Source organism: Chitinophaga arvensicola (assembly GCF_900110835.1).
Taxonomy (GTDB): Bacteria; Bacteroidota; Bacteroidia; order Chitinophagales; family Chitinophagaceae; genus Chitinophaga; species Chitinophaga arvensicola.
Genome location: NZ_FOJG01000002.1, coordinates 1,358,350 through 2,281,095, shown reverse-complemented (window position 1 = coordinate 2,281,095; position 922,746 = coordinate 1,358,350). Strand labels below are relative to the sequence as shown.

The window sequence follows — 922,746 nt, the reverse complement described above, 5'->3', positions numbered from 1 at the left end:
GTTTTCCAATCAGCCTGTGCTGACCGATATCTCCTACGAAGAAAAACGGGAATACAACAAATACATTATTGAAATACCCTTTGAGTATGGTAAGCCCAAGCTGGCTTCCGGCGTGATTTCCGGAGAAGCGCTATGGCTGGAGCTGGCCCGTTTGTGCTGGCCTGTGAAGGACATCAAGAACTTTGAAGATTTTAATATTCCCTTTAAATGTATTGCCACTGATGTGGCGACCGGCGATATTGTAACGCTCGACAGCGGTGAAATTGTGACCAGTCTGCGTGCCAGCATGGCCATTCCCTCTGTTTTCACCGCCGTAAAAATCGGCGACCGCAAACTGGTGGATGGTGGCGTGGTCCGCAACTTCCCGGTGCTCACCGCCAAAGACATGGGCGCTGATATTGTGATAGGCGCCAATGTGAGCGGAGGCCTGCGCAAAGCAGATCAACTGGTAACTCCTTTCGATATCCTTTACCAGCTGGGCTTTTACAAGGATGCTTCCGATTTTACGAAAGCCATTAAGCATACGGATATTTATGTGCCGATGAACAGGGAGCTGGAAAACTACTCTGCCGCCAGTTTCGGCAGCGTGGATTCCATTATTGAGGTAGGCCGCCGCAAAGGCCGGGAAATGTATCCCATATTCAAGCACCTGGCAGATTCCTTAAATGCATTGTATCCACAGCCGCCGTTTGTAGCCGACCGTCTGCCTTTTGCCACCGACATAGAATTGAGCAGCGTACATGTGAGCGGCCTGGTACACTCTGATCAGAAATTCTTTTTACAACGGCTGCATCTCAAGCCAGGCGGCTGTTACACACCTGCCCAACTGAGAAATGCGATCCTGAATGTATATGGCACACGGTTTTATAAGCTGATCACGTACAACCTGGTGCCTGAAGGATATGGTAAGAGCCGGATGGATATCCAGGTAGAAGAGAACCCGCTTACCTATGTGAAGTTTGCGCTGAACTATAATACCTTTACCGGCGCCAATGCTATCATCAACCTGACTCAACGGAACTTTATTGTGCCTAACTCCCGGTCGTTCGTTACGGCTGTGATCAGTGAAAACCCGCGCCTGGAGGCCGAATACTTCAAGTACCTGGGACGTAGCCGTAATTTTGGTTTCGGATTAAGTACCTATTATGAAAACAATGGTCTTACTTTTTACGATAGTGATTTCAATAAGGAACAGCCGTATCGCAGTAAATACGCCAACGTGAATGTGGATGTGCAATATACGTTCACCCGCGATATGTCGATTGGTGCGGGTACCCGTTGGGAGTACATCAAATACAAGCCGCAATTATCCAATTTTATGGATGTGCGTGGCAGTACGAATCAGCTGAATACCTATGTTAATTTCGGCATCAATTCCCTGAACCAGAAAATATATCCTACGCGCGGACTGTTGCTGGACCTGGAAGTGGGACATATCTACAATCAGCATCCGGGGATTAAAGTAAGCTCCGGTGGGGTAGATCAGGATTTTGATACGCTGGGTGTAAATTTCAACGACTACCAGCGTTTTGCCCTGAATATGAAATATTACATTCCGGTCGGCCGGAAGTCGGCGATAGAACTGGATGGTAATATCGGTTACAATCTGAATTACAAAGAATCGGTGATCAATGCCTTTGTGGTAGGGGGGATGACAAACATCACCCGTAACCAGGTGCCTTTTGTAGGCATTTATGAAGGAGAAGTACTTACCCCGAAAATAAGTGCGGTGCAGGTAGCCTGGCAATATGAATTTCTCAGGAATCTCTTTGCTATTCCGCGTATAGGCGCTGCCGTGTATGATGGTACTATTTCCGGTGGGAACCGCTATGAATACCTGGCGGGATATGGTATCGGAGCGGGTTACAGCAGCCGCTTAGGCCCTGTGGAAGCAACGATGATGTATAATGATCAATCGGGCCGTCTCAAATTTTATGTGAACCTCGGTTTCAACTTCTGATATGGATGTTGTCTTTCCCAGTGTAATACTGAGAAAGACAAACTTCGCTTAGTGCATCCGGTCGCCCCGGACTTCAATATTCTGTAATATTTCGGCTTCCATTTTCAGCCATTCCTGCCAGCGGTCGCGTACTTTATCCTCCGGGAAATATTCATTGGCCAGATCGATGAAGAGGCGGTAGTGGCCTGCTTCGGAGATCATGAATTTGCGATAGAATTCGCGCATGTATTCATCTTCCAGTCCTTCGCTGAGTAGCCGGAAGCGCTCGCAGCTGCGGGCTTCGATGAGTGCGAAGATGAGGAGGGCATCGAGGAAACTGTCTTCTGCACTGCCGCCTTTTACGCGGTTATCCATCAGTGCGTTTACATAATCATCTTTCCGTTGTTTGCCGAGCGACAGGCCGCGTTTCTTCATTTCGGCGAGTACCTGCCGGAAATGTCCCCATTCTTCCGTAACGATAGGCGCCAGTTCTTCCACCATTCTTGTTCTTTCCGGATTACGCTGGATCAGGGAGATAGCGGAAGATGCCGCCTTTTGTTCGCAATAGGCGTGGTCCGTCAGAATGTCCTGCAATGAAATCGCTGCCAGATTCACCCATCGTGGATCTGTAGGTAGTTTTAGTCCGAGTATAGATACTTTGCTCATATGAAAAATAGCACGTCGCTTTTTTGCGAAGATAACGGCAAAGTTTAAATTGTGCATCATGAGTAAAGACCGTACCTCTTTTTTAACGCGATTGCTGGATGAGCGCAGGGAGCAGCAGTCGTTCCGCGAACTGCGTTTGCCGGGAGATAAAGTAGATTTTTGTTCCAACGATTACCTTGGTCTTACGCGCAATGCGGACGTACGCGCCTATATACACCGGTTGATGGAAGAGCGCCATCCGGCGCATGGCAGCACAGGATCGCGGCTGCTGGCGGGCAATTATGAGTGGATTGGTTCCGTAGAGCAGGACCTCGCAAACTTTCACCAGGCAGCAGCCGGGTTGCTGTATAACTCGGGTTATGATGCCAACCTGGGTGTATTTTCCTGTCTCGGACGGAAAGGGGATACCATCATCTATGATCAGCTGATACATGCTTCTATCCGTGATGGCGTGCGCTTGTCAGCCGCACAGGCCTTTTCTTTTTTTCATAATGATATTACTGATCTGGAGAAAAAATTAAAGCATGCCTCCGGCAATATCTTTGTGGCGGTGGAATCCGTTTACTCCATGGATGGCGACCTGGCGCCGCTGGCCGCCATTGCGGCGGTTTGCGGGCAGTATGGTGCACATCTTATCGTGGACGAAGCACATGCTACCGGCGTGATCGGCGAGGCAGGGGAAGGACTGGTACAACACCTGCAATTAACAGCCGCCTGTTTTGCGCGCATCCATACCTTCGGAAAAGCGGTAGGTTGTCATGGCGCCGTGGTGCTGGGTTCGGGGGAATTGCGGGATTATCTCATCAACTTCTCCCGGTCATTTATCTATACTACTTCTTTACCTCCGGCAGCATTGGCAGCTATAGAAGCCGGTTATGCCACTTTCCCCTATATGCAGGCGGAGCGAAAAAAATTAGCGGCGCTCATAGCGCAATTCCGCGCCGGTGTAGCTACTTCCGCGTTATTGCCCGGTACTACTCCCATACAGGCGGTATTGACAAGGGGGAATGAACATACGCGCAACGTGGCACAGCGGCTACAGCAGGAAGGCCTGGATGTAAGGCCCATCCTGCATCCTACGGTTCCCAAAGGGTCGGAGCGACTGCGGATTGTGCTGCATTCTTTTAATACGACAGCAGAAGTGGATCATCTTATAAAAGTATTGTCCGCATAGGCGGTTATGAATCAAATTTGATGTATTTTACATATTACATCCGGATATGTACTATGAGAATCATTCCCGCAGTTATCACCGCAGCAATTACCTTATCGCTTACATACGCTTTCAGTCATAAACTGGGACAGATACCCCCGATGGGCAAACTGTTAAGTCCGCAGACAGGCTTCTGGCAAAATGCAGAACCTATTGGTGAATTCCCCCGGGAACAACTGGTATTGCCAGGGCTTTCCGGCAAAACAGAAGTCTGGTATGACGACCGTATGGTGCCGCATATTTTTGCCGAGAATGAAGGAGATGCGTATTATGTGCAGGGATATGTGACCGCGAGAGACCGGCTCTGGCAAATGGAACTGCAGACCTATGCCGCTGCTGGCCGTCTTTCTGAAATACTGGGTCCCAAGCTGGTACAGTACGACAGGAAGCAGCGCCGTCTTGGCATGGTATACGCCGCAGAAGGCACCGTAAAGGAGATGCTGGCAGATCCGGCTACCAAAGTAGCGGTGACTTCCTACGCAGCCGGTATCAACGCTTATATTGCCACGCTTACGCCCGCCACTTACCCTGTAGAATATAAAATACTGGATTATAAACCGGAGAGATGGGATATTATTAAATCCGCCCTGCTGCTGAAATATATGGCACATGACCTCGCCGGATTCTGTAATGACCTTGAATTTACGAATGCCCGCAGGCTGTTTTCCCTGCAGGATTTCAATCTCCTGTATCCCGATTTTCATGATGCCACGGATCCCATCATTCCCAAAGGCACCAGCTATGCGGCAGCTACCGCAAAAGCCACTGCTCCGCCGGATAGTGTACTGTTAGCTGCTGCTGCATTTATGAAATTTAAAACAGATAAACCCGATCCTGATAACGGCAGTAATAACTGGGCCGTTGGGGGCAGCAAAACCCGCTCCGGTGCGCCTATTCTCTGCAGTGATCCGCATCTGGGTTTATCGTTACCATCCCTCTGGTACGAAATACAGATCCACACACCGGACATGAATGTTTATGGGGCTTCTCTTCCGGGCGCTCCCGGCGTGATCATCGGTTTCAATGACCACATCGCCTGGGGTGTTACCAACGGAGAAGAAGATGTGAAAGATTATTATAGCATGCAATTCCGCAACGGTCGCAGTGAATACCTGTACAACGGCAGCTATCGCAAAGCAGACCTGCGTATCGAAGAAATAAAAGTAAGAGGCGGCGCCACCGTCCGCGATACTGTGGCCTATACGGTATTCGGTCCTGTACTTTTCGACAATACTTTCCCGGATAAAACCGCAGGTCAGACATTCCTGGCTATGCGCTGGAAAGCGCTGGATCCTTCCAACGAGCTGGCCACCTTTAACAGGTTGAATAAAGCCCGTAATTACGACGATTATCTCAATGCCCTCAGTGTATATACCTGTCCTGCCCAGAACTTCGTATTTGCGGATAAAACCGGTGATATCGCCATCTGGCATAATGGCCAGTATCCCCTGCGCTGGAAAGACCAGGGTAAATGGATCATGCCCGGCAGTGACAGCACCTATGCCTGGCAAGGATTTATTCCGCGTGAGGAATTGCCGCATATCAAAAATCCGGCACGTGGTTTCGTGAGTTCCGCCAATCAGCGTCCTACAGACAGTACTTATCCATATGCACTCTATGGTGAATATGATTTGTTCCGGGGGGTGCGCATCAATGAGCGGTTAACTGCCATGAACGCCATCACTCCGCAGGATATGATGCAGCTGCAAAATGATGACAAGAATCTTTTCGCCGCCGCTGCTATACCCATGATCAGAAAACATATTGATACCACGGCACTCACAGCGGCTGAACAGCCTTACTGGCAATTGCTTTCCTCCTGGGATTGTATGGCGACTGCCGACAGTAAAGCAGCCAGCATTTTCAATACATTGTGGGCCCACCTGGAAGATACCATCTGGCAGGATGAACTACGTCCGAAAGACACTACCATCCTGGCTTATCCGCAATCTATCACTACGCTGCAGCTGTTATTGCGGGATACCGCTTTTCATTTCATTGACAATATCAATACGCCACAGAAAGAAACGTTGTCGCAATTAATGCAGGGTGTATTTGCACGGACGGTGGTGGAGCTTTCTGAGTTGAATAAAGCTGGTAAACTGGAGCTGGGCAAAGCACGTGGCACCGATATCAATCATCTTTCCCGTGGCATTCCTGCGTTTAGTGCGCAACACCTGAATACTGGCGGAGGCCAGCATATCGTAAATGCTACAAAGCAGACTCATGGCCCCTCCTGGAGGATGGTGGTGCAGCTTTCTGATAAAACAGAAGCCTATGGTATTTATCCCGGCGGACAAAGCGGAAATCCGGGAAGTCCGTTTTATGATAATGCGATAAATGATTGGGTATCGGGCAAGTATTACCTGTTGCATATTTTCAGTGCAGAAGAAAAAGATGACCCTGTAATCCGCTACAAGCTTGTCTTTACAGGGAAGTGGTAAAAATAATTTCAAGAAAATTTGGCTGGAAATAAATAATTCCTATCTTTGCACTCCGTTAAACAAAAAGACGGGGTAAAAGATTCCCTAGCTCAGTTGGTAGAGCAATACACTTTTAATGTATGGGTCTTGGGTTCGAGTCCCAAGGGGATCACTGGAAGATTTGAAGACCTGCACCTTGTGCGGGTCTTCTTTTTTTGCGCTATAGTGATGATGTTGGGAGTAGCCTTTACAAAGAGCTGAACTATCGTGATAAAACATGTTATTTTTGATCGGCGTTAATGAATACAGCAACAAATCAACAAACTGCTTATTATAATAATGTGGTAAATTTGCGCAGCAGAAATATTGTATGAGATGCAACTGATGAGTAACTGCAAAACACAATATCATCGTCTACAGCAGCCTTCGCTGATGGGGGAAATGAAAACCTGGAGAAATTGGCATCAGACCAGAAAAAATAAGTAAATAACGATCTATCGAATTCAACAATGCCATCTGCATGGATAAAAATGTAAATACGCCCTTAGTTACTGTTTTTATGGCCGCCTTTAACGGTGAAGCTTATATTGAAAAGGCCATACAAAGTGTCCTTAATCAGAGCTTTACTGATTTTGAGCTATTAATTGTTAATGATGGCTCTACAGATCGAACACTTGACATCATTCATCAATTTACCGATCCCCGGATTCGTTTAGTTCACAATGACGGTAATAAAGGTCTTACTTTCACCCGTAACCGGGGGATCGAAGAGGCTAAAGGAAAATACATTGCAGTGCTGGATTGTGACGATCTCGCTACGCCTGATCGTCTTAAATCGCAAATCAGTTTTTTAAATTCGAATCCTGAATTCGCCATATGTGGCGGACAAGCCATACTGATTGATGAATCAGGCAAACAAACCGGGAACTTAAATGTGATGGCCGGAGATAAGAGTATTTCCCCAGAATTGGTATTTCAGAATACCTTTATCAATTCTACCTTGATGATCAAAAGATCAGCGATGATCGAGGCTGGCGGATACAGGGACTATTCTCCTGCGGAGGATTATGATCTTTCTTACAGGATCTCTTTACATCATCCGGTAACAAACCTCAACGAGGTGCTCGTTGCCTACCGCCTTCACAACAACAATATTTCAAAGCTTCAGGAGGAGAAGGTAGTCCGCGCAGAACTCCGTATCATCGAAAACATCCACACCAACCTGGGCATTCCCAAAGATGAAAATCTCATCCGGATTCATCATGATTATTTCAGTTACCGGTTTTCAGCCAGAAGCTCAAAAGAATTCCTGCAGGTTTTTGAAGCCTTGAAAAAAGGTAATGCTACAGCCGGGAGTTATGCTGCTCAGGTATTCAATGAAATACTTTATAAAAAGTGGTATTCCCTTTTAAGACATAAAAAAGAAAAAGGTGTTCTTCCCTTATTCTTTGGAAGTAAATTATTTGAATGGCAATATGTAACTGCCAAGGAATTGCGTAAAGTAGTTAAGCAGGCATTTTTTCGTAATATTCTCAGACGGAATTAATAATTCAGATCACCCGAGATGCAAAAAATCGGACGAATTGCCGCTTTGTTCTAATGATTTCCCACCAGGACAATGTTTTCATTGCCATCATCATCTGCTTCTGATATTAATTCCCAGTTTATTTTTTGGGCAATTTCAGTTAGCAGATTGATATACAATATTTCATTTCCAGGATTGGATTTTGAGCCCGCTATGGCAATTAAATTAACCCATTCACTGTTAAGATCTTCGAGGCTGCCATAATTGCCATTATCTGAATTAACAACAACAATATCAATCCAGGGGAAATCGTCTATGTTACAGAATTGCTGATTACCCCGGCGTTGTAATTTTCCCGTATTTTCCAATACCTCCAGAACATCATTCGTTAATAGTCGTTGACTATAAGTTTCGTTACCTCGTATCTCGTAATACCAATAAAAGGGCGACCACATCATTTTTTGAAATTATATTTGGGTAAATAGCGCAATGCACCTTCAATGTTTAGTAAAGGTAGTTATTAGTGTATTTATTTTATTTGAAACGTCTTAAACTGGTATAAGAAAATGAAACCCTTTTTTCTGCTATTGGCCCTCCTACCTGGAATAGCTGCCATTGCCCAGCAGCAAACAGATAACGCCCTCTTGCATTTTCCCTATAACAGGTTGCTTCTCCTGGAAGGAACTCCCTATTCAGTAGCCTATAAAGAGGATACAACAAAAAAAGGTATAGGCACAAGGCATTTACTTTTTCTCAACGGACAGGATACAACCAGGGTCGAATATCCCGCAGGCTCGCTGCTTTGGCGTATTAATCAGGTTAAATTGGATCCATATCATCTCAACAAAGTAGCGGTATTGATTGCCCGGAAGAATAACCCTCGTATCCATAAACATATCGATATCTGGGAACGACCGCTGAAATTGTATCTTCTTTCGTCAGATGGAAAAACAAACCAACAGCTCACACCCAATGTTTTTTTGTGAGTAGCTATGTTGTTGATAGCAATAAGGCTACTATTAGCTGCCGGGGATTTTTCGATAGCAACGCCAATGAAAAACTCGATCGTAGAGATAGGAAAGACACGCTGGTATATAACCTGGTGACCCTGCAACAGGTTGGAGGTGCTGTACGGTAATAGCTGCGTAGGAAATATAGCACTCCAATAGAAACGGCACGGAGGTTTGTCACTGATATTTCAATGTGTTTTTCATCTCCTGGGATTTCCTGTTGTAATGACGTTTATTATTAAAACCAACATACGTTAATCTTTCTGCTGGTGAAATATCACCATCCAGGATATTTGTACCTACAAAACTGAAAAAAGATAACCTGGGTAAGTTGTGAACGAAATTTATGGACGTTAATGGACCACAATCACCCAATATCAATTTTTCAAGATGACTAAGTTGTCCCAGGACAGTATCATAGCCTTTTAACTTCCTACTATACTCCAGGATTAACGTGGAAAGCTGAGGGACCCCGGTTTCCAGGCCATCAAGATATTCCAGCCTGGAAAGATAATAGGCTTCAAATTGAATCAATGATGTGAGGGCATTAATACCTTTGAAAGATTCGATATTGGATTCCGTAATTTCCAGGATTTCGGTTTGCTGACAACCAGCAAGAACCGTGAAGTCCCCTGATGAAGGTCTGAACTTCCATAGTTTGAGATACTTTATAGGGTTTACAGTGTCCAGACCAATTATCTTGTTGTTCCAATCAATCGAACATTCTTCAAGGTGGCTGAATTGAGTGAGATCGATTACTTGTTTTTCGTTGCTGATATTCAGTTTTTTCAGATTTCTTAACGAGTGAATGGGGGAAACATCACAGGCCTCTACATGGATGGTAACATCCGTAAAAAAATCATATTGCCTGAAGAAGTCCAGATGAGTAAGACGGTACCCCTCGTAATTGCTCAGGTAAATGGCTTTAATATTCTTGCTGCTTGCGTGATCGAGATATTCCTGCAAGCGGTCGGATTCGATTGCCAGCATTTTTTGCCCCAGTATGGATACCCATTTAAACCCATTAATAATTTCTCTTTCCATTTATAGACCTTGTCGTGAATAATAACATTTTCTAATCGCCCTTCAATACCACTACCGGGTTACTCCTCGCTGCCTTCCACGTCTGCGATCCTATCATCATCACCGCGATCAGCAATACCGCGAGTAATCCGGCAAACAACTCTGTAACATGTACAGGTGTATGATACGGGAAATTCGGTAACACAATGTTTTGAAAAAAGAGGTAAGTCAATGGCAGGGCAATAACAGCCGATATGGAGAGAAGAAATAAAAATCCACGGCTCAGTAAGTAGATAAGGTGGCCGATGCTGGCGCCCATTACTTTCCGGATGCCAATTTCTTTCAGCCTTGTTTCGGTCGTGAATACCACCATGCCAAACAATCCCATAGACGCAATGGAAATGGCCAGCAATGAAAGGAAGCCAATGATTTTGATCATGGTGGAATACTCACTGTAGGCATCTGCTATGGCCTGGTCATAAAATCCCGCTGTAAATGGATGTACCGGATCTATCTTCTTCCAGGCGGCTGCTATCCTGGCTACTGTGGTGTGTATGTCCGTGCTTTTTATACTGGCGCTGATGATGGTTCTGTCTTCGGGTGTCCAGAACGTGAATGCAACCGGACCGATGAGATTGTCCACTTTCCCATAATGAAAGTCCTGCATTACGCCTACAATGGTCATTTGGTGTCCATTCAGCATGATCTGTTCGCCGATTGCTTTTTCAGGGTTGTTGGTGCTGATGTTGAATCGCTTTAGCACCTGTTGGTTCACTATCACTTCGGCAACCGCCTGGGCCGTAGCAGGGTGAGCGATGAAATTTCCACCGGCAATGAGTTGGTAGTGATGGAGTGCCAGATAGTTTTCGTCGATGTGATTAGTCATGACAAGCACGGAATCCTGCGAATCTTTGTATTTCATACTGCTGCCCCAGGCATTCCCGACGCCGGTGGTAATGAGGGATCGCGACAATGCAGTTACTCCCGGGATCTCACTGAGTTCTTTCATCATTACATCTGGTTTATTATCCAGCATATTAATGTTCAGAATGTTTTTAGTGCTGAATCCAAGGTCGAATGCCAGTATATTTTTATACTGCACATAGCCAACGGCGGTGGTTGTGATAAAGATGAGCGTTACCGTGTATTGCATCACCACCAGTACGCGCCTGATGGGCAGGTGTTTGAATATTTTTATTGATGAAACATTTCCAAACGCATTCAGTGGACTGATTTTCGAAAAGAATACAGCAGGCATAAAGCCGGCAATGATACCTACCACCACTGAAAAGCCAATAAAGGCAGCCACCATGGATAGTGTAAGATTAAGTTTCACCATACGTTGCATTTCCGGTGCCATATTCACCAGTATCGGCCGCAATAGGAGAAACATGAGGAAGGATAAAAGAAGCGCTATGAGTGAAATCATCACTGCTTCGGCGAGAAACTGTAACCTGACCTGGTTGTTTCCCGCGCCGATCGCTTTGCGGAGACCTATTTCCTTCACGCGGCGCATCGCACGCGCAATCGAAAGATTGGTATAGTTGAAACAGGCCGACAAGATCACAATAATTGCGAGCCCCGCCAGTATCCAAAGCAGGGTAGGGGAGATATGAGGCCCCGTGTTGCCTGGGCCGCCTTCAGATTGGTGAAGGCTTTCTCCCACCACGATATGATATAAAGGAAGCAGTTCAAGCTGGATGCTGGCAGTCGTTGTACCAGCGTTTTCTTCCCTGGCAATGGCGTTGAGCTGCCTCCGGATGGAGGCTATGTCTGCATGTTGTGAAGGCAGGATATAGACAGAACCGGACCACATGTTTGTCCATGCCCCGAAGAGTTGATCGCCTTTGTTAACCTGTTCTGCGGTAGATAATGATACCAGTGCTTCGAAGCGGAGGTGCGAAAAGAAGGGAACGTCTTTCATGATACCGGTTACCTGGTAGGCAAGTGTATCAATCCTGACTGTTTTGCCAAGCGCCGCCTGGTGGCCGAACAATTTACGTGCTGCCGTTTCCGTGAGTACAACCGAATAAGGATCTTTTAATGCTGTTTCGGGGTTACCTGCTATCATCGGAAAGGTAAAGATTTTAAAGAGAGAAGGCTCTGCCCAGAAACCCTTGATAGGAAGGATATTGTCACCCACCTTTGCATCGCCGGAGAAATTATTGCGCATGATAGCCACTTCTTCAATGCCGCTGACCTTCTCGCGGATAAGCTTTCCCGTTTTTACAGATGTGGACGCAAACCTGCCGTTTTCTTCCCCGTTGGAGCGTAATATATTGGTGATACGATAAATCCGTTCGCCGTTTTTGTTGAATCTGTCGTAGGAATGGAGATCGAGCAGGAACGCGATCAGTAGCAGCCCTACGGACATGCTGATAGCAAGACCGAGGATATTGATGAAAGAGAACAGCTTGTTGCGCAGGATGTTGCGCCCTGATGTTTTGACATAACTTCCAACCATGACCGGGTTCATAAAAAGGTTAGCAAATATGGATCTTCGTACCGTATAGCTTCTGAAAAACTTGAGCGCATCAATGATATAGATCAGCTTTGCACGGCGTGGTCCCACGGATTGTATATTACGCTCGAAGCATTCGTGGAGATCTCCCATAAGATCCTCTACGAGCGAAGGTTTGCAATACCATGCTACAAATCGCTGCGCCCAGGAGGGCGGATGCTGTTCTTTCATGCTAGCTATTTTTCCAGACAAGCGATGGAATCCTGGCCCAGAGCTGATCACGCATCGATTTGGCGTTGACCAGGGCCGCCTTTCCCTGCATCGTGAGTTCATAGAACCTCTTGCGCTTACCACCACGGGCCTTTGTGGCCTCTCCCAGCTCACTTGTCACCAGCCCTTTCTCTTCAAGGCGGTTAAGTACCGCATGCACCACACCAAGTTTCACTGAACGGCCGGTATGCTCCGATAGCTCGTCGCATATGGCTACACTATAGGCTTCGTTCATTAACGCAGCAATGGTGAGTAGCACCAGTTCTTCGAATTCCCCGAGGTTTGTACCTTTCATTTTTGATATTAATTACGTAAATGTATGTAAAAAGATGTTATTATACATACAAAAGGAGAATAATTATTTTTGTCAGTTAACCGGGCTAGCTGAGTTTATACACCAGTACTCCTGGTATTAAAATTTCTCTACGTAACATTATATTCAAAAAGGATAGTTTTTCTGCGTTAGCGCTGAGTGAGAAACGATTTAATTAAATTAGAGTTATGGCAGATACAGATTTGATTTTGAAATTTGAAAACACAACAGAGGAAACTTTGCTGATTATTATAGATCCACCTTGCACAGATTATAAATTAGTACCTGGACAAAGTTTGCAATTAAAAATAGTAGACTACAAGAGTCATAGGGCGGATGTTAGTAACATTATTGATGTGAGATATGCGTCTCCACATGCAATTAATATTGATGTTAACTATAGTTTTAAATTAATTGTTATGACCAATAATGAGGAGGAAGTAATATGGGGATTTTAATGTGCAAATAAAACGTTATTACGGCATCTTAATGTAAATAACAAAAGTTCCGGACCTTTAAAAAAAGCCCGGAACTTTTGTTATGATAAAAGAGCAGCACCCTATGCCAGCTCATACCGCTTAAACCTATGATCAAACATATTCTCCGCAAAATCATTCTGCAGATAACTGCCTGCCAGCTCCCATACTTTATCTGCCAGATCATCATCTTCCGAAACAATCCCTTCGCCTGTATCTTCCGCTATTTCCCCCTGCGAATAAATAAATTTCCTGATAAGCTGACCATTATTGTAATGCTCAAAATAGTAAGTATCGGATATCTCAGAAAGCATGAACTGGATAATATCATCTGAAGTATCACTGAGGTCAAACATGCTGCCCAGTGTAGTAAGGAGCAACGTGCCACTTTCATTTTGCAGTATGTCAATAGCACTATCCTCTTTTTCCATACTGGTGGCCTCTTCAAAGTCAACTTCTTCTGTGAAACTGATCTTGTTGTCCAGTAATGTTTCTATTCCTGACTGATCGATTTTTTTACGGATAATCAATCCGGCTACATTGAATCCCATGGTTTCGCGTTTTGTTTTAAGGTAAGATAAAAAGTAGAAAAAACTGCATTGTTTCCGCAGTAATTGCAGACAACTTTTCAAGTGGCGGAATCACAAATTAATGCGTAATATGTTATTAAATTTATAGTCCTTAAAAGGCAAGGCGATAAAATACGAAGCTATGAAACGAAGCATGCTCTTTTTCTTTCTCGTGGTTACACTGACCAATGCAGTTGCCCAGATAAGCGCGAAAAGAGTAGTCGTTACCGGTAAGGTCATCAATGCAGGCGCAGGTACACCAAAAGTTTTCGGTATTAACTTCCTGAATCCTTTTGATAACAGCCGCAAGAGCGCTACCCTCGATAGTGGGATGAAATTCTCCGTGGAGGAAAATATGCTGTTTACGCAAAACATGACAATCGCCTATAATAAGACCTTTATCAACCTGTATGTGGTACCCGGCGACTCGGTACATCTGCAGATAGATGCGGCGCTGCTGGATTAGCCCGACTTTAAATGGCTGCATATTTCCGGGGATCATGCCACCATCAGTACTCAATTGAATTTACTTCATGATGCCATCAGCAAATTGCCCTATCATCCATATAATTATAAAATGTCTGTTGCTGAAATGCTGGAGACGGTAAAGAAGGATTACAACCGTTACCTCGCTTTCATGAACGGGTATACCAGCCAACATGTAACAGATCCCATCGTCATCGATTTTTTCAAAAGGGATATCAAATATGGTATATCCAACTGGATAACTGACTATGTAGAGGAAGGCAGCGATTCCTCTTCCACCAGAGCCGGAAGAATTGCCCTGTTTAGTGATCCCTTTTTTGAATATGCGAATGACAGCAACTTTGTATCAATGATGTATCCTTATCATCTGGACTATTACAGGAGCTGGAAGATAGAAGCTGATAAAATAAAAAAAGAAGAAAGCCTGATACCAGGTGCACAAGTGCTGCTAAAAGAGCCTGCCGGTATCAGCCGCGATTACCTGTTGTTCAGTTATCTTTCTGCTGGCATCACGAAAATCCCCGTACTGCAAGCGGAAATTCCTTCTATGAAAAATTATTTTACGGATCCTGTCTTCTATCATTACCTGGAACTTGCAGCTGATAGAGCCCGCCATGTGAAAGTCAGGAAAACGGTGGTATCCGCGATGCAATATATGTCGGGTACAAAGGTTTTATCGCTGCCAGATACCGACCTTTTAAATTTCCTGTCAAACAAATACCCGGGCAAGGTCATTTATCTGGATGTATACGCAACCTGGTGCGCTCCCTGTCTCAAAGAAATGACATTCGCGCCGGCTTTACATGATAAATTTGCAGGTCGGCAGATCGTCTTTGTAAACCTGTGTTTGCAATCGCCGGAAAAGGACTGGATAAAACTACTGCAACAAAAGAAAGTACCAGGTGAAAATTATTTTCTCAACGATGATAACAGTAAATTACTGATGGGGAATTTTAATATCAGCGGTTTTCCTACCTATATATTAATCGATCGCAGAGGCAATGTAAAAACCGTCAATGCCTCCAGGCCCTCCCAACCTGAAAGGCTGGAAAAGGAAATAGACCTGCTGACGGTTAAACAATAAACATACAGCCACTATTCAAACGACACACTTCTTTCTACATTCCCCATTATACTGATCCAGCTGCCTTTTGCCAGCTCCTCACTTACTTTCCCATTCTTTTGCACTATAAATTTAAACGAGAGTATGTTGAGCAGGTGGGTTGAATCTTCATAGGTCGATTTAGATACCACATAACGCCCTGTAGGATGAATGCTGATCGTATCAGGCGCCCACTCTTCAACGGTAGTGATATTTGGCTCCTCCTGTTTTTTTACTTTCATGGATCGTTCCATAGACAGGTAATTTACGCCGGTCAGCTCTTTCCAGGTTATCTCATAATCCTTATTCAGATTCCCCTTCTCCGTATAACTGATGTTTTGACCATTCACCAGGTCCAGTGCCCCTACTTCAGCCAGGAATGATCTTTGACCATTCGGCAACACGATTTCAAAATTGAACTGATCGTTTCTGGGGTTTGCACTATCCTTTAAGTAATAAGTGCTGGTGGTGTAGTAAAGTTCCTGTCTGACCGTATACTTAACTTCGTCTCCGTTCACATATATTTTAATAGAATCGTTTTTAACCTTCCTGCCGTCTTCATCGTACAACATCACTACCACCTGGTTTTCGATCTTGCTATATAAACGTTGCGTGATACTGATTTCTGCACGGAGCAGTGAAAGGCTTCCTACAGGGCCTTTTGACAGCTTTGATTCATTGCACGACAGTAAAACGGTCAGGATACAGCATATAGTGAATAGTTTTTTCAATGATACTTGTTTTAACGTTAAATGAAGATATCCTTTATTTGCAGGTACGCAGAATTGCTTCCCTGTCAGGATTTGATTTGTTGCCTTCTGCGCTGATGCTTTCTATTTTTTGCTGCCTCAGGGCATCAGCAAAACCGCAATAGTTATTAAAATTCTTATTAGACATAAAGTACAACATTTTGATCTTTTTCAGCCTGGGCAAATAAATATTACCATTGATCGTGTTGTTTTCATTTAATGCGAAAAATCCATCTACCAGTTCCAGTTTATCCAGCGTGATCTTTGTTAATGCGGGTGAATATTCCACAGAGAAATTACCTTTTATTGTTTTCAGCTGCTTGAAATTGCTGATTTCTTCCAGATTGGTGTTCATTATCTGGATGGTGTTGGTTTGTTCTACGGCATTAAAGGCATCCAGCTTTTTTAAAGCGGTGTTGCCATGAATGTGAATATTGTTTACCACTTTTAATTGATGAAAGCCGGTAATATCTGCGAGTCCATTTTCTCCATATTTAGCGGTATTGTTACTGATCGTCAGATCTCCTTTTATCAGCGATAATTTATCAAAGCCGGCAACCTTCGTAAGCCAGCAGCCGGATATGGTAAAGTCACCATAAACCCGCTCAAGGTTTTGCAAGCCGTCCAGGGAGGTTAAGTTCATCAGCCGGGTGATCAGCAGTCCGCCATTAATAACCCGGATACCCGCCAGCGGTTTCGTATCCAGCACTTCCGCTGAATAGTCTGTGGCAGACTTACTTTCAATATTAAGATCGCCATTGATGAAGGTATACTGTTTGTTCCCAAAATCGGTGATGTCCTTTTGGGTATATAGTTTTACATCTCCGGTATATACCTTATCTTCTTTTGAAGGTTGTGCTGATATAGCCGGTTTATTTTGTGAGCAGGCCATAGTAGCAGATAGCATCAGGCTTAGTAATATGGTGTTGTTTTTCATCCTTCGGGAGATGTTTATCCGGGTGAATGTTTCGTTGATTCAATCTATAAGTCATGCTCAATGAGGGCAGATCCGTTCCCCATTTTTGGTTTTGATGCTGTCAACGCGCTCATAGGCAAAGCCCAGCACATTTTCCCGGCCGGTGATGTACACGACTGCACCCGGTTCAGGATCGGGGTTGGTACTGCATTTATAACCATCTTGCGTATTGGCCGCTGCATACACCCAGAATTTCTCTCTTCCGCCATTAGCGAAGGTCATATTCCAATACCGGTGATAATAGTATTTCCCTTTTACGGAACCATTGCTGGTCACCACTGCTGTGATATGAACTTTTTTACCGGGCAACTGATAAATGGCCGTACAAACAAATCTATCCAATGCCCTCCAACAGAGAAATACCCCAAATGCCAGTACCGGAAGCGCTACTATCTTATAAAAAAAAGGCTCCTGGTTGTTGGTAAAACCCTCGCGGACTGCTGCTATCGTTAAACCGGAAATACGGATAATGGCGATCGCGAAAACCAGCATCAACACAATTTCTATCGCCAGGATAAAGGCATAACGCTTGTGCCACATTATGACAGCCGGCCAGAGCACATCTTCCGTCATAAAAAACGACAGAAATATTAAAGCACCGGCCCAGATCAGGGAAAATTTAAATGCGGGTCTGTAAATAGAGACAATGCAGAGCATAACCGTCATCAGCAGGTAAATGGCCGATGCCGCCGGCAGCCGCATTCTTTTATCAACAGATGGCAGCGCGCTCACCAGCAGGTATAGCAATACCCAGGTCAGTACCGGTAATATTCCGGCTATCGCGTACTTTACTTTTTCACGGGATGCTTGCTTCATTGATTAATGATACTGCTTTTTAATTTTCACTTCCGGTTGCACACAAAACAGGTACAATGTCACCAGGAAAAACCATTCCAAAGGCCGCATCAGCAGGTAAGTAATATTGGATGCTCTTTCTGTGTTGATTTTTAAGGATAAATTGTATCCATATTTATCGTAATTGTGGCGGATGAACCGGTGACCGCGTGGAGAGATGTCCTGTATCAGTTCTTCGAAGGCATTGGCAATCTGTAGTTGCCTGTTTACAATAATAGGATGGCCATGCCGGTGCCCGATCTTCAAGGGCTTTACAATCCTGGGATGTCCCTTGGCGGCCACTGTACAGAGATAATGCCCCCGATGCTCCAGCACCGGCGGATGCATTTTCTGCGAAAAGGTCCAGGTAGTAGTGTCGGTAAATACTTTTACCAGTGAATTATAGTCCTGCCCGAATAAAACCAGGATAAGCGTGATAACGATAAAAACAGGCAACAACAGGATTAACGCCCAGGTGGTTTCATCAAATTTTTTTGCCAGGTAACTATTGCATCGTTGAAGAAACGCGTTTTTGAAAACCCTGTCCCTGGCAGCAGTATGTTCTGCTTTAATAATTTTCAGCAGCAGGGAAATACCGATCACAAGACTAAGTAATGGGGTAGCAATGAATAGAAAAGTACCATCATTGCCTTTGTACATGTCTATACTGGTGGTATCATGAAAGATTACCTGCGCCAGCACAAATAAATTAATGACCATACCCAGCATCAGGAATACCAGCATCAGTACCAGTGTGAGTGGCGGCAGCTTTCTTCCCTTTATCCAGATAAAAAGAACTGCGATGTGATATAAAAGGAAATATACGAACAAACTGATGATATGCCTGCCTCCAAAAGGAATATAGCAAACATCGATAGGATCTATGGCGTGCGTGTATTCCTGGTCGTGCAACATCATTCCAAGCACAAACAGGCCAAATGATAGTACATATACCGCCGCGAATATAATTTCCCGTGTAGGAACAATGCCTTTAATTTTGCTTAAAGACATGATGCCAAAGACTAATAAAATGACAAATAGTAAAACTAAAAATCCCATGCTTTCCCGCTCTTTTTAATATGGAAGTGTTTTTGGAGATATGGTGCTGTGCATGCTTTATTCACAACATAAAAGGTATACCCGGGTAATGCAAACGTCAGGGTTAACAGGTAAGCAACTGAGTGCTATGGCTACAGTTGTTCTTCCAGCTCGCTTATTCTTTCCTTGATGGCGTCTCCATGCTTAAGTCCCCATTCATCTATCTGGGCAAGAATGGGTAGCAGGCTTTCTCCCAATGCGCTTAACCGGTATTCTGTTCTCTTGGGGTAAGCATGCTCATCTTCCACACATTTTTCAATAGCACCTAAAAACAGCAATTCCGCCAATTGCATTTCAATAACCCGCTGCGATGCTTCCGGAATATAACGGGCAATTTCACTGGGCCGGGTAACGCCCTTGTTAACAGCATCCAGGATACAGCATTTCCATTTGCCACCCAGTATTTTCATGGTGAGGATGATGCCGCAGTCCAGATCTTCGGTTATCTTTTTCGTGTACATACTTTAAAATTAATCAATCTTCTGCATACCGAATCTTTTTTCGGTTATTGCCTGCGAGGGTTTTGCCCCGGATCTTTGTGGCCGTACCAATAGCAAATACAATGCAAAAAGAATTAAATGCCAGAGAGCAATTCCAACTCAGCTACAAAGATACCCTGCCTTTTTTAATATGGGGCGCCGTTTTTTTCATGACCTGGCTCTTCATGCATGGGGCCGACCATTACCTGCAGATGACGCCCGAAACCATGGGAAAGTATTTCAGACAACGCTGGTTCCTGATCACCCATATTACCGCCGGTGGCGGCGCGTTAATCAGTGGCATCGTGCAATTCTGGCCGAAGCTCCGGCTATACAGCTGGAAACTGCATCGCCTCATTGGTTATGTATACCTGCTGGCCATCATCGTCAGCAGTACTTCCGCACTGGTGTTGTCCTTTACTACGGCTTATAAAGTGAACTGGGCATACGCCTTCACTTTGCAGGTATGGGCAAGCGTCTGGATCAGCACCACTTTTATTGCCTGGTATACCGCTATGAAAAAGCAATTCAAACTCCATAAGGAATGGATGATCAGAAGTTATCTTGTTACGGTAGCTTTCCTGATCTCAGGATTTATCTATAAAATACCTTTCGTGCAACAGCTGGGTGGCTTTGAAGAAGTAACGGTGCCATTATTCTGGATGGGATGGTCTATTCCGCTTTACATTTACGAAGTAACCCGCAGCAACTGGTCAGGGAAGGTGAAACCCAAAAAATAGTGATTGAACATTACCTCAGGCAGATTGTTAACCATTATTTATTTACTTAAATATGCCGCTATGAAAAAACTGTTGCTTCCGCTTGCCGCCCTCCTGGCGTCCGTTATACAGCCCGCATACGCCTGTACCAGGGTCGTATACAAGGGGCCAAACAATACGATTCTGACTGCCAGGTCAATGGATTGGAAAGATGATATCCTGACCAATCTCTGGATTTTTCCCCGGGGGATGGAACGAAACGGCGAAGTAGGCCCGAATTCTATCAGGTGGAAATCAAAGTATGGCAGTGTGATTGCATCCGGCTATGATATTTCTACTACCGACGGGATGAACGAAAAAGGATTGGTGGCCAATGTACTCTGGCTGGTGGAGTCACAATACGAACAATGGGACGGTAAGAAACCGGGATTAACTATTGCGGCCTGGGCACAGTATGTGCTGGACAATTTTGCAACGGTAGACGAAGTGGTGAATGTATTGCAACAGGAACCTTTCCAGATTATAACAGACAATGTACCGGGGCAGTCCAGGCTAGCCACCCTGCATTTGTCTGTTTCTGATGCCAGTGGGGATAACGCCATTTTTGAATATATCAATGGCAAACTGGTGGTGCATCACGATAAATCCTATACGGTGATGACCAACTCTCCTATATTCGATAAACAACTGGCGTTAAATGAGTACTGGAAAGAGATCGGAGGCACTGTGATGTTGCCGGGCACCAACCGTGCAGCCGATCGTTTTGTACGCGCTTCCTTTTATATTGATGCTATTCCCAAAACGGATAATACCCGTATCGCAGTGGCCAGCGTATTTAGTGTTATCCGTAACTGCTCCACACCTTTTGGCATCTCTACACCGGATCAGCCAAATATTTCGTCTACCAGGTGGAGAGTAGTGGCGGATCACAAAAATCTTGTCTACTATTTTGAAACGGTACTTACTCCCAATACTTTCTGGGTCGATTTTAAAAATGTCGATTTCTCAGAGAAAGGGAGTGTGAAAAAATTGAGTATCTCGAAAGGGGAAACCTATGCAGGAAATGCCGCCGGCGCCTTTGTGAAAACACCACCTTTCCATTTCCTTGGATTGAATGGATAAACGAGGTCAACGACTTTCTGTAGAAGCCAGTAACGGTATTTCCTGTTGATTAAGCAGGTTTTTGAGGGTCACTTCACCGATCTTCCCGATGCCGGAAAAACGGACGGCCACACCATAAATATTCCCTGCCGGCTGCTGGTACGCGGTTTTTAATACTTCTTTTTCATTTATGAAGATGGTTACCTTTTTATCGATAATGCTTAAACGGATCGTGCCCCCTTTCGTCAGATCGGCAGAAAGGGCGCTCATATCGGTAGAGAGGCCGTCTCCCAGCCAATCAGCAAAACCGGCGTTGATAAACGCTTCGCATCCGGGCTTCATCACCACCAGCCAGTGCCTCGTTTTTTCACCATATACAGTCACATTCATCTGCGAACAACGAACCCCCGGCCGGTTCTCCGAAGTCTGACCGGTAACTGTCAGCTCAAAATTATCTGCACTTACAGCAAGCGGTCTGGCGTTGATAAAGTCTACATAAAACGTGTGACCCGTGTCAATCCCTGAATGATACACATTCGCCGTATTGACCGTTATGGCGCCGGCAGGAAGTATATCCAGGTGTTCGATGGGATATACCCGCGTAGTATCCGTAGGCATAAAAGCGGTAGCCGTCCAGCCAGCTGTTTTCAGGTACACCGGTAACGTATCTAACGGCTGTTGTTTGTATTTGAGTAATGTATAATATCTCCCGGGCACTTCATAATAATGTGTCATCAACTCACCGGGTCTGATCTTTTTCACCGGTTTGCCATCCCCGAAGTCGATGGAGAACTGTTCAGCCGAATAGTTGATGCCCGGAGGCACTTCCAAACGGAAAACAACAGAACGGGGCGTTGTTTCGCCTTCAGGGTTCTGACAAATCAAATGCACTTTTCCCTGCGGATTGTTTGCCGCCAGTCCGTTGAGGTTACTTTTGACCAGGAATATTATCATGATAATAATCAACAACCCGGTGAAGGCAAGTCCATAATATTGAATAGCCGGTCTGCCTGGTTTGGCAGGTGCCCATGTTTCGGCTTCACGGGCGGGCGGCTGTATTTCTTCCGCTATGGCGGGCGCTTTTTCCTTCTGCGCATGAACAGCCACAAAACTTTCCCAATCCGGATAGTCGATGTATGCAGCCAGCGCATCCCGGGTCGCTTTCTGCGGATAATACCGCGAAGAGGTTCTCAGTTTCCCGAAAATCCTTTTTAATGTATTCGGACTGATCGCCACATCAGTCTGTTGTAACAGCACATCTTTTAAACGGAGATAATCAGTATTTGTCCATTCCTGGATAGGCTTACTATTAAATTTCAGTTGTATCTGGTGACAACAAATGTCCAGGTAATAAAATGAAAACGGTGTTTCACCTTGTCCATTGTCCAGTGGCATACTTTCTTAGATAATGATTGTCAGTTAGTTACGGTTGTCCAAATATCTGGGCAAGTTTTGGTCAATTGAAAGTTTGGAAACGCCTTCCGACCAAAGTTAAATTTACCACATCGCTTAATCAAATTTCAAATCGGCTTCCACCCGAGAAAAACTAACTGCAACCAAAATGAAACTTACATTCCTATTCCTACTGCTATTAGTCAGTAGTTCCGCGTTGTTTGCACAAAACAAAACTGTTACCGGAAAAGTCCGCGACGCATCGGGAAACATGGCTATTCCCGGCGCCACAGTCATGATCCGGGGAACAAACATCGGTACCACCACCGATAATGCCGGGCAATTTAAACTGGTGGTGCCATTCAATACCACCCAGGTAGAAGTATCCTTCCTGAATTACAAAACCCAGCTCGTACCTGTCAGCGCCCTGCCGCTGGAGGTAAACCTGATCCGCGATGTAAAAGGACTGGATGAAGTAATTGTAGTGGGATATGGTACGCAGAAAAAACGGGATATCACGGGGGCCATCTCCACTATTGGCGCTAAAGATGTAGGCGGCCGGCAAACCGTACAGATCTCCGAAGCATTGCAGGGCAGTGTACCCGGCGTATCGGTTACCCGCAACAACGGTGCCCCCGGCGCCAGCTCCAATATCCTTATCCGTGGCGTAACCACCCTGAATAATAACAGCCCGCTGATCATTGTGGATGGAGTGCCCGTAAGTAACATCGATAACGTCAACCCTAATGACGTTGAAAATATCAGCGTACTGAAAGACGGCGCCTCTGCTGCGATCTACGGCTCCAGGGCAGCAGCCGGGGTGGTGCTGGTGACCACAAAGCGGGGTAAGAAAGGCCAGAGTAGCCTGGACTATACCTATGAATATGGTATCCAGAAAGCTACCGCACTGCCCAGCTATGTGGGTATCCAGGATTATATGCGCTACTTTAATGAACAACTGGCCAACGATGGTACCGCTCCACTTTACGCCACACCTTTTATCAATTCTTACCTCGACAGTAACCGCGTGAACCCGGATAAGTTTCCGAACACCGACTGGCAACAGGCCGTGATGAAGGCAAGCGCACCGCGCTCCCGCCACGATCTTGTTTTTACTGCCGGTACTGATAAACTGAAAACCAAAGCCTCTTTCGGCTACCAGAAAGCAGGCGCCCTGTACGATAACTACAATTTTACCCGCTACCAGTTCCGCGTAAACAACGACCTGGAAATCAGCAGCAAACTGACCGGTAGCCTGGATGTTGCCTACAGACGCACCGACCAGGATATTCCCACCTACAACCCGATCACGGATATACGTATTTACCCGGCGTACTATGATGACCGTTATGACGACGGACGCTATGCACCCGGAAAAGATGGCTTTAACCCACTGGCCCAGGTACGCGAAGGCGGTTTTAAGAAATCAAAACAGAACCAGTTTACAGGCAGGATGTCTCTCGCCTTAAAACCGTTAGCCGGACTGGAAATCATGGCGATGGTGGCCCCTACCTTTGACATGGACAAAACAAAGATCTTCTCCAAACAGATTAAATTCACCGATAAAGCCGATCCTTCCCGGGTGATTAACCAGAACCAGGCCAGCACCACACTGGAAGAACAACGTGCTGAAAACTTCCAGATCAACGGGCAACTGCTGGCTACCTATACCAAAACATTCCATCAGGCACATCAGCTGGATCTGCTGGCCGGTTACGAAGAAAACTATGGCTCCTACGAATACCTCACCGCTTCCCGGGATGGTTTTGCACTGACCGATTTTCCTTACTTATCTGCCGGCTCGCTGTTGCTCCGGAACAACGGCAGCGATGCTTACCAGTATGCCCTGCATTCCACGTTTGGCCGTTTACGTTATGGCTACCAGAATAAGTACAGTATACAAGGTACCCTGCGTTATGATCAATCATCCCGCTTTGCCAAAGCATACAGGGGAGCGGTGTTTCCCACCGTGTCTGGCGCATGGACCATCTCTGAAGAGAAATTTATGAAAGGAATCTCCTGGCTCAATTTCCTTAAAATACGTGGGTCATGGGCAAAGGCAGGTAATGAAAGATTACAGGATATCAACGGCAATCCATCCTATTACCCTTACCAGGCCAGCATTCCTTTTACTACAGCACTTTTTTATCAGAATGGAAATGTGCTGCCGCTCAATGGTGGTAACCAACAGGTATATGCCGTTAATGATATTACCTGGGAAACGACCCGTTCTGTAGATGTAGGATTCGACGGCACACTGCTGGATAACCGGTTATCTGTTTCGGCCGACTATTTCAATAAACAGACCTATAACATCCTGCTGCAATTGGATATTCCCAACTACCTGGGCTTCGATAATCCCTTTCAGAATGCCGGCGTGCTGAATGCAAAAGGATGGGAGCTGGAACTGGGCTGGAGAGATCATATCGGTAAACTGCAATACTCCGTTGCTGCCAATATTTCTGATACACGCACCCGGATCGTGGATTTAAAAGGTACACAGTTCCTCGGTGATCAGGCCAATATTGAAGGAGGAGAATTCAATGAATGGTTTGGCTATAAAAGTGGCGGCCTTTTTCAAACCGCCGATGAACTGGCCAATTATCCAAAGATCAGCACCAACACAAAAGTAGGCGATGTAAAATACCTGGACGTGAACAACGATAAACAGATTACCCCACTCGGCGACAAAGTGCTGCTCGGTGGCTCTATGCCGCGTTACCTCTATGGCGGTAATATCCGCCTCGATTACAGCAACTTCGATTTCGGCATCGTGATCCAGGGCGTTGGGAAAAAGTTAAGCCGTATGCCCGGTGATATTATTCAACCCTTTGCACAGGCCTTCGGTAATTTCCCGAAAGAACTGGCCGGAAATTTCTGGAGTGCGAACAACAGCACTGAACAGAACCTGGCAGTGAAATATCCACGTCTTTCCCGCAACTCGGTGGGCAACAATTACCTGTTGTCAGATCTCTACCTGGTAAACGGCGCCTACTTCCGGGTAAAAAATATCACCCTCGGCTATACGCTGAAAGTACCATCCATTCAAAAGATAGGTATGAAATCCTGCCGCTTTTATGTAGCTGCCAATGATCTCTTCTCACTTCACCATTTCCCTAAATACTGGGATCCGGAACTGGGAAGCAATACCTATCCTATCGTACAAACTTTTATGATCGGCGCTACTGCCAGGTTCTGATTACTTACCTGAAAAAACCACGTTAAATGAAGAAGATATTTTCCTGTTTACTTACTGCAGTTACTTTAACTGCATGCAGCAAATTAGATCTCAATCCACTTGCGCAGGCATCTACGCAAACCTATTATGATAATCAGACGGAACTGGAGCTGGCTGTCAATGATCTTTACCGGCTTGACTTCTGGGGCAACGATGATGAAAATTCATCGGACAATCTCTGGTACCGCACCACGGGCGGTAACTCGGTCACCTTTGGTACCATGACCTCCGACGATGCCGCTCCGTTGTTGTTATGGACAAATGCCTATAAAGCTATTGCACGTGTCAATGCTTTTATCGCCAATAAAGATAAAGCCGCCGGCAATACCGCTGCCGCTGTGATCACCAAACTGGAAGCGGAAGCGAGGTTGATCCGCGCTTACGAATACTCCCGCCTGATCACGCACTTCGGCGATGTACCTTTTCTCATTGCGCCAATGCCACTGGCAGAAGCAACCGGCATTGAACGTACCGATCAGAAAAAGATCCTTGATTTTATATTTTCAGAACTCGATTTTGCAGCTGCTAACCTGCCTGCTTCCTACAGCACCGCAGAAGTGCGCCGGCTCACCAAAGGTGCTGCGCTGGCCGTGAAAGCCAGGATCGCCTTGTATACCGGGCAATGGAGTGTCGCGAAGGATGCTGCCGCGCAACTGATGCAGTTGAATGTCTATAAACTGCATCCGGATTATGCACAATTGTTCCAGAAAGCCGGCGAAACCAGCCCGGAAATCATCATCAGCATACCGAGAGATCAGGCACAACAGGTGTTTAATGGTTCCGGATATGTACTGGATTATATCAGTCGTAATGCCGGCGGCTTTGGGGCCTATGTACCCACCCGCGAAGTGTTCGACGCCTACGAATGCAAAGACGGACTCCCGATAGATGAATCACCTTTGTATAATCCACTGGACCCGTTCAAAAACCGGGACCCACGCCTCACCGCTACGTTGGTAGAGTTCAATACACAGTGGCTGGGATATTCCTATCAGCCACATCCCGATACGCTCACCGTTTTCAGCAGCAAAACAAATCTCCGCGTATCCAACAGGGATACCCGCGCTGTTGCCAATTTCGCGAGCCCTACCGGTTTCCTCTGGAAAAAAGGACTGGACCAGAGCTGGGCCGACAGGCAGGCAGAAGATAACGACGCCATTTTATACCGTTATGCTGAAATACTACTCATCTATGCAGAAGCGAAAATACAACTGGGTGAAACAGATGCTTCCGTGCAGGATGCTATCAACCAGGTAAGAGCAAGAGCCTATGGCGTTGCCGTTACACAAACAACCGCTTACCCGGCAGTTACTACCACCGATGCAGCACAGCTGCGTAAAATAGTACGAAGGGAGAGAAGGGTGGAATTTGTGAGAGAAGGACTTCGCTATATGGATCTCATCAGATGGAAACTCGCCGAAAAAGCACTGACAAGACCCGTAATCGGCCTCCCGGATCCGGCTAAGCAGAACCGCGCCAAATGGCCGTTCCCTGGCGTAACACCACTGGACGATGACGGTATCGCAGATTATACCGCCTTTGCCAATGATACCAAGATCGTAGCGCAGCGCGCCTTTGATAAAAATAAACAATATCTCTGGCCCATTCCTTCGATTGAGATCAGGGTGAACCCGAAGCTGACACAGAATCCTAATTATTAGCAAGAGACTTCAAAAAAACAATGATATGAAAATTTTAACGCTGGGAATTTGCCTCGTTTTAGGAACAGGAATTACAGGAAGTGTATGGGCACAATCGCCCGTAGATAAAACAAAACGATTGCAGGTGAGTGGGGTATATCCGCACCTGGCATTGTTTAATGAAGGCGGTTCTACGGCCTGCTCAGGCGATGGCGCAGAAGGTGGTATCGGAGCGGTAACGCCCTGGGCCGGTCAGTTGTGGATGGTGACCTATTCTCCGCATTGCCCCACCGGTAGTTCTGATAAATTGTACAGTATCAGCAAAGACCTGGATATCACCATTCACCCGGAAAGTGTAGGCGGTACGCCGGCCAACCGGCTCATTCACCGGGAATCCGCGCAGCTGATCACCGGCTCTTATTTTATTGACTCCACCGGTAAAGTAAGGGTGGTGCCACTCTCTGTGATGCCGGGAAGAATGACGGCTACAGCGCGTCACCTCGCAGATCCTGCGAATATGGTGTACTTCTACGATATGGAAGGAAAAGTTTATGAAGTAAATGTGCATACCCTGGCGGCAAAAAAACTGTTCGAAAAACCGGTGCCCGGATGGCATGGCAAAGGCGCCTATACCGGCCAGCATCGCTTCATTGTAGCCAATAACGGAGAAGAGGCCGTGTTTAAAATAAATAAGGCAGATCTGGAAGCAGGCGACCTGCCGCAAAACAGCGAAGAGAAAGGTATTCTCGCCAGCTGGGATGGGAAAAAATGGTCGGTGATAGAAAGGAAGCAGTTTACCGATGTTACCGGTCCGGGTGGCATCTATGGCGCCCCCAACGATGCGGCTCCGGTATGGAGTATCGGGTGGGACAAGCGTTCCGTAATTCTGAAACTGCTGGATGGTGGCGAGTGGTATACCTACCGGCTTCCCAAAGCAGCTCATACCTACGATGGTATCGGTGGCTGGTACACTGAGTGGCCGCGTATCCGGGAAGTGGGGAATAACAACATGCTGATGGATATGCATGGTATGTTCTACAACTTTCCGAAAACCTTTTCACGGGCCAATAGTGCCGGCATTGCGCCTGTCAGCAACCACCTGAGATATGTGCCGGATTTCTGCTACTGGAATGGTCAGCTGGTACTGGCTACCGATGAAACCACCATCCTGCAGAACCCGATGGCGGGGCGCTCTCAATCCAATCTATGGTTTGGTAGCTGGGAGGAGCTTAAAAGCTGGGGACCGGCCAACGGCTGGGGCGGGCCATGGATCAATGATACCGTGAAAGCCGGCCAGGCATCGGATGCTTTTCTGCTGAATGGCTTTGATAAAAAAATACTGCACCTGAGTCATGATGTAAATGAGGCCGTTACTTTTACACTGGAAACAGATAAGGCCGGCAACAACCAATGGCAGCCCTATAAAACCATCACCGTTCCTGCCAAAGGATACCAGTATTTTATCTTTCCCGCAGGATTTTCATCTGCGTGGATAAGAATAAAAGCAGATAAATCCTGTATTGCTTCTGCATTTTTCCATTTCAGCGGAACCCCACATCCTGCACAGGATGCGATGTTTAATACACTCGCAGATATTGATGAAAAAGGAAATACACCCGGAAGCCTCATCCGCCCGGCGGGTCATAACAAAAACCTGCAGGTACTTGCTGGTGGAAAACAATACAGTGAAGTAAATGAAAAACTTGAATTTATTCCTGCCGCAACCGACAGTGTTGCGAAACTGGAAGCATTGCTGGCGCTGAAGAAAAACTATGAAATAGATGCCGCCTCCGTGATTGTAAAAGATCACACCGGTACTTTCCGTTTACCCACCACCTCGGCGCATTATGAAGAATTTATGTCAAGAGGAGCAAGGGAACTGGAGTCGGAAAGATATGTGCTGAACGCGCAGGGTACCTTGTATGAAATAGGCCGGGAGTCGGGGTTTGCAGCTATCCGTCCTATTACTACCCATAAAAAGAAGATCATCGACTTTTGTACCTGGAGAGGTTTGCTGGTGATCAGCGGTACCAAAACAACCGCAAAACCAGATGGTCATTATTTCAGCAACGCCACCAATTCCAACGGACTCTGGTTTGGCGCCATCGACGACCTGTGGAAACTTGGTAAGCCAAGAGGAGAAGGTGGGGTATGGAAAAACGCTGCGATAAAAGCCGGTGAATTCTCTCTGCCTTATCTCATGACCGGTTATGATAAGAAAAAAGTAACGCTGACGGCAGATAAAGCCGTTACCATTACGCTGGAAGTAAATACAGATCTGAATGGCTGGCATACCTATAAAAAAATAAAAGTGCCGGCAGGTAAAACCATCACGCATGTTTTCCCGGATGGCTACAGCGCCCATTGGATAAGGGCTGTGGCAGACAATGACTGTAAGGCGACGGTTTGGTTTATTTATCAGTAACAATTTGTTTTACAGCACCATCAGGCGCTGTACAACAACATATAAAATCACTTTTTATCCATGCAGTTAAACCATATCGCAGGCATAAAAGAAAAAACAACGATCCAGCACCTGCTCAGTCCTGTTATCCTCGTAGCCGCACTGGGGTATTTTGTTGACATTTACGACTTACTGTTATTCGGCATCGTCCGCATACCGAGCTTAACAGATCTCGGATTAAACAGCGCTGCTATATCACGCGAAGGCGCCGGCATTTTAAACTGGCAGATGAGTGGCCTGCTGCTGGGAGGAATACTATGGGGCATCCTGGGCGATAAGAAGGGGCGGTTGTCTGTGCTTTTCGGATCTATCCTTACTTACTCTATCGCCAATTTCGGTTGCGGCTTTGTGCAATCCATCACCGTTTACAAACTGCTGCGTTTCATTGCGGGTATTGGGTTAGCGGGAGAATTGGGCGCCGGCATTACGCTGGTGTCGGAAACATTGCCCCGGCAACTCCGGGCTATCGGGTCTTCGCTGGTAGCCGGTGTGGGTTTGCTCGGTGCCGTGGCCGCTTACTTTACAGTAGAATTATTCAGCTGGAGGAATGCGTATTTCACCGGAGGAATCCTTGGCGTATTGCTGCTGTTTATGCGGATCGGAGTATTTGAATCCGATACGTTCAAGAAAATGGATGGCAAGCAGATTGCCAAAGGAGAGTTCTTCTCTTTTTTTACCAATACCGACCGGTTAAAATTATACCTCAAATGTGTAGGGATCGGGTTGCCTACCTGGTATGTGATCGGTATTTTGTCCACTTTCAGCAATGAGTTTGGAAAATCGGTAAAGGTAGGAGAAGCCGTAAAGCCAGGGCTGAGTGTGATGTGGTGTTACGTAGGCCTGGCGGCCGGGGATCTGTTGAGTGGCTTCATCAGCAACCGGCTGCAATCGCGGCGCAAGGCGGTGCTGTTTTTAATGGGTCTCTCTTTTACCGGTTGTTTGGTATATCTCTATGCCGGTATCAACACGGTAGAGAATATCTATTTCTTAAACGCCTTTATGGGTTTTGGAATCGGTTACTGGGCCATGTTTGTAACCATTGGTGCGGAGCAGTTTGGTACTAATCTCCGGGCTACGGCTGCTACGACCATCCCCAATATTGTTCGCGGTACCGTGGTGATTATGACGCTTTCTTATGGTGCGCTCAAACCATTGATAGCAGTGAATAATGCTGCCGGTATTGTGGGGGCGGTTTGCTTTGCCATTGGTTTTTACTGTATTTACAATGTACCGGAAACACACGACCGGGACCTCGATTTTATAGAAGAACGGTGAATTTCTATCTTCCATTTCTATGAGAAAGAAAGGCCGGCATTTGCCGGCCTTTTACTTACCTAATTGTTAAATGATAAGTAGTTAAACGCTTTTTTCTGACGCAATGTGATCGGTGATTTTTCGCCATTAGCCGTTTCTACTACGAGGCTATCCTCGCCGTTGAACCCTGTTTTTTTGGTGATGTACAGGGTGTAGTTGGTAATGCTGGTACCACCGCGTGGGAAATCTACCCGGAGGGAAGCCCTGTTAAGGTTATTGGACCAGGTAACATAACAGGTGTTATAACCATAGCCTTCCAGACAGGTATTCACCGGTGCAGAAATGATCTGGCCATCCGGCGCATTGTTTGTCCAGCTTACACACCAGGATACATACACGTTGCTCGCGATATGGGGCGACAACTCATAGATACCGATGTTACCCGGATATACGGATGTAGGACCCGTAATGATCTGGGCTTTGGTGGTAAGACTGCTAAAACAGGAAATAGTTAGGACACAAAGGATCGTGAAAATCTGAGGGAATTTTCGCATAAATGGAGTTTTGAGTGATACGTGGAAATAAAAAAAAATTATCGTGTTGAAATAAGCAAATCCCTATTTGGTTTCCTAACTTTTACGTCACTTTCTTTTTATCAAGAATAGTTTCCGGAGCAAGTAGTTGTAATACAATGGGTTCGCTAGCGGTACTGCTTGCTGGCTGCACTTTGGGTGGCTGAAATACACTGTTGATGGGGTTCTGTGGGTGCGGTAAGATAGCAGTCAGCTGAATGACTGTCTGAATGCCAGCGGTGAAAGGTTCGTTTTGCTTTTGAATAATTTGCTGAAAGATTGGGAATGTTCAAACCCCAGTTCATATGCAATCTCACTTACAGATAAATCCGTGGTAGATAGTTTTTCTTTGGCTTTTTCAATCAGCTTATCGTGGATGTGTTGCTGGGCGGTTTGTCCGGTAAGTACTTTCAATAAACTGCTGAGATATTTGGGCGATACATTTAATGCACCGGCGATCTGTTGCACGGCAGGCAGCCCTTTTTGTAACAGGTTATCGCCCTTGAAATAGTTGGTCAGCCACTCTTCCAGGCGATGCAGGATGTTGTGGTTGGCTATTTTCCGTGTAATAAACTGGCGGTGATAAAATCTTTCTCCGTAGTTGAGCAGGGTTTCTATCTGAGAAATAATGATCTGCTGACTGAAATGATCAATATTGGAATGATATTCCTGCTGAATGTTTTTAATGAGATTGTTGAGTGTCTGTTCTTCTTTTTCAGAAAGAAACAGTGCCTCATGAATGGAATAATCGAAATATTCATACTGCCTGATCGTCTTTGCCAGCGGGGTGTTCCAGATAAAGTCGGGATGTATGAGCAGCATCCATCCTGAGCGTTCATTAGCAGGAGTGGGCGAAGATTCAATTCTGAAAACCTGGTTGGGGGAAATGAAAAACATCACGCCTTCGTCAAAGTCGTAGGTCTGCTGACCATAAGCGATTTTACCGTTTATTCCCCTTTTCAGGGAGATGAGATAAAAGTCAAACACCCAATTGATCGTATGCATATCAGGCGAGTGCTTTATAGCGGCGTAATCCACCACGCTGATCAGTGGATGTTCCGGCCTGGGTAAACCCCTGACCTGGTGGTACTCGCTGATGGTTTTGATCCTGTATGGTTTTGTAGTAGCCATTTTATATGCACCCCTTAAGGAAGTGATGCCTTAAGGGGTGGTATTTTTGATGATTAAAGATACTTCTTTTAAGACTGATGATAAACAGCTGCAAACTGCTTTACAAAATCGGTTAGTTTTACTTTGCCCAAAGCAGGTCTGTTTTTGTAATAGTCTTCAAACAACAGGCCGCCACGCATGCTCGCCTGCATTTCGATAAAGCCTTGTGCAATCTGTTCATTCATACCGGCTGCCTGCCAGTTGTCCAGTAATTGCTGATCCGGAATCACCTGCCATGTCAGGTCTTGTTTACCGATGGCTTCGCCGAGAAGACTTGCCGCTTCGTTTGGTGAAAATTCATCACTGGCAATGTAGCGGATCGTCCTGCCGTGAAAAGGGCTGTCCATTTCTTCGGCCACGACTTCCGCAATGTCTAAAGGTGAAACCCATGGCGCTTTTTCATCTCCCCCATAATTCTGTACAATGGCGCCCTGTGCTTTGATACCCCGGATAAAGGCAAACATATTGGTATAAAAGCTAACCGGACGCATGAATTTAACCGATACATCTGCCGGCAGTTGTTGCAAAATCTTTTCCACGTTGTAATGGAAAATGAGGATACCATTGCCTTGATTGGTATTGCCGCTCACGCTGCTGAGATGTACTACTTTTTTAACACCCGCTGTTTCCACCGCCTGTTTGTAGTTCTGGCCTATTTTGTTGATAGTAGCGATGAAGTCTACGTTTTTGTCGAAGAAGCTGCCGGCGGTTTCCAGTGTTTCCATCAGGTAAACGATATCCGCGTTTTTGAAAGTTTCGCTGAGAAATCCGACGTCTTCAATACTGCCAATAGCCGCTTTGGCGCCGAGTGCTTCAATCTCTTTTTGTCTTTCTGGTTTGCTGCTGATAACGGTCACGGTGTGACCTTTTTTCACCAATGCTACTGTCAGGGGCTTTCCGATATTCCCTAATGAGCCTGTAAGTACGATGTTCATGATTGCGATGTTTTGTAGACACAAATGTCCGCCGGCATCGCCACACCATTGTAGCCGTAAGGCGCATTGTTGTAGCCAAAAAGCGTTAGCGTCCCCATTGCTCCAGTACCCCCTGCCGGAGTAGCTGTACACTGTTTTCAGCTTCCTGCAGCGTAAAATGGCCGAAACCCAGCCGCATGGCGGTGAGTTCCTTATGCTGATACAGTAAGGTTTTTGGAATGAACAGGTTGTTTCGTACGCAGGCCTTGCTTAACTGCATCAGATTGATGGGTTGTTTCCAGCGGGTCCATACAGCCAAACCACCCGCTGGCTTTTTGAAATCGATGAACTCCTGTAACTGGTCTTCTAATACCTGGACTATATGATCGCGGCGCTCCTGGTATACTTTCAGCGATTTTTTCAGGTAGCGGTGTATTTCTCCGGCTTCAATCATTTCCCCCAGTACCTGTTCCATCAGTACATCGCCTTGCCGGTCGATGATACCGAGGTGCTTCCGCATTTCGGTCATCAGGTTTTCCGGTGCTACAATAAAGCCGGTCCGGAAGCCGGGAGCCAGCGATTTACCGAAGGCACCGATGTAAATCACCATACCGTTGCTGTCGGCGCTGGCCAGGGGTAGCACCGGACTATTGTCGTAATGGAAATCGTAATCGTAGTCGTCTTCCAGGATAATAAACCCGAATTCCGAAGCGAGGTGCAGCAGCGCTATGCGGCGGGAAGCACTTAATGTAACGGTGGTGGGGTAGTGGTGATGCGGGGTGATGTACAGCATCCGTATCTGGTGTGTTTTGCAGATGTTGCGAACCGCATCCACATCAATTCCTTCTTCATCGATCGGCACCGGCATGATCCGTGCGCCGGATTTCTGAAAAATCATGTTCACGGAAAAGTAGCTGAGAGATCCCACCAGTACAATGTCTCCTGGAGAAAGTAATATTTCAGAGGTAATGAACACGCTCATTTCTGTGCTGCGCGTGATCAGGATATTGTCTTTCGAGATATGGAGTCCGCGCGACTGGTTCAAATAATTCGACAGGTGTTGTTTAAAGAACTCACTGCCGTCATGGTTATAGTATCCCAGTTTCTTGTGGTTACTTTTTCTTTTCAGGTTAGCGCTGTATAAACTCGACAAATGACTGATCTGGGTAAGCCGGATATCAGGGGTGCCGTCGTTGAACACGTATTCGCAGGAAGAGTGTTCAAAGGGATTATCCAGGAGGTTAGATTTTTTAAAAGAGAAGCCGGTTACTTTTGGATAATGCGCCAGCTGGTTCTCCTGGGTGTTACGGATCTTCTGCGGAGTAGGGTCTATTTTACCGATAATGAACGTGCCTTTGTTGGGCCGGGTTTCTACCCATCCCTGGGCATCCAGTTCGTCGTATACGGCTACAATGGTGTTCCTGTTCACGTCCAGCAACTCGCAGAAGTGCCGGGTACCCGGTAACCTCGTACCGGTAACGAGGAAACCCCGCTGAATAGCGTTGATCAACTGGTGCGCAATCTGTAAATAAATGGCCGTACCGGATTGCCGGTCTATCTGCACAAAACTTTTATAAGGAACGGTTGCCGGACTGCTCATGTGGGTATAAATATGCTTATTTAATAGTCCGGAAAGGTATTTTATTTCCGGAAAAGATAATTATATGTTTTTATTTTTAATATCTTTTTTCCCGGCTACCCGAAGCTGCAAGTATGTATTGTATATTATATTGTAAATCAATGTATACTGATTGGTGAGGCCATCTCAAACCATAGGTAAGTCCTATCTTATAGGAGGCGTTTATAGGGGGCTGATATGGGACGGGGATAGGGCTTAACTGGGGCTGGGCTCACCCAGAAACATGCGTATCAGTACCGGACTAGCGGAAATATGAAAACTGGCCTATCTGAATCATCCGGCAAGCGCCTACTTTTGGACGGAAACAAGTTGATTATGGACGATTTACTACAACAGATTGTTGGTAACAATTCCCTGCATGCCAGGTGGTTAAATACCCTTTCTTTTATGGAGAATGCCGGCGCCAGGAAAATATCCGCCTGTGAGCATCCTACGCTGGTAGACTTTATCCAGCTGAAACATGCGGCCGAAGAACATCGCCACGCCTATTACCTGAAAAAGCAGATTACGAAAATAGATACCGACAATTGTAAAACGTACCAGTTGCATGAACTGCTGGCGCCGCATCAGACCCGGCATTACCTGCACCAGCTGGATATGCAGTCGTGCCGGTACCTGAAAACGGCTTTCGGCCTCGAAGGGCAGGCATTGAAATATGCGGCCTATCTCTTTGTTACCTATGCGATAGAAGTACGCGCCGACCTGCTGTACCCGGTATACCAGGCAGCGCTCGATAAAGCACAGAGCAAGGTGATGGTGCGCTCTATTATTGTAGAAGAAGAAGGTCATCTCGAAGAAATGATCAAACAGCTGCAACAATTTGATACCGATTGGGAAACACATGCCCGGTATGTACAGTCGCTGGAACAGCAGTTGTTCGACAACTGGCTCGCTGCCATTGACCAGGAATTACACCAATTCGCCTGACCACATTCCAACACTACTCATCATCCACTCAATAACGCAAGATGACATCAGCTATCAGAAATGACTGGACCCTGGAAGAAATCCAGGCCATTTACGACCAGCCTTTGCTGGAACTGGTTTTCCAGGCCGCTACCGTACACCGGGAAAGGCATTCTGCCAAAGAAATACAGGTATGTACCCTCTTATCTATCAAAACCGGCGGATGCCCGGAAGATTGTTCCTATTGCGGACAGGCAGCCAGGTATCATACCGATATTAAAGTACAGGCATTGCTGCCTACGGAAACCGTGATCGCTCACGCCCAGAAAGCAAAAGATACCGGGTCTACCCGTTTCTGTATGGCTGCCGCCTGGCGCGAAGTAAGGGATAACAAGGACTTCGACCGCGTTATCGACATGGTAAAAGGTGTAAATGACCTGGGGCTGGAAGTATGCTGCACACTGGGTATGCTCACAGAAGAACAGGCCGTTCGTTTACAGGAAGCAGGACTGTATGCCTATAACCACAATCTCGATACGTCAGAAACTTACTATAAAGAGATTATCTCTACCCGGAAATTTGATAACCGTATCAATACCATCAACAACGTACGCAAAGCAGGAATCACGGTATGTTCCGGGGGCATCATCGGCTTGGGGGAAACGCACCGCGACCGTATTTCCATGTTGCTCACCCTGGCCACGATGCCTAAACATCCGGAATCCGTGCCTATCAATGCACTCGCCCGTGTAAAAGGAACACCACTGGAAGATAATCCGAAAGTGGATGCCTGGGATATGGTGCGTATGATTGCTACTGCCCGCATTGTGATGCCCGCATCTACCGTACGACTTACCGCAGGCCGTATTGAAATGACGGAGTCAGAACAGGCCTGGTGCTTTATGGCAGGCGCCAACTCTATCTTCACCGGCGAACGCCAAACCCTGCTGGTAACACCCAATCCAGGTGTAACCGAGGATATGAAGATGTTGCAAAACCTGGGATTAGAACCTAAACTTAGCAAGAAAGAAGTATCTGCCTGCTGATAGCAGTGGCGCAATAACTCCGTATAGGTGAAGACGTTATAACTGCTTCTCCCGGAATGGCCTCCCGCCGACTGACAACAGTTGCCGGGAGGCTGCTTCATCATGGGATTCGTTAAGTCCGTCATCTGCACCGGGTAATTTATCACTTAGAATTTATCCCCTGTTGTAAGTTTTCTATCTTTTCAGCAACTAATCATCCAAATGCTGAAAAATGAAGCTAACCGCTATTTTAACGATCCTGTTTTCTCTGGCCACTGCCGTGGCTTTCTCCCAAACAGAAAACGCCGCAAGCAAATCTGCTTCCGCGAAATTTGAAAAGTATTACAATAACCACCAGTTCGATAGCATTTTTGCTGCCTTTTCCCCGCAAACGCAGATCGACCTGCCGGCAGATAAAACCAATGCCTTCCTGAATCATCTGAGCAACAACTTCGGTCCTATTACCCGGAGAACATTCCTGCAATACCAGAAAGGATTTGCCGTGTATAAAACGGAATTTGAAAAAGGGGTATTGGCTATCAGCATCGCGGCAGATGATGATGCCGCCATTACAGGCGTATATGCGGCGCCGTATGAGGAGGATACATCCACTGTAGCGGCGCGTAATATTACGCCCATGCGACTGCCATTTAAAGGTGAATGGACGGTGTTCTGGGGTGGAGATACAAAGGAGTTAAACTATCACGTTGTTTCCAGGTTCCAGAAAAATGCTTTTGATATAGTAGTGAATAATCCACAGGGGCGGAGCTTTAACGCCAACGGAAAAACAAATGAAGACTATTACGCATTTGGCCGGCCCATCATTGCACCCTGCGATGCAGAAGTAGTGCTGGCGGTAGATGGCGTGAAAGATAATGTGCCCGGAGAGTTAAATCCAATGTACGTTGGAGGGAATAGCGTGGTGCTCAGAACGGTAAATAATGAATATATCCTGTTGGCGCATCTGAAACAATATTCCACGAAAGTAAAACAGGGAGACCGCGTGAAAAGAGGGCAACAACTGGGACTATGTGGCAACTCCGGAAATTCTTCTGAACCTCATTTACATTTTCATATACAAAGCGTAGAGAATGTAAATAAGGCGACCGGTATAAAATGTTACTTTGATCAGCTGGTAGTAAATGACGTTGTTCAAAAAGACTATTCCCCGGTGAAAGGGGATAAAGTGAAAGCAGCAGAGTAATGTTGTTATAAAAAGTAGCGCCCGGGATAATCCCGGGCGCTACTTTTTACCAGGTAGACTTCAGTATTTTTTCTATCTCCGCTATGTTATTATGAGCAACGATCTTCCCGGTTTTATCTATCAATACATAGCTGGGATGTTCAGTAATGTCGTATTGGCTCAACAATTCTTTATTGCCTTTGAGATGTTTATAAGGTAGTTGTTGTGCCTGGATTAACTGAGCTATCTGTTTTTCGTTTTCTGTGCTTATGCCCACAATTTCCAATCCCCTGGACTTGTATAACAGATAGTGTGTTTTTAAATAGGGAATTGTCATAATGGAATAACCGGACCACGATTCCCAGAAATTTAATAATACATACTTTCCTTTAAGAGATTCCAGTGATACAGTTCCTCCGCCAAAGGCAGGCAGGTTGAATACGCTGGCCTGCTTACCAACTAAAGGTGAAATACGCAGAGGTTTTGGTTGATCCGGTTCCTTTTCCTCAAAAGTATAATCCGAAAAGGTTTCGCGTAGTTCAATACTATCAGGTGCTATCTTATTTCCGGTATCTGTTTTATCAAAATAGTGGGTATCCTTTCGGGTAGTACCCATGTATTGAATGGTTTTTGTTGTTTGGGTCAGCTGCATCGATTGTTTCCTGATATGAAGCACGCGGGAAATCAACGCGCCGCCTTTTGTAGGAGGATATTTGAGCGTCACCATCCATTCATCTGCTGTTTCCTGCAATTTTAAAGCAGATGGCGCCGCAAAGGGCGAATTTGTCACCAGCGAGCGAACCAGGTGTTTGTCGAATAGCAGCGGTTCGTAAATACTCATCAGGCCTTTATTTTTAGCCGGGTTATACTGGCCGTTCGAAAAAAGATAGGGGTCTATGGCCAGTACTGTTTTCTTTACGTGACGTATTTCAAAGCTGGTGTGCCCATCGTAGTAGCAATCGAAAGCACCTTTATTGTCTGTTCCTTTTAAATGAAACACGTTGCCGAAGATGGTATCATTCGGTTTGGGGGTGAGCCAGAGTGTTCCTTCTACCACCCTTATGGCGTCGTAGTTAACAGTATCTTCCATTTCATATCTGACATGCGTGGTAAGTTGTTGGAGGGAAGCATTTTTTGCTTCCAGCTGTTGCAGTATTTTTATGGCTTTCAGACTATCCGTTTGTTGTGCGTTGGCAGCGGATAAAAAGAGCAGGGATACTGGGACAAGGACAGATTTCATCATAGGTGCTAAGCTTTAATATAGGCAGGCCAGAATAAGGCGCTAAGGCCAAACTACGGAATTTCTGTAGTTTGGCCAAGTTTGGGAGTGTTTCCATCAGGAAGGTTGGATAACGGTAACAGGATTTATTACTGGTTCCGGGATTTTAATTGTTGCACTTCTGCTTAAAAAAATGGGCATCAGAAAAAAATGTCTCAAGGGTATAGGCTTTAAAGTTTAGGTGGGTATAACTTGCGGGACAATGATAACTAAAAAAAGGCGTGGTATAACAAATTAATTTGTTACACCACGCCTTTTATCATTACGAAGTATTTTATACAGCAATAATTCAGTACAGAAGAAAAGACTTACTATCTGTTACAATCTGCTGTCCATGCTTTGTTATCTCTCGTAAAACCTATTACCAGTTTATCTTTGTTAATTGTAATAAGACCTGTTCCGGAAGAACCAACACTGACCATGGTGTTATCATCTTTCTTCTCAAACTCAACACCGGTAAGGTCTGGAATGCCATCAGAGAAACGGAAGTCGTAACGGGTGCCTACCTTTGTTACAAACACACTACCAGCAGCCTGGCTAATGTTTTTATCCGCATCAATATAGCCTACTTTACCTTTAAAGGTGCCTGCAAATACATCTACATCTGCAGGATCTGTGCTCTTGCTGCAGGAAGAAAAAATAACTACAGATAACAGTAATACGCCGAGGACTCTCAACATCGATTTCATAAAAAAGTCTTTTAAGGTTATTCAATAAATATGTTGAAAGCAAAAATGCAATTAGCATACCAGATGGCATTATGCCGGATATACAGGGTATAGCGGCCTATATATATAGCAAGTGCTTTTTTTTGATGCGCTGATGCCGCAGCATTGCGGATCTTTGGGTGCGGTAATACACAGATTGGGTAAGCGTGTACAGTTCATTCTGCTAAAATATCGGCTAATTTGGCCGGCCCTTCGGGCAAAGTGAAGTTGGACTTTTTAACAAAGTGAGCAATATCCTTTTACCAGTACCTTTGTTACATCAAATCAAAGGCATATGAATGCAAATACTTTAGTGCTCGTTACTGGTGGAAATGGGTTTGTTGGGCTTGAATGCATCCTGCAATTATTGCAACAGGGATATATGGTGAGAACGACCCTGCGATCACTCTCAAAAAAAGAGAAGGTAGTGGAAGCTCTCCGTCAGGCGGGAGTTTCCCATATCGAAAGATTATCATTTATCGCGGCAGATCTTACAACAGATCCTAACTGGGCGGAAGCCATGCAGGGATGTACGTATGTGTTGCATGTGGCTTCTCCGATAGGGCTCACGCTGCCGGATGATGAAAACGATATGATACGTCCTGCGGTAGATGGTACGTTGCGTGTGCTGAAAGCCGCCAGGGATGCCGGAGTAAAACGTGTGGTGATGACATCCAACTTTGGCGCGGTAGGCTATAGCCATAAAGATACTTCCGTACAAATCACAGAAGAAAGCTGGACCAACCCGGATGAAAAAGGCTTGTCGGCCTACAATAAATCCAAAGTACTGGCAGAGCGGGCCGCCTGGGATTTTATGAAAAGAGAAGGGGGAGCGCTGGAACTATCAGTCATTAACCCAATGGGGATTTTTGGCCCGTCATTGAATGCGGATCTTTCCAGCGGCTTCGGACTGCTCAAACAACTGATGGATGGTACCATGAAAGCCATTCCCAATATTACACTCGGTATCGTGGATGTGCGGGATGTGGCAGATCTGCATATCAAAGCCATGACCAGCCCGCTGGCAAAAGGGCAACGCTACCTGGCGCTGGCCGGCGGCACCCTGTCTCTGCCGGAGATCGCGGCATTATTAAGGTCGAAAATGCCCGATGCTACCAGGAATGCGGCCACCAAGGCTATGCCCGACTGGCTCGTCCGGCTGGCCGCACTTTTCAGTAAGAAAGCAAAAGCTATTGTACCTTTACTGGGCATATACCGGAATGCCAGCAATGAAAAGGCACGCACACAGCTGGGATGGCAGCCACGCACCAATGAAGAAGCCATACTGGCCAGTGCGGAGAGTCTTGTGAAATATAATAACGTGTAAATAGAATCGCATGCATGTTAATGCCATCAAATCCTGTTACATAGGTCCGGAAATATCGCCGGAACAGTTTATCGCTGAACATTTTTTTCTGTATCTCGGCAAAGGAAAAATAGAAGGATACGACGGACATAGAAAATATATCCTGGAAGAAGGCCAGTATTGTATCGTACGCAAGAACCACCTGGCGCGCTACAACAAACAAAAGAACAACGGGGAGTTTGAAAAAGTAGTGATTATCCTGGACGAAGCGTTTCTGAAAAAATACCAGCAACAACATACTGTAGTTCATACAAAACCTTTGCACAAAGGCGCCTTTATACTTCCTGGTGAAAATAAACTTATCCGGCCGTTTATACAGTCGCTGATGCCTTATTATGAGGGAGGTCAGCAGCTCAACAGCACTTTTGCAGATATAAAGCGGGAAGAATTATTGATGATCTTATTGCAGCACCAGCCACAGATCGCCGATGTGTTGTTCGATTTCCGCCTGCCCGATAAACTGGACCTGGAAGCTTATATGAACCGCAACTACAAATTCAATGTAGGAGTGGAGCGGTTTGCTTACCTGACGGGCAGAAGTTTGTCGGCTTTCAAACGTGATTTTGCAGCGATATTCGGAACAACTCCTCACCGGTGGTTACAACAGAAACGTTTGCAGGAAGCTTATTTCCTGATAGAGAAAAAACGTTGTAAGCCATCAGATATTTACCTCGAACTGGGTTTTGAAGACCTGTCGCATTTCTCCTATGCTTTTAAAAAGCATTTCGGGGAAACGCCCTCCGGGCTACTGACCAGATAGATTACTGGTGCTGGTCTTCTTCGTTAGGCTCCTCCTGTGTTTCTTCCAATTTATCTTTATCACTGCCCCGGCGTAATTTTATTTTCGGGTTATCCTGTGTACCGGTAACGCTGAAGGGTATACCAAAAATACCAAACGGCGGCAGGCCTACGCGACCTTTCAGGTTCAGTTTTCCATCCAGGCTTACCTGTCCTTCAAAACGTGGACGGAAGCCCGCAATGCGCATCTTTGTGCGGTTAATGGTGATGATATTATTGTTGATGGTGGTTTTGATATCTACCTGGGAGAGATCAGGATCTTTGATGTCTCCTTTACCTGTACTGCTGCTTACAGCATTCATCAGCTTAAAGCCTTTTAGCTTTATTTTTTTTACCGATAGCACGCCACCTCCTTTGAGGGAGGGATATACCGGGTTCATATTCTGATCAAGTTTGCCGCCGATAGTATAGTCCAGCCCAACAATGCCGCTGGCATAAGACGCGGAAGAAGCCATGTCGTGGAAGATCTTTATCTCATTATAGGCGCGTTTGATATCGAATTCTTTTGCACTGATGTGGTAGTCGAACCGCGCACTTTTCGGCTGCAGACTGGCATACGTGGCATCCATTTCTACTGGTGCGCCGATAATGGTAAAGCCGGTCTGGTTCAGTTTTATTTTGCTGCTGTCGATCACCAGTTGCCCGTGAAAGCTGTTGATATCAATACCTTTGAAGTGGATCTTATCTGCGGTGGCATTAAGTGTAAGCGCCAGGTTGCCCGGTACCATCACTACTCCGGAAGGTGCAGTGGGCGCACTTTTTACGGCGGCATTGCTACCATTCACCATCATCTCATCTACCAGGATATACCCGCTCTTCAGGTCAAAATTACCACGGAGCGGCTGGTTGGTTTGCGTGGCATAGGCGATTACATTACTCAGGTAGCCGTTGAGGTTAATGAGCGATTTTCCATAGCTGCCGTTGAACTGGTCGAACCACATTTTATCCTGGTCGAAACGGAAAACACCATTGTTAATCAGGAAGGGCAGGGGGAACAAGTCAGATACCAGCGCAATGTTTTTCAGCGTTAAGGTGCCCTTGTTGTTCAGCTCATTGTACCGGCCGCTGGTGGCGGCATTCTGCGTGCCCTGGAGCTGGAGGTTGGTTTTGATAAAGCCTTTTAGGTCATAGCCCCTGATCGCAAATACCTGGTAGATGCGGCCCAGGTCGATCACACCGTTGGAGGCAATATTATACCGGAGGTTATCAAAATTGTTCAGATCTGCTTTCAGCACAAAGGGTTGCCCTTCAAATTCGAAAGATACCGGTTTCAGGTTCACCTGCAAAGAACGCATGTTGCCGGTAGTATTGGTAACGGTGGCGTCTATATTAATTTTCTCTACGGGATGGGGATAGTACTTGGTTTGTACGGTACCGTTATTCATGGTCAGCTTTGCGGTAGTAACGGGAAATAACCGCTTTGCGGGCAGGTAGGTACCTTTGGTCGCTACATTCAGGGCAAGGTCGCCGGTCATATCGAGACTGTCCATCGGGTACACTTTTTTCAGATCGCTCATATGCAGCACAGATTCCAGTTTCGCGTCTATCAGCGGCTGCTGTGCATTGCTGAGCCGCAGGTACCCCTTGAGGTAATTGCTGAGCATATTGGCATTGATATCGGTGATATCGAAGTGGGTATGTGTGTAGTTGCCATCAGGGCAGGCAGCGTTGGCGTTAAAGCTGATATTATTCACCGCTTCCGGCAGGGAGGCAAATTTGAAATAACCATCGCGGAGGGTGGCGTCAAAATGAAAAACGGGGATGCTGCTGATCACCGTGTCGGCCCGTTTTTGCAGCCCTTTATAGACCACACTTTTGGCATACCGTCCGTCTGCCTGCAAATGTGCCTGCAGGCGTCCTCTCAGGTCCAGGTCTTTCAGTCCCAGCGCCTGGTTCCATTTATGCAGATCTATATCGGTATTCATCTTCACATGAACATCCGGGGTTTTAAGGCCTTTGATACGGATCACGGAACTGAAATAGTCTTTATCGATATTGAAGAAGATAGAGTCTACATTCACGTAGAGGCTATCTGTATTGAGCTGTGCCAATGTTGACTGGAAGTTAAGGAACAGATTTTTCACCGGCGCCGGCGCTTTATCGTTGGTAACGGTGCCGTTTCTCACTTTCATGTTGAAGGTAATATCGGGCATGGTATTGCTTTCTGCAATATACTGCCCGATGAGCGTGGCGTTTACATCGGCGGTGCCGGTAATATTCATATGCTCTGCCCAGGTGGCATAGGCGGGTGGTAAGGCCCCGAAAATGGCATGGAGTTCCGATTCCATGGAACTCAGACGGAAGTCCATTTTGTACCCGTTTTTGAGGAATCCGAAGGCGCCGTTGAACCGTACCGGCAGTTCATTGATCTTAAGGTCATTTTTTTCAAAGATGAAGTCGAGGGAATTGGTATTGATCTTCGTAATCAGTTCCCCGTTCAGTTTCTTCGATAAAATATAAGAAGTGTTGGCATAACTCAGGTCAAACAACCCGATACTGATTTTTGAATACAGGTCGAACTGTGCTTTGCTGAGGTCTCCTTTACCGAGGTAGTTCACTTCCTTTGCCTGGATATACATGGGGAGCGACTGGTCGTTGTAAAGGATGTTGCAGTGGTCGAGCTGGATGCGGGCTATTTTTAAGTTGGCGCTGCCGCTGTCGGGCTGACTGGTAGCTGCAGCCGGACTGGATTTGTAGACGTTATAGTTCGGATGACCGGCGGTATCTACCAATACATGGATGTTTCCTTTTGTGAGATAGATTTCATCGATATTGATGGAGTTCGAGAAAACACTGGAGAGGTTAATGCCCAGCGCTACTTCATTGGCCGATATCAGGGTATCGGTTTGAAAAGGGGGCGCGCCTTTCAGGCTGAAATCATACAGCGTGAGTGTCAGGGAAGGGAAGTGATTAAAAAACGAGAGCCTCGCTTTGGAGAAATTGAGATCCCCGGTGATGCTGTTGTTGGTCCAGGTTTTTATTTTATTGGAAACCGTATTTGGAAAAAGTATCGGTAGCAGGAAAAGTAACGCGAGGAGCGCGATTACTGATATAGATATTATTTTTAATGCCTTAAGGGCAATTCTCTTGATGTTTGTATTATGCATGGAGTGCTGGGAGCATTTATAACTATAGCATAGGCCATACCGGCCTACTTATCAGGGGGAATTTAATACCCGGAATTGTAATGACTTCTGGGGTAAAGATAGGTTTTTTTATGATCAGCTCGCCAGCGGGTATCATGCACATCGGGTATAATTCCGGGAGCGGAACTATACCCGATGCAGGTAAAGTGAAGCAGCATCGCGCTTAGCTGTAGATGTGTGCGATAGCGTCTTTATATTTTTCGGTGACTACTTTTCTTTTCAGACTGAGCTTGGGCGTCATTTCCCCGCCGGCGATGCTCCATTCTTCTGTGAGCAGTTCAAACTTCTTGATTTGTTCCACATGATTAAAATACTGGTTATACCGGTTCACTACTTCCTGGTACATTTCCAGTACCCTTGGAGTGGTAATGGCGGCTTCATTGGTCGTGAAAGGGATATTCTGCTGGTTCATCCAGTATTTCAGGTAGGCGTAGGCAGGCACAATCAAAGCGCCTGTAAACTTTTGCCCGGCGCCCACTACCATGATCTGTTCTATAAAGGGACTTTCCTTGAATTTATTCTCGATAGGTTGAGGCGCCACATATTTTCCGCCGCTGGTTTTGAACAGTTCTTTTTTGCGGTCGGTAATTTTGAGGAAGGTATCGTCTACCCATACCCCTACATCGCCGGTATGCAGCCAGCCATCTATCACGGTTTCGGCGGTGAGGTCCGGACGTTTGTAATAGCCTTTCATTACGGTAGGGCCTTTCACACAGATCTCTCCGTCTTCCGCCAGTTTTACTTCTATGCCGTTAATGGGCGGGCCTACGGTACCAAATTTAACGCCACCGGGTGTTTTACGGTTTACACTGATCACCGGGCTGTTTTCAGTAGGACCGTATCCCTCATATACCGGGATTTTGGCCGCATTAAAAATGCGCAGGAGTTTTTCCTGGCAGGCGGCGCCCCCGGTTACAATAAAGCTGATGCGGTTGCCCAGGGCTTCCCGCCACTTACTGAATACGAGTTTGTTGGCGATCGCCAGTTGGAGGTTGTACCATGCGCCCCCGCTTATGTTATTGTCGTACTTTGAAGCCAGCGCCACGGCCCAGAAGAACAGGCGTCGTTTAATACCTGTAAGCCCGTTGCCGGTAGCCATGATTTTTTCAAATACTTTTTCCAGCAGTCGTGGTACCGTAGTGAAGCCATCAGGGCTGATTTCTTTGAGATTGGCACTGAGTGTATCCATGCTTTCTGCATAGTAAATACTGATGCCACTGAAAAGGTAGATATAGGTCACACATTTTTCAAAGATGTGATTCAGTGGTAAAAAGCTCAGTACTTTGCAGGGATGGGGGGCATCTTCAAAAGGGAAGCTTTCCTTCGACAGGAAAACATTGGAGACGATATTATTATGCGTGAGCATCACACCTTTAGGCGTGCCCGTAGTGCCGGAGGTATAAATAATAGTGGCGAGATGATGGGTATCAATACCTGCCTTGATGGTCTCAACTTTTGCCAGCAGTTCACTGGTAGCCAGTGCGGTGATGGCCGACCAGTGGGTGGCGCCGGGTATTTCATCAAAGGTATAGATATGTTGCAGGGAAGGCACTTGGGCCTGGATGCTGCTTACTTTATCGAGTAGTTCCCTGCTGCTCACAAACATATACTTCACGGCGGCATCCTGCAGGATAAACTGTAGTTCGGCAGGATTGGTGGTAGGATAGATGGGCACCAGTACGGCGCCGGTTTGCTGCACGGCAAGATCGGTAAACACCCACTCGGGGCGGTTATTGCTGATAATGGCAATTTTATCGGCTCCTTCAGGCGTAAAATCATTTCCTCCCACGCCCAGTTGCAGCAGGCCTGCACTGAAATGATTCACGGTTTCAGCGACGCTGGCCGTATCATAGGTTTTCCAGCTTCCATTCACCTTGGCAGCCAGCATATCCGGTTTAGGGAATTGTTTCAACTGCCATGCCACGGCATCAAAGAGTCTTTGCTTGGGAGTATGCGTCATATCAGCGGTTTAAGGATTGTTTGGTATCAGTTACAATAAATATACTCAATTATTGATATAAAAAAAGCCCGTGCATAGAGCTGCACGGGCTTTTTTTAGTGTTAGTATTTTGTTCTCCGGGAATTAGGGAAAGTGGCTTACTTCAGCACCAGTTGCGCTAAATAATACCCTCCGCCAATCACGATAGCAGGAAGGGCAAACATCATCAGGATAACTGTGACGCCAAACATGCTGAAATAAGCAACGGGTTTTGCGCGTTGCGGATTACCGGGATCATAGGCCATTGTTACCGCTTCACCCACTTCCCAGGTAGGCGGGCTGCTGGAAGACTGTTGCCGGTAAATGTATTCCTGGCCGTTGTCTGCATAAAACCGGATAACGGCGCTGTAGGTATCTCCATCAGAACCACTCAGGGTTGCCAGGTCAATCACCTTACCGGTGGTCCTGTTGGTAGTTTTCAGAAACGATAGCGACTGTTGCAGAAAAGTCAATGAAATAACCAGGAGGAGGAGGCCTATAGCTAGTGTGATAGAATATCCCATAGAGCTGATTTATATTAAAATCTGAGTTTAAGCCCCTCATGAGAGGCTACAAAGCCCAGTGATTCATAAAACCGGATAGCATCTTTTCTTTTTTTGTCAGAAGTGAGTTGTACAATATGACAACCTTTTTCGCGGGCGCGTTGAATGGCGTACCGGAATAATTTAGTACCGATGCCTTGTCCGCGATAGGCAGAGTGGGTACGTACCGCTTCAATCTGCGCCCGCATTCCTCCTTTAAACGCGAGGTATTGGATATAGGTCATCTGGTAGGTGGCCACCACTTCTCCGTTCAGTGTGGCTACTGTTAATTCCTGCTGCGGGTCCTGGCTTATTTTCTCAAATGCCTGTTCGTATACGGGCGATAAGGTTGGACCGGTAATTTCTCTGTCGGCGCCCAGCACATCATCTGCGAGCATGTCCACAATGGCAGGAAGATCTGCCCTGGTGGCGAGCCGGAAAATTAAATTAGTATCCATATATGGTGTATGTCCGGAAATAAAAGACGATTAAAGGTAGATAAAATCAGAAAAGAATAGGGCGGGAATAGAAATTTATCTACTTTTGTAATGAATAACACAAAAATAAATGAAAGGCAGGCCCACTATTTACGATAACCGGGAAGTAGTAGAGAAAGCACAAAAGGTATTCTGGACCAGGGGATTTACCGCTACTTCGCTGGAGGAAGTGTTGACGGCTATGGGGATCGGCAGCGGAAGTTTTTACAATGCTTTTAAAGGCGGAAAGAAAGAGTTGTTCAGTAAAGCGATCCAGCAACGCCGGGAGGCATTCAATGAATTTAAAGCGGCGCTGGATCAGAGTGATGCGCCCATGGAACTGATCAAAGATTTTTTCCGCAGTATTGCCCGGGCCGACCGGCAAACCCATCTGCAGGGCTGCCTGATCGTGAATACGGTAGTGGAAATGGCGTCCCTGGATGCGGAGCTGGAAGAGGAAGCGGTGACCATTCTCAAGGAAGTGGAACAGATGTATACGAAAGCCATCCGGAAAGCACAGAAAAACGGCACCCTGAAAAACCAGACCGATCCTGTTATCCTGGGCAGATACCTGATTACGCTCTGGAACGGCATGAATGTTACCCGGCGTATGTACCCGGATAATAAAATTCTCCTCAAACAGATAGAAATGCAGCTGGAAATACTCAGCTGATTTTTTTTGCTGATTTTTGTAGTGATCAACACAGAAATAAATATAACATGGATTTACAGTTAAGATCAAAGACCGCCTTTGTGAGCGGCTCTACACAGGGCATTGGGTTTGCTATTGCCAGGCAATTGTTGGAGGAAGGCGCTGATGTAATCATCAATGGCAGAACATCCGGAAGGGTAGCAGCAGCCGTGAAGCAGTTGGAGCAGGAAGTGCCCGGCGCTTCCGTTTCCGGCATAGCTGCCGATTTTAGCGACGCAGCCGCTGTGGATGCACTACTGGCGGAATTACCCCACATCGATATCTTAGTGAACAATGTAGGGATATTTGAACTCCGGGAATTTACGGAACTGAGTGACGACGACTGGCACCGTTGCTTCAACATCAATGTACTCAGTGGAGTGCGGTTGTCGAAATACCTGCTGCCCCGCATGCTGGAAAAACAGGCCGGCAGGATTATATTTATCAGCAGTGAGGCAGGGGTGAATGTACCGGGTAATATGATTCATTACGGGGTGTCTAAAACCGCTATGATGGCTCTGAGCCGTGGACTGGCCACGCTGACTAAAAACACGGGCGTAACGGTAAATACGGTTGTAGGCGGACCCGCTTACTCTGAGGGAGTAGCCACTGCCATTGAACAGATTGCTGCTGCACAGCAACAGCCGGTAGATAGTATCAGGCATCACATCTTTACTACCCTGAACCCATCTTCCCTGATACAACGTTTTATTGAGCCGGCGGAAATAGCCCACCTGGTAGCTTACCTGGCAAGTCCTTTGTCCGTTGCAACGAACGGTGCCGCCATCCGGGCAGATGGCGGCGTACTCAATACTATTTTTTAAGAAGCAGGTCCGTATAGCGTGATTTCTTTTACTGCCACTTTACTGGTTTCCGGTTGTACCCCGGTGATCAGGTAACGTATATATCTGGCCGTAGTGGTATTTACCGGTACCGGCTGGTAATACTGACCAGATACCTTTTCCGGATTCTTCACACTGATCCAGTCGGTGCCATTCACGGATACGGCTATACTGTAAGTATACCAGTCGCTGTCTTTGCCCCATACAATCCGGCTGCCGGTGAGCACGTAATTGCGCTGCAGGTCCAGCGTAATGCTGACAGGCGTACCGGCGGTATCCGCTATCCATCCGGTGGCGGTATTGCCGTCTGTCATTGCCATGGCGCTTTGCGTTGCCGGTGCTGTGGTGTTGTTATGGATTACCGGCTCCACCGTAACCTGCACTTTCCCGGTGAGCGGAATTTCTTTCCATTGCCGGGCAATACCGGCTGTATTCGTGTAGTCGATGCCGATAGCCTGTTTATTTTCGTTTATCCATGGGTGGTGGTGCCCGTCGGGTACCATTTTTTCGGGAGATGGGGACGTAATAAGGACACTTTTGCCGGCAATAAGCCCGGTGCTGGTAGCCAGGATCTGAACTTTCCCTGCACGGTTGCTGTGGCGGATAATACCATAGGCAATACCACCTTCGGTAGGTTGCATCGCAATGCCCGCTGAGCGGATATTGCCGCCCATCAATACGCCTTCTCCCGATACCTGGAGCTGAACGGGGTAAGACTGCCCCGCCCGTGTATTAGAAACAAGCGTACCCGCCTGGTCGCACACCTTTACATAGAATGGCGTCATCGTGTACCCGTCGGCGTAATAGGCCGGGGTATTTTCTGCGAGCACAATTTCGAGGTGATGAGGTGCGCCTGGTGTTTGTACAATATGTGTACACACTGCTTTACCATCCAGGATGCCTACTGCTTTCAGGCTGCCCGCTTCATAACGGCCGGTATGGAAGATGTAATAGGGACTGCCGCCTTTGGCTGCCACTGCCGGTGCCGTTGCTGCATTTTGGGCCCGGGTGATGGTACCGCATAGGCGGTTGTTCCGGTAAAGTTGTACCGCATCGCAATTGGAAAACACCATGATGTTGCTATCCAGTGCCGGCTGGTTATTATAGCTGCCGATGTATACCATAGGGCCATAGGTGGGATTACATGCATCCTGCATGGCCTGCAGCTGGTAATAGCCGAATTTTTCTGTTCTGTCCAGGTCCGTAACGCCGCTGAAGGCCGTGATAGGATCTGAGCCACGGGTATAGTCGTTGTAGCTCCACACAAAATAACCGCCTATCCTCGGGTGGGCGTCCAGGCCGCCATGATCCCAGTAGCCACCCAATGCTTCCGATGTTTCACCGTTCAACGCATTTTGCCGCAGCACACATTGATTGATCATTCCTTTTTCTGTATACATTCTGCTGGCCCGCAAGCTGTTTTCACCGGCGGCATCCGCCATCCAGCTGTCGCCCCATTCCCTTGTCAGGAAGGGCCGGGCAGGCATTGGATCAGTACCGTCTTCGTTCACCACTTTATAGGAAACATTGTAATAATCCCTGCTCCTTGCGTTATAATCATCGGCCACAAACAGCTGATCGCCGGGCATTTCCTCCCGGGCCGTTGCTACTGCCTTTTGCATCCAGGTGGCTGGTGTAGGCGATTCATTCAGCGAAGTTTCCCATAGGAACACGGAAGGGTGGTTGCGGTCGCGGCGGATCATTTCGCGGATGTCGCGGAAAGTATGCGCTGTAAAAAGCGAATCCTTTGAAAAGAACTGCCATCCGGGTTCGCATTCAATAACGAGGAGACCCAGTTTGTCGCACGCATCCAGGAAGGCGGGCGATTGCGGATAATGTGCAGCACGCACCGCGTTAAAGCCGCCTTTTTTCAGTTGCAGCGCATCCTGGTACTGCATATTATCAGAAGCGGCATCGCCTACGTATTCATACGCCTGGTGCCTGTTGGCGCCGCGCAGGTATAGTTTCGTTCCATTAAGATAGAATCCATCTGCTGCAAAATACAGATGGCGTATACCCGTGTACGTGATCATACTGTCCACCGCTATGCCATCCCTGTAAATAACGGATACCAGCTGGTAGCGATAAGGATGATCCGGATGCCATAGTTGTGGCCGCGTTACCGTGAGTGACTGTTGTATCGATTTATCTGCCTGGCCTGCAATGATCTGTTCACTGCCGGCGGTAGCTACGGTTTCGCCGGAAGTATTTACCAGTGAGGTTTTCAGGGTGGTATTCACCGGGTTGGCGGTGGCATTCACAATATGGGTTTGAATGCCCATGGTAGCGGATGCCTGGCTAACGGCCGGATAAGTAATAAACACGCCGCCACCGGCTATTTTATTAGCTTCCAGTGGATGGGAAATAAATACCTTGTTTGTCATTACGAGAGATACATTGCGGTAGATCCCCCCAAAGTAATTGAAGTCGAGTTTCGACTGTGGCTTCCCGGGTGGTACGAGCGGCTGGTCCGTATTGGATACTTTCACTGCCAGCACATTATCTTTATCCATATCTACATAGGGTGTAATATCTACTACAAAGCCCAGGTAGCCGCCGGTATGTGTAGCCACCTGCCGGCCGTTCAGGTAAATACCGGCCACGGTTTGCACGCCATCGAAGCAAAGGGTGATCCGCTTATCGCGCCCGGCTGCCGGTATTTTAAAGTAGCGCCGGTACCAGCCGGTACCCTGGTATACATTATTACCTCCGTTGTGTTTTTGTTCTATACGCATCACGTGAGGAATACTCACGCCGGACCAGTTTTTATCATTAAAGGCAATTTTTTCCGCACCTTTCACCTCTCCCCGGTGAAAAGCCCAGTTGGTGTTGAAGTTCAGCACTATTCTTCCGGGCTGGGTAAAGGCATGAACAGGCAGCATCCAGCAAACCAACCATAGTAAGAAATATTTTAAACACTGCATGTGAGCACATTTTTAAAGTAAAAAATCCCGCTCATTTTTCAACTCGCGGGATTTTTTAAAAAATAGGAAAAGGAGATTAGTAACCTGGATTCTGTGTCAGGTTTTTATTGATATCTCTTTCTGTTTGTGGTACCGGCCAGAGGTAGTCCCTGTTTGGCAGGAAAGTGCGTTGTTCTACTTTGATATGATCGCCGCTGAGGGTCAGTTTGCCGGTAGCCGGATCAACAGTACCTAACCTGGCGCCGTATACGGTGCCGGATCTTACATCCTGACCAATCTTCCAGCGTTGTACATCATACCAGCGAAGGCCTTCCAGCGCAAGTTCTACGCGGCGTTCGCGTCTTACCAGGGTGCGCATTTTATCAACGGAGTTGTAAACGGTTCTATCTACCACCGGCATCCCTGCACGCGTTCTTACTGCATCAATGGCATCATACACGCTGTTGTCGATGATACCGGATTCGATCTGCGCTTCTGCATAAGTGAGCAGTATTTCTGCATAACGGATCACAATCATATTCAAACCGGTATTCCACATATCCGTAAAGTCGGACAGGTTAGAAGTAAACTTCTTTGGAATGTAGGCGGTTTTGGAATTGTTATCACCGTTGTAATAATCGCCGGAAGATCTGTCGATAGAGTTATAGTATTTACCTTCATACAATTGGCCAGGACAAACGATGGTAGCGTTTAAACGGGGATCCCTGTTGGTATAAGGTTCGTCTTCGCTATATCCTGATCCTGTTTCATTGATGGTTTTACCATTTTTCATTTCATAGGCATCTACCAGCGCCTGCGTTGGGTCCAGTGAGCCCCAGCCACCAAAGGAGGAAGAAGGCATGATACCGATGTCGGAGTTGGCGTAATCGTTCTCTTTGTATTGTACATCCAGGATCACTTCCTTATTGTTTTCATGCTGGATACGGAACAGGTCCTGGTAGCTGGGATAGAGTTCATAACCCAGTGCCATGATCTTTTTACAATCAACGATACAGGCGGCGTAGTTTTTATCGTACAATTCTATCCTGGCTTTCAGGGAAAGCGCAGCGCCCTGTGTAATTCTTCCTACATCACTGCCGGTGTAGCTTACAGGCAGGGTAGGAGCGATGGCTTCCAGTTCATCCAGTACAAATTTGCGTACTTCTACAGCAGATGTTCTGCTGATGGTATTCGCTACATCGGTAGTTACGGTGTTCTTCGCCAGTGGCACATCTCCGTAAAGCTGTGTCAGCAGGAAATACTGGTACGCCCGGAGAAAACGGGCCTGGCTTTTATACTGTGTTTTCAATGTTTCATCCATTGGCGTAGGATCCACATTTTCCAGGAACCAGTTGCATTTCTGGATAGTGGTATAGCTCCAGCGGTTGGATGCGTTGGTGTTGGCGGGGGTAATGCTGCCATTACCGTAATCCGTATAGCCTTCCCAGTAATATTGACTGTACATGTTATCGCTCACAGCATCCATGTAAAGGAGGGCATAATCACCTTCCCAGTCTTTATAACAGCCATTTAATGCCGCAGCTGCATCGCCCTGGGAGTGCCAGATAGATGAGTTGCTATAGGCGTCCAGCGGCTTTCTGTCGAGGAAGTCTTTATTGCAGGCTGATTGCAGCACCGCAGAGACAAGTATGATAGAGAGAATCTTTCTTTTCATGATGTTGATTGCTTTGTGTTAAAAACTAACATTTACGCCAAATGTGTGCACTTTCACCTGCGGGTAGTAATAGATACTGCTGGTAATGGAAGCTTCCGGATCTATCCATTTGTACAGGTGATCAAAGGTCAGGATGTTTTGTCCGCTGTAATAGAAGCGTACTTTCTTAAGACCAATGCTTTTCACTACTCTTTCCGGTAAAGTATAGCCTACCTGTAAGTTTTTCAGGCGGAGATAAGAGCCGTCTTTTACCCAGAAGGAAGATGGTGTGCCACTCGGATCATTCTGCGTATTGGCGTACCAGATACGTGGGAGAGCAGCGGAAGTATTTTCCGGTGTCCAGGTATCGAGTAAGGCTGAAGTAGGCTTACCGGCTCCGGAGCTTACTGCACCAAGTTTACCCGCATCTATATATGTTTTTACACCGGCAGCGCCCTGCAGGAAAATATTCACATCGAAATTTTTCCAGGAGCCGCTGAGGTTCAGCCCAAAGGTTACTTTAGGGAAATAGTTGCCCAGGTATACTTTGTCGGCGCTGTTGATGGTATCATTGCCATCTTTATCCTTGTATTTCAGATCGCCTGCTGCGGTATTGGTAGTCTGGTAGGGTGATTTGCCCACCTGGTCGGCCGACTGGAAAATACCGTCTGCTTCGTAACCATAGAGGGAGTTCACCGGATAGCCTACCTGTCTGTAAGTATAACCGGTAACGGTTGGTCCGGTACCTGCCAGATCGGTTACTTTATTTTTGATAAAGGCAGCGTTGGCGGAAACATTGTATTTAAAGGCGCCTTTGGATTCGTTGTAGCCTACGGCAAATTCCCAGCCGCTGTTAAGCACGGAACCTGCATTCTGAACAGGTGCTTTTTGTCCGTAAACTGCGCCTACGGGTACTGCCAGAAGGATATCATTGGTTACTTTGTGGAAGTAATCGGCGGTGAAATTAATTTTTCCATCCAGGAAGCCTGCATCAATACCTACGCCTGTTTCGGTAGTAGACTCCCATTTTATTTTTTCGTTGGCGCCGTTTACCGGAGCTACACCGGCCGCAATAGCTGCCGCAGTTCCGCCGAAGCTATAGTTCTGGCTGCCATTGATATTGGTAATCCATGGATAATAAACAAAGGTGGGAAAATTGGTATCATCCGTTCCCGTGATGTACTGGTTACCCAGCTGGCCCCATGAACCCCTGATTTTAAGATTGGATACATATTTTTTCAACGGAGTAAAGAAGTCTTCCCTGTCTATATTCCAACCTGCGGAGAAAGATGGAAATGCACCCCATCTGTTGCCTGGCGCAAAGCGGGAGGAACCATCATAACGCATGTTCGCTTCAAACAGGTACTTGCCGTCGTAATCATAGTTGAAACGACCGAAGTAAGACTGCAACGCTAATTCATAAGAATAACCGGTGGCTTTCTGTCCGTCTGTAGAACCCAGGTTGATATCTGTTAATTCATTATTCAGGAAACCTTTACGATAGTTGTCGTCAAAGCTGAATTTGGTCAGTTCCTGTGAATAACCGCCGAGTATTTTGAAATTGTGTTTGCCAAAAGATTTGGTGTAATCCAGCAGTGCCTGTTGGGTAACAGTGTTGCTGAAGCTATTTTCATCCTTTACGGAATTGGGCCCCTGGTAAGCGGTTTTGTTACCGTCTGCATCATAGTATTGCTGATCTGCAATAAACTTCTTGTTATGATAGATCTTCATCACATAAGCAAGGGAGGGTTTGAAATGCAGGCCGTTTACAATTTCCCAGTCTACGCCGACATTACCGATCAGGTCATAGTTATTGTATTTATTAAAGCTGTTACCTTCCAGCCATGCCATCGGGTTACCATCCGAAATGCGTCCGTAGTAACCGTTTGCATATTTGTAAGGAACGGTAGGGGAAATGCGGTTGATCTGTCTTACCAGCTGGGTAAAATCACCCGTGTAAGGGTTGCTGGGTTCATTTCTGTCGGAGGCAGTAAAGGCGATGTTACCGATGGCTTTTACGCGGTCAGTGATCTGGGAAGTAACATTCAGTCTGCTGGTATAACGTTTGGCGTTGGTTTTTTTCACAAGACCATTTTCATCAAACATACCCATAGAGAAAGCATACTGTGTTTTATCAGCGCCGCCGGTTACACCTACGTAATGGTTTTGCTGTAAGCCGCTTCCTTTATAGAACATTCCGAGCCAGTCTGTGTTCGGGTAATTGAAAGGATCGGAGCCATCTTTGAATTTCTGTATTTCGGCGTCTGTCCAGCGGGCAGTTTTGCCTTCATTGCTCAGTGCCTTGTTGTACAGGGTGGCTGCCTGCCAGGAGGGCAGGAAATCCGGTAAACCGGTTGCCTGCTGTTTTCCGACATATCCGTTGTAAGTTACCTGTGGCGGGCCTTTTCTACCTTGTTTGGTAGTGATGAGGAGTACGCCGTTGGCGGCACGTGAACCGTAGATGGCAGCAGAAGCCGCATCTTTCAGTACAGACAGGGTGGCAATATCGTCCGGGTTGATATTATTCAGGTTGCTCACATTGGTTACCACACCGTCTACCACGATCACGGGATCAGCGTTGTTCATCGTACCGATACCACGGATACGGATCTTGGCAGCATCGTTGCCGGGCTGGCCGCTGGTAGCCGCTGTAACGGTGATACCGGGCATCGTTCCCTGGAGGGCATTGCCTAAGCTGGTAACCGGGCGGTTAGTCAGTTGTTCTGTGCTAATAGAAGTGACTGCGCCGGTGAGGTTGGCTTTTTTCTGTGTGCCGTAACCTACTACAACGTACTGTTGCAGCGTGCTCACATCGGGCGACAGGGTAATATTCAGTTGTGTTTTGCCGGTGGTGCTTACTTCTTTGGAGCCGTAGCCGATACTGCTTACTACCAGTATGGCGTTTTCCGGTACGTTCGACAGCTGGTAGCTACCATCCGGGCCGGAAATAACTCCTTTTTTTGTGCCTTTTATGACAACGGAAGCGCCGGGAATAGGCGCGCCGGTTTCATCCGTCACCTTTCCTGAAATGACTACAGGAGGGGGAGGAGCGGGTAATATGGGAGCTGCGGGTTTCTCATTCCGGGTAATGAAAATGGTATTCCCCTGGATATCAAAGCTGAGTGCCTGCTGGCGGAGTACCATTTCCATGGCTGCCTGGGCAGAAACGTTTTTCAGATCTACGGTAACAGGCTGGCTGTTTTTCAGATCTTCTTTATCATAGAAGAAAACGAAGCCGGTCTGCTCTTTAATAGCGTTCAGCACTTTCTGCAGACTAACTCCTTTTGCGGAGTAGGTCACTGTTTGTGCATTGCCTTCAGCACTTACCTGCAATGCCGCTATAAGCAGCAGAAAAGAAGTTAGCCTCATAACTAACAAGATTTTGGTGGATAGCCCCGCAAATTTCCAATATCTGCGGGTACCGGAATTACAAATAGCCTTAAGTTGCATACTTTTGCAATGTTTGGTTGAATTAATAAATGATGTTTACCGACTTGTTTGTTGATTAAATTGAACTATAACCGGGGTAGGACGCCAATCTTTATCCCCGGTTTTTTTATTCAATATGCATAGCGTGTTTGCGGCGGTCGCCTTAAATTTTTCATTGTCCTGAATACTTCATTGTTCATAACTATGGTTGGATAATAATCCGGTTACCATTTTCAATCCTATATTTGATTCTTGTTTTTGTCAGTCCTTTTAATACCTGAGATAAAGTCAGGTCACGGCCTATTTCCCCGGTAAATACCCGTTCAGGGATGCCGCCTTCATAAGTAACCTGTACATTGTACCAGCGCGACAGCTGCCTCATTACCGTGGGCAGGTCGGCGTCGTTAAAGGAGAAGAAGCCTTTTTTCCAGGCCATTACTTCATTGATATCTACGTGATTTATTACCTGCAGGGTGTTTCCGTTTACCCTGGCTTGCTGACCCGGTTTCAGTATTTGTACCTGTTGCTGTGCGCTCACTCTTACCGCACCCTGTAATAAGGTAGTGTTAATACTGGCTTCGTCTTTATACGCATTCACATTGAAATCTGTTCCCAATACTTCGATGGTAGTATTACCAGCCTTTACACGGAAGGGCATTTTGTCGTTCTTTGCTACTTCGAAGTAGGCTTCCCCGGTAACAGACACACTTCTTTCTGTGCCGGTAAATGCGGTGGGGTAGCTGATGGAGGAGCCGGCATTCAGCCATACGGTGGTGCCATCCGGTAAAATAAGTTTGTATTGTCCGCCAAGAGGGGTGCTCATGGTGTTATATAATACCTGGTCGTCTTTGGTGCCTGCGCCATTGTAGGCCAGTTGCCCGTTACTCAGTTTGGTGATCCGGGTGCCGCCCTGTTGGGCCAGTACGCCGTTTCCGGCGCTGTCCAGCGGGATCTGGGAGCCATCCGATAAAGTGAGGATAGCCCGGTTGCCTCCCGGGGCAATATCTTTTACAGGAGCCGCCGCAATAACGGGTGGCTGTTGTTTTTTGGGTGCTATGTAATATACGCCGGCGGCCAGTAATATCACCGCTGCGGCGGCTGCCCACCAGTAGCGTTGGCGCAAACGGAGCGGGTTGCTCACCGGAAGGGGAACGAACCTGTTTGTCAGCGATTTATCTGCCGTTAATACTTCCTGTACCACCTGCTGCCAGTAAGTATGGTCGTATTCAGCCGTGGAGGCGGGTTGGTGATTGCCGTGAAACGCATCCAGCTGACGCACAACCTCTCCCGACTCATCCTGTTGGATCAGTTGTAACAGCTCTTTATACTCTTCCGACGTGGCGCGGAGTTGCTGTACCTGTTCTATTAAGTATGTAAGTCTTTCTGATGTGGACAACGGCTTCGTTTTAAAGCGTATTAAATTCAGTTGATAACAGGGCGATTACAGGCGCCCCTGCATATACGTACCACAAGTATCAACATAGTACCTATGTCTCCCGAAAAAAAGTTAAGAAAAATATAAAGTGCCCCATGCCAGGAGGATCAGCGGAAGAATAATACCGTGTTGGGTGAGGTATTCCCGGATAGATTTCAGGGAGCGGACCAGGGAATTTTTAACGGTTTGGGGAGATAATTGCAGTTCACTGGCAATTTCTGCAATTTTCAGGTCTTTTTCCCGGCTAAGCAGGTAGATCTTCTGCGCCTGCGGCGGTAACAGCATAATGGCCTGTTTTACCAGCAGGGAGGTTTCTGTAAAGGATAAATTTTCTTCTGTGAGATTGGAATGGTCACTGTTTTCCCGGGTAATGATCTGGCTGGCCTTATTCCGGATGCCCTGTTTCTGGAGCCAGCTGTAACAGCGGTGATATACCATTTTAAAGATCCAGTTGTGCGGAACAACTACCTCCGTGAGCTTTTCCCGGCTAAGCCACAGCCCCAGGAATATTTCCTGGATAATGTCTTTTTCCGGTCCTTCTACCTGTATGATACGGGCAATAACCGGCTTGATCCTGGGGACGTACAGATGAAACAGGGTTTCAAATGCGGCTTCATCCCCCTGAGCTATTTGGTGGAAAAGTGCACTTTCATGTCCGGTATCATTGATCATCCGTTAAGTCCTGTTCACGTAAATTGAAATATCTCCATGATAGCGGCATAAATATGCACCTATCAGTAAAGAAGGAGTTTGCAAAGTACAAAAAAAACACATGACAATAATAGAAGTGGCAGAGGAGACAGCAAACTACCGGAACTCAGACCGGCTATTTTTTCTATGGATTTTTAGGCGGTTTGCATCTGAATAAACAGATTAAACCTGATAGCTATGCAAACGGCCAACAGACGAACAACAGGAACTAAGAACAACGCTATTCCCTACCTGCGGCTCACGGCAGCAGGCTTTGAAATAGCGTCCATGCAAAGCTTTATAGCCGCCAACAACGAGTTGCTCAACCATCCTATCCGCACCAATGCGTTTCATATTTTCTGGTTTAAAGCCGGTGGAAAATGTTTCCAGGTAAATTTCAGCCCGGTGGAATTCCAGGAAAATACCATCCTGTTTGTGCGGAAGGACAGTGTGCAGCTGCTGCACCATGAGAAGGACTATCACGGGCTCACTATCAGTTTTACAGAAGATTTTCTTTACCAGACCATCACAGATCAACATTTTTTGCAGGATACCGCCCTGTTCAGCGATCATGCCGCTTTAACGAGTATTCAGCCAGGGGAGCGGCTGCCGGCTTTTATGGCCATTCTTCATGCCATGGAAGAGGAAATAGAAGGGCCACCGGATGCCTTTAAAACAGATATTCTCCGTAACCTGCTCCGCAATTTCCTGATGCTGGCGGCACGCGAAAAAGGTATGACCCATATGCACCACGACCCGCTGAACCGGGATGCCTTGTTTGCCCAGCAATATATCTCCCTGGTAGAAAAAGAATTCTCCCGGCAGAAAAAAGTGGCTGCTTATGCTGCCATGCTGCATATTTCGGAAAAAAGATTACACCTGGCTACCACGCAGATCTCCGGGAAAACCCCGAAGCAGCTCATCGATGATAAAGTGCTGCTGGAAGCCCGGCGGCTGCTGGGTTACAGTCATCAGCTGATCAAGGAAATAGGCTATGAGCTTGGTTTCCCGGAGCCATCTAACTTTATAAAATACTTTATTAAACATACCGGTATCTCACCCGCTGCATTCCGGAAAAATATCCGCGAACGCGCGGGGAATCAGATATAACGAATTGTTAATATTTTGCCTGTTCTTGCTTATGTTTTCATCCTGTCTTAGATTGAGGGCGAAATGGGCATCTCTACACTCCTTCAAAGGACCGCAATCCTCACGTTATTGATCCTCCTCCGCCTGGCGGCTGATGGCCAGGTGCGGATCAACGGAACGATCTATGATCGCTCTGCACGTTTTGGTATGGCCGGTGTGAGTGTGATGAGTAATTCCGGTACCGGCGCCGTCACTGATTCTGCGGGACGTTATAACATTATACTTTATCCCAACGATTCTATCAGTTTTTCTTACCAGGGAAAAGCAACCATGAAATTTGCCGTGAAGGAGATCCCGGTAAACAGGCCTTTCAATATGAGCCTGCATGTGGATGTGCATTATCTGCCTACAGTAGAAGTATCTACCATGCGTGCCCGCAACTACAAACAGGATTCGCTGGAAAACCGCAATGAATACCGCAAAATATTTGAGTATTCACCTGAATACCTGACGGGTGGCAGTAACGGTGTAGGCGTGGGCGTTAGCCTCGACGCGCTTTTCAGCATGAAGAAAATAAAAAGAATGGAAAATTTCCGGCGCTTCCTGGAAAGGGATGAGCAGGAAAAATACATAGACCACCGTTTTAATAAAACGTTGGTGAAAAAGATTACCGGTATTGAATCGCCGGCGCTGGAAATTTTTATGAAAGAATACCGGCCCGATTATCTCATGCTGTTCCAGTTTGAGAATGAGTACCAGTATTACAAGTATATCCAGGACTGCGGGCGGTATTTTACCGAAGTATGGAAAAAGGGCCACCCGGACGAGGCCCGGTAAATATTATATATCTTTCAGTTCAATCCATACGGGGGCATGATCGCTGCTTTTCTCCCATCCCCGTACGTTCCGGTCTACGCCACCTGCCACCAGTTTATCTTTCAGCTGCGGACTCAACAAAAAATGATCAATACGTAAGCCGGCATCGCGGCCATAGGCATCCCGGAAATAATCCCAGAAAGTATAGATTTTCTGATCGGGGTACAGGGTTCTGATGGCATCTGTCCAGCCCTGACCGGCCAGCTTTTTAAACGCCGCCCTTGTTTCCGGACGGAACAGGGCATCATCTACCCAGCGTTCCGGTTTGTATACATCCAGTTCTGTGGGCATCACGTTGAAATCGCCAGTGAGTACCACCGGTTGCTTGCCTGCCAGCAGTTCTTTTGCATGCGTGGTGAGGCGTTCGAACCATTTCAGTTTGTAATCGAATTTAGGGCCGGGGGCGGGGTTGCCGTTGGGCAAATAAAGACAGGCAATGATGATCCCGTTTACTTCTGCCTCAATATAACGGCTGTGCAGATCCTCCGGGTCGCCGGGAAGCACCCTGCGGACCTCTTTCAGGGCCGCTTCGCGGGATAGGATAGCTACACCGTTCCAGCTTTTCTGTCCATGCCAGATGGCCTTGTAGCCGGCATCCAGGATGGCCTGTTCCGGAAATTTTTCCAGCGGCGCCTTCAGCTCCTGTAAACAGGCAATATCCGGGGCGGTTTCGTTCAGCCAGCGGAGTAATACCGGCAGGCGGCCGTTCACGCCATTCACATTATAAGTGGCTATTTTCATATCGTGTTTTTAGGATTGCATCCTTGTAAAAATAACTTTTTTAGCCCATCTGCCTGCATCGTTTATAGTATCTTTGCCACGAAAAATGAATAATATTTATGGCAAAGAAAGATATTCAATTACCCCGTATACAGCAGTCTGGCTTTGATTTTTTAAAAACCCTCAAGCAAAATAACAACCGCGACTGGTTCAACGCCCATAAGCCAAAGTACCAGCAGGAACTGGAGCAGGTGGAAACATTTGCAGAAGGCCTGTTGCAGGAGTTGTCGGCACACGACCTGATCGAAACGCCTTCCGGCAAAAAGAGCATATACCGTATTTACCGCGATACCCGTTTCTCCCAGGATAAAACCCCTTATAAAACGCATTGGAGCGGTAGCTTTAAACGTGCTACCAAACAGCGCCGGGGAGGTTACTATTTTCATATTGAGGCAGGCAACAGTTTTGTGGCCGGTGGTTTCTGGGGACCGTCGACCGATGATCTGAAAAGGATCCGGGAAGAGATTGCATTTGACGCTGCTCCGTTGCGGAAGATCATCAACAGTAAGTCTTTTAAAACGATGTTCCAGGCACTGGAAGGAGAGCAGCTGAAAACAGCGCCCAAAGGCTTTCCGGCGGATCATGAAGCGATTGACCTGCTGCGTTACAAACAGTTTTTGCTCATCCGCCGGTTCACTGACGAAGAGGTATTAAAGGGAGATTTTGTAAAAGAAGCCAGTCGTACGTTTCAGGCGATGCGCCCGTTTTTCGATTTCATGAGCGAGGCCCTCACGGCCGATCCCAACGGCCTTCCTGCCTAGCAAAAAATAATGGCCGGCAGTGCAGATAAAATTTGCTAATTTCCTGAGTATGGATCATATACTCTCAGCGGCGGAAGTCTTTAATAAGAATGCCGCCCTGTACCAGCAGAAGTACATGAACGTGGAGCCTTACCATGCTTCATTCGATTTGTTCTGTCAGCATATCCCGCAGGAAAATGCCGCTATCCTGGAAATTGGCTGCGGGCCCGGTAATGTGACACGGTACCTGCGCGACAGGCGGCCGGACTTTCGTATCCTGGCTACCGACATTGCTCCCAATATGCTGGAACTGGCCAGGGTGAATAGCCCCGGCGCAACGTTTGAACCCATGGATGCACGGGATATCAGCCACATCTCCCAACAGTTTAACGGCATTATGTGCGGATTCTGTTTGCCTTATCTCAATCAGGAAGAAGCTGCGAAACTCATTGCTGATGCGGCGGACAGGTTATTGCCGGGTGGTGTATTGTATCTCAGCACGATGGAAGATGACTATGAAAAATCGGGCGTGGTTACTTCCAGTGCCGGCGATAAAGTGTATATGTATTATCATCCTGCGGCAGCGCTCACCACTGATCTGGAGAACAGTGGTTTTGAGGTCATCTTCACCGACCGCAAGCAGTATCCGGGCTTTGATGGCAATATGACCACAGATCTGTTGCTGCTGGCGCGTAAGAAATAGTTTTTTATATTTTATCTAATCCCTATGACCAACGAAACGAACTCTATTTTTGACAAGGATTTTGTAGCCGGGACGGCTATACGCCGCAGGGATCTGATGCCGCTGGCCCTGAAGATATATGTATGGTTTTTTGTGATAGCAGCTGCGCTGACGATTGTTAGAAGTGCATACAGTTATAGTACAGTAGATACATTCCGGAGTTTTACTACCCTCTCTTCATTGGATATATTGAATTTTATTATGATGCTGGCGACGCCGTTTTTACGTTTCCTTCCCAATCTTTTTTTGTTACTGGAAAGAAGATGGGCGGTATTACTGACGCTGGTAACAGTAGGGATATCCATACTCTTACAGTGCTATAATACATTTAAGATGTATTACCTGGCACCAGGTGCTATGTTTCTTGTAATAAATCTCTTTATACTATTGATAGAGGTACCCTACGTGATCATGCTTTGGAAAATAAAAGACAAATGGGAGAACGTTGCTGTTGCAAAAGTACCCTAGGCCTTCATCAGCAACGCACTTCCTCCCAACGTCAGCAGTATCATCAGTTGCTGATCGCTGAACCGCAGGCGTAGCTGTGCCAGTGCCCTGGCTTTATGTTCCTTTACGGTAAAAACGGAGATCCCCATTTTTTCTGCGATCTCTTCATTTTTGAGTCCTTCAAAATATACCATGCGGAACACCTGCTGCCTTTTCTCCGGCAGTTTTTCAATTTCCTGGTAAATGGATTGCAGTAATTCGGTTCGGATCATTTGTTGCAGCACGAGTTCGTCGCCCTGCTGATCATCGAGGTAACGCATTTCTTCCTGGAAATGATCTTTTACTTTCAGGTGCCGTAAATAGTTCAGGCATGCATTCCGGGTAGTCGTGTAAAGAAAGCCCTTGATGCTTTTGGGATGGTCGAAATCACGATGCCGGTTCCACAGCTTTACGTAGCTGTCTTTTACAATATCTTCCGCCTCCGCCATATTTCCCATCAGCTGCGCCGCAAAGAAGCAGAGTGGCCGGTAATACAGCCGGAAGAAAGAATTAAATGCCTGCGGATCGCCTTGCTGGAACGCGGGAATGATATCTTCCGTAAGTTCGGGATGTTCTGTCATGACTCTGGTTTTAAGGCGGCCTCGCTGCCTCCGCTAGCGGGCTAAACTAAAACATATTCAGGATATTGTGCAAAAAAAATACACAGGGGGCCTGTGAAAAAAAATTTTCATCACCACTAGTTCAATTACCCGGGTAAGGTGTTCTGGTGAAAGTAAAACTATCAGATTTGTCAGCGAAACTATCACCACAGGATCAAGCGCGCGTTCAGGCTATGCAGCACATAGCGGGTTTGTTTTTGCAAAAACTGCAAGGCACATTGGATAGTGCTGCAGCAACAGAACTGGAACAATGGCTTTCAGCGCAGTCTGCGGAGAACAGGGCGTTTTATACCAGCATGACTTCCTGGACGGAGATAGAGGAGGCTTTGCATCAATTTTATCAGATTGACGAAACAGCCGCCTGGAACGATGTGTGGCAGCGGATCGGGCAGGAGAGTCCGAAAACATCGCCTGCCATACGCCCTATCTGGATCCGCCGGACAGCCGCCGCAGCAGCGGTATTGTTGTTGGTCGGGCTGGGCACCGGCTGGTGGCTGCATCGCAAAACAGTTATAAATTCCACTATCCCCCCTATGGCATCGCTTGGTGATACCAACGTGGTGCCAGGAGGGAATAAAGCCACCCTCCAGCTTGCCGATGGCAGTGTGATTGTGCTGGATAGCGCGGCTAATGGTGCGCTAAGCCAGCAAGGCAACACCCTGGTTCGGAAAGAAAAAGAGGGCGCACTATCCTATGAATCCCTTTCCCCACGCCCGGATACCGCCCTGGTTTACAATAAAGTGTCCACCCCGCGTGGAGGCCAGTACCAGGTGGTATTGCCGGACGGCACGAAAGTATGGCTCAATGCGGCTTCTTCGCTTCGTTACCCGACAGCCTTCAACGGAAATGAAAGAAGCGTGGAACTCACCGGCGAAGCCTATTTCGAAGTAGCCGCCAATGCAACAAAGCATTTTAAAGTAACGGTTGCCAGTTCGCAACACACACCGATGCAGCTGGAAGTACTGGGTACCAGCTTTAATATCCAGGCTTATGGCGATGAACCGGTACAAGCCGCTACGCTGGTAACCGGTAAAGTAAATGTAGTAGCAGGTGATCAGCAGGCGTTGCTGATTCCCGGTCATGAGGCGTTGCTTACCCGCCACAGTAACCGTATGCAGGTACAAGCAGCCGATCTGGATGCTACCCTGGCCTGGAAGAACGGGCTTTTTTACTTACAGGATGCAAATATCACCGATATTATGCGGCAGATTGCCCGCTGGTATGATGTAGATGTTGTGTACGAAGGCGCCATCCCGCAGCAGTTTGTAGGGAAGATCCCCCGTAGCATGAATTTACCGGATGTACTGAAAATTCTCGAATCCACCGGCTGGGTGCATTTCCGGGTAGAAGGGAAGAAGATAACAGTACAACCCTGACGCTGCATTTTAAAAAAGAAATCCCTCTTCTGTTAAACGGAAGAGGGATTTACTTTTATAATAATGTTTCATCAGGGAATATAAGGCCCGCCTGGTTCCCCCCAGCCCCATTTCGGCATGGGTTCATCCGGTTGCAGCGGCACCGCCGTTTCCTGGGAATTGATCACGGCTATCCGCGTACCCCATTCTATATACGCTACAAATGCGGAGCGGAATTCCGGATCATCCGGTAACTGCAGGGTATCTGCTGTTTCAATCAACAGCTGCACCCATCTTTTCCGGTGCTGTTCCGTGAGATGTTTCCCCAGGTGTTTCTGGATCATTTTGAAATGAGAACCCTCAGCGGTGCTGTACATTTTCGGACCGCCGAATACTTCTGCAATAAAATGCGCCACATGGCGCTGATGTTCGGGCGACATATGCTTAAATACAGGCTCCAGCAATTCGTCCTGTAATACTTTATCGTAAAAAGCGGTCATCAGTTTTTCAAATACCGGCATACCTCCGGCCCATTCATACAGGGTGGGAATGTTCTTCTCTGTTGTCATAGAGATGGTTTCTTTAAATATAATTATTAATCATCGTAAATGTAACGGAGAAGCAAACGGGGAACAAGAGCTTACCAAAAAGTAGGCGGGGGACTAACAAAAAAAAGCTGCCACCTGGAAGGGTGGCAGCCGGTATCATTTAGTTCAGCAGCGGTTCGATGGCGCTGTAGAGGGTTGTTTTATTAAAAGGCTTTTCCAGGAAAGTATCTGCGCCGTTTTCAATGGCCACATCTTTCGCGGCAGCATCCATACCGGAAATCATAATGATTTTTGTAGCAGGGTATTTTTCTTTGATATAACTGATAAAATCCAATCCATATCCATCAGGCAGCCTGTTATCCAGTAATACAATGGCGGGTGGCTGCTGTTGAAAATATTCCACAGCTTCGGAAAGAGATTGTACATGCTCTACTTCCATTTCCTTTCCATCCAGTAATAAATTGATCAATAAACACATCTCTCCTTCATCTTCCACAATCAGTATTTTTTGTTTGGCAGCAGTGCTGGTATTGGTATTAGTCATAAAGCTGGTTTAAAAGTTTAAGGTTATTTGCTCCTTACAGGATAAAAAATCATACCAGAGATAACCCGGCTGGCTGATATCGCCGGATCCGTTATCTTTACGGCTACCTTTACAATCATCGGTTAATAAGCATGTCAATGGAAATAAAAGATTTATCACCGCAATCGCTCTGGCAGCATTTTGCCCAATTGAATGCCGTACCCAGGGCTTCCAAAAAGGAAGAACGGGTTATTGCATTTATGATGGATTTCGGTAAAAGCCTCGGGCTGGACACAAAGAAAGATGCTATCGGGAATGTGGTGATCAAAAAGCCTGCAACGCCCGGAATGGAAAACCGGCAAACGGTTATCCTGCAATCGCACCTGGATATGGTGCATCAGAAAAACAATGATACTGTATTTGATTTTGATACCCAGGGTATTGAGATGTTTGTGGAAGACGACTGGGTAAAAGCCAGGGGTACTACACTGGGGGCCGACAATGGCATCGGGGTAGCAGCTATTATGTCGGTGCTGAGTGCCAAAGATATTGCGCATCCTGCCATTGAGGCCATGTTTACCATTGATGAAGAAACGGGTATGACAGGCGCCAAGCAACTGGATCCCGTGAACTTTTCCGGTACCATTCTGCTGAACCTGGATACAGAAGAGGAAGATGAATTAACGATTGGTTGCGCCGGCGGCATCGATACCAATACGAAAGGCACCTATAAAGAAGTGCCGGCGGGGAAAGATACCACTGCGTTCCTCATCTCCCTGAAAGGCTTACTGGGTGGACACTCCGGTATGGAAATCCATAAAGGCAGGGCCAATGCCAATAAGCTGATGAACCGGTTGCTGTATAAAGCCCTGGCATCATTCGATGTGCAGCTGGCCAGCCTGGATGGCGGCAGTCTCCGTAACGCCATTCCCCGTGAATCACAGGCGGTGGTGACTATCCCGGCAAAGGACCAGGATGCATTTCTTCGTTTTATCAGCGATTTTACCACAACGGTAAAAGAAGAATATCAAACCATAGAACCCGCCCTGGTGCTGGAATGTAAAGCTACTACGGCTCCGGCGCTGGTCATGGATCCGGCATATCTTCCGGGTTTATTGCGGGCCATTTATGCGGCGCCCAATGGCGTATTCCGTATGAGTCCGGACATCGCAGGCCTGGTGGAAGCTTCCACTAACCTGGCGAGGGTACAGGTAAAAGAGGGGGTAGTGATTACGCAGTCGCTGCAACGCAGCAGCGTGGAAAGTACCAAAGAAGATGTGGCTACCGCAGTGAGTGCGGCTTTTGAAAACATCGGCAACGAAGTACAGCAGGGCGGCGATTATCCTGGATGGAAACCCAACGCGGATTCGGCAGTGCTGCGTTTACTGCTGGCATTGTATAAAGATCATTTTACGCATACACCCAATGTGGGTGCATGTCACGCCGGACTGGAATGCGGGATCCTCGGGGCGCACCTGGGTAACCCGGATATGATTTCTTTTGGACCTACTATCCGGGGGGCACATTCTCCGGATGAAAGGGTACAGATTTCTTCCGTCGGCAGGTTTTATGATTACCTGTTACACATTCTCCGGGAAATTCCCGCTAAATAACATAATATAAAAGAGGCTGACCTTTAAAGTCAGCCTCTTTTATATTATTCGCTTTTTAAAGACTTGACGGGATTCATCAGTGCGGCTTTCAGCGATTGGTAACTGATAGTGACCAACGCAATGACGATTGCCATCAGGCCTGCCAGAACGAAGATACTCCAGCTGATGGGCGCATGGTATACATAGTTTTGTAACCAGCGATGAATAGCATACCATGCCACCGGCGACGCAATAAGAATAGCCACGAGTATCAGTTTGATAAAGTCGACCGACAACAACCGTGTGATACTCAGCACCGAGGCACCTAAAATTTTCCGTACTCCGATTTCTTTGGTCCTGTTTTCTGCCATGTAAGCGGAGAGGCCCAGCAAGCCAAGACAGGAAATGCTGATGGCCAGCGCGGAAAACAATCCTGCAAGGGCTTTGATCCGTTGCTCGTTTTCAAAGTTCCGTGCATATTCATCATCTATAAACCGGTAATCGAATGGATAGGCGGAATTATATTTTTTAAAGATGGCGGCGGCCAGTTGCAGGTTATCTGCAGTGCTGCGTGTTTTGCTGAACCGGATATGCATGGTATTAAACCAGCTGCCGGGTCCCTGTATTACCAGTGGTGGAATTGTTTCATAGGGAGAATTCAGTACATAATCTTTCACCACGCCGACTACATGCCAGCTGACACGATGATCGGCCTGTGAAATGACCTGTCCCAGCGGCGCATTAAAGCCCATGGTTTTTACGGCCGTTTCATTTAACAGCACTGCAAAAGAATCGGAAGGATATTGCTGGATATTGATATCCCTGCCTGCTACCAATTGCAGTTCCGCCGTTTTTACAAGATCAGCGTCGGTACTGAACAGCGCAATGGTGGGATTGTTTCCTTCCTTTTTGCCGGACCAGCGGAGGCCCCAGGTGTTAGTGCCGCGTTCGGTGATGGTCCACATATTTTTACTAACGCCAACGGCTACACCCGAGCTTAGCAGTTCCTGTTTGATGAGTGCATAATTTTTTTCTATCTCTCCCGTAAAATGCACCCGGATAAGATTATTCTGTGAGTAGCCGGTTTGCCGGTCCTGCGCGTACCGGATCTGGTTACGCACGGCAATGGTAGCAATGATGAGTACAATGGCGAAGCTGAACTGGATCACCACCAGCACTTTCCTGGGGGAGAGGAATGCATTTACCTTTTTGAATTTCCGCTGAAAAATGCCTGCGGGGCTGAAAGAGGCCAGGTAAAATGCCGGCCAGGCCCCAGCCAGGATACTGGTAAAAAGGATAAACCCGGCTGCCGCCAGCCAGCCATAAGGCTGCTTCCAGGGGATGCTGAGCTGTTCATTTATAAGCTGGTTGAAAGGTCTGATAGCAAAAATTACGATGAGTATAGCGCCCAATGCAGATATACACACTGTTACAAAAGACTCTGTCATAAACTGCCGGATCAGCAGGCCCTTACCCGCGCCGGCTACCTTACGGATGCCTACTTCTTTGGCGCGTTGTTCGCTTCTGGCGGTACTCAGATTCATAAAATTGATACAGGCAATCAGCAGGATAAAACCGGCGATAACGCCAAACAGGCGTACCATGGTAATTCTTCCGCCGGTGGCTTTGCCATTTTCGAAAGAGGAGTACAGGTGCCATTTATCCAGTGGGTGCAGAAAATGTGTCCATACATCTGTTTTGCCGGTATGCCGTTGTGAAAAGTTGCTGAACCTGGCGTTGAAGGCAGTAACATTGGTATGTGGCTGCAGCAACACAAAAGTGGAAATGCTGTTGCTCAGCCAGCTGTCGTTGACCCATCCTTTTTGCTTTATAAAGGCCCAGGGCAGCAGGTATTCGAAATGAAAGCGGCTATTGGAGGGCAGCGTTTTTAATACGCCGGTAACGGTTACTACATCAGCGGTTTCTATGCGGATTGTTTTATTCAGGGCATCTTCGGTGCCGAATAATTTTATGGCCAGCTCCTGTGTAATAATGATCGAGTTGGGTGTTGCCAGCTGTTCCTTTGCAGCACCTGTTTTCAGCGGGAACCGAAACATTTCCAGGAATGCCGGATCTACGACGCCGCCTTGCAAACCGCTCAATTGTGTATTGCCTGCCGTGAAAAGCACTCCGCCTAATGGAATAAAACGGGTGGTGTTTTCCACTTCGGGGAATTCCGCTTTCATGGCTGGCCCCAGCGGTTGCGAGGTTTCATTGATGGCCTGCAGGTGACCTTCTATCTTAGCAAGACCATAGGCTTCATAGAGCCGGTCTTTAGCAGGGTGAAAATTATCAAAGCTGACTTCATGCTGTATCCAGATCATGATCAGGATAACGCCTGCCATTCCAATACTCAGCCCGGATATATTGATAAAAGAAAAGCGCTTATTGCGGATCAGGTTTCTCCAGGCGATGATAAAATAATTTTTCAGCATGGCGATCATTTAGCAAACATCCTTCCATCGTAATGCCAGTCTTTTATGCACTGATCACCAGTGTATTATGTTTTTGTATTTTGAAAAACCTGTGCGCTTTCGGGGGAGGAGTGTCCGTTTATGAACAGGGGAAGAAATAAGGCAATTAATTTTAGGGGAAAAGACCTATGCCCGGTCCGGGCATAGGTCTCTTTTATGAAGACAGCTGTCTGCTATTAATCGTATAACCATACCCGTAAGAGGGAAATAAGCTGGTCTACATCCACTGGTTTGGTGATATAATCCGAAGCGCCGGCATTGATACATTTTTCGCGGTCGCCTGTCATGGCTTTGGCGGTTACCGCAATTACCGGCAGGTTTTTATAGGCCGGTATCTGGCGGATCCTGGCAGTGGATTCATAACCATCCATTTCCGGCATCATCATATCCATGAGTACCAGGTCTACCTTTGGCCCTTCCTGCAGCTGTGTCAGCGCTTCTTTTCCATCAATGGCGGATAATACTTTCAGTCCGTAGGATTCCAGTGATTTGGTTAGGGAGAAGATATTACGCACATCGTCATCCGCCACCAGTACGGTTTTTCCTTTCAGGATTTCACTCAGTTCGTTCAGCTTTTTGTATTGGTAAGTACCCGGATCTTTTTTATTTTCTTCTACGAGATGAAGGAAGAGGGATACCTCATCCAGGATGCGCTGGTAGGAATGGGCTGTTTTAATTACAATAGAATCCGCGTATTGCTTGATGCGGAATTCTTCTACATGCGACAGATTCTTACCGGTAAAGATAATGATCGGTAAATTTTCATATCCTGGTGTTTTCTTTACTTCTTCCAACACATCATAGGAGCCCTGGGTGGGAATACCCATATCGAGGATCACGCAGTCCACTTCCGTGCGGTTCAGTGCTTTCAGGCCTTCGCCGATATTGTTCCTGATTTCTGTGGAGATATTAAAGCTTTCCAGGAAATAGGCCAGTCCCTGTGCATGTTTCTGGTTCTCTTCCACAATCAGCACTTTCTTAGGGTGCTTGCTGAGGGCCATTTCTATTTTCTGGAATACTTCCCCGAGTTTTTCTACGGCAAGAGGTTTGTTGATGAAATCCACCGCACCCCTGGAAAGACTTCTATGCTTCACTTCATGGGAAGACATGATATGTACCGGGATGGCGCGCGTACTGGCGTTGGTTTTCAGCTCTTCCATCACTTCCCAGCCGCTTTTAACCGGCAGCTCTATATCCAGCAGGATGCCCAGCGGACGGTATTGTTTGGCCAGTTCTACGCCTTCGTCGCCCCTTACGGCAACGATACCCTTAAATCCGCTTCTGCGGGTATATTCGAGCAGGGAGCGGGCAAAAGGCGTATCGTCTTCCACGATAAGAATCACTTTATCTCCGGGGCCGATTTCGTTTCTGTCGTCCGGAATGGCCGCCGGAATATGTTCTGCTATATATCGTTGCTCCCGGGGAGGAGTGGGTTTATAGGCCGGGGTATCCGCTGAAGCCACAACGGTGGTTTCCGGTAAAGCAGTTTCTTTGTGCAGCGGAATTTTTAAGGTAAAGGTGCTGCCTTTGTTTTCTTCACTTTCCAGGTAAATATCGCCACCCAGCAAGCGGGCCAGTTCCCGGCTGATAGAGAGTCCGAGGCCGGTGCCGCCATATTTTCTGCGGGTGGAACCATCTGCCTGCTGGAAGGCTTCAAAAACAGTATGTTGTTTGTTTTGGGGGATGCCAATGCCGGTGTCTTTCACCGCAAAGGAAATTCCTGGCAGGTCTTTCTTTATTTGCAGGACTACACTGCCGGCTGCCGTGAATTTCAGGGCATTGGAAATAAGGTTGCGTAATACCTGTTGCAGGCGCAGATGATCTGTTTCTATCATCTTGGGCAGGTCTTCGCTGGCTTCCACTGTGAAAGTAATGCCCTTATCATGTGCTATCGGCTCAAACAGGGATGTCATTTCATCGCTGATTTCGTCCAGCGCAACATAGCCATATTCCAGTTCCATTTTACCGGACTCAATTTTTGAGAGATCCAGTATTTCATCGATGAGTGTGAGCAAGCCATTACCGGAACTTTGAATCACCTCTGCATATTCTATCTGTTCTTTTTCCAGGTTGGCAGGATGATTTTCTGCGAGCAAACGGGAGAGGAGCAGGATGGAATTCAGTGGTGTGCGCAGTTCGTGCGACATATTGGCCAGGAACTCAGATTTATATTTGGTACTCAGTGCGAGTTCTTCTGCTTTATGCTGTATTTCAAAATTGCGTTCCAGGATCAGTTCATTGCTTTCCTGCAACAGGCGGCTGCGGCCTTCCAGTTCCTGGTTGGCTTCCTGGAGTTCTTCCTGCTGTACGCGCAATTCTTCTTCGGATGCCTGGAGTCGTTGCGACTGTGCTTCTAGTTCTGCGTTAATGCTTTCCAGCTCATTGTGCTGGGACTGCAACTCTTCGGATTGTGCCTGGGTTTCTTCCAGTAACACCTGTAAGCGCTGATGGTCCTGTGCGCTGTTTACCGCAATACCGGTATTAAACATAGCTGCTTTCAGGAATTCTATCGCGATGTTGGAGAACGGTTTCAGTGATGCTATTTCAATGACCCCTTTCAGCATCCTTTCGTGGAATACAGGTAAGGCGATAATGCTGTGTGGTTTTATGCTGCCACCGGAGTAGTCGATGAGCATTTCCGCATCGGCAATATCGCGGAGCTGGATGGGGGCGCCGGATAAGCCACTTTGGCCGGCCAGTCCTTCACCCAGTAATATTTCAGATCTGGCATCCTTTGTATTCAGGCCGATGCTGGCGGAGAGTGATAATGTATTTTCTCCTTCCAGCAGGTAAAAGGCGCCTACCTGTGCATCGGTGTATGCGGCCAGGTATTCAATGACCTGGTAGGTGAGTTTGGTTAACGCTTTTTCGCCGATCATTTTTTCATTGAGGGCAGCAATGCCAGCCTGCAGCCATTCTTTTTCAGAAAGACTGGTAAAGGAATATTCCAGGGATTCGGCCATTTTATTCAGGGAGCCGGAGAGGGCGCCCAGTACGTCTTTCCCTTCATCGCCAACCCGTGTCTGATAGTTGCCGGAAGAAATTCTATCTGCAATCTGCTGAATGATATTCAGACGTTGGGTGGTTTCTTCATCCTTTTGCTGGAGTTCAAGTTGCAGTTGAACCCGCTTGTTGAAATCGCTGTTCACCCGTACAAAAGACACGATGGTAACGAGAATGGCCAATAGGGATGCCAGTAAAATGAGGATGGAGGTATAGGAGGCAAACTGGCTTACGGTGCCGGTGCGGCTTACCAGCAAGGCCTGTTCCCTGTTCTGCATTTGTTGTACGAGTCTGCGGCATTCGTCCATTTTGACTTTTCCCTGTCGCAGTATTTCAGAAGAGGCAGCCACACCCGCCTTTTTCTGATCGATCATGTGTTGGAAATCGGCCAGCCGTTTGTTGGAAGCTTCGCGGAGTTGTTCAACGGTTTGTGTCTGGGCGGGGTTGTCTATGGTCAGTTCCCGGATTTCCTCCAGCAGCCGGTTGATTTTTTCAGCGGTACCGCTGTAGGGCTCCAGGAATTCGGCTTCTCCTGTCAGCAGAAAACCGCGTTCGCCGGTTTCTCCATCCTTCATAACCGACATCACATTTTCCAGCTTGGTGATCACGGTATTCGTGTGGTTCACCCATTGCTGGCTGTCGAGGAGGTTGCGGATGCTGATAAAGGAGGCGATGGAGCTGACAATCAGTAAAAACAGGGAAGTACCGTAACTGACAAGTAAATTTCTTTTAAATGAATGATTCATTTTACTGGTGTGTCGCTATTAATGGTTAGTAATTTTACTGTTCAGGGATACAATGATGTCCTTTGCCATGTGTAAGTTGATTTTTAGTTCACTTATTTCAGGTTGAAACAGTTAAATGCTAAAAATAGTAAAATAAATCAATCGTTGCGCATCTGTGTTGGGTAAAAGAGTATGCAGAGCCCGCTATCGATAAGGATTTCAGCGCATTGTGGGAACGAAAAGGGCCGATGGCCCCTGGGGATTATTTCTTATTAGCGTTTTGGGGAAGATAATGGAAGCGGATCATCGCATTTTCTGTTTCAGAAGAGGTGACTTTCAGCTCATAGCGCTTGTCGCTGGTCATGATAATCATTTTAGCGGTATTGGGAGGAATATCGCCGAGGTTATTGGCGTGTAGCAGCAGTTCCTGGTATTCCCGGCCGGGGTCTGCAAGGAGGTGCATACGCAGCGGACTGGCAGTGAGTTCCTGGCGGTCGGCCACTTTCACCCCATTGAAAAATACCGTAATGGTATCATGATCAATGGTACCGTAATCATATAAAGTGATGTCGATGCCGGGTTCACGGATCTCGTAGCTACCCTGAATGCGGTTTTCGCGGGGAGGCAAAGCCGGCGTGCGGGCAGTATCGGGCATAATTGCGATGGGGGGTGGTGTAGTTGCCGGCTTTGGTAGAGGGGTTGCCACCGGGGGCCGTACCGGTTTCACCGCTTCCGGTGCTTTGGGCCCGATGGCTGCCACCACCGGAATATCCGCAGCCGTTGTATCTCTCCCGGAAAATAACTGGTTACTACCGGGGATCCGCAGGGCGGCAATTTCCAGCTCGCTGAGTTTTGATAAGCGCACGGTTCTTTTCGTGCGTATTTTGCCGGTATATTTTGAGTAGCTGATCATTGGGCCCTGCAATACCATTTCCCCATCTATATCAAAAAGTGATAATTGCATGGTGGCCAGGCGTGCGCTGTAATTTTTGGGAATCGTCAGCCGGTTGAATTTTAATTCCTGGAAGCGATATTTACCGGCGCTATCATTTCGTAGGCCGGTTACTGTTACTTCGCCATAGAGTTGCGGTGTTTCATAAAACCAGGCAGTGGCCTTATATTTTCCGTTTCCGGCGTTTTTTATTTCCATGATATAGCTGCCGGTGCCATAGAACCATCCCTGGGATTCGGCGGCAGTCCAGCCTTTCCAGACGCCTTGCAGGTTTTGTGCATACAAGGATACACAAAGCAGCATCATGCAGCAGGACAGTGTTCCTGTTTTAAATAATCCGGTTAACATCTCCTTAAAGATAACCGTTTAGGAATTGATGGCCAATTCACTGGCGGCTGCTAATTGTTGCCGGCGAAAAAGTAAGCCGCCGATAATAAGCGTAATGACGCCCTGCAACAATACGGTATTCGGTGTCCCTATCCATTGGGAAATAGCGCCTATGAGCAGTCCGCCTAGTGGCTGCATACCGAAAAAAGCCATGGCATAAAAGCTGATCACGCGTCCCCGCATGGAAGGATCTACGGTGGTCTGGATCAGGGTATTGCTGATGGTGATCTGCGACATCATGCCGAAACCTGCGATGGTGGCAAATACCAGCGCCAGCGGATAGATGGTGGAATGGGAAAACAGTACCAGTCCTGCGCCGAATACCAGGGTATTGAAAGCCAGGATGCGCCGCAGATTTTTTCCAGGTTTCAGCGAAGCCAGGAAAATAGCGCCACAGAAGGCGCCCATGCCGATGGCGCTGTCTATCACTCCAAAGGTGGACGCATTGCCTTTGAAAATATCCTTGGCGTATACGGGCATCAGCGTGGTATAAGGCAGTACCAGCAAACTCACCGATGCCAGTGTTAGCAGTATCAGTGAAATGGATGGGGTAGCGCGGATATAGGCAAAACCTTCTTTCAGTTCTCCCAATATATTTTTCGTACGTGCTTTGGCGGTATATGCCGGTAGTTTCATGCGCAGCAGGGAGCCTATTACGGCAATAAAGCTGACTGCATTCAGGGCAAAGCAGATATCTTCCCCGAATTTCTCCAGTGCCAGCCCTGCGATACCGGGACCGATCAGGCGCGATAAATTCACCATGGAGGAATTCAGTGCGAGGGCATTGGGCAGATCGGCCTTATCGTCTACCATTTCATACACGAGTGATTGCCGCGCCGGCACGTCGAATGCGTTGATCAGTCCGAGGAAAGCACTGAGTCCGATGATCTGCCATACCTGGTAATGTTTGAAATAGATCAGTACTGTGAGTAAAACCGCCTGTAGCATAGAGGCCAGCTGTGTGATCAGTAACAGCTTGTAGCGGTTGTACCGGTCGGATGCCACGCCGCCAAGGAAAGAGAACACAAAGGAAGGGAACATGCTGGCAAAAAGGGTGACGCCCAGCATAAATTTGGAATGTGTCTGAGAGTAAATGACCCAGCTCACCGCAGTTTTCTGCATCCAGGTGCCGATCAGGGAAATAGACTGGCCGCTGAAATATAATCGGTAATTACGACTTTTAAATGCATTGAAGGTGCTGATGTTCATGTTCTTGCCGCGCTTTTATTCATACTCAACCAGCCTGGATAATGGTCCTATGGCTGCCCGCAGGATGGCCTGCTCTTCTTTCGTACATACTTCACCGATAGCTCTGCTCAGCCACTCATCGCGCTCCCTGCGAACTTTCTGTATCCTTTCCTTTCCTGTTGCAGAAAGGGAAATCAGGATTTTCCGTTTGTCGGTGGGAGAGATGGTTTTGGTAATCAGGCCCAGGGCCGACAGGTGTTGCAGTAGTTGTCCCATCGATTGGGGCGTCATCTTTTCCATGACGGCCAGCTCGGCAGAAAGCAATGCATCCTGCTGATCCAGCAGCACCAGCACAGAGCGCTCGCTTTGCGATAGCTGCTCATTGGCCGGGGAGAGTTTCCGCAGCTTCCTGATCAGCCTGGCTAACAAAGGGCGTAATTCCGCCGCAAGAAGATCCGTATTCCTGGAAGGCATATAGTAAGGTAAAATTATAAGTTTACCTTACAAATATACAACAGTAACCCGAAGAGAAGTGGTTTTATTTTCCGGAGAAGCGGCTCCGTGTTTCGGGGGATACGCCTACCTGGATCGCTGTCAATGTTTTAGGAATGCGTTGAAACAGCGCAGGGATTGTGTAGGCAGTTGCTCAATAAAGAAGTAACCGCAGCACCGGGTGCGAAATAATATAACAATACATATATAAAGCCTCCAGGTAGGCCCGGTCTGAAGGCTTTATTTTTCTATGCGACCGCCGTTGCCGGGTGAAGCTTATGATAGTACACATAGGAAACCACAAGGCTGACAAAAAAGCTGGTATGACCAATTTCCAGTAGTACGCTGTCGCCGCTCGACAAATGTGCGATGGCTGCCGAAATCAGCGTGATCCCAAAACCAAAGTAGGCAAACTCCCGCAGCTTTGGTGGCGTGAAAGGCAGCAGCAACGCCAGTGATCCCAGCAGCTTGGCCGTGGTCAGTTCTATGCGGAACCAGTTGGGCAATCCCAGATGCGCAAAAGCATGCTTCATTTCGGGGTTGAACGCAAAATTAAAAGCACTCCACAGCATTACCCCCGTAAGAATAAGCGTGGCGGTCCAGTAAATGATTTTATCTTTTTTCATGAGATAATAATTTGATCAGTTGAACTTGAATACGCTCAACAGCAGGATGATAAAAACGATCAGTAATTGTACGATGTGAAACAGCCGGATGTTTTCCTTTATCTTTTGTATCCCCGTTTCCGGACCGGCAATAGATTTCTCCAGCAATATTTTCTGCCGGCGCCCGTAAAGGAATGTGTTCAGAATGATGAGGATTACGAGGCCAAATTTTACCCGGAACCATAACTGCTCCCCGAATACGCCATGCGTCATGTACATCAGGCCAATTCCTGAAAGGATGATAAGCCCGATCCCAATCCGCATTAAAATGTGAAAACCGCCTACGGTTTGCAGCATGACCGCCGCTTTGCTTTTATCCAGGCTATATTGCTTCCAGAACTGGCGGTAGCCCGCGAAATCCGCCACAGACGTACCGGCAAAAAGAAGTAGTCCGATGAGATGAAGCACAACAAAGCCCTGGAGTATTACTTGTGTTGACATTTGATTGTGGGTTTTATATGATATAATCGAAATAATAATAGTAAATGTATATCGGAAATATAGTAAAAACAAAAAATCCGGAGTATTTTTTCTATTATTGCTACGAAAGTAAAATATATAGCATGAATAAAGCGGTAGAACTGATCACAGAATGGGGTGCTTTTGACGATCAGCATCCGGAAGGGAGTATTGAAGATTTTTGCAGGCATTACCTGGCCCATCAAAAAGAGCGGAAGCCTGTTCCACCGGAAGGCAGGTTTTTACCGGTGCATAGCGATGGTGTACTCATGCGCATCATTGGCAGGATCTTTAAACTGCACACGATCTATACCGTAGCAGCGCTGGATGGCACCGGCATCAATACGATCGATGAATACTCCCTGCTTAACACCGTAGCGCAGGTGGGCGAACCACGGAAAACGGAAGCCATTTACGCGGCCTTGCAGGAGCTATCGACCGGAACAGATAAACTTAACCGGTTGAAAAAACTCGGCTACCTCACAGAATATGATGATAAAGATGATAAGCGGTCCAAACGGCTGAAAGTGACACCCAAAGGAGAGAAAGTGCTGATACAGTGCAGAAGGAGAATAAGCCAGCTGGCAGAAATGATGTTTCATGATATGGCAGACGATGACCGGAAGCTCTGTATCCAGTTATTGAAAGGAGTGGAAACAAAATTCAGCAGTATCTGGCAATCACATAAGGGGAAAGACTTTGAGGAAATCTACGGAGAGGTACTGCCACATCATAAAAAGGGCTGACCGTAGTCAGCCCCCTGATTCATTGTTTACTTTTCTACATCCATGCAGTAAGTGACGCAATGCCATACTTTCTTAAAATCTTTTCCTTCATGCTGACCGCTGGCTGTTTCGGTAAATGTGCCTTCCAGCATATAACGGCCTTTCCATGCGGGAGAGAAAGTTACATCTCCTGCAGGCGTTGCTTTGATAGCTTTGGTCCATCCTTCAGGCGACTGGATCGTTACTTCACCATCGGCAGGAACTGCCTTTTTATAGCTTAACTGCACGGTAGCAGGTTGATTCAGCTTGTTGGTCTTCTGGAAATTAGTCAACAGCGAGAAGTCCGTATATTCTTTCACGTTATCCACGCCATTCAGCGCATTGTTTACTTTTACCAGTCCCACGGCATAATAATGGATCTTGCTGCCATTATACACTTCCTGAACGGTATGATCAATGGTAAGTAAATGTGCACCGGCCACTGCTGGTGTAAAGGTGGCGGAGAAATAGTTGCCCTTGTTGGTACAGGTCAGTTTTTCTTTTTGTCCGTCGGGTTTTACCAGGTACAGCGTAAAATCTTTCATATTACTGAACCAGTTGGAGATAGAATCACGTTCGTTACCGGCATATTCACCGAGGAAAACTTTTACCTCTTGTGCCTGTCCGATTTTACCGGAAGTAATGGTTTCGATCCAGATGGCATGAGCAAAGAGCGGCTGCAGGCTACAGCATAATAGTACAGAAAACAGGAATTTTTTCATTATATCTTAATTTATATATGACGCATGATCCGCAAAGCTAGTGGAGTAAGGAAGGGAATGGAAGGCGAAATGGGAATACTTTTTACGCATTCGGGAAAATCATGGCCGTTATTCGATGCTGACGAGGTAATGAAGGAGTCGTTCCAGGTCCTGGTTCACAGAGCGGATGGTGGATTGCAGTTCATTTAACATGGCGGCACGCGTATGCAGGTCATCTGCTTTGTATACCCCACCGGTGCCGAAAAATAAGGTACTGTCAGAGGAGCTTATTTTTCCTTCGAAGTCAAATTTTTGCCAACGTTCCCGGATACTGGCGGCCAGCGGGATCTTTCCGCTGTTGCTGAAATGTTTTTCCGTGAGTACATACCAGGTGAAAGGCGGATATATCTGCGAGATCTCCGGCATCTCCCAGATATCCTGCAGGGTATTCCTGGGATGGAGGAACTGGATTTTTCTGCCGGCGGCATTGATGGTGAGCGCGCCAAGTCCGGCGGAGAGCAGGCCGCCGCCGATGGCCACCACATTCTGCGGCCCGTCTTTTTTGATGGCCACAGTGGCAATAGTAGTGAGTGCGCCGGTAATAATAGACGCCACTGTTAACCGTGTATTTCTTTTACTGTTGAAATTGTCGAGATATCTCGCCAGTTGATCTGCTTTTTCACCTTCACAGTCCAGCTCGGCGGCAATACCGGCTATTTCCATGGTGGCCAGTAACAGGCGGTGCTGGATCCTGGATCTGATTTCGGCTTTCTTCATGAACCCCAGGGCGGTGGTATCTCCCGTTACTGCTTTCATCTGTTTTACCAGCAACAGGGTACCGGTGGCATTGGCCATCAATACCACATGTGCCGGCAGATCCGCATTGGCAGCCAGCAAGGAATCTGTATTTTTTAATGGGGCGCTATCTGCATTACTGCTGTATCGCACGGCAGGTTCACAGTAGTTGCCGCTGATATTGACCGCAGCACTGTTGATAACCCGGCTGCTGCTGCAAGCGTGCAACAACAGGACGATAGCACAGGCCGGCAGCCATAAAAAAAAGCGTATTCTCATCATCCATACCATTACAAAGAACCCGCGAAATAGTTTGATACCGGGTGCCTTTATTGTTCCGCCCACATCCACTGCAGGCCTTTTATAAAAGTAGGCAGCTGCGTATCCATGTGGTCCAAATGACTGTAAATATCCGATTTATAGATAATGTTGCCGGATTGTTTTTGGGAGATGTATGCGGACAATTGCGTCATTACTTCGTTCAGAGGCCGGCTGGTGCTGTCTGTGCTGTCCTCATTGCCGCCAAAGGTGATATACACTTTTTGTTTGGCAGGACTGCTATCTTTTACCGGCAGGCTTTTCAGCTGATCCAGCAGATAATAATGATTGTAGTGCAGAGAAGGACTGGCGGCAATATATCCGCTAAAGCCGGTCGCCTCTCCCGACAAGCTACGGAGAAGGGTATACGCAGTAAAGAAACCACCCAGGGAATGCCCCATCAATGTCCGTTTCGTGGTATCCGTGCGATATTGCTGATCTATCAGTGGCATCAGTTCCTGATGGAGAAACGACAGCATTTTGTCTGCTCCCCCGCTGGTGCTCATTTCGTACTCAGGAATCGCCACCGGATAAGTATCATCCCTGTTTCTCAGGGAATCCATCGCAGGGAAATCAGTGTATCCGATGCCCACCAGGATCACATTGGGTGCCAGTCCTACTGATGCATAGCGGTTCAGCGTAACGGCCATGATATCGAAATACAAATTGGCATCCAACAGGTAAACCACGGGATACTTTTCCGCCTGTTTAGCCTCATAATCATCCGGTAAATTTATGAAGATGGAAAACGAGTCGGCTACCGCTTTGGAATACAGGCGGGTTACCGCTGGTTTCCCGTTGGGGGCAGGTTGCTCTGTCGGCGGCTGGCATCCGTAAACAAGGGTAATCAGCAGCACAAGTGTGAAGTAACGGGTCATAACAGTGGGTTTTAAGGTATACTAAAGTATTCCTATTTTCTGTTTACAAAATGTTATATTTAAATTCAATTTTTCAAATTTACCACAACGACGTTACCCATGAGCAATACCGCAAATGAAAGGGCCGTGATGCCCAAAGACAGCAGCATTTTAGACAGCAGGAGTTTGCAAAACAGCTATAGTACGCTGCTTCCATTGCTGCATAAAGGAATGCGGGTACTCGATGTAGGTTGTGGAACAGGCGCTATTTCTGCCGGTATTGCGGCCGTAGTAGGAGAACAGGGCACTGTTGTGGGAATAGACAGCAGCGCGCACTTAATCGCCAAAGGGAAAACAGATCATGCCGATCTGACCAATTTAATTTTACAGGAGGCAGATCTCTTTGCTTTTGCACCGGAAGAAAAATTTGATCTGATTGTGTCGGCCCGCGTGTTGCAATGGTTAAGTAATCCACGTGAGGCACTCGTGAAATTCCGTTCCCTGTTAAATCCGGGTGGTCATATTTCTATCCTGGATTACAATCATACCCAGCTGGAATGGACACCGGCACCACCTGACAGCATGCTGCGTTTTTATAAAGCATTCCTCGACTGGCGCGCCGATGCTGGTATGGACAATGAAATCGCAGATCACCTTGCTGCACACTTTGAAGAACTTGGTTTTCACAGCATTGCTACCCTGAATGCAGATGAAGTATACACCAGGGGAGCACCTCACTTTGCGGAAAAGGCCGGCATCTGGTCTAAGGTAGCTGAGCTGAGAGGACCGCAGGTAGTAGAAGGCGGGTTTATTACAGAAGCGGAGAGATTACAGGCGATAACTGAATACCAGGCCTGGCTGGATACTGATGCGGAGAAGATGGTGATGAAATTAAAAGATGTGAGAGCAGGGATTTAGCATATGCCTACAAAAATATATTGGTTGGAACAGTTTCCCAATGGCGGCCGTTTGGGCATCATGGCAAGGCCACGTGGAAACGACTGGCTGGAGAGTGAAATCCTTCATCTCAAACAACAGGGGGTGAAGGTATTGGTTTCTTTGCTGGAAACTCATGAGGTAAAAGAATTGGAGCTGCGGAAAGAAGAAAGCTATTGTACACAACACGGTGTCGCCTATATCAATTTCCCGATCAAAGACCGGGGCATTCCGGAAAACAGCCTGGGGACTACTGCTTTTCTACAATCACTGGCCGCAGAAATTGATGCTGGTCATGCGGTATGTATTCATTGCCGGATGGGCATTGGCAGGTCTTCCCTGATCGCCGGAGGGGTGTTGCTTCTGAAAGGACATCCGTTTAAAGGCCTGCTCGATAAAATCAGCCGTTTACGTGATTTGAAAGTGCCCGACACGACTGAACAGGAACAATGGTTGCAGGAAAAAAGCAGATAGTCACTGACCTATCTCTGCGGCCGCCTGTCTTTTCCATAACTCCCGCGCCATCTGGTCAATCAGTTCCGTATAGGGTTCCTGGTTAGACACGCTATCATTTACATAAAACACGGGCCGGCGGTCGCCGATCATGACAAGCCGGTATTTTACGCCTGCGGTATCTGTTGTGGTAACGGTGGTCAGGTAATGGTCTGATGAATCGTTGCTGAGATCCGGAAAGGCTACTTCTGTGGACACATTTTTTATAGTGGGTGGTGTGATGGTTGTTTGCCGGGTCATAAATGCGGCGGTGAGTACAATGATGGTGAGCGCAGCTACGGCTGCATATCCATAAATACGTTTTCGGGAGGGACTGCCATTTTTTTCTGTTGCGCTGGTAATATGCGCTTTCAGCAGGTATCCTTTTTTAGGAACGGTCCGGATCATTTCCTTCTGGTCATCTCCCAATATCTTTCTCAAAAAAGAGACGGCGTTTGTCAGCCCTTCATCTGCGCCGGGATAGTTATCCCATATCTCCTGGATAAGTGTTTCCCTGCTCAGCAGCTGATCGGGTTGTTGTGCCATCAGGCATAGTAACTGCATCAACCTGGGCTCCAGTCTTGTTTCCGACTGTAGTTGCAAATCGTACAGGATATGAAGAGAGGGCTGTACCCGGTAACGTTGGTTGATCAGGAAATTGTCCATAACTGAATGTATAACGGTGAAATTACAATTAATAATCTGCCGGTTTGTGTTTCCGGGGAAATCTATATAAAATCTTCACCTTTTCTATAGATGCCCTATGGTGGCGGGATACTACCTTCCTGTCAAAATCTGGAACTATGAAACACTACCTGGTGGTTATCTTATTTTCTATTCTTTCCTGTGCATCACAGGCACAGGTGCCGGACTCCTTTTTTGCCCGGAATGCACCCGGACATCTGAACGGGAACTTATTGCTGGCAGTGAATGGCGCTCCTGTTTTCAAAGAAAGTTTTGGTTGGGCAGACTGGCAGTCAGGGGCCAGGAACGAAGCAGAAAGCCAGTTTAACCTGGCGTCCATCTCCAAAATATTTACTTCCACGGCTATTTTACAACTGGAGGAACGAGGGAAATTAAAACTGAACGATCCACTGCAACGGTATTTGCCGGCATTCCCTTACCCTGGGATACAGCTCCGGCATTTGCTTTCGCACACTTCCGGTTTGCCCGACCTGGAATTGTTTGAAGACCTGATCCGCAAATACCCGGATACGATTATCAGCAACCGGAACATTATCCCGGAATTGATGCAATGGAGAAAGCCCCTGGCTTTCCAGCCGGGAAATAAGTGGGAATATTGTAATCTTGGATTCGAGCTATTGGCCATGGTCATAGAGAAAGTAAGCGGAATAGGCTTTTCAGCTTATCTTGATAAGTATATTTTCCGGCCGGCGGGGATGACACACACCTATGTAAAAGGCAAAAAGGTAACCTCCCGACCGGTAACCCTGCATGTATATCCAAACTGGTATACGGATCAGTATACAACGGTAGATTCGGTGAGGCGTTACCGTTATACTGCCTACAATTGCAGCGGAAGCGTGGGTGGGTCAGATGTTTTTACCACCACTGGCGACCTGTTGCAATTCGATAAAGCGTTTTTCAGCGGCCGCCTGCTGGCCAAAGCATTGGTGGAAAAGGCGCTGACGCCGGTAGTGCTTAATAATGGCAAACCATATATAAGCGATCATATGGACACCATGCAGGGAGAAGGCACTGGCTCCTACGGGTTGGGATGGGAAATTTTCCAGCAACGGGGCAGGGGGAAGTCCGTAGGACATGGCGGGTTTAAATACGGCATCGCTACGTTTTACTTTCATGACCTGGACCGCTGTCAAACTATTATTGCCTTTGACAACGGGCCTGGCGACCGCTTCGGGGAACTTATTACCAGTGCGGCTTTGCTGTTAAATCATCAGCCGCCGCTGACCATCAGCAGTAAAAAATCGCTGGCAAGAACTTATGGTACTCTATTGGTAAATGAGGGCGCTGAATCTGCGATCGCCACTTTTGCAAAACTAAAATCAGATACTGCACATTATTACCTGAGCGAACAGGAAATGAACTGGCTGGGATATGACCTGATGTATGCTCCTTTTCAGGATCATCTCTCCCTATGCCTGGAAACATTCCGGTTAAATACGCTGCTCTTCCCGGATAGCTTTAATGTGTACGATAGCTACGCTGAAATATTAAGGAAAAGTGGGAAACTAAAGGAGGCGGTGATGATGTACCGGGAGTCGCTCCGGCTAAAGCCCGACAACGAAGGTGGTAAGGCGGCCTTACAGGAAATGGGTAAATTATAAGCAGCTGCTCTTATTGTCCGTTTTTCTCCCGCAGTTCTTTCGGATTTACTCCTGCATGTCTTTTTACAAATTTATTAAAGTGACTGATATCCGAAAAGCCAAAGTCGTGGCTGATCTCTTTAATCAGGCTACGGCTGTATTTCAGCCGGGTTTTAATCAGCTTTAATTTGTAGTTCGATATATATTCCTTGAGCGACATGCCTATTTCCTTCCTGAACAAGGAAGAGAGATAGGAGCCGGACAAACTGAATTGCGCTCCGATACTATCGATGGTCAGGCTTTCGGGCGATTGTATATGCGCATGAATATGATGTACGATCTGCATGGGCAGGTTGTCGGTCATCAGTGCCGTAACGTTGGAGCTAACGAGAATATTACTTTTTAGAATGATGAGGATACTCCGCAGGAGGTGCACCATCAGCTCATTGGATTTTTCATTCATTTCTTTCCACTCGGCAACCATCATTTTGAACAGTGTTTCCAGTTTGTTCATGGCAAGGGTTTGCGGTAGTAGTTCGCTGATCAGCTGACTGTTGACAATCAGTTCGCCCATCAGCAGGTGCCATTCTTTTTCTTCGGCGTCCCGGAGATGGCCGCTGAGGCTGACCGGCAGAAATTTGATGACGCTGAATTCCGTTTGTGCTTTGACTATAAACTGGTGCTGGTCTTCAGGAGCCAGCAGGTAAATGGCTGGCGCCTGGTAAGCGGCCGTCACATTGTTCAATATATGGGTGCCGTTGCCGGCATGAAGAAATATCAGTTCGTAATGGTTATGGTTATGCGGCGGGAAAGGCCACTTAGTGGTGGAGAAATGCCGCATGGATATGGGATCGAACTGGATAAACCTTTCCATAGTTGTTTTTTACAAATTTACAGTTCAAAAGTACAATTTTTGGCCATCTTCTGCTGCTAGCTTTGCATAAAAATTAATCGATGAATCGTTCTCCGGTCAACAAAGAAGCTTATGCAATCCCAGTAATGGCAATAGCAGCGGGTGTTATTGTAGCGAATGTATATTATAACCAGCCGATACTCAGCCAGATCGGGCTTGCTTTCCATACCACAGAAAGTAAAATTGGAAAGATGTCGATGCTGGCACAACTGGGATATGGGCTGGGTATGTTTTTCCTGTTGCCCCTGGGCGATAAGGTAAACCGGAAAAAACTGATCATTTTTACCAGCATCCTGTTATCTGTTGCGTTGATAGGCACGGCTTATGTAAAGTCGCTGGGACTATTGCTGGTGCTGAGTTTCTTCACCGGGTTGTTTTCCACACCGGCCCAGATCATTTTACCGATGGCCGCCACGCTGGGAAAGGAAAACAGGGGAAAGAATGTGGGCAAGGTGTTCAGTGGTATCCTGACAGGCATCCTGGGCGCACGGGTACTCAGCGGTTTGATCACCACCTACTTCGGATGGCAGTATGTATTTATTGTTTCTGCGGTATTGGTGCTGATCGTTATTGTGTTGCTGCATTTCTTTTTACCGGAAGTGCCTATCCGTTTTACCGGTAACTATCTTAGCCTGATCCGTTCTACCTTGCAACTGGTGAAGGAATACAAAGTATTGCGGCAGGCATCGTTGCTGGGTGCTTTTACTTTTGGTGTTTTCTGCTCCTTCTGGACCACCCTGACCTTTCACCTGAGTATGGCGCCCCTGCATTATTCTACGGCACAGATAGGATTGTTTGGGCTGATTGCCATTGGCGGTGCGCTGGTAGCGCCGGTATTCGGAAAAGCAGCGGATAAAGGGAACGTATTTAAAAGTCTCTTTTTTACGGTATCATTGATCACCGCAAGTATTGCGTTGATAAAACTGTTTCCGCATTCTGTTTTTGTACTCATCACCGGCGTTTTCTTCCTGGACATTGGGGTGCAGGCCACACAGATCACCAATTTCACACGCATTTATGCGTTGAATGAAAACGCACATAGCCGTCTTAATACGGTTTATATGACCACCTATTTTATTGGCGCGGCTACCGGTACTTACTTCGGATTACTGAGCTGGAAGCTAGGACAGTGGAACCTGGCCACCTGGCAGATGATTGTGTGGAGTTTGATTGCGTTGCTGATTGTATATGTGTCTAAAAGGAACAGTGAGCCGGTGGAAAGCAGCATGCCTTCCATGCCGAAGGCAGCCGCCTAGGAGGCAGATGGCTTTTTGTTTCTTTAGGTTTTTTGCCTGGCTAACAAATATCTGTGTGTTTCTTATCGCATTTACATCAACGGTACGTGCGCAAGACTATTGCTGACCCGTTTCGCAATACCAGCGCCGTGTTTGGTGAGTCAGCATGGGGAGTATGTAGTACTACCCATGCTGACTTTTTAATTATTTCCCGATATAGGTACTAAACTTTAATACCCGGTTTTCTTCTACACGGAACACCTGCCCGCAATCGCTGCTATATGCAGCCCTGCCAACGGTTTTTGTACTTTCATCACTAAATGTAATACCGTAGCGGCCACTATTGGTGGCCGATCTTACCACGATTACATAATCACGTGTAGCCGTTACTGGTATATTCGGATGGAGGATCACCGGCGTCGCTGCCCAGCTGATGGTGTCGCGGGAAATGGCCTTCTGGTAAAGTACCTTGCCTGTTACCGGCAACCCGTTGGCATCTGCCGGATGTATACTGATATGCAGGTCATCGTCGGGGTATCCGCTTTTGAATACGGTCAGGCTCACGGTGTGCAGTGTGCCGGAACGTTTGGCTGTAAAGGATTGAGCGCGTTGTATACATTGATGGATATCGCACTGTAGCCGGAAGCCTTGTTGCCCGCTGCTGTTATCCAGCTCTTTTGCAGCAGCTGGTAATGGAGCTGCTTTCAGGGAGAGCGGGATGCTGTCGTGGCAACCTATCGGAAGGATATTCCCCTGTGCATCGAAGGAAAGCGGCGCCCAGAAATAGTTGGCCAATGCTTCATTTTTGGCGGCATTATTCCAGAGATCACTGCCATACAGGAATACACTGTCGCCGTTTAATTTCAGAAACGATACAAAAGAAGGCTGACCACCGCAGGAATTGTCACTGATCTTTGTGCCATCAGACCAGGGGCCTAATGGCGACGACGCACGTTTGTAAGAGGTACCGGTGCCGGAGCAATAGCCGCAGTTGGGATCGGAGTACAACAGGTAATAGCTGCTGCCACGCCTGAACAGGGCAGGGGCTTCGGTATTTCCACTGGTTACTGATTTGATGTGTTCACCGGTACCGGTCAGGTAATCAGCGCTGAGTTTTTCAATCACAATGGTGCCTTTGGTTTGCCAGTCGGTATACGCGAGATAAGCCGTACCATCTTCATCTACAAAGGTATCATGGTCACCGTTGTTCAGTCCGGCGATAGCGCCATCGCTGTTTACCGCCAGCTTCGGTTCTGCCACTTCCGTAAAAGGCCCGGTAGGTTTTTTACTGGTAAACACGCGGAAGCCGGTGCGGTTGTCATATACATTGATCCATAAAACATATTGTTTTGTTTTTTTATTGTAGATCACGTGTGGCCGGAAACAACCGTAGGTACTGCCATTGCAGCGGGTTTGCCATACAGGTGTATTGGCGTCAAACAGGAATCCTTTGTCGGTCCATTGTGCGAGGTCTGTGGAGGTATATACTTTGAAACCACAGAAGGGCGCCGTTTTTTTACCCCATTCAAATCCGCAGCCATAGCTGGTGCCATACAGGTAATAGGTACCGTTGAAAAAGGCAATTTCTCCGTCGTGTGCATCTACGGCGGCGCCGGCAGTGCTGAAACGAACGGTTTGTTCGTGTTGTGCATTAAAGTTCACCAGGGCCGAATTCGTTTGTGCGTGTACGTGATAGCTGCATAATAATGCCAGCAATACACTAAATTTCCCCTTGTGTTCTTTTGCGGTACTCTGTGGGCGTGAAGCCGGTTTTTTCTTTAAACAGCCGCGAAAAGTAAAACGATGAATCAAATCTGAGATCATAGGCAATTTCTTTGACAGATACGGAGGGATCATTCAACAGCTCCCTGGCCTTCTCTATTTTTAGTTGTATGTAATACTGAAAGGGTGATAGCCCTGTATATTTTTTAAATTCTTTTCTGAACCAGGAGTAGCCTACCTGTAAGTCTTCCGCAGCCTGCTCCGGCGAGTAATGCGCCGAAATATTGGAGCGGAACAGCAAGCGTGCCTGGTTCATCAGTGCTTCCTTATCCTTGTTGCCGCTGGTTTGTTGTTTTACGAGGTAATGGATGTTTCCCATCAGCTGTAATGTAGCGCCGGCAATCAATGGCTGGTAGCCCGGATTTTCCTGTTTTGTTTTTTCTATAATGAGATGAAATAACTGAACAATACTTTCCTGGAAACCGATCGTCAGACAGGGCTTTTCCGGTGTGAAAAAATTCTCCTGTAGCAGGTTGTCCAGGATAGGACCTTTCATGCCTACCCAGTATTCATCCCAGCCGGTTTCAGGCAATGGCCGGTAGCGGTGCCTTTCTCCGGGAAACAGCAGGATCACTGTGCCTGCTTTGATCTCCTGTTGACGGCAACGGTCCGATTCAAAAATGCCTTTCCCGCTGGTGATATAGATCACCTGGTATTCATTCAGTACCCTTCCTGCTTTCCAGTTGAAGTGATAATGCGCCGGATGATGTTTTACAGGATAGGTGCCTGTTGCTGCTACATGTGTACAACCGGCATTCAGCACCCATAATCCCCAGCTTTCATCTTCCCTGCTTACCGGCAGATATTTGTAATAGTTAATCATAACGCGTCGTCATTTCACATAAAAATATAAAAAGCCGGAAAGGATTGGGAAAGTAATAAGAATTTCAGCAGCCAGCCGGTATTGTGTCAGAATGTACAGGTGAAATATCAAATAATTCATCCGTGCAGAATTAGTTTTACGACAACCAGAATAATTCCGCTGATGATAGCTACAGGCCCACGTTATTACCCTTTTTCTGTTTTCGGGAGATATCTCCTTTGCCGTTACCTTTTGGCGTGCATATCAGGACTCCTGTGTTTTGTAAGGCCGGTTACGGCGCAAACAACGGCATTGCGAACCGGTTTTCTTCACCCGCCGGCCAGCGCCGGACCTGGGGTGTATTGGTATTTTATGGATGGGAATCTTTCCAAAGCCGGTATTACCGCCGATCTGGAAGCCATGAAAACAGCCGGTATTACCAACGTTACTTTCCTGGAAGTAAATGTTGGTATTCCCCGTGGGCAGGTGGATTTTCTGAGTGAAGCATGGCAGGATATTTTCACCCATACCGTGCGGGAAAGTGAAAGGCTTGGCATAGAAATTACGCTGGGCATAGGCCCGGGATGGTCCGGTAGTGGCGGTCCCTGGGTAACTGCTGCCCAATCCATGCAGCACCTCGTAGCCTCTCGTGTAAACGTGACGGGCAACGATAAAAAGCCGCTACTACTGCCATTGCCATCTCCCCGGAATCCCTTTTTCGGAGAAGGCGGTTTTACCCCTGATCTTAAAAAGCAATGGACAGATTTTTATGAAGATGTGGCTGTACTGGCTTTTCCTACTCCCGCTTCTGCCACACCAATTCCGGATATTGATGAGAAAGCATTGTACTATCGCGCGCCCTACACTTCTGTGGCCGGCGTAAAACCTTACCTGACGGCGCCTTCCACGTATGAATCCTTACCTCCATCTGCATTGATTGCAAAAAAGCAACTCATCGATCTTACAAAACAACTCCGGCCGGATGGAACGCTGAACTGGACCGTGCCACCGGGTAACTGGACCATTATGCGTTTTGGCGTGCGTAACAATGGCGCTGTCACCCGCCCTGCACCCTTTCCAGGCCTGGGTTTCGAAGCAGATAAACTGGATACGACTGCCATCAATGCACACCTCGATCATTACATTGGTACGTTGCTGCGCAAACTGGGCAAGCGGGATCCCGCACTGCCCGGAGGTTTGAAACGATTGCATATGGATAGCTGGGAAATGGGCGCACAAAACTGGACGAAACATTTCCGGGAAGCTTTCCGGAAAAGAAGAGGCTATGATCCGTTGCCCTTTTATCCTGTATACACCGGCAGCATAGTGGAAAGCCCGGAAATCAGTGAACGCTTCTTATGGGACCTGCGTCAGACCGCACAGGAACTGGTGCTGGAAAATCATGCCGGCCAGGTTAAAAAATATGCGCACCGGAACGGGCTCAGTTTATCGATAGAGCCATATGATATGAACCCCACAGCCGACCTGGAACTGGGCGCCATCGCCGATATACCTATGTGTGAATTCTGGAGCAAAGGCTTCGGTTACAACTCCTCATTCAGTTGTATAGAAGCAGTTTCTGTAGCGCATGTGAATGGTCAGGCGATGGTGCCTTCGGAAGCTTTTACCGCCGAGAATAATGAAGGCTGGAAGCAATATCCGGGGGCTATGAAGAACCAGGGCGACTGGGCCTTTGCGGCCGGGATTAACCGCTTTGTTTTTCACACCTTCCAGAGCCAGTTGCTGCCGGATTCGCTGCGGCCGGGCATGACCATGGGGCCCTATGGGGTTCACTGGGACCGTAACCAGACCTGGTGGCCGATGGTGGGCGATTATCATCGTTATTTGTCACGCTGCCAGTATATCCTGCAACAAGGTACTACGGTGTCGGATATACTCTATTTAACACCGGAAGGAGCGCCACATGTTTTCCTGCCACCTGCTTCGGCATTGTCCGGTGATGCGGTGCTACCCGATCGCAGGGGCTACAACTTTGATGGTTGCGCACCTGGACAATTGTATAAAGCTACCGTACAAAACGGTCGCATCGTATTTCCCGGAGGTGCCAGCTACCGCATTCTCGTGCTACCGGCGGTTACCACCATGACACCGGCTTTGCTGGAAAAAATCCGTTCCCTGGTATTCGCCGGCGCTATCGTAACGGGTATCCCGCCGCAGCAGTCGCCGGGATTATCTGGCTATCCGGCCTGTGATACAAAAGTGCAAGCCCTGGCTAAAACCCTGTGGGCAGGCGGGTCTACAGGCAAAGGAAAAGTGATTTACAGCTACGCTGCTGCGGGGCAGCTTTATCCGCATTACGACAGCACTGCCGCCATACTCGCTTCCATGGGTATTCCGCAGGATCTTACCGCCGATGAAAATATTCGCTATACCCACCGGCGTACCGGCAATATGGATATTTACTTTGTATCCAACCGCAGCGGAGCAAAGGTGAATAGTAACGCTGTGTTCCGCGGTCAGGCGGGCGCGCCGCAATTGTGGGATCCGATGACGGGCGCCATGCGGATGCTTCCGGAATATCATACCAGCGGAAGCCTGACCAGTGTTCCTTTACAGTTGGAGGCATATGAAAGTTATTTTATTGTGTTTGCAAAAGAGGGGATAATGGGCGTGAGTGAGTCAATGGCAAAGGTGTTTGAAGATGCAAAAGAAGTGGCCACAGCGTCTTCATCTACCGGAAATAAAAAAACGAGTACCCCTGCCGGCAGTGTAAAAATGCCGGTATCTTCCAAAAACTTCCCGGAAAAAACAACCTGGTTTTCTTTAAACGGTCCGTGGCAGGTAGCCTTCGATCCGAAGTGGGGCGGCCCGGCAAATTGCATTTTCGATTCTTTGCAGGACTGGACCCAACGGCCCGAAGCAGGCATCCGCTATTATTCAGGTGTGGCCACTTATCATAAAACATTTGACCTGCCGGCAGGCGCCCGAAAACAGTCATATCTGCTACAATTGGGAGCAGTGAACAATCTGGCCAGGGTGATCCTGAACGGGAAAGACCTGGGCGTGTTATGGGCAGCGCCCTGGCAGATAGATATCAGCAATGCTTTACGGGAGAAAGATAATCAACTCGAAATAACCGTGGCCAATCTGTGGCCCAATCGCCTGATCGGCGATGAACAGTTGCCCGACGACGGTATTAAAGACGGGCAATGGCCTGCATGGTTGCAGAAAGGGCAACCGCGTCAGAGTGCCCGCTATACTTTCGCCACCTGGAAATTTTACACGAAAGACTCACCCCTGTTACCATCCGGGTTACTGGGACCGGTCACTATTCAAACTATCGAACCATGAGTACATTGAAAATAGGTCTTTTTGGCATCGGCCTGGAAGCCTACTGGGAGCAATTTACAGGTCTGCAGGAGCGCCTGTCGGGATACATCGGTATCGTACATACGCAGTTACAGCAATATGGCGCTGATATTGTAAACCTCGGATTAATAGACACGCCGGAGAAGGCATTTGAAGCCGGCAGCCGTTTCCGCAGGGAAGAAGTAGACCTGATTTTTTTATACGTGACTACTTACGCATTGTCTTCTACGGTATTGCCGGTGGTGAAAAGAGCCAAAGTACCGGTGATTGTATTAAACCTTTCTCCCGAAGCGGCGATCGACTATGCCACATTTAACCGTTTACCGGACCGCACTACCATGACGGGCGAATGGCTGGCTTTTTGCGCGGCCTGTCCGGTGCCGGAAATCGCGAGTGTGTTCCGTCGCTCACAGATTCCTTTTTACCAGGTAACGGGTATGCTGCAAAACGATCCGCAGGTATGGACAGCGGTGGAAGAATGGATCGCCGCCGCGAAAGTGGCGCATACGCTGTATCACAACCGCCTGGGTTTAATGGGTAATTATTATGGTGGTATGCTGGATATCTATTCCAACCTCACCTTACATGCTGCGGTTCTTGGCGGACATATGGAAATTATAGAGGTAGATGAACTGTCGGGTATCCGCAGCACCGTGAGCGAAGCAGCCATTGCCGCCAAACTGGAGGAAGTGTACCAGGTGTTTGACGTGCAACCCGATTGTGCACCCGAAGAATTGCACCGTGCCGCAAAAACAGCGGTAGCGCTGGATCTGCTGGTGGAAAAACACAAACTGGGGTCACTGGCCTATTATCACAAAGGAAGTGGTAACGCCGTAAATGAAGATACCATGAGTTCCGTGATCATGGGCAACTCCCTGCTGACAGCACAAGGCATTCCGGTAGCGGGAGAGTATGAAGTAAAGAATGCACAGGCCATGAAGATCATGGACAGCTTTGGTGCAGGCGGTTCGTTTACGGAGTACTACGCCATGGATTACCGCGACGATATTGTGCTGATGGGCCACGACGGACCTTGTCACCCGGTGATTGCCGCCGGAAAAATAAAACTGAAACCGCTGCAGGTATATCATGGAAAAGTAGGAAAAGGATTATCGGTGGAGATGTCGGTTGCGCATGGCCCGGTTACCCTGTTATCACTGGTGGAAACCGCCGATGGCAAACTCCTGTTCCTGCTGGCGGAAGGCGTTTCAGAAGAAGGGCCTATTCTTGAAATCGGGAATACCAACAGCAGGTACCGCTTTCCCTGCGGCGCCCGGAAATTTGTGGAAAACTGGAACGCACAGGGGCCGGCGCATCATTGCGCGGTAGGGAAAGGGCATATCTCCGGTAAAATCCGGAAGCTGGCAGAATTGCTGGGGATCGAAGCTATCCAGGTCTGCTAGTGTTGTTATGGATGAACGTCAGTGCTGCTACCGGTTGTAAGCGGTCAATGTTTGTATCAAAAACGGACATATTAATTTAAATTCGCTTTTTAAATAATTGATCCGCATAGCCAGAAGGAAGTGGCATGTTTTTTCAACAGCCATAGTAGCTGATACCATCACCATGATAAGAAACTACTGTCGGATTGCCTGGCGCAATCTTGTTCACAATAAAGCATTTTCTGCCATTAATATCCTGGGCCTTGCATTAGGATTGGCCTGCAGCCTCCTGATGATCCTGTGGGTACAGGATGAGCGGAGCATGGATCGTTTTCATGAAAAGGGCGACCAGTTATACCAGGTTTACCTGCGGCAATCGTACGACGGCAAAGTAGATGGTGGGTATCTTACCCAGGGGCCACTGGCGGCAGAACTGAAGAAAGAAATCCCGGAAGTGCTTTATGCCAGCGGATTACAATATTATCCACCGGTAGCGTTCCAGGTAAATGATAAGGCCTTGAAAATGAGTGGTGGCTATGCCAGCCCCGATTTTTTCCGGATGTTCAGCTATCAGGTATTACAGGGAACTGCTGCATCGGCGATCGATAAACCCGGTACTATTGCTATTTCCAGGCATATGGCAGAATTGTTTTTTGGTAGTCCGGAAGCGGCGATGGGAAAAACCATCCGTTATGAAGATACCACCAATCTCGCCGTAAGCGCCGTGTATGAAGTGCCCGCCACTTCCTCGCAGCAATTCGATTTTATCCGTAACTGGGACGACTTCACCAGGGGGAATGCATGGGCTAAAAGTTGGGGCAGTTTTAGTCCTGCTACGTATATCCGGCTCCGTGATAATGCCGACCGCTATAAAGTAGCTGCTAAAATAAAAGACTTTGTATATCATTACCAGGAAAAAAGCGCAGGCTCCTATACGGAGCTGGACTTGCAGCCCTACGCGGAGAAATACCTCCACGCTACTTTTAGCAATGGCATTCCTGATAGCGGCCGTATTGAATATGTACGGTTGTTTACCATACTGGCCGTATTCATCCTGCTGATCGCCTGTATCAACTTTATGAACCTGGCCACTGCCCGCTCTGTAAAAAGAGCAAAGGAAGTGGGTGTAAGGAAAGTAGTGGGCGCCATGCGTGGTTCACTGATCATCCAGTTTATCGGCGAGGCGCTGTTGCTGGCTTTTTTAGCCCTGTTATTGTCTTTGTTGCTGGTGGTGGTGCTGCTGCCTGCCTTTAATCAGCTGAGTGGAAAACAACTGTTTCTGCCTGTTACACAGCCTGCATTCTGGGGTACCTTGCTGGCACTTACCACATTTACCGGCTTCGTTGCCGGTAGTTATCCGGCATTGTTCCTTTCTTCTTTAAACCCTGTGCGTGTACTCAAAGGTAGCTTGAAATTCAGCGCCGGCGCCACTTATTTCCGTAAGGGATTAGTCGTGTTCCAGTTTACGCTGTCTATTTTATTGATGATAGGGATGTTTGTAATTTACCGGCAGATGGATTATGTGCAGACAAAGAACCTGGGCTACGATCGTCAGAACCTGATCTATATTCCCATCGAAGGGGACCTTATTTCCCGGTACTCCGTTTTTAAAGAAGCGGCGGGTAATCTGCCCGGTGTGCTGGCGATATCAAAAATGAAAGAATCTCCTACTGTTATTGAACATCATAAGGGCGACCTGAGCTGGTCGGGAAAAGATCCCAATCAGCCGGCATCTTTTGCAGATGCGGCGGTGGGATATGATTTTGTGAAAACCACGCGTCTCACCTTGCTGGAGGGCCGCGATTTCTCCCGTGAGTTCGGGAATGATTCTGCGAGCTTTATCCTGAATGAAACCGCAGTGAAAAAGATAGGGTATGTACATGCAGTAGGACAACCATTCCAACTTGGAAAGGTATCCGGTACCATCATCGGTGTTCTCAAGGATTTTCATTTCAACTCTATGCACGATGCGATTGAACCGCTGGTGATCCGGTTGGATGAAAAACCTAAATGGGGTAACATCCTGGTGCGTACTGCTGCCGGGAAAACGAAGCCGGTATTGGCCGGACTGGCAGGCATCTGTAAAGACCTGAACCCCGACTTTCCTTTTACCTACCAGTTTTCCGATGAAGAATACACCCGGCTTTATAAAAGTGAACAAATGGTAGGTACGCTCTGCAACTATTTTGCGTGTCTGGCTGTGTTTATTTCCTGTCTTGGTTTATTTGGTCTTGCTATGTTCACTGCTGCGCAACGGACCCGGGAAATAGGCGTTAGAAAGGTGCTGGGGGCATCTGAAACCAACATCTTTATCCTGCTCTCCACCAGTTTTCTGAAACCGGTATTACTGGGGATGTTGCTTGCTTTCCCGTTGTCGTGGTACGCGATGGGGCAGTGGTTGCAACATTTTGCCTATAAAACATCGCTGGAGTGGTGGGTCTTTGGAATAGCCGGCGGCATCACCGTATTGATTGCTTTACTGACGGTGAGCTTCCAGAGCATCCAGGCTGCACTGATGAATCCCATTAAAAGCCTGAAAACAGAATAATCCTACTCATTGGGGTGCTAATTCCCCATAAGCCCGCTAAAAGTGCCGTCTGTGCGATGGCATGCAGATTGCCATACCATCATAAATTCAAACACTATGAAAGTACTTGGCACCATCCTCGTTATTGTGGGTATCGCAATGATCATCATTCGCGGATTCTCTGTTCCTACAGAAAAGAAAGTAGTGGATATTGGTCCGGTTGAAATTAACAAGAAAGAAAACAAATGGATAGGCTGGCCTACTTATGCCGGTGGTATTGTGGCGATTGTTGGGGTTGTATTATTGGTAGGTGCAAAGAAGAGAGACTGATGTAGGCTATAACGGGAATGACTATATTAGGGGTAAATAATACCCTTTTGAGTACCTGGAGAAGAAAAGCACTGGAATGTATGCCATTCCATAAAAGAGATATAGAAGCCCCGGATTTTTCAGTACATGAAATGATGGGGCTTTTGCTGGATGCTGTTGTTAAAGCCCATCAGCAAACCGATCATGCGCGTTTAACCCAATATTATGCGTTTGCCGCCTGGTGTTTGCGTCAGCGCGACAAAAAATTATGGAATGCTGCCGGTGTTAGTTTTTATGAACACCTGGGCAATTATGAAGAAACCCGTTCTGCCTTACATTTATGGGTGGATAAAGATGTTTATCTTCAAATCAGCAGCCTGCTGGAAAGAATGATGGAGCCCTCCGCATTTAAAATATTGGATAATACATTCCTCGCAAAGACGTAGCCGATTTTCTCCCTGTAACGGGGGGTGTGGAAAAAATATTACCTTTAGCCCATATTGAATTTATATGTCGGCTGTTGGTGTACAACATATTGACCTGGATATTTTTAACGGGTTGTTTGATAAATATAAGAACCGTTTATACGGATATATTTTATCACTCACGCATTCGGAGTACTATGCGGAAGAAATAACGCAGGAACTCTTTATCAAGATATGGATGTCGCGCGACCTGCTGGCGAAAGCGGAGAACCTGGAGTATTACCTCTTTACCATGGCCCGCAACCGCACTATCTCCTTTTTGCGGAATGCCGCAGCAGATGTGAAAATTTTGCAGCATTTGCAGGCACAGATGAAAACAGACCGGAATCCTGCGGAAGACCGGCTCGCTAAACAGGAATACGATAAATTATTGTTACAGGCAGTAGGACAATTGAGTCCCAAGCGGAAAGAAGTGTACCAGTTGAGCCGCGACAAAGGATTAACCCTCGATGAAATTGCGGCTGAAATGGGTATTTCCCGTAATACCGCCAAAAATCACCTCATTGCCGCCCTGCAATTTATCCGCACTTTTCTGACCGATCACCGGGTGGAAATGCTGCTGCTGTTTGTCCTGTATGCCTGATCTATGGCGCTCAAAAAAAAGTTTAAAAATATTTGTCTTTTCATTAGTCCTTTTTTTTAGCGGAGGCGTCTACTGTCTGCGGGACACTTACATACTATAAGAGCATGTCATCTACAGAAAGACTGGAAGTATTATTCGATCGTTATGTGCGCCGGGAATGTACCCCCGGTGAAGTGACAGAGCTGGTGCTGTTGATGCAGGACCCTGCTGCGGAGGAAATACTTACCCCAGCGATGATGGCATTGTGGGAACGTATCCGGAAGGAAGAAACCACTTACCCGGTGAACTGGGAGCAGATGTATGCCAGTGTAACAAGTGTAGAGGACGTACAGGAGCCACTTCCGCAAATAAGATGGTGGCGTCCCATGGCAGCGGCCGTGGTAATATTACTGGCAGCGGCAGGTAGCTACCTGCTTTTTATCTCCCGGAAAACGGCCAAAGAAAATACCACCATGCCGGTAGCCATGCAGGATGCATCTCCCGGTGGTAACAGGGCAGTGCTGACACTGGGCAACGGAGATACAATAGTGGTGAATGCCCATCAGAATGGATGGACCGCGCAGGAAGGGAGTAGTAGTGTAGTGAAGAAAGACAGTAATACGCTGGTATACGAAACAACAGGTAAGAATACTGCAACAACGGTTGCGTATCATATATTAACAACACCCCGTGGCGGACAGTTCCGGGTTGTACTGCCAGATGGCAGCCGGGTGTGGTTAAATGCGGGCTCTTCTGTCAGGTATCCGGTGGCCTTCAACGGTACCAGGAGGGAAGTAACACTCACCGGTGAAGCTTACTTTGAAGTAGCTGCGGACGCCAGGATGCCTTTCCGGGTTACTGCAGGTGCCGTGGTGATGGACGACCTGGGCACCGCGTTTAACGTGATGGCCTATCCGGACGAAGCGCAGTTGAAAACCACACTGGTGGAGGGAGCGGTAAAGGTGCAGCGCAAAGAAGAAGCCGTTATACTGAAACCCGGACAGCAGGTAGCAGCAGGGCAGGAGCTGAAAGTACAGACCGTAGATACCGACGAAGTCATCGCCTGGAAGAATGGCGAGTTTTCGTTTAACCATAACAGTATTTATGAAATTATGCGGCAGATAGCCCGCTGGTATGAAGTAGAGGTGAAGTTTGAAGGGCAGCATGATACTTACCTGAGTGGTAACATCAGCCGGTCAGCAAATCTGTCGGAAGTACTCCGGATGCTGGAGTTGGCGGGAGATGTGAAATTTGTGATGAAGGACGGACAGGTAACCGTGATAAAAAAGTAAAGGCATAGAAACAGTATAAAGTAATGAGCATAAGATTCCACGTTTTTTTTATAAGCTGCCTGATTGGTAGCTTATGGGCACAGGCGCAACATTCTCCGAGGTATCCCACCTATAAAGGGTTGGTGATGGCAGGTTACCAGGGCTGGTTTAACACGCCCGGCGACAGCGCCGGCAGGGGCTGGCATCACTACGAAAAAAGAGGGGTATTTCAACCGGGTTCCTGCGAGATAGATTTCTGGCCGGACGTACGTGAATACAAAAAAACCTATACCACTCCTTTCTCTTTTGCAGACGGATCACCCGCATCGGTGTTTAGTCCACATGATGCTTCTACGGTAGCCGTGCATTTTAAATGGATGAAAGATTATGGTATTGATGGTGTTTTTATGCAGCGCTTTGTGGCAGAGATCCGCAATCCCAGTGGAAAGCGGCATTTCAATACGGTACTGGATCATGCCATGAAAGCGGCAAAGAAATATGATCGGGCCATTGCAGTGATGTATGATCTCAGCGGTATGCGTGCAGGAGAAGAACAGCTGGTGCTGTCTGATCTGGATGAACTTAACCAGCAATACGATCTGCTGCATGGCAGTAAAAGCCCTACCTATCTGCATCACAACGCAAAGCCGCTTATCGTGATCTGGGGTGTTGGCTTTAATGATCGCCGGGCTTATGGTCTGAAGGAAGCAGAAACATTACTGGATGCGATGAAAGCAAAGGGTTTCAGCGTAATGTTGGGTGTGCCAACCTATTGGCGCGAACTCAGGCAGGATGCGGTGAGCGACGAAGGGTTGCACCGCCTTATTAAAAAATCGGATATCATTATGCCCTGGTTTGTGGGTCGTTATAACGGAAAGAGTTATGATGGTTTTAAAAAGCTGGTGGCAGAAGATATTACCTGGTGCAAAAGTAATGGTGTAGACTATGTGCCATTGGCATTCCCGGGTTTCTCCTGGAAAAATATGAATGGTCCTAAAGCCAATACCATTCCGAGAGAAGGAGGCAGCTTTTACTGGCGTCAGATTGCAGGCGCAAAAAATGCGGGTGCGGAAATGTTGTATGTGGCCATGTTTGATGAGATGAACGAAGGGACGTCTATTTTTAAATGCGCCACGACAGACCGCTTGCCTTTGAATGCAGATGGTTCGTTTACCGGTATAGAAAAGGAGTTGGGCAGCGATTACTACCTGTGGCTTACAGGTCAGGCTGCACGTTGGTTTCACGGTAAAGGAACTTATGGCGACCAGTTGCCCGCAAGAAAGTAAATACCACCGGTATGAATATACGAAACAGTAAATGCTATCATTAAGATGTGTAAGAAATACACAGTTTAGTTTAGCAATAATTATTAAAAAGGAACGTCTTTAATTTACACTATTTTATCACGTGCGTATGCTATTTTATCCTTTATCTGGCAAGGAATACAGCCGAAAGTTGCCGCTAAAATTATTTATGATTTTTTTGGCTAAAACTTTGGATTTTCAAATAACGCATCGTATTTTAGTATTGTTAAAACGTTTTAGCACCAAGGCTTTGAAAATCTTAAAGAACAATTCCAAAATTTATGATGTAGTATTACTTAGATCAATAGAAAGTTCCACGATTCCACGTTACAGGCATTTGTTGCTCTCATTTATTCAGGTCCGATTGTACAACCAGTTTTCTTTCCATTTCACCAGTCTCTTACCATTTTGGCCGTATGCTGAAATCAACCGGGAATATGTTTCCGCTTGCAGCATCCACAGAACAGGTAACCGGGATATCCTGGGAAATTAATACAGTAGGACACTTTACAAAATGTTGCTGGACAAATCACCTTATTTATTATCTGAAATTTTACCAGGTACGTCTTGGGTAGCTATTCCTTTGCCTTGACTGTCCTGCGTGTACGGGCATTTATCTGATGGATACAACCAATATCCAACATGTTATTAGTGTGGCATTGCTAGATATATCAACTAAAATTTAATCCAGGTAAAATGGAATAATATCCCTGTTCCATAGACCCTGCTGTATTACCAGGCAAACAACTGATGTCATGAAAAATTTTAGCAGTTAACAAGTAGCCGTTAGTCGCACATCGCCGCACAGCGTTGTGTTTTCCCATACTGGTATCCGTATCCGGACACCGGAACGGGGGTGCTTTTTCCATTATTTTTTCTACCTGTATACAGGTACAGGGAATGTCATGCCCTTTGTTTGCAAAATGAATTAGTAAGGAATACTAATTAAATAAGAATAAAAGATCCGGAGAACAGCGACCTGTGCTTAGCATTTTTCCGATTAAAATTCATTATTGAATATGAAACAATTAAACAACGTTCTTTTTATTCTCTGCTGCGTATTCGCCCTCCTGGTGCAGGCCACGGAAAAATCTGCGGCTGCAGCCGGCGGAAAGCCTTTGCCGGTCCATAGCATTTCTCCGCTGGCAGATACCACCCGTGGACTGATCGGGTACTATTTCCAGGATCCCACAGATGGTAAAGGCGGACCTTTTACTACGCTGGTATTCGACCGGCAGGATCCTAACTTCTGGTTCAACTGGGGAGATAATTCTCCTGATCCAAGGATCACCAATGATAACTTCTCCGTAAGATGGAAGGGGTTGTTTCGTGTACCCGTTTCCGGTACCTATACCTTTAATGCCAACGCAGATGATGGATTTAAATTTGTTATCAAAGACTTTGGCAAACGGGAAGCAGACGCAGGAACCGTGGTGATGAACAACAACGGTAACTGCTGCGCCGACTTCTCCGGAACGGTAGACCTGGTAGCGGGCAAACTGTACCCGATTGAAGTTGAATTTATTGAAAAGGGTGGTGGCGCCAATATCATGTATTTTAAATGGACTGCGCCGGGTATCGCCCAGCAGCAGGTGCCTGCGGAATACTTCTATTGCTTGTTGCCACAGGCTGCCGCAAGGCCTAAAATAACGCCCGACCGTGGTTTGTTTGAAGATCATGTGAACGTGTTCCTCAGCACCACCACCGTTGGCGGTACGATCCGCTATACCCTGGATGGTACTTTACCTACTATTAACTCTCCGGTCTTTGATCCGTTAAAAGATACCCTCAAAATTACCAGCACCACTACCGTTAAGGCCAGTACCTGGATGGATAATATGTACGTGTCGGAAGTGTCTACCGCTTTGTTGAGCATCATGCCTCCGGCATTACCCAATCCTGTATTTGTGCCTTCAGCAGGTATTTACAGTGAGCCGATTAAAATGGGCATCAGTGTGAAAGAGCCGGGCGCTACTATTTATTATACCATAGATGGCAGTACACCTAATACTTCTTCCCTGGTGTATACAGACTCCATACACATTGATTCTACCATGCGTATTAAAACCTTTGCCGTGAAAGAAGGCCACTCGCCTTCACAGGTAATGGCTGCCACTTATACCATTCTTCCGGATGGAACGAAGCAACCGGTATTCAGTGTGCCGGCAGGTAATTATAATGGCCCGCAGGATGTTACCATCACCAGTGCAACCCCTGGCGCCGTTATCCGCTACGCACTCAACGAAAATGCACTCAATATCAGTTCACCGATATATACCGGTCCGGTGAAGATCACCGCTACCACCACCCTGAAGGCATATGCTTCCGCTGATGACCTCACCGATTCCAAAGTAACGATTGCTTCCTACGTGATCGGTAAAGAAGATGTACTGGTAGATACACCACGGTTTACACTGCCATCAGGTACTTACAATGGCTCCAGGCAGGTGGGTTTATATACCAATACCAAAGACGCGGTTATTTACTACACCCTGGACGGCAGCGTACCGGATGAAAATTCCACCCTGTATTTTAATCTCATCCAGGTAAATGACAGTGCCATTATCAAGGCCATTGCCGTAAAACCAGGTATGAAGAATTCAGTGGTATCAGAAGCAAAATATGTGGTTACCGGTGCAGCAAAGGATACTTCCCTGCTAAATACCACTCTGCCTAAAGGAAAACTGGCGATTACACCTAATCCTGCCAGTGATCAGGCCAGGATCAGCTGGACGGATATGATCAATACCCGTGAAGGATACCGGGTTACCATCACCGACAGCAAGGGTGCTGTGGTGAATACCACCGTGATCACCAGCGGCTATACCTTCTATATCGTCAATACCCGGTCACTGGCCGATGGCGTATACTTCGTAAAGGTGCAATCAGGAGATTCTGTGGCGAAAGGGAAACTGTTGATTTCCCATTAAGCAACGATTGACAGGTAAAACAAATATGTATCATCAGATGATGACGGCAACGGCATCATGACTTATAAATCATTTGAAAATGATGTATCCCCGCTTTAATCAGGAAAAAAGGATGCCACGTGCAGGCAGATGGATGGCGGCAGGCCTGATAAGTATTTCCCTGCTGCTCGCAGGAAAACAAACCAACGCCCAGATGTCGTACAGCGGCGTAGATGGCCGCACCCACGCGATCAGCAGCGCCGTACCATTTCTGCGGATTACCCCCGATGCCCGCAGGGCGGCATTGGGTGAAGCCGGTATCGCTTTATCACCGGATGCCAATTCGGTCTTCTCCAATCTCTCGCAGCTTTCATTTGCTGAGGCAGAAAGGGGTGTTTCCGGCAGTTTTACTCCCTGGCTGAGGTCAATGGCCAGCGATGTATATCTGGCCGATCTGGCGGCTTATAAGAAGCTGGATGAACAACAGGCCATCGGCATCGGTTTCCGCTATTTTAATCTTGGTAGCATTCAGCTCACAGATTTTCAGGGCAACGATCAGGGTACGGTACGCCCGGGAGAGTTCTCCCTGGATGCAGGTTATACCCGTAAGTTATCTGAAAACTGGGCCGTGGGCGTAGCTTTCCGCTATATCCACTCCAAACTGGCCTCCGGTCCGAAAGCTGGTGGCGCCGGCACCTATAAAGCCGGTAACGCCTTCGCTGGTGATCTGAGCGCCTCCTATACTTCCGTAAAGGAATATGGCGGCGATCAGAAAGGTACCTGGCGCTTTGGTGCCGTGATGTCTAACATCGGTACCAAAATTTCCTACTCTACCGACAGCCAGGATAAATACTTCATACCTGCCAACCTGGGTATCGGCGCCGGCTATACATACCAGCTGGATGATAAAAACGCCCTTACCCTGACACTGGACATCAATAAACTCATGGTACCCACACCCGATAGCGTGGATGGAGACAAAGACGGTATCCCCGATTACCGCCAGAAAGGAATCCTCAGCGGCACCTTCGGCTCTTTCGGTGACGCCCCCGGCGGCCTGAAAGAAGAATTTCATGAACTGATGTATTCTACCGGTCTGGAATATACGTACAACGATCTGCTGGCGCTGCGGGCAGGTTATTACAATGAACATCAGACAAAAGGTAACCGGAAATACCTGACCGTAGGATTTGGCCTGAAGTACAAAATCGGAAACATCGACTTTTCGTACCTGGTTCCCGCAGGTGGAGATCCGCTGCACCCGCTGGCCAATACTTTACGGATTTCCCTTTCGGCAACATGGTAAGGCTCCCGGATAGCGACCGGCTCCGCAAGGGATTCCGGCCGCTATGGCATCGTAATATCATTTCTCATACACAAAATATTAGTTTATGCATTTCGTAATGCGACGCTGTGTTATAGGTTTACTGGCAGGTTGTTTTGCAGCAGAAACAGCAGCAGCTGAAGGCGTGAAAATTCCCGTACTCACCGGGTTCTCCGCACCGGCTGGTTACTTTATTCCAAAGGATACATCGGTAAAGAAGCTGAGTGAAAAAGCAAAGAAAGACAGTATCCGTAAAACAATGATCCCGGTGGATACCAATCACCTTAAACCTGCTACCTTCCGTAACAACGGACTGGACATGGGTAAGGCCGCTATTTATCCCTATTCTTCCCTCCAGCAGATGCTGAAAGGAGAAGTGGCCGGCGTATATATCCAGGAGCCCAGCGGTGAACCCGGTACCGAAATGAGCATGATGATCCGGGGTACCGCCATCCCCCTTACTTCCCACCGCGATGTGTATGATGCACAACCCCTGGTAGTACTGGATGGCATCCCGCTGATTATGGATCATCCCTTCGCATTTGACGTACAACAATATGATTACAACAGGCTCGGCCCCGCTACCAACCTGCTCTCGGCCATCGATCCCAATAACATCGCTTCGATTGAAGTGCTGAAGGATTACGCCGCCGCAGCCATATTCGGACCCCGCGCCGCCAACGGAGGTGTGATCTCCATCCGCACCAAGGCACCGGTGATCGGCGGCCGCAAAATTGCCTTTAATACCTGGTTTGGTATCGCTCAGAAACCTCACGTGAATACCACCAACGCCCGGTATGAAAATGAGTTCCGTCAGCCGTACTATAACAGGTACGCCAGCCTGGATAATATTCTTACCTATCCTTTGTATCTGCGAGACTCTACCAATGATGCGTATTATGGTCCGGCCAACTGGACGGACCGCTACTACGCGAATAAATTTATCCGTGGTGTAAATGCCAGCATCTCCAGCGGTTCCGACCGGGCCAACTTCCGTTTCGCTGCAGGTAATGAACAGATGAATAATCCCGGAGATGCTACCCGCCTGGACCGCTATAACGCCATGTTCGAAATCAACATGGTTCCCGTTTCCTGGCTTACCATGTCGGCTATGATCAACGCCACCCGCATGGAACGCATCCGCAACAGATCGCTGCGCGACCGCTTTGCAGATGTGCAATATCTCCCGGATCTCACCTCCCCGCTGCCACCCAATAAAGGCGCGTATGGTGCTTACCTGGACGAATACAACAAGTCGTTTGATAATAACAAAACAAACAGCATCAACGGCTTCTTCCGCCTGAAAGCACAGTTTTCACCAGACTGGAACTTCGTATCCAGCCTGGCTGCCGATTATAACGAAGGACTGCGGGATGTATTCTACCCCAGCACCCTCATGGAAACCATCAACTATGTTTCCAACTACTTCGGCTATAACCAGCGCGTAAGCTTCAACAATACCCTCAGCTTTCACCACAACTACAGTAAGGTACATGATGTAACGGTAGAAGCAGGACAGGTATTTGAAGCCGATTTTAACCGCTACAACTACGGTTATGCGTACAACGGACCGAATGACCTGATCAAGCTGAACCTGGTGAACTCCGATCCGAATAAAGCGGAATACTTATTACCTAAAACATATAACAGCGCACTGATCTACATGAACCTGGATAAACAACGGCATCGCCTGTTGTCGTTCTACGGCCGTGGTGCTTACCGCTACCGTGATGCGCTCGACTTCTCCGTGCTGGTACGCGCAGACGGATCTTCCAGCGCGCAGCCAGACAACTGGTGGACCGTTTCTCCGACTTTCTCTGCCGGATGGAACATGAAAAGTACACTGCTGAACGGCGAGAGCAAGATCAATGAAATGAGGTTACATGCCAGCTGGGGCCGCATTGCCCGCCTGCTGACAGATGACCGCTTCGGTGAAGGCTCCCAGTACCTGTCAGACGTTTCTTTCAGCAATAACCCGCTCAAGTTTTCCTACAACGCACTGGGCGCGCTGTCAAGACCCTATTCTACCGGGTATATCGGCAACAATATCAAATGGCCGTCTTCCGATCAGCTGGATCTGGGACTGGATATGGCTTTCCTGCAACGTCGCCTCAATGTATCCGTCGATGTATATGACAAAACAGATAAAGACATGCTGTTTAATATACCGGGTGGTAACGAATACGGCTATACGTCTATCTGGCAGAATGGTCTGAAAGTACGTAACCGTGGGGCAGATCTGACAGTTCAGGCCAATGTTTTACCCAAAACAAGCAAACTGCAATGGGTACCATCTGTCAATATTAACTATAACAAAAATACTTTACTGGCCTTACCCGGCGGTCTCAATGAAATGCAGATCGGTACCGGCGCTTCTGCCCGTATCCTGAAAGTAGGCAACGCCATCGATCAGTTCTGGGTACTGGAAAATAAAGGCATCTATAACAGGGAAAAGGATATCCCGGTAAATCCGAAAACCGGCGGCGCCCGCACTTATAAAGGTACGCCACTGTCGGCCGGCGATCCGATCTGGGTAGATCAGAACGGCGACAACACCATCGATGATAAGGATAAAGTACTGAAAGGCCACTACCTGCCACAGGTATCCGGTGGTTTCAGCAGTGATTTCTCCTACCGTAATATCACTTTTAGCTTTACCCTCTATGCCGCATTGGGAAAGAAGATCCTGAACCAGGATATGGCCAGTCACCTCGATTTCGCCAACCACGAAGGACAGATCTCTATGGATGCCGTGAAAGAAATTACTTTCTGGCAGAAAGCTGGTGATTATACCCGCTACCCACTTTACAATCCCTGGAGTAAAGTAGGCGCCTACCGTGCCGACCAGGACCTCTTCCTCGAAGATGGTTCCTTCCTGAAACTGCGGAATGTATCCCTGCAATACGATTTTACAAAGACCCGCTGGTGGAGTAAAAGATCAGCACTGCGCGGCCTCACCGTTTATGGTACTGCCAGCAACCTGTTCACCATTTCTCCCTATACCGGTGGCGATCCGGAGCTCATTTACTTTAACGGAGTGGATAACGGATATGGTCTTCCTATCTCCAGAACCTATACCCTGGGTGTAAAAATGGACCTGTAGGCGACCAATAATTAAATGAACCGCATAAAATGTTTTTTGATGAAGTATTCATTCTCTCGTAATAAAAAAAGGAAGGCAGCAAAGTGGTTGTTGATGGCATGCCTTTGCGGCGTTACCTTATCCGGCTGCAAGAAATTGCTGGACGTGGATTCCTCGCATACGGTGGCGGAAAAGAATATGTGGAACACACATGAAGATACCCGTAGTGCACTGATCGGCGTATATGGCCTCACACGTGCTGCGCTCGCTGACAATAATGCTTTCTGGATGTATGGGGAACTGCGCAAAGGCGATTTCGCCGCTGTACAACGCCAGGACCTCGATGCTGTGATCAATAATAACCTGCATGCGCCGCTCGACCTGCTTAATCAGCTATCCAACTGGCGTCGCTTTTATGCAGTAGTCAATGCCGCAAACCTGTTCCTCGAACATGTGGGCGAAGTAAAAGCAAAAGATCCGCGATACAGTGATCAGAACATGAACGTAGATATTGCCCAGATCCGCTTCCTCCGCGCCTTTGCTTATTTTACCATGGTAAGGGTATGGGGAGATGTACCACTGATTACTACCTCGCATGACGGCGAATTTATAAACCAGCCAAGAACGAGTCAGCAGAAAGTACTCGCCTTTGTAGAACAGGAGTTACAGGCTGCTGCCGATGCTTTGCCCTATGGCTACAGCAACGGTGATCCGCTGCAACAGGGGGATTACTACGCGGAAGGCGGCGATAAATGGAACGGTGTACTGGCGCGTAAACTGAGTGCCTATGCACTCATGGCACACGTAGCTGCCTGGCAGGCAAAGTACTCTTACGTGGCAGCCTATACGAAGTTTGTATTGGATAACGCACAAAAGAGTTCCCTGAACTTTCTGAGAACAGAAAGGCTCACCGCCTCCGATGGCTTCTTCTCCGGCAGAGGATCCAACAACTTTATCAATAACCACATGATTGCGTTTGACTTTCAGTTCTCAAACGGGGAAGCCTCCTATACCGGCCACCTGGAGGAACTGACCCTGGCCTTGCCGGTGGTATCTAAAAGTCAGCCGGAAATCTATGTTCCCAAAGATACCATCCTGGCCCTGTTCGACCAGAACCGTGATGAGCGTTTCAGCCTGGATAGTATCAAAGGCGAACCTACCAGTACCAACTATTTCACCAGCTTCGACAGCCATGTGCCTATTTTCTCGAAGATAAAAGTAATACTCGACGGTGGTACCATCGATCCTGACTTCCGCATGTATGGCAGTGCCATCATCTTTACCCGCATGGAAGACATGGCGCTGCTGAGAGCAGAAGCACTGGCGGTACTCGGTGATAAAGCCGGCGCCACAGATCTGCTGAACCAGATCCGCGACCTGCGCGTGATGGAAAGGTATGATGCCACAAAAGAACCGGACCTCGTAACCGCCATCTTCCGCGAACGCCATAAAGAACTGATGGGAGAGGGCTGGCGCTGGTTTGACCTGATCCGCTACCATAAACTGAAACGGGACGACGCCACCTTTAACCGGCTGATCGACCAGGGCGGTATCTACTGGCCAATTGCAGAAAGTGTGCTGTCGCAGAATAAGCAACTGACACAGAATGCTTACTGGATCAATAAATAAAACAGCATAGCTCTCTTTTTCTATTATTAACAAACAAATTATTTCTCATGCGAAAGAACATATTTCGTTGTGGTGCAGTAACAGGACTGGTGATATTGTTCTTATATGCCGGGTGTAAGAAGGATAGTGGGTACTATGATCATGAAAATGTGATTCATGAATTTAAAGGCAATACATACGAATTCCTGAAAAGTCAGACAGGTGTTTACGACTCCTTTCTGTTGGTAATTGACAGGGCCGGACTTACGGATAGCCTGAAAAAAGGTAATTATACCGTGTTCGCACCTACGAATGCCAGCTTCTCGGAAGCCATCTCCAATATGAATAACCTCCGTAAAGCTCAGGGCCGTCCTTTATTGTACCTGTCAACAGCGGCCGCGAATGAAATGGATTCGATGGTAACACGCTATATCATTCCCGGTATCATTCCGTCAGATAGCATGAGCAAGCAGGATGGTATCGATATGAGAGGAGTAAGGTACAATTACCGTATGCACGGGAGATATGTATCTACCCGTTCAGAAGGCTATACAGAAGGTGGCCCCGGTATCATAGAATTCAGCAATACCAAGAATGTAATATATACCCGTCAGTGGAGCACCAGCACCACGGTGACGGTAGACATTAAAACCACCAACGGGTTGGTAAACGTAATGGACCGCAACCATATTTTCGGTTTCGACGAATTTATCGGCCGTATCAATCCTACACTGCCGGTACCATTTAACGGGTATCCGTTACCTATTCCCGGCACCATTTCTTTCGACCAGTTTGATAAAGGTGGTGAATCAGTTGCCTACCACGATGAAGATGTACGGAACAACGGTGGTAAATACCGGCCGGGAGAAGGCGTGGATATTGAAGATGCAGGCGGTGGTGAAAATGGATATGACATCGGCTGGACTGCTTCCGGCGAATGGCTGGCTTTCACGGTATTCGTGAATGAGCCCGGTCCTTATCACCTCTATTTAAAAGCTGCATCCGGCAAAGGCGCCGGTGAAGATGCCGGTACCCTGCACCTGGAAATGGATGGCGATATGGTGACCAACGGTATCAAGATCAAAGGCACCGGCGGCAACCAGAACTGGTATTATAACGAGATCATTACCCGCCCGCTTCCTGCTGGTAAACACCTGCTGAAAGTGCAGTATGACCTGGCTAACTATAACCTCCGTTACATGCGTTTCGTTCCGATAAATAATGGTCCATGGCCCGTGCCAGGTACTATTCCGGTGGAAGCATTTGATCCCGGTGGAGAAGGTGTTGGCTATCACGATGCAGATGCAGACAATCAGCCTAAGAAATTCAGATTGAACGAAGGTGTAGATATCGGTATGGCGAAAGAAGGTGGTGGATATGAAGTGGGATGGACCAACGACGGCGAATGGCTGAACTATACCATCGATGTAAAGAAAGCCGGCGATTACTTCTTCTCCGCCAGGTTGGCCAGTCCGAATGAACCCAACGGAGGGCAGCGTTTCCATTTTGAAATAGACGGACAGGATGTGAGCGGATCTATGACCTGCCCTAATACGGGCGACTGGTCTAACTATAGGGATATTACCACACCACGCACGGTGCACCTGGAGAAAGGCATACATACCATGAGATTCTTCCTGGAAAACGGCGGTTATAATATCAGATCTTATAAAATCAGTGAAGTTAACTAAGGTTAACGAAACGAATAAAATGTTGAATGATATGTCTAAATTATGCAGATACGGACTCACCGGAACTTTCGCTGTCCTGTTAATGGGATTGGGAGCATGTAAAAAATGGCTGCCGGAAGATCTTGATTATTTAAGTCCGAAGGCCACGTATTCCCAGAAATCATTTACCCCCACTCTGGGCCGTACCACCGTTTTCAGCGGCATATATAATACCGATAACTCCACTACGCCACTCACGTTTAAAATCATGAATGTGCGTAACATGATAACGGGTCAGCCGTCTACTGATCTCAATAAAGTAATACCAGTATGGGTCTGGAAACAGGGATATACCGGTGACGAGAAATCGGTAGCGGAAATCAATGCGAAAAGAATACAGGAGAATCATCCGTTGTGGGAAATACGTGAACACTCCGGCGACTTCATACTCTGGGCAGGAGCAGACAGCAGCATGGTAGCACAAGTACCCAATGGCGGTTACCTGTTTGATGTAGTAGCTTCCAACTCCGGTGGTTCCAATACTTATAAGGATCTGACGCTTTTACCTTACAGGGAATTGCCTTATTCACCCTCCGCCGACATTGATCCGTTAACCGGAGCGCCGGCCATCCGATATACCTCGGATTCCTCCTCCTATGCACGGGTATACAATCACCCGGGAATGGTGAATATCATGGGTGATAGCACAGAGTTGCCGATGAAGAGTGATAGTGTGCGCGTACTCTTTCATAAAACAGGTAATGGCAGCTCACTCACTTTTAAATTCATGGACAAGGATTCGCTGCCCATCAATCCCGCTTTATTTAATGCTACCGGACCACTGGATAGTCTCATTCACGGATTTAGCCCGAAACTGACATCGGAGTATATCCGCTTCGATGTAGCCTATCCGATTCCGCTGATTAAATATCCTACCCGCTGGACAGTAGGCGACGGCTCACAGGCGAAAGTAAGATTCGCCTACGACCGGAAAGTCTTTGGAGGCTCAATAGCACGGGCTACGCTCGACTTCTACTTTGCGATCTATCAGAAAGGCGACTGGGAAATTATTTTCTATTTCTACAGCGATACACCAAGGTTCAGAAATGAATAGGGAAGAAAGCATCTGGTAATTCTAGTGAATCACATTTTGAAATAAATGATCTGGTGATATGAAACCAAATATATTTAAAACAACATTTCACGATAACAGTACGGCTGCCTGCTTTTATCGTTTTACTGCCAGAAGTATGGGTGCAGGGGCAATAGCGCTCCTCCTGCTGCTGGTGAATGCCCCCGCCGCCATGGCACAGCAACCCGCGCCGGCAGCTGCCCCCGCTGCGAAGGTTACCATTACCGGAACGGTGAGTGATAAGGTGTCTACCGAAGCCATGATCGGGGTAGGTATCCTGGAGATCATCGGTAAAACAAGAAAGGTAATCGGCGTTACCGACAACAAAGGAAATTTCAGTGTAAAAGTATCCCCGGACGCAAGTCTCGAATTCCGCTACGTAGGATACCGTGAATTTGTCGCTAAAGTGAAAGCTGGAAAGCCCCTGGATATCCGTCTTGTAATTAATGAGAACAAACTGACGGAGACCGTAATCGTGGGTTATCAGAATAAAACAAGGGAACTGGCCACAGGTAGTTCCGTGATCGTGAGTGGTAAAGATCTGCAACAGGTACCCGTATCCAACGTGGAACAGTTGCTGCAGGGCCGTGTACCCGGATTGAATATCCAGAACAATACCGGTGTTCCCGGAGGCCGTGGAACGGTTGCCATCAGGGGATTGTCCAATATCAACGTGACAGGTAGTGGCGCCAACTCTTTCCTGTCGCCCACCTCCCCGTTGTATGTGATCGACGGGGTGCCTATAGACGCTGATGCGAATTTCTCGTATGGCTTCCAGACACCAGGCCCCGGTGTGAGCCCCTTATCGCTCATCCCGCAGGAAGATATCCAGACGATGGAGATCTTAAAAGATGCACAGGCTACCGCATTGTATGGTTCCAGAGCTGCCTACGGTGTAATTGTGGTGACTACCCGCAGGGGAAGTTCCAGGATTCCTGTTGTACGTTATACCGGTAACTTCTTTATGAATACGCCGCCACAGCTGCGCTCCACTGTAGGAGGTAACATGGAACGCCAGATCCGTATCAAGGAAATTATGCAGTACGGCACCTATGCTGACCTGCTCAATATTTCCAAAACGGCTTTCCTGGCAGATAGCTTAAATCCATACTGGAACAGTTCTACCAACTGGCAGAGCATTTTCTACCAGACCACTTATAACCAGACGCATAATATCAACATCAGCGGTGGTGATCCTACTTTCAACTATAAAACGGATTTGTCTTACTACCACGAGAATGGGGTGATCCGCAATACCGGTTTCGATCGCTACTCTATCAACACCAACATGCTGTATCAGCCAACCCCGAGACTCAAAGTTTTCGGTTTGCTGAATACGCAGGTAGGTAAACGGAAGCTGGGTAGTGGTAACGGCCTGTTACAGACAGGTGTGGCAGACAACGGACAGAAATCATCGCTGTTGCCCGCTCCATCTTTCTACCAGAGTACCGCAGGATACCTGGGGGCACTGGAAATCCAGAATAACAACAAAACGTTGAACCTCAGCGCCAGCCTGGATGCTACGTACCAGATCATAGAAGGGCTTAGTCTTGGTTCAGCTATCAGTTATACCTACGCTTCCAACACCCAGGATGAATTTACACCGGCTGCTGCCAACAACGATTATTCAAAGATCAAGGCATACGACGACCGTAACTTCCAGTTATACAACCGTAACAGTATTACTTATTTTAAAAGTATCGACAAAGCGCACAACTTTACTGTCAACTTCCTGAATGAAACCTTTAACCGGGGACTACAGGCGAAAATGATCCAGCAGCAGCGTACTCCTAATGATCAGTACGAAGGTCCGCTGGGTTATGGTAACGATGCTTCCCGTGGTGGTGGCTTGCTGGACAACTTTGCCCAGAACCACACCGCTTCCTTTGCCGGTTTGTTTTCCTATAACTACAAACAGAAGTATGTACTGGATGCGAGTTACCGTATTGATGGAAGCTCTGCCTCCGGTTTCGAAGATCCGTACTCAAGAAACCCTGCACTGGGTCTGAGATGGAACTTTAATAAAGAGAAACTTTTCAAGGACAGCAAATGGCTGACCTATGGCTCCCTCCGTGGTAGCTGGGGTAAAAACATCGTTCCTTCCGGAGATGTGTTTTCTATCTATGGAACCTATCGCCCTAATGGTACCTATAATGGTAATCCCAGGATAGGCAGTGATTTTGATCAGATGGCCAACCCCTTCCTGAAGCCTACTACTACCACACAATATGATATCGGTGTTGAAGCCGGACTTTTCAAAGGAAAAGTAGATATGGTATTTGATGTGTACTATAAAACAGTGGAAAACCTGCTCCGTTCAAAAGATCTGTCGAACATGACCGGTTTCAACAAGGTAAATACCAACGAAACCTCGCTGGCGGATTATGGATATGAACTGATGCTGACTTTCCGTCCGCTGTCAACATCCAGCCCCTTCCAGTGGAGCATTTCTGTAAACGGCGCACTCAATAAAGATATCCTTACCCGCCTGCCGGCAGGCGCCCGTCAGCTCATCCAGAATGACAATGACAAAGGACAGAATGTATTGTACCGTGTAGGACGTAATTCACTGAGCAATTACCTCCTCACCACCAAAGGTGTATTCGGCAATGCGGCAGATGTGCCCATTGATCCTGCTACCGGTCTGAGATACCGCACTGCAGGCGGTCAGTATTTCCAGGCAGGTGATCCTTACTGGGAAGACAGGGATGGCAACTATATCCTCGATATCAATGATTACGCCATCGCGGGTAACTCACAACCACTTGTTACCGGTGGATTACAATCGTACCTGACCTATAAAAACTTCACTTTCAATATCACTGCTTCCTATGTAGCCATCCGCGATATCCTCAACGATGCACTGGCAGAAAGACTGCAGTACCTGGGCAAACCTTTTGACCAGAAATCGATCGTTGATTTCAATGAAATCGACTATTGGAAGAGAAGCGGCGGCAAGGCCACCTACAGTAACCCTTTCGACTATACGAGAGCAGGTGCTATCAATCCTTACAGAGCTGACCAGACGCTGTTCCAGGAAGATGGATCCTATTTCAAGATCAATACTATTGCGATAGGATATCTGCTGAATAAAAACCTGACGCACCGTTATGGTATCAATACAGTGAGAGTGTATGGTAGCTGTAATAACGTGAAAACTTTCTCCAGCTACAGCGGCCCCAACGCAGAAAACGTTTCCGCACTGGGCCGGGATCAGTCGAATGGCTACCCCATTCCACGCAGCTGGAACTTAGGTTTAAACGTAGAGTTTTAAGATAAATGTTTATTTAAAAGTTATTGATCATGAACCGCAAGATTATCTGTTTACTCGCATTACTGCTTGCACTGGGTCAGAATGGCTGTAAGAAATTCCTGGATGTGAAACCATTGGATAAGCTGTCAGGAAACGCCTTTTTGCAGGATAAGAAAGATATTGAAAGTAATCTCTGGGATACCTACGGCCTGCTGCGCGATAAGCTGGGTTCCTGTCCCTTTCTGCCAAACGCCGGTGATATCAGATCCGGTATGATGGCAGAATCACCGGAAGAAGCCGGCCGTAACTATGTACACTTTGTTTCACAGAACGACCTGGCCACTTTCATTGCATTGAGAGGAAACGACGGTTTGTATCACTGGGGCGAACTTACCCGCTGGCAGGGCTTCTATAAAGTGATCCAGGCATCCAATAATCTGTTCTACGAAGTAGGCAGAAGAGACTTTAAAGATGTTTCTGAAACGGAGAGAAAACGTTACCGTGCAGAAGCGGTGTTTCTTCGCTGTATTGCCTATTGGATCATGATCCGGGTATGGGGAGATGTGCCTTACTACACTGATCCTTATCACAGCGATCCTTTGCCCAGGGAAAAAATGACGATTGTAGCCAAAGGCTGCCTGGACGATCTCGCCAAAGTAAAAGACGATCTTCCCTGGCAGTACAGCGATCCGGCCTATGTGGGCGTACGTGCCACCAAAGGCGCGCTGCTCACGCTCATGATGGAACTGGATATGTGGAACGCCGGCTTCGATAAGGCCAATGCCAGGAGCTACTACCAACAGGCTGCCGATATGGGTACAGAGCTGGTAAGCAGCAAACAGTACGACCTGCTCCTGCTGAGCGATTACCGCAAACTGTTCCAGGGCCGTACCAAAGAAAGCCTGTTTGAAATAGCACAGAATGCGAACTACAATGAAATTATTATGTACAATACTTTCTCCGATCTGGTATTGCATTATCCCTATAAAAGACCGGTAGCTACGCATCAGCACAGCTACTCCTATTACCGGGCCGATTTCCTGCGCAGACTGTTTCCTACAGGACAGCCGGATGCCCGCGTGCAATACTGGTTTGATGAAAATATGTTTGCAGATAACGGCGACTTCCAATACCTGAAATTCGTGAACGTATATGCGATCAATGATAAAGAAGATTATAACCCCGATGGTAATGTGATCCTCTTCCGTTATGCTGATGGAATTCTATTGCTGGCAGAGGCGCTGGCAGAATTGAACCGTGATAAGGAAGCCATGGACAACCTGAATCTTATCCGTAACCGTGCGCTGGCAAATCCGTACAACGGACCAGGTGGTCAGCCACTGAAAGATGAGATTTTTGCAGAAAGAGCCAGGGAGCTGATGGGAGAAGGACACTATTACTTTGACCTGGTAAGAACAGGCCGCATCTTCAACTCACAGTGGTGTTATTATCCACTCACCCAGCTGCAGTTTAATATGGGCGGATGGACCTGGCCGCTGGACCCCGTTGTACAGAATCAGAATCCGTTGATCCAATTAAATACTTACTGGACTAATTAAAATTACCGGTTATGAACTTACTCAGAAAATATACGCTTCCCGGACTGTTACTGCTGATGATCGTAGTAACAGGACTCTCTTCCTGTAAGAAAGATTATTATCTCGACTCCGGTCTGGCTAATCCATATTTCGATGGAACAGTGGTGGACTACTTCAATGCGAAGCCATTTTATTTTGACTCCGTAGCAACCATCGTAAAGCTTGCCGGAATGGAGAATGAATTTACCAAAGATACCATCACCTTCTTTTCGCCTACTGACTACAGTATCCAGAACCTGGTGGTGGAAACCAATAAACTGCTTTACGGACAGGGATTTGATACCATCCGCACGTTACAGGATGTACCACCTGAAATATGGCGCAAATACCTGACCCTTTACCTGTTTCATGGTACTAACCAACTGAAGGATTATCCGCAGATCGATTATAACCTGCGCATCAATTTTCCCGGACAAACCTATTACTCCTGGGATAACCAACCGATGAACATCGGTGTAGTGTATAACAGCGATAATGGTGTGAAGTACGTAGGATACCGGCAGCTCAGCATTGCCTATATCCCGGATGTAGCAAGGCCCACTGAGAACTGGAACATCGCATTTGTGGCATCCTGCAACATCCTGACTAAAAATGGCGTGGTGCATGTGCTCAGTGCCGATCACAGCATATTCGGGTTCAACCAATACCGGTTTGCCGACGATGTGCGGGTGGCCTTTGCCAACTCCGGTAAATAAAACTATATATCAACCGCATAAATATTTGCAGATGAGATGCATTTCCAGATTTTACAACGCAATTCTTTTATCAGGTATCTGTATGGTGCTGCTGGGCAGTTGTAAAAACAATCAAGATAAAGTATATGACGATCCCTATGCCGGTGGTAAACCGCCATTGGGTGTGAGAATGAGTACCGATTTCCCCAGCCCCCGTCTTGGTGATCCCGGTACAGTGGTTACTTATAAAGCCACTGGCCTGGTACCCTATAAGTCGAAGTTGAAATTTTTTATCAACGGAGAAGTGGCAGAAGTCGTAGCGGTAGACAGCGTGAGCATCCAGGTGAAAGTGCCGGAAAATGCCAGCACCGGGATCGGCTATGTAACGGTAGACGACAAAATTGTATTCGGACCGGTATTCCGCGTTAACGGAAAACTGACCCAGGATAATACCTTTAAAGCACTGGTTGGTTCGAATGGTAACATCAGCCAGGTGATGCCCCTCCCGGATGGCAGAATGATCCTGATCGGTGGTTTCAATAACTACGAGAACAAAGGATCTGTAAAACCACTGAACAGAATTGTACTGGTATCGAAAGATGGAGAACTGGACCGTTCCCTCCAGGTAGGAGACGCATTGCCAACCGGTTACCTGAATAACATCAGCACTTTGCCCAATGGAAAAATGGTGATAAGCGGAAGCTTCTCTACCTATGATATCCACCGGGGAGAAGTTAGCAATATTACCGTACTGAATTCCAATGGTACCATTGATAGTATGGTGGTAAGAACTTTCCTCGACCAGGACACGGTACCCGCTTTTAATGGTGGGGTAGATGGCAGCATCCAGCGCGCATTTGTGCATGGCAGTACCATCACTGCTGCCGGCAACTTCAACTTCTACCTGCAACGGGTATACGGAAAATCAGACTACCGTCGCAAACGGGATTCCCTGGTAACCGACTCTGTCAGGATCAAAAGTGTGGTACGCTTTTTTGCTGATGGCTCGCTGGATTCGTCTTTCAACTATAACTTCCTCCTGCACCGCAGCAATGACGGCCCCAACGGCCCTGTCAACGATGCCTTTATGCAGGAAGATGGTAAACTGATCCTGGTTGGCCGTTTCACCCGCTATAACAACGAGTCCGTAAACTACATCGTACGCCTGAATACAGACGGCTCTATTGACCGTACTTTCAAAGTGGGAATAGGCGCAGATAATTATATTTCATCGCTTACCTATAATGAAGCAAAACGCAAATTTACACTGTCGGGAGGCTTTACCAGTTTTGATGGCAAAGTACAGAACGGCCTGGCCATTCTGAATGAGGACGGCTCTCTTGACCCGGTATTCAAAGGCGCTACCAAAAATAACGATGATACCTATTACTATGCCAAACAGTTATCCAACGGAATGGTGCTGGTAAGCGGGTACTTTAAAAACTATGGCGGCGTACACCGTGGTCAGCTGATGCTGCTCGATGGCACCGGTGCCCTGGCAAAAGGATACAACACCACCGGCGATATGGATGGTATCGTAACAGGCGTGTACGAAACCAAAAACTTTGCGGGTCAGCTGCAATTGCTGATCACCGGTAGTTTCGGCAAGTTCGATGAGCAACCTCTGGGTAATATCAGCCGGCTTTTAGTTAAATGATCGTTACATTCTAATTCATTGAAACATGCAGATAAATAATATAATGCGGGTAAAAGGAATGATGTGGGTATTGCTCGGAGGACTGGCCACCTGGACCGCCTGCAACAAAGGATTTGACCGCACCCTTACTCCCGGGGATTATACCGACACCACCCGTGCCATCGTGAAGAATCCCAAAGTATTGTTCGTGATCATGGACGGGGCCAGAGGAGTATCCGTCAGGGATGCAAATACCCCCAATATTTCGGCGCTCACCGATCATGCGGTATTCAGCTGGAATTCCATTACAGACACCGATATCGGAGATCTCACCGGCTGGGCAGACCTGCTCACCGGCGTGCATAAAGCCAAACACAGCATCGAAAATAATTCGATGGATAACAATAACCTGAACAACTTCCCCGTATTTTTTAAACGCATCAAGGAAAGAGCGCCCGGTATCCGTGTGGCCGCCTTCAGTTCTTCTGATGCTTTGGGGAATAACCTCACCGCCGGTGCAGACGTGAACAAAACGTTTGCCGACAACGATGAAGCGGCTACTACTGCTGCCGTAACCGAACTGGCGCAGGACAGCGCCGGCCTCGTGATGGTGCAGTACAACGGCGTGGATGCCAGCGGTGCACAGTATGGCTATGACCTCAGCGTACCGCAATACCGCGCTGCTATCTTCCAGACAGATGATTACATCGGTAAACTGCTTACCGCACTGAAAGCCCGTAAAAGCTACGCATCGGAAAACTGGATGATAGTGGTTACCTCCTCCCATGGCGGCGCCTGGACGATTCCTCCTACGGAAGACGACCACACCATTCTCAGCAATCCGAAAATAAACGGGTTCACCATATTCTCCACACCCGTGTACCTGCCTTCTTTTATAGATAAACCGTATACCGGTAACCGTTATATGGGCAAGGGGGTTCATCTCTATGGAAAAGATGCATCCGCTGTATTTGCTTCCATCAACGATGTAAACCGCAACTATGATATCCGCGATGGAGGCGGACTGACCATCGAAATGAAGATTAAAGTACAACCCGGCGCTAACGGCGACTATACTTATGCCAACACGGCGGTACTCTCCAAAAGAGCCACCCTCGACGACGGCGATCCAGGTTGGGCTGTAGTACTGAACCAGAAAGGCTGGCGACTGAATATTGGTCAGAATGCACCCGGCAGAACCGCTAACATGATCGTGGATGGTGCAGACATCAGCGATGGTAACTGGCATGATATCGCCGCCAGCTTTGTGTATGATACCTCCGCTAAAACTATGCACGTCAGAACTTTTACCGATGGCAAATTCAATAAAGACCTCGATATCACCGGCTCCGGTAACCTGAACAATACCGCACCATTGCTGCTTGGCTACCTGCCTTATGCAGGCAGTTACCCCGCACCGGATGTATATGTTACTGAGCTGAAGGTATGGACCAGCGCAGCCACCGATCAGAATATCGCTGATTATGCCTGCGAAACCAGCATGTCGGCCAGTCACCCTTTAAAGAAAGCCATCGCCGGTTACTGGACAGGTACAGATGGTCAGGGCGCTGTGCTGAAAGATAAAAGCGATAACCTCAGCGACTTCTCCCTCAAAGGTCCATACGGATGGTTCAACTTCAACGACCTGATCTGTCCTGCTTCTCCGGATAACATTGCCGGATTGATGCCACAACCGGTAGATGTAAGCCGGCAGATCCTCGACTGGCTCCAGGTATCTGCAGATCTTCGCTGGAACCTCGACGGAAGAGTATGGACCACCAGGTATGTAAGTATGAATAACAATTAACGCTTTACCCGATGATAAACAACATAAAGTACCCCCTCTGGATGCTGCTGAGCTACCTCGCAGTCACCACGGTGTCCTGCAAAAAACCGGACATCAAAGGAGAAGATATCACCGTGAAACAGGTTGGTGTTGCCTTTAAAAGCGACGGCGGACAGTTAAAGATCCCGTTAGGCGATAGCAGCTATACCAAAACCACTACCACGGTAGATATCCCGCTGAAGATCCTGTTATCGGATGCAGCACCGGCCAGGTTTGATATAGGCATTACCGTAAACCCGGATACCGTTGCCGGTATGATCGCCAGCAACGCAATTCCTGATGGCGTATTGCTGGCCCAGGAAGACTATTCACTGCCTAACCTGGTAAATGTGCCTTTTGGTCAGCAGGAAGCGGCTTTCACGCTGAAAGTAAACCTGGCCACCTTCGAAAAATACTATGGCCAGACACTGGCGGTAGCGGTAGAACTGACCAATCCTACCAAAAACAACCAGCTGGATCCGGCTAAGAAAATTGTAGTGGTACAGATCAATACCACCAGTATTGTACCGATTGATCAGATCCACTATGTATACTATCCGGATGCCGGCAAATCCATCCAGGTGCCTGCGCTGCGTACTAAAAATTATACGCTGGGCAATGGTACTATCCAGGTGCCGTTAGCGGTAAGCTACACCAGCTCCGCCGGTAAATCTTTTTACCTGCGCGTAAAACCAAACCAGGATACCATCGCCAAACTGCTGGCAGAAAATGCTTTGCCCGGAGTAGCCGCACTCACCGCTGCCGACCTGGTACTGCCGGATTCTATCGCTTTCAAGGATTTCAATAATTCACTGAACTTCCCTGTTACCGTGAAACTGGCAGCCTTTGCTGCACATGCCGGTAAAAAACTGGCGCTGGCACTGGACCTCTACGATCCGTCCGTTTATAAAATAGATACCACCAGGAACACACTGATTGTTATCCTGGATCCGGAAGGACTAAAATACAATCCATATTCAGGTACGCCATTGCAATTACCCGCAGCTATAGGCGCCACTGCCATGATCAAGGCGGCCGACTTTGACCTCGGCGGAGAAGGATGGGGCTATCATGATAATGACGAAGCCAACAGAGGCGGTACCTACCGTACTTCCGAAGGCGTAGACATTGAAGGAAATGGCGCCAACATCGGCTTCACCGCACCGGGAGAGTGGCTGAAATATACCGTGGAATCACAGGTGGAAGGCGACTTTGACATTGCCATCAATATCACCACACCTGGTACTACCGGTAATGTGCATATTGAAGTGGATGGTGTAAACCAGACAGGTAGCATTCCATATACACCAACCGGTGGCTGGGATAAATACATGTATATCCACGGTACAGTGCATTTCACACCTGGTAAACACCTGGTGAAGTTTGTATGGGAGGCAGGTGATACCAACCTGAGAGATTTCATTTTCACAAGAAAAAATTAATGATAGCAGGGGGTATGCAATAAGGTATATCCCCTGCATTTTTTTTCCATGAAAAACATCATCCGCGTATGAAAACTATCTTATCATTCCCTCAGAAAAAAACCATTTTTCTGTTACTGATTGCCCTGTTACCCCTGGTCAGCATCAGCGCCCAGTCCTGGCAGCTCATTAACCCGTTGTACCCCACCAAAGATGCTTTTGTAGCGGCCTACAATGTAGCCGACTACGGCGCCTCCGGCGATAGCGTTACCGATGTAACTGCCATCTTCCAGAGCCGCCTCGACACCCTTCGTATACTCGGCGGCGGTACCCTGTTTGTTCCACGGGGAAAATACCGCATCAATGGCACCCTCATCATTCCAAAAGGAGTGACCATTCGCGGCGAATGGCAGAAACCTGTAAAAGGACAAGCCATCAAAGGCACTATACTCATGGCTTTTTCCGGTCGCGGCGATGAAAACGCCACCCCGTTTATTACCATGGAACCTTCTTCTGCTGTAATGGATCTTGCCATCTGGTACCCCGAACAATTGCCCGCGAATATTACCCCTTATCCGCCGGCTATTATGTTCGGAAAACCCAACTACTTCGGCAACGATTTCTGTAACGCGAAGAATGTAACTTTTGTAAACGCCTACAGCGGCGCCATATTCTCCCGCTTAAACGGCGGTAGCTGCCCTATCATCAACGGATTGTACGGCACCCCGCTTTCCCGTGGTATTGAAATAGATAATATCGCAGACGTAGGACATATTGAAAGTCTCGATTTCTCACCCGCTTACTGGTCTGGCTCCGGACTCGCCAATGCTCCCGCTGCCGGCAGCTCCTTTGAAGGCTGGATCTACCAGAACGGTACCGGTATCGTGATGAGAAGAAACGATTGGTCCTACACCTGCTTTGTAAATATAGAAGGATATAACAAAGGCTTTCATGCCGCGCCCTCCCTCACTACGGTAGGTTCTATCCCCAATGGTCATAACTACGGTATGACCTTCACCAATTGTAAAACGGGTATCTACCTGGAGGTAGTCAGCTCCGACGGGATTATGTTTGCCCGTTGTAATACTGTTTCCTGCGAGACAGGAGTAGCCATTGCTTCCGGTACTTCAGGCACGGCCCAGTTTCACACCTGCAGCATCGGCGGTACCCTGAATGGTATTTCTGTAGATCCTGCATCCACTACCCGCACCATGCTGGAGCAATGCACCATCACCAAAGGAAAAGTAGATGTGGGCGGTGGCACCTTCATGGCATCCGACAACGACTTCAATAACAACCAGCCCCAGATTATGCTGGGCAACAATTCAAGGGGCATTGTAACCGGTAACCGCTTTTCAAAAGGCGTGAATATCCAGAACAATTCTCTTTATACCAGCACCATCGATCATACGCCGCTCACCCTGAAAGCACTGCCTGCTTTCCCGGATGTAAGCGCTGAAACGAAGAAGCCATCAAGAGCGGTATTATATATCGCTACAAAGGCCCCTTTTAATGCGGTGGCCAATGGTACCACCGATAACACCACTGCTATACAGTCGGCCCTAAATAAGGCCTCGCAGGACGGCGGCGGTATCGTATTCCTGCCACCCGGCAAGTATAAAGTAACCGGTCACCTCACGGTGCCCTCCGGCGTGGAACTGAAAGGCTCCGCCGATCTGAGTTCTGTGCCCATGGGACCCGGCAGTATTATCGAAGTATATGCAGATAAAAATAACGCAGCAGGTACACCCTTCCTCAAACTCTCGGCCAACAGCGGCGTGAGGGGCATGACCTTCAACTACCCCGAGCAGGTGTATTCCAACCTGCCCAATGTACCGGCCTATCCTTACCTCATCCAGGTGACGGGCAGCGACGCGTATATTGTAAATGTGGGTATGCGCGCTACCTATAGCGGTATCGACCTGTTTACCTACAAATGCGATAACCATTACCTCGACTTCGTTGCCGGACACGTATTTAAAAACGGCATCCGGGTAGGTGGAAATTCTGCCGGAGGCAAAATTTATAACCTCCAGTTCAATACCATCGTATATGCTGCCGGATCAGAATCGAAGTTTGGTAGCTGGGCCAATTCACCCACCGGTGATAACTCTGGCGCTTATGATTATAACTACGCCAACCTCGACTTCCTCACACTCGGCAATTGCCAGAATGAAGTATTGTATAATGATTTTGTGTTTGGTTCCCACAGCGGTATCGTGCTGAAATCAGAAAACAGCAGCGGTCCTACAGGACTGATCCTGGGACTCGGTATCGACGGCTCCCGCAATAGTATGCGCTTTGAAGGCGCCGGCGCCGGCAATATGGATTTTATCAATTCCCAGATAGTAGCGTATGGCGACACCACTACAACTTATCTGTCTTCACAGCCGAGCTATACCGGTTCCGCTACGCTCTTCAACTCCGACTGGTGGGGTAATCCCGGCAAAGGACTGATCATGAACGGCGGTACCATCAATATGCAGCAGGCTAATTTTCATCATCCGGGACAACTCAGATGGGGCAACCTGTCCAGCGGCGCGTTGAATGTACATAACTCTGCTATCTGGTCGGTGGGCAGCCTGCTCAACGGCGGCGCAGGTCCACGTTTATCGGCCCGTTCTTCTATTATCGACAGCACCCAGCTGGTAACCAGCACGGCTGCCTTATGGAAAAATAACCTGGGTAATATCTGGGGCGTTTCCATTGTAGGCGCCATGGACCGGCAGGGATGGACCGCTACCGCATCTGCCAACAACGGCAACGCTAAAAATGCACTCGACAGCAACGCTACTACCCGCTGGGATACACAAGGCTCGCAGGTAAACGGGCAATCATTTACGGTAGATATGAAAACCGTGAATACTTTCCACGCCATCGTACTCGATGTAACCGGTAGCCCGGACGATTCCCCCGCCGGCTACAGCGCTTATACCTCCAATGATGGTATTAACTGGGGCACCGCTATCGCTACCGGGGTGGGTAATACCGGTATGACGCTGATCAGCTTTACCGATAAAACCGGCAGATATATCAAAATTGTGCAAACCGGCGCCAAAGGGAACTACTGGTCTATTCACGAGTTCTATGTATTCGGTAAAGTGGATGTAGCCAGTGTGAGCGTAACACCGGTATCGGCCCGCTTCAAAGTGGATTCCACCTTGCAGCTCACTGCCAGTATTCTCCCGGTAAATGCCACCAATAAAGCAAAAGTATGGGCCTCCAGCAATACGGCGGTTGCTACGGTAGACAGCACCGGTAAAGTGAAAGGAAAAAGTGCAGGCGTGGCCGTTATCACTGTAACAACACTGGATGGTAACAAAACGGCTATCTCTACCGATACTGTTTATTCCACCGCCTTCATCAAGGCGCCGATAGATCCTGCGGCAGCTCAGTTCAGGATCAAGGCACAGCCACATCTGGATCAGATCTCCATCGCGTGGTCGTCGCCCGATAAATGGAAGTGGGTAAGATTTGAAGTACAGCGTTCGGCAGACGGGGCACAGTTTTCTCCGGTAGCTACCGTAACGGCAGATCCGGAAAAAGCGTTCTATACCGCGCTGGATGCCCGTCAGGCCAACGATGAGGCTTACTACCGCCTGCAGGCAATAAGCGCTAATAACCAGGTGGCCTACAGTAATGTGGTGAAAGTAAATCCTTCCGGAACAGAAGGCGGACTTTTCGTATACCCGAACCCGGTAACCGGTTCCCGTTTGTCGCTCCAGTTCAGGGAAGGCGCTACCGGTCGCTACCAGCTACGGTTGATGAACTACATGAACCAGGCAGTTTACCAGACTACCGTGAATGTAACGGATAAGCATACACCGGTTACCATTCAATGGAACAATAAAATATTGCCAGGATATTATTTACTGGAAGCGGTACACAGCAACGGACAACGGTTCGTAAAAGCAGTGGTGATACCATAAGAAGTTAATTGTTTATTATTCGATCTGATATGACGGCCGGCCTTTTAAGGCCGGCTTATTTTTTTGTAACCATTTCCCTAACTTTCCGGTAAATTAAGGGAGATGGCTACTTCATTATTAGATCAGAACACCGATCCCCTGCTCAAAGCTTTTATAGCAGGTAAATCCGCACAAACGCTGGAGTTGTTGCGGCATTTTATTGCAGCATATGTGAAGCTGGACAAGAAAGTATACCTGTATCCCACTAAATCAATGATAGGTATTGGCAGCGGAGAACGGCGTGTAGCCTGGGTAACACAGCTGGGGAAGAATTTTGTGCATATCGTGTTCCCCTTTCAAAAGCCCTATGAAGAAAACCTCTGTTTCCAGAAAATTGCGCAGGTACCGGGCGATCGTCAACAGTTTAATCATCATTTCCGGATGTTGTTACCGGAAGATATCAATGAAGAGGTGCAGCAATTCATGCGCCTGTCGCTGCACCCCTGATCAATTGCCTATTCGGATTTCAATGCTTTTACCGGGTTGGCCAGCGCGGCTTTCACCGACTGTACCCCAACGGTCAGCAATGCCACGCATAAGGTAACCATACCCGCAATGGCAAACATCCACCAGTGGATCTGAATGCGGTACGCATACTCCTGCAACCAGCTGTTCATCACATACCAGGTCAACGGGGTAGCGATTACAGCTGCGATCAGTACCAGTTTTATAAAATCTCCCGATAACAACGTTACAATATGTGATACAGAGGCGCCCAGCGCTTTCCGGATACTGATTTCTTTCCGGCGCTTATTGATGTTATAGGCGGTTAACCCGAGGATGCCCAGGCAGGTAATAAACAACGTAAAACCGGAGAAGATCTGGACAATCCTGCCAAACTGCTGATCTGCTTTGTACTGCTGATCAAAGAGCTGATCAAAGAAGCGATATTCAAACGGATAGCCCGGGTATTGCTGCTGCCAGTAGTTGCCAATGCTGGCCAGTGTTTTATCCATGTCCGAAGTATTCAGCCGGATGCTGAAATATTTGCCCCTGTCCGGGAAATAGAAATGGATCATCGGCAGCAGTGCGCCTTTCAGGGATTGCTGGTGATAGTCTTCCACTACGCCTTTAATGGTAGTATATCCAAGATTGCTTAAAGAAAGCGACAGCTTTTTCCCAATCGCGTCTTCCGGGCTCTTGAAACCCAGCATACGGCAGGCTTCCCGGTTCATAATAAGCTGATCGTTATTGGAGCCGTCTGCACGGAAGTTTTCACCTGCGGCCATTTTAATATCCATCAGCGGCAGGAAATTGGCATCGATGCCATAGAAGTAATAGGTATATTCCAAACCCTGATCAGAGCCATACTGACTGATTCCTGTGGATGTATTCACTTCGTGGATGCTCACACCGGGTAGCGCGCCACTGTTACTCACGCGTTCTACCTGCGGCAGCTGTTTTACCAGGTTCATGAAAACCTGGCTTTGCGCCCGGCGAATGGAATCAATACCGTCGCCATTACCGGCAGGAATAGGCAGTATCAATACCTGTTTGGTATTGATACCAAGGTCCTGGTGACGCATATACGATAACTGCCGGAATATGATCAGGGAGGCAGACAGCACCACCAGTGCCGCTACAAACTGCCCGGATACCAGTATGCTGCGTAATACGGTACCGCCTTGCGACGCCGTGAAAGACCGACGGGTAACACTCACCGGCTTCACGCCCGATAATACCAGCGCCGGATACAGACCGGATATTATGCAGTTGAACGCAAACAAGCCCAGTACGGTATACCAGAAATACGGCAACTGGAAAATATTGGTAGGAACAGGTCGGTCGATCAGCTTTACATAAGCCGGCATCAGCACTGCAATCAGCAGCAATGCCAGCGATAGCGCAATGATATTCAGCAGTAACGTTTCCGTCATGAATTGTTTGATCAGTGATAAACGGGAAGAGCCCAATGCTTTCCGCATCCCGGTTTCTTTGGTACGGTCAGATGCCCTAGCAGTGGTCAGGTTGATGTAATTCACTGCGCCTATCAGTAATACCAGTACGGCAATGACCATCATGAACTGCACCGTTTTGGAATCGCCGTTTTCTTCCGGTTCAAACGATTTATGCGAATGCAGATGAATATCTTTGATGGGCTCCGCAGTATAAAGGGCGTTCTTGATATGCGCTTTGGCAAAGTCTTTCAGCTTGCGGTTGAAAGCTGCCAGGTTCGCATTCGGCGCCAGTTGTACATACGTATAGTTATTGTTGCCGTGGAAGGAAGTCAGGTCTACATTCCTGCGTGTAACGGTGAGCAGGGACAGCAACAATTCCACTTTCAGGTGCGTGTTGGGTGGCACATCTTTGATCACCCCGCTGATGGTAAACAGCTCGTTTCCATCCAGGAAGGTTTTACCCAGCGCCGGTTCATTGCCAAACAGCCGTTTGGCCAGTGAGGCTGTTAACACCGCCTGGTTAGGCGCTGTAAAAATGCCTTCCGGCGAGCCTTCTATAAAGTCGTAGTTAAATACTTTGAACATGGAAGGATCTACCGCATATGCATGGTTGATCTTAAATATTTTGTTATCCGATTTAATATCACGGATTTCGTCCATGTTTTCTACCCGGACATAATCCACTACTTCCGGCATCTCTTTTTTTAGCAGGGGCGCCATCGGGGGATGTGTTTCACAATCGGTGAACACATATTCCGCACCCTTATACAGGTCCAGCGTAATACGGTAAATGTTGTCCGCCCTTTTATAAAAGTTTTCGTAGCTGTTTTCAAACCGCACGTAGTGAATGATAAACAGGAACGCGGCGGTGGCCATTGCCAACCCCACAATATTGATGGAGGCATAAAATTTGTCTTTCCGGAGATTTCTCGCCGCCAGTTTAAGATAATTGCTGAACATACTGCTGCATTTAAAGCCTTGTCCGGTATACAAGAACATTGCCATTTCCCGGAATCCCTTGCCAGACCTGATACGCACATGGCGGCCTTTGGAAAATTGTCCGGAAACGGACATGCGGATGTCCGGAATTGCTGACCCCCGGTTTACTCCCGGAGACAACGGTAGCAACGTAATTTAAGGTAAAGGCCGGATATCTATTTAACGGAATGGTGTTATATTTAGGGAGTAACCTGTTTAAAACTCCGCGTATGAATCACCTCCGGCCTGCTTCGAAGAATATGATAGAATCCATCCTGGTGCTCTTGCTGCTGCTGGCATTACTGCTGGCACTCTATAGTGTGCTGCGGCTGTTTTTTGGCGTGCTTACTTTTGCGCTTATCTTTTCAGTATCCTTTCACCCGCTGTTTGAAAGGGTGGTGCTTTGGGCAAAAGGGCGGCGCAAACTGGTGGCTACCGTTTATGCCATTCTGCTGGTGGCGATTATTGCTTTGCCGGTGACTTATATTATTGCAGCCCTCAGCGGGCATGTACGTGAAGCCATACAATGGATCGCCAATGTAAAGGAAAACGGCTTGCCGGCGCTGCCCGACTGGCTGGTAAAGATGCCTTATGTAGGGCCTGATATTACCGAGTTCTGGCAGCACATGCAGGAAAGTCCCCGCGAAACCTTATCCACCAATGTACACGAACAACAGGTAAGAATGATATTACATCATGTGATCAGCAGTGGCGCCGGTATCCTGGGGGCGGCCGGACAGCTGGTGATCGGCATTATCATTTCCGCTTTTTTCCTGGTAGGAGGAGAGAAGGCCGTGCGGCCTATCCGTGCTACCGCGCAGCACCTGCTGGGCAGGAAAGATGGGGCTGATCTGCTGATAGCCACCACCATGGCTGTAAAGGGCGTGTCGATCGGTGTAATGGGAACGGCTTTTATCACGGGAATTGTTTCCTTTATCGGGTTGAAGATCGCCGGAATTCCTTTTGCACTGGGCCTGGCTGCCATCATCTTTTTCCTGGTAGTGATCCAGATCGGACCGCTGGTCGTATGGGTACCGCTTACCATCTGGATGGCCACACAGGGACATCCCGGTATGACGGTCTTCCTCGCCATTTATGGCGCCGGCATCCAGGTGGGAGAAGCCATCCTGAAACCGCTGCTGATTGCCAGAAGCGGGAAGCTGCCTTTCCTGGTGCTGTTCATCGGTGTTATTGGCGGCATGGCTGCCTGGGGATTCACCGGCATGTTTAAGGGCGCCATCATCGTAGCCGTGTTCTATACCATTTTCAACTCCTGGCTGGATCGTAAAGATACGACCCCGGGTTCCCATGCTGCATAATAGATAGTATCTTCGCCCCGATCATCAGACAAAATATGAAAGCTGCGAGCATCAGTGAAATAAAAAAAGAATTGACTACCCTCGCGCCGGCAGAACTGTCGGCGTTATGTTTACGCCTGGCCAAATACAAGAACGATAACAAGGAATTGCTCACCTACCTGCTGTTTGAAGCCCATAATGAAGAAGGCTACGTGGCCGCCGTGAAAGAAGAAATAGACAACGGCTTCACAGAAATGGGCGGTGATAAATTATACCACGCCAAAAAGCGGCTCCGCAAAATTCTCCGCATAACCAACAAGCATATACGTTATACAGGCTCCAAAGCCGCAGAAGCAGAACTGCTGATTTATTTCTGTCAGAAGATGAAAGCGGCCGGGTTACTATCTTCCTATAGTGTTCAGCTGAATAACCTCTACGAACAACAGCTGAAGAAGATCGCCAAAGTAATTGCCACGCAACATGAGGATCTGCAATACGATTACCTGCGACAACTGAAACAGTTGTCCGGCGGGGACTGATCCGTTCCTAAAACGCTTCCGAGAAATTGATATAGAATCCCTGCCAGTGGTCTGGTCCGAAGCCCATATCAAAACGCAGGTTCGTGTTGTTCTTTGTATCTACCCGGATGCGCAGGCCTACGCCATAACTGAGGTGAAAGCCGTTGAGCGACAAATCCTTATAACTATCCGCCACCCGGCCGGTACCAACAAAGGCCGTGGCGCCAAAGATGTTCCATATGGGCGCCCGGTACTCCACCTGGGCATCTACCAAAACACGATCGCGGTAAGCGCCCATGTAATAGCCCCGCATCTTACTGTCGCCCCCCATCTGGGCCAGCTCATAAAAGGGCACATCCCCGCCGGTATAGGTAGTGGTAGCCTGTAATGCAATGACATGTTTCAACCAGGGATTGAAATATTTACGGAGGTCTACATCTACCCGCGTATACTCGTAGGCGCTGCCCAGGAAAGAAGGGTGAAACAGTACCGTGCCAATGGCATACGCGCCCTTGTGTGGATTGTAACGGTTATCGCGGCTGTCGTAGGCCGTACTAAGCCCTATGCCGGTAGAATAGCCTCCATCCAGACCCGGGTAGTTTTCCCGGATCAGGAAACTATTGCTGTCCGGCTGCACGCTAAAGTAGTCGGATACGGTAACGGCTACACCGGCGTAGAAATTCTTAAACCATTGCCGCAAAGCCGTTGCGGAGAACTGGAAACGGCTGTATTGCACTTCCTGTATACTGTCTTTCGAAATATCATTGCCGATGCCATATATAAACTCCGGTTGCTTTTTGTAATTGATATACCCCATGATCACGTACTGGTTTTCCTTTAAGATCATTTCGGTAGATACAGACGCATTGATGCGCCCATTGGTAGATACCGTGAACACTTCCGACAACTTGGAAGGTTTGCTGATGGTATCTTTCTTCGAAAAATTTAACAGGTTATACTTGGCGAGTCCGAAAATATGCCCAGCCTCCGTGGTATAGGAATACAGCGGCACGGGGATGATCTTAAACAGGGCTTCCGCCTTCTTGTTAAAGCGATCAAACTTTGAAGGGGCTTTATGGGTGGTATCTGCAATGGCGTGTGTGGTATCCGTTTGTGCCTGGCTCATGGAAAATATGCCCGATAGCAGGAGTACCAGGAGCCAGGGGCGATATGGTGAAACAGGCATGCTGTACACGTTTTACAGATTAAAAAAAGACCACCGTGATAAACCGGTGGTCTTTCTATATTCATTTAACGTGCCGTACGTTGCTTTTGTTCGGTGGTAACGGGTAACTATTCTGTGCGCAGACTTTTTACGGGGTTCACCGTGGCCGCGCGGACCGACTGAAAGCTCACCGTAACAAGGGCGATGAAGATGGCCAGCGATCCGGCTGCAGCAAACATCCACCATTGCAAAGGTACCCGGTAAGCGTAGGCCGATAGCCATTTGTTCATGGCATACCACGCAATCGGTGTGGCAATGAGTAAGGCAATCATCACCAGTTTGAGGAAATCGCCGGACAATAGCCGCACAATACCACTGGCGCTGGCGCCCAATGCTTTACGGATCCCTATTTCTTTTCTCCGTTGTTCTGCACTGAAAGAAGCCAGTCCGAATAAGCCCAGGCAGGAAATAAGGATGGCAATGAGGGTAAAGCAATTGATGATGCGGGACAAGGTCATTTCTGTTTCGTATTGCTTTTGTATCGCTTCATCCAGGAATACATATTCAAACGGAACGTTGGGCAACAGCGTTTTCCAGACGCCTTCTATTTTGCCCAGCAGTGCTTTGTAGTTTTTACTGTTACTGTTGAGAATGATGTGGGAGAAGTCGGCCACTTCCCCGTCATAGATCAGCATAAAAGGTTTTACAGCATCTTGCAGGGAGCTGTAATTAAAATCTTTCATGACGCCGGCTATTTCAAAGTTAACGGGCGTGGCTATATCTACCGAATGGGTGAATACGTGTTGTCCTTCGGCGGTTTTGGGATCCAGTCCGAGCTGCCTGGCCAGTGTTTCATTGATCAGGATGCGGTTGGAATCGTTGTCGCGGAAAGGGCGTCCGCTGGCCAGTTGTATGCCGGTAGCGCTGGTAAAGTTTTCGTCGGTCAGCATAAACTGCGCATCTACTGCATGGGCCACATCGGTCACGGGCGTACGAAGATGTACATCATTAAACACAAACCGGCTGGGGTAGTTATTCGACATACCGGCCGATTTAATTTCGGGCAGTTGCCGCAGGGAAGAGGCCAGTGCGGTCATTTTGCTTTTAGCTTCGGGGGTATCAAAACTGAGTACCAGTTGTTGATCCTTGTCGAAGCCCAGGTCGCGGTTGCGGATATAATTCAGTTGACTGTAAATAATGATAATGCCGGTGATCAGTACAATCGACAACACAAACTGGAAAACCACCAGCGAGCGGCGGATGCCTGCTGCGGAGATCTGGTTGCTGAAATTGCCCTTCATTACTTTCACACTGTTGAAGGCAGAAAGATAAAAGGCGGGGTAGCTGCCGGCGATCAGACCAGTGCCCCCGATCAGTGCTGCAATAAGTAACCATAGCCGGAAATCGGCAAAAACAGACAATTGCACTTGCGCCTGCGTCATCTGGTTCAGCCAGGGCAGTAATATCATCAGTAAGGGGATGGCAATAAATACACCTACTGCGGAAAGCAGCAGGGATTCACCGATGAACTGTTTCACGAGATCTTTCCTTTTGGCGCCCATTACTTTTCGGATGCCCACTTCTTTCGCTCTTTTGGAGGCCCTTGCCGTAGAAAGGTTCATGAAGTTGATACAGGCAATCAGCTGTATCAGGCCCCCAATCAGCAGTAAGAGGTAGAGAAAACGTTTACTGACCGTTTTACCCAGTCCAAGTGTAAAGGTATCGCTGGTATGTACGTCGGCGATGGGTTGCAGTGTCAGTACTTTTTGGGTTCCCATGGCTTTTAGCTGTGCGGCGCCATGTTGTTGCAGAAACGCCGGCAGCTTATCTTCCAGGGTGGTGGCACTGCTATGTGGTTTCAGTTTGATATAGGCGGCTACGAAGTTGTTGGTGGCCCAGGAATCGCTGTGCAGTACAAATTCACCTACGCCACCGCTGTTCATGGAAAAAAAGAGATTAGCATGCAGGTGTGATTTTCCCATGCTTTCATCCACTACGCCGGTTACTTTGAAATCATGTACGCCACCGGCATGTTCAATGCGCAGGATGTTGCCCACCGGATCAGTATGACCAAATAATTTCTCTGCGACGGGTTGCAGTAATACTACGGAATACGGCGCGGCCAGCGCATCGGCCGGCTGCCCGTTCACAAAATGATAGGTGAAGATGTCAAAAAAGGTGGAGTCCACATAGGCGGCATCTTCGGCATACAGTGATTTATCTTTAAAATGAAGCAGGTGCCGGTTTTCTGTTTGTGAAATAGCTACGCGGGTATATTGCTGCACTTCGGGGAAGTCATTTTTAATGGCTGGCGCAATAGGAGGAGAGGTAGTGGCAATATGCGCCGCATCACCGGTCGATTTTAAGGAGGTATTTACGCGGTAAATATCTCCGGCCTGCCGGTAATGCCGGTCGTAGCTGAATTGCTCCTGCACATACAACAGGATATACAGGCAACATACCGTACCGGTAGCCAGACCGAGGATATTTATAAAGCTGAAGGTTCTGTTTTTCTGCAAAAAACGGATGGCAGTCAGAAAGTAGCTTTTAATCATAAAAAATTTCAGTTGAAAAAGATCAGGTCATGTCCGTTACCAACGCAGTGCCAGAATCGTAGTTGCTAAAAATCAGCTGGTTACAAATGAGAATGTGCGGTAGTTGTCCGCTAATGTACAATGGCTGTTCATTTCTGCGCTGATTTGTTCCCTTCAACAGAAAATTTTATTTTAGATCGTGTGGAAGAATTTAAGGAGCTTAAAATGAAGGAATGAAAGTTTTATTTGAAACCGCGCGGCTGCAGGTGCGCACCTTAGCCGCCACCGATGATGCGTTTATCCTGGAGTTGCTGAATACGCCTTCCTGGCTGCAGTATATCGGCGATCGCCAGATCCGCACGCTCGCGGATGCACAGCGCTACATCATGAACAACCTGTTACGGCTATACGCAGAACAGGGATATGGCGCCTGGGTGGCAGTGCTGAAAGAAACCGGGAATGCCATCGGTATCTGTGGTCTTTTCAAAAGAAAATATCTTGATCAGCCAGACATAGGCTTTGCCTTTTTACCACAGGCAGAAGGTCTGGGTTATGGATATGAAGCAGCCACCGGCACCGTGGAATATAGCCGGCAAAACTTCCCGTTCCCCGCCTGTTTGCCATTACACAGCCAGATAATCACCGCTCTATACGTTTGCTGAAACGCGCCGGTTTTAACACGCTGGGTACTATCCTCCCTCCGGGAGATGTGGAGGAACTGATCTTGTTCGATATATCGTTAGGGGAGGGCAGAACGCCGCTTACGGTAAGCCAGGATCCTGCTCAGGACCAGGTAGATCAATGAACCCACACACAACACCACCAGTCCGGTTCTGAGCCACGCAGCAGCTGTTACAGATAAACCAATACCTGTACCCAGCGCCACATATGCTGCAAAACAAACCGGACACTTTGGAAGCAGTACCAGGGTGATGCCCGGGATCAGCCATCGCACTCCTTTTACAAAGCGTTGCCGTATAGTAAGCGGACCAGTGGTTTGCGCTGCGGTTGTTTTACGATCGCTGCTGCCCGTTGCAGCGCCGCAGGAACAATTTGTTTTCATGATACGCATATTGATGGTATCGGAATCTTTATTCTTCGGAACAACAGGAACCCGGCGCTTTCTCTTCATGATACCGCCCGGTATCGTCCACATGCCCTTTCGCATCGTATTTGTCGTGATGCCGTACCCATGAGGTTAAATCTCCTGCCGCATTTATTTCATTACGCCCCAGTGGCGCTATGTCCAGGTAATTATAAGTGATCAGCTGCAATTCTCCACCACGGCCATAAGTAGAGTAAGTATGGTAGATGTCGCCCGCCTCGTCTTTATAAAAAACACTCAGTCCCGGCAGATCTTCCACATGTTTGGGTAATCCTTCTGTAATACCATAATTGTAATTCACTTTCCCCTGTTCCAGTTCTTCTGGCCGGAACGATACATGGTAGTCGTAATTGAAATCACTTTCACCGGAGGATACCCATTTAAAATCCCATTCCATCCGTTTACGGAAGGCCTGCAGCACCTCCAGCGGTGCGCGTGATACAACCACCAGCGATACATCGTGATGCTCCAGGTGGGGCAATGCGCCGTTAATGGAATCTGCGGCGAAGGAGCAGCCTACACAACCGATTTTTTCATGAGGACCAAACATAAAATGCTGGATAATCAGCTGACTGCGGCCATCAAACAGGTCTGCCAGGGTCACTTTCCCATCCGGACCATCAAATACATAGTTTTTTTCCACTTTTTCCCAGGGCAAAGCCATCCGTTCCCGGCTCAGCTCATCCCGCATATGTGTATAGGCCTTTTCTTTTTCGAGGAACTTTTTCCTGGCTTCCAGCCATTCTTCAGAAGACACTACAGCGTGTGGGGGACCGGGTTTAACAGCATTATCTTTAAAACCAGTCGTTACAGGAGTACTCATGATTTCAGTTTTTTAATGTACTACAAATCTCCTGTGTTCGCACGACAATCCGCCTGTGCAAATGCGACTTGTTTAGGGGGCATTTGTGCCATCGTGCGGTCCGGGGTTCAGCCTGTTTCCAATGACAGTGGAATTGGTTAACTTCATACTAAATAGTTTACCATGGAAAAGGCCATCATTCATTTAGACGGGAAAGACTATCACATTTTACCCGGTGATAACAACCAGGAAAAGACATATATGGTGCAGATAGATACCCATGAAGTTACCTTCCGGCCAGACGACCAGGGTAAGCTCCAGGCCTCCCACGATCATATTCCCAACGAGTTTCTCTCCCGGCTCGCCCAAAAAATAGAATCGTATTTCTTCTGATTTCTTCCCTAATTTTAGCGTTTTGTAATCAGCAAGTGCTTATGAACAGAGTAATTTATAGCCTGTTGATGCTGTTGGGTATTACTACCATCGCATCTGCACAGGAATTGTACATGCCGCGTAATATCAAACAGGCATATGTAAAGGGAACAAGAGATAAGAGCGGCTTACCCGGTAAGCACTACTGGCAGAATAAAGGATTTTACAACATTCAGCTGGCCGTGAACCCACCCAACCGCAAAGTGACCGGCACCGAAACCATCCGCTATATTAATAACAGCCCGGATGTATTGAAAAGCTTCGTGCTGCGCCTGATCGTGAACCTGCATAAATACCAGGCCCCGCGTTCCGGCTATGTAAGCAAAGACTTTCTCACCGACGGTGTGACCATAGATACCCTGGTGATCAATGGCGTGCCCGTGAAATTCAATAATGATGTAGGCACCCTGGCACATGTGATATTACCAAAGCCGCTGGCGTCGAAAGACAGTCTGCAGCTGCTGATAAACTGGCATTACGACCTCTCCGTGCAAAGCGGCCGGGAAGGCATGCTGGACAGTACCAGCGTGTTCATGGCTTACGCCTATCCCCGCATTTCTGTTTACGACGATTATAACGGCTGGGATGCCCTTGATCATACCGACCGCGTAGAGTTTTACAGTGACTTCAACGATTATGAAGTAGCCGTTACCGTTCCCAAAAACTTTGTAGTTTGGGGCACCGGTGATCTGCAGAATGGGGCAGAAGTGCTGCAACCCGCCATCGCCAAACGTTTACAGCAGTCCTATACGTCGGATCAGGTGATGCATATCGCGAACCTCGATGAAATGAAAGGCAACAAGGTGACCCGTCAGCAGGACTGGAATACCTGGAAATTTAAAGCCACCCATATTGCAGATGTGACGTTCGCTGCCAGCAACCACTATGTATGGGATGCCGCCAGCGTAATTGTTGACAGCAGCACCATGCGCCGCGCCAGCGTACAGGCCGCGTTTAATGACACGGCTACCGATTTCCATCACTCGGTGAGGTTTTCACAGAATGCACTAGGTTGGTTCTCCCACCACTGGCCGGGCGTACCGTATCCTTTCTCTGTGATGACCGCCGTACAGGGTTTTGCAGATATGGAATACCCGATGATGGTGAACGATGGCTCTGCCGGCGATGACCTCAGCTTCGCACAGCTGGTGCAGGACCACGAAATTGCACATACCTATTTCCCGTTTTATATGGGGATCAACGAAAGCCGCTACGCCTTTATGGATGAAGGCTGGGCCACTACGTTTGAGTACCTGATCGGGATTGCGGAAAAAGGAAAGGAAGTAGCGGATAACTTCTACAAGAAATTCAGGGTAACAAAATACATTTTTGATCCTTCTACAGAAGAAGACCAGCCTATTATTTCCATGTCTAACCAGGTAAGTGGTTTGGGCTACAGCAACAACTCCTATGGCAAGGCGTCACTGTCGTATCTTGCTGTAAAAGACCTGCTGGGAGATGCACGCTTCAAAAAATGCCTGCATGCCTACATGGACAACTGGCATGGTAAACATCCGCTGCCCTGGGATTATTTCTATTCCTTCAATACGGCCGCAGGAGAGAACCTGGACTGGTTCTGGAATAACTGGTTCTTCAGCAATAATTATATAGATCTTACGCTGTCGTCTGTAAAAGTAAAAGGTAAAAAAGCCACTTTACAGATCGCCAATACCGGCGGTTTTGCGATTCCTTTTGATGTGATCGTGACTTATACAGATGGTACAACAGGTAGTTTCCACCAGACCCCGGGTATCTGGAAAGCCAATACCAAAGCGGTAACGCTGGATATTACGCTGGCCGGAGACGTGCAGGGAATACAACTGGATGGCAACCTGTTCATGGATGCCAATGCGAAAGATAACAGCTGGACGAAATAAGGACTATTCTTCTTTGAGCAAACCATTTACCCTGGAGTATTCTACCGCTTCTTCGATACTGTTCACCTGGAATTTGCGCAGAATATTCATCCGGTGTGCTTCAATAGTACGGATACTGATGTTCAGGGATTCAGCAATGTCTTTGTTGTTGAGTCCCTGACTGATCATCCGCATGATCTGTTCTTCGCGGCGGGAAAGGGAGATCTCCTGGGCGCCGCCATTGCCCGGTGTTTGTTTGGCATCGAGGTATTTCTTCACAAGAATATCACTCACTTCCCCGATAAAATAATACTTCCCCTGATGAATAGTGCGGATGGCACTGAGGAATATTTTATTGCTGGTATCTTTCAGGATGTAACCACTGGCGCCCATTTCCAGCGCAGCGGCCACGTAATCCGGTTCATCAAAAAGACTAAAAAACAAAATCCTGCCACGGGGATTTTTCTCCAGTAAGAGAATGCTGGTTTCCAATCCGTTCATACCCGGCATCCGGATATCCATGATGATCACGTCCGGTTGTGCGGTGGCCAGTTGTTGCAGGGCATCTTCCCCGCTGCTGGCTTCCCCGGTTACCTCCATATCTGCCTCACTGTTGATCAGCTGTTTAAGGCCGTTCCGGAATATTTCATGATCATCTACTAAAAAAACGCCTATTTTTTTCATTGCTAAAAGGTTATCGCCAACTGTATAATTGCTCCGGTGCCGGGCTTTGAGTTGATCTGAAGCGTTCCGCCCAGTAACTCTGCCCTTTCTTTCATATTGCGGATGCCATTCACTTTCCTGGCCTGTTCCTTTGAGTACAGTTGCTGGCTGTCGAAATGAAAGCCTTTCCCGTTATCGCGGACGGTCAGCTGCAGGAAATGAGGAGTGCCGTCAATATCTATTTCAATGGTATCCGCTTCCGCATGTTTGATAGCATTGTTCAACGCTTCCTGCAAGATACGGTAAACGCCTGTCTTTACTTCTTTGGGTAAGACGGCGGCCGACAAAGTTTCTTCCAGCTGGAAGTCAATCCCCGGCGCCGTTTGCCGGCACAGCTTTATCAGTTCATCGATGGCGGCCCTAAGCCCGAAATCTTCCAGTACACTGGGCAGCAGGTCGGCGCAGATCCGCTTGGTTTCATTGATAATGCTGTACATCATGGTATTTACCATGGCTATTTCGGGATCGTGCTGCATGCTGCGGTCTTCGATCTGTTCCAGTTTCATCCGCAGGCTGGTCAGCATCTGCCCGATGCCATCATGTATTTCAGCGGCCACCCGTTTGCGTTCTTTTTCCTGCCCGTTGATGATGGAATAGGAGCGGATACGCTGTTCCGTTTCCTGGCGCAATAGCTTCTCCTGGTTGGCCAGTTGTACCTGCTCGGTGAGTTTACGGGCCCTTTCTTCGGCATCTACCAGCCCCCGGATAATTTTGCGGATGCGGGTGGATAAAGGATAGAAGATAACGCCGGCTTCCAGCATCAGGGTAAACAGTACCAGGCCCAGTACGATGTATTCAATTTCTTTCAGGTTGCGGATTCTCTCTTTGGAAAACCGGTCGTAATCGAATACGATCAGCTCCATGCCCAGCAGGTACGACTTCTCATATGCAAGAATGGTTTGCACGTAAGGGCGTATATGGGCGGGGTTGAAGGTGCTGTCGCGGTACAATACATCAATCATCTTGCTGGCGGCGGCCCATATTTCCTGGTGTGGGTTCCGGATAATTTCAAACATCTGTTTCAGTTCATCCTGGTCATTGGCGGGGAGGTTGAGGAAGTTGCTGCCTGCCTGCAAACCTTCATGCGATTTCTGCCACTGCTTCAATGTATTGATAAATTCCTTGCGGTTGTCATCGATGTCCCTGCCGGATTCCAGTAACAGCGCCAGTTTGCTGAGGGTCTGGCTGTACGTACGTAATCGCGCGGCAAAGTTGATGACATGCGAATCATTCATCTGATGGTTCAGCGCCTGCTGGATTTTTATCTGGCTGAATACAGAGAGCAGGGCAATGGTGGTCAGCGCCACCGCATAGAGGATGGTGAATATTTTAAATACGCTTCTATCTTCGGATACAGGATGCATAATGATAAAGGTAATTAAAAGGAAAGAGGCTGTACCAGGTAAACTGGTGCCAGCCTTTTGTCCGGATGCTTCACAGCAGCCGTATGCAGCTATTTTTTCGCGTTACACGGAAATATGTTTTTCCAGTTCTGAATGCTTTAATTCTTCTGCAGTGCCATCCATGACCATCTTGCCCCGGTCCATGAAATAGTAGTGGTCCGTAACCTGGTTGGCAAAGTCGATTTTCTGTTCCACCAGCAATACCGATAATCCTTTTTCCTGTACCAGTTGTTGCAGGATGCTGCCGATTTCCTGTGCAATGGAAGGCTGTATGCCTTCTGTAGGTTCGTCCAGCAGCAGGAGGGAGGGCCGGCTTACGAGTGCCCTGGCAATAGATAATTGTTGCTGTTGTCCGCCACTGAGGTTACCGCCTGCACGTTTGCGAAAGTCTTTCAGGATAGGAAACAGCTGGTATATTTCGTCCTCCGGTATTTTTGCTTTGCGGTCGGGATGTGCTTCCAGGCCGAGTTGCAGGTTTTCGTACACCGAGAGTTTCGGGATAATTTCCCGGCCTTGCGGTACGTAAGCAATACCGGCCCGGGCTTTTTTATGCGGGGGCAGGGTGGTTACATTTTCGTTGTTGAAAAGGATGGTGCCATCCTGTGCAGGGAGTAGCCCCATGATGGTTTTTAGCAGGGTGGTTTTACCTACACCATTGCGTCCCATCACGGTGGTAACGGCTCCCTTTTTTACGCTGAGCGTGGTGCCGCGCAGAATGATGCTTTGTCCGTATGCGGCGGAGATATTGTTTACGGTTAATACCGGTGCCTGGAATGTGTGGATCATAATGTTTCAAGTTGAGCGTTAGTACGGCCTAAATAACAATCTATTACCCGCTGGTCGTTCTTTACTTCCGCGAAAGTGCCTTCCATCAATCGTTTGCCGCGAACCAGTACGGTTACCAGTTCGTTGGCTATCTGTTCTACAAATTTCATATCATGTTCAATCACAATGATGCTGTGCGCTTTGGAGAGTTCCAGCAACAGCGCGCCCGTTTTCTCGGTTTCCTCATCAGACATACCTGCGGCGGGTTCATCTATCAGCATCAGCGTAGGGTCCTGTAATACCACGATGGCGATTTCCAGCCATTGCTTTTGTCCGTGCGACAGATCCCCGGCCATTTTGTACATGGCGGTGGTGAGCGATAATTTAGTGGCTACCGCATGGATACGTTCTGCCAGTGCCGGTGTAGCTTTGAAGAAGAGGGAAGAGAAAATATCTTTCTTCATTTTCGCAGCCAGCAGCAGGTTGTCATACACCGTTAAACCGGGGAATACAGAAGGCTTCTGGAACTTCCTGCCGATGCCGGCTTCGGCGATCTTTACTTCTGTTTTCCCAAGGATAGGTTTTCCGTTGAAAGTGATTTCCCCCTTGTCTGCTTTTGTTTTTCCGCAGATGATATCCAGGAAGGTGGACTTGCCCGCCCCGTTGGGACCAATGATGACACGTAATTCTTTATCGCGCAAACTGAAATGGTCCAGGTTCAGGGCGTGTACACCTCCAAAGGATACCGACAGGTTATTGACGTTGAGTAGCATATCAGAGGGTCGTTTGAGGCGTTTTGAATCGGGTGTTGGCAAGCCGTTGCCGGATACTTTCTACCAGTCCCATAAATCCTTTATCGAAATACAATACCGTGATCACAAAGAGGAAGCCCAGGATAAACAGCCAGGAGTCGGGGAATAAACTGGTGCAGATGCTGTAAAGGAAATTTACGAGCAAAGCACCCAGCACAGCGCCTTTCAGGTTGCCGCGTCCACCGAGGGCTACCCACATCACCATTTCTACGGAGGCTTTCACATCCATGCGTCCGGGAGTGATGATACCGGTTTGAGGCAGGTACAGCATACCTCCCACGGCGGCTAACAGTGCCGCCACTACGAAAACCGCCAGCTTGTAATCTACCACCTTGTAGGCGGCATAACTGATGCGGGATTCGCTGTCGCGGATCGCCTGCAGTACTTTCCCGAATTTGGAATGCGTGATATAGTAACAGGCAAAGTAGGCCGCGCAGAGCACCGCAAAGGAGATCATGTAGAGTCCTAGTTTTACGGAAGATGACGACAGGTTATAACCCAGGATGGTGTTGAAATCTGTGAGCCCGTTGGTACCTCCCAGGTTGGTTTCATTTCTCAGGAAAATGAGCCACATGGCCAGCGTGAGCGCCTGGGTAATGATGGCCATGTATACGCCTTTGATCCGGCTCCGGAACAATACAAAACCCACTACAAAGGCAAACAGTGCGGGAATCAGCAAACAGAGTACCAGGGACCAGCCGAAAGAATGAAAGGGTTGCCAGAAGAAGGGCAGTGTTTCTATTTTATTCCAGGCCATAAAATCGGGCAGCACCGCACCTGCGGCTACCGTTTTTTTCAGCAGCAGGTGCATGGCAATACCATAACTGCCGAGGCAGAAAAAGAAGGCCTGGCACATCGACAGAATGCCGGTGTATCCCCAGATGAGATCAATGCCCAGCGCGGCGATGGCAAAGCAGAAATAGCGTCCCCATACAGAAATGGTGTTCACTGATAAGAAGCCGGAGAGATAACCTGCCGGCAGCAGGATCGCGAAGAACGCGATGAATAATATATAATACAGTGGATTTGTTTTCGTTCTCATATGCCTGGTTTTTAATCTTCCGCAATGCGGCCTTTGTCTGGAAATAAGCCTTTGGGTTTATACTGCATAAACAGCATGATAAACACCAGGATAAATACTTTGCCGTATACCGCCTGGAAAAAGGATTCTGATATTTTCGTGAAGAAGCCGATGCCCAGTCCCGAAAAGATGGTACCAGCCAGTTTTCCCACGCCTCCTGTTACTACCACCAGGAACGAATCCACGATATAGGTTTGTCCCATATCGGGTACCACGTTCCCGATCAGCGTAATGGCGCAACCGGCCAGTCCGGCCAGCCCGGAGCCGATAAAGAAGGTAATGGCTGCCACGCGCCTGGTTTCAATACCGAGGCAGGCGCTCATCTGCCGGTTCTGTGTAACGGCGCGGATCTGCAGGCCTAATCTGCTCCGGTATAACATCAGGTAAGTAAACAGCACCATCAGCAGTGTCAGCACAATGATAAAGATGCGGTTGTAAGGCAAGGTCAGGTGCGGCGATACCTGCCAGCCACCTGATAACAGCTGTGGTGTTTTTACGGCCGTGAGGTCGCCGAACAGCAGGCGGGCGGTCTGGATCAATATCAGGCTCACGCCCCAGGTAGCCAGCAGGCTTTCCAGTGGCTTCGCATAGAGGTGACGGATCACCAGTCTTTCCAGCACCAGGCCCATGGCGCCGGCTACTACAAAAGAGATGGGCAGGGCTGCCAGGAAAAAGAGATCTGTTTGGGGAATGCCCAGTACGTTGGTAAAAAGCAGTTGTGTGCAATAAGTGGTGTAGGCGCCTATCATCAGGAATTCACCGTGCGCCATGTTGATGATGCCGGCCAATCCGTATACGATAGAAAGCCCGAGTGCAATCAGGATCAGGATGCTGCCCAGGCTTAACCCGCTGAAGAAGTTCTGTACCCGCTGGAGCTGGTCGTAACGTTTCTCGAGGCTTACCGCTTTGGCGGCTGCATAGGAGGCTACCTCCTTATCAAAAGCGTTGTTTTTTGCGTAGTTCCGTAATAATACCGGAGCGTTGTCGCTCCAGTTATCACCGATGCTGTCGATATATGCTTTGGCGTTAGTAGCGTTGCCGGCGCTGTAAAGACGGGCGGCATACAGTACATCTTTGCCGGTGCGCAGGGCGTCGGCATTGGATTCTTTTGCCAGTGCTGCCTGGAGGATGCGCAGGGTGGCGGTGTCGCCGGTGTTTTTCAGCTGACTGTAAGCTAGGATGCGTTTTTGTGCGTCATTGCTGAAGAGGTTCAGCAAAGGCGCGATGTCGGCCAGTTGCAGGCGGTCGCCCCGGGGGATGTCTACCGTCTGCAAGGCAGACAAAGGTAACAGCAGCGGTTGCCCGCTGCTGTTGGTGAGTAATTTATTATCGGGATAAAGGGTATAGAGCCGGTAAGTTCCTTCTCCGGTGGGTTTGGCGTCGATGGTCACCGCTTTGTGGTCCAGCAGGTACAGCTTTTTGTCGTTGATCGCCATCAGCAGGGGGAAGGTGGCCGGTATCCGGAGAGCGGCCAGTCTGCCTATTGCCTGTGTCCTTACGGAATCGTGCGATGGTGACAGTACCTGTGTGGTATAGATCGTGGCGCTGTCCTGGGCGGCGGCTACCTGTTGGAGCAGCAGCAGGGTGCAGAGCAGTAACAGGCCGGCCATGGCTTTTGCAGCATGTGTGTACCTGTTTTGCAGCAGCTCCCTGGCGGGCGGTATGCCGGTTTGTTTCCCGTTTGTGCCGGACCCCACTTGTTGGAATGATAAGGAAATTTTCATTGCGTCATATTTGATAAGTTGGAAATAGCCTGTCTGTCTGATCTTCGGCGTACTTACTTTTTGGCGTAGGTGCCGTTATGATTCACCCAGTCGCAATCTTTATCGGGAGAAGTGAGTGGCGACCACGGTTGTGGGTCTACCAGTCCTTCTGATTTCCAGATGATATCAAACTGGCCGTCTGGTTTGATTTCGCCGATCACTACCGGTTTGGCCAAGTGATGATTTCTCGGATCCATTTTTACGAGACCGTCAGGGGAAGTGAAATCCAGGCTGTAGAGGGCGTTGCGTACTTTGGATACTTCGAAGGAGCCTGCTTTTTCTGCTGCTTTAGCCCAGAGGTATACACCGGTGTAGGCCCAGCAGATAGGATCGTCGGTTACTCTTTTATCGCCGCCGGGTAATCCTTTTTTGGCGCAGAAGGCTTTGAAGTCGGCCACGAATTTTTTGTTTTCGGGCAGGTCGTTCGACTGAAAGTAGTTCCATGCAGCGAGGTGTCCTACCAGGAATTCGGTATCCATGGAGCGGAGTTCATCTTCTGCCACAGAAAAGGCCATGATGGGGCAGGTAGCAGACGAGAGGCCCTGGTTGGCGAACTCTTTATAGAAAGGCACGTTGGAGTCGCCGTTGATGGTCGACAGGATGCAGGCTTTACCATCTGCTGCAAAGCGTTTTACCTTGGAGATGATGGTCTGGTAATCCTGGTGATGGAAAGGGGTGTATTCCTCTATGATATTTTCTTTAGGAATGCCTTTGGAGAGCAGGTATGCTTTCAGGATTTTATTGGCGGTACGGGGAAATACATAATCTGTTCCCAGCAGGTAGAATTTTTTATAGCCGCCGCCTTTTTCGCTCATCAGGTATTCGGCTGCCGGAATGAGTTGCTGGTTGGGGGTGGCGCCGGTATAGATCACACTGTTGGAGCATTCTTCTCCTTCATATTGTACCGGATAAAACAGGAGGCCGTTGTTTTGTTCAAATACGGGGAGTACTGATTTGCGGGATACGGAAGTCCAGCAGCCAAATACAGCAGATACTTTTTTATCGATGAGGAGTTCTTTTGCTTTTTCTGCAAACAGGTCCCAGTCGGACGCCGGATCTACAATCACCGGTTCTATCTGTTTGCCGAGTACGCCGCCTTTGGCATTGATTTCATCTACGGCCATTTGCACGGCATCTCTCAGGGATACTTCTGAGATGGCCATGGTGCCGCTGAGGGAGTGGAGTACGCCAATTTTAACGGTTTCTTTGGTAGTGGCAGAGTCGCTGGCGCCGGCTTTTTTAGCGCTGCTGTTGTTACAGGAAGAAAAGAGTGCCGATGCGCCCAGGAGTAGTATGGGTAAGTGTTTCAGGAAAGCGTTTCTCATGTGTCGTATTATTTTTATAAAGAGATGAATGAATGCTTGTGTGTTTTTAGAAAATGAAGAACTGCGCCTGGAGCCATAGCTGACCGAATGTCTTTTTCGTGTATTCGTCGGCGGTAGCAGTGGCTACGTTGTAGGTACGGGTGGTATAGGAGAGGCGCAGGTTAGTGCCGGTGCCATTGAAGAAGTAGTTTAATCCTCCGCCCATGACACTGCTGGAATTATTTTTATCGAAATTGACAGGTTTTACGGCGCCGGCTTGTTCAGCGGAGGCGCTTACATCCTGGTTTTCGTAGCGGATCCAGGGTTGCAGTTTCGTTTTTTTGAAGTAGTAGCCGAGTTCCAGGAACTGAACGGTTTGTTTAGGGATGAGGGTGGCAAAGGAGTATTTGGAATCGATGTTGGTGCCACCGGTCATGTACTGGAAGGCGGCATTAACGGTGATGGAGCCGGCGTTGCCCAGCGGGTGATCAAAGAACACATCGGTGCTGAGGTTGTAATAGTTGGCCTGTGCATCGAAGCCGGCAGCCCATGCCAGTGTTTTGCCGTTGCCCAGTTTGGTGCCGGCGTAGTAATAATCTTTTTCCGCATCCAGGAAGTTATAGGCCACGCGGCCTACGGTACGGAGCGGGGCGCCACCATCCACATTGCGGCCGGTAAATACGCCGAGCCGGTATTCCAGTTTATCGTTTGCAAGAAATCCGCGTGCGTTGATCCCAAGATCGCGGCCAAAATTTCCCTGCAGCGGACTGTTGGCAAACAGGTTATAAGGGTACTGGAAGTAGGTGAAGTCGTTGGCCATTAATCCGGCAGCGCCCTGTAATCCGTTGCGGTTGTTGGAAACCAGCTGCATGCCGGCTACCAGTTGGAAGGCGTTGGTGAAAGTATATTCCAGTTGTGCATCCAGGATGATGGGCGATACTTTTACATTCTTCTCCCCATTGGATTGTATACCTATAGGTGAAGGAATTTCCGTTTCCATAAAGAAGCTGGCTTTCTTTGTCAGTTGACCGCCTACGAGTACCCTGGCCCTGTAAACGGAAAAGCCCTTGTTCCAGTCTTTCGCCGTTTTATCGTTGCCGGGTGCACCAAACCCTGTTTGTTCACCGGAGGCGAACATATGTACAATGGCGCCTACCTGGATGGAGGGTTTGAAAGGTACCTCTATGGCCGCTGCAAGAGGGGCTATTGTTTTTGCGCTGTCGTTGCTGTTGTTAAGGGAGGCAGGGAGTTCAATGAGGTAGCTACCTCTCTTTTTCTTTTTAGGGGGATCATTTTCGGCTTTTGCAATAAATGAAAAAGTGGCAAGGAGGCAGATAAAGGTGACTGACAATTTCATAAAATAAGTAATTAAAAATGAGATAATGTACTTAAGTACTTTTTTGGTTGATCGATCAGTATACTTAAGTATAAAAGTAGAAGATTAATTTACTTAATTCATTTATTTTTTGATAAAATGATCAAAATTCATGTGAAGTGTTGATAATAAATGTACATATATTTTATTTTAATGTGTTTTGATGAAAGTGGCTTTATTTAATTTAAATAATTTATAATCAATGTATTTAGATAGTTAATTGATGTGTTTTAGAGGAAAAAATAAAATGATACTATCTTTTAATTATTCATATTATATATAATTAAATATAAATATTCTCCTCTAAGAAGAACAATAGCGTAACAGGGGATTTTTCAAGGTCCGGAATGCGCCACTATAGCGGCTATTAGGAGGTAAGCCCTATTATAGCCCTATCTCCCCCCTATGCAAGCGCCCTATAAACTCCTCCTATTAGGTAAGGCTTATCTATGGCTGGTTTCAGGGGATGAGCCGGCGAATGGAGCAGTGGAAATAACTGCATGAACAGGTATCACCTGCAATAGGAGCACATTAAGTAATAAATGACTGGGAACATGGCTTTCACATCTCCCGGGGGTGGGGAGTTGCTTTTATAAGAGATGGAATAGTGCTTTTTTATCTCCCGGAGGGAAAATACGCGCAAGCCTCCGGCAGGGCGGTCGCATTCCTACCGCCACATGACTGTGTCTGTTTGCCTTAGCGTTTCAGCCAACCCGTAATACTCATCCTGGGTTTGTTGGTCAGCTGTACTTCGTGTTCCAGCTCGCTGCTTTTAAAAAATACCGTTTTACCACTGATGGGATCTACCTGCTGGGCATCGCCATTGGCGTGGTAAATAGACAGTTGGCCGCCATCGGCAGGAAGCCAGTCCGTATTCAGATAGATGATCATGGAATACTGCCGGCTGTCGTTGTTACGGAACTGGTCCAGGTGTTTTTTGTAGAAGCTGCCGGTCTCGTACAGGGTATAATGGAACTCATACCCGGTGATGCCCGTGTAGCACGACCTGTTCAGGTACAATACGAAGGCATCCATCACATCAAAGAAAGCATTTTCATGCGCATTGTTGTGTTTCCTGTCGAGCCAGTAGATGACGTCGCCACGCACCGCCTTATCATGGCTGATAGCTTGTTGGTTGCCGGTGCCTGCCGCCAGCATGCTTTTTTCTGAATGGAGATGTAACAGATTTTCTTTTAAGTCGTTGGAAAGCTGACTGCTTAAAAAATTTGCTGAAATACCTACTTTGCTTTCAATGAAGCTGTTGATTAACGTATCAAAGGTCTGTTGCAAAAGGGGGGTGCTTATAAGGACAGCATTATCCTCATTCCGGTGAAGGTAGCTGGAATAAAAAGATTTTTCGTTTATATTTTCCGGGTGTCGGTGTCATCAAAGTGTTTTTATATCTTACTATCATATTATGCTCAAAACCGTGTGTGCATTCCCGTTAATGACATTTATTGTATGATCAGATTTATTAAATTTTTGCCGGCCCTGCTATTATCCGGTCATGCTTTCTGTACATCGGCACAGTCGCCCCGCTGGGCACTGGCTGCAGACGGTGGTATTCAATGGAACGTAAAGGGCAATGCTGCGCATACCGATCACATAGAAATGAGCGGTAAGCAGTTGTCTGGTATTATCACTTATGGAACAGATAGTGTGCAGCAGCTGCTGGTAAAAAAGCAACTGGTGTTTCCGATGTTGCGTACCATTCCCAATAACACACATGCCAGTCTGAAAGCGGATTTCGATGGTAGTGAGCTGCCAGCGGTTACCGTTGATGGGGCTTTGCTCCGTACCATTCCGGTGAGCTTTTATCTCAAAGGTATTTTACGGATTCAATCCCGCAGTAACACCGGGCTAACGGTAACGGATATATTATTTCCGTCGGTCGATAAAGCAGCGTTTATCCAGCAGCGTGAGTTGTTGAATAATGGTACCCGCGAGTGCACTGTGCAGATCGACAGTATAGTAAAGGAGCAGCATACTCCGGCCGATAAAGGCGTGTATGGGGAATACATTATTCGTTCGGCCGTAAGCGGTGTGGGCAGGGTAGTGTTAAAACCGGGAGAGAAACATACACTGACGGTTATTTATACCGCCCGGAAAATAAGTACGCCCGATTATCACTATTCGCCGGCGTATGAACTGGGAAGAAGAACAGCTTTTGTGCAGGAGCTGATGCAGCACCTGGTGCTGGAAACACCTAACGATACCATTAACCGGGGTTTTGCTTTTGCCAAGATCCGCGCTACGGAAAGCATTTATGATACGAAAGGAGGGTTGCTGCATGGTCCGGGTGGTGGCGCCTACTATGCGGCGGTGTGGGCCAACGACCAGGCAGAATATGCCAATCCTTTTTTCCCTTTCCTGGGCAATCTGAATGGCAATGAATCTGCAGTGAACAGTTTCCGGTTGTTTGCCGGATATATGAATGCGGCCTACAAGCCTATTCCCAGCTCTGTGATCGCTGAGGGAGATGGTTACTGGAACGGTGCCGGCGATCGCGGCGATCAGGCCATGATTGCTTATGGGGCGGCACGTTTTGCACTGGCTTCCGGCGATACTGCGCTGGCGCGGCAGTTGTATCCGTTAATCCGCTGGTGCCTGGAATACCTGGAATTGCACAAAAGGCCAGACGGCATTATCACCTCTGATGCAGATGAGCTGGAAAACCGCTTCCCTGCGGGTAAAGCGAACCTGAGTACCAATGCACTGGCATATGGGGCGTATCAGAGTGCTGCTCACCTGGCCACTGCACTGGGCGATCGTGAAGCTGCGATGCTGTATAAAAAGCAGTCGGCACGCCTGGCGAACGATATTGAAACATTTTTCGGGCATAACGTACAGGGATTTGATACCTATCGTTATTATGAAGAAAATACGATCCTGCGTTCGTGGATCTGTTTACCGTTGGTGATGGGTATTGATCAGCGGAAAGCCGCCACGATGAAAGCTTTGTTATCGCCTTATCTCTGGAGCAGTAATGGCATTCTTACAGCGGCAGGAGATCATACTTTCTGGGACCGGTCTACCCTGTATGCTTTCCGGGGCTTATTCTTTGCGGGGGCAACAGATACCACCTTGAAATACCTGGCCTATTATACGCGTCAGCGGCTGCTGGGTGAGCATGTGCCATACCCTGTGGAAGCGTGGCCGGAGGGCGATCAGCGGCATTTATCGGCTGAAAGTGCGCTTTATTGCCGGGTCATTACAGAAGGTCTTTTTGGAATAGTGCCTACCGGATTACGCAGTTTTGATATGTCGCCCCGTTTGCCGGCAGACTGGAATACCATGGCATTGCGGCATGTGATGGCCTTTGGGGCGGATATGGATATACAGGTAACGCGGGCCGGTAAGCAGTTTAAGGTAGTCGTAACCAATAAAGGGAGGGTGGTGCAATCGAAAAACTGGGATGGAACTGCTGTGGTCCGCGTTGTATTACCGGGTTAAAAAACGGCGAAGGCCTGCGCCTTCGCCGCTGAGAGCCGTTAGTGCTGTGCGATCCAATCTGCTATAAATGCTGCATCTTCCTGCCAGGAAGGTTGTCCGATGACAAAGTGATTTCTGCCGGGGAACACTTTCCAGGTAGTGACAGATCCGTTGTTTTGCGGATACTTTTTGTAATTGGCGTAATTGACTGCCTGCGGCATGATGTTGTCTTTATCGCCTGCGAGTATCAGCAGTGGCACGTGTGGTTTTTTGAAATCCACTTTGGCGGCGCTGCTTAGTCCATCCCGCGATACGTGTTTGGATTCCGGGATACAATTAGCATCATAAGCGGCTTTTTGCTCTTCCAGCGGCATGCCGTTGGTGAAGGCATATTGCCATTGCTCAAAAGACATCATAAATGTTTTCCTGACATCGGTGAAGAATCCCAGTGGTCCCCAGGTGGCTTTATAAAAGGAAAAGCTGAGTGGGATGATACCTTGGGGAGGAACGGAATGGATGGCGGCACCGGCTGCAGCGAGGCCCCGGTTTACAAACAATTGTGTAAGTAAGCCTCCATAGGAGTGTCCGATGAGGATGGGTTTTTCGGGCAGCTTTTTAATGAAATCGGAGAAATGATCAATAAGCTGAGTGAGTCTGATGGAAGCGATATCTGCATCGGGGTGGCGGCTTCTCAGTACTGCGGCCGGGGCGTCTTTAAATGGCCAGGCTGGTGCATGGGTGGTGTAACCTTTGCTTTCGAAGAAAGCTTTCCAGTTATCCCAGCCGCTGGTATCAACGAAGCAGCCTGTGAGAAATACGATCGTTTTCGATTGAATAGTACTCATTGTGTCTGAATTTATAGTAAGAGATTCTTTCCGTATTGATTACCTCACATAATTCCGACACTTCCGTCTTAAAAAAACAGATATTCCCGGTGGGTAGCCTTGGTGCTGACTATCACTGTTTCCGGATAGGAAACAAAACGCACTGTTCTGTTGATGGTTGCTGTAAATGTTTGCTCAGGTATAGTTTGGTGAGATGATTAATGGGGATGTATCACAAACCGGTATCCACCATAGGTCGACTGGTTTAGTCTATCCTAAGATACTACTAATTCAGCAGAATTTATCAGGGACGCGCTTAAATATCCGTCATCCTTTTTACATTTGGAGCATGAACTTACTCGGTAATATCATCTGGCTCATCTTTGGAGGTTTTCTCACTTTTGTACAGTATATGGTCAGCGGCTTCCTGCTTTGCCTGACGATCATCGGAATTCCTTTTGGCTTTCAGTGCTTTAAGATCGGTTTCTTCGCTTTGTTGCCGTTCGGTCGCCATGTGAGGGAGGTACCGGGGCAAACAGGTTGTTTGTCAACCATCTTCAACATTATCTGGATATTTATCGGCGGTATCTGGATTGCGCTCACCCATCTGGTATTTGGCTTATTGCTCACTATCACGATTATAGGTATTCCCTGGGGCAGGCAGCATTTCAAGTTGATGAGTCTCAGTTTTACGCCATTCGGCAAGGAGATTTACTAACGGCTGTGTGTGTCGCGGTTGGCATGACTATTGGATTTCTATTTCCGGACTAAAAACTGAAATATGAAAAAGATATTATTTGCCGCAGCAGCTGTGGGTACCGCAGCATCCCTGGTGATCTTATATCTCAGAAAGCGTCAACAGGGGGAGGATTTAATCGATGATGCGAAAGATGCCGTAAAGAAATCTACCGGCACCATGCGTAAATATATGCGCAAAGCACAGGCGGAAGCCAATGGAATATACAGTAATGCTATGGGATAAAAGCCCCCACACCTTTTTAAGAAGCGCGTCCGGTCTCCGGGCGCGCTTCTTTTTATCCAGTTGTAAAAGAATTTGCCTCATATCCCCGGAAAATACTAAGTTTAGGGCATATTTACGCTCACTACATATCTCCTCCCGATTGCCAAAAATCGGTCATCCCTGAAAGGGAACAGGGTTTCCTTTCTCTGATATTTCCACTTTATTTTTCTTTTTAATCCGCTTTTTACATGTCATCAATATCCAATAAGGCCATTGTATTGGCCGCATTCAAGCACCTCATCGGGGAGCGTAATACCGATGTAATAGATACTTATCTCCATGATCACTACCGGCAGCACAGTCCTATGGTAAAAGACGGCAAAGCCGGGCTGCTGGAGGCGCTGGCCTACCTGAAGCAGCAACCGCTGCCTGCGGAGCGTAAATCGCCTGTAGTGCGGACCCTTGCAGATGGCGATTTTGTAATGCTGCACATGGATGTAGCATTTATGGGCAAAAGTGTGGCCGTTGTGGATCTTTATCGCCTCGAAGAGGGGAAGTTAGCAGAGCACTGGGATGCTACAGAGGCGCAGCCGGAATATACCGGTACGGTAACCATGACCAATGGTGCTTCGGAAATTACAGACCTGGAGTATACGGCTACTAATAAGTTGCTGGTGGAGCATTTTTTCCGTTCGCCTGATAATGCCTTCCTGGCGCCGGATTATCTTTCACATACGCCCGGAGCTTCTGGTCTGGAGCATTTGCCGGTGCAGATCCACCGTGTTTTGGGCGAAGGAAACTTTGTGCTGGTGCAATCTACCAAAGAGGGGAGTGTGTACTACGATATCTGCCGGTTGCAGGATGGACTGCTCGCCGAACATTGGCGTGTAACACAGGTCATACCCGCCACGATGCCGCATCGTAACGGGATGATATAATTGTACGCTGGAACGGCCGTTAATGGAATTTTTCGTGCCGTTCCAGTTTTGCTATAAACTCTGCAATGCGTTTGGCTCTTGTTTCCGGCTTTTTGGCGCTATGCAGCCGGAAGTAAATGGCAAACAGGTTTTGTTTGTTCAGGGTATCATAAAAGGCCTGGGCTTTTTTATTCTTTTTCAGTGCAGCCAGGAAATCTTCCGGTATACTGGCGTTGCTCGAGGCAGCATAGGCCTGTTCCCACCGGCCGTCGGCCTTTGCTTTTTCCACTTCTGCAATACCGGAGGGTTTCATTTTGCCTGCGGCAGTGAGGCGTTCAATATGTTTGGTATTTCTTTCAGACCAGTTGCTTTTGGGGCGGCGTGGGGTGAATTTCTGAATAAAGGACTGCGCATCCACCGATTTCGCCATGCCATCAATCCAGCCGTAGCAGAGCGCTTCCTCAAGCGCCTGTGCATAATTGATAGAAGGGATGTTGGTTTCTTTTTTATACATGCGCAGCCAGACGCCGTCTGGTTGTGAATGGTTTTTCGCTAACCATTTCTCCCATTCCTGCTGGGTTTCAAAGAAATGTTCGGATAATTCTTTAGGAGTAGCCATAGTAATAAAGATACATTTTTGCCTGGCGTGTATGCATAGGAGTTATACTTTTTTTAAAATAAATTTGGAAGTTTTAAATTAATTCATACTTTTGCGCTCCCATTGAATGAATAACGATTCCCTAGCTCAGTTGGTAGAGCAATACACTTTTAATGTATGGGTCTTGGGTTCGAGTCCCAAGGGGATCACCATAAGGAGTAAAAGTAGATACTCTTACGTAATTAAAACCTTGTAGAAGCTGATTCTACAAGGTTTTTTGTTTTTAGTGGTAAAGTTGTGAAAAGATAAGTAAGGGTAGAAACGTGAGCGTTGCGGTTAGCAATAGAATTATTAAATTGTGTTAACCGTCACTGGCCTTAAATGCTATACTGGATTGTGTTTGACTAATGTTGATTGATCCCGGGGTAAGTGCAATTGAAACAATTTTGGTTAACTAAAAACAAATGGTGTATGACCAGTTTTTCTGTTCTTTTCTAACTTAATAAGAGCCGTTCTTAAAACTTGAAAATGATGTGTCGATTGAGACGGTGAACCAGATTCTGGTCATAAGGCATTGGTGTTTTGTGGATGCCTGTTTTTTCTTTTCACCGGCAATTTCTACTAGGATGTTCATATTTTTACTGCCTATGGAGTTTTTGAGCATCTGCCTAATACCATTGCAATAGGGGGGAATGGTGGTGGGGAATTTATAGCAATTGAGTATATAGATAAGGGGAGCTATAGAGTTGTGCTTTCGCCCTTCATTGATCTTGATAAAGAATGCCATATTGAGATTGGAGAATCTTTTACCAACTTCTTAGTTAGGCTGGATAGTGGTTCAGAGTGGTTTGGACATATTGTATAATGAGTAATTTATGAGCGAAAGATATTCAATAATCTGGAAGGAAAAGATAGTAGGCGAAATTTCCGACCTAATAAACGATATGTGGTATTTTGATGGGAAGTTTATACCTGCAGACTTAGAGTTGGCTGATGAGTTTATTTCCCTTGCGTCTAGCTTCGAATTGGCAAATACTTTCAAAGATCCGTCAAAAGGTATCAGGGTTGTTTTAACCTCCAAAAATCAATCTTCAAAGAAAATGGACTTCGTAGTCCTTGCAATAGAAGGAATGAATCTGTCTATGCGAATGTTCTAAGCACAGTAAAAGGAGATTGAACAGGTAACCCTGTCACCTGTTCGGGGAGATTATATAGGCAGCTCCGCTACCTGTATGCGGATAAACCAGCCGATCCGGTTGCGGAGGTTGAACGGATCTTGCTCCGTTAGCAAGCGGTGTTTTTACTATGCAAAAACAACCTGCCTTTTGTTCCCGGTGTTCACAAAAGGGAAATGCAGCGGAGATTAAAGGGGAGATCGCGTTGCCGGTGAAAAGAAAAAAGCCCCTGTTTTAAAATGACACAGATATCTCTTTTTATATTATTTAATGTGTTTATATGTTGGGTGTTTTTAAAACTTTGGTCTGAATGCGATCGCATGAGAAATATGTTTTTGGTATGTCCAGGTATATTGGCCATGGGAACTTTTTTTCGTAAATTCGCTAAATGAGAAGAAAACAGGTAATTCATTTGGATTTTGAGATTGATAAACTTACAAATTCGATTCAAAATATTGTTACGGAAGATAGTTTTCCTACAGATGTGTTGCCAGTTACCAAAGAAGATTTAAAGGCAGTAACGAAGAAGAACGGTTGGCAATTCGACTGGAAGGAAGAATTTAAACAGCCTGCTCGGGAAGTATATAAGTTAACAATTGTAAATAATATTACTATAATTCAAGGGTTGGTTAGTTTGGAGGTAAAAAGTGATCATATTTATATGCATTTGGTTGAAAGTGCTCCATTTAATAAAGGAAAGACAAAAGTTTATGCTGGTGTTCCCGGCAATCTTGTTGCATTCGTTTGTCGCGTATCGTTCCGAAGAGGTTTTGAAGGCACCGTTTCCTTTTTGTCAAAAACACAATTGATTGAACATTATATTGAAAGTTTGGGTGCTCTTCATATTGGTGGACGACGAATGATTATCGAAACGAAAGCTGCATTAAAATTGATTGATAAATATTTTAAAAACTAGGAAAATGAAACATCGTAAGGCAGAACTAGATGTTGACTTTATTGGCGGATTAGGGTCTTTAACAAAAGAAGATGAAAAAGCAATCAGCGATTTTATCAAAGCACGGAAGCAATCGAAAGAAAGAATCCGATCTACCACCTTACCTAAAAAGGACCGTAAAGCCATTGGGTCAAACGCTAGACCATAATTTAGATTTTTTTTACTGGTATAGCCGAACTCTTTACTATTTTTGTGTCACATTCCTGACTATTACGGTTACACGTAATCAGGTTAGCATTACGGTTAGCAATAAACGCTCACCACTTTTAAATACAGATTCTAAAAGGTATTACAAAGATACGTGCTACTCCCAAGGGGATCACGAAGAATACAAAAAGCCTTCTAGTCGCAAGACTTGAAGGCTTTTTTGTGTTCGATAATTTTGCGTAGAAAAGGTAGCCTTCATTTTAATTGTTTATTTTCAATTGATGATTAGTTCGAGTACCATAGGCCGATTTTTTAGTCGCCAGGTCTTACAGTTTCTCCGTTTAATATTCTTTTAATTGTTTACCTACCAATGATTTGTTAATACCGCGCAATTATCAAATGATAAAGTATACAGTTTATACTAACGACTACTTTTACTTCACGAAAATCAATTCCTTGTATAAGCTTTATTTATGTCTAAAAATATTAAGCAAGTCTCAATTCCAGATGAAATAATAATGAATAAAATTTATTTTATCATAGGACAGAAAATTATGTTAGACCTTGACTTCGCTGAGCTTTAGGGTGTTGAAACTAAAAGGTTGAAAGAGGCTGTGAGAAGAAATATAAATCGGTTTCCAGAAGATTTTATGTTTGAAATGGCCAAAGAAGAGTTTGAGAATTGGAGGACGCAATTTGCGTCCTCTAAAGATGAGTTTAAGGGACTCCGCTATGCCCCTTTTTGTTTTAGTGAGCAGGGGGTGACTATGCTTTCCTGTATTTTGAACAGTGAGAGGGCCATAGCTGTAAATATCCAGATCATCCGGATATTTCATCGGATGCGGGAGATGATTTCAGCTCATAAGGACATTTTATTGAAGCTGGAGCAAATTGAGAATAAAGTTAGTAACCATGACGAAGATATAAGACTGATCCTCTATTATCTTAAACAGTTACTTATCCCTGTATCTGCCCCCCGCGACATGATAGGATTTAAGGTGCATAAGGGGAGTGATTGATGAAGTATCAGCTGAAAATGCCATATAATTTTTTAAGCCAATGAGAGGAAAGTTCGATTTATGTACGATAGGGATCACGAAAATGAAAACGCCTTCAAATCAAAAGATTTGAAGGCGTTTTTGTGTTATTGAATCGTCATAATCAACCTCGATTAACAAGCAATATTAATTCGGAATTTAACCCACCCGATATCAAAAAAAGGATGGATTGCATAAAACGAACTTTCTAGCAATACAAAATTGAACCGTACAAGAATAAAACATAGTGTTGCGCTCATGTAATTTTATGCTCTAATTAAAATAGGAAGAAATGAGTAAAACAATTCTAATTACAGGAGCAGCAAGCGGTTTTGGGAAAATAGCCGCGTTTGACTTGGCAAAAAAAGGATACAAAGTGATTGCTACTGCGCAGGTTTATCCTCAAGTGAGCGACCTGATACGGGAAGCTGAAAAACAGGGAGTTAATCTTACAGTTGATAAACTGGATGTAACTAATCAGCGTGACATTGCCTATATCACCCAAAAGTATGATATAGACATTTTAATTAGCAATGCAGGCATTATGGAAGGTGGTCCTATTGCGGAACAGCCCCTGGATTTAATTCGATCTATGTTTGATGTGAATGTATTTGGAGGCTTAGAGCTGGCACAAGGCTTTATCAAAAAGTTAATAGCACAAAGAAAGCCTGCAAAAATTGTATTCACTACTTCTATGGGTGGCTTATGGACAGTGCCATATGTTGCGGCGTACTGTGCTTCAAAACATGCAATGGAAGCTATTGCCGAAGGATTAAAAACAGAATTGGCCGAATTTAATATCAAGATTGCTACCTGTAACCCTGGTGTATTTGGTACTGGCTTCAATGACCGTGGTGTAGATAGCATTTTCCGTTGGTACGATCCCAAAAACAATTTCACACCATCCTCCGCATTTGACGGTGCAGCAGAATCATTGGCCCATCAGTTAGATCCACAATCAATGGCAGATTGCATTGTAAATGTAGCACTGGATGATAATTCTAAATTCAGAAATGTTCATCCAAAGGAAACTGAGGATTTTGTAAAGAAATTACAGGCAGAAGCATGGACTGCGAAAAGCTAGCTGGATGCCAAAGGAAGTACGGATATAAAACAGTGCTTCCTGTTTATTAAAAATTTCAAAATGCATCGGGATGAGTATAAGTTATATGCAAGCAATAAAAGCGTTGAACGCATCAATTGAAAAGGCTAAAACCTTAAAGATACCTGTTAGCATTGCAGTAGTGGATATAGGCGGACACATGATCTCCTTTGCAAGATTAGATAGTGTTTATGGTGTTATAGATTTTGCCATAAAAAAAGCAAGGACTGCGGCTATGTTTGGTGTGGATAGTGATGTTATGGGATCAATCATCACCAGCACCAATATGAATGGTTACGGTATGATAAATTCGAACGACGGGCTATTGACCATTGCAGGTGGGGTTGTTTTGAAGAGCAAAGACGGTATTGTCATCGGAGCAATCGGTTCTTCAGGCGGTACTCCCGAACAGGACAAAGAAATTGCAAATGCCGGGGCTATTGAACTTCTATAGAATTTCGGATATTTGTAAGTATGGAAGGTAGACATGAAATCATTTTTGATAGGTTGGTATATTCCTGTGTTTTTGAAAAGCACAGGGGATACGAAGAGTTTTACCCTGAACATTTTTTAGGATTTCAACTTTCAGGGGAAACGCATGCTTTTTATGCGAACGGTAATATTGTAATTCCAGAGAACACTGTTGTCCTCGTTCGGAAAAACCAGCTGATCCGTACAATTAAATATCCTTCTAAATCCGGAAAGTACCAGTTTATTTCCATTACACTGGATAAAGAAACTTTGCAGAAATATGCACTCGAGAATAAAATTGTGGTAAAAAATAGCTACGAAGGAAAACAGAAATTATTCTTTGAGCCAGACGATTTTTTACATAATTATTTTATTTCTCTTGCGCCATACATTAATAAGAAAAAAGAGGCTACGCCACGATTAGCAAATTTAAAAATCAGGGAAGCGATAGAGCTGTTACTGCAAAGTAATCCTGATTTTAAAAATATATTATTTGATTTTTCAGCACCTTATAAAATAGACCTGGAGAAGTTTATGAATCGAAATTATATGTTTAATGTTCCTTTGGAATCGTTTGCTAAACTTACCGGGCGTAGCCTTTCAGGATTTAAGCGCGACTTTATTAAAACTTTCAATATATCTCCCAAACAATGGTTACGTGAGAAGCGTTTGGAGGAAGCCTATTACTTAGTTAGATATAAACAACAAAAACCGTCTGACTTTTATATGGACTTAGGCTTTGAAAACCTGTCCCATTTTTATTTTTCTTTCAAACAAAAGTTCGGAATGACTACTTCTGAAGTAAGATAAAAATTAGCGGTTAACTTTCCTGAAAAAATAGCGGCTGGATGATCTACCTCGTGCTGTCTGAAAATTTATCCCACTGTCGGATCTCCCCCGGGCTTTTACATATTATCGTTGAACAATGGCCGTTAAATACACCTTTGTATCTATCTAAAAAACAGTGGAATTAATACAAAACAGGTCTGTCTGATTCGTATTTGATAAATGTTGAATGTGTGGCATGGCTGCTGATATTATTGACAAATCACGATGTTGTTATGGCAATGGTAAAAATGCTAACTTTACGATGTTGGAAATTTTGATAGCATCCTCCCACCTTTTGATCAAACAATATGCAGGAACAACATAAAAAAGATGACGGCTTACAGCATGATGAACTGAAGATCATCATCCGTTCAAACGACAACCCCTATCCGTCTGCTGATATCCAGATCAAGCAGCTGCAACCCCGTAAATTGACCTCTTACTTTATTGTATTAATTGAAAGTGGTTCTATTACCTATAATATAGACTTGCAGGACTTCCATCTTACAGACGGACACCTGCTTTTTGCAATGCCTAATCAAATCCTTATACCACCCGAAAAAAAGGATGATCTTAAATATTTCAAGCTGCTGTTCGACGAAAATACACTGGCATTGTTGCCACAGCAATTTTCCTTTTTGGTCAATCCCTTAAACAACCAGGCCATAGTACTGGATAGTGCCGCGAAAGAAAGGGTAATAAAGGTTTTGGGGATTTTAAACCAGATAATTCATGCAGATAATTATGATATCGACACAGAAGTAATATTAGCTTATCTGAACACATTGCTATCAGAACTAAACAGTGCTTATTTCAGAAACAAAGAACCCCTCAACATCTTAAACGTTAACCTTTCCAAGTTCATTGAGTTCAAACTGGTGGTGGAAACACACCTTACGGAGCAACCTTCTATCAATGAAATTGCAGAAAAACTGGCTTTATCTACCAACAGTTTGTATAGAATTGTAAAAGAATATTCCGGCTCATCGCCCAAAGACTATTTCATTAATCGTTTGATGGCAGAAGCCCAGCGGAAATTGCGCTATTCTAATACTTCTATCAAAGAACTGGCCTACGAACTGGGCTTTAATGACCCGGATTATTTTTCAAGACTCTTCAAAAAAAGTACAGGGAAAAGTGCCAGCGATTTTTTGCCCAGGCAGGATTTGTCGGGTAAATAAAGTGAATTGTCCATTCCCGCTATTTCCCGGCCCGCTACTTTTGCTTTATAAAATTCATAAAGGAAATGAAATTCGCACTAGTAACAGGGGCCAACAAGAGTATTGGCTTTGAAGTAGCACAGCAACTTGCTCAAAAGGGAATCTATGTCTACCTCGGTAGCCGTAATCTGGAACATGGTATTGAAGCCGTGGACAAATTAAAAGCAATGGGCGTAAATAACGTTGAAGTTATTCAGCTCGACATCACAAATGAAGAATCAGTAGCAAATGCCCGCAAAGAAATCGGTGGAAAAACTAAAGTCCTCGACATACTGATTAATAATGCGGGTATGTATGGCGGCCACCCACAAACCGCCCTGAACGCAACTATCGATCAGTTTAAAGCCGCGTATGATACAAATGTTTACGGTGTGGTGAGAGTTACCCAGGCATTTATTGATCTAATGACAGAATCGCCGGAGCCTCGTATTGTGAATGTAAGTTCAAGTCAGGGTTCAATAACTCTGCACAGCGACCCGGCCTACAAGTACTACGACTATAAAGGTGCAGTATATCTTTCCTCAAAATCAGCCCTGAATATGTACACCGTTGTGCTGGCATATGAACTGAAAAATACCAGGTTTAAAGTAAATGCCATTTGCCCGGGATATACAAAAACAGACTTCAATGGAAATCGTGGGACGGGTACCGTCAAAAGTGCCGGAAACAGAATCGTAAAATACGCGCTGATCGACAATGATGGTCCAACGGGAAAATTCTTTAGTGAAGAAAATAACCCTGAAACAGGGGAAATACCCTGGTAAAGAAGAGGAAGTAGAAGGCTACTTTTCCCACTTCTTCTGTCCCCATAAATGCAGCTGCTTTAATATTACAATCAGTTGCGTTGCTTTTTCGGTGTGCTTGTAAATAGTTTGCGGTGGTACCGTTCCGGCGATATTTTCCTTCACCACTAACCCTTCTTTCACCATTTCCGATAAACGTTTACCCAATATCTGATCTGATAAGGAGGGTAATTTTTCTTTCAGGCGGCTGAACTGATTCACTCCCAGGGTTATATTGCAGAGGATCTCCATTTTCCATCGGGCGCTGATCGTCCTTAATATATCATTCACGTCATGAGCTTCGGCCAGTACCTGACGGTTATGTGCATTTGATGAACTCGTTTTAATGTTGCTTGACATATCTATGATTTAATAACTCACTTTTAGGTGATATATTGGTCACCCTGTAATGTGGATATAAATTTGCCAAAAATAATTCAAATGAACTACAAAAGAATAAGACTGGTAGTTATATCTACACTATTATCTCTCCTGTTATTTGGAGAAAGTTATGCTCAATCACCTAAAACACAACCACCTGTATACGTACTGGTACACGGCGCATGGCATGGCGGATGGTGCTGGCAACAGGTCAGCAGTATACTGCGTGGAAACGGCGCCACCGTGTATACGCCTACGCTCAGCGGACTTGGGGAGCACCGGAATATATTAAGCCCTGACGTAAATCTTGAAACACATATCACCGACATCGTAAACGTGATAGAGATGGAAGACCTGCACGATGTGATATTGGTGGGCCATAGCTATGCCGGCGCAGTAATAGCAGGTGTTGCAGACAGAATACCGCAAAGGTTGCGTAAACTGGTATTCCTGGACCCGGTATTGGTGGAAAGCGGGCAGAGCGTACTATCCGCTATCAATTCAGCATTGGTAACGGCAGATGTCACAAAAGCCGCCGCAAAAGATGGTGGGTTAACCATCCCTGCCTGGCCCGTATCCATATTCGGCATTAAAGATACCGCAGATGCCCGCTGGGTAGGACAGCGGCTTACAGCACAGCCATACCGGACCTTTACCCAAAAACTGACGTTAAGCCATCCTTTTGGTAATCAGCTGCCGTTGATCTTTATTGCCTGCACAGCAGAGATTAACCCTGAGTTTGCACACTTTGCCAGGAATGTTAGGAAAGATAAGAAATGGAAGTATTTTGAACTGGCAACAGCGCACGACGCCATGATGACAGCTCCAAAAGAAACCGCCGCACTGATTAAATCCCTCGCCGATTAAAGTAAAGGCGTTGTTGCATAAATACTGCAACAACGCCTTTTAATTGTTTGTTCCTGGCCAATTTATACTACACCCTCGACATGGTCTTAAATTCAGTAGGCCGCATATTCGTTAATTGATGGAAATTATTACTGAATGCAGATATATTGGAATATCCAATCTCATAGGCGATCTCGGTCATAGTCAGATCGCTGTCCTTTATCAATTCCATCGCCCGGATAATCCTCAGCATTTTTACATACTGAATAAAGGTGATGTGAAGTTTCGTCTGAAATAATCTTGTCAGACTTCTTACACTCATGCCCCATTGTTTGGCCACACCTTCCAAAGTAAGCTCTTCATTCAGCCGTGTTCGAAGCTGCCCTACAATATCCTGGAGCCGCTGATCATCGGTAGTGGGGAGTTGGATCGAAAACTTTTTAAGATTTTCTTTGGACAGCACGTTTCTCAGTGTTGTTAAAAAATCAAATTCCCAGGAGCCCTTGAAATAATCACCGTGCCACTTCTCGCTGAAAGACAGCATTTCAGATAAGAGCTTACTTACCGGATAAATGCCCAGCTCATTATAAAATTCACCTGAATTTTTTCCGGGAAAATAAATGTTTATGATATACAGATCCTGCGTATTAAACATCAGGTTGTGCGGGTAATTCTTAGGTATCCAGATATAATGATTGGACGGAATATAGAAATCCTTTTCGTCCGTCTGCAGATAGGCAATTCCTCCAAAAACCAGTAATAACTGGGCCTTATCGTGTTGATGTGAAGGCAAACGTTGCTCGGTTTGCTGCCGCACCACCAGGATAGAGGCTGGATGCTGATCAACACTATTTATAAGTTGCTTAAGAATACTCATTTGGCCAAATATAACAAATAATAGGCTAATTATATAAAAGGTTGCTCTGTTGGCCGGGATAATTTTGCTATGTAAATAATAGCATCATTATGAAACAGAAAATCACATACCCTGATAAAGACGTTGAGCCAGTGGCACCAGAAAAGCCTTCCGATAAGACCGCCTCCAGTTCAACAGAAGAAATGGACTCACTGAATATCTACTGGCCTACCTATTATAGTCCCTTCCTGCCCATGATCGGTTTAACCGTTGTTTTTGATGAGTTAGGAAAGATGATAAAAAAATGGTTCTCAAACAAAAAAGATCGTACAAATCAAAATCAATGAAACGATATATATCAATTCCAATGCTGGGAGTGATACTGCTACTATCCGTGACAGCTCTCCATGCCCAGGATGCGGAAACTACCCGGGCATTAAGCCTGGAAGAAATCTGGAAGATCGCCGAAACAAATAACCGCCAGCTGAAACTGTCGGATTTAAGTCTCCAGCAAAGCAATTTAGAAGTATTGGAAGCCAAAGACCGCCTGCTACCCGAACTTTCAGTAGGTGGAGATGTAAAGCTCAATTCTAAATTTCTCATTTACGATAATGGATTATTCTCCTCTCCGCAAGATGTACCTGTAAAGAGTTATGGCTACGGAGTTGGATATAACTTAAACTTTAACCTGTTCAATGGCGGTAAAGACAGACGAAATGTGAAGATGAAGCAGGAAGAGGAAACACGCAGGCAGTATGAGGTGGATCTGCAAAAGCACAACGTAAAATACAATGTTGCTATTGCTTATTTCGATCTGTATAAATACCTGCACTTCCGCGACTTCCTTGCTGCGGAAATTGCTGCTGAGAAAAAACAGCTGTCACTCATCGAAAGTTTACACAAAAACGGTATTGTGCTGAATAGTGATGTGCTGAGAACCTCGGTGAAATTGTCGCAATTGGAATTAAATCTTTCAGATATTAAAAAAAGAAGCGACATTACCGCACAACGCCTCAATATCCTGATGGGGCGCGACAATGAAGCGGCAATAGATATCACCTATCAGGGCGGTTTTGAAATGGAGGCGATTAAAGAGTCAGACTACGCCGATTACCTTGCGATCGCATTCCAGCAATCGCCGGCGTATAAGATGGTCAATAGTGATATTAAATTGAGCGAGATAAATATCAGGCAAGTTAAAGCTACGCTGTTACCAAAAGCTTCCCTGTACTCCAATTACAATTATACCTATCCGCAGATCTCATTCTATCCTTATTCAAATGATTTATGGGCATTCGGGCAAACTGGCATCAAGGTGCAATTCTCTATTGATAATTTATACAAAAGCAGGCACTCTATAGCACGTGCACAAGTGATAAATAATCAGGCGAAAGAGAATGCCAGTATTAAAAAGGATGAAATTTCAATTCAGGTAAAAGAGGCTTATTTACAACAACAACAGGCGTCGGAAAGTGTGGAGACGGCGGAGAAGAATATCACTAAAACTGCCGAAACCGTTCGGGTCATCAGAAACAGTTATCTCAACCAGGAATCGCTGCTGACGGATCTTTTGGATGCAGAAAATGCTTTGCTGGAAGCAAAATTTAACCTGACCACCGCACAAACAAATTTAAAACTCAGTCATATCCGGCTACTGGCAATCATAGGAATTCTTTAATACTATAATTATGAACAAAAATAGAACAGATAAAATAGTTGTAACCTTAACCAAATGGTTTGGAATCGCGTTATTTGCAGCAATCATCATTTGGGGAGCATCTTATTTCTTAAAAGGATACCGCTATGAACAAACCAATGATGCCCAGGTAGATGCGTATTTATCACCCATAAATGCAAAAGTAGGGGGCTATATCAGTAAGATTTATTACAAAGACAATCAGCGGGTTAAAAAAGGAGATACACTGGTGGTTATTGAGTTTGACGAGTACGGACTAAAAAGAAACGCCGCATCAGCGGAACTAATGAGTGCGCAAGCCAAATTGCCTGTTTTGGCCGCTAACGAAGCAACACAAATCAAAAGCATCGAAGTAATAAAAGCACAGCTGTCCGGTGTAAAGGCGAAACTGAATCAGCAGCAAAGAGAATCCGACCGTTATAAAAATCTATTGGCGGATGAATCTACCACACAACAGAAATATGAGAATGTCAGTATGTCTTTGGCTATCGTACAATCTGATTATGATCAGACAAAGGCTTCCCTGCAGGTCGCTGAATCCAAACTAAATGATCTCAGTGTACAGCGTAATGCAATAGCGGCAGAAATAAAGATGAAAGAAGCGCTATTGGAACGGCAGGAGTTGGACATTAAGTATACCGTCATCACCGCGCCTTTTGACGGACAGATTGGTAAGAAGACCATTCAGGAAGGGCAATTAATACAGCCCGGCCAAACCCTGGCATTTCTGGTGAATAAAACCGAACAAAAATGGGTGATAGCGAACTTTAAGGAAACACAGATTGGTAATTTCAGGATAGGGCAACCAGTATCCATAGAGGTAGATGCTTTTTCAAAGGAAAAATTCAGTGGAATCATCGAATCCCTTTCTCCAACCACAGGTTCTCGTTATTCGTTGCTTCCGCCAGATAATGCCACCGGTAATTTTGTTAAAATTATCCAGCGTATTCCTGTCCGGATTAAACTTACCGATACACCAGAAAAATTAAGCAAACTCTCTGCAGGGATGAATGCTAATGTTTACGTTTTAAAAGATTAATCATGCAGGCACACAAGATTCCAGTTTTCAAACCGTGGGTATCCGAATGGATGGCAAGATCCGTGATATTTGGCATTCTGATGACTTGCCTGTTTAGTTTTGCTTTTTTCAGTAGTCCGGTTGCGGTAATGGGCTTCTACGGTGTACAACCTACCGATGTTCAGTACGCCATGATAGTTATTTATGGATCGTGCGTGGCTTTTTTGGCCCTGGATTTTCGTATCGTAAAGTATTTTCCGCCAAAGAAATATCTGCTGACGGCACTCGCCATCAATGCAATATGTTCCCTGATCTGTTTTCAATCCAGAGATTGGACGCTATTTATCATTTGTCAGTTTGTACAAGGGATTACCTGTGCATTGATGTCAGGCATTGTATTGCAACTCACTTTTCCAAGATTGGAGTCTACACGTGCACGGGTGATTGCGTATAGCCTTCTTTATGGAAGTATACAGATCTCTGTTCCGTTTTATTCCATCTATTCCAGTGCCGTACTTTATTTTTACGACTTCAACTGGCTATTTTATGGTTTCAATGTCATGCTCATTACCCTGACATTGGTGGTGCTGCTGACGATGAACACTAAAGCAAGATTTACTAAGAAGATACCGCTTTATCAGGTGGATTGGGTAGGGTATCTGTTTTATGTATCTTTTATACTGATATTAGGATACATCCTGATATACGGCCGGCAATTGGGCTGGTTTAACAGTCGCTTAATCGTCCTCCTGGGCATTGGTAATTTAATCATCCTTACACTATTTGTTATCAGAGAATCAAAGCTAAAGCGCCCCTTGATTAACTTACAGATCTTCAAAGCAAAGAATTTTGTCATCGGGCTGCTACTGCTTTTTTCGTTTTATATTTTCAAAGGAAGCACCGGACTTGCCTATGGTTATCTGGAAGTGATTTTAGGCAATGATCCCCTCAGTACCATTCCAATATGGATCGCAGTAATTGTTGGAACCGTACTGAGTATGTTTGTTACCTCCCGGTTTGTCCTGATGGGCTTTAACCTCATAAGGACTATCATAGCAGGCTTTGGTTTTATGGCCTTGTATTATGCGTATATGATACTTTTTGTTTCTGTTCAGGGGGAAACAATTGATTTCATACTGCCTATGTTTATCTATGGTGTGGCAACAGGCGTACTGTTTGTTCCAATTGTTTCCTTTACCAGCTCCGCCGCCCCGCCCAACATTGCGTTGAATGCATCACTTGTGGGAATATTTGCCAGGTTCACTGGGTTTACCGCCAGTCTGGCTTTTAACAACGAAATCCAATTATTTTTTAAATCTGCAATCCGGGAGAAGGTACGGGAAACATTAACCGAAACTAACCCCCAGTTGCCGGTTACTTTACTGGATATTCAAAACAAATATATAAATGCAGGCAGCGATATTTACACCGCAAAAGGAGTTTCAGGGGAGTATTTTAATAAACTGGTAGGACAGCAAATACTGGCTCGTGCTACGCAGGATTATTACGATTTTATGCTGGTGGGTTTGGTTTTTATCATTGTTGTCCTGCTTTTTTTATCACAGATGCAGAAGGTGGTTTTGAGGTTGAGAAAAGAAACTATTCCTTATTAGATAGCCTCAAACAATTCATTATCTTATTAAAGCTGTTTATAATAAAAAGGGACAAATCTTTCTGGAAAAGGTTTGTCCCTTTTTATTTGATCGCGGCGGTCCTTTTAGAAAGCGCCAGATGGCCATAATCCGGAATAATTTTGTTTCCTGGTTAATCAGAAATAGATATATATTTATCCCGTCTCTCTATGAACCAAATTTTATGGCCACAGTAATAAAGAATTTTTTCAAATTTCCCTATAGCTTGTTATTATTAGTATCCTTGTTGTTAGCTATTACTCCTTTGGTCTTTAATGGACAAAGTGAAAGGATTGATTTTAATGGGCATTACGTAATTATCTCCTCCCATTATTTTACCTGGTTTTTTGCACTTGTCTTTTTATTATATTGGATAGTTTATGGTTTAACTAAAAATATATTACTAACGATGTATCTGACCTGGTTGCATATGCTGATAAGCATGATTAGTATAGTTTCCCTGGTCACGCTTCGTGCCTGGGCATTTAAATATCCTGCTAACCAGGTGGATGTCATTTTCACAAAGTTTGCACTGGAGAGTAATCCGAGAGAAATAAGGATTTCTTTGCTCTGGAAGATAATATTTATAGCCGGACAACTGGCGTATGTTGTAAATCTGACAGGAGGACTAATAAAGAGGCGTGTTAAACCTTATGGACAGTGATATTAATTTTTCTTTGTACCCGTTAAGATGTTGTTTTGCAGAAAACCATTATTGACATAGAAAATGTGGACCTGAAATTGTTTTATCATTATCTTCCATGTTAAAACAAAAAGATTTTTCTTGATTACAGGCGTTATAATTTTAACCCAAATGAGGCGATACAAAGCCATATTCTTGCTGCTTGCAGGGCTATGGGCAGTTTCCGGTTCCTGTCTGGCCCAAAATGAAGGCGGTTTTACCGGTTATGGAGAAGTGCCTGTAAAAACACCCGATTCCTTTTTCCGGAAAATAAATCTGGCCACCGATGTTAAAACGAAAATATTGGCTGTACAGCCGCTATTGGCTTTCCATGCTGCTCATGGCACTACAGATTCCGTGATACTTTATGCGCAACAGCTCATTGCCACGCTGAACCAAAATGGACTTTCGGCGGCTGACAAGCTTTCTTACCAGGTTTCCCTTTACCTTACACTGGCCAACGCCTACAGTGAGGAAGGCTTATATGACGAAGCCTTACGCTTTTACCTGCAGGGTATTGGAATCGCGGAATCTCTGGGGAATAAGGCCGCCGTCAATGAAAATAAACTGGGTATGGCTAACGTATATGCTGCCCGCAGTGAATACGATAAGGCTATAACCACCTACAACGACTTATTGAATACGGGACAGGATGAACGACTGAAATATCTGGTATATGAGCGGTTGGGCATGATTTTTCTTCAACGCAGGGACTTGTTCCAGGCGAAACAGTACACCGAAAAAGCACTGATTTATTTTCAACAGCAACACCAGGAGAAAAAAGTACTACAGGCCAAGCTGACACTGGGTATCATCGCGGAATTCAACCAGCAGGCAGAGGAGGCGTATTCCATTTACAATGAAGTAAAGGACAATGCACTGCAACACCAGTTTTTTGACCTGTATATCAGCGCCGGCCAAAGGATGGGTGACCTGTTGATTAGCCGGAAGGAGTATGACAATGCCAAAGTTTTGCTGTCGCTGGTATATGCCAATGCGCTTCAATGGAACGACGCAAAAGCACAACTGAAAGCACTGAACAGCCTGCGCAACCTGCACGCAGTAACGGGCGACTATAAAAATGCCTATGCGCTCATGACCCAGTACCTGGGTATTTCCCAGGACGTATTGAACAAACAGAATAAAAAAGAGATCAATGAACTCGAAATAAAATACCAGACAGCCCAGAAGGAAAAGGAAATATTGAATAAAGAAAACGAGTTAAACCACCAGAAAACGATAAAATACAGCCTGCTGATCGGTTTCCTCGTCATCCTGCTGCCTGTCATTGGTTTGCTGTATATGTATTATCAGAAACTGCAGGCGCAAAGTAAATTGAATGCGACTATGGAGGAAATGAACCGCCAGAAAATCGCTGCGCTGTTGAAAGATAAAGAACTGGAATTGCTTAAAGCCTCCGTTAGCGGCCAGGAAAAGGAGCGGAAGCGCATTGCAGGTGAATTGCACGACAGCATCGGCGGTAACCTGGCGGCCATCAAGCTCCAGCTTTCTAACCAAACAGACATGGTCAGGAGGGAAGCGCTTATCCGGCAGGTGGACGACACTTACCACCAGGTACGCGACCTTTCCCATGATCTTGTTCCACAGAAATTCAGTAACACCGGCTTCACTGAACTCATTGCCGCCTATATCAGGCAGTTCAATGTACCCGGTAATGCCATTATTACCTTTCAGGCGTTTCCCAGTGAAGAAATAGACCGCATCGGAACTTCCCTGAAAGTGGAGATCTATAAAATCATCCAGGAACTGATCACGAACGCTCAGAAACACAGCCAGGCTTCGAAAGTAGAAATACAACTGACCCAGCTGGATGGTATATTGAAATTGCTGTTTGAAGATGACGGACGTGGATTTTCACCCGAAACGGCGAAATACGGTATCGGTTTTCAGAATATTCGTGAGCGGTTGCAATTATTCGATGGCGTGCTTTCCATTGACGCTTTTCCTTCAAAGGGCACAGTAATTGACATTGAAATACCTTTAAAACCGGAATGTTATGAAGCATAATATTATCCTTGCAGACGATCATAAATTGTTCCTGGAAGGTCTTATCAGATTGATAGCGCAGGAAAAAGACCTCCACGTATTGTATTATGCCCATAATGGCCAGCTGATTATGAACTATCTTGACCAGCACCCGGAAGAACAGGTCGATCTTGTTATTACCGATATCAGTATGCCGGACATGGACGGCATTACCCTGAATAACTATATAAAGGAGAAAAGACCGGAGATCAGTACACTAGTGGTAAGTATGCACACAGATAGTAATATGATCGATACGCTGGTCCAGCATCATGTGGATGGTTTTTTATCGAAAAACGCAGATTCAGAAGAGTTGCTGGAAGCGGTTAAAACGATCCTGAAAGGCGGCAAATACTTTTCAGAGGCCGTGAAACAGGAATATCTCCGGAGCGTTTTCAACAAAGAGAAAGAAACCCTTGAAATGCTCACTTCGCGCGAGAGGGATGTACTGAAACTAATCGCCGAAGAATATACTACCCAGGAAATTGCCGACAAACTCTTTCTCAGCAAGCATACCATCGAAAGTTACCGTAAAACCCTCATCCTGAAACTGAAAGTACGCAACCTGGCCGGCCTTACCAGGTACGCGGTCAAATTAGGTCTTCTCAGTTAACCCCCTGAAAACAGGGTATTGATTTTCACTGGATACGATGTTGTTGCCCCCATCGTGCCTGGCTACCTTTGTTGCATAACAAAACGGAATCATCTCTTAACTAAAAAATGCAACATCATGATCTACGGGATAACATTAATCTTACTGAGCATCATTGCGGTTCCTTCCCTGCTTTTATCTAAAAAACCTAACGCAAAGGAGTTGCTGGAAAAAGTAGAACCCTACCAGGGATGGATCGGAATTATTTTCTGTTTTTGGGGTATCTGGGGGCTTGTAACGGCTGTTTTGAATGTGGGCTGGCTCACCTCGGCGCCCATCTGGTGGATCACTTTAGCCGCCGGCAGCCTGGTGGAAGCTTGCCTTGGTTTCTTACTCGGATTCCCGCTCATCAACAAATTCTTCCTCTCCAATAATGAAAAGGCCAGGGAAAAAGCAGTACGTATCCGCGCAAGTGTAGCTCCCAAACAAGGTAAACTCGGCATATTGGGCATCATCGTTGGCGCATGGATGATTGTTGCGTCTTTCCTCTTTACGATTGCCTAGCATTTCTTCTTTCACGAATCAACTTTAAACGGATGAAAAAATTAATACTGGCCGCCATCATAATGGTGTCGGCATTGGGAAGCCATGCCCAGGAACAACAAATCCACTCTATCCAGGTGGGCGGCGGCGCTAGAATAGAGCGCGAAGTGGAATCTTACCTGATTGATTTTGCCATAGCAGTAGAATATGGAGAATCAGAAAGCAAAAAATCTTATGAAGAGCTGAGAAAGAACTTTTTCACAAAGGCGAAAGAAGCTGGTCTGGATGAAAGCCGGTTCAAAGAAGATAAATTGGCTTACCAGGCATTACAGCTTTTCAGGGAAGGCAGCTTATATACGTTGAAAGCCAGTTCGCGTGATGAACTGCTGAAAGCGGCAAGACTGGCCAACGGCACCGTCATCAATATCACCGGTACACGGATAAAGTTCAAACCTGTTGTGAAAGATGAAAAAGGCTTCCAGGCAGCATTTCTTAATGGGAAAGATAAAGCCGCCATCATTGCAAAAGCGATTAATAAGAAGTTAGGACCAGTGCTGATGGTAACGGATCTTACCCCGCTGGAAACTACGGTGGAGGAAAACTTTTACTTTAAGCCGGTTGCGGATCAGTATATCTACCTGTCCATCAGCTTCGCGATCGAATAGCCGGCCTTTATCCATTTTTACCCCAGGAATACCTGTTATAGTGATCTTCAACAAAGAAAAAGAGGAAAGCCGCATAAATCGAAAATTTATGCGGCTTTTTGTCTACTATTTCTTTAGTAGTAAGTCTTTCTGAAAATGTTTCGGCGTTACACCTTCCACTTCCTTAAACGCCTTGATAAAATAGTTGGGGTCTGAGAATCCCGTTTGGTAGGCCGCTTCGGACACTGGCAATTGATGTCGCAGTAACGATTTTGCTTGCCCTATCCTTTCCTGCAGAATAAAATGGTTGGGAGAAATCCCAAATTCCTGTTTGAATGCACGAAAGAAATTGGACTTGCTCATATAGGCCAACTTGGCAAGGCCATCTACGGATATCTTCTCCCGTATATTATTTTTAATGTAATCTATAATTGACGCAAACCGGTTCACATTTTTATATTGTAAAAAATTCGTTTCAAAATATTTCCTTGCCTGCGTTTGCATAATCCTGATCAGTAACTCCTTTAACGCAAGGTCTGTCATAAAATCTTTTGCACTGTTATTTTCTATGGCAATGCGAAGAATATTATTGGTAGCTGCGGAAAGAGAGGGACTATTAAATAAATAGAAGCATTCGTCGGAGAATTTCCATTGCGATTCGGTATCTATTTTGGGAAAATAGCCATTGAGATAATCAACGGTACCTTTAATAAAATTACGGTCGATAGATAGCGCAATACATTGAGACGGGCTGGTATCTGCTTCCGGAAAATCGATGATCATTTCTTCACCCGGTAACATGATCAGGCTTTCGCCAGGTAAATATTCGAATTTATCTGTTTTGTTGGCAATTCTCAGTTCTTTCTTCCCACGGATCATACCTGTAAAAGCGAAGTTGTCAAACTTTAGTGAAACATTTTGTATAGAAGTATGTGTTTCGTAGATATCTAATTCGCAGTTATTATAGGTATAGCTCTTTTTATTTTCGACCAGGGAATTTAAATCCTTGATAGCTCTTAATTTCAAAGGATCTAAAAGCGATTTTCTTTTCATAACGTCCTTTTTAACAGTTAAGCATGTTTTGATGAGTACGCGGATCTGCTGGCGGTTTTTTATCCTGGTAACGCTGCTCCCGGCGGCATTGGGCAAAGGTCGTTGTTATGACCATTTCAATGCTATTATACTGCTATTTTTCAATACTATATTGCTATTCCAGCATCCTAATTTACGATAGCTTTATGTGAAATAAAACATAAAATTATGGCTGAGATATTAACAGATACCGAAAAAAAGGACAAGATAGTAGCACAGAATGATGATTTTGCACGTCCATCTTTTAAAGACAAGTACGACAACTTCATTGGAGGTAAATGGACCGGGCCGGTAAGTGGAAAGTATTTTGATGTGATTTCTCCCATCGATGGAAAAGTTTTTACCAAAGTAGCTCATTCCGGCAAAGAGGATATCAATCTGGCTGTTGATGCAGCGGAAGTGGCCTTCAGAACGTGGAAGAATACCTCGGCTACAGAACGCAGTATTATTTTAAATAAAGTGGCGGACCGGCTGGAGCAACATCTTACAAAGCTGGCGACGGTGGAAACCATCGATAATGGAAAGGCCATCCGTGAAACATTAAATGCGGACCTGCCTTTGGCCATAGACCATTTCCGGTACTTTGCAGGTGTAATTAGAGCAGAAGAAGGGGCGGCCACGGAATTGGATAAAGATACCGTTTCCTTAATCATCCAGGAGCCGCTGGGCGTGATCGGGCAAATTATTCCCTGGAATTTCCCGATCCTGATGGCCGTATGGAAATTGGCGCCTGCACTGGCTGCCGGTAATACCGTTGTACTTAAACCCGCTGAAAGCACACCGGTTTCCATTTTGGTGCTGATGGAACTGATCGAAGATCTCATCCCCGCAGGGGTTATTAATATCGTGAATGGTTTTGGAGCAGAAGTGGGCCGTGCCCTGGTCACCAATCCTAAAGTGGCAAAAGCCGCATTTACAGGTTCCACAGCCACAGGCCGCTTAGTAATGCAATATGCTACCGAAAACATCATCCCGGTTACATTGGAGCTGGGTGGTAAATCTCCTAATATTTTCTTCAATTCTGTGATGGATGCGGACGACGAGTACCTGGATAAAGCAATTGAAGGCGCAGTTTTATTTGCACTCAACCAGGGGGAAATCTGTACCTGCCCTTCGCGTTTGCTGATCCAGGAAGACATCTACGACAAATTTATTGCCCGGGTAATTGACCGCGTGAAGAAAATAAAGATAGGAAACCCACTCGATCCAACGGTAATGATGGGAGCCCAGGCTTCCCGCATCCAGAAAGATAAGATCATGTCTTACCTGAAACTCGGTAAAGAAGAAGGAGCAGAAGTGCTGGTTGGTGGAGACGAAAATCATCTTGGCGGTGAACTGGAAACCGGGTATTATATCCAGCCTACTTTATTCAAAGGCCATAACAAGATGCGCATTTTCCAGGAGGAAATATTTGGACCTGTATTGGCAGTAACCACTTTTAAAACCGTGGAAGAAGCCATTGAACTTGCCAACGATACCATCTATGGATTAGGCGCCGGTGTATGGACGAGAGATGCACACGAGCTGTATCGCGTACCAAGGGCAGTACAGGCAGGAAGGGTTTGGGTTAATAATTATCATGCTTACCCTGCCGGCGCACCTTTCGGCGGTTACAAACAATCCGGTATCGGCAGAGAAAATCACAAGATGATGTTGGGACATTATCGGCAGACGAAGAACATGCTGATCTCTTACAGCAAGCAAAAACTCGGATTTTTCTAGGATTTCAAACATATTAACCACAAAGGCCCGACATCATGTATAGCCGGGCCTTTGTTTTTTTATGCCCGTTATAACGGAATGTGATTATATAACTCATTTATATAGACAGCTTAATCAGACAAACAATGATAGCTATAAAAAGATTAGACGCAACCGAAGAGGCGCTGGCGGTGATTGATATGATCTCCAAAGAGCATGGTGATCTGATGTTTTATCAGGCAGGCGGTTGTTGTGAAGGCACACAACCCCAGTGTTTTGAGAAAGGAGGATTTTTTCCACGGACAAATGACGCCTGCATCGGCACCATCAATGGCTTTGAGTTCTGGGTAGACAGAGATTTATTTGAATATTGGAAATATGCACATTTCACACTGGATGTGTTAGATGGCTTCGGCCCTGGCGGTTTTTCGCTGGAAACACCCTATGGAAAAACCTTTAAAGTACATTACCGGCTTTTTACGGAGGAGGAATTGCAGCATCTGGAACCCGTGAGGAGGAATGATTAATCGTCGAAATCATTTACATCACTCCAACTCACCATATCCGGTTTCTCCCGGGGATCATTAAAAAAAGCCGTTATGAGTGCTAAAGAAAGATGTAAAGGTAAAAAGGAGTTTTCAGGAACATAATTTTCATCACCGGCATCTATCATTTTTAAATTCTGCTTGCCGTTAGAAGTGTACCAGGATTTACCCTCCCTTGTATTGGGTATATTTTCGTCATATCTGAATGATATACTTTCTTTATTAAGAATAGAGAAGTGTAGTATGATGCTGCTTTCGTCGGAAATTCCTGACTGAAAGTAGCCGGTATTGGAATAAATTAAATCATCTTTATCCAGATTTATAAACAGATCCAATGCTTCTTTTGACCCGGTCATTTCATTGTCTATCTTATCCAGGAAGGTGACACGAATATTATTCATTGCTAAGTAAGAGTTTTAATAAAAACAGGTTACAATTTTTAAATTTAAAGAGAAAAAAGGAATCAGGCGGTGTACCGCTAAATTTTTGAAATAGAAAACCCATAAAAACACCTCTTTTTGTTTATTCCACAAATGCGTATTTTACCGTTGCCTCCGGATAATAAATCTATTTAAATTTTAATTCATATGTATTTAGGAGCAATAAGATGGTTTGAAAGCATCGGTACCGCTATTGATACGAATTTCGGAATACCCTATCGGCTGGTGGATGAAAAGCAATGTTTAAAGAGTATCAATTCCATTAAATGGGAGAACTTTGTTTTGTATGCTATCAATAACCTGCATTGCTATATAGATACTTTTCACCGGGAAGAAGTTATTCATTGGAACGACCATGTAAAGAAATTTAACGTTGAATTTGATGTGTATAAAGATCTCATACAGGAAAAAGCGACCCTGAAAAACGTTCCAGGCGATATTTTTATTGACTTAAAAGGAGTGGTATGCATGGCAGCAATGGAGCGTTATTATACCGGTAAACTTGGCCCTGCTATACCGGTGCAGTTTGAAACGCTGATGAATGTGTATAGCTCAGGGCATATACCTTGCGGATGGGACGGGCCTCAGCCCAAAAATGAAGGCTATGAAGCCGTTGATTTCTCAAAAGGTAAAATTTTGATATGGTAGCGGATAAGCTGAAAATGCAATTATTGGAATATAATATTCCGCAACAGGATATTGATGCACTTGATCGCTTCCTGCCAAGAGACGGATTCCAATTCTTATCGGAAGAGGAATTTGATGGGATGATGGTTTTCATCTCGCAGTATGAGGATGATTTCGGCCATATAATACCGCTGCTGACGGATGATAACTCTAATTTTATTTGTATAAACGGCGGCCCGGAGAATCATGGATATATCTGCTATTTATCGCATGACGAGATAAATTTAAATCCCCTGTTCAAGTCTGCCAGACATTTAATTGATGCTGTAAACAGCCATCAGGAGGCATGGGACATTACAGAACTGCCCCCATCCGTGTTCGATTTTACTGATTTACCTTTTTAGCGGCGGTAACATTCGCCTGTCCGGGTACCTTAATCTGTTATACTTGAAGATGACTGGATTTTTATATCCGCATATTTCCAGGAATCGTTGAAAGCGGATTTGATTTTTTGAGCTTCACTCTTTTTGTTCATTAATGTCAGTGCATTGTGTAATCCGGCTAATGCCCAGCCATTTTTCCGCCAGGTCTGCAGATCCTGTTGGTATACCTTTTCTGCTTCGGGGTATTTTCCTGCCTTGAGTAAAACCGCTCCCAGGTGATGCCTGACAGAGAAAAACCAGTCGGGCGGCTCGTTGTAGTTAAGTTTATCTTCCATCACAACGGCGTCGCCGAGCAGGGAAGCTGCTTTGTCCAACTGGCCCTGCTTGCACGCGATTCCGGCAGACAATACCCTGGTTGCAATCTGCACCAGGTCAGCGGTTGTATTGATATTCCAAACGGTAAGTTGCTGAAGCACCGTGTCGGAGGCTAATGTGTGCAGGCTATCCATTTCTTTTTGTGCATTTGCCAGATCGTTCTTGCCTAAATAGGCCATACCCTTTGCGTAATGCCAGATAGCCCGGGGATATACCAGGTCTTTTGCCGGAGGTGTGAGCAAAGCAATGGTGTCCCACATCGAAAACTTTACGGCTATATAGTAGGGGATCGTGTAGTAATGTAAGGTTCCCCAGCCCGGCATGCGCATGATGTCGGCTGCTGTATTTTGTTGCAGGTGCTTTGCGGCGTTCCAGGCTAGTTTTGAATGACCTTCCAGTGTGGCCGTAGCAGCCAGGAAATGATAATTGTGTGGATAGTATGCTAAAGGATAGGCGCCCTGCGCATGACATGCTGTAGTGTAGGTACTGTCAGCGGCCAATGCCTGAACATTGGAGAGCGACCCCAGATGATAATCCCCCGTATTAATATAAATATGCGACGGCATGTGTAGCAGGTGTCCCGATCCGGGTACCAGTGTTTCCAGCAGTTGGGCGCTTTTTAACGCTTTTTCGGGAGTAGCTGAGGCCTCCAATGCATGAATGTAAAAATGATGCGCTCCCGGATGCCCGGGGTTGATTTTCATAAGATGTTCCAGGATAGTCAGCAGCTCCGGTGTCCATTGCCGGGGAGCCTTTGTTTTTTTCTCGTACAAATCCCAGGGATGAAGGTCCATCAGCGACTCCACATATAAAGCACCTATATCAGGATCAGCAGGGTATTGGATATATACCTTTTTCATAGCGGCGGCGTAAGCGCTATCCAATGCCTTGCGGTCCGCCGGCGGCTTTGCAGCATACCGGGTGGTTAGTGCTTCAATTAAGGCAGTTTCCTTCGGACTGCAATTTTTTGACAGCGACTTTGCTTTCAAAGCGGCTTCGTATGCACGTTCGTAATTATCTTCCTCCATTCCTGCATTGTAGTTGGGTCCCAGCACATACGCATATCCCCAGTAGGCCATCGCGCAGGAAGAATCCAGCCGGATAGCTTCAAAGAACGACCTTGCCGCCTCCGCATGATTAAATCCATAGGCGAGCATCATTCCTTGCGAAAAGTATGTCTGCGCCTCTTTACTCGCTGTTGAAATCTGGAAACGGATCCCTTCCAGTCCTTTCAGTTTGGGCGCCTTTTTTCCAGTGCTGTACCAGTCTTTATCTGTTGTTGGGGGAACATAGCAGCGGACCATCCGCGTGTCTTTTTCGCTTGATTTTTTTTCTTTGTCTTGATTGTTATGATGGCATGCAAACAGGAGCGTGATCGCCATTAATCTCAGATAAGGGAGGGGCATAGCTTTTTTGTTTTGTACATTTTTAAAAGTATTAAACAACAGGCTGCGGCTCGGGGTAGCTCATCTATATATTGCTGACAGGGGCTTACTATCCGAAGTTAATCAAAAAAGCTGGAAAACAGACGGAAGTAGCTGCCAGCTGAGTTGATAAACGGCAGCATCTGGCCTGCCAATAAGATTTTGACAGGATATAGTATGTTGGATGCAATGCTTTCCAGCCAGTTAATGATGCTGTATTTATAAATGAAGTCGGCTTTCAGGAATGAGAAGAGGAGTTAGAAAAATAATAGTTCCGGCTTTTACCGGCCGGAACTACTATCATTTCGCTAATATCCTTTATTCTGATCTAATACTGCACCTGTGTTTTGTGTTATTTCAGTAGCAGGGATAGGCCAGAGGTTATGATATGTTTCGATCGTAAGACCAGACTTTGGGTTGTATCTTTTATCACGGTCGTATAGCAATCCTAAGCGGGTAAGTGTTACCGCCCGGAATTCTTCCATGTATAATTCCCGCAGACGTTCATCCAGGATGTAATCCATATTCATTTCCGCAGCGGAGGCCGGTGTGGCTTGTGCCCTGTTCCGCAGTGCATTGATGTCATCTGCTGCTTTCTGTTTTTCGCTTTTCCCGAGATATGCTTCTGCTCTTAAGAGATAGGTTTCCGCCAGGCGGGCCATATATTTCTGCATAAATAACCGGGAGGCGCCGTTCAACAAAAATCCGCCAAAAGGATTAGTTGTATTGGTGAGCATTGCCGGTCCCGCAGCAGATACAAAATCACCGGCCGACGGGGATGTTTTCCTGATCACCGGATAAAAATTGCGGATGGTATCTCTGAAATCTGCCGGTTGAACTTTGTCTTTATACCCATCTTTTACATACCATTTACCATAATCAGGCGAAGTAGCAGGAACACCGGAAATCCGGATATCTCTGACAATATTATAGGTAGAATTGCGGATATCTCCAGGCGTCCATATTTCATAAAAGAAGTGGGAGGTAGGCCGTATCCAGCCAACACCATTGGAGGAAATGCTGTCTACGAACTTGGTGTTGAACATTATAGACATCTTTGTTTTGGAGGAAGACTCCACAATTCTGACGCCCGTGAGACTGGGGACTATTGCCCAGGCAGTTTGATCGCCTATGGATGCAGAATTGTTTAGTGTGGTTTGCAGGACCAGCAGTCCTTCATGGTTGCCGGTGCTATAGTTCTGATTGTTGTATTCAAACAGATCACGGTAGGCATCGCCCGGCAGGTTGGCTTTTCTGCCAAACCGGCTTTTCATCAGCGACAGTCCCGGGAAGTTGATCACCTCTGAGGCACTGGTAATAGCGCCATCGTAATCTTTTAAAGAGATCAGTACTTCTGTAAGGATATGCTTGGCGATTTGTTTGTTCACTGTTCCATCAGTTACCTGGTTAATATCAGACAGTAAGGTGATGGCTTGTTGCAGGTCTTTTTTACATTGCTGGTATACTTCGTCCCTGCTGGCCCGTACATAGTCGTACCGTGGTGCTGCCAGTTCATTCAGTTCAATGGGCACCCCACCAAACAGGTTGGCCAGCGTATTATACGAATAGGCTCTGAAAAACAATGCCTGTCCGAGGAAGCTGTTTTTATCCGCATCACTCAGTTGCGTGGATTTATTCAGCTGGCTGATAATGAGGTTGGCGTTTGTGATGATCTTGTAGTAAGCGGTCCAGATACCCTGCGGAATAAAATAACTGGGTACCATGGTGGCCTTATAGGCATTCAGCTTTGCGGCAGGATCGTAGTCGGTGGCGTTGTAGGCAAAGTCGGTAGCATAATACAACCCGAAATAGGTATCCAGGTTGATATTGCCCATATAGATATTCCTGATGCCATTGTAAAGATTGTTGGTTGCTTGCTGGTACTGGATAGACGTTTGCAGGGAATTATCCGGTGTATAGATGGAGAGCGGCTCTTCATCAAGAAAGCTTTTGCTGCAGGAAGATAATACTGCCACGAAGCCCAACAGATATATGACGATTCTTTTTTTCATGTCTTAAAGTTTACGGGTGAAAGCATTAAAAGGTGACGTTGACGCCCAATGAAAAGTTTTTCATCACGGGGTATCCGTTCATGTCCAGGCCCAGTCCGCCCGGCATTCTCCAACCGAGTGAAGACCTCTGAGTGGCAGGCGGATTTGATTCCGGGTCCCATCCATCCCATTTGGTGATGGTCAGGAGGTTTTGTGCATTCACATATACACTGGCGGCCTTCACTACTTTTAACCTGCTCAGTAATCCTTCCGGCAGCATATAGGTAAGGGTTACATCCTGCAGGCGGATAAAGCTCCGCGACATATAGGGACCGAAGTTTTCACCCAGAGTGGCTACATAGGCTGCGATGCTTCTGTAACGGGCATTGGGATTATTGGGTGTCCAGTAGTCGTATACAAAGCCGTTGTTGTTACGGATATTATCCGGATTTTGCAGCATGATACCCGGTGCGCCGAGGTAGCTGTTTTTGCCGCCCTGGATAGTATTGATAAAGAATTTCAGCTGGAATGCCTTGTATTGGAAACTGTTGGAAATACCCAGGCTATAGGAAGGATCCAGTTTGCCCAATATCTGTTTGTCTGCCGGTGTAATCTGCCCGTCGTTGTTGATGTCTTCAATTTTATACTGGCCGGCTTTAAAGCCCTGCGCAGCAAGGCTGGTAGGGATATGATCTCCCAGCTGGTACATACCGGTAATTTTGTAGTCATACACTACGCCGTAAGGCTGACCGATAAAGTAGCTTAAGATAGGATCGGCGCCATTGATCAGGTCATTTTTAGTACCATCGATATCCAGTACTTTGTTGCGGTTGCGGAAGAAATTCGCAGTTACTTCCCACTTGAAGTTTTTGTTGCTGACAGGTACGCCGGTGATGTTCAGTTCCTGTCCCCTGTTCTGGATTTTCCCGATGTTAATCAGGAAGCTGTTGAAGCCCGTGACAGTAGGAGTAGCCCTGGAGTTCAGCAGGTTAACTGAATTGGAGAAGTACAGATCCAGTGAACCGAAGAGACGGTTGTTGAAAAATGAGAAGTCCGCTCCTGTGTTGAACGAGTGCGTGGTTTCCCAGCGCAGGCCGGAGTTGGGCAACTGACTTAAGTAGGAGCCAAGTTGGGCGCCACCGGAACTGCCGTACAGGTAACCATTCGCTAGCCCCACATTCATCTGGGCAAGTGTCTGGTATCTGCCTACGGTTCTGTTACCGGTAGAGCCGTAAGACAATCTTAATTTCAGATCGTCGATAAAGCCGGCAGATGTAAGAAACTGTTCTTCTTTTAAACGCCATGCAAAGGCGACAGACGGGAACGTGGCCCATTTGTTCTGGGCGGAGAAACCGGAGAAGCCATCCCTTCTGATAGTACCCGTCAGGATATATTTTTTGTCGAAGGAATAGGAGAGCCTGGCCATCTGGTAAAGTGCCTGTTCCTGCCAGGGCAGGGTAGCCAGGTCATTTGATACCGTTAAGCGGGCGGGATCACCCACATCCAGCCTGTTGTAAGATAACACACCATTGGTGATACCACCGGCAGAAGTGCTGGTGCCGTCGTGTATGTTTTTCTCTGCGCCATACAATAAGGTCAGGTCCACGCCGTGTTTCCCGAAGTCTCTTTTGTAAGTGAGGATGTTATCGAGTGTGAGAAAATAATCCGTCATGTAGGTTTTATAGGCTGTGGCTTCCACGGAAGGGGCATTATAATTAAACCGGTTGGTATAGATATAATTGTTCCCGAAATTCACGCGATAGTTGAGTCCTTTCACATGTGGGATATCTACGCTGACGAAAAAGTTTCCTATCAGGTTCAGGTTCCGGTCAAAGTCTCTCGATCTTTTGAGTACTTCCAGCGGAGTAGGTGTAGTTGTTTGTGCATAGAACTCCAGCATCTTTCCTGTTTTAGGATCGAAGGGCAGGTTATATGGCTTTAGCAGCATGATATCGGAGAAAGTGGGTGATACACCGCTGTAGTCATTGATGGAAAGTCCTGTTTGCGCACCTACGGTGAGCCAGTCGGCCGGTTTGGCTTCTACATTGATGCGTAAACTATTTCTGCGGTAATTATCATTTTTAATGAGATTCAGCTGGTCGAAATAACCATAGCCGAGATAGAACCGTATTTTTTTAGATCTCCCGCTGAGACCAATATTATGGTTTTGAATTCTCGGGCGACTAATGGTCATCAGATCCCACCAGTTGGCTTCATAACCGTTTTTGTAATTATCTCCTTCGATGCCCGGCATTTTGGTCGTCGGATCCCAGTTGGGATTCATCTTCGTCATGTCGTTGGGATCGCGGCTTTCAGAGAGATACCAGTCGCCCAGTTTCTGTATATACTGCGCTCCCGAAGCCGGTTTCATATCTTTTTTAGTCATTTCCTGTATGGAATAGGAGCCACTGTAATCGACGGTGAGTTTATCGATACCGCTTGCGCCGCTTTTGGTTGTAATCAGCACTACTCCATTAGATGCCTGGGAGCCATATACAGCGGCTGCACTGGCGTCTTTCAGCAGATCGATGCTGGCAATATCAGAAGGGTTGATGGAAGTGAGTGATCCTCTGTAGATAAGTCCGTCTACCACAATCAGCGGAGAAGTGGTACCTGAAATGGAGTTTCTGCCGCGTACCATCAGGGTGGGATCACTGCCGGCTCTGTTGACCTGTCCTACTGTGAGCCCGGGTACTGTACCCCGCAGAGAAGACATCACGTTGGCATTGGGAGATTGTTTTTGTAATTGAAGGTCTGCTTTTGTTACAGCACCGGTAACATCCTGTCTTTTCCGGGTGCCATATCCGATTACTACTACGCTACTGAGTTCACTTACAGTAGAAGATAAGGCAAACGATAGTGTGGCATTATGCCCGGTTACAATTTTATATCCTGTGAACGATTTTGGATCATAGCCGATCATACTCACATGGAAGACATAACTGGCAGCAGGTAAATTTTTAAATACGAATTTTCCGATGCTATCAGAGATAGCGATGTTCACACGTTTGCCGTTGGCCGATGCTTCAACGGTGGCGCCGGGAAGCGGCGTGCCTCCCTGGTCGGTGACGGTACCATTTACAGCGCTGGTATTGCTTTGTCCATAAGCCCGGGCAAATACTGCGCAAAGGGTCAGCAGGATGGCAATGGTTGTTTTACCTATTCCTTTCATAACGTATTTTTTTTGGTGTTAGCGATCAGGGGATAAAATGAGGTAAGATGGTAACAGCAGTTACGGGAACGGTCTGTTTGGTGACGTTCTGTTTTTTTCATAATGTGGTTTTTTAACGTGAATAGATGTTGGTTGTCGTTTAACTGCAAACGATTGCATTGTTCATCAAAAAAAAGTAAGTAGCTTCAGTTTAAAAGTTCATTGTTTAGTTGTTCTGTAATATTAGGTGCTTGTAATCCTGCATTTCAATGCAGGTGTGGTTCTTTCAAATGTACATTCATGGCTGATGACGGCATTCCTGTTATACAGGTTAATTGTCTGAATTCCGGACTTGTAGTTGTATTATTCGACCCGTGTTTATAGGGTAGTAACAGAAAGTTATAGAATAAATTATATCGCTGCGAGCAAATTTTTGCTACAGGTAAAATAATATTAGTAATTGCTTAATTTATATTTAAATCGATGGGAAATAGAGGAGGAGTGTTATAGTAGTGATGGAGCTACGTTTACTCCTGATCCGGGGTTGGATCTGATTTATTTTCAGGGATGGCTAATGGCCACAAAGCGTGATACACTTAAAAGAAGGTATCGCGCTTTGTGGTCATTGGCTTAACAAAATACCGATAATTGGAGAATGCTTTAGTGATGAAGCGGATACCCATTCAACACTGTGGAATGAGTTAACTCATTTTAACAATGGAAAAATAGTTGAAAAATGAAGTAGAGAAATTTCCTGCAGCTCCATTTCCTAATGTTTCAGATAAAACTGAAATTGTTCCGCTCACACCATATTCTGCCATCTGGACCAGCCATGAAATCTCAACCGGGTTGCTGGATAAGTCCAGGTGCCGGTAAACGCCGTCCAATACTTTTGCACCTGCAGGAAGGTTTAATAAAAGATAGCCGGCATGACTGACAGTTATAGCCCCATTAAGTGTTATTTTATAGACACCTCCATTGAAAATTCCGGTAAGACTTGAAATACTTCCTGCAACAGGAAAGCTATAGCCCTGTGGGATAGTGTTTTGAAAACTTCTGGGCATACCTTCGGAATTGAAAATATTCACAGGATATTCAAAATAGTAGGGTGTAGTCAAACCGTTGCACACTATTCCTGACACCGTATTATACTGTCCTGCTCCCTTGAATTGCGCGATGCTTTCGTAATAAGCGAAATTACAGTCTGAAAGCGAGATATTGTTGTTGTTATTTGCACACACTAATCCTACCTGTGTACCGGTAGTAGAACCGTTAAATCTGCAATTACTCACCGCTATTTCATGGGCCATAGGTTGAATACTAACACTTATTCCCGATTGCGCCTGGAAATAGCAGTTATTCACAGATGATCTGAAGAGTTTTGGACTGGCAGGCGCCTGAGGTGTGTAATTGATACCCTGACTAAAGAACCAGCAGTTGTTAAATAATGTACCGTCATTTTTTATTTTGTATTCCATCCGTATATTCTGATCCTTACCAGTTGCATCAAAATAACAGGAAGAGAAAGTGCCAATGAAAAGATCAGTGATCCATAGGTTTACCGGAAATTGATAGAACATAGTATTGGAAACAGATAGTCCTTCCGGTGTTTGTGGTGCACTCGCTGTATTGGCCTCTACTTTTAGTCCGAAGTCGCTGGTGGAACTTGAATCGGATACGATGAAACAGTTGTCTATATTGACTTCTGCCGTACAGTCGTAGTAATAGATACCTGATTTCGAATAAAACTCACAGGAAAGCAGATTTACCTTCCGTGCGTTGGTCAGCTTTAGGCTTAACCCGCATTTGGTTACTCTCACAAAGGTAAGGTCACATGCCTTGGCGGTGGAAGCATACTGGCCGGAATGAATACCTGTAATCTCAATGGCAGTGTTATTTCCACTGCCGGTTATGGAAAGACCACTGAGTTCTATCCTTTCCGCATACGGCTGTATAGAAAGTATTGGATCAGCCGTAGAGGAAATAACGGCGCCTTTGCCGCATAATTGTTTGTAGGATGGGATGATTACCGTGTTGGTAGTTGTAAAGGTTTTATCTTCCAATATTACCACGTCGGAAAGAGATAAAGCGGTAGTCAGCTGAGAGGAACAATCAATTCCATCTTTAACACCAAACCACCTTAAATCAATAAAAGTGGTATAAATCCTTTTCCACCTACCAGTGGAAGATACCCCTGAAAGAATCGTACCTGCGTTGGGAGTTTCACTGGAGGCGCTATCCCAATAAAATGCACCTCCTCCGTTGTCTCCCGGAGCGTAATAACCTAAGACATCATAAGTTTCATTTGTAAGTGGAGTAGCAATGGCCTGTAACGCCGCTATGTTCTGGATAATCATCTGATAGTTAATTTAGGGTCAACAAATAATATTTACTCCCAATGTTATCTGCTGATGACGCAATGTATCTGCGTGTGCATTCAGTAAAACAGGAGAGCCTCCAAAACGACCTGCGTTTTGGGGGCTCTCCTGTGAAAATTGTTAATGGTTTTATTCAGTTTCAGCAATAGCGATCGCTAATTCCAGCCATTACCAACCTGTTTCGCAACATTGGGGTTATAATTCTTTTCTGCATCCGGAATGGGAAACAGTAAATGTTTATCCTGGAAAGGCTGTGTGCCGGTACCTGGTTCTGCTGCTTTTTCTGCATTGATCGTTTGTTTGATAATACCCCAGCGCAACAGGTCGAAATACCGGAATTGTTCCCCGCATAATTCAAGCTGCCGTTCACGCATCAGTATTTTCATGGCATTGGCTTTATCGCCTAATGTGGTATACAAAAAGGCGTTGGAGCGGGAGCGCACGCTATCAATCAGCGCCAGCGGTGCGTTGCCGGTATTGTCTTGCTGTATGTAAGCTTCCGCCAGCATGAGCATCACATCTGCCAGCCGGATCACCTGCCCGTTAATCGGGCTTTTGGGATCACCATATTTTTCCATGAGATGATAATACTCATATTTCTTCCACCGGTAATCGCCCTGTGGGTCGGTAGCATCAAAGGGGTAAGGCTTTGCGCCGGTAGCGCATTGCTGGCAGTAAACGGTTTCACCGCCGGAAGCAGCGGTGCCATAGAACGTGGATTTAGCGCGAGGATCCGTATAGGCCTGACCGTTTGCGGGATTGGTATAGGTGAATGCTTTTACTGCCGCATTGCTGATATACACATTCTTCCAGTCGTTCCAGCCATACTCCATAGCGCGACCGGTATGTGTTTGTTTACCTACCTGCTCGGCGCCGTTACCAAACATGTAGTAAGGAGAACCAATGCCCCAGTCGGTCCATTGCTGGTCCATGATCTGAAAGATATTTTCCGGTGTGTTCTGATTGGTGATGCTGAATACATTATCAAAGGAAGGATCGAGTTTGTAGGCATACGGAGCGCCCATCAGTTTTTCAAATTCCTTTTGCGCGGGTCCCCATTTTTTCTGGTACAGGTACACTTTGCCGAGCAAGGCTATCACGGCTCCTTTCGTTACCCTGCCTAATTCAGCGGAAGGATACACGGTAGGCAATTCCGCAGTAGCAGCGGCTTCTGTCAGGTCTTTTTCTACCTGCTTCCATACATCAGCAGCAGGACTGCGGGATAAATAGTTGTTATTGAGTGTGGTTTGATAGTCGATGTACAGTGGCACATCTCCCCATAAAGTTACCAGGTGAAAGTAGGCATAAGCCCGCAGGAATTTTACCTCCGCCAGGTATTGATTCAGTTTGGCACGATCTGCTGTGGCAGTAGGATTCCAGGCTGCCGCCCGGTCTATTACCAGGTTGGTTCTGAAAATCATCCGGTATAGTGAACTCCACAATGAACTGAGATCAGCATTGTTGGTACCAAAGCTATAGTCGCCCAGTTCCTGTTCTGCTCCCAGCAGGAAGCTGGCGCGTTTGGCTTCATGTCCCATCAGATCAAAAATGTAATAGTATTCACGGGCCCATAGTCCGGGGTGGAGCAACGTGGCGTAACTGGCAATGGTAGCCTGGTTCAGCGCAGCGATGTTGGTAAAATACGTGTCATACGCGTAGGCGCTCTGATCTACCAGGTCCAGCCGCGACTTCTTACATCCGGGTGTGATGGAGACCAGCACGACTGTCAGCAGCAATTGATATATATACTTCTTCATAAAATCAATGTTAAAAGTTAAAACCCTAATTGAATACCTGCCAGGAAGGTTCTTGGCTGTGGCACCTGTCCCTGATCAATACCCCGCGCAAAAATGTAATCGCCGGCTACTTCGGGATCATACCCGGTGTATTTGGTAAAGGTGAGCAGGTTTTGGGCCGCCACATACACGCGGAGTGATTTAAGCGTGCCTTTGGTCACAGTGCTCAGCATGGCTGCCGGCGCATTGTAGCCTACTGTAATATTACGCAAACGAAGGTAGCTGCCATCTTCCAGCCACCAGTCTGACGGACGCAGGTTGCCATTGCCGGTGGCATTCTGGCCTATCCTTGGCAAAGCCGCCGCATCGCCGGGTTTGCGCCATCTGTCGAGGATATCGGTAGTGGCATTATGACCGGTAGCCATAATGTTGGTATTCAGTTTTAAACCATTCAGCAGTTTCAATCCACTGATACCAGACAGCACCAGGTTGAGATCGAAATTTTTGTAGGTAATGCCGGCGTTGATACCATAAATATATTTTGGAATAGCATTGCCTAATATTTCCTGGTCTTTCGCAGTTACCACCCCATCGCCATCTATATCTTTATAAATAAAATCTCCGGGTAACAGTCCGTCCTGGTACTTCGCGTTGGGCTTACCCGTTTTCTTTGCTGCTTCCTGGTCTAGCGCGGCTACTTCGGCAGCATCTCTGGCAACGTGGTCTAAGCGGTAGCCATAAAACGATCCGATGGCATATCCGGCAGCAGTATAGGTGGTAGCCGGTACGGGCGTAAAGGCGCCTGCCTGGATGGGTGCGGAAAACTGATCCCCCAGTGATAATACTTCGTTGTGGTTAATAGAACCGTTTACGCTTACATTGAAGCTGAAGTTACTATTGATTTTATCTCTATAGCCGAGTGTGAGTTCAAAGCCTTTATTCCTGGCGTCTGCCGCATTCACAGTTTTCCGGGGCTGATTGCCGGTAGTGCTTACGCCAATACTGGCCGGCAGCAGCGTGGTCACCAGCAGACCGGTACTTTTACGGTCGTACCAGTCAGCTTCCACGGTAAGGCGGTTGTTTAGGAATGCAAGATCGATACCTATATCCGTCTGATTGGTTTGTTCCCATTTCAGATCAGGATTGCTCAGGGTGGTGAGGGTAGTGCCGGAGACAAATGTTTCGGTACTGCCGAATGAGTATACGAGCGCACCACCGGGTGTACCCTGGTAAGTTTTTGCCGTGTTCAGGAAGTTGGGAATGTTGTTGTTTCCTGTTTGCCCCCAGCTGGCACTCAGCTTTCCATCGGATAATACCGGCAGGATATTTTTGATAAAGGCTTCTTCTGAAAAGCGCCATGACAGACCGGCTGCGGCGAAATTACCATAACGGTTATTGGGGCCGAAGTTGGAGGCGCCATCCCTGCGATAGCTGGTGGTAAGTATATATTTATCATCAAAGGTATAGTTCAATCTGCCATAATAAGAAATGACAGAAGGACGGGCATAATTGGAATAGGCACTGGTAACAGATTGAGAAGAAGCTACGGTGACGTTGGTAATGTTATCGTTCGGCTGACCGGTACCCCTGATCGCGGAAGAGTTAGTGATTCCCGGATCAATGTAGCTTTGTCCGGCTACAAGCGAAAGCTGGTGTTTGCCCAACAGTTTTTCGTACGACAGGTAGTTTTCCAGCATGTAATACGAGTTCTCTGTAAAGGAGAGCATCGACTGGCGCGCCTGGTTCAGAAAATTGGAGGCCTGGTATTGTTGCTGGTAGCTGTTACTCCGGCTGGAATTCACTTCTGCGGCAAACTGTGAGCGGAATTTCAGGCCGTCTATGATGCGCACTTCGCCCGACAGCTGTGGGAAAAAGGCCAGTGATTTACTGGTCTGACTTTTCATCGCAATTTCCTGCAGGGGATTAACGGCGTTGCTGTAGTCGTCGATGTTGGAGAGGATCGAATAGCCTCCTTGTATAGATGGATCCAGTACAGGTTTATAAGGAGCGTATTGGAGTGCGTTGATGATGTTGGCATAATAACCGTTGCCCACATATTGTCTGAAGATGAGGTTTTGTGTAAACCGGAAGCGCCCCAGGTTTTCTTCGAGTCCTACGCGTGCCTGGAATCTTTTGTTGGTAGCATCGGTTAAGATAGCCTGTTGATTGATATAGGTGGCGGATATGGAATAGTTTACTTTTTCACCGCCACCACTGATGTTCAGATCATTTTCAGATACCAGGGCATTCCGGAAAATAGCATCCTGCCAATCGGTGCTGTCCTGTAAAACTGCCGGGGTATTAAATTTTGCCGGTAACACCGCATTTTTGGTAGCGGCCAGATCTTTCAGGGCATCTACATACTGCGCTGCATTGAGCAGGTGTAGTTGTTTCCATGCTTTGGCCATACCCCATTGGGTAGTGAAGCTCACGCGTGGAGGTCCTGTTTTTCCTTTTTTAGTGGTAATGATCACCACACCGTTAGCGGCTGCCGAACCGTAGATCGCGGTGGAAGACGCATCTTTCAGAATAGTGATGTTTTCTATATCCTGGGGATTGAGGGTATTAAAGAGGTTCTTGGTGCCCTGTATACCGTCTACCACATACAGGGGATTGATATCTGTAAAACTGCCGGTACCACGGATAATGATCTGTGCATCCGCACCTGCGCTGCCGCTGCTCTGGAGCACCTGTACGCCGGCCGCTTTACCGATGAGCAGCTGTGAGGGGTTGGTGGCGTTTACGGCGCCGGCTTCTTTCACCGTCACTACGTTAAAGGCGCCCACCACATCTTTTTTACGGGCAGTACCATAGCCGATTACCACGATATCGTTCAGGGCAGCCACCGTTCTGACGAGGCGCACGGAGAAGGTCAGGGTAGCACCTGATTTCAGCTGAACGTTGTTGAGCTGTTGTGTTTCAAAACCCATGTATGACACACTTAGCGAGTACCTCCCTTCGGGTGGTAGCCCGGAGAAACGGAACACGCCGTTGCTGTCGGTGACTACGCCGGCAGAATACTTTGTTTTTTCATTCAGCGCCACTACGGAGGCATTGGGAAGGAGTTCGCCATGATCGGTACGCACAGTACCGGTTACCTGCATGCGACCCTGTGCCTGGATGGACATGGATACGCCTGATAGCAACATGAATAGCAGCAGACAGAAACGCCACTTTGGTTGATAGAACATTTTCATAACTGGAACGTGTTTTTAAAAGTCAGGGACATAGCAAGCCCCCGGCGCCTTTGCGCCTTGTGTGGAATAGACTGTAATTAGTGAATTATTTCTTCTTAATAATAAATCCGCTATCGTTTCTGATAAGCTTCAGATTATTGGGAAGTGTTAAGTCGGTCAGGATTTTCGACAGAGAGTCGGTCTTCTCAAATTTGCCATCAAAATAAATCTCCATCACGTCTGATGGGTAATAATAGATAGCTACGCCGTAGTAATTACTCAGCTGGTCGAGTACCTGCGCCATTGGTTGATTGTCAAATTTATACCAGTCGGGCTTAGCATTGCCTGTACCATTGCTTCCTGCTTTTACAAGTATATCCGTGCCCGTAGCATTGAAGCTGGCTACGATAGCTTTGCCGGTTTTGCGGTAATAACGAAGCTCTTTGCCTGGTGTCAGCACTACATCATTCATGACTTTCTTTTTGTCGCTGGCTCCCTTTACCAGCACCTTACCGGTGTTTAATCTTACGGTGATCATATCTTCCCCGGGGATGGCTTTCACATGAAAAAAGGTGCCCAGGGCGGTGGTATTCAGTTCGCTGCTATACACAACGAAGGGATGTAGTTTATCGGGTGCTACCGTGAAATCAGCTTCCCCTGTCAGGTAGATGTTCCTGTTTTCCTTGAAATGTTTATCATATACCATGCTGGCTCCGGGCAATAGTTGTGTGACAGAGCCGTCCGGTAATACAATGACCATGGTTTTGTTACCGGTATTTTCTTTCCGCTCCTGCTGTTCAGCAGGGATAGCCGCCACCGTTATATCGGAAACGGTGTTTACTTTTGGTTGATCGCGATGAACCAGCAACAGTGTTCCTCCTATGAGTACGCCTGTGGTTACCGCAGCAATGGCCAGTCGTTTGGCCCATCTGATCCGGTTGTTGGCGAAGGCCGTTTGTTGATGAATATTTTTCAGCCACTGCCGGGAAACGGTTTCCGGGAAGTGATCGTCTTCCTGTAATTGCAAAAATTCTTTTTCCGGCAGGTATTTCTCCAGCATATCCGGGTGCTGCTCCAGGTAGGTAGCTACCTCGCGGGCTTCTTCCGGTGTGCATTGATCGTTAAAGAACCGCGTCAGTAATTCATCATTTATCATGTTATGTACGGCTGATAGATAAGTAATACGTTTATGAGAGACAGACTACTTAGTCGGAACGAAAAAATATTTTCAGAAAGGGAAAAGGCAGGCCAGTAGCGGTAACAGGAGGCCGAGGTAATGTCTTATCTGCCTGATGGCCTGGAAAATATGCGATTCTACCGTCCGGGACGACAAGGAAAGTTCCTGTGCGATCTGTTGATGGCTCATCCCTTTAAAGCGGCTCATTTCAAATACCTTCCGGCGCATGGGTGGCATTTCTTCCAGTGCGTGGGCAATTTTATGTTGTAATTCCTTTTCGGCCAGTTTCCCCCACAGGTCATCGGCCGGCAGCGTATACCGCTCTATCACGTGGATCACCTTTTCTTTATAAACGCTTTCCTTGCGGAGGAAGTCGATCAGCGTGGTACGGGCTATGCGGAACAACTGTAGCTGTACATCGAGGTCATCGGCCAGGCTTTCCCGGTAGTTCCAGAATTTGATGAATGTAAGTTGCACCACCTCCTCTGCGATGAAAGGAGACTTCGTTTTCCGGAGAATAAAATAGTAGATCCTTTTATGCCAGGAATAGTATACTTCATTAAATACCAAAAGGTTACCTTGTTTCAAAGCAGCTATAGTATTCACAACGTGGCGTTTTACTCCGGCAATTTAAATAAATAAATGTGGGAATTTCCGGAAATTCGAAGGAAGCGTTAAATATATGGCGCTACGTGCCAGACAAAAAGTGACCTGTCTCTCCGACATTTTTTTATTCTGGCTGATCCATTTATATTTGGCGTTATTGAAGTTGCCCCTTCGTAAGAACACCGGGTGTTCCTGTTTTCCCTGATCATGCATAACAACAAAGACAATGTATAAATACCTGACCATATTGGTTCCCATGATATTTTCCTGCTGTAGTGGAAAGGGCCAGCAACGGACGCCGGAGAAAATGATCGGCACAGGCCTGCTGACAGTAAACACACTGTATCCTGTTCCGTTGTATAAAAACTATACAGACAACATGCCTTTTGATACCTTGAAATTCCAGGTGGCAAAATCCGGGGTAACTTCCTTTATTTCGAAAATCCGTCTGAAGCCTTATGTGATGAGCGGGGGAGATAGCTACGAAGCAGGTAAAAAGAACGTTCAGATGGGGCTGATCCGGTTTTCTCCGGAACTGAAATTCCGCGTGACAGACACTACCGCATCTTTTTTTAAAATTGTTACCAACGAAGAAACGGGCGAAACCTTTATCGTCAAAAGAAATGCGGCCAGCGCGTATTACACCTCAGAAAAAGAACTGTATGACCATAGCTGCAGTAATTGCCCGGGCATTCAATACAATCCGAAATGGTATTTTTTTGAAACCTGGGAACGGTACTTAAAACGGGTGGAGTTTATCACCAAAGAAAACCTTGTCATTTATGATCAGCCCAATGGCAAGATAATATTTGAGAACAGGGAAAAGACCTTTTTGCCATTTACAGTGACCGCTGTAAAGGGCGAATGGATCAAACTGAAAAAGGGTTTTGGCCGGGAGTTTAATTTCGATAGTTCGAAAAATTATGATGGCTGGACGAAATGGCTGGAAGGCCAGCAAAAAGTAATCGATATCGTTGAACATACTTATGAGTAACATTCAAAGCATCATTTCCACAGCGCCATGATAACTTCATGGACAGGTACCTGGAAATTGCAAATTATTATGCAAAACAGTATCTTCATGCCCTATACCTTACCTATGACAGCGCAACTTACCTTCAAAAGATTTCATACTGCAGAGCAAGCCGCCGAAATCATCGTTCTTTTGCAGGAAAACGATATCCCTGCACACTATGAAGAAGAAGTGGTGCTGATTGATAAAGTATATATGGGCCAGAACTTTGATCAGCGGCACCTGGTGAAAATTCCTCCTGATTATTTCTCTTCCGCCGATGCACTCCTGAAAAGCCGCATCCGCGTGTCGCTGGAGGATGTAGAACCTGACTATTACCTGTTATCCTTTTCTACAGAAGAATTGAAAGAAGTAATTATCAAGAAAGATGAATGGGGTGATTTTGATTTTGCACTGGCGCTGAAACTGCTGGAGAAGCGGGGTATTTCATATTCCCCGGAAGAAATACAGGCGCTCGGGAACAGCCGCTTAACAACCCTTGCTAAACCACAGGAGCTACCAGGCATCTGGCTATTAACCGGTAGTCTTTCTCCTTTTCTCTGGCTTTCCCCCATGGCTTTTTTTACCTATTTCTCTTTTATCGGCATCTTTATCGGGGCATTTGTACTGCTGACAAAAAAGACACTGCCAGATGGTTCCCGCGCAGATGCATTTTCAACTAACGCAAAAAATAAAGGTAAGTGGTTGATTATTTCCGGTATTGTGCTAACCGTAGTATGTCTGACCTTACTTTTTCAAAGCAATAAATAACCTTTTTCAAAATTTAGTAGCTACCCATGAAAGCAATTCAATTGTTTGTTACGATTATTTTTTTTAGTTATGCAGCCATTGCCCAAAACAAACTGGAAAGCACCGGCAATGTAGGAATCGGCACACTGCAGCCTCAATCGGCTTTACAGATCGGGAACTATTCCACCAATAATCAAAGTAAAATAACCATTCCCGGTACCTATAACTTTGAACGGTTATCCCTGGGCCAGGAGGGAAACGGAAATGCAGCGATCGAGTTTGTACATCACAGAACCGACAGTATTTCGTATGGGGTGAAAATGGGTACTGCCGTTGATGCATTTGGTCCCGGATTTTATATTACCACGGCGCCGGAATCATACGCTTATGCAACTTTGGCATATAAAACCAGCCCCGCAATTTTCATTAATACTGCCAATAGTGTGGGTATTGGTACAAAACCTCCTGCTGGTTACAAACTGGCCGTTGCCGGAGATTTCCTCGCGGAAAAAGTGAAGGTAAAGTTGCAGAGTGGCTGGCCCGACTATGTATTTGATGTTTCATATCCGTTACCATCCTTACAACAGGTAGAGGACTTTATCAGGACATATAAGCATCTGCCTCAAATCCCTTCCGCTAAAGAAGTTGCGGATAAAGGGCTGGATATCGCTTCCAATCAGGCTGCATTACTCCAGAAAATAGAGGAACTGACACTTTACCTGATCGAACAGGATAAACTGATAAAAGAGCAGCAGCAATTATTAAAAGACCAGGACAGGCGCCTGCAACAACTGGAAAGGAATAAATAGCTGCTGTTTTACCGCCCTGGTATTCTTATTTTCTCAGGAAATAGCAAACGTTGCTGCGTCTATCGTAAATGTAGCCGCCGCCCGCTCCCGCGCCTCCCTGCTAAGTACATTATCAACAAAATGATAACCAACCTGGCATTTATTTTTGTTGATGGTCGCGATATAATAACCATGGCTCTTGATATCTGCAAATGCAAGATGTGGGTTAATATCTTTCTTGTACAACATTGCCTCGAACACCTTTATTTCTTCGGATGAAAGCCTGTCGGCGTTCTTCGAGGTGATAGAGGGAGTGAGGAATTCCCATGCCAGCGGCTTTTCTTCGAACCCTTTTTTATATTGCATGAATTCCTTTTCGGGATGCAATGCCAGCACAAAGGATTCGTGGTGATCTCCGGTAAAAAAAATAACATTGGCTATTTTTTCTTCTTCCAGCAGGCGGATGATCTTTCCCCGTTCATAAGGATATCCCAGCCACCAGTCGTTGTATTTTGGCAATTTGAAACCGGGAGCTACATTATAGCCGGCAAACATCACCTGGTTAGCGATCAGCTTCCATCTGGCTTTGCTGTTACGTAAATTGTCTGCCAGCCATTGGTATTGACCGGCGCCAATGATGCTCCGGTCAGATCCTTCAAAACCTGCTTCTGTGATATCCAGTTGCTTTGTGCGGCCATGGGTTCGTTCATCCATCAGGAATAGTTCGAGGTCGTTGCCAATGGTGAACTTACGGACAATTTCACCAGCCGTTTTTGCCCTTACCGGCAGCCATTCCAGGTAAGCCTGGATGGCGGCCTGTTTACGGACATCCCAACTGCCTTCATTGGGTTGATGGTTCTTTGCGCCGTCATTGTAAGCGTCATTTGCCAGTTCGTGATCGTCCCAGATCATATAAAACGGTTTTGCTGCGTGCAGCAATTGCAGATCAGGATCGGTACGGTATTGTGCATATCGCTGCCGGTAGTCCTGCAACGTAACTGTTTCATGCAGCGGCGCATGAATTCTGCCGGATGCTTTGTTGCCGTATTCGCCGGTGCGATATTCATAAATGTAATCACCGAGGTGTAATACCAGGTCGATCTCCTTTTTCTGTGCAATGAAACGGAAAGAATTGAAATAGCCGTCTTCCCAATTATTGCAACTTACAACGGCCATGTTCAGATCACGGTCATCCAGGTGATCGGGCAGGGTGCGGGTGGCGCCAACCGGAGAGCTGGCGCCGTTATATTGAAACCGGTAATAGTAAGTGTGTCCTGGTTGCAGGCCCTCTACATCTACTTTTACGGTGTAATCATTGTCTGCTGAAAGCTGATAATTTCCCTGCTTTATCCTTTTGCTGAAATCCGGATCTGCTGACAGTTCCCATATCACCGGCCCGTAGTTGTACCGTTGTGTGGTGATCCGGGTCCATATAATTACGCGGTCCTGCAGCGGATCTCCCGATGCCACGCCGTGCCGGAAATAGTTTTCACTCAGCAACGCGGTGGCCGACAACAGCCTGGGAAGCGGCATGAGCACGGCAGCAGATAATAAAAATTTCCTTCTGGATGTAAGCATGATGGTCTTTTTGTATAGCTGAAATTAGAAACCCCAGTTTACGCCGATGCGGCCTCTTGCTGAGTAATACTCTGTTTGTTCAGGCCTGCTTTTTACGCCATGATAGTATATCAGCGGCTGATTGGTAAGATTGTTGGCGTCCAGGAACAGCGTGATATTCTTCGGGAAATTATAGGATGTGTTTACATCCAGGTGAAAATCCTTGTCCTGGTAACGGTCCGCTCCACTGTTATCCCGTACATCTACTAAGAAAGCCTGGCGGTAGTTCGCTGCCACCCGGAAAGAGAAACCTCCTTTTTCATAAAATAAGGCAGCATTGATAATATTGGGCGACTGGTTCAATAAACCGATCTTTTCTCCCGGCCGGTCTTTGAGCGTGGTTTCTGATTTTGTATACGTGTAGTTCAGGTTGAGCCCAAGTCCGCTCAATATGCCCGGAAGGAAACTGAATTTTTGATTGTAGCCGAGTTCTATGCCGTACAGTTTGGCATTATCAGAATTCAGCGGTTGAGATACCTGGTAGTTGGCGGTCGTTCCTTCAATCGTCTGACTTTGGGTGAACGACTGCGTATAAATGGCATCTTTGATTTTTTTGTAAAACAGGCCGCCCGTTAAATAGCTGGTACTATTCAGGTAGTAACTACCGATCACATCAAAGTTCCAGGAGAAAGTAGGCTTCAGACCGGGATTGCCGAGTGTGGTGGTCAGTGTATTTGGATTGACCCTGGTGGTTGGACTGATCTCATTAAATGCCGGTCTGGCGAAAGTGCGGGTGATGGCGGCACGTACATCCGTTTTTTCATTCGGTTTATAAATGAAATGCAACATGGGAAGTACAGCAGGTACATCTTTGCTGCCGGAAACCGGGCTTACTTTTTTGGTGATATCATTGTACACAAAGCTGTTGGATCTGTCTGAAGTATATTCAAAGCGCAGGCCACCCACCATTTTCAGTTCGGACGTCAGATCCCATTCTCCCATGGCATAAGCGGCGCCCACCTTTTCTACTGCATCATAATTTCCGGTAGCATAGGAAGAATTCGTAGCATCGTTGACGGTATAGGTAAGATTTTGTGCTACCGAAGGAATGCTGTTGGGATTGATAAACGACTGTGCCGTTGGATAATTGAATTTCAGGTTGTCGTAGGCGTTATGCAGTTCCGGAAACCAGTTGCTGGCTGGAAATGCTTCTTTTTCCCATAGGGGAAGATAGGCCTTCGGTGCGCCTGCTTTATATATCCAGGTCACATACCGGTAGTCATAGGTACTTGTTTTATACCTGAATTTACCGCCAAACTTGAAGAGCAGGTTATTTTGCGCCTGATATTTAAAATCGACAGCCGCCACTTTATCCTGCTCTGTGATGTTACGGATAGAGGTAACAAACCTGTCCAGGTAGTAGTTGTCAGGATTGTAAGGAGTAGATGCAGAAAAATGCGGCTGGATGTTCTGCGGATCATCTCCCTGGTAACCTTCCGGACCATCGCCTTTCAGGAATTTATAATCCTTGCCTTTTATGTTAACGAGGTTATCATATTTCACGGTTTGTATCCAGTTGCCATAGTAATAACCGCGCATATCCTTATCAACGGAAGAAGGCCCTTTATAGCCGGCCCAGGATTTATACCAGGCAACACGTGCATTCATACTCAGCTTGCTGCTGAGAGAAGATTCGATACCCGCTTCTCCACCGTAATTTTTAAAGTAATAATCCACTACGTTCCAGCGCAGCACCGCGTTATTGGTAGCGCGGTCGAAGTAGTGCATGGTTTTGCGGTTCCTTTCGTTATCCAGCAGCTGTGTATAATATCCCCTGGCATAGATTTTTGTTTTTGGGCTGATCTGGTAGTCAATCGCTGCGTTTAAACCCTTATTGGTTCTGGTACCCTGGTAATTTCTGACATCAAGGGTAGTCACATTATGTAATTCATTTCCATAAACCACTTCATAATCATCTGTGCCATAGGTACGTTGATTAACGCTGCCAAGTAAAAGAAAACCAAGTTTGTTTTTCAGCAGGCGGTCGCCATACAGCACACTGCCATTGTAGCCCAGTTTTTCATTTGGTCTTGCTGCATAAGGAAGTGCGGCCATTACCCGGACGGTTCTTTTTTCGGGCGAGGTGCGTGGAATAAAGTTAATGGTACCACCGATCGCGTCACCTTCGTATTCGGGGGTGATGGCTTTCACTACCTGTATGTACTGAATGAATTCCGATGGCAATAAATCCATGGGAACGGTGCGGTTGCCCAGCAGGTCGCCGGAGGTTTTGGCGGCGGGCATACGGTCGCCGTTAATGGTAGTAGAGCTCCATTGCGATGGGGTACCTCTTACGGTTACATAACGGCCTTCTCCCTGGTCGCGGTCAATGCTCACGCCGGGAATTCTTTGTACGGCCTCTGCTGCATTGATGTCTGGCAGCTTTCCGATGGCATCGGCACTGGCAACATCCATAATGGCCGTAGCATTTCTTTTCATAGCGATGGCCTTCCGTTCTCCGGAACTGTACATCTCTTTTACGACTACCTGCTGCAAGGCGGTTCCTGCGCCCAGGTTGATAACACCAATATCAGTTGATGCGCCATTAGTGATCTGAATGAGTGTATCCAGTTTGCGATAGCCTACCATAGATATAGACACCAGGTGTTTGCCTTCGGGCAGGGCGATAGAAAATTTTCCATCCAGGCCGGTTACCGTATGTGCCTTTATCAAAGAGATGCTGATGGTAGCATAGGCCAGCTGGTTGCTGCCATCGGTGATACTGCCCCTTAATGTTCCCTGGGCAAGGATGGTGCTGATGCTCATACAAAGCATCGTAATGGTCAGGTAAATATTTTTCATGTCTGTCAGTGGTTTATTGTTTTTTAATGTCAGGGCATAGCAATCTGCTCACGGGCTTCCCCGCATACACATGTTGTTCGTTTTTAGTACCTGTTTGAGTGGTCGTGATCCTTTGTCATGGCCTTCGGACAAAGAAATGCCTCACCGGCTTTTTCCGGTATACTGGTAGATGATGTAGTGAATGGAAGCCGCTGTTTTTTACATATAGGTGCCGTACATTTTTTGCTTTTCGATGTTGTTGATAGGTGGATGATTTATTTCTTTATGTGAAATTAAATTTCTTTTCAGTAAAATAATAAAGATCAATGTTATCAAAACATTATCGAATTCCGGGGAGGCAAAAGGGCAGCGATCCGGTTATATACGGGGTACAAAAAGAACAGCTACTTCTCCCGGAAGGGAAAAGTAGCTGCGGAAAGATGATAACAGGGCTATATTTTTCTCAGGTTATTTTTGGAGGGATAGCGTTTCTTTCTTTTCATCATGGACCGTTCGTAAGACCAATCCCGTAGCAGGTTCAGTACCTGTTTTCCGTCGGTATCCAGGGTGCTGTAATTATCAAGTTGCATTGTTCTGGGGTACAGGTTAAGGACCAGATCAAACATGGCCGAGAACAGAAAAATACCGGATATGAGTTTGATAGAACCATGCAGATCGAATACCACCGAAAAGCAAACCGCTATTCCCGCTATCACTATCGAAGACAATGGACCCGCCAGCACCTGGATGAGTCGCTGCCGGATGTTCATGTCGTCATCATAGGCGACACACAATCCTTTTCTCCATAACAGAGGATTCCGCTTGATATTTATTTCCAGCAGGCCTTTATTGAATTGCACATTGCCTTCATCATCGCCGAAAGACCCGATGTAGATGGCAACAGGCTGCCTTGTAAAAATCATGGCAGGAACGGCGTGTCCCAACTCATGGACCAGGATGGTTAAAAAACGCGCAATAAAGATCAACAGAGCAATAAGCAGGAATATAAGGATGTCCCAGATCATGATAAGTAAGGTATAGGTAAATGGATGTTTGAAACAAATATAAATTATTTGTTCCCGGTATTATACATTCATTTAACGTTTATTCCTTCCGGTTATGGTATGTCCTTTACTTTTCCCTGCGTGTTGCTGCAGATTCCTCTTCTGCTTCGCCACGCTTCCAGTAAGAAACCGCTGAAAATTCGGTTGCTGACCAGTTTTGTTCTTCTTTAAAATACTGGCGCAACGCTTTCGCTGTATCGTATTCAGCGGCGATATAGGCAAACCGCTTTCCCTGCGGAAGGGACCGGGTACTGACAAAACTGGCCAGTTCACTTTCCCTTGACGGATCAGGATTATGCAGCCATTCAACACGTAAATCTGCCCTGGTAGAAAGTCCGATCTCATCTTCCGGGCCATGCACCTCCAGGATAGCTTTCACATCTACGCCTTCCGGCAGCTGCTCCAGCATCGCGCTTATTACCGGAATGGCGGTACTATCGCCGATCAGCAGATAGGAGTCCGCTTCCGGCAGTAATGGTTTGTCGCTTACTTTCATTGCAATGCCTAATATATGGCCTGCTTCGGCCCGTTGCGCCCAGGAAGATGCAGGCCCGTTATCCCCATGCGCCACAAAATCGATCCACATTTCATTCTTTCCGAAATCGATATGCCTAGTGGTATACGTTCTCCGGATAGAAGAGGACGCCCCCGTTTCATCGGGAAAATCGACCGTGCCGGCGCCAAAGGGTGGTATGAATATTTTGTTGTTCCTCCCGATGGTGACCTCGCTGAATAAGACCAGCTGCTCATCCGACATGTCGAATATGACGCGGATGTAATGTGGCGTGACGAAGATTTTTTCTTTGACCGTAAAAACAGAACGTACTATTTTCTTTTGTATGATGTCCATGATAAATGGTTATTTGTTTTTATAAATAAATAAAACGGAGATGGCAAGCAGGCAACTGATTGCGCCAAAAAGATAAACGGCTTCATAATTAAATCTGCCGGCAATAATACCCGCTATCGGGCCTGCCAGTCCGAGCGAAAGATCAAAGAAGGCGGCGTAGGCGCCGAGTGCGGTGCCGCGCATTTGCGGTGCTACTTTCTTCACCACCAGTACACCCAAAGCCGGAAATATCAGGGAGAAGCCTATACCGGTCAGGCTACATCCAAGTATGGCCATTATTCTGGAAGATGAAAAAGCAATCAGTAGTTGTCCGGCTACCTGTACTGTTAACGATACCAATGCCACTTTGTAGCCACCATATTTATCGGGGAAGGAGGAACAAAAGATCCTGGTCAGCACATAACAGGCGCCAAACGTGATAAACGCCATGGAAGGATCGCCCCAGCTCCTGGCGGCAAACAGCAGGGAAATGAACGAAGAAATACAGGCGAACCCAATGGAAGAAAATGCGAGCCCAAGTCCCTGGCCGGCAATCAGTCCTACTACTTTATAAAAGGGAGTCCGGATATGCGCCGCGTCTACCGGTAAGTCAGGCAGCCTGATGGTGGCGAGCCAGCTGATAGCCGACAGCAGCAGGATGGCTGCGAATACATAAGTAATCCCTATCGTATTTTTCATCCAGATGGCCAGCGGCGCGCCTATGGCAATGCCGGCGTACATAGCAATCCCATTCCAGGTCATCACCTTGCCGGACTTCTGCGCACCTAAAAGACCTATGCCCCAGGTTAGTGTACCGGTTACGGCCATACTTTCAGAGATGCCATGTACGATCCTGGATAGTAGCAAAAGACCCAGTGCCAGTGAAGGATTACCACCCCAGCCGGCAGCGGTGATGTATAACAATCCGCATAGCATCACCATTGAAATTCCCCGGTGTGTGCTGGTACGGGCGCCGATGGTATCTGTGATTTTCCCGGCGTATGCCCTTGTTAGTAAGGTGGCCAGTGATTGTAATCCTATCACCAGGCCCACTACCAGGTTGCCAGACTTAAGATCGCTTTTTACAAAACCGGGAAGTACGCCTAAAGTCATGCCGATAGTAAGATAGATAGCAAATACGGATATGATGATAGCAGTGATCACCCGTGTAAAATGCTTGTCCGTGGCGGTGGGAGTTAACGCGATGGATGCTATCTTGTTTTTTGTTGTCATTTTGTATCGTATTTATTACATCAAATTTTACGGATACAAAATTAGCCTGCAGCCAGAGAGGAGAGGATAGCCATCCAATGGCTATGATTGGACAATTAATGGTTTTTAGCCCTGAATTCGGAGGCCGTTAATCCTACCTGTTTTTTAAAAAAGCGGGAGAAGTAAGCATGATCTTCGTAGCCCAGTTCATAAGCTACTTCTTTGATGTCTAAGGTGGAATAAAACAACAAACGTTTTGCTTCCAGCAAAATTTCCTGGTGTATCCAGTGACTGGCAGGAAACCCCGTGATTTCTTTTACTACTTCGTTCAGGTAAAGCGGTGTGATATTGAGTAGTGAAGCATAAGCCTTCACCTGTTTTAATTCCTTACATTTCGCATTCACCAGCTGCTTGAAACGGATAACGGTATTATACTTTTGCCCACCCAGGAAATTGCCGGCATGTCTGGATAGAATGATTTTAGATGCGATTAATCCTGTTAAACTGGCTACCATAGAACTGATCAGGGTATTCCGGAGTGGTATGGACGACTGATGAAGCGTATCTTCCAGCAGAGACACGATGTTGAAGAACGCATCGTCCTTTTTTACCACAACCGACTGGTGGCTATTCAGATAAGTATCGAATATTTCCCGGAAAGCAGTAGGCACCAGTTCACTATCCACAAATACCAGCCAGCCTTCTGTGTTCTTATGGTCGATGTACCGGTGTACCTGTCCCGGCGTCACGAAACAAAGCGACGGACCGGAAAGGGCTACTTCATTGAAATCCAGCTCCCATAAACAGTTGCCTTTCTGCTGGATAATAAACATATAATGATCATCCCTGTGCGGCAGCTGCACTCTTTTATGCAACCCTATCACTGTCATTGCTTTTACGTCAACACCCGGCTCGGTGAGTTCGCCCTTGTGTAATAAAATAGGATGCTTTGTCATGGTGTCCTGTTCTGCTGTAAAAATAAGGATATACTACCCAACAGTTTGTAAACAAGTAAAAAAGGCAGTACCGATTTTCAGATACTGCCTCCTGTATAATGCTGCTGGCGGATATGATAAATATAGACGCAGCTGATTACTCCGTTTTCTTCGGATAAAAATAATGTCCGGCCATCATCACCAAAGGAATGCCTAAGGCCAGCCAGGAGAAAGCGTCCCAGTAGCCATCGCCAACGAGTGCGGTGATTAACCCGGTGATGGATAACAACGCCACGAGCAGTGGTTTGCCCCATACGTGAAGTGTGGTATTAGTATTCTTCCTCATCGGCTGTTATTTTTTCGCTTAACCGGGTCCATTGTAGTCTGCTGGCTTTGCGCCGGGCAAACCATAGATAGAGTCCTGTAATTAGTACTATGATCATGGCGGTATCAAAAACGGCCCAGATAATTTTTAAGGGCATGCCGCCATAATCGCCAAAGTGCAGTGGTTCGGACAAAAACAGGGTATTTACATACCAGGGCATACGCCTTGCATCAGTGAGTTTGCCGGTTTTTGCATCTACCAGCGCCGGCATCAGCAGGCGGGCAGTGAGAGCGGTGTTGCCTCTCATAAATACGGCATAATGATGTTTACTGGAGAACATCGTTCCCGGATAGGTAACAATACGTGGCTCCATATGCGGCGCTGCCTGTTGTGCCACTACCATGGCTTCATCCAGTGAACTCAGTTTGCCGGTCAGCGGCTGCTGTTGTGCATAAGGCGCTACCATTTCTTTCAGTTGTCCCTGTTGCCAGAGTGCCAGCACTACATCCGACATACAGTTGATAATACCGGTAAGACCCACTACACTGCCCCAGGTGAGCGTAACGATGCCGATCAGGTTATGTGTATCCAGCCATTGCAACCGTTTCGATTTGTATTTTCTCACCATCCCGAAATCATACTTTTTCATGATACGGCCATACAGCACGGCTCCGGTCACAATGGCAATCACGAAGAGAATACCCATCAGTCCGAGAAACAGTTTGCCGGGGATGCCCAGGAACATGTTCATATGAATTTTCAGGATCACATCCATGATTCCGTCGGTGGTGGGCTTGTCGAGCAACTCACCGGTATACACATTCAGCATGGCATACTTACTTTGCTCCGGTGGCGCATCTGGCTTTGGCGCCAGGTCGAATACAATTTTGTTTTTATCATCTTCATCCCAGAAAATGTACCTGATGTTATTGGTAGGGTACTGTTTACCGGCAATGACGGCCAGGGAATCCAGGCTCATTTTATGAGCGCCGGGAGGCACCTGTGCCACCACTTCTTTTTCCAGTACTGCGTCCAGTTCGTGATGAAAGATCAGCGGAAGACCGGTGATACACAGCATCAGCATAAACAGCGTACAGATCAGGCTGGTCCATTTATGCCATTCGAACCAACGTTTGGCGGATTTAAGTTTCATATAACGAGTGGTTTTCCAGCGCAGATCAGTTATCCAGTTTGATAAAACCAGATACGAGTCCGCCATCTGTTACATTGAATGCAGACGTAGCGCTGTTGGTGGATTCATTTAATAAATAGTAGCCATTTTCACCGGTAGTTTTATTGGCCATCCAGAGATATATTTTGCCATCTATTCCGTAATGCATTGTTCATTGGAGTGTGCATACCTGGTGTGTGGAATGCCCGTGATTTTTGTTTGTTTCAGGGTATTGATATCAACGGAATAGTAATCCCAGATAGGCGTGCCAAGGTTGCTGAAATCGGGCGTCAGCACCACAGACGGCAGCTGAATATAGATCCTGCCATTTTTTACCAGCGAAATGCCGATGCTGGAATGTTGCTGGTAGGTATCTGCTTTCAGGATCCAGGTTTTATCAAAATCTGTTTCACCTTTTTTAATGCGGATAATGGAGCTGTTGGTAATACCTTCATTAAAGCCGGTATAATAGAAGTACAGTGCGCCATCATCTCCCAGGGTCCACATTTTATTGGCACTGGCGCCCCAGCCGAGTGATTTTAACCCATCGTATTTAATGGTTTTTTCCAGTTTGTTGGTAGCGATATCGATGACAGCCATTTTGATATAATTCACTACATCGTCGCCATAGCCACCGCGTTCTTTGGTACCATAGGTAACGCTTACATACAGCTTGCCTTCTTTGGAAGCGATAATATGCTGACCAACCGCCTGGTAGGTAACGCCGTCCATTTTCAGGGAGTTCAGGTCTATTTCACCGGTACGCTGCATCGTGGTGGGGTTGAAGATCTGGATGAGCATAGCGCCTTTTACCGGATCGAGGTAGTAACCGTTGGTAGGACTTACAATATGAAACATAGCGCCATTGGCCAGGAAGCCGGTGCCGTTCAGTTTACCGTTGGCACCCACTTCCAGTTTCTGGATACCGGTTTCACCGGCAATGCTGGTGCGGTTGAAGATCCAGCTGCCATATTTGGTAAAGCCAAAGGCAGTCTTCATCTGCAGGGTGTTGGCGCCGATGTTGCTCGGGTTACCTTTGGGCATGGTGGTATATGCGGTCATGTAACCGGCGGTAGCCAGGTCTGCTTCATTGGTAAAGAGAATGTAACTGGCCTTTGTATTATCCGGGGGAGTAGTGTTGTTGTCATTGTCTTTTCCGCAGGAAACCAGCACCATGGCTGCTGTGAGTATACTTAAGCTGTGTTGGATGATTTTGTTCATTGTTTATATTTTACAGTGAGTAGGAGATTTTTAAAGAGAAACTTCTGCCGGGATTCTGAATCCGGAAATTGTCGTATACCGGTGTGTCAAAGATGTTCCGGGTCTGGAAGCCGATGGCATAGCGGTTTTTGTCCGGATAGTAAGTGAATCCTGCGGTATGTACCTGTTGATCAGGAATCACATTGCGGGCGTCTATTTTTGTTTTACCAAACAGGCCCAGGAAGCCGTCTGGTTCTACCGATTTCGGGATATAGTCCACATAATATTCCCGCACAAAAGAGTAGTACCAGTACAGGTGAATTTTATCTTCTTTAAAAAGTACTTTATTGAAACGGGCATTCAATCCTGCATTGGCAAAGAAGTAAGGCGTATTGCGCAACCTGGCTTTATCGGTGGCTACATTCCCGGGGTTTACGAGGCGCAGATCCTGGTAAGTGAAGTTGCCACTGGCTTCCAGCCAGGAAAATATATTTACACTGGCATCTGCATCCAACCCGGCGCCTTTTACTTTTTCCACGTTCTGGCTCTGGGCATACATAAAGTTGATCGGCATCAGCAGGATCAGGTCTTTCGTGTAGCGGTAAAATGCGTTGGCTTCTATTTTGAAACGTCCGGGTACCGCTATTTTGTAGCCGGCATTGATATTCAGACTTCTTTCCGGATGAAGATCAAAGTTGGATAACTTGAGGTTGCCATCTCCAAAAAGTTCATCCTGCTCCGGTAAACGCAGTGCTGTTTCTACAGACAACTGTGCAGAAGAGTAACGGGTAATATTGTATTTGATGCCTTCCGCTATGCCCCAGGCAGTGTTGCTGTTTTTAGTCCTGATTTCATTGCCCTGGTAATCGGCATCGCTGGCATCGGTATTATAGTGGTAGAACTTTCCGGCAAGACTGTTCTGCAGCCTGCCTTCCAGGAAGGTAGAGGTAAGTCCGCCCGCTACAATGATCTTGTTATATTTCGCAGGAACGGTGAGTACATCCTTCTCATTTTTGAACTTGAACCCATAAGGATCTTCTCCTGTTCTGGAGAAATTATTGAATACCACATTTACATTGATCACCTGGCCGGGTGTGAGTTTATAGCTGAGATTGGTCCTGGAAGTGAAGTATTTAAAGGTGATATCAGAGAGCGAGCCCCTGTCGGATATTTCACCAATGCTATTGGAAGATGGACTAAAGTGACCGTACCAATCGTAATGACCGTGCGCTGTATCTACTGTTTTGGCATGCAGGGAATTGTATACGAGGAACTGGTTGATATCCAGTTTACCTTGCCATAGCTGCTTTTTATATTGTAGGGTAGGCACTACAGAATACTGCTTTCCGGTAGCCGCACCAAAAGGTTTATCCATCGTAGAACCAAACTGGAACTGTCTTTCCACGGAGAAAGCCGTCAGACCGAAGCGCAGTTCATCCGCCCATTTTCTTCCGGCAATACCTATAAATCCTTCTGCATAGTAGTTGGAGAAGCGGTTGTGAAAGAGCTTCACTGCTGCATCTTTCTTGTTGCCGGTAGCGGTATCTACCTGTTGTACATTTACTTTATAGTTATTGTCGGCGTAGTTGTAGAAGGCATTAACACCGGCGAAGAATTTACCGGATGCATTTTTATAGTAGCCATTCAGCGATACGCGGTTCGTATTAAAGGAGCCATGTTCAAAGGAGGCATTGAGGAAGCTTTTGGTATCCTGTGCGGTGATCATGTTAATGGCGCCGCCCAGTGCGTCTGCACCGAGATGGAAAGGAAGGACTCCTTTGTAAACTTCCACTCTGTCGAGCATGTTGGAAGGTACCAGGGATATGTCAAAGCCACCACCCAGGTAATCCAGTGGTATGCCATCTTTAAAGTACCGTACGGAGCGGTTTTGAAAGCCGTTCAGCATTAAATTGCTGCGGGATCCAAGTCCGCCTGTTTGCCGGATACGTATGCCGGCAGCGCGGTTCATCAGTTCTACGAGCGTAGCGGGTTGTTCTTTGTAAGCGGCTGTGCTGATGGTCTGACTACGGATTTGTCCACCGCTTTTGTATCCCTGAACAGCTACTTCTTCCAGCGTGGTGGAAGTGGTTTGGAGGAGGAAGTCTGCTGTTATAGTTGAGCCACCGGTTATAGAGATGACTTTTTCTGCCGGCTTGTAACCCACTGCGGATGCGGATAATGTATATTTACCGGGAGCAATCTGTTGAATGATGTAGTTGCCGTTTTCGTCGGTTTGTGCGCCGCTGGCAGTTTGTTTTACACCTACCGTAATATAGGAGAGTGGTTTACCGTCGCTTGCGGTAATACGTCCTTTTACACTGCCTTTTTGGGCCAGCAGGGCAGGAGTGTAAAAGAGCAGTAACCAGGCGAGGATAGATCGGATTGACATTGTGCGATTTGTATGATGTCGCAAAATTGACATCTTTCTGTCGCTACCCGGTTACGAGATCGGGAAATATATTTTCCTTATCCGGAAAAATGACGTTAACGTCTCAAAGCTTCTTTGTGAGGTTGCCTAATTGCTTTAATTTACTTCTTATCTCGTCGGACCAGGGTAAGCCAATGCAGATCCTGATACAATTTTCAAATTGATTTTGTAGTGTGAATATCCGTCCGGGTGCAATGCTGATCCGTTGTTTGATGGCCAGCTCATATAAATGTTTGGTGTTGATTTCTTTACTGAGTTCAATCCAGATAGCGAGTCCGCCTTGTGGCCGGCTTGTTTTGGTACCTTCCGGAAAGTACTGCGCAATGGCATGTGCATAATGAAGGTAGTTGTCGTGCAACGTGCGGCGAAGCTGACGGATATGATTTTCGTACTTACCTGTTTTCAGGAAGTTCGCTACGGATTCCTGGATGATAGAAGCAGAAGAAATAGAGTGGATTAACTTTATCTTTAACAGCTGTTCTTTGTACCTGCCCGGGGCTACCCATCCTACGCGATAGCCTGGCGCCAGTGTTTTGGAAATGGAACTGCACCAGAGCACTTTACCTTCTTTATCGAACGACTTACAACATTTCGGACGTTGTGTCCCGAAATACAGATCGCCATATATATCGTCTTCAATCAATGGAATATCATGTTTGGCGAGGAGTGCCACAATTTCCTTTTTATGTTCATCCGGCATGCAGCTGCCCAGTGGAGTGTTGAAGTTGGGGACCAGGAGGCAGAGATTGATCTTAGGAATCGCTTTTTTAAGGGCATCTATCTCCAGGCCTGTAATGGGATGCGTGGGCAATTCCAATACTTTAAATCCGAGACTGATAGCGAGTTGTAAGGTACCGGGATAACAGGGACTTTCCATCGCGATGGTATCTCCCGGTTTTCCGAGTGCCATGAGGCAGAGAGACACCGCGTTGATGGCGCCGTTCGTGGTGATCAGGTCATCTTCGTGCAGGTTGCCTCCCCAGGTGAGCGAGCGGATCGCCACCATTCTTCTCAGTTTCAGATTCCCTTGTAAAGGTTCGTATGCAGTACCGCCTTCCCTGAGTTCGCGTGTGGCCTGCAATATTTCCTTTTTCAATTTTGCGAGGGGGAGCAGATCGCCTGATGGTGCGCTGATAGAGAAGAGCGTGAGGTTTTCATCTCCCATATTCGCATACACTTTACTGATCAGTTCATCCGGTTCATTGTCGTTGGCCCTGGAGGATGGACGGCTTACTTCCGGGAGCGGGAGCTTTGTATAGGACCGCTTACTTACATAATAGCCCGACTGTGGCTTTGCATCGATAAACGATTGCGCTTCCAGTTCCAGGAATACGCGTTTGGCGGTATTCATACTGATGCCATGCTCATGGCATAAGCTTCTTACGGAAGGCAGCTTATCTCCGGGTTGCAGGATCCCGTTGCTGATCTGGCGGGCAATTCCATTGGCGATCTCATTATACAGGAAGTCTTTACTCATATTACAAATCTAACTGTATCCATTAAAATACGCAAAACTGAGACTGTGCTTATTGGTGCATGATGTCTAATTTTACAAAAAATAAGCAATGGATAGTAACAGATCATTGTCAGGTGGGAGCGGCTGGATAAACGGCTTCATCGGGGTGCTGATATTCAGTGGTTCGCTGCCGGCAACAAAGGTGGCGGTATTGGAGTTGAACCCGATATTTCTAACGGCGGCGCGTGCCGGGATAGCGGGTTTGCTGGCCCTTTGTGTACTGGTGATTTTCAAAGAGAAGCGTCCGGCGAAGCGGCATTTTTCGTCGTTGGCGATTGTTGCATTTGGTGTGGTAATAGGATTCCCTTTGTTAACAGCGCTGGCGCTGCAATATTTAACTTCGGCGCACTCGATCGTATTCCTGGGCATGTTGCCGCTTACCACGGCCATATTCGGCGTGATACGTGGAGGAGAGCGTCCCCGTGCGGCGTTCTGGGTATGTGCTGTGACAGGTAGCCTGCTGGTGATTGGTTATGCTATTGCGCAAGGTGTGGCGGCATCGCCGGTAGGCGATATACTGATGCTGGTAGCGGTAGTATTGTGCGGACTGGGGTATGCGGAAGGCGCAAAGCTGTCGAAGACACTGGGAGGGTGGCAGGTGATTTCGTGGGCGCTGGTGTTATCATTGCCTTTAATGGGACCTTTGATGATCTTCCTGTTTCCATCGCCGGCTGCCGGGGTTGGCACTTCTGCCTGGATGGGACTGGCCTATATTTCCGTTTTTAGTATGTTGATTGGTTTTGTATTCTGGTACCGTGGATTGGCGCAGGGAGGGATTGCCGCGATCGGGCAGTTGCAGTTGTTACAACCGTTTTTTGGGTTAACGCTGGCGGCGGTGTTATTGCATGAGCAGGTGAGTATAGGTATGGTGGGTATTACGGTGGGTGTGATTCTTTGTGTGGCCGGTTCGAAGCGGTTTGCAAAATAAGAGTGATGCAAAACACAGCGCCCTGCAATGTTGCAGGGCGCTGTGTTTTTGTTGATCAGGGTTGTGTGAGCACCGTGCTACTACATGTCCCGTTGGATTCGAGGCGTAACAGCTGCACGGTAGCGCCGCTGGAAAGCGTATACCTGCAGGTGGTGAATCCACCTGCGCAGTAACCTCTTGCATAGCAGGGAGTACCCTGGTCAGGCGCCTGTTGGAGATTGGTGTAACCCGTTTCCGCGAATTTTACATTGGTAGCAAAAGCGCCGGCGATGGCGATTGCAAATGCAGCTACTGATAAGCCAATTTTCTTGAAGTTCATCATAGTAAATTTTAGATCGGATGCATGCCTACTCTTTTCTGCAGGTTTTCGGCTTCGCCTGTTTTATTAATTTTTTATAATGGTGTATGCGCTCAGTGTACGCTCAGATAAGGCAAACAACTGGTTCCCTTTTACCATAAAGTCCATGATGCGTTCTTTTCCTTTCAATGGAAGGTATAAAGTGTAGCGGTATGCCCCGTTATCCAGTGAATACACATCAATGATTTCATGCTGTTGCCTGATTTGCGTATCGTCGTTGTCGGCCAGCAGCGAAGCAAGCACATAGATCCGGTTGTCCGCTACCCTGGCCCTGTTGTTAACGTAACCGGGAGGAGCGGAAAACTTGTTGATGCCGGTCGACATATTGGCGACCTGTATCTTGGCGGTGCTGTTGGTATCGATCGTGTGGCCCGTATAAATTACGTGCAGGTTCGTATCCAGCGTTATAAATTCATTTCTGTAGTGATACAGGTATACCAGTTTACCGGATTGTTTGTCGTAGTCCAGTGTACCGTCTGTACAGAAAATACCATCTACCTGTTTGGTGAGAATGTTTTCTCCCAGTGTTACGTGGGGAGCATCTGTTTTTATTTTTGCGAGGATATTTTGTTTGTTGCCTGATTCATCCACATGAATGCTGCGTGAAATGAAAGAAGTAGAAGAGATATTTTGCAATACATTAAAGAAACAGCTTTCGGACAGGAACCGGTGCATGGATAAGCTGTCCAGTTTTCCCTGGTATAGCGTAGGCGTATTGCCTTCTGCCATATACACCATGGGAGAGTCCACCATTACGCGCGCCAGCTTCCAGGCGTAGCGGTCGCCTGCGGGGATTTTGAGTGTAAATCGCTGGCTATCCTTTAAGTTTTGATTTACTGCCAGCAGATGTAGGGAAGCAGAAAAGTTACCTAAGTAAATATGCTGATCCGTATAGCCTGCAATATAATAAGCGGGGTAGGGCAATTCCAGTGAATTGCTCAGGATCGCTGTTTGTGGTAACAGTGTACGGTTAAAGCCATTTTTCTGATCGTTGGGTTTATCTGCAAAAGCGTACAGAATAAGGACAAGGACCAGGCAGGCCGCAATACAGCCTGCGGCAAATCTGAAAGGGTGTTGCATGGGTTATCAGTTATGCGTGAACAGGGCTGGTGCGTGTGGTATTTTCACCGGGTTGTTTTGTATAGAGCCACATCCCCAGTAATGCCAATCCTACAAATACGATGTTGAAATAAAGATGTTGTTTCCAGGTCATAAGAGAGATGACGCCGCCACAGGAGCAAGGAATCCGTTCAGATAGTGTAACGAGTACAATGATGTAAACGGTAAACAGCACCATCATGGCAAAAGAAGCGTAGAGGCCGGCACGCCTCCAGGCGGGCAGTACGAGTAATAAGGCAATCACCAGTTCTGCCATGGGTACTACAATGGCGAGCACCGGTGCAAACCGGGTAATAAGCGGCGATTGACCTATTACAGCGCGGAAGTTTTCGTAATCGAGGAATTTGCTCACAGCTGTATAAACGAATAACAGAATGAATAAGACACAGATAGTCTCTATAAGGGCTTTTCTTAACATGGAATGTGGATTTACGGGCTTATAATGCAAACTACCGGTGGACCGGTCTACAGGCGAACATAAATTGTTTATTATTTTTTAGGAAAGTTCCCGGGTCTTCACTGTTCGTTGGCTATTTCTTCACCTAATCTACGCAATAATTTTAAATATCGCAATAGTGGCAGATCATTTTTTATACAGGATATGTTTTGCGGGATAGTTTATTTGTGATACTATTGTTTTCCAGTTGATAAAACCTACCCCATATGCACGAAGAAATAAAAACCTATAATGATTCGATGCTGCCAGCGGATAAAGCGATCTGCAAAAAGCTGGCGCAGGAAATCGATACGCACCTGAAGGATGCGGAGAGTAAAATCTGGCACCGTCATCCGGTGTGGTTTCTGAATGGCAATCCGATTGTTGGATATAGTAAACTGAAGGACTCCGTACGTTTATTGTTTTGGAGCGGTCAATCTTTTGAAGAAGAGGAGCTGCAACCCGAGGGCACTTTCAAAGCAGCGGAGGCCCGTTACACGGATGTAAAGCAGGTAGATACCGTGCTCTTAAAACGTTGGCTGGAGAAATCAGCAAATATTCAATGGGATTACAAGAATATAGTTAAGCGCAAAGGGGTGCTGGAACGATTGCTGTAATAGCATTCTTCCGGGGATAACGCTGCATCATGAAGTGCGGCCTTATACGCTGACCTTCTGTAACAACTTCCTGCTTTCCCTGCTCACAAATGTGATCGGTACAAATTTATCTGTAGGAGAACCGATGTAGTAAACCATCCATTCGGGATCGTGATGCGATAGCATTTCGCTGATACAATCTGCCCGGTGTCCCATTGGATTGGAACAATCGTCCCAGTAAAATAATTCAACCCTGTAACGCAGCTGTTGCTTCTGGTTGTTGATTGTTACTTCTACTTCTATCTCCTGTTTACCCGGGAGTGGGGGAATGGGAATGACGATGTGGCTCATAGCGTTGGTATTATACAGACGCTTCCGCAATAAGGCTGCCATATCCGGCAGCATACAATTTATATCACTTATGTATGGTTTTTTTCTATAACTGTCCGGGCATGGGCAAAGAGCGTCCGGAAACGGACAATGATGTTTTTTTTTTATGAACAACATGCGCATTGCCTGTGTTTAAAGTAACGGGATCCTAAAAATCAAAAATAAAAATTTAAACCAATGAGCAAGATCACAGTAAAAGATGGAACTGAAATTTATTACAAGGACTGGGGAACAGGCCAGCCTATTGTTTTTCATCATGGCTGGCCATTGTCCGGCGATGATTGGGACGGACAGATGATGTTTTTCCTCGCGCAGGGGTACCGGGTGATAGCCCATGACAGGAGAGGTCATGGCAGATCCGGTCAAACGGCGGAGGGGCATGATATGGATACCTACGCTGCTGATGTGGCTGAACTCACCAAAGCGCTTGATCTCAAAGACGCCATCCACGTAGGGCATTCTACCGGTGGTGGTGAAGTAATCCGCTACGTGGCCAAACATGGAAAAGGCAGGGTGGCCAAAGCCGTACTTATCAGTGCCGTAACACCGCTGATGGTTAAAAACGATAAAAACCCGGATGGTGTACCGCTGAGCGTATTCGACGAAATACGGGAAAATACCGCCACCCAACGGCCTCAGTATTTCCAGGATTTCACCATTCCCTTTTATGGCTACAATCGGGAGGGCGCAAAAATATCACAGGGCGTGAGAGACAATTGGTGGCGGCAGGGCATGGCCGGCGCTATAAAAGCTCATTACGACTGTATCAAGGCGTTTTCTGAAACTGATTTTACGGAAGATCTTAAAAGCGTGGATATTCCGGTACTGGTCATGCATGGTGAAGATGACCAGATCGTGCCGTATCCCATTTCTGCCCCCAAGGCAGCTGCTTTGCTGAAAAATGGTAAACTGATTTCCTACCCCGGTTTCCCGCATGGTATGCCTACTACAGAATCGGCTACCATCAACAAGGATTTGCTGGCGTTTATTAAGTCTTAAGTTACCCCTTCCACTTTTACTACTTTCCCATTACATCAGTAAGCGTGATACCATTTGCAACAATGGATCACGCTTTTCTTTGTCCGCCTGGAAAGGGATTTTTTCTTAATTTGACCGGGATTCAATCCATGAAGTATGACAAGCGAGGAAATGATCGCCTTTAAAACCGGTTTAAAGCAGGCAGGAAAGCAACTGATAGCAGCACGTATAGCCATGGCCCAATCGGCCATTGATAACGCCCAGGAGGCGGCTAACAGCGAAGGGAAAAGTTCCGCAGGGGATAAATACGAAACCGGCAGGGCGATGGGGCACCTGGAGAAAGATATGTATGCACGTCAGCTGGCAGAACATGTAAAGGAGCTGGCCCGTTTACAGGAGGTGAATACCGCTGTTGTTTATACATCCGCCCAAACCGGCGCCTTTGTGCGTTGCCGGGATCAGGCCTTTTTTATTGCAGCCGGATTGGGTAAACAGGTAGTAGGCGACCAGACCATATTTTTCCTATCTCCCTTTACACCACTGGCGAAGTTACTGTTGCACAAAAAGGCAGGAGAGCGTTTTCTTTTTAATAAAACAGATACGCTTATCCTGGAAGTATATTAATAAAAAAAGCCTTCAGACCAGTTGATCTGAAGGCTTTTTTATGTGTATTCCCTGCTGATTAAAACTTAATCAGCAGTTTTTCTGAAATCAGTTTATTGTCTTTGTAATACTCAAAATACCAATCCCCGTTCTTTTTCAGCACTATTCCGTGAGAAGCGCCGTTATTGGCAATAAAGTAATCTGCTACGGATGCTTTGAGCAGGGTTAAAACGATTTTAGGAGAGGTGTCAATCAACTGGTAACCATTTGCAGTTGCCTGTGCATACAGGGTGCCGGCGGCCTCTTTCACTTCTGCTACCACAGGTGTAGTGGCAACGGGTGCGGCAGGTGCCGTGGCAGCTGGCGTAACCACCGGCGAGGTTGGTACCACGCCTGCCTGTACTGCCGGAGCTGCTTGCTGAGGCGCTGGTACATAAGCATACGGTACATCATTCAGCGAAGTAAAGGCATCTCTCAGTGCAAGATTGTAAGAGGTCGCAAATTCTTTCTCCCTGCTTTTTCCTTCCTTACTTTTAAAAATGACGTTGCCTTTGCAGTCTTTCAGGATAACCGTCAGGTTGGTAACAAACAGTCCTTTTTTCTGTACCACTTCTGTGATCAGGGCATTGCAACGATTGCCGGCCACTTCGGTCGGAATTTCTGAATTGTCGAAATAGGTGGTAAATCCTTTCTCGTCCAGCAGCGATTTGGCCACGCTGTTTAATCCGTACTGGTCATTTTCCCTGGCGAAACTGAATCTTTCCGGCACCAGTACATATTTGTAATTATTGATGGTGTTCTGGGCAAAGCCGGAACATGAAACGAGTAAAAATACTACTAAAGCGTATCCTTTCATATGGCATTTTGTCTTCTGATAATGACGAATATATACAAATAATTATCAAAATCGGCAGAAAACGCCCGATTTCGTTTATGTCTGCTACTATCAAAAGTTTGCCCTGATTATCCCGGAAACAATGCAAACCATTCCGGACGGGAACGGATCAACACCGCAATGCCCCATATGAGTAATGCCATACCGAGTGCGCCCCAGGCTTTTTTATTTTTCCAGGACCAGCCCAGTAACATAGGTATTTCCCAATATTTGATGAGTACAAATACGAGCAGCCCACCCAGGCCCGTCCAGGCCAGGAGCAGCATACCCAGCTGCGAACCCGTCAGAATCGCGGCACAGAGAAATATCAATGTAAGCAGTTGTAGCCATATGTAGTTTTTGATGCCGCAGCGAACCAGGTCTTCGATGGACAGGAGTAAAAGGGCACCGGCCAGAAATACTGTCAGTACCAGTAAAGATTCCATGGGGATCACCGGCAATAGCAGCATTACCACCCATACTACCAGGGTTATAACTACGTAAGCGCCTACACGCTGGTCTTTTACTTTTACCTGGCTGGTAGCAAACGGAAAAATCAAACGGCTGAAAATACGTTCCATGCGACGCAAAGGAGGCAGGGTAAATACAGCGATCATCGCAGGTACCGCCACTTCATACCGGTACCAGCTATCGGGGCATTCCCGGATGACCCATAATATAGCCAGTGAAGTAATGATCGCCGGAACAGATACATACAGAAATGCCTTGAAGGGTTTATCCGCATGAGTGAAAGTATGCATGATCTCCTCTTTGTAGTGCCTGAAGAGATCCTTGCAGGTGAAAACCGCCGTCAGTTGCGCCCATGCCAGGAATAAACCGGCATGGATTACAATGGTCCGGATCACCAGGTCGGGTATCTGCGGCCCGAAATAAACGCCTGCAGCGCCGATGATAAACAGTTCCCAGGTAAGCATGCGGGGAGAGAACAGCCACCGGAAGGCGGGTGAGAAATACCTGATCAGCCATTTCAGTAAGCCGGGAATATATTTACCCAATAGCGTGATGAGTGCATACGCACCAATGAGTGCTGCCAGTCCAAGTAATAGCCGTGAAGCAGTGAATACGCCCCTCAGCGCCAGCAGGCGCGAGGGCTTCTTCATGGTGTATACCAGTTCCGTATTCGATAATAGTTCTGTTGCCAGCACATCGGCCTGTTGAGGAGTTAGCAGCGGAAGTTCCCGCTGATGTTCCTGCCAGAAATGCGCGGCCTGTGTGCTATCAGCATAGGTACTTAAGGTACCATATTGATAAAGAATAGTTTTTTGTCCGGGGGTAAGTGATTCCAGAATTTTTGCCAGGGCTGCATCTGTCGCCATTGTTGTCTGGCAGATGGTTAACAGGCATAACAAGACTTTTATGATACGCATAGATGGCATCAAAAATAGTCAAAATATCGGTTAATCCTTTATCCGTACATACCGGGCTTCTCCGCCGTCCATCAGTTCATTGCCGTTGATGTCGTAAGGATAAGAAGACATAAACAGGGTGTCCTGTACAATTGAAAATATAGACATGCTTTGTGCGTCTCCGAAACGGATCAGGTTTACGCGGTTCTTTTTATCGTAACGTGGATAATCGCTGCTTAAGTGAAAAATGCCACTATCGCCAATGGTGCCGGTGCCGTAATTTCTTTTGAAATGATTACCGGCAGAGAATTTCAGCAGGTTGCCATTGCCAGGGGCATGGTTTGAAGCAGGCCCCATGATGGAAGCAGAAAAAGTTAATTCCCAGGTACCTGTCAGCGGATCAGCAGAGGGGACGAATTTATCTTTTTTACAGCTTACAGCCATTAAGGTCAGCATCAACAAAGAAGTAAAAAATAGTTTCATAGACGAGCAATTTTTTAATGATTACGCTGTATAACGGCCCGTTACTGCGTAATGTTACAATCGGGATGGCAGGTAACAATTTCCGTGCTTTTTGTACCTTAGCCGAAATAAACATTTCACCATATGCCCCGAGCTTTTTTGGAACCCAACGGGATATTGATCCTGGTTTTGTTTGTCGCCGCCCTTAATAGCTGCTTACCTCACGAAAACCCGACGGCACCCGGCGCTGCACCACAGGAAGCAGCTACGCTGCCGGCGGATAATACGCCGGATACCGCTACCGCACAATCGTTGTATAATTATCTTGCGGGCAAAGCTATCGGGGATCTTGATAAAGATGGTATTGCAGATTCTGTAACTGTACAGCAGGATACCACAGATAATACGCATCCCTACCGGTTGCAGGTTTTCTTCGGACATGCGGATGGTACCTATACCTCCGTGGTGACGGCAGACCACGTGATTGAGGCTACGTATCCATTGGGCTCCGATGGAATGAATGAAGGGCACCGTTTCGATGAAGTGGTGATCAAAAAAGGTACGCTCGATATTCATACTTCCCTGATCCACTCCAATGTGCATCATATTTTCCGTTATCAGCACGGACATTTTGAGTTGATTGGTTTCAGCCAGGATCAATTGGAGGATATCAATACTGTATCAGAAGAACAGTACAATCTTTCTACCGGGCAATATATCCGCTACAAAGAAGCGCCTGATGGTACCGGTAAAAGTGAGGTGGAAAATCGCGTGATCCCGGTAAGTCCGTTGCCGGTACTGGATAATTTTGTGCCTTTCACCAGTAAGGGAGAGATTACCTATTGAGCTGTTTCCTTCGTTATTTTGAGTATCTTGTTTAAATGAGCCGCATTGGTTTCTCTTTTCACGTTAAAGGTCCATAATTTCTAAGCATCATGACAAATACGGCATTGCCGCCTGCCAGGAACAGCTGGGTAGATAATCTACGATCGTTTATTACTGTTTTGGTGGTGGCGCATCATTCGTCGCTCGCCTACACTACCTTTGCCTACTTCAATAAAGCCGCGTATATCGCTTCTACACATCCTGTTGTAGATGCTGCCAGATCCAGGGGACTGGATATCTTCGAGGATTTTAATGATGTTTTTTTTATGTCGCTGATGTTTCTGATCAGTGGGATTTTCGTGATGGGTAGTCTCCGGCAAAAAACCGTGGCCATCTTTATACGTGACAGATTTTACCGGTTGTTTATTCCGTTTATGATAGGTGTTACGATCCTGATGCTGCTGGCTTACTATCCCGCTTTTTACCTGGCCTACGGGCGGCATGATCTGAAAGCCTATGTAGTAGACTTCTTCACTGTTGAAGCCTGGCCTGTGGGACCGCCCTGGTTTATCTGGGTATTGTTTGTGTTCAACGTAATTTTTGCCGGCTGCTACCCGTTTGTGAAACGTGGTCTGCAACAGGCAGGGGAGTGGTTATCTTCACAGCAGCAACATCCGTGGCAGATTGGCCTGGGCTGGTTTATTTTCAGCTGGGTGCTTTATATACCGGTATTGTCCCTCGTATCGCCGGGCATCTGGACGGGCATCGGTCCTTTTGATTTCCAGGTAAGCCGGGTGCTGCTGTACTTCGGCTATTTTCTGCTGGGCATTATCATCGGGGCGCCAGGATTAAGCAATGGCATTTTTGGGGAAGATAGTGCTTTTGTAAAACGTTGGCCTTTCTGGGTAGTTGCCTGTGCCGGTGCCTATGCGATGCTGAAAGGCAGCGAGGCACCGTTAACCGACATGATTGCGCGTAAAGAAATCGGAGAATGGCCAGCCAACCTTATCTACAGGTCTATCTGGATTTTATCCTGTACACTGAGCAACATCGCCTTTTTAACTACTTTCAGAAGTATCTTGAATTACAGCAGCCGTTGGTGGAAATCCCTTTCTGCCAATGCTTATGGCATATACCTTGTCCACTATATTTTTGTGATCTGGTGCCAGTATGCGCTGCTGGACGCTCCTTTACCGGCGGTACTGAAGTTTTTTATCACTTTCCCCGTGTCACTAATCATCAGTTGGTGGATAACGAATCTGCTGAGGAAGAATCCTGTTGTTAAGAGGTATTTATAGAATGGTATACGCGTTTCTTTTTATTGTTAGCGTGCTCTTATAATCTTTTTTACGTCGCCGGGGAATGATGTGCGGAAGCGGCTTCCAAATTTTTCTTAATAAAAATTTGGAAGTTTAGAATTTATGCATACTTTTGCGCTCCCTTTAAACGATTCCCTAGCTCAGTTGGTAGAGCAATACACTTTTAATGTATGGGTCTTGGGTTCGAGTCCCAAGGGGATCACCATCAGGAGTAAAAGTAAATACTCTTACGTAATTAAAACCTTGTAGAAGCTGATTCTACAAGGTTTTTTTGTTTTTGGTGGTAAATGTGTAAAAGATAAGTAACGATAGAGAAATGAGCGTTGAGGTCAGCGGGATAATTAATAAGTTGCTAATATTTACTCAAGTAATTTGTTCAAAGCATTTTCTAACTGTTTTTTATCTGGCAGGTATAACTGATATTTAGCTAGCAACACTTTGTTCGTTATACTACTTGTCGCATATTCAACCAGGATATGATCTTTGTATGCACCTAATAATATTCCTACAGGTTCGTTATCGCCTTCAGATGCCTCTTCCTTTTTAAAATAGTCGAGATATAGATTCATTTGACCAATATCTGTATGATCAATTTCCCCTCTTTTTAAATCAATTAAAACAAAGCACTTTAAAATTCTGTGATAAAATAGTAGGTCAAGTCTGAAATGTTTGCCACCAATACTCATGCGGTATTGCCTGCCGATAAAGGCAAACCCTTTCCCTAATTCTAAGAGGAAGTGTTGAAGGTTATTAATGAGTTTTTCTTCTAATTCGCTTTCAAGATATAGGTGTTGTTCGGGAATATTTAAGAATTCCAATACAAATGGATCTTTCAATAAATCTTCAGCCTGCTGTACTTCGTGTCCTTCATTGGCCAGCCGTAAAATCCCTTCTTTGTCGGTACTTAAAGCGAGCCTATGAAAAAGCATGCTTTTCATTTGCCGTTTTAATTCCCTTACACTCCATTTTTCTTTTTCGGATTGTTTGGCATAAAAGCTAATTTCCAGATCTGAATCTGATTTGAGGATTTCAAAATAATGGCTCCATGTCAATTTGTGAGACAGCGTCTCACGTATTGGAAAGTTATTGTATAATTTTCTCATGTATAAAAGATTGGATCTGCTGAATCCTTTTCCGTAAGAGGTAGTGAGATCTTTGGATAGCTTGTCAAATAACTGGCTTCCGTATTCAGCTTTCTCGTTTCCTTTTTGTTCATATTCTACAATATATCGACCAATTTCCCAATAGGTATATACTAAAATAGTATTTATCTGCTGAGCTGCGTTTTCCCTCCCGGTGGCTAACAACTGTCCTATTCCGGAAACAAGTTGTTTGTATTTTTGTTCCAGTATTTCCATATGAAAAAGTTGCAAAGCAAATATACTTTAAGCGATGTTAATATAGTGGCTTTATTTTATATAAAATGAGTACAAGAACGGGTCCGCAAATGTATTTTAATATCTGGTATTATAGCGTATATAAGACTTTAAGTCAAAAAATAATGAGTTCGACTTCTGTACCACAGGGATCCCGAAAGCATGATACAATTCGAAAGAATGTATCGCGCTTTTTTGTTTGAATACCTTTTTACTCGTCTATTAATTCTCTATCCATCTCTTCAACAGTAGGTAGTTGTTTTCAAGCTGTCTGGTATAATTTCGGAGAGTTCAAAGGAACTTATACCTATAGGTTTATTCAAATCGCGCAGCGCATATTCCACTTCGGTTGATTCGAAGTTGTGATCCGCTTTTCCTTGTATTAAATGATGATTGGTTTTAATATTAATCTCGAGTTGCGTCATTGACCAAACATTTTTATGGGTCGCTTTAGGTGCATCGATTTATCGGCGCTGGATTTAAGGACTTACAGACAGCAATGCCTGTATATAGCATAGGAGAAAGTTCGATTTCTGTACCATAGGGATCACAAGCAAATTAGAAAGGCTTTAAGTCATGTAACTTGAAGCCTTTTTTAATTTTCTGTATTTAATATGAATTTTATTCAACTACCTCATTATAAACCTTAAGAGTGGTTCGAGTATCATGAGGTCAATTCTATTCTTAGACCTATAACTACCCCTTCGTCTCCAGTTTCAGTCATGCTGATGCTAAACCATTATCTTCGGCTGTCTTAATACAATCTGTTTTTACTTTATCTTCTTCACTTCTGTAAATTCCAGCCAGAAGCCATGCGTAATGGTAGGTGGGAGGAAGATACTGTTACCTGATTTTATTGCTTTGATGCTGGATTTTTGCAGGCAGGACTGAACGGTCGAAAGATCTGTTACCTTTAAAGTGACGCCTATGATGGGCCTTCCCTTAATTACCTGGTAGGACGGCGGCAGGATGTAGATTGTTCCTTCCGAAAGTAAGCCGATCTTCGCATTTACGTTCACTCCATGAAAGTTTACCTGTTTCTGTTGCAATGGCACTCCCAGGGTCTGCAACACATTTTTGTAATCATCTGTATGGGTGGGGGCCAGCCAAACAGCTATCAGGCCCCAGGCAGTATTAGGGTGCGCAAAATGTTCCGGTTTATCTGTCGGTGAAAGGTTACGACGGCCAATAAACAGGGGATGCAATGAGGATGACAGAGCAAAGGACACTGCGTTGTTATCAGCTTCGAGATGCTTATAGGCGGTAGCTAATTGCTTTTCCACTGCCGGAATATTTTTGCTGAATAACCCGATGAACGCCGGTCCCTCTGCTGTTTTTAGCATATTGCAGTATTCAGTCGATAGCTCATCTTTGGCAGTGTCTGCCGTGATCAGCTCCAGTTCAGTACCATCCTGAAATTTGATATGCTGGTTTCTGATACTATTGGGGTGACGCCTTCCTGGTTTGATTGAGAAGCCAATCAATTTATAGAAAGCTGCAACATTATCGGGGTTATGAACCACTACAGGGATATGATCGAGTCCTGTAATAAGGACTGATCTGGTTTGGCTATGGCCAGGCTTAAGATTTAAAAGAATACATAGAGTGAGGATTAATCTTCTCATAAGGATGGTATAAATGTATATTAAATATTCCTCTGTAACAGGGTAAATATTAAATTGTGCTAACCGTTACTAACCTTAAATGCTATGCTTTGTTGCGTTTGATCAATGTTAGGTGGTGTTAGATGGAGCCGCATAATTTCGTTTGTATCATCATATAATGACTCTTATACTATCAGAAGGTTACATAAATGGCAATTTCAAGCACTACAATTTCTTATCGTTTGGGCAATTGCTTATGTAGAATGCGAACAATACGGTTATATACTATTTCCAGTTTCGCCCAGGAGTTTCCCCCGCTTGTATTCACGAACACAATAACTACGGTGTCAATATCCTTATAATAGCGTGCAATGCTTGAATAACCAGGTAACAAGCCGGTATGTTCGTACGCATAGATCGAAGAATAAATGGCCTGTTCATCCCCATTAAGTAATGATGAATCATTCAACGCCCTCAGAAAAATTCCAACATCCTGCGCCGTTGCAACCATCGATCCACCAGGGGATACAAAATTTTGTGTTTTTAAATCTCCGTTATATCCAATATAGTACCCGCTGACCATTTCTTTTAAGTCCACTTCATTAAGCAGGCCATAAGTGTGGGTTAGACCAAGAGGATCCAATATTTCCTTTTTTATATATTGGCGATGGCTGTATCCTAATGTTTTATCGAGAATATCACCAATTAACAGATAATTTGTATTGGAGTAACGGTAACGACTGTCCGGTTTAAAATCGGCTGGTTTATCTAATACCAGCTTTAGAAACCCGTTGGCGTCCGCCGGCAGTTTGTCCCACGGAAGCTTGGGTGAGTCAATAAAATCCGGGATACCACTTCGATGTTGAAGTAACATTCTCAGTGTAATCTGGTCTGCGTTTTCAATTCTTCCCGCAAATTCAGGCAAATACGCAGCAAGTGTTTTATCCAGCGACAAACGCTTGTTATTTACCAATTTGGCGGCAGCGGCCGCGATATATAACTTGCTGATACTGCCAATTTTGAATAATGCGTGCGGATCGGCTTTAACTTTATGCTCTCTGTTTTTCCAACCGGCAGCATAAAATTCAGGATTGCTTCCTTTTGTATCTATATAAACAATAATGCCGTCGAAAGTACGACCAATTGCCTTGTCAACTTGTTCCTGAACAGTATCTGGTAGCGGTGTTGCCCATAACCATACCGCTTCCCAGGGTATAAATACGACTGAGCAGATTACCGCAACGATTGGCATAACTATACTAAGTAATCGCTTTGTATGTTTCATTTTTAAATTTATGAAGATGACCTATATCGCCAACATCACGATAGCTTAGTAAGTGCAGGAAAACTGCTCCTGTTATTCTCAGGTGGCTTGGAATCTTTTGGACCAGTTTTCTAATGGTTAATATAGAAATATTTTGAGTATAAAAATTGATTATTTGTATGCATTTGGCATTGGCCAAAACCGCTTTCTCAATACATTTTACCCCGGATGGGCTAATATAGTATCGAAAATATGCAAGCCAAGTACTTTTATTTATAACAAAGATTAGATATGTTTAGGGAACTGTAGTTCCTTATTTCTATAAAGCTTTTTCATATTCCCGTTTTGAAATTAAAATCCACATCTATGACCAACGATAAAATTAACAAAGGTGCGCTGTTTACCGGTAGTTGTTTTGCTTTAATTACCACTGCCTTTACCTTCTCTATCCGGGCAGGTATTTTACCTCAACTTGGTATTCAGTTTAAACTTACCGCAGAGCAACTGGGGTTTATTAACCTCATGTTCTTTTTAGGTTTTCCTATTTCAATGATCATTGGCGGTTTGGTATATCATTCTTTTGGTCCGAAAAGAATTATGCAGGTAGCATTTGTTACACATACTATTGGCATTCTGATGACTATATTTTCTGGCGGATATGCCAGCCTCCTGGTATCCACGCTGTTCATCGGGTTTGGTAACGGATGTACGGAAGCAGCCTGCAACCCTTTGATCGCAGATGCCTATGCTGGTCGTGATATGAATAAGATGCTGAACAGATTCCACATGTGGTTCCCCGGAGGAATTGTGATCGGATCACTGATCTCCAAGTTTATGACTGATCTTCATTTCGGATGGCAGGCGCAGATGTGGGTGACGATGGTGCCCACTGTTATATATGCTGTTTTGTTTTATGGGAAAACTTTTGTGGTAAGAAAAGAAGAGGTCAGGGGCTCCCTTTCACAGCATTTCTTAGCGATGCTTAGCCCGCTGTATATATTCCTGTTTATTTGTATGGCCTTTACCGCCATTACAGAGTTTGGCCCCAATCAGTGGGTAAGTGTTATTATGAGTAATAGCGGCGCCAGTCCTATGTTGATCCTTGCCCTTACCACCGGGTTGATGGCATTGGGAAGATTTTTTGCCGGTCCGGTAGTTGGCATGTTGGGCCAAACGGGCGTGCTGTTGGTGTCAGCTATCCTGGCCACTATTGGTATCTATATGTTTAGTACCGTAACAGGGCCGCTCGCATATGTGGCTACTGTTATATTCGCCGTGGGGGTATGTTATTTCTGGCCGGTGATGGTAGGTACGGTGGCACAGCGGGTGCCTGGAAGCGGTGCTTTAGGAATGTCCATTATTGGTGGAATAGGGATGTTCTCGACAGCGATTTTTCAACCATTTATTGGAAGCTGGATAGATGCAGCAAGGATAGAAAAAGCCTCTGAGGGTCTTACGGGTGGAGCGCTGGAGCTGGCTGCAGGCCAGGCCACCCTGGTAAATATGATCACTTTCCCGGTTATACTGATCGTCTTGTTTACCTTTTTATTCTTTTGGCAAAGAAAGGCAGTTGTGGCGCCTGGAGGAATAGAAGCACATTAACAGGTAAGGTGCCTTATGTACCAAATCCACTGAATAGCGAGTTCAATTGCCGTACCACACAGATCACAATAACATACAAAAAACCGCCGTACCAGCGGTTTTTTGTATGTTAGGCTATAAAGCCGCACAGAATTTTCCGGAATCACTTCGCTCTATAAGAAAGGAACTATTGTGCGATACTTCTCACTATAAGTCTTCCCGGTAAGAGATCTTATCCACGATCAGCCATTTCCCGTCTAACTTTACCAGGTTAAACCGGTCAATGAACCGAAACGTAGCAAAAGTCAACTGCACCTGGGCAGACCCGGTATCTCCATCCCAGGTATAGGAAAGGAGTTCGGGCTGGCATTCCTGTAATGTAGCCTGCGCCACCAGCTCCAGGTATTGCGGCAGTGTCCATTGAACCAACTTGCCGTCTATGACGGTCCTGATATACGCATCGGCGTAAAACGCCCTCCGGAGCCTATCGATGTCTTTTACCGGACGCCCTTGAAGATAATCATTAAGAGTAAGTAGGATCAAATGCTTTTCCTCTTCCAGGCTACTTTTGCTTGCTGCAGTTTTCATGATTTTTTTAAAACTTTGGTGATTGTTCAATTGTAAAACCCTTGCTGTAAATGTGCTGTGGGGATCGGGATGATCCATAGGATTTCCTTTGCACTAGTGACTGCATATGGTTTTCATGATATGAAGGTATGGCCTCCCGCTGTTTACCGGTTGGTGTTATCAAATGAATAATTGTGAATTTCAAAGAATTGGAGGCAGGAAGCCATCTTTCAGTAAATTATTCAAAACAAAAAGCAAAGTTTCTCCTTTAGCATTCAGACAGTCCTTTAATTGATCCTGGCCTGATGAATGTGCCTCATATTTTATTTCGGGTTAATAAAAAAATACTTATTTTAACAGCATCATCCCGCCAATTTTCAACACTAAACAAGCGTATCTGGTACCTGATGCAGGAACATATTAAAAATATTATAGATGATGATCCGGTGGCTTTCGAAACGGTATTTAAACTAAGTCACAAAAAAATATACGCCTACTATATTAAGAAAACTGCCTCTACTGAATTAGCAGATGAACTGACACAACTGGCCTTTATAAAACTTTGGCGCTTCCGGCATACACTGACAGCGGATATCAGCCTGGATATACAATTGTTCCGGATTGCCAAAACAACGCTCCTGGATCATTTTAAAAAAGTAGCTACAGAAGAAAGGAATCTGAGATCATATTACCGGGATCATGCCCCGGATACCGCCGTTTCACCAGTCACTTATGAAGCAAACGAGCAACTTTCGGCTATATTGGACCGTTTGCCGCCCACGCGCAGACAGGTATTCATCCTGAGCAGGATAGAAGGGTACAGCTATGCGGAGATAGCAGCCCGCCTCTCGATTTCCCCCCGCACAGTGGAAAAACACATCTCACTGGCATTAAAACAACTGGGTGGTTATGCGGGCGCCACCATTGTCATTTGCCTCGCGCATCATATTTCTTAAATTTTTTTTTATTGATTACGGGTATCTGTTAAGTACGATCGTATTAGGAGGTGAGATATGAATATAACCGATCAACTGCTGGATAAATATTTTAAAGGCCAATGCACGCCGGAAGAGCAACAAGCGATAAATTCGTTTTTATGCGAGGTAGATCTGCTACCCGATCACCTGCTCACCAAAGAAGAATGGGATGCTGTGGAAGATGCACCGTTATCACAGGAAAAGACTGATCAACTTTTTGCAGCGATAGCAGCAAACACCTTCCCCAAAGTAAGGCGGTTGCACTGGCTCAGATATGCGGCAGCAGCGGCGGTTATTATTGTATTGATAGCTGTAGGTACTTTCCTGTTTATGAAAACGCGGCCAATTCCTAAAATCGCACAAAATGAAAAAAATCAAAAAGAAGAAGCCCACGTAGCACAGTGGAAATCTACCTATAACTATGGTAATAAAAATGTGGCAGTCGTATTGCCCGATAGCTCAGAAATAAAAGTACATCCCGGAGCTGAAATCAGCTATGCAAGGGATTTTGCCAAAAAGAAGAGGGAGGTCTACTTAAAAGGAAGCGCCTATTTTAATGTATCACCCGATAAGCAGCGTCCCTTCATTGTATATGCCGGAGGGATTTCCACCACCGTGTTGGGAACTTCCTTTACCATTACAGCTATAGAAGGAGGCGGTACTATCAGTGTAAAGCTACACACAGGGAAAGTGCTGGTACAAAACATTTCCTCGGCCACAGCAATGCCTTCCTTTAGTAAGGTGCTGACGGCAGGAGAGGCGCTGGTCCTTAATAAAGCAACCGGAGAAGTGAAGGTAGTAGCAAAGCAGGCAGCTATTCCACTCATGGATTCCCTATCCATCAATTTTATGCAGACGCCTTTGCCAGATGTCTTTTATAAGCTGGAACAACACTATAAAGTGAAGATAAACTGCGATGAAGCAGCCATAAAAACAATGTTTTTTACAGGAACAATAGACCTACAAATTCCACTTGACCAGGTATTGAAAGACGTAACAGAAGTGAACAAATTAACAGCTATCAAGACCGACGACGGTTTCCTGATTAAAAAATAATTAGTGCCAATTGAAATTTGCATTTACCCCATTCGGGGGGAAGGGGCTTCTATTGCCCGAAAACCAAAATAAATTCAACACTATGCAAAAAAGAATTACAAAAAAATTGTTTTTCAGTTTGTTTTTCATACTGGTCTGTACCGCCATGGTACAGGCACAAACGCCCGAGATTGCAGGCGTTGTGAAGGATGAAACAGGCACGCCATTAATATCTGCCACTGTTACAGTGACTTCCAAAAACGATCCACAAAAGAAAAAATCAGCACTAACAAATACCGAGGGAAAGTTTGCTATTACAGACCTGGTGCCGGGATCTCCTTACCAGATCAGCGTTTCTTATATTGGTTATAAAACCTGGTCGATCGATAATTTTATGCTGAAACCGGCAGAACAGTCTTCGCTGATCATCAGTCTTAAAACAAATGCCGAACTCGGAGAAGTAGTGGTATTGGGCTATGGTAAGAGCAGCAAGCGGAATCTGTTGCAGAGTGTAAGCACCATGAAAGGAAAAGATGTGGTGGAAGTCCCCGCCGCCACATTAGCCCAAACCCTTGCAGGACGGGTTCCCGGCCTGGTTATTACCCAGTCCGGCGGAAAACCCGGTAAATCGTCGAGTATACGCGTACGTGCCTACGATGGATTCGGCCCCGCCAAACCCCCTTTATTTGTGATTGATGGCGTGATCTCAGATCAGTTTGCCTTCGATGGCCTCGATGCTTCTGAAGTGGACAATATATCCGTGCTGAAAGACGGCGCCTCCGCCTCGGCTTATGGCGTACGTGGTGCCAACGGCGTTATCGTGGTAACCACAAAAAAAGGGATCACCGGACCGCCCCAGATAAATGTGATCTCCAGCTACAGTATCAATGAACCCACTATACAGCCTAAAACACTGAGTGCTTACGATGAAGCGCTGTTCCAGAACGATATTCTGAAGCAGATAAATCCTACCGGCTATCTCTCAGATTCCAGGTATTATACGAACGACGAAGTAGAATACTGGAAAACCCATAATGTTGATCTGCTGAAGAAATACTATAAGCGCCCCACCGAATACCGAACTACCGCCAATATATCCGGCGCCAGTGACAAGATTAATTATTTTGTCAGCGGATCCTTTTATAAAGGAACCGGTTCATTTGATAATATCGACTATCAAAAGTATAACATCCGCGCTAAGATGGATGCTAAAATTACCAGGGATCTTAATATAGGATTGAATCTTACCACAGATATCAGGAACGATCAGAAACCTTATTGGGAGTATGACTATGATAATGATGATATGCCGGATTTATATAAAGGCCTGCTGACCAGGGGTAAAATGGCCCCCGATTATGTGGATTTCAATGGTAAAAGCTATCCCGTAGGTACGCTGATGGCGTGGCACCCGGGAGAAGTGATCAACGGGAATACAGGATATAATCGTAAAAAGTGGAGCAACTACCAGGCAATGGTGGATGTAAACTATAACTTGTCATCCCTGGTAGATGGACTAAAACTCAGGGCTACCTACGCCAACTATACCCGCCACGATTTCCGTAAAACGCTTAATTTACCTTATAATCTCTATATCACTAACCGGTTTGGCGACAACAATCATCTCGTTGGAGATGAAATAGATTTTACCCGCACCAAGCAACGGAACGATGGAAACGCGATTAACGAAACTTATAATGCCGGATCGTTTTACCAGTTGAATTTCTATATCAATTATGATAAATCATTCGGGAAACATAATATTTCCGCTACGGCGATGTATGAGCAAAGTGAAACCAACAATGATGCGTTTAATGCCAGGAACCAGTTTGTCCTTTCCCGGAAGCTTGATCAGTTAAGTCTCGCCAGCAGCGACCCCTTGAACTATAGTGTTGGCGGCAGTGAGTTCGATGATGGCCGTTTAGCAGCATTCGGTCGTTTGAGCTATAACTATGCCGGCAAATATCTCGTGGAAGGATCTTTTCGATACGAGGGATCAAGATATTTTATTCCAAGTAATCGTTATGCCCTGTTCCCGGCAGTATCTGTAGGCTGGCGCATCAGCGACGAACCCTTTTTTAAAGACAAGATCTCCTTTGTAAATGATTTCAAATTCAGAGCTTCCTTTGGTATGACAGGCGAAGAGCCTAATCTGAATGCAGATGGTTCACAAAACACCACCTTACAATGGGAGCAGTATTACCGGAAAGTGCCAGGTGCCATCTTTGGCAATATCTCCAATGGCATTTCGCTGGGGGCATATCCTAATGCCGATATTACATGGGCCAAAAAACAGGCCATCGACATCGGCTTCGATGCCAGCTTGTTCAATAACAGTGTAAATATTTCTGCTACACGCTTTATGACTAAAAGAAATGATATCCTCGGTGATATCGGCGCCAGTGTCCCAACTACCTGGGGCGCTACCTATCCGCTTGTAAATTTTGGCGCTATGGAATCCAAAGGTTATGAAATAAGCGTGGATTACAGGAAGTCAATCACTAAGGATGTTGCATTTAACGCAGGCTTTAATTACAGTTACGCTGTAAACAAACAGGTACGTATCAATCAGGCCCAGAATATCAGGGACTATCAGAATCAACTCGGGCGGCCACAAGGAGGCATAATGGGCTACATCGCCACAGATATCCTCCGTACACAGGCAGATATTGACGCCCTGCCACCAGGCTACACTATTAACGGTGCAGTGCCAAAACTGGGGATGCTTAACTTCAGAGACATACGCGGTGCTACGTCCGATAAACCGGATGGTAAAATTGACGTAAATGACCAGGAATTTATTGCTAAATATTCTTCCCCGCCATCTACTTACAATCTGAATCTTGGTGCTACCTGGAAATCGTTTAGCATAGACCTCCTGATTCAGGGTACCGGTAATTACTACAAAATGCGCGCACAAGTGTTGAATAGTGCGCAATGGCTTACCCAGGAATCAGGAAGTGCTACATTCTGGAAAGATCACTGGACTCCGGAAAATCCAAACGGGAAATACCCCATCTATGTAGATGAGGGAGGAGGAGGCAGCGCATCCACCTTCTGGCTGGATAATGCTTCTTTTATCCGGCTTAAAAATCTTAACCTGGGATGGTCTGTGCCTTTGCAAAAAAACAAATCGGCCTTTAAAAGTGTCCGCCTGTTTTTGAATGGTTCCAACCTGTTTCTCCTGAAAGACCACATCAAAGTATATGACCCTGAAGCCCAGAGCCTGGTGTCGTATCCGCTGAACCGCAATTATACTTTTGGTGTAAATGTTACCTTATAAAAATCACAATTCTTCTTACTATGAATAGATTTTTTAGCTATAAAAATTCCATCCCTGCTTTTGCCATCGGCATCGCAATGGCAGTTTCCGGATTAATGAGTTGCACAAAAGTGCTGGATAAACCTGATCTGGGAGCTATCCCCAGTGGTGAAGTATGGACAGACCTCAACCTTAGTACCGCTTTTCTGAACAATATATACCTGAATGTATTACCCAACTGGCCCGATGCTACTTACCATGTATCTGATGAGGGCAGTGGAGGAGGAGACGTGCTGTTTGGCCAGCTCACCGTTAATTCAATTAACTATTGGCCTTACGCGGATATCAGGAGCATCAACCTCCTGTTGCAACAGGTGCCCGCTGCACCATTCACGGAAAGCGATAAGAATACACTCGTGGGGCAGGCCCTCTTTCTTCGCGCCTGGCTTTATTTCCAGATGGTCAGCAGATACGGAGGAGTTCCCATTATTCTTACCCCACAGAACCTGGAAGATAATCTGAACGTATCCCGCAATAAAACTTCAGAGTGTATTGCGCAGATTGTAAAGGATCTCGACAATGCGGTGGCGTTATTGCCAACCAGCTGGAATGCGGATAATGCCGGCAGAATTACACGCGGTGCGGCTTTGGCGTTTAAAGGAAGAGTGCTGCTACACTATGCCTCCGAACAATTTAATCCAACCCAGGATCCATCCAGATGGCAGACTGCCTACAATGCGAACAAGGCCGCAATGGATTCACTCACAAAATATGGAAATGCCCTGATGCCAGATTTCAGAAACCTCTGGTTTGTAGAAGGTATCGGCAATACAGAAGCAATCATGGTAACACGATTCAGTTATCCGGGTCGCCCGCAAACCCATGATGCCAGCATCCGGCCACTGGAAGAATCACAGAATTACACCGGTGGGGATCAGCCATCGCTGGAACTGGTAAATGCATTCCCCATGAAAAACGGATTGCCGGTTACTACACCGGGATCAGGTTACAACAGCCAGGCTTACTGGCTCAACCGTGATCCGCGCTTCGCTACCACAGTAGTGCATAATGGAGATGCCTGGGCGCTTTCCGGGAAAACAGGACGCATCCAATGGACGTTCAGCGGGGGAGAAGCCATCGGCGGAACCTTCTCCGGCTTTTACACCAGGAAAACAGTTTTTGAAGGGTATAAACCATTTGATGCAGAGCATAGCGGTACCGATTGGATAGAAATAAGACTGGCCGAGGTGATGCTGAACTATGCAGAAACGGCTAATGAAACAGGTAATGTACAAACAGGGTACGATATGATAACTGCCATCCGGAAACGGGCCGGTATTGACGCAGGTACCGACGGTCACTACGGACTGAAAGCCAATATGTCGAAAGAGGAAATGAGAGCGGCTATTCTTACAGAGAGAAGGCTGGAACTGGCTTTTGAAGGTAAACGCGATCAGGACCTGAGAAGACGCAGACTATATGCCTCCGTTTTAAATGGCAAAAAACGCACAGGACTGGATATCAGGTTAATCAAGTTTGGTGGTAAAGCGGGAGATTTCTTTGCCGCATATGCCACCGGTACGATCAACCTGAACACCGATTACTTCAGCTATTTTAGCGAAACACCAAAATTGCTGGACCCCAACAATGTAATTAATTATAAAGACGAATATTATTTCTATGCGATCCCGCAGGATCATCTCCAGAAAAATCCCAACCTGCAGCAAACAAAAGGCTGGGACGGTGGAACATTTGATCCGCTGCAATAATCGCAGATGAAACTGCCAGTCAGGTCCTGAGCAACGGACCTGACTGATTTTATTCAAGTTACTTACTACACATGAAAAGATATCTATCAGGTTTGACTGTATCCCTGCTGGGCTGCAGCATGCTCTCGCTGGCACAACAGCCACAATTCCTTTCCGGCTTAAACAACGGCACCATCAGGCAGGACATTTTTTCCCCGGTAGCAAATGCCTCTATGACCGGTAGGAAAATGAAGATGAATCAGAAGATCTACGAAAATGGTATCAGCGTACATGCACCGGCGTCCGGCATTATCAGTTTGAAGGGAAAAGGTATCCGGTTTGTTGCCGATATCGGGGTAGATGATAAAGATAACCGTAACCTGGAACCAGCTGGTATGGAGTCTCTTACCGCAACCGACGGTACAAAAACATTTTATCATACGGACAAAACAACCAACCGGAAAAACTTAACCGGCGTAGGTCGTGATGTTCAAAGTATTGCCCCGGGAAGTATTGTATTTACGCTATTGGGTGATGACAAACAGATCTTGTCCACAGGTATCCTCAGGCAGGGAGATAAACCGGTGCATGTGGAAGTGGATATTTCAGGAATAGATGCACTTCGTTTTTCAGTTACAGATGGTGGCAATGGTATCAGCGGCGACATCGCGGATCTGGCCAATGCTGCCGTTATTATGCAACCCGGATTTAAACCGGAGCTGATCGACGAGCATCAGTTGTCAAAAAATAAGCCTCATGAAAATGGTGTTAATAGCCAGCTATCTGCCCTGCTGCTATCGTTACCAGTTGCGCAGCCATCAGTCGCCGCTACAGATTGGTTAATCCAAAAGCCGGCACAGAAAGCTGCTGTTTCGCGGATAGGTAATCAGCAGGTAATCCTGAGCAATGGCCTGATCAGCAGAACTTTTTATGTCGGTGCAAATATGGCCACCACCAGCATCAGAAACCTCGTGACTGGTGAGGAATATCTGCGTGCAATAAAACCGGAAGCCGATGTAATGATCGACAGCATAAATTATCCGGTAGGTGGCCTGACCGGTCAGATTGATCAGGCTTATTTATTGCCGGACTGGTTGGATAAGATGAATGTTATACCTCATTCCTTTTTATTCAAAACGTTTAAGGTAAGTGAACTCAAACAGAAAATACCCTGGACCAGCAAAAGATGGCTGGCAAGTTCACAGTGGAAAGCCAGCGGTAAGGAACTGACCTGTTATTATGAACATCCGGATCTTAAAGGTATTTCGGTGGCAGTACACTATGAAATTTATGACGGCATACCACTCATTTCAAAATGGCTGGAAATAAATAACCAGGGTGATAAAAAGATACAGGTAAACCATTTTACTGCCGAAACAATCGCCTTCAGCGAACCATCAAATTCACCTTCCGGAAAACAGGAATGGTTGAAGCCTGATTTTCACCTGGAAAACGATTATGCGTTCGACGGCTTTACCTATGAAGGCTCTGATCAATCAATTTTCTGGCAAACAGATAAAACCTACACCTCCCAGGCAGATTATAACCTAATGACGCCCTGCGTGGTGAAAAGTATGCCGGCAAAGGGCCCTGAGCAAATATTGGAACAGGGGCAGCATATGGTAACATTCAATACATACTTTTTGGCTTTAGATGGAACAGACAGGGAGCGAAATGGTCTCAGTCAAAGGAAAATGTACCGCACATTGGCGCCCTGGGCTACGGAAAATCCTATTTTCTTACACCTCACTTCTACTAACCCCGAGGTTGTTAAACAGGCCGTTGACCAATGTAAGACCACCGGTTATGAAATGATTATCCTGAGCTTTGGAAGTGGATTGAATATGGAAGATACCAGCGCCCGGAACATAGAAAAATTCAGATCGCTTGCCGCTTATGCGCACGCTAAAGGCATTGAAATAGGAGGATACTCTTTGTTTTCGAGCCGTAGCATCGATGCGGAAAATGATGTGATAGACGTTACTACAGGAAAGCCGGGAGGTGCCAGATTTGGAAATGCTCCTTGTCTTGGTAGTAAATGGGGGATTGCCTACCTGCAGAAAATAAACAAGTTTTTTGCTGAAACAGGATTTGATCTGCTGGAGCATGACGGGCCTTATCCCGGCGACTTCTGCGCATCAAAAGATCATCCCGGACATCACGGATATGGTGATTCCCAATGGAATCAGTGGAAAGAGAGTATTGTTTTTTATAAAGCTTTAAGAAAGAAAGGTATCTATCTGAACCTCCCTGATTTTTACTTTTTATCTGGCAGCAATAAGGTATCCGTCGGTTATAAAGAAGTGAACTGGTCTTTACCACGTGAACAGCAACTGGTATTAGGCCGACAAAATAACTATGACGGTACCTGGACCAGAACCCCGGCTATGAACTGGACTTTTGTGCCGCTGGTGGAATACCATGGTGGAGGCGCCGCCGCTACACTGGAGCCCCTCGCAGACCATCTGGATGCGTACGAAGCGCACATGAAGCAAAATTATGGTGCTGGTATACAGGCCTGTTACAGGGGAAACCGTCTTTATGATACGGAAGCCACAAGGGCATTGGTGATCAAAGAGGTGGCGCACTATAAAAAATACCGGGAGATCCTCAATGCGGATATCATTCACTTACAACGTCCTACCGGCAGAGATTGGGATGGATTTATGCACGCTGATCCGCAATTAAAACAAAAGGCTTTTGCCATGTTCTTTAATCCGCTTAGTGAGCCCATTACCCGGACCATTAAATTACCTTTATACTATGCCGGATTGAGTAACAACGCAAAGATCAGCATACAGGGCGCACCTGCAAGGCATTTTGCACTAAACGCAAAGAAAGAAGCAATCGTAAATATCACCATCCCTGCCAATAGCAGCACCTGGCTGGTGGTGGAATGATAAACGCAGGCAAAAAAAATTACAATATGCGTAAGAAGAAAATACTTTTACTATTTATATGCGTGATCGCGATTACCCGCAGTTGGGCATTCAGCGCAGCAGCACATCCACCAACAGGCCGGACTTTCATAGCTAAGCTGCAGCAGTCATCCGCAACAGTGATACTGGCAGCCGGAACGCCGGCGGCATCAGGTGTATCAGTTTCGCGAAAATGGAATAACGGAACCTGCACCATGTCCGTCAGTAATAATTCCGGCAAATCGCTCCACATACGTGAAATTGTGCTGTTCGATTTTCAACATGAGCTGCCTGGTAACACCGGTATCTACGGAGAAGGATTTCAAAAATTGGCCCAGATGGGCGGCACACTGGCGAAACCGTTGGATCTCGGAACCTACACCGACAGGAATCACTACAAAATCCAGGAGCCCGAGCATATGCGTACCGCGTATGGTATGCTTACTCTCCAACTACCGCACGATCGCGTGTTATTGGCTACCACTTCCTGTAACCGGTTTATATCCAGGTTTTCTTTTGATGGCAAGCGCATACGGATCTCCCTGGATTGCGAAAACCTGCTGTTAGAGCCAGGGGAAACCTGGAATCTGGAGGAGTTTATAGCGATATCAGGACCCGACAGGGAAAGACTATTCGACACGTTAACAACAGCTATCGCTAAGCATCACCCGCGCTTAAAGCATGAACCGGTGCCAATGGGCTGGTGTTCCTGGTACTGTTTTGGTCCGCAGGTAACCGCAAAGAACGTGGCCGATAACACGGCATGGATTGCGAGTCATCTGCCGGAACTCAGGTATATTCAGATCGACGATGGCTATCAGCCTTGGATGGGCGATTGGATGGACAAGGGAACCGCATTTGGTGGTGATGTGGAAAGCGTATTGAAGGAAATAAAACAAAAGGGATTGGAACCTGCCATATGGGTAGCCCCATTTGTAGCCAGCCCGGAATCACAATTGTTTAAGAACCACCCCGACTGGTTTGTGAAGGATGAAAATGGCCTGCCGTTACGCTCTGATAAAATTGGTTTTGGAGGCTGGCGTTTGGGTCCCTGGTACGTACTCGATGGCACCCATCCCCAGGTACAGCAGTTCCTGACGGAGCTTTTCAGGAGAATGAGACAGGAATGGGGTTGCTCCTATTTCAAGCTGGACGCCAACTATTGGGGAGCTATCCACGGTGGGGTACACTATGATAAAAAGGCCACCAGGATTGAAGCTTACCGCCGTGGTATGGAAGCTATTCTGAAAGGATCGGGTGATGCGTTTGTGTTGGGCTGTAACCATCCGGTATGGGCTTCCCTGGGATTAATTCATGGCTCCCGCAGCTCTATGGATACCTGGAGGAAATGGGAATCTTTCCGGGATATTGGCCGGGAAAACCTGCTTAGAGGATGGCAGAACGGAAGACTATGGTGGAATGATCCGGATTGTATCTTGCTGACAGACGGCGGAGCAACTGATATTATGGACCAGGCGGGAAATAATGTAAATGCACATAAAAAAGAAACGGGTCCAACTGAAAACGAATACCTGTTTCATGCCACCACCATATACGCTTCCGGAGGGATGCTGCTCAGTGGTGATGATCTCACAAAAATTACCCCGGAAAGGCTTAGTATCCTAAAAAAGCTGATCCCGCCAACAGGAAAGGCGGCGAGATTTGATAATGAGCAATTCGAAGTAGGAACCATTGTTTTACCTGATCACCTGGTATTCGCCGTTTTTAATTGGGGAGAACAAACAGTGGAGCGCCGTATTAAGCTGCCCCGGGGAACTTATCGCTTAGTGAATAAATGGACGGGTAAGGAACTGGGTGATTTTAAAGAGGAATATGTCATCCGGGCGTTGCCGATGCACAGTGCGCTATTAATTGAAGCACGTAAGGTTGCTGCTATCCGTTAGGATCTTTTGAAAGAGATGATATATTCATGTAGAAAGAAGGGCAGGCGCCCTTCTTTCTTATTAACAATCAACCTTCCGCCAACTGCAGCAGCAGCGCTTTAAGCGCCGGTTCAGATGGCCGGGGTGCATCCACCGTCACGATTTTCCCTTCTTTATCGAAAATCAGGAACCTCGGAATACCGGTGATCTTATAGTATTGAGCGAATTCACTGAAACCTTTGGCGCGTGACAAATATCACCGTTTTTTCTCAATTCAAAGTTCTAAATTGCAGTACAATATCAGATGAAAGACCACCCCACATACACTGCTTTATTGTGTAGATAAGAAACAACCTTCATATGCAACAACCTTATCTTATTTGTAACCTCCACTTTAAGCTTATGGTACTTGAAATCCTGACGAAGGAGGAATTCCTGTCTTTTAAGAAAGAACTATTTGAAGAGATTCGCGATCTGGCCAAAATACAGGGTCTCCGGCCACGCAAATTATTGAAGTCCTATGAGGTGTGCGAAACTCTTGGCATTTCCTATGGCACACTCCGAAAAATGAAGAATAGTGGCATATTGTCTTCTACCAAAATAGGAGGATTAATCTATTTTGATGATGATGAAATACAAAAACTGACAGAAGTAATTAATCAAACCCCCAATCCTCGTTCATGAGTACCGTAGAAAAAGTAAATTATATCAGGCACCTGACAGCTTTCTATGCACAGGTGGAGAAAGATGATCGCCTGCATGCCAATCATGTAAGTCTTTATCTGGCACTCTTCCAGCTATGGAACCGGCATCGTTTCCCGGTCTCCTTTCCAGTGTCCCGGCAGGATGTGCTAAGGCTTTGCCGTATTGGTTCACGGAACACTTACGCCCGTTGTTTGAAAGACCTGCAGGATTTTAATTACATCACCTATAAAGCGTCAAAACAGCTCTTTGCGCCGGGCATGGTGACCATCATCACTAACATCCTTGATAAACAATTACCACCTGCTGAGGGTATTTGCGCGCCCCAAAATGAGCCGGTAACCGGTCCGGAATTGAGCCCGGGTGAAGCTCAGAATAGGACCGCTTCCCTGCTCAAAATTGAGTCCGTGCCGGGCTCAAAAATGGGACATTTTTATTATAAACAAATAAACAATAATAAACGAGAGAGAGAAAACAGGCTCCCGCCCTCAAAAAAAAATTATAAAGCTACATTTGAAAATTCCCGTTGCGGACTAAATGCACCCGGCGCGGAAAATGAAAATCACAAAATCCAGCACCCCCCCGATCTCCAACAGCTCAATACTTTTTTTCAGCGTCACAACTACCCGCAGCAGGAAGCCTGCAAATTTTTTTACCACTACCAGGCCAATGGCTGGCGGCAGGGTGGCAAAGTACTTATTACAGACTGGCAGGCAGCCGCCCACAAATGGATACTGAATATTCATCAACTGCAACCAGGCAGTCATGAACACTGCCCCAGGCCATCAAACGGAACAGGGAACCTCCACGTCAACGAAAACAAAAACTATGCAGAGCCCTTGTGATTGTATAGCTATATCAGGACGAGACATAGCTATATCAGGACGGGACACAGCTAGAGGAGTGCTGGTGTAATGCTAGTATAGTGCTAGCGGAATGCTGGTTTCACCCGCCTATATCTTACCCATAACTCCTGGTTAAGCCGACCATAACCCGTACCTGATAAATACGGGTTATGTACAGATGAGATGCATTTTATAAAGGTGTGATAGCTCATTAAAAGATGGATGTATGGTCATTGCAACCAATGATACGCGATCCCAGGAATAGGATAACCCGTTTTTGAAGATAATATTTTGTTAACGCCGCGTTAATGTTTAGTACATGCGGGCCGTTTAATTTCGCTGCTTCAAATCTAAATAAATCTAAATCAATCTAAATCGATGAACCGCTTACGCTGTCTTTTATTTATTACGTTAGGGATACTAATGTCTGCTAACGTATTTGCGCAATCTACGCTGGCCGACCTGAATGGTCAGGTTAAAGCGAAGGATGGTACACTGATTCCAGGTGCCTCCATTACTGTAAGAAATGAGTCAACCGGTTTTACCAACAGGACACAGTCAAACACTAAAGGTCTTTATACCTTTAAACAATTGCCACTCGGCGGTCCTTACACGATTACCGTATCTGCCATAGGCTTTGGCGCTCAGAAGAAGCAGGACTATAACCTTAACCAGGGAGATGCGCTCCAGGTAAATTTCGACCTGGAACAGTCTGTTTCAAATCTGGATGCTGTTACGATTGTATCTACGTCCAACAAGAAAGCGATTGTAAATGCCGGTGCAGCTACCACTATCACTCCCACTGATATGAACAGGTTGCCTGTCAACGGAAGAAATTTTTCCAACCTCGCAGCCCTGTCGCCACTTACCGGTAATGGTAATAGTATCAGTGGCCAGCTTGGGTCCGGTACCAATTACACCATCGATGGTATGACCGCAAAGAACCCTACTTCCGCTGGTGCTACTACCTCCAGAAGCGGTGCGCCTTATTCTATTTCTATCGAAGCGGTGCGTGAGTTTAAAGTGGTTACCAATCAGTATGATGTTACACTGGGCAGATCCGGTGGTGGTACAGTGAGTGCTGTTACCAAGTCCGGTACCAATACCGTGTCCGGTTCTGTATTCGGCTTTGGCCGTGCCAACTGGTTATCCAGCCCTTATGATATCCGTGGCAACAAAAGGAACAACGACTATTCCACTTATCAGTTCGGAGGTTCTATCGGCGGACCAATCATAAAAGATAAACTTCACTACTTCTTTGCCTGGGATCATCAGACAGACAATCGTTCCCTGGTCATTGCAGACATCCGGTCCAACTCCGATGAGCTGGTGTATAACACTACCAGAAGTGTATTGGATTCATTCGTGGATATTGCGAGATCCAAGTACGGTGTTTCCAGCCATGCACAATATGGCTCTTTTGGAAAAACACGTCAGTCAGATGCCGGCTTCCTGCGCCTGGACTGGCAGATCAACGACAAAAACCTGTTGACCATCCGGGATAACTATACCAATGATGTAAACAAGCTGGGTTTGATTGATAATACGGCGATTGATTTGTATGAGTCAACCGGTAATGACTTCAACAAAGATAACAGCCTGTTGGTGACCCTGAGATCTACCATCAGCACGAAGGTTACCAACGAATTAAAAGTGCAGCATTTATACACCTGGCAAGCCAGCCGGCAAAATGATGAACTGCCGGGTGCGCTGCCAAGAGCGATTGTAGAGAACGTAACTTCGGTACTGTCAGACGGCTCCACCAAGGCTACCAATATCCAGATCGGTGGTCACCGCTTTGGCCAGGAAGGATTTACCAACAACGTAATACAGCTGACCGATAACCTGTACTACAATACAGAAAAAGTTAACTATACCTTTGGTATCGACCTGATGTATACACACGCCAAATCATTGTATGGTAGTGAAGTAAACGGCCGTTATGTGTACCGTGGACTGGATGCATTCCGTAATAATACACCGTATGCATTCTACCGGGAAGTACCGTTGGTGGCTGATCCCAGTGTAAAGTCTGCCATTTTTAACGGCGGTATCTATGGCCAGCTGCAAACAGATCTGGGTAAAGGTGTAAGTCTTACTGCCGGTTTGCGTTTCGATATGGCTACTTATCCTAAGGCGCCGTTCAACCAGGACCTGAATAGCGCACTGGGTTTAAATACCAACAACAGCATCAAATCTTTTGTACCACAGCCAAGAATTCAGCTGACATGGGATGTGAAACAGCAGCATACAGATTATATCAAAGTGGGCGCAGGTGTGTTTAGCTCTGATATCAATAACTATATGCTCATCAACAACCTGGCATTTGATGGCAGACATTTCGGAACTGCTAACCTGAACTCCAGCTCTGTAAATATACCTGCTCCTGATTTTGCCGCATTCAGAAAAGATCTTTCTACGGTTCCTTCTTTTGCGCAATATCAGTTACCTTTGATCAATTACACAGGACCGGATGTTAAAATTCCTATCGTGTATAAGGCGAATATCAATTATACCAAATACATTACCAGCCGCCTCAGAATGGGTGTTTCTGCTTACCTGACATACGGCCGCAATAACTACTTCTATATCGACAAAAACATGGTGGAAACTCCATTCTTTACCATGTCAAGCGAAGCTAACAGGGGAGTATATATTCCTTTGGATAAGATGAACACCAGCGGTGGCAGTGGTAACTACCTGGACGGTAGAATCAGCAAAGCTTTTGGTCGCGTACTGGAGCTGACCAGCAAGGGTAAAAACAATACCTATACTTTTGTGTATGATGTTAACTATCGTTATTATAAAGATGGTAACATCACCGCCAGCTACACCTGGAACGATTCCAAAGACAATACCTCCTACAATGGTAACGTTGCCAATAGTGCTACTTTAAGTTTGCCGGTGGCAGATGACCCACGTAACCTGAGTAAAATGACTTACTCTGATTTACAGTTCCGTCATAAGGTTGTATTTTATGGTACCTCACCTTCTTTCGCAGGATTTGTATTGGGTGTACGCTTCTCCGGTATCGGCGGTACCCGTTACAGCCTGTTGTCTGGTGTAAACAGCAACCAGGATTTTGTAAGCGGTACAAACGATCTGGCATATGTGTTTAATCCGAAGGATCCCGCCACCTCCGCAGCCGTTAGAGATGGTTTGAATAAACTCCTGAATTCAGACGCCGGTGGCAGCTTCAAAAAGTATATTGAGAAATCAGAAGGTAAGATTGCTGAAAGAAATGGTGGTATCAATGGCTTCTATGGTACTTTCGACTTAAGACTGGCCAAATCATTCAAGGTTTCCAGGAAAAGCGGTTTTGAGCTTTCTGTAGATGTTTTCAACTTCGCCAATATGCTCAATAAGAAATGGGGTGCAAGCCACAACTTTGGCAATACCTCCCTGTACCGTGCATCTGCATTCAGTAAAGAAACCCAGTCGTACAACTATTCCGTTAACACCAGCGGAATAGCTAATCCTGGTGGTGATCCATACCAGGTGCAGTTGGGTGTAAGATTCTTTTTCTAAGATGAGTTAGGATCAACAACAAATCAGATATTGCCTGTCGCCAGGTGGAAGTTCAACTTCTGCCTGGCGACTGTTTTTTTATGTACTGATAAGCAAAAGTGTTAGTGATAGCTCACCCATTTAATCCCAAACAGTCCATCATGCTCCTCTTTATTAAGAGAGTCCCCTTCTTTAAACCTTTTGTATAACCGGTAGGGAACACTTTGCCTGGTGGGTATGGTGTCTGTACGGAGCAGCAGGAGTTTGAATTGCTCTCTGAAAGGCAGGGAGGCGCTGTCGCGGCCCTTCCACTTATCCATTACCAGGTAGTGCAGACTATCCTTGCCATTATAACGGCCGAAGTTCCTGACGCTATAGTAGTCGCTTTGGGGAACTTTCTGCCAGTGGGTAATGCCGGTAATACTTTCGGTGGGCAGCAGGTAAAAATAATATACTGTTGTTTCGCTGATATCCGGATCGTTGCTGAGGTAAGTGTTGTGATCGGTGCGGGTGATATAGTATTTTGCCGACCTGGGGGTGGAGAAGTCGAACGCATAATTGACAGCAAAGAAAAAGGGAAGGAGGTAAAAGGCTACTGTTCGCAGCAAGGCACGCCTGTTATGCTCATGCCTTTCCGTAGGAGTGGCATCTTTGCCAAACAACAGGTACCAGCATATCACGGGTGTAATGATCATCAGTATCCACCAGAAATAGGAGGTGGTGTATATCTGCAACACATGCGCTAACACAAGCAAATAGAGAATGGCGACCCCCACAGTGATGAAAACATGACTTATGATTCCCAGCTTCGGATAGCCGGTAAAAAAAACGTCCATTTCTGTTTGTTGCCGCTCATGAACAAAATACCTTATCAGCGGTAATAAAAAGATGATTACAATTAGATACCGGAAGGTGACAGACAACGGGTCTGTGAGCAAAAGGGCAATACCCAATACCATCCGGGTGATGGCGGAAAAAAATACCCGGTACAGAAGGTTATTCATTTAAGATCATTTTTCTCCTGTTCCCTATTGATGGAACAGGAATGGGCTAACATATCAGACCGCATTTTCGTCATCTATGAATGTACAATAAAATACAACCTGTTTTTACGGTTTTAGCTAAATCAAACACTGATTTGGATAAATCCGGCCGGCCAAAGCAGCGGACCTTTGTGTCAACAAAAGAAAAATAATCATGCGCATATTTGTTACAGGAGCTACAGGCTTCATCGGTACGGCCATTGTACAGGAATTAATAAGCGCCGGTCACCAGGTACTGGGATTGGCCCGCTCGGACGCATCCGCCCAAAGGCTCACCAACGCAGGCGCGGAAGTACACCGGGGCGACCTGGAAGACCTGGAAAGCCTCCGGAGCGGCGCCGCTCAATCGGATGGCGTGATTCATGCCGGGTTTATCCATGACTTCAGCCGGTTCCGGGAAGTGTGTGAAGTGGATAAAACTGCCATCGAAACGATTGGCGGGGTGCTGGCTGGTTCCGATCGTCCTTTTATCGTTACCTCCGGTACAGCGCTGGTGCGACCAGGAGAACTGGCTACCGAAGATATCATTCCGCTGTTTAATCCGGCCTGGCCCCGGATGTCTGAGCAGGCAGCAGATGCCGTAGCTGCATTGGGTGTCCGTGCTGCAGTGATCCGTTTATCGCCATCGGTACATGGCCACGACGATAAACATGGTTTTATTCCCATCCTGGTCAATATTGCCAGGGAAAAGGGGATATCTGCATATACAGGCGAGGGGCAAAACCGCTGGAATGCTGTAAACAGAATGGATGCAGCCCATTTATTCAGGTTGGCTTTAGAACATGCTGAACCGCGCGCCCGTTATCATGCCGCCGCCGAAGAAGCCATTACCGTTAAAACGATCGCGGAAGCCATAGGCCAGCAACTGAACCTGCCGGTAGTGTCGATAGCGCCGGAAGCAGCGGCTGCACATTTTGGCTGGTTTGCACAAATGGCCGCGATCGACTGTCCTGCCTCCAGTATATGGACACAGGAGCATTTGAACTGGCAGCCCACACATGACACCTTGCTGACCGATATAGCAAACGGCATTTATACCAGGTAAGACGCGAAAATGGGTAAGATCCAACTCCCTGGTTAAATCAGGGAGTTGGCTGCCGTGTACCAGAAAATAACGAACTTTATTAGCGATGAGCAACCAACAGATTTTCCGTTTTCATACTATCACCGAATATCACCGGGCTGCGGGCCTTCCTAATCCTGCACATCCGCTGATCAGCGTGGTTCACATGGATGATTTGAACAGGCCGCTGGCGGAAAGTCCGTTCAGCCTGATCTATGATTTTTATTCGATTTCCATGAAAAGGGTGAAGCATACGAAATTCAAGTACGGGCAGCAGACCAGTGATTTCGATGAAGGCGTGTTGTTTTTTATGTCGCCCGGGCAGGTGTTTGGGGTGGAATATGAAAAAGAAGCCGTTGTACATCACCCCGAAGGCTGGATGATCCTGATCCACCCTGATTTTTTATGGAATACGCCGTTGGCAAAGAACATCCGGCAATACGAGTTTTTTAGTTACACGGTGAACGAAGCGCTGTACTTATCTGATAAGGAAGAAGCGATGCTTGCCGCCATCGCGCAGAATATAGAGCAGGAGTATAACGCCAATATCGACCGGTTCAGTGGAAGCGTGATCATTGCACAACTGGAACTATTGCTGACCTATTCAGAGAGATTCTACCAGCGCCAGTTCATTACCCGCAAGGTTGCCAGCCATGAGATCCTCACCAGGCTGGAAGATCTGCTCGCCGGTTACTTTGATAGCGGCGCACTTGCCCTGAAAGGATTACCCAGCGTTACTTATATTGCTGAGAACTTAAACATTTCACCGGGTTATCTGAGCAGTTTGCTGAAATCCCTTACTGGTCAGAATACCCAGCAGCATCTGCACAACAAGCTGATTGAGCTGGCCAAAGAGAAATTATCTACCACCAATTTATCCGTCAGCGAAATCGCCTATGAGTTAGGATTTGAGCATCTTCAATCTTTCAGCAAACTGTTTAAAACCAAGACCAACGTTTCACCGCTGGAGTTTCGCCGTTCTTTTAACTGACATCGCATGAGAACAGTATTACTTACCCGCAGTTCCCTTTTTTAGGGTAATTACCGCCACTTCCGGCCACATACCGATTCTTCCTTTTAGCCCGATGAAGCCAAATCCACGGTTCACATACAGGAACTGACCCTTGTTCTGATAAAGTCCCGCCCACTGTTTGTACACATATTTGATAGGGCTCCATTTAAAACCAAAAAGGTCGATGCCGAACTGCATGCCATGCGTATGCCCCGATAAGGTGAGATGAACGCGCTGATGATGCTCCAGCGTTACGCCTTCCCAATGTGAGGGATCATGCGACATCAGCACCTTGAAAGCGTCGTCGGGAACGCCGGCAGCTGCTTTGTTTAAGTCGCCGTATTGATGAAAGCCTCCTTTGCCCCAGTTCTCTACGCCTAACAGCGTAATGGACTGGCCTCCTTTTTCAAGGGTGATGGCTTCATCGAGCAGCAGCCGGAAGCCGATTTCGCCATGTACCTGCTTTAAACGGGCAAGATTCGCCCTTTTGGCCTCAGGCGTTTCCCACTGAATATAATCGCCATAATCATGGTTCCCCAGCACGGAGAATTTCCCCATTGGTGCTTTTAAGGCTGCAAAGGCAGGTATCCACCTGGCCATTTCTGATGCCTGGTTGTTCACCAGGTCGCCGGTAAACAGGATCACATCGCTGTGCTGGGCGTTTACCAGGTCCAGTCCTTTCTGTACGCCTGCGGCGTTGGTAAAGCTGCCGGAATGAACGTCCGTTATCTGTGTTATTGTAAAGCCGTCAAATGCCTCCGGCAGATCCGGGAAGTAAATGGTTTCACGCCTTACGCGGTAGAAGTGCCGCCCGCGCGTAATGCCGAACAGCACAACCAGGAACAGTACGCCGGCTGTGCCCAAAGTAAGTTCACTTACCCCGATCGCTCGTGGTGGAAAGCCCCGGAACAGCCTGGTAATATCTTCCACCAGCAGCACAGGGAGTGAAAATAAGCGGGGAATAAAAGCCAGCAGCATCAGTCCCATCAGCCAGGCAATCAATGTTTGCTGGGAACTGCGCCGGCCGAAAATGACCGCTGCAATGCCGGCTATTACGAGCAAATCGATGAGCCAGTAGCTCCATAGCAATGCACTGGAACTGATAAGGGTTTGTATAGCCTGATAAAAATACAGATCGGTGCCGATCCAGAGTAAAAAAATAAGAGGAAGTCTTTTTGCCATTTATTTGTATACCTATATGTTAAACATGTATTCTTTAAGGTAGACGATCGAACGGCGAAGATATTTTAAAAGAAAGGAAAAAGGCGGCCAGGATCTCCGGGCATAGATTTACGCGTCAACCGGGCCGGGCTCCAGGCGGCATAAGATATCCACTAATTCATCCGGACGATCTCTCATCACATTATGCGCGCAATGTATTTTTTCAACATGCCAGCCAGGATCGTTTTTTAAGCGCTCATATTGTTTAACAAAGGGAGAGCCTTCCCAGTTACTGAGATAAATAAAGGTGCGGTTAACAACCCTTTCATAATTCCCGGTTAATTTCAGGGTTTGCATGAAGGTAGCAAGTGGATGCGGTCTTCTCCGGGTATCTGATCCGGGAGGGTTGGCCACCGTGAAGCCATCTATGCTGGCGCCGGTTACAAAACGCTGCCGGTAAACATCACTTGTCAGACTCCAGCAGGAATCTCCATCCGCAGGAACATAAGCATCTATATACACCAATGCATGAATCCTGTCGGGGATCTTGTCGGCCACACCCGTGATCACCAGCCCTGCATAGCTATGGCCGCAGAGAATTACCTCCCTGAGATTTTCTTTTAAAAGTACATCTGTCACGAACTGAATATGTGTATCTAAATTGATCCCCTTGTCTGGTATTCCGGGTTGTGCCTCAAGCCCCGGCAGGGTGAATGACATGCTTTTTTTTCGGGACTGTGCCAGTCTTTCCCTCACCGGGTCGTAAGCCCATGCGCCATGCCATCCACCTGGAATAAATACATAAGTTGGTTCCATATTTTATTATTTGATGATGGAACAAAGATAATAGCTAACGATCCGGGCAGCCCATAAGCTATCTTAATAAATACGCTTAAGGTAGATTAAGGGGAGGGTTATTTTTTGAGGAGATCTTTACGGACTTTACTCAGGAATTCGGGTGTAATACCCAGGTAGGAAGCAATCTGGGTATTGGGGAGTCTTGACAGCAGGTGCGGATATTGCTTAATGAAGGCAAGGTAACGTTCCTCTGCGGTGGAACTGATCGCCTGTAAAACCCTGTTTTCTGTTTCCACTAAACGGTTTTCTACTATCACCCTGAAATTCCTGTCGAACTTGGGATTATTATCATACAGATGATAAAGGTTTTGGCGGGAGATCTGAAATATAACAGCGGGTTCTATGGCCTCAATATAAACACGGCTGGGCTTTTCGAAATAAAAGCTGCCGATTTCCATCAGCCAGTCACCCTCGGCGGCAAACTGCAGATTATGTTCAGTGCCTTTGTCGTCTACCTGGAATTTTTTGAAACATCCCTCCGCCACAAAAGTATAATGCCTGCAAACATCATTTTCCTGTAATATAAATTGCCTCCGCTTTATTTTCCGCTCAATCACCCTTCCGGCCAGATCTTCTCTTTCGGCCGCATCGAGTGGAAGGTAATTATCGAAGTTCGAAAACAGTTTGTCTATCATCATTTTTTACTTTCGGTAATGTTCATCCAAATTATGCTTTTTATATTTCTTTTGAAAGTGCCCGTCATTTGATGAGTTCATTCACTGTGTGTATATTGATAACCCCAATGATCCGCAAAAGATCTTTAAATTGTAGCAAAGAGTACTGGTTTATGGAACGCTATGAATTTTTCAAACAATTTCACAACATTCATCCGGCTGATTATCATTTATTGACAGATGGTTTTAAAACCAGGTCGTTCAGGAAAGGCGATTTTATCACTATACCAGGGCAGGTGCAGCGGGATCTTTACTTCGTAAAAAGCGGCGTTCAGATGTCTTATTTTGACACGGGCGACAAAATCTATACCCTCTCTTTTTCCTATTTTCCATTGCTATGTGCTATTGCGGAATCATTTTCGTTCCAGGTGCCTTCTAAATACCATTTGGTTTGTTTGACAGACAGCGAATTGGAATACATCAGTTATACGGATCTGCAACAACTCATTGATCAGTCGCAGCAGATAGAGCGATTGTTCAGGCGCATGATGGAAGCGATGCTGGCAGATATGATCAATCTTCATATCGAACTGCGTGCCCTGACGATAGAAGAGCGGTATAAAAATTTTTGTAGTAAAAGCCCGCACTTACTCCAGCTGGTGCCGCATAAATATATCGCCTCTTATTTAGGAATAGATCCCACTAATTTTAGCAGGCTTTTCAACCATGTTAAATTCTGATGTTGGTGCAGACCAAGATTTGTTTCTTTTTTAGTCCTGAGATTTGTTGGTAAAAAAACGATCAGGATGACAACAATTCAGGGGAGCTATGCTCCTGTTAACGGACTGCAACTATATTACGAAGTGCATGGAGTGGGCAAGCCACTGCTGCTGCTGCCGGGGGCGCTTTCGGGGATTGATACCGCATTCGGAAAATTAATTCCGTTACTGGCAAAAGACCGGCAGGTAATTGCGCTTGAATTTCAAGGCTATGGGCATACTGCAGATCTTCCGGAACGTCCGCTTTCCTATGAGCAGCTCGCCGGTGATGTGATGGCGCTACTCCGTTTCCTGGACATACCGCAAACCGATATTTTTGGCTACAGTACAGGTGCTGGCGTAGCTTTACGTGTAGCTATGACCCATCCGGAGCTGGTGAGGAAACTTATCCTGGCGTCGGTTAGCTACCAAAGCAATGGGAGACATCCCGATCTCGGTACGTTGTTTAATGCAACAATCATGGAACAAATGCTGAAAGGTTCGCCCTTTGAAACAGCATATCTGCGTACCGCTCCAAGACCTGATGACTGGGCGAAGCTGCTCGATAAAGTAAGAACTTTTGAACAGGAAGTACAGCATTGGTCTGAGGATGCCATCCGTAAAATCCCGGCTCCTGCGTTGATTATTGCCGGCGATGCTGATATTATTCAACCCGAACATACCGTTTCGCTGTATAGATTGCTGGGCGGAGGAAGCCTGGGGGAGCTGTCGATGCCTGCCTCACAACTTGCTATTTTGCCGGGAACCATGCATTCGGTACTCACGCAAAGAACAGACCTGCTGATGGCCATGATCCCCCGCTTTCTTGAAATGTAGCGTGAGGCAGTATTTATCTCTCCGCTCACCTCTCTCTAAAGTTCCGGCGAAAATCTGCTAAACAATTTAAGGCACTTAGGGGTTAAATCAGGGGGCATACATCGATAATAACAAATTTCGATAATAAAGATAAGTCCCCGCTATCGCATTGCCAGGCAATATCCTGCTGCTGGTTATTTAGCGTTCCTTCTCTCTGAGCATAAGCAAGCAAATTTCAATCGTCGTTCGTCGTGATGTGGATGTATTAAGAAATATTTAATACAAAAACCACTGTTGATGGAGGCATACGGCCTGTTTATACAATTGATCTGGAATTTATGGATAACCGGTTTTTTATGAAATATATACTATCATTCCTGCTCGCGTGTCTTTTAGCAGCTTGCAACAGTACACCTCCATCCGTAAAAAATGAAAAAGCAGGTAAATCCACAGGGGCTGGATCTGATGCTCATGGCTGGATTGAAACGGAGACTTTAAAATCAAGATTGGGCGACTTTGAATTTAGAAACGGATATCCGACTGCAGATGCGGTGAAAAAATTATCGGATGCCCTGGTATATAACCGTGCAATTGAAGTATACCTGGATCAGATGCATGCGGTGTCATGGTATAATGTATGGAAAGGGGTGGCGGCTGCAGGGGCGGGTACGCCCAACCAGTTGGTGATATGGGAGTCATTGATGGACAGCGAAACATTGCTGCTCACGGGGAACACGGAAACGGTATATGGTTTGGCTTCACTTGATCTTAAGCGGGACGGTCCGGTGGTAATAGAACTGCCTGCCATGATGTTGGGTGGCATCAGCGATATGTGGCAAAATGAATTGGCCGGTATCGGGCCTACCGGTGCCGATAAAGGACTGGGAGGTAAATTTCTGTTATTGCCACCGGGGTATTCTGGTAAAGTTCCCGGGGGATATATCACATTGAAATGCACAACTTTCAAAGTGAGCTTAGGTGTACGGGGCTTTATGCAGGATGGTAAGCCTGATAAAGCAGTGGCATTGATGAAGACAACAAAGATTTATCCACTTTCCGCTGCAACCAATCCTCCTGCCACAAGTTTTGTAAATGGTTCCGGTAAAGAAGTGAATACGATATTCAGTGATAACTATCACTTTTTTGAGGACCTCGCCGAGCTTATATCGGAGGAGCCTGACGGATGTTTGCAAAGTAATGAGCGATTTTTGCTTGCTTCGGTTGGAATTGAAAAAGGCAAATCTTTTCAAAAAGATGCTGACCGTAAAGCATTGTTGGAAGATGCTGCAAAAACCGCATCGGCTATGGCGCGTGTCAACAGTTTTGCGTCTTCCGACACCGCGAAAATGGTATATAGCGACAAACACTGGGAGTGGGCTTTTGTAGGAGGGAGTGCCACATGGGATTCGCAAGGGTATGTAAATACTGACCGCAGGGCGGCCTTCGCCTATATCGCCATTGGGATGTCGCCAGCTATGGTGAAAAAAATTGTGGGTGGAGGTTCTCAATATTTATGGACGCCCCGCGATGCGAATGGTGAATTTTTGGATGGGGGTAAAAATTATCAGTTACATATCCCGGGTAATATTCCGGTAAAAAATTTCTGGTCGGTAGTAGTATACGATGCGCAAAGCCGTTCCATGCTCCGTAACGGGAACCGGTTTCCTTCCCTGAGCCAGTATTCCGGCCCGCAAATCAATAGTGATGGTTCCGTTGATGTGTATTTTGGTCCGGATGCGCCTAAAGGCAAAGAGAAGAATTGGATTAAAACAGTTGCGGGAAAGGGATGGTTTCCCCTTATGCGTTTTTATGGTCCTTTGGCCCCGTACTTTGACCAAACCTGGAAACCGGATGATATCAGAATGATCGCAAAAGAATAATTAACGCCCGGCCCTTCAGCTATTTATTATATATAAAGAGAGGTATGTTTTGGGAAGGACCTCTTCCAAATCCGTTTTTCCGCCGGTCAATAACATTTTAATAGCTTAATTTTTTTTCTATTTTTACATCTCAACTAAAAATTGGGCTGCAAACTTGGCGTGGAAATCATCTTATAGTGAACATCAGCTCTTGCGTGGATTGAGTTCGGGAGATACATTGCATTATTCTTATATCTTTCAGGAGTATTACAGCACGCTTTGCCACTACGCCGAAACAATCATCGGTGAGCCGGGGCATGCGGAAGATATGGTGCAGGATGTCTTTGAAAAATTATGGCAGAAGCCATATGACTTCGAAGATCTCCGGCATTTGAAGGATTTCCTGTACAAGGCTACACGAAATGCGGCGCTTAATTTCCTGAAGGGGGCGCAGCATAGCAAAGAGCGGCAGGCCAAATTTCTCCACGCACAGGAAGCGGCAGCCACAGGGGAAGATCAGGACATCATCCGTATGGAAGTTTTCCGGTTGGTGTACCGTGAGATCAGCAACCTGCCCGAGCAATGCGGGAAGATTGTCCGTATGAGTTATATTGAAGGACTGAAAAACGAACAGATCGCCGAAATCCTGGCCATTTCCCTCCAAACGGTTAAAAATCAGAAAACCAGGGGCATGAAGCTCCTGAGAATGCGCGTGTCGCCGGTTGTAATTTCTTTCTTCTTATTGTTTTCCCACCACTGAAAATTTTTTTCCTTTCTTTTAGTACGATCGGAATATCGCGTTGTAATAACTTAAAACAGATCAGACATGGCGTCTTCTTTAAACGATCCATTCCTCATTGCAGGGCTCATTTCCCGTTCGCAACAAGGCCTGCTGACGGCCGGCGAGCAGGAAGAGCTGGATGCATGGATCGCTGCCAGCGATGAAAACCGGCAGTTATGGGCGGAATTAAACAATCCCGGCATACAGCAGGAGCAGGTGCGCGCTATTGCCCGGTTTGATGAAACTGCTGCACTGGAGCGTTATCTTTCCAACAAGCCCGCCATGTCAACTGTACGCCCGATACGTCGTCTTCATACATGGAGATGGGCAGCAGCCGTGCTTGCACTGGTGTTGGGTGCATCCACTTATTTCTTCGTGGTACATCGTTCGGGAAATGCGGACGGCTTTGGTCAGAAATCCGCCCAGCGCGATATTCCACCGGGTAAAAACGGCGCCATACTCACGCTGGCAGACGGTACGCAGCTGGTGCTGGACAGCCTGGGTGAAGGGAAAATAGCCACGCAGAACGGTACCCAGGTGTCGCTGAGTGATAATAAACTTAAATATGATGCCTCCGCCGCAACAGACGGGGCGGCCTATAATACGATTACCACACCCAAAGGCCGGCAATACCATGTGGTGCTTCCTGATGGAACGGAAGTCTGGCTGAATGCCGCGTCTTCTTTACAATATCCGGTTGCATTCAAAGGAAAGGAGCGAAGCGTGAAAATCAGCGGGGAAGTTTATTTTGAGGTAGCCGCCAGAAGCTGGCAGCCCTTTGTAGTGGATGCCGGACAGATGAAACTGGAAGTACTGGGTACTTCATTTAATGTGAACACCTATGATGACGAAAAAATAATCCGCACAACATTATTGACCGGTGCGGTGAAAATAACACCTAAGCAAACTATTCAACCAAAAGTGCTCGTGCCCGGTCAGACAGCCGATTTAAGCAAACCGGATGCATCGGAAGGAGCTAAGCTCACCATAAAGGAAACGCCTGATCCGGATAAAATTATCGCATGGAAAAATGGCCTGTTTAACTTCGACGGCATGGATTTATACAGTATCATGCGACAGCTGGAAAGATGGTACAGCATAGAAGTACGATATATTGGAACACCAGAGAATGTAATATTTAAAGGAAAAATGCACCGCAACACCAATTTGTCAGATGTGTTGAAAGTATTGGAAACGATGGACGTTAATTTCGAATTGAAGGGGAATATTTTGTATGTAAGATAACGGGTAGTATAGCTATTTATTAAAAGAAACCGGAAGCGTTCGCGACACTCCCGGTAGATGTTCAGGTCATGTAATAATCACAATCAGGTTAAAGACTGCTTATTTATTCACTAAACATTCCGTCCCTTATGGGAAGGGGCGGCTTATGCAAAGTTATGCCAATTATTTTTAATTGCATACGGGTTCCCTATGGAAGGACACGTAGCTCAACCAAATCGCTGTTAGTCATGAAGCTAACATTCTTTTTACTTACCGCTGCCCTGTTGCAGGTATCTGCCAGAGGCCTTTCACAGAACATCAACTTCAACGGTAAAAACGTTGCATTGGAAAAAGTTTTTGCGGCAGTAGAGTCGCAAACAGATTATGTTTTCCTGTACAAGGCTACGGCCTTATCAGTGGCAAAACCGGTTACCATCAATGCGAAGGGGACCGACCTCGGTACCTTTCTCAACAAGGTATTCGAGAACCAGTCATTGCTCTATAAGATCATCGACAAAAACATCCTGGTATCCCAGAAGGAAGTCAAACTGGCCGCAGCAGCCAGTCCGGCTGTTGATACGGTACCGGTGAAACCTGAAATGCTCCATGTGTATGTGTATGCCCCTGGTTATACGCCACTGGTTAGCGCTACTATCAGTAATCTTACCGACAAGCGTAATTATCTCACCGCCGGAAGCGGGACGGGGCAGGTGCCGGTGAGGCTGGGCGATCTGATCAGGATCAGCTATATCGGGTATGTGGATCATCTGTTTAAAGTTACGGATGCTATCCTCACCAACAGGGCGTACAACATAGAGCTGGTACTCTCCACAAACAAACTGGATGAAGTACAGGTGACTGTGTTGGGTACTACCAATAAAAGAACGGGAACGGCCAATATCAGCACCGTGAAAGCAAGTGATATCGAAAGACAGCCCGTTGTAAATGTGCTGGATGCGATCGTAGGCCGTGTGCCGGGCCTTCGTATCAGCCAGTCGGCCAACACGGCTGGGGTCAGAAAAGTAGAGTTACGCGGACGGAATGTGTTGAATGAAAACAGTTTTACAGATCCGCTCTATGTGGTGGACGGATTACCCATTGCCACTTTATCCGTTAATCCATATGGCGCCAATCAGCCTGTACAACCAGGATATTCGATGACCGAAAATCCTTTGTACATGATCAACCCACTGGATATTGAAAGTGTGGATGTGCTGAAAGATGCGGATGCTACTGCATTGTACGGGTCCAGAGGCGCAAACGGGGTGATCATGATCACCACTAAAAAGGGAAAGCCGGGGCCTACCAGGTTTAATGTAAACTACTCCAAGATATTTTCGGGTGTGCAGCGTTACATGAAGCTGATGAACACGGAGCAGTTCCTGGCAACAAGAAGGGAAGCATTTATGAATGATGCAGCACTTCCTACCCAGTTGAGTGCGCCGGACCTCACGATCTGGGATCCGAAAGCTTATACCGACTGGCAACGCGCCTATTTCAAAAATGAGCAGTCGAATGATGTGCAACTGAGTGTAGAGGGCGGTATGCTGCTCAATACCTATCGCATCAGTGTGGGATATACTTCCACAACGGAAATGTACAACCAGGGCAGAGGAAATAAGCGTTTAACAATAGGAGTGGCTTTCAATCACCGTAGTACGAATGGCAAGTTCGCGCTGGATCTTTCTACCAACAATAGTTACGCCAACGATGAAACTGCCCCTACGTTAGACTTTTTCTCGCTGGCGCCTAATGCACCACCCATGTATAATGAGAACGGGGAATATAATTTTGTTCCGTACAGGAATCAGCTTGGGAGCATTTATCCATTCAGGGATATCAGAAGCTGGGGCGAAAATCAAACGCTGAGAAGTCAGACCAATCTCGGTTTTACTTACGAAATATTCAAGGACTTCACAGCAGGTGTTCGTGTTATCGGGGAATTTTTCACCAATAGAGGCGGCGGATATGTTCCAAAAGCCGGGCAGGATCCTTTGTACAACCCCTACAACTTCGCCACTTTCGCTAATGGTAACGGGAAAAGTTTCCTGGTAAGGCCAAGCCTGAATTACGTTAAACTGTTCGGTGGTGCCAGGGTATCCGCTTCCCTGGCAGCAGATTACAATTATGCAGATCAGTATGTGGCATCGGTGATGGCATTCGGTTTTTCCAGTGATAACCTGATCAAGAGCTATTCCAATGCCCAGCAGGTGCAATCGTCCAATAACTTTGTTCCGTCGAAAGTTGCTTCCTGGCTGGCAACGGTTTCCCTGGATTGGGAAAGTAAGTACATGGTTAATCTGAATGGCAGGAGAGATGGCTCGTCGCGCTTCGGCAGCGGGTCCCGTTTCGGGAACTTCGGATCTGTAGGCGCTTCATGGATTTTATCTAATGAAGAGTGGTTTAAGCAGGCGCATATGAATTGGCTGTCGTTTGTAAAGCTGCGGTCTACTTATGGCGTGATGGGCAATGCCAATGTGGGCGATTACCAATACCTCTCACGCTGGTCCAATATTCCACCGGATTCCTGGGAAAAATTGCCGGATTACGATGGTCAGACTATTTATACGCTTGTGCAACCCGTTAACCAGCAATATAGCTGGTCCAGCGCCAGCAAGTTTGAAGTGGGCGCCCGGCTGGGATTTTTCAACAGCAGATTTAATATCGAAAGTAACTTCTACATCAATAAGGATGGAAAGCAGCTCACGAGTATTACCACACCGGCATTCACAGGTTTTGGTGCGGTAATGGGCAACTGGCCTGCAGTGATCCGGAACAAAGGATTGGAGGTGATGTTGGACGCAACGATCGTGAACAACAATACCTGGGGTATTACCGCACGTTTCCAGGTAAGCAGGAATACGAATACACTGGTGGCTTTCCCGGGGCTGGAAAATTCTCCCTATAGGGATATGTATAAGATAGGCGCCTCTGTAACTGCCAAATCCTACTCGCGCTATATCGGTATCAATCCGATGAAAGGAATACCTGTGTTTGAAGACCATAACGGGGATGGGGCCATGCCGACCGGGATGAGTGTGAATTACCCGGATACAGACCTGGACGATCACTACAAGGTAATAGACCTTAACCCCAAATATTTCGGTGGAGCAGGTTTCCGGATAGACTTCAAGCGGGTATTATCGCTGGATGCACAATTCAACTTCGAAAATTCCCTGATTGAAGACCGGTTAAGTAACATGGGCTATGGTTTTAAGAGCAATGCGGTGATGTACGACGAAATAGCAAACGGGCACTGGAAGCAACCGGGCGATAAAGCGCTTTACGCAAAGTATTCCAGCACTAGTACCGGCCTGTTTGCCGGATCAGATGCCTATTATGCTAAAGGAGCCTTTTTAAGCCTGAGTAACCTGAGCGTGGCGTATATACTACCTCAGGCATGGATAAAGAAGGTGGGCATGACACAGGGTACGGTTTCCGTGAATTCATCAAACATCTTCAAAATCTCGCAATACAGGCTGTCGGATGTTGAATTGGGAACTACGCCACAGATCAGAAGAGTTGCGGCTAACCTGAGATTAAGCTTCTAAAATCAATCGCATGAAAAAAAATGTTTTCAATATAGCTTCAGTTGGGATACTATTATCCGGCCTGTTGATAACAGGTTGCAATAAATTGCTGGATATACCGGACCCGATCAATTCGATCACTACCAACCAGGTTTTTCAGAACGATGAGCAGGCAGGCGCCGCGCTCAATGGCTTGTATTCCTATCTGATCAACGGAGGGTTGAACGAAGTGAATGCGGACGGCAACCTGGGCGACAATCTGTACAGCGCCGGAGCTATTACGCAGGCTGCCGGGCACTCGGCAGACGAATTCTTTGCACCCTCGCTGGACGGAGGATACGTGTACTATGCAGAAACAGCTGCCAGGCTTACGTTGCAGAACACGGGTGCTACCCCGAAAATATGGAAGACGGCCTATAAGGGCATCTTCAATGCCAATGCCCTGATAGAAGGTGCGAAAGGTTCCACGTCGAAAGAGCTTACACAGGCTTACCGGAAACGGGTGCTGGGTGAAGCAATGGCGGTAAGAGCCATGAGCTATTTCTACATGGTGAACCTGTTTGAAAAAATTCCCCTCGCCTTATCCATCGATTACAACGATACACAAAAACTTCCTTCCGCCAATCCTGCCACCGTGTATCAGCAAATCATCAGTGATCTGGAGGAGGCGTCGGGATATCTTTCCGAAAGTTATGATGGGAACAATACGGAGCGTATCCGGATCAATAAATGGTATGTAAAGGCAATGCTGGCAAGGGTATACCTGTTTACCAAAGACTACGACAAAGCCTGGCAGTATGCGAACGAAGTGATTGGCCGCACCGATCTGTTTCAACTGGAGAGTCTGAACAACGTATTCAGTATATCCAGCCGGGAAGTTATTTTCCAATTGAAGCAAACCAATACTATTCCGACACGCGGTAATGCCACGCCGGAAGGGTATAGTCTGTCAAGCCGTTACCTATCGCCCATGCTGATGAATGCTTTCGAAGCGGATGATAACAGGAAAACTGCGTGGGTGAGGGCTATTCCCGGCGATCAATATACACCGGCCGGCTTTACACCGAATAAGTACAAGATCAATCAGTACAACCGTGTGCCGGGAGGAGACCTGTCTGAATATTATGTGGTGATGCGGCTCGCAGAAATGTACCTGGTAAGGGCGGAAGCGAACATGTTGCGGAACGCAGGCAATAAAAATGCGGTGATCGATGATCTGAATGCTATCAGGGCGCGTGCCGGGTTAACCAACTTGCCTTATACTTTAACGGATCAGCAGGTAAAGGATGCCATCGCGCAGGAAAGACGTATAGAATTGTTTGCCGAATGGGGACACCGCTGGCTGGACCTCAAAAGGACGAACAAGGCGTCGGATGTGCTTTCCGCCATCTCTTACAAACAGCCGTGGAATCCGTATCAGTTGCTATACCCTATTCCTCCGGAGGAGATCCGCTGGGCCAACAATCTCTCCCAGAATATCGGCTACAACTAAAACATGATCAATCTTAAATCAGGAACGATGTTTCAATTCAGTTTCAAAAAATATTTCAACGCAGGGCTGTTAGCAGGAGGCATCATGCTACTCGCTGCTTCCTGTAAGAAGGATGTACCGGTAGCGCAATTTCCGGCCTCGTTGACAATCGTAAATGGCATTAACGATAACACCTCCTTTTTTACCACCTATTTTGGAACGACACGGCCTAAGTACTACATCTATCTTTCTTATGTAGGCAGCGGGCGCTCTCTCGATTATGCCACCGATAAAATGGACCTGCCGCTTACGCTGTTCAGGAATTTTGATACGCTTCAGCCAAAACCTTTTGTGGTAAATAACCTGAAACTGGAACCCGGTGGTATCTTCACGCATTTTGTATATGGCAGTCCAACACAGGTAAAACAAAAAACCGTAAAAGAGCAGCTGCCTTCCCGTAGCCTGAATGACAGTGTGGCCAATCTCCGGATCATTAATCTCTTTGAGAACCGGCCTATCGATGTGTTACAACTGGAGCCGGAGGCTAAAGTCATGGTTTCCAATCTCGCTTATGAACAATTGACCGGTTTTATAAAAGTGCCTACCACGATGGCCGTAAAGAACTACCGCTTCGAAGTAAGGGATCATGCCACGGGGGTAAAGTTGGCCACCTTGTCCGAAGAAAATATTTTATCGGGTACTGCCTCGCCCAATAACAACTGGTTATTTAGAGCACGTACCATGCTGGTAACCGGCACCTGGAGCTCTGAGAGCGTTTTTTCGGTGAGGGCAACAAGTATCGGTCATTTTTAATCCAAGTTTTAAATCATAAGCAACATTATATGCAGCCTATATTAAAGGTGGAAAACCTGTCGCATAAGTATGCCAGTTCATGGGCCATACGCGAAATAAATTTTGAGATCAATGATACCGGTGTTGTCGGATTGCTGGGCTCAAACGGAGCGGGCAAGTCTACCACGATGAATATTATTTGTGGTACCCTGCTGCAAACCGATGGAAATGTTTCCATCAACGGGTTGAACATGAAAGATGATCCTATTGCATATAAAAAGCAGATCGGTTTTCTGCCACAGCAGGCGCCCCTGTACCTGGACTTTACCGTGCAGGAATACCTGGAGTACGCCGCGCAGCTGAGGCTTATGGAAAGGCGTCACATCAAAAGCGCAGTGGACGAAGTACTGGAAAAAACGTCTATTACGCAGATGAGATCACGCCTGATCAAAAATCTGTCGGGCGGTTACCGCCAGCGTGTAGGCATCGCGCAATCCATTATCAATAAACCGAAAGTGGTGATCCTCGATGAGCCCACCAATGGGCTTGATCCCAACCAGATCATTGAAGCCAGGAAGCTGATCAAAGAAATTGCGAAAGATCGTGCGGTATTGTTATCGTCGCACGTATTGTCTGAAATTAACCTGCTTGCCAAAGAGATCATCATGATTGAATCCGGGCAGGTAGTGTTTTCTGATACGCTGGATGCTTTCAATAACATACTCCAGCCTAATACCATGGTGGCCAGAATGCTCCATATGCCTGCGCCCGAAGAATTGATGGCTATTGAAGACGTGCAGAAAGTAGAGTTGCTGCCGGATCACAAATGCCGGATTTATTTCCTGCCCAACGACGATCTGGCGGAAAGAATTGTGAAGAAGAGTGCAGAGAGAAACTGGCGGCTCACTTCTATCCACACAGAGTCATCCGGTATGGACGATGTATTCAAACAATTATCATCAAATTCTTCTTCAATCTTACAGTAATGAGAGTAGTTTTTAATATAGCGCGGGCAGAATTGCGGTATTTTTTCTTTTCGCCGATCGCATGGTTTGTATTGATTTTGTTCCTGATGTCCAGTGCCGGCATCATCATGGGAAACCTGGCAGATACTGCGGTGCAGCAGGACGCGATGCTTGAATTGCAGGGATCTGGTTTTGGCGGATTCCTCAATATGCCACTTACAAAAACGGTGATCGGTAAGGGGCTGGATACGGTGTTGATGATTTTCTTTTTATACATTCCACTGCTGACAATGGGTGTGATCAACCGGGAATATGCTGCCGGCTCCATTAAATTGCTGCATTCGTCGCCGCTGAAAACACGTCAGATCATCCTGGGTAAATTCCTGGGGGTGTATAGTTTTGTATGCCTGATGATCCTGATGTTCGTGGCAGAAGTGATGATTCTGACCGTTTCCATTAAGAACGTGGAATTCCTGCATATCATGTCGATGGTGCTGGGCTTCTTTTTACTGGCCGCCATGTATGTGGCAGTAGGTATGTATATCTCCAGTTTAACCTCGTACCCCATTGTGGCAGGGATTGGAACATTTGTGGTGCTGACCCTGTTCACATCACTACGCCTGCTGTTCCAGGGAACGGATTATGTGCGGGATGTTACCTATTTTCTTTCCAGCTCGGGGAGGGTAGAAAGCATGCTGGGTGGTCTGATTACAACAAAGGACTTAGTTTATTTCATCGCTATCACCTCCCTTTTTATCATCTTCACCGTCATCAAAATGAAATCGGTGACAGAGTCGAAGTCATGGCGTGTATCAGCAGGCAGATACCTGGTGGCATTCACGATAGCGGTGGTAATGCTGGTGGTTACCTCGCGGCACGGACTGATAGGCTATTGGGATGTAACGAGGGGCAAAATAAATACACTGCATGAAAATACCCAGGGCGTCATTAAGCAACTGGATGGATCACCGCTGAAAGTAACATTGTATACCAACCTGTTAGGCTATAACCTGGGAAATGGTGTACCAACTGCACGCAATGCCTATCTGTGGAACTTCTGGGCCAGGTACCAGCGCTTTTATACTAACATGGAGTTTGAGTATGTGTATTATTACGATGTGAACGATGGCGATAGTTCTATCTTCAAGATGTACCCGGGCAAAACGCTGGATGAAATAGCCGAGAAGTATGCGGAAATGAATAAAACGGATCTGGCTATCTATAAAAAACCAGCAGAAATCAGGAGCCTTATCAACCTGGAGCCGGAAGCGAAAGGCTTGTTGATGCAGGTGGAGTACAAAGGGAAAAAAACCTATCTGAGAACTTACCTGGACCCTGAAATTTTTCCAAGTGAGCGGAACGTTTCCGGTAGCCTGTTGCGTTTAATAAATGATACCACACCTACTTTTAAATTTTTGACCGGGCACTACGAGCGTTCACCACTTAAGTATGGCGAACGGGAATATGGCAACCATTCCTCGAATAAATCATCCAGGAATGCGTTGATCAATATGGGGCTGAATTTTGATACCATCCCATCCGTGGGCGCCGGCAGCTTCAGTAAAGAGGATGTACTGGTGATCTCTGATCCGAAAACATTATTGGATAAGGCTATTATCGACAGCGTTAAACAGTATATCGACAGGGGAGGAAATGCTATGTTCTATTCCGAGCCAGGTAAGCAGTTTATCATGAACCCGATTTTGAATCATGTGGGCGTAAATGCAGATGAAGGTACCATTGTAAGGGTGAACCCACAGGATATGCCGCATAAGTTTGCCGGTTTGATTTCCAGAAAGGGTATGGACATGGCAGATGAGCAGCCATTTTTCTTCTTCAAGAACGGTATTAGCAACGCCTGTTATACCCTTATTACCGGCGCCAGTATTTTAAGCTATTCTGATACCAGCGGATTTAAAGCAGAACAGATCACTACTTTGGAGAACAATGCAAATACCTGGGTAGAAAGGGGCATATTGGTAGTGGATTCCGCAGCGCCTGTATTCAACACTGCTGAAGGGGACTACAGAACGGAAGCTCCTTATCCGGTGGGTCTGCAGCTTACCCGCAAATTGGGTAACAAATTACAGAAGATCATTATCTCCAGCGATGCCGACATGATGTCTGTTGCTAAAAACGACGGAAAGGATTATGGCAATGCGTTCTATAGTTACACCGTTGATAACAGGTTCCCTGTTTATCATAATTTCCCGGTGCCTACAGATATCTGGCTCACGATCAAAAAGGCGCCTGCACAAACGATGAAGATGATCCTTCAATACGTGATACCCGCCTTTATTCTGGCGGTTGGCATCGTGATACTGATAAGAAGAAAACGCAAATAGCGGGCACTTTCATTGTTTTATAAAAAGTATAATTATGTATTTGCAGACAGATACGCAGACAATGGATGATCTGCGCTTGTTTTCGAAGGCGGACACGCAGGGTATCTATGATATTTATAATCATTCCTTTACCCGTGGCGGGCAAACCATTATGGAAGCCATGTTCAGGAAGCCGCTGAACAACAGGGAAGCGATCATCAAACGGATCAATACCATTGCTGCTTTCGTGAAAATGAAGGCCAGCTTTCCTTTCGACGGCGCCATGCTGGACCAGGCGGAAAAATACATTTCTTTCGATGATAACCCGGACGGAGGTACGAAAGTATCACTCAGCGAAAAAGAGGTACAGAATGGGATCATGTCGGTCATCGATCTTTTCCACCGGCTCAGACAATACCTGCAGTCGCCGGAAATGGCAGGTGTGAAAGAGCTGGAAGAAGAACGGCTGGCAGCGATCGGTTTACTGAACGATCCGGCTTTTATACCGGTGTTTAACGAAAAGCCCAATACCAGGATTTCATTCGCTGCTGTTACAGCTTTCGATGTGCTGATCCGTAATAAGGAGAAAAGGAAAGTGCTGCAACTACTGCATTTTATTTATCATATCGACGTTTATGTTTCAGTAGCGCAGGTTGCCCTGAAACATAACATGATATTCCCTGTGGTACACCCTAAAGGGACCAGTATTTTAAAAGTGGATGGTGTATACCATCCGCTTTTAAAAAACGCGGTGGCGAATAATCTTCATATGGCTCCCTCCCGCAACCTGGTTTTTCTTACAGGAGCCAACATGGCCGGTAAGTCCACCTTCCTGCGTTCGTTCAGTACAGCCGTTTACATCGCGCACATGGGCTTCCCTGTGGCTGCGGCGGCCATGGAATTTTCCGTAATGGACGGCGTATATACTACCATCAATCTGCCCGATAACCTGGGCATTGGCGCCAGCCACTTCTACGCGGAAGTACTGCGTGTGAAGAAAATAGGACAGGAACTCAGTGAAGGAAAATCATTGTTTGTGCTGTTCGACGAATTATTCCGGGGGACGAATGTGAAGGATGCGCTGGAAGGTACCCTGGCTGTTTGTAATGCGTTTACCAACCGGAAAGACAGCAAGTTCATCATCTCCTCGCATATTATCGAAGCGGCAGACGAGTTGCGGAAAAAGGAAAGCGCCGCATTTTTCTTTCTTCCTACTGTGATGAAAGGCGCGGTACCTGAATACACGTATACCCTGGAGGAAGGCGTTACCAACGATAAACATGGCATGATCATTATCAATAATGAAGGGATCCTGGACATTCTCAGGCAGGGAAACAAAGGCGGAAAACGGTTAAATAAGCAATTATGAGTTTTAAAATAGATCGTCAGTCGGTAGGGGAACTAAACCTCATGGGAAAATTCCGCCAGGGATCCGTATACTTTTTATTCAATAAAGTGAAAACCCGGATCGGGGAGAAGCTGATGGATGAGATGTTTTCGCATCCGCTGAATGATGCTGCCGCTATTAATAAGCGGGTAGCGATTTTTGAGTTTTTCGAAGAGAAAGGTGTGACGTTTCCTTTTGAGGCCGACCAGGTGGCCCTGATGCGGGAATATATTGATACTACAGCCGGAAAATCGCAATGGGCAATAACAGCAGATTTACAACTGCAGAAGTTATTGGCCGGCCTCACGAAAGACGGGCGTTTCAAAAACACGCTGGTGCAGTTGCAGGCGACGATTGTAACACTGAAGAAATGTTTCGGTCTGCTGGAGTTGCTGAAGCGCGAAAACAGCCCGTTGCAGGACCGTGTGGAAGCGCTGTTGGCGATCATGCACCAGAAGGACATCCGCAAAATCCTGGACAGTGATATTTACAAATCCATGTCTACCGCGACAGTAGCAGAGTACGATTTCCTGTTGCGCAACAGGCACAACGAAGCCATGAGGGACGTGTTGCAGTTTATTGCGGAAACAGATGTATACATCGCGGTCAGCAATGTATCGCGTGAGCGCCGCTTCTGTTACGCAACGGCGGTGCCGAAAGAGGAAAACCTGTTTCATGCCCGGAGTCTGCGTCACCCCTGTATTTCAAAAGCAGTAGGCAACGACCTGCAAATGATGGAGGGGAGTAATGTATTGTTTCTCACAGGAGCGAACATGGCGGGTAAATCTACCTGGATGAAATCTATCGGCATCGGCATGTACATGGCGCATATCGGTTTCCCTGTTGCAGCTAACGAAATGGTATTCTCCGTGCGGGAAGGTATCTTCTCCAGCATCAACGTGGCCGACAACATAGCGATGGGATACAGTCACTTCTATGCCGAAGTGGTACGGGTGAAGGATGCGGCGGTAGCAGCAGCTACCGGCGAACACCTGCTGCTGATGTTTGATGAGTTGTTCAAGGGAACCAACGTAAAAGATGCCTTTGATGGTACGCTGGCGGTTACAGAAGGTTTTTCCGAATACAACAATTGCCTGTTTATCGTATCCACCCATATCATCGAAGTGGGCGAAGCACTGAAAGACTTGCCCAATGTACAGTTCCGGTTTATGCCTACCATACTGGAAGGAAATGTACCCAGGTACACCTATACTTTACAGGAAGGTATTACCGAAGACCGGCAGGGTATGATGATCATCGAAAACGAGGGGATCATCGGGCTTATCAATAAAATGTAACCTGAACCGGTAGATCACTACTTTTAAAATTATCAAAGCATGAAGCAAATATTTGCATCAGGGATACTTATGTCCCTACTTTCCACTACAGCCCTGGCCCAGGTACAACCTTTTACAGGGTTTACCAGGCAGGATCTGAAAGATGATTTTAAATATGCTGTTGAGTTGTTGAAGAAGCAGCATCCGAATCCTTATAAGTTCACGGATACCGTTATGTTCAATCATAAAATGGATTCCCTGATGAACCGCCTGGATAAGGATCCGTCTCTGGTGAGCGCTTTACGGTATTCTCCGGTGCAGTTATTCAATGATGTGCATCTGAAACTCGATTATGATGAAGAGCGCGTGGTAGAGGTATTTTACGGTATTAATCACTTCCCGCTGGCTATCACCACCTTTAAAGACAGGATCATAGTGAATGCCAAAGGAGAAACCATTCCTTTTGGTGCGGAGATCCTGAGTATCAATAAAATGCCCGCTGCAAAGCTGCTCAGCGAAATCGGGTATGTCACTTACAGTGATGGTTTTATCAGAACGGGCACTGATCGTACCGGAGCCAGTCTTAGCCTGTTTGTCAGTCTTGTTTTCCCGGAAGCCTCCAGCTATGAAGTGGTGTACAAAGAATATGGCGCTAAAAATTCCACTACCGTACAACTGAAAGCCGTAGATGCCAAAACCGGTTATCATAACCGCAGCCTGGGTGAACTGCCTTTTAACACTTTCCTGAAACGTGCCTATGTAACGAAGGAGTACCAGGAGAAGGAATCCACGGCCATCCTGACCGTGCTTACCTTTATGCTCCAGGAAAACGCGATGTACAAGGAGCTGAATGATTTTTTTGCGGAAGTGAAAAAACGTAATATCGGTAATGTTATCATAGATATCCGGTCTAACGGCGGGGGCAATCCGAATATGTCTGCCCTGCTGTATTCCTTTGTAGCATTACGTCCGTTCGACAATGTATTCAATTACCGCACGAAGAACATAGAGATGAATGATCCCGGCAACCTGTTGAATGGTTACGGAACGAAAATGGCAGAGGAAGAAGTGAAGCAGACGGAGAACTTCCTGAAACAACGCTTCGACTACGACAGTGCGGCAGGATTTTATTATGGCAATGCGCGCTTAACGGAAGGTTCCATTTCCAACTATCCTCCTGATAAGAATAACTTTAAGGGCAATGTGTATGTGCTGACCAGCGGTGGTACCGTCAGTGCAGCCACCTATTTTGCGGCGCTGGTAAAGAATAACAAGCGTGGTGTGCTGGTAGGTACTGAAACCGGCAGCGGTGAAGCATCTACCACGGCGGCCTGGTTCAATACCTATACACTGCCTAAAACGAAAAGCAAGTTAACCGTTCCTATGAGCGAAATATATTTTATGAAGGCCAAAGAGGATAACGGGCGTGGTTGTCAGCCTGATAAAGAGCTGAGCTTTGAAGCATTTCAGCAATATATCCGCGCCGGCAAAGATCCGGAGATCCAGTATACATTGGATCTGATCCGGGCGGGTAAGCGATAGTATCTGTATCACATTTATGCCAAACGAAACATCCTGCACAGGGATGTTTCGTTTTTTTATGGGTAAAAATGAGACTATTTGTCTCCATTTTGATACGATTTTGATAAATCACTTATCTAATTTTGCGAATCAAACCGGATTTTCACACGATAAGAGCAATGAAGAATAACAGCCTTTCCACAAAACCGCATTACCCTATATTAGATGGATTACGTGGTGTAGCCGCCATTATAGTTGTCACTTTTCATTTGACGGAGCCATTGGGAACCGGGCACCTGGATATCCTGGTGAATCACGGTTACCTGGCGGTTGACTTTTTCTTTTTGTTGTCCGGCTTTGTGATTGGCTATGCTTATGACGACCGCTGGCCCAAAATGACGATAGGCACTTTCTTCAAGCGCCGGATAGAACGGCTGCAACCGATGGTGGTATTGGGGATGACACTCGGGGCCATCGGGTTCTATTTTACAGATTCCACCATCTGGCCGCTGATCCATACTGTTCCCCTGTGGAAAATGTTGTTGGTGATGCTGATCGGGTATACTATACTGCCGGTTCCTTTATCGCTGGATATACGGGGCTGGGAGGAAATGCACCCGCTCAATAGCGTAGGCTGGTCGTTGTTTTTTGAATACATCGCCAATATCCTGTATGCTGTTGGCATCAGGAAGTTATCCAAAACAGCGCTCAGTGTATTGGTGCTGATCGCGGCCATCGCGCTCGCTCACCTGGCTATCACCAGTCCCAACGGGGATGTGAGTGGTGGCTGGACATTAAATACAGCGCAGGTACGCGTGGGCATTACCCGCACCATGTACCCCTTCTTTGCAGGTTTGCTGCTTTCACGGATAGCTAAACCCACGCGTATCAAGCATGCCTTTTTATGGTGCAGCCTCCTGGTTGCCCTGGTCTTATATATGCCGCGTATAGGCGGAGCTGAACATGTTTGGATGAACGGGATCTATGAATCGGTATGTATCATCATTATTTTTCCGGTTATTGTTTACCTGGGCGCCAGCGGCGTATTACATAGTGCAGCTGAGGGCAGGATCTGCAAATTCCTGGGCGATATCTCCTATCCGCTTTACCTGGTGCATTATCCGCTGGTCTATTTTTACGTTGCCTGGATCAGCAATCATAAAGGGGTGACCATTGTGCAGGCCTGGCCTTATGCCCTGCTGATCCTGGCAGGTGGTATTATACTGGCTTACGCCAGTTTGAAATGGTATGATGAACCGGTTCGTAAATGGCTGCGGAAAAAGCTTGGGTAGTATATCATCCTGTTTTATTGGGGTACACAGTTATCTAAAGCGATAGCCGGATAGTCAATATAACCTTTATCACCACCATGATAAAAGGTTGTCTCATCCCAATCGGCCAGCGGAATATCATTTTTTATACGTTCCACCAGATCAGGATTTGAAATGTACAGTTTTCCGAAAGCGACTAAATTTACATACTGCCTTTGTAATATTTCTTCCGCACTCTCTACGGTAAACCCACCGGCAATGATGATGATATTTTTAAAACGTTGCCGCGCGTTTTGCAAAAAATCGGTGGGAATGGAGGGTTGTTCATTTGTAACGGCGTTAGAAAAGTGGATGTATAAAATATCCAGTGCCTGTAAGGCTTCCAGAATATATTCGTGTGTGCTTAACTCCTCGGGATAGGGTTTCAGGTCATAAATTTCGCGAAAGGGGGAAAGCCTGATTCCTACTTTGTTTTTCCCGACTTCGGCCACCACTTCTTTCATTACCTCCAGCAGGAAACGGGTTCTGTTTTCAATGCTTCCTCCGTATTCGTCTGTTCTGTGGTTGCTATGCGGGTTGATGAACTGATCGATGAGGAAGCCGTGTGCGGCATGAATTTCCACCCCGTCAAACCCAGCTTCCATGGCATTGGCTGCTGCCTGCCTGAAAGCAGCCACCCAAACCGGAATTTCCGCTGTGTTAAGAGGAATGGGCATTGTCATGGGTTGATAGGTATTATCTGGAGTACGGATGGTTTCATTCACCTGGATGGCAGATGGAGCTATCAACGGTTCATTATGCTGTATGGCCGGGTGCCCGACACGGCCTGCCTGTACCAGTTGCGCAAATATTTTTCCTCCTTTGGCATGTACGCCGTCCACTACTTTTTTCCAGCCTTGTTTTTGTGCTTCCGTATAAATACCCGGTGTATTCATATAAGCGCCACCGTTAGAAGAAATGGCAATGTTGTCTGTTATTAATAATCCGGCGCCGGCTCTTTGCTGATAATAGGTGATCATAGATGCCGGAGGCACACCTTCAATTGCTTTGCGGCGATTCATGGGAGCCATTACCACCCGGTTGGAAAGAGAGATGTTTTCACTGGTAAATGGCGTCACTAACTTTTTCTGCGACATATTCTTTTTTTATCAAAACTAGTATCGGCCAACAGGTAAAAACAGGTACAAGGAGAGGTTTTTTAGGTACATTTCTATGAAAGCAGGCATTATTGCTCATAACCGCAGCGGTTTGCGGAGGCTCAATGGGGAAACCTGGGCGGCAGCAGAATGTTAGGATTATTTTGGAGTTAAATTTATCTTTGACCGTTAAATATAGACTTAAAGTAATATAAGCATTGCAAAATAGTGAGCTACATAGTGAGAAAGAGTTGATTTTACGTATAGGGGAGGGCGATATAGCCGCATTTGACAGGCTTTTTACCGACATGTACCCGGCTCTCTGTCTGCTTTCGAACAGGATTGTAAGCGATGAGGCTACCGCAAAGGATATCGTTTCCGAGGTTTTTCTCCAATTGTGGAAGGCCAGGACATTTTTAAATGAGGTAAAGAATATAAGCGCCTATCTGTACGTAGCTACCCGCAATCGTTCTTTAAACCATCTGAAAAAGCAAAAGCGGAGCGAGAAAAAAGTACAACTGGCTTACGAAAGGCAACAGGAAGAAAAGTCGTATGGAGATATTTTGCAAGATGTTTTCAATGCCGAAGCGGTTCGCATATTACATGAAGCGATATTGACACTACCTCCCGAATGTACAAAAGTGGTACAATTAAACATCGAAGGCCTTAGTACCAATGAAATTGCACTGAAACTTGGCATTTCCCCTTCAGCAGTAAGTCATCAGAAAGCCAGAGCCATCAGATTGCTGCGGGAAAAAATTGTTCCCGGGATGGCATTTATCAGCCTGTTACTGGCCGACTAACTCCCTATTTTATTTTTTTTGAAAAAAACGCAGGATGGAAGTCAAATCCTGTGTATTGCTGTTGTCATATAACAAACAGAGATTGTCGATGATGAATGAAACTCCTATGCCGGAGGATGAATTGCCTGCGCTGTTGAGGGCTGCAAAGCTCATCGCGTATGAAAAACTGGATCAGTTATCGGAAGCAGAAAGAGAGGAGTTACAGGATTGGCTGCAACAGAAGTCGCAGCACCAGGAATGGAGCACCTGGCTGAGTGAAGGCAATAGCCTCTCTGAACTGAGCAAAGAATATGCAGCTTTTAAAGCGGCTACCACGGAAGCACTGGAAGCATTTCACCAGCAACACCTGCGGCCTGCCGAAAGAGAGAAGCCCTCCCGTGCGGTTACATTATTGCATTTTTCCTGGATACGTTACGCTGCTGCCATATTGCTGTTGCTGGCGGTTGCCTGGTTCTTTTTGCCTGGTAAAAATACGGAGCTGGCCAGGCAAACGCCAAAAGAAGCAACACCGGTGATGCCGGGCCAGGATGGGGCTATTCTTACCCTGGCGGATGGTTCCACCATCCTGCTCGATGCTGTGGGAAATGGCATCGTGGCGCATCAGGGCGGAGCAGACCTGTCGGTGAAGAACGGACAACTTGCATACAACGCTGCCGGTAAAGCATCGGAGGAAATAACGTTTAATAAACTGACCACCCCAAAGGGCCGGCAATTTAAGATCCAGTTGCCGGATGGTACAATAGCGTGGCTGAATGCAGCCAGTTCGATCCGGTTTCCTACACAGTTTACAGGTGATACCCGCCGGGTAGACATCAGCGGAGAAGTTTACTTTGAAGCTGCTGCTATGGTAAAAGCGGGAAAAGTAATTCCTTTTATCGTGAATGCCGATAACCGGTTTGAAGTAACGGTGCTGGGTACACGTTTTAACGTGAATGCTTATGCCGATGAACCGGCCCTGAATACCACTTTGCTGGAAGGCAAAGTAGCGGTTGGCATGAACCGGAAGAGTGGACGGCAGCAAATCATATTAAAGCCCGGGGATCAGGCTTCGCTGACCATGCGTGGCGATATGGTAGAGAATATGGTGGTCAGAGCGGGAGACCTGGGAAAGGTGATGGCATGGAAGAACGGCGTGTTTGACTTTGAAGACGCCAGAATTGATGAGGTGATGCGCCAGTTGAAAAGATGGTATGATATCGATGTGAAGTATGAGTCCGGGGTACCGGACATAGAATTTGTCGGCAAAATGACGCGGGATATTCCGTTGAACGGATTATTGATTGCACTGGAAAAATCAAATGTTCATTTTCGGCTGGAGGGCAGAACGCTGATTGTAATGCGCTGATACTGCTAAAATAAAAAGCCGGAACCGATTGGCCTCGTTTCCGGCGGTGTTTTAGTTGATTTATAAAAGGTTTCGCAAACCGTTTTTTATTCACAACCAAAATTAGCTCACAAGTTATGCAAAAAACTGCTTATGGTGGCCTGTATTTCTCTGCGCTGCAGGGAAGGAGGTTGCCGGCACAAATTTCAAAAGTAATGAGGCTGCTACCCGTTTTTTTGATCACGGCACTGGTTTCCGTGAAGGCGGCTGTTTCTGCCCAGTCCGTAACGCTTTCAGGAAAAAATTTACCGCTGAAAAAGGTGTTTTCAGTCATTGAAAAGCAAACAGGATATGTGCTGTTCAGCAATAAAGAATTGCTTTCCGGAGCAAAGCCGGTTTCGCTTGCTGTTACAGACGTTCCTTTGAAAAAAGTACTGGACCTGGTGTTGAAAGACCAGCAACTCGATTATGTGCTACAGGGGAAAACAATCATATTGTCGGGAAAGCCAGTGAGTGCGCCTGTTTCCGGTCCTTCTCTACAAATAGCTGCCACAGTGATTACCGGCCGCGTGACCGATATGGAAGGGAATGCGCTGCCTGGTGTCAGCATCCAGGTAAAAGAAACCCAGAAAGGCATCGCTACGGGATCTGATGGTAGTTTTTCGGTAGCGGTCAGTGAAGGGAATACTTTGAGATTTTCCTACGTAGGATATACTTCCCGTGAAATAACGGTGACTGCCGATATGCTGAAAGAAGGACAACCCGCCCTGAGTGTAAGGCTTAGCCGGGCGGCGACCAAACTCGATGAAGTGTCTGTTACTGTAAATACCGGGTATCAGTCGATTTCCCGGGAAAGGATGACAGGCGCTTATTCCTCCGTGCAAACAAAGCGGCTGGAAGGTAAATTGCAGCCAAGTCTGCTGACAGCGCTGGAAGGGCAGGCAGCAGGTGTGGCCATTACTAAAGAGGGTAAAGTAGAAGTGCGCGGAAGATCCACTTTTCTGGCCAACGGTGATCCACTGGTGGTGATTGATGGATATCCGGCGCCAGGGGGATTGGAAACGGTGAATATTGACAACGTGGAAACTATCACGGTGTTAAAGGACGCGGTAGCTGCATCTATTTACGGGGCACGTTCCTCCAACGGCGTCATCGTTATTACCACCAAAACGCCTAAACGCGGCAAGCTGCAGGTAGGTTATAAAGGCAGTACCGGCGTAACGCTTCGCCCACAATTAAGCTACCTCAATAAAACCAATGCGGCAGATTATGTAGACGCAGAAGTGGACTACTATAACAGTGATGCCGCCAATGTGGGCTGGGACTACGAATCATTTACCACCTATGGCCGCGTAACGCAGCTGATGGTAATGAAAGATCAGGGACTGTTGTCGGAAGATGAAGTAAATGCGGAACTCAACCAGTTGAAGAAAAATAATGCCCAGGACCAGTTGGAACGGTATTTATTCCGGCCGGCATCCACGCAGCAACATAATATTTCCATTGCAGCCAGCTCGGATAAATTCTCTACCAATGCGGCTGTGCGTTACATTGCCAACCAGGGGAATATGAAAGGCAACAGCAACGACCGGTTGATTCTTGATCTCAAGAACGACTGGAAACCGGTGAACAGGGTTACTATCAAAATGTTCTCCAATATCAACTTCAACAATAGCAAGGTGCCATTGGACGCAAACGATATGCTTGATTTTACCAATCTGAGAATCATGAAACCCTATTATAATATTGTTGATCCATCCGGAAATCCACAGGCAATACCTGCGGTAAGGCCCGACCTTATTGATCGCTATGCAAGTTATGGCGGTCTTAAATCCATGGAGTACAATCCGCTTTATGACCTGGGTTTATCTACTACAAGGAACCAGGGGTTCCTGGCAAGACTGGGAGGTAGTGTTGCGGTAGATATTGTGGATGGTTTAAGCGTGGAAGCAGGTGGCTCATGGACAAGAGGCAGCGGTCTTCTTCGCAGCCTGCGTGGGGCTAATTCATTATACGTGCGATCGTTTTACAATGCCGCATCTTCTATATCCAGCCCTGGCAAGCATTATCTCCCCGAAGGGGCCATATTAAATGAAACCCGTAGTCAGAGTGAAGCCTATACTTTGAGGGCACAGGCGAATTACGGCAAAACCTTTAACCGTGTGCACCGGATTTCAGTAATTGCAGGTAGTGAAGTAAATAAAGACCTGGTAGATAATAATACAGCACCCAGCAGAATGGGGTATAATGACCAGGCAGGAACATTTGCCACTTTCAATTACCTGGATTTCAACAGTAATGCCTATAAGTCGGATTTCCTGTTTCCTGATGGTATGAATGTGGTAAGTAACGGATCCTATTCCCTGCGTGATAACCGTTTCTTTTCCGTGTATTCCAATGGTTCCTATGAATACGATAACCGTTTCATTTTGAGTGGTAGCGCGCGTATCGATCAGGGTAACCTGTTTGGTACCAATCCGAAGTACAGGTATAAACCTAACTGGTCTGTAGGCGGAACCTATAAACTCGGGCAGGAAAAACTCTTTCATATTCCCTGGATAGATCAACTGAATATTCGTGGTTCCTATGGTATCAATGGAAATATTTCCTTTACACAGGGGCCGTTTATGCTGATTACGCCGGCATCTTACTCCGCCGCAACAGGAGGTATTCCTTATACCATTTCTTCCCTGCCGGATAATAACCTGCGCTGGGAGCGTACCATCATCACCAATATCGGAACGGATATGCGTTTGATGAATGGACGACTCAATGTTACTTTGGATTATTATAACAAGGAAAGCAAAGATTTATTGGCGCCTGATTTTATTGATCCTACCTATGGAAGATTTATGGTGACAAGGAATGCGGGTTCTGCGAGGAATACCGGTATTGAACTTTCCCTGGAATCGGATGTGGTGAAAACGAATAAGTTTGGCTGGAATGTCTTTTTCAATGGTAGTTATAACAAGAGCAAGGTGCTGCAGTTCAATTATGATTATCCCAGTCCTAATTTCCTGACCTTTAGTTTTTCCAATACCATACTGGGAAGTAATGCCGGTGCGGTATTAAGAACCGGGTATCCGCTGGATGGCGTTTTCAGTTATCAGTTTGCCGGACTGGATAATACAGGTACGCCCCAGTATTATTCCGAAGCGGGAAAGAAGATTTATGGAAATGACCTGACGGTGAAGGATATGGTGTATTCAGGTACAGCCAGACCGAAATTTATTCTTAGTCTTACCAATACCTTCAGCTATGAGCGCTTTGACCTCTCCTTTATGATGATTGCACAAATTGGAGGCGTGTTCCGCAGAGATACCTATAACGGGGATAATTTTGATCATAAAGATGTTTCTATGCGCTGGCGTAAACCGGGAGATGAGAGCAGTACTATTTATCCCAAACTCGCTGCTTTTAACACGGATGCCTGGTATTTCCCGTATACAGAGATGATGATTGAAAGAGCGGATTTCATGAAGCTGCGTGATCTTACGCTTTCCTATAAACTCGATAATAAATTATGGGGTAATACGGGGCTCAGCGGTGCAAGAATTTATTTCCAGGGTCGTAATCTCTGGAGGCTCACTGCCAATAAAGTGGGGATAGATCCTGAAGCAATTGAGCAAACTGTGAATACGCCTGTCAGGAGGGCGCTTCCAATGAGACCCGAGTTTTATGTTGGATTTTCCGTAAACCTCTAATTTAATTACTATGACCAATCGAAAATATATTATATTCTTTGCGGCCGTTTTCCTGATGAGTTCCTGTAAACGGTATCTTGATGTGAAGCCTAAAGGAAAACTGATTCCTTCATCGGTAGCAGATTATGATCATCTGCTGGATAATACCAATACAGTGGAGCTTAATTTCCTGGATGGTAACAAAGGCTCTATGCTGGCGGATCTGGGAGATAACCTGGAAGTAACGGAAGGGCAGGGAAAAGTAGGTTTTGTGCTGAGCAGTCACCCGAATGTGGAGCGTTATTATGCGCATATTTTCCGTCAGCCCTACAAAAATCCAAATCTCGATGATGCATTCTGGAGTTCCGGTTCACAGGGAATGTATCCGCAGGTATCTTATTTCAATAACGTTATTACGGGTATCCGGGGGATTGATCAAAAATCACCGGAAGAAGAAACGCTGGCTAAAACATCGGTAGCGCAGGCGCTGGTGGCAAGAGCATGGTGCTATCTGAATGCGAATATGATCTATGGGCCGGTGTATAAACCAGGTACCGCCAATTCGGCCAAAACGATCCCTTACCTGGTGGATGGTGATATCAATAAGCCTATTCCTGATTTATCTACTTCGGGGGAAGTGGCCGCACGGGTGCTTCGTGAATTGCATGAAGCATTGCCGGATCTTCCGGTAAGATCGAGTTGGCCTTCACGTGCCAACAGGGCTACGGGGCATGCTATGCTGGCATATTACCATCTCTTTACCCATCAGTATGATAGTGTGGTGTATTATGCAAACCTGGCGTGGACTGCAGCTGGTAGTCCGGCGAATGTGTTATATGATTTCAATAAATTCAAGATGGCTGATCCTGCCAGGCCGCTTACTTCGCTGATCCTTACGCCGCAGGATGCTAACCTGAACCTCGTAACCAGCCGGGAGATCCTGTTTTACCGGGCTACTGAAAGGGATGCCGGTCTGGGTGCCGCGCTTTCCTATCCATCTGCCGAGGTGCTGGCATTGCACGACCGGGCAGCCGATCTCAGGTTTAGTTTTTTCTACCTCAATGCGCCTGGATATAAAACAACAATGGGCGGCGGATATGACGACGGCATGCGTATCAGTAACTACCGTTCCCGGAAAGTGAAAATGACGGATGGCTTTTCCTGGCCGGAGGTATTGCTGATGCGTGCAGAGGGGTATGCAAGAACGAACAGGTCTGATCTGGCTATTGCGGACCTCAATACGCTGCGCCAATACCGGTTTAAACCGGGAACTCCGCAGCTGACTGCCGGTACAACTGATGAAGTGATACAATGGGTGCTGGAAGAGAGAAGGCGTGAGCTGCCGCTGGGTGGTTTCAAGAGATTCCTCGATCTGAAGCGCTTTACCCTGGACAATGGCAAGCCCTGGTCCAAAACACAGATCACGCATAAGGTTGGCAGCCAGACTTATAAAGGCACCATTGACTCGAAAGATTTTATTGTATCTATCAGTAATGTGGTGCTCAGGTTTAATCCTAACTGGGGTATTCCGCTTGATACCCGTCCTTATTAATTGTTCAATTGATGAATATGCGAAAGTTATTGTTGGTTTTAATAATGGTTGGATGTACTGTTGGTGTGGCAGCTCAACAGAAGATTGTTGTCAAAGGAACGGTGAAAGGGGATCTGAAAGGGCATAATAAAGTGTATGTGTTGGAAGGTACCCAAAAAAGGGACTCGGTTGAAATAAGAAATGGTCGTTTTACCATTCGTATTCCCTGGGTAAAAGATGTTGCTCCTTATTTGCATGCGGAGTATGATACCACCTTAAGACCCAGGCTGCCAGCGTTTCCGCTGGTGGTAGATGGACCAGGGACTATTTATTTAGATGTGGCAGATGTAAACAGGGGGCTTCGCTCGGGCAGGATCCGGGGGAATCAGTCGGCGGTTGATTTTCAGGCTTTTGAAGACGGGCGGGAGAAATTGAGAGTGGAAATAAACGCAATCGTAAATGAGCGTTTTAAGGGGGGCTCACCAAAGGACTCGGGCTATAATATGGCTTTCCTGGAATTGATACAGCAGCGGCTGATTCCGTATATCGGCAATTTTGTGGAAGCCCATGCGGGTTCTTTTGCAGGTGCGTTTATCCTTGGCCGTTATCAGCCTATTTTACCGGCATCCGATCTGGAGCGGCTGTATAACAAACTTAGTCCTATGCAGCAGCGTTCTGCTCCGGCGCAGGAAGTAGCCGCGCGTTTGATCGGTATAAAACGGGCTGCAGAAGGGCAGGAGGTGGTTGATTTTACTTTGAATACGCCCGGGGATCAACCCATTAGCTTCAGTAGTTTTCGGGGTAAGTATGTGATGATCGATTTCTGGTCGAGTTGGTGTGGCCCCTGCAAAGCCTCGTTTCCGTACATGAAGGAGTTGTATCAGCAATATCGCAGTGATAAATTCGAGATTCTTGGTATTTCAATTGACGAGGATAAGGGTGCGTGGCTGAAAGAATTGAAAAAGCAGGAGTTGCCCTGGCCGCAGTTATTGGATACAAAAAACGTATCGGTGAACAGCTTTGCCATAACAGCAGTACCTACTGCTTACCTGATCAGCCCGGATGGAAAAATAATTATGAAGCAGGTTGGCTTTGGTGAGGAGCGGGATGGGGAGATAGAGAAAAAATTAAAAGAGCTGTTTGGACGATAAAGCAGAATAGAAAAGTAATGTTCAACTAATCGTGATGCCATTTGGAAGAATGGTATCACGATTTTTTATTTTAGAGATCACTTTTTTTTTCGTGTTTTTCAAGTGTGGTATTTCTACATGTTTGTGGCTGTTTTCCTGCTCTCTTGCTGGATTTTAATGGTTCGTCGTACAATAATTTCTACCGGTTATCAGCAAAAAACTGCCAGTTAAGCGAATAATTGTTTAGCATGTAGAAGCCTATATTTTTTTTACTATTTTTAATTTTCAATAAGGTGAAAGAAAACGAAATATTTAAATTTCTACGATCAGTATGGTCAAAGAATATTTGTTCCTCAAAAAAATAAAACAGCAAGCAAACCTCGGATAGGTTGTAGTGGTCGACCCTGTGCAACCCCGGGAAAAACAAATTTATAAGAAGGTAATGCCGAACAGGAAGCATCGACAGCAGCTGTAGTCTGTGCTGTTGATAGGCTTGTAATGTCCGTTGGTAAAGTAGTTAAAATATAACCCCAGGACTTGCGGGATGCCATCTGCTTCCGGCAAACGGATATGCTTAGTATATCTGTTGCTAAATACTAACAAGCGTTTTATCTAAAGGAATAATAGTGTGTCATCTGACATTTAGCGCTCATAGCTAATGCAGGAATGCTGTTACCCAAAACGACCGGATACAAATCAACTTTAATCAATAAAAAGAAATGCTATGAAGCAGTTATCACATGTAATGATGTTTTTTTTCTTTATGATCCTGGTATCGGCAGGATGTAAGAAAGGTGACCAGGGACCAGCTGGTCCGCAAGGTGAAAAAGGTGCAGACGGGCAACAGGGCGTAGCAGGTCCTGCCGGCAGCAAGATTTATAGTGGAAATGGAGCAGCCGCCGCCAATGTTGGGGCGATCGGTGATTTTTATCTGGATCTTTCCAGTTCTAAATTTTATGGACCTAAAACGGCTAATGGCTGGGGAACACCTATTACGCTGATGGGAGCAACGGGTGCTACGGGCGCAACAGGTGCCAATGGCACAAATGGTACAAACGGTGCAACAGGCGCTACGGGTGCTACGGGTGCTACAGGCGCTACAGGTGCTACAGGAGCAACAGGCGCTACTGGTGCAACAGGAGCCGCAGGAGCAGCCGGCAGTAAGATATTGAGTGGTACAGGTGTTCCTGCCAATACAGTGGGAAGCAATGGAGATTATTACCTGGATAAGTCTACCTATAACTTATACGGTCCTAAAACAGCTGGTGTGTGGGGTGCAGCTTTATCGTTGCAAGGTCCTGCAGGTCCGCAGGGTCCGGCTGGTCCTCAGGGTCCCGCAGGTACTGCCAACGTGATCTATTCCACCTGGAGATATGCCACTAACTTCAATGACTCAACGATAGATAACTCTTCGTTGAAAGTAGGCTATGTATCAGCGCCAAGTCTTTCTACGGCTATTCTTAATTCAGGAACAGTGATTGTATATTTTACCTATGGTGGCGGAACATTTGTTTTGCCTTATACCAGTAATGCAGGTGGTAAACCCAATACCATTTCATTTACGCCGATGTTGAATAAAATACTTGTTACGCGTTTTACGCATGATAATACTAACAGTGTTGCGCTGAGTACGCTGTTGCAATATCGTTATGTGATTATTCCTGGTGGCGTTGCCGGCGGCAGGCAGGGGGCGCATCCTGATTATAATGATTATACTGCCGTGTGCAGGTATTTTGATATTCCTGAATAATGAGGTGAGTTTTTGTTATTTTGAAAGGCTGTCGGTAACGACAGCCTTTTTTTATGTATGTTGAAGCGAAGGTAAATGCGTTGTTTGTTGATTAACATGTTCGTGTTAGGGCTGTTGTATTTATTGAATGAACACTACGCATATACAGTGCGTGTAGTCTTTCTATTTTTGAATTGTATCGGTAAAAAAAATTTTCTTGAAAAAATAGTTGTTGGTTAATTCGTTTTGTTAACTTTATTTTGCACATCAATGAATGCATACCTATACTTTGAGAGTAACCAAAATTAATTGATATTGTTTGTCATAAATGTAAATACCTGACTGTACCAATTTTAGAGTCATAAAAATAATTATAGCGTTTATTATGAAACGGTTGTTGTTAATCCTGCTCAGCTTGGGCGGCATGAATGTTTTTTCCCAGGCACCCATCAAAATTCTGAAAGATACCGTCAGTTTACAGCGGAATAATTTCGTGTTACAGAATACTTCCCGCGAGGTAAAAGGTTTTCTTGTCAATAAAGGAAGCGGGAATACTGTGTTTGCGGAGGTAGGAAAACAATTTCAGTTTACAGCAGGTGTTAGCCCGGATTTTCAGTTGCAGGGAGATAGTATTTATACGAATACTTATCTGGCGGGGAAATATGTGAAAGTCTGGCGGAACGGGCTTTTGCAGTACACGAACCTGCCAGGAGGAGTAAAGATTGATAATAATACAGGTAAAATAGTGTTTAACCCGCAGCTTTCAGCAGGCGATCGGATATTCATAGAAGCCCTTAACGGGTTCTGATATACATTTTATTTATTCTTTTTTGAAGCTGTGCTTTAGGTAGCACGGAAAGAGCTTTTAATGCCTATACCATGAAGTATTGTTTGTTATTTTTTCTGTTAGGGCTGGTGTTTCCGGTCACCGCACAAACCACTATGCGTATCAGTGGAGATACTGTAAAAATTGAGAATGGAGAATTACAGCTCCGAAATTCCAGCAGTAATATAGCAGGATTCCTTTTCAATGAGTATAATGGAAGAACAGCCTTCCGGCAGCTGGGTAACAGTATCCAGTTTGTTGCCGGTGCTCCTTCTTTTCCTAAAGCAGGTGATAGTACCTACGTGAATATGGATTTTACGGGTCAGGCGATCAAAGTGTGGCGCAACGGGCTATTGCAGTACCGGGATATTTCCAATGGAGTTGCAATAGACACGCTGGCAGGAAAAATTACTTTTCGTCCTGCGCTGGCTACGGGCGACAGGATTTATATAGAAGCGATCAACGCTATACAGGTATCGGCAAATGATAATAATACAGAATTGCCGCCAGTAGTGAGTGCAGGCTTAGGTAAACTTTATGCCGGTGTAACTGATAACGGCAATAGTTTCACCCTGCGGTGGACCACCAATGCAAAAACGCTGTTTCTTTCTCCGAAAATAGTTGGTATCGGCTCGTCTACGCTGGCAGGTTATGGCCTGCAGGCACCTTATCGCCTTGGTGATAAAATAAATACATGGCTGGGTAGTAATGTAAGCAATGCTAACTGGAAGAATCTCGCCATAGGCGGGACCAACAGCCGGGATATGCTGCCGGAGAAAGATGGGGGAATGTTTGGCGCCAACATAGACAGCGCTATGAATTCCGATCCTGATTTTATATTTCTCAGTCTCGCTTCCAATGATCCATCTGCCGGGATAAGCGTAAATCAATCTATCACTAATTACAAAAAGCTGGATAGTATTGCCCTGAGCAGGGGTGTGCCTTTATTTATTGAAACAACACAGCCCCGTTCACAATACGATGCCACGCAACAGGGAATGCTCAAAGCACTGGCAGACAGTGTGCGTAAAATATGGCCTGACAGGTATGTGGAAGGATTCCTGGATGTAGTAGATAAAAATGCCGCTACACCAGCTGCTATTCTGCCTCAATATAATAACGGAGATGGTATCCATTTAAATCCTAATGGTAACCAGTTTATAGCAGACCGGTTGTTTGACCGGTGGACCAGCTATTTCCGCTTTCCCGGTACGGTAAAACGCTTTGTAGTGGATACCTCCGGTAATAATATCAGCTGGCAGCCATTCGATACCATCCAGGACAAGAATACGGTAAAGAAAGTATATGCCAAGCTGCAGAACAAGGACCTGTATTTCAGGGTGAAGGCTGAACTGGCATCCGGTGATTTTACACCCTATTCCAGCGTCGCATTGCTGAAGGCGTATGTAGCCCCGCCGGTGCCTACCGTTTTTGATCACCGGATTCTCATCGATATAGGAGGAGATGGTTTTACGACCTTAAACGGATCCAGTCAGAAAGATGGAAAACTCACACCATCACCGGATGCACAGGGTAAAACCTGGAACAACTGGTATGGAATCGGAGATGTACGTGGCTTTATAAGCGGAGCGGAAATATTAGGGCTGAAAACAGTGGCGGCAGCGCAAACAGTAATAGGAATGAGGTTAATTGGGAATCCGCAGGGAACCTTTACCTCCTCTGTTGCTACGCAGGCTATCAATTATAATGGATTCAAAGTTGGGGTAAACGATTATCCGATGGAAGCCGTGTATGATAATATGTTCATACACAATACAGCCGGAGGAGGAGATGGAGTAACGCTCCGGTTGAAAAACCTGTCCAAAACAAATACCTACTATATAAAGATCTGGGGAGCCAGACTGGATGACAATAACACACCAAGAAACCTGGTGGCCAAACTGGGCACAGATAGCTGGACAGGCGCTCCTGTTGTCAATACCAGGTATCCTACTACGGCGGTTATTAATTACAATAATGCCATTGTTCTCAATAGTATCACCGGCGTAGATTCACTGGATATTAATCTGAAAGCAGGTGTTGGTAGTACATTCGGGCATGTGAGCATTATTGATATCGGAATTATGGGTACGCTGCCACCGGCTCCAAAAATTATCATGGCAGATACCAGTACTATTTTAAACGCGATTCAAATGGCGCCGCAAATTGTTACTGCGGGAAGTACGATCAGTTCTTATCAATGGACGCAGATTGGTGGTCCGGCTACTGTCAACATCGCCAACGCGACACAGCCCAATGCTACTATCTCTAACCTGAGTAATGGCACCTTCTCCCTGCGGTTAAGTGCTACCACTACAGCGGGTATTACTATTACCGGTGATATACAGGTGAAGGTATTTCCGAATAATGGAGGCAAGAAAACATTACGTGTGAACTTTTCGAACACTAAAATAGAAGATATTCCCGGTTGGCTGAACGCATATGGACCTATCACCGCAAATAAAGTAAGTTATACGGATGTTGCCACTAACTGGACTATTGATAATGCCAGTACCTCAAATACTTTTTGGGGCTCATACACTGGTGTAAACGCATCAGATGTAAACGGAAAAGTAACCGGCAACAACACAGGTGTTATTCCGGATATAGCGCTGAAGAGCTATTGGTTTAACTATTCAGTGCCCTATGCTGCGGGAAAAAACAACGTGATCATTTCTGGCCTCAACCCGTCAAAAACCTATACCCTGAAGTTGTACGCATCCCGGACGAGTGCGGATAATACTACTGCTCCTCGTTATGGTGTATGGCGTATTAATGGTGGCGCGGAAGTGATACAGGATGCCCTTGATAACACCACCAATGAGTCTGTTGTAACGAATATAACACCTGACGCCAACGGAAATATCAATATCGCGGTGTATCAGTCGGCAAATTCTCCGACGTATGGTTCTTTCTCGTTCCTGAACGCATTGATATTACAGGAAAATTAACAGGTAGCAGGGCTGCTTCCTCAATAGCAGCCCTGCTATCTTCTGAATAAATAATCCCTATACCATGAAATTTTTTATATGGCAAAAGTTATAATAGCCTGGTGTACCTGTGTGCTACTTTCCATCACTCTTCATGCTCAAACTGCAAAGGTAATTCCTTCCGGCAGGCAGCTGAAAGAGCAAGGTATAAAGATGGGTTTGCCGATGGAAAACCCCATGCTGCAGATGATGCTGGCAGACTCGCTGAACAAGAGATCAGCGATTGCACCGGCTAAAACATATCTCCGGCAAAATCTTCCGGTAGTTCCGGATATAGGAGCCGGTAAATACCTCCAGGAATCGGCCCGGCAGGAGTTTTTTCAATTCATTGGTAACTCAGCCGGTAAACAGCAGCTGGTGCAACTGCAGCAAAGTATGAATACCATCAAAGATACTGCCCGTATCCGCCGGTATATGGAAGATAAGCTGAGAGGCTTCTATGCCTTGCGGGATGAAACCGGGGTGAATAAACTGTTAGGTGCCGGCGCCTATAGTAATCATCTCAAAGAAGCCAATGCCAGCGCTTTTGCAGACAATACGCCCGGCGTACCTATGCTGGGAACCAGTGTTACAATTGCGGATCAACTGATGATAAAGAATATTCCTGTTAATATAGGGTATTCGAATATCTCAGGACAAAGCACCTGGAGTAATCCGTTTGCAGATCAGTCACTGGTAAAATTTTCCTTTGACAAAGCGGCTTATGTAAAGCGTCTCAACAGCATAGTAGAAAAAAAATATGACCTCAAAAAATATTTTCTGAAAGATATTGATGTGAGAAGTGCGGTGAAATCCTTTACCCGTAACAGGCTGGAGGGTATTCAGCAACAGCTGGCAGGATTGGGGGAGCAGCAATCAGCGGCTTTCAGCAGTCTGCTTAACAGCGATCATATCATCCAGCTGGATTCGATCCAGTTAAAGAATGAGTTGTTGAATAACCGGGTGCTTGGTATTACAGCAGAGGACCTGGAGCCGGCGGTTGCCGCATTGCAGGATAGTATTTTACTGGCATACCCGCTGGCCGATAGCACGCTTAACAGTCAGTTGCAACACTTCCGGACTGCCAGTGCTGCCAGGAAGTATATGGCAGGTGTTTTTGCACTGAAGAAAGAAGTAGAAGAGGGCCTGCAGGCAAAATCCATCATTTCTGATGGGCGGGTGGCTGAAGGAAAGATCAGCGGACAGCTGGAAGAGGAAAGCAGTAAAATCAGGAATATAAAGGAACTGTTGCCCTTAAATGGGCTGCAACGCCTGTTATTGAGTGCCAAACAATTTGATATAGGCAATATTGCTGCTTCGGGAAGTAAAGGTGGGGTGCAGGACCTGTTTATGTCAGGGTTACAAACCAGTTTCCTGAATAATAATAAATTCCTGATGCTGGGCGCCGGAAAGCGTATTGATGGCGGCACCATAAGGGATCTTACTTTTAATAGTTCGCTCGATCCGGGCGCTTACAGTATGCAGTTCCTGCAAATGGGCGCCGGTGATATCAGTCAGCCACACAGCCATGCAGCGGTAGTAAACGCCAATACCAAAAGTGATTCCCGCCGACAGTATACTACTCTGACCCTACCAAGAAATACTTTTGTAGGTGCTTTTTCGGAAGATATCAGCCTGGGTAGTTATGGACGTATCGCCGCACAATTATCAAAATCCAATAACCAGTTTAAGAACTCAGCAACCGGAAATGATCCGATGGTAGCCAGCAAGGCAGCCGCATTATCGCTGTTCAATGACTTCTGGGAAACATTGTCTGTTGGTCTGGATTATAACGGAAAAGTGGATGAGTGGAACATGAGCCAACGTGCATATGTCAGCTATTCAGGCCTGGGATATAATAACCCGGCTTCGCCCGGAGCAGGAAGAGGAACAATCCGTTACGGATTAAAACTGAAAAGGAATTGGTATAAGAATAAACTGGTGCTGGGTGTGAGATCCGATTTCCAGGATATCAGTTCTTCGGCATTGACTTCCAGTAAGTGGAAAAACAGGCAGTTTGCGATTGATGGTCGCTGGAAGCTGAATAAAAAGATGGCATTTGATGTACGTTTTAACCAGTCGGCGATGAAAAGTACAGGTGAAAAGGCAGCCTCGTTCCAGTATATGACCAGGCAGTTGTCGCTGGCATCACAGCTGCAGGGAAAGATGGCCACACTTCCATACAACAGCAATATTATGCTGGGATATCAGCAGATAGATATTCTGCCGCAACACAGCACATTGTTGAATATTAATATCAATCATAGCCTTGTGATCAGCTCACATGTGTTGTCGATGAACCTGTTTTACAACAAAGATATCAAGGGGGAGGCGGTGTATGCCAACCTCCTGACGCTGGAAACCGGGTGGACCTATCTGGTCCTGAAAAAAATAAGTTGCAGCAGTGGTGTTACCTACCTGGATAATAAAGCAGTGGTGCAGCAATTGGGTTTCAGGCAAACGGCTGGCACCAGCGTGTTGCCCCGGTTAAATGTGAATATGTATGTTGATTGCCGTAAAAACCTGCTGAATACACCACAGAACTATTTATTCGGCAACTTCAGAAGTGAACTGGCTATTTCTTACCAATTGAATTAAGTACCTATGTTAAAGTTTTATCAGGGAGTTATTTTTTTGATGCTGTTTTGTACTGTTCAACTCCACGCGCAGGTTACGTTTGTTTTTATTCCGGAGCTGCACGGCCGCACTTTGGATGGTCTGTTGCAGGTGAAGCTGGCTAATACCGGCAGCCAGTCGCAACCTGTAAGTCTCACTATAAAAGTATCTGCTGCGGGTGCTGGCAATATTGTCAGTATAAAAACACCTGCCTTTCAGCTGATGCCCGGCACTAATTCTTTGCCTGGTGGACTGATCGCCAGATCTGTCATCCGCTTTGCAGAAAATAAGGCAGCTACTGTCTGCCGTCAGTCCGGTTATTTTACGGAAGGAGATTATGAATATTGTTTTGAACTGAATGCGGGTGATCAGTCGCACCAGGGTGAAACGCTTGGTGATCAGTGTTTCGATTATTATCTCCAGCCGTTTTCTCCGTTACTGTTATTAAACCCGGCAGAGGAAGACCAGATCTGCAACAAGCGGCCACCTTTCTTCTGGCAGCCATTGTTGCCGGCAGTTCCGGGTGTGCAATACCGCCTTGTACTTGCAGAGCTAAAGCCTGGTCAGGCAAAGGTAGAAGCGCTTAACTACAATCTGCCTTTGCTTAATCAGTTTGGTATTAATGCCCCTATGCTATTTTATCCTTCGCTGGCAAAAGATCTTACCCAGGGAAAAACATACGTATGGCAGGTGAGCGCCTACAAGAACGATATGCTGCTGGTGAATTCCGAGATATGGGAATTTACGGTGTACTGTGAAGAGGAAAGTACACCCATAGTAACAGAAAGCTTCCGGGATATTACTGATCTGACAAAAGGGAATTTTTATATCGCCCGGGGAAAAGTATTGTTTGCGGTAGACAATGTATATGATAAAGTTCCGCTGAATTATAAGATCCGTTGTATCACCAAGCCAGAACTTGAGATGCGTAAGCTACCGGTAGTCAGGTTGAAGCGGGGCGCCAACCAGGTTGTCATTCCCCTGTCAGAAAACAGGTCATTTGTGGATGGTTACTATTACCTGTTGGAGTTGAGACTTCCTAACGGAGAAGAAAAACAATTGAGATTTCTTTATAAAAGTGAAACGGAATAACGATGAAATATTTACTCGTAGCCGGAATGATATTGTTGATGATATCGGCCTGTCATCCGGCAAAGAAAGAAATAAAAAATTATTACGCCAACAATGGTCGTGCATTGGTACAGGAGCAGGATGCCGGAGGTGTGGCCGTTAAGGCTACTTATCTGCCGGTTCAATGGGAACGGATACTGGGTAGGAAAAATCCGGATGCGGAAGGAGAAATAACCTTTAAGTTGAATGTTGCCTTACCAGCTTCGGCGCGCAACGATAAAACGGTAATGCCTGCCGTCAGCGTAGATACCCTGTTCTGGCTGGTGGCCGGAAGCGATACGCTTGCCGCCCAGTTCACACAGAGAATTCCGAATGGAAGCACTTCTTCTGCGGAGTACCTAACCACCTTTAAGAGGGCGGTGCCGTCAGGAACGGAGGTGTTGTATTTCGTGATGAATGATTGGATATATACGCATCATAAACTGGTATTTCCCTTCCAGGTAGCACACATAAATAGTATTGACTCATTAAGCAGCAGGTTATGATCCCAGGAAACATGATTTTCAGAAAGTCCATTGCAGTTTTTTTTCTAGGCTTGCTTGCCTTCCAGATATTTATGCCCTGTGCTGCATGGGCACTTACTACCGGTCCTTCCCAACCGGAAAGCAAACAGTTTGTTGAAGCTGGTACCAGCGAAACGGTAGATCTCTTTACAGGAGCTTTTAAATACAATATTCCGCTGATGGACATTGATGGTTACCCCATCAATTTAAATTACCAGTCGGGTGTAGGAATGGATGATGAGGCCAGTTGGGTGGGACTTGGCTGGAACCTCAATGTGGGCGCCATCAACCGGAGCCTGAGAGGCATTCCGGATGATATGAACGGCGACAAAGTGATCACGGAGCATTATACTGCTCCTAAAACAACCACTGGTGGCCGGGGAACTGTTAAAGCAGAATTCTTTGGAGGTACAAAACTGATTGGCCTGAAAGGATCTTTGTCGCTCGGCGTTTTTAGTGATACTTACACGGGTATAGGAGCAGAGTTTGGCATAAATGCCGGTATCTCGCTTACAAGAGGGACTGGCAGTTTAACGCCCGGACTGGGCGTAGGCCTGATGTCCAATACCAGCAATGGTGTGGATGTAACGCCTAATATCACCCTGGCATTGTATGATAAGTCGAACGAAAATAAAACCACTAACGTAGGGTTGTCGGCCAATCTTGGCTACAACACCCGTCAGGGGCTTAAAAGCCTTACGCTGACCGGCTCTTTCGGGTTAACAACGAGAGACTATTTTGGTGACCCGGGTTCGGCCAGTTTCGACGCAGGTGGTATCGGGTTCACTTACAATACTCCGCCTTTTTATCCGCACATCGGCGTGCCTTACCGGTCTACTAATCGCAGTTATAGTATAGACGTGGGTCCTTCGGGCGCGGGTGCTTTTGCCGGCGCAGGACTTACCGGCTACCGGTATAAACGCGAGATATTGAACAGGGTTAATACCAATCCTGCTTATGGCTACCTATATGCTAACCGGGGTAAGGACGTGCCCAACGCTGTAATGGATTTTATGCGGGAAAAGGACAATGCGGTCATTCCCAATATGCCCAATATTGCCATTCCTGTTGCCACAGCCGATATTTTTTCCTATTCCAGTCAAACAGGAAGTGGCCAGTTCCGTCTGCACCGGGGTGGTACAGGGGTGGTATTTGATCCGGCTGTCAGCGATGTGAATAACACCACTACGCTTGGTGTAGATCTGGGTTTTGGTTTATACTTTCATGGTGGGATAACATTTTACAAGCAGGATATATCCAACAAAACCGGCAAGTGGAAGAAGGAAAACTATTTTAATGAAGTAGGAGATTACAGGAATAGTGATACTAACCCGGAAGAAGAGCATGCCTACTTCAAGCAGATGGATGAGAAGAATATAGGCAACAGCCGGTATGAGTCGTTGATAAATGGAGAAGACGTGGTGCATGTGTCTTTAGATGGACTGAAGGCTAAGAATGAACTGAAAGACGGATATAACAATACTTATCCGATATCCTATGGGACGCCACTGGTAAAGAATTCGAGACAGGTAAGACGTAATGCGATTTCCTATCTCACGGCATCAGAAACATACAAAGGCGGGGTGATAAAAATGAAGGAAGATTACCGGGAGAATAAGGTGGCAGGTTTTACACCGGCTCCGCCTTCTGCGGTAATAGAATCCAGGTATGGTACACATCTTTCTGAATTTACGGTTACCGGCGATGATGGGAAGAGAATGGTGTATAGTCTGCCGGTTTATAACAAGGTGCAGGAAGAATATTCCTTTGCTACAGATCCGAATGCTCCGAAGGACGAAAACAATAACCTGGTTGGATTTTCGCTGAAGCCTGATGGCGGCATTCAGCACAATTACGGTATTGATAAATATTTTCATAAAGAAACACAGCCTGCATATGCATCTGCTTTCCTGCTGTCGGCTATATTGTCGCCTGACTATATTGATGTGACGGGGAATGGTATTACAGATGACGATTTGGGTACCGCTATTAAGTTTAACTACACACGGGTAAACAGTAATTATAAGTGGCGTTCTCCTATGAAACCGAGAATGGCCTTGTACAACAAAGCACTCAATGCGGATACTGATGATGATAAAAGCAGCATTGTATACGGGGAGAAGGAAATATGGTTGTTGAATTCCATTGAGACAAAGAATAAGGTCATGTATTTCCTGCTGGATGACAGAAAGGATGCATTGGGCGTTACAGGTATCATGGGCGATATCGACAAAACAGCAACCGGTAAACAACGTTGCCTGAAGGAAATCCGGCTGTATGCAAAGAAGGATCTTACCACGCCCATAAAAACAGTGGTACTCAACTATGACTATACCCTGTGCAAAAAAGTACCAAATCAGATGGATGCCAATAGTGGTAAACTTACCTTAACAGGTTTGTATTTTACCTATGGTGCATCTACGAAAGGGCAGCATTTTCCCTATACGTTCAGATATATGGGCGCGAATCCTGATTATGGCTATCTCTCTACCGACAGATGGGGTAATTATAAGCTTCCCAAATCTGGCTTGAATAACTTAAGCAATGATCGTTTTCCCTATAGTCTTCAGGATAAGACGATGGCAGATCAGAATGCCAGTGCATGGAATTTAACAGATATCACTTTGCCCACGGGTGGAGAAATGCATGTGGATTATGAATCCGGTGACTATGCTTATGTACAGGATAAGCCTGCGATGCAGATGGTGGAACTGAAGCAGCTGGTAAATGATAAAGGTGCGCCGGCAGAGAATCTTTATGATGCGAGAGGGTTCCTGATTCATATCAACGAACCGCTGAAGGGAGATAAAACGAATGATTTTATTGCGCGTTACCTGAATTCCGAAAGGGATTTTTATGCCAAACTATTTGTGAATGTCACAGATAGAGTGGAGAATGGTGCATCTGAAGAAAAGTGTGATTATATTCCTTGTTACGCAAAGGTGGATAAGGTGCTGGATATAGGAGGTGGAGATGTGGCAGTTATATTTGAAGAGATGAGTGAGGGGAATGTAACCTCGAATCCTTTCATTTTTGCTGCCTGGCAGAAAATGAGATTAGAGTATCCCAAGTATGCATATCCCGGCTACAAGAACAGGATATCTGACGATATGCCTATCCAGGCCGCATTGGGCGCCCTGGTAAACTCTATCAGTAACCTCCGCGAAATAACGGGCAATTTTTATAAAAGAGCGGAGCGAAAGAGGTTTGCCCGCAGTGTGGATCTGAAAAAGAGTTTTGGCCGTATTGCCAGGGTGGATGGAATGAAACCCGGAGGTGGAGCAAGGGTAAAGCGTGTAACCATATCAGATATCTGGAACACGATCAGTGGTGAGCCTTTAACGGGCGCTACTTACGGCCAGGAATATACGTATACTACTACCTGGAATGGGAAAACGATCAGTAGTGGTGTAGCCAGTTATGAGCCGGGTGTAGGTGGCGATGAAAACCCGCTGCGTTTACCGGTATCCTATACAGAAGATGTAAAGGGTGGTCTCAATAATTATTATTACCTGGAGAAGCCCTTTGGTGAATCCTTGTTTCCTGCTCCTGTAGTGGGTTATAGTAAAGTGGTGGTAAAAGATCTGAATGCCAGCGGGGTGGTAGATGCAGCACCAAAAACAGGATGGGTACAACATGAATTCTATACAGCCAGGGATTTCCCGGTACAGGTGAGCTATGATCAAAGTCCGGAGACCTATAATTATGATTCCAAGGGCTGGTTCAGTTTTATCGGCTCCAATGTAGCGCATGAACTGGTATTATCGCAGGGGTATGTGGTGAAGTTAAATGACATGCATGGAAAGCCCAAAGCAGAAAGAGTATTTAACCAATCAGGTGCAGAAATTGCCAATACCAGCTACTACTTTAATGCAAAACCATTGGGTGCAGGCACACAGGCTCTTGTGAATAATGTGGATGTGGTGAATGAAAAAGGAGTGGTTATGCAGAACCAGGTTATCGGCAGGGAGATAGAAATGATGGTGGACATGCGGGAAGAGGAAACCAGCAACACCGGTCGTACGATCCGTCAGGGGATGGATATGATCCCCGGGTTTCCTATACCGTGGGTGATCCCACACTGGCCTATGAGTCAGAATGATGAGTACCGGCTGTTTCGTTCGGCATCTGTATTAAAAACCGTTCAATACTCCGGGGTACTGGACAGGGTAGTGAAAACCATCAATGGATCTACTGTTACTACGAAAAATACGTTGTATGATGCGGTTACCGGCGATCCGGTGGTCACTACTATCAATAACGAGTTTGATGATCCCGTGTACCAGGTAAATATGCCGGCTTACTGGATGAATAGCGGGATGTCTGGCGCCTATAAAAATAATAATGCTGTTATCCGCAATTTCAGGACGGATGCTAAAGGCAAAATTCCATCCGCCTATAACGGCTTTATGACCCCAGGAGATGAACTGATTGATCTTAACCAACAGGACTCCACTTACTGGGTGATAAAAACATTGACAAAGGGAGACCAGGCCTCGTCCTATAAAATTATCAGGAGGAATGGGGAGGTCGCGATTAATTTCCAGAGCGACGTAAAACTGGCGCGCTCCGGGTACCGTAACCAGCTGACTGCTCCCGGCGCTTCTGTGGTGTGCCTGAAGAACCCGGTGCAAAACGGTGCTTTCCGTTTTACAACAGATACGGACGACGAACTGGCTTCTATGGCAGTACTCGATGCCAATGTAACACTGTACGATCAGTCCTGGGGCGCCCGGCTTGAGAAGGATAGCATTGCTGAGGGATACGATTATGCGCGGCCGGACAGGGGAGTATTTATACGAAAGCCTAATGCAAATGACCTCATGTGTCCTGATTATGCGAAGTTCAAAGATCCCGAAGATGGAAATGAGGGAACCACTTTTTACAATCCGGAAGGTGCAGAATACGGCAACAGGACAGGCTATTTCTGGGGAGGGAACGGTTATACCGGAAGATTAAACACCATTGGGATGTATCCCAGGAATAAGGGTACACGCGATAATTTTCTATGGTATTCTTACAGTACCGATATAACATTGGAACCTGCTGCAAGCTATTCTCTTGGTCTGGCTGGTAATGATGAGGTGTATGTATATATAGATGGGATATTAAGGAAAAAGCTGATAGAAGAGAAACTAAGTAATCATAGAAAATGGCATGTTGTCGAACTACCGGACATTCTTCCTGGCAAACATCATTTCAGGATTATGGGCCGTAATTCCCGCGATGTTCAAGCCTCTTTTGCAGCAGAGATCTATAATAAATCAGCTTACGAATTATATAGTACCGGCAATTATACAAATATCATCGCTTATTCATCGGAGGATCTGATACGTTATCCGGCTGACGTACAGGAACTCCAGGGAGAAGCAGGAACCCTGATAAGTGAAGAACATTATACAAAACCTATTCGTTTCCAGGTTAACCCTTTTCTGTACGGTTTCCTGGGCAACTGGCGGCCGGTAGAACAGAAAGCCTTCCTGGTGAACAGGACCGGGCAGCAGTTATCTGTTCCGGACATCAGGAAAGGTGGGGTTTATCAGAACTTTACCCCTTACTGGTACTTCTCTTTAGCAGACAATGCCTGGAAGCAAACCTCGGTAAACGATGAAAAATGGGTGGGCACAGGTACCACTACTCTTTTTGATGCGCAGGGCAATGGCCAGGAGTCGAAAGATCCGCTGGGTATTTTCAAAAGCGCCTTGTTTAGCTTCAATAATACACTTACCGCCGCCGTTGCTGCCAATGCGATGCAGCGGGAAATATTCTATGATGGATTTGAAGATTATGTTTACCGGGTGACTGCTATTCCTGAAAATAGCAGCCCGAAAGACAGCTTCAATATGTTTGTGATGATCCGCGACAAGGGGCAGTATACAGACTGGCTGGATAACAAGATTGCCCATACCGGTAAATATAGTCTGAAGCTAAACAGTCCGCTGGTGTTATATACGCATCCACACGAAAATGTACACCATACGGTGCCTTACCTGGACCTTTCTAGCCTTGGAGACTATATGCGTACTACCAGGCCTTATGTTTACCCGGCGGGATTTGCTCCAAAGCCTTATTCAGAGTATATCTTTTCTGCGTGGGTAAAAGATGCGCAACCTGCGGGCAGTACCTCCGATCTGAAAGTCAGCATTAATGATGTTGACCAGCGCCTCACCGTAAAAGCTTCGGTAGAAGGGTGGAAACTGGTAGAGCTGAAATTTTATGCTGGTGCTACTGCATCGACCACTGCTGTAACCCTGTCTGCCAGCAGCGCAACAAGGATAGACGATATACGGATCTTACCTGTTGCCGGCAGTATTAAAACGTTTGCGTACGATCCTAAGAACCAGCGGCTCATGGCGCAATTGGATGAAAATAACCTGGCGACGTTGTATGAGTATGATGATGAGGGTACCCTGATCAGGTTAAAGAAGGAAACAGACCGTGGCATCATGACTATCAAAGAAAACCGCTCTTCTTACAGGGCGCAGAATTAACCGTTTTAATATTGAAAGATGAAAAAGTATTATATAAATGGAAAGTTTATCGTTTTATTCCTGGCAGCCGTAATGGTTGTAGGACTGGCCATAGGCGCCAGGCCGTTATTGCGCAGTTGGTGGCATCCCGTGAATGCACCGGAGTCAGTAACAGAAGAAACTCCCCGTTTTCAAAGCGGGGATGCGGAGTTGCTCCGGCAGGTGATTGCTATTTACAGGCGTATCGATACGTTGTCAGTGATCGACATGGGTGGAAGCATCCGCATCACAGATCCGGCAGAGCCGACAGAAAATGTGAATGCCACATTTAACTATTGCAGACGGAAAGCGGAGATGTACTACCAACTCGGGGATAATGAAATGGTACAACTGGAGGGCATGTGTATTTCGGCTAACCGTGGCATTGAAAAGTTGTTTGTTTCGCCCCCGAAAGAGGTCATTGCAGCACCACAGCTGCCGGTAGACAGTATCATTTCACTTTGGGAAAGCGACAGCTATGCCATTAATACCACGCACACGGATAATCTAACAACCATACAGCTGCTTTGTGAACGCCATGTTACCTGTAAGGAATTAAAGATTACCTATGACCATAGCGCGGGAAAGTTAAACAGCATTTATATGCGTCTGACTAACCTGGAAGATCCGCTTAACAGAAAGCTGGATCGTGAGATCACCACGGTTTTTAATAAATGGAACGAGGTAATTACCGATGACCACCGGCTTCAGTTATCTACCTATCTGCAAAAAGAAGCTGATGGCTGGAAACCTGCAGCAGCATATAATAATTTCAGATTGATATCAACGCTTTAAGTGTTAACCTATTCACCATTAATGCCCTTTACCTATGGGTTATAGAAAATTAAATATCCTTATTTACAGTGTATGCTGGATACTGCTCCTGATGTTTGGAACGGTTCACACTGCCGGTGCACAGGTAGAATCATACCAGAAGCTGTTACAGGGAAAGATAAAGAAAGGCGATACCCTTGTTATTAAGGATGAAAAATTCCGGAACGATGCCTTTGACTGGAAATCGATCAATAACAAGCTGGTAAATAACGTAATTACTTTCGGGTTGTACCGCGACTCCACCTATAGCATCGATAAACCCTTTAAGTGTGAGCTTGATCTGAAAATCGAGTATTGGAGTCAGCCTGACCAGGACGATCCAATCACCATTGAGCATGCACGGATCAATATTAATTATGATACAGCCTGGCTGGCGTCTTACCAGGGAGAGAATATTTATTCATTTACCAACGCCTATAAGGTGAAGTTAACGGTAAACGATATCACCAGTAAAGAACTGGGTACGGATCTACCGGCGATTTTTTCGCTGAAAGGCGAGGTGATAGTGGACCGGCAATATACTTCTAATAAGGAAGAAGAGTTGTCGATGACGGCATTCTTCAAATCCGGTGAGCCGGGGGCAGTTCCCGGTAAACAGGGTAAAGCAGGCATGATGCCGATGGGAGCCACTGCGAATACGCCGCCTTTAACGGGTATGGTGAATGTTAACTGGAATGAGATCATACCAGGCAACGAGTATGACCTGGAGTGGACTTATATTGACGAGGAATCTGTCAATGGCCGGTTTCTCGCCGCAAACCGTTCCTCGATAACCGATGCACAGCTGGAAGAGATGTTCCGGAATAATTCCACCCGTATCACTACTGATCAGCACAATTATGATATCACTCTGTTGCACAGCAGTAAATACCTGTTGCTTCGTATCCGGTATGTAGTATATGTAAATGGTTTCCGGGAGGAACATCCATGGGTATACCAGGTAAAACTGGCATCCGGAGAGATAGCAAGGGTACTGGATCTGGCCTGGCATCAACCCGGATTTAACTGGCAATTCAGCGCCAGCTATGCAGAGGGGGGAAAGAAGAAGGAAGTGGTCAGTTATTTCGATGGGATACTCAAGAACCGGCAAACGGTGACTATCAATAACACGGATAAGAATGCCATATTACAGGAAAATGTTTACGACGAGTTTGGAAGGGTGGCCGCCAATATTTTACCCGCACCGATCCAGGCAACGAACTTAAACTATTATGGAAAACAAAATCTGAATTCCGCCGGCAAAGTATATTCTTACCGCGATATTTATAACAATAGCACTGGTAGTTGCGTGGTGATGCCTGCACCATTGAAAGAGACATTCGGTGCGGCATTGTATTATTCAGGCAACAATCCGTTTAAGACGCTTGATTCGGCCATAAAGTATGTTCCCGATGCAGGCGGTTATCCTTTTGCTATCACCGCCTATACCAACGACAATACCGGACGTGTTCGTGTAAAAGGTGGTGTAGGACAGGTGTTGCAGCCGAACCAGGATGAGGCATTGAATCATAGTACCAGGTATTTTTATGGAAAGCCTTTACAATGGGAGTTGGACCGGCTTTTTGGTTCGAACGCAGGGAAGGCTTCCCATTTTCTTAAGAACATGGTCATTGATCCCAATGGACAGATCAGTGTGAGTTATCTGAATTCTTCCGGTAAACCGGTGGCCACAGCTTTAAGCGGAGGAGCGCCCGATAATGTATTGCCATTGGTATCAAAAGGCGTTACAGAACTGGTAGATGTACCGGTGCTGGAGCCGGAATCATTTGTATTTGATCAGCAGGAACTGAAACTCAGAGGTAACGCTACCTATCTTTGTGCCGTTCCGGATCACAATGCCAGCATCAGGTACCGGATAGATAAACTGATTAAGAAATATAAAGAGAACGCAGTAGAAATATGCAGCAATTGTTATTATGAGCTCAAGATTGATGTGTATGATGATTGTAATAACAAAGTAGATGGGAATGTAACACCCATCAGGATTGGCAGTCCTGATCCCAATTGTGCGGACGAAGGATTTGTAGAAAACAGCTTTATAGTAGACCTGGGAAAAGCCGGTGAATATAGCATCCGTTTTGAATTGTCGCTGAACCCGGATGTAATTGAGCGATATACCGATGATTTTATTAAGCGTAATACCAATCTGCAGCCGGAGTTCTATTTTATCATCAATCAGCTGAAAACGACAGATTTTACAGGATGTGTGAGTGATTGTCATACCTGTGAGGTTGCGCTGGGTACAAAAGCGGAATTTCAACAGAAGGTATGGCAGCGGATTGCCGACAATAAGGTGAATGCTACCCTGTACACCAATGAGATAAATAACTGGAGTGGTCCGTTATACGACATCTTGAAGATGAGGTGCACTATTGCCTTGTTGAACTGTGCGCCTGATCCTTGCAGGGAGTTAAGAGAAACGCTGAAACAGGATGTAAGTCCTGGTGGACAATATGCACAGTTTGACACCTATGGCAGGCCACTGGAGCAGGGGGTAAATATATTGAGCCTTTATTTCAGAACGGTATTCAAAATCGATGCTGTTGGTGGTGCACGTTATGATTCAACGAGGATCGTAACGGTGGACGGCGTGAGTATATCCCCCTGCGATGCAAGCTTTACCTTGCAGGACCTGGTAACAAACTGGCGGCCGGAATGGGCAGACCTGTTTCTGCCTTACCATTGGGAGTATTGTGCATTGCAAAGCTGTGAGAGTTTGTCTGCCGTGAAGCGTTGGGATGAAAAGATCACTTCCCTGTGTTTAAAAGCATCCGACCTTCCGAAATATGTGGGCAGCACCTATGATCGTAATAATCCGACCTGGTTACTGAATGCTGATCCTTTTCTGACGAACAACGCTGCGCAGCCATACATCAACAGCTTTGTCAGCGATCTTAATAATTATTCCAGGAACAGGACGCCGTATAAAAGCAGCACTTTTAACAATAAAAATATCTGGCAGTATGTAGACTATCTTCTCTATTGCGCAGATAGTACCGGAAATACCAATGCTACTACAGATGTGACATTTGTATCCAGGTGGAATAACTGTGTGCCACAGGCGCAATGCCGGGTACCTGACCGGGAATGGCTGGCTTATGCGGAGTATTATTTCCAGCTGAAAGAAATCTATTATCAGCGTATCCGGGATGCAAGGTGCGGGGATATCTGTAAGATAGGGCGTCCGATTCCGGTGTTGGGAGAAAGTTGTGCTACGGTAACTGATTTTTCTTTTGCAGAGGATACGGTTAATGCCTGTGGAGCTGGATCAAAGCGGATCCGGGTTAATTTCGAAGGAAACCGTTTTACTACGGAAACCCGTGTTGGGGTTACTTATTCTACAGGTTCCGGCAATACATCAGAGGTATTAACTTTTAATGCGGGAGACCGGTATAAGATGATCTGTGTGCCTCAGTATCTTCCGCTGAGTGTATTAAAAGTGGATTCTGTTTATTGCAGGAATAGTGGAGCGGTGTCTTTTCCGCCGAAGGTCATTGCATCTCCGAATTGCAGAACCGATTATGTGGTGACGACAGGTAGTACCTTGTGGCATAATACATATTTTTATTATATCACATTTTCTTCTCCCCTGGCTGAAGGAACAGAATATGTATTCAAACTGAAAATATATAAGGACAGTATAATAACTGTCAATGTTCGTGGTCCTTTAACCGTTTATGAAGGAACAGCGGCCCTACCTGATAATACCAGTCCCTCGGCAGCAGAAATGGAAGTTAAAGTAATATCCGTTTCGTGCTATCAGATCGATGGTGGCTGTTCTCCTTTGTTCAGGAATAAGATTTCCCGTATGGAGCGAATAGACTATGATCAAACGTTCTCCATGAACCCCGACTCCCTCAGGAATGACGGTTTCGCGCAGATAGCCAACCTGGTGGCAGACAACTGTGCCAACAATGCGGATGTATGGATGTCGCAGTTGAATCTTAGTGGTTATGGTGATGCACAAAAAACAACACTTCGCCAGAAATTGATTGAAGTATGTAAACTGGGCGGCGACACGGCTCATCTGAGTGGCGCGAGTGCTGCTGTTCCTACTGCTACTGCTGAGGGATACCGTTCCTTCAAGGATGTTATGTTAGGGGTGTTGGGAGCCGGCAGTATTAAGATGGAAAATAATCCATGGATTCTTTCCGGGCCTTATCCTTATAATGTGAAAGCGCAAACCTCAGAAGCGGTTATCGGCAATACAAACGCGGCTATTTGTGCCCGACTGAGTGTATTGCAGGCCGATTATAACATTAAAGGCGCTGGTCGTACCTTTTTCAGATATCTAACGGATACCTACGGCAAGGCGATGAATCTTAAGCAGGAGGAGTTGGATCAGCTGATAAAAAGCTGTGGCAACTGCCGGTACCTGCTGGCAACCCAGTTGACACTGCCGGTATTCCTGGAAGTAAATGCAAAAGGATGTATTACTCCGGGTGAATTCACTGCTGCCATGACTGCCCTTAACCAGGAGCCATGGAATGGTGGCCTCAGTGTAGAGGATGGTAACTATGAGACGATTGTGGCCACTTATCTGAACCACCGCTGGGGTTTTTCACTTGGCTATTCAGACTACGAGGACTACAGAACTAAAGTAACAGCAGGGACATCGGAATTACTTTGTAATGAACCTGTATATAAGTCAGTAACGCCTGATCCTGCTGCCTGTCTGATGGAAATGATAGACGGCGCTATAGCCGGTGGCCGCCGCCGTTATGTTGTGTATATTGATTCGGTGCGACAGGAATTCCGCAGGCAATACATCACCGTATGTGCCGGCACAAGAGCTAATGCCAATCTGAAAACACAGCAGCAGCTGTATCATTTTACCCTTTATTATTACGATCAGGCGGGTAACCTGGTAAGAACAGTGCCGCCGGAGGGGGTAGACGTACTCAGTGCAGAAAGACTGAATAAAACGACCACTGAGGTACCTGCGGACTTTGCCTGTAATTACAATGGCGATCCGTTTAATACTGCTTTGCCATCGGCATTGAACGAACTGACCAGTTCTTTAAATATTCAAACGGGAGTTGCAGTAGAGATGTGGATAAAAGGGCGTCCAACGGGAGCTACCCAGGTATTGACACCCACTTCCAATAACAATTATTTCTTTACTACCTGTGTAAGTAATACCTATTGTTATGTATCGATTTACAAAATGAATCCCGAAACGAATGCTGTCAGTTTCGTGAGAAGTAATGATATAGCGGTACCAATTGCCACCTTTACAGCCGGCAATTGGCTGCATCTGGTGGTGCAGTCAGGTAACCTGATGGATGGGGTATTGAATACCTATGTAAATGGACGGTTACTGAATAATGATACAAAAGCGCCGCCTGCGCCCTGTGCCTGGGATGTTACAGTGGGTACAGGTGGTGTATCTATTACCAACGATCTCAGTGATCTGAAACACCTGAGAACTTATAACCGTCAGCTTACCGGAGAAGAGATATGGGCGAATTCACAGGAGCCTTGTATGGCATTGGTGGCTGGTCAGGATGCGAAGCGTTTCTGGGGGCGGTTTAATACACCTGCCAACGGCGCGCCCGGAACGGTGGGAGGGCCCAACTCGAACGTGGAGGTACGGCCAGTGCCGGTACAGCCCCAACACAGGCTTGCTACCGATTATGCCTATACGTCTTTGAACCAGGTATCTACGCAAAAGACGCCGGATGCCGGTGTCAGTGGTTTCTGGTATGACTATAAAGGGAGACTGATTGCCTCCCGGAATGCCAAACAGGCGAAGCGCAATAATAACTATAGCTATAGCGTATATGATGCGCTGGGCCGTATTATTGAGACTGGTGAAGTTTTGAGCAATGTCAGTATTTTTGAGCCAGGGTTTATTAACGGTTATGGGAATCTGTTAGTAGGTGCTCTTTCAAATCCTGAACGTATCTATACTACGTATGACAGTCCCGTTCTGCCATCTGGTTTGGGTACACAGGATAACCTGCGAAACAGGGTCTCCTCCCAGGGCCGGTATGTTTCCATCCCGACAGGAGGATATACGGTGGATAATTTTGTTTATAGCTACGATTTGCTGGGCAATGTGAAAACCTTCTGGCATGGGAATGGCTCGTCTGATTATAAGCAGACAGATTATAATTATGACCTGATCAGTGGAAAAGTGAATGCCGTGCGTTATCAGCCAGGAAAGGACGATCAGTTCTATTATGGCTATGCCTATGATGCGGAGAACAGGCTGGTAACAGCAAAATCGGGCATCAGCAGTGGTTCTGCCGACAAATGGGCAATAAGTGACCCGGTTACCGACGCTTACTATTACTATTATAAACACGGTCCGCTCAGCCGCATGGAGTATCTGCGGGATAGATTGCAGGGTATTGACTATGCCTATACACTGCAAGGCTGGCTGAAAGGGATGAATGGTAACTATCTCCAGCCAACATCCGATATGGGTATGGATGCGGATCAAACAGCACCAAGGAAGAATTTTGCTAAAGATGTGGTTTCCTATACACTGGATTACTTCAAGGGTGACTATACTCCGATTAGTAAGCCGCCATCTGGCATTAATCCTTTTACATTAGCATGGAATGGTAACGCTGCTGATATAGCAGGACAGGATCTGTATAATGGTAATATTGCCCGATCAGAGCTTGCGTTGAAAGGAATTAATGGTGGAAACCCGGTTGGGTATGCTTACCGCTACGACCAATTGAACCGGTTAAGAACCATGCGTCAGCGTACCATGACGAGCGGTGCCGCCACCTGGGAGCTGGGAAATGTTTCAGCGGAGCCCTACGCGGAAGACCTCACCTACGATGCCAGTGGTAATATTCTGACATATAACCGCAATACGGGAGATGGTCAACCAATGGACCGGCTCACCTATAACTACCCCAGGAATGGTGGCGGTCAGCTTACCCGGAACCGCCTGAGGTATGTGAAGGATGGGATCAAAGACCCGGTTTATCCAGGTATGGATATCGGGAATCAGGCCCCCGCTGTAGAAACAGTCAGCGATATCGGAAATGCGGCCGGTGATGCCTACATGTACGATGAAATTGGTAATCTTATAAAAGATGGGAATGATGTATCAGAAATAGAATGGAATGTTATAGGAAAAATCAAAAGTTTTAAAAAAGGAACACTTAAAACGGAGTATTTTTATGATCCTGCGGGTAACCGGTCCAGGAAAGTAGTGGAAACATCCGCCAATAATTACACCACTACCTTTTATGAAAGGGATGCTACAGGTAATGTTCTGGCTACCTATGAACAAAAAACAGGGTCTGCTGACATTATATGGAAAGAACAGTATCTTTATGGTAGCAGCCGTCTGGGGGTATGGAAACCTAACATGAAGCTGGGCGCTGCCGGTACTAAAGATGCACTATGGACAGCATTTAATAACCGGGAGTACGAGATTACGAATCACCTGGGGAATGTGCTGACGACGATAACGGATAAGAGGACAGTAACTGGTGGCGTGTATGATGTGGCGATTAGCAGTGCGGTGGATTATTCGCCTTTTGGAATGCAGCTGGTGGGTAGGAAGATGAGTGGAGGGGGTTATAGGTATGGGTTTAATGGGAAGGAGAATGATAATGATGTGAAGGGAGAGGGGAATCAGCAGGATTATGGGATGAGGATATATGATCCGAGGATAGGAAAGTTTTTGAGCGTAGATCCAATCACTTATCAGTATCCAGAGCTTACACCATATCAGTTCGCAAGTAATAGTCCTATACAAGGAGTAGACTTTGATGGATTAGAATTAGTTAATAGTAATCAGGAGCCGCGTTTTCTGAAGGTAGTCGGAGGCCAAGCTACCTTGGCAACAACGACAACGATAGTGGTAACCAGGACAGCAGAAGAGGCTGGCAAACGGATGGCAGTTAATGCAGCTGGAAGATTAGTTACTTCTACAGGAATAAGAATTGGTGGCAGTACAATTGGAGCAGCTGTGTTGACAGCTATACTGACTGTTATACCACTTCAGACGTCAAATTATGAGAACAGCAAATCCTGGATAGATCAGAAGCAGGCTGCAATGGAGAAAGCTAAAGCTTTTTATGCACAGTCTCACATTGAAGAATTTAGGGATCCGTCCGGATTGTCTGATGAATATTTAAGAGGCGTCCAAGATAGAATTCTTAAAGGCGATGCTTCCGGTCAGGATTATTTATACAAAAAGGAGATAGCGCGGAGGAATCTCACAGGTTCTGAAAGTTCTTCTCGCCCTACATTGCATATTCTTGGAGAAGAAGGCGGAATTATTGGTGGGAAAGTAAAATATAGCAATGGGTTGACTGTAGGATTTATGGCAGATAAGACAGTAAATGGGACAACGTTAGAATTTACCAATACACTCTTTTATCCAGATGGCGTGGATGGAAATCAATTAAAGAATGCTTTTGGAGCACGTGAAATGCTTGAAACACTTAATGCAATGAAAGATTATGCCAAAGATCAAGGATATGAAAAGGTGAGGATACAATGGAAAAGGGCTGAGAATAGCTCTTCCAGAAATCCTGGTCATGAATTTGATCGTACTTTTGACTTAAATAAATAAATTATTATGTATTTAGATTTTGAAAATATTTTTGATACTGAATATAAAGATGGGGAGGATATGAATAGGACTATAGCGGTATTAAAGAGAAGTGGCGCAACACAGATGGAAACCGTAATGCTTTTAGTAAGAAAATTGAAAATTTCTTTAGCAGATGCAGATTCATTAGTTGTCAACTCTGAGGCATGGAAGGAAAATAAGGATGCTGTGGAGAAGTTCAGGAATGATTTTGGTGATTATCTTAAGAATGTCGAATAAAAGCTCGTTTAAAAAGCACATAAATAGAAAACCCGGTCTGTTGTGACTGGGTTTTCTATTTATGTGCGAATGCCTTCTTTGTCCTGGCGTTTTGTAGCAGGCTATCGATAGTATATAAAATGCAGTGTTGATCTTCTTCAGGCAATGAGCTGATTTCATTAAGGCGCTGTAACATAGCAGGATCTTTAACGGTATTGTCTTGTCCTAGAATAGGTTTACACTTTTGATGTAAACCTATTCTAGGACAAGACACCCATCGAAATCCGCCAGATCATTTACACTACAAATCTCATAGAAAACTTAAATGGGAAAATCAGAAAATACACCAAAAATAAACTCTCATTCCCTACAGACGAGGCTGTGCTTAAATCCGTATACCTGGCCTTACGGAAGCTTCAAAAAAATGGACCATGCCCATTAGAAAACTGGGGCATGATCCTTAATCAGTTCTTAACTATCTTTGATAAAAAGGTGAGAATCTAGTTATCAATTTGACTCCCCGATTTTTTTATTTACGCACTTAGTGAAATAGTCCCGTAATAAAATTGCCAGAACTCCCGCAGCGCGTCAATGTCGATTTTGTTTTCATGATTGGCATGAAGCTGTTGCTTTCTACTATCAGATCATCTAACTCATATCCTTGTATTGGCGGGAGTAGCTCATTTCTAATATCCCAAATCCATAGTTTGACCATTTACCCGTATCAGTACCTACTAAGCTTTGCTATCCGTTCATTCTAATCTGATTGCATAGCACACTTTTCTCTTCTTATCTTTATTTACTTTTTTACTAAAAAATAACAGAGAGATCAATGGATACTTTATATCCCGAACTTAAAACGTACATCTATCAATATTGCCTGGAGTTTATGACAGAGGACGAAATAATGGCGAAGAGAACGGTTTTGTATAATTTCTATATGCCATCCGAATCGACCCTGTCAAAAATGAAGGAAAAAGGATGGATAAGTGACCATCCCAGAATACACGCCATGATAACAGATGGAGCGGAAGCACTGAAGGACAGGATTGTAAACCGGATCTGGGACGAACATCGCGATGAATTATGTTTAAATCTTTGTCCGGTTTGTAATAAAATTGCCAGAACTCCCGCAGCGCGTCAATGTCGATTTTGTTTTCATGATTGGCATGAAGCAACTTAAAAAGTTGCTATTATCGATGTATATTTGCACGAAACCCGGTTTTATCAATACCTGTTCCTATGCCCATGACTATCCGTATCCAGGCTCTGCTGGCAATGCTTTTTTGTCTGTTCTTTTTTCCCACTAAAGCGCAACCACCTCATCATGAAAAGTTTTTTCTTAATCTGGATAAACATCCGGATGACACCATCGCGGGAAAACTATTTGTACCTATAGAGGATACCTATATTTATAATCTCTTTGGTAACCCGGCTCCCATAAAAAAAACGCAGCTGCTGATAGGAGAGCATATCTATATAGTAAAGACCGGAGGGCGGAGGGAGATATGGAGCAGCTTTACCTATTTTGGAGAGCGCGATATCCACGCTGAATTCTTACCCTGGGAAATGGTGCAGCCCTATCATGAAAGAGTTTCACCTGGCGCCGTGAAGGATTCCATTAACGAAGACTGGTATCTGTTTGGCGACAGCTGGGTGAAAGACGAAATAAAAAAGCTATTGCCTTTTATACTTTTAGCGCTCTGCCTACTTCTTTTTGCCGGACACTGGTACTGGAATAAAACATTTGAGGTATTCCGGGACTTTTTGAAAACGAGGTGGGGAATGGCTGCTGTTATAGTCATTATGCTTACCTATCCGATAGTACTTTTTTTCTGGCCAGGTTATATGTTGAACTTTCACCTGCTTAGCAATTGGAGCTACCACTTGTTTTTTTGGTCATCCGGGCTGATGGAGACAGCTACGGTTCCCATTGTTTACAATTTCCAGCATATCGCTTTTATTGCAGTTACCATGTTATTGCAGCTGATGTGCATTTTATTGGCAGTGTGGGCATCCGGCGCTTACCTGTCCTTTTTTACACTATATATTGCTACACCCCGGTATCGGATATATGGCCGCCGGTATGCTTATGGAAATCCTCCGGCAAACATGAGTTTTGATAAGCTGGTCATGTATTGGTTTCAGTTTATGGTACCTGTATTGTTAAGCGCGCTGCTTATGTATTATTTTATACCGGTGAATGATGAGTATAAATGGAGGTCGCTCCTGATACTGATAGGGCTGGTATTGACGATGATCCTGATTTATCATACCGTATTCTCTAAAATACCCATTCTACATGAATGGCTGCTGAAAGCCGGCAGGAATTTGCTGGGTTTCTGTGTGCATGTAGTGCTGCTTTTTATAGTGCTGCTGACAATTAACCTGGTGAATTACTTATGGATGATCAGGTCCTGAGCGGAAGCATCTGTTTGATGTTAATTTAAATTCAAATGAAACCATATATCTGCTTAATACGGGATTTTTCCCGGTATGTTTATAACATAGAAATATTAGTTACGGGAGATGGGAGATGAGAAGTGATCTATTGCAGGTCGATCGCCTTATGCGTTTTTACGATCTGGATTGATGCCTTTTAAATCCTTTGCTGTGGGTTGTTTAGGCATATATTTTTTCTCAGAAAAGTACGATGGATATGCTCTGCCCGGGTGCTTTTGTAAGCATATAAAATAAGGAAGGATTCCAATCGAAATTTTTTTATTAAAATAAATTGCTGGAAAAATAAATTGTTGGAAGTAAAAACTTATCCTTAAGTTTACTTTACTTTTAGATATCGTTAGCCGATTGTATCAAATCTCAAAATAACTGTTATGAAAACCATTTTGTATCATACCCTCAACAGGTAAGGATCTGATGATGCACTTGTTTTAAGACAATACGACTTTACATAAGGAACGTAATACACCCTATTTGATGAAAACAACAGACTCTCCATCTGAATTGTCAGGCATTGTCGTCCCTCAAATTACCCTTCCTAAAGGAGGTGGCGCCATAAGTGGTATCAGTAATACATTTCAGCCCGATGCTTTCTCCGGAACCGGTAGTTATACTATTCCTTTGCCCGTAACGCCGGCCAGAGGATTTGAGCCATCACTATCGCTTTCCTATAACTCCGGACAAGGCAACAGTGCATTCGGACTAGGATTTTCATTGACATTAAGCAGCATTACAAGAACCACCAATAAGGGCATTCCCAGGTATATGGGAACTGATATTTACGCATTGACAGGTGAAGGGGAACTGGTGAAAACAACGGAGCGGGTGGCGCAACTCAATGGAGAAAGCTGGTTGGTAACAGCATACCTCCCAAGAGTGCAAGGCTCCTATGCCTGCATTGAACAATGGGTAAGTGAAAAGGACCATACTTCCTGGTGGCGGGTTATTTCCATGAATAATACCACAACCGATTTTGGTACTGCCAGCAATTCCCGTATCACGCATCCGGCCGATCATACACAGATATTTCAGTGGTTCCCGGATACATCAACAGATGCAAAAGGAAATAAAATAGCGTATACCTATAAGGCGGAAAATGATCATAATGTTCCTCCTGCTATCTATGAAGTGAACAGGAGCTACGAAGCCAACAGGTATCCGCAATCGGTGAAATACGGGAACTACACCGACAGTAAAGGAAATGCACAATACGCATTCGAAATGATCTTCGATTATGGCGAATATGACCTGTCGGATCTTCATCAAAAAAATGCAGATCCTTATACGCCTGTACGGGAATGGGCATACCGCCCCGACGCCTTCTCTTCCTATAAAAGCGGCTTCGAAATACGCACCTGCCGCCTTTGTCAGCAGGTATTACTGTTTCATCATTTTGAGGAACTGGGAACCCCTTGCCTGGTGAAGAGCATCGCATTGACTTACGACGCGCTGCAACACTATCAGCCGGTACAGATTGTCACGATGTCGTTACTGAAAAATGTGGCCTCCACCGGCTACAGGAAAAATGATGACGGCAGTTATGATAGTAAAACATCGCCTGCGCTTGCATTGGATTATACCCCGTTTAATGTGCCGGAGTCGCCCGTGTTTGAAGTGCTGGAAATGGATGGTAATACGATTCCGGGATACCTGGGCGAACAGGGCTTTTTGCCGGTAGACCTCAACGGAGAAGGCTTGCCGGGATTTCTTTTCAGCAACGAATATATCACCACTTACCTCGCCCCGCAAGGAGACGGCAAATACAAATTGCCGGAATCCCCCGCGCCCTTTCCCATTGAAAGAAATTTACAGGATAATAACGCCTACCTGGTAGACCTGGACGGCAACGGACAGCTGGAGCTACTAGCCGGCAGAGGTTTCTATCAGTATAATAACGATGGGAGCTGGAGCAGCTTTCAGTCATTCCCGTATAACGCTGTTGATAGCAGCAATCCTTTCCTGGAAGTGACAGACATGAATGCCGACGGCAGAAGTGATCTGCTGCTGGCTACCGGAGAAGAGATACTGATCTACGCCTCTGCAGGTAAGGAAGGTTTCCGCCAGGGAAGCATCACACAGAATGAAAATGGTATCCCTGTTAAAGCGGCTGATCCATCCGGGCAACTGGTAGCCTTCACCGATATGTTTGGCGACGGGCTATCCCACCGGGTATGTATTTCAAGCGGATTAGTAGAATGCTGGCCATGCCTGGGTTACGGCCGGTATGGAAAAAAGATTACATTCGGTAATGCCCCTGAACTGGGCATCGAACTGGATAACAGCCGCCTGTTCCTGGCAGATATAGACGGTTCCGGTACCACCGACCTGGTGTATGTATCTTCCCACACCGTTACCATCTACATCAACCAGAATGGTAATTCCTTCTCACCTCCCATTGTAGTGAATCTTCCCTTCCAATACGGTCTGTCGGATCAGATTCATTTCATGGATGTAAAAGGCAACGGCACCAGCTGCCTGGTTTTTTCGAAGATGTTACCCGTACCTGTACATTACTACTATGATTTTGTCAGCGATGGGATGAAGCCTTACCTGCTGAACCAGATCAGCAATAATATGGGGGCGGTTATCTCCATCAGGTATTGCAGCTCCACAAAGTTTATCATGGAAGATAAACGAGCAGGCCGCCCCTGGGTAACCAGGCTGCGATTCCCGGTGCAGGTGGTGGAGAAAATGACCGTAAACGATGTGTTGTCCGGTACGAAGACCGTTAACAGCTATAAGTATCACGATGGTTACTACGATCCGGTGGACAGGGAGTTCCGTGGCTTCGGCTTTGTTGAATCCTGGGATACGGAAACCTTGCTGGAGTATACGCAAAGCACCGACAACCCGGATTTTCCGGTGAACAGGTTAAACAAGGAATTGTATGTGCCTCCCGTTTATACCAAAACCTGGTGTCATACCGGCGCCTTCCTGGAGAATGAAGCCATCATCCGGCAGTATCAGCAGGAATATTTCCAGGGAGATCCGCAGGCACTGAACTTTCCCCCAAGCGTTTTTGATCCGGCGATTTATGAGGCGGATGCAGCAACACTACGACAGGCATATGCAGCCCTGCAAGGTTTCGTGATGCATAAAGAAGTATATGCCAATGATGACCAGCCGGCATCAGTAAACCCATATACCGTTGATGCTTCCAATGTAACTGTGTTGCTGATACAGCCTAAAGGGGATCAGCCTTATGCTTCTTTTGCAGTGCAGAGCCGCGAGAGTATCAGCTACAACTATGAAAGAGAACCCCTTGATCCGGCCATTACGCAGGACTTTACGCTGGAGGTAGATCCGCTCTGCGGCAGCGTATTGCTGTCGTGCAAAGTGTATCTCCCCAGGCGCAGTGGGCCTTTTGCAGACAGCCATGTTTATTCCGAACAACAGCAGCTAAAGGTAACGGCTCAACGAAACAGCTATATCAATACCACCAGTCAGCAGCCTTACCGTTGGCGGGGTGTACTTTACCAACAGGAACAATTTGAGATCATTCATCCAACTCTCAGCGGCGCTTATTTCACTTATGACACTATCAAAACGCAGGTAAATACCGCCCTTGAGCAGATCATTCCTTATCTGGCAATCCCAGCCCCTCAGATATTACAGGCGCAACAGCTTACAATCGGGCAGGCATACTTCTGGAATGAAGCACAGGACGCCATGCTGCCACTGGGTCAGTTGTCGTCACGGTCATTAATACACCATCAGCAGAACGCTGTGTTTACTGCCGCAAATATCAGCTACCTGTTTGGTGAAAATATGACAGCGGATATCATCCGGGATGCCGGCGGCTATTACCTGGATACAACTACCGGTTACTGGTTCAACAGGGGATTGGTACAACACTATAATAACACCGCTGCATCGTTTTACCAGTTATCCAAAACAGAAAATTCGTTTGCAGATCCGTCTTCTTCGCTCTTTAAAAAAAGCACCTTTTCTTACGATCCATACTACTTCCTGGTTACAGATTGCAAAGAATACCTGGATGCCGGTAATGTCAATGAAACAACTGCCGTTTGCGATTACCAGGCTATGAAGTTGCGACAGATGGTGGATATTAACGGCAACGTTACACAGGTATTATACGACCCGCTGGGAAATGTAGTGGTAAGTGCTTTATTCGGCAGCGAAGAAGGTGTTCACACGGGCGCTATGCGGTTATATGAGTACCTCAGTGAGCCTGCGGAATACGTGGTGCGAACCACCAACAAAGACAGCGGTCCCATTACTTTCGATGACGTGATCAACGATCCGGCCTACTATCTGCAAGGCGCAGCTACTTATTTCTTTTATGACCTGGATGCTTACCAGCGGGATAATCAGCCGGTGAATAATATTACCCTCACCCGGACAGATTTCTATCACATAAATGGCGGCACCAGTACCTTCGCCTGCCAGCAAATGATTCAATACAGCGACGGACAGGGGAGAAGCATTGAAAGTAAACAACTCGCGGCAGGAAATAAATGGCAGGCGTCAGGCCGGGTGGTTTACAACAACAAAGGAGGCGTGGCCGAATTGTATCTTCCCTATTACAGTGATTCCCCGCATTATGAATCCCAACAGGACCTGGTGAAGGAATTTGTTCCCCCGCCCACTATCACACAATATGATGCGCTGGGAAGACCCATACGCACCGATTTTCCCAAAGGTTTTTACAGCTCCATCGTATATACACCGTGGGAGGAGAAGGCATACGATCCGGATGATACGGTGATCACCTCTCCCTACTACATCTCTTTTATGGCGAATTATCCTGCTAATCCTACGCAGGAACAGATCAATGAGAAGGATGCCCTGCAAAAAGCAGCTGCATTTTTCAATACGCCAGCCATACAGATCAGGGATAATACGGGCAGCGTGTTCCTGAAAATTCAGGATAACCTGGGATATGTGGCTAATACGGCCTTTGCTGCCATTGTACAGGGTTCGGCGGTTACGTCGCAACAGGTGTGGGATGAACTCGTCCTTAAACAATATCTTTCCGCAGATGGATATGTAACTGTGAAGTTTCAGCCTTATGAACGTGGGTTTGTTCTACAGCTGGGGACGGCATTCAATAATTTTATTCCGCAAATTACCGCACTGTTAAAGCAAAACTGTGTCACCGCATACTACGCTACCGATATCAGCAGCAGGATTACCACCGTTATTGATGCGCGACTGTATTATTCAAATGTTACAAAAGCAACCAACTACTATAATTTCAGGTATGGTTATATGATGGGAGAACAGGATGCGATACTGACCGACAGTATTGACGCAGGTAAACCATACAACCTGAATAATATTTTTGGCAACCTGGTATGGTCCTGGTCTCCACGCAACTACAACCAGCTGATCAGCTACGACCGCCTGCAACGGCGTATAGCCCTCCGGGTTAAACAGATGCTCCCGGCGGATAAAGTTGAACTGGCTGACCAATACCCGCTGGCGGAGGTATTTACCTATGGCGAAACACAGCCGGATGCCGCAGCGAAGAACCTGCGTGGGAAGATTTATCAATTGAATGACCTGGCCGGCATAGGCACCCGCTATGTTTACAATATACAGGGCAACTCACTGAAAGATTCCAGGCAACTCACGGAAGACTATAAACTGCCGCCGGACTGGAACAATCCTGCATCTGTGCCCCTGGCTCCTGAGATCTACGATATGGTGTTTTCCTACAATGCACTCGGACAGGCACTCACCCAGCAAACCCCTGATAGTACCATTACCACTACCGGTTATGATGTACAGGGGCTGGTTAATGCCGTCACCGTTACCTACGAGGATAAAACCACACAACCTGTAGTAACGCAGATCGATTACGATGCGAATGGCCAACGGACCAAAGTGTATTATGCGAATGGCGTGAGAACGGCATTTACTTATGAAGATACCACTTCCAGGCTGCTGCTGATGAAAAGCACCCGACAGAACAATGATGTGCTGCAGCAGATCGGGTATACCTACGACCCGGTGGGGAATATCACACGGATGACGGATGCCAGCATCGATATTGTGTTCAGCAATAACCAGAAGGTGGAACCTGTATCGGATTATACCTATGATGCGCTGTACCGGCTGATCATTGCCAATGGCCGTCAACATCCGGGGATCACTGCCACCACCTACCGGAATAATGTGGCCGACGGCGATTTTAAGCAAAGCAAATTCAGTCAGCTGCCGGCAGATCAATCCGGGCTTGAAAATTACCGGGAGCAATACAGTTATGATGATGCTTTCAACCTGGTAAGCACCCGTCATACAGCCGTTTCTTCATCATGGACCCGGGACACGCCGGTGGAAGATAATTCCAACCGCCTGCAGGGACTCACTTACGACGCATCGGGGAATCTCCGGCAGCTGCTGATCAATAACGCGGTGCCTCTTTCCTATAACTGCTGCGAAAACCTGGTGAAAGCAGGCGTCATTGAACGGCCGCAGGAACCGGATGACAGCGACTACTACAACTACGGCAGTGATGAGATCCGTGTGCGCAAAGTATGTGAATTGGTGGCGCATGGAGGCGGGTCTGTGAGTATTACAGAGAAAGTTTACCTGGGCAATTATGAAATTAAATATGAGAAAGCAGGAGGCGCTACCACACTGAACAGGCAAACGCTGAGAGTAATGGATGGCGGCAATTGTGTGCTGATCATTCAATACTGGAAGCAGGACGATAACAAAAAAGAGGCTGCACCCGGTACGCGGCAACTGCGCTGGCAGTTGAGCAACCTGCTGCATTCCGTGTCGATGGAGGTAGATACCACTGCACAGCTGATCAGCTATGAAGAATATTTTCCTTATGGCGGTACCAGTATCATCGCCGGAAGTAGCCAGGTGGAAGTGTCCCGGAAGGATTACCGCTATGCGGGAAAAGAATGTGATGATAGTACGGGGTTGTATTACTATGGCGCACGATATTATGTATCCTGGCAGGGCCGCTGGCTGAAGCCAGATCCGGCAGGACCAGTGGATGGGATCAATCTGTATTTTTTCTCCGGAGATAACCCGGTCACTTTTACAGATCCTACCGGTAACTCAAGAGAGGTGGCAGTCACCCCAAGGGTGAGGCAGCGACTTGAGGATGCACAGGGCGCGATTACATATGCCAGAAACAACGTGCCATATGCCGGTAACGTTTCGAATGATGTAGTAACCACCCGTGCTGAAAGCACGGCACGTTTCAATGTTTCCAGGGATATCCTGCGTACTACCTTCCTGGATGCGGAAGGCACCAGTGCTACCGATGCCTTCAACAGGGCCTCCTCCGCCATTGCCGCACATGGAGGTGCCTGTAATGAATTCAGTGCACTTACCCATAGTTACCTTATTAGCCGGCCCACCACCGAACCGGTAATCAGGCTGTGGGATGCCACAGCGCATCACTCCTTTACTCTTATTGGTGATCCGAGAGCGCTGCCGGAAAGTGAACTGGTGATAGCCGACGCATGGCCCTCCCAATACCAGGCATCTACTTATGCAGATATGGGATGGAGCCATACTTTCAGCCCTGCCACGCTGTCTATTACCACAGAAACACCACCGGTATCTGCCCAACAGGCTGCGTTAAATGCACAGACATTCACTGCTGCATATGCCAGAATTCCTGCGGTAGGACAAGCGGGTGGCGGACTACCTGCTTATACTCCAACGAGTACGGCCGGAAGGGACGATCCAAGAGGTACGCTTGCTGCGGGCGAAACATACGATCAATACTACAACAGAACGCTGACCTGGAACGGCCTCTTTGGCAATACGCACAGCACTGCACAGCGGGTACCACACTTCTACTATTCCGAAGCCGCTGTTGGTACTGGTATATTCCTTGTTCCGGGTGTAGAAAGCACAAATGTTACAAGGACTTATCACACCGGGCATGTTAGCAATTACCTCGGATTGTGGTTCCACTGATATACATGGACTCTTTACATTACCTCAATACAAAATAACCATGAACTCCCAGAAAACAACAGCTCCGGTAATACCTGCTTCACTCAGGGATTTCTATCACCGGCATCCTGCATTTGATATACTGAGTGTGAACCTGCTGGACAAAGACGTGCTTACTTCCCATGGATTGAAAACATCCTCCGAAGAAGTGCAGCACCTGCGTAAGTGGCAGCGCGTTTCCCGCATTTCGCCAGACGACCATACCGCGCACACGCTTTACGAAGAGGGGATCGACTCCGCCCAGCAACTCACTACCATGAGCCGTACTACTTTCCTGCATCAATACCAGAAGAAACTGGGAGATGCCGGAACCGCCAACAATGTATACGACAGGGCGCTGCGGGTAAAAGACCAGACCATGCACCTGCTGGGTACGGTGAATGGCGTGGTGGCCAACAGCTATTTCCGCAACATGGCAGTGAATCATATCAGTGATGAGGTAACCGGTTATTTTGAAGCGCTGTCCGACTACCAGGAAATCTTCGGCAGCCTTAACTTTTGCTCCTGTGAGGAATGTAAATCTGTGCTTGGCGCCGCCGCTTATTTCGTGGACCTGATGCGGATCATCGATAAAGCGATTACAGTACCCAACTCACATAGCGCCAATCCTGTTCCCCCGGGACTTACCCTGCAGGCACGCCGTCCGGATCTCTGGAATATAGAGCTGAACTGCTCCAATACAAATACGATGGTACCGTATCTCCAGATAGTGAATGCTATTCTTGAGAATACGGTAGAAGATGCGCTGATCAATGAAAACCCGGGCACTTACCCCGTGGTATGGCAGGCAATGGCCACCGCTGTATATCCTTTTAATATTCCCTATAACCAGCCGCTGAACCAGATACGCGGACTGCTCAAACAATTCCAGCTCACCCTGAGCGCTATCATTGCCGCATTTGATCCCACCACGCTGCTGCCTTTAGGTTATGCCGTAGAAGAACTGAACCTCTCCTACGAAAGCTATCAGCTTGTAAAAAAAGTAGCTACCACCGGGGCAGACCTGACAGCCGCCTACGGTACGCCCGTTGGGAACAGCGATAACGGTGGATTGGATGTACTCACGAAAATGCTGGATCAGACGGCGCTTGAACGGAGCGAATTTATGCTCCTGCTTCACCAGCAGTTATCCCCGGAAGAACGTGCAGGCGTTACGTATAGTTATGTACCCACTATCTTTGGTACCCGGCTGATGCTCGTTTTTTTCGGAAATGAAGTACGTGGCTCCTTTAATGAAAGTTATGGTACCCTCGAAGGTACTATCAGGGATAATATCATTACCGGTACCTGGTCACAGGCCGGTGTAGATCCTCCGGATAACCAGGGTAGCTTCCAGTTTACCATGGCTGCCAATCTATCTTCCTTCACCGGAAAATGGATGAAAGGATACGAAAGTGAATGGGATCCTACGCCCTGGAATGGTACCCAAACCGGCGATGCACAGGCCACTACGCTGGCGCACCAGTTATTCATCAACCAGGGATTGAGCGCCAACGCCTACATGGAAGTGGTGGTGAATAAAACAGATCCGGATCATCCTTTTGAACAGATCACCAACATCAACCACGATACACTCGATCGGCTGAACAGGTTTATGCGCCTGGCGGCTGCCATCGGATGGGATTACCCTACGCTCGACTGGCTCATGACCTCTTTTGGTTATACCGCTGTTACCGACGAGATGCTGGTAACACTGGCGAATGTAAAGGCCTTGTCGGACCGGCTGAATATTCCCCCGGTTAATCTTGCCGCCTGCTGGTTCGATATCAAAACCACGGGCATGGGCGATGGTACCTATTCCCAGGCGCTCTTCGATACCATCTTCAACGATCCTGCCCTTATCCGCAATGGGGAAGACCTGGATTATTATCATCCCACAACAGCCATCAGTGGCAATGATAAAAATGCACTTTTTAATAATTCGCTTTACCTGAATACGCCGATCGACTGGATTGTAAGCCAGACGCTCTACAATACCGAAAATGCCGACGTAACCCAGGTCATGCAATCCTCGCTGACCTACGCACGCAGGATTGTTTCCGGTATCAAAGCCTGTAACAATGATCTGACCGCCATCGCTGCCAATTTCTTTCCGGATACCTCCAAGATCACGCTGGGTGTGAGTAACCTGTCGCTCTTATACCGGCATACCCTGCTGCCCGCGCAACTCGGCCTGCCGGTAACAGATTACCTGATCCTGCTTAAGCTGACCGGTATGTCAGACAAACAGCGACTGATGCCCGCAGAGATCAAACAGATAGCAGATGTAGCGGACTGGATGAAACTGGCCGGGTTCAATGTGTATGAACTGAACTATATTCTCAATAGTGTGACCAGTTTGTATGTCAATACCGGGTATACGAAAGACTCCCTCAGTGCTTTCCTGAAATCCTTTGTGTTGAATATGCAGCCGTTACTGGCTGCCAGCAACAGTTTTGTTTCCAATATCATTACCACGGATGTATCCACTGCGTTCTTCAATTATTTTACCACCAATAGCTTTATTGATGCCAAAGGCGTAGTGCTGAAGTCACTGACAGATACAGAAAAAGCGAAGATCAAAACCATCACTTTACCTGACGGGACTTCGTATACGCCTGATGCCGCACAGCTCAATGATGTACAAAAGCGGTTGAACCAGATTAATACAGATCAGCAACAGGCGGTTACCAGCAACCTCGCAGGATTTTTCGCAGCGGAGGTGCCTTTAACAGCTGTTATGATCAATGGTATTGGTACCATACAGAAGATAACATCTGTAGTGGCTTTGCTCATGAGCAATACCGGTGCAGATGATCCGCTGGTGGCGGCGTTTATCCTGATGTTCTCACAACACCTGCTGCTGTCTGTGAGACTATCACTCACGCCGGATGAACTCAGCAACATTTACCAATATCCGGCGGCCTACCTGGATGGCAGTAAAGACGTATTTAATTTTACGCCCCTGCTGCTTTCCAATGTGATTAATATCTGGAAGATGAAAAGCCTGGTATATACTTTCCAGGATACAAAAAATCAATTCATTAACTTCCTGGCGCTGGTGTCGGCAGGGAAAGTAAATGATGATGAACTGGCAAAATTGTGCGCACTCACGGGATGGCCGCTGGACCAATGCGTATTTGTGTGCAACCTGTTGTTTGGCGCGGGAAATCTGTGTAGTACTGTTAGCCAGATTTACCAGGTAAACAATTGTTTTGTACTCGGGCTGCAGTTGGGATTGGATATGTATTTTATGAAGTCGCTGGCTTCACTCAAATTACTACCGGCCGCTGATACTACCAACTGGCTCAACTTTACGGATAGTGCGAATGCGCTGACAGGGGCGTTGCGTGCGCGTTTCGGGGATCAGGCCTGGGTGGCTGTCTACAAAAAATATAATGGCCCGCTGCTCGAACAGCAGCGGAATGTGCTGGAAGCATTCAGCATATGGAAGCTCCGCAAAACCTATGCAGACATCACCAATTCAAGGGCGTTGTATGAATACCTGCTGATTGATGTAGACATGGGAGGATGCAGTGAAATATCCCTCATCCGGCAGGCGCTGAACTCTGCACAGTTGTACCTGCAGCGTTGCCGCCTGAACCTGGAGATCAATGTGAGTATCAGTAAAGATGATATTCCTGATAGCTGGTGGCCATGGCTGATGAGTTACCGCGAATGGGAAGCCAACCGGCAGATCTTCCTTTACCCTGAGAATTACCTGAACCCGGCACTGCGCAGAACAAAGACGAATCTATTTAACCAGCTGGAAAATGATTTGTCGCAGAATGAAGTCACCAAGCCCAGTGCAGATCTGGCTTACAAAAAATACCTCGATAGTTTCAGCTACCTGGCAAAGCTGCAATATGTAGATGCCTGCCAGTATGTTACGCATGATCCTACTTTCGGCGCTACCGATACGCTTTATCTCTTTGCCCGGTCACAAACGGATCCGGCCAACTATTACTACATCACGCGGCAGTCGGGCAGCATCTGGTCTGAATGGAAGGAGATCAAGATCACCATTCCATCCATGTTCATTACGCCGGTATATGCGTTTAACCGGTTATTCATTTTCTGGACGGAGTTGTCTTCCGCGCAGGTAGCAGATCCTACGGCGAACAGCGACAGTGCCCGTGCTACTGTTACAACTGCATCCGTTAATTATTCCTTTATTGATTTTAATGGTAACTGGACGCAGCCACAATCGCTCATCAGCAACCAGCCTGTTAATGTGGTGAGCAAAACGGATTTGCATGCACCATTCGACCCTGCACTGTTTGATGCGGATCAGCCCTATTGGTATAAGGTAGCGGCAATACCGGTGACCGGCGATCATTTTGCGGATCCTGCGGTAGGAAGACTGAGCGGTGAAAAACTGATGATCTATTACGGTCCGTTGCTGTCGGTAAATGAGCGCAGCAAGACTTTAACGCCCTCTAAAATAACGCCGGGCAATGCCAGTATCGTTGCTTTTGAAGACACATTGGGTACTGCCGTCGGCGATTATAATGAGCTGGTGTGGGGGCCTGAAAATGCCCAGTTGCCATTGATGGGATCATCGGTAGTGGACGACATGCTGAATCCATCCTGGCTGATCAATGAGGATGAGTTCAGGTATCTGGAAAATGATACTTTCGGAGATAACTCCACACCCGCCTTCCAGGCAGGATTTGACGATGTATCCGGTGCGCTGGTGTTGGTGCCGGTGTATAATACGATCGGAGCCAACTATACGGAAGGTATGGGCTTACAGCCTATTACCGCATTTCCTCCGGTGCAGTCGGCTACTATCATGTCTTTCTACTGGCCGGAGGGCGGCATCTCTGCGGAAGATTCAGAAACTTATTTCTATAATCTCCAGGCGCCATCCGGACCACTCAACCCGGAAGGTGTTATCGATCCGGATATCGTGGTGTACAGGGTCAGTATGATAGAATCTCTCATACAGGCAGAAAGTAAAACAGTGGCCCGCTATGTACTCGATACGCTCTTACAGCTTTTCCTTGGCTCTCCGTTAATACTGGGTAAGCCTCAGGGTGCAGGCGCAGGAGTAATTCCTGTGCGGAATACGCCTTGCAGTTTCATTTTCCTGCATCCCGGTGGTAGCTTCCTCATTGAACCGGAGGCGGTTGTTCCGGAAATAACAAGCGCCCTGGAAGTAGCCTCGACCTTCGGATGGGTAGGCGATACGTCCTTCATCAACTTCGGGATTGACATCAATGCGGCGAAGTCACTCAGTATTTACAAGGGCTTGCAAACAGCGGTAATCGGTGTGGTAGATGCCAATGGCATCGTAGACATGGATCTTGCTGCCGGGCTGAAACCGAATATGATCAATGGGTTGCTGCTCATTACCCTGTTGCAGGCACAATGGGTGCTGAATGTATTGTTATCTTCCGGCCGTACCGGCATACAATACGACAGCAAAACGGTGAATGAGGACGTGGATTATAACACCATGAAATTTAAATCTACCAGGCTGAATACAGGTGCGGTACAGGATCTCAGCAGAAGGCTGTTTGCCGGTGGAATAGATGCCGTGCTGGCGTTGAGCGCACAGCAGGCGCCCGTTAATATCGGCTATAGCTTCAGCGATTATCTGCCAGGGCCGCAGGTATCGTTGCCGGCAGCCAATTACAACAACCAGGTAGATTTCACCGGGCCGTATAGCCTGTATTACTGGGAGCTGTTTTATTATGCACCTACTATGGTAGCATCTTTGTTGAACAGCAATCAACAGTTTCTCGAAGCGGAACAATGGTACCAGTATATCTTTAACCCTACATTACCACCGTTCATTTTATCGCCTGATGCCTTTATCAACAGGGATATCAGTAAAACGCAATCAGAGCAGTTCTATACCAAATTGGTTACTTCGGGTTATATCGCCGGCGGTAATGTTACCAGTGCCGGCAACAGTGCTACTGTAGAGCAGATAGCGCAGATACTCGGGCTGAATCTCGCCAGGGATCCCAATGGCAATAATTTAAGAACAGCCCGGGAGATGCAGAACATGTTGCAGAACAATTATCTTTCTACACCATTGGTTCGCTACTGGCAGTTTAATCCTTTCCGGAACCATACTATTGCCTCTATACAGAGCGATCTGCAAAACCCGGTGCAGATAAAGGTTTACAACGATGATCCTTTCGATCCGGATGCTATAGCGCGACTGAGGATTGGTGCATATGAGAAGAATACGGTGATGCAGTATATCGATAACCTGCTGGACTGGGGGGATATGGAGTTCACCCAATATACCTGGGAAAGCATCACTACTGCTACGATGCTGTATGTATATGCTTACGACCTGCTGGGGCCAAGGCCCGAAGACCTGGGCCCATGCAGCAGTCAGCCTTCCGCTAACTTTGCAGATATCCAGGCCAAATATGGCGTAGACATACCACAGTTCCTGATAGACCTGGAAAGCACCGTCGGCAACCGGCTGGATCAGAACACCGGGAAGTCGGGTATTGCCTATAATGATCTGAACGTGTATTTCTGTGTGCCGGACAACAGCCAGTTTATGGGCTACTGGGACCGGGTGGAAGACCGGCTTTATAAAATCAGGCATTGTCTGAATATCAATGGTATTGCACAGCCGTTGCCTTTATTTGATGCACCGATAGATCCTAACCTGCTCATCAAGGCCGCTGCAGCCAACAATGGGGTGCTGGGCGTGCAGTATCCGTTCCAGCCCGCCGTGCCATATTACCGGTTTACGGCTATGCTGGCCCGTGCGTACAGTATTACCGGCGCCGTTATACAGCTGGGCAATACACTGCTGACCGTGTTGCAGAACAATGATGCAGAGGCGCTTTCGCTGCTGAACTCATCACAGCAGATAGCACTGCTGAATATGATGACGGTCATGAAGCAACAGCAGATTGAAGAACAGAAAAACACTATCACTTCCTTAAACGAAGCATTGCAAAGTGCGCAATACCGGCAGACGTATTACAGTGGGCTGATCGACAATGGCCTGAGTGGAAATGAAAAAGCGGCACTCATCATATCCGGCTCTGTGGGAGCGCCACAGGCGCTTGCCGTAGGTATTTCCGGTGTAGCCCTGGCAGGTTACCTGTTGCCCAATATCTTCGGTTTCGCGGATGGTGGTATGCAATTCGGGGAGGCGATCAATTGCGGCGCACAGGTCAGCGATGGCATCGCCGCCATGCTCAACCAGAGTGCATCGATCCTGACAACGGTGGCGCAGTTCGACAGAAGGAATGAAGACTGGGGCCTGCAGCAGCAGACCGCCGCCTTTGAAGTGTCGCAGATGACGGCACAGATAGCAGCGGCACAGTCGCAGCTTTCATTCTACCAGCAGGACCTGGCAGTACACCTGAAAAGTATAGACCAGGCAGCACGTGTGTATGATTTCCTCAAAACAAAATTCACGAACCAGGAATTGTATCAGTGGATGATTAACCGGGTATCATCTATCTTCTACAACAGTTACCAGCTGGCCATGACCACTGCCCTGGCAGTACAAACCACCTACCAGTATGAACTGAACAACAGTGATACGTTTATTACGTACAACTACTGGGACAGTCTGCGTAAAGGACTGCTTTCCGGAGAAGGCCTGCAGTTGTCGCTGCAACAGATGGAGACTTCTTATCTGAATCATAACTCCCGCAGTCTTGAAATTGAAAAGACGATCTCATTGCGGCAGACGTATCCACAGGAATTCCTGAAATTCATCTGGGGGCATAATAACGGTGAGCAGGGCGTGTTCAATTTCACCCTGAGCGAGCGTATGTTTGATTTTGATTATCCCGGTCATTACTGCAGGAAGATCGCAAGCATTTCCATATCGCTGCCGGCGATAGTTGGGCCTTATCAGAACCTGAACGCTACGCTGACCCAAAACTCCAACTATGTGCTGCTCAAGGCAGATGCACAGGATGTAACGCCGGTGAATTACCTGGTGTACCTGACGAGTACGGATTTTCAGGGTACCACACCGGCGGCGCCGTCTTCCAGTGTATTGCGTACCAACTGGATGCCCGGACAGCAGATCGCCGTATCGAAAGGAGTGGACGACAGTGGTATGTTCCAGCTCAATTTCAACGACGACCGCTACCTGCCGTATGAAGGTACCGGTGCGGTATCCAGCTGGACTTTCAAGTTGCCGCCAGATACCAATCGTATCAATTTCAACAGCATTTCAGATGTGATTGTGAAGATCAGGTATACGGCGCTTGACGGCGGCAGCAGCTTTGCCGCGAAAGTGAAGGCGCTCTATAAAACGCCGGCGCCGCAGTATGTAAACCTGCTGGCGAAAACCATGGAGATGAACCAGGCTTACGCAGATGCATGGTATAAGTTGTTTGTTACACCTCCGGTAGATGGTAAGCAATCCATCACCTTCAACGTAACAGATAATTATCTGCTGACCACACTCCGGAATATAAAGCTCCATGCAGTGTTGGTGCAATTTGAAGCAGCAGAGAATGCGGCAGTCAACGGCCCTGATTTTATCAGTCTGACGATCGGCACAGGCACTGCCAAAGACATTTCCATCACAGATAATTTTGGTGAAATAACACCGGCGGGCGTTAGCGGTGATGGATCTGCTGTGATGTGGAAACTGACGTTTGATATCAACAAAACACCGGCTATCCTCCTCAACAACAGTACGCCTAAATCACTGGATCCGGCAAAGTTGCTGAATCTTGCGATGGCGGTGGTTTACGAGGCAGATGTGTTCTGATAGACCTTATTTTCTCACCCTCAAAATAAACATTAAAGATTATGGGTTACGATCCTACTACATGCTACAATTCCCTGAAATCCCAGAACCTGGGACCATGCCCCAACGACCTCGGCACGGCGTCTTCCTACCACTGCCTGGATGCACAGGAAAGTGGCGCTATTCATGCCTTCTGCGCCAAAGAAGGTATTTACTATGAGCCTTTTCAATACAGCGAGGCTTATAATGTGACGAAGTGCCGTGAGAACGAGTACAATGCGGTGAAATGTGAGGAGAAAGTATTTGCGACAGTGTCGGAACTTGCGAAGTACCTGCGGGTACATCCCGACATGGACTCCCGTCCCTGTTACTGCTGTTGTTCCTGCCTGGCTTATGGCACACCGATCGCTATTCCTTCCGGGCTGAAGGCCATCGAGAAAATTATCGTTGGTGAAGAAGTGATGGGTGGCGCCGTTACCAGTAAAGGAGGAAAGCTATCTTTTTCCTGGACGCCCGCCGCTGTTACTTTCAGCCAGGGAACGCCGCCTTCTGATCCTAAAAGCGGTATTGCTTCCACCATGGTATTCATCTATTGCCATGATGATCTGGGAATCATCTCCACAGAAGATCAGCTGTTCATGACACCGGCAGGCGTACTGAAACAGGCCAATACCTTAAAGCCGGGAGATGAGCTGGTAACGGTATCCGGAGATGCCGTGGCTATCATGAGTATCAAGATCGGTAACTGGTATGGTGGCGTTCATCACATTACTGCGGGCGCTCCTTTCACCGGCGATCTCAATGGTCACCTTATCAGCGCCGGTAGTTTTGTAGTAGCAGATTTCTCTGTTCAGCTGGATCCGGTGGCACTGGGCAAGGGTTTTGAAGCCGGTCCGGTGATTGGCTCAAAAGAATACGAAAAGGCCAACAAATCGATGATGCTCAGAACGGGTGTTTATACGCATAAAAATGCAAAAGGGAATAAGGATCATCTGCCTAAACACTTCAAACTGTTTAATGAAACTCCTGCCTATATCCCTGCGGATGCGCAATCCTTCATCACCAATAAACAGGCGATAGATATTGTAGGCAACCCGGAAGCGCATTTCCGTCCTTATGGTAATAAAACCGGTATCGACAGCGTCAAATATCTCTTCCAGTTGTATAAAGCCTTTTACCCGGATTACAACTTTTACCTGGACTGGGAAAACCTGACACCGAATGCCTATTCGTTTGAATCTTACGGCGTGAAAACGGTGGTGATTTCAGGAGGCCTGGTAAGATTGCAGGGCTTGTATATCGAAGGACTGGCCTTTATTCTGGCGCATTGCGTAGCACATTTCGTGGTGTTGCCACCATCTGTATATCAGGGGCCACGTCCGCTGCCAACCATCCAGGCGGACTATTACGGAGTAGGGCTGGTAATGCCTACCGTCTGGCATTTCAACGCTTATTCTATCAATGGTAAGGCGATCACACAGATGGAACAGTTCTGGGGCTATATTTCACCGGAAAATCAGAAAGGTGATCCGGCTCATCCACAGGAAGATCCTTCTATTGAATGCAGGTTGACCACCATGACTTATGCAAGACTGGGCGGTAATCTTCCTCCATGTGCAGAGTTGCCGGTTAAGCTGCTGCAGCTCATTGGTGAACAGGTAGGTATCCTCGTGGATAAGTCGCCATTTGTGAGACTCTACTTCAGTGATGGTCTGGATGAAGTCACGGCATTGCCACCAGCCAATTATGCGATTACACCTGCTGTTACCATCAGCGCTGTGAATGTGCCGGTAAACAATGAAAGATCTGTACAGATCGTGGCAGATTTCAAAGCAGGAGTGGAGTATACCGTTGTGGTTTCAGGTGTAAAAGGAAGTAAGGGAGAAGGCATGGATCCAAAGAAGAATTCCATCAAATTCATTGGTCAGTAAACAGGAATGTTATGGATAATATGCTCATGGAACAACGGAGCCAGCTGGCGGAGATCCTTGGCCTGGAAGGGCCGGTTTCTGAAGAAGTGCTGAAAGCGGCTGTTGGAAATGAAAGCTATGCCCGTAACCTGTTGCTAAGCAAGGAGAATCCGCAGATGCTGGAAACCTTGCTGAACAAACCAGGGAGACAGGGCACACAGGAATTTTCTCACGCTACCCTCATCAGGAAAGCAGCTACGGCATTACTGCGCTGGGGTAAAACCGGTTTCGCGATTGTAAATGCAGATGTACTGGAGCAGCGTGAAGACGCCTGCCTCAGCTGCCATCATCTCCGCGATCCGAAAGGCACGCTTCAGCAGATCGTACCATCCGCGCAGGGGAAAGACAAACCAGGATATCGCACCGGTAAAAAGGTATGTGACCTCTGCGGCTGTAATATCGCCAATAAGATACGCCTGCCGTCTGAATTCTGTCCGGATGTACATCCGGAAGATCACCAGCATACACGCTGGGGGGAACCGGTGAACCAGTCGCATCGTAACAGCAGCTCCGTTTAAAAAGCTCAGATCCAAAGGGCCGGTCTTCGCAGGAGGGCCGGCTCTTTTTACCTTATTGCCTTTTTACCTGGCTGGGGTTCATGTTACATTTCTTTTTAAACAGCCTTGAGAAATGCGCGACTGATTTATATCCCAGCTGATAGCATACATCTGAAATGCTATGTTCTCCGGAAGACAACATCTCAAGCGCCAGGCCCATTTTATAGTCGGTCAGATAACCCATTACGGTGTTATGATACACTTCCCGGAATCCTTTTTTCAGTTTGTTATCGTTGATACCTACTTTCCTGGCCAGTTGCTGCAGGGAAGGAGGTGCATGGTGATGCAAGATCAGCAGGTTCCTGGCTGCTTCCAGCTTTTCGAGATCTTCCGCAGTAGTAAAGGAGGGCAGGTGTTTTTTTACCTGGGCCTGCTCCAGTTGCAGTAGCATCAGGCCGGCCATTTTATTATCAAAGATGGCCCGTTTCAGTTGCCTGGATGTATTACAGTGCAGTATTTGTGTCAGTTGCTGACTGATACCGGGCGTAATGAGCATAGGCGTGGTGTTCAGCTGATAGAATTGTTGCGAGCGTAAGGCTTCCAGCAAAGCGGAAAAAGCATGCTGGTGGATAGCGCACAATCTTTCTACATAATCAGCATCCAGGCAGATATCAATAAACTCCATGGATTGCCCTGCTTTGAAATCGATGTATCCTTCTCCGGCGGTAAAATAGTAAATGTTGTGATGTTGGGCAGGGACGTAAAAATGCCTGTTGGAAACAGGTATGCCTGATTTCCTTCCTCCTTTGATACAGAAATGAAGCTTTACCAGTGCATCATGTACCGCATGCATGCGATAGTCTGCTACCGCCGATGCCTGTATATGAAAGATGGCGCCTCCATCAAAATAATATCCCTTTCTGATACCCTTTATTGCGCCGAAATCGAATGACGCCGTTTCCCCGGTAATATCCAGGGGATCTGCAAATAAGATATTGGAATCGTATGATTCCGATAGTTGGCCGGATATGTCTGCCTGGATGGTTCCTCGCATAGATAAATCCTTTTCAGTCAATTATTACTCCGTTTCAGTCAAGCCCGCCAGAGATGTCTGCGTTACTTTTGCGCTAAAATAGCTAATAAATGCAACATTGTTTCAAAATTTTATGGCATTTGTTGTCGGCTTTATCCTTGCCTAATATATAGATCGTTTTATGAAGCAGAAATGGAGATGCCTGTTGATGGCGCTTTGCTGGCCGGTAATGGCGGTAGCGCAGGAGAAACAGCACACGCGGGAACAGCCCCGGGACACGACCGGGAGTCCGAGGAAACTGCGGGAGGTGAATATCACCGGCAACAACCGTACAAAATCTGAGGCGGCTGCATTGAAGAAAAGTGTGGTACCGGTAACTATTTTATCGGGAAAAGAGATAGAGAACAGGGCCAGCAACCTGAATGAAATGCTTGCCAGGCAGGCAGGGGTACAAATCAGGCAAACCGGCGGACTGGGAAGCGAAGCGCGTATTTCCATACGTGGTCTGGAAGGTAAGCGGGTGCAGATCTTCATCGAAGGTAACCCGTTGAACACACCAGACGGCAGCCTGAGCATCAATGATATTCCGTTGCAGCTGATTGAGCGGATAGAAATATACAAAGGAACGGTTCCGGCATGGTTGGGGGGAGATGGGCTTGGGGGTGCGGTGAACATTGTGATCAAACACCGGGACATCAGTTACCTGGATGCCAGTGTAACCCGGGAGTCCAATCATACTACTATTTTGTCGCTGCTGGGAAAGAAGACCTTTGAGCGTGCCGGTATGGAATTGGGCGCCGGCCTGTTCTATACAGCTACCGAAAACGACTATACGATGGAGTCACCGTATCAGCCCGGACTCCGTATTAAAAGAGACCATGATGCCTACCAATCGCTGATGGCAGGCACCAGTCTGCGCTTTCACAAACTCTGGTTCGATGAAATAGAACTGGAGGGCGTATACCTTCGCAACGATAAGCAGATCCAGGGAATACAGCGGAATATTCAACAGGCAAAAAACAGCGCAGACTCCCGGATCCTGGCATTGAATGCCCGGAAGGAAGGATTATGGCACGGGCGGCTGGATGTCCGGTACAGCCTTATCCTGGGCAGCTTTACAACGCATCTTACGGATACGTCCTCCTGGATGTACAACTGGGATGGAAGCCGTTATCCGAGTATCCTGGGTAAAGGAGAAATCGGAACAGGTCCTAACCTGAGCAGCAACCGGCAGCAGGAACTACGGCACCGTTTAAACCTGAACTATAAACTAGCTACCGCCTGGTCGCTGAACCTGAACAATACCATCCGCAAGGCTGGTTTTAATCCGGATGATAGTCTTGGTAACGCCTATGCCGGCAAAAATATGTACAACTACCCGGGCGATCTTTTCAACAGTGTAACGGGGCTGGCTTTGGAAGGCGCTGTATTGGAAGGCAAGCTGCTGATGTCGGCATCGCTGAAACACTACTATTACCAGGTGAGTGGTTACAATACCAATATATACGTGATAGGAGAGCCGGATAAAGTATCCAATGTGCAACAGGATGTTGGCTACAATCTGGGGATCCGTTACAATTTCACGCCTGCATTACTGGTAAAGGCGAGTTATGAAAAGGCGTTGCGAATGCCACAGCCGACGGAACTCTTTGGAGATGGCGCCCTGATAACACCTGCCATTACGCTGCACCCGGAACTGGCGCATAACGTAACCGCCGGCATATTTTACGACGGGAAACTGAGTGATCAACGCCGCCTGCAGCTGGAGTCCAACGTTTTTTATATGGACGTCAGCAACCTGATACAATTGGCCGGTAATGGGTTGTCGCTCGGATACGTCAACTATCAGCAGGCGCGAATCAAGGGAGTGGATGCGGAAGTGAAATATGATATCTCCCGTGATTTTTATGTTTCGGGAAATGCCACCTGGCAGCGGCTCACGGATGCCATGCGTTATTTACCGGGCAGTAATCATGTGGCCAATCCAACCTATCAGCTGCAATTGCCCAATATTCCATCCTTCTTCACCAACTGGAGCGTGGAGTATCATCACGATGGATGGCCATTTTCCCATAGCCGTACCCGTGTTATCTATGAAGGTTCCTATGTACATCAATACGATTATGGCTTTGCGGTGAGCAGCTATGAGAACCTGCGTATTCCGGGTTATCATACACATAACCTGGCCTGGGAGCAATCGTTCAGGCGTAACCGGTATACCATTACAGCAGAAGTCCATAACCTGGCAGATGCCATTGTTATCAATAATTATAACAATCCTTTGCCCGGCCGCACCTGGCGGTTGCGGTTCCGCTACCTGCTGTTTGGTAAAAATCAATAACATCAATTCTTAACTATTGTATATGAAATCAATGCAATTAAACAGATGGGCGATACTGCCTGCCTTCATGATACTGGGCGCCTGCTCAAAAGATCCGAAAAACAATACGTCTGCACCGGATAAAGATAAACTGGTGGTGGTGACCAGTATCAGCAATGGTACCTCGCAGGTATCTTATGTGGGAACGATGAAAGACCTGAGCGTGGGCGTTTACAATAACAATAAGGCCAGACCTTCTTCCTTTACGCCATTTATTTACACGCACAACGACGATGTGTTTGTAGTACCCAACCGTGGCGCCGATATATTGAAAAAGTATACACGTGCAGGCAACGGGGTGCTGGCGGAGAGTGGTAGCCTGACCATGCCGGCCGCTTCCCAGCCTACCGGTATTGCTTTCGAAAGCGATACCAGCGCATATTGCACGTTGTATAATACCGGTGTTATTGTGAAATTTAATCCAACCACCATGGCACAAACCGGCACCATCGATGTGAAGACATTTGCTGTTTCGGGAAGTACGCCGAATCCGGGTAATATCGTTTACCAGGATGGCAGGTTGTTTGTGGCCGTTACCCAGACTGTTAACGGTTACACCAGTGTGAATCCGGCGCAGGTGCTGATTGTTGATCTAAAACAGGGCAATAAAATTACGAGCACCACGGACGCCAGAACTACCTGGGCGGGTACTATTGATGCACCGCGTTCGCTGTTTTTTGATGAACAGGGAGATTTGTATGTGAACTGTGTCGCTTCTTACGGATTTGTGCCGGGACAAGAATCAGGCATACTGCGTATCCGCAAAGGCGCCAGTACTTTTGATCCGGGCTACTTTTTCCCTATATCAAAAGCAACCATAAAAGGGTTGTCTGCACAGGTAAATTATTTTCATCATCTCTGCTATGGTGGAAACGGGCAGGCATATGCTTCCGGTAATATTCCTTCGCTGGTAAGTAATCCGCCTAATTATGTGACAGACCGCTCTTATGGTATATTCAAACTGGATCTGGCGGCAAAGACCATCACAAAAATGGATATTCCGAATACCAATGGTTACTCCGGGTACATAGTGCCTTTTGAGAATAAAATTCTGTTCTCTGTTTCATCAGCCACGGGCGTAGGCATTTATACCTTTGACCCTGCTACCAATACCAGCAGCAATGGTCCGGTGGTAACAACACTGGGAGATCCGTCAGTGGTGGAAGTATTTAAATAACAGGGAACAACCGGTGACACTATCCGATATTGACAGGAAGGTCTTTTAAGAAGAGCATCAGAGATAAGCGGCAAAATACCTGTCCAGTGCTTCCTGGTTATATTTATCTTCCCCCCGCCAGTATTCAACGAATAGCCAGTCGTTTTTTCCTTTGAGTGGCCTGTCGTAGGATCCTGGTTTCAGGATATCAATACAGGCCAGTATTTCGATCAGTATTTTTCGTTCGGCTTTGGTTGATTTGATGACAGACGCTAAATTTTTTTCCAATGCGCCGGGGTAATCATTGGGTTGTGAATGCGCGATGACCTTTAAAATACTTTTAAAGATGCTGATGTCTTCCGGGGTGGGGTCTGGGATGGTTGCTGACTGCAGTTGTTGCAGGTCAAATAAAGTGTAGTCCAGTTGCCCATGACGTACGCCGCCCCATTTAATTCTTTCGAAATTGAGGACATTCAGATCGGTATTCTGGTAAAACTCATCACCGATGATGCCATATTTCAGATCGCGGCAAATGCCACAGGTATAGCTCGTATGGCTGATAACACCATTGGTATAGCTATGTCCGCTTACTGCTTTATGGAACTTATGGGGAGTTAACTGCTTTGCAATAAAGTAAGAGGCTAAGCCTGACCGCCAGTCCAGTCGCCTGCTGGAAAGACTGCTTAGAAAGGCTTTCACAATTTTATCAGTGGAAATGGCGGGTAACAAACCGGATATTTCTGCTATGCATTCGTCGTGAGAAATGGTCAGAGGATCGAACATCAATCCCTTGGATCTGGCATAGGTAAAGTCTTCCGTACTTACCTGCGGCACATCTATCCAGCCATTTTTCCAGTATGTTTTGAAAAGAATATTTTTTGCTTTCTTGTCCATCTGTTAAAAATAGTAAAAAGACGGATCTGGTAGTAATGAGGACGGTGATTAAGTTTTATTCACAGCGACAGCTACTGCGTTTTTATCAACCCGATTTTACTGCTATCGCTCACGGCTACCTTTGGAAACAGATCATCCTTTGTATGTGGTTTTCCATCTTGTCCGGATGAAAAAAGGGTATAACGGCTGCCGATTCTTTCATAATTGTAAAAGACCGCTCCCCGGAACTGAGCGGATTGAATAGCATCGTGGATGGGCGCGAATTTATCATCTTCCAGCAGTTCCTGCAGATTGTCGGGGTATTCGCCATGTTGCAGTTTATAAAATTCAATATTCTTAACAAGGTTGTTTAACTGCATTTGTGAAATTTCTGCGAATCCACGTTTAGACAAATCTCCATTCTTCATGTAATAAAACATAAAGCCATATATTCCTACCGTAAAAAGAATGCCGGCCGCGCCTATTATGGCCAGCCATTTATCTCTGTATTTAACAATGGCAAGGATTAAAAGTACGAAGCCTGCCATTCCGCCGATCAGGGGAATCAGGCACAGCAAACCGGCTAAATAAGGTGGTGTTGACTTTGTTGTTTTAGGGATGTTAATGATCGTCATTTAAGTACTTGGTATAGGTGAATAATCAGGCAACGGATGGAGCAAGATGTGGGCATAAGGGTGTCTTGCTCTTTCCTGTTATTTCTATAAAGATAATTATTTTAATAAAAACGATTGACAGATCGTTGATGACAGACAGGGAAGGGGGGCTTAAAACGTAAAGGATGGCTCTCAAGAGCCATCCTGATGTTGTATATACAGAAAAATGAGCAGGGGAAGAGTTATGCTCCAACAGTGCCGGTTACAACCTCTCCTGCGCGCTTGTAATTGGCCAGAATAACGCCTTTGGATGTTACCAGGCTGTCTGTTAATGTAAAGGTGGCAGGAATTGTCCCGTTTTGGAACAGCTTTTTCCCTTCACCAAGAATCAATGGGTAAATTTTGAGGCGGAGTTCATCTACCAGGTCGTGTTGAAGTAACAATTGAATGAGCTTACTGCTGCCCCATACCTGGATATCGGCGCCTGCTGAATGTTTGAGCTTTTCGATAGCTGCTGCGCTTTTGAGGAAAGCCGTATTTTTCCAGTCTGATTTTTCCAATGTTTCCGACAGTACATATTTTTCGCCATCATTGATACCTGGCCAGAAGTCGGCATGATGGGGCCAGTACGACGCAAAAATATCAAATGTTTTTCTGCCTAACAGGTAGGCGGCCGGTTTAAGTTCTTCCTGCATCGCTTTGCCAAAAATCTCGTCGCCATAAGAGGCTGTCCAGCCGCCATGTTTGAAGCCTCCTGAGGTGTCTTCCTCCGGGCCGCCCGGCGCCTGCATTACGCCATCTAATGTAATCATGGATAACACAATTATTTTTCTCATACGATGATAGTTTATTGTTTAAGAAACAGGAAACGTTTTTTATGATGGAAGGTTCGCTCTTGGGTGAATGCTACTTTAAAAAACTATCCAGGTAGCCCAGTATTGTTTTAGTCTGCATCATCAGGCTAACATGTCCCTGTGAAGGAACAACGGCCAGCTGTGATTTGGGCATTGCGCCAAAGTCGCCGCATATGGCGCCGCCCAGCAATTGATATGTTTTTATCAGTTCAATTTTATCGAGGCCATCATTGTCTCCGGCGATCAGTAATACAGGGGCAGTAATTTTTGCAATATTTGTTTCACCTAAATTGAACGGGATATGATTGGATGCAATCATTTGTTCCAAGAAAGGGATCCATTTTGTTGTATCAGGCGCCACAGCATCGTATGCCGCTTTCATGGGCGTGTTTGCAAAAAGTTCAGGCTTCATGGATTTAAACGCATTGGTTACTTCGGGTAGCCAGCCATTACTTTTATAGGTAGCAGAAATGATGACCAGTTTCCTGAGCCGTTCAGGGCTTTGTATGGCAAACTGGTAAGCCACCGCACCACCAAAGCTATATCCTACTACATCGGCACTGTCAATTTTCAGGTAATCCATTACTCCTGCTACATCGCTGGCCAGGGTAGCATGCGATAATTTTCTGTCTGAAAATGGGGTATGGCCATGTCCCTGTAATTCAATAGCAATGACTTTCCTGTTTTTTGATAACTCAGGAATCAGTTCGCCCCAGTTGGTGTTAATCGTCATGAAAGCACCATGCAATAAAATGACAGGCCTGCCTTCGCCATATACTTCGTAATAAACCTTGATGCCATTAACAGGTGCGTAGCCGCTGTTGGTGGATTGTCCGTTTGATGGAGATGCTGTAAGCATAATGATAGTTATGAATAATATTGACTGGAGAAAAAGATATGTTTTGAAAGCGTTTTTCATATAGCTGTTTGTAACGGTAACTTGAATGTTGTTGACACTACAAAACTAAAATTCACTTTACTATCAGGCCCGGGGTAAAAACGACAACTTGGGGGATGAATTCCGACAAAACGGGTCTAATGGTGGTCATTATCCCGGAGAAAGTACTTGGGGCAGCATTTATTAACAAAGATTACCGCCTGGATTTACAGGGACAATAATGTTTTAAATAACAAAAGCTTTCTTTATTTTGCGATCACCTATTATTCTGTAGCATATATTCAAACGTTCAGTAACCCGGTCAACTTGTATGAAGTACGTAGCAGTTACCTCATCAGCTGCGATGATAGAAAAGCAACTAGATGAGTTTATCCGGCATGTAAAACCTATACCCGGTATTAAAAAAAATGAAGACAGGCAACTTTTTGTATCCTGCATGGCGCGGTCATTTTCGTGGCATGCAGGGTGGGTACAGTCCGCAAGCACCGGAAGCATTGCTTCCATGGAAGTATTTGATCCGCTGAAACTGGCGATCAGGCAAAAGCAGGAAGGCCATAAGATGGATGCCTGGTGGCTAACCTTTTTAGCTACATGGTTTGGAAAACATGCCACTACCGGCTGGCGTTTGACCGCCGCTATTTACACCGGGCTTCACAGTAGTAAACATTGGAATTGGGAAGCAGTATCAGCAGCGCCGGAGTTGTTTGAAGACTGGATGTCGGCCAACCAGCCGTTATTGATGCACTCCGGGAGATTGGGAGGTCTTCATAAACAGGAACTGTTCGACGGGTACGAGGCCGCCAGGGCCACTGAAATGCTGGGTCGTTTTATCCGGTGGTGGCATATTGGTTATGCAGAAAATATAGGAGATGCCGTGATGTATGCGGGACAGTCGCCTCATGCACTTTTCCGGTACATGATGCGTGATGTCAGCGAAGGTCTTGTTATTGCTCCTTATCATCAGTATCATTTTCTTACTTGGGCAGGGCTGTTAGGGCTCGCAGATATCCAACCCGATGCGGCCTATCTGTCAAATGGCAGTGTTTACAAGAAAGCCTGCCGCTGGTTTTTTTATGGGAAGTCGCCCGCAAAAGCAACAGGCAAAGAGCTGACGCAGGATCTTGCCTTACTGGCTGCTTACCTGGATACGCCTTTTATCTTTGCAGTACTGGAAGCAGCTATCTGTAATTTTTATCAACGCCGGCAATGCGAACCTTCCTGCCGCTAACGGATACACGATCTTTACTAGGAGACCTGAGCCTTATTATTTTAGCTTCTTTCATCTTTATCAAAGAAATTGTTGTACTTTCACGCCGCATTTGGTTTTTAACATAACTTTCACAATGTTAAAATTAATAGGGAATCAGGTGAAAATCCTGAGCAGACCCGCTACTGTAAGTTCTATCAACACACTTTGACATCTACTCTTGCCACTGTTTTTAGTGAATAAAAATGGGAAGGCCGTCAAAAGTGAGAATAAGTCAGGAGACCTGCCACTGCACATAAATTTTTAAAGCTTTCGAGGATGGGGCTTTGAATGCAACTTGCACTGAATTTAATTTCAGGACCTTTTTGTTTTCGTATATCATCTGGTAGGCTATCAGGCGAATTTAATTATTAACCTATATGTCAAACGTATTAAAGACGTTGCTATCAACGTTTTTAGCATTTATTGGCACTCATCTGTATGGACAGCAAACCTACCGGGACTCTACACGTGTGGATACCGGAGGCGTTAAGACATTGCGGGGTGTTACTATTTACACATCAGTATATAAAGAAGTTATTCCTTCACAGAAACTCTCTGGAGATAACTTAAAAAGCCTGAACAGTTTTTCTGTAGCTGATGCTATCCGCTATTTTGCGGGCGTACAGGTAAAAGATTATGGTGGCATTGGCGGCCTGAAAACCGTTGACATGCGCAGTATGGGCACTAACCATATGGGTGTGTTTTACGATGGCATCCAGTTGGGCAACGCACAAAACGGACAGATCGATCTTGGAAAGTTTTCCATGGATAATATTGAGTCCATTGCCGTATACAACGGACAGAAAAGCGATATTTTCCAGCCAGCCAGGGACTATGGCTCCTCTGGCAGCATTTATCTGCGGAGCAGGAAGCCCGTTTTTGATTCTTCCAAAACAACCAATTTTAAAGGCGTTTTTAAAACGGGTTCGTTTGATTTAATAAATCCCTCTGTACTGTTTGAACGTAAACTCACCGAAAATATAAACTACTCCATCAGCAGTGAATTCATCAAATCTTCCGGCCGTTATCCGTTCCGATATAAAAGAGTATATCATAAGTCGGGTGATATCGCCTGGGATACCACTGCCATACGGCAGAACGGAGACATCAATGCACTTAGAGTGGAGAGTGGTATCTATGGAAATATTAACCGTGGCGTATGGAATGCCAAGGCCTATTTCTATGATTCAGAAAGAGGCATACCAGGCGCCATCGTGAACAACGTATGGATGCGCTCACAAAGGCAATGGGACCGGAATTTCTTCCTGCAGGGATCTCTTCAGAAAAACGTTCTCCCCAAGTATGATATACAGGTGAATGCAAAGTATGCGAACGACTACATGCGCTATCTGAATCCCGATCCTACTTTAATGCATATCGATAATAATTTTCGTCAGCAGGAGTGGTATGGCTCGGTGGCCAACAAATATAGCGTGACGAAAAAGATAGATATCAACTTGTCGACGGATTTTCAGTACAATACCCTGAACTCGAACCTGGATGGGTTTGTATCACCAAAAAGATTTACTTCCCTGGTAGCATTGGCAGGGGCGGCAGAATTAGGTAAACTGAAAATGCAGGCCAGTCTCTTAGGTACTTTTGTAGATGAACGCGTTACCCGTGGAAATGCAGCCAGTGGAGATTCTGCCATCGCTGCACCTTCCAAGAATGAAGTAACGCCGGCAGTTTTTCTCTCTTACAAACCTTTTCCCCAAACGGATTTTAACATACGGGCTTTTTATAAGAATATCTTCCGGATGCCCACCTTCAACGACCTGTATTACACCGACATTGGCGATATCAGCCTGAAACCGGAATATACCCACCAGTACAACCTGGGTTTTGCCTACCGCAAAAGCCGTGCAGGCGCCTTGTTGAGCGAATGGCAGCTGCAATCTGATTTTTACTTCAACCAGGTAACCGATAAAATAGTGGCTGTACCTAAAGGCAGCGGCATGTACCGCTGGATGATGATGAACATTGGCGAGGTAGAGATCAGGGGAGTGGATGTGGTATCAGACCTGGCATTTTCTCTCCCGAAGGGCGTTTTATTAAATGTAAGAACAGCCTATACTTATCAGACAGCACAGGATTTTACAAAGCGGAAAAGCAAGGAGTTGCAGAAGATCACGTACGGTGGGCAGATTCCTTACATACCCTGGCATAGCGGCTCCGTTATTTCAAGTATACAATATCAATCGTGGCGGCTGAATTATAGTTTTATTTATGTAGGAGAGCGTTACCAGAATTCGGCCAATATCCCGGAGAACTATGAGCAGCCCTGGTACACCAGCGATGTATCTGCGTCGAAAAACATTCAGTTCAAAAGATACCGTTTCCGGATTTCCGGAGAGCTGAATAATGTGTTTAACCAGGATTATGAAGTGGTATTGAATTATCCGATGCCCAAACGAAATTATAAAATCATCTTATCTGTTGAGCTATGAGAACACCGGCTTTATTTTTCATAGTACTGTTGCTTTTCGTTGTGTCCTCCTGTCGCAAGGATGTAGAGGTATTTATGAATGAAGATACTTCCCTGGATTCTTCTGCACAGAATGGCTTTGCCGGTTTTTACCTGCTGAACGAAGGGAACATGGGCAGCAATAAGAGCACACTGGATTATTTTGACTATGCTTCCGGTAAATTTCAACGGAATATCTATGCGGCCATTAACCCCAATGTACCTAAAGAATTGGGCGATGTAGGAAACGATATCGCTATTTATGGCAACCGGTTATATGCGGTGGTGAATGCTTCCAATAAAGTGGAGGTGATGGATGCCAGAACGGCGCGGAGAATCGGGCAGATCCAGATCCCTAACTGCCGCTATATAAAGTTTGATAAAGGATTTGCCTATATCACTTCTTACGCAGGACCCATTGAAGTAAATCCTAATTATACCCAGAAGGGATATGTCGCCAAAATAGATACCACCACATTGGCGATGGTAGATAAATGTATCGTCGGCTACCAGCCCGATGGCCTGGAAATCACCAATGGCAAGATCTATGTCGCCAACTCCGGCGGCTACATGGGTGCGGGCAATACCGAAAAGTATGAACGGACGGTTTCCGTCATTGATCTTGCGACTTTTAAAGAAGATAAACGCATCGATGTCGCTTATAATCTTCATCACATCAAAGCAGACAAGCGCGGGGACCTTTGGGTTACCTCCAGGGGCGATTATAAAAAGCTCGCTTCCAGGCTTTACTTTATTGATAAGCTTCAGCAGAAGGTGACCGATACATTGCCTATTGCGGTGAGCAATTATTACCTCGACGGAGATTCGCTCTATGTATACAGTACCGAGTGGAGTTATATTACCTATTCCAACGTGATTACCTATGGCATTGTAAATACACGTACACATGAAATTGTAAGCCGGTCTTTTATCACAGATGGCACCGACAAAGAAATAGAAATCCCTTATGGAATTATGGTGCATCCCGTCACCAAAGATATCTATGTAACAGATGCAGGTAACTATGTTTCACCCGGACTACTGTACTGTTTTACGAAAGAGGGTAAGAAGAAATGGAGTGTCCGGACGGGTGATATACCTGCTCATTTTGCCTTATTACCAAAATCATAAATAAAATGCTACCTGGAAAAGGGTAGCGGAAACTGAAATTAAATATGAAAAGAACCTTTTTTCTGAAGTTGCTGGCAGTGGTTGTTTTCTTTGCTTACGCCTGTAAGAAAGAGCAATACAACGCCCCAAATATTTCCGGTGTGGGAACAGATACGATTGTACTCAGCCTGGGAGATAAAATAGTGCTGGCCCCCAACATCACCAATCTGAAAGGAAACGATTATACATGGCTGGTAAATGGAAAGGAAACCGCTTCCGGCCAGGTCAACTATACCTTTGAAGCGGCAACAGCAGGTAATTTCAATGTTACATTCAAGGTAAATAATAAGGGAGGGGCAGATGAGCAGACTTTCAAAATATTTGTAGAGAAGGCGATTACTGTATCCATTGCAGATGCGCTGGCAGTATCCATGGGCCAGGTAATTGAAATCAAGCCTGCGATAGATGGCCCTAACCGGACCGATTACGAATATGAATGGTCTATCGGCGATTCTGTTATAGGAAAGAAGCGTGACCTCAGCTTTATTTCACCTGCGTCCGGCACTTTTGCACTGAAACTTCGCACTACAGCGGGTAAACAATCTGCCACTGCCACACGCAATATTACCGTGAAGGCAGCGCAGTATGTGAAAAATGCCTACATGGTACTGGAGTATGCGCCTGCACCCGCTAAAAATCATAACTGGTCTATTATAGGAGATGCAGAATCCTGGGAGTTCGGGGATGAACACCCGCTTCCTTATAGTGAATTTTTAACCCAGGCCACTGCTTTAAGAAAAGACGATACTTACAGTTCGCTTGTTTTGGGTTCCTGGGGCGGCTCTGCCACATTTAAGTTTGATCATACCGTTTCCAATGCTCCGGGCAAACCAGACATCGAGCTGACAGCTACTTACTCAAGGGCCGACCTGCCGGCAGTATATGTAGCCTACGACCGCAATAAGAACGGTAAACCGGATGAAGAGGAGTGGTATGAAATCAAGAACGAAGATTATGGAATAGAGGATCTGCCGGACTATGAAATGACATTTACCTACAATAAAACCACGACAGACGACAGAAGAGTATACTCTTACTTTAACTGGAAAGATAACCAGGTAACGCCGATAGCGGGAGAAGTGGTGACTAACAAAACCTTCAGCAGCTCTATGACCTTCGACGGCGTTTTCTCTACCAGGGGCTTTTTCCCGGGGTTAAACATGATTGATCTTCCTTCGAAGAAAGTGGCGATGATGGAAGGATGGAAAGCCTCCTTTACACGTAAGGGAAAGCGTATCACCAAGAACCTCACCGGTGCTGCTCCGTTCTCTCAGAAACTGAATGTAGATATTGATCTGGCAGTGAATAAGAAAGGAGAGCCCGTTCAGTTACCGGGGATCGATTTCGTGAAAGTGGTGAAAACCGTTTACCCGTTCCAACAGGATTTTATTAATGCTGGCGGCGTAATGACAGATTTTAATATGGACGAGAAAAGGATGTTACACGTAGGTGGCATTTTAGACAAAACCCTCAAAAATTAAAGAAAGCCGGGCTTGCCCAAATTAATATCTAACCAAAAAAATCACGACTTATGAAAAAGTCCTTTTCTTGTAAAACCCTATCAGTCGCTATCTTTTGTGTTGTAGTAGCAGCCTCCTGCTCGAAGCAAAATGATTTGACACCGGTTGCCCCAAAGCCGGCTGAAACTGCAAAAGCAGGTGGCGTTTCCCTGTTATCTACCACTTATACGATTACCTTCGAGGGAATCGGAAGTAGCTATATGGCGGGACCAACCTCTTATGCAGATAATGCTTATTCTGCCTATTCCGGTACACAGATAGCCCCTTATGTGCATACCCCAAGCAATCTGAAGTTTGGTATCAAAGGCGCCGGTAGCGGTACACCGGTAGATTACTGGAACGGTGGATTTATTGTTTCCGACTGGAACTATAAGGCCAACATTCCTGGAAAAACAGGCGACTGGTGGTACTCTTATCTCAACCAGGCCAGCGTTTATTCTGGTACAAGTGGCTCAAAAAATGGTGGCTACTCCGGTAGCAGCAATTTTGCCGTGATGTTTGGCTATGTAGACTTTTATAATTCCAGCTATGCTACCCGTCCTAAAATTGATTTTACAAGCGGTAGCGGCGTGGTGAACGGCACGTATGTTTGTCTTTCCTCTTATACTTATGGCGTAATTCAGAACGGTAATACCTTTGGATCCGGTGTGGCTACACCCCTCAAAGATGTTGCTAACGGAAAAGGATATCTGAAATTACAGGCGTATGGCTTTAATGGCAATACACCAACCAATGGCGGTCTCCCGATTGAGATGTACCTGGCCAGATACAACAATCACCTGCCTGTTGTAGCCCCGGTAACAGCATGGACGTTCTTTGACCTGTCTGCTTTAGGTACGGTTACCCGCGTAGAATTCAACTTCGAGGGTAATGATTCAGGTACCTATGGCCTCAATACACCGGCTTATGTGTGTATGGACAATGTGCAGGTAACGTTGTAATGGTGTAAACCATGTAATGCCCGGCTTTCTTATAACACAGCCATCAACTAATGATAGCGTAAATAATAATTTGATAAAATGAATAACCGATTTAAATTTCTCGTTTATCTGGCCTGCGGTTTATTTTTAATCAGCAGCTGTAAAAAAGAGGATGCTGAAATCCCGGATGCTCCGCCTGTTATCACAGGTCTGGAAACGGAATATTATGTAGTGGTAAAGGAAGCGCTGGTGCTGAAACCTACCATTGCAACCAAAGTGGATTCCATTGTTTGGGTGCTGAATGGACAAAGGGTAGCAAATGCCCTGCAGTATAGTTTTCAGGCGCCTGCTACTCCGGGAAATTACAGCCTGATCGTGATGGCGTATAACCGGGGAAATATTATCCAGAAAGTACTTCAGATTGCTACCGGCAGGTATGTAAACTGGCAAACAACTACCAGTACTATCTTAACACTGGAAGCATCGCAAAAATTTGCCAATAAAACGGATGTGAAATGGGAAGTATTGTCGGCCCCGTCTGAACTATACAGATTATCTGCCAGCAATGCGCTCACCGCTATGTTTACCACGGTAGACAGGGGAAGCTACAAAGTGAAAGTTTCTTCCGGCGACCTGGTAGATACCTTGCTGATTACGGTGAAGTCAACAGATCGTGCACAGTCGCCCTATATCACAAAAGTATTCGATTACCTGCCCGCTCCCGGTCAGTTTGTAAACGATCTGCCCAAATATGTAGCTGGTGATACCTACGAAACAATGGTAACAAAAGCAGGGAAAGAGCTTATCGGAGAAGACGCCAACCTGATCACGTTAGGTGGTTGGGGAGGTTATGTAGTGGTAGGATTTGATCATACCATTGTGAATGTATCCGGCAGACGCGATTTCAGAATTTCCGGCAATGCCTTTGGCGCCAACTCTAATCCCCGTCCGAATGCGCCCTTCGGTGGAAGCTGCGAACCCGGTGTGGTAATGGTGGCCTACGATAAAAATAAAAACGGCAAACCCGACGAGGATGAATGGTATGAAATAAAGGGCAGCGGCAACTTCTCCGCAGAAGGCGAACCTTGGTATACGGCCGCTGTGAGCAATAAAGTGGATGTGCGCACTTTCCGTAACTACGAAATGACTTATAACCGTCCCACTACAGAAACGCCTGGTACACCTCAGGGGCATATCAGCATCAGCAATTATATCCGCTGGACAGATAACCAGGGACAACAAGGCTACAAAATCAAAAATACCTATCATTCACAAAGCTACTATCCGGCATGGGTGAAAGAGGATAAAATTACTTATAAGGGTATCCGCCTGGCACAAAACGGTTTGGAAGAAAGCGGACAAGGCAGTTATTATGTGCTGTATGCATACCGTTACGGATATGTAGATAACTATCCGAACGCACATGATAATTCCGGTATTGATATCGACTGGGCTATTGATAAAAACGGCAATAAAGTGAATCTGCCGGGCATCGACTTCGTAAAAGTCTATAATGGTATTGACCAGGAAAATGGCTGGTTAGGAGAAGCATCGACCGAAGTAGGTCGTGGTGAAGACCTGCACTTGTTGGGAACCAACATCGCCACTATAAAATAAAGAAGAAGACGGGAACGGTCCCGTCTTCTTACCACTCTTCTGTATTGCGGAATGAATATAGGAACGAGACAATGGAATTGACAATTTTGAAATAGTAAAATACAGTTTAGAGAAAATTCAATTAGTATTAAATTTATGAAAAAGAGAGTTTTAGCATTTGGTGCGTTCATCGCCGTAGCGGCAGTATCCTGTTCAAAAAACGACAACATTGAGCCGGTGGAAACACCCGAAGTAGAATTGGTAAATGTGCTGTCTCAAAATGCCGTAGCACAGGAAGATACCTTGTTTTTTAAAGTGAAGGCATCTGCCGGTAGCACTTTTACATGGTCTGTTGATGGCAAGGACGCAGCAATTAAAGACTCCATCTTTAAGTTTGTTTCAAACGATTTAGGTGAACACACGGTAACCGTAGCCGCGTTGAAAAATGAGAAAAGAGCTTCTTCCCAGACGAAAGTGTCCGTGTATGGGAAATATAAATACGGGACTTTCGTTTTAAATGAAGGCAACATGACCACAGAAAACGGCTCGCTGACTTTTATCAGCCCTAAAGGTGTGGTAACCGACAGCGCTTATTTTAAAGCAAATGGCAGCCAACTCGGCAATGTGGCGCAGGATTTATTTATCTATCACAACAAAATTTACATCATCTCCCAGAACGGTAAAAAAAATGCGGTAGGTGCTTCTTTTGAAAATGATGGTATGCTGGTAGTCGCCAATGCAGAAACACTCAAGAAAGAAGGCGCTTATAACGATGAATTATCAGTACTGAAATGGCCTACGCACGTGGCGGTATTAAACGAAGAAAACGTGATCATCCGTGATAACGGTGGCTTATACAGGTTTAATACCCTGACCAAGGCACTCACTTTTGTCAAAGGTTCGAAAGGTGCGTCCAAACTGACGATGGTCGTTTCTGATAATAAAATTTTTGCTGCCGCTGGTCCGAAGGTATTCGTGGTGCAGCCTGATAAAGATACCATCAGTTATGCACTGGATATCAAAGCTACGGTAAGTGGTGTAGTAAAATCCAACGATGGCAATATCTGGATATCCAATACCGGTGCTACTCCTAAGATCTCCAAGATCAATTACAGGGATTATTCGCTGATAAAAGCCAACGACATCACTACGGGTAGTGTGAGCGCTGGTTTCGGTGCCACACCCGGTATTACTGCAAAAGGCGATACGCTTTATTTCAGTGGGGCAGGTACTAAAATATATCGTCATATTTTCAGCATGGGAACTACTGAGTTTATGGTAGATGCAAAATCAATGGTGGAAAATGCCAATATTGTGTACAACAATATCGCTGTACATCCGCTGACGGGCGAGGTTTACCTCAACACCATCAAAGCATATGGCTGGGATTACCTGGTAAACAATACCAGTGTGTTTAACTTCAGTGGTAAAGCTGCGTTAAGCGCCAACTATAAGAATCATACGAAATTTCCTGCGGGCACTTTCTTTACCTATTCTTTTAATTAGACGAACCATGTTTTGATATAAGAGGTTGCCTGACTTCAGGCAGCCTCTTTTTGTTTTAGGGGAAAATGTCCCCGTATGTCTTCTTCGATCGTCATGATAGTAAACAAGTGATTTTATGACAAAGAAAACAGCTTTGCACATTATTTCCAGCGCCCGGGGAAGTGAGTCATTTAGTAAGGGCTTAAGTTCGGCGATAGTAGATAAGTTAATCGGGAACCAGGAAATTGATGTGGTCGTGGAAAGGGATCTGACAAAGGAAACACCACCATTTCTTCACAGCAACCTGGTGGGAGCGTTTTATAAAGATCCGCGATTTGTGGAAGAAGAAGAGCGGCAATTACTGAAATATGCCGATAGTGTTGTCAGTGATGTGAGTAAGGCCGATATTTTAATATTAGGTACGCCTATGTACAACCTGGGCATGTCGGCTTTATTAAAGGCCTGGATCGATCAGTTAGTCCGCTATGGGATCACCTATAGCTATAATGAAAAAGGAGCCAGGGAGGGCCATCTGAATGGCAAGAAGGTGTACCTGGCCATCGCCTCCGGTGGGCGCTTGCAGGACTGGTCCGGTAATTACGAATTTATCGCTTCGCATGTGAAGGCGGTGTTTGATGCGTATATAGGACTTACGGATGTGGAGATATTCAGGGTGGAAGGTACGGCCATGCCTGGTTTTCAGCCAGACTATCAAAAGATTTTAGAAAATCTGTAGAAATCAGGGAGCCGGTACTGCTTTTACTGTTGTAGGAAAAAGGAGTACCGGCTGTCTTATAAGAGCGCTCCCATTCCTTTCTATTCCTCTTCAATCGGACGGATCACCCGTGCCGGGTTGCCGCCCACCAGCATATTTGGTGGCACATCTTTCGTTACTACCGAACCAGCCGCTACCACTGAGTTTTCACCTATCGTTACCCCGCCAACGATAATGGCGCCGGTAGCGATCCAGACGTTTCTTTCAATGACAATCGGGTTGCCGATAGTGACGGCGCGCCGTTGTGACGGGGAAAGGGGATGGCCGGTGGTAATAATGCTTACATTCGGGCCTATCATTACCTCATCCCCGATATCGATGCCGCCAAGATCATAGAAGGTGCAATTCTGATTAATGAATACATTTTTCCCGACGCGGATTTCACTTCCACCCGCTGTATAGAATGGCGGTAGCAGTAAAAAACTATCATCCACCTGTTGACCGGTAAGTTCACTGAACAAAGCACGGATTTCAACCGCATCGCTGAATGTTAAACGGTTCAGTGCAGCAGTAATAGTCATTGCCCTGGCTGTACTGGCTACCATGGCGGCCGATTCCGGTGTTCTTCTGTGAATTGTTTTAGTGCGGTCGTTCTGCATCATTCATTTATTTTACAGGCCTTAAGTCGGGCGGTTAACACTTTCGGGCGTAATTTTTTTTCAGGGCGATAAAGGTAACACAGAAGTCCTGAAAAAAGAATATTTTTCAGATAGAGAAGTTATCTTACGTTCATTAACCCGGAGTCATGATGAATTTAATGATCACCATTAATTTTTTACCCCAATATGGCAGCTGCAAAACTGGAAATTGAAATATCCACCGGTGCAAAAGACCTGGAGGTGTTGAAGGGAAAAGACCTTACAATAATAGAGGAGCTGTCATTGATCCTGTTTAAGCCGTTGTCCCTGAAATTTCTGAAAGATTTTACGCATCTTAAGAAGCTGATGATATCAGGCACCGTGAAAGACTATTCTCCTCTGGCCGGTTGCGACACGCTCGAAATTTTACATTTGTCTGGTGGAACCATTGATGAACTCGACTTTATCCGGACACTTTCCATACATACACTTATACTGGAAGCAAGTAAATCCAGGGTAGACACCCTGGTTATTCCAAATCTCACCTCTCTTGAAAATATCCGCATATCAGAAGTGGGAAGTATGGCTGATCTTTCCTTTTTAAGCGACTTTTCCAGTCTGAAAAGCATAGCGCTCTTCCACCTGAAATCGGAACAGCTATTTGAGGGTTCGGCACTTCATCAACTTGAACGGCTCTATCTGACCAATATGTTTAACCTGAAGGACCTTTCCCGTTTGAAAAGTTTCCCCTCATTACAGCTGTTATACATCCACCAGTTTTTTGTGAATCGCAAAGTGAAAATTGATGCAAAAGCAGCTCTTTTTAAAATTGCGCCGGAGTTAAAGAACATTGATACCATCAGGCTTAAAATTAATGAGGAGGAATATGTGAATACATCGGGTGAATGGGTGAGCCATACAGACAAGTAAATTGAGCCATGCAGGAAAGCCGTGATGGGCAGCAAAAGCGGAACTTTGTATTGTAAATCATAAAATAGCAGCCATGACAACAATAAAAAAGATAGCCCTTGGCCAGAACGGTCCTATGGTGTCAAAACTCGGATTGGGTTGTATGCGGATGTCGTCTGTCTGGGGCGGCCCCACCAACGACGAGAACGAAAGCATTGCCACTATTCAGCAGGCGCTTGACAGTGGCATTAACTTCCTGAATACCGGCGACTTTTACGGCAGCGGTCATAATGAACTGCTGGTAGGCAAGGCCATAAAGGGCAGGAGAGACGACGCCTTCATCAGTGTAAAGTTTGGCGGGATCTTTTATAATGGCCGGATGCTCGGACTGGATCTGCGTCCCATTGCCATTAAGAACTTCATCAATTATTCCCTGGTACGCCTGGGCGTGGACACGATTGATCTTTATCAGCCATGCCGGCTGGATAACAGCGTGCCGGTGGAGGATGTAATCGGTACGGTGGCCGACCTGATCAAAGACGGAAAGGTGCGTCACCTGGGTGTTTCGGAAATAACGGCAGATCAGCTGCGTAAAGCGAACAGCATCCACCCGGTAGCGGCATTGGAAATAGGTTATTCATTGGCCGACCGCCAGATCGAAAGCGAACTGCTGCCCGCTGCAAAAGAGCTGGGAATCGGCGTGGTGGCATTTGCGAATACCGCAGAAGGGCTGCTCACCGGTGATATGAAAGCGCCACTGCCGGCAAACGATTACCATCTTCACTTCTCGCGTTTCCAGGGAGAAAACCTGGTAAAGAACCTGGAAAAGGTGGAAGTATTAAAACAAATGGCCGCAGAAAAAGGATGTACCCCAACCCAACTGGCTATTGCCTGGGTAAATGTACAGGGAGAACATATTATGCCATTGGTAAGCATGAGCCGCAGATCAAGGCTGCCTGAAAACATTGCCGCGATGGAGATCTCGTTCACACTGGCAGAATTGAATATACTCAACACACATTTTTCACCAGGCGCCATACTCGGCGGCACCTACCTGCAACGGTAGTGGCAGGCACATAAGCCGCGCCTGTTTTATATCTTTACATCATGACGAATCCAACTGAAGTAATACCCGGCGTCCTCTTTTACTCCTATCTCTCCACGATGAGAAAAGAAAAGGTAGCATTCCTGGCGCATAATACGCTGGTGTTGCAGGTGGCCGGACATTTCACGCTGGAAACCGCCAGTCAGAAGATGTCGATGGGGCGCGGCGAAATGTTGCTGATACAGAAAAATCAATTGGGAGAAATTACCAAGGTGCCGTTAGACGACAAGGAATATCAAACTGTTGTTATTATTCTTAAAGAAGACCTGCTCCGGCAGATCGCCCTGGAAGAGCATATTGATACCACAAAAAAATACACCGGCGCTCCCAACGTGCTGGTTCCGCGAAACGATTTCCTGGAAGCGTTCTTTCAATCTATTCTCCCGTATGTCCGCCACCCGGAAGCCAAAATAACCCATGCTGTGGGCATGCTTAAAGTAAAAGAAGCAGTATATCTGCTGCTGAATACGATGCCAGAGGTCAGGGATTTACTGTTCGATTTTTCGGAACCCTACAAGATGGACCTGGAAAAATTCATGCGGAGCAATTTCCATTACAACGTTCCCGTGGAGGAATTCGCACGACTTACCGGCAGAAGCCTGGCCGGTTTTAAACGCGACTTTCAGAAGATATTCGGAATGGCGCCCCGACAGTGGCTGTTGGAGCGCCGGTTAGAGGAAGCGCGTCACCTGATCGAAAACAAGAACAAGAAACCGTCTGCGATTTATCTCGACTTAGGCTTTGAGAGCCTCTCTCATTTCTCACATTCTTTTAAAAAGAAGTTCGGTAAGGCGCCTACCGGATGGTCGGCGTAACCTCCCATCACCGCCGGAACCAGTTGATATCTACGTGTCCTCCTGTGGCCGTGGTTGACAAACCGGTGTTGAAATTAAACAGGGCAAACCGGTTGGCTGTCCAATCGAGGCCTAGCCCCATTTTCAACTCATTGCCGATAGGAAGAAAATCTTTGCCGTTCACGCTATAGGCAAAAGTGGCCACAAATCCCTTTTCGTTTACGTTGGCTTTGAACCAGATCTTAGTCTGTTTCAGATTAACAACCGCTATGGTACTGTCGTTTTGTGCCATGACAATTGTTTTTTTACCATTGGTTTGCCGGACGGCGACATAAGCATAGGGAAGCTGGAATATGCCGAGGCCTGCTACATCATTATCTTTCATGCTGCTGATGTCCATTTCTATGCTGCCTGTTGAATAAGGTCCTTCTACCCGCTGGCTCAAGGTGTTAACGGCCTGAAATAATGTGGCCGCTTTGCCTGCCTTTAAACGAAGATAGCCACTGCGCCCGGTCAGCGACCATTTGCTGTTATCCGGGTTGTGATTCCATTGCCATTGCAGCGCCAGGGTGGGAGCGTTGAACTCGTCTGAACTGGCGGGAACGGTAACAGGAGCGTTGATGTTTATTGGTTTGGGAAAGGTATCTACCCCGATACCATTTTTACCGAATATGGGCCAGTCATCGATCCAGGTAACAGGTTCCAGGTTGGGGACCCGCCCGATAGGACCGCGATCCTGCATAATAATTGACCACCAGGCGCCATCCTTCAGCTGCACCATGCCGCCCTGGTGTAAGCCGTTGCCGGGATAGGTGTGATCATCCTGCATCACTACTTTCGATTCATAGGGACCGTAGATGTTGTCTGAACGGAGGCATACCACTTTGCCGCGTGTGCCACCGGTAGAGCCAAGTATATAGTATTTCTTATTGACTTTATAAAGATGTGATCCTTCCAGATAAGGGAAACCGGGGTTGTCATAGATTTTCCGTTGCGGAACTTTTACAGACTTCACATCGCTGTTTAGTTCGGTAATGTAAAGGGTTTGCTGGCCATGTGCCACATATACCCTGCCATCATCATCGAAAAAAAGTCCGGGATCATACAGGAATTCGGGGAATATGGTTCTTGTCCACGGGCCGTTTATATTTTTAGCACTGCAAATGGAAAAGTGTCCTTCCTTTGATTCCATTTTAGGCGTGCAGAATCCTGCGTAGAAGGTGCCGTTATGATAACGGAGTGTGGCCGCCCACGAGCCGCTGAGGTACATATCTCCTCCTTTCAAATCGTAACGGGGATCTTCCTCATACCTTGAAACGGCATAGCCGCCCATCTCCCAATTTACCAGGTCGCTGGAAACAGCAATCGGGCATCCGGGTACATAATGCATGCTGGTGGAAATAAAATAGAATTTATCATCTACCCGGATAATATCAGGGTCGGGCCAGTCGCCCCACATGAGCGGATTGGTGAAATTGCCGTTGCCTAAATCGGGTGTCCAGCTGCCGGAAGTTTGGGAGAATACGGAACTGAAGTACAACAGGAGTGTACATAATCCTAACGTTCTTTTCATTGATCACTGTATTGCGCTAATAAAGTTGTTTTCCTGCTATTCCTTTTCCGCAGAAAAGAATACAGCAAATCGCAAGATAGGTTAAAAGTATTTTTTTATGGAAAATTCTCTTTTTCTCATCTATCAACCAAAAAACAGCAAGTGGTTTTCTACTATCTCGCCCTGGGCAGTATCTTTTTATTGTCGTTTGTATTACTGAGCAATGCCGCTAAGGTAAATACCACCGCGAACCGATGGTTAGGCGTCTTTTTTGGTTGTGCCGGAGGTGCATTGCTGGCCTGGATCGCGGAGCAAACGGGACTGGATATACGTTATCCTTACCTGGTTCCTGTTACGGAGTCGGTTCGCTTTGTGATGGCGCCGGCCTTATATCTCAGTGTACAATATTTTACTGCACTTACACCGGGGCCTGCATGGAAAACCGGGCAACATTTTTTACCGGCCATATTATTTCTTCCCTTGCTGATGGGTGGAAGCGCTTACCTGCCTTCCTTTGCGGGAATAATAGTGGGAACGGGGCTGAAACTCCAGATGCTGCTCTATCTGCTGTTGTCTTGCCGGTTGCTCTGGAAACACCAGCGCGGGCTGGGCATTTTTGCGGGTAATATCAGGGAGATAAACTTAAAATGGTTGCAGTGGTTGCTGGCAGGTATTGCCACAATGGTGCTGTTATGGTATAACCAGGTATGGCAAATCAGCTCTGCTATCCTGCAGGTGTCCGGCGGCATGTATTGTATCGCCTTATATATGATTGCCTATGCGGTGTTGCAGCAACAGGAAATTTTCAACTATCCGCAGGAGGATAAAAAAGCCATCGGGGAAGTACTGGCGACTGCACCTGTTGCGCCCCGGTTAAAGCTGGGAGAGCTGGAAGCGTTGAAGGAGAAGTTGACAGGTCTGATGCAGCAGGAGCAACTATACCGCGATGGTGATCTTACACTTCCACAACTGGCCCGGAAAATGGACCTTTCTATACACGAAGCCTCCTGGTTGCTGAATAAGGGGTATCATCAGAACTTTTATCAATACATTAATCATTACCGGATAGAACAGGCCAAAGTACTGTTGCATACGACGGACTATGATCACCTGAGTATCCTGGGAATTGCTTTCGAAGCAGGATTTAATTCCAAGACCACTTTCAATACCGTATTTAAGAAAACAACGGGTATGTCGCCGCGTGAATACCGGCAACTACAGGTGCGGATGGATACAGACGGGCATTAGCCCCCTTTTCCATGGCTATTATTGCTCAAAATACGATGCCATGGAAAAAGTTAAGTTTTCAAAGATGTTTTTGGTCTGCCTGCTGGCAGGATTATTAAGCGCTGCTGTCGTCCGCCGTTTATTGGCGAGGTTTGCAGCAGGGTGGCTACCCATGACGGTGATCTGGGGAATAGCGTTGTTGTGTTTCTTTGGTTGCCTGGAGTACGCCTTCCTCTGGCGCCGCCGCGAAAGAAAAGGAAAGGGCAACAGTGCCGTTACGCTGTCGTTCTTTCACGGCATGTTACTTTACCTGCTGGCCTTTGATTTTGCATCCTTCGGGTGGCATAAAATCTTTCACCTGCAGATGGCGGTGCCATTGGGCGTGCTGGATCTGCCTTTTAACAGCCTGGATGGTGAAACGCTTACCTGGGCTTATTTCCGGCGATCCTATCCTTTTATGGTGGCTATTGCACTCAGCCAGATGTCCAGTGCCTGGATGTTGATGTTCAGTCGTACCCGGCTGCTGGGCCTCATCATCATGATACCGGTACTGATCAACATCCTGCTGATCGATATTTTTTATCAGCTGCATACCGGGGTCATTCTGCATGCCCTGATTCTTTTTGCCTGCGTAGTGTATTTGCTGATGCAGTCTTACACCAGCCTGGTGGATTATTTCTTTAAAACAGTTCACCTGGTGGCTTTGCCGGATACCACTAAAAAGACGAAGTTATGGCTGCGGGCAGTGGTGGTATTGCTTCCTTTAATTGTGCTCGCTACTTATCGTTTCCCTGACTGGCATCCGCAGCTCACCGGTAAATACCGGGTAGCGGATCTTCGTGTAAATGGCGTACCGGTAAAAGCCAGCAGCGTAAAAGACAGCGTGTTAACGGCTGTTTATATGGATTGGCAGGACGACCTGGTGCTGGAGTTTAATCACTATAACAGCAGGTATATCGGTACGTATCATTTTAACAGGGATACGGATAGTATGTATGTTAACTGGCGCTATCCGCGCAACTTTAAAGCGAAATTTGCAGGTACATTCCGTTCTGCCGGAAAGCCAGGGGCGTACCAGTTTTCCGGGATGTTAGCGGACGATCAGGTAGAGATGCGGCTGGATAAAGTACCGGAGCCGTAGTGATGGGTAAATACAAAGGCTATACGATTTTTGATGTCGTATAGCCTTGTCTGGTGACGTGTATCACGCTTTGGGGCAGCAGGCAATGATTATGCTTTTTTGCATTTTATTACGATAAACCGGAAAGCCGGTTGATTTGTTACGGCATTTGTTTGCTCGTCTATCTCCCAAAAATCGGTTAATCCGTAATCACCAAATTCCTGTTTTACGGCATCTTCGTCATAAAAGAAGAGTTGTCCTCCTTTTCCAATTTCAAAGGTATGCTTGCCCACTTCTTTACCTTTGCCGTAATTGGGTGAGTTTCTGGATACAACGGAGAATACCATCCAGCCGCCCGGTTGTAGTTGCTGATAAGCATCCCGGATCATTTTTTTTCTCTGCTCCGGGTTCAGGAGGTACACCAATCCGTAGCAAAAAATTCCTTCATACAGATGGTTGTCAAATGGCATATCCGTGACGGAGCCATGAAAAATCTGCATGTCGTGGCCATAGTGTTTCCGGGCCAGTCCGATGGCGGTTTGTGATATTTCGATGCCTGTAACCTGCATACCGTTTTCTACAAAAACGCGGGCATTTCTTCCATAGCCAATACCCGGTACCAGTATATCTTTGATCCCTTTTTCCACAAAGAGGTCTTTCGCAATGATGGCAGATTGGGTGGGCTCAAAGCCCCACATGGTCTGATGTCCGTTGAAGCTGGCATCCCAGAATGCCTGCATGTCTGCCGCTGAATTGTGGGTATCTGTACAAATCTTGTCAGGAATTACTTTACAGGAAAAGCCAAGCGACTCTACTACCGTAATAACGGCTGCTGTATCAATGGCCGGATGTTGTATTCTGAGTACTTTGTCCTGGTCTTCGAGGTCAAAATTGAGATGGGCGTTAGGAAGGATGCTGCTGAGTGCATCAACCACCTTTACGGTATCATGCTGATCCTGGATACTTGTTTTGAAAATCTCTATCACGGTGCATATCTTTTTATGTTGCTGAAAAATCAATCCTGAAGTACTTCCTGTTGCTCCGGTTGTGTAGCCGGTTGAAGGACTTCTTTTACAGTGCGTGGCCCGCGTGCAAGTATATACACAAACAGGAGTGCCATTACAGCGGCGCCTACCCACATGGCCTGTTGCCAGCCGTAAACAAACGACTCCCGCGCCACGCGGATCAGCGCATCGGAGGTGGCGCCGGCGTTTGTTGCCGCTGCTAATGCGTTGGCAATGCCTTCCCGGAGCGCTGTTACGTTGGTGGCAGAAACTTCCTGCAGCCGGCTGTTGATGGCGTTGCTGTAACCAGCGGTTACCAATGCGCCCAGTAACGCTACACCGAGGGCAGTGCCCAGTTCCCGGGTCACATCGTTGAGTGCCGAGGCCACGCCCTGACGCGAGGGCGGGAGGGCAGAAGTAATGGCTTCTGTGGAGGGCGTCATTGTTAATCCCATCCCGAATCCCATGGCCAGCATGCCGGGCAGGATCATCACGTAGCCGCCATCCACAGATACGAGCATGGCCATGAGCGCGGCGCCCACACTTCCCAGCAGAATGCCTGCTGCCATCGTAAATCGTCTCCCGATACGGGCAGCTACTTTAGGGGCCAGCCCGGATGCCAGCATCATCAGCACTGCCATGGGCATCATAGCAAAGGTGGAGCGAAGCCCCGACCAGCCCAGTACTCCCTGGAAGTAAGGGAAAAGTACTACAAATATTCCGGCCTGCACACCAAATACGGTGAGCAGTGACACCGATCCGCCGGATAAGCCCCGTTCGCGGAAGAGACGTACATCCAGCACCGGCGCCTTTTGGCGCAATTCCCATAACACAAAGCCGGCCAGACCGATCACACCGCCAATGAGGCCTGTGAGTGTCATCGGGTCACTCCAGCCCTGGATAGGCGCTTCATGGAGCGCATATACGATTCCGATCACCGCTGCAATGGATAACAGGGAACCAACGATATCGAACCGGTGCCCGGTTTTTTCCACGGAGTCGGGGATAAAGCGGAGTGTCATGATAATGGCTACTATGGCCAGCACGACGGGGAGTACAAAAAGCCAGCGCCATGTTGCCATGTCTACCAGTACGGCAGAGAGGTACATGCCCAGGATACCGCCACCGCCGGCAACTCCCGTCCATATGCCAACGGCGTTGGACCGTTCCTCATCCGGGAAAGTGGAGGTGATAACTGCCAGTGTTACCGGCATGATCATCGCGGCGCCAACGCCACTGAGCAACCGCGCCACCAGCATCACTCCCGAAGATGGAGCCATACCCGATATCACACTGGCTATGCCGAAAATAACCAGGCCCGTCAGCAAAGTGGGTTTACGGCCCCAGCGATCGCCAAGGGCGCCCAGCGGCAACAGCAGGGCCGCTAAGCTGATAGTGTAAATATTGATCATCCAGAGGACGGTACTTTGCGATGCATTAAAGGCCACCGCCAGTTTAGGCTGTGCCACATTCAACCCGCTCACAGACGCAATTACCGCCATGAGCGCTATACACACCGTTATTAAAATCGTGCGCCGCAGGCGCAGACCGTGGCTAACAGCTTTCTTTTTTTCTTCACGTTTTTCCATACCACAAAAGTACCTATCTTTACTTTCCAATGGATAGTACTTCCCATTTGGATAGCACTATCCAAATGGGAAGTAGCATTAAAGCTGATAGTATGAAATTAGAAGAAGAAGATTGTTCAAAAGCGATGCTCTCCATCAAGGATGCGCTGGAAGCAGTGGAGGGCACCTGGAAACTGCTGATCCTGTATTCCCTGTGCAGCGGGCCTAAGCGATTCACTGAACTGGCAAGGGAAGTAACCGGTATCACCGATAAAACCCTCTCGAAAGAACTGAAGCTCCTGCAAGCCAATAAACTGATTAAAAGAGAAGTGTACGATGCCTCACCACCGGCAGTGGAATATACCATCACCAAACATGGCAGGTCGCTCAACAAAGTATTATTTGAGCTCTGGAGCTGGGGACGTGCGCATCGGAAGGAAGTGATCGGGAAATAGTCATAGCCTCATTTTCTTGCCCGGTAGTAGGAATAACTGCCGATCGTAGTATTGATGTAACCAGATTCCGTTACGTCTTTAAATCCGGCCTGGTCAATATATAATGGCAGCAAGCCCTTTACGCTGTCGTTTGTGATTTTAAAGCCATCTGTCAGCTGCACGGCATAAAATGCAAACCGCATTAAGCCGGATCTGGCTTTTCCCCAGTCGCCAATCACCAGTATGCCGCCGGGTTTCAGCACCCGGTAAATCTCTTTCAGACAGGATTGTTTGGAAGCGGTGTCCAGTTGATGAAACACCAATGAACTGAATACTTTATCAAAAGAGTTGTTCCCGTAGGGAAATGTTTTTCCATCATACAGATCCAGCGGCAGGTGGTAACCCAGCTTATTTATTTTGTGATCGGCAATGGCTTTCACCTTCGGATCTATATCCACTCCATTGAGTGTGGTCTGTGCATTTCTTTCATGTACCAGGATCAGGTTCTGTCCCGTTCCGAAGCCAAATTCGAGGATAGTCTCTCCGCTGGCGGGTTGTAGTTCGTCGATCAGCCGGGTCCGGAATTTCTTTTCCGGCATAAACAGTTTAATCCCCAGATCATAAAATCCTGTCAGCCAGTCATAGCCCATGGCGGGAATAAAATCTTTTTTGTGTCTCATACATTTATTTCGTTGATAATACGCTGCTAAATTCGATCAACGGAGGCGATGAAACTTGTACAAAACGGCTAACTTTTAAGCACGAAGAATGGTTTCAGACCAAACATCCGGTAGAATACCTTATTGAAATGCGAGGAATCTGTAAATCCTACGTGGTGGGCGCATTCGGTTAGGGAGTAGCCTTGCTCCGCCTTCAACACGGCCAGCGATATTTTTTTCCAGAGGATATATTGATGAACAGAGATCCCCAGTTGTGCTTTGAATAAGTGCGACAGCCGGCCGGCCGACAAAAAGGAGGAGCCGGACAATTGGGCGACGCTTAGTTTCTGATCGGCGAAAAATGCGTTGATGGTGTCAACGCATTGCAGTATCCTGCTGTCTATCCCTGTGGTAGCACCTGTGGCGGCGTTTTCCAACACTTGGGCAAGATCGGTTGCACCGGTTGGGTGGAATGGCTCCAGTTCAGGAAGATTCATACTTATATGCGCCGGTGAAGTCAGTTGGAATTGCTGCATAAAATATCTGCCGATATCTGAAAGCGGATCAAGGAACAGCAGCTGACAAGTGGCATTTACACAACTAAAACTATGTTGCAGGTTGGGAGGAATGATCACATTTTTAAGATGGGGATAGCTTCCTTCACTGGTTGTTATGGTAAAGTCGCCTTCCGTACAATAAACTATTTCAATCGCATAGTGTGCATGTTTCCGGGTGGTATAGTTACTCCTGGAAAATGTAGCATAGCCTTTTTCAATATTCAGGAGGGCTATGGACATGCTACAGGAAGGGGTTTCTGCATTAATGTTTCTTCAAAACCAACACCATAGTATTCGAACGTATAGTCTTTCACATACTGCCAGCCATTTTTAGCATAGAATGCCAGGCCTTCCGGTGAGGCGGCTAATTGAAGGGTGGTGAGTCCGTTGCTCAGGGCATAAGCCTCCAGGTGTGCCATTAATAGTTTACCTATTCCCTGGTTCACCTGTTGCAGACGGGTATAGAATCCTACCACGAAATCCCCGTCCAACGCAACGGTACCCACGATGACGCCGTCTTTTTCGGCACAGAACACCACTTGCTTCGAGATCTTTTCACGAAGCACGGCTATAGAATAATATTGGATAAATATGGTCCATTGTGCCTCACTGTAATGAGGCTTTAATAATTGTTGGGCGTTTTCACAGATCAGCTCACTCAGGGCTGCTGCATCTGTAAGTTGCGCTCTTCTTATCTGGATGGCAGACATATATACTTTTTGGATGATTGTTTGGCGATGTGCTGTTGGCAATCCGGCAAAAGGTAGTAAAAAAGCAGGAATCAGAGGGGAGTGGGGAGGAAAAGAAAGATAGTAATGACTTAAATACAAAGGCCGCTCAACTTCATGGGCGGCCTTTGTATTGCTTTAAAATTTATAAGTGACACTGGCCACATAATTCCTTCCTGGCTGGGATTGGATAAAGTTCCACGACCAGTATTTTTCATCGCCCAGGTTATTGATCTTAAAGCTCAGCCCGATTTTAGGTCTGTCGTACATCACCTGCGTATTACAGATGAAGTAGGCCGGAATGAGCACCGGATCGTTGTAAGTACTTTCTCCTACATAATTTCCCCCGAAGCTGATACCAAGCCCGCTGGTGCGGCCGGTGGCGATTTTATAGCTGGCATAGAAATTAGCAATGTTCATCGGGGAACCGATCAGCTTTCCATTCTGCCCGTTATTGGCATTGATGTAACGGGAATCATTGTAGCCATAACCCGCCATGATGTTCAGTCCGGCGAGTGGATTGGAAATGAGTTCTATTTCTATTCCCTTGCTTTTTTGTGTACCATCCTGGATAGATACTGTGGAAGAAGGAATGGTTCTCAGTGCATTTTTAACATCAATGTTATAATAGCTGAGGGTGGCGCTCAGTACGTTGTCGAATAAAGATGACTTGATACCAAATTCCCACTGGTTAGCCTGGGAAGGCTTGTAGGTGATGGATTTGGTGCCGTCTGTCTGTGGCGCATTGTTGGAGAATCCGTTCATATAGTTACCGAACAGGGACACCTGGTTTTTGATCAGCTGGTATACGATGCCGAATTTGGGCGACAGGGCCGTTTGTTTGTAGCCATCTGTCTGGGTAATACCGTTATTCACGGAGTTCTTATTGTTAAAGTGATCAACGCGCAGACTCAGCATCGCCAGTAACTTATCCGTTACATTAATGACGTCGGACACATAGGCGCTGCTGGTGATCCATTTGTTTACATAATGATTGTCGGAAGGATCCCATGTCATACCATCCAGGATTTTAGCAGCCGATACATTTACTTTTGAATGCGGATCATTCATGATCACCGTGTCCTGGTAAGCGCCTGTAAAGGTGGAATTGTAAACATCGGAAGTAATGTCGATGCCCAGTACGATGCGGTTGCGCATACTACCGATTTTAAAATCTCCGGTAAAATTCTGCTGGAAATCTATCATCGTACCGGATTGTGGTTTCGCACCCATGATGAACCGCGTTAGAGTGGAATCGTTGATGTAGGCGTTCCCGTTCATATAGTAGCTGGCTTTCCGGTAGTAGATGTTCTCCGCAAAATTGGTGGAGGATGTCCAGTGATCGGAGAGCTTGTAATCTATTTTGGCAAAAACTCTTGAGCTGGACCAGTTCTGTGCCAGTTGATCACCGGCGCTGGAGCGGTCGTAAGGTACTTTAAGGTCTTTCACATTCCGGATGGTGACCTCCGGACCAAAGTATACCCATTGCCACATGCTGGAGTTCTGCTGGTAAAATTCGGCGCTTAATCTTACTGTTAGCCGGTCATTTACCTTATACAATATACTTGGTGCTACGGTATAGGTATGTTTGAAACCGAAATCCTGGAAAGAATTTTCCCAGTGCCGCGCGCCATTGATGCGGAACAGCAGGGTACTATCTTTATTTACAGGCGTGTTGTAATCGAGTGTGAGCCTGCTCAAGCCAAAACTGCCACCGGTATACGATACTTCTCCTTTTGCTACTTCAAAAGGAACTTTGGTGACGTTGTTGATGATACCGCCAAAGCTGCCATTGGAGGTGCCAAAAAGGGTAGCTGACGGGCCTTTTAGTACTTCTACACGTTCTATATTTACCGGGTCTTCCGTTTCACCGGCGTAATTGGACAGGCCGTCCCTGAATTCAAAACTGCTGTAGAAGCCCCGTAGGAAAAACTCATTGCCGTTGGAATAAGTAATGCTCGGCGGCGTAACAGCCGGGGTGTTGTAGAAGATCTCCGCATAGTTGGTCACCGTCCGTTCTTTGATGATGGCATTGGTTACAACGTTGTATACCTGTGGATTTTCCAGGTTACTGATCGGCAACCGGGCAATGTAATCGCTCTCTTTTGCTGCGAATTTATTCTGCTTTTCACCGGATACGACCACTTCGTTGAGCTGTTTCCTGGTTTCGTTTAGAGTGAGGTCGATGCTGGCCGTTTTATCTCCATGTACAACCACCTCACGCGTCACGGTTTCCATGCCAATGATGCTGGCGGTGAGCTGATAGGTTCCTTCGGGAATATTTTTCAGCCGGAAATTACCGGATTGATCTACAATGGTACCGGTGCTGCTGTTAATACTCACGGTCACATAGGGGGCCGGTTTACCATCGCTGGTACGGACCGTGCCCTGAATGCTTCCTGGTTTTGTTTCTTTCACAATCACCTGGTTGCCTGAAAAGGTGAAGCTCAGTCCGGCTTTGGCGTTTATCTGGGCAAAAATACTTTTGATAGTGGCCTCCTGGCTTTGAAGGGTGATCACTTTATCAACGGCCGCAAACTTTTTATTATAAACAAAACGGAGACTGCATTGCTGCTGGATTTCGTCCAGAATAGTCTGTACGGATAATGTTTTTCCGGATAATTTCACGGATTGTTCTACCTGCCGGGCCTTTGCATTGGGAGCCAGCGTAAGCAGCAAGACGGTAAACAGCATGACAAGTCCATGTCCTTTTGTCCATGAAAGGAACTTTAAATTCATATTTTTGTAAGGTTTTAAATAATAATTGATCCCGACGATTAGTTTTTTGTTTAAGGCAACTGCCGGGTGATGTTGACGCATCCCCGGCATCCTTTTTTATTTGTGTTGATTTATCCCGTATTCATAATTCAAGTGTGACAATCAGTAAACATGGATGGTATCTCCATCTGTTTTAAACTTCAGATCGGAGCTTAAAGTGATCAGTTGCAGAATAGCCGGTAAGGATTCGTGGTTTAGTTCTGCTGTAAACAATTGATGCCCGATTTTTTTATTAAGAATGAAAGTAACGCCAAATTGTTGCTCCAGTTCGCTGAATACCTGTTGTATAGGCGTATCCCTGAAAGCGAGTGAGCCGCCGCGCCAGAGCGCTGTTTTGAGTGTATCTGCCGCCAGTGGCGATCCCACTGTGTGCGTGGTGAGATCGTAGATCAGTTTTTCACCGGGTTGCAGATAGACCGTCGCCTGATCTTTGGAAAATGATATTTTACCGCTGTTCAGCGTAATTTCCAGAGTGTTCGGACAGGTGTGTTGTTTTACATTGAAACGTGTGCCTAATACCTGGATCGTACCGTCTCCCGGCGTGTATACGTTGAAGGGATGTGCGGGATCTTTGGCAATATCAAAGAAAACTTCTCCTTTCAATACTTTCACGTTCCTGGAAGCGGTAAAGGGATCTTCGTAGGCAATAGTAGTTCCCCCGTTGAGCTGCAGGGTACTGCCGTCTGAAAGTAATAGCTGGGCTTTCCGGCCATTCGGTACTTCCATGGTTTTCCAGTTTACAGCAGCAACAGGTAATGGCGCCTTTTGCCGGTAGAACAGGAATATACTGATGGAGAATAATAAGCAGACAGTGGCCGCCACAGAGAGTATCTTTTTGAGACGGATCGTTTGCTGTGACCTGCTGATGCGATGCCGGATCAAATCCCATTCCTGCGATAACACCTCATCCGGCGGTGCCATGCCGGTATCCGGAAGATTTTCTTCCCGGGCAAGCCAGGTTTCGACTTCAGCTTTTTCCTGATCGTTGCATTTTCCCTGGAAGTATTTTTCGAGTAACTGATGATCCATGTTCGTGTGTTATCCATATAGTTGCCATAACAGGATCATACACTAAAGGGGAGAACGTTTTTTTGAAAAGATTTAAATAAAGAGGGGAATAATGAAAAAAATCTAAGTTAGTTTGAGCTTATTGCGTAGTGTGCGCAGGGCGGTACCGATGTAGTATTCCACCATCCCCACGGAGATACCGGTATCGGCCGCAATTTCTTTATGAGTGAGGCCTTGCTCCCGGCTTAGGCGGAAAATTTTTTGTCCCGGTTCCGGCAGGTGATCAATAAAATGCTGTAGTTGGTCATGCAGCTCTTTATGTTCCAGTATCATAGCGGCATCGCCAGCTGCAGTGTCAGGCGGAGGTCCGCCGGCCGATCTTTCTTTTAAGCGGCTGGCATTGCGCATGAATTCAAATGATTTAAGCCTGGCAGCGCCATGAAGATAGGTGCTGATATTGGTTTTTACATCCAGCTGGTGTCTGCGGCGCCATAACGAGAAGAAGATATCCTGGGCCAGTTCCCTGGAGTCTTCTGCTGATCCGGTGTATTTTAAACACACGGAGAAAACGGAATGCCAGTATTGATGGAACAGTTGTTTAAATGACTGTTCATCTATTTCTCCCGCATGAAAATCAGTATGACTAATTGCTGGCATTATTCCCTTTGATATGATAGCAGATGGGTGGCTTTTGCTGCGAAGTTATAAACGGCCGGCGACATCATATTACTCATAAAGGAAAGAAATGGGCGTCCGAATTTTTCCCGAATAGATAAACGGATACCGGTAGAATTTTGTAAAGGGATAACAAACTTTCATAAGTCTTCTGTGCTGGGGAAGACTTATGAAAGTACGGCGCCACTAGTCGTTATATAATTCCTGGGGAGCATTGTATTGCGCAATGGCGGCCTTTTCGGCTTTCGCCACTTCCTGACGGTAATTGGTAAACCTGTTTTCCTGGATAGGTATGACCTGCAGTGTTTCGAATGTAAATGCCTGTTCGCCGTATTGGATCCAGTCGTTTTGCAGCTGCTGTTGGGTGAATTGCCGGCTGTTAAGTAAGAATTTAATCCTGTTGACCAGCGACTCCAGGTTTAAAGAGCCTTCTATATAACGTTGTCCATTGATGGTGTTTTTAACGGAAAGAACTCCCATGGTGGTTTTGTGATTCTTTGCAGCTTCCTTCAGCTCTTGTCTGGATGAATTTTTCATGTGAAAAGAAATAGATGATGATAATAGAGCGGGATAACCTATTGTATATTCCCGCCAAGTTCTTGTAACAGCTCACTGATAGCCCGTAAGGATTTATTCTTTTTAAAAGACAGGATATCTTTTGCAACCCTTTCGGCAGTAACCTTTGCTTCCTGGAATATTTTTTTACCGGTAGATGTGATAACGACGTAGCTGACCCTTGCATCCCGTTCATTGGCCTCTCTTGTCACCAGGCCGGTTTTTTCCATGGGGCCGAGCAGGCGGGTAACTCCTGAGGCAGTAAGGCCGATCTTATCCGCAAGATCTATTCTGCGCATTCGGAACTCCGGGGCGTTGTGTAGTAAATACAATATAACAAAGTCGCTCACCCCCAGGCCGTGGGCACTCAGGGAATCAAACTTGCGGGAAACGATCGCCTGTACTTTAGCAATATTCATCAGGAGTAATAAGTCTTCACTTATCATTGAGATATATTTGAGTAATCAAGTAATATTTGGTGCGAATGTAGTGTATTTTAAGGAATTGTGAATAGATGGTTCATACGGCTGGCATATTTTTATACTTAAAACTGCATTACTTATATTTATCTAATGGAAATTTATTTTCCTAAAATGAAATATTTACTATCTTGTAGTGCCAATTTCTATACGACTTCTTTCTAATTGCACAAACAGCGAACAATGGAATATCAACGCAATACAGGCTTAAGCCGCAGAACATTTATCGGCCAAACCATGACAGTTTGCCTTTCATTAGCAGTGCCGCTTTTAGCCAGGGCAGCTTTTGTAAAAACACGGCCTCTTTCCGTAGGATTGATCACGGACCTGCATCATGATGTGATGCACGATGGCTTGTCGAGAATGCAGGCCTTTATTGCCACTTCCAGGAAATCGAATCCTGATGCGCTTCTGCAATTAGGGGATTTTGCCTATCCTGCAGATAAGAATAAAGAGATCATTGATCTGTTTAATCAATCACATCCCAATAAATTCCACGTTATTGGCAACCATGATACAGACGGTGGTTACACGCATAAGCAATGCGTAGAAGTATGGGGAATGCCTGCCGCTTACTACACCAGTGTGGTAAACGGTTTCCGGTTCATCTTCCTGAATGGAAATGAAAAAGGATCACCTGACCATAAAGGAGGTTATCCTGCCTACATAGGCCCGGAGCAAACGGCCTGGCTAAAACAACAATTGGCCGCCGCTACTGAGCCGGTGATCATTGTATCGCACCAGCCGCTGGTTGGTTACCTGGCGGTAGACAATGCCACTGAAATCCAGCAGATCATTACGGCCGCCTCACATCGCGTGGTAATGGCCATCAATGGACACACGCATGTGGATAGTCTCCAGTATGTGAAGGAGATTCCTTACCTGACCATTAATTCCGCGTCTTATTTCTGGGTAGGACAAAACTTTATGCACGACAGCTATTCCCCGGAAATTCACAAGCAATATCCGTGGATCTCCCGGACCTGTCCTTACAAGGATCCATTATTTACCATGCTCACCATCGATCCGAAAACATACACCATCACACTAAAGGCCAATAAGAGCGAATGGGTAGGCAAATCACCAGAAGAACTGGGGTTCAATGAGCAACAGCCACTGCGCCCAGGAGAGGAGATTGTACCCTTTATCCGTTCCTACAAACTATCTGAAAAAAGGCGGATGCAGTCCTAGCCTATGTCTGACTAGAATAACACGTTGTAAAAATTGAATCAACCAAATGATCGCGAAGAGTTAATATTTAATTAAAGTACAAAATTGTAATTTTCCTATTAGTAAACTTAATTTCGTGAATGGAAATAATTGAAGCGAGTTAAGAAGAAACAGATTTACCACGCAGTAGCTATGGAATCAGTGAAACAATGATTTTTATTTATCTGCAACAACAGTTGCTTATACCGTAAAACAATTTATATGAACTAACACCATCTGAAAAGGTGCTGGCGAACTTCCGCTTATCCGGGAGCAGGGCATTGCTATGCCTTATTTGCCGACAGCCTTCACACCACATCAATTAAACGTCATGCCGTGGCAATAGTGGTATTACACCGCTTCCCGGAAAATGGCATAGCCACTGGTTATGCCAACAGGGAATGCCATTGCATAAACGCTGCGTACTTAACTGTTTTTTTAAAACCAAAATTATCAAAAATGGCTACTAAGCTAAACGGGAGTTTTCCATTTTCCATTTTCCGTTATGGAATATTCCTGTTGATGTCCCTTTCCTGCCTGTATGCTGTAGCAAGCAACAGCTACCGCCAGGTGATCCCGGTTTCGGGAGTGGTTACCAACGAAACGGGAGAACCTATTCCCGGCGTGTCTGTAGTGGAAAAAGGAACTGCCAACGGCAAAATGACGGATGAAAAAGGCGCGTTCGCACTAACGGTATCCGGTACTGAATCTATCCTGGCGTTTTCCTACATGGGATATGTAACGCAGGAAGTAAAAGTGGGCGACAAAAAAGTGTTTAACATTAAACTGGCAGCTAATCAGAAAGATTTGGGAGAAGTGGTAATCACAGCTTACGGAAAAGTGAAAAAGAGTAGTCTTACTGATGCCGTGTTTGCCATTAACGCAGAGAAACTGGCCAACAGACCGATGAGAACCTTATCGGATGGGCTGGTAGGACTCGCACCCGGACTGAATATCCGGATGTCGAGCGGTGCTCCGGAGAGCAGTCCTTCTATCAACATCCGTGGATTTACTTCCTTCGGCTCCAGCGCTTCCCCACTCATCCTGGTAGATGGAGTAGAGCGTCCCATCAGTGATGTGGACCCGAACGACGTGGAAAATATTTCCTTATTAAAGGATGGCGCATCAACTGCTATCTATGGCTCCAGAGCTCCTTATGGCATCCTTCTCATCACCACCAAAAGTGGTAAAAACGGGAAGCTGTCTGTTAACTACTCTACCAATATCAAAGTAGGCAAGATGGCATTGTTTCCCACACAGCCGGAATCTCCGGAATGGGCACGTTATATCAACATCGCCCAGAGAAACGGACAGCCGAATGGAACCGGTACAGATGGTGTGGATGCTATCACCATCGCCAGAATGGAAGCATGGTTGAAGAAAGACTGGAGTAACCCCGCCTTTGATGATTTACGCGCGCAATTTGGCGACAAAGCACAATCATATATTGAAAACGGTCAGTTCCCGACTTCAGATGCGGGCTTTAAGAACTGGACCAGGGAGCAGTCGTTTGCCACCAACAAATTATACGATGCCTACTTTAATAAATCTGCCGTGAGCCAGCAGCATAATATTGGTTTCAGCGGCGGAAGTGATAAACTACAATTCATTTCAGGATTTGGATATAATGCTACTAACGGACTGTTTAAAGGAGACTTTAACTACAACAAACGCTACAATTTTCATACGAAGCTCAACTTCAAAGCTACTGACTGGCTGGAATTAAGAAGTGATGTCAGTTATGTAAACCAGCAGAACCAGAGCCCCAATTACATGGCCAGAAATGGTTCTGACGTACAAAGCGGCACCATTGCCGACTACGGCAGCATCTTTGGTTCTATGATGCAATATTTTGCCACGCCCATGCGTGTGCCTTCCGGTAATCAGTATTCCTGGATCCTCGGCGCAGCCGGTATCCTTGGCGATGGCGGTTTATTTACCAATCAAAGGAACGACCTGGTACTGACAGGTGGCGCCACTTTAAAACCGTTGAAGAACCTGGAGATCAACGGGGACTATACCTGGCGCGTAAGCAATAACGACAACACCCGTGTAGATAAAATTGCCTACACAGAACTGCCTAACGGTACCAAAATACAGAACAACCGGTCCGCCAACGTAAGCAGCATTGCTAAAACGATGGGTAAGCTGGATTATAAATATGCCCGTTTCAGTGCACAGTATCGTTACACGCTGGCAAAGGAGCACAACTTTTTTGTTCAGGCAGGTATGCAGGCAGAAGAAACTGGCTATAAATCTTTAACAGGAAGCCGTACCGATCTGTTTTCTCAGGATAACATCCAGGCATTGAATGGGGCCGCCAACAACCAACTGGCCAATGATAACCTGTACGATTGGTCTGTACTGGGTTATTACGGTGTATTCTCCTATGATTTCCGTGAAAAGTATTTCGTGAAATTTGCCGGCCGCCGCGACGCCAGTTCCCGCTTTTCAGCAGATTCCCGCTGGGGCATGTTCCCTTCCGTTTCTGCTGCCTGGAACGTGGCGAAAGAATCCTTCTGGCCCGCAAAACAATATGTATCGGAGTTTAAACCAAGGTTTTCCTGGTCCACTTCAGGGGATGTGGCTTCCAATGGTGCCAGTAGTTATTATACCTACCTGCCTACCCTCGCATTTGGTGTAAACCAGAATACATTATTAGGCGGTAACTATGCAAACTACGCTACAGCGCCTGGTCTCGTTAGTTCCACACTCACGTGGGCAAAACCGGCGGTTATTGACTTCGGATTTGATTTGAGTGCACTCCGCAGCAGGCTAACGCTTAGCTACGACTGGTACCAACGCACGGTGCTGGATCAGGTAGGTCCGCCCAATCCATTACCGGCCACATTGGGTACTGCAGCACCCAGCCTGAACAATGCCGTATCAGAAACACGCGGATGGGAAATCACAATTGGCTGGAACGACCAGGTACCAGTAGCTGGAAAACCACTGTTCTATGACCTCAAATTAAACATGAGCGACTATATCGGTTATGTAACGAAATATTCCGCGAATAAATCAGGAGTAACAAGTGGCATCTGGACGCCGGGAGAATTATTCGGACAGAACTATGCATACGATGTGAACAAAATAGCGCAGAATAAAGGTGACCTCGATGGCGGAACCTTATCCAATACCTTCAATTATCCCGGCTACCTGATGTACAGGGACTATAACGGCGACGGATATATTAATTCCGGCAATGGCGGTTTCTGGTATAGTCGTGGTGACCTGGTGAAAAACGGATTTAACTATCCACGGAAGTCGTTCTCCATATTGCCTACCGTGTCCTGGAACAACATCACTTTATCCGCCGTACTGGAAGGGGTGTTGCAATGGAGAGTTTATAATAGTTCCGAATGGGTATGGGGCACCCGTGCCGGCAGTGATCTGGCTTATTTCTATACGCCTGCCTTTAAGGAAAGTACCAGCCTCGGATACTGGAATACCGATAACAAAAACGCTTTCTTCCCGGCCTTTAATACCGGTTCTTCCCTGGCTACGACACAGTATACCCTGAACCTGGCTCACCTGCGCATCCGCAATGTAACTATCGGATACGATTTACCGAAAAGCTTAATCGAAAGAGTAAAGCTGAAGAGAGCCAACCTGTATGTAAGCGGCGATAACCTTGGATTCATTTTTAACAAATCATATATCAAATATGATCCGGAACTGCTGAGTAGTGGTGTGAACGGGTATCCTCCGTTGCGGTATTACTCTGTGGGCTTGAACGTAAGCCTGTAAACACTATTATGAACATCACCAATAATATAGCTGAGATATGAAACGATATTCACAAAATATATGGAAGGCCGCTTCGGTGATCTGCAGTGTGGCTTTCCTTTTAATGTCCTGTTCGAAAGATTTCCTGGAAAAGCGCCCTTTAGCTTCTGTAGATGCCACTAACTTTTTCAGATCTGCCTCAGATCTGAGGATTTTTGTGAATGGCTTTTATCCAAGACTGGCCCCGCAATACAACACGCAGGGAGGAACGGGTACCGTAACAGGCGGAAACAGCAACCTGGCGCTGGATGCCAATTCAGACGTGATGATTGTGCAAACCACCATCACCAATAACCTGTACCGCTGGGGTGTTGCCTCCGTGGCGGCAGAAACAAACAGCAACTGGAATAACGGGTATTCGGCGATCAGAAGTGATAACTATTTTTTGTATTACGCCAACCTCAATGCAGAGAAATCGGCAGCGGCTAATCACTATCTGGGAGAGGGATATTTTTTCAGGGCATGGGACTATTTTAAACTCCTGAAAGAGTTTGGTGGCGTACCCCTGATTACGCAACTGCTTACAGATAGCGATGTCGATAAATTATTTGCACCCCGGGCTTCCCGCGAGGACGTGGCCAAACAGATTATCAGTGACCTGGATTCTGCCATCAGCCGCCTGTACTGGAAAGGAGAAGGCGAAGCTGCTACTGCCGGTAGAATCAATAAAGAATCCGCACTCGCTTTAAAAGCCAGGGTAGCCTTGTATGAAGGTACCTGGGAATACTATCATAGTAAGAAAGGAACGCCGTTTGCTGTTGGCGGCAAAACCGGCGTTGATTTCTTAAACCTGGTAGCACCCGCTGTGGAAACCATCATGACCCGTCAGGGAACTAAATTATATACCGCTGGCGGAGACAAAACGATTGCCTACAACCAGCTGTTTGCGCAAAAGGACGCATCCAATATCGATGGCGTATTCCTTTATAAAGTGTACGATGCGTCGAAGCTGACCTTAAGCCACAACTTCTTCTTCAAAATACTGGATTCGGGCCCGTCCATTACAGATCACCTGACAGACATTTATCTGAATATTGACGGTACGCCTCAATCTATCGCCGGCGCCTACACGAAATCGCTGGATGAATTAGGAGCCACATTGGATCCAAGATTCAGACAAACCATCTGGAACCCTTCCCGTGGCCCGCTGAATCAACTGCCAGGCAGAGGTGGAGATGGTGATCCGTTCAGGTACCCGGTGATTGCGTCCCAGGCGCCGTACACCAGTATCGGGTTTACATCTACCGGATATAGAAATTTTAAAGGTGCTGTACTTGCGCAGGAAGCAACCAGGGGAGAAACAGATGATATCCTTATCCGCTATGAAGAAGCGCTGCTGAACTTCGCCGAAGCCAAAGCAATCCTGGGAACTTTAACACAGGGTGATATAGACAGGTCTGTGAATGTAATCCGCGCCCGAGTAGGTATGTCGCCCATGAGCATCACTGCCGGAACCGGGTTCACGTACAAAGAGGAATATGGATTTGAGCTCACCGCTTTACCTATCGTTAATGAAGTAAGAAGAGAAAGGATGGTAGAACTGGCTCTGGAAGGCTTCCGCCTCGATGACCTGAAAAGATGGGCGGTATTTGATAAAGTGATTAATGGTTATCAACCTAAAGGCGCAAAGCTGCAGGAATGGCTGGATTACTTTAACAGGACACCCGCACAGGTAACGCTGGACAACGGCACCGATGCTGCTTTATACAGCCAGATCCGGAAAGATGGCTATCGCAAAAATGAATTCAAACTCACGGTAGACGGCAACGTATCTGCCTTTCCAAGTGGCAGAATGAACCCCTGGTTTAACCTGGTCGACTTCAAACCAGGTGGCAGAGGATTATTTATAGAACCGGCAAGAGATTACCTGAGCGCCGTTCCGATGCAGGAAGTAAAATTATACCAGGCCAATAAAGCGACGCTGTCGCAGAATCCAGGCTGGAATTGATTTTTTAACGATATAAATATTTACCCAACTAAATAATACCAGGATGAATAACATGATAAAACTTTCGGTTTTCCTGTTCCTGTCTTTGATTTTTACCGCTTCCTGTATGAAGCCGAGGGTGGACATGGATCTGTCTGTGTGGGGCGATAATGCCAATATCACGGCAGTAGTGCTTTTCAGGTATGTAGAAATCAAAAGCCAGTTAGGATACAAGGATACCGTAATCGGATACCAGAATGTATCCATTTCCACTAAAAGCAATACGATCGATAAAGCAGCGGCCACGGTGAATATTGTAGCGGCGAACGGAACAGATCTTACCAAAATGGGCATCAGGTTTTCTCATTTTGCCGTGAAGATTGAACCGCTGGATGGTGCGCCGGCAGCGGGTCTGATTGCTGATTTTTCCAAAGGAAGTTTTAAGTACCGGCTGTATTCAGCAGATGGTACCAAGAGAGACTGGACGGTGAATATTTCCGCAGGACAATAGTCACCCTACAAAAGAAAATAAAAACAGTACCATATTCATGAATGAAATAGAAATTGAAATGAACGGCCGCAAAGGGCAGCTGGCTTTATTCAACGGGCCGGGTAAAGCATTTGAACTGAAAGATTTTAACGTGCGGGCACTGCAGCCCGGGGAGTTGCTGGTGAAAAATGTGTACACTACCATTTGTGGCAGCGACCTGCATACCTTTTGCGGTGTGAGGAAAGAACCTTGTCCTACTGTGCTCGGACATGAGATTGTGGGAGAGATAGTAGAACTGCATCCCACACATACCGGCTTTGATTTGCGTGGTAAACAATTAAAGGCTGGCGACCGGATCACCTGGACGGTTTTCTCCAGCAATCCGCAATCTATTAATTCTTTACGCGGTATTCCGCAAAAGGGCGATGACCTGTTCAAATACGGTCATGTATTGGTAGAAGAGCCGGAAGTATTTCATGGTGGCTTAGGTGCTTATTGTATCATTAAGGCTAATACGGGCATTATCAAGCTGCCGGAAAACATCCCGTTGTCTATTGCGGCTACGTTAAACTGTTCCGTATCTACCGTGGCGGGGGCACTCAGAATGGCCGGTGATATGAAGGATAAGCATGTACTGATTACAGGCATGGGGCATCTCGGTATTACCTGTGCCGCTATGTGCCGCGAAGCCGGTGCCGAGTGGATTGGCGCTGCTGATATTGCCGAAAGAAGACTGGACGAAGCATTGGGCTTTGGTGCCGATGAGCTGTTTAATATGAATGGCGATAATTCAAAGTTATTGGCGGCATTACAGGAAAGAACAAACGGAAAAGGTATCGACGTAGTGTTCGATATGAGCGGCTCGCCCGAAGCCATGGAGTTTGGAATTAACAGTCTGGGTATAGGCGGATGCGCCGTATTGATAGGTGCGGTATTCAATACCAAACCGTTACTCATCGATCCGGAACGGGTGATCCGGAACCTGCTGACCATTAAGGGGCTGCACAATTATAATTTCGAGGATTTCAAATATGCGTTTGATTTTATAAAACGCAACTGGGAGAAATATCCTTTCAGTACGGTCGTAGAAAAGGAGTTTTCGCTGGAGCAGGTGGAAGAGGCATTTGAATATGCACTGGCGAAAAAACCTTTAAGAGTAGGCATTAAATTTTAGTATAAAAAAATAGTATCCGTATGATAAAGATGGTGGTTTTTGATATGGCCGGGACTACGGTCAATGAAGACAATGTAGTGTATAAAACACTGCAGCAGGCAATTAATGAACAGGGTTTCAGTTTTACGCTGGAGCAGGTGCTGGCCGAAGGTGCAGGAAAAGAAAAGCTGCAGGCCATTCAAAGTGTATTGGCAGTGTATGCCGGAAACAATAGTGTAGAACTGGCCGACCGGATCTTTGCACGTTTCCGGATTTTATTGGATCAGGCTTATGCCACCCTGGAAGTAACTGAACAGGAAAACGCCGGCAGCCTGTTTCAATCTCTCCGGAAAGAAGGCGTACTGGTGGTGTTAAATACCGGTTACCAGGCTGATACGGCTAATGGTCTTATTGAAAAACTGGGTTGGCAACGCGGGGAAGATTATGATGCCCTGATTACTGCCAGCGATGTGCCGCGTAACCGGCCTTACCCGGATATGATTTTGCGTGCGATGGAGCAATTTGGTATCAGTAATGGAAGGGAAGTAGTGAAAGTGGGCGATTCTACGATTGATATCGAAGAAGGAAAGAATGCCGGGTGTGCGCTTTCTATTGGTATCACTACCGGTGCGCATACGAAGGAACAATTACAACAGGCATCACCGGATTATATCATTCATAATCTGAATGAGCTGATGCCAATCATTATATCATAACCTATCCATGAAAAAGCCGCTGACCTGCTTGCAGGTCATGCGGCTTAACCATTTACTTAAAGATATCTGTAACAGGCCGGCCGATCCAGACCTGTGGCGCCACCAGTCCGAATATACGGGCAATGGTAGCAGCAGTATCAAAAGTCATAATGCTGTTCTTTACTTCGTGGTTTTGTTTGATGCCGGGTCCTTTCACGATCCAGGGAATTTCCATTTCATTCATAGAGATGGAGCCATGTCCTTTGTTGATGCCTCCGTGATCGGCGGTAAAGATCACCACGGTGTTCTTTTCTATGCCTGCTTCGCGGATGCTTTCCAGCACTTCCGCTACATGTGCATCGGTACGTTCAATGGCGGCATAATATTCCGGGGTGCCATGTCCTACGGTATGGCCTACACTGTCTACATCGTGAAAATGGATAAACAGGAAATCCGGTTTAGCCTGTTTGATATAGGCGGTGGCGGCAGCACTGACTGCCACGTCGCCATCACAGTTCTGGTCTTTGTTTACTGCGGCTTTGGGGAAGAGATAACCGATGCCATCCCATTCGTAGATGACGCCGATTTCACTTTGTGGTCTGGCTTTTCTCAACAAGCTGTAAACGCTGGGAAACATATTGTATTCATCCAGTACGCGGGCCGGAAGATCAGGCTTTTTGCTGCCCCAGGTGGTGTAGCCGTGTAATTCAGGTCCTGCGCCCATGACCATCGAGGCCCAGTTAGGTGCGCTGGATGAAGGCAATACTGTTCTGGCGTGGAGGCTCCAGGATCCCTGTTGCATCAGCGCCCTCAGAGTCGGCACTTTTGCCTGCTGAAACGCATAGGCGCCAAAGCCATCCGTGCCGATTAAAATAACATGTTGTCTTTTCTGCGCCTGTGCATAGTGAGTGAGGAATAAAGCACATAATAGCGTCATTGTTCTACTGATCCGAAGAAAATACATAGGTGTTTTTTCTTCAAATATATTTACTTTAAGGAAAATATTTTTCCTTAAAGTAAATATATGATCAATTATTTACGGAGTTCACCAAAGAAGTACATGACGAGCAAGCGGCAGGTAGTATTTGTGTGATTAATAGGCACATGGCCGATGCTGCCGTCAAAAAACAGTGCGTCCCCTTCGGAGAGGTCAAAGGTTTTGTCTTCCAGCTGGTATTGCAGGGGGCCATTGAGCACATAAATGAACTCATAGGCAGCAGTAGTTACCTGGGCACGCTGGGAGCCGGGTGTTAAAGTGAGCAATGAAATCTGGAAAGCACCGCCTTCAAAAGTAGATTCCAGTACCGACTGGTATTGAAATCCAATGGCGCCTTCCTCTTTTTCATAGGTAGAAAAGCCGTCTTTCGGAAGATAGAGATAGCCAGGGAAATCACTTTCGGCACTCAGTTCAGAGAAGAATATCTCTGGTGTAATACCCAGTTTCTGGATGATGGTAAAAAGGGTAGGAATGGTTGGTAACATACGCCCATTCTCGATTTTGGACAACAAGGCCGATTTGATACCTGTAACGCCTGAAAGGTCCAGTAATTTGAGACCTTTCTCTTTACGGTATTTTCTGATGAGCCCGCCGATTCTGTGGTAAACCAATTGTCCACCAGGTTCCTGGTTCATGTTCTTAACGATTTATTAAAATAAGATACTGTAAATTGACTAATAAGAAATTTAATTTCGCCACAGGAAATAATATTTATTCCACGTAAACGAAAAACGAAAGTTAGATAATTCTTCATTAAGCCCGTGTAAATTGTAAGGGCGCTTTAAATCTATTCAGGTAATGACTACAGGTGTTGTACAGGCAATGAAAAAACAGCGTTGGAAAATGCTGCTGGTGACCATGTTCTGCTATCTTTTCTTTTATACGGGCCGGCACAACTTTGGCTGGGCCGCCCACCAACTCGCCGATACGCTTCATATTTCCTATGAAAGGGTAGGATGGATCAGCTTCTCCATGCTGGTGAGCTATGCCCTCGGACAACTCATCAATGGTAACCTGGCCGACCGGTTCAGTCCCAAACACATGATTACCATGGGTGGCTTGCTGTCGGTAGCAGCGAATGTATTGATCAGTTTTTCGGATTCTTTTGTGATGATTCTCATTTTATGGAGTCTGAACGGATATTTCCAATCCATGGCCTGGGCTTCCGGCAGCCGGATTATTTCAAACTGGTGGACTACGGGCAACAGGGGACTGGCTTTTGGTCTTTATACCATGGCAGCCGGTTTGTCGTCCGTCATCACCTACCTGATGTCGATCTTACTGGTACATGAAAGCTGGCGCAACCTGTTCCGTATCCCGGTGCTTTTTCTGGCGGTGGCGGTGATTATATTTTTCCTTCTCGTAAAAAACGGACCTGATACCAGTGATGCCGATGCCGGAGATACTCCCAGGCAAAAGCCCGGATGGAAACAAGGCTACCTGGAGGTGTTGAGTAACCGGCGCTTCCTGGTAGTATGCCTGGCCCTCGGATTTCAAAGTATGGCGAGGTATGCCCTCATTTTCTGGCTGCCGCTGTATTTCCTGGGCACCGGACTGGAAACGCCTGGTTCCCAGGTGTGGATCAGTCTCCTGTTGCCTGTAGGCATGGCCACGGGTGCGATTGCATTTGGCTTTATGTCGGACTGGTTATTCCGGTCTAACCGGATTATTTCCATCAGCTTTGGTATGGGTATCTGCAGCCTGTTATCTGCAGCTATTTATTTTATCAACGTAAAAAGCGGGATCACCATTGCCACACTGGTATTCCTGGCGGGTTTCTTTTCCTACGGGCCACAGGCGAATTTCTGGCCGCTGGCGCCGGAATTGCTGGGACAGCGGTATGTGGGCACCGGCACCGGTATTATGAACATGGTAGCATATGTTTTTGCTGCAATAGGGGAGCCGGTGATGGGGAAATTTATTGACGCCACCGGTAATAAAGCGGTGATTTTTATTGTAGTAACAGTGATTGCCATGTTAAGCGCATTAACGATATTGCTGACCGGCGCTTTTGCGCCAACAAAGATCAATGAAGATAAGTCGGCAGTTTTTGTGTAGCGTATAAAAAGTAAACATGATTTTCAGAGAAGCCACCATTGACGATATCCCGGAGATGCAGGTAGTGAGAAATTCCGTAAAGGAAAATATCTTATCCAATCCTGCGCTGATATCACCTGCTGATTACACCTCTTTTATAACGGTAAGGGGCAAAGGTTGGGTATGCGAAATGGAAGGCCATATAGTAGGATTTTCTGTAGTGGATTTACAGGAGGATAATGTCTGGGCATTGTTTTTACTGCCGGCAGCCGAAGGCCGGGGCGTTGGTAAACAATTACAGGCCCTGATGCTGCGCTGGTATTTTTCCCAGGACAAGGACAGGATATGGCTGGGGACCAGCCCGGATACAAGGGCTGCTGCATTTTACCGTAAATCCGGCTGGATAGAAAACGGGAAGAACGGGGAAAAAGAAATCAGATTTGAAATGACCAGGGAGCGATGGAATACTATATCAGGAACTGTCTGAAAAAGAAACGGCCTCCATTACCGGAGGCCGTTTCTTTTTTTTGAAATGAGACTATTTCGCTAAATCAAATCTGTCGAGGTTCATCACTTTATTCCATGCAGCTACGAAGTCTTTCACAAACTTTTCCTGTGCATCTGAACTGGCGTATACTTCAGCCACAGCCCTCAGTTCGGCGTTGGAACCAATCACCAGGTCGGCGCGGGTACCCGTCCATTTTTTCTCACCGGTGGCACGGCTGCTGCCTTCGTAAACTTCCCTGTCTTCGGATAATGCTTTCCATGCGGTATTCATATCCAGCAGGTTTACAAAGAAATCGTTGGTCAGCTGGCCTGGGCGGGTCGTAAACACGCCATGCAGAGAGCCGTCGAAGTTTGTGTTCAGTACTCTTAGTCCACCAAGCAATACCGTTAATTCAGGTGCGGTGAGCGTGAGTAACTGCGCTTTATCTATCAGCAGTTCTTCAGTAGATACGGGGTATCTTGATTTACGATAGTTACGGAAACCATCAGCAATGGGTTCAAGGAAGCCCACTGATTCCACATCAGTTTGTTCCTGCGACGCATCTGTACGGCCCGGAGTAAAAGGAACGGTGATGGATTGGCCGGCATCTTTGGCGGCTTTTTCCACACCGGCAGCACCGGCCAGCACGATCAGATCTGCCAGTGATATTTTTTTGCCACCTGTCTGCGCAGTATTAAATTCTTTGGCGATGTTTTCCAGCGCGGTTAATACTTTCTGGAGTTGTGGCGTATTGTTGACCGTCCAGTATTTTTGTGGAGATAAACGGATACGTGCACCATTGGCGCCGCCGCGTTTATCGGAACCACGGAAGGTAGAGGCGGATGCCCATGCAGTAGATACCAGTTCAGCTACACTTAAGCCGGACGCCAGTACTTTTGCTTTGAGATCGGCCACGTCTTTATCATCTACCAATGCATGATCTACGGCTGGTACAGGATCCTGCCAGAGCAGCACTTCTGCCGGAACATCGGGGCCGAGGTAGCGGGCGCGTGGCCCCATATCACGGTGTGTTAATTTGAACCATGCACGGGCGAACGCATCTGCGAGTTGATCCGGGTTTTCCAGGAAGCGCCGGGATATTTTTTCGTATGCGGGATCAAACCGTAAGGAAAGATCGGTCGTGAGCATGGTAGGGCGGTGTTTCTTTGAACTGTCGAATGCATCAGGGATAATATCGCCTGCATCTTTAGCTACCCACTGATGAGCGCCTGCCGGACTTTTGGTCAGTTCCCATTCAAAGGCAAACAGGTTTTCAAAGAAATTATTGCTCCATTTGGTAGGTGTGGTGGTCCAGGTTACCTCCAGGCCGCTGGTAATAGTATCTGCTCCTTTACCCGAACCATAGCTATTACTCCAGCCCAGGCCCTGTGCTTCCAGTCCGGCAGCTTCGGGTTCTTTGCCCACATGTGTGGCCGGTGCCGCGCCATGCGTTTTACCAAAACTGTGACCGCCTGCTATCAGCGCTACTGTTTCTTCATCATTCATGGCCATGCGGCCAAATGTGTCACGAATATCTTTTGCAGCTGCTATCGGATCAGGATTACCATCCGGACCTTCCGGGTTTACATAGATCAAACCCATCTGTACCGCTGCGAGTGGTTTTTCCAGGTTGCGGGAATGGATATCACCATCTGCATTATCATCTGATACCAGTACGCCATGATTTTCTTCCACACCGGGAGAACCATGAGCATAGCGAAGATCACCGCCTAACCAGGTAGTTTCAGAACCCCAGTATACATCTTCATCCGGTTCCCATACATCCTCACGACCACCGGCAAAACCAAATGTTTTAAAGCCCATAGATTCCAGCGCAATGTTGCCGGTAAGGATCAGCAGATCTGCCCATGAAATTTTGCGGCCATATTTTTGCTTGATAGGCCAGAGCAATCTGCGGGCTTTATCCAGGCTAACGTTATCAGGCCAGCTGTTCAGCGGGGCAAAACGTTGTTGTCCTGCACCGGCGCCACCACGGCCATCGCCTACACGATAAGTACCTGCACTGTGCCATGCCATCCGGATAAATAAAGGACCATAATGCCCGAAATCTGCCGGCCACCAATCCTGTGAGTCGGTCATGAGTGCATGAAGATCTTTCTTCACGGCTTCCAGATCAAGACTTTTAAAAGCTTCGGCATAGTTAAAATTTTCTCCCATCGGATCGGATAGGGAGGAGTGCTGACGCAGAATATTCAACTTTAACTGATTGGGCCACCAGTCGCGGTTCCTGGTGCCTCCACCGCCATGGTTATGCTTCATACTACCGTTATGAAACGGGCATTTACTGATGTCATTTGATTCTGTTCCCATTTTTGTGAGTTTATGGTATTGAATGAATACTTGCCTTATGCAGAATGCCAAAAATATGATAATGTAGAAATAAACGTAATCAATTGATTTTATAATAAGATAGTCTGAATCTATTACAATATAATAAACCCTGGGTATTATTGGTGGTCATCTCCAAAAAATCTTTTTAGCTTAACAATCAACCGGTGAAGAATGTTGGGGTAGAATTACTTTCGGGAACAGAGGATGGGGGAATAGTCTGGCACCCATAAAAAAAGCCGCCTCCATTTATGGAGACGGCCGCTATGATGATTTGCGTATCAGAATTTTACACCGATACTTAAAGTAGATCTGCGGACCCACAATGGCTCATACAGCCCACTTCTCGCGAGGTACCCGATATTGTTGGTTAAGTTGGAGACATTCAACCGGGTAAAGAACTGGCGGTAACTGTAGCCGATACTGGCATCCATGCTCCAGTAAGCTTTTACTACCGCATCCGGCAGGTTTTGAGTAGAAGCATAAAACTTTCCTTTATAAAAGAATCCATAGCCGAACTCCAGTCCTTTCAAACGGCCTTTATCCAGAACATAATCCGCCCAGATATTGAAGGTCTGCTTGGCATTTCCTTCCAGCTGATTACCGCTTTTAAATGCCGGATCTTCTACCACGGTGGCATTGATATAGGAAGTTGCAATATTGATGCTCAGCTGTGGGGTAATTTTTCCATTGATATCCAGCTCCACGCCCCGGCTGCGATGATGTCCTCCCTGGTACATGGCCCACTTGTAGTACTCGTTGTAAGCCAGGTGGGGCCAGTCGGGCGCACTGTCCAGCCCGAATACATAACCCACAATATTCTTTTTGTCGATCTGGAAAACGGAGAGCCCGATACCCAGTTTACCGCTGAATAAATTAGACTTGGCACCGAACTCGATCTGTTTGGCATCGGTCGACTGCAGCATGATATTCGTCAGTTCATCCCAGCCGTTCTGTTCGTAAGACTGTGTGTAAGAGGCATACACTGACAAATCTTTCAGCGGTTTTACCAGCAATGCAATTCGTGGAGAAAGCGGTTTCTTTACATCATCTTTATAATTTGCGGGAGTTGGATTGGCAGCGGTGTATTTTGTGCCCTGGATGGTTTTATTGAAACGCACTCCCAGCATGAGATGGATTCTTTCATCCCACATTTTCAACTGATCCTGTACATAGGCGCCATACCTGGTGATGAACTGTTTGGGTTTATCCGGATCTCCATCATAACCGATAATTTTGGGTAATATGTTTTCGCCGTATACAGGGTGGTACATATTAAAAGGTTTCAGTTCCACCGGGTCATTGTAAAAGATGGTATAGTTCCGGCGGGTATAATCGGCACCTATTACAAAGTCGTGATGAACGCCAAAGGTGGAGAATTTGCCGACCAGGTCCAGCGTGGTACCTGCAATACCGGTAAACGTCTGGAAAAATTCGGTGGTTCTGTTCAGATTACCGTTTTCATCCGCTTTGCCATCGGGGAAAAAAACGGATTCTTCCTGTTCCTGTGCTTTGGAGTAATACGATACATTGCGGATAGACAAATGGTTACTGATCTTGTAACTCAGCGTAGAGTAGACGCTGGTTTCATTGTACCGGTGCCTGCTGTCAGGTTCTCCTAAAAAAAGGCCCCGGGGGATCTTTTTTAAACCTTCGAAAGTACCATCTGGTGATACTAACCCCGGGGCAAAAGTGCGGTTATCATTTTTAGCGGTTAATTCTACATTCCATTCCAGTGCCGGGATAATTTTCCAGGTGATGCTGGGGGCGATCAGGTAGTTTTTACCATTTATTTTATCAATAAAATGATTACTGGATTCATACGAAGCATTTAAGCGGTAGAGCAGGTTTTTAGCGGGTGTTAACGCACCGCTGAGGTCCAGGGTGGGTCTTACGAAGCCATACTCGCCTACTTTCAGTTCAAATCTGCGGTATTCATAGTCCAGCGGTTTCTTCGAAACGAAATTCATCACGGCTCCCGGCGCCACATCTCCATATTGTATGGATGCGGGGCCTTTGAGGATTTCAATTCTTTCTATATTATCGCCATACAGGCGGCCTGTGGTTTGCATTAAGATACCATTCCAACGGAAGTTGGAATTAAAGTTCATGCTGAAACCACGACCGTTAAACATCGCATAGCCGTCGCCGTAAGTACCGGTAACGGTGATGCCGCTTACGTTTTTGATGGCGTCCCGCACATCGGTGATCTGCTGTTGTTCTATCAGTTTTCTATCTATCAGCTGCACAGAAATGGGCAGATCTATCAGTGGGGTAGGGGTTTTGGTGATTGATGCGATCTGACGTTTCTGGCCGTATACCATCAGTTCTTTTAATAACCTGGAGGTATCGCTATCGGTTGTTTTATTATTGGTGTGCTGCGCGAAGGCTGCCGGCCCTGTTAAGCAGAGGAGCCACATACACCTCAATGTTAGATTCATGGTTGTGCGTTGTATTTATGTAATAACTGGCACAAAGGTGGGCAGGTTTGGGCTTAGGCAGCTATGCTGATCCGGAAAAGTAATTACGCAATCAGGAATTTCTATGGCGGGCGTTATTTTAAGTGGTTGGGCGGGTAGCCGAAGTGATTTTTAAATGCGTAGGAGAAATGGGAAAGATTTTCAAAGCCTGCTTCGAGGTAAACATCAGTTGGTTTCACCTGCTTTTCCGCTATGAGGTAATGCGCCAGCTGCAATCGCTTTTCGGTGAGCCATTTCTGGGGTGTTGTCCGGAAGCTGCGTTTGAAATCCCTTCTGAACGTAGCCACACTTCTGCCGGTGAGGTAACTGAACTTCTCCATCGTCATATTGAACATGTAATGCCGTTCCATAAAATCGGTCAGATCAATTTTGCCCGGCTCTTCAAAATTGGCCAGTAAACCGTCAACATCTTTGTCTGTTGATCTTAATATGCTGATGGCTTCTTCAATTTTTATAGCAGCAATATCCGTTGGCAGATTTTCCGTTAAATCAAAATAAGGGATCAGGGAAGCAAAGCAACTTTCCAGTAAAGGATGTTTTTTGAAGAGATATACTTTTTGCAGTGGCGTTACTGATCCGGCTGTTTTATGACGGCTGTAAAAATCGCGGAGCATTTCTTTGGTGAAATGCATTACCGCAGTTTTATGAGGTTTGCCATCTTTGGGATAGTTAATGACGGTAGCCAGCTGATGACGGGGAATCAGGAAGATATCGCCCGCTCCGAACACGTAAGTCGCATCGGCCAGGATAATCTTTGTTTCTCCCGAAATAAACCATACCAGCATATGGTGTTCAAACAGTACTTCTGTTTTGAAGTACTTGCCTTCAAATTCCGAAAGTTTGATATCGGGGGTGATATATTTTGTAACGAATTCCATAGTTGCCAACGATTGAATGTACGAAATAAAACAAGCCGGGGCAAAGCTTGCCTGCCATAACCGGCTTGTTGCTTCAGTGGTATCTCAGTTCACGGGAAAAGAAATGCCCGTCATATTTTCGCTTAATGTCCACAATTTTTTTGCATCTCCCTGATGAACAGAATAAGGCTTTACACCTCTTAAAGAAGACGGATCACAGTAATCGTGTATTATATTTCCCAGATCCAGGTCGGCTACATCTGCATTTTCACAATATACCCCGCCGATGCCGTTTAACTGCGGACTGGTAGCGCACCATACGGAGGTAGCGGCGCCCTGTTCCACTGTTTTCAGGGTGGCGGCTACTTCCGGGCGGAGATTACCTTTTTCGTCGTGTGTGCCCATTTGCTGGAATAAGGCCATCGGTGCGGCACGTCCCAGATCGGTACCATTCACGGACCCGGGGTGTAAAGAAAATGCCCTTACGCCAAATGCTTTCCCGCGATGATCGAGTTCTACTGTAAAAAGGTTATTAGCTGTTTTGGATTGTCCGTATCCCTGCAGGGTTTCATATTCCCGGTGAAGAAAGTTCGGGTCGTCAAAATTAAAGGGAGCGATCTGGTGGCCGAAGGACGATACATTTACGACCCTTGCACTGCCGGCGCGTTTCAATGCCGGCCACAGTAAAGCAGTGAGCTGGAAATGTCCGAGGTGATTGGTCGCCAGCTGGGATTCATAACCCCGTTGATCCCGGCGGAGGGGTACCCACATGATCCCCGCATTATTCACCAGTATCTCCAGTGTGGTATGGGGGGCCAGGAACCTGCTTGCGAAAGCATCAATGGTGTCCGGCGTCATCAGGTCCATGGGTTCAATAATCACGTTTTTGATGCCTTTCAGGTTATTGGCGGCCTTTTCCAGGTCCCGGGCTGGTATAATTACCTTCGCACCTGCTTCGGCAAAAATTCTGACTGTTTCCAGCCCGATACCTGCATAGCCTCCGGTAACAACAGCTGTTTTGCCGTGAAGGTCTATTCCTTTTATCACATCAGCCGCTGTGGAACTGGCGCTGAAGCCGGAGTGAACGGGCTGTTGTAAGCTACCATCATAATTGTCTTTCATGTTCATATGTTTTATGAAACAAAAGTAGAATGTATGAGGGCAGGCTGTTTTGTTTAAAACGTCAATTTACTTTGTTTAAAGCGTCAAATCCGGAAGAGGCTATCTGCCTTGTTCTGAATAAGCCCTACAGGTGAAATAATCAACCTGAAATCAGCCACTCAGGCTTCGCGGATGGACAACGCATGATAAAATATTCCCAGTGGATCCCATTGCCGCTTCACCTGGCGGAGGCGCGGGTAATTGTCTTTGTAATACAGGGTATGCCATGGAACGCCGGATTTGTTCCATTCAGGATCTGCGAGATCGGTATCCGGGTGATTGATCATGGCGCCATCTGTCTGATCATTGGGCGCTGGTACACCACCACTGTTTTCAAAGAGTTCGCTATAAAACGCCCGTACCCATGCCAGGGTGGGGGCTTCGCCGGATGGATCGGCCCAGCCGGTATTACAGGCCACATCCATGATGGCATCGCGTTGAGCCGTTGCCGTGGCATCGGGCGGCACGGTGTTTACTTTACCGCCATAGGTGGCCATACCAAGGCCACCACCCACTTTTTCATTACCCGTGAGATATTTAAAGGCTGTAGCGATCTGCTTATCAGTGAGCGGTTGCCGGAAGTAGGCATCTTTAACCTTGGCCAGTGCGTTATCGAAACCCGGCTGGAATAGTTCAGGGAACGGATTCAGGGCGAAGCGCAGCCAGGGCATTTCCTCCATCTGTGGTGTACTGGCAATACTGATGCGGTCTGTAATGGCAGCCAGGTGTTCATTGATGAGCTGCCTGGCTTTAGCGCCTGCCGTGCAGAGTCCTTTTATCTCTATTCTGCCCAGGTTACGGTGGTTCAGGAAAAGCAGGCTGAATAAGGAGAGGTAGGGGGAATCCGGGCCGCTGTACTGCTGACTCCAGGCTCCGAAATTTTTTGTGAGCCGGGTGAAAGCGCTTTCGTCAACATCTTTCCAATCCCATCCGACTCGGAAGGTGGTAATAGTGGCCGGTGCTTTGGGTAATACATTTGCCGGACCGGACCCGGTGGCATCCGCAGCGCGGAGCCAGTAGCGGGTCACGATTCCAAAATTACCACCACCGGCGCCGGTATGTGCCCACCACAGTTCCCGGTGCGGATCATCTGCTTCCCGTGTGGCGATCACTACCCTGGCTTTGCCGGAAGCATCGACATATACCAGTTCTATTGCATAGAGGTAATCGGCTGCCAGCCCGTATTCCCGGCAAAGGAAGCCAAACGCACCACCGCAGATATGTCCGCCGATACCGATACCGGGATGCTCGCCGGCCGGCAGTACCACTCCCCAACCCAGGAACAACCGGCGGTACATCTCACCAACGGTAGCGCCGGCAGCCACAGAAAAAGCGGATTTCCCTTCATCAAAAAAGATGTCTGTCATCAGCGACATATCTATCAGCACCTGCACGGCAGGATCTGATACAAAACCTTCCAGGCAATGTCCGCCACTGCGTACTACCAGCCGCTGTTTACTATCCACTGCGTCCTGTACTGCCTCCACAACTTCTGCTACTGTTGTTGGAAGACGGATGTATTCGGGCTTTCCTGAAAAGCGTTTATTGAATCTTTTTCCGGCAAGATCGGAATATCGTATATCGTTGGGGGTGATCTTTTCCATATATTCAGTTTAAAGAGTGTAAGCTTGCCGCTCAACTTTCATTCCAATACGTTTTCCCTATTTTTAAGTACCTTAACGTCAACAGTGAATCTCATGAAGGTAGAAGTATTTTACCCGGTTAGCCCGGCGCTCCGCAAGCATATCGCCTATTATTATTTTCTGAAGACGGATACTGCCGGTTTCGACTGTACTTACTATTCTTTTCCCAATGAGTTACAGTCGCTCAATATCCACCTTCATGCAGATTGCACGATTACCGACAATCAGATCTGTGTGGAAGGAAGTACCCGTAACGAGCATCTCATGATCCTGCAGGGAAAGTTTGATACACCCTTACAGGTACGCTTGAGAGGCCTGTTGGATAAGGTGACTATTGCCTTTAAGCCTTCGGCTCTGAATCACTTTATCACGGCGTCGTTTATAGAAGTGGCAGCACAAACGTCGCAGGTTTTTACGGACTGGAACAATGATGATCACTGTGTTAGTTTCCTGAAAAACTTTTATCACGCTGATTCCTGTGAGGAACGGGTTGCAGTGCTTGAAAATTTCCTGTTATCACGGTATAACCCTTTGTCTGATGAAGATCTGCTGATAGAGGCTGTGCAACAACTCAGCAATTTTGAAGAGGAACGCAGTATTGCCGATATCGCCGCCGGAATGCAATTGCACGTTCGCTCCTTTCATCGCCTGTTTTATAAAAGGGTAGGTATTTCTCCGGTAGCTTTCCGTAAGATTGCCCGCTTCCGGCATTCCCTGAAAAATAAACTGTTGCTGACACCGGGAAGAAGTCTGACAGAAATAGGGTATGGGAGCAATTTTTCTGATCAGGCATATTTTTCGAAAGTTTATAAAAAACTCACCGGGCATAATCCTTCTACGTTTTTCAACAACGTAAACCTGTTGGATGAGAATGGGCTGGTATTTGAGTTTTTGCCAGAACCGGCTTCCATAACTTTGTAACACGCCTGTCCGAAAAGTACAATTTTATGTTCACCTGATGCTTTTCCTTTGCTGATAAAACGGCGTAATGAAATACTTTGTTATCACGATTGTCCTCCTGCTGAAAGGAATGGCAGTATTTTCCCAGAAAGAAATCAGGGAATGCCTATTCTCGCATGAATTGAAGGATAGTATCCATTACAACATATTTCTCCCGGAAACAGCAGGTACAACGGAAATGCCGGTACTGTACGCTTTCAAATATGGGATGGTAGAAGGTGCTTATATCGCAGCCCAGCTGAATTACTTCCAGGCAGCAAATTATCAGTTGCCTAATACGATGGTAGTTACTATTCAGGCTGATATGGACAGAATAGGATTTTCCTATAAAACGGGGATGCTTACTCCTGCCGGCCGTCAGATGTTGGCCTGCATAAAAAATGAAATAATACCTGCCATTGAAAAGAAATACCATACTTCCAGCTTCCGCACATATCTGGGGCATTCGTATGCAGCCAGTTACGCCAGCTACCTGTTGCAGTACGCACCGGAGCTATTCCGTGGGTATATACTGCTGGCGCCGGAGAAAGTTGGGGTGGATTATTCCCGGCCGTCGCCTGATGTAACGTCGCCTGCACCGTTTCTCCAGGATGAAAAGGCCATCCGTTTTTTCAATGATACCACTACTTTTTGTTATGTTGCTACCGGTCAGTATGATGTGGAAAGAAGGAAGGCCTATGCGCAGGAATTACTGGCGCATTTCCGCAACCTCGACAGCACCCGTTTTATATCAAAATATGATAGTATTTCAGGAGGTAATCATACTAATATCCTCACGATGGCCATTCAGCCCGCACTGGAATTTATTTATCAACAATATGATCCCTATTATGAAGAAGGGCCGGAAATGGATGCCTGGAAGTTGTATTCACAGGCGCAGAAACGTGTAAAGAATGTGTATGGAATTTCAACAGTGAGAAATTTCAACTGGTATACGCGCTTCCTGCAACAGGCTGTGGCAGCAAAGGATACCGGCATACTGGTCAATTTACTCCGTGAGCTGGATACCCGGCAACGGAAGACTTACGAAATGCTGCGTCTGGCTGGTTTTTGTTTCAGGGCTGGATGGATGCAGAAAGCGGAACAGTATTATCTGCAAGCGATCAATGATATCAACGCCCGTCATGGAAATGAACCCTATGACCCATTCCTGCTCACAGATGCTTACCAGCGCATGGCATTCGATATTTATAAAGAACATCCGGTTGTAGCCTGGGCATATGTTCAAAAAAGTATTGCGTTGGCCAATACTCCCAACCAGTTTGGGGTGAGTAACATAGAGGTCTATTACGACGCCGGCGAATTTGCTGTAACGAGTAACTATAAAATAAGAGAAGGATTACAGTATCTCTCCACTTATCTCGCAGGCAGAGGCGAAGTGATAGATGATATTCACCGGCCATATTATCTCGTATATTACCAGATGGCAATGGGTTATTACCGGTTGCATAACAAGAAAAAGGCCCGGGAATATTTACAAAAAGTGTTTGCACTGAATAATAACTATCAGCCAGCCCGGAAGCTAATGGGTCAATTGTAGATTTTTAATTTTCCGGTCAAAATATCCGCCACTGCAGTCCTGCTGTATCCGGAGGTGAAAATAGTCTCAGGCGATATTTTCAAAGCGCTATACTTGTCATGCTATTTTAGTATATTTAGGTAGAGAATGAAGAGCAATACCCCAAAAGCTTAGTCCAACACTATTCTGTCATTATTTAAATGCACCCCAAAAGAACGACCGGATCATCATCCGGATATTTTTGTTTTCACCCCAAAAAAACGATCATGAAAAAAATGAATTTTCTGCATCCTCATGGATGGAAAGCACTGCTTGCTATGCTCCTGTGCCTGTTTTTCTTTATGATGCCTGCCAGGTCGGCCGACCGTGAAATAGGTGGTTATGTAGACCGCGCGGAAGACCGCTTTGTGCGTAATGTCTGGAATTTTATCAAAAATTTCCAGGGTTGGCAGAACATCGGTATGCACCGTTACCAGGAAGTACAGTACTTCTGGGCAGAACCCTTTGAGTTTGATTCCGACCACCAGGATTTTGTGGACAAAATGGACCTGGCTTATGTAGCCGCGCATGGTAATTCCTACTATGTGCAAACCAATCAGAGTACCAGTACGGGCGTGGATCTCCGGTCGTGCCCTGCTTATGGCGATCTGGCGACCGGCGGCGACCTGGAATTCCTGATCATTGAGTCCTGTTCTACAGTAGCCTCTGCACCTGAGGCTCCGGCCAGCGGTGACTGGTGGACACCGTGGACTTCCATTTTCCATGGATTGCATCAACTGGCAGGTTTCCGTACCCTCAGTTATTCCGACAACGGAATTCCCAACCGCTACGCCAACCTGCTCAAAGCCAATGGTGGCGTGTGGCAGTCGTGGTTCAGCGCAGTAGACGGGGAACGCACTTTTTCCGGAAGTACCTATTCCACCTATCCCGGATTTGCCAGTGCTATCATTTATACCACCACGGAAAACGACCGCCTGGGTAACTATGCGGCAGATCCGGCCGGAGGCGCTAATAATATGAAAACATGGTGGCAGTTCTGATATTTATTGATCTACAAAAAAGTCTGTTATGCAAATAAAATATATGGCTTGCTTCATCCTGCTGGGTGTAGTCAGCATTTCTGCCTGTAAATGTAACCGGCAGCATCCTCCAACGGGGGAAGCAGGGGCCGTTTACATCTATGAATTTGAGAAAGGCGCCCCGCTTTCTGCGGATAATACGAAAAAACTGATCGCTGATTTCCTGGGTAACCAGCCAACCACCGATCTCTTTGTATCAAAAGAGGATAACATAGCCTACTTTGTTTCCCCGGCAGATGTAAATACTACGCTGGAGCAGGATCTCAACAATGGCAACATTGCCTTTAGTAAACTCACCCAGGCGTACCTGGGAGATCTGAAACCACAGCTGCCTTCCGGTCAGGATGCAGTGCGCATCGGGGAGAAATTTCTGAAAGAAAAAGGGTTGTTTCCAAAGAATGCCGGTGAACTGAAACTGGTACATACCGGTGGCGTTCGCGCGCAAACAGCCAAAGGACCCATTATTGATAAAATGGTGACCTTGACCTATGCCCGTGTGGTAGACAGTATGCAGGTGATAGGAGCCGGGTCCAAAATAGTGGTTAATATAGGGGATAAAGGCGATGTAGTAGGACTGATACGCCGCTGGCGCGAATTGAATACCGGCGGCAGAAAAGAAGTGAAGGCCGAAGAAATGATTTCACAGGAAGAAGCCACAGCACTGGCTAAAAGACAGATTGCACAGGAATTCGGAGAAAAAGCAGGCTATGATTTTAAAGAGATCCGGAAATCGTATTACGATAATAATGGGGGCATCCTTCAACCGGTGTACGTATTTGAAACGGTGGTAACGCTGCGTAGCCAGGACAAAATCCAGATCCCCCCTGTGTCGTATCTCTGTGTGATCCCACTGTTGAAACAATCGCCAGAGCCGTTGAACCTCACGAAGACAGATCCCCGTGCAAAAGAACTGATCAAAAATATAGATCGTGCCGGTATCGATACCAGCGACAGGAAGAACCTGCGTAACAAGGATTAAGTTGTTACTGAAATAATGTATAGCCGTTCACGTTATAACGTGAACGGCTATTTACTTAAAATTACCTCTTTGTATTATTAATTGTTTTTAGAACAATCTGCTGGCTTTATCAGCATATTATCAGAAAGCAGCAGCAAATTCTTTTGCGAAATCTGCCAGTTTCACGTTCCCCATTTTAACCGGCCCTTGCTTTTCATAATCACTCACTAAAGCGCCGTTATGAATACTGGCGCCCAGTTCCACCAGTTTTTCTGCAACGTGCGCTGGTACACCACGTTGTTCCAGACCGGCCAGGGCTTGTTCGTTGGTGAAGGTAACCCAGTTTAAATCCGGTTTACCAATGGCAGCACCTAAAATACGCGCGATCTCATCGGGTGTTTGTTCCTCGCTCACCACATACCGGATTTTCCTGCTGCTAGCAGCAGTGGTTAATTCTTCTGCTGCGGCTACCGCAATGTCAGCGGGAGCCACCAGCATCATCTTGTCTTCGCCGCCATAGTTGGCGCCTATAAACCCCGCTGTTTTGATCATCTCTGTAAAAGCATACAGGTTGTAATAGAAATAGCCGGGCCGCAGATGTGTAATGGCAAGATCGGATAGCGTGTTTAAGATGCCTTCTGCATAGTGTGCGCCCAGGATAAAACCTGTTCCCCGATCCAGGTGTGCGCCGTAACTGCTGAGATGCACCACCTGTTTGATGGTGGTGTGTGGCAGAACAGTGGCGTAGTTGCCGGCGATGCGGCGGTAGTAGGCCATCTGATCCACTTCGGAGAAATTGGGCGGTACCATGGCAAAAAGGGCATCGGCTTTGGCAAAAGTGGCGGCCAGGAACTCTACATCTTCCAGAGACCCAATAGCCGCGCTGGCGCCCAGGGCTTCTATATCTTTTTGTTTTTCAATTTTACTGCTGATGACGGTAACAGCATGACCTTTCTGTATTAAATCTTCCGCCAGGGGCTTGCCGATATGTCCTAATGATCCGGTGATGATAACTTTCATAATGATTTCTTTTGTGTTACAACACAAAGGTCTGCACTCCTCCCGGAAGAGAGGTAGTTGAATCTATGAATGTTGTAGCCGTTTCTAAGGAATCAGTTAAAAGACTGCCGGAATGCGAGCGGCGATAGATTTGTTTTACTCTTGAACAACTTGCTGAATGACTGCGAGTGTTCAAAGCCCAGGTCGTAGGCAATTTCACTGATGGATAGATCGGTGGTGGACAATTTTTCCTTTGCTTTTTCAATCAGTTTGTCATGGATATGCTGCTGGGTGCTTTGCCCTGTCAGCGTTTTCAGCAACCCACTTAAATAATTCGGAGAAATGTTTAAGTGATCCGCAATAGACTGAACAGAAGGAAGGCCGCTTTTTACAAGGATGTTACTGTTGAAATATTCTGTCAGCAATGCTTCCAGCCGGTGAAGGACCTGGTGGTTAGTGATTTTCCGGGTAATAAACTGCCGGTGATAAAACCGTTCTGCATAAGTGAGCAGTAGTTCTATCTGTGCTATAATAACTGGCTGACTGAAAGCATCAATATTGGAGCGGTATTCCTGTGCAATGTTTTGCATAATTCCGGTGATCATTCCTTCTTCTTTCGGGGAGAGATGTAATGCTTCATTGGTGGCGTAGCCAAAATATTCGTACCGTTTGATGCTGTTGGCCAGGGGTGTATTCCAGAGGTAATCGGGATGCACCAGGAGCATCCATCCGGAATGTTTCAGTTCTTCGCCTTCTGCTACTTCTATTTTAAATACTTGTCCGGGGCCCATAAAGGTCATAATACCTTCTTTGAAATCGTAGACCTGCTGGCCGTATTTTATTTGTCCGTTGAAGTTTCTTTTCAATGCGATGGAATAAAAATCCAGCACCAGGTGAACGGCTTTTTCGCCTGCCATGCGTTTGATAGATTCGAAGTCTATCACGCTGATCAGCGGGTGTTCCGGTTGAGGTATTTCCATAAACTGGTGGTAGTCTGCGATCGTTTTCAGCCGGTGCGGATGTATATTTTTCATGGCTTGTGTTAATTTTGACGGGGGATCCATCTGCCCCATACTATAAAAGTAGCGATAATCGCGAAAACGATGTTCACACCGATCAGTGACGCCTCTCCTCTGGCAATATGGAAGATGCCGGCGGCTATCATCAGTGCAATGATACCAATGGCAGTGAACGCCGTGAACCGTGGTTGTATGCGGAGGAGGGAGGGGAGCAGGATGCCGGTTCCGCCCAGGAGGTCGATGATACCCGTGCCTTTTACAAGTGGTACAGGAAGCTGTGCGGTCCATGGCCACATCGCGGATAATTTTGTTACGGGAAGAAATAATTTCATTGCGGCTGCCCAGATGAAACCGGCTGCCAGTAATGCCTGTGCAGCCCACAGTGCCCATAGAACGAGTTTGGAATGCTTTTGTTGAGATGTCATAGTCTGATCCGTTTTAGGGCAACAAAAGTATTTATATTTGCAGGCGCCGGGCAAATGCTACCCTGCCGGATAGCGCTATCTACTGGGATAGTAATGTGCAGTCATCAATTGTTAAATCAACATGCAATGCTTACAACAGGAGGATGTCCTAAGAATATATTATCGATAAAAGATGCGCTGGAAGCGCTGGAAGGGAAATGGAAGTTGTTAATCCTGTTCACCCTTTCCGCAGGTCCCCGCCGGTTTAAGCAGATTTCAAAAGAGGTAAACGGTATCTCTGACAGAACGTTGTCGAAAGAATTGAAAAGCCTGGAAGAAAATAAACTGGTGACAAGAGCGGTGCACGATACTTTTCCGCCAACTGTGGAATATGCGATCACGCCGCACGGGAAATCGCTGGAAACAGTAATGGAAGCATTGCATTACTGGGGGCTGGCGCATCGCAAGGAGGTGATAGGGAAATGATTACACGCTCTCGCTGACACTTTTTGTAAAGCTCCGGTGTTTGCCTCCCCATTCGCTTAATTGTTGAAAAATAGGCCCGAAAGCCATTCCCATTTCTGTAAGTTCATATTCCACCCGGGGAGGTACTTCCGCGTACACCGTCCGTTTCACCAGACCATCCTGCTCCAGCGCCCGCAATTGCAGGGTGAGCATGCGTTCCGTAATCAACGGGAATTCCTTTTTCAGGTCGCTGAATCGTTGTTTTTCGTTTTCCAGCTTATTCAGGATCAGTATTTTCCACCTGCCTCCGATCTTGTTGACCGCATAGGTGAGATCACATTCCGTGATAAATGCTTCATTGCGGGTGTATGTTGAGTTTTGCTTCCTGGCTGCCATTAGTTACAAATTTGTAAGTACCGTACAATTGACCGTACCCTCCGTAAAATTAGCGGGTACCGGCTACTTTTACAAAGAAATTTTCCAGGTGGTGTTCCCGCTGAAAATTCATTTTATTCATCATCAACAGGGTAGTATATGGATCTGTATCTAAAAGGAAAAACAGCCGTGGTAACCGGCGCCAGCCAGGGATTTGGCCGGGCCATTACAAAGGAACTGGCAATAGAAGGGGTGCGCGTATTTGCCACCGCAAGAAATGAAGCGCTACTTCACAGTCTGAAAGCGGAGATCGCTGCCGCTGGTGGCGTGGAACCGGTCACGTTTATCCAGGATTTTGAAGCGCCGGAAGCGCCGCAGCAGATTGCGGCAGCGGCGCTGGTGGCCCTGGGACAGGTGGATATACTTGTTAATAATACAGGACGCAGCCGTCCGCTGGACGTGATCGGTGCAGAAGAGGAGTGGCGCGCAGGCATGACGCTCGACTTCGACCGGCATCGCCAACTGACGCAACAGCTGCTGCCACAAATGATGGAACGTAAAAGCGGTGTTGTTCTCAATGTGATCAGCAGTTATGAGTTACGCACTATCAACGCCTCCGCCGTGGCGAAAGGGGCGATAGTGGTCTGGTCCAAGCAGTTGGCAGGAGAGTTGGGGCAGTATGGTATTCGGGTCAACTGCCTGCAACCGGGGCTGATAGACACGGCGAATATCCGGCGTTTCTTTACGGACGAAGCCCGGGCGGCATTTGCGGCGCGTGAAATTCCGCTGGGTGATTTTGGCGCGGCGCAGGATGTAGCAGATATGGTAACGTTCCTGGTATCGCCAAGAGCGAAGTATATCACGGGTACGGTGGCGGTAGTAGATGGAGGGATGCGTCATCATCCGTTTTGATGGGTATGTTGTATAGGTTGAAACCGTCCATTCCGCAGGAGTGGACGGTTTCATTTTGGGTAGCTACCTGGAAACCGGTAGTGTTGCTGCGGAGGGGATTCTTTGTATCATGGGATGAGGAGGTAAAAGGCAACTCCCCGGGCATTTCAGCAGCTACCCGGAAACAGGTAGGTAGTTGTATGGGGTGTAGAAAATCCTGTCAGTGTTTGATATTTTATACTTTATATTTGCGCGCAAAATATCTTTGTTAATCAAGTCAAATCATATCTGATCACGCGGGTATCCTTAGGAGCCCGATATTTATTAAAGCCAATTATTTTTAACTCATTGTCACGTGAAGCGAATAGTAAACCTGTTTTCAATTTTAATTACGACCAGCTGTTTTACGTTATCAGCATCGGGCCAGCATGCCACCTCAGAAAATGCCGCCAGCCTGTTTATGGAGGCGCAATTTGCAAAAGCAAAGAGTTTATCCGGAGAGGCCATGCAGGCCGACCGTAAAGATGCGCTGGCCTATGCCATTCATGCGCGCACACTGATGGTAGATAATGATTTATCAACCGCGCAGGTGGAACTGCTGGAAGCCATCCGGTTAAGTCCGGGTAATGGCGTGTATTATGCTTTTCAGGCTGCCTGTTATCAGTTTCAGAATAACCCGGCCCAGGCTGCTAAGATCAATGAAAAAGCATTACAGCTGTTGGCATCGCCTAAAACCGCCCTCGAATACTATGCCCGTGGGATTGTAGAGGAAAGCATGAAGAAAGAAGATGCCGCGCTGGCAGATTATTCAAAATCCATAGAATTGAATTCCCGCCTGGCATTGTCTTATGTAAAACGCGGCAAAATATATGCTAAGCGCAAACTGGATGATATCGGCGAATACAGTAAAGCGATTGCTATCAACCCGGCATATGGCGGGGCATATTTTACCCGGGCCAATTCCTACTACGATAAACAACAATACGATCCCGCTATTGCTGATTATTCCAAAGTAATATTGCTGGATCCAAAAGATGTGGATGCGTATTTCAACCGTGGAGTGATGTACAAGAAAAAAGGGATGTACGATCCGGCGCTGGCAGATTACGCCAGGGTGATCGAACTGTCGCCCAAAGATGCTTCCATTTATGGTAACCGTGGCAATATTTACCTGCTGACAGAAAAGCCTGATCAGGCTTTTAACGATTATTCAAAAGCCATTGAACTGGATCCGAATTCGGCGCTGTACCGGGTGAGCCGTGCCAGTGTTTATCTGCGCTGGGAGCAATGGGATGCGGCGTTTAATGACTATAATAAAGCCATTCAGCTTGATCCGAAGAATGCGGACGCTTACCTGGAACGGGGTAATATTTACCTGAACCAAAAGCAGCAACCGGAACTGGCATTTGCTGATTTCAATAAGGTTGTTGAAATTAATCCAAACTACTCCAACGGCTATCTCAATATGGGTGTGGTACATCACAATAAACAACAATACGCACAGGCGATCACTGATTATACCAAAGCCATTGAAACAGATCCTGCCAATCAGCTGGCGTATTTTAACCGTGCCGATGCATACGAATCGATTGGCAATATTAAACAAGCCAATATCGACCGTAAAAAATACGCAGACCTGGGAGGCAAATTACAAGCGTCGGGCGGAAAAACAAGGCAGGAAATCTTTCCACAGGGAACCTTTGACGCTAAACTGGCAGAAGCCGCGCTTGGCCGTGGCCTGTCAAGAATTATTGGTAAAGCCTGTACGAAAAGAGATGGACTTATATTCCCTGCCGCCGGCGTGAAAGTGATGCTGTTTCCCGTAACCCCCTACCTGGAAGAATGGTATGCGCTGAGAGATAAGAAAGAGAGCAAGAAAACCGGCGTGTATATGTCTACGGAAGCTAACAAGTACGCCATCGAAGCCATTACCAATTCCGACGGCCGCTTCTCTTTTGAAGGGTTGAAACCCGGTAAATATTTCATCCAGCTGATCCACAGCTTCAACCAGCTGAAAACAGCCAAGGTATACACCGGTTCCTATACCGCTCAGAATGGGCCGGTAATGCAAACCACTAATTACTATTATAATCAGGACTACACCGTGGCACGTGAGCAACGCCTGGAAAGATTTGTGGAGATCAAAGAAGATGGCGATACCAGGAAAGTGACCATGGCAAACGGGTTGATCAAACTCTGCGATTTTTAAAGAAGATAAGATGTAAATGCAAAGCCGCTGCAGTACTCCTGCAGCGGCTTTGTTCATTTAGGGGGCACTTATGAAATCCCATTGCTTTGTTATATCTTAAGGAAAACATTTCTTTTTGTATGTACAGATGCCTGTTGTTACTGCTCCTTGTTCCTGCGCTGGCTTTTTCACAGCAAGATCATAAGCTTGAAAAAGGCTTGAAAGAACTGATCGCCGGCTTCAATGGTGATATAGGCATTTACGTAAGAAATCTTAAAACGGGTCGTTATGCCGCCATCCATGCGGATTCCATTTTTCCTACTGCCAGTATCGTAAAAATTCCTATTCTCGTAGGCATCTTTGATAAAATGGAGCGAAACGAACTCACTTATCATCAGCCATTGTTATACCGGGACTCTATCAAATACGGCGGCTCCGGGCTGATGCAGTTTTTTAAAGACAGCACTGCTACAGAACTGAGTGTATTGCTGGCTTTAATGATGTCTTACAGCGACAATACGGCGTCTATCTGGAACCAGTCGCTCGCCGGCGGCGGGCAACGGATCAATGAATTGATGGCGCAATACGGATTGAATGTTACCCGTGTTAACTCACGCACCCCGGGCCGGGCAGACATCTGGAAGATATATGGCTGGGGGATGACCACGCCCCGCGAAATGGCAGAACTGGTAGTGAAGATCCGCAATGGAGAAGTGATCAGCAAGGCCGCCAGCGAAAGAATGTATCGTCTGATGACGCACGGCTATTATGATGAAGGGGCGCTTTCCCGTATTCCGCCTTATGTGCAGGCTGCGCATAAAACCGGATCTGTGGATGAGTCCAGATCGGAAGTTGTACTTGTGAATGCGCCGCACGGCGATTATGTTTTTTATGCAGGCACAAAGAATAATAAAGACCAGCGCTGGACAGATGATAATGAGGCGCAGGTACTCATCCGTAATATTTCAGCATGGTTGTGGAACTATTTTGAGCCTTCTTCCCGCAAAGCTGTTAAATGAACCCGTTTCTTTTTTAAACGCGTTTCCGGCTGATGCCCGAATTTGCCTTTTATCCAGCCACTGAAATCAAAATACTTCTGTAACTGCATTTCAAATTTATCTTTTTCAATTGCCTGCAGCACCGGGGAAATCTTCTCCCACAGCAACTGGTTCTTCTGCGGCGAATTCAGATCCGGACTGGCTTTGATAGTTTTGAAGATCATATTTTCCACCTTTAGCTTTACTCCGCTGTACTGGAAAGCGCGTTTAAATGACCTGATTTCATAATCGAGGTAATCGAAATTGCTGGCTTCATAGTGGATCAGGATACTGAGCAAACGGGATACCCGGTAAATAACTGACTGATAGCTGGCTTTGCCGATTAATACGATCTCATTGATATATTTTTGGGCTTTTTTGAAATGGCCGCCTTTAAAATAGACGAGTCCAAAACAAAAGAATAACTCACATTGCCGCTCTTCATCCACCTGCCCGTAAGCTTTTAGCAGGCTGATATCACACTGTTCAATGTATGCTGTTGCCGCATTTATCTGATCAGTTCCCATCAACCATACCAACTGGTAGATCATCACTGTTTTACGTACCATAAACAAAAAGTACTCGGGATAGCTTTTATCTTCCAGTAATTCCAGTTTTTGTACGTAGAAGGACATCTCTTCATAACGCCCTGTGGTACGAAGGCTATCGAGAATACCATCCAGCGCAGAGTGATAATCCAGCGGGGGATGATGCCACAGTACCCTGTTTTTTTCAAACAATCCGTTGAGCTGGTAAAATGTTTTCAATGCCGACGTATAGTCGCCTATGTTAGTGAAAAAGGAAGATTGAAACAGCAGGTGCAGCTTCCGTGATTCCAGGCTGTTCTTGGTTTTGGCATTTACGATGCTCATTTCACTGAGCAGCAGGTCGTTCAGGTGCTTTTTCTCTGCCTCAGAAATAGCTTTACCGGTATGCAGTAAACGATAACGGAGCAATTCATAGAGGGAATAGTGCTCGTGCGTATTACGTATATCCTTGATGGTGTTTCTGGCTTTCATCTGCAATTCTACCAGCTTGTTTTCGTTGACACCTGGAAAATTGAATTCTGTCAGGTAGTTGAGTTCATCCCGGCAGAGCAGGTATTCAATAAATTGCTCCTGTGTGCGGGCGGCAGTCTGTTTCAGCTTCTTCAGTTCTTTATAACCTTCTTCCGGTAGGTTCCGTTCCTTCAGGATGTGTACACGCATGATGCCATGGAGCAGCTGAAAGAGATCATCTTCTCCCGTACGGGATTGTATCAGGCAATCTGTCAGCAATTTTAATAAATACCTGGCGGCATTATCAATGGATACGCGTGTATGAAAACGGCTGAACTGCTCCTGCAGCATTTCTGTTGTGATCATATCATGCTGATCAATCAGGTCAAACAAGGTGAGATATTCTTTTTCTCCTTCATGTTTCCGTGTATATAATTTAAAACGTCGTTTTTCTGATTTTGATAAAGACTTTACTAATCGGATAACGGCAGCCTGCGACATAACGGGATAATTTTGAAATTACGGGAATCTGGAAAAATGACGAATTAGATAGTGTTGATTATCAGTTATCTATAATGTAATTAGTATTGGTTGTTCACTGTTAGAATACAGGAAAATAATAAAAAAAGGTCAAAATGAGAATCCTTTACCTAATATTTTTACTTCAACAGCAAGATAGAAAAACAAACATATGGACATTAAAAAAATCGTTGTAGTCGGCAGCACTAATATGGATATGGTGGTGAAGACAAGTCATATACCGGTACCCGGAGAAACAGTGCTTGGCGGTTCGTTTTTTATGAACCCTGGTGGCAAAGGAGCTAACCAGGCCGTTACCGTAGCGCGTTTAGGCGGAGATGTACACTTTATCTCGAAGGTAGGCAATGATGTTTTCGGAAAACAATCGTCTCAGTTATTTGAAGAAGAAGGTATCAATACCTTTTATGTATTGTCGGATGATGAACTGCCTTCAGGGGTAGCCCTGATTACCGTAGACGAAGCGGGAGAAAATAGTATAGTGGTGGCATCCGGGGCCAATGGCAATCTTTACCCCGATGACCTGAAAGACGCGTTAAGTATTATTGCCGGCGCCGGTTTTCTGCTCATGCAGCTGGAGATCCCGATGGATACGGTTCGCTTTGTGGCAGATTATGCCGCATCCAAAGGCGTAAGCGTGATCCTGAATCCTGCACCGGCTAATACGCTCAGTCCGGGTCTGCTGAATTGTATAGATATTATTACGCCGAACAAAAAAGAGGCAGAAATGCTGTCGGGCATTAAGGTGACCAATATAGAAAGCGCGAAGAAAGCGGCGAAAGCGATCTATGGTATGGGCGTGAAAAATGTGGTGGTGACGATGGGGCCATTGGGAGCCGTGATTTGCCAGGAGGGAAAAATACTGGTGATTCCGGCGCAGAAAGTAGAAGCAGTTGATACCACCGCTGCGGGTGATGTGTTTAACGGTGCATTGGCCGTAGCCTTATCCGAAGGGAAAACTTTTCCGGAAGCAGTACAATTTGCCAGTATGGCCGCTGCTATCTCCGTTACCAGGATGGGGGCGCAATCCTCTATTCCCTATCGCAATGAATTTATTGCTGTCAGCTCAAAGATAGAAGGTTCAATAAACGAATGAATGCACGTATGACTTAAAGTTAAATCAACCAAATCCACCCGTTATGAAGATAAGACTACTCTGGAGGCTTACCAGCCTCTCTGTGAGCGCTATGCTCATTGGCCAGCTGCCATTATATGCTTACCGGGGGTATCCGCCTCCCGTTGTCAACATCCCCGGCATCGTTGCGCCGGCGGAAAAAGTAACCGGACTGGTAACGGATAGCCAGGGCCAGCCGGTACCCGGTGTAACCGTTGCCGTTAGGGGTACTTCCACTGGTACCACTACCGACGAAAAAGGGCGGTTTACAATACAGGTAACTCCGCAACAAATTATTGTGTTTTCTTACATCGGGTTTCAAAACCAGGAGATTGTTTATAAAGGACAACCCAACCTGTCTGTTACCTTACTGGCATCTTCTACGCAGTTGAATGAAATTGTAACAGTAGGATACCAGACGCAAAGAAAAGTAGACCTTACCGGTGCGGTATCGGTGGTATCTATTGACAATCTGAAAAATGCACCTACAGCTAATCCGATTCAATCATTACAGGGGCAGGTGCCCGGGTTGATCATTACTACCAGTGGCGATCCCAGTGGTGCCGCTACTGTTCGCATCCGGGGTGTGAATACACTGAACAACAACGATCCGCTCTATATCATTGACGGGGTACCTACCAAGTCGAGCGCGTTTCAGATCCTGAATGCCGAAGATATTGAATCGATCCAGGTGTTGAAAGATGCTTCCTCTGCCGCTATCTACGGCGCCCGTTCTTCGAATGGCGTTATTATCGTCACCACCAAACAGGCAAACGTCAGCAAAACGGTATTTAATTTCAGCTCGCAACTCACCCATTCAAAATACGTAACCGCCCCGCCTTTGCTGAACACCATGGAGCGTGCAAAGGTACAGTGGCAGGCCACTATCAATGATGGATTGAACCCGGATGATATTCCTTTTGTGAAATACGACTGGGGAAGAAATCCCGATGGTACCGCTGTGCTCAGGGGTATTACTATTCCGGATGAACTGGCACCCGGTGTACCTTCCGCCAATACCGACTGGTTCGACGCTATTACCCGCCCGGGGCTGATACAGGAATACAACCTGTCGCTCTCCAGTGGCAGTAAAAATGGCGGTGCATTTATGTCGCTTGGCTATCTGAAGGATAATTATATCGAGCGGTTTAAAGACTTTCAGAAACTTTCCTTGCGCGTGAATTCGCACCATCAGTTCCTGGATGGAAGGATAAAGATCGGTGAAAATCTTACGATCACCAATGGCATCAATAACGGGGACGCCACTACGACTGCCTTTGCAGATGCACTTCAACTCCAGCCTGTGTTGCCGGTAAAATTACCCAATGGCGAATACTCCGGCCCGGTAAACGGCAGTTTTGTGGATCATCCTAACTCCTTGATGACTCTGGATCTGAACAAATGGGACCAGGTGAATGCATTGAACATTTTTGGTAATGTATACGCCAACGTATCTATCCTGAAAAACCTGAAATTAAATGCCTCTTTAGGGGTAGAACATGCGAATACAGAGATACGTGACATACAACGGAAATTTGCTACCGGCTTTATCAGTCGTACCGTAAACTCACTGAAAAATTCAAAATCAGAAGAGTTCAACTGGAACCTCAATACCACGCTGCAATACTCCCTGGATGTAAACAGGCACAGGGCTACTTTCCTGGCGGGGAGCGAAGCTGTAAGAAATAATTATGCGATCAATTCTACCTATAAAGAGAATTTCGCGCTGGAAACGCTGGATTATTTTGTAGAGAACGCGGGCAGCGGTAACCAGACCGTTGGAGGTAGTGCTGCGGGCTTTTCTTTGCTGTCTTACTTCGGAAAGGTGAACTATTCCTACGACAGCAGATATCTGTTTTCTGCTACCCTGCGCTACGACGGTTCTTCCAGGTTTGGGAAAAACAACCGCTTTGGTACCTTTCCCGCTGTATCTGCCGGATGGAGAATTAATGAAGAACATTTTATCAGGGATAATACCCGTATTATTTCTGATTTGAAACTCCGGGCAGGGTGGGGCAGAACCGGTAACCAGGAAATTTCCAATACGGCCCGCTACGGTCTGTTTGAAACATACTACGGTCTGGGAGCGATGCCTTTTACCTCCGACAATGGCACTGCCTACGATATTGCCGGCGCCGATTCCGGGCCACTGGCTTCCGGCTTCCGGCAGATTCAGAACGGCAATGATAATCTCCGCTGGGAATCGACAACCGAACAGAATATCGGGTTGGATGTGGGTTTATTTGAACAGAAGTTAACGGCTTCTTTCGATTATTTTAACCGTGCTACAAAAGACATCCTCATTTCACCCGCCTACCTGGCGGCCCAGGGAGAAGGTGGTACACAATTCGTGAATGGGGCTGCTGTGAAAACAAAAGGCTTTGAAATAGCTGTCAGCTACAAGGATCAGGTGGGCGCCTTCAATTATGCAGTGACCGGCAACGTAGGCCATTACCTCGACAGGATCACGGACCTGCCTGAAAACGTGGTACATTCCTACCCTGGCAACTCAGAGCAAACTATACTGGGACGATCCATGAATTCTATTTTCGGATACGTGGCAGATGGCCTCTTCCAGAATCAGAAAGAGGTAGACAACAGCGCCGACCAACCGGGGAAAGGCATCGGTCGTATCCGGTACGCAGATCTAAACAACGATGGCGTCATCAATACTCTGGATCAACGCTACCTCGGGGTAGCAGCGCCCCTGTATTCCTTCGGCTTAAATCTTCAGGGCGAATACAAAGGATTCACACTATCCATCTTTTTCCAGGGAGTAGCGGGTATCTCAGTATATGATGAACGTAAAAGGTTTTCTGATTTCACGGATTTGTGGGCAGGCACCAACTATGGTAAACGTACCCTGGATGCCTGGACACCGGAAAACACCACTTCTACTATCCCTGCGGTAACGCTGTCTGATAACAACAATGAAGGAAGACAATCGTCGTACTTCATTGCCAGCGGTGCCTATGTGAAGCTGAGAGAGGTCAGCCTCGGCTATCTCATCAAAAATATCCGGCACTTAAACCCGGTCAGGGTATATGTAACCGGACAAAATCTCCTGACGATGAAAGGCAGGTCTTTTACCTCACCTGATCCTGAAGACTCTGGCTATGGCTTTCCCCGTCCGAGGAAGATCACCTTCGGATTCAATTTATCCTTTTAAATGTTAAACAGCAGCGTTATGAAACATTATATAAAATTGAGCCTGTTATATATCAGCCTGGTTTGCATGTTAGCATCCTGCAGCAAATTTCTGAATGTGCCACCCAAAGGTGTGGTGGGAGCCGATGATCTCAATACGCCTGAAAACGTAGAGAAACTGGTGATCGCCGCTTATGCAAGTCTTGGTAACGACCACTGGGAGGTACCTTATACCAGCGCCTGGGTATATGGGAGTGTGCGTTCAGACGATGCCTATAAAGGAGGCCTCGGTACGGCCGACCAGGGAGAGTTTACCCAATACGAAGTATTCTCTACCATCCAGGAAAACCAAAGTCGTGGTAACCTGTTATGGACCCGGCTTTTTATAGGGGTACAACGTGCCAATCTGGCTTTGAAAGGGATTAACAGGTTAAGCGACGGGGATTATCCTTCAAAAGCGTTGCGACGCGCCGAAATGAGATTTATTCGTGGCCATTTTTATTTCCTGTTAAAAAGTCACTTTAAAAAAGTACCGTATATCGATGAGACGTTATCAACAGACAGCATCAACACGGTGTCTAATGTGCAATACGGCAATGACGAGTTATGGAATAAGATAGCAGCAGATTTCAGGGATGCTGCAGACAACCTGCCTCCGCAGGCAGAGCAGATCGGTCGTCCCAATACTTATACCGCCAGGGCTTATCTCGCTAAAACGCGCCTGTACCAGGCTTATGAGCAGGATGAACAGAACAACGTAACCCGTATTAATCCGGAGCGTTTAACGGAAGTGGTAACACTCACCAACGAGGTAATCAGTGCGGGCAAATATGATCTGTCGGATGATTATGCAAAGAATTATTTGTGGCAGTTTGAAAATGGCAAAGAGTCGCTCTTCGCGGTGCAGCGATCTTTAAACGACGGATCAGAAGTAGGTCGCATTGATATGTCTACCGCCCTGAATTACCCCATGTACCCGGCATATGGCTGTTGTTCTTTTCACCGTCCAAGTCAGAACCTGGTAAATGCTTTCCAGACCAGCGCCGACGGGTTACCCTTGTTTGAAACATTCAACAATGTGGAAATGAAGGACTCGGCTGATTTCAAGACACATTCCTTCGATCCGCGTATAGACCATACCGTTGGCTTACCCAGCCACCCGTTTAAATACCAGAATAAGATCATTTATCAGACCAGCACCTGGACGCGTGGCCCTGAACTGTACGGGCCTTTTTCCGGGATGAAATCTGTTGTGCAGGCCGATTGTCCTTGTCTTACTACGGCCAAGGGCTATGCCTATCCGGCCAGCTCCATGAATAATGATATCATTAAGTTCGACGATGTGCTGTTATGGAAAGCAGAAGCACTTATTGAGCTGGGCCGCCAGAACGAAGCCCTGGATATTATCAACTCCGTGCGTCAGCGTGCAAAGAAAAGTGTGGGCATGCTTGTGGATGCTAACGGTCATCCCTACTCGAATTATCATGTGGAGTTATATAAGCCGGGTCAGAATATCGACTGGACACAGGCCAATGCCCGCAAAGCCCTGCAATGGGAGCGGCGGCTGGAGTTTGGAATGGAAGGCAGCCGCTTCTTCGACCTTGTACGATGGGGGATTGCTGCGGAGGTGCTGAACAAATATTTTGAAGTGGAAAGTACCCGCCGGAGTTACCTGAAGATCGGCCATTTTACTAAAAACAGGGACGAGTATCTGCCGGTGCCCACACAACAGATAGATCTGAGTAATGGTCTTTATAAACAGAACAGTGGCTGGCGTTAACACATCTCCCGGAAAAAGTAAACATCAAATTATTATATTCATCTTTCTGACAATTAAAACAAACGCCTGTATGAAATTCCACAAAAAAGAATCACTGATAGCGTTGCTGTCGCTGGCCATCATCAGTTTCCTGGCCGCCTGCGCCAGTTCCGGCAATGCTAAAGAAGCCACAGACAATGCCACGGCCATTATTTTTGATTCCGATATCGGTCCTGACTACGATGACGTAGGGGCTATCGCGTTACTACATGCCCTGGCCGATTCAGGGGAGGCAAAGATCCTGGCTACCATTGCCAGTAATAAATATGAAGGCATAGCTGCGGTATTGAATGTATACAATACCTACTTCGGACGTCCGGATATACCCATCGGGGTACCTGCAGGAAACGCTGTGGCAGACCGTGATACGCAACACTGGACAGATACCATCCTGGCCAACTATCCGCATGCCATTCAAAAAAACAGCGATGTTCCTGATGCGGTAACGGTGTACAGAAAAGTGCTGTCGAAGCAGCCCGATCAGAGCGTTACCATCGTGACGGTGGGTTTTCTGACCAATCTTGATAAGCTGCTGCAATCCCCTGCGGATCAGATTTCTCCGCTCAGCGGCCGGGAACTGGTTACCAGGAAAGTAAAGCTGCTGGTGAGTATGGCGGGGAAATTTCCGGAAGGAAGGGAATACAATGTGTTTAAAGATTCCACCGCCTCAGTAGCGGTATTCAATAACTGGCCTACAAAAGTTGTCTTTTCCGGTTTTGAGATCGGCTGGAATGTAAGAACAGGTCTGCCTTTATCTCAGAATGAAAGCATTCAGCACAGTCCTGTGAAAGATGTGTTCAGGATCAGTATTCCGCAATCGAAAGATGATGCGCAGGGCAGGATGAGCTGGGATGAAACTGCGGTATTGGTGGCCGTGCGTGGTTATGCGCCCTATTATACTTTGCAGCCAGGCAAAATTAAAGTAGCCGCAGATGGCAGTAATACCTGGGACAGCACCGGCAGTGGTCATGATTACCTGGTAGAGAAGCAGTCGCCACAGGAAGTACAATCGCTCATAGAACAGCTGATGGCGCATCAGCCGAAGCAATAAAATTATAAAACCACAACGCATGTTTATTGTACAGAATTATGGTACCGCCGTTTGGTTATGTGTGGTAACGATGTTGTGCTGGGGATCCTGGGCCAATACACAGAAGCTGGCCGGGAAAACCTGGCGCTTTGAATTATTCTACTGGGACTATGTGGTAGGCATCTTATTATTTTCGCTGTTGTCGGCCTTCACACTGGGAAGTCATGGAGCGGGCGGCCGTGGTTTTCTGGCCGATCTGTCGCAGGCGGCTGCCATCAATATCGGCAGCGCACTATTGGGGGGCGTGATTTTTAATGCTGCCAACATTCTGCTTACCGCAGCTATTGCCATTGCAGGTATGTCGGTCGCTTTTCCGGTTGGTATCGGTTTGGCGCTGGTATTAGGAGTGCTGATCAATTACTTTGGCGCCGCCAAAGGTGATCCGCTGTGGCTTTTTGCTGGCGTGACACTGGTAACGGCTGCGATCATTGTGAACGCCGTGGCCTATCGTAAAACCGCAACAGAAAACAGCAAGGTATCGTCTACCGGCATCATATTGTCTATAGTAGCGGGTGTACTGATGTCTTTTTTTTACCGCTTTATTGCTGCTTCGATGGACCTGGAAGATTTTGTGCATCCTGCGGCAGGGAAAATGACACCTTATACTGCCGTATTTGTATTTTCAACGGGTATTTTTCTTAGCAATTTTTTGTTCAACACCATTCTGATGAAGCGTCCTTTTACGGGCTCTCCAACGGGATATGCTGCTTATTTCCAGGGCGGATTTTCCACGCACCTGGTGGGTGTGCTGGGTGGTGCTATCTGGGGACTGGGTAATTCACTCAGCCTGATTGCCGCCGGCAAGGCCGGTGCCGCTGTTTCTTACGGACTTGGGCAGGGGGCTACATTGGTAGCCGCGCTCTGGGGGGTGTTTGTATGGAAAGAATTCAGGCAGGCGCCCAAAGGCACCAATGGCTGGATAACAGCGATGTTCCTGCTTTTTGCGGCGGGTCTGCTGTTGATTATTTATTCCGGGAGATAGGGAAGCCAGGCTTGTTTATAAAAATGAACCAGGAAGTCGGTAAGCGCCGGCTTTCTGGTTTTTTTATTTTGAAGTTTTTGTGTTCACGTCTTGTAAGCGTTGTATGATGTAAAGGGCCAGCGTTGCACCCGGTAACAGGGCATGCGTAAAAGAGATGATCATCCAACAATCCCACCGGGGATCACCGCTGTAGTATACGGTGCATACAACTGCCAGCCCAAAGTTTCATACAATGCTCTTCCTGCACTCGTAGCTACCAATACGCCCCGGGTGATACCATTCGCCGCAGCAATACCTTCCAGGCTTTTCATGATCACCGTACCAAGGCCCCGGCGCTGATGATCGGGATGGGTAGCAATCCTGTCATAAATGACCATATTATTTACGAACACAATACGACCAATGGCAGCTTCCTGTCCGCCGGTGGTGAGCACCCTTACTACGGGAACGGACGTCTGCATATCAGTATCCAGCTGGTAACCGGCTGGGAGTTCTGCTGAAGGCCCGGTCATAGGAGTGGGGCAGATCATCATAAAGGCGGGCGATTCAATTACCCAGCGATCCGGTAGTAGGGCCCGTACTACTGCTACAGGAGCACAAACTTTCAGGAAGATCCATGGATCCCGGATCGTAGCGGCCAAATGTTGTAGCCTTTCGCCAGGACCGGCAAAAACATAACGCGTCTGTTGGTCCGGCCAGCCTACATCTACCCGAAAACCGCCATGGTCGGGAACCGGTATGGGAAGCCCCCGCGACAAAGACCAGCCGGTAAGCCAGGTTTCCAGTAATTGTGGGTCGACAACAGTGATCATGTTAAAAGATTGTTTCCACAAATAAAGATAATTGTAAGTTAATCATTAGTCCTAATTTTGCAGTCCTTGAATCACCAGCAACTGTAAAAATGACTACCAGCACTGCAACACAAACGAGAATAAAGGAAAGTAATATTGGCATTGCCACCCTCTTCGCTTTCGCGATGATTCCCATGTCGGGATTTGCAACAGACGTTTACATCCCATCACTGCCGGGAATGACCAGTGCACTGGGTATCTCCGATAGCCAGGCCCAGCTTACCCTGAGCATTTTTCTGATCAGCTACGGAGTGTCGCAGCTTTTTATCGGCGGACTCCTTGATAGCTACGGGAGGTATAAAATATCATTGGTGGCGCTGTTGATTTTTTGTCTGTCCTGTGTCACCATCGCCAATACACATAGTATCTACGTGATTTATGCCATGCGGGTATTGCATGGGATTACCATGGCGGCTATGGTGGTCAGTAAACGGGCCTTTTTTGTGGACCTGTATGCGGGAGAGAAACTAAAACATTATCTCAGCTTTTTTACAATCATCTGGTCCACCGGACCCATCATAGCGCCTTTCATTGGCGGTTACCTGGAAGTGAATTTTGGCTGGGAGTCGAATTTTTATTTCCTGGGTGGATATGCGGCAGTATTATTCCTGATGGAACTGCTTTTCAGCGGGGAAACCATTAAGCAGAAAACAGCCTTTCATCCCGAAAAGATCCTTTCAATTTACACCAGTATGATTCGTACCGGTAGTTTCACACTGGGCATTATGATGCTGGGACTGGCTTATTCCATGGTGATGGTGTACAATATGTCGGGGCCATTTATCATTGAGCATCATTTTGGTCTTTCGCCGGTCATCACCGGCTATTGCTCGCTGTTCCTGGGCTTTGCCTGGATGGTAGGAGGCTTTCTTGGCAAAGGGCTGATCAATAAGCCTTTTGTGGCAAAAATGAGTGCCAACGTGGCGTTGCAGCTGACGTCTGCCGGGGCGTTGTTGCTGTTTTTCTGGCTGTTCGGGCAATTGTGGACGGTGCTGTTGTTCGCTTTCCTGGTGCATGTAGGCGCAGGATTTACCTACAACAACTACTTCACATTTTGTTTGCAGCGATTTCCCCAAAATGCGGGGATTGCCGGTGGCCTCACCGGTGGCTTAAGTTACGTGATAGTGTCTGTTCTGAGCTATGCACTGATATATGCCTTGCCCGCCAGCAGCGGGATCAACCTGTCGCTCAGTTACGGATTGCTGATCCTCATGAGCGCAGGCGTGATGTACCGTGTGTTCGTGTTGAGTGGAAAGGAAAAGACGGATGCTATTTGATGGCGCCTCTTTCTACACTTTTAATATCTTCCTGCCGGTCTTTCTTAAAGTCGAAATGATTAAAGGCAGGTGTGGCAGGCACTTTCACCGTGTAGCTGTCGAGCGGGGAAATTTCTATGGTAATATCCCCCGTGGTCAGATCCACAATATGCCCGCCTGTATTTTTATCATCGGATAAAAAATGAAAATGATAACCGGAGATATTGGTGTTGTCCATATACACAGGTAAACGATATCCTACCAGGTCTCCACTGGTTTCTTTGAGCTGGAAAAAGCGCTGGAGATCCAGCATGCCCGCCAGTTGCGGATAAGGTTGTTCATTCACCGGTGGGAATGCCCGCGTTTTTACATTGGGGAACCTGCCTTTTACATGAATGGCATACATTCCGTTTACATTAGGCAGGAGGCTGTCGAGGTAATGATAAAAGGTGCCTTTATCCATCTGTTGCTTCACGTGCAGCACTATTGCTGCCTTGAAAAAGTTAACCATACAAAATGGAACGCGCTGTTGATGATCCAGCACTTCAAATGTTTTTCCGGTGTATTGGGTCTGGTAAATTTTTCCGTGCAGTATCAGTAACTCGCCATCCAGTTTGTCTGGCGCTCCCAGGCCAAAATCGCCCTGGTTTTTCAGGGAGTCGATAGGGTAAAACCCGTCATATAGTCCGCCCATTAATCCACTGGCCACGCCCGCTGTAAAAAGAAGGTGAACATCAGGAGAGGCATGTTTTATCTGTGCCTGCAGGAATACAGGCAGTAGGAGCAGCAGGGCTGTAAGTCTGTAATACATGTAGAAATGATGTGTAGGTGTTCCGCAAGATATAATAATAAAATTAAAGATATGAGCCTGGTCAGAGACTTCCTTCAGCCTTGAACCGTTGAGGGTAACCGGGCAGGTCATTTACCTCAAAGTATTCATCAAATGAAGCGGGCGGGGTGGTGGCGTAGTATTGGGAGATCTGTTCCAGTAGCGCCGCGAGCGAGGGTGCTATTACGTTGCGATCATCATCAGCGTGCCAGAATTCAATCAGCTGTCCGGTTGTACCGGTAAATACGCCGGTGGTATCATAGCAGATATAGTCACCTCCACCATTATGGAAAAGAGGAATCCAGCCCGCGTGCCACCAGTTGGCCACTTCAAAATCAGATCCGATCATGGAAATGTTTTCTGCCGCTGTGTCCAGGGCCTGTTCCAGTGGTACAAACAGGCTGTTATTGAGGAACGCGTCGTAGTTGTCGTCCGCTTGCCCGTTTTTCCATTTGTATAACTGTTTCAGATCATCCGGTAGCTGGCGCTGATATTGATTTTCCAGCGCCTGGATGGCGTCTTCTGTCAGCCCTTCCTGAAGGGAGGCGTAATACGCTGGTCTTGTTTGCCGGAGCTGTTGATCCAGCGTTGCGATCGTTGTTTCCATAGAAATGGAAATTACGGGTTTATTTGCTATGGAATTTGATGGCGCCAAAAAATTAACAGATGTGCTTTGGGGATAGACAGGATAATTTTGTCTGGTAGCTACTTTCTGAGGAAAACTATTTTTTTATACGCTGGTATATGATAAGTATGATGATCCGGGAAGCATAATTAGCTACTTTGTTAATCCGGTTATTAATAGATTATCATCGTTGTTATGATCCTTGTTAATCCTTTGCAGATAAGGTTTTCATGCCTATTTGTTTTTAAATAATTTTATTTAAATCCGCTGGTTGGTAAATTGTTTGTGCCGGTTTATTTTCATGCCATGCCTCCGTGATGCCGTATTTGATAACCACAAAACAATTCAACCCAAACCCTCACTTTAAATCCACAAAAATGAAGAAGTTATTTTCGCTGTCATTCGCCCTGTTGACCTGTATCGCTTTGCTGATGGTTGGTCCCGCGCAGGCTACCATGTCAAAGCATGATGTTACTGTTAAAGTCGCTGCAAAACATGCGCTCTGGTATCTGCGCAACAACTGGGTGGCTCCCGGGGCTGCCTATAGTCCTTTAATGCGTCGTGGTGATGGTGGTCTGGCCAAGATAGTGGTGATGGTAGGCACGAAGAATGTATGCCAGGGAAATTACCAGGGTGATATCTGGGCAGACAGTAATATTGGTACGCCTGCTTTTATATTCTGGAATTGTCCTTCCGGGATGAGTGATGAGAGATACTTTTATCCCGGCGATTTTATCATGGTAGAAATTCTGTCTGGTATTACCAGCGGAACCAGTATTGTACAGAAAACCCTGACTCAGGCTGATATTGACGGATACCTGATTTATATGACGGTACCCGGATATTAAACCGCATCACAGGCTATGTGGTGGGAAAATACGGCAAGGGCGTCTCCTGAGAGACGCCCTTGTATGTTAATGCCAGGAGAGAGAGGTACCTGCTAACGGAGAAATTACTTTCAGCTCTTCGGCCGGTTTATCCTTGTTTTTATTCCACCAATCTACATAGTGGGGGGCCAGTTCGGCTACGGTCAATTTACGATCCGGCGCAGTGGTGTCTCTGGCATAAGGAATACTGGATGCTCCATTGACACGCTGTAAACGGATGCTTTCAATCGTATACATGATAATCATTCCTACCTGTTGCGGTCCATAGGCGACGGCTGACAAGGAAGGAATCGGATAGTTCTGTATAACGCTGCTGTCATTTACATATTGGATCAGTACGGGGATCGCTGAGGTATCCAGTTTGGGTATAATATCGTACCTGGGATACTTGTCTGCTTTCAGCTGGGTCACATACTTCTTTGCAGCGGCGGATCCGTCATCCGCTTTGCGCTGGCAGGCATTAAAGGAAACAGCCACTACACTGAGGGCTACCAACAGGTGTTTCATATCTACAGTATTAGAAGGCCTGAATGTAGGAAAATACCTGTTTCCGGCAATTGCTATTATGCATTAAGTTTCCATGTACTATACCGGTATATTTTCCAGGGCTGCTGGTGTGAGATAGGGATAGAACATGCGAATAAACAGCTGACTGTAATGTTTTACAGCATTGCTGCCCTTAAGTCTTACCGTGAGTTCGTTATTGGATAACCAAAAATCTCCTACGATAAATATCTGCTGTACCAGCGATTCCCAGAGGTTATCCGGCAGATCTTTCCGGAAGATACCTGCTGTTTTCAGCTGTTCAAAAATGGAAAGAAATTCTTTTGTTCTGCGTTGGGTTAAAGCGTAATAATCTTTCCTGATGGAAGGAATGCGCATACTTATCTCTACGAAGTGTAAAAATATAAACCGGTATTTATAAACGAGTTCGAAGGAGCGGACAGTAGATTCAAACAATGTTTCCAGTTGTACGCTTTCCTGTGATTCCATGCCGGAGATAATTGTATCAAAACTGGTAGCCAGTTGTTCGTAGAGCGTTTTGATAATTTCATCCGTCTGTTTGAAGTGATAATGAAGATTTCCGGCACTGATACCCATTTCAGCTGCAATATGTCTGCTGGTAACAGCATGTACGCCCTGTGTATTGTACAGTTCCAGTGCGGTTTTTAGAATAATGCTCTTGGTGTCCATCTTTCAAAATTAGAACAATTGTTCTAAATAATAAAATAATTAGTACATTTGTTCTAAATAAGGAAAGTATGAACAACGAATCGTTCAACCAGGAAGACGAAAGGAAATCTTTGTTTCAGCGTTTAAGAGGAAGCATGTTTCCGGTGCAGCCTACCGATAAAGTACCTGTAAGGTTATTAAAGGACAGCGCTTTTTACCTGTTTGCAGTGATGGCATTATTGGTCACCCTGCTGCTTGGTGGCGCCATCATGTTTGTATTATGAAGCGTTTATTTGATCCTTTCATGCTTACTTATTGCAGCGCGTGGATACTTATTCATGCCTGCCGGTACTTTCATTGTCCGATCCCGTTATTAAACGGGTACCTGACCGATTTTACGGCGGTGCCGGCGATCGCGCATGTGTCGGTTACATTCATCCGGACTTATATCCTCCGGGATCAGTGTTACCGTTATCCTTTAAGTTACCTGTTGTTTATTGCTGTTTATACTGCTGTTGCCTTTGAATGGGTAATGCCCCGGTATTCAGGTGTTTATACCCGTGATAACTGGGATGTGGTGGCTTATTTTGCAGGTGGGGTATTTTATTATTTTGTGCATGGGAGAATGGTGGGAGCGGGTGTCGAAAAATAAATTTGGTAAATGACCGATAGGTCATTTACCTTTGTGTCATCATTCCATACATAAAATGACAAAAGCAGAAAAAACCAGGCAATTGATTATCGAGCAGGCGGCGCCCATTTTCAATACGAAAGGGATTGCAGCCACTGCTATGAGCGATATCATGGAGGCTACCGGCCTAGCCAAAGGAAGCTTATATGTACATTTTCAGAACAAAGAAGAGTTATCCGAAGCCGTAGTGGCTTATAACCTGGAGAAGCTCTCTTCAAAAGTGATGGCAGTGGTGAACAGGGCAGATTCCGCCCACGATAAGCTCCTGGCCTATATGGAGATCCTCAGTCACCCGCTGACGCCACCTGTAAAAGGTGGCTGCCCGATGATTAACTTCGGTGCAGAAGCAGACGACAACTTCCCCGCCATCCGGCGTAAAGTGAATAAGAGCCTGGATACCGCCCAGCAGATGATTGTTGATATCATCGAATACGGCATTGCCCGTAAAGAGTTCAAAGCCAGCTGGAACGCCCCGGAATTTGCCACCAAAATGTTTGCCATGATAGAAGGTGGTATTATCCTCTGTCGCGCTGCGGGTAGCAACAACAAAATGAAAATCATCAATCAGATTCTTAAAAAAGAAATAGAAGAACAGCTACGTTAATTTTTTTTGCCTCATAAGTGACCGATCGGTCACTTATGAGGCAAAGTATCTATCATAAAAAAACAAACAAATGAAAAATCAGAAAGTATGGTTTATAACCGGCGCCTCCAGGGGCTTCGGCTTAGATATCACCAAAGCAGCCCTGGCGGCCGGAGATAAGGTAGTGGCTACTGTGCGCAGCAAACCCGAACAACTGAAAGCGGCGTTGCAGCATTCCGATGCACTGCTGGTAGTAACGCTCGACGTAACAAACGAAGCCCAGGTGAAAACAGGTGTACAGGAAGCCATCGCGCATTTCGGAAGGATTGATGTACTCGTGAATAACGCTGGCTACGGACTGGTAGGCGCTACAGAAGAAGTATCTGACCAGGAAGTAAGAAAACAATTCGATACCAACGTATTCGGGTTGCTGAATGTAACCCGCGCGGTGCTGCCACAGATGAGGGCACAACAATCGGGTCATATCATCAATATCTCTTCCTTGTTTGGCTATGGCGCGGGTGCTCCGGGCCTGGGACTTTACGGTGCCACAAAATTTGCGGTAGAAGGCATCAGCGAGGGATTAGCGCTGGAAGTGAAACCACTGGGCATCCACGTTACCGCTCTGGCCCCTGGCATTTTCCGTACGGAATTTGCCTCTGCCGATTCTTATCAGCCTGCCGCCAATGTCCTGGAAGCATATGCCGCGACTTCCGGGCAAACAAGAAAAGGCATTAATCAGCTGCATGGCAACCAACCCGGGGATCCGGCAAAGCTGGCCCAGGTAGTGCTCCGGCTGGCAGATAGCGAACATCCTCCTTTACATGTGCCTGTTGGGAGAGATGCCATCGCTTTGGTACGCGCCAAAGCAGCAGCCACCGCACAGGAGATAGACGCATGGGAAGAAGTATCCGGAAATACGGATTTTACACAGGCATAATCCTGCATTCAAAGTAAAGGAAGGCATGCCTTCCTTTACTTTGAATGCGCCTGTAGTTGTATATGACGATCACTGATGCTCGTAGGAAACTGTGCTTTTATCTGGTCAGGCACCGTATCCCGGTAACGCGTGGATCTGCCCTCTATATGCAGCCAGCCTGACGGATCCAGTGTGATAAATGCAAAAAGGGAGTCGGCATAAAAGTGTGCCCCGGATTCCGTATACACATAAGTAGCACTGTTCAGCAGGAAGTAATGCACGTTGTTGCGGATCCCATAGCGGTCATCATGGTCGTGTCCCATAAACACCGCCCTGACCGCATTATTACTGCCCTTTTGCGAAGCAGCAAAATTGGCCGTATCAAAAATCGATAAAATTTCATCTGCATTGCCCAGCTCTGTGTAGAAGTCACTCAGGAAAACAGGTTGGTGCATAAATACAATGACCGGATACTTCGCCGCTGCCAGGTCCTGCTTCAGCCATTCCAGTTGTGCTGCATCGGTGAAACTCCGCTTGGGGGAGGGGAGAGGGCCCCAGTTGCTGTTGTTGTAGTCTACCAGTGTTTTATCATCTTCCTGTAAGAAATTCCTGTCCATGATCACAAAATGATAACCTCCCTGGTCGAAGGAATAATAGCGCTGCTCCATTCCCCATAATTTCATAATGGTGGCCTTGTCACAAACATCCATGTCGTGGTTGCCCAACACATGATACTTCGGTCCGCTGAACCGGTTCCATTCCTTCATAATGCCATCTGAACCTTTCGGGCGGCAGAAATCCCCGCATTGAATAATGAAATCCGGTTTAACTTTTACCACGTCGTCCATAAAAGCTTTTAAACGTGGTTCTTCTGATTTCCCAAACTGGAGATGATGCAGATCGGAAATCACACCGATACGGAGTTTGGCCGCCCCAGCGGCCGATGGTGGCATAGGCACGGACAATGATCTGCCGGCCAGCAACAGCCCTGTGCCGGATAAGCCCAGGTGCTTGAGAAAATTCCTGCGTTTTAACATGTTCACTTGTTTTATAACCGGGGAGACAAACAAAACTGATCACTAATATGCAACAATTTGCTTACATCTTTTCTTTTTTATATTAAACTGCCGGAAAAATAATCATCATTTTTTTTCACGTATAGCCTTGTCCGTTATCTTCCCACTCACGCTCGCTTTCACCGGAAATAGATAGGATGATTAACAAATTTTTATCAAACAGATGCGGACAGTTGCGTAAATTTTTGTAAATTAAGCACATGGCATTCAATCACTTTCTCTACAAGAAATGGAAAATCACCTTACCACTATGGAGCCTTATATGCCCCATTGTAGGTCTGGTACTGTTAGGATTTGCAAGCGAACAGCAAAGCGGTATTTTTTCAGCTATACTGGGCATATCACTGATTACCGTGGTATTATCAGCCGTGCATCATGCGGAGGTGGTGGCCCATAAAGTGGGCGAACCTTATGGAACCCTTATTCTGGCGCTGGCCATCACAGTGATTGAAGTATCCCTCATTGTATCCATCATGCTGAATGAGGCAGATGCAGGTTCCACGCTGGCAAGAGATACCGTGTTTGCAGCTATTATGCTGATTCTCTCGGGCATCATCGGTATGTCTTTATTTATAGGCGGTTATCGTTTTAAGGAACAGGCATTTATCAAACAGGGTGTCAGCGCCGCTTTGGTGGCATTGACCGCTATATCGGTACTTACACTGGTATTACCCAATTATACCACTACGGAAGTAGGGCCTGTATATTCGAACAGTCAGCTGATTTTCGTAGCGCTTATTTCCCTCGTATTGTATGGTGGCTTTGTAGCAGTGCAAACGGTGCGTCACCGCGATTATTTCCTGCCAGAGGATGCACCTCCGGGAGATGAAGATACACACGCACCACCTCCTTCCAGCTTAACAATGATCATCAGCCTGGTGTTTTTGTTGATCGCGCTCGCAGTAGTGGTATTACAGTCAAAGAAATTATCACCGGTCATAGAAACCATTGTGGTGAATATGGGCGCGCCGAAGAGTCTTGTTGGTGTGATCATCGCAGCGGTGATCCTGTTGCCGGAAGGACTGGCAGCGATCAAGGCCGCCTCTAAAAACCGCTTGCAGACAAGTCTCAATCTGGCATTAGGCTCTGCACTGGCCAGTATTGGTCTTACGATACCTGCGGTGGCCGTAGTCGCCTACGCACTGGGCTTCCAGATCACGCTTGGTATTGATGCAAAATCTACCCTGTTGCTGATCCTGTCCCTGTTTACCATCAGTATTTCCTTCAATGCAGGAAGAACTAATATCCTGCAGGGGATTGTGCTGCTGGTAATCCTGGCCACTTATTTATTCATTACGGTAGTACCTTAACAGGTCGTCGATAAATATATTTATTCATCAACAACAGCGCCGTTCGCGAAGAACGGCGCTGTTTCTTTTTAATTCACTGCGTTTAGTAATTGCACCAACCGCTGATAATCTGCAGGATTCAATTCCTGTAGCGGGCTTCGTAAATAGCCGCTTTCAATGCCCTGTATTTTAAGCCCGGCCTGGATTGCAGCAGGTAAGCCTTTTGCCACGATAAACTGCAACAGCTCAAACTGCCGGTAAAAAAGTGCCTGCGCCTGCGCCAGATCATTCTTACGGATGGCAGCATACAGCTGGTTGTTCAATTCGGGAATCAGGTTAAATGCTGCGGTACACCAGCCGCTTGCCCCGGCCGCGAAAGCCGCCAGTGCCAACGGATTCGAGCCATTATAAAAAGTTACTTCTTCTCCCAGTGCCTTCCGCAGGTAATGCATGCGCTGGATATCTCCCGTACTCTCTTTGATCATCGTTACGTTTGGAATCTCCAGTAATCTTTTTAGCAGCGCGGGCGACATATCTATGCCACCAGTAGCCGGGTTATTATACGCCATAATGGGAATAGACAATTGCGAAGCCACCCGGTCGTAGTGCCGGAAAATCTCTTCCTCCGTGAGTTTCCAGTAACTCATTGGAATAATCATCACGGCAGTAGCGCCTGCCTTTTCTGCAAATCGCGCATGATGAATAGTGCGTTCGGTGGTGAGATGGGAAACTCCCACCAATACCGGCACGCGACCATTTACCTGCTGCAGCGCTGCCAGCGTAACCGCTTCTTTTTCATCGTCCTGCAGATAGGGCAATACGCCCGTGCTGCCCAAAGGTGCAATACCCCCGGCGCCGGCCTGCACCAGGCGCTCTGTGAGTGATTGAAATAAAGAAATGTCTACTTTTTCCGATTGGTCAAAAGGTGTAATGGGATAGGCAATAATGCCTTCAAATATTTTCATGTGTGTTGTTTTTTTCGGGAGATTAAAGATCGCGGCCTTCTTCTTCTCTTAAGGCAACGCCCAGGTTCTGCAACTGTGGCGCGTTTTCGCAGGCAATATACCTGGCGGGTTCCTGGTCGCTCTCGTTCTGATGACGATGCCATGCCCAGCTGGGAATGTATACGGCGTCACCCGCCTGCCAGTATACTTTTTCGTCTTCTACTTCTGTGTATCCCTTGCCTTCGAGTACGTACAACACCGTTTCATAGGTATGACGATGACGGTTGGTGAGCTGACCAGGGAGTAAGCCGCCAATAGTCATGCTGACGTTTTTTGTTGGCAGATCCACAAAAAATACCGGATGCTTGCGCTCTGCAGAGAACTGATCATGTTCGCCAGCCTGCTCCACATTCCTGTGGATCAGCTTCGATGGCTTTACAAATACCGGACGGGCGAAGGTCTGGTGAAAATCTTTTGAAGAAAATGCTTTTTCCATCTGTTGTAATTTTTTGATGAGATAATGATGATTCCGATGACACAAAATTTGTCTATTTTTGGATGATCATAATGATCCAGTTTTAACTAAAACAGATGGTCCAGATGCTTAGACCCTGGAAAACAATATTACCCGTAGATCTTCATCACCAGGTGGCTGTTTATCAGCAGATCGCTGATGGCATCATCGCAGAAATAAAGAAAGGAAGGCTGCAACCTGGTGCGGCATTGCCCGGAAGCCGCATCCTGGCGGCCGATTTGGGCGTAAACCGGAAAACAGTGGTGCTGGCCTATGAAGGACTGATCGCCGCCGGATGGCTGGAAGCTGCCGATAAGAAAGGCACCTTCGTCGCCGCTGAATTACCCAGTCTGAAAAAGCAGCCCGCGAAAACCCGCAGCAGCTTTGAGTTCAATGAAACCGCCGTCAGCACATTACATCCCTCCAATACCGGTGGACTCATCGTATTCAACGATGGATTGCCGGATGTACGCCTGGCCCCCCTCGATGAACTGGCCAAAGCCTATAAACGTATTTTTCAGCAGAAAGCCCGCTGGCGCATGTTGGGCTATGGGCCTGCACAGGGAGAAGAACGGTTACGTATAGCCATTGCCGCTATGCTGTCTTCCAAAAGGGGAATGAATACCGGCAAAGACACTGTTTGTATTACCCGTGGCAGCCAGATGGCCCTTTATCTCACCGCACAAACACTGATCCGCCCCGGAGATCATGTAGCCATAGAATCACCGGGCTACTTACCCGCCTGGCAAACATTTGTACAGGCAGGCGCCCACATGATCCACGTTCCTGTAGATGAAAAAGGGTTGATGGTAGATGAACTGGAACATATCTGCCGCAGCCGGAAACTGAAAGCCGTATACGTTACCCCGCACCACCAGTTTCCTACTGCCGTGAGTATGAAAGCAGAACGGCGGTTGAAGCTGATAGAACTTTCCAACCGCTATGGATTCGCCATCATCGAAGATGATTATGATCATGAATTTCATTTTGACGCCAAAAGTCTCCTGCCATTGGCCAGCCATGAACACGCCGCCAATGTGATTTATATCAGTTCCCTGAGTAAGCTCGTGGCGCCCGCTGTGCGGATCGGCTACGTTACCGGCCCTGCTGCCTTTATCTCTTCTCTGGCGCAACTGAGAGGATTGGTCGACCGACAGGGAGATCCCATCATGGAACAGGCCATCGCGGAACTGATGGAAAACGGCGCTATCAGCAGACACGCAAAAAGAGCCTTCCAGGTGTATAAAGAACGGCGTGAAGCGATGAATGATTACCTGCTCTTACACCTGGGCAAACAGGTGACATTCAGCAAACCGGAAGGCGGGCTGGCATATTGGGTGAAAATGAACCGCCCTGTGAATACAGCAGAACTGGCAGCACGACTGGCAAAGAAAGGGGTATCTGTAATGCCTACGGAACGCTTTTCGTTTACTGGTGAGCCGCTCAACGCATTACGGCTTGGTTATGCTTCCCTGAATCTTCAGGAGCTGGAAGAAGGTATCCGTATATTGTCGGCAGAAATGGCCATTTCCCGGTCTAAAAAATAGTACCTTCGTGCACATTTTTTTATAAAGGATATTATGAAGCTGAACGAACTATTACTAACAAGGAGCGAAAATAAATGCGAACTATGCCTCTCGGGAGAGCCCCTGAATGTATACGAAGTACCTCCTCAGACCTACAGTGATCAGGACAATTGTATCTTCATCTGTGAGAAATGTCAGTCGCAGGTAGAGAAAAAAGCTGAGCTGGATAGTACCCACTGGCAATTCCTCACTACTTCCATGTGGAGCGAAATTCCGGGTGTACAGATTGTATCCTGGCGTATGCTGAACCGGCTGAAACAGGAAAGCTGGGCGGCCGACAGTCTCGATATGATTTACCTGAACGACGAAGCGCTTGCATGGGCCAAAGCCACAGGTGATCATGAAAACGATGGTGCGGTAGACCTGCATCGCGATAGCAATGGCGCAGTGCTCCAAAACGGGGATACCGTTATTCTGACTAAGTCGCTTGATGTAAAAGGTTCTACCTTAAATGCAAAAATGGGTACGGTGGTTAAGAATATCCGGCTGGTAGCAGATAATACCGAACAAATAGAAGGAAAGATAGAAGGACAGCTGATTGTGATCCTCACCAAATATGTAAGAAAGCAGAATGCTTAATGAGACGGGGGAAGGCGCCTGCCTTCCCCCGATGTATTTTATGCTGCACGTTGCAGCTTCTCCATTTCCACAGCGCCTCCCGTGGAAGGCAGGAAAAATGGTTCCAGTATTATTTTTAACCACACGATTGAACAGAATACTGCTTTCACCGCATAAGGCTCCACATAGGTTCTGGCTATCCAGTAAGGCGTAATGAGATCGGTAGAAGAGAATGAGGTGAATACCAGGGTGAGTACTGCCAGCGTGGTATTTAACTTCGACGGCTTCTCCTGTGTAAAATACCAGATCGCAACACCGGTCAGTGCAATGATGTAGGTGGGCGATTCTCCTTTATGGTTGAAGATCACCACCCAGATCAGTACAGAGGCCAGCATACTCAGGTTGTATTTTGATTCCTTGTTGTAAAGAATGGGTATAAAAGGCAGCATAAAGATGACCGCTGCCGACAGCATAAATAGTTGTTTGGAAATATCCATATTGAACCAGGTATGCCACCAGCCCATTACCGATACGCCATAGGAGGCGGAGTAGTCGTTGGCCAGCAGATGTGCCCAGCTCTTGTAAAGAAAAGTTAACTGCTCAGGAGAAATCACCAGTAAAGGCATCACTGCAATCACAAGTGTCCAGAAGGCGGTGTACAAAGCTGCTTTCCAGCGTTGCGGGTACAACAGGAACAGCGACATGGCCACCAGGCCAAATATTTTGATGTAAACCGTGATTACCAGCAATAACGCCGCCAGCCAGATTTTTTTGTTTTCCATGGCATGCCAGGCCAGGATAAAGAAGCCGGCTATCAGTACGTTGATCTGGGAACTGGTGAGCGCAATCATCATCTCAATAGCCAGAAACAACAACAGGATCGATTGCTTTTCTTTTTTCACCGGTAATGTTCTGATGGCAATAATAAATACCACCACATTCATGATGTTCCAGCAGATCAATGCGGGTACATCCGGCATCCAGGCAAAAGCGCCCATCCACATGGCGAACGTAGGACTGTATTTATACAGATCATAATACTCGGATTCATACAATACATACAGATCCTGGTTATGGATCAGGTGCGCGAATGAAGCCTTGAAGATCAGGAAGTTGTTATAACGGGTCCATCTTTCCATGTCCTGGGAGGAATACCAGGAATGCAGGGAAATGCCTACCGCCATTAACAGGAATAAAATATACAGGTATTTCGGCGGGATCTTGCTTATGGTGTTGCAGAAAGCGTCCCAGCGGCCTTTTATGGCTAAGCTTTGCATCGTACTCTTTTAAGTTGTGACAGTTGTAGATATAATTCGTAGGTTGTCGATAGCAAAACTATATAATTTTTTCTTTATTGATGAATTATCAAATTGTTTTATGAAATTAATAGTATCTCTTCAAAGCGGGCCTGACCGGCGTTAACAGGCTCCACAGACATCATCCTGTCATTCGCCGGTGAGATTTGTCCGTTTATTGTTGCTGCTGTTGCTGCATCATTATTTCTTCGAGATGTCGCTGATAACTGTTTTTTACAGGCGCTAAAGGCGCCGTGGTAGTGCTTATGGCTGGTGTTGACGGTTGAAACGGTTCTGTGTCAAAATGTTCCTGGTCGTCATAACCTACTGATACTGTTACTTCCAGCGTATGACCGGCGCCTCCGCTATACACACCTTTCACGGGAGAACAATCGCTGAAATTACGACCCACCGCCAACTTTACATGATTCTCTCCGGCAATGCAATTGTTGGTCGGATCGAGGCCCAGCCACCCATATTCCGGCAGGTATACTTCTGCCCAGGCATGGGTGGCGCCTTCACCGCGCATCCCGTTTTTATTGGGGCAGATATAGCCGCTTACATAGCGTGCGGGAATCTGTGTCAGGCGTAGCATGGCCGTGAGCAGATGCGCGAAGTCCTGGCACACGCCTGCCTGCAGGGAAAGGATTTCATCGAGGGTGGTATCTACCGTAGTTACTCCTTTGATATATTCAAAATGCGTGTATACATATTCACAGAAACGTACTGCCGTCTGGAAAGGTGTAGCAGTAGCGTCTTTCAGGTCAAGGCAGATCTGCCGTAATGAAACCACGCTTTCAAATATTTCCTGTTTGAGATAGTCGATATAGGCCACCTCGTACCTGATATTTTCCAGTTGTTGCCATTGTGTGGCATACGGAAGCAGGTCGGTTGGAAGTGGCCGTGGCAAGGTTTCTACACAGATAGCCGAAATGATTTTTAATTCATGATGGGGCTCTGTCTGTGTAAAACTTCCTACCTCATTTCCATAATAATCCTGGAATATTTCTACGTCCGGATGCCGTGAAATACTCAGGTCGTGCCGGATTACTTTCTGATAATCATCTTTCACCGGGTACAGGATAATTTGATTGGCGCTGTCCCGCACCGGTGCTTCATAGATGTAATGTGTGATGTGTTTTATTTTGAAAACAGGCATATGCAATGGTTAAGCGTTCGCGAAATAATATTCATTCAGGAGGTTGCCGATGCCGTATAACTCGCTCCTGATTTTTACAAGATAAGGATGCAGTCCCTCGGCCTTCATGCTGTTCACCGAACTGTAGGTGATGGTGCTGTTCAGGCGTCCGATATTGAACGACAGCTTATTGTAATGTTCAATATTCTTATCGCTCTTCAATCGCTCGAAATAGCGGTGGATATTGTTCACCGAGTACTTGGCCGATCTTGGAAAATCATTGTTGAGCATCACCAGTTCCAGCACATTTTCGGCTTCAAAGCCTTTTCGGTACGATTTCAGGTATAATTCATATCCGCCGAGTGATAACAACAGGTGCTGCCAGTAAGAGGTATCGGTGAGCAGATCCGGGTTGTTGGAGATGGAGATAAATTTGATGTCAAGGATATCGATCGACTGTATACTTCTTTCGAGATATTTACCAATACTCATAAAGCTCCGGATTTCCCCTCTTTCCATGATACTGCCTGCGGTGCCGTAATACAGCATTACCTGTTTGATCAGTATATCGAGGGCTGTTACGGGATCATCCTTTTGTACATACCAGAGTAGTTTAGGATCTTTTACGGTATGATAATATTCGTTGAGACACTGCCATAGATCTTTCGCGATATGTTCCTGTACACTGCGGGCATTTTCACGGGCCAGCGTAATCATGTTGATGATGGAGTTAGGATTATCGCGGTTAAAAAGCAGGTACTCGATAACGGAGCGACTATCATTTTTGATAGCAGACATCTCTGCTTCATTACCACCGGAGGAAATGCGGATCACCGGTGTCCAGGTGAATTCCTGGATGGTGTCCTGCGAAGAGGCGTAGTTGATTTTCAGCATTCTTAAAATGCCATCGCTTCTTTCTACATATCGGCTTAGCCAATATAAACTGGAGGCTACTCTGCTTAACATAGGCAATTGTTTTAGTTTATGATGCCAGTACCCAGGTGTCTTTGCTGCCACCACCCTGTGAACTGTTGACAACCAGTGACCCTTCTTTAAGGGCTACCCGTGTTAATCCGCCGGGAACAATAGAAATGCCGTCGGGCCCTACAAGTGCATAGGGGCGTAGGTCTACGCGCCGGGGCTGCAACATGCCATCGAGATAACAGGGGGCGGTGGAAAGGCTGATGGTGGGTTGCGCAATGAAGTTGCGGGGATCTTTCAGTATTTCTTTTTTATAGTTTTCGATTTCCTGTTCAGTGGCTGCATGTCCCATCAGCATGCCATAGCCGCCGCTTTCATTGGTTTTTTTGATGACCATCTTGTGCATGTTTTCAAACACGTATGCTTTTTCATCCGGGTTACCAAGACTGTAGGTAGGCACATTTTTCAGCAGAGGGGTTTCGTTGAGATAGTATTTGATCATGTCCGGTACGTAGCTGTAAACGGCTTTGTCGTCTGCAACGCCGTTGCCGGTGGCATTGATGATGGCTACATTTCCTTTGCGGTAGGCGCTCATCAGGCCGGCCACGCCGAGTACGCTTTTGGGGTTGAATACGAGGGGATCAATAAAATCATCATCTACCCGCCGGTAAATCACGTCTACCTGTTGCAAACCGGTAGTCGTTTTCATATATACCTTCTGATCCTTTACAATTAGGTCGCGGCCTTCTACCAGTTCTACACCCATCAAACGGGCCAGGGTAGTATGTTCGTAATAGGCGGAGTTGTACATACCCGGACTCAGCAACACAATCGTAGGATTGGATACGGCCCGGGGCGAGAGCGACAGCAGATTTTTATAAAGGATCGCCGGATATTCCGTTACGCTGCGCACTTTGCACTGTGGCAGCAGATCGGGGAAAAGTCGTTTGGTAATTTCGCGGTTCTCCAGCATGTAGCTTACCCCGGAAGGGGTGCGGAGATTGTCTTCCAGCACATAGAAAGTGCCGTCAAAATCCCGGATGAGGTCTATACCGGCAATGTGGATATAAATGTCGTAGGGAACGTTCAGCTGGTGCATTTCGCGCAGGAAATGGGGGCAGGAGTAGATAAGGGAGGCCGGGATTACTTTGTCGCGGATAATGAACTGGTTATGATATACATCTTTCAGAAAAAGATTCAGGGCTTTCAGCCGCTGTTTGATCCCTTTTTCAATAAAAGCCCACTCGGCGCAGGTGATGATACGGGGGATAATGTCAAACGGGAAAATCTTCTCAATACCTTCTCCGCTGTCGTATACCGTGAAGGTGATACCCTGGCTCATAAACAACCTTTTCGCCAGCTCTTCTTTTTTATTGAGGTCATTGGCCGACTCGTTTTCCAGGTAACGGATAATCTGGTGGTATTGTTCCCGGAGGTGATTATCCGCAATGTACATTTCATCCCAGGTATGAGATACCTGATCGTAGCGATTAAGGTTGATAGTATTCATTTTTGTAATGTTTTAATTATGTCATGGGATGAGGTTGTTTTTGTATAATTTAAGAATAAAATATGAATTATTATAGAGGTGTTCCTTTTATTTTTATCTATACGGTTAAAATATATTTAAATATTATTTTATTTCATATAAATGAAATCATAAAATAAACAGATTAACAAACACAGAAAGGGAACCCGGTTTATTCCCGGGGAATTATGTATATTTTGGTACTTTTTGTTCAACACCCGTGTACCTGTTTGAAGCCACCTAGATGAATCAAGTTAACAACCGGTCAATCTTATTCCACTAAGAACTCAATTAACCAGGAAGAATAATAACTCCATTATGCGTATGCAAACAAGAAAACAGTTATTACTGGCTACGGCCTTGCTGATGGCAGGCAGTACCAGCCTTCAGGCACAAACAGCCTGGAAAATGAAACCAGTAGCCATCCAGTCGAGATGGGCCAAAGAAGTAAATCCACAGAATGCACTTACTGCTTATCCACGCCCGCAACTGGAGCGGAAAGACTGGCAAAACCTGAATGGTCTCTGGGAATACGCCATTACCACTGCTGATGGCGCAGCGCCTTATAATTTTGATGGACAGATCCTGGTCCCTTATCCGCTGGAATCTGCACTGTCGGGCGTCAAGAAAACTTTACTGCCCGATCAGCGGCTCTGGTATCGCCGGAGACTTGAACTCAACCCCGCTGCAGGAGAGAGAACCTTGCTGCACTTCGGAGCGGTTGACTGGCAAAGCAAAGTATATCTCAACGGAAAAGAAGTGGGTGGTCACACCGGTGGCTATACGTCGTTTACCGTTGACGTAACAGATGTTGCAAAAAAAGGCGAAAATATTCTTGTGCTGAAGATCTATGATCCTTCCGACAGGGGCGTAGGCCCTTCCGGCAAACAGGTGCTCAATCCCGCCAATATCTATTATACACCCAGTTCTGGTATCTGGCAAACTGTATGGTTGGAAAAAGTGCCCAAAGATTACATCTCCGGACTGAACATGACACCCGATATCGATAAGGGCCAGCTGGTACTTACCGTTAATGCCCCAGCAGGTTATAATGTGGAAGCAGTGGCTTTGAAAGATGGCAATGCAGTGGGCAAGATAAAAGGTAAAAGTGGCGCGTCGCTGTCACTGAAACTGGATAATCCTTCTTTGTGGTCGCCCGGTAATCCTTTCCTGTACGACCTTTCCGTAAAACTGCTGAAAGGCAATACGGTGGTAGATGAAGTGAAAAGTTATTTTGGTATGCGTAAAGTCTCCATCGCCAAAGATGATAAAGGTGTGGATCGCATCTTCCTGAACAACAAACCATATTTCAATCTCGGTACGCTGGATCAGGGCTTCTGGCCCGACGGACTGTATACCGCACCCACAGATGAAGCCCTGGCTTTCGATATCAAAGCCATTAAAGCCATGGGTTTTAACACCATCCGTAAACATATCAAGGTAGAACCAGACCGCTGGTACTATTGGGCCGATAAACTGGGTATGCTGGTATGGCAGGACATGGTAAGCCCGAATCATGGTTTGCCGGAAGGTGCTAAAGCCGCATTTGAGCAGCAATGCAAAGAAACGCTGGCACAGCTGCACAATTATCCCTGCATCACCACCTGGGTGCTGTTCAACGAAAAATGGGGTCAGTTTGATCAGCAACGCCTTACCGAATGGATCAAGCGCAGCGACCCATCCCGCCTGATCAACGGGCATTCCGGCGAATACCTGTACGTGAATGAAAAGTTGCGTAGCCCAAGTCCGAACGCTTATGTAAGCGCAGACCTCACGGATGTACACAGCTATCCCAATCCCATGAACGCGATAAAGATGCCGGGCAAAGCCCGCGTACTCGGGGAGTTTGGCGGCATCGGCGTATTTATCCCGGATCACCAGTGGAATATGAATACTGCCTGGGGGTACATCCAGGAAAAGCCCGGCGCCCTGAAATCCAAATATGCTATCATGAACCAGCATCTGCAATTGCTGGAAAAACAAGGATTATCTGCCAGCATTTATACGCAACCCTTTGATGTGGAAGGTGAACAGAATGGTTTGCTGACCTACGACAGAGAAGTTGTGAAAATACCGTTTGCAGAAATAAGGAAGATCCATGCGCCGCTAAATAAAGATATGGGTACACTGCCAGCCGTTGCCGCCGCGGACGCAGATGTGACAGAACCTTCCGCTATTTACAGCGCCATGTTGCAGGAATATATCGATGGAAAAAAAGAACCGGAGTTTTTACGGAAACTCGCGATGATGGCCGTACAGGCTGGTGATAAAGATGGCGCTGCCATGGCCGGCGATGATTATTTCGCACTCATGAAACCGCCGTATTCAGAAGATGATCTGCGTTATGTAATGCAGGTGACCGGCAGCACCAGCGATACCGGTTTTGCCATCATCCGCGATAATATGGACGCCATCGATAAGGCGATGGGCGCCAGGCAATCTACCGTCAAAATGATGAACCTTATTTACCAGGACCTGATTGCACCATCTGTACCGGAAACAAACGCAAACCCCGACTGGTCTGCTATCTATACCGCCGTGAAACCGTATGGCGCACCCGGAGAGGAAATATACCTGCGGGCAAGAACGATTTATCTGTTGAATAAACAGGATAAAGAAGGTTTTAAGCCTGTAGCCCGGGAGTACCTCGACAAATACGGGCAGTTTGTAAAACTTGATGAGAAAAAGAAGATTGAAGCATTTATGAATTAATAAACCATTTCGTTTGCTGTATGAAAAATGCGTTATTTGCATTGTTCATACAGCAAACGAATCCGGAAATGAATATACCCGCAGCGATACTCGAATTTATACAACCCGCCATTGTTACGGAAGACCTCTGCCTGCCACAGGAATACCCTACCGCCGATACTTTTGAAAAGTTCCAGGAAGGATACCGCTATAATGCCGTAACCGGTGCTTCACTCATAGGCACAAAACCAGGAGATTTCCTGGAGAACTGGTACGTGATAGCACAGAATTATTTCAGCGATCCGTTTATCGTTGATCTAACGGAGGCGAATCAACGTTTTCCGGTTTACTATGCACCGCATGGCGCCGGAAAGTGGACACTGGTAAAGGTGGCAGATGATATATCCGCATTTGCTCAGCTACTATCCGGACTGACCGCCGTGCAGGACGATAAAGCTGCTGTATTCACTTACCTTGAAGCCAATACTGATCTTTCCATTGCATTGTGGAAAGAGGTGTATACAAATTTTGAGGAGAAAGAATGGGAATAGAAGCTCTTCCTGTGTATGTTGTAAATTTTTTCCGGAGACATGTACCGCAGAAGATACCACCAAGGCAGGAGTGAGGCGCCTTGATTTTCTGGTATTGATATATCTGTACCCGTTGCTCGATAATTAACCCCGATTTGTTAATAATAGCCAACTTGATTTGTTCTTAATTTTTATCCCATAAGAAAATATAACATGAGAAGAATTCTGTACTTTATTTTATTTTGTATGACTGGTGCTGTGTCTGCACAAGCACAATTTCTCAAAGTAGACGATAATTCACGAACCTACTATGTAAATAAACCTATACCAGGTCAATCACGTGACGCGCAAGGAGTTGATTACTTACTTCTTCACGAGCTTTACACGGGGACTTTGTTGCCGGACATGCATGTATATGGAAAAATTACCGGCATCCGTGGGGGGATGGCGGCTCTTGGCAGGAAATGGACAATGGAAGTAAATACATCCTCTGCAAACAATAGTACAAGGGGATCCATGATCAGTTATAATGAAGCATCAAGATTAGTAACTCTGGTGTATAATAGTAAGAGTTACCTTGCGATTGAGATAGCAAATTCTTCATCGCTTTCCGCTTTTTCATTTACCGGTTATGCCAACGGGGAGACTTTGCAATTGGTAACAGGCGCGCAGGTAACGGGCGTTGCCGCTTTTACGGCTTTTGAACCGATTGTTATGCAGGGGAATGTCAGTATTGGATCTTCCTCTTCAGTCGCAAGACTGGATATCGCAGGAGGCCCATTTTGGACCGACTACTCCTGGAAGAAATCGATTAAACTGTATGATGCTTCTGCTATTGAATTTGCAGGCGGAACCAGGTCTTTCGGACTCGGTGCATCCGGAGCCAATCTCTACTTTTCGCATGTAAATTCTAATGGTACCGGAATTCCCAATTATTTTATCATTGCTGATGGAAACACCGGAAATGTCAGCATTGGTGGCACTGCTCCGGCGGCTAATTATAAATTGGCAGTGGAAGGCACACTTGGCGCACGCCGCATTAAAGTAGTCCAGAACGGCTGGCCTGATTATGTGTTTCATCCGGAATACCAGTTACCTTCTTTACATGAGGTAGAACAGTTTGTAAAGAAAGAAAAACACCTGGAAGGCATTCCCTCAGAAAAAGAAGTGGCGGAAAACGGGCTGGATCTGGGTGACATCAATCATCAGTTACTAAAGAAAGTAGAAGAACTCACCTTGTACATCATCCAGTTGAATAAGAATGTAGAAAGTCTGAATCAAAAAGTAGCGGATCAACAAAAGACGATCACTGTTTTACAGCAGAAATAAAACGACCGAAAATAAAGCGCCCAAAAAGATTTAATCCTTTTGGGCGCTTTTTACATTACGGATATACGTTGTTATTTTTTCTTTTTGCCCAGCCATTGCAAGGCATCCAGCAATAACTTATTCTGCGTTTCATTTGCAAAGGTAAGCGACAGATCTTTATTGGTGTGATGCTCATAGTCGATATCGTTATGCCCCATATTCAGGTATAGCATCCGGTATTTTTTGTTCGTCCATACTACCGGGTAATAGCCGCTATGCCAGATTTCATAAGCTTTTGGTCCTGTGCCTAGCGGGAAGCTGGTGGAATCTATCGACAATAGTATTTTAATGTCCGGATTTTTGCGCAGGTCATTGCTCCAGCGATACCATTCATTGGGAGCGGCGGAAAAAGTGTCCGGAAGGTTGCGGGTAACCGGGTGCTTATGGTCTTCTATGCGCAGTACAGCAGACGTGGGCCGCCAGGTATTGCTGCCATAGGAACCGGAGCCCAGGAAGGTATTGTGGTACCAGTCCCAGTTTTGCGGTACATCAGAAGGGGTAAGCGCAAACGCGGCAAAGTGAAACCCGATCCAGCCACCGCCATGCTCCATATACTCCTGGAAAGCCGCGCGCTGCGCCGGATCTTCCGGTCTTGTATCCAGGAAAATCACTACCTGGTATTTCGATAGAAACTCCTTGTTCAGGTTTTGCCAGTTATTCGTAGAGTCATAGCTGAAATGATATTTCGCCGCCATTTCCGGAAACCATTTGTTGGCTTCATGTACGAAACTGATATGCGCCTGGTCGTTTTTAGCGGTATAGAAGGCGATAACCCGGAATGCGGGGGCGGTGGATTGGGCTTGGCTCACGATACTGCCAAACAGGCTTAAAACCAGCCAAAGGATGCTTTTGTGGAATCTTAGCTTCATAAATAGGTAAAATGATAGTCCTACAAAATAATCGTTTTAAACAGATTATTCTTTTTTTTTACACAGGCTATGTTGCTATTGCCTCAGGGCAAACAGATCTGTAACAGCTCCCGTACAATCCTGATACAATTACTGGCCATGCGGGTATTGTCGTATGCGAGGTACAGCACATTGGTGGCCGGAGCGTTGCCCCGCCATACTTCCTGCAGCTCTCCGTTTTTAACGGCGTCTTTTATCATGTAGTCGGCCGTAATGGTGAGCCCCTCCCCATAGCGGATGGCCTCCAGGATCGTTTGCATATCAGGTATGATATACTGCGGTTTGATAGCAGGGCGCTTGCGGAAATTTTCCTGCCAGAACCGCCGGATCACGGGCAGATCACTACTGTAGGCAAACCAGTGCTGATCCGAGAGCCAGGATGCCGCATTGTCCAGCTGATTCTTTTTCAGAAAAGCCCGGAAAGGTTTCAGGTCCAGTGACGGATGCGATACAATGATGAATTGTTCCGTCATGATCGGCTCGTATACAATATGCTTGTCTTCTATCACCTGCGTGGCAATCACAAAATCAAGATCGCCTTTCTGTAAACGCCGCAACAGGTCTTTTGTTAAACCAAACTCTATGATGAAGTTGGCAGGTGCGTTGCCAATCCGTTTGGCCACCGCCGCCTGGAAATATTCTTTCACCGCGCCGATATGGATATTGGCCAATTGCCGGGTCTTGCAGATATGCTGGAAATCAGCTTCCACATTTTCCAGTTTCTCCAACGGTTCTACTACCTGCGTATAAAACATTTTGCCATAATCTGTAGGCACAAATTTCGGTTTACGCTCAAACAGCTGTTTCCCAATATGTGCTTCCAGTGCCGATAAATGCTGACTCACATTCGGTTGTGAAATAAACAGCATCTTTGCCGCTGCCGTGAGCGAACCACTCTGATATATTGCTTTAAATGTCCGGTACCATTCCAGATTAACCATGCTGCAAGTTATAAATAATTTTATGACCCTGGATAAATCATATTATTTTCTTTATACGTAATCCCGATGCACTTTTGTATCTCAAAAAATACGGCATTATTTCAATCGGCTCATCAATGAAGAAAATAGCATACATCGGTAGTCTTGGACTACTGGGCATTATCACCACAGAATTTGGCGTGATAGGCATTCTGCCGCAGATAGCGGATTACTATCATATTCCCATCGAAAAGGCAGGTACCCTGCTTAGCGCCTTTGCCTTGGTGATCGCACTGGCAGGACCGCTGATGACACTCTGGTTATCGGGCATTAATCGCAAAACCCTGATGGCAGTCAGCATTTCCATCTTCCTGATCACAGGCGTCGTATCTTCCCTGTCGCCCCCTTTCTGGTTACTGCTGGTGGTACGGATGCTGCCCGCTTTCCTGCAACCGGTATATATTTCCACAGCCATAGCGGCAGCCACAGGTGCTGCTCACAAAAAAGATGCACACAAAATGATGGCCATTGTACTGAGTGGAATATCCCTTGCCACGGTAACGACCATCCCTCTGGCTACCTGGTTGGCCGGCATTTACAATAGCTGGCAGTTATCTTTTGTTGTACAAACGGTAGTGAGTGCAGTGGCGCTTATCGCAATCATAGCCGCACTTCCATCGATGCCCGCTACGGATAAACCTTCCTACGGTACACAGTTGAAAATACTGACAAGACCTTCTTTCCTGGCCTGTTGCGCGATGATCGTCTGCATGACCTCGGCCATGTTCACTACCTACAGCTACTTTGCAGATTACCTCGGGAAAGTAAACAGTATGTCGCCCAACCGTATCAGCATCATGTTGCTGCTGTTTGGTGCGGCGGGGGTGCCTGGAAATTTTCTGGCGGGTAAGTTATTGAGCAGGAGTGTGAAAGGCGCTATGGCCGCATCTCTGGTGGCAATAACTTCCATCTCTGTCGGTATCTATTATTCCCCGCTGTTATCCGTACCACTTATTATTGTATGGGGATTGCTTCATACTCCCTGTTTTCTCACCGGCCAGGCTTATATGATTGAGGCTGCACCGGAAGCGCCGGGCTTTGCTAACAGTCTTTCTATCTCTTTCGGTAACCTCGGGGTTTCGCTGGGAACTGCTGTAAGTGGCTGGGTGATCACCACGCTCGGTATCCACCAGGCGCCATGGGCCATGCTGGCTTTTGGTATACTGGCATTGTTGCTGATGGGGATCAAAGAAGTGCTGGCAGTGAAGGAACGTCGCTTTGTAGTGGCGGAATCCGTGGCCGCGCCTGCATTGTAACTGAGCGTAACAGCTTTGTCGCAAGTGCCCCTTCAGAATGTCGCTTTTGCACCTTTAATAAGAAGGAGAGGGCTGGTATCTTTGTAACGAAATGAAAATCTTGTTAAACTTCAATCTCTCGTTATGCAAAAGATCACACCTTCACTATGGTTTAATAACAATGCGGAAGAAGCCATCTCCTTTTATACTACTATCTTTAAAAATTCAACAGTCACCGGCCAGGCCTACTACGGGGAAAATTCACCCATGCCTGCCGGTACTTTGTTAACGGCTACCTTCCAACTCGACGGACAGGAATTTATTGCGATCAACGCAGGTCCTCAGTTCCCTTTTACAGAAGCGGTTTCGTTTACGGTGTATTGTGAAAACCAACAGGAAGTGGATCACTATTGGGATAAACTGCTGGAAGGCGGTGGAAAGGAATCCCAATGCGGCTGGCTGAAAGATAAATTCGGATTGTCCTGGCAGATAGTTCCCACCATTATGCCTAAATTACTTACGGATAAAGACAAGCAAAAAGCGGGACGTGCCATGCAGGCCATGATGAAAATGGTGAAACTGGATATTGCCACGCTGGAGAAAGCTTTTAACGGGAATTAATGACCTTATTGCCGGGAGTTGCCTTCGAAGTTGATCAGCCAGTGTAAACCGAATTTATCTGTGAGTCCGCCGAATAAAGCTCCCCAGAAGGTACTCTCCAACGGATGTGTAGCAATGCCATCTGTAGCCAGACGGGTATAATAAGTTCTCGCTTCGTCTTCGCTGGCACAGTTTAATAGTAAGGATACGGTATTGCCAGGCATTAATCCGTTTTCCGGCACCATATCAGAACCGGTAATAACCAGGCTTCCTTTTGTAAGTGAGGAATGCAGGATGAAAGGCCGCATGAAAGCAGGGATTTCCGCCGAAGCCGGTGATTCTCCGATCGTTTGAAGTACTAATTCTCCACCCAGGCAATCCTTGTAGAAAGTCATGGCTTCCCGGCAGTTGCCGTTAAAAGTAAGGTAGGTTTGGATGCTGGTCATCTTTTATCCCGGATTTGCTGTGAAATGTATAATGCAAAAGTCGGAAGGTATTCCGAAAAGGCCGGGGGTGTATAGCGACAATTCGCAGGTTAATTGCGGCATAAATAAGTTTTAATTACAGTGTATGATACATATTTCCATCCTGGTTCCCCTCGGGCATACCAGTGTCGTGAACATCGAGGGGAGTTACCAGATCCTGTCTGATATCAATAACTTTCTCAGGGAAAAAGGCCGTGAGCCGATGTTCCAGGTGCAACTGGCAGGACTGGAACCGGAAGTGAGCCAGCGTAACCGGATGTTCACTATTGCCCCGGAAGTGCTGATCAGTGACGTGAAAAAAACAGACCTGATCATCATTCCTTCTTTGCACGGGGATCAGCGCCATGCTGCTGATATCAACCGGGAGTTTATTCCCTGGATCCAGCAGCAATACCAGCAGGGCGCAGCCGTGGCCAGCTTATGTCTGGGGGCATTTTTCCTTGCCGCTACCGGCCTGCTTGATGGAAAACCCTGTGCTACCCATTGGAAAATGGCCGCTGAATTCCGTGCCATGTTCCCCAACGTATTACTGATGGATGACCGCATCATTACGGAAGAAGACCGCGTCTTTACCAGTGGCGGCGCCTATTCTTACCTGAACCTGTTGTTGTACCTGGTGGAGAAATATGCAGGCAGGGATATCGCTATACTCACGGCAAAAGCTTACGGGATTGATTTTGACCGTCAGAGCCAGTCGCCCTTTATTATCTTCGAAGGGCAAAAGACCCACAACGATGAGCCCATCCGCAAAATACAGGAGTTTATCGAAGCCAGTTACCAGGATAAAATCACGGTAGAACAGCTGTCTGATATGTCGGCCCTCGGGAGAAGATCTTTTGAAAGAAGATTCAAGAAATCGACCGGTAACACGGTGATCGAATATATTCAGCGCATTAAAATAGAAGCGGCCAAAAGGGATTTTGAAACCAGTTCTAAAAATATCAATGAAGTGATTTATGACGTAGGTTATATTGATACTAAAACCTTCCGCACCATCTTCAAAAAAGTAACCGGTCTTACCCCGTTGGAATATCGCAATAAATATAACAAACAGACCATTAACCTTGTAAATGAATAATCATGGAAAAATCCACTTTTAAAATTGCTATCGATGCACCCCGCAGTAAAGTATGGGAAATACTTTGGGGCGCCACTTCTTACCCAGAATGGACCGCTGCATTTTCGGAAGGCTCGAAAGCCGTGAGCGACTGGGAGAAAGGCAGCAAAATACTTTTCACAGATGGGGGAGACCGGGGCATGGTGGCCCGCATCGCAGATAAGATCCCCGATGAGTTTATGTCTTTCCAGCACCTGGGAGAATACAACCAGGGCGAAGAAGATCTCACCAGTGATAAAGTAAAAGCCTGGGCAGGGGCGTTTGAGAATTATACCCTGTCGACCGTTGACGGTAAAACCGAACTGCGGGTAGACATGGACCTGGAAGCTGAGTACAAGGATTTTTTCCTTAAAACATTTCCGGTTGCACTGGAGAAAGTAAAACAATTGTCGGAGCAGTCATAACACGTTTTGATCCCGGAGGCGGTTGTCCTATATTTGCGGCTACACGAACAGGTAACAGTGCCTGTAAAATAGAACGCATTATGTTTCGGAAATCAACGATCTCCTGCCTGCTGCTTTTCTCGCTCCTGAAATTATCAGCGCAGGAAAAATATGAACTCAACAGTGGATGGCAATGCAGTAATACGGCCGCAGTAAAAGTGACGGGAGCCCAGCTCTCTGACCCCGGCTATTCTCTCAGCGGCTGGACACCCGCCACCGTACCGGGTACGGTGCTCACTACGCTCCTGGACAACAAACAGGTCCCCGACCCGATGTATGGGATGAACAATGAAAAGATCGCCGATATTTATCATATCGGCCGTGATCATTACACTTATTGGTTTGTAAAAGATTTTGCGGAAAAAGCGCCTGCCGGTGATGCACAGGTATGGCTTAATTTCAGGGGTGTGAATGATGGCTGTGATATTTACCTGAATGGCCATCGCGTGAACAGCAGTACCCATTACGGTGCTTATCTGCGTCAGTCTTATAATATCACCGCATTGCTGGCGAAAAGCGGCAAAAACCGCCTCGCTGTTATTGTATACCCGCCGCAGTTTCCCGGTAACCCCAATGGAGGCCAGGGCGGCGATGGTACCATTGCCAAAAACAACGGTCCGCAGTATACTGCAGGCTGGGACTGGATTCAGCCTATGCGTGACCGTAATACCGGTATATGGGACAAAGTGACCATCGAAAAAACTGGTGCAATACGGATCAAAGATCCGCACATCATTACCCGCGTACCCGGTACCCGTCTCCCGCAGGGGCCACAGGCGCCGGCTACCGTACAGGTAGGCGCTGATCTTGAAAATGCGACCGCTAAAAGTATTACCGGTACCTTACAATATACTCTCGCCGGCAACAATATCACCAGGAAGGTGACATTGCCTCCGCATACTACTACCACGGTACAGTTACCGGACCTGCTGCTCAGGCAGCCTTCCCTCTGGTGGCCTGCCGGGTATGGTCCGCAACAGCTGTATGACCTGCATCTGCAATTTGTTAACAACGGTAAAACAGATGACCAGGAAGACATATCTTTCGGCGTGCGCGAAATCCAGACCTACTGGAATGCACATACCCGCAGCCGCGAAATCGCGGTGAACGGACAGAAAGTATTTATCAAAGGAGGCAACTGGATTACCTCCGATGCGATGTTCCGGTTCAGCAAAGAAAGATACGATGCAGAAGTACGCTTCCACCGCGATATGAACCTTAACCTTATCCGCATATGGGGAGGAAGCCTGACGGAAAGACCGGAATTCTACGAGGCCTGCGACAGATACGGCCTGCTGGTGTTCCAGGACTTCTGGATCTCCGGCGATTGCAACGGCAGATGGGTAGATCCTATGAAGAAAGAAGATCAGTGGACCCGTCGCAATTATCCCGATAATCATTCCCTGTTCCTGGAAAGCGTGGCCGACCAGGTAAAGCTGTTGCGTAATCATGCTTCCCTCGCATTCTGGTGCGGAGGAAATGAAATTACGCCTCCGGCAGATCTGTTTGCCGCCATGAAGGATTCCATCATCCCAAAACTCGATGGTACCCGCTATTTCTTCGATTATTCCAACTCCGACAGCATGTCGTATAATGCCCTCGGTGGTAATGGCGATGGTCCTTATGGTATCCAGCCGCTATCTACTTTCTGGAGCTACCGCACTTTTCCGTTTAACTCGGAAGTAGGCTCAGTAGGCACCGGAGATTACGAATCGCTTGAGAGATTTTTACCCGCAGAAAACCTGGTACCACCAGATCCCGAAACCGGTAAAACGGATAAGGTATGGGATTATCATAAATACATTGCCTATAACAAAGCAGTGGATCCTTATGGCAAAACAAAAGATCTGCGGGAGTGGGCCAACAAAGCCCAGCTGGTAAACTACGATCAGTACCGTGGATTAATGGAAGGTTTCAGTTCCCATATGTGGGACTGGTACACCGGGGTGATCATCTGGAAAACGCAGAACCCGTGGACCGCCCTAAGAGGACAGATGTATGATTACTACCTGGATCCTAACGCCTGTTTGTATGGTACCCGCAAAGGCGCCGCGCCGCTACACGTGATGTACAATCCGGAAGAAGGCATGGTGATGGCGGTGAACAACACTTTCCAATATGCCCGCGACCTGATGCTGGAACTGAAAACATATGATATGCAGGGCCGCGACAGCCTGCTTACACAGGTATTCGTAGAGGTAGGCCCAACTACCGTGCAACCGTTTATGAATATGAAACCCGTACTGGATCAGCTGAAAGCGCAAAAGGGGCTGTTTTTCTCCTTACGGCTGCTGAATGCCCGGCAGGAAGTGGTGGATGAAAACCTGTACTGGTTACCGGATGCAAAGGGTAACTATTCCGGACTGGCAGAGATGAAGCCGGCAGCTATTACGGCAACCGCCATCAGGGCAGGGGCCGACAGTATCCGGGTTACTATCAGCAACCCCGCCGGTGCTCCGGTAGCGTTTTTCAACCGGGTGTCGCTCGTAGATGCACCACAGAAAAAGCGGATACTTCCGGTATTTTACAGTGATAATTATATTTCTGTGTTACCCGGCCAGCAGCAAACGATTACGATCAGTGGCGGCGCTACCGCCACCAGCAAGGATGCACTGGTAGAAATATATGGCCATAATGTGAAGCGGCAGTATATCGCCATTCATTAAATCTGAAATATAAACAGGCATCTGTAGAAACAGATGCCTGTTTTTTTTGTATATTCATTTTGTTAATCTGTTCCCTGAATCTGTTGGTAGCTGTTTGCCCGGGACCCGGTTCGTAGAAAATACCTATTCATTCCAATTTATAGCGACAAAATTAATCAGCGATGACCTCTCTGCAGGAAGACACACTTATCCGGAAATTAGACGCCAACGAAAAGATGCCTTACGACCTGTTATTACTGGCCGACCCTTCTGTGGTCATGATCAACACCTACCTGCCTTTCAGCGATGTATATATCCTGGAGCAACAGCAGCAGGTAATTGCCGTTTATGTATTACTGAAAGATAATGATGCCCTGGAAATCAAAAATATTGCGGTAAACCCTGCTTACCAGGGGAAAGGCCTCGGGAAGATCCTGTTGCAGGATGCTACCCAGCGTGCCCGCGCCAACGGTGTAAAACGTCTCTGCATTGCCACGGGTAATTCCAGCATTGCACAGTTGTATTTATACCAACGGCAGGGATTTGAAATCACTGCCGTTCAGAAAAATTATTTTACCCTGCACTATCCCGAATCTATATACGAAAATGGTATTCCGTGCAAACACCTGATAAGACTGGAAAAATCATTACTCTGATAAGGTGCTGCTGGTTGTGTTTTCGATAAAAGCCCTGGTTTTTGGTAATCCGTCAGGATGATGCTCCCGCACATATTTGATCAGGTTTTCCCGTATGTAGCAACGGAGATCAAAGGCATTGCCGGAATTCGCAGCGCTCATCAACGTCCTGACTTCAATGGTGCGTTCGCTGGTATTCGTTACCTGCAGCGCTTTGGCGCGTTTGTCCCATAGAGGCGATAAGTCCAGCAGCCGTTCAAACTCTGTTCGCAGCTGATCTACGGGTACGGTATAATCCATATAAAAGAAAGCGGTGCCCAGTATCTCAGAGCCGGTGCGGGTCCAGTTCTGGAAAGGCTTCTCTATAAAATAGTTAATCGGTAAAATCAGTTTACGCTGATCCCAGATGCTCAGGACCACGTAGGTCAGGGTAATTTCCTCCACACGCCCCCATTCACCTTCCACTACCAATACGTCGTCGATACGGATGGGTTGTGTAAAGGCCAGCTGGAAGCCAGCCAGCAGGTTGCCAAGCGATTTCTGTGCGGCAAAACCTATGATGATACCACCTACACCCACACCGGTGAGAAGACCTGCTCCCAGCTTGCGCATACTGTCGAAACTCAGCAGGATGATACAGGCTGTCAGTATCAGGATCAGGGCAATAGATACTTTACGGATGAACTGTAACTGGGTACGTATCTTACGCTCCTTGAGGTTGTTTGCCTTCTTCAGATCGTAGGTATGATATACATAGTCTTCCAGTACTTTGATCGCGCCAATCACCAGTGCCGCAAAGGACAATGTGAGCGCAATTTCTGCAATCTTACTCAATACCGGTACATACCTAGGATCAACGCGCATCAATGGAATAGCCATGTTGAGCAGCAGCAACGGCAGGAAATAATTAAAGGCTTTTCCCAACCGGAAAAGGATCGTATGTACCAGGGAAAATTCCTGTTGCGTATTTACAGATTGACGCAAAAAGATCGATAACAAAAATTTGATCAGCCATCCTGTAATGACTGCAATGCCTGCCAGTATCAGATTCCATAGGAAGTTAGGCAGGTGGTCTGCATTTTCTATAAGTTGATTCCACATGCGCGCCATGCCTCAAACATGATGCCGTTATGCCATGTTCACATTAAATTAGCATTAGAAAGCATACGCATTACCAGCCTGCGGCCCTTGCTCTGATTACGTTCCAGCAGCAGGTGCGAGTGTTGTACGGTATCCACACTAAATTCGCCGGTGACCCATACGGGAGCAGGTGAAAGCGCCCCGTTTTCAAGCATCGATGCAATATGGCGTAGTCCATCTCCATAATAATCCAGCTGGCCGGTCAGCGAAAAAGCATAGTTGGAGATATTTATGATCACAGCTCCTTTATTGAATAAAGTTTCCCGCGCCACAGCCGTGGACAGTGCCGTCACATCCAGGTAATTGCCTTGTGTGCGGAGCAGGCTGGCGCTGATTTCCGAGAGATGCCTACCTACGAGATCTATACAGGCATCAAATAGTTTTCCTTCCCGTTGATTTACAATGTGCCGTAATAAATCAGGTTGACGATAATCGATAAGTTGCGTAGCAGGCAAGCCGGTGTTGATCAACTGCTGATGGCTCTCCTCATTGCCGGCCGTTGCCAGCAATTGTGTAAACCCTGCGTGTAACAGCAGCTTGATCAGCACAAGACCTACGCCACCTGCAGCACCAGAAACAAATACAGCTGCAGTGGGAGAGAGGCCCAGCCGCTGTATACATTGCAGTGCCGTGAGAGAAGCGGTAGGCGTTGCCGCTGCGGCTGCAAAAGAGAGTTGCGCTGGTTTATGTACCAGGATCTGTTCCGGTACACTGATGTATTCAGCATAAGTGCCATTGCTGCCCATGCTTCCGGCGGCTACCATTACGGCATCACCTGCTCTGAAACGTGTAACGGCCACGCCTGTTTTTTCTACGATACCGGCACATTCACGCCCCAGCACCGGCGAATGCATGCGTTTACGTTCTGTAGCGCCCTGCCGGATCTGGTAATCAATTGGATTGAAGGCGGAGGCCACTATTTTTATCAGCACATCATGAGGGCCGGGCTCAGGTACCGGTAGTGTAGCCATAGCGAAGTTTTCTACTCCGCCGAAATCATTTAATACAATTGCTTTCATCATCGCTTTCTTTGCCACAAAAGTATTGCCCGGTTGGGTTACCTTTGCTATAGGTAAACCAGAGGTAACCGGTTACCTGAAAGGAACCAGGGATATGGCAACAATCAATATTAAAGGAGCCGTCAGGGAAGCGACCTGCGAAGAGGAGCTGACCGCGATGCGCGATAGCATTGAATTATTCAGTGGAAAATGGAAACTGCAATTGCTGCGCTACCTGGCAAACCGCACGGGAGAAAGCAATCATTTCAAAAAGATGCTGCGGGAAATTTCCGGCATCTCCGCCCGCATGTTGTCAAAGGAACTGAAGATGCTGGAAATCAATTTCCTGGTAACCCGTACCGTATTGCCCACGAAGCCGGTCACGGTCGCTTATGCCATTACTCCTTACGGACAAACCATTTTGCCCGTAGCGGAAAACCTGGTGGAGTGGGGATTGTGTCACCGGGAAAAAGTGAAATCAGCGATGCAGGCGCCTGCATGATATTTTTACTTAACGATCCACTTTCTATTATTGATGTACCCGGATAATTTGTCCGGTTACTACACCTTCCACACTTTTGAGATAGGCATTCACCAGCCTGGGCATAGGCACCGGGTTAAAGCCGGGAAACAGGTGAGCGATCGCATCGGCCGAATCGGCGGCCAGTCCGGGGCTTACGGTATTAATCCGCAATCCCCTTTTCAACTCCGTGGCAGCGGCTATGGTAAAACTGTTCACAGCGCCGCTGATCAATGAGCCGGCAGTGGCATCTCTGGCGGGTTCATCTGCCAGTATCCCCGACGTGAGCGTAAAAGACCCACCATCATTGAGATAGTGCTGCCCGATCAGTACCACGTTTACCTGTCCCAGCAGCTTCGATTGAATCCCCGGCAAGAGGCTTTGTTCAGACAACGTCTGGAAACTTTCCATACCGGAAGAACCTGCCGTTACAATCACCGCATCTATACCGGGATTGTTTTTATAGAGTTGCTCAATAGAAGCCGCATCAGTAAGGTCAACACGCACATCGCCGCTGTTACGGCCTGCGGTGATTACTTCATGCCTGGTTGCCAGTGCTTCTTTTACTTTACTGCCGATAGCGCCGGTAGTGCCGATGATCAGTATTTTCATTAATAAGTCGTTATTTCAATAGTCACTTCTTCTTCAATCTGTGTTAACCTGGAAGCCCAATCTTCCAGTGCCAGTGCGCGTTCTGCGGCTGTTTGCCGCGCCGGGCCGTAGATAACCTGTGGTTCCAGCACAGAAAAACCGGTGAACTGGAAAATGCCCCGGTGAACAGGTTTTAGCATATTGTCTATATCTCCGTTTGCACCATCTTTAAGATAATCATTTTTTGCGCCACCGGTGGTAATAGATAATAAGGCTTTTTTCCCGGTATACACGCCGTTTTCATAGGTCTGCCCGTTATTGTAGGAAGTGCCCATGGCGAATACGCGATCCACCCAGCCTTTGAGAATGGCGGGAACACTGAACCACCAGAGTGGAAATTGCCAGATCATCAGGTCGCACCAGGCCAGTTTTTCCTGCTCCGCAGCAATATGTGCAGCAAATCCATTTACACGGGATGCATGCTGCTCTTCCAGTTGCTGTTTAAAAAAGTCGGGGTTGTGTACGGTTGTAAAATTGGCGCGGTCGGAAACAGGGTTAAATTGCATCGCGTACAGATCGGAAGTTTTTACTTCATGGCCTGCCGCCTGCAAAGTGGCCACAGCGGTGTTGAACATAGCCCCGTTCATACTTTTGGGTTCGGGGTGGGCATATACAATCAGTATCTTCATAAATAAACGTTGTTTTTTGAACTGCGGACAAAATTATAGCAGGAACCGTACATTTGCAGGGTAGCTACCTATTGTATGATACACACAAAAATGTAAGTAATGGCGAAGCGTAAGGAAACATCTACCAACCATATGAACCGCGAGTATATCAACGATGAATGCGGGATTGCCTATGCGATTGATATCATGGCAGGAAGGTGGAAATTAAAGATTCTCTACAAACTGGAAAAGAAAACGATGCGCTTCCGGGAGTTGAAGGAACGCATTCCCAATATCACCGATCGTATGCTCACGCTGCATTTGCAGGAACTGGAAGCAGATGGACTGATCAGTAGGACTGTATATGCGGAAGTGCCGCCGAGAGTGGAATACCAGCTAACGGAAAGCGCGCTCTTGCTGATTCCTGTCTGGGATCAGATGAATGAGTGGGGACACCAGCATCGCGAAAAGCAGCGCCAGTCCGTTGATCTGGCCGTGAAGCCCGCATCATGATGCAGCTGACGTGTATTTGTTTCCGTTAGGGGACTGTTACTCAACATTTAAATTTACATCATACAGCAAATGAAACTGCCGGCGCGCAATCCAGTTGGGCGTATGTTTAATGAGATAATTGCGTAAACGGCTGCCAATCCCGTTTTTCAGGCTGGTAATTCTTCCCAGTGTATACGACATACTTACTACACTTTGTGCGTGTTTGATCCGCTTTGCCTGGTATTTCTGAAAGGCAGCATTGATGTCTGTTTCTTTACTGAGATAAGCAGCCAGGATATAGGCATCTTCTATCGCCTGACTGGCGCCCTGGCCCAGGTTGGGAGTGGTAGCGTGCGCGGCGTCTCCGATCAGCACTACTTCATCTTTATACCATTGCGCAATGGGCTTGAAATCGTATAAGTCGCCGTGGATCAGTTGTTCCGGGTCAATGCGTTGCATCACTTCCTGTAGTTCCTTTGGAAAGGCCTGCAATTCCTGCTGAATCAGCGTATAGGCGTCGGCGGGAGTGTAGCGGCTGCCGGCAGGAATGGCTTTGGTCATCCAGAAATATACCTGGTGATCGCCCAGTTGTGAGGCAGAAGCACGGATTCCTCCTTTTTTACTCCACATTTCGCCGCTATTATGTTGTTCCGCAGCTGGGAGGTCCATGTTTACTGTGGCTCTCCAGCAGGTTTGACCGGAATAACGGTACTGTGCTTTTGTTACACATTGTTCCCGAACTACAGAGCGGATGCCATCGGCGCCAATGATCAGGTCGCCCTGAGCGGTACTGCCATCTTCAAAGTACACGGTGCCACCTTCAATACGGATACATTTTTTACCAAGTTGTATGGGCGTGCGAACAGCCGCTACCAGTATTTGTTGTAAGGTGCCGCGATGAATAGCGTGGGTAGCGTTGCCATATAGCTGCTTTATTTCCAGGTTATTGACCAGTTGTAAAGTGTTGCCACTGGTATCTTTGATAAATACGGTTTCCAGCAATACCGATCTCTCTTTAAGTGCGGCTGCCAGTCCCAGTTTTTCATACACATTCATGGCATTACAGCCGAGCCAGATCCCTGCGCCAACTGTTTTCAGTTCCGGCGCCGCTTCATAAATTTCAAACGCAATGCCCCGCTGTTGTAATGCTATCGCTGTGGTGAGTCCTCCTATGCCGGCTCCGATGATAATTGCCTTCATGAATGTGTTATTTTAGTACAAATGTACTAACAAAAATGAATATTGTACATTTGTACTAAATTTTTTATTTTCGTGAGATATTTAAAAAGTGGAGCATACCATGAATACGAGAGAAAAGATATTGGCTACTGCCCTCCGGTTGTTTAATGAGCAGGGGATAGATGTGATCACCATCCGGCATATTGCTAAAGAAATGGGGATCAGTCATAGTAATATCCAGTATTACTTTCCGAACGCCGACGAGATTATCGCCACTATTTATGTGAATCATATCGAAGAACTGAATGAATTGCCCATCTTCATGGCGGATGAGACTCACAAACCCGCCGCCCTGAAAAATTCCATCATTGCGGTGCTGGAGCATATTTACCAGTACCGCTTTATTTATATCCACTTTGTGGTGATTGCCCGCCGTATGCCGGAGTTAAAGAAAGTATATGCACAAAGATTTAAAATCCGCAGAACGCAGTTCCTGCAATTGTTTGAAGACTATCGTAAACAGGGCATTGTAAGAGCTGATATTCCCGCGCCGGTGTGGGAAAACCTGATCCGCAGCCTTTATATCATCGGTGATTTCTGGATCTCCGCCAATGAGCTGACAACAGGACTAAAAGGAAAGAAGGCAGTGACGTATTATGCGGGGCTGCTGCAGGATCTGTTTTATCCTTATCTCACGAAAAAAGGACAGCAATGGGTGGCATAAAAAAACGCGGCCATCTTTTATAAGATGACCGCGTTTTTTTATGTGTTGTATTTATTGCAGTTTAAAACTGGTTTCTTTCACATCCCGGCTGTTGGTGCCGATAAACAATTTGAAATCTCCCGGTTCTACACCAAATTTCAATTCATTGTTATAGTATTTGAGATCATTTTCCGTTACCGTGAAAGTCACCTGCTGTGCAGCACCCGCTTTCAGCGTAATACGTTCAAAGCCTTTCAGTTCCTTTACCGGGCGGGCAATGCTGCCTACCATGTCGCGGATATACAGTTGTACAACTTCTGTTCCTTCCCTGTTGCCCGTATTGGTTACCGTAACAGTAGCCGTGAGTTTACCGCCTGCTTTCAGGACAGCGCTGTTCAGCGTGATGTCACTATAGGAAAATGACGTATAGCTTAGTCCGTAGCCGAAAGGATAAAGCGGTTCATTAGACACATCGAGGTAGTTGGAGCGGAACTTGGTAAACCACTTGTCGTTGCCGGCCAGCGGACGTCCTGTATTTTTATGACTGTAGTAAATCGGTATCTGTCCTACGTTTTGAGGAAAAGTGGCGGTCAGTTTTCCGGAGGGATTTACAGCGCCGAAAAGCACATCTGCGATAGCAGCTCCTGCTTCACAGCCGCCAAACCACACATTCAGGATAGCAGGTACCTGCTGATTTTCCCAGGTCAGCGTCATGGGTCTGCCTGCAAAAAGCACCAATACTACGGGTTTACCGGTGGCCAGCAGGGCAGCCAGTAGTTCTTTCTGTGTATCAGGAATGCCGATGTCCGATCTGCTGGCAGCTTCGCCGGTCATTTCAGAAGCTTCACCCAGTGCGGCTACAATGATATCTGATTGAGCGGCAATGTCCAGCGCTTCTTTTTTCAATGCGGCTGCGGAGCGGCCATCCCGGTGAAGGGAGCGGCCAAACATGGTGCTGTTTATTTCCAGCATGGAATCTGCCGTCAGATTAGCACCTTTGGCATAGTTTATTTTTACATCGGTGCCCACTTCTTTCTGCAGTGCTTCCAGCAGCGATGGATGGTTTTCTATTGCTGCGGATACAGACCAGGTGCCTGTCATATTCGTCCGTGAATTCGCCAGGGGGCCGATCAGGGCAATGCTACCCTGTTTTTTCAGCGGCAACAGGTTGGCCTGGTTCTTCAGGAGCACAAAGCTCTCCGTGGCGGCTTTCCGGGATTCACTGCGTTGTGCATCGGTATAGATATTATTTTGCGAGCGCTCAGGGCTGCTGTTGCGATACGGATCATCGAAGAGACCGAGCTGGTATTTGGCTTCCAGTATACGGCGGCAGGCGGCATCGATATTTTTTACGGATACCTTTCCGGCTTTTACGGATGCAGGAAGTGTTTCTATAAATCCTTCTCCCACCATATCCATATCAGTACCGGCATTCAGGGCCAGCGCGGATACATTGGCTAAGTCACCAAGGCCATGCGCCACCATTTCATTGATGGCGGTATAGTCTGTTACCACAAAACCCTTAAAGCCCCATTGATTCCGCAATACGTCTGTCATAAGCCATTTATTTGCAGTTGCAGGCACACCGTCCACTTCGTTGAAGGAAGTCATTACGGTAGCGGCACCCGCCTTAACAGCGGCCAGATAGGGTGGAAAGTATTCATTGTACATCCTTACCCGGCTCATATCGGTGGTGTTATAGTCGCGCCCTGCTTCTGCGGCGCCATAAAGTGCGAAGTGTTTCACACAGGCCATAATATTGTCGGGCTTCCTCAGATCGTTGCCCTGATAGCCTTTTACCATGGCGGCAGCAATTTTCGAACCCAGGTACGGATCTTCCCCGGAACCTTCCGCAATGCGGCCCCAGCGCGGATCACGCGCAATGTCTACCATCGGGGAAAAGGTCCAGTTGATCCCATCGGCGCTTGCCTCTATGGCGGCAACCCTGGCACTTCTTTCAATCATATCCATATCCCAGGAACAGGAGAGGGCCAGCGGAATAGGGAAAGTGGTTTTATATCCATGTACCACATCCAGTCCGAATAGCAGCGGGATTTTCAGCCTGGACTGCGTTACCGCTATCTGCTGTGCCCTTTTGATGTCTTCTGGTCTGGTCATGTTGAGCAATCCGCCCACCTTGCCTTCTTTGATCTTTTTTTCTACGTCTGTGCTCACCGCTGATCCGGTAACTACCGCGCCGGAGGTCAGCAGGTTGAGCTGCCCGATTTTTTCTTCCAGGGTCATTTTGCTCATCAGTCCATCTACAAAGGTCTTCATCTTTGTATTTTGCGAAAAGCCCGGCAGGCAAAGGAAGTGGAGCGCTACAAGAAAAAGTAAGCTGTAATACTTCATAGCAGAAAGTTAGTATGACTTATAATGAGTGTATCAGAATTCGAGTTTGCAGGCCACGGGAAAATGATCTGAAGGGAAACGAAGATCCCTGGAATCCGTTAACACCGCGTATTTCCGGACACGGATGCTGGGGTTAACGAATACGAAATCGATGCGTCCTTCTTTTACCACCTTTGTCCAGTTATGGTATTTAAAATCATTAAAAGTACTGTCCGGGCCATAGGGCTTGGTGGCCGCTACCAGTTTGGCATCCGCAAATCTTTTGGTGATGGTGGCGTAGGCGCTGGTAGATGGATCCGAATTAAAATCGCCTGTAATGATCACTGGCGTGTCTTTCGGGGCTACGGCATCAATTTTTTCGAGGATCATCCTCGCCGCATTTTCTCTTGCCAATACACCTTCATTATCGAAGTGGGTGTTGAACATAAAAAACTGTTTACCGCTTTCTTTTACCTGGAAACAGGCCCAGGTGCAAATCCTGATATAGGCTGCATCCCAGCCTTTGGACGGCTTCTCCGGTGTAGGCGATAACCAGAAATTGCCTGATTGTATGACCTGGTATTTGTGTTTATTATAGAAGATGGCCGAATATTCTCCTCCGTCTTTTCCATCATTTCTTCCCACACCCACATGCGCATACTGCTGCATTTCTTCCAGGTCCTTCATCTGGCCGGAGAGGGCCTCCTGTACACCAAAGATATCAAACTCGTGGTATTGTATCAGGTCTTTTACCATTTCTTTCCGGTGGGGCCAGGCATTGGCACTGTCAAACGCCACATTTAAGCGCAGGTTGTACGTGGCTACCTGCAACATGGTTTTCTTTTGCGGAGCCATCAGCGCCGGTGCGAGGGCCTTTTGCCAGATATCATAACCCGCTGCATTCATGTGCAGTTGATCAGATTTGAAAAGATCGGCTTTTATGGTGCCGTCTTTTTGCAGCATTTTATGGTATACATCTACAAAATCAGTATGGCGCTGCCGGTGCAGGAACTTTTTTATGTCTTTGTTTACTTCCTGCATACGGGGCATCAGCCGGCTTCTGCTGGGACTGGGCTTTAACGATACAAAAACAACCGGGATCTCCGGCATTTTGCTGCGGATCAGTGTAAAGAGTTGCTGAAAACGTTGTACCACCATGCGTGCGGTTACAGTGTCGGACGATGCCAGGTCGTTTTCCCCACAGTAAATTACGATCTGCTTTGGATGATAGGCAAAGATCACGTCATCTGCATAATGGATCACATCCAGCAGGTTGGACCCGCCGAAGCCGCGATTAATAATGTCGTGCTCCGGGAAATATGCCGCCACATCCTGCCAGTAGGTAAAGGAGGAGCTGCCTATAAAAAGAATGGCATCGTTGCCGGGAGGATGTATGGCATCCTGTTGTTTGAATGCCTGTATATCATTGTAATAAGGATAAGATTGCTGCGCATAGCACGTGAACAGGCAGCAAAAGCAGAAAATGGTCACAAATATTTTCTTCATGAAGCGGATTTTAAAAAGCGTTACTTCACTATAGTGATGTGTAGCTTTTATATTACCCCACAGGAGTTCAAAAATATTTTACCGGGAGATGGGGATTGGGCTACGGGTGAACCCGTGGGCGCATAATGATAGCCCCCGAGTCTTTTTTAACGATTTCTGTATTCAGCACGGTAGAAAGCACAAAGAGCGCATCGTCCAGGGAGGTGAGCAGGATGGGCCCATTGATGGTTCTGACGGTTAACTGTTTGTCTTCCACGATGATCTTCCTGCCAAAATTATCTTCCAGGTAAGCCAGGATATCGTTAACAGACGGGTTGGTTAAGATCAGCTGATGGTTTTTCCAGGCGGTGAATTTCTCCGGGGCCACGGTTTCCGTGGTGATTTTTTTAGCGGCATCGTTATAGGCCACCACTTCGCCGGGACTCATCAGGATATCTTTTGCGGTGCCATCGTTGAAAGAAAGACTGATTTTTCCGCTCTGCAGCACCACTTCCGTTTTGCTGCGCCGTTGCCGGATGTCGAAAACCGTACCCAGTACGGTAACGGTAAGGTCTTTTGTATGTACCAGGAATTTTTCCTGCGATAATATCTTATTGGGATCTTTATTGAGATGTACTACTTCAAAAAGCGCTTCCCCGTTTAACCATACTTCCCTGGGCTGTCCAGGCTTCCATTCCTTGTTATACGTAATGGAGGAGTTGGCGTTGAGATCCACAGCGGAGCCATCGGGCAGGATTACATGGCGGATTTCTCCGAAACCTGTCTGCGCGATCTGGTGCTGGTATTTCTGTTGGTAGAACCGGTAAGCGTACGCCAGTAGCAGCATTCCGCCAATAACAGCTGCCACCTTGAGCAGGTTGCGGAGCGTGTATAGAGCAGGACGCGGCTTTTGGGGTATAGCGGTATCCACCTCCTGTAACCCCTGTATCAGCTGTAAATGTCGCTGAAGAGAGGCTTCCACGGCATCTTCCGAAGGTTGGTGCTGTTGAAATGAAATATTGCGCAGGTACAGGTGCGCCTGCTGGATAGTGGTTTTTTGTTGCGGGTAAGTATCGATCACTTCCTGCCAGAACTGCTCGTTTTCCGGGGTGGGCGTATATACCCATTCCTGGAAATAAGCGTCCGAAAGAAAGTCGCTTTCTTTAAAATGTGAATAGGTAGCTATGGTGAATTTTTTTTCCATTCTTATTAATAGTACTTAGTCCTGCATTTTTTACCCCAAATGCCCATTCATTTTTTTTTGCCCTGTTAAAGGGACGGCAAATATTAAAATAATATAGACAAGAACATAACTTTTTCTTTCAGCGCAGACAGGCTTCTGGCCATGATCTTGTACGTTGCTTTTACAGAAATGTTGAGAATGGAAGCCACTTCCGGGTAGGAAAGATTCTCATAAAATTTCAGAAAGATAGCCTCCAGTTGCCGTCCGGTCAATGATTTGATGGCTTTTTGCAGTTTCAGTTGTAGTTCTTCATTCAACTCATTATTCACTATCACATTTTCGATGGAAAATGCGATGGGCTCTTCTCCTGATTCGTTGAGTACCAATTTGTCGTGCTGCTTTATTTTCCGGAGCAATATATAACGGAAGGAAGAATACAGGTAAAAGTTAGGCGAAGTAACATGCGCGAGCTTGTCACGTCGCTTCCAGAGATCCAGGAAAACTTCCTGTATACTGTCTTCTATCAGGTGAATGTTGCTGGTAAATTTTCTGCCGTAGTTATAGAATTTCCGGTAATATTCTTTGTACAATCCAGAATAAGCGTCGGTGTCGCCATTAATAATATGCTGAAAAATTGGATTGTCCATTACAAGGTCAGAGATTTGCGGAATTATGGCCGCAAAATTAGACAAAAAGGGAAACACCTGATCAGATATTCCGCTGAAATAGCCGCCATCTATGTTAAGTTATTGTTATTGAGCAGATATCAATATTGCTGTTTCATATATATTAAAAATAATTTTTTGACGATAAAATAGAAAAGGAGTGATTACGTGAACAATATGAATGTGCTATTTATGGTATTTATATACCCGGAAATAGCGGGACTTCCTTCGGAAGAAAAAAAAATAAAAATATTTACCGGATCGTGGGGTAAAAAAAAGCATTCCCGACACTTTATCTCCATAAAGGGAAAAATCCATTTTATCTAACGAATTTAAATCCACGCCAACTATGACGCTTCGCTATTTTAAGCGCTTGCTTGTGTTGCTTTTGCTGGCTTGTAGCAGCCAGTTGTATGCGCAGAAAGCTATCCCTGTAATTGACGCATTGAAGATGATTACAAAGGAGTACAAGGCCGACTTCGTGTACGATCCACAGGTTATGAAAAAGAAGACCACTACTTACAACATGAGTCGCCTTGCCGGAAAATCGCTGGAAGACGTGTTGAAAGGAGTGTTGTATCCAAATGAACTGGTATTTCTGTATGTAAAGCCTAACTATTACACTATTGTAGAGAAAGACAGGGTAGGCGAGTACCAGTTACCATCCAAAAAATTAACCGACGATACAGAGCAGGCCGCAACTCCGCAGGCAGCGAAGATCAAGGTTTCCGGACAGGTAAAGGACAATAACAACCAGCTGATCCCGAATGTAATGATCATGGAAAAAGGTACTTCCAATGGCACTATGTCCAAAGAAGACGGTACTTTTTCTATCACCGTGGCCGGCCCTTCATCGGTGCTGAGCTTTTCCTCTATTGGCTACACAGCGGTAGAGGAACTGGTGGGAGATCGTACTGCTATGCACGTGTTATTACAGGAATCTACCAAACAACTCGGAGAAGTAGTGGTAACGGCACTTGGTGTGAAGAGAGATGAAAAGGCCCTGGGATACGCTGTACAGGCGGTAAAAGGATCTAATCTGCAAACGGTGAAAGGGGTGGACCTCGGTACCTCCCTTACCGGGCAGGTATCAGGCCTGGTGGTGAAGAACTCCACCGAGTTCAATGGCACGCCCACACTGGAAATGCGTGGCGAAACGCCATTGCTCGTAATCGATGGAGTGCCTTATGGCAACATGACCCTGCGCGATATTCCTACCGACGATATCGAAAGCATCAATATGCTGAAAGGTTCCACTGCCGCTGCATTGTATGGTGCACGTGGTTCTGCCGGCGCCGTAATGATCTCCACCAAAAGAGGTAAAGACGACCGTTTATCCGTAGACGTAAACAGCAATACCATGTTTACCCTCGGCTACCTCGCCATCCCTGAAACACAAACCTCCTATGGTCATGGTCTGAACGGTAAAATAGCAACCGATTATGTATGGGGACCTAAACTGGACATCGGCAATACCGCTGTACAATGGAATCCTGAGACCAAAAAGAATGAAGAAATGCCGCTGGTATCCAGTGGGAAAAATAATCTCCGCAACTTCCTGGAAACAGGCCTGATCACCAACAACAGCATCAGCGTAACCAAAGGAGGAAAAAATGGTTTCTTCAGAGCAGGTCTGAATCATATCTATAATAAAGGCCAGTTCCCTAACCAGAAACTGAATGTATTGAACTATACCATGAGCGGCGAACTGAAAGCCGGCGATAAATTCAGCCTGGAAAGCCACATGGGATACACCCGTACCTCTGCTCCGCAGCTCTGGGGCAGCGGTTATGGTACACAGGGATATATTTACCAGATCATGATGTGGACCGGTCCTGATTATGATATCCGGAAGTACAAAGATTACTGGGTAACGCCCAATGAAAAACAGAACTGGCTTTATAATGCGTGGTACGACAATCCCTACCTGATCGCCTACGAAAAACTGAGAAGCACAGAACAGAATAAACTGAATGCCAGTCTGACCATGAACTATTCCTTCACCAAGGACCTGAAACTCATGTTCAGAAACGGTTACGACTACTACAAAAATGAAGACGGGATCCGCAACCCGGCCGGCATTTACTCCACCAACGGCGGAAAGCTGGGGCAGAGCTTCGACTTTAGCTTCAGTGGTAAAGGTTTGTATGGTTTAAACCAGAGCTGGAGTAACAGTATCAACAGTGACCTGATCCTGACCTATAACAAGCAGGTAAAGAAATGGAACATCGACGCGTTGGGAGGTGGAAGTATTTTCTATTATTCCAATCGTGAGATGGGCGCCAGAACAAGAAATGGTCTGGCTGTACCAGGCTGGTATTCCCTGGCCAATGCCGTGCCTTCTACCACTGCCGGTGTAGATGCCCTGGTGAATAACTATGGCACCTGGTCTAAACAAATGAACAGCGCCTATGGTAAAGTATCCCTTTCCTGGAACAGCGCAGTATTCCTGGATGTTACCGGTAGAAATGACTGGAGTTCCACACAGCCTGCGGATGCAAGGTCTTATTTCTATCCTTCCGTAGCCACCAGCGTATTACTCTCCGAGTTTATCAAAATGCCGGAATGGGTGGACATGTGGAAAGTAAGAGGTTCCTGGACCATTACCAAAACACCGCTGGATGTATACGCCAACAACCTTTCTTATACCATCAATAACTCCTGGGGTAGCATCGGCGCCAGCACGCCCGATAACCTTGCCGGCACCAACCTGCTGGCCACCACTACCCGCACCTGGGAAGTAGGTACTGCCGGGTATCTCTTTAAAAAACGACTGCACGTTGACGTCGCTTATTTTACAAAATTATACTACAACACGCAGCTGAAACAAACAATTGCTCCTTCTTCCGGTTATGCCAGCACACTGATTAATACCGGTGAAACCTATGCCCGTCGCGGGGTAGAAATTACCCTCGATGGAACCGTGCTGAGAAGAAAGAATTTCGAATGGCAGTCTATGCTGAACTTCTCCACCCAGCACCGTTATTATGTAGATATAGATCCTGTTTATTCTGCAAAGAACCTGTGGACCAAAACAGGCGGCCGTATGGATGTATTTGCGCAAACAGAACATGCGCTGAGAGATCCGCAGGGGAATGTGATCCATCAGAATGGTTTGCCTATGCTGAGCAAGTACACCGAGCCATTTGGTTACACCGATCCTAAATTCACGTTTGGCTTTATCAACAATTTCGCGTTCCACAACTTCAACATCGGTATCAGCATCGATGGCCGTATTGGTGGGGTGATGTACGACTATATCTATAACAAGATGTTTGATACCGGTTCTGCTCCGGAAACAGATAACGAACATCGCTATGACGAGGTGGTAAATGGCCTGAAGAACTACGTAGGTAAAGGCGTGAAGGTAGTAAGCGGTGAAGTGGCCTATGATAATTTTGGCCGTATTACGAAAGATACCCGCCAATATGCACCTAATGATGTTCCGGTAAGTTACCAGAGCTATACCCGTTTATGGGGCAACTCTTATGAGCATGGTGTGATGAACAAAGGTTTTGTAAAGCTGCGTGAAGTGTCTATAGGCTATCGCATACCGGCGCGTTACTTTGGAACTTCAGGTATCCGGAGCGCATCCGTTTCCCTCACCGGCCAGAACCTGCTGCTGATCACCAAATTCAAGTATGCAGATCCTGACATTGATACCGAGAACATGAACGCTCCTGCACAACGCATGGTAGGTGTGAACGTGAGAGTTGGCTTCTAGTATTAAATACAAACATCGTTTAAACATGAACAAGCATATTTCTAAAATATCCATCATTGCGTCATTGATTGCTGGTATTGGGCTGAGTAGTTGCAGCAAAAAATTTGACGACATCAATACCAACCCGGATAAGCCTTCCACGGCCTCTTCCGGCTGGCTGGCAACAAATATTCTCACTGCGGTGACATCGAAAGATATCAGAACAGGAACGGATTTCCGGCAGCCGTTTACACTCGGAAAATACCTTGCCTGGAGCGAGCTGGCCAGCGATTACCAATATAATAAACTCGCAAGGGCAAACTTCGACAGGCTCCTCGTATTGCGTGACGTAGCGCCTATGGTAGCTAATGCCAGCACACCGGAACTGAAAAACTCCTATGATGGTTTCGGACACTTTGTGCGTGCCTGGCAGTTCTTCCAGGTAACCATGCAGCTGGGCGATGTGCCTTATTCACAGGCAGTACAAGGCGCCAGTGGTATCATCAAAGCAAAGTATGATACCCAGAAAGAAGTGTTTATGGGTATTCTCCGGGAGTTGGATCAGGCAGATGAACTGCTGTCCAAAGGCGTGGATTTTCCGGGCGACTTTATCTTCCAGGGCAGCACAGACAAATGGAGAAGGGTAGTGAACAGCTTTGAGCTGTATGTACTGATCAGTCTTTCCAAAAAGACAACTGATACAGACCTGAACATTGTACAAAAATTCAATGCGGTGATGCAACGTCCGCTGATGAGGGACTACGCAGATAACTTTGCAGTGACTTACACCGCATCTGCCGGCTATTGCTACCCATGGAGCAGCACGCCTGCACAGATTAATCCTTTTGTGATTTACCCGATGCTGTCCACCACATTGATTGATCTGATGAAACCCGCACAGGACAAACGGTTATTTTACTTCGCTGAACCGGCCACTGCAAAAATTGCCGGCGGAAAGAAACCTGCGGAATATGATGCCTATGTTGGGGTGGAACCGGCAGACGAGTTTTCTACCACTATCAATGCGCTAAATTCCGGTAATTACTGTAATGTCAATAAACGTTATGTAGAGATGTATAACGCAGAACCTGTTGGCTTACTGAACTATTGGGACGTACAATTCATACTGGCAGAAGCGACTGTGAGGGGTTGGATCAGTGGTACTGCAGCGCAAACCTATTATGCGAACGGTATCCGCAGCTCTATGTCTTTCCTGGCGAAATATGCGCCCGCTACCTATGCGCATGGCATGGTGATGGATGATGCTTATATTAATGCCTATCCTGCTACTGTTGCATTGACTGGCGCTGTAGATAATCAGATCAAACAGATTATCTCGCAGAAATATATTGCAGGCTTCTTCCAGAATACCGCTTTCAATGCCTGGTATGAAAACAGGCGTACCGGTTACCCGGTATTTACGCTGAACAGCCGTACCAATCTGAATATACCATCCACCAGTTTCCCGCTGAGATGGATTTATCCGCAGAAAGAACTGGATTATAATGCAGAAAACGTGAATGCGGCGGTTCAGTCACAGTTTCAGGGGAATGATGATTTCAGCCAGGTGATGTGGTTATTGAAGTAATTGATCACGCATCTGCATAAAAAAAGACAGACTCCACGCTTGGAGTCTGTCTTTTTTTTAATATCTATCACTACTATTGTCGTGCTGCTTTCTTTTTCTTGGAGTGGTCTACGATAGCGCCGGTACCTGCACCTACGCCCGCACCAATCAAAGTACCAATGGCAGCGCCTTTTACGCGGTCTTTATTCACGATAGCACCTGTTACAGCGCCTGCGCCTGCACCTACCACTGCACCTTTAGCCGTATGGCTCCAGGATTTCCAGCCTTTTTTCTTTGCCGGAGCGGGCGCTGTTGCTTCGGAATTGGCTACTGCTGGTGTACCATCGTTGTTGTACTGGGTACCCGCAGTTTCCCTGCTATGCGTACGATGGCTTTTCAGCGCATTCATAGAATCTACTACTTCTTTCTTGATGGCATTCACATTGTTCATGGAATCAATGGTGGCTTTCTTTGCACTTTCAATAGCGGCGGCATTTTCAGCATGGCTTGAACAGGAGAATAAGGCAACTGCTACTGCTAAGGCTACAAGTATCTGTTTCATGGCTAAAATTCTTTTATTAAAAGCCATCAGACGAAAATTGTGCCATATTTCCCAGGTATCGCTGAAACCTACAGTGGTAGCCGCATTTCAACCAGGTTTTTCCTGAAACCTGCCTTTTCATAGGCTTTCATGGCGGCCTCATTCTCATCATATACTTCCAGCCTCATTTCCGTGATGCCCTGCTGCAGTGTCCAGGTTTTCAGCCCTTCCAGGATAAGCTTATTTACTCCTTTGCCACGCCACTCCGGTGTCACATACATAAAACCGAGATACGTATATTTTGTAAACACCTGGTATACCTTGGCGTCCTGGATACGGGCGTAGCCGGAGCCAATTAGCTCCCCATCGGCTTCTGCCACAAATACCTCTACATGTGCCGCATCAATCATCGCCGCAATATCATAGTAGTGGATGGTGCCTTCTTTTAAAGTGGCATCAAATGGTCGTTCTGCTGCTACAATGCCTTGTTCGAAAGTCAGCAATACCGGCAAATCTGCCTGGGTAGCTTTCCTGATAATAATAGTTCCCATAATATGCTAAGTAACTGATATGTACAAATATCAGTTATTTTTTCTGCTTTCTATGGCTGCCAGCGACCCCTCCGGCGCAGCTTCCAGGTTGGTCACCAGGTTTACTTTCTGGATCTTTTTTTCCTTGAAAGTATCCAATACGCGTTTTACTTGTGGATAAGGCGTTTCATTGTCGGCCTTGATGCAGTATCTGAGTTGCCGCAGGTTATTTTGCTGGGCTGAATTGCCATATTCGATCCATATGCCCAGTTCGTTATTGGCAGAATCCGCCGGGATACCTGTTTCTATCGGATGCATTCTTCTTTGATCGGGCTTCATAGCCAGGTAGGATTTCAGGTGTTTCAGATCGGTGCCGATACCGCCGCCAATCATGAAGCTATTTTTTTCTGATTCGGATAATCCCAGGTGAAATTGCTGATCCAGGTCTTCAATCAGTTTCTTCCGCTTGGGTTGTCCATCCATCTCAAAAAAGATGCGGCCTTTTTTATCGACCGTCAGCAGAATTACATCTGAATCTGGTAGTATCTGTGTGTTGATAGACGATGGCGTTACCACGGCTACCGGCTCTACCGGCGTGAATTTGGTGGCCAGCATAAAAAAGGTAAGGAGCAGGAAGGTAACATCTGTCATGGCCGTCATATCTACGGCCGTACTTTTACGCGCAACTTTAGCTCTTGGCATATCAGGAGATTATAGTGATGAAAAATGTGGTGATCTCACCTCTTTCATGACAGAGGCGGTTGCTTACAAAATTCATGATCTCTGCGTCAGGAGTAAAGGTGCATCCACTCCTTTTTATTATACTTTTACACCAGTATATTGCCCGGTATATGTTTCCTTAAGTGAGAATTTCTATTTTGTATCCCGCAAACAACCACATTTTCCGAGAACGTTTTCGTAAATAAACTTCCCTGTCCGCAAATAGTTCTGTAGACTTGTAACCGCCCGTGAAAAGGGCTTTTGATAAGGAAGGGAAATGATGACCAAACAAATGGAATATGAAACTTTCTGAGGAATTACTACCACGGCTGCACGAAAAAGAGGCCGCCCGTTGTCTCCATCTGCCCGAAAAAGTACTACAGTTTGGTACGGGCGTACTGTTAAGAGGCCTGCCCGATTTTTTTATTGACAAGGCCAACAAACAAGGGATCTTCAACGGAAGGATCGTGGTGATAAAATCTACCGCCAATGGCAGTACGGATGCTTTCGCGGAGCAGGACAACCTGTATACCCATTGTATCCGGGGCATTGCTGATGGCAAGCCGGTAGCTGAAAATATTATCAACGCTTCCATCAGCCGTGTGCTGAATGCGGCCTCCCAATGGGAAGAAATCCTGGCATGCGCCACCAATCCGGATATGGAGGTCGTTATCTCCAATACCACCGAAATCGGAATTATCTACCAGGAAGAAAGCATCCAGGCATCGCCACCGCAGTCATTTCCCGGTAAGTTGCTTGCTTTCCTGTATCACCGTTATATTTTTTTTAAGGGAGATGTATCTAAAGGACTTGTGATCATTCCAACCGAACTGATACCGGATAACGGTCATAAACTCAGAGACATTCTGTTGCAGCTGAGTGCCTTTAACCGGCTGGAACCCGGATTTGTGCATTGGCTGCAGTATCACAACGACTGCTGCAACTCCCTGGTGGATTGCATCGTGCCGGGGGCAGCAGATATCGACACCGGTTATGAAGATGAACTGATCATCATGACGGAAGTGTATCGTCTGTGGGCCATTGAAACGGACAGTGAACGTGTGAAACGTATATTGTCATTCCACACAGCCGATGCCGGCGTGGTGCTGGCGCCTGATATCAATGTATTCCGTGAACTCAAACTGCGACTGCTCAATGGTACCCATACGCTTAGTTGCGGACTGGCCGTCCTGGCCGGGCTGGATACCGTAAAAGCAGCGATGAATAACCCGCCGATGGCGGCTTATATAAAAGGTTTGATGATCCGGGAGATAATTCCTTCCATAACGGATACCCATATACGTGCTGAAGATGCGTTGCGCTTTGCGGAGGCCGTGTTGGACCGGTTTCGGAATCCGGCCATTGAACACCGTTGGCTGAGTATCTGCGGCCAGTATACTGCTAAGTTGAAGATGCGGGTGGTCCCGGTATTGCTGCAACACTATCAGCGTTCGGAACATGTACCTGAATTGATGGCATTAGGCTTTGCGGCGCATACACTGTTTATGCGTGGTGGAGAGTACGTTATTGCAGATGAACAAGCCGCCTGGTACCGTGGGCAGTGGGCGGAATATCCGCCGGATCTGGTAGTAAAACAGGCCCTCAGCAACAGTACGCTGTGGGGCCATGATCTCAGCCTGCTTCCTGGCTTTGCAGCAGCAGTCGCCGGGAAACTGAAAGTATTGCAGGAAGAAGGAGCAGCTGGCTGCCTGGAGCAGGTAATGGCTGCTGCAAAGGCATCCTGATTTCAATATATCAAAGTAATCGCATTATAATTTTAAGGATAACCCATGAAGCAGAAAGTATTACAGGTACACCCGCAGGATAACGTGCTGGTAGCATTACAGGACCTCAGCAGGGGAGAGACCGTTGGATATAACGGAAAAGTATACACGATGCAGGAGAATATTCCTGCCAAACATAAATTTAATACAGCACAGCTCGAAAAGGACGATGCTGTTTATATGTACGGTGTACTGGTGGGCCGTGCACAACAGTCCATTCCTGCTGGTAGCAGGATTGCCGTAGAAAATGTACATCATGCAGCCAATGGTTATGCCCTTGCTGCGCAGCGGAAAACCACCTGGCAACCACCGGATATTTCCCGGTGGCAGCAGCAAACCTTTATGGGCTATCATCGCGCTAATGGCAGCGTGGGTACAGCCAATTACTGGCTGGTAATTCCGCTGGTATTTTGTGAAAACAGGAATGTAGAAGTGTTGAAAGAAGCAATGGTAGCCGAACTTGGATATGGTCAGCCAGGCAAATACGCTGCCTTTACCCGGTCGCTGGTAGCGCAGCAACAGGCAGGGGCAGATAAAGCAAAGATCCTGGAAACATTGTATACGGAAGAAGCCAATGGTAAACAGCAGCAGCGTGTTTTTGAGAATGTTGACGGTATTAAATTCCTGACCCACGATGGTGGTTGCGGTGGCATCCGCCAGGATGCGCAAACCCTATGTGGGCTGCTGGCGGGCTATATCACCCACGCGAATGTGGCTGGCGCTACGGTGCTTAGCCTCGGTTGTCAGAATGCACAGATCACCATGCTCCAGGACGAAATCAATAAAAGAGATCCCGCGTTTTCAAAGCCATTGTATATATCAGATCAGCAGCAAACGGGTACGGAAAGTCAGCTGATCACGGACGCGATCCGCCATACTTTCGCAGGATTGATGGAGGCAAATCAATGTGTCCGTGAGCCGGCGCCGTTGAATAAACTCTGTATAGGTCTCGAATGCGGTGGTTCAGACGGATTTTCCGGGATCTCCGCCAATCCCGCTATCGGATATACATCTGATTTGCTGGTGGCACTCGGCGGTTCGGTGATCCTGGCCGAATTTCCGGAGCTTTGTGGCGTAGAGCAGGAGATGAGCGATCGTTGCTACAGCGAAGAAGACGCCACGCGATTTATTCAGCTGATGCGCACTTACCAGCAACGCGCAGAAGAAGCAGGCTCAGGATTCGATATGAATCCATCTCCCGGTAATATTAAAGACGGGATTATCACAGATGCGATTAAATCTGCGGGTGCTGCCAAAAAAGGAGGCACTTCCCCGGTGGCCGCTGTGTTAGACTATCCGGAAAAGGTACAGCTACCCGGATTGAATTTGCTGTGTACGCCCGGTAATGATGTGGAATCCACGACGGCAGAAGTAGGGAGCGGCGCCAATATCGTGCTGTTTACCACCGGACTGGGAACACCTACCGGCAATCCCATTGCCCCGGTGATTAAATTGTCGAGCAATACAAAGCTGTACCAGCGCATGCATGATATTATTGATATCAATACCGGCACCATTATCGATGGCGATGAAACCATCGCGGCTGCCGGGGAACGCATTCTCGATTACGTAATACAGGTAGCCAGCGGCGCCATCACGGCGAAGTCTGTGCGGAACGGACAGGATGATTTTATCCCCTGGAAACGGGGCGTGTCTTTATAGGAAAAAAGAATTTAAACTTTTTTGAGCGGCTGCTGACATAGGGTTGTCACAACCCGGTGTTTCCTTTGTATTGTAAACATAAAAACACAGACTTATGGAAAACACTACTTTGTCAGCAACCGCCACGGCCATCACGCCGGAACAATTATTAAAGCACTGGCAGGGCCATCGCGGCCTGACCCGCAGAATGATCGAAGCCTTCCCGGAAGATCAGCTGTTTACTTTCAGCATTGGTGGTATGCGCCCCTTTTCAGCCCTGCTGATGGAATTTTTCAGTATGGCATTCCCTTCCGTTTACGGGGTAGTAACGGGCGAATGGGTAGCTAATGACGTACTGTTGAAGGATGCCGGCGTGGAAACCAAACCCACCAATAAAGCAGAATTTTTACAGCTCTGGGACGCTGTTACAGAGAAGCTCAATGAATGGTGGCCTAAAATCAATGCGGCGGACTTTAATAAGGAAATTAAAGCATTTGATCAGTATGATGGAACGGTAATCGGCATCCTGCTTTATATCATCGACAATGAAATTCATCATCGTGGGCAGGCCTATGTATATCTCCGTGCGCTGAATGTAGAACCACCGCCATTCTGGGACAGAAGTCAGGATTTATGATCTGGCTGCATTAAACTTTTCACGGTATTCAGAAGGGGTCATTCCCACCGTTTTGCGGAATACCTTTCTGAATGCCTTGGGATCGTTATAGCCTGAATTGTAGATTACTTCGGCCATTTGTTGCCCGGTTTGTTCCAATAGTTTTTTCGCTGCTTCAATACGGGTGAACTGCAGGTATTCAATAGGGGTAACACCGGTGACCTGTTTAAATCTTCTTACAATATTTCTGCGGCTGGAAGGAATGTCTTTGATCATTTCTTCAATGGTCCCTACTTCCTGGTAACTGGCTTCGATCCGCTGTTGCGCAGAAGCCACCAGGTCGTCGTGGTGATTGCGGGTAGGCTGGAACGTACTGAAATAGGATTGTTTGTCGCGTCCCATATCAATGGCAAAGATCTTCGCGGTTCTGACCGCGATTTCGACGCCGCAGTGTAGTTCCAGCAGATGAAGCAGCAAGTGGAAAGTAGACGTAGCGCCGCCACTTGTGTAGATGCCTGAATCGTGGGTAACGGTTTTATCCGGCAACAGGTTTACTGTGGGGAAAGCCGCCGAAAATTCACGGCATGCATCTACGTGGGTGGTTGCTATTTTGCCATCCAGCAAACCGGAAGCACCGAGTAAAAAGGCGCCGGTGCAGAAACTCGCAATCTCAGCACCGCGTTTATACTGCTGTTGCAACCAGGGCAGATACGCGCCATTTGCTGCAATGGCATCGCGGATATCATCTGTGGTAAATGAAGGAACTAATACCAGGTTAAAGCGGCCATCTGCAGTAATGGGTTGTGACGCATAAGCAGGAAAAGCGTTGGAAAGATGTTCCATTTCCGGCGTATGTACTAAGGTAATGGTGAATGGGGCGGGCTGGTCGTTTTTATGGTAAATCTTGTTGACGGTATCCAGCACGTCGGTGATGGCAGCCAGGCTTAAAAGCTTGTAGTGGCGTATAAGCAGGATCCCTATCTGTAGCATATGGTTTTCAATTTTGTTTGTCTACTCAAACATAACGAATTTGTCGCAAATACCCCCTAAGATTGACTTCCTCAGCATCCATCCTGCGAAAAAATATGGACTACCTTTCCATTAGTTTGAAAACCAAAAAAAATTATACCGTATATGGAAACTAAAAGCACCCGGATGCTGGGCATCCTGCCACTGTTTGACCTCCACACAGAATTTTATCCGAAAGTACTCGTCGGCATTACGGATGAAGACGCACACAAACGCCTGGATACACCCGCCAATCACGTGGCATGGCTGGCTGGCAGCCTGGTACAACAAAGATATGATTTGGCAGGTTTGCTGAAAGTAGCAGCAACTTCCAGTGCAGATGAACTCTTCAAAAACTTTCAGGGCATCAAGGATGGTCAGCAGTATCCATCTCTCGAAATATTTAAAAAAGACTGGCAACAGATTACGCCGTTATTAAGAACAGCCCTCGTGAATGTAACGGACGAACAACTGGATCATATACTGGAATTCCCGGGCATGAAAATGTCGCTGTGGGATCTGCTGTCTTTCAATATTTACCGGGAAGCCAATTGTATCGGCCAAATCGCGCTGTGGCGGCGATTGCTGGGCTATGAGCCGATGAAATACATGTAATCAAAATTATCCAAATGGTAGAGGTATTCGTAACAAATGTACAACGTGTAGCAGCCGCGAAAGAAATTGTTGCGCTGTTACTCCGGAACTTTCCGGAGAGTAAAATTAATTTTGACCTGGAAGACAGAGACCGTGTACTGAGAGTAGAAGGGAATGATTTTCACCCCGGAAAAATAATGATGCTGGTCACTGAAAACGGATTTGAGTGCCAGGTAATGGAAGAATAAAAAAGCGTCGTAAGACGCTTTTTTAATTATAATATCGTGAGATTTTTTGCTTTATATGCCTGTAGCTCCGGACTGCTGGCCGGTAACTCGGTAATGAGATAGTGAATATCCTGCAGGTCGGCAATCTTCATTTTCATCGACGAATTTAACTTCTCTGAAATAGCCAGTATGGCCACTTTCTCCGTGGCTTTGATCATCGCCTTCTTTACCTGGATAGTTTCCCAGTCGGCATCCGTCAACCCGTTTACCGGATCAATGGCATTGGTACCAATGATACAGAGATCCGCTTTGATGTTTGATAAGTATTCAAATACTTCTCCGCTCACCGTCATCTGGCTGTAGGCAGAAATCTGTCCGCCGATCACGATCGTTTTTATCATGGGTTTATCCAGTAGTTCCACGGCAGACAATACATTCACCGTGATAAAAGTAGCCTTTAAAGTAGCCGGTATTTTTTTGATAAACTCTCTTATAGTAGTGCCTCCGCCAATCAACACAATCATATCATCCCGCAGCAACTGCAGCGTTTTTTCCGCAATCACCAGCTTATTGTTCTGTGCATAGGTCTGCGAGTCATGCCCGTAATGATAGGCAATAGACATGGCGCCACCCTTGATCTTCACTACTTCGCCGTCGTCGGCCAGTTCATTTACATCACGGCGGATGGTGTCCTCAGATACATTGATCAGGGTTACCAGCTCGGTGTAGGTAATGCGGGTGTGGATGTTCACCTGCTGAATAATTAACTGCTTCCTGGCTTTTTTTGTCAGGGAAACAGGGGGCGTGTTAGTACTATCCATAGCGTTGCGACGATTCAAAGGGTGATGATAGTTAAAATTCCCAGCATTTGCAATGTTTCGGACCTGCCGGGTAAAATAATACTAGCGCAAAAATAGAGGAACCAACCTGATTTTGCACTTTTATTGCGTTATTTAATTTTTCTGCAAAAATTAAATAATTACATTTTGTTAATAATCAATTGATTAATATAATAATCGTTTCTAGTTAGTGCATATTTTGCAATTATTATTTGCAAATAATTTGCAGAAATGAATGTATTGACTATTTTAGAGCAGTATTTCCGCATTATTTGTAAGAACTATCAACCAAACCACAATGATGAAAAATGTCATAAACATGGCAACTTTCACAAAACTATTTCTGCCTGTAATCAGCTTATTGTTTTGTCTTGGAAGTTACGCTCAAACACCTGCCAGCAAGCCTTCTCCCATTTCAGGTACCGTCACCGGTCCGGATGGACAACACATTATCGGGGCCACCATTGCCCTGCTATCCGCCAAAGGTGTTGGCGCGGTAACAGATGCCAATGGTAAATTTACCCTGCAAATTCCTGCTACCTACACTGCCAACATTACACTCGCCGTTACCTATGTAGGATATGAAAGGAAAGAAGTAAAAGTGGCGCCAGGACAAACGACTGTCGCTATTCAGCTCGACCAGGCTTCCAAAGCCCTGGGAGAACTTGTGGTAACCGCACTGGGTATCAAAAAAGACAAAAAAGCAGTAGCCTACGCCGTTACAGAGGTAAAGGGCGCTGAATTTACCCAGGCCCGCGAAATCAATGTGGCCAACTCACTGACCGGTAAAATTGCCGGTGTAAATGCTTCCAGTCTCGCTGGCGGCGCCGGTAGCTCCAGCCGCGTAATTATCCGTGGTACCGGTTCCCTCAACGGCGACAACCAGCCACTGTACGTGATCAACGGGATGCCTATCGACAATACCACCCAGAGCGTTCCTGCCAGCGGCAATGGCGCCATCGGTCTCAACAGCGATCGCGGTGATGGTATCGGCGGCATCAACCCGGACGACATCGAATCTATTACCGTGCTGAAAGGCGGTACTGCTGCGGCGCTTTATGGTGCCCGTGCTGCCAACGGTGTTATTCTCATCACCACCAAAAAAGGCGTGGCACAAAAAGGAATCGGTGTGGACTACAACTCCACCTTTACCGCTGAAACACCGGCCATTATCCCCGACTGGCAATATGAATACGGCTCCGGTACCAATGGTAATAAACCAAAAACAAAAAATGAAGCCATCGCCGCCGGTCGCCTTTCATGGGGACCAAAAATGGACGGCACCGATGTGGTACAGTTCGATGGTGTAAGCCGTCCTTATTCTGCACAGCCTAATAATATCAAGAATTTCTACCGCACCGGTACCACTTTCACCAACACCGTATCTTTTTCCGGTGGTAATGAAAGCACCACCTTCCGTGCTTCCCTGTCGGATATGAACAACAAGGGGCTGGTACCCAACCAGCACCTGAATAAAAAAATCTTCTCTGCCAGCGTGAACTCCAACCTGAGCAAAAAACTCACTGTTGAAGCCTACGCACAATACAATATCGAAAAAGCAGAGAACAGAAGCGGCGTATCCGATGCACCGGGCAACCTGAACTGGAGTACCTATATGCTGGCCAATACCGTTGATATCCGCAACATGGATCCCGGTTATGATAAAGACGGCAACGAAGTAAAATGGAACCCCTCAGAATTCGCAGGCAACCCTTACTTCATTCTCAATAAATTTAAAAACAACGATGACCGCAACCGCTTTATCGGTAACGTGAGCATCAAATACAACATCCTCGACAACCTGTTTGTACGTGGCCGCGTGAACCACGATTATATGAACATGGGCTATGTAGGCGTAGTTCCCACCGGTACCGCTTATGCAGTAGACGGATTCTATGCGCAAACCAATACTACTTCTTCCGAAACCAATGGTGAACTGACCCTGAACTACCAGGCGAAAATTAACCGCGATTTCGATCTCACCGCTATGGTGGGTGGTAACCAGCGCAAAGCCAAATCAGACGCTGTGATCTTCGATGGTAAAGGATTTTTTGAACCCGGTTTTTACGATCCTTCCAACGTAAAAAACTTAAGCTCTAAAAATCTGAACCAACATCAGGCTACCAATTCCGTATTCGGTTCACTGGATCTCTCTTTCAGAAACTTGCTGTTCATTTCTGCTACCGGCCGTAACGACTGGTTCTCTACCTTGTCTCCTAAAAAGAACAACATCTTTTATCCTTCTGTAGGCGCCAGCTTCCTGCTCTCTGAAGCCGTGAAACTGCCGTCCTGGATCAACTATGCCAAAGTAAGATCTTCCTGGGCACAGGTGGGTGGCGGCGCGCCACTGGCATATGCACTGAACCAGACCTACAGCATGGTACCCGGTGGTGGTCACCTCGGACAACCGCTGCAAACGCCTACCCAAACCAATGGTGTGGGCTCCGGCTTACTGATGGCGCCTAACCAGGAACTGAAGCCGTTCACCTCTACCACCATTGAAGCAGGTATCGAAGGCCGCTTCCTCAACAGTCGCCTTGCTGCCGATATCACCGTGTATAACCGTAAAACAACGGATGATATCATGAACGTAGCGGTATCGCCTTCTTCCGGTTATAACTCTGCTTACCTCAACGTAGGTGAAATGAGCAATAAAGGAATTGAACTGATGCTGTCCGGCACCCCCGTGAAAAAGAAAAACTTCGCCTGGGATGTAAGCTTCAATATGGCCTACAACAAAAATGAAGTCGTGAAACTGAATGAAGGCCTTAATAACCTGCAACTGGATATCGCCGTAAATAACTACGCATTCCTTTATGCTGAAGTGGGCAAACCATATAGCCTCATCAAAGGTTTCAAAGTAAGAAAAGATGCCAACGGCAATACCATTTACAAAAGCAATGGTTATGAAGCCGCTACCGATCAGACAGATCTGGGTACCGGTATCTCTCCATGGACTGGCGGTATCACCAACAACTTCCGCTACAAACAGTTTAACCTGAGCTTCCTGATCGATGGTAAATTCGGTGGTCATATCTACTCCGGTACCAACCTGTATGCTACCCGTTTCGGATTGACCAAACTGACGCTGCCCGGCCGTGACGGCGGGCTGACAGTTACTGGTGTTGATGAAGAAGGAAAGCCTTTTACACACACTTTCACGTATGCTACAGGTCTGCAACAGTACTACGATAACTACAAGAATCTCTCTGAGAAATTTGTATACGACGCCAGCTTCATCAAATTAAGACAGGTAGTATTGAGCTACAGCATTCCAACAAAGGCGTTGTCTTTCGCGAAAGTACAGGGCGCTTCTGTATCCTTTGTGGCCAGAAACCTGTTTATCCTGTACAAAAATGCGCCGAACATCGATCCGGAGTCTACGTTCAGCAATGCCAACGCACAAGGTTTCGAAATGTTTGGTGTACCACGTACAAGAAGTTATGGTATCAACCTGATGGTAAAACTGTAGTTCACGCTTAAAACAATTACTCATGCAACGATTTGCCAGATATAAATACATTTTTCTGTTGGGAGCAGTACTGGGACTGTCTTCCTGCGACAAAGGATTTCAGGAACTGAATAAAAATCCAAATGCTTCCACCACGCCCAATGTCAACTACCTGTTTACACAAAGCCTGTTAAAGGGAAGCCTGGTATACGACAGAACTTACTTCTATACCTCTTATCTCCACTGTGGTACCTTTATCCAGCACTTTTCCATTGCCAAGGAAATTGCAGGTTCCGGTTCCGGTGATAAGTATGCGGTAAATGACCGGTACCAGAGTTTTTACTACCAGTACATTTATACCAATGTGATCATCACGCTCCAGGAAATTATCAATGAACTGAGTAAGCCTGCCAACATCGGTGATAACGTGAATAAGCTCTCCGCTACCCGCATCTGGAAAGTATTGCTGATGCAGCGTATTACGGATCTTTACGGAGATGTGCCTTACTCAGATGCCAGCAAGGGAAGGACCGAGGGCGTATTCCTGCCGAAGTACGACGCACAGGCAGATATTTATGCGAATATGCTGAAAGAACTGGATGAAGCCATCAAAGCTTTTGACAACAGCAAAACCACAACATTCGGCGCCGCAGATCTGTTGTACAACGGAAACGTAGACAAATGGAAAAAACTGGGTTATTCGCTGATGCTGAGAGTAGCGATGCGTACCACCAAAACTACGGATGGTAAGGTAATAGCGAAAGACTGGGTACAGAAAGCAGTAGCCGGTGGTGTTATCATCGACGGACAGGATAATGCAGTAGTGCAGTATACCAACGGTCCGCAGATTTATAATAATAACCCGGTGGCATTTGAACTGGTAGGTCAGGATTATGGCCTGAGTTCCCACGGTAAGGATAATACGGAGTTAGGTAAATACAGCAAAACATTTATCGACTTCCTGAAAACGAACAACGATCCGCGTTTAGGGGTGGTATCGGTAGTATGGAATAATGATGTACCGGATACGTCGGCTGCTATCCAGAAAGGAATGCCAAACGGAACGGATGTAAAACTGCCGAACTTTGTGACGTTCTCAGAACCTAACCCGGCCACGGTATTGAATATGGCAGCGCCTTTACTGTTGCTTACCAACGCCGAAACCAACCTGTTGCTCAGTGAAGCGGCCCTGCGTGGATGGATCACAGGTGATAAAGCGCAATACTACAATAGCGGCGTCACAGCGGCGTTAAAGAACTGGTCATTGTTTGGTGCTGCAGGTGTGATTGCCCCGGCTAAAATTAACCAGTATGTAACGGACCACGCATTGAACACCGGCGGCTCTTTTGAAGCACAGATGAACCAGATCCATACACAGTTCTGGGCGGCGTTATTGCTCGATGAACAGGAAGCATACGCTAACTGGAGACGTACCGGTTACCCTGCGCTGGTTCCCGTAAACTATGTGGGCAACGCCACCAATGGTACTATCCCTCGTCGTTTGCCTTATTCCCTGGCAGATCAGGGTATCAACGGTGTACATTACCGTGAAGCAGTAAGCAGACAAGGACCGGATTTATTAACAACCAGAATGTGGTGGGATAAATAATGATGAAAAGCATATTAATCATATCAATGCTGATGGGTGTTTACAGCACCACATCTGCCCAGGAAAAAAAGGCTGCCGCACCGGCAGCCTTGATTCCTTTGCCCGTGTCGGCTACCTATAACACCGATAGTTTTGTGATCAGCGCCCATACGGCGGTGATGGCTGATCCAGGCAACGAAATTGCACTGGCGCTGCTACAGGGATATATCGCGGAAGAAAGCGGTATGCCGCTGCCAGCTAAAACCACTTTCGTGAAACATCCGGGCAATAACCGGATCACGTTACATATAGATTCCACCCTCGTTAAACACGCGGAAGGCTACCGGCTGCAGATTACGCCCGAACAGGTATCGCTCACCGCGTACGATGCTGCCGGCATCCTACATGGTATCGGAACACTGCGGCAGTTATGGCGCCATAAAAATGCTGCTACGCTGGTTTTGCCTGGTGCGGATATCTACGATTATCCCCGCTTCGGTTACCGGGGGATGCACCTGGATGTAAGCCGCCATTTTTTTTCCGTGAACTTTATAAAACAGTTCATTGATCAACTGGCGTTATATAAAATCAACAATTTCCACTGGCACCTGACTGATGATCAGGGCTGGCGTATTGAAATAAAAAAATACCCGAAACTGCAATCTGTTGCCGCCTGGCGCGATCAGACCATGATCGGACATAAAAAAGAATTGCCTCACCGCTTCGACGGAAAGAAATACGGTGGTTACTACACACAGGAACAGATCAAGGAAGTAGTGGCTTATGCCGCTGCACGCCAGATCAACGTGATCCCGGAAATAGAAATGCCGGGTCATGCACTGGCGGCACTTACGGCTTATCCTTCCCTGGGCTGTACAAAAGGACCATACAAAACCGCGCAGTTCTGGGGCATCTTTGATGATGTTTTCTGCGCAGGCAACGACAGCACTTTTACTTTTTTAGAGGATGTATTGGACGAGGTGATGGAACTATTCCCTTCTTCGTATATCCATATAGGTGGTGACGAGTGTCCAAAAGTCCGCTGGGCCCATTGTTCCGCCTGTCAGCAACGCATGAAGGACGAACATCTGCCGGATGAAGATGCTTTACAGAGTTATTTTATTCATCGCATCAGTGAGCGTGTAAACAGTAAAGGACGTAACATCATCGGCTGGGATGAAATCCTCGAAGGCGGCCTGGCGCCCGGTGCTACGGTCATGAGCTGGAGAGGGGTGGAAGGTGCTGTTGCCGCCGCAAAGCAGCAACATCATGTGATCATGACGCAGGAAGATAAACTGTATTTTGATTATTACCAATCTTTATACCCGGAAGAGAAAACCGCCGCCGGCGGATATACACCGCTGAAAGATGTATATGGCTACGATCCCTTAAAAGCTGCCGGCGACACCGCATTACTGCCTTATATTGCCGGTATCCAGGGACAGATGTGGAGTGAATATCTCGATACAGAAGCACAGGCGCAATACATGATCTATCCCCGTATGCTGGCCATGGCGGAAAGAGCCTGGTCCCCGCAAACAGTAAGAGATTACCCGGACTTCCTGCAACGTGTAAAAGCACAGGCGCCGCTGCTGAAAAAAATGCATATCAACGCCGCACAGACTGCGGAGGAAATCACGTACGCGGTAGACAGCATCGCCAAAGGGCAGCTCTTTGTTTCCCTCCACACGGATGCCGTGGGGGCAGAGATCCGCTATACCACCGATGGCAGCAAGCCCGGTGCAAAAAGCAATTTATACAAAGCGCCGCTGAAGATCGCGCAAACCGGTACTTTGAAAGCAGCGCTTTACCAGAACAATCAACAACGATACAGAACGTTCCAGCAACTTTTTACCATCAACAAAGCCACCGGTGCAGCGATTACTTTGAAGGGACCTCCTAATACCAAATTTACCGGCAACAATAACCTTCTGGTAAATGGGATAGCAGGTTCTCTCCGCTACAACGACCAGCAATGGCTGGGTTTCAGCAAGCGGGATCTGGACGCGGTGGTGGATCTGGGCAGTGAACAAACTATTCAGCAGGTAGGGGCAGATGTGTTGAATTATCACTGGCAGAAAATGTGGCCCCCTGCCTCCCTGGAATTTGAAGTGTCTGCCGATGGTGTTCATTTTACGCCGTTGGCCCGCGCGGACTCTTTCCCGGTAAACGGCAGCAATAAAATACGCTTGAAGGTATCGCCGGTGAAAGCCCGGTATGTAAGGGTTGTAGCCCGTAACCACGGTGTAATTCCTGCCGGTGAATATGGTGCAGGTGGTAACAGCATGTTGTTGGTCGATGAAATTATTATTAACTAAGGGAGCGGAAATTGTATGTCGTTTTTGATCGTATTGCTATGTATGGGCGTGCTGATTCTTTTACTCACCTGGGGTAAAATGAATGCCTTTATTGCTTTCCTGATTGTATCCGTACTGGCGGGAGTATTACTGGGCATTCCGGCAGATAAAATTCCAGGCTCCCTGCAGAAGGGGATAGGAGATACCATCGGTGGGCTACTCAGCATCATTGCACTGGGTGCCATGCTGGGCAAGCTGGTGGCTGAAAGCGGGGCCGCCCGGCAAATCGCCAATACGCTGATGCAGTTGTTCGGAGAACGGTATATGCAGTGGGCGTTGCTGATCGCCGGTTTTATCATCGGTATCCCCCTTTTCTATGGGGTTGGTTTTGTATTGATGGTGCCACTGATTTTCTCTGTGGTATATCAATATAAGCTGCCGGCCGTTTATATAGGTTTGCCCACACTGGCGGCGCTTTCCGTTACACATGGTTTCCTGCCGCCACATCCTTCACCCACGGCGCTGGTGGCGCAGTTTCATGCAGATATGGGACTTACGCTGCTGTATGGCATGGTGGTGGCCATTCCTACGCTGTTGCTGGCCGGACCATTCTTCGCCAGGTACCTGAAAAATATGCCATCGGAGCCGTCTGCCTTATTTGCACAACAAACAGTGAGTACGGCGCCATTGCCGGGTAAGGGGAATAGCTTTGTCACGGCGCTGTTACCGGTTTTTCTGCTCATATTGACTACCTTGCTGACGCATTTTTTTACGGGCGACGGTAATGCACACCGCTGGGTGCTGTTTGCGGGTGATGCGCAGATCGTTATGCTCTTTGCCGTACTGGTGGCTACTTTTTCATTAGGTATTTTTCAGCAAAAACCTATTAAGCAACTGATGAATATTTATGCAGATGCTATTAAAGACGTTGCCATGATTCTGCTGATCATTGCAGGAGCGGGCGCGTTAAAACAGGTGCTGGCAGATAGCGGGGTGAGTGGGGAAATTGCGGCGGCGATGCAGTCGTGGCATATCCCGGTGCTGGTACTGGGCTGGCTGATGGCCGCTATTATCCGGGCTTGCGTAGGATCTGCCACCATTGCAGGCATCACTGCGGCGGGCATGATTGCGCCCCTGATGCTGCGGGAACATACAGATCCTAACCTGATGGTATTGGCAGTAGGAGCGGGCAGCCTCATGTTTTCACATGTGAATGATGCCGGTTTCTGGATGTTTAAAGAATATTTTAACTTAAGTATAAAAAATACGTTGTTATCATGGTCAGTCATGGAAACAATTGTAGGGACAGCGGGCCTGCTCGGTGTACTGGCCCTGGAGGCGTTGTTCTGAGTATTCATCTCCGGAAAATAAAAAGTATAACCAAATCACATTTTATAAGCACTTTAAAACAGTAACTATGGAAAACAATCATGCAGAAGAGAAATTAGCGGCCCTGGGATTGGAATTACCACCAGCCCCCGCGCCATTGGGTGTTTACAAGCCTTTCCTGATCGATGGCAAATACCTTTATCTCTCCGGTCATGGTCCTGTGCAGTCCGATAAATCACTGATCATCGGAAGAATCGGTGATGCACTGGATATGGAACAGGGTAAGCTGGCAGCAAGACAGGTGGGTTTAACGATGCTGTCTACCATTAAGACACATGTGGGTAGTCTTGCTAAAGTAAAACGCGTGATCAAAGTATTAGGTATGGTGAACTGTACGCCCGACTTTGAACGTCATCCCTATATCATTAACGGTTGCAGCGAGTTATTCGCGGCCATCTGGGGAGAAGAGAATGGAGTAGGTGTGAGAAGTGCTGTAGGCTTCGGATCATTGCCGGACAACATCCCGGTAGAAATTGAAGCTTTATTTGAACTCTACTAAATATTTGGATATTTGTGCGCCTGGTGATTTAATGTAGGAAAAAGAGTATTTTTTCACTGGAATCACCAGGCGCCAACTATCAAAATAATTGAATGATGCACAAACCGGATGGAAACAAGGGTCTCAGCGTAACCGCTTTTGGCGAATTATTGCTGCGCTTACACAGTAATGGAGGCAAACGGTTTCAGCAAACAGATGGATTTACTTCCTGGTACGCCGGGGCAGAAGCCAATGTATGTGTACTGCTCGCCAGGTTGGGCGTCCCCACGCAATATATTACGCGGGTACCTGCCCATGATCTGGCCACCGCAGGTGTACAACAGCTGAAAAGTCATGGTGTAGCTACACAACACATCCTTTATGGCGGCGATAAGCTGGGCCTGTATTTCACTGAACCAGGTAATAACATCCGCCCCACAAGGGTGATCTACGACCGGGAAGGCACGTCCTATGCGGCTTTGCAACGTGGACAAATTCCCTGGGCTGATGTCTTTTCACAAAGTTCCCATTTTCACTGGTCAGGAGTAGCCGCCGCCGTTTCTGAAAGTGCTGCCGATGTTTGCCGCGAAGCCCTGGAAGCTGCATTAACAGCTGGTGTTACCATTTCCTCTGATTTTAACTATCGTTCCAAACTCTGGAAATATGGCGCACATCCCGCTGCTGTTATGCCCGGGTTGTTGCAACACAGCGAAATAACCGTAGCCGACCTGGATGCTGCAAAAGTTTATTTTGATATAGACACCGATGAGTCGTTGCCGTTAGAACAACGGTTTGAGCAATGCTATACTGCCCTGCAATTGCATATGCCCCGCTTAAAAACACTGGGTATGAGCTTCCGCCGGGTAAAAGACCAGCAGCTATGGTATACCGGCGCCCTGGCGCATGAAGGGAAGTTTTTTTATGCCAGCGGATTCGCCATCACCGATATCACCGACCAGATCGGCACCGGCGACGCCTTTACCGCCGGCATGTTATATGGCCTCATACAAGCGTTTACGCCGCAGCAAACCATCGACTTTGCAACCGCCTGCGGCGCCATCAAACAAAGCATCCCGGGCGACTGGGCCATTGTGAGCCGGGAAGAAATAGAAGAACTGATGAAGAACGGCTTGTCCGGAAGAATTATTCGTTAAAAAAGGAACTGACTATGTTTACAATAGATGCACATCTGGATCTCAGCATGAATGCGCTGGAATGGAACAGGGACCTGCAACAACCCGTGAATGCCATCCGCACACGTGAAGCCGGTTTGACAGACAAACCCGATCGCGCCAAAGGGGTAGTGGCATTTCCTGAATTACGCAAAGGCAATATCGGCCTGGTGGTAGCCACGCAGATCGGCCGTTATGTAGCGCTGGATAACCCGCTTCCCGGCTGGCATTCACCCGAACAGGCCTGGGCACAGACTCAGGGACAGCTGGCCTGGTACAAAGCCATGGAAGATGCCGGCGAAATGGTAATGATCAGAGACCGGCAAGATCTGGAACAACATTTACAACGCTGGAACGACGGTACGCCCAATGATAAAAAGCCCATCGGTTATATCCTCAGCCTGGAAGGCGCTGATTCCATCGTGAATATCAGCTACCTTGAAAAGGCCTGGAATAACGGACTTCGTGCCATGGGCCCCGCCCATTATGGCCCCGGAAGATATGCGAACGGCACCGATGCCACCGGCCACCTGAATGATGCAGGAAAACAACTGCTCCGTGAAATGGAAAGACTGGGCATCATCCTCGACGCCACCCATCTTTGCGATGATGCGTTCTGGGACGCCATGGAGCTGTTTAACGGCCCGGTATGGGCCAGTCATAACAATTGCCGTGCCCTCGTGGATCACAACCGTCAGTTCAGCGATGATATGATCAAAACCCTTATCCAGAAAGGCGCTGTGATAGGTGGCGCGCTCGACGCCTGGATGATGGTACCCGGCTGGGTACGTGGCACCTCCACTCCGGAAGCTACCGGTTGCAACCTGGAAAAAATGATCGATCATATGGATCATATCTGCCAGCTGGCGGGTAACTCGCTGCACGTAGGCATAGGCACCGATCTGGACGGCGCTTTCGGTAAAGAACAATGCCCGTACGACCTGGAAACAATCGCAGATATGCAGAAATTGCCCGCACTGCTCAGCAAAAGAGGTTATAGTGCTACAGATATTGAGAATGTAATGCATGGTAACTGGCTGCGTTTTCTGCGGAATGCGTGGAAAGCATAGAACAGCAGCGCCTCCTGCTTCAATACAAGCGCCGGAGGCGCTTCCTTCGCTTAGTCCGCATTTTTTACTAATTTGCACGAATGAATTTTCTCGAAGTATCAAACATCAGCAAGGAACTGCACGGCGCTTATATTTTAAAGGATGTCAGCTTTACTCAACAGCCATTTCAGAAAATAGTGATCGCCGGTGAAACCGGCTCCGGTAAAAGTACCCTCATGAAAATTGTGGGTGGCATGGCACAGGCAGATGCCGGTACTGTGATGTTTGAAGGCCGGCGCGTAAAAGGTGCCCTGGAAGTGCTGATACCAGGCCATCCTGGTACCGCCTATCTCTCCCAGCATTTTGAACTCAGAAATAATTACCGGGTAGAAGAAATTCTATCCTACGCCAATAAACTCACTGATGAAGATGCAGCAGAAATTTATCGTATCTGCCGGATCTCCCACCTGCTGAAAAGAAAAACAGACCAGTTGTCTGGTGGTGAAAAACAGCGGATTGCTATGGCAAGACTGCTAATATCTGCACCCAGACTGTTTTTGCTGGACGAGCCTTTTTCCAATCTCGATATGATCCATAAAAGTATCCTGAAAAATGTGATCAGCGATATAGGAGAAAAACTGGGCATCACCATTATGCTCATCTCGCACGATCCCATGGATATTCTCCCGTGGGCAGATCAGATCCTGGTGATGAAAGATGGGGAAATAGTACAGCAGGGCTCTCCTCAGCAAATTTATAATCAGCCGGTCAATGAATATGTAGCCGGGCTGTTTGGAAAATATAACTTGCTCGCTCCCGGCAAAGCTTCGGTGCTGGAAGGTTTACCCGGCATTACGCTCAATGGGAAAAACATATTTATCCGCCCGGAAGATTTTAAACTGGTACGTACAAAGAAAGACGCCATTCCTGGCAAAATCCGTGACATCGCCTACTATGGAAGTTTTCTGGAAGCGGAAGTAGCTTTGGGAAATGAAGTGGTGACTGTCAAAACCACCGATACCCGTCTGAAAAAAGGGGCTGCTGTAAATGTAAGTGTGGCGCCGGAAACCGTCTGGTATTTCTAGGATTTAATTCCCATTATCTTCTTGCCGGCAAACCCTTTGTAGGGTTTGTTTTGCAGCATCACGGCGGTCCGGTCCCAGGACACGGCATAGTGAATCAGCACAATAGCTGCCAGCCAGTTGCTGAGCAATGGATGCCCGAGCGCTCTTAATCCCCACACCGCTAATCCGAATAACCACCACTCCAGTAATAATCTGACTACGCCGGGAATCGCCACCGGAGCTGGTTTAGGATCATTTTCGATCCGGAAAATCCCCCACAGTGCCGCTGCCGCCAGCGGGAAAACAATCGCCAGTACATAAGACAGCCAATGTTGGCCCAATTGCCAGCCCCAGCAACCCAGTATGATCAGCATGATGATTTCCAGTAAAAAACGGATAGTCAGGTTCAGCGGATGGGTATTCATGACATAGTTTATTCCAAATTAGATATTTTTCGATTATCTTAATGGCTTGTCGAAAATTTTATTGTTATGAGAAAGTCTTTATTTCTTTTGTGTTTTGCGTTGCTACCCATCACTGGCTATTTATGGGCACAATCGCCGCTGCGTTTTCAAAACGACATCCGCACCATCCAGGAATTCGACAAGATGTATGCTCCTCCGGTGCATCCTATTCTTTTTGTGGGCAGCTCTTCCATCCGCAAATGGGACGACCTGGAACGTAATTTCAGCAGCTATGTAGTGTTGAACAGGGGAGTAGGTGGCGCTGTTACCAACGACATCACTTATTTTGCCAATAACATCATTTTCCCATACGAACCCCGCCAGATTGTGATTTACGTGGGAGAGAACGATCTGCCGGATCAAAGCGTGAACGCAGATACCTTGCTGCAGCGGTTTAAAATCCTGTATGCCACTATCCGCAGTAAGCTGCCCGAAACGCCCATCGTGTATATTTCTATGAAGCCCAGCCCTTCCCGGGAGGCATTTTTTGAAAAAGGAAAGCAAGCCAATGCACTGATTAAAGATTATCTCGCTTCAGAGAAAAATACCGTTTTCGTTGACATTTATCCCCTGATGCTGGATAGCAACGGTAAGCCACGCAAGGAACTGTTCCTCCAGGATATGCTGCATATGAACAAAGAAGGATACGCCATCTGGGAAAAAGCCGTACAGCCGTACCTGTTACCCAGATAGTCATGGCCTGCGATGCAGGAGTTTATACCGGAACATCAGTTGAAAAGCCACCGGCGTTTTTATCGGGGTATTTGAACTGTCGTTCCGGTTGCTATTTAATGGAAGTTCTACCCGTAATCCTGCCTGCCATCGCGGGGCATCGTAATAAATTTCCGCAGGTATTTTCCATGTAGCACGCCCCGTTCTTTCTTTCGCCGGGGTATAGGTGGTATCCCTGTTCTGTCCGCCGGAGGGAAGTGAATTGGAAATATGATAATTCAGCTTGTGAATGTATTCCTGCTGCCAGTAATTAAACTGTATCCCTGCGGCCACCTGCCAACGTCTGAATAGCCGGTGTTGATAGCCCAATGCGGTGTTCCAGCCAAACTGCTTGTGCAGGGTGACAGTCGTAATATCGGTGGAGCTATCCGGGTTGGTGACTGTACGGGAAGATAGTACAGGATCTTTGTACGTTTCACTTGTAACAGGATTAAACTCCCAGAGTACTGCCATCTTATCCCATTGCCTGGCTATCCTTACACCTGGTATCAGCATCCGTAATGGCTGATTGTTTCCATTCGGGCCTGCCAGGTAATACGCACTGCCTGAAACGGGCACCCAGAATTGCCATTGCGGCATCAGCAGCCATCCGTTCTGGTTATCCGGGCGAAACGTTTTCTTGTGCTGCATGTCAATATGCGTCGGAATTGGCCGGTTTAAAAGTAGGGAAGACACCGGCAACGGGATGGATGATAGTTGAGCAGGTGTATTCGTATGGTTGTTCCCGGCGCCGGGGGGATCGGCCAGTTGAAACGCGTCCTTGCGGCTGTCGTTCATCAGTTCGGACCCGGGCATTTTGTGTTTTGCCGCCGCCAGTTCCGGGTTGCGAGTTTTATTGGCTGTTGTATTTTGTTGTCCGGAGATAATTGCCGGCCGGTTAGCACCCGGGTGCGCTAAAGGCGCTTTTACAGCAGTTTTTCGGGAAACGCTCACTGTTTGACGCATTTTGTTATGCGCTGCACTGGTATCTCCGGAAATACCTGCCTGATGTTTTTTATTACCAAGGGCAACACTTACCCCGGAAGCATTTTCATGGGGAGTTTTATTATCAGCTGTAGCACCTTCCCCGGAGGTGTTTACGTGGTGGGTTTTATTATCTGCTATCACGGCACTTTCCTGGGTGTTTTCTCCGGAAATGCTGGTGTCTTTTCCTTGTGTATCCGTTGACGTTAGTGCCGGTAAATGCACTATTTCCTCTTTTGCAGGCTGTGGAGGAATGTTGTTGCTGGCAGATGGGGGAGTGGTAGGCTGCTGTTTTTTAACAACCAGGAAAACGATGCCTATGGCTACTACACATGCGCATACAGTCGCTGCCGCCGGAAAAAGCTGGAAAATTTTAAGAGGGGTAGATGCAGGCGCAGATGGAGGCGGAATAGCATTTAACCGCGATGCCATATCCGCCCATCCGTCCTTTGCCGGCGGAATAGGAATAGGTAAATTTTCCTCGTTTAAGAAATCGTTGCCAAAATTAGATGCGCTCACGGAATGAATTATTTATGCTGATAATGTGCTTTGAATACTGGTTTGAGTCTGGCCCTTGTTTCACTCAGGTGCCATTTAACGGTACCCTGACTGAGTTGTAACTGTTCGCTGATATCTTTTATGGAGAAATCTTCCAGGTAAAACAAGGTGCATACACTCCTGGTAGCAGGTGGCAGATAATCCAGCAGTTTGTATATATCCTTCCAATCCAGTTTACCCCACAAAGCTTCTTTTGTTTCCGGCAGATAGTTATCAAGTTCCCGATGCTCCGGCCATTTTTGTAGTCTTAACTTATCCAGCGCGGCGTTTCTGACAATCGTATAGGCCCAGTTGAAAAAAGCGCCTTTATCCGCGTTGAACTTTCCAATGTTTTTAAACACCAGCAGCATTCCGTCGTTCAGTGCTTCCAATGCATCGTTGTTATCAGGAAAAAATTTCCTGCATAATAAAAAAAGCGCTGGATACAGCTTATAGTAAAGCTTCTCCTGGCTAAGGCGGTTATTAAGGGCACATTCAGTGATGAGTTGCGTAAAGTCTTCCAAGTGGTGAGTTCCCTGATAGTAATGAATAAAAAATGTTGCCTTCGCAACGAAGCAAAGGCAACTATTTTAGAAAAGCGGAAGCGAGTATACTGTTTTTATTTAGTGGTTTCATCCGCTCCGGTACCCGGTGCTGAAACAGATCAGCGACGTCCGGCTAATATTCCCCAGCGTGTGCTATCCCCTGGGTGAGGCCGTGTAGTATCTACGGGATGCGGCCGCGTGGTATCCACCGGATGGGGATGGGTAGTATCGCCCGGATGAGGATGCGTCGTGTCTCCCGGATGGGGGTGTGTGGTGTCTCCGGGGTGAGGATGCGTTGTGTCACCCGGATGCGGATGGGTGGTATCACCGGGATGTGGACGCGTAGTATCTATTGGCCCGGTGCTGTCGCCACGCAAACCACTGGCAGTTGATTTCTCAAGTGGGTCAAGCTGTAATTCCCTACGGCAGCCAAAAACAACAAAGGTAAACAGTACAAAAGTCATTAAATAAAGCGGAATGTGTTTCATATAATGCGGGTTATTTAAGAAAGTAAACGGGTCGTCACCTGCAAAAGGTTGGGTATTTGGAAAAAAAAGTATCTTGCCTCCGGATTAATACCTTTTTAAGACACATGATACTGGATACACTGCAGAACGCCCATCTTTACTATCGCCTCGGGGTTAAATTTATCAAGGCTTTTGAGTACCTGGCCCAAACTGATCTGGCCGGCCTGGAGAAAGGGAAATACGAAATAGATGGCACCAATATCTTCGCGATTGTTAATGAATACGATACGGTAGATACCTCCACCGAGCAGATGGAATCCCATAAAAAGTATATTGATATCCAGTACATGGTATCAGGTTCCGAATTGATCGGACATGATTTTCTGAAAGATCAGCAACCATCCAAAGCATACGATGAAACGGCCGACTACCAGCTGTTTGCCGAACATCCGATGTTTTTCTCAAGGCTGGAGAAAGGCATGTTTGCCATTTTCTTTCCTACCGACCTACACATGCCAAATATCAAGGTAAGCACACCAATGCCAGTAAAGAAAGTAGTGATTAAAATAGCCGTCAGCCTGTAGTCGTCAGCTTCCCGTATCCATAGCCTTACGGGGGGCTGACGCCCATTATGCTGTTTCCACTTTATGAAATTGCCAGTGACCGATGAACAGTGACCGACCAACATCTTCCTTAGAGAAGTCTGCCACACCGGCAGCAGAAGCCGCTGCAAACATGCTGCTGTGGAGCCGCGTCCGGAACAACGATCAGGAAGCATTGGTCATCCTCTATGAACAATTGTACTTCTACCTGGTAAACTACGGCATTCGCATCTGTGGCGATACCGAGATCACCAAAGATGCTATCAACGACATGTTCCTGGAAATATGGGATCAACGCCAGGAGCTTTCCCCGGTCACCAATGTAAAATCATACCTGCTCACCTGGCTGCGCAGACGCATCTTCGCTGATATCCGGCAAACGAAAAAGTTGAATGAAGCCGCCGGCGCCTGGTCAGATACGGAATCCCCCCACGAGCTGTCTTACGAAGAAAGCATCGTTGCCGTTCAGACATCCGAAGAAATAAAACAAAAGATAAAAAGGGCCATGGCCCAGCTTACACCCCGGCAGAAAGAACTGGTGCAACTCAGATACTTTGATGGACTGAGCATGGAAGAAGTAAGTACACGCCTGGGCATCACCACCAAAACAGCTTACAATACTCTCGGTAGTGCGCTGAAATGCCTCTCTGCAGAACTGGTGGTAGCGATCTTATTCAGGGTATTCGGATAAGGTGTACGCTTAAGCCCCGTAACCCCTACGCCGGGCTCTATCTCATTAGTTTTTCCCGCTCCGCAAAAATATTTTAAAAATAGTTCCCTTTTTCTTGGGAATAATTTCCGTTTTCTTACACTAGCTATTACGAACAGTAACAATGGACCATCAATTTAACGTTGCCGAAGACTTTCTGTTGGACGATTCTTTTCTGGGCTATTGCATCGGGATCAATGAAAACGATGTACAGCACTGGGAAAAATGGATCATCGAAAATCCGGAAAAGCGCCCCGCTTTCGACCGTGCACGCTACATTTTTGATACGGTCAACGGCCAGCAGGGCCGCCTGGATGTGGAAGTGAACAGGTTCCGTTCCTTGTTACAGGATCATATTACCCGCACTGCTACGGATATTTCACCGGCAAAAGTCCGCGCTTTCCCACGTTGGCGCGCAGCGGCAGCTGCTGTGTTGCTACTGGCTACCGGTAGCGCAGGTTGGTATTATTATGAAACACATATTGCCGGCAAAACTACATCCCCAACTGCCATTGCCTCAAACGATGTGCTGCCGGGAGGTTCCAGGGCCCGCCTCGTGATGGGCGATGGTACAGAAGTAGTGCTGGATTCACTGAATCCAAACGGCCTCCTGGAAAAAGATGGTACCCGCATCGGGAAAGATGAAGGCAAACTGGTATACGATGGCAGCGCCACTTCCGGCGACCAGGTGACCTTCAATACCCTGTCGACCCCACGCGGCGGTGAATACCAGCTGGTATTACCGGATGGTACCAAAGTATGGCTGAATGCCGCTTCCTCACTGCGTTTTCCTACAAAGTTTACAGGGGCCGACAGAACTGTGTACCTCACAGGAGAAGCTTATTTCGAGGTAGCGCAACAGGCAGCACAACCTTTTCACGTACAACTGAACAATGGACTTAAAATAGCGGTACTGGGCACCGCATTTAATGTAATGGCCTACGACGATGAAAATACAGTGAACACCACCCTGGTAACAGGTAAAGTAAAAGTAGCACAGCCCAATGGTAAAAGCGTGGTATTGTTGCCTGCCCAACAGGCAATTCTCGAAAAGGACAACCAGGAACTGGATGTAAGCGACGCTGATATCGACAAAATACTCGCCTGGAAAATGGGCATGTTCGAATTTGACGATGATGACTTATCCACCGTTATGAGACAGCTGGCACGCTGGTACGATGTAAAGGTGACCTTTGAGGGACCGGTACCCGATAAACACTATACCGGATCTATACGTAAACAATCCACGTTATCCCAGGCGTTACGCATTTTAAAAACTGCCGGGATACAATTTAATATTGAAGGAAAACAAATCATCGTTGAAGTAAAATAACAAGACCAATATAAGGATGTAACAACCAGGATCTTCGTGTAAAGATGCTTCAGGCAAATAAAAACCGGGAACGCGGCAACGTCCCCGGTGGAAATTGTCTGGTGGGCATATACACGCTTATTTGACGTAAACAGCTTAACGCTCACCAAAAACTTAACAAATCTATGCTATTTAGACATGCTGGCAAACACCCCGGAACGTCGGTGTTCGCGCAAATGCTGAAAGTTATGAAACTAGCTGCTTTTCTGCTGCTGGTACTGGCTATGCAGGTAAGTGCAACCGGTTACTCGCAAAAATTAACCCTTAACATGCGTAACGTGACGCTGTCAAAGGTCTTCAGGGAAATCCGCAAACAAACCGGATATACCTTCTTCTACAACACGGAAATGCTGGAACAAACCGATAAGGTGTCGCTGGCAGTGGTACAAGCCGATCTGGAGGATGTATTGAGCAAATGTCTGCTCAATAAAAAACTCAATTACAGTATCGTCGATAATACCATTATCCTCTCTGTAAAAGCAAATGAACAGGCCAACGAAGCTCCCCGGCCGGTGGTCAATATCTCCGTATTCGGTAAAATCACGGATGCCACTACCGGTGAACCCCTCTCCGGCGCTTCCGTAAAACTGAAAGGTACTACCAAAGGTACCAGTACCGATGCCAAAGGTAGCTACACCCTGCAATTGCCGGAAAATGGCGGCGTGCTGGTCGTTTCCTTTATCGGTTACGAACCTGTGGAAAAGGCCGTTTCCCAGGCCGGCGCACTCGATATTGCACTGAAACCTAAAGCCGTGCAAACAGAAGAACTGGTGGTAGTCGGCTATGGTACGCAGAAAAGAAAAGATGTAACCGGTGCTGTCTCCTCCGTAAGAGTGAGTAACATCAGCGCAAACGTATCAAAAAATATCAGCTCCGCTATCCAGGGACGTGTGCCCGGTGTGGCAGTAGAAGCTGCCAGTGGCGCTCCTGGCGCCGGCATGGTGGTTACCATCCGTGGTATGAGTACCCTTGGTAATAACGCACCCCTCTATATCGTGGATGGCGTTTTTGTAGATAACATCGACGGCGTAAGTCCCAATGATGTGGAATCCATCGAAGTGCTGAAAGATGCCGCCACTGCCAGTATCTACGGTTCCCGCGCAGCCAACGGCGTTGTAATCGTAACCACCAAAGGTGGCCGCAAAGAAACCGCCCCCAAACTGGAAGTAGACACCTGGTTTGGTGTACAGTCCGTTCCAAAGAGAATGAGCCTCCTCAACGGCGAACAATGGACCAACCTCATGAGCGCCAATATGAGCGGTATCCCCAAATATGCAGGTATCAGCACCAACTGGCAGGACGCTATTTTCAGACAGGCTTTCTTAACACGTACCAACGTAAATTTCAGCGGCGGCTCACAGAACTTTACCTATAACTTATCCGGTGGCTACCTGAAAGAAAACGGTACCATCATCAATACTAATTACTCCGCTGCCAACTTCCGTGTAAAAACAGAATATAACAAAGGCAGAATACGTGTAGGCGAAACTGTTATCATTAAAAGAGGTAACACCCGCAACAACCCCGGTGGCGGCGATGCGGTACACAGCATTGTAGGCAGTGCCCTCATGATGCCCGCTACTGTGCCGGTATACGATCCTACCCAGCCGCTCGGAGGCTACGGCAGAAGACCAACGTTCATGAAGAACCTGTCGAACCCCGTTGCCCGCCTGGAAAATGTGGAGAATACGTCAAAAGACCTGTCGCTCCTGGCAAATGCTTTTGTGGAAGTAAAACTTATCGAAGGACTGAAATATAAATTCAACGTTGGGTTAACACAGGTACAAAGCAATACCCGCATCTTCTCCGGCTCCTTTGATGACGGCAACTCCGCCAATCCTCTGCCGGACCTGCAACAGGGGACGAATACCGCCAACTCCTGGCTGGCGGAAAACACACTGAACTATAGTAGGAAACTGGGTAAACATAACATCGACGCATTGGTGGGTTACACCGCGCAGAAAAATATGTATACCACCCTCAGCGCTTCGCGCGACGATTTGCCGATCGGTACTACTACGCTGGGTGCGGGTCTCGCTACCTCTCAGAAGAATGATGGTTCTGCCAACACCAGCGCCATCGTTTCCCGATTTGGCCGTATCATGTACTCCTACGACTCCCGGTACCTGTTCTCCGCTTCTGTCAGAAGAGATGGTTCTTCCCGTTTTGCTACCGGCTTCCAATACGGTTCATTCCCGTCCTTTTCTGCTGGCTGGAACCTGCATAATGAACATTTCTTCTCTGGCCTGACCAATGCGGTGAATACCCTGAAACTGCGTGGCAGCTGGGGCATACTGGGTAACCAGGAAGTTGGTAACTACCTCACACAGAACAGCATCTCCAATGGATTGAACTACGTACAGGGCGGCGCCCTCTGGCCCGGTGCTATTGCCAGCGGATATGCGTCTCCGTTAAACCTCTCCTGGGAAGAAACCAAGATTATCAACCTGGGTGTAGATGCAGGTTTCCTTAACAATAAACTGTTTGTGATTTTCGATGTGTTTAACAAGAAAACAAATGGCGTATTGTTAAACGTTCCTTTCCCGCTTTCCGCTGGTAAAACAGGATCTCCGACCCTGAACGCCGGTGTGATTGAAAACAAAGGATATGAAATCTCCCTGGAATATACCGATCGTAAAGGTGACCTGAACTATCGTTTAGGATTTAACCTTGCACACGTGTCCAACAAAATGACATCGATCGACATTGGTTCCGGCCGCCAGGAATTTGGTGGTATTTCCCGCGCCAAAGTGGGTTATCCTATCGGCGCATTTTTCCTGATCAAAACAGACGGTATCTTCAACTCAAAAGAAGAAGTAGCTGCGCATAGCAAAGATGGTAAACTGATCCAGCCGAATGCACAACCGGGTGATATCCGCTATGTAGACGCCAACAACGATGGCATTATCGATAACCAGGACGAACAGAACCTGGGCAGCCCGTTCCCTAAACTGAATCTCGGTTTATCCGCCAACCTTTCCTGGAGAGGATTTGATATGAGCCTGTTCCTGGAAGCTGTAACCGGTAATAAGATCTACAACGCCCGGAGAAAATGGATGGACAAAATGAATGAAGTCACCAACTTCTCTACCGATGTACTGAATGCCTGGACGCCGGAAAATCACTCCGGTTTCCCACGCTTCACTTTATCTGATCCTAATAACAACAACCGCGATAACAGCGACAGATGGCTGGAAGACGGTTCCTATCTGCGTTTCAAACGCCTGGAAATTGGATACAACATTCCAAAATCACTGATGAACAAATGGGGCATTGACAAAGTAAGGGTATTTGCTTCCGGTGAAAACCTGTTCACCATCACAAAATACAAAGGCTACAACCCGGATATCGGGGGTGCAGTACAAACCAGTGGTACGGCTCCTTCCGCCGGCACTACACTGTCGAGAGGCATGGACAATTCATGGGATGTATATCCTTTGTCCCGCACCTTCCTGTTAGGCCTGAATCTTACTTTTTAATCGATTAACCGCATTACCACATGAAAAAATCATTTAAGTATATAAGTGCGCTGACGCTGGTGCTGGCAACAGCAGCCGGTTGTAACGAAAGAGACTTCCTGAAACAATCCGATCCCAACAGGATCACCGATGCTACTTTCTGGAAAGATGAATCCAGTGTTAGCCAGGCACTCGGGGCTACGTATAGCCCTTTACGTTCCTCCCTGTATGGTTACTGGGGTTCCTACCAGGGTATCCAGGACATCAACTCCCTGGGCGATGACATTTTTACCCTGCCCGGAGAAGAAGCCAGCACCATCGCTGTGGCTACTTTTGCCAACGACGAAAACAACGGTGATCTGAACGGCATCTTCAGTAACATCTACCAATGTATTCACCGCGCTAACCTGCTGCTGTCGAAGATCGGCGATGTGAAAATGGATGATGGCAAGAAAGCACTCTACATTGCGGAAGCGAAATTCCTGCGCGGATTATCCTACTATCTTCTGGCTTCCAACTGGGGTGATGTGCCCGTGCGTACCACGCCACTCGCAGAAGATATGTCGGACTACGCCACACCCTGCAGCTCAAAAGCGGATGTATGGAAACAGGTAGTCAGTGATCTTACCGATGCCAAAGCTGGCTTACCCGTTAAGCGCGAATCAAAAGAACAGGGCCGCGTAACCAGTGGCGCTGCTATCGCCTATCTCGGCAAGGCCTATATGTTTATGGAAGATTATCCAAAAGCGGAAGCCACGTTCGACCTGCTTTTTCAGAGTCCGTACGCTTACGACCTGGTAGACAACTTTGAAGATAACTTCACCGACAAGAATGAATACAACGTGGAATCTGTGTTTGAATGGACCTTCGCTCCCCTGGGAGATCAGTATGGCGCCTGGAATACCGAAACACCCAATTCACCGATGTACAACTACCTGCCACAGTTCATCGGCCCACCCGCAGGTGGCGGCTGGTTTAAATATGTACCTTCCAATTACCTGGTCAGCGAGTTCATAAAAGAAAAACGCCCCGCCGGCGCCAATACCAAATTCGATAAAAGGATGTACGCTTCCCTGATGTGGAAACAATCAACTCTTGGCGAAAAGGATACTACCTGGTATGATGGAAAAACCTTTGATCAGCTCTGGAATTCTGCTTTGTCAAAAACAGTGCGGCTTTACCCGGATGTACCATTGGATACAACTACCAACGGCCGCTTCCTGATCAAAAAAGGGACGAGCGCATGGCGGAATGTGGCCAACGCCGACAACTACTGGGGACCTACACCTTCCACCGCCAACTACCGCGTACTGCGCTTTGCAGAAGTGGTGCTGCTCCGTGCAGAAGCGGCTGCGCAGAATGCCAATACCGGCAAAGCCGTTACTGATATCAACCGGATCCGCCGCAGGGCGGGACTGGCCGATAAAACAGCCGTTGAATTACCAGGCAAAGATCAACTGCTGGCAGAAATTGATCACCAGAAGTTACTGGAATTGTTCTTCGAACAAAACCGGGTATACGATCTGAGAAGATGGAATAAAAACGCCGCTACACTGGCTGCTGCATTAAAAGCACACCAGAAGCAGGGCGCTAATGTATTCCAGGCAAAACATTATGTATTCCCGATTCCGGCAAGTGAACTGAGGTCGAATCCAAAAGCCACTCAGAACAGCCTCTGGAAATAAATCATCTGATACAGGATTAAACTGATGATGCTGATATTACTTTGTTCAATTTGTTACTATCCAATCACTATACACCACACCCGTTAACAATATCAGTGTTGTCAGTTTAATCCTGTAAAAGCAATGCCATGAAAATACACCACTACTTTTTATTATTAATTATTTGCACGGCTTGCCATCAACAGCCTAAGCAACAGATTCCTTTCTGGGTACAAGATGCGATTACTGTCGACAGTATGCCGCAGGCCGCCATCCCGGCCCGTTTCAGGGAAGGATATGTGCTCCTCAGCCAGCGCGATGAGCCCGGCGTATTGTACTTGCTGAATGCCAGCGGCAAAGTGGTGTGGTACCATTCCGTAAAGGGCACCGGTTTTAAAACGGCGCATTTTACAGAACATCAAACACTGCTCTGCATTCTTGGAAGTAAGGAATACGCTACCAGTTACGGCAACCAGGTGATGGAACTCTCCCTGACAGGCGATACCCTGCTGCACCTGCAAAAAGGACAGGGTGATTTTACCACCAATGCACACCACGAAGTGCTGCTGAACCCCGATAACAATATTGTGCTGCTGAATACTGTAGAACGCACTTTTGATCTCAGCGCTACCGGCGGCGGTAAACAGGATACCGTTAGAAGCGATGGCATCCTGGTGCTGGACCGTAAAGGCCATAGACAATGGGAGTGGACTGTATTTGATGCGTTTGACCCAATTACGGATACGGCTATACTGCGTACACGCCTCGACTGGATGCATGCCAACAGCCTGAGCTACGACAAAGATGGCAATTACCTGATTTCTTTCTATAACAATGGTCAGATCTGGAAACTAGATGCACATACCGGCAAAGTAATCTGGAAATTCGGCAGGAACGGCGACTTCCGTTTCCCGGATTCGGCCGCTTTTGATATGGGACATGCAGTGCATATCAACAGCGACAATGACCTGATGTTGTTTGATAACGGCGTATCGCGCCAACAATCGCAAACACTGGCCTTTCATCTGGATGAAGGAAACAGAACGGCCACCGTTGCCCTCCGTTCTCCTTTGCCCGCTTATTTGTTCAACGACCGGATGGGAAGCGCTTACCTGGTAGACCATAACAGCATCCTGCAATGTTGTTCCAGGCGAAATACCGTACTGCTGACCGATAGACAAGGTAAGCCACTGTGGCGGCTGCGCTGTAACTTTATTCCCTACCGGGCGGAGTTCATCCCCAAAGAAATGTTGCCTTCTTTTATTGTTCATTAATTTTTTTCCGGGAGATGAATACCTTAACAGTCGTTCATCTCCCCGGAAAATAAACCACTGTGCCAATTATGAAAAGTTCACTGCGTATCGTTACGGGCTGTTTTCTCATAGCCGCCACCGTTGCTGTATTTTATTCCTGTCAGACTAATGTAAAAGGGGAAGAGAAGGAAACCGCTAAAGTAACGGTGGTGGCTACACTATTACCTGCGGTCGACAGCGCCGGTATTCCCGGTGATAAATATGGCGAAGCCGTTCGCTACGGACAGGAACTTATGTACAATACCGCTTATTATATTGGCCCGGAAGGCATCAACGGTAAATACCTCGGCAATAAAATGAACTGTACCAACTGCCACCAGCAGGGAGGTACCAAGCCGTTTTCCTTTAACCTGATGCGCTCTCACGAGGATTATCCGCAATACCGCGCCCGGGAAGGACATGTACTCACACTCGCAGAGCGCGTTAATAACTGTGTTACCCGTCCGCACAATGGCAAGCCATTGCCGCTGGATAGTAAAGAAATGGTGGCTTTTCTGTCTTATTTCCGGTGGATCAACAGCTTTGTGCCCCGCGATAAACCCTCCAAAGGGGTCAAAAACCTGGAGGTAGTCCTGCCGGATGTAGCCGCCAGCCCCGGGCGTGGCGAACAATTGTATGTGCAGCATTGCGCCCGCTGCCATGGCAAAGAAGGAGAGGGCCAGCTGCGCAGCGACCGGGTGACCTATACTTATCCGCCTTTATGGGGAAAATACGGCTACCAGCCAGGCTCCAGCATGCACCGGGTGATCAAACAGGCACAATGGCTGAAAGCCAATATGCCCTACGACAAAGCTACCTGGGATAAACCCTTCCTCTCTGATGCAGAAGCCATGGACATCGCCGCCTTTGTGAACGACGACAGCCGGCACCCCCGCCCGGATGTAAAAAACTTTGACTACCCCCATAAGGAAGAAAAGGCGCTGGATTACGATAAAGGTCCCTTCGCTGATACCTTTTCTGTTGCCCGGCATAAGTATGGGCCCTACCAGCCAATGATTGACTACTGGAAAAGCAACGGATTAAAAGCCAGCTACTGAGGTAGCTATGAAAAATAGAACATATTCCCTAGATTTAGGGATGCGTTCTATTTTTCTTACTTTCCTGCTGATGCATGTCCTTGGCTGCATCATGGCTCAGCCATTACGTGTAGCCGTTGCCGGTGTATCGCACGGACACGCGGCTTTTATTCTTGGTCGCCCTGACAAAGGGGACATCCAGATTGTTGGTATATACGAACCGGATACCGCATTAGCCAGGTTAAGGGCCAGGCAATATCATCTCCCGGAAAATATCTTTTATACAGACCTGGGTAAAATGCTGGATGTGGTGAAACCTGCTGCCGTACTGGCATTTGGTTCTATTAAAGCACACCGGGAAGTAGTGGAAGCAGCCGCACCCCGGCATATTCATATCATGGTGGAAAAACCGCTGGCTACCACGGTCACGGATGCACGCTATATGGAAGCGCTGGCAAAAAAGCATCATGTGCAATTGCTCACCGACTACGAAACCAGCTGGTACCCATCGGTCGCCAAAACGTTCCAGCTATTGCAGGATAGCAGTTTTGCCGGTAACATCCGCAAAGTAACGATCAACGATGGCCACCAGGGGCCAAAAGAAATTGGCTGTGGCCCGGAATTCCTCCAATGGCTTACCGATCCGGTACTCAATGGCGGTGGCGCCCTCATGGACTTTGGCTGCTACGGCGCCAACCTCATGACCCATCTCATGAAAAACCGTTTGCCCGTATCCGTTACTGCGGTAGCCCGTCACTTTAAACCGCAGATATATCCCAAAGTGGAAGACGACGCTACTATCCTTGTGGATTACGGCGATGCGCAATGCACCATACAGGCCTCCTGGAACTGGAGTTTCAGCCGCAAAGACATGGAAGTATACGGCGATAAAGGTTATCTCATTGCCGCAGATAAAAATACCCTGATTCAACGGAGCAGCGAACGGGCTCCCGCTATTACCCGCCGTATAACGGCTACGGATATACCCGTGTATGAAGATCCTTTCAACTATCTCATAGATGTGCTGAATGGAAAGATTACGATGTCGCCCGACGGACTGTATGCACCGGCCAATAACGTGATTGTGGTGCGCATACTTGAAGCTGCCCGCGAATCTGTACGCACCGGGAAAACGGTGAAGTTCTGATAAAAGCAGGCGGAGATATCAGCCATATTGATACCTCCGCCTGCCTTTCCGCTGTTTTACCAGCTGCCTGTCGCTTTATTATATTTGATTTGTGCCAGCAGGTAGTCATACTGTGTTTTTATATATTGCTGCTCCACATTGCTGATCGACCTTTCCGTTTCCAGCAGGTTATTATAGGCAAAACTGCCCAGTGAAAATTCCAGTTGCTGCTGCTGGTAGATCTTTTCAGATAAATCAAAGTTCTTCCGCGTAGTCTGCATGTTCAACAGCGCATTGTTCAATTCTGTAGCCGCCTGTAGAATTTCAAACTGAACATCCGCCGTTTTTTGTTCCAGATCGGCTGTGGTTTGTAACGCTTTCAACTCGTAATTTCTGATCTGGTGGCGATTTTTGATGTTACCCGAAATAGGAACACTCAACTTCAGCCCCACATAACTAAAAGGCGTCCACCATTCCCCTTGTGTATATTTAAAATCATTATAGAGATATTGCCGGGAATAATTACCCGTTACAGATACCGTAGGAATGGCATATTGCTGTGCCTTGCGTAGTTGTAACTGGTTGTCCTGTTGCAGCAGCTTTATCTGCCGGATCTCTGTTCTGTTAAGATAACTATCTGCTGCGGGTAAACGGACCGCATTCACCGTACCGAGTGTATCCGTGAGGGTTATGGTATCTGTTACCGGGATGTTCACCTGGTATTTCAGCTCATTCATCGCAAGCTGGTAATTCTGTTGCGCGCTGGCAGTGGTGATCCGGGCATTGGCATAATCCAGTTGCGCCCGCAGATAATCCGTTTCAATGAGGGCGCCTTGTTTGTATTTTCCTTCGGCCAGGGTATAGTATTCCCGGAAGCGGGTTTCATCGCGGCCGGCGATAGCCTGTTGGAGGTTTTTCAGCAACACATTGTAGTAAGCAGTGGCAATCTGTACTTTGATCTTTATTTCGTCGCCCCTGTTTTTTTCCTGCTGCAACTCCAGGCTGTTCTTTGCAATCTTTATATCTGTGGCGAGCATGGGTTGTAATACCGGTTGCTGCAATTCAATACCCAGTATGGTAGCATTTTTGGCGCCCAATGCCAGTAGTTCAGGCTTATCCAGTCCGCCGAACCCCGGCGGAATAAAAGTGGCCTGCATTTGCATATTGTAGCGGATGTTGCCATCCACATGAATATCCGGCAACCACTCCTGTCGGCTTTTTTTCAGGGTGTTATCTGCCAGGGAGATGTTGTATTTGTTGGCCTGCACATCATACCGGTTCGCCAAACCGGTGTCAATGGCCTGTTGCAGACTCAGTGCATGGTGTGCGGTGTTTTGCGCACCTGCGCCCGTAGCTACACTGCAAAGCAATATTATAAAAAGACGTTTCATGAAGTTTATTTTTTCATTGATTAATGGGCATCTGCCACCGATGCAGGGGTGGAGGATTTCTTGTACCGGATCATCAGGATCAGGGGTACTGCAAGTAGCATGATCAGTCCTACGATCATGAAACCATGATTATAGCTTACCAGTAGCTGTTGCCTGGTAAGCGCGGTATCAGTCAGCTGCATAGCCAGTTGCGCGGATTCATCCGGTCCGTAGCCGCTGGCTGCCATGCTTTGTGTGATCCCGTTTACATAATCCGTGCTGAGTGGGTTATAGGGATTGATAGCAGGTATCATATTGTTACGCACATATGCATTTTCATGACTGAGGTAAATATTCAGCAAGGCCACGCCAAATGCACCACCCAGCTGCCGGAGCATATTTGATAGTCCTACCGCCTGGGCCAGGTTTTTACCTGTAAGACCAGCAGTCGCCAATCCCAGTACGGGTACCACCATCATCACCGCACCCACGCCGCGTATCATAAAGGGCCAGAAGAAATCGCCACTATTGGATTCAGGCGAGGAGAAGGAGAGCATCACAAGATACAGGACAGTAAGCCCCAGCCCTGTAAGGATAATTATCTTCGGATGTACGCCTTTCTCGGTTGATTTTTTGGCAATAACCATCCCGACCACAGTCATCAGCATCCCGGGAATCATGAAGGCGCCTGTTTGAGTGGCTGTCCACCCCAATGATACCTGCACAAACAAGGGGAAAATAAAAAGGGTCCCCGTCATGATGATACCTACAATGAAGTTCATCAGGCTACCCATGGCTAGGTTGAAGTTGCCGTACAACCGCAGGTTCACCGCCGGATAACTGATGCTTAATTCCCGGATCACAAACAGGATCAGTCCTATGATGGCCAGGATAAAAAAGAAAGTAATATCATTACTTGAAAACCAGTCGGCGGTAGTACCTTCTTCCAGTATATATTGCAAAGAGCCGATCCCTACTGCGAGGAATACAATTCCCCATACATCTATCCTTGGCTTTTCTACGCCAGCCAGGTCGGATACAAATTTCCAGGAGAGAAAAGCTGCGATCACGCCGATGGGTACATTGAGAAAAAAGATCCAGTGCCAGGAAAGATGGTCTGTAATGTATCCGCCTAGTACCGGACCAAAGGCCGGTCCCAGGATTACACCCAATCCAAATACCATCAGGCCGGTAGCCCTCTCCTCTGGTGGAAACGCATCCATGATAATGCTCTGTGAGGTAGACAACAACCCTCCGCCGCCAATGCCCTGCACAAAACGCCAGAACACAAGCATCCACAGGTTACCGGAAAAACCGCACATCAGGGAAGAAAAGGTAAAGATGGCAACAGAACTGGTGAAGTACAGTTTCCTTCCAAAGAGGTTCGACAGCATCCCGGACAATGGAATCACTATTACGTTGGCAATGCTGTAAGCAGTGATCACCCAGGCAATTTCCGTTGTTGTGGCGCCGATATTGCCGCTGATTTCGCGGAGCGATACATTCACAACGGTAGTATCGATCAGCTCCAGGATGGCGCAGGAAACGGCGGTGATCAGTAATATCGCCCGGGCAACACCGGTAGGGTAGGTGGCCGGAGCAGAAGATGCTGGTGTCATGTTATTGGATATTAATCTTCACAAATGCACTCAGGCCAGGAAACAGGCTGTTTCCTTTATCGCTGGGATCAAGCGTGATGCGGATGGGAAAACGTTGCGTGATCTTAATAAAATTACCGGTGGCATTATCAGGTGGCAGCAACGAAAATTTCGCACCGGTGGCGCCGGTAAAGGAGGCTACATGGCCAGAAAATGGTGTTTCAGGATATGCATCCAGCGTGATTTGCACCGGCTGACCGGTTTTTATTTTACGAAGCTCCGTTTCTTTGACATTCGCAGTGACCCAGAGATGACGGGTGTCAATAATAGCGCATAGGGTTTGTCCGGCGCTGATGTATTGCCCTTCTTTGATCACTCTTTTGGTGACAAAGCCGTCGAAGGGCGCCGTCACATACGCATGGCTCAATTCATCCTGTGCCAGCTTCAGTTCCGCCTGTCGTTGTTTTACGAGTGCCTGTGTAGCAGAGATCTGCTGGTGTTCTGCTTTGGCCTGCGTTTCCAGTTCCTGGGAAGTGGTGCGGGTACTCTGTTCGCGGTTCACTGCTTTTTCATAGTCAGCTTTTGCGAGCAGCAGGGTGGTTTTGGCGGCTTCATACTGTTCCTGGGTAGTAGCTCTGATCTGCAGCAGAGCTGTGGTACGATCCAGGTCTTTCTGCGCTTTGGCGAGGTTGGCAGTGGTAGCGGCAATGGTTTGTTTATCTGAGGCCACGCTCTGCATGGATGCACTGGCATGTTGACTGCTGGCCAGTGCCTTCAGATCGGCGGCGCTGAGGTTTTGCGAAGCATTTTCCAGCAAGGCCATGGCTTGTTGCACTTTGGCTTCCAGGGCGGTGGTGTTCAGCAACACGAGCGTATCACCTTTCTTCACCGGCTGATTATCGGAGAAATGCACGGCATCGATGTAGGCGGCCACGCTGGAGCGGATGGTAACAATATCGCCGTCGAGCTGCGCATTATCGGTAGAGGTATAGGCGCCGGCTTTCCACCAGAAGTAAAGACCACTGCCCGCAGCGATTACCACTACCAGCAAAATAAGGAGCAATTTGATGGACTTCTTTTTCATAAAATTAATTTACATGTTGACATTTAAAACCGAACGACCGGTTTGTTTTCTAGTTAAAAAAAAGGGAAGTATGATGGCTTGTTTAAAATCTTTGCTATTTATTTAAATCCGACCAGTCGGTATGTTTTAAGTAGAAAAAATAGCGTGTCCTTAAAACACGCTTGTTATTCATTTCTCCCAGATATCATCAACCTTTCAACGTCAGATACAACGCATCCCAGAGTGCCAGCAGTTCTTTTCTTATCTTCTCCACTGAATCGGAAACAATGTAATTGATCCCGATACCATCGCCTGAATAGATAAACAACCGGGCAATAATGTTGTCGCTCAGTGTCGAGGTGATTTCCTGTTTCTTTTTGGCAATCTTCACCATTTCCGTCCAGGCACGTAACTCGGCTTTCTGCCGTTCCAGGTGCTCTGCGCGGAAGCCGGGGAATATATTGATGGCATCGAAAATAAGCAGGTAGTAATTCATATTGAATTCGCTGTTGCCGTTCTTATCGGTGAGAAATTTCTCCTCTCTCATCTGCTTGTCCATATGATGCAGGTAAGCATGATAGAAGTCACGCAGGGAGTCTTTCGGGAAAGAACTATAATCCACCGCCATAATACCGCCGTAAAAAAAACGGATCACTTCTTCAAATACCTGCTCCTTGCTACTGAAATAATGGTAGAACGCCCCTTTAGACATCCCTGTTCCGGCAACAATCTCTTTCATGGTTACTTCTTTAAAACTCTTCTGCAAAAAGAGTTTCAGAGAAGTATTCAATATTAACTCTCTGGAATCATTCATAAAAACCGACCATTTGGTATGTAAAAGTAATCCTTTTTTTAATTTCTCCAAATTATTACAAAAAAGGGGAGAGGAGATGTTGTTCCATACCAGTTGCTGAAAATATCGGTTCAGCCCTTTTCATCTGATCAAGTATCACATTTTAAAGCCCATCCCGGCCTTTTTATTATATTGCGGCCTGAAAAATAATTAACCGCCCATGAAATCCGTTGTTAACTACTTTAATCTCGTCGGAGAATTTACGAACCCCGCTAAATTTATGTGGGGCGCATTCTTAAGTGGCCTGATCGCTTTTATCGTCGCAGTAATCCTGGTCATCGTACTCCGCAAATTCATCCTGGTACCCCGCTCCAGTAAGATCCTCCGCTTTGTAGCTTACACCTATTTTGTACTGTTGCCACTGCTCGCCGGATTTTTTGCCTTTAAATGGGGATTTTTTAACAGTCTCCGGAAGGATATCAAAGCACACCAGGAAGTATATGCGAAACATATACCCTCCGTATTTGACCAGCAGGCTTCTGCTGCAGTACAGTCCCTCTTCCGTGATCCCGATGGCCGGCCTTCTGCACTTACAAAGATGACCACCAACCAGGTGGTTGATACCGTAGGCGCATTGGTATATAACGTTTACGGCAGTACGCTGGAACAACATGCGTCCCAATCGGGTGCAAGAGGCCAACTCGCCGCATTCATGCTGCGCACAACCAAAGGAGCCGGCATTGCCGCTTTGATGAAGAAATACATCGCTGCCTTTCTTTCGGATAAACTAAAACTCGGAGAGGGCACAAGCGAAGCCCTGATGGAAACAAAACTTATTTCCATTATCCAGGGCGGCCTGTTTTTGAATATAGCAGTCATCCAGGTAGATCTGTTCCTGAAAGGCCTGCAAAAAGGCGTACTCATTACCTTCCTGCTCATCCTTGCAATACCACTGGCCGAAATAGCCATTGCACACTACCTGCACCGAAAGAAATTGAAAGCAGTACCCATCCCCGTAAAAATATAAACGTGCGATTGTCTTTCTCAGTATCTGCTGAGAAAGACAATGCTTAAATATTATTTACCTGCTATATACAACCCCATACGATTCAATAAAAATGAATTTTTTCCCCGCCTGCGATCTTTTTAGCCGGAAGAAATCGTAACTTAACTATGCCCAAAAACAGGATAGGCGTTAACGTTATTACAGATGAAAAACTGATATCATGAGATTTAACTGTTTCTATATCATTTTCCTCAGCATAGGCATTCTTATTTCAGGTGTTAGCTCCAAGGCCCAGCAAACCCCCGCTTTCAATGATAGTTATCAGCAGATAAGCAGGTTTATGGATACCGCCCTTATTCCCCTGAAAGGGGGAGCCACCAGCCTTGCTTTTTCCCTCAAAGCAGAAATTGATAAAGGAGAAATTATAAAGCTGGATTGTTCCACCAATGTTGCCGGAAATCTTAAACCAAGACTGTTCCGCTTACAGGAACTGGACATACGATGGAATAAATTCACTGGCAAAAGCGGTAAGTATTATATCATCATCCCCGTATATTTTATAGTAGAACATAGCACCGGTAAAATACAACTCAACTCAAAAACGGAATTTACCAATGGATTCTATTTTGATGATGGTGATCTCTTCGACAACAAACCCCTGAATAACTACTACTTCTTAAAACCGATTTACCTGCAACGCTATATCTGAGCAGGTGTCATCATTTTAACATTTTAGAAAGGTTACCTTTTCGGTGACCGGCGTATAAAGGTTAAATTCTTCTGTTATGCGCTTTTCATTCCATTACCTGGGGATTCCCCTGCTGGCGCTGTGTGCCTGCCAGTCAAATGTCAGTAAAGAGATGAGAGACTATGCAGCTACTGCTGATTCCACCTCTTTATCCAACGACATTACCCAAATCAATTCTGCTTCCCGCAAAAGAGTAAAATCTGCCGACGTCCGGTGCCGCGTCAACAACGTGTTTGCAGCCACTTCCAGCATGGAGCAACTCGTAACACGCCTCGGCGGAATCGTAGTAGAAAGTAACCTGCAAAACGAATCAGTTCAACAATTCAATCTGCCTTACACAGCCGACTCAGTAAAGCAGGTGCAGTTGTACACGCCTATTGCAAACATTACGCTGAAAGTACCTGTAGAACACCTCGACTCTGTAGTGAATGCACTCACCATCAATGCTGCGTATATTGATCACCGCGTAGTTAAAGACCAGGACATGACCCTGAAATACCTGGCTAATGCATTGAAGAAAGAACAACACGAACAACAGGAAGCACAACTCGCAAAAGTAGCCCCCGCAAAGAAAGGAACTACCCTCGATGTGGTGCAGTACAAAGACCAGAAAGCAGAGCAGATCATCGACCGGCAGATGGATAATCTCCAGATCAATGATGATGTGAACTATTCTACTTTCACCGTCCAGTTGTTCCAGCCACGGATCACCGATGAACAAATTGTAGTCAACCCGGAACGCCTCACCCGCGCAGGTTTTGGTACGGAATTGCTCGTTGCCCTGCGCACCGGCGCCGATGTTTTCCGTAATATCCTGCTCTTCTTTATTCAGCTGTGGCCTTTCCTCTTAGCCGCTGCACTGGGCTGGTTCGGCTACCGCAAAGTATTGCTGCGTAAAAGTTAAACCGCTTCCAGGAACGCTTCCAACACTTTATTAAACTCCGCCGGTCGCTCCATCATAGGAGCATGACCACAGGCTGCCAGCATTACCAGCGTGGCCTGCGGCAGGTAGCGCCTGAATTCTTCGGCTACTTCCGGCGGAGTTATTTTATCATCTTTCCCCCAGATCAGTAATACGGGCGTAGGAATATGAGGCAGCAGATCCGCTACATAATTGCGTTGTGCCGACTTTGCCATACGTACAATGCTGAAGCATTTGCGGGCATTGGTGGTAGTACTGAATACCTCATCTACCAACGCATCAGTGGCCACCGCAGGATCATAAAAAGTATACGCCACTCTTTCCCGGATATACGCATAATTACCCCGTTTGGGATAACTGCCCATACTGGTATTTTCGTATAAGCCGGAACTCCCGGTCAGGATTAATTGAGATACCCGCTCCGGATAACGGTGGGTATATAGAATGGCTACATGTCCGCCCAGTGAATTGCCTACCAGGATGACTTGTTGCAACTCCATCTCCCGGATATAATTTTCGAGAAAAGTAACGAGGAAATCCAGCTGATCGCCGGCAGGTGCCTCGTAAATAGGAAGTGCAGGAATATGTATATTGTAACGCGCCTGAAAATGACTGACTACCCCTTCCCAGTTGCTTAATCCGCCGAAAAGTCCATGCAGTAGGATCATGCTTTGTTTCATTGCTTTTTTGATACAAAGCTAGCAGGAGGTAGGCTCAATGACTGTGATCTCAGTCACAAAAGTTGCGGGTACGATCCAGGAGGAACAAACGCGCTCTGCTCAGGGCTTCCCGGCTGGTATACAGGTAACGCGCAATATTTGTCAGTGATATTTTTTGTATAATCGCAGGCCGGCGCTCCAGCAGGAACTTATATCGCTGCAAGGGTGTTTTTAAAGAAAGGATATACTGGTGTTCCGATTGCTGCTCCATCAACTCCTGGTACAATTGCAGGTTTACATGCAGGAGGTTCATGTGCAGGTCGTACAATGGCTGTAGTTTCTTGATATTGATTCTCAGTACCACTGCGTCTTCCATGGCCACAATGCTGATGGCGGAAGGTGCTCTTTTATTATAACTTTCACAGTTGGCCAGGAAATCATCTGCAAAGCCAAACTTGACTATTTTTTCATTTCCTTCCTCATCCACAATGGTGAATTTAAACAGGCCGGATATCACAAAGGCAGAATAACGGGCTACTTTTCCGTAGCGTAAAAATGAATCGCCTTTTTTGATATGTTTTACAGTGGCAATGCTGTCCAGCAGCAGCCATTCAGCGGTTGTCACCACCGGGTATTTTTTCATGAGACGATCATACCAGGCGGGCAAAGTTTGATTCATATGGGCAACTATTTGCCTGTAAGATAGGCATTCGTCCAAATAAAATAAAAATGCAGCAGACATACGATGACGCCTGCTGCAAGGTTGATGATATGCTGGTTGTTTACTTAGCCTGGTCGCGTAAGCCTTTTATTTTGTCATGTGAGGCCCGCAGTTCTGCTTTCTGGAGCGTCAGCAGTTCTTTGATAAATGCTGGCAGATGCTCATGATCGATCGCATCTTTATAGGCTCTTTGTGCAGCATCTTCTCCTGCTTCGCAGTTGGATAAAATGGTATGGCGGTCGTGACCGGTGAATACTGCTTTTACATCCATCCAGGCGCGGTATATTTTACCACTGGCAGTCGTACCTGCTTCCATGGTGCCTCCGTTAGCCTGTACTTCGCTTCCCAGCGCATTCCTCAACTGATGGCTTTCTGCAATCATTTCGGAAAAAATGGGTTTCAGGTCAGCATTTTCAGCAGTCAATTCTTTGAGTGCTTTTTCATAACCTACGATACGATCGTTGTTGATAGCGATCAGATCATTTAATACCTCATTAGTGGCAGTTGCATTTATCGTTTCCATGGTAATTTTTTTAAGTGTACCTGGTATCAGCCATAAAACATGCCAGCACTTCGAAATGCAGCAGGGGCGGCACTTCGCGTAATAATCAGGAAAACGGAAAGGGGAATCCGGTGTAGAAGGGGTTAATCATTCTGTGGCAGAACTTCGCAGATCTGCTGTGCAATAATGCGGTAGACTGCGGTTTCCTCAAAACGCGAAGCCACTACGATCTCAGTGCCGTTGGCATGCTGGTCGAACAGCTCTTGTACCAGTGCCGGACTGTTATTATCACGGGAAAGGTGCGCTAACAGGAGATGACTCATAAACGGAGGCCGGTGAGTGGTAAATATTTCCAGGGCCTGTTTATTGGATAAATGCCCTTTCCCGCCACGGATACGTTTTTTCAGATAGTAAGGGTACCGGCCTTTATCCAGCATTTCTTCGTCATAGTTTGCTTCCAGGAAAGCAGCATGACATTGCTGGAAATGACGGATCACATGCTCGCAGGGCGCTCCTATATCTGTAAATATCCCGATCGTAACAGCATTGCCAGCCACAATAAAACTATGTGGCTCAGAGGCATCATGATGTTTGGGAAAGGCCGTCACCGATAAGGTACCTATCTGTACCGGCTCATAAGGGGTAAAAGACATGACCAGCTGCTGCTCCAGGGTAAGACCGCCATGCACCATCGTGGCCTGGGTAATATACACCGGCAACCGGTACTTTTTAGCCAGCACGGTTACACCCCGGATATGATCAATATGTTCATGTGAAATGAAAATCGCTTTTACTTTGGTCATGGAAAGTCCAAGACGGGTCATCCGCTTCTCCGTTTCCCGGCAGGAAATCCCTGCATCCACCAACACCGCTTCGCTGTCATTCCCGATATAATAACAGTTCCCGTTGCTCCCCGAATTCAATGATGTAATAAATAGCGACATGTCGGCAAAGGTAGAAATTCAGATTGGTATTTGAGGAGTCCGGTGTTTATAAATGCAACTTTGTTGCAGATTATTATTTTCGTTATGTTTGCAGCTGATGAACACGCCAACATGATCCTTTTCCTGCATTGGGGTATAGCCCCTGAAATATTCCGTTTGGGCGGCTTCGGTCTGCGCTACTACAGTATCGGCTTCCTGCTGGCCTTTATGGCCTCGTACATGGTATTGTTGTGGGTGTTCCGGCGGGAACACTGGTCTCGCGAAACGCTGGATCGCCTGCTGATCTATATCGTAGCCGGCACGCTGATAGGCGCCCGCCTGGGGCATTGTTTTTTTTATGACTGGGCCTGGTACAGGGAACATCTCTGGGAGATAGTATTACCGTTCACTTTTACCGATGGGCAGTTCGTTTTCACGGGTTACCAGGGACTGGCCAGTCATGGCGCGGCCATCGGTATTGTCACGGCTGCTACGCTGTTCAGTTACCGGCAGCGGGTGCCCCTGATCTGGCTGCTGGACCGACTTGCCCTGGTAGTGCCCTTGGCCGGCGCTTTTATCCGCACCGGAAATTTCTTTAATTCAGAAATCATCGGTACGCCTTCTGGTCTTCCCTGGGCGGTGATTTTTACCCGGGTAGATAATATTCCCCGGCATCCCGCACAACTATACGAAGCACTGGCCTACCTGATCATCTTTGGGTTGTTGATGCGCCGGTATCGCCGGCAACCTGCTCCCGGCAAACTATTCGGCTGGCTGTTGATCGGCGTGTTCAGCGCCCGCTTTGGGATTGAATTCGTGAAGGAAAACCAGGTAGCCTTCGAAAAAGGACATTTGCTGAATATGGGGCAGTTGCTCAGCCTGCCGCTGATTGCCCTGGGTATTTATTTTTTAAATTTTTATAAGAGAAAGTATGGAGATCGCTGAACCGATAAAAGTCTACATTTTAACCGGCTTCCTGGGTGCGGGTAAAACCACCATTCTAAATAGCCTGCTGTCACAGTTTCCAGGTCATAAAAATATCGTGATAGAAAATGAATTTGGTAAAGTAAATATCGACGCCGGCCTGATTACGGAGAAAATTGACCAGTTATACGAACTCACCAGCGGCTGCATTTGCTGCTCACTGGATAACGACCTGCTCGAAGTATTGGGTAACATCCTGCAAAACACTGATCGCCCGGACCAGGTATTTATAGAAACCACCGGTATCGCCGATGTAGGCAATATCATCGGGATGTTTCACATGCCGGAAGTGCAACGGCATTATCAGCTGGTAAGTACTCTTTGCGTGGCAGATGCGGAGAATATTTTCGAACGGCTGCAACAACTACCGGAAACCGGAAAACAGCTTTCCTGTGCGGATATCATCATCATCAATAAAATAAAGCACCTCACCCTACCTGAACTGGTTTATTTATCCCAACAACTGGAACAAATGAACCCACTGGCTTTCATCACCACCACGGAAGATGGCCACGTGCCGCTGCATACCCTGCAGTTTTCAGAGAAGCCGCTGGTGCCCGTATCCACAGCTTCTCCCGTAAAACATCCGCATAAGGTAAACACCGTGCTGTTTGAATCACCGGATGCTTTCAATCTCAATATGCTGGTATTTGTTCTGGATTTTCATTTCAATGCGTATCCGGATCAGCTGTACCGCATTAAAGGCTATATCCGTGTAAAGGATACAGAAGAAAAGATGCTGGTGCAGTCGACCGGCAAATACCTGCATATCCAGCCTGCAGGCAGCTGGGGCGGGCAGCAGCCGGCATCTACACTGGTATTTATTGGGAAAGAGCTGAAATCGGCCACTATTCAGCGTATACTTGCACCCGCCATCAGAAAGGCACAGGAAAAAGTGGAGCGCGACAGGATCCGGTAAACCCACTGCCTCCATGTGACCAGTAAATTTTTATGGAAAATATCCGAGCTTGCATCTTTTGAAAAATGCATCTTCATGATAACAATCCGGAATGTTTTATTGATGGGAATGCTGACAGGAGCCACCGCTTTCGTATATGCCTCACAGTTGGAGGGCTGGGAAATCGCTGAAAAACCAAGGTCACTGACATTAGTGGAAGCCATGCTGCCGGCCTTGTGGTACACCGCAGGAAGCGGAACAGTCCTGTCACCCGCCACAGCGCCGGAAGTACGTATACCCGCTCCCGTAACTGCCCAAGAAAGTATTGCCGAACTTCCGCTACCCGCCGGATTTAAACGCCTGCCGCAGGAAGCCGGCAGCTTTGGCGCCTGGCTGCGCACTATTCACCTGAAAACAGATAACAAGGTATATCTCTATAACGGTCAGTTGAAAAATAATCAACAGGCCCAATACGCGGTACTGGATATTTCCATCGGCAATAAAGACCTGCAACAGTGCGCAGATGCAGTGATGCGCCTTTATGCTGAATACCTGTACGCCAGCAAACAATTCTCAAAAATAGCCTTTCATGCCACCGATGGAACACTCATGGACTATGCCAGCTGGATGAAAGGTGATCGCTTTGTATTAAGAAAAAACCGGCTTGTGAAAATAAGACAGGCGGCTGCATCCAGCGGGGAAGAGAGTTTCCACCGGTACCTGGAAACGGTGTTTGTATGGGCTGGTACTTTATCTCTCAGTAAGGAGTTGGTACCGGTAAAGGATACACGTAAAATACTGCCCGGCGATGTATTTATCAGGGGAGGTGCTCCGGGCCACGCCGTTATCGTCATGGATGTGGCGGAAAATAACGCAGGAGAACGGGTTTTTCTGCTGGCACAAAGCTATATGCCCGCACAGAATATTCACGTGCTGAAAAATCCGGCATCGTCAACGCCCTGGTATCCGGCTGCTTTTACAGGAAAACTATTAACGCCGGAGTGGGTATTTGACGCAGGTGAACTGGCACGTTTTCCATAAAAAAGAGGTCAGCCTGTAGACTGACCTCTTTTAATGTTACCGCATTTATGTTATTCAACTATGAGCGATATACTCATTTTCCACCGTGCCATCTGCATATAATTTCAGTATCGCATATCCAGCCGGTGTTTCCAGGTAATAACCTTCTCCGGCAGATTCTTTATCACCGGCTCCCCACCAATAACCGCTCATGGCGCCATTGCAGCAATACCGCACACCATTGTATACTGCATTGTCGGAGAGATGATTATGTCCGCTCAGACAGATCTTTACTTTATCACGGTACTGAAAGAACAACGATTTCAAACGTTGATGATCAGAGTGGCCGCCACCTACCAATATGGGCGTGATGCCGAGAATAGGATAATGTGACATCAGCAGGGTAGGGGTACCTGCAGGTAAGGCTTTCAGGTCCTGCTCCAGCCATTGATACTGTTCTTCATCCAGTTTTACGCCTTCGTTATTACCGTCCAGTATAATAAAATGCCAGCCTTTACGGGTAAAGCTGTAATAGCGATGCGGTATTTTCAGCCGCTTTACTACATAGTCTTTGCCATACATCGCATCATCCTTGGCGGGTGCCTGCCACCAGGTATCATGATTGCCGATACAGCTGTAAATATCATACGATTTCAACGTGCTGATACATTCGTCCCAGATCTGCCAGAGCTGCGTTACCCGCTCTCTTTTCACCGTATCATACGACGCATCAAAGATGGAGTCGCCGCCGTTAAGGAAAAAGTCCACCTTCCGGTTTTTGATTTCTTCCAGGCACTTTTGAAACCGTGCAGGTGCATCCAGATCTTCGCGTATATGCACATCTGTTATATGTGCAATTGTTAGTACCGGGCTGCGCTTTTTGTCTGTTGCAGCCTTTACGGCTGCCGGTCCCAGTAGGGTGCCGGCAGCCATCAGGCCTGTATGTTTGAGGATATCTCTTCTGTTCATAAAAATTTTATTTCCAGTCGAAAATCTGCGTCAGCGCAGGATTTAATGCCACCTGTGTATAAGGCACCGGGCGATAGTAGTACTTCGGTTCGGTAAACTTACGTACATTCGTTTCTGTTACCAGTGTACCACCTGCGTTGCCGTTTTTGAGGTATACCGTAACGCTTTCGCCTATACTACCTGCTTTGTAATACACCAGGGTGATGCCGAGCGAGTTTTTCTCTTTTTTATCTTCCGCAGGAATATCGCTGCCTTTATCGATGAGGATAATATCTTCTATACCATCACCGGTAAGGTCATATTTACCAAGGCCGGGGAAGTACATGCCTTCGGGGATTTTCTCCAGTAATTTACCGGCATGCCATCTCATCAGGTCATTAAACCGGTAGCCTTCCAGGGCAAATTCAATTCTTCTTTCCCGGCGTATTTCCAGTAACACACCTTTCATACCACCGGTTACGTCTTTGAACGCGGCCGCCAATAACGGATCGGGATCTGCATTGCTTACCGCGAGGTTGAGGGCGGGCATACCGGCGCGGGTGCGCAGCAGGTTCACGGACTGATCCAGATCTGTCTGCGTAAGACTGTTCAGTTCTGCTTTGGCTTCGGCATAAGTCAGCAGCGCTTCTGCGTAGCGGTAAACCGGGAAGTCCATGCTGCCGGCGATATTGTTGTCGGTGGTATTGTAATATCCTTTCAGCTGATGATAGCCTGTGAAGTTTTTATTAAGGCGCTGAATATAGGGCCGTGTTTCCCCGGCACGGATAAAACCAGGACCGGCCAGCGTTTGCCGCATACGTGGGTCCCTGTTCTGGAATTCTGCCACAAACGGCAGTTTATCATATCCGGCTATGCTGGTGAAACGCGTTCCGTCTTTCATCAGGTAAGTCTGTACCAGGTCGCGGGAAGGTGATTGCTCATAGTCGCCGAACACGTTGCCGTTGATATTGCTGTTGCTGCCTTTCACCATATCATACGGATCGGCCAGGATCACTTCTTTATTCTGGAGCAGGTCGAGGCTGGCAAACAGCGTGGCGTAATCCTGATCAGGTTTGCCGGTGTTATAGATGGAGAACTTGCCGGATTGCATGATGTCTGCTGCCTGGATCCGGGCGCTGTCGAGAAAGCGATTGGCGGTTCCTTCCAGCTTCAGTTCCGGGTGATATTTGCGGAAAGTACCTTCAAAAAGGGCGATACGTGCGTACAGCAGTTTTGCAGCCCACAGTCCGGGTGTACCGGTGGGTACTTTTTCCCGGATATGCGTGGAAGCAAAACTCAGGTCGGCCATCATGCTGTCTACTACCATCACTCTGGAATCACGACCTTTGAATAAATCGGCGTCACCTGGTTTCAATGCCCTGCTATACCAGGGTACATCGGAGTAACGGATAATTTTATCAAAGTAGAATTTGGCGCGGTAATACCTGGCCAGGCCGGCATAATGATCTTTTATCTCCTGGGTAACATTGGCTTTGTTATAGTTGTCCAGCAGGTAATTGATATCGCGCAGGCGGCCCCAGTCCCAGCCACCGGTAAGGGTCTGGGAACTCGGATTACCGATCATGATATTCTTTATTTCTACGGCGGCTGTAGTGGCTACGTTGTCGCTTTGCTGGTCACCGAGATATTCTCCGACATCGGTCAATGACAGCAGCCCGTTTACATACACTGCCAGGTCTTCTTCCGATTTAAAAAACAATTCAGGTGAAATAGCATCCTGCGGATAACGGTCCAGGAAATTTTTTTTACAGGAAGCACTGATCACCAGTACCCCGATAATTATATAACTGGTAAATTTTTTCATGTTGCAATGTTTAGCGGTCCGGTGTTACAGGTCAAGATTCAGTCCTACTGCATATTTGCGCTGGTAAGGATAAGCCCATCCAAAGCCATCGATGATGGATTCCGGATCGAGATATTTCTTAATGGCAGAGAACTCAAAAATATTTTCACCGGTCACATAGAAGCGCAAGCGATTGATGTGATAACGCCTGGTGAGCGATTGCGGCAAAGTATAACCTACCGTGATATTCTTGATACGGAGGTACGCCGCACTCAGCAGGTATTTGGATTGCGGAATATCGAGTCCTTTTTTGGCGTTGTTATCTGCCATCCATGATTGCAGTACCGGGTAATAGGAATTGGTGTTTTTATCTGCCAGTCCGGCTTTGATATACGAGTCGCTATGCTGTGCACGCGTGGCTTCGTTATCGGCGGTAGCGCGGTAGTAATCCAGGTTCCAGGGGTAAATGGCTGCATATGGCTGCTGATAAGGGCCCCAGAACAGGTAGTGGTGCGGATAATAATCCATCTTGCCGATACCTTGCAGGAAAACGGACAGGTCAATGCCGTTCCAGTTCATGTCCATATTAAAGCCAAAGCGGTAACGTGGACTGGTATTGCCGATTACTTTCAGGTCTTTCGGATCTTTTGCAGAGATACCCTGTTCTATTTTTCCGTTGCCATCCAGGTCTTTGTATTTAGGCCATCCTTCTACGATTTCCAGCGCACCCCAGGGAACGATGGCAGATTGATCGAGTTTGTTGATCTCATCTTTATTTTTGAAATAGCCATCATTCGTAAGTCCCCAGATTTCACCGAAGTTTTGTCCTGTCCAGTATTTGGAACCAAATAACTGCTGATCATTCTGGTAACGGGTAATGCTTGTTTTATCGTCAGAAAGGATCAGTTTAAATCCAACGTTCAGTGGTTTGGCGCCTACATTGAAATCGTTGCGGTAAGCCATACTGAGTTCCCATCCGCGGGTAGAGAGGTCTGCTACGTTCTGATTGGGAGCGGTAGTGCCCAGTACGCCGGGTAATTCCTGTCCGGGCGCGAGCATGCCTTTGGTATTACGCACAAAGTAATCGAAGCTGACCTGGAATTTATTTTGTACAAAGCCCATATCCGTTCCGAAATTGCTGGTAGTTACTTTTTCCCAGGTATAGTTGTTTGGATCCACGCTCAGTAACGGTGCACCGTTGATGACGGTCTGGTTAATATTACCATCTATCATGTAATTTGATTTCGCAGTACGCAGGGTTTGCAGGTACCCGAAGTAAGACACACTCTGGTTACCCAGGCTGCCATAGGAGCCCCTGAACTTGAGGGTGGATAATACGGGAGATATCCCACGCATAAAGCTTTCTTCGCTGGCGATCCAGGCGGCAGACACAGAAGGGAACAAGCCCCAGCGGTTGCTGGAAGGGAACCTGGAAGATCCGTCGTAACGGCCATTCGCTTCGATGATATAGCGGTCTTTGAACGTATAATTAATTCTTCCGAAAAAACTCCGGATAGCATAGGAGTAATAATCAGTACCTACTGTTGGGTCACCACTGGTGAGCGCAATGTAGGGGAGGGAAGAAGAGATCAGGTTTTGCTTGGAAGCATTGATCAGCTGCCATTCATAGCTCTCCTGATTATAACCGCCCAACAGCGTGATGCTGTGTATTTTGTTAAACGTTTTATGATAGTTGGCGAACAGGTCGATCACGTCATGACTGATGGTACCATTGTTTTCTGTCACCGATCCATTGCCGCCTTCCTGGCGGATATCGTTGGGGCCATAACCAATGTTGTACTTCTTCTGATCGATATGATATTTCCATAACTCTCTTTTGATACTGGCATCGCCGGTAATCTGGAGGTCGTTGTTCAGGAAAGAAGCCACACCACGGATAATGTTCTGAAATCCGAAGCGGGTGGAGGTATTGCGTCCGCCATCTACCAGCCTGGCCGCCAGTTTACCTGCGGCAGTATTAGCCCAGGTACCGTCTGGATTCACGGCCACCTGTGTCGGTTGCAGATAATATACATCGGTAATATTGTTGGAAGGCGCATCTGCCTTGGTCTGATAGATATTCAGGTTGTTATCTACCTGTAACCAGCTGATGGGCTTCAGGTTGATTTTACCGCGCAAACCGTATCTGTCCCAGTCGTCTTTCGCCAGTTTATTCAATCCGTTTTCTTTGGTATAATCGGCAGAAAGGAGGTAACTGATCGGAAGTTTCTTCGCAGTTTCTGCGCTACCGTTCAGGGAAATACCATGGTACTGGGAGAAATTGTTTTTACTGAAGAAGTAATCGTTCCAGTTATTGCTACCCATGTAAGCCCATTTGGTAGGGTCGCTGGGATCCAGGCGGGTATCGGGCAGGGAGGGATTATTGGATCTTTCCTTTGCCCATTTGTAATATTCATCGGAATAATTCACATAGTCCCAGGGAGTATTATCGGTAGATGTTTCCAGTACCCTTGAGTAGATATATGGATCTGTAACTGCATCCGGCATCACCGTGCGACGCGACATGGCGAAGTAATTGCTGTAGTTCACGGTTTGTTTGCCGCCGCTGGCTCCCTGTTTGGTGGTGATCAGGATTACGCCATAAGCTGCACGGGCGCCATAAATGGCTGCGGAAGCCGCATCGCGGAGTACAGAAATAGAGGCAATATCCGCCGGGTTGATACGCAGCAGGTCATCGGTCACGGAGGCAATACCATCAATGATGATCAGTGGGGATACCATACCCCCCGTGCCATTAATACTGGCAATACCACGGATATTAATGTTGGGTGTTTGTCCGGGTTTACCACCGGGATAACTGATGTTCAGTCCGGGGCTGAGGCCTTGCAATCCCTGCATTACGTTGGCAATAGGACGGGCAGCCAGCTGTTTACCGGCAATCTGGTCCACGGCGCCTGTTACGTTAATTTTCTTCTGGGTACCATATCCTACCACGATTACTTCTTCCATGGAGTTTTTGGAGGGCTCCAGGGTAATGGTCAGGGTTTCCCGGCCGTTGAGCGATATTTCCTGCTGGTCATATCCCACATAGGTCAGCACCAGGATGGCATTTTCGGGTACCTTTAATTCAAAGTCGCCTTTTTCGTTGGTGACGGTGCCGATGGTAGTATTTTTCAGGCGCACGCTTACACCAGGCAAGAGTTCGCCCGAAGGACTTACCACACGTCCTTTCACCAGGTTGTCTTTGCTGACTACCGCCGCAGGGGCTATCACAATCAGCTTATCAGACATCTTCCGGAAGTGAAGGGAAGTGTTGTCCAGTATTTCATTCAGTACTTTGTCGATCGTCCAATCCTTTGCATCGATAGATATTTTATGGTTCAACGGTAGATTATCATCATTATAAACAAACCTGTAATGGCTGTTTTTCTCCAGCAGGGAGAGGGCCTTATCCAATTGCACCTGCGAGAGCTTTACTGTGATGGTGGATTGAGAATGTACCTTTGCGCTTACGTGTAAACAGGCAAGGGTGACAAGCAGCATAGAAAGCTTCATAAAAATTAACAGTTTATATAACCTCCGGCTGGGCGGAAGCCAATTGTCCACTGTACTTTTTTTCATACATTTGTTTTGTTGGTTAATTAATTGTTGATGGAAAGTTTACCCAATACAAGGCCGTTAACCGATATTTACACGGGGAATGGTGCGAACATTTCCCGTTTTTTTTCAGTTACAGTTTTAAATGCGCAATAATTTCTAATTGTTCAGACGATCAGTTTGGTGTTTTACGAGTGAAAGAATATTAGTTAATCCATATTTTCCCGTCGGCATCTTTATGCCAGGAAAATGATAAAGTTGTTTCCAGCGCATTCAGTACTTCCTCCAGACTTTCAGACTCAAAAACGCCCGTGAAATACAGTTGCTTTTTACGGTTGTTGCTAAAGTTAATTTCTACTCCATACCATTGTTCCAGCATAGTCACTACTTTATCCAGCTGAAGGTGTTTAAATGCCAGCTTATTCTGTACCCACGCGGTTTCAGTGATGATACTATCCTGAAGGGTGGTCAGCTTACTTTTATAAATAACCAGTGGTGTATGCACAGCTACTATGTTCTCCGTTTGTTCGGTAGCGGGATGTACCGGTACGGTTAATTTTTCATTTGGTTTCAGGGACACTACCTGTTTGGATGCGTCGTTCAATACCACTTCCACGGAGCCCTGCACCAGTGACGCTACTGCGCTGTCTTCCAGCGGATAGGCCCTTACATTGAAAGAGGTGCCCAGTACCCGGATCTGAAAGGTTTTGGTGTGAACCCGGAAAGGTCTTTCTGCATCTGGTTGTACCACAAAAAAAGCTTCTCCTTCCAGCGTTACTTCCCTGGGCTGATGTGCGGCAAATTGCGGCGGATAGTCCAGTTTACTGCCCGCATTCAGCCATACGCGGGAGCCATCGGGTAGCAGTATCTGGGAGCGCATCCGTTTGTCGGTGACCAGTTGTGACAATACCACCGGTGTTTTTTTCTGCTGGCCATAGCGCCAGTAGCCACCCAGGGCCAGGAGAATTAGCAGTCCTGCAGCAATACCACTATACCATCCCCAATGGCGGCGGGGTTCCGGTGCTTCGGTGTATGGCTCCGCCTCGCTTATTTGCTGTAAGCGTTGCTGATGCTTTTCCATTAGTTGTTGTACCTGCTGTGGTGAATATTGCTTGCCGGCAGGTGTCCAGTTCTGACTGAATACCTCCCGTATATAGCTGGCATCCGGATACTGCTGCAACAATTGTCGCAGGTCTTCCGCTTCTTCTGTCGTTAATATGCCGGCCATTTCGCGGGCCAGTAATGCGTAAAGTTTTTCCTGATCCATAGTGTCAGTGAAGGACAAAAAAAGGTGCTTTTTTAAAGTGAATAGGCGATTTTGTCCCTGCGTCTAATAGAAGGACAAATAAGCAGGTGGAAATTCCCTAAAGGAAATAAAAAAAAATTAGGAGTCGAGCCGGAGATAGGTCTGGGCGGTTTCATCCGACAGGTCAAAACGGATGGCCAGGGATATTTTTTTGACGGCAATAGTCAGTTGTGCATCTACTGTTTTGGTGGAAATATTGAGCAGTTCCGCTACCTCCCGGTAGCTGAGCCGGTCTTGTTTGATCAGGCGGAATATAAGCTGGCAGCGGGCGGGCAGGCTCCGGATGGCTCTTTCTATCTTCTGGGATACTTCTGCAGATACCATTCCGTTTTCCGCCTCCGGTGCGATGGCCAGCATATCGGTATTCAACTCATCCAGCGAATCATGCTGATGTCTCTTCTGTTCCTGTAAAGTATTCAGTGAGCGGTTTTTGGTGCTGACATACAGATACACCACCGGGTTTTGCACATGTGAAAGCTCATTCTTTTTTTGCCATAGGGAAAGAAACACATCAGACACAATCTCTTCTGCCAGGTGGTAAGAGGATACAATGGATGCAGAAAAATGTATCAGCCGGGTACATAACGCTATGTATAGTTCATTATACGCCTGAACACTGTTGTCATAGCAGACCCTCTCAAAAAGCGCTTTTATCTGCTCATTTTCTCCCATGGCGCAAAAATATATAAATCAGGATAAGTCTGTTATTAAGTGTTTGTTACGGTTTTGGCTGACCTTCGTTGTATAGTCATTTACTTAACTTGAAGCAATATATACATTTCCTGTGGGATTCCATGACATGCCGATAATAATCGTTTTACTTATCTTTACCCGGTATCATGAGTGATTTTCCAGCTATAAAATTGTCCGTCCTCACCGGGAAAATTCAGCAGACCCTCCAGCAGGTGTTTGCTGAGCAAACTTATTGGGTGGTGGCAGATATTACCAATCATTCGTACTATCAGCAAAAAGGATATCATTATTTCGACCTGGTGGAAAAAGACGAAAATGCCGGTGGCATTGTCGCAAAAGTAGCCGCCGTTGCCTGGGGAAATGGCGCTATCCGGATCCGGGAATTTGAAACCGTAACCGGTCAGCCCTTTAAAAATGATATTCATGTATTGGTCAGGGTATCCGTTGGCTTCCACCAGGTGCATGGCTTGCAGATCACTCTCCTTGATATCGATACCAGCTTCACCGTAGGACTGCTCGAACAGCAAAAGCAACAAACCCTGCTGCGACTCACTACGGAATGCGCAGATTTTATCTATAAGTCCGGCGACCGCTATATTACCCGCAATAACCAGCTGCCCTTACATGCCGTCATCCAGCGATTAGCCGTAATTACCTCCGGCAACTCCGCCGGTTACCAGGATTTCCGGCATACGCTGGAACATAACCATTTTGGCTATACGTTCCGGATCGATAACTATTTCACTGTAGTGCAGGGGGAAACAAAAGCCGAGTTGGTACAGCAACGCCTGATCGATATCTACAACAGCCAGGTCCCTTATGATGCCGTCGTGATCATCCGGGGGGGCGGCGCGCAAACCGACTTCCTGATCTTCGACACTTTTATCCTTGGCCGGGCGGTAGCAAAGTTCCCGATTCCCATCATTACAGGAATTGGTCACCAGAAGAATGAAACCATCACAGACATGATGGCGCATACCGCCACCAAAACGCCTACCAAGGCAGCCGAGTTGATCATCGCCCACAACCGCTCCTTTGAAGAAGCCGTGATCAGTATGCAACAGAACATCCTGATCCGCTCCCAGCAATTGTTTTCCGCGCATTTCCAGGCATTGTCCTGGTTAAACAGCACCATTATCAACCAGTCGCGGACCTTGCTGGCCAATCATAAGGAAGCGCTGAACATAAGCCAGAACATCGTATTACATACTTCCAGGAACAGCCTGCTGAACCGGCACCGCGAACTGATCTCCGTATCAAACGCCGTATTGTCAAAACCCAGGATCACCGTCTCCAACAGGCTCAATGACCTGGACAATACTATCGGCCGTTTCCGGTCCTTCAGCCGTTTGTTCATTCAAAGCAAAAGAGGACAGGTCGCCCATTACGACGCCCTGTTCAAACTGATGAGTCCTGCCAGTATCCTGAAGCGTGGCTTCGCCATCGTTTACCAGGACGGGCACATTCTTCCCGACGCATCTTCCCTTCAGCCCGGTAGTCATATCCGGGTGGTATTGCAGGATGCTTCACTGGAGGCTACCATTACTGAAAAAAACATTACACATGAGCCAGGAACTGACATATGAAAGTGCCTATAATGAGTTACAACTGATTGCCGAAGAAATAGAAAATGAAGCTGTTTCTGTAGATCTGCTGGCTGAAAAGGTAAAACGGGCAGCTATTCTGATCGAATTCTGCCAGCAGAAACTGCGTGCCACGGAAACGGAGGTAAATAACATTATAAAGCAGATGGAGGGGAGTAAGGGAGGGGAGAAGTAATGTACTCTCTTTAGTGGTCAGGTCCACCGTCAACGATGATACATCTCCCTGATATCATTATGCACCCGGTACTAGTTCTTCCCCAACATGGCAATACTATCCTTGTACTGTAGGTAAAGCCGGTTAATACAGATCATCAGTTCATAGCGGGTACTGGTTTGCAATATAGCAGTGGATGGCTGGTAATGCGCCATAAAGTAATCCAGGCTGTCGCCATGCAGCCCCGTTACCTGTTGCACGATATCCGGATCATAGGCATGATCACAGTACGCTGCTTCTTCTTTGGCCAATAAAGTCTTCCGGAAGTTGTTCAGCCGCTTATTCCGCCGGAAAGAGAGATTTTTATACAGCTGGTTAATATTGACGCTTTGCCGTACGGTATGAAACTGATCCCGTAATTCTGCTTTATTTTCCTTCGGCAGCAGCAGGTTGAAATCCCATTGCTGTGGTTTCTTGAAATATTTACCGTATTCATCGCGGAGCCGCATGGAATCGGCAGAATGATTGTGCCCTCTTACAAGTTGTTGTTGCAGGGTGATGACGCCCTGGGTCATTTTTATGGAAAGGGTGGGGAGGTTAAACAGTTCCCTGCTGATGATGACCTGTTGCGGCAGATACCCTATCCTGGAAAAGCGCAGGGTATCGCCCGCGTGACTGCCAATGATAAAGGCGCCATTACTATCGGTGATCACTGTTTTACGGGTGCTGATGTTGATGCCGCTCACCCCTTCCAGTGGAAGAAAGGAAGTTGCATCGGTGATGCGCCCGGAAACGGTTTTCTGGGCAAAAACAGCGCCGGGTATCAGCAAGAAGATAATGGAAGTATAAGTGGCCTTCATGCACAACAGGTTTGTGCTAAGTTACCTGTGATGGTTGCTGGCAGTGAAAAGGTGAATTATAAAGTTTTGTTATATACGGGAGATAATTATCTACTGGGGTAACACGGGATTAATACTGTGAGTCTTGCGATCGGTGAATGAATGGCGCCAGCCGGCGCATTGCTGCGGAACGTATCTGCCGGAAAGCTACTGTATCTGCGAAGCCTAGAATACTTCATTGATTCCGAAATAGAAGCCCGATTGATCTTTGCCACGTCCGTAGTCCAACCGGATATTCACGCGCTTTTTGAACTCCCAGCGATAGCCGATGCCATAACTGATCAGCGACTGATGGAATTCAAATTCATTGATGCGGGGAAACACATTGCCCCCGCCTATCCATGCCACTACACCACTGCGGTTGTAGACTTTCTGTCGTAATTCTATCTGCGCGGCCAGGTAGTTTTTGTCGCGGAACCGGCCTTCGTAGTAGCCTCTCAGGCGACTGGAACCACCGGCTTCTGCCAGCAGGCTCCAGGGCACGTCGCCGCTCCGTTCTTCTCCATAGAGATCGGTGGCCAGTACGGCGCCTTTCCATAGCTGCTTGTACCAGTCGAACTGCAGATCAAACTGTGAAAACACGGCCTTGTTACCAAAAAAGGACGGAAAGAAACGATATCCTAGGCGAACGAACATGCCTTTGTAAGCGTTGGGAATGAAGTCGCGGGTATCATATACGATAAAGGGACCTGCCCCTATGCCCAACACTTTTTCTGGTATCATGAGGGGCTTGCCACCAGCAGTATCAATTTTCTTTGACTGTACATTCTGGATCTGGGTACAAAGACCAACAAACAGTTTCCCGTTCAGGTTAACGCTGAAATCTGCCAGCAGTTTTTCTGTGAGCTGCACATATTCCGTGTAATTGTCTTTCTCGTTGCCCGCATCATAACCGATTCCCCAGTATTTATTGGGCCGTGAGCTGAATGAAGCTTTGAGGGCCAGTCTGAAGCGGTCGTGCGGAAAAATGGTGGTATTGCTGATACCGATACCATAAAACCCTGTGAGGGCGCCGGAGGCATAAATCGCGGCATTGGAAACCGGTAGCAGGGAGTCTTTCTTATCTGTTTTGTATTGTGCTGCCATCATAACGGCCAGCCCAAAGCTGGTTTCCGGTGTATACACCGGCCCTCCGATGAAGCTGAGATCCACTTTTTTCTTTTTCTTTTCTACGTTGGTGTGTTTGAGATAATACATGATATTATCAAAAAAACCTTTGGGCGCAGCGAAAGTAGCAGTGGTGTCTGCCCGGTTTTGCTGCTGGGCATACCCTACAGCAGGAGCACTGAGTAGCAGTAGTAGTAAAGCGTTTCTATTCATGTATGACAATGCAATGAATATAACACGATTTTTATAAAATTGATGAGGGGAGATGAAAAAAGGTCGGTTTCTTACCGGAAACAACAAGCAGCACGGGGTTATCGTGCTGCTGCTGTTTTATTGGGGGGACACAAATGAATCGATGAAAGGGGGCGACAGTATATTCTTTTACCACGCCAGGGGTCACAAATAGATCGATGAAATAGGGCGACGGCATATTCTCCTGCCGCGCCCGGGGTTTACAAATCAATCGATAAACAATTGCGTCACGGCGGCGGTATTGGTAGCCCACTGCAGGGTATACACTTCGTCTGCCTTATCGGCGTCGGTGTGTACGAGCTGCTGTGCAGCTGCTTTTGCTTCGAGGAACTGACCTATACTCAGTTTACTATCCAGTTTTTTCAGGATGGCCTGTACAGTGGCAAAACTCAGGTCCTGCGCGACTTGTCCGTCGAAGGCCATTTCCAGCCAGATGATTTCACGGGCAGCTACATCCAGTACGCCGAAGACTAATCCCTTTGTAAGGCCGCCGGTAATGCGTACCATATGTTCTACACAGGATGGATCGTAGGCCACACCTTTTTTTTCAGAGATCTTCATCGGGTGCTGGCTGTTCATCCATCCCAGCACCATGTTCAGTGACAAGGCTCCCTTGCAGTAAGCGTTGCAGGTGAAAGTGACATACCGGGCGCCGGCCTTTTCCAGTTCAGGAATATCTATGGCGATATATTCTGCGGTTCCCACCTGGTCGGGGATGGAGCGGATATCTCCGCTATGTGTACATCCGGTTGTTTTCAGGTAGGCAAAGGAGCAGGTATCTACATGATGATCGTAAGCGATACGGCAGCTCAGGTCCATATCCAGGTGTTGGGCAGGCATTCCTTTTCCCCACTGCATAAACAGGATAATTTTATCGCTTTCTACCTTAAAACGTGTTCCCATTAAGGCGCCTGGCAGATCCTGCACCTGTTCGCTGCGGTCGCCGATAGCCAGTGGTATACGGTACAGTTCCGGTGCGATGAAGATGCTGCCGGCATTGGTAACCACTTTGGCGAATCGCTGCTTTATGGCGCCGATACACAGGTTGGTTACCGCCTGTTGCATTTCCTGCAGTTGTTCGTCTTCGTAGATACGCAGTTGCTGATTGGCCGGAATACTTTTGTTGACACCTCCCAGCGGTTTTACCGAACGGGTGGTGTTTTTATCAAAGTAGTACAGTGAATACATCTGTAAGGTCAGCAGCAAACGCATGGGCACTTTGTCTGTGATTTCCGCGAAGGCGGCAGTTACCCCGTCTGGTGAGAACCAAAGCATATTGGCAAACAGGGAGCGGGCAAATAAGCCTGGCCGCTGTTTCAACAACTGCATCGTATTGGCTTCATCGTAACGCAAGCGGAACTTGTTTACATGTCCCTGCCATACGGTGTAATCCTGGCGGTAGAAGCGGTCCATCATCTCCCGTAATTTTTCCAAGCCAGGGCGCTGGCTGAATTCGGCCAGTCGCAGGGCGCGGATAAAGCGCACCCACATTCCCCGCTGCGGATGCATGATTTCACACATGGCTCCGGCTTCCAGGTGGAGATGGTTCAGCCAGCAGGCTACCATCAAACCCTGGCGGCGGTTATATTTCAGTTTCAGCGTCGCGGCAGCGGCAGGCCGCTGCACCGCCGGATAGATATCCGGACGGAGCTGCCGCTGATTCTTTTTATTACGTTTAACAATAGTGCCAGGTTTGATCAGTTGCAGGAACCCGGTTTGTTTATACCAGAGATAACGGAGTATATCCGTAGGCGTAGTAAACAGTTTTCCGGCTTCCTCTGCCTGATCTTTTTCAATCAGCACATCTACTGCCGCAACCAATGTTTCTTTCATCCCGATCTTTACTGCCGGTAAAGGGAATAAAGACAACAACGTTTTCATACTTTCCACCTGTGTGGCGTCCAGTGCTGTTTTGGACGACAGCAGGTCTTTCAGGTAATCTGCAGCCAGCTGCGTATTCCAGCGTTTCAGGATGCGTAGTTTGCTACCCTGTCCGTAATGTTCTATTTCCCCGGTTTCAAACGGAGTACCGCAGAAAGGGCAACCATTGTATCTTTCCAGGGGAAAGGTATTGGCTGGTATAATATGTCCGCATTGCAGGGTAGTACCCGCACCTTTAAATATATTGGTAAACCAGGTAATCAGGTGATCTGTCAGCGATTCATGGGTAGGTACTTCCCAGTTTTTTATCAGCGGTGTCCAGTTCTTGTTAACCCCCATCACTTCCCGGAATGTTTCGAGGATAGTGGCCTGATACGCAGGTGTGGTGTGGTTCAGTGCATGCAGTAAATCTTCCGTTACCCCAAAGCCCAGTTTAGCCAGGTTGGCTACCAGCAAGCCTGTAGTGGGCGACAGCTGTGTACTGTTTTCCTGTACCACTGTTTCCGGAATAAAAATCGCCTGTTGTCTTAAACCCGTTTTTAACAATAATGTGTTCATCGTAATAGTATTAATAATCAGATAATGATGTTGCTGTTTTATCAGAAAAGAAGTAAGCAACACTTGACCTCGATTTTGTAAAGCAGGCCGGATTCGAACCGGCAACCCCCACATCCCTGTAAGAAGTAAGTTTTAATTGACCGGATGGTAATCTTAAAACTTTAATATGGTGCTCTGCCATTGAGCTACTGCTTTTCCATCTTCCGCGATAATTACAAATGTTCTTTTGGATCGAATGAAGTAACATTTATTTGACCGCTTCCGATGACACAAAGATGTCTACGTATGTACGCAATACATCTGCGTACTAAAATATTTCTCAAAAAAATATTTTAAGTTGTTGATTATCAATGTACATATTTTTAATTGAAGGATAGAAAAATTATACTACGCATGTATAATGCGTAGTATTTTCGTTTCTTTGTACAAATTAGTAGTATGTCCATCAATAAACTGGCCCTGATCCGTTATAAGGCCATCGATGAGTGTCTTGGTAACCGTTACCGTAAATGGACGCTGGAAGACCTCATTCAGAAAGTAGCCGACGTGTTGTACGACCTGGAAGGCATCAGCAGTGGTGTGAGTAAGCGTACCATACAGGCCGATATCCAGTTGATGCGTAGTGATAAACTCGGTTATAATGCCCCCATTATTGTAAAAGACCGTAAGTATTATTCCTATAGCGATCCGGCCTACAGCATTACCAATGCACCTATCAATAATGCCGATGTAGATAAGATGAAGGAAATTGTGGCCGTACTGAAACAGTTCAACGGCTTCAGCTACTTCGATGATATGAGCGATATGATTGCCCGGCTGGAAAACAACCTTTATAAATCCACCGACGTCCATCTCAACTGCATACAACTGGAAAATAATCACCTGCTGCTGGGGCTTGCACATATTAATCCCCTCTACCAGGCCACCCTGCATAAAAAAGCACTGCTCATAGAGTATAAGTCTTTTAAAGCCAGCAAATCACAGGAGTATATCTGCTATCCCTATCTCCTGAAAGAATACCGGAACCGCTGGTTCCTGATCACCCGCAGCAAACACGCTCCACAACTCACCACGCTCGCACTCGACCGTATGGTGAGTATCCAGGAACTTCCCAAAGAAAAATTCATCCCCTGGGATGGCATGCCCTTCGATGAATATTATGACAACCTGATCGGAGTTACTAAATCAGAGAAAGATCCCGTACATAAAGTAGTGTTGCAGATCGATAAAAAACACGCCCCTTATGTACTCACTAAACCATTGCATCATTCGCAACAGGTGTTGGCGGAAGACGAAAGTACCACAACACTCAGCATTCACGTTGTGCTGAACTTTGAACTGGAAAGGGAAATCATGGGATTCGGGGAACATATGAAGGTAATAGCTCCCAGACTACTGGTAAAAAAAATGGCCGCCCGGCTGTTGCAGGCGGCGCAAATGTATGACAAATCTTAGGAAATAACAGGTGATATCTGCCGTAGGAGCATTGATAAAAGAAACGCTGGTATCAACTACTCACCTTATGATAGATCATTGTATCAGATGCCAGCTGCTGTAAGCGATAGCCACCGGTATCAATTTTCAGTTTCGGTAACGCCTGCTGCAATTGCCTGAGCGTAGCAGGAGCAATCCCCGCTTCGTATACATATACCTGTTGCAGTTTTTTATTTTGCTGCAGTGCTAAAAAACCTTCGGGTGTTACCGCCGTTCCGGCGAGATTCAGATAGCGCAGTTCCCGGCAGTTATTCAGGGCACCCATGCCATTGCCTTTAATGGCAGTACGGCGAAGGTCAAGCCGGGTCAGCTTCTTCAATTGTCCCAATACTGCAAAGGCACTATCTGTAATAGCGGTACCGGATAGGTCTACCCAGATCAACTGTTCTTTCAGCCCGGTGAGCAGGGAAATATCCCGGTCGCTAAAACCCGCCGCATTAATCCCATCAATCATCAGGTAATGGCTTCCCGTTCCAACCGGCATTACTTTCAGTCCTTTTGCTTCCAGCGCTGCAATTTTATCCGCACTGCCGGCACTTACACTTTCATCCGGTACAAATTCCTGTTTATCCAGTGGGGTAGCAGGTTGCATGCCTTCCAGCACCGCCATAATACGCGGTGTTTTATCCAGTTCTTTCACGGTTTTACCGGCAGGAGCGCCGGTAGCAATCCACCAGTGCAACAGTTCCAGTTCCTGCGGTGTCACAGATGGCTTGCCTTTGGGAGGCATACGGTGTTCGTCTTCTTCCGGTAACAATAACCGCTTGAATAATTCGCTTTCTTCCGGCAAACTATCCTTCAGCACCGGTCCATGCTCTCCACCTTTCCGGATGAGGGCAATAGATTCCAGTCGCAGCCCGCCTTTCAGCTTCTGCTCATTATGACAACCATAACAGCGGTTCGCTAATACCGGTTGCACCAGGTCTTCGTACAGGCGCGCATCGCCAATGTTCGTATAGGCGACGGTGTTAACCGGCCCCTGTATGCCACTGAGTTTTTTTAACGGAGCGGGCATGGCCTGGGTGAGGTAATCATCGCCGTGGGTAAGACTACCCCCGTAATGCCCTGCGGCGCTCAGTAACAATACCATCAGCAATGCAGCGGGTAGTTGCAGGCGGGGAAACCGTTGGTGGTTTCTTTCCAGCAGGTATAACAGGATGCTTATAACGGCAACGCCTATACCAAGATATTTATGTGTCTGTAATAATTTCTCTTCATAGCCACCATCGAGCGATAACAGGTAGCCGGTAATACAACTGAAGATAGCGGACAACGCTGCTGCCAGCAATACGGTTGGCAGTGCGCTCCGCAGATGCCGCCACTTTTCCCTCCGTGCCAGCAGCGTTAAAATAAATGCAATAATTAAAATGCCGATGGGCAGGTGTACCAGTAAAGGATGCGAACGTCCGATAAACATACTCCAGCTGCCGGTACTGATCAATAATCTCATGGTTTGCTGTAGCGTTGTTTTAGCTGGTTCATCATAAATACATTGATATCCCACTGGTCGGCCACCGGTTGACGTGTATACGGCAACGTAGGAAGATAATCGGCCGGACCAAATTCCGTGAGGAACGTCAGCGGCTTACCGGCCGCCTGGTGCCGGTGTACGATCTGATCCCACCAGTCGAAATGCGCTTTTACAGCATTCGCCCATTCCGGCGCACGGGGATCATTCACCTGCGGGCCTTCGGGATGCCCGATGCGCGCATGTATATGCCCGGCGCGTTCCAGCGCTTTTGCTACTGTGGCTGCCTGATCATGCAGCAGGCTTTCATGTACATTACACCAGTGAGAAATATCCAGCGTAAGCCGCAGATCCGGCTTCGCGTCGATAAACTGTTTGGCAATATGTGCGGCAAACAACATACGCGAACGGTGCGTTTCATGGTATACCGGTATCCCCGATTGTTTGGAGATCCGGACGGTCATATCGATTAAGGCACTGTTCTGTTCAAAGGAAAAATAATCTTTTCCGGAATGACAGTTGATATAGAGCGGTTTAACTTTACTATTGCTGGTAGCAGCTTTCAGCATACTTTCAAACTGCTGTGCGTGTTTCGTATAGTCGCTGTCGTAACCCGCACATAAATAGCCCACGGCCAGGCCGGTTTCTTCCAATGCGGTATATAATTCCTGTTGAACGGCATTATCGTTCGACCACCAGACTTCAAGTCCGTCGTAGCCCGCCTTTTTTGCCTGGCGGCAGAAATCACCGATAGAACCGGTATAGCCCCAGTTGGTGGCCATTACAATAAGACGATATCCATCTTTCACTACGGGAGCGCTGGCGGCTGAAAATGCCGGCAGGGAAGGGATACATAACGCAGAACCAAGGATGGCGGATTGTTTGATAAAATTTCTCCTGTTGTTATTCATGAACGCTTTAGCTTAATATGGGTGTAATTACTTTTCCGCCGGTATCGGTCAGCCGGAACGGCCGGCCCTGGAACTGGAACGTGAGCTTTTCGTGATCAAAGCCCAGCTGCTGCAGAATGGTGGCATGGATATCATTGATAGCTACTTTTCCTTTCACGGCAGCGTAGCCAATTTCATCGGTTTCTCCGTAAGAAAATCCTTTTTTGATCCCGGCGCCCGCCATCCACATGGTAAAGGCTTCTACGTGGTGATCACGGCCAAGGAAAGGCATGTCTTTACCATCACGGTTTTCCTGCATCGGTGTGCGGCCAAATTCACCACCCCAGATCACCAGGGTTTCATCGAGCAAACCACGTTGTTTCAGATCCTGTAGCAACGCGGTAATAGGGCGGTCAATTTCCCGGCACTTGTTACGGAAGCCGTAGTCGATAGCCAGATTTTCATCGGTGCCATGACTATCCCAGCCCCAGTCGTACAGTTGTACAAAACGCACGCCTTTTTCCACCAGTTTGCGTGCCAGCAAACAGTTGTTGGCAAAGGATTCTTTACCTGGCTGCGTGCCGTACATTTCATGGATATAATCCGGTTCCTTATTGATGTTCATCACTTCCGGTACAGAGATCTGCATTTTATACGCCAGCTCGTACTGGGAAATGCGCGACAATGTTTCCGGATCGCCGAAAGTGGCGTATTCCTGTTTGTTGATTTCGTTGATAGCATTGATCGATTCCCGGCGCAGATCGCGGCTCATACCTTCCGGATCGGTCAGGTACAACACCGGTTCTCCTTTGGTACGGCATTGTACGCCCTGGTATACCGAAGGCAGAAAGCCGCTGCCCCACACGCTTTTACCTGCATCGGGTGTTTTACCGCCGGAAGTAAGAACTACAAAGCCGGGCAGGTTGTCGTTTTCAGAACCAAGACCATAAGTTACCCAGGATCCGATGCTGGGCCTGCCCAGTCGCGCGCTGCCGGTTTGCATCAGCAATTGTGCCGGGCCGTGGTTAAACTGATCCGTTTGCACGGCTTTCAGGAAGCTCACGTCATCGGCCATGGTGGCGAAGTGTGGCAGATGATCAGAAATCCAGGCCCTGGATTCACCATGTTGGGCGAAGACCGCCTGCGGGCCCAGCATTTTTGGAACACCACGGATGAAGGCGAACTTTTTCCCTTCCAGCAGGGAAGGCGGACAAAGCTGGTTATGTAATTTCTGCAGTGCCGGTTTGTAATCAAATAGTTCCAGCTGGGAGGGCGCACCGGCCATGTGCAGATAGATCACGCTTTTGGCCCTGGCCGGGAACTGTGGTACCCGGGGCGCCATGGGATTGCCGGCTACGTCCAGTAGTGTTTTGCCACTGCTGCCGCAGCTGGCAAGGAAGGAGGTGAATGCGGCGGCGCCCAATCCTTTCACACAATCCATGAGAAAGTGGCGGCGGGTAAAATACCGCAACGTTTGATCATTGGCTTCCTTTATGAGTCTTGCATGCTTAGTCATACCGCATTAGGATTTAGTCAGGAATTCATCCAGGTTCATAATAGCGTTGGCTACTACCGTAAGTGCCGCCAGTTCCGCTTTTTGTGGTGTATTATCTTTTTGCTGCAACAGTTTATCTGCTTCTGCGGGTTTTTGCTGATACTCCTTCAGGGCCGATGTATACAGCTGTTGCAATGCTTTCAGTTTGTTATCAGGTAATGTTTTGTACATCGCAGCCTGGTAACCCCAACGGATACCCGCAGCGGCATCATTGCCACCTTTTTGCAGCATCTGCCTGGCCAATGCGGCGGCTGTTTCCACGTACACCGGATCATTGAGCGTTACCAGTGCCTGCAGGGGCGTATTGGTGCGTATGCGGCGTTGCAGGCATACTTCGCGGCTGCTGCCATCAAAAGAAATCATGGAAGGATAAGGGCTGGTGCGTTTCTGAAAAACATATAACGCCCGGCGGAACTGGTTGCCGTCGTTGGCTGTTTTCCAGGTAGCTCCGCTCCATACGGTTTGCCAGATATTATCCGGTTGATACGGCATAATACTGGCGCCATACATATTCCGGTTCAGCAGGCCGCTCACAGTGAGTGCCTGGTCTCTTACCTCTTCTGCAGTAAGCCTGAAATGCGGACCTCTTGCCAGCAGGCGGTTGGCCGGATCTTTTTCCTGTAATTCAGGCGTGGTGGCGGAAGATTGTTTATAAGCGGCAGAAAGTACTATCTCGCGCAGCAGTGGTTTTAGATGCCACTGGTATTTATTCATCAGCTGATAGGAAAGATAATCCAGCAGTTCAGGGTGCGAAGGGAGGAAGCCCTGTGTACCAAAGTCTTCAATGGTTTCCACAATACCTGTTCCAAAAATCTGCTCCCATAGCCTGTTTACCATTACCCGGGCTGTCAGTGGATTTTTCTTATCAGTGAGCCACATCGCCAGTCCGAGCCGGTTACGCGGTGCTTTCGCCGGGAAAGGATTCAGTGAATGGGGAACATCCGGTGTAACGGCTTTTCCTTTTACCATCCAGTTGCCTCTTTCGAACACATTGGTAATACGCGCCATTACGGGTGGATTTTCTACCATGATAGGTACATCTTCCGGGTTCTGGTTCACGATGGTGAGCATGGTTGCGTTGATCTTATCATAACCAGGTTTTCCTTTACCGGGCAGATCATCGCGGAGTGCAAACCATTCCACACTGCAAACCGCATCTGCCGGGTTCAGCGAAGGATTACGGAAAATGAGATACAGGTCATGTGTACCTGTTACAGCCGGCAGCGGCATACTGATAGCGAGGCGGCCATTGGTAGGCGCCAGCGCCTGTTTGATGATGGTGCGGCCCTGTAAACTATCCAGTCTGAATTCTACCGTACCACCTTTACTGCCGGTCCAGTAGTTCATGAGTAACTGCGTTTTTCCATCCAGGTTTTGATGAGGCAAACGGCAACTGCCGCCATTGCGCACCCCCATGTATTTGGTATCGAGCAGGGCGCCGTTGATATAGTTATCGGCGTCGTGTGCATGCACCTTGGGTTCCAGCACGGAAAGGAATTCGGCCACTTCGGCCGATTGCTTCGCGGTGCCATTCTGTGTTACCCAATCGCTCACCTGCCGTACTTCGGACGTACTAACGCTGTCGTACAAACGAAGTTTAGGATGTTCCATGTGGGTATCTTCATCACGGGTATTGTTGAGGAAGGCCAGCAGTTTATAATAGTCTTCAAAGCGGAAAGGATCGTAGGGATGGCTATGGCATTGCACGCAGGCGATGGTAACTCCCTGGAATACATCCATGGTGGTGGCTACGCGGTCCATTACAGCAGCAGTACGGAATTCTTCATCCTGTGTACCGCCTTCATCATTGGTCATGGTATTGCGGTTAAATGCCGTGGCAATGAGCTGATCGCGGGTAGGAGCGGGTAGGAGATCGCCTGCCAGCTGTTCAATGGTGAAGCTGTCGTACGGCATGTCGTTGTTGAATGCATTGATGACCCAGTCGCGGTACCGCCATATTCTCCGGTTATCGTCCCTTTCGTAGCCTTTGGTATCTGAGTAGCGGGCCAGGTCGAGCCACATAGCCGCCCAGCGTTCGCCATAATGCGGTGATTGCAGAAGTGAATCCACCAGTTGCTCGTAGGCACGGGGATCTTTGTTGCTGGCAAACTGCTGTGCCATTTCGGTTGTAGGTGGCAGGCCGGTGAGATCCAGGCTAACGCGGCGTAACAGGGTCATCTTGTCTGCTTCGGGGGCCGGTTTCAGCCCTTCTTCCTTGAGTTTGGCCTGTATAAAATGATCAATATCGTTGCCATTGGTAACGGAAATATCAGGCAGGGGAATGTTTTTGGGAGATACATACGCCCAGTGTTCACCCCATTCCGCCCCTTGTTTCACCCAGCGGGTGAGCACATCTATTTCGTGATCAGTAAGCGGTTCGCCTTTCTGGGGCATTCTTTCTTTCGGATCTTTACAGGTAAGGCGGCGGATAAATTCACTCTTTTCCGGGTGGCCGGGAATGATGGCGGGCTTGCCGGACTTAGTGACGCCCAGGGCTTCTTCCCGGAACAATACACTGAATCCGCCACTTTGTTTCACGCCTCCGTGACAGCTGATACAATGTTTATTGAGCACGGGTTTTACCTCCGTACTGAAGTCTACTTTTTTACCGGAGTGACAGGCCGCAAACAGCAAACCTGCTCCCGCAGAAAAAGCGAGGATCACTGTAATCCTCAACGTGGAGAGTTGGATCATTGTAGTTTTTTCATTGACGTCTGTAAAAATAACACGGACGCAGGAAAAAGGGGCTAGATGATATGCTGATTATGATGGATAATTTTACGATTATGCGTTTCTTTCGCGGTACTGATTCGGCGACACACCCATTACCCGGGTAAACATTCGTGAGAAGTAGCAGGGATCTTCCATACCCAGCCGGGCAGCCACTTCCTTGATACGCAGCTGGGTAAACAGCAGGTATTGGCAGGCCTTCTGGATTTTCAGCTGGTTGAAATATTCGATGGGGGAGAAGCCCGTATTATTTTTAAAAAGAAAGCAGAAGTGCGACTGGGACAGGTTTACAGACTGCGCCATCTGTTGCAGCGTCAGCATATGATCCAGGTGGCTATTCATAAAATCAATGGCCTGGTCTATGTTATCGTGGCGCTGTCTGGCTTTTCCCGGTTTCGCCATCTCCGGGTAAATACAGGACGACAAAAAAGACCAGAAGTTCATGTTGGACCATACCAGGTTTTCTTCCCGGTATCCGCGCTGTAGCTGCTCATAGATGCGTTCAAACAACGGTATGCGTTCAGGAGAATGCTGCAGCACGATTTTATGTCCCTTCCATTCCCTGACGGCAGTTTCCACAATACTATCCGCACTGGTTCCCTGGAAATGTGCCCAGTAAATAGTCCATGGATCGGTTTCATCAGCACTGTATTCATGCGCCCATTTGCGGGGCAACAGGATACAATCGCCGGCTTCCATAAGGTATGTTTCTTTTCTAAGCGTAACATTGCCCTTACCCTCTGTACAATAGATGAGGATATGCTGATCCGCACCCTGCGTCCGTTTCCGGTGGTGAAACATGGCTTTCGGATAGCAACCGATATCTGTGATGAATAGGGGCGTCAGCGCCGGTTCCCGTGCACATTTTCCGCTGAGTACATTACGCGGTATTACAATCATACGCTGACCCTGGAATCCTTCTTTCTTCCTGATCATACTATCAACAGGTTTTCCGACAAAGTAAGAAAATCCATTTTATTTCCTGCCTGCTGCCGGTAAACAACAGTCGTATTTTGATACAAGGTTATTTTGCGGGTCCGCCGGTAAATAAACCGGCAGATACCAATCCCTCCGGTACATCACTCATATAGCAAACTCCTGCCTGCTCGTTCATCGTGTTATTAACTATCATTTCTTTAGAAACTTTCAGAATATTTTGAAAATTCGATAAGTTTAAATACCTTTGATCCTGAAAGCAAATGAACCCATATGAATACCATTGCTTACGCGATTTATCTCGCTATCACTTACCTGATCACCGTGAATGTGGGATGGCGGTTTTACCGCAACGGAAGGGTGTTTATTCTCGGCCTGATGGAACAACAGAAAGGCCTGGCAGATGCCATCAATAACATCTTACTGGTGGGATATTATCTCGTGAACCTGGGTTATGCCACAGTGATGATCAGTACCTGGGATACGATCCGCAACTGGACGGAAATGCTGGTGAGTATTACCACCATGACCGGCCTGATCCTCCTTTCCCTCGCCGTATTGCACTGCTTTAATATGCTGGTCATCTACCTTATCAGTAAAAGAAAACAAACCATTCCATCACTTAAATCATAGTATATGCAACCCTCTTTCAACTTTTTTGCCTACATGATCTATCTGCCGGTGGTAACTGCAGTTACCTGGCTGGTCGCCTACACGTTGTTTAAAAACAGTAAAGTGTTTATGCTGGATATTTTTCACGGCAACCAGGAACTGGCAGCTGCGACCAACAAATTATTTGAAACCGGTTTTTACCTGTTGAATATCGGTTTCGCTTTCTGGATCATGAAAATCGCGGAAACGATCTCCAATCCACGTTCTATGATGGAAATACTCAGCGGTCGCATCGGCGGATTTTTCATCTGGCTGGGCATCATGCTCTTCCTGAATTTATACCTCTTCTTCCGGGGCAGAAGAATTTCCAAAAGCAAAACGAAACCACTCCCGATTGTATCATAACCGGCCCTTCATCCAAACCCATGAGCGGCGTATGCCTGCTGGCTTACGCACCCGTTTCCCTATACCACTGAAATACCATCACAAAAAAATCCCGGCGCTGTTAGCCGGGATTTTCTATTTCTTATGGTATAATAAATCATTCATCTACAATTTCCACACCCAGTCCATCCAGCAGCGATAGCGCATCCGGTAAACTGAATTTTGCTTTTCGTATTTTATTCCCCTGTACATCAATAGCATAACGTTGCGCACCCACAAAATTGGCCTGGGTAAGATCCGTCAGGGCAAATCGTGCTCCGGCCAGGTCGGTGCCCCGGAAATCTGCCTGTGTTAAATTGCACTCCGTAAAGTTGGCTTCATCTGCCTGGCAATTTTTAAAGATGCCTTTCTTCAGATTTAATCCTGAGAAGCTGGAGTAACTGATACGGCTATGATGGAATTCTACTGTAAGCGGCGGCCGTGCATTATGCCAGGCAATACCGATGGCCTTTGTTTCCTGCAATACCACCCGGCTGAAGGAGGTTTTTGTAAACTGGATCAACGACAGATCACAGGCTTCAAAAGTACATTTATCAAAAGAACATTCATCAAAAATACATTCCTTCAGGCTACACTTGTAAAAGTGACAATCATAAAAATCTCTTCCGGAAATGGTTTTTCCCTCCCAGATGATGTTCTCAAATCTTTTATGTTCATGTGAAACTTCTTCCTCATACTGAGCCACGGCAAAATAATTTAGTGCCTAAAGATAAGCATCCGGAATAGTATTATTTTGACAAAAACTGTTATTGATTTGATATCTGATTATCCGCTATGTTTTGTATGTCTTTCTGGTAAAGGGTTGTAGCCAACTGCTATTCAGGCAGTATACATTCTTCCGGTTTTTTATCTTTCTTTTTTTATTTTTATCCCCGATTTATTTGCAGGACAGACATTGGAGCCATCAGTAAAAGATACTACTCATTCCCTGTTACTACGTGTAGCATTAGGACAGGAAGATGCATTTCGTGAATTTTTTCACGAGTATAGCGGTAATATATATACTGTTGCATTGATGATGACCAAATCTGCTGTAGTAGCGGAAGACATGGTGCAGGAAATTTTTCTGAAGCTTTGGCTGAACCGCGCTGCACTGGCGGAAATAGATAATATCCGTGGCTATATCTTCATCAATGCCCGTAATTATATCTTTAATGAATTACGGAAAAAATCGTACGACCAGCATTTTACAGACGATCTCTTACATTTCTTTTCCGAAACTTCAGCCACGCCTGAACAGGCTTTATTGCAAAAAGAATCCGGGCAGTTGCTGAAACAGGCGATAGATCATTTGCCCACACAGCAGCAGCATATTTACCGCCTCAGCCGCGAAGAAGGTTTAACCCAGGAAGAAATTGCGGAACGCCTGCATATCAGTAAACATACCGTTCGGAATCACATGGCCCAGGCCCTGCAAAATATCCGGCGTTTCCTGGAATCCCGTGCCAGCGGGCTTTTGTTATTAATTTGTGCTATAGAAATCTTTCTCTGGAAAAAGAATTAAATTTTTTTTCCTGCCGGCTAGTATTCCCTGTTTAAATATGTGTCTTTATAACCGTATGCACCACAAATGCTTAACAGGTGTGCGTTTTTGATATCGAGGAATGAGTGAACGATTTAACATATTATGGCAGGGATACCTGGACAACCAACTGACCACAACAGAACTGGAAGCGTTTATCCGTGAACTGCAGGCTACAGAAAGCCCGGTGCCGGAAGCGTTGCTGCAACTGCTGGAAAATTATTCCGGGGAAAGCCTGCTCTCTGCGGAGAGAGAAGAAATACTCTTTAATAATATTATTACCCGCGAAAAGCAGTTGCGGAAAAAATCAGTGCCGCTTTATAAACGCCCGTTAATCCGCGCAGCGGCAGTGATATTGCTGCTCGCGGCAGTGGGTGGGGGATGGCTGCTACGACAGCAACTGGCATTGCCATCTCCCGTAAACAAACCGGTAGCAATGGTCACCGACAAAGCCGTGCTCACCCTCGCAGACGGATCGCAGGTACCATTGGATAGCGCAGGTGAACAAACCATCTGGCAGCAGCAAACAGCTATCCGTCAGCAAAGCGGCCAGCTGCAATACCAGGCCACCACACACAATGCGCCGGTTGCCTTCAATGTATTGTCTACACCCCGTGGCGGACAATATAAACTGGTATTGCCCGACGGATCAAAGGTTTGGCTCAATGCTTCCTCTTCCCTGCGCTTCCCTACAGCCTTCACCGGCAAGGAACGGGAGGTAATCCTGAAGGGAGAAGGCTACTTCGAGATTGCAGCGCAACCACAACAACCGTTTACCGTAAAAACCGGGGAAACCACCATCAGTGTACTGGGTACAGCCTTTAATATAAAAGCATATGAAAATGAACCGGCACAGCAAACCACTTTGCTCAGTGGCAGCATTAAAGTAAGCAACGGCCATGAACAGGTGATCCTGCAGCCCGGTAAAATGGCCGCCATCACTAACAACAACATCAGTATCCGCAATGCCGATACCACGGAGGTAGCAGCATGGAGAAACGGGCAGCTGTCGTTCGGTGGCGCAGATATCAAAAGCATCCTGCGCGATGTGGAAAGATGGTATAACGTAGATGTAATATATACAGGAACAATACCAGACCGCCGTTTCGGCGGACTGATGGACAAACAGGTGCCTTTGCCGGTAATCCTGGAGTTTTTAAACGAGAATGGCATACATGCCACGTTGAAGGGGAGAACAGTTACAGTGACGCCGTAGCGCCTGCACAACAACATTAATGACGATATGAAAGCTGCCTTTGAAAAAAGGAGGTGGCTGCTATTTGCCGGATAAAAAGTAAGAATCAAGAACCAACCATGACCACTATGCCATCATCAACCAAACTGCTGTTAGTTATGAGAATGACTGCTATGTTACTACTGGCGGCCACGTTACAGATCAGCGCTGCGGCCTTCTCGCAGGGGGTGAGTATTACCACCACCAATAGCCCCCTGCCGAAGGTATTCAGCCAGATCCGTCAGCAAACAGGCTATTCCTTTTTCTGGGATCAGCAACTGCTCGACAAAATGCAGCCAGTGAGTGTAAACATCCGGAACGCTTCCCTGGAAGATGCACTGGAAGCCTGTCTGAAAGGATTACCGCTGACCTTTGTGATCAAAGCCGATAAAAAGGCGGTCTTTATAAAGGCAGCACAAACGGCCCCGGTGTCGTTTAAAGAGGACGCCCCTGCATTATCAGATCTCAGGGGTAGGATTACTAACGAAAAAAATGAACCCATTCCCGGTGTCAGCATAGTGCTGAAAGGTACTGCCAGGGGAGCGCTTACTGCCGCCGACGGTACTTTTGAGTTAAAACAGCTACCGGAAGGAGCGGTGATCCTCGTGAGAATGGTAGGCTTTGAAACCCAGGAGATCCGGCTGAATGGCCGTACCACACTGGATGTGAAGATGAAGGTACTGCCACAGCAGATCAGTGAAGTCACCGTATCTACGGGTATCTTTTCCCGTAAGAAAGAAAGTTTTACAGGATCCTATTCAGTATACACCGGAGAGCAACTGAAAACCATCGGAAACCAAAACATTGTGCAGAGTTTACGCACGCTGGATCCGTCTTTCCTGGTAATGGAAAATAACCTCGCCGGTTCCAACCCCAATGTGATGCCCAATCTTTCTATCCAGGGGAAAACAAGCATGATTGGCGCTACCGACCAGTTGAAGAACGATCCGAACCAACCGTTATTCATCATGGATGGTTTTGAAACAGATCTCGCTACCATTATCGGCCTCGATATGAACCGCGTGGCATCCATCACGATCCTGAAAGATGCTGCATCTACGGCGCTGTATGGCTCCAAAGCCGCCAATGGAGTAGTGGTGGTGGAAACGAAATTGCCCCGCAATGGTAAAATGAGTCTCTCTTTTACTACCGATAACAGTCTCTCTTTCGCTGATCTGCATGATTATAACATGATGGACGCAGCGGAAATATTACAGTTCCAGAAACAGGTAGGCGTGTACAGTGCACCTACCGATAAAATGGAAGACCGCATCCGCCTGGATTCGATCTATAACCGCCGGCTGAGTAACGTACAGCGAGGCGTAAATACTTACTGGATGGGCGCTCCGCTGGTACCTACCGCTTACTCCCAGAATTACTCCATTTATGTAGATGGGGGAGATCATAAATTCAGGTATGGCCTGGGCCTCAAATACGGCCAGACACCCGGCGTGATGAAAGGTTCCGGCAGAAATACCGGCAATGCCAACATCGACCTGATGTACCGCACCGGGAAATTTTCCTTTACCAACAAATTATTGCTGACTTCCTATAAAGCAACGGAATCGCCCTATGGCAGTTATTCTCAGTATGTAACAGCGATGCCTTATTTCGTGGCCGATACCGCAAAGTACCTGGAATCGATCGCGAATTACAACACCGGTAATCCACCGACTTACGAAAGAACGCCCAATCCTCTATACCAGATTGGATTGCCCAATAAAAATGAAACCAACAACCTGCAGATCAGCAACCGTTTTTCCGCTTTCTACCAGGCTACAAAATATCTGCGTTTTGATGCACGTTTCGCTGTGACAAAGAACAATACTTCCACAGAAATATTACGTGCGCCGCAGAATTCGGAGTTTGATAACAAAGATGTCACTCAGCGTGGATTGTACAGCAATTCAAAAAATGATAATTTCTTTTACCAGGGATTTCTACAGGGAAGCTACGGACAAGTATTCAACGGCAAACATGAAGTAAATATAGTTCCCGGTTTCCAGATAGATAATACCACGAATGTCTTCAATGCCTACAGCGTAACAGGTTTCCCCGCAGGCTCTTTCCTGTCGCCTTCCCTGGGTACGGAATACCCGGAAGGAGAAAAACCTTCCTATGGAAGGAATGTAACCCGCGCTATGAGCGGTTTTGCCAACTTCCACTACGGCTACGACCGCAGGTATATGTTTGATTTCAACTATCGTAAAGACGGCTCTTCTGTATTTGGCAGCAACAGGCGTTTTACGGATACCTGGACAGTAGGACTCGCCTGGAACCTGCATAATGAAGCATTCATGAAGCAGAGCAGTATTATCAGCTATATGCAGCTGCGCGCAAGTATCGGTAACCCCGGTAACCAGAGCTTCGGTAGCTATAATTCCTTTACCACCCTTAATTACTACGGATCCATGATCAATGATAATGGCAGTGGTCTGGTAGTGGGCACCTGGGGGAATCCGGACCTGGCCTGGCAGAAGACATTAAATAAAACCATCGGTTTTGAAGGCCGCCTGTTTAAAGACCGGCTCAGCGCCACCCTGAATATCTATGATAAATTTACCGATCCATTGGTGGTGTCTTTGCCAAATGCCCCGTCTGTAGGGTCTTCTACACAGATGATCAATATCGGTAACCTGCGCACACAGGGTATAGATTTTACTTTAATCGGTACCGTGATCAGCATTCCCAAAGACAGGATCTACTGGCGGGTGAATGTAAGTGGCGGACATTACAATGCTACCTATGGTGGTATCGGTAATTCACTCGATATTCTCAATGGTAAGAATCAGAGCGCAAATGGTTCCGATAGTCTAAGGCATGATATGGCCAGTAACAACGCTACCCTGCAACGCTACCGCGATGGCGCACACCCGGATGATCTGTGGGCGGTACGTTCTCTTGGTATTGATCCTGGTACGGGAAGAGAAATTTTCCTGACGAAAGAAGGTATGCCCACTTTCACTTACAATGAAAGAGATATCGTTAAGGTTGGCAATTCACAACCCACTATACAAGGGGTGGTCGGTACCAGCTTCCAGTGGGGTGGATTTACTGCCAGTCTGAATATGCGCTATATCCTCAACTCTTACCAGTTCAATAGTGCATTGTATACGAAGGCGGAAAATATTAACTCCAGTCAGATGTTCACTTCCAATCTTGACAAAAGAGCCCTGTACGGTCATTGGCAGAAGCCGGGTGATGTGGTGCCCTTTAAATATCTCGGAACAGTTGATGGCGCCGGAAGTATCACCTATACACCAATGTCTTCCCGTTTTATCCAGAAAGAAAATGCCCTCAGTGGGGAATCCATTTCCTTCGGATACGATTTCTATGGCGCACCATGGCTGAAAAAGGCCGGTATGCAGGGTTTGCGGGTAACCGGTTATATGAATGAGATCTTCCGCCTGTCTACCATTCAACGCGAAAGAGGCCTCGATTACCCTTACGCAAGGTCTGTCTCTTTTTCCCTTAATGCTACTTTCTAAAAATACTGTTTATGAAGAAATTTAACTTTCATTGTTACATCATAGCACTACTGGCCGTTTTATCCGGCTGTAGTAAATACCTGGATGTAAAGCCGGAAACATCGGTGCTGGCGGATGAAGCATATAACACCGAATCCGGTTTTATGGAACATCTGAATGGTATCTATCTCACAATGGCCGATCAGAAGAATTATGGAGGCACTACCAACATGGTAGTCATGGAACTGCTGGGCCAACGTTACTACCAGGGAACAGGAGGAGTGAATGCACCATTTAAAACGGTCGCTTCTTTTTCTTACGATGATAGCAAAACTCAGGGATATATGTCTGCTATCTGGTCCGGTGGCTATACGATGATTGCCAATCTGAACCTGATCCTTGATCAGATAGACAGGCGCAAAGATGTCTTTACCGGTAATAATTACCGTCTTGTTAAAGGGCAGGCACTGGCGCTGAGAACCTTTCTGTACTTCGACCTGCTGCGTACTTTTGGTCCGGTGTATAAGTCGGCCGACTCCACGCAGTACGCCATTCCCTACTACAGCAGTTATTCAAAAACGCCGAAAGATTATATGCGGGCGAATAACTTCATGGATTCACTGCTGCGCGATAATGAGATTGCCAGGAAGTTATTGGTTACACCGGATTCCACGACTGCTTTTAACAAAAAGATGAACTACTATGCAGCAACTACTTTGCAGGCAAGAATGTTCCTCTATCGCGGCAACAAACCGGATGCTTTTGCCTGTGCAAAAGAAGTGATCCAGGCCCAGCCCGCGTTATATCCGTTCAATGGCTCCAAACCTACAGATGCAGCCAGGGATCCCGCACTCAGTGGAGACGTAGTGTTTTGTATACAGAACCAGAAACTGATCAACAGCTATAATACCTATTTCAGTTATGTGATTCCGGTAGACTGGAGAATACTCTATCCTAAAGATGACCGGTTGAATCTCTGCTATGAAAATAATTCGGGAGATGTGAGAATGAGTACGGCTATCTGGAATACGGCGCCGGATGGTTCCTATAGTTTCAAACTATTTTTCAAATATGCAAAAGGTACGATGGTACCGGTTATCAGGGCATCCGAATGTTACCTGATCGCTGCTGAAACCTCGCCGGATATGGCTTCGGGATGGACTTACCTCAATACCATCCGGGAAGCACGTAATGCGATGGCCGGAACAACAGGTGATCTGCAGATAGAAATAGGGAAAGAATATGCAAAAGAGTTTTTTGGGGAAGGACAACTGTTCTTCTATTATAAAAGAACGTTTGCCGGTTCCATTCCTGATTGCAACAACAGCGTGGCTACGGCAATGAGAAACATGACTGCAAAGGATTACGTAGTACCGGTTCCGCGTGATGAGTTAGTCATTCATACACCAGGTAATTAATTGCTGATTTTTAAATTATTGAGATGTATAAAAAAATATCCCTGCTCCTGTTCATATCAGGCATCATCGTCTTCTTCTCGTGTAAGAAATCAACGATTGCAGTGTACAATGCCAATAGCAGTGTCTATTTCCATTCCAGAACAGATTCGTTCTGGTTACACTATAACGGAAGTGATGGAAGTATTCACAGTCAGCCGGTGAGATATGCCAAAACCGCTAACCAGTTCGATACCCTTATCGGAAATATGGGATTGCTGAATGAAGTAGTACCGGAGGTTATACTGGAATCAAAGGTATGGGTAACGGGGCAACCGGTGTCTCACGACCGCCGCTTCCAGGTGGTGGTGGATAAAACCTCTACTTTACCTGAAGGTGATTTTACGATAGATGAACAAAGCTGTATTATCAGGGCTGGTGCATCGGTTGCCAACATGCAGATCCGGGCAAAGAAATCTGCCATCATGAAGAAAATGCCCTTGTATCTGACCCTGACGCTTACCGGTGGTGATGGCATAGATACCGCCTACGCCAGGGAATACATTGAATATCAGCCTGGGATTTATAAATCTATGGTCACCCGTACTTTCGGATTTTATGATAACCTGCCGCAACCGGTATGGTGGCCAACTTTCGGGAAATACTACCTGGGTGATTTTTCCAATACCAAACTATTATTTCTCTGTAATCACTTTAATATCCCGATGACTGCCATCCAGGACAAAGGCTTTAATACCAGCCTGATCATGGAGTACGGCCGGTTAATGAGATGTTACTTACGGGCTATGTCCGATAAGCAAACACCGGTAATGGATAAAAACGATTATACCGATGTGGAGTTTCCTATGGCCGCAGGCGCGTATGCCAGCTCCGTTTGTGATAATTAACCACTGCCTTTTCATCTTCCGAAAAAAATAAACAGATGTTATTACGATATAAGAAAAAAGGACTGATACCATTATTGCTGGCCGGCTCCCTATGGTTCAGCAGTTGTTATAAAGACCAGGGCAATTATGATTATAAAGAGATAAACAAGGTGACGATAGACACCTTCGCCGGCAACCTGTCTGTTTACCGCTTCGATACCCTGCAGATAACACCGGTGATCAGCGCTAACCTCGACAAAAAGATCCTGGATGATACTACCCGTTTCTCTTATCTGTGGGTGGCGAATCAACAGAACAGCACGTCGTATGAGCTGGGAACCACCAGGAATCTCCGGGCAAAAATAGATATTCCGGTAGGCAGTTATAGCCTGTATTTTGAGATGACAGATAAAGTAACCGGTAATATCTACAGCCAGTTATCGAAATCTTTTACCGTAATGTCTTCCACCTACGAAGGTTGGCTTGTGTTCAGTGATGTAAACGGAAGGGCCACACTGGATATGGTAAACCTGTTAAAAGGAAAACCTGATGCCATCACACGGGATATCCTCAGTGCTTCGCCGGTAATCCCCAAGCAGCTGACAGGCCCGAGGGATGTAGCTTATGTATACACCTATATCCTTAATATCATGCCGCCGCCCTATCACAATGCTACCTATGGAGATCCGGATCACGAATGGATTTACATCTGTACCGATCAGGGTGCGTGGAAACTGCGCAATGATGATCTGACTACCCGTTGGGAGTGGGGCATGGTGCATGAAACCACACTGACAGATTCCTCCTCGTTCCGGCCGGCATATGTAGGTGCCAATGGTGCAGGCGCGTTTCAGTCGACCGTAAGTTTCTACGACGGAAAGGGGAATTTTTACGAACGTGGTGGTACGGCAGCATACAGCGTCCGTATGAACCGGGTAAACGGAGAAGCCACTGCTTATCGTGCAGCACCTTTTCTCGGTCGTTATTACAACATGGGAGGTACGAGTTACACGACCTTATTTGATGTCGATAAAAAACGTTTTCTCCGGCACAAGCCAGGGTCCAATGTTTCCAGCCTGATGGAATACAATCCTACTTCCATGCCCTTGTTTAATTTCAACGATATAGGCATGGACCTGGTGTGGATGCGGGCAGTACCCTATAATTATCTGACTTACGCGGTGATGAAAGATCCTGCAGGCGCCAGGTGGTTATTAACGTTTAATGTGATATCCGGTATTTCTCAGGATAAAAAAGTAAAACTGACCGGGCCGGAAATAGAGAAGGCCACGATGTTTGCCGCAGATAAGAATTATGGTACGCTCTTTTATGCGGTAGGTGGCAGGATATACGCAACCAGCAAGGATTTTCCTGAGCAAACCTACAAGGTGCTGGACCTGGGCGATAAAACCATTACCTATATGGATCAGCACAGTTTCCGGGCGGGCAACTACAACGGCAGCGATGCCAATGCCAAAGGCAGCTGGCTGATGGTGGGCTATACGGATCCTGCGGGTACACCCGGCGCCAATGGTACGCTGGCAGCCTATCTGCCGGCGAATTTTGTAAACGGCCACGGCGCACTCACGCAGATGAAAGCCTATACCGGCTTCGGAATTATTAAAAGTCTCTCTTACCGTGAAAGGTTCTAGGTAGCGGTATCTGATGATTCAGCCAGTAAAATTTTGCTGGTTGAATCATCAAATACTAAATATCTTTACACAGCTTCCGGCGTGTAGAAATGGAGAACAATTTAAACAGCATACAACGAAAAATTATTCATATAGATATGGATGCATTTTATGCATCTGTAGAGCAGCGTGATAATATCCTCTATCGCGGAAAGGCGATTGCAGTAGGTGGTTCCCCGGAAGGGCGGGGTGGAGTAGTAGCCACCGCCAGCTATGAGGCGCGGAAGTTTGGTGTACGTTCTGCCATGCCGTCCAAAAGAGCGCAGCAGTTGTGTCCGGAACTGATTTTTGTGCGTCCCCGTTTCGATGCATACAAGGAAGCCTCCCGTCATATCCGGGAAATATTCTCCCGTTATACAGATCTTATTGAACCGCTTTCGCTGGATGAAGCTTACCTGGATGTTACGCAGGATAAATTACAGATCGGCTCCGCCATTGAAATAGCAAAGCTGATCAAACAAGCCATCCGGGATGAGTTGCAGCTAACGGCTTCCGCAGGCGTGTCGGTGAATAAATTTGTAGCAAAGATTGCATCTGATCTCAATAAACCGGACGGACTAACTTTCATCGGGCCTTCTTCCATTGAATCCTTTATGGAAACGCTGCCTGTGGAAAAATTCCATGGCGTGGGAAAAGTTACTGCTGATAAAATGAAAAGGATGGGGCTCTTTACCGGGGCAGATCTGAAGAAATTATCAGAGGCCGATCTTAAAACGCATTTCGGTAAAGTGGGCAGCTTTTACTACCGTATCGTGAGGGGGATTGATGAAAGGGAAGTACAGCCGCACCGTGAAACGAAATCCCTGGGCGCGGAAGACACCTTTGCTTTCGATCTTACCCTGATCGCGGATATGGAAGCTGAACTGGAAAAAATCGGTAAAACCGTATACGACCGGTTGCAGCGCTATAACCTGAAAGGTCGCACCGTTACCCTGAAAATTAAATACAGCGATTTTAAACAGATCACGCGGAATCAATCCTTTCCGTTTCCGGTAGGGGATTATGATACGATCGTTGATACAGCAAAGCAATTGCTGGCAGCTACTTATCCGGAAGATAAACGTATCCGGTTGCTGGGCATTACCTTATCTAATTTCAATGACGCGCCACTCCACCAGGACAAGCTTCCGCCGTCCGGGCAGTTATCTCTTTTCAATTTTGAAGAAGAATGAGGCAGATGGCTACATGACCAGGTTATTACGCCAGAATTCAGGTAAGTCTATTTCAGTTTCAATTTCTTCGCTTCTTTCCTGCATCATGTTTTGCAGGTTCTTGTGTAGATCGGGATGTTCTTCCCAAAAAGCAGCAGGTACGTCGAGTACGGCTTTCAAGAGGTCTCCGGGATACATACCGGCAGTTACCAGTACATCGTTTTGTAATATCTCCAGGGCTAAAGGAACCAGGTAGACTGGATTAAAGGATTGTCCGATTAACACCCGCAATTCGCTGGCGGATAATTTTACTACTGGTACTTTAACTAAGGCAAGACATTTCTGAATTATTCCCGAATCTTGATCTGTGGCCGTTCCCCAACTCTTATTCTCCAACTGCTCCAAAGATTTATATCTCCAGATATCTTTCTTATTCATAAAAATGTGTCTCTCTTTTCGTGCTAATAAATAATAGTTAATTATGAAGATGATTTCAACGCGCAATTTTTCTTTTGATGGTGATCATCTGTCAGAACCTGCGGAGTATTGCAGTGTTGCGGTAGCCGGGCAGCGCCGGCGGTTATAAGAAACCAGGATCAACAGGTATAAATATAATGAATATTGTTGATGGCGAAAGAAAATTTTTCCACCTTTAACATTTTATGTAACAATTGCATCGGATCATCATGATAAAACGGGGTTGGTCAACTCCCATGTCATTCCGTTGCGGGTGCAAGGTACGAAAAACCTATGGGGTTTCCAGCGTTACAAATATCCTCTTTAATAAAGGAATCACTTATCTTATCGGAGCAAAACCAAACAATATGAAAAAATATGTCCTCCTCCTGGTGGGTATAGCGTTCACTTATCAATCGTTGCAGGCGCAGCACAGCGCTGCATCTCCGCGTAAAATAAAGCATATAATTTTCATGATAGGGGATGGCATGGGCACTACACAGATCTACGCGGGACTCACGGCCAATAAAGGCTGGCTTAACCTGGAACGGTTTAAGTGTATTGGGTTCTCCCGCACCAATTCTGCCAGTGATTATATTACCGAATCTGCAGCCGGTGCTACTGCATTTGCTATCGGCGAGAAAACTTACAATGGCGCCATTGCAGTGGATACTGCGCGCAAGCCCAAACCAACGCTGCTTGAAATAGCCCATCAACATGGTTTGGCTACCGGTATCGTTGTTACTACAGACATCACCGATGCAACACCGGCTACTTTCGCTACCCATGAGCCACTCCGTGACATGTCGGCCGAAATAGCGGCAGATTATGTGAAATCAGATGTAGATGTGCTGATCGGTGCAGGCAGGGAACATTTCGATCAGCGTAAAGATGGACGCGACCTGCTCCGTGAATTCAGTCAGAAAGGCTACCAGGTAAAATATACCACCGCAGCTATCACTGCTGTCAAAAAAGGAAAACTGGTCGGACTGGTTAAAGAGGAGCGGGTGGCACAAAGAGGTGATCAGTTGCTGCAAACCACCCGTACTGCGATCGATCTGCTGAAGCAGCAGGAGCAGGGTTTTTTCCTGGTGGTAGAAGGCTCTAAAATTGATGATGGCGGCCACGCAAATGATTTACAATACGTAACGGAAGAAATGATCGATTTTGACCGTGCCATCGGTGCGGTATTGGATTATGCGGAGAAAGACGGAGAAACACTGGTGGTAGTAACGGCTGATCATGAAACCGGTGGACTGACCATTTCAGAAGGTGACCTTTCTACGGGTAAGATCAGTGGTAAGTTCTCCACGGACGATCATACGGGTGTGATGGTACCTGTATTTGCCTACGGCCCGGGGGCGGAAGCATTTATGGGCATCTACCAGAACAACAGCATCTTCACCAAATTTATGCAGGCAATGCGTTTTGTAAAGTGATAAGCGGAAGCGTTGCCATTTTTCTGAAGGTGTATGACGGCTGCAATTTCAACAAGATGAAAAGATCATCCGGTGATAAAGGTAAAAAAAACGGGGCTGACCAATACTGGTCAGCCCCGTTTCGTATAATCGCGGGCGTTATTACAATGCCCGTTGGTATTTCGGTAGTACCAGCAATTTTACGATGCTGTGCGCTGCACCGGATAAGGCCAGGGAAATCAGCAGCAGTATAGCTGCTTTACCGGGTGTGTTGAAAACATCGATCACCCCTGAAACGCCTTTACCGGCAAAAAGAATGGCAATCAAACCCGCCAATGCACCTGTAATCCACAAAGTAATATGTGACCACAGGTATTTTTGTTTCTGAAATCCTTTTTTACCAAATGAGGTAAACAGGAGAAAAACGTGGGCGAGGAAAAAAACAGCGGCTAATGTTGTAAGTGTTGTGAGCATTCAGGTTAATTTAGGTCATGGAAATTAATCATTGTACCTAAAATATCAAATTAAATCCACATATGCAAGCGTTCGCTGTTAACTTTTGCCGGTATTTTCCCGATGGGACGGATTGCAAATTATAATCGGCCACTGTGGCGGATCCAGGGTATATACCCCGTCGCTGCATATACTCGTACCTGCCTGCTGCTGCGTATGCCTCTTCAACCGCTGCTTTCCTAAAACTCGCTTACCGCCAGTTCCCGGTTAATCATCGCTCCCGCCAGGGTGCCCGCTGCTACTGCTGCGGCAACGCTACGCATAGGCGTGGTGGCATCGCCGGCAGCAAAAATGCCCGGCACGGTGGTGGCCTGAAACTCATTCACCACCAGGTGCCCCGCCGGGGTGAGTGCGCAGCCAAGTGCCTCAGGCACGGCGCAATGCTGACTAAAAACAGGTCTGGCATACAGTGCCTGTAATGCATGGGTACTGCCGTCTTTAAACAGCAATTGCCGGATCTGACCCTGTTCCTGTATAATTTCCACGATCTCTTTATCGTTAACGGCTATACGATTGCGGGTCAGTCCTTCCAGTTGCTCTTCGGTGAAACCGGTACCACCATTGGTAAATATCGTCAGATCCTTTGTCCAGTTGAGGATCATTTTAGCAAATTCAAACGTGATATCTCCACCACCCAGTATGCCAGTGGGAGTGTTTTTCACTTCATAACCATGACAATAAGGGCAATGAAGTACCGAGATACCCCAGGATTCGGCAAAACCTTTGATGGCGGGCATTTCATCCTTTACCCCGGTGGCGAAAAGCAGTTTCTTTGCCTGGAATTGTTCGCCTGCAGCAGTGGTCAGGGTATATCCAAAGCTATTTTGTGCAGCGCTGATGACGGTGGCGTCTTTGAATTGCACGCCGGGATAGCGCTGTACCTGTGCTTTACCTATCGCCGCAATGTTGGCCGGTGTTTCGCCATCCTGCGTCAGAAAGTTGTGGGAGTGCGGCGTTTGCCGGTTACAGGGTTTACCACTATCTAGTACCAGTACAGACCGGAGGGAGCGCCCCAGTGCCATGGCGGCAGCCAGCCCCGCATAGCTGCCTCCGGTGATGATTACGTCATATGTTTGCATATTGGTCGTATGTATGATGAAATAGCAAAAGTAGCGGTTTGCAACTTTGTTGCAAATTAAAATTCTGCTAAAGTGCTATCTGTATGCTGAGATATGCCGTCCCCGTAATACTACACCGCCTGCCCGGTATTGGCCCGGATATTTGAAATATGTTCTGCGATCAGGTGTAGACGGTAATAATACTTCTCAAAAATATCGTCGTACATGCGGTGTCTGTTTTCCAGGAATGCATTCAGCGCTTCATGAATAAATTCTTCAAAAGTATGCTGCTCGCTGACCCTGATCACACATTCAAACACAGGCTCCATACTGGTGGCAAACTTTGTTTTCACCTGGATATCCTCTATAGAAGTGATCATGTCTTTATAAAGATGGGGGGCTTTGGCAAAGGGAAGATAATGGATCGCAGTAAACCCATCCTCGTCGTACACATATTTATCAACTTCTTCCGATAATAAAAACTGCACTACTTCCCGGTTGTTATTATGCCGGGTAGCCAGCAGCAAAGGGGTATCCAGACTGGCCAGCACAAAATTGAAATGAATGTTGTGTTCAATCAGGATCACCAGCAGATCCATGATAGCTGTTAACCGGTGATGTTTGAAGATATAGGCAATAGCGAAAAGATAATCGGGGTTGTCAATGAATAACGAGGCGCCTTTCTTCAGCAGGTATTGTACCGCCTGTGGCTTATTAGCGCCTACTGCGCAAAAAATAACCGGGATAACGCCTTCTTTTTTATAATGAATATCGGCGCCTCCTTCTTCAATCAATAATTCTGCAGCTTCAAAAAAAATCTCCTGGTACTCCATTAAATCGCATAGCAATCCGGACCTTTCCTCCCGGGTAAAGAACGAGAGGTTGTAGCCGAGAAAAGTAATAATTTCATCTGGGTCCTGACTGCTTCTCAGTTTGCGTTTCAGGTCGTACAGCGAAATGCTTTGCATAGCGTTTTCATAGTGTAATTAGCTGGTGGGAGAGAACCTTTTCATAGGATGAAATACAGTTGTAGGTTATAAGCATCTGATCATTAACGGATCGTTGTATCCGTATCCGGTAAGGACGTGGTCAAAGATAATAAATAATAATTATATATACAGTAGTTTATAAATGACACTTTATTTATTCTCCTGGTGCTTCCATAGTTCCTGGAAAGCAGGGCTGTTGGCCCGCAGGTAATGGAAAGTACCTTCTGCGGCAATGCGCCCCTGATCAAGTACATAGATATAATCGAATTGCGGCAGCAGGTGCAGGCGATGCATAGCGGAGATAATGGCTTTGTCTGCAAATGCCTGGAACATCTTTTCGTAGATCATGGCTTCCGTTTTAGGATCAACACTGCTCGTAGGTTCATCCAGCAGGATCACCTGGCTGTTACGCGCGGCCAGGATGCCCCGGGCCAGCGCCAGTCGCTGCTTTTGGCCACCAGACAGGTTGACGCCTTTTTCCCGTATATCAGATAACAACCCCTGGGGCAGCATTTCTACCACTTCTGAGAAGTGGGCGCTGTTACAAACGGTCATAATCTCTTCCGGTTGAAAAGGCAAGCCCAGCGTAATATTATACGAGATCGTATTTTCAAATATCTCCGGTTCCTGCGGAAACAATGTTACACTTTCATTGATGGTTGCTAACGGTAACGCACCTCCGTTTACTTCGATTATTACACCCGGTTCTGGTTCATATAATCCACGTAAAATAGCCAGCAGTGTACTTTTTCCACTGCCGCTTTCTCCGATCAATGCTATCTTTTTCCCCTTTTCGATCCGGATGTGCAGGTCGTGCAGGCGCTGAGGCGCGGCATTGTCCTCATAGGTGGCCGTATGTGAAAAGTTCAATCCACGGATGGTAATATGCTGCCAGTTGTCCGGTAATTCCGGTGCAGTATCCGCCCGGTGATGCAACGTATAGGCTTCACTGATATTACCTGCTGTATCTACCGCTGTATTATATTGTACCACATCGGTGTATTGCCAGGCTACGTCCTGGAATACGCTGGTGAACTGGTTTACGTAACCGAGTAACGTGACCAGTCCTGCTACCAGGAACATTTCTCCCGGTACCCAGTGCTGGAAAATATAACCTACTGCAATCACGCAGTAAATAAGGGTAATCATCATTTCTGCCACAAACCATTTCCATTCGTTGATCACGGTATTTTTCCGGAAAGGGGGCCAGATGCGCTGCACCTTTGCCAGCAAACCATTCTCCATGCTCTTTTCCAGCCGGAGGGTAATCACCGTCATGATATTGGATAAGCTGTCGAAGAGCGTAGCAGATACCACATGCTCCCGTTCATTCATTTCATTGAGGGTTTTAATGAAGGGCCGGTCGAAACGCAGAACAATCCAGATACAAAGCACACCAAGGGCAATACCGATGCCACCGTATAAAGGGGAGAAGTAGAGCATGGCAATCATTGAAAACAATAATTTACAAATGGCATGCAGGTACATAAATCCCCGCTCAAAAAATTCCTTCAGTGCTTCATAGGCTTTACGGATACGGTTTATAACGGCGCCGCTATGATTATCCTGGTGCCATTTTACCGGCAGGTGCAGTGCCTGGTGATAGCGTTCCTGTAAAAAGTTACGGCTCAGGTTAAACGCCAGCTGCCGTTCCATTACACGGGCAGGGCCATGGAAGCACCATTCGGTAAATTTCAATGCAAAGTAACTGGCGGCGAAAATGAGCGTATACCTGGGCAGATGGGCGCTGTCACGCTGAATGCTGCCTATAAACCAGCCAAACAATACGGGATTGAGCGAGAAGACCACATTGGCCAGCAGGAACAATAAATAGACGAACAGGTACTTTTTACGCTCCTTTCGGGCATACTTCCACGCGGTTTTCAGTAGAGAAATATAAGGGTTGGGCATGTTTCCGGGTTTGGTCATCGGCTGTTAAAAATAAGTTATTTAACTACAATATGCACCCTTTCTGCCGTGAACAAAAGGAAAGGTCGGCTGTTATGGTACGATATTGGCATTCCCACAGACGTAAAAACTTACCATATGAAAAGGTTCTTTGTATTAAAAGCAGCGATACTCCTTTTGCTGGGAGCGGTGACTACCACCGGCCTTTTTGCACAGGAAACAAAAGCGCAGCAGAAAGCGGATAAGGCCGCGAAAGTTAAATCCCTGATAGATTCCCACAATTATGTTTTTGTAGCGCAAACGGCCCTGCCAATGAGCGGGCGGATGCGAAATCTTACATCAGAATACAATCTTACTGTTGCCGCAGATTCGGTAGTGAGCTACCTCCCATATTTTGGCCGTGCCTACACTTCCGTTGATTACGGCGCTACCAGGTCACCACTGGATTTCAAAACCAAATCCTTTGATTATAACGCCACCCCCGGTAAAAAGGATGGCTGGAACATTACGATCAAGCCAAAGGATAACAGAGGTGTCCAGTCATTTAACCTGAGTGTATCCAGTGAAGGCTATGCGTCTTTACAGGTGACCAGCAGCGACCGCTCGCCGATCAGTTTTAACGGGTATGTGACAGAGGTGAAAGCGAAGAAGAAAAAGTAGGGAGCGCCTCCGGCGCTTGTCTTGTGGCAGAATTAAGATGATTAGGCTGATCGGATGATTTTATTTTCGGGGACAATAAAAGATTTGGGGAGATGAAAGTAGCGTATCTGCTTTCATCTCCCCAAAATATTTAACGGCAAATATTATCTTACAATACATCTTACAACATCAAAAAAATCATTCATTCATCTCCCCAAATACTAAACAACAAATGGCAGGAAAATCATAAAATCATTTTAATCAAAAAAATCCTGCAGAAAGACAAGCGCCGGAGGCGCTCCAACAAAACTCAATTCTTCTTCCTACATTTAATAAAGCAATAAATTTTTCTGCAGATGGAGAACCATGCAAAGATTTCCACCCTCTTCCTGGACATAGGTGGTGTATTACTGACCAATGGCTGGGACAGGGCCGCCCGTAAACTCGCCGTCCAGACTTTCGGACTGGATGCACTGGAAACAGAAGAACGGCACCACCTCACTTTCGACACGTATGAAGAAGGAAAACTTACACTCGACGAATACCTGAGCAGGGTGGTGTTTTACGAAGAACGCTCCTTTACCCGCCAGCAGTTCCGGGAGTTTATGTTTGCACAATCAGCACCCTTTCCCGAAATGCTGGAACTGGTAACACAGCTGAAAGCAAAGTACCGGTTAAAAATAGCGATCGTTAATAATGAAGGACGCGAGCTAAATGAACACCGCATTCATCATTTTAATATCAGCAATTTTGTTGATTTCTATATTTCTTCCTGCTTTGTTCATTTCCGCAAGCCGGATGCAGACATCTATAAAATAGCGCTCGATATTGCGCAGGTAAGGCCGGAAGAAGTAGTGTACCTGGAAGACAGGTCCATGTTTGTAGATGTGGCCAATGGATTGGGCATCAACGGACTTTGTCATACCGATTATGAAAGTACCGTTAAAAAGTTGGCCGCTTACGGGCTTACTTTATAAAAAAGTCCGCGAAAGATTTTGTCTTACTCAGGGGTAAGGCAAAATCTTCCGCAATCCATTTCATTCCCTTTTTTTACCGTTGGTGTAATTTTTTGACCCTTGCTACCTACTTTGTTATAATTAATTTCTATTTTGTCCCCGCGTTTCAAATTTAGTACAGTCCCACGTTTAGCGATAGTTGAGAATTTAAATTTCATTAACAATTGGGGTTGCCTATTATAAAAAGAGTAATGTATTGGCCGAAAAGCTAAATGCATTTAGCAATCAATGTAAACTTTTTAAAAAAAATCCAGATCTATGCTTAGATGGAACAAGTTCCGTCCAAAGTTGAAACAGTTACGTGTGTACGACCGGAGAACTTTGGTATTGATTTTAAGTATTGGCAGTTGTCAACAGATGATGGCACAGAACAAATTGCCATTAACAGATTTATCTGCTTTTCAGCAGCCCGCAGCCAACTGGCGTTTAGCCGGTGGCGTTAAAGCTGACCTGCAACAGAACAACCTGCTGCAAACAACTGCAGGTACAGGCATCCTGGTAAATATGCCGGAAAAGAAAGCTCCAGGGCAGGATCTTTTCAGCACTTTACAACATGGAGACCTCGACCTCGAACTGGACTACATGATGGCCAAAGGCGCCAATTCAGGGATTTATCTGCAGGGACGTTATGAAGTACAGTTGTTCGATAGCTGGGGTACACTTGCTCCCCGTGCTTCCGACAACGGAGGAATCTACGAACGCTGGAACGACAGCAAACCGGAAGGACAGAAGGGCTATGATGGCCATGCTCCCCGCCAGAATGTAAGCCGTGCTCCAGGATTATGGCAACACATGAAAATCGCTTTCCAGGCGCCACGTTTCGATGCTGCCGGTAACAAAATTGCCGATGCCGTTATCCTGAAACTGGAACTGAATGGTGTTACCATCCAGGAAAATGTAGTACTGTCTGGCCCCACCCGTGGCGCTGTGAAGAACGATGAAGTAGCTTCCGGCCCGCTCCGTATCCAGGGAGATCATGGTACCGTTGCCTTCAGAAACATTGTGATCAACAACTATAGCGCTCCCAGACCAACACTGGAAGACGTGAAATACAGCGTTTACAAAGGCCGCTTTGATAAAGAGCCCGACTTTGCTACGCTGAAACCCGCAGCTACCGGAACTTCCGCACTGCTCACTTCCAATCTGACCGGTTTACCGGATAATGAATTCCTGGTACGTTACACAGCTACTTTAGCGGTGAAAACTGCCGGTAAATACAATTTCAACCTGCACACTTCCGGCGGTCCGGGTGCATTGAAAATAAATAACCAGGCGGTAATCACTCCACGTGGCTGGGACGGCCGTGGCAGCATCGACTTACAACCAGGTAGCTACCCGGTAGAAGTGCTGTATGGCAAAACCACCGACTGGGCCAAAGCTTCCATTACTTTGTCTGTAAGTGAAGCTGGTATCCGTGAATTCGCCATCAGCGATGCCAACGTACCGGTAGATGATCCAACCGATCCTATCCTGGTAACAGCCAACGAAAACACCATTCTGCGCAGCTTTATGGATGTACGTGGTGGCAAACGCGTAGTACATGCCGTATCTGTTGGAAGTCCTGCCAAAGTGCATTACACCTACGATATGGATAACGGATTACCTTTCCAGGTATGGCGCGGTGAATTCCTGAATACCACACCAATGTGGCACGACCGTGGCGACGGATCTTCCCGTCCGCTGGGTACTGTTCAGGTACTGACCAACCAACCTGCAATGGCTATCGCGAAACTGGCCAGCAAAGAGGCTGCCTGGAGCGCAGACACCGCCGGCACCGGCTTCCGTCCTACCGGCTATGCACTCGATGAAACCGGCAAACCCGTTTTCCATTATAATATCTATGGCACCGCTGTTTCAGACGATATCAGTGTGCTTCCGGAAAACCAGGGTATCCACCGTACTGTTACCGTACAACAACCTGCTTCCGATCTGTATCTGCGTATAGCCGTAGGAGATAGTATAGAACAGGTGTCTCCGGGATTATATGTGATCGGCGACAAATCTTATTATGTGAAGATGGATGATGCCAAAGCTAATCCGATTATCCGCAACCAGAACGGCCGCGCGGAGCTGATAGTGCCGGTACAGGCGAAAACAGGTTATGCGGTTATATTCTAAGCAGCAATACTAATGACAATTATGAAACTTAATTATAAAAGAATTACAGCAGGAATAGCCGCAGGTATGTTCCTGATGACAACGGCTATCACCCCTGTAAAAGCACAGGAGTCCCCTAAGGAAGAGGACTTTTTCCGCATCGCGCGTATCAGTTCACCGGAAGGTACCCTCCTGGAAGTAGGTGGCTTATGCACCCTGCCCAACGGAGACCTCGGTGTGGCTACCCGCCGTGGTGATATCTTTATCGTAGAGAACCCGACCAGCAAAACACCCTACTTCAGGAAAGTGGCTTCCGGCCTGCATGAAGTACTGGGACTGGCCTATAAAAATGGTTCCCTCTACTGCGCACAACGCGGTGAACTGACCAAAATGACCGATACCAACATGGACGGTAAAATGGACCTGTTCGAAACCGTTTACTCCTGGCCTTTATCCGGTCACTATCATGAATATAGCTTCGGTCCGGTGTTAGGTCCCGATGGCTCTTTCTTCGTGTCCGGTAACGTAGCCTTTGGCGACGAAGAATGGTGGCGCGGTGAAAGCCGTGTTCCCTGGAGAGGCTGGATGATGCACATCACGGAAGATGGTAAAATGGAACCATATGCTACCGGTTTCCGCTCTCCCTGCGGACTCGGTACCATTGATGGAGAACTGTTCTACACCGAAAACCAGGGCGACTGGATGGGTTCCGGTGGTTTAACACACGTGAAAAAAGGTAGCTTCGTAGGTCACCCTGCTGGTTTACGCTGGACCAACCTGCCTAACTCTCCTGTAAAACTGACTACAGAAGAGCTGTACAGCAAAGTAGATCCGCGCTTCCGCAGAGATGCCAATGGCCGCGCTATCAAGCCTGAAAACGTAGAGAACGAGAAATTCGTGACCCTGTTCGATATGAAGAAGTACTTCCCTGAAGTACAACTGCCCGCAGTATGGCTCCCACACGGTATCCTGGGTATTTCCAACGCACAGCTCACCACGATTCCTGAAGGTACCTTTGGCCCCTTTGCCAAACAGGTGCTGATCGGCGATCAGGGACAGAGCAAAATTGTACGTGTGTTCCTGGAAAAAGTAAACGGTGAATACCAGGGTGCTGCCTGGGATTTCAGAAGCGGCTTCCAATCCGGTGTATTACGCCTGGCCTGGGGTAAAGATGGTTCCCTCTTCGTAGGTGAAACCAACCGTGGATGGGGTTCTGCCGGCGATGCCAACCAGGGCCTTCAACGCCTGGTATGGAACAACAAGGTGCCTTTTGAAATGAGAACCGTTAGCGCCATGCCTGATGGTTTTGAAATCACCTTCACCTTACCGGTAGATAAAAAGTATGCAGAAGATATCGCTTCTTACAATGTAGAAAGCTTTATCTATAAATATCACCCGGTGTATGGTAGTCCTACCGTAAACACGGAAAAGCTGGCCATCAAAGGTGTGCAGGTTTCTCCTGATGGCATGAAAGTACGCCTGGTGATCGATGGTTTGCGCCAGTACTACATCCATAAGCTCACGCTGAATGGTATCCGTACACAGGAAAATTCCTATTCACTGGTGCATCCGGATGTATACTACACACTGAACAATATCCCGGAAGGCGCCAAACTGCCGGTTTCAGCGCTGAGTACTAAAAACTCCGCCAATAAACCAGCAACTACCGCTACCAAAATAGCAGATGCCAAAGCCGCTTCCACTGCCGCTGTAGCAGCTCCTGCAAAGGCGCTGACCTACGAGCAGATCAAGCCGTTGCTGAACAAATACACTTGTTCTTCCTGCCACAATCCTGACAAGAGACAAGTAGGCCCAGGATTTAAAGAGATCGCCAAAAGAAACTACTCTGTAGCAAAGATTTTGTCGCTGATCAAGAATCCGCAACCGGCAAACTGGCCTGGCTACGCCACTGAAATGCCGCCATTCCCGCAAGTGCCACAGGCAGATGCGGTGAAAATTGCCACCTGGATCAATACCTTGAAATAAGGCATTAACCTAATAGTAAAAATGGATCGGATATAATTTATATCCGATCCATTTTTTTTTATGGGAGACGACAACCGCCTGGTGAACTTTTTTCCGAAGATCCTGTTAATGATGTATCACTATGAAAAACACTATAGCGGCAAAGCCTTCCTGTATTTGTTTTTCCAGCACAAAGAAATTTATAAAGATACGGTTGATAAACAGGCACAACATCTTGTAATGATTCGAGATGTGCAGGGGCGGGCCCTTAAGCGATGTAGCGCCCGCCCTTTTTTTTACGTAAGGCTGAACATAAACCCTATTCCATAAATATTGCGGATACTGATATTCTCATTCCCCTGGAAGTATTTGCGGAAGCGGGATACAAAGACATCCAGGCTTCTCCCTACAAAATAATCATTGGCGCCCCATACCTGGTGGAGAATATCTTCTCTCCGGATCACTTTATTGCTGTTGTGATAGAAATGTAGCAACAGATCACTTTCCAGCGGTGTCAGGATGGTTTCCTTGCCGTTAGGGGCCACCAGTTTCAGCGAGTCTTTATGAAAACGCATACCCCCCAGCTCAATAGCATTGGACATTGCCACACTGTTAACGATCTGGTTTCTTTTCAGGATATTTTTTATGCGTAGTACCAGTTCGTCTACATCAAACGGCTTCACGATATAATCATCTGCACCTATTTTCAGGCCATAGAGGCGGTCTTTCTTTTCACCACGTGCGGTGAGAAAGAGGAAAGGCAAACCCGGTTGAATTTTTACCAGAGCCTGTGCCAGTTCGAAGCCATCCATTTCCGGAAGGTTGATGTCTATCAGTACAATATGCCAGGCCTGTGGTTTTGCCGTAATGGCTTCCAGCGCTGCCTGGCCGCTTTGCAGCCATTCGACGGAAAAGTCCATCAGTTCCAGGTATTGCTTCACAACATTACCCAGATCAGTTTCATCTTCTACCAACAGAATGTGATGTTTCATAGCATTATATTTTTGAAGGTATGGTAATTATAAAAGTGCTGCCGGCGCCAGGTTCGCTGGTTACCTTGATGGTCCATCCATGTGCATCTATACATTGTTTTACGTAGTAAAGCCCCAGCCCCAGTCCTTTGGTGGGTTTGGAGAGATGTGGCTGGTGGCGGTAAAATTTTTCAAAGATATGGCGGAGCGTAATGCTGTTCATACCAATACCATTGTCCTGTATAATCAGTTCCACCGTGTCTTTCAGTTGCCTGGTGGTAATGGTAATTTCTTTCTGTACCTGGTCGTTATACTTCACGGCGTTATCAAGTATATTCTGTAGCAGGGTAGTAAAATGAAAGGTATCTGTTTCAATCATAGCCGGATCGCCGCTGCTGTGGAAGTTGAACCGGATGGCCTGTTTCATGGTATTGAGACTGTAAACGGCCAGGATGCCGCTGATCAGCTCATTGAGATCGGTGGTGGTGATCCTGAGCGCCAGTTTTTCCGTAGCGGCAATATTGATCACCTTTTCCACCAGGAGTTTGAGCCGCTCTGCCTGCCGGTGAATGATTTCGGACAACGCGGTCACGCTTTGTTTATTCTCCAGCGTTTTCTCATTCTGAATATTTTTATTCGCCACGATGATGGCGGTGATGGGCGTATTGAATTCGTGGGTGATGTTATTGATGAAATCCGACTTCATATCGGACAGGTGTTTTTGCCGGATCCATTTGAAGAGAGTGATCCCAAACAATGTAATTACTGCCAGCAGGGTAAGCAAGCCAGGGAGGATGGTGTATTTCATTTGTTGCAGCACCAGCGTACGCCGGTTATAGGGGTCTGCATAAAATGAAAAAGAAAGGGAATAGGAGTAGGGCAGGGGAGAATTGGCTACCAGGGAAGAAGCGGAACTGTTTTCGCTCAGTTGCTGCAGGTTCCCGCAAATATATAATCCAATATCTTTTTGCCGGGATGCTGGTATCAGCGGGTATTTTTTAAAGCGGTTGTAAATATTTACGTAGGGACTGTCTTTGAATCTTAAATCCAGCCGGTGAATACACAGGGCAAAGAGTAACGAATCTTTGATACCATCACTGGCTTTGATGGCTTTGAGCATGCTGTCGGTATTTTCATGCTGCACCAGTTCCCGGATAATACGGTTTACCAGGCGCTGTGCGGCGGTGTCAAAGCTTTTTGGATTGGTATGGTATAGTTGCTCCAGGTAAGGATATTGCGGTACGATGATGCTGTCCAGCAGCGGTTGACCACCCGGAAACAGTTTATCGTTGGCAATGGCCAGGTTGTAAGCCTCGCCGATGCGGCCTTTTTCTACGTAGTTAAAACGACTGTCCAGCAACTGATAGGTATTATATATCAGGAAAAACTGTACAATAGCCAATGCGATAATACATACAACTGCTGTCAGGATATACAGCTTGATGGAATGCCTCATGCTCCGCTTGATTACTTTTGGTTGATGTGTCCTGCTTTTTTTCAATTGATACTTATCCTTGTCCCGTGGCGCTTTTAAACTTTGTTTACAATCCGTTAGGAATTTTTTACAATTGATTCGTTCCCTGTTGGCTATTTTCACCAGAAAGATACTGTTTTTTTTACAACAGAAAATCGATTTAGCAAAAAATATAAAAATCCCTTAGTATGAAAAGATATTCCCTGTTGACCGGTATAACAGGAAGCGTGATGGTGGCAGTGATAGCCGTGATGGGCATGATGCCGGCAGGAAAGGTGTCCGGTGTACGCTTGTCTTTAAACGATACGGTACCGCCTCCCACGTGGAAAGAGCATTGGTTTGAGCATGAGCAGCAGATGCGCCGCGTGTTTTATAATTCGTCGGTGGCAGTGTATTATGATCCGGAAACGCCGGAAAGTATTACCTGGCCCGACACGTTGCTCACGAAGGTATGGAACTATACCACCCGTACCTATGGCGCTTTTGGTAAAGACAACCGTTTGTTTGTGTTGCTGCATACGGGTAAATATGGCGGTGGCCATCCTTCCACTTACCTGGATGAGAGCCATGATTACAGGAACGTGATAGATGTAGGACTGGCTGGCAACTGGGAAAGCAATACGGGCTGGAACCTGGATGCGGCGGTGCATGAAGTAGGCCATATTGTAGAAGGTGCTTCCAAAGGGGTGCATGGTTCGCCGGCGTTCCCGATCTGGAAGGATAGTAAATGGATGGAGATCTACCAGTACGATGTATACAAGGCATTGGGCTGGGATGCAGAGGCACGGCGCTGGTTTAACAAGCAGATGGAAGGGAAGGATAATTTCCCCCGGCCGGGAACTCAATGGTTCCGCAACTGGTTTTACCCGATCTATCAGCAACATGGTGGCGCAAAGGCGTTGAATAATTTCTTTACGTTGCTGGCTGCCAATTTTCCGCGTAACGGGAATGCCTATACGCGTGATATGAACTGGGGTGAGTTTATTCATTTCTGGAGCGGCGCAGCAGGAGTGAACCTGAAAGCCCAGGCCACCGTTGCTTTTGGCTGGCCGCAGGAGTGGGAGGCACAGTTTAAGCAGGCACAGAAAGATTTTCCGGGTGTGAAATACCAGGGGAAATTTTTATAAAAATACCGGGGAGATGGGAACCGCTTTGGCTGTTTCCATCTCCCCGGTATTTTACCCGCGTGCATAGTACTTCCTGGCCATGAACGAAAGAGGAAGCCCTATCATTGCCATCAGTATGAGTATATTAATAACGGAGTTGACTAAACGTAATGGCCCGTGCGGTATATTGCTCAGCGGCAATACCACGAGGTTCATGATACACCAGACCAGCAGCCCGTATATAATGCCTGTAGCTATCGGGTGTTTATGCAGCGTTTTTATCTTCGGATAAATGGAAAAGAAGACCAATGCCCAGATCAGCGCAATGATATAATGAAATAACAATCCCCACCACATCATAGACGGCCCCGCACTGAACGCAGCTTTCCCGAATACCCCACTGCTCACAAACACCAGGATCTTCGTCACCGGTTGTCCGTGTGTGGCAATATAGAAATGAACAAATGCTGATAATATATCGAGTGTGCCGGTAATGAAACCTGCGAGTAAAACAGCACCCGGAAACGAGGAAGGTATACGCATGAGGTTTATTTTGATATGAGCAGAAAGTCCCTTCTATTAAATTATAAAATTCTTTTATAAAACCGGCATAAGTGTTAAGATTTTCCCCTCTTTTATGAAGTAATTATTAAGAAATATTAAAAATGGCTTAAAATTTTCTCTATAAATGTTGTATATCATTTATATACAGATTTAATAAAATTAAATTTAAACAAGTAGTTAAATAAACGCTTGTTTAAATTAAACGTTTGTTTAACTTTGCTTCATCAAATTCAAAAAAGGAACATGGAAGAATATAGTGAAAAACAGCTCTCGATTTTAATGGTTGCGGAGCGGCTATTTGCCGATCAGGGCTTTCATGGCACATCGGTAAGAGACATAGCACAAGAGGCGGATGTGAATATTGCCATGATCTCCTATTACTTCGGATCAAAGGATAAATTACTCGAATCTATTTTCAAATATAGAATGGAGGCTTCCCGTAAGTTCATCAATGAATTGGTGGAAAACGATACCATGGAGCCCCTGGAAAAAATCAACAGCCTCATCGACCGCTTTGTACTGAAAATACTTGGAGAACAGCATTTTCAGTGCATCATGAGCCGCGAGCAACTCAACAGTCAGCAAAGTCCGGTGAGAGACCTGATCTGGCAACTGAAAGGAGAAATGCTGGGTATTTTAAGACCTATTGTTTCTTCTGCCCAGGACGCGGGCATCTTTTATAAAGATGTAGATGTGGAAATGCTGATGACTTCTTTATTCGGGACTATTCACCAGGTTATACCTGCTCAGCATATATTAAGGAACAGTCCGGAGGCAAAGGACCTGAACGACGATGAATACAGGACATATTTGAGAAACAGAGTAAGTACACATTTAAAAAAATTGTTCAAAGCAATCCTAACACATGAATTCTAAAAGCATATACACACGATTATATGCGCTTGCATCGGGAATCCTGCTGACTTTTTTCTTTCAGACAGCATCCGCACAACAAAGCGTTAAGCCGCTTTCGTTAAATGAAGCCATATCGCTGAGTATACAAAACAGCAAACAATTACGGGTGAGCCATGCTAAAGTAGAACAAGCCACTGCCTCACTGAAAGAAGCCAATGAACGTCAATTACCAGATGCGAGCATCTCCGGTTCCTATCTCCGGCTTACACAGCCCAATATCGACCTGAAACTTAAACTGGGAGACGACAACAACGGCGGAACCAAATCTGAAAGCCCTAAAGTAAATCAGGCCATGTACGGTATGGCCAATGTATCTCTCCCCATCTTTGCTGGTGGCCTGATACAGAGTGGTAAAGAATCGGCACGTTACCTGGCAGAAGCCGCCAGACTGGATGTAGATAAAGACCGTCAGGATGTGATCCAGAACACCATCGGTGCCTACAGCAATCTTTATAAAGCAAAAGCTGCAGTAGCACTGGTACAGGAAAATATCAGACAGTCGGACGAAAGAGTGAAAGAGTTCTCCAATAAAGAAAAGAATGGCCTCCTTGCCCGTAACGACCTCTTAAAAGCAGAATTACAGCAATCGAACTACCAGCTGGCCCTGATGGATGCAGAAAACAACCTGAAGATCGCCAACCTCAATATGGATATCATGCTCGGCCTGCCGGACAATACCGTTATCCAGGTAGACAGCACCGTATTTAAAGTAGATAATAATATAGACGGACGTGGTGTGGCAGAATTCGAGCAACTGGCTTACCAGAATCGTAAAGATGCCGCTTCCCTCAGCGCACGTGAAAGAGCTGCCAATGCAGGTATTAAAGGTGCCAAAGCGGATTATTTCCCCTCTCTCGCTGTAACCGGCGGATATGTAGCGGCTTATATTCCGAATATGCTGACCATCACCAACGCGGTAACTGCCGGAGTAGGACTGAAATATAACCTCTCTTCACTCTGGAAAACAGGTACCAAAGTAAACGGCGCCAAAGCGCAACTGGCAGAAGTACAGGCTAATGAAGCAAAGCTCGTAGATGGCATCCACCTGGATGTATATCAATCTTACGAAAACTACCTCCTGAGCCACAAAAAAATGGATACTTATATCAAAGCGATAGAGCAGTCAGAAGAGAATTACCGGATTACGAAGAATAAGCATGATAACAACCTGGCTACCACCACGGATCTGTTGGATGCGGACGTAGCAAACCTGCAGGCGCACCTGAACTATGCGTACGCCAAGGCAGATGCCCTCGTAGCATACAACAAACTGTTACAGGCCGCCGGTATACTGGAATCTATCAACAAATAATACCAACAAACCAATAAACATCAAAGCCGTGGAAACGCAAACACAAACAAAACCTACTAACAATATAAACATGCAGGAAACAACCGAGCCTAAAAAGAAAAGCAAAGGGTTCGTCATAGTGCTGGCAGTGCTGGTGCTGGGTGGCGGCGCATTTGGTATCACTAAATATATTCATGGTCAGCATCACGAAGAAACAGATAACGCGCAGATCGATGCTAACGTGAGCCCGGTAATCCCCCGTGTATCCGGTTATGTGAAAGAAGTAAGAGTAAGAGATAACCAGATAGTAAAGAAAGGCGACACCCTGGTAATCCTGGATGACCGCGACCTTGCTATCAAGGTACAACAGGCTGAAAACGCCCTCTATGCAGCACAGGCTAACCTGGGCGCTGCCGAAGCTACCACCGTGGCAGCAGAAGCAGGTATCAGCACCGCACAGGCGCAGATCAACACCATCGATGCCCAGATCGCAGCAGCAAAAGTAAACCTCTGGAGAGCCAGCCAGGATTACGACCGCTATGCAAACCTGATCAAAGATCACTCTATCACCCAACAGGAATTTGAACAGGCTTCTGCTGCCAAACAAACTGCAGAACGTCAGCTGGACGTACTGGCTTCTCAGAAAGCTGCTGCCAGCCGTCAGACACACGTGGTAACTTCCCAGAGCGGTGCAACTTCCAAACAGATCAATGTGGCGAATGCCGGTATCAAACAACGTCAGACCGATGTGGAAGACGCAAAACTGAACCAGTCATACACCGTGATCACCGCTCCAGAAGATGGTGCCCTGTCAAAAATCTTCGTACAACCAGGACAGTTTGTAACTGCAGGTCAGTCTTTATTCAGCGTAGTACTGAGCACTACTCCATGGGTAGTGGCCAACTTCAAGGAAACACAGCTGGATAAAATGAAACTGGGTCAGAAAGTAACCGTACATATAGACGCTTATCCTGAAAAAGGACTGGAAGGAAAAGTAACTTCCTTCTCTCCGGCTACAGGCTCTAAAATGGCCCTGTTACCAGCAGATAACGCTTCCGGTAACTTCGTAAAAGTAGTACAACGTTTACCGGTAAAAATAGAGTTCGATAATCCGAACGATGAACTGGTAAAACAGTTACGCCCGGGTATGAACGTACTGGTAGATGTGCATCTCAACTAATCATACAAATGAATAGCAATCTATCCGGAGTTAATAATTAATGGAACCATGCGATAATTAACAGACAGGCGTAATCGATTAGCAACAAAAGATCATCAACAGAAAGGATCATGTACGTCATTAATTATTAACTCCGGGTACAATTGTTCTCATTCAAAATACAAAGTGCTGCATGCAACAAGAATCATTGATAGAATACGGCTCGCGCAGGGTGATCATCACGATCACCGCTATATTCTGCGCCTTGCTGGAGATAGTGGATACCACTATCGTGAATGTGGCGTTGAATGACATGCGTGGTAACATGGGCGCTACGCTCAGTGAAATAGGATGGGTTATCACAGCATATGCTATCGGTAACGTAATCATTGTACCGATGACCAGTTGGTTATCACAACAGTTTGGCCGTCGTAACTATTTTGCGGCATCCATTATTATCTTCACCGTTTCCTCCTTCCTCTGCGGTAACGCAACTACCATGTGGGAGCTGATCATATTCCGCTTCATACAAGGTTTAGGTGGTGGTGCATTGCTGGTAACCTCGCAAACTATTATCACAGAAAGTTATCCGCCCGAAAAACGCGGAATCGCCCAGGCCATCTATGGTTTAGGGGTGATCATTGGTCCAACTTTAGGACCTCCTTTAGGTGGTTTTATTACAGATAACTACTCCTGGCCATATATCTTTTACATCAATATTCCTATCGGCGTTATCGCTACCCTGCTCACCCTGCAGTTTGTACGTAGCCCGAAATATGGAGAAAAACGCTCAGTCAGCGAAATCGACTTCCTCGGTATCGGACTCCTGGCACTGATGGTAGGATCGCTGCAGTTTGTACTGGAGCGCGGACAGGAAGACGACTGGTTTAATGACTCCACCATTACTGCTTTAACAGTAACAAGTTTATTGGCCCTGTTCTTCTTTGTATGGCGTGAGCTGACTTATAAGAACCCGATTGTGGAACTGAGGGTACTCAAAAACGGGAATCTCCGCGTAGGTACTATCCTTTCCTTTATCATGGGCTTCGGGTTATACGGATCTACCTTTATTATTCCGTTGTACACACAGGGTTCACTGGGATGGACCGCTACCCAGTCGGGTATGCTGATGATCCCCGCCGCTCTGACCACCGCTGTAATGATGCCGCTGATTGGTAAGATGCTGGAAAAAGGAGTGCCACAACAATACATGGTAGCCAGTGGTATGTTCCTGTTCTTTGTTTTCTGTATCTGGGGATATAAAATCATCACACCCGCCGACACCGGCTCTGATGCCTTCTTCTGGATGCTGATTGTGCGTGGAATTGGTATGGGCTTGCTCTTTATTCCGATCACCACCTTATCACTGTCTGGTTTGAAAGGACAGCAGATTGGGCAGGGCGCCGCCTTTACAGGTATGATGCGTCAGTTGGGAGGTTCATTTGGTGTGGCGTTGATCACCACCTTTATGGCCCGCCGCAATATGATGCACCGCAGCGACCTCGTGGCAAAACTGGATACCAATAACCCGGATGTAGTAAACCGGATCAATGGCTTACAGCACAGCTTTATGGCCAAAGGAATGGACCCTCACAAAGCCATGAACACGGGTTATCAGCTCATGGATTACACCGTAACCAGACAGGCCGCCACCTTATCTTACATGGATGTGTTCCTGTACCTGGGTGTATTGTTCCTGATCTGTGTACCATTTGTACTGATGGTAAAAGCGAAGAAAGCACCAAAACTCGACCCGTCTGCTATGCACTAACGGATCCTGTTTTCGATATAAAAATATTGTTGCAATAACAGTGTAACAGTTGTAGGTTTAGGTAAATAAGCCCCGATTTTAATCGGGGCTTTTGTTTTTTCAGGGGTAATACGTTAAATTCATAGAAACACCCCGCTATGGAAACGTTTGGCCATGTAAGAATGGTGATAGGTTTTATCCTGAGCCTTAGCATTGCGCATCTCCTCAAGGGCACTGCCAAATTTATACAGCATCCCGGCCGCGAAAAGCCTTACTGGATCCATCTTTCCTGGGTGGCGTATATCTTCATCCTGCTGGTTCACTTCTGGTGGTGGGAAATGCCGCTGCATACGATCAAAGTATGGACCTTTCCGGAATACATCTTCATTATCTCTTTTATCACTACTTTCTTCCTGCTCTGTGCTTTGCTATATCCGGACGATCTGAAAGACTACAACGGTTACCAGGATTACTTTTACTCACGGCGGAAATGGTTCTTTGGCGTACTGGCTTTTTCTTTTATTGCAGACGTGGTAGACACGCTGATCAAAGGCCAGTTGTATTATCATCACTTCGGTATAGAATACCCCATCCGCAATATCTCTCATTTTCTGCTCTGCCTGTTGGCTATCCGGATAAGCAACCGGACTTTTCATGGTGCACTTGTACTCCTTTTCCTGGCGTATGAGATGTCGTATGTGCTGCGGTTGTATTTATCTGCCGGGTAAATCAGAGGCGGATGCCGGCCTTTTTGTAAATGAAACTGAGCAGCCAGGCCGGACCGATCAGTAAAAATTGAAGGTCCTTAAAAAAGGAGGGTTTGGCTCCTTCTATTTTATGGCCGATGAACTGGCCTATCCAGGCCAGTACAAAGATCCCCACAGCCACCTGCCAGATTACCAGTGAAGTAGTCGCAATCAGGCTCCAGAGCCATAAACAGAGGATGCCGATCAGCAACATGCCTGCGGCCAGGGAAGGAGAGAGGCGCAGGTAGTAAATGATCAGCAGCAATAACACCACATGCGCTACGGAAATGTAGGTGCGCCCGCTACCCAATGGCAGCGGAATAGCATACAACAACCCAACAATACTGAAGAAAATAGCGGGTACACAGATCCAGTGTATCAGCTTGTTGGTATGGTTACGGTGGCTGCTGCCGTAATCTTCCAGCCATTGGTGAATTGTTTTCATCGTGGAGGTGGTTTAAAAGTGGCTACTATTAAAATACAGCTATTATTTTTATTTTCCTTTAATAATGACCTTTTTCATGCCCTCCCTTCCATAAAATACCGGGAAATACATCATCTCCGCTTTCGCCGGGTTTAAGTGGTAGTAACCGCTATAGCGGGGCATCAGCGCCACATTGAACCGGTATTTACCTTTATTGAGATGATTGCAGAAGATGCTTACCTTATTTTTAAAATGCTCGCGGTGTACTTCGTTGTTTTGCCAGCTGCCGTTTTTGCTGTCGTAGGAGCAACCCGCCGGGATGGGTATTTCCACCATGATATAATCCGCATCTGCTTTTACATCTACGGTTACCTCCAGGGTAGCCACCTGGCCGGCCGTGAGTATCTTCACAGTGGTGTCCTTCTGCACAAAATGGCTGTTCACGCTGAACTGATGCTCCGCTGCCAGTGGCGCGGGGTTCCAGTGTTGTTGCCATGCGGTAAAGTATACGGAGGAACCGCCCTGTTTGCTGATCTGCAACGGTTGACCACCCGGTAAGGTGCTGTTGTAAGGGAAGCCCGTAACGGTTTGCCCGTTAATCCGCAGCACGGGAGGCTGTATTTCTGATGTTTCCATTACATCCGGCAATATGGTGGCCAGGATCTCAGCAGATTCATAGGTGTTCCGCCAGTTGCCGCTTTGTCTTTTCTCCATGAACCAGCTGCGGATACGGCGCAATAAAGCATCATGACCGCCTTCCTGCCGCAGTATTTTATAGGCCAGTAAGGTAAGCTGTACATTGTTGCGGAAGAGATGATAGCTTTCTTCGCCCCAATAGGCATTTCCCATCATGGTAGTTTGCTGTGCGGCCAGTAAAGCGGCGGTGCTGACGGAGGCTTGTGTACGTTGTTTCAGGTACAACAGCCGGTACTGATCATAGGTATTTGTCCTGTCGATGTGCAGCGTATCGAGATAGGCCGGGAAGTTCACCTTTGCGCCCAGCTGGTATAGTGTTTCCAGCAACGTAAGCTTATCGGTTTGCTCCGCCACATTCAGCAGGAATACATCATAGTTGATCAGCGCTGCTTTGTCAATAGCCGGCTGGTATTTTTCCTGTTCTGCCAGTAACATGGCTTGCACCACCTGTTGTGTGATCCAGTATACGGAGGCGCTTTTATTCCACCAGCCCCAGCCACCGTCTTTGTTTCTGTTCTGTTCCAGTTTAGAGATCAGATCCGCTATTTTTTTCTGACCCGTAAAGGGCTGCCCCAGGAATTTGCGGGCTTGTTTTTCGAGTAACAGGCCGGTGAGTTTGGACGCCAGCTGTTCATTGCAGAGATATTCATACCGTTGAAGATGCTCTACTTCGTCCAGCAGTACCGGTAATATACCTGTGCTGGCATAGAGATGTATAGTGCCGGTGTCTTTATTCAGCTGCAGTTGGAAACTGGTATCGGTGGACAAGGCAGCAAATAAGCCGGTGGTTTCTTTTACGCCTTTTTCAAACACCGGGATGGCGCGGTATTCGCCGTCGAAATAATCCGGTTGACGGTTGATAGTATATTTAAAGGAGATGCTGTCGCCCGATAAAGGTACGGTTATGGGGAAGGTATCTATCCGGCTGTTGCGAACGCCGATCGTTTCACTGGTGCTTAGCACATGGTTATTGTAGAAGCTGCGGGTTACAACAGTGCTGTCTTTTTCATAATTGAGCACCTTGCCGATTACGTTGATACTGTCGCCTGCTACCACAAATGCCGGCAGTGTGAGGTTGGCGCTTAATGGTTTAAATGATTTTATCTGCGCCTGTGCACTACCGGTTTGCCCCTGGTCTGTAAACGCCAGGGCATAGGTTTTCCAGTTGGTGATATCGTCCGGGAAGGTTACTTTAAAAGAGGCTTCTCCCTTTTCGTTTGTACGTAGCCGTGGCTGCCAGAATGCATCATCGCGGAAGTTGCTGCGCAGACTATTGCTTTCCACCGGGAGGTCACCTTGGGTTGCAGCTGCCAGCAGTCCGGCTTTACTGCTGGTAATGAGGATCACACCGTTGGCCGCCCGCGCGCCATAAATGGCGACGGCCGCAGCGTCTTTGAGTACAGACATGTTTTTTATCAGAGAAGGATCTATGCTGTTCATAAAGCCTTCATAAGGGATGCCATCGATGATGATGAGTGGAGTCGCATTGGCAAATGAACTGGCTCCACGGATCTTGACCCCTGCCACTGTCCCCTGAAGCCCGTTTGCCACCATCGAAGATATAGATGCGGTCAGGTAACTTTTCTTTGCCATGCCATAACCGACTACTACCACCTCGTCCAGTCTCGACACCAGTTCTTTCATTTTTATATGGAGGAAGGATTGGTCGTCCAGTGGAATATCTTCTGTTTCATAGCCGACAAAAGCTACTCTGAGTTGTCCGTTTGCAGTGACCGGCAGTTCAAACCGGCCTTGCGCATTGGTCACTGTGCCATGCCGGGTGCCTTTCAGGGTGATGGTGACGCCCGGCAATGGATTTTTTCCATCTGTCACAACACCCCGCACTTTTGCGGTGAATTGCCCTTCGTCCAGGTATTGGTTATTAAAAGGCAGGGTGAAATCTGACGCCACATAGGCCGAAATTTTCGGTGAGCCATACCCCTTCCAGTCGGTGATAGCCCGGGCCAGCGCATCGCTGGTAGAATCTGGCGCCATCAGCTTCCTGGCGGTTAACTGGTAAAAAGTATAGCCACCTTGCTTTACTTTCAGGCTGTCTGCTACATAGTATTGCTTTTTCTTCAACAGCACAAGCAGGCGGTAAATACCTGGCTCGAGGTCGTCGAGGTAAGTGGTATTACCACTATAAATTCGGATAAACGCGGGATTGTCGTAGCGGTAAAGGAATAACTGCCGCACTTCTTTATCCCGCAGGCTGGTATCCGGCGCAATCATCATTTGGCCGGTAATAGCTCCTGCTACTTTTTCCGGGAAAAAAGAACTGCCTATTTGTATGCCATCCTGGTAGTTGTTCCAGATACTATCTATTTCATTTTCTGTGATCACATGATCGTATATGCCTCCCTGTGACCCTTCCTTATACAATGGAAGCGGGAAATCCATTTTACCGGTGAGACTCCGTTGTTTTACAAGACCTTTCCTGATATTAAATGTATAGCCTGGTTCCGGTTGGAAAAGTTGTGTAAAGTTTCCCTGGGCAATGTAGTCCGCATCCATTGATTTCAATGGTCCTGCCAGATAAACAGCACCACCGTATCTTCTGTCGGTATTAAACCACAGGATATTTCCTGACTGATTGATATACGTATATTGGTTGCCGTTATTTACCTCAAACGGTACCAGGTAACGCTTACGGAGATTCATTTCCAGTGGCGTGAGCCTGTGTTCCATGCGGGTAACCTTTATCCGTGCGTCGGGCTTATCCGTTGCAATACTGATATAGGTTTTAAGGTTGGCGGCTGCATATACACTGTCTATGATAATGGTTTTATCGAACGTGCGTATTTCCAGTTTATGCGGCCCGGGTGTTACGGCAAAACTATAGGCTGGATGAAGGTCTGTGTTGGCAAAGAATACAGGTTGTTCATCTATCTTCACATGACTGATAAACTGCATAACCCCCTTCTCCAACACAAATGGTGAGAGCTGGGTAATACCGTTCTTTGCCGGTTCTGTACTGTACCGGATCCCATCCGGATGCAGGAAGCGGTAATAAGCATTGGTGTCCAGCGCCATTTCGTTGCGCCACCGGTCCCAGTTCATTGGCTGATCACCGGAAACTTCTTTGGATTCCTGCAAACGTTGCCGGCTATACGCTTTCCTCATCTTAAAGTTTTTTTCAAAACCGGGTAAAGAAGGAGGAGTGTAGTCGAACCTGGCAGTCATGGCATAGGCGGTAATATCTGCATCCTTTACGGGACGTCCGTTCACGTCGGTAACCGTGATGCCTATACGTGCGGTTTGTCCCGGGAAAACTGCCAGCGGATTATTAATGACGACCTGCAATTGTTTTTCCCGGAGAGGAATGATGAAGTGTTCATCTTTTACGTTATCATTCCAGATATACTGCAGTGCCACAAAGTAACAGGAGCGTGTAGTAGACGCTGCCTTCCAGGATAGCTGCCGGTCGTAGCCCTGTGCCACCAGTTTATTGCCCGCAAAAATACTATACCAGAAGTATAAATTATTGGGATTAACTACTTCCGCAAATACGGAGTCGCTCGTACGGCTGGCATTACATAACACCGCGCCGCTGATGTTGGAAAGCTGATACTTGTTATGAATGCCGTTTGCGAGCACTTTCATACTGTTTACATACGGATGCACAGGGAGAACAGCGGGCAGGTTTATATTGCAGGAGGCTACGGTGTCTTCTTTTGCGTTGAGAAGCAGCAATGTACCGGAGGCGGGTATACTTTTTCCGGAACGTCTGAATTCCAGGGTAACACTGTCCCCTTTTGGTGTAAAGCTGATTTCGTCGGTCGGATATTTATACTCCAGGGAAAGTTGCTGCTCCTGACTTTCATTATTGCTGTTGAGGAACTGTGCATCGATGTTGTAGAGGAGAGAAGCAGCCGGGAAGATGCTATCCGGCAGCGTCACTTTTGTTTCACCGGTCATATCCAGGATTACTTCGTGTTTCCATAGCTGCTTTGGTACAAACACCACGGGGGCATAATGTTGTTCGGCGGCTCCGGATGTAACGGTAATGGTTACACGTCCATCCATCACGGGCAGTTCATTTTCATCGGTGGCTTTAAGATATAGTGATACGGGAGTACCACGGGTATGCTCTTTTACATCTGTTCTCGCGGTGAAATGAACTGATTTCAGCTCATATTCTTCATAGTTAAAACTCCCTCTCATCAGTACTTTGCGCCGGGCCAGGTATTCATCATCGGAAAGATCTGTTTCATTGCCGTCTGCTGTATACTGCCGGCTGTCGGTTGTTTCCAGGGTAAAGCAAAAATCTGAATCCAGATCCAGATCGAGACTGTCGTTCAGTACCATTTCATAATTGTAGCCACCGGGCCGGTAAGGCTGCAAGATGGTGAGGATGGTATCCACTTCTGCATCATCGCTGTACAAACGGAGCAGCAGCGGCTCATTCACCGGTTTGGTATCATTTTGCACCACAAAGGCTTTCATGCGGACGGTGTCTCCAGGTTTGTACCAGGGTTTGCTGAAAGCCATATATCCTTTGTACTTCTTTTCCGTTACGGTAGACCTGGAAAAGCGGTATTGTTCCTTGTAGTGATAATAATCAGGGCGATGGCGGAAGATCTTTTTCCACCAGGGAGTTTTCCGGTATCGGTAATTGTCCGGTTTCCCGATGTCGAAAATATTCAGGACACCCTTGTAGGATACCTGTACAATGCCATTCCGGTTGTAGCGGGGCAGCCGGTATGTTTTGGTACGGGGATCCCAGGGGATGTTCCGCCTGCCTACCTGCACGTTTGCCCCGGAAAGTAAAGTGCCCTGCTTATCGTGGAGGAGAAACGCCAGGTCATAGTTGTTGGACACCACTTTCAGCGTTACGTTATGAACCGGTTGGTATTCGTACTGGATCTTATTTTGTACTGCGGTGACTACCACATAGTTTCCCGCTGTAGTGGCCGTAGGAAAAGAGATGCCGACAGGATAACTCCCTGTGAAGGTATGCAGCAGCTTTTCATCTGCCCATGACCGGGAAGCTTTGTCGCGCCGGAATATCTCCAGTGCTTCTTTATCTGATATTTTATAGATACGTCTTTGCTCACTCCGGGTGTTACTCCTGGACACATATTGCTGGGCGCTCGCAGACAGGCCCCAAAGGCACAGCAGAAATAAGGCAAATCTTTTCAAGGTATAAGGATTGTGTAATGAAAATAAGGAAAAGCGCGGACACAAAAAATGGGGTCATGATAAGATGGTGCCATCCCGTACATGCCTATACGAAAAGATTGGTTTTTCAGATGGCGGCAACAAAGCTCCAGATAAAAGTGTTTTATTAGTCGTCTGGAAAGTAATAGATTTATGTCTGCAAGTAATAACTGATATATTATGGAAACCATTGGATTTATCGGCACTGGCCATTTGGGCTATCCTATTGCAGAAAACCTGCTGAAGGCGGGTTACACATTGAGAATTTATAATCGTACCCGTGAAAAGGCGTTACCACTGGAGCAGTTGGGTGCTATTTTGGTTGGCAGCCCCGAGGAAACGGCTGTCAGCGGAGGTATTGTACTGACCCTGGTGGCAGATGACCACGCATTGCAGGCCGTTGCTACGGAAGCCCTGGTGAAGGCATTGGGACAAGGAGGTATTCACGTGTCCATGAGTACTGTATCCCCGGATATTTCCAGGGAGTTATCGGCTCATCACCGGGAGCGGGGCGTAACATTTGTAGCTGCGCCGGTTTTTGCCCGTCCGGAGGCTGCTGCCGCAAGGGTAGGGAATGCGGTGATTTCCGGTCCTGCTGCCGCGAAAGAAAAGATCCGGGCTATCCTGGAAGCAGGATTTGCTAAAAATATTTTTGACCTGGGAGAAGATGCCGGCAGTGCGAATGTGCTGAAACTCATGGGAAACTTTATGATTGCCGGTGCGCTGGAAATGATGGCGGAAGCCTTTGCGCTGGCGGAAAAGAACGGTGTGGATCCGAGAGCCGCTTATGAAATGCTGACGACTACCTTATTTTCCGGACCTGTATTCCGAAACTATGGTGCCATGATACTGGACCGTAAATTTACAGGCAGTCCTTCTTTTAGTGCGGCATTGGGTTTGAAAGATATGGACCTCGTATTACAAACAGCGCGTCGTTCACATACACCAATGCCGCTGGCCAACCTGGTGCAGAACCGGCTCACTACCATCCTGGCGAAGGATGTACATGATGCCGACTGGACCGCGCTGGCTTCCGGCGCTCTGGAAGACGCCGGACTTTAATATTAACCTTTATCTGCCATGGCCGTCAGGGGCTCTTTTTCAGCTGTCCGGCGTGCCATGGTATCCTCGCGGTGCAGGTTCCCCCAATCGGAAATGTGTTGCAGCATACTTTCCATGCTCCATCCAAGAGGCGTAAGTTCATACTCCACACGGGGCGGCACTTCCGGATACACAATCCGTTTTACCAGGTTGTCATTTTCGAGTTCTCTTAATTGCAGTACCAGCACCCTTTCAGAAATGCCGGTAATGGATTTCTTCAATTCGTTGTACCGCATTTTACCATCCAGTAAACGCCACAGGATACTGGGTTTCCAGCGACCGCCGATCAGCGACAGGGTATAGTAAGTACCACAATCACCCCGTAACTGTTTTCCGTTGATAGCATTGGAAGAAGTTTCTTTTCGCATACGCTCGTTTTTTCTTTCTGACCCTAAAGATAAGCAATGCCCTGCTATAGTACAGGATACCGCTATCCTTTTGGTAACCCTGTTCCAGGGCCGGTTATTTAGCGCTAGGTTTGTTTCCTCTTACTTAAATCTATAGACTATGAAAATTGTTGCACTACTGGGCAGAATTTTATTCGCCCTCATCTTTATTTTGTCCGGCATCAGCCATATTACAGGAGCCGGCGTGGATATGACTGCCGCTGCCGGTGTGCCGATGGCAGGTGTGTTGGTGCCGTTAGCCGGTTTGTTATCACTGGCCGGTGGACTGAGTATCCTGCTGGGTTATAAAGTAAAAATCGGCGCCTGGCTGATCGTTATCTTCCTCATCCCGGTATCCGTTGCGCTGCATAATTTCTGGGCAGTGAAAGATCCGATGATGGCACAAATGCACATGGCTATGTTTATGAAGAATGTGTCTATTCTCGGTGGCGCCTTGCTGCTGGCTTACTTTGGAGCAGGTCCTTATAGTATCGATCACCGGAAAGGCTGACCTCCCTTCAGGTGATAAGAAATAACGGATACCTGATGGCTGGTAAAGAATAATCCTTGCCAGAGATTAGGTATCCGTATTTCTTTTTGTATTTTCAGGCTTTAATAACCTGATAGACGATCGATTATATGAAGAAAAAACTGGTACTGTATCTGTTGTTTCCCATTTCTTTTGTTGCCTGCGATAACCCCGCCCCCGAAAAGAAAACGGAGAAAATTCATCTCGAAAAAGTTAACAGCAACACCGATATCCTGGCGGAAAATCCGGAGATCAAGCTGGTAGGAAGCAGAGGCTTCAGCTACGATTTTAATGACGAACGCTTTATGCAGTTCTATGATCTTCCGGTGAAAAATTTGCATATTTCTATTGTGGATGACCAGCAACATATTCAGCGGCTGGCCATGGATTTACCGAAAGATAAAGAAGCCGTGAATACACTCAAAACCCAACTCAATAAAGCGTATGGCCAACCCGGCGAAGATGCCGGTAACGATTTTTCTGCTTTTGAGGAAGGCGATGTATTGGTATGGAAAGGGAAGGACCGCCTGATTGCAATGATTACCAGCAAAGACTTTGCTACCGCTGCCAAAATAGAGAAAGCACCAAAGATTGACATTTTGTTTGTTAAACCAGAAGAAACGAATAACTGATGAATAAATTATACACCGGCGCCCTGCTGGGATTAGCAATAGCCGCCAGCAGCTGTGGCAGCAAAAAGATAAAAATAGAATCGATCAATAACCGGCAGCAACTGGACTCTGTTATCGCACTCCTGCCGAAAACACAGGTAAAAGTAGATTCTATTCCGGTTCGTGTATTGTACATGCACCTGAAAGGAGATTTCACTTTCTACGGACAACCGGTAAAGGAGTTTTCTATCCAGACAAAAGATGAGCAACTACAAGCATGTACTTTTGATATCGAGAAAGGTGCCTCCGATGTACTGCAACAACTGGAGAACGAGAATGGTACCGGTTTTAAAGAGTATTCCAATCCTATTTTAAGCTGGAGTACACTCCCCAAAAAAATACAGTTCAGCGTACAGGATTTTGACGGCGATCTGCTTACCCTTAGTAATAAAGAGAAAGCCGCTATCTCCCTTTATTTTAATAATCCGGTAAACAACCGCATTACCAATATCTACAAAGAAATTCCACCGGTTACCACTACGAATGACTACCAGCTGGAGGTCGATAACAGCGAATGCGGTTACCGGTTATATGTGAATGATTTCTTAGTGATAGATCATGCGGGTGCCCGTACGTTGGGCGTTACGGCAGATATTAATCCCTACCTGGTAAAAGGAAAGCAACAGAAAGTTACCGTAGAGCTGTTGCCTGGTAATGATTACGATGGAAATCCCCGCAACCGGCTTCACCTGGAATCTGTAGTGCATGTAGCGTTGAAGAAATCGAGCAAACGGTCTATGTTTTCATCGGTGGTATTTGATTTCCGTACGCCTAATGCGGATTCTATGGTACGCGAAGATGCCCATTCTTCCAGGTATATCAGGGCTTCTAAGTTTTATGGACAACTAAGCGCTAAAGTAGATCATCCTTTTGAAACGGATGCCGTGCCCTATGAGCTTCCCTGCTACGCAGCAGCAGTTACCGATATCAGGACGATACCCGACGCGAAAGAAAAGATCCTGGCACATTATCGCAAGCTCCAGCAGGCCTATTTGGAAAAAGACTCCCTGCAGCTGGAAAAGTTACTGTATCCACTGGAAAAGAACCTGCAAACCGCCTGGTATTGGAGTAAACCTATAGACGGACAAACACGCTGGACCAATATCATGGACAAAGCCCGTGAAGCCCGGGACGTGAAACTGGAAGAGAACGTGGTGTTATACACTACACCAGACGGACATTTTGCCAAATTACTGCCTGCAGTATACAATAAGAACCCTGCGTTTTACCTGTCTAAGGAAGACGGCTTCTACCCACTGGATTATTATGTGAATATCGATAAAAACGGCGATGTACAATTCGCTATTGATTAACCCTTTAACTATATGACTATGACGTTCGTTAAACCTATGGCCTTTTTTGCCATTGGCATGATGGCATTGAGCGCCTGTAAATCAAAACAATCTTCAGAAGGAGTGCAGGAATTTGTAAAAGAATTTGATGGTAAAACGCTGGAAGAAGCCAGGGGCATACTTCAGAATGAAAGCGACAAGGTAGAAGGCTTCCTTGGTTTTATGAAGAATTTCAAAGAGGAAAAGCCAAAACACTTCAAACCGGAAGAAGAAGAGGTGGGCACACCTTATGTACAGAAAACCGCAGCCGAACTGGAAGACAGATACACCGCGCTTCTTGGTGGGAAGATGGGCTTCCAGCAGGAAATAAAACACCCCAACAGTGTAATTGTTGTTGACGGAGATTTCCGGAACAGCAGTGAGTTTGCTGATGTCGACTTCCCGGATTTCACCACAACGAAAATATTTTTCCATGATGGCAGCTCCCTGGAAAAAAGCTATGCGGTAGATGGCAATAGTGCTATTCCATCTCCCAAAATTATTGACAGCGTAAAAGCAGATGCGGAGTACAGCTATCCTACCAAAGTGGAAAAGCTGACACTCGACAAGCAAAATGACAAGGTAACATTTAAAGGCGCCAGCATCCGTATTGATAAGATGGGAGACAACCGCGTGAGAATTCTCATGGGGAACAAAGCCATGCACGATTACCTGCATGTGGAAGCGCTGAACAAAGATGGCAAACCTCTGGACTATAGCAGCAAAAACAGCGGTGTAAACAATCCGGATGATATGAACCGGTTGCTGGTAGATTTCAGTAAAACGCTGAAATCGCTGATTACCAGAATTGACAAAGGCAGCTTTAAAGACGTGGCAGCCCTGCAGGCTGCTATAAAAAAGGAAATGCCGGATGGTTCTCCTTTTGATGAAGGTGGCCAGGATGGCTATGTAGAAGGGTTCTTCAAAGGTAATGTGGTAAAGGTGAACGTATACCTGGCAGATGACCGCAATAAAGTGAAGAAGCAGTTGACATTGACCAACCTGCATCCCAATTACACGGGCTTACAGATGACGCAGGATGAAAAGACGGAGAACTATGGGTTTAAAGATGCGACTGGCAAGTTTGTGATACCGGCTACCTACAAGAAGTTAGCCCAGCTGAATCCTTTCTTTTTTACTTCGGAAGATTACAATGGTCTGTACTATTACCGCCTCGATACTGCGACGAAAACGCTGGTAAAACTGGATTTCCAGGTAACAGAACTGACGCCGTTGCTGGTGACTGTTGCGAAACCGAATAAAACCAACGCTACCGGCGTAATGGATGCTAATGGTAACCTGGTAATACCTGTATCGTATGATGCGATATACCTTGATCCGCATGAACAGATCATATATGCCAACAAGTCGGAAGAGGATGGTCCGCTGCAGGGCATAAACAGTCTTTATGATTTTGACGGACATCTTATTTCACCGGATGCGTATTACACCAATGGAGAAGTGTATCATGACGGTCTTTTGCGTGTAATGACTAAATCACGTAAACTATCTTTCATAGATAATAAGGGTCGGAAAGCGATTGATCTGACGGCATATCCGGAGGCAGAATCATTTTCAAATGGTCTGGCATTGGTAAGAAATGCGAATAATCAATACGGTTATATGAATACAAAAGGAGTACTGGTTATTCCTTGTACTTATAGATCTGCTTCGTCTTTCAATGAAGGTATTGCGATGGTATCGCGTGCTAACAACGATGTTTGGGAATATGCGTTGATCAATACAAAACAGGAGCTGGTGTTGCCTTTCAGGCAAGCGTCTTCGATGAGTCAGTCGGGAGAAGGCCCTAAGAAAGAATACAGTTTTGATGATAAAAGATACAACGCGAAAGGCGTAGAGATAAAATAAGAAAACGAAGGTATCTTAAAAGTAATGTTGAAAATGCCCCCGGAAAGTCCCTGACTTTTTGGGGGCATTTTTATGGGAGATACCCTCGTTTTTATGGTGGCGTCAGCTAGTGTTTTTTAAGAGCCCAGCCCTAGTTAAGCCCTATCTAAAATATAGTTCAGCGCCATATACCCCGTAACTATAAGAAACCTGTTATCTAAGGGGGAAGTACCCGTTATTTCCTGGTAAATAATGGGTATTGCCGGTACTCACAATGAGGGGATCTATTCTGGCCGTCCGGTTAGTCTTGCCTTTGAACTTTACCCCATCTGCTTCTTTCATAAAGGGTATTATTACTCTGCTTTGTTATCCGCTTCTTTTTTTCTTCGCTACATCTTCGAGCAACTTTAATCCGAGCAATCCGCTGATAGGTCCGTTGGCGCCGTCTCCACCGCTGATGAGTACATCCGGCATGATGCGGATCTGCTGGGCGCCGATGGCTTCCATTACTTTCAGTTGGGTGAAGTTGTTGCCGCCCATGGCTTCCACGGCCAGTTTGTAGGATTCGGCGCTGGACTGTCCGATGGCCAGGATCTTTTCTGCTTCCGCTTTACCGGTGAGGGCAATTTTTTCTGCATCGGCTTTGGCGATCCATTCGGTGCGTTCTGCTTCCGCTTTGGCGAGCAGTCTTACTTTTTCTGCTTCACCACCTGCGAGGAGTTTCATACGGTCGCTTTCCGCATTGGCTTGCAAACGTACGCTGTTGGCGTCACCGGTGGCTTTTTTCACGGAGGCATCTGCATGTCTTTCTGCGATCCACACGCCCTGGTCGGCCTTTACGATTTCTTTCTGCATTTCCGCAATAGCGGTTTCCTTTTCGAGGGTCTGTCGTGTTTCCTGGGCCAGTCTTTCCGTATCGTAAGTAATTTTCTGTTCCTCGGCAATTTTACGGTCCGTCAGTGTCTTCATCAGTGTTTCAGGAGGTACGATGTCACCGATCAGTGTATCCACGCCAAATACGTTGTATTGGTCCAGTACCTGGCCGATATGTTCCTTGGCGGAGGTTTGTCTTTCTTTACGGCTGGTGAGGAAGCTGATCACATCAGATCCCTGGGCGGAGTTACGGAAATAGTTACCGATAGTGGGTTCCAGTACCTGTGTCACGAGGTTACTCATATTACCGAAGCGGGCAATTACTTTGGGTGCTTCGTTGGTGGGGATATGGATGATCTGGGCTACGTCGAGGTTAAAGGTAAAACCATCGCGGCTTCTCACGGTAATAGTAGAGAGGTTTTTATCCAGCTGGTGGGCTTCACTTCTGGCGGAGGCCCAGTTCAGCACCAGGTTGGTGGTGGGTACCAGTTCTACTTTCATGATATAGGGATTGACGGGATACTTACCGGGGCCCAATGGTTCAGCCCATACGCCTTTCGTGCCTTTTGCCACGATATTGCCGTGTTTGAATTCGGCGCCGCTGATGTCTACGCCATCATTTCCCACGAAGGAGATGACTACGCCTACATGTCCGATGGCGATTTCCGTCATTTTCACCATTTCCAGCTTGGCAAACCAGGGGTTGATGAAGTAGGAACCGGCGAGGATCACCTGCTCCTGCAGTCCTTTATAGCCGCCATTTCCGAGGAAGGCGTCTACGTCCTGGAAGTTGTTGTGTTGTTCGATGGTTTTACCTGCGATGGAGCCGGTTTCAATGGCCTTGCCTTCGAGGGTGGTGACGATACCTACCGCATTGTCGGGGATGGAGAGCATGTCGGTGATTTCCACTTCGAACAGGAAGGTGTTGATACGGTATGATCCGGGCGTAATGATGGCGGTTTGCCGTCCTTTGCGGCCGCCGTTCTGCAGGAATGCCACGGCATCCTGGAAGGAATCGCAGGGTACCTTGCGGGCCAGGATGGCGCCTGTTTCCAGTTCGGATCCGTCTTTGGCCAGTACCAGTCCGATTTTACCGGTGGGGATAATGGTAAACGGCTGGAAGGCAACGCTGTATTGCCAGATCCATTTCCAGAAGTAAACACCGGGGGCCAGGGTTTGCGCCTGGAAGCCGGCTTCTCCGTTAGTGGCAAGGATGCGGCCTTCGGGCAATTCCTGTTTGCCGAGCAGGACAAATTTTTTCGTTACCAGGCCGATACGGTCTTCCGGTACGATGACTACGCCAAAGCATATACGAAGAATGACTTTGTACAGAACAAGGCATAGCAGGGGCACGCCAATGAGCAATGCCCATTTGATAACAGTGTTTTCCATTGTTGGGTTGTTGTTAATATGTGGTTAGATAAAGGATACTTCCTGTGGAGGAAGGTTGTTTTTTATAGGCAGATAAAGGATGTTGTTATGTTGTGTGATGATGAAGATATTTTCTTTGATGCTGGTCTTGTCAGCGCAGCCGGAAGCGCCGCCCGGTAAGGCGTGTACTTCTTTTGCATCACGTATGTGATGCGTATGGCAAAGCGGTTGACAGACCTGTCAATTCAATGTTTAAGCCGGGCGTATCTGTTTAGGAAATGGGGGGCGACGTGTTGAAGTTCGTGGCGATATAAGCTATCAGGATGTTGTTGCCGGAGCAATGATCAGATTCCATTGTAGAAATGAATTACGATGTAAAAGTGATAATTATTTTTCATCTGTCAAAATATTTTCAACAGACCGGATAACGGGTATTTTCCGGGAGCTTGCCTTTGTGTCCGTTTGTTATTGCTTATGAATACTTCGTGCTCATTTGATTGAATATTATTGAAAATTTCCCTCTTTTTTTTGATTTTTAGAAAAACGCCCTATATTGGAGCTGTTTCACCATTTTTTACTTAGCTAAAACGATTTTTAGGAGCAAATCAACCAAATAGTTTTTTATATTTGTCTAGCTTAAACGATTTAGCAAACATTCTATCTTGCATTTATGACAAATTCCACGGCGTTAGGAATAGATATTGGCGGCTCTCATATTACCGCAGCATTAGTAGACCTCGGCACACGGTCTATCATAGAAGGTTCATGGAACCGCACCAGGATTAATTCACATGGCGAAGCAGCAGACATCATTGATGGCTGGGCCGCCGTGATCCGCGAAGTATTTACCCATGCCCCGGAAGGCACCCGCCACATCGGCATCGGGATGCCCGGCCCGTTCGATTATGAGAAGGGGATCAGTGGCATGAAGGGACAACATAAATTTGACGCATTATATGGTCTGAATGTGAAAGACATGCTCGCCGCAAAACTGGGCATTGCTCCGGATCACATCCGCTTTATCAACGACGCCGGCTGTTTCCTGCAGGGCGAAGTATTCAGCGGCGCCGGCAGAGGCCATCAATGCGTAATCGGGCTTACACTCGGCACGGGACTGGGTTCTGCTATTTACCGCGATGGTGTGTCCGATGATGCCGGTCGCTGGTGTTCTCCTTTTAAAGACGGCATGGCAGAAGATTATCTCTCCACCCGCTGGTTCGTAAAACGCTACGAAGAAGTAAGCGGTGAAATGGTACCTGACGTAAAAGCATTAGTGGCGCGTATAGGCGTTGACGATAACATTCCCGCACTGTTCCAGGAGTTCGCTACGAACCTGGGTACCTTACTGGGCAATTTTATCCGGGATGAACAACCGGAACTGGTAGTCATTGGTGGCAACATCGCCAATGCATCAGATCTTTTCTTCCCGTTACTGGAAGAGGAACTGAAAAAACAACAGCTGAATGTTCCTATCGTGAAAGCCGCCCTCGGAGAAGCCGCAGCCCTCATCGGCGCAGCCAGCTTATGGCACGCCTTCCAGGAAGCATAACATAACAGCAGCAGGCATATAAAAGCTATTGGTGCTATGACCAAAGCAGGTAATTGAACCGGGTATCCCCATCTCCCGGAAAAGATATCCGCTTTGGTCATAGCACCAGTAGCTTTTTGTATTATGCTTTATCCTTTCTGCTTTTTGCTTTATATTAGGGTCATCAACCACTTCTAAATATTTACTGTTTGAAAGACCGCGTAATTGCAGCTGATAATATTTTGTGGGACCACATTATCCAGGGGGAACAGCAAGCCTACAGCGAGTTGTATGAACTATATGCGGAAATGCTTTACCGCTATGGATTAAGATATATAGAAGATACCGGTACTATAAAAGACTGTATCCAGGATCTTTTCACCGATCTCTATCATTACAGGAAAAACCTGGCGACGAACGTCAATATCCGCTTTTACCTGCTCCGTTCTTTCCGGCGGAAACTACACCTGGCTGTAAAAAAGAGCCTTCCACTCCGTCACACTGCCGGTCCGGAGGATTATTTTTCTATCAACTATCAGCCAGACACCGAAACATTGCTGATTGCGGAAGAACAACAACAGGAAATGCTCCGCCTGCTCGCGCGCGAACTCAACGGATTGCCCGCCCGGCAGAAGGAAGTCCTTTTCCTGAAATTTAATTGCAGCCTTTCCTACGAAGAAGTTGCCGGCATCATGAAAATTAGCGTACCTACCTGCCGTACGCTGGCCTACCGGGCTTTCCGGCAACTACGCACCAACATGGAGAAAGTACCTTTATTGCCATTAATTTTCCTGCTGATGTCCTGGATGTCCCGCGAACATGCCTGAAAAAAAAGTTTCATCCCGGAGTCTATATCCGCTTTGTTTGTTGCTCTTTATAGCAAAGATGCTGCAAGATGCCTGATAAGAAACAACTGAAACTGGAAGACCTGCTGGGAAATGACGGGGAACCACCTGTGCAGAGCGATGATCCTGCGCAACAGCAGCTGGCCGCCGCCGTACAAAAGATGATCACCAGTGCCGGTAACGAAAACTGGGAGTCCGCCGATAAATCCGCATTATGGCAGGAAATTGCCGCAGCACTTGTTCCGCGGCCATTTGTATACCGTTACCTGTTTCTGAAAATAGCTGCTTCCATACTATTCCTGCTTGTTGCAGGCGCCTGGCTGTTCTGGCCCCGGCCACCTCATTCCCTCGTGCAGTTTGCCCGGCAACAACACCTGGATACCTCCGGAGATACAAGGCTGATCCTGGGGCAGCAGCCTGCGGTAGTGATCAAAGGAAAAAATTCATCATTGGTGTACGGAGGCCACAACATCACGATTAATGCAGACAGTACTACCGTATCATCCGCCCCCTATAACACCCTGCAGGTGCCCTACGGCCGCCGGGCCAGACTGCAACTGGATGATGGTACCGTTGTATTGCTCAATGCCGGCTCAAAGTTAGTATACCCGGCCACTTTTGCTGACAACAAACGGGAGGTATATCTGGAAGGAGAGGCCTTTTTTGAAATAGCACCCAAAGCGGAAGCGCCCTTTTTCGTATATGCTTCACGGATGGAAACAGAAGTGCTGGGAACTTCCTTTAACATCAGCGCCTATACAGATGATACCCGGCAAAGCCTCGTACTGGCCTCAGGAAGTGTGCGTATGCGTCTCCCTTCACAACACCTTTTCGGGAAACGCTTCCGGCAATTACAGCCCCATGAAATGGCGATTGTGAGCAACGAAGAACTAACAGTCAATAAAGTAGACATAACGCCCTATACGGCCTGGAAAGACGGCCGCCTGCTGTTTTACAGCACGCCACTAAAAGAGATCCTGAAAAAATTAACGCGATACTATAACATACAACTGGACCTGGCGTCCACACAACCCGGATTGGAAACCTGTTCCGGCGACTTTGACCTGGATGATGATCTGAACAATGTACTCGATGTGATCTGCGCTACCAACTCGCTGCGTTATGAGCGCCAGGGAACGCATATCGTACTGAAAGAGAAAGACTGATTACCATACATATCACCAAAAAAAAACCGGAAGATGGTGGAACATCTTCCGGTGGCACTACCCCGCCGGAAGCGGGGACAGGTTTGTCTTTTTGTTTAACGAAAAAAACTGAAGTGAAGTTATGAAAAAAATCTATGCACCATGGCGTATACCGCCAGGACATCCTTTTGCCATTAAACTCCTGAGAACAATGAAACTGACTATCCTTTTGCTGGTCACCGCGATCCTTGGGGTTTCTGCCACCGGCAGATCGCAGGATGAACACCTCAACATCCGGCTGCACCAGGGAACGCTGCCCCAGTTGTTCAGCCAGATCCAGTCGCAGAGCCGCTGGCGCATCTTTTATAAAGATGAACTGGTGAACAGGGAACAACCGCTGACACTGGAACTACAGGATAAAAAAATCCGGGAAGTACTGGACAAAGCTTTGCTGAACACAGGCCTGAGCTATCGTATCATGCGCAACCAGGTGGCCATTATTCCCAGAGAGAAGGTGCAGGCCCCGCTGCCATCGCAGCCTGTGAATCCAACAGAGGATAGTACTTATCTTATACGCGGACGGGTATACGATACCCACGAACCACCGCAGGCACTACCGGGTGTGACTATACGTGTAAAGGACAATAACAGCCAGGGGACTACCACAGATGCCGATGGTTATTTTACCTTTCACGCAAAAAAGAATGCTGTGCTGGTGTTCAGCCAGATGGGATACATTGCACAGGAATTCACCATTATCCGTAGCCATAATGCACTGAACATTTCTCTCAAAGAAAATGTAGCCGCCCTCGATGAAGTAGTGGTAGTGGGACTTTCGGAGCAGCAACGCAAACATATTGCCAGCTCGATCAGCGCGGTGAATATAGCACAGCAAACAAACGGGAAACCCATTACGGCGCTGTCGCAGGCCCTGCAGGGCGGCGTTACAGGCATACAGGTAACCCAGAACTCCGGTTTGCCTGGTGGCGATGCCGCCGTCATCAAGATCAGGGGAATCAGCACCACCAATGCCTCCAACCCATTAGTAATGGTAGACGGTGTTCCTATGGATATGGACTACATCGATCCCGTAACGGTGGAAAGTGTAACTATCCTGAAAGACGCCGCTGCTGCTGCGGTATATGGCGCCCGCGCCGCCAACGGCGTGATCCTCGTGACCACCAAACGTGGTGTGGCCGGTCGTGTGGCCGTTACCTACGACGGCTACTATGGTATCCAGTCTCCGTCGGCCATGCCGGCCCTGGTGGAAGCGCCGCAATACATGCGCATGTTTAACGAAGCCCAGGTAAATGCCGGGAATGCGCCGTTTTACTCCGAAAAAGATATTCAGCATACCGAAGCCGGAGATGATCCGGTAAAATATCCGAATACCGACTGGCAGAAGGAAATCCTCAACCGCGCCGCACCTATTACCAGTCACTCGCTGGGTGTGAGCGGTGGTAACAGTCTCGCGCGGTTTGCGCTTACTGCCAATTACCAGAACCAACAGGGAATGATCCCGTTAAATCATTCCAATAAATATAATATCCGCGCCAATACTTCTATTACGCTCAATAAAAAGTTCCTGGTGTACATGGATATGCTGGCCATCAAAAGAAATACTTTTTACCCCAACCGTCCCAACGGCAATGATGGTAACCGTATCCTGGAAGATATCTTCCGGGTACCGCCTACCATTCTCCCTAAATATCCTGCAAAAGACGGCGCACCGCAGATGTACGGACGTTATGTGGATATTGTGAACCCTGTTGCCTATGCCGAACATGGCGGTAAAGCCCTGAATGAATACGGGCAGTCGAGCATCAATCTGCAACCGAAGTGGGAAGTATTGCCAGGACTGAATCTCCGCGGACAATTCAGCTTTCGCCTCAACAGTGATGTGTACCGCACTACCCGCGATAATTATTACTTTTTTGACTACTTCAGCGGTAAACTGGTACAGACCTGGGGCGTAGACAGGGGCGCCAGCATGGGACGTACCACCTATTACTATGCGGGCGTTACCGCCGATTACACCTATGATCTGAAAGATCATCACTTTTATGTAATGGGGGGGTACTCACAGGAAGAGAGTAACAGCGATTACTGGGATGTAAGATCGTTGTTGTCATTTTACGGGAAAGTAAACTACTCCTATAAGGATAAATACCTGCTGGAAGGCGCGCTCCGCACAGATGGTTCTTCCCGCTTCGGCCCCGGTCATAAGTACGGAACATTCCCCTCGGTGGCATTGGGCTGGAATGTGCATAAAGAAAACTTTATGGCGTCCGCATCTTTCATTAACAATATGAAAATAAGGGCTTCCTATGGCCGCCTTGGGAACGAAAATATAGATCCATACCAGTATCAGAATATGATCAGTGCTTCCGATGGTGTAGAATCGGTATTTGGCAATCCTGATATCACCTGGGAAACAGTAGATATGCTGGACCTGGGACTGGACCTGGCATTATTCCAGAGCAAGCTGGAGCTGACATTCGATTTCTATAACAAAACAACCAACGGCATCATCCTGTGGCCACCGGTATCTTATGTTGGCGGTATGGGTATTCCGCCTGTGAATGCCGGCCGCTTAAGGAATAAAGGGCTGGAGTTGTCACTGAACTATAACAGTCGCATAGGAAAAGATATCACCTTATCGGTGCGTCCCGGTATTTCGTATAACAACAATACTTTCCTGACCGTAAAAGGAGGGCCTTATATCAGTGGAAAAACGATTAATAAAGAAGGCTATGCGCTCAACAGTTTATATGGATATAAAACAAACGGGCTTTTACAGGCAGCCGATTTCAAACCGGATGGAACACCACTGGTACCCGTTATTGCCAATGAAAAGCCCGGTGATATCCGGTATGTGGATCAGAATGGCGATGGACTGATTGATGGGAACGATCAGACGGTGATCGGCAATCCAACGCCCCGTGCAGACTTCTTTGCCAATTTCAGGGTAACCTATAAAAAATGGGAACTGGAAATGTTGCTGCAGGGAGTCAGTAAATGTGATGCGGTGTTGAGCGGCATGCTGGCCTATCCGCTGGATATGTCGTTTGATGGTGGCGTGCCTACCCGCTACTATGCAGATAACTACTGGACGCCGCAACGCACAGACGCCCGCTTTCCAAGACTCACCACTACGCCCGATATCAATAAACTGTCGTCTGATTTCTGGATCCAGAACGGGGCTTATGTCCGTGTAAAATATATCCAGCTGGGTTATAATTTCAGCGGAGTGGCCTTAAAACGTGTAGGCGTTAACGGTGCCAGGGTATATCTGAATGCACAGAATCCATTTGTTTTTACCACCATGAAACTGGTAGATCCTGAAAGCCAGGGAAACCAGTGGACGTATGGCATTATGAAAATGTATACCGCAGGCGTAAGTATCCAACTATAATCACTCAACCTTTTTAAGATGAACATGAAATTCACTATTATATTGATGATGGGCCTGGTATTGTTATCTGCACCGGGTTGTAAGAAATTTCTCACGCACGATAACCCTTCCGGTGTAACGGATGCAGAGTGGTGGAAAACGGAAAGTCATGCCTATGGTGCATTGAATTCTATCTATGCGGGTGTTCCTGCGGGATCTAACGGAAGAAATGTGATGTTCTGGTCGGGCCTGAGTGATGAAGCGGTGTGCCGGGGCGATTTCCGGGGTAATTATGACATTTATACCCGTGGCCTGCAAAACCCTACCTGGGATGTGGCGGAATGGATCTGGCGGGATGATTATATAGATGTAAGGCGGGCATGCCGCTTCCTGGAAAACGTAGATAAATGTTTTATGGATGATGCGCTGCGTACCCGTATGAAGTATGAAGCACGGGCGTTGCGGGCTTTTTATCACATGGAGATCATGTTATTTTTCGGCGATATTCCGATTGTAACGAAGTCGCTCACACCATTGGAGAATCACCTGAAAAGAGATCCTTCTGAGAAAGTATATGAATTTATACTAAGCGAATTGCAGACCTGCGCAGAGAATCTGCCGGCGGAATATGACAGCGATGAAACCTGGCGGATTTCATCGGGCGCCTGTAACGCGCTGATCGTCCGGCTAGGACTCTTTTTTCATCATTATGAGGTGGTCAGGGATGCCGCAGCAAAGGTGATTGGTTCCGGTGTGTATAAATTATACCGCAGTGAAAAGGCGGGCGCCAACAGTTATGCGGAGTTGTTCAGTTATACAGGAGAGTTAAATAAAGAAAGGATATTTTTTAAAAGAGATGGATGTAACAATGCCTGGACCACGTTTGCGCCGTACAGTATTGGCGGGGAAACGTATGTATCGCCCACTGCGCAGGTGGTAGATAATTTTGAGACGAAGCAGGGGAAAACGCCTGCGGAGTTAGGGCCGGATTCTGTGGCTGTTTACCGTAAGGATCCTAACTATAAGAATAACCGGGATCCACGATTAGTGGCATCCTTGCTGTATCCAGGGCAGTCGTTTATAGATGCCGGTTATATCCTTTCTCCTTTCGATAATGCTACCGCCAATACGGATAAGATAGGTGTGCAGAAGTCTACCGCCACAGGCTACTGGATTCGGAAATACCTGGATCCGCGCGACCGGCAGGGCAGGACCGGCTCGCTGGATTTTATGTATATCCGTTACAGTGAGGTGCTGTTATCTTATGTTGAGGCGCTGGTGGAGCTGGGCGACTGGCAGAATCCACAGGTAATACCATATCTCAACGATATCCGTACCCGCGCCGGTATGCCGGTAGTAGATCAGCAACGCTATAACAGTGCAGCATTACTGCGGCAGCTGGTACGGCGGGAAAGGCAGTCGGAGCTTGCCTTTGAAGGCCAGCGTTATTTTGATATCCGGAGATGGGGAATCGTGAAGCAGGTGATGAACGGGCAGGTTTTCGGGGCTACCAATCCGCTGACAGGAGAGACCGTGAAGGTGCAGGACAGATCATATACGGATCGTGATTATCTTTGGCCGGTACCTGAAAAAGAGACCTTGTCGAACCCTGAAATGGTGCAAAATCCGGGATATTGATTTTTTACCGCTTATCAAATTTTGTGGATGGTACTTGCATATCCCGCGACTGGATTATATCTTACCATTCAGTGAACCAGGATCGACCAAAGACAGTGAAAATATCATCATACAGTGAACTAATACTATCAAACCTTACAACTCTGGCATTCAATTAAACTGAAATATGGCGAAACAAAACAGCGATTCAAGGCGGGCATTTCTCAAAAATTCCCTGGGAGCGCTTGCTGCATTTACTATTGTGCCCAGGCACGTGCTGGGCCGGGGTTACCTGGCGCCGAGCGACCAGCTGACCAAAGCCATAATCGGCACCGGTGGCATGGGACGTGGCCATTTTGGCTATGCCGGTACCCGTGTGGTGGCACTCTGCGACGTAGACCGCAGTCACCTGCAACTGGCGATGGACCAGCTGGGAGATAAAAGTAAAGGCGTGAAAACCTTTTCTGATTACCGTGAAGTGATCACCTTACCTGAAGTGGACATTGTACATGTGGCCACACCACCGCACTGGCATGGTATTATAGCAGCAGATGCTGCACGTGCCGGGAAAGACATCTGGTGTGAAAAGCCCATGACAGCTACCATTGGCGAAGGCAAGCGCCTGGTAGAAGCCGTGCAGCAGCACGGAAGAATTTTCCGCCTGAATACCTGGTTCCGCTTTGAAGATCGTTTTTATGGAATGGGCACTACCGTGAAACCTATCAAGAAACTGGTAGACAGCGGGTTGCTCGGCTGGCCGCTGAAAGTGACCGTCAGCAAGCATACCGGCTTCGACTGGAAATTTTACTGGGTAGGTAAAACCAACCTGGACCCGATGCCGGTTCCAAAAGAACTGGATTATGATATGTGGCTGGGGCCTGCGCCTTATCGTCCGTATAACCCACACCGTGTGCACCAGACCTTCCGTGGTTACTGGGATTATGATGGTGGTGGTTTGGGAGATATGGGCCAGCATTACCTGGATCCTATCCAGTACTTCCTGGGTAAAGATGATACCAGTCCGGTGAGCGTGGAAGTAGACGCGCCGCAGCAACACCCGGATGCGGTAGGCACCTGGAGAAGAATTACGTATACCTACGCAGATGGTTGCCAGATTATCCTTGATGGCGATGGCGCCGATGAAAAGGCTGCTTACATTGAAGGCCCCAAAGGTAAACTGTACCCGGGTTTCCGTTCAGACATCCCCGATCTTGAAAAGAAACTGGCTGCCTTCCCGGATCCTGCGCCACAGCAAATTGACTTTGTGGATGCCGTCAAGAACCGCCGCAAATTCGCTCTGAACGAAGAAAATGGTCATCGTTCCGCTACACTGGTGAACATGGGTAAGATTGCCCTGCGACTAAACCGCTCGTTGAAATTCGATCCGGTAAAACAGGAATTTATTGATGATGCAGGCGCCAATGCCCTCATTTATCAGCCTATGCGCGGACCCTGGACCATCTAAACCATCAAGTAAACGAATTATGAAAAAGATACAATACTTACTCATTGCACTACTGGTTGGCTGGAGTAGCCTGGCGTCTGCACAAGGCCCATCAGATCAGCGTGCATTCCATACAAAAATAGCCGATGTGCTGGCGTTGCTGCCTGCTCCCAATAAAACGCAGTTTAACACCCATATGGAGGCGATTGCGGCGTTAGGGGAGGATGGTCTCACCACCATTGCAGGAATGCTGGCGGCACCTGGAAAGGGCAACAATACACAGCTGGAGTATGCCATTGCAGGATACGCCTATTATGTAACACAACCTGGAAAGGAAGCAGCCCGCAAACAGGCGTCTGCAGCGTTGAGCAAAGCATTGGCCAAAGCGGCTGATCCGGAAAATAAATTCTTCCTGATCACGCAGCTGGAAACCCTCGCTGAGAATGATGCCGTGCCTGCGTTACAGCCTTATCTGGCAGATCAACGCCTCTGCGATCCTGCCGCCCGTACCCTGGTAAAAATCAATACACCAGCTGCACAGCAGGCATTACTGGCCGCCTTATCTTCCGCTACTGATGCTAATCGCATCACACTTACAGAAGCGTTGGGAGATAGCCGTTATACCGCTGCTGCATCTGCCATTGCGCCATTGGCTACCAATGCAGATCCTAAGCTCGCCAAAGTTGCCCTTTACGCCCTGGCACAGATCGGCGCGCCCGCCTCTGCACCCGTACTGGCCGCCGCTGCTGCTAAAAGTGGTTATACCTACGACGTAACGGATGCCACCGCGTCTTACCTGTACTATGCCGCTCAACTCAGTGATAAAACTGCCGCAGATAAAATAGCAGAGAACTTATTGAAACAGGCTAAAACAGATGCGCAGGTGCATACGCGCACCGCTGCACTGAAACTGCTGACCGCCATCCGTGGTGAGAAAGCAATGCCGCTCCTGTTAGCCGCTGCAGATGACAAAAATCGCGAATACCGTGATGCTGCCCTGAAATTTGCGGGACAGTATCAGCTGGCCGCAAACGCCGGCTGGTTAAAAAAACTCACCGGTGCTGATAATGCCGGTAAAGCCGCTGTTATCGGTATGCTGGGAGATAATAAAGTAGCCGCTGCGCTACCTGCACTCCAGAAGCTGCTGGCAAGCAAAAATGCAGATGTAAAATCCGCCGCTATCAAAGCGGCTGGTGCCATCGGTGGCGCTGCTGCATTACCTTCCCTGCTGCCCATCATGAAAACCGGCGACGCTGCCACTGTGGAAGCAGTAAAGCAGGCATTGCTGATCATGCCGGGCGAAGAAGTAGCTGCACAATCTGGTGCGGCCCTGGCTACCATGCCTGCGTCTGCACAAACAGCCTTACTAACAGTACTGGCCGCACGTAAAGCAGATAGCCGCGTAAATGACGTATTACCATTAACCGCCAGCACCAATGCTGATACCCGCAGTGCGGCCATCAGTGCGCTGAAAGATGTGGCTACCAAAGCCAATCTCCCTGCACTGTTTACCTTACTGAATAATACCGGCAATGCCACAGATATTGCCAATATTCAGGCAGCACTGATCAGCGCCGGCGCTACCAGCGCAGATGTACTGGCACAGATGAAGTCCGGTTCTGCGGAGCAGCAGTCCCGCTATCTCCCTGTACTGGCAGGCATTGGCGATAAATCAGCGCTGTCGCCTGTATTGTCCTCCTTTGCTAACGGCGACGCCAACACGAAGAAAGAGGCCGTGAAGGCATTGTCTTCCTGGAAAGATATCGCTGCTGCACCTGCTTTACTGAAAATAGCCCGCGACAACGCAGACTACCGCGACTATGCCCTGGCTGGTTACGTAGGACTGACCCGTCGCTCCGGCTTCCCGGCCGACCAGCAATTGCTGATGTTCCGCAACGCTATGGAACTCTCGCCTTCAGCTTCGGTACAGCAGAAGATCCTGGAAGGCGTAGAGCGTTGTAAAACACTACCCGCTTTATTGTTTGCCGGTAACTACCTCGACAATACCGCCGTACAACAGGCTGCCGCCAATGCGGTGATGAATATCGCCCTGGCAGATAAAAGCTATAACGGACCGATTGTACGTTCCCTCCTGGAGAAAACATCCACCGTATTAAAAGGCGGCGACGCGGATTATCAGCGCCAGTCGATCCGTAAGTACCTGGCAGAAATGCCTGCCGGCGACGGATTCGTACCCATGTTCAATGGCAAAGACCTCAGCGGCTGGAAAGGCCTCGTGGAAAACCCGGTAGCCCGTGGTAAAATGGATGCCAAAGCACTCGCCAAAGCACAGGACAAAGCCAACGACAATATGCGCAAAGGCTGGTCTGCCAAAGACGGCCTGCTGGTATTCGGCGGTAGCGGAGATAATCTCTGTACCGAAAAGAAATACGGCGACTTTGAAATGCTGGTTGATTGGAAGATCACTTCACAGGGCGACGCGGGTATTTATCTCCGTGGTTCCCCGCAGGTGCAGATCTGGGACACTTCCCGCATAGATGTGGGCGCACAGGTAGGTTCCGGTGGTTTGTACAACAACCAGCAGCATGAAAGCAAACCCCTGAAACTGGCCGATAACGCCATCGGAGAATGGAACCATTTCCGCATCCTTATGCAGGGCGACCGCGTAACGGTGTACCTCAACGGAGAACTGGTAACCGATAACACGATCCTGGAAAACTACTGGGACCGTGGTTTACCCATCTTCCCGGAAGAACAGATAGAACTGCAGGCACATGGCACTTACGTGGCTTACCGTGATCTGTATATCCGTGAAATTCCACGCCCTAAGCCTTATGTGCTGAGCGATGAAGAAAAGAAAGCAGGTTATAAACTGCTGTTCGACGGTACCAACATGCACGCATGGACCGGCAACACCAAAGACTATGTCATCGATAACGGCGACCTGGTAATTTATCCTACCAATGGTGGTCACGGTAATCTCTATACGAAAGATGAATATAAAAACTTCTCTTTCCGTTTTGATTTCCAGCTGACACCCGGCGCTAACAATGGTCTTGGTATCCGTGCTCCATTAGAAGGCGACGCAGCCTATGAAGGCATGGAATTACAGATCCTGGATAACGAAGCAGATATCTATAAAGACCTGCACGTTTACCAGTACCATGGTTCCGTGTATGGTGTGATCCCCGCCAAACGTGGTTTCCTGAAACCCGTAGGAGAGTGGAATACCGAAGAAGCCATCGTAAATGGCACACACATAAAAGTCATTCTGAATGGCACTGTGATCCTGGACGGCGATATCGCCGATGCCCGTAAGAACGGCACCCTGGATCATAAAAGTCATCCCGGCCTCAACAGGGAAACCGGTCATATCGGTTTCCTCGGACACGGATCTATTGTCCGTTTCAGAAATATCCGGGTGAAAACATTGTAGTTTTTTTTGTAGATAAGGAAAGCCGTTCCTGCGAAAGCGGGGCGGTTTTTTTTATGCCTGTAAAAGTTCTATTTTCCGGCCATCGGGATCCTGGATGATGGCGGAGTAACCCCACTCGGTTAATTCAGGCGCTGAGATAATGGTTGCTTCCGGGAGCTTTTGCAGGATATCATCTACATTTGCCACCGTAAAGCCCAGTCTGGTAGTATGATCGGCGACGGTAACGTTTTTTGGTAACGGGTAGATTTCCAGTAATGGACCTTCGCCAACACTGGCATAATGAAAGGGGCCATTGCCATGACGGTGGTAGTGGAACTGGAAGCCGAGCGAGGTGTAGAAGCCGGAGAGGAGATCTGGCTGGCTGGTTTTGATAACGATGAGGTGGAGGTGTGGCATCCCGGTATTTTATTAATGGAAATTATTATTTATTATGCAGAATACGAAAGAATAGATATGAAAATTCTATTGTTATTGAGCACTCTATTGCTGATGATTTGCTGTCAACATCTGCAAACAGAAAAAAACAATGCCAGCAAAGATGCCAATGCCGATTCCCTTTTGGTATATTTAAATGCTACACTGACGCAGTTCCCTTTCCTCGATATTGCAAGTATTCCTGATAGCAATGAGCTTATTTTTTATTATGCCAGGCAATTTGATACGTCTGTGTTGGTACGTCTTAATAAACACAAAGGTGTAATAAAGGGGGTGATTTATCAGGTGGCGCCACCATACTTCCGGAATAAATCTAAAGAAGAAAATGTTCTCCATTTTTTTGAAGGATTCAGCTTTAATATAGATACGCTTCAATGGCAGTATCTTTCCCGGGCAGCTGATAGCATTGTAAATGCGTCAACAGGGCCGGCACAAGATGATGGGACGTTTGATGCACCTGATTATATGATAAGTTTTAATTCAAAGGTAAGGTGGTACACAAATGATGCATATGAAGCATTATTATCCCGCTTTTTTATATCTTTAAAAACCAGTTTACTCTACCCGCAAATGGAAAAGAAGCCCCAATGGCGAAGGAAAGTGCCGGGGAGTTAATTGCGTTTAAATACAACGAACGTGTTAACGCTTTATTCCTGATTAGTTATTTCCTTTGTCAGAATTATTGTTAACCGTTTGTTTTTCAATATAGACTGTAGCGTTTAACCAACGTTTTCCCTTATTTTATGAAATATTCCCGGACACTGTTTTTTGCTGCACTGACTGCTGTAAGCCTTTCTACGAAGGCACAGGAGGCTATTGATATTCCCGGAAAGGTTAAAGATAGCCTGATACAAAAGGTGACACCTATCCCAGGTAAATATCTTTCGCAGGTAAAACAAAAATCGGATAAAATGGAGCGGCTGGTCTCCAAACGCAGCGAGAAAGCGCTCAGCCGGTTTATGAAGCAAGAGGAGAAATTGAAGCGCAGACTTGGAAAGATTGATTCCCTCAAAGCCAATAACCTTTTTTCGCATTCCATCGATTCTTTAGGAAGCCTGAAATCCCGCATGAGTGGCAAGCTAGGAAAGTATTCTGGTGCATTGACGCAATCCGGCGGCCCTTATCTTGATAGCTTGAGTAATTCACTTTCGTTTCTGAAAGACTCCAAAGGATTACTGGAAAAATCAAAAGGCGTTACGGATAAACTGAATGGCTCCTTAAAATCGGTCGATAACCTGAAAGATAAACTCCAGCAGGCTGAACAGATTAAAGCGTATATCCGCGAGCGTAAACAACTGCTGAAAGAGCAATTGAGCCAGTATACCGGTTTTACAAAGGATCTGCAAAAGATGAACAAAGAGGCCTACTACTACGCCCAGCAACTGAAAGAATATAAAGAGGTATTTAAAGATAAAAAGAAGGCTGAGCAGAAGGCGATGGAAGTGATTAAGAAGCTCCCCGCTTTTAATGATTTCATGCAGAAGCATTCGCAGATTGCCAGCTTATTCAATATACAGGGCGCCACCGCTTCCGCGCAAAGCCTGGAAGGCCTGCAAACACGCAGCCAGGTGGAACAGCTGATTCAGCAGCGTATCGGCAGCGGCCCGAATGCCGGCGCCGCAGTAAGTCAGCAGATGGCCGAAGCCCGCAGTAAATTCGACGAACTCAAAAGTAAATTCCCTGACCTGGACAATGCGGCGGAAATGCCAGATTTCAAACCCAATGAAATGAAAACCAAGAGCTTTATGCAGCGGTTGGAATTTGGGAGTAATGTCCAGTTCCAGCGCAGCAATAAATTCTTTCCTACTACCGGTGATCTGGCCGGGCAGGTAGCCTATAAGTTTCATAAGAACGGCAGCACGGGTATCGGTCTTTCCTATAAGCTGGGAATGGGTACCGGCTTCGATAATATTCACTTTTCAGGTCAGGGCATGGGCATCCGTTCGTTTATTGATTGGAAACTGAAAGGCACCTTCTTCCTGAATGGCGGTTATGAACAAAATTATCAGCCGGATTATGCCGGCGTACCGGATGGAGTAGGGCAGAAGTGGACGCAGAGCGGTTTGATAGGAATCAGTAAGAAATATAAGATCAATAGTAAGCTGAAAGGAAATATGATGGTACTGTTTGATTTTTTGTATAACCAGCATGTGCCGAGAACAGATCCGGTGAAGGTGAGGCTGGGGTATAATTTTTAAAAGACTCATAAATAATAGTTGTATAATTTACCTTGAATGAAGAAGCTCTATTTATTGTTGATTTCCCTATCCTGGAGTATTTGTTTGTTTGCGCAGTTAACGAATGGCACAAATGCACTTGAAGTGGCAAAAGTTGTTCCTCCGTCGCCCAATGCGGCTGCCCTGGGAAAGTATGGCGATGTGCCTGTTGGTTTATATACCGGCATCCCAAATATCAATATTCCTTTGTATGCTATTTCCTTCGGACAGTTTTCATTACCTATTTCGTTGAGTTATTATTCCGGAGGACTTAAAGTAAATGAACTTGCTTCGCAGGTGGGTTTGGGCTGGTCTTTGAATGCAGGTGGTGTAGTGACAAGAAGTGTTAACGTAAAACCGGATGAAAATGGTTATATGATCCTGGGCAAAATGGCCACTCTGGATTCCTTAATTCCGCATTCAAATAATGTCCGTCAGGCTGTTAATGGTACCTGGGATCTGGTGCCGGATAATTTTTCATTTAATTTCAACGGGAGAAGTGGCAAATTTATTATTGATGCTACGCCTCAGAATAAAGTGCATATTATTCCCTTTCAGCCGCTGGATATAACTTTTTCCTCCAGGTTAGGTAGTTTTCAGATAATTGATGAGAATGGGATTATTTATAAATTTAATACAAATGAAACCTCCTATACAGTGGGTACCGTTTTTGAAGAAGAGTATAATTCCAGCTGGTATCTGACAACCATTGTTACTCCTTACGGAAACGTTGACTTTACTTATGCATCCGATGTGGATGATGTTATCAGTGAACAGAGTTCTGAGGTTGACTATACATTAACAGCTGGCACCTGTGATCCTATGGGCGATGGAGGAATCACCAATTTTAATGTGCGTGCTGCCACTAAAAAGTTAATCAGTATTACTTCGCCAGCGGGAAAAGTGAATTTCTATAATGCGGCAAACAGGCGAGATGCAACATACAGGAGTAAACTGGATTCTATAGTTGTAGAAGATAAGAAAGGAAATATCATCCGGAGGTTTAATCTGAAATATGGTTACCATGGATCTTTAACCAATACTGACATCAGATCCAGACGACTCAGGTTGGATAGCGTTGGAGAAGAGGGAAGTACTCCCAATGCCAGCAAATGGCATTCATTTGAATATTATAATTCCGCAAATGTACCATTAACCAATGCAAAGTCGCAGGATACCTGGGGGTTTAACAATGGTGTGAGCAATAGTAAATTACTTCCGGCGCTGGATACCTTCATCGGCTCAAGGCATATTGTTTTAAGCGGCGCCAATAGAAGCCCCAATTTTAACGCTACAATAACCGGGGTTTTAAATAAAATAACATATCCAACCGGGGGGACTACATCTTTTGAGTATGAACTTAATGACTATGGTGCCAAAAGTGGTAAAACAAATACGGAAAGGCAAAAGATTTGGAATACTGCCACTGCTTCGGCCAGGAATACTATCGGGCAAACAAATCCTGATATGATTGATGTGAAGGCTGATTTTAGTATAACAGAACCCCAGGATGTAACCATTTATTGCAAGGGCATCAATAACGGTCTGACATCTCCTGATGGCAATCCTTCCATGTATCTATATAAGGTACAGGCTGATAATTCTTTAGTCGCTTTATTGGAACGGGGTACTTTTGCTAACGAGTTAACATCAGCGATGTTTCTCTTGCCTGGTAACTATCGTATCCGTGCTATGGTAGATAATTATCTGAATGAACAGTCGCAAATCAAAGTTACTTCTTATAGCCTCGGTGATACTTTGAGAACAATTGAAACCGGTGGAATCCGGATAAAAAAAATTATCAATAGGGATCTTATTAACAGCGAACCTGTTGTTCGCCAGTTTACTTATAAATACCCTACAGATCCCAGGCGTTCATCCGGAGACCTGGTGAGTGATTTCAGCCTTCTGGAATCAAAACTTACGGATAAAAATGTATGGAATTGTAGGTTCCTGGTAAGATATAGTTCCCCCGTTTCTGGTATGGCTCTTACGCATGGAAGTCATATCGGTTATAGATTTGTTACAGAAACGTCGGGCAATGGTAATATGGGCGGGAAGTTATCTGCATTTTCTCCTGGCGCGCCATTTTCACGCCTGCAGGAATACCTGGGAGGAGCAGATAATTTTCAGGCAGCTATTGAAGGTTCTGACAAATATGTAGAAGATAATGATTATTTACGGGGTAGTTTATTAAGTGAAACCATTTTCGACTCAACGGGTAGAAACTTATCCAAAACGGAAATTATTTATAATTTCGACAGTTTGCAAAACGGTAATTATTTTGTTGCAGACATATTATATGCTTACATATTTGCTGGCACCAATACCGTATATTGCCAAACCAACAATTGTTCACTTGTGCTGCCTACCGTTTGGGGTTGGAGGTTAGTGCCTTCCAGGATTTTTTGCCCATGGATTTATGAAACCTCCAGGAAGGAAACATTTTACGGATCTCCGGGAGATGTAACCCTGATAAAGGAAATTAAGTATTATTATGATAACCCGCTGCATGCACAATTAACCCGTCAGACTACGATTCAATCTGACGGTCAGACTGAAACAGCGACTACCAGGTATCCTTTGGATTTTAATCTGCCGGTAGTCCTGACTGATCCCGATATAGCCGGTATTAAGTATCTGCAGCAACGTCATATTATCAATGTGCCGATTGAAAGATATTCGATGAAGAATGCGGCCAGAAGCGTAGCTGGCGTGATCACTACCTATTATCCGGATAAGCCATATCCGAAAACCTTATGGGGCTACGAAGACAATGGTTCTTCCAGTGTTTATTTTCCTGCGGTAATCAATGGCAATGTTTTTCAGAAAGACGGTCGTTACGTATCCCGTATTAATTTTGATGCCTATGATTCAACAGGAAATATGCTGCAACAGGGCAAGACGGGTGATATCCGGGAAGCATACTTATGGGGCTACAACAACCTCTATCCTGTAGCAAAAATAGTAGGAGCAACTTATGCCGAAGCAGCAGCCCTTGTGAATAGCAATATATTATCAAACCCATCTACTCCCCAGGCTCTGAGAAATGAGCTGAATAAGCTGCGTACCGGTCTTCCTGGCGCCATGGTGAATACTTACACTTATCTGCCTTTGGTTGGACTGCTATCAGAAACAGATGTTTCCGGAAGGTCCACTTTTTATGAGTATGATACCTTCGGTAGATTGAAGACAATTAAAGATGATTATGGTAAGATTTTAAAAGAAATAGACTATCAGTACACAGTCCCTCTTAACAGATAGCGTTTTTAATCTATGTTGGAAAGAGAAACTGATAGTTGAAATTTAATACTGTTGAATATGTTTAATGCCTATATGAAATATCTTGTTTGTTGCTTAACGCTGTTTTTTGTTTTGGGGGTGGTACAAGGACAGGTAAATATACCAGATGCTAATGTGTTGAGAAAAAGCGCTATAGCAGTTCCTGTTCCTGGAACATATACTAACTCAACTGTTAACTATATCCGTATATGGGAACCTTCCATGCCCAGTGGTGATACTGCTTTTGTAAGAGCTTCTGCGCGCTTATTAAAGGAAGTGAAACAAACTACGCAATATTTCGATGGACTAGGGCGTCCCCTGCAAACGGTAAACAAGAGCCTGAGTACGGGTGGGAAAGATATTGTGGCGCCAATAGTATATGATGATTTTGGGAGAGAATCTTTTAAATATTTGCCTTATGTACCGAAATCTGGCAATACGAATGACGGTAAGTTCAAAACAGATCCCTTTAACACTCAGAAAGCTTTTTATCAGGATACGATATTAAGTCCGTCTGCTACTGGAGAGAGCATTTATTACAGTCAGCAGGAATTTGAAGCTTCTCCTTTAAGCCGGGTGACCAATACTTATGCACCAGGAAACAGTTGGGCAAAGTCAGGCGGAAATCATCCGGTAAGTCAGCAATACCAGGTGAATATGGTCAGCGATTCTGTAAGAATATGGACTATTCCAGTTGGAGGTACCCTACCCACCAGCACCGCCTTTTATCCTGCCGGGCAGTTGTACAAGAATGTAACAACTGATGAAGCACGTAACCAGGTAGTAGAGTACAAAGATAAAAATGGATTGGTAATCCTGAAAAAAGTGCAATCAGGTAATATTACCGGGACTGCTCACGTAGGTTGGTTGTGCACTTATTATATCTATGATGATCTGAATAATTTAAGGTTTGTAGTTCCTCCGCTGGCAGTGGAAAATATAACAGGAACCTGGAACCTGGTGAATGTAGCCAGGGAGTTATGCTTTCAATATCGTTATGATGGCCGGAACCGGATGATTGTAAAAAAGATTCCTGGAGCAGATTCCACTGAAATGGTGTATGATACCCGCGACCGATTGGTATTTTCCAGAGATGGGAATCTGAAAGATTCCGGCAAGTGGCTGGTTACATTTTATGACGCTTTAAACCGGCCGATAGAAACAGCATTGTATAATGCAGGTACCAGCCGGGAAGTACTACAGGCTGGTATGAACAGCGTAGTTAACAAAATTGATTCCACCAGTTATACTTTCCCGGGAGAAATGGATCTGGTGGTGGCTGTGCATGACAGTACCATTTATAAAGCTACCAGAACTATTGAGTTTACCGATGGATTTGATTCAGGTACCAGTATTCCATTTGAGGCATTTATAGATCCATCATTTAATAAAGGAACTACGGTAGTGCAGATTAGTAATCCGCTACCAGCTATTCCTGCGTCCTCGCTAACACCACTTACTTATACCTTCTATGATAAATATGGATTTACAGGAGCGCAGGCCCCTGTAAAATCGGATACAGCCTTTTTACAGAAGCCTGCCAATAGATACAGGGAGTATTTTGACATCAGTAATTCCACCAAGGGGTTGGCCACAGGGGGGAAAGTCCGGGTTGTGGGAACAGACACCTGGCTCACCAACACAATTTACTACGATGCAAAAGGACGACAGTTGCAAAGCATCAATGATAATGTGTCTGGTGGCCGTGATGTTGTGACCAATGAATATGATTTCAGCGGCAAAGTATTAAGCACTTACCAGTATCATACTAATCCCCGTAGCGGAACGATTCCTAAAGTGCAAGTACAAACGATGTTGTCGTACGATGATGCAGGACGTTTAATCGCTGTTCAGAAACAGTTTAATAATGATCCTGCTACATTAAGAAATATAGCAGTGAATGAATATGATGAATTAGGTCAGTTGAAAGCCAAACGGCTGGGTATCAAGGGGACTGCTGCTCCCATTGAACGCATCTCTTTCGGATACAATATCCGCGGCTGGATGAGCAGCATCAACAAAAAATACTTAAACGGTGTGGCAGATACCAGTCATTTTGGCCAGGAGTTGAATTATGATTACGGATTCAAGGATACTGTATTCAATGGCAACATTGCGGGTATCCGCTGGAGAGGCTGGAATGATCCACGTCCCCGCGCCTATGGTTATAATTATGATAAGGTAAACCGCCTGACTCACGCCGAGTTCAGTCAGCAGAATACAACCGGCAGCGCCTGGACAAAGACAGAGATGAATTTTAGTACCAATTGGATAAATTACGATGCCAATGGAAATATCACTAAGTTAGCCCAATTTGGTATGGATGGCACAACTGCCGCTCCCATTGATCGTTTAGCCTATGGTTACCGCCCAGGGAGCAACAAACTGAGAAGCGTGTATGACTCCAGTACGGTATTAACTGCCCTCGGTGATTTTAAAAATGGGGTAAATACGGGAGATGACTATGACTACGATTCTTCCGGTAATCTGATCAAAGACCTGAACAAGGGAATTGCCAGCATTACCTATAATCATCTGAATCTTCCTTCCCTGATTACTATTACCAATAAGGGCACCATCCGTTATCTCTATGATGCGGCCGGTACCAAAGTGCGAAAAATAGTCACCGATAATACAGGTAACCAACAGAAAATAACCACCACAGATTATATAAATGGATTTGTATACCAGAACGACACATTGCAGTTTGCCGCTCATGAAGAAGGACGGATCCGGACCGTATTCCGGACAGGGCAGCCGGTAGATTGGGCCTATGATTATTTTGTAAAAGACCACCTTGGCAATACCCGGCTGGTACTTACTGAACAAACAGACCGCACTATGTATGCAGCCACAATGGAAACCCCGGCTGCGGCAAAGGAAACAGCCCTGTTCAGTAATATTGATGATACCCGGGCAGCAAAGCCAGTGGGCTATCCCGCTGACGAAAATGATAGTAGTAACCAATCAGTGGCCAGGCTTACTGCTGCCGGTAACGGAAAGAAGATTGGTCCGTCACTGGTATTAAGGGTAATGGCAGGCGATACGATTGATATAGGGGCCAAAGCATTTTACAAATCCCAGGGACCCACCGAAACTACTTCAAAAGAAACACCAGCTGTAAATATCTTAGCTGATCTGGTACAAACCTTTAGCGGCGGTACCTCTACTTCCGGAGAACATGCTGTAGCTGCACAAGATCCGGTTACACCGTTTAACAGCACTTTCTATAACGAAGACTATCGCCGTCTTAAAGAAAAAAATCCTGATCAACCTGATGCAGACAGACCCAAAGCTTATCTCAACTTTGTTTTATTTGATGATCAGTTTAAATTGGTGGATGGGAACAGCGGGGTAAAACAGGTAAAAGCTACACCTGATGAACTGCAGACACTGGCTCAGGATAAGATGGTGATGGAAAAGAGCGGTTTTTTGTATGTTTACACGAGTAATGAAGGTACACAAGAGGTGTATTTTGATAATTTAGTGGTAGCGCAGGCATCTGGGCCGGTGTTGGAGGAGACGCATTATTATCCATTTGGGCTCGCGATGGCAGGGATATCTTCAAATGCGTTGAAGGGGAGTAATTATGCAGAGAATAGGTTGAAGTATAATGGAAAGGAGTTGCAGAGTAAGGAGTTTGGAAATGGCTCAGGTTTGGAGTGGTATGATTATGGTGCCAGGATGTATGATGCACAGATAGGACGGTTTCATATACAGGATAGATTGGCTGAGACTTACCTTAGTTTTACCCCTTATAATTATTGTGCCAATGATCCGGTAGCTTTTGTTGATTATAATGGTGACTACATTGCGATACGGCAAATGTTTACTAATAAAGATGGAACCTTAAATGTTGAGGGATTATACGCAGCAGCAAGTATTATAGAAGATTTACAAAATATTACTGGTCTAAATTTAAGTATTGATGATGTGGGAAACCTTGCATATGGTAAAAACGAAAATGCAAAAGGGACTAGCTCTGATGCAAGAGGTTACTTAAAAGGTATAATAGATAACGTTGATGATGGAATTAACCTACATATTGATAATAATAGGCCTACTCGAACCGAATCAGATGGCAGGTCTGTTTATATGAATACTAATCAGATTGATAATAGAATAGCTGGGATGGAGAATGAAGGGTTGAATGGTTTGGCATGGGGGTTTGGGATGTGGTTTATGCACGAGTCCATGCATACAACGGTAGGAGTAAGATATTTTGATCCTAAAGCAACAACAACTGTGGAAGATCCAAATGGTGTTAGTGGACTCAGCAACCCGGGTATCATTGAAGAAAGGATCAATAAATACAGAGCCCAACTTAATTTACCTCAAAGGGATGCTTATGCGTGGGATGGAGATCCAGGAAATGCCACTATGAAATGGCATTATCGCAATAAAAAATATAATATAATGGATATTCCTATGTCGGCAGAAGAGAAGAAAAAAAGGAGAAAAACAATGTCGAATATTAAACTTAAATGAGTTATGCGTAATCTACTACTGGTGAGTTTTATTACTATACTATTGATTTCTAACATCAATGTTTGTTTTGCTAAATCAATTGAAGATAGCTTGAGCGCTAAAGTCATTTCTTATATAAAAAAAACAACAGGCAAGAGTAATATTGTTCATTTACCTCGACAAATAGCTTTTACTCTTTCATCAATATCTGAGGATGTAATTAGAAGAAATTATGTTAAGGGATTTGGCTATAACCATAGGAATGATTTCTTAAGTAAAGAACCATTGGTTAGAATAATAGAAGATTCTTTGAAAGAAGTATCTAATAAACTAAATAGCTATTGTCCTATTGGGGTTGATAGTACCTCGGTTTATTTTGATAAGAAGAATAGTGGGAATGTATTACTGTTAAGTCAGCTCTGCTCAGGAATGTTATTCGCCGAATTGGTGAACAGCTATGGTGTCCTTATAGGGAAAGGTGGTGTTGAGCTCTCCGGGACAGTACAAACATTTATGTTTAAGATTGTAGATGGTGATATTTTTGAAGTTTATTCAGGGCTTATGTTTTGCAATTAGAAGGAGATATGTTATTATCCATTTGGGTTGACGATGGCGGGGGTAAGTGCCAATGCGCTCAAAGGCGCAAATTATCCGGAGGACCGTAAGAAGTATAATGTGTCTCGTTCTAAAATAAGTTTACAGATTTTAAAAATAAGTCCTAAAATGGGTTTGCGTTTTGTTCTTAGTCCTGTTTTTCATTAACATTTGTCTTTTTAAGATAATGGTTTTTCCATAACCTGGTTGTCTGAACCTGATTATGATGAACAAAATCTGGAGACAGGTTGCTAATACTCATATGTGGTCTATCGTTATTGTATAGCTCTACTACATCATGTAATAAAGCGCTCGCCTCCCTTACAGAGCTTACCTGGTATGCACTCAGGTATTCGTTTTTGAGTATTCCATTTATCCGTTCTGCTATGGCATTGTCTCTTGGATCACCTGATTCGGTCATGCTAATATCAATATTGTTGTCTTGTAACAGTTTTACATATTGGTTGCTGCAATATTGTATGCCCCTATCGCTATGATGACAGAGCGGTAAGCGACTGCCCGGAACTTGTCTGAGCGACATTACCGCCATTTGTAATGCCTTTATGCATCCCACTGCTTCCAGATTATCAGCAACATAGTAGCCTACAATTTTCTTGGAGTAAGCATCCGTAACCAAACTGATGTATAGATGCTTGTCTTCATTAATTTTCCAGTATGTTATATCACTTACCCATATTTGGTTGCGCCGTATTGGCACTATATTCACTATCAGATTAGGGTATTTTCTAAACCAATGATGAGACATAGTGGTAGCTACTTTTCTTTTTCTACGCCTGACTAATAAATTATTCCTGGCCAATAGATCGAAGAGGGCATCTCTACCCATCTTAATTTGATGAATTGTCAGAAAGGTCTCTATTTTACCATATATTTTACACCCTCCAAGCTTAGGATGTAGGCTATGTATCGCATTTACTTCTTTTAATACCAGGCTTTCTTCTATGCTAACCTCTATTTTCCTGTAACTGTCCTGGTAATAGGCCTGTCGGGTAATAACAAACCAGCCGCATAACCGGGCCAGGCTTATGCGGGGATACTGTCCCTTAATGATTGCTATGGTTTGGTATTGTACTTTTTTCTGATGGGTATTTTAAACTCTTTTTCCGCAATATCAACCATCGTAGAAAAGGCAATCGCCTTCATCTCAGCCTCTTTTAGCTGTTTTTCCAATTCAGCAATACGTTTTTCTAATTGCTTCTTTTTCGAAGTCATTATTACGAGATTGGATTGATTCTTTTACCATCAGGGAGGATCTTTGATTGATCAATTTACGTATTTGCCCTGGCGCTTCATATCCCAGCTCCCGCATCCACTTCAAAATCTTTCCATTTTCCTCGACATGACCTGTATATTCTTCCCAGATGGATTGTTTCGTTCTATTTGAACTCAAATAGGCTTTAATGATAAGGTGCTTGTCTGATTCTAAATAATAACCATTTTCTGGTTTAACGATGTGCTTCATTTTTTACACTTTGGGTGTAAACCTATTCTAGGACAAGACACGTTCAATATCACCGCGGCATTTTGTCAACGCTTTTCAGATTCTTAATCAAAAGCGATTGGTTGCGGAAATAAGACAGAAATGCAATATGGGTTGGGAAAAAGAAGAAATATTGGCCCTAGACAAATACTCAAAAAATAATGTATTATTGAACTATGATAAAGACGCTCTGAGACGTGTAGGCGGCAGATTGCTTCCTGAATAATTATGTCGCTTAGCTAATATTAACGGTACGGAACATATTTGTTCATGTACAGGATCTATTTTTTTTCTGGAGAATCTTAAATATTATGAATGCATGAAGGTGTTATTACCTATATCGCTTATCAGCATTTTTTTTAGCTGCCATTTGGAGAACCCCAAATTTATACGAAAACAAATCCAGAATAAGGATATCTCTATAGAATGGTATTTTTACAGTCGTGTCACAAATAATAGTCCCGACTTTGTTGTGGTAGAAAAAGATGGTATTAAGAAGGAAATTTATAAAGCCACATGGACTATTCTGAATGTGACACTTAAAGACTATAACATTATACTGAAGGTTCTTGGGCCATCAAAAAATAGGGTACCTATAAAGCATGCAGACGAAGCTGTGTTTGGATACAAGATTTTGTTAGATACAACAGGTACTTATAACGAAATCAGATTAATACCTGATGCAATAAAAGAAAGATAATAGATCTATGTATAGAATGTCTATAGTGATTCTGTAATTTTTATCTATTCCTTACATGGTCTTGTAAAAAAAGACAGCAGAAGAAGACCTTTTTTATTTATTGTGATACACTCAATCGAATTGACTAGTATGGGTATTAGTAACGTAAACTTAAGAAAGGCCTGATTAAGTTTATAATGAGCTTTATGATAAGTATAGAAAATGAAAAATGCTGATTAGGCATAGTCTTTTACGAAAATGTAAATGAACAGCACATTTAGATATGAAATTGATAATTCCAATATTGAAAATCGGACTTTCCATTCTGCTGTCAGGCAATCTTTTCTTCTGGGCCGCCGCTCATGCAAGCGGGCACAAAATACCTGCTGGAACGGATTACTTATTTGCATTAACTGGGTTAATTCTCGTTGTTGTGTTGATTTTATTACAGCTAACAGGAAAAAAACGTTCGGGTAAAAATATATGAATGATAGCGTAGTAAAACGTTATATAGTCTTCTTATCATATTATAGGCGCTTTTAAACGAGACCATTACATAAAGTGTATCAGTAAATTTTTTTTAACTTTAACTGATAGCACAATATGGAAAAGTGAAACTTTGATTTGGAAGCCTTAAAGAGTTATCGCGCCTACTGATTCAACTCAGCCAGAGTCTTACTTATCAGAGAAAGTCAACTATATAAATTATACAGTAAATAGACAGCACATGGCATTAGTTTTTTTAGGGAGTACCACATGTGATCTTTGCGGAGAAGTGTTGAATGTTGATGATCATATGGTTGCATTTCCTAATGCAATTCAAAATGAGTTGGACTCACTATATGGTTTTAACGACCAGGTATTTCATCTTACCTGCTTAATGAGCAGCGTGCAATGGCAATCCATAGATTTGTTCCTGAAGCAATATTCTTTGTTTAAAGCAACAAAAATTTGTGTTGGATGCAAACAATTAATAACCAATCCTGATGAGTATTTGAATCTGGGTTTTCTAACAACTGATGTCAGAAATCCATTGTTTAATTATAATTTTTTGGAATTCCATAGAGAGCATTTTAACCAATGCAGTGAAAAGAAGGAAATATCAGCTCACTTACAGCAGCAGAAGGATGATAAGCTTTGGCGGGGTAATAGGTTGGATTGGATCTTTTAATAAGGTGTGTAGTCTTCATTTTTTAGCTACCAACCTGTTATTATTACTTATGAGGTAGCTGAAGACTATTGGCCATTTTTATGCAGAAGAAGTTATTATGAGCTAAAATTGGCTAATGCTGCAATAATAAGATTTAAGTATAAACATGAGTTATTAACAGTCGTTGATATCAAAGCCGACAAAACTGCTGTTCTCATTCGATAATCAGTGGTAATTATTAAATCTATACGCAGAATTGCAAAAGACGCTTCCAGAGATGAAAACAATACATTGCTTTCATCTCTGGAAAACAAATACCCCCATCATCCCTTCCCCACAGGATCCTGCCTGAACATCTTCGCCAGCATCGCATACAACTCCGGATGCTTCTCCGCCAGTAAATCAGGCCTTTCAAAAAAGTATTCCGATATCACTGCAAAAAACTCTGCTTCATTCATTGCCGCATAAGGATTAATATCCGAATGCCCTTCTGAAATCTGTTGTATCGTCTGGTGCACCAGTTTCATCCACGGAATACTGTAGCTATGATCCAGCAATTTGCTCGGGAAGCCATCTATGCTGCCATCTGTTTTGTCGAGCAGATGCACAAATTCATGTATGGCGGTATTGTTCTTATCTGTTACGTTGGAAAACCCTTCCCGCAGTGCGGAGCGCGACAGGATCATCTGCCCGTTGAGGGCGCCGCTGCCTACCATACCGAGAATATTCCGGCGGTTGCCTTCGTACTGGTAGGTTTCGTCGAAGGTATCGGGGTAGAGGATCACGTTTGTCAGGTTAAAATATTCCCAGTCTTTGAAGCCAAAGATGGGGATGATGCCGCTGGCGGCTACCAGTACGCGGTCCAGTGGTTCTACTTCGGTGCCTACGCCTTCTATACTGGTTCTTTTGAGAAAACGTTGCAGCATGGACTCAAACCGCGTTTTGTCTGCGGGGGTGAGCTGCTGGTAGTAGCGTACATGCTCTTCTAAGAGGGCCTGGTACCCGTCGGGTACGGCTGTTTTCCTTTTTTTCCTGCGACTGTAAATATTGAGGAACGTCATATAAAATATGAGTCCTATCATAATTAATCCGAATAATGCCATAGCTGTTGTTATTTTCTGTATGCTTTAAATTCTGAACCTTTTTTCCATGTGGGGAAACTACTTTCGTGGCTGAGTTGATAGCCTACATCGAACAGGAGACGGATATCTTCTACCATGCCATCCATGTTCCAGGTGGCTGCATCAAATTCATCAGCGGGGGAGTGGTAACGCAAACGGTTATACGCGGCTATCTGTTCGCCGCCCCAGCCGGCTTCGTGGCCAATGGCGTTGGTGCCCGGACCGATGTACAATCCCGGTACGCCTTTCTTGGCGAAGTTAAAGTGGTCGGAGCGGAAGAACCAGCCACCTTCAGGATGTGCTTCGGGTACGGTAACGCGTCCTTGTCTGGCGGCGGCACGTTGTGCGTATTCATCGAGCTGCGACTGCCCGAAGCCAATCACGGTGATGTCACGGGTACGGCCGAACGTATTTAATACATCGAGGTTAATATCTGCTATTGTTTTCTCCATCGGGAACACGGGATGCGCGGCGTAATACTCCGATCCCAGTAGTCCCTGTTCTTCCCCGGTAACGGAGAGAAACAGTACGGAGCGGGCCGGTGGTTGTGGCAGCTTTGTGAAGGCGGTGGCCAGTTCCAGCAGTCCGGCAGTACCGGTGGCGTTATCTACTGCGCCATTGTAAATAGAATCGCCTTTAACGGGCTCGCCTATGCCAAAATGATCCCAGTGAGCGGAATATACCACACATTCCTGCGGTCGTTTGGCGCCGGGTAAAATGGCCAGTACATTATGTGAGGTAGATTTTTTGATGGTATTATTGATAACGAGAGATGTCTGTAAATGGAGGTCAACAGGCTTGAAACCTTTTGTCCTGGCCTTTCGCATGATATCTGGAGATATTCCGGCCAGTTGAAAGATCTTTTGCGCGGCATCCAGGGTGATCCAGCCTTCCAGTGCGGTACGATGCAGGTTATTATCGGCGGTTTGCAGGTGCAGCTTGGAGTTGGACCAGCCACTGCGTACTACTTTCCACGGATAACTGGCGGCGGCGGTTTCATGGATAATGATTACACCAGTAGCGCCCTGGCGGGAGGCTTCTTCAAATTTGTAAGTCCAGCGGCCATAGTAGCTCATGATACGCCCTTTAAAGAGGGTGGTGTCGGCAAAGCCCGGATCGTTAATCATTACGATCACCGTTTTACCTTTTACATCGAGGCCTTTATAGTCGTTCCAGTTGTATTCCGGCGCCACAATGCCGTAGCCGGCAAACACCAGTTCTGTGTTAGGAATGGTTACCTGGTCCTGCACGCGCCGGGTAGCAGCTACAAAGTCTTCCAGGTAGGAGAGGGATACTTCACCACCGGCGCCTTTGATCACCAGGTTACCGGCTGGTTTGGAGCTGATAGACACCATCGGCACTTCCTGGAAATAGCTGTTGCCATTGCCGGGTTTCAGTCCCAGTTGCTTAAACTGCGTGGCGAGGTATTGTATGGTACTGTCTTCTCCCCGGGTAAAGGGTTTACGGCCTTCGAAGGCATCGGAGGCAAGTACCTGTATGTGCCGGGCAAAACTGTTGGCATTAATGGCTTTGATGGCCGATGAATCCTGCGCTTTTACGGCAATTCCGGGTAGAAGCGCCGCCAGGGCCAGTATGATGGATGATTTCAATGTGAGGCGGTTTATTCAGGGCAAAAATTAGCGGACTTAAGCTAGAATTCCAAAAAATTGCTGCTCCGGGTCAGGGACATTATATTTGCTTTATGCAAACAGATATCGGTAAAAAAGCAGCTGGCGAGAAGGCCGCTGAATATATTAAGTCGGGTATGACCGTTGGTCTGGGTACCGGCAGTACAGCGTATTACACTATTCTGCGTATAGGCGAATTAGTGAGAGGCGGACTGGATATTAAAGCCGTGGCCACTTCCACCCAATCGGAGCAACTGGCCATCGAACAGGGAATTCCCTTGATTGAACTGGAGAAAGTAACGCAGATCGATATCGACATCGACGGCGCCGACGAAGCAGATGCACAGTTGCAACTGATCAAAGGGGGAGGAGGCGCTTTGCTGCGGGAGAAAATTATAGCGGCTGCTTCGAAGGAAATGTTCGTGGTAATCGACGAAAAGAAACTCGTTAAACATCTGGGTAAATTTCCGCTGCCGGTAGAAGTGACGACCTTCGGCTGGGAACTCACGTTCAGACAACTCGCCGCATTGGGCGCCCATCCGGTATTACGACTGAAAGACAATAACCGTTTTGTGACTGATAACGGCAATTATATCCTCGACTGTCACTATCAGAAAATCCATAATGCGGCTGCATTGCATGCACAGCTGAACAACATTCCCGGCGTAGTAGAAAGCGGGTTGTTCCTCCACTACGCCAGCCGGTTGATCATCGGTAATGCAGACGGCTCCATCAGGGAAATTACACATCCCTATCAAGCAAAGACGTCTTTTTAGTATCCTTCGAAGTAATATACACCAACAGGGAAATAAAGATACACCCGGTTACATACCAGTAGAACATCGGTTCATGCCCTATCTTCTTAAAGTAAAGGGCAATAGGCTCCGCTGTGCCGCCAAAAATGGCTACCGTTAGGGCATAAGGAAAGCCAACGCCCAGCGCCCGGATTTCTGCAGGAAATAATTCTGCTTTTACCACCGCATTGATAGAGGTGTAACCGCTTACAATCACCAATGCCAGCAGGATGAGCCAGAAGGCTGTCCACTCGGAGCTGGCCTCGCTGATGCCGGTCAGGATAGGTACGGTACATAATGTGCCCAGTACGCCGAATCCTATCAATAGCGGCTTGCGGCCATAGATATCCGAAATCCAGCCAAAAAGCGGCTGTAAACAGGCAAAGATCAGCATGAGGAAAAAGGTGAGTGTAGTAGCGCGTTCTATGGTAAGATGTACGGTATTCACGAGGAATTTCTGCATATACGTGGTATAGGTATAGAAGGCCAGGGTACCGCCCATCGTAAGACCTACGACTGTCATCACTGCCCGGGGATGTTTGCGGAACAGCAGTTTCAGGGTCCCTTTCTCTTTTTCATTTTTTATTTTTTCGAAAGAGGTAGATTCCTGCATATGTCTCCGCAGGTAAAGCGCTACAAAAGCCAATGCCGCACCTATAACAAAGGGAATACGCCAGCCCCATTCGTGCATCTGTTCAGCACTGAGAAATACTTTTTGTAGTGTCATCTGCACACCCAAAGCAATCAGTTGTCCGCCGATGAGCGTTACATACTGAAAGCTGGAATAGAAGCCCCGTAAGTCTTTCGTGGCCACTTCACTCAGGTACGTAGCGGAGGTGCCGTATTCACCACCTACACTGAGGCCTTGCAGCAGTCGCGCTATCAGCAATAATGCAGGCGCCGCCAGGCCAATACTGTTGTAGGACGGCGTGAAGGCAATCAGCAAAGAGCCCAGTGACATCAGCAACACAGACAATGTCATGGATGCTTTTCTTCCCTGTTTGTCGGCAATACGGCCAAACAACCAGCCGCCGATGGGCCGCATCAGGAATCCCACCGCAAAAATAGCGGCCGTATTCAGCAGCTGGGCAGTGTAACTACCCTTCGGGAAAAATACAGGTGCAAAATACAGGGAGAAGGTGGCATAAATGTACCAATCGTACCATTCTACCAGGTTGCCGGCGGAGCCGGTTAATATGGCCTTTATACGCCATGCGTCAGGATGTTTCATATATGCCGTGAAAATATATTATTAATTTGGAATGACACGCCAGCAGACCATCAGAGCCCTGAAAAAGTTTAAAATAAATTAGGATTGTATATGAGAAATCCCCTATCTTCGTACCGCTTCTTAAGATAATGTATTGCAATACTGTTGGTAGATCACCTCTCACATTCAGCTTTTTCTTACACTTTTTCTTGTAGTCGCCCAGGTAGCCGCCTGCAGTTAAATAAATGGCGAGAACACGTTCACAATTAAATATTAAATATAATGCAAACAGGTGTAGTAAAATTTTTTAATGAAGCTAAAGGTTTTGGATTCATTAAAATCGAAGGTTCAGGACAAGAAATTTTTGTTCACGTATCTGGTATCAAAGAAAGCATCGGCGAAAATGACCGCGTAGTATTTGACGTGGAAGAAGGCAGAAAAGGCCCGAATGCTGTTAACGTAAGACTGGCATAATTTATTTTATAATAGTTCTTTATGAATCGCGTTGGCTTTGCCGGCGCGATTTTTTTTATGCATAAAATCCCGGATGTGCTGCCGCCTCCGGCAGATGCGTTCCGCAACGATAGCACCACCGCAGCATCATCTCCCCAATTCCACCTCATCAGCAGTCAGTGTAAAAGGATACAGTGATCATCTCCCGCGTGCCCGGAGAACAGCGTATCTGCCAGGTACTGTAAAACAAAAAACCGCTCCACAAAGGAAGCGGTTCTTTTATACAAGAAGCTAAAAAACGGGTTATTTTAAAGCTTTGTAAGCGGGTGTCGGAAAGCACAAAGATAACCGGTCTGCTGAATTTATATATTTTATTTGTTTAAAGGGCGTGGGATAAGCCACTACGGCCGTCTGCCGGATTTTCAGCATACGCCGGCTAAATTATCAAGCCCTGTGGTTATCAGCCTCTTCGGCACTACTTCTTCTCCTGCAACCATACCACCTTCTGTACAGACGCATGCGGAGCGGCAATCACTTCCCCGTACAATTCAGGTCTGCGCGCCAGCCGGTACCGGTAGCCACCCGCTTCCGTGAGTTTATTTCGTGTAAGCGTTGCCGTTACTACTTCGTTGCCCAGTTGCCTGCATTCCGCGATCACATCTCCAAAAGGATCAATGATCATAGAACAACCGTTTTTCAGCTGGTCGTCATCCATACCAATAGGATTGGAGAACACCGCATATACGGCATTGTCGTAAGCCCTGGCCGGCAGCCATTTCATCAGCCATGCACGTCCTTTCATACCATCAAATTCCAATCGGAGCGAAGTAGGATCTTCTGCACGCTTTTCCCAGAGCACCGGGTCTACAAAGCCCGCTCCTGGCCTGGTAGAGGGTGTACACATCGTTACATGCGGCATGAAAATAATTTCGGCGCCCAGTAAAGCCGTGGCGCGTACATTCTCCGTAATATTATTATCATAGCAGATCAGCATACTGCATTTCCATCCTTTCAGCTCAAAGATCACATATTCATTTCCCGGCTGCAGATGCGGATTGATAAACGGATGCAACTTGCGGTATTTTGCCACCAGCCCGTTTTTATCTACACATACATAAGCCTTGAATAAATTGTCTTCCGCATCTTTTTCAAATAAGCCAGCCAGCACCGCAATGTTGTGCTCCGCCGCTATTTCCTGGAGGGCGCGGATGCTCGGTCCGTCAGGGATGATTTCTGCCAGTTCCAGCATTTGCTCCCGCGATAAATTCCGCGCAAATGTGTAGCCTGTCACCGAACATTCATGGAAGGCTACGGCATCTGCACCGGCTGCAGCTGCCTGTTTCGATAACTCCCGGATAATACCCAGGTTGTAAGCTTTGTCATTGCTCCTGTTTTCAAATTGTGCCGTCGCTATTTTCAGGTGGTCCATTGTAAAATGTTTGAAAACCGAAGATAGGTTACATTTCCTTACACGCAATATCTCCACGGTTTTCGCCACTTTTTCTGTATATTTGCCCTTTCAATTTAACAACAGATGCCCCAACCGGATAATACAAATACTATCTTTCACCTGGCGGCAGATTTCATAAACCATACACACCGCCATATCTTCCTTACCGGTAAAGCCGGTACAGGAAAAACTACGTTCCTGAAATATATCAAAGAACATACACGTAAAAACACGGTCGTGGTAGCACCTACAGGTGTAGCCGCTATCAACGCCGGTGGTGTTACCATGCACTCCTTTTTTCAGCTGCCCTTCGGACCTTTTATCCCTGGCACTAAAAGAGGTTTTGGAATGGATGAAATCAGCAGTACAGATAAACATGGCTTGTTCCGCAACATTCGTTTTACCAACGATAAAAAAGTATTGTTGCAGGAAATGGAATTACTCATCATCGATGAAGTAAGTATGGTGCGCTGTGATATGCTCGATGCAATTGATGTGATCCTGCGTCACTTCCGCAATAAACCACTGCTGCCATTCGGCGGTGTACAGGTCCTTTTCATCGGCGACCTGTACCAGTTGCCGCCCGTAGTACCCGACGCAGAATGGCGCATGCTCTCCGAATATTACAACAGCACCTTCTTCTTTGCTGCCAAAGTAATAGAACAGGCACCGCCGCTGTATATCGAACTGAAAAAGATTTACCGGCAGAATGAGCAACATTTTATCGACGTATTGAACAGGGTACGCAATAATGAAGTGCTGCACGAAGACCTGCAGTTGCTGAATGAACATTACCAGCCGCATTTTACGGGAGAAGATGAGGAATACATCGTACTCACCACCCATAACCGCAAGGCGGATGAAATCAACGCCCGGCGCCTGGCAGATATGCCCGGAAAAGTACATCGCTTCGAAGGGAAGATTGAAGGGGATTTCAGCGACAAAGCCCTGCCAACCGAATTGTTGCTGCAGCTCAAAATTGGGGCACAGGTCATGTTCCTGAAAAACGACCTTGCACAACCCCGGCGCTACTACAACGGCAAAATAGCCACCGTCAAAGAAATCAATGACGACGAAATTGTACTGGTACTCGCGGGCTCACATGAAGAACTCAAACTGGGAAAGGAAACCTGGCGTAATATCCGCTACTCCTACAACCAGGACGAAAATAGTATCGAAGAAGAAGAGATTGGCAGCTTCACGCAATTCCCCATCCGGCTGGCCTGGGCTATTACCATCCATAAAAGCCAGGGGCTTACCTTTGAACGGGCTATCATCGATGCCGGCTATGCGTTTGCACCCGGACAGGTATATGTGGCACTCAGCCGTTGTACTTCGCTCGAAGGACTGGTTCTGCATTCCCGCATCGGGCATGGCAGTATCAAAACAGACCGGCAGGTAATTGAATTCGCTGAAAAAGAAAATGAAGCCAATGAACTGGTTGTGCTGCTGGAAATGGAGCGGAAAAAATTTCAGGCTACTTCCTTGCTGCAACAGTTCGACTGGTACCGCATGCAAGCCACCATCCGCAGCCATGCTGTATGGATCCAGGATAAAAAAGTGCCTGATTTTGACGCTGCCATTAAACTGAGCCGCAGCATGTCGGCCAAGGTGGAACAACAGCAGGAAGTGGCCGCCAGGTTTGTGGTACAACTGCATCAACTGCTGGATACCGCTGTACAAACCGGTGAAATGGAGCCTTTACAGCAACGGGTCAATAAAGCCATCGGCTATTTCACCCAAAGCATCTACGAAGACATTATACAGCCCTTGCAGACACACATCACAGATGTGAAGAAGGCTAAATCTAAAAAATATCTCCTCCAGCTGATGGCGCTGGAAGCCGATTGCTGGAACAAACTGCGCCACGTATGGGAAGTAGCTTATGCCGACCTGGAATTTACCACCGGTCTGAAAAACTACACCCTCCTCCGGGATGCCGATGCCGCCGCTGCTGCTGCACCTGTTACCGCTGCGAAGGAGAAAGCCGCTAAAGGCAAAGTGGAAAAGGGGAGTAGCCGTCGCGGTACCCTGGAACTGTTCCTGGCGGGCAAAGCTATAGCGGATATTGCCACAGCCCGGCAACTGGCCATCGGCACCATTGAAAGCCACCTGGCCCAATGTGTGGAAGCCGGCGAAATGGATATCAACCGCTTCGTGTCCGACCGCACCATGCGCCTGATCCTGAAACATATCGGCGAATTGGGTGCTACTGCCGCAGGTCCTATCAAGGAAAGAGTAGGCGATGCCGCTTCTTTCGCTGAGATCAGGGTAGTGCAATGGTATCTCAAGAAAAAACAGGAAGAAAAGATTATGAACGATTAGCGCGGAAGATGCGCTCTCATAAGCATATCAGGGAAGGCCGGAAGCCTTCCTTTTTTTGTGCCTTTTCGCTACAGGACAGACCGGGTTGCCAACCTCCCGGCACTACTTTAAATTGTACCAGTGAAAAATAAGCCAGTAACCGGTAAAAAAGAGGTAGGATTACTGTCGCGTTGACTGCTAAATTTGCAGGTCAGCAATGATCATCTAAATTACTTTACCCGTGAAAGTAGGATTATTTATACCATGTTATATTGACCAGTTCTATCCGCAGGTAGGCATTGCCACCCTGCAGCTGCTACAAAAACTGGGTTGTGAAGTGGAATACCCACAGGGACAAACCTGTTGCGGCCAGCCCATGGCCAATTCAGGATACGAACACCTGACGCACCAGTGCAATAGCCTGTTCATCAGAAATTTTGCTGACTACGATTATATTGTAGGACCCTCAGGTAGCTGTGTATTGCACATCAAAGAGCATTTGCACGATCCCGCTGCGGAATCCACGGCCACGCATATCCGCCAGCGGATCTACGAACTGACGGAATTCCTGACAGATGTACTTAAAGTAGAAAATCTTCCGGCCCGCTTCCCATGCAAAGTTGGTCTGCATCAGAGCTGCCATGGACAACGCGGACTGGCACTCTCGCAGATGAGTGAGCTGGTGGCAGCTCCTTTTTCCAAACCGGAGAAATTGCTGCGCATGGTAGAAGGAGTAGAGCTGGTTCCCCTCGACAGGCAGGATGAATGCTGTGGCTTTGGCGGTACATTCTGTGTGGCGGAAGAAGCAGTATCCGTAAAAATGGGGAAGGATCGTGTAGCCGATCACGTTAAACATGGCGCCACCGTTATCACCGGTACCGATGTGAGTTGCCTGATGCACCTCGAAGGTATTTTGCGCAGACAACATGCGGGTGTGAAAGTGATGCATATTGCAGAAATTCTCAATCAGAATATCCATGAACAGGCAAAAAGCTGATCACGCCTCACTGGCGGATAAGTTCAACGAGAACGAACCACGGGTCGACTGGCACGACCAGACCCTCTGGTGGGTACGCGCCAAACGCGACAAGATGGCCTGGAGTATCCCCGAATGGGAACAGCTGCGGGAAACCGCCTCCCGCATTAAACACAATGCCCTGGGGAATCTGCACGATTATCTCGTACAGTTCGAACAACAGGCGCAAAGCAATGGCGCTATTGTGCACTGGGCCGCTGATGGGGAAGAACACAACCGCATTGTAACCGGCATTCTGAAAAAGCATGGGGTGAATCACATCGTGAAAAGCAAATCCATGCTCACAGAAGAATGCCACCTCAACCCACACCTCGAAGTCAATGGTATCGAAGTGATAGATACAGACCTGGGAGAACGGATCGTGCAACTGGCGAAAGAACCGCCCAGTCACATCGTATTACCCTGTATCCATAAAAAGAAAGAAGAGATAGGAGAACTGTTTCATGAACACCTGGGTACGCCCGCAGGCAACGCAGATCCACAATTTCTGACGGCCGCTGCCAGGCAGCATCTCCGGAAAGAGTTCCTGCAGGCCGGTGCTGCCATTACCGGGGTAAATTTTGCGGTAGCCGAAACGGGAGAGATGGTGGTTTGTACCAATGAAGGCAATGCAGATATGGGCGCGCACCTGGCGCCGGTACATATTGCCTGTATGGGTATCGAAAAGATTATCCCGCAGCGTAAGCACCTGGGTGTGTTCCTGCGCCTGTTGGCACGTAGTGCCACCGGGCAGCCTATCACCACTTACTCCAGTCATTTCAGGAAGCCAAGGGAAGGCCAGGAGTTGCATATCGTGATTGTAGACAATGGTCGTTCCAGGCAACTGGGCCGGGAAGATTTCCGGAATTCCCTGAAATGTATCCGTTGCGCTGCCTGTATGAACACTTGCCCTGTATACCGCCGCAGTGGCGGACATAGTTATCATACGGCCGTAGCCGGGCCTATTGGCGCTATCCTGGCGCCCAACCTGGATATGAAGGATTACGCGGATCTGCCGTTTGCATCTACCCTTTGTGGCTCCTGCTCGAATGTATGTCCGGTGAAGATTGATATTCATCAGCAGCTATACAAATGGCGGCAGGTATTGGTGAAAGAAGGACATACCACTGCTGCCAAAACTGCCAGCATGAAAATGATGAGCGGCGTATTATCAGCGCCGCGTACGTACAGAACTGCCGGCAAAATGGGGCGTTGGGTGATGCGTGCTTTCCCCGGGATGGTGAATAACCGGTTCAATCCCTGGTTCAAACAACGGGAGATGCCGGCGCCTCCGGCACAATCATTCTCTCAATGGTATGAAAAAAATAAAAAATCTTCATGAGCAGCAGGGACCAGATATTAGCCGCCATCAGGCAGCAACAGCCGGAAGCTTCCCCTTTGCCCTCCCTGGAGGGATTATCAGGCGCTATGCCCGGTACGCTGGAGGCTTACCGTAAAGTATTGGAAGCACTGGGTGGCAGTTTAGCCGAAATAAAAGACGAAAGCGAAATACCGGCCTACCTGGCAACGCATTATCCGCATTTGCAACGGGTAATCACCATAGGGCAGGAGCAACGCGCATGGATAAACGAAGATCCCCACTTACTGGCGGATGTCGATATGGCGGTTGTGCCCGGTCAATGGGGTATCGCGGAAAACGGTGCTATCTGGGTGTCGGAAGAGCAGGTACCGGTGCGGGTGTTGCCTTTTATCTGTCAGCACCTGGCCATTGTGCTGTCTAAAAATAACATACTGCCAACTATGCACGAAGCATATGAAAAAATAGGCGGCCCGCTGTCAGGCTTCGGTGTATTCATTGCCGGGCCTTCCAAAACAGCCGATATTGAACAGTCACTGGTGCTGGGAGCACACGGAGCAAAGAGCCTGGTGGTATTCATTACCGGCGCTTGAATTTTCCGTATATCCCACTACGTTAGCTCTTTCGAAACGGGCTCACCGGTTGCCGGTGAGCCCGTTTTTTATGGTAAGGCATCCTCATATGGATATCATATATTTATGTCATTCCTTCATTCGTTATTTTTCAACAAGTGTGGGAGATATTAAATAGTTGACTAACTTTGCATCTGGAAATTAAATAAATTAATAAAACTGGTATGGTGTTTGTTCGATTGCGTGCGTTGCAGAACTAAGTAGCGCAGTAATTTTTTTGACCATATTATATAGCCATATTTTAGCAACTGCGTTAACCATAAAAAAGAAAGACCATGTTTCATCTATTACGAACTTTAGAGCGGCGAGAGCTGAGTACGTCGTTACATCAGAAAGTAAGAATGCATCACCACCAATGTAGCATTTCAGGAAAAATTTCATTAATAGTTTGTAAAATAGGCGGCTAGATCAGCTGTTTTGCAATTTCGTTTATTCTTTTAGGTTATTTGCCGGATCGTGCCAACTGATCAGTGTTTAAGCAGATAATCAAAGTGGATAATTGTTTTCACTATCGCTTGTTGTAAAGCGGTCGGGAGTTGCTTTGCGCCAACTTTCTTTCTAAGAAGTAAACCACCAAAAAAAATAAACAGTTTACTTTTTCATAACAGAACATTTCATTTTTAGTACTTATCTTAGTACTAACTTTGAAAACCGAAAGAAAGATTGTAACCGAATAATTTCCCGTCCTGTATTATTAACTGAGCGCCTTTATGAAAACCTTGAAACTTGCGCGACTTAAGTTGATCAGGCGAGCTTATATTTAATAACCATATCTTATTATTGAAACCTATGGTGCACAAATCATCATGGATTACCCCGTCATGGCTTATCCTGTTATTGGATCTGGGGTGTTCTGTTATAGCAATCAATGTTGCATTTCTTCTCAGACTGAATTTTGATGCGGAAGCGTATCTGTCTTTTCCACTGGAAAAAATCGGGTTCGCCGTTTTAGCTATCAATCTCTTTCTTTCCCTTTTACTGCGTACCTATCGCGGCATTGTGAGGTTTACAAGCCTTGCAGATATTGGTCGTATAGCCGGTCTGAACTTTATCAGTTCCTTCATGCTGTTCACCCTTCGTTATAGCACGCTGTTCGACGATAAAGTGAATGTTTTCCCCATTTCAGTGATCCTCATCAATTTTTTTATCTGTTCTTTCTTTTTGCTGTCCTACCGCCTTTCGGTAAAATGGATATTTAAATATTATAAGAATTTCCGTACTCCCGGCAGAACATGTGCGGCCATCTATTATACCGGACATAGCAGTCTTATGTTGCGTAAGGCTATTAGTGATGCTCCCGGATCAGGTATAAAGGTAATAGCTTTCCTGGCCGATACGAATGCACACGCTGGTAAATCAATAGAAGGTCTCCCGGTATATGCTTCCCGCAAAGGACAGTTGTTTAAAATGGTGAAGGAAGGTAAAATTTCTTTATTGCTTATTCCAAATGATCATCTGGACGCAGCTCACCTGAGTGAATTGGTGGAAGAATGTATTGCTTTAAATATAAAAGTTCAGAAGATTATTCCTGTGAGTCAATGGACAGACGGTTCTAACAATAACAATATTCAATTGAAAGACATCAACATTGAAGATCTTCTTGAAAGATCCGTTATCTGTATTAAAAATCAGGAGATCTCCCATGAACTGAAAGGAAAGAGTGTGCTGGTGACTGGTGCAGCCGGTTCAATAGGAAGTGAAATTGTACGTCAGCTGGTTAATTATAAACCCTCCGTAATTGTATTATGTGATAAAGCGGAATCACCACTGCATGAACTGGAGCTGGAAATGTCGGAAAAGATGCTGAACGTATCCATTATTCCCTTTATAGGAGATGTGTGCGACAAGGTTCGTATGCAGCAGTTGTTTGATATCTATGCACCTGCCATTGTATACCACGCAGCGGCATATAAACATGTTCCTATGATGGAGAAGAATCCATCAGTTGCTGTCATGAACAATGTGCTGGGAACGAAGGTCGTGGCCGAACTATCCGTAGAATATGGTGCAGAGAAATTTGTAATGGTATCTACCGATAAGGCGGTAAATCCCACCAATATAATGGGTGCCTCCAAACGGATCGCAGAAATCTTCTCTCAATCATTCAATAATTACCTGAACGATCAATACCTGAAAATGGGCCCCGTATATGGTACGCCTCCAACACGTTTTATAACGACGCGTTTTGGTAATGTTTTAGGTTCCAATGGTTCTGTGATACCCCGTTTTAAGCAACAACTTGAAAAAGGCGGACCATTAACGGTTACGCATCCGGAAATTACCCGTTATTTCATGACTATTCCTGAAGCTTGCCAACTGGTATTGGAAGCGGGAGCAATGGGACAAGGCGGAGAAATATTCGTATTTGATATGGGGCAACCAATGAAGATCGCAGAACTGGCCAGGAAGATGATCCGCATGTCTGGTAAAGAACCTGGAAAGGATATTCAGGTGGTTTTCACCGGCCTGAGACCTGGCGAAAAGCTTTATGAGGAGCTACTGAATAATGCAGAAAATACATTGCCTACTTATCACGAAAAAATAATGATTGCCAAAGTAAGAGCTTCAGATTTTGGAGAGGTAAATGAGCAGGTAAATCAACTGATTGCCTCAGCAAGAAAACACTATTTAACCCCCACAGTACTGAAAATGAAACAACTGGTGCCCGAATTCATCAGTAAGAATTCCGCTTTCGAAGAACTGGATAAAGGAGATAAAATAAAAATGTAGATGTTGCACTGTCCTGGCGGCTTGCGGCATAAAATTTGCCTTCGCTGGAACTCTCATTTGCAAAACTGTCAATTAAATTTATGAAGCTTACTTACAAGGGAGATACATCCCGGTTTAGAAGAATTGTTCAGACACCTCAACTTTTTACGTATGGTTTAATAGGGCTGCTTAGTTTGCTGATGATGTCTTGCGCTACATCCAAAAACGTAAAATATTTCAGTGATGTCCCCGATTCGTTGGGATCCAAACAAATTGAACAGGCAATATATAAAACGCCACTGATCCAGGTAGATGATATTCTTCAGGTAAATATCCAGACGCTTGATCCGGGAACTACCGCTTTATTAAACCAGCAAAGTGCAGCTACCTGGCCCACTTACGCAGCCCAGGGAACAAGTAGTATCCCCGGTAATAGCATCAGCGGTTATCTTGTGGATAAAGATGGTTTTATTGTTTTGCCTTTAATTGGTAAAATGCTTGTAAAAGGAAAATCAACTGAAGAAGTAAGAGCACTGGTTACAGATAAAGCAGCACAATTCTATAAAGATCCGGTGGTGAATGTAAGATTTACAAATTTTAAAGTCACCGTGCTTGGAGAGGTGGCCAGGCCCTCCACTTATGTAATGCCAAACGAGAAGGTTACTTTATTGGACGCTTTGGGTATGGCAGGGGATTTAACCATTTTTGGCAAGCGGGAAAATGTATTGCTGATCCGGGAGAATGATGGTAAAAAGCAATTTGTAAGATTTAATCTCAATAACACGAACTTATTTACTTCACCTTATTATTATTTGCAACAGGGGGATGTTGTATATGTTGAACCTAATAAATCAAAGGTAGTTTCAACAGACGCCACACGGTTGAGAAATATCACCATCTTCTCTTCTGCGATAACATTATTGGTAGTGATATTAACGAGGGTTAAGTTTTAATTTTAAAGCGCTTTCATGTACGAGAATACAAATTCACATAATCCATTTTCATTGAACGGTCACACACCAGCCTCCTCTAATCAGGATAATATGCTGGACCTGAGAAAAGTGCTGGATATACTGGGTAGTTACTGGTATGTTTTTTTACTGAGTATTATTTTGACAGGTACTGCGGCATGGCTATATCTGCGGTATTCCACGCCAAGCTATAAGATAAACGCAAAAATACTTGTACAGGATGATAAGAAGGGAGGGAACCTTCCAGGAGAAGAAATACTGAGTCAGTTGGAATTGTTTAATACCAAAAGCAGTGTTGACAATGAAATGGAGATCCTCAGTTCCCGTTCCATTATGGAGAACGTGGTAAAAGATCTTCAGCTGAATGTGGTATATATTGCCGATGGAAGGGTGAAAAAAACGGAGCAATACAGCAATATGCCGTTTGTATTAAAGTGGCTTACACGCAATGATAGTATAGTGGCGATGGAATATACGGTGCGCCCACTTAACGGCAACAGATTCTCCTTAAGTCGCAGGAACCTCAATCGGGAAGCATCCTGGAATGATACCCTGCATCTGCCCGAGGGCATTGTGAGTTTGCAACGGCAGCCACAATATGCTTTTTTACATCCGGAATATTATATCAAGGTGATATCTGTGGATGATGCGGTGGTGAGATACAGATCCAATGTTACGATGGCAATTCCCAACAAACAGGTAAGTACTATCGATCTTTCAATTACAGATGCTATTCCGGAAAGAGGAGAAGTGGTGCTTAATAAGCTGATTGAGGCGTACATGAAGGCCAGTGTAGAAGATAAAAACCGGATAGCAGACAGCACCATCGCTTTTATCGACAACCGGCTGGTGATTGTAACCAAAGAGTTGTCTGGCGTTGAAAAAGATATTCAACAGTTCAAACAAACAAACCAGGTAGCTGATTTAGGTGAACAGGCGAAGTTGTTGGTTTCAAGTACTGGCGACTTTACAAAAGAGTTGCTTGACAACCAGGTGAAATTAAATGTGGTGGAATCTATGCAGAAATACCTGCAGGATGGAGGAAACAATCGCAGGGTGGTACCTTCTTCCCTGATTGTCCAGGATCCTGCTTTCCTTGGACTGGTGGAACGATATAATACTTTGCAACTTGAAAGAGAACGGCAATTATTGTCTACTACTGAAAACAATCCTGTTATAAAAAATATTGACCAGCAACTTGCTAACCTGCGTGGCGACCTTAGCACCAGTCTGGGATCATTGCGGCAGGGAATCCAGATTGGCATCCGGGAACTACAGCAAAGTTCTGCAGGTTTGAACAAAAAGATACAACAGGTACCTGCAAAGGAAAGACTGTTTCTCGATTTCTCCCGTCAGCAAGCGATTAAACAGGAACTTTATCTCTTTTTACTTAAGAAAAGAGAGGAGTCTGCGTTGTCAAAGTCTTCTAACCTGGCAGTAGCAAGAACCATAGATCCTGCAAAAAGTGATGCTTTGCCATTTAAACCCAAACGACTTTTAATTTACCTGCTTGCAATAGTAGCCGGGGTAGTATTGCCTTCTGCCGCATTGTATATGAAGGAGCTGTTAAATATCCGGATTACCAATAAGAAAGATATTACCGGTGCCACGAGTATACCTATTATTGGCGAATTAGGTCATACATATAATAAGGAATTAGTTATTGTAAAAAAAGATGATATTACTCCGGTTGCTGAACAATTCAGAGCGTTGAGAACTAATCTGCAATTTGTATTAGCCGGGAATCAGCAAAAAGTAATTTTGCTGACATCAAGTATGAGTGGGGAAGGGAAAACATTTGTTGCGGCTAATCTGGCCGCAGTGTTGTCATTATCGGGGAATAAAGTGATCTTACTGGAGATGGATCTTCGTAAACCAAAAGTTTCTGAGAAATTGGGTTTGGATAACAGGATCGGTTTTAGTACCTATGCAATTGGAAAAAGCTCTTTGGAAGACATTATTAAACCGTCGGGTATACACGAAAATTGTAGTCTTATTTCTTCTGGCCCCATACCCCCAAATCCGGCCGAATTACTTCTCCTGGGACAAACTGAAATGATGTTCAAGCAGTTAAGAGAAGAATTTGACTATATTATTATTGATACTGCCCCCGTAGGTTTGGTAACGGATGCCCAATTATTGGCCCGTTTTGCCGATGTTACACTTTACCTGGTACGCCAGGGAGTGACGTTTAAGCAACAGCTGCAAATCCCCGAAGATCTTACTATACAGCGGAAAATGCCCAAAATCAGCCTGATTGTCAATGACGTGAAGGCTGGCAGGAGTTATGGATACGGTTATGGATATGGGTATGGTTACGGGTATACAGAGCAAAAACGTGGCAGTCGTTTAAGGAGGTTGATTCGAAAATCTTAACTTAACCAAAATAAAATTCAGAAAACAACAATCAGATATGAATCAGGAAAACAGGATTGCAATTATCGGTTTAGGCTATGTTGGACTGCCCTTAGCTGTCGAATTTGCAAAAAAATATTATACGTTCGGTTTTGACATCAATAAAGCCAGGATCTCAGAATTAGTGAGTGGGCGTGATCACACATTGGAAGTAGAAGAAGAGGATTTGAAAAAGGTGATTACCATTGATCAAAATGCGGCAACCGGCTTATTTTGTACCAATGACCTGGATGCCATCAGAACGGCTAATTATTTTATTGTTACGGTCCCTACGCCGGTAGATAAGTATAATCGTCCTGATCTCACCCCGCTATACAAAGCCAGCGAAACAGTAGGAAAAGTGCTGAAAAAAGGGGATACTGTTATATATGAATCCACCGTATATCCAGGTGTCACTGAAGATGAATGCGTACCAGTGTTGGAGAAAGTATCCGGTTTAAAGTTTAACGTGGACTTTTTTGCGGGATATTCACCTGAACGTATTAACCCTGGTGATAAAGAACATACAGTAACCAAAATATTAAAAGTAACCTCCGGTTCTACTTCTGCTGTTGCGGAAAATGTAGATCAATTGTATAAGTCAATTATCACAGCCGGAACACATAAAGCCACTTCCATTAAAGTTGCTGAAGCCGCGAAAGTAATTGAAAATGCACAACGTGATATTAACATTGCCTTTATAAACGAACTGGCCAAGATATTTAATCTGCTGGATATCGATACTGCAGATGTATTGGCTGCCTCCGGCACTAAATGGAATTTCCTAAAGTTCAGACCAGGACTCGTTGGAGGGCATTGCATTGGTGTTGATCCCTATTATCTGGCACAAAAGGCACAGGAAGCAGGTTACCATCCTGAGATAATATTGGCAGGAAGACGTGTTAATGATAGTATGGGAGCTTATGTAGCTCACGAGGTAGTAAGGCTGATGGTAAAAAAAGAAGTAAAAGTAAAAGGCGCCAACATTCTTGTGCTTGGGGTAACCTTTAAGGAAAATTGCCCGGATGTGCGCAATACTAAGGTGATAGATATCCTGAATACACTAAAAGGATATGATGTTAACATCGATATTTATGATCCCTGGGCAAACCCGGAAGAAGTGATGCATGAATATGGCTGGCAAAGTGTTCGGTCAATTCCCGCGGATGTTACCTATGATGCAGTATTGCTGTCAGTAGCACATCATGAATTCAGGGACATTGATATCAAATCTCTCTGCAAAGAAAATTCGGTTATTTATGATGTCAAAGGTGTTTTATCAAAAGAAATAGTGGATGCAAGGCTTTAATCAAAAAAATTAGCTCTCTTATTAATGTACAAGAAACCTTTTCATAGCAAAGAATTATCTGAGTTTTCCTTTCTGGTAACAGGAGGAGCTGGCTTTATCGGTTCCAATATTGTAGAATATCTCCTGAAATACGGCGCAAAAAAAGTGCGGGTGCTGGATAATTTTTCTACCGGTTCAAAAGAAAATCTGAAGTTATTCATAGATAATCCGTCATTTGAATTGCTCGAAGGTGATATCCGGGATATGACGACATGCAGACAGGCATTGGAAGGAATTGATTATGTGACTCATCAGGCTGCATTGGGCTCTGTTCCGCGTTCGATCAATGATCCGGTTACTACGAATGATGTAAATATTTCCGGATTTCTGAATGTACTGGTGGCTGCAAGGGAGGCCAATGTTAAACGCATGGTATATGCTGCCAGCTCCAGCACTTACGGTGATCATCCTGGTTTGCCCAAGGTAGAGGAGCTTATCGGAAATCCACTTTCTCCATACGCGGTTACCAAGTATGTGAATGAATTGTACGCCAGTGTATTTTCTAAGGTCTATGATTTCCATTCAATAGGATTACGGTATTTTAATGTGTTTGGTCCGCGCCAGAATCCCAAAGGCGCTTATGCAGCGGTAATACCATTATTTATCGATGCAGCGATTCAGAAACAGGCGCCGGTGATAAATGGCGATGGTGAAACAAGCAGGGATTTTACTTTCGTAGAAAATGCGGTGCAGGCAAACATAAAAGCATTACTGGCAGATAATATTGATCAAGCCGAAATTATGAATATCGCCTTTGGTGAAAGAACAACATTGAATGAATTGTGGCAGATGATTTCGGAAGTAGCGGCAATTGATATTCCACCAAACTATTCTGCAGAAAGGAAAGGAGACGTAAAACATAGCCTGGCTGATATCTCCAGGGCAAACAGGCTTGTTGGATACAATCCGGAAATAAGTATCGCTGCGGGATTAAAAATTACATACAATTGGCTCAGTAGCAACAGCATTTAAACAAAGACTTTTTTATGGCAACAGAAATAAATAAAGTACTATTTGTATTTGGTACAAGACCGGAAGCGATTAAGATGTGTCCTTTGGTGAAAGAACTGGAAAAACATCCGGAGATTTTTGATGTAAAAGTGTGCGTTACCGGCCAGCATCGTGAGATGCTGGACCAGGTGCTGAATATATTTGAAGTACGTCCGGATTTTGATCTTAAAATAATGAAACAGGGTCAGGATCTCTACGATGTTACGATTGGAGTGCTTTCAGGTATGCGTAGCGTCCTGGAAGCAGTTCAACCTGATGTGGTACTGGTGCATGGAGACACAACAACTTCAACAGCCGCTGCAATGGCTGCTTTTTATAAACAGATTCCGGTAGCCCATGTAGAAGCCGGATTAAGAACCCATGATATTTATAGTCCATGGCCGGAAGAAATGAATCGTAGCGTAACCGGACGTATTGCTACTTATCATTTTGCACCAACAAAAATCTCAAGGCAAAATCTGTTGGACGAAAACGTTCCTCCTGAACAGATATTTGTTACCGGTAATACCGTGCTGGATGCTTTACATATGGTATTGGATAAAATGGAAAAGCACAGCGATATCAGGGATGCAGTAGAAAAGCAACTCGAAACGAATGGTCTGCCGGCCGCGTCTGTAACTTCCTGGAATGGAAACAATAAAGATAGCGGACGAAGAATGGTTCTTATAACAGGGCATCGTCGTGAGAATTTTGGTGATGGTTTTATAAGCATCTGCCAGGCTATCAAAAAACTTGCAGAGGAATATACTATGGTGGATTTTGTCTATCCTGTTCATCTAAATCCTAATGTACGTAAGCCCGTAAATGATATTTTACAACAGGCGGCATTGAGTAATATATTTATCATTTCTCCTCTCGAATATCTTCCGTTTGTTTACCTGATGAATAAAAGTTGCCTGATTTTAACAGATAGCGGCGGCGTGCAGGAAGAAGCTCCAGGCCTTGGAAAACCCGTTCTGGTAATGCGGAATACAACAGAAAGACCTGAGGCTGTATCGGCCGGTACGGTTAAACTGGTGGGAGTGGATGAAGATAAAATATATACAGAAGTAAGTGAATTACTCAACAACGAAGATGCGTATAACCTGATGGCACAAGCCGCAAATCCTTATGGCGACGGCAGATCTTGTCAACGTATTGCGCGACTGTTAAACCGGCATGTCGCGATCGAACAACTAACGTAATTTTTCAACTGTGAATATTCTTACAAAAAAACTAAAAGTATTTGTAAAGAAGATTAACAGCTGGGCCAATGATACACCACTACATTCCTTTAATCTTGGAGAGAATGTAGTGATTGCACAGGGAATAAAAGCAACGTTCCCACAAAAGATTATTTTCGGAGACCATATCTATATTGGACCTAATGCTTTTCTATCAAGCCAGGGAGGTTTGTCCATCAGCTCCGGAGTGGTTATTGGACCTGGCGTTAACATCTATACAGCTAATCATCGATATGAAGGTGCATCCGCCATCCCTTATGATGGCGCTACCATCCTTAAACCGGTACAGATAATGGAAAACGTCTGGATTGGAGGTGGTGTTACTATTGTGCCCGGTGTTACCATCGGGGAAGGCGCCATCATAGGCGCCGGGGCGGTAGTCACAAGAGATGTACCTGCCATGGCGGTAGTAGGAGGAAATCCCGCAAAAATAATTAAGATGAGAAATGAAGCGGAATACCATCACTTAAAACAACAACAGCTGATTTATATGCGACTGAAGCGCGATAAGCAGATAAAATATTTTTATATAGACGGGTGAGCGTTGTCAGAAACTCACAGGATTTAAAAAGATGCACATGGCCATATCCAATAGAAAAACCTCTCAAAATGTATTGTTAACCGGCTTTTTTGGCGCAGGAAACGTCGGAGATGAGGCGGTTTCGTTAGCTGTTTACAAAGGGGTGAAGAAAGAATTGCCCGAAGCCAGTTTTAGCGTGGTGACAAGAAGCCCCGAATATACCCGAACATTTACAGGCATCACGGCAGTTGATACCATCAAAGGTTTTTATCCTTCGCAAGATTTTTGGTCTCTTTTTTCCAGCCATATCAGCAGTATAAAAAAGAGTCATCTGATTATAATAGGTGGTGGTGGTATTATACAGGACGTACACAGCTGGACCACCATTCCCGCTTACCTGATTCCTGCCTGTTTCGGCATTTTATTTAATCGTCCGGTAATAACAGTAGGTATCGGAGTTGGGCCTGTTAAAACAGCGTGGCTGAAAAAGCTCACCGCATTTACCTGTAACCGTATGGCTTTGGTGCAGGTAAGGGATGAAGAAAGCAGGAAGGAACTCATAAGTTATGGTGTTGAACCCGACCGGATAATAATTACTGCGGATGTTGTTCCTTCTCTTGATTTTAAGCAGTATGTGACAACACATTCAACAGTGAAAAGCGCGCCCACGGTGGCAATAGCATTCAGAAAATGGACAGGCCTCGATGAAAAAGGTTTGGTAGCCATTTGCACCCGGCTTATTTCAAATGGCGTTTATATTAGAATGTTGGGGTATGAGTCTGTTCATGATAAAAAATTCTATGAAGAGCTTATATTAAAATTTTCGCCTGAGCACCGGGATAAAATAAGTATTCATATTCCTGTTAATCTGAATGATGCCATGCAGGAGGTAAGGAATGCTGACTTTCTTTTATCTATGAGATTGCATGGATGTGTGTTTGCAGCTGCTATGGGCACACACTTTTTTGCAGTACCCTATGATCGGAAAGTGAGCGAGTTTATGCGTCGTATAGATATGGAAGATAGCATCATACCCATGGATGCACTTTCTGCGGATTATGCCGATAAAATATTGCAAAGCCTGAGGGCAAATAGCCGCATTGCTTCATCGGCGGCTTTTGATGCGCAGCAGGAACTTTCAAAAACGAATTTTACAGTGGTACAGGATGTACTCCGCAATCACCAGATCTATTCACCGGGAGATAAGATGGAGGCTCTCGGCTGGATTTGTAAATTAATGATGAAAGGGATTACATCACAACTGATGCGTCCGTTCAATTTCCTTAGAAGAAAAATGACAAAATAGGATACAATGAAAGTGTTAATTGTAACACAGCAACGGATACCTCATTCCGGCGGTTTAAGTACGCATGTTGAGATCCTGCTGGCGGAATTAAAATCAGGTGGCCATGAAGTAAGGCTAATCCAGGGAGGAATGGCACATTCCCCTAAATGGAAAAAAGCGATTCGCCTGCTGCTGGCTTTCGGTAGTAAGAACAAGTTTGTCAGCAGCAACTTCAAACATACGCTGAATCGTATCAGCCATTTGGTGGCAAGAGAAATTGAGCAGTTTAAGCCGGATGTAATTCATACCCATGACGTGTATGCTTCCTATTCGGTATTGAAAAGCAGGAATCTGAGGAGTATCCCGGTAATCCAGACGGTACATGGTCCTGCGCTGTATGAAGCACAAATGGGAGGAGCTGATAAGTTACCGGCTTATAAGGAACTGATCATGAACTGTGAGGCAGTGGCTTTTGCGAAGGCCAAACATTTCATTGCTGTAGATAGCGGGCAGGCAGCGATTCTAACGAACGACTATGGCCTGGATTCCAGAAAAATCGACGTCATGTTCAATTGTGTCAATGTTTCGGAAGTAAGAGATTTTATTAATGAGCCGATTGATCTGCCTGTAAAACAACCCTTTTTCCTCGTTCCACGCAGGTTGGTGGAAAAAACGGGTGTTCGTTATGCGATTGAAGCATTGGCACAATTGAAAGATAGTCATTGTCAATTGGTAATTGCGGGCCAGGGACCATTGAGAAAGGACCTGGAAGAGTTGGCGGCCCGCCTGAATATTGCCTCCCGCGTGATTTTCCTTGGTCCGGTACCGAGAAACAGTTTGCTGCCATTGTTTGCAAAGGCAAAAGCCGTAATCGTACCCTCTGTGCCTGCAAGTGGCGTTGTGGAGGCTACCTCCCTCGCTGTAACAGAAGCAATGGCGGCGGGTACAGTTCCGGTAGCTTCTGATATTGGTGGCCTGGCAGAATTGATAGAACATAAGCATACCGGTTTGCTGGTTAAGCCTGCAAATGCTACAGAACTGGCATTTGCTATGGACATCCTCTTACAGGATGACAAGTTTCGCGATCAGTTGATTAAGAATGCCACACAGAAAGTGGAAGAGGACTACTCATCGGAGAGCTGGAGCAAAAAGGTAGTTGGTATTTATCAGACATATGCAAAATAGATTATGAGCTTTTTACGGAAAAGTATATTTGTTACTGGTGGTCAGATGGCTGGTATTATGTTAAACATGCTGGCTGGTGTCATATATTCCAGAAGCCTGGGGCCTGGCGGTATGGGACAATACGAACTGTTTCGTTCGTCTCAGATGGTGGTGGTAACATTTCTTTCTTTAGGAATGGGTACTGCAAGTATCTATTTTCTCAATAATCTGAAATATGAACCCCGGGAAATTATTTCCAACACGGCCAAAGTATCCCTTCTTTTTGGAGGGCTGTTGATTATTGGTTTCACCGCTGCCATTGTTTTTAATCCGGGCTATTTTGGGACCATCTCATTTATGATTGCATTGCTTTTTTCATTCGGCTCTGCTGCACTTGTAAATATTTCTACACTTCGCCCTGTTTTAGTAGCCCAACTGGCTTCTAAACGAATGGTGGTAATAGATATGTTACCAAGAATAATCATTTTGTTGAGTGGCTTACTGATGTTACTGATAAGTAAAAGAAGTCCCGCTTTTGCCATCACCGCTTTAGGCGTGGGAAATACAGTGGCTTGCTGTACGTTGTTTTATTTTCTCAGGGAACATTTACACTTGCGTACACCATTCAACTGGAAACTTCTGGGATCACTGTTGAAATATAGTATCAAATTGTCCGCTTCCAATTTTCTATATGTACTCACTTCCAATGTTACTGTAATGCTGCTGCGTTACACACAACAGCAGAATTTTAACCAGGTAGGATTGTATACGAGGGCGGTGGCTATCAGTGGTATGATAACGCTGATACCCTCTACAGTGGGCCCGCTGCTTTATGCAAAATGGGCTGGCTTGAAAGGCGACCTGCTAACCAAACAGGCGGAGTTTGCCATGCGGGTCAGTTCTTCTGTCAGCTTTGTGATTTCCGCCGGGGTCTATATTTTCAGCAGATATATTATTCATCTGCTTTATGGTCCGTCATTTTATGGCGCCAACGTAGCATTACGCATATTAGCCCCATCATTGGTGTTTATCACTATCTCCAGTATCTGTAACAATCTATTGGCGGGCGATGGAAAGGCCCTGATAACAATGTATATCCTGATGGTTACTTTTTCTATCGTGGCTGGCGTAACCTGGTTTACTGTAGGAAGGCTTGGAATAGAAGGAGCTGCATTGGCGGTACTGTGTGGTAATATCTTTTCCGCTGTTGCCGGGATAGTGGTTTGCAACAGGCAGTATGGACTGAATATTGCTAACTGCCTGGTCATCCGGAGGCCGGACATCCAGACAATGCTGAAGTCGTTAAAGTCGAAAAAACAGGCAGCTGTGATTAAATAACGTAACGTCATGAACAAAGCTACAGTAACAAAAAAAATACGGATCGGCTTCTTTTTCGATGGAGGAGAAGGAGGGGGCGTAGTTGAGTATATACACCTGTTGCTAAATAATATCAACAGGAATGAATTCCAGGTAACCGGTTTTTTTCTTGGTAACGGGAAGAGCCATGATACGTTAAAAACAGCTTTTGACGAAACGGTAATATTGACCCCTAGGCGACTCGTCAATTTTGGAAAGACGGGTACCCGTGTGCAAAAGATGCGTTCCAATCTGATAAAAATATTTACCGTTGCCCAGGGGATTAAATCGTTGGCCGCTGCCATTAAAAAATACAGAATTGATATAATAGATGTTAACTACTTTCCACACCATATTATTGCAGGCGCAGCCTGCAGGCTCACAGGTGTGCCATGTGTATGGCACTGGCATGGCGCTACCAGGCCATCCGGACTACGTGCACGGCTGGTGGCTTTTGGCTCCCGTTTTTTTTGTAACACTATCGTACCCATAAGTTTTTTTGTGGAGGATAGCCTCCCTCCGGTAGCAAAAAGAAGATCGCAGGTTGTATATAATGGAGTGGCTGTCGGAGATATTTCCGGAGCCGGTATTTCCGGACACCTGCGCCAATTGGCAGGAGTGAATGGAAATACCAGGCTGATAGCTATTCTGGGAACAATCACACCACTTAAAGGGCATGCTTTTTTTATCAAAGCGGCTGATATAGTACTGGAACAGTTTCCTGACACAAGGTTCCTTATAATAGGCAAGGAATCACCGGCACAGGAGAGACGGATCGCATTTGAAGCACAATTAAAAAAAGACGTTGCTGAACTTAAAAGAGAAAGTAAAATTCTATTCCTTGGCCAGGTCCCAAATGCTTCCAGGTATTTGGCAGATTGCGCAATTATCTGCACTCCAAGTATTCCATACAGAAATTTCCTGGGTGAAGGTTTCGGATTGGCAGCAGCAGAGGCCATGGCAGCAGGAGTTCCCGTGATAGCCACCAACGTCGGCTCATTCCCGGAGATTATTGATAATGGTAAAACAGGCGTTTTAACAGCGCCTGCTGATGCAGTGGCGCTGGCCGACGCGATACTTGGCCTGCTAAAAAATGAGTCACATCGATCTGCGCTGGGATCTGCTGCAAAAGAGCACATAGCCGCAAATTTTGATGTCCGGTTCACCAGCGCGAAAATGGAAGTCATCTACAAGCACCTGATTTAAACCGTATTAAGTTATATCCAAATGGCAATAATAGTAGCTGTCTTTTTTTTATTTATGATGTATAGAACTGCATTGAAACCAATGACAGGATTGGTTTTTATGTGGTTTGCCATTTGGCTGTATCCGAACGCGCTTCTGTACGGCACACTGCCATTGAATATACGCTTTGATGATATATTTGTCTTCTTTACTTTTATTGTATGCATTTACAAGAAGGCACCGGATACTAAAATATGGAGCCTGAATACCTTTCGACTGGCACTCGTGTGGTGGCTGATACACCTGTTGGGTAATCTTAACGGCCTTTTATACGGTGGTTGGTCGGCTTCACAGGAGGTCGTAAAGTTCCTGCTGAAAGCGGCTTACGTGCCTATGACCGTTGCTATTGCAGCTTCCCTGCTGAGAAGTTACGCAGACGTTAGAACATTCATTAAATGGTTGTTGATTGCCGGTGTTGCCACAGCCTTGCTCGGTGTTGGTACAGTAGTGGCGCCAAGGGCTTTCGGTATTTTTTTAATACCCAATACAGACCTTTCTGCCAATGAAGTTCTTGACAACATGGAGGGCGTAGTGGAGTTGGCCAGGAGAGCAAGAGGATCTATTGGTACAGTTGCTACCTCTGTTGTTTGCTTGTTTATGTCTGTACTGTCACTATATCTCCTGACCCTCAGGCAACAGAATTTCCTGGGTAAGAAATTTCTCATTTTTTGTTTTATCACCATCCTGCTTGGTTTGGCTTATACACAAAGCCGGGGACCGCTGCTTGCTTTCGCATTTACAGGTGCCATCATTTTATTCCGTTCAGAAAATAAAATTTTTTTATTCGGTGCTTTAATGGTAGCCATATTAGTGCTGGTGATAGATAACCCTGTCAGAGACCTTTTGTTTGCCCGGTTTACAGGCGCCACGGGAAGTACAACAGAAGCAGGTTTGGATAAACGCTCAGAAGTATGGAGCATGTTCCTGGATAAATTTGATCCGGTGCTGCTCTTTAACGGCATCGGTATGGTGATGGCTAAAAATATCTATAAAGCTACTGCACATAATACTTACCTGGGAGCTGTTATTTATAATGGTGTTTGGGGAGTGTCATTATTCTTTGTGATCATCGTAAGATCAGTGAAATATAGTATAAAACTGATGAAACAGAGGAACGAGACTTTATCAGAGATATTCGGTAACTACCTGATATTGTCGCTGGTATTTATGCTCATCATTGGTATAAGTATTGAGAATTTTCAGAACACCATCTGTATGCAGCTTTTCTTTTTGTTTATGTTAATCTGTGAAAAACTTATCAATGCAGGAGATGCAAAAACAGCATATGATAAAGCAGCGCGGTTGAAGGTGCTTGAAGCGCAATTGAACTAATTTATTATTCTATGTAACCTTATGGCAAAGATTTTATTACAGGCGTGGGTAGTGTCAAAAAGAGGAAATGAATATTTCCTCCCTTACACTCATTGGGTATATCTGAATGAGATTGTGAAGTATTATGACGAAGTGGGCCTGTTATCACCGGTTAAAGTGATGGGTGAGCATGAAGCTGGTTTGGTATCTCTTTCAAGCTTCAACCATGTGGTGGTACATGAACTGCCATATTCGGATAGTTATAAGGCAGCAGTAAAACATTATAAATCATACCGGGCCGCTTATCAGCAACTTAATCAGTATGACATCGTTTACTTAAGATATCCAACTCCCTTAGGATGGCTCAGTAAAAGGTTCCTGGGAAAAAAGAAACGTATCGTTCATTTTGTAGGTGATCCTATTGATGCGGCGTGGGTAAACCCTAACTTCCGTACCCTGAAAAAGTTAGCGTTGATATCTTTTTTCATGCCGGAACATATGGCTTATATCTGGGCTTGTAAAGGCGCAAAAGTGTTTACCAACGGCCATCATCTTAAACAGAAGTTAGCCAGGTGGCGGATAAATGCAACACCGGTGATTTCTTCTACCCTGAATGAAGCCGACTTCCATTTGGATGAAACGAAGCAATTGCCCAGGCATGGATTAAAGCTGCTTTATGTAGGGTATCTGAGAAAAGCAAAAGGGGTGGAAGTGGTAATTAAGGCTTTTGCCAGGGTGCAGCAAAAGTATCCTGGTGCTACACTGACAATTGCCGGATCAGGCGAATTTGAAAGGGAACTTAAAATGCTTGTTAAGGATAGTAGCCTGGAGGGTAAAGTAACTTTTTTAGGACATATAGACAATCGCACTACACTTAATACACTTTTTCGGACCCATCATATATTTTGTTTTGCCAGTTTGTCGGAAGGCTCTCCCAGGGTGATATTGGAAGGTATGGCCAATGGAATAAATATACTGAGTACACCCGTTGGTTCGCTACCGGCAGTATTTAAGCAGGAACACGACATTATGTACGCGGATTTTAACGATGAAAAGGCATTTTCAGATCGCATTGCTTATCTGGTCGAACACCCGGAATCAGCCGCTTCTTTGAGAAAAAGAGCATATGAAAAAGTAAAGGAGTTCACTATTCAAGTGTTTATTAAAAAGATATTTACGAATGAAGGTTAAGTTATCCATAATATATTCCTGGTTTGTCCGGACGATAACAATACTGTTGCCTAACATACCTGTTTTTATGCGTTTCCGGGGTTTTTTGTATTCATTGATGATGAAGCGCTGCGGAAGGAATTTCCAGGTTACAGCGTCTGTTACATTCAATTCCCTTTCGGGACTTACGGTGGGTGACGACGTCTACATTGCGCACAATTGTGTGTTGATAGGACTGGACATTCATATCGGAAACCGGGTATTAATAGGACCTAATTGTATTATTTCATCGGCTAACCACACTTTTCATAATGGGGCTTATCGTTTTGGTAAATCAGATCCAAGACCGGTCAGCATTGGTCATGGAGCATGGATTGCAGGCAACTGCTCTGTGGTCGGGGGAAGCGTGTTGCCGGCCCAGTCTGTATTGGGAGCCGGATCGGTCATCAATAAACCTTTCACCGAAGAGCGTGCATTATATGCAGGTGTGCCAACGGTCTTTATAAAGAAATTACCATGAGAATCTTATATATCCATCAGTATTTTACATTGCCCGCTGCTGCAGGAGGTACCAGGTCTTATGATCTGTCAAAACGGTTCACACAAGCCGGTCACAAGGTCATTGTGATTACCAGCAGTTCTTTCCTGAAAAACCTCTACCAGTTTTCGAAAGGTTGGACCATACTGGAATTGGAGGGTATTGAATTACATGTTCTGCATGTGGAGTATAGCAATAAGATGAGTTTTTCAAAACGTATTATTGCCTTTTTGAAATTTCTCGTATTTGCTTCTTTCCGGACTTTCAGGATTAAGGCAGATGTGGTTTTGGCCACCTCTACACCTATTACCGTGGCAATACCTGCTATTACTGCAAAATTCTTCAAACGCGTTCCGTTTATTTTTGAGGTCAGGGATGTTTGGCCTGAGGTGCCGGTAGCGATGGGCATTATAAAAAACAAGATGCTGATTCGTTTGTTGGAGCGGTTTGAGAAATACATTTATGCTAAATCTGCTCATATTGTTGCATTGTCGGATGATATGAAGTCCTCCGTTATCCGTCGTATAGGCTTGCCTGCGCACAAATTGTCTGTCATTGCAAATATTTCTGAAACGGATCGTTTTTCAAAGTATTCACAGCCTGGTGCATTGCTACCTTCCTTGCTGGGATATGCGCCGCGTAAAGTAGTGCTGTATGCAGGCACACTTGGAATGGTAAACGGATTGAAGTATATGGTACAACTGGCCAGCCACGTTCACAAGCTGGACCCGTCCGTGAAGTTCATCATTTTTGGAGATGGAATGGAGAAGGAGATGCTGGTACAATATGCACAGTCGGAAGGAATCTTAAATCAGAACATATATTTTTTTGATCCGGTGCCTAAATCGCAGCTATCGCAGTTGTACTATGAATGTACCGTTGCTTCTTCGTTTGTAACACCTATCCCGCAGTTGTGGGCTAATTCAGCTAATAAATTTTTTGATTGCCTCGCTGCTGCAAGGCCGGTGGTAATCAACCACCAGGGATGGCAGGCCGCAGTGATAGAACAGGAAAATGTAGGATTTGTGCTGGACTTTGATATTAAAAAGATGGCTATCGAAGCGCAACGGTTTTGTAATTATATCAATGACGATCTGTTATTGGAAACGCAACGGAACCGCGCCGGGCGACTGGCGAAGAGCGCCTATTCACTCGACATAGCCGCTAGTAATTATCTGAAAATTTTAAGTGATGTGGTATCGTAAACTATTTAAACCATTATTTGATTGCCTGATTGCCTTATCTGCATTCATCTTGTTATTACCATTTTTTTTGGTAATCACATTACTGCTGACCATTACAAATGGAGGAAAGCCATTTTTTACACAACGGAGGCCCGGTCTTAATGGTCGTGTATTCAGGCTGATCAAATTTAAGACAATGAATGATAAAAGGGCAGCAGATGGTAGTCTGTTAAGGGATGAGGAGCGAATGACGAAAGTTGGCGGACTTGTCAGAAAGACTTCGCTGGATGAAATACCACAATTGCTGAATGTAATAATGGGAGATATGAGCCTGGTAGGTCCCAGGCCACTGTTGGTCGAATATCTTCACCTGTATAATAATGAACAGCACAGGCGTCACGAAGCCAGGCCTGGAATTACGGGATGGGCACAGGTGAATGGCAGAAATGCTATCAGTTGGGAAAAGAAATTTGCACTTGATGTCTGGTATGTGGATCACATGAACCTGTTACTGGATATAAGAATTATGTGGATGACCTTTATTAAGGTATTCCGGTCAGAAGGGATAAATCAGGCAGGACACGTTACAATGGAAAAATTTACCGGAAGTCCGAAATATTAACCTTTGCTTAAACTCAGGAAATGGAATTACAACCGGAAATATATCTCTTAGGTGCCAGCGGACATGGGAAAGTTATCATCGAAATTATGGAAAGAATGGGACAGGTACCGGCTGGTATATTTGATGATGATCCCTCACGCAGGGAACTCCTTGGATACGCTGTATCCGGACGTTTTGATCCCGCTAAAATCAGCAGGGCAGCAACCTTGATCATTGCCATAGGGAATAATCATATACGCAAGAAAATTGCAGGCAGGATGACCTTGCCTTTTACTACAGTTGTTCATCCATCTGCCTGTGTGTCATCCAGGGCTACTATCGGACCGGGAACAGCGGTAATGGCAGGATCAACGGTTAATAGTGAGGTGATGATAGGAGCGCATTGTATCATTAACACTAATGCATCGGTAGACCATGATTGCGTGATAGACGACTATGTTCATATTTCTCCAAATGTAGCTTTGGCCGGAAATGTAACAGTGGCGGAAGGAGCTCACATTGGAATAGGCGCCTGTGTGATACAGGGGGTCACTATAGGAAGATGGGCTACCATTGGCGCCGGAGCAGCAGTGATACGGGATGTTCCTGATTATGCAGTTGTGGTGGGAAATCCTGCGAGAATAATAAAATATAACTCAGAAATATAGTAAAGTTTCAGATCATGAAGGAAAAGATATGGTTATCATCTCCACATATGGGAGAAAAGGAATTGGAATTTGTAAAGGATGTTTTTCAGTCTAACTGGATTGCCCCGCTTGGACCACAGGTAGACGGGTTTGAACGGGATCTGCAGCATTATACCAATTCCAGGCATGCTGCAGTACTTTCTTCCGGTACAGCGGCATTACATCTTGCGCTTATTTTGCTGGATGTTAAAAAGGGAGATGAGGTGCTTTGCCAGAGCATGACTTTTTCGGCCTCAGCCAATCCCATTGCATATCTCGGCGCTATACCCGTTTTTATTGACAGCGAACGGGATACATGGAACATGGATCCTGAGTTGCTGGAAAATGCCATCCGGCAACGACTGGAAAAAGGGAAAAAGCCGAAAGCTATTATTCCGGTCCATCTATATGGAATGCCGGCAAACATGAAGGAAATTAACGCCATCGCATCCAGGTATGAAATTCCCGTAGTTGAAGATGCTGCCGAAGCACTTGGCTCTTTTTATCAGGGAACAGCCTGTGGTAGCCTGGGACAGATGGGAATACTGAGTTTTAATGGCAACAAAATTATCACCACCAGTGGTGGCGGCGCCCTCCTGAGTTCGAGTAAGGACATGGTTGACAATGCCCGGTTTCTCGCTACCCAGGCCAGGGATCCTGCTCCTCATTATGAACATAGTCATATCGGGTATAATTATCGGATGAGTAATATATGTGCAGGTATAGGACGGGGACAGATGACGGTGATTGATGAACGGGTAAAACAACGCCGTTCTAATTTTGACTATTATGTGAAAGAACTTGGACAATTACCTGGTATTACTTTTTTAAGTGAGCCGGAAGGCTGTATCAGTAACCGATGGTTAACTACCATACTGGTGGATCAAAAAAAGAGCAAAGGTGTTAGTCGTGAAACGCTGAGGTTGGCACTGGAAAAAGAGAACATAGAATCCCGGCCGCTTTGGAAGCCTATGCATAAGCAGCCAGTTTTCTCCGGTGCACCCACCTATTCCAACGGCGTATCTGAGGCCCTTTTCGAAGATGGCCTGTGTTTGCCAAGCGGATCAAATCTGACGCAGGAGCAATTAAGGGAAGTTGTTAATCAGATAAAAAAAGAATGGAAATGAAGCAATATTCTTTCAGGCGATCATGGAAATCAGTAGCGCTGGCGATAACTTTCGCGCTTACCAGTGGATGCTTTCCTTTAAAAGCGCAGATACCTGCTTTTTCATATAAGCAGGGAGTGGCTGACCAGTATACGGTAAATGTTCCATCCGATGCCTTTAAGAATAAAGCGAATGAGATCGCTGCAACGGCGTTTGATCTTACCGCAGCCTTACCAAAAGGATATCAGAAAGATGGAAAGGTAGATTATACCAGTTATCTGCAGACAGCAATGGATCAACATAAATCCGTAGTGCTGCCAGACTTTCCGGTACTTATCAATGATAAGGGCTTAACCGTAGGAAACGATGCCAATATTGTTTTTAAAACACATTCAAAACTGCTCCTGCAAACTACAGAGAAGGATACGTACGAGATATTGCGGGTACACAATGTACAGAACGTGAACATATATTTCGCTACCATTGAAGGAGACCGCAGTACACATAAAGGCGCCGCCGGCCAATGGGGAATGGGAATTGCTATTCGTGCAGCCAAAAATGTAAATATTTATGCACCCCGCATTTCAAAATGCTGGGGTGACGGAATATATGTGGGGGGATTGAAAGGAGTAACCAGTAGCAACATTAATATCTATAATGCCATGTTGGATTACAACAGGCGTAATGGGATGTCCATTACTTCTGTCAGCGGGCTGAAACTGGTTGCTCCCGTCATCTCAAATACATACGGACAAACACCAATGAGTGGTATCGACATTGAACCAAATAATAATAATGATGTTATAGACAATATTTTGATGGAAAATCCAGTTACTCTAAATAATGCAAAACATGGGATTGTTATTGCCTTGTCCAGATTGATTGGTACAAATCCAAAACAGGTAGACATAACTATCAGGGGGCATCAGGACGACGGATCTTCTATTGCCTTTTCCATAGGAGGAATGAAGAAGTACTATGATGTACCTCCAATGAAAGGTAGTATTCAAATAATTGATCCGGTGTGGAAAAATAATATAGAAAGACCTTTCCGCAGCTATAAACCTAACGGATACGCTCCTACGGTGAAGTTCATGAAAGTCAGTATAAGGAAAACGGACAAAAACGGTAAGGATCAGCCAGATAGCGAGAAGATGAATCTGATGAAAAAAACGATTGTCAGTGAAAGTAAAATGATGATGGAGTAAACGTCAGAGTTCGGCAGAAGGCCTTACATTAAATTGTTTTATAGGATAGATTAAATCATAATTTATATTTTTATATATTCGTATTTTATGTAGTTGTGTATATCGGTTTTATACAGTTTGACGCGTAGAATGCAGCATAAAAATCTTAGTTAATATCCTATCTAAACACTATTATGTGTAATAGACCATGCTTTGCCTTGAAAATCCTATTGTACTGTCTGTTTGCCTGTTGTATAAAGGCAAACGGTCAGGACATACCGTTAAAAAATCCGTCCTTTGAAGATAAACCAGTACAAGGTAAAGCGCCGAAGTCATGGACAACAGCCATTGGCACACCCGACATTCAGCCTGGTATTTTTGGTATAGCATTACCTCCCTCAGATGGGAATTCCTATGTAGGACTCCACGGCGGCCCTTTATGGCCGGAAGGTATCGCTCAAGCCGTATCCATGAAGGGAGGATATAGTTATTCACTTTCTTTTGACCTGGCATACACCGCTTTTTATGCGTATGCAGGATGCTATGGAAATATAGCTATCTACGCCGGAGACACACCAGGAGATACCGCTGAATTGCTATGGAGATCGGGCCCGTTCTCTCATACAAACTGGAAAAGGTACAACGCGGTAGTCAATCCTGCCCGTGACTACAAGTACATTTCCTTCTGGACAGATGCAGCTGTCGCCTGCGAAAAAAGTGCATACGGATCTATTGTGCTGATAGATAATTTATCGCCTTCTCTCCGGGAAATCCCCCAGGTTATTATTGCTGTAGAGAATACCTGCAGAGGTAAAACTATGGGTACAGCTTCCGCTAAAGTAATAGGTAATGCAGGACCATATACCTATCTGTGGACTCCTGGTGGCCAGACAACAAATAAAATTAATAATCTATCCCCCGGAAATTACCAGGTAACCGTAACAGCAGCTAACGGCACCTCCGCCACGGCATCTGTAACGGTAAAGGAAATAGTATTGGTAAGTAAAGTCAGTACTACACTTTCGGGCTGCCATGGAGAAGCTAAAAATGAAATCAGGATTGTTACCGAAGGGGGTCTTCCTCCTTACCGGTATTACCTGAATAATGCGGTTCAGCCAACATACACGCCCGAATTCAAAGGACTGAAAGCAGGAAATTACTTTGTAGCGGTAAAAGACGATATGGGTTGTGAAGACAAACTTCGTGATATAAAAATAACCGAGCCGGATCCGCTGCAGATAGTAGGAGTCAACACCCGGGATATCAGTTGCAGTGAAACCACCGATGGAAAAATTGAACTGAAAGTGACAGGAGGAACATCTCCTTATCTGTATAAACTGGAAACTTCCGGCTGGCAGACCGATAACAGCTTTAGTCAGCTCGGTGAGGGAAGTCATCAGTTCCAGGTAAAAGATCAGTATAGCTGTTTAACAGATGGTAGCGCCAGTATCAAACGTAATATCCGTGAATGTGCGGTATTTGTTCCCACTGCCTTTACACCCAATGGCGACGGGCAGAATGACCTGTTCCGCGCAAAGGTGCATGATGACGTACACGATTACCGGCTGGATGTATTTACCCGCTGGGGGCAAACCGTATTCAGTACCAACAATCCGGAAGGCGCCTGGGATGGACTCTTTAAAGGAAGTGCGCTGCCTGCGGCGACGTATGTGTGGGTACTGCTGTATACCGACAGTAAGCAGCAGGCGCGTAAGCAAACCGGTACCGTGATGCTTATAAGGTAGCGTTGCCGAAAGGATAATGATCCAGTACTTTCCGGAGTTTGCTGTTGGCGGCAATACCGGTAATAGCCCGGAGATGCTTGTCGTGGTGAAGATCTGTACCAATAAGATCTGGTAATCCGGCAGCAACCATCTTCTCCGCCGCCTGCTGTATATGTTTGCCATAATAACCGGTAAGGGAGAGCAGATTGAGCTGGAGCAGGCAACCCTGTTTTTTCAGTTGTTCATACTGCTGTATATCGGAATGATAATAGGCATATCGCTCCGGATGCGCCAGCACAGGCTGATAGCCAGCTGCCTGGATATCGAACAACCATTGGGCCAGTTGCATGGGCGCCGACATAAACGAAATTTCTACCAATACTTTATTCCCGGAGATCGTGAGCAGCGGTTTTTGCAGTAATGGTACAAACTGTTCATCCAGGTAATATTCAGCGGCAAAATGAAAGGGGAGGGGACTGCTACGTTGCAGCAGTTGTTCCTGCACCTGCTGATAGGGTGTGGTCAGGGTATCTGTTGAATTCGGATACCTGTCCATCATGATATGCGGTGTGGTAATAATTTTACGGATACCCATTCCCTGTAGTTGCTCAATAAAATGTAAGGAGGTGGCTACATCCTGCACACCGTCATCCACTCCGGGCACCAGGTGCGAGTGGATATCGGTGCTCATGAAGGCCAGCAGGTCTGCCGGCGGATGTGTATCGTTATTTTTTCTGCGGAAAAAAAGCATATGGTTTCACAATGAGGCGATGATATAAAATTCCGCCTGGCTATATCACAATCAATGCCACAATTTCCTCCAGGTAAGCCTGGTCGGTGGTATCAAAATGTGCCAGGTGCTCGCTGTCCACATCCAGAACGGCTTTTACTTCTCCGTTGCGGACCAGTGGAACTACGATTTCAGACCTGGATAAACTGCTACAGGCAATATGTCCCGGAAAGGCTTCCACATCCGGTACAATCAAGGTGCTGGCCTGCGCCCAGCTGGTACCGCAAACGCCTTTGTTCTTACGGATACGGGTACACGCTATTGGTCCCTGGAAGGGGCCAAGCACAAGTTCTTCTCCTTTCACGAGGTAGAAACCTACCCAGAACCAGCCAAACTGCTCTTTAAGCGCAGCGGCTACATTTGCCAGATTGGCCACCAGGTCGGGTTCTCCGTCCAGTAATCCTTTTATTTGTGGGATCAGCGAGGTGTATTGTGCTGCTTTATCTCCGCCGCTGACCTGTAAGTCTTCTGCCATTTTCGTTGTTGTTAATATTACAAAAGTCCGGAAAATTTATATTATATTTATCTAAGTAACCGTTAAAGTATTGCTGTTAACCATTCAACCAATTAATATCTGTATCAGGTGTAGTATATTTGATGTTTATCCTATTTTTATCCGCCGGAAGCGTATTTAAAATATCTTTGACACACTATGAAATCACCGGACGTAATATTAGTGAACGAACAGGATGAGCCTATTGGAACGATGGAGAAAATGGCTGCTCATGAGAAGGGATTGCTTCATCGCGCTTTTTCTGTATTTATCATCAATGATGCAGGCGAGATTTTATTGCAGCGCAGGGCGCTGGAAAAATATCATTCTGCCGGCCTTTGGACAAATGCTTGCTGTAGCCACCCTTATCCTGGTGAAGACACAGCTGTAGCCGCCCATCGCCGCCTCCAGGAAGAAATGGGGTTCGATTGTGAACTCCGGGAAATCTTTTCGTTTACCTATAAAACAGGCTTTGACAACGGGCTCACAGAACATGAATTTGACCATGTACTTTTAGGCACCTATAATGGCCCTATTACGCCAACGCCATCAGAAGTAGATGATTACCGCTACCTGTCTTCCGGCAAAATCCTGGAATTAATGGACAAAGAACCCGCCGCATTCACCATCTGGTTTCATCGTGCGTTGCCTTTAGTATTAGAATATCTTAATGTTCCGGCCAGTGTGATATCATAAACCTTTATTTTACTATGCCAGACTTTTGCTGTTAACCGGGTTGTTTTAATACCATAAAATTACCTGCACCTACCTCCATTATTGACTGCTTTCAGTGGCGGCTGCCTCTGCATGCCTGCACTTTTTCGTTTTTTCCGGGCCTCCCCCGGAAACGCCGACGTCATTTGATTACCCTCGATATTTTAACTATTAAACCCAAAGACACATGACAACCATCCAAATGCCAGCTATCAGCTATCCATTTCCGTCCGGCCTCAATCAACATGTACAGGAAGCCCAGGAACATATCAGCTCCTGGGTCAGATCCTACGGCCTCATTACGTCCGACCTGGCGTGGCGACGCTTTGAAAAAGCCCGTTTTGCGTGGCTGGCTGCCAGAGCCTTCCCGGATGCGGCTTTACACGAACTCTGTATCATCGCCGACTTTAACACCTGGTTGTTCATCCTGGACGACCAGTGCGATGAAGCGTCCATGGGCCGTAAAGCCGATTACCTGAGAGCCATGATGGCAGGATTCATGGACATCCTGCAGCATAACCGGCTCATCACACCTGCCACCGGCGCCCCGCTACCCGCTGCCCTGAGCAGCATCTGGGAACGGATGAGAGCCATTGGCAGCGCCGCCTGGCGGCTTCGCTTCATCCGCAGCATGAGCGATTATTTTACTTCCTGCATATGGGAAGCCGAAAACCGCGAAGCCGGTATCGTGCCTTCTGTGGCCGACTATGTACACATGCGTCCCTTCACCGGCGCCCTCCTGGCCGATATTGAAGCCATCGAGATCATCGAAAAGATCTATCTCCCAAGGGATGTGGTGGAACAAGCCCTGCTGCAGCGAATGATCCAGGCCTGCAACAACATCGTTTGCTGGGCCAACGACCTCTTCTCCTGCACCAAGGAGTCCAGGCAGGGCGATGTACACAACCTCGTGCTGGTATTGCAGCACGACCGGCAATGTTCACTCCAGGAGGCCATTAACGAGGCCGCCCGTATGCACAACGAGGAAGTCGCCATTTTTGTGACGCTGGAAAAACTCCTGCCGCTAAAAGGAGTGGAAACAGATTATGAATTATTGCGGTATGTATCCGTATTACGCTCCTGGATCACCGGCAATTACGATTGGAGCATCAAAGATACAGGCCGGTATGGAATCGCCCTGGGAGATGTAGTGGCTGCTTAAGATACAGCCGGGTCATTGTATTTATTTATCGGTATGAAGCCTGCGGTAGTTGTTATTTTAGGGAGATGACAAACGCCGCAGGCCCTTTTATTTTCGCCCGGCGCCCTGTCGCATCCGCTTCTCAATAAGCCGGCCCACCCACCAGAACGACAATGCCATCACCCCGAAGAAAAGCCCCTTGTTGGTAAAGTCCCAGAGGTATTCAAAGTAACGGGTATACAGGTCAAGCAACAGGAAGGCCACGCCAAGATCCCGCAACAGATCGTCTTTCATTTTCAGTCCCAGCAGAAAAACGCCTGCACAGATCACCGTATATATAATCACCCACTGCAACAGGTGTACCTGCCGCAATTGCTGCCATTCATCCCAGGTGCCGCAATTGCCGAAGATGGAGATCAGCCAGCCGGAAACCAGGAACAGAAGCCAGCCCCCGCTCCAGGTAATTTCTTTGATGGGGGCATATACCCGGAATTGCCGGAGCAGCCAGGCCACCCCAATCAGCAGCACGCCCAGCAGGGCCATACGGCAGGGGAGGTTCATGCCAAGGAAATAGGAGGCGTCGTTGGTGAGGTAGTAGGTGAGCTTTACATAGGCCGGAATCAGGCAAAGCAAAGTGGCGATCCACATCAACCGGGAATGAAGCACAATGCCCAATACGCCGAAACATGCCGTGGCCAGCAGCCAGAACGCGCCATAATTGCCGTCCAGGTAATTTACGCTTTTGCCGAGATATACCACGCTGACGCCTATACTAAGTACAGGCAGCAGCCAGAATAATTCCCGGTTAAACGAAAACAACGGTTGATGTTTATTTCTCCGCCAGCCTTCATAACAGAGGAAAATAGTTAATGCGGCAAAAAGAAGGGCAATCACGCCGTCTGTTAGAGAAAATTTCTTCCGGATAATCTCTATCCACTTCTCATCCAGTACCAGCGACCCGAAAGCCATCAGCGCACAGGAAATAGCCGCTATAAAAATGTAGAGCGTAATGGTTTGCCAGTCGGTATTCACCACTTTGAAACTCTCCTTCAGCGATCCCGCCTGTTCATCGCTGATGAGCCGGTCCTGCTGCCAGCGCTGAATAGCGCGTTGCAGCACCTGGGCCTCCTTTTTGTCTAATTCTAACATAGGCTGCTTTTTCAGTGATTGGGTTCCATTTTGTGTACCAGGCGGAGCGTATTACGTTTTTTTATCTTTAAACGGAAATAATTGAATAAAGCCAGTGCCGGAATAAGCATATAACTGATACGCTGGTACGCTGTATTCTCCGGGTACAGGAAATATGTCATCGCAATACAGGTAAAACCGGTCGCCATAGTAAGGAAACCATATTTAAACCGCTGGTATAATAATTCTTTTTCGGTATGATGCCCCGGCACCGCCAGGTCCGGATTTTTCTGGAAAACATAGTAGCTGATCCAGAACAAAGCCGCCAGACAGCCCGCCAGGTCGCACAGGTAGATAAAAAAAGGCAACATATAGTGGGCATTCGTCTGCAATAACGCCGATGTAGAAAAAGGGAACAACACAATAAAAAATAAAAAGAAAAGATGACGATGAATCAATCCTTCATTGTAATTTTGGAGAAACCGGCATAATTGAAGATGCCGTACCCAGAAGTTCCCGATAAACACAAAACTTGCTGCAAAGGTTAAAAACTGGATAGCAGCAGGCTTAAATAACTCCCAGTAACGGTCGGCAGGCACTTTTTCAGGAAGATCAGGCAATTTGATCTGAAGAACGATTAAAGTAATGGCAATGGCAAACACCGCGTCACTGAAAAAAATCAAACGCTCCAACTCAAGCTCACGATGAAACGGTTTGGGTTCTTTTATAACAGACATAGACATAGTTAACAATAACTTTTCCGAAAGATACGAAAATAGCTTTTAGCGGACGGCTAATCGCTTTCCTGTTCATTTTCCCGGGAAGGTATTTTAGGGAACCACCCCACAGAACCTTTTTACCTGTTTGTTGTTAAGTATCTATCAATCATCATATACTTTCAAAGTAATAAGTATGCATTGTCGTCTTTTTCTATTCACCATTCTTTTATTGTCAGGGATCACCACGGCTTACGGGCAGATAGATACAACGCAGCAGGGACCTTTTGCTTTTAATCTGGCCAATTGCATACAATACGGACTGGCACACCAGAACGATGTCGTAAATGCCCGCCTGGATATCAATTTCTCCAGGGAGCAGATCAAGGAAGCCACCGGAAAGCTGTTACCCCATGCAGACATCAACGCCAGCTTTACGGATAACATGAAACTGGCAACGTCCCTGATTCCCGATCTGACCAACCCTACTTCTCCCGAAAAAATCCCCGTTCAGTTCGGAACCCGCTTCGCTTCTTCTGTTACCGGTCAGGTAAACCAGACGATCTTCAACAGCGATTACTTCCTGGGACTGAAAGCCGCCAAAGTATACGGGGGACTGGCAGAGAGAACCTATAAAAGAACGGAAATCGATACCCGCGTGGCCATTTCAAAAGCGTATTACGCCGTGCTGGCCAACGAAGAAAATATCCGCCTGTCCAAATCCAATATGGAGCAGCTGGAGAAAACCCTCAAAGATACCAAAGCCCGGTATGATGTAGGCGTAGCAGAAAGAGTGGACGTAGACCGTATCCAGGTATCCTACAACAATGTGGTCACCGATATTGAAACCCAGATCCGGTTACTCGTATATACGACCCAGTTATTAAAGTTCCAGATGGGGATGCCACAGGAAGCAAAACTGGACCTCACGGAAAAGGTACAGGACCTGAACGCGGACGATTTTCTGACCGATACCATCGACTACCGGGTACAGGACCGAGTGGAATACGATATCCAGACCACCCAGATTGCCATCAATGAACTGAGCCTGAAAAGCAAAAAGATGGGTTACCTGCCCTCATTGAGCGCTTATGTAAATTATGGATGGAATTATTTCTCTACAGATTTCGGGGATCTCTATAAAACAGGTTTCGGGGCCTCTGCCCTCGGTGTTACCCTCGCATGGCCCATTTTTACCGGCACCGAACGGTTACATCAGATCCGGCAAAACCAGATCACACTGAAGAAATCACAAAATGATCTGGATTACCTGTCCCAACAGATTAAGCTGGAAGTCACCAACGCCAATACCGTCTACCTGAATAACAAAGCCAAAATGGTTACCCAGAAAACAAATATGGGGCTTACCCAGGGGATCTACGACCGTATTGTACTCAAATTTGAACAGGGAGTAGCCACCAGCCTGGACGTAACCTCGGCAGAAAGTGATCTCAAACAGGCGCAGGTTGATTATGTGCAGGCGTTGTTAAATACCCTGATCAGCAAAACAGACCTGGATAAAGCCATGGGCAAAATCAAATAAAGTATCAGCATTCGTAATTCGCAATCAATTTCTCATATGTATCTAATAAATTACAAGCGGACCTTTTATGTGGCAGGAATGATACTCTGTGTGGCCTGTGGCAACAGCAAAAAGCAACAGCAGCAGGCCGCTATGATGGGGAAGATGAAAGCCACCGTAGTGGCGGTGGAAGTACAGCCAGCCTCCTATACCGTGGCGGAAAAATTCCCTGCTACCCTCGTGGCCCACGACATAGTACAGCTGAAACCGGATGTTTCCGGTTACCTGGAAGCCATCCGGGTGGCCGATGGCAGCAGCGTTACAAAGGGACAAGCTTTATATGATATAGACAGAAGCCGCTATGCTGCCGCATACGGCCAGGTGGCTGCCACCCAGCAACAGGCAGAAGCAGACCTGGCACAACGGCAACGCGACTACGAAAGGTATAAATCCCTGCTCGATCACGATGCCATCTCCAAACAAACCGTGGATCAGGCCTACACGGCTATGCTCACTGCCCAGGCCAATGTGGCCGCAGCAAAAGCATCCGTAGCCAGGGCCGGTACGGATGTAAACCACGCCGTGGTAAAAGCACCCGTAAGCGGTAAGATAGGTATCGCCCAGATCAAGGTGGGAGATGTGATCAATGCCGGCCAAACCCTCATCAACACCATCGTCAACGAACACCCTATGTTTGCTGATATGGATATTCCCCAGGCCCGCCTCCCGGAATTCCTCCGCATCCAGAACGGAAAAGGCGGTGACGAGAAATTCTTTATCCAGTTCGGTGACGGCACCCGCTACAGCGAAGCCGGTAAGGTGTTAACGATCAACAATATTGTAGATCCTACTACGGGCACGGTTCGCGTACGTCTCGTGTTTGACAATAAAGACAGTATGCTGAAATCCGGTATGAGTATCGTGGTGGTTATGCAATACGGCACACCGGCTACCCAGCTGGCTATCCCGGCCAAAGCCATTATCCAGAACTTATCCGAAACCAGCGTGTATACTGTTTCAAAAGATAATGTGATCGGCGCACAGGACATCGTTCCCGGCGCTGTGACTGATACCATGCAGCTGGTGACCAGCGGCCTGAAAGCCGGCGACAGGATAGTGGTGGAAGGACTCCAGCGCGTGAAACCCGGCGACACTGTGAACATTGCAGGAGCAGGACAAGGGGCAGGCAAACAATAAATACTAAATCACTCTCACAGTATGATCTCAAAAACATTTATAGAGCGCAAGAATACTACGATCGTAATTGCCATCATTATTGTGATTGTAGGGCTCATCTGCATGTTTAACCTCCCCATTGCACAGCTGCCGGATATCGCACCGCCGGTTACAGATGTAAGGGCCAGTTACGTGGGAGCCAACTCCACAACGGTAGAAGAAACAGTGACCACGCCCATTGAAAACCAGGTAAACGGTACGCCCGGCGCCATGTATATCCAGTCGGTAAGCGCCAACGATGGTTCCATGAGTATCACCGTGAGCTTCAAACTGGGTACTGATCCCGATATCGCTACCCTGGATGTGCAGAACCGTGTGAGCCTGGCGTTACCCAGTACACCCGATGAAGTACGTCGTGTAGGGGTAACCGTGAAGAAACGTTCCAATGATATGCTGATGGTAATCGCGCTGAACTCTCCCAAGGGAAAACATACCCGCGAATTCCTCGATAACTACCTGAACATTTACCTGAAACCTGAACTGGCCCGTCTGGCCGGTGTGGGTGACGTGAATGCGTTCTCCCAGGATTATAGTATGCGTATATGGCTCAACCCGGATAAAATGGCTGCCCTCGGCCTTACCGCCGGTGACATTTCCCGCGCCATTACGGAGCAGAACCAACAGGTGCCTGCCGGTTCCATTGGCGCTGCCCCCATGCGCAGTTCACAGGCTTTTGAATACACGGTGAGCGTAAAAGGCCGTCTCGCTACCAGCGAAGAATTTGGTAACGTGATAGTGGCCACCAGCCAGAACGGTAGCCTGGTAAGGCTCCGCGATGTAGCCCGTATCGACCTCGGTTCCTTTACCTACGCTATCGAAGCAAAAGCTGATGGTAAAACAGGTAGTGGTATGGCCATCTACCTCGCTCCGGGTGCCAATGCCCTGGATGTAAATGACCTGGTAGAGAAAAAGATGAACGAGATGGCAAAGAGTTTTCCGGAAGATGTAAAATGGCTCGTTCCATTTGAATCTACGTCTTTCGTAAAAATCTCCATCAAAGAGGTAATACAAACATTTGTAGAAGCCCTGATACTGGTGGTGATCGTGGTGTTTGTATTCCTCCAGAACTGGCGTGCTACCATCATTCCGATCCTCGTTATTCCCATCTCCCTCATCGGGACGTTCATATTTTTCCAGCTGCTCGGTTTCTCCATCAACACCCTCACCCTGTTCGGTTTCGTACTGGCCATCGGTATCGTGGTGGATGATGCCATTGTGGTGGTGGAGGCGGTGCAGCATCATATTGACGCTAACCTGATGTCGCCCCGCGAAGCTACTTTCAAAGCTATGTCGGAGGTACAGGGACCGGTAATTGCCATCGCCCTCATCCTGGCAGCGGTGTTTGTGCCGGTAGCCTTTATTCCCGGTGTGAGCGGACGACTGTATCAACAGTTTGCCTTAACCATCGCCTTCTCGGTATTGTTATCGGCTTTCCTGGCACTAACGTTAACGCCTGCACTCACCGCCATCCTGCTAAGACCGGCACATCTGACGCAGAAGTCGACAGGACTGAACAAGATCTTCTTCAAATTCAATGAGTGGTTTGAAAGATTTACCAACCGCTACGGAAAAGGGGTGATGTTCAGCATCCGCAAAACCCCGGCGGTGCTGGTGATCATGGCCGTGATATTTGTAGCCGCCTTCTATCTCTTTAAGAAAACACCTACCACCTTCGTTCCCCAGGAAGATATGGGCGCCATGTTCATCGCCCTGGAACTACCGGAAGCTTCTTCTTCCCAAAGAACCAAGGAAGTGGTGGCACAGGTGAGTGATATTTTGCTGAAAGACAGTGCAGTACTGCACTTTTTCGGCATCACCGGGATCAACTTTGTGGCCAACGCCACCAAGCCCAACTCCGGAACCTTCTTCGTGAGCCTCCGTCCGTGGGATGAACGATACGCCCATGGCGATAATATGGGAAAAGTATTAGGCAGGATACAGATGGCGACAAGCCGTATCATCGGCGCCAATATTATTTGTATTCCTTCGCCTACACTGCGTGGATTGGGTAATACCGGCGGTTTCTCCTTCATGCTCGAACAACGGAGTAACCCGGATATCAACCAGTTCCTGCAGGTTATGGGGCAATTCCTGATGAAAGCAAACCAGCGGCCGGAAATAGCCCGGGCCTATGCCTTCTTCAGCGCCAATACCCCACAGTTCAACGTGGAAGTAGATCGTGATAAATGTAAGCAACTCGGTGTAGCCGTAAGCGATGTGTTCAATGCCCTGCAAACTTTCCTCGGTGGTTTGTATGTCAATGACTTCACCAAATTCAGCCGCAGCTTCCGCGTAGTATTACAGGCAGATTCTACCTACCGTACCAGCATCAATAACCTCAATACCTACTACGTAAGGAATGCCACCGGTCAGATGGTGCCGCTCAGTGCACTGATCACTACCCAGAAAGCTTCCGGCGCCCCGGTAATCAATCACTTTAACCTGTATCGCTCCGTGGAAATCAACGGGGATAGCAAACCAGGCTACAGTAGTGGTGATGCCATCAACGCTCTCAAGTCAGTAGCCGCAGAAGTGCTGCCGGAAAACTTCTCTTTCGAGTGGGCCAACGTATCCTTACAGGAAATTGAAGCAGGTAACAGTAGTGTACTCATTTTTGCCTTGTCGATCCTGTTTGTATTCCTGCTGCTGACAGCCCTGTACGAGAGCTGGTCCGTACCATTCTCCGTATTGCTGGCAGTACCGATCGCCTTGTTCGGATCTATCCTGGCACTATCATTAACCAAACAATCTAATAGCGTATACTCCCAGATCGGGTTGATCACCCTGATCGGGTTGGCAGCAAAGAATGCCATCCTGATCGTGGAATTCTGTAAAGAACGTGTCGACAGAGGAATGCCCCTGCTCGATGCCACATTGGAAGCTGTAAAACTGCGTTTGCGTCCCATCCTGATGACTTCTTTCGCCTTTATATTAGGGGTGTTGCCATTGTGCTTAGCACAGGGCGCCGGTGCAGCTTCCCGCGTAAACATTGGCTTTACCGTAGTAGGCGGTATGCTGGCAGCTACCTTACTGGGTATCTTTACCGTACCGGTACTCTACGTACTGATCACAAAAGTATCTTACGGTAAAAAGAAACTGGCAGACCTGGAAGCACACGGTAATGAAGAGAAAAAACCAAAAGGATTGGGAGAATAACCCTAACTTCATTTTCGTATGAAAAACACGGAACGCTTCAGCACAAGAGTAGATAACTATATTAAATACCGGCCGCATTACCCTGCGGCCGTTATTCCTTATCTCGAAACCGAAACAGGTTTAACCCGTCATACCGTAGTAGCCGATATCGGCGCCGGTACCGGCATTTCCGCCCAGCCATTCCTCGACAACGGCAATAAAGTATACGCCGTAGAACCCAACCGGGAAATGAGGGAAGCTGCAGAGAATCTCCTGAGCCGCTACCCCAATTTCACGGCGGTAAACGGCAGCGCAGAACATACCACCCTGCCCGATGCTTCAGTAGATTTAGTGATTGCAGGCACCGCTTTCCACTGGTTCGACCAGGTAGCCACTGCCGCAGAATTCCGCCGGATCGGTACGGAAAATGCCAGAGTAGTATTGATGTGGAATGTACGCCAGGCAGAGCTGCCCTTTGAAAAAGGATATGAAAAACTCCTCCATCAGTATGGCACCGATTATAAAGATATGCAGCACAGAAACGTAGGGGCGTCTGAGTTAGCTGGCTTCTTCAAACCCGGTACCATGCAGGAAAATGTGTTTCAGAACGCGCAGCTGTTCGATTTTCCCGCGCTGAAAGGACGATTGCTCTCTTCTTCGTATATCCCCGAAAAAGATCATCCTTCTTATCATACGATGATAACCGCACTGGAAGACCTGTTCGAAAAATTCAAGGAGCAGGGCATGGTGAAGTTTCACTATGAAACGAAGTTGTACGTAGGACAAGTATAGCTAACCTGAAATATCAGGGGGAGATAACAACCGCAATAGCTGTTGTTATCTCCCCCATTTTTTTTAACGCCTTTTCGTTTATGCCAGGCTGTTATACAATATCTCCACCGGATGCAGCGCTTTCACACCGGTACCATCCTTTACCTGGTGGCGGCAGCTTGTACCCGGCGCCGCTATGATAGTACCTGACGCTGCATTGCGCACCGCCGGGAACAATACCATTTCACCGATCTGCATACTCAGGTCGTAATGCTCTTTTTCATAGCCAAAGGAACCCGCCATACCACAGCAACCGGAAGGAATTACTTCCACGGAATAATTGGAGGGGAGGGAAAGGATCTTTTTACTGTGCAGCGCGGAAGACAATGCCTTCTGCTGACAGTGGCCATGTAATTTAATATGTTGTTTCTCAGAAGTAAATTGTTTAGCCGTGATATGTCCTTTATCAGCTTCGGCTGCAATGAATTCATCTATGAGGAATACATGTTTGGCCAGCGCTTTGGCGGTGCTGCGCAGTTCTTCGCTCACCAGGTCCGGGTATTCATCGCGGAAACTCAGGATAGCAGAAGGTTCTACGCCCAGCAGCGGCACATTTTCATTGATAACGTCGCTGAATATACGAACATTACGATCGGCATATTCGCGCGCTTTACGCAGCAGTCCTTTCGACATGTATGCACGGGCACTTTCCGGGTGTTCTATCATCTGTACGTCGTAACCGAGGCGGTGCAGGAGTTGCACGGCTTTGATCCCGATCGTGGTGTCGTTATAGTTAGTGAACTCGTCGCAGAAAAGGTATACTTTTTTATTGCCGGCAGCGCCTTGTTTTTCCTTTGGCCACTTTTCGTTGAACCATTTCCGTAAGGTGATGCTGTGCATACCGGGGAGGGAGCGTTTGGCGGCAAAGCCGGTGAACTTGCGGATAAGACCACCGGTAAAGGAATTCTTGACTACGGCATTATATACGGAAGGCGCAATGGCGGCCAGTGCTGATAATTTGGAATAGTTGCCGATCATATTGGCCCGCAGCGGCACGCCGTTGGCATCGTAGTAATGTTGCAGGAATTCCATTTTCAGCTTGGCCATATCTACATTCGAGGGGCATTCGGATTTACATCCTTTGCAGGCCAGGCAGAGATCCAGTACTTCGTAAATTTCTTTATGGTCGAAACGGTTCTCTTTGGTGCTGTGCGTGAGGAACTCGCGCAGGATATTGGCCCTGGCGCGGGTGGTATCTTTTTCATTTCGGGTAGCCATGTAGCTGGGGCACATGGTACCACCGCTCAGCTGCGTTTTGCGGCAGTCGCCCGAACCGTTGCATTGCTCTGCGTGTTGCAGCATGGTTTGTTCCGGGAAATGGAAGATAGTTTTCAGCGGAGGTGTTTGCTGGCCCGGTTCGTAGCGCAGCATCGTATTCATCGATGGCGTGTCTACGATTTTATTGGGATTGAAAATGTTTTCCGGGTCCCAGGTATATTTGATCTGGCGCAGCAGTTCATAGTTTTTATCACCCACCATCTGTTTGATAAATTCTCCACGAAGGCGGCCATCACCGTGTTCTCCACTGAGGGAGCCATTGTACTTTTTAACGAGGGTCGCAATTTCTTCTGCAATTTTGCGGAACAGTAAATTGCCTTCTTCCGTTTTCAGGTTGATAATGGGGCGCAGGTGTATTTCTCCGCTACCGGCGTGTGCATAGTGTACGGCGTATAATTTATACTGATGCAATATATCGTTGAAGTCCCTGATAAAATCGGGGAGGTCTTCTACGGCAACGGCGGTATCTTCAATAACGGGAACGGCTTTTTCATCGCCGGGGAGGTTACTGAGCAAGCCCAGGCCTGCTTTGCGGAGCGCCCAGATCTTTTTGGTGTCGTCGCCAAAGAGGAGCGGGAAGTGGTATCCCAGTCCGGCGGCGCGCAGGGTGGCCTCCAGCTGACTGGTAATAGCCACAATTTCTTCCCGGGTGTTGCGACAAAATTCCACCACGAGGATGGCGCCGGGATCACCCTGTACAAAGAAGCGGTTTTTACTTTGTTCGATGTTGTCTTTGGTACATTCCAGGATGTAGTGGTCAATCAGTTCACTGGCGCTGGGTTTATAGTCCATCACCAGGATATTGGCCCGGAGCGATTCATCGATATTATTAAAGTGGATGCAGAGCAGGCCGGTTTCCTTTGGCGGAAGTGGGTCTACATGCAGTTTGATTTCGGTGAGGAAAGCGAGGGTTCCTTCTGAACCGGCAATGAGTTTACAGAAGTTGAAGTCTTCCGTACCGGCGGTGAAAGGATTTGTTTCCAGCAGCATATCCACCGCATAACCGGTATTACGGCGCGGGATGCTTTTCTTTGGAAACTCTTTCCGGATTTCTTCCTGGTAGCTATAGTTGCTCAGGCTGGTCCGGATCTGTTTATAGATGCGGGTTTCCAGGGTATCTGGTCCTTCGCATTTCTGGTGGAAGCTGTCTGCGTCGAGGGTACCGAAGGTCACTTCTTCGCCGTTGCTGAGCAGGGCTTTTACTTCCAGCAGGTGTTCCCGGGTGCTGCCGTATACAACGGAGTTGGAGCCGCAGGAGTTGTTGCCCACCATACCGCCTATCATGGCGCGGTTGGCAGTGGACGTTTCGGGGCCGAAATAGAAACCATGCGGTTTGAGGAACATGTTAAGTTCATCGCGGATCACGCCCGGCTCCACGCGTACCCATCCTTCTTCTTTATTAAATTCCAGGATGCGGGTGAAAGTGCGGGATACATCGGTAATAATCCCGTTGCCTACTACCTGTCCTGCCAGCGAGGTGCCGGCAGTACGGGGAATGAGGGAGGTTTTGTTTTCGCGCGCAAAACGGATCAGAGTCTTAAGATCATCGATATGCTGCGGAATAGCTACTGCCAGCGGCATTTCCCGGTATGCCGACGCATCGGTGGCATAGAGTGTCCGCATGGTATCATCTGTATAAAGCGTGCCTTCCAGTTTCCCGGCCAATTGCTCTAGCTTGTCGCGCATCATTATAAAAACCTGTTTTGAGAGGGCGAAATTAATATTTCAGTCCGTCTTTTTCACCTCTTGTAATGTATTCGTAAAAAAAAGCACTATTCTTTTACAAATTGAGGCTTTTTTACTTGTAGTCCGCAAACAGCTTCCAGTTTATCGATCAGGTACACTGCCAGCTCGGGAGAAGTGGCCTCGTCGTGCATGTGCATGAAGAAATAGACTTCCTTCAAACCGTTGTCCAGCCAGTATTTGATGCGGTTGGCCCAGTCGTCGATCCGGGTATAATCCGTAGGATGCAGGCTGTTGCCCACAAAACGGATAAATACTTTGGGAATGGTGACGTACATATGCGCTACATCGCGTCTGCCGGCGGTATCCGTGATGATGATACCCACATTCAGCTGCCGCAGCTTTTCAAAAAGCTCTATTCTCACTGCTTCATCCTGGAACCAGTCTTTATGCCTTAATTCCACAAAAAACTGCAGATCGGTAGGCAGGGAAGCCAGGTATTCGTATAGGTATTCCCGTTTGGCCGGACCATATTTATCACTCAATTGTAAAAAGATAGGTCCCAGGTGTTTGCCAAAGGCCAGCACCCCCTCCAGGAAGGCGGTGGTTTTGAGGCCTGAACTGATCAGGTTACTGAAGTGACTGATCGACTGAGGTACTTTCGGGCAGAACCGGAAATCCATTCCCGCAGCTTTTTCATCCCATTTGGAAATGGTTTCGGGACCATAAATCTGGTAATGGGTGGCGTTCAGTTCAATGCTGTTAAAGTGTTTTACATACTCCGCCAGGAAGTTGGCCTCCTTGGTGCCTTTGGGATAGATCTTCCCGATCCATTCCTTCCGCCCCCATTTGGCGCATCCGAGCCAGGCCTGGGGCTTTTTTACAGGCTTACCTTTTAATACCTTCTTATTGAAAAGAGGTTCGGCGGGCAACTTGAAGTCAATATCCATCAACATATCGGGGGGAACGCGACCAAAATCCATGAGCATTCAGTATTTAGAGGTAAGACACATAACAATTGTACTTACAAATATAACCCCATGGCTTTTAAAATAAATTCCGGCTGAGTCTTTGTTTTCTTATTTTTCCAGTTTAACTTAATAAGGATTATCAACTATTTAGCATGGAGATTTTACACATCAGCGCGGAATGTTACCCGGTAGCCAAAGTAGGTGGACTTGGGGATGTAGTGGGAGCATTGCCCAAATACCAGCACCAGCTGGGAAATTTTGCCAAGGTAGTAGTACCGGCCTACAGGAATAAATATTATCATACCCACGAATTCGACGTGGTACACCAGGCCGGCATGTGGCTGGGGCACGACTGGTACCATTTCAATGTATTAAAGGAGCGTAGCAATGAACTGGGCTTTGATCTCTACCTGGTAGACATTCCCGGTTTACTCGATACGCCCGGCGTGTACGGCTATCCCAACGATACCGAACGCTTCCTCGCCTTCCAGATTGCAGTACTGGACTGGATCAATGAATGGCAACACCAGCCAGACGTGATCCATTGCCATGATCATCATACCGGTTTAATCCCGTTCCTGCTCAGTTACGGGTATAAATATGAACGGCTCAAAAAGATCCCAACAGCGCTGACCATTCACAATGCGCAGTACCAGGGTCAGTTCGGATGGGATAAACTCTACCTCATTCCTTCTTTCGATTTATGGAAATCCGGGTTGCTCGACTGGGGCGGCGCCATCAATCCGCTGGCATCCGCTATCAAATGCGCCTGGCGCGTTACCACCGTATCCCCGGGATACCTGGAAGAACTGTTTTCCAATGCCAACGGGCTGGAAAGTCTCATCAGCCATGAAAAAGCAAAAATGGTGGGCATCCTCAACGGGATCGATACCCTGGTATGGGACCCGGCTACGGATCATATGCTGACGCTGAATTATGACCTGGATACCATTAAAGAAGGTAAACAGGAAAACAAGCAGCAGCTGTGTGAACGCTTCGGCCTCGATGTGTCCTTACCCCTGATCTCTTTCATAGGCCGCCTGGTGGGCGACAAAGGCGCCGACCTCCTGCCGGAGATCATCGGAAGATCCCTGCATGAATTACCGGGAGAGGTAAATTTCCTCGTCCTGGGTAGTGGAGATCCACATATTGAATGGTCTCTGCAACAAACCCGTTCTTTGGTAAGCTATGGTTTTAATGTTCATATAGGATATGATGAATCATTATCACATCAGATATATGCCGGCAGCGATTACCTGCTGATGCCCTCCAGGGTGGAGCCCTGCGGGCTGAATCAGATGTATGCCCTGCGCTACGGAACCATCCCGATGGTGCGCAGTACCGGGGGATTGAAAGACACCGTTATTGACTTTGGAGACAAGGACGGCGTGGGGATCCGCTTTAACCAGGCCAGCGTCTGGGACGTTTGTTATTCCGTTAAACGGGCCCTTGAATTATATAATGACGCCGCTCACCTGGAAGAAGTACGGTTAAGAGGCATGAACATTGATCACTCCTGGGACAGTTCGGCACAACGGTACCTGGACATGTATAGCAGTATGAAATAGCAATTGAATGATGAACTTCTTAAACCAATTCCCATTATGACTAACGATGTAATATCCATTATTCTCGGAGGAGGGGCCGGCACCCGTCTGTATCCGCTTACCCGTCGCCGTTCTAAACCAGCGGTGCCTTTGGCCGGTAAATACAGACTGGTGGATATTCCCATCTCTAATTGTTTGAATGCAGAACTGAACCGCATCTTTGTACTGACGCAGTTCAATTCCGCTTCCCTGAATAAACATATTAAGAACACCTATCACTTCAGCAACTTTGATAAAGGGTTCGTGGATATTCTGGCAGCCGAACAAACGCCCGATAACCCTACCTGGTACCAGGGGACAGCAGATGCCGTAAGGCAATGTATCCACCACATGGAGAACTTCGATTTTGAGTATGTACTCATTTTATCGGGTGACCAGTTGTACCAGATGGATTTTAAAAAGATGATCAAACACCATGTAGACACAGGTGCAGAGATCTCTATCGCTACCATTCCTGTAAGTGCCAAGGATGCTTCTGATTTTGGTATTTTAAAGGAAGATGAAAACGGCGCTATTGTTTCCTTTACAGAGAAGCCATCCCAGGCTGTTTTGCCACCGTGGGCTTCGGAAGTAAGCGAAGAAATGCAGAAAGAAGGCCGCGTTTACCTGGCCAGTATGGGGATTTACATCTTTAGCAGACAGGTGTTGTTCGATATGCTCAATGCCCAGCCGGAAGCCGCCGACTTTGGTAAGCAGCTCATTCCGCAGGCTATCGAAAACAAACGCCGCATCTATAGCTACCAGTATGAAGGCTATTGGACAGATATCGGTAATATCGAATCCTTCTTTGAAGCCAATATCGGCCTCACAGACGATATTCCGCTGTTTAACCTCTTTGATGAGGCGCAAACCATCTATTCCCGCGCCCGCATGTTGCCGCCTACAAAAATTTCCGGCCACATGGAGAAAACAATGATCGCAGATGGTTGTATTATAATGGCAGATAAGCTCGAAAGGGTAGTGGTAGGCATCCGCACCCGTATTGGTAAAGGCAGCGCTATCAGCAACACCTATATCATGGGGAGTGATTACTACCAGACACTGGATGAAATTGAAAGATCAAGAGCGGAAGGCAGCCCGCTGATGGGCATCGGCGAAAATTGTGTGATCAGTAATGCAATCATTGATAAAAACTGCCGCATCGGAAACGGCGTACATATAAATGGCGGAAAACACTTAGCTGACGGGGACTTTGAGAAATACACAGTAAAAGACGGCATTGTTGTTGTTAAAAAGGGCGTAGTCCTGGAAGACGGATTCAGTATTTAACAAACACGATACACATGCGATTGTCAATAGAGCGGAAGAGTACAAAAATTTATCCTGACCTTAAAAGGGTAGTAGCCAGGTTTTTTTTCAACGGAGAGGCCCGGGCCAAATCAATTATTCAACTGGTAGCCGCTATGAGCGATGCAGAGGTGGATATAACGATCATGCCTATACTAAGAGAATTTTCCCGGCGCCACCGGAATATTACCAGGATATTTGAAAGACATGCAGACCGGCTGAGACACCTGTTTCCCGGTCTGCAGATCGATTACGACGGCATGTCGCTTAAACGGAAACTCCTCACCGGATCTTACTTCACCAATGAATACTCCATCGAATCAGCTGCTTTCTTCAACCCTTCCCTCGTGGAAGATGTGGACCAGAGCGGCCTGGAAGAAGGACAACGAAGGGTGATCATGAGCTTCCGGGCAGTGGGCGAAGGACACGTTTCTTCTATTGCCTTCAGATCCGGTATCATTGACAAGAACAATGAAATTTCCCTGATTGCCCCCGGTAACTATGTGGATGAAGCAGAAATTATCCGCAACTCCAGGTATCATAAACAGACTTTCTTTCAGAACGCAGTATCCATCCGGCTTCCGGACTCGGTAATGCGCGAAATACAAAATTGCCTTCCCGACGAGTTTGAATACCTCGCCCTCAAAAAGGTGATCCGGGAAATGCAACAGCGCTTCCAGGTAGATCATCTGCTGAAAAAAGGACTGGAAAGAGTACTCTGGCTGGCAGATTCCTACTATGAGCTGAACTTCTCCCTGGACACCGATTTATCCGATCGTGTTATTTTTCCTTATTCAGATGCGGAAAGCAGGGGTATTGAGGATGCACGCTTCGTGAAATATACCAGCGAAAACGGCAATGTGACCTATTATGCCACATACACGGCTTACGACGGGATCACTATCCAGCCAAAGCTGCTGCAAACAAAAGACTTCTACAACTTCAAGATCATGCCGCTCTACGGAGAAGGTGCCCAGAACAAGAACCTGGCGCTCTTTCCCCGCAAGATCAATGGCAAGTACGTGATGATTTCCCGGATTGATGGGATCAACGGGTACATTATGTACTCTGATAAGATCAATATCTGGGAAAACCCACAGATCCTCCACCAGCCTAAATATGCCTGGGAATTCGTACAGGTGGGCAACTGCGGTTCCCCGATCGAAACACCGGACGGCTGGTTGGTGATTACACACGGGGTAGGTCCTATGCGTACTTACTGCATCGGCGCCAGTTTGCTGGATCTGGAGAACCCGGCAAAAGAAATAGGCCGCCTGCGCGAACCGCTCCTGATGCCCAATAAAGATGAAAGGGAAGGGTATGTACCAAACGTGCTGTACTCCTGCGGTTCCATCATCCACAACGATGAACTCATTATTCCTTACGGCTTATCGGATTACGCTTCCGGCTTTGCTACCGTCAACCTCGAAAAACTGCTGACGCAGATCAAGGAAGACGGCATCTAGCACGGCAGTGTAGTGAATGATATTAAATAGAAGGGGTGTGTCGCAAGACTACACCCCTTTATATATTTCCAGGTATTTCGCTGTCATGGTTTCAGCACTGAAATTGTCCCGGGCATGCACATGGCAATCGTGCCGGTTTATCAGGCTCAGGTCTTCCACGGCGGCTATTGCTTCGCGGAGATCATTCACCAGGAAGCCGGTTTTGCGGTCCTTAATCAGTTCCGGCATAGATCCGCGCCGGTAGGCTATTACAGGTGTGCCACACAACATCGCCTCCGCCACGCTCAGGCCAAATGGCTCCTCAAAATAAATGGGATGGAGCAAGGCATTGGCCCTTCCCAGCAGTTCACTGCGCTCATTGCCGCCAACCGCGCCTATGTAAATGATCTGCTCATCATCTATATAAGGTTTCACTTTCTCGTTAAAATAGGCTTCATCCTGGATAATTCCGGCTATGATCAGTTTGCGGTGCGTATGCAGCGCTATTTGTACGGCATCATGCGTGCCTTTGTCCGGATGAATACGGCCATAATACAGCAGGTAGTTATCCGGCGTGGGTTCAAAGGCAAAGTCGGCGGTACGGATGCCATTGTACACCGTAGCGGCATAATGCAGGGTAGGGTGGCGATCGGAGTCACTGATCGACACATATTTTCCTATATCATTATATCGCTGGTATACCGGTAATATTTTGGGAGAAGAAAATCCGTGGATGGTGGTCACCATCGGGGTTTTGATCAGCCTGGAATAGGTGAGGGGCAGGAAATCGAAGTGATTGTGGATCAGGTCAAAGTCCCGCGCCTGCTCCATCAGGTAACTGATATGCATACACTCGTTCACTTTGGCGTCGGCTTTCGGGTCTTCCGCATACCCTTTGGCGCATATAGAGGCGAGTTTACCCGACGTGATAGAGTCGGCAGTGGCAAAAAGGGTCACGGACATTCCCTGGGCAACAAGTCCTTCCGCCAGGTTGGAGGCCATTTGCTCCCAGGGGCCGTAATGTCTGGGAGGGGTACGCCAGGCTACTGGTGCTAATATTGCGATCTTCATAATGGTGTGTTTTTTCCGGACATCACACGGGTGATGCTCGTTGTCATTAATCTATAGCAGTCAAAACAAGCGCCAAAGAAACCCCGGGGGCTCCTGTGGTTACCGGTCAACCAATAATCTGATCAACCAATTGACTATTTACCTAACTTCGTACATTCAAAAATTTCGATGTATTGGCACTACATCGTTTTGTCATTGATAATTTGTAATTCGCAACTCAATATGCTCGAGTATATTCCTTATGGGAAAACTGGTTATTTCAACCAGCTGGTAACAGATTTTTTAGCAGAACATCCGAATATCAGACCATTTTATACCTATTCTCCTGTACATCCGGACTTTGCCGCCGCGATAGAAGCACGTCAGAATTTTGATACACCGCGGGCTGCGCTGGTCCATGCTTTAGAAGAACAATATGCGCCACTGGCTGCTGTAGCCGCTGTTCAGGATAACATCCATTCTTTGCTGGAACCTACCACATTTACGGTGTGTACTGCTCACCAGCCTAATATCTTCACCGGTTACCTCTACTTCGCCTATAAGATCCTGCAAACCATTAAGCTTTGCACGGAACTGAAACAACAATATCCTTCCTTCAATTTTGTGCCGGTATATTATATGGGCAGCGAAGATGCGGATCTCGAAGAACTGGGCAGCATTTACCTGGATGGCAAAACCCTCACCTGGAATACCAGTCAGCAGGGTGCTGTAGGGCGTATGCGGCCGGAAGGACTTGATACCCTGATCGGGGAAGTAAAGAAAGCGCTTGGATATGCACCGCATGCAGAAGAGCTGATTGCACTGTTGCAGAAAGCTTACCTCGAACACGCCAATGTGCAGGATGCGACCCTTTTCCTGGTACATGAATTATTTGGCCGTTATGGGCTGGTAGTGCTGGTACCAGACAATGCAGCCCTGAAACGTTTATACCTGCCCGTTATAAAGGACGAGTTGTTCAACCAGGCATCACACACCATTGTAAATGATACACTGGAGAAGCTGTCTGTACATTATAAAGTGCAGGCCAATCCGCGTGAAATAAATCTTTTTTATTTACAGGACGGATCACGGGAACGGATTGTTCAGGACGGCGATCAGTGGAAAGTATTACACACGTCGTTGACATTCAACGCCGCTTCGTTGGAAGCAGCACTTGAAGCACATCCGGAATGTTTTAGCCCGAATGTTATTTTACGCGGTATGTTCCAGGAAACCATTCTGCCAAACATTGCCTTTATTGGTGGTGGCGGTGAAATCGCCTACTGGCTGGAATTAAAAGGACTTTTCGCACATTATAACGTGCCGTTCCCGGTATTGCTGCTGCGTAATTCGCTATTGCTTACAGATAGCATATCACAGCAACGCATCAAAAAACTGGGTCTCACTACAAAAGATATTTTCAAAGGCACGGAGGATATCGTGAACGACTATGTGAAGCATCATACAAATGCATCGCTGGTGTTGAAAGACGAATATGCAGCGATCGATCAGCTTTTTGATGCGCTGGAAGAGAAGGCAAGGAGTATTGATGTGACCCTGGTGGCGACTACCGGCTCAGAAAGAAAAAAAGCATTGAAATCTATCGGAAAACTGGAACATAAATTCCTTCGGGCAGAGAAGAAAAAGTTTGCGTGGCAGACAGATCAGATCCGCCAGATCCGTAATAAATTATTCCCGGTGGGTTCATTACAGGAGCGTAAGGAAAACTTTATGCCCTGGTATGCCCAGGAAGGCCCCGTTTTCTTCGACAGGATATTGGGAGCCATTACGCCGGTTACCGACCAGTTTACGATACTGGGAGAGGAGTAAAACAAGATCATAAAGGAAAAGGGCTGACCCGGCATAAAGCTGGTCAGCCTTTTTTTATGGGCAGAAATGCCCTTCAATTGTCATGAAATAGGGGTTCGATTGTCAGGTAAGCCCTATCTCAGCCCTATCCCCCCTATATTTAAGCGCCTTATAAAGCCTACCTGTAAGAGGGGGATTATGTAGGGCTGAACGAAGGGGGAAGTACCAATGCAAAAGCTGTTACATACAAATTCTTCGTATATAACAGCTTTTGCGAAATGGAACGGGAATGTTATGAAAAGTTCCGTTTATATTTTTTGTGTAAGCGCTTTATTCATGTCTTTCACCAGCGAGAGGATGGCTACCAGCTGATCATGCACCTGTTTGGTTTCCAACATTTCATCACGGGTAGGTGTAGCGCCTTTTCCTTCATTGATTTCCTGCTGACGGAGCTGCACCAGGTTTTCCAGGTGCGTATCCAGCCGTTCAAACGCATGTACCTGTGGCGCAGGCTGTGCATTGTTGCTGGTGTTGGGATCAATGAGGAGCGACAGCTGGTCCATATAATGCAACAGGTAATCCGTGATTTCCCGGTATTCCGGTCTTGGAAACTGTACGCCGTGGTGCATGCTGTAAGCAGCCAGGGTGGCGGTATGGGAGGTGAGTGTATGATTGAGTACCACGTAATGGTATACCGCAGATCCGTTTTTCTGTTTGCTTTTTGGCTCCGATAACATGCGCTGGAAGGCCGACATCATGTTGGCAGCGGCCACATAGGTATCTTTCCTGGCCAGTTTGAGATCCTGTACAGCCACCTTTTCATTGGAATAGGCCCGCATGACCAGTTCAAAATATTTCCGGTTGGCGTCCATCATCTTTTTCATGTAGTCGGGTACAAAGTTATGCTCCCAGGTGGGCCACAGCAGCATGTTGGCAAAGAAGGCAATACTACCGCCGATGAACGTATCCAGTACCCGCTGTGTTACGTTGTACAGATCCGATGGATGCAGGAAGTGCAGCAGGAAAATAATAAAAGGTGTTACGAAGAATACGCTGAGGGTATACTGGAAGCTCATAAAGCTGTAGGCGCCCAGGATACAGAGCAGCATCATCACGAATATGACGGTATCATTGTGCGTAAGATACAGCAGGCCGGCGGCAAACAGGGCGCCGGTAACGGTGCCGATTAAACGTTGTATGCTGCGCGATTTTGTAAGACCGAAGCCGGGTTTCAGGATCACTACAATGGTAAGCAGGATCCAGTATACCCTGTCCAGGTGTAGTACGATGCCCAGGCCGTAACCCAGCAAAGTAGCAAGGCTCACCCTGATAGCATGACGGAAGATATGCGACTTGAAAGTGAGGTTGTCCCGGAACGTTTCAAAATCGTATTTCTGCCGCGTGGTGAACTTGGAGAGTTCCAGTTTTGGATCTATCGATTCATCCTTTAATCTTTCCAGGCGGGTAAGCCGGTGGAGGTTATAGATACGCTGTGCCATGTCCTGCAGGTTCTGCAGGATATTTGTGAGCGGTATGGTGCGGGTTCTTTCCTTGAGGGTAGGGAGTTTCAGGGTAATATCGGCGATGGCCTGTTTTACCTTCTCCATTTCAAACTTCAGGTTGGTTTTGGGCAGGGAGCGCTGACCTGCTGCCACGGCCATACCAATGTTCTTTAACTCCTGTGTGAATTCCAGGATGAGGGTATGAAACTTTTCGAGAATGTCTTCGTCTTTGAAATCTTCCCGGAGCGCGTTGTAGTCTGTTTGTGAGGCCATGATCTGTTCCTGCAGATCTACCATATCAAGAAAGATGAGCACCATGCTTTTGTTGATGCTGGTGGTACCCTGTTGTGCAGAGCGTCTCTTTAACAACAATTCCCGCACATTTTCCTGTTTCTCGTTTACGATTACCTGTTGGGCCAGTACGGCTTTATAGTTCTCGCCTACATTAACCCCGGGGGTATAGAAATTAGCCCTTGTTTCCAGGTAGCGGGCCGTTTGGAGGATACAGTCGCCCAAGGCCTGCTGTACGTTCAGGTAGGGGCGGATCTGCCAGAGAATGAGCGCAAGCACGGCATACCAGATACTTCCCAGCAATACCATGGAGGAATGCAGCAGGGTAAGTTGCGGTGTCAGCTGTGTTTCTCCCAGTATGGATACCATTACCAGCAAACAACCCGTACCTATGTTGCCGCCACGGTTGCCGTACACCAGCAACATGGCAAACATAAAGCAGCATACCGCAATCCAGATGGACATCGGGATCACATACGGGATGAGCAGGCCGGTGCCCAGCGCCGTAAAGAAGATAAGCAGGGTACTGATGATCAGCCCGTTCCGTTTATGAACGATGGTGCCGGGAACGTCGCTCAGCGCGGTACACAGCGCGCCCATCGACATAGCAATGCCCAGGTCCAGCATACCGAAATATGCAAATACGAGCGAAGGCACTACCACACTGATGGTGGTACGCATACCGTTGCTGAAATGATAACTGTAAAGGAAATTCTTGACGTTGTTGATCTGCTCTTCTGTACGCAAACGTAAATAGGTTTTTAATGCCGCAAAGATAAGCGGATTTTGTCTTACCCGGGATTAGACGGATTATGCCGGTAGTACTGATTTTGTTAATTTTTTCTTAATATGATTATTTTATTTATTTTCTTAATATTAGCAGACGCCCTTATAGGTAAATAAAAAAAATCAACGCAATCAGCGGAATCCGTCTAATCCCGGGTAAGACAAAATCCGCTATTTTCTCACAGTGAATTAAATTCCAATTGTTCTTTTTACTATATTTATAACCAGTCTTTTAGACTTTTGTTGCGTGCTGCGGACGGAGGCAAATACCCCATAATTGTGTATAAATAATTAGGGTATATTATTGCATCTCACTTAAATTACTTTTTCATTCGGGTAAAATTATATCTTTGACGCCTTAAAAAACCTCGGAGTACGACGTGCGCTTAAAAACACTAGAAATTAAAGGCTTTAAAAGTTTTGCAGATAAAACCGTTTTGCAGTTTGATGAGGGCATCACTGGGGTGATTGGGCCAAACGGTTGCGGCAAAAGTAATATCATCGACTCCATCCGCTGGGTAATCGGCGAGCATAAGATCAGCAACCTCCGGTCTGATAATCAGGCAGGCCTTGTGTTCAATGGTTCCAAAAGCCGCTCTGCAAGCGGTATGGCGGAAGTTAGTCTCACTTTTGAAAATACCAAGAATGTACTCCCCACCGAGTTTACTACGGTGACGATTACACGTAAATTTTATAAAAACGGCGATAGCGAATATCGCCTCAACGACGTAGCCTGCCGCCTGAAAGATATCCATAACCTCTTTATGGATACCGGGGTTAGTACCGATTCCTATGCCATCATCGAGCTCGGAATGGTAGACGATATCATTAAAGACAAAGAAAACAGCCGTCGCCGGATGCTCGAACAGGCAGCCGGTATCTCCATTTATAAAACACGTAAAAAAGAAGCCAAATCCAAACTGGACGCCACTGAAGGTGACCTGAACCGCATTGAGGACCTGTTGTTCGAAATCAACAATAACCTCAAAACACTGGAAAGCCAGGCCCGTAAGGCAGAACGCTTCTACGAAGTAAAAAAAGAATACCGCGAAATCAGTATAGAACTCGCTAAAGCCGCACTGGAAGGCTTTAACGTTACCTTCAAGGAACTGTCGGATACCCAGCAAACTGAAAGCGACCGCAAACTGGCCCTCGAAACGGAGATCCTCACCGCGGAAGCCGCCGTAGAACAGGATAAACTGCACTTCGTTGCCAAAGAAAGAGAACTGCAGACCCTGCAGAAATCTTTTAATGAACTGGTATCCACCATCCGCACCAAAGAAAACGATAAGAACCTCGCCACGCAGCAACTCACTTACCTGCGGGAAAGGGAAAAAAATATCAGCGACTTCCTCAACAATGCAGAAGGACAACTGCAAGGCCTGACCACCTCTATCGAATTTACCGAGAAACAGGTGGAAGAAGAGGGAGAAGTATTTGAAACGATGGCCGACGAACTGGAAACCCTCCGCGACATGGTAGAGGAGAAGAAAGAACGTTTCCATCAGAAGAAACAAGCCCTCGAAACCCTGCGCAACGACCAGCAACGCTGGCAACGCCAACAGTTTGAGGCGGAAAAGAAAGTAGCCGTTGCCGATACCTCCGTACTCAACCTGCAACGCAGCATGCAACAACTGCAGGAAGAGAAAGTAGGCCGTCAGCAACAGATTGCACAACTGGAAACGGAAAAGGAAGCCGTACAGCAAACGCTGACCAGCAGCAAAACAGAACTGGAAGACATGGTCCGCTTCCAGGAAGAAACCAAAAGCAAAATACTCGCTACCCAGTCAGATATAGAAGGACTCCGCGATAAACTGGTGGATGAGAACCGTACCCTCGATTCCAAAAAGAACGAGTTCGATCTCCTCAAATCACTGGTGGATAGTCTCGAAGGTTATCCGGAGAGTATCAAATTCCTCAAAAAGAATCCCGACTGGAATAACAATGCCCCCATCCTGAGCGATATATTTTTCTGTAAGGAAGAATACCGCACCTGCGTGGAAAACCTGCTGGAGCCTTACCTGAGCTACTATGTAGTCAATAACGTACACGAAGCTGTTCAGGCCATCCAGCTGCTCGATGCCAATAAAAAAGGGAAAGCTAACTTCTTTATACTCGATCAGTTCCGTACCGATGCGGCTCCCTTGCTGGCTCCTCCCGGTACCATTCCCGCACTGGAAGTGGTGGAAATTGAGGAGAAATACAAAGGACTGGGGCAACACCTGCTCGGTAAAGTATTTATCGGGGAAGACCTGACCCGCCTGGAATTCAGCCAGCTGGCCGATGAAAGGATGCTGCTGGTGGAAAAGTCCGGCCGCATGCACCGTGGTAAATACAATATCAGCGGTGGTTCGGTAGGACTCTTTGAAGGCAAGAAGCTGGGACGGGCCAAGAACCTCGAAAAGCTGGAAATAGAGATCAAAGATCTCGAAAAGGTAGTAGGGCAGCTGAAAGTAGCCCTGCAAAGCAAACACGACGAAGTACTCGGCTACAACAGCCAGTTAAATGAAAATAATATCAATGCTGCCAGGGAAAAGGTAAACCAGCTGAGCAACCAGCTGTTTGGCCTCCAGAACAGAATTGAAAACTTCCATCATCTCATCGAAGCAGGCGACAAGCGCCTCGAAGAAATGCAGCAATCCCTGGAAACCAACCAGGAAAGCATTTCCGGCGTAAAGGATGAACTGGAAGGCCTGAACGACCGCGTAGCCGAACTCCAGGACAGCATCGCTGATGCCGACCGTATGGCGCAGGAAGCGGAACAACAGTTCAATATGGCTACCGTGCAGTTCAATAACCAGAACCTGCAACATACCCGTCAGCAAAGTAAAGTACAGGCCCTCAAACAGGAACTGGAATTCAAACGCAAGCAACTGGCAGATCTGCATATCCAGATCACCAGTAATAAAACCCAGTTGGAAGACGCTGTAGGCAACATTGCCCTCGTGGTTGAAAAACTGAGTCATGCCGACGACGGACTAGTAGAACTTTTCCGCCAGCGCGAAGAAGAAGAAAAAGCACTCAACGAAAAAGACCAGGAATACTATAACTTCCGTAACCACCTGCAGGAGCTGGAAACCACGCTGAGAACAAAACAGCGCGCCAAAGAGCAACTGGAACAACAACTCAATACCATCAAGGACAAAGTAAATGAACTGCGACTGCAACTGGCTTCCATGAAGGAAAGGCTGAGCGTGGAGTTTAAAGTGAACCTCGATGAAATTATCGATGAACAACGCAGTTCTGAACTGTCGGTAGATGAGTTGACAGGTAGTGCAGAGCGACTGAAAAAGCGCATGGAGAATATGGGTGAAATTAACCCTACCGCCATTGAAGCTTACCAGGAAATGAAGAAACGGTATGAGTTTATCCTGGAACAGAAAACGGACCTGGTAAATGCGAAAGATTCCCTGCTGGCCACTATCCAGGAGGTGGAATCCACCGCTAACCAGAAATTCCTCGATACCTTTAACGCAGTAAAGGAAAACTTTATCCGCGTATTCAAGGCATTGTTTACGGAAGAAGACCAGTGTGATATGATCCTCAGCGATCCTGAAAACCTGGCCGACACCGGTATTGAAATCATTGCGAAACCAAAAGGCAAGCGTCCGGCAGCCATTACACAGCTTTCCGGAGGGGAGAAAACACTCACCGCTACCGCTTTGCTGTTTGCGATTTACCTGATCAAACCGGCGCCATTCTGTATCCTGGATGAGGTAGATGCGCCATTGGATGATGCCAACGTGGGCAAGTTTACCAACATGATCCGCAAGTTTTCCGACAATTCACAATTTATTATTGTAACACATAACAAGCAAACCATGGCTGCTGTAGACGTGATCTATGGCGTAACCATGCAGGAGCCGGGAGTGAGCAAGCTCGTTCCGGTAGATTTCAGAAGTTTGAACTAGTCACTTGGTTTGGTTGTTGTAAAGAGAGTTCATTACTTTTATTCTTTATTCTAAAAAAATAAAAAAACGTAAACACTATGGGCGCATGGGGCACCAGGAATTTTGAAAATGATGGATCACAGGATTGGATATTTGACCTGATTGAAAACAAAGACGGCGGTTTGGTTGCTGATACGTTAGCTCGTATCATTAACAACATTGAAACGCTGGAAATTTCGGATTGTGAAGAGGCTTTAGCCGCCGCTGAACTGGTTTCAGCACTGGTAGGCCGCGCGAGCGAAGATTTCCCGGAAGATCCCCTGGATCAGCTGGATGTACTGAACCTCATTGGTACCCGTGCACTCCGGAACCAGGCGATTGCTGCCGTAAATAAAATTGCAGCCGCTTCAGAAATGAAGAATTACTGGGAAGATGCTGGTCAGGGTGAAGCCTGGGCAGCTGTGCAGGCTGGCCTGATCAAGCGGTTGGATTAATTTTCAACAGGCTTATACTAACCGGGGGTAGGCAATTGTTTTACCACGGTTCTGGCTGCGCGGATTTTTACGGCGTATAAAATCTGTTTTCCACCATATTATTCGAACAGCAGATAGCAAATGGGTGATTACCTGTTGGCTATCCGCTGTTTTTTTTATTTCCGGGAGATATGCACCAGGTAGTTACCTCCGGCGAGGCATCCCTTGCCAGGTACATGCATAAAAAAAAGGCTGACCCATCGGATCAGCCTTTTCAAAAAAGTATCTTACTAAATCAGCATGCCCGCAATAGAGGCCGACATATAAGATGCCAGCGTACCGCATAACAATGCTTTCAGCCCCAGTTTAGCCAGATCCGCCCGTCTGTCGGGCGCCAGTTCACCGATACCACCGATCTGCATACCTACGCTGCTGAAATTCGCAAAGCCTGCAATCGCGATGGTTACAATGGCAATGCCTTTGGAAGAGAGCACCGGAACTGTTTTATCTGTGAGGCTTTTGAAAGCCACGAATTCATTGATGGTTAATTTCTGGCCCAGGAGGGTAGCCACGCTTTGCACATCTCCCTGGGGTACACCCATAGCCCAGGCCATCGGCATAAACAGTTTACCGAAGATCCAGTCGAGGCTCAGGTTAAAATTGGGATTGAAAATATGACCGATGTGAATGAGGATCCAGTCTACCAGTGCAATGAAAGCAATAAAACCAATCAGCATCGCAATCACGTTCATGGCTATCTTAAAACCATCGCCGGCGCCATGTGAAATGGCATCGATTACGTTGGTATAATTACTCTTTACTTCCATCTTCACCCTGCCCATAGTAACACTCTCTTCTGTTTCCGGGAACACGATCTTGGAGATCACCAGGGCGCCGGGAGCCGCCATCAGACTGGCGGTGATCAGGAAAGGCGCAATGTGCAACCCGGCCTGCAGCCCCATGTTTACATACACCACCAGGATACCACCCGCTATACAGGCCAGGCTTCCACTCATAGAGGCCAGGATTTCGCTTTTGGTCATACTGGATAAGTAAGGACGGATCATTACCTGTGCTTCTACCTGTCCTACAAAGGCACTCGCTACGTTACTCAGCGCTTCCGCACCACTCACACGCATTACATAATTCATGGCGCGCGCAATCACCGCTACTACCCGCTGCATAATACCATAATGATATAATACCGCTACCAGCACACATACCAGGATGATGGTGGCGGTGACGTTAAAGGCAAATACAAAACCACCGGCAGCATAATCCTTCAGACCGCTGCCATCCGGTTGTGATACCCCGATACCGCCATATACAAAGGCAGCACCTTTACGGGCAAAGGCTTCCAGCTTTCCCATCGCATCGCCTACCCGCTGGAAAAACCAGGTGATAGGAGGCACCTTAAACACCAAAAAACCGATTAACACCTGTAATCCAATCCCACTAAATACCAGCCGGTAGTTGATCTTACTTCTGTTGTTTGAAAACAAAAAGGCAATGCCCAAAATGAAGACGATACCTATGATGCCCTGAAAGCGTTCCATAAATGCAAATAAATCGTAAAATGTATGCAATGAAGCGACGAAGATAAGTTTTTTTGGTGTGGCGCAGATGCTAAACTGTTATCTCATATAATTTTTCAGAAAAAATATTTCCAGAAATGTATATTTAACGCTTCGCAACCGAATAATAACAATGACGCGTATTCACTATCTGTTTATTACCACGTTATCTCTTGCTTTCTTAGCCTGTAACCAGGGCCATCAGCAACAGACAGAGAACAAACATGAAAAAGACTCTTTGGCCATGCGGGAAAAGTTTGCAGCTTCTCCCGTACTGGATGCCAAAGCAGCGATCGGGCAAATGCAGTTCGATAAAGGATTGGAAGTGCAGCTGGTAGCTGCAGAACCCATGGTAGTAGCCCCCGTATCCATGACCTTCGATGAGCGGGGCCGCATGTGGGTGGTGGAAATGACCGGCTTTATGCCCGATACCGCCGGTACCGGGGAAGATAAACCCGATGGCAAAATTGTGATCCTGGAAGATACCAACCGCGATGGCGTGATGGATAAACGGACCGTGTTCCTCGACTCCCTCATATTGCCACGTGCCTTATGCCTCATAGAAAACGGGGTGCTCGTAGCTACGCCGCCGCAGCTATGGTTTATAGAAAATAACGGCGATAAGCCCGGTAAAAAAACACTGGTAGATGATCAGTACGCCGCCGGCGGAAATGTGGAGCATCAGCCCAACGGCCTGCTCCGAGCCATGGACAACTGGATCTATAATGCAAAATCGGATAGGCGTTACCGTAAGGTAGGAGATAAGTGGCTGAAAGAATCCACTCATTTCCGTGGTCAGTGGGGGATTACCCAGGACGACCAGGGACGCCTGTATTATAACAACAACTCGGAAAACCTGCTGGGGGATTACTTTTCACCGGGTTTAGGCGGTACCAATCCGCTGCAACAGAATGCAGCCGGTTTTGACCAGAAAATTGTGCCCGACAACCGCACTTATCCGCTCCGCGCTACACCCGGTGTAAACCGTGGTTACCAGAAAGGCACGCTGGATGATAGTTTGCGCCTGGTAAACTTCACCGCTGCCTGTGGTCCGGTGATTTACCGTGGACAGTTGCTACCGGCCACCTACGCCGGCAATGCTTTTGTAGCAGAACCTTCCGCCAACCTGATCAAAAGGAATATATTATCCGACAGTAGTTACGTGGTGAAAGGTGTACAGGCCTATCAGCAGAAAGAGTTCCTGGCCAGCACCGACGAGCGTTTCAGACCGGTGGATCTGCGTACCGGCCCGGATGGCGCCTTGTATATCGCGGATATGTATCGTGGCATCCTGCAGCATAAAACCTATCTCACCGAATACTTAAAGAACGAGATCAAGATGCGTAACCTTACGCTGCCGCTGAACTGTGGCCGTATTTACCGCATCGTTCCTGCTGGAAGTCACCCCGCGCCGGTGGCCTTTGAGCCTACCGCCGCCAACCTGCTGGCAAAACTGGGAGATGCGAATGGTACTTTAAGAGATAAAGCGCAGCAACTCATCATTGATCAGCACCTCACCACGATGGCGCCTGACCTGAGAAGTATGCTGAAAGATGCTGCCGCTCCTTTGAAACAATTACATGCACTCTGGACACTGGAAGGATTGCACCAGCTTACCATAGAAGACATCAATAGTATCTGGCAGCAGGGCCCACCGGCTTTAAAAATGCAGGCACTTGCTGCATGGCCATCTATCGTAAACAGCAGCAATATTAAAACCGCTGTAGCCGCACTGGATACCCTGGCTGATAACCCTTACCTGGCACCGGCTGTAGCCTATGTACTGCCTGCGGTGAGCAAGTTCGATAAAAGTGCTGCCACCCGTCTGGAAGATAAAATGATAAAAGCGTATGCCCCTAACCGTTATGTGGCTGCTGCGCTGGTCAATAATGCTGCGAAGAGAGAAGCTGCTTTACTGAAACAGGTCATTGCCTGGAACCCGGATACCACGCTGGTATTGCGCCGTCAGCTGGAAGCCGTGTTGAAAAACGCCGACAACCAGGCCAATGCCCAGAAGATGGAAGCGTTACGTAAAGCTTTGCCACAGGGCTACAAGATCTTCAATACTGTTTGCCAGACCTGTCATGGTAAAAGAGGCGAAGGCATTGCTTCTATGGCGCCGCCGCTGAATGAAAGCAACTGGGTAAATGGTAATAAGAAAGCGTTTATCTCTATTGTATTATATGGCTTAACCGGTCCGGTGGAAGTACACGGAAAAATGTATAAAGCGCCCGAAATCAATGGCGATATGCCGGGTATCGGCGCCAGTGATGAATTCAGCGATGCGGATATTGCACAGCTGCTTACTTTTCTGCGCAGTGCCTGGAATAATAAGGCCGATAAGGTTTCCGCTGCAGATATTCAGCAGGTACGCAAAGCGAATAATGGCCGCCAGAAGCCATTTACGGCGGGAGAATTAGCGAATTGATCGTTTGTTGGAAATAAAAGCCTTATATTTGCCGGATCACAATTAGTAATAATTGAATCCGGCAAATTACATATTACTCTTACTCAATACTCCACGTGCTTCTAAACGCTTGTGCGGGTTCCTCTTGCCGTTCTTATCCTGCCCCAAAGACTTCAACAATTAAACCCGGGCAACTTTTAGCATATAAATCGTTGTACCCGGGGGGATGACTACCTGCGTAGTTTTATTCCACTAGTATTTTCCAAAACAATCTTATAAAATCAGTTTTATGAATCATCGGATAGCACGATGGGCAGTTTATTTTTTATGCCTGTTGCTGGATGTGAGTGTGGCTGCCAGCCTTTATCGCGGATATTTAAGCGGATGGATTTTGTTGCCGGTAGCAGTGGGGCTAACCCTGCTGACGATGTATGACCGGTTGCAGGGCAAACATGCCTTGCTGCGCAACTACCCGTTGCTGGGGCGTTTGCGCTATTTGCTGGAGCAGATCCGGCCTGAAATGCGTCAATACTTTTTTGAATCAGATACAGATGGCAGGCCTTTCAGCCGCCGCCAGCGCGCAGTAGTGTACCAGCGTGCAAAAGATGTAAAACAGACCGTTGCTTTTGGTGCGTTGGACAACATGTACGAGCCTGGCTACGAATGGGCCGCCCATACTGCGTTTCCAACGAAAGTAAAACCGGAAGCACTAAGGGTGAATATCGGAAATGAACAATGCAGTCAGCCTTATAACGCCAGTTTGCTGAATATCAGCGCCATGAGTTATGGCGCCCTGAGCAAAACGGCCATTGCTTCCCTCAACGGAGGCGCACAAATAGGCGGTTTTGCGCATAATACAGGAGAAGGGGGCATCAGTCCTTATCACCTGCAACATGGCGGCCACCTGATCTGGCAGATCGGTACCGGTTATTTCGGTTGCCGTGATGAAAAGGGTGATTTTTCACCGGAAGTATTTGCCACCGCAGCGGCGGAACCAGCTGTAAAAATGATTGAGCTGAAACTGAGCCAGGGAGCCAAACCTGGTAAGGGCGGCGTATTGCCGGCAGCGAAGAATACTCCTGAAATTGCAGGGATCCGTAAAGTAAAACCAGGAGTGAGTGTATTATCACCCGCCGGGCATACCGCCTTCACCAATGAGTATGAGATGCTGGCCTTTTTACAGCAGTTGCGTAAGCTTTCCGGAGGCAAGCCGGTAGGGTTTAAACTGTGTGTAGGCCGTGCCGATGAGTTTGAGCGTATTTGTATTGCTATGGTAAATACGGGTATTTACCCCGACTTTATCACGGTCGATGGTGCCGAAGGCGGTACCGGTGCGGCTCCGCTGGAGTTCACCGACTCTATCGGGATGCCTTTGTACGATGCATTGGCAGTGGTGGTGAACCTGCTGAAACATCATAAACTGAAACAGCATGTGCGTATTATAGCGAGTGGTAAAGTGATTACCGGTTTTGATATTATGAAGATCCTGGCGATGGGTGGCGACGCCTGCTACAGTGCACGTGGTATGATGCTCGCATTGGGCTGTATCCAGGCATTGCAGTGCGATAGCGGCAGTTGCCCCGTAGGTGTGGCAACGCAGGATCCACACCTGTACCAGGGGGTAAATGTGGCTGATAAAAAAGTGCGGGTAGCTAATTATCACCGTAATACCATTGCAGCATTGGCAGAACTGATGGGCGCCTGTGGATTCAGTTCCGCAGAGAAGGTAGACCCGGCCGCCTTATACAGGCGTATCACGAGAACGGACGTACGATCTTACGAAGAAATATATGCTCCGGATCATAACAGCAAAGCAGGAGCAGCGCTGTATCCGGGGCCATCTGTAAACAACTGACATAAAACCCGGTTATCATGAAAAAGAAACAGATTATTGTGTCCCTACATGATTACGAAATCCTTAAAACCCTGTGCTATCATGCACCGGGTACCGACAAACTGAGAGAAGAGCTGGAAAGAGCTACTGTCAGGAAAGGTAAGGTGCCTGCCGATGTGGTGCAGGTAAATTCAACCCTGCAATTCAGAGATGAACGAAGTGGGGCCATCAGGCAGGTACAGCTGGTATTACCGGCTGCCAGCAACATACAGCTGGGCAAATTATCGATCCTTTCTCCCATAGGCACTGCCTTACTGGGATATAGTACCGGTGATGTAATTGATTGGGATGTACCTGCGGGAAAAACGCAGCTGCATATCCTGGAAGTGATGAATACAGAAATGAATGTATAAAAGAGGCTATTAGTGTTAGCGATCAAATATGTATCAATAGGAGCAAAAAAAGCCCTGGCGTCTGCCAGGGCTTCGTTTTTATTGGTAAGTAATTTTATCTCCGTATCCGATGTGGTATTTATCGCAGAAGCCACCGTTTACTTCCAGTACATACTTCGCTTTTTTGAAGGAAGGAAGACTTTCTTCCGATAGTGGCGTTGCGTATTTCTGGATGGATACGATCTCCATGTTGTCGGCGATATAAATAATATCGAGGGAGATGTAGGTATTTTTCATCCAGAAGGCACGTTCTTCCATATCGGGGAAGATGAAAAGCATACCCTGTTCATCTGTCATCGATTTGCGGTACATCAGTCCGTCGGCGCGTTGTTCATCTGTTTGCGCCAGCTGGATATCGATTTTCCGCAGGGTATCTGCACCTGATTTGGAAAGGAATGCCAGGCTGGCCTGTTTTTTAAACTCGGTGCCGTTAGACGTCTGGGTAGCAGCTTCGGTAGTTACCGTGGTATTGGTATCTGTGGCGGAGTTGTTACTGTTGCCGTTGTTCTGATGACAGCCTGCTACATATAAGCTGGCAATCAGTATACATTTCAGGTGTAATTGCATAATACAGCGATACTATTTGGTCAGCAGTTCCTCATCGGAGAAAACTACTTCGGTATAATCTTTTATTTCGTTGTATACGGTGTCTCTTTCTACGGGTCTTCTGCCGGCCTGTTTGATCAGCATGGCCAGCTGGGCGGTGTTCATAGAAGGATTTTGTTCTTCAGAACCGGCCATAGAGTAGATCTTGGTGGTATCGTCTATGGTGCCATCCAGGTCATTTACGCCGAAAGACAGGGTCAGTTGCGCGGTATTTCTTCCCAGCATCGGCCAGTAGGCTTTCAGGTGAGGGAAGTTGTCCATGTACAAACGTGCGATCGCATACAGTCTCAGATCTTCCACGATGGAGGTTTCCGGAATATCAGACATATCGTTGCCTTTATTGCGGAATTTCAGCGGGATGAAAGTGTTGAAACCACCGGTTTCGTCCTGCAGGCTGCGCAAGCGTTCCATGTGATCGATGCGGTCTGCAAAAGATTCCACATGGCCGTAGAGCATGGTGGCGTTGGTGTGCATACCACGGAGGTGAGCTGCTTTGTGAATGGCGAGCCATCCGTCGGCGTCTACTTTATCGTGGCATATTTTAGCGCGTACTTCCGGGGCAAAGATCTCCGCACCGCCGCCTGGCATGGATTGCAGGCCGGCTTCGTTGAGGATGCGCATGCCTTCGTCGATGCTTACTTTGGCTTTGCGGAACATGTAATCCAGTTCCACCGCAGTAAATCCTTTGATATGCAGATCCGGACGATGGGCTTTGATCTGTTTGATCAGTTCCACGAAAAAGTCCAGCTGCATTTTAGGGTGTACGCCACCTACAATATGTACTTCTGTAACGGGTTGGTTATCGTATTTTTTCACCATGTCCATCATCTGATCGATGCTCAGTTCCCAGCCGTCTTCCCTGTTTTTATACAAACGGGAATAGGAGCAGAAATGGCAGGTAAAGATGCAGACGTTGGTCGGCTCGATATGAAAATTACGGTTGAAGTAAGTTTTGTCACCATGCATCCGCTCCCTTACCAGGTTGGCTAATGCACCTAAAAGGCCGATATCGCCTTTTTCAAATAAGATCAGCCCATCTTCGGGCGTAATTCTTTCCTGTTGGAGGACTTTTTCTGCAATACGCTTCAATGCTGCGTCCAGGTTGGTTTGCTGAAGGAGCGTTTGAACAGCCGGATAATCTTGTCTCATCGTCATCTTACTTTCATTAATTTGATGGTGTTGGCCCTGTTCCTGTAAATTAATTTTACAAAATAAACACCATTTGGCTCATTTACCAAATTAAAGGTCATCCGGTTGCCTGCACCAATATCACGGGCCGGCCGGCTCATGATAAACTGTCCCTGGGCGTTGTAAATAGACACCTGCACTAGGTCTTCCGGAATCTCGAAAAATGTCACCCAAACGATGCCATCTGTCGGGTTGGGGTTCACAAGCACGCCCTTTTCCCGGAGGAGCGGATTTACGGGTTTAGTGACAATCTTTATATTATCAATATAGATGTTATTCTCTGAATTTGAGATGTTTCTGAATGCTACCTGAAACTTTCCTTTATGACTTACCGCTGTCAGGTCTACCGAATCCCGGCGCCATTCGTTGGCGGTAGGTACGTATTCTGTCTGGATAGCGGTAGGATGGGTAATGAGGTTCGGTCCCCACTTTGAATAAAGGATTTGTCCCGTCTGGCGGCAGTCGTTCGTTACAAGCACCTGGAGTGTATCCCAGGCGTTGCCGGTGCTTTTAGGATCTGTATATACTGCGGCAGCTACGTCAAAGAACAGGAACACCGAATCGGCCTGTTGTGGGTCTATTACCGGGGTAATGAGATCGTCGGTCTGGTCGTTGGTATTGTAGCCCAGGTTCCGCATCAGGGCAGAAGCATTGCTGTTGTGACCTACATTGCGTGCCCGTTCCCAGGTGAAGCTGCGGTCGGGATTATAGAGATCCCAGCCCGGAGGCGGGAAGCTGTCGTTTTCAAAGCCCTGTTCAAATGGCAGGGTGGCTTCGGCATCATAACGGAAAAGGATATTTGCGGTATCGTTGCTCACGTTCCCATCCGGTTGTCCGTTGGGCGATTGCGTATATGCTTTCAGGTTATAGTTCCCAATAGGCACTGTGCTGGCGGGTAATGTAACGGTTGTTTGCTGTAGACTGCCCAGGTTGCCCGTCCATTGATAGGAGGTGAGTGCGCTGTTGTTCGACTGGTACCAGATGGTTACGCTGGTGAGGGAGTTGGCGCCGCGATTACGCAGTGTAACCACGGGTGTGATACGGGGATCGCAGATTTTGCCATTGGGTGCGCTGATGCTTACCAGTGCAGCATCGTTGTTGACTACATCTGGTGCCTCACAACCGTTGGAGGTCATCAGGCTGGCAGTAATGTTTTCGAGGACATAGCGCATCCGGTCTACCTGACCGGCGGTAAACAGGTGCATACAGGCATCGTCGGTGTAATCCATGTAGTTCATGAACATAATGCCTGGAGCAGTGGTGGTACAGTTGTCTGTTTTGGGAAAAGTGGGGCAACCGTAGGTATTATCTCCCTGAAGTGGTGTATCGGCGATGCCGTCATCTATATTACAGGTACCGTTATCATCTCCCCAGATGTGTTTTAAGCCAAAATAATGGCCTATTTCATGCGTGGCGGTCCTGCCCAGGTTATAGACATTGCCCACGCTGCCGGTGGTGCCAAAAGCGGTGTATTGCACCACTACACCTTCCTGTTCATCCGGATAGCCGGTGCCCGGAGGGGCGGCTACGCCGAGATAGTTACCGGAAAGCCGGGTCACCCAGATATTGAGGTATTTGGTATGGTCCCAGGCGTCGGAACCGCCGGTAGTGGCGTATTTGGCGTCTGCAGCAGCATTGTTGATAGAAAAGCTTTGTCCCGCGGCTGTTTTCACCCGTACAATCCCATTGGTGGGTTCATCGCCCGGGGTTCGCTGTGCCAGGCAGAAGTTAATGCGGCTGTTGCCGATCAGCGGTTGCCAAACGGCAGGTACCTGGCTTACATCAGGGTTGGTGGCATTGTAATCGCGGTTTAATACGGCGATCTGCGACGCAATCTGTGCATCGGTCACTAAGGCAGGGTTGTCCAGCACCACATGCACCACTACGGGAATAGACACCGTTTGCGGAATGGCTTCCACCCGCGCCTGTTGCCGTTGTTGCTGGCCGAGCAGCATTTTATTTTCGTTTCGCTGTATGAGCTTTTGAATGGAAGGATATTCTTTTACCCGTTGTTGTAATGCTTCGGCAGTGCCGCATTTACGTTGTGCATTGGCAGTAGCGCCAAACAAAAAGGTAAGCAGGACAAGGTAGTAGTGACGCAAAAAAGTAGAATTTGGCCTTGAAGATACGCGAAAATTGTGTTTGAGAAGAGGAGGCAGGGGTTATATTTTGTAGAAGAAGGGCTGGTTCCGGTGCCGCCTCCGGAAGTCAGACCAGCAGCACCATCTTCCGTTTAATCCTGCTGCCGACAAGCGCCGGAGGCGTTCTCCAAATAAAAAAAGCGCTCCGGATCAAACCGGAACGCTTCTTTAACTCAGTTTTTATAAAAATTACATATTGGCCTGTATTTTTTTATCCAGCACGGATTTAGGCACAGCACCTACTTGTTTGTCAACTACCTGACCGCCTTTTACAAAGAGGATGGCAGGGATGCTGGTGATACCGTAATTTACAGACAGTTGTGGGTTCTGATCCACGTTTACTTTTCCGATATTTACTTTACCTGCGTAATCTTTAGATAACTCTTCAATTACTGGTCCGATAGCGCGACAAGGGCCACACCATTCTGCCCAGAAGTCAATAACAGTTAATTTATCGGAATTCAGAACTTCCGTTTCAAAATTCGCATCAGTGATTTCTAAAGCCATATTCTGTGATTTTAAAATGTTTTATTTAACGATTGTTTTGATTCTATGATGTTATTTTTAGATCAAATCTTGATCCGAGTGCAAATTACTGCATTTTTGACATCTTACTTATTGATTATGTCTATACCAATATTGACGGAAATGCGCGCAAATGTAGGATAATTCTCCATATGGAAGTACTGTTTAAAGCATTCAACATCAAAAGGCAGGAGGTGGGGCCCGTTGTTGCCGTTGGTATTGGCGGGTGTTGCTTTTTTATAAAGGCTAAAAAGATATGCCCGGTGATCTGAAATACCAATGAATAAATATTTATAAAATTAAGTTTGTAACTGATTGATATTTAAAAAGACTTAACGGCAGAAAGAATGACAATCCGGCAAATGGGTATTCGCTTTATATATTATATTCGCGGCTTATTTAAATGACAATGGTATTTAAAAGACCTGCGCATAGATACTGGTACCCACTCCTGTTAGTATTCTCCATTATTTTACTCCTTACCGGGAAGAAACTGTATCACCTGATATTTCCGCCTGGTGAAAAATATGGGATTGCCTATAATACAGAACGGCAGAGGTTGGGGATCGCATTATTGCCTGATAACTGGGTAACCAACGACAAGGCAGGTGAAACGAAGATCTGGTATCCGCCTAACAGGCCGGATAGTGGAAGCTTCAGAAGTTCTAAAGTGGTAGTGGTAAAATCGGGAGAGATCGTTTATGATGGAGATATTTATCTCAGGATTTCAGGAGACAGATATGATAAGTTAACTACCGGATATAAGTTTCGTGATAACCACTCCTGGGAGTTTAAATACTATAACCCATCGGTTGGCACTAAAGAAATTGTTATTACAAAGTATCGTGCAGACAGTATTTTGAATAGCTGGGGATTGAAATACAAGTAATGGAATAAAAAACGAAATCCCGCGAATATTACGCGGGATTTCGTTTTGCTCTTTACGGGCAATTATTTATTCACCAATTCTATATACACATCGATATCCGGCTGTTTGTGCAGGAAAACCGCCAACTCATCATTCATTTCAATATTCCGGTTAAAAGTATGCAGTTTTGCCTGGGTGTTATCATCCCGGTCGGTGAGATGTACATGCAGCACGCTGTTGCCCGGGAAACGGTTTACGTTGTCAACTAAGAAGTCAACTGTTTCCTTTTTGATAAACTTCGGCATCGTATTCAGGTACACCTGCTTGGTATGCGTTTTCTTCACTTCCTGGAGCAGCTGGATGCCGTTTACTTTAAACTCGTATTCGTTGTCGTTGAAGCGCTTGGATTTGAAGCCGCCATTGATAAACAGGCAGAGGCCAGCTTTCAGGTAAGGCGCAAAGCGGATAAAGTCTTCACTCCACAGGGCAAATTCAAATTTGCCGGTGTAATCTTCAATGGTCATTACACCAAACTGCCGGTTATTCCGGGAAATTCTTTCCTGTGCACCGGTGATATATACCGCCAGGCGGAAGTTGCGTTCCCGGGAACGGCCACCGCTACCGCCTGGTTGGGCGATTTCGGTCTGGTATTCTACCAGTTCCTGTACGGAGTTCATATGGTAGTGCTTCATTTCGAAGCGGTAATCATCGAGGGGATGGCCGGAAATATAGATGCCGGTAATATCCTTTTCGTTGTTCAGCTTCATGATCAGCGGCCATGCGTCGCAAGGCGGGATCTTTGGCGGTTCTACGTCCGGGAGGTCATCAGCACCGAAGAGGCTGCCCATGTTCGAAGAGCCTGCTGTTACCTGCTGACCGAATTTTACGATACGGTCGAGGCCATTCATCTGTTCGCCTTCCGGTTTATGGAAGTATTGGGCCCGGTGCAGTTCGGGGAAGCTGTCGAAAGCCCCCGACATCACCAGGGCTTCCAGTGATTTTTTATTGACAGCGCGTTGGTTCACGCGTTTGATAAAGTCGAAAATGTTTTTGAAAGGACCGTCTTTCTTACGTTCTTCCAGCAGGTTCTCGATGGCGGCTTCACCTACGCCTTTCAGTCCGCCAAGACCAAAACGTACCTGGCCCTGTTTATTCACCGCAAAGCCCTTGAAAGATTCATTCACATCGGGTGGCAGTACGTCGATACCCATGCGTTTGGATTCTTCCATGAAGAAAGTGATCTTTTCAATATTGCTGGCGCAGTTGAGTACGGCAGCCATATATTCAGAAGGGTAGTGGGCTTTCAGGTAAGCGGTCTGGTAAGCTACGAAAGCATAGCAGGTAGAGTGGGATTTGTTGAACGCATAGGAGGCGAATGCTTCCCAGTCGGTCCATACTTTCTCACACACCTTCGGATCGTGGCCATTTTTGGCGCAACCTTCCATGAACTGCGCCTTCATTTTATTCAGTACGGCGATCTGCTTTTTACCCATTGCCTTACGCAGTACGTCCGCATCTCCTTTGGAGAAGCCGGCCAGTTTCTGGCTCAGCAACATCACCTGTTCCTGGTATACCGTGATACCGTAGGTATCGTTGAGGTATTCCTCCATTTCGGCGATGTCGTATTGTACCGGTTCCAGTCCGTGTTTACGACGGATAAAGGAAGGAATGTACTCCAGTGGTCCCGGACGGTACAAGGCGTTCATCGCAATGAGATCATCAAATCTATCCGGTTTCAGTTCACGCAGGTATTTCTGCATACCGGGCGACTCGAACTGGAAAGTAGCGTTGGTTTCGCCTTTCTGGTAGAGGTCATATGTTTTGGCGTCATCCAGCGGAATATTATCTATTTCGATGGAAATGCCATGGTTCTGCCGGATCAGTTCCAGTGCGCCTTTGATAATGGTGAGGGTCTTCAGACCCAGGAAGTCCATTTTGATTACACCGGCTGACTCGATGATGCTACCTTCAAACTGGGTAACGAGCAGGTCGGAGTCTTTCGCAGTAGAAACGGGGATCAGGTCGTACAGGTCCTGCGGGGCAATGATAATACCTGCCGCGTGGATACCGGTATTGCGCACCGATCCTTCCAGTACACAGGCTTCGCGGAGTACTTCTCCCTGAAGATCTTCCCCTTTGATGAGTTCCCGCAGTTTCTTTACGTTTTCAATGTCTTCACCGGCCAGGCCTTCTTTATCAGCGAGGCTTTTCTCTCCTTCGAGGGGCGCGTTGAAGATCCTGTCGAGCTGGATACCCGGCTTGTCGGGCACCATCTTAGCCAGGATATTGGATTCTACCAGGGGCAGGTCCATTACACGGGCCACGTCCTTGATACTCATTTTGGCGGCCATGGTACCGTAGGTGATGATCTGCGCTACCTGGTTACGGCCATATTTCTGTACTACGTAGTCAATTACTTTCTGACGGCCTTCATCATCGAAGTCCGTATCAATATCGGGCATGCTCTTACGTTCCGGGTTGAGGAAACGCTCAAACAGCAGGTTATACTTGATGGGATCAATATTGGTGATACCGATACAGTAGGCTACGGCCGATCCTGCGGCGGAACCACGACCCGGGCCGATGAATACACCGAGTTCACGACCTGCCTTGATGAAGTCGGCCACAATGAGGAAGTAACCGGCAAAACCCATGTTTTCGATTACCTGCAGTTCAAAGTTGATACGTTCTTCAATATCGGCGGTCATTTCCATGTACCGGGTCCTGGCGCCTTCATACGTGATATGACGCAGGTACTGGTCCTGGGTAATGAACTCTTTTGGAATAGGAAAGTTCGGCAGCAGGATATCCCTTTTGAGATCCAGCAGCTGTACTTTATCTACAATTTCGTTGGTATTGTCGATGGCTTGCGGAAGATCATGAAAGAGTTTGGTCATCTCTTCCGTGGTCTTGAAATAGAACTGATCGTTATAGAAGGCAAAACGTCTGTTCTTCGGACCGGCGCTGTCATCGTCGGAGAAATCTTTATTGGTAGGGGTGCTTTTCTTTTCACCGGTGTTGATACAGAGCAGGATATCGTGGGCGTTGGCATCGGCCTGGTCTACATAGTGAGAATCGTTGGAAGCGATCACTTTCACATTATACTTCTCTGCAAAGCGGAGCAGTACTGCGTTTACCTGTTCCTGTTCCGGGATACCGTGACGTTGTAATTCCACGTAGAAGTCTTCCCCGAAAATATCCAGCCACCAGCGGAATTCTTTTTCTCCTTCTTCTTCTCCTTTACGGAGAATGATGCGGGGAACGGAGGCGCCGAGGCAGCAGGTGGTAGCGATCAGTCCTTTGTGGTATTGTAACACCAGTTCTTTATCGATACGGGGATATTTACCGTACAGGCCTTCCATATATCCCAGGGAACACAGCTTGATGAGATTGCGGTAGCCTTCATCATCTTTCGCGAGTAATACCTGGTGATAGCGGACATCTTTTTCTTCTCTTGTAAACGCGCGTTTGTGGCGGTTTTCCACCACATAAAATTCGCAGCCCACAATAGGTTTTACTTTCAGTCGTTTATCTTTCGGATCGCCGGGATTTAATTTATTGTTGTATGCTTCTGCCACAAACTGAAATGCGCCAAACATATTACCATGGTCTGTAATCGCCAGTGCCGGCTGATTGGAAGCCATCGCTTTTTTATACAGCGATTTGATGTCGGCTGCACCATCCAGTAAAGAGTATTGGGTATGAACGTGTAAGTGGGAAAAATTCATCTGCTAATCTGTTTCGTCAAGCGACAAAAGTAATGTAATTAGCGCAAAGCGTAAACTAAAAAGCAACAGAAGCGAAGAAGGCGCAGGAGAAAGGCTCCGTATTAAAATCAACATTTGTAAATCGCTATATATTTGTATTTTAGCGAAAATTTAGCCAGCGCTTATGATCAAAGTAAAGGGACATCTGTTTGTGAAGTTATCGATTTGTGCATTGTCACTCAGTTCCTGCGCTTCACTGAAAAAAGGTACCACTAACAAGAAACCAGTTACCACACCTGCTACTGCCGACAAGGGCAACCGGATTACTTTTATCGATGGCATTGCCACTTCCCGTCATTCAAAAAATACCACCACCAATTATAATCCAAAGGACGTCAGTATCAGTAAGAACATTACCAGGGGCAGTGCTAACCTGGAAAATGCACAGAGCTGGCAGTTCAAGTATGCGCAGATGCTGGATGTAGCTGTAGAAGATGTACTGAACCAGAAACTCTATAGCTTTATCGACGATTGGTATGGCACACCCTATCGCCTTGGTGGCAAAACCAGATCCGGTATTGATTGCTCCGGTTTTGTGAATACGCTGATGAACACGGTGTTTCAGCTGGGCCTTTCCGGCAATTCCACGGATCTGTTTACGCAGGTAAAAAGGCTGAGTGCGCGCGACCTGCATGAAGGAGACCTGGTATTTTTCCGCATCCACAAGAAACGGATTTCCCACGTGGGTATCTATCTTGAAAACGACAAATTTGTACATGCCTCCACCAGCTCGGGGGTGATGATCAGCGATCTGAAAGAACCTTACTGGAAGAAATATTTTGCCGGTGGTGGACGACTGTAGCCGCTTTCACACATTTGTTTTATTGTTAATTTTATACGATTTTTACCCTTTAAACCTAACAACTGCCTGGCGCAGTACTTTTTCATATCATGGCATTAGCTCCCATCGTATTATTTGTCTACAACCGGCCAACGCTCACACAGAGCACGCTGCAACATCTGAGTGAGAACAGGGAAGCGGGGGAAAGTACTTTGTACGTTTATTGCGACGGAGCCAAAGAAGGCGCCACTGCGGCACAACTGCAGCTGATCAAGGAAGTGCGTGATATTGTGCACAGCAAACAATGGTGTAAGGAGGTAGTGATCTACGAAGCTACCAAAAACAAAGGGCTGGCTACCTCCGTGATTGACGGGGTTACAGAAGTGATCAGTAAACACGGGAAAATAATTGTATTGGAAGATGACCTGACTGTGTCTCCCTTCTTCCTGAAATTTATGAACGATGGGCTGACCCGCTATGAGCAGGAAGAAAAAGTGATGGCGGTACACGGTTATCTGTATCCGTTCCCCATACCGGCTGATTATACCGCATCTACTTTCCTGGTGCATGATCCCGGTAGCTTAGGCTGGGGTACCTGGTCCAGGGCCTGGAACAAATTTGAGCGGGATACCGACACCGTGATCGCAGGAATTAAAGCGAAAGGTTTGAAAGCCGCTTTTGATTTCTGGGGCGCTTACCCGTTTTTCCGCATGTTACATCAGCATAAGAACGGAAAGGTGAGTTCCTGGGCGATCCGCTGGAGAGCCACCGCTTATCTGCATGATATGTTTACCCTGTACCCGGTGAAATCGCTGGTGAGGCATGATGGTAATGTGGCAGGGGCTACACATCACTTCAAGGAAGAAGACTGGCTGTATACTGATATTTACCAGCATCCTGTTGCGGTAGATAATATTCCGGTACAGAATAATCTGCCGATGGAGAAGTTATTTGCAAAATTCCTGCGTGCCAACGCCGGCATGACTGTTTCCGCGAAGATCAAAAACAGGCTTAAAAAATACTGGAGAAAAATAACTGGCCATGCTTAAGATAGTCCGGAATATATTTAAAAAGTTGAAGCGGGAAGTGATATCGCCGGTGTCCTGGGATAACTTAAGGAGACTGCAACCGCTGTCTACCACTTTCGGCTTCGATCGTGGCACGCCCGTGGATCGTCATTATATCACCTCTTTTCTGAAAGCGCATGACACCGATATAAAAGGCCATGTGCTGGAGATTGCGGAAAGCAGTTATTCAAAACAGTTTGGTACCGGTGTTACGAAGTATGAAGTGCTGCACGTACAGGCCGGGAGCCAGGTAACCATTATAGGAGATCTGACAGATAAGGCTTCCCTGCCGGAAAACCGTATCGACTGTTTCATCTGTACACAGACCTTTAACTTTATCTACGACTTCAAAACCGCCATAGAAGGGGCTTACCACCTGTTGAAACCAGGTGGGGTACTGCTGGCCACCTTAGCCGGCGCTACCCAGATTTCCGCTTACGACCAGCAGCGCTGGGGCGACTACTGGCGCTTCACGGCACAATCGGCCGAAAAAGTATTTGGTGAAATTTTTGGTAAAGACAACATAGAAATCATTTCTTACGGCAATGTACTTACCTGTACGGCTATCCTGCAAGGGATTTCCGCAGAGGAATTACTCCCGGAAGAACTGGACTACCAGGACCCGGTATACCCGATCATCCTTGCGGTAAGAGCCAGAAAAGCATAATATTATTATCCGATGGGGGACCTGAGTAAAAAAATATTTTCTGTGGTGCACTATGTCGCCAACAAAGTGCAGCAACCCGCAGTGGTGTTACTGTACCACCGGGTGACGAACCTGCAGCAGGACCCACAGGAACTTTCTGTTACCCCGGCACATTTCGATTCCCATTTGGCACATCTGGCAGCAGATTACCATGTACTGGACGCTGATCAGTTCCTGTATCATGTAAAAAATAAAAAGCCTTTTCCCGAGCGGTCTGTATTTGTGACCTTCGACGATGGCTACGCAGATAACTACCTGGAAGCATTACCCTTGCTGACCCGTCACCAGGTGCCCGCCCTGTTTTATATTACCACTTCAAAGATCAATACCGCATTTGAATTATGGTGGGACGACCTGGAAAGAGTGCTGCTCACGGGCAACGGACTTCCGGCTGCCTTAACGCTTAACATCAACGGGCAACGCAGGGAATATGGCACTTCCACGCTGACGGCTATACGGGAAACATATTACGCCCTGCAGCAGGAACTCCGTTTCTGCAAGCCAGCCGTCATTGACGCTGCGATGGAGCAACTATACGAATGGTCAGGCAAACCGGCCACCGGGCGTGCTTCCCACCGGCTCATGACCTGGGAGGAAGTAAAAGCTATGGGTAGTGCCGCTTATGCCACTATCGGTTGTCATACGCACCGTCATCCGGCGGTAGGCATGCTGACCTATGAAGAGCAGTACACCGAAATCGGTATGTCGAAAGAGATCCTGGAAGGCGTACTGTCGCAGCCACAGGTGCATTTTTCCTATCCATTCGGAGGAAGGAAATTCCTGGGTATCAAACGCTACTACAATGCCGACAGCATCAAAGCCTGTAAAGCATTGGGTTTGCAGCTGGTTTGTGCCAACTATCACGGACAGGTGCATAGCTGGAGCAATCCCTACGCATTGCCCCGCATCCTGGTGCGCGACTGGCCCATGGACGTATTCCGCAGACAGCTGCAACAGTTCTTTAAATACTAGCCGGTGAAAATACTCTTTGTCAATAAATACGAAAACAGCGGTGGCGCCGCTATTGCAGCACAAAGGATCGCCGCCGGACTGGCTACATACCACCACACCGATAATCAGTTCCTGGTAGGTACGCATACCGCCGCTGCTGCCACTGTTACCCGTCCGGGTATGGTGCGCAACGTGATTGAAAGAGGAATCAACGTATTGAGCAACCGCATAGGATTACAATATTTATATTTTCCATTTTCCACTTCCGCTATTATGCGTGCTGCCGCTGCCTTCCGGCCGGATGTGATCAGCCTGCATAATATTCACGGCGGTTATTTTGACGCCAGTTTACTGCCCCGCTTATCTGCACTGGCGCCTATTGTATGGACCCTGCATGATATGTGGGCGCTCACAGGCAATGCCGCACATACCTTTGGCGATACATCCTGGCAGCGTGGCGAAGCCGGTAAAGGAGAGTATAAACGCTCTCCAGCCATGGGATTGCCCACCGGCAATTACCTGATAAAGAGAAAGCAAAAGTTATATGCCGCCAGTGATCTGCATATTGTGTCGCCTTCACGCTGGTTGTACCAGATGACTGCGGAGAGTCCGCTGACCAATAGCAAGCCACTGGCTTATATTCCGAATCCTATCGATACGGATTATTTCCGGCCGCAGGATAGAGCCGCTTCCCGGCAGGCGTTGGGCCTTCCGGCAGATGCACCGGTGATCACCTTTGTATCGGAGCGGCTGTTTAACAGTGAATTCAAAGGAGGAGCGGAACTGCTGCAGATCCTGCATTTGCTGGATGCGCAGCTGGATCGTAAAGTGTACCTGCTCATGATCGGGAAGGACCAGCTGCCGGGAACGTTTAAAAACCTGGAATGTGTGTATACCGGTTATGTGAAAGACACCGTAAAAATGATGCAATGCTACAGTGCCAGCGATATTTTCTTTTATCCCACGAAAGCAGACAACCTGCCGAATGTGTTGATAGAAGCCAGTAGCTGTGAAACGGCCTGTATCACTTTTGATGTAGGCGGCTGCCGGGAAATAGTACAGGATGGCGTTACCGGGTATGTAATTCCACCCGGCGATCAGCAACAGTTTGCCAGTAAGACATTGCACCTGCTGCAACATCCGGATCTCTGCCGGGAGTTTGGCAAAGCAGCCCGGACTTATGCAGCACAATATTTTGGTATGAAAGTAGTAGCCGGACAATACTATCACTTATTTCAATCAGTGGTCAGGAACCCGCAATAACAAGACACATGAACAACGCATCTTCACCGGTACTGAGCATTATTACCGTATGTTTTAATGCAGCCAGTTTTATAGAAAGCACTATTCAGAGTGTGCTGGGGCAAACCTATCCGCATATTGAATACGTGATTGTGGATGGGGCTTCAAAGGATAATACGATGGAGGTGATTGGAAAATACCGTTCCCGTATTGCCACCGTCATTTCTGAGAAGGATAACGGGTTGTATGATGCCATGAACAAAGGCATGCAGCTGGCTACAGGCGATTACCTGTTGTTCCTGAATGCAGACGATGTACTGGCATCTCCGGAGGTAATCAGTAAAATGATGGCCACCTGCGCAGATGCGGATGTATACTACGGAGAGGCGATGTTTATGGATGAAAACGGGAAGGATCTGGGCTTAAGGTCGGCGCAAACGCCGCACCAGGTGCCTGAGCAGCTCAACTGGAAAAGTTTGAAACATGGTATGGTGGTGTCGCACCAGGCATATATTATCCGTCGTAGTCTGAGTCCGTTGTATGATTTGCAGTACCGCGTTTGTGCGGATATTGACTGGATGATCCGGACCTTGAAGGCGTCGCATAAAATATGTAATACTCATCAGGTGGTGGCGCGTTTCAGGGTGGGTGGTACTTCCAAGCAGCACCAGCGGCTGGCCTGGAAGGAACGATATAAGATATTAAGCCGGTATTACGGGCATCTGCCTAATTTTGGACATCACCTGTTTATAGGGTTACGGTACTTTTTTTCAAAAAGATATTAGCATTAAAAAAGCCTCCGTTTGGAGGCTTTTTTGATAAGTTTATTTTTTGATGTTTTTCGTTTCTGTTATTTCCGGTTGTTTTCCCTGTTGGTAAAAATCCCATCCCAAAGACAATACTACCAGTAACAGCAGCAGGGTGGAAGAAATACCTGCAATCTTCAAACCGGTGAAGAACGTTTTAGGTTCAAACTTCATTTCTATTTTATGCTCACCTGCTGGTATTTTGATGCCACGCAGTGCATAATCGGTGCGGATAATATCCGCAGGCTTGCCATCAATAAAGGCTTCCCATCCGGCAGGGTAGTAGATTTCAGAGAACACACCAAAACCTTCCTGGCTGTTACGGGAAGTGTATTCCAGTTTGTTGAGGCCATATTTGGTGAGCTGGATAGCAGCGCTGCTATCTGCGCCGGGTTTGAAGTTGGCCAGCTGTTGTTCAAACCGTTTGTCGATCACAGCGGAGTCGCGGGTATTCAGGTAATCCAGTGTTTTCATTTCGGTATTGGCATCGGGCGCCCATACGATATCCTTTACAAACCAGGCATTGCCGTATGCGTCCGGGTTACGTTGCGCTACCGGCTGTCCTGTTTTCTGATCGGGCACAATAAAATACTTCGTGTTGAGCATATTCAGCACGCGCATATTGTTTTTGGCGATCTGGTGGGAGATGAGGTCCTGGTATAACCACAATTTGGCGGGGCTGTAACCACCAATGTTTTTGTGGAAGTTGGAAGGCGACGCATCATCGAACGGATTGGTAGCCAGGTTGAATACGCGGTAGTAAGGATCCGGGTCCTGTTTGATCTGCAGATCAGCGGGAGAGGGCTGCAGATCCTGCATATAGCTCATATCATCGACAAAGCTTTCGCTGCCGAGATAGTTTTTATCTACCTGTAAGAGATCGATGGTAACAAATACAGTGATGATGAGTGCGCTGACCTGCCATTTCATTTTGTTTACCAGGAAGGCCCAGATGGCGCCGGCAGCTACCAGAATGAAGAAGGCAGAGCGGAAAGCATCTTTCAGGAGCAGGCTGCTACGGTCTTTCTCCAGGGCGCGGATCATGAGTTTACCATTTTCTTCGCCGCCCATCATCTGGGAGAAGTATTGCAGCATAGAAGCATCGCTGGCAGAAGTAAAGCCTACGAAGAAATAGCTGATCAGGACAAAACCGAGTAAGCATCCGGCAGTGATATATAATGATTCTTTCAGTTTTTTCAGTAGCTCCTGGGTGGTATGTTTACCATTGGCCACTTCCTGTAAGCCCCAGCAGGCGAGGATGACAAAAGTCAGTGACGGGAGTACGAGCGCCTGTGCAGGAGCGCGGAATTTGTTGTACAGTGGCAGGTGGTAGAAGAGGAAGTCGTTGATAAACGCCATATTCTTACCCCAGGCCAGTATAAAGCCGATGATGGTAACAGCGAGCAACCACCATTTATGCCAGCTCTTTACTAACAGTAATGATAATACGAAAAGGAAACAGATAATGGCACCCACGTATACGGGACCGGAAGTTCCTTTGGATTGTGCACCATAATAAAGTGGCAGTTTCTGCTGGCCGAGGAATTGTTCTACCTGTGCTTCATTGGCGCCGAGACTGATCATTTGCTGACCGAAATTGGAGCTGGCGCTTAACCGCTGTCCGGAGGAATTACCGACATAGCCAGGAATCAGAAAAGTGCCTGATTCCGCTTTACCATAGCTCCAGTCGTACGCGTACTCTATTTCCAGACCGGTCGATTTTTTTTGTTTCACATCGTCCTGATCCAGGGTGAGTTCCGATTTGCTGCCACGCATGGTGTAGTCGGTGTATTCGCGCAGGATCAGGAGACTGTCCATCGAAGTGAGCACAGCGAGGCCGCCGGCAATGGCAAGCAGGCCTGATGCTTTGAAGAATTGCGGCAGTTGCTTCTCCCGGAAAAAATGTATGAAAGCACCAACGGCCAGGCACAACACCATAATGAGGGTGTAATAAATGATCTGGAGGTGATTATTGTAAATGAGCATGGCGGTAGCCAGGGCGGTCAATGCCGCACCGGTAAGTAGCCGGCCACGGTAGGTGAGTATGATACCTGCCAGTACAGCGGGCATCAGTGCGATGTCGTACATTTTGGTGATATGTCCTACATCTATCAGGATCACATTATAGGAACAGAAGGCAAAAGCGATGGCGCCCATCACCCGTATCCAGTATTTGAAATCGAGGATACAGAGGAGCAGGTACATGCTGATCATGGCGAGGAACAGCATATTTACGGGATCTGGCGTATACAGCGTAATGATTCTGTTCATGTACGCTACTTTATTGGCGCCCGGACCTGTAAATATTACATAGGAGGGCATACCGGAAAACATACTGTTGGTCCACATGGGCCGTTCACCGGTTGCTTCATAAAAGTCCTTTGCCTCTTTCGCCATTCCCCGTACATTCTTCATGTCGCTCTGGTTCACAATTTTGCCTTCCAGGACAGGAGCGCAATAAACGAATGCCAGCAAGAGGAAAATCCCTATTGCTGCAAGATGTGGAAGAATGGCTTTTAGCCAGTTTTGCTTCATCGGATATTTTGGATTTAGTTTTAAAGAAACAAAAATAACTGTAATTTATCCGAAATTTCAATATGCGCTGGATCCGGTTCCTGTTAAAAGTGGCATTTATATGCAATCTGTGTTTTATTATTAGCGAAATCCTGCGTATTACGGCATATGATCACTCTTTTGATAATGTTGTGAATCATATACTGGTACTCGGTGTCGGGATTGCCTTTCCGTTGAATGGCCTGATATGTATCCTGACAGGTGTGTTTTTATTGTTAAAAAAAATACAATGGAAAACATTGCCTCCCTGGTTATATTTGCTCAATATTGCCATCCTTATATTTCAACTCATAGTTAATTACTGATGATCAAAGATCTGTTAAACGACAAACCCACCAAACTGTTCCTCATATTCACCAGTTTCTTTGTGGCGAATGCGCTGATAGCGGAGTGTATTGGTGGTAAACTATTTTCCCTGGAGAAATTACTGGGATTGCCCGTGCATACCTTTACCCTGTTTGGTCAGACAGGATTGTCTTATACATTAACAGCGGGTGTATTATTATGGCCGTTGGAATTTGTGATGACGGATATTGTTAACGAATATTTCGGGCCGAAGGCAGTGCGTCGTATTTCCTACATCGCGGTAGGATTGATCTCTTACGCGTTTATTATGTTCTGGGTAGCGATGAGTGTACCAGCTGATAGCTGGTGGAAAGGAAGCAAGGCGGATGCCGGGATCCCGGATATGCAAAATGCGTTTTCCAGTATCTTCGGACAAGGCATGTGGATTATACTGGGTAGTTTAACTGCTTTCCTGGTGAGCCAGATCGTGGATGTGACGGTGTTTCACAAAATTAAAAAACGTACCGGAGAGAAACATGTGTGGTTAAGGGCTACCGGTTCTACAGTGGTATCACAGCTGGTAGACAGCTTTATTGTATTATATATCGCGTTTAAGCTGGGCAACAACTGGAGCTGGCAACGGGTACTGGCTATCTGCCTGGTGAACTACAGTTATAAATTTGTAGTAGCAGTAGTACTGACACCGGTTATCTATTTAATGGAACACCGGATAGAACGTTACCTGGGACATGATACTGCAAAGAGAATGAAGGCCGCAGCGATGGGGAAGGAGCATCCGCTGGAGGAGCCGGTGCCGGGTATATAAATCAGGCGGGATTATTTGCGGGAAGCTATCTAGTTAAAATTCAGGAAATACAGATAAAAGTTTACTTCTACCTTTGCAACTGAGGTGAGAATGAAATCAATATGTTTGACCATTCTGCCTTTATTAAGAATGTAGCACCAGTTTGTAAATAAACCCAAAACCTATATTTATGTTTAAGTCAGCAAATGTTTTGTCCCTGACCTGTTCAGCAGTTCTGCTCGTAATGACCATTACCGCGTGTACCATGAAAAAAGAGGAAGAACCGAAACCCGAACCGGAGCCGAAACCCACTGAATACCTGCTTCAGACAATTAGTGAAAAAGACCTGTATGTAGATAGCTTTGTGTATAAAAACGACCTGATCACCGAAAGATGGCTACTTTTGCCGGACGGATTCAAGCGTACCTATAAGTATACTTACGATAGTAATGGTAAAGTAATTGCTGGTGAAACTTCTGATACCCAAGGTGATTTTCACAATATGGACTCCATTGTCTGGAATGGCGCAAAAGCTACCCAATACACCAGGAGTTGGTTTCCCGTGAGAAACGCATGGGTAGCAACAGATACCACTGTCTATACAGTGGATGCCATGGGCAAAATGACAAAATTTGCCTATGCGGATACTGTTCTTTTCCTTGGGGTGGAACGTGTTTACAAGTACACTGAATTTACGTACAATAATAACAATAACGTCACCCAAAGCCATTACAGAAGATATTCCAGTACTGATCCTGTTTCCAACTCCTTTCAGACGATGGAATACGGATCTTATGATAATCCGCTGGCGCTTTATTTATCAAAGAATCCGTTGCTGGCAGAAAGGGTGGCAAATCTTTACGGTAATTACATCCTCAGCTATCACAATGTGACCAAATTAACGTGGGATGATGAAGTATACATGACTGCCGCCACTACACCGGCACAGGGAACTAACAACATTGGGATCCTCAGCAGGAATAGAGGCGGATATATAAATGACTATAAATATAGCTACATCATAAAGCCTTAATTAAGGGAATATATAAAAAGAATGCCCCCCAGAAAGTCTGATACTTTTTGGGGGGCATTCTTTTTAATCGGGCTTCGGCCTAATATTTTGCTTTCACTATATCCGCCACCACCTTATCGATCGGCAGTGTAATCACGCCGGAAGAAAACTCGTCCCAATTGATCCAGCGGGCGCGTTCCACTTCCTCCACGCCTTCGGGTACCGTAAAGTCGAAGGGCTTTGTGCTTACGTTTGCCACAAAGGGCGACAACGGTGTTACGAGATAGTAGATGGAGATAATCTGGGTTTCATTGTCGAATGCGGAGATCTGGAAGAAATCGGTGGTATAGATGTGTTCCACCACTTTCACGTCCTGCCCCAGTTCTTCCTGCCATTCGCGGACAATACATTCCAGGGTTCCTTCCCCGAATTCAAGTCCGCCGCCGGGGAATTTGGTATAGTAACCCCCACGGATATATTCATCGCTAACGAGCACCTGTCGCTGATCGTTGATCATGATGCCGTATACTCTAACGTTAAATCCTGTTTGCATATGCTTGATTAAATTGGCCTAAAACCATTTCTTCTTCATAAAATACCAGCTGATCACCACTGAAATGGCGATAGACAGGATAATTGGGATGTAGAAGGCGTGCAGGGTGTGCTGATAGGGAATATCTACGTTCATGCCATAGATACTGGCCACCAGCATGGGAAAGGTAAGGATGATGGTAATGGAGGTAAGCCGCTTCATCACCACGTTCAGGTTATTGGAAATGATACTGGCAAAAGCATCCATGGTACTACTGAGGATGTTGGTGTATACGTTGGCCATTTCCAGCGCCTGTGAGGTATCTACGATCAGATCCTGCAGGAATTCCTTTTCATCTTCATTCAGGCCGAGGAAGTTGGTACGTTCCAGTTTCATGAGCAGCAGTTCATTGCTGCGCAGGGCGGTTACGAAGTACACCAGGCTTTTCTGAATACGCATGATACCGAGCAGTTCTTCATTCCGGTTGGAATCGTAGAGTTTTGCTTCGAGCATATTCCTGCGCTGGTTGATTTCCTTGAGATAATCCAGGAAATTGATAACCACCTTTTCAAATATTTTCAGCACCATCATATTCCTTTTCTCCGGGGAGCGGTTGTGAAAAGTATTCAGGAATTTTTTGATGGCAGTATTATCGAATGAGTTTACGGTGATGATCTGATGGTGGGTCAGGATAATCACGATGGGGATGGTAATGTAGTAGGCCTCGCTTTCGTTGATCGAATTATTTTCGGTAGGGGTTTTCAGGACAATGAGTTTTACATTGTCTTCTAGTTCAAACCTCGATTTTTCGTCAATATCCAGGGAGTCCGTGAGGAAGTCCAGGGGAATATCGAGTTCTTCTGACAACTGTTCAAATTCGGCCTGTTTGAGCGGAGGGGTAATATTAACCCAGGCGCCGTTTTCAGGCTGATGTATTTCTACAGTTTTGGAGTCTATATTTGTAAAATACTGGATCATCGGGCGCAAAGGTAGTCAAAATGTTGAATTGCCATGTTTTTACCTCAATTCTTCCCGAGCTTCTTTTTTACAAAATTGACCCTGTTTTTCCTGGTTGACAGTAAATTATTGTTTCTGACAAGTTTTTTCAATGCCCTTGCTATTCTTTTCGCGCCTGTAGGGGGTGTGGGAACAGCTTTCCAGTCTTTTTCCGGTTTACGGAGGAAAGCATGGGCATAATCGCCTCTGCTCCAGATTTCCATTTCCTGGTAAAGAATAACATCGGTGGCAGTGGTATTGGCCAGGGAGGAAATAGTATGTACATTGATATCTTCATCTACCGGCTGGATTTCTTCCGGTACATTTTTTTTCAGGTAATCGAGGTGCCGTGGCGTAGGGAAAGTGAGCAGAATGGCACCTTGCCCGCTGAGGAGGTCTGCCAGTACTTTATCAAACGACGGCCTTATCTCATTGGAAATATGTTCATACACGTCCATCAGAACGATGAGGTCAAATTTCTGTCCGGCAAATACTTTTTCATCCAGGATGCCGGTAACAAACTTAAGATGGTTGTTGCTGAAAAGTTTGTTGGCTACTTCAATAGATTTCGGACTGATATCGAGCCCGGTTACCATAGCTTCCGGCCAGCAGGTATGCATTTTATAACAAAAATCGCCAATGCCACAGCCTATTTCAAGGATGGTTTGAGGAGCGGATAATAAATTGGAGGTGAGGGTTTTCCAGCCCATCTCGGCCCTAGGATTACCGTCGTAAAATCCTGTCAGTTTACCGGTGATGTGTTCATCATAATATGCTTCGACATTTTGCCTATCGGCCATAAGGGTTATTTTTAAAATCAATATATGGTTGCCTTTAACCGGCAGGTTGTTACTTATAACGATTAAAAATATAAAATTATATTGGGAATGAAGATATTTTATTAAAGCCTAATGTGAGCGTTATCTTTCGTTATAATGTTGATTCATGTTGGCATTTAATGTAATATTGTGCGTTCAAACAAGTCTTAATATTTTAATATATAAATGGGAGTAGTAAAACATCAGAGCATAAAATCATCGCTGTTGATTTATCTGGGATTTGCGATAGGGGGTATTAATACTGTTTTGCTTTTTCCTCATTTTTTTACGGGCGACCAGTTTGGGCTGACCCGTATTTTTTTTGATCTGGGGTTGATTATGGTGCCTTTCTGCACTTTCAGCACCGGCACCATGATGAACAGATATTATCCTTATTATTCCACTCATCTTTCGGAGAAGAAAAATGACCTGCTGACCTGGGTATTTTTAATCAGTCTATTGGGGTTCCTGTTGTTTGTAGGAGGTACTTTTATCTTTAAGGGGCTGATTGTCAGGAAATACAATACTAATTCACCGCTGTTTATAGACTATTTCTACCTCTTGTACCCGGCAGTATTTGGTTTGGTCATGTATACCGTGTTTGAGTCGTACAGCTGGTCGAGGCATGAAACGGTATTGTCTAATTCACTGAAGGAGCTGGGTGTGCGCATCTTTACAACGTTTCTGATTGTATTGTATGTTTTCAAATGGATCAGTTTCCCGGTGTTCATGTGGTTATTCAGTTTGTCGTACTTTTTTGCATTGCTGGTATTACTGATTTGTCTGAGGCGCAAGAATCTGTTGCATTTCACTTTCAGGATAAGTTCGGTGACACGGCGTATGTACAAGCGGATGGGAGTTTATTCCGGAACGGTGATGTCGGCCACGCTTTTTTTTGTGGTGGCCCAGAATGTGGATTCACTGATTATTTCAAGTTTCAAGGGATTGAACCAGGCGGCTTACCTGTCTATTGCTACGTATATGGCTACACTGATCCAGGTACCGCAGCGGAGCATTGCGTCTATAGCCACACCGGTGATGGCGCAGGCCTGGAAGGATAAAGATATTTCAAAGATAGATGAGATCTATAAGAAGTCTGCTATTCTGCAGCTGGTGGCGGCGTTATTCATTTTCCTGTTTATCTGGCTTAATATCGATAACATTTACAAAATGATGCCGGCTGAGTATTCGGTGGCAAAGTATGTGGTGTTTTACCTCGGTGTCGCCAAAGTAATAGACATGGGAACAGGAGCGAATCAGCAGTTATTATCTACCTCCCGCTTATGGTATTTTGAATTAGTCAGCTCTACCTTGCTGGTGGCCATGTCTATCCCACTTAATTATTTCCTGATCAGGGAGTATGGGATTACCGGTTCCGGTTATGCGTTGTTGATTTCTATGTTTACTTTTAATACCATCCGTTATATCTTCATTTGGATCCGTTTCGGGTTGCAGCCTTTTTCGCTGAACACGTTAAAGGCAATCGGAATAAGTGCGGTAGTGTACTTTGCGTGTCATTATGCCCTGCCGGATCTGGGTAATCTGTATATCAATATTCTGCTTAGCGGTATTTGTTTTACATTGCTGTTTGTGTCAGGTATACTGATATTGCGTGTGTCTGAAGATATTAACTCTACTTTTTTCTCTGTTCTTCGTAAAATAACAGCAAGGAACCGTTCATAACTAAAATCTAATCCATGAGTGAGTCAAGAGAAGCGGGCGTTGTGCGATTAAGGCCCAGCCTTTTCAGCCCGAGAAGATATTACCTGATTCAGTTGAGAAAACAGGTAGAAGCCGTAGTGGCAAAATTCATCAGCCCCTTAAAAGGCCAGCTGGTGATTGCTGATTATGGTTGTGGCAATATGCCTTATCAGCCGTTGATTAAACCTTATGTAAAGCAGTATATCGGCATAGACCTGGAACTGAATAAGCATGCAGACATACATATAGACCCGGAAGGAAGGATTGCCATGGAAGATGCCAGCGTAGACCTGGTATTGTCTACCCAGGTGCTGGAACACGTGGAGAATCCGATCTTTTATCTTACGGAAGCCCTCCGTATTCTGAAACCGGGCGGAAAACTCATTATCAGTACACATGGTTACTGGATGTTTCATCCGGATCCAACTGATTACTGGCGCTGGACATCAGCAGGTTTGAATAAGATCATTTCTGAACGCGGTTTCGCTATTCAGTATTTTCATGGTATTATCGGACGTTCTGCCATGGGATTACAACTTTTCCAGGACGGATTTCTGTTTAAAGTACCCACCTTCATGCATCCTGTGCTGGCGGCTATTTTTCAGCCGTTGATCTGGCTGTTTGATAAAACAACTTCCCAGGAAAGTAAGAACAGGGATGCCTGTACATTCGTAATTGTAGCGGAGAAAAAATAAATGGCATGAATGACCAACTATGTATTGCCAGTCCTAATTTAGCGGCTTATTCAGAGACTTTTATCAAAGACCAGATTGCGCAATTGCAGCCTGGAACGCTGATTTATGAAGGAAACTACCCGATACATTCGAAAGAGGAAGACTGGCAGCTGCCCTTTCCGTTTAATATTCATGTGGTAAGAGGTATTACAAAAAAGCTGGCGCCGGGCTTGTTTCATCGGATTTATTCGCGTTCGCTGGCTGATTACCTGAAGAGGAGAAAGGTGACCACTTTGCTGGCCAACTATGGTCCGGTAGGCGTATCGGTCGCGGATGCCTGCGTGATGGCGAATGTGAAGCTGGTAGTACATTTTCATGGCTTTGATGCGTATGAGTATAATACGCTTGCTAAGTTCAGGGAGGCCTACCGGCATATGTTCACCTGTGCGCACCGGATAGTGGCAGTATCTACAGAAATGAAAGAGGAATTGATAAAGCTGGGGGCGGCCGAAAACAAAATAGCATTTATTCCATACGGCATTAATCTCGAACGTTTTACTACTACAGATCCTTCTGTGAATGGTCCGCTGCTGATCAACATAGGACGGTTTACGCCAAAGAAGGCGCCGGATCTGTTGATCAGGGCTTTTAAAATAGTGCATGACGCATTACCGGATGCGCGGTTGAAGATGATCGGCGGAGGTGAGTTACTGGAGGATTCGAAAGCGCTGGCTACTTCGCTCGGGCTTTCAGATGTGATTACATTTGCAGGGGTGCAATCTTCGGAGGAAATTATCCGGGCGTTGCATCAGTCACGCATATACGTACAGCATTCCCTGCGGCCGCCAAGTGGCGATTCAGAAGGAACGCCGGTAAGTATACTGGAAGCATGCGCCTGTGGATTGCCAGTGGTGAGTACACGTCATGCGGGCATCCGGGATGCAGTACTGGAACAGGTTAGCGGATTGCTGGTAGATGAAGGGGATGTGGAAGGAATGGCGAAAGATATCATTACATTGCTGAAAGATCCTGCTTTATGTAAGCAGATGGGCGCGGCAGCACGTGCGCGTATTTCGGAGAACTATCATTTTCCGGTGCAGGCAGCGAAATTAGCGGCTTTGCTGGAAGTATAAAAATATACCGGTAATCTATCTTAGTTCGTGGGGACCCGGGTAAAAAGCAGCAGGGTCGTTTTCATCATGAAAACGACCCTGCTGCTTTTTTATATACTGGTTTACTTTGAGATATTTCCTTCAAACACCAATGTGGCAGGGCCACAGAGCCAGATATTATCAAAAGTGCGTTCACCGGTTTTGGTAAAGCGTACTTCGAGTTGGCCGCCTAAGGTTTGCACCGGTACTACATATTCTTTTTCTTCTGTGCCTGCAAAGGTCAGTGCAGCGGCGGTTACGCCGGTACCGCAGGAATACGTTTCATCTTCCACGCCTCTTTCGTAGGTGCGTACGAAGATACCGTTTTCGAATTTCTGTACGAAGTTCACATTGGTGCCTTCGGCCGCAAAGCGGTCGTTATAGCGGATGCCACGGCCTTCGTTAAAAACATCCACTGCCTGTACATCTTCCACAAACTTTACAAAATGCGGGGAGCCGGTGTTCAGGTAATAGTAAAGCGGACCATGTTCTACGTCGTCTACATCCTGCATTTTAAGGTTTACCCAGTTGTCGCCGTCCAGGGTTGCCTGATGTTCGCCGTCTACCGCGATGAAGTAGAGGTTACCATCGCCAACGCCCATTTTGTGGGCGAAAGCGGCGAGGCATCTGCCGCCGTTACCGCACATGGTGCCTTCGCGGCCATCTGCGTTGTAATATTTCATGGCAAAGTCGTAGTCTTCGCTTTTATTCAGCAGCATCAGACCATCTGCACCGATGCCGAAGCGGCGGTCGCAGAGTTCATTCACCTGTTCGTCTGTAAGCCAGTCGTATTGTCCATCCCGGTTATCCATAATGACGAAGTCATTGCCGGTTCCCTGGTATTTATAGAAGTGGATATTGTTCATGTCAACAAAGATAAAAAAATAACCAATGCCTTATATCGCTGCGATGATGCCCAGCCCTTTTTCGATGAGGGAGGCTACTGCTGCGCCGCCGTCTTTGCTGAACTCCTTGCGGATACGGTTGGCCACGATCGCGCTGACGGACAGGCATTCGTGTCCGAGTACGCGTCCCATACCATAGATGGCAGAAGTTTCCATTTCAAAGTTGGTGATGCGGTGGTTTTCGTAGTTGAAGCTGGTCAGGTTATCGATCAGGTTCGGGTTCGACAGGGTACCACGGAGTACACGGCCCTGTGGTGCATAGAAACCGGGGCAGGTAACGGTAATGCCTGTATGAAAACCCTCTGTGAAAAGCGACTGCAGGGAAGCTGATGCTTCAAAGAGGCAGGGATTGGCGCCACCGGGCTGCAGGAATACCTGGCCCCGGAACGACTGTAACAACTGCTTTTCTGAGGTCGTGTTTTCAAAAACGTAGTAGTTCATGAGATTGTCGAGACCCAGACCATGCGACGATACCACGAAACTATCTACCGGAATGCTTTCCTGCAGGGCGCCGGAAGTACCGAGACGGACAATTTTAAGAGAAGTGAGCGTTTGTTTTACTAGGCGGGTGTCGAAATCTATATTTACCAGTGCATCCAGTTCATTAAGCACAATATCGATATTGTCGGTACCGATACCGGTAGATACCACCGATAATCTTTTGTCGCCGATATAACCGGTATGCGTTACAAATTCACGGTGCTGATGGGTGCTCTCAATTTTATCGAAGTGTTTACTTACTGCACCCACCCGATCAGGGTCGCCAACCGTAATGATGGTAGGTGCCAGTTCATCCGGTCTTACGTCCAGGTGATACACTGCGCCACGGTTGTTGATGATCAGTTCTGATGCTGCAATACGATTATCCATTGTACTAATTTTTATTTTTCACAAATCAACATTTCCTGTTTTCTGCCTCAATATTCCTTCGTTCTACCTTATTATCAAAATATTTTTTCAGATATTTTTTAAATAATATTTGGTGGTAATCAGAAATTTACTACTTTTGCAATCCCACAAAACGAATGAAATGTACGCCAGTGGGGAAGTTAGGCGGGCATTTTGAAAAGATGGTTTCGTGGCCGAGTGGCTAGGCAGAGGTCTGCAAAACCTCGTACAGCGGTTCGAATCCGCTCGAAACCTCTCAAATGAATAAAAAGCCGCTCTTGTAGCGGCTTTTTTTATGTCCTTACCTTTTTTATTTTCTTCCCATGGCCGATAATACTTTTTCATCTTCCGGCTGGAAATACCGGTTAAAGTTCTGCGGATGTTCATGATCACCAAGAATCATCCTGGGTTCCTGCGGTACAAAATTTTTATTCATCAGTGATTCATCGGGCCTGAAGTAAGGAGTGGTAATGCCTGCCATATCGCAGAGCGTATGAAATATTACGCGGGTATCGGCGGGTTGCGCTATGTTTTGCGCGGTGCTTTCCGCTTTGCCGGGCCATGCGCGTACATACTGTGGTGATAGCCAGATCAGCAGTGGAATATGCAGCTCGTAAATGGTAGGGAAGGGGGTAGAATGCAGGAAGAGACGGCGGTCGTCGTCGAAAAGATTTTCTCCGTGATCAGATACATAGAGCATCCCGGTGCATAGCTGGCGGGCCGACAAAGTACGGATCACTTCCGCCAGGAAATGATCCGTGTACACAATCGTATTGTTATAGGCATTTACAAGGGCTTGTTTATGATGTATTTTGATCTGCAGGGGCTGATCCGGACGGAACACTGCATAATTGGGCGGATAGCGGTAAGCGTAGTTAAAATGCGATCCGTGCATATGTAGTACGATCAGCAGGTTGCTGCTGTCCTGATCGATCACCTGCGATAAAACAGGCAACATGTTTTCGTCATATTTGCCGGCGGTATTTTCTGCAATGCCTTTATTGATATCTATCCGCTCATCTGCTTCCCGCGAATAGAAGCCGATCAGCTGCTGATTGGCTACCTGGTTGGTAATGAATACGGTTTTGAAGCCGGCTTCCTTAAACAGGCTTAAAACGCTCTTCTGGCTATACAGGGCAGCGCTGTTGCTGGCATTAGCCGCAGAAAGGATCAGGGGCACGCTTTTCTGGGTAGCGTTCGACTGGCTCGTGATATTGGAGAAAACGAACAAACCCGGAACGCGGCTCAGTTCGGGATTGGTGGGCAGGGAATAGCCCAGCAGCTGCCAGTTCATGGCCCGGGCAGATTCGCCGATAACCAGTACGTATACTTCGCGCTGAGGCGCATGCTGCGGCCTGGCGGCGTTGAAGGTAAACCCTGCTGAAGTGACAGGATAATTGCGCTCCCGGTACCACTTATTCACGGCGAAGTTGAAATTGTACAGCATATTGAGCGGATAAACACTTACATCCATACGGGTGCCGGAGATGAGGATGATGCCTGCCATGATCAGGGCGGCAATGGCGCTCAAAAGGCTGAAAGTACGGCGGAAGCCTGCGTGCAGCCGCTCTTTCATACGACAGGACACCACTGCCAGGATGATCAGCGGGATATAGAGCAGGCATACGATAATAATGGCCGGATAAATGTTGGAGAGCAGCTCGGTGCTTTCTTCCACATCTGTAGTAACGGTATTGAGGAACATATCTGTCGTAATCACCTCCCGGCCAAAGAGGTACAGGAATACGATCTCATAGGCGTGAATGATGAGCATGGGCAGCATGAGCAACACCATAATGCCGGGTTTGCGGAAAACAGCCAGCAGGCTGAGGCCAATGGTAAAGGGGAATAGCCCGTTTGCCAGCAGGTTGAGCCAGGAAAAGCGGATATATACCAACACGATATTGGGAATAATCCACATGACTGCAAAAAGCAGTAAGAAAAAAGATTGTCGGTTCCAATGCAGTCGGACCATGGAATAATTATTACAGATTAGAATACTTCATTGATGCCAAAGTAAAAACCGGATTGGTCTTTCCCCATGCCATAGTCGAGCCGGATATTGACTCTTTTCTTGAATTCCCAGCGGTAGCCTATGCCGTAGCTGATCAGTGTCTGATTGAACCGGAATGCGTTAATGTCCGGGAATACATTGCCGGCGCCTATCCATACTGCCGCGCCGTTGCGGCCATAGATCCGCTGCCGGATTTCCGCCTGTACGGCCAGGTAGTTTTTGTCGCGGAACCTTCCTTCGTAGTAGCCCCTCAGACGGTTGGAGCCACCAGCTTCGGCCATGAGGGTCCAGGGTACGTTGCTGGTAAAAGATTGCCCGTATACGTCTGTGGCCAGTATGGCTTTTTTCCAGAGGGGGATGTAATTGTCTACCTGTAGTTCCCAGCCGGAGAAGGCCGCCGTATTACCCAGGAATGCCGGGAAGTTTTTATATCCGAGCCGGGCATACATGCCTTTGTAAGCATTGGGAATAAAATCGCGGGAATCGTAGATGATAAAAGGACCGATGCCGAAGCCGAATACACTGGCGGTGGGCATGAGCGGCTTGTTAAAACCGCTGTCCACTTTGCTGGCCTGTCCGTTGTTGACCTGCACTCCGATGCCTGCATAGAGGTTAGGCAGGATCCTGATGCTGAAGTCGGCCGATATTTTATTGGTGAGCAGCGTATAGTCTGTATAGTTATCCTTATCGTTGCCGGCGGTGTATCCGATCCCCCAGTACTTATTGGGCATGGAGCTGAAAGAGGCCTTGCCACTGAGCCGGTACTTGTCGTGCGGAAAAATGGTGCTGCTGTTAATGCCGATGCCATAAAACCCGGTGAGGGAGCCGGACATATATACGGAAGCGTTAGAAACGGGCAGCAGGGAATCGCGGTAGTCTGTTCTATATTGGGCCGCAGCCATAACGGCAATACCGGCACTGGTTTCGGGGGCATAGTAAGGACCGCCGATGATACTGAAATCGAATTTCTTTTTTTTCTTCACGTCGTTGGTGTGTTTCAGGTAGTATACGATCCTGTTGAACAGGCCTTTGGGCGCGGCGGGAGGAGCAGTGGTATCTGCCGGTAGTTCCTGCGCGGCGGCCAGTAACGGGCAGCAGAACAAAAGGAAGAAAAAAGTGTTTTTTATCATCATGGATTCATCTGTTCTTTTTAACAACCATTTTGAGAAAAGGATGAATGAGGCCGGAAAAAAATATTTCGCCCGAGATTTAAGCCCCCTGTTTATGAAGCAGTTTATTTTATCGTTATGCGCTATGGCATTGCTGATGCCGGTTTTGGGACAGCAGCGGATATTAAAGAAGGGAGATAAAGTGACGCAGGTAACCATCCGGGATGCGAGTAATAACCCGATGCAGTTGCCTTACTGGGGCAAGAAGGCTTACCTGATCTTTTACCCGGATCCGGATCATGCATCGCAGAATAAAACGATTACCAACTACCTGAAAAAAAATCCGATCAACAGTCCGAATATTTTTGCATTCGGGATTGTGAACCTGAATGATGCGCCATTGCTGCCCAACGGCATTGTACGGATGATGGTGCGGCGGGAGGTGAACCAGACCGGTGCTAATATTTACACAGACGTAGATAATACCCTGAGTCGCAGCTGGCACATGGGAGATGTGAATAATAAGTTCTGTATCCTGTTTATTGACAGGAACGGGATATGCCGTTTTTTCAAGGCAGGGGAATTAACAGCAGCCGAGCGGGAGGACCTGCTGAAAGTGATCCGGGCTAACGCCTGAATCCTTGCTGCTGGCAGGTTTCAGTGATAAAAAAGAAATAATGCGGAGTATGCTGAAATATCAATCCAAAAGATTATATTGCATACCCCGCAAGAGGCAGGTGAGGTTATCAGAAGGCAAGAGATTTATCAATGATTTACTATAGCTATTTAATCACAGCGTGTGTAATTGATAATAAAGATATCGGCGGCATTTTCTATTAAAATATGGAGCTGCCAGCAATTTCCGGTCAACAAGCCTTCTGCATGCAGAAGGCTTGTTGCGTTTTATATACATTAAAAAGAAGTGGTTATGACAGAGATCATTAAAGTAACCGCCGAAGATTCCAAGCACCTGGACCAGGTGAAGCTGCTTTTCCGCGAATATGCCAATTGGTTAAGTGTAGACCTTAGTTTTCAGCAATTTGAAGAGGAGCTGGCCCATCTGCCCGGCGTGTATGTACCACCGTCAGGAGCGTTGTTCCTTGCGCTGGTAGATGGAAAGTTGGCCGGTTGTGTAGCCCTCCGGTCGTTCGACAACAGTATTGCAGAAATGAAACGTCTTTTTGTAAAGGACGCCTTTAAGGGCCATGGCGTTGGAAAGGCGCTGGCCAGTGCCGCGATTGCAGAGAGCAGGAAGCTGGGGTACAAACGGATTCTCCTGGATACCCTGGCGCATATGCGTCCTGCGATTGATTTGTACACTTCACTCGGATTTCAGCCGATAGCGGCTTATTACGACAATCCGATCAGCGATGCGGTGTACTTATCGCTGAATATTGAAGCGGAGACAGTTTAACTTAAAAAAAAAGCAGCAGCGGAGATAACCTTCGCTGCTGCTATAAAATATTGCCGGCTTACAGGGGTCTGATCCAGATATTTCTGAAGCTTACCGGATTTCCATGGTCCTGTAGTGCGATGGATTTAGCACCGTGTTTTACATAGGTAGGTTTACCTATATATTCTGTTTTGCCTTCCAGCTCCACATTATTTTGCACCAGCACGCCATTCTGCAATACGGTGGCTCTTGCGGGAGATTTCAGTGAACCGTCGTTATTAAAGCGTGGCGCGGTCCAGATCACATCATAGGTTTGCCATTCGCCTGGTTTTTTGCAGGCATTTACCAACGGAATTTTTTGTTTGTAGAAACTACCAGCCTGCCCGTTAGAGTAGGTGCGGTTGTCGTAATTGTCCAGCACCTGCAGTTCATATTGCTCCTGCATAAAGATGCCGCTGTTGCCACGGCCCTGGCTTTCCCCTTTCACTTCAGCCGGTGTGCGCCACTCAATATGCAGTTGAAAATCTTCAAATGTCTGTTTTGTTTTAATAACGCCGGCGCCTTTCACCACGGTCATCGCATCATTTTTTACGTCCCATTTGGCGGGGCCGCCTTTTTCTGATTCCCAGCTGTCCAGGTTTTTACCGTTGAACAGGATGATGGCATCTGAAGGGGCGGTAAGGATTTCGGTACCGGCGGTAATCACTTTTGGTACCGGATCCCAGACCTCCGTGTCTTCCGGTTTCGCGGCCTGCTTGCTTTGTGCAGCTGCGGCAAGGGATAGTAAGGTACAGGCAGAAAACAGTAACGTACGCATGTGTCTTTTTGTATTTTTTAGGTAGATGATGCTAAAGTTGTTCCTTCGTTTATACGGTTACGTTAGGCAGTTTATATCCGTTGTGGTATTGTGCTGCTAACAGTTTGTTGGCGTCGCTGTCGGTGAATTTGCCGCTTTGCTGATCCCAGTAGATCTTTTTGCCGGTACGATAGGCAATATTTCCCATTTGGGCCGTGGTGGCTACAAGAGAACCTACCTGCACAGAGGCGTTGAGGTCGGAAAGCTGTCTGGATTTTACCACTTCCACAAAGTTGGTGGTATGCAGATCGAGGCCATTGTCCACCGATTTCTTTCTTGGTACCGCTTCCATTTTATCTTTCTCCGGAATCACTTCCCATCCGCCGCGATCCAGTACCAGGGTACCATTGTTGCCGATAAAGGCAATGCCATGATCACGTCCGTAAGGGCCGCCATCGATACCGGTGGCTTGTTCCCATTGAATATTGTAACCATCGAATTCGTATACAGTGGTGAGGGTATCCGGTGTTTCAGCGGCATCGTCGGGGTAAGCAAATTTGCCACCGGCGGCCATAATAGATTTTGGTGCGTCAGATTTCATACCCAGCAGTGCGTAATCCAACAGGTGTACACCCCAGTCGGTCATCAGGCCACCTGCATAATCCCAGTACCAGCGGAAATTGAAGTGAAAGCGGTTGGGGTTGAAAGGGCGGGTGGTAGCGGGTCCCAGCCAGGATTTGTAGTCTACGCCGGCCGGAGGGGTCCCATCTGGCTGCACCGGGATGGATTTCATCCAGCCCATGTAAGCCCAAACCTTTACCAGGCGTACTTTTCCGAGTTTACCGGAATGTACAAATTCGATAGCATCTTTAAAGTGCTGCTGACTGCGTTGCCATTGGCCTACCTGTACGGCGCGGTTATATTTCTGTTGGGCATTTACCATAGAACGGCATTCTATAATAGAATTTCCCATGGGTTTTTCTACGTAAACATCCTTCCCGGCAGCGCAGGCATCTGTCATCTGCAGGCAATGCCAGTGGTCTGGTGTTCCGATAACCACCGCATCAATATTTTTATCTTCCAGCAGCTTACGGTAATCACTGTAGGCTTTTACTTTTATGCCTTTTTGCGCGAGTTCTCCCACGCGTTTATCCAGCACGTTTTTATCAACATCACATAGTGCTACACATTGTGCAGCGGGGTTTTTCAGCATAGCGGTCAGATCTGCCCAGCCCATGCTGTTAATACCGATGGCCGCAATATTGAGGCGGTCGCTGGCGGCTACTGTTTTAAGGGGGAGTGCCTGTAAGGACGCGGGGAGTGCCGATACCAACCCGGCGCCGGCCACCAGTGTGGACGCCGATTTGATAAAGCTTCTACGGGAATTGTTCATGTAATAAAGCGTTTTGTGGAATTGTTAAATTGACAATTAAAAATACAAAATAGGGAAAAATATGGATTATTTATAAAAAAGAGGATGGAGGGAAGAAGCGGAATGCAGGGGAGTCTATGCTGCAGTGGGAGAGGGATATCCGGCGTCAGGCGAAGCGTCATCTTCGCCTGCGCCGGAATTATAAGTTGCATTACTCTGTTTTCAGGCTTCTGATGGGATTGGCAATAGCGCCCTTCACTGCCTGTACACTCACCGTACATAGCGCTATCAGCATCGCGAGCATACCGGCTAATCCAAACATCCACCAGCTGAGGGGAATACGGTAAGCGAAAGTTTCCAGCCATTGATGCATGCCCCACCAGGCGATGGGAGTGGCAATAATAAAAGAAATACCCACCAGTTTCAGGAAGTCTTTCGATAGTAACGATACCAACCCGGCGACGCTGGCGCCTAGTACTTTCCGGATACCGATTTCTTTGTTACGTTGTTCTACACTAAACGCAGACAGACCGAATAATCCCAGGCAGGAAATAAAAATGGCGATGCCGGTAAAGGAATTGATAATATTGGAAAGGGTAGTTTCTGTTTCATATTGTTTTTGTACTTCTTCATCGAGGAAGCTGTATTCAAAAGGGATGGCAGGGAAATCTTTCTGCCAGATGCGTCCTATTTTTTCCAGCAGTGCCGTATAATGCAGGCTACTGACGCTGATGATCACGTTGTTGCTGGCATTTTCGGGATCGTATTTTAACATGAGGGGATGCACATCATTATGGAGGGAGTTGTAGTTGAAATCTTTCATAACGCCTGCTATTTCCATAAAGCTGGGCGCCTCACCGGCTTCCTGCACAGGAGAAACTCTTCTGCCGGGTGCGGTAGCAGGGTCTATGCCCAGCTCTTTTGCAAAGGTTTCATTGATCAGTACTTTATGGTGGTCGTTTGGCCTGAAGTCTCTGCCACTCATCAGTTTGATGCCAACTGTTTTGATAAAGCCATCATCGGTATTCATGAATTGTACGTCTCTCGCGCTGTTTACATCTGCGCCTTCGAGGTAGTAGGACCAGTCGCGTGCAACGGATTGGCTCGGATAATTCTCTGCCTGGCTCGCGCTTATTACTTCTGGCAATTGCCGGAGGTCGCTCAGTAATGCAGGCACCTTTGCTTTGGTATCGTCCGTGTAAAAATGAAGAATGAGGCGCTGGTTTTTTTCGAAGCCCAGGTCCTTATTTTTGATATAGTTCAATTGACTGTAGATCACAATGATGCCGGCCACAAAAGCGATAGACAGTACAAACTGAAATACCACGAGCAAACGGCGGATTCCATTGGCAGAGATGTGATTGCTGAAATTGCCTTTAAGCACCTTTACCGGTTTAAATGCGGAAAGATAGAATGCCGGGTAGCTGCCTGCCAGCAAGCCGGTAACAAGCGCGATGGCCAGCAACATGCCCCACAGGCGATAGCTGAGCAGGTAGGAAAGCGGGATATCTGCCTGTGTAATCCGGTTCAGGTAAGGAAGAAGCAATACCAACAACGGAAGCGCCACCAGTACACCAAGCATCGACAGCAGGATAGATTCGCCGAGGAACTGCCTGACGAGATCGCTGATACCCGCGCCCACTACTTTTCTGACGCCTACTTCTTTTGCTCTTTTAGATGCCCTTGCCGTAGCCAGGTTCATGAAGTTGATCCCTGCAATGACCTGGATCAGCGCGGCGATAAGCAGGAGCATATTCAGAAAAGAGCGGTTCACTGTTTTGGTGAATTCGTTTTTATAATCGCCGCTGGTGTGTATCGCCATTACGGGTTGGAGCGACAACTGTTTTTCCATGCCCAGTTCTTTCAGTTGCCCGGCGCCGTATTTCTGCACAAATGCGGGCAGCTTTTTCTCCAGGGAAGCAGCATTGCTATTGGGTTTCAGCTTTACATAACTGGAGGTGTAGTTATAGGCTGCCCAGGCGTTATTCTGGTAAGTGTAACTGCCCATGCCTCCGCTGTTCATCGACATAAAGAGATTGGTCTGGAGGTGTGATTTACCCAGACTTTCGTCAATAACGCCGGTTACTTTGAAGGTGTGTTTTCCATAATCGTTATTGATTTCAATGAGGTTACCCACCGGATCATTGTCTCCAAAGAGCCTGCGTGCAGTGGGTTGGAACAATACTACCGAATAAGGCGCGGCGAGTGCGGTTAACGGGTCTCCATATACGAAATGAAAGGAGAATACGTCAAACAGCGTACTGTCGGCATAGGCGGCTTCTTTTTCATAAATATTTTTCCCCCTGTAGCTGAGCAGGTGTTGTTTTACGCCCAGTGCGCTGGTTTTTACGACCCGGGTGTATTGCATTACCTCTCCGAAATCATTTTTCATGGCCGGTGCAATGGGAGGAGAAGTAGTAGCAACCAGCGATGTATTCCCCTGGGTACTATAAGCGGTATTGACGCGGTAAATATCTGACGCTGCAATATGTTGCTTATCATAGCTGTACTGGTCTGTTACATACATTACAATATAGAGGCAGCATATGGTCCCGATTCCCAGACCGATGATATTAATAAAGCTGAAAGTTTTATTTTTTGTCAGATTACGGAACGCAATTTTCAGATAGTTCTTGAGCATACCAGCAACGTTTAGCCAGTAGTGATCTCCAATAAAATGCCGCTTATTTAATTAATTAGGAATCAATTAATTAAATAAGCGGCGTTATGATAACTGTTCGTTTTTAGTACAAACGCGCGTCAAAAACGGACAACATTGCTTAGGTTATTCTTCCGGTTCTTCGGCGTCGCCACCAAGACTGAAATTCATCATGGTACCTAACAGATCGCTGAAGCGGGTTTCATTTTCCACTACTTTTTTGCTGATGAGGGAATAGGCGGAGAGGCCATGGAGTACAAATTCCATGAGCAGCAGGGCTTCCTTGTTATTGACTTTAGGGAAGCTTGCCTTGATCAGCTCTTTCAAACCTTCTACTTTGCTCAGCGTAGTTTCATATTGTTTATCGCTGATATCCTGGAGCAGTTGTACCGAGTTACCTTTATCAAACCACTGGATAACGCTGCGGTAAGGATTTTCCACCGGACCGCCTGCTTTCTTTTTCTTGAAAGAGTCGGGATTGGGGAAGTAGGTAGCAAAGAGGGTGCGGATGGCTTTATCCAGCAAGTTATGCGCCACTTGCAGCGGGCCTTCCTGTTCGCCTTCGTATACCAGTTCAATTTTACCGGTGATGGCGGGGATAATGGCCTGCAGGTCAGCGATGCGTACCTGTGTATCCTTTTCCTTGTTGATGATGGCACGGCGTTCTCCGGCGCTCACGGCGTTTTCGTAGGCTGCAATGGTTAAACGGGCAGATACCCCGCTTTTTTTGTCTACGTATTCACTGTTGCGGGCTTCGAACGACACCTGTTCGATCAGGCGTTTTACCATATCGGCAATCTGCACTTTCGCAACCTGTTCGTCGTGTATATCGGCTTCCTGTTCGGTGATGAGCAGGGAGTTTTCGATTGTTTTCGGATAGTGGGTAATGATCTGGCTTTCGATCCTGTCTTTCAGCGGCGTAACGATAGAGCCACGATTCGTATAGTCTTCCGGGTTAGCGGTAAACACAAACAGGATATCGAGTGGCATTCTCACTTTGAAACCCCTGATCTGGATATCGCCTTCCTGGAGGATGTTGAACAGGGATACCTGTATACGTGCCTGCAGATCGGGTAATTCGTTGATCACGAAGATGCCGCGGTTGGAGCGGGGGATGATACCGAAGTGGATCACTCTTTCATCTGCGTAGCTGAGTTTCAGGTTGGCGGCTTTGATCGGGTCAATATCGCCTACGAGGTCGGCCACGGATACATCGGGTGTAGCGAGTTTTTCGCCATACCGTGCACTGCTGTGGAGCCAGGTGATGGGTGTCTGATCGCCTTTTTCGGCGATGAGGTCTTTCGCATAGCGCGACAGTGGATTGAAGGGATCATCGTTTACTTCTGATCCTTCCACAACCGGGATGTATTCATCCAGCAGATCGGTCATCTGGCGGGCCATACGTGTTTTCGCCTGGCCGCGTAAACCGAGAAAGAGGATATTATGCCGGGAGAGCAGGGCTCTTTCTGTGTCCGGGATGACGGTATCTTCATACCCGATGATGCCGGGGAAAGTGCTTTCTTTATCTTTTAGTTTTTTGATCAGGTTACGTCTGATCTCTTCTTTTACTGAGACTGGTTTATAGCCGCTTTTTTTGAGTTCGCCTAATGTTTTTATGTTTGTGTTCATCTTTGATAATTACGCTTTTTTGTCTTAATAAAACTTTCTCTTGCCGCTTTCAAAATCGCGGAAAAGAAATTGTCCCAGTTTATCGGTGCCGGAAAAGAAGGCTTTACCGTTATTGGTTTCGGTAAATTCCTGTACGAATTGTTGCAGCCATGGATCGGTGGCTACCATAAATGTAGTGATGGGTATTTTCAGTTTTTTGCATTGCGCGGCCAGGTTGAGGGTACGGTTGAGTATTTTCCTGTCGAGGCCGAAGCTGTTTTTGTAATACTGTGATCCTATTTTCAGGCAGGTGGGTTTTCCATCTGTGATCATAAAGATCTGTTTGTTTGGATTACGTCTCCGGCGGAGCAGATCCATGGCCAGTTCCAGGCCGGCTACCGTATTGGTATGGAAAGGCCCAACCTGCAGATAGGGCAGATCCTTGATTTCTATCTGCCAGGCATCGTTTCCAAACACAATGATGTCCAGGGTATCTTTCGGATACCGGGTGGTGATGAGTTCCGCCAGGGCCATGGCCACTTTTTTGGCGGGTGTGATGCGGTCTTCCCCATAAAGGATCATGGAATGGGAAATATCGATCATCAGGGCGGTAGACGTTTGTGTTTTGAAATCGGTTTCTTTTACTTCCAGGTCGTCCTGGCTGATGGAGAAACTGTCGATGCCGTGATTGATCTGCGCGTTCCGGATGGAGGCGGTAATATCCAGCTGGTCTACGCCATCTCCGAATTCGAAGGGGCGGGTTTCGGCATTGAGTTCATCGCCCATGCCTGATTTGCGGACATTGTGATTGCCGGTGGCCGACTTTTTCAGTTTGCCGAAAATTTCTTCCAATGCATTTTTACGGATGGTTTGTTCTGCTTTGGAAGTAATTTCTATTTCGCCGCTCTCCTCGTTTTCGCGGATATATCCTTTATCCCGCAGTTCCTGTATAAAATCGCCGATACCATAGTCCTGGTTGGTGAGATTATATTCCTTATCCAGTTCCGTGAGCCATTGAAGGGCTTCGGATACGTCTCCGCTGGTGTAGGTAAGGAGTTGGGTGAAAAGGTCCAGTAATTTCTGGAAAGGTGGTTTCTTGTTATCGTCCGGGTTGAACCTGGTAAATTGTATTCCTCTCATAGCTCTTCTTCTACTTTAAATTTACCACTTTTCGCGGAGAAACAGCAAACCGTTGGTATAATGGTATTGATGAGCCGGGATGGTTTTGCCTGGGTTATGGTATTTTCTTCGGTGAAAACTTGCATTTTAGTTTGAAAGCAACTACTTTCAATCATCAAAAAAAAAGCTATATGAAAAAACTGAGAAATGCATTGGTGCTGGCATGCGGCTTAGCGGTTGCATTGTTTGCAAATGCGGCTTCTGCTCAGGCCAGGGCAGATGCATTGGGCTGGAAGCTGGGAGCGCAGGCCTGGACATTCAATCATTTTACACTGGCAGAAGCGCTGGATAAAATGGACAGCTGCGGCATCCAGTATGTGGAAGCATTCCCCGGACAGGTAATCGGTGGTGGCATTGAAGGTAAATTTGATTACCATATGTCGCCCGATAAGCAGGAGCAGGTAAAAGCCCTGTTTAAAAAGAAACGTAAAGTATTGGTGGCTTTCGGTGTGGTAGTACCTAATTCCGATGCAGAATGGCGCATGCTGTTTGATTTCGCCAATAGAATGGGTATCCAGAGCATTACTTCTGAGCCAAAAACAGAAGACCTGGACCTGATTTCTTCCCTGTGCGACCAGTACCAGATTAAACTGGCGATCCATGATCACCCGAAACCAAGTCATTACTGGAGCCCTGAAATTGTGCTGGAAGCCATCAAAGGCAGAAGCAAATACATGGGTGCCTGCGCTGATATCGGTCACTGGGTACGCTCAGGACTGGATCCCGTTGAATGTATCAAGAAACTGAACGGACATATCGTGAGTCTTCACTTTAAGGATCTGAACGACAAATCTGCTGATTCCCATGATGTGATCTGGGGTACCGGTGTTTGCCAGATGCCAAAGGTGATGGAAACGCTGAAAAACCAGAAATTCAAAGGCCTGTTTTCCGCAGAGTACGAGTACAACTGGGATAACAGCGTACCGGATGTTAAAGCCAGTGCTGCTTTCTGGAGAACAATCGTAAGTAACCTGTAAATCCATATTACATCCCGTTGGGGTGTATATCCGGAGATAACGGAAGGAGGTGTTTTACCTGCTGCTGTTATCTCCGGATTTTTTTGGGAGATGGCTACTGCGTTATTTATCTCCCGGAGGGGAAACAGGCACGGAACACAACAACAGGAGAATGTTTACCGGTGCAGCTCCTGGCTTATACGAGCCATGGAAAGGATCACTGCATTGGCATCTCCCGCAGGGAAGGGGATTAAAAAAGGGAAGCCCATACCAGGCGGTATGGGCTTCCCTTTTTATTGTTTGCGGTGATTACTTCGCAGAGTCGTGTGCTACCGGGGCAGCATTGGAATCTTCGGTATTCACCTGAATAGCGCCGTCCTTTCCTCTTCTGGAACCGTTGGTGCCAAATTCACCTTTCATCTGGTTTAACCAGGTGATGAACTGTTGTGCATTCTGACCATCGCGTTGTAAGTCGTTGGTCATTCTGTTAGCCGGCAGTGAGCTGTAGTAGCGCAGCTGCTGTTCACAGTCCTTGATCACTTTGTTGGACAATTCTTCTGCTCTTTTCGCATCACCGGCCATATAGTAAGCGTAGATGGTCTGGATAGAAGTATAGTTGTGCATGTTACCCGGAGTGGTCATTGCATACGGGAAGTTGGTTTCCAGTATGTTTTTGTCCATGTAGTGGAGTACGTTGAGCGCACTGTCTTTCGACTGTCCTTCCTGTGTCATGGCCACAGAGAGTTTGGTGAATGCCTGACGGAGGTACATGATCATTTTCCTGTTTGGCTCATCGAAGTAGGTACCGCGGGTTTGTGCGCCACCGAATTCAAATTTGTGCATCAGGTTATCATACATCACGCCTACGTTCGCGTTGATATCCATGCCCAGCGGATCCGCAGATGTAGCTTTTGGCAAAGGTACCAGGTGATAGGTCAGACCATCTGTCTGCATATATTCACCCAGACCCAGATCGGTAGGGCTGGTGAAGTAGATAGGTCGTTTCCAGTCGTTGGCAGCAATGATATCATACACTGCCAGGTCATTTTTCAGCAGGTAGTTTTTAGTGATTTTGAAAGGCATGGAAGGTAAGATCTTCGCACTGTCTTTCGCTGCTACTACGCCATTTGCCAGGATTGTCTGCTTGTCTACCGGAATAAACAGCTGACGGGTAGGCAGGAAGTTTTCTGCACCGCCGTCCTGGGTAGTTACTTTACTGTTGGCATCATCACTTCCCATGAAGTTCATGATTTCTTTCAGGTTAAAGTATTTATCGGCCGGAATATTTCCCGGATCGAAGAAGCGGATATAGTTGCGGTTTTCACCTCTGTATTTCTCAGCAGACCAGGTCATTGGAATGGCCGGGCTTTCGTTTACGGCTCTGCGCATCTGATCGATGTACCAATCCACGCCGAGGAGGCTGAGGTTGATCACGCGGATATCCGGACGGATGCCTTCTACTTCCTGTGCGTACCAGAGCGGGTAGGTATCGTTGTCACCTACGGTGAACAGGATCGCATTTTTCTGGCAGGATTCCAGGTAATCTTTCGCAACGTCTCTTGCTACATATTTGGTAGAGCGGTCGTGGTCGTCCCATTCCTGGAAGGCCATGAGCACAGGTACAGCCAGTAAGCAGATACCGGTGGCCAGTACCGGGGTAATGGCGCTCTTGATTTTCTTTTGCAGGAAGCTGTATACCGACAGCACGCCCAAACCAATCCAGATGGCGTATGCGTAGAAGGAGCCTACGTAAGCGTAGTCACGTTCACGCGGCTGGTTACCGGCCTGGTTCAGGTAGATAACAATCGCAAAGCCGGTGAAGAAGAAGAGCAGCGATACGATGAGGGTATCTTTGCGGTGATATTTATATTGGTAGAAGAATCCGAAGAGGCCCAGGATAAACGGCAGGAAGAACAGGGTGTTGTGTGCCTTGTTCTCTTTGAGGCTGTCGGGCATCATGGACTGGTCGCCGTAGATGAAATTATCGATAAATGGAATACCGGAGATCCAGTTACCGTCACGCACGTTGCCATAGCCCTGGGTATCATTCTGTTTACCGGCGAAGTTCCACATGAAATAGCGGAAGTACATGAAGTTTACCTGGTATTGCAGGAAGAACTTGATGTTATCGCCGAAGTCGGGTCTTTCGCCTTGCTGGAGGCCCAGCCAGGTTTTATAGTAGTCAGCATGTCCCTGATCGTTGCTGGCATCCCAAACGCGCGGGAACAGCATCATATCAGCCGGATCGTATTCAGGATCCATTTTTTTGCCGGATACTTCGTATTTCTTAGGACCACGGGCGTAGATGTTAGCGCCTTCCTTGTAACCGGTAGGACGGGCAGTAAACACCTGACCGTATACCAGCGGGAAGTCGCCATATTGCTCACGACCCAGGTAACCTACCAGGGAAATCGGGTTGTCTACGTTGTACATATCTACTGAAGGGTTCGCGGTAGAGCGCACCATAGTAGTAATATAGGTAGAGTAACCCAGCAGCATGAACAGCACGAAAGAGATGGTCAGGCGGCTGAAATGTGCCGTTTTTGCAATATCTGTTTTTACGCCTGCTACTTTCAGCAGGTAAGGAATGGCAACAAAGAATGCAGCCAGTAAGAATTTAAAGAAGATGGTACCCGTGCCAGGTTCGTTGAACGCAGGTACAATAATAATGGTGGCAATTACGACAAAGGGTGCGTAGATACCGAATTTAGGTTTACGGTAACCGATGACGAGTATTGCTATAATGAGTACGAAATAGAAGATAAATCCGGAGAAATATCCCATTCCGAGAGAGTTTACGAAGAATACATCCATATATCCGGAAGCCTTAACGGTATCCTGGATGAGGTATTTCTGTACGAGGCCGGTGATACCGCAACCAATCACGAAAGCCCAGAAGGTGCCCCAGGCGCTTACTTTGAAGCGTCTGAAGTAGTACACCATTACCATAGCCGGGATGGTGAGGAGGTTGAGGAGATGGACACCGATGGAAAGACCCAGCAGGTAGCCGATCAGAACGATCCAGCGGTCGGCATAGGGTTCATCGGCTTCATGTTCCCATTTCAGGATGGCCCAGAAAACGATGGCGGTAAAGAAAGAGGACATACCATATACTTCACCTTCCACAGCGGAGAACCAGAATGAATCGGAGAAAGTATAGGCTAAAGCACCTACGGCACCGGCACCCATGATGGCGATCATTTTTTCGCGGGAGATTTCTTCTCCGGCTTTCACCATGAGTCTGCGTGCAAAGTGGGTAATGGTCCAGAACAGGAACAGGATAGTGAAACCACTGGCCAGGGCTGTCATGGTATTTACGCCCAGGGCGGCCTGAGATGGTTTCAGGAACATACTAAACAATCTTCCAAGCAACACGAACAATGGTGCTCCGGGCGGATGGGGAATCTGTACTTTGTAAGCACTTGAAATAAACTCGCCGCAGTCCCACAAGCTGCCTGTAGCTTCCATCGTTTTAATGTAAACAAAGCAGGCAATGATGCAAATGACCCAGCCGACCATGTTGTTGGTCCTTTTAAAATTCATAAGGTTGTTTTAAGGTCCGACAAAAATATAAAAAACAGCAAATTATGCTAATCTGGTGAACAGTTTTAACTTTTTGTAAATATCTTTTTGGCTGGCAGCCTTTGGATACCGGCTTTTAAGCCTCCCATTTGTGTATGAAGGGAGATTATAATATCATTAAAATTCAAGTGATTAGAGTTTCACGGCGGGCAGAACGGTCCATGCGGCCGGTTTCCCATTGAAGAGCGCCCTGGTGGCAGTCCAGGTTTCGCGGAAGAGTTCCGAGTGCCGGTACTTTTCGAGTGCGGCTTCAGATTCCCACTGGCTGAAAGTGAACCAGGTGTTTCCGGAGGCGGCATGTTCCCATAATTCGAGGTGGAGGCATCCGGGAAAGTGCCGGATCAGGTGTTGTTGTTTGTTGAAGAGTTCCCGGAAAGCAGGTACTTTCTCCGGGTCAAATTCCATTTTAACGATACGATTGATCATTGAAAAATTATTCTTACAGTTTGGTAGTATGACAGTTGCTGGTATCCGGTGGGCTGGGTAAGCTGATCGCGCCGGAAGCCCTGCAGTCCGAATAACCCGGCTGCATTGCCTTTATTGATGGCGATTTCGAGATAGCCGGCTGCATTAAAGAGTGCCAGCTTGGTACCTTCGGGTACGTCTGCATAGGTTTCACTGATCTGGCTGATCACTTCATCACGACGGAAGAAGATCCGGAACTTGCGTTTTTTGCATTGTATATCGAACTGTTGCCGGGTGATATTCACCACAACATTCTCAAAGCTATCGATATGAATGATCTGTCCTTCTATGAAATCGTCTCCTACCAGTGGCTGGAGGTTGTTCTTTACATGGATCTGCTGGGTGAGCGGCCCGAGTTCGCCGAGCGCTTTACCCCGGCTTAGTTCCCTGGCGGCAGACGCCATGAGCTGTATAATGGTAAAAGTGTTTTTGGGTGCATCCGGAGGGAGAGGCAGTTTGATGACCTTCTCCGGCATTCCCCCGGCAATCATGGTGAGCAGGCCATTGTCGGCGCAACCGATGTATTGTCCGTTATGTTCTGCTATGAGTACGTGATCGGGCCGTTTGTCGAACAGGTTGATCAGCACAAAGTGAAAGGTACCCAGCGGAAAGTAGGCAAAGGCGCTTTTACAGATATAAGTGGCCTGTGGTAAGTTAAAAGGGCTGATATGATGTGTGATGTCCGTAACATGACATTCCGGGCAGTATTGCCAGAGCTGCCCTTTAATGGCACCTACCAGGTAATCCTGCATTCCTATGTCTGATGTTAATGTTATAATGGACATGCCCGAAAATCTAAATCCAAATCCCTGTGTTCAAAACCCACCAATCAATTCCCGTCCTCACTCATCTATCCGTTTTTCATTTCTCCGGAATGGCAAATTAATGTGCGCTTTCCTTCCAAAAAAGATGCCATTGGGGGTTATATAAGATAAACTTAGTGCAAATAAAGACAAAAAACCCGAGGCGATCGTTATTTAGATGTATTTTTTTGCACTAACGTTAACGGCTACAGTGAAATAATTGTTTACTTACTGCAGGGGAGAACCGGGTTCTTTTTTAAAGTGATTGTAAACCATTTTGTCCAGGAAGCCGGGGAGGAGTTTGCTCAGCAACACTGTAAGCTTACCCTGACCGGTGAGTACCAGCGTACGCTTACGTTTAGCGATGGCCGTTGCAATGGCTGCTGCCACCGCCTCTGCGCTCATGAGCTTACCTTCATCCAAGGGAGTTTCGCTTTGTGCCTGTCCCTGTGGATTGAGGGCAGTATTGCGGATATTGGACGCCGTGAAGCCGGGACACACCCACATCACGTTAACGCCTGTATGTAAATTTTCTGTGCGCAGCGCCTCCAGGAAGCCCTGCATCGCGAATTTGGAAGCGGAATACCCGGTACGTGCCGGCAATCCACGGTAGCCCGCAATAGATGATACGCCCACAATGGTTCCCTTATTGGCCAGAATAGACGGATAAGCAAACTTGGTACAATATACCGTTCCCCAGAAATTGATATCCATCAGTGATTTCAACACACTGACATCCAGATCACGGAACAAAGCACGCATAGAAATACCGGCGTTGTTGATCAGAATATCCACTTTACCAAACCTGGTGATCGTACTTTCAATAAAAGCTTTGCAGTCGCCCTCCACACTCACATCGGCCACAAAGGTAAATAGCCGGTTATTATTGACCTCCTTCTGAAGATCATCGAGCGCATTTTGTTTTCTGCCACATACGGCTACATTAGCATCCTGCGCCAGTAATTCCGTGACAAGGGCTTTCCCGATTCCAGACGATCCGCCGGTAATGACTACCGTTTTATTTTGAAAGTACGTATTCATGGGTATAATTTAAGCCCCACAAAAATAGGTGAGTAACATCAAATTATTACAACGCATTTACAGAAATGTAATGAACTATTTTTGTGGAAGGGTGTTATAATGTGCAGTGGGACTAGGTTTTGTGATTTCTGGAATAAAAATTTGGTAGGAATTAAAATATTACTATTTTTGCACCCGCTTAACAGCGAAAATGATTCCCTAGCTCAGTTGGTAGAGCAATACACTTTTAATGTATGGGTCTTGGGTTCGAGTCCCAAGGGGATCACGAAAATAAGAGAAGCCTTCAAGTCGCGAGATTTGAAGGCTTTTTTCGTTCGATAATTTTTGTATCAGTTTTCAACAAAAATTAAATGGTTTATTTTCAGGGAGATCCGGATTCTAGTTCCATAAAGTTGTAATGTTTGTTAATACAAATTGTTTCATAAGTGAGCAGAATATATAGTTTGCCCCTCGTATTAGTTTTGCGGCATAATCGATGTTTAATGTCGTAAAATATGCCAGAACAGCACAATATAGAGTACAAGCAATCCTGGAGAGATGAGTATCTTAAATGGATATGTGGATTCGCGAATGCACAAGGGGGAAAATTATTTATTGGTATTGATGACGATGGCATTGTGGTCGGAGTTGATGAATATGGAAAATTGATGGATGATATACCGAATAAAGTGGTTAATCATTTAGGACTAGTTGCTGATGTCAATTTACATAAAAAAGAAAATAGACATTACATTGAAATTGTAGTCCCCACTAGTAGCGTTCCAATCGCGTATCATGGTATCTATCATTATCGTAGTGGTAGCACAAAACAAGAATTGAAGGGCATTGCCTTACAGAATTTGCTTTTGAGAAAAATAGGCAGAAAATGGGAAGATATGCCAATAGAAGGGGGGACATTAAAAGACCTAAATGAAGGCACCATCCAACTCTTTATTGCCAAAGCTGTTGAGAAGAACAGAATTCCATCTGCCGCGGGAGAAATGAGAATTGATGTACTATTGAAAAACCTTGATCTAATAACAGAACAAGGCCAGTTGACAAATGCTTCTATGTTGCTTTTTGGTAAGGATCTTATGAAGGTGACTGTGACAGCAAGTTTTAAAATTGGTAGATTCGGTAAATCAAGTCATGATCTTTTATTTCATGATATTGTCGAAACCAATATTTTTGATATGGCAGATAAGGTTATGGAGGTTTTAAAGACGAAGTATTTAATAAGACCAATTTCTTACAAAGGTTTAGAAAGACTAGAACCTTTGGAGTATCCGGAGTCGGCCCTACGTGAGGCAGTATTAAATTCCATTATTCATAAAGATTATTCAAGTACCTACATATTTCTTCGTGTTTATGATGATCGTTTACATTTATGGAATCCAGGAAGTTTACCTGAGGAGTTGAGCATTGATGAATTACGAAAGGAACACTCGTCCTATCCAAGGAATAAAAATATAGCAAATGTTTTTTTTAAGTCTGGTTATATTGAATCATGGGGAAGAGGCATTAATAAAATTATTGATGCTTGTTTTGAAGCAGGATTGCCTGAGCCTCTGATTGAAGAAGAGCAGGGGGGCTTTAGCATAACATTTCTGAAAGATATTTATACAGAGGATTTTTTGCGGCGATACGATCTCGAGGAAAGACATATTAAGGTATTGCTGTTTATGAAGGCGAATGAACGAATCAGCAATAGAGAATACCAGGAGTTATTTAATGTATCCAAGCGTACAGCGTCATACGACCTCCAGTTATTATTAGAAAAGAATTTGATTTTAAAGATTGGTTCAACAGGGAAGGGGACTTATTATGTTTTGCAAAGGGGCAATAAAGGGGCAAAAAGTGCCGCAAAGGGGCAATAAATGAATCTTAGTATTTATTGTTATAATGTGTATAGGGCTTCCAACGCAAAAAATTAATAAGTTCGATTTCTGTACCATATCGATCAGGAAGGAGCGTGCTACAATTCCAAATAATTTATCACGCTTTTTTATTTTTCTAACTTTAGTATGATATAAGTAGTCTACCTTAATTTGGCAGCAAATCTTTTCTTGATATGCCTACCATAAAGCCATTTAGCTCTTTTCCACTTAAAGCTAAGATTTTCATTTGTTCTAGATCACTGAACTCAACGGTTATAGAGTTGTCGTCGATCAGAAAGGCAGAAACACCGGAATCGCGACCTAGATTTTGGCAAATTTCCATATTCTTATTTATTGATGAATAATCAACAAATAACGGAGGAACATAATTTCACTGTGTGTCCTATCATATAAGAGTTAGATTAACTAATTAATAACAATTATTCAAGATTCATATTTTCAATACATGATAAATAAGATAGTTAGAGATTCTCTGTTTCAGGAGATCACGGAAAATAATACAATTCGAAGTAAGTGCCACGCTTTTTATTTTTTCAACAAATGATTGATCTTTTATAAGGAAGACACTGGTTACTCTGAAAATAACAATGAAAGAATGATTTATTTACTAAATTTAGCTACGGGCTTAGTCTATAGTGACCTCTAGGATTTAATTAGTTTTTACTTGAGTATTAATTTCTCGTAGTTATGAATTAAATATCATGTGATGGAATTGTTCAAAGATTGGGGTATTGATGAGAATCCATTTAAGACTTCGCCGCTTGAGCCAAACGAAGATGGGACTAAATTGCTTATAGGGCGCACTGACGAAATCGAAATGTTTAATGCCAACCTATTTAATACACCTTCTCTCGTAACCGTTGAGGGACCTAACGGAGTTGGTAAAACTAGTCTGATAAACGTAGCATTGTATAAATGTTATGAGAACTACTATAAATGGTACAAGGAAGAAGATGAAAAGAATGAAAAAGAGCGAAAGCGAAAGCGTCTGTTTATTCCTTGCTACAGAAATTTTCAGATTGATCCTTCAAAAAAGATAGAGGATTTTATTGATGAAGTGTTGACGGAAATAGCTCAAACACTTTTGAAAAGAGCTAAAGATTTGGAAGATCTTGGATTCGAGATTCCTGATGATTCAACATCCATTGATAAGTGGTTAAATTCTCCAATGATTTCTAGCTTTCAAGCTACATTAGGTCCTGTTGGGATGGGCTTTACAGAGGCTATCAATAGCTCTAAAGGGTTTGAGAAAAGCGGATTTAGACATAAAATTAAAAATTGGCTGCAGGAAATTTTTCCTGCTAAGCCTGGTGGTGGAGTTGTTTGTACAATAGATAATTTGGAAATAATAGGGACGTCTGACTCTGCAAAGAAAAATATTGAGGAATTGAGAGATTCACTATTCAATATTTCGGGTATTCGTTGGGTTCTTTGTGGCGCATCCGGAATTGTAGGAAATATTGCTTCATCAGCTCGGCTGAAAGGATTTTTACATGATCCAATTGAAATAAAGGAAGTAAATACGCATTGTGCTAGATCCATTTACCATAGTCGAATTAAATACTGCTCACATAATGATAGTTTCTACATTCCCTTGAGTGAGAAGGCATTTATTGTATTATTCAATAGGCTTTCACATAATATAAGAGATACTTTCAAATATGCTAGTGATTTCTGTATGTACACTTACTATAAAATGAGTGATAGGAAATGGAAGCGTGAATCAGAAAAAGATATTTGCTTTGAAGAGTGGTTTGACATGAGAGCAATCCAGCAGCATAAAAAGTGAGCTTTGACTTTATTTATAAATCATTATATATGCTCAATACATACAGATCAGAATGTAGAAAGTTCGAGTTTTGTACCACAGGGATCACGAAGCGTGATACAATTCGAAAGAATGTATCACGCTTTTTTTTGAATACCTTTTTTACCCGTCTATTAATTCTCTTTCCATCTCTTCAACGGTAGGTAGTTGAGTTTTCAAGCTGTCTGGTATAATTTCAGAGAGTTCAAAGGAACTTATACCTATAGGTTTATTCAAATCGCGCAGCGCATATTCCACTTCTATTTTATCTTTCATTCTGCATAGTATCATTCCAATTGAGGGACTATCAGTAGCATGTTTTAACTGGCTATCCACTGCGGATAAGTAGAAGTTCAATTTACCTGCATATTCTGGCTGAAATTTTCCAGCCTTTAATTCTATGACTACAAAACAACGAAGATGTAAGTGGTAGAATAATAAATCCAGGAAATAGTCTGACTCACTGATTTCTAATTTATATTGACGGCCGACAAAGGCAAAACCCTTCCCAAGTTCCAGCATAAAATGAGTTATTTTCTGTGTAAGGGCAAGCTCAATTTCTCGTTCCTGGGCATTCTCTTCTAATCCGAGGAAATCAAAATGGTAGGGATCTTTAATACTTTCAGCTGCAAGATCAGATTGCGGCTTGGGTAGGGTTGATTCGAAGTTGTGATCCGCTTTTCCTTGTCTTAAATGATAATTGCTTTTAATGTTAATCTCAAGTTGCGTCCTTGACCAACCATTTTTATGGGTCGCTTTCGCATACTGGACGGCTATTTTGAGTTCTTTTATTTTTGAAATCAGGAGTCGCTGATAAGACCAGGGTAATTGTGCCACAGGTTGTGGCACAAATTCAAATTCTTGTGAAAAGAAGAGGTACCACTGCCGGATTGTATATAAATTTCTCCGTGAGAAGCCGTTTATTTCCGGGAACCCCCTCTTCAGATCAATGGAGAGTTGTTCCAGAAAGTTATCCCCCCATTTTGATTCGGTTTGCCGTAAGACAATTTCTTTTCCTAGTTCCCAATAAAGCTCAATCAAAGCAATATTGAAATTGGCCACCGCCTTTAGTTGAGCTTGTCTTACTTTGTGCTTTATTTCTAATAGCCAATCTTTGTAATCTTTTTCATTCATAGATTATTTGTTATTATCCTTGAACAATGGTCATTATAGCTTTACCATCGGGTACATAAGTTAAAAGAACATTCATATAGAAATGAATCAATCAACAGAATAAGAATGGATTAACCATCTGATAACAATTTGGCATATTAAAATGGGAGGTTTTATATTGGATTAAGAATAGGTTTATCGGTTTATCGGCGCTGGATTTAAGGGCTTAGAGACAGCAATGCCTGCATATAGCATAGAAGAAAGTTCGATTTCTGTACCAAGGGGATCACGAAAATAAGATAAGCCTTCAAGTCGCAAGATTTGAAGGCTTTTTTACGTTCGATAATTTTTGTATCAGTTTTCAACAAAAATTAAATGGTTTATTTTCAGGGAGATCTGGATTCGAGTCCCATAAGGTTGTAATATTTGTTAATACAAATTGTTTCACAAGTGAGCAGAATATAGGGTTTGGGCTTGGTAATAATTTTTTAGGATATAGATCTTTAATACCGCAAAATATGCCAGAACAGCACAATATAGAGTACAAGCAATCCTGGAGAGATGAGTATTTGAAATGGGTATATGGTTTTGCTAATGCGCAAGGTGGTCGAATATTTATAGGCGTAGATGACAACAGTCATATCGTTGGTGTAGAGATTTGCAAGAAATGATGGAAAGGAGATTATTACGGAAAATAGGCACTACAGGAAAAGGAACTTCATATATTTTTGAAATGCTAAGGTAATACGGGCCATAAAGGGGCCAAAGGGGCCATAAAGGGGCAAGAGTGCAGGAATGGGGCCATAAAAGGTATTGTAATATTAGTATTATAACGTATGTAAAGCTTTCAAGTCAAAAAATAATAAGTTCGATTTCTGTACCATAGGGATCACAACAAAGAAAACAAACAGTATCAAAGCCACATAAATCGTAGGATTTACGCGGCTTTCCTGTTTTTGGGATATAAAGGTTTATCATTCAAAACGAAGGTGAATGGTAACATAAAAGGTTACACTGGCAATACTTAATTTTAGTGTAACCTTTCTCTCTGTAATGCTTCACTGATCAGGGTTTTAGGACCTCAAACCAAAACAATTAACACCAAACAAAACCACAAGCGTTAACCTAAACCCACAAACAAGATGAAAGTCAGTCAAGAATTATCAATTTCATTCTGGTTAAGGAAGGACAACAATAACCCCGACAGCAAAGCAACTATTATGCTGCGGATTACCATCGATGGACAACGTGATGATTTTTCACTGGGGTACCAGGTAGAACCGGCGCGGTTCAATAATAAAGCGGCCGAAGTTGCCGGCAATCGATGGAGGCTATAGAGATCAACAAACATATTCTTCATTTAAGGGGAGGGCTGATTCTGCATTATAACCTGCTGAAGGCGCGTAAGGACCGACCATTACTCTAATAATGCTAAAGAATACCTATTAAGGCATTCATATCGAAAGAAAGACACTGATACAGGTCATCGACTGAGGGAACTCTGGCCTCACAGAGAGTAAATGAGCCTTACTCCCAGACTTCTCAGGTATTTAGAGATGAATTAGGACGACACCATAAATCTTTTATATTTGTGACGGGCTATATTGAACCGGTGCTAACGAGGCTGGCAACATTAGGATTGGAAGGGCTGGTTGCCTCCATTGCTACCACTACTGGCCGGCCTGCATTAACTCAAACTGAAGAAGACGCTACAGTTGGAAATTAAAAAGGGCGTATAAGTTACTTAACTGGCTTGTAAATAATCGTTTCAATGTGTGGAAATTAAATACATTACAACATACAATAACTGACCCATATAGATTTCGATTTTTTAGGACTTGACTTAAGCCGGAAGTTGAATTGTGCAAAAGGCATAATTGGTTTACAAAACTTGATTAACTATGTTTAATTTGTTTAAAAGATCGAAAGTTGAAGATTGGGAAAAGCAAATGCTGTTAAATATCTTTTCGGATCTCTCAAGCGATTTAAGTTACTTGAAATCGCAAATTAAAGATGGAATATTGAAAAGTGTATCATTTAATACTAAGGTGATTCCTAATTATGTTGGTTTTAGATACAATCCAGAAGTTATTGGTAAGTATAGAGACGAGAATAAGAAGAGTTATATCCTCAAGGGTGCTAAAGTATATGACAAGCTTTCAAGATCTTATCTTGATGTAGATATCTATGTGCTTGCGGGTACAGTTGCTGGATATGCAACTCTTGTTAGTAGTAATGTAAACCTTGATGTTTCCAATTATAAAGTTTCAGATTTATCATGCATTCCATTTGGCGCTAATGATTATGACCGTATTTCCCACTTATTAAGTAAGGAGGCTAGAAAAAAAATTAACCCTGACAACGTCTATGAGGTTGAGTTGGATGGAGAAAAGTATTTTCATGTTAAGGAGTTGCCCGATGGAGATTTTATTGGAATTGACCTAAATGGTAAGGTTTATAAATTTTCGCATGACCCGTATGAAATTTGTGAGATAAATAAGGCTTTGGAGTTCGTACTATAAATAAGTGATTAAGGGTGATGGAAATAGAAGATGTAACTATATCAGCAAAAAAAACATGTACTCAATAAAGTTATGTGGAATTGCAGTTGTTTATTGATAGGAGTTCAGATGCGAAGAGGTTCGAGTTTGGTCCCATAAGGATCATGAAGCGTGATACAATACGAAAGAATGTATCACGCTTTTTTAATGCTATATTTAATTAACACGCTATTTTAGCTTGGCGGCATAATTATCTCTAACATGCCTACCAATATAACTATTTAATCCGCTTCCACTCAGGGCTAGTGATTTCATTTGCTCTACATGATCACTACCCGGCTGACTATAATTGTAAAGGTACATACCGCCTTTACTGAATTCAACTGTTATAGAGTTGTCGTCAAATAGAAAAGCATAGACGCCAGAATTACCTCCTAGATTTTGGTAAACTTCCATTTTAATATTTATTAATAAACAATCAACAAATAACCGTAGAGTATATTTTTAATACGTATCTTTTTTCCTATGGAAATTAGATTAACCAATCAATAACAATTAGCTAATGACAACAATGCGTTTATCCCTTGAATAAAGTAGCTTGATTTCTGTCCAAGAGGGATCACAACAAAGAAAATAAACAGTATCAAAGCCGCATAAATTGTAGGATTAGGCAGCTTTTCTCTATCCACCTGCGGAGTACTAGTGGGTTTTGCTCTCAGAAGATTGTATCAGGCATCTTTTGCGTCAATTTATTTCAACGTACGTAATAAAATGGCAAATGGGTTCATCGTCTGATTTAGGTATATTTACGGATATCCCTTTGCGTAATTTTGAGTATCAGATGCCGAAGTCTGGTTATAATATCTATTTTATAAAGTTGAGATGATGGAACTTACTTCAGCCAATACCTTCTTTGAACATATGATTTTCAACAGTGGGTTGCTACTTTTTACAGGTATGTTTTTTTTACAAGGCGTGTGGATCCCAGGAGTCATATTGGCAATCTACATCGTTCTGTTCAGGATGGGATGCCAGTATCCGGTTGCCATGCGCCTTTCAGGCCCCCTGCTGGAAATAGAGTACCGGCGGTTTTTTAAACGACGTACCCTGGGAGTAAAGATTGTAGATACCGTACTGGCGTTAAATTTACAATATGAAAGCGGTCGTAAGGCCGTTTTTATAGATACTTCGTATTATGTACTAAATATCATAACTAATGGCAAAACTGAAGCTTATGCAGATAGCAGAAACGGATTTACATATGAAAAAATGATGTCTTTTATGCAGGCTTTTGCCGATGCCAAAGCTAAATTGTAATATGGCTATTGCCTGTTCTCGGCAATACCATAGGAATCACAACAGGCATATCAAAGGTTATTAAAGCCGCTTAAATCACCCGATTTAAGCGGCTTTTTTGTTTTACCAATAAAAGGTAAAGCATACAAAAACAAATCTGAAAGGATACAGTAAAAAAATATACTTACTGTATCCTTTTCTGGAGCGTTTATCAGTAAATTATTAGGACTTACAAACCGATACAAAAGCGACCAAAAAAAATTTTAAATCGGACCTAAAACTTTACTAGACTATCAAAGTAAGTCAAGACTATCAATTCTTTTTCATCTCCGCTACAACAATTTGAATCTTGAAGGCAATGTAGCTATCTGTGTTCGGATCACCGTTACTGGATTTCCTCGTGATGGATTTTCACTGGTTTACAAAGTTATTCAATAAAGATGCTGGCGCCATTATCAGCAAATCTGCTGAAGCCATAGAGATCAATAACCACATACCGTACATCAAAATTGAACTTATCCGGCATTACTACTTATAAGCATTTTTGTTTGTATGATTGTTAAATCTTACCGGTTTTTCCGCTTTGCTACTTCTTCATTCATCACTCACCACCAATCCTGCGTTTATAGAAGAATAATCCCTGTAACGAACAAAATATAGGTCTTGCTGTTATACCGCTTATGCTACTGATGATGATAAAGAATCAATGCTACATTTATAACAATTTAAAAAGCAATGTATGTCTAAACGATTCACAGATTCAAACTTTTCTCATGAAGTGCTGTCCTCTAACAAACTCTGTGTTGTTGACTTCTGGGCACAATGGTGTGGTCCTTGTAGGGAAATGGCCCCAATTATTGAAGAGCTGTCTGATAAGTATGCCGATAAGATAATTGTGGGTAAATTGGATGTGGACGAGAACCCCGAGTATAGTAAAGGATATGGAGTTACCAGCATCCCTGTGATCATGTTCTTCAGAAATCGCCAGGTTGTTTACAAACATGTTGGCTCCATTTCGAAAGAGAAACTCGACAAGGAAATCCAGGAATACCTCGAATCACCAAATAAGATCCAGGAATCCCTCAAATCATCAGGGAGCATACATGAAATGCCGCCCCTACCAGGGCTTCCTTTGTCTCCAAAATATAAAAGGGACGCCTGACCCCAAGGGTCTTAATCCTAAAATATATAGCCCGTAAGACGGGCTATATATTTTTAAGATTTCAAACATCGCTTATCAGAACCCTTTCTGTGTTGCCTAACAAAGAGTATAAGGAACAAGAGGCATCTACCAGGTGGATTAAAAATAGGATTATCGGTTTATCGGCGCTGGATTTAAGGACTTAGAGACATTAATGCCTGCATATAGCATAGAAGAAAGTTCGGGATCACTGGAAGACTTGAAGACCTGCGCGCCGCGCAGGTCTTCTTTTTTTTGCTCTATAATGATTGTGTAGGGCGGTAGCGTTTACGAGGCTTTATAAAAAGCAGAACTATCTTTAAGAATTTACGATTGTTTGCTGAAAAATAATGCCTATCCCTGGCGTCTCAATATTAAGGCCCACAATTAATTTCCCCCTTCACAATTTGATACAATTACAATGCTGACGGGAATACGCATTTGTAGTTGTATAAGATATTCCTCGATAGGGCTGTTACTCCGCACGTAATCTATCAATTGGATTTGCCCTGGCTGCGTGAAATACTCTCGTGCCGATGATCGCACTGCAGCAAAGTAACATAATGAAGAAGGTACTAATGTATGGCACTGGTCCGGCAGCAGGATGATATTGATAAATAACCTGGAAAATAAACTTGCTGGTAAACAAGTAGCCCAAAGTTGAACCTATCACGAAAGCAATCAGGAGAATACGTATGAATTCACGGTTAACCAGACCAATGATTTGCAGTATCGATGCACCGAGTACTTTGCGAATACCAATTTCTTTGCTTTTCTTATCTATGTTCAAAGAAATTTGTGCAAACAAACCTGACGCCGATAAAAGCAAGGTAATTATAGCCAGAAAAAAAGCAATCGATTTGAATGCCTGCGTCATGCGAATTTCTTTTTCAATTAAATCCGATTGCAGATAGCCCCGGTATGGAATATTGGGCACCAGCTGATGCCATGCGGCCTGCAAGTATTTGGTTACTTGTGGCAATTTATCTTTATCAGTGCGAACAACCATAAACTTATACTCATCAGGTTTAGCCATGCGTAGCACACAGGGAGGTACAAGGCCATGCAGGCCATACTCTTTGTAATCGTTCACCACACCAACAATTGTGTAGTGCATACTATCCAGGGTCACTTGCTGGCCGAGTGGCTGTTTTATCTGCAATCGTTGCAGAAAAGTTTCATTGACCAAGATCGACGCATCTACATCAGTATTGTGAAAATGACGCCCCTGCAATAGGCGTATTCCCATAGTATTTAGGTAGCCTTCGCCACCAACCTGTGCAACCTGTGTTTGTATTTTGATATTTTCTACTTGAGCAGTTTGGGTATAAGTGCCATCACCAATTTGTTGAACACTTCCCGCTACACTTTTAATTTCCGGATTTTGTTGGATCGTCTGACTAAAAACGCGGTACTCCTGCGGGTTGTTAATTTCCACAACTGCTAACTCATTGATAGCATAACCAAAATCAACTTTTTGTTGAAATGATGCATTCTGAGACATCACAATGCCCACTACCAGCGCAAAACATGACAAACTAAATTGTGAAATCATCAGAAAATGTGTAAACCGATTGGCAGCGCCAAGGGCAGTTTTTCCTTTTAGAATCAGCAGTGGCTGAAAGGAACTCACATAAACTGCCGGATATAGACCAGAAAAGATGGCACTGACAGCTGGTATGCATAACAGGAATAGCCAAAGAGCATAATCCCGGCTATAGTCAGGGGAAAGGTCAATACCGGTAAGCTGGTTAACAGTGGGTAATAGCAAGTGGACAAACAGTAGCGCGATGGCAGCCGCTAACAGACATAATACGATGTTCTCGGTCAGGAATTGCCAGATTAACTGGCGCTTGTAACCTCCCATTACCTTTCTGATACCGATCTCCTTTAATCGGCTACTGGCAAAAGCAATGGAAATATTAGTAAAATTAAAACAGGTAATCAGTAAAATAAACAGCGACATAATGGCTGGCACTATAACGAGTATGCCACGGGGATTGGAGGTCAACTGGCTGCCATATACGTATCCAGGCATATCAATATCAGAGCTGGCTGCTATCGAAGAAAAAGGTTCGAGGGTAAAACCTGCTATTGGCCATTCGCTACGATTACGATTATGAAGTGCGACATAGGGGTTTAGATTGGTCTTCACGAAATGGGAGGCGTTCGCATTTTTTAGTTCAACAAATGTAGTTATGAGGCTTGGGTTCGCCCAATCATCCGGCGCTAGCTGTCCATGAGCAAGTCCATATTTAAAAGATGTAATGATATTGAACTGAATACTTGAATTGCCCGGGATTTGCTGCGTTACAGCTGCAACCGTGTAAATCTCAGGTTTACCTCCTGATGAAATAAGCGTCAGAGACTGGCCTACGGGTATTTGTTTTGGAAAGTATTTGTCCGCAAAAGCTTCGCTGATGATTATCTGATTCGATTGGTCAAAGCCAGACAGATTACCATATTTTATCGGGAAGTTAAAAAAATCAAATAGGGTCTTGTCTGCATAATGAATTTGCTCGTCGAAAGTATATTGACCGGTTTTTACAACAACAGCTGCACTGCTAAGCCTGGCAATCCGCTCAGCTCCGGCTGTCTCTCTTGCCATAGCTTCAGCAAGTGGTAAGGGCACTACGCCCCAGGATTGTGTACTTCCATCTATCACGCGCATACTGTTTAACCGGTAAATCTGTTCAGTATGAGGATGATTCCGGTCAAAGTTCTCTCTATAATTGTAGTTGAGGTAAGAAAGTATGCAACAGGCAATGGCAAAGCCTAAGCCTACAACGTTGAGAACTACATAAATCTTGTTGCGCCAAAGAACACGGAAAGCGATCTTCAAGTAATTTGAGAACATAAGGTTAATTTATAAAGTACTTTTAAACTGTATCGTGATGGCGCTATGCGAGCTATTTTAAAAGTCATCGTAGGCATTCTGATAATTGGTGACAACTACCATACCATTTGTTCTGATGTTGTCCTGTCTGCTGTGGTGGCCGTTTTATGTTGTAGTGACGATTATCTTTATAAGTTATAATGTGCGGATACGGACATATGTGTTCGATTTCAAGCTTCAGGAATTCATCTATTCAATATTATTATTTAAATGTGACGTTAACCATAAATAGTCTCGGAATTAAATATGTCAAACCTATGGCGCTATTTTTATTTAAAAAAATTTCCACATCGATTATATAACATTGATACATTTTAACAGATAGGGGTTAACACCGTTTGCAACAGAATGATAAAATATGTGAATGCAGATACCTGCCTGAGAAAGCAAAAGAGAAGCTATGGCTTAATGCTAATTTAGTGCTAATGTAGTGCTAATGCAAAGCTAACTTCAGTTGCACATATCACACTGATAAGTTAGAGTTAATCCCTCAATAACCCGTACCTGATAATTACAGGTTATGTATACGTAAACAGCATTTTATGCCTGTTTGATAACCCTTTAAAATATTGATTTATGGCAATTGTAACCAAAGAGCTCAGTTTTACCGGCGCAATGCTTCACTGTCTGCAAAATGAAATGCTCCGATAAAATCATTGTTCGCAGGAAAGGAGAGGCTTCGAAAGAGAAGATTAAGCATTATCACATTTTTGAACGCACACGGGAAAACAATACGGAATTCGGCGGCGGCGCAATGCCATTAAGGCAATAAGGCTCGTAAGGTGGCCTAAGATGGGCATCAAAAAAGTGATACAATTCCAGGAAAAGGAATGCATCACTTTTTTATTTTAAGGAGTATCAAATCTGCGAATAGCGTTTGTGAACTGTGGATTCTTCCATGTCCGCGCTTTAGTTGAAGCTCGCCCTGAATGCTAAAGGCGACAAGTTAGTCCTTGACTTGAACAGCCTGCCGAATGATTGTGGATGTTCAAAACCCAATCCATAGGTAATGCTTCACTGATAATGGTTTTAGGACTTCAACCCCAAATAGTTAGCACCCAAAAAAACGTAAAAGTTATATTTTATTGTCCGGCATCTGCAAAAAAAGGTAATAGTTGCTCCAGCAAAAGTTGTGGCTGTTCCTCAGCAATATAGTGTCCGGAATTTGCGATAACACCACCTTTACAGTTTTCACATACCATTTTCCAGGATTCATACGGTAGCATGGCAAAGCTTAAAGCACCACCAAGTGCTAACACTGGCATTTTCAGTTTCACTTTGACTTGCTCAGCATTAAGCTCGAAATCTAAAAATAGAGATCGGTAATAATCGAAGCCGGCTTTCATACCTCCTGGCGAGGCGTAGCAGCGTACATATTCTTTAAGCGCTGTTTCATCAATAGCTTCTTTAATAAACGTAGTTTGTTGGTAAAACCAATTTAAGTAAATCTCTTCGCGGCCTTCAACTAATAGTTCAGGTAATTCTGAAACCATATGAAAAGGGAACCACCAAAGTGATTTGCCGTTGCGGGGTAATAAAGGCCTGTTAGCTATTTGTTCCCCCAGCAGACCAACATCCAGAAAAGCCAGTTTACTTACTTCATCACGATGGGAAGCAGCATACGCATAGGCTACATTGGCACCAAAGTCATGTCCCAACAGACGAATGCTTTTATAGTCCAGCTGTTGCGTCAATAGATAAATATCATTTGCAACAGTGTAAATATCATATCCCGATGCTGGTTTGTCCGAATCACCCAAGCCGCGAAGATCAGGAACGATCACCATAAAATGTCTGGCCAATGCCAACATAATGTGACGATAAGCGTACCATGTTTGTGGGTAACCATGCAAGAGCACAATCGGCTCGCCTTCTCCTCCTGTTACATAATGAATATTGATACCATTAACGTTCGTCCACTTCTGCGTAAAAACGGTATTAAACTCCTGACCTAAATGATGGTAGTTCATAATTAAATTCTTTAGTTGACCAATTTAAGATTAAGATTACCTTTAGGCAAGTACCAACCTTTTGGTAAGTAATGAACTTGAAAGTAAAAATAAATGATTATCAAATATTTATGTAATGATAAAAACAAAAAAAGAGAAGAACAATGAGCGGAGTGCTGTATATAATTTAGGTAGCAGAACTTTTGACTGCCCAATTGAACTGACTAGTACAGCCATTAACGGCAAGTGGAAATTATTGATAATTTATCGTTTGTCGCTGCAGCACAAACTACGATTCAGCCAACTGAAAAAAGAGGTGAAGGGCGTTTCGGAAAAAATGCTCATTCAGCATTTAAAGGAAATGGAAAAAGATGGACTGGTAGATAGAATAGTATACCCGGTTGTCCCACCAAAAGTTGAATATGGTTTAACTGAGGCCGGCAGATCTTTTATTCCGGTGTTGGATATGATGAGGAATTGGGGACTCTCTTTTATAGCTGTAGAAGCTACAACATAGCATCAAAAGATTCCGTTAATCCAAAGGAATTAATAGCTTCCAACGGTCTTACCCATTACTCCTGGAACATATAGCCATGTTTATCAGGATTTAAAAGAACTGAAAATTGGCAGCATACAAACGTATGATACCGTTTTTTTTGATACCTTAAGGACCGTATCTTACGGGTAAGCAATAAAACTAATACCTATGAATACTGCTATCAAGGCATTTCTCAGCCATCAGCTGGCGGAAAATAAGTCAGCCTTTCTTGCCACGATTGATCTGCATCCATTGCTCGAACAATTCAAAGAGGAAGTGCTAGAGATTTCCATTGAAGAGAGTGTTGCTGCATTTTCTGTAGAACTGGAAGAGAACATCCAATACTGGTGGACGAATCCGGAAAAGGTTGATGTAGAAGCGGAGCTGTCTGCTATTTTGTTTGAATACAGTGACATGCGCAATGAATCTGAAATAGCAGAGGCATATGGAATAAATAAATTAACGACTCCTCTTGTTTTTCAGGTGGAACCTTATGATAATATTGGCTATTTTGATTTTGCAGAAGGGTTTTATACAGTCCCGGGCGTTACGCTAAAGTGCTGTGACTCACTGAATAAACTGGCCTACCATAATGTGGATGAAGATAAGTATGGAGAAATAGAGATATGCCTTCTCGAAGGATATGAGCGGCTGATGAATGTCTATATGTATAACGCTTATTTGTCTTTACATTTGGCTTTACAGCATTTATACGATCAGGGTAAGTTGGACAGGATCAGAAAGAAAGCTCCTTTTTACTTTTTAATAGGAGAACACGATACTGAAATGCAGTCCTTATTTGTTATCTAAGTATAGCAGCTTATTTTGTTTAACATCTTTCCCGTTGTAAAAAGATCATAACGTATCTGTTTAGATATTTATGATCTTTTTCGTTGGCGGATTCTTATAAGTTTTAAATCTTCAGCCAATCAGGGGGAATCAGATCTTTTGTATTTATTGTTGGAGTTGCAAACCAGGTAGCCGGACAAATAACAATTTTATCTTCATGTTTACATAACCATGCAGACCACCAGGCGAAAGTACTGTTGGATATGATATAATGCTTGCAATTAACCATTAACTGCAAGTAGAATTGGAATTTGGGGTCATAGTATTTTTCATCCACAAAGAATATTTCTTCAGAAGCAGAAATATTTTCTTTGCACCAATCCATGCCATCAGAAAAAACAAAGAAAACAGGATTTGGTACTTTACTTCTTATAATCTGCATTCCCTTCTCAATATATTCGATACTCACAACACCATGTATCTGCGATTTAATCTCAGTGAGATAATCGCTTCGTCTAACATTTATCATTATTGCATTTACTGATTGAATATAGTTCATTAACTCTTTCCATCTGCCCATTACTTCATTTACAAATACAAAATCCTGTTTTAGTAAAGAACTGATTTTTTCGAAGTATTTAAATGATTGCCAATATCCAGAAATTACGAGTAATAAATCATCGGTATTTTGGTCATCGAGGATGGTCAGGATATCTTCATCAAAAGTGAAATCAGTTTCATTTAGTTCATATGCTTTTAAGGTCGCAGCGTTTAATTGAAGTGGTTCAGGGTCGTCTACTATGTTCTCTCCTAATTTAAAAACATCTAGCGCATAAACTCTATCAGATCTGTTTTCTTCATAGATGGTTTTATTGAGGAATAAAGGAAGATTGTATTTTGTTGAAAGATGTCTTCCCAGTGCATATTGGAACATTTGATTGCCCAATCCTCCAAAAAGTTGTAAAGCTATCATATTGCTTATGTTTTTAATAAACTTATTGATGAATTATTTCGTGTATGCGATTCAAATAATCATAAATTCCTCCTATGATATTTTTTTTAGAAAGACTTTCTATGATCATATCATAATGTTTTATCCAGATGCAAATCGCCTCCCGATAGTGGTAGCGGTTGTTTTCGGGTTGTTTATACTTCCATGGCTTATAATATGCCCAGTAGTGAATGATAAGGATCTTGTCTGATCGCTCCGCCAATGAGCAATTGTTCAGATGGCAATAGCTATCAACATATTGGGTGGGTATATTATACTTGTGATCAAGGTGTTTATGCTTTTCTGTTGGCCATTCCGGGAAGAATGACTGAAGAAAGCCCTGGTCTCCACCATCAATGGATGAAAGCTTATCTATCTGCATTATCATCCGGTTAAATAGTCGTTGATCAGGTTCTATAACTAAAAGACCGGAGTTCAAATCTTCCCAGCTGTGATTTTTAGGAAGAAAGCCTCCGGCAATAACGGCAGACATGTGAGGCGCATGGAAAAGATTTTCAATGTTGCCAAGAACAATCATATCGGCATCCAAATAAACAATTTTACTAAACTCAGTTAATTCAAATATTCTTAGTTTTGTATATGTTACCCGGAAGTTTCTGTTAACATTGATAATAGGATTTGGATTATTGACAGGAGCTACCTGTTTGCTAGGAATAGACAGATAGTTGAGTAGTTTGATAGTGTCTGATGAAACTTCGTCGGAAGTAATCACCAGGAATGGAATATGGGGATTATGATTCTTAAGGCTCTCATGTAATACCAATATTCCCGGAAGGAAATCATCTGTAGCCAAATAACTGATGAAGGATTTTTTTTCACGCATATAGACTAATTAAATACACTATACAGCAATATCTCCTGTGGAACTATATTTTTTAAATGCTTTTTGAATAGTATCCAGTTTCCTCTCACTTTCCGCAAATAGTCTATTAACGATTCCTTTGCTGGTATTATGTATTTCAGTGACATCGGAGTAGCCAAAATCTTTTTGTATTGAAATGAATGGGTAGAGTACCATTTTGTTACTGGTTATATCGGAATACACGAGATCAGCAACAACAGTTTCATCATATGGCTCAGAGAGAATTACAGGAAACAACTTTTTATAAAGCACAACAAATTGAGCAGACAGGCAGTGATTGACCCAGTACCTGTTTTCAGTTAGAGGGATGGCATATCCAAAACGTCCGGTACCACCGGATAAATAGCTGGCTCCCTGATAGTGTGCCTCAATAATATTTTTAAGAAGATATTCTTTAGAATAATCGGATGTAAACTGATGATCATCTTCACAAATAATAATGACATCATCATCATTGTCAACTGCCATATTGATAATCTTTAGAATACTTTGCCATAGCCCATAGGCGCCTATTTCATGTTTACAAGCTTCCACAATAGTTACATCAAACTCTGGCTTTTCTGCAAATTGACTTTTTATGTGTTGAAGACGTTCCACCCGTTCGGGAAGATTGATGACGTATGTTGGAATGGTAATATTTTCGAGAGGCGGAATAGTTGCCTGGGAGGTGTTTTTTACACCAAAAGTCTCATTCACATCTTTCAATATTTTTAATCTGTTTGCTGTTGAAACAAATAGATTTGCTACTATTCCTTTAGAATTATTCTTGGGTGTGGCATCAGAATATCCGTAATCTTTTTGTATAGAAATAAAAGGATATAGGAACATGACGTTATCAGTGAGTGAGGCAAGCTGGTAGTCTGCTGCCATAAAATATTCCAGGGGAGAATTGAGTATAGCCGGAAACAAATTCCTGAAAATTACAGTAAATTGAAGCCCGGAGAAATTGCTCGTCCAGAATAGTTTTTCTGAGACCTGGATGAAGTTTTCAAACCAACTTACTCCTCCCAGCAGTATGTCTGCTTTTTTTTCTATAGCGGCAGCGATGGCAGCTTCCAAATATTCAGGTGAATAATGCTCGGTAAATTGATGGTCATCTTCACAGATAATAATGTACTCATTTTGTGCTGGTACAAGATCCTGTAATATATGTTTAATGGTATTCCATAATCCTATAGCACCATTTTTGTTTTCTTCGGCTTCAACTATTGTTAACGAAAATTCTTTTCTGCTTCTGAATTCTTTTTGAATGTTTTTCTTACGCTCAGTTCTTTTTTTCAGGTTGATTACAAATGTGGAGATGCTTTTTTCTTCCATATATTTGCTTTGAGATTGAATGGAGATCTTTTGTATAGAATTTTAATAGCTCTTTCTCATGAGGATTTGAGGCCATCAGGATGTGTCAACATAACGTTTTTAAGCCGTATCGTTGATCTTTGTAACATATATTAGGATCACAGAAAGTAATCTCTTATTCATTTTGAATAGGAGATATTCTTCGCTGCCTTATTGGATCTAAACGGAAAGGAAATATTTTAAATCATGGATTGTATATAAAGAGGGAAGCTGATGCCCATTAATGAAAATGGTAGGTGTGAATTGAATTTTAGTTTTACTACACCAGTTGGACATGCCGTCTATTTTATCTTTCTGGCGCTGTAATTCCCCATTAAGAGGGTATTTAGAGGCAAATTGATCGTAATTTTTGACGCTTTGTTTATACCAGTCTCCCAGTGATTGTGTTGTTTCTTCAAGATTGCCTTTTTCAGCGATAGCGAGCAGATGTCTTACTGGTGGCATTTTGTAGTCTCCTTCAGCAGAGGAAGCCGTAAATATGATCTGTAGTTGTAAGTCGGGATCGTTGTGCAGCAACGCTTCCAATGGTTCATGGGCATTGGCGCAAGGTTCACAATAGGGATTACAGACCTTGATGATTTTCCGCGAACCAGACGGATTTCCCAGTATAATTCCTAAACCATAGGGTTCTTCGTCAATTGCTTTTTGTTTTTGAAGCAAGGTTTCAAAGATTTGTGGATTATGTTTCAATCGTTGTAGCTCTGTTTTAGTCTGTTTGCTTTCTTTTGCTTTTTTCAGGGAAGGAGGCAATATTGTTGCAATAATAAATGGAATACTAAATCCTGCAGTTGCTTGTAATAGTAATCCCGGTATATTGTTTATTGCCGGAAAGTTTAGATGCCAGGCGCCCCAAAACGTAATAGTAGCAGTGACAGCAATAATGGCCTGAATATATAAACATAGTACGCACCACTGTTTTGCGACTTTCCATTGATAATAAATGGAATAAAAAATATATGGTAATGTAAACAGATGAAGACAAGACAAGAAAGCCAGCATTGATGTATTTGTAATACCAGCAATCAGTAAACTGATCAAGCCTCCTGAGAAATAACAAAAGCCAATAGTACTCCAGTTGATACCGAATATTTTAGCGCCTTTGGAAAAGAGCACGGCATTACAGCTGATATTCTTTCGTGCCGAACAGATCTGTTGTAAGAATGGATTGTATCTGTCTATTTCATACCAGAGCAACAAGGAGGTAACCGCAGTTCCTGTCAGCATTAACAGTGAAAACAAAAAAGGAAGCAAGGCCGACATTCCGTTTTGTATAAATGAAAACACCCCTGTAAATAATAAAACCGCCGGCAAACACAAAAGTGCAAGATATCCACCATATTTTTTTCTTTTTTCTTCTTTGATTTTTGCCTGATAATTTTTTTCCCCTGATTTTTCTTTTGGCTCCCCCATTAGCACAATATCAGTACATTGATCGGTAAAGTTACCTATATGGGTTTCCTTCCATTGCTTTTTTTCATAATCGAAAAACTTGGCATGAGTTGCACTTATTTCTTTTACCACACTGAAAAAAACATTTCCATTATCATCACCTTTTATCTGGGTAATAAATGGAGTAGGAATATTTTTAAACTTATCCGGGTCAAATTTTGCCGTCAGATTTTCAATTCCATAATTGTTGAGTATGTCGCTAATACTTAATAAACTTGGGAAATCAGGATGTTCCTCGATCTCCTTTTTTAAGGTGCTGGGAGAGATGCTAACTGATAGAAGTGATGAAAACAAATAGGCAACTTCCGCTCCATTACTCGAAGAACCAAACAGGTTAGAGAATAAATAACGCATAGGTATTCGTATTTTACAGTACTTAGGAATTATATCAACAGATACTTGAAACGTGGCTTGAATTATCAACGTGGACTCACTATAGCTACATGTATGGGTTTGCACAATCTGGGTTTTCAACTACGCTACATGTAAACTTCGGAAAAAAATATTTTATCTTCAATGATAAAGATAACATAAGTATGATTTCAAATCTAATACTAAAAATTTAATTTCAAAACTTTTTTATATTTAATTGTTACATTCATTGTCAACCTTAGCATATTAAAAATATGTCCTTTTCCTTCTACCGCCAGCTTAACGCTATGGATTGTGGCCCCACCTGCCTCAGAATGATCGCCAAACACTATGGGAAGCATTATAATGTCGACACCATAAGACAAAATGCAGGTTTTAGTAAACAAGGAGTTTCATTATTAGGAATTAGTGAAACTGCCGAAAAAATGGGATTCAGAACAAGAGGAGCGCAGATTAACTTTGATAAACTTTATACTGCTCCATTACCCGCTGTATTACATTGGAATCAAAACCATTTTGTTGTCCTTGTGTCAATTAATAAGAAGATTGCAAAAATTGCAGATCCGGGAAGAGGGATTGTATCTTACAAAAAGGCTGAATTTCTGCGATATTGGGTTTCTAATAGCAAAGATGAGATAGGGGAGATTGGTACAGTACTGCTGATGGAACCTTCACCGGCTTTCTACGAAAGCGAGGGTGAAAAGGAAGCGAAACTTAACTGGGGTATAATAACCAGATATCTTCGGCCAGCCAAGGGGCAGTTTATACAGATTTTTATATCCTTGCTTATTAGTTCACTGCTGCAACTGGTGTTTCCTTTTCTAACCCAAACGATGGTAGATACGGGGATCAATACCCGAAATCTGCAATATATTACTATTGTCCTTTTTGCCCAGTTGATGCTTACTTTTAGTAGTACTGTTATTGGTTTTATCAGAAGTCGTTTGCAATTAAGGATTTCGAATAAAATAAATATCGCTGTCCTGTCGGATTTCTGGATAAAACTGACAAGATTACCGATATCCTATTTCGATACGCATCAAACGGGTGATACATTACAGCGTATAGGAGATAATGGACAGATACAGTCTTTCATTACAGGACAAACAATGGGAACTATCTTTTCCATTTTTAATTTCTTTATTTATGCTATTATTCTCATCTCATACAACATAAATCTCTTCCTGGTATTTACCGCCGGTAACCTGCTGTATTTTGGCTGGATTCAATTGTTCCTTCGTATACGCAGAAAGATGAATTATGAAACCTTTTATCTCTCTGCGAAAGAAAATAGTGCTACGTTGCAATTAGTACAGGGTATGCAGGAAATCAGACTTAATAATGCAGAGCGACTTAAACGTTGGGAATGGGAGAATATACAGGTAAACCTGTTTAATCTGAAGTATAAAGGATTAAACTACGGGCAATGGCAAGGGGCAGGCGGGTTATTTATCACACAGGGAAAGGATATCCTGTTAAGCTTCATGGTAGCCCAACTGGTAGTAAACGGACAACTGACCTTTGGAACAATGTTGGCAGTACAATATATTATTGGTCAGCTTAGTGGCCCTGTTGGGCAGTTTATAGGCCTTTCGCAAAGTATTCAAGATGCTAAAATAAGTATGGAACGGCTCAACGAAATTCATCAGTTGGAAGATGAGGAGCCCACAAACAAGTCTTTCATGACTTATTTGCCACAAAGCAAGGACATTACAATTAACAACTTGTCATTTGCTTATCCTGGTGCCGGGAATGACAACGTATTAGAAGATATTAATCTTGATATACCCGAAGGAAAAGTTACTGCTGTAGTAGGAATAAGCGGTAGTGGCAAAACAACACTGTTAAAGCTTCTTCTTAAAATATATGATCAGTATGAAGGCGAAATAAGGATCGGTGAAAGTAATTTTAGATATCTCAGCCCTTCATTTTGGCGTAGGCAATGCGGGGCTGTATTACAGGATGGATATATTTTCAATGATTCCATCGCCAGGAATATTGCTGTAGGTGATGAATATGTGGATCATGAAAAGTTGTTGCATAGCTGCCGGGTAGCTAATATTCTTTCTTTTATTGAAAGTTTACCCAATGGATTTAATACACAGTTAGGCGCAGACGGTGTAGGTGTGAGCCAGGGGCAACGCCAGCGACTTCTTATCGCCAGAGCTGTATACAGAGATCCCAATTATCTGTTTTTTGACGAAGCAACAAACGCACTGGATGCTAATAATGAAAAAGTTATTGTCGAGAATCTTGCTAACTTTTTCCAGGGCAGAACGGTTATCGTAGTAGCGCATCGGCTCAGTACCGTTAAGAATGCAGATAAAATAGTAGTACTACATCAGGGGAAAATAGCAGAAGAAGGTACACATGCCTATCTGACCTCCATACGTGGCCGCTATTATGACCTTGTGAAAAACCAACTTGAATTAGGCGCTTAATCTATACTGTTAAAATAATTATTATGGAAAAAGAACTGATTGACAAGCAGGAGGAAAAGGAATTTCTTGCTGCCAAAACGATCACATCCCGTATTAATCAACGCTCAGAGCTATCTGAAGAGATAATTTCAAGGAAGCCGGATTTCCTTGAGCGATGGGCCTTACTGTTTTTTTTATCTATACTACTGGTATTGTTCTTCTCTACCTGGTTTATAAAATACCCTGATATCATTGAAACAAGGGCTATACTTACTGCTGAAAATGCTCCTAAAGAAATAGTAACAAAGCAGGATGGCCGTCTTGTTAAATTATTGATTCATAATAATGACGATGTGGCCCAAGGGGAAATAATCGGGTGGTTTGAAAGTACTGCCAGGCATGAAGATGTTTTGTTTTTATCAGAACAGCTGGATAGCAGTATAGCTTTGTTAAACTCGGGCCAGATTAGTAAAGTAGCAACCCTGTTTAACAAACGGTTTGACAATCTGGGTGAACTACAATCCTCTTATCAGAAATTTATTACAATATGCCAGCAGTACAATGATTATATAGTTATGGGATTCTATGAAAGAAGAAAATACTTCTTGCAAACCGATATCTATTCACTTGACAGTGCACGACAGATTATTTACGGACAGAAGGAGCTGACGGAACAGGATGTAAAACTTGCAGAAGAGACCTTTAGTATGAATAAACAACTGCTCGCTGAGAAGGTATTGTCGAATGAAGAGTTTAGGGTTGAGAAAAGTAAATATGTAAACAAGACATTAGCACTTCCTCAGCTGGAGACTTCTTTGTTATCTAATACTTCTCTGCGAAGAGACAAGTTGAAGGAATTGGATCAGCTGGAACAAGATGTTGCCATACAGAAAACGGGATTTCAACAATCGATACAATCCCTGAAAAGTGAAGTAGATGATTGGAAGAAGAAGTATTTTTTACAGGCTCCGGTTGCCGGGAAAACGTCATTTATTATTCCGCTACAGGAAAATCAATATCTGAAAGCAGGTAAGGTACTGGGATATATCAATCCTGATGATACACATATTTATGTAGAAGCTAATTTGCCACAGCACAATTTTGGTAAGATAGATACAGGATTTCAGGTACAGCTGCGTTTTGAGGCCTATCCATATCAGGAAAATGGCTTTGTTGAAGGCACGCTCAGCTATATTTCCAGTATTCCTTCAGATAGCGGTTTTCTGGCTACCATAAGGCTAAACAGAGGTCTTGTAACTAATAATAACAAAAACATACCCTACAAGAATGGATTACGGACGCAGGCAATCATCATCACAAAAAACCTCAGATTGATGGAAAGGATGTATTACAATCTGGTAAAATCCACCTCAGTGGGCAACAAGTAAGCTGTGTTAATAATTTTGAATTTGATAAATTTATTTATATTTTAGGATTATAGTTTTGTACCTGGATAAGATTGTTTTTTAAAACCCATTATGAATAAAATTCCACTATCTCCAAAAACTATCTACAGATGTACCATTGATGTACTTATAACATCAAAAAATTATCGTAGCCCTTTTCAGTATAAATACATGAGGGATTTCATTCAATAAATTTCACCCTATGGCCATTTTGAAACATATTAAACGTCTGAAGTACATCGATTATCTCATTAAGAGAAAAGCCACTGGCAACCTTGAGAACTTCGCCCAAAGGAATGGTTTATGTAAAAGAGCTATGACGGATGTTTTGACAGATATGAAGGAACTAGGATTTCCTATTAAATTTGACAGAATGAGAAATACCTATTACTATGATGAGAAAGGAGAAATGGTGAAACATCTTTTTATAAAGGACGGACAGGTATTAACAAGAGAAGAAATGGCGGCTATTGGCAAGGATGAAAATTTGTGCTTCTCCGAAATAACCGTTTTTGAACTCTGTAAAAAGATATGAATGTGTTCATGGCAGATATACTGCTATGAGAGATTTTAGTTTTGAGTCGATATTAATTATTTATAAAAAAAAATAGCGATGAAAAAACTAAAATTGAAAGCTTTAGAGCTGGGAGCTTCTGAGCTCCTGACCAGGGTGCAGTTAAAAAATGTATTAGGTGGATTTGGTGGCAGTGGTAGTGGAAGCGGCAGCGGAAGTGGAAGTGGCAGCGGAAGTGGTAGTGAAGAGCCGTGCGTTAATGAATGCGGACAAGGAACATTAACATGTCCGACTGACAAAAAATGCGAGAGTGTTTTGTGCCCGGATGGCAATTTTTACCATGGGGTATGTGTACCCAAATAAAAAAACTACCTGTAGCATGATTTTATGCTACAGGTAATTTCTTATGAATAGGAACATAATAAAGCTGCCTATGTTATTGATATAGATTTGCATTTTATTTTTTATGTGTCGGAGATTTTTATAATAATATAGATTTTGTTGTTAAAGTATGAAGAGCTTATTTGGATTATCAGTTTTGTTAAATATAGGCCTGATATTGACTGTGTCAGCACAAATGCCAGTTAGAAAAGGTCCGGCTGCACCTGAAGAAATCAGGAAGGCAAAAGTAGAGCTGGAAAAGGATTTCAATAACGCTGCATTACATAGGAAATTTATTACTGCAATGGGAATAAGACATCCCGACCTTCCATCCCAGTATAGAATGTGGATCCAGCAATATCCCGGAAATGCCGCTATCCCATTAGCGTTAGGTACCTATTTTTACAATGCTGAAATGCCGCAGGCCAGAGAGTTTCTTTTGAAATCTGCTGAAATAGATTCAGGGAATGCCCGGATTTGGAATATGTTGTTTGTGGATGCAAGAATAAGAGGTGAGAATCAGCTTTCAGATGTGTACCTGAATAAGGCAATGCTTGCAGACACTTCAAACATTGGATATAAGGCAGATTATATTTATTCTTTGATGGACAAAGATTACAGCGAATTTAAGCAACACGCGCTGAATTTTTTAAATCGTTATCCTGAAAATACTCATAGCGTATCTTTACTTTATTTTATTGGCCGCCGTGCAAAAAGTCAGGCGGAAAAGATTAAGTATTTTGAAAAACTCTATCATCTATATCCGCCAAAAAAATTCTCTTTTTCCGAATCAGCAACGAAAGAGTTAGTGGATATGTATATGCAGACAGATCCTGAAAAGGCACTTGCCATCGTTAATGAAAGCGGAGAGGAAGGAGATTGGAAGATCCGTAAAAAATTGGCGGAATCATTAATCCTTACAAGAAAATTAGAAGACAGTAAAGATTATACGAATGCGAGCATTGAACTAAATAAAGCTGTACTTCCGCGTTGGAACTATATAGATGACTTTATTACTATTAGAAAATCGTTTTTACTCGATAAGACAGGTAATACTAATGCCGCTTATGATAGCGTGGCTGCTAAATTTGCTCAGATGCCAACAGATAGACTTTATGATGCTTTGGCATTTTATGGTAAAAAAATAGGCAGAAATAAATTACGGATAGATAAAGACATTGCAGCTATCAGAAATAAGATCGCCGTTCCCGCATACGCGTTCGATCTTGGGCTTTATACTAAAAGCAGTAATTTGAAATTGGAAGATCTGAAAGGAAAAGTTACTTTGCTAACTTTCTGGTTTCCTTACTGCTCCCCATGCAGGGCTGAGTTCCCTTATTTCCAGAACGTGATTAATAAATTCAGTGATGAGGAGGTGGCATATGTAGGTATTAATGTTTACCCTGAGCAGGATGATTTCGTACAACTTTTCTTAAAGAATAGCAGATATTCATTTATCCCTTTACGAGCGACCCCGGAATTTGAAACCGAATATTATGGGGTAAGTGGAGCACCCCAAAACTTTGTTATCGATAAAAAAGGCCGGATTGTTTTCAAAAAATTTCAAATTGATCAAGATAACGAACGCACGCTCGAATTAATGATTTCAGGGTTATTAAAGATGTAGTTGGGCCTCTGTTTGAGGATGTCTCGAAAATAGCAAAAGACATTCTTAAGAATGCCTTTTGTCGTTTCTATTGCTTGAAGAATTTACTACACGTTTAACGTCTTTATCACACTGGCAGGCCATAACTGCGTAACTCACCTTCTCCGGTTGTCAGCAACAGTTTGTCGTGCACAATCATTACATTAATAATATTACTGCTGTAATCAAAGATATAATCCGGGTTGGTGGTAGGGTTACCATCCAGGTTGTATGCGGTAAATTCAATACCTTCTGGTCTTACCTCTGCCTTACAACGTAAATCTTTTCTGTCGAGCAACAGTAATCTTCCAAACTGCGAAACTACCAGGATGTTATTGTCATCTACAAAAAATACGCTGTAATTGATATTATCCGGTTCGGCGGCAGGAAAATCTTTGCTACCGTCGAAAATGGCTTCCTGTTCCTGTGCGGCTACCCGGGCAATTTCAGGGAAGGAGTAGATGGTTAACGGACCGTCGTAATGAGGAGCCATAACACATTCTTTTCCGGATGGCGAAAAATTACCCATGATGGCATCATCACATTGGGTCAGTTCCGTGAGGACGATGGCGCCATCGGTTAACTGTAACTGCATCTGGATGGATTTATCTTCGCCGGCGGCTGCTTCCAGTAAGATGATGTCATTGTCTGGCGTAGCATGAAATCCGTAGGTATATTGCTGACTTTCCAGCAGCGGATAAGCAGCTATTACTTCAAAAGTGGCAGCATCCATTACCTGTAAGGTGTCCGTTTCGTTTTCCTCACCAGGCAATACAAACCAGATCGTTTTATTATCCCTGGAAAAATAACAGGCGGCACCCAGGAACCAGCCCCAGGAACTATGTTCTACAGTATGTAGTACTTTAGTACCTTCTGCGTCAAGAATACGCATGTCAGTCATACCCGCAATAGCCATCAGGCGGCCATCGGAGGAGGCAGACAGCTTACTGCTTACATAGTTTGTATTCTTTCCCTGGATGATTTTCTCCCAGACAATTTCAAGATTGGCATTGAGTTTTGTAATCAACGGCTGACTTGCAAAGTTCATCAGGATCTCTCCATCCGGCAATGGCACTACGTTTACCGGGTTAGCAGTGAATGTCAGTTTGTTCTGTAAAGGCAGCTTTATATGCGGAAATTGACTCATATATTTTGTTTATACCGTCGCAAAGATAAGGCACAAACAACTTTTCCCCATGGATTGATTACCGGCATAAGCAGTACCACCATATCTCTACCGATTCCATTCAGCTGCGTCATCTGCCACAGCCACCGCTTCTATCTCAATCAGCGCATCAGGGGAATAAAGGGAAGATACTTCCAGTATGGTATCCGCAGGGTAGGGGGCGGTAAAGTATTTACCTCTCAAAGCAACGATCTTATCAAAGTTGGCCATACTCTTTAACAGGATAGTGACTTTCACCACATTCCTAAGGCTGGACCCTCCGGCTTTCAATACCTTTTCCAGGTTCTCAAACGCTTTGGCTGCCTGTGTGTCGAAATCGCCGATACCGGTTAGCTGGCCATTATCATCGATAGCGGTTTGACCGGAAATGAATAGAAGATCTCCAACACGATATCCCTGGGCAAGACGAAATGGTTGGTACGGGTCTGGATTGATTTTTATTTGTGAAATTTTCATTTTGTTATTTTTTAACGGATAATTTGAATGTTCGTTATGAACACAAAGGTATCCCATGCGTCACCGTCGCACGTATAACTATTATAAGAAATGGAATTAAACTAATTTAATTTTTCAGGTTTTTCTTCCTGATCTGGCTCAGGAATACAGGGGTAATGCCCAGATAAGAAGCGATATGCTTTTGCGACATACGCTGATCAATAGAGGGGTATTTTTTTAATAACTGTATATACCGTTCAGCTCCTGTGCTGGTAATGTTGCTTAAAATACGCTGATCCTGCGCGGCACAGGCGTTTTCATTGAGTACACGCCAGAAGCGTTCCAGTGCCGGTATTTCTTTCAGTAATTCTTCTCTTGCCTGTTTTTCGAGCTGCAATACCGTAACCGGTTCTGTAGCAATAATATTACGTGTAGCTGGTTCCTGCCTGATAAAGCTTTGAAGATCTGATATCCACCAATCTTCCATTGCAAAATGCAGGGTGTGTTCATCTCCCTGGTCATCTACATAAAAAGACCGCAGAAATCCTTTACATACAAAACTTTCATGTCTGCAGATATCGCCTTGCTGCAGCAGGTATTGCCTGGGCAGTAAATGCCGTAGCACCAAAGCATCGCAAAACCGTTGCTTTTCGTCTTCCGTTAAGGTGACCCTGGCACACACATGATCAATGATCATATCATAATAGTTGGAAGATACGGACATCAGCTATTTTTACGGGCAAAGATAAAAAATAAGGCTCATTACATTCAAGACATATAATCGTCTATAGTATAGGCTGTCGGCCTTCGCCTAAATAGGTTTCCAGTTCAGTGAAACGGTACAGCCATGTTTCGAATACCTGAACAGACAGCTCGTCATTAAAGAACCTGAAAAATTGAGCTTGTATATCTATGGGAAGTTTAGCCATAAGTAATGATATAGGAATGCCTTAAAGGTATTTCTCCACAAGATAATGAACCAGGGTTTAAAAATAGGGATATTGCCAACCGGGTGAAAATAGAAAAGTAAACTTTACCCATACCGGATAAAGGCAAAAACTTATCTTCGCACAATACCGTCATGCCGAAAAAAAGCAAACATATTCCTGTTAATACGTTGCCTGCCGGAGTCAGGGAGGGAATTGTTATTATGAGAAAATCACCAGACGGACGTCCTGATTTTATAGAAGTGGAGCGGCCACACCGGGACAATGGGCATCTATTTATCTTACAGGAAAAAGGAACAACGCTTATTGAAGTTGACTTTAGAAAATATCACATCAGGCCATCTTCCATCCTCTATATACACCCTGATCAGATACACCGCCTGATAACTTTTGAAAAAGCAACGGTCGCCAGCTGGATCATTACCAGTGAAAATCTGCATCAGGACAACCTGAAACTATTAACAGCCCTTAAGCCGGTAACGCCTTTGGCCATAGAAGCAGATACCCTTGCGGTTATTTCAGACACTGCTTCGCTCTGTATACAGTTTTCCGAAAGGAAACAGGAACGTTTATATGACACCATTCTGAAAGAAAGTTTAAATACCCTGGTTACTTTGGTCGCCTCCCAATATATAGCGCAAACAAAAAGCGCCGACAGTTACGCACGTTTTGAAATAGTTACCCAGTCATTCAAATCTTCGCTGGAGGATCATTTCACAACGGTGAAAAGTCCTACGGTATATGCCGGCTACCAGCATATATCTACGCCTTATCTGAACGAATGTGTCAATGCAGCTACCGGGCACTCAGTTTCCTGGCATATCCAGCAGCGTGTGGTCCTGGAAGCGAAACGCCTGCTGTATCATTCCGATAAATCAATAAAAGAGATCGCGGGCGAACTCGGGTACGGCGACTACTCCTATTTTACCCGCTTATTTGTTAAGGTGGCCGGGATGACACCAGTCGCTTTTCGGAGCAAAAACCACGATTAGTCCTATACTCTCTGCGTATCAGCATTGTTGGTATCCGGCATTAGCCGTTCCTTTGTATCAGCAAAAAGGATATGAAAATGGAAGCATCAGAAAATACTCATTTACTACAGCATAAAGAAATAGCCATCGTAGGAGGTGGCCCGGGCGGTTTGACATTAGCCAGACTTTTACAGCTCAAAGGCGCTCATGTGAAGGTATATGAAAGAGATATCAGTAAAGCCGCCCGCGTGCAGGGCGCCATTGTTGATCTGCACTTTGAATCAGGGCTGAAAGTGATGGAAGCTGCCGGTTTAATGGACGCCTTCAAAGCGAATTATATGCCCGGCGCCGATCAATTCCGCCTGGTAGATAAGGAAGGGAATATTTTTATTGAAGACAAAAGCAATGGTGTGGGCGGCGGTTTTGGTGATGAACACTTCAGACCGGAAATTGACCGGGGCGCGTTAAGAAATATGCTGATTGATGCGCTGCTGCCTGACACCGTGATATGGGATAGTCAGTTAGTGAGCATGGCGGAGGCTGGCAACGGCTGGAAACTCAGCTTTAAAAACGGCACAATAGCTACCGCTGATATTGTAATCGGGGCTGATGGATATCGCTCGAAGATCCGGCCTTATGTAACAGATATTAAGGCATTATATTCGGGCGCCACCATTATCCAGGGTGAAATTGATAACCCGGAAACAGCATGTCCTGAAATGTATGCGCTGGTGAACAATGCCAACCTCATCGCGATGGATATAGGCAAAACCATCGCAGCGCAGCCAAGAGGGGATGGAGGACTTACATTTTACGCATCTTCCCTTTACCCGGAAAACTGGGTAGAAACAAGTGGTATCGATTTTAATGATAAGGAGGAGGTCGCCGCTCATTTAATAAAATATTATGAAGGATGGAGCCCCTTGTTTGTTTCGTTATTTAAAGTATGCCCGCGCTTTGTTCCAAGACCATTGAACTATTTTCCTTTAGATCAGCACTGGGAGGCCAGGCCCAACCTTACCCTTATAGGAGATGCCGCTCACCTGATGCCCCCATCCGGAGAAGGGGTTAACACCGCTATGCTGGATGCGCTGGATTTAAGCGAATGCCTTACTGGTGACGAATTTGATAATATACAGTCCGCCATTGGTGCATATGAACAAAAAATGAGGGCAAGGGCGAAAATGCTTGCGCAGGAAGCGCTGCAGGGAATAGAGGAATTTTCTGCTCCCACAGAAGAATCAATGAAGCGGCTGGCGGCGCAATTTAATCCAGGCGAATGATAAAAAAGCAGCGGCTTTTTACCAGGTCATCACAAAATATTCACGCTCTCATGGTATTCACTTAAATTTAAGATCAGCAATATCACATGAGTTATGAATAATAAAAACATCCTGGAAAAAGCGAATGCAGCTGTTAGCGAAGGAGACAATGAAGGTTTTCTGTCGTTTTGTACCGACGATACAACCTGGACATTTGTAGGCGACCAGACCTTGCAGGGAAAGGAAGCTGTCCGGCAATATATGGCAAAGGCCTACGTGGAGCCGCCAATATTCAGGGTAGAAAACCTGATCGCCGAAGGTGATTTCGTGACGGCAGTCGGCGAAATCAGTATGAAAAACGAAGAAGGAGTAATGGTCGATTATACCTATTGTGATGTATGGCGGTTCCGTGATGGTAAGATGGCGGAGTTAAAGGCTTTTGTTATCCAGGAAGACTGACATTCAGGTGTTGTCAGTACTCAATAACAAAGGCTCCAGTTCCTCCCGGTGCCGCTCGCCCCAGCGCGCGGTAGAGGCAATAACAGGGATAAGCGTTTTCCCCAACGGCGTCAGCTCATACAGTACTTTCGGCGGCCGCTGATCGAAGCTGGTTTTGGTGATGATACCATGCTCAGTTAGCTGCTTCAACTGCGTATCCAGCAGCCGGCGGGATGCTTTGGGCATCTTTCGCTGTAAATCACCCGGCCGGTTGATCCCTGAATGAATACACCAGATCAGGCTGATTTTCCATTTACCATTCAGCACTTCCATAAAAATATGAAGCCCGCATTCAAGTTCAGGCGCTAATTTTCTTTTGTACATGCTGCAAATTTCGCCTTTTTGTCCGGCTTTTACATACGGCTAAATTAAGCCGTACTTGATTAAGCGGAAATACCTGTTGACCTTTGCAGCATGAAATACAAATTATTTGGAACACACACGGGTTTACCCGTAAGCGAATTTGCACTGGGTGCCTCCGCTTTTGGAGAACGGAGAGGATATGGCGCCACACGGGAAGATATTCCGCAGATTTTAGCTGCTTACGCAGATGCCGGCGGCAATTTTATTGATGTAGCTGATCAGTATCAGCTGGGGGAGGCGGAAGAAATAGTGGGCGGCTTCATCGCATCCCGGCGCCACGATTTTGTGATCTGCACAAAATACACCCGGAGCAGCGAAACAGATCCATCACCGGCCAATGAAGGGAACCATCGCAAAGCCATGCGTGGTGCTGTAGAAGCCAGCTTAAAACGCCTCAAAACGGATTATATAGATATCTATATGCCTCATTACGATGATGGCCGTACTCCCCTGGAGGAAATTGCCCGTGGATTGGAAGATCTGGTGAAAGCCGGTAAAGTAGTATATCCCGGACTGGCAAATTTTCCAGCCTGGAAAGCGGCGGCTATTGCCAGTACAATTCCGTTAGCCGCATTACAGATCGAATACAACCTCGCGCAACGGACCGCTGACCGTGAACTGATGGCGATGGCCGGCTATTTTGGCCTGGGTACTATGCTATACTCGCCATTGGCGGGAGGATTACTGACCGGGAAATACCGGCATGGCAACAAGGGAAGGCTTACTCTGTCTTCACCGGATGCATACCAGGAAGACCAGCACACCAAAGCCATCATCGACCTGTTAGAGGTTATCGCAGCAGAAACCGGCGACACTCCCGGTCAGATAGCGTTGGCCTGGACGCTCCACAAAAATTGTTTCCCGATCATTGGTGCCAGATCCCTTGGTCATGTTAAGGAAAGCTTACAGGCGCTTTCGGTTGATGTAAGCCCGGAACAGCTATCGCGCCTGGATAGTATCAGCGCAGTAGCAATGGGATATCCGCATGACCTGCTTAAATCAGTACAAAGGACTTACTGATATTTAAAAAATACCGGCATTTATGGCATTTTTGCCGTAGTTTGTTGCCATAATCGAGCGCTATTGAGCATTGACGGAAATCGGACATATGACGAAAAAGAACTGCTACTGAAGATTGCGGAGGGAGACGAAAGGAGCTTTGGCGCACTAACAAAGCTTCATTGGCCACAAGTGTATGGCACGGCCCTGCGCCTGACCAAATCACCGGAACAGGCCAAAGACCTCGCCCAGGAAATGTTCATCAAATTATGGAACAACAGGAGCAAACTGCCTGAGGTGGATAATCTCAGCGCATATATCTATGTTGCTGCGCGTCATATTGTAATGGATTTTATGCAGAAGAAGGTGCTGCACGTCGATAATATGTCGCACCTCGCCGAGTATTTCACCGAAAATTCCGTCAGCCACCCGCAAACGAGCCTCGAACTGAAAGAACTGCAGCAAACCGTTTCCGCAGCCGTTCAGGCCTTACCCGAGAAAACAAGACAGGTGTTTGTATTACATCGCTTCGAAGGCAAAACCCACAGGGAAATCGCTGACCTGCTCCAGATCTCTGAAGTCAGCTCCAAAACATATATCGTAAGAGCCCTGAAAGATATCCGCCGCTATTTGTCCAAACATGCGGGCGACAACTCCCTGCTGCTTATTTTCCTGCTCAGCGAATTTTTTCAATAATTTTTTTCGGCAGACTGTCTTACCCCTTTCCTTTCTTCCGTCATATATAAACGTAAACGTGATATCATGACCGATGACCAGGTTAGGGAATTATGGGAAAAGTACCTCCAGGGTACTGCTACCATCGCCGAATTAACGGAGCTACGACAAATTTTTAGTCAGTCGCCCCACCATGCACTGTTCGACGAACTCCTGCAATCCGCGTTCACAGAGCCCCGGCATATAGAGCAGGGAGATTATGATGTGAATGATGTGGTGAATGAACTACTGTTACGCATCAACGAACGTCCCACCAGGCGCCTCGCTTTGCCGCGCTGGACCTGGGCGGCCGCTGCATCGTTGCTGTTGCTGGCCGGCGCCGGAAGCTTCTGGTTATGGAATAAAAATGAAAAGAATCAGACACCAACCCATATCCCTATCGCAAAAGCAAACATACCGCCGGGCAGGGAAGGCGCCATTCTAACCCTGTCTGATGGAAAACAGGTAGTGCTCGACAGCCTCGGCAGCGGCATCATTGCCCGCGAGAAAGGTAGCGAAGTAAGACTGGAAGACGGCCAACTGCAATACAATCCGGCAGGCGGGGCAGAACAGACAACCGTTTATAATACCATGTCTACTCCCCGTGGCCGGCAATTCCAGATGACATTGCCCGATGGAACTAAAGTCTGGTTAAACGCGGAATCAGTGATCCGCTATCCGGTTGCCTTTAACGGCCATGAAAGAAAAGTAGACATTACCGGAGAAGCCTACTTCGACGTAAAGAAAGATGCCACCAGGCCATTTATTGTACAGGGGAATAATTTTATCATACAGGTACTGGGTACCGAATTTAACATCAATGCTTATGCAAACGACGGAGCAGTAAAAGCCACCTTACTTACCGGCTCCATTAAAGCTACCACCAATAGCACCACTATGCAGCTTACACCCGGCGAACAATGGGTATACACCGTGCCGGGGCAATCTCCAAAGATTCTACAGAACGCAGACATTAACCATGTAATGGCATGGAAGAACAAAAGGTTTTCATTTAACGGTAACATCCGGCAAATCATGAATGAAGTAGCAAGATGGTACAATATAGAGCTGAAATATGAGGGCAATATCCCTGATAAAGAGCTGGAAGGAGGTTTTACCCGGGAAAAAGAACTCGGCAAAGTACTGGAAATATTACAGGCAGTAGGTGGCGTGAAATTCGACCTGGCCGGTAAAACCCTTATTGTAAGCGCATCAAAATAATGCAGCCAAAAAAACCGCTCCGGTGGTAGCCGGGCGGTTATGCAAGGCTAATATACTTGTAGAGTCACTGTACAATACGGGTTGAGAGACGGATCGTACAGTTTTTATTAACCAAAACGCAAATTAAAGTTATGCTTTTTATGCTTACGGGCACTCCTGGTTCCAGAGGGACCGGGCAGCAATGTCTTGCATGGATTCATCCATGGAAAGAAAAATCAGCCAAAATTATTCTTGTCATGAAAATGTTGAGTGTTCTGCTTATCATCACTTGTATGCAGGCTTATGGAAGTATCGGCGCCAACGCGCAGCAGGTCACCTTTGCCGGCAAAAACATCCCGATGAAAACAGTTTTTGAAAAAATCCGGATGCAGACCGGTGTCGAATTCGTCTGGGACAAAAACATTATCGGGGAAGCCAACCCCGTTACCGTGGAGTTTAAAAACACCCCTTTAAAAGAGGCGCTGGATCTCTGCTTCAAAGGACAACGCCTGCGGTATTCCTTTATCGACAATGTGATTGTTGTTACACGATCGGCCGAGCCTCCCGCAGCAGCGGCCGATAAAGCGCCGGTGAGCGGCCGCGTATTCTCGGAAGAGAAGAAACCACTGGAAGGGGTAAACGTAGTGATTAAAGGAACTACGCAGGGAACCAGCACTGATGCAGACGGTAATTTTGTGATCTCCGCAGAACCCGGACAGGTGCTTGTTTTCAGCTCTGTCGGTTACATTCCCCAGGAAATAAAAGTGGGCACTGCGGTGAACTACGCCATATACCTGAAAGTATATGTGGCCAATCTTGATCAGACCATTGTAGTAGGGTATGGTACCCAGAGCAAAAGAAATGTAACAGGCTCCATTGCCAAAGTAGGAGAACTGAAACCGGAAGAAAATATCAACAACAGCGTGTTCAGCGCCATGCAGGGCAAGGTGGCCGGTTTGCAGGTAAAGTCTTCGGATGGTTCGCCCGGCTCTCAGCCTTCTATTGTTATCCGTGGCGCACAAACACTGAACGCCTCCAATGTGAACCCGCTCGTGGTGATCGATGGACTGATCGTGGATGCAGGAGTGGGATTAGGTACGGTCAACAATCCGAACTTTAATTTCAACAACATCAACCCACAGGATATTGAGTCTATCGAAGTACTGAAAGATGCTTCTTCTTCTGCGATCTATGGTGCCAGAGGTGCACAGGGCGTGATCATGATCACTACCAAAAAAGGAAAACTCGGTGGCCGCCCTCTTGTCAACGTAAACTCCTACTACGGCATCACCAGATCTACGCTGGGTTTCAGGGCATTGAACAATGCAGAATATGAATCCGTATTCAAAGAAGCGCGCCGCAACAGGATCAGCGATATTGATAAACTGATTGCCGGTGGTGTTACACCTGAAAGGGAAGAGGTGCTGAACGAGGAAAAAGACGTACTGGACTACGAAATCAGTTCTTTCAAACTGGGTACACCGAATGGTCTTGTTGATAATAACTGGGTAGATAAAGTCATCTCCAAAAATGCGTCTACCCATAATATCCAGGCGAATGTATCCGGTGGTGGTGTGAACAATACCTATTATTTATCCTTTGGTAAATACTCGGAAGAAAACACCGTTGGATCGGGCAGGTATAACCGTTACTCCGGCAAAATGGCCCTCACCCAGAAGATCAACAAGTGGTTACGGATCGGCGGCGATCTGAATGTATCGTTATCTGAAAGTAATAACCTGACCACTCCCTTGTACGATGCCATAGCGGCACGTCCGGATACACCGGATTCACTGCTGTTCAACCCTGATGGTACGGTTGGCAACTGGTTTGCTTTACAAAGCCATCCCTATGCAGGTACTTACCAGACCTATCAGAAAAAGAAAGACTGGAATTACCTGGCTAACGTGTTTGGTGAAATTACCTTCCGGCCCAACCTGGTGTTCAAATCTACGCTGGCAGGGGTAAACAGTCAGGGTACTACCATTAATTTCTATAGTCCTTTGTCTTATTACGGAAGCTATAATGGCGGTCAGCATGGCAATAGTTCAGGCAGTGGTACGCAGTATACCTTCAATAATACGCTTACTTACCGGCTGGCGGCAGGTGACCTGTGCGGGGATCTCCTGCTGGGTCAGGAATACTATGAAAATAAAAATACCACTACCGGCTTTGCCATTACCGGGTTTCCCGGCAGTGAAGGTTTATGGAGCCCGGGAAATGGGTCTTCTTTTTCAAACAACGAACTTTGGAACAACCGTAACTATTCGGAAGCAGGAGAGTCTTATTTTTTCCGTTCTAACCTGAGCTGGCAGAACAGATACCTGCTGAGCGGAAGTATCCGCAGAGACGGTACATCCAAGCTCGCCGGCAACAACCGGTATTCGTGGTTCCCGGCATTGTCTGCCGGCTGGATCATTTCCGATGAACCATTTTTTGGAAGAAGCTCCCTGGTATCTTTCCTGAAAATTAAATCAGGCGCAGGACTTACCGGTAATATCCGCACACTCGGCTACTTCGATTTTGCCGACCTGATAAACACCAGCACCTACAATGGTAAACCTGCGCTGGCATTAAGCAATGTGCGTGGAAACCGCGATCTCAGATGGGAAAGAACGCGCCAGTATGATGCGGGGATAGAAGCCCGGTTCTTTAGAAATAAGGTGTCTATGACGCTGGAATTTTATGAGAAAAGAACGGATGGCCTGATCACCAGCTTGCCGCTGCCTTATTCTACCGGTGGCTTTGCCTCACAGAAAGGAAACCTGGGAACTGTGGCCAACAGGGGAATAGACCTCGATCTCTCTTATCGCAGCAGGTTAACAAACGACCAGAAATTTTCCTGGAATGCAGGTGTTATACTGAATGTAAACCGGAACAAGATCCTGTATTTAAGGGATTCTGTAATGGGCTATGGCTATTATATGCCAGGCGGGCCGAGGCCATTTGTGAAGATGGGACAATCCGTCGGTTCCCTCTTGCTCTTCAGGTCATTAGGCGTTGATCCCAACACCGGCGATCTGGTATATGAAGATAAAAACAAAGATGGGGTGATTTCCCAGGCAGACCAGGAATATGTGCCGGTAGCACAACCAAAAATATCAGGCGGCTTTAACCTGGGCGCCAGCTGGCATCGTATTACGGTGAGCGCTGCCCTTACATTCAGTGCAGGAGCTAAGATCTATAATCTCGACGACCAATACAGCCGTCTCTTTAACATCGACTACACCGGTGTAATGCCTAACAAACCGGAGTGGGTGAAAGACAGATGGAAACAACCAGGTGACAAGAGTTATTATCCACGTGCAGTAGTAGGACCTCATGGCGCAGGTCAGGTGGAAGACTGGAATACACTTCCCTCTACGCATTATCTCTTCGATGCTTCTTACCTGAGAATGAGAAACGTGACCATCGGCTACCAGGTGGATGAGAAAGTGCTGAGAAAGGTGGGTATCCCGGCGTTGCGTATTTACACTTCTTTCCAGAACCTGTTTGTGATTAAGAACAGGGATCTGAAACTGACCGATCCTGAAATTGGAATAGAAACAGGGATACAGTCCACGTTTATACCGATGCCGAGAACTTTTGCCTTTGGTATTGATGTCACTTTATAATCAGAAAAAATATTGATATGATCCGGAAATATTTCCTGCTGATAAATTTATGCTTATTCGTTGCCAGTACTTTTGTTGCATGCAGTAAAAAGCTGGACGAACCCGTTCCCGATACAGCCATTGGAGAACAAACGCTTAAACCGGCGGATCTGGCACTCCTGGTAAAGGGCGCGTACTCAAAGATCCATGCCGGCTGGCCATCACAAACCTATCCGCTGTTTGATATCTATGCAGATGATATCATTTCCATGCAGGGTGGGTCTATCACCCGTTTTAATCCGCAGGCATACGACGCCTGTAATCCAAATCCCAGCGATGGTTTCAGTAATGGATTCTATTATAACGGCGCTTATACTGCCATTGGAAATGCCAATACAGTGATCAACTATATCCGTTCCCGTGAGTTGACCGGCCAGAACAAAGACCTGGGTGAAGCGCTGGGAATCCGTGGCTACTGCTACCTGCGCCTGGTGGAAGCCTATAAAGGTGTGATCATTACACTGGGTTCAAATGAAGACCCGGCAGAGTTGAAACGTCCGCAGAACACAGAAGAGGAAGTGTTTAACCGCATTATTACGGATCTGAAAGAGGCGGAAAAATTACTGCCGCCTTTCTCCACGCCCGATGCGTTGTCTAAAGAAGCAGTGCAGCTGCTGCTGGCAAGGATCTACCTGAACAGGGGAGATAAGGTGGAAGCAAAAAAATATGCAGAAGCCGTTATTGGCTCCACATCTGCCGCACTCACATCCGATTTTTCCAGCAATTTCCGTTACAACAACCCGGAGAACAAAGAATTGCTTTTCCGTGTGGTGGAAGGTCCCGTGTCCAGTTCCTACGATCGCGCAGGGATGTTCCCGCTCTTTAGCCCCGGCCTGCCATACCGCCGACCTACCGGCGCTACCGGTAATGGACAAACCTGGGTAAATGCCGACCTGGTCAATGCATACGAAGCCGGCGACGTACGTGCAGGTTTATTCAAAAATCAAATGGCCGCCAGTGTGGGCAGGGTAGTCACCTACCTGATGAAATTCTCGCTGGATACTTTACAGGACGCCAATTCCTTTGTGACTTACCCGCTGATCCGCTTAAGTGAGGCCTATCTGATTTCGGCAGAAGCAGATGCCCGCCAGGATGTGGTGAACGTTACCCGGTATAATGCAGTAAGACAAAAAAGAAATGCCAGCCCCAAAACAACCGGAGATTTCCCGAGCGCCGCTAATTTCCTGCAGGAGATAGAAATGGAAAGAAGAAAAGAGTTTTTGGGAGAAGGACTACGCTGGCAGGATATGAAACGTTTCGGTAAAGCCATCCCCTTTCTGAGTTCAAAAGGACAGAATGAAACAAGGCTATACCTGCCGTTCGTGAATGCCGAATTAAACAGGAATCCAAAGCTGGTACAGAATAATGGTTATAAATAAAAAAGGGAAAATAAGATGAAGAAAATAGTAACAATACAGGTGTGTTTATTGGCCATGTTGGGCAGCGCACAGGCGCAGCAATTTACGATAGATGGTAGTCTCGGAAAGCGTGCAGAGGGCGCAAAAATAATGCTCAATTATCCCAAAGACAACCAATACCAACTGGATTCCGCGATCGTAAAAGATGGTAAATTCCGTATCACAGGTACCATTACAGAACCGGCAACAGCCTATATCAGTATTGCAAAAACTACCGGTGACGCACATACCGGTGAGGAAGGCAATGTAGACGCCAATGAAGTTTTTCTGGAGCCGGTGGTAATAAAAATAAAATCATCCGATGGTACCCTGAAAAAAGCAAGTGTGAAAGGCGGCGCCGGACAATCCGAACTATTGCTGCTCAAAAAACAGCTGAGACCTTATGAAGCCCGGCTGGAGCCAATTTCGGACAGTATGATGCACTACTTCCTTGAAAAGGATGATGCCAGCGTGGAAAAGTTCAGAAAGCTCAGCCGGCCGATATATGACGACATCACTAAAGAGAAAAGAGCATTTATAGCCGCACATCCCGACTCTTACCTGAGCCTTTCCCTGCTAAAGGAAAGTAGCTTTATCATCGACGTGGAAACATTTGAGCCATTGATGAACGGACTTAGTGCCAGGATGAAAAATACCATTACCGCTAAATCAATGGCAGCGCGCCTGGAAGTGGCAAAAAAGACCGCAGTAGGCATGCAGGCGCTTGACTTCACCCAGCCGGATTCCACTGGCACTGCCGTTACCCTGTCTTCTTTCAGGGGAAAATATGTGCTGGTCGATTTCTGGGCCAGCTGGTGTGGTCCCTGCCGGGAGGAAAATCCTTATCTCGTAAAGGTGTACCAGGAGTACGGCGGCAAAGATTTCCAGATCATCGGTATTTCTCTCGATTCGCAAAAGGCGCCGTGGTTGAAAGCGATAGCAGAGGATGGCCTGAAATGGCTCCATCTCAGCGATCTTAAAGGTCCCCGGAACGAAGTAGCAAAGCAATACGATGTGAGAGCAGTGCCACAGAACTTTTTGATTGATCCGAATGGGGTGATCATCGCGAAGAATTTACGTGCCAATCAGCTGGAAGAGAAGCTGAAAGAAGTTTTTAAACACCAGTAGCAAAGGAGTGGCCGGCTGAAAGTTTATCTTTTAGCCGGTTGCTTATTTGTCTCAAGACAAGATGACGAAAAACTGTCCCGTGGTGATCTGGCATATTCAGCTAAAATTGCTTATTTTAGGATATACCTGTTCCCTATGCTTTTTATCGCTACACATACTACATTTATTTTTTTCCTCTTCCTCATTCCTTTGTTGGGTTGGGTCATTCACAAACAGTCTTCCCGGAAAACGATTGTAATAGTACTCCTGACTGCCTTGGTGCTGCTGTTGCCGGCATTGACGGGGTATAGTTACGTTGTAAGCAGTGGGTATGACTGGCTGCTTTATATTTTCTTTACTTATGGATATGCGCTGGTGCTTCAATCAGATGATCACAGCTTTCTTGCTACCGGCGTTATCTCCGCCGGACTTTTGCTGTTTGGTCTTTGGGGAGCATTTATCGGAAGTTTCGCGGGTACTACAACTGTGGAAAAGGAATGGCGGGTAAAAGGATATAAGATCGCTCATCTGAGGGATCAGGGGTTTGCAGGCGGCGCGCGGGTAACGTATGAGTTGAGTAAATACGCGATGATTCCGGTCTTTATTAAACAGGTAGACCTGGAAGTGGATAAGGATACGACGAACAGTTGTTGGGTTACATTCAGAGAGGAGGGTTTTAATTTTAACTGGTGCACGCCGGATTCTTCCTATACGTTCAAGCCTTAATCCCCTTAAATATATGATGCCTAACCCACTTTCCCGTACCGCCTATCTTGTATCCGCCTGGATCACTTTCTTTTATTTGCTGACGCTGGTGTTTAAAATAGTTGTTTTCCTCGTGTATCCGGTGGGAGAGGAGTCGCGTCAGCACTTTTTATTTCAGGGTGGATATCCGGCATATCAGCTGGCCACCTGCCTGACGCTGATTTTTTTAATCGCTATGTTGTATCCGCTCCTGGTGATTTGTATGTATAATTACCCTATTTCGCCCATAGCCAGTATCGCGGCATTTCTGGCTTTGTTCCTTGCTTTCTCGGTACAACTGGGGTTGCAATCTGTTTATCTTCTCAGGATGCAGATAGAATTACCCAATGTAATGTCAACGATGGATGGTCCGCATGTGCAGGAAAATGTATTGCTAGAGCTTTACCAATTTTTGCAGCTGCAACGTTACCTGAGCCTTCCTGTAGCACTGTTACAGATGGTGGCAGGTATAATCCTGGCTATCACTTTAAGCAGCGAACCAGCTATCAACTTCCTGGTGAAAACCGCATTTGGTATCCTGGTCTTTCATCAGGTAATATACCTGACAGCACTCCACCGGAGTCTTCATTGGGTGGAATATCCAAGTAAAGTTCCTTACCTGTTTTTTGAAGCGATTGTTTGTGTACTGTTGCTGATATGGTTCATCTACGGCGTTTTCAAAACCAAAGAGACAGGACACCCAACCTCCCCGTCTCTTTAGTTTACGCCCGTGAAAAATAAATCTGAAATGCTATCCTTCTGCCGGCAGAATATCCGCTTTCTCTGCCCAGGTAGAACCGGGATAGGTGTTGATAAGTTTGCCCCAGTAAGGAACCAGGTCCCGGAAGTCTTTTTGTTTACCAAAGAAGGCCGCTACACCCGACCAGTACATGGCTTCCTGATCCAGCACGGGGTAAGCGCCCGCAATAGTAAGGTTACTCAGCAGTTCCAATGCCTCCGCATATTTTCCTTTGCGCATGAAAGCTGCGCCCTGGCCGATGGAGAGTTCAATTATGAACTGCCTGGGCGATAAGTACCCGGTGATATTACGTATCACCGCGCCGTCCGGTGAATAGATGTATAATGCCGGTGTCCATTGTATTGCGGTAGGCAGGTATACTTTGCTGAAATCCCGGTTCATTTTACTGACATGGTATTTCACCAGTACATAATGCTGCTCCAGGTATGCCTGAACGGACGCATCTTCATACGTGACGGCATCCATACGCTGACAACCTTTGCAATTGGTGGACCAGAAATCTATCAATACCGGCTTCTGTTCGGCACGTGCCAGCTCAAAAGCACTGTCGACGTTGGTTTCGGTGAATTTCTTTGTTAATGTTTCCATCATGTTTTTTTTATCTGTCAAAGGTAGCGGCTCTTTATACATGAGGAAAATGAATAGTTTTCGTATTTTTAATTAAAAATACTCATGATCGTAAGCAATGACCTGCTCCTGGTGCAACGCATAGTGGAGCATGGCTCCCTCACCAAAGCGGCCGACAGCCTCTTTCTAACGCAATCGGCTTTAAGTCACCAGTTGAAAGACCTGGAGAACAGAACCGGCTTACAGATTTTTGAACGGGTCAATAAAAAACTCCTGCTCACACATGCCGGAAGGCGTATTATGGAAGGCGCCGGCAGCATCCTGCCGCAACTATCAAGATTAAACGAAGATATACACGCTTTCAAAAAAGGAAAACTCTCCAGTCTGCGGATCAGCACCGAATGTTATACCTGCTATCACTGGCTACCGGAGGTCATTACCCGGCTGAAATCCCGTCTGGACCAGGTGGAGATATCCATTGTGGCTGCCGCAACACAAAGACCGCTGGAATACCTGCTGAACGGAGAACTGGACCTGGCAATTGTTTCGGAGAAACCAGACCATCCGGCTATTCATACCACCCCGTTGTTTTCAGATAACTTGGTGGCAGTACTGCCCCGGAACCACCCGTATACCCGCAGCAAGACGGCACTTACAGCGGACGACTTTACGACGGAAGACCTGTTGATATACGATGCACAGGGAGAACATACCCAGTTTTCAAAGGAGTTTTTCCGGGAGGTATCTCCAAAATCCATTACCCGGATCCAGCTCACAGAAGCCATTGTTGAAATGATCAATGCAGGTATGGGCGTGGGGATTTTTGCTACCTGGGTGATTGCGCCCTATCTGAAAAACAGGGATATCGTGACGATGCCCCTGAAAACACCGTTTAAAAAGAGGACATGGCGGGCTGCTACCCTGAGTAAGCATCACCTGCTGGTGCCGCCATTTGTAGCGGCGGTAAAAGAGTATTTTAAATAGGGAAGCACTGCTGTTTAATAATCCAGCCACGTTTTAAACAACGGTGCTTTTGTTCTGCTGACAACAATCTCCGCATCTCCGCCATTTTTTATTTCCAGCTTTAATTTGCCGTTGAAATAATTATGTACTTTCTCTATGGCATCGATATGAATGATATATTGGCGGTTGGCCCGGAAGAAAACGGCGGGATTCAGCTGCTGTTCCAGGGTTTCCAGTGTGTGCGGTATGATCACCGTTTCCCCGTTGAACAGGTTGGCATAGTTGATGCCCAGCTGGGAATAGAAAAAGGCCACATCGCCCACCTGTATCCGCTTGTATTCATCGCGGTAAGGAACCAGGAACCGGGTCCGGTATTCTTTGGGTTGCATTTGCGCCACCAGGTTGTCGATCGATAACTGCTGGCCGGAAGCAGGTTTGTTAAGGCGTTCGTATTTATTGACAGCCGCTTCCAGTTCATCCTGATCCACCGGCTTTAAGAGGTAGTCGAGACTGTTATATTTAAATGCTTTGATCGCATATTCATCGTAAGCTGTTGTAAATATCACCGGGCTTTTTACATCTGCCTGGTTAAAGATATCGAAGCAAAGCCCGTCTGCCAGGCGTATATCCATGATAATGATGTCGGGTGCTTCGTTTTCAGCCAGCCAGGTGATGGTCTTTTTTACACTATCCAGCACCGCCGGCACTTCAACAGTGGGTCTTATTTTAAGCAGGAATCGTTGTAAACGGTCTGCATTCGCATCCTCATCTTCCACTATCAATATCTTTCGGATAACTGTCATTTGATCAGGGGGACCTTTACGGTGAAACAATCATTTTCTGATATTATTACCGGCTTTCTATCGGATAGCAGGGCATATCGACCGATAATATTCTGTAACCCGATACCGGTAGAGGAGGTTTTATTATGCAATGGTAATAAAATATTGGATACCACCAGCTCATCATTGGCGGTGGTATAAATGTCTATGGCCAGGGGATGTTCTTTTTGGGTACTGTTATGCCTTAAGGCATTTTCCACAAATAGCTGCAGCGTAGTAGGAGGGAGCTGGAGATGAAGTGTTGATTCATCTACACGGATCCTGAAAATGGCGCCGTCGCCTATCCTGTTTTTGATAAGAAACAGGTAGGCATCCAGGAATTTCAGTTCTTCGCGTAAAGTGATGAGTTTATTTTTAGAATTGATCAGAAGGTATTTGTAGACCTTTGCAAAGTTCTCTGTATACTCATACCCCAGTTGCTGATCTTTCAGAATCAATTCTGAAAGTACACTCAGGTTGTTGAATACAAAGTGCGGATCGATCTGCAATTTGAGGGCCTGTAGTTCTGTTTCTGCGGCCAGCTGTTTACTCTCTGCCGCTCTTATTTTATATTCCGCCGCCTGCAGGGCTGCTTTTTTCCAGTTGCTCACCAGGTAGTCGCTGGTATTGATAGCGCTCACCATCAGTATCAGTAAAATCAGGGCAATAACGATGTACCAGGTTTGCCTGATATCATTTTCACCTACTTTGGGCGGTCCGTCAGGAATGCCATTAATCAGCACATACATAAGTCCCAGGGCCATTAAAAGAAAGAATACCCCGAAAACCTGTATAACCGTTTGTGTTACCAACCGCTTTAACGGATGAGCTGTCCATGGCATCTTCTTGTTCAGTATACGGTCTACCCAGAAGATAAACGCTATAAAAACCGCGCTTACCAGCAGGTTGAAGAAAGTATCGAATATTAACCGGTAGATGGATACATCAAAATATTTATTCCAGGAGGAATAAGGTGTTACAATAAATAAAACAGCATAAGAGCCAATAAAAGTCACTGCCAGCAGCACCAGCTGTTTGGTTTTTGAGTTTTTTATGATATGAAACGTGTCGTCCCGGTTCTCCATAACTGCAAAGGTAGGGAGCCATACTATAAGAACGCTGTTTCCGCGCGAAAAAAAGCTATTATAATACCCTTGTTTCAATTCATTTTGTCCGGCCGACTATTCACCCCTCATTTTCGTCACTTGACCCGGAAAGGCCTCTTTCGCGTGCTTCGCTGCCCCTAATTTTGGGCTCATAAAAGTAGTTTGATTTAAAAAAATCGTAAGTATGAAAGAAGTAAAAGCAACGACGATGGCAACTCAGGAACGCAGCCGTACCGGCATAAAGTCCTTACTCGGTGTATGCCTGCTGGTAGCATCTACCCTTGCTGTTTCTGCCCAGAAATCAGCCGTATTGGATGCATTCTCCAAACACGGCATTGATGCCGGCCTTCTCGACCCCGAGGCCCTGAAACAACCGGATAATTATGCTTTTGATCTCAGATTTTCCAGTACGGCAGCTGGCAAGCAAACCGTTACAGAAGCAAAATTTGATCCGTCCAAATCAGAAGAAGAACGCTGGACTGTGGTGTCTGTTGATGGTAAATCGCCCTCCAGGGGAGAGGTGACCAGCTTCCGGAAGAATCACGCCAAACCGGAATCCGCACCCATCAAGGCAGACGACGCTTCCTATAAAGTTGAAAAGGAAACAGGCGACTACCTGGTGATCAGCTATAAACAGGATGCTGCTTCTGTTCCCAAAGATGCCAGCTTTATGAAAGACTGCAGATCTTTCATGACCATCAACCTCAAAACCAAAAGGGCAGAAGAGGTGAAAGCCATCAACGAAAAACCGGTAAAAGTAAAGATACTGAATGCCGAAAAGTTTGAGGTAACCGTTAAATATAACTGGAATGAACAGGCAAAACGTTATTTCACGGTAAGCGACAACCTCAACATGCTCGCTAAATTCATCGGGCAAACAACCAACGTGGAAACCATATCAGAATATTCCAACTTTACCAGGAAATAACTGGCATAAAGGAAACGGAAACCGCTTGAGTGGACCGCCTGAAGGCACCCGCTAACTTGCTTAAAGAGAAAATGAACTAACCTTGTGGCATCTGATGCTGCAAGGTTTTTCTTTTTCATATACCCAATGCCCCTACTTTTTCCCGAATTCGAAAAGAATTCAGTTTTGGATCCCCGACCTTTGTGTTCTTAAATCTTAAAGACTGTTAGCATTGAAATGCCCCTGGTATGTAGCAGGAATGGTAAACCAGCAATATATAAGTGGATGTGATGAAGGAATAATAAAACGCCGGCAGTCACTTAATGCCATCAAAATTTTCCCTTTTCGATCAGTGAAAGCAATTATCAGTAATAACATTTATTAAATCAATCAAAAAGGCCACACAGTTCGCAGCTGTGTGGCCACCCTCCTTATGAGAGGGACTTAAAACGTGGTAAACATTAAAAGCAATGCAAAATAAGCAAATTTTGTTGATGGCTGTCCTATGCCTTTTTTTTGATCTGGCAAAGTCACAATCCCCTGTAAAAAGCACATTGGAAGGCGTTATACAGGATGATAAGGGAAAGGCTATAGAAGCCATGGTGCTCCTGCTGGAAACCGGAAAAGGACTCCCCACAGATGCCAGCGGGCATTTCCGGTTTACTGATCTCAACACTGGTAAATACACGCTGGAAATAAGAGCCCTCGGCTATCTGAAATCAGTAAAACAGGTAACCCTGCCCACACCTGTTGCACAGCCCCTGCTAATACGGTTAAAAAAAGACCGCGACCTGAATGAGGTCACCGTATTAGGAAAAACAGCCGCAGAAAAAGTACGGCAACAATCTTACAATGTTGTTGCTGTAGATGCAAAGAAACTCTACAATACCTCTATGGATGTAGGCCAGGTATTAAACAAGGTATCTGGTGTGCGGGTGCGCGAATCCGGCGGTGTAGGCGCCGATCTCAATTTCTCCCTCAACGGCTTTACCGGGCAACAGGTGAAATTTTTCGTAGACGGTATGCCTATGGATAATTTTGGTTCTTCCTTTCAGCTCAATAACATTCCTATCAACTTTGCAGAGAGAATCGAAGTATATAAAGGGGTAGTACCGGTATGGCTCGGCGGCGACGCATTGGGCGGCGCTGTTAACATCGTAACCAATACAGCTCCCCGTACCTACCTGGATGTATCTTATTCCTATGGCTCTTTTAATACACATAAATCTTCCATTAACGCCGGTATTATCTCCAAATCGGGGCTTACCCTGCAGGTAAACGCCTATCAGAATTACTCCGATAACAATTATAAAGTAAACGTAGATGTTGCCGACCTGGAAACCGGCGTATATACGCCCATGCGGGTGCGCAGGTTCCACGACCGCTACCACAATGAGGCCATCGTCACCAATATCGGTGTAGTAGGAAAGAAGTATGCGGACCAGCTGCTGGTAGGCATCATGCTGGGACAGAACCACGCCGATATTCAAACCGGCAACAGGATGTATGATGTATTTGGCGGCCGTACCCGCAGCGGTAGTATCATTCAGCCTACTATCAAATACACCAAAACCAACCTGTTTGTAAAAGGACTGGACCTCCGTATCTCCGGTATGTATAACCCAGGGGAAGAAAGAGCCGTGGATACCCTGTTCCGCATGTACAACTGGCTGGGGCAATGGCAGTATAAAGATCCCAATAATCCATCCACTCCCGGCGGAGAATCCAGCAGGATGGACTATAAGTATAAAAACAATAACGGGATCGGCAACGTGAACCTGTCTTACCAGCTGAACGAACACCACTCCTTTGTATTGAGCAATGTGATCACTACTTTCAACCGCACCGGAGTGAACAAATTTGACCCCAACAACGAAGCCGACAAACAACCCAAAAAAACATTCAAGAATATCGCGGGTCTTGGTTATAAGTATGATTATAATGACCGCTGGAGCACGAGCGTCTTCCTGAAAAATTACCACCAGGGCAGCAAAACCAGTATCCTGGCTGATGGGGAGTACTACCATCAATCCGGATCGGTAGACCAGTGGGGTTACGGTATCGCCTCTACGTATTTTATCCTGCCTTCATTACAGGCAAAGGTGTCTTATGAAAAAGCCTATCGCCTGCCCAATAATGATGAACTTTTCGGAGATGTGATCAACTTAACCGGTAACCCTGATCTGAAACCGGAAAGCAGTGATAATATCAATGTGGGCCTGAACTATCATTTTCATCTGAACAAAATTCATCACTTCGTGGTAGATGGGAACTTTATTTTCAGGAATGCCAAAGACTATATCCGCAATCAGCTGCAGGGGGTGAGCTTCACCGGCCGCCAGCTGATGATGCCGGTGAATACACGGGATGTTACCAATAGGGGCGTGGATGCGGACATACGCTATACCTATAAAGATGTGTTTACCGCAGGCGTAAATGGCACCTATCAGAACCTGCGGAATAATACCCGTATAGAACCCGGTAGTACCGTACAAAGCCAGGTGTATAAGGACCGGATCCCCAATATGCCTTACTTCTTTGGAAATGCCAATGCAGCTTTGACACTGAAAAATATCATCTGGAAAGATACCCGCCTGACTATAGGCTATAATATGCTGTTTGTAGAGAAATTCTACCTGCGCTGGCCCAGCCAGGGTGCAAAAGATTCCAAGTACATCGTGCCACAGCAGGTATCGCATGATATGAACCTGGTGTATTCACTGAAGAACGGGAAATACAACGTGAGCGCGGGTGTGCTGAACCTGTTCGATAAAACACTCTATGATAATTTCAGTTTGCAGAAGCCAAGTCGCGCTTTCAATGTGAAACTGAGATATTTCTTTGTGAAAGACCATGTACAATAAGCCGTAAATCATTCTTTTCATTATAAAAATCTAAATAAGATGTTCATTAAAAGACAAAGCAGCACGCTGCTCATGGGACTTTGTGTGTCTGCCGTATCTATTTTCAGTGCTGGTTGCAGCAAAGACGACAAGCCAGCCGATAATGGCGGTGGTAACGGTGGCGGCACTACGAAATCAAAATTTGTATTCGTCGTATACACCGATGGTTCCGGTGGAGAAGCCGGCCGCTATATTGTGCCTGTAGAAGACGCCACCAAAGGTACGCTCACCACCACAGGCGTTGGCGTGGAAACAGAAGCCTATTCCTTTATCCGCCAGGATAACAAACTCTTTGGAATTGTATATGCAGCGCAGGGCCCCACCACTCCATACAAACTGGATGCAGATGGCAAACTGGTAAAAGCGGCGGCAGCTATCAATACGGAGTTTACCGGTATTTATGGTACGGTAAACAAAGATGCGTACGTAGGTGGTTCCGTTAACCGCAGTAAGGAAAGTTCTGTAGCTACGCTCTATCGCTTCGATGCCGTAGGTAATAAAGTAGCCGGCCGCAACACGGTAGACCTGGCGAAAATTACGGGCACCGAAGAAATGGCAGTATGGAACGGACTTACACAGGTAGGCAATAAAATTTATGTGCCTTATAGCAGCACACCCGGTGTAAGCGGGCAAAATACAAAGTATGTAGACAGTACCTGGATAGCCGTATTCTCTTACCCGGAACTGGCCTTCCAGAAAGTGATCCGTGATGGCCGTACCGGCTTTATCGGTAACTGGTTTGGTATGCAGGGTGTACAACAAACAGAAGACGGCGACGTATACGCATGGTCTACCGCCGGAGGATCAGGTACGCTGAAATCTACCAAACATTCCGCTATCATCCGTATAAAAAAGGATACAGAAGTATTTGACCAGAGCTACTTTTTTGATATTGAAGCCGCTACCGGTTCCAAACTGGCCAGGGGCGAATATATTGCAGATGGCAAATTTCTCATGACTATTTATGCCACCAACGAAACCGGCGGCGTAAGCGGTGGTCGCGTGAAACTGGCGATCGTGGATGTGTTCAGGAAAACGGTGACTTATGTAAGCGGTGTGCCGGAACATGCGCAGATGAGCTACAATATGAAAGTATATGTAGATGCAGATAAGAAAACCGCCTATTATGTAATGAAGGAAGACAGCGGTAAATTATACCTCTATGTGATCGATGTGGCGGGCGCCAGCGGAAAACAAGGCGTTTACTTCCAGGGTATCAGCGATGTAACGTCTATCACCAAACTGAATTACTAATCGGAACTGAGTAGGAGTAAAACCGGCGTTTCTTCATGAAAGAGACGCCGGTTTTATATTTAAAAGAGATTACTTTTTGGTATATACCACTTTGCCTGATTTTACAGTATATACCACATTGATGTTTTTATCTGTGGCCACGTCCAGCGGATTTTTGTCCAATACCACAAGATCGGCATTGTAACCGGCTTTCAGTTTCCCTTTAAAGGCGGCTTCGCCCCATTGGTCGGCCGCATTGATGGTAACGGCCTTCCATGCTTCGTATGCGCTCACCACCTGCGGATGCGCCGGGTTGTCGAGTATCGTGGTCACCTTGCCGGTAGCAGGATCGGTATAGGGCTGGTACATTTTCCGGGTAACTGCTGCATACACCGCAGTAATCAGGTCTGGTGGTGTTACGGGAGAATCGGTATGGATGGTATATTCAATGCCTTTATCCTGCGCGTCCTTTAAGGGACTGATATATTTTGCTTTATCAGGAGGAAGTACCGTGCTTAAATACCAGTTGCCCCATAAGTAGCAATGCGTAGGGAAGAAGGTAGGCATTAATACAGATTTCAGCGTAACGTAAGTATCCAGCTGTTTTTCTGTAATGAGCTGGTTATGGACAATCACATTCTTTGTAAGTGTAGCAGGGATTTTCTTTTCCTGGTATAATTTATTAAAAACGGCCATGCTTTGCTTGATAGCGGAATCGCCGTTACAGTGGATATGCACGGGCATGTTGTTTTTAAATACGGAAGCTACATTTTGTAATGCCTGCTCATCTGTATAGATGGTGGTGCCGCTATAGCCGGTAGTTTGACCGAGCGGTGGGTTTTTATACGGATAGGTGAGGCAGGCATCTCTTCCCTGCGGGGAGCCGTCGAAGGTAAGTTTGATGGCGCCTACTTTCAGATGCTTTTTATATTTGCCATATAAGGGTGTGAACTGTGCCAGCGCATCTTTATAGGAATCAAAGTCCGGCAGTACAATATAATCGCCTGTCAGCATATTGGCGTCATTGGCGGCTTTGAGCAGTTCATATTGTGGTACAAATGCGCGGCCTTCACAGATCGTAGTAACGCCGTTCTGAAACCATACTCCTTCTGCTGCCAGTAAATTTTGTAGCATTTGCTTCTGAAAATCGGCCTGCCCCTGTTTGGTAGTGGGTACCAACAGCTTGGTGCTGCTGTCCATGGCGGCTACATTGGCATTTTCCATCAGCAGGCCGGTTACCCGTCCGTTTTCTTTTACGATGGTGCCCCCGGGATATTTATGCGGATCTGTATTATCATCAATCCCCAGTATTTCCAGCATTTTAGTATTTGCTACGCCCATATGCCCGCTCACATGCACCACATAAATGGGATAGTCTTTGGAAACCTTATCCAGGTCGTCTTTTGAAGGATGTTTGTTGCCGGTGAGATAAGCATCATCATAGTTGTTGCCGATAATCACCGGTGGTGTCTGTGACGGGTACTTCTGGTTTTTAAAATTGGTGAGTCCCTGTAACAGCCTGGCGATGTTGTCTACATTCCCATAGGGTGGGGCGCTGAGATCTGCCACCAGGTAAGTGGTTACATACTGGCCTACGTGTGCGTGGGCATCAATAAAGCCAGGCATGATGATCTTGTTCGTACAATCAATTTTTTTCGTTTGGTCGTCAACGATAGCGCCTTCTGATCTCGGGTCATTTAATCCAACGTAATAGATGGTGCCGGCTACCAATACAATATTGGCTTTTTTAATGACCGGACCATCATTCATGGTAAGTACCTGGCCATTCATTAAATAAACATCTGCATGCATTAAACGGCGTGGATTTTTCTTAAACGAGGTAAGCGCAAAAAGAATACAGCTACCCGCAAGCAGCAAGAGGAGGGAAAACTTTTTCATAAGTGTAAATGGTTATTTGCCCATAAAAACACCCGGAGCGTATAAATGTTTATGGGTATAATATATTAATTTATAGCATATGTAGATAGGTGCTTATAATTCCAATAAGTGCGCCGGAAGGCAAGTCTGCTTATTAGTAAAGGCCATGTTCAGCACAAATGGCAGGAGTCTCCGCTGCAAATATTTCCCCAAGTACGACGAATATAGACCGCAACTACTCAAATATATATTTGGCTCCCGGGGTGTATCTGGGAGCGGCTACTTTTACATCAGATTAAACATTCAATCACATGAAACAGTTACAAAAACTGGTTACCAAAAAGGTAACATCCCCAGAAACAGTAAAAGGCGGAAGACTCGCCCTGATGGAATTCTCTGTTGACGACCAGGAAAGAACCACGGAAAACTACGCCTCCTGGAATGGTCAACATTATGTAACCGACACCCGGAATGATCCTAAATGATCTTAAGTGATCCTTCCAAAAAAAGTAAACCTCTAAAAATTTAAAAAAGAAAAACTATGGAAAAGCTGACAAAATTGAATGCAAAGAAAGTAGAATCACTGGAAACCATCAAAGGTGGCAGAGCCATGCTGGCGGAATTTTCACTGGAAGCAGGTGATGCTGCAGGTACTACCGTACACTCACCAACCCACTACTCCGGTCCGGATGTTTACGTGTGCGACCACAAGCCAGATGCTAAGTAATATCTTCTTTCGCCATTGTTAACAACCGAAAAACCAACGGACTGCTGGCAATTGCCGGCAGTCCTTACTAAAAGTCCTTAACTGTATAAGATGTCCCAGCAAATCCTCATATTAAGTCAATCGCACCTGGAAGGCACCACTGACCATGTTTGCCAGTGGCTGCATCACCTGCAGATTCCTTACCTGCGGCTGAATGGGGAAGATCTCTTCCGGCTGCAACACCTCAGCGATCTGCCCGGCAATGCCGGTGTCAGCACCGTGTGGTACCGGAGAAAGATCAGCAGCTTTCCTGCGAAATACACGCTTAAACAACCTGATTTCTCTACCCAGTATACCCTGAAACGTTTCCTGGTAGATGAATTCAACGGACTTCACTCTTTTCTTTTCTATTCCATTGACCGCCACAAGTGGCTGAACGACCCCATCTCCGAAGATTATCTCAATAAACTACATGTGCTTGCACTTGCCCGTCAGTGCGGCATCAACACGCCTTTCACCGATGTAGTTACCTCCAAAACCGCTATCGCGCAACTGTTGGATAGCTATCCTGAACTGATTGTAAAGCCGCTCAGCGAATGTATCTTTCTGGAAGATACCGAAGGCGGACGGTACAAAATGCTGACGGAAACGATCAGCAAAGAGAACCTGCGAACAGTACCGGAGCAATTCTTTCCTTCGCTGATACAGGAAAAGATCACCAAGAAGTTTGAGATCCGTACTTTTTACCTGGACGGCGACTGCTATTCCATGGCTATTTTTTCCCAGAACAACCGGAAAACAAAAGACGATTTCCGCAACTATGATCACCAGCGGCCCAACAGGACCGTGCCTTACCAACTACCCGCTGACCTGGCATCAAAACTGGACCAGCTGATGAAGTCATTACGCTTTAAGACCGGCTCCATCGATCTGATGGTAGACATGCAAGGGAACTACCACTTCCTCGAAATAAACCCCGAGGGCCAGTTCGGCATGGTGTCTTACCCCTGCAACTATTACCTGGAAAAGAAATTAGCCCAGTGGCTCAGTAAACAGCATTCCCATGAAAAAGAAATTTGTCAGTAATCTGAAAGAGAAAAAAGGATTGCCGCTATCACTGTATTTCCTTGAGAAAGATCAGCAGCAGCTATCCAGCCGGCCTATCCTGAAGTTTGAAAAAGCCCCAAAAATTAATTCCGAAGGATTCGAGCTTTTTAATTTTTATAAAGTGATTTCCAAATTCTGATCATGACATACTTCCATCTATACGCAAATTGTCGCCTCGTTAAAGGAGCCCGTATGTCGCTGCTCTGCGATCTGCAGATGCGTAAATTTTATCATCTCCCCAACGATACCACCGAAGTGCTGCTGTTCCTGCAACAACACACTATTGAGGAATGCATCGCGCATTACGGGGAAGACAACCGCGAAGCCATTACCGGCTACCTGGATTTCCTCATCAGCAAAGAACTGGGATTTACAGATCAGCAGCTGCTCCCGGAGCTTACCGCGCTGGACCTCAGCTGGGACCGGTATTCAGATATTACCAACGTTATTATTGAATACAACGAAAACATCGATTACAGCAGCGCTTTTTTTCGCCAGCTCTTCGACCTGCACATACAGGGACTCGAAATCAGGTGCTATGAAAGCATCTCTCTTGATCAGCTCCGCGGACTACTGGATGTATTTAATGGCACCACCATGCGATTCATCAAACTGGTACTGCCCTACAGCAACGCTCTGGACCTGCCAGCCATGGACAAATTCGTGAAAGCCTATCCCCCGGTAAAGTCGCTCTTGTTACATTCCGCACCGGAAGACAAGCAGGAGAAAATATTTGAAGGCACCGTACCGGTCACCTTTTTTACCCGGCCAATCAATTCCTGCCTGGGCTGCGGTGAAATACGCAGCAACTATTTCGTGTCAAATATGGAACTGTTTACGGAAAGCCAGCACTTTAATACCTGTTTGAACAGGAAACTGAGTATAGATGCAGCAGGATATGTGAGAAACTGTCCTTCTATGCGCGAACATTTCGGGCACGTGAACCACACCGCATTGCAGGAAGTACTGGACAACCAGGCTTTTCAACGGTATGGAAAAATCCGTAAAGAAGAAATAGCGACGTGCAAAGACTGTGAGTTCAGACATGTATGCACCGATTGCAGGGCTTATGTGGAAGACCCGCAGGATATTTATTCCAGGCCGCTGAAATGCGGATACGATCCGTATACCAATACCTGGGAAGACTGGACGGAGCATCCTTTGAAACAATCTGCCATCGCCTTGTATGGGCTGGAGAAGACAATCAGATAATATGAAGCTGAAAGCATTCCCTTTTTATATGCAGCCGGACGGGAAGGATTGTGGTCCTACCTGTATAAAGATCATCAGTAAGCATTACGGCAGACTGACGGATATTGAAACGATCCGGTCACTGGCGGAAACCACGCGGGAAGGAAGCTCCCTGCTGGGACTGTCCGCCGCCGCAGAGGGATTGGGTTTTAAGTCGCTCGCCGTGAAGATTGATTTCCTGACCCTGGTGGAAGATGCGCCTTTGCCCTGTATCTGTCATTGGGGGCAGCAGCATTTCGTTGTGGTGTATAAGTTGAAGAAAACCGGCGGACAAACCACCGTGTATGTCTCCGATCCGGCTTATGGATTGCTGACCTATACTCAGCAGGAATTTATCGATGGCTGGATAGGACGCGGTAAAAACGAAAAGGATGAAGAAGGCATTGCGCTGATGCTGGAGCCCGGCCCCGCATTTAATGAAGCAGAAGCCGCTGCACCGCGTAGCAGGAAAGATTTCTCTTTCCTGTTTACTTATTTCTTCCGGTACAAAAAACTGATCGCCCAGCTGGCCATTGGTCTTCTGGCAGGTAGCCTGTTGTCGCTGATCTTTCCTTTTCTTACACAGAGTATTGTAGATATCGGCATTCAGAATCACGACCTGAACTTTATTTACCTGGTGCTACTGGCACAGGTGATGCTGTTTGTAGGAAGAATGGGCATAGAAATAGTCCGCAGCTGGATCCTGCTGCACCTCTCCAGCCGGATCAATATTTCCATTGTGTCCGACTTCTTTATCAAACTGATGAAGCTCCCTATCAGCTATTTTGATACACGCATGACCGGCGACATCATGCAACGCATCAATGACCACCAGCGGATAGAACAACTATTGACCAACTCTTCTCTCAATACGCTGTTCTCCGTGGTAAACCTGGTTATTTTCAGCGTAGTACTGTTGCTGTATGATTATCGCCTGTTCCTGATTTACCTGTTGGGTGCCGCATTATCAGTAGGATGGATTTCCTTCTTTCTGAAAAAGAGAAAGGAGCTGGACTATAAACGTTTTTCACAGGTGTCGCAGGAGCAGAGCAAGGTAATTGAACTGGTAAACGGGATGCAGGAAATAAAGATGCACAATGCCGAGAAACAGATGCGCTGGGGCTGGGAGTTTATGCAGGTGAAATTGTTTAAGATCCATATCAAGGCATTATCGCTCGAACAATGGCAGTCGGTGGGTTCCAATTTCATTAACCAGACGAAAGACATTTTTGTCAGTTTCCTTGCCGCTAAACTGGTACTCGATGGCAATCTTACGTTGGGCATGATGCTGGCCGTACAGTATATCATCGGGCAATTGAATGGTCCGTTGCTACAGCTGATGGATTTTGTTAAGCAGCTGCAGGATGCAAAAATATCACTGGAAAGACTCGGAGAGATCCACGATAAAGATGATGAAGAACGCGCCAGTATGCAGTCGGTAACAGACGTTCCGGAGGAAGATATCCTGCTGAACAATGTATCGTTCCGGTATGTAGGAGCAGGTACACCGGTGTTTGAGCAGCTGAGCCTGCGCATTCCGCATCGTAAAACCACCGCCATCGTAGGCGCCAGTGGTAGTGGTAAAACTACATTACTGAAACTGCTGATGAAATTTTATGATCCTGTAGAGGGAGAGATTAAAATCGGGAATACACAGCTGCAGCACATATCAGCGCGGTACTGGCGGGATCAGTGTGGCGTGGTGATGCAGGAGGGGTATGTGTTCAATGATACCATTGCCAAAAATATCGCGGTAGGAATAGACGATATTAATCGCCAGCAACTCCGAAAAGCAGTAGATGTAGCCTGTATCAAAGACTTTGTAGAAAGTTTGCCTTTAAGCTACAATTCAAAGATCGGCAATGAGGGGATTGGGATCAGCGGCGGACAGAAACAGCGGCTTTTCATTGCCAGGGCGGTGTATAAAGCACCGGAGTATATCTTTTTTGATGAGGCTACCAGCGCTTTGGATGCCAATACGGAAAAGGCGATCATGGGTAACCTCGAACAATTCCTAAAAGGAAAAACGGCGGTGATCATTGCTCACCGGTTATCTACTGTAAAAAACGCAGACAAGATCATTGTACTGGATAAAGGAAAAGTAGTAGAGGAAGGTACGCATGATGAACTGGTATCGCTCCGCAGGGAATATTACAGGCTCGTTAAAAATCAACTTGAACTTGGAAACTAAAAAGGAAATACTCGACACTATTCAGCTGCATTCGGAAGGAGTGCAGGATATCCTGACGCAGCCACCAAACTGGATGGTGCGCTGGGGGAATACGATCATATTTCTCATCCTGCTCCTTATCCTGGGCATGAGTTACGTGATCAGGTACCCGGAGTTTGTGCCATCTACTGTGATCATATCTTCCAGTAATCCGCCGGAGAAGCTGGAAGCGAGGATCAATACCAAGGTAGAAGAAATACTGGTGGAAGACCATCAGGCGGTTGCCAAAAATCAATTGCTGATGGTGTTGCAATCTACAGCCGACTACCACGATGTGATCCGGTTGCGGCGTCTGGTGGACTCCGTGGACAACGGCGGCCTGACGCATTTCCCGCTGGGCGAAGTCGCCGCCTTTAAACTCGGCGATATTCAGGCCGATTACAATGCCTTTGCCAAGGCGCTGACAGACGAGCAGCTGTATGCGCGTTTGCAGCCGTATTCGCCGGATTATGCGGCGGCAGACAGGAGCCTTGCGGAGTCACGCAGCAGGATCCGTACCCTGCAACAGCAGAAAAGCCTGGAACAGACGAAGTATGAGTTGTCAAAAAGAGAGTTCGACCGGTACCAGGAACTGTTTAAAGAAAGAGTGGTGTCCGCCGCAGAAATGAGCCAGGAACGTATCAAATTTTTGCAGGCAGGGCAGAACCTGGAGAACATCAATCTTACTATTTCGCAGTTGCAGGAAAGCATCCTGAGTATTGAAAAAACCAGGAGTGGCGTAACCATCAACGCAGAGAAAGATAAGATCAATCTGAGCGCGCAGACCGGGCAGCTTTTTGAACAGTTAAGAAAGTCGCTCAACGCCTGGGAACAGAACTATCTCCTGACATCGGCTGTAGCGGGTGTGGTGAGCTTCCAGCAATTCCTCGGGAAGAACCAGTTTGTAAAGTCGGGAGATATATTACTGTCGGTGATGCCGGATGATAAGAACATGCTCATAGGTCGCTTACTGGTGCCCACCACCAATTCCGGCAAAGTGAAAGAAGGCCAGAAAGTACTGGTGAAGCTGGACAACTATCCTTACCAGGAATTCGGTATGGTGGAAGGACGGATAAAGAATATTGCCAATGCACCGGATAAAGACGGCAATTACTATGTGAATGTGATACTCCCTAAAGGCCTGCAAACTTCCTTTCACAGAACCCTTCCGTTCGACAGAGAGTTAAAAGGCAATGCAGAAGTAGTGACACAGGACCTGCGATTGATAGAAAGGGTATTTTACCAGCTGAGAAAGCTGTTGCGCTTTGATGCAGCCGTATAATATTGCCGTAGTGCTTTTATAAATCAAACACAGGTAACCGATAGATAAGCCCTCTCTTACAGGTAGCGCTTATAGGGCGCTCAGATGGCGGGGACATAGGGCTTGGATAGGGCTTACCTGACAATTGCCTATACATTTGTCATGTATTTTTATTGGTTACCAGCCGGTTGCAAATAACTTTCTGGCTCCTTTTATCCCGCATTTTTGATATTGGTGATAGGCCTGCGCTACCTGCTCATAAATCACCGCTGGTTTTTCCTGTTTTACCCAGCCATTAATCAGTGGAACCAGGGTATACGCCTCCGGCGACATGAGGTGGGTGGTCCAGATCAGGGGATAGGCCCCTGTTTGACGGATGGCTTCCGCAAAGTAAGGTTTGCTGGCGCAGGCGAAAATAGCAATGTCTCTGCGTTGCTGATCTGCTTTCCGGGGAGTGGAAGCCGGTGTGAAATCCATTAACCCGTTATGGCCTATAAATACAATTAGTCCCGCATTGCCGCCCACTCGTATGGTATCCTTATCTACCGGGATAGTTTCTTGCTGTAACCCCGCAGCATACTGCATAAAGGTGGCGATGGTTTCTTTCATTTTAGCGCCATCATACGCATCTGCAACAAGATAAACGGATGTGCTTTTGTGTCTGAAAATGAGGCGCTCGTAGATATTATTTTGCGGATGGGGAATCTGTTTGATGAATTGCCACTCCGGCTGTTTTTTGAGAAACGTTTTTACACCGTATCCGCAGCCCCAGTAGAGGTTATTCGCCGGGTCCTGTCCATTGCCGATCCTGGCAGGTACTTTTACGATGCCCTGGTATTTGTTGTCGCAAAGCGCTACCAGTACATGTATAGAAGGCGATTGGGCGTATCCTTTGATGGTGGAAAACAGGATACCTGAAAGTAGGAGTAGGAGGCGCATGTGGAACTTTGGGTATAAGACGCAGCAAATGTGTAATTCCATAAGGAGGATTATCTTTGTAAAACTTTCTTTGAAAGATCAGGAAACTTTGCAGGCTTTATCATATCCAAAACATGCAGACAATATTAGGCGCAAATGGTCAGATTGCCCGGGAACTGGCTCTGGAACTGAAACGTAACTACACCGCAGATATCAGGCTGGTGAGCCGGCATCCGGAGAAGGTAAACGAAACGGATACACTTTTTCCCGCAGATCTCATGGATGCGGCATTGACCGCAAAAGCGGTGGAAGGCAGTGATATTGTCTATCTCACCGTAGGACTCCCTATGGATACAGCGCGCTGGGTAGCGCAATTTCCCATTATCATGCGCAATGTCATCAACGCCTGCAAGCAACATCGTGCAAAGCTGGTGTTCTTTGACAATACCTATATGTATCCGCAGGATGATAATCCGTTAACGGAATCATCCCCCTTCCGCCCGGTGGGAAAGAAGGGGCAGGTGAGAGGCGCCATGGCGGAGATGCTGCTGGCAGAGATAGCGGCTAATTCCATAGATGCCGTTATATGCCGCGCACCGGAATTTTACGGGCCGGGAAACACGCAAAGCATTACGAATTCATTGATCTTTGATAATATCGCCAGGGGGAAAACGCTTAAAGTATTATTACGGGACGATACTTTAAGAACATTGATCTGGACACCGGATGCCAGCAGGGCTACTGCCCTGATCGGCAATACACCAGATGCTTTCAATCAGACCTGGCATCTGCCCTGTGATGATAACCGGCTTACTTACCGGCAGTTTATTGCGGAGGCTTCCCGTATTTATGGGAGAGAACTGAAATACAACATTGAGAAGAAGTGGATGCTGCAACTGGGCGCACTTTTTAATAAGAGGCTAAAGGAACTACAGGAGCTGCTTCCCCGGTATGCGCATAATAATATATTTGATTCTTCCGGATTCAAACAGCGTTTTCCCGGCTTTAAGGTAACCACTTACCAGCAAGGTATGGCGATCATTAAAGCGGAACAGGTACAAAAAACAGCAGCAAGCCGGTAAGGACTTGCTGCTGTTTTTTTATGTATATGCAATAGCTGCTTATCCTTTGGGCAGCGTATTTACATCATCATTACTGATCTTTTTCTTATCCTTCTGTTCAAACATTTTACCAAACTCCCAATTGAAGGTAAGTTTAGCGGCCTGTGAAAAGTAGCGGTTGTTCACGCTGGATGCAAAGCTGCTGGTATTCATCACTTCAATTTGTCCGATAGAACTGTTGAAAGGATTGATAGCGGCGAGGGTTACCATCATCCGGTTAGCAGGGAATGCTTTTTTCACGGCGGCGCTATAGTAGTACCTGGAGGTTTTATATCCCTGCAGGGTGATAGAGCGGGAAGTTACCTCGCCAAATAGTTGTACCGAAAAATCTGCCGGTAGTTTATAGGTGGTATTCACGTTTACATCTGCTCCCCAGCCGTTGTTTACCGTCAGCAGCGGGCCGCTGTTGTAGCGCAGGTAATTGATGTTCTGGTTGCTGTTCACGCTCCATTCCGGTGTTACTTTAAACGAGATACTGATATTCGTTCCAAACTGGCGGTTGCCTGCCAGGTTCTGTTTGGAAGTAGTAGAAATACCCTGCTGATCTGTGGTCGTGAAATCGATGATGCCATCCTGTGTTTGTTTGAAGAACAGGGAGGTATTGATGAACAGGCCATTGCTGTGGTTAAGACTGTAAGTCAGTTCACCCTGGTGTACCAGCTCCGGTTGTAATTGCGGGTTGCCGGTAACGATGTTCCGTGGATCGCTGGCATTCGCATTGGGATTGAGGTCCCAGATATATGGCCGGGTGATACGTTTGGTATAACTGAGTGTGAGCGTCTGATCTTTGGGCAGCTTCCGGGTAATGGTAGCTGTTGGCACAAAGTTGAAGAAGTTGTTCTCAAAGCGGGTGCCCGCTGTTCTGAAGTGACCATTCAGCCAGGTGCCTTCCCCTCTGGCGCCGGCTTCCACGTACCAGGCCTCCGACAGGTTCATCTTGAGCAAAGTATAGCCGGCCATCACGTTCTGTTGATATACGAATATATCCGAACGATCTGGCTGTGGCAGGGTATTTTCCGGCTGTGCATCTTCGCTGGCCCATACGTTATAGGTATTGTTGGCGCTTCTCAGAATGGATTTCAGACCGCTTTCCAGCAGGTATTTGCCATTTGCATCGAGCGGATGGTTATAATCTGCCTGGAAGGTCCATTCCTGGTTGGCGGTATGGCTTTTATTCAGTTCCCTGTAGCGTAGTTTCTGGCCACTGCCAAACTGGTCGGTGGTATAGGAGGAACGATCTGTGGAAGGGGAGAACTGTGCCAGCAGTGTGAGTTCCTGGCCGCTTTTTTTGAACTTCGTAGTGTAACCAAGACTGAAATCAGCTCCTTTGAACTTTGCTGTAGTATTTACGGACTGGTTGTATTTGTCGGTCACCGTGCCATCCGGAGATAGCAGGGTGCTGGTTTGATCCGTGTTTTCCGGCCAGTTGCCCAGCCAGGCATTGACGCCGAAGCTGAATTCGTTGCGCTGGTTGGGTGTATAGCCGATGTTCAGTTCTGCGGAACTATGCGGCATCACGTTATCTTTCAGTGTATACTGCTGCAGTTTGAGTTGTGGTTGTCCATCTTTCAGAGACGTTCTTTCCAGTGAGTTACTGGATTTGCTGCGCAGGCGGTGCAGGTGTCCGTGAAAGCTCATATTCCATTTATCACGCGCCATGGAAATGCGGGGATTAAATGCCTGTTCCCAGTTGCTGGCGGTTACTTCGAGTGCGCCGCTCAGGTTTTGTTTGCCTTGTTTCGTAATGATATTGATAACGCCTGCGGCGCCTTCTGCATCGTATTTGGCGGATGGGTTGGTGATAATTTCCACGGAGCGGATAATATCGGCCGGCATCATATTCAGGGCGTCTGCCGGGCTTCGTGCGATCTGCCCGGAGTATTTACCATTGATCAGTATTTTGAGGCTGCCGCTGCCCCGCATTGTTACATTACCTTGTGGGTCTACGTTCAGGGCGGGTGCTTTCCGGAGTACGTCTGCCGCAGTGCCGCCTTTATTGCTGATATCGTTTTCCGCATTGTACACCAGCATACCCGGCTTTTGTTCTATCAGTTGTTTGCGGGATACAATATCTACTGCTTTCAGCTGGCTGGTGCTGGCCGGCAACTGTATACCGGTGAAATGGTGGCTGCGTTTCTCTGTCGTTAGCACGAAAGGAAAAGGGGTAGTATTAAAACCTACGGAAGAGATGACGAGTACATAACTGCCGGTTTCCGCAATTTTTATCTGGAAGGTTCCATCTTCGCCGGAGTAAGCTGCGCCCGCCTGTGTACCGTCTTCTTTGAGTATGCCCAGCGTGGCGTAAGGTACGGGTTTACCTCCCTCGTCCTTTACGGTACCGGTAACGGCATTTTTTCCTGATGGCTGTTGCTGGGCTAACAGGAAGAGAGGAAATATCAAAAGGATCGTCAGTATGATCGGGTATACGCGTCGTAAGTTCAGCATGGCCAGTCGGAATAAGGTAAAAGCGCAAGTTGCCCCGAAAAGCCGGTATGTTGTTTTCGAAAACGGGAAAAAGATTTATGGAATTGGAAATTTCTAGTGATGTTGATCAGATAGCAGTCATAACATAATCGGATCTTCTTTACTTCAACAGGTCGATCAGTTCCGTATCCTGTTCATCCAGGAAACCAAACGGCGGGGTGCCATCTATATTGGGAGTAGATTTATCGGCGCCGGCTGCCAGTAATAACTTTACGCATGCTACCTGGTGATGCCTGTTTTCAGCGCCTCCGTATTTATATCCATGTACGGCCCACAGGAGGGGAGTGCCTTTAAATGTATCACATCGTTGATGGATGTCTGCTTTTTCATGGATGAGTTTTTCCACCAGTTGATCTCTCCCTGTCCAGGCGGCCCAATGTAAGGCTGTTCCGCCATGGCATCCCGCATGAGCGATGTCTGCGCCGTTTTCAATATACAGCAGGCCCACCTGTTCTGCGTGTAAGCTGGCGGCAGCAGTAAGGGGTGTGTCCTGCTGATAGTTTAAGCCATCGCCATTTACATTGGCGCCATAGCGTAAGAAAATACGGGCCATTTCAACGCCTTCTTCATCTGCAAAACTATGTGCAAATACGCCATCGCAAATCCGGTGCAGGGGATGGGCTTTCGTGGGATTCTCTTCATCGAAGGGAATGCCTTCATTGGCTAATGCAGGGTTTTGGGAAAGGGCGTTTTTAATTCCCTCATAATCCTTATTCATGATCAGTGTTTTCATAACATGTTTTTGAAGTTACGGGTGCACAGATGTAAGGTATTCATTTTGAATATCGCTTTCCATTCAAAATTCCTTATTTTTAAAGTTACACATAAAAGAAAATGTATGAGCAGTTTTGAAGAATCAATAAAACCCTTTTTCTGGGTGGATCATGAAAAAAGCGTTTCTGTTTGTTTAAGCGTAGGCGACTATAAGAATGAAATTTTCGAAACCAGGTCCGACGACGGATTCGAGGGAAGTGGCTATGATTGGGGTTCCCTGGCCGCCGTATTTTTATCTGAGAAGATGCCGGAGCTGGAAGGCATCGTGAAATTTGACCCGGAAGGAAGTATGTTTTGTGCGTATTCCTCAGACAGTGAAGCGTTGAAACAATTTATCCTGGCATTTAAGCTGGCTTGTGAAGACGATGCCCAGATACAGGACCTGTTTTCAAGGGCGGAGCTGGATTAGGTATATCAAGATAAAAATAGGGGCTTCAAAACATCACTGTTTTGAAGCCTTTTATATTTTCGGTATTCAGGCGGTATACTGGTCTAAAATATTCATAGACGGCACAAAATAAAGAGTGCCGGTATGCGCGGTGCTGAAATCCAGTATCCGGTCGTAGTTGCCCGCCGGTACACCGATAAACATCCGTTCCAGCATTTTGTGCGTGGTGCTGAAAGTGCTGGCGTAGGCAATGAAATAAGTGCCCACTTCATTTTTACCGGGGTTGCCAAAGGGCATGTTATCCCTTACTATTTTCAGCTCATTGCCCAGTTCATCTTCCAGGGCGGCCAGGGCGCTGTGTGAATTATCTGGCTTTACATCGTCGGGCATTTCAATATCACTGGCTTTGTAGCGGCCAATTACTTTTTCCTGTTCTTCGGTGGAGAGCTTAGCCCAGTTGCCCATATGATGCAGGTATTTCTGCACAAAAAGATAACTGCCTCCCTTATACGCCGGATCTTCTTCCCCTACAATGGCGTAGTAGTCGCGGTCGTTGCCGATCGGATTTTCAGTACCATCCACAAAGCCAAGGATGGAGCGACCATCCCAATATCTAAAGCCATGCACTTCGTCCAGGCAATCGGCCACCGGGAGTAACACGTCTGCAATAGCGCTGATCATATCAAAGCAGATGGACATATGCGTGGAGCGCAAATGAAAGTGCAGATCGCCCGGCGTGGCCACAGCAGTATGTTTTGCACCTGCTACCGGTTCGAAGTTTTTCAGTTCTTTTGGAAGGGGCTGTGGTAAAGCTAATTTAATCCAGGCATCATAGCCTACTCCCATCACGCAACTGGCACGCCCGTCGGGCGTCCGGATGATAAAGGAATGATTGAGATTGGCTACCAGTCCGCACAGTCGTTCGAAAGCAGGTTTGATCGCTGCTCCTTCTTTAAACTTCCAGACGGTGAAAATAGTATTGTTGTTGGGGTAGTCGGTAACGTTCTGTGGGGATGGCGGCGTTGCTCTGCTCATGTTAAATAGCTTTTCGTACTTTCAAAAGTAGTGATTTCAGTTATATTCTTCCATGAATCAAAAACTAAGGGGTAGTTTTTGCATCTGCCAGGAAAAAAGCCGTTTTTTGTAAAATAATATTTCATAGCAAATGATCACGAGACAGCGCACTAATTGGTTGAGGATGTTATTTATCTGGAAAGGATCTGTGGTGAAAAAGATCGTTGTGCAGTTGCTGGTGATTACCGTGTTCTCCCTGGTCATCCTGTTCCTCAAAGGAAAAATATATGAGTACAAGGTGCCGCTTAATCCTACCATTTTTACCTTAATAGGCCTTGCACTGGCTATTTTCATGGGCTTTTGCAATACTGCCAGTTATGACCGTTATTGGGAAGGCCGGAAGTTATGGGGCTCCCTGGTGATTGAAACCCGGTCGTTGACAAGGCAGATCCTCACCCTGGTAAATGATAATTCCCCGGCATCCAAAGCAGAGAAAGAAAGTATTATCCGGATGATTGCCGCCTTCTGCTGGTCCCTGAATTTCCAGTTGAGAAACAAACCGGGTACAGAACATCTTTCCCGCTTACTAACAGCAGAACAGGTAGATCAGCTGAAAGGCAAGCGTTTTATTCCTGTTGCCATTTTAGGATTTATAGGAGAGTGGATCAGCGAACAGCACCAAAAGAAACACATTGATACCATCGTTTTAACCGCCCTGGATCATCAGCTCAACCTGTTATCCCAGGTGGTGGGCGGCTGCGAAAGGATTTCCAACACGCCGCTGCCTTTTGCATACAGCGTGTTGTTACATCGTACGGTTTACTTCTATTGCTTCTGTTTACCTTTTGGTTTGATTGACAGTTTAGGTTGGATGATGCCGGTTATCGTACTGTTAATCAGTTATACCTTTATCGCATTGGATGCTATCATCCAGGAAATAGCGGAGCCTTTTGGGGAAGAAGAAAACGACCTGCCGCTGAATAGCATTTGTAAAACCATTGAATACTCGATTTTTGAGCAGGCAGGTATTCCACAGGCGCCCTATCAGCCGGTGACTTCGTTTTTTATAGATTGATGCTCCTGCTTCTTTCTACTGCCCGCCTTTATCTTTCAGCCCCTGGTTTGTAGCGGTCTATTTCCACCAGTTGTAGTAATTATGATTTTCATCTAATTCAAATCCACATCTGGGGTATAGACGGTTACCAATGTCATTTGTTTTCTCTGTTTCCAATAATAAGCCACAGGCTTCAGTTTCATTGCAGTATTGTTTGCAGCGGTCAATCAGGGCAATGGAAAGCCCACGTCCCCGGTGTGCAGGGGCCACATATAAATCACTCAGTAGCCATTGGCGTTGGAGTGCTTTATAATGGAATAGGGAATATAACTGGGCAAAACCAGCTAACTGCCCATTGTCTCTGATCAGGAAGGTAACCGTTTCATTCCTGGTAATCCTTTCTTTTAAGAAGGCTTTTCCTCTTTCGACATCGGACAGCTGCCTGTAAAAAACGCGATATTGGTCGAACAATACGGCAAATTCATTTAAATGGTCCAGTGTGGCTACTTCGATCTGTTGCATATGGTCATGTGTTTTTATGAGGCACAAAGGTGTTATGTTTATGGATGACTATATTCATCCAGTTTGTAGAAATTTATAGGGCCAGATTTTTTTAATGCCCGCTGGTACTACCTCTAAATGAACTAATTTTGAGAATTGCTGTATCCAATACCTAAATAAAGCCAGGCAGATGTTAAGACCATGGAAGACCATTTTCAAAATGTCATTCAAACCGGGAGATACGCTGGTAGAACAGATTACTGACGGGATCAGGAATGAAATTATTAAAGGGAGATTGGAACGGGGAGCTGCTTTGCCCGGTAGTCGTATACTGGCCGCCGATATCGGTGTAAACAGGAAAACGGTTGTTTTTGCCTACGAAGCACTTATTGCGGAAGGCTGGCTGGAAAGCAAACACAAATCGGGCACTTTTGTATCGGAAAATTTGCCGGTGATAAAGAGAAGTGTCACACCGTTATTCAGACAAAAGACAAGCAATTTTGCCTTTAACCATTATGATCCTTTTTGCCTTACCGACCGGCCATTGGAAGCTAACCTGATTGTTTTTAATGAGGGGGCTCCCGATGCCAGGCTGGCGCCACTTAAAGAATTGTCGGCCGCCTACAAACGGGTATTCCATCGTCATGGTAAATGGAGACTACTGGGTTACGGCAGTGAAAGGGGAGATGTAAAACTCCGGGAAGAGGTAGCCATTATGCTTTCACGGGACAGAGGTGTTCATGCAAATGTGAATGACATTTGTATCACAAGAGGAAGTCAGATGGCGATTTATCTGGCTGCAAGGGTGCTTGTGCAGCCGGGAGATAAGGTGGTAGTAGAAAATCCCGGGTATTATGCGGCGCGAAAGCTGTTCCTGGAAGCCGGCGCACAATTGAGGGCCATTGATGTTGACTCCGATGGTATTGATGTGGACGCACTGGAAGCGTTGTGCCGAAAAACAAAAATTAAAGCCGTATATGTAACGCCTCATCATCAATTTCCTACAACGGTTTCCATGAAGGCTGGCCGAAGAATAAGATTACTCGAATTATCTCTTAAGTATAGTTTTGCCATTATTGAAGACGATTATGATCATGAATTTCATTTTGGCGCAGGCAACAACCTGGCGCTGGCGAGCAGCGAGATGGCCGCAAATGTGATCTATATCAGTTCGCTTAGCAAGTTGATTGCGCCGGCTATCAGGGTTGGCTATATTAAGGGGCCAGCCGCATTTATGCAATCGCTGGTCAATTTACGGGTGCAGATTGACCGGCAAGGGGATGCTATCCTCGAACATGCTATTGCAGAACTGATGGAAGACGGTACCATTGGACGACATGCCCGCAAAGCATCGGCAGTGTATAAAGAAAGAAGAGATGTGATGGAAAGTTGTTTGAAGGAACACTTTGGCGAAAGCGTCCGCTTTCGTAGTCCGGAAGGCGGACTCGCATGTTGGATACAATTTCAGAAGCGGGTAAATTTCACAAAGTACATCGCACAACTGAAGCAAAAGGGTATTCAGATCGTTCCACCCGGTAGTTTCTACCTGGACCAACACCCTGGTGATTTTATGCGGCTTGGATACGGCTCGTTAAATGAACAGGAACTAGCCGGGGGGATAAAGATCATGAGCAGTGTATATCATGGATATAAAACAAAATAATGTGCTGTTAAACCCGCTTCTTTCTACCTATAAACCGCACCACTGCACCTTCGCCTATATGGTATTTTCCTTCATTCAGCGTGACCTGGGTTTCTTCCAGTAGCAATATTTCGTAATTTTCAAAATCGGCCTGTATTTCCTCTCTCGAATACAACATGTCAATGTCTTTAGGTCCTCCGATCCGTGGATCGGCGCTATTAAAATGCAGGTGTTTTTTGCTGAACGCTTCCAGCAGGATAATGCCGCCGGCTTTCAGGCAGCTATCCAGTTTCCGGTGAAACAAGGATTTCTTTTCCGCATCAAAATGTGCATAGATAAGCCCGATGGCGTCGAACGTTTCTTTTTCGAAGCTGAGTTGTTCCAGGTCTCCTACAATATATTCCAGGGTAACCTGCTGCTCCCGGGCCAATTGTAGTGCCTTGGATTGCCCTTCTTTACTCAGGTCGAAGGAAGTCACGTTCCATCCCTGTGCAGCGGCAAACACGCCATTACGGCCTTCGCCGTCGGCGGCCATCAGGATGGTGCCCGGGCTAAATGAGGGCAGCCATTCTTTAAAGAAGAGATTGGGCATTTTGCCGTAGGCAAACTCCTGGTCGCTGTATCTTTCGTCCCATTTCTGGTTCATAAGGTGGTTGTTTTAGTGGATACAAAAATATCGCTTCCATACAGCCGGGTGATAGGACAAAGTTGTAGTTTAATCGCACTTATTTAAAACGGGTCCTGAATACTTCGGGGGAATGCCCGGTATGTTTTTTAAAGAAACGGATAAAATAAGACACATCTTCATAGCCCAGCTGATCTGCGATAGCAGCTACCTGGTTGGCGGTGGCCAGCAGGTGTCTTTTAGCTTCCAGGATAATATATTCATTGATGAGTGCAGAACAGGGTTTACCGACTGTCGCTTTCGTAACGGCATTCAGCTGATAGGAAGAAAGATGCAGCAGTGCGGCATATTGCGATACCTGTTTATGAGTTGCGATATGTGTTTTGAACAGGTCATATAACTCCTCCAGTCGTTCCTGTGCATAAGCGTTTACATGATCCGGTAATTGCCTGCTGTGCTGACGCGCGAGTTCAATAAAGAACACCGTTAGCTGGGCCCTGATGGCCTCCTGGTATCTGTCGGCCTTTGCAATATATTCATCGGAAATATACGTTAGCAACGTCCATATCTTTTTACAGCTGTCTTCCGCCAGCTGGTAATAGTTATTGCTGCTGACTTTCCGCAACAGCTGGTCGTGCTGATAATAGAAATGAGGATGGAAGGCGATCAGGTAGCCTGCAGCTCCTGCTTTCAGGGTGAGCTGATGTACCTGCCCCGGCCGCATCAGGTACACGCTATGCGCCTCTACGGGGTAGGAGATAAAATCTATTTCATGATGGCCGCTTCCCTGTTTCAGTATCAGCAGGTAAAAAAACTCATGCCGGTGAAGTGGCTGCACCATGTCTTTCCCCGCAAGCAACCCACGCAGGTCCCTTATGCTGAACGCCGCAGCCTGGTCCGGACGTTCTGCCTCCATGTATCTTACCGGGATCTTTTCCATTAGTGCAAAATACTTTATTCTGTTAAATAGCACAGGGCACAAAAAAAGCGCCGGCAATCACATTACCGGCGCTCATTGCTATTTCACGTCTTACTTCCAGCCGCCACCAAGATTTCTATAAATATTGATGACTGCGTTCAGTTGTTGTTTTTTGGTTTCTATCAGTTCCAGTTTGGATTCCAGTGCATCGCGCTGTGTCATGAGTACTTCCAGGTAATCGGCACGGGCGGACTTGAACAGGTCGTTCGAAATTTCGATCGACCGGGTAAGGGCATCCACCTGTTGTGATTTGAGGCTGTAGCTCTTTTCCAGGTTGCTGATGCTGGACAGCTCATTGGACACTTCGAAATACGCATTTAAAATGGTACGCTCGTAGTTGTACATTGCCTGCAGCTGCCGGGAACTGGCATTGCTGAATTCTGCTTTGATAGCAGCCCTGTTGATCAATGGTCCGGCCAGATCACCCGCAAGTGAATACAGCAGCGACTCTGGTAACCGGAAGAGATAGGAGGGCTTGAAGGCCTGGAATCCTACTCCTGCAGAAATACCCAGGGAAGGATAAAACTCTGCGCGGGCTACTTTCACATCCAGTTTGGCGGCTGTTAATTCCAGTTCTGCTTTTTTGATATCCGGGCGATTGGCCAGCAATTGCGAAGGGATACCGGTATTGACAGTTGCCGGCAACGAATTGGTGAAGCTGTTCTGATCGCGGATAATTTCCTGCGGATAACGTCCCAGCAGGAAATTGATCTTATTCTCCGTTTCTTTAATATCCTGGAGAATATCGAATTCGAGGCTTTGTGACTTTAATACTTCCGCCTGGAATTTTTGTACTGCCAGTTCCGTTGCGCGGGTGGCTTCCTTCTGCACCTTTACAATATCGAGTGCATTTTTTTGCAGTTCGATGTTTTGTTTTACGATGCTCAGCTGATTATCCAGCGCCAGCAATTCATAGTAGGAATTAGCTACTTCTGCGATCAGGTTGGTGAGTACAAAGTTTTTACCCTCTATGGTCGACAGGTACCTGGTAACGGCCGCTTTTTTGGCGTTGTGCAGTTTCTTCCAGATATCGGCTTCCCAGGTGGCGTAAGCACCTACGGTAAAGTCGCCCAGCGGGTCGGGCATTTCTTTGCCGGGGGTAATTTCTGTGGAGGCATCACCTGCACCCTGACTGGTATACCGGCCTACTTTTTCTACGCCGGCGCCTGCGCGGGCGCTTACAGAAGGCAGTAAAGCTGAATGTCTGAGCCGGATATCATTTTTCGCAACTGCTATTTCCTGGAGGGTAATGAGCAGCTCCTGGTTATTTTTCAGAGCGGTATCAATCAGGGCTACCAGGTTTTTATCGGTAAAGAACCTGCGCCATTCAACTGCGGAAGCGTTGGTAGTGTCCTGGCTGTTGTCGTAGGATCCGGGAATAGCCTTGTTTTCAGCGGATGGCAGTATGGCCGGCACTTTACAACTGGCGATAGCCAGGCAGATGCTCAGCACACCAATGCCGTGTTGTATCCTGAATTTATACATTGTGATCAATTTCTTCGGTTAATGGATTCTCTTCTTCATCTTTTACAAGGGCATGCCCTTCTGCCAGTTTGCCGAATATGTAGTACAATCCGGGTATGATCAACACCCCGAAAATGGTTCCGAAAAGCATACCGCCGGCAGCAGCTGTACCGATTGTTTTGTTACCCAGCGCACCCGGTCCGGAGGCCAGCACCAACGGAATCAAACCTGCAATAAAGGCAAAGGAGGTCATGAGGATAGGCCGGAACCTTACCTTTGAACCTTCCATGGCAGCCTTTAGTACCGATTCTCCTGCGCGGTGTTTCTGTACGGCAAATTCTACGATCAATACGGCGTTTTTACCGAGCAAACCAATGAGCATCACCATAGCTACCTGTGCGTAGATATTGTTTTCCAGTCCCAGTGCTTTCAGCAGGAAGAAGGCGCCGAATATGCCCGGAGGCAGGGAAAGGATTACTGCCAGTGGCAGGATGAAGCTTTCATATTGTGCGGCGAGGATCAGGTATACGAAACCAAGACAGATCAGGAAGATGTAAATAGCCTGGTTGCCCTGTGCTACTTCATCTTTGGAGATACCTGCCCAGTCGATACCAAACCCGCGTGGCAGGCTCTTTTTAGCTACCTCATTGATTACCTTGATAGCCTCACCGCTACTGTATCCGGGAGCGGCGGCGCCACTGATTTCAGAAGCGTTGTACATGTTGTGCCGCGTGATTTCCGACAGGCCATACACTTTTTCCATTTTCATGAAAGCAGAGAAAGGCACCATCTCGTCGCGGTCGTTTTTTACATACAGCTTCAGGATATCATCCGGCAAGGCGCGGTACTGCGGTGATGCCTGTACAATTACTTTATACTGGCGGTCAAATTTGATAAAGCTGATTTCATAGTTACTTCCCACTAATGTAGAAAGGGTGTTCATCGCATTATCAATGCTCACGCCTTTTTGCTGGGCGATGTCGTTATCCACCCGCAGCATATATTGCGGAAAGCTGGCGCTGTAAAAGCTGAATACGGAAGACAGTTCCTTGCGTTTGCTCAGTTCTTTTACAAAGTCCTTGCTCACCGTTTCCATCTTCTTATAATCACCGGAACCGGCTTTGTCGAGCAGTCGTAATTCGAAACCACCTGCGGCGCCATAACCCGGTACGGCGGGCGGTTGGAAGAATTCAATGGTAGCTCCGGTAATATCTTTCGATTTCTCTTCCAGTTCACTGATGATTTCCTGGACAGAATGTTTCCGGTCTTCCCAGCTTTTCAGGTTAATCAGACAGGTACCGGAGTTGGAACCGGTTCCTTCTGTCAGGATTTCATAACCTGCGAGAGAAGATACGGATTGCACACCTTCAATTCCTTCTGCTACTTTTTGCAGTTTTTCCGCTATCTGGTTGGTCCTTTCCAGGGAAGATCCCGGAGGCGTTTGAATGATGGCGTAGAACATACCCTGGTCTTCGTTGGGGATGAACCCGGAAGGAACATTGTTGTTCAGGAACCAGGTGCCGGCGCAGAAAGCAAGGAGTACAATAAAAGTGAGTGACCGTCTGCTCACGATGGAGCCCAGTATTTTCTGGTATTTTCCGGAGGTGCGGTTGAAGGCATTGTTAAACCCATCCAGGAATTTATCCAACCCGTTTTTCTTCTTTTGTTTTCCGTGATTATTCTTCAGGATCATGGCACAAAGTGCCGGTGTGAGGGTCAATGCCACCACACCCGATAGAATAATAGCCGTTGCCATGGTAATGGAGAACTGGCGGTAGAAAATCCCTACGGGGCCGGACATAAATGCCACCGGAATGAATACCGCAGCCATTAAGAAAGTGATGGCGATGATGGCGCCACTGATTTCATGCATAGCTTTTTTAGTGGCCTTGAGCGGGGAGAGATGTTCTTCTTCCATTTTGGCGTGTACCGCTTCAATCACCACGATGGCATCATCCACTACCACACCGATGGCCAGTACGAGAGCGAACAGGGTGATGAGGTTGAGGGTGATTCCAAAGAACTGCATGAACATAAAGGTACCTACGAGCGATACCGGTACAGCCATGGCCGGGATGAGGGTGGAGCGCCAGTCGCCCAGGAACAGGAACACTACGATACCTACCAGGATAAAGGCTTCACCCAGGGTATGAATTACTTTTTCAATAGAGGCATCCAGGAATTTGGAGACGTCGTAACTGATTTCGTAATTCATGCCTTTAGGGAAAGAGTTTTCCTTGATCTCTTTCATTTTGGCTTTTACGTCCTTGATAACCTGGCTGGCGTTACTGCCGTATGATTGTTTCAACACGATCGCGGCAGAAGGTTTGCCGTTCAGGTTGGAATAGATATCATACATGGAGCTGCCGAATTCAATATCGGCCACGTCTTTCAGGCGGAGTATTTCCCCATTGGGGCTGGATCTTAAAATTACGTTTTCATATCCTTCCTTGCTGGTGAACCTGCCGGGATATTTCAGTACGTATTCAAAGGTCTGTGAGCGTTTACCGGAGCTTTCACCGGTTTTGCCGGGAGAGGCTTCCAGGCTCTGTTCTCCGAGTGCTTTCATCACTTCGTCGGCAGAGATCTTGTAAGCGAGCATACGATCTGGTTTCAGCCAGATCCTCATAGCGTATTCGCGGTTACCGAGGATGTCGGCAAAGCCCACACCATCCACACGTTTCAGCTCCGGTAAGATGTTGATATCGGCAAAGTTGAAAAGGAATTTCTGATCTGTTTGCGGGTCATCACTGTACAGGTTGATGTACATGAGCATATTGGATTCCTCGCGGGTAATCTTCACGCCTTCACGTACAACCAGTGGTGGTAATTTATTCACCACCGATGCCACGCGGTTTTGCACATTGAGTGATGCCTGGTTGGGATCGGTGCCCAGGTTAAATACAACCTGGATGGAGGCTTCTCCATCGTTACCGGCATCAGAGGCAATATATTTCAGTCCGGGAACGCCGTTGATGGCTCTTTCCAGGGGAATGATCACGGATTTGATCATCAGTTCACCGTTGGCTCCCGGGTATTCTGCAGTCACATTCACCTTTGGTGGTGAGATGGAGGGGAATTGCGTTACCGGTAACTGTGTAATAGCCAGCACACCCAGGAAGAGGATGATGAGGGAGATTACGATAGACAGTACCGGTCTCTGTATAAATTTATTAAACATTACACTACTCTGTTAGGATTGAACGATTACTCCGCTTTTAATCGCAGCTGGGAAATAACTTCCTCTGGTTTCCGGTATTCATAATTGATTTTGTCGTCATCTTTGGCTTTCTGAACGCCTTCGAGCAGAATTTTGTCGGTGGCGGAAAGACCATTTTCGATAACATACAGATCCGGCATCTGCCCACGGATGGCAATGTTCCGGGATCTTACCACGTTGTTGTGGTCGATCACAAAAACATAGAGTTTATCCTGGATTTCGTAAGTCGCCTTTTGTGGGATCACCAATGCTTTTGTGAGCGGAATAGTCATCTGGATTTTACCAGTTTCTCCATTCTTCAGCAGTTTATCGGGGTTCGGGAATCTTGCCCGGAAGGCGATATTGCCGGTTTCGTTGTTAAACTCACTTTCGATGGTTTCCACATCGCCTTTGTAGGGCAGCGGGAGGTTATTGGCCAGCAGCAGGCTTACTTTGCTGTTGCCACGGCCTTTGGCGTTGGTCGCATAATCCAGGTATTCCGGTTCGGATACATTGAAGTAGGCAAACATCTGGCTGTTGTCGGAGAGGGTGGTCAACAGGCCGCCTTCATCGATTACGCTTCCCAGTTTAAAAGGAATCCGGTCGATGGTGCCGTCGAACGGCGCCCGGATTTCTGTAAATGACAGGTGCAGTTTTGCCAGTGCCATTTCGGCTTTCGCCTGATCCAGCTTGGCTTGTGCTACTGCCTGTTCATTTTTGGATACGATGTTTTTATCGACCAGGGTTTTGGTGTTCTGCAGTTCTATTTCGGCGGCTTTGGTTTCCGCTTCTGCTTTCTGAAGTTCTGCCTCATATAATTTCGGCATGATCTTGAACAGCAGCTGACCGGCTTTTACGAACTGGCCCTCGTCTACATAGATGTTTTGCAGATACCCTCTTTCCTGTACCCGGATTTCAATGTTCCGGACAGATTTTATCTGTGAAACATATTCCTTGGTAAAAGCGGTGTCGATTTGCAGGGGGGTGGTAACAGTAAATTTACCAGCTTCTTCCTTTTCTTCTTTTTTAGGTTTACAGCTTGTTGAGTACAGCACGGCAAACAGGCCCGTAAACATGACAATTCTATTCATGATATTAAATGGATATTAAAGCGATGGCATGGTTGTAAAGGCAGAGATGCCTCTGGACGCAAAACAGTAGCAGCGGTCAGGAAATCTGAACGTATATCCGGTACAGGTAGCATAGATACACTGTCACCGGTTAAGTATGGTTACACTTTGGGCTACTGAGGCAGTGGATCTATCAGATCCTTAAAACGCCCTGGGTGATATAAATATAAGCGGGAAGCCCTGAAAATGGAGGAGGGGCTTTGAAGCATCTGCTGAGGTAGTCTGCAATAAATAGATGGGAGAGGGCCCAGTGAAACCGGGCTACCAGTTTGTATTTCCGGACAAGAAAACTGCTGTTGTCTTCTTCTACCACATCATCGCTGATGAGAGTTTCGTCGTCGTCATCTCCATCGCTTGCGCTGAAGGAGGCGTCGTCGGAAGTGTTGTCACCGGATGTTACATGTTGTTCGTTCTCCGTAAATTTTGGGGAAGTGTGATAGGTATTGTGATGAGGAGTACCTGTAAAAGCATAGCTATCTCCTCTTAGCAGCAGGAAACATAAGCATGCAAAAAATATAGCTACTCTCATTCGGGTGCCAAAAGTAATAAAACTTTGATACCAAAAAAAGAAACATCCACTGCTTTGCGTAAAAGAAACGTTATTTTTTAGTTACCACCGATTTTCTTGTACATATGACAATATCTTAATGTTTACTGGTGGCGGGAGCCGATTGGTAGATAATTTTCCCGTTGCGGATAGTATAGGCGATATCTGCAAAATGGCGGCTGTCGGTATGCGGATCTGCTTTTAGTAAGACGATATCCGCATCCATGCCTTTAGCAATGCGACCGCTGTGCGAAGCCATTCCAAACCGTTTTGCCGGTGCGGTGGTGAGGGTGGTGAGGATCTGGTCGAAGTTCAGTCCGGCCTGCGTCATCAGTATAAACTCTTCCGTGGTGGAGTACTCTGATACATAGCCCACATCTGTGCCAAAGAGAATTTCGCCGCCCGCTTTTGAGTAGGCGCCCAGTTGTTGCAGGGCCGTCGTCATCAGGGGATTATCTGCTGCTACAATATTTTTCCGCTCCAGTTCCCATTTGTACAATTTCAGGGTGGGAATGAGCGCTACGTGATGTTGCTTTAAAAGGGCTACCTCGTCGTTGGTCCAGCTGCGGTAACCATCCGGCGACACATGCGCGAGGATGTCTACACCGCCTTCGATGGCCATGGTGAGGCCGGTGTCGGCAGTAGGGTGGGCAAAAACGGGTTTATGAAATTTATGGGCGGTGGCGCTGGCGGCTTTGATTACTTCGAGCGGCATGGGCACTACTTTTTGTCCATCCGGGGAGGCAGACCATAGCTTGACACCGTCGGCGCCGGCCTGGAGTTGTTTGGTAACATAAGCCACGGCTTCTTCGGGAGTACCTATTTCCGGCAGTTTCAACGGGCGTACATAAAACGGGCTGGCATCAGGCGGAACGAATGGCATGCCTACCGTGAGCATGGCCGGGCCGTTTACTTCGCCGGAATTGATCCGGTCGCGAAGCGCCAGCAGGTTGGGGTAGTTTAAAGAAGCCAGATCGAATACATGTGTAAATCCATGGCTGTTGATCATGCTATCGAGCTGGTCGTTGAGCTGTGCCACCGGAATACTTTCGGCGTGGTTCCATTTGGGTTCCATAAAATGAACATGGTTGTTCCAGAAGCCCGCCATCAGCACAAGGCCTGTGCAATCGAGCACTTTCATGTGTGGAGGCACCTTTACCCGCTTCGGCTCACCTACGGCGATAATTTTACCGCCCTGCGTAATGACTATGCCATTATCAATGGGGGCAACGCCGGGTGCGGTGTAGATGCGGGCGCCTGTCAGCGCCAGTCCGGTGTTGGCGGGTGTTTGTGCATATGACAACCCGGAGAAAAGGGTCAGTAAAGCAAGCAAAAGCGTTTTCATGTGGCAATATTATGAGCTGATAAATCCGGGAGATTACCTCCGGAGCGATATTTTTATCCAAGATACATCCTGCCTTTGTTTCCGGTGGCGGGATGTGATCAGCAGGCACATTCCGTTACTGAAACCCCGTTTTCCTGTTACCAAACTTAATTCTTCTCCAGGAAGGAGATATCTACATAATACCTGCGGTCGTTTTGCTGGTCCACATATACGTCCAGCTTTTTATGAAGCGCCATATACGGTGTGGGATCCGACCAGATAAAGCCGCTTTTGAAACTGCTTTTCCGACCGGTAAGCGGGTTTTTCCCTTCGCAGCGGATATAAAAAGGATGACGGTGGTTGACATGCACGAAGCGGTTGACTTCAACGGAAAGAAAATCGGCCTGTATCAGCTGTCCGGATTGCAGGAGTTGTGCATGACGCCTGCTATTTCTCCTTCTTACGAGATGATAACCCAAACCGATGGCGCCGAATACAAATCCCAGTCCACCGGCTATCATAGCGCCAATATATTCACTCCAGCCCACCATTTTTGCCTCGTCCGGATTCTTCGGGTCGTAATAGATCCCCACGAATTCCCCGACTTTGTATCCCGGAGGATTGGAGGAGAAGGAAGGGGTATAACGATGTTCCTGTCCTTTATTGTCGGTATAGATGACGACCGGAGAATAGGTACTTCCGCCCCGGCTGCCGGAACTACCTCTCTGGATAAGATCCACCACATGACCGGTAGTTTTTACCGCGCCGGCGTCAAATTTTTGAATACTGTAAGAGATGACTGCGGCAATGACGAGCATCAGGACACCTACGGCCAGGAAGATATTAAAAACTAGAGAGACGGAACTGCGTTTCATCGGGGTTAAGCGGTTGAGTAAGTACGCAAGATAATAAAATCCGGGATCTTGAAAATTTTGAATCAGCCGGGAAAGGTAGTGTGATCAAGGGATTTTGAGTAAGTTTAATAGCCGGGCACAGGTGAAATAGCAGGATTTTTTTATTTTGTGGGAAGCCCAAAGACAATTCTTTACGATGAATTCAACCAAACAGATTTCAAAGCATTTCCGGGATGTACATTTCGGGGGTAACTGGACCAGCGTGAACCTGAAAGATACGCTGGCGGACATAGACTGGCAACAGGCTACCACGAAGGTTTACGACCTGAACACCATTGCGGTGCTGGTATTTCATATCAACTATTATGTGAGTGTGATATCAAAGGTCTTACAGGGAGAACCATTAAATGCGAGCGACAAATTCAGCTTCGATCTGTCTCCCATTACCTCCGAAGAGGAGTGGCAGGCATTGGTCGCGAAAGCGCTGTCCGAAGCGGAACAGCTGGCTATACAGATTGAGCAACTGGAAGAAGTACAGCTGGATCAGGATTTTACCGACCCTAAGTATGGCAGTTATGCCAGGAATTTACTCGGCGTTACGGAGCATACCCATTATCATCTTGGCCAGATCTCCCTGATAAAGAAAATACTCCTGCACAGGAGTGGCGGAGAAGCTTAGCCATACAATTTACTGCCAAAGGGTACAGGCCCCGGGTGTTAGTGCCCGGGTACCCATCTGAACAGGTCGTGTTCTTTCACGATGTACCCTAAGCCGGGCAATGGGAGATGATAACCCAGTACGCGTTGCCCGGAAGCAGCATAATCTTCCAGGATCTTACGGCGTGTGCAGGCAGCTAGCTCAAAATCAATATCGAAGACAGTTCCCCATTCCGGCCGGGCAAATAATACGATTTCATCGTGAAATATATCTGCCAGGTGTACCAGTTTTTCGTTACCCGAGTGTATACTGAACAGGCAGTGACCGGGCGTGTGACCAGGCGCCGCAATAGGCTGTAAGCAATCAAATAGCGGGGCTGTTTCATCAAAGAGTTGCAGCTTTGCCGCCACGGATGCAAAGAAGAACTGAATTTCTTTTTGCAGGATTGCCAGTTCAGCCGCCGGATGTTTACTTTTTGAGAAGTCGGCTTCGTTTTGCCAGTATTCAAATTCTTTTTCAGAGAGATGAATTTTTGCATTGGGAAACACCAATTGCTGGTTGTCTTCTGTTAATCCATTGATATGATCCGGATGAGCATGGGAGAGTACAATGTCCGTAACGTCTTCCGGCGCGATGCCTGCAGCGCGGAGGTTAGCGGGCAACTGACCTGCATGCGGTCCGGCCTTGCTACCATTGCCGGCATCTATCATCACAATGCGTTCATCGAAAAGCAGTACCAGGATATTATGCGGCAGGAGGAACGGTGTGCTTTTTTCGCGGAGTTGTGCCAGCGTATTTGCCGGGATACCCGGTGCAAAACAACGGGTGTCATAGGGAACGGCTCCATCCGTAATTAATATCATATCAAGTGTACCGAGGCGGTATTTAAAAAAGCCCGGTGTAACGGTATTGGCTGTGCTGTTAATCATCTTCCTTTTTTTAGCTGTTGGCAAAAATCACCAAAATGCCTAAAATTGTGCGAAAGTCCGGAAGAACAGGCTTAGTCCATAATTTTAGACCAATGGGAAAAACAGGTACCAGGAAAACAAAGGATTTTAATCCCACTAATTGCGCCGTTACTTATTGCATCAACATTATTGGTGGTAAGTGGAAACCGGTGATCATACACCTGATCCGTCAGCAAACAGACCGGTATAGCACGATGAGGAAGGCCATACCCGAAATCAGCAAGCAGACGCTTACCAACCAGTTGCGGGAACTGGAAACGGATGGCGTTATTGAGCGCATCGTTTTTGCGGAAGTGCCACCACGGGTGGAATACCGGATTACTACGCATGGTAAAACCTTGCTGCCTATTATTGATGCGATGAAGATATGGGGCCGGCAACAGATGGATCAATAAAATCTTACGGAAAAGGAATTGCATATTTGAGCAACCGGATAGTTGTGTATTACAAAAGGATGTTTATCTTTAGTAAAGGTCACTAACGACCCTAACCAAAATCTTTTGCCAAAAATTGCAAACTATGAAAAACAAGATTCTATTTGTCATCTGTCTGCTGTTCGGGTTGATGTTCATTAATGCAGGATTGAACAAGATCTTTAATTACATGCCGGTGCCAAAAGATTTACCGGAAAGTCTGATGAAAGTAATGGGCGCCTTTATGACCATCACCTGGCTGATGCCGTTGATTGCGGTGGCCGAAATTGTAGGCGGCATCCTTTTTATCATTCCTAAAACCCGTGCACTGGGAGCTGTTATTATTTTTCCGGTGATGATCGGGATTGTTTTAACACATCTTACGGTAGCGCCCTCAGGATTGCCTATGGCCCTCATTTTGCTGGTCATTGAGATCTGGGTGATTATCGAAAACCGTCATAAATATCTGCCAATGGTCAGTTAACACCATCAACAAATTAAGCAATGAAGATAAAAGTACATGAGATCGGAGACATCAGGATAGCAGAAATTGTTTCAGATGAAATATTGATCAACAGCCCGGAAGAAGCGCTTCAACTAATAGTGGATCTCTATTACCAGGATTTCAGCAAAATAATTATCCGGGAAGAAAATATTATTCCCGGATTCTTCGACCTGAAAACAGGTATAGCAGGAGAGGTACTGCAGAAATTCTCCAACTACAAGGCGCAGTTGACCATTGTAGGCAGCTTTACGAAATATCCCGGGAAGAGTATCCGTGATTTCATTTTTGAAAGCAATAAAGGCCGGCAGGTTAACTTCCTGGAGTCTGTGGAGCAGGCCGTGGAGAGATGGTCGAAATAATTTTTTATAAATAAAGGCAACGCCGCTTACATCTTCTGATGTGAGCGGCGTTGTTATTTTAAGGTAGTCCGTATTTATCTGAAAGAAGCGCTGATTTTGCCGAGGATCGTATCCATCCGGGCTTTTTCATTTTCGGGATACCTGATCCGTAAATGATACTGGGTATCATTTTTAAGGATGCTTTTCTGATAAAAGATGTAGTCAATACCATCTTTTTCGTGACCGCTGATCACGTACCAGTTTGGTTTAATAACGCTGTAAACAATATCTTTTTCAGATTTTAAGTTCCTGTTGTAGTCCGATTGAAAATCCGCCTGGGTGCGATGTCCCCACATTTCTACGGTCACGGATATTTCGCGGTCAAGGTCTGTTGTATACCATTGCAGGGTTTCAGCTGCCACGAGTAAGCCTTCTTTAAAATAACCGGGTAATTGCAGGGAGAAACCGTTTTTATGCTTGAATGTTTTCCAGGCAGTTTGCGCGTTAGCAGCATGGGTGGCAAAGCAAAGCAGCGTTGCCAGCAGGGCAGAAGACAGGTATTTCATAGGTTTTCGTTTAAAGATGGCAGATGTGTTTTTGTGTACCAGTTTTTTTGTTTTGTCAGCAACAGTTGTTTTACCAGTGTTACCGCCTGTTCAAACCGGGTGGTCCAGTTGCCCGTAATTTCTTCACAATGAATGCCGTATTTATCGAGGATGCGGCGATGAGCGTTGTCCAGCAGGTTACGCTCTTCTTCACTCAGCCGTGTACCATCCTGAACGTACGGCACATCATTATTCAGGTAAAGATATAGATCCGCCTCATTGCTTGCATATACGGCTGGGTCTATGTTTAGCGTCTCTCCAAAAGCATATTCGCCGTAGGATAAGGTAATATGAATATCGGTATCGATGATCAGCAGGGGACTATCGAGTGTGGCTATCCGGTTGATGCGGGCGGCATGTTCAGTGGCGATCGCATAAAGGTCGGTGATGCCGAAGTCGTTGGAGTCTGCAATCAGATCCCTTCCGGCTTCCGGTACCGCGCTACAATGGAAGTAGTTTGCCAGCAAGCCGGTGAGCGTTGTTTTGCCGGTAGATTCAGTGCCCAGTATGACTACTTTGATGGCGAGCGATTTTTTTACCGCATCGGGTAACCATTGCCAGTAGTCAAAGAGATCTGTCCTGATTTTTGTGGCGGATACCGGGTACAGGTTCTTTTCTTTGTTGAAGGGAAGGTGGCGGATGTTCATGAATCCTGCAACCAGGTCGCCATAGGGTTCAGAAGTCACTACGATCTGGTAATCCGGGAACAGTTGTTTGAACTCCGTTGCCCATATGGCAGATACGCCGGAAGAAGATTCGGACGTATTGGGTAATATGCTTTCGTCGTACGTGTAGGTGAGGATCTCTATTTGCGGGATATGCCGGAATGTTTCTTCCAGCCAGGCTTTTCTCACCGGGGGAGGTACCCGCTCCTGGTTGCTGCAGCAGATCAGGACCGATAAAAAATCGCAGGAAGCCAATGCAAAATTAATCATCGCCTCATGTCCTTTATGAAAGGGCATAAACTTTCCAAACACAAATGCTTTTGTCATACTGGTATCTCCGGTTATAGCACGCAATATTAAGGAATGTATCAGAAACTGTATTTAAAAGCTACGTAAACGTTACGAGGCGCCTGTACGAAATATTTCCGGGTGCCATCCTGATCTACGGATCCGTTGTTGTAATACCTGGCATTGGAAATATTATTTACAAAGAAAGACAGGGTATAACGGTCAAGGGTATACTGTATTCTGCTGTTCAGCAATACATATCCTTTGATGGTAGCTTCGTTGGCAAAATCGATATAGGATTGCGACTGGTATCGGCCGGATACGGCCAGCAGGAAATGTTTGTACTGGTAGGCTGCTTCCTGGTTAATGATCAGGGTGGGAGTGAGCACCGGCTGGAAGCTGGTGGTTTGTTCCCTGATACGACTGTAGTTGAAGGAAGAATTGTTGGTGAGGCAGAACGCCGGATGCAGCTGCCAGGTGGCGGATAATTCAACACCGGTGCGGAAGCTGCGGTTTACTTTATTGGTGAGCAATAATCCGTTCGGCCCCAGTTGCCCGTTTAGTACGATTTCATTTTTGAAATTCATATAGTAGCCATTCAGTGCGAGTTGTAATGACCGGTACCGGGTTCTGATGCCCAGTTCATGATCAGTAACCGATTCCGGATCGCTGTTAAAGATCAGGGGTTTGCCGGGAGCGCCGGGCAGCAGATCGTCGTTGCCGCCGAAGATGTCGTTGCGTGTGGGTTCACGACTGGTTTTCCCGATACTGTAATAGATACTTGTTTGCTGATCCAGGGCGAAGCTGATGCCGGCTTTTGGATTAACGAAGTGCCATTGCATCCGTTCAAAAGGTACGGCGCCTTTATAGTTAAAGGAGGAAAAGCGGTACTGGAGATCTGCATAGAAAGTAAATTGATGCAGGTAGTATTCTATTTTACTGAATGCGCTGACTTCATTTTTATAGCCATTGTTCCGGTACAATTCGCCGGCCTGACTGTCGGTGCCCCGGTGTTGGCGGGTATATACATTGCCATGCACGCCGGTGGTCCATTTAAACCGTTGGTAGGCGAGGGTGTAGTTGCTGAAAAAACCGGTGAAATGGGAGCGGAAGCCGTAGTTAAATAAGCTGCCGTCTGAGGGTGTTCCCATAAAATTATTGACATCAAAATCGTAGCCGCCTTTCAGGTAGGTGTAATAGATGCTGGAGCTGACGGTGGCATGAGCGCCGGGGTGCCAGTTGTTTTGTAACTGCACGAGGCCCTGGAAGAACTGGTCTTTTTCTGCTTTGGTATCCGCATTTGTTCTCCGGTCTTTTTCAATGAGGGAATCGGCTACGGGCAGCCATGCCATGCCGTTTTGCTGATGGCCGGCCATTACGTTTACTTTCCAGCTGCTTTTATCATAGAAAAGTCCGCCGCTGATAAAGATGGATTGGGAGTTATTGAAGGCATGGTATTTATAGCCGTCGGTGTACACCTGAGAGGCTCTCACATAAAGTGCTTTATGGTTTTTGATTCCGCTTTTATATTCTCCGAATACGCGGAAGCTGTTATAGGAGCCATATCCGGCCCCGATGGTAGTAGCGGAGGAATCGCTGAGGTCTGGTGAAAAGAGTTGTACGCTGCCGGCATAGCTTGCGGCGCCATTTTTGGAAGTACCTGCGCCTCTTTGCAGCTGAATCCGGCTGATGGAATTCAGGATGTCAGGGTAATTGGAAAAGTAGGCGCCCTGGTCTTCCGGTTCATTCAGCGGCATGCCATCCAGCGTGGTATTGATGCGGGTTTGGTCCATACCACGTAAACGGTAGTACGAATATCCCTGTTGATTGCCGGCATCCGAGTAAGCGGTAATGGAGGGTGTTTCAGCGAGCAGAAAAGAGGGTTCCTGACCGGTATTCTTCTCGCGTAATACTTTCATCTGGATGTTCTGCCAGGTGACAGGGGTAGATGTGTTGGCCTGGTAGTTAACGATTATTTCACCCAGGTGCCGGGTGCTGTCTTTGGGTGATGTTAAAGTATCCTGTGCATGGGCAAACAAACTTAACAACATGGAGGTGGCTAAAAGCAATTCTTTCATATCAGTCGCTGTGAATTTCTCCGGTAATGCCCTGCAATACCGGATTTATATATTAGTGTATTTATTACACAAATATAGGGCTTATATTGGAATCCGCATTAGTTTTCTTTTGTCTGCTGATTATTATAGGTACTGCTTTTACCAGCAGTTACAAAAACATCTTTGTCAAACTGTTTGCGGTGTTGCTTTTTATCGTATTGATAGTATTGCTCCTGCAGCAGTTTCAGTACCTAGGTCTCGAAGGCCGGTATGCTGTAACCCGTTAAGGCTGATTATTCCATCAGGATCTTCAACATACGCTGATAGTTATTTATAAACTGGTGCGACACTTTATAGTTCTCTGTTTCCGTGTATTTTCTTTTTTGTAGCCCATCTTCCGTGAGTTCATAAATATCTGCATCCGGGTAAGCCATTACAATAGGTGAGTGGGTGGCAATGATAAACTGTGAATTCTGCTGGATGAGATCATGCATTCTTGCCAGCATCGCCATTTGCCGGGAAGGCGAAAGGGCCGCTTCCGGTTCATCGAGGATATACAGGCCATTGCCGGAAAAGCGATGGGTAAACAATGACCAGAAGGATTCTCCATGTGATTGTTCATGCAGGGAAACACCTCCGTAATGACTGATCACCGGCGGACCGAATGGTTCCTTATCCAATTCCTCGATATTGCTGGCCACGTTGAAAAAGCTTTCACTTCTCAGAAAGAAACCATCTTTTGGCCTTATGGGAGCGCGCGCAATCCGGATATACTGATGTAGTGGAGAATGGGAAGAACGGGTAGAGAACTGAAAATTGACAGTGCCTCCTTCCGGGTTAAAACCGCAAGCCACCGCGATAGCCTCTATCAGTGTGGATTTGCCCATGCCGTTTTCTCCGGAGAGATAGGTTACTTTCGGATGGAATTTTAGCGTAGAAAGATTTCTGAGTGCAGGAATATTAAATGGATACTCATTAAAGGAGGTGACTTTATCCCGATTGTAGATCAATTCCAATATTCCTCTTTTGGCTATCATGGCGATTCTTTTGGTGAAAATAATAATTCCTGCCAGCATTATAGTAATATTGCGACCACAAATAAACGAAGTATGAAAAAGTTGTTAGCTGTAGTAACGTTCCTATGCCTGATGAATAATGTATTCTCTCAGTCAGCATCCAAAGACCAGAAAATTAAAGAATTAATGGAAGTAACCGGCTCAGGTAAACTTGGTGCACAGATCTCGCATCAGCTGATGTCTTCCTTCCAGACGCAGTTTCCCGAGGTGCCCGCTGAATTCTGGGAAAAGGCAAAAGCACAGGTAAAGCCGGAGGAGATCATCAACCTGAGTATACCGATTTACGCGAAATATTACACGGAAGAAGAAATTGTGGAACTGCTGAAATTCTATAAAACGCCTATCGGTCAGAAAGTAATCCAGGTAACACCTCAGCTGATGACGGAATCTATGGAAGCAGGCAGATCCTGGGGGAAAAAGTTAGCCGAAAATATTATCCAGGAGCTAAAAGAAAAAGGATATACCAGGGAGTAAATCAGCAAATCGGTATCCGCTCAGGAAGCCTTCCGGTCAAAAGATCAGAAGGCTTCTTTTTGTCCGGTATTTTCTTCGTATTTTGGTAGTCGTTGATCGTGAACCTCTAATACTGAACAGCACATGGTTGTAAGAAATATTTTTCGCAGATCGGTACTCTTTTTTTTGTTGCTGCTTTCTTTGGGCGCATCCGCGCAATCCGGTAATGCATCGGTCACGGATGTCAGCACAAGTATGCTTACCTGGATGAAGCACCTGAACAATGATGCAGATAAATATTATTCCGCTGAGAAAGCCGCTGACCTCAGCCAGCAGCTGGAATTCCTCAGGCAGGATCTCACGGTGTATATGAAAGCAAGGAAGAAATTGTCTGATAGCCTTTTCCGTAATAACATTGCACCCGGAAAGAAAGACCCGGATAATCTTGAAATGCTGAAAGGAAAAATGAGTACAGTGATGGAAAGGCTCCGTGGTGTGGCCGACCTGGTAGGACCTGCACTACAGGCGGAAGGTGACAAGCTGAATGAAGAGATTTATAATGTGCTGTATGACCAGCCCAACCGGTATTTGTCGAACCTGGAAGCGTTTCTGGGTGGCATGGATGTGAATAAAAAAGAACTCGCACTGGATGGGAGTACGAACTACTCGCGGCTGGAAGAATGCGTAAACCTCGCTACCACCTTACAGGGGAAGATAGATCGAAAGCGGAAGAAATAGGTGTTATAATCCTTTGCCCTTACTAACCCATTTGTTATTCCTGATATGAAAGCGATAGGGGAGTAACGCGTCTGCTCCGGCGTAATCCACGCCCACCCTTGTAGACGCAACAATCTGTTCATCAGTAACAGTAATTCCCGGTTCTATCCAGATGATTTCTCCTCTCAGATTTTCGCTGTTCAGACTGGCATTGATACCCATGGCCTTACTCAGGCTGCCCGGGCCGGCAGTAAGCAATGCGGAGGTTTTGGGATGATAACGCAGCTGCATGTCAGCAATGCCTTCTACCGGTTCCAGCGCCCGGATTAATACGGCGTGCGGAGTGTCTGCCACGTTAGTCACCACATTGAAAAGATAGTGAATACCATAGCAGAGATACACGTAAGCAGTGCCACCAGGACCGAACATCACTTCCGTGCGTTGGGTGCGGCGGTTATTCCAGGCGTGTGATGCCCGGTCGACAGCACCTGCGTATGCTTCCGTTTCCACAATGATGCCGGCGGTACGCACACCATTGAGTTGTGTTACGAGTTTTTTGCCCAGCAGCTGCCGGGCGACAACCGTCACTTCTTTTTGCTGATAAAATTTAAGTGGTAACTTCTTCATCGGATACTTGCTGAAGATGCCTGCCAGTGTTGTCCGGCGGCATTTTCTCAATAATACAGTAAATTCGTCACATGGTTTCCAATCGCGTTATTTTTTTTCTGTTTGAGGGCGTGCACCTGCTGGATCTGGCGGGAGCAGTCACCGTTTTTTATGAATCCGGTTGCTGCGGGAAGCCTTATGAACTCAGGTATGTATCACCTTATCCGCAGCCCGTTTCTTCTGCCGGATTGGGTTTCTCCAAAGTAGATCCACCGGAGGCAGTAACGGTAACGGCTACGGATATACTCCTGGTGGCTGGTATGGACCTGCGCAGCTGGAACCGGGACGACGATCATCGCTGGATGCCCTGGCTGCAGGCCGCTGCCGCTACCGGCGCTACCATCTGTTCGGTGTGCACCGCTGCATTTGCACTTGCGGCGGCTGGTTTGCTCGATGAACAAGATTGCACAACGCACTGGGCCTGGACCGCTACGTTACAACAGCAGTACCCACGGCTACGGGTCCAGGAAAACAAACTGTTTGTAAAAAGCGGTAAGATCTATACCAGTGCAGGCATTACCACCGGCATCGACCTGGCATTGTTCCTGGTGGAAGAACAACATGGTGCTGCTTTTGCCTGCACCGTCGCGAAAGACATGGTGGTCTATATCCGGCGGGATGGCATGGATGCCCAGCACAGCGTGTACCTGCAATACCGGCAGCATATCCACCACCAGGTACATGAGGTGCAGGATTATATTGTACAACATCTCCATGAAAAATTACCGATAGAAGAACTCGCTGCCCTGGTTTTTATTAGTCCACGTAACCTGACCCGGTTATTTAAATCCGCTACAGGCAGTACTATTGGCGAGTATATCCGCCAGCTGCGGCTGGAAAAAGCACAACATTTACTGAAAGCAGATCATAAACTGGCCTGGGTGGCCAAAGAATGCGGCTTTAAAGATCCGGACCAGCTCCGTCACCTGCTGAAAAAAGAAACCATGCTGTAGTAGTTGTCCGGATTAACGGTATACTTGTCCTTATTTGTGTTCTTCCCGTGTAGTAGCTTTGGGGTATAAATGATACCTGCATGAAACAATGGCTGCTACTGTTTTTCCTATGCCTGCCCTTTACTATATGGGCGCAAAATAATCCCCCCGTGTACGTTTGTCCGCCTTGCGGCGCCTGTGATACGATCTCGTTTCATCAACCGGGTACCTGTCCTCATTGTGGCATGACGCTGATTAAAAAAGAAGATGCCACCCTAAATACACGCACTATGACGATTTGTTTTTATCTCTACGATGGAGTAGAAATTCTCGATTTCGCAGGACCGATGGAAGTATTTTCCTATGCCGGTTTCAAGGTGTTTACCGTTTCAAAAAAGAAAGCGCCGCTGTTATCCCAGGGGATCCTGAAAGTGATACCCGACTACAGTATTGCCGATGCGCCGCCGGCAGATATCTTTGCCGTGTTCGGTGGTGATGATGAGGTAGCAGCCAATGATCCCGAAGTGATCCGCTGGATTCAATCGCGCGATAAAGCCACCAGCAGCTACTTTTCAGTATGTACCGGCGCATTTATACTGGGTAAGGCCGGGCTGCTGGACCATCTCACGGTAACTACCTTTCATAAAAGTATAGCCAATCTGCAAAAGGCGGTGCCCAGTGCGAAAGTACTGGAAAAGGTACGGTATGTCGATAATGGCCGTGTGATCACCACCGCTGGTATTTCTGCCGGTATAGACGGCGCACTGCACCTGGTTTCCAAATTAAAAGGCCCGGCAGCAGCAGCCATGGTGGCCCAGCATATGGAGTACGATAAATATGTACCGGAACAGGGGATGGTGATTGTTCACTGATCCTTTATTTACGGGTAGTTTTGCGTGGTAACAGTGCTGCTTTTTCCATCGCGTTCTTTAACCGGAATTTAGTCATTTTGGTAATAAGACTTACGGGCAGCTGCTGATCCAGTGGAAATTGAACAGAGCCTTTACCGGTTGTATATTTTGATAGTTCCTTTGCAAAAGCTTCATGGGTAACCGGCAGGGCATAGAAGCCGATATGGTTTTTGAAGGCGGCAAAATGAACCAGGTTACGGCCATTGACCATCATAGTAGGCATCGCGTATTTGATGGCTTCTTCCGCGCCCGGGATGGCTTTCTTCAGCGTGCTGCGCATCAGCGTCAGTCTTTCCTGCACGTTTTCCGGAAAACCGGCTATATATTCATCAATGTTTTTAGGAAGGATACTTTTCATAACAGCGCTTTGTGATACAAACTTACTACACCTGTTCCGGTTTGAAGCGGTGCGGAAGCGACATAATCAAGGTATAGATACGACAAACCATTGTTTATGCTAAAATACATCCAGTAATAGTCACTTTTGATACATGAAGCCGTGGAGTGATCGGTTAACTTTAACCGCATCAACAGAACAGGTATCCAGGTATATGATAAAAACAATCTTATTGAGCTGCGCGCTGGCACTGACAGGCTATAGCAGCATAGCACAGGCGCAGCTACCTTCCGGTAAACCCAGTCCGGCGCAACAGGCGATGATCAATCGCGGCTACGGCATGTTTATCCACTTTGGCATCAACACTTTCGCGGACGTGGAATGGTCCGACGGTACCATTCCTGCAGAAAAATATAATCCCACACAACTGGATCCGGATCAATGGGTGCGAACCGCCAGGGATGCCGGTTTTCGCTATGTACTGCTTATTACCAAACATCACGACGGATTCTGTTTATGGGACAGCAAATACACCACTTATGATGTGGCTTCTTCCCCGGTAAAAACGGATGTGGTCAGGGCCGTTTCCGATGCCTGTAAAAAGTACGGATTGCAGTTTGCCATTTATTATTCGCTGTGGGACCGGCACGAACCCTCCTACAAATCACCGGATAAACAATTGTACGTAAACTATATGCTGCATCAGCTGACCGAATTGTTTACCAATTATGGCAATATCTGCGAACTGTGGCTGGATGGCGGCTGGGATCGCAAGCCTGAAGAATGGGGCATTGAGCAGGTATATCAGCTGGTGAAAAAATTTAATCCCAATTGCGCGGTGAGCGTAAATCATACCATCGTGAACGAAGAAGGACAACGCAATTTCACGCTGCCTTCAAAGATGACGGAAGATAATAAATATTACTTCCAGTATTTTCCTTCCGACTTCCGTCTCTGGGACCCGAAGCTCATCACGCGATTTGATAAGAAGCAGTATCTTCATAATGGCCAATCCTATTATCTCCCATTCGAACACACATTGTGTATCAGCAATCGTTGGAACTGGTTTGAAAAATCTACGCAACTGCCGGTGCGTGACCTGGATGAACTGGAAGAATTGTTTTACTGGTGTACGGACAATAATAACTGTCTTGTGATGAATGTACCACCGGATCAGACAGGCAGGATCCGGGAGTACCAGGCGTTAGCGGCGATTGAGCTTGGGCAGCGGCTGGGGTTGTCGCTTAAAAAGCCATTGCCAAAGAACGGCCGCTTTATCTCGCTGCAAAAAACCGCATCCGCTTCGAGCGTCTGGCACGATAAGGAAAACATATATGCAGCAAATGCGGTGAACGATGGTAATCTCGACAGTCGATGGGCTTCCTCAGATACGCTGGCCAGCCTGGAAATAACCCTTAATCCGGCAGATGCGTTCAATAAGATCAGCATCTTTGAATACAAGGATACCAAAGACCTGGCAGATGGGTTTTCACAGGCAAGGTTACCGCGCATACAGGCGTATGCTGTTGACATACAGCAAAACGGACATTGGGACACCATTTATTTAGGTGATGCCCCGATGGGCGATTGTAAAGTGATCCGCTTGCCCCGTCGTTATCAGGCTTCCAGGCTGCGTTTCAGGGTGACGAAAGCTACTGCGCCGCCTTCTCTTTATGAAATATCCGTAATAGATATGAAATAACTAAACGGGGTGATATCTTATTTTGATATCGCCTCGTTTTTCTTACTTTTATGCGCTATGGAAAATATCAAATGGGGAATTATCGGTTGTGGAGATGTAACGGAAGTGAAAAGCGGACCGGCTTTTAATAAGGTGCCGCATTCATCGCTGGTAGCAGTTATGCGCAGGGATGGCGCTAAGGCGGCCGACTATGCTCGCCGGCATGGTGTGCCCAAATGGTACGATAACGCTGATCAGCTGATCAATGATCCCGATGTTAATGCCATATATATTGCTACGCCACCTTTGCAGCATGAGGCGTATACTATTCAGGCTTTGGCCGCCGGAAAACCGGTATATGTAGAAAAGCCCATGACGCTGGATGCGGCATCCGCTGTGCGTATGAACGAGGCGGCAGAAAAGTATGGGGTAAAGCTCAGTGTGGCGCACTACCGCAGGGCGCAGCCCATGTTTTTAAAAATAAAGGAACTGCTGGCAGATAAGGCAATCGGCGATGTACGCTTTGTATCGCTGCAAATGCTGCAACCACCTGCTTCTAATCTGATAGCCGCATCCGCTACCAACTGGCGGGTAGATCCCGCCATATCCGGCGGAGGCCTGTTTCATGATCTGGCTCCGCATCAGCTGGACCTGATGATTTATTTTTTCGGACCAGCGCAACATGCCGCAGGCATCGCTGTAAACCAGGCAAAAGTTTATCCTGCAGATGACCTGGTAACCGGACATATCCTGTTTGAAAACGGGATTGTTTTTAATGGTACCTGGTGTTTTACCGTAGCAGCAGGAGACAGGCTGGACCTGTGTGAAATAACCGGTTCCACCGGTAAAATTACGTTTCCCGTATTTGGTAACAGTATGACCCTTCATCAGGATGGCATCGCGGTGGAATTTACTTTTGACCCTTTGCCACATGTACAACAACCGATGATAGACGAAGTGACCAAGTATTTCACCGGGAGGGGAGAAAACCCTTGTTCTGCTGAGCAGGCTTTACTATCGATGAGGTTAATGGATTGCTTCACAAAAAAATAAAATAACCCGGAAATACTTTCTGAAGAAAGATAATAACAGCTGGTGGATTTTCCGCCAGCTGTTTTTTTTGAAAAAAAAGTCCGTTCAAAGCTTGACTCTTACGCTACGTCATACCCTACCTTTGTTTTAATCAAACCCATCTTCTTATGAAGCAGTATCCGGTAAATAAGCTGGCAAAGTTGGCTGGTGTGAGTGTGCGCACGCTCCATTACTACGATCAGATTGGTTTGCTGACTCCATCCGTCCGTACCGCTGCGGGGTATCGGCTGTATGGCGAAAGCGAATTGCTCCGGTTGCAGCAGATTCTTTTTTACCGGGAGCTGGAAGTGGAACTAAAGGATATCTGCAGTATCCTGGATGATCCTGACTTTGATCTGCTTCATGCGTTGGAAGGGCACCGGCGGATGCTCCTGCTAAAGAGAGAGCGTATAGAAACGCTGGTGGCTACAGTAGAAAAAACACTTTTTCACCTGAAAAACAAAGTAAACATGAATGTAGAAGATTTATATGCAGGCTTACCCAAAGAACAGGCGGAAGCCTGGCGCCGGGAGGCGCAGTCAAAATGGCCGGAGCAGGTAGCACATACAGAAAAGCAGCTATTGCAGATGGATACAGACAGCTATCAGCAATTGCAGGAGGGGTTTAAATCTAATTGGGAGCGACTGGCAGCCGCATCGCACCTGGACCCTGCCAGTGAACAGGTACAGCAGGAGATAGCCCTGCATTACGGTTATATCCTGCAATTCTGGGGCAAAACAGGTAACCAGGCAGCAACTTATGAAGGACTAGGTGATTTGTTGGCTAACGATGAACGATATACGAAAGTAAATGGCTTAGCCAATCCGGCATTTGGTTTATTCATGCAACAGGCAATCCGCGTCTATGTACAGAGAAATCTGCGGTAAAAACTGAAATACAGATATTGCTCTTTGAAAAAATGACGAAGTGTCCTTATCAGTCAGTGAGGCGCTTCGTCATTTTATTTTTCAGTGTTTATTGGCCCTGTTATTCAAAAAGAATAAATTTAAAGGATGCCACTCAGTAAAAGGAAGCAACAGGCGCTATTTCTTTTAGCATATCAATATGCTTTTTCCGGTTCCACTAAAAGGCGGAATTGGAAAAAGATATTTTCATTGTGGGAGACAGCTGCTTCCGCTGGTCATAGAAGAGCCCAGTTTTATACAGGTACCTGTTATGATTTTGGCAAGGGAGTAGCCAAAAATGTTGAAGCCGCTTTTTACTGGTACCTGAAAGCAGCCATGCAGGGGCATATGGATGCTCAGTATAACGTAGCACTTTTTTTCAGGAAAGGAGAGTATGTAAACCAGGATCATGAACGGGCTGTTAAATGGTTCCGGCTTTCGGCAAAACAGGGGGATATCGAGGCGAAACGGGAATTGGGATACAGTTATTTTTATGGCTATGGAGTGGCGCAGGATCAGCAACAGGCGGTGATTTGGTATAGGCTGGCGGCTGCAAAGCAGGATGCCAGGGCAATGTACAACCTTGCGCTTTGTTATAAGTTTGGTGAAGGTGTGGGTTTATCCGCCCGTTGGGCCAGGTATTATTTTGAGAAGGCGGCGGATGCGGGGCATAAAGGTGCCGGGAAAGAATTGCGAAAACTTATCTAGCTGCCCCCTACTTTAGTTGTAATGTTTCTCTGCTATTTTATGATCTGATTTTTTTATCGCAAATTAGCGCCGTAAACACAAATTAACCTATAATGAAGTACTTGTTTCTGGCAGCATGCCTGTTTGTGACCTCGCATTTGTCTGCCGCCCCCATTACCACCACAGAAGATTCTACGGAGATTTTTCAAAGAGAGATGAACAACTTTGTGGATTCCGTTAAAAAAGCCCAACACTATGAAACCGGTAGTATCAAACTGGAAGGTGGTAAAGCTGAAATAAAAGTGCCTGCCGGATTTAAATTTCTGAACAAGAAGCAGAGCCAGTATGTGCTGACTACTCTCTGGGGCAATCCGCCGGAAAGTTCCAGCAATACACTGGGGATGATTTTTCCAGAAAACTCAGATCCTTTTGCAGATAGCAGTTATGCGTTTGTGGTGGAGTATGAAGACATCGGTTATGTAAAAGATGACGATGCGGAAAAGATTGACTATAAAGAAATGATGAAGAATCTCCAGGAAGGAGAACAGGCATCCAATGAGGAACGCGCTAAACAGGGTTATTCCGGTATTCACCTGATTGGATGGGCACAGCAGCCTTTTTACGACAAGCAGAATAAAGTGTTACACTGGGCAAAGGAAATCCGTTTCGATGACCAGGAAGGCGCTCATACGCTGAACTATGAGATCCGTATCCTGGGTCGGCATGGTGTGCTGTCGCTGAATGCCGTTTGTAAAATGAGCGAATTACCAATGGTAAAAGCTGATATCAGTAAAGTACTGCACATGGCTACTTTTACGGATGGAAATACCTACTTTGATTTTGATCCTAAAGTTGATAATGTGGCGGCATGGTCTATCGGTGGACTGGTAGCTGGAAAAGTATTGGCGAAAGTAGGGTTCTTTGCTATTATCCTGAAATACCTGGCAGCTGGCTGGAAGTTCATTGCACTGGGCTTTATGGCGCTGATCGGATTTTTTAAACGTATGTTCAGCCGCAAAAAAGAGCAGAAATATGTGGAAACTTTCAACACCACCAGCGAAGAAGGGCATGCGGAAGAAGAGGTGGCGGCAGGTACCGTAAATGAACAGACAGATCTGCCGGCATCCCCGGAAGGAGGGCAGCATCCGGAAGATAAAGCAGTATAAAAAATTATTAAAGTTTGCAGGTACGGGTATCTCGGTGTATGGGATGCCCGTATTTTTTTCTGTTTCCGGGAGATGATCATAGCGGATCCGTATGGTACCCCTTCGCCTTTACCGGCAAAAAACTTGTTTTTACCGGTATGATGTTGTCATTAACCCATTAGCCCTGTTCCACTATCAACGCGCCGCCTATTTTCGTATCAAATCCTAAAAATACTATCATATGGATCAGGTACAGGAAATTGACGCTATCAAACAGGCCAATAATGCCATTTATCACTCATTTCGGACGCTGGATTTCCGTGGCGCTTCCGTTTACCTGACGGAAGACTGCGACTATATTACGTTTAACGGGATGCATTTGAAAGGACGTGAGGAGTATATCCGGTTGCATGAGCAGATGATGCGTAACTTCATGTTCAGAGGCGCCCGGCTGCAGGGTGAAATTGAGCAGGTGCGTTTTCTGAGCGACCATGTGGCCCTGGTGGTGGCGAAAGGCGCCCTTCGTTTTCGCTGGCAGAAGAAAGTACCGGATAGCCGGCAGTCGGTCAATACCACCGTATGGATGAAAAACCAGGAAGGGCAGTGGCAGATGTCTGCTTTTCACAATTGCCGCATAAAGAAAATGAGCCGGCTGGCAAGATGGATCACCGGAATCACAAAATAGTGCAGTACAATTTACCCCTTAAAATGTCGGAATCAGCCCCTGTAGGTATTCGCCGGAAATAATAAATTTGCTTTATCGTTAAAAAATAAAAACAAATATTATGTCATTTCAGGCCTACTTAGATAATATCAAAACAAAAACCGGCAAAACCGCAGACGATTTTAAAAAGCTGGCGGAGAAAAAGAAGTTTTTAAAAGACGGCGTGCTGGATCCCAAAGTAAAAGCTACGGAGATAGTCAACTGGCTGAAAGAAGAATACGAACTCGGACATGGTCATGCCATGGCGATTTTTGCCTACTTCAAAGGGAAGCGGGATTAGTCCTGTCTTTTACGAAGCCACTGGTCCATGCTCCAGCGATACGCCGGGAGGGAAGAAAGCAAAAAGCTCGCTGCACTGGCGGTAAATACAGAGTAATTCAGCGGTTGGGCAATTCCCAGTGCGATCGTCATTGACAGGGCAAAACATAGCGTCAGTACACCACTACCGATGGCTGCCTGGCGTGTATACCAGCCTGTTATCAGCAATAAGGCAAAAAGAATCTCTGCGCCCGAGGCTAGTGCCGCAAAAAATGAAGCCATGGAATACGGCAGGAAGAACATCAGTTTTTGCGCATATACCATAAAGTTCTGCCAGTTGCCCCAACTCACATGGGCCGCACCAGCCGGGCCCCATACTCCGAACCTGTCCAGTCCTGCGCACAGATAACTGGCTCCCAGGGCAAATCTCAAGAAAAGTTGATAAATATCCGCTTTGTTTTTCATGCTGTTATTTTTTTGCCAGACAAATTTAGGGGCATCATTGTTCAGACTGGTAGCCCAGTTTACAATCGACCGGTAGTCCAGCAATGGAATGTTTTATCACTGCAACAGGTGAAAATCTCCCTAATTTTCCCTATACTGGCAGAAGAATTATATAAAGGCATTCCGCAATGAAGAAATGGTTGTTTGGTGTACTCATGATAGCAGCAGTTGCTGCCGCATTTAAGCCCCGCAAAATAACATGGGTGGCCATTGGAGATTCTATCACCTACCTGAATGAACACCCTGATGAAACGGGCAACAGGATCACCAAAGGCTACATGACAAGGGTAACCGCGCAGCTGCCGGATATACAATACATCAATAAAGGCTACAACGGGTGGACGTCTGGCGGTATCGCCGATGCTATTGAAAAGCTGGACCTGGTGAAAGCAGATGTATATTCCGTATTCCTCGGTACGAACGACTGGTGGGCCGGCAGGCCGGTGGGTACTCTGGCCGACTATATCAATAAAACCGGTAACCACACTGTATATGGCGCTTACCGGACCATCACCGATAAACTGAAATCACTGAATAAATCTGCCCATATTATTTTGATCACTCCGCTGCAACGCGGCGACTTTGTTTACATCGCCGACATGAAAAACAATGCCTATGGCTCCTATAAGGAGAAAAAAGGGCAGTTGTTGTCGCAGGTAGCTGCCGCCATCGACTCCATTGCAGACTATGCGCATTTTGATAAAGTAGATCTTTATCAGGAGAGCGGTATTACCATTGAAAACGCAGTGAAATACAAACGGCTCAAAGACCCGGCCAGCGGCGTGTATACCAATTACACCTGGCCTGCTTACCAGGATGTACCCTTCAATCCGGCAACGGATGAATATCCTTATCCGGTGGAAGCCATTGATATGACGTATGATGGGCTGCATCCATCTGATAAAGGGTTTACGGTGATTGCGGATATGCTGGTGAAGGTGATGCGGAAGTATTAAAGTTTATTACCTGTTGATCCACCACATCCTACATATATTCTGAAATAAATATGCTATATTACCCCTGGTTTTAAAATTTTGAAAAATGGCGATTAACTTACAAAAAGGACAACGGATTGATATCGGCCTTTCCAAAATCAGTATAGGTTTAGGCTGGCATCCGAACGAAGGAACCGGATCGGATTTTGACCTGGATGCATCTGCATTTATGATCGATGAAAGCAGGTTGATCCCCGCTGAGGAATTTTTCGTTTTTTATGGTAATACGGATTCTCCTGATACCGCATTACATCACACGGGCGATGATCCTACCGGCGGCAACAGTGCAGACGGTGACGATGAAACCATACAGGTGGACTTAACTAAAGTAGATCCACGCGTGAGAGAGATTTTATTTGTAGTGACCATTCACGATGCCATCGGCAGAAGACAAAATTTTGGACAGGTAAGAGATTCCTATATCCGTATTGTGGATGAAGGTACCGGCAACGAAATTGCAAAATATGAACTGGGAGAAGATTTCTCCATTGAAACAGGAGTGGAGTTTGGCCGTCTTTACCTGAAAGACGGAAAATGGAAATTTGAAGCCTCCGGGATTGGTTACAGGGAAGATCTGGCTTTCTTTTTATCCAAATATTTTAAAGGTCAGATTATTAAATAATTCCTAAAACCACCACCTATGGCTATTAACCTGGTAAAAGGTCAGACGATTGACCTGCGCAAAAACGACAAAGGAGAAGAATTTGATTTGTCTACTGTCACCATCGGATTAGGCTGGGACGTCAGGCAATCAAAAGGAAAAGAAGGCTTCTTCGGAAAATTATTCGGAGGAGAGAAAAAAGAAGAAGAATATGACCTGGATGCGGTAGCGATGCTGCTCGACAACAACGGAAAAGTGGCTAACCTCGGCAGAACCGTACAGTCGCGCGATGGCAGAAGCATGGGATTATTTGAAGGAGATGTGATCTTCTTCAACTCTATGCGGCATCCCTCCGGCAACATCTGGTTAACCGGCGATAACAGAACCGGAGCAGGCGATGGAGACGATGAGCAGATCATTATCAAACTGGATCAGATGGATAACAAATACCAGAAGATCTTATTCATGGTAACCATCTACAACGGCCGCCAGAATAACCAGCACTTTGGTATGATCGACAATGCCTTTATCCGTGCAGTAGATAACAGGGGCAAGGAAATTGCAAAATTCAGCCTGTCGGGCGATAGCACCTATAACGGGATGTGTTCCATGACATTTGCGGAAATTTATCGTAAAGACGGCGCCTGGAAATTCAGGGCCATCGGCATTCCACATCCTTCCGATAGTTTTGTGGATGAATTGAAGAAATTAACCTATTCCTGATAAAGAAGAAAAATTTACAGACCTATATTCATAACTGTTCATCTTGTTTTGCCGCACCTGCAAGCGCCGTGATGAAGCGTTACCTATTTTCAACATGCCAACACTGGTATTAAATTATTGATTGTATGAGAAGATTACCCGTGTATCTTTTGTTAGATACTTCCGGATCTATGAGCGGAGAGCCAATAGAGGCGGTCAAAAATGGTGTACAGATAATGATTAATTCATTACGTCAGAACCCACAGGCAATTGAAACGGCTTTTATCAGTATCATCACTTTCGACAGCGCTGCCAGACAGGTTGTTCCGCTGACCGACCTGTCCTCCTTTCAGATGGTGGATATCAAAGCTACCGGTACCACAGCACTGGGAGAAGCTTTACAGGTAGTGAGCCATTGTATTGACACAGAAGTGGCTAAAACAACTACCGAAAGGAAAGGCGACTGGAAACCACTCGTGTTTATCATGACAGATGGCATTCCTACCGACAACTGGCAAAGTGGTCTTGCTGCTTTTAAACAGCGCAAAGTGGCCTACACCATCGCCTGTGCCGCCGGTTCCGGTGCCGATACCGCCGTGCTCAAACAGATCACGGAAAATGTATTGAGCCTCGATACTGCCGACAGCCAGAGCATTGCCCGGTTCTTTGCCTGGGTTACTGCTTCCATCGGAGTTACTTCCACCAAGGTAGAAGACGCCGGTAAAGAAGTGGTAGGACTGAATGAATTACCGCCTCCGCCAGCAGAACTCAATATTGTGGTGTAAGAATTTAAAATATTGACATGCGAAGACTACCGGTATTTTTTTTATTGGATACCTCCGGATCCATGTATGGAGAACCCATACAAGCGCTGAATAATGCATTGAGCGGCATGGTAAACACCCTCCGGATGGACCCGCAGGCCATGGACTCCCTGTGGCTGAGCATTATCACTTTCGACAGGGAAGTGAAAGAAGTGACGCCCCTGGTAGAATTGGCCAACTTCCAGTTACCGGAAATCACCTGTCCGCAGAGCGGCCCCACACATACCGGCTATGCCCTGGAGTTTCTCCATGCAAAAGTAAACAGTGAAGTCCGCAAAGGCACCCCAACACAAAAGGGCGACTGGCGGCCTTTACTGTTCCTGTTTACCGATGGCAAACCCTCTGATCAGCAGCTGTATCGCAAAATGATCCCGCTGATCAAAGGCCTCAACTTCGCTACCATCGTAGGTTGTGCCGCCGGTAAAGCTGCGGATAACGACATGCTTAAAGAACTGACGGATACGGTGGTCCACCTGGATACTGCCGACAGCGCTACGCTCAAGCAGTTCTTTAAATGGGTATCTGATACCATCGAACAGGGCAATAAAAGTATGGGTACCACGGAGCAGGTCACCCTGCCGCCGCCGCCCAGCGAAGTGAATTTAATCATCTGATAAAAACCCACATGAACGTAAAATTGATCGGACATGATTTTAAATGTCTGCAGGTAGAATTATCCCGGCAGGAGAAATTCTTTTGTGAAAAAGGCGCCCTGATCTATTATGAAGAAGGCATCACTGCTACTACCAACGTATTCGATAAAGGAGTAGCCGGATTAATAAAAAGAAAACTCACCGGTGAAAGCATTTTCCAGGTAGAGCTTTGCAATAATCATCCGGATAATAAAAAACTGGCACTGGCAGGAAAAGTAGGCCTGCTGCCGGTAAACCTGAAACAACTGTCGAATGGCATTGTATGCCGCGCCGGGGCCTACGTGGCCTCGTCAGATAAAATTGACATTGATGTAAAAATGAACCTCAGCTCCCTGATCGGCGGCACCGGGTTGATCATGCAGAAAATTACCGGCTTTTGTACAGTTTTCCTGGATGTGATGGGATCGCCCATTACACTGGATCTCACCGCCGGACAAACTGTTTTTGTAGATGAAAAAAGTTTTATCTGCATGAACGCTGAGATGGTCAACCGTATGTCTTCCCATTTCTCCGGAAACAATCTACTGGGCGGGGAAGGCTTAAGCATGCTGAAAATCACCGGTCCGGGTACCGTATATGTTACCTCTGTAAATTTTGGATAATGAGAAGACTCCCTGTTTATTTTTTGATAGATGTCTCTGAATCGATGGTCGGGGAACCCATTCAACAGGTGGAAGAAGGCCTGGGGCAGATCATTCAGGCACTCAAAGCAGATCCTTATGCAATTGAAACAGCCTGGATCTCTATCCTCGTTTTCGCCGGACAGGCAAAAACGCTGGTGCCCTTACAGGAAATTATCAACTTTTATCCGCCGCGTTTCCCCATCGGTGGAGGCACCTCTTTAAGCAGGGGGCTCGGACATCTCATGTATGAATTGCGGAAGAACCAGGTGAAAACCACCTATGACCAAAAAGGTGACTGGAAACCTATCATCTTTTTATTCACGGATGGTGTTCCCACAGATGATACCAGCCAGGCGATCCGCGAATGGAAACAGAACTGGCAGCGCAATACCAACCTGGTGGCCATTTCTTTCGGCAATGAAGCCGATACCAATGTGCTGAAAGAACTGACAGAAAACGTGATCCATTTTAAAAACAGCAGCCCCACAGCCTATAAACAATTTTTCCGCTGGATCACGGATTCTATTAAAACCAGCAGCGAAAGCGTAGAGAAAAATGCTTCCGGATTTGAATTATCCAAAATTCACGATACGGATACATTATCAAAAATAGATTTGTCGAAACCTGAACCACCAAGGCAGTACACCGACAGCAATTTTGTGGTGATGGTAGGAAAATGCCAGCACATGAAACGCGAGTATCTCATGAAGTACCGTCGCGCTGAACAGGACGCAGATATTTACGGGTTAAACCTGAACCGGCTGTATTATAAGCTGGTAGGTGCTTTCCAGGTAGATAAAACCTACCAGGAACTGTCTGATCCTTCCGCAAAGCCGGCCCGTATCAGCAGCGAAGAATTGCTGGGTAATCCCAACTGCCCCTGCTGCGGCAATCAATGGGGCTTTGCATTATGCTCCTGCGGGCAGATACATTGTATAGGAGATGAGAAACTAAGTACCTGTCCCACCTGCGGCAACCAGGCCACCTATGGCATCAGTGAAGGCGGTTTTGATGTAGACAGGGCTCAGGGCTAACGGAAAAAAATACACATGGGAAAAACCTATATCCAGGAGCTGTTCAAAGCAAACAATATTACGGTAGGCGACCACCGCCAGCAATTATTTGACGCATTTGTGAATGAAGAAATAAACAGGCTGGCGGTACAGCAGATCATAGAAAATAAAAAGCTACTCATGGACACGTGGCAGTTAAAAAGCCGGTTAGCAGATATTCAACAACAATCCGTCAGCATTCCCAATGCCACGGCAGGCAAGTCCTACGCTGTAACATTGGATTTCGCGCAACTGAACTGGAATGATGTGGAATGTATAGCGATAGAAGGACTGGAGGAGTACGGATTGCAATACGATCCCGGAACAAAGACCATCAGCGGAATACCGCTTAAAAGCGGTGATGTCAGATGGGTATTGAAATACCGGGTCACGGGTGAAAAAGAAGATAGCGCGCCCCATGAAAAGCGTATTCCGCTGATCATCAATCCCAGTCCACGGTCGCTCTGGAAAAACATTCCCAGCGACACTACCGATCCGCACTGGAAAGAAGACAACGTGGCCACCGTTGCGCAATTGGGTACAAAACGCCTGGTAGCGGCTTCTAAACGGGGACGTTCACACGCCAATACCGGCGGCTTCCGGGAAGATGATTTTGCCTTTCAGCATTTCGGGGAAAACGGCTGGAGCGTTTTCGCTGTTTCCGATGGTGCAGGCAGCGCCCGGCTGTCGAGGGCAGGATCGAAAATGGCCTGTAAAGGTGTGGTGGAATTTTTTGAACAGCATTTCACACCGGAACGCAGCGCCGCCCTGGATGCACTGCTGGCAGAACACGCAGCCAGTGCGGGTGATAAAACACAGAAGGAACTCACCCGCTTTGTATACGATAACCTCGGCAAGGCCGCTTTTACCGTTTTCAAGAAACTGGAAGAATTTGCCGCCAGCACCGGCGCCCCATTGAAAGATTTTCATTCCACGCTTATATTTGTACTATTAAAGCAGTATGAATTCGGGGAAGTGATCATGAGTTTTGGTGTGGGAGATTGCCCGATTGCGCTAATAAACAAGGATTTTTCCGCAGTTAACCTGTTAAACCGCCTCGATGTAGGCGAATTTAGTGGTGGTACACGGTTTATTACCATGCAGGAAATCTTTAAAAGTGATACATTTGCAACCCGCTTTGGATTTAAGCTGGTACCGGATTTTTCTTACCTGATGCTCATGACGGATGGTATTTATGATCCCAAGTTTGAAGTAGAAGCCAACCTGGAAAAGCTGGAAGCCTGGAAAGCCCTGCTGGCGGACCTGGACGGTGACAATGAAGACAAGGTAAAAGTGCATCTGGAATCCCATACACCGGAAGTAGCCAACGAGTTAGCTACCTGGATGGATTTCTGGAGTCCGGGCAATCACGATGACAGAACTTTAATGATCATCAGTCAAGTACCGGCATCAATCCCGGTGGTAAGCTAATGCTGACTATATGAGTACAAAAACGGTACAATCCGTCATCAATGCGGGCAAAACATATCAGTACGTTGACAATGGCGAACCTATGCGGGGCGGGATGAAAGACGTGTATTTCAGTCCGGATAAATCATACGTGGTAGCCTTTTACCGGGAACAACAGGATTACGCCTCCCGCGAACGGTTGCGTAAAATTGTTACTGATTATTATAATAGCTTTTTTAACCGGGAAGGGGGAGATTACTACAAGGAACTATATTGCTGGCCCACCGACATGGTGGAAGCTGGTGCAAAAGTAGGACTGGTAGTACCTTGCTATCATTCCAATTTCTTTTTCAAAAAAGGCTATGCCGCCAATGACCTGATCAAAGGCAAAGAGAAAGAAGGGAAATGGTTTGCGTCTCCCAAGTTCAGGAATAAGCAGTTCACATTACGGCTGGATGAGGCAGAACTGGGCAACTGGTTAAGCTATTTCCAGATCTGTGTAAATATTGCGAGGGGCGTGAAACGCTTGCATGCAGCAGGTTTGGCACATTCTGATCTGTCGTATAAAAATGTGTTGGTAGATCCGGTCAGCAAATCGGCGGCCATCATTGATATAGATGGATTGGTAGTGCCGGGATTATTTCCGCCGGATGTAATCGGTACCGCCGATTTCATTGCGCCGGAAGTATTGGCCACCAAGCACCTGGATCTGAAAGATCCTAACCGGAAACTCCCGTCAAGGCTCACTGATCTGCATGCGCTGGCGGTGATGATCTATATGTATCTCCTGTACCGTCATCCGCTGAAAGGAGGGAAGGTGCATGACCTGGACGCGGAGAAGGATGATCTGCTCAGCATGGGGGAGAAGGCGCTGTTTACAGAGCATCCGCAGGATGCTTCCAACCGCCCGAAGCTGAATCATGTAAATCCGAAGGAACTGCCCTGGGCAGATGTGGCCAAATTGCCGTACACTATTACAGGACCTTATCTGAAGGAACTGTTTTACCAGGCGTTTGTAAAAGGACTGCATCAGCCTACAGAGCGCCCGCCGGCGGAAATGTGGGAGCAGGCGCTGTTAAAAACCACCGATCTGATGCAGCCCTGCAGCAATGCGGCCTGCGAACAGAAATGGTATGTATTTGACAATACGAATTCCCCGAAATGTCCTTTCTGTGGTACGCCGCATAAAGGCACGCTACCGGTGCTGGATCTGTATTACGAATTCAAACCAACCGTGTGGAAGCCGGAAAATCACCGGTTGATGGTGTACAACAACCAGTATCTTTTTCAGTGGCATGTAAACCGGAATGTTATCCGCAACGAGAAACTGACTGCCGCACAAAAGGTGCCGGTAGGTTATTTCGTCTTCCATCAGAATAAATGGGTATTGGTAAACCAGCAACTTACCACACTGAAAGATTTGACAGAAGACAAGGAAATTCCTATCGGGTCCATGGTGGAATTAACGGATGGAAAAAGATTACTGCTGTCAAGGGAAGAAGGAGGAAGAGTCGTGATTATTACTATTGCCAACAAGTAGACACCTATATAAAAATAAAACTGAAATGAATCATTTAATCCAGCAAATTATTGACAACCCCATCCCTTCGGCGATTGTGGTCGGGAACCTTGTCATTATTGAAAGCTTACTGTCTGTTGATAATGCCGCTGTACTTGCCACTATGGTAATGGATTTACCCGAAAAACAGCGTGACCGCGCCCTGAAGTATGGTATCTTCGGCGCTTATCTGTTCCGTGGTCTGGCTATGCTGTTCGCGTCTTTCCTGATTACTATCTGGTGGCTGAAACCAATTGGCGGTTTATATCTGCTGTACCTGGTATTTAGCTGGTGGAAAGAGAAACGTGCGAAAGGAGAGAAAGAAGAAGAAGAAAACATCGACAAAGGCCAGAACTGGTTATACAAGGCCACTGTGGGTGCTATTGGTCCCTTCTGGGCTACGGTGGCGCTGGTAGAGCTGATGGATATGGCCTTCTCCATAGATAATATTTTTGCGGCGGTAGCCTTTACCGACAATATTCTGCTGGTATGTCTTGGCGTATTTATCGGTATCCTGGCCATGCGTTTTGTAGCACAGGCTTTCGTGAAACTGATGACGAAATTTACTTTCCTGGAAACGGCTGCCTATGTGGTAATCGGTATCCTCGGATTGAAACTGAGCCTGTCTATCTATGAACACTATTTCCCGCACTCTCCTGTGACGGAGTTCCTGGAAAGTTCAAAGGCGGATGTACTGACATCGATCCTGACCGTAGGTATTTTCCTCGTGCCGATCCTGACTTCTCTGCTGTTGAATTTCCCCAAAAGAACCCCTGAGGCGGAAATAGAAAAATAAGGGAGATGTGAAATAAAGATTTTTATTATAGCACCAGTCTTCGGACTGGTGTTTTTTTATGGAAACACCAGTGCTTAAATCACATTCGTATTCAGCATGGTTTTGAGGATGTTGGTCTGTACATCATAGCGACCAATTGTTTGCAGGAAGTTTACATCCGAAATTTTCTCGTAATACTCTCCCAGGAGGGTTTTTACATTTTCGGGAATGATCGTTTTCAGCACATTCGCCCGGCTCATGAGATTATCATTTTTGTCGGTGAGCTCCTGTATGATCCTCGTTTTTTTAGAGAGGGTATTGCTCCAGTCTACATCTGTAATGGTAGACAGGTCACAGAACAGGAACAGGTTTTTTGCTGGGAAGAACAGGAAATACCTGTCCAGGTTGAGGAATTTATATACTTCTACAATGAGATTACCGGCGCTCAGTCCGCAGAAGAACTCCGTTTTAAATTCCATTTTACACAATAATCCCATCAGCTTCCGTTGGATGATCGCGGAATTGTTGCGATATACTTCGGAGGGATTGAATTTAATCAGCTCGTTCAGCGCTTCTGTGGAGATATCGTAGTAAAAATCCTGGGAGAAGCGGGCGCTGAAGGCATTGATATTTTTAGAGAAGGGGTAGTCTTCTGAGTTATCGGACAGTACCTGGAACAGCTTCCGGAGCGACAGGTTAATTTTCAGGGATTGTTTTTGTTTGTCGAGCTGGAAGTTCTTTTCTGAAAAAACGGAATCGTTGATATTGGCGATCAGGTCTTTGTTGATCTGGATTTCGTCGTACAGGATACTTACATTTCTTTCGTTGCTGGTTTTAATTTTTCTCAGCAGTTCAATCACCGTGGTGGTGTATTGCAGGTGAAAGAGTTCCAGTTTATTGACATCCAGTTCCGGGTTGGTTTCAAATAATTTATGGACAACCTGGCTTCTGAGATAAATTTTATATACTATCTCGTCTTCAAAAAAAGTGGACAGCAACTGTAATTTGCTGATCGTTTTATTTGAGTCACTTAATATGATTGCCAGGTTATCCTCCATTATTTATCCTCCGTTAGCTAACGTTTGTTACATTTTTCTTCAACTCAGATTCCAGTGTCTGCAATTCACCATCCAGCACTTTACGGCTTTCGGTTCCTTGTTCATGGATCTTTTTCACTTCATGCAGTGTTTCAATCAGCGATTGGGTGGTTCTCTTCAGTGTTTCGATAGATACCACTGTTTTCTCATTCTCTTTGGCTACTTCAATGCTGTTTTGTTTCAGCAGATCGGCGTTTTTCTGGAGAATGGTGTTGGTGGTATCGGAGATTTTCCGCTGCATTTCCACGTTGGCTTTCTGTCTTTGCAGGGCCACGGCGATGGTCAGCTGATTTTTCCAGACAGGGATCGTGGTAGAAACGATCGACTGGGCTTTTTCCGCGATAGAGGTGTTGTTGTTTTGCACCAGGCGGATCTGCGCCAGTGATTGCAGCATAATGAAGCGTACAATCTTCATATCTGCCAGCCTTTTATCGAGGCGGGTCACGAAATCTCTGAGATCGGCAATTTCGTAATCGTTGTAATTACCGGCATTGGCTTCCATCTGGGCCAGCTTCTCGGTGAGCTCATTGTATTTCAGTTGACCTGAAATAATGAGATCTTCCATCTGCTTGATGTAAGATACGTTACTATCGAACATGGTTTGCAGGGAGCTGTTATCCTTCAGGGAGTTTATCCGGCCAGCTTTGATCTTGTTAGTGATCTTATCGATATTGTTGATCACGGTATCGTATTTCTGGAACAGCTTTTTGGCATCAAATACCAGCTTTTTCAGAAAAGGTATTTTGGAGATAAAGCTTTGCAGGGCGCCCTGGTTCAGCTCATCTACATCGATATAGTTCAGTTCTGTAAGGAGGTCGTTGATAAGACCGCCCACTTCGCCGGCGTTGTAGGTACGTACCGAGGTTAAGAATTCGTTACTGTACCGTTCCATTGAATTCTGTACGTCTGTACCATAATTCAGGATGGAATTCACGTCGGTGGTGACAAGTGATTTACCGATATCTCCATACTTCTTCGCGTCGTCCGGGGTGATCACGGACAGGTCTACGTTTCCTTCTTTATCGAGTCGCACTGCGGGAAGGGTAGTAGGATCGGGTATATTTGGGTTTGCTTCCATAAGGTATCTTATTATGAAATGTGATTGTCTTTATAAAGGAAAAGCCTACAGGTAATTCTGCGCCACAGTATTCACTGTTTCCTGCAGTTTTTTATCACGCGTAGGTTCACCGATGGCATTGAATTTCCATTCGCCGTTCTTTTTGTAAAAAACGCCCATGACCATGGATACGTGACCGGCAAAGCCTGCGCCGCTGGCAATGTCGTAGGTGGCGAATACTTCGTTTACGCGGGAAGGGGTGCCTTCATAGATGCGGATAGAAGCAAACGGAATGGTACCAAAATCGTGTCCTCTGAAGCTGTTCAGCACAAATGCCACGTAGTTGGTGGTAGGATCCAGGCGGGAAAAATCCACGGTGATTACTTCATTATCCAGGCCATCGTTGCCGTTCATGTCGCCGGTCAGATCATCTCCGCTGTGGCGGATGGAATTATCTTTGGATCTCAGGTTACCGAAATATACTACTTCCTGCAGTTGTTTTTGTTCGGAGAACAAAGCGCAGCTGCCGTCCAGGTCTACTGCTTCTTTAGATTTGGACAAACCAAACAAGCCTTTCTTTTCAATCGCGCCCCAGTTGATGCCTACGCAGATGTTCTGCAGTTTGGCGCCGTTGCTTTTTTCCAGGTTGATACGCTGACCTTTTTGAAGATTGATTGCCATGTTGATCTTATATTTTAATATCGTTGTGAATCAGATTAATTGTATTTATTCAGATAGTCCTGCAGGCCACCTTTCATGCCTACGCCTACGGCTTCGAATTTCCATTCATCGTTACGTTTGTAGATCCTTCCGAATTCTACGGCGGTTTCGATAGAGAAATCTTCTTCCAGTTCGTATTTCAGCAATACTTCATTGGTAACGGGGTCGAAGATACGTACAAAGGAATTTCTTACCTGACCAAAGTTTTGTCTGCGTGCTTCTGCATCGTGGATGGTTACTACTATGCATATTTCGGCTACTTTGGAGTCTATTTTAGAGAGGTCAATTTTGACCTGTTCGTCATCGCCGCCGCCGTCGCCGGTGAGGTTATCGCCGGTATGCTCCACGCTGCCATCCGGTGTTACCAGGTTATTATAGAAAATAAAATGCTGATCAGAAAGTATCTTTTTATTATCTCCCATCACAAAGATAGAAGCATCCAGATCGAAGCTGGTACCTGTTGAAGAGGCGTTTGCGTCCCAACCCAAGCCAATTACGAATTTGGGCGCATTAATTGTTTGTCGCTGACCTTTTTGCAAATTAATTGCCATGTTGTATGCTTTTATGTTTACTGTTAAATAAGTAATTTTTAATGAAATTCAGATTTTTCTGGTAGGCTTCTATCGTGTGATAGCCATTTCCCAGGGCCATATTATACAAAAGATTTACGAATTTATCCGATTGATTTTGCAGAAAAATGCAAAATGAGTCAAAATCGTAGTTCAGAATGTATTTGACAATACGGGTATTGATAAAGAACTGATCGCCCTGGATGATCTTTTCCAGGTGGAAAATGGACTTTACAAAATGGTAATTCAGATGATTCTCAATGTTGGGATGAATGTTTTTATTCTGTAGCTCCGCAAAATAAAGCAGGTACAGATCATTGGAAAGATCATAGGCATCCACCATTTTCAGGATCATTCTTTCATGGCCGCCCGTAATCCGGATATCATCCAGGAAAATTACTTTCTTTCCAGCCAGGAAATACCGGTCGATATGAAAACTGTCGTTGCCGATCAGTTTCAGTCGTTGTTCGGCATCCAGTTCACCGTAATCTTCCTTATAGGTAATGGTACGGTGTACTTTTGTTTCCTGTAGTACCGGGTGTCCATGTGCGGCCAGCCAGCGGTTTAACTGAAAAACAAAATAGTTTTTCATGGCAAAGGTCGCAGTTGGAATAAAGGAATATGGACTGGATACCACTACCATCTGTGGTACGGGCCTGTCTTTTAAATGGTGTTCAATAAATCCTTCTGCCAGGCTGGTACCGAATTTTTCGGCAACGGTGTCGTCACCGAATTTAAAACGGCTGTATTCATCGGGGCAAAACCCGAAATGGCCGGCATCGGTGATTTTGTGCAGTGAATAAGTAGTCGTCATCAGTTAAGTAAACTTGAAATACATTGGTGATTGGAGTTGATTAATAGCGTGCGAATGCCTGTTACTTGCGCTCCCTGTATATCCGCTCTTTCGTTATCGCCAATATGAATAATATTATTTAAAGGAGGACATGCGTTTTTTCGCAGGTTGGCTACCTGTTCCAGCATGAGTCTGAACATTTTTTCATTGGGCTTCGACATGCCGGTTTCATCAGAAAACAGCAGGAAATCAAAATAGCGGTCCAGTTCCAGCTCCTGTAAAACCCGCCTCAGTGTACTGCCTTTAATAAAAGCGGTGTTGCTGAGCAGGCTCACGGTACTGTTGCCCGGCTCCCTGATCTGCTGCAGTACCTTTACCGTAGCGGAACAGTATACTACCGGGAGATGCCGTAGGACCAATGCTTCCATATCCTGGTAAAGCTGCGCCAGATCTATCTCCCCGAAATTATTGCTGTAATCATTTATTTCATTGATCACCATCAGGTACATTTCTTCGGCATCGATATTACCCCCGGTTTTTTCGTTGATGGCATTGCACATCAGGTCCACCCGGCGGAATATACGCCCCACTTCTTCCAGTGGTTTCTGTGACAGATTGAAATGGTTGTAAAAAAAACGGGTCCTTTCCTGTTTAAATAAAGGATTCGATTTTATTAAAGTTAACCATAGATCAAAAGAATAATGTTGGTATCTAATCATGTATATTATAAGCGTGTTTACATCTCGTCAGCAGTTGCTCTTTCTCCCTTTAGCTGTATATTACTATATGGGTTAATCCAATGTATGGTAGCATTACATTAATATAAGGCATATTTGGACACCTGTATTTAATCTTTCTGTTACCAAAACATATATATTATGGGTTAATATCAAAAAGTCTGCCTGACAGCTTTTTTGAAGCTTCTAATATAGCGATTTATCACGCATCTCACTTGAAATTTTTCATTTTTATAGATTATAAATTAATGTGTTTTAAAGTTTTATATGTATTTTTTGTATCCTGTCTATTGCGGGGATTACGTTATTGAATGAGTAATAAATCTGTCATTGTGTGAAAATAAGGAAGGGAAATAAAGGCAATGACGGGCATGGTTAAATGAAAAGGATCGACTATCTTGTATTGAAGTTATCTAGATGTGGAATTGTACACCCGCCCGGGTACCAACGTTGTATATCACCAAAAAAAAACTGAATTTTAGTCAATTTTTCAAATTCCTTTAAACCGAACTATGAAATCAGTTCTAAAAGCTTCTGGCATATTGTTAATCTTCTCCCTGATTTTATTTTCAGGGTGCAAAAAGGGAGATCCTGGTCCTGCGGGCCGGGATGGCACAAACGGTACCAACGGCACCAATGGTACCAACGGCACTGCCGGTCCCGCTGGTCCTACAGGTCCTGCCGGTCCTTCCGGCCCCGCCGGTCCGGGTGGTCCAGCCGGCCCCACAGGTCCTACTGGTCCAACGGGTCCTGCCGGTGAACCTGGTTCAGCGAACGTGATTTACTCCCAATGGGTAAAAACCAATCCATGGGTGGTATCTACCACATCAACGGGTTCCGGTAAAAAGACCTTTTACTTTGACATCACCGCCGCTGGTGTAACACAGGACATCCTGGACAAAGGCGTGGTAATGGTATATGCAAAATTTGTAGCGGATCCGGACGGAGCAGGTGCAAAATTACTGCCGGCTACCTATTACAATAACGGCGGAACAGATGTGGAATACCGGTTCCAGCAAAGCATATCACTGGGAAAGATCAGGGTGATCTGTGATATTGTACCCATCGGTATTCCTTCTACAGAAAACCAGGTGAGATATGTGATCATCCCTGGTGGTGTAGCAGGAGCCCGTATGGCCAACTACAGGCAAATGAGTTATGAGGAACTTTGCCGCACACTGCAAATTCCGGAATAATTAATTTATATCGGGCTGACGGTTGATTTCCGCCAGCCCATTTTTTGTATCCCCGGAAGGATCTTCCGCTATTTACCGGCGGGAGGGTCCCATTTGTAATTTCCCTGACCATCATATACCCCCGACCTTTTTAAAGAGCCGTCTTTATTAAATTCGTAAAAGCGACCGGTGGGCTGGTATTTTACCTGTGGTGTAAAAGAAGACATCTGGCCGTTGTCGAAATAAGTAATACGGAGGGCTGAATCATTTTTTTCATTCATCAGGTATTCACTGCGGATCTGCCCGGATCGCAGGTATTCCCTGTTGATCAGTGGAATACCCTCTGGAGAATATACCGTTTCATATTGTGGCTGTATCCTTTTAAACTCGTTCACAAGCGAATCTTCAGTCGCATAGATCATCGGTACCAGTAAATTCTTCATATACGGCAGGAGTGTGGTATCATAATACATCCGGTGTATGTTATAAGGTTTTCCTGACCTGTACCTGCTTTCCTCTTCCAACTGACCGGTAACATACCACCATTCAGTAAGGCCTTCCAGCTTGCCATTTGTATAGTATTCACTGGCTCTCAGCTGTCCATTGGCATACCAGAGCTTTCTTGCTCCCTGCAACTGTTGCTGGCTGTAGTTTTCTTGTAGCTCTTTTTGCCCGTTGGGATAATATAGTGTTCTTACACCATCAGGATATAAAGGCGCCGGGTGACGGTATAGTTCAGCCAGCTTATCCAGTTCGGCCATTCCGCTTTTGAACCGCCAGTCCCTTTCTCCGTTGCTGCTACGGTACCTGATATCCCGGTCGCAAGGCTGGATATGTAATTGTCCGTTTGCCTCTCTCGCAAACACGATCCATTCTTCCCCCTTGCTGATGCCCATATCGCAGCTACTGTTTTTCATATGCTCAACAAGTTGTGTGATGGGTTGACCCTTGAATAAGGTAATGATGTTGAATGTGAGTACACCAGTGTTTTGAGCGTTTTCTGCTCCGGTATCACCATCATCGGTGATCATCACCCGGGCAATAAACTGGTATGGTTCCAGTTGGGATAATTCCTTTAATGGTGGCAGCATGGCACAAGTGCAGGCAATGCATTGGCCGGTCGCAAACAGTAAAAGGGAGTAAACCAGGACGATACTTTTCATGAGTGATCAGGTTTAAAGGGATTTATAATGCGTGTGCGAGGCAAGGATGCAGATAGTTGCTGCATTCCATAATCCGTTCAAAAAATGGCAACAAGATATAACCGGCAAATCAATGATTTTTTACAATTCCAGGTTTCGCCGCCGGGATACTTTTGTAAAAAGAAAACGATGAAAACAGCACAATACCAGGTATACCTGCTTTCCGCCGCACTGTTGCTGCCGGCCATATCATATTCACAACAAAAAGAATTAAAAACAACGACGATGGAAAAGAATAAAACAATGATCCGGGAATTGTATGAAAATGCGATGAACCAGCGGAATCTGACTGCCTTATCTCAGTACATAGCACCCACCTACACCGGCCCCTCCGGCGTAAAAGGACCTGCAGGATTTGAAGTCCCGGTTCGCTCACTCATACAATCATTTCCGGATATCAGGTGGACCTTACAGGAGATAATCGCAGAAGGCAATAAGGTAATGGTAAAATGGACCTGGCATGGTACCCATCAGGCGGATTTTCAAAACATTCCTGCTACCCATAAAACCATTGACCTTACCGGCATCGCTATTTATGAATGCCAGGATGGTAAAGTAACCGCTCTGGAAATACGGACAGACCGCCTTGGATTTTTAACTGCACTGGAGGTGTTACCGGCAGATATTGCCACCGCACCGGTGCAAGAGCAGGTGCAGTTTATTGATAAGTTTATCGTACCGGCAGCAGGAATCACCGAGTTCAAAGAAAGGGTAGCGGTGAACCGGCACTTCCTCAGGAAGCTACCAGGATTTATCACCGACGCCGCTTACGAACATCCTGATGAGCAAGGCAACCTGGTGTATGTTACTATTGCGCAGTGGGAAAGTAAAGCCGCCGTGGCCAAAGCAAAAGAACAGGTGCAGGCATTTTATCAACAAGAGGGCTTTGATATGCCGGGGATGCTGAAACGACTGGGAATAGTGATGGATAGGGGATTGTATAGCCGTGCAACGGAGTAAATATTACGAAGGGGATTCTATGAAGGCTACGCGAAATACCATTTTCGTGTAGCCTAAGCCGTTTGAGTATAGCGCATGTTCTTTACACCGCTTTTAACTTCCATTTACAATTGTTTAATTTCCATTGACAGGTTCCTTTCAAAAACTATCTTAACTTCTATTCCTGAACAACCAAAACTGAATCCAATAGTACCCGCTTATCCCGGATACTATTGCCCATGAACTGAAAACCCGGATCCCCTTTTCATTTATTCATCAAACAAAAAACAAGTATGAAAACTTCATTGTTTGCACCAGCCTTGCTTGTGCTGGGCATGCTCTCCGCCTGTAGCAAAAACAACAGTCGTGACAATCAGCTGCAACCAGTTGCCGGACAGAAAAACAACTTACAGGTGTTAGCCACACCACCCGCCACCTGGCAGGAACACTGGTTTGAACACCAGCAACTGCTAAACCGCGTTTTTTATGATACCAGTGTGGCAGTGTACTACGACAACGACGTAAACAGCAGCATTACCTGGCCTTCTACATACCTGGCGCAGGTTTGGAACTACACTAAAAGTACTTACAGCGCTTTTGGCGATGATTCCCGTTTGTTTGTAATCCTGCACGCCGGCAAATATTCCGGCGGACACCCTTCTACGTATATGGATGGTAGTCATGATTACCGCAATGTGATAGATGTAGGCTCCTCTGATCCCAATGCCTGGATCAGCGGTACGGGCAATGATATTGATCTGACTACCCATGAAGTAGGGCATATCGTGGAGGGCGCTTCCAAAGGAGTGCATGGCTCTCCGGCTTTTGGCATCTGGCACGACAGCAAATGGATGGAGATCTATCAGTATGATGTATACCTGGCGCTGGGCCGCAGCAGCGATGTTACACGCTGGTATAATATGAAAGTTACACAGACGGATGCGTTTCCCCGCGCCGGCACCTACTGGTTCCGCGATTGGTTTTATCCCATTTATCATAACTATGGAGGCACTGCTACGCTGAACAAATTCTTTACGTTACTGGCGCAGTATTTTCCAAAACAAACGTTCAATAACGGGATCACTACTTACCCGGAATACAGCCGTGGTCTTAACTTCGGAGAGTTTGTACATTACTGGAGCGGCGCTGCCAATAAAGACCTGAAGCAACTGGCGATCACTGCTTTCGGTAATAAGGATGAACAGGGCAACGACTGGACCGCCCAGCTGAAACAGGCCAGAACAGATTTTGCTGCTATTACTTATCCTTCGGATGATGTGACCGCAGCAGGTACACTCACGGTAAGTAAGGAAAACAATAGCGGCGCCTCCGCCACAGAAGGCTCCCTGAAACTGATTGATAACGTGTATGGCAGCAAATTTTTTGTGAATACCGTACCCGCTGATTTCCGGATGCAGTTACAATTCCCCACCGGGCAAACCGTGAAATCATATACCCTTACTTCCGGTAATGATGCCACCGACAGGGATCCGAAAAACTGGCAGCTGAAAGGCTCCGATAATGGTGTCAGCTGGACGGTATTGGATACACAAACCAACCAGGCATTTAATGCGAGAAATCAGACCAGGCAGTTTAATATTGCGAATACCACTGCGTATAAATATTATGCGGTGTATGTAACCAGCACCAATGGCAGTGTGGATTTTCAGCTGAGTGAATGGCGGCTTTTTAAATAGATATACCGGCTGCTACTGTAAAAAGGTAGCAGCCTTTTTACTATAATTCTTCAAATCGGCGCAAAATCTCTTCCAGTTGCTTTTTACTGAGGTCAATATTCAGTCCCTGTGGGTCCAGGATGTTTTTGGCTCTTAGCTCTTTTAAAGTCCGGTTGAAGCTCCGGATAGTAATACCGAGGTAGTCGGCCATATCTTTTTTCGGTATCACGATATCCTGTTCCGCTTCCAGCGACAATAAGCGGAGCAATGCGTATTCTATCGGATATAACCGCTGATAGGAAGTGCGTATACAGGTGTTGCGGATCCGGATGGCCATTTCTTCCAGTAGCAGCTTATTGAACGACAGATCGTTGGATAACAGCCACGAAAACAAGGCAAGCGGAACGGCATAAGCAGTTACCGGTGTAATGGCCTCAATATTACAAAGGCATTTCTCTTTCCCGATACCTTCCAGTTCCCCGGTGATTTCTCCCTTTCCCAGGAATTCGAAAATATAGTCTTTCCCGTTATCCTCTGCGATGTAGCATTTGGTAATGCCTTCCCGGATGATATATACATGACTGGTAGTATCACCCTGGTGCAGCAATTTCGCGCCGGTATGGAAGCTTCTGGTCGCCACTTTTTCGCCTCCGCCGTTTCCGGCAGTGAATTGTTCTATGAAATGAAGAAAGGCAGGATTGGTGCGTAACATATACTTTCAGGGTAGGACAATTGTCCCGTTTAATAGGATGCTACCGTTTATTTTTGCATCCGGAAAAATGTAAAAATACAATGATTACAGATATTAAAGTCATCGCATTTGATGCAGATGATACCCTCTGGGTAAACGAACCTTATTTTCAGGAAACAGAAGCCCGCTTTTGCAGTCTGCTGGAAGATTACCTGCCGCATCATACCGTTTCCCAGGAGTTGTTTAAAACCGAAATGGCTAATTTATCGTTATACGGTTATGGCATCAAAGGTTTTATGCTCAGCATGATAGAAACCGTATTACAGGTATCTGAAAATACGGCTAACCCGGAGATATTTCACCGGGTGCTGGAGTATGGCAAAGAAATGCTGAATAAAGACATCGAATTATTGGATGGGGTAGAGGAAGTATTGAAAGCCCTGTTCGGGAAATACCGTCTTGTGGTAGCTACCAAAGGTGATATACTGGACCAGGAACGTAAATTGAAGAAGTCGGGCCTGGAGCATTATTTCCATCACATTGAAATAATGAGCGACAAAAAAGAAAAGGACTATCTGAAATTACTTAAACACCTGGATTGCCGTCCGGAATCCTTCCTGATGCTGGGTAATTCCCTGAAGTCGGATGTACTGCCGGTACTGGCGCTGGGCGGGCATGCGGTGCATATTCCGTATCACACCACCTGGGTGCATGAGCAGATCGATCATACCATTGAAGATCCGCGTTTTTATCAATTTAATTCAATGGCAGATATTCTGCCACATCTGATATCATGAAACAATTACTGAACCTGGATACCTGGGCAAGAAAAGAGCAGTTTCATTTCTTCCGCCAGTTCGACGAACCATTTTTTGGAGTTACAGTGGAGATAGACTGCACCGCCGCCTATGTGCAGGCGAAAGCCAGTGGCCGTTCCTTTTTTTTAACCTATCTGCATACTTCACTGGCGGCCGCGAATGAGGTAGCGCCTTTCCGCTATCGCATCATAGAGGAAGAAGTGTGGATCTACGACCGGGTGGATGCATCGCCGACTATCAATCGTCCGGATGGCACCTTTGGTTTTGCGTACATGGATTTTTATGAAGATATCAATGCGTTTGAAAGCAATAGTAAAGCGGAAACAGACCGGGTTCGCGCGGCAACCGGACTGGTTCCTTCGGTATCGGGGCAAAATGTAATTCATTATTCCTCCCTGCCCTGGATCAACTTTACGGCTATCTCACACGCACGGAGCTTTTCTTTCCAGGACAGCTGTCCAAAAATTTCTTTCGGCAAGATGACAGAAAAGGGAGACCGCAGGGTGATGCCTGTTTCTGTGCATGTGCATCACGCATTGATGGATGGTTTTGATGTTGCACAGTTCCTGGAAAAATTCCAGCAGAAAATGGATGCGTTGTAAGCATATTGGAAGGGGCGGAAAGCCCCTTTTTTTATAGTATTAAAGGCAGCCTTTTGCATTCCCGCACGCGTGTAGTCTGCGTCAATTTGTGGCGTTACTGCAACACCCCCGCAGGTATCGCCCATTTGTAACCCGCAATCAGCAAGCACTTCCGGTCAGGCAACCTTTTTGCTGTAATGGCCGTTATATTACAGGATATCCATTAAAAAATCATGCACTATGAAGAATAAAAACTGGCTGATATTAGGTGCCGCTGCTGCATCTGCCGCTGCTGCTTATTTTCTTTTTAAAAGCACGAAAGTTTCCATTCCGAAAGGGGCGAAAGCAGTTTCGCCTTTTGATGTAAACCGGTTTATGGGAACCTGGTATGAAATCGCGCGACTGGATTATCGTTTTGAACGTCATCTCAGTAATGTTTCTGCTACTTATTCCATTAATGAAAATGGACAGATTACCGTGGATAATAAGGGATATGATACCCGGACCTATCGCTGGAAGGAGAGTATAGGTAAAGCAGACTTTGTAGATAATCCCGAAGAAGCACGTCTGAAAGTATCTTTCTTCGGCCCTTTTTATGCCGGTTATAATGTGATCGACATCGATGAAAAATACCAGCACGCATTAGTGGCTGGCAATAACCTGAATTATATCTGGATCCTTTCCCGCAACAGAACAATTCCTGAAGCCATTAAAACCCGCTTCCTGGCAAAAGCAGAAGAACTGGGCTATCATACGGATGATCTGATCTGGACAAAGCACGATAGCTATGTAGCGTAAGCAGGTAAAAAATAAATTGGAAATACTAAAAATATTAGTATTTTTGTTGCAGAAAGCAAATGAATAATGTAAAAAAGTCCTGTGATCCATGCTGTAGTGGTGATCAGGACTTTTTTATTTTAAACAGGTGCTAAGTATTTTAGTATATTGAGATGGTTTTTAAATGGTAGCGATGCATAATCCACTGGCACTTTTATCTCCCGAATTATTAGTGGCTTTACAAAAGCATGGTTTTACCATTTTCGTAAGACAAAGCTACCCTCGTGGAAGAGATCATTTTGATACAGATATCAAAGAAATATTTCTCATCACACACTACGATGATCTGAAGGCGGCAGAGGAACATATGGCCCACATTGCTGCAGATCATCGTAAACATTTATACCAGATCAGTATTCCGGAAGACCGGGAAAAACTGATGATTGCAGCCGCACAACCCGATGGCTATAAAGTGTATGTCGCCTTGTTGAAGGATAAGAAATGGAAAGGGGCCGCCAAACTGCAACCGAAGCTCAAAACGTACCTGCAGCAAAACACCAGCTGGAAAGTAAAAGACGGAGCCATTGCCGCAGATCTTTATCTCCACTACGGCGAGCTGATGCTCAAGCTGGTAAACCCATCCGGAGAAATTACCTTACCTTTAAGTGATATTGAAAAACACTAAACTATCCTGCTATGTGTTATAATATTTCCCTCAGGGTAAACCCGGAGTTACTCTATCAGTATCTGCCCACGCTAAATCCCATCCCGGAAGCTTTGCTGCTGAATACTTCCTGGCATGGAAATGCAGACACCTTTCCGGAATGGCCGGTGGTATTGAATAACAACGGAACCGGATTGGCATCTTTTGCCTGGGGCCCTATTCCAAAAGGCCTGAACACGCCGGAGAAAGTTCAGGAAGAAAGAAAATTATATCTCAACGCACCAGCAGATAAAATACTGGATCCAGGTTCCTGGTGGAATACTATCCGGCACCAGCGTTGCCTGATACCCGTATCAGGTTTCTATGGATACCGGCAGGTGCCTTCCCGTCAGAATAAAATTGCTTATTATATCCGGCAGAAAGGCCGGGAATTATTCTTTATCGCCGGACTATGGACCTTATCCGATACGGCCGCTGGTGAGATACCCACTTTTTCACTCATCACCAGGAAAGCGAATGCGCTCCTGAAAGAATTGCATACCGGCGGGCCGGATGAAGACCGTATGCCGCTCATGCTTACACCAGGTATTGCAGAAAGTTGGTTGTCGCCGGAACTGACCGATTTTCAACTCCAGGAGATCCTGAACTTTTCGCTGCCTTCTGCAGAACTGGAATACTGGCCGGTAAATACGGTACCCTCGCACCCGGATGTTGCCGAAGCATTTTACCCCGATCTGCCTCCATTGATGAATAAATAAATCACACCTTATTTTCGGAAAAAAGAGCGGATTGCTTTACAAATACGTAAAGCAATCCGCTTATTCCGCCATTACAAACAGTCAAATGTTCTGTGTACTGTTGTTGTCGGAATGGTGATGTGCTTGTCTGCCGCCACTGGCACTGCATTCAAACGGGTTACTTTCACCGCACCCAGTTTCATTTTCTTTTCATTTTTCTTTTTCATGGCAATTTGTGTTTAGTTGATGAGAAAATATTTTTATAACATAGCCTTTACTGCTTTGGCAGACACCGCCAGCTGCGATGCGTAATACCTGCTGAGAAAATGATAGAGCACCAGTTCCTGTTTGCGCTGGTTAGATAACAGTATTCTGTTCAGGAACATATGAATATAACTGCAGAGCAATTCGTCGCGGTTTTTCAGGGTAATCCCCGATAGCAATCGTTGTATACCGGCAGATCTTGTACGGAAGCAATCTACCGCCGCTTCAATTCCCTGTTCGTTGTCCTGCGCAGGATCAAGGATCTGGCTGACTTTACGCATCTCTTCGCGGTATTTGTTGTTTAATTGAAGCAGCAACGATTTCTCCCCGCCATGTTCTTCAAAAAAACTTTGTTGCAGCATATGTAGTAACCCTGATCTGGCGGATAACGTGTAGCCAAAATCATCCAGCAGCATATGGATTCCTCTTAGCGCCAGCAGCCAGCGGTAGTTTTCGCCTTCTTCTTCTTCCAGTAGCTGCAGGATACCAAGTACACATTCGCTGTCGAGATGAAACAATGCTTCACTGAAAAGCATCGTGTCGCCGCCATAGCGTTCTATTTCCCGCTCATAGGTATCAGTCTGGATCCGCTGAATTGATGCATCATTACCTGATATATCGTATAGCCGTTGCAGTACGATACTCCAGAATTGCGGATGGGCAGCATGATGAAACCTGATCCGGAGATGATGATCGGGATCGCTGTACCGGATAAAGAACCATTGATCAATGACTTTTTCTTCCAGCAGGCTTTGCGTAAGCGGTAGCAGTTTTTCTTTAAGGATGTTTTCTGCACTGCGTGTGCCTGCATACAATTTTACATAAAGCCATTCACTGCCGGTATAGAATTTTCTTGCTGGTAGCTGTGTGGTATTGGTAAAAACAGGGGCTGTACTTTTGTTTTTTCCGGGAGATATATTTTTCAGCGGTATAATCAGTTCATGGGTATGCAGCCCGTCGGGTCCTTTAATCCAGCAGATATCGGGTGTAGCGAGAAATTCCTGTAAGGTCACCTGTTCTTTTTTCAGGAGTTGTGTCACCAGCAGGTGTACGCTTACTTCGCTCTCCAGGTCGGCGGGTAGTTCATTGTCGCCTTCCCTGATCAACACGTACCGGGGAAGCGCCAGCTGGTGGCGGATTTCCCGGAAGATGTCCATATACGCTTCTACGGGCGCTTTGGTTAATGCGGCGTACTTTTTTTTATGCAATACCCAGGTACTTTTACTGAGAATGATATTGCCATATTGCACGCGTGGGTAGAAAGGAATATCCCCCGGAAGCTGCCAGTGCCAGCCGATGCCGGTTTGGTAATCCTGGTATTGCAGGTCGCACAGGAATTTATAAACGGGCAGGCCCTGTTTATAGTTGTGGGCGGTACTGAGACGCGGTACAATGATTTTATTGAGCCTGCGGGAGCGCATTACCACTTTGTTCTGGCGTACGCTTACCAGCAGATCGGAGAGAGGTAGTTGCATCGCTTCCGGCGTCTGACTATTGGCGAGGTACACAATTTCGTGTTCCCGTAACCGTGGTCGCATCAGGATGTTGCCGGTCCTGGATTCCGGGAGATGGACGATTTCTGCATAGATTTTCTCCGGATCGCCTGCTTCTTCCTCCCTTAAACAGGCTTTTACATGTGTCGCCAGCTTTTCATCGCCGTGGCAGAACCTGCCCAACAGGTTGGCGGCAGATGGGCCGCTGCAGCCGTTCATATCAAAGAGATAATCGCCGTTGTCGATGGCTTCAGCGCTGTTGCTCAGAATACTACCCATCAGGTACATGCTGGCAGGAAGGGCCGGTGTGGCTTTCTCTTTAAAAGTATCCAGTTGCTCCCGGGTAAGGAGGATCACTTTTTTCTGTTGCCACAAACTTTCCTGTAACAGGTGCAGCTGGAAATCCTGCATCAGGGTGCGGGGATGACTCCCACCGGTGTCTGGAGGCGATAGGTGAAAATCGTCTGCCAGTGGCGTATGGTCGGTGTTGTGACCGGGTCCATAGCCAATGCCTGCCTCTGCATCCAGCACCAGCGCAAGTGGCATCTCCTGCTCCTCGTATCGCTGCCGGAATGCCCGGCAGAATGCCGCCAGATCATTGTCAGGCTCCTGGCTGCCTAGTTTCCACAACTGCGACACCTGCGTGGTCAGTTCATTAATGACGGTATGACTGAGGGTATTTTCAGTAGCAGATACGAACAGGTCTGTTTGTACCAGGTCTTTGCTACTGGTGTTAGTAAGCAGCGTGCTAACCAATTGATGAACCTTTGTGTACTGTTGTTGCTGCAATCCTTGCTGAATAGCATCCAGCGTGGCTGTCAGCGCTTCGGTACCATTTAGTTCCTTCAACCTTTTTACCAGGTGTACAAAAAACTCTTCACCGGTAACAGCAGGCTCCAGTTCACTTACCAGGATTTGATGCTGTAGCAGTTCTTCCGTAAAAGCAGCGGCTTCTTCTTCGCTGATGTCAGCTTCTTCACTGACAATACTATCTCGTATATCCGTTAACGTGGCACCGGTTGCAGCTGTCTGCAACATTTTTTTTAAGTAGGGGCTGTCGTTTACTGCGGTAAGGTAATAGTTCCGGATTTTGTTTTTTACCGTATAGGCAGCATACCGGTATTGGGTACCGGCAGCGTATAAAGAATTATTGGGGTAATAGTTCAATTGCGCCCTGATGCCCGGTATAGCGGTAATAGCGGTGGCCAGTTCAGCCACGTAGTTCATATCAAGGCGGCTATGTTTTTTATGGGTGTATTTATCTGCCAGCCGGATAGCCGTATGATCTGCCAATGCACCGGTGGCGCAGCCCGCGAATAGTCCATAGGGAGTGCAGCGGCTGCTCATGCGCAACAGGTAACGATATAAGGCAGCTGCCAGTTTTTGTGCTGCCTTTCCATCCTCCGCAGGATCAGTCAGCCACTTTTGCAATTCCTGGTATAGTTCAGGAGATGCAATATAGATGGCTTCCCGGAGATATGGATCCCGGAAAATATTTTTAATCACCGGGGAAAGGGAAGCTTTTGAAACCGGGAATAGTTGCGTAATGGTATTCACCGGCAACAGCGGGGTTCTGACTATATAAAAATTTTCAGCTCTGATCATGGCGAAAGGTCAACATTAGACCGGGAAGGTAATTTGTTCCCTGACAGTAAACTATCCCGTAAAACCGGTAAAATCTGTGTTTAAACCTGCTTTTGAAAAATCACGTTTTTCCGTGAGTTGCATATTCTTACTTTCTCCCTACATTTATTCTCAATCCTGTAATCTATAAAACCCGTATTTTTTTAAGACCCTGTTTTAAACGACCTGCCAAACTTTATTTGTCTATTTATTTTTCAACCATAAACATTTGCGAAATGAGAAAAACACCCGTAAAAAAACTGGCCCTTGGTAAATTGAAAGTGGCAAAACTCAGTATCAGCAGCCAGGAACAGGCAGATGGTAAAGCCCCTACATACACCGGCTGCAGCCTGTTTATGAAATGTACGCCTCCTATTTCAAAAGAACCTTGTTTCTAAACTGTACGACCATGAAAAAATCAGATAAGAAATTAAGTCTTGGCAAAATCAAGGTAGCCGACCTCAGCAAAGTAAATGCAGATGCAACGCTATTTATGCAATCACTCGCCTGCGTGCCCAGCATAAAGATTACCTGCCTTAGCCAGGGTCCAAAAAACTGCAGTGCTGACATCTGTATTTTCTGAGTTCAATACGGTGAAGCTTAAGGTATGGCAAAACATGTATGCATGACTGCAATACATGTTTTGCCATTATATATTTTATGACGGCAAATCATTCTATGGATCAACAGCAAGCTGCCCGCTCCGTACTGCAAAGGATCTGCGTAGCATTGGACCGGTTTGTATTAACGGATACCAATAACGGATTACTGGGTGGATATACGGGCGCCGCATTATTTTATGCGTACTATTATCAGCTGACGGGTAAGGCCGCACATCTGAACAAAGTGTATGATATTATCCGGAAATGCCTGCAGTCGCTTTCTGAAGAGCCGATGAACGGTTCGCATTGCAGCGGTATTGCCGGCGTATCCTGGTGTATACAGCACCTGACCGCTTTAGGCTTTATCGAAGCAGATGATACTGCAGATACGTTCGCTGATATTGATATGCTGGTAGCAGATTTTATGGACTCAGAACTCCGGGAAGGCCGGAACGACTTTCTGCATCATGGTATTGGCACCGCCCTCTATTTTCTCGAACGGCTCCCGGCCCCGGTCGCAGTAACACAGCTGGAGCAACTGGTCACATATCTCGCAGAAAGTGTGATCCCTTTGCCGGGTGGCATCGCCTGGAAGGACCATTTCTCCAGCAAAAGCCAGCAGCATCCCGATCAGGATCTTTTTAATCTTGGACTGGCACATGGTGTGCCCGCTATTATTTCGGTGTTGGCGCGTTGTTATGAAAAGGGGATCGCTAAAGAGATGACATGTCAGCTCATTGATAATAGTGTTCAATGGCTGCTGCAAACCAAAAATAAATCTGTAGGCATCACCCACTCCCGCTATCCGGTAATCGTTAACGACAGGGGAGAAGTGATAGGAGATGCGCATAGCAGGCTGGGATGGTGTTATGGAGATCTGGGCATTGCCGCGATGCTGTGGGGAACCGGGAAGCGATTGAGCAGACAGGATTACCAGCAGGAAGCACAGGAACTGTTTCATCATATCGCCGCCTATCGCAATGTAAAGAACGGAGCGGTTCATGATGGCTGTTTATGTCACGGGAGCGCAGGGATTGCGCATCTGCTGCAACAGGCCGGGCTGGCCGCTGGCAACGATGCTTTGCTGGATGCTGCGCGGTACTGGTGGCAAACCACGCTCAGCATGAATACCTGGGATGATGGCCCGGCAGGGTATAAATTTTATCATCATCCGGAATATATCAGCAGTCACAACGTGCTGGAAGGAATTGCAGGTATCGGCTTGTCGCTGATCAGCTTTGCAGATACCACTATCAGACCTGCATGGGGCGAATGTATGCTGATAGATTAAACTTGTCTTGATTTTTTCGCTATATTACAGGTATAGTAAATGAGCATAGTGTTGTTGCCCGAAATCATCTATGCCATCGTATACAGACGTTACAGCAAACTGAAAAACCATGATCCGTATATATTTTGTTGATGATCATCCATTGATACTGGAAGGACTGCGATCATTACTCAGCGGGGAAGAAGATATTCAGCTGACCGGTGAAACCAGGAACGGTATTTCCTGTCTTCGCTTCCTGGATCAGCATACTGCAGATGTGGTGTTACTAGATACCCTCTTACCCGATATCAGCGGCGCTGAACTTTGCGCCAATATAAAAAAACGTTATCCCGATATAGCAGTGTTGGGATTAAGTTATCATAAAAACGACACCGGTATTGCCGGAATGCTGGATAGCGGCGCCAGCGGGTGTCTGATGAAAAATGCAGATAAGGAAGAACTCCTGCGGGCCATACACGATGTATATTCCGGTCACACCTATCTCTCGGCAGAATTAAAACAGGCGCTTAAAACAGACAGTTTACATCACCTGCATATTACCAAGCGGGAGAAAGAGGTACTGTGGCTGATTGCCAACGGTCATACCAATCATGAGATCGCAGAGAAATTATTCATCAGTGCAGATACGGTCGACAGCCATCGCCGCAACCTGCTGGGTAAGTTCAATGCACGGAATACCGCGATGCTGATCAAATGTGCGGTCGACAATAAAGTATTGATCTGAGTATTACGCTTTTACTGCAGGCAAAGACAGCAACGGGATATTGGAATCATAAGCCAGCTTTTTAGAGATACTGTTATGAAAGAAGGATGCCAGTCCGCCCAGTTTCCGTGGCACTACAATGATCATGGAAGCATGATGCTGGTTCGCGTACGACAGGATCCCTTCTACCGTATTGCTGTTATTGATATAATCAAAGCTGGCGTTATATTTTTCGAAGATCCGGTGTAAGCTCGCAATGGATTCTTTTGTTTCCATGGTATAGCTTTCACCGGCGGCTTTGTCTACATTCAGCACCTGTACCGTTGCCGGGAACGCATCCAGGAATTCATAGAGCTGATGTGCCGGGATGGAAGCATGGTCTTTCAGATCGGTAGTAAATACCAGCGACTGTATGGGTTTCCCAATCAGGGTGTCTTTGGGTACAATGAGCACAGGTACCGTACTTTCTGCAATCATCATGGAGGTGGTACTGCCCAGCAGTAATTTTTCCAGGCCTGATCTGCCGGATACTCCCATCACAATAATGTCTACTTCTTCTGCTTTACATAACTGGCTGATGTGTGCCGGGAGGGATACGTCTTCTGCCATCAGATCAATCCGGGCATGCTTTACAAGGGCGCTGAGGCGATCCTGTTGCAAGCCGAGGTTTTCCATGATGTCCAGGTACAACTGCTGATCGCTGCCGGCATTGGTCACCGGGAGGTCTGTCCCAATAATGGAGCTTTGGTAGGCGTGGTAAAGAAGAATCCTGCTCACCTGCAGGGGATCCACCAGTTGTGCGGCGTATTCTGTTGCCCGGAAAGCATTTTCTGAGAAGTCGGTAAGAAGGAGCATTGTTTTCATATGCGTCGCTATTTTGGTGAACCTATCAACCGCGAAATTCCTGCCAATCAATCCAATGAACAACCAAAATGGGGGATATGTTCAGGAGAATAACAATCAGCAGGGATGTTCGGTTTTGTACAAAAGTGTCCATATTTGGACAGGTTCAGGGGGGATCCTACGCTGGAAGCGGCTATGGAAGCGGCCTGGGGAAATGGCATTTATTTTGGCCCGCAGATATGTACATTTAAACGAATATCGTCGTAATAATAGCAACTATGATCAGCAACTATTTTAAAATTGCCTGGCGCAGCCTTTCAAGAAGTAAAGTGTATTCCCTGATTAACATCGTTGGCTTAACGGTGGGTATTGCCTGTTGTATCCTGATAGTACTTTATGTAAAAGACGAATTATCCTACGATAAGTATCATAAGAATTACAACGAAATATACCGGGTACTGCATGCATTCCGCAATCCCACTGGTCAGCAGGAACAGGGACCACCAGCGCCCGCTGAGTACCAGGTATGGGGATGCGCTCCTGTAGCCCCGGCTTTGCTGGCAGATTTCCCGGAAATAAAAAAGGTAGTACAGTTTACCAGCCCTGTTACGCTGTTGCTGCAGCATGGCGATAAACGTTTCCAGGAAGGCAATCTTGTATTTGCAGATTCTACGGCCTTTGATATATTCAGCTGGAAAGTGTTGTATGGTGATCCTAAAACGGCGTTAAAGACGCCTAATGGTATTGTGCTGACTAAAACGCTTTCTGAAAAATATTTTGGGAAGGTTAACCCGGTAGGACAAACATTAAAAACGGATGAGGATTTTCCGCTGATTGTTACTGCGGTGATGGAGGATGTGCCATCCAACTCCCACTTTACGTTTTCGGCACTGATATCAATGGTTACTTTCAGAACAGTAAGGGCCGAAATATTTGATTGGTGGGGTTATGTAGATTTCTATACTTATTTTCTCTTACCTGAAAATGCGAATATACAGGCCATGCAGGCAAAGGTGCCTGATTTTCTGAAACGCCACAATCCCAATCAGTCGCAGAATTCCTATACCATTGCTTTTGAGCCTTTGAAAGATGCTTACCTGAGGTCTGCCGCAGGGCGGCAGCCGGGTGCTACCGGCAGTTTATCAAACGTATATGTCTTTTCGGTGGTGGCGGCATTTATCCTGTTTATTGCGGGTATAAACTTTGTAAACCTTACTACTGCGCGTTCTATGGAACGGGCAAAGGAAATAGGTGTACGCAAAGCTGTGGGTGCTCATCCGCAAAGCCTGATCCTGCAATATCTCACAGAAGCGGTGTTGATAGCTCTGTTGGCTACTATGATGGCTTTTGCATTGGTGGTATTGTTGTTGCCCCTCGTACGGAATATTTCTGATAAGCCATTGCCTTACGCGGATCTTTTATCCTGGCAGATGTTGATGATATTTGTGCTTACGCCATTTGTAGTAGGTATCCCGGCGGGCATTTACCCGGCCCTGGTACTGTCCCGCTTTAAACCTGCCCTTGTGTTAAAAGGGAAGTTTAATGATTCCGGCAAAGGTATTCAGTTGAGAAAAGGCCTGGTGGTATTTCAGTTCAGTTTATCTGTAGCTCTCATCGCCTGCACAGGGATCGTGTTTTCACAACTGGATCACCTGCGTTCGCATAGTCTTGGTTTCCGTCAGGATCAGATGCTGATCATCGATTATGGCGGTGATGCGCAGGTAAATAAAAATATGGAAACGGTGAAGACCGTGTTAGCCGAAAATCCCGATGTACTGGCCATTGCGTCTTCCAGGGCTGTGCCGGGTGAATTCTTTCCTAACGGCACTACTAAAATAGCTTCGCCCAGTGGAGAAATGCAGAGTTTCGATCCGGGTTTGTATGAAATAGATGTTGATTTTCTTAAGACATACGAAATGAAGATGGCAGCAGGCCGGGGTTATTCCCGTGAATTCCCTGCTGATCTCGAACATGCAATGATCATCAATGAAGCTGCTGCGAGGCATTGGGGTTATAATAATCCCCGTGATGTTATCGGGAAACCATTTGAACAATGGGGCCGCACAGGAACAGTGATCGGTGTGGTAAAGGATTTCAATTATCAATCCCTGCATAAGAATGTAGAACCGCTGGCACTGAGAATGGCGCCGCCGGAATCATTGGGCCGTATCTCACTGCGTATCAAAGCCGCTAATATCAACAAAACTATTGCCGCATTGGAAAACACCTGGAATCGTCTGGAGCCGCAAAGGCCCTTCCGCTATAGCTTCCTGGATCAGGCATTTAACGAGCAGTATCAGAAAGATAAGCGCTTCGGAGAAATATTTGCGGCATTTGGTAGTCTCACGATCTTTATTGCCTGTCTTGGTTTATTTGGCCTCGCCACTTATTCCACTGAAAAACGGCTGAAAGAAATCGGTATCCGTAAAGTGCTGGGCGCATCCGTGGCGAGTATTATCGGGTTATTATCCAGTGATTTTATCAAACTGGTACTTATCGCCATACTCATTGCTACACCATTGGGCTGGTGGGGAATGCACCGCTGGCTCGACGGCTTTGCCTATCGTGTAAATATTCATTGGTGGATCTTTGGCCTGGCAGGTCTGAGCGCGGTAGTGATAGCGTTGCTGACGGTGGGCTTCCTGGCGTTGAGAGCAGCGAGAATGAATCCGGTGAGGTCATTGAAAGCAGAATAGCATACTGTTTTTTCATAGGGTAGCGGCGGAGGAAACTTCGCCGCTTTTTTTTGTACTACGCAGATACACTACGTCTTCACTCCCTACCTTTCAGCTTTCAGTACACACTAACGTGTTATTGATGCTCTGGTTAATATTAATTAAGTTGTGTTGGTTTTTTACATCTTGCTCAGGAGTTCACCGGATAGAAGGTGTTTTGAATTTGTAAGCACTGTTATTCCCCAAATCACAGCGATAGAAAATCACTCAAGCTACTCTGATGAAATATTTTGTGTTGATCCTCTGTGTCATCTGTCCTGTAAGTGCCTTATCTCAAAGTTCCATTAAGGCTTTAAGAGATACGTTACAGCTAAGAAGTAAAGAATTTGTGACGCCACCTGCGTTTGCGCATACAAAGGAACTTCCGGCGAAAAGTAATGGCGCTGCCATAGCGCTGACCCGTAATTTTCAGTTTGTAGCTGGTAACTCCCCCGATATGCAGTTACAGGGCGATAGCGCTTATGTTAATGCCTGGCTTATCAATAAGTCTGTCAAAGTATGGCGCAATGGCCTTTTTCAGTACACAGGCACTACTGACGGGGTGAAGTTTGACCATACCACCGGTAAAATTGTTTTCTATCCACGCCTGGTTAGTGGAGATGATGTATATATTGAAGCCCTGGGAGGTTTCTGAGAATTAGTAAAGTAAATATATAAATTGAAGAAATATTTCATACCATCAAAAGAAGTAATCACTTTCCTGCTAATCGCATTTGTGTTGACAAACTGCGGCAATATGAAAAAAGGAGACAAGCACTCCGTCCCGGTGGCAGCTGATTCTTCGTTGGCGGACAGCGTAAAAAAGCCAGCAGTTTACGAGGAGGAAAAATTCGAAATACACGATTCCCTGTTGGATCTTACGGCCACCAAAAGAAATACAGAAGTAAAAAACGTAGGAGAAATCCGTCTGGAATATAACTTCAAAGCACGAAATGATACAGGTCATTTTTCCTTCCCATATCCCCAGTTTTCCGATGTTGTTTTTTCAGACAATGGTATTGCGGTGAAAAAAAAGAATAACTATCATCTATCCGGTTATTATCTTTTCAAGGAAGACAAGTTGCTGTTACCACTGATAGGAATGAATTTCCTGATGCTGTATGTAATAGATCTCAAAAGTCATCAGGTAATGCTTGAACGCAGAACCCATATAGAATTTATATGGGTAAACGAAGAAACAGGCGAATTCATGGCCACAGACAGTCCCCAGATGACAGGCACTCAAACGACTGTCTTCTACAATGCTTTTGTCTATAACATAAAAGGAAATGAGGTAGTCCTCTCAAAGAAGGGTCGTCTGGCATTTAGTACCGCAGATGTCAGAGACAGTGTAGTGGAATTCAGTAATGTAAAACGCATCTTCGATAAATAGCTGGTTAGCCCTTTTTTCTATGAGCCACCCAACAAACCATATTTGACCCCTGCAACAAAGCCCGCCAACAATTCCCAACCGACCTTTGTCTAAACAAAAAAACAATACCCATGACAAAAGTTTGGTTTATCACAGGAAGTTCACGCGGCCTTGGACGCAGTCTCACCGCAGCAGTTCTCGCTAAAGGCGATCTCGTAGCCGCCACCGCCCGCAACCCGGAACAATTAAAAGACCTCGCCACTCAATACCCCGGCCAGATCCTGCCCATTCAACTTGATGTAACAGACCATCAACAGATCCAGCAAGCCGTGAACGATACGGTAGCTCAATTTGGCCGTATCGATGTGCTGGTGAACAATGCTGGTTTCGGTATTACCGGCGCTACAGAAGCCTACACAGAAGAGCAGGTGCGCAGTCAGCTGGAAACAAACCTCTATGCGCCTATCGCCATTACCCGTGCCATATTACCGCATATGCGTAAACAACGCTCCGGCCGCATTCTGCAGATCAGTTCCGTCGGCGGCCGCGTAGGCAATGCTGGCTTAAGCATGTACCAGGCAGCTAAATTCGGCCTGGGTGGCTTCTCGGAAGCACTGGCAAAAGAAGTGGCGCCACTGGGCATCTTCGTTACTTCTGTAGAACCGGGCGGATTCCGCACCGACTGGGGTGGCGCTTCCATGACCTTCGCACCACATGTAGAAGGATACGAAACTACAGTCGATTGGATCATTAATTTCCTCCGCGACGGTAATTACGTGCCAATGGGTGATCCCGAAAAGGCTGCTAAAGTGATGATCGAATTGGTAGATCATCCCACCCCTCCGGTACACCTGATCCTCGGCAGTGAAGCCGCCGGTATTCTGAAACAGGCAGATGCAGCACGACAGGCAGAATTTGAACAATGGTTACCCGTGAGTGTTTCTACAGATCACGACGGCGCCACAGATTTCATGGAAACCGAAGCGGGAAAAACCCTCACCGGCAGAAAAGACTAATAAGATGAAGATCATAGATCAGATTTATATCAACGGGGCATTTGTAAAACCAACAGGCACGGCTACTTTCGATTTGATCAGCCCCACTACCAATCAGCTGCTGGGTCGCGTTACGTTGGGAAATGAAGCAGATACCCATCAGGCCATCACCGCCGCTAAAGCTGCCTTTCCGTCTTTTTCCCGGACTACCCTGGAGGAAAGGCGTAACTATCTCCAACGGCTACACGATGAAGTGATGTTACGCATGGACGATCTCGTAGCAGCCTCCATTGCAGAATACGGCGCCCCCACCCAACGGGCGCTCGGCTCCAATCAACTGGCCGCCGATAGCTTCCTCCATTATAAAAAGGTGCTCGAAGATTTTCCCTTCCGCAAAATAGTGGGACATTCAGAAGTAGTGCTCGAACCATTAGGCGTTGTTGGCATCATTACACCATGGAATGCGAATGCCAGTTATATTTGCAATAAACTGGCCACCGCTATCGCCGCAGGATGCACAGCTGTGATTAAGCCCAGTGAAATGAGCGCCATGCAGACACAGATTGTTACAGAATGCCTGCACGCAGCCGGACTGCCACCAGGGGTTTTTAATATCGTCAATGGTTTGGGAGATGTGGTAGGCAACGCCATCACCCATCACCCGGATGTGGCAAAGATCTCTTTTACCGGCTCTACACAAGTCGGAAAAATGATTGCCCGTGGCGCCGTAGACACCATGAAGCGCGTAACGCTCGAACTGGGCGGTAAATCCGCCAACATCATCCTGGAGGACGCCGATTTCAGCAAAGCAATTCCGATGGCAGTAGCAGCCTGCTTCATGAACAACGGGCAAGCCTGTATCGCCGGCTCCCGGTTACTGATACCGGAACAGCGGCTCGAAGAAACAAAGACCCTGTTGAAAGCTGCCGTGGAACAGGTGAAAGTAGGCGACCCGGCAGCCGATAGCACTACACTGGGACCTTTGGTGAGCAGGAAACAATATGAAAGAGTACAGCAGTATATCCAGCTGGGTATAACGCAAGGCGCTGCAGTATTAACGGGTGGTATTGGTCATCCCGAAGGACTTGAAGCCGGGAACTTCGTAAAGCCTACCGTATTTACCGGCGTTACGCGGGATATGCGGATTGCAAATGAGGAAATTTTCGGACCGGTACTGTCAGTGATCACGTATAAAACGGAAGAAGAAGCCATCGATATTGCTAACGACACCGTATACGGCCTGCAGGCTTACGTAAGTTCGTCTGATGAAAAACACGCCAGGACGGTAGCAGATAAAATTGTGGCCGGCCGGGTGCTCATCAACTCACTAAACCACGACCCCATGGCGCCTTTTGGTGGATTTAAACAATCAGGCATCGGCAGGGAATACGGCGTATATGGCTTGGAAGAATACCTGGAACCCAAAACTATTATTGTATAATTATGCCGAAGGAAATCGTTTATTCCTGTTATGTAAACAGGAGCAGGGAAGGAGAGCAGTTTGCTCCGGTACATGTACTGAGCTATCAGATAGCGGGTGCCATCACATTCAATGACGGCAACCAGACGCAAACGGTGAACGAGGGTACTTTCTCTTTCTGCCGCCGTAATAAACTGATTAAATTCCTGAAACAACCACCGGAAAAGGGAGAGTTCAAAACCGTGTCCGTTTACCTGGATGAGGATACACTGAAAAGTTTCAGCATGGAATACGGCTATACTGCGGATAAACATACCGACGGCCCGGCTATTACTGTGCTGAAACCGCTGCCCCTGTTGCAAAGCTTTATGAACTCCCTGCAGCCTTATGAAACACTGAATGAGGCGGTGAATGAAAACCTGGTAGCCCTTAAGCTGAAAGAAGCCATCCTGGTATTGCTCAAAGCAAATCCCGCACTGAAAGATGTGTTGTTCGATTTCAATGAGCCCGGCAAAATTGACCTCGAAGCTTTTATGCTGCAGAACTACCAGTTCAATGTAGACATCAAACGTTTCGCCTATTTAACCGGCCGAAGTCTGGCTACTTTTAAACGCGATTTCGAAAAAATATTTCATAGTTCACCCAGTCGCTGGTTGCAACAAAAACGCCTGCAGGAAGCTTATTACCTGATTAAAGAAAAACGTAAAAAGATCTCTGATGTATACCTCGAAGTAGGCTTCGAAGACCTGTCCCATTTTTCTTTTGCGTTTAAGAAAACTTTCGGCGTGGCGCCATCGGCACTGGTATCATAATCAAACAGCGGGAGGAATTGATAATCACCACCTCCCGCTGTTTGCCTTTATAGGCGCTGAATACTGATCGCGCAGGTTCCATTTCCAGTGTACATCTACCCGATAGCATCTTTCATAAAAAAATTGAAATATGATAAAAAAATACCATCTTGCGGCAAAATAATACCGTATGCTTTGCCAACTGAAACGCCCTTATCTGTTATTGATCCTGTTGCCTTTATTTACACAATGTAAGAAGAACAGTTCACCCGCTACCAATCCACCGGAAGAAGAAAAAGGACCCACCGCTTATGCCGGTTATGACCTGGTTTGGAACGACGAGTTTTCCGGCACTACCCTCAACCGTCAGAAATGGAATATAGAAACCGGTACCGGTAATAGCGGCAACTGGGGCACCGGGCAGCTGGACAGAGCTACCGATCGCATCGAAAACCTCGATGTGAAAGATGGCAACCTGGCTGTTACCACCCGCAAAGAGTTTCTGACCGACAGGAACTATACCAGCGGAAGAATCAACACCAAAGACCTTGCATCATTCGGTCCGGGCAGCCGCATCGAAGCCCGCGTTTTCGCGAGGGATGTAAAATACAAGGGCCAGGGCTTTGCCTTCTGGATGATGCCCGCTGAAAAGCCTGCCGATCAGCCCTATATCATGTGGCCCCAGGGCGGCGAAATTGATATCATGGAGTATGTTGGTAGTATTCCATACCATAATCTGGGTACGGTGCATTACGCCTGGTCTTACCAGAATAATGAATACAAGGACTGGAACCATGGTATGAAGGGCGCATACTATAGCTATACTACCAATGAAGTGCCAGCCGTGAAACCACAATATGGTACCACACCTCCGGTAGATAATGATCCTGCTGCGGGGAGCGGCGGGTACCACATCTACCGGATCGACTGGTTCACAGACCGCATCGAATTCAGTATCGATGAACACATATATCATATCAACTATTTCAACGATGGCGCCGCCTTCTCCCGTCCGGCCGATGGCCAGGATGGCGACACCGTGAAAATCGTAAATGGTAAACGTGTCATGTCCAGCGAATACTCGCATCACTTCAACGAATGGAAACCTTTCGACCATAAATTTTATATCATCCTCTCTGCAGGCGTAGGAGGTAATGATAACCAGACCTACGGCGGGAAGATCGTGGACGACGCGAAGTTTCCCTGCACCGTACTGGTCGATTGGGTAAGGGCATATAAACGGAAATAAAGCCTTCGGCTGACCTGCTTTTTTCAACAACTCAACCGGTTTAACCGCCAGCTCATCAAAAAATGGATGGCGGTAACCGGTGACTGTTGCATTTTACCCTGGTAAAAACAGCCGTATATGAAGTTTGAAAAAGTGCACAACAAAGGCCAGGCACAGCTTTTCAGTAACAGATACCTGGAATTCCTGACGAAAACACATCCCCTGATTATTTTTGGGATCTACCTGCCCATCATCACTTATATGCTGTATTACTGCAGCACTTCCCTCCGGTATCCCTGGTGGAAAATAGCCGGCATTTACGTGGCCGCTCTCTTTGGCTGGAGCCTTTTCGAATACCTGGCACACCGCTTCCTTTTCCATTGGGTGAGTGAACGCCCGCTGGCCAGGAAGATTACCTATACCATGCATGGCAATCATCATGAATATCCGCGCGACCGCCAACGTTTGTTTATGCCTCCCGTTCCCAGCCTGATTATTTCTTCTTTCCTGTTTACTGTTTTTTACGGGTTGATGCAGCAGGCAGCATGGGCTTTTTTCCCCGGTTTTATTTCCGGGTACCTCCTGTATGGCAGCATGCACTATGCTATCCATGCCTGGGCGCCACCCTTCCGATGGCTGAAACCCTTGTGGCGTAACCATCACCTGCATCACTACAAAGATGAGGAACGCGGATTTGGCGTTAGCTCTACCCTCTGGGACCGCGTGTTCGGCACCATGTTCTGAGCTCCTGCAACGGCACCGCAGTTCCATCTCCCGACAACTAAATACTGCCACTTATCATTATCCTCCTTGAATAAAAGCGCATATTTTTATACATTGGCGACCTGACAACAGATCTAATCAGCGCTTATGAAGAGATTATTATTCGGGTGTGCTGCCATCCTTATGGCCGCCACCTCCTATGCCCAGGAAAATGCCCTCTGGCTGAGAAATCCTGCTATCTCTCCCGACGGCAATACCATTGCCTTCGGTTATAAAGGAGATATTTACCGGGTAGATGCCAAAGGCGGCGTAGCCGTTCCGTTGACCATCCATGAAGCCCATGACATGCTGCCGGTATGGAGCCACGACGGCAAATACATTGCCTTTGCGAGCGATCGTTACGGGAACTTTGATGTATTTGTAATGCCCGCCACGGGTGGTGCGCCTGTACGGCTGACCAGCAACAGTGCCGGCGACTTTCCATACGACTTCACCGCAGATAACAAACAGGTACTCTTTGGCAGCGCGCGTAACGCACCCGCAGCCAGCGTAAGGTTTCCTTACCGCCTGTTCAGAAATATGTATACCGTGCCGGTAACCGGTGGCCGCGCCGTGTTACTCAGCGCCGCCGGCGCAGATGTAGCGCACTACAACAAAGCCGGTAATCAGCTCATCTTCCAGGATAGAAAAGGATATGAAGATCCGATGCGTAAACACCACGTATCTTCTGTCACCAGGGATATCTGGGTAATGGATGTGGCAAAAGGCAGTTACGAAAAAGTATCGGAGTATAACGGCGAAGACAGGGAACCTGTATTCGGCAACGGCAACGATATTTACTATCTCAGCGAAAAAGGCGGGATCTCCCAGAACCTGTTCAAATCTTCCCTGGCCGATAAAGCCAGTATGAAGCAGCTCACCAGCTTTACCAAACACCCGGTGCGCAACCTCTCTAAAGCCGATAACAACACCCTTTGCTTCACTTATAACGGTGAAATATATACGCTGAAAGAAGGCGAGCAACCCCGCAAACTGGAAGTCAGCATCTTCAACGACGGCCGTGCCGGTATCGTGAAAAATGTTCCCGTTAGCGGTAATACCACCGAATTCGCTATCAGCCCCGATGGCAAGGAAATGGCCTTTATTGCCAGGGGAGAAGTATTTGTGACCAGCGTAGAAGGTAATACCACCAAACGCATCACCAATACCCCACAGCAGGAAAGAATGGTACAGTGGTCGCCCGATGGTAAGAAACTGATCTATGCCGCCGAACGTAACGGCAACTGGGATATTTACCAGACCACCAGAGTGCGCAAAGAAGAAGCTTACTTTTTTGCATCTACCCTCCTGAAAGAAGAGCCGGTGATTGCTACTGCCGCAGAAGAATTTCAACCGCTGTTTTCACCCGATGGCAAAGAAATCGCCTACATCGAAAACCGTAATGTGCTGAAAGTATTTAACATCGCCTCCGGCAAAAGCCGCACCCTGCTGCCCGCCGGCCGCAATCACTCGTATTCGGATGGCGACTGGGACTTCAAATGGAGCCCCGATGGCAAATGGATCCTGGCCGATGATCAACAGGGCTATTTCAGTTTAACCAACGCCACACTTATTCCCGCAGACGGCAAAGGCGAATCACTGTACCCGGTGAACAGCGGCTTCGGTGAAAACAACAGCAAATGGGCCAACGACGGTAAAATGCTTACCTGGACCAGCAGCCGCGAAGGCCGCAAATCACTCGCAAAACAAGGTAGCCGCGAAGTAGATATCTACGCCATATTCTTCGACCAGGAAGCTTTCGATAAATACAAGTTATCCAAAGATGAATTTAATCTCCTGAAAGAAAAAGAAGCCACCGGCGGCAAAGCAGCAAAAGATTCTGCCCTGAAAGCAAAAGATTCCGCCGATACAAAAAAAGAGTTTCATCCCGATTTTAAAAACCTGGAAAACAGGAAGATAAAACTCACCATCAACAGCGCTTCTATCAGCGATTATGTGCTGAGTAAAGATGCCAGCAAACTCTATTACATGGCGGCCTTTGAAAAAGGCTATGATCTGTGGATGACAGAACCAAGAACCGGCGAAACAAAGATCCTCGCCAAGTTTGGCGGCACGCCGGGCAGTATTGAACTGAGCAAAGACGGTAACACCCTCTTCGTGGGTAACCGTGGTAATGTGGTGAAGGTAGATGCTAACAGCGGTAAGATCACACCGGTGTCGATCAGTACAGAGTTAGCACTTAACCAGGACGAAGAACGTAAGTATATTTTCTGGCACGCGTGGAAACAGGTGAAAGAGAAGTTCTATGATCCTACCATCCGCAACATGGATTGGAAAGCATACGGCGACAACTACGCCCGTTTCCTCCCGTATATCAGCAATAACTACGACTTTGAAGAGCTGCTGAGCGAGCTGCTCGGGGAACTGAATGGCTCCCACACCGGCGGCCGCTACTCTCCGCAGATAATGAATGGTGATGCTACCGCATCATTAGGTTTACTCTACGATGAAACTTTCACCGGCAACGGTCTGAAAGTAGACGATATCATTGCAGGCGGACCATTTGATAAAGCCATCAGCAAAGTGAAAAAAGGCAACATCATCGAAAAGATCGATGGCGAAAATATCACAGCAGCGGCCGACTGGGCTTCCCTGCTCAATCGTAAAGCCGGTAACAATGTACTGATCAGTCTTTACAACCCGGATACCAAAGTGCGCTGGGAAGAAACCGTAAAACCGGTTTCCACAGGAGAAGAAACCACGCTGATGTACAAGCGCTGGGTAAACGGTATGCGGGAGATGGTAGATAAACTCAGCAATGGTAAAGTAGGATATGTTCACGTACAAGGCATGAACGATGCCAGCTTCCGTTCTGTATATGATGAAGTAATGGGCCGCAACCGCGATAAAAAAGCCCTCATTGTAGACACCCGTTTCAACGGTGGCGGATGGCTGCACGATGACCTGTATAATTTCCTCAGCGGTAAAAAGTACCTGGAGTTTGCACCGCAGGGCGACAAACTCAAAGGTGGTGAGCCAAGTGGCCAATGGCAGGCGCCGAGCTGCGTGCTGATGAGCGAAGGGAACTATAGCGATGCTTTCATCTTCCCTTATATCTACAAACAGGGTAATATCGGTAAACTGATCGGTATGCCTGTACCTGGCACCGGTACAGCCGTATGGTGGGAAACACAGATAGATCCTACCATGGTATTTGGTATCCCGATGGTGGGTACTATCGGTAAAGAAGGCCGTCCTACTGAAAACCTCCAGATAGAGCCGGATATCCGGGTGCCACTCCGCTACGAAGAGTTCCTGGTTGGGAAGGACGCCCAGCTGGAAGCAGCCGTGAAAGAGATGTTACAGGAGATAAAATAATATGGGTTAATAATAAGGAAGGCCTCTGCAACGTTTCTGTTGCAGGGGCTTTTTATTTTACTATTGTTTCCCAGCGCCTTATACCTTAGCTTTGAGTTCATAATAATCTCTGTATATATCAACCATTTGTTCATTGTTGCCGGCAACAGTAGTGTTATACTTATTTAAGATTTATAAGAGATGATGACCGATTACTCCCACTATGCTGATGATGAGCTGGTTCAGCTGATGAGTAAAGATGATCACAACGCCTTTACAGAAATTTATAACCGCTATTGGAAACGGTTATATGTGCTGGCTTATGATCGTCTGCGCTCGCGGGAACTGGCAGAAGATGTGGTGCAGGATGTGCTGACCGGCCTGTGGCAGCGCAGGAATCACACTGTAATCCGCTCTTTGCCAGCCTACCTGGCTACTGCCAACAGATACGCCGTATTTAGCCAATTCTCTAAAATGGTTCCGGTTACCGCCGTGGAAGCCCTCCCTGAAGCTATTCAGGCAGTTGCCGATGATACCGCTGAAGTGCATTTCCTGGAACAATCCATGCAGGAACAACTGAAACAGTTACCGGAAAAATGTCGCCTCGTTTTCGATTACAGCCGCAATAAAGGCCTCTCCAACCGGGAAATTGCCACAGAACTGAAAATCTCTGAGAAGGCCGTCGAAAAGCACATCACCAAAGCCCTGCAACGGTTACGGCTACAATTCCGGAACTATTTTCACAGTCTTTTTGTATAAAAAATCCCTCCCGGGAAAATATTTTTTTCAAAGAGGTAGGGTAGCACCCCTATTTGCCGACATTACTATATAGGACCCTGTAAATCATTAACACGGATGGAAACAAAGGAACTGGCCATACTATCGAAAAAGTATCTTGCCGGAGCGGCCAGTGAAGCGGAGAAAAACCGTTTGCTGCAATGGTATAATGCTTACGATGAGCAGGCCCTGACAGCCCATTTAACGGTAGCGGAAAATGAAACGGAAGCAGTGATGGAAGAACGGATGCGCCGGCGTTTGCAGGCGGCCACTTTGCCGGTGAAAACCGATGCAAAAGTACGCCGCATCAACTGGAAAGCAGCGGCAGCAGCAGTATTGCTGCTGATAGCAGCCGGTGGGGGATATTATTGGCTGCAACATGATCAACCAGTGCCGCTGGCGGAGAATAAAACAGTCATCCTGCCGGGAGGAGATAAGGCCACGCTCACACTGGCAGATGGCACCGTGGTAAATCTTGACAGCGCAGGTACAGGACTGGTGTCGGTGCAGGGAAATACCAAAGTGGAGAAAATAACGCATGGTCAGCTCATCTATAAACATGAGGATGCGCCGGCGGCTGCGGTTACCTATAACGTATTGCGCACGCCACGCGGCGGACAATACAAGATTACGCTGCCGGATGGCACGACGGTATGGCTCAATGCCTGCTCGTCGATCAGTTATCCCACTGCGTTTACGGGCAAGGAACGAAAAGTGACGATTACCGGGGAGGCTTATTTTGAAGTGGCGCAGGATGCACAGCACCCTTTTAAAGTGAAGATGAACCAGATGGAAGTACTGGTGCTGGGTACCCATTTCAATATCAACGGGTATAGCGATGAGGGCAGCATACGCACTACCCTGCTGGAAGGCGCCGTATTGGTAAATACAGCTACCTATGCAGTTCCCCTGCAGCCTGGTCAGCAGTCTGCCGTAACACCAGGAGGGGAGCGCGTTACCGGTGTCAGAAAAGTGGATGTGAACAGCGTTATCGCCTGGAAAAACGGCTACTTTTCTTTTGAAGAAGCAGATATACCAACCGTCATGAGACAATTATCGAGATGGTACAATATAGAAGTGAAATACGCCGGTAAAGTGCCGGATGTCGCTTTCACAGGAGAGATAGGCAGAAGTCTGAGCCAGGATCAACTCCTGAAAGTATTACATCAGGCAGGTATTAATTTCAAAATAACGGAGAACAGGAACATCGTTATTTATCCGTAAGAGAATCAAAAATCAACCATAGCTGATACCACCAGCGTCAGCACACCAACCAATGCTGCCAGGCGCCACCAACGCCGGCAATGATAGCTATCCAGTAAGTTCAATGTTATGAAGTCGTGAGGTCCACCGGACGCGGAGATCTTATGCTCATCCATAAAAGAAAACCCGGTGCCAGATTGGCGTCCGCACCAGGTTTTTGAGTCATGGTTAACCCTTGTTAGAAAAGCGTTTCACTGCCTGCAAAGGCGGGTGAGAAAACAATTGTCAACCAAAAACCAACCTAAGGTATGAAAATTAATGTTGTTCGCAACAAACATGGATATTCCATGTCAATGGTTAGTTCACTTGATAACGGAAGGTCTCCGCAACCAGGGACCGATTATGTCACCAAAATCTGGCGAGTAATGAAAATGACCGCGTTCTTTCTAACGGTGCTGGCTTTACACGTTTGTGCCAGTGGAATCTCACAAACGGTAACTGTCTCATTTAAAGAGGTGCCACTGCAACAGGTATTTAGTGTCATCAAACAACAAACCGGTTACGTCTTTTTTTACCGGAGTAAAGATCTGTCAGATGTGAGCCCTGTATCTGCTGAAATCAGGGATGTGCCGCTAAAAGTGGCCCTCGGAAAACTGCTGCAGGACAAACCTTTAAACTTCGATATCGAAGGCAACACCATCGTGATTTCCCGTAAAGCCACACCCCAGCCGGATGGAGGGAAGAAGGAGGCTACACCTCCTGAAGACGTTCGCGGGAAAATAATCGATGTAAAAGGTAGCCCCATACCCGGTGTGACCGTACGGGTAAAAGGTAGCACAGTGGCGGCGATCACCGATCAGGCAGGCGTCTTTGTGCTGCACAACACCGACTCCCATGCCGTACTACAGATTTCCTGCGTAGGCTTTGAATCCAAAACACTGAACATGGGCGGGAAACTGACCGTGGAAGTGGAACTGAAAGCCAAAGTAGACGACCTCAATCAATATGTGGTGGTAGGTTATGGCAGTACCAAAAGAAAAGACCTCACCGGTTCTGTCGCTTCTGTAAACGTAGAAGAAGTGAAAAACGTCCCGTTCGCGAGCATCGACCAGGCCTTGTCCGGTAAAGCCGCCGGCGTACAGGTAACACAGGCGGATGGCTCTCCGGGCGGTGTTGCCAAGATCCGTATCCGTGGCGGTACTTCCCTCATGGGAGGTAACGATCCCCTCTATATCATCGACGGCGTACAGGTAACTATTCAAAACCGGTATATCCAGAACCAGGCGGAAGTAGTGAATCCCGTGGAAACAGGCGGCAGCGACAACTTCGGCAACGGCGTAAGCGGCTCTTTCTCGCGTGGATTGAATAGCCTCGCTGGTCTCAACATCAGCGATATTGAAAGCATTGATATCCTCAAAGATGCTTCCGCTACGGCCATCTACGGTTCCAAAGCGGCCAACGGAGTGATCATCATCACCACCAAAAAAGGAAAGCTGAATCAAAAACCCGTATTGGAAGCAAACTACTATGCCGGCGTAAGCGCCCCCATCAAAGAAAAACTGCTCAACAGCACCGACTATCTGGCCATGCTCACTGAAGCCGCTAAAAACCTGAACGCAGCGCATGCACTGGCTGGAGAAGAACCCAATGATAAGGCCAACCAGATTATCAATAATCCTGAAAGCCTGGGCACCGCTAACACCGACTGGCTGAAACTGGTGCTGCGCAATGCTACTTCACAGAACGCAGATATCTCCGTACGCGGTGGTGGCTCCGGCTCCCGCTACTATACCTCTCTCGCCTATACGAAGCAGGATGGGGTAGTACTGGGCACCGACTTCTCCCGTATCTCCGGAAAAATAAGTCTGGATAACGAAATTACCAGCAAGTTCCGGGTAATCACCAACCTCGACTACGGATTTACCAAAAATAATATCACCAACGGTATCTATCCGGCTGCCATGTATGCCCCACCCACCTTGCCGGCCCGCAACCCGGATGGTTCCTTCTACCGTTTCCTCGGCTCACAGATAGGTGGCTACGATTACCAGGGGTTTCAAAATCCGCTGATCCTCCTCGATGGCATCAACGAAGGAAAAACATCCTCTCTTCTGGGATCGCTCTCCGGTGATTACGATGTATTGAAAGACCTGAAATTCAGATCTACCGTTTCGGTGAACTATAACATGTATCATCAGCTCGACTATGTACCCAGCAGCGCCGTGATCGCGTCTGCCAGCGGAGCGAGCGACTCCAACGGCGGTACCGGCACGCAGGCACAATCAGAAGACGTAAACGTGTTCTTTGAAAATACCCTTACCTGGGAAAAACAATTCAACGAAAACAACCGTCTGACCCTCCTCGGCGGTACTTCCTGGCAGAAATACCGGTACAACGCTTTCTCCGCCAGCGGTCAGGGTTTTCCGGATGATAAATACCTCAACAATCTTTCTTCTGCCGCAATTACCTTACCATCTACAGGTACTTCCGGACAGAATACACTGCTGAGCTTTTATGTGCGTGCCAACTATGCACTAAAGGAAAAATACCTGCTCACGTTTACCGGTCGTTCAGATGCTTCTTCCAAGTTTCCGGCCAATAACCGCGTAGGCTATTTCCCTTCCGGCGGTATCGCCTGGCGCATTTCTGAAGAGCCATTTATGAAAGGCGCTTCCTGGATCAATGAACTGAAACTGAGAGCCAGCGCAGGATATACCGGTACACAGAATTTCGGCGATAACCTGTATTACACCCTGTATACACCCGGTTCTTATGGTGGCGTCAACGCATTGCTGCCTACACAGCTGGGCAACGACAAAATCAAATGGGAATCTACCCTGCAAAAAGACCTGGGACTGGATTTTGAACTGTTTGGCTCCCGCCTGCGTGGTGTGATCGGCTACTATGAAAAAAATACCACCGGCCTGCTGATGGCCACACAACTGGCCCCCAGCTCTTCTTACAGCAGCGTAATTGCCAACTTTGCCACCATCAATAACAAAGGGCTGGAAATCGATCTGCGGACGGATTTTATCAAACGTAAAAATTTCCAGTGGACTGGTGCCCTCAACGTATCCGGCAACCGGAGCAAGGTCCTGGATATCAGCGGCGACTTCACCAATGCCGGTGTGATCAGCTCCTATATCAGCGGCAATACGATTGTACGGAAAGGAGAATCACTCGGACAGTTCTATGGTTATAAAATGAAAGGAGTGATCCAGGACCAGAAACAACTGGACGACTATAAAAAAGTATTTAAGTATGCGGTGTATTACGCGCCTTACCTCGGTATCGGCGATCCTATGTTTGACATAGCAGACGATGGCTATTACAAGAGCGATGTGATCGGTCATTCGCAACCGGACTTTTTCGGTGGATTTACCAACACGTTTACCTATAAGAACTTCAGCCTCATTACCCTGCTCACCTATTCGTATGGTGGCCAGATGCTTTATCTCGCAGATGTACAGAACAAATATATCAGCAGCTTCAGCAACAAAGGGGTGCGCGTGAAAGACCGCTGGACGCCGGAAAACCCGGTGAACGACCGTCCACGCCTGATCCTGAATGAAAACAATATGCCGCCTTCCAGCAACGATGTATACGATGCGTCCTATATCAAATTAAAATCCATCACGCTTACTTACCAGCTGCCACATAAAGTAGCTACCTCCATGCACATCCGGGAAGCTTCTATGTACGCATCCGCCACCAACCTGTTCACGATCACAAAGTATCCCGGTCCGGATCCTGAAGTAAGCAACAACCCTTACAGCCTGATCAATGGCGGTACAGATGTGAGCACATTCCCGACAGTAAAGCAGTTCAACATCGGTCTGCGTTTTGGATTCTAACACAACAAAAAGAGATTTTATGAAAAGGATCATATATGTAATACTCGGTGCCGTAATGATAACAGGAGCCGCCTGCAATAAGGAGCTGGGAAAACTGCCCGAAAATGCTAAGGTGGATGGCAATACCATCCTGGACCAACGTACCTCTGAAATAGCCCTCAATGGTGTATATTATCGTTTTGCCAATGTGGATGCCGCCAACAATGTAACAAAGTGGTTTGAACACGAAGTGCCGCCTGCGGCTTTTGCAGGTTTTATGACATATGGATACGGGGCAGATAATGCAGAAAAAAATGTGTATACCAATTCTTCTTTTGGCAATGTTTACTGGACTTCTTCTTACCAGATCATCAATGCCGCCAATGGTGTGATAAAGGGCGTAACAGCACTGGAAGACAAGGCCTTTACCGGCAACCGCAAAAAAGAGATCCTGGCGGAAGCCAGGTTTCTGCGGGCATACGGACATTTTAAACTGCTCAGTTATTTTGGTCAGTGGTTTGATCTGAACAGTCCTTTTGGTGCTTTACTCCGCGATGAATTTGTAACCGTTGGGGAGATATCAAAGGCACGCAGTTCCGTGAAAGACAGTTATACCGCCATCCTCACCGACCTCGACGAGGCTATTGCCAATGCACCTGCCACCAATAAATCTATTTATGTGACCCGCTGGGCCGCTATGGCGCTCAAAATGCGCGTACTGATGAGTCATGGTCAGGCGGCGGATTACCCGGTGGTAACAGCGCTGGCAGATAGTATTATCCTGAAGAGCGCCTACACACTGGAACCGCAGACAAAAGATATCTTTTATGTAAAAGGCCTCGCCAGCCCCGAAGTGATCCTGGGCATTCAGCCACAGCAGAACCAGGAAAGCTATTACTATGCGCTTAGTCACCAGTACTGGCCGGGTGCGTCTTCCCTGTACGTGGCGAATACCAATCTCAAAACATTGCTGGCGAACGATCCCCGTGGCCCTTGGATGATAGGCTCTGCCAACAGGTATTACACCGGTACTTACTATTTCCTGAAATACATCAAGGAAGGAACTTCCCCCAGCATATTATCTGAAACCGCTTACGCTATCCGGCTGACGGAAATTTACCTGCTGAAAGCAGAAGCTATAGTACGTGCTGGTGGCAGTCTGGCCGATGCCCGTACTATCCTGAAAAATATCATGACACATGCCGGCGTAACGGATTTTTCCGCCGTGGATAATGCCACCAGTGTAAATGAGCTGTTGAAACAGTTGTACCTCGAAACAGTACGCAACCTGGTAGGAGAAGATGGCCAGGAATGGATGGCGCTTTTAAGATTGCCCACCTCATTGATTCTGCAGCTGCGGCCTACGCTCGATAATAACATCCGCTACATCCTGCCGATTCCGCACAATGAGTTTTTAAAGAACCCGGATATCGGTGCGCAAAACCCCGGCTACCAACCATAATAAACCACTTAAACCGTCGATATGAAAATCAACACAAAAACCATGTTTGCAGGCCTTTTCCTGGCCGCTGCCTGTAATCAGCCCAAGGCGCCATCGGCCTCTATCACTGCCGAACTCACTGGTCTGAAAGATTCGGTGGTCTATATTTCCATACCCGTAGCCGATTCGGCTAAAACGGATACCGTGCCCGTAAAAGACGGCCGCTTCACCTGGACCGGCGCCGTGTCGGAGCCACTGAAAATATATATCGGTACTTCTACCCGTTACCTGGAACTGTTTATGGAAAATACCGCCGTACAGATCAAAGGTAACATCGACTCTACCGACCAGCTGCAGATCACCGGTTCTGCTACGCAGGATGCGTACAAAGCATATGAGCAATCCATCGCTGATATTACCAAACAGGAATATAAACTGTATGAAAAGTACGATGAGGTAAAAAACAACGACACTGCACAAGCTGCGCTGGAGGCTCAACTGGAAGCCCTGCGTGGCCAACGGCATGAACGCACCAATGCCTATATCAAAGCACACCCGGAAAGCCCGGTAAGTGTGGCGCTTGTGGCCGATATGGCTGTCATGGGCGAATATGCACCGGTGGATAGTATATACCGGGTATTATCTCCCGCAGCTCAACAAACCGCTACCGGTAAAAAACTCGCTGCCCGTCTTGCTATCCTGAAAAAAAGTGCGATCGGTCAGCCGATGATCGACTTTACCCAGTCAGATGTAGATGGTAAACCCGTGCGCCTGTCCGATTTCAAAGGCAAATATGTACTCCTTGATTTCTGGGCAAGCTGGTGCGGCCCTTGTCGCGCTGAAAATCCGAATGTGCTGAAGGCTTACAATACCTTCAAAGACAAAAACTTCACCGTAGTAGGCGTATCTCTCGATGACAAAGCCGACAAATGGAAGGAAGCCATCAAACAGGACGGCATGCCCTGGATGCAGCTGTCCGACCTGAAAGGCTTCCGCAATGAAGTTGCGCAGCAATACGGTATCCAGGCTATTCCCTGTTCTTTCCTGATTGATCCGCAGGGCATCATCATCGCGAAGGAGCTGAGAGGTACCAAACTGCATACACAGCTGGCTGAAATCCTCAAATAAGCAACATCATGAAATATTATCACCTGGCCATCACCGCGTTATTATTTCCGCTTTGCACAGAAGCACAGCAACCGCGTCCTTTTACCCTCTCCGGAGAGGTAAAAGGGCTGAGAGACGGCTATGTTTACCTCAGCTACAGCACCAGTGAAAAAAACGTGCGTACCGATAGTGCGTTATCGAAAAACGGACAGTTTGTGTTCCGTGGAAAGATCGCACAACCGGTATCGGGCAGCATTTACCTGGATCGCATGGCAGACTATTCCACAACAGAACTGTGCGAATTATTCCTGGAGCCTGCCGCCATGCAGTTAAAATCCGCTGACGGGCATTTAAAAAGTGCCATCATTACCGGTTCACATGCACAGGACGAACAGGTGCAGCTCAATGCAGCCAAAGAAGTGTGGCTGGCCAAACTCCGCCCGCTCCGCACCCGCTACGATCAGTTGAATAACGAATACATCGCCGCCCGGAAAGCCAAACAACCGGACGCCGTGCTCGACTCGCTGAAAGACAAGCTCACCGCACTGAAAGATGAAATGGAACCCATTACCGATGAAATGGGAATGGAAGATAAAAAGTTCATCGCAGCACATCCCAATTCTTATGTGGCTGCCAACCTGCTTCGTTTCGCCGTCATGATGATGTCGTTGAAAGAAGGAGAGGAGGCCTATGCGAAAATGTCGCCCGCCTTGCAGAAAAGTTATGCCGGCATCGATATTAAACATACGCTGGACAAACTGCGTAAAGGATCTCCGGGAAGTCCGGCGATAGCTTTTGCATCCCGCGATATCAACGGAAAACCCTTGCGCCTGGCTGATTACAAAGGCAAATATGTATTGCTCGATTTCTGGGCCAGCTGGTGTGTGCCCTGCCGTAAAGGCAATCCGCACCTGAAAGAACTGTACGCCGCTTACCAGCCAAAAGGACTGGAAATAATTGGCGTGGCCAGCGATGACGGGGCCGAGGAAGCCTGGAAAAAGGCCGTGGCACAGGATGGCATCGGTATCTGGCATCATGTACTTTCCGGACAGGACAGGAAACTGGCCATGAAAGGCCTGCCCAATCCTAAAGATATCAGTGAAAACTACGGCATCCAGACGCTGCCCACCAAAGTGCTGATAGATCCGAAAGGAAATATCATTGGCCGCTACGGTGCAGATGGCGCCAACGATGAAGAAATGAATAAAAAACTGAAAGAAATCTTCGGTGTTTAATCTCCAAAACAGTCATATATGAAATACAGCATGCTCGCTATTCCCTTTCTGCTCCTGCATTTACAGGGAAATGCACAAACAGCATTACCATTTACCCTTACGGGAGATGTGAAAGGCCTGCCCAACCGCTACGTGTACCTCAGTTACGCAGCAGGTCCCCAGCAATACAAGCAGGATAGCGTACTTTCCAGTAACGGAAAATTCACTTTTACCGGTACCCTGGTGCAACCGGTGGAAGGTCGCATTTTCCTCGATAAAAAATCCTTCATGTACGGAGAAGGGGACTTCGTGTCCTTTTTCATGGAATCGGCCAATATGCAGCTCAAATCTACGACGGGCCGCCTGAAAGAGGCAAAGCTCACGGGCTCTAAAGTACAACTGGACCAGGACATACTGACTGCTGCCCGGGCGCCCATCCAGAAAAAGCTGCAACCGCTCTCCGATGCTTTCAATAAAGGCAACAAGGCCTACATCGCTGATATCAAAGCAAAGAAGCCGGAAGCCGTACTGGAAGCCTGGAAAACAAAACTGGACAAAATAAAAAGCCAGATGGAGCCTTTCTATGATGAAATGGAGAAGGTAGATAAAGCTTTCATTGGTGAGCATCCTAATTCCTATGTTACCGCGCAGTTGCTCCGCTACCGTGTAAGCGCCATGCCACTTGCGGAAGGGGAGGCTTACTATGCTAAGATGTCGCCCGAAATGCAGCAAAGCGCCGACGGCATTGAAATAAAGAAAGAACTCGACGGTCTGCGTGCCGGCTCTCCCGGCAGTGCTGCCCATGAATTCACCAAAACGGATATCACCGGCAAAGCACTCAGCCTGGCCGACTTCAAAGGCAAATACGTGATGCTCGATTTCTGGGCCAGCTGGTGTGGTCCCTGCCGCAAAGGGAATCCACATCTGAAAGAATTGTACGGTAAGTACAGCAGCAAAGGCTTTGAAATCATCGGCGTATCAGACGACGACTCCGATCATGAAGCCTGGAAAAAAGCCGTGGATAAAGATGGCATCGGCATCTGGAAACATGTACTTCGCGGACTCGATTGGAGCAAACGTGAAAAGAACCTGCCTAACCCGGAAGATGTAAGCGATTATTACGGCATTCATTCGCTGCCCACTAAAATACTGATTGATCCGCAAGGCATGATCATTGGCCGCTATGGCGGAGGAGGAGAGGATGATGAGGCGATGAATAAGAAACTGAAAGAAATTTTTGGTTCGTAAACGGAAATAAAAAGAAGTGCGCCGTTTCATGATTGAAACGGCGGCTTCATTTGTTTGTCATTGACGTATTGAGCAAAAAAATCAGTTGCCGATTCCTATTTCGCTGATCATCGGATCATCAATAGCAGCTGCAATTTCGAGTTTGATATACCTGGCTTTTACGGGCGAAAAGGTGGTTACTTTCAGTGCATCCGTTTTTGACCAGTCGCCTTCTTTTACTTTTATAAATGCATCCGGCGTATGGCCAACTGATAAGATGTACTTTGTAATAATCCCGCTATAGCCCATGAGCTGCGCCGGTAAGTAATAAAGTTTGCTGAATGACTTTTCTTCACCCAGATCCAGCACTACCCCCGGCGTTTTTGATGGCGAAAATTTCCAGTAGGTCTGAAAAGGAGAGAAGCCTCCTCTGTCGCCCACCACATCACTGATGCCATCGATCATCACCTCCGGTTTTTTCTGATCCAGAATGGCCGCCACCGGAGAACCGGCATTTGCCGGACCAGCCGGAACAATAACCGCTTCGCCCTCCGTAGCAGATATGGCCGCCACCCGGATAAAGCTTTTTATAGCAGCCGGTTGTTGAGGCAACGGCAATCGCTGCTGATCGCGTTTCCAGGCTTTTCCTATTTGTTGTAAGCGTGCTACCACTTCTTTGTCGAACAGGCCATCGCGGTTGGGACCAATATTGATCATGAAATTGCAATAGAGCGGTATCACCCTTTGTAGTTTATCCAGCGCGTAATCGAGGCTTTTCACCTGCTTGTCGGCCCCGGGATGCCAGAACCAGCCATCTGTAAGCGTGAGCGCCATTTGCGACGGATAAATATTATTACCGGGCGGATAAACGCCTTTGGGGCCTTCATAGTAAATGATATCTGTTTGCAGCGTGCCGTTGCCGTTATGATCTGAAACAAGACAATTGGGTTGCAGCTTTTTTATATGATCATAAATGCGCTGGTAGGAAATCAGCCGATGTCCCATTTTCCAGTTCCATCCGTCAAAAATGATCAGTGGTATTTCGCCGTAATTGGTCAGCAGTTCGGTTAACTGGTTCATTACAAATGCCTCTTCTTTTGGTCCTCCGTTCTCAACACCATTATGACGGTCCCACATAGAGAAATACAGGCAGGGCTTTAATCCACGGCTGCGAAATGCTTTTACATACTCGCCTACTACATCTCTCTTTAAAGGGCTGCTGGCAACATCATAGTCCGTATATTTACTGTCCCACAGACAAAAGCCGTCGTGGTGCTTTACCGTGAGTATACCATACGTCATTCCTGCTGCCTTGCAGGCATCCGCCCACTGGTTGCAATCCAGTTGGGCAGGGTTGAACAAAGCCGGATCATGATCTGGGCTGGCCCACTCTTCGTTGGTAAAGGTGCCCATGTTGAAATGCATCATTACGCCGAAACGGAGATCCACAAAATCAGACTGCAACTGCTGGAGGTCTTTGGTTTGTGCTGATCCCTGAAATGTACTTGCACAGATTAGAATGAATAGTAATGTCTTTTTCATTGTCCGGTGATTCGATGGTACCCGCCAAAGATAAGTTGGCCGGATTGCCTTCTATATCTCCATCTTGGCCGATTACTGTGCTATTTTAGCCAATTCCTGCCCGGAGGCGGTCCACCTCCGCATCACCTCAAAGGCATGTCCACCGCAGCGCTTCCCCGGCGCTCATGGCCTTATTACGTCTCCATCACACCAAAAACTTCAAAATTGCTATAAATTTACCCTGCACTTTGCACCCAGGTATGTTTTATGAAAGTATTGATTGTAGAAGATAACAAGGAACTGGCCAGCGGTATTTCCGATTACCTCAACGGGGAAAAGTATATCAGCGAACTGGCATATGACGTGGAAACAGCCCGGGAAAAGCTCTCTCTTTTCACTTACGACTGTATCCTGCTGGATATTATGCTGCCGGATGGCAACGGGATGGAACTCCTGAAATTCATCCGCCAGGAGAATATCAGCAGCGGGGTACTTATTATTTCTGCCAAAGATGCGCTCGACGACAAGGTCAACGGCCTGGAAAGGGGAGCAGACGACTATGTCACCAAACCCTTTCACCTGCCCGAACTCCATGCCCGCCTCCGGGCCATTTACCGCCGCAAAAAGCTGGATGGCAACAACCTGGTCGTATTTAACGAAATAGAGCTGAATACAGACACCGTAGAAGCTATGGTCAATAACACCCTCCTGGATGTAACCCGGAAGGAATTTGACCTGTTACTATACTTCGTGGTAAATAAAAACCGCGTACTTTCGAGGCAGGCCATCGCTGCCCACCTCTGGGGGGATTATACCGATAACCTGGCAAACTTCGACTTCGTTTACCAGCACGTAAAAAATCTGCGTAAAAAGATCAGCGCCGCAGAAGGAGTAGACTACATAGAAACAGTATATGGCCTGGGCTATAAGTTTAATACATCCAAGACATGAAGCTGCTTAACAAAATAACACTCTGGTTTATAGGGATCGTATTCCTGGTAACACCCATTACCATGATCATCTCCCGTAACAATATCAAAAAACACCTGGATCAGGCGGAAATAGCCCGCATGACGGCCGTCAACGACCGGGTAGCGCAACAACTGCTGGCCGGTGAAAAGCCCGACCGCTACACCCATGGCCGCCCCATCGAAATTACTGCCATCTCCGGACCATTGCCCGCAGAAAAAATCAGTGTAAAGAAAGATAATTATGTAGCCGAAGATCTTGGGGAGAAAGAATGCCGCATCACCGTAGACTCCTGGTACCAGGTAGGCACACAGGCCTATAAAATTTCCTCCTATAATTATGTGATCAAATCGGAAGAAATATTCCGGGGAATGCTCAGCACCGTGGTATGGAAAATGCTGCTGATGATCTTCGCCGTATCTGTTACAGCCAGGCTGCTGTCCGGTAAGATCTTCTCACCGCTGCGCCGCACCATGAAAGCCATTCACCGCTTCGATCTCAAGCAAAAAGATAAACTGCAACTGCCGGAAACCAGCACCACCGAGTTCAAAGAACTCAATGTGTTTCTCCGCAAAATGACCGATAAAGCCATGGAAGACTATGCCGCCGTTAAGGAATTCAGCGAAAATGCCTCCCATGAACTGCAAACGCCGCTGGCCGTGATCCGCAGCAAAATTGAACTGCTCTCCGAAACCAATATCGATAGCATCCAGGCCGCACTGATAGGGGATATGCAAAATGCCATCGAAAAACTGTCGCATATCAACCGCTCCCTGATCCTGCTCACCAAACTGGAAAACCAGGAGTTCAAAGTGTCGGAAAGCCTCAAATTCTGCCGGGTGGTCAAAGACGTTATCGCTACGTACGAAGACTGGATCACCATGCGGGAAATCAAACTCAGTTCTAATCTTGATAAAAATATTCCGCTCAATATTCACCCGGCCCTGGCAGAAATGCTCATCAGCAACCTGCTGAGCAATGCCATCCGCCACAACCGCGACGGTGGCCAGATAAAAATGGAGCTCACCCATCATCACCTGAGCATCAGCAATACCGGTATTCCGCCGCAGATTCCCACCTGTGAACTGTTTCAACGCTTTAAGAAAAGTAACCAGAGCAACGACAGCATCGGGTTAGGACTCGCCATCGTAAAGCAGATCTGTGAAGTAAATGGCTATGATGTGGAATATAATTATACCGATGGCTGGCACAATATTGAAGTATATTTCTTCAAAAGGGCTGTCATCAGCGGCGATGCCATGTCTGCCTCCACCGCAGTAGCCGTATAAAATTCACTTCTCCCGAAAAAAAATCAACAATTTCCCGTTTCCTTCAAGTTTGCTTCAAAATGATAGAGAAATTTTGCAGTTGAGATTCCTTCCGGAATTTTCAACCGTAAAATCTATTTATTCATGTGGAGTAAGAAATATTGGCTGTTGGTGCTGGTTGCCCTGTTTGCAGGCTTCCATTCCTATGCCCAACAGGTATTTACACTGAAGCAGGCCATTGATACGGCTATTGCCAATTATGGAACTATCAAGGCGAAAGCCAGCTACACCGCCGCCGCCCGCGAACAGGTGTCCCAGGCTCGCCGCGATTACCTGCCCAATTTTAATGTGGCCGCCCAACAGGACTATGGTACTGTCAACGGACAAAATGGCCCCTTATACGGCTTCGGAGGCCTCAGCGTCGCTTCCTCCGGATTACCGCTCGATCATCAGAACTGGAACGCCTCCTTTGGCGCTTTATACCTTACCAATGTTAACTGGGATTTCTTCGCTTTCGGCAGGGCAAAGGAAAAAGTTAAAACCGCATTAGCGGCCGCTACACAGAACGATAAAGACTGGCAACAAGAGATTTTCAAGCACAAGATTAAAGTAGCGGCCACTTATTTAAACCTCGTTGCTGCACAGCAACTCACACGCTCTTACCGGGAAAACCTGGAACGCGCCGATACCATCAGGAAAGTAGTGGTCACCCGCGTGAAAAATGGCCTCATCGCAGGAGTAGACTCCTCCCAGGCTAATGCAGAATACTCCAGCGCTAAAATCGCGCTGACCAAGGCGCTTGACTTCGAACAAACACAAAGCAATGAGCTGGCACAACTGATGGGCATTCCGCCACAACCATTCAAGCTGGATACTTCCTATATGGCACGTATCCCGGCATTGCCACAGCAACCGTTTTCTGTAGAAAACCATCCGCTGCTGCAATGGTATAAAAGCCGGATTGCACTCAGCGATGAACAGGCAAAATATTCTAAAACCTTTTACTACCCGGCGTTTACACTGGTAGGCGTGCTGCAGACCCGTGGCTCGGGCTTCGGCTATGGCTATGCTACTGATCAGACAGATTTCACCCACAACTACTGGGATGGTATTAAACCTACCCGCACCAACTACCTGTTCGGTGTAGGCGTTACCTGGAATATCACACAACCCTTCCGTATTTCACGGCAGGTAAGATCTCAACAGCTGGTCAGCAAAGGATTACAGGACGAATATAACCTGGCAGATCAGCAGATCCGCGCACAACTGGATCTCTCTGATACCAAGATCAAAAATGCACTGGATAACTACCTTGAAGCGCCGGTCCAGGTGAAAGCCGCTTCTGACGCATATCTGCAGAAATCGGTGTTGTATAAGAACGGTCTTACCAACCTGGTAGATGTCACCCAGGCATTATATGCACTGGTGAGGGCAGAAACAGACAAAGACATTGCTTACAGCAACGTGTGGCAGGCATTGTTGCTGAAAGCCGCAGCAGTAGGAGATTTCAGCATATTTGAAAATTAGCTTTTCGTTAAACGGACGCCTTTGATGGCTTTATTTATCAATTCTTCATTACCATGAACTTAATCAGTTTTGCATTAAAAAAACCTATCACCATCCTGGTACTGGTGGCCGGTCTGTTCTTCTTCGGGATTAAAGCGGTCAACACGATTAAGATCGATATCTTCCCGAAGCTGGACATGCCCGTTCTCTATGTATCGCATCCCTTCGGCGGTTACACGCCCGTGCAGATGGAAGCCTTCTTTGCCAAACAATACATCAATATATTCCTGTTTGTAAACGGTATCAAAAGCATCGAAACCAAAAACATCCAGGGCCTCACGCTGATGAAGATCAACTTCTACCCGGGTACCAACATGGCCCAGGCTGCAGCAGAGGTGAGCGCGTTTTCCAACAGGATCCAGGCGGCCTTTCCACCTGGTTCCAATCCGCCGTTTATCATACGTTTCGACGCCTCTACGTTACCGGTAGGCCAGCTGGTACTGAGCAGTGATAAGCGCAGCAACAACGAACTGCTGGATATGGCCAACGTATATGTACGTTCTTCTTTTACCACTATTCCCGGTCTGGTGGCTTCTCCGCCCTTTGGTGGTAACGTGCGCACCGTGGTGATCAAAGCCGATCCGGTATTACTCCGTCAGCATAACCTGACACCCGATCAGCTGGTGGAAGCCATGCGCCTCAACAACCAGACCGCTCCTTCCGGTAACGTGCGTATCGGTGATAATAACTACATCACGCCTGCCAATACCACCATCCGTACTATCAAGGATTTTGAAAATATTCCTTTGTTTAAGGGAGATGTACAAAATCTGTATCTGCGTGATGTGGCAACCGTAGAAGACGGCGCTGATATTACGTCGGGTTATGCCCTGGTAAACGGTCGCCGCTCTGTTTACCTCAGCATTGCCAAAAGTGCGGATGCATCTACCTGGGAAGTGGTACAGAACCTGAAAAAATCATTGCCTAAAATGCAGGCCCAGCTACCGGAAGATGTGAAGCTGAGCTATGAATTTGACCAGTCCACCTACGTGATCAACTCCGTAAAAAGCTTGCTCACGGAAGGTATCATCGGCGCTATCCTCACCGGTCTCATGGTACTGTTGTTCCTCGGAGATCCGCGCGGCGCACTGATCGTGATCCTGACGATTCCAACCTCTATTATATCTGCCGTACTATTCCTGAACCTCTTCGGGCAAACCATCAATATCATGACCCTCAGCGGACTTGCGCTGGCCATTGGTATCCTGGTGGATGAGAGTACGGTAACCATTGAAAATATCCACCAGCACCTGGATATGGGCAAACCCAAAGCGCTCGCGATCTGGGATGCCTGTCAGGAAATTGCGTTTCCAAAATTGCTGATCCTCTTCTGTATCCTGGCGGTATTTGCACCGGCGTTTACTATGGGCGGTATTCCCGGTTCCCTGTTCCTGCCGCTGGCCCTGGCCATTGGTTTCAGTATGATCATCTCTTATTTCCTCGCACAAACTTTTGTGCCGGTGATGTCCAACTGGATCATGAAAGGCAAGCATCATAAGAAAGCAGACGGCAGTAACATGTCTGATGCAGAAGAATTTGCGGCTGCAGGTCTCTCCGGTTCCGGTGAACACGATACCTGGGAACAGAAAAAGGTACTCGTGGAAAGGGCCGACAGTAACCGCGATGGAAAAATCAGCCGTTTCGAAAAACTACGCGCCCGCTACCTGCGCTTTATCGATCGCATGATGCCTTACCGCAAACCGATTGTAATTGGCTACCTGGTAGTGGTATGCGCTATAGTAGCTGTTATGCTGGGCACCATTGGCCGCGACGTATTACCAAAGGTAAACGGCAGCCAGTTCCAGCTCAGAATGCGTATTCCCGATGGTACCCGTATTGAACGCACGGAAGCACAAACCCTGAAACTGATCGATGGTATCACCGGTATCGTAGGAAAAGAGAACGTGGAAATTACCTCCGCTTACGTGGGCATGCACCCGCAACTGTTTTCCATCAGTCCTATTTTCCTCTGGATGGCAGGACCACATGAATCGGTGTTGCAGGTAACCCTCAGCGAACATTATAAAGTAAACCTGGATGAACTGAAAGATAAGATCCGCGACCGGGCACAGAAAATCGATCCGCAGATGAAGCTTTCCTTTGAGCCCATTGAACTCACGGACAAGATCCTGAGCCAGGGTTCTCCTACACCGGTAGAGGTGCGGTTCTCCGGTCGTGATAAAAAACAGAATGAACTGTATGCGCAGAAAATGGTGGATGAACTGAAAAAGATCCCCAACCTCCGCGACGTACAGATCGGACAATCCATCAAATACCCGGCGATCAATATTAACGTAGACCGTATCCGTGCCGCACAACTGGGTGTGGATATGAACGATGTTTCCCGCTCCCTCATTGCCTCTACCTCTTCTTCCCGCTTAACGGAAAAGAACGTGTGGGTGGATGAAAAAGCAGGTTACAGCTACAGCGTACAGGTACAGATCCCGGAAAATAAAATGGCGAGTAAAGAACAGATAGGGGAGATTCCTTTACTGAAGAACACTTCCCGCCCCATACTGAGTGACGTGGCTACCCTGGAAACCGATACTACCTACGGGGAAGCGGATAACCTCGGCGCCATGCCCACACTAACGGTAACGGCTAACCTGAATAAGGTGGATCTCGGCGCTGCCTCCGACGAAGTAAACAAAGCCATCAAAGCACTGGGTAAACTGCCCCGTGGTCTGAACGTGGAACTGATCGGGCTAAGCAGCACCCTCACCGAAACGCTGGACAGCTTACAGGGTGGGTTGATCGTAGCCATTGTGGTGATCTTCCTGATGCTGGCGGCCAACTTCCAGTCGTTCAAGGTATCGGCGGTAGTACTGGCTACGGTGCCTGCGGTGTTGTTAGGCTCCCTGGCATTGCTCATGCTCTGCGGTTCTACCCTGAACCTGCAATCCTATATGGGTATGATCATGTCGGTAGGGGTGTCTATTTCCAACGCGGTATTACTCATTACCAATGCGGAACAGCTGCGTAAGCACAACGGCAATGCGCTGGTATCGGCCTCCGAAGCGGCCGCACTGCGTATGCGTCCGATCCTGATGACGGCATTGGCCATGGTGGTAGGTATGATCCCGATGGCCAGCGGCCTCGGCGAAGCCGGCGACCAGTCGTCTCCGTTGGGTCGTGCAGTGGTAGGCGGACTCGTAGCCTCTACCTTCGCGGCATTGTTTATCTTACCTTTGGCGTTTGCATGGGGACAAGGAAAAGCGGGTACACAAAGCGTGTCACTGCATCCGAGAGATGAAGAAAGCATTCATTACATCCCCTCAGACGAAAAAGCATAACCATTACTAATTCTTTTAAAATATACTTTATGAACAGCGGTTTCCGTATAACATTTCCTTTATTGTCAGCAATGGTGATCACCGCAGGACTGTACAGTTGCAGCTCCTCCGGCGCCAAAGAGGGAAAAGAAACATCCGCACCGGCAGCAGCTCCCGCCATGGAAGCATTCTCCCTGGAAAAGGGCAGTTTATCTTCTTCTATCACTATCCCCGGAGAGCTCATCGCCTTCCAGCAGGTAGACCTGTATGCCAAAGTAAGCAGCTTTATTAAAAAGATGAATGTGGACGTAGGCAGTGAAGTGAGCACCGGCCAGATCCTGGCTACTATGGAGGCACCTGAGATCAATTCACAGTTATCCGGTGCAGAATCGAGGTTGAAGTCGCAGGAGGCCATCTATCTGTCCAGCAAAGCCACCTATAACCGTTTGCTCGAAACCAGCAAAACACCCGGTACTGTTTCACAAAACGACCTGGACCTGGCGCTGGCCCGTCAGAATTCTGACCTGGCCCAGCTGGATGCTGCCAAAGCAGCGCATCGCGAAGTAGGAGACAACCGCAACTACCTGGAAATACGCGCACCATTCAGCGGCGTGATCACCGCCCGTAACGTAAGCGCCGGCGCCTATGTCGGCCCGTCCGGTAAAGGTTCTGAGTTACCCATCTTCACTTTACAGGAACAAAAGAAACTGAGGCTGGTAGTAAGTGTGCCGGAAGCATATACCAGCTACCTGGGCAACCAGAGCGAAGTGAGCTTCACCGTACGTTCGCTGGCCGATAAGCAGTTTAAAGGAAAAGTCATCCGCCTCGCCGGTGCGCTGGACCGTAAGCTCCGTTCCCAGCACATCGAAATCGATGTGGCTAACAACGACAAGTCACTGTTGCCTGGTATGGTGGCAGAAGTAGCCATCCCACTGAATGGCAACGCCAGCAATTTCCTGGTGCCTTCTTCTGCAGTACTCAACTCCACCGCAGGCGTATACGTGATAAAAATAGCAGATAAGAAAACGAAGTGGGTGCCGGTAACAACCGGTCGTAGTGAAAACGGAAAAACAGAAGTTTTCGGAGACCTCGCCCCTGGTGATGTACTCTGCAAAACTGCCAGCGAAGAAGTGAGAGATAATAGCCCCGTTCCCAATGTTAGCGTAAAATAGGTAAATAGTAGATGAAGCAAAAGGGCCGTCTTCCGGAAGGAGGATGGTCCTTTTTGTTTTCGGGAAAAACAGGCTGTTGTTTAAATAAACTTGTCAAGTATGTGTTTTTAAGTAACTGATTATCAAGTATTATTATTTATTTGTCTCTCTGTTTTTACTATGTCTTTGCTTGATAATTTTTTCCGCATTGCGTAAATGGTTTTCCGCCTTCGTCAGCTACTGCATATCTCCCGCACCGAACTTTGCGCCTGCAAAAAGGAATCTGACAATGGAACAATCAATGATAATGGCATTTTTGAAAAAAACAGGATGGTGTTTATTGCTACTGGTAGCAATCCTGACCAACACCGCATTCGCCGAAGAAATAGACAACGGCGGAAGTATCAAAGGACTGATCACTACTTCTGATAATAAACCGGCGCCTGGCGTGGTCGTTATTCTGAAAGGAACCAAAAAATCGATACTGACAGACGATAACGGTACTTACTTACTCCGTAACATCAATCCCGGTACCTATACCATCCAGGTATCCCTGACAGGCTACGAAACCACCAGTCAGCAGGTAACCGTAGAAAAAGATAAAACCAGCACGGTAGATCTTCAGCTAAATATCTCTGAAAAGAATTTGAACGAGGTAGAAGTTACCGCCTCCCGTAATAAATACACCAAGAGAAGCAGCGATTACGTGGCAAAGCTCCCGCTGAAAAATATTGAGAACCCACAGGTATACAGCGTTATCTCCAGTGAGCTGATCAAAGACCAGGTAGTAACCCGCTATGAAGATGCGTTGAACAATACTCCCGGTATCAGCAAGCTGTGGTCTTCCACCGGCCGTGACGGCGATGGAACCGGTTACTACTCCCTGCGTGGTTTCGCTGTACAGCCTACCCTGGTGAATGGCCTTCCCGGTTTAACCAATGGCGGCCTGGATGTAGCCAACATCGAACGCATTGAAGTGGTAAAAGGCCCTTCCGGTACACTGTTCGGTAGCTCCCTCGTTTCTTATGGTGGTTTGATCAATACCATCACCAAGAAACCGTATGATCACTTCGGTGGTGAAATCAGTTATACCGGTGGCAGCTATGGCCTCAACCGGCTTACCGCTGATATCAACACACCGCTCGACAAAGACAATAAAGTACTCCTGCGCGTAACTGGCGCCTATCACGATGAAAACAGCTTCCAGGACGCAGGCTTCACAAAGAAGCGTTATATCGCGCCATCCCTGACCTACAAGGCCAGCGACCGCCTTACCCTGATGCTGAATACAGAATTCCTGTCGTCAGAAGGTACGAACCCTACCATGTTGTTCCTGGACAGGAGCAAGCCACTGGCGCAAAAGAACCTGGCAGAATTAGGTTATGATAACAAACGCTCCTATACCAGTAATTACCTGTCTATAAAAACGCCTACCAGCAGCATCCAGGCGCAGGCCATCTATAAATTATCAGATACCTGGACTTCACAGACCGTTGTGTCAAGAGGGTCTTCCAAATCACAGGGATACTATACTTACCTGGATCAGATGCCCGATTTACTGGATGGCTCTCCTGCTTTCCAGAGATGGATCAGCTACCAGAACGGCGCTACTTATACTACCGACATCCAGCAGAACTTCACCGGCGATTTCAAGATCGGTCAGTTCCGCAACAGGATCGTAGCAGGACTGGATTATTTCAACCGCAATACACAGGGAAGCAACTCCGGTTACACCACCTTCGGACAGATCAATATGGCCGGCCTTGAAACCGGTAACCTGTCCAGAGCCCATGCAGATTCCGTACTGGCCAATCAGCCTATCTATACCTCTAATCTTACACAGGAAACGTACAGCGCATACGTATCAGATGTGTTCAACATTTTACCCAGCCTGTCAGTAATGGCCAGTTTGCGCGTGGACCACTTCAAAAATGGTGGCCTCACTGCTACATCGGCGGATAAATATGAGCAAACTGCTTTGTCGCCTAAATTTGGTATCGTATACCAGCCAATCCTGAATACGCTGTCTGTTTTCGCGAACTACATGAACGGGTTTAACAACAGCGCACCAAGACAATTACAGGACGGCAGTTTCCAGAGCTTCAAACCGGAACAGGCCAACCAGATGGAAGCTGGCGCCAAAGTGAACCTGCTGGGTGGCATGATCACCGGTTCATTGAGCTACTACGATATCAAAGTGAAGAATATTGTAATGCAGCGTGGTGTCAACGACTACATCCAGGGTGGTGAAAGAACCAGCCGTGGTATTGAAGGAGAAATCGTAGCCAATCCGGTAGCAGGTTTAAACATTGTTGCAGGTTACAGCTACAACGACAGTAAGTATGTTTCTACACTGGATAAAGACTATGAAGGCCGTCGCCCGGAAGAAGCAGGACCAAGAAACCTCGGAAATCTCTGGGTTACCTACAAATTCCAGAACGGTGCGGTGAAAGGCTTCGGTGTTGGTTTTGGTGGCAACTATGCCAGCGAAAGCATGATCCTCAACAGGCTCACTACCGGTGTATTCTCTTTACCATCTTACACCGTATTGAACGGTTCCCTGTTTTACAACACGAACAAATTCAATATTGCCTTCAAACTGGATAACCTTACCAACAAGGAATACTACAAAGGCTGGAGCACTGTTGAACCGCAAATGCCAAGACGTTTTTCCGGAAACGTAACCTTTAAATTCTAAAGCCATAGAATAAAAAAAGCGGCGGTATCATTTTTTGATACCGCCGTTTTTGTTTTATGCCGTAGTAGTGTTGTTATTAGGCGCCGGTGTAGGCTCCGGTTCCACCATCCATTGTGTAAACTTGTATTTCGGCAGGATCTCATTCAGTTTTTTCTTCAGCCACTTCGATACCAGTTCAAAAACAATGAACCCGATCACAATGGAGATGGTCCATTCCATGGTGTTATAGGTATGTTTGTCTACCACCGTTTTGTGCGCGGTCAATCCCCACAGGTTGCGGATACTGCGGGTGGTAAAGAAATGCGATACCAGCCGCGTGGAAGCCATTCCTATAACAAATCCTAAAAAGTTGCCCACATAGTTATTGTAAACGTATTCCAGGAATTTTCTGATAAGTTTAAATTTCATGCAAGGGATATTTGCCGGCTAAGCTAATATCAAATTTCCGCTTAAGCAATGATTCCGTTCATTTCTGTTGGCGCCATCTTCCAGCTGTTGGCCGCCTGTTGAATGTCCCATAAACGGGCGTATAAACCGCCACTTTTCAGCAAATTATCATGCAGTCCCTGTTCCTGCAGCTTTCCTTTGTTGAGTACCAGGATCTGATCTGCCTGTTGAATGGTTTTCAGTTTATGGGCAATCACGATCACCGTTTTCCCTTTCACCAGTTCCTGAATGGCTGCCTGGATATAGATTTCGTTTTCCGGGTCCAGTGACGCGGTGGCTTCATCCAGCAATACCACCGGTGCATTTTTCAGCAGCGCCCTCGCAATACTGATCCGCTGTTTTTGTCCCCCGGAAAGTTTATTGCCTCCTTCCCCCACGGTGCTGTGAATGCCTTCCGGCAATTCCATCGCAAAGTCCAGTACCTGTGCCGCTGCTGCCGCTTCCAGTATTTCCGCTTCTGTGGCGTCCATCCGGCCGAAACGGATGTTGTGATAGATGCTGTCGTCAAAAAGATACACCTCCTGGAATACTTCACTGATCAGCGCATATACATCTGATGGCGCCATGTCGCGAACATCTGTACCACCAATTTTTACTGCTCCCGCGCTGACATCCCAGAAACGGGCAATCAGTGAAGTAACGGTGGTTTTACCGGAACCGGAAGGCCCTACTAACGCCAGCATACTCCGCTCCGGCACATGAAAGGAAATGTTTTCCAGTACCGGGCTACCGTTATGATAGCTAAAGCTGACGTTTTCGAATGAGATGTCGTACCGGGAAGGTACCCGCTTTTGCCCCGCACTTTGTTCCGGTGTTTTCAGTAAGGAAATCACACGCTCCAGGCTGATATTCATATAGCGCAGGATCACATAATCTACCAGCAGAATTTTGATCGGCTCATACAGCCGGTAACCCACAATCAGGAACGTGATGAGCGTAGCAGCGTTAATGCGACCTTGTGTAAGCCAGGTTACGGCCAATGCTACCATACCCAGGAAGAATAATTCCAGGATCACGCCACCTGTAAGTACAAAAGGGCCTGGTATGGCTTCGGTCCGGATACTGGCTTTTCTGAAATCATTCAATGCCTGTTTCAGGTTGCTGAAACGACTACCCGTCATCCCGAAAGATTTGATATGCCGGATGCCCTGTACATATTCCAGGAACCGCGCCCCGGTGTCATTCCTGGCCTGTACATGTTTCTTTCCCTGCTGTACAATCAGGTAGTTAGAAATCCTGACCATGATCCAGCACAAAGGCAGGGCGGCCAATAATACCAGTGCCAGCTGCCAGTTGATGATAAACAGGAAGATGCTGATAATACCGGTGGCAAACACGGCGCCGGCCATATTACCGATGGTATGACCAAAAATCATCTCAAAATTGGCGACATCCTGCAATACCACGGCTGCCAGGTCGCCGGGGTCGCGTTGCCGGAAAGTGCCCATCGACAGGCGTTGCAGGTGCATGCCCAGTTGTATGCGCAACCGCGTAGATAACGTATAGGTCATCACGTTAGATACCACCATCGTGCTGGCGGCTACCCATAACTGCACGATGAACTCCACTACCATGATAATAACGTAAGTGAATAAACGCTGTGGTGAAGCTGCACCGGAAAACAATTCCTGGATAATAAGCAACAGAAAGCCAGTAGGTACTGCAATTAGCAGGTGATGCAGTAATTCCAGCGCTATGCTCTTCCTGACAAGCGCCGGAGCTGTTTTAAAAATATATAGGAGATGCCTGATCATATTGCATAGGTATTAAGAGGTTTGTTATTAAGCACCGCCGATTGCGCACGGGTGTGGGCCTGCCACATTTTGTAATACAGCGGGCATTCCGTCAGCAGGGTTTCATGCCGGCCAATACCGGCCACCATGCCTTTATCCATCACCACAATCTGGTTGCATTGCGTAATGGTACTCAGCCGGTGGGCAATGATGATAACGGTTTTCCGGGAAATCAGTTTGTTCACCGCCTGCTGGATCAGGTATTCATTTTCCGGATCGCTGAATGCCGTTGCTTCATCCAGGATGAGGATGGGGGCGTCTTTTAAAATAGCCCTGGCCAGCTGTATGCGTTGCTGCTCTCCGCCGCTGAGATGAATGCCATCTTTGCCCCACACGGTATCGTAACCCTGCGGCAGTTGCATAATAAAATCATGGCATTGCGCAGCTTCTGCTGCCGCTACTATCTGCACCATAGTTTTATCCATCCCCATCCTTATGTTTTCAAGAATGCTCTGCTGAAACATAAAACTGTCCTGGAATACAAAGGAAATATGCGCCATCAGTTCGGCCGGCTTTACCTCCCGGATGTTTTGTCCGCCGATACCGATATATCCACGCTCCACCTCCCAGAACCGCGCCACCAGTTGCGCAGCGGTCGATTTTCCCGATCCGGAGGGACCTACCAGTGCAGTCACACTACCGGGGGGCACGGTAAAACTCACGTGCCGCAATACATCGGTTTGCGGATTATAACCAAAAGATACATGGTCGAATTCTATGCTGTAGTCATTGTTCAGGGTTTGATTGCCTGGTGTTTCCTGCTCCTGGCTGAAAAGAATTTCATCGAGCCGTTTCACACCGTGGTTGATCACCGAAAGTTGCGAGCCCAGATTACTCAGCGCAAACAACGGACGGATGTAGCCCACACCCAGTATGAGAAATAGCAGCAGTACCGGAGTACTGAGTCCCTGCTGGAAATACAGGTAAAAACCTACTGCCAGCACCGGCAGGCTCGCATTGCTGATAAAGCTGATGAAGATGCCAAAGGCAGGAGCGGAGCCACGGATAAATACCAGCACCATGTCCTGGAAACGGTTTACTGCACCGCTGTATTTGTCAAAGCTGTCGGCGGTATGCCCGAAGATCTTGATCACTGGCATGGCCCGCACAAATTCCACGATGCCTGCATTCATACTTTCCAGGGAGCGGTGAAAATTAGTGAGTACAGCGCCCCGCTTTTTGTTAAACATCAACGGGATAAATACGGCCAGCCCGGCAATAGGCAGGCAGCTGGCCAGCGCCAGGCGCCAATCTACCGTAAAGAGATAGATCAGCGTAATCAGCGGCAATGTCATCCCTTTTACAAAATCCGGAATGCTATGCGCAATAAAATTCTCTATCCGCTCTATATCATCTGCCAGGATCTTTTTCAGCGCACCGGAATTATACTGGTTAATAAATCCCAGCGGAAGCCGGCCCAGTTTTTCCGCCATTTGTGTACGTAATTCATACAGGATATTAAAGGCCGCCACGTGAGATGCCATACCAGCGGCGTATAGCAGCGCATAGGCCGCCAGCACGGCGTATACCGCCTGCCGGATATAGGTATGAATCTGTATCATATCTGCGGGTGGCGTCAGCAAGGCTTTCAGTATCGCATAGATCAGTACATAGGGCACAACAGACAGCAGCACGTGGGCTACCGTCAGTGCCGCTGATAGCCACAACAGACGCTTCCGGCTGCCGGCTATTTCCAGTAAGCGGGCTACACCCGACTTTGTTTTTTGTGTTGCTTTCATTGAAATATTTAACTTTATCCTCAAAGGTGAGGCTTATGAGCCGGGCGGTTTTTACACCAGCGGGATAGATTTTTATAACAACGGGATAAATTATTTGATATGGGCATGATGATCTCGGATAAAGAGGGTTCCTGGCACGACCTGAGCGGCCCTGTGAACCTGGGTAAACAGGATTTCAAACCTTTACTGGTAAAGGAACGCAAAGAGAAGTTCAGCTTTTCTTTCGGCGATCTTGAACTCACGCAGATTATCCTGCCGGATATTTATATCGTCTTCGGTGATATGGCACTGCAACATCCCAATTTTCATATGCGGGCAGAAGATTTGCCCGATATGGTGGAACTGCATTTTTCCCTGAAAGGCAACGGGTATGTACACAATGAAGCTACGGGGCAGCGTTATGTGTTTGATGCCAACCGCCATAATATCATGTATGTACCCGCATTCGATGGTAAAGCCTGTTACATGGACCGGGAAAGATATGAGTTCTTCGAGGTACATTTCTCCCGTAAATATTTCCTGGAACTCGCGCGGGACACCAATCCTGTATTGTACAACTTTGCAGAGAAAGTAGATAGTAAAAAAGAAGCGCATGCAGGAGCAGAAGGGAGCGAAATCACTTTCGCCATGCATCAATGCATCCGCGAAATCATGGATTGCAGGTTTGCCGGTGGCCTGAAACTGTTGTTCCTGCAAGCCAAATGTATAGAACTGCTCACGTTGCAGGCTGTGGACTTTGAAAAATCTGCCTCGCCTAAAAAAATATTGACTTCCGCGTACGATAAAGATTGTATCATGTATGCGCGGGAATACCTGCAGCAGCATATCACCGCGCCGCCAACACTGGCAGAACTGGCCGCCATTGCAGGTACCAATACTTTTAAGCTGAAAAACGGATTTAAGGAGTTGTTTAACAACACCGTGTTTGGATATCTCTCGGAAGTACGCCTGGAGCAGGCAAGGGAATTATTAAAGGCAGGAATTCCCATCAAGGAAGTAGCAGATCGTACAGGCTACTCCTCTGTACAACATTTTAGTACCGCTTTCCGGAAGAAATTCAGTATTACCCCCGGAAAGCTGCACCCATTCTCATAATCAGCTGTTTACCGTACTGATCACGCCTCTGAAAAATCCGGCTGATTCCGCAATACCGGGTAAAGGATCACTCATATCTTTTTCAAATTCCAGGCTGCATACACCGGCATAATTGATCTTTTGGAGCGCCTGTACCAGCTTTTTAAAATCAATGGCGCCTCTGCCGAGTTCAATGGCTTTGCCATCTTTAGCCGCCTCGGAAATATCTTTGATATGCAGGTCGAAGATCCTGTTTTTGTAAGCCAGTACTGCTTTGGATGGCTCTTCCCCCGCACGGGCACTATGACCGATATCCAGGCATAAGCCCAGTCGCTCATCCCTGTTTTTGATCAGGTCGTACGCATTTTTAGGACCAGGATACAATTTGTCTTCCGGACCATGATTATGCACCGCCAGGCGGATATTATACGCTTTAATCTTTTCTTCCGTATAGTCCAGCAACTCCGGGTTAGGTACGCCTACAATCAACGGCACGCCTACACGTTTGGCATAATCAAATGCTTCGTCTACCGCCTGTTTTGTTTTCATATAAATAACGCCTACCGCATACACGTTAATACCGGCAGCAGCGAACTTACCCAATACTTCCTTTATTTTTTCAGGGGTGCTGTTGAGCGGGAGATGGATATCTTTTACGGAGATGTTCTTAATATTCACCCGGCTCATCATGGCAATGGCCTGGTCCAGGTCAAACTTGGCAAAAGTGTAACCTGCCATCCCGACGGGAAGCAGTGCTTTTTTTGCCGGACTGCCACTTACAGCAGCAGCGGCGGTCAACGGGCCCATGGTAGTAGCTGCTACGCCCAGCGCAGTTTGCAGCAGAAAATTTCTTCTTGATGACATATGTGGCTATTTACGTGGTTTTAGCAAAGGTGACCGCAACAACGGCAGTACAACGGGCTAATATCTCAAAAAAAAATTATTATTTCGCGATTATTCCTCCAAAAAGGTCAGGCACGTTAATTGCGGCGCCCGTGAATCGCATCTAATCAATTGATCATGAAGAGAATAGTTTTACTAGGGATGATATTATTGTATGCCTTTGTTTCCCGTGCGCAGTTCAGCGATTCGGTACATTACTATGTGAAGTATGCCTCCACCGGATCGGTTAACAGAACCAATGATGGCAACTCTTTCCTGTTGAACAATAACCTGGGTTTTAAGATCAGCAAAAAAAGAATGACACTGAATATGGGCGCCAGCTACGTGTATGGGAAGCAGGATCATAGCATGACGAACAACGACGTATCTACCGCCATGGATTTTAATATTTACCGGGGAGAAAAGAAAGTGTATTTCTGGGGACTGGCCAATTATGACAAGAGCTACTCTTTAAAGATCAATAACCGCTTCCAGGGCGGGGGAGGAGCGGCCTATGATTTTATCAAGCGCAGTAATGCCACGCTCAATGTGAGTGACGGACTGCTGTTTGAAAACAGCGATCTCATGTTGCATGATACCATTCCCGATGTATATCATACCTTCCGTAACTCACTACGGGTGTATTATAAATGGGTGATCAAAGATATTATTGTACTGGAAGGTTCCAACTTTGTGCAAAATTCCCTCTCTCACGGTAACGACTATATTATAAAATGTAATAACAGTTTGTCAGTGAAACTCCGTTCCTGGTTGAGCGTTACTGCGGCTATGACCTACAATAAGCTGAACCGGACAGACAGGGAAAACCTGCTGATGAACTACGGGCTAACGGTCGAGAAATTCTTTTAGCTGTTATTTCCGGATGGCGGCCACGAGTTTGCGGCAACCCATAAACAATACGGTGACGGCTGCGAGGGCACAAAAGATCACGGCCAGCGTAATACCTTCTTTTAGAAAACCCTTATACGGTACATATAGCAGCGCCGCTCCGGCAATAATAACGCCGATGGCGGCAGGTAACGAAGCCTTTCCTACCGTTATATTGGCCGCAGGCGGCTGTGCAGGCGGTTTACGCCGTGGGTTAAATGCGTTGGTATATTGATCGGCACGGTCGCCGGGGAAGTCGCCGAATCCAACCAGCGCCGTAATTTCATTTTCATTAAAGTACCCGCTCACTTTTTCTGCTTCATACATTTCTATGGCCAACAAGCTGCTTTTCAGGTGCCCGATAAAAGTATCAATGCCCTCAAAACCAGCCAGCGACAACACATCCAGCTCCAGCGAATCATCTTCCCGGGTATGCTTGTCCAGGTATTGTATAAAGTCGCGGTAAAATGCCAGCTTGTCGGGAAAATTATCTTCCATGAAAAAACAGGTAGCCAGCCCGTTGGCGATGGCCGCCGTTTTGGGAACACGGATCACCGCATTCTCTGCAGCCTGCTCTTCCAGCAGCCATTGATAAGCCTTTCTCATGGCAGGTTCGGCCTGCTCCAGGTCAGGCAGCCGGAGAAGGGTGAGCCAGAAGAAAGGCAGCAGGTTGTTTGCCTCAAATAAAACTTCCGAACGTTCCTTGTTCGTAGCGATCAGGTAAGTGCGATGTCCCATAACATTTCAACTACTTCTAAGATAGGTAAACAACTTAATTTATATTCGGTTGAGGCGGGTAGGAATTTTTTTTCACTTATTTTGTCATGGAATTGATACTATGGAGCGCTTTCTTCAGACCATTATTTTACTCGGTGTTATACAGGGATTCATTGTCAGTGGCCTGCTTTTTTTTAGCACCCGCCACCGCCAAAGTAACCGCCTGCTGGCAGCGCTTATTTTTTTGCTGACCATGGCCAGTTTTTCACTCTGTGGCGCTTTTTATGACTGGTTTCATTCTCCCTGGCTCAATTTCATTACACAGTTGCTCCCATTGATTACCGTAATGCCGGTAGGCCCTCTCCTGTATTTTTATATCCAGTCTATGCTAAACCCGGATTTTAAGTTGGGGAAAAGCCAATGGTGGCAGCTAAGCACAATGATCATTGATTTCGGCGCCCCACTGACCGGAATTATTTTTGTGGTGGGCGTACTCACCGGTTTGCTGAAAAATCATCCACAGCCCTGGGGTATTTTCATGGATACTTACAACATTTACGCAGATATTCCCCGCTGGATGTCAATGGCCGTGTACACGGGGCTGTCTTTCAGATACGTGACAGCATACAAACGTACCCTTCAGCCGAACCACAGGCTGCAGTGGGCACAGCAGCTGATCCTGGCATTTGCCGGCTTCTCGCTGCTCTGGCTGGTGTACCTCGTGCCTTACGTCATTCCCCGCTACACCGACATGATGCTGGATACCTTCGACTGGTATCCCTTATATATACCAATTACCGTCCTGATCTACTGGCTGGGTATCAAGGGGTATATTATTTCCTATAAAGAACTGGTATCCGATAAGAAAACAGAAACCGTGCTTCCGGAAACAACGGTCATACCGGCCCTGGCCCTATTGAAAAAAGCCATGGAGGAAGATTTGCTGTACCTGAATACCGCCCTGACCCTGCAAATGGTGGCGCAGCACACCGGCCTGCCGCCTAAAACAATTTCGGCCGTATTGAATCAGCACGCGCATAAAAACTTCAATGAGTTTGTAAACAGCTATCGGGTAGATTTATTTAAGGAGAAATTACTACAGGAGGAAGCTGGTCAGCTCACTTTTGCCGGCATCGCATACGATTGTGGTTTTAGTTCTCCCGCCACTTTTCAACGGGTGTTTAAACAACTCACCGGTATGTCGCCCTCCGCCTACAGGAAAAGCGTACCGCCACTGGATAAATAACCCACTTTATGATCCCTCAAATCAGGATCTGAGTAGGTGGATGGCTGCTAAATGAAGAGGTTTGTAACGTAAAAATAAACCCACATGCCACGTCGCTTTTACCCATTATCATTGCTTTTTTTAGTCACGCTGATTTCGTTCGCCTGTCGCACTTCAAAACCGGGCAACGCAAACCTGCCGGTGAAATCCGGCGATACCAGTTTAACTGCCGTCCGCCTGACGGATCTTGAAAAGAAAATAGCGCACCTGCAGGAACGCTACCATATTCCCGGTCTTTCTGTGGGTATCGTCAATGAAAAAAAACTCGTCTGGGCCAAAGGCTTCGGCTACGCGGATCTGGAAAAGAAGATCGTTCCCGATGAAAACACCATCTACCAGATCGCTTCCGTCACCAAAACCTTCGGATCTATTATCCTGATGCAACAGGTGCAGGCAGGAAAGGTAAGTCTCGACGATCCGATCGGGAAATACGGTATTAACCTGGGCGCCCGCTGGGGGAGCGATCCACGGATCAAAGTAAAACACCTGCTCACACATACCGCCATGGGCACTATGTTTAACAGCTACAAACCCGGTTATAAATTCCGGTACAACGGCGGCTGGTATCAGGAGTTGGGGAAAGTGATCGAACAATCATCCGGACATACCTTCGGGGAGTTGCTGATACAACAGATCCTTACACCGCTCGCGCTCACTCATACCGCCCCAAGTACCGACGATAGCGTGAACTTCGCTTTAACGGGTTTTGACAAAACTGCTTTTCTGCAACATACAGCCAAACCTTACGATTGGAAAAACAAGCAATTTCAAACGGTGAAGTTCTCCTATGCCTTTGGTCCGGCAGCGGGTATTATGAGCAGCGTGTCTGATCTGGCAGTATATTCCACGGCTATTGATGAAGGCCGGTTCCTGGCCGACAGCACCTGGCAAAAGATCTTTACGCCCTACGTTACCCCAAAAGGTAAAAAGATCCAATACGGACTGGGCTGGTATGTAAAATATTACAAAGGGGTGAAGGTAATCTGGCATACCGGCTGGTGGTCGGGTTATTCTGCCTTGCTGGTGAAAATTCCGGCAAAGGACCTGACTTTCATTGTATTGGCAAATTCCCAGGATCTCTCCCGGCCTTTCTATCATATTGTGCAACCGCTGCCGGGTATCGGGATGTATAACCCTTTCCGGAGAAACCTGAATAACACCCTGAGAGGGTCTGATTTCGGCGCCGCTTTCCTGGATCATTTCCTTCGCTGAGGAACGGGTTGTATCTTACCCGGAAAAACAATCCGATGATTTTAGAAGTAGCTGTACTGGACGTAATTGCAGGGCAGGAAGCGCAGTTTGAAGCCAATTTCCGGGTAGCCCGGGAAATTATCAGCAGTAGTAAAGGATATGCCGGCCATCAGCTGCAGAAATGTGTAGAGCAGCCGGGTCGGTATATCCTGTTGGTGAACTGGGAAACGCTGGAAGACCATACTATTGGCTTCCGCCAGTCGGAGGCCTACCAGCGGTGGAAAGAGTTATTACATGCGTTTTATGATCCTTTTCCGCTTGTGCAGCATTACACTGCTATCACGGAATAATGTCAATGCGCGCCCGGATCGGGTTCAAAGTCCAGTGAGATGGAATTCATACAAAACCGTTTGTGTGTGGGAGCGGGACCGTCATCAAAAATGTGCCCGAGATGGGAACCGCAACGTTCGCACTCTACTTCTGTCCGTTGCATGCCCAGGGAATTATCTTCCTTGTAAACCACGCTGTTCGCTTTTAACGGTTCAAAGAAGCTGGGCCAGCCGCAGCTGCTTGCAAATTTGGCGTCCGATCTGAACAAAGGGTTACCGCAAACGGCGCAATAGTAGCTGCCTTTGGTGTCTGCATCCCAGTATTTTCCCGTAAAAGCCCTTTCTGTGGCTGCTTCTCTGGCTACCGCATACAGGTCGGGCGGCAATACCTTCTTCCATTCTGCGTTGGTGATATGCAGTTTCTTTGTGTCCGTTCTGGAGTAATATGGATTTTTCACTGGCGCTTGTTTGGTACTGTTCTGGCTATGACAGGCAATCTGTGTCGCCAGCAGCAGTGTTAAAAAAAATATTATTCTCATCGCTCTGAATAAAAATAGTGAATAATAAGATACCCTAAAATTACCGCTTTATATCCGTAATAAAAGGCGGCTATCTATCAGACGGAAGAATAACGGATTCCTTACACCGGCCGTCACTAAAATCTCCTGTTTTCTTACTTTTTTTTCGGGAGATAACTATCTTGCAGGATACCTTCACGCTTAAATCATTGCCCATTGTTCCGTAAATTATTTTTTGCTTCCGCCCTGGCGCTCTTTGCCGGACTCGCAGCACAGGCACAACAGCACTATCTCTTTGTAGGCAGCTATAATCGCGATAAAGAAAAAGAGGGCGTGTACCTGTTCCGTTTTAATGATGCCACCGGCGATCTGCAACGGGTATCCGCTACCAGTGGCATCCTGAATCCTTCTTTTCTCACCATATCACCCGACGGGAAATATATTTACACCTGCTCGGAAGCACAAACCCCCAATGTGGGCGGGGTGAGCAGCCTGGCATTCGATAGCACCAAAGAAACATTGACCCTGCTCGACCGGCAGGACAGCGGCGGCGATAACCCCGCTTATGTAGGATTGGATCCACAAGGGAAATGGCTGATCTGCGCTAACTACAGCGGTGGTAGTCTTTCTGTTTTTTCATTGAATGGCGACGGACATATTGCTCCCGCCAGCCAGGTGATCCCGTTTAAAGACAGCAGCATCCTGGCAAGACAACGAAGCTCACATATTCACGCAGCCGTGTTTTCTCCCGATGGAAAATATGCATTCTTTCCTGATCTGGGCGCAGATAAGATCCGCGCTTATCAACTCCAGCCCGGCAACGCACAGCCGCTGCAACCGGCCAATCCGCCATTCACTGCCACAGTTCCCGGCAGCGGCCCAAGACATCTTACTTTCCATGCAACCCTGCCGGTGGCTTATTGTATAGAGGAAATAGGAGGTATGGTATCTGTGTATAAATACAAAGCCGGCAAACTGGACCGGATTCAACGGATCAAGGCACATCTGGATGCGCCTGCCGCAGATTATAACGGCGCCGATATTCATATCTCCCCGGATAGCCGCTTTTTATATGCGTCTGCAAGAGAAGATGCCAATACAATTTTCATATATGCCATTGATGCGAAAAAAGGTACCCTCCGTGAAGTTGGCCGGCAATCCACACTCGGCAAACATCCACGTAATTTCGCGATAGCCCCTTCCGGCAAATTCCTGCTGGTAGCCAATCAGAACAGTGGTAACATTGTCGTGTTTAAAAGAAATCCTGAAAACGGATTATTGACGGCCACCGGAATCGAAGTGAAAGTACCGAATCCTTCTTCATTGCAGATCAGGGCCTACCATTAGCAGCCGGCACCGTTTTAAACTAAAATGATTTAGTTTTACAGCCTGATTTTAAAACAATTACAGCAATTGAAAAGGATACTCTATTTCTTTCCGTTAAATCCTGTCGACAAGAACAGCGGAAGCCGCACACGCGCGCTCAATCTTCTGAAATATTTTAAGGCCCGGGACCTGAAAGTAGATTTTATTACCAAACTGGTCTGGGGATTATATACTCCGGAAACTGTTCAGGCATTCCGGAACAGCGGATTGGCAGAAAATATCTGGGTCATGGAAAGAAAACCGGTAAAGAAAAACCCGGTGAAGTATTTTTTCTCCTATAAACTGTGGCATATCCTATTTGAACGTAAGCTCAAACTGGTAAAAGGCTCTATTCCCAATCATACCACGCTGAACCTGCGTAAGCAGTTCGATGCGATGTTAAAGCGGGAGCAATATGATTACATCATTATCAGCTACGCCTACTGGGCAGACCTGATCAGGGATAATCCGCTCGTAGGCAAAGCAGTTACCATCATTGATACGCATGACCTGCTGGCTTCCCAGCACCAGAACGACGTTGGATTTGATAAAGGCGCCGCACTCGGAGATGAACTGAGACGCGTAGCACAATTCGACCAGGTATGGGCCATTTCTCCGGAAGAAACGTATTTCTTCGGGCAATTCCTGAAGGATAAAGTAAAACATATCCCGATGATGATGGATACGCCGCCCGTTGTGCAGCCGCTGGGTGAAAAGGAATTTGACCTCGTATACGTTGCTACAGATAATCCGCATAACCTCGTTTCTTCCGCCTGGTTTTTTAAGGAAGTATACCCGCTGTTATCTCCACAACTGAAAATCTGTGTTATTGGACCTATCACCGAACATGTGTCGGCCGATTATAAAAATGTAACACGCATTGGCTTTGTGGACGACCTGGATGAATACTACCTGAAATCAAAAATTTCTATCTGCCCGATGCTGAGCGGCACCGGTGTAAAAGTGAAAGTAGTGGAAGCTATGTCGCACGGATTACCGGTAGTATGCTCTGATCGCGGGGTTGACGGATTGCCGGATAAAACCAACAATGGTTGCCTGGTCACCAATGATCCGCAGCTTTTTGCAGATTATATACAGCAACTGCTCACCAACAAATCTTTGTATGAAGAAATAAGTGCGCAGAGCCTGGCTTCTTTCCACAAGCATTTTTCAAAAGAAGAAGCCTACAAAAAACTGGATCGTGCTTTGGGCATAAGCAAGTAAATTAATCGGACATGGCGGTAAAAAAAGCAATCCTCATTTCATTCAATGGGAAATCCAGCGCTGGTGGGGTAGAGAGGATCGTGTACTTTCTGGATGAGTATTTCCGGCGAAAAGGCATTCCTTCAAAAATCATTGACGAACAATACCTCATTCACCATACACTGTTCGGACGGCTCTTTCAGCAGCTGTTCCGTTACCGGCATTTTAAAAAACGCAAAACGATCTACCTGGCGTGCTATGCCTCCGCTTTCCTGTGGTGGTACAAGCGCTCCTCTCATGTAGTTATTTCCCAGGGAGAATCTGTACCATTTTATCCGGTCGATTTTGCGTATCTCCATGGTAGCTATCACTGTATGGAAATAGCCTATGGACGCACAGATCCACGTCTCAGCCGGATAGCGGCGTTGCAGCAGCGGAGTTGCCTCATAGCGAAACAGGTGATCGCTGTAACCACCCAGGTAAAACAGGACCTGATCGATTATTACCAGGTGCCGTCCGATAAAATAGTGGTGCTGGATAATTGTGTGGATACCGCCCGGTTTGCCCCGGTGGAAAAGAAACCGGGTACACGTCGCACACTACTCTTTGTAGGGCGGCTGGTGAGAGAAAAAGGCCTGCCTGCATTGCAGCAGTTAGCCGGTATTATTGCAAAATCCGATAACTGGCAACTGCTGATCGCCTGCAACGAATCGCCTGATACCGCCTTCTTTGCTGATATCCCGCATACCATTGTAAAAACAGGTTTATCCATAGATAACATTGCCGCAGAAGCTTATGGCATGGCCGACCTGCTGATTTTACCTTCTTTGTTTGAGAGCTTCGGACTGGTGGTATTGGAAGCATTGTCGATGGGCGTACCGGTGATCGGTACTGACGTAGGTGCCATCGTGGAACTGGGCAAACGCCACTTTCCCGGTGTTTACCGGCTGCCGGAACTGGCGTATGACGACCCGGAAATGTTGGTGTATTTCGACAACATAGTAACGGCATTCAACGAATCCGCTGCTTCGAAAACCTTGCATCAGCAGGTAGCTGCTGAATTCGATATGGAAGGGTATTATAAAAAGCTGGATGCTATTATGGCGCCAGCATTTGCTCATAAATCCTGAAAAACCGGTGGGCTGCCCTTTGGCTGATGGCGCTGAGTTTCGCGCCCCAATAAAGTGGCACCACCCTTTTCCGGTAGCCACGGTATAATCCTTTTCTGTCGGGGGTAATACTGTGCCGGTGTTCTTTCAGTACTGCAATAAATATAGCCCAGGAGGCGGCATACCGGTTTTCTCCTTTACCATACACATCCAAATAGCCGCCATACAGGAGAACCCGGCCGTTGTGGAAACTATGATAAAGTGCCTCATAGCGGGCAAATATATTTTTAGCAATAAGAAACTCTTTTATCAGTTGATCCGCCGCGTAAAAATGTTGCAGCTTTTCAGCAGATAAAGTGCCGGTTGTAATAGATTTCTCCGCCAGTGATTTATCACGGAGTAAGTAATTATACAGCGCCCCTTTTACGGCACGGATCCGGGAGGCATAAAACACGGCTTCCAGCATAAACGGAGAATCTTCAAAGATGGAAAGCCGGAACCGGATGTTGTTTTCATTCAGCAGGGAAGTCCGGTATAACTTTCCCATCGTCGCGGTATTCAGTTTCGACGGATTATGTCCGTTTTCACCTAAAGCACCAGCTATATTATCGTTGTCGGTATAAAAGGCCGGATCGTATTCAAACCTGTACAGCTCCTTTTCCTGGCCATCCTGGTGAGTGATCTGCCGGTAGCCAAAGCAAACAATATCGGCATCTTCCCGCAGCGCGGTTTCCATGCAATCAGCCACTGTTTCCGGTGCAAACCAGTCGTCGCCGTCCAGGAATACGATATATTCCCCGGTGGCACGGTCTATTCCGTTATTCCTGGCCGGTCCCGGACCTGCGTTCGGCTGCGAATAAACCTGTAGCCGGGGGTGCTGTTGCTGATAGTTTTGCAGCACTTCCAATGAGGAATCGGTGGAGGCATCATTGATTAAAATAATTTCCAGCGGCGCATAGGTTTGTTGTAATAACGAATCAATGCAGGCTGGCAGATAAGGTGCCAGGTTATATACAGGAACAATAATACTTACTAACGGTTCAGGCATGTTGTTGTAGCTAAAAATTAAAGGCAGCGTTAACGCTGCCTTTAAAAATCCGTAGTAAAGATAGATAAATTTAGGAAGAGGTGAATTACTGGTTTACGCGGAACTTCTCGGTAGCACCGATGGTAGTACGGTTGCAGGTCATGGCCTGTGTACCGTTTTCACTGGAAACATATTTGCCGTTGCTGCCTCTCAGGGAAATGGTACCATCGCCGTTGCTGATCCAGTCGAACTGTTCCCATGGACCGATGGCTGTGCGGTTACAGTTCATGGCCTGTGTACCGTTTTCAGAGCAAACGTATTTGCCGCCGTTTACCAGCGCCACTTTACCGCCGCCTGCGCTTACTACCGCAAATTGTTCCCAACCACCCACTGCAGGGCGATTGGCATTCATAGCCTGCGTAGCGTTTTCGCTGGACACATACAGGTTATTGGAACTCTTCAGGGTGATGGTCTGGCCGATAGGCGCACCACCGCCACCACCTACTATTGGCGCGGTAGGACGGGTAGCTGTTAACCCGATGAGGCCTTTCAGCATTTTACCACCATCGCCGGTTAAACGCAGGTAGTAATCTGCGGAGCATGCTACACCGTCTTCATCGAGGGTAACGAAGTTGGAACCCACGGGAATAAAGGAGGAGTTTTCTGCTGTTTTCGCAATCTGGTTACCTTCATTGTATTCATCAAACATAGAGATGTAGATGCCCTGGGCGCCTACACGTACCATGTTATAGAACTGGCGCCACATGAAGTCGCCATGCGCACGCTGGTGCTCCTGGAGATCTCCTGGCAGCACACAAGGTTGATAGTCGATGCCATTGTTGTTGCAATAGGCCTGGTCAGGCGTGTTTACGTTGGTGTAGAAATTATCTACGTCGTTCACGTTTCCGATACGACCCACCATCCATGGTGAAATCATGTTCAGTGCAGAATAGGTAGCCAGGAAGCCAGGTCTGGAATCGGAGGTTTCTGTACGCCAGTGGGTAGGTACGCCACCAATCACGTAGCAACCCTGGTTCTTAAACCAGTTGATCACGTCGAGACATACGGAAGCTGACCAGGGATGGTTGTTGTCGTTGAAACCAAAGCCCCAGATACATACCACCGGTTTGCCGTTTTGTTTGGCATAAGCGGAAGAGGAGGTGTAGGCCGACATCTTGGTGGTCCAGTCGGTTTTGATTTCAGACTGCATGTTGGTCCAGCCGCTTACATCATACATGATGTAAAACTTCCGGCCATAGTTTTCAGCAGCCGTTTTTACTTTGGCGGTAATCGCATCACGAACCGGGCCTTCGGTGCCGTTCGGGTTAAAGCGTTGTAAAGCAGCGGCATCTATACCGTTTTGCTGCATCCAGAGGAAGTGGGTGTTGACTGTCTGATCAGTGAAAGAGGAGAACAGTTTGGCAGGTTGTCCATTTCCCAGGTTGGCCCAGGAAGTAGCAAAGGTGCTGCTGTAATCTCTTACATCCGGCCAGGATTTAATACCGTTGTTCGTGGAAGAGGGGGACTGGCCCCAGTTCTGTGTCCAATGCCACCAGGCATTGATAGGAGAGCCATCGCCATTGGCGGCAAACCAGCCCTGGTAGCCTACTGTGATTTTACCAACCACATCGCCGACTGGAGAGCCGAAGGCGCTGATGCCCGACTTCTTGCCGTCAAGTGGTTGAAGGGAATTGTTGACTTCTTTTTTAGAGCAGCCAACAGACAATGCAACAAGGGTTGCCAAAAGGAGACGCAACGTGTTTTTCATGTGTGGAATAATTGATGATTAGGAATTACTATCGGATTTGCTTTTGGTTTTCTGAGAATAATGCCGGGCCATGGATATACGTGGAAGTTTTCAAGTGCAATTAAGCAGAGAGGCACTAATCAACGCATTAATAAAGGGCTAATAATTAAATTAAGGGTCGGCTTTTTGCTGCAGATTTCCGCAGAAACGGGTAACCGGAGTACGTCATCCATACGTCCCGGAAACAAGTGTGGTGATGTTGCAGCAGCGGCCACAGGACTGCATAGCCAGTAGGCCGGCTGCATTGTAAATGCATTGTATAATGGGGAGACGCACCTACGTCATCAGGCGGGAAATGCCGTCCGTAATAGTGCGGTATTTTATCGCCCGCAGCCGGAAAAGTGGTATTATTTCCGGAGGGGTTAGCCTGGGAAACCGGTCAGCAATTCGCTGACGGTATGGAACGTATATTCCGGAGATGCGTCCCGCAACTCCTGCGTACTGCCGTAACCGTAGCCCACTGCTATCGCCGGTAAATGGTTCTTATGTGCGCCGATAATATCATGCTTGCGATCGCCGATCATAATCGTCGCATTTTTGTCTAATTGTTCTTTTTCAAGCAGGTAACTGATCAGTTCTCCTTTATCGGTGCGGGTACCATCCAGTTCGCTGCCATATACTGCTTCAAAATAAGGCGTCAGTTCGAAATGCCGGATCACAATGTCCGCAAATACCTTGGGTTTGGAGGTGGCCACAAACAAGCGCCGCCCCTGAGCCCGCAGCGCAGTGAGCAATTCCGGAATGCCCTCGTAACGCACATTTTCGTAGATGCCTTTTTCAGGGAAATACTCCCGGTAAGCATGCACGGCATCCCATGCCTGTGCTTCCGTAAAGCCATACAGGTCGGTGAACGACTTGTGCAGCGGCGGTCCTATAAAAGGAATTAGTTTGTCCAGGTCCGGTTCTACAATGCCCGCTTTTGCCAGCGCATACTGCACGGACTTTGTAATACCGATTTTAGGATCTGTCAGCGTTCCATCCAGGTCAAATAAAATATTCTCGTATTTCATAAGGGCCGCAATATAATTTAAAAACAGGACGTTGAATAAGTTTACGTTATTGCTTAGCTTACAGCTGAATACAACTGTTATGACCTACATCTTCCGATATTCCCTGCCCGCTATCATTGCTATTGCCCTGCTGGCAGGCTGCAGTAAAAGCGAATCACAAACCATCGTAGCCGTTGGGTACGACGACGTTGACCAGGTATTGAATGATTCTGTGCCTGCCTTCGGTGGTAAATGTTATGTGGTGATTCATGAAGATGGAAAAGCAGTGTATTCAAAAGGCTACGGTGGTTATACCGGCAGCACCCGTCAGCTCATCGCCTCCTGCTCCAAATGGTTGTCGGCCGCTGTACTGATGAGCCTCGTGGACGAAGGGAAAATAAAACTCTCGGATAGCGTAGGCAAATACCTGCCGGTATTCACAGCTAATCAAAAAGGTAATATCACCATTGCACAGCTTTTTTCGCATACTTCCGGTTTCCCAGGTAATTCTACACAGGGCTACGAATCCAATGTACTGAGTACCCTGCAACTCGCGGCAGATGGCATTGCTAAAAATGTTCCTTTGCTGAATGCCCCGGGCACCACCTTTTACTATGGCGGTGTAAGTATGCAGGTGGCTGGCCGCATCTGTGAAGTGGCTTCAGGGAAGGACTGGAAAACACTGGCCGCAGAGAAAATATTCACGCCCTGTGGGATGGTCAATACCGACTTTGGTCTCACTGCCAACCCGCAGATCGGTGGTGGCGCCCGCAGTACACCAGACGATTATATCCGTTTCCTCGATATGCTCATGAATAAAGGCGTAGCCGCCAATGGTACCAGGGTACTCAGCGAAGCGGCCGTTAACGCCATGGAAGAAAGTCAGACGGCCCACGCTACCATTGCCTATACACCTTATCCTGCCGCCTGGCTGGGTACCAAAGATTTCTACGCCATTGGCAACTGGAGAGATGTGACCGGCCCCGGTGGTGAACTCATCGAAAACAGCAGCCCCGGCGCCTTTGGCAGCCATCCCTGGATCAACCGGGGAAAGAAACGCACCGGCTTTATCTTTACATTTATCGCCGACAACGGCTACCTGACCACTATCGCCACTTCTTTAAAAATCAGAGCCCTGGTCCGTAATAAATAAAAGACCTCATATTGTCTGCCTGAAATACCATAAATCCCAAATAAAGTCAAAATAGTGTTGATTTAAGTCAATTTTCATAGGAAGTTGTAGCGCATCTGCCGTTAATTTTGATATCGTATCATGTAAAGTAGTATTCCACCGATTAAACGTATCTCTTACATTTCTATCAGCTGATGTAATGCCAATGAAGGATTCCCGGGTTATTTACCACGGTAGATAATCCACGTTTTGAAAAATTTAAATCAACCACAATGCGACAATCAGTTCCACGAAAGGGGCCATTTAAACATGGCCTGCCACTCCTTGCGCTCATAGCTGGCCTCCTGTGTCTTTTCCAGGCCACTCACGCACAAACGCCTGCCATTACTATTCAGGGACGCGTGAAAGACGGCAGCAATCCCATACCAGGTGTCACTATCCGGGTACAGGGCGCCACCAACGGTACCACTACCGACGGGGCAGGGATCTTTAAAATTACCGTTCCCGGCAACGCCGCCTTGCTCTTGTCGGCCTATGGTTTTAAATCACAAACGGTAGCTGTTAATAATCGTACGTCCATCGACGTTATTATGGAAACAGACACCAAAGTCATCGACGAAGTAGTCGTGATCGGTTACGGCACACAGAAAAAAGTAAACCTCACCGGGGCAGTGGCCACTGTGAAAGGCGCCGACCTGCTTACCCGGCCCGTAACCAACCCCGCCGCCATGCTGCAAGGTACCATGGCCGGTGTGCAGGTAGTGCAAAGCACCGGTGAACCCGGCAATGAAGGAATGTCGATCCGCATCCGTGGAACAGGCACCTACAGCGGCGCCGGCGTAGATCCGCTGGTACTCATTGATGGCGTGGAAGGCAAACTGGCCGATCTGAATCCTAACAATATTGAAAATATCTCTGTACTGAAAGATGCGGCCTCCGCTTCTATCTATGGCGCCCGTGCAGCCAACGGCGTTATTCTTGTTACTACCAAACAGGGTATTGATGGTAAAATGGTGGTACAATATGATGGCAACTACGGCATCTATAAACCTACCAAATTATTCAAGCTCATTACCAATTCCGCCGAATATATGGAGTTGTACAATGAAGCCCGCATCAACTCCGGCCTCAATACAGGCCTGTATCCGCAGGATCAGATAGATCTCTACCGGAATGCCACGGATCATAAATTGTATCCGAATACAGACTGGCTCAGTCTCATCTTCCAGACAGCACCCACACAGAATCATAATATTTCGTTTAGTGGTGGCCGTGGTGGTACCACTTACAATGCCTCTGTAGGATATGTAGATCAGCAGGGCATCATGAAAGGCTTTAATTACAAAAAGTATAATGCCCGCCTGAACATTACCTCACAGGTGAATAAAGCTATCCGCTTCGGCGCCAACGTGGCCCTGAAATCCGGTAAGAAAGAAGCCCCCGTTTTTGGTGCGGAAGATATGTTCCTCTCCGCCATGTCGCAGGCGCCTACCTATTCTCCCCAACTGGCGGATGGCAGCGGCAGGTATACCTACAAAGCCTACGATTTTGAATACAACAACAAAAATCCCATTGCACTGCTCGACGGAAAAATCAATCATAACACCGACGACTATGCGATCAATGCGCAGGGATGGTTTGAAGTACAACTCACCAAACACCTTAGCTGGTACACCAAGGCAGCGGTGAATGCTACCTTTGATAAATACAACGATTTCCGCCCGCCATTACAGCTGTATAATTTCAAGACCAACGCATTCATGACCACACTGGATCTGGGCGGCGGACTGGAAACACAGGATCAGCAGAATATTTACACCAACCTTTATTCTTACCTGAACTACGAGCGCGCTTTCGGCGGTCATGGATTTAAACTGATGGCGGGATATAATAACGAAAGCAGCACTTATCAATACCTGAAAGCAGCCCGTAAGAACTTCCCGACAGATGATCTCCGCCAGCTCGATGCCGGTAGTCCTTCTATTCAATATGCCAACGGTACCAAAAATGGCTGGGCGCTGATGTCTTTCTTCGGACGGTTCAACTATAACTTCAAGGACCGCTACCTGCTGGAAGCAAACCTGCGTTATGACGGATCTTCCCGCCTAACACCCACTTCCCGCTGGGCAGCATTCCCGTCATTCTCTGCCGCATGGCGCGTTACAGAGGAATCATTTATGAAAAACCTGCACCCGGGATGGCTCGATAACCTGAAAGTGCGCGGTAGCTGGGGTAAACTCGGCAACCAGAATATCGGTAACTATCCTTACCAGTCTATTCTCAGTTTCACCGGTAACTATTCCTTCGATGATGCCACCCTTAATACCGGTGTAGCACAGGAACAACTCGCCAATCCGGGTATCCGCTGGGAAACCACCACTATCTCTGATATCGGACTGGACATCGATGTATTCAAAGGATGGAATGTAACGGCCGACTGGTACAAGAAAAGGACCAGCGATATTTTAGCCAATGCACAGGTAACCGGCGCAGTAGGGCTGCAACCGCCAACTATCAACAATGGTACGCTGGATAATACCGGTATAGAACTCGGACTGGCATACAATCACCTGGTACAACGCGGCGCCTTAAAAGACCTGAACTACACTATTGGCGGTACATTGGAGCATTATAAAAATAAACTGGTCAGCTACGGCGCCAGGCAGATAGATGGCTACCGCATCCGCCAGGAAGGAGAGGAGTACAATGCCTATTACATGCTGGAACAGATCGGCATTTTCCAGTCGGAAGATGAAGTGAAAAATTCTCCCAAACAATACAACGACGCCACCGTTGCCGGCGACCTGAAGTTCAAGGACCAGAACGGTGATGGTGTGATCAACGACGACGACCGTATTATCATGTCCGGCAACTACCCGGCCATGAACTACTCCCTGCGCATCTCCGCACAGTGGAAAGGATTTGATATTTCTGCCATGGCACAGGGCGTAAATAACGTGAAGTTTTTTGTGAGCGACTGGGGTACCATTCCGTTTGTACAGGGTTCACCGCCCACTACCGACTGGCGTGACCGCTGGACGCCCACCAATCACTCTACCACCATGCCGAAGATCTACTGGGGTTGGAACGCACCAGACAGGGTGCGTCGCGCATCTTCCTACTACCTGCAGGATGCCTCTTATCTGCGTCTGAAAAACCTGACTTTCGGGTACACACTACCGGTAAGGGTTACACGTCAGATCGGTATCGATAATGTGCGCGTGTATTTCTCCGGTGATAACCTTTTCACCGCCACCAAATACAAGGGCCTGGACCCGGAACGATATGAGAGCGGCCGTTTTGTACAGTATCCGCAGAATAAGATCTATTCTTTTGGTATCAATGTTAAGTTTTAATTCCATGGTTATGAAAATGCATAAGTATACCCTCATCGTACTGCTGGGACTGATGTTCACCGCCTGTACAAAAAGTCTGGATCTGAACCCGGAAGATAAAATTTCTTCTGCCACCTTCTGGAAGAAGCGGGCAGATTTTGATAAAGCGCTCACGGCGTGCTATGCCTCTCTGCAGGCCGCAGAATGGGCGGTGGAGATACCGGTATGGGATTGCTATACCGACAACGGCTTTGCCCAGCACAATTCCGGCGCCGCCCGGGAAGTAGTGGCGGGTAGTATCAGTCCATCCACAGGCGGCTATATCAGCGGGTTGTACAACGACAGCTACACCGCCATTGCCCGGGTGAATCAATTCCTGAAACAGTCTGCCGCCTACCAGGGCAGCGATTTCCCCGACGCCGACAAGAAAAAGTATGAAGCGGAAGTACGCTTCCTCAGAGCGTTCTACTACTGGCAGCTATACCAGATGTACGGCGACGTACCACTGGTGCTGGAACCACTCACACTGGAAACACAATTCCAGGCGAAAGTGCCGGCAGCAGACATCCTGAAACAGGTGATGACCGACCTCGATTTCAGTATCGCCAGTCTGAATGCTACGCCCTATCCGCAGAATGGCGGCCATGCGGCGGTAACTTCCGCACAGGCTTTGAAAGCGCGCATCCTGCTGTTTGTAGCCTATGGCAAAACGGGCACGCCCGATCCCGAAATCCTGAAACAGGTAAGAGACCTCGCGTTGGCCATACAGGCTTCTTACACACTGAGTCCGAAGTTTGAAGATCTTTTCCGTGATGCCACGCAAAAAAACAACCCGGAAATCATTTTCTCCGTTAACTTCCTCGCGCCAAATAATACCACCCCCTGGGATATGTATTATGGCGACTGGCTCGTGGCAAGTCCCTTGCAGAATTTCGTAGATGCGTTCGAGTGCACCGACGGGCTGCCATATGGCGTTTCCCCCTTAACCAATACCGCAGCGCCTTTTCAGAACAGGGATCCACGTTTAGCCAAGACCGTATTCGTGGATCATCCTGACTTTGGTAACGGTAAAGTACATACGCCGTCCAACAGCCGTCCTACGGGTTATGGTGTGATGAAGTTCCTGGAACCGGCCAATATTCCTTTTGGCTTTTCTACCCTGAGCCAGCAAAATGCGGTGGTGTTCCGCCTCGGTGAAATATTGCTGATGTATGCAGAAGCACAGAATGAACTGAATGGTCCGGATGCCAGCGTGTACAAAGCCATGAAGGATTTACGGGGCAGGGTGAACATGCCGGAATTCCCTGCGGCGATGAGCAAAGACGCGATGCGGGAACGTATCCGTCATGAAAGACGCATAGAACTTGCTTTCGAAGGACTGCGCTACTACGATCTGCGCAGGTGGCATATTGCAGGTCCGGTGTTGAATAATGTGAAAGATGGGATTGTGGCGTATCATTTTGAAGATAAATATTATCAATGGCCGCTTCCCCAGTCAGAGATAGATAAAAGCAACGGGGTACTGATTCAGAACCCGGCCTATAAATAAACAGAAAAACTTTTCATAGAAAATTATCTTTACGGTACGTAACTAAAGCATATGAATCAACAACAATCTTCTTTCCGGTACATTCTTCTTATCGTATTGGCAGCTGCGATCTGGCCAGCCATAGCGGCTGCACAGCAATCGCCCCTGAGACTCTGGTATAATAAACCCGCCAAAATATGGGAGGAAACGCTCCCGCTGGGAAATGGCCGGCTGGGTATGACTCCTGATGGAGGGGTGAACCGGGAGAAGATTGTCTTAAATGATATTACCCTCTGGTCCGGCGCACCGCAGGACGCCAACAATTATGAGGCGTACAAACAACTCCCTGCTATCCGCCAGTTATTGAAAGAAGGGAAGAACAATGAAGCACAGGCATTGATGGACAAGTCGTTTGTGTGCACCGGCAAGGGATCTGCTGATGTGCCTTTCGGCTGCTTCCAGATGCTGGGAGAACTGTCCCTGGAATATGCCTATCCAAAAAAAGATAGCCCTTCCCGTTATGAAAGAGCTTTATCGCTAGATGATGCCGTAGCCACTGCCCGTTACGAAGTGAACGGTGTAGGCTATACGCGGGAGTACTTCACCGATTTCAACGGTGATGTGGCGGTGATCCGCTTAACTGCCTCCAAACCCGGCCAGCTGAATTGCAGGATTGGTATCAGTCGCCCGGAGCGCGCCACCGTACAACTGAAAGGCAAAGAACTGCAGATGTCCGGTGAATTGAAAAGTGGTACCGCTAACCCCGGTATGAAATACCTGACCCGTGTACAGGCAAAACTGCAAGGCGGTGAATTACTAACGGACAAGGATACACTGGTGATAAAGAATGCTACCGAAGCAATCCTCTATGTATCTACCGCTACGGATTTCAACAATCCCGGCTATACCGCGCAAACACAGCGGCTGCTGGCTGCCGCCATGAAACAAAACTATGCACAGCAAAAGAAATTACACATCGCAGCCTATCAGCGTTTATTCCGTCGCGTTAGTATGGACCTCGGCGGCGTTTCCGCTACTGATGTACCTACCGATCAGCGCCTTATCAATTTCCACCAGGCGCCTGCGGCAGATAACGGACTGCCGGTGCTGTTTTACCAGTACGGCCGCTATCTCACTATCAGCAGTACCCGCGTAGGATTGCTGCCCCCCAATTTACAGGGCTTATGGGCCAACCAGATCCAGACACCCTGGAACGGCGATTATCACCTCGATGTAAATGTGCAGATGAATCACTGGCCCGTAGAAGTGAGTAACCTTTCTGAGCTTAATCTGCCGCTGGCGGCACTGGTAAAGGGAATGGTACAACCCGGCGAAAGAACTGCCAAAGCGTACTATAATGCAGAAGGCTGGGTAGCCCACGTGATCACCAACGTATGGGGCTTTACCGAACCCGGCGAAAGCGCTTCCTGGGGTGTTACCAAATCCGGTTCCGGCTGGTTATGCAACAACCTCTGGGAACACTATGCATTTACCAATGATAAAAAATACCTCGAAGATATTTACCCGGTACTGAAAGGATCTGCGGCCTTTTACAGCAGCATCCTGGTAAAGGATGACCATACCGGCTGGCTGGTCACTTCGCCTTCTTCTTCCCCGGAGAATTCGTTTTACCTGCCCAATGGTCAGCACGCCAGCATCTGCAATGGTCCAACGATCGATAACCAGATTATCCGGGAGCTGTTTATGAATGTGATCACGGCCGCGAAAACACTCGGTAAGGATGCCACATTTATTGCTACCCTGGAAGATAAGTTAAAGCAACTGCCACCGGCAGGCCGCATCGCGAAAGATGGCCGCCTAATGGAGTGGCTGGAAGAATACAAGGAAACAGAGCCTACCCACCGGCACATTTCACATTTGTATGGACTGTATCCGGCTTCGCTGATTACACCGGAAACTACACCGGATCTGGCAGAAGCCTGTAAAAAAACACTGGAAGTAAGAGGAGACGACGGTCCGAGCTGGTCCATTGCCTATAAGCAACTATTCTGGGCAAGACTGCATGATGGCAACCGGGCATTTAAACTATTCTCCGGTTTGATCAAGCCTACGTACAACACGGAAATTAACTATGGCCCTGGTGGGGGTATCTATCCAAACCTCTTTTCCGCAGGTCCTCCGTTCCAGATCGACGGTAACTATGGCGGCGCGGCCGGTATTGCAGAAATGCTGGTACAGAGTCATGCAGGTTTCATCGACCTGCTGCCCGCACTTCCGGATGCCTGGAAAGCTTCCGGCGCCATAAAAGGTCTCAAAGCCAGGGGAAACTATACGGTAGACATGACCTGGAAAGATGGCGTAGTGGCCAGTTATAAAATAAGCGGTCCTACAACCCATAAGGTAAAAGTAAAAATCAACGGTACTATTAAGGAGATACAACCTACTAAAATATGATCAGGAAAATTGCAGTCTTACTGATGGGTATAGCCATTGCCGTTAGTACATCCGCACAGGATAAATTTATTACCCGGTATGGTCACCTGGATAATGCCAGGTATTATATCGAGCCTGGTGGCAGAAATGCCACTGTGGCCTTCCTGGGTGGTTCCATCACCAATATGAAGGGGTGGCGCGACAAGGTATGTGAATACCTGACGGGAGCATATCACAATACCAACTTCCGGTTTATCAATGCCGGTATTCCGTCGCTCGGTAGTTTACCACATTCGTTCCGGTTTCAGCATGATGTGCTGGGCCAGGGGAAAATAGACCTGTTGTTTGTGGAAGCCGCTGTGAACGACCGGGTAAATGGTACCAATGAAGTAACGCAGCGCCGGGCTATGGAAGGGATTATCCGCCATGCGCTGAAAGCCAATCCACAGATGAATATAGTGCTGATGGCTTTTGTAGATCCTGATAAGATGGCCGATTATCGGGCTGGTAAAGTGCCGGTAGAAGTAAAGGTGCATGAAGATCTCGCCAAAAAGTACCACCTGCCGTTTATCAATCTCGCGAAGGAAATTACCACCCGCATTGATGCAAAGGAATTTACCTGGGAAGGTGATTTTAAAGACCTGCATCCGTCGCCTTTCGGGCAACAGCTTTACTTTGAAGCCATTAAACGGTTATTGGAGGAGGATTTTAAATTGCCTGTTCCTAAGCAACTGGTGTCTGCAAAGCTGCCACCGGCCGCTGATCCGCGCAATTATGAAAATGGTGATTATGGTGATATTCATAAAAGCAACCAGCTGAAAGGCTTTCACATCGTGGAGTCATGGGAGCCTTCCGATAAAACCGGTACCCGGGAAGGATTTGTGAAAGTGCCGATGCTGGTATCCGATACGGCTTTGTCCAGTGTGGAATATCCTTTTACAGGCCGTACCATTGGTATCAGTACGTTGTCCGGTCCGGATGCAGGTGTTATTCAATACCGCATCGATGGTGGAGCTGTACAGCAAAAAGATCTGCGGACGGAGTGGAGTAAGAGTCTCTATCTGCCCTGGTTCCTGATCCTGGGTGATGACCTGAAACCGGGTGCGCACACACTTACGCTGATCAAACCGGCAGATGCCTCCGTATGCCGTGTGGTCAATTTCCTGGTGAACTAATAAAGCTTAATCGAGGGAGCTGACTTCCCGCTTATATTCCCGTGGAGTTTTCCCTTTTATTTTTTTGAAGAAACGGTTAAAGTGCGTGGTATTCCGGTACCCGCACTTATTCGATAACGCTACCATCGACATTTCTTTTTCCTGCAATAACCTGCACGCATATCCGATTCTGAGTTCATTGACGAAGTGCGTGAAAGATTGCTGGGTGCGGCTTTTGAAGAAGCGACAGAAGGAGTGGACATTAATCCCGGCAATGGCGGCAATTTCAGAGAGCGGAATATCCCGTTTAAAATGCCGGAAAATATATTTGAAGATATCGTCCATCCTGGACTGATCCTTATCGTTATACAGGTTTACATAATTGGTGCCGGCCAGGAGTTTGTACTCTTTGGCCGTCATCATTTTCTGGAGCAGGGTAATAAAGGAGATGGTCTGTGTAAGATCCTGCTGTTGCAGCATTTCCCGCATCAGGGCCAAGATCTCCGCTTTGGCCTTTCCGTGAAACTGAATGCCCCGCTGTGCCTTTTTGAGCCATGTTTTAACGGCTGCTGTATTCACAAAAGGCGCCAGGTGCTCCAGCAGCAGATCCGGTGAAATATACAGCGCCAGTGAGCGTGCCTGCAGTTGATCCTTGCCTTCAAAATACTTCTGCTCATTGTGCCATACATGTGGCGTACCGGATCCTACAAAGATGAGTTCCCCGCTTTCGAAATAACTGATATTGTCGCCAATGATACGACGTCCCGCACTTTCTTCTACGTATACCAGCTGACACTCATGGTGGAAGTGGAATTCCGTGGAAAAG

739 protein-coding genes, 6 tRNA genes, 3 pseudogenes and 1 riboswitch (2 of these 749 cut by a window edge) are annotated in these 922,746 nt (G+C 46.6%); of the genes and pseudogenes, 451 read left to right on the top strand and 297 right to left on the bottom strand.

From position 1 onward, the window contains the following. A protein-coding gene (locus BMW79_RS26560; RefSeq protein ID WP_089900307.1) for a patatin-like phospholipase family protein crosses the window boundary here: on the top strand, positions 1-1,960 show its 3' portion. The gene continues 311 nt to the left of window position 1, outside the view; only the last 1,960 of its 2,271 coding nucleotides appear in the window; its start codon lies off the left edge, out of view; it ends in the stop codon at positions 1,958-1,960. A 48-nt stretch (positions 1,961-2,008) separates the two neighbouring features. Here the strand turns inward: BMW79_RS26560 and miaE are convergent, their stop codons facing one another. Next, complete coding sequence (gene miaE / locus BMW79_RS26555; RefSeq protein ID WP_089904290.1) at positions 2,009-2,605, bottom strand: tRNA-(ms[2]io[6]A)-hydroxylase; 597 nt, start codon at positions 2,603-2,605, stop codon at positions 2,009-2,011. A gap of 58 nt (positions 2,606-2,663) precedes the next feature. On the opposite strand from miaE, the gene BMW79_RS26550 reads away from it, so the two are divergent. The 4 genes from BMW79_RS26550 to BMW79_RS26535 all read left to right on the top strand — a co-directional run bounded on the left by BMW79_RS26550 (position 2,664) and on the right by BMW79_RS26535 (position 7,787). Continuing rightward, the gene (locus BMW79_RS26550) at positions 2,664-3,779 is read left to right on the top strand and encodes an aminotransferase class I/II-fold pyridoxal phosphate-dependent enzyme (RefSeq protein ID WP_089900304.1); all 1,116 of its coding nucleotides are present in this window, start codon (positions 2,664-2,666) and stop codon (positions 3,777-3,779) included. 53 nt (positions 3,780-3,832) lie between these two features. Then, positions 3,833-6,262: a penicillin acylase family protein gene (locus BMW79_RS26545; protein ID WP_177192344.1), complete on the top strand. Its 2,430-nt coding sequence runs from the start codon at positions 3,833-3,835 to the stop codon at positions 6,260-6,262. 78 nt (positions 6,263-6,340) lie between these two features. Then, positions 6,341-6,413, top strand: a tRNA-Lys gene (locus BMW79_RS26540). Positions 6,414-6,761: 348 nt separating this feature from the next. Beyond that, positions 6,762-7,787, top strand: a complete 1,026-nt coding sequence (locus BMW79_RS26535) for a glycosyltransferase family 2 protein (RefSeq protein ID WP_089900299.1) — start codon at positions 6,762-6,764, stop codon at positions 7,785-7,787. Between the two features lie 50 nt (positions 7,788-7,837). Here the strand turns inward: BMW79_RS26535 and BMW79_RS26530 are convergent, their stop codons facing one another. After that, positions 7,838-8,224 (bottom strand): hypothetical protein, encoded by a 387-nt coding sequence (locus tag BMW79_RS26530; protein ID WP_089900295.1) that lies wholly within the window; start codon positions 8,222-8,224, stop codon positions 7,838-7,840. Positions 8,225-8,332: 108 nt separating this feature from the next. On the opposite strand from BMW79_RS26530, the gene BMW79_RS26525 reads away from it, so the two are divergent. Both BMW79_RS26525 and BMW79_RS34000 read left to right on the top strand, forming a co-directional pair. Next, a complete protein-coding gene (locus BMW79_RS26525; RefSeq protein WP_089900292.1) occupies positions 8,333-8,752 on the top strand; it encodes a hypothetical protein in 420 nt (139 codons plus the stop codon). Continuing rightward, the gene (locus BMW79_RS34000) at positions 8,749-8,904 is read left to right on the top strand and encodes a hypothetical protein (protein ID WP_177192343.1); all 156 of its coding nucleotides are present in this window, start codon (positions 8,749-8,751) and stop codon (positions 8,902-8,904) included. Before BMW79_RS26525 ends, BMW79_RS34000 begins: the two co-directional genes overlap by 4 nt. A gap of 49 nt (positions 8,905-8,953) precedes the next feature. Here BMW79_RS34000 and BMW79_RS26520 read toward each other — a convergent pair whose 3' ends face one another. Genes BMW79_RS26520 through BMW79_RS26510 form a run of 3 tightly spaced genes read right to left on the bottom strand, consistent with a single transcriptional unit; the run spans position 8,954 to position 12,825 of the window. Further along, the gene (locus BMW79_RS26520; protein ID WP_089900289.1) at positions 8,954-9,820 is read right to left on the bottom strand and encodes a leucine-rich repeat domain-containing protein; all 867 of its coding nucleotides are present in this window, start codon (positions 9,818-9,820) and stop codon (positions 8,954-8,956) included. A 31-nt stretch (positions 9,821-9,851) separates the two neighbouring features. Then, positions 9,852-12,491: an ABC transporter permease gene (locus BMW79_RS26515; protein ID WP_218150450.1), complete on the bottom strand. Its 2,640-nt coding sequence runs from the start codon at positions 12,489-12,491 to the stop codon at positions 9,852-9,854. 1 nt (position 12,492) lies between these two features. Then, positions 12,493-12,825: a PadR family transcriptional regulator gene (locus BMW79_RS26510; RefSeq protein WP_089900286.1), complete on the bottom strand. Its 333-nt coding sequence runs from the start codon at positions 12,823-12,825 to the stop codon at positions 12,493-12,495. A 206-nt stretch (positions 12,826-13,031) separates the two neighbouring features. Here BMW79_RS26510 and BMW79_RS26505 point away from each other — a divergent pair, with 206 nt between their 5' ends. Further along, entirely contained in the window at positions 13,032-13,301 is a 270-nt protein-coding gene (locus BMW79_RS26505; RefSeq protein ID WP_089900281.1) for a hypothetical protein, read from the top strand. A 101-nt stretch (positions 13,302-13,402) separates the two neighbouring features. Here the strand turns inward: BMW79_RS26505 and BMW79_RS26500 are convergent, their stop codons facing one another. Then, on the bottom strand, positions 13,403-13,870 hold the full coding sequence (locus tag BMW79_RS26500) for a hypothetical protein (RefSeq protein WP_089900278.1): 468 nt from the start codon (positions 13,868-13,870) through the stop codon (positions 13,403-13,405). A gap of 160 nt (positions 13,871-14,030) precedes the next feature. On the opposite strand from BMW79_RS26500, the gene BMW79_RS26495 reads away from it, so the two are divergent. Together BMW79_RS26495 and BMW79_RS26490 are read left to right on the top strand one after the other, a co-directional pair. Continuing rightward, complete coding sequence (locus BMW79_RS26495; RefSeq protein ID WP_143059277.1) at positions 14,031-14,354, top strand: hypothetical protein; 324 nt, start codon at positions 14,031-14,033, stop codon at positions 14,352-14,354. 111 nt (positions 14,355-14,465) lie between these two features. Further along, positions 14,466-15,458: a TlpA family protein disulfide reductase gene (locus BMW79_RS26490; RefSeq protein WP_089900271.1), complete on the top strand. Its 993-nt coding sequence runs from the start codon at positions 14,466-14,468 to the stop codon at positions 15,456-15,458. Positions 15,459-15,469: 11 nt separating this feature from the next. On the opposite strand, the gene BMW79_RS26485 is transcribed toward BMW79_RS26490, so the two are convergent. From BMW79_RS26485 to BMW79_RS26465, 5 genes are all read right to left on the bottom strand, one after another. Further along, the gene (locus BMW79_RS26485) at positions 15,470-16,207 is read right to left on the bottom strand and encodes a hypothetical protein (RefSeq protein ID WP_089900267.1); all 738 of its coding nucleotides are present in this window, start codon (positions 16,205-16,207) and stop codon (positions 15,470-15,472) included. Positions 16,208-16,241: 34 nt separating this feature from the next. Further along, positions 16,242-17,162, bottom strand: a complete 921-nt coding sequence (locus tag BMW79_RS26480; protein WP_089900264.1) for a receptor L domain-containing protein — start codon at positions 17,160-17,162, stop codon at positions 16,242-16,244. A 57-nt stretch (positions 17,163-17,219) separates the two neighbouring features. Next, positions 17,220-18,017: a hypothetical protein gene (locus tag BMW79_RS26475; RefSeq protein WP_089900262.1), complete on the bottom strand. Its 798-nt coding sequence runs from the start codon at positions 18,015-18,017 to the stop codon at positions 17,220-17,222. A 3-nt stretch (positions 18,018-18,020) separates the two neighbouring features. Further along, entirely contained in the window at positions 18,021-19,094 is a 1,074-nt protein-coding gene (locus BMW79_RS26470) for a DUF6688 domain-containing protein (protein WP_089900259.1), read from the bottom strand. A 131-nt stretch (positions 19,095-19,225) separates the two neighbouring features. Further along, the gene (locus BMW79_RS26465) at positions 19,226-19,594 is read right to left on the bottom strand and encodes a winged helix-turn-helix transcriptional regulator (protein ID WP_089900255.1); all 369 of its coding nucleotides are present in this window, start codon (positions 19,592-19,594) and stop codon (positions 19,226-19,228) included. Between the two features lie 101 nt (positions 19,595-19,695). On the opposite strand from BMW79_RS26465, the gene BMW79_RS26460 reads away from it, so the two are divergent. Next, positions 19,696-20,352 (top strand): DUF2306 domain-containing protein, encoded by a 657-nt coding sequence (locus tag BMW79_RS26460; protein ID WP_089900252.1) that lies wholly within the window; start codon positions 19,696-19,698, stop codon positions 20,350-20,352. Positions 20,353-20,412: 60 nt separating this feature from the next. Further along, positions 20,413-21,453, top strand: a complete 1,041-nt coding sequence (locus BMW79_RS26455) for a linear amide C-N hydrolase (protein WP_089904284.1) — start codon at positions 20,413-20,415, stop codon at positions 21,451-21,453. Positions 21,454-21,459: 6 nt separating this feature from the next. Here BMW79_RS26455 and BMW79_RS26450 read toward each other — a convergent pair whose 3' ends face one another. After that, positions 21,460-22,827: a hypothetical protein gene (locus BMW79_RS26450; RefSeq protein ID WP_089900249.1), complete on the bottom strand. Its 1,368-nt coding sequence runs from the start codon at positions 22,825-22,827 to the stop codon at positions 21,460-21,462. Positions 22,828-22,993: 166 nt separating this feature from the next. Here BMW79_RS26450 and BMW79_RS26445 point away from each other — a divergent pair, with 166 nt between their 5' ends. From BMW79_RS26445 to BMW79_RS26430, 4 genes are read left to right on the top strand one after another with little or no spacing between them, the layout of a single operon-like run. Then, positions 22,994-26,023 carry a SusC/RagA family TonB-linked outer membrane protein gene (locus tag BMW79_RS26445; RefSeq protein ID WP_089900246.1) on the top strand — a complete coding sequence of 1,010 codons (3,030 nt, stop codon included), beginning with the start codon at positions 22,994-22,996 and terminating at the stop codon, positions 26,021-26,023. Between the two features lie 26 nt (positions 26,024-26,049). Beyond that, positions 26,050-27,723: a RagB/SusD family nutrient uptake outer membrane protein gene (locus BMW79_RS26440; RefSeq protein ID WP_089900243.1), complete on the top strand. Its 1,674-nt coding sequence runs from the start codon at positions 26,050-26,052 to the stop codon at positions 27,721-27,723. A gap of 25 nt (positions 27,724-27,748) precedes the next feature. After that, positions 27,749-30,127 carry a hypothetical protein gene (locus BMW79_RS26435; protein WP_089900239.1) on the top strand — a complete coding sequence of 793 codons (2,379 nt, stop codon included), beginning with the start codon at positions 27,749-27,751 and terminating at the stop codon, positions 30,125-30,127. 60 nt (positions 30,128-30,187) lie between these two features. Then, positions 30,188-31,441: an MFS transporter gene (locus tag BMW79_RS26430; protein ID WP_089900236.1), complete on the top strand. Its 1,254-nt coding sequence runs from the start codon at positions 30,188-30,190 to the stop codon at positions 31,439-31,441. 59 nt (positions 31,442-31,500) lie between these two features. Here BMW79_RS26430 and BMW79_RS26425 read toward each other — a convergent pair whose 3' ends face one another. The 4 genes from BMW79_RS26425 to BMW79_RS26410 form a co-directional block, all read right to left on the bottom strand. After that, positions 31,501-31,974, bottom strand: coding sequence for a hypothetical protein (locus BMW79_RS26425; RefSeq protein WP_089900233.1), 474 nt, complete (start codon positions 31,972-31,974; stop codon positions 31,501-31,503). A gap of 228 nt (positions 31,975-32,202) precedes the next feature. Next, positions 32,203-33,123 (bottom strand): helix-turn-helix domain-containing protein, encoded by a 921-nt coding sequence (locus tag BMW79_RS26420; RefSeq protein WP_089900230.1) that lies wholly within the window; start codon positions 33,121-33,123, stop codon positions 32,203-32,205. Between the two features lie 68 nt (positions 33,124-33,191). Continuing rightward, the gene (locus tag BMW79_RS26415; RefSeq protein ID WP_089900226.1) at positions 33,192-34,097 is read right to left on the bottom strand and encodes an NmrA family NAD(P)-binding protein; all 906 of its coding nucleotides are present in this window, start codon (positions 34,095-34,097) and stop codon (positions 33,192-33,194) included. An 85-nt stretch (positions 34,098-34,182) separates the two neighbouring features. Beyond that, positions 34,183-35,676, bottom strand: a complete 1,494-nt coding sequence (locus tag BMW79_RS26410) for an aminotransferase-like domain-containing protein (protein ID WP_089900223.1) — start codon at positions 35,674-35,676, stop codon at positions 34,183-34,185. Positions 35,677-36,030: 354 nt separating this feature from the next. Here BMW79_RS26410 and BMW79_RS26405 point away from each other — a divergent pair, with 354 nt between their 5' ends. The 3 genes from BMW79_RS26405 (at position 36,031) to BMW79_RS26395 (ending at position 38,850) form a co-directional block, all read left to right on the top strand. Beyond that, on the top strand, positions 36,031-36,642 hold the full coding sequence (locus BMW79_RS26405) for a hypothetical protein (RefSeq protein ID WP_089900220.1): 612 nt from the start codon (positions 36,031-36,033) through the stop codon (positions 36,640-36,642). Between the two features lie 41 nt (positions 36,643-36,683). Beyond that, a complete protein-coding gene (gene bioB, locus BMW79_RS26400) occupies positions 36,684-37,667 on the top strand; it encodes a biotin synthase BioB (RefSeq protein ID WP_089900217.1) in 984 nt (327 codons plus the stop codon). Between the two features lie 211 nt (positions 37,668-37,878). Then, positions 37,879-38,850 carry a peptidoglycan DD-metalloendopeptidase family protein gene (locus BMW79_RS26395; protein ID WP_089900213.1) on the top strand — a complete coding sequence of 324 codons (972 nt, stop codon included), beginning with the start codon at positions 37,879-37,881 and terminating at the stop codon, positions 38,848-38,850. A gap of 46 nt (positions 38,851-38,896) precedes the next feature. On the opposite strand, the gene BMW79_RS26390 is transcribed toward BMW79_RS26395, so the two are convergent. Together BMW79_RS26390 and BMW79_RS26385 are read right to left on the bottom strand one after the other, a co-directional pair. Further along, complete coding sequence (locus tag BMW79_RS26390; protein ID WP_089900210.1) at positions 38,897-40,072, bottom strand: TlpA family protein disulfide reductase; 1,176 nt, start codon at positions 40,070-40,072, stop codon at positions 38,897-38,899. A gap of 347 nt (positions 40,073-40,419) precedes the next feature. Then, the gene (locus BMW79_RS26385; protein WP_089900207.1) at positions 40,420-40,797 is read right to left on the bottom strand and encodes a hypothetical protein; all 378 of its coding nucleotides are present in this window, start codon (positions 40,795-40,797) and stop codon (positions 40,420-40,422) included. 313 nt (positions 40,798-41,110) lie between these two features. On the opposite strand from BMW79_RS26385, the gene BMW79_RS26380 reads away from it, so the two are divergent. Both BMW79_RS26380 and BMW79_RS26375 read left to right on the top strand, forming a co-directional pair. Then, complete coding sequence (locus BMW79_RS26380) at positions 41,111-42,142, top strand: SDR family oxidoreductase (RefSeq protein WP_089900204.1); 1,032 nt, start codon at positions 41,111-41,113, stop codon at positions 42,140-42,142. Positions 42,143-42,152: 10 nt separating this feature from the next. Beyond that, positions 42,153-42,941 (top strand): helix-turn-helix domain-containing protein, encoded by a 789-nt coding sequence (locus tag BMW79_RS26375; RefSeq protein WP_089900201.1) that lies wholly within the window; start codon positions 42,153-42,155, stop codon positions 42,939-42,941. A 1-nt stretch (position 42,942) separates the two neighbouring features. Here BMW79_RS26375 and BMW79_RS26370 read toward each other — a convergent pair whose 3' ends face one another. From BMW79_RS26370 to BMW79_RS26355, 4 genes are all read right to left on the bottom strand, one after another. Further along, the gene (locus BMW79_RS26370) at positions 42,943-46,086 is read right to left on the bottom strand and encodes an AsmA family protein (RefSeq protein ID WP_089900197.1); all 3,144 of its coding nucleotides are present in this window, start codon (positions 46,084-46,086) and stop codon (positions 42,943-42,945) included. A gap of 202 nt (positions 46,087-46,288) precedes the next feature. Continuing rightward, the gene (locus BMW79_RS26365; protein WP_089900194.1) at positions 46,289-48,085 is read right to left on the bottom strand and encodes an AMP-dependent synthetase/ligase; all 1,797 of its coding nucleotides are present in this window, start codon (positions 48,083-48,085) and stop codon (positions 46,289-46,291) included. A gap of 137 nt (positions 48,086-48,222) precedes the next feature. Then, positions 48,223-48,627, bottom strand: coding sequence for a DUF3592 domain-containing protein (locus tag BMW79_RS26360; RefSeq protein ID WP_089900191.1), 405 nt, complete (start codon positions 48,625-48,627; stop codon positions 48,223-48,225). Positions 48,628-48,641: 14 nt separating this feature from the next. Further along, complete coding sequence (locus BMW79_RS26355) at positions 48,642-49,103, bottom strand: GNAT family N-acetyltransferase (RefSeq protein ID WP_089900188.1); 462 nt, start codon at positions 49,101-49,103, stop codon at positions 48,642-48,644. 109 nt (positions 49,104-49,212) lie between these two features. Between BMW79_RS26355 and BMW79_RS26350 the strand changes: the two genes are divergently transcribed. Continuing rightward, a complete protein-coding gene (locus BMW79_RS26350) occupies positions 49,213-49,794 on the top strand; it encodes a TetR/AcrR family transcriptional regulator (RefSeq protein WP_089900186.1) in 582 nt (193 codons plus the stop codon). Positions 49,795-49,841: 47 nt separating this feature from the next. Next, complete coding sequence (locus BMW79_RS26345; protein WP_089900184.1) at positions 49,842-50,636, top strand: SDR family NAD(P)-dependent oxidoreductase; 795 nt, start codon at positions 49,842-49,844, stop codon at positions 50,634-50,636. Here the strand turns inward: BMW79_RS26345 and BMW79_RS26340 are convergent. The 5 genes from BMW79_RS26340 to BMW79_RS26320 all read right to left on the bottom strand — a co-directional run bounded on the left by BMW79_RS26340 (position 50,633) and on the right by BMW79_RS26320 (position 60,747). Then, entirely contained in the window at positions 50,633-53,578 is a 2,946-nt protein-coding gene (locus tag BMW79_RS26340) for a glycoside hydrolase family 2 TIM barrel-domain containing protein (RefSeq protein ID WP_089900181.1), read from the bottom strand. The genes BMW79_RS26345 and BMW79_RS26340 overlap by 4 nt on opposite strands. Before the next feature lie 76 nt (positions 53,579-53,654). Then, positions 53,655-55,232: a RagB/SusD family nutrient uptake outer membrane protein gene (locus BMW79_RS26335; RefSeq protein WP_089900178.1), complete on the bottom strand. Its 1,578-nt coding sequence runs from the start codon at positions 55,230-55,232 to the stop codon at positions 53,655-53,657. Between the two features lie 18 nt (positions 55,233-55,250). Continuing rightward, a complete protein-coding gene (locus tag BMW79_RS26330) occupies positions 55,251-58,580 on the bottom strand; it encodes a TonB-dependent receptor (protein WP_177192342.1) in 3,330 nt (1,109 codons plus the stop codon). A 262-nt stretch (positions 58,581-58,842) separates the two neighbouring features. Continuing rightward, positions 58,843-60,036, bottom strand: coding sequence for a FecR family protein (locus BMW79_RS26325; RefSeq protein ID WP_089900173.1), 1,194 nt, complete (start codon positions 60,034-60,036; stop codon positions 58,843-58,845). Positions 60,037-60,147: 111 nt separating this feature from the next. Further along, complete coding sequence (locus BMW79_RS26320) at positions 60,148-60,747, bottom strand: sigma-70 family RNA polymerase sigma factor (RefSeq protein ID WP_089900170.1); 600 nt, start codon at positions 60,745-60,747, stop codon at positions 60,148-60,150. Positions 60,748-60,963: 216 nt separating this feature from the next. Here BMW79_RS26320 and BMW79_RS26315 point away from each other — a divergent pair, with 216 nt between their 5' ends. Beyond that, on the top strand, positions 60,964-61,875 hold the full coding sequence (locus BMW79_RS26315) for a helix-turn-helix domain-containing protein (RefSeq protein ID WP_089900168.1): 912 nt from the start codon (positions 60,964-60,966) through the stop codon (positions 61,873-61,875). Positions 61,876-61,983: 108 nt separating this feature from the next. After that, positions 61,984-62,691, top strand: a complete 708-nt coding sequence (locus tag BMW79_RS26310) for a peptidase associated/transthyretin-like domain-containing protein (RefSeq protein ID WP_089900165.1) — start codon at positions 61,984-61,986, stop codon at positions 62,689-62,691. A gap of 3 nt (positions 62,692-62,694) precedes the next feature. Here the strand turns inward: BMW79_RS26310 and xth are convergent, their stop codons facing one another. After that, positions 62,695-63,471 (bottom strand): exodeoxyribonuclease III, encoded by a 777-nt coding sequence (xth, locus tag BMW79_RS26305; protein WP_089900162.1) that lies wholly within the window; start codon positions 63,469-63,471, stop codon positions 62,695-62,697. Positions 63,472-63,569: 98 nt separating this feature from the next. Between xth and BMW79_RS26300 the strand changes: the two genes are divergently transcribed. Genes BMW79_RS26300 through BMW79_RS26290 form a run of 3 tightly spaced genes read left to right on the top strand, consistent with a single transcriptional unit; the run spans position 63,570 to position 65,460 of the window. Then, entirely contained in the window at positions 63,570-64,271 is a 702-nt protein-coding gene (locus BMW79_RS26300) for a DUF2461 domain-containing protein (protein WP_089900159.1), read from the top strand. Positions 64,272-64,320: 49 nt separating this feature from the next. After that, positions 64,321-64,953, top strand: coding sequence for a class I SAM-dependent methyltransferase (locus BMW79_RS26295; protein WP_089904281.1), 633 nt, complete (start codon positions 64,321-64,323; stop codon positions 64,951-64,953). A 24-nt stretch (positions 64,954-64,977) separates the two neighbouring features. Further along, positions 64,978-65,460, top strand: coding sequence for a hypothetical protein (locus tag BMW79_RS26290; RefSeq protein WP_089900155.1), 483 nt, complete (start codon positions 64,978-64,980; stop codon positions 65,458-65,460). Here the strand turns inward: BMW79_RS26290 and BMW79_RS26285 are convergent. Then, positions 65,457-66,059 (bottom strand): RNA polymerase sigma-70 factor, encoded by a 603-nt coding sequence (locus BMW79_RS26285; protein ID WP_089900151.1) that lies wholly within the window; start codon positions 66,057-66,059, stop codon positions 65,457-65,459. The two genes, BMW79_RS26290 and BMW79_RS26285, sit on opposite strands and share 4 nt — an antisense overlap. A 236-nt stretch (positions 66,060-66,295) precedes the next feature. On the opposite strand from BMW79_RS26285, the gene BMW79_RS26280 reads away from it, so the two are divergent. Further along, positions 66,296-67,474, top strand: a complete 1,179-nt coding sequence (locus tag BMW79_RS26280; protein ID WP_177192341.1) for a FecR family protein — start codon at positions 66,296-66,298, stop codon at positions 67,472-67,474. A 71-nt stretch (positions 67,475-67,545) separates the two neighbouring features. Here the strand turns inward: BMW79_RS26280 and BMW79_RS26275 are convergent, their stop codons facing one another. Continuing rightward, the gene (locus BMW79_RS26275; protein WP_089900145.1) at positions 67,546-68,022 is read right to left on the bottom strand and encodes a group II truncated hemoglobin; all 477 of its coding nucleotides are present in this window, start codon (positions 68,020-68,022) and stop codon (positions 67,546-67,548) included. A 139-nt stretch (positions 68,023-68,161) separates the two neighbouring features. Next, positions 68,162-68,545: a response regulator gene (locus BMW79_RS26270; RefSeq protein ID WP_089900142.1), complete on the bottom strand. Its 384-nt coding sequence runs from the start codon at positions 68,543-68,545 to the stop codon at positions 68,162-68,164. 137 nt (positions 68,546-68,682) lie between these two features. Here BMW79_RS26270 and BMW79_RS26265 point away from each other — a divergent pair, with 137 nt between their 5' ends. Next, positions 68,683-70,137, top strand: a complete 1,455-nt coding sequence (locus tag BMW79_RS26265) for an aminoacyl-histidine dipeptidase (RefSeq protein WP_089900139.1) — start codon at positions 68,683-68,685, stop codon at positions 70,135-70,137. 44 nt (positions 70,138-70,181) lie between these two features. Here BMW79_RS26265 and BMW79_RS26260 read toward each other — a convergent pair whose 3' ends face one another. The 7 genes from BMW79_RS26260 to BMW79_RS26230 form a co-directional block, all read right to left on the bottom strand. Beyond that, positions 70,182-72,551 (bottom strand): ABC transporter permease, encoded by a 2,370-nt coding sequence (locus BMW79_RS26260; protein WP_089904278.1) that lies wholly within the window; start codon positions 72,549-72,551, stop codon positions 70,182-70,184. A gap of 215 nt (positions 72,552-72,766) precedes the next feature. Continuing rightward, positions 72,767-76,339 carry a response regulator gene (locus BMW79_RS26255; protein WP_089900136.1) on the bottom strand — a complete coding sequence of 1,191 codons (3,573 nt, stop codon included), beginning with the start codon at positions 76,337-76,339 and terminating at the stop codon, positions 72,767-72,769. Positions 76,340-76,580: 241 nt separating this feature from the next. Further along, complete coding sequence (locus BMW79_RS26250) at positions 76,581-77,618, bottom strand: hypothetical protein (RefSeq protein WP_089900133.1); 1,038 nt, start codon at positions 77,616-77,618, stop codon at positions 76,581-76,583. Positions 77,619-77,636: 18 nt separating this feature from the next. Then, positions 77,637-78,866: an MFS transporter gene (locus BMW79_RS26245; RefSeq protein ID WP_089900130.1), complete on the bottom strand. Its 1,230-nt coding sequence runs from the start codon at positions 78,864-78,866 to the stop codon at positions 77,637-77,639. A gap of 15 nt (positions 78,867-78,881) precedes the next feature. Next, on the bottom strand, positions 78,882-79,319 hold the full coding sequence (locus BMW79_RS26240) for a MarR family winged helix-turn-helix transcriptional regulator (protein ID WP_089900127.1): 438 nt from the start codon (positions 79,317-79,319) through the stop codon (positions 78,882-78,884). A gap of 266 nt (positions 79,320-79,585) precedes the next feature. After that, positions 79,586-79,963, bottom strand: coding sequence for a DoxX family protein (locus BMW79_RS26235; RefSeq protein ID WP_089900124.1), 378 nt, complete (start codon positions 79,961-79,963; stop codon positions 79,586-79,588). Between the two features lie 15 nt (positions 79,964-79,978). Continuing rightward, positions 79,979-80,443, bottom strand: a complete 465-nt coding sequence (locus tag BMW79_RS26230) for a hypothetical protein (RefSeq protein WP_089900120.1) — start codon at positions 80,441-80,443, stop codon at positions 79,979-79,981. A gap of 122 nt (positions 80,444-80,565) precedes the next feature. On the opposite strand from BMW79_RS26230, the gene BMW79_RS26225 reads away from it, so the two are divergent. Continuing rightward, positions 80,566-81,207, top strand: coding sequence for a MarR family winged helix-turn-helix transcriptional regulator (locus BMW79_RS26225; protein ID WP_177192340.1), 642 nt, complete (start codon positions 80,566-80,568; stop codon positions 81,205-81,207). A 26-nt stretch (positions 81,208-81,233) separates the two neighbouring features. Here BMW79_RS26225 and BMW79_RS26220 read toward each other — a convergent pair whose 3' ends face one another. From BMW79_RS26220 to BMW79_RS26210, 3 genes are all read right to left on the bottom strand, one after another. Beyond that, positions 81,234-81,947 carry a hypothetical protein gene (locus BMW79_RS26220; protein ID WP_089900114.1) on the bottom strand — a complete coding sequence of 238 codons (714 nt, stop codon included), beginning with the start codon at positions 81,945-81,947 and terminating at the stop codon, positions 81,234-81,236. Positions 81,948-82,055: 108 nt separating this feature from the next. After that, positions 82,056-83,000 carry a hypothetical protein gene (locus BMW79_RS26215; protein ID WP_143059275.1) on the bottom strand — a complete coding sequence of 315 codons (945 nt, stop codon included), beginning with the start codon at positions 82,998-83,000 and terminating at the stop codon, positions 82,056-82,058. Positions 83,001-83,050: 50 nt separating this feature from the next. Continuing rightward, complete coding sequence (locus BMW79_RS26210; RefSeq protein WP_089900108.1) at positions 83,051-83,917, bottom strand: alpha/beta hydrolase; 867 nt, start codon at positions 83,915-83,917, stop codon at positions 83,051-83,053. 99 nt (positions 83,918-84,016) lie between these two features. On the opposite strand from BMW79_RS26210, the gene BMW79_RS26205 reads away from it, so the two are divergent. Both BMW79_RS26205 and BMW79_RS26200 read left to right on the top strand, forming a co-directional pair. Then, complete coding sequence (locus tag BMW79_RS26205) at positions 84,017-84,814, top strand: class I SAM-dependent methyltransferase (RefSeq protein ID WP_218150448.1); 798 nt, start codon at positions 84,017-84,019, stop codon at positions 84,812-84,814. Positions 84,815-84,838: 24 nt separating this feature from the next. Beyond that, a complete protein-coding gene (locus BMW79_RS26200) occupies positions 84,839-85,306 on the top strand; it encodes a protein-tyrosine phosphatase family protein (protein WP_089900105.1) in 468 nt (155 codons plus the stop codon). Here BMW79_RS26200 and BMW79_RS26195 read toward each other — a convergent pair whose 3' ends face one another. Beyond that, the gene (locus BMW79_RS26195; protein ID WP_089900102.1) at positions 85,307-85,990 is read right to left on the bottom strand and encodes a winged helix-turn-helix domain-containing protein; all 684 of its coding nucleotides are present in this window, start codon (positions 85,988-85,990) and stop codon (positions 85,307-85,309) included. It abuts the gene before it with no gap. A 137-nt stretch (positions 85,991-86,127) separates the two neighbouring features. Between BMW79_RS26195 and BMW79_RS26190 the strand changes: the two genes are divergently transcribed. After that, positions 86,128-87,633 carry a serine hydrolase domain-containing protein gene (locus BMW79_RS26190; protein WP_089900099.1) on the top strand — a complete coding sequence of 502 codons (1,506 nt, stop codon included), beginning with the start codon at positions 86,128-86,130 and terminating at the stop codon, positions 87,631-87,633. A gap of 10 nt (positions 87,634-87,643) precedes the next feature. On the opposite strand, the gene BMW79_RS26185 is transcribed toward BMW79_RS26190, so the two are convergent. After that, positions 87,644-88,486 (bottom strand): AraC family transcriptional regulator, encoded by an 843-nt coding sequence (locus tag BMW79_RS26185; protein WP_089900096.1) that lies wholly within the window; start codon positions 88,484-88,486, stop codon positions 87,644-87,646. An 80-nt stretch (positions 88,487-88,566) separates the two neighbouring features. Here BMW79_RS26185 and BMW79_RS26180 point away from each other — a divergent pair, with 80 nt between their 5' ends. Then, entirely contained in the window at positions 88,567-89,781 is a 1,215-nt protein-coding gene (locus BMW79_RS26180; protein ID WP_089900093.1) for an MFS transporter, read from the top strand. Between the two features lie 183 nt (positions 89,782-89,964). On the opposite strand, the gene BMW79_RS26175 is transcribed toward BMW79_RS26180, so the two are convergent. Further along, a complete protein-coding gene (locus tag BMW79_RS26175; protein WP_218150447.1) occupies positions 89,965-91,476 on the bottom strand; it encodes a family 43 glycosylhydrolase in 1,512 nt (503 codons plus the stop codon). Positions 91,477-91,480: 4 nt separating this feature from the next. Further along, positions 91,481-92,365, bottom strand: coding sequence for an AraC family transcriptional regulator (locus tag BMW79_RS26170; protein WP_089900088.1), 885 nt, complete (start codon positions 92,363-92,365; stop codon positions 91,481-91,483). A gap of 162 nt (positions 92,366-92,527) precedes the next feature. Here BMW79_RS26170 and BMW79_RS26165 point away from each other — a divergent pair, with 162 nt between their 5' ends. The 22 genes from BMW79_RS26165 to BMW79_RS26060 all read left to right on the top strand — a co-directional run bounded on the left by BMW79_RS26165 (position 92,528) and on the right by BMW79_RS26060 (position 130,061). Continuing rightward, a complete protein-coding gene (locus BMW79_RS26165) occupies positions 92,528-95,656 on the top strand; it encodes a glycosyl hydrolase (protein ID WP_089900085.1) in 3,129 nt (1,042 codons plus the stop codon). Beyond that, positions 95,653-97,077: an arabinose isomerase gene (locus BMW79_RS26160; RefSeq protein ID WP_089900083.1), complete on the top strand. Its 1,425-nt coding sequence runs from the start codon at positions 95,653-95,655 to the stop codon at positions 97,075-97,077. The genes BMW79_RS26165 and BMW79_RS26160 overlap by 4 nt, the downstream gene beginning before the upstream one ends. A 163-nt stretch (positions 97,078-97,240) precedes the next feature. Next, positions 97,241-99,604 carry an ABC transporter permease gene (locus BMW79_RS26155; protein WP_089904273.1) on the top strand — a complete coding sequence of 788 codons (2,364 nt, stop codon included), beginning with the start codon at positions 97,241-97,243 and terminating at the stop codon, positions 99,602-99,604. A gap of 96 nt (positions 99,605-99,700) precedes the next feature. Further along, on the top strand, positions 99,701-99,913 hold the full coding sequence (locus BMW79_RS26150) for a hypothetical protein (protein WP_089900080.1): 213 nt from the start codon (positions 99,701-99,703) through the stop codon (positions 99,911-99,913). Between the two features lie 47 nt (positions 99,914-99,960). Beyond that, positions 99,961-100,338, top strand: a complete 378-nt coding sequence (locus tag BMW79_RS26145; protein ID WP_089900078.1) for a DUF7674 family protein — start codon at positions 99,961-99,963, stop codon at positions 100,336-100,338. Between the two features lie 64 nt (positions 100,339-100,402). Further along, the gene (locus BMW79_RS26140; RefSeq protein WP_089900075.1) at positions 100,403-100,960 is read left to right on the top strand and encodes an RNA polymerase sigma factor; all 558 of its coding nucleotides are present in this window, start codon (positions 100,403-100,405) and stop codon (positions 100,958-100,960) included. A 104-nt stretch (positions 100,961-101,064) separates the two neighbouring features. Next, positions 101,065-102,231, top strand: a complete 1,167-nt coding sequence (locus BMW79_RS26135) for a FecR family protein (RefSeq protein WP_089900072.1) — start codon at positions 101,065-101,067, stop codon at positions 102,229-102,231. A gap of 23 nt (positions 102,232-102,254) precedes the next feature. Next, entirely contained in the window at positions 102,255-103,496 is a 1,242-nt protein-coding gene (locus BMW79_RS26130; protein WP_089900069.1) for a glycoside hydrolase family 71/99-like protein, read from the top strand. Positions 103,497-104,533: 1,037 nt separating this feature from the next. Then, positions 104,534-106,444 (top strand): chitobiase/beta-hexosaminidase C-terminal domain-containing protein, encoded by a 1,911-nt coding sequence (locus tag BMW79_RS26125; RefSeq protein WP_089900064.1) that lies wholly within the window; start codon positions 104,534-104,536, stop codon positions 106,442-106,444. 79 nt (positions 106,445-106,523) lie between these two features. Then, complete coding sequence (porV, locus tag BMW79_RS26120; RefSeq protein WP_089900061.1) at positions 106,524-107,729, top strand: type IX secretion system outer membrane channel protein PorV; 1,206 nt, start codon at positions 106,524-106,526, stop codon at positions 107,727-107,729. Positions 107,730-107,814: 85 nt separating this feature from the next. Then, complete coding sequence (locus tag BMW79_RS26115; RefSeq protein ID WP_245752684.1) at positions 107,815-110,850, top strand: SusC/RagA family TonB-linked outer membrane protein; 3,036 nt, start codon at positions 107,815-107,817, stop codon at positions 110,848-110,850. 39 nt (positions 110,851-110,889) lie between these two features. Continuing rightward, on the top strand, positions 110,890-112,458 hold the full coding sequence (locus BMW79_RS26110) for a RagB/SusD family nutrient uptake outer membrane protein (protein ID WP_089904268.1): 1,569 nt from the start codon (positions 110,890-110,892) through the stop codon (positions 112,456-112,458). Between the two features lie 47 nt (positions 112,459-112,505). Next, positions 112,506-114,128, top strand: coding sequence for a carbohydrate-binding protein (locus tag BMW79_RS26105; RefSeq protein WP_089900057.1), 1,623 nt, complete (start codon positions 112,506-112,508; stop codon positions 114,126-114,128). A 31-nt stretch (positions 114,129-114,159) separates the two neighbouring features. Then, the gene (locus BMW79_RS26100) at positions 114,160-115,221 is read left to right on the top strand and encodes a DUF5007 domain-containing protein (protein WP_177192339.1); all 1,062 of its coding nucleotides are present in this window, start codon (positions 114,160-114,162) and stop codon (positions 115,219-115,221) included. A 58-nt stretch (positions 115,222-115,279) separates the two neighbouring features. Next, the gene (locus BMW79_RS26095; protein ID WP_245752682.1) at positions 115,280-118,513 is read left to right on the top strand and encodes a SusC/RagA family TonB-linked outer membrane protein; all 3,234 of its coding nucleotides are present in this window, start codon (positions 115,280-115,282) and stop codon (positions 118,511-118,513) included. A gap of 29 nt (positions 118,514-118,542) precedes the next feature. After that, positions 118,543-120,051: a RagB/SusD family nutrient uptake outer membrane protein gene (locus BMW79_RS26090; RefSeq protein WP_089900052.1), complete on the top strand. Its 1,509-nt coding sequence runs from the start codon at positions 118,543-118,545 to the stop codon at positions 120,049-120,051. Positions 120,052-120,062: 11 nt separating this feature from the next. Further along, positions 120,063-120,785 (top strand): hypothetical protein, encoded by a 723-nt coding sequence (locus tag BMW79_RS26085; RefSeq protein WP_089900049.1) that lies wholly within the window; start codon positions 120,063-120,065, stop codon positions 120,783-120,785. Positions 120,786-120,816: 31 nt separating this feature from the next. Continuing rightward, positions 120,817-122,421 (top strand): DUF5008 domain-containing protein, encoded by a 1,605-nt coding sequence (locus BMW79_RS26080; protein ID WP_177192338.1) that lies wholly within the window; start codon positions 120,817-120,819, stop codon positions 122,419-122,421. 25 nt (positions 122,422-122,446) lie between these two features. Beyond that, the gene (locus BMW79_RS26075) at positions 122,447-124,207 is read left to right on the top strand and encodes an alkaline phosphatase family protein (protein ID WP_089900044.1); all 1,761 of its coding nucleotides are present in this window, start codon (positions 122,447-122,449) and stop codon (positions 124,205-124,207) included. An 11-nt stretch (positions 124,208-124,218) separates the two neighbouring features. Next, positions 124,219-125,667 (top strand): carbohydrate-binding protein, encoded by a 1,449-nt coding sequence (locus tag BMW79_RS26070; protein WP_143059273.1) that lies wholly within the window; start codon positions 124,219-124,221, stop codon positions 125,665-125,667. A gap of 68 nt (positions 125,668-125,735) precedes the next feature. Further along, positions 125,736-129,575, top strand: a complete 3,840-nt coding sequence (locus BMW79_RS26065; protein ID WP_089900041.1) for a glycosyl hydrolase family 28-related protein — start codon at positions 125,736-125,738, stop codon at positions 129,573-129,575. 102 nt (positions 129,576-129,677) lie between these two features. After that, complete coding sequence (locus BMW79_RS26060) at positions 129,678-130,061, top strand: hypothetical protein (protein ID WP_089900038.1); 384 nt, start codon at positions 129,678-129,680, stop codon at positions 130,059-130,061. 8 nt (positions 130,062-130,069) lie between these two features. Here BMW79_RS26060 and BMW79_RS26055 read toward each other — a convergent pair whose 3' ends face one another. Continuing rightward, a complete protein-coding gene (locus tag BMW79_RS26055; RefSeq protein WP_177192337.1) occupies positions 130,070-132,472 on the bottom strand; it encodes an ABC transporter permease in 2,403 nt (800 codons plus the stop codon). Positions 132,473-132,720: 248 nt separating this feature from the next. Here BMW79_RS26055 and BMW79_RS26050 point away from each other — a divergent pair, with 248 nt between their 5' ends. Together BMW79_RS26050 and BMW79_RS26045 are read left to right on the top strand one after the other, a co-directional pair. Further along, on the top strand, positions 132,721-133,809 hold the full coding sequence (locus BMW79_RS26050; protein ID WP_177192336.1) for an AI-2E family transporter: 1,089 nt from the start codon (positions 132,721-132,723) through the stop codon (positions 133,807-133,809). 35 nt (positions 133,810-133,844) lie between these two features. After that, positions 133,845-134,327: a hypothetical protein gene (locus tag BMW79_RS26045; protein WP_089900029.1), complete on the top strand. Its 483-nt coding sequence runs from the start codon at positions 133,845-133,847 to the stop codon at positions 134,325-134,327. A 7-nt stretch (positions 134,328-134,334) separates the two neighbouring features. On the opposite strand, the gene BMW79_RS26040 is transcribed toward BMW79_RS26045, so the two are convergent. Further along, a complete protein-coding gene (locus tag BMW79_RS26040) occupies positions 134,335-135,492 on the bottom strand; it encodes a BamA/TamA family outer membrane protein (RefSeq protein WP_089900025.1) in 1,158 nt (385 codons plus the stop codon). Between the two features lie 107 nt (positions 135,493-135,599). Then, the gene (locus BMW79_RS26035) at positions 135,600-138,026 is read right to left on the bottom strand and encodes an ABC transporter permease (protein WP_089900022.1); all 2,427 of its coding nucleotides are present in this window, start codon (positions 138,024-138,026) and stop codon (positions 135,600-135,602) included. Between the two features lie 212 nt (positions 138,027-138,238). On the opposite strand from BMW79_RS26035, the gene BMW79_RS26030 reads away from it, so the two are divergent. Next, positions 138,239-138,667: a GNAT family N-acetyltransferase gene (locus BMW79_RS26030; protein ID WP_089900019.1), complete on the top strand. Its 429-nt coding sequence runs from the start codon at positions 138,239-138,241 to the stop codon at positions 138,665-138,667. A 77-nt stretch (positions 138,668-138,744) separates the two neighbouring features. Here BMW79_RS26030 and BMW79_RS26025 read toward each other — a convergent pair whose 3' ends face one another. Then, the gene (locus tag BMW79_RS26025) at positions 138,745-139,068 is read right to left on the bottom strand and encodes a hypothetical protein (RefSeq protein WP_143059272.1); all 324 of its coding nucleotides are present in this window, start codon (positions 139,066-139,068) and stop codon (positions 138,745-138,747) included. A 28-nt stretch (positions 139,069-139,096) separates the two neighbouring features. After that, positions 139,097-139,933, bottom strand: a complete 837-nt coding sequence (locus tag BMW79_RS26020) for a DUF899 domain-containing protein (protein ID WP_089900013.1) — start codon at positions 139,931-139,933, stop codon at positions 139,097-139,099. Between the two features lie 162 nt (positions 139,934-140,095). On the opposite strand from BMW79_RS26020, the gene BMW79_RS26015 reads away from it, so the two are divergent. Then, positions 140,096-140,305, top strand: coding sequence for a hypothetical protein (locus BMW79_RS26015; protein ID WP_089900010.1), 210 nt, complete (start codon positions 140,096-140,098; stop codon positions 140,303-140,305). A gap of 41 nt (positions 140,306-140,346) precedes the next feature. Further along, positions 140,347-142,221 carry a M1 family metallopeptidase gene (locus BMW79_RS26010; RefSeq protein WP_089900007.1) on the top strand — a complete coding sequence of 625 codons (1,875 nt, stop codon included), beginning with the start codon at positions 140,347-140,349 and terminating at the stop codon, positions 142,219-142,221. A gap of 3 nt (positions 142,222-142,224) precedes the next feature. On the opposite strand, the gene BMW79_RS26005 is transcribed toward BMW79_RS26010, so the two are convergent. From BMW79_RS26005 to BMW79_RS25965, 9 genes are all read right to left on the bottom strand, one after another. Next, positions 142,225-142,884: a response regulator transcription factor gene (locus BMW79_RS26005; RefSeq protein ID WP_089900004.1), complete on the bottom strand. Its 660-nt coding sequence runs from the start codon at positions 142,882-142,884 to the stop codon at positions 142,225-142,227. 2 nt (positions 142,885-142,886) lie between these two features. Then, complete coding sequence (locus BMW79_RS26000; RefSeq protein WP_089900002.1) at positions 142,887-144,287, bottom strand: sensor histidine kinase; 1,401 nt, start codon at positions 144,285-144,287, stop codon at positions 142,887-142,889. A gap of 102 nt (positions 144,288-144,389) precedes the next feature. Further along, positions 144,390-145,112 carry an urea ABC transporter ATP-binding subunit UrtE gene (gene urtE, locus BMW79_RS25995; protein ID WP_089899999.1) on the bottom strand — a complete coding sequence of 241 codons (723 nt, stop codon included), beginning with the start codon at positions 145,110-145,112 and terminating at the stop codon, positions 144,390-144,392. Then, positions 145,109-145,864 (bottom strand): urea ABC transporter ATP-binding protein UrtD, encoded by a 756-nt coding sequence (urtD, locus tag BMW79_RS25990; protein ID WP_089899996.1) that lies wholly within the window; start codon positions 145,862-145,864, stop codon positions 145,109-145,111. Before urtD ends, urtE begins: the two co-directional genes overlap by 4 nt. A gap of 1 nt (position 145,865) precedes the next feature. Beyond that, a complete protein-coding gene (urtC, locus tag BMW79_RS25985; RefSeq protein WP_089899994.1) occupies positions 145,866-146,945 on the bottom strand; it encodes an urea ABC transporter permease subunit UrtC in 1,080 nt (359 codons plus the stop codon). Between the two features lie 11 nt (positions 146,946-146,956). Further along, entirely contained in the window at positions 146,957-148,708 is a 1,752-nt protein-coding gene (gene urtB / locus BMW79_RS25980; protein ID WP_218150446.1) for an urea ABC transporter permease subunit UrtB, read from the bottom strand. A gap of 53 nt (positions 148,709-148,761) precedes the next feature. Beyond that, positions 148,762-150,072 carry an urea ABC transporter substrate-binding protein gene (gene urtA / locus BMW79_RS25975; protein ID WP_089899991.1) on the bottom strand — a complete coding sequence of 437 codons (1,311 nt, stop codon included), beginning with the start codon at positions 150,070-150,072 and terminating at the stop codon, positions 148,762-148,764. A gap of 46 nt (positions 150,073-150,118) precedes the next feature. Further along, complete coding sequence (locus BMW79_RS25970) at positions 150,119-151,408, bottom strand: porin family protein (protein ID WP_089899988.1); 1,290 nt, start codon at positions 151,406-151,408, stop codon at positions 150,119-150,121. Positions 151,409-152,122: 714 nt separating this feature from the next. Then, entirely contained in the window at positions 152,123-152,716 is a 594-nt protein-coding gene (locus BMW79_RS25965) for a 2OG-Fe(II) oxygenase (protein ID WP_089899984.1), read from the bottom strand. A 171-nt stretch (positions 152,717-152,887) separates the two neighbouring features. Here BMW79_RS25965 and BMW79_RS25960 point away from each other — a divergent pair, with 171 nt between their 5' ends. Further along, a complete protein-coding gene (locus BMW79_RS25960; RefSeq protein ID WP_089899981.1) occupies positions 152,888-154,879 on the top strand; it encodes a glucosidase family protein in 1,992 nt (663 codons plus the stop codon). Between the two features lie 38 nt (positions 154,880-154,917). Here the strand turns inward: BMW79_RS25960 and BMW79_RS25955 are convergent, their stop codons facing one another. After that, positions 154,918-155,703: an alpha/beta hydrolase gene (locus tag BMW79_RS25955; RefSeq protein WP_089899978.1), complete on the bottom strand. Its 786-nt coding sequence runs from the start codon at positions 155,701-155,703 to the stop codon at positions 154,918-154,920. Positions 155,704-156,031: 328 nt separating this feature from the next. Here BMW79_RS25955 and BMW79_RS25950 point away from each other — a divergent pair, with 328 nt between their 5' ends. The 3 genes from BMW79_RS25950 (at position 156,032) to BMW79_RS25940 (ending at position 157,581) form a co-directional block, all read left to right on the top strand. After that, on the top strand, positions 156,032-156,400 hold the full coding sequence (locus BMW79_RS25950; protein ID WP_089899974.1) for a YccF domain-containing protein: 369 nt from the start codon (positions 156,032-156,034) through the stop codon (positions 156,398-156,400). Positions 156,401-156,463: 63 nt separating this feature from the next. After that, positions 156,464-156,664 (top strand): hypothetical protein, encoded by a 201-nt coding sequence (locus tag BMW79_RS25945; RefSeq protein WP_089899971.1) that lies wholly within the window; start codon positions 156,464-156,466, stop codon positions 156,662-156,664. A gap of 227 nt (positions 156,665-156,891) precedes the next feature. Next, entirely contained in the window at positions 156,892-157,581 is a 690-nt protein-coding gene (locus tag BMW79_RS25940) for a nuclear transport factor 2 family protein (RefSeq protein WP_089899968.1), read from the top strand. 19 nt (positions 157,582-157,600) lie between these two features. Here BMW79_RS25940 and BMW79_RS25935 read toward each other — a convergent pair whose 3' ends face one another. Next, on the bottom strand, positions 157,601-158,179 hold the full coding sequence (locus BMW79_RS25935) for a YdeI/OmpD-associated family protein (RefSeq protein WP_089899965.1): 579 nt from the start codon (positions 158,177-158,179) through the stop codon (positions 157,601-157,603). 115 nt (positions 158,180-158,294) lie between these two features. Here BMW79_RS25935 and BMW79_RS25930 point away from each other — a divergent pair. The 10 genes from BMW79_RS25930 (at position 158,295) to BMW79_RS25880 (ending at position 165,857) form a co-directional block, all read left to right on the top strand. Then, positions 158,295-158,370 (top strand) — tRNA-Lys (locus tag BMW79_RS25930). 663 nt (positions 158,371-159,033) lie between these two features. After that, complete coding sequence (locus tag BMW79_RS25920) at positions 159,034-159,315, top strand: hypothetical protein (RefSeq protein ID WP_089899959.1); 282 nt, start codon at positions 159,034-159,036, stop codon at positions 159,313-159,315. 406 nt (positions 159,316-159,721) lie between these two features. After that, positions 159,722-160,249, top strand: a complete 528-nt coding sequence (locus BMW79_RS25915) for a hypothetical protein (RefSeq protein WP_089899957.1) — start codon at positions 159,722-159,724, stop codon at positions 160,247-160,249. A gap of 4 nt (positions 160,250-160,253) precedes the next feature. Continuing rightward, positions 160,254-160,436: a hypothetical protein gene (locus tag BMW79_RS25910; RefSeq protein ID WP_089899954.1), complete on the top strand. Its 183-nt coding sequence runs from the start codon at positions 160,254-160,256 to the stop codon at positions 160,434-160,436. A 601-nt stretch (positions 160,437-161,037) separates the two neighbouring features. Then, a complete protein-coding gene (locus BMW79_RS25905) occupies positions 161,038-161,454 on the top strand; it encodes an ORF6N domain-containing protein (protein ID WP_218150445.1) in 417 nt (138 codons plus the stop codon). 310 nt (positions 161,455-161,764) lie between these two features. After that, the gene (locus BMW79_RS25900; protein ID WP_089899953.1) at positions 161,765-162,556 is read left to right on the top strand and encodes an SDR family oxidoreductase; all 792 of its coding nucleotides are present in this window, start codon (positions 161,765-161,767) and stop codon (positions 162,554-162,556) included. A gap of 70 nt (positions 162,557-162,626) precedes the next feature. Continuing rightward, the gene (locus BMW79_RS25895; RefSeq protein ID WP_089899951.1) at positions 162,627-163,028 is read left to right on the top strand and encodes a GlcG/HbpS family heme-binding protein; all 402 of its coding nucleotides are present in this window, start codon (positions 162,627-162,629) and stop codon (positions 163,026-163,028) included. Between the two features lie 20 nt (positions 163,029-163,048). Continuing rightward, complete coding sequence (locus tag BMW79_RS25890) at positions 163,049-163,855, top strand: helix-turn-helix domain-containing protein (RefSeq protein ID WP_089899949.1); 807 nt, start codon at positions 163,049-163,051, stop codon at positions 163,853-163,855. 326 nt (positions 163,856-164,181) lie between these two features. Further along, positions 164,182-165,054: a helix-turn-helix domain-containing protein gene (locus BMW79_RS25885; RefSeq protein ID WP_089899946.1), complete on the top strand. Its 873-nt coding sequence runs from the start codon at positions 164,182-164,184 to the stop codon at positions 165,052-165,054. Between the two features lie 65 nt (positions 165,055-165,119). Beyond that, a complete protein-coding gene (locus tag BMW79_RS25880) occupies positions 165,120-165,857 on the top strand; it encodes an SDR family oxidoreductase (RefSeq protein ID WP_089899942.1) in 738 nt (245 codons plus the stop codon). A gap of 18 nt (positions 165,858-165,875) precedes the next feature. Here the strand turns inward: BMW79_RS25880 and BMW79_RS25875 are convergent, their stop codons facing one another. Further along, the gene (locus BMW79_RS25875) at positions 165,876-166,235 is read right to left on the bottom strand and encodes a winged helix-turn-helix transcriptional regulator (RefSeq protein ID WP_089899939.1); all 360 of its coding nucleotides are present in this window, start codon (positions 166,233-166,235) and stop codon (positions 165,876-165,878) included. An 81-nt stretch (positions 166,236-166,316) separates the two neighbouring features. Here BMW79_RS25875 and BMW79_RS25870 point away from each other — a divergent pair, with 81 nt between their 5' ends. Further along, positions 166,317-167,123 carry an alpha/beta fold hydrolase gene (locus BMW79_RS25870; RefSeq protein WP_089899937.1) on the top strand — a complete coding sequence of 269 codons (807 nt, stop codon included), beginning with the start codon at positions 166,317-166,319 and terminating at the stop codon, positions 167,121-167,123. A 67-nt stretch (positions 167,124-167,190) separates the two neighbouring features. Here BMW79_RS25870 and BMW79_RS25865 read toward each other — a convergent pair whose 3' ends face one another. Next, the gene (locus BMW79_RS25865) at positions 167,191-167,979 is read right to left on the bottom strand and encodes an AraC family transcriptional regulator (protein WP_089899933.1); all 789 of its coding nucleotides are present in this window, start codon (positions 167,977-167,979) and stop codon (positions 167,191-167,193) included. 89 nt (positions 167,980-168,068) lie between these two features. On the opposite strand from BMW79_RS25865, the gene BMW79_RS25860 reads away from it, so the two are divergent. The 9 genes from BMW79_RS25860 to BMW79_RS25820 all read left to right on the top strand — a co-directional run bounded on the left by BMW79_RS25860 (position 168,069) and on the right by BMW79_RS25820 (position 176,831). Further along, positions 168,069-168,305 (top strand): hypothetical protein, encoded by a 237-nt coding sequence (locus BMW79_RS25860; RefSeq protein ID WP_089899930.1) that lies wholly within the window; start codon positions 168,069-168,071, stop codon positions 168,303-168,305. Beyond that, on the top strand, positions 168,302-169,636 hold the full coding sequence (locus BMW79_RS25855; protein ID WP_089899927.1) for a TolC family protein: 1,335 nt from the start codon (positions 168,302-168,304) through the stop codon (positions 169,634-169,636). Before BMW79_RS25860 ends, BMW79_RS25855 begins: the two co-directional genes overlap by 4 nt. A gap of 10 nt (positions 169,637-169,646) precedes the next feature. After that, the gene (locus BMW79_RS25850) at positions 169,647-170,693 is read left to right on the top strand and encodes an HlyD family secretion protein (protein WP_089899925.1); all 1,047 of its coding nucleotides are present in this window, start codon (positions 169,647-169,649) and stop codon (positions 170,691-170,693) included. A gap of 2 nt (positions 170,694-170,695) precedes the next feature. Next, the gene (locus BMW79_RS25845; RefSeq protein WP_089899923.1) at positions 170,696-172,285 is read left to right on the top strand and encodes an MFS transporter; all 1,590 of its coding nucleotides are present in this window, start codon (positions 170,696-170,698) and stop codon (positions 172,283-172,285) included. A 202-nt stretch (positions 172,286-172,487) separates the two neighbouring features. Then, positions 172,488-172,967 (top strand): hypothetical protein, encoded by a 480-nt coding sequence (locus BMW79_RS25840; protein ID WP_089899921.1) that lies wholly within the window; start codon positions 172,488-172,490, stop codon positions 172,965-172,967. Positions 172,968-173,117: 150 nt separating this feature from the next. Next, positions 173,118-175,013, top strand: a complete 1,896-nt coding sequence (locus BMW79_RS25835; protein ID WP_089899918.1) for a tetratricopeptide repeat-containing sensor histidine kinase — start codon at positions 173,118-173,120, stop codon at positions 175,011-175,013. After that, positions 175,003-175,644 carry a response regulator gene (locus BMW79_RS25830; RefSeq protein ID WP_089899915.1) on the top strand — a complete coding sequence of 214 codons (642 nt, stop codon included), beginning with the start codon at positions 175,003-175,005 and terminating at the stop codon, positions 175,642-175,644. Before BMW79_RS25835 ends, BMW79_RS25830 begins: the two co-directional genes overlap by 11 nt. Positions 175,645-175,761: 117 nt before the next feature. Continuing rightward, complete coding sequence (locus tag BMW79_RS25825) at positions 175,762-176,187, top strand: hypothetical protein (protein WP_089899912.1); 426 nt, start codon at positions 175,762-175,764, stop codon at positions 176,185-176,187. Between the two features lie 32 nt (positions 176,188-176,219). Then, the gene (locus tag BMW79_RS25820; RefSeq protein ID WP_089899909.1) at positions 176,220-176,831 is read left to right on the top strand and encodes a hypothetical protein; all 612 of its coding nucleotides are present in this window, start codon (positions 176,220-176,222) and stop codon (positions 176,829-176,831) included. 105 nt (positions 176,832-176,936) lie between these two features. Here the strand turns inward: BMW79_RS25820 and BMW79_RS25815 are convergent, their stop codons facing one another. Then, the gene (locus BMW79_RS25815) at positions 176,937-177,863 is read right to left on the bottom strand and encodes a helix-turn-helix domain-containing protein (RefSeq protein WP_089904256.1); all 927 of its coding nucleotides are present in this window, start codon (positions 177,861-177,863) and stop codon (positions 176,937-176,939) included. A gap of 207 nt (positions 177,864-178,070) precedes the next feature. Here BMW79_RS25815 and BMW79_RS25810 point away from each other — a divergent pair, with 207 nt between their 5' ends. Together BMW79_RS25810 and BMW79_RS25805 are read left to right on the top strand one after the other, a co-directional pair. After that, positions 178,071-179,624, top strand: a complete 1,554-nt coding sequence (locus BMW79_RS25810) for an aldehyde dehydrogenase family protein (protein WP_089899906.1) — start codon at positions 178,071-178,073, stop codon at positions 179,622-179,624. A 125-nt stretch (positions 179,625-179,749) separates the two neighbouring features. Then, entirely contained in the window at positions 179,750-180,130 is a 381-nt protein-coding gene (locus BMW79_RS25805) for a DUF779 domain-containing protein (RefSeq protein ID WP_089899903.1), read from the top strand. Here BMW79_RS25805 and BMW79_RS25800 read toward each other — a convergent pair. Beyond that, complete coding sequence (locus BMW79_RS25800; protein ID WP_089899901.1) at positions 180,127-180,549, bottom strand: hypothetical protein; 423 nt, start codon at positions 180,547-180,549, stop codon at positions 180,127-180,129. The genes BMW79_RS25805 and BMW79_RS25800 overlap by 4 nt on opposite strands. A gap of 186 nt (positions 180,550-180,735) precedes the next feature. Here BMW79_RS25800 and BMW79_RS25795 point away from each other — a divergent pair, with 186 nt between their 5' ends. Continuing rightward, positions 180,736-181,236, top strand: coding sequence for a hypothetical protein (locus tag BMW79_RS25795; protein ID WP_089899899.1), 501 nt, complete (start codon positions 180,736-180,738; stop codon positions 181,234-181,236). Continuing rightward, positions 181,230-181,619, top strand: a complete 390-nt coding sequence (locus BMW79_RS25790; RefSeq protein ID WP_089899898.1) for an SMI1/KNR4 family protein — start codon at positions 181,230-181,232, stop codon at positions 181,617-181,619. Before BMW79_RS25795 ends, BMW79_RS25790 begins: the two co-directional genes overlap by 7 nt. Positions 181,620-181,648: 29 nt before the next feature. Here the strand turns inward: BMW79_RS25790 and BMW79_RS25785 are convergent, their stop codons facing one another. The 8 genes from BMW79_RS25785 to BMW79_RS25750 form a co-directional block, all read right to left on the bottom strand. Continuing rightward, positions 181,649-183,277 carry a tetratricopeptide repeat protein gene (locus tag BMW79_RS25785; protein WP_218150444.1) on the bottom strand — a complete coding sequence of 543 codons (1,629 nt, stop codon included), beginning with the start codon at positions 183,275-183,277 and terminating at the stop codon, positions 181,649-181,651. Positions 183,278-183,705: 428 nt separating this feature from the next. Then, entirely contained in the window at positions 183,706-185,409 is a 1,704-nt protein-coding gene (locus BMW79_RS25780) for a RagB/SusD family nutrient uptake outer membrane protein (RefSeq protein WP_089899896.1), read from the bottom strand. Positions 185,410-185,434: 25 nt separating this feature from the next. After that, the gene (locus BMW79_RS25775) at positions 185,435-188,560 is read right to left on the bottom strand and encodes a SusC/RagA family TonB-linked outer membrane protein (protein WP_089899894.1); all 3,126 of its coding nucleotides are present in this window, start codon (positions 188,558-188,560) and stop codon (positions 185,435-185,437) included. Between the two features lie 680 nt (positions 188,561-189,240). After that, the gene (locus BMW79_RS25770; RefSeq protein ID WP_089899893.1) at positions 189,241-190,896 is read right to left on the bottom strand and encodes a hypothetical protein; all 1,656 of its coding nucleotides are present in this window, start codon (positions 190,894-190,896) and stop codon (positions 189,241-189,243) included. Positions 190,897-191,072: 176 nt separating this feature from the next. Next, entirely contained in the window at positions 191,073-192,674 is a 1,602-nt protein-coding gene (locus BMW79_RS25765) for a RagB/SusD family nutrient uptake outer membrane protein (RefSeq protein WP_089899891.1), read from the bottom strand. Positions 192,675-192,691: 17 nt separating this feature from the next. Continuing rightward, positions 192,692-195,850 carry a SusC/RagA family TonB-linked outer membrane protein gene (locus BMW79_RS25760; protein ID WP_089899889.1) on the bottom strand — a complete coding sequence of 1,053 codons (3,159 nt, stop codon included), beginning with the start codon at positions 195,848-195,850 and terminating at the stop codon, positions 192,692-192,694. A gap of 85 nt (positions 195,851-195,935) precedes the next feature. Beyond that, the gene (locus tag BMW79_RS25755) at positions 195,936-196,985 is read right to left on the bottom strand and encodes a FecR family protein (RefSeq protein ID WP_089899887.1); all 1,050 of its coding nucleotides are present in this window, start codon (positions 196,983-196,985) and stop codon (positions 195,936-195,938) included. 72 nt (positions 196,986-197,057) lie between these two features. Further along, a complete protein-coding gene (locus BMW79_RS25750; RefSeq protein WP_177192335.1) occupies positions 197,058-197,612 on the bottom strand; it encodes a sigma-70 family RNA polymerase sigma factor in 555 nt (184 codons plus the stop codon). Positions 197,613-197,838: 226 nt separating this feature from the next. Between BMW79_RS25750 and BMW79_RS25745 the strand changes: the two genes are divergently transcribed. The 3 genes from BMW79_RS25745 (at position 197,839) to BMW79_RS25735 (ending at position 200,183) form a co-directional block, all read left to right on the top strand. Beyond that, on the top strand, positions 197,839-198,606 hold the full coding sequence (locus BMW79_RS25745; RefSeq protein WP_089899881.1) for a hypothetical protein: 768 nt from the start codon (positions 197,839-197,841) through the stop codon (positions 198,604-198,606). A 69-nt stretch (positions 198,607-198,675) separates the two neighbouring features. Continuing rightward, positions 198,676-199,395 carry a hypothetical protein gene (locus tag BMW79_RS25740; protein ID WP_143059270.1) on the top strand — a complete coding sequence of 240 codons (720 nt, stop codon included), beginning with the start codon at positions 198,676-198,678 and terminating at the stop codon, positions 199,393-199,395. A gap of 26 nt (positions 199,396-199,421) precedes the next feature. Beyond that, positions 199,422-200,183 (top strand): hypothetical protein, encoded by a 762-nt coding sequence (locus tag BMW79_RS25735; protein ID WP_089899876.1) that lies wholly within the window; start codon positions 199,422-199,424, stop codon positions 200,181-200,183. A 33-nt stretch (positions 200,184-200,216) separates the two neighbouring features. Here the strand turns inward: BMW79_RS25735 and BMW79_RS25730 are convergent, their stop codons facing one another. The 12 genes from BMW79_RS25730 to BMW79_RS25680 form a co-directional block, all read right to left on the bottom strand. Then, on the bottom strand, positions 200,217-201,740 hold the full coding sequence (locus tag BMW79_RS25730) for an alkaline phosphatase D family protein (protein WP_089899873.1): 1,524 nt from the start codon (positions 201,738-201,740) through the stop codon (positions 200,217-200,219). Between the two features lie 24 nt (positions 201,741-201,764). Beyond that, positions 201,765-204,581 carry a TonB-dependent receptor gene (locus tag BMW79_RS25725; protein WP_089899871.1) on the bottom strand — a complete coding sequence of 939 codons (2,817 nt, stop codon included), beginning with the start codon at positions 204,579-204,581 and terminating at the stop codon, positions 201,765-201,767. 431 nt (positions 204,582-205,012) lie between these two features. Continuing rightward, positions 205,013-205,585, bottom strand: coding sequence for a zinc metalloprotease (locus BMW79_RS25720; protein ID WP_089899868.1), 573 nt, complete (start codon positions 205,583-205,585; stop codon positions 205,013-205,015). Between the two features lie 106 nt (positions 205,586-205,691). Further along, positions 205,692-206,474 carry a siderophore-interacting protein gene (locus tag BMW79_RS25715; protein WP_177192334.1) on the bottom strand — a complete coding sequence of 261 codons (783 nt, stop codon included), beginning with the start codon at positions 206,472-206,474 and terminating at the stop codon, positions 205,692-205,694. Between the two features lie 9 nt (positions 206,475-206,483). Continuing rightward, positions 206,484-207,686, bottom strand: a complete 1,203-nt coding sequence (locus BMW79_RS25710) for an MFS transporter (protein ID WP_089899866.1) — start codon at positions 207,684-207,686, stop codon at positions 206,484-206,486. A gap of 95 nt (positions 207,687-207,781) precedes the next feature. Continuing rightward, a complete protein-coding gene (locus BMW79_RS25705) occupies positions 207,782-208,621 on the bottom strand; it encodes a helix-turn-helix domain-containing protein (protein WP_089899863.1) in 840 nt (279 codons plus the stop codon). 136 nt (positions 208,622-208,757) lie between these two features. Then, a complete protein-coding gene (locus BMW79_RS25700; RefSeq protein ID WP_089899860.1) occupies positions 208,758-208,946 on the bottom strand; it encodes a hypothetical protein in 189 nt (62 codons plus the stop codon). Further along, positions 208,930-210,078, bottom strand: a complete 1,149-nt coding sequence (locus BMW79_RS25695; RefSeq protein WP_089899857.1) for a PepSY-associated TM helix domain-containing protein — start codon at positions 210,076-210,078, stop codon at positions 208,930-208,932. Before BMW79_RS25695 ends, BMW79_RS25700 begins: the two co-directional genes overlap by 17 nt. Positions 210,079-210,103: 25 nt before the next feature. After that, positions 210,104-210,265, bottom strand: a complete 162-nt coding sequence (locus tag BMW79_RS33995) for a hypothetical protein (RefSeq protein ID WP_177192333.1) — start codon at positions 210,263-210,265, stop codon at positions 210,104-210,106. Then, the gene (locus BMW79_RS25690; protein WP_089899854.1) at positions 210,250-211,317 is read right to left on the bottom strand and encodes a hypothetical protein; all 1,068 of its coding nucleotides are present in this window, start codon (positions 211,315-211,317) and stop codon (positions 210,250-210,252) included. Before BMW79_RS25690 ends, BMW79_RS33995 begins: the two co-directional genes overlap by 16 nt. A 10-nt stretch (positions 211,318-211,327) precedes the next feature. Then, entirely contained in the window at positions 211,328-213,685 is a 2,358-nt protein-coding gene (locus BMW79_RS25685; protein WP_177192332.1) for a TonB-dependent receptor, read from the bottom strand. 103 nt (positions 213,686-213,788) lie between these two features. Then, the gene (locus tag BMW79_RS25680; RefSeq protein WP_089899849.1) at positions 213,789-215,201 is read right to left on the bottom strand and encodes an aminotransferase-like domain-containing protein; all 1,413 of its coding nucleotides are present in this window, start codon (positions 215,199-215,201) and stop codon (positions 213,789-213,791) included. Between the two features lie 88 nt (positions 215,202-215,289). Between BMW79_RS25680 and BMW79_RS25675 the strand changes: the two genes are divergently transcribed. Then, the gene (locus BMW79_RS25675) at positions 215,290-216,168 is read left to right on the top strand and encodes a DMT family transporter (RefSeq protein ID WP_089899846.1); all 879 of its coding nucleotides are present in this window, start codon (positions 215,290-215,292) and stop codon (positions 216,166-216,168) included. 55 nt (positions 216,169-216,223) lie between these two features. On the opposite strand, the gene BMW79_RS25670 is transcribed toward BMW79_RS25675, so the two are convergent. The 3 genes from BMW79_RS25670 to BMW79_RS25660 form a co-directional block, all read right to left on the bottom strand. Continuing rightward, positions 216,224-216,487, bottom strand: coding sequence for a DUF6520 family protein (locus BMW79_RS25670; protein WP_089899843.1), 264 nt, complete (start codon positions 216,485-216,487; stop codon positions 216,224-216,226). Positions 216,488-216,553: 66 nt separating this feature from the next. Then, positions 216,554-217,606, bottom strand: a complete 1,053-nt coding sequence (locus tag BMW79_RS25665) for a hypothetical protein (RefSeq protein ID WP_089899841.1) — start codon at positions 217,604-217,606, stop codon at positions 216,554-216,556. A gap of 10 nt (positions 217,607-217,616) precedes the next feature. Further along, positions 217,617-218,063, bottom strand: a complete 447-nt coding sequence (locus BMW79_RS25660) for a MauE/DoxX family redox-associated membrane protein (protein WP_089899838.1) — start codon at positions 218,061-218,063, stop codon at positions 217,617-217,619. Positions 218,064-218,308: 245 nt separating this feature from the next. Between BMW79_RS25660 and BMW79_RS25655 the strand changes: the two genes are divergently transcribed. Further along, positions 218,309-218,698 (top strand): DUF1801 domain-containing protein, encoded by a 390-nt coding sequence (locus tag BMW79_RS25655; RefSeq protein WP_089899835.1) that lies wholly within the window; start codon positions 218,309-218,311, stop codon positions 218,696-218,698. 42 nt (positions 218,699-218,740) lie between these two features. Here BMW79_RS25655 and BMW79_RS25650 read toward each other — a convergent pair whose 3' ends face one another. Further along, a complete protein-coding gene (locus BMW79_RS25650) occupies positions 218,741-219,070 on the bottom strand; it encodes a hypothetical protein (protein ID WP_218150443.1) in 330 nt (109 codons plus the stop codon). A gap of 174 nt (positions 219,071-219,244) precedes the next feature. On the opposite strand from BMW79_RS25650, the gene BMW79_RS25645 reads away from it, so the two are divergent. Beyond that, positions 219,245-220,066, top strand: a complete 822-nt coding sequence (locus BMW79_RS25645; RefSeq protein ID WP_089899832.1) for an alpha/beta fold hydrolase — start codon at positions 219,245-219,247, stop codon at positions 220,064-220,066. A gap of 135 nt (positions 220,067-220,201) precedes the next feature. Next, complete coding sequence (locus BMW79_RS25640; RefSeq protein ID WP_089899829.1) at positions 220,202-220,669, top strand: hypothetical protein; 468 nt, start codon at positions 220,202-220,204, stop codon at positions 220,667-220,669. Between the two features lie 58 nt (positions 220,670-220,727). On the opposite strand, the gene BMW79_RS25635 is transcribed toward BMW79_RS25640, so the two are convergent. The 3 genes from BMW79_RS25635 to BMW79_RS25625 all read right to left on the bottom strand — a co-directional run bounded on the left by BMW79_RS25635 (position 220,728) and on the right by BMW79_RS25625 (position 223,372). Beyond that, positions 220,728-221,504 carry a hypothetical protein gene (locus BMW79_RS25635; RefSeq protein ID WP_089899826.1) on the bottom strand — a complete coding sequence of 259 codons (777 nt, stop codon included), beginning with the start codon at positions 221,502-221,504 and terminating at the stop codon, positions 220,728-220,730. A 107-nt stretch (positions 221,505-221,611) separates the two neighbouring features. Further along, a complete protein-coding gene (locus tag BMW79_RS25630) occupies positions 221,612-222,910 on the bottom strand; it encodes a hypothetical protein (RefSeq protein WP_143059269.1) in 1,299 nt (432 codons plus the stop codon). A gap of 30 nt (positions 222,911-222,940) precedes the next feature. Next, positions 222,941-223,372: a hypothetical protein gene (locus tag BMW79_RS25625; RefSeq protein ID WP_089899818.1), complete on the bottom strand. Its 432-nt coding sequence runs from the start codon at positions 223,370-223,372 to the stop codon at positions 222,941-222,943. Between the two features lie 123 nt (positions 223,373-223,495). On the opposite strand from BMW79_RS25625, the gene BMW79_RS25620 reads away from it, so the two are divergent. From BMW79_RS25620 to BMW79_RS25610, 3 genes are all read left to right on the top strand, one after another. Continuing rightward, complete coding sequence (locus tag BMW79_RS25620) at positions 223,496-224,197, top strand: hypothetical protein (protein ID WP_089899815.1); 702 nt, start codon at positions 223,496-223,498, stop codon at positions 224,195-224,197. 89 nt (positions 224,198-224,286) lie between these two features. Next, positions 224,287-225,474, top strand: coding sequence for an acyltransferase family protein (locus BMW79_RS25615; RefSeq protein WP_089899812.1), 1,188 nt, complete (start codon positions 224,287-224,289; stop codon positions 225,472-225,474). A gap of 150 nt (positions 225,475-225,624) precedes the next feature. Further along, positions 225,625-225,700, top strand: a tRNA-Lys gene (locus tag BMW79_RS25610). Between the two features lie 154 nt (positions 225,701-225,854). Here BMW79_RS25610 and BMW79_RS25605 read toward each other — a convergent pair. The 3 genes from BMW79_RS25605 to BMW79_RS25590 all read right to left on the bottom strand — a co-directional run bounded on the left by BMW79_RS25605 (position 225,855) and on the right by BMW79_RS25590 (position 229,760). Further along, positions 225,855-226,853, bottom strand: a complete 999-nt coding sequence (locus tag BMW79_RS25605) for a PDDEXK nuclease domain-containing protein (RefSeq protein ID WP_089899809.1) — start codon at positions 226,851-226,853, stop codon at positions 225,855-225,857. A 788-nt stretch (positions 226,854-227,641) separates the two neighbouring features. Continuing rightward, positions 227,642-228,496 carry a VOC family protein gene (locus tag BMW79_RS25595; protein ID WP_089899804.1) on the bottom strand — a complete coding sequence of 285 codons (855 nt, stop codon included), beginning with the start codon at positions 228,494-228,496 and terminating at the stop codon, positions 227,642-227,644. 214 nt (positions 228,497-228,710) lie between these two features. Then, a complete protein-coding gene (locus tag BMW79_RS25590) occupies positions 228,711-229,760 on the bottom strand; it encodes a serine hydrolase domain-containing protein (RefSeq protein ID WP_089899800.1) in 1,050 nt (349 codons plus the stop codon). Positions 229,761-230,105: 345 nt separating this feature from the next. Here BMW79_RS25590 and BMW79_RS25585 point away from each other — a divergent pair, with 345 nt between their 5' ends. Beyond that, positions 230,106-231,341, top strand: a complete 1,236-nt coding sequence (locus tag BMW79_RS25585; RefSeq protein WP_089899797.1) for an MFS transporter — start codon at positions 230,106-230,108, stop codon at positions 231,339-231,341. A 186-nt stretch (positions 231,342-231,527) separates the two neighbouring features. Here the strand turns inward: BMW79_RS25585 and BMW79_RS25580 are convergent, their stop codons facing one another. After that, positions 231,528-231,908 carry a nuclear transport factor 2 family protein gene (locus BMW79_RS25580; protein ID WP_177192331.1) on the bottom strand — a complete coding sequence of 127 codons (381 nt, stop codon included), beginning with the start codon at positions 231,906-231,908 and terminating at the stop codon, positions 231,528-231,530. 386 nt (positions 231,909-232,294) lie between these two features. Between BMW79_RS25580 and BMW79_RS25575 the strand changes: the two genes are divergently transcribed. From BMW79_RS25575 to BMW79_RS25550, 6 genes are all read left to right on the top strand, one after another. Beyond that, on the top strand, positions 232,295-232,843 hold the full coding sequence (locus BMW79_RS25575; RefSeq protein ID WP_177192330.1) for an RNA polymerase sigma factor: 549 nt from the start codon (positions 232,295-232,297) through the stop codon (positions 232,841-232,843). 57 nt (positions 232,844-232,900) lie between these two features. Next, positions 232,901-233,920, top strand: coding sequence for a FecR family protein (locus BMW79_RS25570; protein WP_089899786.1), 1,020 nt, complete (start codon positions 232,901-232,903; stop codon positions 233,918-233,920). A gap of 82 nt (positions 233,921-234,002) precedes the next feature. Further along, positions 234,003-237,182, top strand: coding sequence for a SusC/RagA family TonB-linked outer membrane protein (locus BMW79_RS25565; RefSeq protein WP_089899783.1), 3,180 nt, complete (start codon positions 234,003-234,005; stop codon positions 237,180-237,182). Positions 237,183-237,202: 20 nt separating this feature from the next. Further along, positions 237,203-238,930, top strand: coding sequence for a RagB/SusD family nutrient uptake outer membrane protein (locus tag BMW79_RS25560; RefSeq protein WP_089899780.1), 1,728 nt, complete (start codon positions 237,203-237,205; stop codon positions 238,928-238,930). 71 nt (positions 238,931-239,001) lie between these two features. Next, positions 239,002-241,809 carry an NPCBM/NEW2 domain-containing protein gene (locus tag BMW79_RS25555; protein ID WP_089899777.1) on the top strand — a complete coding sequence of 936 codons (2,808 nt, stop codon included), beginning with the start codon at positions 239,002-239,004 and terminating at the stop codon, positions 241,807-241,809. Between the two features lie 26 nt (positions 241,810-241,835). Beyond that, complete coding sequence (locus BMW79_RS25550) at positions 241,836-243,731, top strand: glycoside hydrolase family 36 protein (RefSeq protein WP_177192329.1); 1,896 nt, start codon at positions 241,836-241,838, stop codon at positions 243,729-243,731. A 67-nt stretch (positions 243,732-243,798) separates the two neighbouring features. On the opposite strand, the gene BMW79_RS33770 is transcribed toward BMW79_RS25550, so the two are convergent. Further along, positions 243,799-243,963 (bottom strand): TlpA family protein disulfide reductase, encoded by a 165-nt coding sequence (locus BMW79_RS33770; protein ID WP_218150442.1) that lies wholly within the window; start codon positions 243,961-243,963, stop codon positions 243,799-243,801. Positions 243,964-244,070: 107 nt separating this feature from the next. On the opposite strand from BMW79_RS33770, the gene BMW79_RS25545 reads away from it, so the two are divergent. The 3 genes from BMW79_RS25545 to BMW79_RS25535 all read left to right on the top strand — a co-directional run bounded on the left by BMW79_RS25545 (position 244,071) and on the right by BMW79_RS25535 (position 248,785). Then, positions 244,071-244,394, top strand: a complete 324-nt coding sequence (locus BMW79_RS25545; protein WP_218150441.1) for a helix-turn-helix domain-containing protein — start codon at positions 244,071-244,073, stop codon at positions 244,392-244,394. Then, positions 244,391-245,257: a hypothetical protein gene (locus BMW79_RS25540; protein WP_089899771.1), complete on the top strand. Its 867-nt coding sequence runs from the start codon at positions 244,391-244,393 to the stop codon at positions 245,255-245,257. The genes BMW79_RS25545 and BMW79_RS25540 overlap by 4 nt, the downstream gene beginning before the upstream one ends. Positions 245,258-245,680: 423 nt before the next feature. Next, entirely contained in the window at positions 245,681-248,785 is a 3,105-nt protein-coding gene (locus BMW79_RS25535) for a TonB-dependent receptor (protein WP_218150440.1), read from the top strand. Positions 248,786-248,886: 101 nt separating this feature from the next. On the opposite strand, the gene BMW79_RS25530 is transcribed toward BMW79_RS25535, so the two are convergent. Next, on the bottom strand, positions 248,887-249,768 hold the full coding sequence (locus BMW79_RS25530; protein WP_089899765.1) for a hypothetical protein: 882 nt from the start codon (positions 249,766-249,768) through the stop codon (positions 248,887-248,889). A gap of 193 nt (positions 249,769-249,961) precedes the next feature. Here BMW79_RS25530 and BMW79_RS25525 point away from each other — a divergent pair, with 193 nt between their 5' ends. After that, positions 249,962-250,852: an SDR family oxidoreductase gene (locus BMW79_RS25525; RefSeq protein WP_089899762.1), complete on the top strand. Its 891-nt coding sequence runs from the start codon at positions 249,962-249,964 to the stop codon at positions 250,850-250,852. An 85-nt stretch (positions 250,853-250,937) separates the two neighbouring features. Further along, a complete protein-coding gene (locus tag BMW79_RS25520) occupies positions 250,938-251,861 on the top strand; it encodes a helix-turn-helix domain-containing protein (RefSeq protein ID WP_089899760.1) in 924 nt (307 codons plus the stop codon). Between the two features lie 18 nt (positions 251,862-251,879). Here BMW79_RS25520 and BMW79_RS25515 read toward each other — a convergent pair whose 3' ends face one another. From BMW79_RS25515 to BMW79_RS25505, 3 genes are all read right to left on the bottom strand, one after another. Continuing rightward, positions 251,880-253,064 (bottom strand): metallophosphoesterase, encoded by a 1,185-nt coding sequence (locus BMW79_RS25515; protein ID WP_089899758.1) that lies wholly within the window; start codon positions 253,062-253,064, stop codon positions 251,880-251,882. Between the two features lie 108 nt (positions 253,065-253,172). Next, on the bottom strand, positions 253,173-253,859 hold the full coding sequence (locus BMW79_RS25510; protein WP_089899755.1) for an alpha/beta fold hydrolase: 687 nt from the start codon (positions 253,857-253,859) through the stop codon (positions 253,173-253,175). A gap of 98 nt (positions 253,860-253,957) precedes the next feature. Continuing rightward, entirely contained in the window at positions 253,958-254,539 is a 582-nt protein-coding gene (locus BMW79_RS25505) for a Crp/Fnr family transcriptional regulator (RefSeq protein WP_089899752.1), read from the bottom strand. Between the two features lie 149 nt (positions 254,540-254,688). Here BMW79_RS25505 and BMW79_RS25500 point away from each other — a divergent pair, with 149 nt between their 5' ends. The 14 genes from BMW79_RS25500 to BMW79_RS25435 all read left to right on the top strand — a co-directional run bounded on the left by BMW79_RS25500 (position 254,689) and on the right by BMW79_RS25435 (position 274,512). Then, positions 254,689-255,255 (top strand): Crp/Fnr family transcriptional regulator, encoded by a 567-nt coding sequence (locus tag BMW79_RS25500; protein WP_089899749.1) that lies wholly within the window; start codon positions 254,689-254,691, stop codon positions 255,253-255,255. Positions 255,256-255,321: 66 nt separating this feature from the next. Further along, positions 255,322-256,110 carry an alpha/beta fold hydrolase gene (locus BMW79_RS25495; RefSeq protein WP_089899746.1) on the top strand — a complete coding sequence of 263 codons (789 nt, stop codon included), beginning with the start codon at positions 255,322-255,324 and terminating at the stop codon, positions 256,108-256,110. Between the two features lie 335 nt (positions 256,111-256,445). Beyond that, a complete protein-coding gene (locus BMW79_RS25490; protein WP_089904240.1) occupies positions 256,446-257,969 on the top strand; it encodes a DUF1254 domain-containing protein in 1,524 nt (507 codons plus the stop codon). A 154-nt stretch (positions 257,970-258,123) separates the two neighbouring features. Then, the gene (locus BMW79_RS25485; RefSeq protein ID WP_177192328.1) at positions 258,124-258,708 is read left to right on the top strand and encodes an RNA polymerase sigma factor; all 585 of its coding nucleotides are present in this window, start codon (positions 258,124-258,126) and stop codon (positions 258,706-258,708) included. Positions 258,709-258,774: 66 nt separating this feature from the next. Continuing rightward, on the top strand, positions 258,775-259,974 hold the full coding sequence (locus BMW79_RS25480; protein WP_089899740.1) for a FecR family protein: 1,200 nt from the start codon (positions 258,775-258,777) through the stop codon (positions 259,972-259,974). A 227-nt stretch (positions 259,975-260,201) separates the two neighbouring features. Beyond that, positions 260,202-263,504 carry a SusC/RagA family TonB-linked outer membrane protein gene (locus BMW79_RS25475; RefSeq protein ID WP_177192327.1) on the top strand — a complete coding sequence of 1,101 codons (3,303 nt, stop codon included), beginning with the start codon at positions 260,202-260,204 and terminating at the stop codon, positions 263,502-263,504. A 10-nt stretch (positions 263,505-263,514) separates the two neighbouring features. Then, positions 263,515-264,975: a RagB/SusD family nutrient uptake outer membrane protein gene (locus BMW79_RS25470; RefSeq protein WP_089899733.1), complete on the top strand. Its 1,461-nt coding sequence runs from the start codon at positions 263,515-263,517 to the stop codon at positions 264,973-264,975. 27 nt (positions 264,976-265,002) lie between these two features. After that, positions 265,003-265,767, top strand: a complete 765-nt coding sequence (locus BMW79_RS25465) for a hypothetical protein (RefSeq protein WP_089899730.1) — start codon at positions 265,003-265,005, stop codon at positions 265,765-265,767. Positions 265,768-265,796: 29 nt separating this feature from the next. Next, positions 265,797-266,732, top strand: coding sequence for an ABC transporter ATP-binding protein (locus BMW79_RS25460; protein WP_089899726.1), 936 nt, complete (start codon positions 265,797-265,799; stop codon positions 266,730-266,732). After that, on the top strand, positions 266,732-269,056 hold the full coding sequence (locus BMW79_RS25455) for an ABC transporter permease subunit (protein ID WP_089899723.1): 2,325 nt from the start codon (positions 266,732-266,734) through the stop codon (positions 269,054-269,056). The genes BMW79_RS25460 and BMW79_RS25455 overlap by 1 nt, the downstream gene beginning before the upstream one ends. A 34-nt stretch (positions 269,057-269,090) precedes the next feature. Then, positions 269,091-270,404: a MutS-related protein gene (locus BMW79_RS25450; protein WP_089899720.1), complete on the top strand. Its 1,314-nt coding sequence runs from the start codon at positions 269,091-269,093 to the stop codon at positions 270,402-270,404. Further along, complete coding sequence (locus BMW79_RS25445; RefSeq protein WP_089899717.1) at positions 270,401-271,720, top strand: MutS-related protein; 1,320 nt, start codon at positions 270,401-270,403, stop codon at positions 271,718-271,720. The genes BMW79_RS25450 and BMW79_RS25445 overlap by 4 nt, the downstream gene beginning before the upstream one ends. A gap of 39 nt (positions 271,721-271,759) precedes the next feature. Further along, complete coding sequence (locus BMW79_RS25440; protein ID WP_089899713.1) at positions 271,760-273,241, top strand: S41 family peptidase; 1,482 nt, start codon at positions 271,760-271,762, stop codon at positions 273,239-273,241. A 158-nt stretch (positions 273,242-273,399) separates the two neighbouring features. Then, positions 273,400-274,512, top strand: coding sequence for an acyltransferase family protein (locus BMW79_RS25435; RefSeq protein WP_089899710.1), 1,113 nt, complete (start codon positions 273,400-273,402; stop codon positions 274,510-274,512). 14 nt (positions 274,513-274,526) lie between these two features. Here the strand turns inward: BMW79_RS25435 and BMW79_RS25430 are convergent, their stop codons facing one another. Next, a complete protein-coding gene (locus BMW79_RS25430) occupies positions 274,527-275,627 on the bottom strand; it encodes an alkene reductase (RefSeq protein ID WP_089899707.1) in 1,101 nt (366 codons plus the stop codon). A gap of 251 nt (positions 275,628-275,878) precedes the next feature. Between BMW79_RS25430 and BMW79_RS25425 the strand changes: the two genes are divergently transcribed. From BMW79_RS25425 to BMW79_RS25320, 22 genes are all read left to right on the top strand, one after another. Further along, positions 275,879-276,430, top strand: a complete 552-nt coding sequence (locus BMW79_RS25425; RefSeq protein WP_177192326.1) for an RNA polymerase sigma-70 factor — start codon at positions 275,879-275,881, stop codon at positions 276,428-276,430. Positions 276,431-276,464: 34 nt separating this feature from the next. Then, complete coding sequence (locus BMW79_RS25420) at positions 276,465-277,775, top strand: FecR family protein (protein ID WP_089899699.1); 1,311 nt, start codon at positions 276,465-276,467, stop codon at positions 277,773-277,775. A gap of 116 nt (positions 277,776-277,891) precedes the next feature. Then, on the top strand, positions 277,892-281,458 hold the full coding sequence (locus tag BMW79_RS25415) for a SusC/RagA family TonB-linked outer membrane protein (protein WP_089899696.1): 3,567 nt from the start codon (positions 277,892-277,894) through the stop codon (positions 281,456-281,458). A gap of 10 nt (positions 281,459-281,468) precedes the next feature. Next, the gene (locus BMW79_RS25410; protein WP_089899693.1) at positions 281,469-282,989 is read left to right on the top strand and encodes a RagB/SusD family nutrient uptake outer membrane protein; all 1,521 of its coding nucleotides are present in this window, start codon (positions 281,469-281,471) and stop codon (positions 282,987-282,989) included. Positions 282,990-283,006: 17 nt separating this feature from the next. After that, entirely contained in the window at positions 283,007-284,119 is a 1,113-nt protein-coding gene (locus tag BMW79_RS25405) for a TlpA family protein disulfide reductase (RefSeq protein ID WP_177192325.1), read from the top strand. A gap of 703 nt (positions 284,120-284,822) precedes the next feature. Then, the gene (locus BMW79_RS25400; RefSeq protein ID WP_089899688.1) at positions 284,823-285,848 is read left to right on the top strand and encodes a collagen-like protein; all 1,026 of its coding nucleotides are present in this window, start codon (positions 284,823-284,825) and stop codon (positions 285,846-285,848) included. A 364-nt stretch (positions 285,849-286,212) separates the two neighbouring features. Continuing rightward, positions 286,213-286,635, top strand: a complete 423-nt coding sequence (locus tag BMW79_RS25395) for a hypothetical protein (protein WP_089899685.1) — start codon at positions 286,213-286,215, stop codon at positions 286,633-286,635. Between the two features lie 71 nt (positions 286,636-286,706). After that, a complete protein-coding gene (locus BMW79_RS25390; protein WP_089899682.1) occupies positions 286,707-289,604 on the top strand; it encodes an SGNH/GDSL hydrolase family protein in 2,898 nt (965 codons plus the stop codon). Positions 289,605-289,682: 78 nt separating this feature from the next. Next, positions 289,683-292,220 (top strand): hypothetical protein, encoded by a 2,538-nt coding sequence (locus BMW79_RS25385; protein ID WP_089899679.1) that lies wholly within the window; start codon positions 289,683-289,685, stop codon positions 292,218-292,220. Between the two features lie 6 nt (positions 292,221-292,226). Continuing rightward, complete coding sequence (locus BMW79_RS25380) at positions 292,227-293,330, top strand: hypothetical protein (protein ID WP_089899676.1); 1,104 nt, start codon at positions 292,227-292,229, stop codon at positions 293,328-293,330. A 2-nt stretch (positions 293,331-293,332) separates the two neighbouring features. Beyond that, a complete protein-coding gene (locus BMW79_RS25375; RefSeq protein WP_089899673.1) occupies positions 293,333-293,854 on the top strand; it encodes a hypothetical protein in 522 nt (173 codons plus the stop codon). Positions 293,855-293,925: 71 nt separating this feature from the next. After that, complete coding sequence (locus BMW79_RS25370) at positions 293,926-300,363, top strand: hypothetical protein (RefSeq protein ID WP_143059268.1); 6,438 nt, start codon at positions 293,926-293,928, stop codon at positions 300,361-300,363. 18 nt (positions 300,364-300,381) lie between these two features. After that, positions 300,382-301,176: a hypothetical protein gene (locus BMW79_RS25365; protein ID WP_089899667.1), complete on the top strand. Its 795-nt coding sequence runs from the start codon at positions 300,382-300,384 to the stop codon at positions 301,174-301,176. A 34-nt stretch (positions 301,177-301,210) separates the two neighbouring features. Next, positions 301,211-309,766: an RHS repeat-associated core domain-containing protein gene (locus tag BMW79_RS25360; RefSeq protein WP_089899664.1), complete on the top strand. Its 8,556-nt coding sequence runs from the start codon at positions 301,211-301,213 to the stop codon at positions 309,764-309,766. A gap of 6 nt (positions 309,767-309,772) precedes the next feature. Next, complete coding sequence (locus tag BMW79_RS25355) at positions 309,773-310,024, top strand: hypothetical protein (protein ID WP_089899660.1); 252 nt, start codon at positions 309,773-309,775, stop codon at positions 310,022-310,024. A gap of 255 nt (positions 310,025-310,279) precedes the next feature. Next, positions 310,280-310,507: a transposase gene (locus BMW79_RS34435; protein WP_407641649.1), complete on the top strand. Its 228-nt coding sequence runs from the start codon at positions 310,280-310,282 to the stop codon at positions 310,505-310,507. Between the two features lie 328 nt (positions 310,508-310,835). Then, positions 310,836-311,186 (top strand): hypothetical protein, encoded by a 351-nt coding sequence (locus BMW79_RS25345; protein ID WP_089899657.1) that lies wholly within the window; start codon positions 310,836-310,838, stop codon positions 311,184-311,186. Between the two features lie 59 nt (positions 311,187-311,245). Then, complete coding sequence (locus BMW79_RS25340; protein ID WP_089899655.1) at positions 311,246-312,424, top strand: hypothetical protein; 1,179 nt, start codon at positions 311,246-311,248, stop codon at positions 312,422-312,424. A gap of 516 nt (positions 312,425-312,940) precedes the next feature. After that, positions 312,941-320,377 carry a SpvB/TcaC N-terminal domain-containing protein gene (locus tag BMW79_RS25335; protein WP_089899653.1) on the top strand — a complete coding sequence of 2,479 codons (7,437 nt, stop codon included), beginning with the start codon at positions 312,941-312,943 and terminating at the stop codon, positions 320,375-320,377. Between the two features lie 40 nt (positions 320,378-320,417). Then, the gene (locus tag BMW79_RS25330; RefSeq protein ID WP_177192324.1) at positions 320,418-329,117 is read left to right on the top strand and encodes a Tc toxin subunit A-related protein; all 8,700 of its coding nucleotides are present in this window, start codon (positions 320,418-320,420) and stop codon (positions 329,115-329,117) included. Positions 329,118-329,158: 41 nt separating this feature from the next. Then, positions 329,159-331,027, top strand: coding sequence for a hypothetical protein (locus tag BMW79_RS25325; RefSeq protein ID WP_089899646.1), 1,869 nt, complete (start codon positions 329,159-329,161; stop codon positions 331,025-331,027). A gap of 11 nt (positions 331,028-331,038) precedes the next feature. Continuing rightward, positions 331,039-331,584: a hypothetical protein gene (locus BMW79_RS25320; RefSeq protein ID WP_089899643.1), complete on the top strand. Its 546-nt coding sequence runs from the start codon at positions 331,039-331,041 to the stop codon at positions 331,582-331,584. A 52-nt stretch (positions 331,585-331,636) separates the two neighbouring features. Here BMW79_RS25320 and BMW79_RS25315 read toward each other — a convergent pair whose 3' ends face one another. Next, positions 331,637-332,617 carry an AraC family transcriptional regulator gene (locus BMW79_RS25315; protein ID WP_089899640.1) on the bottom strand — a complete coding sequence of 327 codons (981 nt, stop codon included), beginning with the start codon at positions 332,615-332,617 and terminating at the stop codon, positions 331,637-331,639. 160 nt (positions 332,618-332,777) lie between these two features. Between BMW79_RS25315 and BMW79_RS25310 the strand changes: the two genes are divergently transcribed. Next, a complete protein-coding gene (locus BMW79_RS25310) occupies positions 332,778-334,937 on the top strand; it encodes a TonB-dependent receptor plug domain-containing protein (protein ID WP_089899637.1) in 2,160 nt (719 codons plus the stop codon). A gap of 22 nt (positions 334,938-334,959) precedes the next feature. After that, a complete protein-coding gene (locus BMW79_RS25305) occupies positions 334,960-336,153 on the top strand; it encodes an NHL repeat-containing protein (RefSeq protein ID WP_089899634.1) in 1,194 nt (397 codons plus the stop codon). 57 nt (positions 336,154-336,210) lie between these two features. On the opposite strand, the gene BMW79_RS25300 is transcribed toward BMW79_RS25305, so the two are convergent. The 4 genes from BMW79_RS25300 to BMW79_RS25285 form a co-directional block, all read right to left on the bottom strand. Next, positions 336,211-337,026 (bottom strand): hypothetical protein, encoded by an 816-nt coding sequence (locus BMW79_RS25300; protein ID WP_089899631.1) that lies wholly within the window; start codon positions 337,024-337,026, stop codon positions 336,211-336,213. Between the two features lie 71 nt (positions 337,027-337,097). Further along, positions 337,098-337,640: a type II secretion system protein GspG gene (locus BMW79_RS25295; RefSeq protein ID WP_089899628.1), complete on the bottom strand. Its 543-nt coding sequence runs from the start codon at positions 337,638-337,640 to the stop codon at positions 337,098-337,100. 221 nt (positions 337,641-337,861) lie between these two features. Beyond that, positions 337,862-338,455: a dihydrofolate reductase family protein gene (locus BMW79_RS25290; RefSeq protein ID WP_089899625.1), complete on the bottom strand. Its 594-nt coding sequence runs from the start codon at positions 338,453-338,455 to the stop codon at positions 337,862-337,864. A 70-nt stretch (positions 338,456-338,525) separates the two neighbouring features. Continuing rightward, complete coding sequence (locus BMW79_RS25285) at positions 338,526-339,332, bottom strand: alpha/beta fold hydrolase (protein WP_089904237.1); 807 nt, start codon at positions 339,330-339,332, stop codon at positions 338,526-338,528. 349 nt (positions 339,333-339,681) lie between these two features. Here BMW79_RS25285 and BMW79_RS25280 point away from each other — a divergent pair, with 349 nt between their 5' ends. The 8 genes from BMW79_RS25280 (at position 339,682) to BMW79_RS25245 (ending at position 350,511) form a co-directional block, all read left to right on the top strand. After that, entirely contained in the window at positions 339,682-340,599 is a 918-nt protein-coding gene (locus BMW79_RS25280; protein WP_089899622.1) for an alpha-glutamyl/putrescinyl thymine pyrophosphorylase clade 3 protein, read from the top strand. 74 nt (positions 340,600-340,673) lie between these two features. Beyond that, positions 340,674-340,883, top strand: a riboswitch (cobalamin riboswitch). 114 nt (positions 340,884-340,997) lie between these two features. After that, positions 340,998-343,067 carry a TonB-dependent receptor gene (locus BMW79_RS25275; RefSeq protein ID WP_089899620.1) on the top strand — a complete coding sequence of 690 codons (2,070 nt, stop codon included), beginning with the start codon at positions 340,998-341,000 and terminating at the stop codon, positions 343,065-343,067. Continuing rightward, positions 343,064-344,215: a YncE family protein gene (locus BMW79_RS25270; RefSeq protein WP_089899617.1), complete on the top strand. Its 1,152-nt coding sequence runs from the start codon at positions 343,064-343,066 to the stop codon at positions 344,213-344,215. Before BMW79_RS25275 ends, BMW79_RS25270 begins: the two co-directional genes overlap by 4 nt. A 44-nt stretch (positions 344,216-344,259) precedes the next feature. Continuing rightward, positions 344,260-345,735, top strand: a complete 1,476-nt coding sequence (locus tag BMW79_RS25265) for a PKD-like domain-containing protein (protein ID WP_089899614.1) — start codon at positions 344,260-344,262, stop codon at positions 345,733-345,735. Positions 345,736-345,785: 50 nt separating this feature from the next. Next, entirely contained in the window at positions 345,786-346,715 is a 930-nt protein-coding gene (locus BMW79_RS25260; protein WP_089899611.1) for a DUF4465 domain-containing protein, read from the top strand. Positions 346,716-346,793: 78 nt separating this feature from the next. Continuing rightward, on the top strand, positions 346,794-348,311 hold the full coding sequence (locus BMW79_RS25255; protein WP_089899608.1) for a hypothetical protein: 1,518 nt from the start codon (positions 346,794-346,796) through the stop codon (positions 348,309-348,311). A 135-nt stretch (positions 348,312-348,446) separates the two neighbouring features. Further along, positions 348,447-349,796, top strand: coding sequence for a DUF5074 domain-containing protein (locus tag BMW79_RS25250; protein ID WP_089899606.1), 1,350 nt, complete (start codon positions 348,447-348,449; stop codon positions 349,794-349,796). Between the two features lie 115 nt (positions 349,797-349,911). Then, positions 349,912-350,511 carry an FMN-dependent NADH-azoreductase gene (locus tag BMW79_RS25245; protein WP_089899603.1) on the top strand — a complete coding sequence of 200 codons (600 nt, stop codon included), beginning with the start codon at positions 349,912-349,914 and terminating at the stop codon, positions 350,509-350,511. Positions 350,512-350,591: 80 nt separating this feature from the next. Here the strand turns inward: BMW79_RS25245 and BMW79_RS25240 are convergent, their stop codons facing one another. Continuing rightward, positions 350,592-351,152 (bottom strand): sugar O-acetyltransferase, encoded by a 561-nt coding sequence (locus BMW79_RS25240; RefSeq protein ID WP_089899599.1) that lies wholly within the window; start codon positions 351,150-351,152, stop codon positions 350,592-350,594. A 183-nt stretch (positions 351,153-351,335) separates the two neighbouring features. On the opposite strand from BMW79_RS25240, the gene BMW79_RS25235 reads away from it, so the two are divergent. The 3 genes from BMW79_RS25235 (at position 351,336) to BMW79_RS25225 (ending at position 353,957) form a co-directional block, all read left to right on the top strand. After that, positions 351,336-352,058 (top strand): hypothetical protein, encoded by a 723-nt coding sequence (locus BMW79_RS25235; RefSeq protein WP_089899596.1) that lies wholly within the window; start codon positions 351,336-351,338, stop codon positions 352,056-352,058. Positions 352,059-352,131: 73 nt separating this feature from the next. Then, entirely contained in the window at positions 352,132-353,103 is a 972-nt protein-coding gene (locus BMW79_RS25230) for an aldo/keto reductase (protein ID WP_089899593.1), read from the top strand. Between the two features lie 41 nt (positions 353,104-353,144). Then, entirely contained in the window at positions 353,145-353,957 is an 813-nt protein-coding gene (locus BMW79_RS25225) for a helix-turn-helix domain-containing protein (RefSeq protein WP_089899590.1), read from the top strand. A 7-nt stretch (positions 353,958-353,964) separates the two neighbouring features. Here the strand turns inward: BMW79_RS25225 and BMW79_RS25220 are convergent, their stop codons facing one another. Further along, positions 353,965-355,509, bottom strand: coding sequence for a glycoside hydrolase family 43 protein (locus BMW79_RS25220; RefSeq protein ID WP_089899587.1), 1,545 nt, complete (start codon positions 355,507-355,509; stop codon positions 353,965-353,967). Positions 355,510-355,650: 141 nt separating this feature from the next. Here BMW79_RS25220 and BMW79_RS25215 point away from each other — a divergent pair, with 141 nt between their 5' ends. Both BMW79_RS25215 and BMW79_RS25210 read left to right on the top strand, forming a co-directional pair. Next, complete coding sequence (locus tag BMW79_RS25215; RefSeq protein WP_089899584.1) at positions 355,651-356,736, top strand: helix-turn-helix domain-containing protein; 1,086 nt, start codon at positions 355,651-355,653, stop codon at positions 356,734-356,736. A gap of 40 nt (positions 356,737-356,776) precedes the next feature. Further along, positions 356,777-357,856, top strand: a complete 1,080-nt coding sequence (locus tag BMW79_RS25210; protein ID WP_089899582.1) for a hypothetical protein — start codon at positions 356,777-356,779, stop codon at positions 357,854-357,856. Positions 357,857-357,945: 89 nt separating this feature from the next. On the opposite strand, the gene BMW79_RS25205 is transcribed toward BMW79_RS25210, so the two are convergent. Beyond that, positions 357,946-358,821 carry a class I SAM-dependent methyltransferase gene (locus BMW79_RS25205; RefSeq protein ID WP_245752678.1) on the bottom strand — a complete coding sequence of 292 codons (876 nt, stop codon included), beginning with the start codon at positions 358,819-358,821 and terminating at the stop codon, positions 357,946-357,948. A 29-nt stretch (positions 358,822-358,850) separates the two neighbouring features. Next, a complete protein-coding gene (locus tag BMW79_RS25200; protein WP_089899579.1) occupies positions 358,851-360,428 on the bottom strand; it encodes an MFS transporter in 1,578 nt (525 codons plus the stop codon). Positions 360,429-360,520: 92 nt separating this feature from the next. Between BMW79_RS25200 and BMW79_RS25195 the strand changes: the two genes are divergently transcribed. Further along, positions 360,521-360,862, top strand: coding sequence for a winged helix-turn-helix transcriptional regulator (locus BMW79_RS25195; RefSeq protein WP_089899577.1), 342 nt, complete (start codon positions 360,521-360,523; stop codon positions 360,860-360,862). Positions 360,863-360,870: 8 nt separating this feature from the next. Here the strand turns inward: BMW79_RS25195 and BMW79_RS25190 are convergent, their stop codons facing one another. From BMW79_RS25190 to BMW79_RS25155, 8 genes are all read right to left on the bottom strand, one after another. Beyond that, complete coding sequence (locus BMW79_RS25190) at positions 360,871-361,521, bottom strand: class I SAM-dependent methyltransferase (RefSeq protein ID WP_089899574.1); 651 nt, start codon at positions 361,519-361,521, stop codon at positions 360,871-360,873. Between the two features lie 68 nt (positions 361,522-361,589). Next, the gene (locus tag BMW79_RS25185; RefSeq protein ID WP_089899572.1) at positions 361,590-362,297 is read right to left on the bottom strand and encodes a helix-turn-helix domain-containing protein; all 708 of its coding nucleotides are present in this window, start codon (positions 362,295-362,297) and stop codon (positions 361,590-361,592) included. Continuing rightward, positions 362,288-362,767: a GNAT family N-acetyltransferase gene (locus BMW79_RS25180; protein WP_089899569.1), complete on the bottom strand. Its 480-nt coding sequence runs from the start codon at positions 362,765-362,767 to the stop codon at positions 362,288-362,290. Before BMW79_RS25180 ends, BMW79_RS25185 begins: the two co-directional genes overlap by 10 nt. 156 nt (positions 362,768-362,923) lie before the next feature. Continuing rightward, positions 362,924-365,524, bottom strand: coding sequence for a TonB-dependent receptor (locus BMW79_RS25175; protein WP_177192323.1), 2,601 nt, complete (start codon positions 365,522-365,524; stop codon positions 362,924-362,926). Between the two features lie 141 nt (positions 365,525-365,665). Then, positions 365,666-366,592, bottom strand: coding sequence for a FecR family protein (locus BMW79_RS25170; protein WP_089899563.1), 927 nt, complete (start codon positions 366,590-366,592; stop codon positions 365,666-365,668). 102 nt (positions 366,593-366,694) lie between these two features. Continuing rightward, positions 366,695-367,228 carry a sigma-70 family RNA polymerase sigma factor gene (locus BMW79_RS25165; protein ID WP_089899560.1) on the bottom strand — a complete coding sequence of 178 codons (534 nt, stop codon included), beginning with the start codon at positions 367,226-367,228 and terminating at the stop codon, positions 366,695-366,697. 204 nt (positions 367,229-367,432) lie between these two features. Then, complete coding sequence (locus BMW79_RS25160) at positions 367,433-367,783, bottom strand: GIY-YIG nuclease family protein (protein WP_089899557.1); 351 nt, start codon at positions 367,781-367,783, stop codon at positions 367,433-367,435. 38 nt (positions 367,784-367,821) lie between these two features. After that, complete coding sequence (locus tag BMW79_RS25155; protein WP_089899554.1) at positions 367,822-368,247, bottom strand: MarR family winged helix-turn-helix transcriptional regulator; 426 nt, start codon at positions 368,245-368,247, stop codon at positions 367,822-367,824. Positions 368,248-368,463: 216 nt separating this feature from the next. Here BMW79_RS25155 and BMW79_RS25150 point away from each other — a divergent pair, with 216 nt between their 5' ends. The 6 genes from BMW79_RS25150 (at position 368,464) to BMW79_RS25125 (ending at position 377,564) form a co-directional block, all read left to right on the top strand. Next, positions 368,464-369,471, top strand: a complete 1,008-nt coding sequence (locus BMW79_RS25150) for a metallophosphoesterase family protein (protein WP_089899551.1) — start codon at positions 368,464-368,466, stop codon at positions 369,469-369,471. 477 nt (positions 369,472-369,948) lie between these two features. Then, positions 369,949-373,239 (top strand): SusC/RagA family TonB-linked outer membrane protein, encoded by a 3,291-nt coding sequence (locus BMW79_RS25145; RefSeq protein WP_089899548.1) that lies wholly within the window; start codon positions 369,949-369,951, stop codon positions 373,237-373,239. Positions 373,240-373,276: 37 nt separating this feature from the next. Then, complete coding sequence (locus tag BMW79_RS25140) at positions 373,277-375,226, top strand: RagB/SusD family nutrient uptake outer membrane protein (RefSeq protein ID WP_089899545.1); 1,950 nt, start codon at positions 373,277-373,279, stop codon at positions 375,224-375,226. A gap of 43 nt (positions 375,227-375,269) precedes the next feature. Continuing rightward, on the top strand, positions 375,270-375,716 hold the full coding sequence (locus BMW79_RS25135; protein ID WP_089899542.1) for a DUF5018-related domain-containing protein: 447 nt from the start codon (positions 375,270-375,272) through the stop codon (positions 375,714-375,716). Positions 375,717-375,753: 37 nt separating this feature from the next. After that, positions 375,754-376,869: a zinc-binding dehydrogenase gene (locus BMW79_RS25130; RefSeq protein ID WP_218150438.1), complete on the top strand. Its 1,116-nt coding sequence runs from the start codon at positions 375,754-375,756 to the stop codon at positions 376,867-376,869. A 20-nt stretch (positions 376,870-376,889) separates the two neighbouring features. Beyond that, positions 376,890-377,564 (top strand): phosphonatase-like hydrolase, encoded by a 675-nt coding sequence (locus BMW79_RS25125; protein WP_177192322.1) that lies wholly within the window; start codon positions 376,890-376,892, stop codon positions 377,562-377,564. A 52-nt stretch (positions 377,565-377,616) separates the two neighbouring features. Here the strand turns inward: BMW79_RS25125 and BMW79_RS25120 are convergent, their stop codons facing one another. Both BMW79_RS25120 and BMW79_RS25115 read right to left on the bottom strand, forming a co-directional pair. Beyond that, positions 377,617-378,480, bottom strand: a complete 864-nt coding sequence (locus BMW79_RS25120) for an alkaline phosphatase (protein ID WP_089899539.1) — start codon at positions 378,478-378,480, stop codon at positions 377,617-377,619. 95 nt (positions 378,481-378,575) lie between these two features. Further along, entirely contained in the window at positions 378,576-379,175 is a 600-nt protein-coding gene (locus BMW79_RS25115; protein ID WP_089899537.1) for a helix-turn-helix domain-containing protein, read from the bottom strand. Positions 379,176-379,338: 163 nt separating this feature from the next. On the opposite strand from BMW79_RS25115, the gene BMW79_RS25110 reads away from it, so the two are divergent. Genes BMW79_RS25110 through BMW79_RS34430 form a run of 3 tightly spaced genes read left to right on the top strand, consistent with a single transcriptional unit; the run spans position 379,339 to position 381,113 of the window. Then, positions 379,339-380,598, top strand: coding sequence for an MFS transporter (locus BMW79_RS25110; protein WP_218150437.1), 1,260 nt, complete (start codon positions 379,339-379,341; stop codon positions 380,596-380,598). Positions 380,599-380,614: 16 nt separating this feature from the next. Next, positions 380,615-381,064 (top strand): GNAT family N-acetyltransferase, encoded by a 450-nt coding sequence (locus BMW79_RS25105; protein WP_089899532.1) that lies wholly within the window; start codon positions 380,615-380,617, stop codon positions 381,062-381,064. Then, positions 381,042-381,113 (top strand): bacteriocin, encoded by a 72-nt coding sequence (locus BMW79_RS34430; protein WP_089904222.1) that lies wholly within the window; start codon positions 381,042-381,044, stop codon positions 381,111-381,113. Before BMW79_RS25105 ends, BMW79_RS34430 begins: the two co-directional genes overlap by 23 nt. A gap of 2 nt (positions 381,114-381,115) precedes the next feature. On the opposite strand, the gene katG is transcribed toward BMW79_RS34430, so the two are convergent. The 5 genes from katG to BMW79_RS25075 form a co-directional block, all read right to left on the bottom strand. Next, positions 381,116-383,395 (bottom strand): catalase/peroxidase HPI, encoded by a 2,280-nt coding sequence (katG, locus tag BMW79_RS25095; RefSeq protein ID WP_089899529.1) that lies wholly within the window; start codon positions 383,393-383,395, stop codon positions 381,116-381,118. A 299-nt stretch (positions 383,396-383,694) separates the two neighbouring features. Then, positions 383,695-385,833: a TonB-dependent siderophore receptor gene (locus tag BMW79_RS25090; protein ID WP_177192321.1), complete on the bottom strand. Its 2,139-nt coding sequence runs from the start codon at positions 385,831-385,833 to the stop codon at positions 383,695-383,697. A gap of 134 nt (positions 385,834-385,967) precedes the next feature. Next, the gene (locus BMW79_RS25085) at positions 385,968-386,771 is read right to left on the bottom strand and encodes a helix-turn-helix domain-containing protein (RefSeq protein ID WP_089899523.1); all 804 of its coding nucleotides are present in this window, start codon (positions 386,769-386,771) and stop codon (positions 385,968-385,970) included. 84 nt (positions 386,772-386,855) lie between these two features. Next, entirely contained in the window at positions 386,856-387,872 is a 1,017-nt protein-coding gene (locus BMW79_RS25080) for an SDR family NAD(P)-dependent oxidoreductase (protein ID WP_218150436.1), read from the bottom strand. Positions 387,873-388,030: 158 nt separating this feature from the next. Next, complete coding sequence (locus BMW79_RS25075) at positions 388,031-389,515, bottom strand: FAD-binding oxidoreductase (protein ID WP_089899519.1); 1,485 nt, start codon at positions 389,513-389,515, stop codon at positions 388,031-388,033. 93 nt (positions 389,516-389,608) lie between these two features. On the opposite strand from BMW79_RS25075, the gene BMW79_RS25070 reads away from it, so the two are divergent. The 4 genes from BMW79_RS25070 (at position 389,609) to BMW79_RS25055 (ending at position 394,091) form a co-directional block, all read left to right on the top strand. Continuing rightward, the gene (locus BMW79_RS25070; protein WP_089899516.1) at positions 389,609-390,475 is read left to right on the top strand and encodes a helix-turn-helix domain-containing protein; all 867 of its coding nucleotides are present in this window, start codon (positions 389,609-389,611) and stop codon (positions 390,473-390,475) included. A gap of 67 nt (positions 390,476-390,542) precedes the next feature. After that, entirely contained in the window at positions 390,543-392,054 is a 1,512-nt protein-coding gene (locus BMW79_RS25065; protein ID WP_089899513.1) for an alpha/beta hydrolase-fold protein, read from the top strand. Between the two features lie 245 nt (positions 392,055-392,299). Further along, a complete protein-coding gene (locus BMW79_RS25060) occupies positions 392,300-393,073 on the top strand; it encodes a DUF6345 domain-containing protein (protein ID WP_089899510.1) in 774 nt (257 codons plus the stop codon). A 28-nt stretch (positions 393,074-393,101) separates the two neighbouring features. Further along, positions 393,102-394,091: a hypothetical protein gene (locus BMW79_RS25055; RefSeq protein WP_089899505.1), complete on the top strand. Its 990-nt coding sequence runs from the start codon at positions 393,102-393,104 to the stop codon at positions 394,089-394,091. 120 nt (positions 394,092-394,211) lie between these two features. Here the strand turns inward: BMW79_RS25055 and BMW79_RS25050 are convergent, their stop codons facing one another. From BMW79_RS25050 to BMW79_RS25040, 3 genes are all read right to left on the bottom strand, one after another. After that, on the bottom strand, positions 394,212-395,090 hold the full coding sequence (locus BMW79_RS25050) for an NAD(P)H-binding protein (protein ID WP_089899502.1): 879 nt from the start codon (positions 395,088-395,090) through the stop codon (positions 394,212-394,214). Positions 395,091-395,182: 92 nt separating this feature from the next. Next, on the bottom strand, positions 395,183-396,103 hold the full coding sequence (locus tag BMW79_RS25045; protein ID WP_089899499.1) for a helix-turn-helix domain-containing protein: 921 nt from the start codon (positions 396,101-396,103) through the stop codon (positions 395,183-395,185). A gap of 8 nt (positions 396,104-396,111) precedes the next feature. Beyond that, complete coding sequence (locus BMW79_RS25040; protein ID WP_089899496.1) at positions 396,112-396,513, bottom strand: DoxX family protein; 402 nt, start codon at positions 396,511-396,513, stop codon at positions 396,112-396,114. Positions 396,514-396,639: 126 nt separating this feature from the next. Between BMW79_RS25040 and BMW79_RS25035 the strand changes: the two genes are divergently transcribed. Beyond that, positions 396,640-396,978 (top strand): winged helix-turn-helix transcriptional regulator, encoded by a 339-nt coding sequence (locus BMW79_RS25035; RefSeq protein WP_089899493.1) that lies wholly within the window; start codon positions 396,640-396,642, stop codon positions 396,976-396,978. On the opposite strand, the gene BMW79_RS25030 is transcribed toward BMW79_RS25035, so the two are convergent. After that, a complete protein-coding gene (locus BMW79_RS25030; protein WP_089899489.1) occupies positions 396,979-397,353 on the bottom strand; it encodes a winged helix-turn-helix transcriptional regulator in 375 nt (124 codons plus the stop codon). It abuts the gene before it with no gap. Positions 397,354-397,491: 138 nt separating this feature from the next. Here BMW79_RS25030 and BMW79_RS25025 point away from each other — a divergent pair, with 138 nt between their 5' ends. The 3 genes from BMW79_RS25025 (at position 397,492) to BMW79_RS25015 (ending at position 401,430) form a co-directional block, all read left to right on the top strand. After that, positions 397,492-398,244 (top strand): SDR family NAD(P)-dependent oxidoreductase, encoded by a 753-nt coding sequence (locus BMW79_RS25025; RefSeq protein ID WP_089899485.1) that lies wholly within the window; start codon positions 397,492-397,494, stop codon positions 398,242-398,244. Between the two features lie 334 nt (positions 398,245-398,578). Continuing rightward, on the top strand, positions 398,579-400,432 hold the full coding sequence (locus tag BMW79_RS25020; RefSeq protein WP_143059267.1) for a tetratricopeptide repeat protein: 1,854 nt from the start codon (positions 398,579-398,581) through the stop codon (positions 400,430-400,432). A 119-nt stretch (positions 400,433-400,551) separates the two neighbouring features. Continuing rightward, on the top strand, positions 400,552-401,430 hold the full coding sequence (locus tag BMW79_RS25015) for a serine hydrolase (RefSeq protein WP_089899477.1): 879 nt from the start codon (positions 400,552-400,554) through the stop codon (positions 401,428-401,430). Here BMW79_RS25015 and BMW79_RS25010 read toward each other — a convergent pair. Further along, a complete protein-coding gene (locus BMW79_RS25010; RefSeq protein WP_089899473.1) occupies positions 401,394-402,947 on the bottom strand; it encodes a hypothetical protein in 1,554 nt (517 codons plus the stop codon). The genes BMW79_RS25015 and BMW79_RS25010 overlap by 37 nt on opposite strands. Before the next feature lie 190 nt (positions 402,948-403,137). Between BMW79_RS25010 and rbsK the strand changes: the two genes are divergently transcribed. The 5 genes from rbsK (at position 403,138) to BMW79_RS24985 (ending at position 411,135) form a co-directional block, all read left to right on the top strand. Next, positions 403,138-404,079, top strand: a complete 942-nt coding sequence (rbsK, locus tag BMW79_RS25005; RefSeq protein WP_089899470.1) for a ribokinase — start codon at positions 403,138-403,140, stop codon at positions 404,077-404,079. Positions 404,080-404,122: 43 nt separating this feature from the next. Further along, positions 404,123-407,266 (top strand): SusC/RagA family TonB-linked outer membrane protein, encoded by a 3,144-nt coding sequence (locus BMW79_RS25000; RefSeq protein WP_089899467.1) that lies wholly within the window; start codon positions 404,123-404,125, stop codon positions 407,264-407,266. A gap of 18 nt (positions 407,267-407,284) precedes the next feature. Beyond that, positions 407,285-409,024, top strand: coding sequence for a RagB/SusD family nutrient uptake outer membrane protein (locus BMW79_RS24995; protein ID WP_089899464.1), 1,740 nt, complete (start codon positions 407,285-407,287; stop codon positions 409,022-409,024). Between the two features lie 70 nt (positions 409,025-409,094). Next, positions 409,095-410,114 (top strand): nucleoside hydrolase, encoded by a 1,020-nt coding sequence (locus BMW79_RS24990; protein ID WP_089899461.1) that lies wholly within the window; start codon positions 409,095-409,097, stop codon positions 410,112-410,114. Between the two features lie 19 nt (positions 410,115-410,133). Continuing rightward, positions 410,134-411,135: a multidrug DMT transporter permease gene (locus tag BMW79_RS24985; RefSeq protein WP_089899458.1), complete on the top strand. Its 1,002-nt coding sequence runs from the start codon at positions 410,134-410,136 to the stop codon at positions 411,133-411,135. A 158-nt stretch (positions 411,136-411,293) separates the two neighbouring features. Here BMW79_RS24985 and BMW79_RS24980 read toward each other — a convergent pair whose 3' ends face one another. Next, positions 411,294-411,947 carry a GNAT family N-acetyltransferase gene (locus BMW79_RS24980; protein ID WP_089899455.1) on the bottom strand — a complete coding sequence of 218 codons (654 nt, stop codon included), beginning with the start codon at positions 411,945-411,947 and terminating at the stop codon, positions 411,294-411,296. 89 nt (positions 411,948-412,036) lie between these two features. On the opposite strand from BMW79_RS24980, the gene BMW79_RS24975 reads away from it, so the two are divergent. After that, on the top strand, positions 412,037-413,263 hold the full coding sequence (locus BMW79_RS24975; RefSeq protein ID WP_089899452.1) for an MFS transporter: 1,227 nt from the start codon (positions 412,037-412,039) through the stop codon (positions 413,261-413,263). On the opposite strand, the gene budA is transcribed toward BMW79_RS24975, so the two are convergent. Together budA and BMW79_RS24965 are read right to left on the bottom strand one after the other, a co-directional pair. Beyond that, positions 413,256-414,053: an acetolactate decarboxylase gene (budA, locus tag BMW79_RS24970; protein ID WP_177192320.1), complete on the bottom strand. Its 798-nt coding sequence runs from the start codon at positions 414,051-414,053 to the stop codon at positions 413,256-413,258. The two genes, BMW79_RS24975 and budA, sit on opposite strands and share 8 nt — an antisense overlap. 61 nt (positions 414,054-414,114) lie before the next feature. After that, positions 414,115-414,678, bottom strand: a complete 564-nt coding sequence (locus BMW79_RS24965) for an SMI1/KNR4 family protein (protein WP_089899446.1) — start codon at positions 414,676-414,678, stop codon at positions 414,115-414,117. A gap of 395 nt (positions 414,679-415,073) precedes the next feature. On the opposite strand from BMW79_RS24965, the gene BMW79_RS24960 reads away from it, so the two are divergent. Further along, a complete protein-coding gene (locus BMW79_RS24960) occupies positions 415,074-415,544 on the top strand; it encodes a hypothetical protein (protein ID WP_089899443.1) in 471 nt (156 codons plus the stop codon). 66 nt (positions 415,545-415,610) lie between these two features. On the opposite strand, the gene BMW79_RS24955 is transcribed toward BMW79_RS24960, so the two are convergent. Both BMW79_RS24955 and BMW79_RS24950 read right to left on the bottom strand, forming a co-directional pair. Beyond that, the gene (locus BMW79_RS24955; RefSeq protein WP_089899440.1) at positions 415,611-416,090 is read right to left on the bottom strand and encodes a DUF4943 family protein; all 480 of its coding nucleotides are present in this window, start codon (positions 416,088-416,090) and stop codon (positions 415,611-415,613) included. A 78-nt stretch (positions 416,091-416,168) separates the two neighbouring features. Beyond that, entirely contained in the window at positions 416,169-416,777 is a 609-nt protein-coding gene (locus BMW79_RS24950; protein WP_089899438.1) for a TetR/AcrR family transcriptional regulator, read from the bottom strand. Between the two features lie 68 nt (positions 416,778-416,845). Here BMW79_RS24950 and BMW79_RS24945 point away from each other — a divergent pair, with 68 nt between their 5' ends. The 4 genes from BMW79_RS24945 to BMW79_RS24930 all read left to right on the top strand — a co-directional run bounded on the left by BMW79_RS24945 (position 416,846) and on the right by BMW79_RS24930 (position 418,970). Continuing rightward, a complete protein-coding gene (locus BMW79_RS24945) occupies positions 416,846-417,040 on the top strand; it encodes a hypothetical protein (protein WP_089899435.1) in 195 nt (64 codons plus the stop codon). Further along, positions 417,037-417,408 carry a hypothetical protein gene (locus BMW79_RS24940; protein WP_089899432.1) on the top strand — a complete coding sequence of 124 codons (372 nt, stop codon included), beginning with the start codon at positions 417,037-417,039 and terminating at the stop codon, positions 417,406-417,408. The genes BMW79_RS24945 and BMW79_RS24940 overlap by 4 nt, the downstream gene beginning before the upstream one ends. A 55-nt stretch (positions 417,409-417,463) precedes the next feature. Continuing rightward, positions 417,464-418,051, top strand: a complete 588-nt coding sequence (locus BMW79_RS24935; protein ID WP_089899428.1) for a TetR/AcrR family transcriptional regulator — start codon at positions 417,464-417,466, stop codon at positions 418,049-418,051. Positions 418,052-418,121: 70 nt separating this feature from the next. Beyond that, positions 418,122-418,970, top strand: coding sequence for an oxidoreductase (locus BMW79_RS24930; RefSeq protein ID WP_089899425.1), 849 nt, complete (start codon positions 418,122-418,124; stop codon positions 418,968-418,970). Positions 418,971-419,005: 35 nt separating this feature from the next. Here the strand turns inward: BMW79_RS24930 and BMW79_RS24925 are convergent, their stop codons facing one another. Beyond that, positions 419,006-419,986, bottom strand: a complete 981-nt coding sequence (locus BMW79_RS24925; protein ID WP_089899422.1) for a metallophosphoesterase family protein — start codon at positions 419,984-419,986, stop codon at positions 419,006-419,008. 239 nt (positions 419,987-420,225) lie between these two features. Between BMW79_RS24925 and BMW79_RS24920 the strand changes: the two genes are divergently transcribed. Beyond that, positions 420,226-421,335, top strand: a complete 1,110-nt coding sequence (locus tag BMW79_RS24920; protein ID WP_089899419.1) for a calcium:proton antiporter — start codon at positions 420,226-420,228, stop codon at positions 421,333-421,335. A 68-nt stretch (positions 421,336-421,403) separates the two neighbouring features. Here BMW79_RS24920 and BMW79_RS24915 read toward each other — a convergent pair whose 3' ends face one another. Further along, positions 421,404-422,279 carry a dihydrodipicolinate synthase family protein gene (locus tag BMW79_RS24915; RefSeq protein ID WP_089899416.1) on the bottom strand — a complete coding sequence of 292 codons (876 nt, stop codon included), beginning with the start codon at positions 422,277-422,279 and terminating at the stop codon, positions 421,404-421,406. A gap of 22 nt (positions 422,280-422,301) precedes the next feature. Beyond that, positions 422,302-422,754, bottom strand: a complete 453-nt coding sequence (locus BMW79_RS24910) for a cupin domain-containing protein (protein WP_089899414.1) — start codon at positions 422,752-422,754, stop codon at positions 422,302-422,304. A 95-nt stretch (positions 422,755-422,849) separates the two neighbouring features. On the opposite strand from BMW79_RS24910, the gene pdxR (BMW79_RS24905) reads away from it, so the two are divergent. Together pdxR (BMW79_RS24905) and BMW79_RS24900 are read left to right on the top strand one after the other, a co-directional pair. Beyond that, on the top strand, positions 422,850-424,319 hold the full coding sequence (pdxR, locus tag BMW79_RS24905) for a MocR-like pyridoxine biosynthesis transcription factor PdxR (protein WP_218150435.1): 1,470 nt from the start codon (positions 422,850-422,852) through the stop codon (positions 424,317-424,319). 33 nt (positions 424,320-424,352) lie between these two features. Beyond that, a complete protein-coding gene (locus BMW79_RS24900) occupies positions 424,353-424,937 on the top strand; it encodes a PhnA domain-containing protein (protein ID WP_089899407.1) in 585 nt (194 codons plus the stop codon). A gap of 38 nt (positions 424,938-424,975) precedes the next feature. Here BMW79_RS24900 and BMW79_RS24895 read toward each other — a convergent pair whose 3' ends face one another. From BMW79_RS24895 to BMW79_RS24880, 4 genes are all read right to left on the bottom strand, one after another. Further along, positions 424,976-426,193 (bottom strand): glycosyltransferase family 87 protein, encoded by a 1,218-nt coding sequence (locus BMW79_RS24895; protein ID WP_089899405.1) that lies wholly within the window; start codon positions 426,191-426,193, stop codon positions 424,976-424,978. Between the two features lie 193 nt (positions 426,194-426,386). Further along, on the bottom strand, positions 426,387-427,370 hold the full coding sequence (locus BMW79_RS24890; RefSeq protein WP_089899401.1) for a transglutaminase family protein: 984 nt from the start codon (positions 427,368-427,370) through the stop codon (positions 426,387-426,389). A 9-nt stretch (positions 427,371-427,379) separates the two neighbouring features. Beyond that, on the bottom strand, positions 427,380-428,315 hold the full coding sequence (locus BMW79_RS24885) for an alpha-E domain-containing protein (protein WP_089899398.1): 936 nt from the start codon (positions 428,313-428,315) through the stop codon (positions 427,380-427,382). A 16-nt stretch (positions 428,316-428,331) separates the two neighbouring features. After that, on the bottom strand, positions 428,332-429,780 hold the full coding sequence (locus BMW79_RS24880; RefSeq protein WP_089899395.1) for a circularly permuted type 2 ATP-grasp protein: 1,449 nt from the start codon (positions 429,778-429,780) through the stop codon (positions 428,332-428,334). 342 nt (positions 429,781-430,122) lie between these two features. Between BMW79_RS24880 and BMW79_RS24875 the strand changes: the two genes are divergently transcribed. The 3 genes from BMW79_RS24875 (at position 430,123) to BMW79_RS24865 (ending at position 434,348) form a co-directional block, all read left to right on the top strand. Further along, a complete protein-coding gene (locus tag BMW79_RS24875; RefSeq protein ID WP_245752676.1) occupies positions 430,123-432,510 on the top strand; it encodes a glycoside hydrolase family 2 protein in 2,388 nt (795 codons plus the stop codon). Between the two features lie 20 nt (positions 432,511-432,530). Next, positions 432,531-433,040 (top strand): SMI1/KNR4 family protein, encoded by a 510-nt coding sequence (locus BMW79_RS24870; protein ID WP_089899392.1) that lies wholly within the window; start codon positions 432,531-432,533, stop codon positions 433,038-433,040. Positions 433,041-433,232: 192 nt separating this feature from the next. After that, positions 433,233-434,348 carry a hypothetical protein gene (locus tag BMW79_RS24865; protein WP_143059266.1) on the top strand — a complete coding sequence of 372 codons (1,116 nt, stop codon included), beginning with the start codon at positions 433,233-433,235 and terminating at the stop codon, positions 434,346-434,348. Positions 434,349-434,419: 71 nt separating this feature from the next. Here BMW79_RS24865 and BMW79_RS24860 read toward each other — a convergent pair whose 3' ends face one another. Both BMW79_RS24860 and BMW79_RS24855 read right to left on the bottom strand, forming a co-directional pair. Beyond that, positions 434,420-435,256, bottom strand: a complete 837-nt coding sequence (locus BMW79_RS24860; protein ID WP_089899386.1) for a ThuA domain-containing protein — start codon at positions 435,254-435,256, stop codon at positions 434,420-434,422. An 83-nt stretch (positions 435,257-435,339) separates the two neighbouring features. Then, positions 435,340-436,236 carry a LysR family transcriptional regulator gene (locus BMW79_RS24855; RefSeq protein WP_089899383.1) on the bottom strand — a complete coding sequence of 299 codons (897 nt, stop codon included), beginning with the start codon at positions 436,234-436,236 and terminating at the stop codon, positions 435,340-435,342. A gap of 116 nt (positions 436,237-436,352) precedes the next feature. Between BMW79_RS24855 and BMW79_RS24850 the strand changes: the two genes are divergently transcribed. Both BMW79_RS24850 and BMW79_RS24845 read left to right on the top strand, forming a co-directional pair. Further along, positions 436,353-437,531: an MFS transporter gene (locus tag BMW79_RS24850; RefSeq protein ID WP_089899379.1), complete on the top strand. Its 1,179-nt coding sequence runs from the start codon at positions 436,353-436,355 to the stop codon at positions 437,529-437,531. A gap of 123 nt (positions 437,532-437,654) precedes the next feature. Then, positions 437,655-438,131, top strand: coding sequence for a VOC family protein (locus BMW79_RS24845; protein ID WP_089899376.1), 477 nt, complete (start codon positions 437,655-437,657; stop codon positions 438,129-438,131). 5 nt (positions 438,132-438,136) lie between these two features. On the opposite strand, the gene BMW79_RS24840 is transcribed toward BMW79_RS24845, so the two are convergent. Further along, positions 438,137-438,556 carry a VOC family protein gene (locus BMW79_RS24840; protein WP_089899373.1) on the bottom strand — a complete coding sequence of 140 codons (420 nt, stop codon included), beginning with the start codon at positions 438,554-438,556 and terminating at the stop codon, positions 438,137-438,139. 124 nt (positions 438,557-438,680) lie between these two features. Here BMW79_RS24840 and BMW79_RS24835 point away from each other — a divergent pair, with 124 nt between their 5' ends. The 4 genes from BMW79_RS24835 (at position 438,681) to BMW79_RS24820 (ending at position 443,456) form a co-directional block, all read left to right on the top strand. Continuing rightward, on the top strand, positions 438,681-439,673 hold the full coding sequence (locus tag BMW79_RS24835) for a GlxA family transcriptional regulator (RefSeq protein ID WP_089899370.1): 993 nt from the start codon (positions 438,681-438,683) through the stop codon (positions 439,671-439,673). Positions 439,674-439,675: 2 nt separating this feature from the next. Next, positions 439,676-440,116: an SRPBCC family protein gene (locus tag BMW79_RS24830; protein ID WP_089899366.1), complete on the top strand. Its 441-nt coding sequence runs from the start codon at positions 439,676-439,678 to the stop codon at positions 440,114-440,116. A gap of 80 nt (positions 440,117-440,196) precedes the next feature. Continuing rightward, positions 440,197-442,821, top strand: a complete 2,625-nt coding sequence (locus BMW79_RS24825) for a glycoside hydrolase family 2 protein (RefSeq protein WP_089899363.1) — start codon at positions 440,197-440,199, stop codon at positions 442,819-442,821. A 161-nt stretch (positions 442,822-442,982) separates the two neighbouring features. Further along, the gene (locus tag BMW79_RS24820) at positions 442,983-443,456 is read left to right on the top strand and encodes a GNAT family N-acetyltransferase (RefSeq protein ID WP_089899359.1); all 474 of its coding nucleotides are present in this window, start codon (positions 442,983-442,985) and stop codon (positions 443,454-443,456) included. On the opposite strand, the gene BMW79_RS24815 is transcribed toward BMW79_RS24820, so the two are convergent. Next, positions 443,448-444,536, bottom strand: a complete 1,089-nt coding sequence (locus tag BMW79_RS24815) for a mechanosensitive ion channel family protein (protein ID WP_218150434.1) — start codon at positions 444,534-444,536, stop codon at positions 443,448-443,450. The two genes, BMW79_RS24820 and BMW79_RS24815, sit on opposite strands and share 9 nt — an antisense overlap. Before the next feature lie 38 nt (positions 444,537-444,574). Continuing rightward, entirely contained in the window at positions 444,575-445,594 is a 1,020-nt protein-coding gene (locus BMW79_RS24810) for a quinone oxidoreductase family protein (protein WP_089899354.1), read from the bottom strand. A 94-nt stretch (positions 445,595-445,688) separates the two neighbouring features. Here BMW79_RS24810 and BMW79_RS24805 point away from each other — a divergent pair, with 94 nt between their 5' ends. After that, positions 445,689-446,075 carry a winged helix-turn-helix transcriptional regulator gene (locus BMW79_RS24805; protein ID WP_089904216.1) on the top strand — a complete coding sequence of 129 codons (387 nt, stop codon included), beginning with the start codon at positions 445,689-445,691 and terminating at the stop codon, positions 446,073-446,075. Between the two features lie 27 nt (positions 446,076-446,102). Here the strand turns inward: BMW79_RS24805 and BMW79_RS24800 are convergent, their stop codons facing one another. Next, positions 446,103-446,705 (bottom strand): short chain dehydrogenase, encoded by a 603-nt coding sequence (locus tag BMW79_RS24800; RefSeq protein ID WP_089899351.1) that lies wholly within the window; start codon positions 446,703-446,705, stop codon positions 446,103-446,105. Beyond that, positions 446,705-447,373, bottom strand: coding sequence for an NAD(P)H-dependent oxidoreductase (locus BMW79_RS24795; RefSeq protein WP_089899349.1), 669 nt, complete (start codon positions 447,371-447,373; stop codon positions 446,705-446,707). The genes BMW79_RS24800 and BMW79_RS24795 overlap by 1 nt, the downstream gene beginning before the upstream one ends. 99 nt (positions 447,374-447,472) lie before the next feature. On the opposite strand from BMW79_RS24795, the gene BMW79_RS24790 reads away from it, so the two are divergent. Beyond that, positions 447,473-447,865 (top strand): winged helix-turn-helix transcriptional regulator, encoded by a 393-nt coding sequence (locus BMW79_RS24790; RefSeq protein ID WP_089899345.1) that lies wholly within the window; start codon positions 447,473-447,475, stop codon positions 447,863-447,865. A 36-nt stretch (positions 447,866-447,901) separates the two neighbouring features. On the opposite strand, the gene BMW79_RS24785 is transcribed toward BMW79_RS24790, so the two are convergent. Then, a complete protein-coding gene (locus tag BMW79_RS24785; RefSeq protein ID WP_089899343.1) occupies positions 447,902-449,044 on the bottom strand; it encodes an FAD-dependent monooxygenase in 1,143 nt (380 codons plus the stop codon). 100 nt (positions 449,045-449,144) lie between these two features. Between BMW79_RS24785 and BMW79_RS24780 the strand changes: the two genes are divergently transcribed. Further along, positions 449,145-449,747 carry a TetR/AcrR family transcriptional regulator gene (locus BMW79_RS24780; protein ID WP_089899340.1) on the top strand — a complete coding sequence of 201 codons (603 nt, stop codon included), beginning with the start codon at positions 449,145-449,147 and terminating at the stop codon, positions 449,745-449,747. A 51-nt stretch (positions 449,748-449,798) separates the two neighbouring features. Here the strand turns inward: BMW79_RS24780 and bglX are convergent, their stop codons facing one another. The 4 genes from bglX to BMW79_RS24760 form a co-directional block, all read right to left on the bottom strand. Next, complete coding sequence (gene bglX, locus BMW79_RS24775; RefSeq protein WP_245752674.1) at positions 449,799-452,003, bottom strand: beta-glucosidase BglX; 2,205 nt, start codon at positions 452,001-452,003, stop codon at positions 449,799-449,801. Positions 452,004-452,111: 108 nt separating this feature from the next. Continuing rightward, positions 452,112-453,563, bottom strand: a complete 1,452-nt coding sequence (locus BMW79_RS24770) for an endonuclease/exonuclease/phosphatase family protein (protein WP_089899335.1) — start codon at positions 453,561-453,563, stop codon at positions 452,112-452,114. A 100-nt stretch (positions 453,564-453,663) separates the two neighbouring features. Further along, the gene (locus BMW79_RS24765; RefSeq protein ID WP_089899332.1) at positions 453,664-454,746 is read right to left on the bottom strand and encodes a FecR family protein; all 1,083 of its coding nucleotides are present in this window, start codon (positions 454,744-454,746) and stop codon (positions 453,664-453,666) included. An 83-nt stretch (positions 454,747-454,829) separates the two neighbouring features. Further along, entirely contained in the window at positions 454,830-455,372 is a 543-nt protein-coding gene (locus BMW79_RS24760) for an RNA polymerase sigma factor (protein WP_089899327.1), read from the bottom strand. Positions 455,373-455,739: 367 nt separating this feature from the next. Here BMW79_RS24760 and BMW79_RS24755 point away from each other — a divergent pair, with 367 nt between their 5' ends. Then, complete coding sequence (locus BMW79_RS24755; RefSeq protein ID WP_089899323.1) at positions 455,740-459,114, top strand: SusC/RagA family TonB-linked outer membrane protein; 3,375 nt, start codon at positions 455,740-455,742, stop codon at positions 459,112-459,114. 25 nt (positions 459,115-459,139) lie between these two features. Then, positions 459,140-460,681, top strand: a complete 1,542-nt coding sequence (locus tag BMW79_RS24750) for a SusD/RagB family nutrient-binding outer membrane lipoprotein (protein ID WP_089899320.1) — start codon at positions 459,140-459,142, stop codon at positions 460,679-460,681. A 73-nt stretch (positions 460,682-460,754) separates the two neighbouring features. Here BMW79_RS24750 and BMW79_RS24745 read toward each other — a convergent pair whose 3' ends face one another. The 3 genes from BMW79_RS24745 to BMW79_RS24735 all read right to left on the bottom strand — a co-directional run bounded on the left by BMW79_RS24745 (position 460,755) and on the right by BMW79_RS24735 (position 462,433). Next, complete coding sequence (locus BMW79_RS24745; RefSeq protein WP_089904212.1) at positions 460,755-461,222, bottom strand: YMGG-like glycine zipper-containing protein; 468 nt, start codon at positions 461,220-461,222, stop codon at positions 460,755-460,757. Between the two features lie 68 nt (positions 461,223-461,290). Further along, positions 461,291-461,752, bottom strand: coding sequence for a GNAT family N-acetyltransferase (locus tag BMW79_RS24740; RefSeq protein WP_089899316.1), 462 nt, complete (start codon positions 461,750-461,752; stop codon positions 461,291-461,293). Between the two features lie 30 nt (positions 461,753-461,782). Further along, positions 461,783-462,433, bottom strand: a complete 651-nt coding sequence (locus BMW79_RS24735; protein WP_089899313.1) for an ExbD/TolR family protein — start codon at positions 462,431-462,433, stop codon at positions 461,783-461,785. 317 nt (positions 462,434-462,750) lie between these two features. Between BMW79_RS24735 and BMW79_RS24730 the strand changes: the two genes are divergently transcribed. The 3 genes from BMW79_RS24730 to BMW79_RS24720 all read left to right on the top strand — a co-directional run bounded on the left by BMW79_RS24730 (position 462,751) and on the right by BMW79_RS24720 (position 466,513). Further along, positions 462,751-464,196, top strand: a complete 1,446-nt coding sequence (locus tag BMW79_RS24730) for a tagaturonate reductase (RefSeq protein WP_089899310.1) — start codon at positions 462,751-462,753, stop codon at positions 464,194-464,196. 45 nt (positions 464,197-464,241) lie between these two features. Continuing rightward, the gene (locus BMW79_RS24725; protein WP_089899307.1) at positions 464,242-465,897 is read left to right on the top strand and encodes a UxaA family hydrolase; all 1,656 of its coding nucleotides are present in this window, start codon (positions 464,242-464,244) and stop codon (positions 465,895-465,897) included. Between the two features lie 94 nt (positions 465,898-465,991). After that, positions 465,992-466,513, top strand: a complete 522-nt coding sequence (locus BMW79_RS24720) for a DinB family protein (protein ID WP_089899304.1) — start codon at positions 465,992-465,994, stop codon at positions 466,511-466,513. Here the strand turns inward: BMW79_RS24720 and BMW79_RS24715 are convergent. Further along, the gene (locus BMW79_RS24715) at positions 466,508-467,482 is read right to left on the bottom strand and encodes a GlxA family transcriptional regulator (protein ID WP_089899301.1); all 975 of its coding nucleotides are present in this window, start codon (positions 467,480-467,482) and stop codon (positions 466,508-466,510) included. The two genes, BMW79_RS24720 and BMW79_RS24715, sit on opposite strands and share 6 nt — an antisense overlap. Before the next feature lie 144 nt (positions 467,483-467,626). On the opposite strand from BMW79_RS24715, the gene BMW79_RS24710 reads away from it, so the two are divergent. Together BMW79_RS24710 and BMW79_RS24705 are read left to right on the top strand one after the other, a co-directional pair. Then, on the top strand, positions 467,627-468,115 hold the full coding sequence (locus tag BMW79_RS24710; RefSeq protein ID WP_089899299.1) for a DinB family protein: 489 nt from the start codon (positions 467,627-467,629) through the stop codon (positions 468,113-468,115). A 14-nt stretch (positions 468,116-468,129) separates the two neighbouring features. Next, positions 468,130-468,342 (top strand): hypothetical protein, encoded by a 213-nt coding sequence (locus BMW79_RS24705; RefSeq protein WP_089899296.1) that lies wholly within the window; start codon positions 468,130-468,132, stop codon positions 468,340-468,342. A gap of 26 nt (positions 468,343-468,368) precedes the next feature. On the opposite strand, the gene BMW79_RS24700 is transcribed toward BMW79_RS24705, so the two are convergent. Next, positions 468,369-469,142, bottom strand: a complete 774-nt coding sequence (locus tag BMW79_RS24700) for a DeoR/GlpR family DNA-binding transcription regulator (protein WP_089899293.1) — start codon at positions 469,140-469,142, stop codon at positions 468,369-468,371. Positions 469,143-469,479: 337 nt separating this feature from the next. Here BMW79_RS24700 and BMW79_RS24695 point away from each other — a divergent pair, with 337 nt between their 5' ends. The 8 genes from BMW79_RS24695 (at position 469,480) to BMW79_RS24660 (ending at position 481,669) form a co-directional block, all read left to right on the top strand. Further along, positions 469,480-472,632, top strand: coding sequence for a SusC/RagA family TonB-linked outer membrane protein (locus BMW79_RS24695; protein ID WP_177192319.1), 3,153 nt, complete (start codon positions 469,480-469,482; stop codon positions 472,630-472,632). 22 nt (positions 472,633-472,654) lie between these two features. Next, positions 472,655-474,220 carry a SusD/RagB family nutrient-binding outer membrane lipoprotein gene (locus tag BMW79_RS24690; protein ID WP_089899286.1) on the top strand — a complete coding sequence of 522 codons (1,566 nt, stop codon included), beginning with the start codon at positions 472,655-472,657 and terminating at the stop codon, positions 474,218-474,220. Positions 474,221-474,222: 2 nt separating this feature from the next. Continuing rightward, on the top strand, positions 474,223-476,517 hold the full coding sequence (locus BMW79_RS24685) for a glycoside hydrolase family 20 protein (protein ID WP_177192318.1): 2,295 nt from the start codon (positions 474,223-474,225) through the stop codon (positions 476,515-476,517). A 15-nt stretch (positions 476,518-476,532) separates the two neighbouring features. Then, positions 476,533-477,846 carry a gluconate:H+ symporter gene (locus BMW79_RS24680; protein WP_089899282.1) on the top strand — a complete coding sequence of 438 codons (1,314 nt, stop codon included), beginning with the start codon at positions 476,533-476,535 and terminating at the stop codon, positions 477,844-477,846. 67 nt (positions 477,847-477,913) lie between these two features. Beyond that, positions 477,914-478,384 carry a RidA family protein gene (locus tag BMW79_RS24675; RefSeq protein WP_089899279.1) on the top strand — a complete coding sequence of 157 codons (471 nt, stop codon included), beginning with the start codon at positions 477,914-477,916 and terminating at the stop codon, positions 478,382-478,384. Positions 478,385-478,476: 92 nt separating this feature from the next. Continuing rightward, complete coding sequence (locus BMW79_RS24670) at positions 478,477-479,517, top strand: sugar kinase (RefSeq protein WP_245752671.1); 1,041 nt, start codon at positions 478,477-478,479, stop codon at positions 479,515-479,517. Positions 479,518-479,531: 14 nt separating this feature from the next. Then, positions 479,532-480,605 carry a dipeptidase gene (locus tag BMW79_RS24665; RefSeq protein ID WP_089899272.1) on the top strand — a complete coding sequence of 358 codons (1,074 nt, stop codon included), beginning with the start codon at positions 479,532-479,534 and terminating at the stop codon, positions 480,603-480,605. An 80-nt stretch (positions 480,606-480,685) separates the two neighbouring features. After that, positions 480,686-481,669: an ABC transporter ATP-binding protein gene (locus BMW79_RS24660; protein WP_089899268.1), complete on the top strand. Its 984-nt coding sequence runs from the start codon at positions 480,686-480,688 to the stop codon at positions 481,667-481,669. Here the strand turns inward: BMW79_RS24660 and BMW79_RS24655 are convergent. Then, positions 481,666-482,073: a YrdB family protein gene (locus BMW79_RS24655; protein WP_089899265.1), complete on the bottom strand. Its 408-nt coding sequence runs from the start codon at positions 482,071-482,073 to the stop codon at positions 481,666-481,668. The genes BMW79_RS24660 and BMW79_RS24655 overlap by 4 nt on opposite strands. 66 nt (positions 482,074-482,139) lie before the next feature. Between BMW79_RS24655 and BMW79_RS24650 the strand changes: the two genes are divergently transcribed. Beyond that, positions 482,140-482,805: a GDSL-type esterase/lipase family protein gene (locus BMW79_RS24650; protein ID WP_089899262.1), complete on the top strand. Its 666-nt coding sequence runs from the start codon at positions 482,140-482,142 to the stop codon at positions 482,803-482,805. Here the strand turns inward: BMW79_RS24650 and BMW79_RS24645 are convergent, their stop codons facing one another. The 3 genes from BMW79_RS24645 to BMW79_RS24630 all read right to left on the bottom strand — a co-directional run bounded on the left by BMW79_RS24645 (position 482,806) and on the right by BMW79_RS24630 (position 485,377). Then, entirely contained in the window at positions 482,806-484,326 is a 1,521-nt protein-coding gene (locus BMW79_RS24645; protein WP_143059265.1) for a TonB-dependent receptor, read from the bottom strand. An 8-nt stretch (positions 484,327-484,334) separates the two neighbouring features. After that, positions 484,335-484,868, bottom strand: a complete 534-nt coding sequence (locus BMW79_RS24635; RefSeq protein ID WP_089899251.1) for an RNA polymerase sigma factor — start codon at positions 484,866-484,868, stop codon at positions 484,335-484,337. A gap of 140 nt (positions 484,869-485,008) precedes the next feature. Further along, positions 485,009-485,377, bottom strand: a complete 369-nt coding sequence (locus tag BMW79_RS24630; protein ID WP_089899247.1) for a hypothetical protein — start codon at positions 485,375-485,377, stop codon at positions 485,009-485,011. 104 nt (positions 485,378-485,481) lie between these two features. Between BMW79_RS24630 and BMW79_RS24625 the strand changes: the two genes are divergently transcribed. From BMW79_RS24625 to BMW79_RS24590, 8 genes are all read left to right on the top strand, one after another. After that, positions 485,482-485,940, top strand: coding sequence for a YhcH/YjgK/YiaL family protein (locus tag BMW79_RS24625; protein WP_089904209.1), 459 nt, complete (start codon positions 485,482-485,484; stop codon positions 485,938-485,940). An 82-nt stretch (positions 485,941-486,022) separates the two neighbouring features. Further along, complete coding sequence (locus BMW79_RS24620) at positions 486,023-486,649, top strand: RNA polymerase sigma factor (protein ID WP_089899244.1); 627 nt, start codon at positions 486,023-486,025, stop codon at positions 486,647-486,649. Between the two features lie 142 nt (positions 486,650-486,791). After that, the gene (locus tag BMW79_RS24615) at positions 486,792-488,000 is read left to right on the top strand and encodes a FecR family protein (protein WP_089899240.1); all 1,209 of its coding nucleotides are present in this window, start codon (positions 486,792-486,794) and stop codon (positions 487,998-488,000) included. 227 nt (positions 488,001-488,227) lie between these two features. After that, positions 488,228-491,518 (top strand): TonB-dependent receptor, encoded by a 3,291-nt coding sequence (locus BMW79_RS24610; RefSeq protein ID WP_177192317.1) that lies wholly within the window; start codon positions 488,228-488,230, stop codon positions 491,516-491,518. Positions 491,519-491,538: 20 nt separating this feature from the next. Beyond that, positions 491,539-493,182 (top strand): RagB/SusD family nutrient uptake outer membrane protein, encoded by a 1,644-nt coding sequence (locus tag BMW79_RS24605; RefSeq protein ID WP_089899235.1) that lies wholly within the window; start codon positions 491,539-491,541, stop codon positions 493,180-493,182. A gap of 128 nt (positions 493,183-493,310) precedes the next feature. Then, positions 493,311-494,435, top strand: a complete 1,125-nt coding sequence (locus BMW79_RS24600; RefSeq protein ID WP_089899232.1) for an aryl-sulfate sulfotransferase — start codon at positions 493,311-493,313, stop codon at positions 494,433-494,435. Between the two features lie 68 nt (positions 494,436-494,503). Next, positions 494,504-495,511 carry a c-type cytochrome gene (locus BMW79_RS24595; protein WP_089899229.1) on the top strand — a complete coding sequence of 336 codons (1,008 nt, stop codon included), beginning with the start codon at positions 494,504-494,506 and terminating at the stop codon, positions 495,509-495,511. A gap of 40 nt (positions 495,512-495,551) precedes the next feature. After that, complete coding sequence (locus BMW79_RS24590) at positions 495,552-496,637, top strand: Gfo/Idh/MocA family protein (protein ID WP_089899225.1); 1,086 nt, start codon at positions 495,552-495,554, stop codon at positions 496,635-496,637. Between the two features lie 56 nt (positions 496,638-496,693). Here the strand turns inward: BMW79_RS24590 and BMW79_RS24585 are convergent, their stop codons facing one another. From BMW79_RS24585 to BMW79_RS24570, 4 genes are all read right to left on the bottom strand, one after another. Continuing rightward, positions 496,694-498,007, bottom strand: a complete 1,314-nt coding sequence (locus BMW79_RS24585) for a TolC family protein (RefSeq protein WP_089899222.1) — start codon at positions 498,005-498,007, stop codon at positions 496,694-496,696. 20 nt (positions 498,008-498,027) lie between these two features. Continuing rightward, entirely contained in the window at positions 498,028-499,605 is a 1,578-nt protein-coding gene (locus BMW79_RS24580) for a DHA2 family efflux MFS transporter permease subunit (protein WP_089899219.1), read from the bottom strand. Position 499,606: 1 nt separating this feature from the next. After that, on the bottom strand, positions 499,607-500,668 hold the full coding sequence (locus BMW79_RS24575; protein WP_089899215.1) for an HlyD family secretion protein: 1,062 nt from the start codon (positions 500,666-500,668) through the stop codon (positions 499,607-499,609). 187 nt (positions 500,669-500,855) lie between these two features. Next, positions 500,856-501,461: a TetR/AcrR family transcriptional regulator gene (locus BMW79_RS24570; protein ID WP_089899213.1), complete on the bottom strand. Its 606-nt coding sequence runs from the start codon at positions 501,459-501,461 to the stop codon at positions 500,856-500,858. A gap of 199 nt (positions 501,462-501,660) precedes the next feature. Here BMW79_RS24570 and BMW79_RS24565 point away from each other — a divergent pair, with 199 nt between their 5' ends. The 3 genes from BMW79_RS24565 (at position 501,661) to BMW79_RS24555 (ending at position 504,098) form a co-directional block, all read left to right on the top strand. After that, positions 501,661-502,467, top strand: a complete 807-nt coding sequence (locus tag BMW79_RS24565; protein WP_089899209.1) for a hypothetical protein — start codon at positions 501,661-501,663, stop codon at positions 502,465-502,467. A gap of 199 nt (positions 502,468-502,666) precedes the next feature. Continuing rightward, entirely contained in the window at positions 502,667-503,155 is a 489-nt protein-coding gene (locus tag BMW79_RS24560; RefSeq protein ID WP_089899206.1) for a hypothetical protein, read from the top strand. Positions 503,156-503,231: 76 nt separating this feature from the next. Beyond that, a complete protein-coding gene (locus BMW79_RS24555) occupies positions 503,232-504,098 on the top strand; it encodes a DUF4349 domain-containing protein (protein WP_089899203.1) in 867 nt (288 codons plus the stop codon). Here BMW79_RS24555 and BMW79_RS24550 read toward each other — a convergent pair. The 4 genes from BMW79_RS24550 to BMW79_RS24535 form a co-directional block, all read right to left on the bottom strand. Beyond that, the gene (locus tag BMW79_RS24550) at positions 504,095-504,784 is read right to left on the bottom strand and encodes an alpha/beta fold hydrolase (RefSeq protein ID WP_089904205.1); all 690 of its coding nucleotides are present in this window, start codon (positions 504,782-504,784) and stop codon (positions 504,095-504,097) included. The genes BMW79_RS24555 and BMW79_RS24550 overlap by 4 nt on opposite strands. A gap of 61 nt (positions 504,785-504,845) precedes the next feature. Beyond that, on the bottom strand, positions 504,846-505,454 hold the full coding sequence (locus tag BMW79_RS24545; protein WP_089899199.1) for a Crp/Fnr family transcriptional regulator: 609 nt from the start codon (positions 505,452-505,454) through the stop codon (positions 504,846-504,848). 103 nt (positions 505,455-505,557) lie between these two features. Further along, positions 505,558-506,019 (bottom strand): PA2169 family four-helix-bundle protein, encoded by a 462-nt coding sequence (locus BMW79_RS24540; protein WP_089899195.1) that lies wholly within the window; start codon positions 506,017-506,019, stop codon positions 505,558-505,560. Between the two features lie 122 nt (positions 506,020-506,141). After that, entirely contained in the window at positions 506,142-506,942 is an 801-nt protein-coding gene (locus BMW79_RS24535) for an MBL fold metallo-hydrolase (protein WP_089899192.1), read from the bottom strand. A gap of 84 nt (positions 506,943-507,026) precedes the next feature. On the opposite strand from BMW79_RS24535, the gene lgt reads away from it, so the two are divergent. From lgt to BMW79_RS24520, 3 genes are all read left to right on the top strand, one after another. Beyond that, positions 507,027-507,866, top strand: a complete 840-nt coding sequence (gene lgt, locus BMW79_RS24530) for a prolipoprotein diacylglyceryl transferase (RefSeq protein WP_218150432.1) — start codon at positions 507,027-507,029, stop codon at positions 507,864-507,866. Then, entirely contained in the window at positions 507,853-508,824 is a 972-nt protein-coding gene (locus tag BMW79_RS24525) for a CobW family GTP-binding protein (RefSeq protein ID WP_089899188.1), read from the top strand. Before lgt ends, BMW79_RS24525 begins: the two co-directional genes overlap by 14 nt. Before the next feature lie 75 nt (positions 508,825-508,899). After that, positions 508,900-509,844, top strand: a complete 945-nt coding sequence (locus tag BMW79_RS24520) for a DUF4846 domain-containing protein (protein WP_089899185.1) — start codon at positions 508,900-508,902, stop codon at positions 509,842-509,844. A 54-nt stretch (positions 509,845-509,898) separates the two neighbouring features. Here BMW79_RS24520 and BMW79_RS24515 read toward each other — a convergent pair whose 3' ends face one another. The 5 genes from BMW79_RS24515 to BMW79_RS24495 all read right to left on the bottom strand — a co-directional run bounded on the left by BMW79_RS24515 (position 509,899) and on the right by BMW79_RS24495 (position 518,111). Continuing rightward, entirely contained in the window at positions 509,899-510,792 is an 894-nt protein-coding gene (locus BMW79_RS24515; RefSeq protein ID WP_089899183.1) for a metallophosphoesterase family protein, read from the bottom strand. Positions 510,793-510,799: 7 nt separating this feature from the next. Next, positions 510,800-512,596 carry a RagB/SusD family nutrient uptake outer membrane protein gene (locus tag BMW79_RS24510; RefSeq protein WP_089899181.1) on the bottom strand — a complete coding sequence of 599 codons (1,797 nt, stop codon included), beginning with the start codon at positions 512,594-512,596 and terminating at the stop codon, positions 510,800-510,802. 24 nt (positions 512,597-512,620) lie between these two features. Beyond that, positions 512,621-516,091, bottom strand: coding sequence for a SusC/RagA family TonB-linked outer membrane protein (locus tag BMW79_RS24505; RefSeq protein ID WP_177192316.1), 3,471 nt, complete (start codon positions 516,089-516,091; stop codon positions 512,621-512,623). 247 nt (positions 516,092-516,338) lie between these two features. Then, on the bottom strand, positions 516,339-517,400 hold the full coding sequence (locus BMW79_RS24500; RefSeq protein WP_089899175.1) for a FecR family protein: 1,062 nt from the start codon (positions 517,398-517,400) through the stop codon (positions 516,339-516,341). A gap of 117 nt (positions 517,401-517,517) precedes the next feature. After that, on the bottom strand, positions 517,518-518,111 hold the full coding sequence (locus BMW79_RS24495) for an RNA polymerase sigma-70 factor (RefSeq protein ID WP_089899172.1): 594 nt from the start codon (positions 518,109-518,111) through the stop codon (positions 517,518-517,520). 167 nt (positions 518,112-518,278) lie between these two features. On the opposite strand from BMW79_RS24495, the gene xseA reads away from it, so the two are divergent. Together xseA and xseB are read left to right on the top strand one after the other, a co-directional pair. After that, on the top strand, positions 518,279-519,718 hold the full coding sequence (gene xseA / locus BMW79_RS24490; RefSeq protein WP_089899169.1) for an exodeoxyribonuclease VII large subunit: 1,440 nt from the start codon (positions 518,279-518,281) through the stop codon (positions 519,716-519,718). Further along, positions 519,696-519,911, top strand: a complete 216-nt coding sequence (xseB, locus tag BMW79_RS24485; RefSeq protein WP_089899167.1) for an exodeoxyribonuclease VII small subunit — start codon at positions 519,696-519,698, stop codon at positions 519,909-519,911. Before xseA ends, xseB begins: the two co-directional genes overlap by 23 nt. 71 nt (positions 519,912-519,982) lie before the next feature. Here xseB and BMW79_RS24480 read toward each other — a convergent pair whose 3' ends face one another. The 4 genes from BMW79_RS24480 to BMW79_RS33990 all read right to left on the bottom strand — a co-directional run bounded on the left by BMW79_RS24480 (position 519,983) and on the right by BMW79_RS33990 (position 524,782). Beyond that, positions 519,983-520,750 (bottom strand): peptidase associated/transthyretin-like domain-containing protein, encoded by a 768-nt coding sequence (locus BMW79_RS24480; protein WP_089899163.1) that lies wholly within the window; start codon positions 520,748-520,750, stop codon positions 519,983-519,985. A 204-nt stretch (positions 520,751-520,954) separates the two neighbouring features. Next, on the bottom strand, positions 520,955-522,109 hold the full coding sequence (locus BMW79_RS24475) for a BamA/TamA family outer membrane protein (RefSeq protein WP_089899160.1): 1,155 nt from the start codon (positions 522,107-522,109) through the stop codon (positions 520,955-520,957). A 246-nt stretch (positions 522,110-522,355) separates the two neighbouring features. After that, positions 522,356-524,587, bottom strand: a complete 2,232-nt coding sequence (locus BMW79_RS24470) for a hypothetical protein (RefSeq protein ID WP_089904199.1) — start codon at positions 524,585-524,587, stop codon at positions 522,356-522,358. A gap of 78 nt (positions 524,588-524,665) precedes the next feature. Next, positions 524,666-524,782: transfer RNA gene (locus BMW79_RS33990), tRNA-OTHER, on the bottom strand. Between the two features lie 243 nt (positions 524,783-525,025). On the opposite strand from BMW79_RS33990, the gene BMW79_RS24465 reads away from it, so the two are divergent. Further along, positions 525,026-526,042, top strand: a complete 1,017-nt coding sequence (locus BMW79_RS24465; protein ID WP_089899156.1) for a helix-turn-helix transcriptional regulator — start codon at positions 525,026-525,028, stop codon at positions 526,040-526,042. A gap of 52 nt (positions 526,043-526,094) precedes the next feature. Here BMW79_RS24465 and BMW79_RS24460 read toward each other — a convergent pair whose 3' ends face one another. The 5 genes from BMW79_RS24460 to BMW79_RS24440 all read right to left on the bottom strand — a co-directional run bounded on the left by BMW79_RS24460 (position 526,095) and on the right by BMW79_RS24440 (position 533,660). Then, positions 526,095-527,531 carry a c-type cytochrome domain-containing protein gene (locus BMW79_RS24460; protein WP_089899153.1) on the bottom strand — a complete coding sequence of 479 codons (1,437 nt, stop codon included), beginning with the start codon at positions 527,529-527,531 and terminating at the stop codon, positions 526,095-526,097. Next, entirely contained in the window at positions 527,528-528,460 is a 933-nt protein-coding gene (locus BMW79_RS24455) for a sugar phosphate isomerase/epimerase family protein (protein ID WP_089899151.1), read from the bottom strand. The genes BMW79_RS24460 and BMW79_RS24455 overlap by 4 nt, the downstream gene beginning before the upstream one ends. Positions 528,461-528,467: 7 nt before the next feature. Then, positions 528,468-529,955 (bottom strand): DUF1501 domain-containing protein, encoded by a 1,488-nt coding sequence (locus BMW79_RS24450; protein ID WP_089899149.1) that lies wholly within the window; start codon positions 529,953-529,955, stop codon positions 528,468-528,470. Positions 529,956-529,961: 6 nt separating this feature from the next. After that, positions 529,962-532,688, bottom strand: a complete 2,727-nt coding sequence (locus BMW79_RS24445) for a DUF1553 domain-containing protein (protein ID WP_089899147.1) — start codon at positions 532,686-532,688, stop codon at positions 529,962-529,964. Positions 532,689-532,778: 90 nt separating this feature from the next. Next, positions 532,779-533,660: an AraC family transcriptional regulator gene (locus tag BMW79_RS24440; RefSeq protein ID WP_089899144.1), complete on the bottom strand. Its 882-nt coding sequence runs from the start codon at positions 533,658-533,660 to the stop codon at positions 532,779-532,781. 273 nt (positions 533,661-533,933) lie between these two features. Here BMW79_RS24440 and BMW79_RS24435 point away from each other — a divergent pair, with 273 nt between their 5' ends. Continuing rightward, positions 533,934-534,293: a hypothetical protein gene (locus tag BMW79_RS24435; RefSeq protein WP_089899141.1), complete on the top strand. Its 360-nt coding sequence runs from the start codon at positions 533,934-533,936 to the stop codon at positions 534,291-534,293. A 3-nt stretch (positions 534,294-534,296) separates the two neighbouring features. Further along, positions 534,297-534,677, top strand: a complete 381-nt coding sequence (locus tag BMW79_RS24430) for a hypothetical protein (RefSeq protein WP_089899138.1) — start codon at positions 534,297-534,299, stop codon at positions 534,675-534,677. Between the two features lie 136 nt (positions 534,678-534,813). Here the strand turns inward: BMW79_RS24430 and BMW79_RS24425 are convergent, their stop codons facing one another. After that, positions 534,814-535,401 (bottom strand): pentapeptide repeat-containing protein, encoded by a 588-nt coding sequence (locus BMW79_RS24425; protein ID WP_089899135.1) that lies wholly within the window; start codon positions 535,399-535,401, stop codon positions 534,814-534,816. A 210-nt stretch (positions 535,402-535,611) separates the two neighbouring features. Here BMW79_RS24425 and BMW79_RS24420 point away from each other — a divergent pair, with 210 nt between their 5' ends. The 7 genes from BMW79_RS24420 to dinB all read left to right on the top strand — a co-directional run bounded on the left by BMW79_RS24420 (position 535,612) and on the right by dinB (position 546,083). Further along, on the top strand, positions 535,612-536,220 hold the full coding sequence (locus tag BMW79_RS24420; RefSeq protein WP_177192315.1) for an RNA polymerase sigma factor: 609 nt from the start codon (positions 535,612-535,614) through the stop codon (positions 536,218-536,220). Between the two features lie 100 nt (positions 536,221-536,320). Further along, positions 536,321-537,454 carry a FecR family protein gene (locus BMW79_RS24415; RefSeq protein ID WP_089899129.1) on the top strand — a complete coding sequence of 378 codons (1,134 nt, stop codon included), beginning with the start codon at positions 536,321-536,323 and terminating at the stop codon, positions 537,452-537,454. Between the two features lie 137 nt (positions 537,455-537,591). Beyond that, positions 537,592-540,960, top strand: coding sequence for a SusC/RagA family TonB-linked outer membrane protein (locus BMW79_RS24410; RefSeq protein WP_177192314.1), 3,369 nt, complete (start codon positions 537,592-537,594; stop codon positions 540,958-540,960). Between the two features lie 11 nt (positions 540,961-540,971). Continuing rightward, positions 540,972-542,357 carry a RagB/SusD family nutrient uptake outer membrane protein gene (locus BMW79_RS24405; protein ID WP_089899122.1) on the top strand — a complete coding sequence of 462 codons (1,386 nt, stop codon included), beginning with the start codon at positions 540,972-540,974 and terminating at the stop codon, positions 542,355-542,357. Between the two features lie 23 nt (positions 542,358-542,380). Next, a complete protein-coding gene (locus BMW79_RS24400) occupies positions 542,381-543,241 on the top strand; it encodes a DUF4843 domain-containing protein (RefSeq protein ID WP_089899119.1) in 861 nt (286 codons plus the stop codon). Between the two features lie 35 nt (positions 543,242-543,276). After that, a complete protein-coding gene (locus tag BMW79_RS24395; RefSeq protein ID WP_089899116.1) occupies positions 543,277-544,872 on the top strand; it encodes a PKD-like family lipoprotein in 1,596 nt (531 codons plus the stop codon). 89 nt (positions 544,873-544,961) lie between these two features. Continuing rightward, positions 544,962-546,083: a DNA polymerase IV gene (gene dinB / locus BMW79_RS24390; RefSeq protein WP_089899113.1), complete on the top strand. Its 1,122-nt coding sequence runs from the start codon at positions 544,962-544,964 to the stop codon at positions 546,081-546,083. Between the two features lie 9 nt (positions 546,084-546,092). Here dinB and BMW79_RS24385 read toward each other — a convergent pair whose 3' ends face one another. Then, a complete protein-coding gene (locus tag BMW79_RS24385) occupies positions 546,093-546,500 on the bottom strand; it encodes a contact-dependent growth inhibition system immunity protein (protein WP_089899109.1) in 408 nt (135 codons plus the stop codon). Positions 546,501-546,886: 386 nt separating this feature from the next. Here BMW79_RS24385 and BMW79_RS24380 point away from each other — a divergent pair, with 386 nt between their 5' ends. Continuing rightward, entirely contained in the window at positions 546,887-547,957 is a 1,071-nt protein-coding gene (locus BMW79_RS24380) for an alkaline phosphatase (protein WP_089899106.1), read from the top strand. Between the two features lie 141 nt (positions 547,958-548,098). Here BMW79_RS24380 and BMW79_RS24375 read toward each other — a convergent pair whose 3' ends face one another. The 4 genes from BMW79_RS24375 to BMW79_RS24360 all read right to left on the bottom strand — a co-directional run bounded on the left by BMW79_RS24375 (position 548,099) and on the right by BMW79_RS24360 (position 552,407). Further along, entirely contained in the window at positions 548,099-548,410 is a 312-nt protein-coding gene (locus BMW79_RS24375; protein WP_089899103.1) for a hypothetical protein, read from the bottom strand. 218 nt (positions 548,411-548,628) lie between these two features. Next, positions 548,629-549,528: an NAD(P)/FAD-dependent oxidoreductase gene (locus BMW79_RS24370; RefSeq protein ID WP_089899100.1), complete on the bottom strand. Its 900-nt coding sequence runs from the start codon at positions 549,526-549,528 to the stop codon at positions 548,629-548,631. 110 nt (positions 549,529-549,638) lie between these two features. Next, the gene (locus tag BMW79_RS24365; RefSeq protein WP_089899097.1) at positions 549,639-550,475 is read right to left on the bottom strand and encodes an ankyrin repeat domain-containing protein; all 837 of its coding nucleotides are present in this window, start codon (positions 550,473-550,475) and stop codon (positions 549,639-549,641) included. Positions 550,476-550,646: 171 nt separating this feature from the next. After that, positions 550,647-552,407 (bottom strand): ABC transporter ATP-binding protein, encoded by a 1,761-nt coding sequence (locus BMW79_RS24360; protein WP_089904195.1) that lies wholly within the window; start codon positions 552,405-552,407, stop codon positions 550,647-550,649. Between the two features lie 135 nt (positions 552,408-552,542). On the opposite strand from BMW79_RS24360, the gene BMW79_RS24355 reads away from it, so the two are divergent. The 4 genes from BMW79_RS24355 (at position 552,543) to BMW79_RS24335 (ending at position 558,142) form a co-directional block, all read left to right on the top strand. Further along, complete coding sequence (locus BMW79_RS24355) at positions 552,543-553,064, top strand: DUF4251 domain-containing protein (protein ID WP_089899096.1); 522 nt, start codon at positions 552,543-552,545, stop codon at positions 553,062-553,064. Between the two features lie 335 nt (positions 553,065-553,399). Further along, entirely contained in the window at positions 553,400-554,020 is a 621-nt protein-coding gene (locus tag BMW79_RS24350) for an HAD family hydrolase (RefSeq protein WP_089899092.1), read from the top strand. Positions 554,021-554,317: 297 nt separating this feature from the next. Then, positions 554,318-556,177: a family 16 glycoside hydrolase gene (locus BMW79_RS24340; protein ID WP_089899087.1), complete on the top strand. Its 1,860-nt coding sequence runs from the start codon at positions 554,318-554,320 to the stop codon at positions 556,175-556,177. Positions 556,178-556,198: 21 nt separating this feature from the next. Beyond that, positions 556,199-558,142 (top strand): hypothetical protein, encoded by a 1,944-nt coding sequence (locus BMW79_RS24335; RefSeq protein WP_218150431.1) that lies wholly within the window; start codon positions 556,199-556,201, stop codon positions 558,140-558,142. Between the two features lie 275 nt (positions 558,143-558,417). On the opposite strand, the gene BMW79_RS24330 is transcribed toward BMW79_RS24335, so the two are convergent. After that, a complete protein-coding gene (locus BMW79_RS24330; RefSeq protein WP_089899084.1) occupies positions 558,418-559,113 on the bottom strand; it encodes a response regulator transcription factor in 696 nt (231 codons plus the stop codon). A gap of 4 nt (positions 559,114-559,117) precedes the next feature. Further along, the gene (locus BMW79_RS24325) at positions 559,118-560,548 is read right to left on the bottom strand and encodes a sensor histidine kinase (RefSeq protein WP_089899080.1); all 1,431 of its coding nucleotides are present in this window, start codon (positions 560,546-560,548) and stop codon (positions 559,118-559,120) included. 206 nt (positions 560,549-560,754) lie between these two features. Here BMW79_RS24325 and BMW79_RS24320 point away from each other — a divergent pair, with 206 nt between their 5' ends. Next, positions 560,755-561,693 (top strand): hypothetical protein, encoded by a 939-nt coding sequence (locus BMW79_RS24320; RefSeq protein ID WP_089899076.1) that lies wholly within the window; start codon positions 560,755-560,757, stop codon positions 561,691-561,693. Positions 561,694-561,744: 51 nt separating this feature from the next. On the opposite strand, the gene BMW79_RS24315 is transcribed toward BMW79_RS24320, so the two are convergent. Then, a complete protein-coding gene (locus BMW79_RS24315; protein ID WP_089899073.1) occupies positions 561,745-562,215 on the bottom strand; it encodes a hypothetical protein in 471 nt (156 codons plus the stop codon). A gap of 264 nt (positions 562,216-562,479) precedes the next feature. Here BMW79_RS24315 and BMW79_RS34270 point away from each other — a divergent pair, with 264 nt between their 5' ends. The 5 genes from BMW79_RS34270 (at position 562,480) to BMW79_RS24290 (ending at position 568,079) form a co-directional block, all read left to right on the top strand. Beyond that, positions 562,480-563,112, top strand: a complete 633-nt coding sequence (locus BMW79_RS34270; RefSeq protein WP_089899070.1) for a TetR/AcrR family transcriptional regulator — start codon at positions 562,480-562,482, stop codon at positions 563,110-563,112. Next, positions 563,102-564,463 (top strand): TolC family protein, encoded by a 1,362-nt coding sequence (locus BMW79_RS24305; protein ID WP_089899067.1) that lies wholly within the window; start codon positions 563,102-563,104, stop codon positions 564,461-564,463. The genes BMW79_RS34270 and BMW79_RS24305 overlap by 11 nt, the downstream gene beginning before the upstream one ends. Before the next feature lie 70 nt (positions 564,464-564,533). Next, positions 564,534-565,622, top strand: coding sequence for an HlyD family secretion protein (locus BMW79_RS24300; RefSeq protein WP_089899064.1), 1,089 nt, complete (start codon positions 564,534-564,536; stop codon positions 565,620-565,622). A 172-nt stretch (positions 565,623-565,794) separates the two neighbouring features. After that, the gene (locus BMW79_RS24295) at positions 565,795-567,372 is read left to right on the top strand and encodes a DHA2 family efflux MFS transporter permease subunit (protein ID WP_089899061.1); all 1,578 of its coding nucleotides are present in this window, start codon (positions 565,795-565,797) and stop codon (positions 567,370-567,372) included. 137 nt (positions 567,373-567,509) lie between these two features. Further along, positions 567,510-568,079 carry a hypothetical protein gene (locus BMW79_RS24290; protein WP_089899058.1) on the top strand — a complete coding sequence of 190 codons (570 nt, stop codon included), beginning with the start codon at positions 567,510-567,512 and terminating at the stop codon, positions 568,077-568,079. 1 nt (position 568,080) lies between these two features. Here the strand turns inward: BMW79_RS24290 and BMW79_RS24285 are convergent, their stop codons facing one another. Next, positions 568,081-568,542 (bottom strand): Mpo1 family 2-hydroxy fatty acid dioxygenase, encoded by a 462-nt coding sequence (locus BMW79_RS24285; protein WP_089899054.1) that lies wholly within the window; start codon positions 568,540-568,542, stop codon positions 568,081-568,083. Positions 568,543-568,590: 48 nt separating this feature from the next. Further along, entirely contained in the window at positions 568,591-574,359 is a 5,769-nt protein-coding gene (locus tag BMW79_RS24280; RefSeq protein WP_089899051.1) for an alpha-2-macroglobulin family protein, read from the bottom strand. 198 nt (positions 574,360-574,557) lie between these two features. Between BMW79_RS24280 and BMW79_RS24275 the strand changes: the two genes are divergently transcribed. Beyond that, positions 574,558-575,439: an NAD(P)-dependent oxidoreductase gene (locus tag BMW79_RS24275; RefSeq protein WP_218150430.1), complete on the top strand. Its 882-nt coding sequence runs from the start codon at positions 574,558-574,560 to the stop codon at positions 575,437-575,439. 2 nt (positions 575,440-575,441) lie between these two features. Here the strand turns inward: BMW79_RS24275 and BMW79_RS24270 are convergent, their stop codons facing one another. Next, a complete protein-coding gene (locus BMW79_RS24270; RefSeq protein WP_089899046.1) occupies positions 575,442-575,846 on the bottom strand; it encodes a winged helix-turn-helix transcriptional regulator in 405 nt (134 codons plus the stop codon). 139 nt (positions 575,847-575,985) lie between these two features. Between BMW79_RS24270 and BMW79_RS24265 the strand changes: the two genes are divergently transcribed. The 4 genes from BMW79_RS24265 (at position 575,986) to BMW79_RS24250 (ending at position 580,264) form a co-directional block, all read left to right on the top strand. Then, positions 575,986-576,375 carry a DoxX family protein gene (locus BMW79_RS24265; protein ID WP_089899043.1) on the top strand — a complete coding sequence of 130 codons (390 nt, stop codon included), beginning with the start codon at positions 575,986-575,988 and terminating at the stop codon, positions 576,373-576,375. 128 nt (positions 576,376-576,503) lie between these two features. Continuing rightward, entirely contained in the window at positions 576,504-577,025 is a 522-nt protein-coding gene (locus tag BMW79_RS24260) for a hypothetical protein (RefSeq protein ID WP_089899039.1), read from the top strand. Further along, entirely contained in the window at positions 577,025-578,377 is a 1,353-nt protein-coding gene (locus BMW79_RS24255; protein ID WP_089899036.1) for a PA14 domain-containing protein, read from the top strand. The genes BMW79_RS24260 and BMW79_RS24255 overlap by 1 nt, the downstream gene beginning before the upstream one ends. A gap of 18 nt (positions 578,378-578,395) precedes the next feature. After that, positions 578,396-580,264, top strand: a complete 1,869-nt coding sequence (locus BMW79_RS24250; RefSeq protein ID WP_177192313.1) for a WG repeat-containing protein — start codon at positions 578,396-578,398, stop codon at positions 580,262-580,264. Positions 580,265-580,609: 345 nt separating this feature from the next. On the opposite strand, the gene BMW79_RS24245 is transcribed toward BMW79_RS24250, so the two are convergent. Continuing rightward, the gene (locus BMW79_RS24245; RefSeq protein ID WP_089899029.1) at positions 580,610-582,508 is read right to left on the bottom strand and encodes an SPFH domain-containing protein; all 1,899 of its coding nucleotides are present in this window, start codon (positions 582,506-582,508) and stop codon (positions 580,610-580,612) included. A gap of 649 nt (positions 582,509-583,157) precedes the next feature. Here BMW79_RS24245 and BMW79_RS24240 point away from each other — a divergent pair. The 7 genes from BMW79_RS24240 to BMW79_RS24210 all read left to right on the top strand — a co-directional run bounded on the left by BMW79_RS24240 (position 583,158) and on the right by BMW79_RS24210 (position 595,857). Further along, entirely contained in the window at positions 583,158-584,036 is an 879-nt protein-coding gene (locus BMW79_RS24240) for an ROK family protein (protein ID WP_089899025.1), read from the top strand. Between the two features lie 188 nt (positions 584,037-584,224). Then, entirely contained in the window at positions 584,225-584,842 is a 618-nt protein-coding gene (locus BMW79_RS24235; RefSeq protein ID WP_089899022.1) for an RNA polymerase sigma factor, read from the top strand. A 68-nt stretch (positions 584,843-584,910) separates the two neighbouring features. Further along, entirely contained in the window at positions 584,911-586,026 is a 1,116-nt protein-coding gene (locus BMW79_RS24230) for a FecR family protein (protein WP_089899019.1), read from the top strand. Positions 586,027-586,147: 121 nt separating this feature from the next. After that, a complete protein-coding gene (locus BMW79_RS24225) occupies positions 586,148-589,420 on the top strand; it encodes a TonB-dependent receptor (protein ID WP_089899016.1) in 3,273 nt (1,090 codons plus the stop codon). A gap of 18 nt (positions 589,421-589,438) precedes the next feature. Continuing rightward, on the top strand, positions 589,439-591,037 hold the full coding sequence (locus BMW79_RS24220) for a RagB/SusD family nutrient uptake outer membrane protein (protein WP_218150429.1): 1,599 nt from the start codon (positions 589,439-589,441) through the stop codon (positions 591,035-591,037). A gap of 166 nt (positions 591,038-591,203) precedes the next feature. After that, a complete protein-coding gene (locus BMW79_RS24215) occupies positions 591,204-592,481 on the top strand; it encodes a Gfo/Idh/MocA family oxidoreductase (protein ID WP_089899013.1) in 1,278 nt (425 codons plus the stop codon). A gap of 19 nt (positions 592,482-592,500) precedes the next feature. Next, positions 592,501-595,857: a DUF1080 domain-containing protein gene (locus BMW79_RS24210; RefSeq protein WP_218150428.1), complete on the top strand. Its 3,357-nt coding sequence runs from the start codon at positions 592,501-592,503 to the stop codon at positions 595,855-595,857. A 51-nt stretch (positions 595,858-595,908) separates the two neighbouring features. Here BMW79_RS24210 and BMW79_RS24205 read toward each other — a convergent pair whose 3' ends face one another. Further along, positions 595,909-596,253 (bottom strand): VOC family protein, encoded by a 345-nt coding sequence (locus tag BMW79_RS24205; RefSeq protein ID WP_089899010.1) that lies wholly within the window; start codon positions 596,251-596,253, stop codon positions 595,909-595,911. A 15-nt stretch (positions 596,254-596,268) separates the two neighbouring features. Between BMW79_RS24205 and BMW79_RS24200 the strand changes: the two genes are divergently transcribed. From BMW79_RS24200 to BMW79_RS24180, 5 genes are all read left to right on the top strand, one after another. Next, positions 596,269-596,907 (top strand): hypothetical protein, encoded by a 639-nt coding sequence (locus BMW79_RS24200; RefSeq protein WP_143059264.1) that lies wholly within the window; start codon positions 596,269-596,271, stop codon positions 596,905-596,907. 128 nt (positions 596,908-597,035) lie between these two features. Further along, positions 597,036-598,490, top strand: a complete 1,455-nt coding sequence (locus tag BMW79_RS24195; RefSeq protein ID WP_245752658.1) for a hypothetical protein — start codon at positions 597,036-597,038, stop codon at positions 598,488-598,490. A gap of 36 nt (positions 598,491-598,526) precedes the next feature. Then, on the top strand, positions 598,527-601,772 hold the full coding sequence (locus BMW79_RS24190; protein WP_089899004.1) for an RHS repeat domain-containing protein: 3,246 nt from the start codon (positions 598,527-598,529) through the stop codon (positions 601,770-601,772). A gap of 240 nt (positions 601,773-602,012) precedes the next feature. After that, positions 602,013-606,278 (top strand): DUF6443 domain-containing protein, encoded by a 4,266-nt coding sequence (locus BMW79_RS24185; RefSeq protein ID WP_218150427.1) that lies wholly within the window; start codon positions 602,013-602,015, stop codon positions 606,276-606,278. A 3-nt stretch (positions 606,279-606,281) separates the two neighbouring features. After that, positions 606,282-606,833, top strand: coding sequence for a hypothetical protein (locus BMW79_RS24180; protein WP_089899001.1), 552 nt, complete (start codon positions 606,282-606,284; stop codon positions 606,831-606,833). Between the two features lie 166 nt (positions 606,834-606,999). Here the strand turns inward: BMW79_RS24180 and BMW79_RS24175 are convergent, their stop codons facing one another. Beyond that, positions 607,000-607,920, bottom strand: a complete 921-nt coding sequence (locus BMW79_RS24175) for an IS3 family transposase (RefSeq protein ID WP_262487515.1) — start codon at positions 607,918-607,920, stop codon at positions 607,000-607,002. A gap of 123 nt (positions 607,921-608,043) precedes the next feature. Continuing rightward, the gene (locus BMW79_RS24170) at positions 608,044-608,334 is read right to left on the bottom strand and encodes a hypothetical protein (RefSeq protein WP_089898995.1); all 291 of its coding nucleotides are present in this window, start codon (positions 608,332-608,334) and stop codon (positions 608,044-608,046) included. A gap of 337 nt (positions 608,335-608,671) precedes the next feature. Between BMW79_RS24170 and BMW79_RS24165 the strand changes: the two genes are divergently transcribed. The 3 genes from BMW79_RS24165 (at position 608,672) to BMW79_RS24155 (ending at position 610,202) form a co-directional block, all read left to right on the top strand. Then, complete coding sequence (locus BMW79_RS24165) at positions 608,672-609,052, top strand: hypothetical protein (RefSeq protein ID WP_089898992.1); 381 nt, start codon at positions 608,672-608,674, stop codon at positions 609,050-609,052. 262 nt (positions 609,053-609,314) lie between these two features. Further along, on the top strand, positions 609,315-609,518 hold the full coding sequence (locus BMW79_RS24160) for a hypothetical protein (protein WP_089898987.1): 204 nt from the start codon (positions 609,315-609,317) through the stop codon (positions 609,516-609,518). Between the two features lie 240 nt (positions 609,519-609,758). Next, positions 609,759-610,202, top strand: coding sequence for a hypothetical protein (locus BMW79_RS24155; RefSeq protein WP_089898985.1), 444 nt, complete (start codon positions 609,759-609,761; stop codon positions 610,200-610,202). 302 nt (positions 610,203-610,504) lie between these two features. Here the strand turns inward: BMW79_RS24155 and BMW79_RS24150 are convergent, their stop codons facing one another. Together BMW79_RS24150 and BMW79_RS24145 are read right to left on the bottom strand one after the other, a co-directional pair. Then, the gene (locus BMW79_RS24150) at positions 610,505-611,263 is read right to left on the bottom strand and encodes a M90 family metallopeptidase (RefSeq protein WP_218150426.1); all 759 of its coding nucleotides are present in this window, start codon (positions 611,261-611,263) and stop codon (positions 610,505-610,507) included. Between the two features lie 29 nt (positions 611,264-611,292). Next, entirely contained in the window at positions 611,293-612,912 is a 1,620-nt protein-coding gene (locus BMW79_RS24145) for a M28 family metallopeptidase (RefSeq protein ID WP_245752657.1), read from the bottom strand. 92 nt (positions 612,913-613,004) lie between these two features. On the opposite strand from BMW79_RS24145, the gene rpiA reads away from it, so the two are divergent. Further along, on the top strand, positions 613,005-613,706 hold the full coding sequence (rpiA, locus tag BMW79_RS24140; protein WP_089898976.1) for a ribose-5-phosphate isomerase RpiA: 702 nt from the start codon (positions 613,005-613,007) through the stop codon (positions 613,704-613,706). On the opposite strand, the gene BMW79_RS24135 is transcribed toward rpiA, so the two are convergent. Next, complete coding sequence (locus BMW79_RS24135) at positions 613,672-614,955, bottom strand: MFS transporter (protein ID WP_089898972.1); 1,284 nt, start codon at positions 614,953-614,955, stop codon at positions 613,672-613,674. The two genes, rpiA and BMW79_RS24135, sit on opposite strands and share 35 nt — an antisense overlap. 261 nt (positions 614,956-615,216) lie before the next feature. Here BMW79_RS24135 and BMW79_RS24130 point away from each other — a divergent pair, with 261 nt between their 5' ends. After that, a complete protein-coding gene (locus tag BMW79_RS24130; protein WP_079472790.1) occupies positions 615,217-615,408 on the top strand; it encodes a cold-shock protein in 192 nt (63 codons plus the stop codon). A gap of 21 nt (positions 615,409-615,429) precedes the next feature. Beyond that, entirely contained in the window at positions 615,430-615,585 is a 156-nt protein-coding gene (locus BMW79_RS33985) for a hypothetical protein (RefSeq protein WP_177192312.1), read from the top strand. 277 nt (positions 615,586-615,862) lie between these two features. Here BMW79_RS33985 and BMW79_RS24125 read toward each other — a convergent pair whose 3' ends face one another. Next, a complete protein-coding gene (locus BMW79_RS24125) occupies positions 615,863-616,816 on the bottom strand; it encodes a nitrilase family protein (protein ID WP_089898970.1) in 954 nt (317 codons plus the stop codon). A 105-nt stretch (positions 616,817-616,921) separates the two neighbouring features. Here BMW79_RS24125 and BMW79_RS24120 point away from each other — a divergent pair, with 105 nt between their 5' ends. The 24 genes and pseudogenes from BMW79_RS24120 (at position 616,922) to BMW79_RS24000 (ending at position 646,860) form a co-directional block, all read left to right on the top strand. Next, positions 616,922-619,162 carry a helix-turn-helix domain-containing protein gene (locus tag BMW79_RS24120; protein WP_089898967.1) on the top strand — a complete coding sequence of 747 codons (2,241 nt, stop codon included), beginning with the start codon at positions 616,922-616,924 and terminating at the stop codon, positions 619,160-619,162. 220 nt (positions 619,163-619,382) lie between these two features. Next, positions 619,383-620,138, top strand: coding sequence for a (Fe-S)-binding protein (locus tag BMW79_RS24115; RefSeq protein WP_089898966.1), 756 nt, complete (start codon positions 619,383-619,385; stop codon positions 620,136-620,138). After that, positions 620,119-621,498 (top strand): lactate utilization protein B, encoded by a 1,380-nt coding sequence (locus BMW79_RS24110; protein WP_089898962.1) that lies wholly within the window; start codon positions 620,119-620,121, stop codon positions 621,496-621,498. The genes BMW79_RS24115 and BMW79_RS24110 overlap by 20 nt, the downstream gene beginning before the upstream one ends. Continuing rightward, positions 621,495-622,067 (top strand): LutC/YkgG family protein, encoded by a 573-nt coding sequence (locus tag BMW79_RS24105; RefSeq protein ID WP_089898959.1) that lies wholly within the window; start codon positions 621,495-621,497, stop codon positions 622,065-622,067. Before BMW79_RS24110 ends, BMW79_RS24105 begins: the two co-directional genes overlap by 4 nt. A gap of 828 nt (positions 622,068-622,895) precedes the next feature. Further along, positions 622,896-624,836, top strand: coding sequence for a polysaccharide biosynthesis protein (locus tag BMW79_RS24095; protein WP_245752656.1), 1,941 nt, complete (start codon positions 622,896-622,898; stop codon positions 624,834-624,836). A gap of 35 nt (positions 624,837-624,871) precedes the next feature. Then, entirely contained in the window at positions 624,872-625,768 is an 897-nt protein-coding gene (locus BMW79_RS24090; RefSeq protein ID WP_245752650.1) for a polysaccharide biosynthesis/export family protein, read from the top strand. Between the two features lie 15 nt (positions 625,769-625,783). Next, positions 625,784-628,162, top strand: coding sequence for a GumC family protein (locus BMW79_RS24085; protein WP_089898948.1), 2,379 nt, complete (start codon positions 625,784-625,786; stop codon positions 628,160-628,162). Positions 628,163-628,199: 37 nt separating this feature from the next. Further along, positions 628,200-629,489 carry a nucleotide sugar dehydrogenase gene (locus BMW79_RS24080; RefSeq protein WP_089898945.1) on the top strand — a complete coding sequence of 430 codons (1,290 nt, stop codon included), beginning with the start codon at positions 628,200-628,202 and terminating at the stop codon, positions 629,487-629,489. A gap of 24 nt (positions 629,490-629,513) precedes the next feature. Beyond that, on the top strand, positions 629,514-630,500 hold the full coding sequence (locus BMW79_RS24075; RefSeq protein WP_089898941.1) for an SDR family oxidoreductase: 987 nt from the start codon (positions 629,514-629,516) through the stop codon (positions 630,498-630,500). Between the two features lie 14 nt (positions 630,501-630,514). Further along, positions 630,515-631,723, top strand: a complete 1,209-nt coding sequence (gene wecB / locus BMW79_RS24070; RefSeq protein WP_317042903.1) for a non-hydrolyzing UDP-N-acetylglucosamine 2-epimerase — start codon at positions 630,515-630,517, stop codon at positions 631,721-631,723. Positions 631,724-632,012: 289 nt separating this feature from the next. Then, positions 632,013-632,303 (top strand): annotated as a pseudogene (locus BMW79_RS34425) (DapH/DapD/GlmU-related protein); the annotation flags it as partial. Positions 632,304-632,340: 37 nt separating this feature from the next. Next, positions 632,341-633,588 carry a polysaccharide pyruvyl transferase family protein gene (locus BMW79_RS24060; protein WP_177192311.1) on the top strand — a complete coding sequence of 416 codons (1,248 nt, stop codon included), beginning with the start codon at positions 632,341-632,343 and terminating at the stop codon, positions 633,586-633,588. A 6-nt stretch (positions 633,589-633,594) separates the two neighbouring features. Further along, the gene (locus BMW79_RS24055) at positions 633,595-634,752 is read left to right on the top strand and encodes a glycosyltransferase family 4 protein (RefSeq protein ID WP_089898937.1); all 1,158 of its coding nucleotides are present in this window, start codon (positions 633,595-633,597) and stop codon (positions 634,750-634,752) included. 3 nt (positions 634,753-634,755) lie between these two features. Further along, entirely contained in the window at positions 634,756-636,069 is a 1,314-nt protein-coding gene (locus BMW79_RS24050) for an MATE family efflux transporter (protein WP_089898934.1), read from the top strand. A 9-nt stretch (positions 636,070-636,078) separates the two neighbouring features. Further along, on the top strand, positions 636,079-637,293 hold the full coding sequence (locus BMW79_RS24045; RefSeq protein WP_089898931.1) for a glycosyltransferase: 1,215 nt from the start codon (positions 636,079-636,081) through the stop codon (positions 637,291-637,293). Between the two features lie 54 nt (positions 637,294-637,347). Further along, complete coding sequence (locus BMW79_RS24040) at positions 637,348-638,664, top strand: O-antigen ligase family protein (protein WP_143059262.1); 1,317 nt, start codon at positions 637,348-637,350, stop codon at positions 638,662-638,664. Between the two features lie 21 nt (positions 638,665-638,685). After that, positions 638,686-639,834: a glycosyltransferase family 4 protein gene (locus tag BMW79_RS24035; protein ID WP_089898925.1), complete on the top strand. Its 1,149-nt coding sequence runs from the start codon at positions 638,686-638,688 to the stop codon at positions 639,832-639,834. Between the two features lie 100 nt (positions 639,835-639,934). Continuing rightward, entirely contained in the window at positions 639,935-640,333 is a 399-nt protein-coding gene (locus BMW79_RS24030) for an acyltransferase (protein ID WP_143059261.1), read from the top strand. After that, positions 640,330-641,556 carry a glycosyltransferase family 4 protein gene (locus BMW79_RS24025; RefSeq protein WP_089898919.1) on the top strand — a complete coding sequence of 409 codons (1,227 nt, stop codon included), beginning with the start codon at positions 640,330-640,332 and terminating at the stop codon, positions 641,554-641,556. Before BMW79_RS24030 ends, BMW79_RS24025 begins: the two co-directional genes overlap by 4 nt. Beyond that, positions 641,543-642,157, top strand: coding sequence for a sugar transferase (locus BMW79_RS24020; RefSeq protein ID WP_089898917.1), 615 nt, complete (start codon positions 641,543-641,545; stop codon positions 642,155-642,157). Before BMW79_RS24025 ends, BMW79_RS24020 begins: the two co-directional genes overlap by 14 nt. Positions 642,158-642,177: 20 nt before the next feature. Next, a complete protein-coding gene (locus BMW79_RS24015; RefSeq protein ID WP_218150425.1) occupies positions 642,178-642,804 on the top strand; it encodes an acetyltransferase in 627 nt (208 codons plus the stop codon). A gap of 14 nt (positions 642,805-642,818) precedes the next feature. After that, entirely contained in the window at positions 642,819-643,949 is a 1,131-nt protein-coding gene (locus BMW79_RS24010) for a DegT/DnrJ/EryC1/StrS family aminotransferase (protein WP_089898914.1), read from the top strand. Further along, complete coding sequence (locus BMW79_RS24005) at positions 643,946-645,136, top strand: right-handed parallel beta-helix repeat-containing protein (RefSeq protein WP_089898911.1); 1,191 nt, start codon at positions 643,946-643,948, stop codon at positions 645,134-645,136. Before BMW79_RS24010 ends, BMW79_RS24005 begins: the two co-directional genes overlap by 4 nt. Before the next feature lie 197 nt (positions 645,137-645,333). Then, positions 645,334-646,860, top strand: coding sequence for a T9SS type B sorting domain-containing protein (locus tag BMW79_RS24000; protein ID WP_177192310.1), 1,527 nt, complete (start codon positions 645,334-645,336; stop codon positions 646,858-646,860). Here the strand turns inward: BMW79_RS24000 and BMW79_RS23995 are convergent. Together BMW79_RS23995 and BMW79_RS23990 are read right to left on the bottom strand one after the other, a co-directional pair. Further along, entirely contained in the window at positions 646,850-647,590 is a 741-nt protein-coding gene (locus BMW79_RS23995) for a tyrosine-protein phosphatase (protein WP_089898905.1), read from the bottom strand. The genes BMW79_RS24000 and BMW79_RS23995 overlap by 11 nt on opposite strands. 40 nt (positions 647,591-647,630) lie before the next feature. Then, on the bottom strand, positions 647,631-648,104 hold the full coding sequence (locus BMW79_RS23990) for a GAF domain-containing protein (protein WP_089898903.1): 474 nt from the start codon (positions 648,102-648,104) through the stop codon (positions 647,631-647,633). Between the two features lie 177 nt (positions 648,105-648,281). Here BMW79_RS23990 and idi point away from each other — a divergent pair, with 177 nt between their 5' ends. Beyond that, positions 648,282-648,818: an isopentenyl-diphosphate Delta-isomerase gene (idi, locus tag BMW79_RS23985; protein ID WP_089898899.1), complete on the top strand. Its 537-nt coding sequence runs from the start codon at positions 648,282-648,284 to the stop codon at positions 648,816-648,818. A 205-nt stretch (positions 648,819-649,023) separates the two neighbouring features. Next, positions 649,024-649,998: a terpene synthase family protein gene (locus BMW79_RS23980; RefSeq protein WP_089898895.1), complete on the top strand. Its 975-nt coding sequence runs from the start codon at positions 649,024-649,026 to the stop codon at positions 649,996-649,998. Positions 649,999-650,085: 87 nt separating this feature from the next. Here BMW79_RS23980 and BMW79_RS23975 read toward each other — a convergent pair whose 3' ends face one another. Together BMW79_RS23975 and BMW79_RS23970 are read right to left on the bottom strand one after the other, a co-directional pair. Then, positions 650,086-651,126, bottom strand: coding sequence for a hypothetical protein (locus tag BMW79_RS23975; RefSeq protein ID WP_089898891.1), 1,041 nt, complete (start codon positions 651,124-651,126; stop codon positions 650,086-650,088). Positions 651,127-651,137: 11 nt separating this feature from the next. Next, the gene (locus BMW79_RS23970; RefSeq protein ID WP_177192309.1) at positions 651,138-651,842 is read right to left on the bottom strand and encodes a TMEM175 family protein; all 705 of its coding nucleotides are present in this window, start codon (positions 651,840-651,842) and stop codon (positions 651,138-651,140) included. Positions 651,843-652,017: 175 nt separating this feature from the next. On the opposite strand from BMW79_RS23970, the gene BMW79_RS23965 reads away from it, so the two are divergent. From BMW79_RS23965 to BMW79_RS23950, 4 genes are read left to right on the top strand one after another with little or no spacing between them, the layout of a single operon-like run. After that, positions 652,018-653,364, top strand: a complete 1,347-nt coding sequence (locus tag BMW79_RS23965) for a TolC family protein (protein WP_089898885.1) — start codon at positions 652,018-652,020, stop codon at positions 653,362-653,364. A 36-nt stretch (positions 653,365-653,400) separates the two neighbouring features. After that, positions 653,401-654,540 (top strand): efflux RND transporter periplasmic adaptor subunit, encoded by a 1,140-nt coding sequence (locus BMW79_RS23960; RefSeq protein WP_089898882.1) that lies wholly within the window; start codon positions 653,401-653,403, stop codon positions 654,538-654,540. Positions 654,541-654,561: 21 nt separating this feature from the next. Then, on the top strand, positions 654,562-657,735 hold the full coding sequence (locus BMW79_RS23955) for an efflux RND transporter permease subunit (RefSeq protein WP_089898879.1): 3,174 nt from the start codon (positions 654,562-654,564) through the stop codon (positions 657,733-657,735). A gap of 18 nt (positions 657,736-657,753) precedes the next feature. After that, complete coding sequence (locus tag BMW79_RS23950; protein ID WP_089898877.1) at positions 657,754-658,506, top strand: class I SAM-dependent methyltransferase; 753 nt, start codon at positions 657,754-657,756, stop codon at positions 658,504-658,506. A 78-nt stretch (positions 658,507-658,584) separates the two neighbouring features. Here BMW79_RS23950 and BMW79_RS23945 read toward each other — a convergent pair whose 3' ends face one another. Both BMW79_RS23945 and BMW79_RS23940 read right to left on the bottom strand, forming a co-directional pair. Further along, a complete protein-coding gene (locus BMW79_RS23945; RefSeq protein ID WP_089904163.1) occupies positions 658,585-661,509 on the bottom strand; it encodes an FAD-binding and (Fe-S)-binding domain-containing protein in 2,925 nt (974 codons plus the stop codon). A gap of 86 nt (positions 661,510-661,595) precedes the next feature. Next, positions 661,596-662,489 carry a DUF72 domain-containing protein gene (locus BMW79_RS23940; protein WP_089898874.1) on the bottom strand — a complete coding sequence of 298 codons (894 nt, stop codon included), beginning with the start codon at positions 662,487-662,489 and terminating at the stop codon, positions 661,596-661,598. A 140-nt stretch (positions 662,490-662,629) separates the two neighbouring features. On the opposite strand from BMW79_RS23940, the gene BMW79_RS23935 reads away from it, so the two are divergent. Genes BMW79_RS23935 through BMW79_RS23925 form a run of 3 tightly spaced genes read left to right on the top strand, consistent with a single transcriptional unit; the run spans position 662,630 to position 666,837 of the window. Then, positions 662,630-664,045 (top strand): glycogen synthase, encoded by a 1,416-nt coding sequence (locus BMW79_RS23935; RefSeq protein ID WP_089898870.1) that lies wholly within the window; start codon positions 662,630-662,632, stop codon positions 664,043-664,045. A gap of 36 nt (positions 664,046-664,081) precedes the next feature. Then, positions 664,082-665,353, top strand: a complete 1,272-nt coding sequence (locus tag BMW79_RS23930) for a glucose-1-phosphate adenylyltransferase (protein ID WP_089898867.1) — start codon at positions 664,082-664,084, stop codon at positions 665,351-665,353. Between the two features lie 14 nt (positions 665,354-665,367). Continuing rightward, on the top strand, positions 665,368-666,837 hold the full coding sequence (locus tag BMW79_RS23925; RefSeq protein WP_089898864.1) for a glycoside hydrolase family 130 protein: 1,470 nt from the start codon (positions 665,368-665,370) through the stop codon (positions 666,835-666,837). A gap of 48 nt (positions 666,838-666,885) precedes the next feature. On the opposite strand, the gene BMW79_RS23920 is transcribed toward BMW79_RS23925, so the two are convergent. After that, positions 666,886-667,887 carry a glycosyltransferase family 4 protein gene (locus BMW79_RS23920; protein WP_089898861.1) on the bottom strand — a complete coding sequence of 334 codons (1,002 nt, stop codon included), beginning with the start codon at positions 667,885-667,887 and terminating at the stop codon, positions 666,886-666,888. A gap of 222 nt (positions 667,888-668,109) precedes the next feature. Here BMW79_RS23920 and bshC point away from each other — a divergent pair, with 222 nt between their 5' ends. Beyond that, positions 668,110-669,696: a bacillithiol biosynthesis cysteine-adding enzyme BshC gene (bshC, locus tag BMW79_RS23915; RefSeq protein ID WP_177192308.1), complete on the top strand. Its 1,587-nt coding sequence runs from the start codon at positions 668,110-668,112 to the stop codon at positions 669,694-669,696. Between the two features lie 287 nt (positions 669,697-669,983). Here bshC and BMW79_RS23910 read toward each other — a convergent pair whose 3' ends face one another. Next, the gene (locus BMW79_RS23910) at positions 669,984-672,215 is read right to left on the bottom strand and encodes an FUSC family protein (RefSeq protein ID WP_089898855.1); all 2,232 of its coding nucleotides are present in this window, start codon (positions 672,213-672,215) and stop codon (positions 669,984-669,986) included. A 419-nt stretch (positions 672,216-672,634) separates the two neighbouring features. Between BMW79_RS23910 and smc the strand changes: the two genes are divergently transcribed. Together smc and BMW79_RS23900 are read left to right on the top strand one after the other, a co-directional pair. Next, positions 672,635-676,165: a chromosome segregation protein SMC gene (gene smc, locus BMW79_RS23905; protein ID WP_089898851.1), complete on the top strand. Its 3,531-nt coding sequence runs from the start codon at positions 672,635-672,637 to the stop codon at positions 676,163-676,165. A 77-nt stretch (positions 676,166-676,242) separates the two neighbouring features. Beyond that, positions 676,243-676,638 (top strand): DUF4259 domain-containing protein, encoded by a 396-nt coding sequence (locus tag BMW79_RS23900; protein ID WP_089898848.1) that lies wholly within the window; start codon positions 676,243-676,245, stop codon positions 676,636-676,638. Positions 676,639-676,907: 269 nt separating this feature from the next. Here BMW79_RS23900 and BMW79_RS23895 read toward each other — a convergent pair whose 3' ends face one another. Continuing rightward, complete coding sequence (locus BMW79_RS23895) at positions 676,908-678,173, bottom strand: NupC/NupG family nucleoside CNT transporter (protein ID WP_089904159.1); 1,266 nt, start codon at positions 678,171-678,173, stop codon at positions 676,908-676,910. A 151-nt stretch (positions 678,174-678,324) separates the two neighbouring features. Here BMW79_RS23895 and BMW79_RS23890 point away from each other — a divergent pair, with 151 nt between their 5' ends. From BMW79_RS23890 to BMW79_RS23880, 3 genes are all read left to right on the top strand, one after another. Next, positions 678,325-680,619: a DUF7133 domain-containing protein gene (locus BMW79_RS23890; protein ID WP_089898845.1), complete on the top strand. Its 2,295-nt coding sequence runs from the start codon at positions 678,325-678,327 to the stop codon at positions 680,617-680,619. 268 nt (positions 680,620-680,887) lie between these two features. After that, the gene (locus BMW79_RS23885) at positions 680,888-682,453 is read left to right on the top strand and encodes an FMN-binding glutamate synthase family protein (protein ID WP_089898841.1); all 1,566 of its coding nucleotides are present in this window, start codon (positions 680,888-680,890) and stop codon (positions 682,451-682,453) included. Between the two features lie 17 nt (positions 682,454-682,470). Next, positions 682,471-682,845, top strand: coding sequence for a GreA/GreB family elongation factor (locus BMW79_RS23880; RefSeq protein ID WP_089898837.1), 375 nt, complete (start codon positions 682,471-682,473; stop codon positions 682,843-682,845). A 78-nt stretch (positions 682,846-682,923) separates the two neighbouring features. Here the strand turns inward: BMW79_RS23880 and BMW79_RS23875 are convergent, their stop codons facing one another. The 4 genes from BMW79_RS23875 to trxA (BMW79_RS23860) form a co-directional block, all read right to left on the bottom strand. Then, a complete protein-coding gene (locus BMW79_RS23875) occupies positions 682,924-683,451 on the bottom strand; it encodes a DUF192 domain-containing protein (RefSeq protein WP_089898834.1) in 528 nt (175 codons plus the stop codon). Between the two features lie 12 nt (positions 683,452-683,463). Then, entirely contained in the window at positions 683,464-684,645 is a 1,182-nt protein-coding gene (gene mqnE / locus BMW79_RS23870; protein ID WP_089898831.1) for an aminofutalosine synthase MqnE, read from the bottom strand. Beyond that, positions 684,642-686,780, bottom strand: a complete 2,139-nt coding sequence (locus BMW79_RS23865) for a M43 family zinc metalloprotease (protein WP_089898828.1) — start codon at positions 686,778-686,780, stop codon at positions 684,642-684,644. Before BMW79_RS23865 ends, mqnE begins: the two co-directional genes overlap by 4 nt. Positions 686,781-687,008: 228 nt before the next feature. Next, on the bottom strand, positions 687,009-687,326 hold the full coding sequence (gene trxA, locus BMW79_RS23860; protein ID WP_079472839.1) for a thioredoxin: 318 nt from the start codon (positions 687,324-687,326) through the stop codon (positions 687,009-687,011). 427 nt (positions 687,327-687,753) lie between these two features. Here trxA (BMW79_RS23860) and BMW79_RS23855 point away from each other — a divergent pair, with 427 nt between their 5' ends. Further along, entirely contained in the window at positions 687,754-688,233 is a 480-nt protein-coding gene (locus tag BMW79_RS23855) for a hypothetical protein (RefSeq protein WP_089898825.1), read from the top strand. Positions 688,234-688,295: 62 nt separating this feature from the next. Here the strand turns inward: BMW79_RS23855 and dnaE are convergent, their stop codons facing one another. Continuing rightward, positions 688,296-691,940: a DNA polymerase III subunit alpha gene (dnaE, locus tag BMW79_RS23850; protein WP_089898823.1), complete on the bottom strand. Its 3,645-nt coding sequence runs from the start codon at positions 691,938-691,940 to the stop codon at positions 688,296-688,298. Between the two features lie 163 nt (positions 691,941-692,103). Between dnaE and BMW79_RS23845 the strand changes: the two genes are divergently transcribed. From BMW79_RS23845 to BMW79_RS23820, 6 genes are all read left to right on the top strand, one after another. Beyond that, positions 692,104-692,781, top strand: a complete 678-nt coding sequence (locus BMW79_RS23845; RefSeq protein WP_089898820.1) for a C40 family peptidase — start codon at positions 692,104-692,106, stop codon at positions 692,779-692,781. An 89-nt stretch (positions 692,782-692,870) separates the two neighbouring features. Then, a complete protein-coding gene (locus BMW79_RS23840) occupies positions 692,871-693,809 on the top strand; it encodes a glycosyltransferase family protein (protein WP_089898817.1) in 939 nt (312 codons plus the stop codon). Further along, positions 693,802-694,494: a methyltransferase domain-containing protein gene (locus BMW79_RS23835; protein WP_089898813.1), complete on the top strand. Its 693-nt coding sequence runs from the start codon at positions 693,802-693,804 to the stop codon at positions 694,492-694,494. Before BMW79_RS23840 ends, BMW79_RS23835 begins: the two co-directional genes overlap by 8 nt. A 42-nt stretch (positions 694,495-694,536) precedes the next feature. Next, a complete protein-coding gene (locus tag BMW79_RS23830) occupies positions 694,537-695,505 on the top strand; it encodes a polysaccharide deacetylase family protein (protein WP_177192307.1) in 969 nt (322 codons plus the stop codon). 3 nt (positions 695,506-695,508) lie between these two features. After that, positions 695,509-696,747, top strand: a complete 1,239-nt coding sequence (locus tag BMW79_RS23825) for a glycosyltransferase (RefSeq protein ID WP_089898807.1) — start codon at positions 695,509-695,511, stop codon at positions 696,745-696,747. 8 nt (positions 696,748-696,755) lie between these two features. After that, positions 696,756-697,511, top strand: a complete 756-nt coding sequence (locus BMW79_RS23820; RefSeq protein WP_089898804.1) for a glycosyltransferase family 2 protein — start codon at positions 696,756-696,758, stop codon at positions 697,509-697,511. A gap of 39 nt (positions 697,512-697,550) precedes the next feature. Here BMW79_RS23820 and BMW79_RS34420 read toward each other — a convergent pair whose 3' ends face one another. After that, on the bottom strand, positions 697,551-698,006 hold the full coding sequence (locus tag BMW79_RS34420; protein ID WP_407641648.1) for a YfhO family protein: 456 nt from the start codon (positions 698,004-698,006) through the stop codon (positions 697,551-697,553). A gap of 2,404 nt (positions 698,007-700,410) precedes the next feature. Here BMW79_RS34420 and BMW79_RS23805 point away from each other — a divergent pair. Together BMW79_RS23805 and BMW79_RS23800 are read left to right on the top strand one after the other, a co-directional pair. Then, entirely contained in the window at positions 700,411-701,217 is an 807-nt protein-coding gene (locus BMW79_RS23805; protein WP_089898797.1) for a queuosine precursor transporter, read from the top strand. Between the two features lie 169 nt (positions 701,218-701,386). Continuing rightward, entirely contained in the window at positions 701,387-702,229 is an 843-nt protein-coding gene (locus BMW79_RS23800) for a hypothetical protein (RefSeq protein WP_089898794.1), read from the top strand. Between the two features lie 79 nt (positions 702,230-702,308). On the opposite strand, the gene BMW79_RS23795 is transcribed toward BMW79_RS23800, so the two are convergent. The 3 genes from BMW79_RS23795 to BMW79_RS23785 are packed head-to-tail and all read right to left on the bottom strand — an operon-like array spanning position 702,309 to position 704,536. Continuing rightward, positions 702,309-702,761, bottom strand: a complete 453-nt coding sequence (locus BMW79_RS23795) for an NUDIX domain-containing protein (protein ID WP_089898791.1) — start codon at positions 702,759-702,761, stop codon at positions 702,309-702,311. A gap of 18 nt (positions 702,762-702,779) precedes the next feature. Continuing rightward, complete coding sequence (locus BMW79_RS23790; RefSeq protein ID WP_089898786.1) at positions 702,780-703,718, bottom strand: magnesium transporter CorA family protein; 939 nt, start codon at positions 703,716-703,718, stop codon at positions 702,780-702,782. A 44-nt stretch (positions 703,719-703,762) separates the two neighbouring features. Then, complete coding sequence (locus tag BMW79_RS23785; RefSeq protein WP_089898783.1) at positions 703,763-704,536, bottom strand: class I SAM-dependent methyltransferase; 774 nt, start codon at positions 704,534-704,536, stop codon at positions 703,763-703,765. A gap of 204 nt (positions 704,537-704,740) precedes the next feature. Between BMW79_RS23785 and BMW79_RS23780 the strand changes: the two genes are divergently transcribed. From BMW79_RS23780 to BMW79_RS23770, 3 genes are read left to right on the top strand one after another with little or no spacing between them, the layout of a single operon-like run. Then, entirely contained in the window at positions 704,741-706,237 is a 1,497-nt protein-coding gene (locus tag BMW79_RS23780; RefSeq protein ID WP_089898781.1) for an oligosaccharide flippase family protein, read from the top strand. 14 nt (positions 706,238-706,251) lie between these two features. Then, on the top strand, positions 706,252-706,950 hold the full coding sequence (locus BMW79_RS23775; protein WP_089898778.1) for a class I SAM-dependent methyltransferase: 699 nt from the start codon (positions 706,252-706,254) through the stop codon (positions 706,948-706,950). Between the two features lie 5 nt (positions 706,951-706,955). After that, a complete protein-coding gene (locus BMW79_RS23770) occupies positions 706,956-708,062 on the top strand; it encodes a glycosyltransferase (protein WP_089898774.1) in 1,107 nt (368 codons plus the stop codon). A gap of 101 nt (positions 708,063-708,163) precedes the next feature. Here the strand turns inward: BMW79_RS23770 and dapF are convergent, their stop codons facing one another. Together dapF and BMW79_RS23760 are read right to left on the bottom strand one after the other, a co-directional pair. Continuing rightward, positions 708,164-708,946: a diaminopimelate epimerase gene (gene dapF, locus BMW79_RS23765; RefSeq protein ID WP_089898770.1), complete on the bottom strand. Its 783-nt coding sequence runs from the start codon at positions 708,944-708,946 to the stop codon at positions 708,164-708,166. A 30-nt stretch (positions 708,947-708,976) separates the two neighbouring features. Further along, positions 708,977-709,855, bottom strand: a complete 879-nt coding sequence (locus BMW79_RS23760) for a nucleoside phosphorylase (RefSeq protein WP_089898767.1) — start codon at positions 709,853-709,855, stop codon at positions 708,977-708,979. A 202-nt stretch (positions 709,856-710,057) separates the two neighbouring features. Between BMW79_RS23760 and BMW79_RS23755 the strand changes: the two genes are divergently transcribed. Continuing rightward, positions 710,058-710,128: transfer RNA gene (locus tag BMW79_RS23755), tRNA-Cys, on the top strand. A gap of 55 nt (positions 710,129-710,183) precedes the next feature. Here the strand turns inward: BMW79_RS23755 and BMW79_RS23750 are convergent. Together BMW79_RS23750 and BMW79_RS23745 are read right to left on the bottom strand one after the other, a co-directional pair. Beyond that, positions 710,184-711,848, bottom strand: coding sequence for a phosphoethanolamine transferase (locus BMW79_RS23750; RefSeq protein ID WP_089898764.1), 1,665 nt, complete (start codon positions 711,846-711,848; stop codon positions 710,184-710,186). A gap of 17 nt (positions 711,849-711,865) precedes the next feature. Continuing rightward, positions 711,866-713,020, bottom strand: a complete 1,155-nt coding sequence (locus BMW79_RS23745) for a BamA/TamA family outer membrane protein (RefSeq protein ID WP_177192306.1) — start codon at positions 713,018-713,020, stop codon at positions 711,866-711,868. Positions 713,021-713,111: 91 nt separating this feature from the next. Between BMW79_RS23745 and BMW79_RS23740 the strand changes: the two genes are divergently transcribed. Further along, positions 713,112-713,633, top strand: coding sequence for a hypothetical protein (locus tag BMW79_RS23740; protein ID WP_177192305.1), 522 nt, complete (start codon positions 713,112-713,114; stop codon positions 713,631-713,633). A gap of 291 nt (positions 713,634-713,924) precedes the next feature. Next, positions 713,925-714,410: a GNAT family N-acetyltransferase gene (locus BMW79_RS23735; protein ID WP_089898758.1), complete on the top strand. Its 486-nt coding sequence runs from the start codon at positions 713,925-713,927 to the stop codon at positions 714,408-714,410. A 58-nt stretch (positions 714,411-714,468) separates the two neighbouring features. On the opposite strand, the gene BMW79_RS23730 is transcribed toward BMW79_RS23735, so the two are convergent. From BMW79_RS23730 to BMW79_RS23710, 5 genes are all read right to left on the bottom strand, one after another. After that, the gene (locus BMW79_RS23730; protein ID WP_089898753.1) at positions 714,469-715,206 is read right to left on the bottom strand and encodes a 3-keto-disaccharide hydrolase; all 738 of its coding nucleotides are present in this window, start codon (positions 715,204-715,206) and stop codon (positions 714,469-714,471) included. 49 nt (positions 715,207-715,255) lie between these two features. Then, complete coding sequence (locus BMW79_RS23725; protein WP_089898750.1) at positions 715,256-716,578, bottom strand: Gfo/Idh/MocA family protein; 1,323 nt, start codon at positions 716,576-716,578, stop codon at positions 715,256-715,258. A gap of 190 nt (positions 716,579-716,768) precedes the next feature. Further along, complete coding sequence (locus BMW79_RS23720) at positions 716,769-719,198, bottom strand: ABC transporter permease (RefSeq protein WP_089898747.1); 2,430 nt, start codon at positions 719,196-719,198, stop codon at positions 716,769-716,771. Between the two features lie 144 nt (positions 719,199-719,342). Beyond that, positions 719,343-720,845: a sigma 54-interacting transcriptional regulator gene (locus BMW79_RS23715; protein WP_089898745.1), complete on the bottom strand. Its 1,503-nt coding sequence runs from the start codon at positions 720,843-720,845 to the stop codon at positions 719,343-719,345. Positions 720,846-720,869: 24 nt separating this feature from the next. Further along, positions 720,870-721,964, bottom strand: a complete 1,095-nt coding sequence (locus tag BMW79_RS23710; RefSeq protein WP_089898742.1) for a vWA domain-containing protein — start codon at positions 721,962-721,964, stop codon at positions 720,870-720,872. A 170-nt stretch (positions 721,965-722,134) separates the two neighbouring features. On the opposite strand from BMW79_RS23710, the gene BMW79_RS23705 reads away from it, so the two are divergent. Further along, positions 722,135-722,980: a sugar phosphate isomerase/epimerase family protein gene (locus BMW79_RS23705; protein ID WP_089898740.1), complete on the top strand. Its 846-nt coding sequence runs from the start codon at positions 722,135-722,137 to the stop codon at positions 722,978-722,980. 288 nt (positions 722,981-723,268) lie between these two features. On the opposite strand, the gene BMW79_RS23700 is transcribed toward BMW79_RS23705, so the two are convergent. From BMW79_RS23700 to BMW79_RS23685, 4 genes are all read right to left on the bottom strand, one after another. Beyond that, entirely contained in the window at positions 723,269-726,502 is a 3,234-nt protein-coding gene (locus BMW79_RS23700) for a glycosyltransferase family 117 protein (RefSeq protein ID WP_089898738.1), read from the bottom strand. A gap of 171 nt (positions 726,503-726,673) precedes the next feature. Beyond that, positions 726,674-726,967 (bottom strand): putative quinol monooxygenase, encoded by a 294-nt coding sequence (locus BMW79_RS23695; RefSeq protein WP_089898736.1) that lies wholly within the window; start codon positions 726,965-726,967, stop codon positions 726,674-726,676. Next, positions 726,964-727,791: an SAM hydrolase/SAM-dependent halogenase family protein gene (locus BMW79_RS23690; protein WP_089898734.1), complete on the bottom strand. Its 828-nt coding sequence runs from the start codon at positions 727,789-727,791 to the stop codon at positions 726,964-726,966. Before BMW79_RS23690 ends, BMW79_RS23695 begins: the two co-directional genes overlap by 4 nt. A gap of 246 nt (positions 727,792-728,037) precedes the next feature. Then, the gene (locus tag BMW79_RS23685; RefSeq protein ID WP_089898732.1) at positions 728,038-728,850 is read right to left on the bottom strand and encodes an SDR family oxidoreductase; all 813 of its coding nucleotides are present in this window, start codon (positions 728,848-728,850) and stop codon (positions 728,038-728,040) included. A 192-nt stretch (positions 728,851-729,042) separates the two neighbouring features. On the opposite strand from BMW79_RS23685, the gene BMW79_RS23680 reads away from it, so the two are divergent. The 3 genes from BMW79_RS23680 (at position 729,043) to BMW79_RS23670 (ending at position 732,516) form a co-directional block, all read left to right on the top strand. Further along, a tRNA-Lys gene (locus BMW79_RS23680) sits at positions 729,043-729,115 on the top strand. A 229-nt stretch (positions 729,116-729,344) separates the two neighbouring features. Next, positions 729,345-730,706 (top strand): ATP-binding protein, encoded by a 1,362-nt coding sequence (locus BMW79_RS23675; RefSeq protein WP_089898730.1) that lies wholly within the window; start codon positions 729,345-729,347, stop codon positions 730,704-730,706. Between the two features lie 727 nt (positions 730,707-731,433). Beyond that, the gene (locus BMW79_RS23670) at positions 731,434-732,516 is read left to right on the top strand and encodes an ATP-binding protein (protein WP_089898728.1); all 1,083 of its coding nucleotides are present in this window, start codon (positions 731,434-731,436) and stop codon (positions 732,514-732,516) included. Between the two features lie 141 nt (positions 732,517-732,657). On the opposite strand, the gene BMW79_RS23665 is transcribed toward BMW79_RS23670, so the two are convergent. Further along, positions 732,658-733,668, bottom strand: a complete 1,011-nt coding sequence (locus BMW79_RS23665) for a PDDEXK nuclease domain-containing protein (protein WP_089898726.1) — start codon at positions 733,666-733,668, stop codon at positions 732,658-732,660. A gap of 497 nt (positions 733,669-734,165) precedes the next feature. On the opposite strand from BMW79_RS23665, the gene BMW79_RS23660 reads away from it, so the two are divergent. The 3 genes from BMW79_RS23660 to BMW79_RS23650 all read left to right on the top strand — a co-directional run bounded on the left by BMW79_RS23660 (position 734,166) and on the right by BMW79_RS23650 (position 736,169). Continuing rightward, positions 734,166-734,318, top strand: coding sequence for an AlbA family DNA-binding domain-containing protein (locus BMW79_RS23660; protein WP_089898725.1), 153 nt, complete (start codon positions 734,166-734,168; stop codon positions 734,316-734,318). A gap of 471 nt (positions 734,319-734,789) precedes the next feature. After that, entirely contained in the window at positions 734,790-734,984 is a 195-nt protein-coding gene (locus tag BMW79_RS23655) for an Arm DNA-binding domain-containing protein (RefSeq protein ID WP_089898723.1), read from the top strand. Between the two features lie 564 nt (positions 734,985-735,548). Further along, positions 735,549-736,169: a hypothetical protein gene (locus BMW79_RS23650; protein WP_089898721.1), complete on the top strand. Its 621-nt coding sequence runs from the start codon at positions 735,549-735,551 to the stop codon at positions 736,167-736,169. 207 nt (positions 736,170-736,376) lie between these two features. Here the strand turns inward: BMW79_RS23650 and BMW79_RS23645 are convergent, their stop codons facing one another. Then, positions 736,377-736,604 (bottom strand): hypothetical protein, encoded by a 228-nt coding sequence (locus BMW79_RS23645; RefSeq protein ID WP_089898720.1) that lies wholly within the window; start codon positions 736,602-736,604, stop codon positions 736,377-736,379. Between the two features lie 426 nt (positions 736,605-737,030). Here BMW79_RS23645 and BMW79_RS23640 point away from each other — a divergent pair, with 426 nt between their 5' ends. Both BMW79_RS23640 and trxA (BMW79_RS23635) read left to right on the top strand, forming a co-directional pair. Further along, positions 737,031-737,465, top strand: coding sequence for a hypothetical protein (locus BMW79_RS23640; protein WP_089898718.1), 435 nt, complete (start codon positions 737,031-737,033; stop codon positions 737,463-737,465). A 718-nt stretch (positions 737,466-738,183) separates the two neighbouring features. Beyond that, positions 738,184-738,606, top strand: coding sequence for a thioredoxin (trxA, locus tag BMW79_RS23635; protein WP_089898716.1), 423 nt, complete (start codon positions 738,184-738,186; stop codon positions 738,604-738,606). 493 nt (positions 738,607-739,099) lie between these two features. Here trxA (BMW79_RS23635) and BMW79_RS23630 read toward each other — a convergent pair whose 3' ends face one another. From BMW79_RS23630 to BMW79_RS23625, 3 genes and pseudogenes are all read right to left on the bottom strand, one after another. Next, complete coding sequence (locus tag BMW79_RS23630) at positions 739,100-741,481, bottom strand: ABC transporter permease (RefSeq protein ID WP_089898714.1); 2,382 nt, start codon at positions 741,479-741,481, stop codon at positions 739,100-739,102. Between the two features lie 948 nt (positions 741,482-742,429). Continuing rightward, positions 742,430-742,531 (bottom strand): annotated as a pseudogene (locus BMW79_RS34265) (AraC family transcriptional regulator); the annotation flags it as partial. A gap of 71 nt (positions 742,532-742,602) precedes the next feature. Further along, positions 742,603-743,490: an alpha/beta hydrolase gene (locus tag BMW79_RS23625; protein ID WP_089898712.1), complete on the bottom strand. Its 888-nt coding sequence runs from the start codon at positions 743,488-743,490 to the stop codon at positions 742,603-742,605. A 115-nt stretch (positions 743,491-743,605) separates the two neighbouring features. On the opposite strand from BMW79_RS23625, the gene BMW79_RS23620 reads away from it, so the two are divergent. Continuing rightward, positions 743,606-743,986, top strand: coding sequence for a winged helix-turn-helix transcriptional regulator (locus BMW79_RS23620; RefSeq protein ID WP_089898710.1), 381 nt, complete (start codon positions 743,606-743,608; stop codon positions 743,984-743,986). A gap of 189 nt (positions 743,987-744,175) precedes the next feature. Next, on the top strand, positions 744,176-744,817 hold the full coding sequence (locus BMW79_RS23615; RefSeq protein ID WP_089898708.1) for a hypothetical protein: 642 nt from the start codon (positions 744,176-744,178) through the stop codon (positions 744,815-744,817). Between the two features lie 103 nt (positions 744,818-744,920). Here the strand turns inward: BMW79_RS23615 and BMW79_RS23610 are convergent, their stop codons facing one another. From BMW79_RS23610 to BMW79_RS23595, 4 genes are all read right to left on the bottom strand, one after another. After that, positions 744,921-745,769 carry an alpha-1,2-fucosyltransferase gene (locus BMW79_RS23610; protein ID WP_089898706.1) on the bottom strand — a complete coding sequence of 283 codons (849 nt, stop codon included), beginning with the start codon at positions 745,767-745,769 and terminating at the stop codon, positions 744,921-744,923. Positions 745,770-745,791: 22 nt separating this feature from the next. Next, positions 745,792-746,631 (bottom strand): glycosyltransferase, encoded by an 840-nt coding sequence (locus BMW79_RS23605; protein WP_089898704.1) that lies wholly within the window; start codon positions 746,629-746,631, stop codon positions 745,792-745,794. A gap of 18 nt (positions 746,632-746,649) precedes the next feature. After that, positions 746,650-747,987, bottom strand: coding sequence for a glycosyltransferase family 25 protein (locus tag BMW79_RS34260; RefSeq protein WP_245752648.1), 1,338 nt, complete (start codon positions 747,985-747,987; stop codon positions 746,650-746,652). A gap of 198 nt (positions 747,988-748,185) precedes the next feature. Then, positions 748,186-749,829 (bottom strand): vitamin K epoxide reductase family protein, encoded by a 1,644-nt coding sequence (locus tag BMW79_RS23595; RefSeq protein WP_089898702.1) that lies wholly within the window; start codon positions 749,827-749,829, stop codon positions 748,186-748,188. Positions 749,830-750,101: 272 nt separating this feature from the next. Between BMW79_RS23595 and BMW79_RS23590 the strand changes: the two genes are divergently transcribed. The 4 genes from BMW79_RS23590 (at position 750,102) to BMW79_RS23575 (ending at position 756,195) form a co-directional block, all read left to right on the top strand. Next, positions 750,102-752,288, top strand: a complete 2,187-nt coding sequence (locus tag BMW79_RS23590) for a peptidase domain-containing ABC transporter (RefSeq protein WP_089898700.1) — start codon at positions 750,102-750,104, stop codon at positions 752,286-752,288. A gap of 23 nt (positions 752,289-752,311) precedes the next feature. After that, the gene (locus BMW79_RS23585) at positions 752,312-753,655 is read left to right on the top strand and encodes an HlyD family secretion protein (protein ID WP_089898698.1); all 1,344 of its coding nucleotides are present in this window, start codon (positions 752,312-752,314) and stop codon (positions 753,653-753,655) included. Between the two features lie 220 nt (positions 753,656-753,875). Continuing rightward, positions 753,876-754,208, top strand: a complete 333-nt coding sequence (locus BMW79_RS23580) for a hypothetical protein (RefSeq protein WP_089898696.1) — start codon at positions 753,876-753,878, stop codon at positions 754,206-754,208. A 490-nt stretch (positions 754,209-754,698) separates the two neighbouring features. Beyond that, the gene (locus BMW79_RS23575) at positions 754,699-756,195 is read left to right on the top strand and encodes a TlpA disulfide reductase family protein (RefSeq protein WP_089898694.1); all 1,497 of its coding nucleotides are present in this window, start codon (positions 754,699-754,701) and stop codon (positions 756,193-756,195) included. A 106-nt stretch (positions 756,196-756,301) separates the two neighbouring features. Here the strand turns inward: BMW79_RS23575 and BMW79_RS23570 are convergent, their stop codons facing one another. From BMW79_RS23570 to BMW79_RS23560, 3 genes are all read right to left on the bottom strand, one after another. Further along, complete coding sequence (locus BMW79_RS23570) at positions 756,302-757,360, bottom strand: hypothetical protein (RefSeq protein ID WP_089898692.1); 1,059 nt, start codon at positions 757,358-757,360, stop codon at positions 756,302-756,304. Between the two features lie 87 nt (positions 757,361-757,447). Further along, complete coding sequence (locus BMW79_RS23565; RefSeq protein WP_089898690.1) at positions 757,448-757,855, bottom strand: RidA family protein; 408 nt, start codon at positions 757,853-757,855, stop codon at positions 757,448-757,450. Positions 757,856-757,961: 106 nt separating this feature from the next. Beyond that, positions 757,962-758,558 carry a Crp/Fnr family transcriptional regulator gene (locus BMW79_RS23560; protein ID WP_218150424.1) on the bottom strand — a complete coding sequence of 199 codons (597 nt, stop codon included), beginning with the start codon at positions 758,556-758,558 and terminating at the stop codon, positions 757,962-757,964. A gap of 426 nt (positions 758,559-758,984) precedes the next feature. Between BMW79_RS23560 and BMW79_RS23555 the strand changes: the two genes are divergently transcribed. From BMW79_RS23555 to BMW79_RS23545, 3 genes are all read left to right on the top strand, one after another. Further along, entirely contained in the window at positions 758,985-759,773 is a 789-nt protein-coding gene (locus tag BMW79_RS23555; protein ID WP_245752646.1) for an AraC family transcriptional regulator, read from the top strand. 77 nt (positions 759,774-759,850) lie between these two features. After that, entirely contained in the window at positions 759,851-761,035 is a 1,185-nt protein-coding gene (locus BMW79_RS23550; RefSeq protein WP_089904147.1) for an FAD-dependent oxidoreductase, read from the top strand. A gap of 93 nt (positions 761,036-761,128) precedes the next feature. Next, positions 761,129-761,473: a nuclear transport factor 2 family protein gene (locus BMW79_RS23545; RefSeq protein ID WP_089898686.1), complete on the top strand. Its 345-nt coding sequence runs from the start codon at positions 761,129-761,131 to the stop codon at positions 761,471-761,473. 3 nt (positions 761,474-761,476) lie between these two features. On the opposite strand, the gene BMW79_RS23540 is transcribed toward BMW79_RS23545, so the two are convergent. After that, the gene (locus BMW79_RS23540) at positions 761,477-761,836 is read right to left on the bottom strand and encodes a winged helix-turn-helix transcriptional regulator (RefSeq protein ID WP_089898685.1); all 360 of its coding nucleotides are present in this window, start codon (positions 761,834-761,836) and stop codon (positions 761,477-761,479) included. Between the two features lie 90 nt (positions 761,837-761,926). On the opposite strand from BMW79_RS23540, the gene BMW79_RS23535 reads away from it, so the two are divergent. From BMW79_RS23535 to BMW79_RS23500, 8 genes are all read left to right on the top strand, one after another. Beyond that, positions 761,927-762,895 (top strand): aldo/keto reductase, encoded by a 969-nt coding sequence (locus BMW79_RS23535; protein ID WP_089898683.1) that lies wholly within the window; start codon positions 761,927-761,929, stop codon positions 762,893-762,895. Between the two features lie 63 nt (positions 762,896-762,958). Then, entirely contained in the window at positions 762,959-763,570 is a 612-nt protein-coding gene (locus tag BMW79_RS23530; RefSeq protein WP_177192304.1) for an RNA polymerase sigma factor, read from the top strand. A 66-nt stretch (positions 763,571-763,636) separates the two neighbouring features. Continuing rightward, positions 763,637-764,809 (top strand): FecR family protein, encoded by a 1,173-nt coding sequence (locus tag BMW79_RS23525; protein WP_089898678.1) that lies wholly within the window; start codon positions 763,637-763,639, stop codon positions 764,807-764,809. 236 nt (positions 764,810-765,045) lie between these two features. Beyond that, positions 765,046-768,402: a TonB-dependent receptor gene (locus tag BMW79_RS23520; protein ID WP_177192303.1), complete on the top strand. Its 3,357-nt coding sequence runs from the start codon at positions 765,046-765,048 to the stop codon at positions 768,400-768,402. 17 nt (positions 768,403-768,419) lie between these two features. Beyond that, complete coding sequence (locus BMW79_RS23515; protein WP_089898675.1) at positions 768,420-769,820, top strand: RagB/SusD family nutrient uptake outer membrane protein; 1,401 nt, start codon at positions 768,420-768,422, stop codon at positions 769,818-769,820. Positions 769,821-769,835: 15 nt separating this feature from the next. Next, positions 769,836-770,966, top strand: a complete 1,131-nt coding sequence (locus tag BMW79_RS23510; protein ID WP_089898673.1) for a TlpA disulfide reductase family protein — start codon at positions 769,836-769,838, stop codon at positions 770,964-770,966. Between the two features lie 135 nt (positions 770,967-771,101). After that, the gene (locus BMW79_RS23505; protein ID WP_089898671.1) at positions 771,102-771,671 is read left to right on the top strand and encodes a hypothetical protein; all 570 of its coding nucleotides are present in this window, start codon (positions 771,102-771,104) and stop codon (positions 771,669-771,671) included. 13 nt (positions 771,672-771,684) lie between these two features. Continuing rightward, a complete protein-coding gene (locus BMW79_RS23500) occupies positions 771,685-772,410 on the top strand; it encodes a hypothetical protein (RefSeq protein WP_089898669.1) in 726 nt (241 codons plus the stop codon). A 30-nt stretch (positions 772,411-772,440) separates the two neighbouring features. Here the strand turns inward: BMW79_RS23500 and BMW79_RS23495 are convergent, their stop codons facing one another. Next, positions 772,441-773,037: a thioredoxin family protein gene (locus BMW79_RS23495; protein ID WP_177192302.1), complete on the bottom strand. Its 597-nt coding sequence runs from the start codon at positions 773,035-773,037 to the stop codon at positions 772,441-772,443. Between the two features lie 84 nt (positions 773,038-773,121). On the opposite strand from BMW79_RS23495, the gene BMW79_RS23490 reads away from it, so the two are divergent. After that, positions 773,122-774,000 carry a LysR family transcriptional regulator gene (locus BMW79_RS23490; protein WP_089898665.1) on the top strand — a complete coding sequence of 293 codons (879 nt, stop codon included), beginning with the start codon at positions 773,122-773,124 and terminating at the stop codon, positions 773,998-774,000. 14 nt (positions 774,001-774,014) lie between these two features. Here BMW79_RS23490 and BMW79_RS23485 read toward each other — a convergent pair whose 3' ends face one another. Both BMW79_RS23485 and BMW79_RS23480 read right to left on the bottom strand, forming a co-directional pair. Beyond that, on the bottom strand, positions 774,015-774,782 hold the full coding sequence (locus tag BMW79_RS23485) for a LytR/AlgR family response regulator transcription factor (protein ID WP_089898663.1): 768 nt from the start codon (positions 774,780-774,782) through the stop codon (positions 774,015-774,017). After that, complete coding sequence (locus tag BMW79_RS23480) at positions 774,779-775,885, bottom strand: sensor histidine kinase (RefSeq protein WP_089898661.1); 1,107 nt, start codon at positions 775,883-775,885, stop codon at positions 774,779-774,781. Before BMW79_RS23480 ends, BMW79_RS23485 begins: the two co-directional genes overlap by 4 nt. Before the next feature lie 205 nt (positions 775,886-776,090). On the opposite strand from BMW79_RS23480, the gene BMW79_RS23475 reads away from it, so the two are divergent. The 3 genes from BMW79_RS23475 (at position 776,091) to BMW79_RS23465 (ending at position 780,970) form a co-directional block, all read left to right on the top strand. After that, positions 776,091-776,834, top strand: a complete 744-nt coding sequence (locus BMW79_RS23475) for a hypothetical protein (RefSeq protein ID WP_089898659.1) — start codon at positions 776,091-776,093, stop codon at positions 776,832-776,834. Between the two features lie 473 nt (positions 776,835-777,307). Beyond that, a complete protein-coding gene (locus BMW79_RS23470; protein WP_218150423.1) occupies positions 777,308-779,677 on the top strand; it encodes a TonB-dependent receptor in 2,370 nt (789 codons plus the stop codon). Positions 779,678-779,716: 39 nt separating this feature from the next. After that, positions 779,717-780,970, top strand: coding sequence for a DUF4374 domain-containing protein (locus BMW79_RS23465; protein ID WP_089898655.1), 1,254 nt, complete (start codon positions 779,717-779,719; stop codon positions 780,968-780,970). 69 nt (positions 780,971-781,039) lie between these two features. Here the strand turns inward: BMW79_RS23465 and BMW79_RS23460 are convergent, their stop codons facing one another. Then, positions 781,040-782,848 carry an amidohydrolase gene (locus BMW79_RS23460; RefSeq protein WP_089898653.1) on the bottom strand — a complete coding sequence of 603 codons (1,809 nt, stop codon included), beginning with the start codon at positions 782,846-782,848 and terminating at the stop codon, positions 781,040-781,042. Between the two features lie 290 nt (positions 782,849-783,138). On the opposite strand from BMW79_RS23460, the gene BMW79_RS33980 reads away from it, so the two are divergent. From BMW79_RS33980 to BMW79_RS23430, 7 genes are all read left to right on the top strand, one after another. Beyond that, entirely contained in the window at positions 783,139-783,312 is a 174-nt protein-coding gene (locus BMW79_RS33980; RefSeq protein WP_177192301.1) for a hypothetical protein, read from the top strand. Positions 783,313-783,368: 56 nt separating this feature from the next. Further along, positions 783,369-783,554, top strand: a complete 186-nt coding sequence (locus tag BMW79_RS23455; RefSeq protein WP_089898650.1) for a hypothetical protein — start codon at positions 783,369-783,371, stop codon at positions 783,552-783,554. A 90-nt stretch (positions 783,555-783,644) separates the two neighbouring features. Then, on the top strand, positions 783,645-784,619 hold the full coding sequence (gwsG, locus tag BMW79_RS23450) for a grasp-with-spasm system ATP-grasp peptide maturase (RefSeq protein WP_089898648.1): 975 nt from the start codon (positions 783,645-783,647) through the stop codon (positions 784,617-784,619). Further along, complete coding sequence (locus tag BMW79_RS23445) at positions 784,597-784,779, top strand: hypothetical protein (protein ID WP_089898646.1); 183 nt, start codon at positions 784,597-784,599, stop codon at positions 784,777-784,779. Before gwsG ends, BMW79_RS23445 begins: the two co-directional genes overlap by 23 nt. A 2-nt stretch (positions 784,780-784,781) precedes the next feature. Next, positions 784,782-785,852 (top strand): grasp-with-spasm system SPASM domain peptide maturase, encoded by a 1,071-nt coding sequence (gwsS, locus tag BMW79_RS23440; protein WP_089898644.1) that lies wholly within the window; start codon positions 784,782-784,784, stop codon positions 785,850-785,852. Between the two features lies 1 nt (position 785,853). Further along, complete coding sequence (locus tag BMW79_RS23435; protein WP_218150422.1) at positions 785,854-788,061, top strand: peptidase domain-containing ABC transporter; 2,208 nt, start codon at positions 785,854-785,856, stop codon at positions 788,059-788,061. Further along, positions 788,051-789,361 (top strand): HlyD family secretion protein, encoded by a 1,311-nt coding sequence (locus BMW79_RS23430; protein ID WP_089898642.1) that lies wholly within the window; start codon positions 788,051-788,053, stop codon positions 789,359-789,361. The genes BMW79_RS23435 and BMW79_RS23430 overlap by 11 nt, the downstream gene beginning before the upstream one ends. 156 nt (positions 789,362-789,517) lie before the next feature. Here the strand turns inward: BMW79_RS23430 and BMW79_RS23425 are convergent, their stop codons facing one another. Further along, on the bottom strand, positions 789,518-790,279 hold the full coding sequence (locus BMW79_RS23425) for a hypothetical protein (RefSeq protein ID WP_089898640.1): 762 nt from the start codon (positions 790,277-790,279) through the stop codon (positions 789,518-789,520). A gap of 113 nt (positions 790,280-790,392) precedes the next feature. Here BMW79_RS23425 and BMW79_RS23420 point away from each other — a divergent pair, with 113 nt between their 5' ends. Continuing rightward, complete coding sequence (locus BMW79_RS23420; protein ID WP_089898638.1) at positions 790,393-791,340, top strand: NAD-dependent epimerase/dehydratase family protein; 948 nt, start codon at positions 790,393-790,395, stop codon at positions 791,338-791,340. A gap of 39 nt (positions 791,341-791,379) precedes the next feature. On the opposite strand, the gene BMW79_RS23415 is transcribed toward BMW79_RS23420, so the two are convergent. Next, positions 791,380-793,824: an outer membrane beta-barrel family protein gene (locus BMW79_RS23415; RefSeq protein WP_089898636.1), complete on the bottom strand. Its 2,445-nt coding sequence runs from the start codon at positions 793,822-793,824 to the stop codon at positions 791,380-791,382. 139 nt (positions 793,825-793,963) lie between these two features. Next, positions 793,964-794,596, bottom strand: coding sequence for an ankyrin repeat domain-containing protein (locus BMW79_RS23410; protein WP_089898633.1), 633 nt, complete (start codon positions 794,594-794,596; stop codon positions 793,964-793,966). Between the two features lie 105 nt (positions 794,597-794,701). Here BMW79_RS23410 and BMW79_RS23405 point away from each other — a divergent pair, with 105 nt between their 5' ends. Continuing rightward, on the top strand, positions 794,702-795,046 hold the full coding sequence (locus BMW79_RS23405) for an immunity 51 family protein (RefSeq protein WP_089898631.1): 345 nt from the start codon (positions 794,702-794,704) through the stop codon (positions 795,044-795,046). Between the two features lie 66 nt (positions 795,047-795,112). Here BMW79_RS23405 and BMW79_RS23400 read toward each other — a convergent pair whose 3' ends face one another. Beyond that, positions 795,113-796,060: a Dyp-type peroxidase gene (locus BMW79_RS23400; protein WP_089898629.1), complete on the bottom strand. Its 948-nt coding sequence runs from the start codon at positions 796,058-796,060 to the stop codon at positions 795,113-795,115. Positions 796,061-796,190: 130 nt separating this feature from the next. Between BMW79_RS23400 and BMW79_RS23395 the strand changes: the two genes are divergently transcribed. Then, positions 796,191-797,114, top strand: a complete 924-nt coding sequence (locus BMW79_RS23395) for a bestrophin family protein (protein WP_089898627.1) — start codon at positions 796,191-796,193, stop codon at positions 797,112-797,114. A 57-nt stretch (positions 797,115-797,171) separates the two neighbouring features. On the opposite strand, the gene BMW79_RS23390 is transcribed toward BMW79_RS23395, so the two are convergent. Further along, positions 797,172-797,615: a GNAT family N-acetyltransferase gene (locus BMW79_RS23390; RefSeq protein ID WP_089898625.1), complete on the bottom strand. Its 444-nt coding sequence runs from the start codon at positions 797,613-797,615 to the stop codon at positions 797,172-797,174. Positions 797,616-797,784: 169 nt separating this feature from the next. Between BMW79_RS23390 and pdxR (BMW79_RS23385) the strand changes: the two genes are divergently transcribed. Further along, positions 797,785-799,257, top strand: coding sequence for a MocR-like pyridoxine biosynthesis transcription factor PdxR (gene pdxR, locus BMW79_RS23385; protein WP_089898623.1), 1,473 nt, complete (start codon positions 797,785-797,787; stop codon positions 799,255-799,257). A 7-nt stretch (positions 799,258-799,264) separates the two neighbouring features. Here pdxR (BMW79_RS23385) and BMW79_RS23380 read toward each other — a convergent pair whose 3' ends face one another. The 8 genes from BMW79_RS23380 to BMW79_RS23345 all read right to left on the bottom strand — a co-directional run bounded on the left by BMW79_RS23380 (position 799,265) and on the right by BMW79_RS23345 (position 809,379). Continuing rightward, positions 799,265-799,882, bottom strand: coding sequence for a class I SAM-dependent methyltransferase (locus BMW79_RS23380; protein ID WP_089898621.1), 618 nt, complete (start codon positions 799,880-799,882; stop codon positions 799,265-799,267). 79 nt (positions 799,883-799,961) lie between these two features. Further along, positions 799,962-800,801: a helix-turn-helix domain-containing protein gene (locus tag BMW79_RS23375; RefSeq protein ID WP_089898619.1), complete on the bottom strand. Its 840-nt coding sequence runs from the start codon at positions 800,799-800,801 to the stop codon at positions 799,962-799,964. Between the two features lie 90 nt (positions 800,802-800,891). Next, positions 800,892-802,325 carry a TolC family protein gene (locus BMW79_RS23370; RefSeq protein WP_089898616.1) on the bottom strand — a complete coding sequence of 478 codons (1,434 nt, stop codon included), beginning with the start codon at positions 802,323-802,325 and terminating at the stop codon, positions 800,892-800,894. Continuing rightward, positions 802,318-805,485 carry an efflux RND transporter permease subunit gene (locus tag BMW79_RS23365; protein ID WP_089898614.1) on the bottom strand — a complete coding sequence of 1,056 codons (3,168 nt, stop codon included), beginning with the start codon at positions 805,483-805,485 and terminating at the stop codon, positions 802,318-802,320. The genes BMW79_RS23370 and BMW79_RS23365 overlap by 8 nt, the downstream gene beginning before the upstream one ends. Before the next feature lie 26 nt (positions 805,486-805,511). Further along, the gene (locus tag BMW79_RS23360; RefSeq protein WP_089898611.1) at positions 805,512-806,594 is read right to left on the bottom strand and encodes an efflux RND transporter periplasmic adaptor subunit; all 1,083 of its coding nucleotides are present in this window, start codon (positions 806,592-806,594) and stop codon (positions 805,512-805,514) included. Between the two features lie 172 nt (positions 806,595-806,766). Beyond that, positions 806,767-807,162: a hypothetical protein gene (locus BMW79_RS23355; RefSeq protein WP_089898608.1), complete on the bottom strand. Its 396-nt coding sequence runs from the start codon at positions 807,160-807,162 to the stop codon at positions 806,767-806,769. A gap of 115 nt (positions 807,163-807,277) precedes the next feature. After that, positions 807,278-808,525 (bottom strand): amidohydrolase family protein, encoded by a 1,248-nt coding sequence (locus tag BMW79_RS23350; RefSeq protein WP_089898606.1) that lies wholly within the window; start codon positions 808,523-808,525, stop codon positions 807,278-807,280. A gap of 146 nt (positions 808,526-808,671) precedes the next feature. Then, the gene (locus tag BMW79_RS23345; protein WP_089898603.1) at positions 808,672-809,379 is read right to left on the bottom strand and encodes a DUF3592 domain-containing protein; all 708 of its coding nucleotides are present in this window, start codon (positions 809,377-809,379) and stop codon (positions 808,672-808,674) included. 175 nt (positions 809,380-809,554) lie between these two features. Between BMW79_RS23345 and BMW79_RS23340 the strand changes: the two genes are divergently transcribed. Continuing rightward, a complete protein-coding gene (locus BMW79_RS23340; RefSeq protein WP_089898601.1) occupies positions 809,555-810,037 on the top strand; it encodes a DinB family protein in 483 nt (160 codons plus the stop codon). A 38-nt stretch (positions 810,038-810,075) separates the two neighbouring features. On the opposite strand, the gene BMW79_RS23335 is transcribed toward BMW79_RS23340, so the two are convergent. Further along, positions 810,076-810,945: an MBL fold metallo-hydrolase gene (locus BMW79_RS23335; RefSeq protein WP_089898598.1), complete on the bottom strand. Its 870-nt coding sequence runs from the start codon at positions 810,943-810,945 to the stop codon at positions 810,076-810,078. A 92-nt stretch (positions 810,946-811,037) separates the two neighbouring features. On the opposite strand from BMW79_RS23335, the gene BMW79_RS23330 reads away from it, so the two are divergent. The 3 genes from BMW79_RS23330 to BMW79_RS23320 all read left to right on the top strand — a co-directional run bounded on the left by BMW79_RS23330 (position 811,038) and on the right by BMW79_RS23320 (position 812,261). After that, a complete protein-coding gene (locus BMW79_RS23330; protein ID WP_089898596.1) occupies positions 811,038-811,379 on the top strand; it encodes a winged helix-turn-helix transcriptional regulator in 342 nt (113 codons plus the stop codon). Positions 811,380-811,503: 124 nt separating this feature from the next. Then, a complete protein-coding gene (locus BMW79_RS23325) occupies positions 811,504-811,881 on the top strand; it encodes a DoxX family protein (RefSeq protein WP_089898594.1) in 378 nt (125 codons plus the stop codon). 20 nt (positions 811,882-811,901) lie between these two features. After that, positions 811,902-812,261, top strand: a complete 360-nt coding sequence (locus tag BMW79_RS23320; protein WP_089898592.1) for a DUF4180 domain-containing protein — start codon at positions 811,902-811,904, stop codon at positions 812,259-812,261. A 74-nt stretch (positions 812,262-812,335) separates the two neighbouring features. On the opposite strand, the gene BMW79_RS23315 is transcribed toward BMW79_RS23320, so the two are convergent. The 4 genes from BMW79_RS23315 to BMW79_RS23295 all read right to left on the bottom strand — a co-directional run bounded on the left by BMW79_RS23315 (position 812,336) and on the right by BMW79_RS23295 (position 816,931). Further along, entirely contained in the window at positions 812,336-812,806 is a 471-nt protein-coding gene (locus BMW79_RS23315; RefSeq protein ID WP_089898590.1) for a hypothetical protein, read from the bottom strand. Continuing rightward, positions 812,803-813,837: an AAA family ATPase gene (locus tag BMW79_RS23310; protein WP_089904141.1), complete on the bottom strand. Its 1,035-nt coding sequence runs from the start codon at positions 813,835-813,837 to the stop codon at positions 812,803-812,805. Before BMW79_RS23310 ends, BMW79_RS23315 begins: the two co-directional genes overlap by 4 nt. A gap of 41 nt (positions 813,838-813,878) precedes the next feature. Next, positions 813,879-815,876, bottom strand: a complete 1,998-nt coding sequence (locus BMW79_RS23305; RefSeq protein ID WP_089898588.1) for a TonB-dependent receptor — start codon at positions 815,874-815,876, stop codon at positions 813,879-813,881. 272 nt (positions 815,877-816,148) lie between these two features. Further along, positions 816,149-816,931 carry an AAA family ATPase gene (locus BMW79_RS23295; protein WP_218150421.1) on the bottom strand — a complete coding sequence of 261 codons (783 nt, stop codon included), beginning with the start codon at positions 816,929-816,931 and terminating at the stop codon, positions 816,149-816,151. A 33-nt stretch (positions 816,932-816,964) separates the two neighbouring features. Between BMW79_RS23295 and BMW79_RS23290 the strand changes: the two genes are divergently transcribed. Together BMW79_RS23290 and BMW79_RS23285 are read left to right on the top strand one after the other, a co-directional pair. After that, positions 816,965-817,405: a DUF2059 domain-containing protein gene (locus BMW79_RS23290; RefSeq protein ID WP_089898584.1), complete on the top strand. Its 441-nt coding sequence runs from the start codon at positions 816,965-816,967 to the stop codon at positions 817,403-817,405. A 123-nt stretch (positions 817,406-817,528) separates the two neighbouring features. Continuing rightward, entirely contained in the window at positions 817,529-818,122 is a 594-nt protein-coding gene (locus tag BMW79_RS23285) for a hypothetical protein (RefSeq protein ID WP_089898582.1), read from the top strand. 3 nt (positions 818,123-818,125) lie between these two features. Here BMW79_RS23285 and BMW79_RS23280 read toward each other — a convergent pair whose 3' ends face one another. Beyond that, the gene (locus tag BMW79_RS23280; RefSeq protein WP_245752641.1) at positions 818,126-818,779 is read right to left on the bottom strand and encodes a DNA-3-methyladenine glycosylase; all 654 of its coding nucleotides are present in this window, start codon (positions 818,777-818,779) and stop codon (positions 818,126-818,128) included. 20 nt (positions 818,780-818,799) lie between these two features. Here BMW79_RS23280 and BMW79_RS23275 point away from each other — a divergent pair, with 20 nt between their 5' ends. The 3 genes and pseudogenes from BMW79_RS23275 (at position 818,800) to BMW79_RS23270 (ending at position 820,571) form a co-directional block, all read left to right on the top strand. Continuing rightward, the gene (locus tag BMW79_RS23275; RefSeq protein WP_089898581.1) at positions 818,800-819,720 is read left to right on the top strand and encodes a GlxA family transcriptional regulator; all 921 of its coding nucleotides are present in this window, start codon (positions 818,800-818,802) and stop codon (positions 819,718-819,720) included. Between the two features lie 80 nt (positions 819,721-819,800). After that, positions 819,801-819,950 (top strand): annotated as a pseudogene (locus BMW79_RS34415) (heavy metal-binding domain-containing protein); the annotation flags it as partial. A gap of 39 nt (positions 819,951-819,989) precedes the next feature. After that, positions 819,990-820,571 (top strand): DJ-1/PfpI family protein, encoded by a 582-nt coding sequence (locus BMW79_RS23270; RefSeq protein WP_177192300.1) that lies wholly within the window; start codon positions 819,990-819,992, stop codon positions 820,569-820,571. A gap of 4 nt (positions 820,572-820,575) precedes the next feature. Here BMW79_RS23270 and BMW79_RS23265 read toward each other — a convergent pair whose 3' ends face one another. Next, entirely contained in the window at positions 820,576-820,968 is a 393-nt protein-coding gene (locus BMW79_RS23265; RefSeq protein WP_089898577.1) for an iron chaperone, read from the bottom strand. Between the two features lie 193 nt (positions 820,969-821,161). On the opposite strand from BMW79_RS23265, the gene BMW79_RS23260 reads away from it, so the two are divergent. The 7 genes from BMW79_RS23260 (at position 821,162) to BMW79_RS23230 (ending at position 827,440) form a co-directional block, all read left to right on the top strand. Next, the gene (locus BMW79_RS23260; RefSeq protein WP_089904133.1) at positions 821,162-822,649 is read left to right on the top strand and encodes an alpha-L-fucosidase; all 1,488 of its coding nucleotides are present in this window, start codon (positions 821,162-821,164) and stop codon (positions 822,647-822,649) included. A 57-nt stretch (positions 822,650-822,706) separates the two neighbouring features. Further along, positions 822,707-823,681: a Gfo/Idh/MocA family protein gene (locus tag BMW79_RS23255; RefSeq protein ID WP_089904130.1), complete on the top strand. Its 975-nt coding sequence runs from the start codon at positions 822,707-822,709 to the stop codon at positions 823,679-823,681. Positions 823,682-823,827: 146 nt separating this feature from the next. Further along, positions 823,828-824,586 carry a MerR family transcriptional regulator gene (locus BMW79_RS23250; protein ID WP_089898575.1) on the top strand — a complete coding sequence of 253 codons (759 nt, stop codon included), beginning with the start codon at positions 823,828-823,830 and terminating at the stop codon, positions 824,584-824,586. A gap of 228 nt (positions 824,587-824,814) precedes the next feature. Further along, positions 824,815-825,312 (top strand): tetratricopeptide repeat protein, encoded by a 498-nt coding sequence (locus tag BMW79_RS23245; protein ID WP_177192299.1) that lies wholly within the window; start codon positions 824,815-824,817, stop codon positions 825,310-825,312. A gap of 92 nt (positions 825,313-825,404) precedes the next feature. Continuing rightward, complete coding sequence (locus BMW79_RS23240) at positions 825,405-826,457, top strand: DUF2167 domain-containing protein (protein WP_089898570.1); 1,053 nt, start codon at positions 825,405-825,407, stop codon at positions 826,455-826,457. 220 nt (positions 826,458-826,677) lie between these two features. Continuing rightward, complete coding sequence (locus tag BMW79_RS23235) at positions 826,678-827,121, top strand: YybH family protein (protein WP_089898568.1); 444 nt, start codon at positions 826,678-826,680, stop codon at positions 827,119-827,121. Positions 827,122-827,221: 100 nt separating this feature from the next. Beyond that, entirely contained in the window at positions 827,222-827,440 is a 219-nt protein-coding gene (locus BMW79_RS23230) for a DUF4287 domain-containing protein (RefSeq protein ID WP_089898566.1), read from the top strand. On the opposite strand, the gene BMW79_RS23225 is transcribed toward BMW79_RS23230, so the two are convergent. Next, on the bottom strand, positions 827,437-827,883 hold the full coding sequence (locus tag BMW79_RS23225) for a DoxX family protein (protein WP_089904127.1): 447 nt from the start codon (positions 827,881-827,883) through the stop codon (positions 827,437-827,439). The genes BMW79_RS23230 and BMW79_RS23225 overlap by 4 nt on opposite strands. A 167-nt stretch (positions 827,884-828,050) precedes the next feature. Here BMW79_RS23225 and BMW79_RS23220 point away from each other — a divergent pair, with 167 nt between their 5' ends. The 10 genes from BMW79_RS23220 (at position 828,051) to BMW79_RS23175 (ending at position 837,136) form a co-directional block, all read left to right on the top strand. Beyond that, positions 828,051-828,878 (top strand): SGNH/GDSL hydrolase family protein, encoded by an 828-nt coding sequence (locus BMW79_RS23220; protein WP_089898564.1) that lies wholly within the window; start codon positions 828,051-828,053, stop codon positions 828,876-828,878. 85 nt (positions 828,879-828,963) lie between these two features. Then, a complete protein-coding gene (locus tag BMW79_RS23215) occupies positions 828,964-829,539 on the top strand; it encodes a TerD family protein (protein WP_089898562.1) in 576 nt (191 codons plus the stop codon). Between the two features lie 18 nt (positions 829,540-829,557). Beyond that, positions 829,558-830,241 carry a TerD family protein gene (locus BMW79_RS23210; protein ID WP_089898559.1) on the top strand — a complete coding sequence of 228 codons (684 nt, stop codon included), beginning with the start codon at positions 829,558-829,560 and terminating at the stop codon, positions 830,239-830,241. Between the two features lie 125 nt (positions 830,242-830,366). After that, positions 830,367-831,005 carry a vWA domain-containing protein gene (locus tag BMW79_RS23205; RefSeq protein ID WP_089898556.1) on the top strand — a complete coding sequence of 213 codons (639 nt, stop codon included), beginning with the start codon at positions 830,367-830,369 and terminating at the stop codon, positions 831,003-831,005. Positions 831,006-831,022: 17 nt separating this feature from the next. Next, positions 831,023-831,658 (top strand): vWA domain-containing protein, encoded by a 636-nt coding sequence (locus BMW79_RS23200; RefSeq protein ID WP_089898554.1) that lies wholly within the window; start codon positions 831,023-831,025, stop codon positions 831,656-831,658. An 11-nt stretch (positions 831,659-831,669) separates the two neighbouring features. Beyond that, on the top strand, positions 831,670-832,299 hold the full coding sequence (locus tag BMW79_RS23195) for an AIM24 family protein (RefSeq protein ID WP_089898552.1): 630 nt from the start codon (positions 831,670-831,672) through the stop codon (positions 832,297-832,299). After that, complete coding sequence (locus BMW79_RS23190; protein WP_089898550.1) at positions 832,299-833,354, top strand: TerY-C metal binding domain-containing protein; 1,056 nt, start codon at positions 832,299-832,301, stop codon at positions 833,352-833,354. The genes BMW79_RS23195 and BMW79_RS23190 overlap by 1 nt, the downstream gene beginning before the upstream one ends. Positions 833,355-833,369: 15 nt before the next feature. Next, positions 833,370-834,803, top strand: a complete 1,434-nt coding sequence (locus BMW79_RS23185) for a PP2C family serine/threonine-protein phosphatase (protein ID WP_218150420.1) — start codon at positions 833,370-833,372, stop codon at positions 834,801-834,803. Positions 834,804-834,813: 10 nt separating this feature from the next. Then, positions 834,814-836,322: a helix-hairpin-helix domain-containing protein gene (locus tag BMW79_RS23180; RefSeq protein WP_089898548.1), complete on the top strand. Its 1,509-nt coding sequence runs from the start codon at positions 834,814-834,816 to the stop codon at positions 836,320-836,322. A 25-nt stretch (positions 836,323-836,347) separates the two neighbouring features. Beyond that, positions 836,348-837,136 carry a TerC family protein gene (locus BMW79_RS23175; protein WP_089898546.1) on the top strand — a complete coding sequence of 263 codons (789 nt, stop codon included), beginning with the start codon at positions 836,348-836,350 and terminating at the stop codon, positions 837,134-837,136. A gap of 74 nt (positions 837,137-837,210) precedes the next feature. Here the strand turns inward: BMW79_RS23175 and BMW79_RS23170 are convergent, their stop codons facing one another. Genes BMW79_RS23170 through BMW79_RS23145 form a run of 6 tightly spaced genes read right to left on the bottom strand, consistent with a single transcriptional unit; the run spans position 837,211 to position 842,070 of the window. After that, positions 837,211-838,173, bottom strand: coding sequence for a hypothetical protein (locus BMW79_RS23170; RefSeq protein ID WP_089898544.1), 963 nt, complete (start codon positions 838,171-838,173; stop codon positions 837,211-837,213). 13 nt (positions 838,174-838,186) lie between these two features. Next, positions 838,187-839,290: a toxic anion resistance protein gene (locus tag BMW79_RS23165; RefSeq protein WP_089898542.1), complete on the bottom strand. Its 1,104-nt coding sequence runs from the start codon at positions 839,288-839,290 to the stop codon at positions 838,187-838,189. A gap of 45 nt (positions 839,291-839,335) precedes the next feature. Further along, positions 839,336-839,950 carry a TerD family protein gene (locus BMW79_RS23160; protein ID WP_089898540.1) on the bottom strand — a complete coding sequence of 205 codons (615 nt, stop codon included), beginning with the start codon at positions 839,948-839,950 and terminating at the stop codon, positions 839,336-839,338. Positions 839,951-839,985: 35 nt separating this feature from the next. Continuing rightward, positions 839,986-840,540, bottom strand: a complete 555-nt coding sequence (locus BMW79_RS23155) for a TerD family protein (protein WP_089898539.1) — start codon at positions 840,538-840,540, stop codon at positions 839,986-839,988. Beyond that, the gene (locus BMW79_RS23150) at positions 840,530-841,372 is read right to left on the bottom strand and encodes a phosphoribosyltransferase family protein (RefSeq protein WP_218150419.1); all 843 of its coding nucleotides are present in this window, start codon (positions 841,370-841,372) and stop codon (positions 840,530-840,532) included. Before BMW79_RS23150 ends, BMW79_RS23155 begins: the two co-directional genes overlap by 11 nt. After that, a complete protein-coding gene (locus BMW79_RS23145; RefSeq protein WP_089898535.1) occupies positions 841,372-842,070 on the bottom strand; it encodes an HAD family hydrolase in 699 nt (232 codons plus the stop codon). Before BMW79_RS23145 ends, BMW79_RS23150 begins: the two co-directional genes overlap by 1 nt. A gap of 530 nt (positions 842,071-842,600) precedes the next feature. Here BMW79_RS23145 and BMW79_RS33975 point away from each other — a divergent pair. Further along, on the top strand, positions 842,601-843,284 hold the full coding sequence (locus BMW79_RS33975) for a collagen-like protein (RefSeq protein ID WP_177192298.1): 684 nt from the start codon (positions 842,601-842,603) through the stop codon (positions 843,282-843,284). 68 nt (positions 843,285-843,352) lie between these two features. On the opposite strand, the gene BMW79_RS23135 is transcribed toward BMW79_RS33975, so the two are convergent. Next, the gene (locus BMW79_RS23135) at positions 843,353-844,426 is read right to left on the bottom strand and encodes a hypothetical protein (RefSeq protein WP_089898532.1); all 1,074 of its coding nucleotides are present in this window, start codon (positions 844,424-844,426) and stop codon (positions 843,353-843,355) included. A gap of 168 nt (positions 844,427-844,594) precedes the next feature. On the opposite strand from BMW79_RS23135, the gene BMW79_RS23130 reads away from it, so the two are divergent. Next, positions 844,595-845,425, top strand: coding sequence for an ester cyclase (locus tag BMW79_RS23130; RefSeq protein ID WP_177192297.1), 831 nt, complete (start codon positions 844,595-844,597; stop codon positions 845,423-845,425). Between the two features lie 272 nt (positions 845,426-845,697). Continuing rightward, complete coding sequence (locus tag BMW79_RS23125) at positions 845,698-847,101, top strand: hypothetical protein (protein ID WP_177192296.1); 1,404 nt, start codon at positions 845,698-845,700, stop codon at positions 847,099-847,101. 40 nt (positions 847,102-847,141) lie between these two features. Here the strand turns inward: BMW79_RS23125 and BMW79_RS23120 are convergent, their stop codons facing one another. Next, entirely contained in the window at positions 847,142-847,792 is a 651-nt protein-coding gene (locus BMW79_RS23120) for a Crp/Fnr family transcriptional regulator (RefSeq protein WP_089898528.1), read from the bottom strand. Positions 847,793-847,872: 80 nt separating this feature from the next. Between BMW79_RS23120 and BMW79_RS23115 the strand changes: the two genes are divergently transcribed. From BMW79_RS23115 to BMW79_RS23095, 5 genes are all read left to right on the top strand, one after another. Then, the gene (locus tag BMW79_RS23115; protein ID WP_089898526.1) at positions 847,873-848,568 is read left to right on the top strand and encodes an HAD family hydrolase; all 696 of its coding nucleotides are present in this window, start codon (positions 847,873-847,875) and stop codon (positions 848,566-848,568) included. Then, positions 848,565-849,191 carry a chloramphenicol acetyltransferase gene (locus BMW79_RS23110; protein WP_089898524.1) on the top strand — a complete coding sequence of 209 codons (627 nt, stop codon included), beginning with the start codon at positions 848,565-848,567 and terminating at the stop codon, positions 849,189-849,191. Before BMW79_RS23115 ends, BMW79_RS23110 begins: the two co-directional genes overlap by 4 nt. Positions 849,192-849,410: 219 nt before the next feature. Continuing rightward, entirely contained in the window at positions 849,411-849,968 is a 558-nt protein-coding gene (locus BMW79_RS23105; RefSeq protein WP_089898522.1) for a lipocalin family protein, read from the top strand. Between the two features lie 172 nt (positions 849,969-850,140). After that, on the top strand, positions 850,141-850,632 hold the full coding sequence (locus tag BMW79_RS23100) for a hypothetical protein (RefSeq protein WP_089898521.1): 492 nt from the start codon (positions 850,141-850,143) through the stop codon (positions 850,630-850,632). An 11-nt stretch (positions 850,633-850,643) separates the two neighbouring features. After that, positions 850,644-851,369: an SOS response-associated peptidase gene (locus BMW79_RS23095; RefSeq protein ID WP_089898519.1), complete on the top strand. Its 726-nt coding sequence runs from the start codon at positions 850,644-850,646 to the stop codon at positions 851,367-851,369. A gap of 71 nt (positions 851,370-851,440) precedes the next feature. Here BMW79_RS23095 and BMW79_RS34345 read toward each other — a convergent pair whose 3' ends face one another. Both BMW79_RS34345 and BMW79_RS23090 read right to left on the bottom strand, forming a co-directional pair. After that, positions 851,441-851,575 carry a hypothetical protein gene (locus tag BMW79_RS34345; RefSeq protein ID WP_262487490.1) on the bottom strand — a complete coding sequence of 45 codons (135 nt, stop codon included), beginning with the start codon at positions 851,573-851,575 and terminating at the stop codon, positions 851,441-851,443. 33 nt (positions 851,576-851,608) lie between these two features. Continuing rightward, positions 851,609-854,710, bottom strand: coding sequence for a lantibiotic dehydratase (locus BMW79_RS23090; RefSeq protein WP_089898518.1), 3,102 nt, complete (start codon positions 854,708-854,710; stop codon positions 851,609-851,611). 254 nt (positions 854,711-854,964) lie between these two features. Between BMW79_RS23090 and BMW79_RS33970 the strand changes: the two genes are divergently transcribed. From BMW79_RS33970 to BMW79_RS23080, 4 genes are all read left to right on the top strand, one after another. Then, entirely contained in the window at positions 854,965-855,126 is a 162-nt protein-coding gene (locus BMW79_RS33970) for a hypothetical protein (protein ID WP_177192295.1), read from the top strand. Positions 855,127-855,137: 11 nt separating this feature from the next. Next, positions 855,138-855,311 carry a hypothetical protein gene (locus BMW79_RS33965; RefSeq protein WP_177192294.1) on the top strand — a complete coding sequence of 58 codons (174 nt, stop codon included), beginning with the start codon at positions 855,138-855,140 and terminating at the stop codon, positions 855,309-855,311. 95 nt (positions 855,312-855,406) lie between these two features. Then, on the top strand, positions 855,407-856,621 hold the full coding sequence (locus tag BMW79_RS23085; RefSeq protein WP_177192293.1) for a lanthionine synthetase C family protein: 1,215 nt from the start codon (positions 855,407-855,409) through the stop codon (positions 856,619-856,621). A 109-nt stretch (positions 856,622-856,730) separates the two neighbouring features. Then, a complete protein-coding gene (locus BMW79_RS23080) occupies positions 856,731-857,345 on the top strand; it encodes a response regulator (protein ID WP_089898514.1) in 615 nt (204 codons plus the stop codon). A gap of 3 nt (positions 857,346-857,348) precedes the next feature. On the opposite strand, the gene BMW79_RS23075 is transcribed toward BMW79_RS23080, so the two are convergent. After that, entirely contained in the window at positions 857,349-858,188 is an 840-nt protein-coding gene (locus BMW79_RS23075) for a universal stress protein (RefSeq protein WP_089898512.1), read from the bottom strand. Positions 858,189-858,445: 257 nt separating this feature from the next. On the opposite strand from BMW79_RS23075, the gene BMW79_RS23070 reads away from it, so the two are divergent. The 16 genes from BMW79_RS23070 (at position 858,446) to BMW79_RS22995 (ending at position 881,590) form a co-directional block, all read left to right on the top strand. Continuing rightward, positions 858,446-860,863 carry an ABC transporter permease gene (locus tag BMW79_RS23070; protein ID WP_089898510.1) on the top strand — a complete coding sequence of 806 codons (2,418 nt, stop codon included), beginning with the start codon at positions 858,446-858,448 and terminating at the stop codon, positions 860,861-860,863. Positions 860,864-861,122: 259 nt separating this feature from the next. Continuing rightward, positions 861,123-861,536: a hypothetical protein gene (locus BMW79_RS23065; protein WP_089898508.1), complete on the top strand. Its 414-nt coding sequence runs from the start codon at positions 861,123-861,125 to the stop codon at positions 861,534-861,536. 102 nt (positions 861,537-861,638) lie between these two features. Further along, positions 861,639-862,274 carry a hypothetical protein gene (locus tag BMW79_RS23060; RefSeq protein WP_143059258.1) on the top strand — a complete coding sequence of 212 codons (636 nt, stop codon included), beginning with the start codon at positions 861,639-861,641 and terminating at the stop codon, positions 862,272-862,274. Positions 862,275-862,384: 110 nt separating this feature from the next. After that, on the top strand, positions 862,385-863,269 hold the full coding sequence (locus BMW79_RS23055) for an oxidoreductase (RefSeq protein WP_089898504.1): 885 nt from the start codon (positions 862,385-862,387) through the stop codon (positions 863,267-863,269). Positions 863,270-863,273: 4 nt separating this feature from the next. Continuing rightward, the gene (locus BMW79_RS23050) at positions 863,274-864,689 is read left to right on the top strand and encodes an aldehyde dehydrogenase family protein (protein ID WP_089898502.1); all 1,416 of its coding nucleotides are present in this window, start codon (positions 863,274-863,276) and stop codon (positions 864,687-864,689) included. A gap of 2 nt (positions 864,690-864,691) precedes the next feature. After that, positions 864,692-865,480 carry a helix-turn-helix domain-containing protein gene (locus tag BMW79_RS23045; RefSeq protein WP_089898500.1) on the top strand — a complete coding sequence of 263 codons (789 nt, stop codon included), beginning with the start codon at positions 864,692-864,694 and terminating at the stop codon, positions 865,478-865,480. 169 nt (positions 865,481-865,649) lie between these two features. After that, positions 865,650-866,708 carry a glycoside hydrolase family 16 protein gene (locus tag BMW79_RS23040; protein ID WP_218150418.1) on the top strand — a complete coding sequence of 353 codons (1,059 nt, stop codon included), beginning with the start codon at positions 865,650-865,652 and terminating at the stop codon, positions 866,706-866,708. 117 nt (positions 866,709-866,825) lie between these two features. After that, positions 866,826-867,431, top strand: a complete 606-nt coding sequence (locus tag BMW79_RS23035) for a sterol desaturase family protein (protein WP_089898498.1) — start codon at positions 866,826-866,828, stop codon at positions 867,429-867,431. A 126-nt stretch (positions 867,432-867,557) separates the two neighbouring features. Further along, positions 867,558-870,788, top strand: a complete 3,231-nt coding sequence (locus tag BMW79_RS23030) for a S41 family peptidase (protein WP_089898496.1) — start codon at positions 867,558-867,560, stop codon at positions 870,786-870,788. Positions 870,789-870,968: 180 nt separating this feature from the next. Next, positions 870,969-871,526: a sigma-70 family RNA polymerase sigma factor gene (locus BMW79_RS23025; RefSeq protein WP_089898495.1), complete on the top strand. Its 558-nt coding sequence runs from the start codon at positions 870,969-870,971 to the stop codon at positions 871,524-871,526. A 96-nt stretch (positions 871,527-871,622) separates the two neighbouring features. Further along, complete coding sequence (locus tag BMW79_RS23020; protein ID WP_089898492.1) at positions 871,623-872,768, top strand: FecR family protein; 1,146 nt, start codon at positions 871,623-871,625, stop codon at positions 872,766-872,768. A gap of 404 nt (positions 872,769-873,172) precedes the next feature. Then, positions 873,173-876,601 (top strand): TonB-dependent receptor, encoded by a 3,429-nt coding sequence (locus BMW79_RS23015; protein ID WP_089898490.1) that lies wholly within the window; start codon positions 873,173-873,175, stop codon positions 876,599-876,601. 19 nt (positions 876,602-876,620) lie between these two features. After that, positions 876,621-878,042 (top strand): RagB/SusD family nutrient uptake outer membrane protein, encoded by a 1,422-nt coding sequence (locus tag BMW79_RS23010; RefSeq protein ID WP_089898488.1) that lies wholly within the window; start codon positions 876,621-876,623, stop codon positions 878,040-878,042. Positions 878,043-878,063: 21 nt separating this feature from the next. Continuing rightward, positions 878,064-879,149, top strand: coding sequence for a TlpA disulfide reductase family protein (locus BMW79_RS23005; protein WP_218150417.1), 1,086 nt, complete (start codon positions 878,064-878,066; stop codon positions 879,147-879,149). Between the two features lie 8 nt (positions 879,150-879,157). Beyond that, entirely contained in the window at positions 879,158-880,363 is a 1,206-nt protein-coding gene (locus BMW79_RS23000; protein WP_089898486.1) for a TlpA disulfide reductase family protein, read from the top strand. Positions 880,364-880,381: 18 nt separating this feature from the next. Next, positions 880,382-881,590, top strand: a complete 1,209-nt coding sequence (locus BMW79_RS22995) for a TlpA disulfide reductase family protein (protein WP_089898483.1) — start codon at positions 880,382-880,384, stop codon at positions 881,588-881,590. A gap of 81 nt (positions 881,591-881,671) precedes the next feature. Here BMW79_RS22995 and BMW79_RS22990 read toward each other — a convergent pair whose 3' ends face one another. After that, complete coding sequence (locus BMW79_RS22990) at positions 881,672-883,111, bottom strand: alpha-L-fucosidase (protein WP_089898480.1); 1,440 nt, start codon at positions 883,109-883,111, stop codon at positions 881,672-881,674. A 246-nt stretch (positions 883,112-883,357) separates the two neighbouring features. Between BMW79_RS22990 and BMW79_RS22985 the strand changes: the two genes are divergently transcribed. The 6 genes from BMW79_RS22985 to BMW79_RS22960 all read left to right on the top strand — a co-directional run bounded on the left by BMW79_RS22985 (position 883,358) and on the right by BMW79_RS22960 (position 894,014). After that, entirely contained in the window at positions 883,358-884,041 is a 684-nt protein-coding gene (locus BMW79_RS22985) for a response regulator transcription factor (protein ID WP_089898479.1), read from the top strand. Continuing rightward, positions 884,038-885,348, top strand: a complete 1,311-nt coding sequence (locus BMW79_RS22980) for a sensor histidine kinase (protein ID WP_089898477.1) — start codon at positions 884,038-884,040, stop codon at positions 885,346-885,348. The genes BMW79_RS22985 and BMW79_RS22980 overlap by 4 nt, the downstream gene beginning before the upstream one ends. Positions 885,349-885,471: 123 nt before the next feature. Continuing rightward, positions 885,472-886,854, top strand: coding sequence for a TolC family protein (locus BMW79_RS22975; protein WP_089898475.1), 1,383 nt, complete (start codon positions 885,472-885,474; stop codon positions 886,852-886,854). A 53-nt stretch (positions 886,855-886,907) separates the two neighbouring features. After that, the gene (locus tag BMW79_RS22970; RefSeq protein ID WP_089898472.1) at positions 886,908-890,186 is read left to right on the top strand and encodes an efflux RND transporter permease subunit; all 3,279 of its coding nucleotides are present in this window, start codon (positions 886,908-886,910) and stop codon (positions 890,184-890,186) included. 29 nt (positions 890,187-890,215) lie between these two features. Next, positions 890,216-891,337, top strand: a complete 1,122-nt coding sequence (locus BMW79_RS22965; RefSeq protein WP_089898471.1) for an efflux RND transporter periplasmic adaptor subunit — start codon at positions 890,216-890,218, stop codon at positions 891,335-891,337. Between the two features lie 286 nt (positions 891,338-891,623). After that, complete coding sequence (locus tag BMW79_RS22960) at positions 891,624-894,014, top strand: TonB-dependent receptor (protein WP_089898469.1); 2,391 nt, start codon at positions 891,624-891,626, stop codon at positions 894,012-894,014. A gap of 54 nt (positions 894,015-894,068) precedes the next feature. Here the strand turns inward: BMW79_RS22960 and BMW79_RS22955 are convergent, their stop codons facing one another. From BMW79_RS22955 to BMW79_RS22945, 3 genes are read right to left on the bottom strand one after another with little or no spacing between them, the layout of a single operon-like run. Then, on the bottom strand, positions 894,069-894,422 hold the full coding sequence (locus BMW79_RS22955) for a hypothetical protein (RefSeq protein WP_089898467.1): 354 nt from the start codon (positions 894,420-894,422) through the stop codon (positions 894,069-894,071). Positions 894,423-894,463: 41 nt separating this feature from the next. Next, the gene (locus BMW79_RS22950) at positions 894,464-896,215 is read right to left on the bottom strand and encodes an ABC transporter ATP-binding protein (RefSeq protein WP_089898465.1); all 1,752 of its coding nucleotides are present in this window, start codon (positions 896,213-896,215) and stop codon (positions 894,464-894,466) included. Beyond that, complete coding sequence (locus BMW79_RS22945; protein WP_089898463.1) at positions 896,212-897,993, bottom strand: ABC transporter ATP-binding protein; 1,782 nt, start codon at positions 897,991-897,993, stop codon at positions 896,212-896,214. Before BMW79_RS22945 ends, BMW79_RS22950 begins: the two co-directional genes overlap by 4 nt. 99 nt (positions 897,994-898,092) lie before the next feature. On the opposite strand from BMW79_RS22945, the gene BMW79_RS22940 reads away from it, so the two are divergent. Beyond that, on the top strand, positions 898,093-899,088 hold the full coding sequence (locus BMW79_RS22940; RefSeq protein ID WP_089898461.1) for a helix-turn-helix transcriptional regulator: 996 nt from the start codon (positions 898,093-898,095) through the stop codon (positions 899,086-899,088). On the opposite strand, the gene BMW79_RS22935 is transcribed toward BMW79_RS22940, so the two are convergent. Continuing rightward, complete coding sequence (locus tag BMW79_RS22935) at positions 899,089-899,931, bottom strand: sugar phosphate isomerase/epimerase family protein (protein WP_089898459.1); 843 nt, start codon at positions 899,929-899,931, stop codon at positions 899,089-899,091. It lies immediately after the preceding gene. A 156-nt stretch (positions 899,932-900,087) separates the two neighbouring features. On the opposite strand from BMW79_RS22935, the gene BMW79_RS22930 reads away from it, so the two are divergent. After that, positions 900,088-900,819 carry a DUF481 domain-containing protein gene (locus BMW79_RS22930; RefSeq protein ID WP_089898457.1) on the top strand — a complete coding sequence of 244 codons (732 nt, stop codon included), beginning with the start codon at positions 900,088-900,090 and terminating at the stop codon, positions 900,817-900,819. Between the two features lie 3 nt (positions 900,820-900,822). Here the strand turns inward: BMW79_RS22930 and BMW79_RS22925 are convergent, their stop codons facing one another. Further along, positions 900,823-901,575, bottom strand: a complete 753-nt coding sequence (locus BMW79_RS22925) for a hypothetical protein (RefSeq protein ID WP_089898455.1) — start codon at positions 901,573-901,575, stop codon at positions 900,823-900,825. Positions 901,576-901,675: 100 nt separating this feature from the next. On the opposite strand from BMW79_RS22925, the gene BMW79_RS22920 reads away from it, so the two are divergent. From BMW79_RS22920 to BMW79_RS22910, 3 genes are all read left to right on the top strand, one after another. After that, positions 901,676-902,800 carry a helix-turn-helix domain-containing protein gene (locus BMW79_RS22920; protein WP_089898453.1) on the top strand — a complete coding sequence of 375 codons (1,125 nt, stop codon included), beginning with the start codon at positions 901,676-901,678 and terminating at the stop codon, positions 902,798-902,800. Between the two features lie 84 nt (positions 902,801-902,884). Next, positions 902,885-904,051 carry a serine hydrolase domain-containing protein gene (locus tag BMW79_RS22915; RefSeq protein ID WP_089898451.1) on the top strand — a complete coding sequence of 389 codons (1,167 nt, stop codon included), beginning with the start codon at positions 902,885-902,887 and terminating at the stop codon, positions 904,049-904,051. A gap of 35 nt (positions 904,052-904,086) precedes the next feature. Then, on the top strand, positions 904,087-904,380 hold the full coding sequence (locus BMW79_RS22910) for an antibiotic biosynthesis monooxygenase family protein (protein WP_089898449.1): 294 nt from the start codon (positions 904,087-904,089) through the stop codon (positions 904,378-904,380). Between the two features lie 2 nt (positions 904,381-904,382). On the opposite strand, the gene msrB is transcribed toward BMW79_RS22910, so the two are convergent. After that, on the bottom strand, positions 904,383-904,898 hold the full coding sequence (gene msrB / locus BMW79_RS22905) for a peptide-methionine (R)-S-oxide reductase MsrB (RefSeq protein ID WP_089898447.1): 516 nt from the start codon (positions 904,896-904,898) through the stop codon (positions 904,383-904,385). 195 nt (positions 904,899-905,093) lie between these two features. Between msrB and BMW79_RS22900 the strand changes: the two genes are divergently transcribed. The 3 genes from BMW79_RS22900 to BMW79_RS22890 all read left to right on the top strand — a co-directional run bounded on the left by BMW79_RS22900 (position 905,094) and on the right by BMW79_RS22890 (position 908,575). Beyond that, positions 905,094-906,224 carry a lactonase family protein gene (locus BMW79_RS22900; protein ID WP_089898445.1) on the top strand — a complete coding sequence of 377 codons (1,131 nt, stop codon included), beginning with the start codon at positions 905,094-905,096 and terminating at the stop codon, positions 906,222-906,224. A gap of 66 nt (positions 906,225-906,290) precedes the next feature. After that, entirely contained in the window at positions 906,291-907,466 is a 1,176-nt protein-coding gene (locus tag BMW79_RS22895; RefSeq protein ID WP_089898443.1) for a glycosyltransferase family 4 protein, read from the top strand. Positions 907,467-907,477: 11 nt separating this feature from the next. Next, the gene (locus tag BMW79_RS22890; protein WP_089898441.1) at positions 907,478-908,575 is read left to right on the top strand and encodes a glycosyltransferase family 4 protein; all 1,098 of its coding nucleotides are present in this window, start codon (positions 907,478-907,480) and stop codon (positions 908,573-908,575) included. On the opposite strand, the gene BMW79_RS22885 is transcribed toward BMW79_RS22890, so the two are convergent. From BMW79_RS22885 to BMW79_RS22875, 3 genes are all read right to left on the bottom strand, one after another. Further along, on the bottom strand, positions 908,544-909,602 hold the full coding sequence (locus tag BMW79_RS22885) for a glycosyltransferase family 2 protein (protein WP_089898439.1): 1,059 nt from the start codon (positions 909,600-909,602) through the stop codon (positions 908,544-908,546). The two genes, BMW79_RS22890 and BMW79_RS22885, sit on opposite strands and share 32 nt — an antisense overlap. Positions 909,603-909,687: 85 nt before the next feature. Further along, on the bottom strand, positions 909,688-911,349 hold the full coding sequence (locus BMW79_RS22880; RefSeq protein WP_089898436.1) for a lectin: 1,662 nt from the start codon (positions 911,347-911,349) through the stop codon (positions 909,688-909,690). A 401-nt stretch (positions 911,350-911,750) separates the two neighbouring features. Beyond that, entirely contained in the window at positions 911,751-912,398 is a 648-nt protein-coding gene (locus tag BMW79_RS22875) for an HAD family hydrolase (protein WP_089898434.1), read from the bottom strand. Between the two features lie 79 nt (positions 912,399-912,477). On the opposite strand from BMW79_RS22875, the gene BMW79_RS22870 reads away from it, so the two are divergent. The 5 genes from BMW79_RS22870 (at position 912,478) to BMW79_RS22850 (ending at position 921,941) form a co-directional block, all read left to right on the top strand. Next, positions 912,478-913,530: a serine hydrolase domain-containing protein gene (locus BMW79_RS22870; protein ID WP_143059257.1), complete on the top strand. Its 1,053-nt coding sequence runs from the start codon at positions 912,478-912,480 to the stop codon at positions 913,528-913,530. Between the two features lie 251 nt (positions 913,531-913,781). Next, positions 913,782-916,865, top strand: a complete 3,084-nt coding sequence (locus tag BMW79_RS22865; protein ID WP_089898430.1) for a SusC/RagA family TonB-linked outer membrane protein — start codon at positions 913,782-913,784, stop codon at positions 916,863-916,865. A 10-nt stretch (positions 916,866-916,875) separates the two neighbouring features. Continuing rightward, positions 916,876-918,393, top strand: a complete 1,518-nt coding sequence (locus BMW79_RS22860) for a RagB/SusD family nutrient uptake outer membrane protein (RefSeq protein ID WP_089904117.1) — start codon at positions 916,876-916,878, stop codon at positions 918,391-918,393. A 51-nt stretch (positions 918,394-918,444) separates the two neighbouring features. Then, a complete protein-coding gene (locus BMW79_RS22855) occupies positions 918,445-920,787 on the top strand; it encodes a glycoside hydrolase family 95 protein (RefSeq protein WP_089898429.1) in 2,343 nt (780 codons plus the stop codon). Next, on the top strand, positions 920,784-921,941 hold the full coding sequence (locus BMW79_RS22850; protein WP_089898427.1) for an SGNH/GDSL hydrolase family protein: 1,158 nt from the start codon (positions 920,784-920,786) through the stop codon (positions 921,939-921,941). Before BMW79_RS22855 ends, BMW79_RS22850 begins: the two co-directional genes overlap by 4 nt. Before the next feature lie 6 nt (positions 921,942-921,947). Here the strand turns inward: BMW79_RS22850 and BMW79_RS22845 are convergent, their stop codons facing one another. Then, positions 921,948-922,746, bottom strand: the 3' portion of a protein-coding gene (locus BMW79_RS22845) for an AraC family transcriptional regulator (RefSeq protein ID WP_089898426.1). 80 nt of this gene lie beyond the right edge of the window; only the last 799 of its 879 coding nucleotides appear in the window; its start codon lies beyond the right edge, outside the window — the gene reads right to left on this strand; its stop codon occupies positions 921,948-921,950.

Coding starts and splice junctions, on each gene's coding strand:
- miaE (WP_089904290.1), bottom strand. CDS start 2,605: ATGAGCAAAGTATCTATACTCGGACTAAAACTACCTACAGATCCACGA.
- BMW79_RS26550 (WP_089900304.1), top strand. CDS start 2,664: ATGAGTAAAGACCGTACCTCTTTTTTAACGCGATTGCTGGATGAGCGC.
- BMW79_RS26545 (WP_177192344.1), top strand. CDS start 3,833: ATGAGAATCATTCCCGCAGTTATCACCGCAGCAATTACCTTATCGCTT.
- BMW79_RS26535 (WP_089900299.1), top strand. CDS start 6,762: ATGGATAAAAATGTAAATACGCCCTTAGTTACTGTTTTTATGGCCGCC.
- BMW79_RS26530 (WP_089900295.1), bottom strand. CDS start 8,224: ATGATGTGGTCGCCCTTTTATTGGTATTACGAGATACGAGGTAACGAA.
- BMW79_RS26525 (WP_089900292.1), top strand. CDS start 8,333: ATGAAACCCTTTTTTCTGCTATTGGCCCTCCTACCTGGAATAGCTGCC.
- BMW79_RS26520 (WP_089900289.1), bottom strand. CDS start 9,820: ATGGAAAGAGAAATTATTAATGGGTTTAAATGGGTATCCATACTGGGG.
- BMW79_RS26515 (WP_218150450.1), bottom strand. CDS start 12,491: ATGAAAGAACAGCATCCGCCCTCCTGGGCGCAGCGATTTGTAGCATGG.
- BMW79_RS26510 (WP_089900286.1), bottom strand. CDS start 12,825: ATGAAAGGTACAAACCTCGGGGAATTCGAAGAACTGGTGCTACTCACC.
- BMW79_RS26505 (WP_089900281.1), top strand. CDS start 13,032: ATGGCAGATACAGATTTGATTTTGAAATTTGAAAACACAACAGAGGAA.
- BMW79_RS26500 (WP_089900278.1), bottom strand. CDS start 13,870: ATGGGATTCAATGTAGCCGGATTGATTATCCGTAAAAAAATCGATCAG.
- BMW79_RS26495 (WP_143059277.1), top strand. CDS start 14,031: ATGAAACGAAGCATGCTCTTTTTCTTTCTCGTGGTTACACTGACCAAT.
- BMW79_RS26490 (WP_089900271.1), top strand. CDS start 14,466: ATGTCTGTTGCTGAAATGCTGGAGACGGTAAAGAAGGATTACAACCGT.
- BMW79_RS26480 (WP_089900264.1), bottom strand. CDS start 17,162: ATGAAAAACAACACCATATTACTAAGCCTGATGCTATCTGCTACTATG.
- BMW79_RS26475 (WP_089900262.1), bottom strand. CDS start 18,017: ATGAAGCAAGCATCCCGTGAAAAAGTAAAGTACGCGATAGCCGGAATA.
- BMW79_RS26470 (WP_089900259.1), bottom strand. CDS start 19,094: ATGGGATTTTTAGTTTTACTATTTGTCATTTTATTAGTCTTTGGCATC.
- BMW79_RS26465 (WP_089900255.1), bottom strand. CDS start 19,594: ATGTACACGAAAAAGATAACCGAAGATCTGGACTGCGGCATCATCCTC.
- BMW79_RS26460 (WP_089900252.1), top strand. CDS start 19,696: ATGCAAAAAGAATTAAATGCCAGAGAGCAATTCCAACTCAGCTACAAA.
- BMW79_RS26455 (WP_089904284.1), top strand. CDS start 20,413: ATGAAAAAACTGTTGCTTCCGCTTGCCGCCCTCCTGGCGTCCGTTATA.
- BMW79_RS26450 (WP_089900249.1), bottom strand. CDS start 22,827: ATGCCACTGGACAATGGACAAGGTGAAACACCGTTTTCATTTTATTAC.
- BMW79_RS26445 (WP_089900246.1), top strand. CDS start 22,994: ATGAAACTTACATTCCTATTCCTACTGCTATTAGTCAGTAGTTCCGCG.
- BMW79_RS26440 (WP_089900243.1), top strand. CDS start 26,050: ATGAAGAAGATATTTTCCTGTTTACTTACTGCAGTTACTTTAACTGCA.
- BMW79_RS26435 (WP_089900239.1), top strand. CDS start 27,749: ATGAAAATTTTAACGCTGGGAATTTGCCTCGTTTTAGGAACAGGAATT.
- BMW79_RS26430 (WP_089900236.1), top strand. CDS start 30,188: ATGCAGTTAAACCATATCGCAGGCATAAAAGAAAAAACAACGATCCAG.
- BMW79_RS26425 (WP_089900233.1), bottom strand. CDS start 31,974: ATGCGAAAATTCCCTCAGATTTTCACGATCCTTTGTGTCCTAACTATT.
- BMW79_RS26420 (WP_089900230.1), bottom strand. CDS start 33,123: ATGGCTACTACAAAACCATACAGGATCAAAACCATCAGCGAGTACCAC.
- BMW79_RS26415 (WP_089900226.1), bottom strand. CDS start 34,097: ATGAACATCGTACTTACAGGCTCATTAGGGAATATCGGAAAGCCCCTG.
- BMW79_RS26410 (WP_089900223.1), bottom strand. CDS start 35,676: ATGAGCAGTCCGGCAACCGTTCCTTATAAAAGTTTTGTGCAGATAGAC.
- BMW79_RS26405 (WP_089900220.1), top strand. CDS start 36,031: ATGGACGATTTACTACAACAGATTGTTGGTAACAATTCCCTGCATGCC.
- bioB (WP_089900217.1), top strand. CDS start 36,684: ATGACATCAGCTATCAGAAATGACTGGACCCTGGAAGAAATCCAGGCC.
- BMW79_RS26395 (WP_089900213.1), top strand. CDS start 37,879: ATGAAGCTAACCGCTATTTTAACGATCCTGTTTTCTCTGGCCACTGCC.
- BMW79_RS26390 (WP_089900210.1), bottom strand. CDS start 40,072: ATGATGAAATCTGTCCTTGTCCCAGTATCCCTGCTCTTTTTATCCGCT.
- BMW79_RS26385 (WP_089900207.1), bottom strand. CDS start 40,797: ATGAAATCGATGTTGAGAGTCCTCGGCGTATTACTGTTATCTGTAGTT.
- BMW79_RS26380 (WP_089900204.1), top strand. CDS start 41,111: ATGAATGCAAATACTTTAGTGCTCGTTACTGGTGGAAATGGGTTTGTT.
- BMW79_RS26375 (WP_089900201.1), top strand. CDS start 42,153: ATGCATGTTAATGCCATCAAATCCTGTTACATAGGTCCGGAAATATCG.
- BMW79_RS26370 (WP_089900197.1), bottom strand. CDS start 46,086: ATGCATAATACAAACATCAAGAGAATTGCCCTTAAGGCATTAAAAATA.
- BMW79_RS26365 (WP_089900194.1), bottom strand. CDS start 48,085: ATGACGCATACTCCCAAGCAAAGACTCTTTGATGCCGTGGCATGGCAG.
- BMW79_RS26360 (WP_089900191.1), bottom strand. CDS start 48,627: ATGGGATATTCTATCACACTAGCTATAGGCCTCCTCCTCCTGGTTATT.
- BMW79_RS26355 (WP_089900188.1), bottom strand. CDS start 49,103: ATGGATACTAATTTAATTTTCCGGCTCGCCACCAGGGCAGATCTTCCT.
- BMW79_RS26350 (WP_089900186.1), top strand. CDS start 49,213: ATGAAAGGCAGGCCCACTATTTACGATAACCGGGAAGTAGTAGAGAAA.
- BMW79_RS26345 (WP_089900184.1), top strand. CDS start 49,842: ATGGATTTACAGTTAAGATCAAAGACCGCCTTTGTGAGCGGCTCTACA.
- BMW79_RS26340 (WP_089900181.1), bottom strand. CDS start 53,578: ATGCAGTGTTTAAAATATTTCTTACTATGGTTGGTTTGCTGGATGCTG.
- BMW79_RS26335 (WP_089900178.1), bottom strand. CDS start 55,232: ATGAAAAGAAAGATTCTCTCTATCATACTTGTCTCTGCGGTGCTGCAA.
- BMW79_RS26330 (WP_177192342.1), bottom strand. CDS start 58,580: ATGAGGCTAACTTCTTTTCTGCTGCTTATAGCGGCATTGCAGGTAAGT.
- BMW79_RS26320 (WP_089900170.1), bottom strand. CDS start 60,747: ATGATCAATGATACCGGACATGAAAGTGCACTTTTCCACCAAATAGCT.
- BMW79_RS26315 (WP_089900168.1), top strand. CDS start 60,964: ATGCAAACGGCCAACAGACGAACAACAGGAACTAAGAACAACGCTATT.
- xth (WP_089900162.1), bottom strand. CDS start 63,471: ATGAAAATAGCCACTTATAATGTGAATGGCGTGAACGGCCGCCTGCCG.
- BMW79_RS26300 (WP_089900159.1), top strand. CDS start 63,570: ATGGCAAAGAAAGATATTCAATTACCCCGTATACAGCAGTCTGGCTTT.
- BMW79_RS26295 (WP_089904281.1), top strand. CDS start 64,321: ATGGATCATATACTCTCAGCGGCGGAAGTCTTTAATAAGAATGCCGCC.
- BMW79_RS26290 (WP_089900155.1), top strand. CDS start 64,978: ATGACCAACGAAACGAACTCTATTTTTGACAAGGATTTTGTAGCCGGG.
- BMW79_RS26285 (WP_089900151.1), bottom strand. CDS start 66,059: ATGACAGAACATCCCGAACTTACGGAAGATATCATTCCCGCGTTCCAG.
- BMW79_RS26275 (WP_089900145.1), bottom strand. CDS start 68,022: ATGACAACAGAGAAGAACATTCCCACCCTGTATGAATGGGCCGGAGGT.
- BMW79_RS26270 (WP_089900142.1), bottom strand. CDS start 68,545: ATGACTAATACCAATACCAGCACTGCTGCCAAACAAAAAATACTGATT.
- BMW79_RS26265 (WP_089900139.1), top strand. CDS start 68,683: ATGGAAATAAAAGATTTATCACCGCAATCGCTCTGGCAGCATTTTGCC.
- BMW79_RS26260 (WP_089904278.1), bottom strand. CDS start 72,551: ATGCTGAAAAATTATTTTATCATCGCCTGGAGAAACCTGATCCGCAAT.
- BMW79_RS26255 (WP_089900136.1), bottom strand. CDS start 76,339: ATGAATCATTCATTTAAAAGAAATTTACTTGTCAGTTACGGTACTTCC.
- BMW79_RS26250 (WP_089900133.1), bottom strand. CDS start 77,618: ATGTTAACCGGATTATTTAAAACAGGAACACTGTCCTGCTGCATGATG.
- BMW79_RS26245 (WP_089900130.1), bottom strand. CDS start 78,866: ATGAACATCAGCACCTTCAATGCATTTAAAAGTCGTAATTACCGATTA.
- BMW79_RS26240 (WP_089900127.1), bottom strand. CDS start 79,319: ATGCCTTCCAGGAATACGGATCTTCTTGCGGCGGAATTACGCCCTTTG.
- BMW79_RS26235 (WP_089900124.1), bottom strand. CDS start 79,963: ATGAAAAAAGATAAAATCATTTACTGGACCGCCACGCTTATTCTTACG.
- BMW79_RS26230 (WP_089900120.1), bottom strand. CDS start 80,443: ATGTCAACACAAGTAATACTCCAGGGCTTTGTTGTGCTTCATCTCATC.
- BMW79_RS26225 (WP_177192340.1), top strand. CDS start 80,566: ATGAATAAAGCGGTAGAACTGATCACAGAATGGGGTGCTTTTGACGAT.
- BMW79_RS26220 (WP_089900114.1), bottom strand. CDS start 81,947: ATGAAAAAATTCCTGTTTTCTGTACTATTATGCTGTAGCCTGCAGCCG.
- BMW79_RS26215 (WP_143059275.1), bottom strand. CDS start 83,000: ATGAGAATACGCTTTTTTTTATGGCTGCCGGCCTGTGCTATCGTCCTG.
- BMW79_RS26210 (WP_089900108.1), bottom strand. CDS start 83,917: ATGACCCGTTACTTCACACTTGTGCTGCTGATTACCCTTGTTTACGGA.
- BMW79_RS26205 (WP_218150448.1), top strand. CDS start 84,017: ATGAGCAATACCGCAAATGAAAGGGCCGTGATGCCCAAAGACAGCAGC.
- BMW79_RS26195 (WP_089900102.1), bottom strand. CDS start 85,990: ATGGACAATTTCCTGATCAACCAACGTTACCGGGTACAGCCCTCTCTT.
- BMW79_RS26190 (WP_089900099.1), top strand. CDS start 86,128: ATGAAACACTACCTGGTGGTTATCTTATTTTCTATTCTTTCCTGTGCA.
- BMW79_RS26185 (WP_089900096.1), bottom strand. CDS start 88,486: ATGGAAAGGTTTATCCAGTTCGATCCCATATCCATGCGGCATTTCTCC.
- BMW79_RS26180 (WP_089900093.1), top strand. CDS start 88,567: ATGAATCGTTCTCCGGTCAACAAAGAAGCTTATGCAATCCCAGTAATG.
- BMW79_RS26170 (WP_089900088.1), bottom strand. CDS start 92,365: ATGATTAACTATTACAAATATCTGCCGGTAAGCAGGGAAGATGAAAGC.
- BMW79_RS26165 (WP_089900085.1), top strand. CDS start 92,528: ATGATAGCTACAGGCCCACGTTATTACCCTTTTTCTGTTTTCGGGAGA.
- BMW79_RS26160 (WP_089900083.1), top strand. CDS start 95,653: ATGAGTACATTGAAAATAGGTCTTTTTGGCATCGGCCTGGAAGCCTAC.
- BMW79_RS26155 (WP_089904273.1), top strand. CDS start 97,241: ATGATAAGAAACTACTGTCGGATTGCCTGGCGCAATCTTGTTCACAAT.
- BMW79_RS26150 (WP_089900080.1), top strand. CDS start 99,701: ATGAAAGTACTTGGCACCATCCTCGTTATTGTGGGTATCGCAATGATC.
- BMW79_RS26140 (WP_089900075.1), top strand. CDS start 100,403: ATGTCGGCTGTTGGTGTACAACATATTGACCTGGATATTTTTAACGGG.
- BMW79_RS26135 (WP_089900072.1), top strand. CDS start 101,065: ATGTCATCTACAGAAAGACTGGAAGTATTATTCGATCGTTATGTGCGC.
- BMW79_RS26130 (WP_089900069.1), top strand. CDS start 102,255: ATGAGCATAAGATTCCACGTTTTTTTTATAAGCTGCCTGATTGGTAGC.
- BMW79_RS26125 (WP_089900064.1), top strand. CDS start 104,534: ATGAAACAATTAAACAACGTTCTTTTTATTCTCTGCTGCGTATTCGCC.
- porV (WP_089900061.1), top strand. CDS start 106,524: ATGATGTATCCCCGCTTTAATCAGGAAAAAAGGATGCCACGTGCAGGC.
- BMW79_RS26115 (WP_245752684.1), top strand. CDS start 107,815: ATGCATTTCGTAATGCGACGCTGTGTTATAGGTTTACTGGCAGGTTGT.
- BMW79_RS26110 (WP_089904268.1), top strand. CDS start 110,890: ATGAAGTATTCATTCTCTCGTAATAAAAAAAGGAAGGCAGCAAAGTGG.
- BMW79_RS26105 (WP_089900057.1), top strand. CDS start 112,506: ATGCGAAAGAACATATTTCGTTGTGGTGCAGTAACAGGACTGGTGATA.
- BMW79_RS26100 (WP_177192339.1), top strand. CDS start 114,160: ATGTCTAAATTATGCAGATACGGACTCACCGGAACTTTCGCTGTCCTG.
- BMW79_RS26095 (WP_245752682.1), top strand. CDS start 115,280: ATGAAACCAAATATATTTAAAACAACATTTCACGATAACAGTACGGCT.
- BMW79_RS26090 (WP_089900052.1), top strand. CDS start 118,543: ATGAACCGCAAGATTATCTGTTTACTCGCATTACTGCTTGCACTGGGT.
- BMW79_RS26085 (WP_089900049.1), top strand. CDS start 120,063: ATGAACTTACTCAGAAAATATACGCTTCCCGGACTGTTACTGCTGATG.
- BMW79_RS26080 (WP_177192338.1), top strand. CDS start 120,817: ATGAGATGCATTTCCAGATTTTACAACGCAATTCTTTTATCAGGTATC.
- BMW79_RS26075 (WP_089900044.1), top strand. CDS start 122,447: ATGCAGATAAATAATATAATGCGGGTAAAAGGAATGATGTGGGTATTG.
- BMW79_RS26070 (WP_143059273.1), top strand. CDS start 124,219: ATGATAAACAACATAAAGTACCCCCTCTGGATGCTGCTGAGCTACCTC.
- BMW79_RS26065 (WP_089900041.1), top strand. CDS start 125,736: ATGAAAACTATCTTATCATTCCCTCAGAAAAAAACCATTTTTCTGTTA.
- BMW79_RS26060 (WP_089900038.1), top strand. CDS start 129,678: ATGGCTACTTCATTATTAGATCAGAACACCGATCCCCTGCTCAAAGCT.
- BMW79_RS26055 (WP_177192337.1), bottom strand. CDS start 132,472: ATGTTCAGCAATTATCTTAAACTGGCGGCGAGAAATCTCCGGAAAGAC.
- BMW79_RS26050 (WP_177192336.1), top strand. CDS start 132,721: ATGAATCACCTCCGGCCTGCTTCGAAGAATATGATAGAATCCATCCTG.
- BMW79_RS26045 (WP_089900029.1), top strand. CDS start 133,845: ATGAAAGCTGCGAGCATCAGTGAAATAAAAAAAGAATTGACTACCCTC.
- BMW79_RS26040 (WP_089900025.1), bottom strand. CDS start 135,492: ATGCCTGTTTCACCATATCGCCCCTGGCTCCTGGTACTCCTGCTATCG.
- BMW79_RS26035 (WP_089900022.1), bottom strand. CDS start 138,026: ATGATTAAAAGCTACTTTCTGACTGCCATCCGTTTTTTGCAGAAAAAC.
- BMW79_RS26030 (WP_089900019.1), top strand. CDS start 138,239: ATGAAAGTTTTATTTGAAACCGCGCGGCTGCAGGTGCGCACCTTAGCC.
- BMW79_RS26025 (WP_143059272.1), bottom strand. CDS start 139,068: ATGAAAACAAATTGTTCCTGCGGCGCTGCAACGGGCAGCAGCGATCGT.
- BMW79_RS26020 (WP_089900013.1), bottom strand. CDS start 139,933: ATGAGTACTCCTGTAACGACTGGTTTTAAAGATAATGCTGTTAAACCC.
- BMW79_RS26015 (WP_089900010.1), top strand. CDS start 140,096: ATGGAAAAGGCCATCATTCATTTAGACGGGAAAGACTATCACATTTTA.
- BMW79_RS26010 (WP_089900007.1), top strand. CDS start 140,347: ATGAACAGAGTAATTTATAGCCTGTTGATGCTGTTGGGTATTACTACC.
- BMW79_RS26005 (WP_089900004.1), bottom strand. CDS start 142,884: ATGAAAAAAATAGGCGTTTTTTTAGTAGATGATCATGAAATATTCCGG.
- BMW79_RS26000 (WP_089900002.1), bottom strand. CDS start 144,287: ATGCATCCTGTATCCGAAGATAGAAGCGTATTTAAAATATTCACCATC.
- urtE (WP_089899999.1), bottom strand. CDS start 145,112: ATGATCCACACATTCCAGGCACCGGTATTAACCGTAAACAATATCTCC.
- urtD (WP_089899996.1), bottom strand. CDS start 145,864: ATGCTACTCAACGTCAATAACCTGTCGGTATCCTTTGGAGGTGTACAC.
- urtC (WP_089899994.1), bottom strand. CDS start 146,945: ATGAGAACGAAAACAAATCCACTGTATTATATATTATTCATCGCGTTC.
- urtB (WP_218150446.1), bottom strand. CDS start 148,708: ATGAAAATTTCCTTATCATTCCAACAAGTGGGGTCCGGCACAAACGGG.
- urtA (WP_089899991.1), bottom strand. CDS start 150,072: ATGAGAAACGCTTTCCTGAAACACTTACCCATACTACTCCTGGGCGCA.
- BMW79_RS25970 (WP_089899988.1), bottom strand. CDS start 151,408: ATGAAATTGTCAGTCACCTTTATCTGCCTCCTTGCCACTTTTTCATTT.
- BMW79_RS25960 (WP_089899981.1), top strand. CDS start 152,888: ATGATCAGATTTATTAAATTTTTGCCGGCCCTGCTATTATCCGGTCAT.
- BMW79_RS25955 (WP_089899978.1), bottom strand. CDS start 155,703: ATGAGTACTATTCAATCGAAAACGATCGTATTTCTCACAGGCTGCTTC.
- BMW79_RS25950 (WP_089899974.1), top strand. CDS start 156,032: ATGAACTTACTCGGTAATATCATCTGGCTCATCTTTGGAGGTTTTCTC.
- BMW79_RS25945 (WP_089899971.1), top strand. CDS start 156,464: ATGAAAAAGATATTATTTGCCGCAGCAGCTGTGGGTACCGCAGCATCC.
- BMW79_RS25940 (WP_089899968.1), top strand. CDS start 156,892: ATGTCATCAATATCCAATAAGGCCATTGTATTGGCCGCATTCAAGCAC.
- BMW79_RS25935 (WP_089899965.1), bottom strand. CDS start 158,179: ATGGCTACTCCTAAAGAATTATCCGAACATTTCTTTGAAACCCAGCAG.
- BMW79_RS25920 (WP_089899959.1), top strand. CDS start 159,034: ATGAGCGAAAGATATTCAATAATCTGGAAGGAAAAGATAGTAGGCGAA.
- BMW79_RS25915 (WP_089899957.1), top strand. CDS start 159,722: ATGAGAAGAAAACAGGTAATTCATTTGGATTTTGAGATTGATAAACTT.
- BMW79_RS25910 (WP_089899954.1), top strand. CDS start 160,254: ATGAAACATCGTAAGGCAGAACTAGATGTTGACTTTATTGGCGGATTA.
- BMW79_RS25900 (WP_089899953.1), top strand. CDS start 161,765: ATGAGTAAAACAATTCTAATTACAGGAGCAGCAAGCGGTTTTGGGAAA.
- BMW79_RS25895 (WP_089899951.1), top strand. CDS start 162,627: ATGAGTATAAGTTATATGCAAGCAATAAAAGCGTTGAACGCATCAATT.
- BMW79_RS25890 (WP_089899949.1), top strand. CDS start 163,049: ATGGAAGGTAGACATGAAATCATTTTTGATAGGTTGGTATATTCCTGT.
- BMW79_RS25885 (WP_089899946.1), top strand. CDS start 164,182: ATGCAGGAACAACATAAAAAAGATGACGGCTTACAGCATGATGAACTG.
- BMW79_RS25880 (WP_089899942.1), top strand. CDS start 165,120: ATGAAATTCGCACTAGTAACAGGGGCCAACAAGAGTATTGGCTTTGAA.
- BMW79_RS25875 (WP_089899939.1), bottom strand. CDS start 166,235: ATGTCAAGCAACATTAAAACGAGTTCATCAAATGCACATAACCGTCAG.
- BMW79_RS25870 (WP_089899937.1), top strand. CDS start 166,317: ATGAACTACAAAAGAATAAGACTGGTAGTTATATCTACACTATTATCT.
- BMW79_RS25865 (WP_089899933.1), bottom strand. CDS start 167,979: ATGAGTATTCTTAAGCAACTTATAAATAGTGTTGATCAGCATCCAGCC.
- BMW79_RS25860 (WP_089899930.1), top strand. CDS start 168,069: ATGAAACAGAAAATCACATACCCTGATAAAGACGTTGAGCCAGTGGCA.
- BMW79_RS25855 (WP_089899927.1), top strand. CDS start 168,302: ATGAAACGATATATATCAATTCCAATGCTGGGAGTGATACTGCTACTA.
- BMW79_RS25850 (WP_089899925.1), top strand. CDS start 169,647: ATGAACAAAAATAGAACAGATAAAATAGTTGTAACCTTAACCAAATGG.
- BMW79_RS25845 (WP_089899923.1), top strand. CDS start 170,696: ATGCAGGCACACAAGATTCCAGTTTTCAAACCGTGGGTATCCGAATGG.
- BMW79_RS25840 (WP_089899921.1), top strand. CDS start 172,488: ATGGCCACAGTAATAAAGAATTTTTTCAAATTTCCCTATAGCTTGTTA.
- BMW79_RS25835 (WP_089899918.1), top strand. CDS start 173,118: ATGAGGCGATACAAAGCCATATTCTTGCTGCTTGCAGGGCTATGGGCA.
- BMW79_RS25830 (WP_089899915.1), top strand. CDS start 175,003: ATGAAGCATAATATTATCCTTGCAGACGATCATAAATTGTTCCTGGAA.
- BMW79_RS25825 (WP_089899912.1), top strand. CDS start 175,762: ATGATCTACGGGATAACATTAATCTTACTGAGCATCATTGCGGTTCCT.
- BMW79_RS25820 (WP_089899909.1), top strand. CDS start 176,220: ATGAAAAAATTAATACTGGCCGCCATCATAATGGTGTCGGCATTGGGA.
- BMW79_RS25815 (WP_089904256.1), bottom strand. CDS start 177,863: ATGAAAAGAAAATCGCTTTTAGATCCTTTGAAATTAAGAGCTATCAAG.
- BMW79_RS25810 (WP_089899906.1), top strand. CDS start 178,071: ATGGCTGAGATATTAACAGATACCGAAAAAAAGGACAAGATAGTAGCA.
- BMW79_RS25805 (WP_089899903.1), top strand. CDS start 179,750: ATGATAGCTATAAAAAGATTAGACGCAACCGAAGAGGCGCTGGCGGTG.
- BMW79_RS25800 (WP_089899901.1), bottom strand. CDS start 180,549: ATGAATAATATTCGTGTCACCTTCCTGGATAAGATAGACAATGAAATG.
- BMW79_RS25795 (WP_089899899.1), top strand. CDS start 180,736: ATGTATTTAGGAGCAATAAGATGGTTTGAAAGCATCGGTACCGCTATT.
- BMW79_RS25790 (WP_089899898.1), top strand. CDS start 181,230: ATGGTAGCGGATAAGCTGAAAATGCAATTATTGGAATATAATATTCCG.
- BMW79_RS25785 (WP_218150444.1), bottom strand. CDS start 183,277: ATGGTCCGCTGCTATGTTCCCCCAACAACAGATAAAGACTGGTACAGC.
- BMW79_RS25780 (WP_089899896.1), bottom strand. CDS start 185,409: ATGAAAAAAAGAATCGTCATATATCTGTTGGGCTTCGTGGCAGTATTA.
- BMW79_RS25775 (WP_089899894.1), bottom strand. CDS start 188,560: ATGAAAGGAATAGGTAAAACAACCATTGCCATCCTGCTGACCCTTTGC.
- BMW79_RS25770 (WP_089899893.1), bottom strand. CDS start 190,896: ATGATTATCCAGAACATAGCGGCGTTACAGGCCATTGCTACTCCACTT.
- BMW79_RS25765 (WP_089899891.1), bottom strand. CDS start 192,674: ATGAAGAAGTATATATATCAATTGCTGCTGACAGTCGTGCTGGTCTCC.
- BMW79_RS25760 (WP_089899889.1), bottom strand. CDS start 195,850: ATGAAAATGTTCTATCAACCAAAGTGGCGTTTCTGTCTGCTGCTATTC.
- BMW79_RS25755 (WP_089899887.1), bottom strand. CDS start 196,985: ATGATAAATGATGAATTACTGACGCGGTTCTTTAACGATCAATGCACA.
- BMW79_RS25745 (WP_089899881.1), top strand. CDS start 197,839: ATGTATAAATACCTGACCATATTGGTTCCCATGATATTTTCCTGCTGT.
- BMW79_RS25740 (WP_143059270.1), top strand. CDS start 198,676: ATGCAAAACAGTATCTTCATGCCCTATACCTTACCTATGACAGCGCAA.
- BMW79_RS25735 (WP_089899876.1), top strand. CDS start 199,422: ATGAAAGCAATTCAATTGTTTGTTACGATTATTTTTTTTAGTTATGCA.
- BMW79_RS25730 (WP_089899873.1), bottom strand. CDS start 201,740: ATGCTTACATCCAGAAGGAAATTTTTATTATCTGCTGCCGTGCTCATG.
- BMW79_RS25725 (WP_089899871.1), bottom strand. CDS start 204,581: ATGAAAAATATTTACCTGACCATTACGATGCTTTGTATGAGCATCAGC.
- BMW79_RS25720 (WP_089899868.1), bottom strand. CDS start 205,585: ATGATCTGGGACATCCTTATATTCCTGCTTATTGCTCTGTTGATCTTT.
- BMW79_RS25715 (WP_177192334.1), bottom strand. CDS start 206,474: ATGGACATCATACAAAAGAAAATAGTACGTTCTGTTTTTACGGTCAAA.
- BMW79_RS25710 (WP_089899866.1), bottom strand. CDS start 207,686: ATGACAACAAAAAACAAGATAGCATCCATCGCGTTAACTCCCACCGCC.
- BMW79_RS25705 (WP_089899863.1), bottom strand. CDS start 208,621: ATGACAAAGCATCCTATTTTATTACACAAGGGCGAACTCACCGAGCCG.
- BMW79_RS25700 (WP_089899860.1), bottom strand. CDS start 208,946: ATGAGGAAGAATACTAATACCACACTTCACGTATGGGGCAAACCACTG.
- BMW79_RS25695 (WP_089899857.1), bottom strand. CDS start 210,078: ATGAAACTTAAATCCGCCAAACGTTGGTTCGAATGGCATAAATGGACC.
- BMW79_RS33995 (WP_177192333.1), bottom strand. CDS start 210,265: ATGCATTACGGAATAGATGGCAAAATATATCTCTGGATGGCCAATAAA.
- BMW79_RS25690 (WP_089899854.1), bottom strand. CDS start 211,317: ATGAACAAAATCATCCAACACAGCTTAAGTATACTCACAGCAGCCATG.
- BMW79_RS25685 (WP_177192332.1), bottom strand. CDS start 213,685: ATGTCAATCCGATCTATCCTCGCCTGGTTACTGCTCTTTTACACTCCT.
- BMW79_RS25680 (WP_089899849.1), bottom strand. CDS start 215,201: ATGAGTAAAGACTTCCTGTATAATGAGATCGCCAATGGAATTGCCCGC.
- BMW79_RS25675 (WP_089899846.1), top strand. CDS start 215,290: ATGGATAGTAACAGATCATTGTCAGGTGGGAGCGGCTGGATAAACGGC.
- BMW79_RS25670 (WP_089899843.1), bottom strand. CDS start 216,487: ATGAACTTCAAGAAAATTGGCTTATCAGTAGCTGCATTTGCAATCGCC.
- BMW79_RS25665 (WP_089899841.1), bottom strand. CDS start 217,606: ATGCAACACCCTTTCAGATTTGCCGCAGGCTGTATTGCGGCCTGCCTG.
- BMW79_RS25660 (WP_089899838.1), bottom strand. CDS start 218,063: ATGTTAAGAAAAGCCCTTATAGAGACTATCTGTGTCTTATTCATTCTG.
- BMW79_RS25655 (WP_089899835.1), top strand. CDS start 218,309: ATGCACGAAGAAATAAAAACCTATAATGATTCGATGCTGCCAGCGGAT.
- BMW79_RS25650 (WP_218150443.1), bottom strand. CDS start 219,070: ATGGCAGCCTTATTGCGGAAGCGTCTGTATAATACCAACGCTATGAGC.
- BMW79_RS25645 (WP_089899832.1), top strand. CDS start 219,245: ATGAGCAAGATCACAGTAAAAGATGGAACTGAAATTTATTACAAGGAC.
- BMW79_RS25640 (WP_089899829.1), top strand. CDS start 220,202: ATGACAAGCGAGGAAATGATCGCCTTTAAAACCGGTTTAAAGCAGGCA.
- BMW79_RS25635 (WP_089899826.1), bottom strand. CDS start 221,504: ATGAAAGGATACGCTTTAGTAGTATTTTTACTCGTTTCATGTTCCGGC.
- BMW79_RS25630 (WP_143059269.1), bottom strand. CDS start 222,910: ATGCGTATCATAAAAGTCTTGTTATGCCTGTTAACCATCTGCCAGACA.
- BMW79_RS25625 (WP_089899818.1), bottom strand. CDS start 223,372: ATGAAACTATTTTTTACTTCTTTGTTGATGCTGACCTTAATGGCTGTA.
- BMW79_RS25620 (WP_089899815.1), top strand. CDS start 223,496: ATGCCCCGAGCTTTTTTGGAACCCAACGGGATATTGATCCTGGTTTTG.
- BMW79_RS25615 (WP_089899812.1), top strand. CDS start 224,287: ATGACAAATACGGCATTGCCGCCTGCCAGGAACAGCTGGGTAGATAAT.
- BMW79_RS25605 (WP_089899809.1), bottom strand. CDS start 226,853: ATGGAAATACTGGAACAAAAATACAAACAACTTGTTTCCGGAATAGGA.
- BMW79_RS25595 (WP_089899804.1), bottom strand. CDS start 228,496: ATGAGAAGATTAATCCTCACTCTATGTATTCTTTTAAATCTTAAGCCT.
- BMW79_RS25590 (WP_089899800.1), bottom strand. CDS start 229,760: ATGAAACATACAAAGCGATTACTTAGTATAGTTATGCCAATCGTTGCG.
- BMW79_RS25585 (WP_089899797.1), top strand. CDS start 230,106: ATGACCAACGATAAAATTAACAAAGGTGCGCTGTTTACCGGTAGTTGT.
- BMW79_RS25580 (WP_177192331.1), bottom strand. CDS start 231,908: ATGAAAACTGCAGCAAGCAAAAGTAGCCTGGAAGAGGAAAAGCATTTG.
- BMW79_RS25575 (WP_177192330.1), top strand. CDS start 232,295: ATGCAGGAACATATTAAAAATATTATAGATGATGATCCGGTGGCTTTC.
- BMW79_RS25570 (WP_089899786.1), top strand. CDS start 232,901: ATGAATATAACCGATCAACTGCTGGATAAATATTTTAAAGGCCAATGC.
- BMW79_RS25565 (WP_089899783.1), top strand. CDS start 234,003: ATGCAAAAAAGAATTACAAAAAAATTGTTTTTCAGTTTGTTTTTCATA.
- BMW79_RS25560 (WP_089899780.1), top strand. CDS start 237,203: ATGAATAGATTTTTTAGCTATAAAAATTCCATCCCTGCTTTTGCCATC.
- BMW79_RS25555 (WP_089899777.1), top strand. CDS start 239,002: ATGAAAAGATATCTATCAGGTTTGACTGTATCCCTGCTGGGCTGCAGC.
- BMW79_RS25550 (WP_177192329.1), top strand. CDS start 241,836: ATGCGTAAGAAGAAAATACTTTTACTATTTATATGCGTGATCGCGATT.
- BMW79_RS25545 (WP_218150441.1), top strand. CDS start 244,071: ATGCAACAACCTTATCTTATTTGTAACCTCCACTTTAAGCTTATGGTA.
- BMW79_RS25540 (WP_089899771.1), top strand. CDS start 244,391: ATGAGTACCGTAGAAAAAGTAAATTATATCAGGCACCTGACAGCTTTC.
- BMW79_RS25535 (WP_218150440.1), top strand. CDS start 245,681: ATGTCTGCTAACGTATTTGCGCAATCTACGCTGGCCGACCTGAATGGT.
- BMW79_RS25530 (WP_089899765.1), bottom strand. CDS start 249,768: ATGAATAACCTTCTGTACCGGGTATTTTTTTCCGCCATCACCCGGATG.
- BMW79_RS25525 (WP_089899762.1), top strand. CDS start 249,962: ATGCGCATATTTGTTACAGGAGCTACAGGCTTCATCGGTACGGCCATT.
- BMW79_RS25520 (WP_089899760.1), top strand. CDS start 250,938: ATGAGCAACCAACAGATTTTCCGTTTTCATACTATCACCGAATATCAC.
- BMW79_RS25515 (WP_089899758.1), bottom strand. CDS start 253,064: ATGGCAAAAAGACTTCCTCTTATTTTTTTACTCTGGATCGGCACCGAT.
- BMW79_RS25510 (WP_089899755.1), bottom strand. CDS start 253,859: ATGGAACCAACTTATGTATTTATTCCAGGTGGATGGCATGGCGCATGG.
- BMW79_RS25505 (WP_089899752.1), bottom strand. CDS start 254,539: ATGATGATAGACAAACTGTTTTCGAACTTCGATAATTACCTTCCACTC.
- BMW79_RS25500 (WP_089899749.1), top strand. CDS start 254,689: ATGGAACGCTATGAATTTTTCAAACAATTTCACAACATTCATCCGGCT.
- BMW79_RS25495 (WP_089899746.1), top strand. CDS start 255,322: ATGACAACAATTCAGGGGAGCTATGCTCCTGTTAACGGACTGCAACTA.
- BMW79_RS25490 (WP_089904240.1), top strand. CDS start 256,446: ATGAAATATATACTATCATTCCTGCTCGCGTGTCTTTTAGCAGCTTGC.
- BMW79_RS25480 (WP_089899740.1), top strand. CDS start 258,775: ATGGCGTCTTCTTTAAACGATCCATTCCTCATTGCAGGGCTCATTTCC.
- BMW79_RS25475 (WP_177192327.1), top strand. CDS start 260,202: ATGAAGCTAACATTCTTTTTACTTACCGCTGCCCTGTTGCAGGTATCT.
- BMW79_RS25470 (WP_089899733.1), top strand. CDS start 263,515: ATGAAAAAAAATGTTTTCAATATAGCTTCAGTTGGGATACTATTATCC.
- BMW79_RS25465 (WP_089899730.1), top strand. CDS start 265,003: ATGTTTCAATTCAGTTTCAAAAAATATTTCAACGCAGGGCTGTTAGCA.
- BMW79_RS25460 (WP_089899726.1), top strand. CDS start 265,797: ATGCAGCCTATATTAAAGGTGGAAAACCTGTCGCATAAGTATGCCAGT.
- BMW79_RS25455 (WP_089899723.1), top strand. CDS start 266,732: ATGAGAGTAGTTTTTAATATAGCGCGGGCAGAATTGCGGTATTTTTTC.
- BMW79_RS25450 (WP_089899720.1), top strand. CDS start 269,091: ATGTATTTGCAGACAGATACGCAGACAATGGATGATCTGCGCTTGTTT.
- BMW79_RS25445 (WP_089899717.1), top strand. CDS start 270,401: ATGAGTTTTAAAATAGATCGTCAGTCGGTAGGGGAACTAAACCTCATG.
- BMW79_RS25440 (WP_089899713.1), top strand. CDS start 271,760: ATGAAGCAAATATTTGCATCAGGGATACTTATGTCCCTACTTTCCACT.
- BMW79_RS25435 (WP_089899710.1), top strand. CDS start 273,400: ATGAAGAATAACAGCCTTTCCACAAAACCGCATTACCCTATATTAGAT.
- BMW79_RS25430 (WP_089899707.1), bottom strand. CDS start 275,627: ATGTCGCAGAAAAAGTTAGTGACGCCATTTACCAGTGAAAACATCTCT.
- BMW79_RS25420 (WP_089899699.1), top strand. CDS start 276,465: ATGGAAGTCAAATCCTGTGTATTGCTGTTGTCATATAACAAACAGAGA.
- BMW79_RS25415 (WP_089899696.1), top strand. CDS start 277,892: ATGCAAAAAACTGCTTATGGTGGCCTGTATTTCTCTGCGCTGCAGGGA.
- BMW79_RS25410 (WP_089899693.1), top strand. CDS start 281,469: ATGACCAATCGAAAATATATTATATTCTTTGCGGCCGTTTTCCTGATG.
- BMW79_RS25405 (WP_177192325.1), top strand. CDS start 283,007: ATGCGAAAGTTATTGTTGGTTTTAATAATGGTTGGATGTACTGTTGGT.
- BMW79_RS25400 (WP_089899688.1), top strand. CDS start 284,823: ATGAAGCAGTTATCACATGTAATGATGTTTTTTTTCTTTATGATCCTG.
- BMW79_RS25395 (WP_089899685.1), top strand. CDS start 286,213: ATGAAACGGTTGTTGTTAATCCTGCTCAGCTTGGGCGGCATGAATGTT.
- BMW79_RS25390 (WP_089899682.1), top strand. CDS start 286,707: ATGAAGTATTGTTTGTTATTTTTTCTGTTAGGGCTGGTGTTTCCGGTC.
- BMW79_RS25385 (WP_089899679.1), top strand. CDS start 289,683: ATGGCAAAAGTTATAATAGCCTGGTGTACCTGTGTGCTACTTTCCATC.
- BMW79_RS25380 (WP_089899676.1), top strand. CDS start 292,227: ATGTTAAAGTTTTATCAGGGAGTTATTTTTTTGATGCTGTTTTGTACT.
- BMW79_RS25375 (WP_089899673.1), top strand. CDS start 293,333: ATGAAATATTTACTCGTAGCCGGAATGATATTGTTGATGATATCGGCC.
- BMW79_RS25370 (WP_143059268.1), top strand. CDS start 293,926: ATGCCCTGTGCTGCATGGGCACTTACTACCGGTCCTTCCCAACCGGAA.
- BMW79_RS25365 (WP_089899667.1), top strand. CDS start 300,382: ATGAAAAAGTATTATATAAATGGAAAGTTTATCGTTTTATTCCTGGCA.
- BMW79_RS25360 (WP_089899664.1), top strand. CDS start 301,211: ATGGGTTATAGAAAATTAAATATCCTTATTTACAGTGTATGCTGGATA.
- BMW79_RS25355 (WP_089899660.1), top strand. CDS start 309,773: ATGTATTTAGATTTTGAAAATATTTTTGATACTGAATATAAAGATGGG.
- BMW79_RS25345 (WP_089899657.1), top strand. CDS start 310,836: ATGGATACTTTATATCCCGAACTTAAAACGTACATCTATCAATATTGC.
- BMW79_RS25340 (WP_089899655.1), top strand. CDS start 311,246: ATGCCCATGACTATCCGTATCCAGGCTCTGCTGGCAATGCTTTTTTGT.
- BMW79_RS25335 (WP_089899653.1), top strand. CDS start 312,941: ATGAAAACAACAGACTCTCCATCTGAATTGTCAGGCATTGTCGTCCCT.
- BMW79_RS25330 (WP_177192324.1), top strand. CDS start 320,418: ATGAACTCCCAGAAAACAACAGCTCCGGTAATACCTGCTTCACTCAGG.
- BMW79_RS25325 (WP_089899646.1), top strand. CDS start 329,159: ATGGGTTACGATCCTACTACATGCTACAATTCCCTGAAATCCCAGAAC.
- BMW79_RS25320 (WP_089899643.1), top strand. CDS start 331,039: ATGGATAATATGCTCATGGAACAACGGAGCCAGCTGGCGGAGATCCTT.
- BMW79_RS25315 (WP_089899640.1), bottom strand. CDS start 332,617: ATGCGAGGAACCATCCAGGCAGACATATCCGGCCAACTATCGGAATCA.
- BMW79_RS25310 (WP_089899637.1), top strand. CDS start 332,778: ATGAAGCAGAAATGGAGATGCCTGTTGATGGCGCTTTGCTGGCCGGTA.
- BMW79_RS25305 (WP_089899634.1), top strand. CDS start 334,960: ATGAAATCAATGCAATTAAACAGATGGGCGATACTGCCTGCCTTCATG.
- BMW79_RS25300 (WP_089899631.1), bottom strand. CDS start 337,026: ATGGACAAGAAAGCAAAAAATATTCTTTTCAAAACATACTGGAAAAAT.
- BMW79_RS25295 (WP_089899628.1), bottom strand. CDS start 337,640: ATGACGATCATTAACATCCCTAAAACAACAAAGTCAACACCACCTTAT.
- BMW79_RS25290 (WP_089899625.1), bottom strand. CDS start 338,455: ATGAGAAAAATAATTGTGTTATCCATGATTACATTAGATGGCGTAATG.
- BMW79_RS25285 (WP_089904237.1), bottom strand. CDS start 339,332: ATGCTTACAGCATCTCCATCAAACGGACAATCCACCAACAGCGGCTAC.
- BMW79_RS25280 (WP_089899622.1), top strand. CDS start 339,682: ATGAAGTACGTAGCAGTTACCTCATCAGCTGCGATGATAGAAAAGCAA.
- BMW79_RS25275 (WP_089899620.1), top strand. CDS start 340,998: ATGTCAAACGTATTAAAGACGTTGCTATCAACGTTTTTAGCATTTATT.
- BMW79_RS25270 (WP_089899617.1), top strand. CDS start 343,064: ATGAGAACACCGGCTTTATTTTTCATAGTACTGTTGCTTTTCGTTGTG.
- BMW79_RS25265 (WP_089899614.1), top strand. CDS start 344,260: ATGAAAAGAACCTTTTTTCTGAAGTTGCTGGCAGTGGTTGTTTTCTTT.
- BMW79_RS25260 (WP_089899611.1), top strand. CDS start 345,786: ATGAAAAAGTCCTTTTCTTGTAAAACCCTATCAGTCGCTATCTTTTGT.
- BMW79_RS25255 (WP_089899608.1), top strand. CDS start 346,794: ATGAATAACCGATTTAAATTTCTCGTTTATCTGGCCTGCGGTTTATTT.
- BMW79_RS25250 (WP_089899606.1), top strand. CDS start 348,447: ATGAAAAAGAGAGTTTTAGCATTTGGTGCGTTCATCGCCGTAGCGGCA.
- BMW79_RS25245 (WP_089899603.1), top strand. CDS start 349,912: ATGACAAAGAAAACAGCTTTGCACATTATTTCCAGCGCCCGGGGAAGT.
- BMW79_RS25240 (WP_089899599.1), bottom strand. CDS start 351,152: ATGATGCAGAACGACCGCACTAAAACAATTCACAGAAGAACACCGGAA.
- BMW79_RS25235 (WP_089899596.1), top strand. CDS start 351,336: ATGGCAGCTGCAAAACTGGAAATTGAAATATCCACCGGTGCAAAAGAC.
- BMW79_RS25230 (WP_089899593.1), top strand. CDS start 352,132: ATGACAACAATAAAAAAGATAGCCCTTGGCCAGAACGGTCCTATGGTG.
- BMW79_RS25225 (WP_089899590.1), top strand. CDS start 353,145: ATGACGAATCCAACTGAAGTAATACCCGGCGTCCTCTTTTACTCCTAT.
- BMW79_RS25220 (WP_089899587.1), bottom strand. CDS start 355,509: ATGAAAAGAACGTTAGGATTATGTACACTCCTGTTGTACTTCAGTTCC.
- BMW79_RS25210 (WP_089899582.1), top strand. CDS start 356,777: ATGGAAAAAGTTAAGTTTTCAAAGATGTTTTTGGTCTGCCTGCTGGCA.
- BMW79_RS25200 (WP_089899579.1), bottom strand. CDS start 360,428: ATGGAAAAACGTGAAGAAAAAAAGAAAGCTGTTAGCCACGGTCTGCGC.
- BMW79_RS25195 (WP_089899577.1), top strand. CDS start 360,521: ATGAAATTAGAAGAAGAAGATTGTTCAAAAGCGATGCTCTCCATCAAG.
- BMW79_RS25190 (WP_089899574.1), bottom strand. CDS start 361,521: ATGAGACACAAAAAAGATTTTATTCCCGCCATGGGCTATGACTGGCTG.
- BMW79_RS25185 (WP_089899572.1), bottom strand. CDS start 362,297: ATGTCCATAGCCCTCCTGAATATTGAAAAAGGCTATGCTACATTTTCC.
- BMW79_RS25180 (WP_089899569.1), bottom strand. CDS start 362,767: ATGTCTGCCATCCAGATAAGAAGAGCGCAACTTACAGATGCAGCAGCC.
- BMW79_RS25175 (WP_177192323.1), bottom strand. CDS start 365,524: ATGAATTTAAAGTTCCTTTCATGGACAAAAGGACATGGACTTGTCATG.
- BMW79_RS25170 (WP_089899563.1), bottom strand. CDS start 366,592: ATGGATCATCAGTTACTCGAAAAATACTTCCAGGGAAAATGCAACGAT.
- BMW79_RS25165 (WP_089899560.1), bottom strand. CDS start 367,228: ATGCCAGCAATTAGTCATACTGATTTTCATGCGGGAGAAATAGATGAA.
- BMW79_RS25160 (WP_089899557.1), bottom strand. CDS start 367,783: ATGAAAAATTCATCCAGACAAGAGCTGAAGGAAGCTGCAAAGAATCAC.
- BMW79_RS25155 (WP_089899554.1), bottom strand. CDS start 368,247: ATGATAAGTGAAGACTTATTACTCCTGATGAATATTGCTAAAGTACAG.
- BMW79_RS25150 (WP_089899551.1), top strand. CDS start 368,464: ATGGAATATCAACGCAATACAGGCTTAAGCCGCAGAACATTTATCGGC.
- BMW79_RS25145 (WP_089899548.1), top strand. CDS start 369,949: ATGGCTACTAAGCTAAACGGGAGTTTTCCATTTTCCATTTTCCGTTAT.
- BMW79_RS25140 (WP_089899545.1), top strand. CDS start 373,277: ATGAAACGATATTCACAAAATATATGGAAGGCCGCTTCGGTGATCTGC.
- BMW79_RS25135 (WP_089899542.1), top strand. CDS start 375,270: ATGAATAACATGATAAAACTTTCGGTTTTCCTGTTCCTGTCTTTGATT.
- BMW79_RS25130 (WP_218150438.1), top strand. CDS start 375,754: ATGAATGAAATAGAAATTGAAATGAACGGCCGCAAAGGGCAGCTGGCT.
- BMW79_RS25125 (WP_177192322.1), top strand. CDS start 376,890: ATGATAAAGATGGTGGTTTTTGATATGGCCGGGACTACGGTCAATGAA.
- BMW79_RS25120 (WP_089899539.1), bottom strand. CDS start 378,480: ATGACGCTATTATGTGCTTTATTCCTCACTCACTATGCACAGGCGCAG.
- BMW79_RS25115 (WP_089899537.1), bottom strand. CDS start 379,175: ATGAACCAGGAACCTGGTGGACAATTGGTTTACCACAGAATCGGCGGG.
- BMW79_RS25110 (WP_218150437.1), top strand. CDS start 379,339: ATGACTACAGGTGTTGTACAGGCAATGAAAAAACAGCGTTGGAAAATG.
- BMW79_RS25105 (WP_089899532.1), top strand. CDS start 380,615: ATGATTTTCAGAGAAGCCACCATTGACGATATCCCGGAGATGCAGGTA.
- katG (WP_089899529.1), bottom strand. CDS start 383,395: ATGGGAACAGAATCAAATGACATCAGTAAATGCCCGTTTCATAACGGT.
- BMW79_RS25090 (WP_177192321.1), bottom strand. CDS start 385,833: ATGTGGCTCCTCTGCTTAACAGGGCCGGCAGCCTTCGCGCAGCACACC.
- BMW79_RS25085 (WP_089899523.1), bottom strand. CDS start 386,771: ATGGAATTCGTTACAAAATATATCACCCCCGATATCAAACTTTCGGAA.
- BMW79_RS25080 (WP_218150436.1), bottom strand. CDS start 387,872: ATGAAAGACAATTATGATGGTAGCTTACAACAGCCCGTTCACTCCGGC.
- BMW79_RS25075 (WP_089899519.1), bottom strand. CDS start 389,515: ATGGAAAAGATCACCCCCAACGATATACGATATTCCGATCTTGCCGGA.
- BMW79_RS25070 (WP_089899516.1), top strand. CDS start 389,609: ATGAAGGTAGAAGTATTTTACCCGGTTAGCCCGGCGCTCCGCAAGCAT.
- BMW79_RS25065 (WP_089899513.1), top strand. CDS start 390,543: ATGAAATACTTTGTTATCACGATTGTCCTCCTGCTGAAAGGAATGGCA.
- BMW79_RS25060 (WP_089899510.1), top strand. CDS start 392,300: ATGAAAAAAATGAATTTTCTGCATCCTCATGGATGGAAAGCACTGCTT.
- BMW79_RS25055 (WP_089899505.1), top strand. CDS start 393,102: ATGCAAATAAAATATATGGCTTGCTTCATCCTGCTGGGTGTAGTCAGC.
- BMW79_RS25050 (WP_089899502.1), bottom strand. CDS start 395,090: ATGAAAGTTATCATCACCGGATCATTAGGACATATCGGCAAGCCCCTG.
- BMW79_RS25045 (WP_089899499.1), bottom strand. CDS start 396,103: ATGAAAAATATACATCCGCACCGGCTGAAAACGATCGCAGACTACCAC.
- BMW79_RS25040 (WP_089899496.1), bottom strand. CDS start 396,513: ATGACATCTCAACAAAAGCATTCCAAACTCGTTCTATGGGCACTGTGG.
- BMW79_RS25035 (WP_089899493.1), top strand. CDS start 396,640: ATGCTTACAACAGGAGGATGTCCTAAGAATATATTATCGATAAAAGAT.
- BMW79_RS25030 (WP_089899489.1), bottom strand. CDS start 397,353: ATGGCAGCCAGGAAGCAAAACTCAACATACACCCGCAATGAAGCATTT.
- BMW79_RS25025 (WP_089899485.1), top strand. CDS start 397,492: ATGGATCTGTATCTAAAAGGAAAAACAGCCGTGGTAACCGGCGCCAGC.
- BMW79_RS25015 (WP_089899477.1), top strand. CDS start 400,552: ATGTACAGATGCCTGTTGTTACTGCTCCTTGTTCCTGCGCTGGCTTTT.
- BMW79_RS25010 (WP_089899473.1), bottom strand. CDS start 402,947: ATGTCGCAGGCTGCCGTTATCCGATTAGTAAAGTCTTTATCAAAATCA.
- rbsK (WP_089899470.1), top strand. CDS start 403,138: ATGGACATTAAAAAAATCGTTGTAGTCGGCAGCACTAATATGGATATG.
- BMW79_RS25000 (WP_089899467.1), top strand. CDS start 404,123: ATGAAGATAAGACTACTCTGGAGGCTTACCAGCCTCTCTGTGAGCGCT.
- BMW79_RS24995 (WP_089899464.1), top strand. CDS start 407,285: ATGAAACATTATATAAAATTGAGCCTGTTATATATCAGCCTGGTTTGC.
- BMW79_RS24990 (WP_089899461.1), top strand. CDS start 409,095: ATGAAATTCCACAAAAAAGAATCACTGATAGCGTTGCTGTCGCTGGCC.
- BMW79_RS24985 (WP_089899458.1), top strand. CDS start 410,134: ATGTTTATTGTACAGAATTATGGTACCGCCGTTTGGTTATGTGTGGTA.
- BMW79_RS24980 (WP_089899455.1), bottom strand. CDS start 411,947: ATGATCACTGTTGTCGACCCACAATTACTGGAAACCTGGCTTACCGGC.
- BMW79_RS24975 (WP_089899452.1), top strand. CDS start 412,037: ATGACTACCAGCACTGCAACACAAACGAGAATAAAGGAAAGTAATATT.
- budA (WP_177192320.1), bottom strand. CDS start 414,053: ATGTATTACAGACTTACAGCCCTGCTGCTCCTACTGCCTGTATTCCTG.
- BMW79_RS24965 (WP_089899446.1), bottom strand. CDS start 414,678: ATGGAAACAACGATCGCAACGCTGGATCAACAGCTCCGGCAAACAAGA.
- BMW79_RS24960 (WP_089899443.1), top strand. CDS start 415,074: ATGAAGAAGTTATTTTCGCTGTCATTCGCCCTGTTGACCTGTATCGCT.
- BMW79_RS24955 (WP_089899440.1), bottom strand. CDS start 416,090: ATGAAACACCTGTTGGTAGCCCTCAGTGTAGTGGCTGTTTCCTTTAAT.
- BMW79_RS24950 (WP_089899438.1), bottom strand. CDS start 416,777: ATGGACACCAAGAGCATTATTCTAAAAACCGCACTGGAACTGTACAAT.
- BMW79_RS24945 (WP_089899435.1), top strand. CDS start 416,846: ATGAACAACGAATCGTTCAACCAGGAAGACGAAAGGAAATCTTTGTTT.
- BMW79_RS24940 (WP_089899432.1), top strand. CDS start 417,037: ATGAAGCGTTTATTTGATCCTTTCATGCTTACTTATTGCAGCGCGTGG.
- BMW79_RS24935 (WP_089899428.1), top strand. CDS start 417,464: ATGACAAAAGCAGAAAAAACCAGGCAATTGATTATCGAGCAGGCGGCG.
- BMW79_RS24930 (WP_089899425.1), top strand. CDS start 418,122: ATGAAAAATCAGAAAGTATGGTTTATAACCGGCGCCTCCAGGGGCTTC.
- BMW79_RS24925 (WP_089899422.1), bottom strand. CDS start 419,986: ATGTTAAAACGCAGGAATTTTCTCAAGCACCTGGGCTTATCCGGCACA.
- BMW79_RS24920 (WP_089899419.1), top strand. CDS start 420,226: ATGGCATTCAATCACTTTCTCTACAAGAAATGGAAAATCACCTTACCA.
- BMW79_RS24915 (WP_089899416.1), bottom strand. CDS start 422,279: ATGAAAATATTTGAAGGCATTATTGCCTATCCCATTACACCTTTTGAC.
- BMW79_RS24910 (WP_089899414.1), bottom strand. CDS start 422,754: ATGGAAAAAGCATTTTCTTCAAAAGATTTTCACCAGACCTTCGCCCGT.
- pdxR (WP_218150435.1), top strand. CDS start 422,850: ATGGTCCAGATGCTTAGACCCTGGAAAACAATATTACCCGTAGATCTT.
- BMW79_RS24900 (WP_089899407.1), top strand. CDS start 424,353: ATGAAGCTGAACGAACTATTACTAACAAGGAGCGAAAATAAATGCGAA.
- BMW79_RS24895 (WP_089899405.1), bottom strand. CDS start 426,193: ATGCAAAGCTTAGCCATAAAAGGCCGCTGGGACGCTTTCTGCAACACC.
- BMW79_RS24890 (WP_089899401.1), bottom strand. CDS start 427,370: ATGCCTGTTTTCAAAATAAAACACATCACACATTACATCTATGAAGCA.
- BMW79_RS24885 (WP_089899398.1), bottom strand. CDS start 428,315: ATGTTAAGCAGAGTAGCCTCCAGTTTATATTGGCTAAGCCGATATGTA.
- BMW79_RS24880 (WP_089899395.1), bottom strand. CDS start 429,780: ATGAATACTATCAACCTTAATCGCTACGATCAGGTATCTCATACCTGG.
- BMW79_RS24875 (WP_245752676.1), top strand. CDS start 430,123: ATGCAAACAAGAAAACAGTTATTACTGGCTACGGCCTTGCTGATGGCA.
- BMW79_RS24870 (WP_089899392.1), top strand. CDS start 432,531: ATGAAAAATGCGTTATTTGCATTGTTCATACAGCAAACGAATCCGGAA.
- BMW79_RS24865 (WP_143059266.1), top strand. CDS start 433,233: ATGAGAAGAATTCTGTACTTTATTTTATTTTGTATGACTGGTGCTGTG.
- BMW79_RS24860 (WP_089899386.1), bottom strand. CDS start 435,256: ATGAAGCTAAGATTCCACAAAAGCATCCTTTGGCTGGTTTTAAGCCTG.
- BMW79_RS24855 (WP_089899383.1), bottom strand. CDS start 436,236: ATGGTTAATCTGGAATGGTACCGGACATTTAAAGCAATATATCAGAGT.
- BMW79_RS24850 (WP_089899379.1), top strand. CDS start 436,353: ATGAAGAAAATAGCATACATCGGTAGTCTTGGACTACTGGGCATTATC.
- BMW79_RS24845 (WP_089899376.1), top strand. CDS start 437,655: ATGCAAAAGATCACACCTTCACTATGGTTTAATAACAATGCGGAAGAA.
- BMW79_RS24840 (WP_089899373.1), bottom strand. CDS start 438,556: ATGACCAGCATCCAAACCTACCTTACTTTTAACGGCAACTGCCGGGAA.
- BMW79_RS24835 (WP_089899370.1), top strand. CDS start 438,681: ATGATACATATTTCCATCCTGGTTCCCCTCGGGCATACCAGTGTCGTG.
- BMW79_RS24830 (WP_089899366.1), top strand. CDS start 439,676: ATGGAAAAATCCACTTTTAAAATTGCTATCGATGCACCCCGCAGTAAA.
- BMW79_RS24825 (WP_089899363.1), top strand. CDS start 440,197: ATGTTTCGGAAATCAACGATCTCCTGCCTGCTGCTTTTCTCGCTCCTG.
- BMW79_RS24820 (WP_089899359.1), top strand. CDS start 442,983: ATGACCTCTCTGCAGGAAGACACACTTATCCGGAAATTAGACGCCAAC.
- BMW79_RS24815 (WP_218150434.1), bottom strand. CDS start 444,536: ATGTGGAATCAACTTATAGAAAATGCAGACCACCTGCCTAACTTCCTA.
- BMW79_RS24810 (WP_089899354.1), bottom strand. CDS start 445,594: ATGAAAGCAATTGTATTAAATGATTTCGGCGGAGTAGAAAACTTCGCT.
- BMW79_RS24805 (WP_089904216.1), top strand. CDS start 445,689: ATGGCAACAATCAATATTAAAGGAGCCGTCAGGGAAGCGACCTGCGAA.
- BMW79_RS24800 (WP_089899351.1), bottom strand. CDS start 446,705: ATGAAAATACTGATCATCGGCACTACCGGCGCTATCGGCAGTAAAGTA.
- BMW79_RS24795 (WP_089899349.1), bottom strand. CDS start 447,373: ATGAAGATACTGATTGTATATGCCCACCCCGAACCCAAAAGTATGAAC.
- BMW79_RS24790 (WP_089899345.1), top strand. CDS start 447,473: ATGGCGAAGCGTAAGGAAACATCTACCAACCATATGAACCGCGAGTAT.
- BMW79_RS24785 (WP_089899343.1), bottom strand. CDS start 449,044: ATGAAGGCAATTATCATCGGAGCCGGCATAGGAGGACTCACCACAGCG.
- BMW79_RS24780 (WP_089899340.1), top strand. CDS start 449,145: ATGAATACGAGAGAAAAGATATTGGCTACTGCCCTCCGGTTGTTTAAT.
- bglX (WP_245752674.1), bottom strand. CDS start 452,003: ATGAAGACCTTTGTAGATGGACTGATGAGCAAAATGACCCTGGAAGAA.
- BMW79_RS24770 (WP_089899335.1), bottom strand. CDS start 453,563: ATGAAGAAAATATTTGTGACCATTTTCTGCTTTTGCTGCCTGTTCACG.
- BMW79_RS24765 (WP_089899332.1), bottom strand. CDS start 454,746: ATGGAAAAAAAATTCACCATAGCTACCTATTCACATTTTAAAGAAAGC.
- BMW79_RS24760 (WP_089899327.1), bottom strand. CDS start 455,372: ATGGACAATCCAATTTTTCAGCATATTATTAATGGCGACACCGACGCT.
- BMW79_RS24755 (WP_089899323.1), top strand. CDS start 455,740: ATGACGCTTCGCTATTTTAAGCGCTTGCTTGTGTTGCTTTTGCTGGCT.
- BMW79_RS24750 (WP_089899320.1), top strand. CDS start 459,140: ATGAACAAGCATATTTCTAAAATATCCATCATTGCGTCATTGATTGCT.
- BMW79_RS24745 (WP_089904212.1), bottom strand. CDS start 461,222: ATGAAACAGATACTTGTAGCCTTAGCAGTAGCAGTTGCCTTATTCTCC.
- BMW79_RS24740 (WP_089899316.1), bottom strand. CDS start 461,752: ATGGGAACTATTATTATCAGGAAAGCTACCCAGGCAGATTTGCCGGTA.
- BMW79_RS24735 (WP_089899313.1), bottom strand. CDS start 462,433: ATGCCAAGAGCTAAAGTTGCGCGTAAAAGTACGGCCGTAGATATGACG.
- BMW79_RS24730 (WP_089899310.1), top strand. CDS start 462,751: ATGAAACTTTCTGAGGAATTACTACCACGGCTGCACGAAAAAGAGGCC.
- BMW79_RS24725 (WP_089899307.1), top strand. CDS start 464,242: ATGAAGCAGAAAGTATTACAGGTACACCCGCAGGATAACGTGCTGGTA.
- BMW79_RS24720 (WP_089899304.1), top strand. CDS start 465,992: ATGGAAAACACTACTTTGTCAGCAACCGCCACGGCCATCACGCCGGAA.
- BMW79_RS24715 (WP_089899301.1), bottom strand. CDS start 467,482: ATGCTACAGATAGGGATCCTGCTTATACGCCACTACAAGCTTTTAAGC.
- BMW79_RS24710 (WP_089899299.1), top strand. CDS start 467,627: ATGGAAACTAAAAGCACCCGGATGCTGGGCATCCTGCCACTGTTTGAC.
- BMW79_RS24705 (WP_089899296.1), top strand. CDS start 468,130: ATGGTAGAGGTATTCGTAACAAATGTACAACGTGTAGCAGCCGCGAAA.
- BMW79_RS24700 (WP_089899293.1), bottom strand. CDS start 469,142: ATGGATAGTACTAACACGCCCCCTGTTTCCCTGACAAAAAAAGCCAGG.
- BMW79_RS24695 (WP_177192319.1), top strand. CDS start 469,480: ATGGCAACTTTCACAAAACTATTTCTGCCTGTAATCAGCTTATTGTTT.
- BMW79_RS24690 (WP_089899286.1), top strand. CDS start 472,655: ATGCAACGATTTGCCAGATATAAATACATTTTTCTGTTGGGAGCAGTA.
- BMW79_RS24685 (WP_177192318.1), top strand. CDS start 474,223: ATGAAAAGCATATTAATCATATCAATGCTGATGGGTGTTTACAGCACC.
- BMW79_RS24680 (WP_089899282.1), top strand. CDS start 476,533: ATGTCGTTTTTGATCGTATTGCTATGTATGGGCGTGCTGATTCTTTTA.
- BMW79_RS24675 (WP_089899279.1), top strand. CDS start 477,914: ATGGAAAACAATCATGCAGAAGAGAAATTAGCGGCCCTGGGATTGGAA.
- BMW79_RS24670 (WP_245752671.1), top strand. CDS start 478,477: ATGATGCACAAACCGGATGGAAACAAGGGTCTCAGCGTAACCGCTTTT.
- BMW79_RS24665 (WP_089899272.1), top strand. CDS start 479,532: ATGTTTACAATAGATGCACATCTGGATCTCAGCATGAATGCGCTGGAA.
- BMW79_RS24660 (WP_089899268.1), top strand. CDS start 480,686: ATGAATTTTCTCGAAGTATCAAACATCAGCAAGGAACTGCACGGCGCT.
- BMW79_RS24655 (WP_089899265.1), bottom strand. CDS start 482,073: ATGAATACCCATCCGCTGAACCTGACTATCCGTTTTTTACTGGAAATC.
- BMW79_RS24650 (WP_089899262.1), top strand. CDS start 482,140: ATGAGAAAGTCTTTATTTCTTTTGTGTTTTGCGTTGCTACCCATCACT.
- BMW79_RS24630 (WP_089899247.1), bottom strand. CDS start 485,377: ATGAAACACATTCCGCTTTATTTAATGACTTTTGTACTGTTTACCTTT.
- BMW79_RS24625 (WP_089904209.1), top strand. CDS start 485,482: ATGATACTGGATACACTGCAGAACGCCCATCTTTACTATCGCCTCGGG.
- BMW79_RS24620 (WP_089899244.1), top strand. CDS start 486,023: ATGAACAGTGACCGACCAACATCTTCCTTAGAGAAGTCTGCCACACCG.
- BMW79_RS24615 (WP_089899240.1), top strand. CDS start 486,792: ATGGACCATCAATTTAACGTTGCCGAAGACTTTCTGTTGGACGATTCT.
- BMW79_RS24610 (WP_177192317.1), top strand. CDS start 488,228: ATGAAACTAGCTGCTTTTCTGCTGCTGGTACTGGCTATGCAGGTAAGT.
- BMW79_RS24605 (WP_089899235.1), top strand. CDS start 491,539: ATGAAAAAATCATTTAAGTATATAAGTGCGCTGACGCTGGTGCTGGCA.
- BMW79_RS24600 (WP_089899232.1), top strand. CDS start 493,311: ATGAAAATACACCACTACTTTTTATTATTAATTATTTGCACGGCTTGC.
- BMW79_RS24595 (WP_089899229.1), top strand. CDS start 494,504: ATGAAAAGTTCACTGCGTATCGTTACGGGCTGTTTTCTCATAGCCGCC.
- BMW79_RS24590 (WP_089899225.1), top strand. CDS start 495,552: ATGCGTTCTATTTTTCTTACTTTCCTGCTGATGCATGTCCTTGGCTGC.
- BMW79_RS24585 (WP_089899222.1), bottom strand. CDS start 498,007: ATGAAACGTCTTTTTATAATATTGCTTTGCAGTGTAGCTACGGGCGCA.
- BMW79_RS24580 (WP_089899219.1), bottom strand. CDS start 499,605: ATGACACCAGCATCTTCTGCTCCGGCCACCTACCCTACCGGTGTTGCC.
- BMW79_RS24575 (WP_089899215.1), bottom strand. CDS start 500,668: ATGAAAAAGAAGTCCATCAAATTGCTCCTTATTTTGCTGGTAGTGGTA.
- BMW79_RS24570 (WP_089899213.1), bottom strand. CDS start 501,461: ATGAATGATTCCAGAGAGTTAATATTGAATACTTCTCTGAAACTCTTT.
- BMW79_RS24565 (WP_089899209.1), top strand. CDS start 501,661: ATGAAATCCGTTGTTAACTACTTTAATCTCGTCGGAGAATTTACGAAC.
- BMW79_RS24560 (WP_089899206.1), top strand. CDS start 502,667: ATGAGATTTAACTGTTTCTATATCATTTTCCTCAGCATAGGCATTCTT.
- BMW79_RS24555 (WP_089899203.1), top strand. CDS start 503,232: ATGCGCTTTTCATTCCATTACCTGGGGATTCCCCTGCTGGCGCTGTGT.
- BMW79_RS24550 (WP_089904205.1), bottom strand. CDS start 504,784: ATGATCCTACTGCATGGACTTTTCGGCGGATTAAGCAACTGGGAAGGG.
- BMW79_RS24545 (WP_089899199.1), bottom strand. CDS start 505,454: ATGAATCAAACTTTGCCCGCCTGGTATGATCGTCTCATGAAAAAATAC.
- BMW79_RS24540 (WP_089899195.1), bottom strand. CDS start 506,019: ATGGAAACGATAAATGCAACTGCCACTAATGAGGTATTAAATGATCTG.
- BMW79_RS24535 (WP_089899192.1), bottom strand. CDS start 506,942: ATGTCGCTATTTATTACATCATTGAATTCGGGGAGCAACGGGAACTGT.
- lgt (WP_218150432.1), top strand. CDS start 507,027: ATGTTTGCAGCTGATGAACACGCCAACATGATCCTTTTCCTGCATTGG.
- BMW79_RS24525 (WP_089899188.1), top strand. CDS start 507,853: ATGGAGATCGCTGAACCGATAAAAGTCTACATTTTAACCGGCTTCCTG.
- BMW79_RS24520 (WP_089899185.1), top strand. CDS start 508,900: ATGATAACAATCCGGAATGTTTTATTGATGGGAATGCTGACAGGAGCC.
- BMW79_RS24515 (WP_089899183.1), bottom strand. CDS start 510,792: ATGAACAGAAGAGATATCCTCAAACATACAGGCCTGATGGCTGCCGGC.
- BMW79_RS24510 (WP_089899181.1), bottom strand. CDS start 512,596: ATGAAAAAATTTACCAGTTATATAATTATCGGGGTACTGGTGATCAGT.
- BMW79_RS24505 (WP_177192316.1), bottom strand. CDS start 516,091: ATGAAGCTTTCTATGCTGCTTGTCACCCTTGCCTGTTTACACGTAAGC.
- BMW79_RS24500 (WP_089899175.1), bottom strand. CDS start 517,400: ATGGATCAGGAAAAACTTTACGCATTACTGGCCCGCGAAATGGCCGGC.
- BMW79_RS24495 (WP_089899172.1), bottom strand. CDS start 518,111: ATGGGAGAAAATGAGCAGATAAAAGCGCTTTTTGAGAGGGTCTGCTAT.
- xseA (WP_089899169.1), top strand. CDS start 518,279: ATGAGTGATTTTCCAGCTATAAAATTGTCCGTCCTCACCGGGAAAATT.
- xseB (WP_089899167.1), top strand. CDS start 519,696: ATGAGCCAGGAACTGACATATGAAAGTGCCTATAATGAGTTACAACTG.
- BMW79_RS24480 (WP_089899163.1), bottom strand. CDS start 520,750: ATGAAGGCCACTTATACTTCCATTATCTTCTTGCTGATACCCGGCGCT.
- BMW79_RS24475 (WP_089899160.1), bottom strand. CDS start 522,109: ATGAATAGAAACGCTTTACTACTACTGCTACTCAGTGCTCCTGCTGTA.
- BMW79_RS24470 (WP_089904199.1), bottom strand. CDS start 524,587: ATGAACACATTATTGTTAAAAACGGGTTTAAGACAACAGGCGATTTTT.
- BMW79_RS24465 (WP_089899156.1), top strand. CDS start 525,026: ATGTCCATCAATAAACTGGCCCTGATCCGTTATAAGGCCATCGATGAG.
- BMW79_RS24460 (WP_089899153.1), bottom strand. CDS start 527,531: ATGAGATTATTGATCAGTACCGGCAGCTGGAGTATGTTTATCGGACGT.
- BMW79_RS24455 (WP_089899151.1), bottom strand. CDS start 528,460: ATGAATAACAACAGGAGAAATTTTATCAAACAATCCGCCATCCTTGGT.
- BMW79_RS24450 (WP_089899149.1), bottom strand. CDS start 529,955: ATGACTAAGCATGCAAGACTCATAAAGGAAGCCAATGATCAAACGTTG.
- BMW79_RS24445 (WP_089899147.1), bottom strand. CDS start 532,688: ATGATCCAACTCTCCACGTTGAGGATTACAGTGATCCTCGCTTTTTCT.
- BMW79_RS24440 (WP_089899144.1), bottom strand. CDS start 533,660: ATGATCAGGAAGAAAGAAGGATTCCAGGGTCAGCGTATGATTGTAATA.
- BMW79_RS24435 (WP_089899141.1), top strand. CDS start 533,934: ATGAATACCATTGCTTACGCGATTTATCTCGCTATCACTTACCTGATC.
- BMW79_RS24430 (WP_089899138.1), top strand. CDS start 534,297: ATGCAACCCTCTTTCAACTTTTTTGCCTACATGATCTATCTGCCGGTG.
- BMW79_RS24415 (WP_089899129.1), top strand. CDS start 536,321: ATGAGTGAACGATTTAACATATTATGGCAGGGATACCTGGACAACCAA.
- BMW79_RS24410 (WP_177192314.1), top strand. CDS start 537,592: ATGAGAATGACTGCTATGTTACTACTGGCGGCCACGTTACAGATCAGC.
- BMW79_RS24405 (WP_089899122.1), top strand. CDS start 540,972: ATGAAGAAATTTAACTTTCATTGTTACATCATAGCACTACTGGCCGTT.
- BMW79_RS24400 (WP_089899119.1), top strand. CDS start 542,381: ATGTATAAAAAAATATCCCTGCTCCTGTTCATATCAGGCATCATCGTC.
- BMW79_RS24395 (WP_089899116.1), top strand. CDS start 543,277: ATGTTATTACGATATAAGAAAAAAGGACTGATACCATTATTGCTGGCC.
- dinB (WP_089899113.1), top strand. CDS start 544,962: ATGGAGAACAATTTAAACAGCATACAACGAAAAATTATTCATATAGAT.
- BMW79_RS24385 (WP_089899109.1), bottom strand. CDS start 546,500: ATGAATAAGAAAGATATCTGGAGATATAAATCTTTGGAGCAGTTGGAG.
- BMW79_RS24380 (WP_089899106.1), top strand. CDS start 546,887: ATGAAAAAATATGTCCTCCTCCTGGTGGGTATAGCGTTCACTTATCAA.
- BMW79_RS24375 (WP_089899103.1), bottom strand. CDS start 548,410: ATGCTCACAACACTTACAACATTAGCCGCTGTTTTTTTCCTCGCCCAC.
- BMW79_RS24370 (WP_089899100.1), bottom strand. CDS start 549,528: ATGCAAACATATGACGTAATCATCACCGGAGGCAGCTATGCGGGGCTG.
- BMW79_RS24365 (WP_089899097.1), bottom strand. CDS start 550,475: ATGCAAAGCATTTCGCTGTACGACCTGAAACGCAAACTGAGAAGCAGT.
- BMW79_RS24360 (WP_089904195.1), bottom strand. CDS start 552,407: ATGCCCAACCCTTATATTTCTCTACTGAAAACCGCGTGGAAGTATGCC.
- BMW79_RS24355 (WP_089899096.1), top strand. CDS start 552,543: ATGAAAAGGTTCTTTGTATTAAAAGCAGCGATACTCCTTTTGCTGGGA.
- BMW79_RS24350 (WP_089899092.1), top strand. CDS start 553,400: ATGGAGAACCATGCAAAGATTTCCACCCTCTTCCTGGACATAGGTGGT.
- BMW79_RS24340 (WP_089899087.1), top strand. CDS start 554,318: ATGCTTAGATGGAACAAGTTCCGTCCAAAGTTGAAACAGTTACGTGTG.
- BMW79_RS24335 (WP_218150431.1), top strand. CDS start 556,199: ATGAAACTTAATTATAAAAGAATTACAGCAGGAATAGCCGCAGGTATG.
- BMW79_RS24330 (WP_089899084.1), bottom strand. CDS start 559,113: ATGAAACATCACATTCTGTTGGTAGAAGATGAAACTGATCTGGGTAAT.
- BMW79_RS24325 (WP_089899080.1), bottom strand. CDS start 560,548: ATGAGGCATTCCATCAAGCTGTATATCCTGACAGCAGTTGTATGTATT.
- BMW79_RS24320 (WP_089899076.1), top strand. CDS start 560,755: ATGAAAAGATATTCCCTGTTGACCGGTATAACAGGAAGCGTGATGGTG.
- BMW79_RS24315 (WP_089899073.1), bottom strand. CDS start 562,215: ATGCGTATACCTTCCTCGTTTCCGGGTGCTGTTTTACTCGCAGGTTTC.
- BMW79_RS34270 (WP_089899070.1), top strand. CDS start 562,480: ATGGAAGAATATAGTGAAAAACAGCTCTCGATTTTAATGGTTGCGGAG.
- BMW79_RS24305 (WP_089899067.1), top strand. CDS start 563,102: ATGAATTCTAAAAGCATATACACACGATTATATGCGCTTGCATCGGGA.
- BMW79_RS24300 (WP_089899064.1), top strand. CDS start 564,534: ATGCAGGAAACAACCGAGCCTAAAAAGAAAAGCAAAGGGTTCGTCATA.
- BMW79_RS24295 (WP_089899061.1), top strand. CDS start 565,795: ATGCAACAAGAATCATTGATAGAATACGGCTCGCGCAGGGTGATCATC.
- BMW79_RS24290 (WP_089899058.1), top strand. CDS start 567,510: ATGGAAACGTTTGGCCATGTAAGAATGGTGATAGGTTTTATCCTGAGC.
- BMW79_RS24285 (WP_089899054.1), bottom strand. CDS start 568,542: ATGAAAACAATTCACCAATGGCTGGAAGATTACGGCAGCAGCCACCGT.
- BMW79_RS24275 (WP_218150430.1), top strand. CDS start 574,558: ATGGAAACCATTGGATTTATCGGCACTGGCCATTTGGGCTATCCTATT.
- BMW79_RS24270 (WP_089899046.1), bottom strand. CDS start 575,846: ATGCGAAAAGAAACTTCTTCCAATGCTATCAACGGAAAACAGTTACGG.
- BMW79_RS24265 (WP_089899043.1), top strand. CDS start 575,986: ATGAAAATTGTTGCACTACTGGGCAGAATTTTATTCGCCCTCATCTTT.
- BMW79_RS24260 (WP_089899039.1), top strand. CDS start 576,504: ATGAAGAAAAAACTGGTACTGTATCTGTTGTTTCCCATTTCTTTTGTT.
- BMW79_RS24255 (WP_089899036.1), top strand. CDS start 577,025: ATGAATAAATTATACACCGGCGCCCTGCTGGGATTAGCAATAGCCGCC.
- BMW79_RS24250 (WP_177192313.1), top strand. CDS start 578,396: ATGACGTTCGTTAAACCTATGGCCTTTTTTGCCATTGGCATGATGGCA.
- BMW79_RS24245 (WP_089899029.1), bottom strand. CDS start 582,508: ATGGAAAACACTGTTATCAAATGGGCATTGCTCATTGGCGTGCCCCTG.
- BMW79_RS24240 (WP_089899025.1), top strand. CDS start 583,158: ATGACAAATTCCACGGCGTTAGGAATAGATATTGGCGGCTCTCATATT.
- BMW79_RS24230 (WP_089899019.1), top strand. CDS start 584,911: ATGCCTGATAAGAAACAACTGAAACTGGAAGACCTGCTGGGAAATGAC.
- BMW79_RS24225 (WP_089899016.1), top strand. CDS start 586,148: ATGAAAAAAATCTATGCACCATGGCGTATACCGCCAGGACATCCTTTT.
- BMW79_RS24220 (WP_218150429.1), top strand. CDS start 589,439: ATGAACATGAAATTCACTATTATATTGATGATGGGCCTGGTATTGTTA.
- BMW79_RS24215 (WP_089899013.1), top strand. CDS start 591,204: ATGGCGAAACAAAACAGCGATTCAAGGCGGGCATTTCTCAAAAATTCC.
- BMW79_RS24210 (WP_218150428.1), top strand. CDS start 592,501: ATGAAAAAGATACAATACTTACTCATTGCACTACTGGTTGGCTGGAGT.
- BMW79_RS24205 (WP_089899010.1), bottom strand. CDS start 596,253: ATGCCACACCTCCACCTCATCGTTATCAAAACCAGCCAGCCAGATCTC.
- BMW79_RS24200 (WP_143059264.1), top strand. CDS start 596,269: ATGGAAATTATTATTTATTATGCAGAATACGAAAGAATAGATATGAAA.
- BMW79_RS24195 (WP_245752658.1), top strand. CDS start 597,036: ATGAAATATTCCCGGACACTGTTTTTTGCTGCACTGACTGCTGTAAGC.
- BMW79_RS24190 (WP_089899004.1), top strand. CDS start 598,527: ATGAAGAAGCTCTATTTATTGTTGATTTCCCTATCCTGGAGTATTTGT.
- BMW79_RS24185 (WP_218150427.1), top strand. CDS start 602,013: ATGCCCAGTGGTGATACTGCTTTTGTAAGAGCTTCTGCGCGCTTATTA.
- BMW79_RS24180 (WP_089899001.1), top strand. CDS start 606,282: ATGCGTAATCTACTACTGGTGAGTTTTATTACTATACTATTGATTTCT.
- BMW79_RS24170 (WP_089898995.1), bottom strand. CDS start 608,334: ATGAAGCACATCGTTAAACCAGAAAATGGTTATTATTTAGAATCAGAC.
- BMW79_RS24165 (WP_089898992.1), top strand. CDS start 608,672: ATGAAGGTGTTATTACCTATATCGCTTATCAGCATTTTTTTTAGCTGC.
- BMW79_RS24160 (WP_089898987.1), top strand. CDS start 609,315: ATGAAATTGATAATTCCAATATTGAAAATCGGACTTTCCATTCTGCTG.
- BMW79_RS24155 (WP_089898985.1), top strand. CDS start 609,759: ATGGCATTAGTTTTTTTAGGGAGTACCACATGTGATCTTTGCGGAGAA.
- BMW79_RS24150 (WP_218150426.1), bottom strand. CDS start 611,263: ATGATAGGACTCATATTTTATATGACGTTCCTCAATATTTACAGTCGC.
- rpiA (WP_089898976.1), top strand. CDS start 613,005: ATGCAAACAGATATCGGTAAAAAAGCAGCTGGCGAGAAGGCCGCTGAA.
- BMW79_RS24135 (WP_089898972.1), bottom strand. CDS start 614,955: ATGAAACATCCTGACGCATGGCGTATAAAGGCCATATTAACCGGCTCC.
- BMW79_RS24130 (WP_079472790.1), top strand. CDS start 615,217: ATGCAAACAGGTGTAGTAAAATTTTTTAATGAAGCTAAAGGTTTTGGA.
- BMW79_RS33985 (WP_177192312.1), top strand. CDS start 615,430: ATGAATCGCGTTGGCTTTGCCGGCGCGATTTTTTTTATGCATAAAATC.
- BMW79_RS24125 (WP_089898970.1), bottom strand. CDS start 616,816: ATGGACCACCTGAAAATAGCGACGGCACAATTTGAAAACAGGAGCAAT.
- BMW79_RS24120 (WP_089898967.1), top strand. CDS start 616,922: ATGCCCCAACCGGATAATACAAATACTATCTTTCACCTGGCGGCAGAT.
- BMW79_RS24110 (WP_089898962.1), top strand. CDS start 620,119: ATGAACAGGCAAAAAGCTGATCACGCCTCACTGGCGGATAAGTTCAAC.
- BMW79_RS24105 (WP_089898959.1), top strand. CDS start 621,495: ATGAGCAGCAGGGACCAGATATTAGCCGCCATCAGGCAGCAACAGCCG.
- BMW79_RS24095 (WP_245752656.1), top strand. CDS start 622,896: ATGGTGCACAAATCATCATGGATTACCCCGTCATGGCTTATCCTGTTA.
- BMW79_RS24085 (WP_089898948.1), top strand. CDS start 625,784: ATGTACGAGAATACAAATTCACATAATCCATTTTCATTGAACGGTCAC.
- BMW79_RS24080 (WP_089898945.1), top strand. CDS start 628,200: ATGAATCAGGAAAACAGGATTGCAATTATCGGTTTAGGCTATGTTGGA.
- BMW79_RS24075 (WP_089898941.1), top strand. CDS start 629,514: ATGTACAAGAAACCTTTTCATAGCAAAGAATTATCTGAGTTTTCCTTT.
- wecB (WP_317042903.1), top strand. CDS start 630,515: ATGGCAACAGAAATAAATAAAGTACTATTTGTATTTGGTACAAGACCG.
- BMW79_RS24060 (WP_177192311.1), top strand. CDS start 632,341: ATGGCCATATCCAATAGAAAAACCTCTCAAAATGTATTGTTAACCGGC.
- BMW79_RS24055 (WP_089898937.1), top strand. CDS start 633,595: ATGAAAGTGTTAATTGTAACACAGCAACGGATACCTCATTCCGGCGGT.
- BMW79_RS24050 (WP_089898934.1), top strand. CDS start 634,756: ATGAGCTTTTTACGGAAAAGTATATTTGTTACTGGTGGTCAGATGGCT.
- BMW79_RS24045 (WP_089898931.1), top strand. CDS start 636,079: ATGAACAAAGCTACAGTAACAAAAAAAATACGGATCGGCTTCTTTTTC.
- BMW79_RS24040 (WP_143059262.1), top strand. CDS start 637,348: ATGATGTATAGAACTGCATTGAAACCAATGACAGGATTGGTTTTTATG.
- BMW79_RS24035 (WP_089898925.1), top strand. CDS start 638,686: ATGGCAAAGATTTTATTACAGGCGTGGGTAGTGTCAAAAAGAGGAAAT.
- BMW79_RS24030 (WP_143059261.1), top strand. CDS start 639,935: ATGAAGCGCTGCGGAAGGAATTTCCAGGTTACAGCGTCTGTTACATTC.
- BMW79_RS24025 (WP_089898919.1), top strand. CDS start 640,330: ATGAGAATCTTATATATCCATCAGTATTTTACATTGCCCGCTGCTGCA.
- BMW79_RS24020 (WP_089898917.1), top strand. CDS start 641,543: ATGTGGTATCGTAAACTATTTAAACCATTATTTGATTGCCTGATTGCC.
- BMW79_RS24015 (WP_218150425.1), top strand. CDS start 642,178: ATGGAATTACAACCGGAAATATATCTCTTAGGTGCCAGCGGACATGGG.
- BMW79_RS24010 (WP_089898914.1), top strand. CDS start 642,819: ATGAAGGAAAAGATATGGTTATCATCTCCACATATGGGAGAAAAGGAA.
- BMW79_RS24005 (WP_089898911.1), top strand. CDS start 643,946: ATGAAGCAATATTCTTTCAGGCGATCATGGAAATCAGTAGCGCTGGCG.
- BMW79_RS23995 (WP_089898905.1), bottom strand. CDS start 647,590: ATGCTTTTTTTCCGCAGAAAAAATAACGATACACATCCGCCGGCAGAC.
- BMW79_RS23990 (WP_089898903.1), bottom strand. CDS start 648,104: ATGGCAGAAGACTTACAGGTCAGCGGCGGAGATAAAGCAGCACAATAC.
- idi (WP_089898899.1), top strand. CDS start 648,282: ATGAAATCACCGGACGTAATATTAGTGAACGAACAGGATGAGCCTATT.
- BMW79_RS23980 (WP_089898895.1), top strand. CDS start 649,024: ATGACAACCATCCAAATGCCAGCTATCAGCTATCCATTTCCGTCCGGC.
- BMW79_RS23975 (WP_089898891.1), bottom strand. CDS start 651,126: ATGTTAGAATTAGACAAAAAGGAGGCCCAGGTGCTGCAACGCGCTATT.
- BMW79_RS23970 (WP_177192309.1), bottom strand. CDS start 651,842: ATGTCTGTTATAAAAGAACCCAAACCGTTTCATCGTGAGCTTGAGTTG.
- BMW79_RS23965 (WP_089898885.1), top strand. CDS start 652,018: ATGCATTGTCGTCTTTTTCTATTCACCATTCTTTTATTGTCAGGGATC.
- BMW79_RS23960 (WP_089898882.1), top strand. CDS start 653,401: ATGTATCTAATAAATTACAAGCGGACCTTTTATGTGGCAGGAATGATA.
- BMW79_RS23955 (WP_089898879.1), top strand. CDS start 654,562: ATGATCTCAAAAACATTTATAGAGCGCAAGAATACTACGATCGTAATT.
- BMW79_RS23950 (WP_089898877.1), top strand. CDS start 657,754: ATGAAAAACACGGAACGCTTCAGCACAAGAGTAGATAACTATATTAAA.
- BMW79_RS23945 (WP_089904163.1), bottom strand. CDS start 661,509: ATGCGCGACAAGCTAGAGCAATTGGCCGGGAAACTGGAAGGCACGCTT.
- BMW79_RS23940 (WP_089898874.1), bottom strand. CDS start 662,489: ATGGATTTTGGTCGCGTTCCCCCCGATATGTTGATGGATATTGACTTC.
- BMW79_RS23935 (WP_089898870.1), top strand. CDS start 662,630: ATGGAGATTTTACACATCAGCGCGGAATGTTACCCGGTAGCCAAAGTA.
- BMW79_RS23930 (WP_089898867.1), top strand. CDS start 664,082: ATGACTAACGATGTAATATCCATTATTCTCGGAGGAGGGGCCGGCACC.
- BMW79_RS23925 (WP_089898864.1), top strand. CDS start 665,368: ATGCGATTGTCAATAGAGCGGAAGAGTACAAAAATTTATCCTGACCTT.
- BMW79_RS23920 (WP_089898861.1), bottom strand. CDS start 667,887: ATGAAGATCGCAATATTAGCACCAGTAGCCTGGCGTACCCCTCCCAGA.
- bshC (WP_177192308.1), top strand. CDS start 668,110: ATGCTCGAGTATATTCCTTATGGGAAAACTGGTTATTTCAACCAGCTG.
- BMW79_RS23900 (WP_089898848.1), top strand. CDS start 676,243: ATGGGCGCATGGGGCACCAGGAATTTTGAAAATGATGGATCACAGGAT.
- BMW79_RS23895 (WP_089904159.1), bottom strand. CDS start 678,173: ATGGAACGCTTTCAGGGCATCATAGGTATCGTCTTCATTTTGGGCATT.
- BMW79_RS23890 (WP_089898845.1), top strand. CDS start 678,325: ATGACGCGTATTCACTATCTGTTTATTACCACGTTATCTCTTGCTTTC.
- BMW79_RS23885 (WP_089898841.1), top strand. CDS start 680,888: ATGAATCATCGGATAGCACGATGGGCAGTTTATTTTTTATGCCTGTTG.
- BMW79_RS23880 (WP_089898837.1), top strand. CDS start 682,471: ATGAAAAAGAAACAGATTATTGTGTCCCTACATGATTACGAAATCCTT.
- BMW79_RS23875 (WP_089898834.1), bottom strand. CDS start 683,451: ATGCAATTACACCTGAAATGTATACTGATTGCCAGCTTATATGTAGCA.
- mqnE (WP_089898831.1), bottom strand. CDS start 684,645: ATGACGATGAGACAAGATTATCCGGCTGTTCAAACGCTCCTTCAGCAA.
- trxA (WP_079472839.1), bottom strand. CDS start 687,326: ATGGCTTTAGAAATCACTGATGCGAATTTTGAAACGGAAGTTCTGAAT.
- BMW79_RS23855 (WP_089898825.1), top strand. CDS start 687,754: ATGGTATTTAAAAGACCTGCGCATAGATACTGGTACCCACTCCTGTTA.
- dnaE (WP_089898823.1), bottom strand. CDS start 691,940: ATGAATTTTTCCCACTTACACGTTCATACCCAATACTCTTTACTGGAT.
- BMW79_RS23845 (WP_089898820.1), top strand. CDS start 692,104: ATGATCAAAGTAAAGGGACATCTGTTTGTGAAGTTATCGATTTGTGCA.
- BMW79_RS23840 (WP_089898817.1), top strand. CDS start 692,871: ATGGCATTAGCTCCCATCGTATTATTTGTCTACAACCGGCCAACGCTC.
- BMW79_RS23835 (WP_089898813.1), top strand. CDS start 693,802: ATGCTTAAGATAGTCCGGAATATATTTAAAAAGTTGAAGCGGGAAGTG.
- BMW79_RS23820 (WP_089898804.1), top strand. CDS start 696,756: ATGAACAACGCATCTTCACCGGTACTGAGCATTATTACCGTATGTTTT.
- BMW79_RS34420 (WP_407641648.1), bottom strand. CDS start 698,006: ATGAAAACACTGGATTACCTGAATACCCGCGACTCCGCTGTGATCGAC.
- BMW79_RS23805 (WP_089898797.1), top strand. CDS start 700,411: ATGATCAAAGATCTGTTAAACGACAAACCCACCAAACTGTTCCTCATA.
- BMW79_RS23800 (WP_089898794.1), top strand. CDS start 701,387: ATGTTTAAGTCAGCAAATGTTTTGTCCCTGACCTGTTCAGCAGTTCTG.
- BMW79_RS23795 (WP_089898791.1), bottom strand. CDS start 702,761: ATGCAAACAGGATTTAACGTTAGAGTATACGGCATCATGATCAACGAT.
- BMW79_RS23790 (WP_089898786.1), bottom strand. CDS start 703,718: ATGATCCAGTATTTTACAAATATAGACTCCAAAACTGTAGAAATACAT.
- BMW79_RS23785 (WP_089898783.1), bottom strand. CDS start 704,536: ATGGCCGATAGGCAAAATGTCGAAGCATATTATGATGAACACATCACC.
- BMW79_RS23780 (WP_089898781.1), top strand. CDS start 704,741: ATGGGAGTAGTAAAACATCAGAGCATAAAATCATCGCTGTTGATTTAT.
- BMW79_RS23775 (WP_089898778.1), top strand. CDS start 706,252: ATGAGTGAGTCAAGAGAAGCGGGCGTTGTGCGATTAAGGCCCAGCCTT.
- BMW79_RS23770 (WP_089898774.1), top strand. CDS start 706,956: ATGAATGACCAACTATGTATTGCCAGTCCTAATTTAGCGGCTTATTCA.
- dapF (WP_089898770.1), bottom strand. CDS start 708,946: ATGAACAATATCCACTTCTATAAATACCAGGGAACCGGCAATGACTTC.
- BMW79_RS23760 (WP_089898767.1), bottom strand. CDS start 709,855: ATGGATAATCGTATTGCAGCATCAGAACTGATCATCAACAACCGTGGC.
- BMW79_RS23750 (WP_089898764.1), bottom strand. CDS start 711,848: ATGGTCCGACTGCATTGGAACCGACAATCTTTTTTCTTACTGCTTTTT.
- BMW79_RS23745 (WP_177192306.1), bottom strand. CDS start 713,020: ATGATGATAAAAAACACTTTTTTCTTCCTTTTGTTCTGCTGCCCGTTA.
- BMW79_RS23740 (WP_177192305.1), top strand. CDS start 713,112: ATGAAGCAGTTTATTTTATCGTTATGCGCTATGGCATTGCTGATGCCG.
- BMW79_RS23735 (WP_089898758.1), top strand. CDS start 713,925: ATGACAGAGATCATTAAAGTAACCGCCGAAGATTCCAAGCACCTGGAC.
- BMW79_RS23730 (WP_089898753.1), bottom strand. CDS start 715,206: ATGCGTACGTTACTGTTTTCTGCCTGTACCTTACTATCCCTTGCCGCA.
- BMW79_RS23725 (WP_089898750.1), bottom strand. CDS start 716,578: ATGAACAATTCCCGTAGAAGCTTTATCAAATCGGCGTCCACACTGGTG.
- BMW79_RS23720 (WP_089898747.1), bottom strand. CDS start 719,198: ATGCTCAAGAACTATCTGAAAATTGCGTTCCGTAATCTGACAAAAAAT.
- BMW79_RS23715 (WP_089898745.1), bottom strand. CDS start 720,845: ATGAACACAAACATAAAAACATTAGGCGAACTCAAAAAAAGCGGCTAT.
- BMW79_RS23710 (WP_089898742.1), bottom strand. CDS start 721,964: ATGAGAGGAATACAATTTACCAGGTTCAACCCGGACGATAACAAGAAA.
- BMW79_RS23705 (WP_089898740.1), top strand. CDS start 722,135: ATGAAAAAACTGAGAAATGCATTGGTGCTGGCATGCGGCTTAGCGGTT.
- BMW79_RS23700 (WP_089898738.1), bottom strand. CDS start 726,502: ATGAATTTTAAAAGGACCAACAACATGGTCGGCTGGGTCATTTGCATC.
- BMW79_RS23695 (WP_089898736.1), bottom strand. CDS start 726,967: ATGATCAATCGTATCGTTAAAATGGAATTTGACCCGGAGAAAGTACCT.
- BMW79_RS23690 (WP_089898734.1), bottom strand. CDS start 727,791: ATGTCCATTATAACATTAACATCAGACATAGGAATGCAGGATTACCTG.
- BMW79_RS23685 (WP_089898732.1), bottom strand. CDS start 728,850: ATGAATACGTACTTTCAAAATAAAACGGTAGTCATTACCGGCGGATCG.
- BMW79_RS23675 (WP_089898730.1), top strand. CDS start 729,345: ATGCCAGAACAGCACAATATAGAGTACAAGCAATCCTGGAGAGATGAG.
- BMW79_RS23670 (WP_089898728.1), top strand. CDS start 731,434: ATGGAATTGTTCAAAGATTGGGGTATTGATGAGAATCCATTTAAGACT.
- BMW79_RS23665 (WP_089898726.1), bottom strand. CDS start 733,668: ATGAATGAAAAAGATTACAAAGATTGGCTATTAGAAATAAAGCACAAA.
- BMW79_RS23660 (WP_089898725.1), top strand. CDS start 734,166: ATGCCAGAACAGCACAATATAGAGTACAAGCAATCCTGGAGAGATGAG.
- BMW79_RS23655 (WP_089898723.1), top strand. CDS start 734,790: ATGAAAGTCAGTCAAGAATTATCAATTTCATTCTGGTTAAGGAAGGAC.
- BMW79_RS23650 (WP_089898721.1), top strand. CDS start 735,549: ATGTTTAATTTGTTTAAAAGATCGAAAGTTGAAGATTGGGAAAAGCAA.
- BMW79_RS23645 (WP_089898720.1), bottom strand. CDS start 736,604: ATGGAAGTTTACCAAAATCTAGGAGGTAATTCTGGCGTCTATGCTTTT.
- BMW79_RS23640 (WP_089898718.1), top strand. CDS start 737,031: ATGATGGAACTTACTTCAGCCAATACCTTCTTTGAACATATGATTTTC.
- trxA (WP_089898716.1), top strand. CDS start 738,184: ATGTCTAAACGATTCACAGATTCAAACTTTTCTCATGAAGTGCTGTCC.
- BMW79_RS23630 (WP_089898714.1), bottom strand. CDS start 741,481: ATGTTCTCAAATTACTTGAAGATCGCTTTCCGTGTTCTTTGGCGCAAC.
- BMW79_RS23625 (WP_089898712.1), bottom strand. CDS start 743,490: ATGAACTACCATCATTTAGGTCAGGAGTTTAATACCGTTTTTACGCAG.
- BMW79_RS23620 (WP_089898710.1), top strand. CDS start 743,606: ATGATAAAAACAAAAAAAGAGAAGAACAATGAGCGGAGTGCTGTATAT.
- BMW79_RS23615 (WP_089898708.1), top strand. CDS start 744,176: ATGAATACTGCTATCAAGGCATTTCTCAGCCATCAGCTGGCGGAAAAT.
- BMW79_RS23610 (WP_089898706.1), bottom strand. CDS start 745,769: ATGATAGCTTTACAACTTTTTGGAGGATTGGGCAATCAAATGTTCCAA.
- BMW79_RS23605 (WP_089898704.1), bottom strand. CDS start 746,631: ATGCGTGAAAAAAAATCCTTCATCAGTTATTTGGCTACAGATGATTTC.
- BMW79_RS34260 (WP_245752648.1), bottom strand. CDS start 747,987: ATGGAAGAAAAAAGCATCTCCACATTTGTAATCAACCTGAAAAAAAGA.
- BMW79_RS23595 (WP_089898702.1), bottom strand. CDS start 749,829: ATGCGTTATTTATTCTCTAACCTGTTTGGTTCTTCGAGTAATGGAGCG.
- BMW79_RS23590 (WP_089898700.1), top strand. CDS start 750,102: ATGTCCTTTTCCTTCTACCGCCAGCTTAACGCTATGGATTGTGGCCCC.
- BMW79_RS23585 (WP_089898698.1), top strand. CDS start 752,312: ATGGAAAAAGAACTGATTGACAAGCAGGAGGAAAAGGAATTTCTTGCT.
- BMW79_RS23580 (WP_089898696.1), top strand. CDS start 753,876: ATGGCCATTTTGAAACATATTAAACGTCTGAAGTACATCGATTATCTC.
- BMW79_RS23575 (WP_089898694.1), top strand. CDS start 754,699: ATGAAGAGCTTATTTGGATTATCAGTTTTGTTAAATATAGGCCTGATA.
- BMW79_RS23570 (WP_089898692.1), bottom strand. CDS start 757,360: ATGAGTCAATTTCCGCATATAAAGCTGCCTTTACAGAACAAACTGACA.
- BMW79_RS23565 (WP_089898690.1), bottom strand. CDS start 757,855: ATGAAAATTTCACAAATAAAAATCAATCCAGACCCGTACCAACCATTT.
- BMW79_RS23560 (WP_218150424.1), bottom strand. CDS start 758,558: ATGTCCGTATCTTCCAACTATTATGATATGATCATTGATCATGTGTGT.
- BMW79_RS23555 (WP_245752646.1), top strand. CDS start 758,985: ATGAGAAAATCACCAGACGGACGTCCTGATTTTATAGAAGTGGAGCGG.
- BMW79_RS23550 (WP_089904147.1), top strand. CDS start 759,851: ATGGAAGCATCAGAAAATACTCATTTACTACAGCATAAAGAAATAGCC.
- BMW79_RS23545 (WP_089898686.1), top strand. CDS start 761,129: ATGAATAATAAAAACATCCTGGAAAAAGCGAATGCAGCTGTTAGCGAA.
- BMW79_RS23540 (WP_089898685.1), bottom strand. CDS start 761,836: ATGTACAAAAGAAAATTAGCGCCTGAACTTGAATGCGGGCTTCATATT.
- BMW79_RS23535 (WP_089898683.1), top strand. CDS start 761,927: ATGAAATACAAATTATTTGGAACACACACGGGTTTACCCGTAAGCGAA.
- BMW79_RS23525 (WP_089898678.1), top strand. CDS start 763,637: ATGACCGATGACCAGGTTAGGGAATTATGGGAAAAGTACCTCCAGGGT.
- BMW79_RS23520 (WP_177192303.1), top strand. CDS start 765,046: ATGAAAATGTTGAGTGTTCTGCTTATCATCACTTGTATGCAGGCTTAT.
- BMW79_RS23515 (WP_089898675.1), top strand. CDS start 768,420: ATGATCCGGAAATATTTCCTGCTGATAAATTTATGCTTATTCGTTGCC.
- BMW79_RS23510 (WP_089898673.1), top strand. CDS start 769,836: ATGAAGAAAATAGTAACAATACAGGTGTGTTTATTGGCCATGTTGGGC.
- BMW79_RS23505 (WP_089898671.1), top strand. CDS start 771,102: ATGCTTTTTATCGCTACACATACTACATTTATTTTTTTCCTCTTCCTC.
- BMW79_RS23500 (WP_089898669.1), top strand. CDS start 771,685: ATGATGCCTAACCCACTTTCCCGTACCGCCTATCTTGTATCCGCCTGG.
- BMW79_RS23495 (WP_177192302.1), bottom strand. CDS start 773,037: ATGGAAACATTAACAAAGAAATTCACCGAAACCAACGTCGACAGTGCT.
- BMW79_RS23490 (WP_089898665.1), top strand. CDS start 773,122: ATGATCGTAAGCAATGACCTGCTCCTGGTGCAACGCATAGTGGAGCAT.
- BMW79_RS23485 (WP_089898663.1), bottom strand. CDS start 774,782: ATGACAGTTATCCGAAAGATATTGATAGTGGAAGATGAGGATGCGAAT.
- BMW79_RS23480 (WP_089898661.1), bottom strand. CDS start 775,885: ATGGAGAACCGGGACGACACGTTTCATATCATAAAAAACTCAAAAACC.
- BMW79_RS23475 (WP_089898659.1), top strand. CDS start 776,091: ATGAAAGAAGTAAAAGCAACGACGATGGCAACTCAGGAACGCAGCCGT.
- BMW79_RS23470 (WP_218150423.1), top strand. CDS start 777,308: ATGGCTGTCCTATGCCTTTTTTTTGATCTGGCAAAGTCACAATCCCCT.
- BMW79_RS23465 (WP_089898655.1), top strand. CDS start 779,717: ATGTTCATTAAAAGACAAAGCAGCACGCTGCTCATGGGACTTTGTGTG.
- BMW79_RS23460 (WP_089898653.1), bottom strand. CDS start 782,848: ATGAAAAAGTTTTCCCTCCTCTTGCTGCTTGCGGGTAGCTGTATTCTT.
- BMW79_RS33980 (WP_177192301.1), top strand. CDS start 783,139: ATGAAACAGTTACAAAAACTGGTTACCAAAAAGGTAACATCCCCAGAA.
- BMW79_RS23455 (WP_089898650.1), top strand. CDS start 783,369: ATGGAAAAGCTGACAAAATTGAATGCAAAGAAAGTAGAATCACTGGAA.
- gwsG (WP_089898648.1), top strand. CDS start 783,645: ATGTCCCAGCAAATCCTCATATTAAGTCAATCGCACCTGGAAGGCACC.
- BMW79_RS23445 (WP_089898646.1), top strand. CDS start 784,597: ATGAAAAAGAAATTTGTCAGTAATCTGAAAGAGAAAAAAGGATTGCCG.
- gwsS (WP_089898644.1), top strand. CDS start 784,782: ATGACATACTTCCATCTATACGCAAATTGTCGCCTCGTTAAAGGAGCC.
- BMW79_RS23435 (WP_218150422.1), top strand. CDS start 785,854: ATGAAGCTGAAAGCATTCCCTTTTTATATGCAGCCGGACGGGAAGGAT.
- BMW79_RS23425 (WP_089898640.1), bottom strand. CDS start 790,279: ATGCGCCTCCTACTCCTACTTTCAGGTATCCTGTTTTCCACCATCAAA.
- BMW79_RS23420 (WP_089898638.1), top strand. CDS start 790,393: ATGCAGACAATATTAGGCGCAAATGGTCAGATTGCCCGGGAACTGGCT.
- BMW79_RS23415 (WP_089898636.1), bottom strand. CDS start 793,824: ATGCTGAACTTACGACGCGTATACCCGATCATACTGACGATCCTTTTG.
- BMW79_RS23410 (WP_089898633.1), bottom strand. CDS start 794,596: ATGAAAACACTGATCATGAATAAGGATTATGAGGGAATTAAAAACGCC.
- BMW79_RS23405 (WP_089898631.1), top strand. CDS start 794,702: ATGAGCAGTTTTGAAGAATCAATAAAACCCTTTTTCTGGGTGGATCAT.
- BMW79_RS23400 (WP_089898629.1), bottom strand. CDS start 796,060: ATGAGCAGAGCAACGCCGCCATCCCCACAGAACGTTACCGACTACCCC.
- BMW79_RS23395 (WP_089898627.1), top strand. CDS start 796,191: ATGATCACGAGACAGCGCACTAATTGGTTGAGGATGTTATTTATCTGG.
- BMW79_RS23390 (WP_089898625.1), bottom strand. CDS start 797,615: ATGCAACAGATCGAAGTAGCCACACTGGACCATTTAAATGAATTTGCC.
- pdxR (WP_089898623.1), top strand. CDS start 797,785: ATGTTAAGACCATGGAAGACCATTTTCAAAATGTCATTCAAACCGGGA.
- BMW79_RS23380 (WP_089898621.1), bottom strand. CDS start 799,882: ATGAACCAGAAATGGGACGAAAGATACAGCGACCAGGAGTTTGCCTAC.
- BMW79_RS23375 (WP_089898619.1), bottom strand. CDS start 800,801: ATGGAAAAGATCCCGGTAAGATACATGGAGGCAGAACGTCCGGACCAG.
- BMW79_RS23370 (WP_089898616.1), bottom strand. CDS start 802,325: ATGTATAAATTCAGGATACAACACGGCATTGGTGTGCTGAGCATCTGC.
- BMW79_RS23365 (WP_089898614.1), bottom strand. CDS start 805,485: ATGTTTAATAAATTTATACAGAGACCGGTACTGTCTATCGTAATCTCC.
- BMW79_RS23360 (WP_089898611.1), bottom strand. CDS start 806,594: ATGAATAGAATTGTCATGTTTACGGGCCTGTTTGCCGTGCTGTACTCA.
- BMW79_RS23355 (WP_089898608.1), bottom strand. CDS start 807,162: ATGAGAGTAGCTATATTTTTTGCATGCTTATGTTTCCTGCTGCTAAGA.
- BMW79_RS23350 (WP_089898606.1), bottom strand. CDS start 808,525: ATGAAAACGCTTTTGCTTGCTTTACTGACCCTTTTCTCCGGGTTGTCA.
- BMW79_RS23345 (WP_089898603.1), bottom strand. CDS start 809,379: ATGAAACGCAGTTCCGTCTCTCTAGTTTTTAATATCTTCCTGGCCGTA.
- BMW79_RS23340 (WP_089898601.1), top strand. CDS start 809,555: ATGAATTCAACCAAACAGATTTCAAAGCATTTCCGGGATGTACATTTC.
- BMW79_RS23335 (WP_089898598.1), bottom strand. CDS start 810,945: ATGATTAACAGCACAGCCAATACCGTTACACCGGGCTTTTTTAAATAC.
- BMW79_RS23330 (WP_089898596.1), top strand. CDS start 811,038: ATGGGAAAAACAGGTACCAGGAAAACAAAGGATTTTAATCCCACTAAT.
- BMW79_RS23325 (WP_089898594.1), top strand. CDS start 811,504: ATGAAAAACAAGATTCTATTTGTCATCTGTCTGCTGTTCGGGTTGATG.
- BMW79_RS23320 (WP_089898592.1), top strand. CDS start 811,902: ATGAAGATAAAAGTACATGAGATCGGAGACATCAGGATAGCAGAAATT.
- BMW79_RS23315 (WP_089898590.1), bottom strand. CDS start 812,806: ATGAAATACCTGTCTTCTGCCCTGCTGGCAACGCTGCTTTGCTTTGCC.
- BMW79_RS23310 (WP_089904141.1), bottom strand. CDS start 813,837: ATGACAAAAGCATTTGTGTTTGGAAAGTTTATGCCCTTTCATAAAGGA.
- BMW79_RS23305 (WP_089898588.1), bottom strand. CDS start 815,876: ATGAAAGAATTGCTTTTAGCCACCTCCATGTTGTTAAGTTTGTTTGCC.
- BMW79_RS23295 (WP_218150421.1), bottom strand. CDS start 816,931: ATGCTGGCAGGAATTATTATTTTCACCAAAAGAATCGCCATGATAGCC.
- BMW79_RS23290 (WP_089898584.1), top strand. CDS start 816,965: ATGAAAAAGTTGTTAGCTGTAGTAACGTTCCTATGCCTGATGAATAAT.
- BMW79_RS23285 (WP_089898582.1), top strand. CDS start 817,529: ATGGTTGTAAGAAATATTTTTCGCAGATCGGTACTCTTTTTTTTGTTG.
- BMW79_RS23275 (WP_089898581.1), top strand. CDS start 818,800: ATGGTTTCCAATCGCGTTATTTTTTTTCTGTTTGAGGGCGTGCACCTG.
- BMW79_RS23270 (WP_177192300.1), top strand. CDS start 819,990: ATGACGATTTGTTTTTATCTCTACGATGGAGTAGAAATTCTCGATTTC.
- BMW79_RS23265 (WP_089898577.1), bottom strand. CDS start 820,968: ATGAAAAGTATCCTTCCTAAAAACATTGATGAATATATAGCCGGTTTT.
- BMW79_RS23260 (WP_089904133.1), top strand. CDS start 821,162: ATGATAAAAACAATCTTATTGAGCTGCGCGCTGGCACTGACAGGCTAT.
- BMW79_RS23255 (WP_089904130.1), top strand. CDS start 822,707: ATGGAAAATATCAAATGGGGAATTATCGGTTGTGGAGATGTAACGGAA.
- BMW79_RS23250 (WP_089898575.1), top strand. CDS start 823,828: ATGAAGCAGTATCCGGTAAATAAGCTGGCAAAGTTGGCTGGTGTGAGT.
- BMW79_RS23240 (WP_089898570.1), top strand. CDS start 825,405: ATGAAGTACTTGTTTCTGGCAGCATGCCTGTTTGTGACCTCGCATTTG.
- BMW79_RS23235 (WP_089898568.1), top strand. CDS start 826,678: ATGGATCAGGTACAGGAAATTGACGCTATCAAACAGGCCAATAATGCC.
- BMW79_RS23230 (WP_089898566.1), top strand. CDS start 827,222: ATGTCATTTCAGGCCTACTTAGATAATATCAAAACAAAAACCGGCAAA.
- BMW79_RS23225 (WP_089904127.1), bottom strand. CDS start 827,883: ATGAAAAACAAAGCGGATATTTATCAACTTTTCTTGAGATTTGCCCTG.
- BMW79_RS23220 (WP_089898564.1), top strand. CDS start 828,051: ATGAAGAAATGGTTGTTTGGTGTACTCATGATAGCAGCAGTTGCTGCC.
- BMW79_RS23215 (WP_089898562.1), top strand. CDS start 828,964: ATGGCGATTAACTTACAAAAAGGACAACGGATTGATATCGGCCTTTCC.
- BMW79_RS23210 (WP_089898559.1), top strand. CDS start 829,558: ATGGCTATTAACCTGGTAAAAGGTCAGACGATTGACCTGCGCAAAAAC.
- BMW79_RS23205 (WP_089898556.1), top strand. CDS start 830,367: ATGAGAAGATTACCCGTGTATCTTTTGTTAGATACTTCCGGATCTATG.
- BMW79_RS23200 (WP_089898554.1), top strand. CDS start 831,023: ATGCGAAGACTACCGGTATTTTTTTTATTGGATACCTCCGGATCCATG.
- BMW79_RS23195 (WP_089898552.1), top strand. CDS start 831,670: ATGAACGTAAAATTGATCGGACATGATTTTAAATGTCTGCAGGTAGAA.
- BMW79_RS23190 (WP_089898550.1), top strand. CDS start 832,299: ATGAGAAGACTCCCTGTTTATTTTTTGATAGATGTCTCTGAATCGATG.
- BMW79_RS23185 (WP_218150420.1), top strand. CDS start 833,370: ATGGGAAAAACCTATATCCAGGAGCTGTTCAAAGCAAACAATATTACG.
- BMW79_RS23180 (WP_089898548.1), top strand. CDS start 834,814: ATGAGTACAAAAACGGTACAATCCGTCATCAATGCGGGCAAAACATAT.
- BMW79_RS23175 (WP_089898546.1), top strand. CDS start 836,348: ATGAATCATTTAATCCAGCAAATTATTGACAACCCCATCCCTTCGGCG.
- BMW79_RS23170 (WP_089898544.1), bottom strand. CDS start 838,173: ATGGAGGATAACCTGGCAATCATATTAAGTGACTCAAATAAAACGATC.
- BMW79_RS23165 (WP_089898542.1), bottom strand. CDS start 839,290: ATGGAAGCAAACCCAAATATACCCGATCCTACTACCCTTCCCGCAGTG.
- BMW79_RS23160 (WP_089898540.1), bottom strand. CDS start 839,950: ATGGCAATCAATCTTCAAAAAGGTCAGCGTATCAACCTGGAAAAAAGC.
- BMW79_RS23155 (WP_089898539.1), bottom strand. CDS start 840,540: ATGGCAATTAATTTGCAAAAAGGTCAGCGACAAACAATTAATGCGCCC.
- BMW79_RS23150 (WP_218150419.1), bottom strand. CDS start 841,372: ATGACGACTACTTATTCACTGCACAAAATCACCGATGCCGGCCATTTC.
- BMW79_RS23145 (WP_089898535.1), bottom strand. CDS start 842,070: ATGATTAGATACCAACATTATTCTTTTGATCTATGGTTAACTTTAATA.
- BMW79_RS33975 (WP_177192298.1), top strand. CDS start 842,601: ATGAAATCAGTTCTAAAAGCTTCTGGCATATTGTTAATCTTCTCCCTG.
- BMW79_RS23135 (WP_089898532.1), bottom strand. CDS start 844,426: ATGAAAAGTATCGTCCTGGTTTACTCCCTTTTACTGTTTGCGACCGGC.
- BMW79_RS23130 (WP_177192297.1), top strand. CDS start 844,595: ATGAAAACAGCACAATACCAGGTATACCTGCTTTCCGCCGCACTGTTG.
- BMW79_RS23125 (WP_177192296.1), top strand. CDS start 845,698: ATGAAAACTTCATTGTTTGCACCAGCCTTGCTTGTGCTGGGCATGCTC.
- BMW79_RS23120 (WP_089898528.1), bottom strand. CDS start 847,792: ATGTTACGCACCAATCCTGCCTTTCTTCATTTCATAGAACAATTCACT.
- BMW79_RS23115 (WP_089898526.1), top strand. CDS start 847,873: ATGATTACAGATATTAAAGTCATCGCATTTGATGCAGATGATACCCTC.
- BMW79_RS23110 (WP_089898524.1), top strand. CDS start 848,565: ATGAAACAATTACTGAACCTGGATACCTGGGCAAGAAAAGAGCAGTTT.
- BMW79_RS23105 (WP_089898522.1), top strand. CDS start 849,411: ATGAAGAATAAAAACTGGCTGATATTAGGTGCCGCTGCTGCATCTGCC.
- BMW79_RS23100 (WP_089898521.1), top strand. CDS start 850,141: ATGCATAATCCACTGGCACTTTTATCTCCCGAATTATTAGTGGCTTTA.
- BMW79_RS23095 (WP_089898519.1), top strand. CDS start 850,644: ATGTGTTATAATATTTCCCTCAGGGTAAACCCGGAGTTACTCTATCAG.
- BMW79_RS34345 (WP_262487490.1), bottom strand. CDS start 851,575: ATGAAAAAGAAAAATGAAAAGAAAATGAAACTGGGTGCGGTGAAAGTA.
- BMW79_RS23090 (WP_089898518.1), bottom strand. CDS start 854,710: ATGATCAGAGCTGAAAATTTTTATATAGTCAGAACCCCGCTGTTGCCG.
- BMW79_RS33970 (WP_177192295.1), top strand. CDS start 854,965: ATGAGAAAAACACCCGTAAAAAAACTGGCCCTTGGTAAATTGAAAGTG.
- BMW79_RS33965 (WP_177192294.1), top strand. CDS start 855,138: ATGAAAAAATCAGATAAGAAATTAAGTCTTGGCAAAATCAAGGTAGCC.
- BMW79_RS23085 (WP_177192293.1), top strand. CDS start 855,407: ATGGATCAACAGCAAGCTGCCCGCTCCGTACTGCAAAGGATCTGCGTA.
- BMW79_RS23080 (WP_089898514.1), top strand. CDS start 856,731: ATGATCCGTATATATTTTGTTGATGATCATCCATTGATACTGGAAGGA.
- BMW79_RS23075 (WP_089898512.1), bottom strand. CDS start 858,188: ATGAAAACAATGCTCCTTCTTACCGACTTCTCAGAAAATGCTTTCCGG.
- BMW79_RS23070 (WP_089898510.1), top strand. CDS start 858,446: ATGATCAGCAACTATTTTAAAATTGCCTGGCGCAGCCTTTCAAGAAGT.
- BMW79_RS23065 (WP_089898508.1), top strand. CDS start 861,123: ATGAAATATTTTGTGTTGATCCTCTGTGTCATCTGTCCTGTAAGTGCC.
- BMW79_RS23060 (WP_143059258.1), top strand. CDS start 861,639: ATGAAAAAAGGAGACAAGCACTCCGTCCCGGTGGCAGCTGATTCTTCG.
- BMW79_RS23055 (WP_089898504.1), top strand. CDS start 862,385: ATGACAAAAGTTTGGTTTATCACAGGAAGTTCACGCGGCCTTGGACGC.
- BMW79_RS23050 (WP_089898502.1), top strand. CDS start 863,274: ATGAAGATCATAGATCAGATTTATATCAACGGGGCATTTGTAAAACCA.
- BMW79_RS23045 (WP_089898500.1), top strand. CDS start 864,692: ATGCCGAAGGAAATCGTTTATTCCTGTTATGTAAACAGGAGCAGGGAA.
- BMW79_RS23040 (WP_218150418.1), top strand. CDS start 865,650: ATGCTTTGCCAACTGAAACGCCCTTATCTGTTATTGATCCTGTTGCCT.
- BMW79_RS23035 (WP_089898498.1), top strand. CDS start 866,826: ATGAAGTTTGAAAAAGTGCACAACAAAGGCCAGGCACAGCTTTTCAGT.
- BMW79_RS23030 (WP_089898496.1), top strand. CDS start 867,558: ATGAAGAGATTATTATTCGGGTGTGCTGCCATCCTTATGGCCGCCACC.
- BMW79_RS23025 (WP_089898495.1), top strand. CDS start 870,969: ATGATGACCGATTACTCCCACTATGCTGATGATGAGCTGGTTCAGCTG.
- BMW79_RS23020 (WP_089898492.1), top strand. CDS start 871,623: ATGGAAACAAAGGAACTGGCCATACTATCGAAAAAGTATCTTGCCGGA.
- BMW79_RS23015 (WP_089898490.1), top strand. CDS start 873,173: ATGAAAATGACCGCGTTCTTTCTAACGGTGCTGGCTTTACACGTTTGT.
- BMW79_RS23010 (WP_089898488.1), top strand. CDS start 876,621: ATGAAAAGGATCATATATGTAATACTCGGTGCCGTAATGATAACAGGA.
- BMW79_RS23005 (WP_218150417.1), top strand. CDS start 878,064: ATGAAAATCAACACAAAAACCATGTTTGCAGGCCTTTTCCTGGCCGCT.
- BMW79_RS23000 (WP_089898486.1), top strand. CDS start 879,158: ATGAAATATTATCACCTGGCCATCACCGCGTTATTATTTCCGCTTTGC.
- BMW79_RS22995 (WP_089898483.1), top strand. CDS start 880,382: ATGAAATACAGCATGCTCGCTATTCCCTTTCTGCTCCTGCATTTACAG.
- BMW79_RS22990 (WP_089898480.1), bottom strand. CDS start 883,111: ATGAAAAAGACATTACTATTCATTCTAATCTGTGCAAGTACATTTCAG.
- BMW79_RS22985 (WP_089898479.1), top strand. CDS start 883,358: ATGAAAGTATTGATTGTAGAAGATAACAAGGAACTGGCCAGCGGTATT.
- BMW79_RS22980 (WP_089898477.1), top strand. CDS start 884,038: ATGAAGCTGCTTAACAAAATAACACTCTGGTTTATAGGGATCGTATTC.
- BMW79_RS22975 (WP_089898475.1), top strand. CDS start 885,472: ATGTGGAGTAAGAAATATTGGCTGTTGGTGCTGGTTGCCCTGTTTGCA.
- BMW79_RS22970 (WP_089898472.1), top strand. CDS start 886,908: ATGAACTTAATCAGTTTTGCATTAAAAAAACCTATCACCATCCTGGTA.
- BMW79_RS22965 (WP_089898471.1), top strand. CDS start 890,216: ATGAACAGCGGTTTCCGTATAACATTTCCTTTATTGTCAGCAATGGTG.
- BMW79_RS22960 (WP_089898469.1), top strand. CDS start 891,624: ATGGCATTTTTGAAAAAAACAGGATGGTGTTTATTGCTACTGGTAGCA.
- BMW79_RS22955 (WP_089898467.1), bottom strand. CDS start 894,422: ATGAAATTTAAACTTATCAGAAAATTCCTGGAATACGTTTACAATAAC.
- BMW79_RS22950 (WP_089898465.1), bottom strand. CDS start 896,215: ATGATCAGGCATCTCCTATATATTTTTAAAACAGCTCCGGCGCTTGTC.
- BMW79_RS22945 (WP_089898463.1), bottom strand. CDS start 897,993: ATGAAAGCAACACAAAAAACAAAGTCGGGTGTAGCCCGCTTACTGGAA.
- BMW79_RS22940 (WP_089898461.1), top strand. CDS start 898,093: ATGGGCATGATGATCTCGGATAAAGAGGGTTCCTGGCACGACCTGAGC.
- BMW79_RS22935 (WP_089898459.1), bottom strand. CDS start 899,931: ATGTCATCAAGAAGAAATTTTCTGCTGCAAACTGCGCTGGGCGTAGCA.
- BMW79_RS22930 (WP_089898457.1), top strand. CDS start 900,088: ATGAAGAGAATAGTTTTACTAGGGATGATATTATTGTATGCCTTTGTT.
- BMW79_RS22925 (WP_089898455.1), bottom strand. CDS start 901,575: ATGGGACATCGCACTTACCTGATCGCTACGAACAAGGAACGTTCGGAA.
- BMW79_RS22920 (WP_089898453.1), top strand. CDS start 901,676: ATGGAGCGCTTTCTTCAGACCATTATTTTACTCGGTGTTATACAGGGA.
- BMW79_RS22915 (WP_089898451.1), top strand. CDS start 902,885: ATGCCACGTCGCTTTTACCCATTATCATTGCTTTTTTTAGTCACGCTG.
- BMW79_RS22910 (WP_089898449.1), top strand. CDS start 904,087: ATGATTTTAGAAGTAGCTGTACTGGACGTAATTGCAGGGCAGGAAGCG.
- msrB (WP_089898447.1), bottom strand. CDS start 904,898: ATGAGAATAATATTTTTTTTAACACTGCTGCTGGCGACACAGATTGCC.
- BMW79_RS22890 (WP_089898441.1), top strand. CDS start 907,478: ATGGCGGTAAAAAAAGCAATCCTCATTTCATTCAATGGGAAATCCAGC.
- BMW79_RS22885 (WP_089898439.1), bottom strand. CDS start 909,602: ATGCCTGAACCGTTAGTAAGTATTATTGTTCCTGTATATAACCTGGCA.
- BMW79_RS22880 (WP_089898436.1), bottom strand. CDS start 911,349: ATGAAAAACACGTTGCGTCTCCTTTTGGCAACCCTTGTTGCATTGTCT.
- BMW79_RS22875 (WP_089898434.1), bottom strand. CDS start 912,398: ATGAAATACGAGAATATTTTATTTGACCTGGATGGAACGCTGACAGAT.
- BMW79_RS22870 (WP_143059257.1), top strand. CDS start 912,478: ATGACCTACATCTTCCGATATTCCCTGCCCGCTATCATTGCTATTGCC.
- BMW79_RS22865 (WP_089898430.1), top strand. CDS start 913,782: ATGCGACAATCAGTTCCACGAAAGGGGCCATTTAAACATGGCCTGCCA.
- BMW79_RS22860 (WP_089904117.1), top strand. CDS start 916,876: ATGAAAATGCATAAGTATACCCTCATCGTACTGCTGGGACTGATGTTC.
- BMW79_RS22855 (WP_089898429.1), top strand. CDS start 918,445: ATGAATCAACAACAATCTTCTTTCCGGTACATTCTTCTTATCGTATTG.
- BMW79_RS22850 (WP_089898427.1), top strand. CDS start 920,784: ATGATCAGGAAAATTGCAGTCTTACTGATGGGTATAGCCATTGCCGTT.